We start from the raw sequence: 909,526 nt of genomic DNA on the forward strand, positions 1-909,526 counted from the left end.
GCCGAATGGGCACCGGGGCTTGCGGCGCTCGACTATGAACGGTTGCTCGACCGCGTGCGCGACCATGTCGGCGAGCGGCGCTTCGCCTATGGCGCGCAGCTCGTCGGGGGGGCGACCGATCCGCTGGTGATCGCGTGCGGTTATTCGGAGCTCGCGGAGGCGGCGCTGCAGGTGCTCGCCGACGCGACGGTGGCGGAATTCGTCTCGGCACATGGGCGTATTCCCGACAGCGAACTCGTCGTGCTCGCACTCGGCCGGCTCGGGGGCAGGGCACTGACGCACGCGTCGGACCTCGACCTCATCTATCTCTTCACCGGCGACCATCTTGCCGAATCCGACGGGCCGCGCCCGCTCGGCGCGACGACCTATTACAACCGCCTCGCGCAGCGGGTGACCGGGGCAATGTCGGTGCCGACGGCGGCGGGCAAGCTCTACGATGTCGACACGCGGCTGCGGCCGCAGGGCGCGCAAGGCCCGCTCGTCGTCACGGTCGACAGCTTCGAACGCTACCAGCGCGAGGAAGCGTGGACGTGGGAGCATATGGCGCTGCTCCGCGCGCGGCCGGTCTATGGCTCGGATGCCGCGAAGACCGGGGTCCAGGGCATAATCGATACATTGCTCGCGATCCCGCGCGATCCGGCGAAACTGGCGGCGGATGCTGCCGAAATGCGCGACAAGATTGCGGCACACAAGCCGCCGCAGGGGCCGCTGGACATCAAGGGCGGGCCGGGCGGGCTCGTCGACCTCGAATTTGCGATGCAGGTGACGCAGCTTGTCTGCTGCCAGTGTCACGATCCTAATATCTCGGCGGCGCTTGGCTGTATGAAGGCGGCGGGGCTCGTCCCGCCCGACGTGGTCGACGCGCACGGCCTGCTCGCGCGCATGCTCGTCATGCTGCGCCTCACCGCGCCCGAGGGCGAGCCGGCCACCGCCGCGGCACGCCAGTTGGTAGCGAGCCAGTGCGGCGAGCCCGGCTGGCCGCAACTGCTTGCCGCGCACGATGCGGCGCGGCAGGAGATCGCGAACTGGTGGGCGTCGATTCGTCCCGGACAGGAGAATGAAAAATGAGCGGCCCCCAAATCGGCGATGCGATTCCCGCCGTGCAACTCCTCGACGCCGATGGCGACGCGATCGATCTCGCCGCGCTGAAAGGCGCGCCTTTGGTCGTCTATTTCTATCCGAAGGCCGACACGCCGGGTTGCACGGTCGAGGCGCAGGATTTCACCCGCCTCGCGTCCGAGTTCGCGAAACTGAACGCGCAGATCCTCGCGGTGTCGCGCGATGCGCCGGCGAAACTCTGCAAGTTCCGCGACAAATATGGCCTGACCGTCCGCCTGGCCTCCGACGAGGATGGCGCGGTGTGCGAGGCGTTCGGGACGTGGGTCGAAAAGCAGAATTACGGCCGGACCTATATGGGGATCGAACGCTCGACCTTCCTCTTCGGGGCCGATGGCAAACTCGCCAAGGAATGGCGCAAGGTGCGCGTGAAGGGCCATGCCGATGCGGTGCTGGAGGCGGCAGAGGCGCTGTAAATGCCGACTTTGGGTGAAGCCGCGCGCGCGGTCCTGCTGACGCCGGACCCGCATGACAAGCGCCGCGCGGCGCGTAGCATGGCGCGCGCGTGGCGGCAGGGGAAGCTTGCACATCGCTGCGACACACCGATGCCCGACCAGCCGGCGTGGCCCGCCGAACCCGAACTGCTCCCGCCTAACCGGATGCCCAAACGCGGCAGGGGCGGATCGGAGCGCGGGCGCATCGCGCTGCTCCACGCGCTCGCGCATATCGAATTCGTCGCGATCGACCTAGCGATCGACCTGGTTGGCCGTTTCGGCGATGAATTTCCGCGCGCGTTCGTCGACGACTGGATCGGTGTCGCCGCCGACGAGGCGATGCATTTCGCGCTGCTGGACAGGCGTCTCCGCCAACTCGGCAGCTATTATGGCGCGCTTCCCGCGCACGCCGGCTTGTGGGAATCGGCCGAATCCACCGCCGACGACGTGCTGGCGCGGCTCGCTATCGTGCCGATGGTGCTCGAGGCGCGCGGGCTCGACGTCACGCCGTCAACGGTCGAACGCTTCCGTGCGGTCGGCGATGAGGCATCGGCGAAGATTTTATCGCGTATTTACAACGACGAAATCCGCCATGTGGCCGCGGGCACAGTCTGGTTCCGGCAAAAGTGCGATGAAATGGGATTCAACGTCGTCGAAACGTGGCAGTCCCTAGTAAAATCGCGGTTTCGGGGCAGTTTGAAGCCTCCGTTCAACGACTCGGCGCGCCACGACGCCGGTTTAACGCAAGAATTCTACGCCGTTATTGCTTCGTAAGGATTGGGGCAGCACACAGGCTTCCGCGGGGGATGAGCAATCATCCAAACCTAGAAACACCAGCGCCAAGGCCCATTTCCGGACTTTGACGACATGGCAAACGCGGGGTCGTTGTTTTGATTAACACTTTTCTGGCGCAGAAGTTGCACCAAGTCGCAATAATCTGCGCGGCAGCATGTTTCGGAATGGCCACACCGGCCGCCCATGCCGCCGAAACCAGCGCCGACGCTAGCATTACCGCTCCCGACGAGCCCGACGACGACAGCTTTACCGCTGGCGTTCCGTCAACCGGCGAGGACAGCGAAGCCCGCGCAATTTTCCAGGCGTGGAAGCGCCTCGACACCGGCCTGACCGCCTCGATCGGCGTTGCGGTGCCCTCGCGCCGCCCGATCGACCAGATGTCGCTCTCGTCGTCGTACGGCATGCGCGTCCACCCGGTCACCGGCAAGGTTGCGCGCCACAACGGCATCGACATCCCGGCGCCGCACGGCACCCCGATTTATGCAACCGCCGACGGCATCGTTGGTCGCGCCCAGCGTCTCGGCGGCTATGGCAATTATGTCGAGGTCGAACATGGCAACGCCATCCAGACGCGCTACGGCCACATGTCGTCGTACATCGTGACCCCGGGCCAGTCGGTGAAGAAGGGGCAGGTCCTCGGGTACGTCGGTTCGACCGGCCGTTCGACCGGTAACCACCTCCATTATGAAGTCCGCATCGAAGGCGCGCCGGTCAATCCGATGCCGTTCGTTCGCTCGGACCAGATGGCGATCGCCGCCATCACCGGCAAGAATGTCGCGATGGGCGGTCCCGAATAACAAGCTTTCCTGGGTCGGAGAGGAGGGGCGCCAGGCGGGTCAACCGTCGAGGCGCCCTTTTTATTTGAGCACAAGGTCCCTATCTAGTGATCATGGCCACGCAGCTTTCCGAAATCACCCTGTCGCCCGCCGCCGCGGCGCGCGTCCGCTGGATCGCCGATCGCAAGGGCGAGAGTGAGGCGGCATTGCGCCTCGCCGTTGACGGCGGCGGCTGTTCGGGCTTCACCTATCGCTTCGGTCTGGCCGAAGGCATCGATGCCGATGACATCGTCACCGAAACCGACGGGGTGAAACTGGTCGTCGACCCGGTCAGCATCGACCTTGTGCGCGGCTGCATCGTCGATTTCGTCGATTCGCTCGGCGGATCGTCGTTCAAGGTCGAAAACCCCAACGCCGCCTCCGGCTGCGGTTGCGGGTCCAGCTTCTCGATCTGACGCCTTTCGCGGCGCCGTGCTTGCTGCCATAGGTGCGGCATGAAAATCGCGACCTTCAATATCAACGGGATCAAGGCCCGTTTGCCGCGCCTCGTCGAATGGCTCGAGGAAACGCAGCCCGATGTCGCCTGCCTGCAGGAACTGAAATCGAGCGACGAGACGATGCCGACCAAGGAGATCGAGGCGGCGGGCTACGGCTTCCTCTATCACGGGCAAAAGGGCTTCAACGGCGTTGCGATCCTCGCCAAGGGCACGCAGCCGGTCGAAGCGCAGCGCGGGCTGGCGGGCGAGCCCGAAGACGAGCAGTCGCGCTATCTGGAGGCCGACGTCCATGGCCTGCGCGTCGCGTCGATCTACCTCCCCAACGGCAACCCGCAGCCGGGCCCGAAATTCGATTATAAATTGCGCTGGATGGCGCGGCTGCGCGAGCGCGCGAAATTCCTCCTCGCCTCCGAAATCCCCACGATCCTGACCGGCGATTATAATGTCATCCCGCACGACGACGATGTGTGGGACCCGCGCGCGATGTCGACCGACGCGCTGATGCAGCCCGAGTCGCGCGACGCCTATTTCCGGATGCTCGGCGACGGCTGGACCGACGCGATCCGCAGCCGCCATCCGGCGGGCGGCGTCTGGACCTTTTGGGACTATCAGGCGGGCGGCTGGCAGCGCGATCATGGCTTTCGAATCGACCATCTGCTGCTCAGCCCCGCGCTCGCCGACCGGCTGGTCGACGCGGGCGTCGACAAGGATCATCGTGGCCGCGAAAAGGCGAGCGACCACGCCCCGACTTGGGCGATTCTCGCCTAATTTCTTCCACTGACGTGGAAGGCGGCACCGGCCCGCTCCCCCACCCGGCCTCCCCAACGATAGTAACCTAGGGAGGCCGGGTGGGGGAGCGGGCCGGTGCCGCCCTGTTTCGGCCACGCCGAAACAGCTGTTAAGCGTCGGGGTACAGCGTCGTCATCACCCGCTTCGGGTCGAGCGCATAATGATGTGCGACCGCACCCGCGATCACGCTTTCGAGGCTGCGCGTCGGCTTGAGGTCGCGGCCTTCGTAACGCGCAGTGGTACCGAGGCCCGGCCAGTCGGCCGACACCTTGCCGCCCTCGCTTAGTCCGCCGCCGAGCAGCATCGCGGTCGATGCGGTGCCATGGTCGGTGCCGCCGGTACCGTTGACCTCGACCGTACGCCCGAACTCGGTCGCGACGATGACCAGCGTGTCGCTCCACGCGGGGCCAAGCCCCGATTGAAGTGCGCCGACGAGCTGATCGAGCCCGCGCAATTGTGCCGCAAGTCGCCCGCGCTGGCCGCTGTGCGTGTCCCAGCCGCCCGTTTCGACCATCATTACGCGCGCGCCATCAGCGGGCAGCATCAGCGACGCCGCGAGCTTGCCGAGTTCGGCGCCGTTGCGGCCGTTGTTGCCGCCGATATCGCCCGCAAGCTCCTGCGTCTTCACCGCGCTGTCCCACAGCGGATGGAGCAGCGGATCGTCGGCGTAGAGTGCGGTCAGCCGGGCGATCAGGTCGGCGTCGGCCTGCGGCAGTCGGCTCGGTGCATAGGTGCCGACCTGCACCGTCCCGCGCAGCGCGAGCGGGACCGCCGGTGCAATCGCGATTGCATCGCGCTCGGCGGCAGGGAGCAAGGTAAGCAGCCGCCCGACCCAGCCGGTGTCGCGCCCATAGGGTCGCGACCCGCCGCCCTCGAGCATATTCTGCCCGTCGAAATGCGAGCGGTCGCGATAGCCTGTGGCGACCGCGTGCGCGAAATGCGCCTGCTTGCCGGTGTAGAGGCCGGCGGTCGCCGTAAGCGCGGGGTGCAACGTGAACATGCCGTCGAGCTTCGCGCCGCCCGCCGTCTCGTCGGCCATCGCGCGGCGCGCGGCGGCAAAGGCGGGATCGCCCGTCGGCGCAACGATCGCGAGGCCGTCGGCTGCGCCGCGCTGGATGATGAAGACGAGGCGCTTCGGCGTGCCAGCGGCGGCATAAGCGAAGCCGGGGAGGGCGCCCGCGGCGGCGACGGTGATTCCCGACAGGATGATCGAGCGGCGTGAGAGGATCATCGTCTATCTCCGCAAAAAGGCCGGGCTGGCGAACAGCATCGCGATGCCCTGTCCCGGGCTGTCTGCGCGGGCGATCGCCTGCGCGGTGTCGGGCGTGAGTGCGTCGGCAAGGACGAGCGGCGCGAGCTGGCGCGCATCGGCACGGTCGCCGATCCGCCCGGCGATGCGGCTCGCGAGTTCGACGCGCTGCATCAGCGCCGCCGACCCCGCCCAGGTCGCGACCATGTCGTCATAGCCCTTGGGCGATCCGGGGCGCCACACCGGCTGGCCAAGCTGGGTGAACATCGCGGCGACATTCTGCCGTTCGCCGAGCCCGGGCGTTTGCAGCGCGCGCAGCATCGACACCGTCCAGTCCCAAGGCGATTTGAACATCGCGGGCGTCGCCGCCCAAGGCTCGGGAGACGCGATAAGCACGCGGTAGAGCGAGGGCAGGTCGCCGCCGGTCTTGAGGAAATCGGTCGAGAGCCGATCGACCAGCGCCGCCGGGGGTTCGTCGCTCGTGAAATGACGCGCCAGCTTGGCGGCGACATGTTTCGCGGTCGCGGGATGGACGGCGAGATCACGCAGCACGGCTTCGGCCTGCCGGGCACCGGCATCGTCGTATCGCTTGCCGAGTATCGTCTGCGCGCCGGGTTCGTGAAGCGGGCCGATAAATACCGTCTCGCCGGGCTGGGCGTCGGCGGGCATCAGTCGCTGTCCCACGCCGCGTCCGAGGCCGGCGACGGTCAAGCCGGTGAGCGCCTTCGCGAAAGCCGTCACATCGGCCTGCGTATAGCCCGCGCGCACGCCGAGCGTGTGCAGTTCCAATATCTCGCGCGCCAGATTCTCGTTGAGCCCCGGCGCTTGCCGCCTGCCGCGATTGCGCACGCGCGTCGCGAACGGGCTGTCGGGGCCAAAGCTTTGCGCCTGGTCGAGAAAGAGCAGCATCGCGGGATGACGCACCGCGGCGATCAACAGATCGGAAAATTTGCCCATGATGTGCGGGCGGATTGCTTCATTCTCGAAATTGCCCGCGAAGCCGACGACGGTCTGCTTGTCCGCCGACACCGCGAAATGGTTCGCCCAGAAATGCACGATCCGCTCGGGAAAAGGCGTCGGCGTCGCGACCGCGGCGGCAAGCCGCGCGGCGGCGGCGTCGGCATAATGGCGGCGGAAACCCGCGCGCGCCATGCGGCGCATCGTCTCGGGCATCGGGTCGTCGTCGCGCATCGCCGCATCGTTCGCCTCGCGGCGCATCGCCTGTCGCTCGTCGCGATATTCGGCATAGGCAGTCGCGATTGCCGCGCGCCCGGCGAGGCCCGCGAGCGCCGCGGGAGCAGGATCATAATCGCCGATCTGGCGCGTCAGCCACGCTTTCGGGTCATCGATCGCCGGATCGTCGAAGCGGCGGCCGAGGCCGAAGCGATTGGCGGCAAGATATCGGACTGCCATGACAAAGCCTTTCCGTGCCCCCAACGCACGATGGCCGTCATTTGTCGCAAATCTGTCCCGGCGTCAGAGCGATTTGTCGTAGATCTGGTACACGCGGTTGACCTTGGCCTCGATCGCGTCGGCGACGGCGTTCATCCCCTGATTGTCGTCGAGCACCCAGCCGATATCGCCGCGCTTGGTGCCATAGTCGGCGACCGCATCGCGGCGGATATATTCGATCATCATGAAAGCGAGAGTGCTCGCCATGCGGCTGTTCTGGAGCTTTTTCGCGACCCCCATCAGCGGCACCCGCAGGATATGGCTCTGGGGCTTGCGCAGCCACCACAGCAGCCGCGCCCAGTTAAAGGGCAGCAAAGAGCCGTCCATGTCGATCAGCAACTGGTTGATGTTCGGCAGCACGATCATGAACGCGACCGGCTCGCCGTCGACTTCGGCGACGCGGATCAGATCTTCGAAGACGATGTCCTTCAGCTTCTTGCCGACATAGGCTATCTCGCTGTCGGTCAGCGGGACGAACCCCCAATTGTCGGACCAGGCATCGTTGAGCAGCCCCATGATCAGCTTTGCCTCGGCGGCGAAGCGGCGCTTGTCGACCTTGCGGATGCGGATGCGCGAATTCTTCTCGCCCGCGGCGACGATGCGATTGACCAGCGGCGGGAAACCCTCGTCGATCGCGACGTCATAGTTCAGCAGCTGTTTGACCGGCTGGTAGCCCGCACCCTCGACCCATGCGCGATAGAGCGGGCTGTTGTGTCCCATCATCACCGTCGGGCGGTTGTCGAACCCTTCGATCAACAGTCCGGGCTCGTCCCAGATCGAAATCGACAGCGGCCCCAATGAGCGGTGCATGCCCTGCGTGCGCAGCCAATCCTCGGCGGCGACGAGTAGCGCCTGTGCGCTTGCTTCGTCCTCGGCTTCGAGCAGGCCCCAATTGCCGGTGCCGGGCCCCATGCCCTGTTCGGCGGGCTGCGCGAGCGCGAGCGCGTCGATATGCGCTGAAATGCGGCCGATCGTGCGGCCGTCGCGGCGCGCGAGAAAGAACTGCGCCTTGCCATGCTCGAACCACGGATTCTTGCCGAGCGTCAGCAGGCCGTAGACCTCGCCCTTCAGCGGCGGCACCCACGCGGGGTCGCCGCGATTGAGCCGAAAGGCGAGCTCGACGAACTCGCGCAAATCATTCTTGTTCTTGACCGGGTGAATTGTGATCGGGCCGTCCGAATGTCCGCTCATACTGGTTTCCTGAAATCGCTGACCTATATGTTTGGCGACGCATTAGGGCATAGAAATGGCGCTGGCGACCCGCATTCGGCCATTTTGCTGCCACGAAATAATGGTGAAGACCCCGCTATGACGACGATCAATCCCCCCGCCGATCGGGTCGCGACTCCCTTCGTGACGTCGGCAACGAAGACGCCCAAGTCGGCGATTGCCGACGATATGGCGATGATCCGCGCGGCGTCGGAGCTGACGCGCGATCTCGTGCAGCCGTCGGCGCGCATCTATTGGACCGATATGCTCGCCTCGGCATTCGTTGGTTATGCCGGCATCGCGGCGGCGATCCTCGCGCCCTCGGCCGCCTGGATGCTCGTCGCCGCGGTGATTTCGGTCATCGCGCTCTACCGCGCGGGCAGCTTCATTCACGAGCTCACGCATATCCGCAAAAATGCGCTGCCGGGTTTCCGCCTCGGCTGGAACATCCTCGTCGGCGTGCCGATGCTGATCCCGTCGTTCATGTATGAGGGGATTCACAGCCTGCACCACAACCGCACCAAATATGGCACGGTCGAGGACCCCGAATATCTGCCGCTCGCGCTGATGAAGCCGTGGACGGTGCCGTTTTTCGTCGTCGCCGCGGCGTTCGCGCCGGTCGCGCTGCTCTTCCGCTACGCGGTGCTGACCCCGCTGTCGTTTCTGATCCCGCCGCTGCGCAAGATCGTCGTCGAACGCTATTCGGGGATGATCATCAACCCGCTGTTCCGCCGCAAACCGCCCGAGGGCGAGTTCCGCCGCCAGTGGGCGTGGCAGGAAGGCGGCGCCTGGGCGTGGTCGAGCCTGCTGATCGCCGCGGGCGTCTTCGGCTGGGTGCCGCTGCGCGCGCTCGTCATCTTCGGCGCGATCGCCGCTGCGACCTTGGTGCTCAACCAGATCCGTACGCTCGTCGCGCATCTGTGGGAAAATGACGGCGCGGTGCTGACCGTGACCGGCCAGTTCCTCGACAGCGTCAACGTCCCGCCCCCGGGGCTGCTGCCCGAACTGTGGGCGCCGGTGGGGCTGCGCTATCACGCGCTGCATCATCTGCTTCCGGGCGTGCCCTATCATTCGCTCGGCGAAGCGCACCGCCGCCTGAAGGACGCGCTGCCCGCGGATTCACAATATCACGGTGCGAATTACGACAGCCTGCCGAAGCTAGTGATGAATCTGGTTGCGGGATCGGCAAAGGGCGCCGCCGCCAAAGATTGATCGAATTGATACGCGGGCAGCCTGCGGGCGCCCGCGGAAATTGGATCAATCGTTGGAGTCTTGCCAGACGGCCCACATCTGAAAAGCTCTGAGCATATGGAAGGCTAGGTAGCCCAGCCATATTATCCCAGGCGTAATCAACGCGCCGAGGATTATCAGGCGATATGGGTTCGTCAGACCTATGCCGATGTCGAGCGGAGCAAAAATCGCGCAGCCAGCAAAAGTTGGCCAGACCATGGTGAACTTATCGGGGCCGAACGGTTCGCCCTCGTACATTTCGTCCAAAATCTTGGCTCGATAGTTTGCAAACCACTCCATTTCGTTCGCGACCCTATTCCTCGGTCCGGATCAAAATCATCTCGCCGATCAGCGCGAACAGGATAAACGGGCCCCAAGCGGCGAGGAAGGGCGAATAGGCACCGAGGTCGCCCATCGCGAGCGCGAAATTGTCGGCGACGAAATAGGCGAAACCGAGCCCCATGCCGAGGATCGCGCGGATGAAGAGCTTGCCCGAACGCGCAAGCCCGAACGCCGCGACGGCGCCGAGCAGCGGCATCAGGATTGCCGACAGCGGCCCCGAAATCTTGTGCCACAGTACGCCCTTCAGCGCATCGACCGGACGTCCCGCAGCCTCGAGGTCGGCGATCGCCGATTGCAGTTTCAGGAAGGGCAGTTCGTCGCCATCGACCTGCGCCAGCGTGAACTGGTCGGGGCGGACGTTCTTTGCCGCGATGATCGTGCCGAGCGGTTCGAGCGTGCCTGAGCGGCGCATGAAGCGCTTCGCGCCCGTCAGTTCCCAGCCGCCCGGCACCGCGCGCGCGCTGTCCGCAGTCAGCATCGACGACAGCACGCCGCCGGTGCGTTCATAGATCGTCACATAGCCGAGGGTGATGACCGGCCCGCTGGTATCGACCGTCGTCGCGTTGATCAGGTCGTCGCCGTCGCGGACCCAGATATTCGTGCGGATGCCGCTGTCCTTGGGGACTTGCTTATATTCGACCTTTTGCCACGCGCTGAGCGCCGCGGTCGATCGCGTGACGATGCGTTCGTTGAAAGCAAAGCTGATGCCCGCGACGAGCAAGGCGGCGAGGAACAAAGGCGCAAGCACCTGATGCGCCGACATGCCCGCCGCCTTCATCGCGATGACCTCGCTGTTCTGGTTCAGCGTCACCATCGTCAATATCGTGCCGAGCAGCACCGAAAATGGCAGGAAGGTCTCGACGATCTGCGGCAGCCGCATCCCGACATAGCGCCACACATCGGAGTCGCTGTTGCCCGCGACCGCAAGGATCTTGCCGCTCTCGCCGAGCAGGTCGAGCGTCTGCAGGATCAGCACCAGCGCGAACAGGATCGAGAAGGAGCGAACGAGGAAGAGGCGGCCGACGTAGAGCGCCATCGTGCGCGACGGGAAAAAGTGGAGTTGATGCATTTAGGTCGGGCTCTCCACCAGCCGCGGCTTGCGCTGGAACATCGTCAGCATCGCGCGAATCTTCTGCCCCGCCTTGGCCGCGACGCGTTCGAGCGCACCGATCGGCTGACCGCCCGGGACATGCGCAACGACATAATACATCCAGATCGCGAGCGCCGCGAACAAGAGATAGGGCACCCACAGCGCGATCAGCGGATCGACCGTGCCGCGCGCACCCAGATCCTCGGCATATTGGTTGATCTTGTGCTGCGTCACCAGCAGCACGATCGACAGAAAGACGCCGAGCGACGAGGTCGATCTTTTGGGCGGGATCGCGAGCGCGATCGCGATCAGCGGGATCAGGAACATCGACATCACTTCGACGATGCGGAAATGGAAATTTGCCCGCGATTCGAGCCGCGTCTGCACCGACTGGCTCTTGTCCTTGCCGGCGACGAACAGTTCGGGGATCGTCATTTCGCGGTCGGCGCCGCCGCGCAGGCGGAACGCCTCGATCTTGGGCAGCGGGATCGGCAGGTCATGATTGTCGAAGGTCAGGACGCGGGGAACCGCAAATTTCGGCGATTCATGGATCAGCACGCCCTGCGACAGCCGCAGGATGATCGTATTCGGATCGTCGGTCGCAAGGAACTGGCCGCGCGCCGCAGTCGCCGACACGCGCTGGCCGTCCTTCTGTTCGCCGCGCACGAAAATGCCTCGCAGGCTGCGCCCGTCGTTATAGCTTTCCTCGATCCGGAGCGTCATGCGGTCGCCCATTTTGGTGAATTCGCCGACCTTGATCGACGCACCGAGCGCACCCGAGCGGAGCTCGAACTGCAAGCCTTCATAGGCGTAGCGCGCGACAGGCTGGATGAAGCCGACGATCGCCAGATTGAGCGCCGCGAGCGCGATCGCATAAGCAAAGGGCACCCGCATCAGCCGCCCGAAACTCATCCCCACGCCCTTCAGCACATCGAGCTCGCTTGAGGTCGCAAGCCGTCGGAAAGCAAGGAGAATCCCGAGCATCAGCCCGATCGGGATGCCGAGCGAAAGATATTCGGGGATCAGGTTCGCAAGCATGCGCCACACGACGCTGACCGGGCCGCCTTCCGTGGCGACGAAATCGAAAAGGCGGAGCATTTTTTCGAGCACGAGCAGCATCGCCGACAGGACGAGCGTGCCGAGCATCGGGAAGAAAATGAGCCGCGCGATGTAGCGGTCGATGGCAGGAAGCTTATTCAATCTTTGGTCGCCCCATCACCATGATTTGGCCGCAGTTGTTTCCGATATGCCGATTCAAGGGCGACAGGGACCCATGTCGGCGCGCGTTTTTGCGCTCGCGGAGATGGCTATAGCCTCTGGAGGTTTTGAGGTCATGTCGAAATTTGTATCCGCTCTGCTTGCTGTTTCGGTGCTGGTTTTTGCCGCATCGGCGCAGGCAGAAGGCCGGGTCATCTCGAACGATCTGTCGAAGTGCAGAAGCGGTCCGTCGACGCTGGTCCAGATCAGCGGTGTCAAGGCGTCGACCGGCAAGATCCGCGTGCAAAGCTATCGCGGGACGGCGGACGAGTGGTTGGCCAAGGGACGTTGGCTTGCCCGCGTCGAAGTGCCGGCGCGCGCCGGAACGATGACCGTTTGCGTGCCGCTGCCCGAAGCCGGCGTGTACGGCATTGCCGTGCGCCACGACGTCAACGGCAATGGCAAGACCGACCTGCGCGCCGATGGCGGCGGGATGTCGAACAATCCCAGCATCAACGTCTTCAACCTCGGCAAGCCGAGCTACCGCAAGACGGCCTTTTCGGTTGGAGAGTCGCCCAAGACGATCTCCATCTCGATGAAATATATGTGATCGGATATGGCTAGCGTCGCGCTCCTTTCGAATCCACGCTCGACGGGCAACCGCTCGTTGTTGCCGCGGGTTCGCGAATATTGCGCGGCGCACCCCGATATCTTCCACTATGAGGTCGAGGACGTCGACCAGATCGAAAAAGCCATCCGCACGATGGCGATGGTCGGCCCGCGCGTCGTCGTGATCAACGGCGGCGACGGTACGGTGCAGGCTGCGCTGACCGAAATTTATTCGGGCGATCATTTTGGCGGCTCGCCGCCGCCGGTCGCGGTGCTTCCGAACGGCAAGACCAATTTGATCGCGCTCGACCTCGGTGCCGAGGGCGATCCGATCAAGGCGCTCGAACGCGTGCTCGAACTCGTCGAAACGGGCCGGCTGGAGGATCATGTTATCCAGCGCCAGCTGATCTCGCTCGACAGCGGCGGCGAAGAGCGGCCGGTGCTCGGCATGTTCCTCGGCGGGGCCTATCTTGCCGACGTGATGCTCTATTGCCGCAACCGCATCTATCCGCTCGGCCTGCCGAACGGGATCTCGCATTTCCTCGCGGCGATCCTCGGTATGTTTGCGATCATCTTCGGGATCGGCGGCGGACGCCTGCCGCCCAAGCCCGAAAATATGACCGTGTCGCTGATCCGGCAGGGCGAGTATAAGGGCAAATTCTCGCTGTTGATCGTCACGACGCTGGAGAAATTGCTGCTCAGCATCCGTACCAGCGAAGCGCATGGCACCAACGGGAATATGAAGATGCTGGCGACCGACAGCAATGTCGGGGCGATGTTCCGCATGCTCGGTGGGGCATGGCGCGGGACGCTGGGGCAGAAGCAACTCGACGGCGTGCATTTCCAGCAGGGCGACGAAATCCGCATCGAGGGCGAGCGGTCGAACGTCATCCTCGACGGCGAAATCTTCCAGGCCAAGCATGGCATGCCGATCATCCTGACCTCGACGCAGCCAGTTCCCTTCCTGCGCCTCGCTGCCTGAGCGCTTACGCGTGTCCGACCTGATCGATCTGGTCCGCGCCGAACTGGCGACCCCCGTCGACCCGCGCGCCGCCGCGATGGCGCGCGCGATCGCGGCCGAATATCCCGGCAGTGCGCGCGCGGTGCTGTTTTACGGCAGCTGCCTGCGCGAGAGCGAACTCGACGGGTTGATGCTCGATTTCTATCTGATCGTGTCGGACTATAGCGACGCTTATCCCAAACGCTGGATGGCGGTCGCCAACCGGCTGATCCCGCCCAATGTCTTCCCGTTCCAGCACGACGGGCTGATCGCCAAATATGCGGTGCTCAGCGAGGCCGATTTCGACCGGCTGAACGGTGCGGAGACGCGCAATGTTTCGGTGTGGGCGCGCTTTGCGCAGCCGTCGCGGCTTGTCTGGGCGGTCGACGATACTGCGCGCGATCGCGCCGTCGCCGCAGTGGCGCGCGCGGCACCGACGCTGCTTGCCGCAGCGGGCAGCGTCGACGGCGAAGCGCCCCTCGACTGGTGGCGCCGCGCCTTTTCGCTCACTTATTCGGTAGAACTGCGCGCCGAGCGCACGAGCCGCGCGCAGTCGGTCGTCGACGCCGACGCCAGGCGTTACGAACGGTTCAGTCCCCCTGCGATCGCCGCGATCCCGTCCGATGCACGTGGCGGCGGCTGGGCGCGGCGGCGGCTGGAGGGCAAGGCGCTCAGCATCGCGCGGCTTGCCAAGGCCAGCCTGACCTATGCCGGCGGGATCGATTATCTAGCGTGGAAGATCAACCGCCACGCGGGGACGAAGATCGAGATCAAGCCTTGGCAGCGCCGCTGGCCGCTCGTCGCCGCGCTGACGCTGGTTCCGCGTTTGATGAAGAGCGGGGCTATTCGGTAACGCCCGACCTTAACTCGCGAGCCGCTGCCCTTCGGTCGGCCGCGGGTGGCCGCTCCGCCGGATCGCCTGATCGAGCGCGGCGAGGGTGAAGGGTTTGCGCAGCACGTCATGGTCGCCGAAACTGGCGATCTCGCTCGCATCGCCGGCATAGCCCGTCACGAACAGCACGGGCAGGTCGGGCCAGCGCTGTTTCAGCTGCGCGATCATTTCCGGGCCGGTGAGCTTGGGCATCAGCACGTCGGTCAGAATCAGGTCGAACCCGTTTCGTCCCTCTGCCAGCTGTCCTTCGACCAATGTTTCGGCTTCGAGCGGGTTGCCGCACGCGACCGCGGTATGGCCGAGCTCGCCGACCGCCTCGACCGTCGCGGCAAGGACGCGCTGGTCGTCCTCGACCACCAATATGTTCAGCGCATGATCGGGCAATGCCGGGTGCGCAGCGACGTCGCCTTGCGTCGTGTCGGTCGCGGCGTCGAGCCCCGATGTGGTCACGGGCAGCAGCATCGCGACGCTCGTGCCCTCGCCCTCGGTCGATGAAATCTGGACCTCGCCCCCCGATTGGCGGCAGAAGGCGAAGACTTGGCTCATGCCAAGGCCGGTGCCCTGGCCAGCGGGCTTGGTCGTGTAAAAGGGATCGAAGACGCGTTCGAGCACCTCGGGCGACATGCCGCAGCCGGTGTCGATCACGCGCACCGCCAGCGCCTTGCCTTCGCCGTCGTCGAGCGTCTGGATCGTCAGCGATCCATTGCCGTTCATCGCGTCGCGCGCATTGACCGCAAGGTTGAGCAGCGCATTTTCGAATTGCTGCCGGTCGACCCAGCAGGCGTGGCCTGCGGCTTGCAGGTCGAGCGTCAGCGCGATCCGGTCGCCGATCGTGCGTTCGATCAGCTCGCCAAAGCTCGCAATACAATCGTCGATCGTCACCATCTCGGGCCGCGCGGGCTCGGACCGGGCAAAGGTCAGCAGGCGGCGCGTCAGGTCGGCGGCGCGATTGGCACCGTCGAGCGCGTTGGCGAGGTGGCGCGACGCCTTTTCGGGCGCGCGCTGCGCCAGCTCGAGTCCGCCGACGACGACCGCCAGCATATTGTTGAAATCATGCGCGATGCCCCCGGTCAGCTGGCCGACCGCCTCCATCTTTTGCGCCTGGCGCAGCTGGGCTTCGGCGGCTTCGCGCTCGATCATCTCGCCGCGTAGCGCATCGTTCGCGTGCGCGAGTTCGGCGGTTCGCTCCTTGACCGCCGCCTCGAGCTGCATCGCGCGGTCGCTTTCAAAAAGCTGCTCGTTCCGCGCGAGCCGCCGTTCGCCTTCGGCGCGGATCAACGAGAAGGTCGTGCCGATCGCGATGACCGCCGCGCCCGCGCCAAGCAGCGAGAAGAGCAGGATCGCCTGGTTGAGATTGGCGCGATCGGCGATCGCGATCCGGTTCCGCTCGCGCAGCAAGGTACGTTCGTTGGCGATGATCGCCGTCAGCAGCTTGTCGATCTGGCTCAGCCCCTGACCTTGCCCCGCGGCATAATATTTGGAGATGGCGGCGACGGTCTGGTTATAGTTTGCGCTGAGCGCGGCGTCGCCGAGCTGCGCGCCGCGAATGTCCATCTCGCGCGTCAGCTGTTCGACCAGTGCCATCTGCTTCGGGTTGTCGCGGACGTTGCGGCGCAATTGCGTCATGAACTGCCGCGCACGCGCCCATTGATATTCATAGACGCGCCCGTCCGATTTCTGCAGCCCGACCGCGAAGCGGCCGAGCGCGGCCTCGGCGCGCGCGATCGCCGCGTCGACCGAGCGGGTCTGCGAAATCACCTCCATGCTCTGCGTCTGCCAGCCGAGCGAGCGATCATAATTGTCGTTGGCGCGCGCAAGCAGCACGAGCAGCGCCCCGACCACACCGGTCAGGATCGCTCCGAGGACGATCGTCGACCAGAAGCGAATACGCTCCCGCCGGCCGTCGTTTTCGCTGTCGCTATCCCGCTCGAACACGCGCTTCTCTTACCGGACAAGCGGGCCGCCGCAAAGCGCCGAAGGCTCCGCGGCTTCAACTCGCCCCGAAAAGGAATCCGCTGGTCGGCGGATGATCTCGGTTCAGCCGATAATCCCGACGCGCTGGCCCGCGCGCTCGAACCGGCCGAGGATCTCGCCGACCTGTTCGATCGTGTGTTCGGCGCACAGCGAACAACGCAGCAAGGTCATGCCCGCGGGTGTCGCGGGCGGGCGGGCGAGGTTGACGTAAAGCCCTTCTTCCAGAAGCGCTTCCCACATCATCGCACCGCGTTCGAGGTCGGGCATGATCACCGCGATGATCGCCGACTGCGGCTCCTCGGTGCCGAGCTGGAAGCCGAGGTCGCGCAGGCCCTTGTGCAACACCTTCGAATTTTCCCACAGGTGCGCGCGCTTGTTCGACCCGTGCATCAGCTTGCGGATGCTCGTCGCGGCGGTCGCGACGACGCTCGGCGGCAGCGAGGCGGTGAACACATAGGGACGGCAGACAAGCCGCATGATCTCGAACTTCGGATGGTTCGAGACGCAGAAGCCGCCGACGGTGCCGACGCTCTTGCTGAACGTGCCGATGATGAAGTCGACATCGTCGATCACGCCCTGCGCCTCGGCGACGCCGCGGCCATGCTCGCCGATGAAGCCCATCGAATGCGCTTCGTCGACCAGCACCATCGCGCCGGCTTCCTTCGAGACGCGGATCATTTCCTTCAGCGGCGCGATGTCGCCGAGCATCGAATAGACGCCCTCAAGGACGACGAGCTTGCCCGCTTCTGGCGGCAGGCGCTTCAGGCGCTTTTCGAGCGCCTCGACGTCATTATGGCGGAAGGCGACGATTTCGGCGTTGCCCATCGCGCAGCCGTCATAGATCGAGGCGTGGCTGTCGATGTCGAGGATGACATAGTCGCCCTTGCCGGCGATCGTCGAAATGATGCCAAGGTTCGCCTGGTAACCGGTCGAAAACACCATGGCATGATCCATGGCGTAGAATTCCTTGAGCGCGTCCTCGCACTCCTTGTGCCCCTGATAGGTGCCGTTGAGGACGCGGCTGCCGGTCGTGCCGCTGCCGAACTTGTCGAGCGCATCCTTGCCCGCGGCGATGACATCCTCGTCGAAGGTCATGCCCATATAATTATAGGTGCCGAGCAGGATCGTCTCGCGCCCGTTGCAGATCGCGACGGTGGGGGAGACGACGCGCTCCATCACCAGGCTGAACGGATCGGTGACGCCCGTTGCAAGCAGCTGCTCGCGCTGCTGGATCAGCGGGTCGAATTTCGAGAAGAGATCGGTCATCGCGCTGTCAGCCCTGGAGTTTCTCGACCGCGGCGACCAGCTGGCCGACCGTTTCGATTTCGGCCTGCATGTTCATGCTGATGATGATATCGAACGTGTCCTCGACCTCGGCGACGAAATCCATCACCGTCAGGCTGTCCCATTCGAGGTCGCCGGCAAAGGTCGTGGCATCGGTCAGCTCGACGCCCTTCTTGTTGAATGGGCCGATCAGGCCGAAAATCTGGTCGCGCAGGGCGGTGCTCATGGGATGCGTCCTATAAAGGAATAAAGTTGCGTGCGGCATGCCGCGAAGGCTCCCGATTGGCAAGCGAATGCGGCGGGAACAGGGCAGCATCTTGCCGCTGGCGGGACTTCGTGGCATCCCTGTGACGGGTCGCCAGCAGGGGCAGCTTGGCATGGATAGCGCAGATTCAAAGGCATCGCCCGAACGGCCGGCGATTTCTTTTCCGCCGAACGCGGTGCATCTGGTGCGCACCAACCAGCAGATCACGATGCAATTGTCGCAAATGGCCGATCAAAAGGCGTCGATCCTGATGGGCGCGACCTTTGTCGTTTTCACGCTCGCGATCGGGCAGGCGCGCGCCGGGGCAGGGGCGCTCGCGATACCGCTCGCGATCCTCGCGACCTTTTCCTTCCTCTCGGCGCTGCTCGCGGTGTCGGCGGTGCTGCCGCGCGTCGGAAAGGCGCCGCCCGTCGTCTACAAGGACGGCAAGGATCACAGCAATATCCTGTTCTTCGGTCGCTTCGAACAGATGGACGAGGATGAGTTCATCGATGCCGTGAAAACGCGCCTGCGCACCGAGGAAGATCTTTACGAGACGATGCTGCGCGATACTTACCAGAATGGCGTCGTGCTCGCGCGGCGCAAATATCGCTATCTGGCTTATGCGTACCGGCTGTTCGTCGTCGGACTGACGCTGACCTTCATCGCATTCGGGGTCGAGATGGCGATGTTGGGGGGCAACTAGGGTACGCCTTGCTGTTGCCTTTCTGCCACCCTCCCCAACAAATGAACCGCTAAAAACCGCCCAGTATTGAACCTCGGGACCCCCGCGCCTATCCGGGCCGGCTATGTTGCAGCAGGCTGCCCCATTGACCGCGGAACCGCCGCAGGGTTTTCGCACCGAATTCCGGGCGACGCTGGCGCTTGCGGTGCCGCTCGCTGCCGCAAACCTGCTCCAGATGCTCGTGCATGCGATCGACGTAATCTTTGTGGCGCGGCTCGGCGACGCCGCGCTCGCCGCATCGTCGCTCGGGGTTGCGATCTTCGGGCTGTTGCTCTGGACGGGCACGGGGTTGATCGGGGCTTCCGCGCCGTTGATCGCCGCCGAGCTCGGGCGCCGCAAGCATGCGGTGCGCGAGGTGCGGCGCACCGTACGCATGGCGCTGTGGCTTTCGGCGCTGATTTCGCTGGTCTTCATGGGTATTTGCGCGGCCGGCGGCCCGATCATGATCGCTACCGGGCAGCCCGCCGAAACCTCGGCGCGCGCCGCGAGCTTCCTGCTGATCCTGATGTGGGGCCTGTTTCCGATGATCGCGGCGGCGGTGCTGCGCATCTTCGTCTCGGCGCTCGGCCGGCCGACGATTGCGACCGCAATCACTTTCGGCGCTCTCTTCGTCAACGCGCTCGGCAACTGGATGCTGGTCTTCGGAAATCTCGGCATGCCCGCGCTCGGCCTGCACGGTTCGGCAATTTCCAGCGTGACGACGAGCGCGCTGATGCTGCTTGCCTATGTCGTCGTCATCCAGACCGACCGGCGGCTGCGGCGTTATCATCTGTTCGGCAATTTGTGGCGGCCCGAATGGGCGCGCTTTTTCGACATGCTGCGCATCGGTACGCCGATCAGCCTGACGATCCTCGCCGAGGCGGGGCTGTTCACCGGCGCCGCCTTCCTGATGGGACGGATCGGCGAGGCGGAACTTGCCGGGCACACGATCGCGCTCCAGGTCGCCGCGCTGACCTTCCAGATCCCGTTCGGGGTCGCGCAGACGGCGACGATCCGCGTCGGCCTTGCCTATGGCGCGCGCGACCGCCGCGCGATCGGCCATGCCGGCTTTGCCTCGCTTGCTCTCGGCATCGGCTTCATGGCGTTCATGGCGCTGCTGATTTGGCTGTTTCCGTCGCTCGTACTGTCGATCTATGTCGACGTCGACGCGGCGCGCAACGCGGCGATGGTCGGTTTTGCCCTGCAATTCCTCGTCGTCGCCGCCGCCTTCCAGCTCTTCGACGGCGCACAGGCGGTTGCTGCGGGCGTGCTGCGCGGATTGCAGGATACGCGTACGCCGATGATCATCGCAATCTGCGGCTACTGGCTAGCCGGCTATGGTACCGCAATCTACCTCGGTTTCTGGACCCCGCTCGCCGGTGTGGGCGTGTGGATCGGTCTTGCGGTGGGGCTCGTCGTCGTGGCTGCGCTGTTGATTCTGCGATGGCGGATGCGCGCTCGTCTTGGCCTCCTTCCGGCCTGACGCAAAAACTTCGCACGAATCTTGTAGCGCGGCGCTTGACGCCTATCTGACTCCCACCCATATGGCCGACTGTTAGCACTCGCACCCTGTGAGTGCTAAACGACATCATTTCCATCTCTGGAGGGATTTCCATGCAATTTCGCCCGCTGCACGACCGCGTGCTCGTCCGCCGTATCGAAGCCGAAGAAAAGACGGCTGGCGGCATCATCATCCCCGACACCGCCAAAGAGAAGCCGCAGGAAGGCGAAGTCGTCTCGGTCGGCACCGGCACCCGCGCCGATGATGGCAAGGTGACCCCGCTCGACGTCAAGGCCGGCGACCGCATCCTGTTCGGCAAATGGTCGGGCACCGAAGTCAAGGTCGACGGCGAAGAGCTGCTGATCATGAAGGAATCGGACATCCTCGGCGTCATCGCCTGAGGCCCGTCGTTCCGCCCCGGCGGAAACGCGATTTCAGTGTAAAGTTACGCAGTTTTCTGCGATTTTTTTGAAGGAAGCAATCATGGCTGCCAAGGACGTTAAATTTTCGCGCGACGCGCGCGAGCGTATCCTCAAGGGCGTCGACATCCTCGCCGACGCCGTCAAGGTCACCCTCGGCCCCAAGGGCCGCAACGTCGTGATCGACAAGAGCTTCGGTGCGCCCCGCATCACCAAGGACGGCGTCAGCGTCGCCAAGGAAATCGAACTGAAGGACAAGTTCGAAAACATGGGCGCGCAGATGCTGCGCGAAGTCGCCTCGAAGGCGAACGACAAGGCCGGTGACGGCACCACCACCGCGACCGTCCTCGCCCAGGCGATCGTTCGCGAAGGCATGAAGTCGGTTGCCGCCGGCATGAACCCGATGGACCTGAAGCGCGGCATCGACCTTGCGGTCACCAAGGTCGTCGAAGACCTCAAGGGCCGTTCGACCCCGGTCGCCGGCACCTCGGAAATCGCACAGGTCGGCATCATCTCGGCCAACGGCGACACCGAAGTCGGCGAGAAGATCGCCGAAGCGATGGAAAAGGTCGGCAAGGAAGGCGTGATCACCGTCGAGGAAGCCAAGGGTCTCGAGTTCGAACTCGATGTCGTCGAAGGCATGCAGTTCGACCGCGGCTATCTGTCGCCTTACTTCATCACCAACCCGGAAAAGATGATCGTCGAACTCGCCGATCCGTACATCCTGATCTTCGAAAAGAAGCTGTCGAACCTCCAGTCGATGCTTCCGATCCTCGAAGCGGTTGTGCAGTCGGGCCGTCCGCTGCTGATCATCGCCGAGGACATCGAAGGCGAAGCGCTCGCGACCCTCGTCGTGAACCGCCTGCGTGGCGGCCTGAAGGTCGCGGCCGTCAAGGCGCCGGGCTTCGGCGATCGCCGCAAGGCGATGCTGCAGGACATCGCGATCCTGACCGCCGGCGAAATGATCAGCGAAGACCTGGGTATCAAGCTCGAGTCGGTCACGCTGAACATGCTGGGCCAGGCCAAGCGCGTCACGATCGACAAGGACAACACGACCATCGTCGATGGTTCGGGCGACCATGAAGCGATCAAGGGCCGCGTCGAACAGATCCGCGCGCAGATCGAAACGACCACGTCGGACTATGACCGTGAAAAGCTGCAGGAACGTCTGGCGAAGCTCGCCGGCGGTGTTGCCGTGATCAAGGTCGGCGGTGCGACCGAAGTCGAGGTGAAGGAACGCAAGGACCGCGTTGACGACGCGCTGCACGCGACCCGCGCTGCCGTCGAAGAAGGCATCGTCCCCGGTGGCGGTACCGCTCTGCTGTACGCGACCAAGGCTCTCGAAGGCCTGAAGGGCGCCAACGACGACCAGACCCGCGGCATCGACATCGTCCGCAAGGCGATCGAAGCGCCGCTGCGCCAGATCGCGGCCAACGCTGGCCACGATGGTGCGGTTGTCGCCGGCAACCTGCTGCGTGAAAACAACCAGGAGCAGGGCTTCAACGCTGCGACCGACGTTTACGAAAACCTGAAGGCCGCCGGCGTCATCGACCCGACCAAGGTCGTGCGCACCGCGCTTCAGGACGCTGCCTCGGTGTCGGGCCTGCTGATCACCACCGAAGCCGCTGTCAGCGAGCTGCCGGAAGACAAGCCGGCGATGCCGATGGGCGGCGGCGGCATGGGCGGCATGGGCGGCATGGACTTCTAAGTCCAAACCGTTCGGCGCTCAGCCAATGAGAAACGGGGCCGGGGGAGCAATCCTCCGGCCCTTTTCTTTGGTGGCGAAACAGGGGCGGCGGGACATTGCCAGTTCAGGCAATGCGGCATAGCTAGGGCGGTGATGATGCTCCTCCTCGCTCTCGCAATGCTCGCCGACCCTGTGGTCCAGCCGCCGCCGATCGAGCGCTGCGGCTACAGGATCGTCCAGACCTTCCCGCACGATGCCACCAGCTTCACGCAGGGGTTGTTCTGGGAGGACGGGCATCTGTACGAGGCCACCGGCCAATATGGGCAGTCCCGCGTGGCGCGACTCGACCTTCAAACCGGCAAGGCGCTGGCCGAGACGAAGCTGCCGGCGGACCAGTTCGGCGAAGGCATTACGCGCTGGGGAAACCAGATTATCGGCGTGACCTGGCAGGGCGGCATCGGCAACCGCTGGTCGATCAAGGATTTGAAGCCCGTCGGCACCTTCAAATATGAAGGCGAGGGCTGGGGCCTGACGATGGTCGGGGACAGTCTCGTGCTCAGCGACGGGACGCCCGACCTGCGCTTTTTCGACCCCGCGACGATGAAGGAGCAGAAGCGCGTCACGGTGCGCTTCGGCGACCGGCCGATCCCGATGATCAACGAGCTCGAGACGATCGACGGGCAGATCTGGGCCAATGTGTGGATGACCGATTTCATCCTCCGTATCGATCCCGTCACCGGCAATGTCGTCTCGCTCGTCGACCTGTCGACGCTCAAGGCCGATGCCGGCGTGAGCGGGACTGACAGCGTGCTCAACGGCATTGCGTGGGACGCAAAGAAGAAGCGCTTGTTCGTTACGGGCAAGAACTGGCCGAAACTCTACGAAATCGCATTGGCGGACTGCCGCTAGGCGCTCGTTAGTGCCGCCTCCATCCGCGCCGCTGCGGCGTCATAGACATGGTCTTTCAACCCCGCGGTGATCGCCTTGGGCGCGCGGTCGGGATGGCCGCCGGCAAAGGGCGGCGCGGGGTCATATTCGATCGCGAGCTGGATCGCCTGCGCCATCGCATCTCCCCGCAGCCGCGCGATCAAGCTCAGCGCGAAGTCGAGCCCCGACGTAACACCGCCGCTCGTGACGAGATTACCGTCCTCGACAACACGCGCCTTTGCGTGTTCGGCGCCGACGAGCGGCAGCAGATGCGTGTAGGCCCAGTGCGTAGTGGCGCGCTTGCCCGCGAGCAGTCCGGCGCGGCCAAGCAGGAAGGCGCCGGTGCAGACGCTCGTCACCCATTGCGCGCCGGCAGCCTGCCGCGCGATGAAATCGATCGTCGCGGCGTCGCCCAGTGCGTCGGCGACGCCGTGGCCGCCGGGGATGCAAAGGATGTCGGCCTGCGGCGCGCTCGCGAAATCATGCGTCGGAACGATCGCAAAGCCGCTGTCGGTCAGGATCGGTTCGCGGTTGGCGGCTGCCCCGACGAGCGTCGCGCCGGGCATGCGCGATAACGCCTGTGCAGGCGCGGTGAAGTCGAGCTGGGTGATGCCGGGAAAGAGCAGGAAGACGATGTTGGTGGCGGGCGTATCGGTCATGCGGATGTCCCCTCGTTGGCAGTGGATCACCCAGGCGCGCGGCTCATGACGGCCTGCCGGCCAGCCCCGCTTCCCGATGGGATCCCATCTTCAGCGCCAGTCGCGGAGCGCGCCCAGTCTAGTCTCCCGGTGCGATGAGGGGAAGGCGCTATTTGCCGGTCTTCGCCGGTTCCTCCGCCGCCTTGCCCGTTTCGGGCGGCGAAATACTGTCGCGGCTTTCGAGCATCTCGGCGGCATCGTCGAGCGCCTTCGCCTCGCTTACCGTCACCCCGCCGGGGCCAGGTTCGTTATCGGTGCGACTGCACCCCGTCGTCAGGACCAGCATTGCGAGCGCGGCGCTCGCCGTCCGAAGGTCGATCATTCACGCGCTCCCACGAAAAAGGGCTCCATCCGAGGTGGATGGAGCCCCATTATCAGCCCGAAGGCGTACCGACGACTTACTTCTTGTCGTTGGCTTCGGCCTTCTTCGTTTCTTCGGCGATCTTTTCGCCAGCCTTGTCGGCGGCTTCGCCAGCGGCGTTCACCGTGCCTTCGACGGCGTTGCCGGCCTTGTCGGCCGCAGCAGCGGTCGCGTCGGCGGCTTCGTCGGCCGCAGCAGCGGTCGCATCGGCAGCGCCAGCAGCGGCATCGGCGGCGGCGTCGCCAGCGGCGGCGGCGTCATCGGCAGCCGAGGTCGCGGTTTCCGAAGCGGCATCCTGGGTCTTTTCCGAGCAGGCGGCGAGGCTGAAGGCCGCGGCGGCCATCGAGGCGATGATGATTTTGCGCATGATATTCCTTTCGAAAACAATGACCGGGCGGCCGGTCATTAGGACTGAGAGTTAACGGTGGATCAGGAGCTTGGCAACCGCGCCCGATTGATACCTGTTCCGAACGAAAAAGGGGCCACCGGCGAACCGGCGACCCCCTCTTGTCTTTGACATTTCTTCGGCTCGAAAAGCCGAAAAATGCTTACTTCTTGGCTTCTTCCATCGCGCCCTTGGCGGCGTCCGAAGCTTCCTTGGCAGCGTCAGCAGCTTCGGTAGCCTTGTCGGTCGCCTTGGCAGCGTCGCCAGCAGCGGCGGCATCGCCAGCAGCGTCGGCAGCGGCACCGGCTTCGCCAGCAGCAGCGGCGGTCGCGTCGGCGGCGCCTTCAGCCGCTTCCATCGCGCCGTCAGCAGCGCCTTCGACGGTCGCAGCAGCGTCTTCGGTTGCAGCAGCCGTGTCATCGGCAGCCTTTTCGGCGCAAGCAGCGAGGCCCATCGAGGCGGCGAGGACGAGCGACAGAGTGATCGATTTCTTCATTTGGGAATACCCCTCTCGGTTTGAACTGACCGATCGGCACAGGAACTGATCTATCCCGAAATATGCCAATCGCGCGCAGAATTACCGCCTCGCGGAATCGCGTGCAACGCCCTTTTTGTGCGAGCCCCGGTGTTTCGTCCGAATTCGGTCTCGGTCTGGGGACGCGTGGCGGAAATTGTGGTGCGGCGCTTGGTTGACCAGATATAAAGAAAGCTTTATATGTGTGTCCGTGAGCGAGCTAATCGACATTTTCCGTGCCTTGGCGGACCCGACGCGACTGCGAGTCGTGGCGCTTTTGCGCGAAATGGAGCTGGCAATCGGCGAATTGGCGGTCGTGCTCGACCAGAGCCAGCCGCGCGTCTCGCGCCATGTCCGGATCCTGGTCGAGGCCGGGATCGTCGAACGGCGACGCGAGGGGAGCTGGGTTTTCCTGCGGATTGCCGAAAACGGACCGGTCGCCGGGATTATCGGGCAGGCTGAAAAATGGCCATTTTCGGCGCGCGAGGCGCTGGTCATCGCGCATGATGCGCGGCGCCTGACCGCGGTGCGCGACGAACGCGCCGCAGCGGCCGAACGCTATTTCGCCGAACATGCCGACGAGTGGGACGCGATCCGGTCGCGGCATATCGCCGAGAGCGAGGTCGAAGCGGCGATGCTGGCGATGATGCACAACCGCCGGCTCGGCCACCTGCTCGATATCGGCACCGGCACCGGGCGGATGGCGGAAATTTTCGCGCCGACCGCGCGCCGCATCACCGCGCTCGATCGCAGCCCCGAAATGCTGCGGATCGCGCGCGCCAAGCTCGCGGGGCAACCGATTCCGGTCGACCTGCTGCAGGGCGATTTCCTGAACCTGCCGGTCGCCGATGCGAGCGTCGACAGTATTGTCATTCACCAGGCGCTCCACTTCGCGCACGAACCCGACCGGGTGATCGCCGAAGCGAGCCGCGTGCTGCGCGGCGGCGGCCATTTGCTCGTCGTCGACTTTGCGCCGCACGAGGATGAGGAGCTGCGCAATTTTGCTGCGCACGCACGCCTTGGCTTTTCGGACGCGCAGATCCGCGGCTGGTTCGCCTCGGCGGGCCTGCTGCTGGAAAATACACAGACGCTCGAAGGCGGGGAGCTGGCCGTGAAGCTATGGCTCGGCCGCCGTCGCAGCGATGAAGATCAACCCACCGTCCCCGGTGACGGACAAAGTAAAAGGCTTGCGGCATGACGTCGAATTTGAACTCGTTGGCGGAGGCGCGCCGTGCCGCAGCATCGCCGCTGTTCGCCAATCTCGAAGGCGATATCGGCGTCAGCTTCGAATTTTTCCCGCCGAAGACCGAGAAGATGGAAGCGCAGCTGTGGGACACGTTCCGCACGCTCGAGCCGCTGGGTCCGAGCTTCGTTTCGGTTACCTATGGCGCGGGCGGATCGACGCGCGAGCGCACCCATGCGACCGTCGCGCGTATCGCCGCCGAAAGCCGCGTTCCGCCAGCCGCGCACCTGACCTGCGTCGAGGCCTCGCGCGCCGAGATCAATGAAGTGGCAGAGGCTTATTGGGAAGCCGGGGTGCGCCATATCGTCGCGCTGCGTGGCGACGTTCCGGGCGGCGAGCCCTATCGTGCGCATCCCGATGGTTATGCCAATGCGATCGAACTGGTCGCCGGGCTGAAGGCGATCGCGCCGTTCGACATTTCGGTCGCCGCCTATCCCGAAACGCATCCCGATGCGACATGCGCCGAAGCCGACCTCGACAACCTCAAGCGCAAGCTCGACGCCGGCGCGACGCGCGCGATCACGCAATTCTTTTTCTCGCCCGATAGCTTCCTGCGCTTTCGCGATACTGCCGCGGCGGCGGGCATCGACGCGCCGATCATTCCCGGCATCCTGCCCGTGTCGAACGTGTCGCAGACGCGCCGCATGGCCGACATGTGCGGCACCGCGATCCCGGCGTGGATGGTGTCGCTGTTCGACGGACTCGACGATCACCCCGCCGCGCGCCAGCTCGTCGCGGCGACGATAGCCGCCGAAATGTGTCGCCGCTTGTATGCGGGCGGCGTGCGAGATTTCCATTTCTACACGCTCAACCGTGCCGAACTCAGCTATGCCATCTGCCACCTTCTGGGCTTGCGTCCGCGGGTGGCGCCCGCGACGGAGAAAGCAGCATGACCGCCCGTGAAGCTTTGATGGCCGCCGCGAAGGACCGCATCCTGATCACGGATGGCGCGTTCGGGACCGAAATCCAGAACTGGAAATTGTCCGAGGCCGACTATGCCGGCACGCTGGGGCTCGCGCATGACCAGAAGGGGAATAACGACATCCTCGCGCTGACCGCTCCGCACGTGCCGGAGAGCATCCATCGCGCCTATTTCGAGGCGGGGGCGGACATTGCAGAGACGAACACCTTCAGCGCCAACCGGATCAGCCAGGCCGATTATGGCGCCGAACATTTGGTGCGCGAAATCAATGTCGAGAGTGCGCGGCTGGCGCGGCGGATCGCCGACGAGTTTCAGGCGAAGGATGGTCGTCCGCGTTTCGTGGCGGGCGCGATCGGCCCGACCAACAAGACGCTGTCGCTGTCGCCCGACGTCAACGATCCCGGGTTTCGCGAGATCGACTTCGAGTATCTGAAAGATGTGTATCGCGAACAGATCGATGCGCTGGTCGAGGGCGGGGTGGATTTTATCCTGATCGAGACGATCTTCGACACGCTCAATGCCAAGGCCGGGATCATGGCGGTCATCGAGGCCGGAGAGGCACTGGGCCGTGACCTCCCGATCATGTTGTCGATGACACTAACCGACCTGTCGGGCCGTAACCTGTCGGGACATACGGTCGAGGCCTTCTGGCACGCCGTTCGCCACGCGCGGCCGTTGACGATCGGGCTCAACTGCTCCTTCGGCGCAACGCAGCTCCGCCCGCACGTCAAGACGCTCAGCGAGATCGCCGACACGCTAATCATGGTCTATCCCAATGCGGGCCTGCCCAACGAGCTCGGCGAATATGACGAGCTGCCCGACACTACCGCCGGGCTGGTTGGCGAATGGGCCGATCATGGACAGGTCAATATCCTCGGCGGCTGCTGCGGTTCGACGCCGGCGCATATCGCGGCGATCGCGAAGGCGGTAGAAGGGCTGCCGGCGCGCGTGCTGCCTGAGGTGCCGGTGCGGACAAGGCTCGCGGGACTCGAACCCTTCACTATGGCGGCCTAGTCTCCCGAAAAACAAAGCCCGTTCGCCCTGAGCTTGTCGAAGGGCTGTTCTTCCATCGGGCCATCGCAAAAGAAAAGGGCGGGGCTTCGACAGGCTCGGCCCGAACGGAAAAGAAAAACATGACAACCGCCGCCTCCTCCAGCTTCGTCAACATCGGCGAACGCACCAACGTCACGGGTTCCGCGGCGTTTAAGAAGCTGATCCTCGCCGACGATTACACCGCGGCGGTCGAGGTCGCGCGCCAGCAGGTCGAGAATGGCGCGCAGGTCATCGACGTCAATATGGACGAGGGCCTGCTCGACGCCGAATATGCGATGACGACCTTCCTGAAGCTCATCGCCGCCGAGCCCGATATCGCGCGCATCCCGGTTATGATCGATAGCTCGAAATGGGATGTGATCGAGGCGGGGCTGAAATGCGTGCCCGGCAAGCCGATCGTCAATTCGATCAGTATGAAGGAAGGCGAAGAGCCCTTCCTCGACCATGCGCGCAAGTGCATGGCGTACGGCGCTGCGGTCGTCGTGATGGCGTTCGACGAGGTCGGGCAGGCCGACACGAAGGAGCGCAAGATCGAGATCTGCGAGCGCGCGTATAAATTGCTGATGACGATCGGCTTTCCGCCCGAGGACATCATCTTCGACCCCAATGTGTTCGCGGTCGCCACTGGCCTCGAAGAGCATGACAATTATGCCGTCGATTTTATCGAGGCGGTGAAGGAAATCCGCATCCGCTGTCCGCACGTCCATTTCTCGGGCGGCCTGTCGAACCTGTCGTTCGGGTTCCGTGGTAACGAGGTTGTGCGCCGTGCGATGCACAGCGTCTTCCTCTATTATGCGATCCCCGCCGGGCTCGACATGGCGATCGTCAACGCGGGCCAGCTCGATGTCTATGATACGATCGATCCCGAACTGCGGCAGGCAGTCGAGGATGTCGTGCTCAACCGCAAGGTCGAAGGCGAAGCCGAAAGCCCGACCGAACGGCTGATCGCGCTCGCCGAACGTTACAAAGGCACCAATGCGGCGCAGGAAAAGGCGGCCGAGGAATGGCGCGGATGGACGGTCGAAAAGCGTCTCGAACATGCGCTGGTCAAGGGCATCGACGCCTATGTCGTCGACGATACTGAGGAAATGCGTCTGTTGCTACCGCGCCCGATCGAAGTGATCGAAGGGCCGCTGATGGACGGGATGAATGTCGTCGGCGACCTGTTCGGGTCGGGCAAGATGTTCCTGCCGCAGGTCGTCAAATCGGCGCGCGTGATGAAAAAGGCGGTGGCGCATTTGCTGCCCTTCATTGAGGCGGCGAAGGAACCCGGCGCGAAGGGTAAGGGCAAGGTCGTGATGGCGACCGTGAAGGGCGACGTCCACGATATCGGCAAGAATATCGTCGGCGTCGTGCTGCAATGTAACGGCTTCGAGATCGTCGACCTCGGCGTGATGGTGCCGTGGTCGAAGATCCTCGAGGCAGCGAACGAGAATGACGCCGACATGATCGGCCTCTCGGGCCTCATTACCCCCTCGCTCGACGAGATGGTAACGGTCGCCGAGGAAATGCAGCGCGCGGGCATGACGATGCCGCTGCTGATCGGCGGCGCCACGACGTCGAAGGTTCACACCGCGCTCCGCATCGATCCCGCCTATCAAGGACCCGTGCTCCACGTCCTCGACGCCAGCCGCGCGGTCGGCGTTGCGACGTCGCTGGTCAGCGACACCGGGCGCGATGCCTATGTGCAGGGTTACAAAGACGATTACGCCCATGTCCGCGACGTACGCGCGGGCAAGGGGCAGAGCGTGCTCCACAGCCTCGAAGAGGCGCGCGCCAATTTTTACGACGCCTATTTGAGCGACAAGCCCGCGCCGCCGATGCAGCCGGGGCTGCATCGCTTCGACGACTGGTCGCTCGAAGATTTGCGCGAATGCATCGACTGGACGCCCTTCTTCCGGGCGTGGGAGCTGCACGGCACCTATCCGTCAATCCTGGAAGACGAGGTGGTCGGCGAGACGGCGGTGGCACTCAAGGCCGATGCCGACGCGATGCTCGACAGACTGATCGCCGAAAAATGGCTGACCGCGCGCGGCGTCTGCGCCTTCTGGCCCTGCGCGCGCGACGGCGACAGCGTCACCATCCACCTAGCCGACGAGGAGCGCCATGTGACGCTCCCCTTCCTGCGCCAGCAGATCAAGAAGAGCCGCGACCGTGCCAATATGTGTCTCGCCGACTTCATCGATCCGGCGGGCGACTGGATGGGCGGCTTTGCGGTCGGCATCCACGGCATCGAGCCTTTTTCGGAGCGCTTCCGCGCCGACAAGGACGATTATTCGGACATCCTGCTGAAGGCACTGGCGGATCGTTTCGCCGAAGCCTTCGCCGAGCGGCTGCACCAGCATGTTCGCACCACCTTGTGGGGCTATGCGCCGGGCGAACAGCTGACCAACGAGGCACTGATCAAGGAAGAATATCGCGGTATCCGTCCGGCCCCCGGCTATCCCGCCTGTCCCGATCACAGCCTGAAGCCGATCCTGTTCGACCTGCTTCGGGCAGAGGAAAATGCTGGGCTGGTGCTGACCGAAAGCTTTGCGATGCTGCCCACGGCTGCCGTGAGCGGCTTCTATTTCGGACACCCCGAAAGCCAGTATTTCGGTGTCGCGCGGATCGGCAGCGACCAGCTCGAAGATTATGCGGCGCGGCGCGGGGTCGATATCGAAACCGCAACGCGCTGGCTGCGCCCGAACCTCGATTAACGCGCCTCGGCACGCCTGTCCGATAAGGGGACAGGCGTGCGGTTAACCAGCTTCGCGAACGACGGGTGCGCCAAAAGCCGCTATGGGCGGAGCATGTTCAAGGCAATTCTCCATCGGCCCCTGTTGCCGCTGCTCGCCCTTCCGCTGCTTCTCGCGCCGGCGCCGCTGCCCGCGCAGACCGGCACCGCGCCCTACAGCGTCGACGGCCGTGGCTTTAACCGGCTTCAGGAAGCGGTCGATGCGATCGGCGACGGCGAGGGCACGATCCGCATCGGACCCGGCTATCATCGCGACTGCGCGGTGCAGACCGCCGGCCGCATCGCCTTTGTCGCCGCTGAACCCGGCCGCGCGGTCTTCGACGGCGTGACCTGCGAGGGGAAGGCGACGCTGGTGCTGCGCGGCAACGGGGCGCGTGTCGACGGGATCGTGTTCCAGAATCTGCGCGTGCCCGACGGCAATGGCGCGGGCATCCGCCTCGAGCGCAGCAATCTCGATATCGTGAACAGCATGTTCCGCAATAGCGAGGAAGGCATACTGACCGGTGACGATGCGGCGGCGACGCTGACGATCACCCGCTCGACCTTCTCGCGGCTCGGCCGCTGCGACCGCGGGCTCAGCTGCGCGCACAGCGTTTACACCGGCGCGTATGGCCGCGTCATCGTGACGAACACGCGCTTCGAAAAAGGCAGCGGCGGCCATTATCTCAAGACGCGTTCGCCGCAGGTTGAGATCAGCGACAACAGTTTCGACGATACGCAGGGGAAGGGGACCAATTATTTGATCGACCTGCCCGCGGGATCGACCGGCCGCGTCACGGACAACCTGCTCATCCAGGGCCGTGACAAGGAAAATTATGCGGTACTGATCGCGGTCGCAGCCGAGGCGCGCGACAATCCGTCACGCGGGCTGGTGATCACCGGCAATCGCGCCAGCGTGCCGCAGGGTCTGGACCGCAAGACGATCTTCGTCGCCGACTGGAGCGGCGAGCCGCTCGCGATCGGACCGAACGAGATCGGCCCGGGACTGACGCGCTTCGAGAAAATTTCGGATTAGGCTTCGCCGCGCGTTTCGATAAGCGACGCGGCGAGCGCTTCGGCGGGCGATTTTCCGCCCCACAGCACGAACTGGAACACCGGGTAAAAGCGCTCGCATTCGTCGATCGCGCTTTCGATCAGCGTTTCTGTCATCTCGAGCGGCAGCGCCGCGTCGGCGCCGAGCAGCATGCCGTGGCGGAACAATATCGTGCCGCTGTTCGACCAGAGCTCGAAATGGCCGAGCCACAATTGTTCGTTGATCAGCGCGAGAGCCTCGTGCGCGACGGCACGCTTGTCTTCGACAACGCGGATGTCGGGGAAGGCGAGGAGCTGGATCACGCCATCGTCGGCGCGCCACACCGCGCGCAGCTCGTATGTCGTCCAGCTGCCCTGCGCGGTCGCGACGATCTCATCCTCGCCGACCATCTCGTGCGGCCAGTCGTGCGCGGCAAAATAGGACGCGAGCATCTCCATCGGGGCTGCGTCCTGGCCGTCATCGTCGTCGTAAATATCGTCACTCATGCGCGCGCCTTAGCCCGGATGGTACGATGACGCGAGTCCGCGTCCCGTGCCATCCGGGGAATTATTGTGCATAAACTGCCAAAAGCGCGTCCGCGTGTCTCAGCTCTTGGGCTTGTGCGCCGCGGGTTTGGCAGCGGGTTTTGCGGCCGGCTTCGCAGCGGCTTTCGGTGCGGCAGCGGCCTTAGGCGCGGCCGCGGGCTTCGCGACACCCTCAAGCTTGTCGAGACGCGCCTTCAGCGCTTCGGCTTCGGCGCGTGCGGTGGCGGCCATTTTCTTTACCGCCTCGAATTCCTCACGGCTGACGAAATCCATGCGGCCAACCCATTCCTTGGCGCGGTCGCGCATCGCGGACTCGGCTTCGCGGCCCGCGCCCGCGACGGTTCCGGCAATGCCGTTCACCATCTTGGCCAGATCGTCGAAAAAGCGGTTTTCGCTCTGCATGTCTAAATTCCTCCGTCGGGGCTATCCCCTTGCCACTATCCTATTTGGGTGCTGGCAGCGGCGGGAACAAGGGTTTCGGCATCGGGATTGCGCTGATCAATCTGGAAATTGAGGATCGCGGCAAAGCTGAGCCAGATCATATAGGGCACGAGCAGCCACGCCGCGGCCTTGCGGATCGGCGCAAAAGCGAAGGCGGTAGCGACCGTCACCATCAGGATGAAGATGATCACATAGAGCGCGGTCGTCACTTGATGCTGCCCGAAAAACAGCGGCGACCAGGCGAAATTGGCGAAAAGCTGGACGAAAAAAAGCAGCAGCGCAAAACCGCGCCCCTTCGCGCCGCGCGCGTGCAGGATCATCGCGAGCGACAGGCCAAGGCAGATATAGAGGAGCGGCCAGACGGTGCCGAACACCCAGCCCGGCGGGGTGATTGGCGGCAGGTCGAGCGCGGCGAACCAGCGATTGCCATAACCGCTGTTCGACAACAGGCCCGACAGGCTGCCCGCGAGCACGATGGCTGGCACGGTGACGAGCGCCCAGCGCAGATAGGACATGCGAAGCTGCCCCGGCGTTGCGATTTCGGTCATGTCCGCATTATCCCCCACACGCGAATCCGTTGCATCGGTGTCGCGATTGTGCGGCGCAGCGTCAAGCGGCTCGCTTCACCGCAGCAATCAGAAATTCAACATTTCCTTCGGGGCCAGTAATCGGGCTTTCGACGAGATCGACGACGTCCCAGCCTTCGCCGGTCAGCCAGTCACGCACTTCGGCGCAAACGCGGGCGTGCACCGTGGCATCGCGGACGACGCCTTTTTTGCCGACTTCGTGACGTTCGGCCTCGAACTGCGGCTTGATCAGCGCGACCATCCGCGCGCCGGATTTCGCGAAGCCCATCGGCACCGGCAGCACCTTCGACAGCGCGATGAAGCTGGCGTCGCAGACGATCAGGTCGACGGATTCGGGGATGTGCGTCGGCGTCAGGATACGCGCACTCGTCTGTTCATGGACGACAACGCGCTCGTCTTGCCGCAGCTTCCACGCGAGCTGGTTGGTGCCCGAATCCACGGCATAAACGCGCGCCGCGCCGCGGCTGAGCAACACGTCGGTGAACCCGCCCGTTGACGATCCGACGTCGATCGCGACCGCGCCGCTCACGTCCCAGCCCAGATGCGTGAGCGCATGGTCGAGCTTAATCCCGCCGCGCGACACCCACGGATGGTCGCGGCCCTTGACGCTGACCTCGGCATCATCGGCAACCTGCTGCCCCGCCTTGTCGATCTTGCGGTCGCCGACAAAGGCAAGCCCCGCCAGGATCAGCGCCTGCGCGCGCGTCCGGCTTTCGGCGAGGCCGCGGTCCACGAGCAACTGGTCGGCGCGCTGTTTGGCCATCAGGGCTTCGCCTTGTCGGTGAGCAGGCCGGGGGTCAGGATCTGCGGCAGGATTTCGGGCTTGGCGGCGCCCGGCGCATACCAGAGATAAAGCGGCACGCTGTTGCGGCCATGTTCCGCCAGCGTGCGCGTGATGACCGGATCACCGTTCGTCCAGTCGCCGACGAGCGTGACAACGCCTGCCTTGTCGAATGCACGCTGCACCGCCTCGCGATTGATCGCCCCTGCCTCGTTCGCCTTGCACGACAGGCACCAGTCGGCGGTGAAATAGACGAAGACGGGTTTGCCGGTGGCGCGCGCCCTGGTCAGCGCTTCGGCAGAGAAGGTCGATCCGGCGCCATCGGCGGCGCGTTCGGCCTTGGCGACTTCGGCCACCGTGCCCGCGAGGCTGCCGAGCAGGAGCAGGCCCGAGGCAATCAGCAGCCACGATCGCCGGTCGCCGCGCTGGATCGCGCCGAAATGGGTGAGCAGGACAAGCGCCATGGCGACGGCGGTGACCGGCCATATGAGCTGTTCGCCGCTGCCGAGCTGGCGCCACAGCAACCAAGCCAGTGCGAGCGTGGTCAGTCCCATCGGCAGCGCCATCCATTTGCGGAAGCGGTCCATCCACGGTCCGGGCTTGGGTAGCCGGTTCCGCAGCGCGGGCACAAAGCCGATCGCAAGGAAGGGCAGGGCAAGCCCCAGCCCCAGACCGCCGAAGATCGGCAGCGCGGCCCAGGCGGGCAGCACCAGCGTTGCGCCGAGCGCCGCGCCGAGCAGCGGGCCGCTGCACGGCGTCGCGACGAAGGCCGCGAGCGCGCCAGTCCAGAAGCCGCCGGATGCTCCGCCCTTGTCGACCAGCGCCTGCCCACCACCGAAGGACGGCAGCTCATAGGCGCCGAGCAGGTTGAGTGTGATTGCCAGCGCAAGGATCAGCAGCGCCAATACGCTCACCGGATGCTGCAACTGGAACGCCCAGCCGACCTGTTCGCCCGCCGCGCGGAGCGCAAGCAGCGCGCCGCCGAGGAGCAGCGCGGTCACGATGGCGCCCGCCGTATAGGCCAGCGCCTCGACCTTCGCCGAGCGCACATCGCCACCCGAGCGCGCGAGGCTTAGCGCCTTGAGGCTCAGTATCGGGAAGACGCAGGGCATCAGGTTGAGGATTAGCCCGCCAAGGATGGCGCCGCCGAGCGCGGTCCAGAACAGGCCCATGTCGATGCCGGCGGCCTTCCCGGCGATCACCTCGCCCGCGGCCGGCACGGTGCCGGGTTCGAGCGTCAACGACAGCCCTCGCCCGCCGCCGAGCTTCAGTAGCGCCGAAACCGGCCCCGCCTTTTCCCCCTTCGCGCGCGTCTCGACTATGATGTGGTCCCTGTTGCGGCTGACGTTTTGGGGGGCGGCATAGTCGACCACATCCTGCGTTTCGACGAACAGGTGCGGCGCGTCGATCGCGGTCGTGGCGGGGAGGGGAATGGCGAAGCGCACCATGGCGCCGCGCCTTTCCCAAGTGCCGTGGCGATCGAGCGGTTGCGGAAGCAGCGCGCGCCAAGCGTCGAAGCGGGTGCGTTCCGCGGGCACGATTTTTCCATCGCCGGCCTTCAGCGCGACCGAAATCACGGCTTTCTCCGGCACGCACACCTTGTCGGTGCAGGCGAGCCAGTTCGCGACCCCGGACAAAGTCAGGTCGGTGCCCGGCGCGACGTTCTTGTCGACCTGCACCTCGGCGAGCAGCGCATAGGGATGCTCATAGACATGGTTCATCATGCCGAAGAGGATCAGCGCGTCGGGCACCGGATAGCGGAAGGGGGAGATCGTCACGCCTTCGGGGGCGTTCCATTCGACCGACAGGCCGAAGCCCGCGTCGCCGCCATTCGCCCAATAGCCGTGCCACGTTTTTTCGGGCGCCATCGTCAGTGCGAGCGTCGTGCTGCTGCCGGGGGTCGGCGCCGCCGACTCGGCAACCAGTTTGGGCTGGATATGCGTCGATTGCGCGTGCGCGGGGCCGGCCATGACGCCGACCAGCGTCAGCAATGCCAGTAGCGTGCGCACCATAAGTGTCACAAAAGCCTCACTCTGCAAATTCATGGCTATGCCCGCGCCCGTTCATCGTTCGAAGGCTTGCCATATAGGCGGCTTTCGACGAGAGGACAGCCCGCGCTGACACCCTCAGGTTGGAGAAGCCGTCCGTGAAGCTGAAATATCTGTCCACTGCCCTTGCCGCCGTGCTTTGTGTTGCCGCTGCCGGAACCGGTCTCGCGCAGAATAGCGCGCCCCCGTTACAAAAAGTTACCGCCGCGACCCCGGCACCAAAGCTTGTCGTGATGATTGCGGTCGATCAGTTTTCAGCCGACCTTTTCGCCGAATATCGTGGGCATTTCACCGGCGGACTCGCGCGGCTTGCGTCGGGCGTCGTCTTTCCTTCGGGTTATCAGTCGCACGGCGCGACCGAAACCTGCCCCGGCCATTCGACGATCCTGACCGGGAACCACCCGGCACACACCGGGATCGTCGCCAATAATTATTTCGACCTGTCGGTCGCGCGCGCCGACAAGCGCGTTTATTGCGCCGAGGATGAGACGGTCGCAGGGACGACGTCGAAGGGCGGCGAATATGCGCCGTCGGTAAACCATCTGCTCGTCCCGACGCTCGGCGATTTGATGAAGGCGCGCGATCCGAAGGCGCAGGTCGTCTCGGTGTCGGGCAAGGATCGTTCGGCGATCATGATGGGCGGCCGTCAGGCCGACGAACTGATGTGGCTCGCGCCCACCGGGCTCACCAGCTATCGCGGTACGACGCTGTCGCCCGCCGCACAGCAGGCAAGCGCCGCGATTGCGGCCGCGATCAACCAGCCGCGCCCCGCAATGACGCTGCCCGCCGATTGCACGGCGCACGACATCGCGATCCCGGTCGGCGACAAGGGCGCGACCGTGGGCACCGGCCGGATGGCGCGCGATGCCGGCGACTTCCGCAAGTTCATGGCGTCGCCCGAGGCCGACGGCGCGGTCCTCGCGACCGCCGCCGCGCTGCGCCAGGTGCGCAAGATGGGCGAGGGTAGCAACACCGACCTGCTGATCGTCGGCCTGTCGGCGACCGACTATGTCGGCCACAGCACCGGCACCGAAGGCAGCGAAATGTGCCTCCAGATGGCGGGTCTCGACCGCGAGCTGGGTGAATTCTTCGCAAAGCTCGATGCCACCGGAATCGATTATGTCGTCGCGCTGACTGCCGACCATGGCGGGCACGACCTGCCCGAACGCAACCGCCAGAACGCTTGGCCCTATGCGCAGCGCATCGACAAGGCGCTCAACCCCGGCGCGATCGGCAAGGAAGTCGCCGAAAAGCTCGGCCTGCCGCAACCCATTCTTTATGGCGACGGCGACGATTATTATTTCGCGAAGACGCTGACCGCAGCGCAGCGCAAGGCCGTGCTCGCCGAAATCCTGCCGCGCCTCCGCGCGCATCCGCAGGTCGAGGCAGTGGTGACGCGCGACCAGCTCGACGCGCACCCGATCTCGAAGCGTGCGCCCGACACGTGGAGCCTGCTCGACAAGCTGCGCGCATCCTATAATCCGCAGCGGTCGGGCGATTTCATCATCGCGCTGAAGCCGCGGGTCACGCCGATCCCCGAATCGGGCATCGGTTATGTCGCGACGCACGGGTCGGTGTGGGATTATGACCGCCGCGTGCCGATCCTCTTCTGGCGCAAGGGGCTCGCGGGTTTCGAACAGCCCAACGCGGTGATGACGGTCGATATCATGCCGACGCTGGCGTCGGTCGTCGGTGTCCCCGTCGATGCGAACAAGATTGATGGCCGCTGCCTCGACCTGTTGTCGGGGCCCGAGAGCAGCTGTCGCTAAGGACAGAAAAGAAGGACCTATGACCAAAGCATTGCGGAATTTCTCCGGCCGGTTCCTGCTGGTGGGCTGCGGCAATATGGCGGGCGCAATGCTCGATCGCTGGCTGGCGGCGGGTCTCGACCCGGCGCTGGTCGCGATCGTCGATCCCTATGCGACGGCGCGAAAGGGCATCGCCCAATATGCGTCGCTGGATGAATGGCAGGCCGCGGGCGGCAGCGCCGACTGGATCATGCTCGGCATGAAGCCGCAGCAGCTTGGCGACGTCGCCGACGTGCTGGCGCCGCTCGCGACCGGCAAGGTTCATCTGCTCTCGATCCTCGCGGGCGTCTCGCTCGCCGATCTCGCGGCGCGTTTCCCCGATGCGGGTGCGCAGGTCCGTATCTTGCCGAACCTTGCCGCGCGCATCGGCGCCGGGGTTTCGGCGGTTGCGACGCTGGGCGATGCCGACGATGCGGCGATCGACGCACTGCTCGACACGCTAGGCAAAACGGTGCGGCTCGCCGACGATTCGACGATGGATCTTGTCACCGCCTTCACGGGCAGCGGCCCCGCTTTCGTCTTCCGCCTGATCGAGGCCTATGCTGCGGCGGGCGAACGGCTGGGCCTGTCGGCCGAGGACTCGCTGGCACTCGCCACCGCGACCTTTGGCGGTGCGACGGCCTTGCTCGCCGACAGCGGCGAAAAGCCCGGCGTGCTGATCGCGCAGGTTGCGAGCAAGGGCGGTACGACGCAGGCCGGGCTCGATGTGCTCGACAGCGACGGCCAGCTTGCGGCGCTGCTCACCAATGTGCTGCGCGCGGCGCGCGATCGCGGGCGTGAGCTTGCGGATATTGCGCGCGGCGAGGGCTGACCCGTCATAACCCGCTCGTGTCGAGCGAAGTCGAGACACCTCTCGGTGTGGCGCCCAGCCGATGGGCATCTCGACTTCGCTCGATGCGAACGGAATTAAGTATGGCTAGTCCACCTCTTTCCCCAGCATCGCGATCCGGCGGCGTTCGCGCGGCGGGACGAGCGCTTCGCTGACCTGCCAGAACCCCGTCACCGCCTGCTGCCCCGCATGGGTGTAGGCGCGGCTCATCGTGTCGCGGAGCGTCGTGAAGATCGCGCTCTCGGCCGCGCGGCCGGCGTCGGTCAGGCGAAGCTCCTTCGCGCGCCGGTCGCGATTGCCGGGGCGCGTCGTCAGATAGTCGCGCGCCTCCAACTCCTTTACGACCCGCCCGAGCGACTGTTTGGTAATGCCGAGCAGGGCGAGCAGGTCCGAAATCGTCAGCGCCGGTTGCCGCGCGATGAAATAGAGCGCGCGGTAATGCGCGCGCCCAAGCTCCTTTTCGGCGAGCCGCGCATCGATCGCGCGCCACAGCGAAGCATGGGCGAAAAAGAGGAATTCGATGCCGCGGCGCACTTCATCTTCGCGCAAGAAAAGAGCAGAGGCAGCGGGTACTTGTGAAAGAAAATTCTCATCCTGCATAGTCGCTACCGTTGCGCGTCGCGCCGGTCTTTGGCAAGAGGCCCGCTCCACAAACCCGCTGGAGCGGCGGTTTCGATGGAATCGAAAGCATCGCTCCAGCTTCTTTGTTTTACCGCGTTTTCCGAGTCATCAGGCGGTTCCGCCTGACTTGAAAACGCTCTGACACAGGTGTTTTCGCATGTCCGCTCCCGCCTTCACCCATCTGCCGCACTCCAATCCGGTCGCGGACGATGTACGGGCGGCGGCGATCGCCGATCCGGCGTTCGGGCGCGTCTTCACCGATCATATGGTATCGATCCGCTACACCGAAGGGCAAGGCTGGCATGACGCGCAAGTGATGCCGCGCGGGCCGCTGTCGCTCGATCCCGCGACCGCGGTGCTCCATTATGCGCAGGAAATCTTCGAAGGGCTGAAGGCCTATCGCCTCGACGACGGATCGATGGCGCTGTTCCGGCCCGAGGCCAACGCCGCCCGCTTTAATGCGAGCGCGCGCCGCATGGCGATGGCCGAATTGCCCGAGGAACTCTTCATCGCCGCGGTGAAGGAAGCCGTTGCCGCCGATGCACACTGGTTCCCGCCGGTCGAGGGGGGCGCGCTCTACCTCCGCCCCTTCATGTTCGCGAGCGAAGTGTTCCTCGGCGTCAAGCCCGCTGCCGAATATCAGTTCCTCGTCATCACCTCGCCGGTCGGCAATTATTTCAAGTCGGGTGCCCCCGCGATCTCGCTCTGGGTGTCGGAGGATTATACCCGCGCCGCGCCCGGTGGCACCGGCGCCGCCAAATGCGGCGGCAACTATGCCTCCAGCCTCGTTGCGCAGCGCGAGGCGATCGCCAAGGGCCACGACCAGGTTGTCTTCCTCGACGCCGCCGAGCATCGCTGGATCGAGGAACTGGGCGGCATGAACATGTTCTTCGTCTTCGACGACGGCAGCATCGTCACCCCGCCGCTGACCGGCACGATCCTGCCCGGCATCACGCGCGACGCGATCATCACGCTGGCGCGCGACGCCGGCCTGACGGTGCGTGAGGAACCCTATGCAATCGACCAGTGGCAGGCCGATGCGGAGAGCGGCAAGCTCACCGAAAGCTTCGCCTGCGGCACGGCCGCGGTGGTAACGCCGGTCGGCAAGGTCACGCGTGGCAATTCGAGCTTCACCATCGGCGCCGGCGGTCCGGGGCAGGTGACGACGAAGCTCAAGGACAAGCTCGTCGATATCCAGCGCGGTCGCGCCGCCGATCCGCACGGTTGGGTCACCCGCCTCTAAGGCTGCCTTGCAATAACCGGCGGCGCGCTATAGAGCGCGCCTCGCACCGGCCCGTTGGGGCGTCGCCAAGTGGTAAGGCAGCGGCTTTTGATGCCGCCATTCGCAGGTTCGAATCCTGCCGCCCCAGCCAGCCGGTGTTTTCAGAGGCGCTCGTAAGCTCTCAGAGCTTCTCGGCTAAATCAATAAAAACAATGAGTTATCTTGAGACGGAATCGCGATTCCGCTCAGGCGGTCCCCTTGCAGCTCGACCCGTTTTTGGTCAGATTGTTGGTAGCAATTCCGCTCTTACCAACAAATTGCGCGCGCACAGGATTCGAACCTGTTCGCGTGACGGGAAAGGCTGTGCCCATGCTCACCAACGTCGCCATCAAGGCGTTCAAGCCCGCGTCGAAACCCTACAAAAAATCGGATGGCGGCGGGCTGTTTCTGCTCATCTCTCCCAATGGATCGAAAGCCTGGCGCTTCGCCTACCGCTTCGACGGAAAACAGAAGCTGCTGTCGGGCGGACCATTCCCGGCAACGACATTACTTGCGGCTCGCGGATGGCGCGACATGATGAAGCATCAGCTTGCGCTGGGGCTTGACCCATCCGCTGAGCGAAAGGCCGCGAAGGGCAGGGCGGTCGCGGGAGTCACCGCGGAAATCGCGAACAGCTTCGAGCATATCGCTCGCGAATGGCTCGAGACGCGCATGCTGGCTTGGTCACCGCGTTATGCGGCGCTTGTCATCGGGCGGCTCGAGGCGGACGTGTTCCCGGCTGTCGGGAAGCTCGAGATCAACACGATCACCCCGCGTCAGATGCTCGACGCAATCCGCGCGATCCAGGCGCGCGGTGCGATCGAAATGGCTCATCGGGTCAAGAACCATTGCAGTGAGATTTTTCGCTACGCGATTCCAGACGGTCGCTGCGAGAGTGATCCTTGTCGCGATCTTTCGCCGGCGCTGACGAAGGCGCGGCCGGTCAAACATCATCCGAAAGTCGCCGCCAAAGATTTGCCCGCGTTTTTTACCAAGCTCAACGCCGATGGGGCGGAGCGCATGAGCCATCTCGCGCTGCGCTGGACTATCCTGACGATGGTCCGAACGCAAGAAACGCGCTTTGCCGAATGGCACGAATTCGAGGATCTCGACGGTCCAAACCCCATGTGGCGGATATCGCCCGAGCGGATGAAGATGCGGTCGGAGCATCTCGTGCCGTTGCCTCGCCAGGCGCTCGATCTCCTTCAGGAGATCAACGATATCAATCTTTACCGCAAAGCTGGCAATGTGAAGCTAGGCCGCTTCCTCTTCCCTGTGGCCTACACCAAATCCCGGGTCATCAGTAATAATCGGATGCTAGACATCATGTACCGGATGGGGCTTCGCGGGAAGGCGACCGTCCATGGATTTCGTGGCCTTGCGAGCACTGTGTTGAACGAAAGCGGCCTCTTCGAACCCGACTGGATCGAATGCCAGTTGGCGCACCAGCCTCGCGGCGTGCGGGCGGCCTATAACTCTGCGCGGTATCTCGCTCATCGGCGACCAATGATGCAATGGTGGGCGGACTATCTTGACGCGGCCGAGGCTAAAGGGGCGGATGCGAACTGATGGCCGACTTGAGACGGTCGGCTATATATAGGAGATCACAGCAAAGCGGACATCGCCTTGCCTTTTCGAATATCAGAGCATCAGCGGGGCAATTCAATGGAATCGCCGTCCGCTTCCTGCCGTACTCACCTGTTGCCGCGTCGGCATCTCCAGATAATGCGGCGAAATCGGCTCGAAGCCTCACCCGGTCGTCAGCCAATATGTTCCCTGATTTGGTCCCCTGCAAAGTCCATGAAAGCCTGTATGCGCGGAGTGCGCCTCAGATCCGGATGAATGAGAAGCCACACTTCCGATTGCAGTTCAGCAACGGGCACGCCGCACGCGCGCAATCCCAGATGACGGGCGAGGTAGGTCGGCACGAGCGCCTTGCCGACGCCCGCTGACGCGGCCTGCGCAGCAGCCCACATGCTATTGACGCTCAGCGCGACCTCGGCTTCCGAAACGCGACCCGACAGCCAGCGAGATGACGGAATAGAGGAAAGACTGTCGTCGAGAACAATCCACCGTAAATCATCCGGTGCACCCTTGGCAGCGTAAACGCCGAAGTCGAACGATCCGGCTCGCCGGCCGACGAGCGTCTCGGGCGGCGAACGCGTCGGGCGAATGGCCACTTCCGCCTCGTAGCGCGCCATGTCGGCGAAATCGTTCGATACGATCAGATCAACTCGGATTTCGGCGTACCGGTTATTGAAAGCCGGCAGCATCCCGGTGATCAGAGGCACAAGCGAATCCGCTGTTGTAATAGTGATGCGCCCTTCGAGCTGGCGTCCGCCGCCCGCCATCTGGCGCCGCGCGTCAGCGAGGCTAGCGTCTATGGCAGTGGCGGCAAGCGCCAGCTCCTCCCCCAACGTCGTCGGGCTGTAGCGCCCGCCCATACGCTGGAACAGCGGCGCTCCGGCCTCGGCCTCGAGATCCTTTAGCCGGCGATAGAGCGTTGCCAGATGAATGTTGAGCGCGGTCGCTGCTACAGTGGGTCTTCCGGTTCTCGCGAGCGCTCCGATCAGAAGAAGATCATCGGTCGACAGCATTTTTTCGCGTCCATGCGAATGAGTTTCGCAAATTATGCAGAAGAATTCGCTGCAGCGCAAATCAATATATCGATCCTACCGAGGAGATCGACATGAAAAGACTGCTTCATCTCAAGGCATCGCCGCGCGCCGATGGGTCGCATTCCCTCGCGGCGGCGCACAAGTTTCTGGAAACATTGCACAGCAGGAGCGGCGCAATCGATGTTGCGGAGGTCGACGTGTGGAAGACCGACCTTCCGCATCTCGACGGAGCCTTGCTCGCAGCAAAATATGCCATGCTTTCGGGAGGGGCCTTGAAGGCCGACGAAGCGCTCGCTTGGAGCGCGATCCAGACTATGGTCCAGGAGCTCGATGCCGCCGACGTCGTCTTGATCTCGACACCTATGTGGAACCTCTCGATCCCCTACCGGCTCAAGCATTATATCGATCTGGTGACCCAGCCGGGACTAAGTTTTCGCTTCCATCCCGAAACAGGCTATGTGCCATTGCTGCGTCCCCGCCCGGTGGTAGCGATCCTTGCCAGCGCGGGCGATTTCTCCGAAGGCCCTTCGTGGGGACGACCGGATCTTGCCACCCCCTATCTGCAAGAGGCACTGAAATTTATCGGACTTCGCGATGTCGAGATTGTCCCGATCTGTCTCACCGCGGGGAAGCCGGAAGCCGCCACCGCCGCCGCGGCGCGCGCGCAAGAAGCGCTCGAGCAACTGGCCAACCGGCTCGCCGAGAATGCTGCATGAACCAGGCAACCGGCTGGGCGCTGCTCATCTTTTCCGGTGTCCTCGATGTGATGTGGGCATTCGCGACCAAGAAATCGCAAGGCATGACCCATTGGGGCTGGGGCACCTTCTCCCTTCTGTTGCTCGCCGGCTTCGTCATTGCCTTAAGCAAAGCCCTTTCCGTGCTTCCCTTGGGGATGGCCTACGCAGTCTGGACCGGCATCGGCGCGGTCGGCTCGGTCATCGTCGGGGCGATCCTGTTTGGCGAGCCGCTGACCGCTACGCGCATCTCCTACATCGCCATCATCGTCATCGCCATTGCCGGGCTCAACATCGGATCGGCTGAGAATCCAGCCGGTTAGACAGTGGCCGGACGCTGCGGACGGCACTGCCGGACACTATTTGCAACAAAGCTCTTAAACGATCTGACGGGGAGTCTCGCCGGCGCCAAAGACTATCGCGTGTCCGCCGAATGTGTCCATATACTCGCGGATGCGCGACACCTTCCCGTCGGCGGTTTCGAATATGAAGACATAGACGAGATCAAAATCCTGCCCGCCTGCGAGTGTTGCGCGCTGCCTTTGTTCGATCACGACGCGATTTCCTTCCGCGGTGGAAGAGATCACATCGATCTCCATGCCGTTGCTAAACAGCCGGCGGAAGTCTTCGAGGATGAATTTGATAATGGCATCGGGACCGACCATGTGGTGCGTGACGCCGAGAGCGACTGCGGTCGCGTTTGCCGGAGGGGCCAGCCATTCGACATCCTGCGTAACCGCCGCGCGGATCTTCGCAGGATCGCGGGAAAAGAGCGCAGCCCAATATGCTTTGACGATCTCCCTCGCAGTGAGGGAAAGGCTCTGTTCATTCTGGTCGGGCATTCGGTATATCTCCGTTCAAGCTTTCCGGAAACCGTGCACGTTGATCGGTGATCACCAATGCAGATCGGTCTCGCGGCGGGGGAGCCAGGTTCCGCGGAACGGAGCCGGAGCCCGACGGCGTGTCTGTCGCAAGAGACCTCGTTCTGCTCGCGATTATCGGACTCCATCATTTGCGAATTTGAAGGAGTCCGATTTCCGCTAGTGTCCGATACCCGAAATCGCCAAGGTTGTGCGATGCTGGACGACGACGCCTGCTATTCGCGCCTCGCCCGACGCGACCCTGCTGCCGATGGCGAGTTCTTCGTCGCGGTAAAGACGACCGGCATTTACTGCCGCCCGATCTGTCCGGCGAGGTTGCCCCTCCGACAAAATGTCAGCTTCTTCCGCACGGCGGCCGCAGCGCATGCCAACGGGTACCGGCCCTGTCTGCGCTGCCGACCGGAATCCGCTCCGGATAGCCCGGCGTGGCTCGGCACTCTGGCTTCGGTGCGGCGAGCACTGAACCTTATCGACAACGGCTTTCTCGTCGATCGTGACGTCGATGCTCTGGCGGATACGTTGGGCATGACGGCGCGTCACCTGCGGCGATTGTTCATGAAACATCTCGGCGTCGGCCCGATGGCAGTTGAGCAAGTGAGACGCTTGCACCTCGCCAAGAAGCTAATGCATGAAACCGCGCTGCCGATCACCGAAATCGCCTTCGCTGCCGGCTATGGCAGTCTCAGGCGTTTCAATGAGGTATTCCTGAAGGCGTTCAAACGGCCGCCCTCGTCATTGCGCAGAAAAAGGGAAGTGAACAGCAGCGCGGCGCCGCTGGCGGTGTCCATAGCGCTGAGGCCAGACAGCATATCATTCCCCACACCTGATCAGTTGGCGCTTGAGGTCGGCACCTCGGCAAGCGCCCTGATCCGGTCAGTGAAGGGCAGCGCCGTCACCGTGGAGCTGGTTAACATTGCGCCCAAAGACATTGCCGCAGCGATCAGCGAGATAAAGCAGCGACTTCATGGCCATCGGCCGGGCGTTGCCATACGGCAGCCACCGCTTGCTGCTCCGGCGGGCGGGAATGCAGGCAATCAAGCTGATGGCACGGCAGGCTGAGACGACAGGCCGCGAGGCTCTTTCGAGCCGTGTCCGCCTGCGACCGAGACGCCGATCTCGCCAATGAGCCAGTCGAACAACTGTAAAACGCCTTCCCGCTGATCACCGTCGCGGCGCATGATCCAGTAACTCCGACGTGCAATCCGGATGTGACAGAAAGGCATAGTTAGTTCCCCGCTATCGAGTTCCCTGCCGAAAAGTTGCGGCGAGAGCAGCGCAATGCCCTGCCCCGCCAGAGCCGCCACGGCCGCGAGATCGAGCGTCGGAAAGCTATTATTCCGGAGGCCTTCGAAAACCTCGACCTCGCCTAGGCCCGCCGCGCCGAACCAGTGCGGCCAGTCGTCCGTCGCCAACAAGGGACAGCCGGGCAGCTCCGCGAGGGAATCGAGGTCGAGCCGTGCCGCCAAGGAAGGTGACAGCATCGGCGTCAGTTCAAGATCGAACAGGTGCCTCGATTCGAAACCCTTCCAGTCCCCGCGGCCGCTCCGGATTGCGATGTCGAAATACTCCCGCGGCCGGACCTCCGCCGACACGTCGCTGACAATCGCCAGCTCCGGGTGCAGTGTTTGCATTTCCACGAGGCGCGGGGCCAGCCATCGCGCGCCGAACGTCGGCGTGACGCTAAGCCGCACCTGTTTGCTCGACCGACACGCCAGTACCGCCTCGCTCAGCTGCTCCAGGATTTTTCCCATGTCATCGCCCAGCCGGCTGCCCGCTGCCGTGAGCTTCAAGGTCGGCCCGCGCCGTTCGAACAGGGGTTCGCCAAGGTCGAGCTGGAGATCGCGCATGCGCTGGCTCATTGCAGCCGCCGTGATCCCGGCTTCTGCCGCCGCTTTCGAAAAATTCTGATGCCGGGCGGCGATCTCGAACAGGCGAAGCGACTCTAAAGGGGGCAGCCGAAACATGATGCGCGCATTTAAAGCATGGCTTTAAATGAAAATGAAGAATGTTTGTTTTGCTGCAGCGGCATGGGGTGCGAAAGAACCCCCGATGACTGGTGAGGCTTATGGAAGAAGATTGTTTTTGATCGGTGCCGCGACCGCAGCCGCTCTGGCGTCCGGACGGGCGGCACCGACCAATGGACGCCGGAAGATCTCGATGATCGAAGCGCCAAGTAATCTGGGACTCAGGCCGGTCGTGCGCGGTCGACAGCCGGGCGCCTGGCGAGCACCGCAAGCGCTGCGCGAAGCCGGCCTTGAGGCGCGGCTTCGTCCGGTCGCGACCCACGCGCTGGCGAGGCCCATCTACAATTTCGAGGGCGACGGAGAATCCCGCATCCGCAACGGCCGCGCCATCCGGACCTTCAGCGAAGCCCTTGCCCCGCTAGTCGCGGCAGATCTCGCCGCCGGGAATTTTCCCCTCGTGATCGGCGGCGACTGCAGCATTCTTCTCGGCTGCCTTCACGGCGCGGGCGAGGTGGGGCTCATCCATGTCGATGGCCACAGCGACTTTTATCACCCCGGCAACTATGACACGCAGGCGCGGCTCGGGAGCGTCGCAGGAATGGATCTTGCGCTTGCCACGGGTCGCGGTGAGCCCTTGCTCGCGGACTGGGGTGGGCGCCCCCTGGTAGCCGATGATCGCGCCGTGCAGATCGGCGAGCGCGACGAGCTCACCGCCGACTTTGATTATCGCGACATCGAAGATACGGCGATCCATCGGATCCCGGTTCGCCGGGTCTTGGCGAACGGCATCGCTGCAACGGTGCAATGTGCCCTTTCGGTCGGCGCGGCCCAATCGCTGCCCTTCTGGCTCCACATCGATCTGGATGTCCTCGACGAGAAAGTCATGCCGGCGGTCGATTCTCCGGGATCTCCGGGACTGACCTACGATCAACTGGCGGACCTGGTGGCGGGTTTGCTAGCATCCGGCCGGATCCGGGGCGCCAGCGTCACAATCTACGATCCCGAGCTGGATCGGACTGGCCGATATGCCCGCGAAATCATCGGGTGCCTGGGGCGTGCGTTCGACGCCTTGGATACCCCGGCATGAACAAAGTCCATTTTATTCCGGTAGTCGCCTTGGTTTTGGCCGGCGCCGCCTGTTCGGCAATGCGCGACCCGCCGGAAATGCCGGTGCGCTGGACCCCCGATAGCATCAGTTCCCCCGGTTACGAAGCCACCCCGACCTTCTCGCCGGACGGCAGATCGATGCTCTTTCTTTCGGCCAGCAAGAGCTTCACCGACTGGCGGATCATGGAGGCCCGCTGCATGGACGGACAATGGTCTGCGCCTTACTCGCCCGAATTTGCTGCCAGTCCGCCAGTGATCGAGGCCGATCCGGGGATCGCGCCCGATGGCGAGGGCCTATATTTCCTGTCGGCAAGGCACGATCCGAAAGGCGAGGACTTCGACATTTACTTCGCTCGGCGCGTGGGCGACGAATGGGGCGATCCAGTGCGTTTGCCGGCACCCGTCAACTCACCCGAAGCCGAACTCCTGCCCCGCGTCGATGGCGAGGGCACGCTCTATTTCGGCTCCAGCCGGGCCGGCGGTTACGGCGACGGCGACATTTACATCGCTCGGCGCGATGGCCGCGGCCGGTGGCAGGTCGCGAACGCAGGACCTCCCATCAGCACGGCAGCGAACGAATATGAGGCCGAGATTTCGCGCGATGGCCGGACGATGGTCGTCGTCGCGGATCGCGGCAGCCGTTCGCATCTGTATCTGTTTCGAAGGCCGAAAGAGGCGTGGATCGAAGCGGGTCGCATTCCCTCGCGCGACGATGTCTTTCAAGTCGGGCCGCTCCTCTCGCCCCGCTCGGAAAAGCTCCTGTTCGCCCAAGCGGAGCCCGACAGGTCGGGCGAAATATTCCTGATCGACCTTGTGCCGGACTCACACGAAGCATGGCCACCCCAATGTTGAGCAGGCGCGCCGCGCTGGCGGGACTTGCGGCAGCCCCCCTGTCCACTCAGCCTAGAAGGTTACAAATGGCCGGACAGCCGATTTCGCCCACCGAGGCATCCTATGCGCAAGCCTGGCTGGCCGAAATGCCGACGCGGTGGCTGTTCGTCAGCGGGCAAGTGCCAACCGACAGCGATGGAGATGCACCTTCCTCTTTCGCCGACCAAGCCCGTGTCGTGTGGCGCAACCTCGAGACGCAGCTGCACGCTGCGAATATGAACCTCTCCGATATCGCCAAACTGACCGTCTATCTGTCGAGCCGGGACTATCGGCAACAGAATACGCAGATCAGGCGCGAAATCCTCGGAGCGCACTGCCCCGCCATAACCGTCATCATCGCGGACATCTTCGACAGCGACTGGCTCCTCGAGGTCGACGCTATCGCTTGCCGCTAGGGAGGGCTCCATGCCGCTTCGTCGCGCTACATTTCCGGTCCATCGTCCTATGATAGTCGCCATCTGCGCGCTAATTCTGGCAACCTCCAGCGGGCAGCCCAAAGCACAGGAAGCTGCGCCGGACACCGCCGCGTTGAAAATCGCGACGCAGGCCTTGCTCGACGCCGTGGCCACCGGACGCACGGACATCTGGGACACATATCTCGACGATCGCATCATTCACGTGGATGAAAATGGCGTCAGAAGGACCAAGGCTGAGCTCATCGCCGAACTCGCCCCTCTCCCCACGGGACTGTCCGGCAGCCTTGAAATCGCCAGTTTCGAGGCGCGGATTACGAACGACATAGCGGTCACATTCCACGAAGACCAGGAGCAGCTCGACTATCACGGGCAGCCGCTCCGCTCCCGCTTCCGCAGTGTCGACACGTGGAGAAGGACGGATCAGGGCTGGCGGCTCATCGCAGCGCATGTCGCCGCCGTTCAGCGCGACCCGCCCTCCGTCCAGCTCCCACCGCGCGTTCTTTGTGAACTCAATGGCATCTATCGGCTGACGCCCGAAATCGTCGCAACGCTGTCGTGCGACAGCGGTAAGCTGCGGGTGGAACGGCCGGGACGGCCCGACATCTATTTTGCGGCCGAGACGCGCGACATATTTTTCGAGGTGGGAAAACCGCGGGTCCGCCGAATTTTCCAACGCAACATTCAAGGGCGGGTGACGGGCTTTGTCGATCGCCGCGAAGGCGAAGATATTCGATGGCGCCGAGTGGGCACAAAATAGGCGAAGCGGGTACCACGCCCTACACCCGCGCCGAACACTGGCTTCAAACGGTGGACTGCCTTGCGAGCGGCCGCATGAAGGTCCGATCGTAGCGCAAAACGCAGCCGCTTTCGTCGCGGATGCGATCCGCCTCGACGAACGAGGGATCATTCCCGAAGTGGCTGCGATATGCCTCATAGGCAGCAAGACTCGGAAAGCTGAAGAGCGCCAGAGCCCGATCGCTCGCTCCCTCGGCAGGCAGATAATATCCGTGGTGGACGCCGCCGTGCTGCTCGACGAGCTGGATCCAGCGCTGCCCGAATCGTTCGAAGGCTTCGATCTTGGCCGGATCTATGACGTAATCGACGACACAGGTTATCATGCGATCAGCTCCTTTCTGCCGACGCGAAGCTCATAGTGCGGATTGCATGCAAGAATTGGGCCTCCGTCACGCGAAGGGCAACAAGTAACATCCCGCTCTGAACGATAGCGCGTCCGGGAGTCGAATTCACCACGATGCTAGCGCGCCCGACGCGCTTTTGCGCGGTTGCCGCAGCTTGCCATGTCGCACCATCGACGCGACCCGTTCTTCGTGCGGTCGATGAAAAGCCAGCGGCAGTCGTCGGGCGGGCATTGTTTGAGGCGCGCCAGCTCATCGCCGCGGAACAGGTCGAGTGCCGCCCACGCAAGCGGGCCGAGAATCCGGTCTTCAGGCGCAAAGGCGATCGTCGCAGGTATTCCATCGAGCGAAGCCGCAGCCAAACTGCGCGCCGCGAGACGGGCCACCGTTTCCGTCGCCGAAACGTCGGGCGCCGCACCGGCGGCGACCGCACTGCCGGCGGCGATGATCGCCGTGCGCAGCGCGCGAACCTCCTCAAAGGCATACAAGGCAGGCGCGTCGGCGCTGTCGATCAGGCCGAGCGCCTGCGCCCATGCGGCTAGGCCCTCCGCGTCCGCCAGACAATCGATCTCGCGCGGCGTCCCCCGCCAGCTGATGGTGTTGGCAAGGTCGAGCGCCAGGTTGCCGGCGACACGGTGAGGCAAATCTATGGGTTTCGACACAGCACGATAATCACTCAACCCGAACCTGTCTCGCGCGGCGGCGCCAAGGCGATTGCCGCCGCCGTCAGCAGCAACAGCGCCCCGGAGATCTCCGGCCAGCCGATTGCCTCACCGAACAGACCTGCCCCGATAGCAAGCGCGACGATCGGCGACACAAACGCGTAGAGACCGGCACGCACTGTTCCCCATTCGCGAATGAGGACCAGATAAATCGTATAGGCAATGATTGTTCCCAGCAACGAAAGAACCAGCAGGCTCGCAATCACCCGCGGCATGGCTAGTCCGGCGAGCGTTGCGCCCGTCACCGGTTCGAGCGCCAGCGAAAGCGCGAGCAGCACGGCGCCGCCAGTCGCAGCCTGGGCGAATGTCATCGCCAGCGGCCGGACCGGTCCGATGAGCGGACGCGCAAGGATACTCCCGATGCAGTAGCAGGCGGTCGCGGCGACTACCGCCGCCATACCGAGGCCATCGGCGCCGCCATCGCGGAGCCGCGTCCAGAAGAGGCCGACCAGACCTGCGCAGCCGATCGCGAGCGCGAGCGCGTGCCGCCATCCTGCTCGCTGCTCGCCCGTGAGGGCCGCGAGCGCGAACAGCATCACCGGAATCAGCGCGAGATTTATCAGGCCGGCGAGGCCCGACGCAACATGCTGCATTCCCCAAAAGAGGAGGCCGTGCGTGCAGACGTTGACGAGCAGCGCGGTGAGGAGGGTGCGAGGCGCCCGTCCCTCGACGAACGCGCTTCGGTCGCCGCACACGAGAAAGGCCAGCACCGCTGCGGCGATCAGATAGCGAGCGGCGGCCAGAAAAAGCGGAGGCGCGGCAGCCAGCCCGATCTTTATCGCTGCCCAGGTCAATCCCCAAATCAGCGACATCAGCGCGAACGCCGCGAGATTGCGAACGGACATCACGATCCTAGCGCAGGCCCTGATTATCGATCAGAATATGATTGATCTCGATCCGGTCGGGAAGCTCGATCAGAAACTCGTGGTCGCGATCGAGATGATGGACTTTGGTCGGCGACCCCTTGGTAAAGGCCGCCATGGCGGCCAGGTCGGCCCAGTAGGAGATCGTCGTGAACATCGTATCCGCGTCGCGATCTTCGCGAAACAGCTGGACGCCGAGCGCCGTCCGCTCAAGCGGCGGAATCCCCTCTTTGCGCAGATAGGCTTCATAGCTGTCGGCGTCGCCAGAAAGGGTACGCCCGCGCCAGATGCGCGCGATGGAAGGGGTAGTCGGCATAATGGGTCTCCTAAAAAGGCGATCGGGGCGCGTCGGAGGCGGGACTTCGTCAACCCCGCGATCAGGCATCGAGCCTGTTCAGAAACTCGCGCACGAGCGGCAGGGCCTGTTCGAAATGCGTCTCCAGCAGCCAGTGCCCCGCCCCGTCGATCAGATGGAGATCGGCATTCGGCAAGTCGCGGCGATAGGCTTCGCCCGCCTCGGCCGGCATATAGCCGTCCTCGGGGCCCCACAGGATCAGGGCACGCGGCTGGTGGTCGCGCAGATAGGCCTGATAGCGCGGAAACCACGAAAGGTTCGCCTCAAGTCCCTTCATCAGTTCGACCACCACGCGGCGGCGAACCGGCGTATTCATGAGCGGCCAGTGCAGTTTCCAGAGATCCGGGGGCACGCGCGTGGCAACCGCGTCGGCGACCTCGCCGACAAATTCCTCCCGGAAGCCTTTCTCACTTACCGCCGCCTCGAGTTGTTGCAGGCGCGCGCGCGACTTGTCGGCCCAATAGGCCTTGATGGCCGCGTATTTGGGGCCGAGCGCATCTTCGTAGATGTCGCCATTCTGGATCACGAGCCCGGTGATGCGGTCGGGACATGCAATTGCATGCCGCAATCCGATCTGCGAACCATAATCGTGGAGCCACAGGGCGTAACGCTCCAGTTCGAAATGGTCGGCGACCCCTCGCAAAATCTCCGCATAGCCGTTGAAGTCATAGGCGAACTGCTTCCGGTCGGGCGTTCCGCTGTAGCCGAAACCCGGAAAGTCGAACGCGATCGTGTGCCACCGGTCGGCTAGCGCCGGCATCAGCTGGCGAAACTGGAATGACGAACCGGGATAGCCGTGCGGCAAGAGAAGCACCGAACCGTCAGGCGGCCCGGCTTCGCGGTAGAAAATCGGGATACTCTGAACTTCGATCGTGCCGTGACGCATCGTCGGCCTCCTTTTTCAATAACCATCTAAACGCATTTAGACGGTTATCGTTGCAGGCCCGATATCGATCGCACGCTCGACAGGAATATCGACCGAGACGCACTGGACGGTGGGCCGAACGTGAGAGCTGCTGGAAGGGTCGCAGTCGCGAAGCGTCGGCCGAAAACGTCGCCGCTCGCGTGGTCAGTGAAGTGGAACGCCCGATGTACAGCCGACGGCGCGGTGAGGGATTCACCTAGCACTCAGCGGCGGCCGCTGTTTCTCGGTAGCGAAAGAGCTGAAACCGGCGCAGTCACCGAGGCGGCGCAAAGGGTCGGAGATGCTGCGCAGGACGTTGGCGACGCAGCGCAAGACGCGGTTGGGCCCCCGGCCGCTGCGCCGGGGGGCTCTCAAAACTCGCAGCTCGCAGGGTCGTCCACCGAGGGAGCGCGGCCTGCCCGTCGGCATATAATTTTACTCACTGGGCGCGGTGCAGCGCGCGCGGTTCACGCCTGCAATCCGCGACTGTCAGCCCGTACCGGGCGAATATGAGGGTTCGCTCACCTGGGCCGCGCCCGAGTAATGCGTGCCGTGGTACGCTGGGCGGGGTTGCTTGCGTTTGGCGCTTTGCTTTCCGGCTCTGCATTTGCCCAGACAGCGGGCCCCAGCCCCCTTGCCGCGGCGTGCCGCGTGCGCGTCTCTGTCCTTGAAAATTATTCTCCGTTCCGTCCTGCCGTTGTAGCCGGCAACAAGCTGTTGGCGGCTGCGGCGAGTGGGGACGTTCGCGGTCCTCTCGTCACATTCGATCGCGCGCTCGCGGCAGTCCTCGATACCGTTCCCAACGAGGAGGCCGCGGTTTTTGCGCTGACCGATGCGGAGCGGATCGTAGAGATGATCGAGAAATGCGCCGATGCGAGCGGAACGCCCCGCGACAAGGTGGCGCGCGCAGCAATGTCGCTCGAAGCGGCCTATCGGCGCAATCTTGCGACGATGCAGCGAAGTGACTTCGCCGAACGCCTGCTCCGGGCGCCGCGCGCGAAGGCGGTTCTACTCAGTTCGTCTGGCGGCGAGGCTGTGATGGCCGACGCCCAAGCGATCAAGGCTGCGAACAGCGCGGCGCGGCGCGAGGCGCTGCTGGCCCAGTTTCGGAGAGCCGAAGAACGCCGAGCGCGGATCGAGGCGGAATGGCGTGAGAAAGAAGCACGCCTGGCGGCAGAAAATGCCGAGAAGCGCCGCCTAATCGAAGCGCCGATCCGGGCAGCGGAGGCGATCTGGCGCGCGGGTCCCAGCGCGCCAGCTGCGGGTGCGCAGCTCTGCGCGGACGATCGTATTCATAGCTATGCGGGGCGCCGCAAGGACGCCGACTGGATGATGCTCATCGAAGCGGAGATCGGGCGATGCGCCCGAATCTCCGATCGCACCGACAGGTCCTATTTCATGGGACTGGCGCTTGGTACCGCAGTCACCGACGAGCAGCTCGCGCACGCGGCCGGACGGGCGCTCATGTGCCTGTCGACGAGCTATGAAAAGCAGTTGCTCGACAATATGGGTCAGCTCACCGATCAGCTGTTCACGTCGAGTATCGGCAGGACCGGCATGCGCGCGCAGCCCGTCTGGAGCGAACGCGCGGGCGCGCGGGGCCGGATCGTCCAGGTCCGCTGCGATCTGACATTGACGCTCTTCGGCATCGACTTTCACCAGGTTCAGCAGGCGCTCGCAGGAGGTCTCGAAGCCGACGCCTCCTCTTTCGTCGAGTATGAATTGGCTAACGGTGTGCTCGGCGCGGTGCGGACGCACTTCGTCCTTTCGGGGACATCGCGCACCGAAAACTGGAGCAACGACACGACCCATTACTGCGATGCGTCGCTGAGCCGATGCGGTTGCGGCGATGCAGCGGAGCGGCGGCTGGAAGCAGTTAGGTGTCCGCCCTTGGACCTATGCGATCCGGAACGACGCGCTGACACGCGCGCTCGTCGGGCCTCAGAGCCGGGGCGCGGGCCGCTGGTTCACGATGCAGCGCGGCGCCGTAGTCCTCGACATTTACAATACGCGATATTCGGAGCCTGTCCTCGGCGAGAACGGCAATTGCGGCGGCGGCGCGGTCGATCGTTTCGCCATGCTCACCCCAGTGCGTGTGAAGCGCGTACAGGTTGGGACACCGATTGCGTGGTAGTATCGGGGCCGCCGGACTTGGCCGGTTGGAGACTGTCAGCTTTCGGGGACCAAACAAAGAGAGCGGACGTTCCGAAGCAATGCAGAGCGCCCGCTCTCTAGGATATCGCGATTTTCTGGTTAGACTTCGATGCCTTCCGCCAGCGTCAACGCATCTTCAACATCGACGCCGAGGTATCGCACAGTGTTTTCAATCTTGGTGTGACCGAGCAGAATCTGCACGGCACGCAAATTTCCGGTCGCCTTGTAGATGATCGACGGCTTAGTTCTGCGTAGCAGATGCGTCCCGTAATCTTCACTTCGGAGACCAACAGCCGTGACCCATTCGTCGACGAGACGCGCATATTGACGCGTGCTCATATGAGCAGAGTGGTCGACCCGGCCGGGGAACGCAAAATCCTCGATCGATCCGCCTCGCCGCTCAATCCATGCCAAGAGGCTCCCACGAGCCTCCGACATGATTTCGAATTGAACTGGCCGGCCGGTCTCGCTCCGGCTGCTATTGTAACGCTCGGAGGTCTTGAGCGTGACCTCGCGCTGCTCGCCGGGGCTCAGCGGGATTGTCGTTGCACCGCCAAGAAAGCCGCGCCGAGTGCGCAGCGCGGTCAAACAGACGCGCGATCCCTGTCGCCGCCTGCCGGCGGCAGCGAGTGCTCATCAGCCGCCGCGCTCTACTTCGGGGCGTCGCGGGGGCGCCCTGCCCCAGCGGAAGGGGTATCGCGAGACTGCCGACCTGTCGGCGGGCCGGCGATCAGGGGAAGGCCTTCCCCTTCCTCCATCATGATCCGCTTGTCAGTTCGCCGGAATCCGCAGCCTCTACCCGATTGTCCCGCGTGCGATTAGACAGGAACCATGTCCGCTGCGCTCGTCATCAAGGAGATTCGGCGCTTTCTCGAAAGCGAGAAGGCCGAGGTGCTTTGCATCAAAGGCCGCTGGGGGGTCGGGAAAACCTATGCCTGGCTCAAGATACTCGGCGAGACGCAAGCCGGCGGCAAACTCCACGCCAAGAAATATTCCTATGTATCGCTGTTCGGGCTGAACTCGCTCGATGAAGTCCGGCATGCGATCTTCGAGGGCCGGGTATCGCCGGAGAAAGCGGTCAGCGGCCCGGACACCGAAAGCCTCGGCGATCTGTTCGAAGCGGGCAAGTCCCTCGTCCTCAAATCCCGAGGCTGGCTCGGCGCCGCGCTCGGCCCTGTCGGCTTCGGCGAGATCGGCAACATGCTCGCGCGGTCCGCCTTCTTTCTCGTCCGCGATCAACTCATCTGCATCGACGATCTCGAACGGGCTGGCGCCGGGCTGTCTTCGCGCGACCTGCTGGGACTGGTCTCGTTCCTCAAAGAACAGCGCACCTGCCAGGTCGTGCTGCTTCTCAACGACGGGGCAATGGAGGATGAGAACCTAAAACAGTTCCAGCGCCTCCTCGAAAAGGTCACCGACACCATTGTCACATTCGCACCGTCGCCCGCCGAGGCCGCCGCAATTGCGCTCCCGGGCGATGACGCGATCAGCGAAGAACTCCGCCGGGGCGTGATCACGCTCGGCATCACCAATATTCGGGTAATCAAGAAGATCGAGCGGATCGCGCTGCAACTGGTCGACCTACTTCCCGGCGCGCCCGAACGGGTGATCTCGCAGGGCGTCACCGCTTGTCTGCTCGGCGGCTGGGCCGTCTATGAGCCGGGCGAGGCACCGTCGCTTGAGTTTCTGCTGGGATATAATTCGCTCTATGCCGCCATGATGGAGCGCGAGAATGGCCCCGACGAGGCGTTCATACGCTGGCGCGACCAGCTCTCGGCCCTGCCCTTCAACGCAAGCGATGATTTCGACACCGCCATTTTCGATGCCGCCGCAGCGGGCTATTTCGATGCCGATCGGCTGCGGATGGAAGCCGCGAAGCTACAGGAGGAGTTGCAGCGCAACGGCCGCATCAGCCCGCTGTCGAAGGCATGGGAACGCTACAGGGAGTCGCTCATCGAAGACGACGACGCCATCATCGACGCCATCGAAAAGGCCGCGCACGAAAGTCTCGCGATCACCGACTCGATCAACATCAATGGCGCGATCGCCTTCCTCCGCGAGCAGGGACGCGGCGCGCAGGCCGACGCGATCGCCAAGGCCTATGCCGATGCGCAGCCCGACAATCCCGACTTCTTCAGCATCCGAAATCATCATTTCCCGGCCGACCAGCCCGCCGACCCGGCGCTCGTGGCGGCGCTCGCCGAGCGGCTCGCGACGTTCCGGGAAGAACGCGATCCGAAGGCTGTCCTTGTCGACATCGGCCACGGCCGCGCCTGGCAGGATGATGATCTCGCTCTGCTCGCCGGGATCGACGCCGATGCCTATCAGCTAATGTTCGAAGGAACCGAAGGCGCCGACCTCTCCCTCCTCATCCGGACGGCACTTCAGATCGCGCGCGGTCATGAACATGACCGTCCCGAGATCCGGGCCGCGGTGGAGCAGGCACTCGGTCGTATCGCCGCCAAGTCTCCGCTCCGGGCCCGGCGCCTGCGCCAATGGGGCTTCGCGCCGCCAGCGGAAAATTGAGGTAACCCCGACATTTGTTCAGGCTTGGTTCCAATCGAGCATCATAAGTCTTGAGCGGCCTCGAAGCGATTCCGCTTGACAAATGTAATCTTATACATTACAGCAATACAAATGACGCCGCCCCCCGCCTTTTCTCCCTCTGCACCAGAGGATGCCGTCTTGGCGGAGGCGGAGGATATTGCGCCTTCTCGGTTTGCCGACGGTGTCGGTCGTGAGCCGATGGCCGAGTTGGCCACTGACGTCGCGCGACAGACCGAACCGACGCTCGCCACTACAGCGCAAGGATCGGAAGGCGCCCAAACCGCACGAAGCATCCTCCGCGAGATGCTGGGACGGAGCGAGCCGTTGACCGCGTCCCAGATGGCTGCGGCTGAAGCAGCCAATCTCGCGCCGCGCCTCGTCATGCCGGTGTTCAAGGATCCGCTGGAATCGGCGCGCGCCAGCGCATCGGCCTATGCGAGAGCCACCGACCAGATCCGCCGCATCTGTGAAGCTCAAAATCGGATGCTCCGGACGTCCGAGGCGCTTCACAATATGTGCGACGGGCAGCGATCGCTATCATCTGAACTGCTCCAAAAGACACGGGAGATTGCCGAAACCTGCTCGGCTGCGACCAGCGTCAAGGGGCTGCCCCTTTGGCCGACGTCGCTGCAAGCGCCGCCAGAAACGGTTTCGTGGCTGGCGAAGTACAATGCGTCGCGCCCGCGCGTGCCCCTGCCCCGTCATGCCGAGACCCATGGTTGCGCCGGATATCGCTACCTCCGCAAATCACCCTGCTCCCATAGCGAGGTTGCCGGCTCGGGCGGTTCGGACGACGACCACGCCTCCCCCGCAGGCGACACCGGCAAACCCCCGGAGCTACGCAGTTCGGTCTTTGCCGAGCGTGAACAATCCTGGAGTGATTTCCGCGAGACTGCTCTGAACGCGGTCGAGCCGATGGTGATCGGCGTGCAAGCGAAGATGGGTGCGCCGCGCGCTTGGTCCATCTATTATCTAAGCAAGTTCCTCAGCCGCCAGGTTGCCGTCAATCAGACGACCCGCTCGGCGCTGCGCAAGCCGGCGCCGCCGCTCAAGTCGTTCGGCACGATCCAGCGGATGGGTCTCGATCTTCGCCTGACCGAGCGCCTTTTCGACAATGTTCTCGCACGCATCAGCAAGATGGACGATCGCTCGGCCGAAAAGGTCGAAGCGTTCGTTCGCGGAATTTTCGAGCGGGTCGCGCTCGTCATCGGACAGCATCGCCTCGTTCGCGCCGTCGCCCGGCCGGACGGACGAAACATATTCGAGCGAATCCGCATCTTCGACATTCATACCGGCGTCTCGCCACCTCTAGCCCTGAATCGCCAAGCGCTTTGCCGCGCATCGATCAATCAGGTTTCTGGAGTGTATGAATATGGATATTCCCGACCCGCGCCTTGCGCGCATCTTTACCACCGCCGCGTGCCCCGAACTGCCTTTGCCGGTCGTCCGGAGCGCGCACCGCCTGCTTCGCCTGCTGGCCGCCGCTGCCAGTTGGTCCGATATCGGCGTCTTCACCAAGGTCGCCCTTTTGAAGGACGGCCGGTTCGCCGCGCCGGTTCACGGCCGGTGGGCGATCAGTTTCGAATGGGACGACGAGCTTGACCGCATCGCCGATCCCCGCCTCGAGCGTTTCTAGAACAGGAGTTTTCATGTCGAGCGAAGCCGAAGTCGAGTCCGTCGGCACTGTCTTGCGCAAGCACATTCTCGAAATGGGCGGCATCAAGCAGGATGAACTTGCTTCGGCGCTCGGCGTCTCGCGCCTGAGCGTGAATGAACTCCTCAACGACAAGCGCGCCGTCACCGCGCCGATGGCGCTACGCCTGGGGCATGTACTCGGGACGACGCCCGACTTCTGGCTGAACCTTCAGCGCGACGTCGATCTTGCTGCCGCGCGCAAACGCTTCGGTACAGAGATCGCAGCGCTCACTATCCTCCGGCAGCCGCAAACACGAGATCAGGTCATCACGCCCCTTGAAGAACTGTTTGCGGGCGTGGATGAAGCCTAGCGCGAGGGGCCCCTCTCGCTAAGCATTCCAATTTGGTGCAAAAACGGAATGCTGCACTCTTCACTCTACGGCCTACCGCGCTAAGGTCCGCCCATGGCTGTGAGCGACGACGTATTGGATTTGACGAGATTGCTGAACGAGGCCGGCTTTGGCGCGATCGCGGGCGAGCTTCTGACTGAAATCGATCGCGGACGGCTTGAGGAACGCCCCGATCCACTGGGCGATGACGAAGCCAACAGCGTCCTCGTGAGCGTTCCTTACGAAGAAGCGGAGCAGTTTAAAGCCGCCATCGAAATGATGAGAGCAAGGCTCATCGCTCCGGCGCGCGCGTTCGCCGAAGCCGAACGGTTCGCCAGCAAGTTGGCAGGCAAGCCGACCGAAATTCATTTCGTCGATCCGCGCGGTGGCAAAACTGTCTTTGCTGAAGGCCGGGGGCCGATCGGCGATACGACCCTCGCTGACGAACTCGATGCGTTCCTGGTCGAATTGCTGAGCGGCCCAATTGCAGAGTTGGACCGCTGATGCCACTGAGCGCGCTCGCATCATCGCAGCTTCTGGACATATTGCGCAACTTTCGGGCCGCCTATGCCCCGGTGTTCATTCCCGCGAATGACGGCAAGGCGCTCGAAGCCTTTGTCATGATGAAGCTCGCTCATCATGTTCACCAAGCCCCAATGCCTTGGACGATCAGCTTGCGTCAGGGTGACGGCACCCCCCTCCCGCCCGGCGCGCCGTTCGGCTTCCCCAACGGAAAATCAGGCATAAGGGCGGCCAGCCTCGCTGCACCCTGTTTCATAATGCTGCAGCATCAACAGCATTCGGATCGACGGCTTGAGATGCACTCCAGCTTGCAATGGCGCGGGCGCAGCACGGCAAAACATGAGATCGACGTGTCCGTGATCCCCGCGGTCATCGCGGAATCACTTCGTGGCAATGGTGGCGGCTTCCCGCGCGGGCTGCCGGTCGCGGCTATCGAGTGCAAAGACAAGCACGGCGTGGGCCCTCTCGACGAGACCCGGCAGAAGCTTGCGCGCATGTTCGATCTTGTCCTTGTGACCCAGCCCGGTCCGGGATGGTCGTGCCGCATCTACGCCAGCCGCACGCAGGTCCAGTGGGGAACGAGAAGTTCGACTTACCGTGCATTTTTTCGCAAAGGGACCTTCGCCATCGTCCGGGCCGGGACATTCCAGTCCGGGGCGGGAGTGCTTGCTGATCATTATTCCGTGAAACACTGTCCGGAAATCTACAGTCTTCCCCTGTCCATGGGTAAGCTCGAAACAAGTTTCCGTACGACCCTCGCACGCATCGCCGAATTCTAGGGTGCAGCATTTGCCGGCCCGAATTTTGGAAGTTCCTTATGCCCTATGATGCACTCACGCTGGATACGAGCGCCGTCCACCGGGCCGGTCTCCGGCTCGAATCCGGGTTGCTGGGTCAACTCTCGCAATTCGCCGACTTGCCGAGCGACCTCGTCCTGTCCGAGATCGTCACGCGCGAACTCGTGAGGCATCTTACGCAAAATGGGAAAAAGACGCGGGATGCGGCGATTAGCGCGTTGACCGACGTCGATCAGCAGCAGTTGTCAGATAAGCCATTGCTTGACGAGCTTAAGGCATTGCTTCGCGACTCCCGCGAGGTGGCGCCGAAACGCGTTGCCGCTTTCTGCGAAGCCGCGGACGCTGCAATCGTTCCAGCTTCATTGTGCCCGATCGACCACCTTCTCAAACTCCATTTTTCGTCGGGACCGCCGTTCGCCGCAGCGAGCGACAAGAAGAGCGAGTTTCTCGTCATCACATTTCGAAGATAGCGAGGCTTTGCTTTAGGGGTCGATTTGACCAGCACGACACAGGGAGGGCTGAATGTTCAAGCGCGGGGCGGCGGCAATTGCGGGGGTCATGCTCCTCGCCGGAGTGGTTTATCTAGGATTGTTGTCGAAAAATGATCCCGAATATGTCTTGTGGTTCGGCCTGGCCGCTGCTTTGGCGGCGCCGCTCGGCCTGACGTTGCTCGGCTTCTCGATTAGAAGCTCGGATTCAAACCTGGTCAAGCGCCTAGCAAAGGTTACCGAGATCGAGCGGATGATCACCGAGGCGGAAGATCACGAAGAAAAAATCAGGCTTCTTCAAGAGGAAAGGTCAAAGCTGGTCGATATCATCAAGCTGGAATCGCGACGTCAGGCCATCGCCGATCGGCAAGCAACACTGGAAAATGACGCGGTCCGGATTCTCGTCGAGCTCGACAATTTGGACAAGGAAGGGGCCGAACTCGAAATCGCCATCGGCAGCAGTACCGTCAGCAGTGAAGTCGCCCAACTGCGGGAAAGGATACAGGCGCGCGAGCAGGGAGATCTCATCTTGCGGTTCGGCGACCGTACTTACCGGATCGATGCCCGCATCATGCGAAGCTTGCCTTTCGGTGCCGGGAACATCCTCCAGGCCTATCTCAATCTGGCGAGGCGGCTGTTGAACTAGCGCGAGATCGCGGCTCTTCGCGACGACGACGCATTGAGCGGCGACGGTCGCGACAACCGCGAACCACGTCGTCAACACAGTCAGGATTTCGAATGACGCGCCCCCACTTGAACCCCGCGTCGACGCACGCCAGAGAAACGCCATGAATCGCATAGCCACCGCGCTCGCCCTGACGCTTACCCTCGCCGCCTGCACTGAGCCGCACACCGGCCCGCGACCAGTCACGCCCGCCGCGTCGCCGCTCAAGGTCGCGAGCTGGAACCTGGAATTCCTTGCCGAAAAGGACGGCGTGGGCTGTCAGCCGCGGACCGAGGCCGACTATCGCGCGATGCGCCGCATCGCCGACGATCTCGACGCCGATGTGATCGCCTTCCAGGAGGCCGAAAACCCGGCAGCCGCCGCGCGCGTGTTCGATCCTTCGCGCTACAACATCGTGATGGAGACGAGAGAAGGAAGCCCCAGCGGCACCTGCGGCGGCGAGAACAAGACACAGACGGTGTTCCGGCAAGCGGTCGGCTTCGCAATCAAGAAGAATATTCCGTTCGATCGTCACGCGGGCGTCACCTCGTTGATGCTCGGCAACGCCCAGCTTCGCTCAGGGATCGACATTACACTGCGGCCGTCGGGACGCGCGCCGCTGCGCCTCCTCGGCATTCACCTCAAGTCGGGCTGCTTTTCGGGGAGCGAGGCAAAGGCCTGCCCTACGCTTCAGCAACAGGTGCCGGCGCTGGAAGCATGGATCGACGCCGCAGCGGCCGATCCCGACCGCTTTATCGTCCTTGGCGACTGGAACCGCCGTCTCGGCCTTGCCGGTGATAGCGTCTGGGCCGAGATCGACGATGGCGAGCCGGCGAACGCCGACCTCCGCCTTGCCGACGAAGGCATCTCCCCCAAATGCGATCCGCGTTACGACAGCTTCATAGACCATATCGTGTTCGATAAAAGAGCGGGCGCCGATATGCTCGCGTTTTCCGAGACGCTCTACCCACCTGACACGAAACATTATTCAGACCATTGCCCTGTGTCGGTGACATTGGGCGGCTGATGGCACCGGTCGAACCGGAGCGGGCGAATGTGCAGAGAATTGACCCGAGCACCTGCATGTGATGACCGTCGCATCGAGGAGAGGTGAATGACTGGCAAGGCGACACCGGACCCCGAACCGCTGGTCCATGCTGCTCTTCAACAAAGGATCGCCAAAGTCCTTGGTCCTATGCTGGGCGATGCGGTCGTTATGGGCAATCTCCTGCTCACGAGCCAAACGCGCCGAAAACTCCAGGCGCTGGACGATCTGCTACCCTCGCACGGTCTGCAGCATGCCCGTCTCGATGCCATGATAGGCCCGCACCCCCTGTCGCAATTTGTCATCGGCCGCGTCGAAGAATCGCTGCGGCCCCAAGCCTATGAACAAGGCACGAAGAAGCTCACGACCTATGAAGGCTATGCGGATCCCGTCGCCGCAGCCCGCCGACTTGCAGAGGAATTCTCAGGCCTTCCGCATCATTATATTTATTCGCTGCCACTGACCGGAATTTTCCGCGACGTCATGGAAGACAATCATGCATTGCCATTCAGCAAGGACGTCAAGATTTGCGGCGGGGGCGACACATTGACCGGCTGGCTTCCGTTGACGACCGGCGATGAGGCGTTGGACAACCATATTCTCGGCGGCCAATTGCTCGGCCGCCGTCCGGCAAGCTGGGATGGCGCCCATTTGCTCATCAATGCACGGGGATACAACGCCGAGAATGTCGAGAATGAGGGCGATCAGCGCGTCGTCGAGACGATCAAATCCTTCTTCGGACTATATATGGCGCACAACCTCGTCGAGCGGCGCTATTCACCATCGCCGCGGCCCGGGAATCTGAAAGTCTGCGTCCATCGCTGGGAAGACGGCGCCTACCGATTATATCGGCAGTTCACGCTCGACGAAGCCACGAGCGCGTTGATCCACGAACTGCATTTCGATGAGCTCGACGGCAATTTCGAAAATGCCCGGATGAAGCGCGCGCTTGTGACCGAGATGGGGGAGCAGGTCGCGAAGGCGTTTGCGAACACGCCCGACGCTGAGCGGGTCAGGCTCGCCGGCCGATGGCTCTTCGACAGCTACGCCGGCGGGAACCAGTTGATGTCCTTCCTGCAGGCGATGGTCGTCCTCGAAATCCTGCTCGGTGACAAAGCCGCGTCCGACAAAATCGGGCTGGGTGAATTGCTGCGTAACCGCTGTGCCTATCTGCTCGGCAAATCCGTTGAACAGCGCGATGCGATCATGGCAGAATTCAGCCGAATTTATGAAGTTCGAAGTGCCATCGTGCATCGCGGCAAGAGCATCATCAGAGCCACCGAGCGCCCCCTTTTCTTCAAGCTGCGTGCATATGCCCAGCAAGTCATCCGCGCTGAATTGCAGCTTCTTCCCAAATCGCCGGACTATGCCGCTGGCCAGCCGGTGGACACGGACGCGAGCGAAGCACAAGGCGTGATCGCTGCCATCGAGGCCGATCTGAGGGGCATGGATATCGCCCGCGCGGCGAGCGCCGCCCCCTAAGCAATGAATGGATGCCAAGACATGACGTTTGTGAAAACCTATCCCGTCGGCACCCCCGGACAGCCTTGGGACGAACCGGAAGTCAATCAATGGCGGAGCAGGCAATCACGCCTACGCCGCTATGACGTTGACATTGTCCCGCGCATCGACGCGCTGGACGCTCGTTTCGAAAAGCTCATCTATGGCGAGATCGAATATGGCGGCGAGCGCTACACGCTGTTCGCACTCCGCGACCGCCATTTCGATCCATCCCTGCCGACCGCGTTGGTTACCGGCGGAGTTCACGGGTATGAAACCAGCGGCGTGCTCGGTGCCCTTGCCTTTCTCGAGACCGAAGCGGCGGACTATGCAGGCAAGATCAATCTGATCGTTGCGCCATGCGTGAGCCCATGGGCTTATGAACGGATCAATCGCTGGAACTATGATGCCATCGACCCCAACCGTAACTTCCGCAGCGATGGCCCGGCACGCGAAGCGACGGCGCTGATCGAACTGATCGCGTCCGTGCGAGGGCCATTCCTCGTCCACATCGACCTGCATGAGACGACCGACAGCGACGCCGATGAGTTCGGCCCCGCACGCGCGGCGCGCGACGGCAAGCGTCCTGAACCCGAGATCATTCCCGACGGATTCTACGTCGTCGACGACAGCGCCAATCCCCAACGGGAGTTCCAGAGCGCTATTATTGCTGCGGTCGAGCGCGTGACGCACATCGCGCCGGCGGATGGCAAAGGCGAGATCATCGGATCGAAGGTCGTGGCGAAGGGCGTCATCGAATATCCGCTCAAGGAACTCGGCCTGTGCCCATCGATTACCGATGCCCGCTACACAACCACCACCGAAGTTTATCCTGACAGCCCGCGCACAACACCCGAAGAATGCGTTCGCGCCCAGGTCGTCGCCGTGCGGGCCGCACTCGATTACGCGCTGGACAATGTCTGACGAGACGGCCGCTGACCGAGATTCAAACTAGGCCTGTGGCCGGCGCTTGGCCTTCCGCTTCGCCGCAGCCTGGCGCTCCATCTTCAGTTGTGCGCGACAGGCCCGATCGAGTTCGCGCTGAGCCTTGTCGAGTTTCTTCGGCAGTTCATCCCGCAGATTGATCAATATCTGCCATTCGACCATCCGATCGAACCGGTCGGTCCCCGAAGACAACAGGGAGGTGATAAAAGTCAGGTCGGATGCGGTGTTGCGCGCCGGGTCCACAAAGCCCGCGTTGCTCGCCCCTGCAATTGCGATCGGCGCGTTCTCGCCTTCCAGTATACCGAGCCGAAACGTCAGTCCGCGTGTGCCGGCATGAACATTGTAGCTCGCCATGCGGTAATAGGATTGCATGGCCGCGCGCCCAAGCGCCGCTTCAAGATCGACGAGCCGGGGCTTCTTCATATCAAGGTGGAAAGCGGCCCACCCATATTCGGATCCGAACCGGTCGCCGAATCTGGCAAGCACTGCCTCATAGTCCCTGTCGATCGCTTCGATTTCCTCGGCGCTCGGTGGGCCATAGCCGAGTTGCTCATGATAGAGCGCAAACCGATCCATCGCGCGTTTTGATTCGACCGCTTCGTGCGCGCGATAACGGACGGCCAAGTCCTCCCCATGCTCGACCAGAAGTGCGGCGACGATCGTGATTTCATGGAGCGTACGCCAACGCGCCATCGCGCCATCTGCGAAACCGCGTTCCATCAAGGTGATGATTTCCAGGGTGACCTGACATGCGCGCGCATGCAGTCTCACCATCGTATCGTGCAGGACGGGCGCCTTCTTCGCATGCGAACGACGGCGTGACTTGACGACTTCGTTTCCGATTTCGGTCGAAATCGTGTACATCATTCGGAGCGTATCGAATGCGTGCCCCCAGCGCGCACGCAAGTTCTCACAGAATTGGTCCATCTGCGCCTCTTCATGCGCGCGCTGCGCAGGCCAGTCGGCTTTCAACGATTTCAGGAGGCTTGCCGCGGTCGTCCGGACGAGATCAGGAATTATTTCAGGAAGATCTTCCTCGACGAATTCCTTCGCCTGAGCGAGGAGAAGATCAAGCTCCTGGGCAGTCAGTTCGATCGTGAAATCACGCCCGTCGTCGCTTCCGTCATCCCATGAAAACGCTTCGCCAGGCTTCTCCATGAGATGGGCGGCGAAGTCCTTTAAGGCAGCCTTGGGCGCGTCGGGCGCCTTCCTCGCAATGAGGTCTTCCAGTCCAAGCCGGATAAGTGTTTTCGGCGCCTGGCGAAGCTGTTCGAGTACCAGAGTGTTGAGGCTCGCAAGCGGCTTCTTGCCTCGGCTCTTGAGGCTGAGAGTATCCTTCGCGCGTGCCATCTGTTGTTCCTGCCAAGACCTCGCAATGCCGACGTAAGCGCCCGGATCCATTCCTTAGGCCGAAAGCATCGCGGAACTTTAGAGGCCGAACCAATCCTGGCTCGACGCCCAAAGTAAATCATGTCAAGGCATCCACCTCAATAGAGGTGCTTATCTGCGGGAGATGATCCAGGTCGATCTGCTCTTCGTTTGACTGAACTAAACAAATAGAGACGGGAAGGAACATCTGTAGGTGGCGAGCAGGAGAACGGCGCTATCAACCATCGTTGAGCGCGATCACCTCGTCCAACTGTTGCCCGCGATCGTTGCGCTGGCAGATTCCGAGAAGGAAGCACTGGGCTTTTGGCCCGAGAATTCGCTTCGTGAGGCGATTGATCGCGGACGTCTGATCGCGCTGGCTGCGGACGGCGAGCTCTCGGGCTACATCCATTACAGCGGTGTTTTCCCGCATGCCAAGATTCAACAGGTGGCGACATCCCCCGCTTGGCGACGGCAAGGTATCGCTTCGACATTGATCCGCACGCTTGTTGCAAAGCTCGAAAGCCGCGGATTTCTGAGCCTGAAGGCTGAAATAGCTGAAACGCTTGCAGGCTCACTCGCCTTTTATCGGCGTAGTGGTTTCGTTGAGGTCATGAAGCGAAAAGGCGGATCCGCAAGGAATAGGGCGATCCTCGTCCACGTGCGGGAACTGGAATCCGACAATCTGTTCGCTTTTGCTGATCGACAACAGGCTGCAAATCTCGATCTCGGCATCAGGCGCCGCAGCGCCAGCGAAGACCCGCTCTATGCTTTCGACCTTAATGTCTATTTCGACCTCGTCCGAGACCGACGTCAGTCGGATAACGCGCGCGCACTCTTCGGCGCAGCACTGGCACATCGAATTCGTCTTACCGTTTCAGATGAATTCGCCCGCGAGTTAAAGCGGACGTCGTCGGATCAAGCGAACGATCCCGTGCTGCAAATGGCACTTCGCTTACCACGCCTGCCGTCGGTTGATCGTGCGCGATGCGAGGAACTAGCCGCGCAGATTCATCAAATGGTGTTTGTCGGCCCGGGCCTACCTTCCGCTGGCAGCACGCAGTCGCTGAGCGACGCCGCACATATTGCCCACGCCGCTTTGTCACGCGCCTCCGCGTTCATAACACGAGATGGAACGCTACTTTCTGCGAGCGGAGTATTGCTCGAACAGATCGGAATTGACGTCATATCTGTCGATGAGATCACTTCGCTTCTCCTCGACGAGGCGCCTGCCGCAGCGCCGCCCGAGAAGTCGGGAACCGGGTTCTCGTTTGGCGAAGCAAATGAAGCCGAGATTGAAGACTATCGGACCTTGGTGTCACTGCCTGCGGGGATAGCGAGTGAGTTTTGCGTTTCGCCCGTTCCGGGCACGACGCGATTAGCTCGAGCCATCAGGACGGAGGACGGCCCACTAGCCATCGGCATTCTCTTGGTGTCGCAAGGCATGCAGCCTATTGCACGTATGCTCGTCCACGCCCGCGAGGATCAACCCGACGCCGGACTATTCGCAGATTTCTTGATCGATCGGTTGACCCGCGATGCAGCGGGCGTGCACCCAACGGCTGTCGAGTTGCTCCATATCGCAGGTCAGTCGAGCGTCAATCGAATCGCCCAATCGCGAGGATTTGTCCGTTCCCGCTCAGGCTCGGCATATCAGAAGATTGCGCTTGGGCGGCCACTTACGGAAGCGAACTGGGCCGAATGTGCGGCTGAAACTCGGCGGAGGACGGGTTTCACTCTTCCCGTTGCGATGCCCACGACCGCGCTCGAAGAAGCTGAGGTTCCCGTGACTTCACCGGGAGGTGAGGTGCTGACCTATCCGGCATCGCAGCTTGGTGACCTCCTGTCGCCCGCCATCGTGATATGGCCCGGCGGAAACGGTGTAATCGTACCGATCGCAAAAGCCTATGCCGACGAGCTCCTCGGCACAGCGCCACAGCACGCCTTCGCCTTTATGGAAGCCAAGGACGCGGCCTTCCTCGCCCGGCGCGCCTATGTGAGCGCCCCGCGCAACGCTCCGCTGATGCCGATGGACGGCCCGATTCTGTTTTACGAATCCAGCCGTACGGGCGGGCGCGGAGCAGTGGTTGCAGTAGGCCGTGTGGTTGATCGCACCTTGCAGCCGAAAGCAGAACTTTCGGCCGACAGTCAGCGCCGGCTCGTGGTCGACGACGTGGATGCCTTCTCGGCCACGGACGATATTTTGATTACAAGCTTTGACAACTTATTCGCGCTTCCCGTGCCAGTGCCGTTGGGCTACTTGAAGGCGATCGGCGCCGCCGGTAACGCCAATCTCATTTCCGCCGTCTCGCTTCCCAGTGAGAAGATTACGCAAATTCTCACGCAAGGATGGCTTCGTGACCTCGGTTGACGACGAGTTATTGATTTCTATTCGCCCAAGTTTCGCTAACGCCATCTTTAACGGCTCCAAAACAGTCGAGATCCGTCGCAGAATCCCGCCAATCAAGCTTGGTGCCCGGCTCTGGATTTATGTCACAAAACCCGTCGGTGAGGTTCGGGGCGTTGCCCGTGTTAGCGAAATCGTTGAGGGGACTCCTGACGATGTCTGGCGCGCCTGTGGTCCGCGTACCGGTTTGGTCAAACCCGATTTCGACAATTATCTCCGCGGATCGACGAAGGCTTATGGACTTATTCTTCGAGAGGTAGAGGTCGGTCGCCCGATTTCGATGTCTGCGTTGAAGGAGCTCCGCGCAGGCTTTCATCCGCCGCAGGTCATCACGCGGCTCACCCCGACGGAGGCGAGTGGGCTTGAACAGCATTTCTTCCCATCTGAACGTGTATGATAGTTGTCTATCGAGCCTTCGATGACTGGTCGAACCGAAGTTGAAAATCAAGAGCCCCGTGTTTGACGTCGGCTTTTCCAGTACTTCTCACCAATCCTGAAACGCACACGCGCCGTAATGGGCGCGCATCCAGCGTGGTGACACGCCTCGAAGAGGAGACCCGGATCGGCAAGGGCGGGACCCTGGCGGCGCAGCTGTCGCGGCTCGACCTGATCGTGCTCGACGAGCTTGGTTATCTGCCGTTCGCCCGCTCGGGAGGGCAGTTGCTGTTCCACCTCATCAGCAAGCTTTATGAGCGCACCAGCGTCATCATCACCACCAACCTCGCCTTCGGCGAGTGGCCTACCGTGTTCGGTGATCCCAAGATGACCACCGCGCTGCTCGACCGCGTCACCCACCACTGCGATATCATCGAGACGGGCAACGACAGCTGGCGCTTCAAAAACCGCAGCTGACAGCCACCTTCGGCGCCTTCAAAAATCTATCTTGCGCTGCGCGCGCCTCCGGTCGGGCTACGCCCGCCCTCCGCCGCACGCAGCGCAAGGCGATCCTCAACTAACCAGCATCATACCCGAAAAGGGGGTCCCTCTTCGACGCCGATCGGGGTCCATTTTGAACGCCGTTTGACAGCTAATCTGAAACAAGAATTGTTGAGAGCGCGAACGACAGCTTCCGGGTTACCGCCTTGGCGACCGGCTACGTCTGGGATGAGGCGCAAAGCTGTCTGGTGAGCGCGGCCTCAAATGAGCGCGCACTGGCGGCGAGAAGCTGCCGCCAGAGGGCGCACCTTTGCACGGTTGGCCGCGCGGCGCTCTTGGCTCGCTGATCTTGTCGGGGCGGCGGCTAAGCACATTTGCACACGCACGCCGCCCCGCCTGCGGCTTCGCCAAGGGCGCGTTGGTTCTCCGATGTTGACGCCGCGCTGACCGCACGGCGGCGTTGCCGATGGGCCGGCCACGGACTGCGTGTCGTTCGGCGCGCGGCTATGGGCCCGCTCGGCCGGTGTGCAAGCCGCTGCTTCGCATCGGCTCCTTCACTATGTTGCAGCCCTTCGGGTGCGCGCCGCCCTTCGGCGCGGTCCCGTCGCCTTTTCTCGCCGCCCGCCCCGCCGTCCGGGGCCGGGTGTGGTTGAAGAGAAGGAAGAACGTCATGAAGCTTGATTTCATCGATATGGGCAATCTGTCCATCGCCGCCGCCAACATGCGTGGGAAGGGGAACGACCCCGACGTCACGGACCTTATGCCGAGCATCCGCGCGCGCGGGGTGCTGGTTCCGCTGCTCGTCCGGCCCAATCCTGTCCCGAGCGGCGTCGAGGGGTGTGCCGAAGGCCATTTCGAGATCGTCGCGGGGCGTCGCCGCTTCACGGCCGTCAATGCGGTGGCGCGTGAGGGCGGGGCGGTGAAGCCGATCCCGTGCGCCATTCTCGACGAAGGCGATGATGCCGATGCCTTGGAAGCGTCTATGCTCGAAAATCTCGCGCGGGTTCAGCCCGACGAGGTCAGTCAGTGGGAAGCATTCGTCGCACTCGTGAAGGCGGGGCGCACGGTCGAGGAGGTCGCGGACAGCTTCGGGTTCGAGCCGCGCGCCGTGAAGCGCATTCTTGCGCTCGGCAATCTCCTGCCGCGAATCCGCACCCTCTATCGCGGCGGCGAGATCGATGCGGGCACGGTTCGTCATCTGACCCTCGCGTCAAAGAGCCAGCAGAAGGCATGGCTCGCGCTGTTCGACGATGAAGGCGCATACTGCCCGACCGGCCATCAGCTGAAAGCATGGCTGTTCGGCGGCACGGCCATCGCGGTGAAACACGCGCTGTTCGATGTCGCGGAAACGAAGGCGGCGGTCGTGTCCGACCTGTTTGGCGAAGACAGTTTCTTTGCCGATGCCGACGCTTTCTGGTCGGCCCAGATGGCCGCCATCGAGGCGCGCAAGGCCGATTATCTCGAAGCGGGATGGTCCGATGTCGTCGTCATGGCGCGCGGCGACTGGTTCCGGTCGTGGGATCATGCCCATGCGGGCAAGCGCAAGGGTGGCCGTATCTATGTCGAGGTTCGTGAGAGCGGTGAGGTCAGCTTCCACGAAGGTTTCGTCACTACCAAGGAAGCGAAGCGGCTTTCGGGCGGCGGCGCGGACGGCGAGGGCGATGCGGTTCTCGCGAAGCCGGTGCGCCCCGAGGTGTCGGGACCGCTCAATGCCTATATCGACCTGCATCGCCATGCGGCGGTACGCGCCGATCTGGCGGGTCACGGGGGCGTGGCGCTTCGCGCGATGCTCGCGCATGTGATCGCGGGCGCGGACCTCTGGCGCGTCGATGTCGAGGGCCAGCGCGCGCCGAAGGAGGATATCGCGGAGAGCGTCGAGGGCTGTTCAGCCGAGGCGACGTTCGACCTCAAGCGCCGTGCGGTATTAGAAGTGCTGGCATTCGACGCGGAAGCGCCGACGGTCACGGGAAGGCCGCTCCATCGTCCCCCTTTTGCGCCGCTGTTCGCGCGGTTGCTCGAATTGCCCGATCCGGTGGTGTTGGAGATCGTGGCGATCGTCATGGGCGAGACATTGCAGGCCGGAAGCGAGGCGGTGGAGATGATCGGTCTCCATCTCGGCACCGACATGCGCCAGCACTGGTCGGCGGACGCGGCCTTCTTCGACCAGCTTCGCGACCGCGAAGTCCTGCTCGCCATCACCGGCGAGGTCGCGGGGCCGGAGGTCGCGGGAGCGAACGCCGGTGAGAAGGGCAAGGCGCTGAAAGCGATCATCGCAGATTGTCTTGAGGGTGCGAACGGTCGGGCCAAGGCCGAGCCGTGGGTGCCGCAATGGATGGCGTTCCCGCCTTCGGCCTATACGGATCGCGGCGGGGTCGGCAGCGTCGGATCGGCGCGGCGGGTCGCGCAAGAGCTTGCGGTTCCCGCTACGGCTGAACCCGAGCGCGAGCAGGAGCAGCCGTTGGCAGCGTGAAGATGTAGCGGGCGGCTTCGGTCGCCCGCCTTTTTGCGGGCGCAAAATGACGCGCCGGCCTTGCGGGCCGGCGCGGTGTTCATGATTTTGGCGCGCCGCCGCCGCCGCCGCCGCCGCCGCCGCCGCCGCCGCCGCCGCAAGCGGCGACGGTCCGCGTTTCGGCCAAAGAAAGAGGCGACGCGAAGTTGCCTTCGCGCCGCCGATACGAGGATGCTGCATCCTTCGCCCCGCCGCCCCTGACTTGCCGGGGTCGCTAATCGCCAAGCCCCAGGCGGAAGTTGCGGAGCCCGATAATGTCGATTCTGGCAATTGGATTGTACGAAAACGCCAAATCCTATGTGTTGGGCATGATTTTCTTGTTGTCCAGAATGAGCCGATATGAGCGCGTAATGCCGGCTCGAGCTGGGCCGTTCTGATCGAAGCGACGGAGCGCAGTGAGATCGCCTTTACCACTCAAGTTTCGAGGTTTGATCGTCCAGATCGATAGCTCGAGATCGCTCCACATCTTTTGCAGGATCATCCCGGCGACGGGCGATGTGACCTGAACCGGCACGGCGCCCCGCGAAAGTGCGGCGGCGCAATTATTTCCCCGCGTGCTGCCCACGCTCCTCGCGGTCGCTTCGCTCCAAATAATCGCACCGCCGCACTCCTCCGCTTCGCTGCGGCCCTTGCAGGTTCGCGCGGCGCCTCATGCGCCGGTCGCTGGTCCGCCCATGCCGCAGGGATGGTCCCGCGGTACAATCAAGGAGACGACCAATGGCAGCTATCGGCTTTGTGAACGGCACCATCGACACAGGTTTCGTGGGCCAGCTCAAGACTCTCTCGATCCGCGCGGCGATCGAGATCAGGACCAACCGCAGCAAGAACGGTGACGTCCAGCCCGACTATCGGGTCTGGTCCGAAGGCGTAGAGATTGGTGCCGGCTGGATCCGCGTGGGGCAGGTTTCGGGCGAACCCTATGTGTCGCTGAGCCTTGCCGCTCCCGAGTTCGGGCCGCGCCGGCTCTATGCCAACCTCGGACGCGCCGCCGGTCAGGACGGCGAGGATGGCTACGCCCTCATCTGGAACCCCGCCGACTGAGGCGGGCATCCACCCCGCGCCGCGGATGCGGCGCGGGGCTTTGCCGTGCCTGGCTTTCAGGCGGCGTCGCGGTCCTGGTCGCGATCAAGGTCGGCGACAGTGAAAGTCACCGGGTTGCGAAGCCAGAGCTCGACCTCGCCGGCGCGCCAGCCGCAACAACGCTCGGCGAGCTTGTGTTGCGGCGGGAAGGTTCCGGCGGCGATCTTGCGGTAGAGGGTCGCGCGGCTGAGGCCGGTGAGGTTCAGGACTTCATCGAGGCGCATCATGCGCAACGGGGACTGATATGCCATGCGGTGTTTCTCCATATGTCGGGGGATCATAGGTCGACCTGAGATCATAGAAGGGGATCGACGAGCCCTTCGTCAACACATTGGAAAACCGCCATTTCCGACGGAGTGCTCCGGCGTAGGTCCATGTGCGTCCGTCGGCGTCCGAGGGCGGCTCTGTGCTGCTGCGGCGTAGGTTGGATTTATTTTTCTCACCGCGTCTCGCACGACCCTATCGCCGCCGGATGAGGCCGTCGGCGATGGCCGCGCTTTCTGATTGGCGCGCCGCGAGCGACCCCGGCACGGTCCGATTCGCATGGGATAGGGCGCCGCTGGCGCGCATGCGGTCGCCGCTTTGCGGCGGTGTGGTTCGTCCCGGCGCGGCGGGGACGGAGCTGGGCGTCACTCGCCTTAGCCCCGCCCGGTCGGGCCGCAACCCGCTTTGCGGGTCCTCCTCTTCGTTCCGGTCCTTCGGATGCAGCCCGCCCGATGATGCGGGTCTGCCGGCTCCTTCCTGCCGCCCACCTCCGCCCCCTTCCGGGCCGGGGTGCGGTGGCGGGAAGGAGAAATGACATGCGTAAGGAGCGGATCGAGAGGGCGAGCCTCTATTCGGAGGTCACCAACCGGATCATCGCGGAGCTCGAAGAAGGGCGGCTGCCATGGGTGCAGCCTTGGGACAGCGCGGCGTGCGGATGCACGATGCCGCAGAATGCGGGGACGGCCCGCAAATACAGCGGGATCAATGTGCTGATCCTGTGGGCTGAGGTGATCGCCAAGGGCTATAGGTCGCAGCGTTGGCTCACCTATCGGCAGGCCGAGGCGGCGGGCGGCACTGTCCGGCGCGGCGAGAAGGGTACGGTGATTTGCTATGCCGACCGGTTCACGCCGAAGGCGGAAGCAGAGGCCGCAAGGTGCGAGGATCGCGAGGCGCGGCAGGTGGCGTTCTTGAAGCGCTTTGTCGTGTTCAATATCGACCAGTGCGAAGGACTGCCCGAGGAGTATATCGCACCGATGGTCAGCCCCGATCCGGTACTGGCGATTGCCGAGGCCGACGGGCTGATCGCGGCGAGCGGCGCGCGCTTAAATATCGGCGGCGGCGAAGCCTTCTACAGCCCGAGCCACGACTTTGTGTCTGTGCCGCCGCAGGCCGCTTTTCACGAACCGATCAATTGGTATCGTACCGCGCTGCACGAGCTTGGCCATTGGACCGGCCATGGCAGCCGTCTCGACCGTGACCAGAAGGGCGGATTTGGATCGGAAGCCTATGCGAAGGAAGAGCTTGTCGCCGAGATGGCGTCGGCGTTCACCTGCGCAGCGCTCGGCATTGCGCCGACCGTCCGGCATGCCGACTACATCGCGTCTTGGCTGTCGGTGCTGCGGGATGACGAGAAGGCGATCTTCCGCGCCGCCAGTCAGGCGAGCAAGGCGAGCGACTATCTCATGGCCTTTGCGGGAGGCGAGCAATGAGGCGCCGCGATCTCGCGACCGTCACCATTGAAGACGCCGAGCGTCGGATGGTGATCGCGCTCGGCAAGATGACCGCGCGGCAGGGCGATATCTTTCTGTCGATCCGTTTCGATGACACGCCCTATGACGAGCTAGCCTCGCGCCACGGTATCACCGTTGATGAGGTCACCCACGACTTCGCCCGCGCGCTTGGCATGTGGTCGCGCTGCCTACACGCGCGCTTTCCCCGTCTGGTCTGGCCTTGGCTTTGATCGGCGGTGGGCCGGATGGCGCTTGCCATCCGGCCCACCGCCTTCCTAAGGTTGCCGCAATGCGAACCAGTCTCGAACATCTTCCGCAATCCAAGCAGCGCGAGCTTGCCGATGTGGTGCGCATCCTGTTCGAGGAGTTCGAGACCGCGCATGCGCGCGGGAATTCGGACTGGAACCGCAAGGGCCGCATCTTCAAAATCGTCCTCTACGGCAGCTACGCGCGCGGCGACTGGGTCGACGATCCGGTCGGCGGTTATCAGTCGGACTATGATATCCTCGTCGTCGTCAACAATGAGCGGCTGACCGAGTTCGAGCATTGGTCGGCCGCCGAAGATCGCTTGATGCGCGAGGTGACGATCAATCGCACACTGACCGCGCCGGTGAGCTTCATCGTCCATTCGCTCAAGGATGTGAACGCGCAGCTCGAGCGTGGGCGTCCCTTCTTCATCGATATCGTCGAGCAGGGCATCGCGCTCTACGAGGCCGAGGGTTATGAGTTTGCGCAGCCGCGTAATCTGCCGCCGGACGAAGCGCGGGTCGAAGCCATTACTCACTTCGACAAATGGTTCAAAAGCGCTGGCGCTTTCCGGCTGATGGCGAACACGGCAATGGAAAGTGGCAATTACAACGAAGCCGCGTTTGTGCTGCATCAGGCCACCGAGCGCCTGTACCATTGCACACTTCTGGTGACGTCGCTCTACAGCCCGAAGTCGCACCGCCTCAATTTCCTGCGCTCGCAGTGCGAGCAGATCGCACCAGCGCTGGTCGAAGCGTGGCCGCGGGACGACAAGTTCAGCCGTCGCTGTTTCGAGCTATTACGGCTCGCCTATGTGAACGCGCGCTACTCGCCGCACTACAAGATCAGTGCGGAGGAACTGACCTGGATCGGCGAGCGCGTCACCGTCCTCGAAGGCTTGGTCCAGAAAATTTGCCGCGATCATATCGCGGCGCTCGGCAGCGCGGACCGCGCTGCCGAATAGGGAGAGAAGAAGTTGGAAGATCATGAAACGCTGGTCACGCTGACCGCCGATATTGTCGCCGCGCATGTCAGTAACAACAGCGTCGCTATATCGGACATCCCGCTGGTAATCCGGTCCGTGCATGAGGCGCTCGCGGGTCTTTCGGCAAACGCCCAACCGGAACCCGAACCGCAGCGGCCTGCCGTGTCGGTGCGCGCGTCGGTGAAGCCCGACCACATCGTCTGCCTCGAAGACGGCAAAAAGCTCACCATGATGCGCCGCTACCTGATGACCAATTTCGGCATGACGCCCGACGAGTATCGCGCGAAATGGAACCTGCCGAAAGATTATCCTATGACGGCGCCGAACTATACCGAGAAGCGCCGGGAACTGGCGAAGCAGATCGGTCTCGGTACCAAGGGCCGCGGTGGCGGCCGCAAGCCAGCAGCGCGCGGACGCGCGAAGGCTAAATAGTTTTGGGGGAAGGCCCACTGACATCGCTGATCGTGACTGCTCATGACGCTTAAGATGATGGCGGCAGCCACACTTCTCCTGCTCGCGTCAGGCTGTTCGGATAAACCCACGCCCGCCGAAGTTCCTGAAACTGAATCAGGTGCGGTCGACTTCAAGTCGGTTGATCCGCCGGCAGCGCAGAACGCCAGTGATGCCACTCCGGAGGATGAAGCGAAGCTCGATTGACCGTCGGATGCTATTGGCAATTCTCGGGATCGAAGGCGCGCCGCCCGCGGCGGCGCCATAACGTCAATTGCTGCTCGCGGCTTTCGCCGCGCAGTGTTGCGGCCGCTTCGACGAGCAGCCCGAGAATGACCGCCCGATCGTCGCCGGTCAGCTCGACCAGATCGGCCTTGGCGACGAGCCCGCCGAGCTCGATCAGCTGGCGCGTGCGTTCGCGGCGCTTCACCTGCCAGGCCCGCGTGTTATGCCGCACCCGCTTCGCCTGAAGCCGATTGCGGGCTTGCACCGATCGCCGATGCGCCGCCCGCGTTCCGGCCAACGCCTTTGCGAGCGCGGGCGCCGTCCCCGCAAAAGAAGGCAGCGCCGCTCTTGCGCCACGCCTCCTTTCGCGCGGCATCTGATCCGACAGCATCGAGCAGCGCGCCCGCGAGCTGTTCGATTGACAGGCCATCGGCACCGGTTGTGATCACCAGCTCGCCCAACTGACCTTGCTTCTTCGTCTTGAGCGCTTTCGCCTTTTCGGTGAGCGCCTGGAGTTCGGCGGCGAAATCGCGGGGTTTGCGCATCGTCTGTCCTTCCATTTGTGAGTGTAGGACGAACCAGCTATGGTGTGTCGGCGTGCCGTTCAAGTAGCTGAAATCTTGTGAGAAGCTGTGATCCCGAGCGCGATGAAATCGTGTGAGGGCGCGCTTATACGTCGTGCCGACGTGCTCGTTTTGCTGTAAATGGATTGCCCTCATGGCGATCTACCATTTCTCGGCAAAAGTGATTTCGCGGGCTGTCGGCAGCAGCGCGGTCGCCGCCGCGGCCTATCGTTCGGCCGACCGGCTGCACGACGAGCGGCTTGGACGTAGCCATGACTTCTCGAACAAGGCGGGCGTCGTGCATAGCGAAGTGCTGCTGCCTGAGGGGGCGGACGAACGCTGGCAGGATCGCGAACAGCTCTGGAACGAGGTCGAGGCGGCCGAGCTGCGCAAGGATGCACAGCTCGCGCGCGAGATCGAGTTTGCGATCCCGCGCGAGATGACCGAGGGGCAGGGGATCGAACTTGCCCGCGATTTTGTCCAACGCGAGTTCGTTAATCGCGGCATGATCGCCGATCTCAATGTGCACTGGGATATCGGCGCCGATGGGCTCGCCAGGCCGCACGCGCATGTCATGCTGACGATGCGCGAGGTCCGCATCGGCGAGAATGGCAGCGCCGAGTTCGGTGCCAAGGTACGCGACTGGAACCGCACCGAGATGCTGACGCATTGGCGCGAGGCCTGGGCCGACCATGTGAACGAACGGCTGGCCACGCTCGACATCGACGCGCGCGTCGATCATCGCACCTTGGAAGCGCAGGGTATCGACCTCGAACCGCAGCACAAGGTCGGCCCGGCGGCGTCGCGTATGGCGGCCGAGGGGCTCGAGCCTGACAGGCTTGCCGAGCATATCGAGATCGCGCGTTCGAACGGCGACAGGATCATCGCCGATCCGGGCATTGCGCTCGACGCGATCACACACCGTCAGGCGACTTTCACGCACCGGGACCTAGCGATGTTCGTGCATCGCCACAGCGAGGGAAAAGAGCAGTTCGACGCGGTGATGGCGGCGGTCAAATCTTCGCCCGAGCTTGTCGCGCTCGGGCAGGACGGACGCGGCGACGATCGGTTCACATCGCGCGCAATGATCGAGACCGAGCAGCGGCTCGAGCGTGCGACCGCGACGCTCGACGCGCGCCGCAATCATGCCGTCGCAGAGCGCCATCGCGAACGGGCGCTGGCGCTTGCGGCCGAGCATGGCCTAGACCTGTCCGCCGAGCAGCGCGGCGCGCTCGAACATGTCACCGGCGCGCGCGGGATCAGCAATGTCATTGGCTATGCCGGAACGGGGAAGAGCGCGATGCTCGGCGTGGCCCGAGAAGCGTGGGAAGCGGCGGGCTATCAGGTGCAGGGCGCAGCGCTGTCGGGCATTGCGGCCGAAGGATTGGAGCATGGCTCGGGGATCGGCTCGCGCACGCTCGCCAGTCTCGAACATCAATGGGCGAACGATCGCGAGCGGCTGACCAGCAAACATGTCCTTGTCATCGATGAGGCCGGCATGGTCGGCACACGCCAGCTCGAACGCGTCGTGTCGGAGGCCGAGCGGCAGGGTGCGAAGGTTGTGCTGGTCGGCGATCCGCAGCAACTGCAAGCGATCGAGGCGGGCGCCGCATTCCGCGCCACGGCCGCGCGCCACGGCGCCATCGAAATCATGGACATCCGCCGCCAGCAGGAAGACTGGCAGCGCGAGGCGACGCGCGAGCTTGCCACCGGGCGGACCGGCGAGGCGATCGCGCGCTATGCGGAGGCGGGCTTTGTCCATGCCGCCGATACCCGCGAGGCAGCACGGAGTGACCTCGTTGATGCCTGGGATCGTGACCGGCAGGCGCATCCGGATGCGAGCCGCATCATTCTCACCCACACCAATGACGAAGTGCGAGAGCTCAACGAGGCGGTTCGCGAGCGGCTGAAGGCGGGCGGAGCGCTTGGCAATGACGTCGCGCTCGCGGTCGAGCGCGGCACGCGCAGCTTTGCGACCGGCGACCGCATCATGTTCCTGAAGAACGAGCGCGATCTCGGGGTGAAGAACGGCTCGCTCGGTACGGTGCAGAGCGCCAGTCCTATGCGCATGGCAGTAATGCTCGATGACGGTCGCAGCGTTGCGTTCGACGTAAAGGACTATGCTCATATCGATCATGGCTATGCGGCGACGATCCACAAGGCGCAGGGGATGACGGTCGACCGGGTGCAGGTGCTCGCGACGCAGGGGGTAGACAGCCACTCGACCTACGTCGCGCTGTCCAGGCATCGCGAGCAGGTCGATCTATATTATGGTCGCGACGATTTTGCGAACCAGAACAGGCTCGTCCGCACGGCGTCGCGCGAACGCGGGAAGGATATGGCGAGCGATTACCGGGGGCAGGAACCGGCGAAGGCCGCCGAGCCGAAACGCTCGATCTTCGCAGGGCTCAAGCTCAAGCGCAGCGTATCCGCCGAAGCGTTGGGCAAAGTCCCCGAACAGACGCGCGAGGCGGCACCGCGAAAGCTTCGCGTCAGCGCCCGTGCACTCGATACGGGATCGGACCGCAGTGCTCTCGACAGGGCGGTCGAGCGCTATGCGCGCGCACAGCGCGATATCGACGCCATGCACGCGAAGGGGCTCTCACCCATTGGTCATCAGCGAACTGCCCTCGAGAGCGCCGCGCGCGACCTGGATGCACAGCAGGCAAGCGGTTCGAAGGACCTGTCGGCGGCGTTCCAGCGTGACCCGGCGCTTGTCGACGACGCCGCGAACGGGCGTGCTCAGCGTGCCATCTCGGCAATGCGCGCCGAGCGGGCGTACAGGCTCGACGCGCCGGCGCGCGCCGACCGCTTCGTGGCGGAATGGCAGTCGCGAAGTGAAGAGCTGCGGCATCACAGGGCGAACCATGATTATGCCGGCATCAAGCGCGTTGGCGCCCAGCTCAATGACATGGCGAAAGCGCTGCACCGAGATCCGCAGCTCGAGTCGCTTCTTCGGAACCGCACCCACGAGCTTGGTCTGAAACGGCTTGAGAGCAAAAGCGTGTCTCACGCGCTCCAGGAGCATCTCCGCCCCTCGCGTTCGCTCGGCATTGGGCTGTAAGCCCCATTCATGACCGAAAACGCTGCTGAAAACGAAACCAAAGAGACGCCCGGCGATCCGCTCGCAGCCGACGAGGTAGTCCTTGACCAGGCCTTTGCACGGCTGTCCGGGCGCATCTCCATGCTCTCCAGAGCTGTAGACCGCTTTGCCGATCGTCAGGACGAACTTGTCGGCCGCGACTACAGCGACGATCTCGCGAAGATCGAGAAGAGCTTCGAGGAAACGAGCGAGGCGCTCGACAATCTCGCCGCCCAGCCGGTCCTGCAACTGACTCCCGATCGGCTCGCAGAGCAACTCCGGCTGGCGGGCGCGCGCATGCGATCCGACGACCACGACAAATGGCAGAGCGCCCAGAATCAGCTCGGCGAGATTACACGCTCGCTTGAAAAGAGGCTCGGCGCGGCGCGCCTGCGCGACGAACAGAATCGATGGGTTGCTATCGGTTCCGGGATTGCTGCGGTTTTGGCATTCGTCGCGGGGTGCACGATGCCGCCCGTCATCGATCGGACGGTTCCCGAAAGCTGGCAGTGGCCCGAGCGACGCGCCGCAAATCTTCTCTCGCGCGATATGTGGGGTGGAGGCGTTCGGCTGATGCAGGCGGCAGACCTCGAGCGCTGGAACGCGCTGGCGCAGGCGTCTCAAATCTATGGCAGGAACCAGAAAGCCATCGAAACCTGCCGGAAGCAGGCGGACCGGAAGAAGAAGCCCGTCAATTGCTCGATCGAGATCGAATCGACCGAGGCGCCGTCCTGAACCTCGGCGACGTGCGGCATCGGTCGGTCCAATCCTGCGCGCATGCGCACGGCCGCGGCCGGTCAGCACCGCGTCGCTCCGGGCAGCTGCTCATGATCGCTTGGCTCGCCAGATCGGGCGTCATCCGAGCTGGCTCTGTCCTGCTCTTGCGGGAGGTCGAACCGGATTTTGTCACCCGTTCAGGACGTGCCCGGGAGCGTAATGGTTCTTCGACCGAATGATCGAGCATCTGCCGAATAGGCGCCCGGCCCTCCGAGCATCAGCGCGGCGAGAGCCGATAGATGGCAAAGTAGCATCGAGATGTTTTCCGCCATTGGCGGCCCAAACAGCGCCAGGAGAATGGCAGCGAGGGCCGCCGTCCGGGTCCGGATGCCGAGAAGCAGGGCAAGGGCCAATAGCCCGGCGAGCCAGGAGTGGACAGAGGTCGAGGGGAGCGGGTCGAGCGCCAGCGAAGCGGCGTTGGAGAGGCGCATCAGCAAAAGGCCTGCGCCGAGTGTCCCTGCAGGATACTCGGGAAAGAATGATCGCATGGCCGACCGATAGAGCGCGGCGGTGCCCGAGATACATCCCGATATTGGGTATGGCAGGCTTAGCCTTTTGGGGATGAAGAGCGTTCGCGAAGAGCGTAGAACGGCATTGCTGGATCGCTGCTGTGGGGGGATGCAGGTGGGCCGATTGAAGACATCCGCACCGAAGACGCAACGGCTTCGTGCCGCGCTGGCGCTTCTTGCTATTTCGGCGGTTGCAGGCGTTGCGCTCGCGGAAAGGCCGGCTTTCGCTCTCGATCCTGACCGCGGCATCGACCAGTATCGGCATACGCGCTGGACCCGTGACGATGGCGCGCCCGCCCCGATCCACGCCATCGCGCAAACGCCCGACGGATATCTGTGGCTGGCAAGCGGCGAGGGCCTGTTCCGGTTCGACGGGACCGCCTTCGAGCGAATGGATGCAGCCGTCGACGACCCGACCGGAGGGCCACGCACGCTCCTGGTTGCAAAGAACGGCGACCTCTGGACGAGCTACTCGGCGTCGGGGCGGTTCGCTGTCTACCGCCGCGGCAAGCTCTCCTTCGTCCCGACCCCGCGCTTCGACGGGGAGGTGGTGCATATGATCCAGACGCCGGATGGCGATATCTGGGCGGCGATCGGGCAGGTCGGCAGGCCGCTCCTGCGATATCGGAAAGGCTCGTGGACCGAAATCCAGCCGACGGCGGGCCTCGGGCGGGACAGCAACACCGGCCTTGCCGTGACGCGCGACGGGGCGCTCTGGGCGGCCTACCGGGACAAGATCTTCCGCAAACGATATGGAAGCGAGCGCTTCGAGCTTATGATTTCCGAGCCCGGCATGCGGTCTCACCTCGCCACCGATCGGGACGGGCGGCTGTGGGCGCGCGACACGCTCGGCGTCAGGCCCGTGACAGGCCCCGGCGGCCACTGGTCGGGCAAGCCCGCCGCGTTCAACTATCCGACCAACAAGGTCCGGCGCGGCTTCACCATCAAGTTCGACAGGGATGGAAACCTCTGGGTCGCCCGGCGCGGCGACGGGATCGAACGGCTGCGGATGCCTTCCGCGCTCGGCCCGGACCATGCGCCAGCCCCGTCGACAGAATTTCTCGCAGCCGATGGCCTGACGTCGGATGCGACGATCGCGGTCTTCGAGGATCGCGAGGGAAATATCTGGGTCGCGACGTCGCTCGGGCTCGACCGGTTTCGTAACGCCAATGTCGCGGTCGAGAAGGTGCTGACCAAGCCAGCCGCTTATGGTGACATCCTGCACGTCGCCGGCGATGGAAGCGTCATCATTGCGCAGGCGGACAGCATCTATCGTGCCCGCCCGCGCGCTACGCCCGAGCTCGTGGAGGGCGGCACCGGCGAGCCCGAGGCGATTTGCGATGGACCGGAAGGATCGATTTGGGTCGTGCTGACCGACCGGATACTTGTCATGTCGGGCGCATCGCGGCGCTCGCTCGCCCGGCCGCTGGGCACCGAGACGGGGATTTACGGATGCGGTCTCGATCGCTGGGGCCGGATGTGGATGACCGGCGCGGGAAGCGGCCTCTTCAGGCAGACCGCGAATGGCTGGTTCAACATGCCGGCCAAGACCGAAAAGCAGGAATTCTATCCGACCCAGATGGTGCGCGATCCCGCGCAGGGGGATGTCTGGATGATCTGGGGCACCGACCGTTTCGCTCGTCTCGATGCCGAAGGCCAGACTCTCGTGACCGCCAGTCGCCCATCGCTCGGTACGATTTATACGATGGCGCCGACCCGCGCCGGCATATGGATCGCCGGAGCGGATCGCTTCGGCCGCCTGAAGGATGGCAGAATCACGTCCTTCGGCTTCGGTCGCGTGCCGGGGTTGCGCGGCGTCAACGGGATCGTTCAGACGGCCAAGGGGGAGACATGGGCGCTCGGCTATAGGGGGTTCGTGCGCATGCAGTCGGACGAGGTCGAGCGAGCCTTGAGCGATCCGAGCTACACGGCACCCTACCGCCTGTTCGACTTCGTCGACGGCCTTCCGGACCGCTACGCCCGGCAAAGCATGCAGTCGATCGTTCAGGGTGGCGACGGGCGAATCTGGGGAGCGACGCTCGCCGGGACGGTGTGGATCGACCCCGCGCACATCACGTCGAACAAACTGCCGCCCCCCGTCGCAATCGGCACTCTGATCGCGGACGGCGTGAAATATTTCGATCCCAAGGAGGTTCGACTTCCAGCCGGCAGCTCGTCGCTGACCTTCGGTTTTGCCGCGCTCAGCCTCGGCGTGCCTGAACGCGTCCAGGTCCGTTACCGGCTGGAAGGTCAGGATGCGGAGTGGGTGGATCCGGGGCGCCGCCGACAGGCGAGCTATACCAATCTTGGACCCGGTACCTATCGCTTCCGCGTCATCGCCGCGAACGAGGATGGCGTCTGGAACCGGAAGGGCGCGGTACTCGAGGTCACCATTCCGCCGACGTTCCTGCAGTCAATCTGGTTCAAGATGCTCGTCGGGCTTTTGCTGCTCGCGCTCGGCGCCGTCGCCTATCTGTTCCGGATCCGGCAACTCGAGGCGCGCCTGCAGGGCCGTTTCGACGTCCGGATCGCGGAGCGCGAGCGCATCGCCCGCGAACTGCACGATACGCTTCTGCAGGGCTTCCAGGCGCTCATGCTCCAGTTCAAGGCCGGGGTTAACCGCCTGCCGGCAAGCGAACGGCAACCGCTGGACGAAGCGCTGACCAAGGCGCAGGGTGTCTTGATCGACGGCCGCGACCGCGTGCGCGACCTCAGAGCCCCGCGCAGTGACACCGGTTTGGAGACGGCGCTTCTCGAACTCGCCCGCGATATCACCACAGGCTCCGGCATCGACGTGCGGATGACCAGCGAGGGGACGCCGCATGGTCTTCACCCGATCGCCTTCGAGGAGATCGAGCGGATCTGTGAAGAAGCGATCCGGAATGTGGTCCATCATTCAGGAGCAAGATCGCTCCGGATCGACCTGCTGTGGGGTACCCGCGACCTCAAGCTCGCCTTGCGCGACGATGGCAAGGGTATCCCCGAGGAGGTTGCCTTGCAGGGCTCGCGCGCCGGTCATTACGGACTTGTCGGGATACGCGAAAGGGCCGAGCGCATCGGCGCCGATCTGACGATAAGCAGCGTGCCGGACCGCGGAACCGAGGTGTCGCTGTCGATTCCGGCCCCTGCGGCGTATGGCGGCCGTCCTGCCGGTATCCTGCAGCGGCTTCGGTCTCTGCTCCCTTTGCGAAAGCCCCTGTCTTGAAAACAGACCATCCGATCCGGCTCCTCATCGTCGATGATCATGTCATGCTGCGCGAGGGCATTGCGGCCATCGTCGCGCCCGAGGCGGACATGCAGGTTGTCGGCGAAGCCGAGGATGGCGCCGAGGCCGTCGAGCTCCACCGCAAGCTGCGGCCCGATGTGACGCTGATGGACCTTCAGATGCCGCGCATGTCGGGGATCGACGCCATCGCGGCGATACGTTCGGAATCGCCCAATGCCCGGCTCGTCGTCCTCACCACCTATTCGGGGGACGTGCAGGCGGTCCGGGCTCTCAAGGCCGGGGCCTGTGGCTATCTGCTCAAAAGCTCGCTTATCGACGAGCTGCTGACGGCCATTCGCTCGGTCCATGCGGGGCGCCGCTATGTTCCGGCCGAGGTTGCTCAGGAAATCGCCATTCACGCCGCCGAGGAGCCGCTGAGCCCGCGCGAAATCGCGATTCTCGAGCAGGTCGCGACCGGCAAGGCGAACAAGCTCGTCGCCTGGGAGCTCTCGGTTTCGGAGGAAACGGTGAAGGCGCACCTGCGAACCATCTTCATCAAACTCGGCGTCGCCGATCGCACGCAGGCGGTCACGACCGCATTGCGCCGGGGTATCATCACGCTTTGATCTGCGGCTCTAACCAGCTGGCGCTGCCTAGCGTTGATCTGGTCGCCCGCTTCTGACGCGCGCGTTGAGCTCGGCCCATGAGGCCTCGGTCCCCGCTTCCTGCGCCCGGTTCACATATTGCGATGCGACCAGCCACCCCTTGATCGGCCGAAGAGCGAGAAGGCAGGGGAGGGTCATCAGCGGAAGCGAGACGAGGAGGTGGATCCACCAGGGCGGGCGCAGCATGACTTCGAACCCGACGACGAGGAACAGCAGCGGGAAGGCAACGAAGCAAAGCGCGAAAAAAGCGGGCCCGTCGTCGGGAGCCGCGAAATCATAATCGAGGCCGCAGCTCGGACATATATGCTCGATCTTGAGCCAGCCCTGAAACATGCTTGCCTTGCCGCAGCGGGGGCATAGCCCGCGAAGCCCGACGCGATATATCCAGCGCCAGTCGCGCGGCTCCTCGCATCCGCTATCGTCAGGCGAGGAACGCAAGCGACGTTTCCCAGAGGCGCTCGGCATTGCCGGGGTCGAGGGCATAACCCGCGACGCCGCCACTGAAGTCCGTCGGCCTCGCCACGATACGCGGTGCCTCGTTGCAATCCTCGAAATAGAGCCCGCTGACGCCTTCGAGCAGGGGGGAGGCTGCAAGGAGGACCGACGTTGCTGCGCCCTGCTCGACGGTCTTTCTGCGTTCTACCGGTGTGCGCAGCCCGCCCGTATGCTGCTGGAGACCGGTTGCGATCGCACCCGGGTTGAGCGCGTTCGACACGATGCCATCGTCCTTCCAGCGGCTCGTTATCGCGACCGCGAGGAGCGCGCAGGCCGACTTGGACTGCCCATAGGCACTGATCGGCGTGTAGGGGATGAAGTCGAAGGCAAGATCGTCGAAGAGCACCGGGCTGAACCAGTGTCCGCTCGAACTGAGCGACACCACCCGCGCACCCTTCGCCGCGGCGAGAGCCGGCCGGAGCCAATGGGTCAGCGCGAAATGGCCGAGATAGTTGGTCCCGAACTGGAGCTCATGTCCCTGCGGCGTTTTCTGCAGGTCGGGCGTCGCCATGATCCCGGCGTTGTTGACGAGAATGTCGAGAGGCCCGTGCCAGTCGTCGGCGAAGCTTTTGACCGAGCCGAGGTCGGCGAGATCGAGCCGCCGGACGTCGATCGCCGCATTGCCGGTCGCGGCGCGAAGTGCATCGGCAACGGGCTGGGCAGCTTCCGGCCGGCGAACGGCGAGGGTGACCGCCGCGCCCGCCGATGCCAGCGCGCGCGAGGTCTCGACACCGATACCGGCAGCTCCGCCGGTTACGATCGCGCGCTTCCCGTGAAGGTCGACACCCCGGACGACCTCGGCGGCCGTGCTGTGAAAGTTGAACGGGGTCGAAAAGGTCATGATTGCTCCTTGCCGGGAGCGGCCTCACACGAGGCCCCTCCCGGATGCTGGACATCAGCGCTTGAGGAACGCGGCGATGTCCGGGTTGATGATGTCGGGATGGCTGGCGAACATGCCATGCGGCAGGTCCTTGTAGACCTTGAGCGTCCCTGCCTTCAGCAGCTTGACCGCGAGCGGCGCCGAATCCGCGAAGGGAACGACCTGGTCGTCTTCGCTGTGCATCACCAGCGTCGGAACATCGATCAACTTCAGGTCCTCGGTGAGGTCGGTTTCGGAAAACACCTTGATGCAGTCATAATGCGCCTTGGTTCCGCCCATCATACCCTGGCGCCACCAGTTGCGGATCAGACCTTCGTATATCTTGGCGCCGGGCCGGTTGAATCCATAGAAAGGTCCGCTCGCCACATCGAGGTAGAATTGCGGCCGGTTCGCGGCGAGCGCGCTGCGGTAGCCGTCGAACACCTCGATCGGTGTGCCGCCGGGATTATTCGGCGTCTTGAGCATCAGCGGCGGGATGGCGCTGATGAGCACCGCCTTGGCGACGCGCCCTTTGCCATGGCGCGCCACATAGCGCGTGACTTCGCCGCCGCCGGTCGAATGGCCGATATGGATCGCATTTCTGAGATCGAGCGCGGCGACCAGCTCCGCGACGTCGGCGGCGTAGGTGTCCATATCATTGCCATGGTCGGTCTGCGTGGATCGGCCGTGGCCGCGGCGATCGTGGGCAATCACCCGGTAACCCTTCGCGAGGAAGTAGAGCATCTGGTTGTCCCAGTCGTCCGAGCTCAGCGGCCAGCCATGGTGGAAGACGATCGGCTGACCCTCGCCCCAATCCTTGTAGAAGATTTCGGTGCCGTCCTTGGTGGTGATCTTGCCCATGGGTTTGCGTCCTTTCTGGGTCGAGGGATGGGATGCGGCCGCCGGCGCGGCGGTGGCGGCAATCGGGAGCGTCGCGGCGACGGATGCGCCGACCGCGCCGAGCAGGATGTCGCGCCGCGAGCCAGTAAATGCGGTCGGCGCGGAAGCTTGTTGGGTCGTCATGTCGTTTGTCCTCCTTCGGTTTTGAACTTCCTGAGATTGGGGGGGAGCATCTCCCAGAGCCGCACCAGCTCGCCGACCGAGCGCGCCCGCAGCTTGCGCTTGAGATTGCCGCGATGGATCTTGACGGTGATCTCGCTGATCCCGAGATCATAGGCGATCTGCTTGTTGAGCTTGCCGAAGGCGACGGCGCCCATGACCTGCCATTCACGCGGCGTCAGCTTCGCGACCCGCTCCATCGTCTGGCGCGCCGAGCGCTCGGCTTCACGCCGTGCCCGGTCCCGGTCGAGACCGAGATCGACCGCCTCGAGCAGGGCATTCTCGCCGACGGGTTTGAGGAGAAAGTCGACCGCCCCATTCTTCATCGCGCGGATGCCGGTGACAAAATCTCCGCCGCGCGAAAGATAGACGATCGAGCGCTTGAGGCCGCGCTCGCGCAGAAATTGCTGGAAGTCCAACCCGCCGGGAAGCCAGGCGTCGACGAGATAGCAGGTCGCGCAGTCGGGGAGCGCGGCCTCGAGCATCCGTGACAAGGAAGAAAAGGCGATAGCGGAATGACCCGCCCCGCTGAGGCGGCACAGCAAGCTGTCGCGCGTCGCCGCATCGCCGTCGACGATGATGACGAGCGAGTCCGCTTCCGCTGCCAGCGCGCCTGCTGGCGGCGACGACGGTCCGCTCGTCGCTACGAGGCTTGCCGCGTCGGGGCGGGCAACTCCCAGTCCAGGATAGCCGCGGAGTGGGGGACGGAGAGGCGTCCTGGACTGGGGGCCGGGGGAGAGCAGGGGAGTCATCGGAAAATCGGTCCTTCTCGACGCGTCTGTCTGAGGCCATAGTCTGCTTTCCGGGCCCTCTCGCCCATCCCGATGCAAGCTAGACAGGCTATCCCAAAGCGGGTGTCGGGCATGTTGCCCTCTGCGGGCAAAAGCAGGCCGCGGCGCGGGCTAAGCTGCGATCAACACTCCAATCTATCGGTTATCGTTGCGGCCGGCGGAGAGGTCTTGAGACGGCGGCCGCACCGTCACGGGTCGGACGGAGTGCCGGGACCCGATCCCGTGCTCCGTCCCGGCACCACGATCGTCTTGCGGCCGAAGAGCAAGGCATCGACCGACCACGAACCCGGCCCGAGCAAAGCGAGCGCGAATGCGTCGAGCATCCGGACCGTCAACGGTAGGATGCCGCCGGCGGTTGCGTCGGTCAGCGCCGCGAGGCAGCAGATGGTCGCAAGCAGACGCGCCCGGAACCCGCATAGAAGTCCCGCGGCGAGCAGGCCGACGCCGATCAGTTCCCAGGCCGGTGCGGAGGTTCGATGTGTGTTCGCGAGGAGCGGGATGGCGACCGTTAAGCGCAGCAACAAGAGTCCAAGAGCCGCCGCGCCTCCGGGAAAGGAAGAAACGATCGATCGCATGCGACCGGCTTAGGCAATCGCATGTCGTAATATAATGTCGAATGGGGTATGCGGCGAATAGACTTTCGGGTGTCGCCGCCGGCGTGCCGTTGGTCTGACCTGCGGCCGTTTCTGCGGCGCAAAGTGGGAAGACGTGGATGGGACGTGTCGCAGGACAGGTCCCACCGGGTAAGTTCGGGTCGCATTCGGTGGGGCCGCGAGGCCATTGGCGGGTTGTCGCGTCGCTGCTTGCGGCGGCGCTGTCGCTTGGTTCACCGGGGGCGCTTGCTCTCGATCCCGAACGGAGCATTCATCAGTATATTCACACGAAATGGGGTCGCGCCGAAGGGGCGCCCTCGCCGGTCACCGACATTCTTCAGACCCGGGACGGCTATCTCTGGATGTCGAGCGGCGCCGGTCTCTACCGGTTCGACGGAATCCGCTTCGAGCGGATGGACGGCGGCGTCGACATCGCGATCGAAGGGCCGCCGGTGCAGCTCTTCCTCACGCGCAGCGGCGATCTTTGGGTCAGCTATCTCCTGTCGGAGCGCTTTCGGATCTATCGGCGTGGCAAGCTTGTCGTCGTGCCTTCGCCCCCGACCAACGGGCAGGTCGTCGACTTCGCCGAGACACCGGACGGGGCGATCTGGGCCGCAATCGGCCAGATCGGACAGCCGATGCTACGCTATGCCAAGGGACGCTGGAGCCGTGTCGATCCGACAGGAGGCGCGCGAAAAAGCAGCTACGATACGCTCGTCACCGGCGATGGCGCCCTTTGGACGTCGTATAATGACGCGCTTTACCGGCTGCCGGCCGGTGCCGCGCGGTTCGACCCCTTTTTCACCAGCCCGGGTGCGCGGATGCGGATCGTCACCGATCGAGAAGGGCGGCTCTGGATTACCGACAAGGGTGGAAGCCGGGCGATAACCGGGCCGGGCGGGCGGCTTGGCGACGCGTCGCCGTCAATCGCCTATCCGAGCGACGCCTTTCGTCGCCGCGGAAAGACCCTTTTCGATCGCGACGGTAATCTCTGGGTTGCGCGTCGCCGCGACGGGGTCGAGCGGTTGCGCGAACCTCCCGGCGGGGTACCGGCGGAGGCGCCGCCATGGGAATTTCGGGCCGCCGACGGGCTCACCTCCGACACCACCCATGACATTTTTGAAGATCGCGAGGGCAATATCTGGGTGGGAACGGCGCTTGGCCTCGACCGCTTTCGCAATGCCAATGTCATCGTCGAGCCGGCCCTCGACAAACCGGCCGCATATGGCGACATCCTCTACGCCGACCGCAACGGCGTCATCTATATCGGGCAGCGCGATGCTGTTTATCGCGTCGCCCCGCGCGGGGCTCCGGTCGCGATCGTCGCCGGCATCAGCGAACCGGAAGCGATCTGCGAAGGGCCGGATGGGGCAATATGGATTGTCGCCGCAGACGGGATCACGAGCTGGAAAGAAGGGGTCGTCCGCCAGATCGCGCCGCCGAGCGAGCGCGAAGACGGCATTTTCGACTGCGGGCTCGACCGGTGGGGCCGTCTCTGGATGAGCGCGGCGGGCAGCGGCCTTTACCGCTGGGATGCCGGCAAATGGCAAAATCTTCCTGCCGATCGCGCCGCAGGCTTTTCGCCGATGCAGATGGTGCGGGGCAGCGAAGGCGATCTGTGGGTGCTGTGGGGGAAGAACAAGGTGGCGCGGCTCGGGGGCGCTCTGCCCGAGCTGCACGACGTGGCGAAAAATCCCGCGCTTGGCGCCGTTCGCACTATCAGTCCCGCACCCACCGGGCTGTGGCTCGGCTACGACCGGGGCCTCGGACGGCTCGACGAGCGCGGTCTTGCGACCGCCGACATTCGTCAAATCCCCGCGCTCGAAAGGGCCGCGGGCGTTTTGCAGATGGGCGCCGCAGAAACATGGGTCTTCGGCGAGATGGGCGTGAGCCGCCTCGATACGGCTGCGGTCGAACGTGCGCTTCGCAATCCGGCAGTCATTCTCCGCGCGCGCAGCTATGGCTTTCTCGACGGGTTGCCGGACGTGCGCGCGCGCGCGCGCAATCGCGGCCTCGTCGCTGCCAGCGACGGACGCCTCTGGGCCTCGACCGACGCCGGCTCGGTCTGGATCGACCCCGCGCGCCTCCATTCGAACGCCCGGCCCCCGGGTGTCGCCATCGGGTCGGTGACGACCCGAAAGACCCGCTTCCTCGATCCCGTCAATCTGACGCTTCCAGCCGGCACCTCGCAATTGTCGATCGGTTTTGCGGCGCTGGCACTCGGCATGCCCGAGCGGGTTCAGATTCGCTACAAGCTGGAAGGCCAGGACGACCAATGGGTCAATCCGGGTATGCGGCGGCAGGCTTTTTACACGAATCTCGGCCCGGGCGACTATCGCTTCCGCGTCATTGCCGCGAACGAAGACGGTGTCTGGAATCGCGAGGGCGCTACGCTCGCCTTCAGCATCGCCCCGACCTTCGTCCAGACGACAGCCTTCAAATTGCTCCTTCTCGTTGCCGGCCTGGCCGGCGCCATCGCCCTTTATCGGTTCCGGATGCGCCTCGTCACTCGCGGCCTCCAGGCCCGGTTCGACATCCGGATCCAAGAGCGCGAGCGCATTGCCCGCGAGATCCACGATACATTATTGCAGGGCTTTCAGGGCCTGGTCCTCCGCTTCCAGGCGGTCGCGAACAGCCTGCCGCAAGGCGCTGCCGCCCGCACCGCGCTCGACGATGCCCTCGAGCGTGCCGACGCGGTGCTCGTCGAAGGACGATCCCGCATCCGTGACCTCAGGCTCGAACCGTCCGAGACCGATCTGGCCCGCGCGCTCGTTGCGCGCGCATCTGAAATCGTCGGTCCCCGGGGACCGCGGGTCGAACTGACGCACGAAGGGGCCGCGCGCTCGCTCCACCCCCTGATCCGCGAAGAAGTCGAACGCATCGCCGAGGAGGCGATTCGCAACGCTGTCCAGCACGCGCAGGCCTCGCGGATCGAGATCCTGCTTCATTGGGGCGCGCAGGAGCTTTTGCTGGCGGTGCGCGACAATGGTATCGGCATGCGTCCGTCGATCCTCGACGATGCCCGGCGCGGCGGCCATTTCGGACTGACGGGCATGCGCGAGCGCGCCGAGCGCGTCGGGGGGCGGCTGACGGTCACGAGCCGCGAAGGGGCGGGAACCGAAATCGCGCTGACATTGTCGGCGCGCGCCGCCTACAGGAATTACGACCTGTCGCTCTTCGACCGGCTGCGGAGAGCCTGGAAGGGAGGGTCAGCGCCATGACGGGTAAAGCCATTCGTATTCTTACCGTCGACGACCATGTCATGCTTCGCGAAGGCATCGCCGCCATCGTCGCGCAGGAGCCCGACATGGAGATCGTCGGCGAGGCATCCAATGGAGCCGAGGCGGTCGAAGCGCATCGGAACCTTCGGCCCGACGTCACGCTGATGGATTTGCAGATGCCGGTGATGCCGGGGCTCGAGGCCATCGCTGCGATAAGGGCGGAGAGCGAAAATGCCCGCATTGTCGTGCTGACCACCTATGAGGGCGACGTACAGGCCGTCCGCGCCCTCAAGGCCGGGGCTTGCGGCTTCCTTCTCAAAAGCTCGGTTCGCAAGGAATTGCTCGAGACTATTCGCGCCGTGCACGCGGGACGCCGCTATCTGCCTGTCGATATCGCCCAGGAGATTGCGATCCATGCAGCCGAAGAGCCGCTCAGCCCGCGCGAGATAGCGATTCTCGAACTGGTTGCCGCGGGCAAGGCGAACAAGATGGTCGCATGGGAGCTTTCTGTTTCGCAGGAAACGGTGAAAGCCCATCTGCGCAGCATCTTCTCGAAACTCGACGTTACCGACCGGACGCAAGCGGTCACGACCGCGCTCCGGCGGGGCATCATCTCGCTCTAGGAAGGCAGCTACCCGGCCGCGCGAACTCATACCAAGGCATGACTACCGATCCCGGGTGATGTGAGGGAAATTCGCCTGGCACGAACGGCTGCCCCCGCAGCTCAGACCAGGAAGGATCAATCATGCCCTTTGTGAACGTCAAGCTCGTCGACGGTGTCTTTACCCCCGAGCAGAAGCATGAAATGGCCAAGGCCCTCACCGACGTCATGGTCCGGTTCGAAGGATCGGAGGCGTTTCGCGAAGTTGTCTGGGTTCTCATCGAGGAACTGCACACCGACGGGTGGCACATCGGCGGACGCCCGTTCGCGGGGCCCGCATCGCTCATGCAATCGCTCGAGAAGTCGAAGGCGATCGTCGAGATGATCGACGGTCAGCCGAAGACCCGCGCCGAATTCGCCGCGCAGCTGCCCCCCGCGAGCTGACGCGCGCCCGGCGCTACCAGGAGGCGGCGGGCCCAGCCGGTCCGCCGCTTCCACCCAGAGGGGGTTCTCATCATGCCTTCATCCTGCGAAGCCGCCCGCGTTGCAGCCGCTGCGGAAATTCTGCCGCCGCTTGCCGTGCCATCGCACTGCGAGGCCGATCATCGGATCGCGAACAGCCTCCAGATGCTTGGCGCGCTTCTCGGTCTGCAGGCGCGAGACAGTGGCAATGAGGATATTGCAGAAGCACTTGGATCGGCTTCCCGGCGGATAGTTGCTATCTCGGCCGTTCATCGTCAGCTCTACACATCGCGCTCCGCGCGTCACATCGAACTGGCCTCCTATCTCGACGAACTTGCGCTGGGCCTGGAGGAAGGGTCATCGCCCGTCCGGCCGGATCGCGCGCTTCAGGTTACGGCGGCGGAGGTTCATGTCGGCGCCGAACAGGCGACGGCCGTCGGAGTCCTGGTGACCGAGCTCGTGCTCAATGCCTGGAAACACGGATATGAGCCGGGTGAGTGCGGCAAGGTTCTGATCGATCTTGCTCGCCGCTCCGATGGCAAATTTTGTCTCGAGGTGAGGGACTTCGGCTGCGGTCGATCAGCAAAGGAGAGCGCAGAGTCACCTGGCCTCGGAACGCGGGTGATCGACGCAATGGCGCGCAAGCTCGGCGGCCGATATTTCTATCAGGATGCCAAGCCCGGCACCGTTTTCATCCTCGAGGCGGATCTCGACATGTGGCTTCGTCAATGAGACTTTTGCGCCGGCCGCGATGACAAAGCTGACCTCCACCGAAACCTTGATCCCGGCACCCGCCGGCAAGCTGTTCGTGCGGGAATGGCGCCTCGAGGCCGTGCACGGCGACCAGTGCATCATCATGTTCCACGACAGCCTGGGCTCGGTCGATCAGTGGCGCGATTTTCCGGCGCGGATTGCAGAGGCCACGGGACTGCGGGTGATCGCTTACGACCGGCTGGGCTTCGGGCGGTCTGATGCAAACCCCCGGCTCCTTGCGCCGGATTTCGTGCGGGACGAGGCGGTATCGGCGCTTCGCTTTATTCGCGACGCGCTTTCGATCGACCGGATGATCCTGTTCGGTCACAGCGTCGGCGGAGGTATGGCGGTCGCGGCGGGAGCCGCGTTCGCCGACGAGACGGCTGGGGTGATCACGCTCGCCGCGCAGGCCTTTGTCGAAGACCGAACCATATCGGGCATCGAGAGGGCCCGGATTGCCTTTCAGGCGGAGGGCCAGATCGAACGTCTCGCAAGATATCATGGCGACAAGGCGCGATGGGTTCTCGATGCGTGGATCGAAACATGGCTGTCGCCCGACAGGGCCGACTGGACGCTCGACGATGATCTGCGCCGCCTGCGGAGCCCGATATTGGCGCTCCACGGCGATCATGACGAATATGGCCCGCGTGCCCATCCCGACCGGATTGCCGCGCTGGCAGGCGCGCGCGCCGAGGCGGTGCTGCTGAAGGATTGTCATCACATGCCGCACCGGGAGATGCCCGACGAAGTCTTGCGGCTCACGGCTGAATTCGTGGAATCGCTCTGACGGCAAATATGCCCGAACCGCCGGTATCCCGATTTGCGCCAAGGATATGACAAGGCCGGACGATCGTTCGATCGCCCGGCCTTGCAGCGCGTTTATCTCGATCAGAGCGCGACGTCGATCACAAGCTTGCCCTGCGCCGAACGGTCGGCAATCGCGGCATGCGCATCGGCGGCTTCGTCGAGCGTGAAGCGACGCGGGTCGAGCCGGGGTACCAGCTTTCCCGCTTCAACCAGCTGCGTCGCTTCGGCCATGATCTCGCCATGATGGGCGCGGCCTTCGCCGCTGAGGAGTGGCAGGAGCGTGAAGACGCCCGAATAGGTCGCAGCCCGGAAAGACAGCGGCGCGAGCGCGTGGGTGCCCCAGCCAAGGCAGCTCACGACATGCCCGAAGCGCTTGACCGCGACGAAGGCGGTGTCGAGAACCGGCCCGCCGACCGTGTCATAGACGAGATCGAACCCGGTGCCGCCAGTCAGCCGCTCGACATAGTCCGCGACCGGTTCCTCGCGGTCGATCGGGACCGCGCCGAGCGAGGTCAAATAGTCGGCGCGGCTTGCGTGGTCGACCGCGAAGACCTTTGCCCCGCGGGCGAGGGCGATCTGGACCGCGACATGGCCGACGCCGCCGGCACCGCCAAGTACGAGAACCGTCTGGCCGGCGCTGACCCTGGCCCGGTCGACCAGCCCTTCCCAGGCGGTAATCGTGACGAGCGGCAGGGCGGCCGCCTCGCGCATCGAGATGTTGGCCGGCTTGCGGGCAAGCAGCGCGGCGTCCACCGCCGCATATTCGGCGAGCGAGCCCTGGACGTTACCGACGCCGCCGGTCATGCCCCACACCTCGTCACCGGGCCGAAAGCCCGTGACGTCGGGGCCGACTTCCTCAACCACCCCGGCAAGGTCCATGCCGAGAATGCCGGGGAAGCTGTGCCGCGCATGTGCCGCCTGACCGGCGCGGATTTTCGTGTCGAGCGGGTTCACGCCGCTCGCATGCACCCGCACCAATACCTGGCCGCTTCCGAGCACGGGACGCTCGGTCAGCACCGACCGGAAGGGCGCATTTGCCTCATCGAGAATCAAAGCCCGCATGGGAGTCTTGGTCATGATGATTTCCTTTTTCATTCGGTGATTTTGACGAAGCCCTGCTGGACGAGCTGGATCGTCCGGGCCATCGCATCGAGGTTGATCCAGATGCCCGGCAGAAGATCGGCATTGACCCAGCCGTTCGCCTTGGCCGTCGCGCCGCACAATTCCATCTGGACGCCCGCCGCCTGGAGGTCGGCGACAAGCTGCTTGTAGGGATTGCCCGTCGCGATGTTGCGCGACGCATTATAGGCATCGTCGTGCAGCGCCACATGCCCGGCATTGGTATGGAAGACCGTGATCACCTCCGAGGCAGCGCCCCAGTCGGCGATGTCCGCCGTGATAAGTCCCAGGTGAAACAGCGCGGCCGGCAGGTCGCCTTCGAAGGCAAGGCCTCCGATACTGTGGACCGATTTCACCTCGGCGAGCTTGACGGGAATATCGATGGTAAGGAGCCTTGCGTCCGACATGATGATTTCCTTTCGCTGTCCGGGCCGGTGCGGACCGGAGGGGAGAATTTGTCTTGCCCGACGAGAATATGCTCTTCCCCGCCCGGGAAAATTCATACGTTGGTTTCGGATTCGGAAGGTCCTGACGACGCGATCGCCCCCGGCAGGGAGGGCTGCCGGGGGCGCACGGGGGCGGGGCCTTGGGAGGACGCCTGGGGCTGGGCGGGCCGCCGCCGCCGTGTCAGGGTGTCAACAGGAGCTTGCCTGTCGAACGTCGCGACTCGATGTCGCGGTGGGCATCCGACGCGGCAGCGAGTGGATAGCTCTGCCCGACATGGAGGCGGAGCTGGCCCGATCGCATCCAGTCGAACAGCTGTCGCGACCGCGCGAGCAGCGCGTCGCGCGTGCGGACATGGTGCATGACCACCGGGTAGGTGATCTTGATGCTCTTCGGGATCGAGAAGGGATCTATCGGCGGCAGCGGCTCCATGAGCGGCCCGAACAGCGCGAGCGTGCCATGATAGTCGACGAGGTCGAGCGAGGTGCCAAAGCTCTCGGCGCCGGTGCCGTCATAAACGACGTCGACGCCGCGGCCGCCGGTAATCCCTCGCACCTTGTCGCCGATCTCGTCGCCGCGCCCCACGAGCACATGATCGGCGCCGGCCTCGCGCGCGAGCGACACCTTTGCCTCGCTCGATACGCGCGCGATCACCTCGCCGCCGAGTAGCTTGATCATCTGCGTGAGTAGCAGGCCGACGCCTCCCGAAGCCGCATGAACGAGTGCGACGTCACCTGGTTTCACGGGGTGGCTTTCGAACACCAGATTGCTCGCGGTGAGGCCCTGCATCATGATGCCCGCGCCATCTTCGAACGCGAGATCGTCAGGGAGGGGGACCAGCTGGTCGGCCGGGGCAATGAGCTGTTCGGCATAGCTCCCCCAGGCGAAGTACCAGGCGACACGGTCGCCGGGTCGAATGTCGACGACCCTCGGCCCGACCGCCAGCACGGTGCCGGCGCCTTCGACCCCGGGCACGACCGGAGCCGACTTGCCCGGCGTCAGGCCCCGGCGTGTTCCGGTATCCATGAAATTGACGCCGGCGGCGCTGACCGAGACCAGTGCTTCACCGGCGCCCGGCGAGGGCAGCTCGGCTTCTTCGATCCCAAGTGCTTCGGGGCCGCCGAAGGCGCGAACGACAATCGCTTTCATATCTTGTCTCCTTGCTCTCAGGCCGCGCCGACGGCGCTGCCGCGCTGCGCGATCGTGTCGATCAACCGGTGAAGTGCGACGGCATCGTCGAAGCTTGGGGCAAGCGACGTCCCCCCGAGCATGTCCGAGGCAAGCCGTTCATAGGCGAGGGCGACGCTCTGCGCCGGGCCGGCCTCGAAACGCGTCGCGCCATAGCGCTCGGGAATTTCGAGGGCGTGGAGGGTCTCTTCGCCGCGCGCACCGCGCAGTTCGAAGTCGCCGATCCCGACATATCCGACGGGCGCGGTCAGGATAAGATCGCCGGCGGTGCCGTTGATCTCGACGAGGAAATTGGTGCCGCGCGACAGGCCGCCACGGAAATGCGCCGAAAGCGCTGCGCCATTGCCGAGCCGGCCCGCGACCATCACCTGGTCGGCGACGGTCATCGGGACTTCGGCGCCGGTCTCCTCGATGCGGATGGTGGGGCGTGCGGTGCCGAGCACCGCCGACAGCGTATCGAACTCGCTGCCAAGAGCATGCAGAAGGCCGTCGAGCGAGTGCGCGAACGGCACGTTCAGCATGGCCGCGCCGCTTGCCGGATCGAGCGTATAGGCGAAGCCCTCGCTCAGCGTCTCGCCCCAGACGATGCCCGAGCCGATCATCGTCGCCGAGAGCGGCTTGCCGACATAGCCTTCGGCAATGAGGTCTCGCAGATAGGCGAAGGCCGGGATGGCGCGGGTCTGGAGACCGATGGCGGTGCGGACGCCATGCTGCGCTGTGAGATCGCGCATCGCAGACGCCTCGGCGAGGCTCGTCCCGAGCGGCCATTCCGAAAAGACCGCCTTTCCGGCAGCCGCCGCCTTCGCGACGAGATCGCGGTGCTCGAGCACCTTCACAGCGACGACGACAAGATCGACGTCGCCCTGGGCCACCAGCTCGTCGGCGGAGCCGAACGCATGGTCGACGCCATATTTGGCGGCAGCCGCCGCGGCGACCTCGGCGCTGTGATGGCTGACGGCGGCGATGCGATATTGGGGAAGCTGAAGCAGGGCGGGGACATGGGCCGTGCTTGCCCAGCCCTTGTCGGGGTGAACGCCGATGATGCCGACGTTGATACGATCCTTGGTCATGATGAATTCCTATGCCTGGCTGATGTCGAGGATGGTGCGGCGCAGCTCGAGCTCGGCGATGCGCCAGCCGTCCGGACCACGCTCCCAGATTTCGTGATAATGGCCGTAGCCGTTCATCCGCGCGGTCTCGTCGGGAGCTGCGTCGGGGAAGACGATGACGTCTTCCATCGACCAGACCGCGGCCACGCGGCCGTCGGGGAGTTCGTCAATCTCGGCGTTATGGATCTGGTGGATCGAGCGGCCCTTTGCGAGAAACTGGCTCGACAGGGCGACGAATGCCTCGCGCTCGTCGAAGGCGAACAGGAGATCGCCGTCGGGGCCGAACATGCGTATCTTCGGCGCTTCGGCGAGAAGCCCCGCGAAGGCCTCCCACTGCTTGGTGTCGATGAAGCGGCAGTAGCGGGCTTTCGCCGCTGCTATTTCGTCGGCCGGGCTTTTTGTCGTCATCATTTTGTTCCTGCGTCTGGAGGGGAGAAAAGCCGGAGCAGGCGCCGCCCGCGTTGTACGGGTCGGCGCTGCCCTTCGGGTTCGGGTCAGCTCTCGATGAAGGCGAGGAGGTCGGCGTTGACCTGCTCCTTCATCGTGATCGGCATGCCGTGCGGGCCGCCTTTGTAAATCTTGAGCTGGCCCTGCGGGAGGAGGCCCACCGAGAGCCGCGCCGAGGCATCGATCGGGACGATCTGGTCGTCCGAACCGTGGAGAACCAGCGTCGGGATCGTCATCCGCTTCAGGTCTTCGCTATAGTCGACCTCGGAAAATTCATGGACGCAGTCATATTGGCCCTTGAGGCCGCCCATCATGCCCTGCAGCCAGAAATGGTCGCGGGTGCCTTCCGAAATCGCCGCTCCGGCGCGGTTGTAGCCGAAGAAGGGCGTCGTCAGATCCTTGTAGAACTGGCTGCGGTTGTCGAGCAGCGCGGCCCTGATGTCGTCGAAGGCCGCGAGCGGCGTCCCGTTGGGATTGGTCTCGCTTTGCAGCATGACCGGCGGCACGGCGCTGATCAGAACCGCCTTGGCAACGCGGCTGGTGCCGTGACGGCCAATATAGTGGGCGACTTCGCCGCCGCCCGTCGAGTGGCCGACGAGAATGATGTCGCGAAGGTCGAGCGTCTCGATCAGCGCTGCGAGGTCGTCGGCATAATGGCCCATGTCGTTGCCGTCCCAGACCTGGTCGGAGCGGCCATGGCTGCGGCGATCATGCGCGATGACGCGATAACCGCGTTCGCCGAGAAACTGCATCTGGCTGTCCCAGGCATCGGCCGAGAGCGGCCAGCCATGGCAGAAAAGGACGGGCTGGCCGGCGCCGAGATCCTTGTAGTAGATCGACACGCCGTCGGGGGTCTTGATGAAGCTCATGATCCTACTCCTTGCTCATGCGCGAGAGATTTCGCGGGATTGGCGGGAGCATTTTCGGGTCGCGAGGACACGCTTCCCATCATTCTTAGGTTTTAATTATGGCGCGGCCGGCTCAGTCGAAGATGTTCGCCGCGGGCGGGTCGCTCGCCGGAAAACTGTCTTCGAGCGCATGATCGATGCGTTCCTCGGTCACGGCACGCGGATCGGGTGTCGGCGCGGCTTCGGCGTCGGGGCGCTGGCTTGCGGTATCGGATTTCGACATGATCGGTCTCCACGGCGGACACGGCTGTGCCGCTTGCGGAGCGAAGATAGGATCGCCGCGCGCCATGATGATTCACATCTTGGTATGACTGGACGGCCCTGACGCCCTGCGCAGGATCAGCGGTTGAAGCGGCTCGCCGATGCCTCGCGCGCGCCCAGTTCCTCTGCCATCCGGACGAGGTCGGCGAGCGAGTCGGCCTGCATCTTGCGGGTCATGTTTCCGCGGTGGATCTTCACCGTGATCTCGCTGAGCCCGAGACGCGCGGCGATCTGCTTGTTCATCAGGCCGGCGGTCACCAGTCCCATGATTTCACGTTCGCGGTTGGTGAGGGCGTTATAACGCTGGCGGGTGCCGTCGAGCGCCGCGCTCGCGGCGCGCCGCACTTCGTCCTTGCGGATTGCATCCGATACGGCTGCGAGAAGCACATCGTCCGAAAGCGGCTTGGCGAGGAAATCGAGCGCGCCCGCGCGCATGCCGCGCACGGTCATCGGGATGTCGCCATAGCCGCTCATCAGGATGACCGGCACGGCGATCTCGTTGCCGGCGAGCTCTTCCTGGAAGTCGAGGCCGTTGGCATCGCCGAGGTTGATGTCGAGAAGCAGGCACGCCGCACGATCGACACTCTCGCACATGACGAATTCCGAGGTGGAGGCGTAGGTCTGGACCGAGAACCCCTCCGAGCGGAGCAGGCTCTCGATGCTGCCGCGGATGTCGGGATCGTCGTCGAGCACGCACACGAGCGGCGGCAGCGGCGGCGCGTTTTCGCACGCCGTGTCGGCGCCGCCGCGGTTTTGCCTGATCAGCATAACACATCCTCCAGCTTGTCGATGAGAAGGTCGCCGTCGATCGGCTTCACGAAGAAGCCGGCCACGCCCTGGTCCTCGGCGTCCCGGCGGACGACGTCGGTCGGAAAGGCCGTCATGAGGATCACCGGCAGCGACGGCCGGTCGCGCGCGATCTTCCGGTGGAGTTCGAGGCCGTTCAGCCCGGGCATGTTGAAGTCGGTGAGAAGGCAGTCGATGATGTCGCGGTGGGACGAGGCAAGGAAGCTTTCCGCGCTGCGAAAGCAGAACGGGCGATAGCCCGCCGAACGCAGCAGGCTTTCGATGCTGGTGCGGACATCTTCATCGTCGTCGACGACGCCCACCAAATTACTCGGCACGTCACTTCTCCTGACAGGAGCCTCCGCAACAGCAGCTGCGTGGCCCCGCCGCCATCATACCTAAGGATGATGTGAGTCCGGTATAGCATGGCGGCGGCGGCTCCCACCCGCCTAAACCGCGACCGGGATGGTGAAGCTGATCGTCGCCCCGCCGCCGGGATTGTTGGCGGCGGAAATGCGCCCGCCATGCGCCTCGACGATCGATCGCGAAATCGACAACCCCATGCCCATTCCGTCGGGTTTCGTCGTGTAAAAGGCGTCGAACAGGGCATGCGGTTCGATCCCGACGATACCGCTGCCGCGATCTGCGACAGCGATGTGCGCCATGCCGTCCGTATCGATCGTAGCCGTAATCGATATGTCGCCCCCCGGTTCGGCCTCCGCGCTCGCATGGATTGCGTTCATGACGAGGTTCACCAGGATCTGCTGGATCTGGATACGGTCGGCCGCTATGCTGATGTCCGAGGGCTCGATTTCGGTGCGGATCGTGATGCGCGCCGCGCACGCCTCGCGATCGACAAGCGCCAGCGCTTCATCGACGAGCTCGGAGAGCGAGATCGCTTCAATCTGGGCGCTGCCCTTGCGCGCGAGGCTGCGCACCCTCGCGATGATCGCACCCGCGCGCTCGCTGTTCGCATCGATCCGTTCGATGCAGTTGCCGACTTCGTAAAGGTCGGGCGTATCGCGCTTGAGCCAGCGGCGTGCCGATTTCGCATAGGTCATGATGGCCGAGAGCGGCTGATTGACTTCATGGGCAATGGAGGCCGCAAGCTGGCCGAGGATCGATACGCGCGACGCATGGGCAAGCTCGACCATGTTGCGCTCGAGCCGCGCGCGGTCCTCGTTTCGCTCGGTCATGTCGATGGCCATGATGAGGACGCGAGACCAGGGCTCGCCTTCGGGAACCAGTCTCACCCGCAGAACCACGTCGAGCGGCTTGCCTTCGAGATTGTTGATCCGCGTCTCGACCTCGACCAGATCCTCGCCGCTGGCCAGCCGCGCGAAAAGCGTCGCAAGCGCGAGGCCGTTCGTCTCGGGATAGCGCGCGATGACATTCTTCCCGATCAGTTCGCTGCGATCGGCAACACCGAACAGTGTCGCGGCCGCCTGGTTGGCCTCATGGATGTGCGGCGTTGCCGCCACCTTCCGCAGCAGGTCGGGATTGGCGAGGAGATAGGCCTCCAGATCTTCGCCATCCGGAGCGATCGTCTCGAGGAGCTGGCGCACCCCGGTCCAGTCGGTCTCCCACGCCGCGAACCCCGCGGCATCGAAAATGGCCTGATACCGGTTTTCGGAGGCCCGCCGCGCCGCATCGGCCCGGCGCTGCTCGGACAAGTCGATGCTTGCCTCGATCAACCCGTCCGGCGCGCCGGCGAGATTGCGTCGGCGCACCATGCGGGTCGACACCGCGAAGGGCACGCCGTCCTTCCCCGTGCCCGCCATCTCTTCGGTGAGCGCGCCGCTCTGCTCAAGCCGTTGTTTCGCGGCGTCGCGCGGGGCCTCGAGTGTGATGAGGTCGTCATAGGCCCGGCCGATCGCCTCCTCGGCGGACCAGCCATAAATTTGGGCGGCGCCTTCGTTCCAGCCCGCGACCCGATCATGGCGGTCGAGGACGATGACGCTGTCGTGCGTGAGTGCGAGGATATTGGCCTGTTCGCTGCACAGCTTCCTCGTGTTGAGAATGCCATAGGACAGGATGGTGGTGACGCCGATTGCGGCGAGGCTGACGCCGAGCCGGACATGCGCGGCGCCGACCGGCTCGCCCCAATGACCGGCAAGGAAGGCAATCATTGCCGCGATCGCGGCGACTATGCCGCCCAGAGCGACCATTCCCGGTCTGCCTGCGCGCGTCAGCAGGATGATGCAGACCGTGTACAGGACGGCGATAGCCCCGCCGAGCGGGCTGAACATGTCGACCGCGAAGATGCCGATGCCGAGCGCGAGTGCGAGCAGCGCGAACGCGGTTGACCCTGTAAGCTTCGTCCCCATCGGACCCCTCCGGACGGGCAGCATGCATGCCGCTTGTCTCCGCCATCGCACCGGACCCGAGCCCCGAGCAAGCGCAATCGGCAGGTCTAAACCTTCATATTAGTTACTCGCCCTCTCAACTGACCGATGATCGGCTCCTCGCAACAGTATCGGAGTCACATCATGAGCAATATTCTTATTCGCCGACCGGGTCTGGCCTCGAGCGCCCTCCTCGCATTCGCTCTTGCCGCCGGCGCACCGGCGCATGCCGACGAGGTAGCCAAAACGCCCTATGACATCATCAATACGGCAACCGCCGCTTCGCCGGTCACACCCACTGCTCTGCGCGGCAATGTGACCGTGCTCGACGGCGCCGGCGGTTCGATCGTCGCACTCGCGGGTCCGCAGGGGCTGCTGCTCGTCGACGACGGCATCGCGGTGTCGCGCGCGAAGATCGAAGAGGTGCTGACCGGCCTGCGTCCCGGTGGCCTGAACTTCGTTATCAACACGCATTGGCACTGGGATCATACCGACGGCAACGGCTGGGCCCATGAAGATGGTGCGAAGATCATCGCGCAGCGCAACACCGCCGCGCACCTCGACAAAACGATCCGCGTCGTGGAATGGGGGCACACCTTCGATCCGGTGCCGGCGGGTTACCGTCCGGCGATGCTCGTCGACGAAGAGAAGGTCATGACCTTCAATGGCGAGACCGTCGAGATCCGCCATTATATGCCCTCGCACACCGATGGCGACCTCTCGGTCTATTTCCGCAAGGCGAATGTCCTGGCGACCGGCGATACCTGGTGGAACGGCGTCTATCCGTTCATCGACTATGTCGCGGGCGGCAGCATCGACGGCATGATCCGTGCGGCCAACTGGAACATCGAGAAGTCGGGGGCGGAAACGATCGTCGTGCCTGGCCACGGCCCGGTCGGATCGCGCGCCGATCTCGTTGCTTTCCGGGACATGCTGGTCACGATCCGCGACCGCGTCGCGGCGCTGAAGGCGCAGGGCAAGTCGCTCGACGAGACGATCGCTGCCAAGCCGTCGGCCGAATTCGACGCGAAATGGGGCGGCGGGGTGATCAACCCGGCGCTGTTCACCCAGCTCGTCTACCGCGGCGTCTGAACCCTCTCTCCCCCCTGGGCGGCGACCGGACCTCGGTCGTCGCCTTCTTTTTTCAGGCGACGAGCGGTGCGGCGATCGCATTGATCGCCGATATGGCCGCCTGGGGCTCGAGCCGAAGCTGAAGTCCGCGCTGGCCCCCGTTCACATAGATATAAGGCTCGGCAAGCGCGCTTTCCTCGATCGCAGTCGGCACCTGCTTGCGCTGTCCGAAAGGGCTGATGCCGCCGACATGATAGCCGGTCAGGCGCTCGGCATCGGCCGGCGCCATCATCGCGGCCGATTTGCCGCCGAGCGCGGCCGCGAGCTTTTTCATCGACACCTCGCGATCGGACGGGACGATGACGCAGACCGGCTTGCCGTCGACTTTCGCCATCAACGTCTTCAGTACCCGCCGGGGCTCCTCTCCAAGCGCTTCGGCAGCCTGAACGCCGATGCGGTCGGCGCCCGGATCATAGTCATACGTGCGGGTCTCGAAGGCGATTCCTGCCTTATCGAGCGCCCTTGTCGCGGGCGTGGTCCGTGCCATGCCTTCTCTCCATCAATGGCCCACCGCGTGATTGCGGTTTCCGGGGGCTGGCGCATCGGCGGCCGAACCGGGCGGCGCGGTTAGTCCAAGTCGCGGTGCGGGCAAATTCGTACCTAGGTATGAATAGCGCCGTGGTCGCTCGCGGTGAACAATGATCGCGCATTGGCCGCGCGCGGCGCGGCGGGAAGGAGCCCGACCAATGGCGCAATCCTTTGATTTTCTCGGCGCGCGGGGCAATCGCCTCTCCGGACTTGTCGATCGTCCTGCGGTGACGCCGCGCGGATGGGCGATTTTCGCCCACTGCTTCACCTGCGGCAAGGACAGCCTTGCTGCGGTGCGGATTGCGCGCGCACTCGCGCGGCAGGGTATCGGTGTGCTGCGGTTTGACTTTGCCGGACTTGGCTCGAGCGAAGGCGCGTTCGGCGAAACCCGCTTCGCGGATAATGCCGACGACCTGATCGCGGCCGACGTGGCTATGGAAGCGGCGGGCATGCTGCCCACACTCCTTATCGGCCACAGCTTTGGAGGGGCGGCAGCACTTGCCGCCGCCGGCGCGATGCCGGGGATCAGGGCAGTCGCAACGATTGCAGCACCCGCAGAGGTCCGCCATGTGCTGCACCTCGTCGACCCGGCGAGCCTGGAACGGATCGACGCCGAGGGACGCGCCGACGTCCTCCTCGCCGGCCGGCACTTCTCGCTCGATCGCAGCTTCGTTGCGGACGCTCGTCAGCAGGATTTGCTGCCCCGCGTCGCGGCGCTGCACCGGCCGCTCCTGATTCTCCATGCCCCTCGCGACGAACTCGTCGGCATCGACAACGCCTCGGCGCTGTTCGGTGCCGCGAAGCATCCCAAGAGCTTTGTCTCGCTCGGCGAAGCGGATCATCTTCTCACCGGTCCCGGTGATGCGGAATTCGCTGCGGCGATGATTGCCGCGTGGGCGCCTCGATATTTGCCAATCCTGGAGGCCGACCTGGAAGCGCCCGACGGCGGCGGCGTTGTCGCCGAAGAAACTCTTGGCGGCAAATTCCAGCTGGCGATGCGGAGTGGTTCGCACAGCTTCTTCGCCGACGAACCGATTTCCGAAGGTGGACTAGATTCCGGGTTGGCGCCCTATGAACTGGTATCGGCAGGGCTGGCAGCCTGCACGACGATGACGATGCGTCTTTATGCCGATCGCAAGGGCTTTGGGCTTGGCAAAGCGAGGACGATCGTAACGCATGACAAGCGCAGCGGCCAAACCCCGGAAGACGTGTTCACGCGAACGATCGAGCTCGAAGGTAGTTTGTCGGAGGAGGAGCGCGAAAAGATCCTGGCGATCGCGGAGCGGTGCCCCATAGATCTAACGCTGGTCCGCGGATCGGAAGTCGTCACGCGCATGGCTGCCGGGCGATACTGACGACGCACCGAACTCCAATCAGGGATGTCGGCAGACTCTCCCGGGTGATTCTTACTCAGCGTAGTGCCAAATCCGCCGGCCGTCCCAGCGCTCCGAAGTGAAACGTTTATGGTTGAAAGGAGGGCGCAGCTTTGTCGGCATTCGCTCTGCCGTGAAGGATGAACGCCTTGTCGATTTTGAACACAAGATCGCAAAATGCCTCGCTGAAGCTCAAACAAATACGGGCCGAAAAACGGGTATTTTCACTGAAGATCGACACAATGTCATTGTTTCACAACGACTTAATTTTCTCGAAAAACACCTGCCGCCCCAGCCAGCCGGTGCTTAAGTTCTTAATTTTGCTGGCTTGATGAGAATCGCCAGTCAAAATTGTGCACCTAAGTGTGCCAATCGGCTGACGGCCACGGTCGGACCGGTGAGGCGGTGGGCAGGGTCAGGGCTCAATGGTGCCGAGTATTGCGACAACAGCAAGGATGCTGGCCGCCGCGCTCGCTTCAAACGCAAGGCTGCGGCGAACTGCCGCCCGCGAAGGCCCGTCATATGAGGTGGAAAGTGCCGGGGAAAAACGCCAGCGGTTGAGGGCTGCCAGCACGAGCATGCCTGCAAAAAGCAGTAGCTTGGCGATGAGCAGATACCCATAAGTGGAGCGGAGCATGCTGCCGGCCCGTTCGAGGCCCACGATCATTTCGAAGTTGATCATGCCGGTTGCTGCGATCGCGATGACGCAACCGGTGCCGACCGGCGCGAAGCGTTCGAGACTTCGCGCCGCCATGTGAGACCTCGGCTGCCCAACACCATCGGCTGCCGGGCGGAGAAGAATGAGGAATGCGGCGATGGCACCGAGCCATATCCCCGCCGCGATCATGTGGAGGGCATCGGCGGTGCGATGGATGGTTCCGGGGAGCCCCTCGCTGGCGGCGGCATGACCAGACCAGACGAGGCTGGCAAGGGCGGTTGCCGATGCGAGCGCCAACATGAGGCCTGCGCCTGGCGGGCGCCTGCGGAGCTGCCCGGCAGCTATGATTGCCACACCCAGCGCCAGAATTCTTACGATCCATGCTTTGCCGACATCGGTTTCGGTCGCCATCGAGACGAACATCGCCGGCGCGACATCGCTGATAGCGACGCCCTGCATACTCGCGGTGAGGGCTAGCATCCCAGCAAGCGACGTAAGTAAGCCGAAGCCACACAGCCAAGGCTGCGCGACCGCGAGCTCGGCGGAAATGCCGGTGGCGTCATCATCGAGGCCGCGAACCGCATAAAGCGGAAAGGCGGCCAGCCCCACGATCAACATCAGGTCCGCGAACAGGAGGAACCTGATGCCGATCATGAGGATATCGGCCATTGTCCTATTTCACAGTGAAGCTGAATTCGCTGCCCATGCGGTGCGTATCGGCGCCAGCGGCCGACCATTTGACCTTGTAGGTGCCGGGGACGAGGGCGCGTTTCGGGGTGAGCGTCATTGACTTGCCGTCCTTACCCATCGCAGAGCCGATGGCGATCTTCATCGGCGGGTGATCGGCCATGCCGGGCATGCCGGTCATCACCAGTTCGGCCTTGACGGTCGAGGCGATCAGCTTTTCGCTGAATTTGAGCTGGATCGAGGTCACCTTGGTGACCTTGGCATTCGCTGCGGGGGTCGATGCCACGAGTTTGGCATGCGCGAGCGCGGCCGTCGGCGAAAGTGCCAACGCCGCGGCGGCCGCCAGCCCGGCGAGCGGGGAGAGGGAAAGCTTGATCATAAAAGGCTCCAATCGGATGGTCTTGCTGCTAATACGCATGGTGATACCGCAGCCCTCAAAGAAACAGATCGGGGCGGTTTCGGGAGAGGATGAGGGGTGCCGCGTTCGCGTGCGTATCGCTTTCTGGAAGGACCGGTGAAAAGGGTATGGACGAAGAGCTTCGGAAACTGAATGTGGGCGCGTTGCCGTCGGCGCTCGACGCGCTCGACGACCGCGTGCTCCTCGCGCTCTCCGTCCGCAAGGCCGAAGCTGCTGCGACGCGCCGCCTGATGGCGGTTGCGGCGCTGTTTTCGCTTGGTGGCGGAATGGTCGCAGGTAGCGTGTTCGTGCCGAGCGCGGTTGCGGCGAGCCCGCTGACGCCGCTGATCCCCGCGAGCCCGCTGGCGCCCTCGGCGATATTGGACGCGCGCTGATGACCGCCGCACGCCGGGTAGCAATCATCGGGTTCATCGCGTTCGTGGCGGCGCTCGCCGGCGTTTTTGTCGGCCGATTGCTCGTCGATGCACCGAAGCCGAGCGAGACCGAGCTGCATGCGCTGCTGCACCGCGAGCTGACGCTCACCGCCGAACAGGAGAAGCGGCTGCAGGCGATAGAGGCACGATATTCCGGGCGACGCGAAGCGCTCGAACTCGAAATGCGGGCGTCGAACATCCGTCTGGCGCAGGCAATCGAGGCCGAGCATGGCTATGGTCCGCGCGTGACCAAGGCGATCGACGAGACGCATGAGGTGATGGGCGAATTGCAGAAGGAGACGCTGCGCCATCTGTTCGCAATGCGCAGCGTTCTCGATCGCGATCAGGCTGCAATGTTCGACAAGGTTGTGGTCAAGGCGCTGACCGCCGATGCGAGGTGACGGGCGATCTGTCGCAATGCAGCGACCGCGATCTCGCGGCGCTCGCCCTTTCCGGTCGGCAGGATGCGTATCGCGAGTTTCTGGCGCGCTATAAGGCTGCCGTCTTTCGCCTGATCCGCAGCAATGTCGGCGACGAGAATGAGGCGATGGACCTGACGCAGGAAAGCTTTGTCGCCGGCTTCGCGGCGCTTGGCCGTTATGATGGCGAGCGACCATTCCGCGTCTGGATCTCGCGTATTGCGCTCAACAAATGCCGCGACTGGGCGCGCCGCCGCGCGGTCCGATCCTTCTTCACGCGCGCGCTTCCTCTTGAAGCCGCGTACGACGTCGCCGGTGAGGGACCAACTGTCGAAGCGGAGGCTGCCGACCGCGCCCAGTTGGCCCGGGTACGGAAGGCGATCGCCGATCTGCCGTCCAATCTTCGCGAAGTCATCGTATTGCGCGGCGTAGAGGAACTCAGCCAGTCCGAGGCGGCGGAGATGCTGGGCGTCAGCGAGAAGGCGATCGAGACGCGCCTCTATCGTGCGCGCGGCAGGCTGCGTGAGTTGCTCGGCGAATGAGGGACGCATGGGGTGCGTGCGTATGGCTATACAGGTTTGACAGGAAGAAACGGGATTATGCAGATCGATCGGCGGCGATTCATTGGCGCGGCAGCAGGCGGCGGGGCGGCGGCGGCGCTTGCCGCATGGATGCCGGCATGGGCGCAGCCGGTTTCGGCGGGCCTGAAAGCCCAATTGCCGACCGTGTCCGGCGAGGACATCACGCTGCGGATCGCGCGCCAGACGATGCGCGTCGACGGCAAGGTTGCCCGCGCGATCGGGATCAACGGGACGATTCCCGGCCCGCTGATCCGCCTGAGGGAAGGGCAAAAGGCGCGGCTGACGGTGGTCAACGAGCTGGACGAAGACAGCTCGATCCACTGGCACGGACTGATCCTGCCGTTTCACATGGACGGGGTTCCCGGGGTCAGCTTCCCCGGCATCAAGCCGCGCTCGACCTTCGTTTACGAGTTCCCGATCGTCCAGGCCGGCACCTATTGGTACCACAGCCATTCGGGACTGCAGGAACAGATCGGCCATTATGGCCCGATCGTCATCGACCCGAAGGATGCCGACCCCGTCGGTTATGACCGCGAGCATGTGATCGTGCTGTCGGATCATAGCCGCCTGTCGCCCGAGGCGATCTTCCGCAAACTCAAGGTCAATCCCGGCCACTTCAACATGCAGCGCCAGACGCTTGGCGGATTACTGACCGGCGAGGATCAGTCGCTGAAGGAGCGGGTCGAGTGGGGCGCGATGCGCATGGACCCCACCGACGTTGCCGACGTCAACGGCTCGACCTATACCTTCCTCGTCAACGGCCACGGGCCACGCGACAACTGGACGGCGCTATTCGCGCCCGGCGAGCGGGTGCGGCTGCGCATCGTCAATGCCTCGGCGATGTCGATCTTCAATGTCCGCATTCCGGGCCTGCGGATGTCGATCGTCCAAGCCGACGGCCTCAATGTCGTGCCGTTGCCGGTCGACGAGTTCCAGATCGGCGTCGCGGAAACCTATGACGTGATCGTCAACCCGGTCGAGGATCGCGCTTACAGCTTCATCGCCGAAGTCAACGACCGGTCGGGCATGGCGCGCGCGACGCTGGCGCCGCGCGCCGGGATGGCGGCCGAGGTTCCGCCGCTGCGCAAGCGTCCGCTCGCGACGATGAAGGACATGGGCATGGGCGCGATGGGCGGCAGCGGCGATGCGTCGTGCACTGAGGAGCACGCCGCGATGGGGCATTGCACCCCCGCCGCCGATGCGGGCGCCGACCATGCGGCGATGGGGCATGGCGCGGGCGGGATGAACCACAGCATGCGCGACTTCGACGTCGCGCCGCAGGTCAAGCGCGACCCGAGCGTCCAGTCGATCTCGCCGATGCCCGTCGACCGCATGGGCGAGCCGGGGCAGGGGCTGGAGGACGTCGGGCACAAGGTGATGACCTACCGCGACCTCGTCGCGCTCGAGCGCAACCCCGACGTGCGTGCGCCGAGCCGCTCGCTCGACATCCATCTGACGGGGAATATGGAACGCTTCATGTGGTCGTTCGACGGCGTGAAGATGTCCGACCATCACGAGCCGATCCCCTTCATCGAGGGCGAACGCGTGCGCGTGAACCTGATCAACGATTCGATGATGGTCCACCCGATCCACCTCCACGGCCATTTCTTCGAGCTGGTGACGGGGAAGGGCGACCGCGCACCGCGCAAGCATACCGTGATCGTCCAGCCCGGCGGCATCGCGACCTTCGACTTTACCGCCGACGCGCTCGGCGACTGGGCGTTTCATTGCCACCTGCTCTATCACATGCACGCCGGGATGATGCGCGTTGTCAGCGTCCGTCCGAAGGAGGACGCAGCATGATGCGCGCATCGCTGCTGCTGGCGGGCATCGCCGTCATGGCTGTCGCAACTCCGGCTGCTGCCCAGTCGGGCCATGGCTCGCACGGCAGCGCGCCCTCGGCGCCGGCTGCGGACAAACCGATGTCGATGGACCATGGCGACGGCGCACAGATGGATATGGCGCCGTCGGCAACCTGCACGGCGGAGCATGCGGCGATGGGGCATTGCGTGCCGGAGGCGGAGGACCCGGCCGCACCCGAGGCGCCTGCCGGTCCGGCCTGTCCGCCCGAACATGCGGCGATGGGCCATTGCACGCCTGCAGCGCCGGCACCGACTGCGGCTTCCGGTGCGGTCGGGACCGACCTTCCGCCCGGTGACGCGCCGGCGCCCCCCGTTCCGGACGACTGGTATGCCGACCGCCTCTATCCGAAAGGCGAGATGGAACATTCGCGCCATGTGATGATGGAAGAGAGCGGCGGCCTGACGACGGCCTTCCTCAGCTTCAATCTCGCCGAATATCAGGCCCGCAAGGGGCGTGACGGCTATCGCTGGGACGCCGAGGGCTGGTACGGCGGCGACATTAATCGCCTCACGATCAAGAGCGAAGGCGAAGGCGCCTTCGGCGAAGCCATCGAAAACGCCGAAACGCAATTGCTCTACAGCCGCGCGGTCGGTCCCTATTTCAATCTGCAGGCCGGCGTACGCCAGGATGCGGGGCATGGCCCCGACCGCACCTATGCTACCGTAGGCTTTGAAGGCCTCGCTCCCTATTGGTTCGAGGTCGAGGGGGCGCTGTTCCTGTCCAACAAGGGCGACGTTTCGGGCCGGATCGAGGGTTATTATGACCAGCGCATCACCCAGAAGCTGATCCTGCAGCCGATGGCCGAGCTTAATTTCGCGGTGCAGGACGTGCCTGAAAGCGGCATCGGGTCGGGGCTATCGGACATGGAGCTCGGGCTTCGCTTCCGCTACGAGATCGTCAGGGAGTTCGCCCCCTATGTCGGGGTCGAATGGGCTCGAAAATTGGGCGATACGGCACGCTTTGCGCGCGCCGCCGGCGAGGGCGCGAGCGGCGTCAGCTTTGTCATGGGTGTCAGAGCCTGGTTCTGATCGATTTGCGAAAAGCCAAGGTCTAGCGGCCGCGTTTCGAAGTTCGAGACGCGGCCGTTTTGTTGATGTGCGAGTCGCGCGAGGGTCGACCGGCCCGGGTGTCCGTGCCGATGTCGAGCGCGGCATGCTCGTAATAAAATTTCAAAATTCACAGGTGCGGGAAAAAAATGAACACCAGATGAGGGGTGAGGCTTTCCGATGCGTATTTGTTACGGGACTGTGTCTAGTTCATACGTAACTAAGATATTGAAAAAACGAGAAATTTATTGTTGACCTGTATATACAATTGATGCTCTCTCGCATGATGCAAAGCCAAAAAGGGGGTTTCGCCATGACGATCAGGACAACATTGCTGGCCGGCGCCGCTGCCGTCGCCTGCCTCTCCACACCAGTTTTCGCCCAGACCGATGTCGTGCCGGATACGGGCGCCGAGAGCGCCGGATCGGGCAGCGACATCGTCGTGACAGGATCGCGCATTCGGCGTCAGGACCTCGCGGGCGTGGGCCCCGCGACCGTCGTCTCGGCCGAGCAGATCGAAAACACCGGCGTCGTGAACATTGAAACCGTGCTCCAGCGCCTGCCGGCCAACGCGGGCTTCGCAGGCAACCAGTCGTCGGCCTACTGGACGAACAACGGCTATGGCACGGCGCAGGTCAACCTGCGCGGCCTTGGCATCAAGCGCACCCTCGTGTTGCTTAACGGCCGCCGTCTTGTCGCGGGCGGCACGGGCGCCAACTCGTCGCCCGACCTCAATATGATCCCGGTCGCAGCGCTTGCGCGGACCGACGTGCTGAAGGACGGCGCATCGGCAATTTACGGCGCGGACGCGATGGCCGGCGTGGTCAATCTCGTCACCCGGACCGACTATGAAGGGCTGGGCCTCAGCGTCCGTCAGGGCCTTACCGAAAAGGGCGACGGGTCCGATTTCACCGCAGACCTGCTATGGGGCATCCGCAACGACCGCGGCGGCTTCATGGCCGCGGTCACCTACCAGAAGACCAAGGCCGTCAACATGGCGAGCCGTGCACCCTGTTCGCTTGCCGAAACGACGCCGGGGCAATTGTCCTGCGTCAACAGCGCCTCGACGATCGGCGGCCGCGCAGTGCTGCCCAACGGCCAGCAGATCAACTTCAACCAGGTCCCCGGCGGCAACGGGAATTTCTTCGAGCCGTACAGCGCCGCGAAGCATAATTTCAATTCGAACCCGTTCCTCAACGCGGTCAGCCCGGTCGAACGCGTGAGCACGGCCTTCTTCGCCGACTATGATCTGACCGACAGCATCGAGGCGTTTGGCGAATTTCTCTATACCTTCCGCAAATCGAACCAGATCGCGACGCCGGGGACGCTGCGCAATCTTTCGATCGCGGCGAGCAATCCGACGAACCCGACGGGCCAAAATATCGTCCTTGTTCAACGCCGCCTCGCCGAACCCGGGCCGCGCCAGTTCTTCCAGGAAACCGACACCTGGCAGGGGACCTTCGGGCTGCGCGGCAAGCTGTCGAACAATTGGGCGTGGGAAGTCGCGGGGAGTTTCGGGCGCAACACCGCGGTCGATGGCTCGACCAATATCGCCAATCTCGAGCGCGTCGCGAACACGCTCGACACGACCAAATGCAGCCTCGCAGCCGGGGCGTCCGTCCCGTGCGGCGACTATCTGGGCTTCGGCGACCTGACGCCGCAGGTGCTCGACTATATCCTGTTCACCTCGCGCGACCGCGGAGGAAACGAACTGGCGACCTTTACCGCCGATCTCAACGGCGATCTGTTCAAGCTGCCTGCGGGACCCGTGTCGTTCGCGGCGGGCGTCGTCTATCGCAAGGAAAAGGGCTGGCGCGATCCCGATCCGCTGACCGTGCTCGGTGTCGCCAACACCAACCAGCAAAGCCCGATTTCGGGGAAAAGCGTTGCGAAGGAAGCCTATCTCGAGCTTTCGGTGCCGATTTTGGCCGACACGCCTTTCTTCCAGGCGCTCACCGCGGGCGGCGCGGTGCGCTATTCCGACTATGATCTGTTCGGCAACGACTGGAACTACAAGGCGACGCTCGACTGGGTCATCAACGACAGCATTCGTCTGCGCGGCACCTATGGCACCGGTTTTCGCATCCCCAACGTCCCCGAGCTCTTCGGCGGCGTGTCCGAAGGCAATCTGACGACGACCGATCCCTGCTCGCGCTATTCGACGAGCGGCAATGCGACGCTGATCGCAAACTGCCAAGCCTCGGGCGTGCCTGCGAACTATGTCCAGCTCGGCACGACGATCCTGACCACGGTCGGCGGCAACCAGAATCTGAAACCCGAAAGCTCGACGACCTGGACCGTTGGTACGGTGATCTCGCCGAAAGGGCTGGTCCCCGGCCTGTCGCTGACCGCCGACTGGTTCGACATCAAGATCAAGGACGCGATCCGCGCGATCCCGGGTTCGACCAAGCTCTCGGTCTGCTATGCGAGCCAGAATCTGTCGCACCCCTTCTGCGACGATTTCACGCGCAGCACGCTGACCGGCGAAGTCACCTACCTGTCGGCGCAGCCGATCAACACCGGACGCGAGGAAATGAACGGGCTCGACCTCGGGTTGGTCTATGCCGGCGGGATCGGAGCGGTGAACATCTCGCTCGACATGAATGCCACTTACCTCAACAAATATGTCGTCAATCCCTTCCCGGGCGGCGCGCCGATCTTCTTCGACGGCTTCATCGGCGGCGGCAACGGCGGCTATCCGAGGTGGCGCGGCTATGGTGTTCTGACGGCGGAAAAGGACGGTATCAGCGCGACCTGGTCGACGCAGTGGGTCGGCAAGGCGACCGACTTCAACGCCTCGCCGGGCGAGATCGGCTACCGGACGCCGAACGTCTTCTATCATAACGTCCAGCTCGCCTGGGAAATCGACGAGAAGACGCGCTTCCAGCTCGGGGTCGACAATCTCTTCGATCGCAAGGCGCCCTATATCCAGAGCTTCACCGATGCGAATACCGACACGATGACCTATGACCTGCTCGGTCGCCGCTTCTATGTCGGTTTCCGCACCGCGTTCTGAGGATATCGACGATGGCAATCCGCTGGCCGCTTCTCGTTCGGCGAACGCATAAATGGCTGGCCCTTGTGGTCGGCGTCCAGGCGCTGCTCTGGACGCTGACCGGCATGTATATGGTCGCCGTCCATATCGACATCATCCACGGGGACAATCTGGTCCGTCCGCCGATCGAGAAGCCCTTCGACCTGTCGCGTCTGGCCGAGCCGTCGCAAGTGATCGCAGCGGCGCCGGGTGTGTCGGAGGTGCGCCTGCAGCGATACTTCGGCGCAACGGTGTGGCGTGCGGAGACGCCCGAGGGACCACGCCTGTTCGATGCGGTGACGGCGCGGCCGCTGCCCAAGCCCAACGAGGCGCAGATCCGGGCGCTCGCAAAGCGGATTTATACAGGTGACGGAAAGATCGTCTCGGTCAAACTGTTGACCGAAGCCCGGCAGGAAATGCAGTCGCGCAAGCCGCCTTATTGGCAGGTCGAGTTCGACGGATGGAACCGGCCGACGCTCTATCTGTCGCCCGCAACGGGCGAGCTCATCTCGCGGCGCCATGCGCTCTGGCGCGTCTTCGATTTCGCCTGGATGCTACACATCATGGATTATGACGAGCGCACCGACGTCAACAATCCGCTGCTCCGCATCGCGACATGGAGCACCTTCGCCATGGCTGTGATGGGGGCATGGCTGCTGATCTGGTCCTTCCCGCGCCGCAAGAGGAAGAAGGCATGAAAAAGTTTCGCCTGACGCCGCTGTTCTTCCGCCGCGTCCATAAATGGGTCGGCCTGATCCTTGGCCTGCAATTCCTTCTCTGGGCACTCAGCGGCTCGGTGATGGCGCTGCTCGACAAAGACAAGGTCGGCGGCCATGGCGGCGGCATGAGCCATGCGCATCCGTTGCCTGCCGGCGACTATGCCGCGCTTGCAAAGCTGCCGGATGGCGAGCCTGTCCATGGACTGGTGCTCCGCGATCTCGGTGCGCGGCCCGTCTATGAAGTTCACAGCCCGAAGGGCGTCCAGCTGGTCGACGCAACGAGCGGTGAGCATATCCGCGTCGATCAGGATATGGCGCGCGAGATTGCGTCGATGATGAACGAGGCGCCGATCCGCTCGGTCAATGTCCTGTCGAAACCGAATCTGGAGGCGCGCGATTTCAAGGGGCCGATGTGGCGGGTCGACTTCGCCGATGAAGAGAATAGCAGCGCCTATGTCTCGCTCGATACCGCACGCTTCCTCGTCATGCGCGGTGACACCTGGCGAACGTGGGATTTCTTCTGGATGCTCCACAACATGGATTATGTGAACCGGAAAAGCTTCAACCACCCGTTGATCATCTTCGTTGCGTTCGGTGCACTGTGGCTGTCGGGAACGGGCTTCTATCTGTTGTTCAAAAGCTTCAGCCGCGCCGACTTTCGTTGGCTCCGCCGTCGCCGCAAGCCGGTGGTGGTGACACGAAGCGCCATCTGACCGTTCAGTCGTCGATCGAGAAGGCCGCTGACAGTTCGAACCGCGTTCCGGGGTGGGTGAGCCATGCGTGCGACACCAGTCGCCCGCGGCTCCAGGTTTGCCGCGTCATCCGCAGCACCGGCTCTCCCGCTTCGAGGCCGAGCATCGCGCGGACTCGCTCGTCGGGCATCATCGCGCAGACCCGATGCTCGACGCGTTCGAGCGGCGCGATGCGCGTGAGATATTCGTTGGGCGTCGTCGCGGTAAAATCCATGTCGCCATAGTGGGGGGCGATCGATGCTAGGACGACACGTTCCTCGAGCTGGATCGGAAATTCGGCCTCATGGTGAACGATGATCGAATGGAACATCTTTGTCCCAACAGGGACCGCAAGCAAGGGCGCGCTCTCCGCGTTCGCACGTTCAGCGATGTTCTGGATGACGCGAGCGCGGTAGACGTGGCCCCGCTCGCGAATCTCATCGGCGATGTTGCGGATCTCGATCATCTGCCCGATGGGTTTGGGTTCGGCGATAAAGGATCCGATTCCCGCCCGGCGAACGATGACGCCTGCGGCCTGAAGCTCGCGCAGGGCCCGGTTTGCCGTCATGCGCGACACGTTGAATTGGTCGACGAGTTCCGCCTCGGAGGGAACACGGTCGCCGGCTCTCAATCGGCCGTCACGGACGGCGTCCGAGATAGATTGTTTGATAATCGCATAGCGGGGCGACGGATGTTCAGCTTTGCGAGCGCCAACTTCTGCAATTCTGGCGGATTCCGGAGCCGTTTGTCCGGCCGAGCCATGTGACACAAATGAAGAGGAACTCATCAGTCGTATATACAGGTCGGAACCGGAGAAATCCAACCCACTTCAAGGGCTTTCCCGCTGTGATCTCTCGCATAGCCAAGCAGGTCGATTTTCAATCTCTGCTTCTTCGCATTGGGTACCAAAAGCTGTCGGTCCGCAATCGGCCAGCTTCGCGCGGCGTAGATCGCTTGCTAGTTGTGTTTCTTGGTGCCTGGCAGTTCAGCGAAGCCGCAGAAGCAGCCATTTTTCGTAGAAAGCGGCGATTTCGAGATTGTTCTTTTCCAGCATTTGCATGTGGCCGTTGCCGTGAATGCCGTGTTCGGGGAGATAGGCATATTCGTTGGCGACGCCGGCCTGCGAGAGGAAGGCCGAGGTGCAATAATCCTGTCCGGAGTGGTAGGAGGCTTCGCCCGTCGCGATAAGGATCGCGATGCCGGAAAGCGCCGTCAATTTGTGGCGTGGCTTGCGTTGTAACCAGCAGGGCGTGCCGCGCCCCTCCGGCCGGTCGGTGCGCACGAGGTCGAGCTCTGACGGATCGGTAATCGCGGGCGCGAAATTCAGGCAGCTGTTGGTGATGCCGCAACGCGTCGCGGCGCCCTTGGCATTGCGGCTGGCATTGCCCGTAGGCTCGACGGCGATGATCGCCTTCACCCTGCCCGGGTTTGCCTCGGCGATCATCCAGCTGAGCGGTCCGGCCTGCGAATGGGTGACGATGATCGCCGGCCCGGTCTTGGCAAGCAGTTCGGTAACGGCCTTCAGCGTCAGCGCATATTGCATGTCGACGTCGGGCATGTTCGCCACTTCGGACGCAAAAAATTGCTCGAAGATCGGATCGCCGGGCAGGCCGGTTCCGGGCCACTGCGTATGCAGCCGGGCTTCGGGCCAGGGCAGGGGATCCATTTTCGCGCTTGCGGTGAAGCGCTCGGCGATCTGCTTGCGGCTGGGGTCGCGGTCCTGCGCGCCATAGGCCGAAGGAAAATATCCCGATCGGCCCTTGCCGGGCTGGTCGACGATATAGACCGGCCAGCCGCGCCCGAGGAACCAGCTGGCCCAGCCGGGGCGCCCGTCAGGCGTTCCCAAGAACCCGGCGCCGGTCAGGCGGCTGCCGTGGATGAAAATAATCGGATAGTGGCGTCGGCCGACCTTCGCCGGAATCTGGAAGAAGGTCTGCATCTGGCCGGCCACCGCGTCGCCGCGAACCTCGCCGCCAGTATAGACGACCCCTTGCCGGGCGATTTCGATCGGTTCGGCGCGGACCGGCGCGGCCGAGGCGAAGGCGGCGGCGAGGGTCGCGGCGAGGACGGCGCGGATCACCGCGACAACAGTCGGCCGTCCCGCTGGGTGATGATCGCCGGCCCGGTCGTTCCCGTGAACATCTCCGGCCGACCCTCGACCGACGCGTTGCGGAGCAGGAAACCCTTCTTCGCCTCGACCTTCACATTGCGAAGGACCAGTCCTTCGATCGGGCTTTCGGGAAGGCCGGTCGCGACGCCTGCCCAGTCGGCGCCCGTCGCCTCCAGCCCGTCGACGGTCACCTTGCTGATCCGCGGCGTCGAATCCGCGACGAAGGGCCGAGCGGGGTCGTCTTCGCCCGGCCAGATCTGGTTGCCGAGGACGAACCCCGTCGGCGCCGCCTGACGTTCGGCCTCGCGGCGGTCCATCGGGCGATAGGCATAATAGCTGGTGAAGACGAGCGGGACGTCGACGTCGGTCATCCGGTTGTTGCGGAAAGTGATGTCGGAAATCTCGCCGCCGCGGCCGCGCGCGGTCTTGATCCGGAACCCGTACATCGACCCGACAAAGACATTGTTTTCGACGAGGACGCGAGTGACCCCGCCGCTCGTCTGGCTGCCGATGCAGATACCGCGGCTCGCGTGGATGGTGTTGCCGCGGATGACAATGTCGGAACTGATCGCATCGGGATAGCGCGGGTCGGGGTCGCTCGACTTGATCGCGACCGCATCGTCGCCGACGCTGATAAAATTGTCGGCGATCAGGACATGGCGGCTCCGCGTCGGGTCGATCGCGTCGGTGTTGGGGCCATGCGCCGGCGAGGTGATCCGCGCGCCCGCGATCGTGACATATTCGGAATCGCTGAGCACGAGATGGAAGGAAGGCGAGTTGGCGAAGGTCACGCCGCGCAGCGCGACATTGCGGCTGTTCGACACCAGCACCAGACGCGGGCGCCGGTCGGGAAACTGCTGGCGCGCCTGTCCGTCGGTCGCGAAGCGCGGGTCGGACCGCCACAACGCGCGCATCCGCTCCCACCATACCGCGCCCTGGCCATCGATCAGGCCTTCGCCGGTCACCTCGACATTCTCGGCATCGGCGATGTTGATGAGGCCGATGCGTTCGCCGTCGGCCTCGGGGCCGCCGAACAGCTCGGGATCGGTCCCGCCCAGCACCTCGGCGCCCTTGGCGATGTTGAAGCGGATATTGCTCTTGAGATAGATCGGCCCGATCATCCATTCGCCTGCCGGCACTTCCACGGTGCCGCCACCGGCGGCGGCGCAGCGGTCGATCGCGGCCTGAAAGGCTTTGGTGTCATAATGGGTGAGCTGCGCCCAGATCAGCGACCCCTCGGCGCCATCATCGACGACCGAGCAGGTCCGGTCGGGAATGCTGATGGTCGCTTGGGCGTGCGCCGCCGACGGCAATGACAGCGGCGAAAATATCATAGCGGCAAGCAATTTATGCGGCGCCATCGGAAGGCCTCTCCTTTTATGGGTATCGCCAGCCCCTATCGCGCGGGTGCGTGCGCTTCCAATGCCGTTGGTGTGTCCCGTTATGCCGAGATTGCATTGACCTCGGCCCAGAAGCCCTCGGCGGCGGGGCTCTGGCGTGCGTTGGGGCGAAAGAGGACGATATCCATGCCGATTTCCCATTCGGCTCCGCCCGCGGGAATCAGGCGTCCCGCCGCAATATCCTGCGCGGCGACGCTGTGCGGCAGCCAAGCGACGCCGCGCCCGTCGCACGCCATGCCGAGCAGGCTCGCAGCGAGGTGCGCCGAGAAGACGGCCTTCAGCCCCGGCGCGCGCTCCTCGAAGCGATGCGCTGCAACGATCCGGCCGAGCCCGGACTCGCCCGTATAGGCAAGCAGCGGTACTTCCCCCGGCGCGTCGAGCGACCAGCGCGGGCGCCCGTCGGCGTCGGGGGCGACCAGCGGCATCAGCGCGTCATGGCCGACCACCGCCGAGCGGAACTGGCGCGGTTCGAACCGGCTGGGCGCCAGCGCATGGCGATGACACAGCAGGAATTGGGCCTGCCCCTGGAACATCAGCTCCTCGCACGCCTGCATGCTGTCGGAAAGGAGGCGTACCGGACCGAAGCTGCCATGCGATTCGACGGAGCGGATCCAGTGCGGGAAGAAGGTGAAGGACAGGACGTGCGTTGCGGCGAAGCGCAGGGTCGCGGTTTCACGCCCGCCCGCCTCGCGCGCCTCGCGCCGCAGTTGGAGCAGGCGCCGGACCAGGTCGGGCGCGCCGCGCAGGAACTGCTCGCCCGCCGTGGTCAGTGTCGTGCGCTGCGGTGTGCGGATGAACAGCGGCGCACCGACCCAATCCTCAAGCGCCTTTATGCGCCGACTGAAGGCGGGCTGGGTGATGTTGCGCGCTTCGGCAGCGCGCGAAAAGCTACCGGTTTCGGCGAGTTCGAGGAAATCTTCGAGCCAGGTGAGTTCCATGGCCACTATGCATAACGCGCATAGCGAGAAAGGACAATGGCATTGGCGGCGCCGTCGCCGCGAGCCTAGTGGGAGAGCATAACAGACGGAGAGGCCAGTGCGGATAACCGAAATCAGAGAGAAGACGGTCTCGATCGCCTCGCCGATCGCCAATGCCTATATCGACTTCTCGAAAATGACCTGCTCGGTCGTCGCGGTCGTCACCGACGTGATCCGCGACGGGCGTCCCGTCATCGGTTACGGCTTCAATTCCAACGGCCGGTACGGACAGGGCGCGCTGATGCGCGAACGCTTCCTGCCGCGCCTCGCCGAGATCGCGCCCGAGCGGCTGGTCGACGAAGACAACGACAATCTCGACCCTTTCGCCATCTGGACGGCGCTGATGGCGAATGAAAAGCCCGGCGGTCATGGCGAACGGTCGGTCGCCGTCGGCACCATCGACATGGCGGTGTGGGACGCGGTCGCGAAGATCGCCGAAAAGCCGCTCTATCGCCTGCTTTGCGAACGCTATGGCGATGGCGAGCCCGACGACCGCGTGTGGGTCTATGCCGCCGGCGGTTATTATTACCCGGGCAAGGACCACAAGCAGCTTCAGGACGAGTTCCGTTCCTATCGCGACCGCGGCTACCGTGTCTGCAAGATGAAGGTCGGCGCGGTCCCGCTCGAAGAGGATATCGCCCGCATAGAGGCGGCGCTCGAGGTCGTCGGCGAAGGTCGGAATCTTGCCGTCGACGTCAACGGGCGCTTCGACCTCGACACTGCGATCCGCTTCGGCGAGGCGATCGCGCCCTATGACCTCTTCTGGTACGAAGAGGTCGGTGACCCGCTCGACTTCGCGCTGCAGGCCGAGCTCGGCCGCCACTACGACCGCCCGATGGCGACCGGCGAAAATCTCTTCTCGCATCAGGATGCGCGCAACCTGCTGCGCCATGGCGGGATGCGTCCGGACCGCGACTGGCTCCAGTTCGACTGCGCATTGTCCTATGGTCTTGTCGAATATCTGCGGACGCTGGACGTGCTGCGGACCGAGGGTTGGTCGACGCGCCGCGTCGTGCCGCACGGCGGGCATCAGATGTCGCTGAACATCGCCGCGGGCCTGCACCTTGGTGGCAATGAATCCTACCCCGATGTCTTCCAGCCCTTCGGTGGCTTTGCCGATGGCATAAGGGTCGAAGACGGCTATGTCGGCTTACCCAACGTTCCGGGGGTCGGTTTCGAGGCGAAGTCCGAACTGTACAAGTTGATGCGCACGCTGACCGAGGACATCGTGCCCGACAAGATTTTGATGTGACATGACCAGCGGCCACCTGACCAAGAGATTCGGGGGTTTGCAGACGGGAGAGCGAATGGGGATTGCGCGCCGATTGTCGGGCCAACTGTACGTCCAGGTCCTCGCAGGGATGCTGATCGGCGTCGCGATCGGTTTCCTGTGGCCGGACGCCGGCGCCCATTTGAAGCCCGTCGCCGACGGCTTCATCAAGCTGATCAAGATGCTGCTCGCGCCGATCATCTTCGGCACCGTCGTCGTCGGCATCGCGCAGATGGGCAGTCTGAAGGAGGTCGGCCGGCTCGGCTTCAAGGCGCTCGTCTATTTCGAGATATTATCGACCATCGCGCTCGCGATCGGGCTGCTTGTGGCCAATCTGATGCAGCCGGGCGCGGGCATGAATATCGACGCCGCGGCGCTCGATACCAGCACGATCGAGGCCTATCGCACCACCGCCGCGGCCGACGGCGGCATCACCGGCTTCCTGCTTGGCATCATTCCCGATTCCTTCCTCGGCGCGTTCGTCATGGGCTCGATGCTGCAGGTGATCCTGCTCTCGCTGCTCGTCGGCCTGGCGCTCAGCGGCATGGGCGAGGCGGCGCGCCCGATCGTCGACCTGATCGAGCTGCTCAACAAGGCGCTGTTCCGGATCGTCGGCATGGTCATGCGGCTGGCACCGCTCGGCGCCGGGGCCGGCATGGCATTCACCATCGGCAAATATGGTCTCGATACCCTTTGGTCGCTGGGCCATCTGCTCGTGGCGCTCTATGTCACGACCTTCTTCTTCATCGTGGTGGTGCTTGGCACGGTGATGCGGATCGTCGGGCTCTCGTTCCTTGGCTTCCTGCGCTACATCCGCGACGAGATCCTTGTCGTGCTCGGCACCTGTTCGACCGAGGCGGTGCTGCCGCAGATGATGCGCAAGCTCGAAACCATGGGCGTCGCGCGGCCGGTCGTCGGCATGGTGCTGCCCGCGGGCTACACCTTCAACACCGACGGGACCTGCATCTATCTGACGATGGCGACCATATTCATCGCACAGGCGACGAATACGCCGCTCAGCGTGATGGACCAGATCGTCATCCTCGCGGTGCTCATGCTGACGTCGAAGGGGTCGGCCGGGGTCGCGGGGGCGGGGTTCGTCACGCTCGCGGCGACGCTTTCGGCCATTCCCGCCATTCCCGTCGCGGGGCTCGTCCTGCTGCTTGGCATCGATCGTTTCCTGAACGAGGCGCGTGCGGTAACCAATCTTATCGGCAACGGCGTCGCCACGCTCGCGGTCGCACGCTGGGATGGCGCGCTCGACCGGCAGCGCGCCGAGGCCGTGCTGAGTGGCAAGGAGGTGTCGTCGTGACGCGTCGCTTCCTTTCCCCCTTCATCGCGGCGCTCCTGCCGTTCGCAGCGCAGGCGCAGCTCGCCGTATCGGTCCAGGATGGCAAGCAGCTGCTCGATGACGGCGCTCAGGTCGTCCCTGCCCGACCGGGCGAGGACGATGCGGTGCTGGTCGACTTCACGGGCGCTGCGCCACGCGTGGTCGGACGCTCGCGGGTTCCCGCCAGCGTGATCGGCCCGCCGCGCAGCGTTGCGCTAACCCCGGACGGCCGCTTCGCCGTCGTCACCTCGGCGCGCAAGGTCGCCAGCGACGACCCCGCCCGGATCGTTGCCGACGATCGTGTGACGCTGCTCGATCTCGCCGGAACCGCTCCGCATGTCGTCCAGACGGTGACGGCCGGAAGCGGCGCGTCGGGCATTGCGATCGATCCGGCGGGCCGCATCGCACTGGTCGCCAACCGCGCCGAAGGCTCGGTCACGATGTTCGCGATCGAACGGGGGCGGCTCCGCCCCGTCACAACCCTGGCGGTGGGCGATCGGTCGTCCTCTCCCGCCCAGCCGCTGTTCTTCGATGGCGGCAAGCGCGCGCTCGTCTCACGCGATGGCGACCACCGTATCGCTATGCTTGCTATCGAGGGGGAGGCGCTTCATCTGCTGTCCGAGACGATCGCGCCTGGCCTTCGTCCCTATGCCATCGATACCGCGGGGCCTCGGCGTTATGCCGTGTCGGCCAATATTGGTGGGGGCGGTCGCGATATCGACACGATCAGCTTGATCGACCTATCCACGGAGCGGCCGCTGGTGGTCGACACGGTGGCGGCCGGGCTCACGCCCGAGGGGATAAAGATGTCGCCCTACGGCGCATTCGTCGCGGCGACCGTCAACAACGGCTCAAACCTCGCCCACGCAGCCCCGACTTGGCATGAACGCGGCATCCTCCGCATTTGGCGCATCGCGTCAGGACGGCTGGTACCGGTGACCGAGATAGCGTCGGGCGCGTGGGGGCAGGGCATAGTCTGGTCGCGGGACGGAAAATGGCTGCTCGTCCAGAGCATGGCGGCAAAGAGGCTTGAGCGCTTTGCTTTCGACGGGCGCACGCTGACCCCCGCAGGCGCGATTGACTTGCCGGTCGGTCCGGCGGCGATCGCAACGGTCGAACCATGACGCGGCGCGAGTTCATTGCCGTCGCGGCGGCATCTGCAGGCACGCTGTATGCATGGCCGGCTTTTGCAGCCAAGGATGCAGATTTGTCGCTGCGCTTGCTGCTTGACAGTTTCACCGACGACATGGCGCCGGCCGACAAGTTGCGCCTTCTCGATGCGATTCCTGCCGTGGGTCTCTCCTCGTCGGCGCAGGCCGATCGCGACGTCGTTCTCGCCGGCCTGCGCGTCGATGCCTCGCTGGCGCGACGGTTGCCTTTCCGGCGCGAAGCGGCGAGCCCGTACCCCGTGTCGCCATTTTCGGGAAGCTGGCGCAAGGCCATGACATCGGGTGCGGACGCGGGGCTTGCCGAGCGTATTTCCGCCGAGACCGACGCGATCCGAATCGCCGCCGCCGCCGGCATTGTCCTACCGCGCGCGATCCTCGAACGCACGATCGCGTCGGTGTTGGCCGCGGGGATCAAGGCAGCGCCAGATGTTGCCCAGGCTCTGTGGCGCCAATGCGCCCAGCTCTCGGCGTGTCGGGCCTCGTCCGCCGATGCGCCCGGGCTTTGGCGCCTTCCGGATGGCGAAGGGCTTTATGCGGCGATGCTCGAACGGCAGTATGGCGGGCGCGTAACTCCAGCAGACGTGCATGATCGCCTGCGAGAAGAAGTCCGAAACCTCGGGACGCGGATGGATGTACTGCTGCGCAAGCAGGGTCTGAACGGAGGCTCCATCGGCGAGCGCGTTCGCACTTTTGCGCGTCAGTCGCGCTGGCTCTACAGTGATGACGAGGCCGGACGCGACCGCGCCGTTGCCGATATGAACGAGCGGCTGGATGCGGTGCTTCCGCGCCTGGCTTCGCTGTTTCATTCCGTTCCGGCGGATGTAGCGGCATTGCGTGTTCGACGGATGACGGCGGCCGAGGATGCGGCGGGTCGCTCAGGCTATCGTGCTATTCCAGGGCAGGGCAGCGATGGCGCATATGTCGTCGACCTCCGCGACATTGGCCGGCGACCGATGTGGAGCCTGCCGGCGGTCGTGCATCACGAACTTGTCCCGGGGCACATGATGCAGCTTCTTGGCGGCACCACCGCGCGCGCGCATCCGCTCCGCTCGGCCTATGCGCCTGCGATTGCCGAGGGTTGGGCGATATATGGCGAGCAACTCGCAGTCGAGCAGGGGGCCTTTGAAGGCGATGACCCGGCGCTGCTAGGCCATCTTTACTGGCAGATGTTCCGGCTTTGCCGGGGCCTCGTTGACACCGGTATCCATAGCGCGCGTTGGTCGGGCGAAGAAGCAAGGCGCATGCTCGATTTGCTGCAGGGTGAGCCCGCGTATTTCGCGCCCTTTGACCAGGACATTGACCAAGCGATCGTTAATCCGGGCGCACGCGCTGCCGAAGCGCTGAGCTGGCTCGAACTTACCGACCTGCGGCGCAGCTTCACGCTGACGGGCGACATCCGTGACTTCCACGCGGCCGCCCTCGACTTTGGACCGATGACTCTGCCGCTGCTCGCGGCGCGAACGACCGACCAACAAAAATTATGAAAGGGAGAGCAATGACACTGAACCGAATTCAAGCGACGCGGGGGGCCTCCCTGATGATCCTGGCAGCGGCAATCGCTGCGCCAACGGCCGCCTTTGCGCAGGATGGGTCGGATACTCCGGCCGCCGCCGATACCGCATCCGATCAGGAGATAGTCGTCACCGGCTTCCGCGGCAGCCTTGCCAAGGCGCTCGCGGAAAAGCGGTCGGAAGCCGCCGCGGTCGACTCGATCCTGGCCGAGGACATCGGGAAGTTCCCCGATCTCAACCTGTCGGAATCGATCCAGCGTATTCCGGGCGTAGCCATCACCCGCGACGGAGGTGAAGGGCGCCAGATTTCGGTGCGCGGCCTCGGGCCGCAGTTTACGCGCGTCCGCATCAACGGCATGGAAGCCATGAGCAGCGCGGGCGGTGCCGACGCCAGCGGCGGTACCAACCGTGGCCGCGGCTTCGACTTCAACGTCTTCGCGTCGGACCTTTTCAACGAGATCAGCGTCCGCAAGAGCGCCGAGGCGTCGACCGAGGAAGGCTCGCTCGGCGCGACGGTCGACCTGCGCACTGCGCGTCCTTTCGACTATAACGGCTTCACTCTCGTTGCTTCTGCGCAGGGGACGTACAACACGCTTTCGGACAAGGCGTCGCCGCGCGGCGCGTTCCTCATCTCCGACACCTTCGCCGACGGCACGATCGGCGTGCTGCTTTCGGCTGCCTATGGCCGGCGCAAGACAGTGGAGGAGGGTTATTCGACCGTGCGCTGGGCGCAGGGTTCGTCCTTCGCCCCCGGCTTCGAAAGCGTCCTCGGTCAGAATTGCGCCACGACTCCCGCCGCTTGCACCGACGCCAACAATGCACTGCACCCGCGCTTCCCGCGCTACGACGTCTACACCAACGACGTCGAGCGTCTCGGCGCCACCGCGTCGATCCAGTTCCGGCCGACCGACCGCACGCTGATCAGCATCGACGGCCTCTATGCCGACTTCAACGTCAAACGCGGCGAATTTTATCTGGAGGCGCCCTCGCTCAGCGCTGCGGGCGCCTGCACCGCCGCGACGCGTCCGACGACGTGCGGGATCGCGGACACCGACATCCTCGCGATGAACATCCAGAACGGCGTGATGGTGTCGGGCACGTTCAACGATATCGACCTTCGCGTCGAAAACCGCCGCGACCGGTCGAAGACCAAGTTTCGCCAGCTCTCGCTCGATCTGGAGCAGCAGATCGGCGAGAGCCTGACCTTCACCGGGCTGCTCGGATACTCGAAATCGGATTTCAACAATCCGATCCAGAACACCGTCATCTTCGACAGCTACAACACCGACGGCTACAGTTATGACTATAGCGATCCCCGCAAACCGGTGTTCGATTTCGGCAGCGCGAACATCGAGGATCCCAGCGCCTGGACGCTTGCGCAGCTGCGCCTCCGCGCGGCGCGCGCGGCGAACGAGTTCAAGACGCTGCAGGCCAATCTGAAGTGGCAGGTGACCGACGATTTCGACATCGCCGCGGGCTTCACCTACAAGAAATATGATTTCGACACCGAAGAGTTGCGCCGCTCGAACGGTACCACCTCGAACCGCGAGGCCGTGATCCCGGCCGAGGTCGCCGCCATCCCGCTGTCGCAATATACGCGCGTCATCTCCTTCGCGGGGACGAGCTGGCTCACCCCCGATTACGACATGGCGGCCGAGGTTCTCGGGCTCGAGGATCCAAATATCTACAACGGCGCCTTCCGCCTCGGGCCGGAGCCGGCGCTGGGATCGAAGAGCAGCGTCGGCGAGCGCGACAAGAGCGGCTATGTCCAGGCGAATTTCAGCACCGACATCGGCGGTGTGACTCTGCGCGGCAACGCCGGCGTTCGCTATGTCCGCACCGAGCAGAGCGCGACGGGCTTCGTCTTCACCAGCGGCGCCGCGCAAGAGGTGGTCGTCAAGCGCAGCTATGAGGATTGGCTGCCCGCCGCGAACATCGTCATCGAACCGGCGCAGGACCTGCTCATCCGTCTCGCTGCGGCGAAGGTGATGGCGCGCCCCGACCTAGGCAGCTTGCCGCCGGGCGCGTCGATCTCGGTGTCGGGGTCGGGCCGCACCGTCAGTGTCGGCAACCCCAACCTCGACCCCTATCGCGCCGATACCTATGATGCGGCGATCGAATGGTATTTCCAGCCGGGGGCGCTGCTGTCGCTGGCGGTGTTCCAGAAGAATATCGGCAGCTTCGTCCAGACGGTGTCGACCCCGGGCAGCGTCTTTTCGGACAACCCTTTCGGCCTGCCCGACAGTGTCGCGGTGGCGGCGTGCGGGTCAACGCCGAACTGCGCGCCGAATCTCAACAACTGGACCTTCAGCGCGCCCGCCAATTCGCCCGGCGGTCGCCTGCGCGGTTTCGAGGTCAATTATCAGCAGCCGCTGAAATTCCTGCCCGGCCCGCTCGGCAACACCGGCATCCTGCTGAACTATACGCAGGTCAGCTCGCGGATCAAATATCTGGCCTCCGACGGCTCGGTCGCGGCGATCGACGATCTCACCGGCCTGTCAAAGCGTTCGGCGAACGCGACCTTCTATTATGAGGACCGGGTCGTCAGCGCGCGTATTTCGGGCGCCTACCGCAGCAAATATCTGACCCGCGTGCCCGGCGGCGAGCGCGGAACCGACGTCGACGGGACGAACAGCACCTTCAACCTCGATGCGTCGATCCAATTTACGCTGAACGACAATTTCAAGCTGTCGCTGGAGGCCGTGAACCTGACTGACGAATATCAGGACCAGTATAATGATTCGCGGAACCTGCTGTCGGTCTATCGCCACACGGGCCGCGAATTCATCATCGGCCTGCGGTACACCTACTAAAAGGGGCGACGTGCGCGGTTCCCCTCCCGGGCCGCGCACGTCCTGTGCGATAGACAAGAAGAGAGGATTTTCCATGGCCCGACGGCTGGTCCGAACCCTTTGCCACGGCGCGCTGTGCGCGATGCTCGCGCTCGGCGGCGTGGCTGCCGCCAGCCCGGCGCAGGCGCGCGCCGAGGCGGCGCAGCCGAGCCGCCAGCAGATTGAGGCGACCATGAAGCGCGCGACGCGCTTCATGGTCGAAAAGGTGTCGACCAACGGCGGCTATGTCTGGTCGTACCTGCCCGACATGTCGCGCCGCTGGGGCGAGATGGAGGCCTTTCCGACGATGGTGTGGGTCCAGCCGCCGGGCACCGCGACGATGGGCAATCTTTTCCTCGACGCCTATCATGCGACGCACGACGAATATTATTATCAGGCTGCCGAAAAGGCGGCCGGCGCCCTGATCGCCGGGCAGAAGCCGTCGGGCGGGTGGCATTATTTCATCGATTTCGGCGGCGAGGATTCGACCCGCCGCTGGTACGACACGATCGGGAAAAACGCCTGGCGGCTCGAGGAATTCCAGCATCATTGGGGCAATGCGACCTTCGACGATGCCGGCACGTCGGAGGCGATGCAGTTCCTCCTCCGCCTCTATGTCGAAAAGCATGACGCGCGCTTCAAGCCGGCGCTCGACAAGGCGATCGACTTCGTCCTGAAAAGCCAATATCCGATCGGCGGCTGGCCGCAGCGCTATCCGCCCGTCGACAATGGCGGGCTGCACGGCCGCCCGGACTATACGCGCTACATTACCTTCAACGACGATGTCGCGGGCGAGAATATCAAATTCCTGATCATGGTGCATCAGGCGCTCGGCGACGATCGCGTGCTCGATGCAATCACCCGCGCGATGTCGGTCTATCTCGTCACCCAGCAGGGGCAGCCGCAGCCCGGTTGGGGGCTGCAACACGACCCGTCGCTGCGCCCCGCGGGCGCGCGCACTTACGAGCCGGTTGCGCTCGCGACGCACGCGACCGCCGCGAATGTCGCGCAGCTCCTTAATTTCTATCGCCTTACCGGCGACAGCAAATATCTGGCGCGCGTGCCGGAGGCGCTCGACTGGCTCGATTCGGTGAAGCTGCCGCCCGAACTGGTCAAGGACGGCAGGGCCTGGCCGACCTTCATCGAGATCGGGACGAACCGTCCGCTGTTCATCCATCGCAGCGGCTCGAACGTCGCCAACGGTCGCTATTTTACTAACGACGATCCGGCGGACACGGTCGGGCATTACAGCTCGATGCGCGCGCTCGACGTCGCGGGGCTGCGCCGCGAATATGAGCGGCTGTCGAAGCTGTCGCCCGAAGAGGCGAGCAAGGGGTCGCCGTTGAAGGCGCACGGGATTCAGCCGCTCGCCCCCTATTTCCTGGTCGATCTCGGCAAGATCTCCGACCTCAACACCAGCCGCGATGCCGCGACGCCGTCGCAGCTTGTCGCGAAGCTCAACAAGGCCGGCTGGTGGCCGACCGAGCTCAAGGCGACGAGCCACCCTTATGCCGGCGACGGGCCGGTGCAGCCGCCCCCCGGCGATTTCCGGTCCACCCGCGTCGGCGATGCGACCGACACCTCGCCCTATTTCACCGACAAGCCGGTGATCGGCATTTCGACCGGCACCTATATCGAGCATATGGCGACGCTGATTTCGGCGCTCGTGGCCAAGGACGGCCAGCTCAAATAGCCCCAGCGATTTGCCAGCTAGGTCGCGAATTTCCGGCTCACGACATCAAATACTTGGATGATCCGGTTTTTGGCTGGGGCTCCCACCGCCCCAGCCAGCCGGTGTTTTCCTGAAAGTCGATGCGTTGCGGACGACCTGCGGTCCTCCGGCGCTATTTCGCGACGAAGGTCAGCGTCGAAACATGGATGGTCTTCGCGACCGTCTTGCCGCCCAGCGCGCGGTCGCCCTCGACATTGTGCGAGACGGATAGCAGGTAGCGGCCGGGCGTGGTTATCGGGACTGCGATGCCGCCTTGGGGGGTGGCGGTGAAGCTTTTTTGCCAACGGTCCGCATTGACGACGGTGACCTTGGCACCCGGGAGCGGCTTGCCGAGCCAGTTTACGACGAAGCTGTCGGCGTTGGCGCCGACCGGGACGATCTCGAGGTCGAGCAGGGATTTCGGCTCTTCGCGGCCCGCGCGCGCATAATAGACGACGCCTTCCCATTTCCCGCCTTCGCCCTCCCACGGTGCGAAGACATTGTCGTCGGTGAGGCGGACGTCGCCCGAACCCGCGACGGCGGCCTCGATATGGTTCGCGCGGCGCACGAGCTGCGCGGGCTTCGCGGGATCGGCCTGAAACAGCTTCGGTGCCTTGAGGTTCGGGAACTCGGGATCGCCGGCTTCGGGCACGACATCGGCCGGTTCGCCCAGATAGATGCGCGCGGGCCCGGCGGCGTCACGCTCGATCCAGACTTCATGCGCCATCGCGGGCGATGCAAGGAAGCCGAAGGCCATCACGGCCGCAAAAGTCTTTTTCATAGGAAGCTCCAAAGGGCGTGGTTGGCGGCAGGGCAAAGCCCAATGTGCCGCTGTGTGGCCGTCAGAGCATCTTATTGCAAACGATTATTACTAGCTTGCTATTGCGACCGGTTCGCTATAGCCGCCGCCCCTAATTGAGATTGAGTCGCAAAAAGGGGAACGCCATGACCGTCCGAATGATCGCGCTCTGCGGAGCTGCCACGCTTGTTGTCGCCGCCAATTCGGCCTGGGCGAGCGAAGGCGCGGACGCTGCCGCCGCCGAGGCCGCTGCCGCCGAAGGTGATGCGGGCACCGGCGAGGACACGATCGTCGTCACCGGCTATACTGGCACGAAGACCGATACGGCGCTGATGGAATTGCCGCAGCCGATCAAGGTCATCACCGCCGACCAATATCAGGCGCAGGGCGCGATCAGCATCAGCGACACGGTGAAATATGCCGCGGGTGTCCTCGCCAACCCTTATGGCCGCGACACGCGCGTCGACGGCTTCAACGTCCGCGGGCTCGACGCGCTGCAGTTCCGCGACGGGATGCGCGACATCTTCTCCTATTACGCCTCGATCACATCGGACCCGTATAACTTCTCGCGCGTCGAGATCGTGCGCGGCCCGGCCTCGGTGCTGTTCGGTCAGGGATCGATCGGCGGCCTCGTCAACCTCGTCAGCAAGACGCCCGACTTCACCACGCGCGGTGAAATCAATCTCGTCTATGGCAGCTTCGATCGCAAGGAGGTGCTCGGCGACGTCAACCTCGCGCTCGCCGACAATCTCGCCGTCCGTTTCGTCGGCCGCGCGCGCGACGCCGATACCTATGTCGACCATGTCCCCGACGACCGCGTGATGTTCGCGCCGTCGATCCGTTGGCAGCCGACCCCCGACACCGACGTCATACTCACCGGCCTCTATCAGGAGGACGACACCGGCTCGACCTCGCAATTCCTGCCGATCATCGGCACCTTCCGGCCCAACACCGTCGCCGGCCAGCAGCTCGATCGTTATACTTTCGTCGGCAAGGCCGGCTGGGACCGCTATAACGGCCGCTCGCTGCAGGGCGGCGGGTCGATCACGCATCGCTTCTCGGACAATGTGAAGCTCAGCCTCAAGGCGCGCTACATCGACAGCGACCTTGAATATAATACGCACTACGCCGACAGCTATACGAACCCGCAGGATCCCTTCTCGGTCTATGGCACCAACGGGCGCACGATCGCGCTGATCGCCGACGCCAGCGACGCGCGGATGAACGTCTTTTCGACCGACAATAATCTGCAGTTCGATTTCGCCACGGGTGCCAATATCGAGCACAAGCTGCTCGTCGGGATCGACTATAGCTGGAACAAGGTGCAGAAACGCTATGCCGGGGGCTTCGAGCTCGTCGACCTCTACGACATCGATTATGATGCGCTGCTGACCTATGATCCGAGCGGCGACTTCACGACGGAAAGCCAGAAGCAGCTCGGCGTCTATGTCCAGGACCAGATCCGCTTCTTCGACCGCGTCTCGGTCGTGCTCGGCGCGCGCCGCGACCGCGTTACCGGCTCGTCGGGGCAGAAGGACAATGCGACGACCTTCCGCGCCGGCATCATCGGCGAGATTGGCGCAGGCTTTTCGCCCTTCTTCAGCTATACCGAAAGCTTCCTGCCCGTCGCTGGCCGCATCGACAATGGCGACGGCACCTTCGGCGATCCCTATCGGCCGCAGACGGGTACGCAGTATGAAGCCGGCGTGAAGTGGCAGCCGACGCCGAACACGCTCGTCACCGCCACCGCCTTCAAGATCAAGGAACGCAACCGCGTCCTCTATCTCGCCGCGGGCGGCACCACCCAGTCGGGCGAGCTCAACACCAAGGGTTTCGAGATCGAGGCCAGCCACACGCTGCCCGGCAATTTCGAGCTGCTCGCCAATTACGGCTATTCGAAGCTCAAGTCGGAAACCAACACCAGCCTCGACTATATGCCGCGGCACACCGCGTCGCTCTGGTCGACCAAGACCTTCGGCCTACCCGAGGACGCCCAGCTGCGCCTCGGCGGCGGCGTCGTCTATAGCGGCAAGAGCGTTTCGACGAGCGATGTGTGGTCGATTGTCACGCCGTCGCGCACGACGGTCGATGCGCTGGCCGAGATCAGCTGGAACAATTGGCGCTTCGCTCTCAACGCGACGAACCTGCTGAACAATAAATTCTACGCCTCCTGCCTCGCGCGCGGCGGCTGTTTCGTCGGCGCGCCGCGCAATGTGATGGGGACGCTCGGCTATCGATTCTGATGGCAGGCTATTGCGAGTCAGTCGCAATGTTGCGATAGGGGCGTCATGAGCAGGGCGGTCGAAATTTTACGCGGCGCGGCATGGCGCGATGTCGCTGCGCGCGCGCTGGCCGCCGTGCCACTGAACTACGCGGTGACGAGCGCGCTGACCATGCTGATCGCGCGGATTTTGCCCGGCGGTGCGCAGCAGGCGTCGGTCGGCGCGACGCTTATGTCCTTTCTCATATTCGCGGGCCTTGCGATGACCGCATTCGCGGTGCGCTCGGTCGCGTGGCTGTGGGTGGGGCTGATCGCGACCGGCGTGGCCGCAGGGTTCGCCGACTGGTGCTTCATCACCTGGGGAGGCCGCCTGTGAAGAACGGCTTTCGTCAGTCGATGGCGTGGCTTCACACCTGGACGGGTCTGCTGCTCGGCTGGCTGCTGTTCGCGATCTTCGTCACCGGCACCTCTTCCTATTTCCAGGAAGAGATTACCGCGTGGATGACACCCGAGGTGCGCAGCGTTCCGGCGGATGGTCCTACCAGTTTTGCGGCGGCCGCAAACTGGCTCGAGCGCGAAGCGCCGGGTGCCAGCGAATGGTCGGTCTATTCGGCGGGCAAGCGCGCCGCAGGCCTGCAACTTTGCTGGGTCAATGGTCCCGATGCGCCGGCAGACGCGCCGACCGATGCGCGCCTCGACGGCGCGGGGCGGAAGGCCGAAGCCCGCGAAACGGGAGGCGGGGATTTCCTCTACCGCTTCCACTACAACCTTCATTACATCAACTGGTACTGGGGGCGCTGGATCGTCGGGATTGCCGCGATGGCGATGCTCGTCGCGATTTTCTCGGGCATCGTCACGCACAAGAAGATCATCGCCGACTTCTTCCTGCTTCGGTTCGGCAAGGGGCAGCGGAGCTGGCTTGATGCGCATAATGTATCGAGCGTGCTGTTCCTGCCTTTCATCCTGATGATCACCTATACGGGGCTGGTGAGCCTCGCGACGCATTATATGCCGTGGGGTATTGCCGCCAATTATGCCGACGAACAGAAATTCTTCGACGCGACCTTCCCTTGGCCGGCGCCGGCCGAAAAGACGGGGCCAGCGCCGCTGACCGCCGTGGCGCCGCTGGTCGAGCGCGCCGAGCGGACATGGGGAGCGGGCGCCGGAAGCATCCGTATTCTCAACCCGGGCGACCGGACGGCGCAGGTCATCGTATCGACCGCGCCCGACGCCAACATGTCGGTCCGGCCGCGGTCGCTGACGTTCGACGGGGTGACCGGGAAGCTGCTTTCGGCGCACAATCCGTCGGGCGCCGCGACTGCGACTGAAGGCACGATGATCGGGCTGCATGCAGGCCGCTTCGCCAGCAGCGTGCTGCGCACCCTCTATTTCCTCTCGGGCCTTGCCGGCTGCATCATGGTGGCCACGGGCCTGATCCTGTGGACGGTGAAGCGCCGCGCCAAGCTCGCCGACCCTGAGCGGCCGCACTTCGGGTTTCGCCTCGTCGAGAAGCTCAACATCGGCGCGATCGCCGGGTTGCCCTTTGCGATGGCGGTCTATTTCCTCGCCAACCGCCTTTTGCCCGTCGAGGGGGCGGGGCGAAGCGACCGCGAGATCGCGGCCTTTTTCATCGCGTGGGGCGCCGTGTTCGTCTGGGCAGCGGCGCGCCCTTCACGGCGCGCCTGGGCCGAGGCTCTCGCCGCGGTGGCCATGTCCTTTGCGCTCGTCCCGGTGATCAACGCGCTTACGACCGACCGCGCGCTGGTTGCCAGCCTGATCGCCGGCGACTGGGTCTTTGCAGGCTTCGACACGGCAATGCTGCTGATCGCGACCGGCTTTGGCTGGGCCGCTTCGAAAGTGCTGCGTCGATCGGCAAGCCCAAGGACGACGAGGGGCAAGCGGCCGGCCAGAACGGCGTCAGCGGAGGCCGCGTGATCCACTTCCTTCTTCTGATCCTCGCGACTGCGGGCTTCGGCCTGCTGTGCCTATCGCGCGAGCGGCACCAGCGCGACCTTATCGGCCGCAAGCTCCCGACGCGAACCGGGCATTATGCGCGGTGGGGCGGGGTCGCGATCCTCGCCATTGCCTTCCTGGTTGCGGGCATTCGCCTGGGATGGGGCGTCGGCACGCTCGAGTGGCTGGGTGTGGCGAGCGTGGGTGCCATCCTCACGACGGCGGTCCTTTCACGCCGGTCGGGGCGGATTTCGTCGCCGCGCTGACACCGTGTAAAGGGGCCAGCGTCCGCCAGCTTGAGCCGGATATCACGCCGGTGTGGCAACCCTCACGTCCCGGCCCAACGAGGCGAGGTAACGATCCGCGAGCTCGCGCGGTTCGCCGCTGCCGAAAACATAGCGGTCTGCGCGGATCAAGGCCGCCTTGGCCCCATGCGCGTCGAGCCATTGACCGACCATAGGTTCGAAAGCGCCAAGATCGCGAAGCGCGGCGTGCTTGATCGCGTCGATCCGGGGCTGCGGCTCTCTCGATATCAGCCAGGGTCCGGCGCCGAGCAGATCGTCGAGCCTTTGCGCGCCCGATACAGGCTGCGGGAAATAGCTTCCCGCGCCGGGGGTGCCGTCTGCGATGACCCCTGTCATGATGTCGGGAAAGGTCGCCGCGCCGGACGGACCTGCGCTCGCGGCGCGCGCCGCCAGCATTTGTGCGTCGCGTGCCGCGGCGGCGGCCGGGTCGGTGATGCACACCATGCGCCCCATCATCATCGCAAGGCCGATAATCGCGCGGACATTGGGTTCGCGTTCGGGCTGATAGGTTTCAAGAATATGCGGACCGGCGTCGCCGTGCAGGACGGCCGCGAGCTTCCACGCGAGGTTGTGCGCGTCGCGGATGCCCGAGCACAGGCCCTGTCCGGCAAAGGGCGGCATCTGGTGCGCCGCATCTCGCCGCGATACTTTTCCTGCGCGCCTATGGCCGCGACCCCGATATGTGTGCGCCCTTGGAGTTGCTCCCCGACGCCATGAATCCGGCGTCGCTACCCCCGCTTAACTGCCATGAACAGGCCGGCGTCGGCGGCGTGGGAGCTATAAAGCCTGCCACGGTCGGAATCTTGCCAGCAGGACGGGCAAAAAAAGGAGGGCCTCGCGGGCCCTCCTTTGTTGTTTTTATACGCCCCGGGTCACTTTGTCTTGAAGCGGACACCGACGCGAAATGAACGGCCCAACAGGTCCGAATAAGTGCTGTTCGCGGCGAGGCCGGTTTCGGGCAGCAGGATCGGATTGGAGTCGAACACATTGGTGACGTTGACGAAAAATTCGGCGTCGCCCTTGCTCATCGCGTCGAACTTGAACGTCGCGTTGAGGTCGACGTAGGTCGCGCCGTCGATGCTGTTGTCCTCATAGGTCGGGAACTGGTTGGTCGAGATCGGGCAGGTGGTCCCGCACTCGACGCCCGTAGCATCGTACCTGCCGTCGCTCACACCGCGCGCCGTCGCTGTCAGCGAGAAATCGTCGGTGTCGTAGGCCGCGGTGAAGCGGTAGATCCACTTCGGCGTGATCGATTGCGTGCCGGTGCCGACGCCCAGCGTCCCGACCGAGTTGAGCGGCACGAAGCCGGGCACGCCCGTTGTGACGATATTGTCGATATAGCGCGTGGCGAGGCCGCGCAGCGTGAAGCTGCCCCCCGCGAGCGGCATCCGATACGACGCTTCCAGGTCGAGACCGCGCATCACGAGGCTGGAGAAATTGACCGGCTGGCGGGCGATCAGGACGCGCGAGGGATTGGCCGGGTCGGGCGTGATCGCCGCGCAGAAGTCCGCCAGCCCCTCGAAACAGCGGTTGACGATGTCATCCGCGCTGAGGCTGTCGATTGCGTCTTTCACCTTGACGTCAAAATAGTCGACCGACGCCGTGAACCCCGGAAGGAAGCGGGGCGAGAACACTGCGCCGACGTTCCACGAATCCGCCTTTTCCGGGCTCAGGTTGAGATTGCCCGTGATCGTGCCCAGGTAGGAAAGGCTGGCGCCATAGGTGCCGGTCCCTGGCCCCACTCCCGGGAAGAACGGGTTGGTGACGGTCGAGGTGTTGGCAGTACCCGCCTGATACAGCTCGTTGAGGTTGGGCGCGCGAATGTCGCGCGAACGCGTGGCGCGCAGGCGAATATCGTCGATCGGCTGCCAGGTCGCACCCAGCTTCCATGTCGTGACATAGCCCGAGGTCGAATAGTCGGTGGCGCGCACCGCCCCGTTGAACTCGAGCCCAAAGCCCAGCGGCACGACCGTTTCGAGATAGGCCTCCTTGACGTTGTAGCTGCCCTTGCTGGGGCGGTAGTTGCCGACCGACCAATTGCTGGTCGATGCGCCGGTGGCCGGGTTGAAGATGGGTTGGAACTCGTCGGGCACGAACCCGTCGATCTCCTCTTTGCGATACTCGGCGCCGATCGCGATGCTGACGTCGCCCGCCCAGGTCGCGAAAGGCGTGAGCGACAGATTGGCGCCAACGACGGTCTGTTCGAGCGTCTGATCGCGGTATGGATCGCCGAGGATATAATCGATCGCGGCCGGATCTGCGACGCCGATGCCCAGCAGGTTGAGCGGGCGGCAGGCGGGATCGTCATCCGCCGCGCTGGCGTTGACGTTGATCAGGCACTGGATCGAACCGACCGGCAGATTGTTCGGATTGCCGGCCGGCGCGAACACGGCGGCGAGCGCATTGTTTCTCTTCACCGTTTGCTGGATATCGGTCAGCTGCTCGTGCAACTCGGCGCGGCCGTACTGGGCATAGACGTCCCAGCTCGCCGACTTTCCGAAAGCCTCGAAACTACCCTCTGCACCGATCAAATAGCGCTGCACCTTGCGCTCGTTGTTCGAGCCGCGACCGGGCAAGTCGACGGCCGTCGTCGCCAGTGTAGCGCTGGTCAGGCCCGTCAGCGCCGCTGGCCCGAACGTGTTGTATAGGAAAGCGTTGCAGGTTGTCGGAGCCGCCGCCGCGGTCGCCGCCGCGCCGCAACCGGTCGCGTTCAGCGTGAGGCCGGTCATCAGGTTCGGACCCGCGTTGAACAACGTTTTCTGCCGATTGTACGAGGCTTCGGCGAAAAGCGTGACCCCGTCGCTGACCTCGAAGCTCAGCCGGCCGAAGAGGCCATAGCGGTCTTCTTCGGGGCTGAGGCCGATGCGGCGGCCGGAATCATTGACCTGCCAGTCGCCGCCTTGCGTCAACGACGGGGTGGACGAGCAGGCGGGCGAAGGAAAGGTCAGGGCGCCGTACTGGTACTGGTTGATCGACCCGCCCTGCCCGAAATAGGTTCCGCACAGGCGATTTGCCGTGCCTCCGGCCGAACCCGTGATGAGGCCGCCCGGCGTCGAGTTCGCCGCGCCGACCTGGGTTCGGAGCAGGTACCGCGGCACGGTGCTGTTGGCCGTCCAGGCCGGATTCTGGATGCGGACGAAGCCGGTGTGGTTCCAGTCGCGATCGACCTCGAAGATGCCGTCGGAGTGGGCGATCTCGCCCGCCACGATCAGGCGGCCGCGACCATCGGCGAACTTGAAGCCGGCGGCAATGTCTGCCGAGTAGTTGAAGCCGTCGCCCTCGTCGGTCACGCCGACATCGCCGGACAGCTTCAGCCCGCTGAAGTCCTTTTTCAGGATGAAGTTGGTCACCCCCGCCACCGCGTCGGAACCATAGGCGGCCGAAGCGCCGCCCGTGACCACTTCGACGCGTTCCACCAGCGACTGCGGGATCGTGTTGATGTCGACCACGCCGTTGGCAGTCGAACCCACCGACCGCCGACCGTCGATCAGCACCAGCGTGCGGACGGTGCCGAGGCTGCGCAGATTGAGCGCGTTGATGCCGGCGATGCCGTTGCTGAGTTCGAGGCGCGAGTTCGACGGACGGATGGACCCCGCGAGGGCCGGCATCTGGTTGACGAAGTCCGCGAGGTTGTTGGTCGGCGAGGTGTTCTGGATATCTTCCTGCGTCAGCACCATCACCGGCGTTGGCGCCTCGAAGCCGTCGCGCGTGACGCGCGAGCCGGTGACGACGATCTGTTCGCTCGGCGCCGCTTCGGCGCTGTCCTGGGCGATCGTCGTTTCCTGCGCCAGTGCAGGCGCTCCGTGCACCAGCGCCAATGCGGTCATCGCCGCGCCGAGCGGGCCTTTGCGGCCCAGCGGCCGACGGATTCGTCCCATATCACGCATGTTAACAGTCCCCTTTTCCCAATGGCCGAACCGCACGCCGCCGACGCGTGCCCCGGCGTCGATACGCCGGGTTGGCTTGCCGTCCTTGTCCTACCTGCCGCTTGGCGGATGCTTTGCTCCGCCTTTTTATCTTTGCTATTCGTCGTGCCGATCCGGCCAGCCCGCCTGGAAGGCGCGCGGATGGCCGGCTTCGTGACAGCGAGGTTACAGGGTGGTTGCGGGGGGTCAACCGCTTCGCCGCTAACCCCGCGATATGGACGTATAACCCGAAGATATGGTGTCGCCGAAATGCGGCGCCGAGGCAGATAGCTTGCAGTTATAGGGCGCAGCCCGCTTGCTATGGCCTTGCGGCGCCATGCTGCGTTAGGGTCCTAACTGTCTGTATTCTTATCGGGGAGGGCCTGTTGATCCAGCGCCGTGCGTTTCTGCTCGCTTCGGTTGCGCTTGCCGGGATGCCCGGCAGCCTTTTGGCGAACCCCCGCGTCAAGGGCGCGGCGCGCAGCGTCAAGCTTAACGGAGCGCGCGCGCCGGTCGAGGTCGTCGAGGACGAACTCGGCGTGCCGCACGTCCGCGCCGCCTCGCTCCACGACGCTTTCTTCGGGCAGGGCTATCTCGTCGCGCGCGACCGGCTGTTCCAGATCGACATGGAGCATCGCCGCGACATGGGGCGGATGGCCGAGGCCTTCGGTCCGCGTTTCGTCGCCGCCGACAGGGCGGCGCGGCTCTTCCTCTATCGCGGCGATATCGATGCCGAACTCGCGGCGCTGCCGCCCGGTGTGCTCGAATGCGCACAGGGCTATGTCGCCGGTGTCAACGCGCGGATCGAGGAGCTGGCCGCCGATCCGGCGCAGCTGCCGCTCGAATATGGCATCCTCGGGATCAGCCCGCTGCGCTGGGACATCGCCGACCTTGTGCGCAATCGCGGGATCAGCATGGGCGACGCCGACGACGAGGTGCGGCGCGCGCAGCTCCAGGCGCGCGGCCTGCTTGACGTCGACCAGCTGATGATACCGCTCCGCCCCGCCTGGTCCTTCACTGTGCCCAAGGGCCTCGACGTCGCGGCGGTGAGCGACGCGGATCTTGGCGTCCTTGATCCGGCGAACCGGCCGATGGATTTCGATCCGGTGCAGGAGGCTTCGCTCGACGCCGAGGGCCGATGGGGCGACCGCTTCGCGCTCGGCAGCAACGCGTGGACAATCGCACCGTCGCGCAGCGCGACGGGCCGGCCGATCCTCGCCAACGATCCGCACCTCGGCATCGGCCGCGCCAGTCCGCGGCATATGTGCCACCTGTCGGCACCGGGGCTCGACGTCATCGGCGCGGGCGCGCCGGGACTCCCCGGGATCATGCAGGGCCACACCGACCGCTTCGCCTTCGGTCGTACCAATTTCCATATCGACCAGACCGACCTCTTCATCCTGCGCACGAAAGAAGGCGATCCGGGCCGCTATTGGCACAAGGGCCAATGGAAGGCGTTCGAGACGTTCGAGGACGAGATCGCCGTCAAGGGCGAACCGCCCGAGCGCGTGACGTTGCGCTATGCCGCGGGCCGCCCGATCGTGTCGCAGGATGCGGCGAGAAACCGAGCGGTCGCCTTTGCCACGGTCAGCATGCTGCCGGGCGCGAACCAGCGGTTCGCGATCATCGCGATCAATCTGTCAAAGGACTGGGCGTCGTTGCGGCAGGCGTTCAAGCTGCACGTGTCGCCGACCAATCACCATTATGCCGACATCGACGGCAACACCGGCTGGCAGACGATCGGCTTCACCCCGCGCCGGCCGAAGCATGACGGGCTGCTCCCCGCGCCGGGCGATGGCGATTTCGACTGGACGGGCATCCTGCCGGTCGAGGATATGCCCCACGTCTATAACCCGCGCGAAGGCTGGTTCGCCTCGGCGAACCAGATGAACCTGCCGGCGGACTATCCGTATCGCGAGCGGATCATCAGTTTCAGCTGGAGCGATCCCTTCCGCTACAACCGCATCGCCGAGGTGCTGCGCGCCCAGCCAAAGCACCGGATCGAGGACAGCATCGCGCTCCAGCACGATGTCCAGTCGCTCCCCGCGCGCGCCCTGCTGAAACTGCTTCCCGCCAATGTGTCGGCGGAAGCCGCGCCAGCCGCGGCCCTGCTCCGGCGTTGGGATTGCGGGATCGAGGCCGATAGCGCCGCCGCGCTGCTTTATGAAATGGTGATGCCGGCGCTGTCGACGGACTTCTACGACCGGATCATGCCTGCCGCGGCGCGCGATCTGATCCCGTCGGTCAATCTGTCGGAAATGCTCCGCATCCTTGCGTCGCCCGACAAGCGTCTGGGCGACGATCCTGCCGTGGCGCGCGATGCGATCATCGACCGCGCGCTGGCGGCGGGCTGGAAAAAGGCGGTCGAAGTCGGCGGCGCTGACCCGGCGCGCTGGAAGTGGGGCGACCTGCACCGCGTCACGATCGCGCATTCGCTGGCATCGAGCCCTGCGATCGCGGCTGCCTTTCCCAAGATCGACGGCGGCCGGTCGGGCGGCGACGGGACGACGCCGATGGCGCGCGGTTTCAACCCCAAGCGCGGGTTCAACGTGACGCATGGCGCGAGCTATTTGTTCGTCGCCGACGTCGGTGCGTGGGATAACAGCCGCTTCCTGTTGCTGCCCGGACAGTCGGCCGACCCACGTTCGCCACGCTATCGCGACTTTTATCCCTATTGGCTTGCGGGCGCGATGCAGCCGCTCTGGTTCAGCGAGGCGGCGGTCGACCGCCACGCCGCCGAACGGCTGACGCTGACGCCTGCGGCCGACTGATCGCTGCCCCCCCCCTTCAACCGTTCGTGCTGAGCTTGTCGAAGCACCGTCCTTCTTCTTGCGGCACCAAAAAGACAGAGCGGCCCTTCGACAAGCTCAGGGCGAACGGGTGTGAAGTTAAAGCGCCTCGGCGATCGCAACCAGCGCGCGGTCGACGGCGGCGGTGGCTTGCGCGTCGGTGCCATCGGGCATGTCGTTGGCGAGCGCCGAGAAGATCAGCGTCCTGCCGCTGCGCGTCGTCAGATAACCCGACACCGCGCGCGATGCGTTGAGCGATCCGGTCTTGGCGAACAGCTTGCCTTCGAGGATCGTACCCTTGAAGCGATTTTGGAGCGTGCCGTCGCGCCCGGCGATCGGCAGCGTTTCGCGCCACGCCATGCCCCACGGCTGGCGCGCGATCCAGCTGAGCAGGCCGACGGCGGCCCGCGGGGTGATGCGGTTATACGACGACATGCCCGACCCGTCGGCAAAGAAATAACCGGTCTCGGGGAGGCCGGCCTGCGTCATCACGCGATGCATCACCGCCTGCCCGTCGGCGATCGAGCCGCTGCCCGTCTGTCGCGACACGCGGCGCAGCATCAATTCGGTGTGCAGATTCTGGCTCTCCTTGTTGATCCGCACCATATTTTCGGCGAGCGACGGCGCGGGCAACTCGGCGAGCATCGCGGGTTCGACCGGCAGCGTGGCGGGAGCGCCTTTGCGGTTCGCCGGATCGTCTGCGGCAGCGAGCAATCTGTGCCGCGCCCCCAAATCGCCGTCAACCTGCACGCCGCGCGCGCGCAGCAACTCGCCAAAACGCCAGGCGGCATAGAGCGCGGGATCATCGATGCCATAACGCAGCGTCATCGGTCCCGCCTCGACGCCGATCGTGCCGGTCAGGCGAAGCGTCATGCGGTTGGGCATGCGATCGGCGACGATGTCCTCGGCCTTGCCAGGCACCGTCATGACCTCATTGTCGATCTCATAATAGCTGGGCGCCCGCACGCTCGGCGCGGCGCCGAGCGCTCCGGGCGTCAGCTTCACCACCAGCTCATTGTCGTCGAGCGTCAGCGCCGACACGCCGGTGCCGTAACGCGACTGGATATTGTTCCAGCTCATCCCCGGGCTCCATCGCTCGTCGGGGAACCAGCTGTCGTCGCCGAAGATGTGGCGGACATGGCGCGTCTTGGCCGCAACCGCGTCGGCGAGCGTCTGCAGGCAATCGGTCTTGCAATCGTCGGCGCTCGACAGCAGCGCGTCGCCGCGGCCGTGCAGCACCACGTTGACCACACCATCGGCGCCTGTTTCGAGCCGCACGCCCGTGCCCTTCGCATTCCGCTGGAGCAAAGGCAGTTCGGCATAGGCGATCGCGGTCGTGAACATTTTGGTGTTCGACGCGGGGATGAAGCGCTGGTCGGGGGCGATCGATACCAGCACTTCGCCGTCGAGCGTCGTGACGAGCAGGCCGAAGCGCGAACCCGTGGGCCCTTCGGCGAGTTTCTGCTCGACCATCGTCAGCAGCGGCTTGGGCGCTGGGCTCGTCTGGGCATTGGCCGCAGTCAGCGAAAGAGCAAGCGCGGAGGCCAAGGCGAAGCGTCCAATCGATGTCGTCATATTATGTCCGTTCGTCCCAGGCTGAAATGACCCGCTCGCCCACGGCGGGGCGCAGCGTCGCGATGCCGCTGTCGGTATGGCGGGTCGGATGGACCCGGTTGGTGAGCAAGGTCCAGGCAAGACCGCGCTCGAAATCGATCCAGAGCCCGGTGCCGGTGAAGCCCGTGTGCCCGATCGTGTCAGCCGAACAGGCGTCGCCGCCATGCCATCCGGCAAAGGCGCGTTCCCATCCGCACGTGCGGTGACGTTCGTTCGCGGTGCGGATTTCGGTCATCATCGCCGGCGACAGGATTTCGCCCGCCATCAGCGCGCGCGCGAAGCCGAGCACGCCGTCGACGGTGCCGAACAGCCCCGCATGCCCCGGCGCGCCGCCGAGCGCATAGGCGTTTTCGTCATGCACCTCGCCCTTCATCACGCGTCCGCGCCAGCTACAGTTTTCGGTGGCGACCGCTGGGCCGGGTGGTGGGCCATAGGTGAGCTCCGCGCCGAGCGGCCAGTCGGACAGCGGCGCGCCGGTGAGGCGCTCGATCGCGATGCCGAGCAGGATGAAATTGATGTCCGAATAGACGGGCGGGCCGTGGCGCCATTCGCGTTGCAGGACGAAAGCGCGCAGCCGCGCCGGATCGTCGCCATAGGTATAGATCGGTTCGACCGCGGGCAGGAAGCTGCGGTGCATCAGGCAGTCGCGAAAGGTCAGTTTGCGTTCGGCGGCGCCCGCGACGTCATATTGGCGCAGGTCGGGGATCGCGTCGGTCAGCGGCCGGTCGAGGTCGAGGCGTCCTTCTTCCGCGAGTTTCAGAATCATCACCGTCGTCGCGATCACCTTGCTGAGCGAGGCGAGGTCGAACCAGTGCTCGCGGGTCAGCGCCTCGCGTTCGGGGACGAGCGCGGCGTTTCCGGCGAAGCGCACGTCGCGGCGACCGTCGGCCGACACAACGCCCAGCGCCGCCCCGGGAATACGCCCGGCGTCGAGCGCTGCTGTCACCGGCTCAAAGGCTCGGTCGATCATGGCCGATCGTCCACCCGCGCCTTGGCCCGTCCGACCAGCGGCAGGAACAATATCGCCGCGAGGCTGATCGCGCCCGAGGCCAGAAAGAAAAGGTCGAAGCCATTATATCCCGCTTCGTCCAGTCGTTCGACCACCGTGCCCCCCGCCCCCGACAACAAGCGCGGCAAGAGAAAGGCAAAGCCCGACAGGAACGCATATTGGGCGCCGGGATAGCGTGGATTCACCAGCATCGAGAGATAGACGACGAAGATGGCGCCCGCCATGCCATTGCCGAACTGGTCGGCGGCGGTGGCGATATAGAGCAGGTTCTGATCAAGCGGCTGGTGCGCGAGCCAGACGAAGCCGAAATTGCCGATCGCCGCAAAGAACGCCCCGATCGTCAGGGTGATGCCGAACCGCCAGCGGGTCGTCATCCATCCGCCCAGCCCGACGCCGACGATGCTGGAGGCCAATGCCACAACGCCGTCCGCCCAGCCAATCTCGGTCTTGGTATAGCCGAGCGCGAGGATCATCGGTTTCGACAGGTTGAGCGCCAGCACGTCGCCCATGCGATAGACGGAAACAAACGCCATCAGCGCGATCGCGAGGCCGCCATAGCGCCAGAAGAAGTCCACATAGGGACCAATCGCCGCTGACGCGCGCAGCGACGATGTCGGCGGGGCGTCGCGGATCCGGGGCAATAGGGCGGCCATCGCCAGAAACGGCAGCATCGCAATGCCGAGCACCCAAGGCGTGACATTGGTCTTGGCACTGATACCCAGACCCGCGGCGGCGCCGAGCAAGAGCCCGCCGACCACCGCAACCAGAACTGCGAGCGCGAACAGGATCGCCGTGCTCGTTACCAACCCGCTTGCCAACGCCGCTGAGCGGCCGCCGCCGCCGCGCCGTTCGGGCGGCAGCGCCGCGAGGATCGGCAGAGGCACGAACGCCGCCACCGCGATCAACAAATAGGCGGCCGTCCAGCCGGGCGCGATCCCCAATGCACGCAGCGCCGGCGCCAGACTGCCGTCGGCATCGGCGAACAAAAGCGCGCCGCTGCCCGCCGCTACCATTGCGGTGCGATATCCCCACAGGTTCGCGGCGGCGAGCGGCCCCTGCAGCTCACGCGTCGGGGCCAGCTCGATCCGCCAGGCGTCAGCGGCGACCTCCAACGTGGTAGTCCAGAACGCGAGCAAGACCGCGAACAAGGCGGTCAGCGCCAGACTGTCATCGGCGGATGTGAACGTCATCGCCAGCATCGCAGTCAGAATGCCGAGCTGCGACAGCATGATCCAGCCGCGTCTCTTACCCCAGAAGCGCGTGAAGCCGGGCACCGCATAGCGGTCGAGCAACGGCGCCCACAGAAATTTGAACGTGGGCAACAACTGCACCCAGGCGAAGAAGCCGATGATCGCCAGCGCAACTCCATGATCGGTCAGCCGCACCGCCAATATTGTCGAGAACATGTAAAAGGGCAGCCCGGCCGAAAAGCCGAGCAGCAGATAGAGCGCGCGCCAACGCCGCTGCGCCGATATGGCGGCACTGTCGTGCGAAACCATGATCGCCGGGGTATCGGCGTCGAATGCCGCGGCGGTCATCCGTTCGCCTCCGGCTCGACGGCCTTTTCCCATCGCGCGACGACGCTCGTAACGGTCAGGTTCGCGCTCGCGCTCGCGACGGTACGCGTCATGTCGAGCAGCCGGTCGAAGGGCAGGACGAAGCCGACGACGAGTGCGGTCTGCTCGGCCGACACCCCGACCGCCGAGAGTACGGCGGCAAGCATGAACAGCGATGCTGAAGGGATCGGCGCGGTGCCGAAGGCGGCGAGCGCACCCGTGAGCAGGACGACCGCGAGCATCGACAGATCGGGTTCGACGCCGACCGCCTGCAACGCGAAGATGCTGAGCAGCCCGACATACATGGCGGTGCCGTCCTTGCCGATGCTCGCACCGATCGGCAGCACCGTCTTGGCAACGCCCGGCGCGATCCGCAGATCCTCGAGCGCGATGCGCAGTGCGACGGGCAGGGTGGCGGCTGAGGAGGCAGTCGAAAAGGCGACCGCCAGCGCATCGACGATGGTGCGGTAGAAGCGGAGCACCGGCCGCCGTGCGACAAAGGCGATCAGCGGCACATGGACGAGCAATATCTGCAGCACCACGCCCGCCGCGACCCCGACCGCGAGCCAGCCGATGTTGGCGAACACCGCGACGCCATTGTCGGCGACCGCCTTTGCGATCAGCGCGAGCACGCCGAAGGGGGTGATCTCCATGACGATCCGCACCAGCTGGAACAGCACCTGTCCCGCCGATTGCAACAGGTCGGCCATCGGGCGCCCCGCTTCGCCCGCGAGGATGACGCCGAAGCCGAAGAGGATCGAGAAGAAGATGATCGCGAGCATGTCGCCCTCGACCAGCGCCTGCACGATATTGACGGGAACGATGCCGATCAGCTGGTCGTGCAGCGACTTGGCCTCGCCGAGCGCGTGCGGAACGGCATTGCCCAGTGCGGCGCCCTGTCCGGGTTCGAGCAGCAAGCCCACGATCATGCCGATCGACACCGCGCAAAAGGTGGTCGCTGCGAACAGACCGACCGTCCGCGCGCCGACCGACCCCAGCTTGCGCGGGTCGGCGAGCGCGGTGACGCCCGACGCGATGCTGATGAAGACGATCGGGACGACGAGCATCCGGATCACGCGGACGAACAATTCGCCGATGAAGGCGATCGCGCCGGTCGCCGCGGGCCATAGCAGCCCGAGCAGCACGCCGACCACCATCGCGCCCAATACGCGTTGCCACAGCGGCACTGCGAACCAGCCGCGAAGAAACCCCGTCATCCGTCCCCCTGCTTCGGTCGTGTCAAATCCCGCCCCAGAAACCGGGCTGCGGCGGCGACATGATACCGTTCGCCGCGCTGACCCCGCCTGTGCGATCCTCTGCAAGCCAGAGCGGTCCGTCAAGGTCGGCGAAGCTGCTCGTCGCCGCAATCGCCCACGCGGGCGCGATCGACAGCGACGAACAGATCATGCAGCCGGTCATCACGCCAAGCCCGCGCGCCCGCGCCGCCTCCGCCAGTTCGAGCGCAGCGGTCAGCCCGCCGGTCTTGTCGAGTTTGATGTTCGCGACGCCATAACCGTCGGGCAGCGTTTCGAGATCGGCCGCGACATGCACCGCCTCGTCGGCGGCGATCGGGATCGCCGAGCGGAAACCGATGAGATCGTGGTCGGCATCGGCGGGAAGCGGCTGTTCGAGCAGGTCGATACGCTGATCGCTCATCAGCCCCTGCAGGTCGCGCACCTCGGCGATCGTCCAGCTTTCGTTGGGATCGACGATCATTTTCGGCTTCGGCGCCGCGGCGCGGACGGCTTTGAGCGCGGCGGCCGGATCGTTGCGGTCGACCTTGACCTTCAGCAGCGGCGCGTCGGCGAGCGCCGCGGCCGCCACGGCCATAAGATCGGGCGTGTCGAGGCTGACGGTCATCGCAGTGACGATCGGGCGCAGCGGCTTTTCAAGGCCGAACGCCGCCGCCAAATCGCTTTCCGCCAGCCGCAGCTCCAGATCCCACAATGCGCAGTCGATCGCATTGCGCGCCGCACCCGCGGGCATCAGCTCCAGCAGCTCGTGCCGCGTCGCCCCCTGCTCGATCGCCCCGCGCATCGCCTCGATCGCGAGGATCGTGCTTTCGGCATTCTCGCCATAGCGCGGATAGGGCACGCATTCGCCGCGCCCGGTTACCCCATCCTGTGCGATCGCGACGGTCACCACCTGCGCTGCGGTCCGCACCCCGCGCGAGATGCGAAACGGCGTGTGCAGCGGCAATATCTCGCCGGCGACGGTCAGTCTGCGATGCATAAGGCGGTTCAGGCGGTTTCGGATAGGCTGGGTGCGGCGACGTCGGTTCCGAGCAGCCGGTCGAGGATCGTCTCGACCCCGAAGCGATAGGGGTCGCTCGTCGGCAGTCCGAACTCGGCCTCGATGCTGGCGCAGAGCGCACGCGCCTCGTCCTCGGGCATCGCCGAGGTGTTGAGCGCGATGCCGACGACGCGTACGTCGGCGCTCGTCAGCCGCGCCACGCGCAGATTGGCCTCGATCGTTTCGGCGATGCCGGGCAGCGGATAATGCGGCAGGCCGCGCATATGCGGACGCACCGGGTCGTGACAGAGGACGAGCGCCTCGGGCTGCGCGCCGTGGAGCAGTCCGGTCGACACCCCGGCAAAGGAGGGATGATAGAGCGAGCCCTGCCCCTCGATCAGGTCCCAGCCGTCGTCGCTGCGCGCGGGCGAAATCTGTTCGATCGCGCCCGAGATGAAATCGGCGACCACCGCATCGAGCGGGACGCCGTCGCCCGCGACCAATATGCCCGTTTGCCCGGTCGCGCGGAAATCGGCGGCGACACCACGCTTTTCGAGCGCGCTCGCGAGGCAGAGTGTCGTGTACATCTTGCCGACCGAACAGTCGGTGCCGACTGTCAGCAGCCTTTTGCCCGCGCGCTTCTTGCCGTTGCCGATCGGAATGTCGGGGCGCGGGTCGCGCACATCGTGCAGCTTGCGGCCCAGCCGCGCCGCGGCTGCAACCAGGCGCGGTTCGGCGTTCAGCCGGTGGTGCAGTCCCGATGCGATGTCGAGCCCGGCTTCCAGCGCGGCGAGCGCATCGACGATCAGATCTTCGCCTAGCTTGCCGCCGGCATTGGCGATACCCAGCACCAATGTCCGTGCGCCGGCGGCCTGCGCCGCGGCGAAATCCAGCCGGGGCAGGTTCAACGTCAGCGGGCAATCGTCGTGGCGAAATTCGCCGATGCTGATGTCGGGCCGGAACACCGCGAGCCCGCGCGAGGTCTTGATGTCGGCGGGGTCGCTCGAATGGCCGAGGTACAGAAGATAGGGTGTTTCGATCATATATCCGGGAAACCTGCGTGATGATGAAGCGCCGATGTTATCCCCGCCGCGCCCGCGGCCCCAATATCTAGCGCCCTATATCCTATAGCTTGACGCTATAGCCCTTCGATCACCGTTGCGAGCACCTGAAGGAACGCTGACGCGGTTCGTGAGGGCGGGCGGTTCTGCAGATAGACGGCGTTGATGTCGAAAGTGATCGCGGGTTGTAGCGGCCGGCTCGACAGGCCGGGGGCCAGCGCGGCATGCGCGGTGAAATTGTCGACGATCGCCATCCCGACGCCGGTGCCGACCAGCGCCGCCGCGACATAATAGGTGCGTGCCGACACCACCTCGTCCAGCTCGACCTCGAGCCGGCTGAGTTCGCTCGACAGCATCCGCCCGATCGGCCCGCCCTGTACCGGGCTGATGAATTTGTGCCCGCACAATTGGTCGAGGTGCAGCCGCGGCGGTGCGCCGGGCATGTCCTCTTCGCGATAGATGACGACGAGCTCGCCCTCGCCGATCACCTGATGCGCGACGGGCGCCGACAGCGGCACCTCGAAACTGATCGCGATGTCGGTTTCATGCTCGTATAATTTGCGCACCATTTCGTCGTGGTGCAGCGTCTGGAGGTCGAACATGATGTCGGCATGGTCGCCCATGAAGCGCGCGACCGCTTCGGGGATCGCGCCGAGGCCGAGCGAGGGCAGCGCCGAAATCCGGAGCAGGCCGCCGCGCCCGTGGCGCAAATTCTGACACGCCTGACGCAACGAGCGCACCCGGTCCTGAATGTCGGAGACTTCGGCGAACAAAGTGCGCGCATCCTCGGTCGGGATCAGCCGGCCTTTCGACCGTTCGAACAGGGTCAGCCCGATCGAGCGTTCGGCGTGGCGCAGCACCTTGGTCACCGACGGCTGCGACACGTTGAGCGACCGCGCGGCGGCGCTGACCGTGCCGTGCAGGAAGACCGCGTGAAAGATTTCGATCTGGCGCAGGTTCATCCGGTTACGGTCCCAATGCTGCGGTGACGGGGCATCGATACCCCTGATTTGCCCGAATTCTGCGGCGACTTCCCTCTCTATGCCATCGGGTTATAGGGGGTGCAACAACGCTCTCTGGACGTCCGGCGCTTATTGGGGACATCTCGGCGGCGGTCGTCTCACGAAAGGTCCTGTCGATGCCGTCTGTCTCGCTCTCCGTCCGCCGGACGATCGGTCTGCTGTCGACGGCGGCGGCACTGCTCTGCGTTTCGGGGGCGGCGGCCAAGGCCGACGAGGCGGTCGATGTGATCATCCGCGGCGGCACCATTTATGACGGCGGCGACGGCAAGCCCTTTGTTGGCGATGTCGCGATCCGCGGCGACCGGATCGTCTATGTCGGCAAATCGGGCCGCCATAAGGCGGGCAAGGTCATCGACGCGAAAGGCATGATCGTCGCGCCGGGCTTCATCGACCCGCACACCCACGCCGACAGCTTCATCCGCTCGCCAGACAAGGCCGTGCGCGTCAACGCCGCTTGGCTCAATCAGGGCGCGACCACCGTGATGATCGGGGTCGACGGGTCGGGCACGCCCGATGTCGCGGAGGATAGCGGCAAGCTCGCGGCGTCGGGGATCGGGACGAATATCGTGCCCTTCGTCGGTTTCAGTCCGGTCCGCCAACGCGTGCTCGGTCAGGACGCGCGCGCCCCGACCCCCGCCGAGCTCGACGCGATGAAGGCGCTGGTGGCCAAGGGCATGTGCGAGGGCGCGGTGGGTCTGTCGACCGGCCTCTTCTATGCCCCGCAAAGCTTTTCCTCCACGGGCGAGGTCGTCGCGGTGGCGCGCGAGGCGGCGATCCGCGGCGGCGTCTACGACACGCATCAGCGCGACGAATCGAGCTACAGCATCGGGCTGCTCGGGTCGGTGCGCGAAGCGATCGAGATCGGGCGCGAGGCCGGAATGCCCGTCCATTTCGCGCATCTGAAAGCGCTCGGCGTCGACGTCCATGGACAGGCCGGCGCGGTGATCGCGGCGATCGATGCAGCGCGAAAGGGGGGCGTCGACGTGACCGCCGACCAATATCCCTGGCTGGCGTCGGGATCGAGCCTCGACGCGTCGTTGCTGCCACGCTGGGCGGTCGACGGCGGCGGACCGGCGTTATTGAAGCGGCTGGGCGATCCCGCAACGCTGGAACGGATCCGGGAAGAGATGCAGGAGAATCTGCGTCGGCGCGGCGGCGCGAGCGCGCTGCTCCTGATCGCCGAGGGTTTTCCCTGGACCGGAAAAACGCTCGAGCAGGTCGCTGCCGAATGGAAAGTCGATAGCCGCGACGCCGCGCTGCGCATCATCCGCCAGAGCATCGAAGCGGACGATCAGGGGGAGAAGGGCGGCGGCACCGCGGTCGCGTCGTTCAACATGGCACAGGCCGACGTCGACCTGCTGATGAAACAGCCGTGGATGGTGACGTCGTCCGACGGATCGGATGGCCACCCGCGCATGTTCGCGACCTTCCCCGAAAAATATGTGCGCTATGTTCGCGAGCGGAAGGTCATCGACCTTGCCACCTTCATCCGCCAGTCGACGGGACGCACCGCCGACATCTACAAGCTCGACCGGCGCGGCTATCTGCGTCCGGGCTACTTCGCCGATGTGCTCGTCTTCGACCCCGACCGCTATGCGCCGCGCGCCGATTATGTGCGCCCGCGCGAGCTCAGCGTCGGGGTGAAGAAGCTGTTCGTCAACGGCGTGCTGGCGCTCGACGAGGGGCGGACGACCGGCGCCACTGCGGGCCGCGCCTTGTTGCGGCCGCACCCGGCCGGGTGCCCGTAACCGGACCCACGCTTCGGCCCGATCGCTGCACCTCTGCGGTACCCGCCATTGACAGGGCGGCACCGCTCGGCTTTATCGAAAATCGAATTATTAAAGCGCCTGCGCTTTATGAATCGAGTCTGTTTGGCGGGGGGCGCCGGGCATTCGGATAAGCTTGAAGGACAGTCCAGCGATGACGCTTAACCTTCCGGGTCTTGACCGGCGGCAATCGACGAAAAATGGTCCCGAGGCGCGCGATGCGCGGCTGACGCTCAGCCTTTCGGGCACCAATCTGGAGCGCGCGGGCGACTATAACCAGCGCATCGTGCTCCAGGCCATTCGCTTGACCGAGGAGACGACGCGGAGCGACCTCGCACGCGTGACCGGACTGACCCCGCCGACGATCGTCAACATCACCAAGCGGCTGATCGATATGGGCCTCGTGAAGCCGGCCGGGCGGTTGCAGGGCAAGCGCGGCCAGCCCGCGATGCGGATCGTCATCGATCCCGACGGCGCCTTCTCGATCGGGCTCAACATCGACCGCGACCATATCTCGTTGGTGACGCTCGATCTCGCTGGCAAGATCCGCAGCCGCCACACACGCGAAATCGCCTTCGCCTTGCCGGGAACGGTCGTCGATCATGTTCGCGAGATATTGCCCGGGCTGCTCGAAGAGGGTGGCGTCGCCCGGGACCGCATCCTTGGCGTGGGCGTCGCTCTGCCCGACGACCTCGGGCGAATTTCACTGCCGCACCGCCCCGCCGAATATGACGCGTGGGATGGCATCGATCTCGGGGCGCTGCTCGGCGAGGTGCTCCCTTGGCCGCTTCATGCCGACAATGATGCCGCCTCGGCGGCGCTCGGGGAGGTCCATCTGGGCAATGGCATCGCGCTGCCCAGCTTCTTTTATCTGCTGATCAGCGCGGGCCTCGGCGGCGGCCTGGTGATCGACCGCAGCTATGTCCGCGGTGCGGATTCGCGGTCGGGGGAGATTTGGGCGATGCCCGATCCGGCGCGCGGCGAGGGCGCGAATGTGCAGGATACGGTTTCGCTGTCGGCGCTTTACGCCCGCCTCGAAGCGGCGGGGCATGTCGTCGATGGGCCCGAGGCGCTGATCGATGGCTCGGCGGCACAGGAGGCCGTGATTGTCCAATGGCTCGACGATGCCGCGGATGTGCTGGTTCAGCCCCTCATCGCGGTCAATTGCCTGATCAATCCGGCCGCGATCCTCATCGGCGGCCGCCTTCCGGGCAAATTGGTCGATGCGCTGGTCGAGCGGCTCAACGCGCGGATGGCGGGGCGCAAGCTTCCCGTGGTGGCGCCGGTGCTACGCGCCGAGGCGTCTGACGATGCATCGGCGATCGGCGCCGCGATCATCCCGTTCCTCGACCATGTCCTGCCGTCGGAATCGATCCTGATGCAGGCGGGGCGCTGACGCTCTACTCGATCCGCTGCGCCATCTCGTCGAGGTCGACGCCGCGCGTTTCGGGGAAGATCGCCGCAACAACGATAAATTGCAGCACCATCGCGGCGGCAAAGATCACGAACGGCGCGCCGGGCGACCATGCCACCAGGATCGGGAAGATACCCGCGATCAGTGCGTTCATCAGCCAATGCGTGCTGGCGCCGAGCGCGCTGCCGCGCGCGCGGACCGGCGTCGGGAATATCTCCGAGATATAGACCCAGATCACCGCGCCCTGGCTGGTCGCGAAGAAGGCGATGAAGCCGACAAGCGCGGGCAGCATCAGCCCGTTATCGAGCGCGCCGTAGAGAACGCCCGCAGCAGCGGCGAGGCACAAGGTCATACCCGCCGCGCCCGCGAGCAGCAGCGTCTTGCGCCCGATCCGGTCGATCAGCGCCATGCCGACCAGCGTGAAGACCAGATTGGCGATGCCGATCAACACCGCCTGGCGGTCGGGCGACAGCGAGCCGGCGCGCGCGAAGATGTCGTTCAGATAATAGAGCACCGCGTTGATGCCCGCGAGCTGGTTGAACATCGCGACGAGGATGGCGAGCGTCATCGGGCGGCGGTGGCGGCGCCATGAGAGCTTCTCGCCGGGCGGGTCGCGTTCGAGCGCCTGTTCGACGCGGCGGAGTTCGGCTTCGGCGGCGTCGGGGGGCGTGCCGATCCGTGCCAGTGCGGCAGCAGCTTCGCTCCGGCGCCCCTTCGCGACGAGCCAGCGCGGGCTGTTGGGGATCGCGAACAGCAGGACGAAGAAGAGCAGGGCAGGGGCGGCGGTGATGCCGAGCTTCCACCGCCACGCCGTTTCGCCATCGATCAGCCCGGCAATCGTCGCATTGCTGAGATAGGCGACAAGGATACCGGTCACGATCATCAGCTGGAACAGGCCGACCAGCAATCCGCGGTGCCGTGGCGGCGCGATCTCGGCGATATAGACCGGCGCGAGCACCGACGAGCCGCCGATCGCGAGCCCGCACAGGAAGCGGAACAGGAGGAACAGCGGCCAGCTCGGTGCCAGCGCGCAGCCGAGCCCCGCGATGAAGTAGAAGGCGGCGAGCATCCGCAGGCTGTCGCGGCTGCCGAAGGCATCGCCCGGCTTGCCCGCAAATAGCGCGCCGACGAGGGTACCCCAGAGCGCCGCCGACACGGTGACGCCGAGCGTTTCGGGGGTGAGTGCGAACAGGTCGGTCAGATCACCCGTCACCCCGGCGATCACGGCGGTGTCGAATCCGAAGAGGAGCCCTGCAAGCGCTGCGGTGCCGATTGCGGCGGCGAGGGTGCCGCTGCCTCCGATGCGCTGCGGCGTGCTCGGATCAGAATATGCGTCGCGGTCGGGCTGCCCTGTCATCCACTCTCTCCAACGGCGAGCGTCAGCGCCCGTCCTGATTGCCGACCAACATGCCACAAAGGCGATTTCGATCAAATAAATTAATTTTCATTATTATCTTGACGGGGAACGCTCCGCCGAGGCAGTTTTCGAGCGACCAGAATCGGAATGGCGGCTGGGAAACAGGGAGAGGTTTGTGCCCGCGACATTGCTTGCGACCCATCGCGTGGAAAAGCCCTGGGGGCGCCACCAGCTATGGGGGCCGTTCGGCGATCCGCCGGTGGGCGGCGAGCCGATAGGCGAAATCTGGTTTCAGGCGCCCGGCGACAGCACGCCCGACCTTCTGATCAAATATCTCTTCACCAGCGAAAAACTGTCGGTGCAGGTCCATCCCGACGATGAACAGGCGCATGCGCGCGGGCTACCACGCGGCAAGGATGAATGCTGGCTGATCCTCGATGCCGCGCCCGATTCAACGATTGCGATGGGAACGAAGGCGCCCGTTGACAGGGCGGTGCTGCGCGACGCCGCGCTCGACGGCAGTATCGAGCAATTGCTCGACTGGAAGCCGGTCAAGGCAGGCGATTTCTTCTACGTCCCCTCGGGCACGGTACATGCAATCGGCGCCGGGCTCACGGTGATCGAGGTGCAGCAGAACAGCGAGACGACCTATCGCCTCTATGATTATGGCCGCCCCCGCGAACTGCATCTGGAGGACGGCATCGCGGTGTCCGATCCGCAGCCTTATGCCGCCTATCCGTCGCCGGGCCGCGTTGCCGACGATCGCACCATCCTCGTCGACGGGCCGAAGTTTGTGCTTGAGCGGCTGAATGGTGGTGCACGCACGATTGCGCTGCCGGTCGGCGTCACCGCATGGCTGATTCCGGTTTCGGGCAAGGGCAGCGTCGATGGCGTCGCTTTCGCGGCGGGCGAATGTCTCGCGCTGACGGGCTCGGTGCAGCTTGATGCCGACACCGGGGCAGACCTGTTGCTCGCCTATCCGGGCGGGGAGCGATTGGCATGACAGCCCGGCGCTCGGGTACCGCCTGGACCTTCGCTTATGTCACCATGCTCTTCTTCGTCTGGGGCGCGGTGACAGCGGTCAACGACATTTTGATCCCTGCGGTGAAGGCGATCTTCGCGCTCAGCGACACCGAAAGCTTCCTCACCCAATTCGCCTTTTTCATGGCCTATGGCGTCGTCTCGCTGCCCGCGGCAGCACTCATGGGACGGCTGGGCGCCGCCAATTCGATCATTGTCGCACTGGGCACGATGATCGTCGGCTGCCTGATCATGCCGTTCGCGACGATCGTGCGCGAATATGCGATCGTGCTCGTCGGCCTGTTCGTGATCGCGTCGGGGATCACGCTGCTGCAGGTCGCGGCGAACCCGCTGTCGGCGTCGCTCGGCCGCCCCGAACGCTCGCATTTCCGACTCGTGCTCAGTCAGGCGTTCAACTCGCTGGGCACGGTGATCGCGCCCTATCTTGCCGCGCGCACGTTGCTCCAAGGCGGGCTGTTCGAAGCGGGCCCGGTGACCGAAGCAAAGATCGCCTATTCGCTGGGGCGGATCGACGTCGCCTATATCTTCATTGCGGCGGTGATCGCGGTGCTGGCGATGTTCCTTTACCGCGTCCGCCACGAGATCACGGCGGCCGCGCCGTCGGCCGAAAAGAGCGCCGGTATTGCGAGCGCCTTCGCCTCACCTTGGGCGCTCGCGGGGGCGCTCTCGATTTTCCTCTATGTCGGCGCTGAAGTCGCGATCGGCAGCGCGATGGTGAATTTCCTCGAGCAGCCCGATGTGTTCGCGATCAGCGCGGTGCAGGCGGGCAGTCTCGTCAGCCTCTATTGGCTCGGCGCGATGATCGGCCGCTTTATCGGCTCGGGTCTCCTCTACAAGCTGCCCGCGGGGCCGCTCCTCGCGGTGGCCGCCGTCGCCGCGGCGCTGCTCTGCCTCACCATCAGCCAGATCAGCGGGCCGGCAGCGGGTGTGCTCGCCATCTCGGTCGGGCTGTTCAACTCGATCATGTTCCCGGTGATTTTCTCGCTGACGATCGAGCGGTCGACCGCGCCCGCGTCGGCGACGTCGGGGCTGCTCTGCATGGCGATCGTCGGCGGCGCGCTTGTCCCGCTCGTCTTCGCGCAGGTCGCCGACGCGAGCGGCAGCCGCTTCCTCGCCTTTCTGGTGCCGATGGCCTGTTACCTCGTCATCGCGCTGTTCGGCTGGCGCGCGTCGCGCGTGCCCGCGCGAGCCACAGCCTTCGCAAATTCGCTGCACTGACCACGCACACAACAAAATATTCAGGGAAGAGGGTCGCAATGAATATCGAAATGCATTTGAAGCGCGGGCGAAAGATTGGCGTGATGCTCGCGTCGGCGGCGGCGATCATGCCGCTCATGCTAACTTTCTCGCCGGTGTCGGCACAGCAGAAATCGGGCCAGTCGCCCGTCGAGCTCGCCGATCCGCTCGTTGGTACCGCGCCGCTCGACGATCCGAAGCTGATCGGCAACGCGCCGCCGCCGGGCGAGCCCGTCTATTCGGGACAGACCACACCCGCCGCGATGCTGCCGCACGGATCGGTCGCCGCCGCGCCGGTCAACAATAATATCGAACTCCAATATCCGAACGGCGTCCCCGTTCCCTATTATTATACCAACCCGACGATGATCGGCTTCACCGGTGGTGGTGGCCCGACCTATGGCGGCAACGCCGAGCCGTTCATCATGCCGGTGGTCGGCGACTGGTCGCCGCCGCCCGCATACAGCCAGTCCTGGTATGACAAGTCGCGCGAGAAGGCGCGGCCCGGCTATTATTCGGTCTATCTCGATACCTTCAAGACGCAGGCCGAACTGACGGCGACGCGTTGGGCAAGCGTGATGCGCTTCACCTTTCCCCAGAGCGAGCGGTCGAACGTCATCATCAACTTCCCGCGTCACGGCGGCACGGTCGAGGTCGTCGGCGACAGCATCGTCCGCGGCAAGTCGGGCAAGGGCCATGGCGGCGAAGGTGTCGATGGCGCCTATTTCGTCGCGCATTTCTCGAAGCCCTTCACCGCGCTCGGCACCTTCCGCAAGTCGCCGGGCGACAATCAGGGCTGGGGCATCGGCACCAGCGACGTCCAGCCCGGAACGCGCGCCCTCTCGGGCAGCTATGCGGGCAGCTATGTGACCTTCCGGACCACGGCGAACGAGCAAGTGCTGGTGAAGATCGCGCACGGCACCAGCTATGAACAGGCCGAGCAGCGGCTGGCCGCCGAAGTGCCGGGCTGGGATTTCGACGGCGTCCATGCGGCTGCGCGTGACCAGTGGGCGACGCTCCTTGGCCGCGTCCGCGTGTCGGGCGGGACCGACAAGCAGCGCAAGCTCTTTTACTCGACGCTCTATCAATCCTTCGCCAGCCCGCGGCTGATCGCGGCGAAGGGCGAGAAATTCGCGGACACCAACGGCAAGGTCCAGACCGCGACGCACGACCGTTATGGCCCGGTGCCCTTCTGGGATACGGGGCGCAACCAGATTGTGCTGCTCGAACTGATGGAGCCCGAGGCGGTCCAGAATATCATGGCGTCCGAACTCGCGATGGCGCGCGAGAAGGGCTATATGAACACCTCGTTCCACGGCGACAATGCGGTGTTCCTCTACCTCGGCGCGTGGGAGCGCGGCATCGAGTTCGATTATGAAGCCGCCTATGAATATATGCGCAAGAACGCGACCGACCCGAAAGGGCCGCGCGGCTATCTTGCCGAATATATGAAGCAGGGCTGGATTTCGGACATCGTGCCCGATCACAATCCCAGCCCGCCTTATGCCGGCGGCAAGGCTGGCGCGGCCAAGACGCTCGAATATGCGTGGGACGATTATGCGCTCGCACTGTTCGCCAAGAAGCTCGGCAAGGATGCCGACTACCGGATGTTCCTGAAGCGTGCGGGCAATTATGCCAACGTCTTCGACAAATCGATCGGCTTCATCCGCGGCCGCACCGCCGACGGTAAGTGGATCGCACCCTTCGACCCCGCCGAGCCCTATTATAATTTCATGATGAAGGAAGCGTCGGGCTGGTCGACGCTCTGGCTCGCGCCGCACGATGTGCAGGGGCTCATCGGCCTGCTCGGTGGGCGCAACGCATTCAACGCCAAGCTCGACGAGTTTTTCACCAAGCCGTACAACCCGACCGGCATCTGCCGCGACTGCACCGGCGTGATCGGCCAATATGTCCACGGTAACCAGCCCGACCAGCAGGCGCCCTATTATTACAACTGGAGCGGCCAGCCGTGGAAGACGCAGGCGCTGGTGCGCCAGATCCTCGACCGCACCTATGGCAGCGATGCGTCGGGTTACGGCTATCCGGGCATGGACGATCAGGGCGCGACCTCGTCATGGTACGCGCTCTCGGCGCTCGGCTTTTACCCCGTCGATCCGTCGAGCCAGGATTATATCATCGGCAGCCCCGTGTTCGACGACGCCAGCCTCGACATGGGCAATGGCAAGACGCTGCGCATCGTTGCGAAGAATAATTCGCCGACCAACGTCTATATCCAGTCGGCGACGCTGAACGGAAAGCCGTGGAACAAGCCATGGTTCCGCCACGACGACGTGAAGGACGGCGCGACCTTCGTTTTCACCATGGACGCCAAGCCGAACAAAGCGTGGGGCGCCGCGCCCGACGCCGCACCGCCGTCGATGTCGCGAAAACGCTGACCAGCCCCCTCGCCTCCGCGCCCCCCGCGGAGGCGCGAGCCCAGGACCCGCCATCCCCCCAAGGGTCCTGGGCTCTCCCCATTCAACAGGAGAGTTATCATGCGCAGCCTCTTGATCACCGCTTCTCTTCTCGCCCTTGCACCCGTCGCGGCACAGGCGCAGACCACCGCCGCACCGCCGACTGGTGACGCCGTTTACACCAGCGACCTGATGACCCGCTGGGGCAAAGATGTGACCCCCGAAAACGCGTGGCGCCTTTATCCGCGCCCGCAGATGGTGCGCGAGCGCTGGGTCAACCTCAACGGCCTGTGGGACTATGCGATCGCGCCCAAGGCGGCCGAGCGGCCCGCGGCGATGGACGGAAAGATCCTCGTGCCATTCCCCGTCGAATCCAAATTGTCGCGCGTTGCGCGCAAGGTCACGCCCGACGACCGCGTCTGGTATCGCCGTAGCTTCACCGTTCCCGCCGACTGGCGCGGCCAGAATGTCATGCTCAACTTCGGCGCGGTCGATTATGAGGCGACGGTGCGCGTCAACGGATCGGTCGTCGGCTCGCACAAGGGCGGCTTCGACGCCTTCGGTTTCGACATCAGCCCCTATCTGAAGCCGGGCGCGAACGAACTGGTCGTCGAAGTCACCGATCCGACTAGCGCGGGCACCCAGCCGCGCGGCAAGCAGATCCTCGATCCCGCGGGCATCTGGTACACCGCGGTCAGCGGTATCTGGCAGACGGTGTGGATCGAGCCGGTGCCGAAACTCCACATTGCAGAGGTGCGCGCGACGCCCGATATCGACCGCGGCACCGTCGACGTCGCGGTCGCGCTGTCGGGCTGGGCGAACGACAATGACGCGGTGCGGCTGACCGCGAGCGCGGGCGGCAAGACGATCGAATCGACGATCATCCGCGCGAACCGGCAGGCGACGCTCGCGATCCCGAACGCGCATCTCTGGTCGCCGAGCGATCCCTATCTCTACGACCTCAAGGCCGAGCTGGTGACGATCGCCGATCCCTATGCGGGCGAGGCCGAGCGCGACCGCAAGGCCTATGACTCGCGCTTCACCGACCATGAAAGCCGCGTCTATGCGAAGGCGAAGGTGCAGGGCGCGCCGCGCGACAGCGTCGCCGCCTATTTCGCGATGCGCAAAGTGTCGGTCGGACCCGGCCGCGTCGCCGGACAGCCCGCGATCCTGCTCAACAACAAGCCGCTGTTCCAGCACGGCACGCTCGATCAGGGCTGGTGGCCCGACGGGCTTTATACGCCGCCGTCGGAAGAGGCGATGAAGAGCGACATCGTCTTCCTGAAAAAGGCCGGGTTCAACATGCTCCGCAAGCATATCAAGGTCGAACCCGCGCGCTATTATCACGACGCCGACCGGCTCGGCATGCTGATCTGGCAGGACATGCCCTCGGGCGGCGGCGAGGACCAATATCTCGCCGGCACCAGCCAGTATCAGGCGATTTTCCCGTCGGAGACGCTGGCCGAGCAGCAGAAGCAATTGTCCGAAATGATCGGTGAGCTGCGCGCCTTCCCCTCGATCGTGACCTGGGTCGTGAACAATGAGGGGTGGGGCCAATATGATTCGGCAACCCTCACGCGTTTCGTAAAGGGGATCGACCCGACGCGGCTGGTCGATGCCAATTCGGGCTGGCTCGACGTCGCGCCGAAGGATTCCGACATGCTCGACATCCACACCTATGAGGATGTGCCGAAGACGCCGTCGCTGCAGACCGATCGCGCGATCGTGCTTGGCGAATATGGCGGGGTCGGTTTCCCCGTGCCGGGGCATATCTGGAAACCGGGCAAGGGCAATTGGAGCTATCAGGTCGCGCAGGACGAGAAGGAATATCTCGTCCGCTTCCGCCGCAAGATGGAGGGCGTGATCCGGCAGGCGAAGGAGAATGGGCTCAGCGCCTCGGTCTACACCCAGACGACCGACGTCGAGGACGAGATCAACGGTCTTTTGACCTACGACCGCGCGGTGCCGAAGGCGTCGGCGGACGCGCTGGCGGCGATCGCCGCGCCGCTGTGGAGCACCCCGACTCCGGACTGACCGGAGGCGGGCGAAAGCGTGGCGGCACCCGCCGTCCCCGGAGTCGGGGATGGCGGGCGCGGTGAGCCGTGTCCGTGAGTCGATACCAACGGAAAACTGCGAAAAATTCGGCATTTGTGACGGGTTTGTAACGGTTCGTCGCGTCCCGCCATCGGCTCGCAAAATTTATTTTGACAAATTGTTTTTTATATTCTGATAGGGGGCTCAACGGGTCGAAGTGATCCGCTGCTCGGCGACTCTGAAAGCGCCGAATAACGAGTGGGGGCGAACAGCCCCTCGAACAGGGAGGTCGATGTGATGAAGGCAGGACAAATCCATTCAGCGAAGGCGACGCGGCGCGAACGGTTGCTGCGCGAACTGATGCTGGGCGCGGGCGCGCTCGCCGCATTGGGCAGCGCCGGACAGGCTTATGCGCAGGCCGCGCCCGCAGCGCAGCCGCAGGCGCCTGCTGACGACACGGCCGAAGCGCCGGGCGACGCGATCGTCGTCACCGGCTATCGCAAGTCGATCGAGCAGAGCCTCGAGCAGAAGCGCGAAGCCAATTCGCTGATCGAAGTCATCACCGCCGAGGATATCGGCAAATTCCCCGACAAGAACGTCGCCGACGCGCTGCAGCGTGTCCCCGGCGTGATCATCACGCGTGACGGCGGCGAGGGCAGCCGCGTCAGCATCCGCGGCCTTCAGTCGGACCTCACCCTGACCCTGCTCAACGGCAATTTCATCGCCGGCGCCGACAGCGGCGATCCGTCGCGCTCGTTCAACTATGTCCTGCTGCCGTCGAACTTCATCGCCAGCACCGAAGTCTATAAGTCGGCCGAAGCGCGGCTCGAAGAGGGCGGTGTCGGCGGCACCGTGATCCTCAACACCCGTCGGCCGTTCGACCTGCCGGCCTGGTCGGGCTTCGTTTCGGCCGAGGGCACCTATTCGGACACGACCAAGAAATTCGACCCGCAGATCGCCGGGCAGATTTCGTGGAAAGACCCCGAAGAACGCCTCGGCTTCCTGATCGGCGCGACCTATCAGGAGCGCGCGAACCGCGAACTGCGCGGCTCGACCGAAACCTGGCGCTGGTGGAGCGACCGCGACGCGAACGGTGACATCATTACGCCGGCGACCGACGTCAACGGTAATCCGTTCGAAAATGACGATGCGATTTCCTATTGGCCCGGCACCGGCGTGACCGGGCAGGATGGCAAGCATTATTCGGGCTATTGGGCGCCGCAGTCGGTCAACGCCGAAGTCTTCTCGCAGCAGCGCAAGCGCCTCGGCATCCAGGCGACCGCGCAGATGCGCCCGATCGAAAATCTGACCGTCACGGCCAATTATTTCCGCTTCGACTACAAGAGCAACTGGCAGAGCAATGTGCTGAAGATCCCCGAATGGGGCTATGGCAATTTCTTCACCGCGCCGACCTTTGACGAGAGCGGCACGATCTTCCAGTCGGCGACCTTCCAGGTGCCCGCCGCGGGAACCGGCTGTCTTGCGCGGCCGACGCCTTGCACGATGGAAACGCCGCAGATCGCGGGTTCGTACAGCCGCGAAAAGCAGGTTTCGAACACGTTCGAGACCGAAGTCGCCTGGAACCAGGATAATTTCGACGCGGTGCTGAAGTTCGGCAAGACGAAGGCGACCGGCGGTCCGTCGATGCGCTTCGGCGTCGCCGCGAAACCGCGCCTGACCGTCACCGGACAGGAGCAGAACGGCAACTTCCTCAGCATGTGGGATTTCACCGGCGGCAATCTCAACATGGAATTCTCGCCCGAGCTGCAGGAGAATATCAAGAACGGCATCGCGCAGATCGACGTCGGCTCGACGGGGTCGGGCTTTACCAACAGCGCGATCTCGCAGCGTTATGCGCAGCTCGATCTCGTCCGCCGCTTCGACGGATTGCTGAGCGCGTTCCGTGTCGGCGGCAAGTGGCGCGAAATGAGCATTCACCGCGAAACCGGCCGCAACGAATGGTATGCCGATCCGGCGACCAAGCGCCGCTATCAGGACACGCCGGAAGGCGCGATCGCACGGCCCGAATATTTCTATGACACGCCGATCGGCAACATCGGCGGCGGGTTCAACGCGAACCTGTTCCCGGGCATCAATTTCAGCAATTATCTCGACTATATCAATAAGACCTACGGCCCGTCGGTCCGCGTTCCTGAACCGAACAACACCTATGACCTCAAGGAAAAGGTGTTCGCCGGTTATGTGCAGGCTGATTTCGAAACCGGCCCGCTGCGTGGTAACATCGGCGTCCGCGTCGCGCACACCAAGCAGTCGGGGCTGACCTCGGACCGCTTGCAGTTCCTCAACGATTATTGCGTCGACGGTCCGGGCGGCCCGCTCGATCCCAATGTGCCGCTCGGCCCCGACGGCAATTGCCAGGTGCGGCCGCTCTCCGAGCGCGAGGTGATCGTCAACACGCAGGTCGATCAGTCGAAGAGCTACACCGACTGGCTGCCCAGCCTGAACGTCGTCTATGAAGTCACCCCCGACATCGTCGTGCGCGGCGCGGTCGCCAAGGTGATCTCGCGCCCATCGTTCAACGACCTCGGCTCGCAGCGTTCGCTGACCTATCGTTCGGAAGCCTATGCCTTCGACCGCGGCCAGTTCGGCGAGTTCGAAGGCTGGTCGGGCAGCGGCGGCAACGCCGACCTCCAGCCCTTCTCGGCGTGGCAGTACGACCTTGGCGTCGAATGGTACTTCAAGCGCGGCTCGGTGCTCGGCGTCGGCCTGTTCCGCAAGGATGTGTCGGACTTCGTGGTCCCGCTCGTGCTCGACGTGACGCGCGAAGTGAATGGCGAGCAGGTGCTCATCCAGCCCTATTCGACCGTCGCCAACGGTTCTAATGCCAAGTCGCAGGGCGTCGAACTCTATGCCCAGCATACCTTCGACTTCGGTCTCGGTGCGCAGGTGAACTTCACCTATAACGACACGTCGGTTGCCGAGATCACCCTCGACGGTGAAGCAGTCGGCAAGTCGGCGCTCGTCGGCAGCGCCAAGACGCAGGTCAACGCGTCGGTCTTCTACGAAACCGACAAATTCCTTGTCCGCGCCTCGTACAACCGTCGCGGCGAAGTCGTCGGCGGGCTCTCGTCGGGCCTCAATGTCTACACCGACCCCTATGAACAGGTCGACATCAACGCCTCGTACGAGCTGATGGACGGGCTGATGCTCACCGCCTCGGTCATCAACCTGACCAAGTCGGAAGAACGCCAGCACCTTGGCAACGACACCAAGGACCGCTTCGTTCGCAGCAACTATTTCGGCCGCCGCGCTTACGTTGGCGTTTCGTACAAGTTCTGATGGGGCCCATACCCCAGCTCTCCCACTTGGGTGGCTCCGCAAGGAGCCACCCACCTCTTTCCAGAAGAGCTGGTATGATTATTATGACAGATAAAGCGGGGAGCGGCGCAGAGTGCGAGTCGGGTTGAAATCGCTGATCTTGGGGATGGCGCTGCTTAACGGCGGTACGGCTGCGGCAGAGAATCCGATCGTCCCCGGCTGGTACGCCGATCCCGAAATCCGCATCTTCGGCGACCGTTACTGGATCTATCCGACCTATTCGGATCATGGCGACACGCCCGATCTCTCGCGCCATTTCAACGAACAGCAGAAAAAGCTGCGCGAACAGAAGACGGTCCGCCCGTCCTATCATTTCCAGACCTTCTTCAACGTCTTTTCCTCGCCCGATCTCGTCCACTGGACGAAGCACAGCCACGCGCTCGACGTCGAGAATGTCGCCTGGGCCGCCTATGCCGTCTGGGCGCCGTCGGCGATCGAGAAGGACGGCAAATATTATCTCTTCTTCGGCGCGAACGACATCCAGTCGGACGACCAGCGCGGCGGCATCGGCGTCGCGGTCAGCGACCGGCCCGAGGGGCCGTTCAAGGATGCGATCGGCAAACCGCTGATCGATGCCTTTCACAATGGCGCGCAGCCGATCGACCAGTTCGTTTTCCGCGACGATGATGGGCAGCATTATCTCTATTATGGCGGCTGGAAGCATTGCAACGTGGTGCGCCTCGGCAACGATTTGACCTCGATCGAGCCCTTCGCCGACGGCACGACCTACAAGGAAATCACGCCCCCCGGCTATGTCGAGGGATCGTTCATGGTGAAGCGGAAGGGCGTCTATTATCTGATGTGGTCGGAGGGCGGGTGGACCGGCCCCGACTATTCGGTTGCCTATGCGATGGGGCCGTCGCCGACCGGCCCGTTCAAGCCGATGGGCAAGATTCTCGAGCAGGATTTCAAGATCGCGCGCGGCGCGGGGCATCATTCGGTGGTCAATGTGCCCGGCACCGACGACTGGTATATTGCCTATCACCGCCGCCCGCTGGACGAGACGAGCGGCGAGCGGCGCCAGCTCGCGATCGACCGCATGATCTTCAACGCCGACGGCACGATCGCGCCGGTGAAAATGACGAACGAGGGCGTCGCAGCACGCCCGCTGCCGACACGGGCGGCAAACAGGGGAGAGACGAAGTGAAGACGATCCGCAAGACGATGCTGGGCGCCGCCGCAAGCGCGCTCGTGCTGGGCAGCGTGGGGACGCCCGTCGCGCTCGCGCAATCGAGCGCGCAGCAGGTCGAGCTCGTCGATTACGTCAACCCGCTGATGGGCACCGATTCCAGCTATCGCCTGTCCTACGGCAACACCTATCCCGCGGTCGCGGTGCCCTTCGGCATGAACAGCTGGACCCCGGTGACGGGCGAGCCCGGCAGCGGCTGGGGCTATACCTATGATGGCGAGAAGATCAGCGGCATCAAGCAGACGCACCAGCCGAGCCCGTGGATGAACGATTATGCCGCCTTTGCGCTGATGGCCGAAACCGGCCCGGTGAAGGTCAAGCAGCAGGAACGCGGCAGCTGGTTCAGCCACAAGGCCGAGGTCGCGCGGCCCTATTCGTACAAAGTCTATCTCGCCGACTATGACGTGACCGCCGAGGTCGCGCCGACCGAACGCGCCGCGCAGTTCCGCTTCACCTTCCCCGAAAGCGACGACGCGCACATCCTGCTCGACGGTCTCGCGGGCGGCTCGATGGTCAAGGTCGACGTCAAGAACCGCCGCATCACCGGCTATGTCCGCAACAATCACGGCGGCGTGCCGGACAATTTCCACAATTATTTCGTCGCCGAATTCGACCGCGACTTCACGCTCGCGCGCACTTGGGCGGGCGAGAACGCGCCGACGAACGAGCTGGCGCGCGAAGGCGACCATGTCGGCGCGGTACTGAGCTTCAAGACGAAGAAGGGCGACAAGGTCCATGTCCGCGTCGCCTCCTCGTTCATCAGCCCCGAACAGGCGCTGTTGAACCTGCGCAGCGAAATCGGCAGCGACAGCTTCGACACGACGCAGGCGAAGGCGAAGGCGGCGTGGGAGAAGGAACTGTCGCGTATCCGCGTCACCGATCCCGACCCCGAAAAGGTCCGGACCTTCTATTCGTCGCTGTACCGGATGCTGCAATTCCCGCGCGTTTTTTACGAAAAGGACGCGAACGGAAAGATCGTCCACTACAGCCCGTACGACGGCAAGGTGCACGACGGTTACATGTTCACCGACAACGGCTTCTGGGACACGTGGCGCGCGGTCTTCCCCTTCTTTGCGCTGATGTATCCCGAGCTCGACAGCCAGATCATGCAGGGACTGGTCAACACCTATAAGGAGGGCGGCTGGCTGCCCGAATGGGCGAGCCCCGGCTATCGCAACGTGATGATCGGGTCGAACTCGGCGAACCTGATCGCCGACGCCTATTATAACGGCGTGCGCGGCTTCGATGTCGAGACGCTGTACGAAGCGATGATCAAGAATGCGACGACGAGCGAGGGCCGCCCGAAGGACAAGGCGGGCAAGGTCATCGCCGCGGTCGGGCGTGAGGGCGCCGAATATTATAACCGCCTCGGTTATGTCCCCTATGACGTCGGGATCAACGAGAATGCTGCGCGCACGCTCGAATATGCGACCGCCGACTTCTCGATCGCGCAGCTCGCAACGCTGCTCGGCAAGAAAGCCGATGCGAAGAAATATACCGAGCGCGCGCTGAACTATCGCAAGCTCTATAACAAGGAGAGCGGCTGGATCCGCGGCCGCAACCAGGACGGATCGTGGTCGACGCCGTTCAACCCCTATAAGTGGGGCGACGCCTTCACCGAGGGCAATGCGCTTCACTATAGCTGGGCGGTGATGCAGGACGTCCAGGGTCTGATGACCCTGATGGGCGGGCGCGAGAAGTTCGTCGAACGCCTTGACGCAATCTTCACCACGCCGCCGATCTTCGACGAAAGCTATTATGGGCAGGTGATCCACGAGATCCGCGAGATGCAGATCGTCGACATGGGGCAGTACGCCCATGGCAACCAGCCGATCCAGCACATGCCCTATCTCTATAATTGGGCCGGTGCGCCGTGGAAGACGCAGCATCATGTCCGCGACATCATGGCGAAGCTCTATTCGTCGGCGCCTGACGGCTATCCGGGCGACGAGGATAACGGCCAGACCTCGGCCTGGTATGTCTTCTCCGCCTTGGGCTTCTACCCGGTCGCCTCGGCGACGGGCGAATATGCGATCGGCAGCCCGCTGTTCCAGAAGGCGGTGCTGACGATGCCCAACGGCAAGACGCTGACGATCAACGCCGCGAACAACAGCAATGCGAACGTCTATCTCCAGTCGGTCGCGCTCGGCGGCAAGCCGCAGAGCAAGACCTATTTCACCCACAGCGCTTTGTCGCAGGGCGGAACGGTCGACTTCGTGATGGGCGCCCAGCCGAACAAGCAATGGGGGACCGCCCCCGCCGATGCGCCCTTCTCGATCAGCGGGCGTGGAAAGTAGGATGAACATGACCCCCAATCGCCGCGAGATCATGGCCGGCGCCGGCGCACTCGCGCTGGCGGCCGCGATGCCCGCCGCCGCACGCGCCGCTGCGGGCGGCTTCGCCAGCAAGCGTCCCGCGCCCGCCGAGCGCGCCTTCACCAGCCCCGCGATCGAGGCCGAAATCGCCCGCGTGAAAGCCAAGATCGCCGACCCCGAACTCGCGTGGCTGTTCGAGAATTGCTACCCGAACACGCTCGACACGACGGTGCAGACGGGGACGCTCGATGGCCGTCCCGACACTTTCGTCATCACCGGCGATATCGAGGCGATGTGGCTGCGCGACAGCTCGGCGCAGGTGCAGCCCTATATCCACCTCGTTGCCAAGGATGCGAAGCTCAAGCGGCTGTTCCAGGGGCTGATCCAGCGGCAGGCGCGCTGCATCCTGATCGATCCCTATGCCAATGCGTTCGACAAGGATCCGACCGCACCGTCGAAGCTCGAATGGTCGCAGACCGACAAGACCGAGATGACGCCCGGCGTCGCCGAGCGGAAATGGGAAATCGACTCGCTCTGCTACGCGATGCGGCTGTCCCACGAATATTGGACGCGCACGAAGGACAAGGCACCCTTCGACGACACATGGTCGCGCGCGATGAAGCTCGCGGTCGCAACCTTCCGCGAGCAGCAGCGCAAGAACGGCCCCGGCCCGTACAGTTTCCAGCGCCCCGCGCTCCAGCCGACCGACAGCCTGATGCTGAGCGGTTATGGCGCGCCGACGAAGAAGGTGGGGCTGATCCACTCGATGTTCCGCCCGTCGGACGATGCGTGCCTCTATCCCTTCCTCATCCCGTCGAACCTGTTCGCCGTGTCGGTGTTGCGCAAGATCGCCACCGTCCTCCGCGAAGCACGTGGCGACAATGCGGCGGCAACCGATGCCGAGGCGCTCGCCGCCGAGGTCGACGCCGCGTTGAAGGCGCATGCGCTGATCGACGATGGCAAGGGCGGTCAGGTCTGGGCCTATGAGATCGACGGCTTCGGCAACTATGTCTTCATGGACGACGCCAATGTGCCGAGCCTGTCGGGGTTGCCGCTGATCGACGTCGTCGACAAGAAGGATCCGATCTTCCTGCGCACCGCGGCGCTCGCCTGGTCGGAGCGTAACCCCTATTTCTTCCGGGGCACGGCGGCCGAGGGGATTGGCGGGCCGCACATCGGTCTCGACATGATCTGGCCGATGTCGATCATCACCCGCGCGATGAACGCCGACGACGATGCGACGATCCTGCAATGCCTGCGCTGGCTGAAGACGACGCACGGCGGCACCGGCTTCATGCACGAAAGCTTCCACAAGGATGATCCCAAGAATTTCACGCGCAGCTGGTTCGCATGGGCGAACGCGCTGTTCGGCCAGCTGATCGTCGAGGTCGCTGACAAGCGCCCCGCGCTGCTCGCGCGGCCGCTGTGAGCGGGGAGGGGACGATGATCACCACCAGCCGCCGCCAGCTTCTCGCAACCACGGGCCTTCTCGCGCTCGGCGGCGCGATCCCCGCCGGCTGTTCGCGTTCGGTTGCGGGCGGCGCCGCGCTCGCGCCCGGCAAGCCCAATCTCTTTATCGGCACCGGCGGCCACGGCCACACCTTCCCCGGCGCGTCGCTGCCGTTCGGGATGGCGCAGCTCAGCCCCGATACGAACACGCATGGCTGGGATGCCTGCTCGGGCTATCACCAGAAAGATGGCTCGATCATGGGGTTCAGCCACACGCACCTGTCGGGCACCGGCATCGGCGATATGCTCGATGTGCTGGTGGTGCCGACGCGGCGCGAGCTGAAGCTCGAACCCGGCACGATCGAAAAGCCCGGCGAGGGTTTTCGCCAGCGCTATTCGGACGAACATGCCGAGCCCGGCTATTACCGCGTGAAGCTCGAAACCGGCGTGCTCGCCGAGCTCACCGTCACCGAACGCTGCGGCCTGCACCGCTATCATTTCGGACAGGGCGCGGGCCATATCCTGATCGATTTCGCGCACGCGATCGAGGACGATTGGGACAAGGGCATCGTCGTCGAAAAGGCGTCGCTCGACCTTGGCGAAGACGGCACGCTGACCGGCAGCCGGCAGGTCAATCGCTGGGCGAAGGGCCGCCACATCCATTTTGCGATGCAAATGTCGCGCCGCCCCGACCGGGTGCAATTTTTCGGCGACGACGGCAAAGCCGCGCCCGACGGCGCCAAGTCGATCAAGGGCAACAGGCTCAAGGTCGCCTTCTTCTTCGACGAAGCGGGCGGCGATCCGATCCTGATCAAGACCGGCCTTTCGGCGGTCGCGGTGCAGGGTGCGCGCGACGCGCTCGCCGGCGAAGCGAAGGGCTGGGATTTCGACGGCGCGGTCAAGGCCGCGCGCGGCACCTGGGCCAAGGCGCTCGGCGGTGTCCGGGTGTCGGGCGGGACCGAGGCGCAGCGCGTCATCATGGCGAGCGCGCTCTATCATGCGCAGCTCGCGCCGACGCTGTTCACCGACCGCGACGGCCGCTATGTCGGGCTCGACCGCGAGGTGCACCGTGCCGAGAAGGGCGAGGAGGCGTTCAGCACCTATTCGCTGTGGGACACCTATCGCGCGCTCCATCCGCTGCTGACCTTGATCGATCCCGAGCGCGCCGCGCTGCTCGTCCGCGACATCTGCCGACAGACCGCGCAGAGCCCCGCCGGCCCGCTCGTCTGGCCGCTGCAGGGGGTCGAAACCGCGTGCATGATCGGCTGGCACGGCGTCTCGGTGCTCGCCGAGGCGCACGCCAAGGGGATCAAGGCCGATTATGCCGCCGCCTGGCCGAACATCCGCCGCCGCGCCTTCGACCGCGATTACAAGGATATCGACAGCACACTCGGCCGCGGCTTCTATTACGACCTCGGCTATATCCCGTGCGACGAGGTGTGGGAGTCGGTCAGCCGGACGCAGGAATATGCCTATGACGACTGGGCGATGGCGCATCTCGCCGATGCCGTCGGCGCCAAGGACGACGCCGCGGCGCTGCGCAAGCGCGCGCAAAATTATCGCGGCGTCATCGATCCCGAAACCCGCTTCGCGCGCCCACGCTTCAAGGACGGCAGCTGGTGGAAGGATTATGATCCCGTCCAGATCGGCCATAACGTCAAGAAATGGCGCGACTATACCGAGGCGAACGGCTGGCAGGCGACCTTCCTCAACCAGCATGACGTCTATGGCCTGATCGAGCATTTCGGCGGCGACGCGGAATTCGAGAAAAAGCTCGACGCGCTGTTCAACGCGCCCTCGACCCTGCCAGACAATGCGCCGCCCGACATTTCGGGGCTCGTCGGCCAATATGCGCATGGGAACGAGCCGAACCACCATGTCGCTTACATGTACGCCTATTGCGGCGCCCCCGCGAAGGCGCAGGCGATGGTCCGGCGGCTGCTCGTCGAAATGTACAGGAACGACCCCGATGGCGTGATCGGCAACGACGATTGCGGGCAGATGAGCGCCTGGTTCATCCTCTCGGCGCTCGGCTTCTATCCGGTCGATCCGGTGAGCGCGATCTACGTCTTCGGATCGCCGCTGTTCGACGTCGCCGAGGTCACGGTCGGCGCAGGCAAGACGCTGACCGTCCGTGCCGAGGGCAATGGCCCCGACCGGCCTTATGTCCAGTCGGTGCGCTGGAACGGCAAGCCGTGGAGCAAGAACTGGATCGCGCATTCCGACCTCATCGGCGGTGGCGAGCTCGTCTTCGAAATGGGCGCCAAACCGTCGCAGTTCGGGACGGCGAAGGCCGACCGACCCCCTTCCTTTGGCGCCAATTCCCGATAGAGCGGTTCGTAAATGTCAGATAAGATAGAAAAGATTGGAATTCTCCCCGTGAATTGGCGCGTATCGACGCAGCATGGCCGACGCCTTTCCTATTCGCGGGGGATGTACTGATGGGAGATGGCTCCGATAGCCCGCACCTGTTCGCCGGAGTCGAGCTCGGCGGCACCAAATGCGTCTGCATTCTCGCCGCCGGCCCCGACGACATTCGCGACCGGCAAGTGATCCCGACGACCGCGCCGTGGGAAACGCTGCCCGCGATCAAGGCGGTGCTCGACGGCTGGTGGGGAACGCACGGCTTTGCCGGTCTTGGCATCGCGTCCTTCGGTCCGATCAAGCTCAATCCCCGCGCCGCCGATTATGGACAGGTCGGCGCGACGAACAAACCCGATTGGGAGGGCGCCGACCTGCTCGGCCCGCTCAAGGCGGCCTTTCCCGTACCGATCGGGTTCGACACCGACGTCAACGGCGCGGCGCTTGCCGAAATCCGCTGGGGCAGCGGGCGCGGCCTCGACGATTTCGCTTATGTCACGGTCGGCACCGGCGTCGGCGTCGGGCTGATCGTCCACGGCAAGCCGACGCGCGGCTTCAGCCACAGCGAAATTGGCCACATTCTCGTCCCACGCCTCGCGAACGACGATATGGTCAGCGTCTGCCGCTTCCACGACGATTGTGTCGAAGGGCTGGCCTCGGGCACCGCTCTCAATGCGCGGCTGGGCGGGCGGGCGCTGGCGGACGTCGCCTCCGACGATCCGGTCTGGGAGCCGATCGTGCACACGCTGGCGTCGATGGTCCATTCGCTCGCCTGCACAACGGGCCCGATCCGTGTAGCGATGGGCGGCGGCGTGCTCGCCGGGCAGCCGCAATTGCTGCCGCGGATCAACGCAGAGGTCGAAGCGAGCCTCTCGGGCTATATGCAGATACCGGGCGACGGGGCCTATGTCACCGCGCCCGAACTCGGGACGATGGCGGGACCGCTCGGCGCGATCGCGCTGGCGATCGACGCAGTGGGGGCGCCGGCATGAGCAAGGCCGCGCTGTCGACCTTTTCGCAATTGGACAGCGCCCGGCCGTCGCGGCACAAGGGCGCGATGAAACGCTTCGCCACCGCTGCCGCGCTGCTCGCCCTCCTGCCGATCCAGTCCTTCGCCGAACAGCCCGCGCCCGATCCGCTGAGCTTCGTCGACCCGATGATCGGTACCGGTCCCGAAGGTCACACCTTCCCTGGCGCGACCGCGCCCTTCGGCATGGTCCAGCTGTCGCCCGACACCGACGCGACGTGCCAGATCCGCGACTGCTACGATCATGCCGCGGGCTACTCCTACCACGACCCATCGATCCAGGGGTTCAGTCACACGCACTTCTCGGGCGCGGGCCATTCGGACCTCGGCGACATCCTCGTCATGCCGCAGGTCGGCGAGGTCAAGCTCGATCCCGGCGATCCGAAGCAGCCCGGTTCGGGCTATCGTCAGCGGTTCAGCCATGACACCGAAAAGGCGAGCCCCGGCTATTATGCGGTGACGCTCGCGGATTCGGGCATCCGCGCCGAACTCACCGCGGGAACGCGCGTCGGCGTGCATCGCTACAGCTTCCCGGCGGGCAAGGACGCGCATCTGCTGCTCGACCTCCGTTCGTCGCTCTATGATTATCCGGGCAAGATCCTGTGGTCGGGCCTGCACCTCCGTCCCGACGGCACGCTCACCGGTTTCCGCGAGACGCGCGGCTGGGCACCGGGGCGCAAGCTATATTTCGCGATGCGCTTCTCGGCGCCGCTCAAGGGTCATGCCTTCCTCGATCGCGACGAGAAGGTCGCGTACAAGGGCTTCCAGGCCCCCGGCCGCGGCAGCGATGCGCTCGCCGAAAAGCTCGGCAAGGCGCTTGAGGCGAAGCTTGATTTCGGCGCGCTCACCGGCCCGCTCGAAGTTCGCGTCGCGCTGTCGGGCGTTGACGAGGCCGGTGCGATCGCCAATCTCGACGCTGAGAGCGCCGGTTTCGATGCCGTCCGCGCGCGCACCGAAGGCGAATGGCGCAAGGCGCTCGGCGCGCTTCAGATTGAGGCGCCCGCCCCGATGCGCACCAATCTCTACACCGCGCTTTACCACAGCCTGCTCGCGCCGAGCGTGTGGAGCGATGTCGACGGGCGCTATCGCGGCCCCGACGATCAGGTCCATGCCGCAAAGGAGTTTACCTTCCGCTCGACCTTTTCGCTCTGGGATACGTTCCGCGCGCAGCACCCGCTGCTGACGCTTGTCGCGCCCGATCAGACGAACACCGACATCGTCAAATCGCTCGTCGCGAGCCGCAAGGCGAGCCCGCACGGCATCCTTCCCGTGTGGCAGTTCCACGGCCGTGAGACCTGGACGATGATCGGCTATCACGCGGTCCCCGTCATCGCCGACGCCTATATGAAGGGCGTGGGCGATTTCGACGCGGCCGAAGCGTTGGATGCGATGGTCGCGAGCGCCGAATATGCCCCCTATGGCGGGCTCGGCGATTATATGAAGCTCGGCTATGTCGCGATCGATCGCGAGCCCGAAGCGGCGTCGAAGACGGTCGAATATGCCTATGACGACTGGACGATCGCGCGGATGGCCGAGAAGATGGGGCGCAAGGACATCGCCGACCGCTTCTACAAACGCGCGGGATACTGGCGGAACAGCTTCGACGCGAAGACCGGCTGGCTCCGCGCGCGCAAGGCCGACGGTAGCTTCCGCACCCCCTTCGATCCGACCGCGATCAACTATGGCTCGGACTATACCGAGGGCAACGCCTGGCAGTACAGCTGGTTCGTCCCGCAGGATCAGGCCGCGCTCTTCCGCATCCTCGGCGGCGACGCCAAGACCGTCGCGAAGCTCGACGCGATGTTCGACTATGACAACTCGAAGCTCGATTACAGCCACGCCGAGGATATCGCCGGGCTGATCGGCCAATATATCCATGGCAACGAGCCGAGCCACCATGTCGCCTATCTCTATGCCTATGCGGGTGCGCCGTGGCGGACGCAGGAGCGGCTGAAGCAGATCGTCGACAGCCAGTATAAGCCGACCCCCGATGGCCTGTCGGGCAACGACGATCTCGGGCAGATGTCGGCGTGGCTCGTCTTCACCGGGCTCGGTTTCTATCCGGTCGCGCCGGGGTCGAACCAATATGTGATCGGCCGGCCTTTCGTCGACCGCGCGGTGCTGAACCTGCCCGGCGGCAAGCGCTTCACGGTCGAGACGACGGGACTTTCCGACGCGAACCGCTATGTCGGCAAGGTCGAGCTCAATGGCAAGCCGCTGACGCGCAGCTGGATTTCGGACGCCGAGATCCGCGGCGGCGGCACGCTCCGCTTCACGATGCAAGCCAAGCCCGATACCGCATGGGGCAAGGCCGCAGGTGCGCGGCCCTATTCGCAATCGACCGAGCGTAGCGCGCGCTGATCGGGGTTTTTCTTTCCAGACCTTGATTCCCGATACCTTTCCCGGGCACGTTGAACTCTCAACGACCGGGTAGGGGACGAGCCATGGCCGCCGAAACAGCTCATGCCGCCGAAGCGGCGGCGCACGGGTTCGACCTGTTGCCGATCGTGATCCTGCTCGCGGCGGCGGTGGTCGCGGTGCCTCTGTTCAAGCGCCTCGGCTTGGGGTCGGTACTCGGTTATCTCGCCGCCGGTCTTGCGATCGGTCCATTCGGGCTCGCGCTCTTTTCGGACGCGCAGACAATCCTCCACGTCGCCGAGCTTGGCGTCGTCATGTTCCTCTTCATCATCGGGCTGGAAATGCAGCCGTCGCGGCTGTGGGCGATGCGCGGCGAGATTTTCGGGCTTGGCGCCGCGCAGGTCGGGGGTGCGATCGCGCTGCTCATCTGCGTCGGTCTCGCGCTTGGCTATCCCGTGGCGGCCAGCTTCGTCGCTGGCACCGGTTTCGTGCTGACCTCGACCGCGATCGTCATGCAGATGCTCGACGAACGGCGCGAGATGGGGCAGCCTAAGGGACGACGGATCATCGCGATCCTGCTGCTCGAGGATCTGGCGATCGTGCCATTGCTCGCGCTCACCGCCTTCCTCGCCCCGGGCGGCGAGGCGGTGTCGATGACCGATCGGCTGATCGCCATAGCTACCGGTCTCGGTGCGATCGTCGGCTTGATCCTTGCGGGCCGCTATCTGCTCGACCCCATGTTCCGACTGCTCGGACGGGCAAAGGCGCGCGAGGTGATGACCGCCGCCGCACTGCTCGTCGTTCTCGGCGCCGCGTTCGCGATGCAGACCGCCGGCCTCTCGATGGCGATGGGTGCCTTTCTTGCCGGCGTGCTGCTCTCCGAATCCTCGTTCCGCCATCAACTCGAGGCAGACGTCGAACCCTTCCGCGGAATATTGCTCGGGCTGTTCTTCCTCGGTGTCGGCATGGCGCTTGACCTCAATATCGTCGCCGCGAACGCTGGGCTGATCGCTATCTCGGTCACCGCATATATGGTGTTGAAGATGGTCGTCATCTATGCGGTCGCGCGTCTGTTCAGGAGCAGCAATTCCGAGGCGGTCGAGCGCGCCGTGCTGATGGCGCAAGGCGGCGAATTTGCTTTCGTCCTCTACGCTGCGGCGGCGAGCGTCGGGATCATTGATGCGGAAAGTAATGCGATCCTGACCGCGATCATCATCGTCTCGATGGTGCTGACCCCGGTCATGATCATCCTGCACGACCGCTTTATGCCGCGCGCCGAGGACAAGACCGACGATCTCGATGTCGCGGACGATCTCAGTGCCAGTATATTGATGATCGGTTTCGGGCGTTTCGGCCAGATCGTCAGCCAGCCACTCTTCGCCAATGGCTGCTCGATCTCGTTGATCGACACCGACACCATCGCGATCCGCGAGTCGATGGCCTTTGGATTCAAGATTTACTACGGCGACGGCACGCGGCTCGACATTCTGCACGCGGCGGGAGCGCACAGCGCCCGGATGATCATCGTAGCGACCGATGACCGCGAAACCACGCTCAAGATTGTGGAACTGGTGAAGGCGGAGTTCCCGCATACACCGCTGCTGGCGCGGGCGTTCGACCGCGAACATGCGATCGAACTGGTCCACGCCGACGTCGACTATCAGATACGTGAAACCTTCGAATCGGCACTGGTGATGGCCGAAGAGGCGCTGCGACGGCTCGACGTCGATGCGGATGCGATCGGCGATATTCTGGACGAAACGCGGCGGCGCGATCAGGAGCGGTTCGACATCGAAATCTGTGATGGCGTCTATGCAAGCCGCCATTTGATCCAGGGCAATGTTCCCGTCGAGGACCGCGATCAATATATTGTGAAACCCACCGAGACTCGGTGACCTTTATCCCCCGCCCGCCGCGCTCGGCAGCCGCGACGGGGGATGAGGTTTGCTGTGCACAAAAAGAACATTAAGGGAACAAAACTGTTTCGTCAACAGGTTTCTCAAGGTTTTTCATCGATCTCCCCGTGCGGTTGACGTGAACGTCAATCGGGACCAATGCATAGCAAGCGAAGGAAAGGGATGATGATGGCGGAGCAACCGAAGTTCGACCTGACGGGACGCGTCGCACTGGTGACGGGGGCGTCCTCGGGCCTCGGTGCGGGCTTTGCCAAGGCGTTGGCCGCATCGGGCGCCAAGGTCGTGCTCGCCGCGCGCCGAAGCGATAAGCTCGCCGAGCAGGTTGCCGCAATCGAAGCTGCGGGTGGGCAGGCGATCGCCGTCAGCATGGACGTCACCGACGAGGCATCGACGATCGCCGCCTATGATGCCGCCGAGGCCGCCTTCGGGACCGTCGACACGATCGTCGCCAACGCCGGGGTCGCGACCGAGAAGATGGCGATGGGCCTGTCGGTCGACGACGTCGATTTCCTGCTCGCCGCCAATGTCCGCGGCGTCTTCCTGACCGCGACCGAGGGCGCGAAGCGGCTCGACAAGGCGGGCAGCCGCGAAAAGCAGCATGGCCGCATTGTCCTGATCGGCTCGATCACTGCCGAGAAGGTCTTTCCCGCCACCTCGGTTTATGGGGCGACCAAGGCGGCGGTGCGCCACCTCGGCAAGGCGCTGGCGCGCGAATGGGCGCGGCGCGGGATCAGCGTCAATGTGATCCAGCCTGGCTATTTCGAATCCGAAATGACCGCCGAACTCTTCGAAAGCGATACCGGCGCCGCGATGGTGAAGAGCTTCCCGCGCCAGCGTATGCGCCCCGCCACCGATCTCCACGCCCCGCTGCTGATGCTCTGCTCCGACGCCGCGCTCGGCATCACGGGCAGCGTGATCACCGTCGACGACGGGCAGACGCTGTGAGCGAGCTGCTGGTCGAGGCGCGCGGCGCGGTCGAGATCGCGACGCTCAACCGGCCCGAAAGGCTCAACGCGTTAAACGAGGGGCTGGTCGACGAACTCAATGCCTATTTCGGCGGACTAGCGGATCGCCCCGAGGTCCGCGTCGTCCTCCTGCGCGGCGCGGGGCGCGGTTTCTGCGCCGGGCTCGACATCCAGGAGGACCGGTCGAGCGACGAGACCCCGGTCCTGCGTACGCTCCGCACGCAAACCAGCATCGGCAATATCTACCGCAAGATGCGCGCCTGTCCGCAGCCGATCATCGCGCTAGGCCATGGCGCCGCATGCGGCGGCGGCTTGTCGCTGCTGCTCGCATCCGACGTGCGTTATGCCTCGCCTTCGTTCAAGGCGAACGCCGCCTATATCCGCATCGGCCTCGGCGGCTGCGACATGGCGTCGAGCTATTTCCTGCCGCGTCTCGTCGGCGCCAGCCTCGCGTCCGAGATGATCCTGACCGGCCGCTTCATCGACGCCGAGCGCGCGCGGCGCGCGGGCCTCGTCAGCGAGATCGTCGATGAGGATGCGTTGCTGACCCGCGGTCTCGCGCTTGCCGACGAAATGCTCGCGACCTCGCCCTATGGCCTACGCCTCTCGAAACAGGCGCTAAACCTCAACATCGACGCGCAAAGTCTCGACGCCGCGATGGCGATCGAGGACCGCCAGCAGGTGATTCTCTCGGCGACCGAAGACCATCGCGAAGCGCTCGCCGCCTTCCTCGAAAAGCGCGCTCCCGACTATCGCGAACGATAAGGTTAAAGGGCGCTCATCACCCCCATTGACTCGGCAATATATTGACATAGTAAGTGTCACATCCCGAGGGGGTGGGAGTGATGGCAGTGCGCAGGAGGACCACTAAATGCCGGGTCGCTTAGGCGGGTCCCGGCGTGCTGCCATCATCATAATCGGTGCTCTGCTCGCGATAGCACCGGCGCAGGCGCAACCGAAAAAAATAGCGCCAAAACAACCGAATATCGTGATCCTGCTCGCCGACGACTGGGGCTTTTCCGACGTCGGTTCCTTCGGCTCCGAAATCGCGACGCCGAACATCGACGCGCTCGCGCACGCGGGGATGCGCTTCTCGAACTTCCATGTCGCGGGGTCCTGCTCGCCGACGCGCGCGATGCTCCAGACGGGGGTGATGAATCACCGCAACGGCCTCGGCAATATGCCCGAGACGATCCCCGACCAGCATCGCGGCAAGCCCGGTTACGACACGGTGATGAACCTGCGCGTCGTCACGATCGCGCAGCTTCTGAAGGCCGCGGGCTATCGCACCTATCTCACCGGCAAATGGCATCTTGGCAGCGACCCCAAGCGTCTGCCGCACGCGCGCGGTTACGACCGCGCCTACAGCCTCGCCGATGCCGGCGCCGACAATTTCGAACAGCGCCCGATCGAGGGCATGTACGACACCGCCGCATGGACCGAGAATGGCAAGCCCGCGACCTTGCCGAAGGATTATTATAGCTCGCATTTCGTCGTGCAGCGGATGATCGATTATATCGAGGCCGACCGCAAAAGCGGCAAACCCTTCCTCGCCTCGATCAACTTCCTCGCGAACCATATCCCGGTGCAGGCGCCCGACAGCGACATCGCGCGCTATTCGGCGATGTACAAGGAGGGGTGGACCGCGCTCCGCGCCGCGCGGGCCAAGCGCGCGGCGGCACTCGGTATCGTGCCTGTGGGCGTGCCGATCGTGACAATGGCGACGACGCCCGACTGGAAAAAGCTCGACGCCGACGAACGCGCCGCCGCGATCCGCGTGATGCAGGCCTATGGCGGCATGGCGACCGCGATGGACCGCGAGGTCGGCCGCCTCGTCGCGCATCTTAAGGCCACGGGCGACTACGAGAATACGATCTTCGTCTTCCTCTCGGACAATGGCGCCGAGCCGACCAATCCGTTCGGCAGCCTGCGCAACCGGCTGTTCCTCGATATGCAATATGACCTCGCGACTGCCAACATCGGCCGGCGTGGCAGCTTCGCCGCGATCGGGCCGGGCTGGGCGAGCGCGGCGGTATCGCCCCTGTCGGGGTACAAGTTCAGCGCGACCGAAGGCGGGCTGCGCGTCCCGCTCATCATCGCCTGGCCGGGGAATGCGAATATCCGCGCCGGCGGCATCAGCAACGGCCTCGCACATGTCACCGACATCTTGCCGACGCTGACCGAACTCGCAGGCGTGCCCGGTCATGGCGGATCATGGCAGGGCAAAGCCGTCGAGCCCGTGACCGGCCTCAGCCTCGTGCCCGTACTGAAGGGCGGGGCGGGCAGCGTCCATGGCGACGCGCCGCTTGGTTACGAACTGTCGGGCAATGCGGCGCTGTTCCGCGGCGACTACAAGCTGGTGCGCAATCTCGCGCCGACCGGCGATGGCAAATGGCGGCTCTACGACCTCAAGGCCGACCCCGGTGAGACGCGCGACCTTGCCGCAGCAGAGCCCGATCGCTTCGCCGCGATGATCGCCGACTATCGCGCTTATGCGAAGGCAAACGGCGTGCTCGACATGCCTGCAGGCTACACCGCCGATGAACAGATCAACGCCTATGCCTTCGAACATCAGGGCAAGCCGCGCCTGATCCGCCTCGGCCTGTGGGTTGGCGGCATCGTCGCGCTACTGTCAATCCTCGCTTGGAACTGGCGCCGCCGGCGCCGCGCGCGCCGTGTCGATCAGGCGAAAACCGATATGGTCGGTGCCTAGGTTGCGTTCCTGGAACTGGCGCGCGGCGGGGCGATATCGCGCGCAATAATTGGCGGCGCACAGGAAACTGCCGCCTTTGATCACATTGCTCTCGCCGCCGGCCTTGCTTGTCGTCCATTCCCACACATTGCCGATCAGGTCGTGGACGCCGTGCCGGTCGGCCGGAAAGCAGGCGACCGGCGCGCGGCCAACGAAACCATCCGTGCCGAGATCGCGCGCCGGAAAGGCGCCCTGGTAGTAATTGGCGAGCGGCTTGCCCGCCTTGTCGACCGGCACATTGCGGTCGGCGCCGCCGGTCGCTGCGGCGAGTTCCCACTGTTCTTCGCTCGGCAGCGCCTTGCCCTTCCATTTGGCATAGGCGAGCGCGTCGTCATAACCGACCTGCACAACGGGGTCACGACCGCGTCCGTCGATATTCGTCTCGGGGCCCGCAGGGTGCCGCCACTCGGCGCCGACGACCCAGCGCCACCAGTTCGGATTGCCGTCGGTCGGGGCGGTGAAGACGGCGGAGCCCGGAATCAGCATCTCGGGCGGCGCGCCGGGCAGCTTCGGCGGGTCCTGCTCGGCGAGCGTCTTATACCCCGTCGCCTTCACAAATTCGGCGAATTCGGCGTTGGTGACCTCGTGCGTCGACATCCAGAAGCCCGCGACGGTGGCGTCGCGCTCCGGACCTTCCTCGGGCAAGTGGGCATCGGCACCCATCGCGAAGGTCGCACCGGGGATCCACACATAATCTTGCGCAGGGATCGCGGCGCATTCGGGCGCCTTCGCTTCGGCGGTGGGCGCATCCTTCGCCTCGCCGCACGCCGTGAGGGCGCCGAACATGGCCAGCGACAGCAGGGCCGTGGTCTCGCGCATCAATCCTGTTCGACGCTCGTCGCCAGCACCGCTTCGACCATCTGCCCCATCACCGCGCCCGCCTCCTCGGCGGGCAGGCTCTGGTCGTGGCGCAGCGTGCGCCAGGTGTGGAATGACAGCGTGGCGCACAATGCCTCGACGCCGATCCGGTCGGCCCGGACATGGCCCGGAAGCAAGCAAAGGATCAACTCGCGCTCGAACATCACGACGCGGCTATATTGCGCCATCAGGAAGGGCGACTGGTACCGCTTGATGTTGGCGGCAAGGCGGAAGGGCAGGGTGGTCTCGAACAGGCGGATGCGGCGCCGGAGTAGTTCGCGAATGTTGTCGCGCCACGGCTGTTCGGGATAAGGTGCCATGACGATCGGCGCGACGCGCTCGGTAATCGTCGCCGTGATCTCGGCATATAGCGCGTCCATATCGTCGAAATGGCGGAATACGGTGCGGAGGCCGATGCCCGCTTCCTCGGCCACGCGCGCGGCGCTCGGCGACAGGTCGCCGGCAATGATCAGCTCCATCATCGCCTCGACAATACGCTTGTGGCTCGACCGCCCGCGTTCGCGGCGGCCGTCGACCCGATCGGGTTCGACCTGTGGCGCGCTTATCTTCTTCACCGCTGTCGTCATCGCCTCTCTGCTGGCCCGACTTGGCGCCGGGGTCAAACAATCTTGCGTATCGGCCAATATAGTGACACACATAGTGTCAATAGTTTCGGAGCAAGCCGACAGCATGGGATGGGGGCCGAAGATGAAGAAAAGATGGGTGGCTCTATGCGTGCTGGCTGCTGCGGGGGCGGGGGGATATTGGGCGTTCGAGGCGAATAAATATAAGCTTCCAGGCATCATCCAGGACTGGAAGGACCCCGTGCAGCCGAACCGTCCGGTCGCATGGCAGCAGGGACCGGCGCAGGCGCCTGCCATCCCGCCGGGGAGCAAGCGTCCGCCGAACATCATCCTGATCGTCGCCGATGATCTCGGGTACAACGACATCAGCCTGAATGGCGGCGGTGTCGCGGGCGGGATCGTCAAGACACCGAACATCGACGCAATCGCGCGCGAGGGCGTCAATTTCACCACCGCCTATGCCGCCAACGCGACCTGCTCGCCGTCGCGCGCGGCGATGATGACGGGGCGCTACCCGACGCGCTTCGGCTTCGAATATACCGCGGTGCCGGTGCAATTCGCCGAAAGCGTTTCGCACGGCGAGGGGGTGGGGCCGCACAAGGCTATCTTTCACAAGGAGCTGATTACCCCCGACGTCCCCGACTATCCCGACATGGGCGTCCCCGCCAAGGAAGTGACGATTGCCGAGACGGTGAAAGCCGCGGGTTATCACACGCTCCACATCGGCAAATGGCATCTGGGCGAGGCTCCGGCGCTCCAGCCGCACGCGCAGGGCTTCGACGAAAGCCTCGCCGTGCTCGGCGGCGCGGCGATGTTCCTGCCCGAGGATGATCCCGATGCAGTGAATGCGAAGCTGCCGTGGGACCGCATCGACCATTTCATCTGGGCCAATTTGCGCCATGCGGTGACCTTCAACGGCAGCAAGCGCTTCCATCCCAAGGGCCATATGACCGACTATTTTGCCGATCAGGCGATCGCGGCGATCGAGGCGAACCGGAACCGGCCCTTCTTCATGTATCTCGCTTTCAATGCGCCGCATACGCCGTTCCAGGCGACGAAGGCGGATTATGCCAAGCTGCCGCAGATCAAGGATCACAAGACGCGCGTCTACGGCGCGATGATCGCGCAGCTCGACCGGCGCATCGGCGATGTGATGACGAAGCTCAAAGAGCTCGGGATCGACGACAACACGCTCGTCATCTTTACCAGCGACAATGGCGGTGCCTGGTACACGGGTATCAATGATCTGAATGCGCCCTATCGCGGATGGAAGGCGACGTTCTTCGAAGGCGGGATCCGTACTCCTTTCTTCATGCGCTGGCCGGGACATCTCGCGCCAGGATCGACGCGCGCCGACGTAACCGGGCATATCGATCTCTTCTCGACCATCGCCGCCGCCGCGGGGGCCAAGGTGCCGGCCGACCGGATCGTCGACAGCGAGGATATATTGGCGGGCCCCGCAAAGCGGACGGCACTTTACTGGCGGTCGGGCGATTATCGCGTCGTGCGCGCGGGTGACTGGAAGCTGCAGGTAACGAAACGGCCCGAGAAGGTGCGCCTGTACAATCTCGCGGTCGATCCGACCGAACGGCACGACCTGTCAGCAAGCGAGCCGCAGCGCGTCGCGCAATTGCGTGCGATGATCGACGCGCAGAACAAGGGCATGGCAAAGCCGATCTGGCCCGGGCTGGTCGAAGCACCCGTACGGATCGACGTGCCCCAGAATGCGCCGTGGAAGGACGGGCAGGATTATATCTACTGGACGAACTGACGCGCGCTAGCGTTCGACCTTCGTCGCCAGGATCACCGACGTCGTCGTGCGCTCGACGCCGTCGAGCAGCCCGATCTCATCGATCAATTCGTTGAGCTGCGCACCATCCTCGGCCTCGAGCATCGCGATGATGTCATATTCGCCGCTGATCGCGTGGATCGCCTGGACCAGCGAGAAGGCTGCGAGCGCCTGCTCGACCTCGCGGTGAAAGCGCGGCAGCGTCTTGATCATCATATGCGCGCGCACGCGGCTCGCGGCAAAGGCGTTGCCGAGCCGCACCGTATAGCCCGCGACGATCTTTTCCTCTTCGAGCCGCGCGAGCCGCGAATAGATCGCGCCGCGCGAAATGCCGAGCTCCTTCGCGAGCTGCGCGATCGTTTGCCGCGCATCGTCGCGCAGCAGGGTGAGCAGGCGTTCGTCGATCTCGTCGAGATTGACGCCCGATTGCGGCATCAGTCGGCCAGCTTTTCGTCGGCGAAGATCGCCACCTGTGGAGTCCCCCCGGCGCTCATCCGCCCACGATACATGCCAAGGTCGTTGATGGCAAAAGCCGGGCGCCCGTCGGGGCCTATCGCGATCAGTCCGCCGTCGCCGCCGATCGCGCCGACCGCCATGATCGTGGCTTGGGCCGCTTCCTTCATGCTCTCGCCCTTCCACGCGACGCGGTCGCACACCTGCCGCGCCGCGCTCTCGCGGATGAAATATTCGCCCGATCCGGTCGCCGACACCGCGCATTGCCCGTTCTTGGCATAGGTGCCCGCGCCGATGATCGGGCTATCGCCGATGCGGCCCCAACGCTTGCCGGTCATCCCGCCGGTCGAGGTCGCGGCCGCCAGATTGCCCTCGGCATCGAGCGCGACCGCGCCGACGGTGCCGAACAAATGCGTCGGATCGATCGCCGATACCTGTTTCTCGCGCCAGCGCAGCAGCCCCTGCCAACGCTCCTCGGTGCGGAACCAGCTTGGGTCGACCTGCTCGAGCCCGCGCTCGACCGAGAAACGATCGGCGCCGTCGCGCGCCAGCATCACGTGCGGGCTCTTGTCCATGACCGCGCGCGCGAGGTCGATCGGGTGGCGTGTGCGCGTCACGCCCGCGACCGCGCCGGCCTTTTGCGTCTTGCCGTCCATGATCGCGGCATCGAGTTCATTCTTGCCCTCGGCGGTGAACACCGCGCCGCGCCCGGCGTTGAACAAGGGATTATCTTCGAGCACGCGCACCGCCGCAGCGACCGCGTCGAGGGCTGCGCCGCCCTTGTCGAGCACCGCACTACCGATGCGCAGCGCCTCGTCGAGCCCGGCGCGATACGCCTTCTCCTTTTCGGGCGACAGCGTCTTGCGCTCGATCACCCCTGCGCCGCCGTGGATCGCAAGCGACCAGCGCGGCACCTCGACAATCTCGCCCGCGCGCACCGCATAATTGCGGACAAAGACCGGGGCATCGACCTGTCCCGAGGGCAGATGGAGCACCGACCCGGGGCCAACCCCGGTGACCTTGACGCGCGGGGCATCGAGCGGCCCGCGCTGTGACAGATTGCGCAGCCCTGCGCCGTCGACCACCCACGCATAGCCGTCGGCCTCGGTCGCATAGATGCGCGCGCGGCCATCGGGTTCGACCGCGAGCGCTGCGCTCTCGTCGACGCCGAGGCCGAGCATCGCGGGTTGGTCTGCCGGGCGGCCGACCTGCGCCTTCGCGACGAAGGCGAACAGGCGGCCCAGCCGTTCGCGTTCCTTGAAATGCGTGTCCGTGACGATACCCTTCAGCAGTGCGAAATGCAGGAAATCGCCCTCGATCGTGTTGGCGGGGCCGAACGGATCGGCGAGCGCCTCGGGGCTTTTGATGCTGCCGTCGTCCATCGCGCCGTAAAGCTTCTCGCCCTGGATCGCGAGGCCGGCGCTCGTGCCCGCGAGCGGCTTTCCTGCCGCCACATGCGCGTTGAGGATGTCGCCGACCGGAGTGCCGCGCCAGTAACGGACATAGCGCGCCTGGTCGCCGCCCGCGATGAAGATGCCGTCGGCCTTCTTCAGCCGGTCGAGGATCTTCTTGTTCGCCGACTGCGACCGGCCGTGGAAGACGAAGATTTCGGTCGACTGGATGCCGCCGATGTCGTGGAAAAATTCCTGCCCGATTTCCTTGCCATAAGATGCGCTGATCACGACGATATGACCGTTCCCGGCTTTGCCGAAGAACCATTTCATCGCGTCGATGTTGCGGTCGCCGCCGCCCATCAGCAGCAGCCCGCCCGAAACCGGGCCCGGCGTCGGCGTGTTCAATTTGCCGAAGACATAATGCTCGTACGGCTTCTCTTTGGCCTCTTTCGCGAGCGCAGGCGCGAGCGACAGCCACAGTCCCGCGAGCAAAAGCCAGAATCCCCGCATGATCGAACGCATCTGTCTTCCCTCTGACGACCCTCAACATCGCCACGTTACATAATGACGGCGTCAAAAGACAATATGATTTCCAATTTCACCATAGTGATTGAAATTATCGACGTTTTCTGGTCGAGTGGATGAAATATCCGGTTGGTGGGCGAACGCGTTTGATTCGGGCCGGAGCAAGCAGGGGGTTGATTAATGAGCAATTTCGGGAAACGGGCGTTTCGGATCGCCCTTGGGATAGGGGTCTGCGCGCCGGCACTGGCCGCGCCCGCCTTTGCGCAGGACGCTACCGAGGGCAGCGAAGAAATCATCGTCACCGGTTCGCGCATCCCGACGATCCAGGATCAGGGCCCGTCGCCCGTCACGACGATCGATTCCGACACGATCCGCGCCAACGGCTATACCAGCGTTCCCGAACTGCTCGCCGCGATGACGCAGAACAGCGGCGAGACGCAAAGCCCGCAGTCGGGCAGCAGCGCCGACTTCACCCCCGGCGCGCAGCAGGTCGATCTTCGCGGCCTCGGTCCCAATCACACGCTCGTGCTGGTCAACGGCCGCCGCATCGCCGACTTCCCGCTCCCCTATATCGGCCGCAGCAACTTCACCGACATTTCGAACATCCCCGTCAGCCTGATCGACAAGGTCGAAATATTGAGCGGCGCCGCCTCGGCCATCTATGGCTCGGATGCGATCGCCGGGGTCGTCAACTTCAAGATGAAGGAACGGCTCGACGGCATCACGCTCGACTATCGCCACGGGCGCACCCAGCATGGGGGCGGGCTGTCGCACCGCGTGACCGCGACCGGCGGCTGGTCGACCGACCGGTTCAGCATCGTCGGCGGCATCGAATATCTCGATCAGCGTCCGCTCTGGGGCTTCCAGCGCAAGATTCAGGACAGCACCGACGACAGCCCCGTTGCATCGAGCCGCATCGCGCGGCGCACCTTCTATCGCGCGGATTATAACGACGATTATATCACCCCTGACGCCGGGACGTGCGAGCGTCTGTCGAACCTCAATTTCGGGACGGTCGCGCTCTACAACCGGCCTCGCTACGGCGATTTCTGCGGCAGCAAGGAATCGATCGGTTACGGCACGATCATTTCGGGTCGCAAGGGCTTCAACAGCTTCGCCAGCGCCACCTATGAACTGTCGGACAATGCCAAATTGTTCGTCGACGCACAGCTCGGGATCAGCAAGGTCCGGCTGATGTACGACGTGACGAGCTGGGCCTTCGAACAATCGTCGAGCAGCTCGGACAACTATTTCTACAACAGCTTTACGGGGCAGATCGAGGACTGGGGACGCCAGTTCACGCCGGAAGAAACCGGCGGGTTCGAGATGCAGCGCAGCAAGCAGACGACGTACAGCATTACGCCCGGTATCCGCGGCAATTTCGGCAATGCCTGGAATTACGAGGCGTCGTTCAACTACAGCCGTTACCAGTCGATCGTGCGCTGGCCGCAAATCATCAACCAGAAGGCCAAGGACTTCTTCTTGGGCGCGCAGGACGGGATCGGCGAGGATGATTATCCGTCGTTCAACGCCGATCCGGCGAACCTCTACCGCCAGCTCACGCCCGCCGAATATGACAGCATCTCGGCGGACACCGTCTATCGTCCGTACAGCTGGACCAGCAATGCGCAGGCGACGCTGACCAACGGCGAATTGTTCCAACTGCCCGCCGGGCCGGTCGGGATCGCGCTCGTCGCCGAATATGGCAAACAGGGCTATAATCTCCGTCCCGATCCGCTCGCGCTTACCGACTATTACTATAGCTGGAAGGACAGCGACGGCTCGGGCAAGCGCAGCCATGCCGCGATCGGCGGCGAAGTGCGCGTTCCTGTGCTCGATTTCGTCACATTGACCGGTGCCGGCCGTTACGACCGCTTCGGCTATGCCGGGCGCCACGCCGACAAATTCACCTATAATGGCGGTATCGAGGTGCGCCCGACGGACAGCCTGCTGTTCCGCGCCGCCTATGGCACCGCCTTCCGCGCGCCCGACCTCCACTATCTGTTCACCGGCCCCGGCAATGTCGAAAGCAGCGTGATCGATTATTATACCTGCCGGCAGGATACCCCCGGCGCGGGGATCAGTGACTGCGAGGATTATGACGTCGATATCGTCGCGCAGCGCAGCGGCAACCGCGACCTCAAGGCCGAAACCGGCAAGACGCTGACCGCTGGCGCCGTCTTCTCGCCGTCGCGCAACTTCCATGTTTCGGTCGACTATTTCCGCGTATCGCTCGACAATCAGGTCAACGACCTGCGCGCCAGCGAACTGACGCGCGACGAGGCTGATTGCCGCCCTGACGGTGCCGGGAACACCACGCTTGACCCGAATTCGCCGACCTGTCTCGCGGCACTGGCACGCGTCAACCGCTTCGCGACCGGCGCATTGGCGGGCGAGATCGAGTCGATCTCGATCAATCCGATCAACGTCGCGCGCGAAAAGACGAGCGGTATCGACATCGCCTTCCGCGGCACATTGCCCACGAGCTTTGGCGACTTCACCCTGTCGCTCGCGCACAGCCATGTGTTCAAGCACACGCTGGTCCAATACACGGGCGATCCCGTCGAGAATAAGCTGGCGGCCGATAGCGGTTATTATCTGCCGCGCGACAAGTCGAACGGCAGCATAAGCTGGGCCTCGGACGGGCTGCAATTCACCTTCTCGGGCACGCGCCTCGGCAAGCTGCCGAACTATGACGAGGACGCCTTCATCAAGGCGAGCTATTTGTTCAACGCGACGCTGCAATATGATTTCACCGATCATATGCGCGGGTCGCTGACGGTGCGGAACGTCTTCGACAAGATGCCGGTGAAGGATCCCACCTGGTCGGGCTATCCCTATTATAACACCAGCTGGTTCGACAGCATCGGCCGCAGCGTGTTCCTGCAGCTCACCTACAAGCTTGGCGGTTCACCGCTCTAGGAAGGACGCAGGGGCGGGCCGAGCCGGCTCGCCCGCCCGCAGGCGAGGTCCGGGGTAATTGGCCGGGCGATTGTTTTGTGGCAGGCCGGGCATCCCGCTTTTTGCACCGGAGACATCATGCGCGCCCTGCTGCTTACGATCGCCCTGCTGGGCCCCGCTATTCCAGCCGCCGCGCAGGATGCGGTCGTCGATACCCATGTCCATCTGCACAAGGGCGAGGCGTCGGTCGCCGAATATCGCGCGCAGCTGAAAGCAGCCGGTCAGCCGGTTTCCGCGTTCGGCGCGATGTGGTTCGGCGGCCCCAATCAGGCGCTCGTCGGCGACCCCGCCGATATTGGCAGGCGTAACGACGCGCTGATCGCGCTCGCGGCAAAGAATCCCGACATGATCGCAATCGCGACCGTCCACCCCTATGACGGCGACGCTGCGCTCGCCGAGGTCGACCGCATCGCCGCGCGCGGGGTCAAGCTGCTCAAGATCCATCCGCACACCCAGAAATTCGACGCCGCCGACCCGCGCGTGCTGACGCTCGTCAAGCGCGCGGGCGACCGGGGGATGATCGTCGTGATGGACAATGCCGGCATCGTCCCCGACGACAATGAGACACTCTTCAACCTCGCGCTCGCGGCGCCGAAAACGAAGTTCATCTTCGGCCATATGGGCGGGCTGGGCTTCCGCTTCTGGAACATCCTCGCGCTCGCGCGCACCGCCGAAAATCTCTTCGCCGACAATATCTATTTCGACATTTCCGCGAGCGTGATCCTTGCCGCGGACTCGCCGATCGAGGCCGAATATGTCTGGACGATCCGCAACGTCGGCGTCGACCATGTGCTGCTGGCGTCGGACTTCCCGCAAATCTCGTTGCCGAAGACGCTCGAGGCCTTCGCGAAGCTCGACCTCACCGACGAGGAGCGCGCCAAGATCCGCTCGGGCAACGCGCGAAAGCTGCTCGGGCTCTAGACGATCGCGAGCGCGAACAGCAGCGACACGGCAAAGCTCGTCAGCGAGGCGAGCAGCACCGGGACCCCCGCGCGCCAGCCCATTTCGAGCAGCAGGTCCAGCCGCGTACGCATCGCGGTCGCGGTGACCGCTAGCAGCAGCAGCGCCTTCGACGCGGTCAGCGCCCCGCCGCGCGCTGCATCGGGGATCGGCGCAAGGCTGTTCAGCGTCACCAGCGCAAAGAAGGCGACGATGAACCAAGGGAGGGCAAGGCGGCGCCAGATGCGTTTCTCACCGCCGTCCTCGGGCTTGAGCAGCAGCCCGACGAGCGCGACCACGGGCGCGAGCAGCGCGACGCGCGCCAGCTTGACGATCGTCGCGCTCGCCCCCGCCGCGTCCGAAAAGGCGTAACCGCCGCCGATCGCCTGTGCGACGTCGTGGATCGACGCCCCGATCAGGAACCCGGCCTGCGCGTCGCTCAGGCCGAAGCGCGCCGCCAGCAAAGGATAGATCGTCATCGCGAGCGCGCTCGCGAGCGAGACGCCGACGAGGGTCAATGCGAATTGCGCCTGCGACAGCCGCTGCTTCCCGATGACGCCATAGAGCGCCAGCGCCGCGCTCGCGCCACAGATCGCCGTCGCGCCGCCCGCGAGCAGCCCGGCATAGGGCGACTGACCCGAAATCCGCGCGCCCAGAAATCCCGCGCCCATTGTTAGCGTCATGATGATGATCAGCGCCGCGAACGGCACCGGCCCCAGCACCGCGATTTGCAGAAAAGTAACCTGCAACCCCAGCACCACGATGCCGATGCGCAGAAAGGTGCGCGAGGCGAAGTCGAGCCCGCGGTGCGTCGCCTCGTTCGTCGAGATGAAATTGAGCGCCAGCCCGACGAGCAGGCCGAGCAGGATGATCGGAAACCCATAATGGTCGGACAGCCATGCCGCCGCCGCCGAAGCCACCGCGCAGGCGGCGAGGCCCGGGAACAGGCTGCCCTTCGGCGCCGTACCCGCCATTGTCTGCGCCAGATGCAATTCGCCGAACAAGTCGCCGCCGCTCGGCAAATTATTCCAATGCGCGTGGCGCATCGATGTCAGATCGTTTCTGTCCAGCGCTGTCATAATGTCGCGCCATATCGTGAAGCCGGGCAGGCGCGCAAGGCTTCTCTTGCGGTGCGCGGCGCGACGCGCCAAAGCAGACAACGATAGTCAGCAGGCCAACGGGGAGATGCGCTGCCGTGACAGGGATTTGCCAGCCGGGGACGGAGCGCAAGCGCGCATGACCCGGGCAACGATCAAGGATGTCTCGCGCGTCGCGGGCGTGTCGATCAAGACCGTGTCGCGCGTGCTCAACAAGGAACGCTATGTCAGCGACGACATGCGGCAAAAGGTCGAGGAGGCGGTCGCCCGCCTCAACTATCACCCCAGTCAGGCGGCGCGCACGCTCGCGGGGAAACGCTCGTTCCAGATCGGGCTGATCCACGACAACCCCAGCCCCTATTATATCTTCAACATGCAGGCGGGGGTCGGGCAACGTTGCCGAGAGGCCGACTTTCGCATGATCGTCCAGCCCTGCGACATCAACTCGCCCGGCCTTGTCGACGACATCGGCGCGCTGATCGATCAGGCGCAGCTCGACGGCATCATCATGACCCCGCCGGTGACCGACGTCGGCACCGCGCTTGCCGAACTGTTCCGCCGCAAGATCCCCGTCGTGCGCGTCCAGCCGGGCACCGACCTGACCGCGACCTCGGCGGTTTACATCGACAATGTGCAGGCGGCCGACGACATGACGGCGTACCTGATCTCGCTCGGCCATCGCCGCATCGGCTTCGTCACAGGGCACGGCAATTATTTCGCGAGCGGCCAGCGGCTGACCGGATACCGGCAGGCGCTCCAGCGCGCAGGGATAGGCTTCGACGCGGCGCTGGTCTTTCCGGGTCAGTTCGATTTCCAGTCGGGGACCGCCGCGGCCGAAGCGCTGCTGGCGCTCGACCAGCCGCCGACCGCAATCTTCGCGAGCAGCGACGACATGGCCGCGGGCGTGCTGGCAGCGGCGCATCGGCTCGGCGTATCGGTGCCTGACCAATTGTCGGTCGCCGGCTTTGACGACACCGACCTCGCGCAGGTCGTCTGGCCGTCGCTGACCACGATCCACCAGCCGATCCGCGACCTCGGCTACGCCGCCGCCGACCTGCTGCTCGAATTCGGCGAGACGATCGAGCGGCGGCAATTGCCGCACAAGCTCGTCGTGCGCGGTTCGACGGCGGCGCCGAAAGGTTGAAAACGACCGGTTGTTGCCGATAGAGATGTGAACCCCGGCGAAAGCCGGGGCCCAGAATTCCAACGCTGACCTCGGCGCTTCCGCGCTGGGCCCCGGCTTTCGCCGGGGTTCACAAAGGGCAGCTGCCCACCCCATTCCTGCCACTATGAAAAAACGTCTGTCCTTTCCGATATGACAACGTTATCTCATCTGCACGACAGATAGATTCGGGAGAGACGATCTTGGCGCAAATCGCCGATAAACGCCGCTGGCTCGTGGTGGGGCTCGTCTTCATCGCGATCGTCCTCAACTATGTCGACCGCCAGATCCTTGCGCTGCTCAAGCCGACGCTCCAGCTCGAGTTCGACTGGACCGACCGCGATTACAGCCACATGGCCTCGGCCTTCCAGTTCGCCGCCGCGCTCGCCTTCCTCGGCACCGGCTGGTTCATCGACAAGGTCGGGCTGCGCTGGGGTTTCGCGATCGGCGTCGGCGTGTGGAGCCTCGCGGGCATGGCACATGCCTTTGCAACCACCGTATCGGGCTTCGTCGCCTCGCGCGCGGTGCTCGGCGCGGCGGAATCGATCGGCACCCCGGCCGCGGTGAAGACCGCCGCGACCTACTTCAACGCGAAGGAGCGAAGTTTCGTCCTCGGCCTCGGCGGTATCGCGCCGAACGTCGGCGCGATCCTGACGCCTTTGCTCATCCCGCTGATGGCGCTGATGTGGGGCTGGCAGGCGACCTTCCTGATCGCCGGCGGGCTCGGGCTCGTCTGGGTCGTCGTGTGGTTGATGGTCCGGATTCCCGAGCAGCCGAACGCCGCGCGCGACGCCGCGGCGCCGCCGATTCCGTGGAGCAGCCTGCTCCGCGATCGCCGCCAATGGGCGGTTATCCTCGGGAAAGCGCTCACCGATCAGGTGTGGTGGTTCCTGCTTTTCTTCATGCCCGACCTTTTCCACCGCGTCTTCGGGCTGACGCAGGGCACGCTCGGTCTGCCCGTCGCCTTCGTCTATTTCATGGCGGCGCTTGGCGGCATCACCGGCGGCTATCTGCCCTCCTATCTGATGGGCCGCCGCGGCTGGACCGTGAACGCTGCGCGCAAGACGACGATGCTCATCTATGCGCTGCTCATCCTGCCCGTGCCCTTGCTCGTCGGGGTCGACAGCGCATGGGTCGCCGCGATGATCCTCGGCCTCGCGCTCTTCGCGCATCAGGGCTTCTCGACCAATCTCTTCGGCCTCACCACCGACGTCTTCCCCGCGCGCATCGTCGGCTCGGCGATCGGGATCGGCGCCTTTGCCGGCAATTTGTCGGGCATGGCGATGATCGAGTTCGCGGGCTGGTCGCTCGACACGGGCAGGGGCTATCTGCCGATGATGCTTGTCTGTGCTTTCACCTATCTCGTCGCGCTCGCGGCGATCCACCTCATCCTCCCGCGCATCGTCGCCGTCGACGAGGAGGACGACGGCGAAGTGCAGGTGCTGGCGCATTGATGGAAAAAATGGATCATATCTGGTGCTCCCCGGCGAAAGCCGGGGCCTATCTCCTGCCGCCTACTGGACCCCGGCTTTCGCCGGGGAACACGAAGGGCGACATCTAACGAACCGCATACGAAACCCGCTTCCCTCCCATCCGATTATGGAGTATATGACAGCGATGTCAGATTTTCTTCCCGCTCCCGCCAATGTGACCTTCGCCGGTCATGAGATTTCACCCATCGCCTGGGGCATGTGGCGCTTCGCCGGTGTCGATGTTTCGACCGCGCGCGCGCGCATCGATGCCGCCTTCGAAACGGGCGTCAACCTGTTCGACACCGCCGACATCTATGGCTGCGACACACCCGGCGGCTTCGGTTCGGCCGAGGCACTCCTTGGCGACGTCTTCGCCGAAGCCCCCGGCCTTCGCGACAGGATGATCCTCGCGACCAAGGGTGGGATCATCCTCGGTGTGCCGTACGACAGCAGCCACGCCTATCTCACGTCGGCGATCGACATCTCGCTGAAACGCCTGCGCACCGACCATGTCGAACTGTGGCAGATCCACCGCCCCGACCTGCTCACCCATCCGCAGGAAATCGCGCGCGCGCTCGAGGATGCGCACCGCGCGGGCAAGGTCGGCGCGATCGGCGTGTCGAATTTCACGCCTGCCCAGACCGCGGCGCTCGCCAAATTCCTTCCCGTTCCCGTGGTCAGCCACCAGAGCGAATTTTCGCCGCTCCACCTCGCCCCGCTCTTCGACGGCATCTTCGACCAGTCGATGGCCGAGGGGATGAGCTTCCTCGCCTGGTCGCCGCTCGGCGGCGGCCGGCTTGGCGATCCGGCCGACGAGCGCACGCGCGCAGTCGCCGGACTGCTCGACGCGAAGGCCGCCGAATATGGCGTCTCGCGCGCCGCCGCGACCTACAGCTGGGTGATGGCGCATCCCGCGCGCCCGATCCCGATCGTCGGCACGCAGAATGTCGATCGTATCAAGGAAATTCCGCAGGCCTTCGCCCCGCGCTGGACGCGCGCCGAATGGTACGCGGTGCTGCAAACTTCGATGGGAGAGAAACTGCCATGACCGACCGCTCGTGCGAAGTCAGCTGGTTTTCGGCGCTCTGCGACGACGACTATGAATTTCTCGGCGTCCCCGACCCGATGCTGAAATCGAGCTGGGAGCATTGCCGCGACATCGTGATGCAGGCCGACTCCTTGGGGTTCGACAATATCCTGCTGCCCTCGGGCTATGCGCTCGGCATCGATACCACCGCCTTCGCCGCGGCGATCGCGACGATGGTGAAGCGCATCCGCCTGCTGATGGCGGTGCGCATCGGCGAAAGCTGGCCGCCGCAACTCGCGCGCCAGATCGCGACGATCGACCAGATCCTCGGCGGCCGCCTGACCGTCAACATCATCTCCTCGGACATGCCGGGCGAGACGATGGACTCCGAACCGCGCTACCGCCGCACCGTTGAGGCGATGCATATTCTGAAGACCCTGCTCAACGGCGAGGCGCTCGACCATGACGGCGAGTTCTGGAAGCTGCAGGTCGCCCCCGCGCGTGTCGGCACCGTGTCGGGCAAGGCGCCGCCGCTCTATTTCGGCGGCCTCTCGCCCGCCGCGCGCGACGCCGCGGCAAAGGGCTGCGACGTCTTCCTGATGTGGCCCGACCGCGAAGAGGTGGTGAAGGAGATCATCGCCGATATGACCAAGCGCGCCGCAGCCTATGGCCGCACGCTCAAATTCGGCTACCGCGCGCACATGATCGTGCGCGATACCGAAAGCGAGGCGCGCACCGCTGCCGACCGCCTGCTCTCGAAACTCGACGCCGCAAAGGGCGCCGAAATCAAGGCCAAGTCGCTCGACTCGCAAAGCTTCGGCGTCAACGCACAGGTCGCGCTGCGCGAAGCCGCGTCGGACGATGGCTATGTCGAGGATAATCTCTGGACCGGCGTCGGCCGCGCCCGCTCGGGCTGCGGCGCCGCGATCGTCGGCGATCCCGATCAGGTGCTCGCGAAGCTCAATCGTTATCAGGATATGGGCATCGAGGCGTTCATCCTCTCGGGCTATCCGCACGCCGCCGAAGCCGACCTCTTCGCGCGCCATGTGCTGCCGAAGATGAAGCACGGGCGGCTGGAGGTCTAACCATTCGTCACCCCGGACTTGATCCGGGGTCCACGAAGGCCAACGCCACCCTTGACGTCATGGATCCCGGATCAAGTCCGGGATGACGATGGTGTGTGGGTGGATGCCCCGCCTCCTCGATGAGACGTAGGAGAGAGGGAGACGGGGCGAGCGCGCTAAAGCAGAGCGCGCCTTGCCCGTCGATTAACCGAAGGTGTTATCCCGCCCAAACTGCGGCATAAAGTTCCGCCATCTCTTCTGCATTCGGCACGCGCGGGTTGTTCGCGGGCGACCCCGACGCCGCCGCCTGCGCGCACATCGTCGGGACCAGCGCGTCCCAGCGCGCCGCGTCGATCCCCCACGCCGCGGGCCCCGGCACCTCGAGCTCGCGGTTGAGCGCCGCCAGTTCGCCCAGCAGCCGCGCCACCGCTGACTGATCACCCTCGGCTTCGTCCGCCACCCCCATCGCCCTTGCGCAGTCGCCATAGCGATGCAGCGCCGCGGGTGCCGACCAGGCGGTCACTGCGGGTAGCAGCATTGCGTTCGACAGCCCGTGCGGGACATGGAAATGCGCTCCGATCGGCCGGCTCATCCCGTGGACCAGCGCGACCGAGCTGTTCGAAAAGGCGATCCCCGCCTGCGTCGCGCCCAGCATCATCGCCTCGCGTGCCGCCGCGTCCATCGGGTCGCTGCACACGCGCCGCAGGTTCGGCGCCAGCGCGCGCATCGCGAGCAAGGCCATGCCGTCGCTGAACGGATTGGCGCGCTTCGACACATAGGCCTCGATCGCATGGACCAGCGAGTCGATACCCGTATCGGCGGTTAGTCTCTTGGGTTTGGTGAAGGTCAGCTCATAATCCACGAGCGCGGCGATGGGCAGGTAAGCCAGCCCCGGGCACAGCATCTTCTCGTCGGTCGCTTCGTCGGTGATGATCGTGAAGCGCGTCGCCTCCGACCCCGTGCCCGCCGTGGTCGGGATCGCGATCACCGGGAGCCCCGGCGCGTCCTGCACATGCGGCGCCTTGTAATCGGCCATCGCCCCGCCGCGCATTCCTAGCAGCGCGATCGCCTTCGCGCTGTCGAGCGGACTGCCCCCGCCAAAGCCGACGACGCAGTCGTGATCGCCCTCCAACAGATAGGCGACCCCGGCATCGACCGACGCCACCGTCGGGTCGGGCACCGTCTCGGCGAACACCCGCGTCGCGATCCCCGCCGCGGCCAGCCCGTCGACCAGCTCGGCCACACGCCCGCTGCTCACCAGATAGCCGTCCGTCACGACCAGCGGCCGCGACAGCCCCAGCGACGCCAGCACTTCGGGCAATTGCTTCGACGCGCCGCCGCCGATCCGGAAAATGCGGGGCAGGGCGATGCTGGCGATACTCAACTGACCATCTCCTCACGGATCGTTTTGCGCGCCATCCAGAACAGCGCCGAGGCGAGCGCGCCGAACAGGATGAAGATCATCAGCGACCAGCGCACGCCCTCCGCCGACCCTAGCCCCATCGGGCCCGAGAGGAAATCGCTGACCGCGCCGACCCCGAGCGGGCCGAGGCCCAGCCCGAGCAGGTTGATGATGAACAGCAGCACCGCCACCGCCGTCGCGCGCGTCTGCGGCCGCACCAGCCCTTGCACCGCGGCGAAGCCCGGCCCGTACCAGAGCGTGTTGAGCACCGGCGGAAAGGCGAACATGACCAGCGCGAACACTGCAGAGTCCGCGAGCAATCCGGCGATGTAAAAGGGGATGCCGAGAAAGGTCGAAACCGCCGGGATCGCCACATAGGCGCGGAGATCACGCGCGCCATATTTATCGGCGAGCTGCCCGCCCATCCACGTACCGAGCGCGCCCGTGAGCCCGAGCACGATGCCGAGCGCGACGCCGAGAAACCCCGTGAGCCCCAGCCCGAAATCGCCCGCGATCACCGTCAGCTCCGCGGCATGGTTGCGGAAGAAGAAGGGCGCGAGGAACGCCGCGGCGCCATAGCCGATGAACGCCTTGATCGCGGCGGCAAAGGCGATGAGCCAGAAGGTGCGCTTGCCGCGGATCTCCGCCATCGCGGTCTTGAAATCGGGCCGCGAGGCCTTCAGCGCCGCCAGATCGGCATTCATCTGTTGCCGCCGCGGCTCCTTCAGCGTCGCCCATGCGATCAGCGCCATCAGCACGCCCGGCGCCCCCGCGACCAGAAACGCCGTCCGCCACCCCCACGCATCGGCGATCAGCCCGCCCAACGCGAGGCCGAGCAGCCCGCCCAAGGGAATGCCAAGCGAATAGAAAGCGAGGGCGGAGGCGCGCTTTTCCTTTGGCGTATAGTCGGTGATCAGCGAATGCGCGGGCGGCGTACACCCCGCCTCGCCAATCCCGACGCCGATCCGGCACAGCACGAGCTGCACGAAGTTCTGCGCAAAGCCGCACGCGACGGTGAACACGCTCCACAGCCCCGCGGCCGCTGCGATGATCCGCGGCCGGTCGCCCGTCTCGGCAAAGCGCGCGATCGGGATGCCAAGCACGGTATAGAAAAGCGCAAAGGCGAGCCCCGTCATCACCCCGAGCTGCCAGTCGGCCAGATGCAGTTCATTCTTGATCGGCTCGGCAAGGATCGAGACGATCTGCCGGTCGAGAAAGTTGAGGATATAGATGATCAGCAGCACCGTCAGCGCATAGCGGCGGTACGCCGGGGACACGGGCGAAACGAGGGGCTGGGCGGGGGCTTCGGTCGTCATCTCATCCTCTCTCGATTTTCTTTTTCTTCGTTATCGCGCTTCATATGATCCCCGGCGAAAGCCGGGGCCCACGAAGGCAAGCGCAGTCTTGAAATTATGGGCCCCGGCTTTCGCCGGGGATCACAACGCAACACCCGTAGAAGCCCGATTGACTCCCTCTCCCGACACGATATGACAGCGTTGTCTGAAAGGAAAGCCTTTGCCCGAATTGCTCGTCCTCCAGTCGGTCTGGGGCCTCGACAAATGCCCCGGTTTCGACATCGAAAACCGCCTCGACGACGCGCTCAATGAAGTCGTCGCCGCGGGCTTCGACGGTGTCGGCGTCAACCTCGCGCGCACCGCGCGCACCGACGGCGTCGCGCGCGCGATGAACCCGCGCGGCCTCGCATGGGAGGGGCAGGTGCTCGTCCACGACGCCGCTCAGCTCACCCACTGGATCGGCGAGGCAGAGCGCCTCGGCGCGCACCATCTCAACGTCCAGATCGGCGGCCCGACCGCCGACTTCCGCGCCGCGCTGCGCCTGATCGACAGCCTCGTCGCCGCGGCGAAGGACGCGCCGCTCCCCGTCTGGTTCGAAACGCACCGCGGCCGCCTCACCAACGATCTGCTCTTCACGCTGCAATTGCTCGAGGAGCGCCCCGGCCTGCCGCTCACCGCCGACCTCTCGCATTATCCGGTCGCGGGCGAGATGGAGCTGCCGCTTCGCCCCGACCAGCTCGCGGCGATCGAGACGATCCTGCAGGGCAGCCATAATTTCCACGGCCGCGTGTCGACGACGCATCAGGTACAGGTCGCGCTGGGTGCGCCGCAGCATCAGGCCTGGCTCGACCAGCATGTCGCCTGGTGGCGCCGCGGCTTCGAACTCTGGCTCGAACAGGCGCGGGGCGACGACGCGTTGACCTTCATGTGCGAACTCGGGCCGCCGCCCTATGCGATCACCGCGCCCGACGGCCGCGAACTCACGAACCGCTGGGACGAAGCGCAGCGCATGCGCGACATCGTGCGCGGCCTGTGGAGCGAGGTCGCCGGCAGCGCCTGAACGCATCACGGCGCGACCGCATCCCGCCAGCGGACAAACGCCGCATCGGCCGCATCGCGCGACACTTGCGGCAAGAACTCCGCATCATATCGCGCCAGCGCCTTGAGGTCGCTCTCCCCGAATAACCCCGCACCCATGCCCGCCGCCAGCGCCGCGCCATAGGCGCTCGCCTCGCGCACGGCATGGCGTCGCACCGGCCGCTGCAAGGCATCGGCCTGCAACTGCATCAGCGTATCGCTCGCCGACAGCCCACCCGCGACGGGCAGCGCCTCGGGCACCGGCAGCGCCGCCGCGATCACCTCGGCAATCTCGCGAAAGCGGAACGCGATCCCCTGCAGCGCCGCGTGCGCGACCTGTCCGGGCCCGTCGGCAAAGCTCACCCCCGCGATCAACCCGCGCGCCTCGAATTTCCCGTGCGGTGCCCCCATGCCGGCGAGCGACGGCCGCACCACGACCTTCCCCGCATCGGCGACCGAAGCCGCCGCCGCCTCCATCGCCGCGGGCGACGAGAACAGCCCCAATCCGCCGCACAGCCATTCGATCATCGACCCCGTCGTGATCACCATGCCCTCGACGCAGAAGCGTGGCTTCCCGCTGGCAAAGGCCAGCGCCTCGGCGGGCATGCTGCTGTGGATCGTCTCGCGCGCATCGCCGGTTCCCGCCATCAGCACGCCCGACGTGCCATAGGTCGCCTTCCAGTCGCCGCGCTCCAGCGCGCCATGCGCGACCATCGCGGCCTCCTGATCGGCGATCAGCGCGGTGATCGGTACCCGCGCGCCGAGCACCGCCGGGTCGCTCTCTGCAATCGCGCCCCAGCTTTCGACCTGCGCCGGAAATATCGTCGCGGGCAGGCGCTGGTGGGCGAGCAGCGCCGCGTCCCAGCCGCTACCGTTCCCATAATCATAATAGCCCGTCAGCCACGCCGCCGAGGCATCGGTGACATGCGCGCCGCTGAGTTTGTAGGTTAGCCAGCTATCGAGCGTTCCCCATTGCAGCCCCGCCGGATCGCGCCCTGAAAGCGCAATCGCCGCGGGCAGCTTCGCCGACGGCACTTGCGGCCAGCCGGTGAACCCCGCCGCGCGCAGCTTCTTATATTCCTCGATCCCGCGCAGGTCGCTCCACACCAGCATCGGCGCGACGGGCTCGCCGGTGGCGCGGTCCCACAGGACGATGCTCGCGCGCTGCGTCGTCACCCCGATCGCCGCGACATCGGTGATGCTGCGCCCCGCCGCTGCCAGCGCGCCATCGATCACCGCGCGGCAGATCGTCCAGACCTCGGCTGCGTCCTGCTCGACCAGTCCGGGGGCAGGGAAGCGGCTCGCAATCGGCCTTTTGTCGACGCCCAGCACCACGCCCGCCGGATCGACCAGCATCGCGCGGGCGCCCGTCGTGCCCGCGTCGAGCGCGAGCAAAAGCTCAGGCATCGGGTATCAGATTGCCCGGGTTCATTATGCCCTCCGGATCGAGAGCCTGCTTCACCCGCCGCAGCAACGCAACGCCGCTCTCACCGAGATCATGGTGCAGATACGGCTTCCGCAGCCGCCCCGCGCCATGATGGTGCGCGACGCCGCCGCCATGTTTCGCGGTCGCTTCCATGATCGCGCGCCATCCGGCGAAATAGGCGGGTTCCATTTTCGCGCTGTCCTCGAAGGTCGCGGCGAAACTGAAATAGAGGTTGATGCCCGAACGATAGACATGGCTGCTGTGCGCCGATGCGTTGATCACGCCGGGAATCTGGTTGAGCGCCGCGATGCTGTCGTCATAGATCGCGCCGATCTCGCTCCACCGCCCCGAAATCTCGACCGTGTCGGCGACATAGCCGCGCTCGAACATGTCGCGCCAGCTCGGCACATGGTTGCGCTTTTCGATCCATTGCTTCGCCGCCATCGGGTCGCCGGCTTCAAGACCGGCGCTCGCACAAATCTCGTGCATCGCCGCCAGCTCGGCATCGACGCGCGCCTTGGGCCCTTCATGCACCATCAACAGCATCGCCTTGCCATCGCGTTCATAATCGCGGAACAGCCGCCGCACTTCGCGCCCGTCATATTGGCGCATCACCGGCGGGCGCCAGTCGGCGCGCACGATCTGTCGCTGCGCCTCGAATCCCGCGCGCATGTCGTTTGCGTAGAAGATGCTGTAATCGCGGTGCGGTGCCTTGGCGCGGAGCGAAAAGGTCACCCCGGTGATGACACCCATCACGCCTTCGGCGCCCATCAGCAGATGGCGAAGATCAGGCCCCGCCGCCGCGCGCACCGCCTTGCCCAGCGTCACCAGCTCGCCGTTCGGCAGCACCGCCTCGATCGAATGGATGATGTCCTCGATATTGCCATAAGCGGTCGAGAATTGCCCCGACGCGCGCGTCGCGACCCAGCCGCCGACGCTGCTGATCGCGATCGACTGCGGCCAGTGGCCGATCGTCAGCCCATGTGCTGCGACGGCCTCCTCGGCCTCCATGCCGTTCAGCCCCGCGTCGAAGCTCGCGAGCAGGTCGTCGCTGTCGATGTAACGCACGCGGTTCATGCTGCTCATGTCCAGCAGGATCGCATCGGGCGTCGGCTCGATCCCGCCGCACACCCCGCTGCCGAGGCCGTAGGGGATCAGCGGCACCCGCTTCTCGGCGGCGAGGCGCACGACCTTCTGCACATCCTCGACCGACTGCGGCCGCACGACGCATCCCGGCGCGGGCACCGTCTCGCCGCGCCAGTCACGCAGATGCTTGACCGCCCACTGGTCGTAACGGCGGGCGTTCAGCGCATCGGCGTCGCTCGCGACGCGGTCGGCGCCGATGGCGCTCGCCAAGGCTTCGGTTATCGAACTCATCTCACTCTCCCAAAAGCCTGCGGCTCTCATCGTTGATCGAGCGGCAATGCGCTATCTGCGCCGCCGTCTTGACGTCATCCCAGCCGAGCAGCGCGCCCATCGCCTCGGCAGCGGGGGCGAGCGCGGCAAGGCCCGCGCCCTCGTCGAACCAGGCGCGCGCGCTCCGCCGCACCCAATAATCCTCAAGGCTGGCGGCGCCCTCATGCGTCACGGCGCGCGCGGCCTCGGCGGCGACGTCGCCGCCCGCGATCAATATCTCGTTCGCTTCGTCGCCATAGAGGCGCGCCAGCCGTTCGGCGGCGCGCGGATCGAGGCGGTTCAGCCCCTCGCCGACGCCGCGCGATCCGCCGGGCAGCGGCGCATCGGCGGTCGAACAGGGCAGGGTGGGGACGCGCAGCCGCTCGACGACCAGATCGACCACCCGCTCGGCCATCGCGCGATAGGCGCTCAGTTTTCCGCCCGCGATCGACACCAGCCCGCCGGGCGAGGTCCAGATCTCGTCCTTGCGCGATACCTCGTTTGCCTTCTTGCCCGGCTGCGCGATCAGCGGCCGGACGCCCGACCACAGCGAGACGATCTCGGCGTCGCGGATCGGATCGATGGTCAGCGCCGCTTCGGTCGCGCGGAGCAGATAATCGATGTCGTCGCGTGTCGGTGCGGGCCAGTAATCGGCGCCATCGTGAAACACGTCGGTCGTACCGATATAGGTGAAGGCCCCGCGCGGCACCGCGAAGATGCTGCGTTTGTCGGGCGCGCGGATGATGATCGTCGAATGGATCGGCAACCGATCGCGCGGCAGCACCAGATGGATGCCGCGGCTCATCGACATGCGCGTGTCGCTTTCGCCCGCCTCCAGCCCGCGGACCTTGTCGACCCACGCGCCAGCGGCGTTGACCACCAGCTTTGCCTTGATGTGCGCGCCCAGCCCGTCGCCCAGCGTCGACGTCGCGACCAGCCCGTCGCCCGTCAGTTCGGACGCCGCCGCATGATTGACCACCACCGCACCCGCACCTTGCGCGCTGCGGATATTGGCGAGCACCAGCCGTGCATCGTCGGTCAGAAATTCGGGGTACAGCACCGCGCCATTCAGCTTGTCGGTGCGCATCAGCGGCTCGCGCCGTTGCAACTCGGCGAGCCCGATCACCTCATGCTTCTCGGCCTCGGGCACGCTGCCGAGCTTTTCGAAGGTCCAGAGGCCCGTCCGCAGCTTCGCGGTCATCGCCATGTTCGTCGTCGGGATCAGGAAAGGCGACAGCGTCGTCAGATGCGGCGCGATCTGCCGCAATATCTGCCGCTCCGACGCGGCTTCCTTGACCAGCGCAATGTCGCCCTGCGCCAGATAGCGCAGACCGCCATGGATCATCTTCGACGACCGGCTGCTCGTCCCGCTCGCATAGTCGCGCGCCTCGACGAGCGCGACCGACAGCCCGCGCATCGCCGCGTCGCGCGCGATACCCGCGCCGGTGATCCCGCCGCCGATCACCGCCAGGTCGAACGTCCGCGATTCCAGCTCGGCAAAGACCTGCCGCCGCGCGCGGGCGTCGAGTTGGGTGCTGCTCATGGCTTCACGCTAAGCGCATCACCCCGGCATTGGTATTGTATAATGGGAATGATATGGTGCGCGCCATGAACCTCCGCCGCCTCCGCCATTTCGATACCCTCTATCGCCTTGCCAGCTATGCGCGCGCGGCCGACGAACTTGGGCTGACGCAATCGGCGCTCACCCGCTCGATCCAGAAGCTCGAGGAGGAACTCGGCGCGACGCTCTTCGACCGCACCACCCATTATGTCCGCCCGACGAGCGACGCCGACCGGCTGATCCGTTCGGCGCGCGATGTCATCGCGGCGTCGGCGAACCTCGAACAGGAAGCGCGCGGGCTCGGCCAACCAACGGGCGGCACCGTCGCGGTCGGCAGCGGTCCCTATCCGCTGCAACCCCTGCTCACCGACGCGATCATACGCTTTGCCGAAATGCACCCGGGCGTGCGCGTCACCGTCACCGGCGGCCCGTCCGAACAATTGCTCGAAACGCTCGTCGACCGCCGCCTCGACCTCGTCGTCTGCAACCGGGCGAAATTCGCATCGTCGGGCCATGCCGACGAGGTTCTGTGCATCCCGCTGCCGCCCGAGCCGCTGATGCTCGTCTGCGCGCCCGACCATCCACTGGCGAAAGGCGAGGGCGACAGTGCCGACTTCGCCTGGGCGCTCCCGCGTCCCGCGCCGGGCAGCAATTTCCCCCGCGCGCTTCGTGCCCGCTTCGCCGCAGGCCAATTTCCCGATTACGAGCTCGACTCCACCGCCGCCTGCCTCGACATGGCGCGCAGTGGCCGCGCAATCACCGTCGTGCCGCAGCGGCTCGCCGAGCGCAGCGGCCTCGCGATGATCGCGCTCCCGCCAACCGAAGTTACCCGCGATGCGATCCATCTCCTCCGCAACCGCAGCCGCAGCGCGCTCGTCGCCGCCTTCGTTGCGGTGCTGAAGGAGGCCGCGGCTTAGAACCGCGCTCAACTTCCGTTCGTGCTGAGCTTGTCGAAGCACCGTTCTTCCTTTCGGGCGTTGGCAAGAAAAGAACGGCCCTTCGACAGGCTCAGGGTGAACGGGATACGTGTCAGGCGGAAGGAATGCCTTCGAACAGCGCTGCGTCGGCCGACCCGGCGCGATAAAACACCGGCGGTTGCCCGAACGGCGCCGCGACCATCACGTCACTACCGCCCGCGTAAGTCTGTCCCGACCACACATGCACCCACTCGGCGCCGGCGGGCAGGTAGGTCGTCCACTCGCGCTTGCCTGCCGCGATCACCGGCGCGACCAGCAGATCGGGACCGAGCAAATAGCTCGTCTGGATCGCGTAGGTCTCCGCATCATCCTCGAAATGCAGGAACAGCGGCCGCTGCACCGGCAACCCCGTCTCCGAAGCTTCCTTCGACAGCCGCCGGATATAGGGCGCGAGATGCGCATAAATCCGCGTCATCTTCGCAAAATGCGCGAGCAGTTCGGGATCGTCGTCATATTGCACATTCTGCCGCGGCCGATTGCCCTCGTGTGTGCGGATCATCGACGTAAATGCCGACATCTCGGCCCAGCGCATCGCCAGCTCGGCATCGCGCGTCGTGTCGAACAGGCTCGTGTAACCGCCGCAGTCGCTGTGATGATGCGCGTTGCCCAGCATTCCCGCCGACAGCGCGGCGCAGATCACCGTGCCGATCCCGTCGTGGCGCGAAAAATCGACCGACTGGTCACCCGCCCACAGCATCGGGCAATGGCCCTGCACCCCGGTCGCGCCCGACCGCATGAACACCATCATCTCGCCGGTCTGGCCGCGTCCCGCGATACCCTTGGCGTTTACTTCACCCCACAGCGCTGGCCAGCGGTTGTGCGCGGTCATCCCGCTCTCGCCATTCGCCAGCCGCACATCGACCGGCAGATATTCGCCGAAGTCCGCCATCCAGCCCGACAGCCCGAAATCGATCATCTTTTCGCCGATGATTGTGTCGGCGAACCACGCGGCCGCCGCCGGATTGGTGAAATCGACATGCCCGCAATCGAACTCGCCGAAGTCGATGACATAGGGCTCGTCCTTGTCGGGATGCATCACCATGAAGCCCTGCGCCGCCGCTTCGGCATAGAGCGGGCCGTCGACGGCGAGATAGGGGTTCACATAGCCGAGGAAAAGAACGCCGCGCTCCTTGAGCTCGGCGATCCGGGCCGGCAGGTCGGGATAGCGCTCCGCATTCCACTGCCAGTCCCAGAACAGCCGGTTGCCGAAGCTGGTGATCCGCAGGCCCACCCAATCCTCGCACCACAGCCCCGACACCGCGACCCCGGCCTCCTCATAGGCCTTCAATCGCGCAAAGCTGTTGTCGCCATCCTTCAGACCGATCACGGCACCTTTCAGCAGCCATTCGGGCAGCGGCGGCTGGCGCCCGAAACGATCCGACAACGCCGTGACCAGCTCGGTGAAATGCGGCCGCGCCCACAGCTCGATCTTCGCGGGAATTTCCCACACCTCGACCTCATGATAATCCGCGTTACGAAAATCGAACGCGGCATAGGCAAAGCTGTCGACATGCAGCGCATAGCGCCGCGAACTGACAAAGGTCGGCTGCGGATAATTGGTGTGCGCATAGCTGCCGCCGCCGCCCTTGCGGTGCGCCTCGACCTGCCGGAACAGCTCCGAGGAAGGGTCGCGCCCGACGCCGGGCTCGCTCGACCACAAAGGGAAATGCCGCCCGCGAAGGTCGAAGTAAGAGAATTGCTCGCCGCCGCCCCACACATGCTCGCCCGCATCGGCGGGTACGCGGAGCCACAGTCGGTTGAGCGTCGCGTCGAGCGCTGTCAGCGCGATCACCGCATTGTCGCCATCGCCTGAAACCACCGCTTCGAGCAGCCATGGCGATCCCGCCGTCTCGGCAAAACGCGCGACATTTCCCGCCACTTCGACATGCCCCAGCGCGATCCGCTCGATCACCTCCTGGCTCACGTCGAAATGCCCCAGCTTCGAATGAACATGCGGCACCCCGCGGCCGACGAAGAAACAGGGCACGCCGTCGCTGTGCGTCAGGATCACTTGCCCGCCGAGGCGGAGCGCAAAGCCGGTGTCGAGCGCATCGAGCGCCATAGGGGAGGATCCTTTCGCGGCCACAGGGTGGCCCGCCTATATAATTACCCCGCCGCGTCGTGGACGGACGCGGCGGGGCAGGGGGTTTTTAGAAGTTCATCCGCGCGGTGACGCCGAAATAACGCTCGGCATCGCGCGGCGTGATCTGGCGCATGAACGACGTACCGTTCGGGATGCGCTGGATCACGAACTGCTTGTCGGTCAGGTTCTTGACGATGAACGACAGGCTGTATTTGTCGTCGTCGGTGCTCACCTTGATCCCCGCATCCCAGATCGCATAGGCCTTCTGGAACGCGTTGGGGTTCTGGTTGATGTCGAACTGGGTGCGGCTCTGATAGACGAGCGAGCTGTTCAGATCGACGTTGAACCCGTCGATATTCAGCGGCAGGCGCCAGTCCATCGTCACCGTGCCCTTATATTTGGGCGCGAAGGGCAGCGGCTTGCCGTTGATCGCATCGGCGCAGGTCACCGCGGCGCCCGACGGACAGATGAACTTGTTGATATGCGCGTCGGTATAGTTGAAGCCGCCCGACAGCGAGAAATCGTCGGTGATCGCCGCGTTGAAATCCATCTCGATGCCGCGCGTCGACACCGTGCCCGCGTTGGTCAGGCGCGTGACGACCTGCCCCGCGACGAGGTCGAGGAAGTTCGCCTGATAATTGTCGTATTTGGCATAGAAGCCCGCGACGTTTAGCGTCAGGCGGCGGTCGAACAGCCGCGTCTTCAGGCCCACTTCATAGGCGTTCGACTTTTCAGGATCGATACGGCCGGTATCGCGCGCCAGCATGTTGAAGAACACGTTGAGCGCCGGACCCTTATAGCCGCGCGTATAGGTGGTGTAGGCGACGATATCGTCGGTCAGGTCATATTGCAGCCCGGCATTGCCCGACCAGCCATTGTCCTTGATCGACCCCGCCGACGCGAACGCCGGGTTCACGCCGGTGAAGGCGGTCGCCTGCGTCGAGGTGCGCGCAAAGTCATAGCTGACCTTGTCCTCGGTATAGCGCAGACCCAAAATGCCGCGGAACGCGTCGGTAAAGTTGAGCGTGCCCTGGCCGAAGGCCGAATAGCTCGTCAGCTTGGTCGTGAAATCGGCATTGCCTTCATTCGTCGTATAGGTCGACGACCCGGTCGCGCACGGCGTCAGCCCGCCGACGGTCGGCAGCGTCGATGCGGTGCAGGCGGTGACCGTACGGTTGAAGAAATCGACCTCCTTCGTGTGATAATAATAAAGGCCCGCAACATATTCGAAGAATTGCGGATTGGCCGACGCGATACGCAGTTCCTGCGTAAACTGGTCGAATTTCAGGTCGCCGCGATCGTGCGACCGCACGTCGCCCGCCGCGGTACCCGTGTTGACGTAACGCGGCGCGTCCGACCGGAAATCGCCGTCGCGCTGCTGGAAATTATACCAGTGGCGGTATGCGGTGATCGACGTCAGCGTGACGCCGCCAAGGTCGAGGTCGATCTGCCCCGACACGCCGCTGTTCTTGTCCTTGGTATAGGGATCGAGGTCGTTGTCGATGTCCTTGTTCTTGCCGTCGAGCGTCAACGGCGCGAGGCTCGGGATGAACACCGCATTGTTGAACGCCGAGGAGAAGACGGTGCCGATGCTGTCGGCAAATCCATTGTCGCTGTTCTTCGAATAATCGGCGATCAGCGTGATCTTCAGATTGTCGGTGGGCTCGGCGATCAGCTTGCCGCGCACGCCCCAATGTTCGTATCCGTTGACCTTGTGGTTGTTGAACACGTTGCGCGCGTTGCCGTCATATTGCGACCAGAAGCCGGTGAGCGACGCGCGGATGCCGTCGCCGAGCGGGCCGCCAACACTCCCGCGAATGCGATATTCATTACCCTCATACCAGGCGGCGTCGATGTAACCGCCGAGCTCGTTGCCGGGCTCGCGCGACACGATGTTGATCACGCCGGCGCTTGCATTCTTGCCGAACAGGCTGCCCTGCGGGCCGCGCAGCACTTCGATGCGCTCGACGTCGAGAAAGTCCGACGTCTGCTGGCCGGTGCGCGCATAGACGACGCCGTCGATGACGGTCGACACCGACGGTTCGACACCCGACGAGAAGCTGATCGTGCCGACGCCGCGGATCGACAGCGCCGAGTCCTTGTTGGTGTTGCCCTTGCGGAAGGTCAGCGTGGGGACGCGCTGGAACAATTGCTCGGCCGAATTGACGTTTGACCGCTCGAGCTGTTCGCCCGACACGACCGAAATCGCGACGGGCACGTCCTGCAAATTCTGTTCGCGCTTTTGCGCGGTGACGATGATGTCGGTGCTGGCGAAGGGGGCGTCGGCTTCGGCGGGGGCCGGGGCGTCTTGCGCTGCCGCGGGGGCAGCGATCAGCGCCATGCCCAGTGCCGTCGTGATTGTCAGATACGCTTTGGCTTTCGACGAAACCATGTTCAGATCCTCCCTTGATGCGCTGCTAAATCAGAATCTCAATCAATTTAATTGACAATTTCGAGCCGACCCATGCGCGCAATTATTTTTGTGGTCCAATAGAGAAATGTCGTGATGCCATGTCCGAATGCTATGGCTTGCAGGACAGTGCGAGGAGCAGGCTAGGCGCTCGGGCTCGCGTGTCGGCCTTGTCATCAGCAACCCTTCCCTTGTCGTGGCGGATCGTTCGTCCGCTTCGACATCAGGCCACGAACTTTGTCGCTCGCAGCCACGAATCGGCTGAAAGGCGCCATTGCCAACCAGCCGACCTAGGGATGCGCGTCAAAATCATTGCAGTCTAATCGAGAAATGTCGGTATATTATGTCCAAATGCTATGGCTTGGACGAGACAACCTTCTGCACATGCGCCAGGCACGCCTCGGTCTCACGCGCCACATCGGCGTTGAGCCACGCCACAATCTCGGGCGTCGGCCCGATATCGGGCTCGAGCAGCGCGAAATCGAGATAGACCGGCGGCGCGATCGGCCGGATCGCGACGTTAAGCCGGTGGAACAATGGCGCGCTGAACGGCTCGGCGATCGACACGCCCAGCCCCGCTTCGACGAACGCATATAATATCTGCGAATGCTGCGTCTCCAACCGGCGCGACACGGGGATGCCCGCACCTTCGATCGCCGCATCGATGCCGTTCCACAGCGCGTCGGCCTCGTGCATCGGGCCGATGAACTCCTCGCCCGCCAGATCCTCGACCGCCAGATGCGGCCGCGACGCGAGCGGGTGGTTCGCCGGCAGGATGCAGACATATTCGGCGCGCGCGAGCATCGTCGACCTTATGCCCTCGCGGCCCTGCGCATCGACCCCGATGCCAAGATCGGCCTGCCCCAGAAACACGCGCTCCTCGATCGCGCGCTGGCCGAGCGATTCCACCGTGATCTTGATGTCGGGATAGAGGATGCGGAAGCGCGCGATGACCGCGGGCAATATCGCCATCGCGATCGCGGCAAGGGCGGCGATCCGCACCGTGCCCACCGGATGCGCGCGGATACGCCGCGCCGCCTGGTCGAGCAGGTCGAGACCCGCATAGCTTCGCCGCACCGCCTCATACAGCGCCTGCGCCTGTGCGGTCGGATGAACGCGCGCGCCGCGCCGGTCGAACAGGCGAAAGCCGACCGCGCGCTCCATGTCGGCGATCAGCCGGCTCACCGACGGCTGGCTGATATTCAGCATCGTCGCGGCGGCCGTAATGCCCCCGCTCATCATCACGGCGCGAAACGCCTCGACCTGTCTCATTCGCATAGGCCATAGTATAGACGTATGACTGCTGGATGCAATTCGATTGGATGCAATGGATGATCTTGCGCTACGTGACACCTTCGACAACATCGGGAGAGTGAAGATGGATTATGCGGCGCAGCGCGAACAGTTCGCGACCGAAGGCTATGCGGTCTTCGAACGCATCCTCGAAGGCCCGCTGCTCGACCTGCTGCGCGAGGAATGCGGCCGCGTGATCGAACGCGAAGACGCCCGCCTCGACAGCCTCGGCGTCGAAGTCGACGGCATCAGCCACAAGGGCAAGCGCTATTTCGCCGGCGAATGCCAGCGCAAGCAACCCGATCTTCGGAGCATGTTGTTCAGCGAAACGATGGCCGACATCTGCCGCGCGACGCTCGGCGACGACGCCTATTTCTTCTACGACCAATATGTCGTGAAGGGCGCCAGCGAAGGCATGCCGTTCAGCTGGCACCAGGATTCGGGCTATGTGGTTGGCAACGGTGGCCCCGTCGATCACAAGCCGTACCTCACCTGCTGGTGCACGCTCGATGATACGACGGTCGCCAACGGCACTGTTCGCATCATGCCCTTCTCGCAGGCGCCCGAGACGCGCGACGGCATCGTCCCGCACATCCGCCAGCCGGGCAGTAACGATCTGGTCGGTTACACCGGCGACAATGAGGGGGTGACGCTGGAGGTTCCGGCGGGCAGCGTCGTCGCTTTCTCCAGCCTTGCGCTCCATGCGACCGGATCGAACTCGACCCCGAACATGCGCCGCGTCTATCTCGCGCAATATTCGCCCGAGCCGATCCTCAACCCCGGTACCAACCACCTCCGCCGCAACGCGATCGCGTTCCTGCGCGGCGGCAGCCAGGTGACCTTCAACTAGAGGAGCAAGCCATGACCGCGCGCCCCCACATCGTCGCACTCGGCGGAAACGCCACCGCCGGCGGATCGGCCGAACGCCTGCTCCGTCACGCGCTCATGCGCTGCGAGGCGCAGGGCGCGGAGACATGTCTCTTCGCGGGCGAGGCGATCGACCTGCCGATGTACGCCCCGCACCGTAATGAGCGTTGTTCAAAGGCGCAGGCGCTGATAGCCGCGCTGCGCAATGCCGACGGCATCATCGTCGCGTCGCCCGCCTATCATGGGACGGTGTCGGGCGTGGTCAAGAACGCGCTCGATTATGCCCAGGATCTCGTGTCCGATGCGCAGCCCTATTTTGATGGCCGGGCGGTGGGGCTGATCGCGGTCGCGGGCGGATGGCAGGCGGCAGGCAGCACGCTCGCGACGTTGCGCTCGATCACGCATGCGCTGCGCGGCTGGCCGACGCCGATGGCCGTCACGGCCAATTCGAGCCAGCCTTTGTTTGACCCCGACGGCATGCTGACTGATCAGGGCATCACGTCGCAGCTCGACATCATGACCGCACAGGTTATGACTTTCGCGCGCATGAAGCGCGCCTATGCCGACGGGAGCCGGGCCTCTTTGCCGGCCTGACGCGAGCCTTGCCGGAAGGCACGCTTCGATGCCTCCCGGTCCTCGCAACCGCGTCTAGAATTTCACGCTGAGCCCGGCCGTGATCCGGCGATCGGTGAGCCCCTGGAAACAGAGCAGCGCCTTGTTGTTCACGCAATATTGGTTCTGGTCGCCGCGCAGCAGGTTGATACCCTCGACCCCGACATTGATATTCTCGGTGATGTCATAGTTGATGCTGGCGTTGAGCTGCCCGCGCGCGCCATTGATCAACGGCAGCCCGAAAAAGAACGGGTCGTTCGACACATAGCTCGACCGCCACGTATAGCGCAGGCGCGCATTCAGCCCGTATTTGTCGTAGAACAATGTGGTGTTGTAGGCGTACTTCGACAGGTTCGTTAGCGAGATCAGGTCCTGCGAACCCGGATAGCCGAGCTGCGTGAACACCGTACGCGGGCCATCGGCCGTGCGATACTCGCGCGCCGAACCGCCGGCCTTTTGATAGGTGAAGTTGCCGATGAAGCCGAAGCCCGAGGCAAAGCCGAGCACGTCTTCCCAGGCCGACAGATCGTGCTGGAAGGCGACTTCGATACCCGTCTGCGTCGTGGTTCCCGGCACGTTGAACGTCGAGCTGCGCGGTACGCAGATGCCGACCCCTTGAATCGGGTTGTTGATGTTCCGGTTGGCGATCGGGTTGTAAATACCGCCGCCGGGGCAGGCGGGATCGATCGAGATGTTGAGATTGCCATTCGCATCGAGGTTCGGCGCCGGATCTTCCTGCCGCTGCGCGAACAGGTTCGTGCGGCTCTTGTGGAAAAAGCCGATGCTGATCAGGCTCGACGGCGCGAAATAATATTCGCCCGACAGGTCGAACGACCATACCGCTTCGGGAACGAGATCGGGGTTACCGACCGCGACGGGCGTATTGGCGCCGGTACCGAACGAGAAGGAGGTCGACAGCGTGTCGAAATTCGGGCGGCGGATGTCGCGCGCGATACCGGCGCGGACGAGGAGCTTGTCGGCGGGTTCGAGGACGAGGCTGAAGCGCGGCAGCAGGAAGTTGTACGAGCTCTTGGCGACCGTCTGGCCGGTCACCGCGCCATTCGCGATATTGTTGCCCGTCGACGACAGCTTGGTGTGGAGCCAGCGGAATCCCGCGTTGCCGCGCACCGGCATGCCGGCAATTTCGCCTTCCATATTCGCCTGGAAATAGGCGGCGTTCGTCGTTTCCTTGATCTTGAAGAAACCGGCGAAGGATTCGGTCGGCGTCGCGAGCGAGGCAACCGCCGGCCCCTGCGTCCGCGCGGCGTTGCTCGCGGCAATCGCTTCGTTGAGCGACGCGAGCACGCTCGCCGGATCGCGGAAGGCCAGCCCGCCGTCGATCAGCAGGAAGTCGGGGAAGTAGAGCCGCCGCCCGTCGGCGGCGTTGAAGTTGCGCGGCCCCGGAATCAATATGTCGGAAAACAGATCGCCCGATGGCCGGTTCCACGCGGTTGTCGTATTGGTCAGGCTGACGTTGTTCGAAAATTCGCTGTTCTCGGCCGATGTGCGGTTCCAGCGCCAGCCGAAATCAACCGAGGTGACGAAGGGGTTGAGGTCGGTCGTGTCGTAGGAGAAATCGAGGCGCGCGGCGCGTTCCTGATTGTCGGTCGAGTTCGCGCCCTGTGTGACCTGCTGGAGCTGGTAATTGGCGGGGTCGAGCAACTGCGCGGTCGTTGGCGCGAAGGGGCTGGCCTGATCGATGCCGAATTGCAGCGTGCCGCCGCGCAGGTCGAATTCGATCGGCACGCCATTGTCGATGCTGCGACCGATCACCGGCTGCGGGCCGTTCGGGTTGATGAAGTCGAGCGTGGTCGAGAAGTTCGGAAAGTCGGATTTCGAGGTCGATAGCGATACTTCGGCGCGGACATTCAGCTTGTCGGTCGCCTGCCAGTCGGTGCCGAAATCGAAGACGCGGCTCTTCGTCACGCGCGCGCCGGTGTCGCTCGATGTGCGCAGGTTCGGATCGATCACGCTTCCGGTCGTGCCGCCAATCCCGATCGTGCCGGCGACTGCGGCCTCGACCGAGCCAAGGTCGATCGGCCCGTTCGGCCCGTTGAGCGTGCCGAAATCGACCGTTTCGAAGTCGGTGTTGTTCATCGCGTCGACGACCGAAGGCGTCGCCGTGCCCGAAATCTGCACGCGATGGCTCTGCTGGCCGCGGCGCTGGTTGTTCAGCGTGGCGTCGAAATAGAATTTGAGGTCGTCGTTTGGCTTCCACTCGAGCGCCGCGGTGCCGTTGTACGTCTCATATTCATAATTCTCGAGCCCCTGCTGGAGGAACTGGATACGCAGAAACGGAAAAGCCTCGGCGCTCGGGCCCGAGCCGGGAAGCACGAGCGCGTCGCGGTCGACGCGCGGCTTGAACGAGGCGACATCCTGCCGCGCATAGCTGCCGCTCACCACGATGCCGATTTCGCCGATGCCGGTGTCCCACCGGTTGCCAAGCGTTGCCGACAGGCGCGGCAGCGTCGATTTCGACAGGTCGCTATTCTCCATCTGCGCGCGCGCGGCGATCAGCGGGTCCTTGAGGTCGAGCGGGCGGATCGTGCGGAGATTGATCGTGCCGCCGACCGATCCTTCGATCGTCTGCGCCGTCGGAACCTTGGTGACCTCGACCGACGCGATCAGCGCAGCTGGCAAATCCTCGAAGCTGATGCCCGAGCGGCCGGCGCCCGATCCGACGGTCGAAACGCCGTTGATTTCGGTGCGGTTGGCGTCGGTGCCGCGGATCTGCACGGCATTGCCGACGCCCGCCTGCCGGGTGATCTGAACCCCGGTGACATTTTCCAGCACTTCGGCGAGGTTCTGGTCGGGCAGCTTGCCGATATCTTCGGCCTGGATGACCTCGACGATATTGTCGGTGGTGCGCTTTTCGCCCAGCGCGGTGGCAAGGGAACTGCGGATGCCGGTGACGACGATCGCATCATCGTTCATTTCTTCGGAAGCGGTTGGATCCTGCCCCGCTGCGTCCTGCGCAAAGGTCGGGACAGCGAGCATCGCCATCGCCGTCGTGCCGAGCAGCGCCGCCGCAAAATTGATGTTGCCGCGCGAACCGCGCACGAGGCTGCCCCGAATCATCCCACTCTCCCTCATTGGCTTTGTTTGGAGACAGGCTCGTCGTGTCAGACCAATATGTCAACCCATCTTGTATACCGAAACACGGTTGATATTGTCATACCGCTTGTATAGTCCAGTGGGCAAGAATCATAAAAAGGGTGAGGCGCAGTGCAGATAAGGGCGGTTCTAACGGCAGCGATGCTGGTCTCAACGGCGCATCCGGCGCTGGCGCGCGACATGCTGGTGTCGGATCAGGCGCAGTATAAGGTGGCGGTGAAAAAGGCGCAGCCGGGCGACACGATCATCCTCGCTGATGGCGAATGGCGCGACTTCCCGATCGTCTTTACCGGCACCGGTACCGCCGCCAAGCCGATCACGCTGACCGCCCAGACCAAGGGCAAGGTGCTCGTCACCGGCCAGTCGAACCTGCGCATCGGCGGCCAGCATCTCGTAGTTTCGGGCCTCGTCTTCAAAAATGGTGCGAGCCCGACGGACGAAGTGATCAGCTTTCGCCGCGATTCCAAAACGCTCGCGACAGACACCCGCGTGACCGAGGTCGTTATCGACGGTTTCAGCAAGGCTGACCGCCGTGCCGAGGATATCTGGGTCGCGCTTTATGGCACCGGCAACCGCGTCGACCATTCGCATTTCGAGGACAAGACGAATGCGGGCGTGACGCTCGCGGCGATCCGCCGCGCGGGGGATCCGCTCGATAACCGCCACCGCATCGATCATAATTATTTCGGCCCGCGCCCGCCGCTCGGCTCGAACGGCGGCGAGACGATCCGCATCGGTACCAGCGAAGAATCGCTGTCAGCGTCGAATACGGTCATCGAGCGCAACATATTCGACCGTACCAGCGGCGAGGTCGAGATCGTCTCGATCAAGTCAGGCGGCAATATCATCCGCGATAATCTGATAATCGAAGCGCAGGGCGCCATCGTGCTCCGGCACGGCAACGGCAACCTCGTCGAACGCAACATCTTCCTCGGCAAGGGCGTGCCCGACACCGGCGGTGTACGCGTGATCAACCGCGACCAGATCGTGCGGAGCAACTATTTCGAGGGGCTTGCGGGCACCTCGTTCAAGAGTGCGCTCAGCGTGATGAACGGCGTGCCTAATTCGGTGATCAACCGCTACCATCAGGTCGCGAACGCGCGGATCGAGAATAATAGCATCATCGACAGCGCACGCATAACCTTGGCGGCGGGCGCCGACGCCGAACGCTCGGCAGCGCCGACGGACAGCAAATTCGAGCGCAATCTGATCGTCGGCGCGAAGGGGCAGGACCCGTTCCGCGCCGAGGGCGAAATCACCGGCATCGCGCTCGCGGGCAATGTCGAGGCGAAGGTCGCGAAGCCGCTTCTGGGCGCGGGCGTTGAGCAGCGCGAGATCAAGCTGGAGCGCGCCGCCAACGGCCTGCTCTACCCGGTCGATCCGGCGCTCGCCGCGGTCGGTGCGCCGCGCGATTTGAAGCCGGTGACGCGGACTGAGGTCGGCGCAAGCTGGTATCGCAGCGACGCCCCCGAAACGGCATTTGGTGCGGGCGGCACCCGGCCGCTTGCGGCCGGCGCATCGCTCGCACGAGCAGTCGCCGACACGAAGGCGGGCGATATTCTCGCTCTCGCCACCGGGACTTATGATATCGCGGCGCCGTTGGCGGTTCAGCACCGCTTGACCATCGCCGGCGCAAAGGATGCGAAACCCGTGCTTCGCGTCGCATCGCAGCTGGCGCGCATCGAAGGCGGCGGCGGATTACAGCTCGAAAATGTCGCGATCGATGCAAGCGCTGCACCGAGCGATGGCGCGCTGATCGCAGTCGGGAGCGGCGTCGCGCCTAACTACAGCATCGCGCTCGACGGCGTGTCGGTGCGCGGGCCCGGCAAGGGCCGCCTCGACGGCATCGCCATGGCGCCAGGCACCTTCGCCGACGATGTGACGATCACGAACAGTGATTTCGCCGAGATGGGCGTCGTCGTCCTCGCGACCGGCGAGCAGGAACCCAAGGGCTGGTATCCGATGGAGCGGCTGACGATCACAGATAGTCGCTTCGCGCGCGTCGCGATGGTCGCCGATCTGCTCCGCAAGGGCACCGATGAAAGCACCTTCGGTCCGTGGTTCGCGATGGCCGGATCGAGTGTCGCCGACAGCGGACGCGATGGCGCATCGCTGCGCGTCTCGGGCGCCCAGCACGCCGACATTGCGCAGAATAATTTTGCGAAGTCGGATGGCATCCTCGTCATCCATTCGGTCGGCGCGCCCGAAACGCGGATCGCATCGAACGCCTTCGCAGCGACCCCCGCGCCGCGGATCGAGGAACTCGCGTGGAAGGGACCGGCGCGCGGTCAGGTCACCGGCAATGTCGTGGAGGCGCGTCCGTGATCCGCACCTTGGCACTCCTGCTCGCTGCCGCCACGCTGCCCGCCGCCCCGGCTGTCGCGCAAACCCCGCCCGCAGTGTCGCCGCAGGTCTATGCGCCGCTTTTCGCCGGCGAGGTCGAGCGCGCACGGCGCGACGTCGATGCATCGATCAAGACGGGCATCAATGTGCCCGTGCCGAAAGACCCGGGCGGCGGCTTCACCCACGAACAGCATAAGCGCAATTACCGCACCATTTTCGAGGGCGGCCAGCTCTTCCGTCTGACCGGCGATGTCCTCTATCGCGACCATGTCCGCGACCTGCTGCTCGCCTATGCCGACCTCTATCCGAAGCTCGGGCCGCATCCCGCCGCGTCGAACCAGGTTCCCGGCCGCCTCTTCTGGCAAAGCCTCAACGACAGCGTCTTCCTCGTGAATGCGGTGCAGGGCTATGCCGAGATTCGGGGCGCGCTGTCCGTCGCCGACCGCAAGCGCATCGACGATCAGGTCATCCGGCCGATGGCGCGCTTCCTTTCGGACGGCTCGCCCGAGGTGATCAACCGCATCCACAATCATGCCACTTGGGCGGCGGCGGGCGTCGGCCTGTCGGGCTATCTGCTCGGCGACCGCCACCTTGTCGACAAGGCGCTGCTCGGGCTCGACAAGAGCGGCAAGGCGGGTTTCCTGCGCCAGCTCGACCTGCTCTTTTCGCCCGACGGCTATTATGCCGAAGGGCCCTATTATCAGCGCTATGCGTTGCAGCCCTTCGTCGTTTTCGCGGCGGCGATCGCGGCAAATGATCCGGACCGCAAGATTTTCGAGTACCGCGACGGCATCGTATTGAAGGCGATCCGCACTGCGATCGACGTGACGCACGACGGCTATTTCCTGCCAATCAACGACGCGATGCCCGACAAGAGCCTGCGCACCGAAGAACTCTATCACGCTGTTGCCATCGCCTATGGCGCGACGAAGGATCCGACCTTCCTGTCGATCGCCGACTGGCAGGGCCGCACGGTGCTGACCCCGGCGGGGCAGGCAATGGCGGCCGATCTCGCGGCGGGCAAGGCGAAGCCCTGGCCGTTCGGCTCGCGGCTGTTATCCGACGGTCCCGACGGCAAGGACGGCGCGCTCGTCCTGCTGCGGACGAAACCCGATCCGACCGGTCCCTTGCTTGTCGCCAAGAACACGGTGCAGGGCATGGGTCACGGCCATTTCGACCGGCTCGGCTGGCTCTATTATGATGAGACCGGCGCCGTGGTGACCGACTATGGCGCCGCGCGTTTCCTCAATGTCGAGGCGAAGCGCGGTGGGCGCTACCTCCCCGAAAACGACAGCTGGGCGAGCGCGACGATCGCGCACAACACGCTTGTCGTCGATGAGCAAAGCCACTTCGCGGGTGACTGGAAAGCCGGCGAGAAGTCGGGGACGCGCCAGCTCGCCGCGTCGCTCGAAGGTCCGACGCGCTACGCGATCGGCGAAATCGATACCGCGTACCAGGGCGTCCAGATCCGCCGTGCGCTCTTGCTCGTCGAAGTCGACGGTCTCTCCAATCCCCTCACGCTCGATATCCTCCACGGGACTGGCAGCGGCAGGCATCGCTATGACCTGCCGCTGCATTTTTCCGGGCATATCATCGACAGCGACATTGCGTTCGACCGCAAGCTTGCCGAGCGGCCGGTGCTCGGCAAGGCGAACGGCTACCAGCATCTGTGGGTCGACGGTGAAGGGGCGAAGACAGGCAAGGCCCGGCTGACGTGGATGCAGGGCAGTCGCTTCTACAGCTATCACATGCTGCCGCCCGCGGGTGCGCGCTTCATTGTCGCCGAAAGCGGCGCCAACGATCCTGAGTTCAACCTGCGCCGCGAACCTGCGCTGATCCAGCGCGTCGACGGCGCGGCGGACGCGTCCTTTGTCAGCCTGCTCGAACCGCACGGCGCATACGATGCGTCGGCCGAAACTGTCGTCGCGAGCAGCGCGCGCGTGTTGGAGCTCGAACATCGCAAGGAAAAGGGCGTCGATCTCGTCCTGATCACCCTCGTCGACGGGCGCCGCATCGCCATCGCGGTCGCCGACGATGCCACCGCCGGGGCGAAGCACAGCGTCACCGTCGACGGTCGCACCCTCGCATGGACCGGCGCCGTCGGCCGCCTCGACCTCGCCAAGACCGGAGCGAAGAAATGAGCAATATCAAGGGCCGCTTCCGCTGGTGCGTCATCGCGCTGATCGCGCTCGCGACGGTGATCAATTACATCGACCGCAACGCGCTGGCGGTGATGTGGCCCGAGGTGTCGAAGGAAATCGGCGCCACCAAGGAAGATTATGCGCTGCTCGTGACGATCTTCATGATCTTCTACGCCTTCGGCCAGTCGATTTTCGGGCGCATCTTCGACGCGATCGGTACGCGGATGGGTTTCACCATCTCGATCGTCGTCTGGTCGCTGTCGATCGCGGCGCACGCATTGGTGCGTTCGATGCCCTTGCTCCTCGTTCTGCGCGCTACGCTGGGGATCAGCGAGGCGGGCAACTGGCCCGGCGCCGCCAAGGCGAACGCGCTCTGGTTTCCCTCGCGCGAACGCGCATTGGCGCAGGGCATTTTCAACGCCGGAGCATCGCTCGGCGGGATCGTCTCGGCGCCGCTGATCGCGCTTTTGTTCGTCCAGTTCGGCTGGCACGGCACCTTCCTGCTCATCGGCGTGCTCGGCTTCATCTGGCTCGTGCCCTGGCTCTGGTTCTACAAGGCCGATCCCGAAAAGCATCCGGGGCTGAGCGAGGAAGAGCGAGACTATATCCTGACCGGCCGCACCGAGGCGGGCCAGGGCGACAGCCGCCGTGTGCCGCTCGGCGAACTGCTGCGCTATCGCCAGAGCTGGGGCGTCATCCTGTCGCGCTTCTTTCTCGATCCCGTGTGGTGGCTCTTCGTCTCGTGGCTGCCGATCTATCTCGCCGAAACCTTCGGCTTCGACGTCAAGCAGATCGGCCTCTTTGCATGGGTGCCCTTCGTCGGCGCGATGCTCGGCAGCCTGTTCGGCGGCTGGCTTTCGGGACGCATCATCACCGCGGGCGGCGGCGTGCACAAAGCGCGCACGCTGACCATCGCCATCGGCTGCGCGATCATGCTCCCGGCGCTGCTGTTCACGATCGGCGCCAGCGAGCCGCTCTCCGCGGTGCTGCTGATCGCGTGCATCCTCTTCGGGTTCCAGATGGCGATCGGCAATATCCAGACGCTGCCGAGCGACTATTTCGGCGGTGGCGCCGTGGGCAGCCTCGCGGGGATCAGCGGCACCGCCGCGGTCGCGGGCACGCTGATCACCACCTGGCTCGTCCCCGTGCTCACCAAGACCAGCTACGCGCCGATCTTCGCGCTCTCCGCGGCGATCGTGCCGATCTCCTTCCTCTGTTTCTGGCTGATCGGCGGACGCGTCGAACCGGTCGTCACCCAACCCACCAACACCCAAGAATAAGGAATAGCATCACATGAACCTCCAGGGGAAAACCGCGCTCGTCACCGGCGGCGGCCGCGACATCGGCCGATCGGTCTCGATCGCGCTTGCGCGCGCCGGCGTCCGCGTCGCGATCAATTACAACAGCGGCCGCGAAGCCGCCGAGGACACGCTGAAGACGATCAAGGACGCGGGCGGCGACGCCTTCCTGATCCAGGCCGACGTTACCGACAGCGGCGCGGTCAAGGCGATGCTCGAAGAGGTCGGCATCGCGTTCAGCGGCCGGCTCGACATCCTCGTCAACCTTGCCGGCGGCATGGTCGCGCGCAAGACGCTGAGCGAGATGGACGAGGAGTTCTTCGACCATGTCATGACGCTCAACCTCAAATCGGCTTTCCTCGTTCTCCAGGCATCGCAGCCCTTCCTCGGCGAAGGTTCGGCTGTCGTGAACGTGTCGTCGCTCGCCGGCCGTGACGGTGGCGGTCCGGGCGCATCGGTCTATGCGACCGCAAAGGGCGCGCTGATGACCTATACGCGTTCAATGGCCAAGGAACTCGGACCGCAGGGTATCCGCGTCAACGCCGTCTGCCCCGGACTGATCGGCACGAGCTTCCACGACATCTTCTCGAAGCCCGAGGGCCGCGCCGCGGTCGCCGGCAACACGCCGCTGCGCCGCGAAGGCCATCCCGACGAAGTCGCCGACACGATCGTTTATCTCGCGTCACCGGCGGCGAGCTTCCTCGCCGGCGTCTGTCTCGACATCAACGGTGGGCTGGGCTTCTCCTGATGCGCCGGCTCCTTGCGACGGCCGTCGTTGCCCTGCTCGCGAGCGGGGCGCAGGCCCAGACCCGCGAGCGGACCGATGCGCCGCCGCTCGAGCCGTACAAGATCATCCTTGTCGGCGATTCGACGATGGCGCCGCACAGCGGTTGGGGCGGGGCGTTTTGCTCGCGCCATGTCAAATCGTCGGTCGCCTGTCTCAACGCCGGTCGCGGCGGGCGCAGCACGCGCAGCTATCGGCAGGAAGGCGGCTGGGACATCGCGCTCGCCGAGGCGAAGGTGCCGGGTTATCGCGGCACCTGGGTGCTGATCCAGTTCGCGCACAACGACCAGTCATCGAAGTCCGAACGCTGGACCGACGAGACGACCGAATTCCCCGCCAATCTCCGCCGCTTCGTCGAAGAGGTGAGGGCGGCGGGAGCAACGCCGGTGCTCGTAACCCCGCTGACGCGCCGCGAGTTCAAGGACGGCAAGCTCAGGAACACGCTCGCGAGCTGGTCGGATCAGGTGCGCGGCGTCGCCAAGGCGATGGACGTGCCGCTCGTGGACCTCAACGCGCTCAGCGCCGCGCAAGCGCAGGAGATGGGCGCCGAGATGGCGACCAAGCTCGCGCAGGAACCGCCAACCGCCGAGGAGCTTGCTGCGGCGAAGGCGGGTACGACGCTGACCGCGCGCCCGGCACCGCCCGAACCCGCGCCGATCACGGGCGACGGCGCGCGCGGGCAGGTGACGCGCAAGTTCGACTACACGCACCTCGGCGACGTCGGTGCCGAGGTCACCGCCAAGCTGGTGACGCAGGCGCTCGCCCGCGCGGTGCCGGGGCTGCGGAGCCAGCTCGTTCGCTGACGAAGGTGTGTATGGCAATTTGGACTAACCAATTTGCCATACACAATTGTTGACAAATTGGCCGGCATGTTCGACAGCGTCAGCCAGAACAGAATCGATTTTCAGGGAGAGACAACGTGAATTCTCGCAATCCGATCCGCGCGCGCAGCCTGCGCGCCGCGTTGCTGGCTGGTGCCGGTTCGACGCTGCTGATCGTCGCAGCGCCCGCGATGGCGCAGGACGCGCCCGCGCCGCAGGCCGAGTCCGAAGAGGATGCGATCGTCGTCACCGGTATCCGCGAGACGATCCAGAATTCGATCAACACCAAGCGCGAAGAAACCGCGATCGTCGATGCGCTGTCGTCGGACGACATCGGCGATATCCCGGCGATCTCGGTCGGGCAGGCGATCCAGACGATCACCGGCGCGACGACGCACCGCGAAAAGGGCGACGCGTCCGAAATCGCGCTTCGCGGTCTCGGCCCCTTCCTGTCGAATGCGACGTTCAACGGCCGCGACGCGACGAACGGCAGCGGCGACCGCTCGGTGAATTTCAACCAATTCCCGTCCGAACTCGTCAACAATATCAAGATTTACAAGACCCAGCAGGCGAGCCTTGTCGAAGGCGGCGTCGCGGGAACGATCGAGATCGGCACGCTGCGTCCGCTCGATTTCGGCAAGCGCCGCCTGCAGGCCGATATCAAGGCGCAATATAATCCCTATGGCGATCGCATCGTCGGGTCGGGCGGGATCGGCTGGCGCGGGACGCTGAGCTATGTCGACCAGTTTGCGAACGATACGATCGGCATCGCGATCGGCGTCCAGCGCAACGACACGAACAACCCCGAAGAAACGTTCGCCGCGTCGACGACCTGGACCGCGTGCCAGGCGTCGCCTGTCGTCGCGAACAACAATTGCAACGAATATACGCGCGACGAATATGGGCAGGACCTGCCCTTCTATCTCGTCCCCAACGCCTATACCTTCCGCCAGATCAGCGAGACCGACAAGCGCGACGCGATCTTCGGATCGATCCAGTGGCGCCCGTCGGACCAGTTCAACATCAACCTCGACGTCCAGTACTCGGACCGCACCTATGTCGAGAACCGCCGCGACCTCAATCTGTCCGAGGGCCGTTACGGCCTGACCAACGTCGTCTATGACGAGAATGGTATCGTCCAGAGCCTCAACGGCCTGAGCTCGCTCGAATCGAACGGGTCCGAACTGTCGCGGTCGGAGGAATATCTGGGCGGCGGCCTCTCGGTCGAATGGCAGCCGTCGGACCGGCTGACCGTCACGCTCGACGGCAGCTATTCGCGCACCGTCCGCACCGAGATCGAACGCAACTTCCGCCTGCGCACCGACCCGACCGACGTCAACGGTGTGCGCACCGTGTTCAACAATATGCGCATCCCTTACACCTATTCGATCACGCCGGGCAGCTTTGTCCCGACGATCACGATCGATCCGCGCTTCGACCTCAACAATCATAATCTCTTCTGGGACGACGCGCGCTTCCGCCGCGACGAGAGCAAGCGGCACAACGAAATCTACGCGGGCCGCTTCGACGTCGCCTATGAAATGGACGGCTTCCTCAGCAAGATTTCGGCGGGTGGCCGCTGGTCGCACCTGACGTACCGCGACTATGATGTGCGCAACGGCGACTTCAACCTGAACCCGGCGATCGCCGAGGACCGCCGCATCAACAATCTCTGCCGCACCGCCTTCCCGCAGCAGGATTATCTGTCGGCCGCGAAGGGTAACAGCATCAACAGCTGGGCGACTTTCGACGTCGACTGCCTGTTCCGCGAATATATGGGCGCTGAAGATCCCGGCAACCTGCCCGACACGCGCTCGGTTGCGAACCGCGATGTCACCGAACGCACTTTCGCCGGTTATGTGATGGCCGAATATGACGCCGATCTGGGTAATATGCCGGTGCGCGGCAATTTCGGCGTGCGCGTCGTCAATACGCGCGTGACTTCGGACGGGCTGCGCAGCGACCTCAGCGTCGTCACCAACCCCGACGGTTCGATCCGCCTCGTCACCTCGGGCGATTTCGACACGGTGACGATCAAGAGCCAGAACACACGCATCCTGCCCAGCCTCAACGCGATCTTCGAGGTCGCGCCGAACACGTTGCTGCGCGCCGCCGCCTATCGCGCGATGTCGCGTCCGAACCCCAGCTCGCTCGGCGCCGGCCGCACGATCCTGCTTGAGGACGGCACCAGCTTCACGTCGATCGAGGATGCGATCCGCAACATCACCGCGAACGGTAGCCCGCGCCTGAAGCCGCTGATGTCGTGGAACGGCGATCTGTCGCTCGAATGGTATCCGAACAAGGACAGCCTGCTGTCGGCGACCGTCTATTACAAGCAGTTCACCGGCGGCTTCCAGCCCGTGGTGTTCAACGAGGATTTCACCATCGACGGCCAGTCGGTGTCGATCCCGGTGACGCAGACGCGCAACAGCCCCGACAAGTCGCGCATCTATGGCCTCGAACTGACCGCGGCGACGCGCTTCAGCTTCCTGCCCAAGCCGCTCGACGGGCTCGGCGCGAAGGTCAGCTACAATTACGCCGATTCGAACTTCAAGACGCAGGATATCCGGCTCGGCGAGGTCTATGACCCCGAAACCGATACGGTGAGCGCCGGCATCATCCCGCCCGCGAACCTGTCGGGCTATTCGAAACATGTGCTGTCGGCGCAGGCCTATTACGAGATCGGCCCGGTGTCGCTGCAGGCGATCTACAATTACCGCGCGAAATATTTCCAGGATTTCGTCGGCGGCAACAGCCAGCTGCGCTACGTCGCACCTAGCGAAACCGTCGATTTCCGCGCCTCGCTCGACCTGATGAAGGGCGTGTCGCTGCGCTTCGAGGCGCTCAACATCTTCAACGAGCCGAAGGCGACCTACATGCCGGTCTATGGCAGCAGCCGTCAGTATCATTATTACGGCGCGAAATATTTCATCGGCATCCGGGCGCGAATTTAGAACTAAGTTCGGTCATGGGCTTCAAACTTGTCCTACCGGATTGTATGGACTTCCTGACGCTTGTGCGGGGAGAAGATTGACCATGGCCGAACGCCGCCTTTTCGAAGATGTCGCTGATACGATCCGGCGCCTGATTCTCGACGGAACCTTCCCGCCGGGGACGCGGCTGCCCGGCGAACGCGAGCTGTCCGAACGTTTCGAGGTCAGCCGCGTGACGATCCGCGAAGCCGAGATCGCATTGCAGGCGACGGGGTGGATTCACATCCGGACCGGCGCGGGCGCCTATGTCGAGGCGATCCTGCCCGGCGACAATGCGATCCTGCCCAAGGTCAGCGCGTTCGAGCTCACCGAAGCGCGCTCGCTGTTCGAAGCTGAGGCCGCGGCGCTTGCCGCACCGACGATCTCGGCCGAAACGCTGGCGAAGCTCGACGAACTGCTCGACGCGATGGCCGACGACAGCAAGAGTGAGGAAGAGATCAGTGCGATCGATCGTGAGTTCCATATGACGATCGCTGCGGCATCTAGCAACAAGGCGATCATCCATGTGATCGAGAGCCTGTGGCGGATGCGGATGGAATTGCCCGAAGTGCGGAGCAGCCATTCGCTGGTCTGCCGCAAGGACGGCAGCGCGCGTCAGGCCGAACATGCAGACGTCGTCGCGGCGCTGCGCAATCGCGACGCGACGGGTGCGCGGCTCGCGATGCGCCGCCACTTCAACCGCCTGATCGAATCGATGCTCGACGAGACCGAGGAGCGCGCAATCGTCGAACTGCGCCGTCAGTCGGCCGAGAGCCGCGAACGCTATTTGCTGAGCGCCAAGCTGGCGTGACGTCCGGCCTTTCGTCTTCGCCGGCCGCGCCGGATCCGGTTGCGGCGTTACTCGAAGCACGCCGTTCGGGGCGTGCGCTGCCGGCCTTTCCTTCTCCAGTGCCCGCGACGTTGGCGGATGCCTATGTCATACAACAGCGTTTGATCGTCGAGCTTGAGGCGCCCGTCCTCGGCTGGAAGGTCGGGCGCATCCCGCCGGCGTTGATCGATGTTCTGGGCGCCGAGCGCCTCGCCGGGCCGGTGTTGCGCGTGGCCGAACTCCACGGCGACACGCCCGGCAAAGCGGCGGTTTTCGTCGGCGGGGCGGGGGCTATCGAGGCGGAAGTGATGCTGCGCCTCCGCGCGGTGCCCGACAGGCGCGTCATGGGCATCGACGATGGCGCCGCATATGTCGAAGAGATCCGCGCCGGATTCGAAGTCGCGAGTTCGCCCGCGCCCGACGTTCACGATCATGCTCCCTATGGCACCATCGCCGATATCGGTATCAACAACGGACTGCTGCTTGGGCCACCGCTCGACAAAGACGAATTCACGACGCTGATCGTCGAAACGCAGATCGACGGCACGCCGGTCGGGACCGGTCGCGCAATCGACGTCCTCGACGGCCCTTGGGGAGCGCTGAATTTTCTCGTCGAACTTCATCGGCGCGGCGTCATCGAACTCAAGGCGGGGCAGTGGATTTCGGCCGGAGCCATCACTGGAGTTCATCCGATCGGCATCGGGCAAATCGCGACCGCGCGTTTCGGCGCGGTGGGCCATATCGCCTGCATCGCGGTCGAGGAAACCGGATTCAAATCATGATTGCACCCCACGGAACGATCGCCTGTTTCGGCGAGATCGTCATGCGCGTCTCGGTTCCGAACGGCGAACTGCCGCTGCAATCGGCGCGTTTCGACGCGCATGTCGGAGGTGCCGAAGCGAATGTCGCCGTCGCGCTTGCCGCACTCGGCCATGACACGGCAATGATCAGTGCGGTCCCCGAAGGGCCGCTCGGCGACGGTGTGCTCGGCGAAATGCGCCGCCATGGCGTCGACGTAACGCCCATACGCCGTCCTGCGGGCCGCATCGGGCTCTATTATCACCTGCCCGGCGGCCCGATGCGCCCGGCCGAGGTCATTTATGACCGCGCCGGATCGGCTTTTGCGGAGGCGAGGCCCGATGACTGGAATTGGGACCATTTGTTGGACGGCATCGGCTGGCTGCACGTGTCGGGTGTCACCCCCGCGCTGGGGCCGGACAGCGCGGCCGCCGTGCTCGATGCCGTGACGCGCGCGCGGGCGGCCGGGATCGGCGTCTCGTTCGACGGCAATTGGCGTGGACGCCTTTGGGATCGATGGCAGTCCGACCCGGCGGCGATATTGAAACCGATCGTCGCTCAGGCGACGCTATTGTTCGGCAATCACCGCGACGCAGGTCTGCTTTTGGGCCGCGAATTTTCGGGGGATGGCGAAGATCGGCGGCGCGAGGCGGCGCTTGCATTGCTCGACCATTTCCAATCGCTCGAATATGTCGCCTCCACCGCGCGCGAGATCATGCGGCCCGACGCACACCGCGTGACGGCACGGATCGACACCCGCGACAAGAGCGGGGCAAGCGATGCCATGCTCATCACTCCGGTGATCGACCGGATCGGAACCGGCGACGCGTTTGCTGCCGGCGTCCTCGACGGATTGTGGGCCGGTAAGGGCCTAGCGGACGCGGCGAGGTATGGCTTGGGGCTATCCGCACTGAAACACGGCATCCACGGCGATTTTGCGCCCTTCTCTCGTGCGGCTATCGGCCGCACGGTGTCGGTCGCGCAGGATGTTTCGCGCTAGGGGACGAGCCTCGTGCGGGTCATCGGCCTATTCGGCCGAAAGCGCGGCACCGGCGCGATGCGGGAGCTTCCATCCCGGACGTACGAAATGGCAGGTATAGCCGTTCGGAATGCGCTCCAGATAATCCTGATGCTCGGGTTCGGCTTCCCAGAAGGCGCCCGCCGGGGTGACTTCGGTAACCACCTTACCCGGCCAGAGGCCTGAAGCGTCGACATCGGCGATCGTGTCCTCGGCCACCGCCTTCTGCTCGTCGCTGGTGTAGAAGATCGCCGAACGATAGCTGGCACCGACGTCGTTGCCCTGGCGATTCTTCGTGGTCGGATCGTGGATCTGAAAGAAGAATTCCAACAGCGAGCGATAGCTGGTCAGGGCCGGATCGAAGATAATCTCGATTGCTTCGGCATGATTGCCGTGGTTGCGGTAAGTGGCATTTTCCACCTCGCCGCCCGAATAGCCGACGCGGGTCGAAATCACCCCGGGCTGCCGGCGCACCAGGTCCTGCACGCCCCAGAAGCAGCCGCCGGCAAGAATTGCGCGCTCGGTGCTCATGCGACGTCCTCCACCTGATCGAGATAGGCGCCATATCCCTCGGCTTCCATATCGTCGCGATGGACAAAGCGCAGCGAAGCCGAATTGATGCAATAGCGCAGCCCGCCGCGGTCGCGGGGGCCGTCGGGGAACACGTGCCCCAGATGGCTGTCGCCATGGGTCGATCGCACTTCGGTGCGGATCATGCCATGGGTCGTGTCGTTGAGTTCGGCGACATTCGCGGGCTCGATCGGCTTGGTGAAGCTCGGCCAGCCGCAACCCGATTCATATTTGTCAGACGACGCAAACAGCGGCTCGCCCGAGACGATATCGACATAAATGCCGGGATCCTTGTTGTTCAGATATTCGCCCGTGCCGGGCCGTTCGGTGCCGCTCTGCTGTGTCACGCGATATTGCTCGGGCGACAAGGCCGCGACGGCTTCGGGTGTTTTGCGATATTCGGTCATTTGAATCTCCATTTCACTGGGGAATATGGTGCTTCCATTTGGATAAACCATGCCCCGGCAGATGGTCAGGTCCGCATTATGGCGCGATGTCGTTGGTGGGGACAAGCAGGGGCTTGCCCTTTTCGACGATATAGGTCGCGAGTTCGGCGCCGTTGGCGGCCGTGCGATTGCGCGCCATATGCGCGACCCTGGCCGGGACGAACAGGACCTCGCCCGTCTTCACCGTTACGGGCGCCTGGCCCTCGAGCTGATATTCGAGCGTGCCCTCGACGACATAGATGACCTCTTCGCCGGGATGGCGATGCCAGGGTGCCACCGCTCCGGGTGCGATGTCGATGCGCGCCTGCACCGTCTCATGGCCGGCGATCGACAGATCGTGCCGCTGCAGGTCGGTGCGCGCGACACCAGGCGGAACGGGAGCCGGCGCCGTTTGCGCTGGCGCTGGCGCGGCGGGGCTTTCCCCGGCCCAGGCGGGAGCAGCCGGCGCGCCGAGCGCGAGCGCCGTTGTCATCAAGGCCTGGAGAAATTGTTTTGCCATCTCTGTTGTCCTTCGCATTTCGCGGATCGTCCGTACGCCATGCGCCGACGAGCCGGTTCGAGCTTGTTGCTGCAGGTTTCGTCGTGAAGGCCGCGATGGTTACAAAAGGGGGCGCGAGTCAGGTGCAGTCGAACGCCGTACAAGCGGCGCGCAGCCGCGGGGTCGCCCAGTCGATGAAGGCGCGGACCTTGAGCGGAAGCAGGCCCTGGCGCGGGTATACGATATGCACCGGGCGGGGATCGCCGTCGCAGTCGGGAAGGACGCGCACCAGCGCGCCCGACTGAATCTGCCCCGAAAGTTGATAGTCGAACAGGCGGGCTATTCCGGCGCCGCCGAGCGCTGCGGCGAGATTGCCCGCCGCGCTGTTCACGGTGATGCGGGGGCGGGGGGCGCAGGTCATGTCGTCGCCATCGACGTGGTAGTTCCAGAACATCGCCGGGGGGCCAAAGAATATGCCGTCGTGACCGGGAAGGTCGCGCGGGCCCGTCGGCGTGCCGCGTAGGCCGAGATATTCGGGGCTGGCGCAAGTGATCAGCCGGAACGTCCCCGCCTTGACCGCAAAAAGGGCGCTGTCGGCGAGGTGGCCAAGACGGATCGCGACGTCGATCTGTTCGTCGACCATATGGGAAATGCGGTCGGATATCATCAGGTTCAGCGTGACGTCGGGATATTCTTCCATGAAGGACAGGGCGATCGGCAGGACGTGGCGCGTACCGAATTCGACCGGCATCGTGATCGACAATTCGCCGCGCGGCGTTTGATATTCGCCCGACGCGCGTCGTTCGGCTTCGTCGAGATCGGCGATGATCCGCCGCGCCGCGTCGACATAATCGCGGCCCGCGTCGGTCAATTGAATGTTGCGGCTGGTACGGACGAGGAGGTTGGTGCCGAGGAAGCGTTCCAGTTCGGCAACCTTGCGGCTGACGCTGGGGAGCGGAGCGTTCAACTTGCGGCTGCCCGCCGACAGGCTGCCGGCGTCGACGACCGCAAGAATGACACGCATCGCGTCGAGACGATCCATGGAACGCGCTCCAGTTCCCACCTGCCGGCCGGTTGCCGTTTCGCATTAGGGTAACCGCCGGGCTATTTCAAATGTCCGGATAGGTCCCGGCGGCCTCGAATCCGCGAATCCGATAGGTGACGTCGAAGCAATGTAGGGGGCGACTTGCGCCCGATCGCGAACGATGCAGCGCCCTGGACCGGTATCCGAAAGCTGTCGCTTCGGTGCGAAAGGAGCAGCAACTATCAGGCCATTCGCGCATAAGGAGCGGCAAATCGGGACGGGCATGACGGCGGGCGGCCAAGTTGTGAAAATTTGCCGTTGAAATTTTGCAAGCCGCTGGACAGCGATGGGGTCGCTCTTTACCTAGTCGCGCAACAGGCTTCTGGGAATCCATCGAAAATTGTCGGAGACAATCGCGCAGGGTCATCGTCGTGGACGCTCGCTAGAGAAGATATTTCTCGACGAGCGGCCACGGTTGCTCGCGTTCCTGCGGCGGATTGGCGCCGGCGAAGACGCCGAGGACATTTTCCACGATGCGTGGATCCGGATCCGGTCGCTCGACCGACCGGTGCCCGACGAGGCGCTGTCCTATCTCTATCGTGTCCTGCACAATCTGACGATCGATCGCCGTCGCGCATCGCATCGCGGCCTGCATCGCGATACGCAGTGGGCCGAGGTACGGGGCGAGGCGTTCGATCGCTGCACGCAGCCCGATGGCGAGCGACGTCTGCTGGCGATTGACGAGGTGCGGGCAATTCACGAAGCGATTGATGCACTGGGAGAGCCCGCGGCAAGTATTTTTCGGCGGCACCGTCTGGAGGGACAGACGCAGCGCGCGATCGCCGACGAACTCGCGATGGGTTTGAGCACGGTCGAAAAACATTTGCGCCGCGCCTATGCCGCCTTGCTCTCGTTTCGAAGGGCGCGCGACGATGTCTGATATGATGCCGCGCAAAACCCCCGCGACCTTGCGCGACGAGGCGCTCGACTGGGTGATCCGGCTGCGCGAGGCCAAGGCCGCCGACTGGCAGGCGTTCGAGCAATGGATGGCAGCCGATACCCGCGCCGCGGACATTTATTGGGAATTGGCGGCCGCCGATGTCGATGTGGCAGAAGCGCTGACGCGGCCGCGCCCGGAGACGCCGGTTCGATCGCTGCAGGCGCGCACACCGAACCGGAAATGGATTGTCGGTGGTATGCTCGCGTTGGCGGCATCGATCCTGTTGCTGCTGTTCGTGCAACGGGCAGACGGACGCTATGCGGTCGAAACGCCGCCCGGGGCGACACATAGCATCGCGATGGACGATGGCAGTGCGGTCTTGCTGGGCGGCGGCTCGAAACTGATACTCGACCACGGTAATCCGCGGAGCGTGCGGTTGGATGGCGGCGACGCGCGCTTCACCGTCGCGCACGATGCCGCAAAGCCCTTCCGCGTCCATGTCGGAGAGGCGGTCCTTGTCGATTTGGGTACGGTCTTTTCGGTGACTTGGCAGAATGGCGCGCTTCATGTCGAGGTGGCCGAAGGAGCCGTGCGTTATAGCCGGAACGGCCTGACGCGTGATTTGGGGGCGGGCGACACACTGCGGATCGGTGTCGATGGACGGATGGTTTCGGGGCGCGTCGATCCCGCCGATGTCGCCGCCTGGGCCGAGGGGCGGCTCGTCTATTCGGGTACGGAAATGGCGGCAGTTGCTGCCGATTTGTCGCGTGCGACGGGGATCGATGTCGCTGTCGATCCCGCGGTTGCCGCACATCTTTTCAGCGGAGGCTTTGCGCTGGGCAATCGCGATGCCGAAACGGTCCGGCGCGCCGCAAACCTGATGGGATTGCGGGCGCGTCCAAACGGCGATGGCTGGATATTGGAGGCACCCGCTTCGGGGTCTAGATGAGGGTCGCCGCCGGTATGATATTGCTGGCGGCCCCCGTTGCCGCGCAGGCGGCCGGGGATGCGGTGCAGGTCGATGTGCCGGCGGGCACGCTCGGGACGGCGGTCGCGACGCTTTCGCGGCAGGCGCGCATCGACATCGGCGTCGACGATCCGGCGTTGCATCGCGTCGCGACGTCGCCGGTGCGTGGGCGGATGAGCGCCGAGGAGGCGCTGGAACGGATATTGCGCGGTACGGCCGCGACCTGGCTACGTGGCCGCGGGGGGCTATTCCATATCGTCGGGCGACCGCGACCCGTTGCCGTGCAAGCGTCTATGGGCACCGCCGGCCGTCGCAAGCGCTATGTCGTGCCGCCGCCACCCGTTACCGACATCGTCGTCACGGCATCGAAACGCGGCGCGGCGCTAGCCGATTATCCGGCAACGGTCGCCATATTCTCGGGCGACGAATTCGGGGCAGCCGGCATATCGCCGGGAAGCGAAGCCATCACGCTGCGCCTCGCCGGCGTCGGATCGACCCATATGGGGCGGGGGCGCAACAAGCTGTTCGTGCGCGGCATCATCGATTCGAGCTTTCATGGGCCGAGCCAGGTCGCGACGGCACAATATCTCGACCATGTCCGGATCAACCACAACGGTCCCGACCCTGACCTGCGCCTGTACGATATCGCAGCGGTCGAGGTGCTGGAGGGGCCGCAGGGCACGCTTTATGGCGCCGGGTCGCTCGGCGGCGTGATCCGGGTGGTAACGAACCGGCCGCAACTCGACCGTACCGAGGGGCGGGTCAGCGCCGGTGTCACGCACGTTGCTCATGGCGATCCGGGGGGCGATGCGGCGGCGATGCTTAATTTGCCGCTGGCGCGGGGAGTCGCCGGCCTGCGGCTTGTCGGCTATGCATCGCGCGAGGGCGGCTATATCGACAATCCTGTCTTGGGCCTGTCCGACGTGAATGGTGTTTCGGTTCGCGGCGGGCGCGCAGCACTGCGCCTCATGGTCGGCGGCTGGACGGCTGATCTGGGTGGTGTGCTGCAATCGATCCGCGCCGACGACAGCCAATGGACCGACCGCGACGGAGCGCCGCTGACCCGATCGAGCCTGGTGCGCGAAGCCTATGCTACCGATTATCGGCAAGCGAATGCCGCAGTCGAGCGCGATCTGGGTGCGGCGCGGCTTGTCGCGAGTCTCGCTGCGGTCGAGCGGTCCGCGACACAACATTATGACGATGGCACTCCCTCCGCCGTGGTGCAGAAAGCGCGGTCGGATCTGCTCGTGGGCGAGGCGCGAATATCGCAGCGGCAGTCGGATGGTGCGGGCTGGGTGGCCGGACTGGGCTTCCTCGACAGCGAGAGCCTGGTCCGGCGGAGCAATGGTCCGGTCGGGGACGATGCCCTGCTGCGTCAGCGTGTGGCCAATAGCGCGCGCGAGATCACCCTGTTCGGCGAGGCGGGCATGGCTGTCGCGCCGCGGCTTGTCGTGACGGCGGGGCTGCGGCTCAGTCACACGCGCCTGCACGGCGAGGCGTGGGCGAAGGAGAGCCTCGCGACGCTGCCGGGAACCGGCAAGCCGATCGCGGTGGGGCTGGTACGAAGCGATGTCCGGGCGCTCCCCAGTCTGGCGCTGTCGCTGCGCGCTTCGGAGCGGCTGTTTGTTTTTGCGCGCTATCAGGAGGGCTTTCGTCCCGGCGGCGTCGGCGTCGCGGGCTTCAAGCCCGAAATCCACCGCGGCGACCGGTTGCGGTCGTGGGAGGTCGGCCAACGCCTGACGCGCGGCGATGCATTCGCGCTCGATATCGCGGCCTCTTATGCGCGGTGGGACGGCATAGCCGCCGAGGTCGTGTCACAAACGGGCGATCTGACGACCGCCAATATCGGCGATGGCGAAATCGTCTCGATCGAAGCGCGCGCCGATTGGCGCCCGGTACCCGGATGGCGCGCGGGTGGCGGGCTGTTTCTCAACCGCAGTCGGCTGACGCGATCGAATATCGGCACAATCGCGCTGAAGGGCGCCCGGTTGCCGAATGTGCCCCGGCTCGGGCTACAGGCGCGTATCGGGCGCGAGTGGGCGCTGGGCACCGGGCTGCGCGCAAGTCTCGCGGTCGATGCCCGTTATTTCGGGGGATCGCGGATCGGCGCGGGGCCGCTGCTCGACACCGCGCAGGGCGACTACGTCGACGACCGGGTCCTGCTGCGTGTGGGCGATGCCATGCGCGGCCTCAGCCTTGAGGCGACGAACCTTGCCGACGGCGCCACCAATCGGTTCGCGCTGGGCACGCCGTATCGCATCTACCATCCGCAAGCGACGCCGCAGCGGCCGCGAACGATCCGGATCGGCTTCGACGCGGCCTTTTGATCTGATTCCGCAGATTATTTTCGCCCGCCGTAAGGTGTCTCGTGGGCGACATCGTTCTGTCATCATTGGGTCAGATCGTTTCATTTGAAACAGCATTTGCACGTCGGACCCTGAACCAGATGACAGGGAGTTTGACGTTGCAGCAGTTTTCGGGCCTCGGGATCGCATCGCTCCATCCGTATCATGCACGTACGCGCCGCGCGCGACTGGGACTGGGGACCAGTCTGGCTAGCGCCGCCGCCGCGCTGCTGCTGACCTCGATCCCGGTGGCCGCACAGACGGCGCCCGATATGTCGACGCTGCGCCCCCCGCTACATCAGCTTGCTGCGCGCGGCGACGCGGCAACGTCCGCGGCCGAACCGCAGGATCTGACTATCCGCCTCGACGAGGGAACCGCGGTCGTCACCGGCAACGAATATGAGCATGGCGTCACGCTCACCAATTTCGCCGGCGGATCGGTGACGATCGACGCGGCGGGTGCATCGGTGGAAACCAAAGGCACTGGCGCGATCGGCGCGGTGGCGATCGCCGTCGACGGCAACGCCACGCTCCAGATCGGCGATGTGCGTACGGCGGGCGATAATGCGCATGGCATCGTTGCGGGGTCGGCGAATGGTTCGGTTAACGTCCAGGCGGGGCATGTCGCAACCGAGGGCGGGAACGCGTTCGGAATTCATGCGACAGGCTATGCGGGTCCGATCAACGTGTCGGCCGCCTCAGTGCAGACCTCGGGCTATTATTCGACCGGAATCCATGCGGTGTCGAATGGCAATGTGTCGATCGACGTCGGCGATGTGCTGACGACGGGTGACAATTCGGTCGGCGTCAACGGGCAAGCGGGTCAGCGGCCGTCCTATGACGAGGATACCGGCCTGCCGATCCTGTCAGACCCCGCCGACCTGACGATCCGCGCCGACAATGTCGAAACGCGCGGCCTTTCGTCGGATGGCGTGATCGCGACGAATTTCACCAAGGGCAACACCTCGGTCGACGTCGGCACCATCAAGACGACGGGCGACAACAGCTGGGGCGCCTATGCCGGCGGCTTCGGCAATGTCGCGCTGCACGCTGGGACGGTCGAAACCACCGGCGCCGGTTCGGTCGGACTCGGCGCGGTCAGCTATTATGGCAATGTCGAGGTGTCCGCGGACAGCGTGGTCACGCGCGGCGATTTCTCGAACGGCGTCAATGTCCTCAATTACGATCCGACCAAGGCGACCTCGATCGACATCGGCAGCGTCGAGACGCACGGCAATTCGTCAACGGGCATCTATATGGGCGGTGCCTATTGGGACAATGAAGGGCAGGACATCACTGTCGTCGCCGACCAGGTGACAACGCACGGCGAGGGTTCGACCGGCGTCGCGGTGCGCAGCAGCGGCAATATCACCATGGATCTCGGCGACGTCGTCGTCGAAGGGAACCGTTCGCGCGGTGTCGTGGTTTTCGGCGGCCTGGGCGACATGAACCTGACGATCGACAGCATCGTTACCAAGGGTGAGTCGCAATATGGACGCGATACGGCCGGGCTGCGGATCAATCATAATCATGGTTCGGTAAACGCCACCATCGGGTCGATCGAAACGAACAGCAACAATGCGCCGGCGATCCTGACGAACGGCTACAACACCAACCAGAATTTCACGATCACCGGCAGCCTTCAGACCGACGGCTATCATGCTTCGGCCTTCCAGGCGGACATCGACACCGGATCGCTGACGCTCGACGCCGCATCGATCACGACGAAGGGCGACGCGAGCAACGGCGTGAAAGTCAACATGCGCTCGGGCGAGGTCGATATCCGCACCGGTACGATCGAGACGTCGGGCGCGGATTCGGCCGGTATATTGGTCGAGAGCGCCAGCTATGACGGGCAGGCGCATCATGTCGCGATCAACGCCGGCTCGATCGTCACGCAGGGCGGTAATTCGGCCGGGATCAGCGTACTCGCGCTCGGCGCGAGCGCCGACATCAACGCGGGCAGCATCACGACCTCGGGCGAATATTCGGCCGGGGTACGGGCGATCGCGGTGTCGGGTGTCGATTCCTATGGCAATCTGTTCGGCGGCGACCTCAATATCGAAGTGGGCTCGATCGCGACGACCGGCGACAATGCGCCGGGCATCGATGCGATCGCTTATGGCTCGATTGCGATCAAGGCGGAGAATGTCACGACCGAAGGGTCGCGTTCGACTGGCGTCAAGGCGCAGGCCTATGGCGATATCGTTATCGACGCGGGCACCGTCGAAACTCACGGCTATCGCGCCGACGGGATCCTTGCGAACAGCAATGTCGGCGGCAGCACCGGCGACATCAAGATCACCGCGAACAGCGTCACGACGACGGGCGCGGCGGCGAGCGGTATTCGTGCGGAGGCCTATGCCGGCTCGGTCGATATCAAGGCGGGCAGCGTCAAGACCAGCGGCTATGGTGCCGATGGCGTCTTTGCGTGGAGCTATATGGGCGATGCCAAGGTCGATATCGGCACGGTTTCGACCAGTGGCGAAGGCGGCCGCGGCATCACCGCCTATTCGGGCGGCACCACGACGGTCATCGCCGGCGATGTGACAACGACCGGGGCAGGCGCATCGTCGGAATTCGACGCCGGCGGGATCAAGGCGGTCGGCGCGTCGGTTGTCGTCAAGGCGGGGAACGTCAGCACTAAAGGCGACTATTCCAGCGGCATCTATGCCAACAGCAATATGGTCAACGACAATGGGCAGGTGCCGCGCGATATCAGCGTGACCGCAGCCAGCGTTTCGACCGAAGGCCTGTTCTCGCACGGCGTCGTCGCGATCAATACGGCAAGGCGTGCGAACATCGACATCGACGTCGGCAGCATCAAGACAAAGGGCGACTATGCGCTCGGTATCTATGCCTCCGCTCCCGCCGGCAATATTTCGGTCAAGGCCGACAGCGTCGAGACCGAAGGCAAGCAGGCGGCGGGTGTCGTCGCGGTCAGCAATTATGGCGATATCGGCATCGATATCGGCACGATCGTAACGAAGGGCGAAGGCGCGGCGGCTATCTACGCCTATGCCGGCGGTGCGCCGAAGGCCGGTGACAGCACGACGAGCATCAAGGCGGGCTCGATCACGACGAGCGGCGAATATTCGTCGGGCGTCGTGGCGATCGGGGCCAGCGAGGGTGTCCATCTCGACATCGATGTCGGCGACGTATCGACCGCGGGCACGGCGTCGCGCGGCGTATTCGGCTACGCGCTCGGCGATATCTCGGTCAAGGCGGGCACTATCGCGACCAAGGGGGATGGCGCCTCGGGCGTCGAGGCTGTCTCCTTCTATGGCGACATCAAGGTCAGCGCGGGGTCGATATCGACCGAAGGCAATGTGGCGACCGGAATCTATGCGAGCACGCTGACGGGCGACGTGATCGTCGATGCGGGCGACATATCGACCCTCGGCGACATTGCATCGGGCGTGCGGGCGTTCAGCCGGACCGGCGATGTCATGGTCACCGGCAACGGCGATATCAGCACCAAGGGCAATAATTCCTACGGCATTCTTGCCTTTGGCGACGGCTCGATCACCATCGACAACAAGGGCGACGTACGCACCGACGGTGATTCCGCGCACGGGCTCTATGCGCTCGGTCGCGGCGGCGGCGTCACGACGATCACCAATAGCGGTGCGGTCTCGGTCGATGGCGATTATTCGACCGCGATCCGTGCGCTCGGCAGCTATGCGGGCGGTGGCATCAAGATCGTTTCGACCGGCGACGTCTCGGCGACGGGCGCGAATGTCGGCGGCATCGTTGGCGTGATCCCGCGCTCGCGCGGCGCGGGTTCGACTGCGCCTTCGGTCGATATCGAGGCCGGAAAGGTGACGGTCAGCGGCAGTCCCGCGGTCGGCATATTGGCGCTCAACTATTGGGGTGACGTGCGTATCCGTGCCGACGAGGTCAAGGCCGTGGGATCGGGCTTGGGCATCTCGTCGATGGCGCTGGGCAATATCGACGTCGAGGTACGCAACGTCGAATCGGACGGCCGCGGGATCTTCCTGTCGTCGGGCGGCGGAAACACGCTGACGGTGACCGGCAATGTTATCGCGAAAAACCATGTCGCGATCGAGATGGGCGCGGGTTCGGGCCAGTCGGTGCTGAACATTGCGAAGGGCGCGACGGTGATCGGCGGCGGCAGACGCAATCCGGCGGACGATCCTTATACCGGACCCGGCAACGCCATCATCATCGGGTCGGACTCGGGCGTCGTCATCAACAATGCGGGCACGATCCGCAACGTCGGCGATCGCTACACCATCTTCGTGACCGACCAATATGCGTCAGACTGGACCCCGATCCCGGGCGCCGGGAGCGCGATCAACAACAGCGGTATCCTTGAGGGCAATCTGCGCCTGACCGCAGGCAAGGACGCCGTGAACAATTCGGGCGAGTTCGATGCGACGAAGGATTCGGTGTTCGGCGATGGCGAAGACATCTTCGTCAACAGCGGAATCGTCCGCATCGGTTCGGCGGCGGTCACCACAAGTCTCGCCCGCGCGCCCGAAAAGGGCTCGTCGGTGACCTTCGCCGGGCTCGAACGGTTCGAAAACAGCGGCACGATCGACATGCGCAACGGCATCGCGGGCGACCAGTTCGTGCTGCCTGGCGCCTTCGTCGGCTCGGGTGCCTCGACGCTCGCAGTCGATATCGGCGGCGCGAGCAGCGACCAGCTGGTGGTCGAGGGCGCCGCGACGGGATCGACCAATGTCGTCGTCGCGACGCTGCCGGGCAAGGCGACGCTGTTCGCCGGGCCGATGTCGATCATCAAGGTCGGTGCCGGATCGGCCGCGGACGCCTTCAAGCTCGACAAGGCCGACATGGGCTTCATCCAGTACAACATGCGCTACGATGCGGTGACCGGGACCTACAGCCTCGGCACGCAGGTCGGCAGCTCGGCCTATCGCCTCGCCAAGCTCAACGAGGCGGCGCAGGCGATCTGGGACAAGTCGGCGCAGGCGTGGAGCACGCATATGGCCGAACTTCGCGACGCCGACGGCGCCGGCAAGCGGCTGTGGGGCCAGATGTTCGGGGGCGTGGTCGACCGCGACAGTGCGATCGACGGCGCCCCGCTCGACTATCGTCAGGACTTCTTCGGTGCGCAGCTCGGCTATGATCTCGGCGGCAGCGAGGGTGAAGACAGCGCGGCGATCTTTGGCGTTACCGGCGGCTATCTAAGCTCGAAACAGCGGTTCGAGGGGGCCGACGAACGCGCCGATTTCGGTGCGCTCAACCTCGCGGGTTACGGCAGCTATCGCGGCAAGCGCGTCTTCGCGAACCTGCTCGCGCAATATAGCCGCTACTGGATCGACGCGCGCGGAGGGATCGGCACCGAACGCTGGTCGGATTCGGCCGGAGGCGACGCTTATGGCGTGCAGGGCGAGGTCGGCGTGCGGCTGGGGTCGGAGAAATTCTTCGTCGAACCCGTCGCCACGCTCGCCTGGCAGAACAGCTCGATCGACGCGATCGAGGCGTTCAGCCACAGGATCGATTTCGACGACAATAGCGCGGTGACCGGCAAGGTCGGCGCGCGGATCGGTGCCGCGATCGGCAAGGCAGAAGGGACGCAGGCGGTGCTTTATGCGCGCGGCAATTATGTCCATGCCTTCGACGGCAAGGCGGGGCTGCTCTTCTCGAGCGGCAACGTCAGCCAATCGATCGTGACCCCGCAGGCCGGCGATTATGGCGAGGCCGCGATCGGGCTCAACATCCTCTCGAACGGCCCGGTGAGCGGCTTCATCGAGGGGGATGCCACCGTCGGCAGCGGGACGAAGGGCGGCGGTGGCCGCGTCGGCGTCCGGTTCAAATTCTGATCCATTTCAAACCTTTGCAAGGCCCGGTTTCGCACCGGGCCTTGCCTGTATGAGCGAGCATGATGAGCAATACCCAAACCCCCGCAGACCAGCCGGCCGAGGCCGCCACCACCGGACAGGCCTATGCGCCCGGCGAAGCGCCCGCAACCGAGCCGGGCAAGACCAATATAGCGGTCTCGCGCGGCCTTGCCGGCTGGCTCGCGGCGCGGCGAACCAGCTTGGCCTTTACCAGCTATCAGACCGGACAGCTTTTCCTCGTCGGCCTGCATCCGGGCGGCACGGTGTCGTTCAACCAGCAGAATTTCAGCCGCGCGATGGGCGTGTGCTGGCGACCGGGGAGGCTCTATCTCGGCTCTCTCAGCCAGCTCTGGCGGCTCGAGAATATCCTGCGCCCCGGCGAGGTCGGCAACGGCACGTTCGACGCGGTGCTGGTGCCACGCAACGGACAGACGACGGGCGACATCGATATCCACGAGGTCGGAGTCGACGGCGACGGCCGCGTCATCTTCGTGAACACCAAATATAGTTGCCTCGCGACGCTCGACCTGACGCACAGCTTCAAGCCGATCTGGAAACCGCATTTCATCTCGAAGCTGGCGCCCGAGGATCGGTGCCACCTCAACGGTCTCGCGATGCAGGATGGCCAGCCACGCTATGTCACCGCAGTCAGCCGTTCGGATGTGATCGCCGGATGGCGCGAGCGGCGCCACGAGGGCGGAGTGCTGATCGACGTGCAGACCGACCGCATCGTCACCGACCAGCTCTCGATGCCGCACTCGCCGCGTGTCGTCGGCGACCGCATCTATGTGCTCGACAGCGGGCGCGGGCGGATCGTGCGGATCGACCCGGCGACGGGCGAGAAGACCGACATTGCCTTCTGCCCCGGTTTCCTGCGTGGCATGTCGATCGTCGACGGCCATGCGATCGTCACCGTATCGAAGCCGCGCAACGGCAGCTTTGCCGGGCTGCTGCTCGACGGCGAGCTCAAGGCGCGCGACGCCGAACCCTGGTGCGGCGTGCTGATCGTCAATCTGGCGAGCGGCGACATCGTCGAATGGATCCGCCTGGAGGGGCATATCACCGAAATGTTCGACGTTGCGGCGATGCCCGGTGTCGTTTGTCCGATGTCGGTCGGGCCGAATACGGCGGAGATGCAGAATACGATCAGCTTCGAGCCGACCGCGCTGTTGGAATTGGAACGGGCAGCCTAGCGCATTTCCGCCCGCAATCGGGCTCGATCGCTACCTGGCGATTTGTACGACGGTTGCGTCTGCCAGCCGGTCGACCAACCAGCTCAATCCAGCGTCGGTCAGCGCAGCCTTCGGGACAAAGGCGTTGAGGCGGAACGTGCCGAACGAGATGGGCGGCTCTGTGATCGCCAGGCCGAATTGATCGGCATGAAGCGCGGCGAACGTTCGCGGGATAGCGCAAATCAGATCGGTAGCCGGCAGGACTGCACATGCGAACATGAAGTTCGGCACCGTGAGCGCGACGTCGCGGTGCCGGCCCTGCGTCGCCAGTATATCGTCGACGAACCCATGCGGATCGCCCGTCATGGAGACGACCAGATGGCGATGGGCGCAATAGGATTCGATCGTCGGGCGCTCGCAAAAATTGTGGCCGGCCCGCGTGGCGAGGACAAAATCCTCTTCATATAGCGCCCGCTTTTCGAACCGGATCGGGCCTTCCTCGGACGGGATCACCGCGATGTCGATCTCGCGGCGTTCGAGTTCGTCGAATGCCGTGCGCCACGCGCGGTCGGGCGCGGTCTCGTCGGCGACGGGCAGGAGCTGCCTTATGCCGATCCTGATCCCTGGCGATCGGCTTTCCAGTTCGGTCAGAAGCGGTTGCAGGAATACCGCCGAAACCCCATCGGGCGCGCCAATCGCGAAACGCCGGACCGAGGTCGCCGGGTCAAAGGGCGCCGCCTGAGAAAACACTGACCGGACCTGCTGCAATATGTCGGCGATGGCGGGCGCCAAGGTGGAGGCGCGATCGGTCGGCACCACGCCCTTGGGTGTCTTGAGGAAGACGGGATCGTTGAGCAAGCGGCGGAGCCGGCCCAGCCCATGGCTAACCGCAGAGGGCGACAGGTTCAGGCGTGCAGCTGAACGGCCGACATGCCTCTCTTCGAAAACGGCCTCGAACAGCAGCAACAGATTGAGGTCGGCGCGCGAGAGATCAATTTCATTCAGCATATTCGTGAAATCATATCACTTCATGCATCATAGGAAAATTGCCATTTCGCCTGGGTCGCGGCGTCGCCGCATCCAGACGAGGAAAAGACATGATGGTGAGACGGATTTTAATAGCTTGCGCCGCCGGCGCGGCAGCCGCTTTCGCAGGAGGAGACGCCGCTGCGGACACGAACCGCGATTCCGACGTCGCAGCGTTGGTCGCGAGGGCCACGACCGCGCATGAACGCCTGATGCGCGGCGACATCATCGGGTATCGGCAGGCGATCGACGTGACGCCCGACTTCGTGCTGATGGACCCGTTCGGCGGTCGGCCGACCGGCGCGCCGAAATCGGAGGCGCATTGGAACCGGATCGGTCGCTTCTTTCGCGAAGGCACGGCGGCCAGTTTCGACCTCGTCGGTGCCTATCGGTCGACCGACCTGATCGTGCTCGTCGCAAATGAACGCGCGCATGTCGCGGTAGGATCGCTCGACGCGCAGGAGTGGTTCCTGCGAGTGACGCTTGTCTTTCGCCGCGACGATGGCGCGTGGCGGCTGGCGCATCGCCATGCCGATCCGCTGGTGCGCGGTATCGGCGTCGAAGAGGCAGCGCGCCTTACGCTGGGGCAGGGCGAACTTCGCATTGGCCCGTGATCGGACGCAGACCGCAATTTCCACGCCGCCGGGTCGGATTTCAACGGTCGTTCGATCGGCGGCTTTTCAATTCTTATATGCTTGGCTGCGCCAAATCGATGGCCTCGAGAATATTGTCGATGACAAAGGAAGGAGCCTCGTGCGGGAGGCCGTGCCCCGCGGTTTTCGAGATATTCTGCTTCGAGCGTGAGGACAGCGACAGCAATCGGCGCTGCATGTCCTGTGTGGCGGCCTCAAGTTTCACAGCAAGTGGCTCGGACATTCCCGGCACCATTCGATAATGCACGCTGTGGGTCGCGATCACCACCGGCTTGGCGCCAAGCGAGCGGAGCATGCGCGCTTGCGCGGCGCTGGCCCTGAAGTCGAGCCTCTCTTCGTTCTTCGAGGGGTCGACAGCCATCGACGTCAGAAAGCTGCGCGCCTCGGTGACCGCCTTTTCTTCATCAGCCGCCGGGGCCGGCAGAATGGAAAGCCAGGTATCGATCTGGTCGGGATGCGTCGAGGATACCAACACCAGTCCGGCGGTTTCTTCCGGGTACAGATTTGCGAACACCTGGGCATGCAATCCGCCGATAGAGTGGCCGGCGATAAGATAGGGTCCCGCTATCCCGGCCTTGTGCAGGGCGCTGTGTAGATCGGTGGCCGCATCGGCGCTGGTGCGTATGCGTTCGGGCGCGGCGTCGCTCGCGCCGAGGCCGGCGCGGTCGTAGAGGCAGACCCGGGTGCGTTCGGCGATCTTGGCAGCGATTCCTCGCCATCCCGGATCCTCGACGGGCGCTGTGCCCATCCCGGCATCGACGACGACGGTCGGCATACCCTCGCCGCGGCATGTCAATTGGATCGAGCGTCCGCCAATGTCGAAGCGACCTTCGACCGGATTGCCGTCGGATCCCCCCGCGTTGGCGATCGGCGCAATGATGAAGGCGATTGGCAGGGCAAGCAGAACGCGCATCAATATCTCCAGATTAGAACAGTCGACCCCAATTTTTGCCGGAAAGGCGGCCGATAGATCAAAGACGCTTTCTCGATAGCATTTGGATGCGATGCGCGACGGAGAAATTGGCTGGTGGCCACATAAGACTTTCGGACAATTTCTCGACTTCCCGAGCGAGCGTAGTTTCGAGCGGCGAGCAAGGCCGGGCACCGGCTTGCTCCGGTCGGCCGCATGGAACTGCATGCGGTGCCGACTGACGATCGAAACCCGAACAGGAGATATCCAGATGCCCGCTCCAAAACCCGTCGTTCGCATTCTGCTGGCGATGACATCGATGATCATGCTGCCGCTCGCGGTAGCCCCGGCGCATGCGAAGTCGACAGCATCGATCCAGCGCGTTGAAGACAATCTGGCTGCGGCTGGCTTTATCGTGAAGCCGGCGAACACGCCCGAACGCGCCGCGATGCTGATGCGACTGCCGGCGAACAAGTTCGTCCAGCGTATCGATGGCGACACGGTGACCTACGTCTATGCCGATCCGAAGGCCTGCGGCTGCCTTTATGTCGGCACGCAGGAGGCATATGGTCAGTATCAGAAGGCGATGCAGGCGAAGAATCTGCTCGATCAGCAAGCGGATAATGCCCTGGCGTTTCGCGACGATGCCTGGAGTTGGGGCGCCTGGGGGCCGTGGGGTCCGCATTGGGGCTTTGGCTATTATGGCTGGTGAAGCGAGCCGATCGGCGGAGCGCGATCCGAACCGGCGATTTCGACGGGCCATATCCGCGGCTTGACGAGCCTCTTGTCCATCTGCTTGCCTGTGCGTGCGGGGAAACCCGATACCATGGTATCGATGGCGCTTGACTCTGTTACAGAGCATTCTGCCAATTCGCTCCTGATAGCGGCAATCGGTCTGTGGACGGCGGTGGGATTTGGGAAGAGCATCTAGCCTGCAGGACGGCGCGCAGCCGGAGGTACAGCTTTACTCGCTGGAAACGAGTGCGATGGCGCTGATGGAAGCGATGCCGGGCCTCGTCGCGATGCTGGCGCCCGATGGCAGCGTGCAGCGGGTAAACGGGCAGATCCAGGAATATTGCGGGGAGACGCTCGAAGAGCTTCGAAACTGGGGTACGAACGGGATCGTCCACCCCGACGACATGGGCCATGTGGGCGAGATATTCAGCCGGTCGATGGCGGCGGGCACGTCCTACGAGATCGAACAACGGTTGCGCCGGTTCGATGGCGTGTATCGCTGGTTCCAAAATCGCGGCCTCCCGATGCGCGCCGAAGACGGGCGCGTGATCGCCTGGTATGTGCTGTTGATCGACATCGACGACCGGAAAAATACCGAACAGGCGCTGGCGGCCAGCGAGCATGAACTGCAGGTCACGATCGATTCCATTCCGGGCCTGGCATGGACTGCGCGCACCGACGGCACCGGCGACTTTTTCAATCGCCATTACCTCGACTATACAGGGCTGTCGCACGACGAACTCTGCGATTGGCAATGGACCCAGAGGATCCACCCCGACGATCTGCATGCCATCACCGGTGGTTGGGAGGGCTTTCGGGAGGCCGGGACGCCGGGCGTGGTCGAAGCGCGGATCGAGCGCCACGACGGTGTCTATCGTTGGTTTTCCTTCCACGCGAGCCCGCTCCGCGATCCTGCCGGGCACATCGTGAAATGGTATGGCGTCAACGTCGATATCGAGGACCGCAAACGCGCCACGCTGATGCTCGCGGGCGAACACGAACTGCTCGAACTGATCGCGTCGGGCAAACCGCTAGACACGATATTGGGCAAGCTTTGTGAGGTCGTCGAGCAGATTTTGCCGTCCTGTCACTGCGAGGTACGGACGATCGGCGGCGACGGTCGGACTTTCGAATATGGCGTGGCGCCGAACCTTCCTGAAGCGTTGGTCGGGGCAGTCACGGGGGTCGCTGTGGACCGGGCGATGTCACCTTGCGGCATGGCCGTGCTCGATGTGCGCCAAGTCGTCGTGGAGGATGTCGCCAGCGATTGGCGCTGGAAAGGCTCGCCTTTACAGGATCGCCTGCAACAGAGCGATTTGCGCGCGGTGTGGAGCACGCCGATCCTCGCGGGCGAGGCCCGGGTGCTCGGCACGGTCTGCATCTACCGGCCGTTCGCATCGACGCCGCAAGCCGACGATCAGGACATCATCGGGCGCGCCGTTCATATCGCGAGCATCGCGATCGAGCGCGCGCGCGACGACGAGGCTTTGCGGGCCGGCGCGGCGCGGCTGCGCGAAGCGCACCAGCATTTGAGTCAGGCGCAGCGGCTCAGTCGGACGGGCAGTTTCACGACCGACGTCAGGGCGGATACGCATATCTGGTCGGAAGAATTATACGAGATACTGGAATTCGATCGCGACGAGGCGCCGAGTTTTGCGGCCTTCCGGAAATGCATCCATGCGGAGGATGTCGGCCGGTTCGATGCCGGTTTCGAACGGTCGATAACGGGCCGCGCGGAGTTCGATCATGTGTTTCGCGTGGTGACGCCGAGGGGCAACACCAAATATCTCCACGCCGTCGCGCAATTCATCTCCGAAAGCGAGAAGCGGCCGATCGTCGTCGGATCGATCCAGGATATTACCGAAAGCAAGCGGATCGAAAATGAGCTGCGGCGAAGCGCAAATTATCTATCGGCCGGCGAACGCGTCAGCCTGTCGGGGTCGTTCGCCTGGGACATCGCGACCGACAAGATCGTCTATTCCGAACAATTCGCGCGGCTGAACGAATTCGACGACCGGGATGGGCTGACCGCCGACGATTTTCGCAGCCGCTTTCATCCCGACGATGTGCCGATCTTCGAGCGCGAGGTCGCGAAGCTGCTCCACGGTGCAGATCATATCGAATATGATCTGCGGCACCTGATGCCTGACGGGCGCATCAAATATTTTCACGTCTTCGCGCAGATGGTCGAACAGTCCGACGGCCGCAGGGAATGCGTTGGCGCGGTGCAGGATGTCACGCGAAACCGCACGGCGGAGCAGGCGCTCGACAAGGTCCGGTCCGAGCTCGCCCATGTGACGCGGGTCATGACGCTGGGTGAATTGGCGGCGTCGATCGCGCACGAGGTGAGCCAGCCGCTGTCGGGGATCATCACCAATACCAGCGCCTGCCTCCGTCTGCTTGGCGTCGAGCCGCCCAATGTGGAGGGGGCGAAACGAACGGCGCAGCGGACGTTGCGCGACGGAAACCGGGCATCCGAGGTGCTCGCGCGGCTGAGGGCGCTCTTCAGCAAGCGGGATTTTGTCGTCGAGCCTTTGGACCTCAACGAGGCCGCGCTGGAAGTCCTCGCCATCTCGGCCCACGACCTCCAGCGGAGGGGTATATTGGTGCTGACGGAGCTCGATGACGAGCTCCCGCCGGTTGCCGGAGATCGCGTCCAGTTGCAGCAGGTCATCCTCAACCTGATACTGAACGCGGCGGACGCGATGGAGGGTGTCGAGGGGAGGGCGCGGCGGCTGTCGATCGCGACCAGCCGGGCGGCGGGCATGGCTTGCCTGCGCATCAGCGACACGGGTCCGGGGCTGGGCGAGGAAGAGGCACGCCGGGTCTTCGACGCCTTTTTCACCACCAAGACGAACGGGATGGGGATCGGGCTTTCGGTCAGCCGCGCGATTGTCGAACGGCATGGCGGGAAGTTGCTCGCCTCGGCTAACGAGGATTTCGGCACGACATTCTCTTTCTCGGTTCCGCTTGCCGCATTGTCGGCGCTCGACACACGGCGAAACGGCTAAACCATGCAGCCGGGCAGAGACGAAGCGCGATTTGATCCTGTTCGCACGATTGCCGCAAGTCGCGCGAGACGGTTTGGCGTCCTCTGCGCATTCGTGGCGGTCATTCCCATAGAGCCTGCGTTGGCTCAGGCGACCGCAGATCCCCAGCCCTCCGAGATTGTCGTGACCGCCCAGAAGCGGGAGGAGGCCATCAACCGGGTGGGCATGTCGATCGATGCGATGCTGGGCGACGATCTTCGCCCCCGCGGCATCGACTCGGTGGCTGAGCTCGACAAGATCGCGCCCGGCCTGACTTTTACCCAGACGCCGTTCGGCCCGCCGGTCCTGACGCTGCGCGGGGTGGGTTTCTATGATTCAGCGCTGGCCGCCACCCCGGCCGTCAGCCTCTATGTCGACGAGGCGCCGCTCGCCTTGCCCGTTTTCGCGCAGGTCGCGGTCTTCGATGTCGAGCGGGTCGAGATATTGAAGGGCCCGCAAGGCACGTTGTTCGGCGAAAATTCGACCGGCGGCGCGATCAACTATGTCATCGCGCGCCCGACCGCCGATTTCTCCGCCGGTGGAATGGCAAGCTTCGGCCGCTTTTCGACCGTCGAGGCCGAAGCCTATGTCAGCGGACCGCTCACATCGACGCTGGGCGCGCGCCTTGCCGTACGAACGATCCAGAGCGGCGACTGGCAGCGGAGCCATACGCGCAGCGACACGCTGGGCGAGACGCATCAGGGGGCGGCGCGGCTGCTTCTCGACTGGCAGCCATCCCCGGCCGTACGCCTGTCGCTGAACCTGAACGGCTGGCGCGATACGTCCGACAGCCAGGCGTTCCAGCTCGCAGGGGTCGCGTGCACCGTGCCGCAGAAATGCGCGCCCGACCTGCTGGTTTATCCGCTCGCCCCGGAAAATGCGCGCGCAGCCGATTGGGATGCGGGTTCGCCGATGAAGGTCGACGACAGTTTCGGGCAGGCGGTGCTGCGGGCCGACGTCGAGATCGGTTCGGGCCTGCGGCTGACCTCGATCAGCGGATACCAGCGCCTCAGCCAGGACAAGTTCATCGATGCCGACGCGACCGCCTTGCTGCTCAACAGCTTTCGTCAGGAGGGGCACGCGACGACGTTCAACCAGGAACTGCGGCTGGCGGGGGACAGTGGCACGGTCGACTGGATATTGGGGGGCTATTATTCGTCGATCGACGTTCGCGAACATTTTTCGGGCCGGACCGATTTCGTCTCGGCCAACGAGCCGCTGCCGGGCCTCTTTCCCCCCTTTCCGACGTCGGAGGGGCGCTATACGTTCAGGACGCGCAGCTACGCCGGTTTCGGCCATCTCGAATATGCGCTGACCGAACGGCTGAAGCTCAGCGCCGGGCTTCGATATACGCGGTCGGTCCAGCGTTTCGCAGCCTGCACCGGAACGGGCGAGGATCCGACGCTTGGGCGCCTCTTCGCCTATCTGGGGGCGATGGCGCGGGGCGAATTGCCTGCTGTTCCGCCGCCGCCCGAGTGCATCCAGTTCGACAAGGACACGCTGGAGCAGAAGGAAAGCCGCGATCGCCTCGCCGAGGACAATATCTCCTATCGCCTCGGGCTCGACTATCGCACGCGCGGCGACACGCTGCTCTACGCCAATCTCAGCAAGGGCTATAAATCGGGCAGTTTTTCGAATGTCCCGGCGTCCAATTCGATCCAGTTCGAACCCGCCCGGCAGGAGTCGGTGCTGGCCGTCGAAGCGGGAATCAAGGCACCGCTTGCGTCGGGGGCGACGCGGATCGAGGGTGCGGTCTTCTGGTACGACTATCGCAACAAGCAGCTCCGCGGGCGGATCCTCGATCCCTTTTTCGGCGCGCTGGAAACATTGGTGAACATACCGCAGTCGCGGGTCCGTGGCGCCGAGCTCGGCATCAGCACAAGGCCGTTGGCGGGCCTGACGCTGAGCGCGTCGGCAACGTGGGTCGACAGCCGGGTGGACGAATTCACCGGCATCACACCGACCGGTCAGACGAGCAATTTTCGCGATTCATCCTTCCCCTATGCTCCGCGATGGCAGGCGGTCGCCGACGCCCAATATGAGTGGGCGCCGACAGGGCGGCACCATGCATTCATCGGGGCGAACATCAACTGGCATGGGGAAACCTGGGCCGCGCTGGGCGAAGACGATGCCTATCGGTTGCGGCCCTATCTGACGCTCGACCTGCGCGCCGGGTTCGGGCCAGCGAACGGTCGTTGGCAAATCGCGGCTTACGCGCAGAACGTCACGAATCGATATTATTGGAACAATATATTCCAGTATATCGACACGCGGTTCCGGATCGCCGCGCGTCCGGCAACCTATGGCGTCCGATTTTCGGTCCGCTATTAGGTTCGGCTAGCAGCCGGTGGGCTGTTGCGCGCCGTCGCCATGGCAACGCGGATCGTCTTCCTTGTCCAGATATTCGATGCCGAGTGGCCCGGTGCCGGTGACCTGGGTAATATATTCACCCGACTGCGCCCAATGGAAATGGGGCGTATTGTGCGGCAGGATGACGACGCTTCCCGGGCCATAGGTCTGGAGCTTGGTAGGGTCGAAGGTCGTCCCGAAGCCGATGTAGAAGACCCCCGAAATCACCGTGTAAATCCGGTCTTCCGGGTGGATATGCGGCATCAGCTTGACCCCGCCGGGCACCTTGACGCGCACGGCATAGGGCGCGTGTTGGGCGGGATCGCCGACGACCTTTGCCAGCTCGGCGCCCGGTGGAAACGCGGCGAAGGGTTCGAAGCGAATATCCTCGGATCGTACCGATCCGATCTCCGTCGGGGACAGGCTCTGCGCCGATGCGGATGGTGCCGAACACATGATGCAGGCCATGGCGATCTTGATGGGGGAGGAGCGGCGCATCGATGCTCAGGCGGCGCCCGCGACAGGGGCCGCCATCGCCGTCAGCAGCTTGACCAGCGCTTCGGCGCCCGCCGTCGACGAGGCAGGATTCTGTCCGGTGATGAGCCGGCCGTCGGTGATGGCAAAGCTTTCCCAGTCGGCCGCCTTTTCGTACAGGCCACCGAGGCGGACGAGTTCATCCTCGACGAGGAAGGGGACGACCTCGGTCAGGCCAACGGCCTCTTCTTCGCTGTTTGCAAAGCCGGTCACGCGCTTGCCCTTTACCAGCGGCTGTCCCTCGAACATCACCTGCCGCAGCACGCCCGGCGCATGGCAGACGGCGGCGACGGGCTTCCCGGCGTTGTAGAACGCCTCGATCAGCGCGATGGAATCGGGGTTGTCCGCAAGGTCCCACATCGGGCCATGGCCGCCGGGATAGAAGATCGCGTCATAATCCTCGGCGCGGGCATCCTCCAGCTTGCCGGTGTTCGCAAAGACCTTTTGCGCATCGGCATCCTGTTTGAAGCGCGTCATTGCGGGGGTCTGGTTTTCGGGCAGGTCGCTCTTGGGATCGACCGGCGGTTGTCCGCCCTTGGGCGAGACGAGGGTGAGGTCCACGCCCGCATCGCGGAACACATAATAGGGGGCGGCACCCTCCTCGAGCCAGAAGCCCGTCTTGCGCCCCGTGTCGCCGAGCGTGTCGTGCGAGGTGAAAACCATCAAGATGCGCATCGTGCTGCTCCTTCGCTGCTGGATGGCTGATGAGGTAACATCGATGGGGCGCGGCGGCAGTCAGACATTGGTATCGCCAAGACCATGGTATCGGGTGCGCGGTATCGATCACCATTCCGATGGGCGAAGGGTCAAGCGCAGCCAGAATTGCCGGCCGGGTTCGAACCCGCAGAGCACTTCGCCCGATCCGGCGGGGCCCTTGATTGGCGCGCCGGTGATCGTGCCGGGAAAGACGCCGCCGCCGCCCGGATAGTTGAAATTCAAGCAGCCGCCCGTCGTGTAGCGGTTGGTCAGATTATTGCCGATCAGCGCGACCTCCCAGCGATCGTCGGGCCCCGCCAGTCGGACATGTGCGCCGAGCTTGGCGAACGCGTCCTGATATCCCCGCTCGCGGTTGCCGATATCGACGACATAGCGCGACGAATATTGGAAATTGGCGCCCAGGCTGAGGGTGAGTTTCCCGGTCAGCGGGCGCTCATAGCCCACACTCAGCGTGCCCTGCCAGGCCGGCGCACGGGGCAGGGGCGTGCCCGAAAGGTCCTGCCCATTATAGCGCACGGGGCCTCCCGACGCCGGGTCGATGCTGAAATAGCCCGCGGCGATCTCTTGGGCATCGGTTACCGGGGTCGGGAGAAGATTGCAGCCTTCGGCGACCGTCTGCCCCGCCTTGCAATCGGCGCCGACGAAACGCGTGAAGCGGCCGTGGTTCCAGTTGAGCGCGCCCGTGACGCTGAGCCCGGGCATCGCGCGCGGGCGATAGCGGAGCGTGAGGTCGGCGCCATAGACTGTCGCGGCGCCCGCGTTGACCGTCGCCAACGCAGGAACCCCTGCGGCGCTGATCCGGATGACCCCGGCCTGCAGCCCCTTGTAGCGATAATGATAACCGGTGAGGTCGAAATAGAATTGGCGGTCGCCGGCATAGCCTTTGATGCCGACCTCGCCGCCGCGCCCGCGCTCGTCACCGAACGAATTGTCGGTTCCCGGAATTGGCGGCTGGTTGATGTTGTAGGATCCCGATTTGTTGCCCTGTTTGTATGCGCCAAAGATTGTCAGCTCGTCGGTCGGATACCAGGCGATCGTCATCTCGGGTGACCAGTTGTGTAGCTTGAGCCGCGGAGCTTCGAACCGGATCGTCGCGCCCGGCACACCGCCATAGGCGCCGAAGGCGTCGAGCGCGGTCTGCATGTTGCGCCGCCGTTCGTCAGTCCACCGCAGGCCGCCGGCAATCTCGAACCGCGACGTGGGGCGGGCGCGTATCTGGCCGAAAAGCGCGAGCGCCCTGATATCGATATCGTGCGATCCCGCGAGTACGACGGGCGGGAAGCCATAGAGGCTATTGCCGAAAAAGCCGATGTCGTTCCGGAGGTTGCCGTCCTGAAAAAAGGCGCCGGCGGTGACATCGAACAGGCCGCCGCGATCGGAGGTCAGGCGCAGCTCCTGCGTGACCTCCTCGCGCCGCAGCGCCTTGGTGATCGCGATCGGCGATCCGGCGCCCCCCGACCAGGGACCGTTCTGCAGTGCGTCGGCGGTGAGGTGATAATAGCCCGTCACCGACGTCAGCAGCCAATCCGGTGCGACCGTCCAGTTGAGTTCGGCGGTGGCGAAGCGCTGGTCGAGGTCGGTGAAATTCTCCCCCTCGTTCGGCAGGCCGCCATAGGCCCGATCGTCGAGCGCGATGATATTGACGTTGCGGTCGGCCCGGCAATCCTCGTTGGCGCTATATTGCGAGGGCAGGTTCAGGCCGATCGTCGGCAGATAGTTGAATATGCCTTCGGGGCAGTCGACGAGCTGCGCGCCGAGTCCACCCAGACGCCGGTCGTGGGTGGCGTTGAGCTTGATCCGCGCGCTGAAATTGCTCGCGGGTTCGAACAATGTCGTGAGCCGAAGGATGAGGCCGCGATTGCGGCCGAAACGCGCGTCGGGCTGCCGCGCCCCACTGCCGGGGACGGCGAGTGCCGTGTTGCGGAAATAACCGTCGCCCGCCGTGTAACGCGTCGCGAGGCGCAGCTTGAGACCCTCGGCGACGTGCCCCGAGACGATCGCATCGGCCTGCCATTCGCGGGCTCGGGTCTCATAGGCAAGAGCGCCGATGATTTCGGTCTTTTCGCCCGGATCGGCGGTCCGGATCGCGATCACACCGCCGGGGCTGTTCTTGCCGAAGAAGAGCGGCTGCGGTCCCTTGAGTATCTCGATCCGGTCCATATCGAAGAGGCCCGCCGAATAGGCCGCGCCCTGTCCGAGCGGGAGGCCGTCGATATTGAGCGCGACCGACTGGTCCATCCCCGGATCGAGGGGGCTTGCCCCGATTCCGCGGAGCGAGACTTCGGTTCCGACCTCGAGCGGCGCCGCGCCGAGGATGAGGCCCGGCGTCAACGATGCGACGCCATAGAGATCGGTGACCTGCCGGTTCGCGAGCTCTTCGGCACGAAGGACGCGCGGCGCGGCCGGAACGCGGATGGCCTGTTCCTCGCGCTTGCGCGCGGTGACGATGATGTCGGCAGGATCTTCGATCTGCGCCATCGCCTCGGGAGTAGGGACGAGCAAGGCAATGATGAGCGCGGCGCTTGACCGGAGATGGAGCGGTACCATCGCCCTATGCGCCGTCCTTCGACGCTACGGGTAGCGAAAAGACGAGGGTGGTGCCGGGCCCCTCGTTGGACATTGCCCAGAGCTTCCCCTTGTGACGGTCGATGATCGAACGGCTCACTGACAGGCCGATGCCCATGCCATGCGGCTTCGTCGTATGAAAAGGTTCAAAAATTCGTTCACGATCTTCCTTGGCGATGCCGGTTCCTGTGTCGCGGACCATCAGCTGTACCCGTCCGGTTTGGTGCTGCACCGAAAGGATGGATATCTGGCGGGGGCGGTCATCGACGGCGGAAAGCGCATCGGCTGCGTTCAGGACGAGATTCAGGATCACCTGTTGCAGTTGGATGCGGTCACCGGTCACGTGGGGCAGTTCGTTGTCCAGATCGACGGTCATCGCGATGCGCCGGCGCTGCAGGTCATGTGCACAGATTGCGATGACCTCTCGCGCTGCGTCGTTGAGGTCGAGCAATTCGAGAGCAAAATCCTGTTTTCGATAGAGGCTACGGAGGCGTTTGATGACTTCTGCGGCCCGGTTTCCATCCCGGACGCTTCGTTCTGCCGTTCGAATTGCGCCTTCGATATTGGGCGGGTCGGTCGCGAGCATCCGCAGGCATGTGTTGGCGTTGGTGATAATGCCCGACAGCGGCTGGTTCACTTCGTGCGCTATCGAGGCTGCAAGTTCTCCGAGGCTGAGCACCCGGGTAACGTGGGCCAACTCGGATCGTAATTTTTCCGAAGCTTGTTCTGCCAGGCGCCGTTTCGTGATGTCTTGCGAGACGCCGACACACTCCACTCGTCCGTCTTCATGGTGAAAGACCAGGGTTGAATTGCTCATCCATTTGATACGCCCGTCGGGCATGAGGATGCGTTCCTCATTTTCCGGATTGTCCAGCCCCTGCCGCATACGATCGACCCGTCCCTGAACCATCGCGGCATCGTCCGGGTGCACCATAGGCATCAGATTGTTGGGGCCGAGCGGAAGGCTCGGGTCGATTTCCCAGATGCGGTACATCTGTTCGGACCAGATCAGCTTGTCATGGACAAGGTCCTACGAGAAGGAACCTGTCTCGCTTATCCGTTCTGCCGTAACCAACAAAAACTGGCGTCGTTTCAATTCATTCTCTGCACGATAACGTTCGATCGCAATGCTGGAGATATGAACGGCGCGCTGAATGATGTCCTGATGTTCGGGACGAAATTCGCCCGTTTCAGAGCGATAAACACATAGCGAGCCGAGTATCCCACCGTCCTTGGACGAGATCGGGACGCCGCAAGCCGACCTCAGCCCCTCATCCAATAGGCGCTTCTGAACATCCGTGTTTTGCCAACGGGGATCTGTAGCGATGTTTTTGGCGATTATAGTGGTCTTGTGTGCAGCGGCGCGTCCGGCGGGAGACATATCGTCAGCGAGAGGTGTGCCGGGCACGCTTTCGATGAGCTTGCATGATAATGTCGGCGCGACCGCGATTTCATAGACGGTCCCCGTCGCGTCGAGCGTGCGGATTTCGCATGGGCAATCAGGAGCCGCCTGTTCGATGACCTCGCACAACGCGACAAGGATGTCGCGGATTGGCCTGCTCGATGCGACGAGTTCGAGCAGCCGCCGCTCGCCGGCCAGCATGATCGCGGTGCGCTTCTGATCCTCTATATCGATGTTGACGCCATACCATTGGGCGATCTTTCCGTCGGCGCCCGGCGATGCGCTCGAACGGAAGGAAAACCAGCGATAGACACCGTCGTGGCGGCGAAGGCGCGCCTCGATTTCGCCGCCGCTTCCGGCTGCGTTGAAGGCCTCCCAGCAAGCCATCACGCGATCTACGTCGTCGGGATGGACCACGCTCGTCCATTGCCACCCCTCGAGTTGCCCGGCCGAAAGGCCGACATAGTCGAGATAGCGGCGGTTGAAGAAATTCCCGGTCCCGTCGGCACGGGCCGACCAGGCCATTGCGGGGATGGAGTCGACGACGCGTTGAAGGTCCCGTTCGTTCTCCGTTGGCGGTGCCGACAGCGATGCGGCCGCGCTTCGCGAAGCACGGGCACTGCGTCCCTCGGCGCCATTCTTGCTCATATGCGCTCCCGCAGCCAACAAGCAGCACAGGGTCTACCCATGCCGTGCCGAGGGCGGAAGCACTATCGAGACGAAAGTATCAGTCGGGCTCGTTCGTATGGCGCGCGGTCGCCAGCGCCTTTGCCCACCAGAGCAGTTCGTCGAGCATCGTCACGGCATTGTCGGCGATATAGGGAAGGTCGGCGAGATCGCGGTCCTTCAGCAAGGCGTCGAAGAAATCGCCCCCCTGGATGTGGACACCGTTGCGCGTCGGCGCAACCTGAAGCTCGATCAGGTTCGTGCGGAGTTGCTCGACCGCGCGTGCGCCGCCGACCGAGCCATAACCGAGGCAGGCCGCCGGCTTGCGCGCCCATTCGGGGTAGGCATAGTCGAGCGCGTTCTTGAGCACCCCCGAAATGCCGTGATTATATTCCGCAGTGACGAAGATATAGCCGTCGAACTCTGCGACCTTCTTTTGCCAGCGCTGCGCAACCTCGTTCTTCGCCGGCACATAGGCGTTGGATGCGGGCTCGTCGAAGAAGGGCAGGGGATAATCGCGCAGGTCGACAATCTCGACATCCATATCGCCGCGCGCGGCGGCGATATCGTGGATCCATGCGGCGGGTCTGCCGCCAAAACGCGTGGTGCGGGTGGTGCTGATAATGATGGCAATTCTGGGGTTTGGCATGGACGCTGATCCTGTGGCGACACATAGCGTGCCGGGAGCAGGCGGATATCGGCCCCGAGCAAGGGACAGCCCATTGGACGAAGGTATTGCGGATACTTTCGTCTCGTCGCACCCGACTATCGGCCCGCGTAATACCATCGTGCAATTGAGCGGTCGGGGCGGGCCGTCGATGTCGCGCGCCTCCCGACGTTAAACCGGATTGCCCATGCACAGCCCAGCCCGCCCCGCGAACGACAATCGACCTGCCGGTATCGTGCGCGGAACGAAGGAATATCGGCATCTCGCTTTCGCACTGCTGATGGCGGGCTTTTCGACCTTCGCGCTCCTTTATGCCGTGCAGCCGCTGCTGCCGGTTTTTTCGCGGAGCTTTGGTATCAGCGCGGCCAACGCCAGCCTCGCGGTATCCTTCTCGACGGGCGCGATGGCGCTCGCGTTCATCCCGGCGGGCATCCTGTCCGACCGGGTCGGCCGACGTCCGGTGATGATCGCGTCGCTATTCGTTTCGGCCTTGCTGACCATCGCGTCGGCGGTTGTGACCGATTGGGGCGCCCAACTCGTCTTGCGTGCCTTGATCGGGCTTGCGCTGGCGGGGGTCCCGAGCGTCGCGATGGCCTATATTGCGGAAGAGGTCGACCATGGATCCCTGGGGGCTGCGATGGGCCTCTATATCGCGGGCTCGGCGATCGGCGGGATGACCGGACGGATCGGTGTCACGTGGGTGAGCCATTTCACCGGCTGGCAGGTCGCGATTGCGGCCATCGGCGTGGCGGGGCTCGTGGCGGGCCTGATTTTCCTGTCCAGCGCTCCGCGTTCGCGTGGCTTCCATGCAGCGCATCACGACGTAGGATCGCTCGCGACGGCGACCCGGCGCCTGTTCGCCGATCGCGCATTGCCGTGGCTCTATCTCGAGGGCTGCCTGCTGCTGGGGACCTTCGTCACCATCTATAATTATCTCGGCTTCCATCTCGAGCAGCCGCCCTATGGCCTTGGACAGGCGGCGATCGGATCGATCTTTTTCCTCTACATCATCGGATCGTTCAGTTCGGCGTGGTTCGGGACACTGGCGGCGCGTTTCGGACGCGACCGGCTACTCTGGATGCCCGTCGCCGCGATGGCGGCGGGGATCGCGCTCAGCGAGGCGCGGTCGCTATGGCTCGTCATCGTCGGCGTCGCGGTGACCACCGGTGGCTTGTTTGCCGCGCATTCGACCGCTTCGGGGTGGGTGGGGGCACGGGCGACGCGCGACCGTGCGTTGGCCGCCGCTTTTTACCTGCTCTTCTATTATCTGGGGTCGAGCCTGTTCGGCGCCGCGGGTGGGCTGGCCTGGGACGCCTATGGCTGGACGGGGGTGGTCCTCTATTGCTTCATACTTGCCGCCGCCGCCGTGGGCGTCGCCTTTCGGCTCCGCCACATCGCCGCGGTCGAGGCGTCTTCCCGAAACTGAGGTCAGCTCTCCGCGCTGTCCACGAAACGGCCGAGCTCGCGTTCGACGTCGGAGCGGGTCTGGAGCCCCATGCCGATCAGCCGCGCCATGCGTTCGCGCGTTTCCGGGCGCGCCGTCGAGACGAAGAATTGGTCGAGCGCTGGCGGGAAAACGCCGTCATCGGGCAGCGAGAGCTGATCGACGAAGCGCTTTGTCTCGGCGAGTGCGTATTTTTCGAAGCCGGCGAGACGGCGCGCGAAGCGGTCGACGAACCAGTCGAGTTCGGCGTCGGGTATGGCGCGGTTGACATAGCCGTAGCGCTCGGCGAGCTCGGCGGGGAAATCGTCGGCGCCAAGCACGACCTCGAGCGCCCGGCCGCGACCGACCAAATGCGCGAGCCGTGCCATCGGGTTTGCGCCGGGAACTGCGCCGACGCCCACCTCGAACTGGCCGAGGATCGCCTTTTCAAGGCTCGCGAATCGCATGTCGCAGGCGAGCGCGAACTCGCTGCCTGCCCCGCGCGCGCGGCCGCGGATCATCGCGATCGAAGCAACCGGGGCGCGACTTAGACGCGCCAGAACGTCGAGCCAGGGATGCATGCCGGTGGGGCCCTTGGGCATCGCGGCGGTCCGGGCCTTGTCCACGAGCACGTCGTAGTGGGCGAGGAAATAGTCGGGGTCTTCGCTGGCGAAGACGACGACCTTGACGTCGGGGTCCGTCTCCATCTGCGCAATCAACCGGTCAAGCTCGCCGATCGTGTCGGGGTCGATCAGGTTGATCGGCGGGTTCGAAAAGGTCGCGTGCCAATAGCCGGGCGCGGGATATTCGAGGCGGATCTGCTGGGTCATGTTCTGGCTCATTGCGCGGCGAGCACATTCCAGACGGCCGATGCTGCCGTTGCCTCGACGATCGGGACGGCGTCCGCAGCGGGAAAATGGACCACGGCGAAATTGCCGCGTCGCGTGAACGACCAACGGACGGCGCCGCCAATCTCCCGCACGAGCGAGCGGACGAGCCTCTGTCCGCGGCCGGGCGCGCTGTCCCTTTCGGACCGGCCGCTGTCGCTGACGAGACAGAGGATATAGCTGCCTTCGTCGGTGATCCGAACATCGATCAGTCCCGGCTTGCCCTTGAGGCCGTGCCGCGCCGCGTTGCGGAGCAGCTCGGCCACGATCAGTCCGATCCGCCAGCCGCGATCAGCGGGCACCCGGATATCGTCGGCCTTCAGGATCAGGTGGATGTTGCGATCGGACAGGGTCGCACGGGTATATGCGCCGCAGATCGCTGCGATATGGTCGGCAAGATTGACCGCAGCGTCGATAGCCGGTGCCGACAACGCGCGATGCGCTTCGGCGTGATCGCGGAGGCGGTCCGCGACGCCCCGCAATGTATCGCGCACGCTGCCGCCGGCGCGAGCGGCGGCAATCGAAAGCATCGCGATTGCCTCGGCATATTCGTTGATGACGCGGTGGTTGATCTCTTCGACCAGATTGAGCGACGCGGGGAGCGCGCCTGTACCATTCATCGCAAAACCATGTTCCAGCATGACCGGTCTCCTGCATTGCTCGTTGCAGGGATTAGGTCAGGAAAGTCTCATTCGCGCCATTGAACCTTGGTGTAGCGCATACCTTTGTATCAGTTGGTCCGGCTATCCCGTGGCGGCGGCATCTCGAGGTCGAGCCGCTCGCTCATCTTGACGAGGTCGGCGAAGGATCCCGCCGACATTTTCTCCATGACGCGGCCGCGGTGTGCCTTGACCGTGATTTCGCTGATGCCGAGTTCCCAGCCGACCTGCTTGTTGAGCAGCCCCGAGACAACCAGCGCCATCACCTGCCGCTCGCGCGGACTGAGCGACGCGTAGCAACGCTGGACGCCATCGAGATCGGCTTTCTCTTCGACGGCGGTGCGGCTCGTCTCGACGGCACGCTCGACGGCGGACAACAGCACATCCTCGTTCAGCGGCTTGGTCAGGAACTCGGCCGCGCCCGCCTTCATCGCGCGCACCGTCATCGGAATGTCGCCATAGCCTGTGATAAAGATGATCGGCATTTCGGGGCGATCGCCCGCGATGCGCTCCTGAATGTCGAGGCCGTTGAGGTCGGGGAGGCTGACGTCGAGGATCAGGCACGCCGGGCCCGGCGGGGGCGTCCACGCGAGAAATTCGGTCGCCGAACCAAAGCCGCGCACTTTCATGCCCGCGGCGTCGAGCAGTGCTTCAAGCCCTTCGCGTGTCGAGAGGTCGTCGTCGACGACGATCACCATGGGGCGGGTGTCCAGCATGGCGTGCGGTCCATTCCTGAGGGTGGTGCTGTAATTTAACATGGCGGCCTCCACTATGCATCGGGGTTTTTCCGGGCGAGCGCGGTACGCACGGCATCGACGATCGCGCTCTCGCTGAATGGCTTGACGAGGCAGGCCACCGCACCGCTTCGCAGCAGCACCGGCCATATGCCGTCGTGCGAATGGGCGGTGATGAAGACGATCGGAAGATTTCGTTCCTGCCGGATCAGTTCCTGCTGCAGTTCGGGGCCGGTCATTTCGGGCATCGCAACGTCGAGCACGAGGCAGCCGACCTCATGCGCATCGTCGAAGCCCAGAAAGTCGGCCGCCGACGAGAAGGCCCGGGTTCGGAATCCAAAGGATTCCAGCAGGTCGGGAAGCGATTCCCGAACCGATTCATCATCATCCACGACCGCGATTATCTTGTCATTCAACATGTCTTTTCCTTGTGGTCCCTCCAGTGCCTCCACTCTCAATTTATCGTGACGACATTCCTCTCCCTCTCCAGTCCCCGCTCATGGATCGGCATGGCGAAAGCGAACGTCGCGCCATGCCCGTCGTTGCGGGCGGCGGTCAGGCGCCCGCCGTGGTTCTCGACGATCGAACGGCTGATCGCGAGCCCGACCCCCATCCCGTGCGGCTTTGTCGTGTAAAAGGCGTCGAACAGCTTGTCGGCGCCCTGATCGTCGAGCCCGATGCCGGAATCGCGAACCGCCAGCCGGACACCGTTGTGCTCGGTCTCGGTCGTTGACAGGAACAGGCTTCGCGAGCGGTCGTTCACCTCTCTCATCGCGTCGAGCGCGTTGAGGATCAGGTTGAGCACGACCTGCTGGATTTGCACGCGGTCGCCCATCACCAACGGCGTGCCCGGCATGAAATCATGCCGGAGTATCGCGCCGCCGCTTCGAATTTCGGTGTTGCAGAGGGCGAGAACCTCGCGAACCGCATCGTGCAGGTCGACGGGCTCGAAACGATAAGGATCGGCGGCGAACATCGCGCGCAGGCGCTTGATGACCTCCGACGCACGATTGCCGTCGCGGATCGTGCGCTCGGCGGTAGCGCGTGCCTTGTCGATATCGGGCGGGTCCGCTGCGAGCAGGCGAAGGCAGGCGCTGCTGTTGGTGATGATGCCCGACAAGGGTTGGCTTACCTCATGCGCGATCGAGGCGGTGAGCGCGCCAAGCGTCGATACGCGGGCCAGGCGCGTGAGCTCCGAGCGTGCATGATCGAGTGCCTCCTCGGTCAGCTTGCGCGCGGTGATGTCCTGTATCGCGCCCATGAAAATCGGCCGGTCGGTGACATGGTCGATGCGGCGTCCGACGACATGGGCATATTTCATCTTGCCGCTTGCCGGGACGAGACGGAAGGCGAGCTCGAAATCGTCACCGCCTGCGGCCTCGGTAAGCAGCCTCTCGACTTCGGGCAGATCGTCGGGATGAACTGCCGCGAGTATTCTCTCGAGCGTGATATCGGAGGCGGGATCGAATTCGAAAATGCGGTAATTCTCTTCCGACCAGATATGCTCGTTTCGCTCGACGTCCCAGGTGAAGCTGGCGGTCAGCGTCAGCCGCTGCGTTTCGACGAGGAAACGGTTGGTGCGTTGCAGGTCCTCGCTGGTTTGCTTCAATGCTGCATCCGCCTGCGTTCGTTCGATCGCCAGCGACGCGATGTTGACGAAACGGTCGACCAGCCTTTGCTCGAGCGACGTCGGACCGGCCGCCTTCTGCTTATAGAGTGCGAAGACGCCGATCACCTGGCCGGCACTCGACGATATCGGCGTCGACCAGCAGGATCGAAAGCCGATCGATTCCATGAGCGGCGGCCAGGACGAGCCAGCCCAACGCTGATCGGTCAACGGATTCGACGTAATGATCGGCGTGTTGCTAATCGCTGCGAGCGAGCAGGGGCCATAGCCGGGGTCGATGGCCTTTCCGTCGAAAAGCCGATTGTAGCTGTCGGGCAGGCTCGGCCCAGCACCGGGCCAGAAGCAAAGTGCGTCGCTGTCGACTCCCAACACGCTGCAGATCGAGCCGGGTGAAATCTCCTCCACCACCTTGCAAAGCGTGTCGAGAACCTCTCCCAGAGCACGACCCTGTGCGACCATGCGGAGGAGTTCGACCTCTCCGGTCAACAGATGCTCAGCCTTCTTCAGATCATCGATGTCGTTGCGGATGGAAACATATCGTACGACGTTCCCTGCGGCGTCTGTCGATGGGACGATGATCGATTGGAACCACCGGTACAGTCCATCCTTCCCCAGCAGGCGGCCCTGGTTAACATAAGGCGGACCGCCAGCGAGCATCTCTCCGAGCATTTGGAGGCCGGGACCGATATCGTCAGGATGGACGACCTGCGTCGTACGCCATTTGGTCAAATCTTCGAAGCTCTGACCATAATAGGCGAAGCCGTGGTCGTTCACATATTCGACCTCGCAGCGCGGGTCGAGGAACACCATATGAACCGGAATATTCTTGATGAAACGGCGAAGCCGCTGTTCCGAGGCGCTGCCGTGTATCGTGTCGGACCGTGCCTCGTCGGCAAATGATGCGATGCCGCACCAGCGGTTCTCGCCATCGTCCATCGGCGCAAAGCGAAGTAGGAACCAGCGATATTCGCCGTCGGTGCGTTGCAGCCGCACCTCAATTTCGCCTTGGCCGGCGGCTTCATGCGCCGATCGAAAAGCCGATTGAAACATCGCAATGTCGGCAGGATGAATCACCGATTCCAGCCCTTCCTGCCGAAGTCTCTCCAATGTTCGGCCCGTGTATTCGAGCCAGCGATTATTCACATAGTCGATGCCGTCATCGGCGTTCATGGTCCAAACCAAGCCCGGCAACGCGTCCATCACGCGGCTGAAGTCGGTTTTCATCGCTGCACTTCCTGCCCGCTACGCCGCAAGGATGATGCAAAGCCCACCTAACGTCCATTGATACTTTGGTGTCGGTGAAACCTAATTCCGCAGCGGCGATAGATATTTGGCCGTGCCGGCGGCTCCACCCCGATACCAACGTGTCACCATACCATCGTCCAATGGCGAAGCGCTGAGGCCCACCCCCATTCTCTGCCCGAACGCCGGAATAATCGCGGCGGCGGAGGAACGGTCATGACCCGCGTGGAAGCAGCCGGAGGTTTTCTAGCGTGCGACCTAGCCAGCGTTTCGTTCGCTGCGCGGTTGAGCGGTACTCGACCCGTTCGTCCGGCTGGCCTAGCATGATCCCCGACACTCCAATCTTGCGGGCGGACCATGGATCGCATCGACGCGATGAAAATCTTTGTGACGGCGGTCGACGAGGGCAGCCTCGCGGGCGCTGCGCGGCGCCTGCGCCGTTCGCCGACCGCGGTCAGCCGCGCGATCGCGTCGCTCGAGACGCATATCGGTGCCGAACTGCTCCACCGCACGACGCGCAGCATCCGCCTGAGCGAAGCGGGGCAGCGTTATGCCGCCTCGTGCCGGCGCATTCTTGCCGAACTGGAGGAGGCCGATCTGCTCGCGGGTGGCGAACGGTCGGCGCCGCGCGGGATGCTGACGCTGTCGGCGCCGCCGATCAGCGGCGAGGAGGTGCTGCGTCCGATCCTCGACGAATTTCTCGAAGCCTATCCGCTGGTGTCGGCGCGCCTGCTACTGGTCGACCGGTCGGTACATCTGGTGGACGAGGGCGTCGATGTCGCCCTGCGCGTCGGCCAGCTTCCCGACTCCTCGCTGGTCGCGACGCGCGTCGGCGACGGGGTGCGGCGCGTGGTCGTCGCATCGCCGCGCTATCTTTGCGAGCATCCGCCGATCGAGGAGCCTGCGGATATTGCGGGGCATCAGATCGTCTCGCTGACCCATTTCGGTATCGAATCCTGGGGGTTCGGAACCGGGCCGGCGGCGCGCACCGTGCATTTCACCCCGCGGCTGGTCGTCAATACGGTCCGCGCGGCGGTGGGCTCGGCGGTCGCCGGGCGCGGGCTGACGCGCGTCTATTCCTATCATGTCGCGCGCGAGGTGAAGGACGGGCTGCTGAATATCCTGTTGCCCGAAGCCGAACCGGTGCCGCAACCGGTGCACCTGCTGGCGCCCGGCGGCCGGATGGGCGTGCCCAAGGTTCGCGCCTTCGTCGATTTCGCGACCCCGCGGCTGCGTGCGGCTTTCGCGCGGCTCGCGATCGACGCGCGCGCGCTTTAGCCGAAACATTATCCCGATATCCGGCAGAATGTCTGCCGAACTCGGCGGATTATATCCCGATACCGCCTGACCTACCTTGCTCCCGTCGGCGCATGGCGCGCCACACGGGCGAGCCTTTCTCGACCCGTCGTCACTCAAGCAAAGGTCCAATATCATGAGCAATGCACAGAAAGTCGCCGTCATTACCGGCGCATCACAGGGTATCGGCGCCGCACTCGTCGACGCCTATCTTGACCGCGGCTATCGCGTCGTCGCGACCTCGCGTTCGATCCAGCCGTCGAGCAATCCCGACGTGCTGACGATCGCCGGCGATATCGGCGACCCCGAAACCGGCGCGCGCGTGATCGCCGCGGCGCTCGAACATTTCGGCCGCGTCGACACGCTGGTCAACAATGCCGGCATCTTCGTCGCGAGCCCCTTCACCGGCTACAGCGCCGATCAATATGCCAGCGTCGTATCGACCAACCTCAACGGCTTTTTCTACATCACGCAGGCTGCGGTCGCAGCGATGGAAGCGGCGGGGCGCGGCCATGTCGTCAGCATCACGACCAGCCTTGTCGATCATGCCAATTCGAATGTCCCGTCGGTGCTTGCCTCGCTGTCGAAGGGCGGCATCAACGCGGCAACCAAAAGCCTCGCGATCGAATATGCGAAGCGCAGCGTCCGCGTGAACGCCGTGTCGCCGGGCATCATCAAGACCCCGATGCACGCCCCCGAAACGCATGAGTTCCTCTCGGCGCTGCATCCGGTCGGCCATATGGGCGAGACGTCGGACATCGTCGATGCCGTCCTCTTCCTCGAAAATGCGCCCTTCGTGACGGGCGAGATCCTGCACGTCGATGGCGGCCAGTCGGCCGGCCATTAATCCGATCAGCCAAGGAGAAAGACCATGCCTATCATCACCGTCCAATTGACCCGTGAAGGCACCGAACCCGGTGTCGATCATGTGACCGCGGAACAGAAGGCCGCGATCTACAAGGGGATGAGCCAGGTCCTGCTCGACGTGCTCGGAAAGCCGCTCGACTGGACATGGGTTATCTTCCAGGAAGTCGAGATGGAAGATTGGGGCTGGGGCGGTATGCCCGTCGCCGAGTATCGCAAGAAGCTCGCGGCAGCCTCCGGCTGAACCTTTCGACCTTGGAGACGATGATGAACACCCGCCATCTTACCCGTTTGCTCGGTATCGAATTGCCGATCATCCAGGCACCGATGGCGGGTGTCTCTTCGCCTGCCATGGCGGCGGCGGTCAGCAATGCGGGCGCGCTCGGTTCGATCGGGGTCGGCGCGACCGATGCCGAGGGAGCGCGCGCGATGATCGCCGCGGTCCGCGAAGGCACCGCGAAGCCCTTCAACGTCAATCTCTTCTGCCATGCGCCCGCCATTACCGATGCGGCGATCGAAGCCGCGTGGATCGCCCGTCTTGCGCCGCTCTTCGCCGAGTTCGGCGTGGATGCGCCCGACGTGCTGGGCGAAATCTATCGCAGCTTCGTCGCCGACGAAGCGATGCTGCAAATGCTTCTGGGCGAGCGGCCTGCCGTCGTCAGCTTTCATTTCGGCCTGCCTTCCGAACCCGCGATCCGGGCGCTGCGCTACGCCGGCATCCTGTTGCTCGCATCCGCGACCAACCTTGACGAAGCGCGGCTCGCAGCGTCCGCTGGCGTCGATGCCGTCGTGGCGCAGGGATGGGAGGCGGGCGGTCATCGCGGCGTCTTCGATCCCGACGCGCCCGACGACCGCCTCGGCACGATGGCGCTCACGCGGTTGCTCGTCGATGCGATCGACCTGCCGATCATCGCGGCGGGCGGTATCATGGACGGTGCGGGCATTGCCGCCGCACTGGAGCTGGGCGCCGCGGCGGCGCAGCTCGGGACCGCCTTTATCGCCTGCGACGAAAGCCTGGCCGATGCCGGCTATCGGGCCGCGCTGGCGAGCGGCGCCGCGCTGCATACGCAAATGGTGCGCGCGGTATCGGGGCGCCCGGCGCGTATATTGGCGAACCGGTTCGCCGCGCTCGATGGCGAGATTTCGGCCGGACAGATCCCGGCCTACCCGATCGCCTATGACCTTGGCAAAGCGCTGCACGCGGCGGCCAAGTCGCGCGGCGAATATGGCTTTGGTGCGCAGTGGGCGGGGCAGGGCGCGCCATTGGCGCGCGCCATGCCCGCCGCGGACCTCATCGCGACGCTGGCCGCCGAGATGGCAGGGGCCCGAAATCCGTGACAGGAGCTGACAATATGGACGATTTCGGCGAAGCCTTTGCCGCGCTCGGCGATCTGCGCGGGCGCCCGCTTTTCGTGATGAAGGTCGGTGTCGACCATATCCATGCGATCGGCGGACCAGCCGGAATCGACCGGCGCGTCGGCGAAATGGTCGCAGGGCGTTTCGCGGGCGAGCGCCTGTCGGGCGATGTCCTGACCGGCGGCGCCGACTGGCAGATCGTGCGCGCCGACGGCGCGGTCCTGCTCGACGCGCGCGTCGTGCTGCGCACCGACGACGGCGCCAAGATCGCGATGGAATATACGGGCATCCGTACCGGGCCGGCCGACGTCATCGCGCGGTTGGGGCGGGGCGAGCCGGTCGATCCCGCCGACTATTATTTCCGCATCGCGCCGCGCTTTTCGACGTCCGATCCGAGATACGAGTGGCTGAACCGCATTATGGCGGTCGGCATCGGTCACCGGCTGCCCGAGGGGCCGGTCTACAGCGTGTTCGAGATTGCCTGAGGGCGGCGGGAGCTATCCCCGCCAAACCAGCCCTTCGGGCGCGCCGCGGCCGAGCCGGTCGGGGAGCGTCTCGCCGGTGGCGACGAACTCGAGCGAGCCGCTGTTGATGCAATAGCGCAGCCCCGTGGGTGGCGGTCCGTCGGGGAAGACATGCCCCTGATGCGATCCGCAGCGCGCGCAGACGATCTCGGCACGGACCATGCCGTAGCGCCTGTCCTCGATCGTCTGCAGATGATCGGCGCTGAACGGCGTCGTGAAGCTCGGCCAGCCGGTGCCGCTTTCGAACTTGGCGCCGGCGCGGAACAGCGGCAGGCCGCAAAGGCGGCAGCAATAGACGCCTTCGCGCTTTTCATAGAGGAAGAGGCCGCAAAAGGGGGCTTCCTCCGCATGGTCGAGGAGGAGGCTGCGCTCCTCATCGGTGAGCGCGGCGGCGAGGTCGTGCCGTTGCTGTCGCGTCGGCGGCGCCAGGTCGAAGCCTTCAGCCACGCGTGACGTCCAGCACCGCCTGCGCAAAGGCTTGCGGCGCTTCCTGCGGCAGGTTGTGGCCGATGCCGCCGCTGATGTCGCGATGCTCGTAGCGACCCGTGAACTTGGCGCGATAGGCGGCGGGCGGCGGGTGCGGTGCGCCATTGGCGTCGCCTTCCATCGTGATCGTCGGGACACCGATCGTCGGCGCGGCCGCGATCTGGCGGTCGAGGTCGGCGTAGCGCGCTTCGCCGTCGGCCAGCGCCAAACGCCAGCGATAATTGTGGATCACGATGTCGACATGGTCGGGATTGTCGAAGGACGCTGCGCTGCGGGCGTAGGTGGCTTCGTCGAAATTCCATTGGGGCGAGGCGAGCTTCCAGATCAGCCGGTTGAAGTCCTTGCGGTTCTTGTCGTAGCCGAGGCGGCCGCGCTCGGTCGCAAAATAATATTGATACCACCATTGCAGTTCGGCCTCGGGCGGCAGCGGCGCCTTGCCCGCTTCCTGTCCGGCGACGAGATAGCCGCTGACCGCAACAAGGCCGGTCGTGCGTTCGGGCCAGATCGCAGCGACGATGTCGGCAGTGCGCGCGCCCCAGTCGAAACCCGCCAGCACGGCGCGCTTGATCTTCAGTGCGTCCATGAAGTCGATCAGGTCCTGCGCCAGCGCGGCAGGCTGTCCGTTGCGGAGGCTGTCGGCCGACAGGAAGCGCGTCGGGCCATAACCGCGCAGATAGGGGATGAGGACGCGATAGCCCTTCGCGGCCAGCAGCGGCGCGACATCGGCGAAGCTGTAGATATCATAGGGCCAGCCGTGCAGCAGGATCGCGACCGGGCCCTTGGCGGGGCCCATGTCGATGTAGGAAATATTGAGGAGACCCGCGTCGACTGACTTGAGCGGTGGGAAAGCTCCGCCGGTCGGGGGTGCAGTCTGGGCGCTTGCCGGCTGCGGTGCTGCACCGGCGCTCGCAAGGCTCAGTCCGAGCTGCGCGGCGACGGCGACGCCGGTGATGCCGAGAAATTGCCGGCGGTCCGACAGGCCCTGTTCGAAAGCGGAAAGCTGCACGTCGTCATACCCCTTTGTCTGGGCCAATCGGGCCGGAAGTGGGACGCGGACGGACTGGGCGGGGGGAGGGAGTGGAGTCCGTCCGCGTCCTCTGCCCGGCGTGGCCAGCGGGCGCCACACCGGGAATTCGCTCTAGTCGGTCATCCGGTTACATCGGCGCCCGACACGGCCAATATTGCGGGGCTTCGACGGCAAATCGATTATACGTTTGTGTTGTCGACACCATCGTATCGATAGTCGTTGCACGCCTTTTGCCAGAAGCGGGCCGCCGACACCAAAGTTCAATAACGGCGTCAGAGACGCCTTCCTATCTCGCCTTGCAGGCTCGGTACGCGCCACCCGTGCACCGACGCCGCCCCCTCCGGCAAAGGATAGAGACATGGCCAACCCCGAAATCGTCGATTCCAGCTTCACCGCGATCATCAACGCACCGATCGACAAGATCGACCTGCCCGCCTGGGCCTTTTCGCTCCCCGAACATGAATATCAGGGCTGTTCGCCGGCGCATGTCGCGGCGGGCGCCACCACCGCGCCCGACGGCCGGCGGATGTCGATCAACGTCGAGATCATCGGCGGAACCTTGATGGTCCAGCATTATGTCGAAACGCTCGCAGAAAAGGATCATCTGGTGCTGGAATCGGTGTCGGACATCTTCCCGCCCGCGGGCCGCACGACGATCCACGTCAAATGGGAACTCAGCGTCAAGGATCTGGGCGATGGCCGCTGCGAATTCGTCAATCATGTGCAGACGCACGCGACCGACGAATTCCTGACCTACCTCGATCGGCAGGGCATCCCGTTCGAAGCCTTTGCGGCGCAGCGCAAGCCGATGTCGCTCGCGCACAACGCGGGCGAGACGCCGCTCTTCGCCGAAAGCATCGAACGCTTCGCGCTGCGCGGTTGAGGGAGAGCGGCCATGGCATTGCCGACCTACAAGCGGGCGTCGACCGCGCTGCTGTTCATCGATCCCTATAATGATTTCCTTTCCGAAGGCGGAAAGGCATGGCCGCGCGTCGGGCCGATCGCCGAGGAGATCGGCCTGCTCGACAATTTGCGCGCGATCGTCGCGGCCATCCGCAAGGCGGACATCCGGGTCTTCATCGCGCCGCACCGCCGCTGGGAGCCCGGCGACTATGAGGATTGGGATCATCCGAACCCGACGCAGATCGGGATCATGAGCCGCCACAGCTTCGCTCGCGGCGAATGGGGCGGCGAATGGCATCCCGACTTCGCGCCGCAACCCGGCGATATCGTCGCCAAGGAACATTGGGCGCAGAGCGGTTTTGCCAACACCGACCTCGATCACCAGCTCCGCCAGCACGCGATCACGCATGTCATCCTGGTGGGGCTGCTCGCCAACACCTGTGTCGAATCGACGGGGCGCTATGCGATGGAACTGGGTTATCATGTCACGCTGATCCGCGACGCGACCGCCGCCTATTCGAAAGAGATGATGCATGCGGCGCACGAGCTCAACGGGCCGACCTATGCGCATGCGATATTGAACACGGCCGAGTTGCTCGACGCGATAACGACGCTGGAGGTGGCCGGGTGAGTATGGCCACCCTGCTCGCGGCGGCGGCGCTCGCGTCGTCGCCCGTCACCTACCAGCGCGTCGACGTCGACGGGGTCGGTATATTCTACCGCGAGGCCGGCCCGAAGGATGCGCCGGTCGTCGTGCTCCTGCACGGCTATCCCTCGTCGTCGCGAATGTATGAGCCTTTGCTGCATCGGCTGTCGGGGCGCTATCGGCTGATTGCGCCTGACTATCCGGGTTTCGGGCACAGCGATGCGCCGCCGCCGGGGCAATATATCTATACGTTCGACCGTCTGGCCGCGACGACCGATGCCTTTCTGAAACAGCTGAAGATCGACCGCTACACGCTCTTCCTGCAGGATTATGGTGGCCCCGTCGGCTTTCGCATCGCGATGAAGAACCCCGACAAGGTGCAGGCGATCATCGTCCAGAATGCCAATGCCTATAGCGAGGGGCTTGGCGCCAAATGGACTGCGATTGCCGATTATTGGGCCGACCGCGCCCTGCATGGCGATCAGGTCGACAAATTCGTCTCGCTCGAAGGGGCCCGGCAGCGCCACATCGGGCTCAGCCCCAACCCCGAGCGATACGATCCCGACAGCTGGACCGACGAATATGCGTTTCTGTCGCGCCCGGGGCAGCGTCAGATCCAGGCCGATCTGCTTTACGATTATCGCACCAATGTCGCCGCCTATCCCGCCTGGCAGGCGTGGCTGCGCGAACATCGCCCGCCGCTGCTCGTGATGTGGGGACGTTATGATCCCTCGTTCATCGTCCCGGGCGCCGAAGCCTATGCGCGCGATGTTCCGGGTGCCGAAATCCACCTGCTCGATGCGGGGCATTTTGCGCTCGACGAAAAGGCCGACGAAGTGGCCAGCCTGACCCTCGATTTCCTCGATCGCCGCTCAGGGAAATCCAACCCCGCTCCCTGAGGCTGGCGATGGGAGGGGCCGGCCCGTCCGGCCCCTCCTTATCGTCAGCGCAGCGACTTGAAGGTCGCACGCAGTTCCGACGTGAACGCCGCAGGCTGTTCCCAAGCCGCGAAATGTCCGCCCTTGGGCAAGCGGTTGTAGTGGACCAGCTTCGGATAGGCTTTCTCCGCCCAGCTCTGTGGCGCGGTGTAAATCTCGTCGGGGAAGGCGCTAACCCCCATCGGTATCTTGACGCCCTTCGGTGCGAAGAAGGGCAGCTTGCTCTCCCAATAGAGACGCGCCGACGACACCGCGGTGCCGGTCAGCCAATAGAGGGTGACATTGTCGAGGATGTCGTCGCGCGACAGCCCCTCGGTGGCGCCGTCGAAGATGCGCGCGATCAGGTCCTGGCTGCGCGCATCATGATCGAGCATCCAGGCGGCAAGCCCGATCGGTGAATCTTCGAGTGCGTAGAGCGTCTGCGGCCGCCCCGCCATCTCCTGCGCATAGCCGAGGCCGTGCTTGTAGAAGAAGTCGAGCTGGTCATAGGCATATTTCTCGTCGGCGTTCAGCCCTGCCGGGGCCGCACCGCCCGCCGCCAACGCCTTGGCGATATTGTCGGGCACCGTCGCGGGCATGTTGGTGTGCACACCGACCAGTTCGGGCGGTGCGATCAGCGCCATCTGTTCGGTCACCGCATTGCCCCAGTCGCCGCCCTGCGCGACATAGCGATTGTAGCCGAGCCGTTTCATCAGCACGATCCATGCCTTGGCGATGCGGATCGGATCCCAGCCGAGTTCGGTGGGCTTGCCCGAAAAGCCGTGCCCCGGAAGCGAGGGAATGACGACATCGAAGGCGTCGGCCGCGGTGCCCCCGAAGGCGGTGGGGTTGGTCAGCGGTTCGATGACCTTCGTCTGTTCGATGATCGATCCCGGCCAGCCATGGGTGATGATGACGGGCAGGGCGTTCGCATGTTTCGAACGGACGTGGATGAAATGGATGTCGACGCCGTCGATATTGGTGATGAATTGGGGATGCGCATTCAGCTTCGCCTCGCCTTTGCGCCAGTCGTGCTCCTTCTCCCAATAGGTTGCCAGTTTGCGCATTGTCGCGAGCTTCACACCTTGCGATGCATCGGGGACGAGTTCCTGGCTCGGCCATTTGGATGCGGCGATGCGGCGTTTGAGGTCGGCGAGCGCGGCATCGGTCGCGCGGAATTTGAACGGGCGGATACCGGCACCACCCGATCCCGATGCGCCCGACAGCGTCTCGTCCACCGCGTCGCTTGCCTGCGCCCAGACGGGCATGATCAGGCTCGATCCGACCGCCGCCGAGGCAAGGAAATTTCGCCTCCCGAGCAAATTATGGAAAATCGACATGCTATTTCTCCTTCGTTGAAAAATCAGAGGCGCAGCACCGCCTTGAGCCCCGCGACGCCGACCGCGCGCGCATCGCGGCGGCCGCCGGGATGGTGGATCCACTGGACATTGGGGCGGAGGTCGAGCCAGCCGACCGGTTTGAAGCCGTAGAAAAGCTCGAATGCATATTCGGCGCCGCGTGGCGGCTGTCCGGCGAGCAGTTCGGCCCGCTCGAGCCGGTTGTTGACATGCGTTCGGGCGACCCCGAAACCAACCATGTCGCCCGCAACGCCCGGCAGCGGGTCGCGCACGAACAGCCCCGCGACGATCTGGTTGTCGATGCGCGATGTGCGGCGATCGGCGGCGAGGGCGTTGAAAAAGACGCTGACTCCCGAGATGCTGGCGCCGCGCGCCGAACGCCCGCTGACTTGCTGCTCGACCGCCAGCCAGACACCATGCGCCGATCCGCGTTGCAGCGGCGCGCGGCCGGTCAATATTGCGGGTTCGCGGTCGACGTCGAGGAACAGGTCGGGCGCATCGGCGGTGCTCACCCACCCCCCGATCTTGTAGCTGCCTACCGGGCCGCCATCGCCGCCGCGCGTCAGCCCGAGCTCGATCGGGATCAGTGCACCGGTTGCGCCCTTGAAACGCCCGATGGTGAAGCTCTTGTCGAGGTTGCGGGGGTTTTCCTCATAGACCCCGATTTGCGCGTAGACACCGCGATGCGCCGCCCGAAGCCGCAGTCCCCATTGGCTGACCGGCCAGTTGTACCAATAGTCGGTGACGATATTGCCCGGCTGCGAGCCGCAGAAGCTGAGGTTCTGGAAGGTGCAGGAAAAGGCGGAGAAGTCTTCGCTCGGCGCCGTTCGGCCCGCCTTCACTGCGATGGCGCCATTCGCGAAGCGTTGCTCGTACCAGAATTGCGTCAGGCGCCAGGTTCGGCCGCGGCCATAGATCTCCTGCACTTCCTGAAGCGTGCCGAGCCCCGCCTTCGTATCGAGCTGCGGACCGTGGCGGTAGGTCATCGTCGCCTGAAAGCTGCCGTCCGTACCCGCGATCCGCTGCATGTCGAATTGCAGGCCGATGCCGAACTCGCCGGTCTCGGTCACATCCTGTCGTTGGCCGCCGCTAAAATTCCAGGCGGTTTCCGCGACATAATGGCCGGTGAGCTCGATCCCGGCATCAGCGAGGCGAGGGCGAAGGCCCAGCACGTCGCCTGCCATCGTGGGTGCGGGCGTCGCTTCGTCGGCACTTTCCTGCGCCTGCGCGGCTGCAGTGACCGACGATGCCATCAACAGCGGCGCAACGATCTGTCTGCCGGAAAATGTCACGAACGCGCCCTTTGTCCACCGATCGGTTCTCCGATCGGCTTCGATGTGGCGCGGGCGCCGTGGGCGGCCATTGTCCGATGGTATTTATAGACTTTGGTATCGGATCGGCGTGCCGCGCCGGTCTTTGATACCAAGGTGCAATAGGGGGCGTCCGGCGACGGCCCATTTGCCGACCTGAACCCATCAGTTTCGGGAAGGACGGATTATGATGATTGCAAGGAAAGTCTCTGCGGCTCTGGCGCTGGCTTCGCTGATGGTCGCGGGCACCGCCGAGGCGAAACCCAAAGCCGCCGCGGGGGTACAGGCAGCCGAGAGCGAGCAGTTTCGGATCACGAAGGTGACGCCGGCTTATTGGCGGGTCACGATCGACAAGCCGCCGTTCAATATCTACGGCCCGGATTCGATGGCGCCGCTGAACCGCGTCATCACCGCGATCGAAAATGATCCCGCGCTGAAAGTCGTCGTATTCGACAGCGCGATCCCGGGCTTCTTCCTGACGCATTATGATTTCTCGGTGCCGCTCGACCAGACGACGAGCATGCCCCCCGGACCGACCGGGCTGCCCCAGCTCCCCGACATGCTCGTCCGGCTCAGCAAGGCGCCCGTCGTGTCGATCGTGTCGATCCGTGGCCGCGCGACCGGCGTCGGCAGCGAATTGTCGCTTGCGAGCGACATGCGGTTCGCGAGCCGCGAAAGGGCGATCCTTTCGCAGTTCGAGATCGGCGCGGGCTTCGTGCCGGGCGGCGGCCCGATGGCGCGGCTTCCGCGTCTGGTCGGCCGCGGCCGCGCGCTCGAAATCCTGCTCAGCGGCAACGACATCGGTGGCGAACTCGCCGAACGCTACGGCTATGTGAACCGCGCGCTTCCCGACGCCGAGCTCGATGGCTTTGTCGACGCGCTGGCGCGCCGCATCGCCTCGTTCGACAAGCAGTCGATCGACCAGATCAAGGCGCTGGTGAACCAGGCGAGCCTGCCGCCCGACGATGCGATCGGCGCCGAATGGGCCGCTTTCCTCGAATCGGTCCAGCGACCGGCGGCGCAGGAACTGATCGGCCGGTTGATGCAGGGGGGGCTTCAGAAGAATGCCGATGTCGAAACAAATCTCGCCAAATATACCGGCGAGGCGAATGTTCAGCGGAATGCGGAGAAATGACCGTGCATCCGATGCTTGCCGAAGCACTCGACGCACACGGCGGTCTCGATCGCTGGCGGCATTTCGGCTTCCTGTCGGCGACGATCGTTACCGGCGGCGAATTCTGGGCGATGAAGGATGTCGTCCAGGATTCCGACCCGCGCCGTAGTACCGTTGATCTCCGCCGCGAATGGGCCACGCTTAATCGTTATGGCAATCCCGACTGGACCTCCGTCTTCACCCCCGATCGCATTGCGATCGAGGGGGCGGACGGCACCGTCATCGCCGAGCGCTTCGATCCGCGCGCGGCGTTCGCGGGGCATGGCATGACGACGCCATGGGACCCGCTGCACCGCGCCTACTTCAACGGCTATGCGCTGTGGACCTATTTCAACGCGCCCTTCCTGCTCGCCGAACCCGATTTTGTCATCGACGAAATTGCTGCGGTGGAGGTCGACGGCGAAACATGGCGCGGGCTAGGCGCCGTCTTTCCGGATCGCATTGCGACGCACAGCAAAGTGCAGGATTTCTATTTCGGCCCCGACGGCCTGCTCCGGCGCCACGACTATCATGTCGATGTCGCTGGCGGCTTTGCCGCCGTGCATCTCGTCTCAGACTATGTCGAAGTCGAAGGCATTCATCTGCCAACCCGTCGACGCGCCTATCAGAGAGGCGACGATATGGAGCCCAAATGGAACCCGCTGATGGTCTCCATCGATCTTACGGGATTTCAATTCGGTTAGGTTGCACCGCGACGGTTCAGTTCCCGATCAGCTTTTCTAAAGCGCGAATCTCACACCCGATGAGTCCGCTAGGCGTGTTTCGCCGCCCTAATATAGACCCTCGGCAACCGGCCAGTAGCAGCCGACTGCCACGTAATCCGCAATTCTTCCCGAGCAGAAAAATCCAAAGATTTAAATGGCCTAGGTGAAGAGGCGACGTTTATCCGTCCGCCTACTCCCGAAAAAAGGTGGGCCGCCAAAGCGGGATATTTCTCTAAATACCTAATTTTACGCCATAAACTGGCTATGATGGTGCGGTCGAGAAGACTCGAACTTCCACGGCCTTTCGGCCACAACGACCTCAACGTTGCGCGTCTACCAGTTCCGCCACGACCGCACATCATGATGGTCCGGACGGGTCCGGTACCAGGTAGGAGCGGGCGCCTAGCAAAGCTTTTCGGGTGATGCAAGCGAGCTTCGCGGGTTTTATTTTTTTGCGGATGCGAAGACGGCGCTGTCCCACATCGGTCCGATATCGGCGCGTGTCACCAAATCGACTCCAAAGCGTCATCCAACTGTCATCGCTCTACCGTCAGACCGTCATCGAATCACCCTAGTGGCGGCGGCACCGGGGGTGAGGCAGCTATTCCTCTTTCGCTCGCCGGTGAGTTTTTTCAGCAGCGCCCTCGGGCGTGCACACCGGGAACGGAGAATTTCATGGCGGCTTTCGCACGCGTTCGTTTGATCATGCTCACCAGCGTGGCTTGCTCCACTCTTGCCGCCTGCGGCGCCGAAGATATCGCCTCGCCCGGCACCGGCGGTCCGGTCATCATCAATCCCACTCCGACGCCGACCCCCACACCGACCCCGACCCCCACGCCGACCCCGCCGTCGGTGACCCCCGCAGCGGGCTGCCCGACGATCGGCGGCGGTGCGCTGGTCGACAGCGGCACGATCACCAACGCCGCGGTCGGCAGCTTCCGCGTCTGCACGCTTCCGGCGCGTTTCACCGCCAACTCGACGCTGCCGAAGATCGCCGGCCTCGTCTATCGCATCAACGGCCGCGTCGATGTCGGCACCGACCAGGGGCCGACCGAGGAAACGACCGATCCGACCGACGTCGTCCTGACGATCGAACCCGGCGTCATTCTCTACGGCGAATCGGGTCCGTCTTGGATCAACGTCAACCGCGGCAACCGTATCTCGGCGGTCGGCACCCCGACCCGGCCGATCATCTTCACCAGCCGCGACAACGTGCAGGGCCTCAACACCGAAAATTCGTCGGGCCAGTGGGGTGGCGTCGTGCTGAGCGGCCGTGCGCGGATCACCGACTGTGCCGCGACCGCGGCGGCGCCGGGCACCAACGCGTGCGAACGCCAGACCGAAGGCGCGGTTGATCCGGCGCTCTACGGCGGCGAGCTCAACAACGACAACAGCGGGCAGATCAGCTACGCCCAGATCCGTTTCTCGGGCTATATCCTCTCGGGCAACAGCGAGCTCCAGTCGCTGACGCTGCAGGGCGTCGGGTCGGCGACGCAGATCGACCACATCCAGTCGTACAACAGCTCGGACGACGCGATCGAAATCTTCGGCGGCAACACCCATGTGAAGCATTTCATCTCGGTCGGCGCCGAAGACGACAATCTCGACACCGACGTCGGTACGAAGGCCAATTTCCAGTACGGCATCCTCGTCCAGCGTCCGAACGTCGGCGACTCGATGATCGAAGCCGATACCGACAATGACCGCGACGCCAACACGCCGCGCCAGAACACCCGCGTGTCGAACTTCGTGTTTGTCCAGAATTCGGCGAACAGCTCGTCGAACCAGGCGACCTTCCTGATGCGCGGCGGCACGGACTATGCGCTGTACAACTCGGTCGTCGTCAGCCCGAACAACGCGTGTCTCCGCCTCAGCCGCGCCCAGACCGCGTCGGGAACGCAGGATGCGGCAACCGACGAGTTCGGCGCGCCGATCTTCCGCTCGGTGCTGATGCAGTGCGCCGCGACCAAATATGTCGCCGGCACCAACGTGACGGCCGCCGAAATCCAGGCGATCTTCGGCACGGGTACGAACGGAAACAACGACGCCTACACCCCGACGCTGACGAACGTCTATGTCAACGGGGCGACCGAAACCGCGGCGACGCCGTTCAACGTGACGGCGCTCAACGGTCAGGCGTTCAACGGCTTCACGCTGACGCGCGCCGGCTTCTACGACCAGACGGCCTATATCGGTGCGGTTCGTGACGCGAGCGACACCTGGTACCAGGGTTGGACCTGCAACAGCGGCACGGCCAACTTCGGCACCGGCAACTCGGGCCTCTGCACCGCCATCCCGACCACCTGATTTCTGCATTCGACGGGAGGGGGCGGTGCATGCCGCTCCCTCCCGCATATTTTCCCGGATCCTAAGGGGGACCGTCATGACTAAGCCGCTCCGGCTCGCCAGTCTGTTGTTGATTTCCACGGCGCTTGTCGCGCCCGCCGCTGCGATGGCGCAGTCCGACCCCGCCGCCGAGACGCCGGCGCCGCCGGTTGCCGATCCGGCGGCCGACCCCGCCACCGCCCCGGCGGAGGACGAGACCGATATTTCGATCCCCGGCGCCGACCTGTCGGCGCCCGAGGGTGAAATCGTCGTCACCGGGCGCCGCAACGCGAATATCGAACGCACCGCGCCGCAGGTCGTCTCGGTTCTTGGCGCCGCCGACATCGCGCGCACGGGCGAAGGCAATATCGCGGGCGCGCTCGGCCGTGTCACCGGCCTCAGCGTCGTCGGCAACGGTTTCGTCTATGTCCGCGGTCTCGGCGACCGCTACTCGCTGGCGCTGCTCAACGGTTCGCCGCTGCCGAGCCCCGAACCGCTGAAGCGCGTCGTCCCGCTCGACATCTTCCCGAGCGGCATCATCGCCTCGTCGCTCGTCCAGAAAAGCTATTCGGCGAACTTCCCCGGCGAATTCGGCGGCGGCGTGATCAACCTGACGACCAAGGCGGTTCCCCGCGATCCCTTCCTGCAGTTCGGTGCGAGCATCGGCGGCAATTCCGAAACCACGGGCCAGCTCGGCTACACCTATTACGGATCGAGCACCGACTGGACCGGCTTCGGCGACGGCGAACGCAAGCTGCCGTCGGCCTACAAGGCCTGGCGCGCGTCGGGCCTGCGCATCAACGACCCCGGCGTGAACCAGCAGGCGATCGCCGGCCAGTTCGTCACCGGGCGTAACGGGCTCGTCCAGCGCAACGACGATATGCCGGTGAACTGGGGCGCCAACATCACGGGCGGAAAGGCCTGGACGCTTGGCGGTACCGAGATCGGCCTGATCGCGACCGCGGGCTACACCAGCCGCTGGCGCACGCGCGACGTGACGCAGCAGACCGCGAACGCGCTCGACCTGTCGTCGCTGAACACCGACGTCAACCGCGTGATCACCGACAACCGCGTCGTCGTGAACGGCCTGATCGGCCTCAGCGCCGAGTTCGGCGAAAACAAGGTTCGTTGGACCAACCTCTATATCCGCGACACCATCAAGCAGGCGCGCCTCGGCGCCGAGGACCGTCCGCTGACCGCGGACTCGAACCCTGGCGTCAGCTTCATGTACCAAGACACCGCCTGGTACGCGCGCCAGCTGTTCAACACGCAGTTCGTGGGCGAATTCCAGCCCTTCGACGATCTGAATATCGACGTTCGCGCCGGCTATGCGAATTCGAAGCGCGAGGCGCCGTTCGAATTGAGCTTCCTCTATAGCCGTTCGAACAGCCCGACCGATCCGTACGGCCAATATTTCACCAACACGCTCAGCACCGGTCAACGTCCGGGCAGCGCGTCGATCGCCTTCTCGGACCTCAACGAGGACCTTTATTCGGCGGGCATCGACTTCACCTATGAAATCACGCCGACGGTGAAGGCGGTCTATGGCTATGCCTATAGCGACACCGACCGCGTCACCGAACGCCGCGACTTCCTGTTCCAGGGCAATAACAATATCCCGCTGGCGGTCTCGATCCTGCGGCCCGACCAGCTGCTGTCGCAGGGCGTGATCTGCTTCCCGCCGCTCAATCCGCCGACCAATCCCAATTGTCCGGCCAACCCGAGCCCGACCGGCATCTCGCTCGTCGACAGCACGGGTTCGAACCCGACGTTCGAGGCGATCCTGCGCAACCATGCGGCCTATATCCAGCTACAGGCCGACCTGATCGACGGCTTGAACCTCAACGCCGGCGTCCGCTACGAGACCGCAGTCCAGCGCGTCAGCGCGGTTCAGGTCTATGACGTCAGCCCGACGCTGCCGCCGTCGACCGGGCTCACGCGCGATTATTTCCTGCCTGCCGCGACGCTGACCTATGAGCTCCAGCCGCAGATGCAGGTCCGTCTCAGCGCGTCGAAGACGATCGCGCGGCCGCAGTTCCGCGAACTGGTGTTCCAGACCTATTATGATCCGGACACCAACCGCACCTTCCAGGGCAATCCGCAGCTGGTCGACAGCCAGCTCTATAACGCCGAGGGCCGCTTCGAATGGTATTTCGCGCCCGAACAGCGCGTCTCGGTCGGCGGCTTCTGGAAAAAGATCAAGAATCCGATCGAAACCTACGCCAGTTCGGACGGCAACGCCGTGACGACGCGTTTCGCCAACGCACCCGAAGCGACGCTTTACGGCGCCGAAGTCGAGGTCCAGAAACATTTCGACCTCAGCGGCTGGGGTGACGGTTTCTTTGCCACGCGCCGCGCCGTCGTCATCGGCAACTACACCTATTCGAAGTCGAAACTGAAAGTCGGTGCGGACGATCCGGTGCAGGCGTTCCCCTTCACCGGCGCGACGCTCGCGAGCCAGTTCTTCCGCGACGGCGCACCGCTGACCGGCCAGTCGGACCATCTGGTGAACGTCGAACTTGGGCTCGAGGATACGGAAAAGCTGTCGCAGCAGACGATCCTGATCGCTTACGCCTCGGATCGCGTCACCCGGCGCGGGCCGTCGGGGCAGCCCGATATCTTCGAACGCCCGGGCATTCAGGTCGACTTCGTCGCACGTCAGGGCGTGCCACTGTTCGGCAAGGAGCTCGAGCTCAAGTTCGAAGCTCGCAACATTTTCGTTACGAAGTACAAGGAAATGCAGCAGAATGGCGACAACATCATCTATTATAACCTCTACAAAACCGGCACGACCTTCTCGCTCGGCGGAACGCTGAAGTTCTAAAGCCTGCCTCTTCGCCGTCCCGGATTCGACCGGGACGGCGACTTCCGCGCCAAGTCCAGCCCGGACTCGCTCGGCCGTCAAAAAACTGTAATCTTCCCGTCAACTGATTGTCACCAATCGCCCCTAGGCGATTCGCGACGGCAACTTCAGCCTTGGGGGGACAGGGACAATTTCATGGTGACGCTGATGTCCGGATCGGCCGTTCGGTTGTCACGCGGATTGCCCGCCTGGCTGCGGAATGGCCGGCGCTCGCCGCGCGAGATCTGGCCGATGCTGCTCGCGGGCCTGCTTGGCGCGTTGTTGGTGTGGCAATGCGTCCGCTTGCTGTGGGCATTGATCACTCCTCTGTCGCCGCTCGGCGCGTGGCAGCCGCAGGCCGCGGTTATCGCCTCACCCGCCGAACGCCGCGCGCTCTTCACCAGCCTCGATCCTTTCTTTCGCGGCAACGCGCAGGGACCGGCTGCGGCGACCGTCACCTCGGCGGGGCTCACGCTTTTCGGTATCAACCTCAACGAGGCGACGGGCGGCGGCTCGGCGATTATTGCGGGTGAGGATGGCATTCAGACCAGCTATGCCGTCGGCGACGAGATTGCGCCCGGTTTGAAGCTCGCCGGCGTCGCCTTCGACCATGTGCTGCTTGATCGCGGCGGCGCACGCGAAAGCCTGTTCCTCGACCAGAGCGGCGAGGCGCCGGTTGCGAACGCCGCGACCCCGCTGCCCGCGCCGACGCCCGAAATCGGCTCGGTTCCCGCCGCGTCGGCGAGCGGCGAAATGACCCCCGCGGCGATCAAGGCCGGCGTCGCCTTTGCCCCGCGCACCGAAGAGGGCCGTGTCACCGGCATCGTCGTCCAGCCGCAAGGCGACGGCGCGGCGTTTCGCGCCGCGGGCCTGCGTCCGGGCGACGTCATCCGGTCGGTCGGCGGCCGCCCGATCGGCTCGGCCGCCGACGCCGCGGCACTCGCCAATCAACTTACGCCGGGTGCGCGTATCTCGCTCGAGGTCGAGCGCGGTGCCAGCGTCGTTCCCGTCGCCATTTTCCTCTCGAAACAATAGAGACCCATGCGCCTCAAACTTTCCCTGATGCTCGCCGCCGCACTGGTTTCCGCCACGCCGACCGTGGTGTACGCGCAATATACGCTCAACGTTCGCGATGCCGACATCCGCGCCTTCATTCAGGACGCGGCGCGGATCACCGGGCGCACCTTCGTCATCGACGGGCGCGTTAACGGCAAGGTCTCGGTCGTCACCGACCGGCCGCTGTCGCGCAGCGAATATTTCGAGATTTTCCTCGCGACCTTGCGTTCGAACGGGCTCGTCGCGGTTCCGGGTCCCAACGGCAGCTACCGCGTCCAGCCGATCGACGGCGCCGCGGCGCAGCCCGGCCGCATCGGCAGCGGCGGCGCGGCGCAGAACCAGTTCGTCACCGAGATCATCCGCTTGCGGTACATCGATGCGGTGTCGGCGGTCGAAACGTTGCGCCCGCTCGTCAGCGCGCAGGGGTCGCTCACGGCGAACCGCAACGCCAACAGCCTGGTTGTCGCCGATTTCGCCGACAATATCCGCCGTATCCGGGCGCTCGCCTCGAGCATCGATCGCGACAGCTCGACCAGCCAGATCGTCACGCTCAAAAATGCCGGCGCGCGCGAGATTGCCGCGGCGTTGCAGGCGCTGGTGCCGGCCGCGGGCGAGGGCGCACAGAAGCCCGTCGCGATCGTGCCGATCGACAGCAGCAATGCGATTGCGCTGAGGGGTGATCAGGCGATGGTCGCGCGCTTCGTGTCGATGGCGAACGACCTCGACGCAAAGGCGGCGGGCGGCACCGAACTGCGCGTCTATTGGCTGGAACACGCCAATGCCGAAACCCTGCTGCCGACGCTGCAGCAGCTGATCGGCGGCGGCAGTGATCCGGTGCAAAAGGCGGGCCTGCCGCCCGCTTCCTCCTCTTCGTCCTCGAACGGCAGCGGAAGCTCGGCGCCGGTGGCGGCCGCCACGAACGCGCCAACGTCTACGGGCGGCGGCGGCACCGGCAGCATCTCGACCCGCGGCCCCGCGATCATCACGCGCTACGAAGGCGCCAACGCGATCATCGTCGCGGCGAATAGCGAAGTGCAGCGTATGCTCGGCGAATTGATCCGCCAGCTCGACAGCCGCCGCCAACAGGTCCTCGTCGAGGCGATCGTCGTCGAGATCGGCGACGATGCGGCGAAGCGGCTCGGCGTCCAGTTCCTGCTCGGCGGCAAGAATATCCCGTTCGTCGCGACGAGCTACAGCAATGCGCAGCCTAACATCCTGACGCTCGGCGGCGCCTATGCCGCGAACCGGCTGTCGCAGGAGACCACGACGGTCAATGGCAACACCACGGTCACACAGACGAACAGCTCGCTCGGCAACAGCCTGCAGGAAGCCGCGGCGGCGTCGCTGCTCACGGCGACCGGCGGCTTTGCGGGTTTCGCAGGCGATATCGGCAAGAACACGATCTTTGGCGCGATCATCAACGCGGTGAAGTCGGACACCACGTCGAACCTGCTCGCGACGCCGCACATCGTGACGCTCGACAATCAGGCGGCGAAATTCCTCGTCGGCCAAGATGTGCCGATCACCACGGGCGAACAGCTGGGCGACAATTTCGAAAACGCCTTCCGCACCGTCCAGCGCGAAGAGGTCGGGATCAAGCTGGAGGTGACCCCGCAGGTCAATGGCGCGGGCGAAGTGAAGATGTTCCTGCGCCAGGAAGTGTCGAGCGTCGCTGGCCCCGTCTCGTCGCGCAACAGCGACCTCATCCTCAACAAGCGCGCGTTCGAGACGGTGCTGACCGTAGACGATGGCGAAATCCTCGCGATCGGCGGTTTGCTCAACGACGACGAGCGCAAGACGATCGAGCGCATCCCGCTTCTCAGCGACATTCCACTGCTCGGCGAATTGTTCAAGTCGCGCAGCCGCACGCGCTCGAAAACGAACCTCATGGTCTTCATCCGCCCGACGATCCTGCGCAATCGCGAGGATAATGCCGCGCTCACCGCGCGCCGCTACGGCTATATCCGCGACTTCCAGCTTCAGCGGAACCCCAACGAGGAACCTGCGATCGATACGTTGGTGCGCGACTATCTGGGCGCGGTGCCGCCGGCGCCGACCGCGCCAACGCCCGCCGATATTACCGTCGGCCCGGTCAATCTGCCCGAACTGCGTGGACCCGATGGCAGCGTGACAACCACCGACGTTCCGCCCTCGATTTCGCAGGCCCCCGCTCCCCCTGCCGGAGACTATCCGTGACCGACATCGAACCGGCGGCGCCTCCCCCGGCGCCGGTTGATATCCCGTATGGCTTCGCCCGCGCGCATGGCGTCGTGATCGCGCAGGCCGAAGGCGGAGCGTGGCTCGCGACGTTGCGCGAGGACGCCGATCCTGCGGTGCTGATCGAAGTGAAGCGCTATCTGGCACAGCCGCTGCGCGTCGCGACCGCGGGCGTCGCCGATTTCGACCGGCTGCTGTCGGACCATTATGCGGTCGACAGCTCGGCCGCCGCTATGGCCGGCTCGCTCGATGGCAGCGACCTCGATCTCGGCATCCCGAGCGCGGAGGATCTGCTCGACAGCGCCGATGACGCGCCTGCGATCCGCCTCATCAACGCGATCATCGCCGAAGCAGTACGGCAGGGCGTCAGCGATATTCATATCGAACCCTATGAGAGCGGGCTTGTCGTGCGGATGCGCGCCGATGGCGTTCTGCGCGAGCATCTGCGCATGCCGCCGCATGTCGCGCCCGTTGTCGTCAGCCGCATCAAGGTGATGGCGCGGCTCGACATCGCCGAACGCCGCGTGCCGCAGGACGGCCGTATCGGGCTGACGCTGGCGGGCAAGGCTGTCGACGTGCGCGTGTCGACGCTGCCGAGCCGCGCGGGCGAACGCGTCGTGATGCGTATCCTCGACAAGGATGCGGCGGGGATCGACTTCGACGTCCTCGGCCTGTCGGGTGCCGCCGACCAGATTTTGCGCGAGGCGCTCGCTGAACCCAATGGCATCATCCTCGTCACCGGCCCAACGGGCTCGGGCAAGACGACGACGCTATACGCGGCGCTCAAACAATTGAACGACGGGCAACGCAATATCCTGACCGTCGAGGATCCGGTCGAATATGCCGTCGACGGCGTCGGCCAGACGCAGGTGAACAGCAAGGTCGGGCTCGATTTCGCCGCGGGCCTCCGCGCTATCCTGCGCCAGGATCCCGACGTCGTGATGGTAGGCGAAATCCGCGACCGCGAGACCGCCGACATCGCGGTGCAGGCGTCGCTGACGGGACACCTCGTGCTCTCGACCGTCCACACCAATGATGCGGTCGGCGCGATCACGCGCCTCAAGGACCTCAAGGTCGAGCCCTTCTTGCTCGCCTCGACGCTGCGCGCGGTCCTGGCGCAGCGGCTGGTCCGCAAGCTGTGCGACCATTGCCGCGAGCCGGTGCAGGCCGACAACAGCGTCGCTGCGATCCTCGGGCTCGACATCGGCACCGTCATCTGGCGCCCGAAGGGCTGCGAACAGTGCGGCGGCATCGGCTACAAGGGCCGAATCGGGGTGTTCGAGGCGATCAAGGTCGATGAAACGGTACGTCGCTACATCTATAACGGCGGCGACGAGGCGATGATCGCGCGTCATGCGTTCCTGAAATCGCCGACGTTGGCTTCGGCGGCGCGGACGATGGTCGCGAAGGGGCTGACGACCGCCGAAGAGGCGATCCGTATCGCGCGGCGCGAGGAAATCGATGCCTGATTATCGCTATGTGGCGATCGATCCCCAGGGCCGCGAGCGCAAAGGGCGGCTGACCGCCGCCAACGACGACGCGGCGCGCGCGGATCTGGTTCGCCGCAAATTTCATATCGTCGCGGTCGAAGCTGCGGGGGCCAAACCAGCCGGCCGTTCGCTGCTTGCGTTCCGCCGGAATAGATTGAGCAGCAAGGATCTGGCGCTGTTCACGCGCCAGCTCGCGACGCTCGCTGAAGTCGCGCCGCTCGAAGAGGCGCTACGCACGCTGACGCGGCAGAGCGAGGCCGAAAGCGCGCGCGCCGTCATCGGCGATGTCCACGCCGGCCTGCTCGAAGGCCGCCGCCTAGCCGATGCTATGGGACGCCAGCCGGGCAGCTTCCCGCCGCTCTACCGCGCGATGGTCGCCGCGGGCGAAACCACGGGCAGCCTGACCACCATTCTTGCCCGTCTTGCCGACCTGCTCGAACGCCAGGCCGAGGTGCGCGGCAAGCTGATCGCCGCGCTCGCTTACCCCATCGTCCTCGCGATCGTCGCGATCGGCGTCGTCGCGGCGCTGATGATCTTCGTTGTCCCGCGTGTCGTCGAACAATTCACCGACGTCGGCCAGCAACTGCCGTTTCTGACCCGCGCGGTGATTGCGATTTCCAGCTTTGCCGCGAACTGGTGGTGGTTGATCGCGTTGCTGATCGCCGGGGCGAGCTTCGGCTGGGTCACCGCGATGCGGCGCCCGGCGTTCAAGGCGCGCGTCGATGGCCGGCTGCTCCGCCTGCCGCTTTTCGGGCGCTTGCTCCGCGACCTTTATGCCGCGCGCTTTGCGCGGACGCTGTCGACGATGGTGTCGAGCCGCCTGCCGCTCGTCGAAGGGTTGAAGCTGACCGTGCCGACGATCCGCAACGCCGCGCTCGCGGGAGCGACCGCCAATATCGTCGATCAGGTGCGCGCTGGCGGCAGCTTGTCCGCCGCGCTCCGCGATGCCGGGGTCTTCCCTCCGCTGCTCGTCTATATGACTGCGAGCGGCGAAAGTGCCGGGCGGCTCGAGCAGATGCTGGAGCGCGCCGCCGACTATCTCGAACGCGAATTCGACCGCTTTACGGCGGCGTCGATGGCGCTTCTCGAACCTGTCATAATTGTCGTTATGGGGTCTTGCGTGGCCCTTATCATCCTCGCCATTCTGCTTCCGATCCTTCAGTTGCAGAACCTTGCAGGTCTATAATAAATGTCTCTGATGCAGCTTTTCATCCGCCTGATGCTCGACCCCGCCCGTCCGCCGCGCAAGAAGGACGAGCGCGGCTTCACACTGACCGAACTGATGGTCGTGATCTTCATCATCGGGCTGCTCGCCACCGTGGTGATGATCAACGTCCTGCCGAGCCAGGACCGCGCGATGGTGACCAAGGCCAAGGCCGATATTGCGACGCTCGAAAATGCGCTCGAGCAGTACCGGCTCGACAATCTGACCTATCCGGCCTCGACCGATGGGCTGAACGCGCTGACCATCGCACCGCCCGCGCTCGCGCAGCCCGAACGCTATCGCCGCGGCGGTTATATCAAGAAGCTGCCCGCCGATCCGTGGGGCCGCCCTTATAATTATCAGGCGCCGGGGCCGAACGGAAAGGCGTTCGACGTCTGGTCGCTCGGTGCCGACGGCGCCCCCGGCGGGACCGACGATAATGCGGATATTCGCGCCGATAGCTGAGACGCGCGCGCGTCCCCACGCCAACGGCTTTACGCTCGTCGAACTGATGGTCGTGCTCGCGATCATGGCGCTCGCCGCGACCGCCGTCGTGCTCACCATTCCGGGTGAAGAACGCACGGTACGCAGCGAGGCTGACCGGCTCGCCGCGCGTCTCGCCGCCGCGCGGGATGTCGCGGTGATCGAGGGGCGCAGCGTCGCGGTCAATTTCGCGCCGTCGGGCTATGGTTTCGAACGGCGGATTTCGGGCGAATGGCAGCCGCTGCCCGGCCGCGCCTTCGAACAGCGCAACTGGCCCGGCGATGTGCGCTTTGCAGCTGGCAACGGGCAGGGCGCGTCGCGCGTGCTGTTCGATCGCGTGGGAATCAGTCCGACGCCGCAGGCGATAGTGCTCACAGGGGGTGATGCGCGCGAAATCGTGCGCGTTTCGGCAACCGGGGAGGTCAGCCGTGGGCAATGATGTCGTCCGTCGTTCGCCGTCCGGCGAAGGGGGGTTCACGCTGCTCGAAATGCTCGTGGCTTTGAGCGTCATCAGCATTGCCGCGCTCGCGCTTGTCCGCCTCGACGCCTATGCGGTGCGCACCGCGGGCGATCTCGACGAAAGCACAATGGCGGGCGTCGTCGCCCAAAACCGAGCGGTCGAATTGTGGACCGATCCGGCGCCGCCCACGATCGGCAATAGCGCCATCGGCGTCGCGAACGCCGGGCGCAACTGGCGCGTCGAACAGCGGGTCTCGAAAACCGCCGACGATAGTTTGCTGCGCATCGACCTGCGCGTGCGTCCCGAGAGTGGGCGCGGGCAGGCGGTGCTGACGATCATCCGGCCGTCGCGATGAGGGACGAACGCGGCTTCACTCTCGTCGAAATGCTCGTCGCGCTGTCGATCTTCGCGGCCATCGCGGCGATGGGCGTCGGCCTGCTGCGCAGTAGCGTCGATACGCAGGATGCGGTGCAGGAACGGCTGAAGGCGATGGGCGGGATCAATCGCCTGCGCGCCGTCATGGCGAACGATCTGGCGCAGGCTGTTCAGCGTTCGACGCGCGGGCCGGCGGGGGAAGCCGTTCCCGCCTTCGTAGGATCGTCAACGGGCTTTGCCTTTGTCCACGGAGGAGCGGGTTCGCAGGATGGTGGCTCTCGTCCCGCCATCGAGCGTGTCGCCTATGCAAAGGTCGGCAACGAGTGGCGGCGCGCGACGCAGCCGATGCTCGATGGCACGGCGCTCGGCGAGGGCGACCGGTTGATCGCCGACGTCGCCAGCGTCGCGGTGCGGTACCGCGATGAGCGGGGCAATTGGGGCGAGGTCTGGAATTCGGAGCCGGGCGACCGCCTGCCGCGTGCGGTAGAGGTGCGGTTGGCTCGCACCGGGCGCGAGGCGTTGACGATGCTGTTCCTGACCGCGCCCACGCTGCCGCCGCCGCCGGTCCAAGGGGTGCCGACACCATGAGACGCCGCAGGAAAGACGAGCGCGGCGCGGCGCTGCTGACCGTATTGCTGCTCGTCGCTGTGATGGCGGTGATCGCCGCGACCGCGCTCGACCGGTTGACGCTCGCGACGCGCATCGCGGGCAGCGCGGCGACGGTCGATCAGGGCCGCGCATACGCCTTTGCTGCCGAGCAGATCGCGCTTCGCCGTGTCGCCGACCTCGTCGGACGCGACCCCGCCAAGCTGACGCTGGCCGGAAACTGGCTCGGGCGCGATTTCACGCTGCCGTTGCCCGGCGGTCAGGGTCGCGCGAAGCTGACCGACGCGAACAATTGCTTCAATCTCAACAGCCTTGTCGCCGAGACGGTGCCGGGGCGATTCAGCCAGCGGTCGGGTTCGATGCGCCAGTTCGGCGAATTGATGAGCTTGCTCGGGATCGATGCGGGGCAGGCGCAGGCGATCGCGGGCGCGGCGGCGGACTGGATCGACAGCGACAGCAACGAGGGCCCGCTCGGCGCCGAGGATAACGCCTATCGCGGGATGCAGGGCGCCTATCTGCCCGCGAACCGCAAGATGGCTGATGTTAGCGAACTCCGCGCGGTGCGCGGCGTGACGCCGAAAATTTACGCGCGCCTTAAGCCCTGGATTTGCGTCCTGCCGGTGACCGACCCGGTGAAGCTTAACGTCAATACGCTCGCGCCCGAACAGGCGCCGCTGGTCGCGATGTTGGTGCCCGGCGAGATCGGCGTGGCGAAAGCGCGGGCGGTGCTGGCGGCGCGCCCCGCTGGCGGCTATGGCAGCAGCGTACGATTCTGGGAGGCGGGGCCGTTCGAAGGACGGAAACCGCCGACCGATGTTGCCGAACAGGCGGGCGTGAACAGCCGCTGGTTGGCGCTGACGACGAATGTGACGATGGGGGACGGTTTCTTGACCGCAGTTTCGCTGATCGATGCCAATGGCGGGGCGCCGTCCGCGGGCATAACGCCGCCGGTAATCGTGCGCCGCGATTGGGGCGAGAGCGACTGATATGACGCGCACGCTGGTTCTCTGGCTGCCCCCGGTGGCTGCGCTTGGCGAAGGCGATGCGCCCCGGCCCGCGTGGCTGCGGATCGACGATGGCATTGTCGTCGATTCAGGACAGGATGACGGCTGGGTCGATGCGTGGGAAAAACCGCGCGACGATAGCCCCGACGACCGGCTGATCGCCTTGGCGCCGGCCGCCGACGTCCCGCTGCGCTGGCTCCATTATCCGGGCGCTGCACCCGCGCAGGCTGCTGCTGCGGCGCGGATCGACGCGCTGAAGAACAGTCTGGGCGATGCCGCGGCGCTGCATGTCGTCGCCGGGCAGCCCGCGGGCGAGGGGCAGGCGGTCCCGGTCGCGGTGACGACCCACGCCGCGATGACTGCGTGGACCGACTGGCTGAAGGCGCGCGATCTGAGCGCGGCCGCGATCATCCCGTCGGCGGCAGCGGTGCCGCCGCCCGAACCCGATACGCTGTGGATGGCCGACGTTGGCGGCGAACAGATCATCCGCACCGCCGAGCGCGCTTATATGTCCGATCCCGAACTCGATCCGCTGATCGCGGGCGGCCACGCCGCGCTGCCGCTCGATGCCGACCGGATGCGCGAGTCGCTGTTGCTGACACTCGCCGCGCCGCCGCTCGACCTGCTCAGCGGCGGGTGGAAGCCCAAGCGCAGTTGGTCGGTCGACCCCGCGATGCTCCGGCTGGCGAAGCGCCTTGCCATCGCACTTGTCGTCGTGAGCCTGCTCATCCCGATCATCTATGCGGTGCGCCTCTCATCCGACACCGGCCGCGCCGACGATGCGGTCGTCGCGATGGCGAAGAAGGCCGGGGTGACCGCGACCGATGCGACGGCGGCCGAGGCCGAACTCGACCGCCGCCTGGCCGCCGCCGGCGGCGGGCCGCTCGCTTTCTCGGTTCCGGCATCGGCGCTGTACGACGCGATGGGCGATGCGCCCGGCGTCTCGCTCAAGACGCTGTCGCACCGCACCGACGGGACGCTGACGACGACGCTCGCGGCGCCGCGTGTCGAGGATATCAATCAGGTGCTGCTGGCGCTGCAGGCGCGCGGTTACCGCGTCACCGCGCAGCCGATGGCGGGCAGCGACGGTCAGCAAATGGCCAATATCACGATCCGGGCGGTACCATGACCGAGAGACTGCAAAATTGGTGGATCGCGCTGTCGACGCGCGAGCGCTGGCTCGTCGGCGTCGCGGGCGTGCTGGCGCTGGGCGTGATCCTGTGGGGTCTCGGGCGACCGGCGGTCGCGGCCTTCATTGATCTGGAGAGCCAGCACCGCGCCGCGATCGAGCGCGAGGGCCGCGTGTCCTCGAAGGTGCAATTGCTCGCGCAGCGCCCCTCCAAATCGGTCGCCGCGGCGGTCGATGCCGTCGCGCTCGACCAATATCTTGCACAATCGGCGGGCGAAATCGGACTGACGCTCGACCGCAACGAAGCGCGCGGCGCGGGGCAGGCGACGATCGCGATCGCCACCGCGCGCGCGACCGTACTGACCGACTGGCTCGCCTCGCTCGAGGGGCAGGGCTTTGTCATCGACCAGCTCACGATCACCCCCGCCGCCGACGGTACCGTCGGCCTCACCGCCGAGTTGCGGAAGGGCGGTCAATGAGCGCGCGGCGACGCTGGGCGATTGCGGCGCTGCTGCTTGCGCTGATCCTGATCATTGCAACCTTCCCGATGCGGCTCGCGCTCGCTTGGTCGGGTGCGACCGATGCGGGCATCACCGCGCGCGCCGTTCGCGGGTCGGTCTGGTCGGGCGAACTCGTCGAGGCGCGGCTCGGCGCCTTGCCGCTCGGCACGGTGCGCGCCAGCCTGTCGCCGCTCGCACTGCTCGGCGGGGGTGTCGACCTCGCTTTTTCGCGCGCCGACGACCGGCTCGGCGCGCTCGCCGGACGGCTGCATGGCAGCAACCCGCGCGGTATTTCGGATGTCAGCGGCACGACCTCGATGTCGGGCGGGCTCGGCATGATCCCCGTCGATACGATCCGCTTCGAAGGCGCGACCGTGCGGTTCGACGGCGCGGGCAAATGCGCCAGCGCCGCGGGTCGCATCCAGCTCGCGGTTACCGCCCCGATTGCCGGGCTCGACCTGTCGCGCGGGCTTTCGGGGCCGCTGACATGTGCGAACGGACGCGCACAGGCTGCGCTCGGCAGCCAGTCGGGCATGGAGCGATTGACGCTCTCCTTCGACGGCGGCGGCGCCTATCGCGCGCAGTTCGCGATCAACGTCGACCGCGACCCGGCGATGGCTGGCGCGCTTGCCGCGCTGGGCTTCAAGGCCGGGCCCGGCGGATTCGTGCTGGCGACTTCGGGTCGCTTCTGACGTGACCATCCTCGATGCCTTGCCCTTCGGCATGGGCGTCGCCTTCGCTGCGCTGATCGGGCTGGTATTTGGCAGCTTCATCGCGACGCTGGTACTGCGCTGGCCCGCCGGGCGCTCGGTGCTTGGGCGATCGCAATGCGATGGTTGCGGCCGGCCGCTTGGCGCTCTGGATCTCTTTCCTTTGTTGTCGCCCCTCGCGTCGCGCGGTCGTTGCCGGACGTGCAATGCTGCGATCGATCCTTTTCACTGGCGCGTCGAACTGGGCTCAGCACTGATCGGCATTGTCGCCCTCGCATTTTCACCGGGAACTGCGGGTTGGATCTGGGCCCTGTTCGGCTGGATGCTGCTTCCGCTTGCGCTGCTCGATGCGCGCCATTTCTGGCTTCCCGACCGCCTCAACCTGCTGCTCGGCATCGTCGGCCTGCTGATAGCCGGTCCGATGCTGGATACGTCGCTGATCGACCGCTGGGTCGGTGCGGTCGTCTGCGGCCTGACGCTCGCCACCATTGCCGAATTCTATCGGCGCGTGCGGCTGAAAGACGCAATGGGCGGCGGCGATCCCAAGCTCGTTGCGGCGATCGGCGCGTGGCTTGGCTGGCAGGCGCTGCCGCTGATGCTGCTCCTGGCCAGCCTCGGCGGGATCATCTGGGCACTCTTCGTCCAACGAAAAGGGGACCAGCCGCTCGGCGAGCGACGGGTCCCCTTCGGTGTCTTTGCCTGCACCGCCGCTTTCGCCGCGGTGCCGCTGTGGCCGCTTATTGCCCGATGACGACGGTCACGGCGCGACGGTTCTTGGCATAGGCTTCCTCGGTCGAACCGAGTTCGGCCGGACGTTCCTTGCCATAGCTGATGACGTTGATGCGCGACGGGTCGATGCCGAGCGACGCGAGATAGTTTTTCGCGGCGTTCGCGCGGCGTTCGCCGAGCGCGATGTTATAATCACGGGTGCCGCGTTCGTCGGCATGACCTTCTAGCGTGACGCGGACCGCGGGATTGCGCTGCAGCCACTGCGACTGGGTCTGCAGCGTCGCCTGATCCTGCGCGTCGACATTATACTGGTCATAATCGAAGAAGACGCGGTCGCCCATGGCGCCGACGCTGGCGAGGAAATCTTCCTGCGATCCGGGGACAACGCCGGTGCCGGTGTTGTTGCCGGTGTCGCTGGTGCCTTCGGGGGCGGGGGGGAGCGTGTCAGGGGCCTTTTTTGCGCAGGCGCCAACAGCAAGCATGGTGATCGCCGCAATCATTGCGGTGCTTTTGCGTATCGTCATGTCTCTGTCCTCTTGTTGTTGAAAATCATTCGTGCGGCCGATTTGGCCCGTTCAGGACGCGATAGTTGAACCCGATCGCGCCCCTTTGGTTCCGGTTTCCTCAGGGGAGTACCGGGCCCCAGCTGGGGTCCGACCCGTCTTGCGGGGTCGGCAGGCGGCGCATGTTCACGCCGGTCAGGTCGACCTGCCACAGGCCCGATTTGCCTTCGCGGCCGGGCGTGGTGCGGAAAAACTGGATGACGCGGCCGTTCGGCGACCAGGTCGGCGCCTCGTCCTGCCAGCTATTGGTCAGCATCCGCACGCCGCCGCCCGACGGGGTCATCACGCCGATCCGGAATTCGCCGCCGCCCATGCGGGTAAAGGCGATCAGGTCGCCGCGCGGCGACCATTCGGGGGTCGCGGCGCGGCCGCCGCCAAAGCTGATCCGCTGCTGGTTCGACCCGTCGATGTTCATCGTATAGATTTGCTGACCGCCCGAGCGGTCGCTTTCGAACACGATCTTCTTGCCATCGGGCGAGAAGCTGCCCCCGACGTCGATGCCCGGCGTGCTCGTCAGCCTTACCGGTGTGCCGCCATTGGCCGAGATGCGATAGATGTCGGTGTTGCCGTTCACGGCCATCGAATAGAGAATCTGCGTCCCGTCGGGCGACCAGCGCGGCGCGAAAGTCGCGTTCGCGCTTTCGGTCACCAATTTCTGCGACCCCGCCGCAACGTCGTAAATGAACACGCGGACGCGGTTGTTCAGATAGGAAACGTAGACGATCTTCTTGTAATCGGGTGAGAAGCGCGGGCTGATTGCCAGCGCCTGACCATTGGTGATGAAGCGGTGGTTGCCGCCGTCGCTGTCCATGATCGCGAGGCGCTTGATGCGGTTCCCCTTGGGGCCGCTCTCGGCGATATAGGCGACACGGCTATCGAAGAAGGGCGCTTCGCCCGAGAGGCGCGAATAGATGGCATCGGCGCATTTGTGCGCGGCGCGGCGCCAGTCGCCGGGCTGGATCTCGAAACCCTTGCGGACGAGCTCGCTGCCGAGTGCGGTGTCATAGAGATAGCAGCCGACGACGAGGCCGCCGGTGCCGTTCGCGTCGACGAAGCCGTGGACGACGTTCTCGGCGTTGCGGCCCTGCCATTCGGCAAAGCGCGGCGCCTGCACCTCGGCGCGGCTGATCGCGGGAATCCCGGCGGGCCCCATCGGATCATAGAGGCCGCTGCGTTCAAGGTCGGCGGCGATGACTTCGGCGATCTGGCGGCCAAGGCTGTCGGTGCGGAGTCCCGCGACATTCTGTGCCGACGCGGTTGCCAGTGCTGGGATCGCGATGATGGTGCGGTCCTGCGACAGCGTGCCGGTCACGGTTTCTTCCGGTCCCGCGCGCGGAGGCGAAGATGCATCTGGCGTTTGCTGCGCAAGAACGGGGGTGCTGCAAAGAAGGAAGGAAAGAGAAAAGGCGAAGAGCCGGCTAGCAGACATGATATTGTTCCTCATTTCTTTTCCAGATGAAGAGTATACTCTTTCCAGTAATCATAGTTCTCGGGATCGAGATCGAACGGACTGGCGAGCTGGATCGCCTTTTTCGCGCACTCCTGATGGATGGCTACTTGTGGTTTGTTGCTATCGTTTACGCCCGACGTCGTAACGCTGCTGAACGATGATAATGCGCCCGATTGAGAAAGTCGGAATTTTACGGTCGTCACAAGCTGGTCAACGTCCAGCCCCGATACTCTACACCGATTCCACGGAGGCCCGACCTTTGCCTTGATGCTAACGTCGATCGACCGCTTCACCTGTGCCGCCGTCGTTGCGGCGGGCGCGCCCTTGTTCGGCGGCGCCTTGGTTTGCTCGCGGCCGAGCCCGTCGGTGATCCCATCGAGCCGGCCCGTCGGGCGCGTCTGTGCTTTTTTTGTCGGCGCCGATTTCGGCGCGGCCTTGGGCGGCGCCTTCGTCACAGCGGGCGGCTGCTTCTTGGGCGGGGTCGGAACCGGGCGCGCCACCTGTTTGGGCGTCGGCGCAGGGGTCGGGCGGACGACAGGTTCGGGGATCGGCGGCGCAGGTGTCGGTTCGGGTGCGGCGATATCGACCGCATCTTCCTCGCCTAGCCGCGCCGAGGGCGGCGCCTTGGTAATGATCGGCGCGCTCGATTCCGCTGCGGTCTCGGCGACGAGGTCGACTTCCATCGGCGGATTGTCGAACCGCCGGTCGCCTGCGGTCCACTGGACCGAGAGCAGGCCGATAATGACGACATGCGCCGCCACCGCGATGGCAAAGCCGCGTCCCTCATTCCCCCCATCTGCCCGTGTTTCGGCCATCGTCTTAACCTAGGGTCGGGTTTCTGAACCGTCGGTGACCGCAGCCGGCGCGCTGTCGGTTGCGCCTTCCGATCCGGTTGTTACCAACGAAATGCGCGTCAGGCCGGCGCGGTTGAGTTCGCCCATCACGCGCATCACGCGGCCATAGTCGAGCCCCTTGTCGGCGCGCAGCATGATCTGGCGCGGCTTGTCCTGCCCTTCGTTCGCGCGCGCGATCGCATCGAGCCGCGCAGGAAGTTCGGCCTCGGGCACCACTTCTTCGCCGATATAGAGCGTGTCGTCGGCGCCCACCGACAGCTGCACCGGTTCCTGTTCTTCGGTCTCGACCGGCTTCGCCCGGCTTTCGGGCAGGTCGATGGGGACGGCAGAGGCGAGCAGCGGCGCGGTGATCATGAAGATGATCAAGAGCACGAGCATCACGTCGACGAGCGGCGTGACGTTGATCTCCGCCATCGGTGCGCGGCGGGCGCCGCGGCCGCGCCGGCCGCCGATACCGCCCGAGGGACCGGACATCGCCATCAGGCTTCGACCTCGAGTTCGCGGCTGAAGGTCGCGTGCAGCCCGTCGGCGAACCGGCCGAGGCGCGATTCAAGGCGGTTCAGCCGCTGCGAAAAGGCGTTGTAGGCAATGACCGCGGGGATGGCGGCAAACAGACCGATCGCGGTCGCGAACAGCGCCTCGGCGATGCCAGGCGCGACGACGGCCAGGCTGCTGTTATTTTCTGCCGCGATTGCGGTGAAGCTGCGCATGATGCCCCAGACGGTACCGAACAGGCCGACGAAGGGCGCGACCGAGCCGATGGTCGCGAGCGTCCCGATCTTTTCCGCCAGCCGGTCGACTTCGCCCGCGACCGCACTGTTCATCGCGATGCCGAGCCGCTCGCGCGTGCCGTCGCGGTCGACATTTTTGCCCTTGGTCGAACGGCGCCATTCGGTGATCCCCGCGCCCAGCACCTTCGCGCTCGGCAGGTCTTCGCCGCTGTTCTTGTCGTAAAATTTGTCGATATCCTCGGCGCGCCAGAAATCGCGCTCGAACCGTTCCGACGCACTCATAAGCTTGCTGACCCCGCGCCCGTGCGTGAAGATCACCATCCAGACATAGATCGACGCAAGCAAGAGCCCGATCATCACGCCTTTCACGATCCAGTCGGCCTGCAGGAACAGCGCGATGGGGGACAGGGTCGCCGCGTCGGCGGCCAGCGAGATATTGTCTAGCAAGGGAAAGTCTCTCCATTCATGATGGCGGTAAATCGGTCGGCCCACCCCGCAGGCTGGCGGCGCGGCCGGCCTTCGGGCGACAGGAAGGCGGCGGTGACTTGCCCGTCGGTCAATGTCTCGCCGCTTAACGTGTCAGTCCCGCGAAGGATGCGCTGCGAAATTATCACACTCGCACCGCGCACCGCCTCGACGGTGCTGACGACAAGCAGATCGTCGTCGAGCTTCGCCGGACGGCGGTATTTGATCGCAAGGTCGGTGACCGCCCAGCTGCCTTCGCCGCCCTCCATCGCCGAACGCTGGTCAATGCCCGCGATGCGCAGCATGTCCGACCGCGCGCGTTCCATATAGCGCAGGTAATTGGCGTGATAGACGATGCCGGACAGGTCGGTGTCTTCGAAATAGACGCGCGCCCGGAAATGATGTTCGGCCCCGACGAAGGCGCCGGGGATGAAGGGGGGCGGGACGTTTACCATTATCCCGACCGATAGCGGGCCTTCGACTCGTCGCAAACCCCTAACCAACGGTTCGTCGCAGATCGGGGCCGGTTTGTGGAATGAAAGCCGCGGAAAACCGCCTATTTTGCCTGATCGAAAAGTCCGTCTTGCGAACCCGCGGGCGGATTGAGTCCCAGATGCTTCCACGCGCTGGCGTTGAGCATGCGTCCGCGCGCGGTGCGGGCGATGAGGCCGGCCTGGAGCAGATAGGGCTCGATCACATCCTCGATCGTGTCGCGCGGTTCGCTGAGCCCCGCCGCTAGCGTCTCGACGCCCACGGGGCCGCCCCGATAGATATCGGCGATCATGGTAAGGTAACGGCGGTCCATCGCGTCGAGCCCGAGCGCATCGACTTCGAGCCGGTTGAGCGCGGCATCGGCGGCCTTGGCGTCGACAACCGTGTGGCCCGCGACGGTCGCGAAATCGCGGACACGGCGGAGCAGGCGGCCCGCGATGCGGGGTGTGCCGCGCGAGCGCTTGGCGATTTCGAGTGCCCCGTCCGACGCGATCGGCAAGGCCAGCAACCGCGCGGCGCGCGAGATCACCTGTTCCAGCTCGGCATGCGTGTAGAAATTGAGCCGCACCGGAATGCCGAAACGGTCTCGCAGCGGCGTGGTGAGCAGGCCCTGCCGTGTCGTTGCGCCGACCAGCGTGAACTTGGGCAAATCGATCCGCACCGAGCGCGCCGATGGCCCTTCGCCGATCATGATGTCGAGCGCGCGGTCCTCCATCGCGGGATAGAGGATTTCCTCGACCGCGGGCGATAGCCGGTGAATCTCGTCGATGAAGAGGACGTCGCCATCCTCGAGGTTGGTGAGCAGCGCGGCAAGGTCGCCCGCCTTCGCGATCACCGGGCCGCTGGTCGACCGAAAGCCGACGCCGAGCTCCTTGGCAACGATCTGCGCCAGCGTCGTTTTGCCGAGCCCGGGCGGCCCATAGAAGAGCACATGGTCGAGCGCGTCCGACCGCGTCTTTGCCGCTTCGATGAAGATGCGCAGATTCTCGCGTGCCGCGGCTTGCCCGACGAATTCGGCGAGCGATTTGGGCCGCAGCGCGGCGTCGGCATCCTCAGGGGTGCGCAGGGGGGTAGTGAGGGCGGGCTCAGTCATAAACGCTCTATTGCCTCGCCGAGGATACAAACCCAAGGTAACTGACGATCCTCATAGACTGAAAATTGCGGCTCGAAGTCATGGCCGGGTTCGAAATTGCCGATCGGCACGGCATAGCTGTCGAGCTCCGGGTGATTGAGGAACCAGAGCGTGGAGCCGCAGTTTTCGCAGAAATAGAAGTCCGCGAGAGCGCCGCTTCCGCCGGGATGCTGGTACAATTTCCCTTCGCCTTCGGTGCGAACCTGATCGGCGGGGAAGCGTGCCTGTGCGGCAAAGGCGCTGCCGCTCCGCGCCTTGCAATTGCGACAGTGGCAGACCGACACGCGGATCGGTTCGCCCGAGCAGGCGATGCGGAGCTGGCCGCAGCGGCAGGAGGCGTTGCGGACGCGGTCGGTCACTTGGCCGCCTTCTTGAGCGCTGCGCGCACCAGCGCGTCGAGGCTCGCGCCCGCACCCAGTTCCTCGCTCGCTGCCGCGACCGCCGCGCTCGCCTCGCCGGGCTTGAAGCCGAGGCCGGTGAGGGCGGCGACAGCGTCGCTGAGTGGGCCGGCGGTTGCGGCAAGGGACGGACCGGTGCCTGCAATTCCGCCGAGTGCCCCCGCCTTGTCTTTGAGTTCATGCGCAATCCGCTGCGCCAGTTTCGGCCCGACGCCGTTCGCGCGCGCGATCATCGCGCTGTCGCCGCTGGCGAGGGCGCGTTGCAGGTCGCCGATCTCGAGCGCCGAGAGGATTGCGAGCGCGACCTTCGCGCCGACGCCCTGGACGCTGGTGAGCAGGCGGAACCAGTCGCGCTCTTCGGCCTTGGCAAAGCCGAGCAAGCGCAGAAAATCCTCGCCGACGAGCATTTCGGTGTGGATGGTGACATCGCCGCCGACCGGACCCAAAGCGTCGAGCGTGCGCGCCGATGCCTCGACGAGGTAACCGACGCCGCCGACATCGATCACCGCATGGCCTGCGCCGCTGCTGTCCAGCCGTCCGGTAAGTTTGGCGATCATCTGGTTTCTAACATCCGTTCGGGCTGAGCTTGTCGAAGCCCTGTCCTTCCCCTTTTGTTCTCCTTAAGAGAAGAACGGCCCTTCGACAAGCTCAGGGCGAACGGCGTGAGGATTTAAACCTTGGGCCGGTGGTTCGCGTGGCAGATCGCGACCGCCAGCGCATCGGCCGCGTCGGCGCCCGCGACCTTCGCGCCCGGCAGCAGGACACGCAGCATCGCCTGCACCTGTTCTTTCGCTGCGGCGCCGGTGCCGACGATCGCTTTCTTGACCAGCCGCGGCGCATATTCGCCGACCGGCAATCCGGCGCGCGCGCAGCCGAGCAGCACGACCCCGCGCGCATGCGCGAGCTTCAGCGTCGATTGCGGATTGTCGTTGACGAACACTTCCTCGACCGCCGCGCACGCGGGTGCATGATCGGCGATCACCGCCGCGAGCACGGTGTCGAGATGCGCGAGCCGGTCGGGCAGGGACGCTTTCGCGTCGGTCTTCACCTGCCCGTTGGCGATGTGGCTGATCCGGCTGCCCTCTACGCGAATGACGCCCCAGCCGGTGCAGCTGAGCGAGGGATCGAGACCGAGGATGATCATCGGAAACCGTTCGTGTCGAGCGAAGTCGAGACACGCCGAAGGAGCGCGCGCCCGATGGGCATCTCGACTTCGCTCGATGCGAACGGATTTTGGCGTTTAGCCAAGCTTTTCCATAACCGCGTCGGGGATTTCGTAATTGCCCCATACGGTCTGGACGTCGTCGTCGTCGTCGAGCGTGTCGATCAGCTTGAACAAAGTCTGCGCGAGCGCTTCGTCGGCGACTTCGCTCTTGAGCGTCGGGCGCCAGGCGAGCTTTACGCCTTCGGCTTCGCCGAGCTTGGCTTCGAGCGCCTTCGCGACTTCGTGCAGGCTGTCGACGCTGGTCCAGATGTCGTGGCCGTCCTCGGACGATTCGACGTCATCGGCGCCTGCGTCGAGCGCGGCTTCGAACACCGTGTCGGCATCGCCGGCGCTCGCGCCATAGCTGATCATACCGAGCCGGTCGAAGCCGTGGCTGACGCTGCCCGAGGTGCCGAGGTTGCCGCCATTCTTGCTGAACGCGGTGCGGACGTTGGTCGCGGTGCGGTTGCGGTTGTCGGTCAGTGCCTCGACGATCAACGAAACGCCGCCTGGACCATAGCCCTCGTAGCGGATTTCCTCGTAATTATCGCCGTCATTGCCCGCGGCCTTGTCGATCGCGCGCTGGATATTGTCCTTCGGCATCGACTGCGCCTTGGCCGCGTTGACCGCGGCGCGCAGGCGCGCGTTCGCGTCGGGATCGGGCAGGCCCATCTTCGCCGCAACGGTGATTTCGCGGCTGAGCTTCGAAAAGAGGCTGCTGCGCTTTTTGTCCTGCGCACCCTTGCGGTGCATGATGTTCTTGAATTTACTATGGCCGGCCACGGCCTACCTCCATCGAAACGGGAATTGTGCCGTCGCCCCTAGCGCGGAGCGCGGTTCCAGACAACTACGTGCGGAGCGCGGTTTCAGACAACCACGGCGGTTCCGCTCGCCGAAACCATCAGCATCGAACCATTCTGCCCGAGAACTTCATAGTCGAGGTCGACGCCGATCACCGCATTGCCGCCGAGGCGCGCGGCCTCGGCTTCCATTTCGGCGATCGCTTCCTTGCGCGCGCGGGCAAGGACATCCTCATATTTGCCCGAGCGGCCGCCGACGATGTCGGTGATGCTGGCGAACAGGTCGCGGAACAGGTTGGCGCCGACGATCACTTCGCCGGTGACGATGCCCAGATATTCGCGGACCGGGCGGCCCTCGACATTGTTGGTGGTGGTGCTGAACATCGTCACTCTCCCTTGTGGTGTTTAGTCGATTCCGAGCGCCGACTTGTAGACGTCGAGAATCGCTTCCATTTCCTTGCGATCGTGGACCGGCAGTTTGCGCAGGCGCACGATCTGACGCATGATCTTCGGATCGTAGCCGTTGCTTTTGGCTTCGTTATAGGTGTCGCGGATGTCGTCGGCGATGCCCTTTTTCTCTTCTTCCAGACGCTCGATGCGCTCGATGAAAAGGCGCAGTTGTTCGTCGGATACGGTGGCTTCGCTCATTTTGGGCTCCGGTAGTTGGGAATGGTCCAGCGCAAGAATCGCGCTTGGCGCGTCCCTAATGGCCCCGAGGATTTTTGGCCATGCTTTCTTCCATCCGCGCGAGCTGTTCGGGCGTCGCGGCGGTGTGGTGGCGCGCTTTCCACTCGGCGGTCGGCATGCCGTGGACGATCGCGCGGCCGGTTTCCCTGTCCATATCGCCCGCCTCGGCGATCCAGTCACCAAGGCAGTTGCGGCAAAAACCGGCAAGGCTCATCAGGTCGATGTTCGCGGCGTCGCTCCGGTGCTGGAGCAGGCGGGCCAGCCGGCGAAACGCCGCGGCGGCGACGGCATCGTCGAGACTGTCGAGCGCATCATTGCCGGTCGTCTGATCGTCGCTGCAGGACATGGTTCCTCCGTTCGGTGATTGAATAGCTATACGGTTGTTGCCTAGACAGCATCAAGACGGCATTGCCCTAACGTCCCCCAGTCATCGGAGCATTTGTGGTTCAGAGCTTTACCCCCCGCCAGCGCAAGGTCCGTATCCTGGCGACCCTTGGCCCCGCTAGCGCCAATGCGGAGATGATCGCAGAACTGCATCGCGCCGGTGCCGACGCCTTTCGCGTCAATATGAGCCATGGCGACCATGCCGGCCATGCAAAAGTGATCGCGGCGATCCGCGCGCTCGAAAGGGACACGGGCCGCCCGACGACGATCCTTGTCGACCTGCAAGGCCCGAAACTGCGCGTTGGCACGTTCAAGGACGGCCCGGTCGAGCTGATCAAGGGGCAGCCGTTCGTGCTCGATACCGACAAGGCGCCGGGCGATGCGACGCGCGTCCATTTGCCGCACCCAGAATTGTTTGCCGCCGCCGAACCCGATACGCGCCTGCTCGTCGATGACGGCAAGCTGGTGCTCCGCGTCAAGACCGTGTCGCCGAGCCGGCTCGAAACGGTGGTCGAGGTTGGCGGCAAGATTTCGGATCGCAAGGGCGTCAACGTTCCCGATGTCGTCGTGCCGCTCGCGGCGCTCACCGAAAAGGACCGCAAGGACCTGACCTTCGCGCTCGAACAGCATGTCGACTGGATCGCGCTGTCGTTCGTCCAGCGCCCTGAGGATGTCGCCGAGGCACGCCGCCTGATCGGTGGGAAGGCGGCGTTGCTCGTCAAGTTTGAAAAGCCGTCGGGCGTCCAGCGGATCGAGGAAATCCTCGAGCTCGCAGACGCGGCGATGGTCGCGCGCGGCGACCTGGGCGTCGAACTGCCGCCCGAGGCGGTGCCGCCGCTCCAGAAGAAGATCGTCGCGACCGCGCGCCGCATGGGCAAGCCGGTCGTCGTGGCGACGCAGATGCTCGAATCGATGATCGTCTCGCCGTCGCCGACGCGCGCGGAAGTTAGCGATGTTGCCACGGCGGTGTACGACGGGGCGGATGCGATCATGCTGTCGGCCGAGACTGCGGCGGGCGCATGGCCGGTGGAAGCTGTCACCATGATGGATTCGATCGCGCGTTCGGTCGAAAGCGACCCCGACTATTATCGCCGTCTGCATTTTACCGAGACTGCGCCTGACGCGACGACCGCCGATGCGCTGGCCGAGGCGGCGGGCAGCATCATCACGACGATCGCCGCCGACGCGATCATCTGCTTTACCGCGTCGGGTTCGACCGCACGCCGCGTCGCGCGCGAGCGGCCGGGGGCGCCGCTGCTGGTGCTGACCCCGAAGCGCGAGGCGGCGCGGCGCATGGGGCTGCTCTGGGGCGCGCATGCCGTGCCGACCAAGGACATCGGCAGCTTCGAGGAGATGATCGCCAAGGGCAAGCGCATGGCGCTGCGCCACGGCATCTGCAAGGCGGGCGCGAAGCTCGTCATGATGGCGGGCGTTCCCTTTGGCACCCCGGGGTCGACCAACGTGCTGCACGTCGCGACGCTGACCGGCGACGAGCTGCGCGGATATAGCTGATCCGATTCAAATCGGCACAAAAGTTACCGGCTGATTCATAAAATTTTCGGCTTGATTCAGATCGGGACGTTTAAAAATGGTAAACGGGCTTTGCACCATTGACGCTGCGCGGCATAGTTGGTGCAAGTAGCGCGTCGGACCCGCGTTGGGGGGCTCCGCATCGCCAGTCCGGAGGTCTTTTCCGCGTGTCCGCACCGTTCCGTTTTCCGCGCTTTTTCGTCACGAGCCCGGCGCCTTGCCCGTATCTGGCGGGGAAGACCGAGCGCAAGGTGTTCACCGAACTCAGCGGCAACAGCGCGAACGAGCTGAACGACGCGCTGGGTCGCATCGGGTTCCGCCGCAGCCAGTCGGTCGCCTATCGCCCAAGCTGTGCCGATTGTTCGGCGTGCGTGTCGGTCCGGGTCTGCGCCGACGAATTCACGCCAAGCAGCTCGCAGAAACGGAACCTCCGCCGCAACGGCGATCTGGTCGCGACCGCGTGCAAGCCGTGGGCGACCGAAGAGCAATATGCGTTGCTCCGCTCCTATCTCGGTTCGCGCCATCCCAATGGCGGCATGGCCGATATGGACGAGCAGGATTTCGCCGACATGGTCGAGCAGACCCCGGTCGATAGCTATATGGTCGAATATCGCGAGCCGACGACCGATGGCCGCAAGGGGCGCTTGGTCGGGTGCTGCCTGACCGACCGTCAGGGCGATGGCCTGTCGATGATCTACAGCTTCTTCGACGCGGCGCATCCGATGCGCGAGGGGCTCGGCACCTATATCATCGCCGATCATGTCCAGCGCGCCGCGCGGGCCGGGCTGCCCTACGTCTATCTCGGCTACTGGATCGAAGGATCGGCGCGCATGGCGTACAAGGCGCGTTTCCGCCCGCTCGAAAAGCTGGGCCCCGACGGCTGGTCGCGTTTCGAGCCCTCGCAGCCCGAGCGCATCGCGGCGATGTTCGAGCTCGCCTGATCCATCGTACCCGCCGTTGTTGAGAATGGCTCGCAACGGCCAAATTCTCGCCGCTTCCGGTTGACCTTTCCTCGCTTTCAAGGGCATAGCTTTGCGTCCAGGACAGATAGTCCGGGTCGCATCCGTTATGAGTTCGCCGGGGGGCTGGCGAGAGGGGGAAAGGATGCCCGTGCGCGCGTTCGTCAGCATCACGGCCAGCGACAAAGTTAACGGCCTTTGCCGTCCGGTGGCGCGCGCATGAGCGAGCCGGTCAAGGTCGCGATCATCGGATCGGGGCCCGCTGGGCTCAGCGCGGCATCGCGCGCCGCGCAGCTCGGGCTTAGCCACATCTTACTCGAAAAGACCGACCACCTGTCGGACACGATCTTCAAATATCAAAAGGGCAAGCGCGTGCTCGCGACGCCCGAGCGGCTCGACCTGCGCTCCGACTGCCGTTTCGCCGAGGGGGCCCGCGAATATATCCTTGGTAATTGGGATGAGGACGCCGCGAACAACAAGGTGAATGTGGCGTATCATGCGGAGGTCGCCGAAGTGACCGGCGCGAAGGGCGCGTTCGCGATCAAGACGACCAAGGGCGACGTCTACACGGCCGAGAATATCGTGCTCGCGATCGGGACGCAGGGCAACCCGAACCGGATGCGCTGTGAGGGCGCTGACCTGCCGCACATCATCTATCAGGTCGACGATCCCGAGGATTTCAAGGACAAGCATATCACCGTCGTCGGGTCGGGCGACGCGGGGATCGAAAATGCGCTCGGCGTCGCCGAGGAGGCGCTCGAAAACACGGTCACGATCCTCAACCGTTCGAAGGATTTCGCGCGCGCCAAGGCGAAGAATGTCTCCGACATGACCGAGGCGGGCGAGAATGGCTTCATGTCGATCCGCACCGAGACGCAGCCGAAAAAGGTCGAGCCGGGTTGGCTGACGCTCGAAACCCCGACGGGGGAGGAGCGGATCGAATGCGACGTCATCGTCGCGCGCCTCGGATCGGTCGCGCCGCGTGGCTTCGTCGAATCGATGGGTATCGAGTTCACCGGCCCCGACCGCGAAGCCTTTCCGAAACTGTCGCCGACCTTCGAGACGACGGTGCCCGGCATCTATGTCATCGGCGCGCTCGCGGGTTATCCGCTGATCAAGCATTGCATGAACCAGGGCTATGACGTCGTCGAGTTCCTGAACGGCAACAAGGCGCTGACTCCCGCCGACGAAAAGGATCTGGCGGCGATCTTTGCGGGCCTGCCGCAGAAGAAATCGGTCAGCGAGTGGCTGGAATATCTGCGCACGCGGATCCGCATCTTCGCCGATGTGTCGCCGCTCCAGATGCGCGAATTCATGCTCGATTCGAAAGTCGCCTATTATTCCAAGGGCGATGTCGTGTTCGAGAAGGGCGAACCGGGTTCGTCGCTGTTCGCGATTGCCGACGGCCATGCGGTCGTCGAGGTCGGGCCCAATCTCGAGGTGCCGATCGAGCAGGGATCGATCTTCGGCGAGGTGGGGTTGATCTCGGGCCGCAAGCGCGGCGCGACGATCCGCGCCGGCGAGGACAGCATCTTCGTCGAAGTGTCGCGCACGGCGGCGCTCAAGCTGATGGCGGCGGTGCCGGGCGCGAAGCGCGTGATCAACCGCATCTCGCTCGAACGGCAGCTGCTGCAGATTTTCAAGGGGGGGCTGACGGTCGAGGATCTGCAGCCGATCGCCGAGGACCCCGCGATCGAGCGCGTGCCCGCGGGCAAGGTCGTGATGGCGGAGGGCGACGAAGGCGATGACGTCTATGTCATCCGTTCAGGGTCGATGGTCGTCGAGAAGGACATCGGCGGCAAGCCGATCTTCCTCCGCTATTTGCCCGCGGGCAGCTATTTCGGCGAAATGGCGGTGCTCAGCGGGGAAAAGCGCAACGCGACGGTCAAGGCGGCGGTCGCGAGCGAAGTGATCCGGCTGAAGGGCGACGAATTCAAGGCGATGCTCGCGAAACGGCCGCAGGTGCGCGAGGCGACCGAGGCCGCGGTAGCCGAGCGTGCGGCGATGAACAGCTTCATCGAATCGCGGAAAGCGACCTATTCGAGCGCGGTCGATCTTTATTCGGATACCGCAAGCTTCATCATGAAGGAGGGACTGGGCGAGGCGACCGACGCCCTACTGATCGACGAGAATCTCTGCGTCGGCTGCGACAATTGCGAAAAGGCGTGCGCCGACAGCCACGAGGGCCTGTCGCGGCTCGACCGCGAAGCGGGCAAGAGCTTCGCGCATCTGCATGTGCCGACGAGTTGCCGCCACTGCGAGCATCCGCATTGCATGGCCGACTGCCCGCCGAACGTGATCCACCGCGGCCCCGACGGCGAGGTGTTCATGGAGCCCGGCTGCATCGGCTGCGGCAATTGCATGCGCAACTGCCCTTATGGCGTGATCCGCATGGAGGCTGCGCCGCCCGAGAAGCCGAGCCTGCTGCGCTGGCTGCTCACGGGCTTTGGTCCCGGGCCGGGCGAACCCTCGCCCAAATGGACAAAGAAGCAATTGGGCGAAGAGAAGCCCAAGAAGATCGCGGTTAAATGCGACATGTGCAAAGGTATTTCGGGCGGCCCGGCGTGCGTGCGCGCCTGTCCAACGGGCGCTGCGATCCGCGTTTCGCCCGAAGAATTCCTGTCGATCGCGCGGCTCGACGAGGACACCGACTGATGGCGAGCCTGTTTCAGCGGCGCCGGTCGAAGGCTACGCAGGTCGAGCGTGTCCGCGAGCGACGGCATGAGGGGTTCCTGCGCTATGCGGGGTTTCGCTGGGCGAAGATTTCGGGCGGGCTCTGCCTGCTCATCATCGTGAGTTACGCGCTGGTCGACGTGACGCCGCGGCACAATGGCGGCAGCTGGTACGGCTATACGCTGGGGACGATCGGCGCGGGGCTGATCCTGTGGCTGACCGCGCTCGGCTATCGCAAACGCAAGATGACGAGCGATCACTGGTCGCTGAAGGCGTGGACCTCGGCGCATGTCTATCTGGGGCTCAGCCTGATCGTCGTCGGCACTTGGCACACGGGGTTCCAGCTTGGCTGGAATGTCCACACGCTGGCATGGGCGTTGATGATGCTCGTGATCCTGTCGGGCCTCTATGGCGTGATAGTCTATGCGACGCTGCCGCAGGCGCTGTCTAACAATCGCGAGCAGATGACGCAGATGCAGATGCTCGAGGCGATCCGGGCCTTCGACCGGCAATTGCACAGCGCCGCGCAGCCGCTGACCCCGGAGGATACGGCGCCGGTGCTCGCGGCGCTCGACGAAGATCCGTTCGCGGGCGGAGTCGTTGCGCGCCTGTCAGGGCGCTATTCGAATTGCGCAACGTCGGCGGCGCTGCGTGCGCTCACTCTGTCGCGGAGCAGCGATGCCGGTGCGCGCGAGAAGGTCGTCGGACTGCTCAAGCAGAAGGAAGCGGCGCTCGCGCGGCTGCGCCAGCATCTCCGGATTCGCGGGATGCTCGAAATCTGGCTTTACGTGCATGTGCCGCTGACTTTTGCGCTGATCGCGGCGCTGTCGGCGCACATCATCAGCGTCTTCTTCTACTGGTGAGGCGCGGACGATGAGCTTCATCCTGCGTCGCATCTCGACGACCAAAACGGGCAAGCAGATCATCCGCGATGCGGCGCTGCCGGGCGACACGATCACGCTGGGCCGCGAGGGCAGCAACACCATCCACGTCGCCGATTTGGCGGTGAACCCGCATCATGCGACGATCAGCAGCGCCGACGGGCGTACCGTGCGTGTCGCAGCGAGCGAGGGGCTGGGTTTCGATCTTAACGGGCGGACCGAAACCGTTGCCGATATCGACAGCGGCGCGGGCGGCGAACTGCGTTTCGGCGGGCACCGCCTGACGATCGCGCGCGAGGACGAGAATATCATCCTCCTCGTCGAGCGCATCGACGAATTGTCGCAATCGTCGAAGGATGTCGACGAGGCCAAGGCCTTTTCGCTGCAGGGCGTGATGCTCGGCAAGCGCATGGGGGCATGGGTGTTCGCGGCGGTAATGCTGCTTGCTTTCCTGATCGGGCCGATCTGGGCGTGGTACAGCTACAAGAATGTCAACGAGCGCCCCGACGGTTATCATGCCGACAGCGCCTGGCTTTCGGGGCCGCTGTCGAGCGCGCACGCGAGCCTGAAGAATGATTGCCAGTCGTGCCACGTCGAGCCTTTCGTGGCGGTGACCGACAAGGCGTGCGTCAATTGCCACACCGGCGAGCATAAGGCGATGAGCATGGCGCACGCCAATGCGCCGACCGCGATGCTGCTCGCTGCGCGCCATCCGCCCGGGGTCGGCGAACGCATCCTCGACGGCTTTGCCAAGACCTTCAACAAGCCGCAGGGGCGCTGTGTCGAGTGCCATACCGAGCATGAAGGGTCGGGGCCGATGCCGGCGACGCCGCAGAAATTCTGCGCCGATTGTCATGACGGCATGTCGGTGCGGCTGAAGACCGCGGGCCATCCGACGACGCTCGCCGATGCCGCCGATTTCGGAACGAGCCATCCCGAATTCCGCCCGCTCGTGCGGCCGGGACCGGGCGGCAAGCTGGTGCGCACGACACTGGCCAAGGGTTTGGTCGACTATAATGGCCTCAAATTCCCGCACGACATGCATTTGCAGGCGACGGGCGGGGTCGCACGCATGGCTGCGAGTTTCCGCGGCCGCTATGATTTCGGGAAGAAGCTCGAATGCCAGAATTGCCACCGCCTCGAGGCCGACGGGGTGCGCGTGAAGCCGGTCGAGATGGAGCGTGACTGCGCCATGTGCCACAGCCTCGCGTTCGAGACGGTCGGCGGTGTGACGCGGACCTTGCGCCATGGCGAGCCCGATCAGGTCGTTGCCGACCTCACCGCTTATTATCGTTCGGCGCCGCCCGCGCGGCCCTTGCAACTCGGCGGGATGCAGCGGCGGCGCCCGGGCGCTTATGCCGAGGGGCAGGTCTACAACATCTATTTCAACGAGGTGGCGACGCGCCCGAGCCGCGCGCAGGATGCCGTCCGCGCGGTCTTCTCAAAGGGCGGCGCCTGCTACGACTGCCACACGATCTTTGCGCCGCAAGCGGGCAGCGGCTGGCGGGTGGCAGCGGTCGACCAGACGCCGCGCTATCTGCAAAAGGGCTGGTTCGATCATGATGCGCACCGCGAGACCGAGTGCGCCGACTGCCACACCGCCGCGCCGGCGTCGAAGGCGTCGACGGACCTGCTCGTGCCGGGGCTTCGCCAGTGTCGCGACTGCCATGTCGGCGAGGGCGGCGCGCGCGTCGTGAAGGTCGAAACCGCGACCGAATCGCCCTGCGCGATGTGCCACGAATATCATTCGGACGGCGGAAAACCGTGGATGCCGCCGCGCCAGCGCAAGAAAAACACCGCCGCAATCACAAATAAACGTCTTGGTGGTAGCCAGGGTGTGAGCATGATCACAGGAACCGGGGGGCGGGGCCTTTACGAAGTGACATGGCGCACACCTTCCTTGCGCGCGGCAGGGCAGGGCGGATAGGTTTTGGGTCGCCGGACCAGATCGGCGAAAGCAGGGGACGGATATGCTGATCGCGCAGATCACAGATATCCATATCGGGTTCGATCCGGACAATCCGGCCGAATATAACCGCAAGCGCCTCGACGAGGTGCTCGACGTGCTGATCGAGGGGCCGAACCGGCCCGACCTGTTGCTCGCCACCGGCGACCTCACCGATCGCGGTGACGACGACAGCTATCGCCGCCTCGCCACCGCCTTTTCGCGTTGCCCGTTTCCGGTTTGGCCGAGCGTCGGCAATCACGACCTGCGCGACAGTTTCCATGCGCGCTTTCCGGGGTTCGACGACGGCAATGGCTTCGTCCAATATACGGTCGAGCTGCCCGACCTGCGGCTGGTGACCGTCGATACGCTGGAGGAGGGGCGTCATGGCGGCGCTTTTTGTGAGCAACGCGCGGCGTGGCTCGATGCCGAACTGGCGAAGGACCGGGCCAAGCCGACCTATATCGTCATGCACCACCCGCCGGTCGAAAGCGGGATCGAGTGGATGAATACCGATCCCGACGAGCCGTGGGTCGGGGCGTTCACCGATGTTGTCCAGCGACACCCGCAAGTGCGCGGATTGATCTGCGGACACCTCCACCGCAGCGTTACCGTCGCATGGGAAGGCCGCACGGTCGCGATCTGCTCGTCGACCGCGCCGCAGGTCTCGCTCGACCTCCGGCCCATCGACGAGAACAAGCCCGACGACCGCCCGATGATCGTCGCCGAAGATCCCGCCTATGCGCTCCACCGCTGGAACGGGCGCGAGCTCGTCAGCTTTTACGACCATGCCGGCGCACACACGATGCTGGCCAAATATGACGAACGGTTGCAGCCGCTTGTGCGCGAGTTGAAGGCCGAGCGGCCGCGCTAATCCAGATCGAGTTCGGCGGCGCTTGCCAGGACCGGTCCGAAATGGTGACGCCAAAGCCTCGCGCCGAGCGCGCCGGACGGGTCGAGCGATGACCCGACGCTCAACCATTCGAGGAGCGTCGGCTGCAAGCCCGCATCGAACAGCATGAATCCCGCAGCGAGGCAGCAGGTCTCGGACTGAATACCGCATACGAGCACACGGTCGATGTCGAGCGATTTCAGATGCTCGATCATCGCCACGGGCGGCAGATAGCCATGCTTGATGAAGATGCGGTCGGCGGCGATCAGGCTTTCGTCATTGGCGCCCGGCTTCCATCCCAATTGGCGATCGAACGGCGTGACCGTCTCGTCGTGCCGTTCGACCGTCGCGACGCTGGGAATCTGCCGGGCGAGCGCCTTTATCGCGTCGACGATATGCGCGGGTACGTCGAAACTCGGCTGGACATCGACGACCAGCAGCGCCTGTCGCGGCATGGCCTTAGTAACCGAGCGTCAGGTCGACCCGCGGTTCGACGGCTTCGCCATTTTTCCAACGACCCAGATTTTCGAGGAAACGCTGCGCCGAGCGGATGAACATCTTGTCCTGCGCGCGGCCCGACAGGTGCATCGTGATATGCGCGTTGTCGAGGCTCCAGAGCGGATCGTCCGAGGGTAGCGGTTCGGGGGTCGTGACGTCGAGGAAGGCCGACGCGATCTGCTGTTCGTTCAGCGCCGTGACGAGCGCGTCCTGATCGACGACGCTGCCGCGTGCGATGTTGATGAGCGTCGCGCTCGGCTTCATCGCAGCGAACTCGGCGGCGCCGATCATGCCGTCGGTTTCGGGGGTCGCGGGGACCGCGAGGATGACCCAGTCGAAATCGGCCAGCCGGGCGCGCCACTGGTCGGGGGTCAGCGTATTCGGACCGGGCGAGCGGCGGACGACGGTGACGTCGACCGCAAACGCCTTCAGCCGTTCCTCGATCAGCTTGCCGATCGCGCCATAGCCGAGCAGCAGCGCCTTCGACCCGAAGAGTTCGACCTTGCCGGGGGAGTCCATCAGCCATTCGCGGCGCTCCTGCGCGCGGACGACGTCGCGGTAGCCCTTCGCGACCGTCAGCATCCCCATCACGACATATTCGGCGATGGTGATCGCGTTGATGCCGGCGCCGTTGGTGACGATTGTTCCGCGCTGGTGGAGCAGGTCGAGCGGCATGCCGTCGACGCCGGCATAGATCGAGTTCAGCCATTTGAGGTTCGTCGCGGCGGCGATGATCGCCGCCATGTCGCGCTTGTCGTACATGTCGAACCAGCCGATCTCGGCGTGCGGCGCGAGTTCGAGCGCCTCCTCCTTCGACGCGAAGAAACGCGGCTCGATCCAGTCGGGCAGGCCGTTTTCGAGGAGCGGGCGGATGAGGCCCGAAAGGACGGTGACGGTCTTGGTCATGATATTCCTACTGCTGAAATGCGTGCCAGCCGGCCCAGGCGAGCGGGATCAGGCCGATCAGGTCGACGAGGGCGATGGTGGAGAGCTGCGCGGGGCGACCGTATGACTGATAGAGAAAGAGGAAGCTGAGCATCGAGATTGCGGCGAGCAAGGTCGCGATCTTGCGCCCGCCGGGATCGAAGGCCGCCCACACGCACGCGACGAGCACCGCGAAGAACAGCGCGGCGCGGTGGTGCATCAACAGGAAGAGCGGGCTGTCGGGCGTGACGCCATAGAGCCGCGTGATCAGCGCCGGCCGGAACAAGGCCAGCGCCGGGATCAGGTGGACAAGACCGACAAGCAGCCAGCAGATCAGTTGCGACATGCAACGAGGCTAGCATCCTGCAAGGCCGCGACAAGCCCCTAGTTGGCCTCGAGCCGCCAGTCCCAGCCGAGCGGGTCGCCGTCCATCACCTCGACGCCCGCAGCGATGAGTTCGTCGCGGAGTGCGTCGGACGCAGCGAAATCCTTGGCGGCGCGGGCTTCCTTGCGGCGGGTGAGGGTGGCTTCGATTTCTGCCTCCGAAATCATGGCTGACTTGGGCCGGACGCGCAGGTCGGCGCGTTTGATCGTCAGCAGATCGAGGCCGAGCACCGCATCCATTGCAGTGAGTGCGCCGCGCTTCTGGCCAGCATCGATCTTTTTCATTGCCGCTGCTTCTTCGAGCAGCGTCAGTGCGACGGCGGTGTTGAGATCTTCCGAAACAGCGGCATCGAACTTCGCCAGCAGATCGGTCAGGCGGCGATCGGCAGGCTCCGACGCTTCGGCTTCGCGCACCGAGGCGGCAGCCATCACCAGCCGCTTCAATCGCGTCAGTGCTGCGCCCAGACCGTCCCAGCTGAACTCCAGCTCGCTGCGATAATGCGCCTGCAGGCACATCAGCCGATAGGCGAGCGGGTGGTAACCCTTGTCGATCAACAGCTGCACGCGAAGGAATTCGCCGCTCGACTTCGACATCTTGCCCGAGCGTTCGACGAGGAAATTATTGTGCATCCAGATGCGCGCACCGCTGGCGTCGCTGCAGCTATGCGCCTGGTTCTGCGCGATCTCGTTCGGGTGGTGGATCTCGCGATGGTCGATGCCGCCGGTGTGGATGTCGAAGGGGAAACCGAGCAGGGCTTCGGACATAACCGAGCATTCAAGGTGCCAGCCGGGCGCGCCGCGGCCCCATGGCGAATCCCATTCCATCTGCCGCGTCTCGCCCGCCGGCGTCTTGCGCCAGATTGCGAAGTCGGCGGGGTGGCGCTTGCCGTCGACGGGGTCGATGCGACTTTCGCCCTCGTCGGTACCGTGCCGAGCGAGGCGGCCGTAGTCGGCAACCGTAGTCGTGTCGAAATAGAGGCCGCTTTCGAGTTCGTAGCAATGCCTGTCGGCGATTGTCTTCGCGAACTCGATCATCTGCGGGACGTAATCGGTGGCGATCGACCAGTGCGCGGGCTGGCGGATGTTGAGCGCCTTTACATCGGCCCAATAGGCCTCGGTATAGTGGCGCGCGATATCCCAGATCGATTGGGCGCGTTCGGCCGCGGCCTTTTCCAGCTTGTCCTCACCCGCATCGGCGTCGTCGGTCAGATGGCCGACGTCGGTGATGTTGATGACATGCGTGAGCTTATAGCCCTTGTACGACAGCGTGCGGCCCAGCGTGTCGGCGAAGACATAGGCACGCATGTTGCCGATGTGCGGATAATTATAGACCGTCGGCCCGCAGCTATAGACGCGCGCCTCGCCGGGGTGGACGGGCTCGAACGTTTCGAGACTGCGCGTCAGGCTGTTGAACAGCTTGAGCGGGGTGGCTGAGGCGTCGGTCATGCCGCCGCCCATGCCCCGCGCCAAGCCTGTCCGTCAACCGAAACGCGGCTTACTGCGCCGGTGGCGTCCACAGATCGTCGTTGCCCGCACCTGTCACCGGATCGTCAAGCAGTGGCTCGCCGGTCAGCGGATCGAGATCGCGCATCGTGATCAGCGCCTGCGGGAATGTATTGCCTTCGCCGACGCCGTCATCGTCTTCGACCTCTTCGTCGATGACGTCCTGGACGGGGAAGTTGTTCTCGAAATCGATGGCGACCGTGGTGCAGGCCGTCGGCGCGGCGATGAAGCATCCGTTGACGGTCGAGCGCCGATCATAGGTGCCGACAACCGGCGCCGAACCACGCACCGTAAGAAGCTGGAGCGCTTCGAGGCCGGTGACCTGGCCGTTGGGGCCGAGTTGCACACCGTTGACGACGATGCGCGACTGGCCCTGCGTCTGCACGTCGAGGCCGCCGGCGCCGAAGGTCAGCCCCCGCCGCTGTGCGAGGTCCGTTCCCGCGCCGCTGTTCTGGACATAGAAGCCGCCCACCACATTGGCGCGGATTCCGCGGGCGAAGAGCGCGCCTTCGTCCAGTACGACACCGTCATTTTCTCCGAGCCGCGCATTGATGGCGTCCATGCTTCCTGCAGCGCCCACCGCGGTGATCGCGGCCTGCGTCGCGACAATGACGTCATCGGACTCAAGGTTGAGCTGACCCCCGGGCGCATTGTTTGCGCCGGTGAGGCGGACGGTGCCCTGACCAAGGATGACCTCGAGCGCGTCATTCGCGATCAGGTTCAATGCATTGGTGTCGGAGAGGCCCGTGAGCTGGACATTGCCGATCACGCGCATCTTGCCCGGCGTACGGATCGTCAGCGCGCCGTTGGCGCCGAGGTTCGATCCCGCCGCGCCGCCGGTCATGGTGAAGCTGTCGACGATGACGTCGGGCGGCGCGGCCGATCCGACCGAACCGCCGCTCGCAGCCTGTACCTCGGGCGCAAAGATTTCGATCTGGGTGCCGTAGAGGCGCGTCAGTTCGTCGGCATCGATATGATAGCCGTTGGGCCCGTTGGGGCCGGCAGTGCCGCCGACGAAGGTCTGGTTGTCGGGATTGTTGTTGGCGACCGATAGCTGCTGGGTCACGCCCGCGGTGCCGACACGGCCGGTGGCGGCGATGTTGATTCCCGCCGAAGCGAGCGAGATCGCCTGGCCGGTGACAACGCCGTTGATGCCGAGCGACGCAAGAGCCGAGGCATTGAGGTTGCCCGCGACGGTGACCGTGTCGAGATTCAGGAAACCGCCGGTATTGGCGATGTTCGCATTGGCGGCAGTGAGGTTGCCGATGGTCATCGCCTCGCCCTGGGTAGCGAGATCCGCGGTGCCGGCGACATTGCCCTCGGCGACCGAAAAATCGCCGCCACCGCGGACATAGGCGTCGCCGACATCGGTGGTCAGCGTGGCAAAATGCATATCGCCGCCGCTTTCGATGCGGATGGCGTTGGCGCTGGCATTGATCAAATTCGACGCGAGGAGGCTTCCGATCTGGATATTGCCGTCGCTGCTGTCGAGACTGGTGGTGCCGAGCACATAGGCCGCATCGACGGCGATGCCGGCAGCGGCGGCGAGCGTGACATCCTGTCCCTCGATCGAGGCGATGTCGATCGTATTCGCCGCGGTCAGCGTCGCGTTGCCGAGCGCGCGGACGCCGCCGCCCGTGATATCGGCCGAAGAGTTGACGATGACGTCGCCGTCGGCGCTCAGCGTCGGGGTCGCGGCGCCGCCTACGCCCGGGAGCGCCGCAAGCGTGACATCCTGCGCGTTGATCGTCGCGTTGCGCCCCGCCGCGACCGGGCCCGAAAGATTGGCAATTCCCGCGGCCTCGACCGTCACGTCGCTGAACGCGTCGAGCCCGGCAAGCGTCGTTGCGCCGCCCTGTGTGCGGATGCTGCTGTCGCCGCCGGTCGTGCCGAGGCCCAGCGTGGTCGCGCCGTTGACCGCGATGCTGTTCGCGGCGTTGAGCAAGATATCGTCGCCTGCCGACAGGGTGGCCGCGTCGATCGCCCCGGCAGTCGATGCCATCACGATGTCGGCGCCGTCGATGCCTTGCGCCCCTTCGCCCGTGCCTATCGTGAAGGTCGGGCTGCCCGACGCCGTCGAAAAATCGAGGATATGCGTGTCGGCCCCGGCGCCGGTCGTGCGGACATTGAGCGCATCGATGTTGCCCGCCGCGCGGACGGTGATGTCGTCGCCGCCCGTGACGTCGGTCAGGCTTGCGATCGTTCCCGCGATGACCAGGACGTCCTCGCCCGCCGTCCCGCCATCGATCGACGCCGCGCCGTCGGCATTGACGCCGAACATGCGCGCGGCCGAACTGTCGGCGAGCGTCGCATTGCCGGCAGCGACGACGAACAGATTGCCCTCTGCCCCGATCCCGTTGCGGTCGACATAACCGCCATTCGCCTGGGCTGACGCATTGATATTCGCGTTCGAATTCAGGAAGATATTGCCGCCGGATACGTAGGTGCCGGTCAGGTCGTCCGCGGCGAAGATCGAAATGTTGCCGTCGACGTCGGCGTTGTTCACCGACACCGCGCCGCCCGTGCCGAAGGCAAAGAAGGACGCCGCGCCCGTGACATTGCCGCTAAGCGCGATGCTGTTGGCGAAGAGGTTGATATCCTCGCCCGCGCTCAGCGAGCCGCCGCTGATGCCCTCGGCTCCGGGCGCCGTTCCTTCGGCCGAGAGGCCGATCGACAGTCCCGCGGCGATATTGTTGAAGGTGATCGACTGCCCCGAAACCTGCACGAGGCCGCCTGCGGTCGAATTGCCGAGATCGACCGCGCCCGGCGACGTGACGATGATATTGCCGCCGGTGATGAGCGAGTTAAGCCCGGTGCGGAAGCTGCCGACATTCGCAATGAAGTCGCCCACCGCTTCGGCATGTTCGACGCTCGCAGCGCCGGCGCTGCTGAGGATGATATTATTACCCGCGAGGCGGTCGACGCCGATCGTTCCGGTGGGACCAGACGCGCTCAGCGAGAGCAGGTTGCCGGCACCCAGCAGGCTACCCGGCGCGGCGCTGATGCTGGTCGCTGCCGATGCGATCAGGCTGTCGCTGGCGCGCAGCGTTGCGGCGGTCCCTTCGCGAAGGTCGTGCCGGATGTCGATCTGGTCGCCCGCCGTCATCGTGAGGGCGCCGTCGACATCGAACATACTGTCCGACTGGGCATAGACGCCGACCGAGCCGTCGGTCGTCAGTGTGACATCGCCCTGGCTGGATATCGTCCCGCCGGTCGGCGCGATGAAGATGCCTGCGAGCGCCTCGTCGGTGTCGTTGTTCGTCGGTGCGGCAACGCCCAACGCCTCTGCCTCGAGCACTGCGAACGCGATGTCGCCACCCGCGCGGATTTCGATGCGACCGGCGATGTCGCCGTTCGCGGTAATGCTTGTCGAACCGAGGTCGATCTGGCCGGGGCCGGACGCGCCAGCTGACGCTTCGATTACGACACGGCCGCCCGTCGTCCCGCTGAGGCCGCCATTCGCTCCATTGACGCCGGTACCGGTGCCTGTGCCGCCGACGCCCGCCTCACCCGATATGCCGCTGACGGTGATGTCGACGGCCTCGCCGTTCGAGGCGATCGTCCCGCCGTTAGCGAGAAGAACGACGGTGCCGCCGGTTGCCCCACCGCCATTGCCGCCGTCGCCCCCGCTCGAATTGCCGAAGAATCCGCCATCGGATCCTGCGCCGCCGATGCCGCCGCGGCCAGTGCTGCTCAGGACGACGCTGTCCCCGGTCAGGAAGCCGAGGGTGACGGAGCCGCCCTCGCTGGCGATGATTTCGACCGTGCCGCCCTGTCCATTGCCGCCAGTGCCGCCGGAAGGCGCGACCGCCGGGGTCGCCGCAAAGGCAAGGCCGCCCGCGCCGCCATTGCCGCCCGTGCCGCCGGAAATGAAATTGCTTTCGAGGGCTGTCAGGCTTGCACCTGTGCCATCGGCCAAAATTCGCGACGTTCCGCCCGCGCCATTGCCGCCATTGCCCCCGGCGCCATCGTTCCCATTGGCGCCGGCGCCGCCGGTCCCGGTCGAATTCAGCGTGACGGCCAACTCACCTGCCTCGAAACCCGCGACGATTGCCTGCGCGATACCCCCGAAGCCGTCACCGCCGTTGCCGCCGACATTGTGGGTGCCGCCTGTGCCCCCGGTGCCGAGCGCGATGCTGTTTGCGATGCCGATGCCGCTGATCGGCGTTGCGAGCGCGAGCGTGGCGATGCCCCCGCGTCCGGCGCCCCCCGTACCCCCGGCGCCGACGCCGGTCGCGGCGCCGCTGCTGCTCGAGAAGAAGCTGGCGCCGCCGGTACCGCCGATGCCCGACGCGTTGGCGATCATGCTGCTGGCGGTGGTCGTGCCGCCACGGACGTTCACCGTCGCGTCGCCGCCGATGCCGTCACCGCCGGCGCCTGGCGTGCCCGGCACGCCGCCGAAGCTTGAGAAATTGAAGAACTCGCCGCCTTCGCCGCCGTTACCGACGGCGCTCGCCTGGATCAGGCTGGCGTCGACGATCGCGGCCCCTTCGATATTGATCGTCGCGCTGCCGCCGCGACCCAGGCCGCCGATGCCGCCCGGGATGATGTTCGCCGGATCCTCGTCGGTGCCGGTCGAGCCAATGCCGCCCAACCCGTCGGCGGTCGCGACGATGTCGGCGGTGTTGATCGAGCCGCCGAGCAGATTGATTGTCGCCGTGCCGCCGAGGCCGAAGCCCGACTGGCCCTGCACGACGCCGCCGAAGCCATCGGCGCTGACCACCAGGTCGTTGACGTCCGCTGCGCCGCCCGTCTGGGTAAAGGTCGCGGTGCCGCCGACGCCAAGACTGTTATCGCTCGCGCCATTGCCGCCATAGCCGTTCGCCGAGACGCTGACCGACGATCCGTTGAGCGTTCCGCCCTGGATATCGAAATCGACGTTGCCGCCGCGCCCGGTACCCGAGGTTTCGCGAGGCGCCGTCGGCGTGGTTTCGAAATCGACCTGCGTGCGACCCTCGGCCGATGCCGCGAAGTCGCCGAGGCTGATTGCGCTGCTGTTGAGCGGATCGGCGACGACCCGGACCAATATCGAACCGCCGGTGCCCTCCGCAATCGCCGCGCCCGGCGCGGTTGCCCCGCCCGAAACGCCGCCAGCCGTCAGCGTGCCGCCGAGGCCGAGGTTGATCGAGCCGGCATTGGCGATCAGCTGGATCGCGCCGCCGGTCGCATTCGTTCCCGCCGCGCTGGCGCCCGTCCGGGCGCTGGCGTTGAGGATGTTGGGAGAATCGAGCGTCGAGACGATTTGCCCGGCATTTTGCGCGACCAGGTCGATCGTCCCACCCCGCGCGGTGCCGCCGGTGCCGGTGACGTTCACCGTGTTGCTGCTGGCGTTCACATTATAGACTTCGGCACGGATGGTCCCGCCATCCGCGAGGAAATCGACGTTGCCGCCGAACCCGTCCCCGGCGCTTTGCCCGATCGCGTTCGACGTGCTGCCGCCCATCGCCTGAACGGTCAGCAGGTTGCCCGTGGTGATCGTGCCGCCGGCGGTCGCATTGATCGCGACATTGCCGCCGGTGCCGGTCCCGTAATTCTCGCCCGCAATTCCCATGCCGACGGCGAAGAGGTTGACCGCGCCGCTGCTGTCGATCGTCGAGCCGTTCGCTGCGGCCAGGGTCACATTGTTCGCTTGCGCATCGCCCGACCGGCCGCTGGTGCCGCTCGGGGTGACGGCGCTGCCGGCCTGCGCCGACGCGTTCAGGGTGATCGCGGTAAATTGGGCGGTGACGCCGCCGTCGACCGTCAGCCTCGCCGTACCGCCCGTGGCATTGCCGCCCACTGCATTCTCGTTGCCGGTGGCAATGCTGCCGGCGTTGCCGCCCCGGCCCAGCGCGCTCGCGCCGAGTGCACCCAGCGACACCGTCGACGCCGCGTCGGCATTGACCAGCACCTCTGCCGTGCCGCCCGTGCCGTCGCCGCCATTTTGCGTGATCCCGAAGCCCGCGATATTTCCGCCGCCGTCGCCGCCCGCCTGCACGAAACTTTGCCCCGTCGACAGGAACGATCCCGGCCCCGATACCTGGATGCGTGCCGTGCCGCCGGTGCCGTCGCCCGACTGCGTCAGGCCGATCCCGCCGATCCCGCGCGCGTCGATCGAGAGCAGTGCGGCCGGCCCGACGGCACCGCCGTTCGATACCGTCAGGCTGGCCGTGCCGCCGACGCCGTCGCCATTGGCGGCGGGCGGCCCGCTGACGAAAACATTGTCGCCACGTCCGATCGCGTTGATGAAGATGTTGCCGGCGGTTAGCGAACTGCCGGTGCCGCTGACCGTAATGCTCGCGCTGCCGCCGCGGCCATTGCCGGTAAGACCACTCGATCCTTCGTCGGCGGTGCCGTTCGCTTCGACCGTGACGCCCGATGTGGTCACGCTGCCGCCGGTGATCGTCAGGCTGGCGATGCCGCCCTGGCTGTCGCCGGTCACTGCGTCGGGGATTCCCGACGCCCGGATCGTTAAGGCGCCGGGCGCCGACAATGTGCCGCCCGAAACATTGATCGCGGCGCTGCCCGGCGCACCGCCTCGTCCGCTCGACTGGACGGTGAACGTCCCCGTCGCGCCGCCCTGCTGACCCGCGCCAATGTTGATTGTCGCGCTGGCATCGCCGGTAAAGCTGCCGTTGCCCTCGACCGAGAAACGTCCTGCCGATGACAGCGGCGGCGGCGCACCCGGCACCGTCTGGGTTGGCGTGGCGGCGAACGTCCCGCTTGCTCGCGCGATGGTATTGCTGCGGAATAGCGTGTCGCCTGCCGAGATATTGGCCGCAGTGGCGTTGACAGGGGACGCGGCGAGGTCGCCCCCGACGATGTTGTAACCCGCCGACAGGCGCACCGCGCCGTCGGGGTCGACCTGTGCCGACAGCGCGTCGTCATAACCGATCGCGCCCGACACCAGCATCGTCACCGCGTCATTCTTGGGAATGGCGACCATATAGATGCGGCTCTGGTCGATGTCGCCCTGCTGGTGCGCGGGGCCGGTCGTTGTGCCGGTGTGCGTGATGACATTGCCGCCCTCGACGCCGCGCGTGACATTGATGTCGAACAGGCCGTTGTTGATGCGGATATCGACCGCTTCGGCGGCGACATAGGCGGCCGAGCCATCGACACGGACGGCCCCGGCCTGAACCACGCGCGGGGCGACGAGTGCGACATAGGCGCTGCCCGCATTCAGCGCGTTGTTGGCGTTGATCGCGCCATTGACGGTGATCGCCGATGTGCTGCCCGCCGTGCCGTCGAAGCGGATCGTTCCGCCCGGACCGAACAGGCCGCCAGTGGTGATGATATCGTTCGAAGTCAGAACGAGGCTGCCGACGTTGATCACGCCGGTCGCGCCGATCAGGATACCGCCGGCGTTGTAGAACCAGATATTGCCGCCGCGTGCGCCGGAAGCCAGGGTATCGACGCTGTTGACCGTGCCGTTGAGTGCGATCTGGCGGCTGAGCGCCCCGCCGCCGCCGTTCACGAACCGGTTGAGGACGGTATAATCGCCCGAGCCGCTGAAATTCCATGTCGAATCACTGGGCAGCAGATTGATGTCGCCGCCGGTGGGGGCGGTATCGGTCGGTACCCAGTTGATGATGCTCTGTGCCTGGGTGACGGTGACAGATGTCGTATGCGTCGCTCCGTTGGAGCTGACCGATGTGCCCGGGCCGACGCTGACATAGACGGGGTTCGCAGCGACCTGTGCCAGCGCAGGGCCGCCATAGGCCAGCGCCGCCATGCCCGCGGCGATTGCGCAGCTCGTGAGTAGCTGGCGTTTGCCCCGGTGGGCGGGCGACGGGGTGACGATGGCACGCATGGCGTTTGTCCTCGATGCAATAGTCATGTCAGCGTGCCCTCACGCCGAATTGGGTGGTCAGCGACACCAGCAGGCGCGGATCGGGCTTTTCGGCCAAGAACCCCCCGCGATTGAGAGGGACCGCCAGCGTCATGTCGAGCCGTGCCAGATCGCCGTAAGCGACACGCACGCCGCCCCCGGCCGAATAGAGTTTCTGGGGATCGAGCCCATCGAAGGCGGTGTCCTTGTTCCACACCCACGCGGCGTCGAAGAAGACAAAGGGCTGGAAGGCAAAGCTTTCGGTGTTGGCTGGGACAAACGAGCCGTAGCGCGCTTCCAGCGCCAGCGCGACGCCGCTGTCACCGATGATCGTGCCGGGGTCGAACCCGCGTCCGACGGTGAAATTGCCGCCCGAAAATTCTTCATAGGCGAGCAAGGGATCGTTCGCCCATTGCGCGCGCGGCGCCGCCGAGAGCGTGAACAGCTTTGCCGGGCGCCATTCGGCGAGGGCGTTGGCGCGAACGAGGAAGGCGTCGGGTTGTCCTTCGACGCGGGTCAGCGGTACCGCGCCGGGCAGGAAGCACGCCGCGCCGCCGGGGCCGCAATCGTCGCTGGCGCCAAGGAAGGAGGCGCCCTTGCGTGCTTCGAGCGAGGTGGCGAGCGACCAGCGCGGTTCGCTGGGGCTGAAACCGTCGCGCCCGGCGATCGAGGCGGGGTCGACCCAGCTTGCGTCGGCACGGAGGTTGAAGACGCGGAGGCGATCTTCGTTGATCGGGATGCCGGTCAGGCTGATGTCCTGATCGATGATATCGAGCCCGCCGCCGACCGTGATGCGCCGCGCCTGCGTCAGCACGAGCGGATAGGCGCCAAACAGGCTGACAATCTGGGTGTTCGACTTGACCGGAAAGCCGGTGATGTCGGGGCGCGTCCACGCATAGGTGTAATTGGCACCGAAGCGCAGCCCCTCGCCGCCGACGCGGAACTCGTGGCCGACCTGGACGACTTTCTGCTCGTCGAAATCGGGGGTCGAATAGAAGCTGACCGTCGTGAGGTCGCCCATGCCCGTGAGACCTGCGTAGCGCGCGCGCGCGATGCCGCCCCAGCGGCCGACGTCGCGCGACCCGAAATTCTGCGCGTTGAAGTCGAAAGTGAAGGGCATGCGCGTCACGGTGACCTCGCCGACGACCTCGCCGGCCACGGTGCCGGGGCGCAATGTCAGGCGCGCATCCATGCCCGGGATATCGCGCGCGAGCAGCAGATAGCGCTCGGCGTCCACGATGTTGAACACCGGCTGGTCGTCGAGCCGCGAGAGATAGCGCTGAAGCAGCTTTTCATTGGCGCCGGCATCGCCGCGCACCTCGATCCGCGACATGCGTGCGGTCAGAATGTCGAGCCGGACGACGCCGTCGCCGATCGTCTGCGGCGGGACGCGGACCGCCGCGAGATAGCCCTGCGAACGCAGCATCGTCGCGGCGCGGTCGCGAATGTCGCATACCGCCGAAATCGGCAACTCCTGCCCGACGCGATCGGACCAGCTTGGCGCGAGCGTCGCGGCGTCGATGCCCTCGACGCTCGAAAATTCGACGCGGCTCAGTGTGAAGCGGACGTTGGCGAATTCGGGGTTGGCGAGCGGGCAGGGCGCGCGCTCGATACCGTCGTCGACCGCGACAACCTGTTCGTTGGGACGGACGGCGGGAGCGGTCGTCGGGCGCTGGATTTCCTCGCGCGTCGGGATTTGCGGGGTCGCCTGCGCCCACGCCGCGGCAGGCAGGGCTGCGGCGATCAATCCGGCCGAACCGGCCAACATGCTGCGGATCGCGGCCCCCCTCGGCCGTGCGATCGCAATTGCAAAATCCCCCGAAACGCTCATCACCACCCCTTGCGCGCAGGCGCCGCCGCGACGATCGCGGTGCGCCAATTTCACTGGCTCCACCGGAAACCGGCAGGGCGAATTGCGACCCAAGGAAAGGCTCCGCCGATTGGATGGCGGAATTTCCTCAGGAGATTATCAGACGGATAGGGCAGCGACAATGGCTGCCCCCATCCATTCACCTCATCCCGCCTCGGCTTCCGACATCGTATCGACGAGGCGGTTGAGCTGCGGCGAGCAGCCCTTGGCCATCAGCATGTCGACCGATCCCTCGACCGTGTCGGGCGCATTCTCCACCGCCGAGAAACGCACCGTCACCGGTTTGGTGAGGCCGCCGCCCGACAGGCGATAGTCGGTGCCATATTGCACCGGCAGAACATCGGTCGGCCATTTACGGAAATTCGCGCCGTCGACGATCGCGACGGTCGTCTTCTTGCCCGCGCTCTCGATCTCGAGTGCGGTGTCGCCCTCCATGTTTGGGCGCCACAGCATCAGTACGGCCGGATCTAGCACGCAGAAGGTACCGCCCTCGCGATAGTCGAGCAGCCACAGGTTCGGCGCTCGGACATTCGCCGGCGTTTCGTCGCCCGTACCCCGCGAAAACCCGCCGCGCGATCGCATCGTCGGGCCCTTGGCGAGCATCCGCGTCACATTGCCGCCGAGCGATTGGCTGGCCTGCACCGTGCCGGTGGCGCCAAAGGTGCCGGGCCCCGACAGCGTGCGCGTCTTGCCCGCCTGCATCAACACCACCTTGTCGCCCGCGACGAGGGTGAGCTTGTCGGCGGATTTCAGCTTGGCGCCGGTGGGATATTTACTCGCCGACGGACCCGTTGAACGCACAACCATCGATTGCGCGGCAGCGGTGCCGGCAAAGGCGACGGCCGCGATCGCGGCTACGGCGGAGAGGCCGAGGCGGCGCATCCGGAAATCAGGAAAGGACATAGCTTTCTCCCTCTTTTGTCTCGTTCAGGCGTTCTATCAGAAACATGATGGATGGATCCTGACCGAAATCCGCCTGTATTGCTGTGGCACAGGTCACATAGGCCTTTTTGTCACCGGCGCTGTGCGCCGCGACCAGCGCGGCGATGCGCGCGCGCCGATCGGGGGCGAGGTCGGGGCGCGGGGTGAAGACATCGACGGGCTGTGCCCGGCCGCGCAGCGTGACGCGGCCCATCGGCACCAGATCGTCGCGACCCGATCGCGCCGCCGCCTCGGCTGAAATCAGTACGCCGGTCTTGAGCCCCTTGTTCGCGGCCTCGAGCCGCGACGCGGTGTTCATGCTGTCGCCGAGCGCGGTGTACTGGATACGCCCTTCGCCGCCGAAATTGCCGACAATCGCATCGCCGACGTGCAAGCCAACGCGCGTCATGCCGATCGGCGGGACGTCTTCGGCGGCGAGGTCGACACGATATTTCTCGCCTGCCTGATACATGGCGAGCGCGGCGGCGGCGGCCTGTTCGCCATCGTCGGGGCGGCTGAGCGGCGCGCCCCAGAAGGCGACGACGGCGTCGCCGACGAATTTATCGATCGTCCCGCCATGTTCGAGCACGATGTCCGACAGGCGGTCGAGATATTCGTTGAGCAGCCGGGCGACGGTTTCCGGCGTCACGGCATGGCTCAGCTTCGTAAAGCCTTCGAGGTCGGTGAAGACGCAGAAGATATTGCGCCGCTCGCCGTGGAGCGAGAGCTGGTCGGGGTCGCGCATGATCTGCGCCGCGACGTCGGCGGGCAGATATTTGCCGAGCGCCGACTGGGCAAAGGCGCGCTGGCGCGATCCGACGGTGCGCGCCGCGGTGCCGACCGCGGCGTAACCGAACAGCCAGCCGATCGCCCAGCCAAAGGTCGGGAGCGTCGTCGTGTCGACGCCGCGACTTTGCAGCCAGAAGGGGAAGGCGACGAAAAAGGCCATCTGGCCGAGGAAGGCCAGCGCGACCCAGCGCGCGCGCAAGTCGATCAGGCTGGTGAGCCCGCCCGCGAAGACGACGAGGATCGCGAGGACCCAAAGGGCGGGCGCCGCAATCGGCCGCGTCCATGCGCCGTCGAGCTGCTGCGCGAGCATATGCGCATGGACTTCGAGCCCGATCATCGTTTCATGCTGCCCGGTGATCGCGTCGGGAAAACGGCTGAGTGGCGTGTTAAACTGGTCGTTGTCGATGATGTCGCCGCCGATCAGCACGTAACGGCCCTTGACCAACTCCGAAAAGCCGGCGCGCATTTCGGCATCCATCGGCATCGCGAAAGTGTCGATCGGGATATTGGCGAAGACCGGCTCTTCCTGTCCCGCGGCGGCGCGGGCGGGAACGAGGAAGCGGATATTGCCCTGGAAATTCGCATGCGCTGCGTCGACCGGCGCCAGCGCGTTCGACATCAAAGGCGGCAAATTCTCCGGCCGGTCGGGCCAGTTGCGGATCACGCTGTCGTCGTCGGTGCGGAACAATACGCTCGTCGGCTTCGTCTTCGCGGTCGTCACGTCGGCGATATAGGCTTCGAGATATTTCTGCTGTTCGTAAAAGATCGTGTTCGGATTGCTCGCCTGTTCGGCATAGGCGAGCCAGGTCGGGGTCTTCATCGCGCGCAATTGCGCCTTCAGCACATCGTCGTCGGGGCGCGGCGAGTCGAACGCGATATCGATGCCGATCGCTTTCGCACCCATCTGGTCGAGATTGCCGAGCGCGTTCGCCAGCAAGGTGCGGTCGAGCGGCGAGCGGATGCCGGTGTTGAACAGCGTTTCGTCATTATAGGTGACGAGGGTGATGCGTTTGTCCTGCTCGACATGCGGCGCCATCAGCGTCGCGCGTGCGTCGTAGAGGGCGCGTTCGGCGGCATCGATCAGCGGCATCTGCCAGCTGAAGCGCGCGATCAGGATCGCGATCAGCAGGAAGGCGATCGTCGCCGCCATCCGCGACGGCCCAAGCTGCATGACAAGCCGGCGCACCCGCTTGCGCAGCGGAACCGCGGCCTGTTGGCCGTCCTGCGCGGGCGTGTCCGCCGCGGGCGTAAGGACTTCGGGTGCGTTCATCGGATCAGCGGGCAGCGCGGCCGGCGGCCTCTCCATTCCGGGCGGTTGCCGTGTCGGTGTGGAGCAACGCCTGACCGCCATCGCCGATGATCGCAAAGCCGGCCCAATAATAGGGGTGCGATGTTTGCTTGTCGTCCATCAGGTGCAGCTGGGTCCCCCACAGGGCGTCGGCGACGCTCGTGCCCTGATTGGCCGCAAATAGCCCGCCGATCAGTCTCTTGGTCGCGTCGAAATCGTCGGGTGCGGGCCAATGGCTTGCGATTACCGACCGGCCGCCGGCGCCGATGAAGCTGCGCACCAGCCCGTCGAGCGCGTTGCCGCCGCCTGAAAGCCCGGCCTCGCGCGTCGCCGCGACGCTCGCCGCGCCGGCGGTGTCGCAGGCCGAGAGGATGACGAGGTCGGCGTCGATCTTGAGGTCGAAGATTTCCTGGAAGGTCAGCAGGCCGTCGGAATCCGCGCCGCCGAACGAGGTGATCAGTGCCGGGCGCGCGGGGCACGCGGGTCGTGGCGCGGTGACAAGGCCGTGCGTCGCGAAATGGATGATGCGATAGTCGCCAAGGTCGGCGCGGCTTTTCACCGCCGTGTCGGTGAAGGCGCCGCCGGTGAGCAATGTACCTGCATCGCGGCCCATCGCGTTGCGCGCCGTGACGAGTTCGTCGGCCGAGATCGGGCGCGCCCATTGCGCGACATCCCACAGGCAATCGCCATCGACGGCGCCCGCTGCGCCGCCGCGGGTCCCGAGCGAGGGCAGGCGTGCACCGACCGGCAGATTCTCGCCGAGCCCGAAATATTGGTTGGCCGCTTTCGATGGCGCCGCCTGCCGCGCGTTACGGAAGCCGAGGGTCGAAACCGCCGTGCTCGGGCGCGATGTCCGGCCCAGCCACGCGATCTGGCGCATGTCGAACGGATCGGCGTCGGGATCGAGCAGGCGCTGCTCATAGGCGGCGAGCCCGGTGTCGGCGGTGACGAGGAGATTGATCGGCAGCCGCAGCATCGCGCCGTCGGGTTCGAAGATCAGATGCTGGATGGTGGGCAGCCGCGCTGCAACGGGTGCGAACAGCTGGCCATAGAGTTTGTAAGAGGTTGCGGCGTCGAACGGATAGGTGACGCGGCGACCATTTTCGACGATCGAGATGGTCGAACGGATCGTGTCGACCGCGGTGTCGAGCGCCGATGCGCTAATGTCCGATTTCCAGAGCTGCGCGCCGCCCGGCTCGATCAGCATCGCGTAAACGCCGTCGCCGACGACGAGCATCTTCAGATAGGCTTCGTCGGGACGCAGCACCTGCTGCAATTCGGCGAGATCGAGCTTGCCCGACGCGACGACGCGATATTGCGGGAAAGCCGACAGCGCGACGACGGTTTCGGCTTGCTGGAACGACAGATTGTCGAGCTGCGCCTTGATGTCGGCGCGCAAGGCGTTGACTTCGGGCGATTCGGGGAGCTGGGCGAGGCGCGCATCCTCGATGCGAGCGCGTTCGAGATCGCGCCCCAGCGTCGTCGCCTGACGGAACAGCCGGGCGCCGTCGCTGCTGCCGCCCGAAAGTTCGCGCGCGAGCACGGCTTGCGTATCGGCGACGCCCGGGCGGATCTGGAGCTGGCTGGCGACGAAGAAATCCTCGATCGCCTTGGGGTCGGTGGCCGACCGTGCGGCGAGCAGCCGATAATAGGGCGCCATCATGTTCGCCATGCCCGCGGTCGAGCGCTGCGTATTGGCGAGCGCGGTCACGACTTCGCGATAGATGCCCATCGCCTTGTCGTCCTGCCCCTCGCGGGTGAGGAAGGCGGCGTAGCGTGCGCGCGCCGAGGCAAGCGCGTTCGTTTCGGGATATTCGACGGCGAGCAGGTTCACCGATTCGAGGAAACGCGCGTCGGCTGCTGCCTTGTCGCCACTCGCTTCTTCGGCCAGCGCGAGTTCGCCGAGCATCTGCGAACGCAGGCGGATGATCGAGGTGACGCGGCCTTCGCGTACGGCAATGGCGTCGGTCAGCCCCTTGAGCTGCGCGGTTTTCGCCGCCTCGGCATTGCCGCGCAGCCGTTCGACCGTGCCCAGCAGGTGGATCGCCTGCGCATCGATGATCTGCGCGCGCTCCAGCGGCGACAGGCGCTCGCGATCGTTGCTCTGGCGGATCACGCGGGCGTTGTCGCCGCTGTTGACCCCGGCGACGATTTGCGGCGTCAGCGTCACCGCGCCGCCCGACACCGTGACGCCCGTCGTGAGCGGCGGGAGGGGCGTTTGCAGCCGTGCTGCGGCACCGTCGTAATCGCGCTGGTTGAGCGCGTTGATCGCCCGGAAATTGCGGCGAAGGCGCAGCTGCACCGGGTCGCCCGTCGGGATCGCCTCGACCTCGGCGAACAGGCGTTCGGCTTCGGCGAATTCGCCGAGATTCGAGCGTTGCAGCGCGCGGTTCAGCGTGACTTCGGTCGGGTCGATGTCGGCCGCCGATTGTTCCTCGGCGGCGCGGCGCGACAGCGCCTCAAAAAATTCGGCCGCCTCGGCATAATCGCCGCTGTGGTTGCGCCGGTATCCCTCGGCCAGCGCCTTGTCGACGTCGATCGTCCCCGCGATCGTCCGGGCGAAGCCGTCGTTGCCGCCGACCGATGTCGTGGCGACCTTGATCACGCCCGGCATAACCCTGTGCTGGCGCACCGATTCGAGCGCGAGGTTGAGCGCGTCGGAATAAGCCGCAAAGCCTTCGACGCTATAGGTGACATGGCCCTTGGTTTCGATGCGCGTCTGCCACGCGATATTGCTGCCTTTGAGCGTGCAGGCGCCCTCGGCGGCGCAGACGACCGTACCGGCGCGGGCCTGTTCGATCCGCGCGAGCGCCTCGGCCGAGGTGGCGCGCAGCTCGCGAACCGTACCAACTGGCTGGCTCGCATCGCGGCAGACGATCGTCCAGGCGCGATCGAACATGCCCTTGACGACGCCGTCGCGGACGGTGGCCTGCACTTCGCAGAGCGAGCCGCCCTGTTCGCCGATCGAGAAACTGTCGCGCAGCGTCGGGTCGGTGCCCTGCGCCAGTGCGGTTTCGGGCGCGGCAAAAGCCAGCAGCGCCAGAATCGGCACAAGTTGCGGACGTCGAGCGGTCATCACAAATCCCCCAAACACAGACGTAGCGACGCCATGCCGACGCGCGCCGGCAAGGCGGAAACTATTAAGCTGCGGTGCGACCCATTCCCTTGGGCCGAAACCCTAAACCCTTCGTAAGCGAAAGGGAAGTGATCTGCCGCACAGGCGGCTTGCGCCGCGCGGACGCCCGACCTATCTGCAAGGGGACATTCCCTTCTTACGAGGAAAAAATGAGCGGATTCGACGATCGTGAACGCGCCTTCGAGGCAGAATTTGCACGCGACCAGGAGGTGCAGTTCCGCATTACCGCGCGGCGTAACCGGCTCGTCGGCGAATGGGCGGCCGAACGCATGGGGCTGACCCCCGAGGAAACCGACGCCTATGCGAAGGCGGTCGTACAGGCCGATTTCGAGGAAGCGGGCGACGAGGACGTCATCCGCAAGCTGGCGGGCGACCTGACCGCGGCGCAGGTCGAGATCAGCGACGCTGAAATCCGCGCCGCGCTGAACGAGAAAGCGGTCGAGGCGCGGCGCCAGTTCATGGACAAGCAGGGCTGAACCCATGGGCATGCGCGAGGATGATTTGCGGGCGATGATCGTCGCGGCGTTTCCCGATGCCGAGGTCGCGATTACCGATCTTGCCGGCGACAACGACCATTATGCCGCGCATGTCGTCAGCGAATCCTTTCGCGGCATGACCCGCGTCGCGCAGCACAAGGCGGTCTATGCGGCGCTCGGCGGACGCATGGGCGGCGAACTTCATGCCTTGCAATTGACGACCGCCATCCCCTCATAAGGGGCTGACACGAAATTTGCGGCGCCTGGCGCCACCGGAGACTGACTATGACCGACCCCACGACCCACGACCGCATCGCCAAGCTGGTCGCCGACAATCAGGTGCTGCTGTTCATGAAGGGCACGCCGCTCTTCCCGCAGTGCGGCTTTTCCTCGCGCGCGATCGCGATGCTCGACCGCCTCGGCATCGAATATGAAACGGTTGACGTGCTGCAGGACATGGAAGTCCGGCAGGGCATCAAGGAATTTTCGGACTGGCCGACGATCCCACAGCTTTATGTAAAGGGCGAATTCATCGGCGGCAGCGACATCATGATGGAAATGTGGGAAGCGGGCGAGCTTCACACGCTGATGACCGGGATTCCCGCGCGCGCCGAATAAGCCCGCGTATCTGGCAGATAGCAAAAGCCCGCCGGCGCTCAGGCTCCGGCGGGCTTTTTGTTTTTCTGCTTTGGGGTGGAGAGCTGCCATCCCCATTTTCGTCATCCCGGACTTGATCCGGGATCCACGACGACGGCGCAGAAATGGATCCCGGATCAAGTCCGGGATGACAATGAAAATAAGGGCAGCTTCCGGTCGAAAGCGGCGGTTATTACGCCGCCTCGGCATCCTCATACGCCTGCGCTTCGGCGGCGATCAGGATGTCGGCGAGCATCCAATAGGCCTCGCCCCACGCCGCGAGCACCTCGTCGGTCGCGACCTCTTCGCCGAGCACATCGCGGATTGCGGGCAGCAGGGCATTGGCGACATAGGGATAATGCTCGGCCTTTACCCCGGTATCGATATGGCGGGCGACCATGCGCGATACCGCGGTGCCGAGGTTCTGCAGCTTGTCGATATTCTTCGCATAAGCGAGGATTGCGGCGGCGAGGCGCTTCGGCTGTTCGCCGCTCGTCTGCGCGGCGCGGTCGAACATCGCCTCGATGTCCTTATTCTCGAACAACCGAGCGTACATTGCCGTGGTGATCGCAAGGCCGTGCTTTTCGAGCGCGGGGGCGGTGGCCTTGACGATCATCATCGCGTGGGCGGAAGCAGTGCGCATTCTTCTATCCTGTCCTTGAGGGTGTGGTTCAGGCCGCGACGCGAAGTTCGTCGGCATGTTCGGGGTAGGGCGCGACATGCGCCGCAGGTTCGATCCCGGCGAGTTCGCTGGCGAAGCCATGATTGACGTCGCGGTGGTGCGCCTCGTCGGCGCGAACCACGAGGACGACGTCGCGCAGCGTCGCGTCGTCGGCGAGCTTCCAATAATGTCTGGCGATCGCGGGCGCCGGCAAATTGGGGCTGCGGCCTTCGTCGATTTCATTGAGGTAGAGCGTGTAGCTGATCACCGCTTCCTCCTCGAAATAGCCGACGACGCGGTGGGCGGTCTTGGCGCTGATCAGGTAGAGCGCGAAGAAGGCGAGGTAGAAGACCCACTGGACGCCGAGGATGACGAGGCGTTCGAACAAGGTCGGCTTTGCAACCTCGATGAAGGTCATCAGGTGCATCCGCTCATTCTCGGCCTCTTCCATCAGCGTGCGGATCCAGCCCTTGTCGTCTTCCATGCGGCGCAGGCTTTTTAGGTGCACCAGCGTCGCGCCGACCATGCCGGGGACCGCCGCGACCGTTTCGAGCACGATTGCCCGGTGGCCGTAACGCTTGGCGAAGAAGGTGTCGGCGGCGAGGCGCAGCATCTTGGTGAAACCGAACGCGATGCGGTCGGACAGATCGACCGGGCGGTGATGGACGCTGAGATCGACGAGGGGAATGTTGGACATGGTCTTCTCCTTTCCAAAAATCAGGCAGCTGCCCGGCGGGGATCATCGAGGCGGAAAAACAGTGCGAGCTGGAGGCTTTCGGCGATGCGCGCGGCTTTGGCTTGCAAGGCGGATGCCGCCGCGGGTGCCAGCAGCTCGTTGGTGGTGTCGGCCCAAATCTGCAGCCAGCGGTCGAACATCGCGGGCGTGATCGCCTCTCTGTGCTTCAGATGTTCGGCGACCGGGCTGCCCTTGTAGCGCCCGCTCGTCAGCATCACCGACGACCAGAAGGCGACGAGCTTTTCGAGATGATCGGCCCAGTCGTCGACCGCGGCGTTGAACAGCGGGCCGATATCGGCATCGGCGCGCACGTGGTCGTAAAAGGCCGGGATCAGGCGCTCGAGCGCGGCTTCATCGATCTCACCATCCTGTTTCACGACTCGCTCCAATCATGTATTTGATCTGCATGTATGATCGAAATTTGAAACATGCAACAAAAATACATATTATAGGGCGACCGACATGTTTGAAGGACCAAGATGCGCCTGATGCGCTACACCGACTATGCGATGCGCGTGCTTCTCTATGTGGGCGCGCAGGACGAGGCGCGGCTGAGCCCGATCTCCGAAATCTCGCGCGCCTATGGCATTTCGCAGAACCATCTGATGAAGGTCGTCAACGATCTCGTGAACGCGGGTTATCTCGAAAGCGTGCGCGGACGCTTCGGCGGGATCCGCCTTGCGCGGCCCGCGTCAGAGATCAACGTCGGCGCCGTGGTGCGCCATACCGAGGAAGGGTTCGATCTTGTCGATTGCGCTAGCTGTGTGATCGCGCCCGCGTGCGGACTGACCGGCGCGCTCGCCGAGGCGCTCGCGGCCTTCATGAAAGTGCTGGACGGTTATACGCTCGCCGACCTGCTCGCCAAACGTGCGAATTTCGCCGCGCTGTTCGGGATCGACGAGCCCGCGCGCACCTGACGGATCAGCGGCGCGCCCAACCCTTGTCGCGCGCCTGCTCCTCGCCGGCGGCGTCGAGCGGATCGCCCGTCATCATCGCGGCCGCGGCGGCGGCGAGTTCGCCTGATGAGGCCTGACGATAATCGGTGCCCGCCTGTCCCTGCATCGTCCGCTCCAGATGCCAGTGCCCTTGGTCGCGGCACCCGATGCCGTCGAGCGACGCGCTTTCGAAACTGCGACAATAACGCCCGGTCTTGTCCTGGAAGCTGAGCCCGATCCGCACCGCGGCATCGGACGGCTGGTTCGAGGCAAGCTGTGTGTCGAGCGCCTCGGCGAGCGGGCCCGCGGCGACGACCGCGCCATTCGCTTCGGCGATACTCGACGCGGGCACCCAAGGCCGCAGCCCCAGCGCAAGTCCGAGCACGAGCGAAGCCGCGATCGCACCCCAGTGGACCGCCGCGAAGTGCGCCCGCTTCGCCTCGCGGCGCGCGGCGAGGCTCGTGTCGACCTCAGCAGCAGGGGCCAGCAGCGCGCGGAGCCGTTCGGGCACCGGTTCGTCGGCGACGGGCGCATAATGCGCCGTCAGTTGCGCCTTCAGCGTGCGGTGGCGCGCGATCTCGGCGGCGAGCGCGGGATCGCTTTCCGCCTCACGCTCGATGCGGCGTGCCGTCAGGTCGTCGAGTTCGCCGTCTACGAAGGCAGCGACGGTGGCGCGATCGAAACTCATGCGGCTTCTCCCAGCAAATGCATCAGCGTCTCGCGTCCGCGCGCGAGGCGCGAGGTGACGGTGCCGATCGGCACTTCCAATATGTCGGCCGCCTCGCGATACGCATAGCCTTCGACGAGGACGAGCATCACCACCTCGCGCTGTTCGTCGGGCAGGCGCGCCATCGCGCCGTCGACGTCGCCGCGCAGCGTCCCGGCCTCGACCTCGGCCGCGCCGTCGCCCGCGATCTGCGTGACCGCGTCGTCGATCGGCGTGTGGACGCCGCGCCGGCCCGCGGCGCGGCGCTCGTCGATCCAGAGGTTGCGGGTGATGCGGTACATCCAGCTATCCAGTCTTGTTCCCTGTTGCCACTGTTCCTGCGATTTTAATGCGCGCTCGATCGCCGCCTGACACAGATCGTCGGCGTCGCTGGCATCGCGCGCCAGCCCGCGCGCAAAACGGCGCAGACGCGGCAGCAATTCGACCAGTTTCTCTTCGAAGCGCATTCTCGCCTTTCGATTGTTCGAGGAAGAAACGAGTGGCTTCTATCGTTTCTTCCGCATCGTGCTAAATTTTTGGGGGAACCGGTCGCCGCGCCGATCCTTGTGAGACTTGCGATGCGATATTGGACGACATCATTGGCGATGCTCTGCCTCCTGTTTGGCGGGACCGACGCGCGCGTCGCGGCGCAGGTCGCGCTGCCGCAGGTTCAGCTTCCCGGTGCCGGCGGGCCGCTGCCGTCGTTGCCGGAGGTCGATATCGGCCGCGTCGTCGAGATGGGCGACAGTCTGACGCAGCTGCGGCTCGACCGCATCACCGCGTTGGTCCGTGGCAATCGCGACAGCATCGAACTCGACGACCGCGGTGAGCCGGCGGTGCGCGGCGTGCTTGTGGCGATCGGCGTCGATACCGCGGCGGTCGCCCGCGCGGGCAAGGCGGGCTTTGCGTTGATCGACCGCGAACGCATCGAGGGACTCGATCTCGATGTCGCGCGCTTTCGCCTCCCCGAAGGGCGCAGCCTCGCGCGGGCGCGGAAACAGCTCGCGAAGATTCTTCCCGAAGCCGAGGTCGATGCCGACAATCTCTATTTTGCGAGCGGCCCCGGCGGCGCGCTGCCCGGCGCCATGCTTGCGGTGGCGTCCGGCGACGGCAAAGCGAGCCTCGGGCTGATCGACGGCGGAGTCGCGGCGCATCCGTCGGTTGCGGGGCGTGTCGAACAGCGGGGTTTTGCGAAAGGCGCGCCGTCAGCGAGCCGGCATGGCACTGCGGTCGCGTCGCTCCTGATTGGCAGCGGCGCGGTGCAGGGTGCGGCGCCCGGTCGGCGCCTGCTCGCGGCCGACGTCTATGGAAGCGACCCGGCGGGCGGCAACGCCAGCGCGATCGCGCGCGCGCTTGGCTGGCTGGCGCAAGGCGGTGTTTCGGTCACGACGATCAGCCTCGTCGGCCCCGACAACCGGCTGCTTTCCGCCGCCATCAACCGGGCACAGCAACGCGGCATGTTGATCGTTGCGGCGGTGGGCAATGACGGCCCCGCCGCGCCGCCCGCCTATCCCGCTTCATATAAAGGCGTATTCGCGGTCACCGGGATCGACGCGAAAGGGCGTGCGCTGCCCGAGGCCGGCCGCGCGCTCCATGTGGACTTTGCGGCGCCGGGCGATGCGGTACTGGCGGCAACGGGTGCGGCGAGTACCGACCGGCTCCGCGGGACGTCCTTCGCGGCGCCGCTCGTGGCCGGCCGGCTCGCGCTCCGCTATCCCGCACCGTCGATCGACAATATCGGTCCCGCCGTATCCGCGCTCGTTTTCGAGGCGCGCGACCTCGGGAAAAAGGGCCGCGACAAAATCTATGGCCACGGCCTGATTTGCGGCAGTTGCGGCGGCCGATAGGCCGGGCCTTTCAAAATTTTCGGAAGAAAATCGAACGCGCCATCGTTCTCTCCCCAGGCCCACCCCCTCCGGGCCGCAAATTCAGGAGTAGGACAATGGCAAATCGCATCTTCATTTCGGCCATCGCTTTCGCCGCGTCGGCCATGGCGTTTTCGGCCCCGGCGTCGGCACAGTTGCTCGGCGGCGGTGGCGGGCTTGGTGGCAATTTGGGCGGAAATCTTGGCGGCACGCTGGGCGGGACGCTTGGCAATCCGACCGGGCCCATCGGCGGCACGCTCGGCGGTGCGGGCGATCTGACCGGCTCGGGCCGCGGCGACGCGCATGTCGACCGTCGTTCGGGGCGCGTGCAGGGCAAGGGCAATGCTGACGCGAGCGGCAAGGGTTCGGCCAATGGCACGGGCAAGCTGCTCGGCAACAATATCGGCGGCAACGCCGATGGTGCGGGCAGTGCCTCGGGCGGCGGCAGCCTCGATGCGCAGGCGGTGGGTACCGATTTCGTCGGCAGCACCGCGCGCGGCGCCGTCGGCACGGCACGGGACACGGCTTCGACCGCCACCGGCGCGGCGCGCGGGGCGGTTGGGACCGTCCGCGACCGGACGGGCACGGCGCTGTCAGACGTCTCAGGCAGCGCCAGCGGCGCCGGATCGGTCGCGGGCGGCTTCCAGGGCAGCCTTGGCCAGCTTGCCGCCGCCGGAAGCGGCGCGGCGTCGGGCGCCGGTATGTTCGCGGTCGAACCCGGCATGGCGGTGACCGACGCGCGCGGCAAGGTCATCGGCTATGTCCAGGACGTGCGGCAGACCGGTAGCGGCGTTGTGCAGGCGGTGACGGTCGAGGTCGGCGACCGCGTCGCGACGCTGCCTGCGGCCAGCTTTGCCGGGTCGGGTGACGTCCTCGTCACCGGCATGACCAAGGGGCAGCTCAAGAAAGAGGCGGAGCAGCAGGAAGCCGAATAAACGAAATGGGGTGGCCGCCGTGCGCGGCGGCCATATCTCGGCGGGCCGCGTTCGCGGCCCGTCCTTTTTTCGTTCGGCTGAAAAAGCTTCCGGGGGGCGGGGCCTTTCGGCCGCTCCGCCCCCCGTCTGCATTGGGGGCAAGTGGGGTTTTCCCGGGTGGGGGCAGGGGACATCAGGGACCAGACTGATGCCCCCCACCGCTCCATTGAGCGGAACACTCGGGAACATTGGATATTATACAATTGCCGTGCCAATTTTCGGCATTTGCAGAATCCCGCGCGAGACGCTGGTTAGCAAATCCTTACCGATATCGCGCTGTGTCAAAAATCCCGACACTTTGCTGTTCAGCTTTGTTCAGGAAGCGTTCAGCCCATTGACTACATTTGTAGTCGCATCGGTGACGACGACGCCAATGGGAGGGGTCCGCATGGCAGAAAGAGCAAGCGAGTCGGAGATGCAGGTGCTGTCGGCGCTGTGGGAGGAAGCCCCGCAGACCGCCGCCGACCTGACCTCGCGCATCGGCAAGATCAACGGCTGGACGCAGGCGACGGTGAAGACCCTGCTCGCGCGGCTGGTCCAGAAGGGCGCGGTGACGGCGGAGGCCGACGGCCGCCGCTATCTCTACAGCCCCGCGATCGAACGCGCCGACGCCGTCGGTGAGGAATCGCAGCGTTTCGTCGACCGCCTGTTCGGCGGCCGCGTCAGCCCGCTGATCGCGCATCTCGCCGACCGCGAGGCGCTGACCGACACCGACATCGCCGAGATCGAGGCGCTCTTGAAGAAGCTCAAGTCGTGAGCGCCGCTATGCTGCTCCAGGCGTGGGCCGATACGCTCGTCACGACGGGCATCCTCGTTCTCCTGATCCTGATCGTGCGCAAGCCGTTCGCGCGGCATTTCGGCCCGCGGCTGACCTATGCGCTGTGGGCGGTGCCCGCGCTGCGGCTGGTGTTGCCGCCCTTGCCCTTTGCCGACCCGGTGATCGTGATGCCCGAACCGGCGGTTTCGACGGTCGTCGACATTCCGGTCGGCTTGCCGGTCGCAGCACCCGCGCCGGTCGCCGAACCACTCTGGTCGCTTGCCGACATGATCCCGTTCGCCTTTGCGCTGTGGGCGACAGGTATGATCGCCGTGCTCGTGACCGCGATGGTGTCGCATCAGCGCTTTCGCCGCGACGTGCTGGGCGAGGCGGTCGCGCTCGAGCCGATCGGCAAGATCCGGCTCGTGATGTCCGACGCGGTCGACGGCCCCGTCGCCTTCGGGCTGTGGCAGCGCTATGTCGCCGTGCCGCATGACTTTTTCGCGCGCTATGTCGCCGAGGAACGCGCGCTGGCGATCGATCACGAACTGTCGCACCACCGCCATGGCGACTTGTGGGCGAACAGTGCGGCGCTCGTGCTGCTCGCCGCCCAATGGTTCAATCCCTTCGCCTGGCGCGCGATCCGCGCTTTCCGGTTCGATCAGGAGGCGGCGTGCGACGCGCGCGTGCTGACGATGGCCGAGTGCGACGAACGGCACGAACGCACCGCGCGCTATGCCACAGCGATCGTCAAGGCGGCGGTCGGCCCGCGCCTGTCGCTCGCCGCGCCGATGGCGGTCCATGATAATCTGCAGGAGAGGCTGACGATGTTGACGCAAGAGGATATTTCGAAAAAGCGCGGCCTTGTCGGCCGGTTGTTGATCGGCGGCGCGACGCTGGCCGTGCTGGGCGCGACCGCGACGCTCGTCCCTGCAGGGATCGTCGTGGCGAAGGCGCAGACGACCGACCTCGGCGAACCGCCCGCGCCGCCGGCACCGCCCGAACCGCCGCTGCCGCCCGAGGCTCCCGATGCGCCGGGCGTGATGGTCTTTACCGAGCATAGCGACGATACGACAACCGACGATGGCAAGAAGAAGCGCGAAGTGCATCGCATCGTCATCCGCCGCGATGGGGAAGGCGAAAGCAAGGCACCGGCGGACGGCAAGGACAAGATGCGCCGCATCGAAATCCGCTCGCCTGGCAGCCTGTCGCGCGATGACGTCCTCGCGACGCTGAAGGAACAGGGCATTACGGGCAAGCAGGCCGAGGCGATCGCCGACAAGCTTGAGGCGAAGCGCAAGGAGCGCATCCGCACCGTGATGGCGCCGATGCCCCCGATGCCGCCCATGCCGGTGATCCCGTATGGAGCTTGGGCCGTCGGCGGTAAGGCGATGGTTCTTCGCAACTGCGGCGACGGCAAGGCGGCGCCGATCGTCAACCGCGACGAAAGCGACGGCAACAAGCGCAGCCGCGTCTATATGTTTGCCTGCAGCGACACCGCCGAAGGCAAGGCGGCACGGCTGTCGGCATTGAAGAAGGCCCGCGAAGCCTTCGCCGAGGGCGAACGGGCGCGCGGCCTGTCCGAAGACATGCGCGCCAAGGTCGCCGCCGACCTCGAAAAGGCGATCGCCGAGATCGAGAAATCGGGCAACTGAGCCCGACCAGCTTCACCGCCGGTCTTTGCTCCCCGGTGGGGCCGGCGGCAGGGGCGGGGAAAGGGGGCGACCCATGTCGCTCCCTTTTTCGCGTCCGCTCTTTTTGACCAGCATCCCTTTTCCTTCGCGGCGCGCGATGCCACATGGGCGACATGAGCGAAGAAAAGCCCTGGCCCGACAGCATCCGCGCCGGCGAGTGCGAACAGCATGAGCCGCTGGTGCGCCGCGTGCTCGCGCCGAACCCGTCGCCCTATACCTTTACCGGCACCCAGACGTGGATCGTCGGGGCGGGCAGCGACGTCGCGGTGATCGATCCGGGCCCGACCGGATCGGGGCTCAGCATTGGCGATCCCGCTGATATTAACGGCACCGGCCATGTCGACGCGATCCTCCGCGCGGTGGATCGCCAGCGCGTCGCCGCGATCCTCTGCACCCACACCCACCGCGACCATAGCCCTGCTGCCGCACCGCTGAAGGAAGCGACCGGTGCTCCGATCATCGGCTGCGCGCCGCTCGCCCTGTCCGACGACGGCCCGCGCGCGGATTCAGCGTTCGATACCGACTATGCCCCCGACCGCGTGCTGACCGACGGCGAACGCGTCTCGGGCGATGGCTGGACGCTTGAAGCTGTCGCGACCCCCGGCCACACCTCGAACCATCTCTGCTTCGCCCTCGTCGAGAGCGGCGCGCTGTTTACCGGTGATCATGTCATGGCCTGGTCGACCAGCGTCGTCAGCCCGCCCGATGGCGACATGGCCGCCTATATGGCGAGCCTGTCGAAGCTCTACGACCGCAACGACCGCGTCTATTATCCGGCGCACGGCCCTGCGGTGACGAAGCCGCGGCAACTCGTCCGCGGCATGCTCGGCCACAGGAAACAGCGCGAGCGGCAGATCTTGCGGGAACTCGAAAAGGGCACAAGCGTCATCCCCGAAATGGTGAAGCATATGTACAAGGGGCTCGACCCGAGGCTCAACGGTGCCGCCGGCCGGTCGGTTCTGGCCCATCTGATCGACCTGAAGGCGCGGGGCATGGTCCGCGTGCGCGCGGGTGAGATCGGGCAGGAAGAATGGCAACTGGCATGATCGTTTCGCTGTTTCTGGCGGCCGCTGCCGGAGCGGCCGCGCCCGTCTCCGGCCCGCTCGTCGCGCTGACGGGAGAGGAAGGAAAAGGCAGCTGCCTGCCCGATCGCAGCCTGTGCCTCGAAGTCCCGCCGACCGAAGAGGCTAGCGGGGCGGGAGCCGTCTTGCGCGTTTCGTCGCCGGACGCCCCGTCCGTTTCGCTGACCCTGCCGGAATTTGCCGAAGTGCAGTCGGTCGAGCTCTGGCCCCGACTGATCCGTGCAAAGGACGATCCCGACCGCTATCTGGTCGGTATCCTCACCGGCCAGACCAGCATGTATTCGGGCGGCGGAGGGTCGGCATCGCAGCTCCACCTGATCGAACTCGACGGCGCACCTGCGGCCCCGCGGCTCGGCGGCGAAGCACTTGTGGTGCCGTGGACCGGATCGGTGCTGATCCGCGCCTGCTTTTCGGAAAAGGACATGAAGGACCGGCTCGAGGCGTGCCACGACGACTATGAATTCGGCGCCGCGTTCGCCGTAGCGCCCGGCAGCGCGGCCGTCTTTCCGACGCTCAGCTATCGCGCCGTCGCGACCGCCTTTCCGCGCACGTCGCGCCGGTCGGAAGACAATAGTGCCGTGACGCTGAAGAGCGCCGATCTCGTTCGTGCGCGGGACCCTGCCTGCACCTATGATCGCGTTCTGCGCTATGACCCGGCGGAGTCGCGCTATGAGCCGGATCGACCCCTTCCCGATTGTTCGGATTATACCACGCCATGATTGAACGCACTTCACCACGCCTGTTGCCGCGCCTCATCCTGCTTGCCGCCGCAGCGCTGCTCGCGCTCGCCGCCTGGTGGGCGGTTTCGGCGTGGCAGGACTGGCAGCGCGGCTATGATCCCGAAACCGTCGTCGCGGCGAGCCTGCAGGGATTGCAGGAGCAGAATGTGCTCGTGCCCTTCACCGCGCGTTATGTCGCGGTGGTGACGTCGACGCAGAGCCGGCTGGGGCTGAGCGCAAAGAAGACGATGATCATGCCGGGAACCGTTCGTTACGAACTCGACCTCGGCAAATTGAAGCAGTCCGACCTTGATTGGGACGCGGCGGCCAATGCACTGACGGTCACGCTGCCGCCGCTGCGGCTCGCGGGCCCCGAGATCGATATCGACGCGATCAGCGAATATCGTGACGGCGAAATCCTGCTGACGCTGACCGACGCCGAACGCACGCTCGACGCTGCAAACCGGAAGGCGGCACAGGAAGAGCTGATGAAGCAAGCCAAGGGGACGACGCCGATGCGTCTCGCGCAGGGCGCTGCGCGCACCGCGGTCGAGCAGAGCTTTGCGATGCCGCTGAAGGCTGCGGGGATCGATGCGAAGGTCACCGCGCGCTTCGCCGACGCCCCGACTGGGTAAATCCCGGCTTTCCGTCGTTTCAAGGCTGCGTTATTCTCCCGCCGGGGTCGGGCAGGGGGAAGTGGTATGGCTAGCACCGCAGGGGGCGCCGCGCGCGCCGAACTTTTCTGGCATCGCATGGCGATCGGCCTCGCGATCTTCATCGTCGTCGGTTTCCTGCAATTTGCGCTGAGGGGCTTTGTCGACCCGGTCGCTGCGCCCTTCTGGGTGCATGTCCATGGCGTTGCGATGCTGGCCTGGCTTGCCCTGCTGATCGTCCAGCCGACGCTCGTTTCGCGCGATAATCTGGCGCTCCACCGCAAGCTCGGCTGGGCCGGGGCGGCGCTCGCGATCTTCATCACCTGCCTTGGTATCTTTACCGGCGTCGCATCGCTGGTCTTGAACCGTTTTCCGCCCTTCTTCTCTCCACCTTATTTCCTCGCTCTCACAACCATCGAGTCGCTGGTTTTCGGCCTGATGGTGTGGGCGGCCGTGCGGCGCCGTCATACGACCGCATGGCACCGGCGGCTGATGATCGGCGCGACGATCGTCATTCTCGAACCCGCGCTCGGCCGCATCCTGCCGATGCCGCTGATGATCGGCTGGTCCGACATTCCGATCGGGCTGATCCAGCTCGGTGTCGTCGGGATCATCGCGCTCTACGACCGGCGAACGCTGGGGAGCGTCCATCCGGCGACAAAGGCGATCGCGGCGATTGTCATTGGCGTGCGTGTCACCATCTATCTTCTGTCGATGATGCCTCCCGTCATCGCGCTCGCGGAGCGGCTCGCCGGCGCATAGCCGAATTGCCCTCTCGCGGGCGGCGGTGTAGGGGGTGCGCCAAGGCTAAAGCCATATAAGGAAAAGCGATGACTGCTCCCGTTCGCGAGAATCTCTCGGGTCTCGACCTGCGCGCCGAAATCGAGCGCCTGCGCAAGGAGCGCAACGCCGTCATCCTCGCGCATTATTACCAGAAGCCCGAGATTCAGGATCTCGCCGATTTCGTCGGCGACTCGCTCGAGCTGTCGCGCAAGGCGGCCGATACCGACGCCGATGTCATCGCCTTTTGCGGCGTCAAATTCATGGCCGAGACCGCAAAGATCCTGTCGCCCGAAAAGACCGTCATCCTGCCCGACATGGATGCGGGATGCAGCCTCGAGGACAGCTGTCCGCCCGAACAGTTCGCGCGCTTTCGTGCGCAGCATCCTGACCATATCGCGCTGACCTACATCAATTGCTCGGCGGCGGTGAAGGCGCTCAGCGACATCATCGTCACCTCGTCGAGCGCCGAGACGATCATCAGCCAGATTCCCGAGGACCAGCCGATCATCTTCGGTCCCGATCGTCACCTCGGCGGCTATCTCAACCGCAAGTTCGGGCGCGAGATGCTGCTCTGGCCGGGCGTGTGCATCGTGCACGAAGCGTTCAGCGAAACCGAGCTGATCAAATTGAAGGCGCAGCATCCGGGCGCACCGGTCGCGGCGCACCCCGAATGTCCGCCGCATATCGTCGACCATGCCGACTATGTCGGGTCGACGAGCGGCATCCTGCAATTCGCGAAAAGCTTTCCCGGCGACACGCTGATCGTCGCGACCGAGCCGCACATCATCCACCAGATGGAACTGGCGCTGCCCGAGAAGAATTTCATCGGCGCCCCCGGTGCCGACGGCAACTGCAACTGCAACATCTGCCCCTATATGGCGCTGAACACGATGGAGAAGCTCTACATCGCGCTGCGCGATCTGAAGCCGCAGATCGAGATGGACGAAGGGCTCCGCCTCGCCGCGCGCAAGAGCCTCGACCGGATGCTCGAAATGGCGTCGGGCACCGTCGGCAAGGGTGATCTCGGCAAGCGATAGCCCCGGTTTCCGGCCGCGATGTTGCTTTCGCGGAAAATGATATAAGTTCCGGCTCCTAAGACGCGAGTCTCGCCCCCCGTGCGAGCGTCTGACGGCGAATTCTTGCGTCTGGCAGGAGGATAGTCGCATGGCAGAAGATTGGCTGGCGGATGTCAGGAAATATGTCGCGGACGCCGACGAAGCGGTGGTGTCGAAGATCGTCGCATATCTCGGTATTGCCCTCAGAAACCGCGATTCCTCGCTCGTTTCCTTTTCCGACCCGAAGGAAACTGATCGCGTTCGCGAGAATTTCCTCAAAAAGAAACTGGGGCTGACCGACGACGACACGACGCTCGACGCGGCGATCGCCAGCGTCGGCGAACGGATGAAGGAAGACCGGACCAAGAACCGCGTCACCGTCTATTATCTTCTCGCGCAGCATTTCGGCCTGCTCTCGCTCTTTGGCGGAACGGCGGGCGCCGCTGGTGCTGCTGCGGGTCTGGCGGCCGCTGGCGGTCTGAACGGCGATGCCGGCAAGGACGATGACACGGCCTCGGCAGTTCCGCTGGCGGCGGCGGGCCTGGCCGGCGCGTCGGCCATCCCTGCGGCTGCGGCTCCGCCGCCGGCGGCCTCGCCGGCTCCAGCGCCCACCCCGGCTCCGTCGGCAGCCAGTCCCCAAACCGTCTATTCGGGCGGTGACGGCGAAAGCGAAAAGAGCGGCGGCATGGGCTGGCTCGGCTGGCTTTTGCTTTTGCTGGTGCTCGCGGCGCTGCTGTTCTTCGGGCTGCGCTATTGTTCGAAGCAGGAGGCGGCGGTCGCGCCGGCTACCGATGAGGCTGCCATCAGCGAGACGGTGGCGCCGACCGAGGGCACGGCGGTGCCGGCCCCCGCGGCTGCGATTCCCGAGGGCGCGGGCGTCGTCGCGGCGGACCGTCAGGGCAAACCGATGCTGACGGTCTATTTCGAGACCGGCAAATCGGACGTGTCGAACGATTTGACGACCGCGGCGTCTTCGGTGAAGGCCTATCTCGACAGCAATCCGGCCGCGACGCTGGCCGTGTCGGGTTATAACGACCCGACGGGCAATGCCGCCGCCAATGCCGAATTGTCGAAGAACCGCGCGCAGAGCGTCAAGGCCGCGCTCGAGAAGCTCGGCATCGCGGCCGACAAGGTCGTACTTGAAAAGCCGGCCGAGACGACGACCACCGGCACCGACAATTCGGCTGCGCGCCGGGTCGAGGTGACCGTGAAGGGATGATCGTCCGTCACGCACGTTAAAATGAAAGCGGGGCCTGCGGGTCCCGCTTTCATTTTATGCCGAGTCGCGAATCGAGAGCCGGAAAAATCGACTCGGGATTCGGTGCCGCGCTATCGAGTCGGTGCGGATTTCGAATCCGAAAATGCTGCAAGGCTATTACAAAAATGCTGCAACGAATCCGCTTGTTGCTAATGCCGGACTTATCCACAAGCGCAGGCCTTCCGGAGGGGCTTTTCGCTGATTTTTTGTTGGCGGGTCCGAAGCTTCATGTCAGCTTCAAATCATCGGAAGACAGAGACGACAGACCACCGGGACATCAAGGGTAGTTGCAAGACTAGCCAGAAGAGAACGGACGGATTGACGAGGAAATCTACCGATAGCCTGGTCACGGAACGTAGCGATTCCCACGAGTTGATACGAACCCGATCGGGTACAGGAAATGCAGTCCATCGCTTGGACAGCGACTGCTTCGGCGGACGCAGGAAGAGATGATGAAGGGCTTTCCAGGTGCGGCCGGCCCCCGAAAGGGGGCCGACCAAACCGTCGCCGGATTGTTCCGGCGTGCGCCGCAACGCATCGTTTTGCGGGCTGCTGATCGCAAGAGAAGCGGACCGGGATGAAGTGGGGCGGAGTGCGTGGGGCAAAGCCGGATAGTGGGGGTTGGCAGCGATGCCGGCCCCCATTTCGTGTGCGCAGATCACACACCCCACGTCGCCGCCGCGCTCGGCGAAATCAGCGCCCTCCCACATATATTTTCACGCGAGTGACTTTCGTCACATCAGCGTCAAACGCGGCTGCTTAATCCCCCCTTGCGACCCGGAGACGTTCCCGATCAGGAACCGATCCCACTTTCCCGGCCGAGCCCACGCGGGCCGGCCGGGAACCTTTCGCTCCCGACCCGCATTGTTTCTGTATCGACCAGACGATGTCCGGCCGCGACCGGACGTTCACAGGCTCGCCGGGGTCTCGCATGTACCCGGCCGGTTCAGGGAAGGGAAAATCATGGGTCTGATCATTACATTGATCGTCGGCGGCATCATTGGCTGGCTGGCGAGCATCGTCATGCGTACCGACGCGCAACAGGGCATTATCCTGAATGTCGTCGTCGGTATTGTCGGCGCATTCCTCGGCAATTTTCTCGGCAGCTTTTTCGGCATGGGCGCGAGCCTCGACACCTTCAGCCCGATCGGCCTCCTCTGGGCTTTCATCGGCGCGGTGGTGCTGCTCGGGATCATCAACCTGGTCCGGCGCGGCCGCGTGCGCTGAACGGCGTGGCGGTGGGCGGCATCGCACCGCCGCCATTCTGCTAGGCGATATCAAATATTTGGGTTACCAATATGATGCCTGCAGGGTCAGGCGCCAACATCGATCGTAGGGGGTCATCTTATGACTTGGATTATCGCTATCATCATGGGCGGCATCATCGGCTGGCTGGCCAGCATCGTGATGCGCACCGACGCGCAGCAAGGCATCTTCCTCAACATCATCGTCGGCTGTATCGGGTCGATCCTCGGCCGCTTTTTGTTCGGCAGCTTCCTCGGCGGCGGACATCTGCGCGGAGATGCTTTCGATCCGATGACCTTGCTCACCGCCTTCATCGGCGCGGTGATCCTGCTCGGAATCGTCAACCTCGTTCGGCGCGGCCGCGTTCGCTGACCGCCGAACGCCAACGGCGGTCCTGAAGGGACCGGCCGGAAGAAAAGGGTGGCCGCCGCCGGGCGCGCCGCCCTTTTTCATGCCTGTAACCTCTGGAAATTGCGCGAACATAGGCCTAAGAGCCGCGATCCGGGGCGCAGGGGGGATGGCGAAGTTTCGCCTCTTGCCAGTGGTGATTTAATTAGGTAATACACCTCGTGCAGGATTGATCCTGTCGTGCGGGGTCGAGGGGGCGGGCGCTTGCGCCTGTCGCAGCATGATGCCGCGCAAGGCAGGGAGGATTTTCGGCGTGAACTACGAGCGGAAAGTGGATGTGATGGACTGCCTGGCGGGCACGCAAAGCTTTTATGAGGATGCCGACGACAGCCGGCGCAAGCGGACGTTTCTGATCGTCGCGCTGGTGCTGATCGCGCTCGCGCTCGCCGCTACCTATTACGCCTTTACGCACAGCAAGGGCGCGACGGGTGCCGAAGGGCAGGGCGCCGCCGCGATCCCGAACGTCACCGTGGTCATCCCCGGCCGCGTGTCGGTCGAAGCCGCGATTTCGGCCAATGGCACGATCGCGGCGCGCCGCGAAATGCCGGTCGGCGTTGCGGGCGAGGGCGGTCAGGTCGTTCGCGTGCTCGTCGAGCCCGGCCAGTGGGTCGGTGCGGGGCAGACGCTGGCGGTCATCGATCGCTCGGTCCAGGCGCAGCAGGCGGCGAGCCTCGCGGCGTCGATCCGCGTTGCGCAGGCGGACGCCAATCTGGCGCAGGCCGAACTCGAACGCGCGCAGGCGCTGGTCGGCCGTGGCTTCATCTCCAAGGCCGACATGGATCGCAAACGCGCGACGCGCGATGCCGCCAATGCCCGCGTACGCGTTGCACAGGCACAATATGGCGAAGCCACGGCACGCAACAGCCGCCTCAACATCGTCGCACCCGCTGCAGGCCTTGTGCTCACGCGGCAGGTCGAGCCCGGCCAGATCGTCGGCGCGGGCAGCGGAATCCTGTTCCGTATGGCGCGCGGCGGCGAGATGGAAATGCTCGCGCAGATGGCCGAAGCTGATCTGGCGCGTGTCCAGGTCGGCACGCGCGCGACGGTGACGCCGGTCGGCACCACCGCCCAGATCGCCGGGCAGGTTTGGCAAAAGTCGCCGGTCATCAACATGGACACGCGCCAGGGCACGGTCCGCATCGCGGTTCCGTACAGCGACGCGCTGCGTCCGGGCGGCTTCGCCGACGCGCGGCTGATCGCGGGCACGGCCGAAGCGCCGTTGCTGCCCGAAAGCGCCGTGCAGAGCGGCCCCGAGGGCAATTTCGTGCTGGTCGTCGACGCCAAGAACGAGATCAAGCGCCAGCCGGTGAAGGTCGGTACGGTCACCGACAGCGGCGTGTCGATCGCGTCGGGCCTGACGGGCAACGAGCGCGTCGTCGCGTTGGCGGGCGCCTTCCTCAACCCCGGCGACAAGGTGAAGCCGGTGGTTCAGAAATCGTCGCAATAACCGGCTGGACGGCACGGTAGAAATTTAGCGCACAAGGGCGTTTGATCATGAGCTTCCGCAACATTTCCGCCTGGTGCATCCGCAATCCGGTACCGCCGATCGTGATGTTCATCCTGCTGCTTCTGGCGGGTGTCGTCAGCTTCAACCGGATGGACGTCAACGACAATCCCGACGTCGAATTCCCGATGGTTCAGGTCGTCGTCGTCCAGCCCGGCGCGGCGCCGTCGGAGCTGGAGACGCAGGTCACGCAGCGCGTCGAGGCTGCGGTGCGTGCGGTCAGCGGCGTCGACGAGCTCTCCTCCTATGTCGGCGAGGGCAACAGTCGCACGATGGTGCAGTTCGCGATCGGAACGCCGATCGACCGCGCCTATAACGACGTCAACCAGGCGGTGCAGCAGATCCGCAGCGACCTGCCCGACGGCATCCTCGAACCGCAGGTCGTGCGCGTCGACGCGGCGGGCGGACCGATCACCTATTTCGCCGTCGAAACGTCGGACATGACGCTCGAGCAGCTGTCGTGGTTCGTCGACAATACGGTCGCAAAGGAATTGCTCTCGATCCAGGGTATGGCGAAAGTCAGTCGCTCGGGCGGGGTCAACCGTGAAATCCGGGTGATCCTCGATCCCGCGCGCATGCAAAGCTATGGCCTCACCGCAAGCCAGGTGAACCAGCAGCTGCGTCAGGTGAACGTCAACGCCGCAGGCGGCCGCACCGAAATCGCCGGGTCCGAACAGGCGGTGCGTGTGCTCGGTAACGCCGAAAATGCGTTCCAGCTGGGTGAGACGCGCATCTCGATCGGCAATGGCCGGACGATCCGCCTCGCCGATGTTGCCAAGGTTACCGACGGCTATGCCGAACAGCGCAACCTCGCCAAGATCGACGGCAAGCAGGTGCTCTCCTTCTCGATCGAAAAGGCGAAGGGCGCGTCGGACGTCACGATCCACGACGAGACGATGAAGAAGCTCGCCGAGATCAAGAAGGCGAACCCGCAAGTCGAATTCAAGATCCTGTTCACGCGCACCGAATATACGAAGGAACAGTATCGCAGCTCGATGCTCGCGATGATCGAGGGCGCGATCCTGGCCGTCGTCGTCGTGTTCCTGTTCCTGCGCGACTGGCGCGCGACGCTGATCAGCGCGCTCGCGATCCCGCTCTCGGCAATCCCGACCTTCTGGTTCATGGACCTGATGGGCTTTTCGCTGAACGGCCTGTCGCTGCTCGCCTTGAGCCTCGTCGCGGGCGTGCTCGTCGACGATGCGATCGTCGAGATCGAGAATATCGTCCGGCATATGCGCATGGGCAAGACGGCCTATCAGGCGTCGATCGACGCCGCCGACGAAATCGGCCTCGCGGTCGTTGCAACGACGATGTCGATCGTCGCGGTCTTCCTGCCCGTCGCCCTGATGCCCGGCGTTTCGGGACAATTCTTTATCCAGTTCGGCCTGACCGTCGTGTTCGCGGTGCTCGTCAGCCTTGCGGTTGCGCGCATGATCACACCGATGATCGCCGCCTACTTCCTGTCGGCACAGGGCGAGCAGGACCATGCTTCGGGGCCGTGGGTCGACCGCTATGAGCGGCTCCTTGCCTGGACGCTCGACAACAAGAAGCATCATGCGATCCGCGCACGCTATGAGGCGCAGCCGACGAAGCTCGCCTATCTGGGATTGCCGTTGATCCTCGCGGGTGTGTCGGTAGTCTACGCGATCTATGGCTATTTCCAGCCGGTGCCGGTTGGGCAGGACAAGCCTAATACGGCGATGTATTTCCTGCTGAAGACGCCGTTCGAAGCGATCTTCACCTATCTTGGCGCCAGCTTGATCCTCATTTTGTTCGGCGCACTGGTGGCGTGGATCAATCGCGCAACGCTGAACGCGATTCTCAAAGCATATTTGTGGACCGGCCTTGTCACAGCCGCCCTGTATGCGGCCCTTTGGCTAATCGGCACGTTGGCTCCTTTCTCCAAGGCGCTGACTGGCTGGGCGACGATCATGGCTGCGCTGGTGACACTTGGCGTGCTCGCCCGCGCCTGCGGACTGCTGTTCAAAATGCATGAATGGCCTTTCGCTCTCTGGGCCAAGTTCATGGTACAGCGCGGGTGGGCGCGCCTGTCCGACCATCGCGTATGGATCGTCGGCATCGGTGTCGCCTCTCTTGCGGCGAGCGTCGGATTGCTGCTGATCCTGCCGCAGCAGTTCCAGCCGACGATCAACAGCGACTATAGCCAGATCCGTTACGAACTGCCGCCGGGGTCGACGCTTGCGCAGAGCGAGCATATCTCGAACCAGATCAACGCGATCCTGGCGAAGGACAAGAATGTCGAGAATGCCTTTTACGAGGTCAATGTCGGCGACGGCGGCGTCTATATCACGCTGAAGAAGAGCCGCGAGATTTCCAGCGTCGAATGGGAACGCAGCCTGCAACCCAAGATGGCGGCCATCCCCGACGCGCGCGTCAATTTCCAGAGCCAGTCGGGCGGCTTTTCGGGACGCGATATCACCTTCGTCATCGGCGGCGACGATCCGGTCGCGCTCGAAAAGCATGCGCGCCTGATCGTGTCGCAGATGGAGAAGCTCAAGGAGCTCCGCGGCTCGCGGATCGAGGGCGATATTCCGCGTCCCGAGATCATCGTGACGCCGCGCCTCGACCTCGCCGCCGAACTCGGCGTGACGACCTCGGCGCTCAGCCAGACGATCCGCATCGCGACGCTGGGCGACATCGACCAGAATGCGGCCAAATTCTCGCTCTCGGATCGCCAGATCCCGATCCGCGTGCTGCTGTCCGAAGATTCGCGCCGCAGCCTCGCGACGATCGAGAATCTCCCGGTGCCGACCGCGAGCGGGACGACGGTGCCGCTGAAGTCGGTGGCGGTCATCGGCTTCGGTGCCGGGCCGACCGAACTGCGCCGATACAACCAGACGCGGCGTATCGTGATCGGTGCCGACCTCGCGCCGGGGCTGGTCACGGGCGACGCGCAGAAGAAGATCGACGCGCTGCCGGCGGTCAAGGATATGCCGCAGGGCATTCGCAAGGTCATCCAGGGCGACGCCAAGTGGCAGGCCGAACTGATCACCAACTTCATGATCGCTGTCGTGTCGGGGCTGCTGCTCGTCTTCGCGACGCTGGTGTTGCTCTATCGCCGCTTCCTGTCGCCGCTGGTCAACATGTCGTCGCTGCTGCTCGCGCCTTTGGGCGGGCTGCTCGGCCTGTGGATCACTGGCATGGAAGTCTCGATGCCTGTCTATATCGGCTTGCTGATGCTGCTCGGTATCGTCGCCAAAAACTCGATCCTGCTCGTCGATTTCGCGATCGAGGAGATGGATCATGGCGTCGAGAAAAATGCCGCGCTGCTCGACGCCGGGCGCAAGCGCGCGCAGCCGATCGTCATGACGACGGTCGCGATGGTCGCGGGCATGGTACCGACCGCGCTGTCGCTGTCGGGCGACGGCGCGTGGCGCCAGCCGATGGGTGTGGTCGTGATCGGCGGCCTGATCCTCTCGACGATGCTCACGCTGCTGATCGTCCCCGCGGGCTTCAGCCTTGCGGACAGCATCGAAAAGCGCCTCGGCCGCTTCTTCTCGAGCAACCTGCTCACCTACCGCAAGGGCGACGATAGCAAGCCGCACGGAAAGCCGGCGCCCGAGCCGGCGGAATAATGGGGACGCGCCGGCGCAGTAAGCCACTGCGCCGGTTGCAACCTTTGCGGCATTTCGCCATTTGGTTCGTATGACCGATCATACGCTTTCCCGGCCGATTGGCGTCGCCATTCCCGCGAGAGGATCGAACATCCGCGTCGTCGCGACGGGTTTGCTGATCGTCATGGCGTTCGTCTTTCTCGGCGCGAAATATTATCAGGACGTCCACCCCGCGATCGGCTTCGTCCGCGCCTTTGCCGAGGCGGCAATGGTCGGCGGCCTTGCCGACTGGTTCGCGGTCACCGCGCTGTTCCGGCACCCGATGGGGCTGCCGATCCCGCACACCGCGATCATCCCGCGCAACAAGAACCGCATCGGCGATACGCTCGCGCGTTTCCTGCTCACCAATTTCCTGCTGCCGCGCCTGATCGCGCGGAAGATGCAGACGGTCGACGTCGCGGGCGCGGTCGGCAAGTTCCTGTCCGAACCGGGTGAGGGGGGTGGCCGATTGCGGCTCGGCGCGTCGCGGATCATCGCCGACGGCCTCGGCGCGCTCGACCAGCAAAGGCTCGGCGGTATCGTCAAATCGGCGATCGCCGATCGCCTGCGCGAACTCGATGTCGCGCCCTTGCTCGGGCAGGCGTTGCAGGCCGCGCTTGCCGAGGGGCGGCATCAACCGCTTCTCGATGCGATGGTCAAATGGGGATCGAAGACGCTCGAACTCAACGAGCATCTGATCCACCAGATGGTGCATGACAATTCGAACGCGATCGTGCGCTTCACCGGGCTCGACGAGAGTATCTCGAACCGGATCGTTGCAGGATTGTCGAAACTGCTCAGCGAAATGGCGGTCGATGAGACGCACCCCTTGCGCATTCGCGTCGAGGAAGGGCTCGCGAAGATGGCGCTCGACCTGCAGCACGATCCCGAGGTGAAGGCGAAGGTCGCAAAGGTCCGCGACGAACTGCTCGAAAACAAGGCGGTCAAGCGCTGGCTCGACGGCCTGTGGGAACAGGGACGCAGCGCGCTGCTCAAGGCCGCGCGCAATCCCGACACCATGCTCGCGGGTCGCATTGGTGAGCTCGTCACGCAGTTCGGTGCGATGCTGGGCGAGGATGCCGGCATCAAGCGCACGCTCAACCGCTACGCCCGCCGCGCGGTCGTCGGCGTTGTAGACAGTTATGGCGAGACGGCGCTGAGGCTGGTGTCGGACACGATCCGCGGCTGGGATGCCAAGACGATCACCGACCGGCTGGAAAATGCCGTCGGCGACGACCTGCAATATATCCGCATCAACGGAACGCTGGTCGGCGGATTGGTCGGCGTGCTCATTCACACCGTCGATGTGCTGATTTAACCGTTCGCAGCCAGTCCCTCGCGAAATGTCGGATAGCGCGGCGTCCAACCGAGCAGCCGCTTCGCCTTGCCGTTCGCGACACGGCGGTTCTCGCCATAGAAGGCGCGCGCGGCGGGCGACAGGCCGGCCTCGCCGAGCGATTGCAGCGGCGGCAGCGGAGCACCGAGCTTGGCGCAGCCCCACGCGACAAGCTCGTTCTGGTGGCATGGTTCGTCGTCGGCAAGGTTATAGACGCCCGCCGGTCCCCGGAATGATGCCATGACGCCGCCCGCGATATCGTCGATATGGATGCGGCTGAAGACCTGTCCGGGCAGGTCGATGCGGTGCGCGCGGCCTTCGGTAATGCGCTCGAGGATCGAGCGGCCGGGGCCATAGATGCCGGGCAGGCGAAAGACCCGGACATCGCTGCGCATCATTTGCCACGCGGCGTCGGCGTCGTTGCGGTTGGGGCGGCGGCCCTTGATGGGAGCGCTTTCGTCGACCCATGCGCCGCCCGTGTCGCCATATACGCCGGTCGAGGACAGATAACCGATCCAAGTTGCGGGGGCGAGCGCGACGGCCTCTCCATAACGCGCAAGCACGGGATCCTCGCCATCGACGGGCGGAACCGAGGAGAGGATATGCGTCGCCGACCGCAGCGCGGTCAGCACGGCGCCGTCGTCGCCAAAAGCAAGGCTGCCAGCGCGCCCGTCGCGCGTCGTTCCCGCCACCTCCCACCCGCGCGCGCGCAGACGGTCGGCGAGATGGCTCGCCGCATAGCCCATTCCGAAAATCAGCATCTGTCCCATCGCGCGCCTTATTGCGCGTGCGCGCGGCGATGCCTAGATCGAACAGATGACCGATGCCTCCTCAACCCCCGCCATCCCCGTCACCATCTATCGCAGCGACTATCGCGCGCCCGATTGGTCGATCCCCGACATCGCGCTCGATTTCGCGCTCGGGATCGATGCGACGAAGGTCGGCGCGGCGCTGTCGGTCGTGCGCGATGCCGCTGCGCCGGTGCCGTTGCTGCTCCGCGGCGACGGGTTGACCCCGGCGGCGGTGCGTGTCGACGGCGAGGTGTGGAACGACTGGCGGATGGACGGCGGCGACCTGATCGTCGATCTTGGCGAACGCACCGCAGCGACGGTCGAGGTCGATACGGTGATCGACCCGGCTTCGAATACGCAGCTGTCGGGACTCTACGCGTCGGGCGGGCTGCTCTGCACGCAGTGCGAGGCCGAGGGCTTTCGCCGCATCACCTTTCACCCCGACCGCCCCGACGTGCTCAGCCGCTACAAGGTGCGGATGCAGGGCGACAAGGCCGCCTTCCCGATCCTGCTGTCGAACGGCAATTGCATGGAGCAGGGCGAAGCAGGGAGCGACCATTGGGCGCTGTGGGAGGATCCGTGGCCGAAGCCCTCCTATCTGTTCGCGCTCGTCGCGGGCGACCTGGTGGTCAACAAGGACAGCTTCACGACGATGTCGGGGCGCGAGGTTGAACTCGGCATCTGGGTGCGCGGCGGCGATCAGGATCGCACTGGCCACGCGATGCAGGCGCTCAAGGACAGCATGAAGTGGGACGAGGAGGTCTATGGCCGCGAATATGACCTCGACCTGTTCAACATCGTCGCGGTCAGCGATTTCAATATGGGGGCGATGGAGAATAAGGGTCTCAACATCTTCAACACCCGCTACATACTCGCCGATCCCGACACCGCGACCGACGTCGATTATGACGGGGTCGAGGGTGTCGTCGCGCATGAATATTTCCACAATTGGTCGGGCAACCGCGTCACCTGCCGCGACTGGTTCCAGCTGAGCCTGAAGGAAGGCTTCACCGTCTTTCGCGACCAGAATTTCTCGGCCGACATGGGATCGCCGCCGGTCAAGCGGATCGAGGATGTCCGCCTGCTCCGCGCCGCGCAATTCCCGGAGGATGCAGGGCCGCTCGCGCATCCGATCCGCCCCGACAGCTTTCAGGAAATCTCGAATTTCTACACCGCGACCATCTATAACAAGGGTGCCGAGATCATCCGCATGATGGCGACGATGGTCGGCCCCGAGCGCTTCCGCAAAGGCACCGATCTCTATTTCGACCGCCACGACGGCGAGGCGGCGACGTGCGAGGATTTCGTGCGCGCGATCGAGGATGGCGCGGGCATCGACCTCGCGCAATTCCGTCGCTGGTACGAGCAGGCGGGAACGCCGCGGCTCAAGCTGTCGCTGGCCGAAGAGGGCGGCCAATGGCGGCTCGACATCGTGCAGATGGTGCCGCCGACGCCCGGCCAGCCCGAGAAGCAGCCGATGATGATGCCGCTGCGCCTCGCGGCCTTTGCGATGGACGGTAGCGGCGATGCACTCGCCGACACTTTGGTCACCGTGACCGGCGCAACGCAACGCATCGCGCTCGGCACATTTGCGGCGCGCCCGGCACTGTCGGTCAACCGCGGCTTCTCGGCGCCGATCATCGTCGATTTCGAGCGTGGCCCCGGCGAACTCGCCTGGCTCGCCGCGCATGATGACGATCCATTCGCGCGTTACGAGGCGTTGCAGCAACTGATGCTCGATACTCTCGTTGCGGCCGTGGCGGGCAAGACGGGCGGCAATCAGGCGGTCGTCGACGCGATCGGGCAGACGCTGGAAGGCGCGGCAAGCGATCCCGCCTTCGTCGCCGAGGCGGTGCTGCTGCCGAGCGAAGCCTTTATCGGCGACCAGATGGTGACGGTCGATCCCGACGCGATCCGCCGTGAACGGCTCGCGCTGCAAGCCGCGATTGGCACGGCGCTCGAAACGAAATGGCGCGCGATCCTTTCGGGCAAAGCGCCGCCCGCAACCGACCTGTCGAGCAAGGCCAAGGGCGGCCGTCGCCTCCGCGGTGTCGCGCTCGCCTATCTCGCGGCGACCGGCGCGGATGATGCGCCTGCGCTGGCGTTCACCATCTTCTCGGATGCCGACGGTATGACCGAACGGCAAGCCGCGCTTGCAACGCTCGCGCACGGCGATAGCGACGAGCGCACCCACGCGCTCGATATCTTTTACCAGCGCTATCGCGACAATCCGCTCGTGCTCGATAAATGGTTCCAGGTGCAGGCATGGTCGCTCCGTCCCGACACGGTCGATGCGGTGAAGGCCCTTGCGCAGCACCCCGACTTCACGCTCGCGAACCCGAACCGTGTGCGCTCGCTCTATGGGGCGCTGACGGGCAATCAGGCGGCGTTCCATCAGGCCGATGGCGCTGGCTATCGGCTGATCGCCGACCTCGTCGTCGCGCTTGACCCGAAGAACCCGCAGACGGCAGCGAAGATGATTCCCCCGCTCGGCCGCTGGAAGCGTTTCGATGAGGGGCGTCAGGCGTTGATGAAGGCCGAACTCGAACGCATCCTCGCGCAGCCGGGTCTGTCGCGCGATGTGACGGAGCAGGCATCGAAGAGCTTGCTGGGTTGAGGTCGGCATTGGGGTGGAAAGTTGTCGTTGCAGGAGCGAGCTGATTTCCCCTCCCGCTTGCGGGAGGGGCAGTGAGGCTTGCCAGCTTGCTGGCTAGCCGCAGCGGGGTGGGCTGATCGCGACGTCGCAGGCCCACCCCCGCCCCCTCCCGCAAGCGGGAGGGGAGAAGAAACGTCCGCAATCGGTCGAAACCCGCCCGCAAAATCCCGGTCAACTCGTCGAGAACAGCTTGGTCCCGACGACGCCGATGACGATCAGCGTCATGAAGCCGATCTGGACCGGGTTCACTTTCTCGTCGAACAGCAATATCCCGCCGATGATCACGCCGACCGCGCCGAGACCCGTCCAGATCGCATAGGCGGTGCCGGCCGAAATACCGCGCATCGCGAAGGCGAGCAGCGCCATATTGAGGAAGCTCAGCGAAACGGGCACGGCCGAGGCCTGCCAGGTTCCGAGCGTCGCGGCCCATTTCAGGCTGAGCGCCCAAATGATTTCGGTAACGACGGCGATCGCGAGGATGACCCACGCCATGGCGATTCCTTTCGAGTCAACGGGCTCGAAAGGAAAGGGCACAGCCGGAAACCCGGAAGAGGCTGCGCGCGAACAGGTGGTGATGCGGCGCCCTCTAATGGCGGCGGCGCGAAATGGCAATGCGCGGGGGATTTAGCCGCCGAGCCAGCCCGTGACCTCGACCGCAACCTTGTTCGCGGCGCGGGTCAGCGCTTCGCCGACGGGCTTGGCCTCGACCTTGCCGCCGATTGCCTCGCGCGCTTCGAAGCGGCGCTGCGTTACCGTCTTGCCGCCCGCCGATACCAGCATCGCCTGATAGACGACGACGACCTCGTTGGTGGCGGCATCGACGCCGAATTCCATCAGCTGCCCGGCAAGCTGCTCGCCCGGTGCGGTCAGATATTGCCCCTCGTCGAGTACGACGCGCGTCGTCCGCGCCGACACGGTTTCGGACACCAGCCGCTGGAACAGGCGCGACGGCGCCTCGACCCACTGCGCATCCTTCACATAGGTCACGCTCGCCCCATCCTGCTGCACCGGGATACGTGTCGTGCGCAGCTTTTGCGGCGCGGTCGGGATCAGGATCGTCAGCGTCGCGGCTTCGGCTGCGGTGCGCGCACCGCCAGCGGGCGGCGCGGCATCCGCGTCGAGCGTCAGCAGGAAAGGCGGCGTCTTGCCGCCAAGGCCGACGCATGCCGACAGCGAAACGGCGGCAACGGCGAGCAACAGCGGAGCGCGGAGGCTGCGGATCATGGATTTCGTCCTCATTCTTTATAATCGGGCAGCTTGCTGCCACCGAGGACCGCGCCCGCGCCCTGTTGGTCGAGCTTGTCGGTCAGGCTGGACAGCGAGGCGGAGGTACGGCGGAGGTCGCGGATCAGTGCATTGGCTTCGGGGATCGTCGTTTCGCTGAAGGTCTTGAGCCCCGGCCGCGCGTCGCTGATCGCGGCCTCGAGCGTCGCCATCGACGCGTTGGCCGACTTCAGCGTATCGCGCAGGTTCGCCATCGCGGGGTCGACGTTGCGGTCGATCGTGCCCTGTGCCGACGCCGCGAGATTGCCGACCTGTTCGGCGGCGTTGCCTGCCTGCTGGATCGCGATGCGCGTGTCGGCAAGCGCGCGTTCGAGTGCCGGTCCGTTGCGTGCGAGCGTCGCGGTGGTCGCCTCCACATTGCTCAATATATTGGCGAAGCTTTCCTGATTCTTGTCGTCGGCGAGTTCGGCAAGGCGTTCGCTCAGCGTCGACAGGCGCTGGAGCAATTGCGGCGCGGTGTTGAGCAGTTCGCCGAGACCGCCGACGCGCGTCGGGATCACGGGTTTTCCCGCAGGCCCCTTGTCGCTGATCGGCGGTGCGCCTTTGACCGCGCCGTCGAGCGAGATTTGTGACACGCCGGTAAAGCCGACGCCCTCGAGCGCGGCGGTCGTGCCCTGCAGCACGGGGACGCCTTCATTGACCTCGATGCGGACGCGGACGAATTGCGGATCCTCGGGCCACAGCGCGATTTCGCGCACCTGACCCGCGGGCACGCCCGAGAATTGCACCTGTGCGCCCTTGTTCAGCCCGTCGACCGATTGCTTGAAGAAGATGTCATATTCGCGCTTGTCGCCGCCGCTGTCGTTCGCGAGCCAGACGACGAAAAACGCCAGGGCCGCGGTAAAGAAGAGGACAAAAGCGCCGACGAGGACGTTGTTTGAGCGAGTTTCCATCAGTTGTTCCTATCGCCGCTTCGCGGTTTGGTTCCCGCCCGCCGCAGCGCGGCCACGCGGCCCGTTGAAATAATCCTGTATCCACGGATGCTCGGTGGCAAGCAGTTCCGGGATGGTGCCGACCGCGATCACCTTCTTTTCGGCCAGCACCGCGACGCGGTCACAGGTGGCATAAAGCGAGTCGAGATCGTGGGTGATGAGGAAGACGGTGAGGCCCATCGTATCGGCCAGCTCGCGGATGAGCTCGTCGAACTTCGCCGCGCCGATCGGGTCGAGCCCGGCGGTCGGCTCGTCGAGAAAGAGCAGGGCGGGATCGAGCGCGAGCGCGCGCGCGAGGCCGGCGCGCTTCACCATCCCGCCCGACAGTTCGGCCGGATATTTGGGGCCGGCATCGGGCGGCAGGCCGACCATCGCGACCTTGTACGCCGCTATCTCGTCGAGCAATTTCTGGTCGAGCCGCGGATAATATTCGCGCAGCGGGACCTGGATATTCTCGGCGACACTCAGCGTCGAAAATAGCGCGCCGCCCTGGAACATCACGCCCCAGCGCCGGCGCAGGTCGCGCGATTCCTCTTCGTTGGCGATCGTGTCGAGCGTCTTGCCATAGACTTCGATCTCGCCCGCGGTCGGCGTCTGCAGCCCGATGATCGACCGCATCAGCACCGACTTGCCGGTCCCCGATCCGCCGACGACGCCCAGGATCTCGCCCGAACGGACGTCGAGGTCCAGATTCTCGTGAACCACGGCATCGCCGAACTGGTTCTTCAGCCCACGGATGCAAATCGCCGTTTCGAACTTTTCGGGGCGCACCGCGTCGGCAGCCGCAAGCTCTTCCTTGATCTCCTGTTCGACCTCTTCGCTCATCAATTCCATCCCAGCGAAGAGAAGAAGACGGCGAACATCGCGTCGAGCACGATGACGAGGAAGATCGCGGCAACCACTGCCGATGTTGTGCGCTGGCCGACTTCCTCGGCATTCTGGCGCACCTGCATGCCTTCGTAACAGCCGGTGACGCCGATCAGTATGCCGAACACCGGCGCCTTGATCAGCATGATATAGAAATCGGTCATCGGAATGATTTCGCGGAGCCGCTGAATATAAGTGAGTGGCGGGATATCGAGCCCGACCCACACAAATGCGCCGCCGCCAGCAATCGCGCAGAGGCTCGCGTAAAAGCCCAAGAGCGGCATGGTGATCGTCGACGCGGCGACGCGCGGCAGCACGATGGCTTCCATCGGCGAGACACCGATCGTGCGCATCGCATCGACCTCTTCGGTGAGCTTCATCGTGCCGATCTGCGCGGCGAAGGCCGACCCTGATCGGCCCGCGACCATGATCGCGGTCATCAGCAGGCCGAGCTCGCGGATCGAGGCGCGGCCGACGAGATTGATCGTGAACACCTCAAGCCCGAACTGCTCGAGCTGCACCGCGCCCTGTTGCGCGATGACAATGCCGATCAGGAAACTCATCAGCCCTATAATCGGCAGCGCATCGACGCCGACGGTCTGGAAGCGGGTGACGACGGCGTTCCACCGCAGCCGCCGTCGCGCACGAATCTGGGTGCCGAGCGCGACGATCATTGCGCCGAAAAAGCCGACGATGCCTACAAGTTCGTGCCAGATTGCAACGCTGGCGGTGCCGACCTGTTCGAGCATGCGCGCCCATGCCGGACGGCGGTCGCGGTGGACGCGATATTCGCTTTTGTCCGCGGCGAGCGCTTCGAGCAGGCGTTGCGCTTCGGGGCTCGCGCCGACGACCTTCGATCCATGTTCGTTGACGGTACGCGTCACGATCCACGCGCCGACGGTATCGATGCGTTCGAGCGCGGAAAGGTCGAGCGTCGCGACCGGGCCCAGCGCGTCGAGCCGAGCGGGGACGTCGCCGAGGCGCGCCAGTGTCAGTCGGCCTGTGAAGCGAACTTCGGCACCATCGGCACCGTCGCTATGTTCGAAATCCGCCCTGGCCACCATCGTGCGGAGGACACTGGCTTATTTGCCCCGGCACGGCAAGCAAATCCATGGTCTAGCTTGTCAGGCCTTGGCCCCCATGCGGGGTCACACTATGGGTGAGGGATGGAAGACCCGCTCGCCACGCCGATCCCCGACTATGCACACCGCGTCGCGATGTACGACATGGACCGGACGATAACGCGTTCAGGGACTTACAGCGGGTTCCTGATTCATGTTGCGCAGCGGCGTCAGCAATGGCGGCTGTTGCTGTTGCCGCTCGTCGGGCTCGCGGGCGCGGCCTATTCGCTGCGCCTGATCGACCGCTCGCGATTGAAGGCGATCAACCTCAGGCTGCTCGTTGGCAAGCGGTTTCGCCGCACCGAAATCGCGCCGCTGGCCGAGAGCTATGCCGACAAGGTCGTCGCGCGCGGGCTGCACCCCGCAGCGCTGGACCAGATCGCTGCCGATCGCGAGGCGGGATACCGGCTATTGCTCGCGACCGCATCGTTCCATCTTTATGTCGATGCAATCGCGCGGCGGCTGGGGATCGACGACGTGCTCGCGACGCGGCTCGATGAATCCGATGGCGCCGACCATATCCACGCGCGGCTCGCGGGCGACAATTGCTATGGCGAAGCGAAGTTCGCGCGCATTTCGGACTGGCTCGCCGCAAACGAAATCACGCGCGAGGTAACGCATGTCCGTGCCTATTCGGACCATGTATCCGACCACCCGATGCTGCATTTCGCCGACGAGGCGGTCGCAACGACGCCGTCGCGCAAGCTGAAACTGCTTGCGCCGCAAATGGGCTGGCAGGTTGTCGACTGGCGCGCGCGGCGCGGTCGTTAGACCGCGTCGAGCGCCTGCGCGAAGTCGGCGATCAGATCGTCGGGGTCTTCGATGCCGATCGACACGCGCACCAGATTGTCGGTGATGCCAAGCGCCTTCTTGCGCTCTTCGGGAACCGACAGGTGCGTCATCGCGGCGGGATGGCTCGCGAGTGTTTCGGTGCCGCCGAGGCTGACCGCCAGCTTCGCGATCTTGAGCGCATCGAGGAAACGGAAACTCTCTTCCTCGCCGCCCTTGATGAAGAGCGAGAAGGTCGATCCGGCGCCCGTGCAATGGCGATCATAGATATCCTTCTGCCGCGCGTCCTTAATGAAACCGAGGTAGCCGAGCCCCTCGACCTTCGGATGATCGCGAAGGAAGGTGCAGACCTTCAGCGCATTTTCGCCCGCGCGGCTCATGCGCAGTTCCAGCGTTTCGAGGCTGCGCAGCAGCATCCACGCGGTATTGGGGTCGCAGATCGTGCCGATCGTATTGCGCATCGGGCGGATGATGTTGAGCAGCTTCTGGTCGCCCGAGACGCCGCCCGCGACGAGGTCCGAATGGCCGCCGGCATATTTGGTGAGGCTGTAGACGACGAGTTCGGCGCCCTGGCGGATGGGTTTTTGCCACAGCGGGCCGAGGAAGGTGTTGTCGATCGCGATCGGCGGCTGCTGCTCGCCGGGGAAGGCGGCGTCGCGCGCGGCGCGGACGGCCTCGACATCGACCAGCGCGTTGGTCGGGTTCGCGGGGCTTTCGAGATAGACGAGCGCGACCTTGCCGCCCTTTTCGTCGGCCAGCGTCTGCGCGCGGGCGAGGATCGCGTCGATTTCCTCGCGCGTTGCACCGGCGGGGAAGTCGACGAAGCTGACGCCGAAGCGCGACAGGATGCGCGCGATCAGCGTCTCGGTCGCGGCGTAGAGCGGGCCCGAATGGACGATCACGTCGTTCTGGCCGACAAGCGCGAGGAGCAAAGTCGCGATGGCAGACATGCCGCTGGAGAAGACGAGGCTGTCGTCGGCGCCGTCCCAGACCGCGAGGCGGTCTTCGAGGATTTCCTGGTTCGGGCCGTTGAAACGCGAATAGACGAGGCCATCGGCCGGGCCTTCGCGCTTGCCGGTGATATGTTCGAAGAAGCGCTTGCCCGCCGCCGCGCTTTCGAAGGCGAAAGTCGAGGTCAGGAAGATCGGCGGCTTCAGCGAGCCTTCGGAGAGCATCGGGTCATAGCCGAGTCCCATCATCAGCGTGGCGGGGCTGAGGTCGCGATCGCCGATTTTCTTCGTGTTCGTCTTGGGTTTGCCGCGCATGGCCATGGGGGATGCTCCTTGAGTGTTGCTGCCCTTATAGCGCCCGAAGTTTCGTTTGAAACTATATTGCGCGGCTCAACCCAGCGTTGCGATGGCCCAGATCACCCCGATCAGCAGGGGGACGCCGATGATGTCGAGCGCGAGACCCGCCTTCAATATGCGTGGCAAGGCGATGTGGCCTGTCGCCCATGCGAGCGCATTGGGGCCGGTGCCCGACGGGAGCATGAAGCCCCAGCTTGCCGCCATTGCGACGGGAAGCGCGAGCAGGACGGGGTCAACCCCGGTCGCGGCGATCAGCGCGGCGAGAACGGGCATGATCCCGCTCGCGGTCGCGACGTTGCTGGCAAATTCGGTGATCAGGATGGTGAGCGCGACGATGGTCGCGGCGAGCAGGATCGTCGGCACGCTGCCGAGCGGCGCCAGCACCGCGCCAAGCCATGCGGCCAGCCCGCTCGCGGTGATCGCGGCGGCAAGCGCGAGCCCGCCGCCGAACATCATGATAACGCCCCATGGCGCGCGATCCGCCTCCTTCCAGAGCAGCAGCGGGCGACCGGTGCCGTCGGGCAGGATGAAGAGGAGCAGGCTGCCGGCGACCGCGATCGTGCCGTCGGTCAGCGCACCCTTGGGCAGCATCGGTTCGAGCCAGGGCTGCGCGATCCACGCGACGAGGACGAGCAGGAAGATCGGGACGACGCGGCGTTCGGCGGTCGACCAGATGGCCTGATTGCCGAGCGCTGCGGCAGCCGCCGTTCCGTCGAAAGGATGGTTGGCAAGCCGCTGGACGCGCGCGAGAATCCACATCGCGATCGGAACGGACAGCAGCACGATCGGCACGCCGTAGATCGCCCAGTCGAGGAAGGAGATGCGGAGGTCGAGCGCCTTTTCGATGAGCCCCGCCGCAATGGCATTGGTGGGGCTGCCGACGAGCGTGCCGAGCCCGCCGAGCGACGCGGCAAAGGCGATGCCCATCATCACGGCCCCCGCGAACCCATCGGTCTCGCCCTCCTGCACCCCGCCCGCGCGGACGACCGCGAGCGCGATCGGGATCATGATCAGCGCGGTCGACGTGTTCGAGATGAACATGCTGAGCAGCGCGGTTGCCGCCATGAAGGCGAAGAGCAGGCCCGATGCGGTCGGCGATGCGCGCTTGAGCAATGCGAGCGCCAGCCGTCGGTGCAGCCCGACGCGCTCGATCGCGAGCGCGAGGAAGGCGCCGCCAAGGATCAGGAAGAGGATCGGCGAATAATATTCCTTCGCGATCGCATTGGCGTCCATGACGCCAAAGGCCGGCACGGTCAGGAAAGGCAGGAGCGCGGTGACAGTCAGCGGCAGCGCCTCGGTCATCCACCATATCGCCATCAGCACGGTCAGCGCCGCGACGTGCCACGCCGTGGGCTCCATGCCCGCGGGCGCGGGAGCCAGGAGCATGATAGCAAAGACGACGAGCCCGCCGATCAATCCCAACCAGCGCGTGCGCGTCATCTTGCCTCTTATCCTCCCGCCAGTCCGATCACCGATAGCTGGCGGCCATAGGTGTTTTCCCCTTTATGGCACGCGCGGCGATAACTGAAATAATCCTCGGCCTCGGCATAGGTGTCCTGTCCGCCGATGGCAATTCGCGTGACGCCTGCCGCGGCAAGCCGCGCGGCGACATAGGCGGCGATGTCGAACATTGCATGGCCGGGCTTGCCGGCGGCGAAGAAGCGTTCGTTCGCTGGATCGTCCGCGACGAAACGAGCGACGAAAGCTTCGTCGACTTCATAGGAGGCGCGCGCGATGCACGGGCCGATTGCGACGGCGATATTGGCGCGGTTGGCGCCGAGGCTTTCCATCGCGGCGAGCGTTGCGTCGGTGACCCCGGCAATCGCGCCCTTCCACCCCGCATGCGCTGCGCCGACGACCCCGGCCTCGCGGTCGGCGAACAGCACCGGGACGCAGTCGGCGGTCAATATGCCGAGCAATATGCCGGGGGTGCGCGTCGCGAGCGCGTCGGCCTCGGGCCGCGCGGCGAGGTCGGTTTCGCCATCGACGATGATGCAGCGGTTGCCGTGAACCTGATAGAGCCCGGTCAGCGTCGCCCCCGGCAGCGCCGCGTCGGCGACGCGCTGGCGGTTCTCGGCGATCAGCGCCGGATCGTCGCCCGAGCCGAGGCCACAATTGAGCGAAGCGAGTTCGCCCGTCGACGTCCCGCCGCGGCGGCCGAAAAATCCGTGCGCGACGCCGTCCAGCGGGGCGGCGGTGACAAAGGGGGCAGTCACAGGTCGAGCCTGAAAAAGCGGTCCTCGTCGATATGATTGCCGACGCGGAATTCGTTGCGGCCGACGTCATAGAAACCGTAGCGACGATAGAATGCCTGCGCGCGGTCATTCTCGGTGAAGACGGTGAGGTAGAGGATCGACGCGCGCTCGCGCGCCCAGGCGATGCCCCATTCCATCAGCGCGACCGCGACGCCGGTGCCCTTGGCGGCTTCGGCGACATAGAGCTGATGTAGCTCGACGGCGTCGCCCGTCGGCTGCTCCTCGGGCAGGTCGAAATCGACCGGGCCCATCTTGATATAGCCGAGGATCTCGCCCGCCGCACCGCGGACGAGCGCGATGTCATGGTCGTCGCTCGCGATCTGTGCGCGCACCCGGTCGGGCGGGTTCCAGCCGGCGAGAAAGGTCGAGAGATCGGCGGGGTTATAGATATGGCCGAAGGTGTGGGTGAACGACCCGTTGGCAAAGGCGGCGATCGCTTCGGCGTCTCCAGTCTTTGCCACTTCGATGGCGGTCATGCGGCGTCTCCTGTAAATCCTGCGGGCGCTGGCCAACCCGGTGCCGTGAAGGCCATCACCTTGAACAAATCGCCCATCGCGCGCGGCTCGACCAGCCGGTCACGCTGGCCCTTCAATTCCTCGGCGCGCGCGGGTGCAGCGGTGGCGAGCGACCGGCAACGCGCGTCGATGCCGAGCCGCCGCAGCCAGTCGCCCTGCGTCGCGAGCGGGCTCACGGACATCCCCGCATTTTGCGCCGCCACAGCGAGCGCGGTGAAGTCGACATGCGCGGTCAGGTCGACCTCGCCCGGATCGGTGAAGGGATCGACAAAGCGGTGCGCCTTCACCGCCTGCAACGTGTCACCCGCGGCGGGCCCGGCATAGCCATAGTCGATCGCGAGCATCGCGCCGCCTTGCCGCGCAAGCCGGAAGGCAAGGCGCTGCATGATCGCGGCCGAGACGGGCGTCGTTTCGACGATCGCACCCCCGGGCTCGCTGCGCAGCGAGGCAGGTATGGCGTCGTCGGCCGGAATGTCGCCCGCGACCGGCGTCAGGACGCCATCGCGCCGCTCAACCATCCGCTCGCGCCAGCCATCGGCGACGCGGACATATTGGTGGATCGGCAGCGCGTCGAAAAACTCGTTTGCGACGATGATCACCGGCGCATCATCGGGCAGGGCGTCGACCTCATCATGATGCTCGGCTGCTGGCAGACGCGCGATCTGTGCTGCGCGTAGCGTCGGGCTCGTCTCGACCAGATCGATGCCGGCCGGCGTACAGCCGAAACGCGCCATCACCCGCAGCGCGTCGGCCGCGAGAGTCCCGCGGCCGGGGCCGAGCTCGACATAGCGAAACGCCGGGCTGCCCGCCCGCGACCAGAGGTCGGCGATCCAGACGCCGACCATCTCGCCGAACATCTGGCTGATTTCGGGCGCGGTGGTAAAATCGCCCGCGGCGCCGAGCGGATCGCGCGTCGCATAATAATGGCCGTTCGCCGCCGCCATATAGTCGGCGATCGTTGTCGGCCGTGCGCCCGCGATTTCGCTTATCAATTCCTCCGGGGTCGGCGGGCCGTCACGCAACGCTGTCGAGTCCGGCCACCGGCTCGATCCGCTTGCGGCGGCCTTTCGCGGTGGCGACGAGCCAGATACCGCCAATCAGCATCGGAAGGGTCAGCGTCTGGCCCATGGTGAGGCCCCACGACAGCGTGCCGAGCTGCACATCGGGCTCGCGCACAAACTCGACCGCAAAGCGGCTGAGGCCATAGATGATCGCCGCCATGCCGAACAGGAAGCCGGGCTTGTAGCGCGCATCGGTGCGCCAGAAGAGGAAGGCGAGGATCGCCATCATCACGATTCCTTCGAGACCGGCTTCATAAAGCTGGCTCGGGTGGCGCGGGTCCATCGTGCCGCTGCCCGGAAAGATGATCGCCCATGGCACGGTTGTCGCGCGGCCCCACAGCTCGCCATTCACGAAATTGGCGAGGCGGCCGAAGAAAAGGCCGAACGGAACGACGCACGCGACATAGTCGCAGAAGCGCAGGAAACTGAGTTTTTCCTTGCGCGTCACATACCAGATCGCGATCAGCACGCCGATCACCCCACCGTGCAGTGACATGCCGCCATCCCATAATTTGAAGATCTCGAGCGGCTTTTCGATATAGTTTCCGAGGTTGTAGAAGAGCACATAGCCGAGCCGGCCGCCGAGGATGATCCCGAGCATCGCATAAAAGATCATGTCGTCGGCATGGCGCCGCGCCATCGGCGCGCCGGGCTGCGCGATCAGCTTCAAGAGATACCAGTAACCGACGAAAATCCCGGCGAGATAGGCAAGCGCGTACCAGCGGATCGGCAGGCCGAAGACGCTGAACGCGATCTCGCTATTCTCTCCCATCAGATCGTGGAAGTTCACATATTGCGTTGCTTCGGCTAAGGTTGCAAAAAGAAACATATAGTCGCGCTGTCCTTCCCCAGGAGAGGCCTCCCCATAAGGGGTTCGGCGAGCGAGACCAAGAGGAGAGATGAAAGATGCCATCTGCGCTCGATTTGCGCCTGGAAGCCGCCTATAATCTGATCACCGGTCCGGGCGGACCGATCCAGCTCGGGTCCGTCGAACGCTTCGGCCACCAGCTTCCCTTCATCACCACAGCACCAACGAACCTGTCGGATTATGTTGCCTTTTTTGCTGCGCAGCATGGCGACGCGACCTTCCTTGTCGAAGGCGACGAGCGGCTCTCGTTCAAGCAGGTCTACATGGCAGCGCGGCAGGTCGCGGCGGGACTGGTCGAGGGGCATGGCGTGCAGCGCGGCGACCGCGTCGGGCTTGCGATGCGCAACGCCAATGCGTGGTGCGTCGCCTATATCGGCATCCTGATGGCGGGCGGCTGCGCCACTTTGCTCAACGGTTGGTGGCAGGGCGGCGAACTTGCCGCAGGCATTCTCGACAGCGAGGCGAAGCTCGTCATCGCCGACGTCCAGCGCGCGGCGCGCCTCGAGGGGATCGAGCATGGCGCGACGGTCGTCACGCTCGACCTGACCCAGCCGATCGATCTTGCGATCGCACCGATCACCGGCGCGGGCGGTAGCGCGGCGACGGTGCTGCCGACGCTGACGGGGCAGGATCTCGCGACGATCCTCTTCACCTCGGGCTCGACGGGGCAGTCGAAGGGCGCCTATTCGCGCCACGAGGCGGTGGTGCAGGCGATCTTCAACTATGTCACCCAGACCGCGAGCATCGTCCACCTGCTGACCGAGGACGGGCAGATGTCGGACATCCAGCCCGCGACCCTGATCTGTACGCCCTTGTTCCACGTCACCGCCGAAATTCCGGTGTTCCTGCAGAGCTTCGCGCTGGGCCGCAAACTTGTGCTGATGCCCAAGTGGAACGCCGACGAGGCGATGCGGCTGATCCAGGACGAGAAGTGCAATTATTTCGTCGGCGTCCCGCTGATGAGCTATGAAATCCTCACAAGCCCGAACCGCAAGAATTACGACCTGTCGACGTGCAAGAGCTACGCCGGCGGCGGCGCCCCGCGCCCGCCCGAGCATGTGCGGCGGCTTGCGACGGAGATGGGCGAGGCGAAACCCTTGCTTGGATATGGCCTTACCGAAACCAATGCTGTCGGCTGCGGCATCATCAACGAAAATTATGTCGCGAAGCCGATGTCGACCGGCCCCGCGTCGAAACCGCTCGTCGACCTTGCGATCCTCGACGACAATGGCGAGCCGGTACCGCAGGGCGGGGTGGGCGAGGTCTGCATTCGCTCGGTATGCAATTTCGAGGGCTATTGGAACAATGAAGCCGCGACCAAGGCGGCCTTCTTTGCCAATGGCTATTTCCGGTCGGGTGACCTCGGCTATCTCGACGAGGACGGCTATCTGTTCATCGTCGACCGCAAGAAGGACATCATCATCCGCGGCGGCGAAAATATCAGCTGCCAGGAAGTCGAGGCGGCGATCTACGAACATGCCGAGGTCAATGAATGCGCGGTCTTCGGTCTGCCTGACGAGCGCCTCGGCGAATGCGTCGGTGCGGTCGTGTGGACGAAGCCGGGCAGCAGCGTGACCGCCGACGATCTGGTCGCGTTCCTCAGTGCGCGGCTCGCGCCGTACAAGGTGCCGTGCCAGATATGGATGTCGAACGACGCGCTGCCCAAGCTCGGCAGCGAAAAGATCGACAAGGTCAGCTTGCGCACCCGCTATCGTGAGGAATATGCCGCGAAGGCCGTCGCGTAACCAATTGAGCCAAAGGAGCGAACCGGGACCATGGCCGAGGCTGAAACTCCCGTCGCTCCCCCCCAGCCGGCGCCGGTGCGCGTCTATCGCCATCGGCTGCCGACGCGCATCTGGCATTGGACCAATGCCGTAACCCTGCTCATCCTGCTGATGAGCGGGCTGATGATCTTCAACGCGCATCCGCGGCTCTATTGGGGCGACTATGGCGCGAATTTCGACCGCGCCTGGCTGGTGATCGGTTCGACGCCCGACAGCGGCTATTTGCGTATCGGCGATTATCGCGTCGATACGACGGGCGTGCTCGGCCGCTGGACCGATGCCGAGGGCACGGAAAAGACTTGGGCCTTTCCGGGCTGGGCGACGATCCCGACCAGCTACAGCCTTGCCGACGGGCGGCGCTGGCATTTGCTCTTCGCGTGGATCCTGTCGATCGGCTTGACGCTCTACATGCTCTGGACGCTGGTCGGTGGGCACTTGCGCAAGGATCTGCACGTCCGCCGCGCCGAATGGTCGCCGCGCCATATCTGGCACGATGTGAAAGAGCATGCGCGGCTGCGCCTTCCGCGTGGGCAAGCGGCGGCACGATACGGCATCCTGCAAAAGCTCAGCTACATCGGCGTGATTTTCGTGGCGCTGCCGTTGATGATCGCGACGGGCCTGACGATGTCACCCGGCATGAACGCGGCGTGGCCGTGGCTGCTCGATGTCTTTGGCGGCCGGCAATCGGCGCGATCGATCCATTTCATCACCGCTTGGGCGCTTGCCCTCTTCTTCCTCGTCCATATCGCGATGGTGCTGCTGGCGGGGCCGGTCAACGAGGTGCGCTCGATGGTCACCGGCTGGTTCCGCCTGCCGCCTGAGCGCGAGGAGGACGCATGAGCGAGATCATGCTGCCAAGGCGCCAGCTCATCGCCCGAGCTGGCGGGCTCGTCGCCGCAGCAGGCGCGCTGCCGCTACTCGCCGGATGCGATGCGATCAACGACGCGCCCGCGGTGCGCAAGATCTTGTCGATGGGCGAGGAGATGAACCGCGCGAGCCAGCGCGCGCTGATCGACCGCAATGCGCTCGCGCGCGAATTCACCCGCGCCGACCTGTCACCCTATTTCCGCCCCAACGGCACGCGCCTGCCCGCAGGTGCCGCCTATGCCGCGCATGTGGCGAGCGGCTTTGCCAACTGGCGTATCAAGGTGAGCGGCCTTGTCGCGAAGCCGTTGTCGCTGTCGATGGCCGACATTCGCGCGATGCCGCAACGCACGCAGATCACGCGCCATGATTGTGTCGAGGGCTGGAGCGCGATCGGGCAATGGACCGGCGTTCCGCTGGCGCGCATCCTTGCCGCGGCGGGAGTATGCGACAGCGCGCGTTACATCGTGTTCCGCTGCGCCGACCGGCTCGGCGATGCGCTCTATTATGAAAGCTGCGACATGGTCGACGCGCTGCATCCGCAGACGATCATGGCGTGGGCGCTCAATGGCGCGCTATTGCCGATCGCCAACGGTGCGCCGCTGCGGCTGCGTATCGAGCGGCAACTCGGCTACAAGCATGCCAAATATGTGAACGCGATCGAGGCGGTCGCGAGCCTCGATGACATCGGCGCGGGCAAGGGCGGTTATTGGGAGGATCGCATCGATTATGAATGGTATGCCGGAATTTGACCGGAACCTTTTTGCGGTGCAGATGTTCGGTCGATAAAATATGTCTATCCTGCGTCCGTTTCTCTCCCGGGTCATTCGTCAGGGGCGGCTGATCGTCGTCGCGCCCGATGGCACGCGCGAGGAATTTGGCGAGCCGGCGCCCGGTTACCCGAACATCACGATCCGCTTCACCAATCGCCGGGGCATGCGCCGCATCATCCTCGACCCGCGCATCGGTGCCGCCGAGGCGTTCATGGATGGCGAGATGGAACTGACCCAGGGCGACATCATGGACCTCGTCGGCCTGATCCGGATGAACACGCCGTGGGACCGTGGCGCGACGCTCAAGGACAAGACGTGGCTCGGCAAACGCGTGGAGTGGGTCAAGACGCGGATCGGCTCGGTCAATCGCCAGCGCCAGTCGCGCGCGAACGTCAAGCATCACTACGACATCGGCAACGACCTCTACCGCCTCTTCCTCGACGACGACATGCAATATAGCTGCGCCTATTGGTCGCGGCCCGACATGACGCTGGAGGAAGCGCAGGTCGCGAAAAAGGCGCATATCGCCGCGAAGTTGGCGTTGAAGCCGGGGCAGCGCGTGCTCGATATCGGCTGCGGCTGGGGCGGGATGGCGATCACCCTCGCGAAGCTCGAACAGGTCGAGGTTCTGGGCATCACTCTGTCCGAAGAGCAGCTCGCGCTCGCCCGCCAGCGCGCCGAGGCGGCCGGGGTCGCCGATCGCGTGACATTCGAGCTCATCGACTATCGCGACCTCGCCGTGCGCGCGCCCGGGCGTTTCGACCGCATCGTTTCCGTAGGCATGTTCGAACATGTCGGCGCGCCCAATTTCGACATCTTTTTCCGCGCCGCCGCCAATCTGATGACCGCCGACGGCGTGATGCTCCTCCACACGATCGGGCGCTTCGGCCGGCCGGGGTCGACCGACGCTTTCACGCGCAAATATATCTTTCCCGGTGGCTATATTCCCGCGCTCAGCGAGACGGTGGCGGCGAGCGAGAAGAGCCGGCTGATCGTCACCGATGTCGAGACGCTGCGGCTGCATTACGCGCTGACCTTGCGCGAATGGTATGCGCGCACGCTGGCGCATGAGGCGGAGATCGTCGCGATGATGGGGACGCGCTTCTTCCGCATGTGGTGCTTCTACCTCGCTGGCGCGACTGCGGCATTCGAAAGCGGCGGCATGGGCAATTACCAGATCCAGTTCGCGCGCAGCCGCCACGCGCTGCCGCTGACGCGCGATTATATCGCTGGAGCCGAACGGGATTATATCGACAGGGACGCAAGCTGAGCGCGTGAGGTGCCCGGGAAGGGTGCGGGGAGGGCGTCGATGACCGAAGAGGAGGAACTCACCCGGATCGACCGGTACGAGTTGCGTAATGGTTGGACGATGCGCCGCGCCGGGCTGAAGGGTTTGCGGATTCAAGCCGAAATCGTGGACGGCGCCGCGCCCGCGTTGATCCTGACTGGCTCACGCCGTGGACGCTTGGAAATTCCGCTGGCCGACATCGACTATATCCGCGCGAGCGTCGATCAGGGGAAGTTTCGCTGGGCCGATTCCTATCGCTGCCTGATCTGGCGCGCTGGCGAACCCAAGCTGGTGTTGGCGCCGACCTCGTTCGGCAAGATCATTTACGGCGAACTCATCCTCGAACTCGCCCGTGCGATGAAGCGGGTGGGCCGTTTCGACCGCGTCGAGCGCGGGCTGCAACGATGGGAAACGATCTTCTATTCGATCTTCATGGTCTTGGCGGCGGCGTTCATCGCCTATGCCGCTTGGGACACGCTGCAAATGACGCGCGGGCCGATGGAGGGAATGGATTTCATCTTTCTCGGCGTCACCGGCGGCTTCAGCCTGTTCCTGGTCGTCGCCAGCGTCAGGATATGGGGCGATATCGGCCCGCCGCGGCCCGTGCGCAGCCTGAAGGATTTGCGCGAGGTACTGCCCTGACGGCCTTCAGGTCGGATAGCGCTCGTTCATGACCTCCCAGCTCAGCACGACCAGCTGTTCAAGAATGTCGAGGTCGATGTCGGCGAGTTTGTTGATGTAGAGGCAGGACTTGCCGTTCTTGTATTTGCCAAGCTGTTCGAGCAGCGCATCGGCCTCGGGCTGACGGTCGCAATAATGGCCCATCAGATAGAGCGTCATCGCGGCCTTGCGCGGGGAGAAGCCTGCGCGGCACATCGTCCCCGACCGGCCGCTGTCATAAAGATAGTCATAGCTGCCATAGCCGATGATCGATGGGCCCCACATCTTGGGTTCTAGACCAGTCACGCGGCGGTGCATTGCATCGATCACCGCGGCCTCCTCGCGGCGGCGTTCCTCGGGTACCGCGGCGATGAAATCGGCGACACTGATCTCGGTCGGCTTGGTCTTGATATCGTCCTTGCTCATGACGTCCTCCCGGTTCGAGAGATTAGCGCGCCGTGGCGGCAAATCCAGTCAGGTATGACGCGCCGCGATGTCGCGAGCGAGCGCACCGATGCGACGGCGGAAGCTGTCGGGCGCAATCACCTCGATCTCCGCACCGAGCGCGATCATCTCGCGCGCACCATGGTCGCTATCCTCGACCATCAACTTCATTTCGCGCCAATCATGTTCGTCGGGCGGTCCGGCCGCCGCAACGGCATCGGCGCCCCGCGGCGATTGTTGCGCCAGCCGCTTGCGGCCTTCGGCCGACGCGCGGACGGTTGCGCGCGTTGCGAAAAGCTCGGCCTCGAAACGCGCCTGTTCGTCCTGCCACCATATCGGCAGGTGGAAATCCGGCGGCCATTCGAATGTAGCCGCGCTTGCTTTGGGATCACGAATGTTCGAGACGCGAAAGACGCGTATTTTCCCCGCGCCGCGCGCCGCGAGATACCAAGTGCCGCCCTTGAGCACGAGGCCGAGCGGTTCGACCGTCCAGTCGCGCAGCCCCTGCCAGCTTTCATACTGCATCGTGAGCACGCGCTGGTCGAACACCGCACGCGCAATCGTCGGCAGCGCGGGCAGGCTTTCGCGGCTCCGGTACCAATTGACAGGATCGAGGTGAAAGCGCGCCGCCATCCGGTCGGCGATCGCGCCGCCGCCGCCCGGAATTGCGGCGAGCAGCTTGCCGCGAGCCGCGCTCGTCGCGGCACCAAACCCCAGCTCGGCGGCGGGGCCGGGCAGGCCGATCATCGTCGCGACCTCGGCCTCGTCCGCCGACAGTCCCGTCAGCCGCGTGCGATAGCCGTCGAGTAGCTGGAACCCGCCGCCCGGGCCGCGGTCGCCGTACACCGGCACCCCCGCGGCCGATAGCGCGTCGATGTCGCGATAGATGGTGCGTTCGGACACCTCGAACTCGGCCGCAAGATCGGCCGCCGTCAGCCGCTGGCGCAACTGCAACAGGATGAGGATCGAGAGGAGGCGGCTCGCGCGCATTTTTTCGCTGTAGCAGAAAATAGCTGACAGAGAATGTCAGGATAGCGGGTCTAGCAAGGTCCGGTCACCAAGGGAGCAACCCATGACCGATCTCGACCGCCGCACCATCATCGCCCTTAGTGCAGGAGCCCTTATGTCCAATATCCTTCCCGCCGCCGCATCCGCCGCGATCAATCCCGCGCCCGTCGGCAAGCCCGGCGATTTCGATTTCCTCACTGGCGAGTGGCGTATCCACAACAAATTCCGCGAGGGTGAAAAGTGGATCGAGTTCCCCGGCGAGGCGACCGTTATCGGCATCCTCGGCGGCATTGTCAGCGTCGAGGAATTGCGTATCCCGGCGCGCGGCTTTTCGGGCATGGGGCTCCGCCTGCTCGACGTCGAAAAGAAGATCTGGTCCGATCATTGGGTGAACGCCAAGTCTGGAGTCGTTACGGTGCCCGGCCAGCTCGGCGTGTTAGAGGGCGGCGCGGGCACCTTCCTGTCCGAGGGCGAGGGTGAAAAGGGCCCCGAACTCTATCGCGGCGTTTGGGACCGGATCACGCCGAAAAGCTGCCGCTGGTTCCAGGGCACCTCGCGCGACGGCGGCAAGACGTGGGACGACAGCTGGTTCATGGACTGGACGCGCGTGGGCTGAGGCGCAACCTCACGCACCTTGCTCCGTCCCGGCATTTTAAAAGGTCGCTGTCCTACAAAATCGGGCGATGATAGTGCCGTCTCATGCCCATCTTCTTTTCTTCTTCGTTACGCAATCCGCGTCGATGGAAGCTGATTGGACCTTATTTGCTTAAAGCGACAAAGGAGACAGTTTTGCATCGTACATCCGTATCCTTTGTCGCTTTAACCGGGTGGTTCGATCCACCGGGCCAGCAGCGGTATGTCGAATCGCGAGTGAAGTTCGGCAGTTTTCGGTCAAATTTCCATCGGGCCGAAGAGCGGCTCGTTGCTGCCTATGCGGTTGCACCTTTGGCGGCGGGCTGCTAGCCGCGCCCGCGTCTTTCCCTCGCCAAAGGTGTATCCATGTCCGAGTCCTTCAAGCGCGTTGTCCTCGCCTATTCGGGCGGCCTCGATACCAGCGTCATCCTGAAGTGGCTGCAGGTCACCTATGGCTGCGAGGTCGTGACCTTCACCGCCGATCTCGGGCAGGGCGAGGAGCTTGAGCCCGCGCGCGCCAAGGCCGAACTGATGGGGATCAAGGCCGAGCATATCTACATCGACGACCTGCGCGAAGAATTCGTCCGCGACTTCGTTTTCCCGATGATGCGCGCCAACGCGCGCTACGAGGGCGATTATCTGCTCGGCACCTCGATCGCGCGCCCGCTGATCTCGAAGCGGCTCGTCGAGATCGCCAAGGAAGTCGGCGCCGACGCGGTCGCGCACGGCGCGACGGGCAAGGGTAACGACCAGGTCCGCTTCGAGCTGTCGGCCTATGCGCTCAACCCCGACATCAAGGTGATCGCGCCGTGGCGCGAATGGGATCTGACCAGCCGCACCGCGCTGATCGACTTTGCCGAGAAGAACCAGATTCCGGTCCCCAAGGACAAGCGCGGCGAGAGTCCTTTTTCGACCGACGCCAACCTGCTCCACACCTCGTCCGAGGGCAAGGTGCTCGAAAACCCGTGGGACGAGACCCCCGACTATGTCTATTCGCGCACGGTCAATCCCGAGGATGCGCCCGACACCCCGGAATATATCGAGATCGATTTCGAGAAGGGCGACGGCGTGGCGCTGAACGGGCAGGCAATGTCGCCCGCGACGCTGCTTGCGGCGCTCAACGACCTCGGCCGCAAGCACGGCATCGGCCGCCTCGACCTTGTCGAGAACCGCTTCGTCGGCATGAAGTCGCGCGGCATGTACGAGACGCCGGGCGGCGAAATCTATGCGCGTGCCCACCGCGGCATCGAAAGCATCACGCTCGACCGCGGCGCCGCTCACCTCAAGGACGAGCTGATGCCGAAATATGCCGAGCTCATCTACAATGGCTTCTGGTTCGCACCCGAGCGCGAGATGTTGCAGGCGGCGATCGACCACAGCCAGGAAAAGGTGTCGGGCACCGTGCGGCTCAAGCTCTACAAGGGCAATGCCAGCGTCGTCGGCCGCAAGTCGCCGAACAGCCTCTACAGCGAACGCCATGTGACCTTCGAGGACGATGCCGGTGCCTATGACCAGAAGGATGCGGCGGGCTTCATCAAGCTGAATGCGCTGCGCCTCAAGCTGCTGGCCAAGCGCGACCGCTGAAGTCGAGGTGTTCCCTCGACGTTAAATCAGTGAGAATATGGAAGAAATCGGGCGAGGGCGTCCATAAGTCGTTTGGTACGCGATGCCAAATGATGACGCCCTCAACGATGCGACCGACGAATGGCAACGCTGCCGGGTCGTGTTGCCACGCTTTGGCTTGCTGCTGAACCGCGATGGCGTGCGAAACTGGTTGATCTGGCCCGGCCGGTATTTCGTCCGCCGATCGCGCTCTTTCAACCAGCCGATCTACCGGAGACGTTCGTCCTAAGAAACAGATGGCTTCGGCCGTCCGAACGCGCCAGAACCGACCCTCCGGCATTTCGTCGCGAAAGGGGTAGGGCGATGCGCCTGTTCGATTTTTCGTCATGGCAAAGTATCGGGACGACACTTCTGGGCCTGTGTCTCGTCACGCTGATCGGTGTCGGTATCCGCCTGATCGTGATGACGACGATCCAGCAGCGCCGCGAACGGATGAACCGTCAGATCAACGAACGGCTGCGCACGCTGATCGCCGCCTACAAGACGCTTGGCGGTTCGTTCACCGGCGACCTGATGGTCGATCCGCGCCATTTGCGCGATATACGTCGCCCGGCGGCGGCAGAGAGCGATGTCGAACCGGCGATCGACCTGTCGGGCGACGCGGGCGGGAGCGATGGTGGCGGATCGGACCGGCCGCGGCGAATCCGCGATGCGGTCGAGGCCGCGCTGTCCGATATCATCCTGCTGGGAACCGAGGAGCAGGTCCGCCTTGCCAGCCGCGCGGCGCAGGAACTGGTCGAGGGGCGTCCGGTGCACACGCACGCGCTCGTCACCGAGCTGCGCAATTTCATCCGCGAGGCGCTCGACCTCGACCCGGTCCCGGCCGACGTGACGATCCCGCTACAGGGCCCGACGCGCCCGTCGAGCAGCGGTGGAAAAGGCGGCGGGTCAGGACGCGGCGAGAGCGGCGGCGGCGGTGGCGGCGGCCGCGGCGGTGGAGGAGGTATGGGCGGAGGCATGGGAATGGCTGGCGGCCTCGGCGTTGCGGGCGGCGCGCATCTGGCGCGCGGCAGCGCGGGTGAGGACGGCCAGGATCCGCCTGACGGAAGCCAAACGAAATGAAGGGTTAGCATGGCGTCATGACCTGCGCTAAGGCGCGATCCATGACTGCGACCCGCTTCTTCTCCGACAATGCCGCGACCGTCCATCCTGTGGTGATGGAGGCGCTGGCTGCCGCCAATCATGTCGATACGGCCTATGACGGCGACGCGCTCAGCCAATCGCTCGACGCGACCTTTTCCGACCTGTTCGAAACCGACTGCGAGGTCGTCTGGATTCCTACCGGCACCGCGGCGAACAGCATCATCCTCGCCCATTTCGTGCGACCGTGGCAGGGCATCCTCTGTTATGAGGAGGCGCATATCGAGGTCGACGAATGCGGCGCGCCAACCTTCTATTCGGGCGGCGCCAAGCTGATGCCGCTGCCGGGGCGCGGCGCCAAGATCGATACCGACGCGCTGAAAGCGCGCATCGCCAGCATCCGCCGCGATGTGCATCAGGTCCAGCCGGCGGCGGTCAGCATCACCAACGCGACCGAATATGGCCTTGCGTGGCGCGCGGATGAGGTCGGCGCGATCAGCGAGATCGCCAAGGGCGCGGGCATGAAGCTCCACATGGACGGCGCGCGCTTCGCCAATGCCGTCGCCTTCCTCGGCTGCGCCCCAGCAGATGTCACCTGGCGCGCCGGAGTCGATGCGCTGTCGTTCGGTTTCACCAAGAACGGCGCGATGATGGCCGAGGCGATCGTCTTTTTCGGCGGCAGCGGCGGTGCCGGCGTACGTGAGCTCAAGAAGCGGGGCGGGCATCTGCTCAGCAAAGGCCGATTCGTGGCGGCGCAGATTCGCGCGATGCTGAAGGACGATCTCTGGCTCGCCAACGCGCGTGCGGCTAATGCGGGCGCGGCGAAACTCGCGGCCGCTTGCGGCAACCGGTTGATGTATCCTGTCGAAGCCAACGAGCTGTTCGTGCGCCTGACCGCCGAGGAAGCCGCAAAGCTGCGCGGCGCCGGGTTCGATTTCTACGACTGGGGCGAAGGCGCGGCGCGGCTTGTCGTCAGCTGGGATCAGGATGCCGAGGCGGTCGCACCGCTGGCGGCTGCGATCGGCGCATTGTGAGTAGCGAGCAGCCGACGCTGCTCAGCCCGCGCGTTCTGCTGCCCTTCCTGCTCGTGACCTTGATCTGGGGATCGACCTGGATCGTCATTACGGGGCAGCTTGGCGTCGTTCCGCCGAGCTGGTCAGTGACTTATCGCTTTGCGGTCGCGGCGATCGCGATGTTCGCCTTTGCCATCATGCGGCGCGAGCGGTTGTGGCTCGAACCGAAGGCGATGCTGTTTGCGGTGGCGCTCGGCGTCGCGCAGTTCACGTTCAACTTCAATTTCGTCTATCGCGCCGAGCAGCACATCACCTCGGGCCTTGTCGCGGTGCTGTTTGCGTTGCTGATCGTGCCGAATACGCTGCTCGGGCGCGCCTTCCTCAAAACCCCGCTAGAGGCGCGTTTCCTTGCGGGAGCAGGGATCGCGATCGTCGGCGTGGGCCTCATGATCCTGCATGAATATCGGGCGGCGGCGGTCGACGCGGGCGAGGTTCTGCTCGGCACGGCGCTGACCCTCGCCGGGGTGATGAGCGCATCGACGGCAAACGTCATGCAGGGCACGGGCATTGCGCGCGCGCAGTCGATGGTGGTGATGATTGCGTGGGCGATGCTCTTTGGCGCGCTCGCCGACGGCAGCTATGCGTGGATCACGACCGGCCCGCCGGTGATCGAGACGACCGCGACCTATATCGGCGGCGTGCTTTACCTCGGCATCATCGCGAGCGCGGTGACCTTTCCGCTCTATTTCAACGTCATCCGTGCGGTCGGGCCGGGGCAGGCGGCCTGGTCGAGCGTGCTGATCCCGATCATAGCGATGGGCTTTTCGACCGCGTTCGAGGACTATCACTGGGCGACTTTGTCGATCGCCGGTGGTGCCGTAGCGCTGATCGGGCTGGTGATCGCGGTCGCGAAGCGGCCCGAGCGGCCGTCGGTCAGCGGCAATATGGTGTCGGTCCCGGTGGAGCCCGAAAGCTAGTTGCCACCGCTGTATTGTTTAGATAGTACAGTGGGATGAAACATCTCCTCAGCGCCGTCGCCCTTCTATCCACCTTCTCTGCAGCGCCGGCTCTTGCGCAGACCGCCTGCACGCCCGGTACCTATGCCGCACCCGATGGCGACTTCGTCGTTCTGGTGAAATCGCCGGCGGTCGCGGCGCCGGGGCTCCGTTATCTTTTCCGCGACGGCCGCCGCGGTGCGACGAGCGACGCGGGCGTCCCGCTGACCTGCGGAACCGGCGACGTGACGGTTAAGGGCAAGGCATGGGCGCCGATCGCCTTTCGCGAGACGCCCGCGACCTTCGACAGCGTCGGCACAAAAATGGCCGGCGTGCTCATCGAACCGCCCGGCACGGCCGATGCCAAACGGCCCCTCGTCGTGATGGTACACGGCTCCGAACGCAACTCGCCGATCGGCGGCGTCTATGGCTATGCGATGGCGGCGCAGGGGATTTCGGTGTTCGTGTACGACAAGCGCGGCACTGGCGGCTCAGAGGGCGAATATACGCAGAACTTCGAGTTGCTCGCCGAGGATGCGGCGCAGGCGCTGGGTCAGGCGCGCAGCATGACGGCAGGCCGTCACGGTCGCGCGGGCTTTTTCGGCGGCAGCCAGGGCGGCTGGGTCGCGCCGCTCGCCGCGACGCGAACGACGGCGGATTTCGTCGCGATCGGGTTCGGGCTCGTCGCGTCGCCGATCGAGGAAGACCGTGAGCAGATGGTTTCGGAGGTGCGCGCGGCGGGGCTGGGCGAGGATGCCGAAGCGCTGGTCACCCGCCTGTCGCAGGCGACGGCGGGCTTGCTGCTGTCCGATTTTCGCACCGGCTATGAGGCGCTCGACGCGGTGCGCGCCGACATGAAGGACAAGCCTTGGGCGGCGAAGATCGAGGGCGAATATAGCGGCGCGATCGCGCGCATGCCGAACGAGGACCTCAAGCGGGTCGGCCGTGCGCGTGTCGACAATCTCGAACTGATCTGGGACTATGATGCGGTCGCGGCGCTGAAGAAACTCGATGCGCCGCTCCTCTGGGTGCTCGCAGGCGAGGATCGCGAGGCGCCGATCGAGACGACGCGCGGCGCATTGCTCGGGCTGGCGAAGGCCGGCAAGCCGGTCGACGTCTATCTCTTCCCCGACACCGACCACGGCATGTTCGAGTTCACGACAGCCGTCGACGGATCGCGCAGCGTCACGCGTATCACCGACGGCTATCTGAAATTGCTCGGCGACTGGATCAAGGGCAATGCGCGCGGCACCTATGGCCGCGCGGAGCATCTCACCCCGCGCTGATCCGCTCGATATCGGCACCGACGGCCTGCAATTTCTCCTCGAGCCGCTCGTAACCGCGGTCGAGATGATAGACGCGGTTGACCTCGGTCGTGCCCTGCGCGGCGAGACCGGCAATGATCAGGCTCATCGAGGCGCGGAGGTCGGTCGCCATCACGGGCGCGCCGACGAGATGATCGACCCCGCGCACCACCGCGCTGCGGCCGCGCACGTCGATGTCGCAGCCCATGCGTGCGAGTTCGGGTACATGCATATAGCGGTTCTCGAAGATCGTTTCGGTGAACAGTGACGCGCCCTTGCCGAGCGTTGCCATTGCCATGAACTGCGCCTGCATGTCGGTCGCGAAGCCCGGGTAGGGCGCGGTCGACAGGGTGACGGGCTCGGCGCGGCCCGACATGGCGACGCGAATGCCGCCTTTGGTTTCCTCGACCGTCGCACCGGCCTGACGCAGCGCGTCGAGCGTCGCTTCCATCTCGTCGGCCTTCGCGCCGACGAGTTCGACATCGCCCTCGGTGATGACGGCAGCGCACGCATAGCTGCCCGCCTCGATACGGTCGGCCATCACGCGATAGGTCGCGCCATGCAGACGGTCGACGCCCTCGATCGTCAGCGTTTCGGTGCCGATGCCTTCGATATGTGCGCCCATCGCGACGAGGCAGTTGCAGAGATCGACGATTTCGGGCTCGCGCGCCGCATTGCCGAGCACGCAGGTGCCCTTGGCGAGGACGGCGGCCATCAACGCATTTTCGGTCGCACCGACCGAGACGACGGGGAAGGTGAACTTACCGCCGGGCAGGCGACCGCCGCCGGGCGCGCTCGCCTTTACATAGCCCGAGGCAAGCTCGATCTCGGCGCCGAAGGCTTCGAGGGCTTTGAGATGCAGGTCGATCGGCCGGTTGCCGATCGCGCAGCCGCCGGGCAGCGACACCGTCGCCTCGCCCGCGCGGGCGAGCAGCGGGCCGAGCACGAGGATCGACGCGCGCATCTTACGCACGATGTCATAGGGCGCGACGGTCGAGGTCAGCGTCGTCGTGCGCGCGGTCATCACGCGGCCGAAATCCTCGGGCCGCGATCCCTCGATCGTCGTCGAACAGCCGAGCTGGTTGAGCAGATGCCCGAAGCCGTCGACGTCGGCGAGCCGCGGCAGGTTGCGCAGCGTCAGCGGCTCGTCGGTGAGCAGCGCGCAAGGCAGCAGGGTGAGCGCCGCGTTTTTGGCGCCGGAGATGGGGATACGGCCCTTGAGTCGCTGGCCGCCGCGAATGACGATCTGATCCATCGGCTGTCTTTAGCGCATGCGCATCGGCGCGCAAGCGGACTAGCTATGTGGGACGATAGCCCGCGTCGCCGTCGAACTGCGCCTGCGCCTCGCGCTGGCCCTTGCTCATGAAAATATAGCCGACGACCGAAAGGAGGAACAGCGCCGCACCGAGCAGCGGGATGCCGCCGCGGACCGCAATCGTGAAGGCGATCCACACGAGGTTGAAGATGCCGAGGATCAGGAAAATCTTCTGATTGTTGCCGGCAAAACCATAGACATCATTCCCGCCTGCAGAGCGAATGCCGTGGACACCTTTCAGGTCGAACGCATTATACAGGTAGAAGCGGCCGCGGGCGCCCGGGACCAGTTCGGCCGCGACATTGTCCTTCACGACGGCGTTACGGATCGTCCGTGAACCGCCGTCGGCCTGCTGGAAAGTGATGCTGCGGAAAATCGAGGCGCCGCCTTTGGAGCGCTTGAGGTCGGCTGCTTCGATGCTGCCGTCGATGATCGAAGTAGGCATATTCGGATCCCCTGCTGTGGCGCGACCCGGGGAACGGCAAGAATAATCGATCGGGCGCGATAAGGGAAGCCGCGTGATGGTTAAGTCGTGACCGGCGATCGGCGGCTTTCTTCATGGCTTTCGCCGTGAAAATATGAAACAATTCGCGTCGATATTGGATCGGACAAGGACTGCGTAACGGAAAGCGACTTTTCACAGGGGAGAAGGTCATGCGGAATAATGTCGTCACGATCGTCACCACGGCCACGTTGATCGCGAGCCAACTTGCTGTTCCGGCCCTGCCGCAAGCGACCACCTTGCCCTATCCGCCGCCGGGCGGTCCGCAGATTCAGCCTCCGCGCCCCGGCTATGGCGATGGTTATGCCGGCACAATCCGCTGCGAGTCGCGGAACAACCAGATGCAGCGCTGCAACGTGCGCACCGGCAATCGCGTCGACCTGCTGCGTGTGATCGGCGGCCGTTGCTCGAAGGGGCGCGACTGGGGCTTCACCGCCAACCAGATCTGGGTTTCGGGCGGTTGCCGCGCCGAATTCGCTTATGGCTATGCCAATGACGGCGGCTATCCTACACCGCTGCCGCAGCCGGTCGACGATTATGCGGGGACGCTGAACTGCGAATCGTGGAGCTATAAATATCAGCAGTGCAATGTCCGTACGAACGATCGCGTGGAGCTCACGCGCAAGATCGCGGGCAAATGCAACGCTGGACGCCAATGGGGTTATACCAGCGACTATATCTGGGTCGACAAGGGCTGCCGTGCCGAATTCTCCTATGGCTATCGCAACTCGCGGCCGCCCGAAAAGGACAAGGATAAGGGGCCGAGCACCGGACTGATCATCGGCGGCATCGTCGTCGCGGGCGGGCTGCTGGCGCTGCTGGCAAGTCAGAAGAAAAAGAAAGCGGCGACGGAGCAGACGACGGCGCCCGAGGATACGTCGACGCCGACCTACCCCGCGGGTCCGCCCGCGACGTTGAGCGCGAACCTCAACAGCCTGCCGAGCGCATCGCGGCCGTCGGTGCTCAACTGCATGAACGACGCGGCGCGGCAGATCGGTATCACCGGTGGCACGCGGCTGTCCTACGACAAGCTCATTTCGCTCGAGCAAGGCAATGGCGGTTGGCGCATCCGTGCGGCGATGACCGCGACCTATCCCGACGGCGCCAAGCAGATCGAAATGTATTGCCGCGCGACGCCGAGCGACATCATCCAGCTCGACTTCACCTAGACAGGAGGCGGGCGTCCGCTATCCGGGTGGCGGTTTCGGATGAAGGCAGTGCGCGCGTGATGATGAAGGAAGGTGGGCCCGTCGCTGCAATCTGGTCGCGGGCCTATCCACTTCTGACGGTGACGGCGCTGTTTTGGGCCGGCAATTCGATCGTCGGGCGCGCGGCGCGCGATCTGGTGCCGCCCGCCGCTCTGTCTTTCTGGCGCTGGACCTTGGCGCTTGCGCTACTGCTGCCGCTGGCTTGGCCGCATCTGAAGCGCGACTGGCCGGTGCTTAGCGCGAACTGGGCGATCGTCGCGTTGCTCGGCGCGCTGGCGATCGGCTCGTTCAACATCCTGCTCTATACGGGGCTGCAAAGCACGACAGCGCTCAATTCGATGCTGATCCAGTCGGCTCTGCCCGCGCTGGTCCTCGTCGTCGGCGCATTGGTAATGGGCGACCGCACGAGTGTGCGCCAGATTGCCGGCGTGCTGATCTCGCTGATCGGCGTGCTCGCGATCATCGCGCGCGGCGATCCCGCGATGCTGTGGGGGTTGCAACTCAACATCGGCGACGCGATCATCGGCGGCGCGGTGCTACTCTGGGCGCTCTATTCGGTGTTGCTTCGCCGCCGGCCCGACGTCCACCCGCTGAGCTTCCTCGCAGCTTCGATGGTCGTGGGGATCGCGGTGATCGCGCCCTTCTATGTTCGCGAACTCTGGTCGGGGCGCCTGATCGTTCCGGCGACGGGCAGCGCACTCGCCATCGCCTATGTTTCGATATTCCCGTCTTTCCTGGCCTATCTCTTCTTCAATCGCGGGGTCGAGTTGATCGGCTCGGCGGCGACGGGGCAGTACATGAATGTGATGCCGCTGATGGGCGCGGGGCTCGCGATGCTGTTCCTCGGCGAGCGGTTGCACCTTTTCCACATCGCCGGGCTGGCGCTGATCGTCGTAGGCATATTGGTCGCGGGGCGTCCGGAATCCGCGGCGCAGGCTTAGGCGAGCGCCTCTTCGACCTGCGCCAGCCGATCCTTGCCGAAGAACATCTCGCTCCCGACGAAAAAGGTCGGGATGCCGAACGCGCCGCGCGCGACGGCGGCTTCGGTGTTGGCGATCAGTTTCGCCTTGATGTCGGGCTCCTGCGTGCGCGCGAGCAGCGCGGCGCCGTCGAAGCCGTTTGCCGACAGGAAGGTCGCGATGACCTCGGGATCGTCCATTTTCAGACCCTCTTCCCACATCGCGCGGTTCACGGCGTCGACATAATCGTCGAGCGTGCCTTCGTCGTCGGCGACGATCGCGCCGCGCATGATCGTCAGCGTATTGACCGGGAAGTGTGGATTGACGCGGAATTTGCTGAGGCTGTGGCGTTCGATGAAGCGTCGCATTTCGAGGTTTTCATACGCGAGCTTTGCCGGCGCGTCGGCATATTGGACCATCGGCGCCTTGTTTCCCGTCGCCTTGAAGATACCGCCCAACAGGCAGGGCGTGATGACCAGATCGGCCCCGGTGCGTTCGAGCAGTTCGGGAAGTGCCTTCATGCAGAGATAGGCGTTGGGGCTGCCGAAATCGAAGATGAGTTCGAGGGTCTTTACCGGGCTTTGGGTCACCATTTTTCTCCCCAGGGACGGAGGTCGAGTTCGTGGGTCCAGGCGCTTTTGGGCTGTTTGTGCAACATCACATAATTGGCGGCGATGGCGTCGGGGTTGAGCACGAGATCCTTGGCCTTTGCATCGTCGAAACCATCGCCGAGACGCTGGCGGATGAAGTCGGTGTCGATCGCGCCGTCGATGATCGTGTGCGCGACGTGGATGCCCTGCGGCCCCAGTTCGCGCGCCATCGACTGGGCGAGCATGCGGAGAGCGCCCTTCGCTCCGGAGAAGGCCGAAAAGCCCGAACCGCCGCGTAGCGACGCGGTCGCGCCGGTGAAGATGATCGTGCCGCGGCCGCGTGGGCTCATGCGCTTTGCTGCCTCGCGACCCATCAGGAAACCGCCGAGGCAGGCCATTTCCCAGACCTTGGTGTAGACGCGGACGGTCGTCTCGCTGATCGGGAAATTGACGTTGGCGCCGATGTTGAACACCGCGACCTCGACCGGGCCGACCTCTGCCTCGACCTGATCGAACAGCGCGATCATTGCGTCTTCTTCGCGCGCGTCGCCGGGGAAGGCGCGCGCCTGATGTCCCTCGTCACGGATCGATTGCGCGAGCGCTTCGAGCTGGTCGGCGTTTCGCTCGCGGCGGTTGACGCAGGCGGTGAGGCCTTCGGCGGCAAAGGCGCGGGCAATGGCGCCGCCGGTGGCGTCTCCCGCTCCGATAATGACGGCGGCTGGATTGGGCATCAGCGACTCTCCTCTTGCGCTGCATAGTAACTATGATAATCATAGTGACAAGAGGAAAGGTGACCATTGCCCAAACGCACTGATCTATCTGATACATTCTGCCCCGTCGGACGTTCGGCCGAGCTGCTCGGCGACCGCGCGGTGTTGCTGATCCTGCGCGAATTGCTCTTCGGCCGGCGCCGCTTCGAACTGATCGCCGCGAATACGGGACTGGGGCCGCAGCTCGTCTCCGCCCGCCTCAAGATGCTGATTGCAGAAGGCGTCGCCGAGCGCCGCGCATATAGTGATCGCCCGCTTCGCCACGACTATTGGCTGACCGACAAGGGCAAGGCGCTGTTCGATGTGCTGTACGCGATGCGCAACTGGTCCGAGCGTTGGGCCTATGCCCCCGGCGAAACGGGCGGCGGGCCCGCGATCCGCTATGTACACCGGGCATGCGGCGCGGATGTCGGGACCGCGAAAATCTGTCCAGGGTGCGGCGCGGAACTCGGCTATGGCGATTTGAAGGGCGAAGCGTCGCCGGCGCTCAAGGCCGAACAGGTCGCGCGCGCGGGCTAGATCAGGCTTTTTCCAGCGTGCACTGCAGCGGGTGCTGGTTCTGCCGCGCGGCGTCCATCACCTGGTTCACCTTGGTCTCGGCGACCTCGTAACTGAACACGCCGCACACGCCGACGCCCTGCTGGTGGACGTGCAGCATCACCTGCGTCGCCTGTTCGATGTCCATGTTGAAGAAGCGCTGGAGCACCATCACGACGAATTCCATCGGCGTGTAATCGTCGTTGAGCAGCAGCACTTTGTACATCGACGGCTTTTTCGCCTTCGCACGCGTGCGCGTCGCAATGCCGACGCCGGGGGTGCCGGGCGAGCCGTCGTCCTTGTCCGCCATCGCGCGGACAGGCTGGGTGGTCGAAACGGGAAACATCATGGGGAGGAATATCGCAAGCCGCGGCCGAAGCGCAAGAGGCGCGGTCGCGGATTTTAACCTCTTGTTCGCCAGCCGGCCACGTGGGCGAGAAGCGGTGGCCGCGAAAACAAGAACCGCCCGCTTCCGGAGAAGCGAGCGGCCTTGGGGGTGTCGGCGCAGGCGGGAGGGGAGGGGGAGGGTGCCCGCGCCAACGGTGGAAGGTGAAAGCGCCTTAGGCGGCCTTCATCTTCGAAGTGATGACCGAAACGCGATTCGAGATCGGCGCGAAGCTGTCGTTCGTCAGCTTGACGACGAGTTCGCTGGTCTTCGAGGTCTGCGCAACAGCAGCGTCGAACGCCTTCTTGCTGTTTTCGGCATAGAGCTTGAAGAAGTCGGCCGGGGTCTTGACGGCGGTGTAGCCCTTCAGCGCGGCGGTCGTGTCTTCGAAGCTCTTGCGAGCATAAGTCACGCCTTCTTGGCCGAGCGTTTCGATGCCCTTGGCAGCGATCTTGCCGGCTTCGACGAGCGCTTCGACGTTCGCCTTGTTGAATTCGACGGCTTCTTCAGCGAACTTGCTGGTCTTGCTCATCGCTTCCTTGGCCTTCTCGTTGAAGTCGGCGGTCAGGGCTTCGGCGCGGGTCTTCGCTTCGTCGGCGAACTTCTTGACGGTGTCGTTCATGGTCTTGAATCCTTTGGTGGCGGCAGCGACCGGCTTCGGCGCGACCTTGGTCTTGGGGGCAATGGTCTTTGCAGCCGTCTTGGGAGCGGCCTTCTTTGCTGCCGGCTTTGCGGCTTTCTTTTGGACCGGCTTGGCCTTTGCCTTGACGATCTTGGTCTTTACGGGCGCCGCGGTCTTTTCGGCTGCCGGAGCAGCAACAACCGGGGCCGCAGGAGTCGTCACCGGCTTGGGTGCGGTTTCCAGCGTCGCGGCTTCGAAAGCCTTTTCGGCACTATCCATCTTGGTAGCCATCGGGACAACTCCTTTATGTTGCACTGCACAATATGGGAGCGGGTCGGCGATTTCAAGAGAAATTTTGTGCAGTGCACAAAAATAATCGAGGCGCCAGCCCGAAGGCTGTATATTCGCGAGATATTACCGCTGTTTGACGTAGCGGCCAGGCGCGTTCTCAATCGCCTTTTTCGCGCCCTTCCCGGGAGTTCGGGCGCCTTTGACTGCGCTTTTTGCGCTATCCCGTTCGGAAATCCAGACGATCCAGTGCGGCCACCAGCTGCCCTTGGTCTCGCTCGCGCCTGCAACAAATTCGTCGAGCGTCGCGGCGTTGCTGTCGCCGGTCCAATATTGATATTTGCCGGCGGCGGGCGGATTCACCACCCCCGCGATATGGCCCGATCCGGCGAGCAAGAAGGTCTTGGGGCCCGACAGATGGTCCATCAGCCGCCACACACTGGCAAGCGGAGCGATATGATCCTCGCGCCCCGCCTGGATGAAGGCAGGTGTCTCGATCTTCTTGAGGTCGATCGGCGTGCCCAACACCGACAGGCTGTTCGGGATGACCATGCGATTGTCGCGGTACAGGTCGACCAGATATTGCCGGTGCCACTTCGCCGGCAGGTTGGTCGTGTCGCCATTCCAGTAGAGGAGGTCAAAGGGCGGATAGTCGTTGCCGAGCAGGTAATTGCTGACGACATAATTCCAGATCAGGTCGCGCCCGCGCAGGCTGTTGAAGGTGGCCGCCATATAGCGCCCGTCGAGGAAGCCCGGTGCCGACAGTTGCTGGAGCAGCGCCAGATAGCTGTCGTCGACGAACATTTTGAGGTCGCCGGCATGTTCGAAATCGACCTGCGCGGTGAAGAAGGTCACCGACTTCACCTTGTCGGCCTCGCCGCGCGCCGAGAGCATTGCGAGCGTCGCGGCGAGCGTCGTGCCCGCAACGCAATAGCCGATCGTGTGAACCGAAGGGACCTCGAGCGTCTCGCGCACCGTGTCGATCGCGTCGACCTGCGCCGCGATATAATCGTCCCACACGATCTCGCTCATCGACGCGTCGGCCGACTTCCACGATACCATGAAGACGCTGAGCCCCTGTTCGACCGCCCAGGCGACGAAGCTTTTCGCGGGATTGAGGTCGAGGATGTAGAAGCGGTTGATCCATGGCGGGAAGATCACGAGCGGGACGGTGAAGACCTCCTTCGTCGTCGGCGCATAATGGATGAGCTGGTAGAGGTCGGTTTCGTGGATCACCTTGCCCGGTGTGGTCGCGATATTGACCCCGACCTCGAACGCGTCGGGATCGACATGGGAAAGCTGCCCGCGCGACAGGTCGGTGAGCATATGCTTCAGACCCTTGAGCAGGCTTTCGCCGCGCGTCTCGACTGCTCGCCGGATCACCTCCGGATTGGTGAGCGCGAGGTTGGTCGGCGCCATCGCGTCGACCATCGCTTTCGCGGCAAATTCCATCTTTGCGCGCGCCGCGGGATCGGGACCGTCAATCTGGCGCGTCGTCGCGAGCATCTGTTCGGCGAGCAGGCCATAGGTCTGGCGGATCATCGCAAACACCGGATTGGCATCCCAGTCGGGGTCGGCGAAGCGGCGGTCCTTTGCCGCTGTCTCGGGAACCGGCGGCGCCATCGGGTTCAGGGTGGCGAGCGAGGTCCAGAAGGCGACGCCCTGATCCCACATCTTCGACGATTGCTCGGTCCACAGCTTGGTCGCCGGATTGTCGACCCATTTGGCGGGGTCGAACAGCGCGGCGGCACTGACATTGCCTTCGTTCGCCTGACCCAGCGCATATTCGAGCATCATCTGTTGTGCGCGGCCGATCACGCTCGCCCAATGCTGCATGTCTTCGGGGGATGGCAGGAAGGGATTCGGCGTCTCGATCGTGTCGTCTTTGCCCGTATCGCTCATGCTCGTTCCTGCTGGTCAGTGCCGATATTATGCCTATAACAAGCCGCGATGCGGCTGGCGAGGCTGCCGCTCGCGTCAACCCACATGTAACGCAAAGGAGTTGTTCTAGTTTCCCATGTCCGAAGATGAATTCTACCGCATCAAGCGCCTGCCGCCCTATGTCATCGCTGAAGTGAATGCGATGCGTGCGGCCGCCCGCGCCGCGGGAGAGGACATCATCGACCTGGGGATGGGCAACCCCGACCTGCCGCCGCCCGCGCATGTCATCGAAAAGCTCTGCGAAGTGGCGATGAAGCCCGATGCGCATGGTTATTCGCAGTCGAAGGGCATTCCGGGCCTCCGCCGCGCGCAGGCGAATTATTACGGCCGCCGCTTTAACGTCGAACTCGACCCCGAAACCGAGGTTGTCGTGACGATGGGATCGAAGGAAGGTCTCGCGAGCCTTGCGACCGCGATCACCGGGCCCGGCGACGTCGTGCTCGCCCCGAACCCGAGCTATCCGATCCACACTTTCGGCTTCATCATCGCGGGTGCGACGATCCGCAGCGTGCCGACGACGCCCGATGAGAATTACTGGCGCGCGCTCGACCGCGCCATGGCGTTCACCGTGCCGCGCCCGTCGATTCTGGTCGTCAACTACCCGTCGAACCCGACCGCCGAAGCCGTCGACCTCGCTTTCTACGAGCGCCTCGTCGCCTGGGCGAAGGAGAACAAGGTCTGGGTCCTGTCGGACCTCGCCTATTCGGAGCTCTATTACGACGGCAATCCGACCCCCTCGATCCTGCAGGTGCCGGGCGCGAAGGATGTCGCGATCGAATTTACCTCGATGTCGAAAACCTATTCGATGGCTGGCTGGCGCATGGGCTTTGCGGTCGGCAACAAGCGGCTGATCGCGGCGATGACGCGCGTCAAATCCTATCTCGACTATGGCGCCTTCACGCCCATTCAGGCCGCCGCCTGCGCGGCGCTGAACGGACCGCAGGATATCGTCCAGAAGAACCGCGACCTGTACCAGAAGCGCCGCGACGTGATGGTCGAAAGCTTTGGCCGCGCGGGCTGGGATATTCCGAGCCCGAAGGCGTCGATGTTCGCCTGGGCGCCGCTGCCGCCCGCGCTCAAGGAGATGGGCAGCCTCGAATTTTCGAAGCAGTTGCTTACCCATGCCAAGGTCGCGGTTGCTCCGGGCGTCGGTTATGGCGAGGACGGCGAAGGCTATGTCCGCATCGCGATGGTCGAGAATGAGCAGCGCATCCGGCAAGCGGCGCGCAACGTCCGCAAGTTCCTAGCGATGCATGGTGTGAACACGCCTTCGGTTGCGGCCGGCGGCTAATGGCGCCCGACGCCGGCGCGATCGCGCAGACAATCCAGCTGTCGGTCACGCCGGTGTTCCTGCTGGTCGCGACCGGCAGCCTGCTCAACGTGATCGCCGGGCGCCTCGCGCGCGTTGTCGATCGCTCGCGCAATTTGATGGAGCGCTGGCCCGACACGGAGGGCCTCGAACATGAGCGCATCGTCGCCGAACTGCGCATCGCCGACCGAAGGATGGGGATCATCAACAATTCGATTCTCTCCGCCGTGGCATGCGGTATCGTCGTCTGCGTGCTCGTCGCGCTGCTGTTCACGCAGGCCTTTACCGGCATCAACCTCGGCGTCGCGGCTTCATGGGCCTTTGCGGTGGCGATGGTATTGCTCCTCGTCTCGCTGATCCTGTTCCTCGTCGAGGTGCGGCTGGCGGTGCGCGCGATCCATGTTCCGATGGAGTTGCTAGAGCTCGAAGAGGGCTGGAAGCGCGGCCGCGGCCAACGCTGATAGACACAAGGCGACCGCTGGTCGAAGCGCGCTCGCCATCTTCCCCGACCACCGCCACACCCGCGCGAAACAGGGGAGAGACATCATGCGCAAATATCGACTTTTGACGCCATTGTTCGGGGCGGCGATGCTGCTTGCCGTACCGGCGACTGCCGCGGCGCCCGACAAGGCGGTCGCCGCCGCTATCGCCGACAAGCAGCGTCTCGCCGACAACCGCAAGCTCGACGAAGGCCGCCATCCGGCCGACGTGCTCGCCTTTGCGCAGGTCAAGCGCGGGTCGACGGTGGCAGACCTCCTCGCGGGCAACGGCTATTATAGCGAGATGCTCGCCGATCTCGTCGGCCCCAAGGGCATTGTGATCCCGATGAACCCGCCGCGCTTTCATAAGGCCGAGACGTGGGCGACGATCACCAAGGCCTATCCGAACATGGCGCCGATGGTGCGGCCGGTGAACACGATCGTGCTGGCCCCGAAGAGCGTCGACATGATCTTCACCCACCTTGTCTACCATGACCTCTATTGGCAGAGCGAAAAATTCGAATTCCCGCGCGTCGATGTCGATGGGATGCTCGCCAACTGGTTCAGCGCGGTGCGTCCCGGCGGGTCGGTGATCGTCGTCGACCATGTCGGCCCCGCGGGCGATACGCGCGAGCTGGTCGAGAAACTGCACCGGATCGATCCAGCGAAGGTGCGCGCCGACATGGAGCGCGCGGGGTTCGTCTTCGACGGCGACAGCGATGCCCTGCGCATCAAGGATGACGATCACAGCAAGAATGTGTTCGACCCCGCGATCCGCGGCAAGACCGACCGCTTCATGATGCGGTTCAAGAAGCCGGCGTAAGGATCAGGGAGCGCTGGCCCGAAAGGTCGGGGCCACGCGCTTCCGGCTCGCCTGCTCATAGGCATAGCCCGCCGCGAGTATGTCGGCGTCGCTCCATTTGGCGCCGATGAAGGACAAGCCGATCGGCAACCCTTCGACCGCGCCCATCGGCACGGTCAGGTGCGGATAACCGGCGACCGCGGGAAGCTGGCTGGTGCCGGGGCTTTTGTAGCTGTCGCCCTTCGCCAGATCGCTGACCCAAGCCGGACCGTTGGTGACCCCGACGAGCAGATCGACATCGTGGGCCTTCAGCAACCGGTCGAGGCCCTCGGGACCCGCGATCCGCGCCGCCTTTTCACGCGCCGCGAGATACGCTGGGCCGTCGAGGCCGCTCTTGCTCTCCGCGAGTTCAAACGTGTCTTGGCCGAACCATTTGAGCTCGTCAGGGTTCGCCTTGTTGAACGCGATGATGTCGGCGAGCGACTTGGGACCATCTGCGTTCGGCAGGCTCGCCAAATAGGTCGCCAAGTCGGCCTTGAGCTCGGTGAGCAGGATTTCGAATTCGGCGGCGCCGAGGCCTTCGGTTCCTTTGCGGCTGTCGGTAATGTCAACCAATGTCGCGCCGAGGGCTTCCATCTGTTTTAGCGCGGCGTCGAACAGCGCGGCGACATCGGGGCGGTCACCGACGCGGTCGCGCATCACGCCGATGCGCTTGCCCTTGAGCGCGTCGGGCGACAGCGCGGCGATATAGTCGACTTTTCTCGCGTCGGCTTCGGCTGTTGCGGGATCGGCGGGGTCGCTGCCCGCGATCACGCTCATCACCACCGCGGCGTCGCGCACCGTCAGCGTCATCGGGCCCGCCGTGTCCTGGCTGTGGCTGATCGGGATGATATGCGTGCGGCTGACCAGCCCGACACTGGGTTTGAAGCCGACGATGCCGTTGATTCCGGCGGGGCAGGTGATCGACCCGTCGGTCTCGGTGCCGATCGCGAGCGGCGCAAGACTCGCTGCCACCGCGGCGCCGCTGCCCGACGACGATCCGCACGTATTGCGGTCGAGTGCATGCGGATTTTTGGTGAGCCCGCCAATCGCGCTCCATCCGCTCGTCGAATTGTCCGCGCGGATGTTCGCCCATTCGCTGAGGTTCGTCTTGCCGAGGATGATCGCGCCTGCGTCGCGCAGCCGCGCTATGATCGGCGCGTCGCGGTTGGTCATATTGTCCTTGAGCGCGAGCGAGCCCGCGGTCGTCGGCAGGCCGGCGACCTCGACATTGTCCTTGATCAGGATCGGGATTCCGTGGAGCGGCCCGCGCGCCTTGCCCGCCATGCGTTCGTCGTACAGCCGCTTGCCCTCGTAGCCGAGTTCGATCTGCGACCGCGTCGCGATGACGGCGTCGAGTTTCGGCCCATAATCGTCGAGCCGGCCGATGCGGTCGAGATAGACGAGCGGCGTCAGCCCTTCGTAGATTTGCCCGCCCTCCATTTCGGCGCGGAGCGTCGCGGCGTCCTTGCCTTCGACGTCGGGAAGCGGCGGCGGCATCGCCATGGCCGGAGCGATCGAGAGCAGGGCGGAAGCGGCGAGCAGCGAAATTTTTTGCATGGGCTGCACGCTGCCAGCCGTAGCGGCAATTGCAAGTAGCCATTTTCGGTTTGGCCCAATGGCGTTGACAGGCGGGGCGGCTGTCTGCTCCCATGCCGGCACGGGAGAAAAAGATGAGCCAGAATGACGCGATGGCGGCCGCCGCGACGGCGCCTGCGGGAAGTGCGGCGACACCGGTCCGGCGGATGCTGTGGGTGCTGCTCGCGGTTTACATCCTGAATTTCCTCGATCGCCAGATCGTCAACATCCTCGCCGAGCCGATCGCGCGCGACCTGTCGCTTTCGGACGCCGATATCGGGCTGCTGACCGGACTGGCGTTTGCGCTCTTCTATACCTTTCTCGGCATCCCGATCGCACGTTACGCGGACAAACCCTCGACCAACCGCATCGGGCTGATCTCGGTCTCGCTCGCGGTCTGGTCGGGCATGACCGTGCTGTGCGGCATGGCGCAGAATTTTACGCAATTGCTGCTCGCGCGGATCGGCGTCGGGGTGGGCGAGGCGGGGTGCACGCCCGCGGCACACTCGCTGATCACCGACCGCGTCGAGCCTGCGAAGCGTGCGTCGGCGATTGCCTTTTACGGTCTCGGTATCCCGATCGGCAGCCTGCTCGGGCTGATCGTCGGCGGCCTGATCGCCGACCAATGGGGCTGGCGCGTCGCCTTCATGGTCGTCGGCGTCCCCGGCATCCTGCTCGCCCTCATCCTGCCGATGATGATCAAGGAGGTGCGCCACAAGGCGCCGGCCGACTCGCCCGCGCCCGCCGCGGAGTTCAGCGTTGGCGGCGCGCTCAAGGAGGTCTTTGGCACCCGCGCCTTCCTCTATATCGCGATCGCCTCGTCGTTCACCGCCTTCCTCGGTTACGGCAAGGGCGTCTGGGCGCTGATCCTGTTCCAGCGTTCGCATGGCCTCAGTCCGGGCGAGACGGGGCTGCTGCTCGGCGTCGCGCTCGGCATCGCGGGCATTTTCGGGACGTGGCTCGGCGGTTATCTCGCCGACCGCTTCGGCAAGGTCGACCGGCGGCATATGCTGACGACACCCGCGGTCGGCATGGCGATCGCCGCGCCGATCCTGTTCGTGGGCTATTGGGTCGACGAATGGCACATCGCGATCGCGCTGCTGTTCATCCCGACCGTCCTCAACGCAGCCTACTACGGCCCCACCTTTGCGTGCGTCCACGGCCTGGTCCGCCCGCAGGCGCGCGCGATGGCGAGCGCGGTGATGCTGTTCCTGCAGAATCTGATCGGGCTCGGGCTCGGCCCGCTGCTCTTCGGCATCGCGTCGGAGATGCTCAAACCCTCGGTCGGGGTCGAGAGTGTGCGCTATGTCCTTTACGGAGCGGCTTGGCTCGGCCTGATCCCGGCCTTCTTTTTCTGGCGCGCGAGCCTGCGGCTCAACGCCGAGCTCAAATCGGGTTAATAGGGCGGATCGACCTTCGCGCGCTGCGCCTTGGCGGCATCGATCCACCAGTTGAGGTCGTCGGCAAAGCGCGGGAAGAGCCTTTCAAGCTGCTTGCCCTCGTCGCCTGCCGGCTGGCCGTCGCTGTCGAAGGCCTTGCCGATCCGCGCAACGGGCAGGATCGACGAAATCACCGCCATCCCCATTTCGCCCAAAATGTCGCGCCATCCCATCATCGCGCGCACCCCGGCGAAGGATCCGGCCGAGTAGCAGGCGATCGCCGCGGGCCGCCAGAACCATTCCTCGAGATAATGGTCGGTCAGGTTCTTGAGCCCCGGCTGCGGCCCCCAATTATATTCGCCGGTGACGAACAGGAAGCCGTCGGCGGCGCGGATCTTGCCCGCGAGTTCCTCCATCGCGGGCGGCGCCTCGCCCTTCGGATATTCCTTGTACATGCGGTCGAGCATCGGGAGGTCGACGGTTTTCGCGTCGACCAGTTCGGCGCTGTCCCCGCGCGCCCTGATCGCGTCGACAAGCCAGTTGGCGAGCTTGATCCCGTGCCGGTCGCGGCGGTAACTGCCATAAAAGACGAGGATGTGGCGGGACATGATGGTTCCTAGGGTCGAATGGTGATCGGGATGCCGTCGGGCACGATATCCCATAGCTGCTTTATCTCGGCATTCGAGAGCGCGATACAGCCGTCGGTCCAGTCGCGCGCTATCGGTGGGCCCGGCCAGGCGTTGGGCTGGCCGTGGATGAAGATGTCGCCGCCGGGCGATCGGCCCTTCGCCTTGGCAAAAGCCCGGTCGGCGGCGTTCGGATAGGATATGCGCAGCGAGAGATGATAGGCGCTCTTCGGGTTGCGCCCGCTGATCCGGTATGTGCCTTCGGGCGTGCGCTCGTCGCCCTCGAACTGCTTGTGCCCCGTCGGCGCGTCGCCGAAGCGGATATTCGTGTAGCGCACGATCTCGCGACTTCCCGCATAGGCGATCAGCACGCGCTCGCTCTTGTCGACGAGCAGACGGTCGGCCTTGGCGCCCGCGGGCACGGAAGGCTGCGAACTCGCCGAGCTGCACGCGGCGAGGAGCAGGCAGGCTGGGAGGGCGATCAGGCGCATCGCTTAATCCTAAGGTTTTGGAGGCATCGGGCAAGAGGTTGCCAGTGCGGCACTGCGGGTTAAGGTGGGCATGGGGGGATCGACATCATGACCATTTACCGTACGCCGGACGCGCGCTTCGAGGCGCTGCCCGATTGGCCCTATGCGCCGAAATATATCGAGATCGCGGGCGGTCTTCGCGTCCATTATGTCGATGAGGGCGCAGCGGATGCGCAGCCGGTGCTGATGCTGCATGGCGAGCCGACCTGGTCCTATCTCTATCGCCATATGATCGGCCCCGCGACGGCGTCGGGTTTCCGTGTCGTCGCGCCCGACCTGATCGGCTTCGGTCGCTCGGACAAGCCGCTGGGCCGCCACGCCTATAGCTATGCCGCGCAGGTCGCGTGGATGCGGCAGTGGATCGAGGCGCTCGATCTCAAAAACATGATCCTTGCCTGTCAGGACTGGGGGTCGCTGATCGGCCTGCGCCTCGTCGCCGAAATGCCCGAACGCTTCGCCGGGGTCGCGCTGTCGAACGGGGGCCTTCCCGAAGGCCAGCCGGCCCCGCGGGCCTTTGCGATCTGGCGCGCCTTCTCGCGCTACAGCCCGGTCTTCCCGATCGGCAAGATCGTCAAGGCGGGGGCGAATCGCGAACTGAGCGCCGCCGAGATCGCGGCCTATGACGCACCGTTTCCCACGCGTACGTCGAAGGTTGCGGCGCGCGTCTATCCGTCGTTCGTGCCGCTGGACGACAATGTCGCGGTGCCCGACCAGAAGCGCGCTTGGGCGGCGCTGGAGACGTTCGACAAGCCGTTTCTCTGCTGCTTTTCAGACGGCGATCCGATTACGCGGGGCGGTGATGCGCTGTTCACGGGACGTGTCCCGGGGGCGCAGCGCGTCACGCACCGCACGCTGAAGGGCGGCCATTTCATTCAGGAGGACGACCCGGCGGGTTTCGTCGCGGCGATCCGCGACGTCGCCGCCGCGGGCGTCAGTCGCTGAACGGATCGCGGATCAGGATCGTGTCTTCGCGCTCGGGGCTGGTCGACACGAGTGCGATCGGGGTTTCGATCAGTTCCTGCACGCGCTGGACATATTTGATCGCCTGCGCGGGCAGGTCGGCATAGCTGCGCGCGCCCGCCGTGGTTTCGTGCCAGCCGTCCATTTCCTCATAAATCGGCTCGACCTCGGCCTGATCGGCGGCGTGCGCCGGGAAATAGTCGAGGATCTTGCCGCGAAGGCGATAGCCGGTGCAGATTCGGATCGTGTCGAAGCCGTCGAGCACGTCGAGCTTGGTGAGCGCGATGCCGGTGACGCCCGACACGGCGCAGCTCTGGCGTACGAGTACCGCGTCGAACCAGCCGCAGCGGCGCTTGCGCCCGGTGACGGTGCCGAATTCATGTCCGCGCTCGCCGAGCCGCTGGCCGATCTCGTCCTCGAGCTCGGTCGGGAAGGGGCCGCTGCCGACGCGCGTCGTATAGGCCTTGGCGATGCCGAGCACGAAACCGACCGCGCTGGGGCCGAGGCCCGAACCCGACGCCGCGGTGCCGCTGACCGTGTTCGAGCTGGTGACGAAAGGATAGGTGCCGTGATCGACGTCGAGCAGAACGCCCTGTGCGCCCTCGAACAGGATGCGCGCGCCGGCCTTGCGGACCTTTTTCAGGCGTTTCCACACGGGCTGCGCATATTCGAGTACATAGTCGGCGATTTCGGCGAGGTCGGCCTTCAGGCGTTCGCGGTCGATCGGCGGTTCGCCGAAACCGGCGCGCAGCGCATCGTGATGCGCGGTCAGGCGGTCGATCTGCGGATCGAGCTTGTCGAGGTGCGCGAGGTCGCAGACGCGGATCGCGCGGCGGCCGACCTTGTCCTCATAGGCGGGGCCGATGCCGCGGCCCGTCGTGCCGATCTTGCCCGCGCCCGCGGCGGTCTCGCGCAGCGCGTCGAGGTCGCGGTGGAAGGGAAGGATCAGCGCGCAATTGTCGGCGATCGCAAAATTCTCGGGATTGATGGCGACGCCCTGACCACGGAGCTTGGTGATCTCGTCGCGCAGCGCCCAGGGGTCGAGCACGACGCCGTTGCCGATGATCGACAGCGTGCCGGTGACGATACCCGACGGAAGCAGCGACAGCTTGTAGACCTGCTCGCCGACGACAAGCGTATGGCCGGCATTGTGACCGCCCTGGAAACGGACCACGGCGTCGGCGCGGCTGGCGAGCCAGTCGACGATCTTGCCCTTGCCCTCGTCGCCCCATTGCGACCCGATGACGGTAACATTTGCCATGATGCTGTCCTGCTGAACCGGGCCAAAAACGACCAGCGCGGGCCCGGCGCGGCCTTAGCGGATTTGGCCGGAGAGGCAACCCAAAGCGGGATGATTTTGCGACAATTGCGGGCGAGATCGGGCGTGCCGGGATATCGGAGACGCGCGATGACGAAGAGAAACTGGATTGGATATGCTGCGGTGGCGGCCTTTGCCGTGGCGAGCGTGACGGTGCCGACACCCTTTGCCGATGCGCGCGAGAAGCTGCGCGACCGGCTGCGCGAGCGGATTGCCGAACGAATGGGTGCCGACGAGGGGCCGAAAGCGCCAGGCGGCGAAACGATTTCTTATGGCAGCAATGCACTGCAAAACCTCGATGTCTGGCGCGCGAAGGATGTCAAGGCGCCGGCGCCGCTGGTCGTCTTCGTCCATGGCGGCGGCTGGAAGCGGGGCAGCAAGGACAATGCGACCGGCCAGTACAAGCCGGTGCATTATCCGGACGAAGGCTATGCCTTTGCTTCGATCAACTATCGTCTGGTCCCCGACGCGACGGTCGAGCAGCAGGCGGCCGACGTCGCAGGCGCGGTGAAGGCGCTCGTTGATCGCGCGGGCGCACTAGGCGTCGACCGGCGGCGGATCGTGATCATGGGGCACAGCGCGGGCGCGCATCTGGTCGCCTTGGTGGGAACCGACGAGCGCTATCTGAAGGGCGCCGGATTGTCGTTCGCCGATATTGCCGGCGTCGTCCCGATCGATGGCGCGGCCTATGATGTGCCCGCGCAGACGAAGGACGGGCCGCCGATCATGCAAAAGACCTATGCCCAAGCTTTCGGTACCGATCTGGCGCGGCAAAAGGCGCTTTCGCCGACTTCGCAGGCGGCCGCACCCAACGCGCCGCAATTCCTGCTCCTCTATGTCCAGCGCCCCGACGGGGTGCGGCAGGCGAAGGCGCTCGGCGCTGCGCTGGAGGCCGGCGGCAGCCGCGTCGAGCATGGCAGCTTTCCGGGCGAGGGATTGCAGGGGCATGCCGAAATCAACCGGCGGCTGGGCGATCCATCCTATGCGCCGACGGCGGCGGTCGACGCCTGGCTGAAACGACTGTTCGCGCGCTGATTGCTGCGATAGGGACGGGGGATGACAAACCCCGACGCCCCCTATCACGCCCATATCTATTATGACCTGGCCGAGCGCCCCGTCGCGGCGGCGCTGCACGAGGATTTCGGTCGGGATCCGGCGATCCTGTTTGTCGGTGCGATGACCGACCGTCCGGTGGGGCCGCATCCGATCGCGCAATATGAGGTGCATTTCCTAGCCCGCTCGCAGGATGCCGTGGTTGCACTGATCGCGGCGACGGGGCTGCGCGCGCTGGTCCATCCGCTGACCGATGACGACCTTGCCGATCATACCACGCTGGCGCACTGGATCGGCGAACCCATCGAGCTCGACGTCACCGTGCTCGACCCGCCGGGGGTCAATCAGGGTATCGCCCGGTTCGGCGGGGCGGACTTCTAAGCCTCGACCGGTCCGTCGGGTCCGAGGATGAAGCCGCAGCCTAGCGCGCGCGCATTGTCGACCTCGGAGAGTGCCGCGACCGTCTGCCAATCATCGGCGCGGAGGCTCGCAGCGAGCGCGGGATCGTGGCCGATCGGCAGGAAGATGCGGCGGTCGGCGTCATCCTCGGCGCCAAGCCCCGCGTCGATCAGCGGATCGGGGTAGAGCGAGAAGCCCACCGCCGATTCTTCCTGTTCGCCGACGGGGATCGAATAGCCGCCGCCGCGGCCGACGGCGTCGCCTTGGCCGGGAACGAAAATCTGGAAACCGAACCAGCTTTGATAGGCGAAGCCGTGGCGCTCGGTCGGGTCGAGCGTCAGCGTCACGCGGTCGCGGATCGGCGCCGCAATCGCTTCAAGCGCGTCGATGCGCGCGGTGAGGACGCCGGTCGTGTCGAACGCGCGGAGATCGGCAATCGCCTGATCAAAGGGGCCGGTGGCGCGGAGCAAGGGCAGATAGGCTTCGGCGCCGAGCCGCGTGAGCGCGCCGGCGTCCTTGGCATCGAGTTCGTCGCGGAGCTGCTGGATATCGGCATCGACCGGGAGCGGGCCGTTCGCAAGCAGGTCGACGACGTCGGGCAGCGTGAAGTCGATGGTAACAGGACCGATCCCAGCGGCTTCGAGTGCGTCGATTGCGACGGTGACGATCTCGCGCGCGGCGGCGACGCTGTCGCTGCCGATCAGTTCGGCGCCGACCTGCAGCATCTCGCGCGCCGGGCGGAGCTGGCTCGCGCGCAGCTTCACGACCTGTCCGGCGTAACAGAGGCGCAGCGGGCGCGGCGCCTTGGCGAGCAGCGAGGTCGCGATGCGGCCGACCTGCCGCGTGATGTCGGGGCGCAGCGCGAGGGTGCGCTGCGATACCGGGTCGGTGAAGCGGAGCAGGTCGCGTGTCGAGCGTTCGTCCTCGCCGCCGAGTGTCTCGCGGAATTCGGCGAGCGGCGGCGAGACGCGGCCATAACCATGCGCGTGCATCGCGTCGACGAGCGCGCGGGTGACGCGCGACGCGGCCTCCGCCTGTCGGGGGAGGCGGTCGCGCAAACCTTCGGGCAGCAGGGCAGGGGCCTTGGTCATGCGTGAGGCCTTAGGATGGTCGAGGAGAGTCAACAATCCTGAATTCCGTTCGCATCGAGCGAAGTCGAGATGCCGTGAATGCATGCACCGACGATGGGTGTCTCGACTTCGCTCGACACGAACGGGGATTGGGAGGCGGATTTAGAACTTCAGACCCTTCACGGTCTTCACGCCGGGCAGCTGGCAAAGCTGCCACAGAAGCGGTTCGGGCATCGGCGAGTCGAGGCTCAGCAGCAGCACCGCTTCGCCGCCCGCGGCGCGGCGGCCGAGGTGGAAGGTACCGATGTTGAGGCCCGCTTCGCCGAGCGCGGTCCCGATGCGACCGATGAAGCCCGGCGCGTCCTCGTTGACGATGTAGAGCATATGGCCGTCGAGATCGGCCTCGACCTTGATCCCGAACATCTCGACGAGGCGCGGGTCGCCGTTGCTGAACAGCGTGCCCGCGACCGAGCGGTCGCCCTGTTCGGTCGCCACCGTCACGCGAACGAGCGTGTGGTAATCGCCGTCGCGATCATGGCGCACTTCGCGCACGTCGAGCCCGCGCTCGCGCGCGAGGTGCGGGGCGTTGACCATGTTCACGCTGTCCGAATAGCGGCGCATCAGGCCGGTCAGCACCGCGGCGGTAATCGGCTTCAGGTTGAGTTCCGCTGCGGCACCTTCGACCTCGACCGAGATGGTGGTGAGGTTGTCGTGCGCGAGCTGGCCGACGAGGCTGCCGAGCTTTTCGGCGAGGCTCATATAGGGGCGCAGCTTCGGCGCTTCCTCGGCCGACAGGCTGGGGACGTTGAGCGCGTTGGTGATGCCGCCGGTGAGCAGATAGTCCGACAGCTGCTCGGCCACCTGGATTGCGACATTGACCTGTGCTTCGTCGGTCGACGCGCCGAGGTGCGGCGTGCAGATGAAGTTCGGCGCGCCGAACAGCGGATGGTCGGCCGCCGGGGGCTCGGTCTGGAACACGTCGAGCGCCGCGCCCGCGACATGGCCGCTTTCGAGTGCGTCCTTCAGCGCCGCCTCGTCGATCAGCCCGCCGCGCGCGCAGTTGATGATGCGCACGCCCTTCTTGGCCTTGGCGATATTCTCGGCCGACAGGATATTGCGCGTCTGGTCGGTGAGCGGCGTGTGCAGCGTGATGAAATCGGCCTTGGCGAGCAAGGTGTCGAGATCGGCCTTTTCGACGCCGAGTTCGATCGCGCGCTCGGGGGTCAGGAAGGGGTCGAAGGCAACGACCTTCATGCGCAGGCCCAGCGCACGCTCGGCGACGATGCTGCCGATGTTGCCGCAGCCGATCAGGCCGAGCGTCTTCGACGTGAGCTCGACGCCCATGAAGTCGTTCTTCGGCCATTTGCCCGCCTGCGTCCCGGCGTTCGCTTCGGGGATCTGGCGGGCGAGGGCGAACATCATCGCGATCGCATGTTCGGCGGTGGTGATGCTGTTGCCGAAGGGCGTGTTCATCACGATGACGCCCTTCTTCGACGCCTCGGGAATGTCGACATTGTCGACGCCGATCCCGGCGCGGCCGACGACCTTGAGGTTCGTCGCGGCGGCGAGCACGTCGGCGGTGACCTTGGTGGCCGAGCGGATCGCGAGGCCGTCATAGGCGCCGATCATCGCGATCAGCTCGTCCTTGGTCTTGCCGGTGATGACATCGACGTCGATGCCGCGTTCTTTGAAGATCGCGGCGGCTTTGGGGTCCATCTTGTCGCTGATGAGGACTTTGGGTGCGGTCATTTTATGTCTCCATATCCCGGCGATGGCCGGGATCTGTGGCGGAATGGGGAAATGGCCCCGGCTTGCGCCGGGGTTCACAAAGGTCAGGCCGAAAGGCTGGCGTAGGCCCAGTCGAGCCAGGGGCCGAGCGCTTCGATATCGGCGGTGTCGACGGTTGCACCGCACCAGATACGCAGGCCCGGAGGCGCGTCGCGATAGCCCGCGATGTCATAGGCCGCGCCTTCGGCTTCGAGCAGCCCGGCGAACTTCTTGATGAAGCCCTCGTCCGCACCTGCAACCGACAGGCAAACCGAAGTCTTCGACCGGCTGGCGGGATCGGCGGCGAGGTGGCTGAGCCAGTCGCGGTCCGCAACGACCTTGTCGAGCGCGGCAGCGTTCGCATCGCTGCGTGCCTTCAGGCCTTCAAGGCCGCCAAGCGACTTCGCCCATTCGAGCGCGAAGATCGCATCCTCGACCGCGAGCATCGAGGGGGTGTTGATCGTCTCGCCCTTGAACACGCCCTCGGCGAGCGCGCCCTTGCTGACGAGGCGGAAGACCTTCGGTAGCGGCCAGGCGGGGGTGTAGCTTTCGAGCCGTTCGACCGCGCGCGGGCCGAGGATCAGCACGCCATGGCCGCCTTCGCCGCCGAGCACTTTCTGCCAGCTGAAGGTCGCGACGTCGATCTTGTCCCACGGCAGGTCGTAGGCGAACACGGCCGAAGTCGCGTCGGCGAAGCTCAGGCCTTCGCGGTCGTCGGCGATCCAGTCGCCGTTCGGGACGCGAACGCCGCTGGTGGTGCCGTTCCAGGTGAAGAGGACATCGTTCGACCAGTCGACCTGGCTGAGGTCGGGAAGCTGGCCGTAATCGGCGCGGATAACCGTCGGGTCGAGCTTGAGCTGCTTCGCGGCATCGGTGACCCAGCCTTCACCGAAGCTCTCCCACGCCAGCGTGGTGACGGGGCGCTGCCCAAGCATCGTCCACATCGCCATTTCGAAGGCGCCGGTGTCCGAGCCAGGAACGATGCCGATGCGGTGCGTGTCGGGAAGCTGCAACATCTCGCGCATCAGGTCGATGCAAAGGGCGAGGCGCGTCTTGCCGATCTTCGCACGATGCGAGCGGCCGAGCGATTCGGTAGCTAGTTTTTCGGGAGACCAGACCGGCGGCTTGGCGCAGGGACCGGAGGAAAAATAGGGGCGCGTCGGGCGCACCTGTGGCGTCGTCACTTCACTCATTATAGTCTCTCCTTGCAGAGAGCTCGCGCGGCGTTGGGACCGCGTGGCCCGGCGCCGCGTTTAGGGTTGCCCACGCAACTGTCAAACAAATTGCATGGACCGCGCGAAATTTTCGACGAGTGGAGGAAAAGGTATACGGCTTGTTAACCATTTTATCGGTATTTTGACGCCATGCCGATCCCGTCGTTCTTAAAACCCCGGATCCTGATCGCCGCCAGTGCGGCGCTGGCGCTATCCGCCTGTTTCGGCGCTCCCGACGTGATGAAAAATGGCGGCGGCAAACAATCGACGACGACCAAGCCGAGCCGCCCGCAGGTCGTCGGTACCCCTTCTTTCACCAGCGCCGAAGCGCAGCAGTGCGCATTCGACCTCAAACAGGCGGGCGTGCGCTTCACGCCGCTGCCGAACCAGGATCATGGCGGCGGCTGCACCTCGATCGATTCGGTGAAGCTGCTCGACATCGGAACCCCGGTATCGGGGCTCGGCGCGATGACCTGTCCGCTCGCGAAGAATTTTGCGGCATGGGTGCAATATGCGGTGAAGCCCGCGGCGCGGAAATATCTGGGGCAGGAGGTCGTAAAGATCGAGACCTTCGGCACCTACAGCTGTCGCAATATCTATGGCGGCCGTTCGGGCCGGATGTCGCAGCACGCTTTTTCCAACGCGATCGATGTATCGGGCTTCCTGCTCGCCGACGGACGCCGCGTCATGCTTGATGGTGGCTGGACGGGCGACAAATCGTCGCAGGACTTCCTCCGCGCGCTGCACAAATCGGGCTGCCGCCGCTTCGGCACCGTGCTCGGCCCCGATTACAATGCGGCGCATTATAATCATTTCCACTTCGACATGAGCGGCAACGGCTACTGCCGCTGAGCACCCTCCGTCTTGGCAAAGTCACGCCAAGAGAGTAGCCGCTGCCTAATGGCAGAAGATAAACAACCCCATCGCTCGCGTTTCCACAAAGCCAAGGACGACGCGCATTTCGCCAAACAGGCGGTATCGACCCCGCAGACGCAAAGCCCGGCCTACCGGCTGGCGTTTCAGGACACCGAATTCCTGCTGCGCGAGGATTTACGCCCCGTGCGTTTCCAGCTCGAGCTGCTCAAACCCGAGCTGATGCTCGACGAAGCGAAGATCGAGTCGATGCTCGTCATCTATGGCTCGGCGCGCATTCCGTCGCCCGAGGGGGCGCAGGCGGTGCTCGACGCCGCGCGTACGCCCGAGGAGCAGCGGATCGCCGAGCGGCTCGCGGCCAAAGCCAAATATTATGAGGAAGCGCGCAAGCTGGCACGGATCGCGAGCCAGGTGCCGCCCGACAAAAATGGCTGCCGCAATTTCGTCGTCTGTTCGGGCGGCGGCCCGTCGATCATGGAAGCCGCGAATCGCGGCGCCGATGACGAGGGCAAGGAATCGGTCGGGCTCAACATCGTGCTGCCGCACGAACAGGCGCCGAACCGTTACGTCACCCCCGATCTCAGCTTCCAGTTCCACTATTTCGCGCTGCGCAAGATGCACTTCCTGCTCCGCGCGCGCGCGGTCTGCGTGTTTCCGGGCGGGTTCGGGACGTTCGACGAGACATTCGAGCTGCTGACGCTGATCCAGACCGGCAAGATCAAGCCGATCCCGATCGTGCTGTTCAGCGAGGAGTTCTGGACCCGCGTCGTCAATTTCGATGCGCTGGTCGAGGAGGGCGTGATCAGCCAGCGCGACCTGTCGCTGTTCCACTTCGTCGAAACCGCCGAAGAGGCGTGGCAGATCATCCAGGATTTCTACGGCAACGTGCAGAACCCGAACTGAACGCCGGTGCGCCCTGTTGCAGTTGCGACGGGGCGTGTCGAAACTATTTCGACTGTTCTTCCAGATACAGGATCAGTGCCTTGCGGTCGGCAGCGTCGATCACGCCGGCGAATGCCATGCGCGTACCCGGCACGGCCTTCATCGGCGCTTCAAGATAGGTGTTGAGCGCGGCCTCGTCCCAGACGCCGCCTTTCGCCTTCATCGCGCCCGAATAGGAAAAATCGGGGTGCGACGCGACCGCGCGGCCGACGACGCCGTGCAGATTGGGGCCGATGCCGTTCGCACCGCCCTTGTCGATCGTGTGACATGCGACGCAGCGCCGGAAGACTTGCTCGCCCATCGCAGCGGTGGGGGTGACGGCGACAGTATCGGCGGCGGGTTCGCCCGTTGCCGGAGCTTCAGCCGACGTTTCGCTTTTGCCGCAACCGGCGAGCGCCAGCGCGCCCGCCAGCAGGACGGGCGCGAGGCGCATTATTTCTTGGCTTCGGCCGGGGCAGGGGCAGCAGCGGCGGGTGCGCCGGCTGCCGGAGCGGCCGCGGCGTCCGCAGCAGGTGCCGCGGCGGCACCCTCGGCCGGGGCCGCGCCTTCGGCGGCGGCTGCCGGTGCGGCTTCAGCCGCAGGCAGCGGCAGGTTCGAACCCTGCGCGTTCAGATAGACGATCAGGTTCGCGCGATCTTCGGGGCTCGACAGGCCCGCGAACGACATTTTGGTCCCCGGCGCGAACTTGCGCGGGCTGGTCAGCCACGCGTTCATCTTTTCGAAGTCCCAGCTTCCGCCCATGCCCGACAGCGCGGCCGAGAAGGCGAAGCCATGCTTACCATGGCCGATTTCCTCGCCCATCGTGCCGAACAGATTCGGGCCGATGCCGTTGGCGCCGCCCGAGTTGATCGTGTGGCAGGCCGCGCATTTCGCGAACACCGCCTCGCCCTTCGCCGGGTCGGCGGCGGCAAGCAGGTTGGGAAGGGGCACGGCCGATTCGCCGCCACCGGCGCCAGCTTCGGCGTCTTCGATCGGATAGCCGGGCTTTTCGGGGTTGTGGCTGGCAAACAACATCTGCGACCCGATGGTCAGGCCCAGCGCGCAAATGCCGGCAAACAATGCCCAGCCGGCAATAGTATTGTTGCGATTGTCCATGCTCTAGCAGCCCCGTTTACGGGCGCCCGCTCGCCGGGCGCATATTTGATTTGGACGCTCCCTTACTGGCGCGGCGACGGCGGCGCAAGGGGATGAAATCGCGCGACGACCGCGATGAGCGCGCCGGTTGCACGGCCGCGGCAGGGTCGCTATGCGCCGCGGTTCCAGCTTGGAAGGCAATCATGGGCAGTTATTCGGCTTCGGCACAACATCTGGTCGACGAAATGCGCGAAGCGGCGCTCGCCGAACCCGCGCGCGGGCTGGCGTTTCAGGGCGCGCCGGGCGCGAACAGCGACCTCGCCGCACGCGAATATGATCCGAGCTCACTGCCGATGCCTTGCTATGCGTTTCAGGATGCGATCGACGCGGTACGCGATGGCCGCGTCGACCGTGCGATCATCCCCATTGAAAACAGCCTGCATGGCCGCGTCGCCGACATCCATTTCCTGCTTCCCGAATCCGGCCTGTCCATCGTCGGCGAACATTTCCTGCCGATCCGTTACGGCCTGATGAGCCGCGACCTTGGTCCGGTCACGCGCGCGATGAGCCACGAGCAGGCGCTGGGGCAATGCCGTCACTGGCTGCGCAAAAACAATATTGCGCCCGTCGCGCATAGCGACACCGCGGGCGCCGCCGCCTGGGTCGCGGACAGCGACGAGGTGGGCCTTGCCGCGCTCGCGCCGCCGCACGCCGCCGAACTTTACGGGCTGACGCTCCACGGTACGGGGATGGAAGACGCCGATCATAATATGACGCGCTTCGTCGTGCTGGCCCGCGAACCGCTGCCCGATTTCTCGGCCATTGAAGGGCCGGTGATGACGACCTTCATGTTCGAGGTGAAGAATATTCCCGCCGCGCTCTACAAGGCGCTCGGCGGCTTTGCGACCAACGGCGTCAATATGACCAAGCTCGAAAGCTATCAGACCGGCGGCAGCTTTGCCGCGACGCAATTTTACGCCGACATCGTCGGTGCGCCGGGTGAGGAAAGAATCGATCGCGCGCTGGAAGAACTGGACTTCCAAACCAAGTCGCTGCGCTTGCTCGGCACCTACGCGCAGGCGCGGGTAAGGCCTTAACCCTGTCAGCCGCCGCGACGGCGAAGCATCCGTGCGGTGGCCGACGTCTGGACGATGAACAGCGTGACGAGGATACTGGCGACGACGAGCGCGAACAGGTCGAAGGCCGAGAAATTGGTGCCGCGGATATCGCCGCCGCCGATAATCGGCATCGAAATCGTCATCGCCATCAGCATCAACCGTAGTTCGGTCGGCCCGCCCGCCATGTAGGACAGGCGGAATTCGCCGAGGATCTTGGCGGCGATGAAAGTGTGGATCGACAGCAGGAAATAACCGATCACTGCCATCAGCGCGACGTCGAGCCGCATATAGGGGCTCATGCCGATCGCGCTGATCATCAGCAATGTCGCGAGCGCATCGACGCTATGGTCGACGAAATAGCCATAGTTAGGACGCTCGATGCCGCGCCAGCGCGCGAGGCTGCCGTCGAGCGAATCGCCGAACCAGTTGACGATATAGCCGAGGAGCGAAAGGCCGAGCCATTCGCTGTCGAACCAGCTGAGCAGGTAGCCCGCGGCGACAAGCACGGCGCCGGCAAAGCCGAGCGTCGTGAGCTGGTCGGGGGTGACCCATCCCGGAAGGCGCGCGCATAACCAGTTGAGAAGACGACGTTCGCTGCGCGCCAGGATGTTTTGCTGGATGCGGACCGGCGCCTTGGCGACTGGTTCGAACTTGCTCATGAGAATCCTTTGTTGCCGACTGTCACAAAAGTGCCGGCCGGATGTCATCGCGGCGTCATAGAGGCAAAGTCACGGTTGCGAAAGGGCAGCGCGGTCGGTGCGGCGCACGAAAGCGGCGGTCAGTCCTGCTTGAGTCTCTTTCGCGCCCGTATGTGCCCGGCCTTGTCGCCAGATTGGGACGGTCGGCATTTGGCACTGCGCGGCGGCATTGATATGCTCGCGCGATTGCCAACCGGGGGCGGGGGATCATGGCCGAATTTTCGATCAATCATATTGCGCGGCATGGTTTTGGCGGCTTGTTTCAAACGCATGGCCGCGACAGCCGCACGCAATTCTGGACATTCGGCGCGCTGGTTTTCGGCCCGCTGATCGTCATCCAGTTCGCGACGCAGATCGTGCTGACCTTTCCGTCGCTGGGCGATATGGCGGCAGCATCCGGCAGTGCGGGGAACAGGGAGATTTTCGAAGCCCAGATGCGCGGCATGATCACCTCCGCCTATGTGAACATCGGCCTGTACCTGCTCGGCGCACTGCTGCTGTTGACCGCGGCGGTGCGGCGCCTGCACGACCGGGGACGCGCGGGATGGTGGGCACTGATCCTGCCGCTTGGCCTGTTTGCGACGGGATTGGGGCAGGCCGAACGTATGGCTGCGGCCGCCAAGCGTATGCCCGCGATGCTCGCGGAGATGGAGCGGCACCCCGCCCCCGATCCCGGCGCGATGTTCGAATGGGCGGTTAAGGCCAACGTCCCGCCGGGCGGGTCCGACTGGCTGGCGGTTGCCGGCGGCTTGCTGCTGCTGGGGCTCCTGATCGATCTGGCGCGCGCGGGCACCGCCGGTCCCAATCGCTTTGGCGCCGCGTAGCGCTAGCCGCGTTTAGTCCTGCCAAGGACCGATTTCGCCGACATCGCCGACCGCGCGATAGCGCACCGCGTCGTCGACCCATGCAACCTCCCACATCGGTGCGGGGCGCGCCCATTCGCCGATGACGAACAAAGGCAGCTTGTTCGCGGCGACAAAGGCGAGATCGTCCGGGGTTGGGCCGGGTAGGGTGGTTTCGTACCGCTGGTGAATGCGGATGACCGCAAGCGTCGTCGCGGGCGGCGCAGGAAGCGATTGGCGGACGGGAAAGCCGATGCTGGCGGCCACGACCGGATAGCCTTTGTCGTCGCGGGCGATCAGAAGCACTTTGTCGGCGTTCGCATAGGGGCCACCGACTGCGCGGCCCACGACCTTGCGGCCGGCGATCGCGGCGAATTCACGCAGATCGGTGTCGGCGACCGGCGACGAAGCGCTGGTCGCAACAGCCGGAGGCGCGGGGGCGGGATCGGCGGCGAGTGCCGCGACGAACAGCAGGGCGGCGATCAATGCGCTTCGCCCCAGCTCTTGCCCACACCGACCTCGACCTCGAGCGGCACCGACAGGGTGAGCGCGGGTTCGGCGGCGCCCGACATCACCGCGCGGATCACCACGCCCGCAGCCTCGGCCTTGTCCTCGGGCGCCTCGAACACGAGTTCGTCGTGGACCTGGAGCAGCATACGGACATCGGAGAGCCCGGCGTCCGCAAGCGCTTTCGGCATCCGCGCCATCGCGCGCTTGATCAGATCGGCGCTGGTGCCCTGGATCGGCGCGTTGATCGCAGCGCGCTCACTGCCCGCGCGTTCGTTCTGGTTCGCCGCCTTGATGCGCGGGAACCAGGTTTTGCGGCCGAACAGCGTCTCGGTGTAACCCTTGGCACGCGCGCTTTCGAGCGTATCGGTAATATAGTCCGAAATCCCGGGAAAGCGTTCGAAATAGCGCGCGATCAACGCCTGCGCCTCGTCGGGCGTCACCTCGAGCCGGCCCGCGAGGCCCCAGCGCGAAATTCCGTAGAGGATCGAGAAATTGACCGTCTTCGCCTTGCCGCGCGTGTCGCGGTTGACCTCGCCGAACAATTCGATCGCGGTCGCGCTGTGGATGTCGTCGCCGCGCGCAAAGGCTTCCTTCAGTTCCGGAACATCGGCCATATGCGCCGCGAGCCGGAGTTCGATCTGGCTATAGTCGGCCGCGACGATGACATGGCCCGGCGCGGCGATGAAGGCGTCGCGGATCTGGCGGCCGGTTTCGGTGCGGATCGGGATATTCTGCAGGTTCGGATCGGTCGACGACAGGCGCCCGGTTTGTGCGCCGACGAGGCTGTAGCTCGTGTGGACGCGGCCGGTCGTCGCATTGATCTGTTGCTGCAGCGCGTCGGTATAGGTCGACTTCAGCTTCGAAAGCTGGCGCCACTCCAATATCTTGCGCGCGATCGGCACACCGTCACGTTCCAATCGTTCAAGCTCGCTCTGGTCGGTCGACCAGTCGCCCGACTTGCCCTTGCGGCCACCCTTGAGGCCCAGCTTGTCGAACAGGATTTCGCCGAGCTGCTTGGGGCTGCCGATCGCGAAAGGTTGGCCGGCAAGTTCGTGCACTTCACCCTCGATGCGCAGCATCTCGGTCGCGAATTCGCCCGACAGGCGCGCGAGATATTCGCGGTCGACCATGATCCCGGCGCGCTCCATCCCTTCGACGATCGAGGCGAGCGGGCGGTCGACCATCTCGTAGACGCGCGTCCCGCCCTCGACCGGGAGGCGCAGCTTGAGCAGCTTCCACAGGCGCAGCGCGACGTCGGCATCCTCGGCGGCATATTGCGTTGCGCGATCGAGCGGCACCTCGGCAAAGCTGATCTGCGATTTGCCCGTGCCGCACATTTCCTTGAAGGTCAGGCAGGTGTGATCGAGATGGAGCTTCGCCAGCTCGTCGAGCCCGTGCTGATGCTTGCCCGCATCGAGCGCAAAGCTCATCACCAGCGTATCGTCATAGGGCGCGACGGTAACGCCATGCTGCGCGAGCACGCCGATGTCGTACTTCAGATTATGTCCGACCTTGAGCACCGCATCGTCGGCGAACAGTGCGTGCAGGCGCCCGATCGCGACATCCATCGCGATCTGCTCGGGCTTTTCGGCAAACATGTCGGTGCCGCCATGGCCGAGCGGGATATAGCAGGCGCGGCCCGGCGCGGTCGCCATACTGACCCCGACGAGACGGCCGGTGACGCTGTCGAGGGTCGCGGTTTCGGTGTCGATCCCGACGACATGCGCGGCATGCGCTTCAGCGATCCAGCGATCGAGCGCTTCGACCGTCGTCACGCATTCATACGCCGCCCGGTCGATGGGCGGCATCGCGGGCAGCGTCGGGGTCGACGGCCCGGCGGGCGCTGCAACCGGCGCAGCGTTCGCGCGCGGGAAGGTCGGCGGGCCACCGGGGGTCGCGCCAAGGTCGAGCTTCGCCGACAGCGAGCGGAAGCCATGTTCGTCGAGGAAGGTCTTGAGCGGAAGCGGCGGGATCGCACCGAGTTTGAGCGTATCGAGCGCGTCGGGCAACGCAACGTCGCGCTTGAGGTCGACGAGGATGCGCGACAGTTCGGCCATCGCGCGATGCTCGATCAGATTGTCGCGCAGCTTCGACGCCTTCATGCCCTCCGCGCCATCGAGCGCGGCGGTGAGGTTGCCATATTCCTGGATCAGCTTGGTCGCCGTCTTCGGCCCGACGCCGCGCACGCCCGGAACATTGTCGACGCTGTCGCCCATCAGCGCGAGGACGTCGCCGACGAGATCGGGCGTAACGCCGAACTTCTCGTTCACCGCTTCCAGCCCGAGGCGGACATTCTTCATCGTGTCGAGCATGTCGACCTGCGGGCCTTCGGCAGGCTCGCGGATGAGCTGCATCAGATCCTTGTCGGACGACACGATCGTGACGTCCCAGCCTTCGCGCACCGCGGCTTCGGCGTAGGAGGCGATCAGGTCGTCCGCCTCGAAACCTTCCATCTCGATGCACGGCAGCGAGAAGGCGCGCGTCGCGTCGCGGATCAGCGGGAATTGCGGGCGCAGATCCTCCGGCGGCTCGGGCCGGTTCGCCTTATACTGGTCGTAAATCTCGTTGCGGAACGACTGGCTGCTATGATCGAGGATCACCGCGAGGTGCGTCGGCCCGTCGGCGTCGTGCAGGTCCTTGGCGAGCTTCCACAGCATCGTCGTGTAGCCATAGACCGCGCCCACGGGCACCCCCTTGGGGTTCGTCAGCGGCGGCAGGCGGTGATAGGCGCGGAAGATGTAGCTGGAGCCATCGACCAGATAGAGATGATTCTTCTCGGACATGGCGCGGATGTAGCAGCGACTAGGCGGGCGGCCTAGGGCGCTGTTCCCGCTTTCTTCCTCTTTGCACCGCACCACCGCTCGACGCCCTGCCAGCCGAGCCAGGCGAAAAGCGGCAGCCCGACCGCGCCGAGCAGGAGCAGTCCGGACGAAGCCTGTTCGACTGCCGCCGCCCCGATCGCGGCGAACAGCATCGCGATCCCCAGATTGGCGAGCGCCATGATGATCGCAAAGCGTCCGAACGCCATCGCCGCAATGCCGCCCGCCATCGCGGTCAGTTCGCAAAGGAACGGCACCGGGCGCGAGAGGATCAGCGCGACCGGGCCGATGCGTTCGGCGAGTATATGCGCCCGGGCGAGATCGTCGGCGCTGAGGAAACGCTCGGCGAGTGGCCGCGCGGCCCAGCGGCCGAGCGCATAACCCGCAAGGCTGCCGCCCATCAGGCCGAGCCAGATGACGAGCGTGCCGATTGCGAAGCCGAAAGCCGCACCCGCGAGCGTGTTGGTCACGCCATTGGGTACCGGCAGGAAGACATCGAGCGTCAGCGCGCCGACGATCAGCGCCGCCGCCGCGAAAGGTCGCTCGTCTGCCGCAGCCAGAACGCGGTCGCTTACCGCAACAAATTCTTCCTGGAAGATCAACGGCACGCCGACGATCGATGCCAGCAGAAAAGCTATCGCGAACCAGCGAAGAAACGGGGCAGGGCACTTGGCCATGCGCCAGCTTAGCGCGTCAGTCGCGGTAGTCGATGGCCAGTTTGCTCGCCGCCGCGACCGCTGCGGCGCGCGCATCGTCGGTGGTCCCGCCCGCGACTTTGGCCAGCGCGACGCCCATGCGGCGATACGGGCGCGTGACTGGCTTGCCGAAGATGCGCGCATCGACCGCGGTGTCGGCGTTTGGCGGGGTCAGCGCATCGGCGAGGCCGGTGATCGCAAAATCGGCCGCGTCACGGTCGGCGAGCAGCACCGCGCTTGCGCTCGCGTCGGGCACCGCAATCGCGGGGATCGGCAGGCCGAGAATCGCGCGCGCGTGGAGGTCGAATTCGGACAGCGACTGCGAGATCAATGTCACCATGCCGGTGTCGTGCGGGCGCGGCGAGAGTTCGGAGAAGATGACCTCGTCGCCCTTCACGAAATATTCGACGCCGAAGATGCCGTGGCCGCCGAGCGCATCGACGACCTTGGTCGCCATTTCCTGCGCCGCAGCGAGCGCGGCGTCGGACATTGCCGCGGGCTGCCAGCTTTCGCGATAATCGCCGCGTTCCTGGCGATGGCCGATCGGCGGACAGAAGCTGACCCCGTCCTTGTGACGGACGGTGAGCAGGGTGATTTCATAATCGAAGTCGATAAAGGCTTCGGCGATGACGCGGAGGCGGTCGCCGCGCATCCCGGCGGCGGCATAGTCCCATGCGGCATCGATCCCGCTGGCGTCCTTGACCGTGCTCTGGCCCTTGCCCGACGAGGACATCACGGGTTTGACGACGAGCGGAAAGCCGATACGTTCCGCCGCTGCGACCAATTCCTCGCGGCTCGTCGCATATTCGAAGGTCGAGGTTTTCAGGCCCAGCTCGCTCGCGGCAAGGTCGCGGATCGCGTCGCGGTTCATCGTCAGCTGCGCGGCGCGCGCCGAGGGGACGACATGGAAACCCTCGGCTTCGACCTCGGCGAGGATTTCGGTACGGATCGCCTCGACCTCGGGGACGATATGATCGGGGCGATGCTTTTCGATCGTGGCGCGGAGCGCATCGCCGTCGAGCATCGAGAAGACTTCGGACCCGTCGGCGACCTGCATCGCGGGCGCGCCTTCGTAGCTGTCGCACGCGATTACGCGGCAGCCGAGCCGCTTCGCCGAAATCACGAATTCGCGGCCGAGTTCGCCCGAACCGAGGAGGAGGATGGTGGCGGTGGGGGTCATGACAGTCTTTCCATCGAGGTTGGACGCAAGATTCGGGACGCACGGTCGTGCGGCCTCCGCCATATGAATTTCAGCAGCAAAGTGCGACAGCGAATGACAGCCAAAGGATCAATCTTGTGACCCATTATTCGAAAACCATCTGGTCGCCGGTCGGCGAATTGACCCTCGTCGCCGACGCGCGCGGCTTGGCCGCCATCCTGTGGGAGAATGACAAACCCGATCGAGTGCGCCTCGGTGCGCTTATCGAAAACCCGGATCATCCGGTCCTCCTCGACACCGAGCAGCAGTTGGGTGAATATTTCGCCGGGACACGCCGCAGTTTCGATGTGCCTTTGTCCTTTGCCGGGACCGATTTCCAGAAGCGGGTATGGGCCGCCTTGCTCGCCATCCCGTTCGGCGAGACGCGCAGCTATGGCGAGATCGCCGAACAGCTCGGTGCGCCCGGCGCATCGCGCGCGGTCGGCGCCGCCAATGGCCGCAATCCGATCTCGATCATCGCGCCATGCCACCGCGTCGTCGGGTCGAATGGCAAGCTGACCGGCTTTGCGGGCGGGCTCGAGGCGAAGGCGTTCCTGCTCGACCTCGAGCGGGCGGCTTAAAGATCGAGCGTGCGGATTTTGGGGATCATCGTCCACCACAGCAGCGCGCCGATCAGCGACAATGTGGCCGCCGTTGCAAAGGCGTAGCCGTAGCCGCCGAGATAATCGACGATGAGCCCGGTAATAATCGGTCCGACGATACCCGAAATATTGCCGAGCGCGTTCTGAACCCCGATCCAGCTGCCCGCCGCACGTGGCCCCGCGAAAATCTGGCCGACGGCAAAGATATTCGTCGCGATCAGCCCGGCGCCGAAGCCGGCGACCGCCAGCCACAGCGCCAGCATCGCATAACCGTCGGCGACCGCGATACCGGCGGTTGCCGTCCCGATGGCGAGCTGTCCCGCGATCATCATCCAGCGGCGCACCTGGCCCTCGTCGGCGCCGCCCGCGACCATCCGGTCGGACAGCCAGCCGCCCGCGAGCGCGACGATCCCCTGCATCGTGAAACTCAATGTCGTCAGCGCCGTCATTTCGGCGATCGAATAGCCCGCGGTGTTGACGAGATAGAGCGGGAGCCAGGCGAGCAGGAAATAAAAGCCATAGTTCGACAGGAAATGAACGATCCCCATCCGCCATAGCGTCGGCACGCGGATCAGGCGGCGGATCGACACGCGTTCGCTCGCGGGTGCGGCGAGGCCCTTGGAACGCAGCGGCGCCGAGGCGATCTGCCAGGGGATGAGCCACAGCAATGTCACCGCACCGAAAATCCAGAAGACCGGCCGCCACCCCCATTCGCCGAGGATCGCGCCGCCGGTGAGTACGCCGACAGCGGGGCCAAAAGCGATCGCTGCCGAGACTGACGCGTTGGCGATGCCACGGCGCTCGACGGGCACTTCGGCGGCGAAAATCTTGCTGCTGCCGGGAAAGGCGATGCTCTCGCCGAGCCCAAGGAACAGGCGCAGCAGGATCAGCGAGGCGAGCCCGCCGATAAAACCCGTCAGCGCGGTGCTGATCGCCCAGATCGCGACGCCGAGCGCAAAGACGCGGTAAACGCAAAATCGGTCGCAGAGCCAGCCGACGAGCAGGCAGGCGGGGGCATAGACCCAGAAGAAAGCCGAGACCGCGACGCCGAAGCCCGTCGCCGACAGGTTCAGCTCCTCCTTCATCAGCGGCGCGGCGACGCCGATCGCGCCGCGGTCGACATAGTTGAGGAGGACGGACAGCGCGATCAGGATGACGATCCACGTCACCCTTTTTCCGCCAGCCCGACCTTCGATTGATTGTGTCGCCATGTTCCAGCGCTCCCCTGCCCGGTGACAGGGCTATCAGATGGCGGGCCGCGCGCTAGCGAAAATTGGTGGCACGTTTGTTCAACGTGTTTGCCGGCCGGTCCGCTATTCTTTTCTGCAACGTCATGGGAGAAAGCCGATGTCCGCCGCCGCACAAATTGACCGCTCCCTTTCGGTCGCCGCCCTCTTCGACCGCTATCATGTCGGCTGGGAAACGAGGAATCCCGATCTGATCGCTTCGCTCCATTCGGAGGACACGATCTTCGCGCTCCACGACGGTACCGAGCCGGTGACGGGGCGCGAGCGGCTGCGCGAGCATTGCCGGCAATTGTTCGCAACCTTCGATTTCACGATGGAAATGGGGCGGCGGCTCTATGGCGACGACCATTGGGTGTTCGAGTGGACGATGCTGCTGACGCTCACCGAACCGGCTGGTGCGCCCTTCGCCGCGCGCGTCGGGATGCTCGACGTGGTCACGCTTAACCCAGCCGGGGAGGTGGTGCGCAAAGATGTCTATCCGAACGGGCGCGAGATGCACGGCGCCTTCGTGCGCGCGGGGATCGACCGTTAGCGGCGCTTGCGCCCGGCGTTTGACCGGCAGATAATCCCAGCGATGCCCGACCTGCTCTCCCCTTTTCGGAATTCGCTGCTGCCGGTCGATGCCCCGCTTGCGCCGCATGCCAATCCGGTGACGGGGTTATTGATGGGGCGCGGCGGGCCGGTGCGGCTGACGCTCAATGGCGTGGCGGTCGAGGGCGACATGTTGCTGATCCGCCCCGGTGTCGTGCATGGCATCGGCTTGCCAGCGCGCGGCGCGGATATCCTCTATCTCGACGGGCTGGATTTTCCATTCGACGTTCCGTTGGCGCGGGCGCTGGATGGCAAGCTGGCCGAACTGGCAAGCATGGTGCGGGATGGTATGAGCGGTGCTGCGGGCGAACTGCGCGTACGGCTGACCGCTCCTATCGCCGGACCGTCGCCTTGCGTCGCGGATGCCGTGCGCGCGATCTATGCCGATCCGATGCAGCGGATGCCGCAAGGCGAGCTTGCGTTGCGGCTCGGCATGGAACGCACGCAGGCGCTGCGCCAATTCAAAGCTGCGACCGGACAAAGCTTTCGCGAATTCAAGCGCTGGTCGGCGATGCAGTTTGCCGCCGAGCAGATGAAGCAGGGCGCACTCGTGCGCACCGCGGCGATGGACGCGGGCTTTGCCGACACCGCGCATCTGTCGCGCGTCTTTCGCGAAACCTTTGGCCTGACGCCCAGCGCGGCGATCGGCGCACTCCCGTCGTAAAGGTCAGGCGGGCCAGCGGTCGGTGTCGTGGTCGGGATGCTGGTGATTGCTCGCCTTGATCGCGCCGACATAGGCGGCCATCGTTTCCTCGGTCGTGCCTTCGGCCTTGATCGGCAGATCCTCGAACAAGGGCAGTTGGCCTTCGAGCCCGAACTGGACACGCGGCGGGAAGGCCGACGGATCGTCGAACGAGCCGGTCGTCAGGTTGATATGCCTGCTCTCGGCATAGTCATAAGTGAGCGGCGTCCCGCAGTCGCGGCAGAAACCGCGCGCGGCCTTGTCCGAGCTGTTGAAGGTGGCGGGCTCTCCCCGCGTCCAGCTGATCGCGTCGCGCGGGACGCCGATCAAGGCGATGAAGAAATTGCCCGCTGCCTTCTGGCACATGCGGCAATGGCAGATATGCGACGTGTCGAGCACCGCGGTGACATGATAGCGCACCGCGCCGCACTGGCAGCCGCCCGACGCTTCGGTTTCGATCCGCTCCATGGTCTGCTCCTCAACCGATCGGGCAGATGGTGCCAACCCGATGTCGGTTCAGCAACATGCTTATTCGATCCGGGCGCCCACGGCGATAGTCGCTTTGGCCTTCAGCCATGGCTCGATGCGCCGGATCGCTTCTTCGACCTGATCGGTGGAGACGGCGAAGCTGATGCGGATGAAGCCCTTGCCGTCGACCGGATCGAAATCCAGCCCGGGCGCGATGGCCACGCCCGTATCGCGCAGCAATTCCTCGCAGAAGGAGAGGCTGTCATCCGTGAGATGACCGACATCGGCATAGATATAGAAGGCACCATCGGGCGGCGCGATCCGCCGCAGGCCCATTGCCGGGAGCGCTTTGAGCAGCAGTTCGCGATTGCGCGCATAGGTCTGGATATGGCCTTCGAGTTCGTCGCGGCAATCGAACGCGATCAGCCCGGCGTGTTGGGCGAGCGAGGGGGGCGTCAGGAACAGATTGCCCATTCGGGCGCGGGCGGCGTCGATCAGTGCCTCCGGAACGACAAGCCATCCAAGGCGCCAGCCCGCCATGCTGAAATATTTGGAGAAGCTGTTGACGATCAGCGCGTCGGGCGCATGCTGCAACATGGTGTCGGCGGGAAGCGTGTAGCTGAGCCCGTGATAGATTTCGTCGGATACAAGCGCGATGCCGCGGCGCTTGCAGACCTCGGCCAGCGCCCGAAGCTCGTCCGGCGGGATGATGGTGCCGGTCGGGTTGGCGGGGCTCGCGACGATCAGCCCATCGGGCGCGGGCTCGAGACGCTCGATCGCATCGGCCGTGATCTGGAACCGTTCGGCTTCGCCGCACGCGAGCTCGACCGGCACGAGGTGAAGCGCCTTGAGCGTATTTCGATAGGCGACATAGCCGGGGCGCGCGAGCGCAACGCGGGCGCCGGGCGAAAACAGGCACGAGAGGGCAAGGACGAAGGCGGGCGAGGCGCCGCAGGTGAGGATGATCTGTTCCGGATTGACGGCGACGCCATAGGTTTCGCCATAATGGGCCGCGATACGCGCCTTGAGGTCCGGACTTTCCCAATAGCCCATGCCGTCGGCGTCGAGGATGCGGTGCGCCGCCTCGATCGCCGCCGCCGGGGCACCGGTCGAGGGCTGGCCGAACTCCATATGGATCACCGACCGTCCCTCGGCGCGCATGCGATGCGCGAGACGGCTGATGGCGATGGCGTGAAAGGGATCGATGTCGATCGGCACGGCGAACTGGCTCCACTAGATTATAAAGATTTGTCGCTGCGCCTCCCTACCCGAAAAGCGTCGTTGGCCAAATTGCCGTGCGTGCGGGTCAGATCGTCGAGCAGGTGTGGCGCAGGACGGCGCCGCTGCGGGACCCGGTGGGCTGTCCCTTGGTCAGTGCGACGACGCCGTTGACGATCACGTCTCCGATGCCCTCGGGTGCTGCGGTGGGCGCTTCATAGGTCGCGCGATCCTTGGTCGCCGCGAGGTCGAACACGACGATGTCGGCGCGCATGCCTTCGCGTAGCAGCCCGCGGTCGGCGAGGCCCAGTCGCTGTGCGGGCCAGCCGGTCATCTTGCGGATCGCGTCGGGCAGGGTCAGCACCGGGCGCGCCTGGACATATTCGGCGATGATGCGCGGGAAGGTGCCATAGGAGCGCGGATGCGGCCGCCCCGCCGTCTCGGGATCTACCGTGCTGTCCGCCGCCGAGGCGTCGGTCCCGACGCTGACCCACGGCTGTTTCATCGCGAGGTCGATGTCATTGTCGTCCATCATGAAATAGAGCGCCGAGGCGCGCGCGGGCAGCGCAGCGAGCCAGATGTCCCATGCGGCGTCGGCGGGATCCTTGCCCAGCGCCTTGCCGATGTCGGCGAAATTCTGGCCGTTGAAGCGCTTGTACTGTTCGGCCTGTCCGTTCGCGAGCACGACATTCTTCCAGCCGCCCGACGCATGGACGAGGTTCGACCAGTCGGGCTGCGGGCCCGCGGCTAGTTCCTTTTTGAGCTGCGCGCGGACAGCGGGGTCCCGCACCGCTTCATGCGCCGCCTCGCGGCCCTTCGCAAAGACATGCGTCGGCACGGTGACGTCGAGCCCGGTGCCGCCGGCGCGATAGGGATAGATGTTCGCGCCGATATCGACACCGCGCGTCCGCGCCGCCTCGATCCGCGCGATCGCCTGCGGCATCAGCTTGCCCCACAGCGGCGCATAGGCGGCCTTGATGTGGAAAATCTCGACCTTCGCGCCGCTGCGTTCGCCGATCGCGACCGCCTCGTCGATCGCGGCGAGCAATTTGTCGCTCTCGTCGCGCATATGCGTCGCGTAGAAGCCGCCGCACTTGCCCGGGATCGCGGCGAGCCGGGCAAGGTCGTCGGTCGCCTGAAAGCTTGCCGGCGAATAGATGAGCGCCGACGAAATGCCGAACGCGCCCGCCTTCATCGCGGTGCGCACTTCCTCTTCCATCGCGCGCATCTGCGTTTCGTCCGGCGCGCCGGCGCCATCGCCCATCACCTTCACACGCGCCTGGATCGCGCCATAATAGGTGCCGAAATTGACCGCGATGCCCTGTGTCTCGAGCGTATTGAAATAGCCCGCCAGTTCGCCCGCGGGCACCGCGGTGCCGCCTTCGCCGGCGATCAGCGTCGTGACCCCCATGCGCAGTTTGTTCGCGGCCGATCCGTCGCGCGGCAGCACGCGTCCCGACTGGTCGAGCATGTCGATGAAGCCTGGCGAGACATAGCGCCCGCTTGCGTCGATTTCCTGCTTGCCCTTGGCCTCGACCACGCCGACGCGCGCGATGCGGCCGTCCTTGATCGCGACATCGGCATTGACCCACGGATTGCCAGCGCCGTCGAGCACACGGCCGCCGCGAATGACGATGTCATAGGCGGCGGGCGGCGGCGCGGCCGCGCCGACCAGCAGCAACGAGGCAAAGGCAAGCGCGAACGGCCGGGTCATGCGGAAATCTCCCTGATTGTCAGTCCTCGACGTACAGATATTGCGTCTGCTGGCCGTCGTTGATGTTCAGCGTACGCTTGCCATCCTTCGTGCCGACGAGCGCATCGACGCCGATATTGCCGGGGCCGACCGAGATGATCGAGGTGCTGCCGTCGGCATTCTTGCGCGTGGCGATCGGTCCCTCGACGAAGCCCGCCTTGATCCATTTCTGGCCGTTCTTTTCGCTGACCGTGATCTGTCCGACCGACGGATCGCGATAATGGCCGGCAAGATTGGCGAGCACCGCGGGGTCGCCCGGATAGGTCAGCCGCTCGCGCTTGGCCGTCGCCTGCGCCTTGATCCGCGTCGCCGCCGCGGTGATGTCGCGCGCCGCCTCGGGCTGGCCGTCGTAGAGAATTTCGAGCAGGCGGCGGAGTGTCGGCGCGAGCATCGATGCGCCCGGATCGCTGTTGGTCAGGATCACCATGCCGACGCCCGATTCCGGAAGCGCAAACCAGGTGCTGTGATAGCCGAGCAGCGTGCCGCCATGGGTGACGACCTGCACGCCCGAGGCGTCGCGCTGGAACAGGCCCATGCCGTACCAGCTGTCGGGCCCGACCTGTACGCCCTTCTCGCGCCGCGCGAGCAAGTTGGTCTCGCTCACCACGCGCTTGCCGTCGAGCATGCCCTTGCCGAGTTCGAGCTGGACATAGCGCACCATGTCGGCGGTGGTCGAGAAGGCCGCGCCCGCGGGGCGATAGGGGTAGGGCGACCAGTTGAAGTCATTCGACATCAAGGTCACCTTACCATCGATGTCGAGGCCGTGCGGCGCCGCCCAATTGCCCGCCATGCCCTCGGCATAATCGAAGGTGCTGTCCTTCATGCCGAGCGGCTTGAAGACCTTTTCCTCCATCGCGCGGTCATAGGCGGCGCCGAATTCCATCTTGGGATAGAGAATATGTCCGCCGACATAGCCCGCCGCCGAGGCGAGCTGGTTGTTATACTGGAACAGGTCGCCGAACTTGCTGGTCGGCATGGTCGCGGCAAGCTGTTTGAAGGTGTCTGCGGCGGGCTGCCCCTTGTCGGCGAGGATGAAGCCGAAATCCTTGCGCGGCAGGCCGGTGCAGGCGCAGATCAGATGCTTGACGAGCACCGACTTGGTGACCTCGTCATTGCCGAGGCGAAACTCGGGATAGAGGTCGACGACCTTTTCGTCCCAGCGCAGCTTGCCTTCGTCGGCGAGCGTCGAGAGGAGGAGGGTGGTCATTCCCTTGGTGTTCGACGCGATCATGAATTTGGTGTGCTCGTCGACCTTTTCGGGCGAGCCGAGTGCGCGGACACCGAAGCCGCCCTGCCACAATATCTTGCCGTCATCGATCAGCGCAAAGCCGACGCCGGGGACTTCGAGTTCCTGCCGGCTCGCCTCGACGAAGTCGGTGAGCAGCTTGATGCGTTCGGGGGTCAGCTCGTGCGCGGTCTTTCCGGCGAAGCTTTCCTTCTGGAAACCGGCGGGGCGAAGACCTTGCGACACCACCGACATTGCCGCCGACCGCTTCGCGGCGGTGCCCGCCGATCCGTCGACGATCAGCACGGTCCACGCACCGCCTTTGCGCAGCGCGCTTGCCGAACGCGCGGCGCGCTCGGTCGGCAGGGTTTCATAGGCGAAGCTCACCCGCTCGTCCCAGCCGTCGGCCGGGGGCGCGGCGGTGCTGGTGCGCTGCGTCGGCACCGCGCCCGGACGGACGACCGCCCACGCCTTGGCGGCGGCATCGGCGGCATCGGCGGCGGTGCCGATCTCGGCGACGACGATGCGGAGGTCACCCTCGGGCGAGGTGAAGACGAGCGCGGGGCCCTGCTTCGATGCGGTCCAGTCCTTGGGCTGGACATATTGCACGCCGCTGGCGAGCTTGCCGGGCGTATCCGCCGCGACGGCCTGCGCGAGCGCAGCGACGGGCGCGCAGGAGAGTGCGAGGGCGATCAACAGCTTCATGATGGCTTCTCCTCAGGGCTGGACGAAATGATAGAGAACATGCGGTTGTGACGTGAAAGACAGGCGCCAACGCCCTTCGGCGCCGTGGAACAGCAATTGCTCATAGGGGCCGCCGGCGCGGGCGCCGGTGGCCTGTTCGAAGCGCATCGGGCCGACGCGTTCCCAATAGGTGGTCTTCCCGTCGTTGGTGACGGTGACCGCGTTCGGGCCCGCGGCGGCGATCTTCAGGTCGCGCTCGGGATTGGCGGCGCGCGTATAGTCGCGGCGGTTCACGCGATAGGCGCCGAGCGGCAGCGTCTCTCCCGCTGGCGCGGCGACGCGCGGGGCGGGGGCGACCGGGAACAGCCGGCCGATCAGCGCCTCGGTCAGTTCGGTCCGGCCGCCATAGCTGCCCTCGCCGCCGGTCTCGGAGACGAAGAAGCCGAGCCCGGCTTCGGGTGCGAGGATCATGTTCGAATGGAAATCGCCGGTGTTGCCGCCATGGCCGACCATGCGCGGACCCTTCTCGCGGACGACGAAAAAGCCGTGCGCCATGCCGGGCAGGCCGGGGGCGTTGGCGACCGAATTGGTCATCAGCAGTTTGACCGACGATGGTTTCAGGATGCGCGCCTTGCCGAGCGCGCCGCCGTTCATCATCGCCATCATGAAGCGTGCCATGTCGGGGCCGCTGCTCGTCCCCGATCCCGCGGGCATCACCGGGCTGAACAGCTCGAACGGGTCGGCGACCAGCCGCCCGTCCTTGAACTGATAGCCCGACGCCATGCGCGGTGCGAGCGCCGCGGGCAGCGGTTCGCGAAAGGTGGTCGAATTCATGCCGAGCGGCGCGAAGATGTGCTTTTCGACATAATCGGGGAAAGCTTCGCCCGACACCCGCTCGACGATATAGCCCGCGAGCACCGAGCCATAGTTGGAATAGGAGGTTTCGGTCCCTGGCGCCCAATGGCGGACCGGAATGTGGGTCTTCATCCACTCCACATAGGGGGTGATCTTGTCGGGCGTCGGCGCGGTCAGGCCGCCTACATCGCTCATCCCCGGCGTGTGCGATAGCAGGTCGCGAACGCGGATCGGCTTGCCCTCAAACTCGGGAATCTTGAAATCGAGATATTTGTTCACATCGGCGTCGAGGTCGACGCGGCCCGCCTCGACCTGTTGCAGCAGCGCGCTCCAGGTAAACATCTTCGACACCGATCCCGGGCGGAACAAGGTCTGCTGCCCATCGACCGCGATGCCCTTGTCGATGTCGGCAAAGCCGTAGCCGCGCGAGAACAGGACCTTGTCATGGTAGACCACGGTGACCACCGCGCCTGCGACCTCGCGCGTCGCGATCTGCTGCGCCATTACGCCGTCGACGAAGTCGGCGAGCCCGCTGATCCGGTCCTGCGGGATGCTGTAGCTGGTTTCGGCGGCCGACTGCGCGAGGGTGGCAGAGGGCAGGGCGATCGAGCCGAGCAGCGCGGCGGCGAATGCGGTGCGGCGCAGGGCCGGGAGTCGGGTCATGCAGGGTCTCCGAAGATCAGGGGGTTCATGCGAGGCAGCTGTCGACGAGCGCGTCGAACGCGGGGCCGCCGCGGACCGGATCGGCGACTGGCAAGCCGAGCCGCGCGCTCTCGCGCGCCATCAGCTCGGTCGCCGCCGCTTCATCGAGCGCCGAGGTGTTAAACGCAAAGCCGCCGCAGCGGATCGCGGGATTGGTCCGCCGACCGAGCAACAGGGTGAGCTCGACGATCTCTTCGACGCTGGTCAGCGTATAGCCTGCGGTGCCGAGCATCTCGGTGCGGCCGGGCTCGTGGCAGACGACGAAGACATCGGGCTGGCTACCGTGGAGCAGGCCGAGCGACACTGCGGCATAGGCGGGGTGCGTGAGCGCGCCCTGACCCTCGATCACGTCCCAATGGCCCGCAGGTGCATCAGGCGAGAGCAGTTCGGCCGCCCCCGCCTCGAAGTCGGAGACGACCGCGTCCATTGCGATGCCGCCGCCCGCGATCATGATGCCGGTCTGGCCGCTCGCGCGAAAATCGCTATCGATGCCGCGCTGCCCGAACGCGCGGGCCAGCGCCAGCGCGGTATATTTCTTGCCGAGCGCGCAGTCGGTTCCAACGGTCAGCAACCGCTTGCCGCTGCGCTTTCGCCCGGTGCCGACCGGAATCTGTGGCGGCGGCACGCGCACGTCGATCAGCTGGCGGCCGAGCCGGTGCGCCGCTTCGGCGAGTTCGGGGATATCGGCGAGGCGCATATGCATGCCCGCGATCAGGTCGAGCCCCGCCTCCAGCGCCTCGACCAGCGATGCGCGCCAGTTCGCGGGGATCACGCCGCCGAGGTTGGCGACGCCGATCACCAGCGCGCGCGCACCGCGCGCATGCGCTTCGGCGGCGGTGAGTGCTTCCAGCCCGGTGGTAACCGTCGCGCCGGGCAGCCGCAGTTCGCCGATGCATTTGTCGGGCGCCCAATCCTTCAGCCCGAAGGCGGTCTTTGCGAAACCCGCGATCGTCGTGTCGCCGAGGAACAGCACATAGGGCTGCGGCAGTATGAGCGCGCCCGCGAGGCGATCGGTCAGTGCGTTCATCAGCCGCCCCAGGTTGCGGTCAGCAGCCGCTGGAAATTGCCGCCGAGCACGGCGAGGATGTTCGCGTCGGAATATTTGCGGCGCAGCAGCTCTTCGGTCAGATCGAACATCTTGAGCGGGTGGTCGAACCCGTCGATGTCGATCTTTTCGCGGAAGGCGTAGCTGTCCTTATAGGCGCCGCGCAGCATCTTGTTCATCTCGGGCGACGTGTCGTCATAGCCATAGAGGTCGGAATCGGTGCCGACGCCGACATGGTCGATCCCGACGAGCTTCACGACATGGTCGATATGGTCGGCATAATTCACGATCGTCGTCGGATCGGTCTTGCTCACGAAATTGCGCACCCCGGTTATGCCCATAACGCCGCCCTTGGCGGCGCAGGCCTTGATCGCCTCGTCGGTCTTGACGCGCGGATGATCGATCAGCGCGCGGCAATTGCTGTGCGTGATCGCGATCGGCTTGGCCGAAATTTCGATCGCGTCGAGGGTGGTACGGTCGCCGCAATGCGAGACGTCGACGAGCATGCCGACCTCGTTCATCGCCTTGATGATCTCGACGCCGAAATCGCTGACGCCGCCATCGACACGGTCGGTCGACCCCGATCCGATGCGGTTCTGCGAATTATAGGTGAGCTGCGCGCAGCGCTGGCCGATCTCGTAGAAGGTCTTGACGTCGGCAGGACGATTGAAATGGTCGGCATTCTGCAGCCCCATGATCACCGCGACCTTGCCGTCCTTCTTGGCGCGCAGGATGTCGGCGAACTTGTCGACCCCGGTGAAGACATGGCTGTTGCGCGCGACGAAATTGCCCCAGATCGCAAAGAAGCTGAGCGCCTGTTCCTTTGCCGTCGGGCCGCCGATGCCGACCGCATGGTGGATGGCATTGATGCCGCTGGCGCGAAAGTCCGCGGTCTCCTTTTCGCTCAACGCCTTGGTGTAATAGCTGGGGTCGAAGTCGATCTTGATCGGCGCGAGCATGTCGACCACGACCGCACGCTGGACCAGCTCGATCGCGCGCTTCGAATATGCGCGGTTCGTGAACGGGCTGATCCGGACCTGCGCCCGCGCGACATAGGGGGCGGCGAGGGGAACCGCGATCGCCGCGCCCGCGGCACAAATGGCCTGTCGTCGAGAAAATAACATCATCGTCCCCCATTCATCGGCATGAAGTTTCTAATCAGGACGATATTGTCCCAATTAGATATCGTCAATCATTTCCTTCGAAGCCGAAGAACATGCCCGGAATTCATCGCACGACCGGCAACTCGACATAGGAAAGGCGGCCCGGCGCATGATGGATGACATTCGTTGCGACGACGCCCTTGCTCTCGCGCTCGTTCGGCCCGCCGGTGTTGAGGTTGCGCACGAATTTGGGGAAGTTGGACGAGGTGACCTCGATGCGGATGCGGTGGCCGGCGCCGAAACGGATGCTCGTCGCGATCGGCGACGGCTTGATCGGATAGACCTCGCCCGGGCGCATCATCGCCGGCTTGTCGAAGCCATCGCGATAGCGCGCGCGAAAGATCGTATCGCCGATGATCCACGCGGTGCCGTCGGGTGCGACGTCGACCAGCTTCACCGCGAAATCGGTATCGGGCGCGCTCGACGAGACGTGGAGCAGCGCGTCGACGAAGCCGCTCACCTCGATCGCCTCGGTCAGCGGCTCGGTCGAATAGACGAGCACATCGTCGCGGATCTCGACCCCGCGCTGGTCGAACGCGCCGGGGATCACGATCCCGCCGTTGCAGCAGTCGCCGCCGCCCACCGTCGGGACGGGGTTCATCGGATCGTAGCGGAAGCGGTCGGGCGTGTCGGTGCCGGGCGCTGCGGCGACCAGGCGGCCGCCGCCGTTGAGGCTGTTCGCGTCGCCGCCGCTGTCGAGATACAGCCGCAGCGGCTTGGTGCCCTTGGGCGGCCAGCTTTCATTGCTCCGCCACTGGTTCGCGCCCATCGCGAAATAGCGGACGTGCGGCGTCGAATCGGGGAAGGCCTTTTTGTCGCCCTTCAGCCAGCGGTCGAACCAGCCGAACACGGCGCCATCGACGTCGAAGCTCGTGTCGCCCATCGAACGTTCGCCGACGACACTATCCTTGCCGAGGCGCGAATAGCCGCAGTGGGTAACGGGTGCGATCACCGCATATTGGTTTGCGGCGGCTTCGGCGTCGGTCTTGCTCGCGCGGGCATGGTTGAACAGCTCGAGATTGGGGCCGATCGAGACGTCGTACCAGCTGTTGAACCACAGCGCGGGCACGCCCCAGCCCATGTCGTCGTGATACAGCCCGCCCTCGCGCCAGGCCGGGTCGGCGGGCGAGCGCGCGATCAGCGTGTCGAAGGTCTGCGGCGGCTCGCCGAGGCTCGACAGCAAGCTATCGACTGGCAGGTGCTTGATATGCTTGTTCCAGTCGACCTTGGGCTTGGTCGCGGCGAGATCGTTGTTGAGCGTCGCGCGGGCGCGGGTGGCTTCGTCGATGTCGGCGGGAAGCTGGGCGCGGACCGGATTGTCGACACCATAGAGCCAGACGAAAAACAGGCTGCGTGGCACGCCGCCGGTGTACCAATTGCCCTGTTCCTGAAAGCGGCCGACCTTGCCGATCCCGGCGCCCGCGGCCATCGGCACCATCGCCGCATGCGCGGGATGGTTCAGCCCGGCGAGCGCGAGCTGCCATTCGGCCGAGGACGAACAGCCGAGCGTGCCAACCTTGCCGTTCGACCAGCCTTGGCCTGCGATCCAACTTAGTGTGTCGTACCCGTCGGTCTGTGGCTTGCCGAGGATCTCATATTTGCCTTCGGAGAAATAGCGGCCGCGCTCGTTCTGGACGATGAAGACATAGCCGCGGCGCACCGCCTCGATCGCATAGCGCTGGGTCGATCCGCGCAACTTGTGCTCATTATAAGGTGTCTTCCACAGGATCACCGGCAGGCGGCCCTTGGCGTTCTTTGGCGTGTAGATGTTGGTCGACAGGCGAACCCCGTCACGCATCGGCACCATCACCGCGATGCGGGAATCGGCGAGCGTCGCGATTTCGCTGTCCAAGGCTTCCGGCGTATATTTCGACAGGTCCTGTGCCGCGGACGGCTGCGCCGCGACGGCGGCAAGAACCAAAGCAAGCGGCGAGCAAAAGCGCAACATCGGCAACTCCGTCATCCCATGTTTTGGGCCCGATTCGACCCCGGAGGCTTAGAGACCTCAACCCAAACCCCTTGTCAATTATGGGCTTAATTTCTCATAAAAGAAATATATTGTCCTGAATAGGACATTATGGCAGCTTCCTCGGACGGGACACGGAAAAGCCGCCATCGAGCGGCCCAGCAAAAAGGGGCGGAAAAGATGCGTAAGGATAGTGAGAAGCTCGGTTACCGGATCGCGCGCGGCAGCAGCATTGCGGCGTTGGCTGCGGGCTTATTGCTCGCCGTGCCCGCTGCGGCACAGACTGTCGCCGATACGGAGGCCACGGCTGACGAGGAGATTCTCGTCACGGGATCGCGCATCGCGCGCGCCGGTTTCGATCAGCCAACCCCCACCACGGTGATCGGCGAGGATGAATTGCGCCTCGGCGCGCGCCCGAACATCCAGCAGGTGCTGAACGACCTTCCGCAAATCCGCCCCACGACGACACCGACGGTGTCGAACGGCAACACCTCGACCGGCACCGCGCCGGTCGACATGCGCGGCCTCGGTTCGAACCGTACGCTCGTGCTGCTCGACGGCCGCCGCTTCGTTGGTGAGGGCAATCTGAATTTCATCCCGACGAACCTGGTCGAGCGCGTCGAGGTTGTGACGGGCGGCGCCTCGGCCGCCTGGGGTTCGGGCGCGGTCGCGGGCGTCGTCAACATCCTGCTCGACAAGGATTATGACGGTCTGTCGGTTGGCGGCAATTTCGGCACTTCGTCGCGCGGCGACGGATTCCGCTATGGCTTCGACGCGAAATTCGGGACGGGGTTCGCCGACGGGCGCGGCCATTTCATCATCGGCGGCGAATATGTCAAAGATGAGGGCGTGATCCAGCGGAGCACGCGGCCGCAGCTCAACAGCCCCGATTTCATTCCCTCGGGCACCGGGTCGGAACTGGTCCGCGACGTGAATTTCGGCAACGTCACCTTGGGCGGTCTCATCACCAGCGGCGTGCTTGCCGGGCAGACCTTCAACGCTGACGGCACGCTGCGGCCTTTCGATCGCGGCACGGCCGTCGGTGCGGGCGCTTTCCCGCTGCGGATGGTCGGCGGTGCGGACGGCATCAATCTCTATGATACCATTCCCGTTTCGTCGCCCTTCGAGCGGCTGAGCACCTATGCCCGGCTGAGCTTCGAAGTGGGTGACGCGACCTTCTGGGTCGACGGCAGCTATGCGCGCTCGCTGTCGAATGCGCCCTTCTTTGGCGACTACACCGTCGGCGGGGCGCTGGGCCTGCCATATCTCACGATCCAGGCAAACAACCCCTATCTGTCGACGGCTGTTCGCGACCGGCTTGCTGCCGCAGGCGAGACAAGCTTTACCTTCGGCCGCTATTTCAACGACATCCTGCAACTGCAGTTCCGCGGCGAGCGGGTGAGCAAGGAAGGCGCGATCGGCGTCGACGGCACGTTCGGCAACGGCTTCCGCTACAAGGCCTGGTACAGCCACGGCGAGGTCGAGAGCGACCAGACGATGGGCAACTCGCGCCTCGTGCGGCAGTTCAACAATGCAATCAATGCGGTATCGAGCGGGGGGCAAATCGTCTGCGCGATCAATGTCGACGCCAACCCGGCCAACGACGATCCCGCGTGCCGGCCGCTCAATCCCTTCGGCCCCCTGAATGCGTCGCCCGAAGCGCGCGCCTATGTCACGGGAGCGCAGCGGGCGTTCAGCACCTCGAAGCTCGATTCGGTGGGCGCCGAAATTCAGGGCGATCTTTTCTCGCTGTGGGCGGGCCCGGTAACCTTGGCGGTCGGCGCCGAGGCGCGTTGGGAAGAACAGGTGTCGTCGCGCGACGACTTCACGGTCGCGAACGCCAGCAACTTCGGCATCCTCGTCTTTTCGGCGCCGACTTCGGGCGGGTTCAACGTCAAGGAAGCCTTCGGCGAAGTGCTGTTCCCGCTGCTCAAGCTCGAAAATGCGGTGGAGATCGATCTGAGCGGTGCCGCGCGCTATTCCGACTACAGCACCAGCGGCGGCATCTGGACGTGGAAAGCCGGCGGTACTGCGCGTTTGTTCAACGACCTGCTCCTGCGGGTGACACGCTCGCGCGACATTCGTTCGCCGGGCATCGGCGAGTTGTTCGCGCTTCGTTCGATCAACATCGGACCGCTCAACGATCAGGACCGGGCCGGGCGTGCGGCGGCGAACCCCGCCTATAACCCGCAACCCTCGACCGTGACGACGTTCACCGGCGGCAACCCCAATCTGGTGCCCGAAGTGAGTTACACGACGTCGATCGGCGCGACATTCTCGCCGTCCTTCCTGCGCGGCTTCAGTGCTTCGGTTGACTATTACAAGATCAAGATCGACGGTGCGGTTACGGCGCTTAACGGATCGAACCTCACTTTGCTCTGTTCGCGCGGGGTCACTTCGGCCTGCGATGCTGTTACGCGCGATGCGACGGGGACCGTCACCCAAGTCGCCGCCACCCAACAGAATATTGCGAGCTTCGAGACGAGCGGGCTCGACATGGAGGCCTCCTATGTCACCCGGCTTGCCACTGGCGGCAGCATCCGGCTTCGCGCGCTCGCGACCTATGTCGACAAGCTGGTGTTCGATACCGGCGTTACCCGGGTCGAGACGGCGGGCGACGTCGGAGATTCGGTGCAGCGCGCGACGCCGAAATGGCGCGGAACGCTCAGCGCGACTTATGAGGATAGCAATGTCGGGTTCGACATTCGCGCGCGCTATATCGATGGCGGCAATTACGATCGGACGCGCACGACGCTGATCAATAACAAGATTGCTTCGCGAACCTATGTCGACCTTGGCGCGCGGTTCAAGATCGAGGATCGCTTCACGCTGTTCGGCAACGTCAACAATGTGTTCGACCGCGATCCGCCGCTGATCACCGTGAACAGCACGCTGTACGACGTCGTCGGCCGCTACTTCACCGTCGGCGCGCGGGTCGATTTCTAGGATCCGGAACGTCGCGGCTATGAGAGGTTCGATCCGCTACGGTCTTGCGCTGCTGTTCGGCGTTGTTGCCGGCGGCGCGGCGATGGTGCAACCGGCGGCTAGTCCGCCGGTTGCAGCCGCCCAAAGCCTTTCGGGCTATGAAGCGCAGGATGTGATGATTCCGATGCGCGACGGCGTTCGTCTGCACGCGCAGATATGGCGTCCGAAAGGCCATGTCGGCGAACTCCCCATCCTTATGACGCGGTCGCCCTATGGTTTCACCAAGGCCCGCATCGACACCGGCCTCAGCAAGTCGGGGGGCTATGGCGAGCTCGCCGAGGACAAGTTCATCTTTGTCTTTCAGGACATCCGCGGCCGCTTCGGTTCCGAAGGCGAGTTCGTGAACCTGCGGCCGCTCAAGAAGACCGCCGACGGCATCGACGAGGCGACCGACACATATGACAGCATCGACTGGCTGGTAAAAAACCTGCCCGGCAACAATGGCAAGGTCGGGGTGTTCGGCGTGTCCTACGGCGGCTGGACCGCCGCGGTGGCGACGGTGAATCCGCATCCTGCATTGAAGGCGGTGACCTCGCAGGCGTCGCCCGAAGACATGTTCATCGGCGACGACTTCTTGCACAATGGCGCCTTCCGGCTCGACTATGCCTGGTCTTGGGTGTCGGCGCTCGAGACCGACGGCCGGACGATGAACGCGTTCGATTTCGGCACCGACGATGCCTATGACTGGTATCTGAAACAGTCCGACCTCGCGAATATGGACCAGCGGCTGCTCGGCCGTTCGATGCCAAGCTGGCAAAACTTCGTTTCGCACCCAAATTACGACAGCTTCTGGCGCGACAGCCGCACGTCGCACATGATGCCGGCCAGGGTCGCGGTTCCCAATCTGATCGTTGCCGGCTGGTGGGACCAGGAAGATTTCTATGGCCCCATGACGATCTATGCCAATCAGGAGAAGGGCGACGATCGCGGCCTGAACTATCTGGTCGTCGGGCCGTGGAACCACGGGGGCTGGCGCGGCGAGGGCAGAAAATATGGCCCGTTCGAACTGGGCGGCAAGACGGGGCAATGGTTCCGCAGCACCGTCGAGCTTCCATGGTTCCGCTATTGGCTAAAGGGCGTCGGCAAGCTCGATCAGCCCGAGGCGCTGGTCTTCCAGTCGGGCAGCAACAAGTGGCAGCGCCTTTCGCGCTGGCCCGCCGTCGAAGGCAAGCGGCGCAACCTCTATCTGCATCCCGACGGCAAGCTTTCCTTCGACGCGCCGAAGTCGCGCAAGGGCGCCAGCAGTTTCGTTTCGGATCCGGCGAACCCGGTCCCCTATCGCGACCGGGCGATATTGAAGCCGTTCATGCGACCGGGATCGGAGTGGTCGACGTGGTTAGCGGACGACCAAGCCCCCTTTGCGAAGCGCAAGGACGTCTTGTTCTGGCAGACCGAGCCGCTGGCCGAGGATATGACCGTCGCCGGCGATATCGCGGCGCGCCTGTTTGCCAGCACAACGGGCACCGATGCCGATTGGGTGGTCAAGCTGGTCGATATCTACCCGTCCGACGCGGCGACGCCTGAGGGTTTACGCGGGCGTCAGCGGATGATCGCGAACGACGTGTTCCGCGGCCGCTTTCGTACCAGCTATGAAAAGCCAGCAGCGATCAAGCCGGGCAAGGCGCTGGAATACAAGATCGACCTCCATTCCGCGTCGCATGTGTTTCGCAAAGGGCACCGCATCGGGGTGCAAGTACAGAGCAGCTGGTTCCCGCTGATCGACCGCAACCCGCAGACCTTCGTGCCCAATATCCTGAAAGCCAAACCCGGCGACTATCGCGCGCAGACGCATTCGGTCTTCTATTCGCGCGATCTGCCTTCATCGATCTCGATGGCCGTGGTGCCCGGCGAAGCGGACAGGCTGCCGGTCGGCGGCCAATAAGAATTTGAAAATCAGCGGAGGTAACTCCGCAATCGGCGAATTGCGATTGGCCCGCTCGCATGCGGACCCGGCGCGCTGGCTTGCCTGCCTCGTTTTGTCGCGATGCTGCTGATTAACCACTCGTTTCAGTGTGCGCGTCATCATCTTCTGCTATCGATGCAGCCAACACGGCGTGTCGGTGCGCCATGAAGGATTATCGGGCATGCGCAACGCGGCGAGCTGGCAACGAGCGATGGCGGCGAATTGGGTGCTCATCGTCACCGGCGCCGGCGCCCTTCTGATATTATTCTTTCTGTCGCTCGCGACCGATCGCGGCTTCGAACAGAATGCCCGTTTGCGCCAGCAAGTCTCCGATTCCTATGATGCGAGAGCCGCCTTGCAGGGCGTATTGACGCGGCACCAGGACATCGAGCTTGGCCAGCGGGGCTATGTCATCACCGGCGATCCGGAATTTTTGACCCCTTATCGCGCCGCCGAGGCGCGCATCGATGCCAATTTCGACCTGTTTGAAAAATTGGCGGGGAATGACGGGCAGGGACGGTTGATCGATGAGCTTCGCCGGACGTCCGTACAGAAGCGGCGTTTCGTCGCCCGGACGATCGATCTTGTCGAAAGCGGACGGCGAGACGAAGCGGTGCGGCTGATCGCGAGCGGCGAGGGCAAGCGGTCGATGGACCAAATCCGCGTGCTGATCAGCAAGATATCGGAGGCCGAACGGCAAAAGCTGGAAGAGCGAACCGCAGCGGCCAATGCCGCCCGAGAGCGATTGCGCGACCGCACTTTCACGCTGCAGATCGGCTTGATTCTGCTGCTTGCGTTGTCGGCGATCCTGATCGGACGCAGTCAATGGGCACGTAAAAAGGCGCATCGCCGCGCGCGCGACCTTGCCGCGCGACAGGAGGCGATTTTCGACAGCGCGAAGGACGGGATGATCGTCCTGAACCCGAGCGGCAGCATCGAGAGCCTGAATCCGTCGGCCGCGAAGATGTTCGGCGTGCCATCGGAATCGCTGCTGCGGCGCGACATCGGGTCGCTGTTCGAAATCGCACCCGACCGCGGGCAGATCGAAACTTTCCTGCGCCGTTTGAAGGCGAACCGGAAGGAGAGTTACGGGCAAATCCAGGAATTCGTCGGCCGCCGCCAGAATGGCGCGACCTTTCCGCTCGAGGTGTCGGTCAGTCCGGTGCACCTCGCCGACGGTACGCTGTTCGTCGCGGTGATCCGCGATATCAGCGACCGGCGCGAGGTCGAGCAGATGAAGGGCGAGTTCGTCGCGACCGTCAGCCACGAACTGCGTACGCCGCTGACGTCGATCGCGGGATCGCTTGGGCTGATCAGCGGCGGTGCGGCGGGCGAAATCCCGCCGAAGGCCGCGCGATTGGTCGAGATTGCGCACAGCAACGCGGCGCGCCTCGTGCGACTGATCAACGACATCCTCGATATCGAAAAGATCGAAGCGGGGCGGATGCAGTTCGATCTCCGCCCGCTCGCGCTGGGGCCGCTTCTCGAAGCGGCCGGGCATCAGACCGCGGGCTTCGCCGGCGAATATGGCGTGCCGGTCCATATCGAGCCGGTTGCGGCCGGGGCAGCCGTCCTTGCCGACGAAGACCGCTTGATGCAGGTTGTGACGAACCTTCTGTCTAACGCGATCAAATTCTCTCGGCGCGGTGAGGCGGTGACGGTCCGGGTTACGCCGCTCGACCGGCGATACCGGATCAGCGTCATCGACCGGGGCGAGGGCATCCCTGAATCGTTCCGCAGCCGCATCTTCGGCAAATTCGCGCAGGCCGACGCATCGGATTCGCGGCAAAAGGGCGGCACCGGTCTGGGGCTCAGCATCGTGCGCGAAATCGTTGTCCGGCTCGGTGGTTCGGTCGATTTCGAGAGCGTCGAAGGCGCGGGCAGTATCTTTCACGTCGACCTGCCGGCGGCCGAATTGCCGGCCGCGGTTCCTGCACCGGGCGAGACCGAGGCGCCGCTGCCCGATGACCCCACGTTGCCGGTCGTGCTCCATGTCGATGACGATCCCGACATGCTCGCGGTCGTCGCCAGCGCCTTCGACGGCAGGGCGGCGATCCATTCGACGCCGAGCGTCGCCGAGGCGCGCGCTGCGATCCGGCGGACGCGCTATGACGCCGCGATCCTCGACGTCGGGATGCTCGACGGATGCGGAACCGACCTTGTCGCGCCGCTGCGCAAACGCGCGCCGGCCTTGCCTGTCGTCCTGTTCACCGCGCAGGAGGTCGACGGCGCGCCGAAAGACGGTATCGACCTTGTCCTCGTCAAATCGCGCGCCAGCCTCGACACGCTGGTGCGCGAAGTGACCGACCGGATCGGCGCGAAACGGGCGAATGGCGGAGGCGGCAAATGAGCAACCGGATTCTCTACATCGACGACGAGGATGATATTCGCGAGGTCGCCGAAATGGCGCTCGAACTGGATCCGTCCTTCGCCGTTCGCACCTGCGGGTCGGGCCGCGAAGGGCTGGCGGCGGCGCGCGAATGGCAACCCGATCTGATCTTGCTCGACGTGATGATGCCCGAACTCGATGGACCGGGTGTGCTCGAATTGCTCCGGCAAGATTCCGCGACCGCGGCGATCCCGGTCGTCTTCATCACCGCGCGGACGCAGACGCACGAGGTTGCGCGGCTACGCGAACTCGGCGCGCGCGGCGTACTCGCCAAACCCTTCGACGCGATGGCGTTGGCGGGGCAGGTGCGGGAGTTGCTCGATGGCTGAAATCGACGCGCGCCTGGCCGCGATTGCCGAACGCTTCGCCGCGCAGGCGGGGGAGACAGCGGCGGAGATTGCGACCGCGCTCGATCGCGAAGACTGGTCCGAACTGGCGCGGCTGAGCCACAGTCTGGCCGGGCGTGCGGGGATGTTCGGCTATGGCGCGATCGGTGATGCGGCGCGGTCGGTGGAGGAAGCAGTCGATGCCGGCCTGGCGGACGATGTGAAGGTTCGCTTGACGCAGGATTTACTCACCCAAATGGCCGCGCTAAATCGCGCCTGATGGGTGGTTATGATTAACGGCGGAGGGTGGACCATGGCCCGCCGCCGGTGATATTATATAAGTTCAACAATATCGTGGTGGATCGAAATGACGAAAGTGCTCGTGGCGGACGATGATCCGCTCACCATGGCAGGGATTACGGCGCTTCTCGACAAGACGAATTTCGATGTGGTGGCGACGGTCAATACCGGCGCGGCGGTGCTCGACACGCTACCCGGCGCGCGGCCCGACCTCCTGATCCTCGATAATGGCATGCCCGAACGCAGCGGGCTCGACGTGCTGCGGACGCTGCGCAGTCGCGGCGACGCCCGACCGGTCGTGCTGCTCACCGGCGGTCTCAACGATGAACTGGCGCGCGAGGCGATCCAGCTGTCGGTCAACGGCATCGTGATCAAGGCGACTGCGCCGCGCGACCTGCTCACCTGCCTTGAAAGCGTCGTGCAGGGACGGCGCTGGCTCGATCAGGATGTGATGCAGCGCGTGATGGAGCAGGCGATGTCGCCGGGTGCGCCGCGCGACCCGTTCGAGGTGCTGAGTGGCCGCGAGCGTGCCGTCGCCTCGCTCGCGAAGCGCGGGCTGCGCAACAAGGAAATCGCCGACGAGCTCGGGCTGACCGAAGGCACGGTGAAGGTCCATCTTCACAAGGTTTTTGATAAACTTAACATCCGTGGCCGCACCGAACTTATCCTGCTCGCGCAGGACCGCGGCGCCTGAAACTATACCGGAAGATATAAGCTGTTTTCACCGTTGGAGAGCGGCTTTGTCGCCTCCCGGTGAATATCGCCCGCGCGAGAGTTAGCGCATCTGTCGATCAAGTTGGCGGCATCGGGCCGTCATCGACGACAGGCGATACATGGGCTTTCTGCGCACCCTTATCTTGCTGGCCTTGGCGGTGATCAGTGTGATCGCCAGCCAGCATGCGCACGCGCAGGTCACCGCCTATGCGGTCGGGCAGGGCGCGGTGAATAGCGTCGAGGTCGGCGTTGAAGTCCGCGCGTCGGTGCTCGGGCGCTGCGGTTTTGCGACCGGCGGCGCCCCCACCGGCGCCATCGACCAGGCCGATTTCGACAAGACGGGTTTTACGAAGGATTTCGCGATCCAGCTCAACTGCACCGGTGCTTCGCGGATTGCGGTGTCGTCGGCGAACGGTGGCATGGCCAACGCGGCGACCGGCGGCACCGGCTACCAGACCAAGGCCCCTTATAATGTCGCGCTCTATATGGCGGCCGACAATGGCACCAACGCATCGGCCAGTTGCGCCGCCGCGACGCTCGCCGCGGGTGGCAGCTGCACCTTTGCGGGTACGGCAGGCGCCGCCACCGGGCTTCGCCTCGCCGGCGCCTCGACCAAGGCCAACGGATCCTATCTCCGCGTCAGCGCCCCCGCATATGCCGGAACCGATACGCTCGCCGCGGGTCGCTACACCGATACCCTCTCGATCACCGTCAGTGTCAGTCCTTAACGTCATGTTGAACAATTCGAATCCGCGCTTATTAACTATCGGATCCTATTTCGGGGTCCGATATGATGGCACCTGCGATATTGATTTCGAACCGGATCGCCCGCGCGGCGATCGTCCTGGCCGGCATGGGATGCGCGTCGCCGGCGATGGCGGACGAGGTGAACCAGATCGCCATTTATGGCGAAGTGGCGCCGCGTTGCTGGGTTGCTCAACCGATGAAGATCACCGCGCCGAATGCAGCGGTGCAGGCGACTCCCGCCCGCGCGATCTGCAATCAGGCGCGGCCGGTTCTGGCATCGGAAGTGCGGATGATCGATTCGGAGGGCATGTTGATGAAGCGCGTACCCGCCGCCGCCGATCGCGCAACGCCACTCTCCACTCGCACTGCGCTAGAGATCGTCGTAACCCCTCAGCTATGAGGGTTTGGACGGCCGGTTTATCAGCGCTGGGATTGGCATGCGGACTCGGGGTCGCGCAGCCCGCAGCCGCCCAATCGCAAATATCCTCGGTTTGCGGCGTGACCGGCGCCGCCACCGCGCCCGCCAGCATCACCTATGATCCCTTTTCGCCCGGCGGTCTGTCCGAAGCGACGGTGCCGCTGATCTTGCGGCGCAACCGCGGCCTGATCCTGGGCCGCACGCGCGAGGTCAGCCTGGTGATCGTCTCGCCGTCGGGATCGCCCGCGCTCGACGTCACCTATAACGGCTATCGTGTCATCTATCCCGAAGGTTCGACCGCGGGCCGCCCGCGTTCGCTCAATTCGAAGGACAATGGCGCGGGCGCGGCGGGCGAGATCCGCTATGATTTTGGCAGTTTGCTCCAGGCGGACACGTCGACGCCGCTCAACCTGCGCGTCACCGTGCCGCCGGGCACCGACCTGTCGGCGGGCGAACCGATCATCCTCGACCTCCTCTATATCTGCTCGGGCGAGAATGGCATGGCGAGCGTGTCGGTCCCAACGCGCGATACCGGATCGATCCGCATCAACGTCAACACGGTGAGCGCGCTTCAGGCCTATTATGCAGGTTCGCCACTCGATTTCGGCGAGATCGGCGAGGCGACGACTGCGGCGGTGCTTGCGGCGCCCGATCGCTATACAACCTCGGCATCGAACTCGCTTCGTGTGCGCAGTTCGGGACCGTTCGAGGTCAGGATGCGCTCGCAGAACGACTTCAAGCTGACCTATCCTGGCGGCAACCTGTCCAACACGGCGCAGACGATCCGTTACAGCGCGCGCTTCCTGGGACAGGAGATCACGTCGAACAGCGGCTTCGGTACGCGGACCTGCGCGCGCGCGGGCATGGACGGAAGCGCCGGGGTGCTGCCGCTGCGCACGACGCTGAAGGAAGGCGGCTCGGCGAAGACGCCGGCGACCAATTATAGCGACATCATCAGCATCACCTTTACGCCGATCGTCACCGCGAGTTCGGCGACCAGCTGCGCGGGCCTCTGACCGCCCCTATATCGTCGGGTATAGGAAATGATTCCCGAAGTTAGCTTCGTTTTTGCCAGACGCTAAATATTGCCGGCAATCGATCCGGCCTATCTCCAACTCGTCAGGGCGATGAGCCCTCCCGGATTTTCGATTGGAGATATGAAATGAAAAAGCTTGTTCTCTCGGCCCTCATCATCGGTTCGACCTTCGCTGCTGCTCCCGCTTTTGCCCAGTCGGCCGCTGGTTCGGTCGATGTGACCGGCACCGTCGCCGCCCGCTGCTCGGCCGTCACCGCGATCACCGGCAGCATCACGCTCGGCGAACTTGCCAAGGCGGACGGCACCGTCGACGCCAGCTTCGCCGGCAACACCGGTGGCCTCAGCCGCAACTTCACCGTGAAGTGCAACGGTTCGAACCCGAAGATTTCGGTTGAAGCAAAGCCGCTGGTGAACGCCGCCGCGACCAACTCACCGAATGGCTACACCAACACCGTCCACTACACCGCGACGCTGGTTGCGACGGGTGCGAAGGGTGGCACCACGCCGGTTGCCGACCAGTCGCTGAGCACCGGTGCGACCACCGCGCAGGTCGGCGACCGCCTGGCCGCGACCGCGAACAACATCACGCTGACCGTGGGCAGCGGCCTGACCTCTGATTCGACGGCGATCCTCGACGCCGGCACCTATGCCGGCAAGGTCGAAATCACGATCGCACCGACCGCCTGACACCTGGGGGGGTGTTCCCGGCAGGCCTAGTCCACAGGCCTGCCGGGATTAACCTTTGAAGGATATGGTCATGCGCAATCCCAAAGCCCTTGCGGCCGAACTCCGCCTTCGCGCGCTTGATGCCGAACCGCAGGAGCAGGCCGAACTGCTTTTTCTGGCAGCCGAATATGAAAATCTGGCCGATACGCCGGCATTCGGCGGCAGGCCCGACTGGTTGGGAGTTCCCCTTCCCAACTGAAGGCGACCGGCGAGCGACCGCCGGTCGCCTTTATGGATAACGTCATGATTACTAAATTTCTTTCTTGGCGGAATACGGCCTTCGGTCCATCGTCCCGACTGCGGGTGGGGCAACGGGTGAGGAGTAGATCATTGCAGTTGCTCAGGAGTTTTGGCGGCGCGGTCGTCGCCGTGGCGATCGCTGCCGCCGTGTCGGTGGCCGCTTATGCGATGGTCGTCCAGCCGGTGGTCATCGACCTCACGACCTCGGGCCGCGCGATGAGCCAGGTGATCACGGTCGAAAACACGTTCGACAAGCCGCTGCCGGTGGAAATGCGCATCGAAGGGCTCGACCTCACGGCCGATGGCGTGAATGCGACCGGCAAGGATCCGGGCGACCTCTCGGTCTTTCCGCCGCAGGCGCTGATCCAGCCCGGCCAGCGTCAGAGCTTTCGTGTCCAATATGTCGGCGAACCCGCGCTCGCGCGCAGCAAGCATTATTTCGTCACTGCGGCACAGCTGCCGGTGCAGACGAACGATACGCAATCGAACGTCCAACTGCTCTATAATTTCCAGGTTCTCGTCAGCGTGTCGCCCGACGGCACGAAACCGGCGCTGTCGATCGCCTCGGCCGAGATCGGCAAGGATGCCGAGGGTAATCCGGCACCCGTGATTGCGGTCGCCAATGCCTCGGCGGCGCACGGCTATGTGTCGCGCGGCCGCGTCCGCGTCATCCAGTTCGCCCCCGACGGCAAGGAAGTCTTCCGTAAGGAAATCTCGGGCCCCGAGCTGCAGCAGACGCTCGGCTACGGCTTGATCGGCGGGGGTCAGACGCGCCGGATGACCTTGCCCATTCGCCTTCCGCAGCCCGGCGGGCGGATCGAGGCGCAGTTCACGCCCGACAATTGAAGGTTCCGGCGGTTCGCATGAACCCTCTTTTCATCGCAGGATTTTTGCTCGCCGTCTCGGCGATGCCGGTCGCTGGCCATGCGCAGGCTCCGGTGGATGCCGGCACGCGCGTGGTCATCGATCCGGGCGCCGACGGCGCGGCGATCAACCCGACGGGGCGCGCGGTCGTGCTGACCGCGCCGTTGTTCGACGGACAGGCCTATCTTGGCGACACGACGCTGACGCTCGAACCCGGCGGACAGGGGAGCTTTTCGGCCGAGCGCCTGCTCGTGCTGCTCGCGCCGCGGCTGGCGCCGCCGCTCATCGAGCGCCTGCGCGCGCGTTTGGCCGAACGCGGGACGATCGGGCGCGCCGACCTCGAAGGCGTCGGCGTCGGCATTCGTTATGATCCGCTCACACTGCAACTGGTCATGGATATCGCCCCCGCGAGCCGCGCCACCCGTTCGGTCACGCTCGGCGAAGAAGCCGCGCGCGGCGCGGTCAATTATATCGCACCCGCCGATTTCAGCGCCTATCTCAACATCCGCGGATCGATGGACTGGGTGCAGCAGGGCAGCGACAAAGGACTCGCGGCGCCGATCACCTTTCTCGACGGCGCGGTGCGCACGGGCGGGGTGGTGCTCGAAAGCGAAGCGAACTGGCAGGCGGGCGCGCGCGGCGCCGATTTTCAGCGTCGCGGCACGCGCTTCATCTACGACGACCGGGACAATCTCGTCCGCTGGGCCGGCGGCGATTTGCAGACGCTCGCGCGCGGGTTCCAGGCGGCGCCCGAGATCAGCGGCCTGTCGATCTCGCGCTTCTATTCGCTGCTCGACCCGCAGCGGATCATCCGTCCGCGTGGCAACCGCAGCTTCCGCATCGAGCGGCGCTCGGTTGTCGAGGTGCGCGTCAACGGCCAGCTGGTACGACGGCTCGAACTCGACCCCGGCACCTTCGACCTCAAGGATTTCCCTTTCACGCAGGGTTCGAACGATGTCCGGCTGACGATCACCGACGATGCCGGACGCACCGAATCGTTCAACTTCGACATCTTCCTCGATCAGGCGCAGCTTGCCGAAGGGCTCAGCGAGTTCGGCCTTTACGCCGGCGTGCTTGCGCCGCTCGGTCGGCGCGGCCCGGTATACAGCAATGATATGGCGTTCAGCGGCTTCTATCGCCGCGGGATCAGCGACCAGCTGACCGTCGGCGCCAATGCACAGGCCGACCCCAATGGCTGGATGGGCGGGGTCGAGACCGTGGTCGCGACGCCGATCGGCTCGTTCGGCGGCTTCGCCTCGGCTTCGCACGTCGACGGGGTGGGGAAGGGCTGGGCGTCGATCCTGACCTTTCAGCGCACGATCACGCGGCGCAGCGGCGGCGCCGACGCGCTGTCGCTGTCGTTCGAGACGCGCAGCCGCAACTTCGCGCCGATCGGCGTTGGCCTGCCGTCGAACCCGTACCGCTATGTCGCGGGCGCCAGCTATAATGGCGCGATCAACGACGCGCTCTATGCCGGGCTCGACGCGCGCTATTCGCGTGGCCGCGCCGACGAGCCCAATGTCGCGAGCCTGCGCGCGACCGGCGGCTGGCGCATCTCGCCGCAGCTGAACCTGACCGGCGACGTCAGTTACGAACGCGCCGGCCGGCAGGACCGCGTCGGTGTCTTCGTCTCGCTCGTCTTCCGCCTCGACCGCGCGTCGAGCCTGCGCTCGGACTATGACAGCCGGAACAACCGCAAGCGGTTGACGTACCAGACCTATCGTGGCTCGGGCACGGGCGCATATAATTTCAGCGCCGATGTCGAACATAGCGACCTTGGCGTCGCGACGACCGCGAACGGCATCTATTACAGCAACCGCACCGAACTCGGTTTCAGCCATTTCGGTACCTTCGACCGCGATCTCGGCGGATCGACGGGGCAGCGCAGCTCTTTGCGCTTCGGCACCTCGCTCGCGGTCGCCGATGGCAGTTTCACGATCGGACGGCCGATCCAGGACAGTTTCGCGATCGTCCGCGCGCACCCCTCGCTGAAGGGGACCGACCTCTTCGTCGACGCCAACGGCCGCTTCTCGACCGCGAACAGCGGCGCGATGGGGACCGCGCTGCAACCGAGCCTCAGCAGCTACAGCGAGCGCAATCTGCTGGTCACCGCGCCCGACGCGCCGATCGGCACCGACCTAGGTGAGGGATCGTTCCGCCTGCTGCCCGCATATCGCAGCGGATATAAGCTAACGGTAGGATCGGATTATATGGTGAGCGTCGTCGGACGCCTGCTCGGCACCAATGGCGAGCCGATCACGCTAATCGCGGGAACCGCGGTGGAGGAAGCGCATCCCGAACGCGAGCCGGTGCCGCTGTTCACCAATGCCGCAGGCCGGTTCGGCGCGACCGGGCTGGCGCCTGGCCGTTGGCGTATCACTTTAAGCGATGCCGACCGGACCCGGTTCGATCTCGTCATCCCCGACAGTGCCAATCGGACGATAGCGGCGGGCGATCTTGTCCCCGCGATGCCGTAGCGGCGCTGCTTTCTTGCGGCCGCTTGTAAATGCTGCCTGACTGCTACCGGCGAAATACTGCGATTGGCGCTTCCGAATGGCGGTTAAGGCTGAAAGAGGCGGGCGAGAGCTTCGCGCGACCGTGAAATTCGCCTAATTTACTATTCCCACTCGATCGTCCCCGGCGGCTTCGATGTATAGTCGTACACCACGCGGTTGATGCCCTGCACCTCGTTGATGATGCGTGTCGCGCAGCGGCTGAGGAAGCTGGCGTCGAAGGGGTAGATGTCCGCGGTCATGCCGTCGGTCGAGGTCACCGCGCGGAGTGCGCAGACATGGTCGTAGGTGCGGCCGTCGCCCATCACGCCGACGGTCTTGACGGGGAGCAGCACCGCGAACGCCTGCCAAATCGCGTCGTAGAGACCGGCGTTGCGGATCTCTTCGAGATAGACGGCGTCGGCCTTGCGCAGGATGTCGCAGCGGTCCTTGCTGACTTCGCCCGGGATGCGGATCGCGAGGCCGGGTCCGGGGAAGGGGTGGCGGCCGACGAAAATGTCGGGGAGGCCGAGTTCCTTGCCGAGCAGGCGGACTTCGTCCTTGAACAACTCGCGCAGCGGCTCGACGAGCTTCATGTTCATGCGTTCGGGTAGGCCGCCGACATTGTGGTGGCTCTTGATCGTGACGCTCGGTCCGCCGGTAAACGACACAGATTCGATGACGTCGGGATAGAGCGTGCCTTGCGCGAGGAAATCGGCGCCGCCGATCTTCTTCGCTTCTTCCTCGAACACATTGATGAATTCGGCGCCGATGAACTTGCGCTTCTTCTCGGGGTCGGTGACGCCCGCGAGGCCTGCCATGAAGCGTTCCTCGGCGTCGACGACGACGAGCGGGATATTATAATGGTCGCGGAACAGGCGTTCGACCTGCTCGCGCTCGTTCATGCGAAGCAGGCCATGATCGACGAAGACGCAGGTGAGTTGCTCACCGATCGCTTCGTGGATCAGCACTGCGGCGACCGCGCTGTCGACGCCGCCTGACAGGCCGCACAGCACGCGCTGGTCGCCGACCTGTTCGCGGATCTCGGCGATCTTCGTGGCGCGGAATTCGGCCATCGTCCATTCGCCGCTGCAGCCGCAGACGTGGCGGACGAAATTGGCGATCAGCTTCGCGCCGTCGGGGGTGTGCACGACCTCGGGGTGGAACTGCGTGCCGTAATAGCGACGCTCGTCGTCGGCGATCAGCGCGAAGGGCGCGCCGTCGCTGACCGCGACGATGCGGAAGCCGGGGGCGAATTGCGTGACGCGGTCGCCATGGCTCATCCACACCTGATGGCGCTCGCCGACTTCCCACAGCCCGTCGAACAGCACGCAGGGTTCGGTGACGGTCAGGAAAGCGCGGCCGAATTCGCCGTCGCGTTCGCCGTCGGCGCCGCCGGGCTCGACCTGTCCGCCGAGCTGCTGGCTCATCACCTGCTGGCCGTAACAAATGCCGAGGATGGGAAGGCCGCTGTCGAAGACGGATTGCGGCGCGCGGGGGCTGCCGTTGGCAGGGACCGAAGCGGGCGAACCCGACAGGATCACGCCCTTCGGCTTCATCCGTTCGAGCGCGGCTTCGGCCGCGTTGAACGGGACGATCTCGCTATAGACGCCAGCCTCGCGGACGCGGCGGGCGATGAGTTGGGTCACCTGGCTGCCGAAATCGACGATCAGGATGGATTCAGGGGCGGAGGAGGAGTCGGGAGTCGGCATGGGTGGCCGATAAGGGCGAAGGCCCATGCTGTCCAGCGGTCGATATGGCCCGCCCGTCGAACAAGCGTGGTCCCGACACATTGTTGCGACAATTGCGACATAACTGAACGCCAGACAAAGCGCGGCGTCAGGAGGCGTTAAGCGCTGCAGTGCCAAGAAAAAAACAAGATAGAAAAGAAACAAAGGTTCTCCCCAATGAATAGCATCCGCCTTTCCATTTCCGCACGCGCCGCCCTGCTCGCCGCAGGCGCCTCTTTCGCGCTGCCCGCAATGGCGGAAACGCCGATCGGTCCGCCGGCGACCGCCGCCGTCGCCGAACAGCCGGCAGAAGCTGCGCCCGCCGCGCCCGAAACGGTCGAGGATGCCTATGACGATTACGGCGAGGACGAGATCATCGTCACTGCGCCGCGGCTCGCGGGCCAGCTCGACACCGATATCAAGGCCGAGGCCGAGCTCGATGAGGCGGCGATCGCGAGCTACGGCGTGTCGAATGTTTCCGAACTGCTCGATGCGCTCGCCCCGCAGACGCGCTCGGGGCGCGGGCGCGGCGGCGGGCGGCCGATCATCCTGGTGAACGGCCGCCGCATCGGCGGCTTTGGCGAGGTGCGCAACCTGCCTCCCGAAGCGATCGCCAAGGTCGAGGTCTTCCCCGAGGAAGTTGCGCTACAATATGGCTATTCGGCCGACGAGCGTGTCGTCAACATGGTGCTCAAGCCCAATTTCCGCCAGATCGCGATCGAGGGCGAGGGCGGCATCCCGACGCAGGGCGGCCGCTTCCAGAGCGAGATCCAGCCAAGCTTCCTCGCGATCGGCGACAATGGCCGGCTCAACGTCAACGGGGGCTGGGAACATAAATCGATGCTGCTCGAGAGCGAGCGGGGTCTCGATTATGGCGGCGACGCGAACCAGGCGGCCGAGGCTCCTGCGCGCAGCCTGCTCGGCGCGTCGGACGAATATTCGATCGATGCGACGATCCAGCGCAGCCTGAACAAGGTCACCGACGCGTCGGTCAATGTGCGCTGGGACCAGACCGATACGCTGTCGCTGCTCGGTCCGGGGCTTGCGGGCGTGGGCGATCCGCTCGAACGCGACAGCCGCGCGCGTAACCTTACCACCACCGCAAGCATCAACGGGATGCTCGGCGACTGGCGCTGGTCGGTGACGGGCAATTATGCCGACGCCGATCAGCTTACCTTCACCGATCGGGTGATTACGCCGACCGGGGGCGGTGCCCGCTTTGAAACCACCGACCGCTTCGACAGCAGCCAGCAAACGTTCGGCGCCAACGCCAATCTGTCGGGAACGGTGACCGAGGGCTGGGCGGGGCCGATCCGCCTGTCGATGACGGGCAGCTATTCGGGGCTGCGCTTCGACAGCCGTTCGGATCGTCTGGGCGATATCGTCACGACCGATCTCGCGCGCGACCTGCCGAGCGTGTTCGGTTCGCTGACCGTGCCGCTGCTCGATCCCGAATATGAGGTCGGCAATATCGGCCGCGTCTCGCTGACGCTAAGCGGGCAGGTGGCGAATCCCAGTGACTTTGAATCGCTCAAAAGCTGGGGCGCGAACCTCAACTGGGGCGTGACCGACAATCTGTCGCTGATCGCGAGCTTCAACAATGACGAGGCGGCGCCCGGCATCCAGCAACTCGGCGCCGCGCCGCTGACGACCGACGGCGTGACCTATTACGACCTCCGGACCGGTCAGACGGTGCAAATATCGACGACGACGGGGGGTAACCCTTTCCTGCTCGCCGAACAGCGCCGCGACCTCAAGCTTGGTCTGAACTGGTCGCCGCCGATGATCGAGGGACTCAATCTTTCGATCAACTATAACAGCAACAAAAGCTATGACACCGCGAACAGCTTCCCCCTCCTGACCCCCGAGATTGAGGCCGCCTTCCCCGATCGCGTCACGCGCGATGCCAATGGCGTCCTGCTCGCGATCGACCAGCGGCCGGTCAATTTCGACCGGTCCGAAAATTCGCAAATCCGCTGGGGCCTCAACTTCGGCAAGAGCTTCGGCCAGCAGGAGCAACGCGGCCGCGGGCTCGGTGGTCCCGGCGGCGGCCGTCCCGAAGGCGCGGGTGCGCGCGAAGGCGGCGGACGCGGCGACGGTGCGGGCCGTCAACGCGGCGGCGGGGGCGGCGGTCCGCGCATGGGTGGCCGCGGCGGCGGCGGCCCCGGCGGCATGTTCGGCGGGCCACAGGGCGGCCGCTGGCAGGTGTCGCTCTACCACACGGTCAAGCTGACCGATAAAGTGTTGATCCGCCCCGGCGTCGCCGAACTCGACCTGCTGAACGGTTCGGCAACGGGCAGCGGCGGCGGTAGCAACCGTCACCTCTTCGAACTCGACGGCGGCCTGTTCAACAAGGGTATGGGTGTGCGGCTCAGCGCCAAATATGACAGCGGCAGCACGGTGACCGGCGGCACGGCGGGCGACCTGAAGTTCGGCGATCTCGCGACGTTCAACCTGCGTTTCTTCGTCGACCTGAACCAGAAGGCGAAGCTGACCGAAAAGCTGCCGTTCCTCAAGGGATCGCGCCTGCGCCTGTCGGTCGACAATGTCTTTGACGCACAGCGCAAGATCACCGACGCGAACGGTATCGTGCCGCTCAATTACCAGCCCGGCTATATCGACCCCTTGGGCCGCTATATCGAACTGGAGTGGCGCAAGACCTTCTAGGCGGCGACGCGCGCGCCCGCGACCGCGTCGCGTGGCGGTTCGGCCGGAACAAAGGTCAGCGCCTTGGCGAATTGCGCGGTGCAGCTTGCCCAGCTGTACCGCGCGCCGAGCGCTTCGGCGTCGGCACGGTCGCACGCGAGCGCCATGTCGATCGCGCGGCCGAGATTCTCGTCGAGCGCCCCCGCGCCATCGCGTACGATGTCGGCCGGGCCCGGTACCGGATAGGCGGCTACCGGCGTTCCGCAGCTCATCGCCTCGATGATGACGAGGCCGAAGGTGTCGGTGCGGCTGGGAAAGACAAAAACGTCGGCGCCCGAATAGGCTGAAGCCAGCGCCTCGCCGCCCAGCTTGCCGAGGAACAAGGCGTCGGGATATTGCGCCTTCAGTTCGGCGAGCGCGGGGCCCTCGCCGACGACGACTTTGGTGCCCGGCCGGTCGGTCGCGAGGAAGGCGCCGATATTCTTTTCGACCGCGACGCGGCCGACATAAAGCTGGATCGGCCGCGCGAGGCCCGCATAGGCCGGATGCGGCGCACGATCGGCGCGGAACAGCGCGTGATCGACGCCGCGTTCCCACATCATCGTTTGTGTCAGGCCCTGCTCGGCGAGCTCGCGCGCCAGGCTGCGCGTCGCGACCATGATGTGCCGCGCCGGGCGGTGGAACCAGCGGATGAAGCGCCACACGAACGCCGTCGAGACCGGCAGCCGGGCCGCGACATATTCGGGAAAGCGCGTGTGATAGGCGGTGGTGAAAGGGAATTTGTTGCGGATGCACCAGCGCCGCGCCGCCATGCCGAGCGGGCCTTCGGTCGAGATATGGATCGCCTGCGGACCAAAGGCGCGGATGTGCCGCCCCACCTTACGCCAGCCGGCAAAGGCAAGGCGGATTTCGGGATAGGAGGGGCAAGGGAGCGAACGGAACAGATCGGGCGAGATGACACCGACCTCATGCCCCGCCGCGCGCAATTCGGCGATCGTCGCCTGCAGCGTGCGGACGACGCCGTTGACCTGCGGCTCCCACGCGTCGGTGACGATCAATATCCTCATGCGGCCGGACCCTTATGCTGCGCGCGCCGGAGCGGGCAGTTTCAGCGGCGTCGGTGCGGAGCGGCTCGCGACTTCCTCGGCCCAGTGGAGGATTTCCATCGTGCCGTCGTGATGCTCGACCAGTGCGGTGCAGCCTTCGACCCAGTCGCCATCGTTATAATATTCGGTGCCCTCGATCTCGCGCATCTCGGCGCTGTGGATGTGACCGCAAACCACGCCGTCGACGCCGCGCGAGCGGGCGGCGTGGGCGACGACTTCTTCGTACCGGCCGATGAACTGGACCGCGTTCTTGACCTTGTGCTTGGCGACCATCGACAGCGACCAGTAAGGCAGGCCGAACGCGCTGCGGACGCGATTGACGACCACATTGCACTTCATCAGCGCGGTGTAAGCGGCGTCGCCGACGAAGGCGAGCCAGCGGTGCGCGAGCATGACCGCGTCGAACTCGTCGCCATGGACGACCAGCAATTTGCGGCCGTCGGCGGTTTCGTGGATCGCCTCGCGGCGGATCTCGACCCCGCCGAAATCGAAGCCGTCGAACGGCTTGCACATTTCGTCATGGTTGCCCGGGACATAGACGACGCGCGTGCCGCGCTTCGCGCGCTTGAGCACGCGCCAGACGACGTCATTATGCTCGGGCGGCCAGAAATGGCGTTTCTTCAATCGCCAGCCGTCGATGATATCGCCGACGAGGTACAGCGTCTCGCAATCGACATGGTCGAAGAAATCGATCAGCATCGCGGCGTTGCAGCCGCGTGTGCCGAGATGGATGTCGCTCACCCACACCGTACGATAGCTCCGCCGCTCGCCGATCAGCCGTTCGGGCACATGCGGGTCGGTGGTGAACGGGTCGGGAAAGCGGGCGGGGATGGGCAGGGTCGAAATCGATGCCATGTCACACTCCGAAGGCAGCCTTTGCTGCCCCCGGCGTAGACAGGAGATTTGTTACAGCGTGCGACTCAAAGTCGCGACAGTTTGAAGAAAGTTCAGCGGCAGCTTTGTGACGTTGCCTATTTGACACATATCCGTGTTAACCATGATCCAATCAGGTTCGTCGGATCACCAAGTTCCTGATTTCGCTCATATCCTCCATGGCAAAGCGGACGCCCTCGCGGCCTAGGCCACTGTCCTTCACCCCGCCATAGGGCATATTGTCGACGCGATAGGACGACACATCGTTCACGACGATCCCGCCGACGTCGAGATGATCCCACGCGTCGAGCACCTTGTGGATGTCGCGCGTGAAGATGCCCGCCTGCAGCCCGAATTTGCTGTCGTTGACCTCGGCGAGCGCGGCGTCCCAATCGGTGAATTTCGAGAGGATGACGACCGGGCCAAAAGCTTCCTCGCGCACGACGTCGGTATCGGTGCCGACATCCTCCAGCAGCGTGGCTTCGAGCATATTGTCTTCGCAGCCGCCGCCCGCCAGCAACGTTGCACCGGCGGCGACCGCATCGTCGATCCAGCCCTTCAGCCGCTGCGCCTCCTTGACCGAGATCATCGGGCCGATGAAGGTATCGCGCAGTTTCGGATCGCCCGATTTCAGCGTCTTCACCTTCGCGGTGAGCATGTCGCGGAAGCTGTCGTAGATATCTTCATGGATGATCACGCGCTGCACGTGGATGCAGCTTTGCCCCGACTGGTAATAGCCGCCGAAGACGATCCGCGCGAGGGCATGGTCGAGGTCGGCGTCCTTGTCGACGATCACCGCCGCATTGCCGCCGAGTTCGAGCACGACCTTCTTCTTGCCCGCCTTTGCCTTGAGATCCCAGCCGACCCCGGGCGAGCCGGTGAAGGACAAAAGCTTGAGCCGCTCGTCGGTGGTGAACAGATCGGCGCCCGCGCGCGTCGCGGGCAAGATGCTGAACGCGCCCGCTGGCAATATGTCGCATTCGGCGAGCACCTCGCCCATGATGATCGCGCCGAGCGGCGTCAGCGACGCGGGCTTCATCACGAACGGACAGCCCATCGCGATCGCCGGGGCGATCTTGTGCGCCGCGAGGTTGAGCGGGAAGTTGAACGGCGAGATGAAGCTGCACGGCCCGATCGGCACGCGCTTCCACATCCCCATGTAGCCCTTGGCGCGCGCCGAAACGTCGAGCGGCTGGACTTCGCCATAATTGCGCGTCGCTTCCTCGGACGCGATGCGGAAGGTGTCGATCAGGCGCGTGACTTCACCCTCGCTGTCGGCGATCGGCTTGCCCGCCTCGACGCACAAAGCATAAGCGAGTTCGGCGAACCGTTCCTGAAAGCGCGTTACGCAATGGCTGAGCACGTCGCGCTTCTCGAAGCTCGCGAGCTTCGCCATCGGCTCGGCGGCGCGGACGGCGCCGGCGATCGCCTCGTTGATCACGTCGGGGGTCGCGAGCGCGGTGCGAAACGCGACCTCGCCGGTGAACTTGTCGATCACCTCGAGGTCGGTGTTCGGCTGCACCGCCTTGTTGTTGAGATACAGCGGATAGACGTCTTTGAGTTTCATGCGGCCGGTCTCCGTATCCCGGCGAAAGCCGGGACCCAGTGCGGGATATAGGACCCCGGCTTTCGCCGGGGTAGGGATACCAAAGATTACAGCTCCTTCGACAATTTCTTGATGTCGATATTGAGGATCTGGTCATTCTCCGAATAATCGACTGGGCAGTCGATCAGGTGGACGCCCGGCGTATCGCGCGTATGCGCCAGCAGCTCTTTCAAATGAGCCGCGCTTTCGACGCGATGCCCGTGCGCGCCATAGCTTTCGGCATATTTCACGAAATCGGGGTTGCCATAGGTCAGCCCCCAATCCTTGAACCCCATATTCGCCTGTTTCCAGCGGATCATGCCATAGCTGTTGTCGTTGAGGATCAGCACGGTGATGTTGAGGCCGAGGCGGACGGCGGTCTCCATCTCCTGGCTGTTCATCATGAAGCCGCCGTCGCCGCAGATCGCCATGACCTTGCGCCCCGGATAGACCATCGCCGACATCATCGCGCTCGGGAGCCCCGCGCCCATCGTCGCCAGCGCATTGTCGAGCAGCACCGTGTTCGGTTTGTACGCCGTGTAGCCGCGTGCGAACCAAATCTTGTAGACGCCATTGTCGAGGCAGATGATCCCGTCGTCGGGCATCGCGTCGCGGATCGACTGGACGAGGTGCGGCGGGAAGATCGGGAAACGCTCGTCCTTCGCGAGCGGCGCGGTATGCTCGACCTCGGCCTTGCGATAGGCGAGCAGGTGATCGAATTTCCACCCGCCGTTCGGGACGATATCCTCCTTCATCTGCCACACGGCGTTGGCGATATCGCCGATCACCTCGATGTCGGGGAAATAGACCGGATCGACCTCTGCGGTCTTGCTCGACACATGGATCACCGTCGGGCCGCCGCGCTGCATGAAGAAGGGCGGTTTCTCGATGACATCATGCCCGAGGTTGACGATGCAGTCCGACGCCTCGACCGCGCGGTGGACGAAATCGCCCGATGACAGCGCGGCGCAGCCAAGGAATTTCGGGTGGCGCTCGTCGATCACGCCTTTGCCGAGCTGCGTCGTCAGGAAGGGAATGCCGGTCTTTTCGATGAACTGCAGCAGCATGCGGCCAGTCATCGTGCGGTTCGCGCCGGCGCCGATCACGAGCACGGGCGAAGTTGCTTCCTCGAGAGCCTTCACCGCCTCTCGGATCGATTTGACGTCGGCGGTCGGCCGGCGCGAGTGGCTGCGCTTCAGCGGCAGGCTGTCGGTATGCTCGTCGGCGATATCCTCGGGCAGCTCGATATGCACTGCGCCGGGCTTTTCCTCCTCGGCAAGACGAAATGCTTCGCGCACGCGGCTCGGGATATTGTCCGACGACGCCATCTGGTGGGTATATTTGGTGATCGGTCCCATCATCGCGACGACGTCGAGGATCTGGAAGCGACCCTGTTTCGATTTCTTGATCGGCTTTTGCCCGGTGATCATCATCATCGGCATGCCGCCCAATTGCGCATAGGCGGCAGCGGTGACGAAGTTGGTCGCGCCGGGCCCCAATGTCGCAAGGCACACGCCGGTCTTGCCGGTATGGCGGCCGTAAGTTGCGGCCATGAAGCCCGCGCCCTGCTCGTGGCGCGTCAGGATCAGCTTGATCTTGGTCGAGCGCGACAGGCTGTCGAGAAAGTCGAGATTCTCTTCGCCCGGAACGCCGAAAATATATTCGACGCCTTCTTCTTCCAGGCACTCGATGAACAGGTCGGATGCTTTTTTCATGCTACAGTCGCCCCCTCAGCCACGCACCCCAACGGTGCGGCCCCAAGTTATGCCGGCGACCCCTCAGCACAATGTCCGTTGCAGCGGCGCTCGTCACAGGCCGCGAGTCCCTGCTGCATCGGGAAGGGTTTGTAACGAGGGCGAAAGGGGTTGTCACCCTGCCGGCCCTTGCTTCACCCGGAAAGCCTGCTTTGATTTCATTCGACGAGATTTGTCACAATGCAAAGCGGGGCGGTTGCTCCAAAGGAGGATCGGCCAGGTGATTTAGGAGGCGGCGATCTTTCAGGAGCGTCCTAGCGTAACACGAACTTCTGCAGCTCTCGCATATCCTTCAAGACCGGGATATATTCTTGCATGAGACAGCCCCATCGAATCCAGTTCAGCCATCGCGACGCGGAAATCGCGCGTCGGTATCGTATACTTTGTGAGGGAGACTTCCCCTTGCTCAAACTGCGCCACATACTCATCCAGAGAGCTTACGGGATTTTTCAGGTATGTGAATTTACCAAACTGGTTCTTTATTCGGGGGTTCCAGACGGCTGGCACTTTTACAATCGGACAACCCGAAGACTCGCTCCACGCCGCATTTTTGCTGTCTAGAACCCATACAGCGACATATTTTTCGAGACTAATTCCCCGGCGAACGTGTCCGCTGAAAGCAAAGAACGCCGCGACGAACGGGCTTTCCGTCCAATCAAGTAATCTGGTCGGGAGACCGTGATGTTGCCCAAGGCCGAGCATCGCCATTTGATCATTCCGCAGTGAATCCGGCATCTCCTCCAATTCGCATTCGGCCGCAAACTCTTGGAGTAATTGATCGGCTACGACGTCTTTTTGGGCCCTTGCGCCGTCGAACCATCGATCAAAGGTCGTGCTGAGCCTCCATTCGTCAGACCCTTGCCCACGGAACAGATATTCTCCCTTCCGGAACAATCCGTCCGCGAAAAAATCTGTCACTATCTTGCCTCGAAACTCCGCCCAAGATCCGCAGCCAACTTGGGAGATATTTTTGGAGATTTCCCTTTCTCCTTGAAAGATCCCCATATCTTTTCCCCCTCTCCACTATTGAATGATTTGCGGATGTTAATGTTCGATAGGCAATTCACGAATAGCGACGGGCCCTAATCGACGTCGAACAGCCCCGCGAGTTGCTCGACCATCGTTCCGCCCAATTGCTCGGCGTCCATGATCGTGACGGCGCGGCTGTAATAGCGTGTCACGTCATGCCCGATGCCGATCGCGCACAGCTCGACCGGCGAGCGATTCTCGATCCATTCGATGACCTGTCGCAAATGCTGGTCGAGGTAGGCGCCATGGTTCACCGACAGCGTGCTGTCATCGACCGGCGCGCCGTCGGAGATGACCATCAGGATGCGGCGTTCCTCGGGCCGGTTGATGATGCGCTGGTGCGCCCACATCAGCGCCTCGCCGTCGATATTTTCCTTCAGCAGCCCTTCGCGCATCATCAGCCCGAGCGACTTGCGCGCGCGGCGATAGGGTTCGTCGGCGGGCTTGTAGATGATGTGGCGGAGGTCGTTGAGGCGGCCGGGATGCGCCGGGCGTCCCGCGGCGAGCCAATCCTCGCGGCTCTGCCCGCCTTTCCACGTCCGCGTCGTAAAGCCGAGGATCTCGGTCTTCACCCCGCAGCGCTCGAGCGTGCGCGCAAGAATGTCGGCGCTGATCGCGGCGATGCTGATCGGCCGCCCGCGCATCGAGCCGCTATTGTCGATGAGCAGCGTGACGACGGTGTCGCGGAAGTCGGTATCGCGCTCGACCTTGTAGCTGAGCGACTGGCCGGGCGAGACGATGACGCGCGCGAGCCGCGCCGCGTCGAGCTGGCCTTCTTCCTGGTCGAAATCCCAGGCGCGGTTCTGCTGCGCCATCAGGCGCCGCTGGAGCCGGTTCGCGAGCTTGGTCACCGCGCCCTGCAGATGCTGCATCTGCGTATCGAGATAGGCGCGCAGCCGGGTCAGCTCGTCGGCATCGCAAAGCTCGGTCGCGGCGATGATCTCGTCATGCTTTTCGGTGAAGCGCAGATAGTTGAAATCGGGAATGTCGCTCGGCAGGCGGTTGGGGCGTACGGGCAGCATGCCCTCGTCGCCTTCGCCGCCCATTTCGGGCTCGCCGTCGGCTTCCATTTCCTGCGCGTCAGGATCGCTGTCGCCGTCGTCGGCCTGATCGCCCGCCATCTCGGCGCGCGCATCGACCTGTGATTCACCCGCGCCGCCGTCTTCGCTTTCCTGTTCTTCCGGTGAGTCTTCGGCTTCGGTCTCGTCCTGATCGCCGCCGTCTTCGGCGCCTTCCTCCAGCGGCTCGTCGCTCTGGATGAGGTCGAGGTGACGGAGCGCGAGCTTCGCGGTTTCGGCAAAGGCGGCCTGATCGTCGAGCAGCATCGACATTGCGGTGAGGTCACCGCCGGCTTCGTTGGTGATCCATTCGCGCACCAGCGACAGGCCGGTTTCGGTCCCCTGCGGCGCGCGGTCGCCGGTCAGCGCCTCGCGCAGCATCAGCTCGAGCGCGCTCGAAATCGGCACATCCTCGCGGCCTTGCGCGCGGCTGATCGGGTCGCTGCGCATTCGCATCGCGAGACTGGCCGAAAGGTTGCTGCGCATGCCATCCATATGGCGCGCGCCCAGCGCCTCGATCCGCGCGCGCTCCATCGCGTCGAACGCCGCGGCGGCGAGCGGTTCGGCGGGGCGCGCCGCGGCGTGCAATTTCTCGCTGTGGTGCTTCATGCGCAAAGCATAGCTGTCCGCAAAGCCGCGTGCCTCGGCGACCTGATCGGCGGGCAGAGTTCGAGACGGCGTCGGTACCTTGATTGCCTTGCCGATCTGCGCGGGCGCGTCGGCGGTGAAACCGACCTCGACCTCAGCATCGCGCGTCACCGCGCGCGCGACGCTCGACAGCGCGGCCTTGAAATCGTCGAGGGGAGAGTGGGTGGACATTTCGAGTCGGCTCTAACCAGCTTTGGCGTGGGAAGGAAGAGGATGAGGAGGCGCATACAATAATCGTCACCCCGGACTTGATCCGGGGTCCATGGCTTCGTCGGCCGAATGGACCCCGGATCAAGTCCGGGGTGACGAAAGGAGGAGTAAGCGAGGCCCTAGCTAAGCTCGCTTGACCTCGCGCGGCCGGAAGAGCATCCGCGCCCTATGTCCTCCCCCACAATCTCCCCCATGAAAAAGCCCTGGATCGTCATCCTCTGCGCGGCGTTCATCGTCACGCTTGCAATGGGCGTCCGCCAGTCGTTCGGACTGTTCCTGCCACAGATGAGCGTCGATATCGGTATCAGCCGTTCCGACTTCGGCCTCGCGATGGCGCTCCAGAACCTGCTCTTCGGTCTCGTCCAGCCTTTCGTCGGCGCGCTTGCCGACAAGCATGGCGCGGGACGCGTCGTGCTCGGCGGGGCGCTGCTTTATGCGCTCGGGCTGATCGGCGCGGCGTTCGCGACCGACGCGATCGGGCTGCATATCAGTTTCGGCCTGTTGATCGGCATGGCGCAGTCGGCGACGACCTTCGTTGTCGTGCTCGGCGCCGTCGGCCGCGTCGTCAGTCCCGAAAAGCGCAGCAGCGCCTTCGGCATCGTCACCGCCGGCGGTTCGCTTGGGCAATTTCTCGTCGTGCCGCTGGCGTCGATGCTGCTCGGCAACATCGGTTATCACGAAACCTTGTGGATCATGGCAGGCCTCGTCGCGCTCTGCGGCCTGCTCGCGATCGGCGTTTCGGGCCGCACCGATACGCCGGGGACGCTGCAGGTCGAGGAACAGACCGCGCGGGAAGCGCTGCGCGAGGCCGCCGTCCACCGCGGTTACTGGCTGCTCAACGCCGGCTTCTTCGTCTGCGGCTTCCACATCGCCTTTATCGCGACGCATCTGCCAGCCTATCTCGACGACAAGGGGCTCGGCATCGAAATCGGCGCGCAAGTGCTCGCACTCGTCGGGCTGTTCAACATCCTCGGCTCATACGTCTTTGGCCGCGCGGGCGATTTCTTGCGTCAGAAATATGTGCTGTCGGCGCTCTACACCGCGCGCTCGGCGGTGATCGCGCTCTTCCTCTTCACGCCGCTCAGCCACGCGAGCGCACTGGCCTTCGCCGCCGCGATGGGCTTCCTTTGGCTCGGCACCGTGCCGCTCACCAGCGGCATCGTCGGGCGTGTCTTCGGCATCCGTTATTTGTCGATGCTCTACGGCATCGTTTTCCTTAGCCACCAGCTCGGCAGCTTCTTCGGCGCGTACACCGCAGGACTGATCTTCGACGCCACGGGCAGCTATAATATCGCCTGGGGCTTTTCGATCGCGCTCGGCCTGTTCGCCGGGCTCGTCCACCTGCCGATCGCCGACGCGCCGGTCAAACGGCTGCAATCCGCATGAGGATCGCGCGGCAGGACTGGGTGGCGCTCGCGCTGTTCGCTCTTGTCGCAGCGGGAGGTCTGTGGCTGTGGACCGGCGAGGGGCCGGTCGTATGGCTCACCAATTTCGCGATCATGTGCGGCTTTTAGGGCCTCACTGTGGTTCCTCAACCTCGGGGGTGCGGTGACAGATTGCATCGTCGCCGTCCTTGGGCACCGCGGGGTCGGGAAGAAGCCGGAACACATGCGCCCACTGCGTCGCGACGCGCTCGGGCCGCGTGCGCTTGTTCGCGACGACGTCGATGAAGTCTCGGCACGCGACCGCGCTGCGCAGGAAATTGCTGTGCCCGGTCGATCCGCGCGAGACGTCGGTCGTATCGACGACGGTGAGGCCCGGACGCGACGCGGGATAGCAACGTTCGGGTAGTCCCTTCGCCTTCAGATCGGCGGCCTCGAACGGATCGAAGCAATAGGGCGAACCCAATCGCGGATAGCCGTGGAGCGCGCGCGATGCAGCGAGCGCCTTGTCGGCGCGCGAGGTATAGACGGTGATCCGGCGGTTGTTGGCAACACGCCGCGCCGACAAGACCTCGTCCTCGATGTCGCGCTCGAACGTCTCGCGGTCGATGTCGGGCGAGGCGAGAATGATGTTCGAGATATTGCTGCTGTCGGCGTTGCTCGACGTACGGTCGACATAGGAGATTGCGGGGATCACTAGCCGCGCGCCGAGCGAGTGCGACACGATCACAATCTCCTTGACCCATGTCTGTTCGGCGAGTGTCTTCAGGAAATCGCGGAAGTTGCGCACGTCGTGATACATGTTCGTCTCGTCGACGACATAGCTCAGCACCTTGCCCTGCGACGGCCAGCTATATTCGATGATCGGTCCGTCGAAGTCCGTCATGCGCGCGATCTGCGCGGCGTCCTTCGAGGTGGTCGAGAAATTTTCTCGATAGCCGTGAATATAGAGCAGCACGCGGCCCTGCTTGCGGTCGGTTTCGGCTTGCAGCGCGCGCCACCAGTCGGAGGAGGTCTGAAAGGCGAGCGGCGCGAGTTGCTTCTTTTTCTTGCCGACGATCACCTCGCGCGGCGCGTTGAAACGGCCGTAGCGGACATGGTCGCCGCGATGGCGGAGCAGTTCGATTTCGGGCGTGCGGCAATCGGGCAGGCGGCTCGTCGCGAAGAAATAGGGCAGCGCCTCGCCATCGACCACCGCGCCCGGCTGCGCGGTGCAGCGCGGGTCGGCGACATAATCGGCGTGGCGGATCTTGCCATAATCGACCGCCGCGATGCTGCATCCGGTGAGCGGGACGATGGCCAGTGCAGCCAACAGGGCGTGCTTCATCTTTGAAAAACCTGAAACATCGTGCGACGCTGGCAGAGGAGAAGAGGCTTTGGAAGCCGAAAAGCGACCGTCCGAAGAGTGTTGATCGAATAATACACTTCGCCTATTCCTGTTGCTCGCTGTTTGCGCGGTGTGTCCACAGGGAGGGATTTATGACGGCTTTCGCTGCCTTGCTGCTGACGGTGGTCGCGCCCGCGGCCTACACGCCGCCGTTCGATCCGGGCCGGCTCAAGGACAATGTCGCGGGGACGCCCGGCGAGTTGCTCGTGCTCGGGACGCCGCACCTGTCGGGACTGCCCGATGGTTTCAAGCCCGAAAGCCTCGATCCATTGCTTGCGCGCCTTGCCACCTGGAAGCCCGCGATCATCACGATCGAAGGGCTTTCGGGAACCGATTGTGAGCTGCTGATCCGCTACAAGCCGCTTTATCCCGGCGCTGCCGACTATTGCTGGGACCCCAGCGCCGCGCAAAAGATCGTCGGGCTCGACATGGTCGCCGCGACGGTCGAAGCCGACAAGTTGCTCGGCGCCTGGCCGGGGAGCCCGGCGCCCGCCGATCGCCGCCGCCTTGCCGCGCTGTTCCTTGCGGGCGGCGAGCCCGCGTCGGCGCTCGTGCAATGGCTGCGGTTGCCCATCGGCGAACGGCGCGCCGGTGACAGCCTCGACCCGACGCTCGTCGCGGAGCTGGAAAAGCTGCGCACGCGCCGCAACGAAAATTTCCTGATCGGCGCGGCGCTGGCTGCGCGGCTCGGGCTCGAACGCGTCTATGCGACCGACGACCATAGCGCCGACGGCGTCACGGCTTCGCTCGACAAGGATCCGGGCTATGGCGCCACGCTCCAGCGGATATGGGACAATCCGGTCGTGAAGGAGCGCATCGCCGCCGAAAAGGCGATCGCGGCAAAGCTCGAGGACGAGGGCGTGCTCGCAATGTACCGCGCGTATAATGATCCCGCCATGATGCGACAGGCGTTCGACAGCGATTTCGGCGCCGCGCTCGCCGACACCAGTTCGCAGCAATATGGCCGCCGCTACACCGGCTGGTGGGAAACGCGAAACCTGCGCATGGTGGCTAATATCCGCGCCGCGATGGCGGTCCGTCCCGGCGCCCGCACGCTCGCGATCGTCGGCGCATCGCACAAGGGCTATTTCGAGGCTTACCTCAACATGATGCACGACATCCGGCTAGTGGATGCCGCGACCATCTTGAAGTGACGGCTTATTTGCCGATCACGCTTTCGGGCAGGTCTTCGCCGAACACGCGCTGATAATATTCGGCGACGATCATCCGCTCGGCCTCGTCGCATTTGTTGAGGAAGGAGAGGCGGAAGGCGAAGCCGATATTGTTGAAGATCGCGGTGTTCTGCGCCCAGCTGATCACCGTACGCGGCGACATCACGGTCGAGATATCGCCGTTGATGAAGCCCTGCCGCGTCAAATCGGCGACCTTGACCATATTGGCGACGGTCGTGTCGTCGGTGTTCGGCACCTTGGCGAGGATGATCGCGCTTTCGGTCGCGGCGGGCAGGTAGTTCAGCGTGACGACGATGTTCCAGCGGTCCATCTGGCCCTGGTTGATCTGCTGCGTGCCATGATAGAGCCCGCTCGTGTCGCCGAGCCCGACGGTGTTCGCCGTCGAGAAGAGGCGGAAATGCGGGTTCGGGCGGATCACGCGGTTCTGGTCGAGCAGGGTCAGCTTGCCCTCGGTCTCCAGCACGCGCTGGATCACGAACATCACGTCGGGGCGGCCCGCGTCATATTCGTCGAAGACGAGCGCGGTCGGGGTCTGCAGCGCCCAGGGGAGCAGGCCTTCGCGGAACTCGGTGACCTGCTGGCCGTCGCGCAGCACGATCGCGTCGCGGCCGACAAGGTCGATACGGCTGATATGCGCGTCGAGGTTGACGCGGATACACGGCCATTTGAGGCGTGCCGCAACCTGCTCGATATGCGTCGATTTGCCGGTGCCGTGATAGCCCTGCACCATCACGCGGCGGTTGTATTTGAAGCCGGCGAGGATCGCGAGCGTCGTGTCGCCGTCGAAGACATAGGCGGGGTCGAGGTCGGGAACGCGCTCGTCGGCCTCGCTGAAAGCCGGCACCTTCATGTCGATATCGACGCCGAAAACCTCGCGTGCATCGACCTCGACATCGGGCGCCGAAAGGAGCGTCGAGCCGTGGTGGTCGGGAAGGCTGTTCGGGATATCGGTCATGTCTCTTGTCCAGCGATATGGTCAGGGAGAGTCGCCGTCAGGCGGCGCTTCGCCGTCGCGGTATCGTCATGGGTTGCGGCTTGCAACGCCTTTTCAGAACAAACCAAGCGCCTTCATCACCGCCGACTGATCATAATAGGGACGTTCGCAGACGATCTTGTCGCCGCCCGCCGCAAATTCGAAGCTTGCGGCCATGCGGATGCGGAACGTTTTACCCGTCGGCTCGATCGTCCTGAGGCCGAGTTTCAGCGGCCCGAGATGCGTGCCGGTCAGCCAGAATTCGACAAGCACCGTGTTCGTGCCTTCGTCGGCGGCGATCGCGATGACCTCGTTCGCCTGATCGGGAAAGGGTTCGCGCGATGTCGCGAAATAGGATCGCACCGCCGCTTCGCCGTCGAAGATCGTGCCGGGGCCCATCAATTCGTAACGCGGATGGTCGAAGGTCGCGAGGACGCCGTCCCAGTCGTGCGTGATCTCGAGCGCCATATGGCGGCGCACCACTTCGATCCGTGCTTCGTTCAGGTCGGTCATCGTGCCTCTCCCTATGCGAACGCTTTGGTCTTTCTCAGCAGCTGATACGCCTCGACTACCTCACCCAGCCGTGCTTCGAAACTACGATCGCCGCCATTCCGGTCGGGATGATATTTGCGCACCAGTTCGCTATAGCGCCGGCGCAGCGCCGCACGGTCGGCGTCGGCGGGCAGCGCGAGCAATTGCATCGCGGCATGCTCCTCGCGCGACAGCCCGGGATTTTTCGCGTCGCGCCGCGCTTCGTCCATCCGCTGCCGGAAGCGCGCGCCCAGCGCGTCGATCGGGTCGCGGAAATCGGCCCAGCGCGGCGGCAGGTCGGCGCTACCCGCCGGGCGGAAGGTGCGGCTTTCGGTTTCCCAGCCAGCGGTCGGCGACTGCGCCTCCATGATCTGGTCGGCGGTCATGCCTTCGAAGAAATTATAGCCCGCGTTGAATTCGCGCACATGGTCGAGGCACAGCCAGCGATATTGCGGCGGGCCGTCGGGCGAGCGCGTCCACGCCAACGGCGCGCGAAATTCGCCGGGCTCGCGGCATCCGGACACCGCGCAGGCTTCGGTGCGGGGGACGCGGCCATGAAAACGGGAAGGGCGGGATGGAGACGGCACAATAGGCTTTCGGAATCGGGGAGGCTGACCTTTGGGAGGCCTTATAATTTGGCGACGAAGCGCTTATGGTCAACCCCATGAGCAGCAAAGGTCCCGCACAGCTAGAGATGGAAAGCCTGCTCAGCGCAGCCTTTCCCGACGCAAAATTCGTCCTGAACAACGACAGCGCCAGCCATCACGGCCATATGGGCGACGACGGCAGCGGCGAGTCGCATTTCAGCCTCACGATCGAATGGGCGGGCTTTGCCGAGATGAACCGCGTCGCGCGCCAGCGCGCGGTGAACAAGGCGCTTGGCGACATGCCGGGCCAGCGCGTCCACGCGCTCGCGATCAAGGCGACCGCACCGGGAGAATGACGATGCCGGACAAGGTGAACCTCGCCACCGCCTTTGCGAAAATTCCCGACGTGTGGAACCCGCGCGTCGCGGGCGACATCAACGATTTTCAGGTCAAGCTGGTCAAACTCGACGGCAAGTTCGACTGGCATCATCATGATATCGAGGACGAACTCTTCCTCGTCGTCGCGGGTCGGATGAAGATGGCGTTTCGCGACCGCGACGTGATTGTCGAACCCGGCGAATTCATCATCGTGCCGCACGGTACCGAACATTGTCCCGAGGCGCTGGACGGTGAATGCCATGTGTTGCTGCTCGAACCCAATTCGACACGGAACACCGGCAATGTCGAAACCGAAAAAACACGCAAAGCATTGGAAAGGCTCGATTGATGTTCGACATCATCACCCCCTCGACCCACGATCTCGGCGCCTTCGAAGTGCGCCGCACCCTGCCGAACAAGGCGCGCACGATGGTCGGCCCCTTCATCTTCGTCGACCAGTTCGGCCCCGCGCATTTCGACATCGGCCGCGGCATGGACGTGCGCCCGCACCCGCATATCAACCTCGCGACGGTGACCTATTTGTTCGAGGGCGCGATCGACCATCGCGACAGCCTCGGCACCTTCGCGACGATCCGCCCCGGCGCGTGCAACCTGATGACCGCGGGCAGCGGCATCGTCCATTCGGAGCGCACCCCGGCCGCCGAACGCGCGACCGGATCGGGCATTTCGGGGATGCAGACCTGGCTCGCCTTGCCCGACGGCAAGGAGGAGATCGACGCGGCGTTCGAACATGTCGCGAAGGACGATCTGCCGTTGATCGAGGATAATGGCGTGTCGGCGCGCGTCATCATGGGCAGCCTGTGGGGCGCGACCGCGCCGATCACCCAGCATGCCGCAACGATCTATGCCGATATCCTGATGAACGCTGGGGCGACGATGCCGATCGATGCCGAGGCCGACGAGCGCGCGGTGCTCGTCGCGCTCGGCGATGCGAGCCTCGATGGCGAGCGGCTCGAACGCTACAGCCTCTACATATTGAAACCCGGGCAGGCGATGACGCTCCGCGCCGAAAGCGATGCGCGCGTGATGCTACTCGGCGGCGAGGCGTTCAAGACGCCGCGCCATGTCTGGTGGAATTTCGTGAGCTCGAGCCGCGATCGCATCAACCAGGCGAAGCATGACTGGAAGGAACGCAAATTCCCGCTCGTCCCCGGCGACAGCGAGGAATTCATCCCGATCCCCGAGGTGCCGAAAACGGTCAGCTATCCGTGAGCCTGCTGCTCGCGCTGGCGCTCGCGGCGGCCCCAGAACCGGTCTTCCACTGCAGCTTTGGCGCGAAGCAACTCACGGTGACGCAAGAGGGCGACGCGCTCGTCTATCGTTACGGTACGAAAGACAAGGCCGAACTCCGCATCGTCGCCGATGCCGCGAGCCGGCGCGTCTTTTATAACCGGCGGCTCTATCCGCGCGCCGAGGACCAGACGCTGCGCTTCGTCAGCGGCGACTATAGCTATATCGTCTATGCCCATTGGTCTGCGCCGAGCATGGGCATGACCGAGGAGGGCAGCACGCCCGAACGCTATTATGGCGGGCTCCATGTGTGGCGCGGCGAGACCGAGCTGTCGTCGCGCCGTTGCATCAGCGGCGGCGACATGCGCGAATGGCCGATCTTCAAGACGTTGCCGCAGGACGACGAGAATCTGACGCCCGAAGAATAGCGACCCGCCATTTGTTGCAGCTTGCCAGCCGCAGCGATCGCCGCCAGATTGGTTTCGAAAAGAAACCAAAGGAGCGGAATGGATGATCGGCGATTTCGAACAACAGCGCGTGAAGCTTGCGACCGGGGTCGAACTCGACGTCGTCGACATGGGCCCGCGCGACGCGCCGGTCCTCATCTTCCTCCACGGCTTTCCCGAATCGCACCGTACCTGGCGCTATCAGCTGCCGCATTTCTCTGACCGTTTTCGCTGCATCGCGCCCGACCAGCGCGGCTATCGTGGCTCGTCGAAGCCGCAGGATGCCGAATCCTACACCCCCGACAAGCTGATCGCAGACATCTTCGCGCTCGCCGATGCGCTGGGTGTCGGTGAGTTCACCGTCGTCGGCCACGATTGGGGCGGCGCCATCGCTTGGGGCGTCGCGCTCGGCGGCCAGCCGGGCGGGCTGCACCCAGCGTGGGCGGGCCGCGTGACCCGCGCCGTTATCGCCAACGCGCCGCATCCCGGCATCTTCCAGCATTTGCTCGCAACGAACGCAGATCAGCGCGCGGCGAGCCAATATATCCGTACCTTCCGCGACCCGGCGAGCGATGCGATCATCAAGGAGCATGGCATCGCCGGCATCCTCGCCCACGCCTTCGAAGGACGCGTACCGAGTGGTGGCGTCCAGCCGCCTGACGAGATCGCTCGTCTGCTCAAGGATTGGGAGGACCGCGACACCTGCCGCGCGATGATCAACTGGTATCGCGGTTCGCCCGCCCTGGTCCCAGCGATGGATGAGCCCTATGCCGACTCGCCTGCGCCGCCCTTCCCGAAACTGACCATCCCGACGCTTGTCATCTGGGCGCTCGACGATGTCGCACTGCCACCGTGCAATCTCGATGGCATGGAGCAACTGGTGCCAGATGTGACGATCGTCCACGTCCCCGACTGCGGCCATTTCGTCCCATGGGACGCGCCCGATGCGGTCAATCGGGCGATGGACGAATTCCTCGCCGGAAAATAACCAAGGTCATCGTTTCGCATAAGAAAAAGTGGCGGGCGGCGATTATGCCGCCCGCCGTCGGGGGGGTCTGTTCATGCATGTCTGGGGCATGCGTATTCAGTCTCGCCCACGCCCTATTTGTCTCGGCTGCGACTAGGGCCGAGGACTTTGGGTGGGGCGATTTAACCATATTATTGCGCAATATAGCAGGCTTTCACATTTTCCCATTCTTGCCATACTCACGCAATGGAAGTGGGAGGACTCTGCGTCGCCTCGATCGTTGACCGGATCGATGGCCCGTCGGACTGGACGATCGAACGCGATGTCCATGTGCTGATCCTGTACGAGGCGGGAAGCTATCATTGGCTCGAAACATGGCTGGGCGATCAGCGGACATCGCTCGGCGATCCACTGCCCGGCGAAATGTGGTTGATCCCCGCCGGCCATATTTATCGCGGTATGGCAAAGGGCGGCGCGGTACGAACGATCGAGGTCGAGATTCCCGAATCTAGGCTGACCATCGCTCCCGACACGCGTGCGCTCGCGGCGCATCATGACCTGGCGCTGGCAGCGCTTGTGCGGAGCTTGCTCGCCGGCGACGCGGCCGCCGCCGACCCATTGGTCACGATCCTCGCCAAGACGCTCGAGGATATGATCGCCCGCCCGGAATCGCCCGCGATCACCCAGCGCATCAACGACCTGATGGTCTATATCCAAACCCAGCTCGAGGTGCCGCTGACCGTCGAGGATATGGCGGCCGAGGCGGGTATGTCGGTGAACAGCCTGATCGTCCATTTCGCGCGCGCCACCGGGCGCACTCCGGCGCAATATGTGCTCCGCCAGCGGCTGCGTCACGCCTGCTGGTTCCTGATGAACCGCCCGCTGTCGATCGCCGAGATCGCCTTTGCGACCGGCTTTTCCAGCCACGCGCATCTCTGCGCGATTTTTCGCCGCAAGATCGGCATGTCGCCGGGCGAGTGGCGCCGCCGCCATCGATCGGATATTCTGCCAGCCGAAGGGGAGGAATAGGGGATGTCGCACACGACCATCATGCTGCTCGCGGGGCTTGCCCTGCTGATCTTGCTGCGCCTGACGATCAAGGATGCGGCGCGCGCGACGCGGCTGTTCCTCATCCTTTGGCTGCTCGTCGCGATCGGCAATCTGCTCGTCGGCGTGCTGCACGCCGGATACGGCTGGGCCGAGGAAGCGGGGATTGGGCTGGTCGTATTTGGCGTACCTGCGGCGATCGCGCTGCTCGCCCGCCGCTTCTGGCGTTAGTTTTCGGGATTTAGCAGGCAACCGGTGGCGCCCGCATAGCGTGCGCTCCGCGAGGCGAGCAGCGGCACGCTGCCGGTCACGGTCTTGGTCGCGGGATCTTCGCTCAGCGAGATCATCTCCATGCCCGGCACGAAATCGCTCTGACAGCTGTCGAGGCTGCGCCCCTCGACGTAGCGGCACGAACAGCCGACGCGCGCGGCATAGGCCGAACCCAGTTCGGCCTGCGCCTTGAACGACGGGAATTTCCAGATCGCAAAGATCGCCAGCAGCACGGCGAGAATGATCGCCCACGGCAGGCAGCCGCCCCAGCGGCTCGGCTTTTTCTGCGGTGCTGCGGGGTCCGCGGGCGGTGGCCCGGAGGCTGGTACTGGGGCCGGTATAGGGGCCGGCGTCTCGCCCGTTGTCGGCCCGGTCGGATTGATGTTATTCACTTTATCCATGATCACGAAAAAACGGCTGCTGGCAAGTGCCGCCCTCGCGATGCTCGGCATCTGGTCGCTGAGTCAGGCGGCGGGGCAGGGGGTTCGCGCCCCTGCGGCGCCCGCGCCGAAACTCGGCGCGTCGCTCGACGGCGTCGCCGCGGTCGAGACGCTGCAGCCGCTGCCCGCGCTCCCCGCCGCGATCCGTGCGCGCGCCGACGCGCTGTTCACCGACGTTGACGACGTCGGCCAGACGCGCGCGCTCGTTGTGCTGCGGGATGGCGAGCCGATATACGAACGCTACGCCGCGGGCTTCGGCCCCGAAACCAAGCTGATCAGCTGGTCGATGGCGAAAAGCATCACCGCGGTGCTCACCGGCTTTCTCGTCGCCGACGGCCAATTGTCGCTCGACGGGCCCGCACCCGTGGAGGCGTGGCAACGCAGCGGCGATCCGCGCGGCGCGATCACGCTGCGCAATCTGCTCCATATGTCCTCGGGGCTCGAACATATCGAAAATGGCGACCCGATATGGCAGGGCGATACCGTCGCGATGCTGTTCGGGAACGGCGCGGGCGACATGGCGGGCTTTGCCGAAGCCAAACCTGCTGCGGCGCAGCCCGATGAGGTTTTCAACTACAGTTCGGCGACCAGTGTCATCCTGTCCGACATCATCGCCGACACGCTGACCCCGTCGCAAAACCCCGATGCCCGCCGCGACGCGATGCGCGACTTCATCGGCGGACGGCTGATCGAGCCGCTCGGCATGACCAGCCTGACCCCCGAGTTCGATGCGAAGGGTACGATGATCGGCGGGTCGATCATGCACGCGACCGCGCGCGACTATGCGAAGTTCGGCGAATTTCTCCGCAACCATGGCGTCGTGAACGGCCAGCGGCTCCTCCCTGAAACCTGGATGAAATTCATGCTGGCCCCGTCGGCGAACGACGCGGGTCACGGCGGGCACATCTGGCTGAACCGCCGACGGCCCGCAGGTGTCACCCCTGCGCTATGGCCCGACCGCGGCCCGAACGATCTGTTCGCCTGCATCGGCCATCAGGGGCAATATATTATCGTCTCGCCGTCGCAGCGGCTGACGATTGTGCGGCTCGGCGTCACCAACGACGACCAGTTTCCCGCGCTCCGCCGGCACCTCGCCGATCTCACGGCGGCTTTATAGCAGGAAATCCCCGACCAGCGTCGTGACGCAGGTTCCGGTCAGCTCGACCATGTCGCCATCGATCCGGCAGCCGACATGTCCGCCGCGCTCGCTTGCCTGATAGGCGGCGAAACGGTCGCGCCCCAGCCGCACGGTCCAATAGGGCGTCAGCACGCTGTGTGCCGATCCGGTCACCGGATCCTCGTCGATCCCGGCGCCGGGGGCAAAGGCGCGGCTGACGACATCGGCGTCCGAGGGATCGCCGGCGCCCGGCGCGGTAGCGATATACAGGATGTCGCCGCCTTCTTTCAGCGCGCGCAGATCGGGCGTCAGCGCGCGGACGCTCGCGGCGTCGCGATAGGCGATCAGCGCATAGCCGCCCTCATGCCACATTGTCTCGACCGGATCGCCGCCGAGCGCGCGGACAATGTCGGGCATCGCCTTCGGCGCGGGGGTGTAAGCGGGCAGCTTCATGCGATAGCCGCCGTCATCGCCATTGCGCGCCACCGTCAGCCGTCCGGCCTTGCGCGTGCGGAAATGCATGTCGTTCCGCCACTGCGCCGCCGACAGCAGCACATGCCCGCTCGCCAGCGTCGCATGGCCACATAGCGCGACTTCGGTCGTCGGCGTGAACCAGCGCAGTTCATAATCGGCCTCGTCGCTCTCGTCGGGGACCAGAAAGGCGGTTTCGGCGAGATTATTCTCCGCCGCGATCGCCAGCAGCGTCGCATCGTCGAGCCATTCCTCGAGCGGCATCACCGCCGCGGGATTGCCGGTGAACGGCCGGTCGGCAAAGGCATCGACCTGCGTAATCGGAATGCGGCGTGCGGCGCTCATGGATACAGCAATCCTTTCGTCCAACCGGTGCCGGCGCGCCGGAATATCGTGCGCTCGTGCAGGCGGTGCGCCCGGTCCTGCCAGAACTCGATCGCCGAAGGATTAACGCGCCAGCCCGACCAGCGCGGCGGACGCGGCACGTCCTGTTCCGCGAAGCGTGCCTGCATTTCGTCGAAGCGCTGCTCGAAGGTTTCGCGGCTGTCGAGCGGCTGCGACTGGTCGCTCGCCCATGCGCCCAGCTGGCTGTCGCGGCTGCGCGTCGCGAAATAGGCATCGGCGGTGGCGTCGTCGACCGGGATCACCGCGCCCTCGATACGAATCTGCCGCCGCAGCGATTTCCAGTGAAAGAGCAAAGCGACATGCGGGTTCGCCGCGAGCTCGCCGCCCTTGCGGCTGTCGAGATTCGTATAGAAGACAAAGCCGTCGGGCCCATGTCCCTTGAGTAGGACCATACGCAGCGACGGATGGCCGTCGGGCGTCGTCGTTGCGAGCGCCATCGCATTGGCGTCGTTGGGCTCGCTGGCGCGCGCTTCGGTGAACCAGCTGTCGAACAGGGCAAAGGGATCGTCGCTCATCCGCGCGGTCATAATGCGGCGTGCGTGCATGGTCGAGCGCGATCGTGAGGGAACTTGACCTGCAGCGGCACATTACCACATCGACGCGCAATCGGGCTTCACGCCCAGTCACTTATCGGGCTACAGGAGCAAAATGGCCGATCCCTATTCCACCCTGGGCGTTGCGAAGAGTGCAAGCGAAGCGGAAATCAAGTCCGCGTACCGCAAGCTCGCCAAGGAATTGCACCCCGACAAGAACAAGGACAACCCGAAGGCGTCGGAGAAATTTTCCGATGTCACCAAGGCGTACGACCTCTTGTCGGACAAGAAAAAGCGCGCGCAATATGACCGCGGCGAGATCGACGGCGAAGGCAATCCCGCAATGCCCTTTGGCTATGGCGGAGGCGGCGGCGGGTTCCGCGGCGACCCGCGCGGGCAGGGCGGTTTCGGGGGCTTCGGCAACGAGAGCGCCGATTTCGGCGATATCTTCGAAGGCCTGTTCGGCGGCCGCGGCGGGGGCGGTGGTGGGCCTTTCGGCGGGTTTGGCGGACGTAGTGCGCCGCCGCAAAAGGGCGCCAATGTCGCCTATCGCCTGTCGGTCAGCTTCATCGACGCCGCAACGCAGGCGCCGCAGCGCATCGCGCTCGCCGATGGCGCGACGATCGACCTCAAACTGCCCGCCGGGGTCGAAACCGGCACGCAGATGCGGCTTGCGGGCAAGGGGCAGGCGGGTCCGGGCGGCACCGGCGACGGCATCGTGACGATCACGGTCAAGGACCATCCCTTTTACGTCCGCGAGGGCGCCAATATCCGTCTCGACCTGCCGGTGAAGCTGAACGAGGCGGTCAAGGGCGCGAAGATCAAGGTGCCGACCGTCGACGGGCCGGTGATGTTGTCGATTCCCGCCGGATCCTCCTCGGGCAAGGTCATGCGTCTCAAGGGCAAGGGCTTCAGCCAGAAGAGCGGCGGCCGCGGCGACCAGCTCGTTCGCCTGATGGTCGACCTGCCCGCCGACGACGAGGCGCTGGTCAAATTGCTCAGCGAATGGAACGATCCGCGCGATGTGCGGGCGGAGCTCGGCGTATGATGCGTGGCTGACGCCAGCGAAAAGAAAATCGTCGCCGCGCTTGAGCGCGAAGTGGCCGAAGAGGTGGGCCAGGAATTTCTGGCTGAAGGCCACTCGCCGCATTCGCCGGAGGCGCGCGCCGAACGCGCCAAGCGGGTCAAGCTGCGCGCGCGCGCCGAGGGCGTGATCGCGCGTGGGCGCGAGCAACTCGCGCCCGGCACGCGCGCGTACAAGATTTTGCGCCGCGTCGTCGTCGGCACCTACACCGACGGCTTCATCCATGCCGGCAATCTCGCCTATCTCGCGCTGATCGCGCTCTTTCCCTTCTTCATCCTGCTCGCCGCCGCCTTGTCGATCTTCGGCGGCAGCGTGGGCGGCGAAGCGGCGATCGAGGCCGTCTTCTCCACGATGCCGCCAACAGTCGCCAAGGCGCTGTCCGGCCCGATCCGCGAAGTCATGACCGCGCGCACCGGCATTTTCCTCTGGCTTGGCGCGCTCGTCGCGCTGTGGACCGTCGGAAGCCTGATCGAAACCGTGCGCGATATCCTTCGCCGCGCCTATGGCACGCATTTTTCCAAGGGTTTCTTCCACTACCGGCTGCTGTCGATAGGCATCATCACCGGTGCGGTCGTGCTGATGCTGCTGTCGTTCAGTATGCAGGTTCTGATCGTCGGCGTGGAGCAGTTCGTCACGCGTGTACTGCCCGAGCGATATCAATCCTTCGGTATCGTCCTGATCTCGCGCGGCGTGTCGGGCTTCGGCTTGTTCCTCGCGATTTACATGCTTTTTTATAGCCTTACGCCGTCGAAATATCGGCGCAAACAATTCCCCAAATGGCCCGGCGCGCTGTTCACGACGGTCTGGTGGATCGGCGTCACCCTCGCGCTGCCGCCCTTGCTCGCCAGCCTGCTCAGCTACGACGCAACCTACGGCAGCCTTGCGGGTGTGATGGTCGCGCTCTTCTTTTTCTATCTCGTCGGATTGGGTATGGTGATGGGCGCCGAACTCAATGCCGCTTTGGTAGAGGTTGAGGATTTGGGCCACGACGCTATTGGGCGCGTCGACGATGTGATTATTGAAAAGACCGGAGACAAAAAATGACGGGTCTGATGACTGGCAAGCGCGGGCTGATTATGGGCCTCGCGAACGACAAGTCGCTCGCCTGGGGTATCGCGAAAGCGCTCCACGCGCACGGCGCCGAGCTGGCGATCTCCTATCAGGGCGACGTGATGCTGAAGCGCGTCAAGCCGCTCGCCGACGAGCTTGGCTGCGATTTCCTGATCGATTGCGACGTGTCCGACATGGACAATCTTGACGCGGCGTTCGCGACGCTCTCGTCGCGCTGGCCGACGATCGACTTCGTCGTCCATGCGATCGGCTATACGAACAAGGAAGCGCTGCGCGGCCATTATGCCGACGTCACGCTCGACGACTTTCTGATGACGATGAACATCAGCGTCTACAGCTTCACTGCGGTGGCCAAGCGCGCCGCGGCGATGATGACGCCCTTCGACCCCGAAACGGGCAAGGGTGGCGGCTCGCTGCTCACCCTCAGCTATTATGGCGCCGAAAAGGTGATCCCGCATTACAATATCATGGGCGTGGCGAAATCGGCGCTCGAAACCAGCGTCAAATATCTCGCCAACGATTATGGCCCGCAGGGCGTGCGCGTAAACGCGATTTCGGCCGGTCCGATCAAGACGCTGGCCGCGTCAGGCATTGGTGACTTCCGCCTGATCCTCAAATGGAACGAGCATAACGCGCCGCTGCGCCGCAACGTCACGATCGACGATGTCGGCGGCTCGGCGCTTTACCTGCTCAGCGACCTGTCGAGCGGCGTCACCGGCGAAACGCACCATGTCGATGCGGGTTACCACACCGTCGGCATGAAGCAGGAAGACGCCCCGGACATCTCGCTTGTCTGACGAAATCGGCATCCGCGCCGCGACGGCTGCGGATGCCGAGGCTGTCGACACGATCATCCGCGCCGCCTTCGCGGGCACCGAATTCGGCCATCAGGGCGAAGCCGAATTGGTGCGGATGATCGACGCGGACGGCGATACGCTGGTGTCGCTCGTCGCCGAACAGGGCGGCGCGATCGTCGGGCATGTCCTGTTCAGCCGCATGGAGGTAGAAGCCGATGGCGCCGTGCTTTCGGGTGCCGGCCTCGCCCCGGTGTCAGTCGTGCCCGGCAGCCAAGGGCAGGGCATCGGCGACGCGCTGATCCGCGCCGGGCTCGATGCGCTTCGTGTCCAAGGCGTCGCGATCAGTTTCGTCCTCGGTCACGAAAGTTATTACCCGCGCTTCGGTTATTCGCCCGAACTCGCCGCGCGTTTCGCCTCACCCTTCGCCGGGCCGCATTTCATGGCGATGATGCTGGACTCGGACGCGGCTTGGCCGCTAGGCGGACGGGCGGACTACGCACCCGCATTCGGCCGGATGGGATAGGGCAATGAGTTTCAACAGCTTCGGACGCGTTCTTCGCTTCACGACGTGGGGGGAAAGCCATGGTCCCGCGCTCGGCGCTGTCGTCGATGGCTGCCCGCCGCGCCTCTCGCTGTCCGAAGCCGATATCCAGCCCTTTCTCGACAAGCGCCGCCCCGGCCAGTCGCGCCACACGACGCAGCGGCAGGAACCCGACCAGGTGCGCATCCTCTCGGGGACGTTCGAGGGCAAGACCACAGGCACGCCGATCAGCCTGATGATCGAGAATGTCGACCAGCGCTCGAAAGATTATGGCGAGATCGCGCAGGCGTACCGCCCCGGCCACGCCGATTATGCCTATGACGCAAAATATGGCATCCGCGACTATCGCGGCGGCGGCCGCTCGAGCGCGCGCGAGACCGCGGCGCGCGTCGCCGCGGGCGGCGTCGCGCGGCTGGTGATTCCCGAGGTGCAGATCCACGCGTGGGTCGCCGAAATCGGCGGCGATGCGATCGATCCCGCAAATTTCGACCTCGAGGAAATCGACCGCAATCCCTTCTTCTGTCCCGACCCCGCCGCCGCGCAGCGCTGGGAAGGACTGATGGACGCCGCGCGCAAGTCGGGCAGCTCTTTGGGCGCCGTCATCGAATGCGCCGCGAGCGGCGTTCCCGCCGGCTGGGGCGCGCCGATCTATGCCAAGCTCGACAGCGATCTCGCCGCCGCGATGATGGGGATCAACGCCGTCAAGGGCGTCGAAATCGGCGCCGGTTTCCACGCGGCGCGTCTGCGCGGTGAGGAAAATGCCGACCCGATGCGCCCCGCGACCGACGGCAGCAATCGCCCCGATTTCCTGTCGAACAACGCCGGCGGCATCGCGGGCGGCATCTCGACCGGCCAGCCCGTCGTCGTCCGCGTCGCCTTCAAGCCGACCAGCTCGATCCTGACCCCCGTGCCGACGGTGAACAAGGCCGGCGAGGCGACCGATATCGTCACCAAGGGCCGTCACGACCCGTGCGTCGGCATCCGCGGCGCGCCGGTGGTCGAGGCGATGATGGCGCTGGTTCTGGCTGACCACAAACTGCTGCACCGCGCGCAGAACGGCTGACATGGTCGACGCGATACGGACGTTTATCGAAACCCATCAGGCCGTCCTGTCGCTGATCATTCTCGCCGCGATGTTCGTCGGCTTCCTGCTGGAGCGGTTGCCCGCGACGGTTATCGCGATCCTCGGCGCCTGTACTTACCTCGCCCTCGGCATCCTAGATGCCGAGGGCATGTATTCGGTCTTTTCCAACTCGGCGCCGATCGTCATCGGCGCAATGTTCGTGCTGTCGGGCGCGCTGATCCGCACGGGGGTGATCCAGCGCGTTGCCGATGCGATCATGAAGCGCGCGGAAAAGCATCCGCGCCTTGCTATCGTCGAGGTACTCGTCGGCGCGCTCTTCGCCTCGGCCTTCCTCAACAACACGCCCGTCGTCGTCGTGCTGCTGCCGATCATGATGAAGCTCGCCGAAGTTACGGGAGTCAGTGCGAAAAAGCTGCTGATGCCGCTGTCGATCGCGGCGGTGCTCGGCGGCACGCTGACCTTGATCGGCACCTCAACCAATCTCGTCGTCGACGGCATCGTGCGGCAAGCTGGAATGGAACGCTTCGGCATTTTCGAGATCACACCCATCGGCCTCGTCACGGCTGCGTCGGGGATGGTCGGGCTCGCGTTGATGTGGTGGCTGCTGCCGTCGGACAAACCGGTCAAAGGCCCGGCAGGCACGCATGACGCGCATCAATATCTGACCGAGCTGGTACTCGGCGACGACGACGATCTGGTCGGAATGACCACCGAGGCGTTCCGCGACCTGCCGCGTTCGGGCCGCATCGTCGGCGTGCGGCGCGGTTCCGCGGTGGTTCACGGCGGCGATCTCGAGCATTGGACGCTTGCCGCAGGCGACCGCGTGATCCTGCGCGTCGATGGCGCGACGCTGATGACGTGGCGCGAGCAGGGGCGCTTCGGTCTCGGCATCGGCAGCGGCGAGCCGGCCGAGGGTGATATGGTCGTCGAAACGATGATCGCATCGAACCACCCCGCGATCGGCCAGCGGCTGATCGATATTCCGTTTCTGCAAAAGATCCGCGCGCGCATCATCGGGCTCGACCGCCCGGCGCACGAACCCGGCCCCGATCTTGCCAGCGTCCGCATCCGCCCTGCCGACCGCCTGCTCGTCGCGGGCGGCCCGCGCGAGGTCGAAGCGCTGCGCGACAATCCGCACCTGATCGGCGCGGATCTCGCCAAGGTGCGCGCCTTTCGCCGGGGCAAGGCGTGGATCGCAATCCTCTGCATGGTCGCGGTCGTGACGCTCGCGGCGTTCGATATCATGTCGATCGGCGTCGCCGCGATCATCGCGATCGGGGTGATCCTCGTCACGCGCTGCATCGACAGCGAGGAAGCATGGGGAACGATCGACGGCGACGTGCTGATCCTGATCTTCGCGATGCTCGCGGTCGGCCTCGCGCTCGAACAGAGCGGCGCGGTCGCGATGATGGTCGGCTGGGTCGAACCGTCGCTCGTGGGTCAGCCGGCGTGGGTGCTGATCTTCGGCATCTATTTCTTCGCGCTCATCCTTTCCGAATTGCTCAGCAATAATGCGGTCGCGGCGTTGATGACGCCGGTGACACTGGCCATCGCGGCCGAGCTTGGCGTCGATCCGCGCCCGCTGGTGATTGCGCTGATGATCGGTGCTTCCGCCTGTTTCGCAACGCCGATCGGATATCAGACGAATACGATCGTCTATGCCGCGGGCGACTATCGCTTCGTCGATTTTGTGAAGATCGGTGTGCCGCTCAATATCATCACGGGCGTTTCGACCTGTTTTGCGATCGTCTTCTTCATGACGTGACGCCGCGATAGGCCCGCCAGCGATTGCCCGCGGCGCATCACCCTGTTACCTCCGCCCGCATAACGATCCGCCCAGGGCGGGACAGGGAGCAATTTATGGGCCACCGCCTGACTTTATATATTCTGATCGGGATGATCCTCGGGGTCATCACCGGCTATCTGGTGCGGGTCTATGTCCCCGCCGACAGTGAGGCCTTCACTTATTGGCTGCGCAGCTTCAGCACGTTGTCGACGATCTTCCTCAACCTGATCAAGCTGGTCGTCGCGCCGCTGATTCTCGGCACGCTCGTCGCGGGCATCGCGCATATGGGCGACAGTTCGGCGCTGGGCCGCATCGGCACGCGGGCGATCACCTGGTTCATCCTCGCCAGCCTGATTTCGATCAGCCTCGGCCTGATCATGGTCAATTTCTTCGAACCCGGGGCGGGGCTCAACCTCACCGTCGGCGCGCATTCGATCGCCGAGGTGGGCGAGGTCAAGAAACTCGACCTGTTCGAGTTCATCGAGCATGTCTTCCCGAAGAATATCTTCCAGGCGATGGCGGACAACAACGTCCTCCAGATCCTCGTCTTCGCGCTGTTCGCGGGCGTCGGCCTGACGGCGATTGGCGACAAGGGCAAGCCGCTGGTTCGCGGCGCCGAGGCGCTCGCCGAACTGATGCTCCAGATCACCGGCTATGTGATGCGCCTCGCGCCGATCGCGGTGTTCGGCGCGCTCGCGGGCGTCGTCGCCAAATATGGCCTCGGCATCCTCGGCACTTATGCGGAGCTCGTCACCGAATTCTATCTGTCGCTCGTCGTGCTCTGGGTCATCCTGCTCGGCGCGGGCGCGATCTTCCTCGGCCGCCGGATCTTCTCGCTGATCCGCTATATCCGCCAGCCGCTGCTCATCGCTTTCTCGACCGCCTCGTCCGAGGCCGCGATGCCCAAGCTGTTCGAACAGCTCGACCGTTTCGGCGTGCCGCGCCGCATTTCGGGTTTCGTGCTGCCGCTGGGTTACAGCTTCAACCTCGACGGATCGATGATGTATGCGAGCTTCGCGACGCTCTTCATCGCGCAGGCCTACGGGATCGAGCTGTCGATTACGCAGCAGATCCTGATCCTGCTGACCCTGATGGTGTCGTCGAAGGGCATCGCCGCGGTGCCGCGCGCCAGCCTCGTCGTCATCACCGCGACGCTCGCGATGTTCGACCTGCCCGTCGAGGGCGTCGCGCTGATTTTCGCGATCGATCAGTTCCTCGACATGGGCCGCACCGCGACCAACGTCGTCGGCAATGCGGTGGCGACGAGCGTGATCACCAAATGGGAAGGCATGCTCGAAGCGCCCGAACCGGCCGACCTCGAGCGGCCGCATGCGCCATCGAACACGCCGCACCATGGAACCCGCGGGCTCGATATTCGTGATAGTGACGACGCAGGGGAGAATAAGCCAGCGGCCGACAACGCATAAAGCATGCGCTTCGGGCCGCCCACATCGGGGCGAGCAAGGAGCTCAACATGGCCGAAACGGCGGCAATCGATCGGGCGGCGCGCGATGAAGCGCGCGCCCGGCGGCTGCGCTGGCGGATGCTCGTCGGCTTTCTCGCGGGCCTCATCATCGGGCTTGGCGTCCATTACGGCGCGCCGGACGCGGCGTGGGTGGAGACGATCACCACCTATGTGACCGGGCCGCTCGGACAGATCTTCCTGCGCCTGCTGTTCATGCTCGTCATCCCGCTGCTCGTCTCCGCGCTGATCGTCGGGGTCGCCGAAATGGGCGAGATGCGCGCACTGAAATCGGTCGGCTTGCGCACGCTCATCTATACCGTTGTCGTCTCGGCGATTTCGGTCGTCATCAGCCTTGCCGTCGTCAACCTGCTCCAGCCCGGGGCCGGGGTCGATCCGGGCCTCGCGCGGTCGCTGATCGCCGAAAGCGCCGAGGGCGCGAAGGCAATCGCCGACCGCGCGGGCGAGGCGAAGACCGGCATGGACGCGGTCGTCGCAATCGTACCCGACAATCTGTTCGCCGCGATGGGGCAGAATGACGTGCTCGCGGTCATGTTTTTCGCGCTCTTCTTCGGCATCGGACTGATGCTCGTGCGTACCCCGCGGACCGAGGCGCTCCAAACCGCGATCGAGGGCGTGTTCGAGGTCGTGATGAAGCTCATCGGCCTCGTCATCCAGCTCGCGCCGATCGCGGTCTTCTGTTTCATGTTCAACCTTGCCGCGCAGTTCGGCTGGGACCTGATCATCCGCCTATCTGCCTATGTCGGTGTCGTGCTGCTCGCGCTCGCGCTCCAGATGTTCATTATCTTCCCGATCCTGCTCAAGACACTGGCGGGGAAGTCGCCGGTTGCCTTCTTTCACCAGACGCAGGAGGCTTTCGTGATGGCCTTTGCGACCGCTTCGTCGAACGCGACGCTGCCCACATCGCTGCGCGTCGCGCACGACCAGCTCCGCCTGCCCGACCGCGTCGCGCGCTTCGTGCTCACCATCGGCGCGACCGCGAACCAGAATGGCACCGCGATGTTCGAGGGCGTGACGGTGATCTTCCTCGCGCAATTTTTCGGCATCGACCTGACGCTGCAGCAGCAGATCGTCGTCATGCTCGTGTGCATATTGGGCGGTATCGGCACCGCTGGTGTGCCCGCGGGATCGCTCCCCGTGATCGCGCTGATCCTCGCGTCGGTCGGGGTGCCGCCCGAAGGCATCGGGCTGATCCTCGGCGTTGACCGCTTTCTCGACATGTGCCGCACGACATTGAACGTCGTCGGCGATCTGGTCGCCGCGACGGTGGTATCGGCGGGCGTCAAGGACAAGCCGCCGGCGCAGGCCGCGCCGCCGGCCTAGATATCAGTCGGGCCGCGCGTCGTTTCCACGGTCGCTTCGCGCACGCCCTGCCGGAGCAGGACGCGGTTCCGGCGCGCTCCGGACCTGCGGCGCGGGCGGGCGATAAGCGGGGGCTGGGCGTTCGGCGCGCGGCGCGCGATCGGGCATCGCCGAAGGGGCAGGGCGCTGACGCGGCGGACGGGCGCCTCCACGATCGCCACGCGGGGTCGAGAAGACATCGCCCGGCTCGGTTGCCGGCAGGTTGCGGACGGGGCGCGGGCGGCCCGCGGTGCCGTCCTGCTGCGTCGGCCGGGGGCGACCGGGGCCCCAGTTCGGGCGTCCGGGGCGATCGGGATTGCCTGTCACCGGCGGCGTACCGCTGGCACCATCGCCCGGCCGGTCCGGCCGACCCGGACGCGTGCCGCGCGGGCCGTCATTGTCGCGATCGCCACGGTGCCAGCCACCGGGGCGGCCCGGCCGGCCGTCGCCCGGCCGACCGTCGTGGTCGCCATTCCAGCCGGGCCGGCCGGGTTTCCCGTCGCGCCCGCCATGATGCTTCCACCACGCGCGCCGCCCGCCCCAATAATTCAGATATTGGCCGCGCAGCGGGTAGCGGTTGCGGTAATTATCGAACATCCACATCCCGTAACCGGGGTAATAATAATCGTCGTACCAGCCGCCGCCGAAACCGATATTGACGAAACCGCTGCCATAATCGGCGCCATCGTAGCAGTCGTAGCCATAGCCGTCGTCATAGGCATAGCCGTCGCTGTCGTAATAGGCATCGCCATAGCGCGACGAACAATCGCCCCCCGACGCATAGCTCGATCCATAGACGTCGCCATAATAGCAACCGCCGAGCATCGTCGTCGCGAAGGCGCCGAATGCGATGGAGAGGGGGCGCTTCAAACTTTTCGCCATGGGCTTTGTCCTTTGAGGTCCAACGGTTGCGACCCGTCACCTTGGCCGCTGGATTGCCCGAGTCGAGTTGAATTTGCGGTGAATGCTGTCCCGCGCGCGGAAAGGCGTTACTTGCATCGATGTCAGTAGTTGGTTAGCTTGGCGTCGGAACATGATGGACGAGGATCGACCGATGAACGCGCCGACGAATATCCAGCCAATGAACAGCCAATGGTCCGAAAAGCGTTTCGGTCCGGACACGCGACACTGGCTGCCGCGCAATTCGAATAGCGCGATCGATCATATCCCCGGCGAGGACGGCATGCCGATCCTCGGCAACACGCTTGAACAGCTCGGCGACTATCCCGCCTTCACGCGCCGCATGGTCGCCAAATATGGCCGCGTCTATCGCAACAACAGCTTCGGCGGGCGCAGCGTCGCGCTCCACGGGCCCGAGGCGAACGAACTCGTCATGTTCGACCGCGAAAAGATCTTCTCATCCGAACAGGGCTGGGGACCGGTGCTCAACCTGCTCTTCCCGCGCGGGCTGATGCTGATGGATTTCGAAAAGCACCGCGCCGACCGCAAGATATTGTCGGTCGCGTTCAAGCCCGAACCGATGCGCCATTATGCCGAATCGCTGAATGAGGGGATCAAGGGCCGCATCGGCAAGTGGAGCGGCAAGACCTTCAAATTCTATCCGGCGATCAAGGAGCTGACGCTCGACCTCGCCGCAACGAGCTTCCTTGGCATCCCGTGGGGTCCCGAGGCGGACAAGGTCAACAAGGCGTTCGTCGATATGGTGCAGGCGTCGATCGGCGTCGTGCGCGTGCCCTTGCCCTTCACCGCGATGGGCCGCGGCGCCAAGGGCCGTGCCTATCTGGTCGACTATTTCGGCAAGATGGTACCCGAACGGCGTGAGGGTACGGGCGAGGACATGTTCAGTCAGATCTGCCGGACGAAAGACGACGACGGCAAATATATGTCGGTCGAGGCGATCGTCGACCATATGAACTTCCTGATGATGGCGGCGCACGACACGATCACCAGCTCGATCACGACGCTCGTTTGGGAACTGGCGCGCAATCCCGAATGGCAGGACAAATTGCGCGAGGAAATGCTTGCCGTCGCGCCGGCGGGCGAGGGGGTCGGGCACAACAGCCTCGGCCAGCTCGAAATGACCGAATGGGCGTTCAAGGAAGCGCTGCGGCTGGTGCCGCCGGTGCCGAGCTTCCCGCGCCGCGCATTGAAGGATTTCGAATATGGCGGCTACCGGATCCCCGCAGGGACGTCGGTCGGCGTCAGCCCCGCCTATACGCATATGATGGCCGAACATTGGCCCGAGCCCGATAAGTTCGACCCGATGCGCTTTTCGCCCGAGGTCGCGCGCGAGCGGCACAAATATGCATGGGTGCCCTTCGGAGGCGGCGCGCATATGTGCCTCGGCCTGCACTTCGCTTACATGCAGGCGAAGATATTTTTCCACCACGTCATCACGACGCACCGCATCGTCGTCGCTGACGACTATGCGCCGGAGTGGCAGGTGCTGCCGATCCCGCGGCCGAAGGACGGGCTGACGGTCAGCTTCGTGCCGCTGTAATCTGAATTTATGCGCGCCGCTTGTCCGGGCGGCGCGGCGACCTATCTCCTGTCTTCAAGGGGATAGGGGGCAAAGATGATTTTCGCGCTGTTTCTCGCTGGTCTGATCGCCGTCATGCTGTTCGCACCCGACACCGATATCGCGCGCTGGCTCCATCGCGCGACGGTCGAGGAGCCGCTTGACCGGCTCGCGCGGCTCGAACGCAAACATATCCTCTTCCTCATCGTGGGGCTGTTCGCCATCCATGCTTATGCTGCGGTACTGCCGGCAGAGCTTGCGATCGCGCTGGCCTGGGACATGACCGCCTATGTCGACGCGATGATCGCGACATGGGCGCTGTCGACCTTCGCGCGCCTCAATTCGATGAAAGCATGGGCCGCGGTCCGGATGGCGGCACTGCTCGCGCCGTTCAGGCGCCTCCGCATGCGCGCGCGGCGAAGCCGCCCGGCCCGGCCCGAGGCGCGTCAGCCCGCCGCCAACGACGACGACCCATGGCCGGTCCCGATGGCGGCCTGAGGGCAAAAAATACCCTGTTGATAGCGTTCCCATGCGGCTATGCTGCGCCAAAATGACTGGGTCGCATTAAAGTCTAGCGGCCTCGGCGTGGGAGGGCGAATTGGCATCACATATGGTCGATGAACTGATGCGCGCGATCGGCGACGTCATCGGGGCGCACGGTCCGGCGGTGAACGCGGCGCAAAGCTATGCGCCGAGCGATTACAGCATTCATTTCTTCCTGCAGATCGCCGTCATCCTGCTCGTCTGCCGCGTCGTCGGTTGGCTGGCACACCGCTTCATGGGGCAGCCGCAGGTGGTCGGCGAGATGATCGCGGGCGTCGTGCTCGGCCCCTCGCTCTTCGGCCTCTTCTTTCCCGAATTCCAGGCGGCGCTCTTCCCGAAAGAAACGCGCAATATCCTTTATGTCGGCGCGCAGTTCGGTGTCGGGCTCTACATGTTTCTTGTCGGCACGACGCTGCGTCTCGACCATTTCCAGTCGAAGGCGAAAAGTGCGGTCGGGGTGTCGGCGGCGGGGATCGTCGCGCCCTTCCTTCTCGCTGCGGCGATCACGCCCTTCCTCCTCGACATCCCCGGCCTGTTTACCGAGGGGCTGGGGCAGGGCAGCGCAACCCTGTTCATGGGCGCGTGCATCGCGCTCACCGCCTTCCCGATGCTGGCGCGCATCATCAACGAACGCGGCCTTGCCAACACGTCGCTCGGTACGCTGACCCTGACCGCAGGGGCGTTCGACGATGCCGTGTCATGGTGCGTACTCGCGATCGTGCTCGCGACCTTTGGAGCCGGACCCGGCGTGGCGCTGCTCGCGATCGTCGGCGGCGTCGGCTTCGCGCTCTTCATGGTCTTCGTCGGGCGCAAACTGCTGATCCCGCTCGGCCGCGCGGTCGAGGCAAAGGGCGAACTGACCCACGGCCTGCTTGCCGTGGTGCTGATGCTCTATGCGATGGCGGCCTTTTTCATGGATGCGGTCGGCATCCACGCCGTGTTCGGCGGTTTCCTGCTCGGCGCGTGCATGCCGCGAGGCCTCTTGACCGAGGAGATCAGGAAAAAGATCGAGCCGATGACGGTCGTCTTCCTGCTGCCGATGTTCTTCACCTACTCGGGCCTCAATACGCAGCTGACGACCGTGAACAGCCTGTCGCTGCTCGCGATCGCGCTTGGCATCTTGCTCGTCTCGATCGCGGCGAAATTCGGCGCCTGCTGGCTCGCGGCGCGCCTCGCGGGCGAGGACAACCGCACGGCGATGGGCATTGGCGCGTTGATGAACGCGCGCGGGCTGATGGAACTCATCATCATCAACATCGGCCTGCAAAAGGGCATTATCGGGCCGACCCTGTTCGCGATCATGGTGCTGATGGCGATCGTCACGACTGTGATGGCGGGACCGCTGTTCGAGATCGTCTATGGCCGCAAGGCACGCGAGCGGGGCGAACTCGGCGCGCTGGGCACCGAGGGACCGGACGAAGCCCACACCAGCGAGCGATTGGCGGCGGGACCCGCCTGAAACGGGCGTAGCGCTTTCAAAGGGCGGTAAATTATGCTGTGCCGGGCGAGTGAAGACTCTCCGCCCCTATCTGATCTGGTTCGCCGTCGCGGTGCTGCTGACCCTCGGCGCGGTCCTCGGCATGCAGTGGGTGCGCGCGCATCCCGAGCATATCCCCGGCGCGCGCTTCGAACTCGCGCATCCCTGGGGTTGGGCGACGAACCGCAAGCTGGTTGCGCTGGCGAGCGACGACAGTGCCTGCTTCGCCGCCTTCGACCGCGCGGAAGCCGGCTATCTTCGCCGTCCGGCGATCGGCAGCGGTGCGTGCATCGCGAGCCAGCGGATGATCCTGACCGGCGACCGCCTGGTGCCGACGCTGCGCCCGGCGAATGTCGCGCCCAGCTGCGCGGTCACTGCCGCGATGGCCCTCTGGAACCGCGACGTTGTCCAGCCGCTCGCGCACAAATATTTCGGGCAAAAGGTCGTCGAACTTGAAAATCTCGGCAGCTATAATTGCCGCAAGATCGCGGGCGAGAAGGCGCAGAGCCAGCATTCGACCGCCAACGCGATCGACATCTCGGCCTTCGTCCTCGCCGACGGCACGCGCATCTCGCTGATCAACGACTGGACGCCGGGCGACAAGCGTAGCGAGTTTCTGCACGAAGTCCGCGACGAAAGCTGCGGCCTGTTCAGCACCATCCTGTCGCCCGACTATAACCGCGCACACGCCGACCATTTTCATGTCGACATGGCGGCGCGGACCGCGGGCTGGACCGTCTGCCGCTAACGACCGCCGAAGCGGGGGAAGAGCATTCCGACACGTCTCCGATAGCCGACATACGCCTCACCAAAGATGTCGATCAGGTCGCGCTCCTCGTACCGGATCGCGATCAGCATATAGATCGACAGGCCGACCGCGAGCAGCAGATGACCGACGGTCATCACCGGCGTTGCCCAAAAGGCGATGAAGAATCCCGAATAGAGCGGATGGCGGACGAACCTGTAGAAGAAGGGCTGGCGCAGCACCGGCGGTGCCGCCGCCCGCTCGCGCAGCGCGAACCACGCCTGCTGCAGCCCGAACAGCTCGAAATGATTGATCAGGAAGGTGCTGGTCAGCACGATCGCCCAGCCGCTGGCGAACAGAATCCAAAGGATCGCGGCACCCACCCCGTGGGTGATCGTCCACACCGGCGCGGTCAGCTGGTGCCAGAATGCCATCAATATGATCAGCGCGGCACTGGCGAACAGCACATAGGTGCTGCGCTCGATCGGCGCCGGAACGATGCGCGTCCAGCCTGCCTTGAACCCCGGCCGCGCCATCACGCTGTGCTGGATGCCGAACAGTGCGATTAGCGCGGCGTCGATCAGCGCGGCTTTGCCGGGCGAGGCCACGCGTGCAAAGTCGACCGTCACCGGGACGAGCGAGAAATTGCCGACAAAGGCGATCAGGTACAAAAAGGTCGCGAAAAAGATCGCATAAGCCACTGCGGCATAAAGCAAATAGAGCGCACGCATCACGACAGCCCCTGCTATTTCGGGGCGTTATAGCAGATTTTGCGCGGAAATGCGCGCCTAGACGGTGAAGCTCTCGCCGCAGCCGCACGCGCCCTTGGCGTTCGGATTTTCGAACACGAAGCCCGCGGCGAAATCATCCTCTACCCAGTCCATCGTGCTGCCGATCAGATACAGCACCGACGCGCCGTCGATGTAAAAGACACCGCCGGGGGTCTCGATCTTTTCGTCGAACTTCTGCTCTTCGGTGACATAGTCGACCGAGTAAGCGAGCCCCGAGCAACCGCGGCGCGGCGTCGACAGGCGCACGCCGATCGCGCCGTCGGGTGCCGAAGCCATCAGCTTCGCAATGCGCGCTTCGGCGCCGGCGGTGAGCGTCACTGCGGCTGGGCGCGCGCGGGCTTTCGTTTCGGTCATCACAGCATTCCCAGTTCGAGCCGCGCTTCGTCGCTCATATTCTGCGGCGACCACGGCGGATCCCAGACGAGGTTGACCTCGGCATCGCCGACGCCCGGAACCGCGCCGACGCGCAGTTCGACCTCGGCAGGCATCGACTCCGCGACCGGGCAATGCGGCGTCGTCAGCGTCATCGTCACCACGACATGGCCCTCGTCGATCTCGACATTGTAGATCAGGCCGAGGTCATAGATGTTGACCGGGATTTCGGGGTCGAAGATATCCTTCAGCGCATTGATCACGGCTTCGTACAGGTCGCCGCCGACCGCGCCGGGTGCGACCTCGGCGGGCTTGGCCGCGAGGAAACCTTCCAGATAATCGCGCTTGCGCTCCAGCTTTTCGGGCGCCGTCTCGACATCCTCGACGCGTGCCTTCGGCGGTGCCTCGACGCTCGTGACTTCTTCCACCTTGATCATGCGATCCTCGCTCATCCGAAAATCCTCTCGACGCGGGCGAGGCCATCGATCAGCGCCGCCACATCGTCGTCATTGCTGTAAACGCCAAAACTCGCGCGCGCGGTCGCGGCGACACCCAGATGCTCCATCAGCGGCTGTGCGCAATGATGCCCGGCGCGGATCGCGACCCCGCTTTCGTCCAAGATAGTGCCGATGTCGTGCGGATGAACCCCCGCCATCGAAAAACTCACGATTCCGGCGCTGTTTTCAGGGCCGTAGAGGGTGATGCTGTTCTTGCGGGCAAGCTGGTCGCGCAAGCTGGTTACCAATGCGACCTCGTGCACGTGGATTGCGTCGATGCCGATGCCCTCGACATAATCGACCGCCGCCGCGAGCCCGATCGCCTCGATAATCGCGGGCGTGCCCGCCTCGAAGCGCGTCGGGGCAGGGGCGTAGGTGGTCTTCGCAAAGGTCACGCGGTCGATCATCGATCCGCCACCCTGCCAGGGCGGCAAGCTGTCGAGCTTGTCGCTCCACAACACGCCGATCCCGGTCGGACCGTAAAGCTTGTGGCCCGAGAAGGCGTAATAGTCGCAGCCCAATGCCGCGACATCGACGGGAAGGCGCGGGACGGCCTGACAGCCGTCGATCAGCAACTCGGCGCCGACGCGGTGTGCGATCTCCGCCGCGCGCGCGACGTCGAGCGGGCTGCCGAGCACGTTCGAGACGTGGGCGAAGGCGACCATCGTGTGTTCGGCGGTCAGCAGCTTCTCCGCCGCATCGAGGTCGATGCAGCCGTCGGCGGTCAGCGGGCAGACGTCGACCTGCCAGCCCGCGAGCTGCCAGGGCACGATATTGCTGTGATGCTCGAGCGTCGAAAGCAGCACGCGGCCTTTCTTCGGATGCGAGTAGGCGACCAGGTTGATTGCCTCGGTCGCGCCGCGCACGAAGGTCACGTCATTCTCGCGCGCGCCGATAAACGCCGCGATCCGCCGCCGCGCCGCCTCGTAAGCGAGCGTCATGTCGGCCGACCGCGCATAGACGCCGCGGTGCACCGTTGCATAGTCGCGGCCCATCGCGTTCACCGTCGCGTCGATCACCGCCTGTGGCTTCTGCGCGGTCGCGGCGGTGTCGAGATAGTGCCAGCCGGGCGTCAAGCCGGGGAAGTCGGCGCGGACATCGGTGAAGGTGCGGAGGGCGGTCGCGGTGCTCACACCAATTCCCCCAGCTTCGCCAGCGCGAGCGCCTGCAGCTGTTCCTCGTCCTCGGCGCCATCGAACACGCCGGCAACGAACGCCTGCAGCATCAATTTCTTCGCCTCGGCGGGCGGCAGCCCGCGCGATTGAAGGTAGTAGAGCGCCATGGCGTCGAGTTCGCCGATCGCGCAGCCATGCGCACATTTCACATCGTCGGCGAAGATTTCGAGTTCGGGCTTGGCGTTGGCGGTCGCGCTGCGGTCGAGCAGCATCGCCTTTACATCCTGTTCGCTGTCGGTCTGCTGCGCGTCGCGCGCAACCGCGACCTTGCCGAGATAGGTGCCGGTCGCGGTGCCACCGAGCACCGACCGCACGACCTGCCGCGACGTCGCGCCGGGTTCGGCGTGGGTGACGGTGGTGACGATCTCGAGATTCTGTTCGCGACCGCCGATCTGCGCCGCGCCTAGGTTGAAGTCGGCGCCTTCGTGGAGCGTCACCGCCAGTTCGATGCGGCCATAGGCGCCGCCGATGTTGAGGATGTGCAGCGACGCCGTCGCGCCCTTGCCGATGCTCATCTCTATCTGCTGGATCGCCCCTGCGTCCTGCACGATCGCGCGGCGGAAGTCGCCGCCTGCGGGCACGACGATGCTCTCGGGCGCGGGCAGCGGCCACGCCGCGGTCACCGCGTCGATATCGCTATAGCGCCACGCTTCATCGCGCCGCGAGGGAAGGGCGGTCACGCTCAAGCCGCGATCTCCGCATAGCCTTCGCGTTCGAGTTCGAGCGCGAGTTCGGGGCCGCCCGACTTGACGATGCGGCCGGCCGCGAGGACGTGAACGAAATCGGGCTGCACATAGTCGAGCAGGCGCTGGTAATGGGTGATCAGCAGCACCGCCTTGTCCGGGCGCCGCATGATCGTATTGATCCCGTCGCCGACGACGCGCAGCGCGTCGATGTCCAGCCCTGAGTCCGTTTCGTCGAGGATTGCGAGCTTGGGATCGAGGATGCCCATCTGCACCATCTCGTTGCGCTTCTTCTCGCCGCCCGAAAAGCCGACGTTCACCGGGCGCTTGAGCATGTCCATGTCGAGCTTGAGCAACCCCGCCTTCTCGCGCGCGAGCTTCAAAAAGTCGCCGCCCGACAGCGGCTCTTCGCCGCGCGCCTTGCGCTGGGCGTTCAGGCTTTCGCGTAGGAACTGGACGTTCGACACGCCGGGAATTTCGACCGGATATTGGAAGCCGAGGAACAGGCCCGCGGCGGCGCGCTCGTGCGGGTCCATGTCGAGCAGATCCTGTCCGTCGAACGTCGCCGAACCCTCGGTGACCTCATAACCGGGCCGCCCGCCGAGGACATAGGACAAAGTCGATTTACCCGCGCCATTCGGCCCCATGATCGCATGGATTTCGCCCGCATTGATGCTGAGCGACAGCCCCTTCAGGATCGGCTTGTCGGCGACGGTGGCGTGGAGGTTTTCAATTTTGAGCATCATCGGTCCGTTCAATTCCCGGCGCGCTGCAGGCGGTCGGTACGTATCTTCTGCAATAATTTGATGAAGTTCGGCTTCTCCGCCGCATCGAGCTGCGACTTCAGGCCGCTGGCCTGATCAGCCGGATATTCCTTGTCGATTGCGCTGAAGAGCTGGGACTTCAGGTTCTTGCAGCCCTCCGTCGCCGCGGCAAAAATCGCATCGTCGGCCGCATCAGTCTTGGTCATGCGGACGGCGTAAGTCGTCATGCATCGGTCGTTGGCCTGCGCCAGCATCATCGCATTGGCCTGTGTGGGCTGCGCATGAACCGCCCCGGAGAGTAGTGTCGCGCCCAGAAAAAGGCCCATTGCCAAAATCCGGTTCATCCCACGCTCCCCTCAAGGCTGATCCCCAGCAATTTCTGCGCCTCGACCGCAAATTCCATCGGCAGCTGCTGCAGCACTTCCTTGGCAAAGCCGTTGACGATCAGCGCCACCGCCTCTTCCTGCCCCAGCCCGCGCTGCATCGCGTAGAAGAGCTGGTCGTCGCTGATCTTGCTCGTCGTCGCTTCATGTTCGACGGTCGCGCTCGGGTTGCGGACTTCGATATAGGGGACGGTGTGGGCGCCGCAGGTGCTGCCGAGAAGCAGGCTGTCGCACTGGGTGAAGTTGCGCACGCCCTCGGCATTCGGCGCCACGCGGACGATACCGCGATAGGTGTTGTTCGACTTGCCCGCGCTGATCCCCTTCGAAACGATGGTCGAGCGCGTGCGCTTGCCATTGTGGATCATCTTGGTGCCGGTGTCGGCCTGCTGATAATTGTTGGTCACCGCGACCGAATAAAATTCGCCGACGCTGTCGTCGCCGTTGAGCACGCAGCTCGGATATTTCCAGGTGATCGCAGAGCCGGTTTCGACCTGCGTCCACGACACCTTGCTGCGCTTGCCTTGGCAGAGCGCGCGCTTGGTCACGAAATTATAGATGCCGCCCAGCCCCTCGGCATTGCCGGGATACCAGTTCTGCACCGTCGAATATTTGATCTCGGCATCGTCGAGCGCGACCAGTTCGACCACCGCAGCGTGGAGCTGGTTCTCGTCGCGCATCGGTGCGGTGCAGCCTTCGAGGTAGCTGACATAGGCGCCCTTGTCGGCGATAATCAGCGTGCGCTCGAACTGCCCCGTATTCTCGGCATTGATGCGGAAATAGGTGCTGAGTTCCATCGGGCAGCGCACGCCCTCGGGCACATAGACGAAGGTGCCGTCGGAAAAGACCGCGCAGTTGAGCGTCGCGAAATAATTGTCGTGCATCGGCACGACCTTGCCGAGCCACTTCTTCACCAGCTCGGGATATTCGCGGATCGCTTCCGAAATCGACAGGAAGATTACGCCCGCGCGCTTCAATTCCTCGCGGAAGGTCGTCGCGACGCTGACGCTGTCGAACACCGCATCGACCGCGACCTTGCGTGCGCCCTCGACGCCGGCGAGCACCTTCTGCTCCTCGATCGGGATGCCGAGCTTTTTATAGACTTCGAGGATTTCGGGATCGACCTCGTCGAGCGACGACAGCTTCGGCTTCGCCTTGGGTGCCGCGTAATAGTATGCGTCCTGATAGTCGATCGGTGGCACGTTGAGCTTCGCCCAGTCGGGCGTCTCCATCGTCTGCCAGTGGCGGAACGCCTTCAGCCGCCAGTCGAGCATCCATTCGGGCTCGTTCTTCTTCGCGCTGATGAAGCGGACCGTATCCTCGGTCAGCCCCTTGGGCGCAAAGTCGGTCTCGATGGCCGAGGACCAGCCATGCTCATAATCGGCGACTTTCGCCGCGGCGTCGTGCGCAGCCTGGTCCTTGACGGGAAGTGCGGTGTTGTCGGTCATTACAAAATTCCGTTCGCCTCGAGCGAAGTCGAGAGGCCCATCGTTCGTGCGCTATTGCCGGGTGTCTCGACTTCGCTCGACACGAACGGGTTATTCTTCGGAGCGACGCTCAACGTCGCGAGGCTGATCTCGGCGAGCGCCCCGCGCACCGCGCCGTTTACGACGCCCCAGTGCGGCTGCACCTTGCAACGGCCCTCGAGCGAGCAATCATGGCGTCCTTCGGCGACGCAGGAGGTGAGCGCGATCGGCCCTTCGACCGCCTCTATGATATCGGCGACGCTGATCGCTGCCGCGGGACGCGCGAGCCGCACGCCGCCGCCGGTGCCGCGCGAGGCGACGAGCAGGCCAGCGCGTGCGAGCTGGCTCACCAGCTTCTGCGCGGTCGGCCCCGGGATACCCGTCTGCTCGGCGAGCATGCCGGCGTGAATCGGCACCGACCCGCACTGGCGGGCGGCGGCGCTCATCAGCACCACGGCATAGTCGGCAAGGTTGGACAGGCGCATTGTTCTTTTCCGTCGCAGTTGCGAACGATTCTTAACTGGAGTAAATTACTCCACTTACATAGGCGCGCCGTCCCGCGAGCGCAAGCAATCGCGGATATGCAGGACGATAGAAAAGTTGCGCAAAAAAAAGGCACCCATCGGGCCGAAGCCAAATGAGTGCCAAGATGAAGGTCTCAAGTCCTCGTCCGAGGATGAGCTCTTCTGGGTCGCAGGGACGGATTATGCCGACGCGATGATTCGCGATTGGACGAAAACGCCAAAACGACGGGACAGATAATTTTCGAAGGTTAACGGTCGCTCAGGTCTCGGAGACGAGCGGGCTCACCTTGCCGGCGAGCTGCTTGCGGCCCTTCGTCGTCGCTTCGGTATAGGTCGTCGGCTTGCCGAGCTGGCCGGGGGTCGCGCCGGCAAAGCGCTTGATCTCGCGGATCAGGTGCGACTGGTCATAGAATGCGTCGCCAAGCTGCGCGGCGTCGAGCCCTTCGCCGCGCGCCAGCGCCGATGCGGCGCGGACGGCGCGATATTTGCGCGCGAGCATGCGTGGCGACAGCCCGTAATAATGCTTCGTCATCCGTTCGACCGAACGGATCGACATGCCCGTCGCCTCGACCAGTTCGGGAACCTGCGGCGAGGGCGACGCGGTCAGCCAGCCGTCGACGGTGCGGATGAACCACATCGGCGGCTGCTCGTTGCGTGTCAGAACCTCGCGTGCGAAATTATTGCCGATGACCAGCTTTTCCTCGACCGTCGCGGCCTTTTCCAGCGCGGCCGCGACCTCGTCGATCCACGGTCCGAACAGGTCGGCCGCGTCCATCGCTCGATCGGTCAGCTTGTCGGCATCGTCGCCCATCAGCGCCGCCCAGCCCGCGGGCAGCATGCCGAATCCGAACAATTGCGTCGGGCAATTGCTGATCGCGCGGACGCGCGCGCTCGTCGGGCCGATGATGTTGGCGCGGCAGACGGTCGCGCGATGGCCGTCCTCGAAGACATATTCGCCATCGACGTTGGTAACGAAGCGGAACTGGGCGCGGTCGGCGCGCTCATATTCGTCGAAGCGCGGCAGGTTCAGTCGCGCGAAATAGAAACTCGACACCATTTCCGCCAGATCGGGATCGGGCGGGAAATAGTGTAGTTCGAACGGCGCGCTGCCGTCCACGCCCCCAGGCGAGGAAGAAACATCCGACATGAGACCCAGACCTTTGGCACCCGTAACCCGGCTGCCTTATTTTTTCTGGATCAAATCATTTGCGTTTCATCCCCGCGCGTCAAGCCGCAATCGTCAATTTGCTTAACCCTTCTGCGCCGCGATCCACACGTCGACCCGCCGTTCGAGCACGTCGAGCGGCACCGGACCCGATTCGAGCACGACATCGTGGAAGGTGCGGAAATCGAACTTGTCGCCGAGCGCCGCCTGCGCGCGGCCGCGCAATTCCATGATCTTGAGCTTGCCGATCAGATAGGCGGTCGCCTGTCCCGGATAGACGATATAGCGTTCGATCGCCTTTTCGATGTCGCCGTCGGGGTTGGGGGTATTGTCCTTCAGATATTTGATCGCCTGCTCGCGGCTCCAGCGTTTGTCGTGGATGCCCGTGTCGACGACGAGGCGGCATGCGCGCCACAGCTCCATGCCGAGCCGCCCGAAATCGCTGTAGGGATCGGTGTAAAAGCCCATGTCCTTGCCGAGTTCCTCGGTGTAGAGCCCCCAACCCTCGGTGTAGGCGGTGAACCCCCCGAAGCGGCGGAAGGGCGGCAGGCCGGTGAGTTCGGTCTGCACCGCGCGCTGGAGGTGGTGCCCCGGGACGCCCTCATGATAGGCGAGCGCTTCGAGCTCGGTCTTCGACATGTCCCTGAGGTCGAAGAGGTTCACATAATAGATGCCGGGGCGCGACCCGTCGGGCGACGGCGAGGAATAGAAGGCCTTGCCCGCCGACTTCTCGCGGAACGCCTCGACCGCCTTCACCTGCAGATGCGCCTTGGGCAGCGTGTTGAAGAAGGCGGGCAACCGCGCCTCCATCGCCTTCACCTTCGCATCGACGTCGGCAAGATAGGCCTCGCGCGTCGTGTAAAAATATTGCGGGCTCGTGCGCAGGTGCGCGAAGAATTGCTGGAGTGTGCCCTTGAAGCCGACCTTTTTCATGATCGCCTGCATTTCGCCATGGATGCGCGCGACTTCGGACAGGCCGAGGTCGTGGATTTGGGCTGCGGTCATGTCGGTCGTGGTGTAGTTCGACAGCAGTGCCTCATAATAGGCCTTGCCATCGGGCAGGCGCCACACGCCGTCTTGCGTCGGCGCGCTCGCCTGTTGGTGCTTCATTTCGGTGAGCAGGCGGCCATAGGCGGGCCCGGCGCTCTCGTTCCACGCCGTTTGGGCCGCACCGATCAGCCGCGCCTTTTCTGCCGCGTCGATGTTCAATTTGCCGACTTTGGCGGTGATATCCTCGACCACCGCATTGCCCGGCTTCTGCAGATTGCCAATGTCGGAGATGAGGTAGGCATAGACCCACTTCGGCGGCTGGATGCCCTTCGCCGCGCGCTCGGCCGATTGCGCCGACAGCGCGTCGAGGACCGGGCCGAGCCCGCGGATGCGCTCGATATAGGCTTCGGCCTCGCCGACATCGGCGACACGGTGGATGTTGATCAGGAACGCGGGCATCTGGCTCTGCGCGCCGTTCATCTGGTCGAAGATATAGCCATGGTCGCGGAAGGGGAACAGCCGGTCGGCGCGCGCGGCCTGCGTGTTGAACAGCTCGAACGACAGCGCCTCGTCGGCGGTCAGTTTCGACGGGTCATAGCTTCCGCGCATCGCGGCGGCGGTCGCCTGTTGCAGCTTGTGGTTCGCGACGGCAGTTTCGTCGGAGACGTCGTTCCATTTGCCATAGTCGCCGTCGCGAATCCCGCGGCGCGCCTTGGCTTCGGGCGAGAGCGACAGCTGCGCCGCGTCATAATTGTCGAAGAATTGCGAAAGGTTGGCGCCGGCGGGCGCGGCATCGGGCGCGGGCGTCGCAGCCGCGGTGGCAGGCGCTTCCTGTACGGCGGCCGGGGCGCAGCCCGCGACGGCGAACAGCGCGAGGCCGGTGGACAGGCGAGCGATAATCTTGAGATGCGACACGAATTTCTCCCGGTTTTTCCGATGCGCACGGGGCTTGCCATAGCGTCATCGCGCGCGCAATGGCGGGGCCATGTCGCTCTTCGCCTCGCTCACCGATAGCGCCTATGCGCTCGTTCGCCCGATCGTCCACGCCACCGATGGCGAGGCCGCGCATAACCTGACGCTCAGCGCGCTCCAGCCGCTGCCGCGCGCGCGCCATGCACTGACAAGCCCGGCGCTCGCGACCGAGCTTGCGGGGCTCAAATTTCCGAACCCCGTCGGCCTCGCGCCCGGTTTCGACAAGGATGCGCGCGTCGCGCATGTGATGCCGCATTTTGGCTTCGGCTTTGTCGAGGTCGGCACGCTCACCCCATTGCCGCAGGAGGGCAACCCGCGCCCGCGCCTGTTCCGGCTTGTCGAGGATCGGGCGGTGATCAACCGTATGGGTTTCAACAATGGTGGGCAGGAAAAGGCGGCCGAACGGATTATATGCCTGCGCCGCCATGGCCTGCCAGTGCCGCTTGGTATCAACATCGGCGCGAACAAGGACAGCGCCGACCGCATCGCCGACTATGCAAAGGGCACCGCCGCGATGGCGCCGCTCGCCGATTATCTGACGGTGAATATCAGCTCGCCGAACACGCCGGGTCTGCGCGCCTTGCAGGACAAGGGTTCGCTCGAAGCGCTGCTCGACGGCGTCGCTGCGGCGCAGCCTGTGGGCGCGGCGAAGCCGGTTTTCCTGAAGGTCGCGCCCGATCTCGAGCCGGCAGACATCGACGACATCGTCGCCGTCGCGTTCGACAAGGGACTCGCTGCCGTCATCGTCTCGAACACCACGATCGTGCGGCCCGTGCTCGCATCGCGCCACGCTGCCGAAGCGGGCGGCCTCTCGGGCGCACCGCTTGCTGAACTGGCGTTGCAACGCGTCCGCGATTTCCACAGCGCCAGCGGCGGCAAGCTGCCGCTCGTCGCCGCGGGCGGCATTGCTTCGGCCGAGCAGGCGTGGGAGCGCATCCGCGCCGGAGCCAGCCTGATCCAGATCTATTCGGCGATGGTCTATGAAGGCCCCGGCCTCGCCGGCCGGATTGCGCAGGGTCTTGAAAAGCTGGCCGCGCGTGATGGCTTCGCACGTGTTGCAGACGCAGTGGGGACCGCGCACTGACGGGGTTGCCTTGGCCCGAGGCGCGCGCCAATGTCGCGCCCATGTTGAAAAGACTCCTCCCGCTCGCCGCCCTCCTTTCCGCCACCGTCTCCGCGCCCGCGCTTGCACAGGGCGTCACCTCGTCCGCCGATCCGCGCGCGACCGAGGCGGGGCGCGAGATTTTGCATGAGGGCGGCACCGCCGCCGACGCCGCGATCGCGATGGTCGCGGTGCTGACGCTCGTCGAACCGCAGTCGAGCGGGATCGGCGGCGGCGGCTTCATGGTCCATCACAATGCCAAGGACGGCAGCATCTCGACGATCGACGGGCGCGAAATGGCGCCTGCGGCGGCCAAGCCCGACCGTTTCCTCGGCCCCGACGGCAAGGCGCGCGGCTATATGGACGTCATCCCCGGCGGGTTGTCGGTCGGCGTCCCGGGCAATGTGCGCCTGATGGAAATGGCGCACAAGAAATGGGGCAAGCTCGAATGGAAGGCGCTGTTCCAGCCCGCGATCAAGCTCGCCGAAGAAGGCTTCCTCGTCACCCCGGCGCTCAACAACTGGCTCGTCCAGTTCCAGCCGATGTGGAAAGAGTTCCCGGCGCCGCAGGCGATCTACTATGTCGACGGCAAGCCCGCGCCGGTGGGCACGCGGATCAAGAACCCCGCTTATGCGAAGCTGCTCCGCGACATCGCGGCGCGCGGTCCCGACGCATTCTATAGTGGCGCCAATGCCAAGGCGATCAGCGACGCCGTTGCCAAGGCACCGCGCCACCCGAGCCAACTCACGGTCAAGGATATCGCCTCCTATAAGGCGAAGGAGCGCCCCGCGGTCTGCACCACCTACCGCATCTACAAGGTCTGCGGCATGGGCCCGCCCTCGTCGGGTGCGACCACCGTCTTCGGCATCCTCGGCATGATCGAGGGCTGGGACATGAAGACGATGGGCAAGGATAATCCGATGAGCTGGCATCTGCTCTCGGAAGCGATGCAGCTCGCCTATGCCGATCGCGCCGCCTATCTCGGCGACGGCGATTTCGTCGATGTTCCGGTGAAGGGCCTGCTCGACAAGACTTACCTCGCCGAGCGCCGCCAGCTGATCTCGCCCTTTGGCGCCGCGGGCCATTACGACCCCGGCACCCCGCCGGGCGCCAAGCCGCGCGCCGCCGCGCCGCCGGTACAGGAGCAGGGAACGACGCATTTCGTCACCGCCGACAAGGACGGCAACCTCGTGTCGATGACCTCGACCGTCGAAAGCATCTTCGGCAGCCAGCTGATGGCGAACGGCTATTTCCTCAACAACGAGCTCACTGACTTCGACCTCGCGCCGACCGAGGGCGGTGTGCCGACGGCGAACCGCGTAGAGGCCGGCAAGCGCCCGCTTTCCTCGATGTCGCCGACGGTCGTCTATGGTCCCGACGGCAAGGTCGTTCTCGCGGTCGGCTCGGCGGGCGGCAAGCGCATCATCATGCATGTGACCAAGGTGCTCGTCGGCGTGCTCGACTGGGGGCTCGATGCCAAGACCGCGATGGAGCTTCCGAACCTCTTTTTCGGCCAGCAAGGCGTGCTCATCGAGAATAATGAGGCGGGCAAGGCGATCGCCGCGAAGATGAAACCCTTCGGCTACAGCTTTACCGCGACGAGCCTCGGCTCGAAGCTCAACGCGGTCGAGCGCACCGCCGAGGGCTGGCGCGGCGCCGCCGACCCGCGCGGCCCGGGCAGCTCGTCGATCGACGGCGCACCGGCGCAGAATTAATCAACGATAACGATAAGATAAAGCAGCGAACACTCCCTGGAGAGAGGCAGAATGAAGCTCGTAAACCCCCATCTCGACCATTTTCCGAGTCTGGTCGCGATGTTCTTCGACCGTGCGGGGCGCGGCGGCGAAGATCCCTTCCTGTGGCGCAAGGCCGATCGCGCCTGGCACCCGCTGAGCTGGCGGCAAGTCGCCAACCAGGTGTCGGCGCTCGCGCACAGCCTGCGCGAATTGGGGCTGAAGGACGGCGACCGCGTGGTGCTGGTCAGCGAAAACCGGCCCGAATGGTGCATCGCCGACCTTGGCATCATGGCCGCGGGCTGCATCACCGTGCCAACCTATACGACCAACACCGAACGCGATCATCAGCACATCCTCGACAATAGCGGCGCGAAGGCGGTGATCGTCTCGACCGCCAAGCTCGCGCGCACGTTGATGCCCGCGGTGATGCGTTCCGAGGCGCATATCGTCATCAGCATGGAAAGCCTGCGCATCGGCCAGCAGGGCGAGGTTGCGGTCCACGACTGGGAGCCGCTCGTCGCGGGTGGCGAGGCGTATCTGGAAGAAACCAAGGCGCGCGCCGCGACGATGACGCGCGAGGATACCGCTTGCCTTATCTACACCAGCGGCACCGGCGGCGCGCCGCGCGGGGTGATGCAGCATCACGGCGCGATCCTGCACAATGCCGCGGGCGCGGCCGAGGTGCTCGTCAACGACTTCGGCATCGGCGACGAGGAGGTGTTCCTGTCGTTCCTGCCGCTCAGCCACGCCTATGAACATTCGGGCGGCCAGTTCCTGCCGATCATGGTCGGCGCGCAAATCTATTACAGCGAGGGGCTCGAAAAGCTCGTCTCGAACATCGAGGAAACGCGCCCCACGATCATGGTCGTCGTGCCGCGGCTGTTCGAGGTGATCCGCGCGCGGATGATCAAGTCGGTCGAAAAACAGGGCAAGCTCGCGAACTGGATGCTTGGCCAGGCGCTCCGCGTCGGCGAAAAGGATTATGAGCGCCGCATGGGCGTGCTCGATCGCCCGGTCGACCTGCTGCTCGACAAATTATTCCGCCCCAAGATCGGCAAACGCTTCGGCGGCCGGATGAAAGCGCTGGTGTCGGGCGGCGCGCCGCTCAATCCCGAAATCGGCGTCTTCTTCCACTCGATCGGGCTGACCTTGCTGCAGGGCTATGGTCAGACCGAAGCCGGTCCGGTGATCAGCTGCAACCGCCCGAGCGCCGGAATCAAGATGGACACCGTCGGTCCGCCGCTGATGAACACCGAAGTGCGTATCGCCGACGACGGCGAAATCCTCGTGCGCGGCGAGCTGGTGATGAAGGGCTATTGGCGGAACAAGGCCGAGACCGAGCGCGTGCTCGTTGATGGTTGGCTCCACACCGGCGACATCGGGCACATCGACGACAAGGGCCGCATCGTCATCACCGACCGCAAGAAGGACCTGATCGTCAACGACAAGGGCGACAATGTCTCGCCGCAGCGCGTCGAGGGCATGCTGACGCTCCAGCCCGAGATCCTGCAGGCGATGGTCTATGGCGACAAGCGCCCGCACCTCGTCGGCATCCTCGTCCCCGATCCCGAATGGATGGCCGAATGGGCCGAAGCCGAGGGGTTGCCCAAGGATTTGAAGCTGCTGCGCGAGCATGAGAAATTCCGCGCTGCGGTCCGCGCGGCGGTCGACCGCGTCAACGGCCAGCTCTCGGTGATCGAAAAGGTCCGCAAGTTCGACTTCGCCGACGAAGCCTTCACGATCGAGAATGAGCAGATGACGCCGTCGATGAAGATCCGCCGCCATATCCTAAGGCAGGTCTACGAAGACAAGATCGCCGCCCTCTACAAGGCGTGATCGTCAGAGCAGGCGGGGGTGCGACCCGAAGAGCTCGGCGCAAACCGGACCCCGCCTGCGACTGAACCCGAGGCTCAGCCTTTGTCCCCCGCCGGTTTGCGATAGGGGACGAATTCGCCAAAAACGCACGTCGGGCCGCGGATTCCGCTAGACCGGTCGACCAGGTGGAAGAAGTCGCCTTCGCAGGTCGACGACCCGAACTGGCGTACCACCATGATGTCGCTGTCCCGCGCAAGACCCGGGCAACTACTCTTCAAGTCATTCCTGTATACCAGATTGCCGCCGGAACGATAGAGCAAGATATTGTCCGACACGCGAATAGTATCATTACTTCGATAACTGGGAAGGCAGCGGACGGGCGGACCAGGAACCTTGCCCGCAAGCTGCTTGTCGAGCCGTTCGGCCTGCTTGGGGGTAAGCGCGGCGGCACCGGGTTCGCTCGAACCGGCGGGCGCGCAGCTTGCGACCAGCGGCGCGGCCGCGGTCAACAGCGCGGCAGCCATCAGGTTCAGCTTCGCCATGAATATGCTCCTTGAAGTCGGCCATTATGGCCATGGCTGATGAATGGGTGCTGAAGCGGCATCAGGCCGCATCCTTCAGCGCGCGGATACGCCCGAGTTCGGCGGCGTTCGGGGCGCGCAAAAAGGGGTTGGTCGCGCGTTCTTCGCCGATGCTGGTCGGCACCGTGGCTTCGCCCGCGGCGCGCGCCGACTCGACCGCGGCCAGCCGCTCGGCCAGCGCGACATTGTCGGGCTCGACGGTCACCGCGAAACGCGCATTCGACAGCGTATATTCATGTGCGCAGTAAACGCGCGTCGCATCGTCGAGCGTGCCGAGCTTTTGCATATTGGCGAACATCTGCTCGGCGGTGCCTTCGAACAACCGGCCGCAACCCATCGCGAACATCGTGTCGCCGACGAAGATCGCGGCGTCGCTCGCGAAATGATAGGCGATATGGCCGGCGGTATGCGCGGGGACGTCCCAGACGTCGGCGACATGGTTGCCAAGCTTGACCTTGTCGCCGCCCTTCACCTGCACATCGAGCGTCGGGATGCGCGCGAACTCCGCAGCGGGGCCGGTGATCGTGCAGTCGGTGGCTTCCTTGATCGCCGCGTTGCCGCCGGTGTGATCGGGATGCCAGTGCGTGTTCCAGATATCGGTGATCGTCCAGCCGCGTTCGGCGGCGGCGGCGAGAACGGGCTCGGCGACGGCGGGGTCGACGACCATCGTCGCGCCGCTTTCGGGATCATGGACCAGCCAGACATAATTGTCGCTGAGAACGGGAATACGGACGATGTCCAGCGCAGCCATATTATCTCCTTTCCAGCGTCTCGCCCCATCAAGACGGAGCGGCGGCGCCGGGGCCTTGGTCCGCCTGTTCAGGTCAGAAGGGCGCCGTACCCTTGCTCGTTGAACTCGATCAGGCAGAATCCGTTGCCGAACGGGTCGGCGAACATCGCCTGTCTGCCATAGGGCAGGTCCAATGTCTCGCCCTCCTGCACCGCGCCCGCGGCAAGGGCCCGCCGGCTGGCGTCGTCGAGGTCGGTAACGGAAAAATCGGGATGCACCGGTGTCCAGTGCCGGTTGTAGCGTCGAAAGTCGCCGCCGTCGGGACCGATCCTGGAGCCGGCCGCTTTTGTGATCAGATAGATGGAAACCTCGCAGCCGGTCAGCTCGACGATATCGTCGTCGAACCGCCGGGCTGCGGTCAATCCGAGTGCGCTCGTGTAGAAATGCTCGCCAGCAGCGAGGTCGGGCACGTCGATGTTGATCAACAGGCCCGGCATCGCGCGGCCCCTACCAGGCGCCGGTGTTGGGCATCGAGGCCCAGGGCTCGGCGGGGTCGAGATAGCCTTCCTGCAGCAGCTCGACCGAAATGCCGTCGGGCGATCGCACGAACGCCATATGGCCGTCGCGCGGCGGGCGGTTGATCGTCACCCCGGCGTCCATCAGCCGCTGGCACGTCGCATAGATGTCGTCGACGCGGTAGGCGAGATGCCCGAAATTGCGCCCGCCCGAATATTCCTCGGCCGGGCTGCCATCGGCGGGCGGCCAGTTATAGGTGAGCTCGACCTCGGCGACATTGCCTTGCCCGGGCGCGGCGAGAAAGATCAGCGTATAGCGGCCCTTCTCGTCGTCGAAACGGCGCGTTTCCTCGAGCCCGATCAGCTTGAAGAAATCGACGGTGGCGTCGGGATCCGACACGCGGATCATCGTGTGAAGATATTTTGTCATGGCGCCTATATTAGGCGCGAAGGGCCCGCGCTTCAAACGCTTCGAACAGGAATAGGAATTCTTGCGGAACCGGTGCCGGTGCGCCTTGCGCCTCGGCGACATGGACATAGACCAGCTGCCCGTCGGCGCGCAGGTCGTCGGCGCCCGCGCGGTGCAGCTCGAACAAATAGGTCATCGAACTCGTGCCGACGCGCGACGCGCGCACGCAGATGTCGATTTCCTCGTCGAGCAAGATCGGCGCACGATAGTTCACCTCGGCGCGCGCGACGTGGAATTCGGGGCTGCTGTGCGCCGGCCAGCGATCGTAAACCCCGACGCCGCGCCAATATTCGGTGATCCCGATGTCGAAATATTCGAGGTAGCGGCTGTTGAACACCACCGCCTGCGCGTCGATCTCGGCATAGCGGACACGCTTTTTGACGCTGAATTTGAAATCGCTGCGAGCCATGATGTTCCTCTAGTTCGTCGCGAGCCGCGCGACTGTGCCTAATTTGTCGCGATACGCGCGACGGTGTCGATCAGCAGCGCGATGTCGGTATCACGCGACAGCCGGTGGTCGCCGCCTTTGACCAGCGTCACCTGCACATCGGCGCTGGCGAGCGCCGCCGACAGGCGCAGGCTGATATCGGGCGGGACATCGCCATCCTGTTCGCCGTGGAGCAGGCGCACCGGGCAGCTGAGGGGGATTTCACTATCGAGCAGCCGGTTCGCTTCGCCTGACTGGAAAAAGCCGCGCGTCGTCACATAGGGCTGGTCGCTGTACGGCGTCTCTTCGACCAGCGCGCCCTCGGCGAGGATGATCGCCTTCTCGGCATCGCTGAAACCCCAGTCGGTGAAATCGGGCGCTGCGGCGATGCCGACGAGCCCCGCCACGCGGCCCGGCCCGTCGCGCTGTACCAGCGCCAAGGCGGTGAGCAGCATCAGCCATCCGCCCATCGAAGATCCGACGATCACGACCGGCCCCGCGGCCTTCGCATCGATCAGGTCGAGCACATCGCCGCGCCAGTCGAGCAAATTCTGGTCGGCGAACAGCCCGTCCGAGAGCCCGCATCCCGCATAGTCGAGTAGGAGGCAGGCGTGGCCCTCGGCCGCCGCCCAATCGAACAGCGCGGTCGCCTTGCCGCCCGCCATGTCGGACATATAGCCCGGCAGGAAGACGATCGTCGGACCGGTTCCCGGCGTATGGCGATAGGCGAGCCGTGGGCGGCCCGAACGGTCGAGATAGTCTGGGACAGTGTCCACCGGGATCAGATGACCCAGTCGATCGTGCTCATCTGCATGACGGCCTGCCCCTTGGCGCGCCGCTTTTCGACCATGATATGATTGAGCCGCTGGATCGTGTCGCTGCCCGTGGTGATGCACCAGCCGGGAACGACGGCGTGGACGAGCGCACAGACCCCGCCATAGATCATCGTCACGCCGAATTTCGACGCGACGCCGAAATGCTCGATGTAATTCTCATCGACGCTCTTCGGATGGTCGACGAACAGGCGCTTGAGCGACTTGATCATGGGGGACGGCTCCTTTCCGGCTGCCGTCGCCCTAGCGGGGCGGGAGCGGGGGAGCAAGGTCGCCGGTCAGCTGCGCAGGAAAATCTCTTCGATCGGCATGCCGAAGAGATCGGCGATGCGAAAGGCGAGGGGCAGCGAAGGATCGTATTTTCCGGTCTCGATTGCGTTGACCGACTGGCGCGACACCTCGAGGCGCTCTGCCAGATCCTGCTGGCTCCAGTCGCGTTCGGCGCGCAGGACTTTCAGGCGGTTCTTCATGCCCGGTCCGCGCGCCGTTCGGCCGACGTCATGACCATCTGGCCCAGTCCCAGCCCGATCGCCCAGACCGGTACCACCCACCATGCCGGCACATGCGGGACGACGCCGAACATTTCCAGAAAGCCCCAAAGCGTTCCGGTAAGGAGGACGAGCGCGAGACCGATCAGGGCGGCGCTGGTCTGGCGATATCGCAGATATTCATCCTCTTCCTCGACAACATAACGGGCGAGCGTCCAAACGAAGAAGATCATCGGCACCGATGGCAGGACGGCGATTCCCCATAGCAGCGCGCCTTGCGGGTGGAGATAGTTGCGAACGGTCATGGCTATGCCCAGGCACAGGACATATCCGAGGGACCAGATCAGCATGCGTCGATTATATCGCCGTGTTGCGGGCGACAGAGCGCCCGCAGCCGCCTGCCGATTGTTCGCCGCCTTCGTCAGGGGAAAGAGAAACAGCGTCGCCGCCGCGACGAAGGGTAGCGAACGCCAGCCGCCCAAAAAGCCGCGATGCTCGAAATAGGCGATCACGCATAGCGCCAGTGCGAAGGCGGCCGCCCACAACCCCGGCTGGCGACCCGCGAAGCCGGTTCCGGTCTCTGCAGTCTTCTCGGGCATGTCAAACTTCCTTATCTGATAGACAAGGAAACTTTACAAGTATTTGGGTATTTAGTCAAGTGACATTGACATAATGACAAGCTCGGCAAGCAAAGCTGCCGCGCTATTCCATCAACCGGCTCGGCCAGCCGATACGCACCAGCGTCTCGTCGGGATCGGACATGGCAAATTCGTACATGCCCCAATGCTTGTGCGTCGGTGCCTTCTCCGGCTCCAGAATATGGTCGCGAACGCGCTCGGCGATTTCCGCAACGCGGGCGGTATAGAGGTAAAGACCAAACGGGTTCTGCCCTGGCACCAGCCATCCCTCGGGCGTCTCGGTCGTCAGATGAAGCTGCCAGCCATTGCCATCGTCGAGCAGGCGATAGCTGCCATAATCGCCGACGACCGACAGGCCGAGCTTTTGATAGAAGGCCGTGCTCGCGTCGATATCGGTGCAGGGCAGGATTGCGGCGATGCTGTGGGGCGGTGGGGCGTCAGTCATGCCGGCAATCTATGTCCGCTGCGCCGGTGACGCCAGCGCCAGTTGACGAGATGCCCGGCGGCCAGCGTGAGCGCGCCGAGCGAGGTCAACAGGCGGTCGGCGGCCTCGGGATCGGCGGCCTCGATCCACCCCTCATGCGCCGACAGGCCCAGTGCAAGCAGGCCTAGCCCCGAGACTGCGAGTATCGTCGGCACCAAACGCCTATGCCGTCGCCAGCCATCGCGCATCGCTATCGCTGCGGCCGGAAGTGCGAGCAATAATATCGCAGCATGAACCCCCTCGGGCAGCGCGATCCAGCGGCTGAGCGCCGGGGCTAGAAGAAGGAGCAGGGGCAGCGCAAGGCAATGGAGCAGGCAAGTGAACGACAGGACGATACCCGTCAGGTCGGCAAGGCGCACGCGCGCGGCGGGGAGGCACATATGGGTCTTTCGCGGGAGGGGTTCGGACGCCAGATAATGATACATTATCTCATTGCAAGTCCTGTTGTGAATCCGCCCCTTGCCGCCCATATCGCATGCTGGCAAAGGGGCGCCGCACTTTTGCGCAAGAAAGGCCAGTTTTTCGATGTCTCAGATGATCCGTGTCACCCTTCCCGATGGCTCTGCCCGTGAAGTCGTGCGCGGCACTACCGCGGCGCAGATTGCGGCCGACATCGGACCCGGCCTCGCCAAAGCCGCGCTCGCCGCAAAGATCGACGGCGAACTGCGCGATATCACGCGGCCGCTCGAGGAAGACACCAACCTCGCGCTGGTGACGAGCCGCGACGAAGCCGACGCGCTCGAACTGTTCCGCCACGACTATGCCCACGTCCTTGCCGAGGCGGTGCAGAATCTGTTTCCGGGCACGCAGATCACCTTCGGTCCGTCGACGGGCGATGGCTTCTACTACGACTTCGCCCCGACCGCCGAGCATGGCCCGTTCCGCGACGACGAGCTGCCGCTGATCGAGGAGGAGATGCGCAAGATCATCGCCGCCGATCTTCCTTTGACGCGCGAAGTGTGGGAGCGTGACAAGCTGATCGCCAAATGGGCCGCCGAGGGTGAGACCTTCAAGGCCGAATGGGCCGCCGAACTGCCGCAGGGCGAGGAACTCACGGTGTATCGCAGCGGTGAGGGCTGGATGGACATGTGCCGCGGCCCGCACCTCGCCTCGACGGGCAAGCTCGATCCCGCCGCGTTCAAGCTGACGCGCGTGTCGGGTGCCTATTGGCGCGGCGACCAGAAGAATGCGCAGCTCTCGCGCATCTACGGCACCGGCTGGCTCAACAAGAAGCAGCTCGCCGAGCATCTCGTCCGGCTGGAGGAGGCCGCGAAGCGCGACCACCGCAAGATCGGCCGCGAGATGGACCTGTTCCACCTGCAGGAAGAGGCGCATGGCAGCGTCTTCTGGCACCCCAAGGGCTATCGCATCTACCGCGAGCTCGAGGCCTATATGCGCCGCGCGATCGACGGTTCGGGTTATCAGGAGGTCAAGACGCCGCAGGTGATGGACGCCAAGCAGTGGGAACAGTCGGGCCACTGGGGCAAATATCGCGAGAATATGTTCGTCATCCCCGACGAAATCCCGAACATTGAGGATGAAGGTCCGATCGTCTCCGACGGTGCCGAGTGGATGGCGCTGAAGCCGATGAACTGCCCGGCGCACGTCCTGATCTTCCGTCAGGGGATGAAGTCGTATCGGGACCTGCCGCTGCGCATGGCCGAAATGGGCTGCTGCCACCGCAACGAGCCGCATGGCGCGCTGCACGGCATCATGCGCGTGCGCCAGTTCACGCAGGACGACGGCCATATCTTCTGCCGCGAGGACCAGATCGTCGAGGAAGTGCGCGCCTTCTGCCAGTTGCTCGACCGCGTGTACCGCGAGCTCGGCTTCGAAAAATATGCGGTGAAGCTCGCGCTGCGCCCCGAAAAGCGTTTCGGGACCGAGGAGATGTGGGACAAGGCCGAGGCGGAACTGCGCGAAGCCGTCCAGCGCGCGGGCATGGCGAGTGACGATTATGGCTGGGAAGAACTGCCGGGCGAGGGCGCCTTCTATGCGCCCAAGCTCGAATTCCACCTGACCGACGCGATCGGCCGCACCTGGCAGTGCGGGACGATCCAGTCCGACCGCGTGATGCCCGAACGGCTCGATGCGTCGTACATCGGTGAGGATGGCGAGCGCCACCGTCCGGTGATGCTCCACCGCGCGATCCTCGGCACCTACGAGCGCTTCATCGGCATCCTGATCGAGCATTTCGCCGGCCGCTTCCCGACCTGGCTCGCGCCGGTGCAGGCAGTGGTCGCGACGATCGTCAGCGACGCCGACGCTTACGCCAAGGACGCGGTGGCCCAGCTCACCGCGGCGGGCATCCGCGCCGACATCGACGTGCGGAACGAGAAGATCAATTACAAGGTCCGCGAACACAGCCTCGCGAAGGTTCCTTACCTGCTCGTCGTCGGCAATCGCGAGGCCGAGGAAGGCACTGTCGCGATCCGCACGCTAGGGCAGGACGGCCAGCGCATCATGCCGCTCGCTGAAGCGATCGCGATGCTGAAGGGTGAGGCGACCCCGCCCGACCTGCGCAGTTGATCGCATCGAAGAAGCGTCGCCCGCGCCGTTGGGGCCGCTGGCTGTTGCTGCTGGCGCTCGTCGGCGCGGCGCTCTTCGCCCGCGGCTATTGGAACGCGACGCGCGACCCGGTGATCCGCACCGCGACGGTCGCGGTCGGTGATTGGCCAGCCGCGCAGCCGCCGCTCAAGATCCTGCTCCTCTCGGACACGCACGTCGCAGGCCCCGACATGCCGCCCGCGCGGCTGGAGCGGATCGTTGGCGAGCTCAACCGGCTGAAGCCCGACCTCGTGCTGATCGCGGGTGACCTCGTCAGCGAAAAGCGCAGCGCGACGCATATCTACACCGCCGCTGAAGTCGTCGCGCCGCTCGGCGGCCTCCGCGCGCCCCTAGGTGTCATCGTCGCGCCGGGCAATCACGACCATTGGTTCCGGCCCGACGCGCTGCGCAGCGAATTGGAGAAGCGCGGAATTCGCGTCCTCCAGAATGAAGCCGTCAAGCTCGGTCCGCTGGTCGTCGGCGGCGTCGATGATGATTATTCGGGCCATGACGATGTTCCCGCGACGCTCGCCGCGATGGACCGCCTCGGCCCCGGCGTGCCGCTGCTCCTGACGCACAGCCCCGATATCGTCCCCGACTTGCCGCGCCCCGTCGCCGCAGTGTTCGCGGGCCACACGCATTGTGGCCAGATTCGCTTCCCCATCGTCGGCGCGCTGACCTATGTCTCGCGCTACGGTGATCGCTTCGCGTGCGGCGATATCGACGACAAGGGCCAGCGCGTTTTCGTCGGCGCCGGCGTCGGGACCAGCCTGTTGCCGCTGCGGTTCAACACCCCGCCCGATGCTTGGCTCGTCACGCTCGGCTCCGAATGACCGACCTCCACCACCTCGTCGGCCTTGCGCCGTGGACCTTCGCGGGCGCGGCGGCGATGACCTTTGGCGCCGCGTTCGTGCGCGGTCTCACCGGATTCGGCATGGCGATCATCCTCGTGCCCTTGCTCGGGCTGATCATGCCGCCGGGCGAGGCGGTCGTGCTCGGCATATTGCTGCAATTGCTGATCGGCCCCGTCGGTTTCCGGCGCATCGCGACCGACGCCGACCGGCGTACCGCGTTGCCCATTGGTCTGCTTGCAATGCTCGCGACGCCGCTCGGAATGATGGCGCTGAAGGCGGTCACGCCTGACGTTGCGCGGCTGCTGATCGCGATCATCGCCATCGCCGCCTTCCTCTTGATCCTGATGCCGCAGCATCCCGACGGCCATAAGCCCGGGCGCATGGCAATCGGCCTGACCGGGATCGCGTCGGGCATCCTTACCGGCTTCGCCGCGATGCCGGGGCCGCCCGTCGTGCCCTTTTACCTGCGGCAACGGATCGCGCCCGGCGTTGCGCGCGCGTCGATGATGCTCGTCTTCTTCGCGACCGCAATTGCCGGCACGCTCGCGTCGCTCTGGCTGGGGCTTGCAACCGCCAAGCTCTTCATCCTGTCGCTTTTGCTCTTCGTGCCGATGGCGCTCGGCGACCATGTGGGTACGCGATTGTTCGGCCGGGTGCCTGTGCCGGTGTGGCGCGCGATCGTCGCGGTCGTACTTGGCGTCGCCGGCCTGTCGGCGCTGCTCCGATTGTTGAACTAATTCTCACTCCTGTTCGCATCGAGCGAAGTCGAGATGCCGTGAGGGCACAGGCTCACGATGGGTGTCTCGACTTCGCTCGACACGAACGGAGAGGCGTCTAGAGGCTGCGCAGCGCCTGCGCAGGCTTCGCCGACAGCAGGGGCCAACTCCCGGCAATCCCGATCAGGAACGACAGACCCGCGCCGCCGAGCAGGGTCAGCCCGACGATCAGCGGATCGGGCGCGAAGTCGAAGTCGAACAACTGCGTCACGACATACCAGGCGCCCGCAAGCCCCAGCCCGAGCGCGAGCACCGCGAGGATGCCCGCGAGTACGGCATATTCCATGCCTTGTGCACCTAGGATCTGTCCGCGCGTCGCTCCGAGCAGCTTCAGGATCACGCTGTCGTAGACGCGCCGCTCGCGGCTCGCCGCAATCGCGCCGATGAGCACTGCGATGCCCGCGAGGATCGCGATGCTCGCCGCTGCGGCGATCGCCTGGCTCATCTGCGTGAGCAAGGTCGTCACCTGCGACACGACATCGCGCACGGCGATCAGCGACGCCGACGGGAAAGCGCGCGGAAGGCTGCGCGACAGCGCGGTTTCGGCCTCAGGCCCGACCGCGACCGTCGCGACCATATTATGGGGCGCCGCGTCGAACGTGCCGGGTGAAAAGACGAGCACATAGTTCAGCCCGAAATTGTCCCAGTTGACGGTGCGGAAGGAGGCGACCTTCGCCTGCACCTCGACCCCCAGGACATTGACCGACAGCGTGTCGCCGAGCTTGAGCCCGAGCGACGCTGCGACCTCCTGCTCGACGCTGACCAGCGGCGGTCCCTTGTAATCGGCCGTCCACCACTGGCCGCCGACGAGCTCGCTGCCGTTCGGCAGCACGGGGCTGTACGTCAGTCCGCGGTCGCCGCGCAGCACCCACGCGCCTTCGGGCAGTTCGGCGAGTTCGTCGACGCGCTGCCCCGCAAATTCGGTGACGCTACCGCGCAATGCGGGGATCATATTGATCTCGGCCTTTGCGTCGGCGTCCTTCACCATCGTCTGGAAGCGCGCGGTGTCGGTGCGCGGCACGTCGAGCACGAAGAAGCTCGGCGCGCGCTGCGGCACGGTCGAGCGGATTTCGGCGGTGATGCTCGTCTGGATCGCCGCGAGCGTCACGAACAGCGTGAGACCCAACCCGAGAGCGACGACGAGCGCGCCAGTCGCGGCGCCGGGACGGTGGAGGTTCGCGAGCGCGAGGCGGAACAACGGGCGCTTGGGGCGCGGCAGGCGGCTCGCGGTGCGCCGCACCAGCCACCCAAGCCCGACGAGGATGAGCAGCAGCCCGATCGCGGCGCCGATGAAACCGAGCGCGAACAAAGGCTCGCGCGCGGTGCCGACCGCGAGCGCGATGATCGCTGCGAGCGCCGCCGCGACCGCGATCACGGTCTGCCGGTCGATCCGCGCCGCGCCGCTCACCGTCGCGCGGTAGAGCCCGGCGGCAGGAACATGCCGCGTCGCCGCGAGCGGGGGGAGGGCGAAGGCGACGGCGATCAGCAGGCCATAGGCGGCGCTGACGGCCAGCGGCAGCGGATAGATGGACACGCCCGGTTTGACCGGCAGCACATCGCCCGCAATCGCGCCGATGATAGCGGGCGCGAGCGCGCCGACGATCAACCCCGCGACGATCGACACCGCCGCGACCGCCAGGATCTGCAGGCCATAAATGCGCGCCACCGTGGCGCTGTCGGCGCCGAGCACCTTCAGCGTCGCGAGCCCGGGGCGCTTGCCGGCGAGATAGCTCGCGACGCCATTGCCGACGCCGATCCCGGCGATCACCAGCGCGGCCAATCCGACGAGCGACAGGAACTGCCCCATCCGCTCGATAAAGCGCCGCGTGCCGGGCGCGCCGTTGCTGCTGTCGGTGATATCCCAGCCCGCATCGGGGAATTCGGCGGTCAGCGCCTTGCCGACCGCTTCGGGGTTTGCACTGCCCGGCAGGCGGACGCGATATTTGCTCTCGTACAGGCTGCCCGGCTGGATCAGCTGCGTCGCGGGCAGGTCAGAAAGCCCGATGATCGCGACGGGGCCGAGCGTGAAGCCCTCGCCCAGCCGGTCGGGTTCCTCGGCGATCACGCCGTCGATCAGGAAGCTTTTTTCGCCGAACTTGACGCGCTCGCCGACCTTCAGATCGAGCCGCGAGACAAGATCCTTGCCGATCCAGATGCCGCCCGGCGGCGGCGGACCTTTGCGCGCGCCGCTTTCCAGCCGCATCGTGCCATAAAGCGGGTAGGCGCTGTCGACCGCCTTCAGCTCTGACAGCAAAGCCTCGCCATCGGGATCGTTTGCCATCGCGCGCAGCCGCACGGTGGCCGAGGGCGTGCCGACGCGGCGGAAACCTGCCATTTCCTCGGGCGCGGCTTGGCGCTGCGGCAGGCTGAATTCGATATCGCCGCCCAGGATCGTCTGCCCGCGCACTTCGAGTTCGGAGGTGATGCCGCGCGTCAGGCTGCCGATCGCTGCGAGCGTCGCAACGCCGAGGAACAGGCAGACCGCGAGAAGGCGAAGCCCCCGGATACGCGTCGCAAGGTCGCGGCGCGCGATGCGCCAGAGCGTGGCGAGCGGGAGCACCTAGGCGGCCCGCTCTTCGATTTTCCCATCGTGCATCACGACGACGCGGTCGCAATGCTCGGCGAGTTCGGGGTCGTGGGTGATGATCAAAAGCGTGGCGCCTAATGCGGCGCGGCGTGCGAAGATCAGCTCGATAATCGACTGGCCGGTCGCGGTGTCGAGATTGCCTGTCGGTTCGTCGGCGAAGATGATCGCGGGTGAACTCGCCATCGCGCGCGCGATCGCGACGCGCTGCTGCTCGCCGCCCGAAAGCTGCGCCGGATAATGGGTGAGGCGATGCCCGAGGCCTACCGCCTCAAGTTCGGCGGCGGCACGGCCGAACGGATCGGCAATGCCCGCGAGTTCGAGAGGCACCGCGACATTTTCGAGCGCGGTCATCGTCGGCAGCAGATGAAAGGCCTGGAGCACGATGCCGATGCGGCCGCGCCTTGCACGCGCCAGATCATCCTCGTCCATCGTCGCAAAATCGAGCCCTGCGACATTGATGCTGCCGCCATTGGCGCGCTCGAGCCCGGCGAGCACCGCCATCAGCGAGCTTTTGCCCGATCCCGACGGGCCGAGCAGCGCGACCGAGGTGCCGGCTTCGACCTCAAGGTCGACACCGCGTAAAATTTCAACCGGGGCCTTGTCGCTTCCAAGCGTGAGCGTCACATTATGGGCGGCGATCGCCACGTTCGGCGATTGTCGTTGGGCGTCGGGCAAGGAGAGGACCCTTTGAAATGAGAACGGCCGGATGGCGCTCTTTTTTGATATATGGTTGCGCAATCGCGCTTTGCCAACCGCTCGCCGCATGCGGATCGGCGGAGACCCCATCGGCTTCGACCAATGACAAGGTTGCTGCGAAAGCGGCGCCTGATATTCCCGCCGACGCGCCGCTCGTGATTGCCTTCGGTGACAGCCTCTACGCCGGCTATCAGCTCGGGCCGAAGGAAGGACTCGCGCCGCAATTGCAGGCCGCGCTTGCCGACGACGGCGTCGTCGCGCGGGTGCAGAATGCGGGCGTGTCGGGAGACACCACCGCGGCAGGCCGCCAGCGCCTGACCTATGTGCTCGACAATGCGAAGGTGAAGCCCGCGCTCGTCGTGCTCGGGCTCGGCGGCAACGACATGCTGCGCGGCATCGGTCCCGACCAGACGCGCGCCAATCTCGATGCCATGCTCGCCGAACTCAAGAAGCGCGAAATCCCGGTGCTGCTCACCGGCATGATGGCCGCGCCGAACCTCGGCAGCGATTATGCGGGCAAGTTCAACCCGATCTATCCCGAACTCGCGTCGAAATATGAGGCGAGCTTCTATCCCTTCATCCTCGACAATGTCGTCACCGACAAGGCGTTGATGCTCGGCGACAATCTGCATCCCAATGCCAAGGGGGTGAAGGTGGTGGCCGAAGGACTCGCGCCGCTGGTCGAACAGGCGCTGCCTAACGCGGGCTAGCTCCCCCGCGGCCCGAACAGGATGATCGCGGCGCCGCCGAGGCACACGGCGGCGCCGATCAGGTCCCAGAGGTGGGGCTTTGCGCCCTCGACCGCCCACAGCCAGATCAGCGCCGAGACGATATAAACCCCGCCATAGGCGGCATAGGTGCGCCCCGCATGCTCGGCATCGACCAAGGTGAGCAACCACGCAAACAGCGCCAGCGACGCCATTCCTGGCACGATCCACCACACCGACTTGTCGAGCCGCAGCCACGCCCAGAAGGCGAAGCAGCCAGCGATTTCGGCGAGCGCTGCCCCGATATATGCGAATGCGGTCATCGGCCCACCGTGGCCGGACGGCGGACAAAAGAAAAGGGGCGACCCGTAGGCCGCCCCTCTCTTTTTCGTTTCGCTGTCTGAAGGATCAGAAAGCGAAGCCAACGCCGGCGACGAAGGTGTCGAAGTCGCCGAAGTTGTTGATGAACTGGTGACGATATTCACCCTTGGCGTAGATGTTCTGGCCCAGCTTGTGCTGGTAGCCGGCACCGACATACGGATCGTCGACGTCGCCGAAGGTGTAACCGCCGGTCACATAGGCCTTGCCAGCCGAGCCGACCTTGGCGCCGAGGCGGCCGCCGGCCGAGAACTGGACGTTCGCGCCGTCGACGAGGACCTTGTCGCCCGCGATTTCGGCACCGACGAAGGTCGAGCTGCCGAGGTCGAAGTCATAACCCGCTGCGACGCCGAGCGTGCCTTCGTCCTGGCCATTGCCGGTGATCAGGCCGCCGCGAACTTCCACGCGGCCTTCGCCGGCGGGGGCTGCGAGTGCGGGGGTTGCAACGATGGCCGTCAGGAGAGCGGCTGCAACTGCGAATTTCTTCATGTTATTTTCCTTCTGCTTTTACTCGGGCCAGCCCTTTTGGGTCGCGGCCCACCCCGTAAATGGGGCTTGCGCCTGTCGCTGCAATGAACGGATCGTTCAGAATGTGACAATTTTCTTACCTGTGTTATTTTTACCACACAGTATAGAATAGCTATGCGTCCGCGACCGCCAAAATTGGCGGATAACTGCGGCCATATTGTCAGGTGGTCGCCGCCCCGCAGGACGGAATTGCGCCGGTTTAACCCAGCGCGGCCTGCTTTTCCTCGGCGATGCGGTCGAGTTCGGCGCGCGTCGGCTTGGTTGCAGCGCTCTTCAGCTGCCCGCACGCCGCCATGATGTCGCGCCCGCGCGGGGTGCGCACCGGCGCCGAAATCCCGGCCTTGAAAATCAAGTTGCTGAACGCCTTGACGCGCTCGGGCGTCGAACATTCATAGATCGCGCCGGGCCAGGGGTTGAAGGGGATCAGGTTCACCTTCGCGTGCAGCCCATATTCGCGGATCAGCCGGACGAGCTCGCGCGCATCGTCGTCGCTGTCATTCTTGTCCTTCAGCATCACATATTCGAAGGTGATGCGCCGCGAATTGCCTGCGCCCGGATAGTCGGCGCACGCCTTCAGCAGTTCGTCGATGCCATATTTGCGGTTCAGCGGCACGATCTCGTCGCGGATTTCCTTCGACACCGCGTGCAGCGAGACCGCAAGGTTGACGCCGATCTCTTCACCCGCGCGCGCCATCATCGGCACCACGCCGCTCGTCGACAGCGTGATCCGGCGGCGCGAAAGCGCGAGCCCGTCACCGTCCATCACGATCTTGAGCGCGCCCTTGACCTCGTCGAAATTATACAGCGGCTCGCCCATGCCCATCATCACGATGTTGGTCAGGATGCGGCCGTCGGCGGTGTAGTTGCCGCCTTCTTCGTCGTCATCATCCTCGGGATCGGGGCCGAAACCCGCCATCGTGCCCTTGGGCCACTCGCCGAGTTCGTCGCGCGCCAGCATCACCTGTCCGACGATCTCGCCCGCGCCGAGGTTGCGGACGAGGCGCATCGTGCCGGTGTGGCAGAAACGGCAATTGAGTGTGCAGCCGACCTGGCTCGACACGCAGAGCGTTCCCCGATCGGCATCGGGGATGAAGACCATTTCATATTCCTGGCCGTCGGCGGCGGCGAGCAGCCATTTGCGCGTGCCGTCGCTCGACACCTGCGCCTCGCGCACCGTCGGACGGCCGATGATGAAACGGTCGGTCAGCCACGGGCGCATCGCCTTCGCGATGTCGGTCATCGCCTCGAAATCGGTGACGCCGCGGTGATACATCCAGTGCCAGATCTGCTTGGCGCGCAGCTTCGCGGCCTTGGCGTCGAGGCCCGCCTCGACCAGCACGCCGCCGATCGCATCGCGCGACAGGCCGATCAGGTCGATGCGGTTGCCGCCGCGCAAGGGAACGGTGCCCGTCGTGACGGGGTCGATATGGCCGGGAATCTGCATGATGCGCGGCCATATAGTGGCAAAGGGCCGCTTGCGCCAGTCCCGGCGTCAAACGGCCCTTTTCCTTCCGGTTACAGCGACTTCAGCCGCTCCAGCACCTGCGGCACCGTCCCGTTCGCCTCGGCGTTGCGCAGCGGCAGGACATTCTGCACCAGGATTTCCTCGGGCGTCGGTTCCACCGCGAACAGCGAAATCACCTCATCGGCGAACGCATCGAGCGGCATATAGCCCTCGCGCGTCGACTGGCCGGGGGTCAGGTCGGTCCGCACTGCGGGCGGCGCCAGCTCGATCACCTCGACCTTGCCCTCCAGCTGGATGCGCAGCGCGACCGAGTAACTGTGGATCGCCGCCTTGGTCGCCGAATAGGTCGGCGCCTTGGGGAAGGGGACAAAGGCGAGCCCCGACGTCACATTGACGATCGCTGCGTTGTCCTGTGCCGCGAGATGATCGACGAGCGCGTCGATCAGGCGGATGGGGCCGAGGATATTGGTCACGACCGTCGCCTCGGCCTGCGCCAGGTCGCGCTTCGTGCTGACATCCTCGGCGTTCATGATGCCGGCGTTGTTGACCAGGACATTGAGGTCGGGGAATTTCGCGACGACCTCCTTCGCAAAGGTCGTGATCGCCTCGGCGTCGGTCACGTCGAGCGACATCGCCGCCATATTCGGCCGACCCGCGATCGCGGCGTCGAGCTTCGCGGCATTGCGCCCGGTGACGATGACCTTGTTGCCCGCGTCGTGCCAGCGTTGCGCGAGTGCGAGGCCGATGCCCGAACCCCCGCCGGTGACGAGGATGGTATTGCCTGTGGTTTTCATGGGTCTTCTCCTTTGGGGGTGGTGAGAAGGCCTAGATATCCCTATACTCTCCAAAAGAAAGAAGGCACCCGAAAGTGCCATAGTTACCAAAAAGAGAGATTTGGATTTTCCGCCATGCCCACGCCCGAAAAAATATCCTATGATCCGAATGCGCCGGTCGATCCGCGCGTCGAAACGCTCGTCAACGAACTGATCGGCCGAGTCGCCGACAAATGGACCCTACTCGTTCTCGAGGAGCTGGAGGACCACGGAACCTGCCGCTTCACCGAATTGTCGCGCCGCGTTCCCGGCATCAGCCAGAAGATGCTGACGCAGACGCTGCGCCAGATGGAGCGCGATGGGCTGCTCGTGCGGACGGTGCATCCGGTGGTGCCGCCGAAGGTCGAATATTGCCTGACCGACCTCGGCCATAGTCTGGGCGAGGCCTTTTGCGGTGTGTGGGTTTGGGCGGAGGCCAATCTGGAACGCGTGGCGCGGGCAAGGATGGCGTTCGACGCGCGGGATTGAGGCAGGGGCAAATCTGCATCGCCAGCTAATGATTGCGGGCATGTCCCGCAAACCTTCCGCCTGTGAGCCGATATCAATTTTGGGGAGGTCTGGCGCCCCGCATCCAGTCGGGCGCCTCAGGTGGAGGAACGAAAATGCTACAACTGCCGCGTTCGTCGATTATGATCTTTTCGTTGTAAGTGACCAACCGTCGATAGTTTAGGGACCGGCGATTTATGACATAGCCTCCCTTGAACGTGTCCGGCCAATTGTCCGGGAACGCTATCTCATCGCCAATGAAATTGGCGTCGACCTCCCGCGTTCCTGTCGGAACGGGGTATCTGACCTTTCCCTCGCTCTCGGCGAGAGTAAATGGTCCCGTAGCAAATGAAGCAGCCGGATCCGCCTGCTCCGAACGACAGTTCAGAACCACCTCGTCCGACGCTGCGATCAGAAGCAAGCCGAATATTATCATGGCTCTGGATAGCAAGCGGCCGGGCTACGTCAAATAGCCGCGTTCCATTGCGGAGCCGACATTCAGTTGCGGCAGAACTGCAGGCCTCCGAGCGCTAATAAGTCCAACAGCAAGCCGGGACCATGACCGTGCCCGAATCATGGCCCCGGCTTTGACGGGCCCTGCAACTTGGGTCCGCCGATCAGTTGCGGATCGAGCTGACCTGGATCAGCTGGCCCTGCGACGCGCTGGCGACCACCACATCGGCCTGCGCCGAGGCGACGCGCTTCGTGTCGCGGCGGCATTGCCGCACATCGTTCTTGCCCGCGATGTCGAAATCGGCGGCGGTGCCGCACACTTCGACGACGGCGCGCCAGATGCGCCGGTCGAGCGCCTTGGTCCCGGCAGGAGTCCGCAGGTCGAGGTCCTTATGTGCCACCGCGACACTCGGGTTCGCGGGGGCGGTCTGCGCCGAAACAGGCTGGCCGATCGAAGCGGCAGCGAGAGCGGCGAGGATCAGAAGCTTTTGCATCTTGTATCTCCTTCGGCCGGCTGAAGAGGAGGGGAGGAAGCCGGTTAAACAGAGATAGAGGATCGGCCTGAGCGGCGGGAGCAACGATGTTGCGCGACTATTCTGCAAAATTGCAGAATGAGCGAGAGCCCATTATGTCGCACAAGACAGCATGTATGATTGGAATGACCTGAAGGCCTTTCTGGCCGTTGCCGAGACCGGCAGCACGCTGTCGGCGGCGCAATCGATGCGCGTCAGCCAGACCACCGTCGCGCGGCGCATCGCCGCGCTCGAGGAAGCGACCGGCCTCAACCTCTTCGAACGGCGGCAGGCCGGCTACGCGCTGACCCCCGTGGGCGAGGCGATGCTGGCGAGCGCCATTGCGGTTCGCGATGCCGCCGACCGCTTCAGCGATGCCGCGGGCGCGCGGTCGCGCGATGCGGGCGGCACGGTCAGCGTGACGGTGATGGAAATTTTCGCGGTAACGATCCTGCCGCCGATCCTGCGCGACCTGCGCGCCGCGCATCCTGCCATCCATATCCATCTCGATACGTCGGACGAGCCGCGCGATCTCGCCGCCGGCGCCGCGGACATCGCGATCCGCAGCAGCAAGCAGCCGACGGGCGCGGGCCTCGTCGGGCGGCGCATCGCCGACAATCCCTGGACGCTCTATAGCAGCCGCGATTACGCTGACCGCCACGGCATCCCGCACACGCGCGAGGAACTCGCGACCCACCCCTTCATCGGCGGCGGCGGTGCGGTCTGGGAACCCTATCAGGCATGGCTGCGCCAATATCGGCTCGAGGAGTCGGTCGTGATGCAATATGACACCGGGTCGGGTCTGCTCGCCGGCGTGCGCGCGGGCATGGGCCTCACCATCCTGCCCGCGTTCATCGCCGAGCGCGAACCAGACCTCATTCGCTGCATCCCGCCCAAGGTGGAGGATACGACGGGCCTGTGGCTGCTGACCCACGAAAGGTTGCGCCACGTCCCGCGCGTGCGGATCGTCCTCGATTTCCTCGCCGCCGAACTGACGAAGCTAGGGCGCAGCTAGGGCGCGAGCGCCGCCTCGATTGCGGCCTCAACATGGAGCGCCAGCGTGTCGAACAGCGGCACCGCGCTATCCTCCTCGCCGACCAGCAGCATGATTTCGGTGCAGCCAAGAACGATCGCCTCGGCACCGTCGGCGATCAGCGACGCGATGATCCGCCGATATTCCGCGCGCGACGCGTCAAGGACCACGCCCTGCACCAGCTCGTCATAGATGATGCTGTGGACGATCGCGCGATCGGCGTCGCCGGGGATGATCGCCTCGACACCCGCCGCCGCCATGCGCGCGGTGTAGAAGGGCTTTTCCATCGTGAAGGCCGTGCCAAGCAGCCCCACGCGCGAAAATCCCGCCGTCTTAATGGCCGCGATGGCGGGGTCGGCGATGTGGAGAAGCGGCACCGGCGTCGCCGCCTCGACCGCCTCGGCGCACAGGTGCATCGTATTCGCGCAGATCAGCAGCAGTTCGGCGCCGCCCGCGGTCAGCGATCGGGCGGCGTCCGCCATCTGCGCGTCGAGCAGGTCCCAGTCGCCGCTCGCCTGCAATTGCGCGATGGGGGCGAAATCGACCGACAACAGCAGGATGCGCGCCGAATGCAGCCCGCCCAGCCGCGCCCGCACGCCTTCGTTGAGCAGCCGGTAATATTGGGCCGAGCTTTCCCAGCTCAAACCCCCGATCAGGCCGATTGTCTTCATCGCGTCCGTCCGTTCCGAAATCGCTGTCCTACAATATCGCGCCGATCTAGCCTGCCCGGCGATGACGCGCGACACAGCTTTCCTGCTAACCGCTACAGACGCTCTTCCGCGCCCTGCAACGCGCGTGATGAAAAGCGATTTGCGAGTGAAGTTGCGCAGTTTTCCGCCGTTTCGAAAAAGCGCAGTTCCCCCATTCTTCGTCACCCCGGACTTGATCCGGGGTCCCGCTTCCGTCGATGCGTCGCATGGATCCCGGATCCAGTCCGGGATGACGAAAGGGAAGCCAAAAACGCGAATCGCGAGTGAAGTTGCGGAGAAATCCGCCACTTCTTTAACGCGCTTCAGCGCAGCTTGGCACACCCCAGCGCGGCTGCATCGATCGCGGTTGCGGCGCCGCGCAGGCGATAGGTGTCGGCGATGGCGCGGCCGTTCGCGGTACCGCTCTCGATGCTCATGCTCGGCGCCGATCGCATTGCGGCGACGATCGCGGCATCCATCCTTGGGTCGCTGGCCCAGCCGTGCGCGCCATTGCCGGTCAGGATGAAGCGGCGGCTGCCGATTGTCAGCCGCAGTTCGCGCCCGGGCGCACGCTCCTTCGACAGGCGCACGTAAAATTGTCCGCGGATGCGCGACTTCGGCCAATATCCGACGCTGGCATAGGCCTTGATCTGGGGTTTGCCGATTGTCGCCGACGGTGCGGCAAGCGCATAGCAGCGCGGGCTGGCGGGATCGCGAAACGCGCCCCATCCGTCGAAAATGCCGAGCGCGGTCGGGCCGGCGGCGAGCGCCGCGGCCGGGGCGGTCACCAAAATCAGGAAAAGGGAGGCCCAGCGCCGCATCGCGCCTCGTTCGCGCGATTGGGGATGCTTTGCAAGCATGGCTTGCACGCGCCGCCCCGTACGTTAAGGAAGGTGGACATTTTCAGGGGCCAGAATCGGGGCACGAATCGCCTCCGATGGTCTGTCCCTCAGGGACTTTTCCCGCGAAGCACAGGGATGGCGGATACAGAATGAAAGCGACGATCGAACGCGCAGTGTTGTTGAAGAGCCTCGGCCACGTCCAGTCGGTGGTCGAACGGCGCAATACGATCCCGATCCTCTCGAACGTATTGATCGAAGCCGACGCGTCGGGCCAGCTCAAGCTGATGGCGACCGACCTCGACTTGCAGGTCGTCGAAACCATCGCAGCCAAGGTCGAAACGCCGGGCACCACCACCGTGTCGGCGCACACGCTGTTTGAAATCGCCCGCAAGCTGCCCGAGGGCGCCGAGGTCAGCCTCGCCGCGGCCGAGGGCAAGATGCAGGTCAAGGCCGGCCGCTCGAACTTCAACCTGCCGACGCTGCCGCGCGACGATTTCCCGGTGATCGCCGAGGGCGACCTGCCGACCAATTTCGAGCTGCCCGTCGCCGAGTTGATCCAGATCATCGACAAGACGCGCTTTGCGATCTCGACCGAGGAAACGCGCTATTATCTGAACGGCATCTTCCTGCATGTCGCCGAGGATGCGACGGGTCCAGTGCTGAAGGCCGCGGCGACCGACGGCCACCGTCTCGCGCGCTACACGGTCACGCGCCCCGACGGCGCCTCGTCGATGCCCGACGTCATTGTGCCGCGCAAATGCGTCACCGAAATCCGCAAGCTCCTCGACGAAGCCGAGGGCAATGTCGAAATTAGCTTGTCGGCCAGCAAGGTCCGCTTCCAGCTTGGCAACGCGATCCTGACCTCGAAGCTGATCGACGGTACCTTCCCAGACTATAGCCGCGTCATCCCGACCGCGAACGACAAGCTGCTCAAGGTCGATCCGAAGAGCCTCTATCAGGGCGTCGACCGCGTCTCGACGATCGCCAGCGAAAAGACCCGCGCGGTCAAGGTCGGCCTCGACAAGGATCGCATCACGCTCAGCGTGACGAGCCCCGAAAACGGCACCGCCGCCGAAGAAGTCGCCGCCGCCTACGACAGCGACACGATGGAAATCGGCTTCAACGCCCGCTACCTCAGCGACATCCTCGGCCAGGTCGACGGCGACACGGTGGAACTCCACCTCGCCGACGCCAACGCGCCGACGCTGATCCGCGAAAGCGAAAAGAGCCCGGCGCTCTATGTGCTGATGCCTATGCGGGTCTAGGACGGCCGCTACAGCGCCAAACGAAAAAGGCCCCGCGATTGCGGGGCCTTTTCTTATCCGGCCTTCGCGACCCGCCAGATCACGCCGCCGGTGTCGTCGGCAACCAGCGCGCTGCCGTCCTTCGCGACCTTGACGTCGGCCGGACGGCCGCGGGTGGTCTTGCCGTCCTTGCCGAGGAACTGGTCGAGCAAGGTGACCGGCAGCGCGTCGACCGGCTTGCCGTTGGCGCCGAACTTGACGAACACGACGTCATAACCCGTGACGGGCTCGCGGTTCCACGATCCGTGGCGGGCAATCAGCGCGCCATTCGCCCAGCGATCGCCAAGATCGAGCCCCTGCGTGAAGGTGAAGCCGAGCGGCGCGGTATGCGCGCCGAGGCCATATTCGGGGCGCTTGACGTACTGGCGGCGATCCTCGGCCTCGGGCTCGACGCGCGGGTCGACATAGCCGCCCCAATAATACCAGGGCCAGCCATAGAAATCGCCTTCGGTGACGTCGGTCAGATAGTCGGGGACAAGGTCGCTGCCGAGCATGTCGCGCTCATTGACCACGGTCCACAGCCGATCGCTACCGGGATAGAAGTTGAGGCCGACGGGATTGCGGATGCCCGCCGCGAAGGTGCGGATATATTTATTCTCGGGGCGCACCTCGATCACACTGGCGCGGCGAAACTCGCGGTTCATCCCGGCTTCGCCGATGTTGGAATCGGCACCGACCCCGATGTAGAGCCAGCCGTTGGGGGCGACCGCAAGGCTCTTGGTCCAGTGGCGGTTGGTGCCCTTTGCCGGCAGGTCGACAAGCTTGGTCGGCTTGCCGCTCATCTTCGTCTCGCCCGCCACATAGGGAAAGGCGACCAGCGCGTCGGTGTTCGCAACATAGAGCGTGCTCCCGACCAGCGCCATGCCATAGGGCGAGTTGAGGCCGGTGATGTATGCAGTCTTTACTTCGGCCTTGCCGTCGCCGTCGGCGTCGCGGAGCAGGGTGATCCGGTTTGCCGAGGGCTTGCGGCCCGCGCCGCCCTTGCCCATCAGGCTTTTCATCACCGCGCCCTGCACGCCGCCGTCCTTGCGCGGCGGGCTCTGCGATTCCGCAACGAGCACGTCGCCGTTCGGGAGCACCAGCATCGTGCGCGGATGGTCGAGCCCTTCGGCAAAGCGCGCCACCGCCAGCCCCTGCGCCGCGCGTGGGGCCTGGCCCGCAGGCCAGCTCGTTGCCTCGGGCACATTCACCGTCGGGAAGGTCTCGGTCTTCTGCGACGCCATCACCGGCACCCGCCCGCTGAGTTCGGCGGTCGAGAAGCGCGCCACGTCGGGGCGCGACATGATGTAGAATGTGATGCCACCGGCGATCAGCAGCAGCAACAGGGCGAGGGCGGCATATTTCAGGATCTTGCGCATGACGCCTGTCTACACGGGCGAAGCGCGGCGTCAAAGGGAGTTGCATCGGCGCGTGAAGGGTTAACCGGCAGCGGCAGATAATTAACCTTACCCGATCGTTCATCACGGTTGGGAACGGCGCGGTGAGAGGGCCGGATGTAGAAGGATTGCTCTACGGAACGGACCAGAAATAAGATGCACCTGCCAGCACCCTTTCTCACCGACCGCGATGCGGTCGAGGATGCTCACGCTCTGATCTGCATGCATGGCGAAGAGGCCGGTTTCGCCGCCGCGGCGCGGGCCGAGCAATATCGCGTGCTCGGCAACCACGTCCATTTCGCACGCTGGCGTCAGATCGAACGCCTAATCACCTATTTGTCGGTCGAGGACATTCTCGACACGGTGCATTGATCGCCTAGATTCGCAGGCCCGCGGTTTCGGGCAATCCCGCCATGATATTGAGGTTCTGGACGCAAGCGCCGCTCGCGCCCTTGCCGAGATTGTCGAGCCGCGCGACGAGACGGATTTGGCGTCCGCTCGGGTCGGCAAAGAGCATGAGCTCCATCCGGTCGGTGGCCTCGTCCTTCTGGCTGAGCAGCAATTCGCTTTCCTCGCCGCGGCGGACCGACACCAGCGGCGAGCCGTCGAAATGCGTGGCAAGCGCATCGAATGCCGCATCGGCGGTCGGTGCGTCGAAGCTCAGCGGCACCTCGACCAGCATCCCGCGATAGACCGGAACGACCGCCGGTGCGAACAGCGGCGGATGCGTCAGGCCCGCGCCCTGCTGCATTTCGGGCACATGCTTGTGATTGAGCGACAGGCCATAGCTGCGAAAACCGATATCGGTCTCGGCCTCGAAGCGTGCGATCAACTCTTTGCCGCCGCCCGAATAGCCCGACACGGCATTGATGCTGAGCCGCGCGTCGGCCGGTACGATGCCCGCGGCGACCAGCGGCGCGACGAGCGCGAGAAAGCCGGTCGGATAGCAGCCCGGATTGCTGACGCGTGTCGAGGCGGCGATCGCTTCGCGCTGGCCCGCATTCAGTTCGGGGAAGCCATAGGCCCAGTCCGGCGCGACACGGTGCGCGGTCGAGGCGTCGATGACCTTCGTGCGCTCGTTGTTGATCATCGCGACCGCCTCGATCGCCGCAGCGTCGGGCAGGCAGAGGATGACGAAATCTGCGCCGTTCAGAGCCTCGGCCCGACGTTTGGTGTCCTTGCGTTCGGCATCGGGGAGGGTGAGCAGTGAATACTCGTCCCGCCCGGCGAGCCGCTCGGCGATTTCGAGGCCCGTCGTTCCCGCCGCGCCGTCGATGAAAACCGTCTGTGTCATGATATTTACCGCAATCGTTTATAGCCGGTGACCGGCACATCATTCCCTTTCGCCGCCGAACGCGCGATCACGTCGGCCAGCGGTTCGCTGTTCACCGCCATCCATCGTCGGCTGGCGTGGATGATGGTCTGGCCGTCGGCCATGATGCCGACATGCCCGGGAAAGAAGACAAGGTCGCCGCGCGCTAGTTCCGTCGGATCGACATCCTTGTCGGCACCCAGCGAAGCAAGCTGCAGGTCGCTATCGCGCGGCAACTGGACGCCGGCTGCGCCCCACACCAGCTGGACGAGGCCCGAACAGTCGATGCCCTTCGCGGTGCGGCCGCCCCAGACATAGGGTGTGCCGATCATCTGTTCGGCGAGTTCGGCCGGGTCGCTGACCTGCGTCCCGACCTCGACCAGCGACGCGAGCGGCAAATAGCCGTGCGAGGTCGCGAGCCATTTGCCCTCGGGCTCGCCCATCACCAGCGCACCGCGCGGCAGGACGGCGGGGCCGCCGCTTGCGGCGTCGGGCGCGCTGTGCAGCATCGCCTCGATCATCGCGACGCGGTGCGTCGGCGCGATCGGCGCAGCGAGCGCTTCGGCGGCGAGATAGCCGACATAATGGTCGGCTAGGCAGTACCCCCACGCCCAACCACCGGTGAGATCGAGCAGCGCAAAGCCTTCGCCGAACAGCAATTCGCTCGTCTGGTCGGCGTCGACCGAGGGTGAGGCGCGTAGCGATGCCGCAGGCAGCACGCCGCTCTGCATCATCGGCGCGGCATAATGCGGTGCGAAATGCGTTCCCGCGACGGCGATATCGGCCAGATCGGGGCGGATCGCAACGACGCGCGGGTCGAAGCTCTGCGACGTGCCGGTCAGACCAAAGCGATCGCGGCCCGCGCCAGCGGCGCCGGGACGTCCCATGCGCACGCGGTTTGCCGCAATATTATCGCCACTTTCTGCTGTCACTTGCCGTCCTGTAAAAAGCTGGGTTCCGCGCGCGGCGGACAATCGCGCGCCATTAGACCAGCAGACCCTGCTTTATCAAGAATGTTCAGTTTTTCCCACGCCGGTCGTAGCGCGCCTGCAACATCGCCCACGCGGCGCGAAGCCCGAGCGCGGCGCCGCCCTTCGGGCGTCCCGGTTTTGCCGAGGGGCGCCATGCGAAGGTATCGAGATGCGCCCACAGGGTGCCTTCGGGAACGAAGCGCTTCAGGAACAGCGCGGCCGTGATCGATCCGGCAAAAGCGGAACTGCCCGCATTGCCAAGGTCCGCGATGTCGGTTTCGAGCAGGTCGGCATAGCCGTCCCACAGCGGCATCCGCCACAGCGGATCGTCGCGCTCGATCCCAGCCGCCAGCATCGCGTCAGCGAGCGCGTCGTCATTTGCGAATAGCGGCGGAAGGTCGGGGCCGAGCGCGACGCGCGCGGCGCCGGTCAATGTCGCGAAATCGACGATCAGTTCGGGTTTGCCTTCGCCCGCCTTCGCCAGCGCATCGCCCAGCACCAACCGTCCCTCGGCATCGGTATTCCCGATCTCGACCGTCAGCCCCTTGCGGCTCTTAAGGACGTCGCCGGGACGAAAGGCGTCCGACGAGATGGCATTTTCGGCCGCGGCGACGAGGCAGTGCAGCCGTACCGGCAGCCCGCTCGCCATGATCAGCTCAGCGAGCGCCAGTACGTGCGCCGCGCCGCCCATATCCTTCTTCATCAGCCGCATGCCCGCTGCGGGCTTGATGTCGAGCCCGCCGCTGTCGAAGCTGATTCCCTTGCCGACCAGCGCGATGTGCGGATGGCTATCCTTGCCCCATTCGATTTCGATCAACCGCGGCGCGTGATGCTTCGCCGCCGCACGCCCGACCGCATGGATCATCGGATAACCCTGTTCGAGCGCCTCGCCCTTGGTCACGGTCAGCTTGCCGCCATGCGCCTTGGCGATACGCTCGGCCGCCTTCTCCATTGCCGCGGGGCCCATGTCGGCGGCGGGCGTGTTGACGAGGTCGCGGACGAGCGCGGTCGCGCGCATCTCGGCGACCATCGGCGCGATCGCGCCGACGTCCGTCGTCAGCAAAACGCGCGGACCCTTGACGGGCGGGTTCGTTTTATAGGTGTCGAAACGATATTGCGCGCTCATCCATCCGAACAGCGCCTTGCCGGGCTGCTGGCCTTCCACCCGGTAGCGGCCTTCGGGCAGGATCTGCGCAAGCTTGGCGAGGCACCAAGCCGACAGGCTCTCGACCTTCGCGACGGTCGTGACGACCGCCCATTTTTCGGGATCGTCGCCGGGCAGGATCGCGTGGACGAAGGCATCGGGTTTGAAACCGACCGCGGCAAGATGCGCGCGTTCGCGGGCGCTCCGCCCCTTCAGCCACTCGTCATAGCCCTTTTTGTCGACGAGGTGGATCGGGCGCGCGTCCTGCCCCTTGTCGGGCTGGATCAAGTCGGAATAGTCGGTCATGCACGCGGTGCTAGGCCGCTCGGGATATTTTGTCGATTCCCGGCGTTATGTCGACATGACGACTGAAACGCTCTGGCGAAATGCCACTTCCGTTCTTGCCGGTGCGCTGCTGCTGGCGGGCTGTTCCGACGACAAGCCGACGAAGGCGGACAAGGTCGCCGCCGCGTCGGTATCCGGCGCCCCTTCCGGGGCGGCCGCCGACGAAGCCGCGAAGGGTGCGCCCGCGTCGAACGTCACCGAGAAGACGGACCTGATCGAATTCGACTACGCTTATCCTAAAGAAGCCGCCCAAATCGCCGAGCTCGCAAAGGCGCTCGACAGCGACCGGGCGACGAAACGCGAGGCGCTCGTCGCGGCGGCGGAGCGCGACAAGGCGGCGGCCGAGAAGGGCGAATTTCCGTATCGCGCGCACAGTCATCGCCAAATTTGGCAACGCGTGACCAACACGCCGCGCTTCCTCAGCCTCTCGGCCGAGATCGAAACCTATGCTGGCGGCGCGCATGGGATGCAGACGTTCGATACGCTGATCTGGGACCGCAACCGACGCAAGCAGATGAAGCCGCTCGACCTGTTCACGAGCAGCGAAGCTTTCGATGCTGCGATCCGTGAACCCTTCTGTGCGGCGATCAAGCGCGCAAAGGCCGCCAAAGGCATTGTGGCGGACGAGGCGCCCGACAGCGTCTTTGCCAAATGCCCGCCCGCGTCGGCCCAGACGGTGTGGCTCGGTTCGGCGGATGGCCGATATCTCGACCGCATGACCATCGCCATCGCCCCCTATGAGATCGGTCCCTATGCGGAGGGTTCGTACAAGATTAACGTCCCGGTCACTGGCGCGCTCGTCCGGGTCGTAAAAGACGAATACGCGCGCGATTTTCTTCCGATCAATTAGGGGAAGAACACGCAGCGAACCGCTCCGGGAGCTGACCCGGCTGGCAGCCCTCCTCGAACTGGATTGTCGTCGCGGAATCCGGCATCTTCACTCTGGGCAAGGCAGGGGGAGAGAATGGATGCGTCGGTTTTATCGGGTCGGTTGGGCGGCGGTATTGGTCGCGGCGCTTGGCGGTTGCAGCTTTCAGGCGGCGCTCGACAAGATGGTGTCGCCCGAGCGGCAGAAGGAGCTGGTCGCGATCGGCGAGCGTTTCTGTACCGATCCCGCCAGCATGACGAGCCAGCTGCATCCCGAAATCGCGTCGTCGGCGGCGGACGCCGTGCCGATGTTGCCGCGAGAGTGCCCGGACGGGAAAGCGACCTGGCAACTCGCCTCCTATAACTGGAAGACCAACGTCACACCGGGACTCAAGGAACGGCAGGAAGAGGTGGTCGTGGTCGGCACGGGCAAAGGGAAATGGACGACCGTGTCGCTCCGCTTCTATGCGCAGAACGACGCGCCCATGCAGATCACCGAGTGGAATGTACTTGGCAGTGCGACCAAGCCGCCCGCGCTCGAATTCATCGAACAATATGAGACGGGCGCCAAGGCGCTGCGGATCGGTGGTCCGATTGCGCTGCTCGCGGTCGGTGGGCTGATCTTCTGGTTGGTCCGGCGGCGGCGCGCCAAGCGCGCCGCCTGACGGTTACTCTGCAGCCTCAAGCTCCGCCGGTGCAGCCGCAGCCGCCGCGCGCGCATTGCTGAACGTCAGCACGCCGTCGGCAATCGCGCCCGTCCGCATGTCGATCCGGTCCTGCACATAATTCTGGCTGAGCCGCCACGGTAGCGCGACCGTGCTCTTGGGCATGATGTGCAGCGACCGCTGGATATAGCCCGACGAGAAATCGAAGACATTTTCCTCTTCAAGGCTCGACGGGTCGGCGAGCGCGGGCGTCGCGACGGTCGTCCCGGTATCGCGCATATGGTTGAGCACGCGGCAGACATATTCGGACACGATGTCGGCGCGCAGCGTCCAACTGGCGTTGAGATAACCGAACACCGCCGAGAAGTTCGGCACGTTCGAGAACATGCACGCCTTGTAATAGAAATGGTCGTGCCAATCGACCGGGGCGCCGTTGACGCGAACCGGGATCTTGCCCGCGACCGCGAGCTTGAGGCCCGTTGCAGTGACGATGATGTCGGCGTCGAGATGCTTGCCCGATTTGAGCTGGATGCCCGTCGCATCGAACTTCTCGATATGATCGGTCACGACGGAGGCCTTGTCGGCCTTCATCGCTTCGAAGAAATCGGCATCGGGGACGAGGCACAGGCGCTGGTCCCACGGATTATAGGGCGGGGTAAAGGCCTTGGCGTCATAACGGTCGCCGAGGCTCGCCTGCAGCTTCTTCGTCAGGAATTCCTTGACCTTCTCGGGCTTTTCGCGCGCGCGGCGAAAGGCGATGTCCTGCAGCCGGACATTCTTGAACCGCGTGATCTTGTACGCGAGCCCCTCGGGCAAGAATTTGCGGAGGAAGTTCGCGAAGCCGTCCTTGGCCGGCCGAATGAAATACCAGGTCGGCGTGCGCTGGAGCATCGTGACGTGCGCGGCCTCCTTCATCGAGGGCACGATCGTCACTGCGGTCGCGCCCGATCCGATCACGACGACCTTCTTGCCCTTGTAGTCGAGATCCTTCGGCCAGAATTGCGGGTGGATGATCTGGCCCTGGAAATCTTCGCGGCCCGCAAATTGCGCGTCGAAGGGCTCATCATAGTCATAATAGCCCGATCCGAGGTAGAGCCAGCGCGCGGTCGTCGTCGACCGTCCGCCCTTGCTGTCCTCCATCGTCACCGTCCAGCGCGCCGCGGCGCTGTCCCAGTCGGCGCCGACGACCTTGCTGTCGAAACGGATGCGTTCGCGGATATGGCGTTCGTCAACGATGCGGTTCAGATATTCGAGGATCGACGGGCCGTCGGCGATCGATTTTTCATGCTTCCACGGTTCGAAAACGAAGCCGAGCGTGTGCATGTCGCTGTCCGAACGGATGCCCGGGTACCGGAAGAGGTCCCATGTGCCGCCGAGCTGTTCGCGGCGCTCGACGAGCGCGAAGCTGCGGTCGGGGCAGTTCATCTGCAAATGTACGGCCATGCCGATGCCCGAAATGCCCGCACCGACGATCAGCACATCCTGATCGACCGGTGCAGCCTTCGTGTCTGCGGGGCGTTCCATCGTCGCCGTGCCTGCCATACGCTCGTCTCCCATTTGTCTTTGGGCGCAGCTTACGCACCGCGTTGCATTTTGCAATCGAATTGACAGCGATGAAAGTATGGGTGTGAGGGGCCGCCTCCCTTGTCGCTGTCACATTATTGTCATAGGGGCGAAACCCAATTGTCACCATTCAGCCATGATGCCGCATCAACTATAGGAAAGGATTGATCTTCATGCGCCAGATCGCGGTTCTTCCCTATCGATTCGGCGGCCCGGCGCAGGATGGCCCGACCGAAATCCTGCTGATCACCTCGCGCGAGACGAAACGCTGGGTGGTGCCGAAGGGCAATCCGCTGACCGGCATCACGCGGCACGCCGCCGCTGCGATCGAGGCGGAGGAAGAGGCAGGGGTGATCGGTGCGGTCTGCCCGACGCCGATCGGCAGCTATGAATATCGCAAGCGCCGCGCGAATGGCGCGGCGATCAAATATGATGTCGAAGTTTTCCCGCTGGCCGTCACGAACGAGCTCAGCGACTGGAAGGAAATGGACGAACGCGACCGCAAATGGTTCTCGTTCCGCGATGCCGCATCGGCCGTGGAAGAGCCCGATTTGCAGGCGCTGATCCGCTCGTTCGGTGACGGCGGTTTTCGCGCCGTCGCGCAGCCGCGGAGCGTCGTCCACAATGTAGCAGACAAGACAGGGGTTAGCTGGATGTTCGCATGGTTTCAGCGTTTGCTGCCGCGACAGGGAAATTTCTTCGAACTGTTCGAAAGCCACGCCGCGACGCTCGTCGCCGGCGCCAACGCGCTCTCACGCATGCTGCAGGGCGGTGAGGGCATGGCCGACCATGTTCAGGAAATCATCGAGCGCGAACATGATGCCGACGCGATCACCCGCGAAGTCTTGCAGACCGTTCGCCGCACCTTCCTGACCCCGTTCGACCGTAGCGCAATCACCGACCTCATCGCTTCGATGGACGATGCGATCGACGAGATGCAGAAGACTGCGGGCGCGGTCGACCTTTACGACGTCACCGAGTTCGAGCCCGAGATGCGCGACATCGGCGGCATCATCGTTGATGCTGCGCGGCTGACCGCCGAGGCGTTGCCGCTGCTCCGCAACATCGGCGCCAACGGCCCGCGTCTCCACGAACTCACCGAGCGACTGGTGCGCATGGAGGGCCATGCCGACGAAATCCACGCCGCCGGGCTGAAGCGCCTGTTCCGCGAGCATGGCGAGGCGAACCCGACGCGCTTCCTGATCGCACGCGAACTCTTCCGCCATCTCGAACGCGTCACCGACAGTTTCGAGGATGTTGCGAACGAAATCGACGGCCTCGTCATCGACCACGCATAAGCGGGGCGCGAACCATGCACGAACTCGCTTTTCCGCTTCTCGTCGGCCTCGTCATCCTCGCGCTGGCGTTCGACTTCCTGAACGGCCTGCACGACGCGGCGAACAGCATCGCGACCGTCGTCGCGACGCGGCTGCTGCGGCCGGTACAGGCGGTGCTGTTCGCCGCCTTCTTCAACTTTGCCGCTTATTTCCTGTCGATCATCTTCCCCGAACTGCACAAGGTTGCCGAGACGATCGGCAAGGGGATTATCGACAAGGATCTGGTAACCCCGGCGGTCGTGTTCGGCGCGCTCGTCGGCGCAATGTTCTGGAACGTCGTCACTTGGCTGAAGGGCATCCCGTCCTCGTCGAGCCACGCGCTCGTTGGCGGAATCGTCGGTGCCGGCGTTGCGCATGCAGGGTTTGAGGGGATCGAATGGACCGGGCTCAACAAGACCGTCATCGCGATCTTCCTGTCGCCGATGCTGGGCATGCTGCTCGCGATGATCGTCATGCTGGTCAGCAGCTGGGCGCTGCGCCGCGCGACTGCGAGCTTCGCCGAAAAAACCTTCCGCCACCTCCATCTCTTTTCGTCTGCCGCCTATTCGCTCAGCCACGGGCTTAACGACGCGCAAAAGACGATGGGGATCATCACCGTCCTCCTCTATTCGACCGGCTATCTCGGCGGCGAATTCCATGTCCCGCACTGGGTGGCGTTCAGCTGCTACATCGCGATTGCGCTCGGTACGCTATCGGGCGGGTGGAAGATCATCGAGACGATGGGGGGGCGCATCACCAAGCTGTCGCACCATCAGGGCTTTGCGGCGTCGACCGGCGGGTCGATCATGGTTTTCACCGCCAGCCTGCTCGGCATCCCGGTGTCGACGACGCACACGATCACCGGCAGCATCATCGGCGCCGGCGTCGCGCGCCGCGCGAGCGCGGTGCGCTGGGGCGTCGCGGGCAATGTCGTCGCGGCATGGTTCATCACCATCCCGGCGAGCGCGATCGTCGCGGCTGCCTTTTATGGGATTACGCGCCTCTTCTGATTAGCGCGCCGGACGATAATCGACGCTCGCACCGCCGACCATCCGCACGGGCAGATAGAGGCCATTGCCATAGGCTTTGATCTCGCCGGTTTCGAAGCCGTCGACGCGGGTACGGATGACGAAGGCGCCTTCGCGTCGCTGGTTCACCGCCCGCTTGATCTTGCCCTGCAGCTCGTCGAGGTCGCGCGTAAAATTCTGGGTCAGCGCCTCGGCGATCAACGGCGCGAAACCCTCGCTGCGGCCGAGAAGGATCAGAAGGTCGCCGCCGACGCCGTCGGTGTCGCCGTTGATGACGAGGTCGTCGAAATGCACCTCGGCCGAACCGGGCTTGTTCGCCGGGATCGCGGTCATCCAGATGCGGCCGCGCGTCGGTTCGCCCGACCGTAGTTCCAGCTTTGCTTCGACGTCGACGCCGACTGCGATCCGTCCGCCTTCGGCACCATAGATTGTCGACTTACCGAACTTCACCATCATCGGGCCCAACTTTGGCAGTACGAACGGCCGTAGCGACCGTTTGGCGAGCGCGCGGTCGACGACAGGCTGGAGCTGCGCATAGTCGGCGATCACCGGTACGCGCACGTCCAGATGCGGTTTCGGGGTTTCGCGGACGAGGCGCGGCAGCGGGGTCGGCGCGGGATCGGTCGGGCGGCCCGAGACGAAGGTTTCGGTGATCGCCTCCAGCCCGAGATTGAGATTGATCCGCCGTCCGTCGACCCGATATCCGCCATAAAGGATGCGCTGCGGCGTCACGCGCATCCACACCGGCGGATTTTCCCGGTTGAGTTCGAGCGATGTGAAGCTCTGCCGCCACACATCGGCCGCCTGTTTGCGGATGTCGATCTTAGCGATCTCGCGGTTCACCTCGCGCTCCACGCCCGCGACAACGGGCTTCAGCTTCGCGTCGGCCTGATCGGTGAAGGTGATCCGCCGTCCGAGGAAATCGATACCCGGCGCCTTGGTCCAGCCATAGCTGATGCGCGCCTTGCCCTGCGTGCGCCAGTCGGGGGTGAGTTCGATGCGGACGCGCGCATGTGCCATCGCCGCGCCGGTCGCGGTCTCGCCCTTCAGCACCCCGCCGACGTCGCGGGCGGCGATCGTCGCGCGAAGCGGCACATCGACAACGATCTCGCTCCCTTCGCCGCGCAGCCGTAGCGGCCCACGCGTTACCTGGCCGACGATCGTGCAGGCGATTGGCGGCGTCACCTTGACCTTCTTGCCGAAGACCTTGACCCGCTGCGGCTGGACGCACGCGCGTTCGCGCTGGTTGATCGTCCACAGCGTTTTCGGGACCGCGCGTTCGAGTGCCTGCTTGAGCGAGGCGGTATTGGCGTTGATCGGCACCGCGATGAGCGATTTCTGCGTCGGTGAAGGCGCCTTGTCGGTCGCGCGCGGCGGGGCTTCGACCGCAGTCTGGCGGTCACAAGCGGCGAGCGATCCGATCAACAGCAGTGCGGCGAATGCCCTGGCATGCATAGGTACGGCCCCTGTTCGATGTCCCTAGGTAACATCGAACGGGTAATACCGTTCCAATATTGTGCCTTAGCCCGCGACTGCGCCGAACAGGTCATGCTCGTCGGCGTCCTCGATCTCGACGTCGACAATGTCGCCGGCTTTCAGCGTAGCCGCAACGTCGCGCAGATAGACATGACCGTCGATCTCCGGCGCGTCCGCTTGGCTGCGGCCGGTCGCGCCGATGCTGCCGTCCTCGTCGGCCTCGCCGACCTCGTCGATGATCACCGGAAGTGTGCGGCCGATCTTGGCTTCGAGCTTGGCGGCGCTGATGGCGGCGGTCTTGTCCATGATGCGCTGGTAACGCTCTTCCTTGACCTCTTCGGGCACCGGATTGTCGAGCGCATTCGCCTGTGCCCCCGCGACGGGTTCGAAGCGGAAGGCGCCGACGCGGTCGAGCTGCGCTTCGTCGAGCCAGTCGAGGAGATACTGGAAATCCTCTTCGGTCTCGCCGGGGAAGCCGACGACGAAGCTCGAGCGGATCGAGATGTCGGGGGCGATCGCGCGCCAGCTCTTCAGCCGTTCGAGCACCTTCGCTTCGTTGGCCGGGCGCTTCATGCGTTTGAGGACGCTGGGCGCCGCGTGCTGGAAGGGGATGTCCAGATAAGGCGTCAGCAGTCCCTCGGCCATCAGCGGGATCACCGCGTCGACGTGCGGGTAGGGGTAGACATAGTGGAGGCGCGTCCACGGCGCGCGGCCTTCGCTGGTGCGGAGCTGGCCGAGTTCGCGTGCGAGGTCGGTCATGTGCGCGCGCACCTCGCGGCCGTGCCACGGGCGCGGGTCGTGCCTGATGTCGACGCCGTAAGCCGAGGTGTCCTGGCTGATGACCAAAAGTTCCTTCGTGCCGGCGGCGACGAGCTTTTCGGCCTCGCGCAGCACCGCGTCGATGCGGCGGCTGACGAGCTTACCGCGCAGATCGGGGATGATGCAGAAGGAGCAGCTATGGTTGCAGCCTTCGGAAATCTTGAGGTAGCTATAGTGGCGCGGCGTGAGCTTCAGCCCGCCCTCGGGAACGAGGTCGATGAACGGCCCCTGCGTCGGCGGCGCGGCGTCGTGGACGGCGTCGACGACCTGTTCGTACTGATGCGCGCCGGTGACCGCGAGCACGTTCGGGAAGCGCGCGCGAATGACCTCGGCCTCATTGCCCATGCAGCCGGTGACGATGACGCGGCCATTTTCGGCCATCGCTTCGCCGATCGCCTCAAGGCTTTCTTCCTTCGCCGAGTCGAGGAAGCCGCAGGTGTTGACGAGCACGACGTCGGCGCCCGCATAATCGGGCGACAGGCCATAGCCGTCGGCGCGGAGTTTGGTCAGAATCCGTTCGCTGTCGACCAGCGCCTTGGGGCAGCCGAGCGAAACCATGCCGACCTTCGGCTGGGTGGGGAGGGTTTTGACTGTCATGATTGGCGGGGCGCATAGGCGATTTTTTGCACTTTGTCACCCTTGCCGTATCCCTGCGAAGGCAGGGATCCATCTCCCGACGTTTCAACACGGCACTGACCGGAGATGGGCCCCTGCCTTCGCAGGGGCACGCGCTACTCTTTCCCCGCAAGCGTATTCGCGACGATCCGCCACACGCGCGGGTTGATGCCGAGCCCCAGATGCGTGCTGTCGACCTTTATGTTTCGCGCCTGCGGATTGTAGATGTCGACGGCGATGTCGGGACCCACGATGCCGTCGCGATCGGAATAGATGACGGTGAGCGGCTGAGTCAGGCCCTTGAGGTTGCGCGCATGGATCTCGCGCTCGATCGCATCGAAATCGCGCCCCGCGAAGCGCTGCGCGAGCGCGGTATATTTGGGGCCGCCTATTATAGGTGTGCCCATCGTGATGATCTCGCGGACGAGGTGCGGATAGGCGCGCGCGGTTTCGCGGGCGATGACGCCGCCGAGGCTCCAGCCGATCAGGGTGAGCGGGGCGCCGTCGGCCTTGACCCATTCGGCCGCCTGCGCCGCGAAACGTTCGACGTCGGCGGCGACGCGGCCGTTGTTGCGCCCCATACCCCAGTCGCGGACATGATAGCCGAGGTGGCGCAAATAGGCCTCGAGCGGGCGCATTGACAGTTCGCTAGCGCCATAGCCGGGGAGCAGGGCGATCGCGCGCCCATCGCCACGCGGCGCGCCGATCAGATGATAGCCCGACAGGCCGTAGCGCAGCATGTCGAGCGGCAGCGCGAGCTCGCCGAGCGTCGCGAGCCGGCTCGGCGGTTTCAGTCCCTCGGGAAGCGGTGTGTCGCGGGGCATCGCCTTCTCCCTGTCGTCCGCCTATAGCTCGCCGCATCGGCACGGCATTGCAAGGGTGGTGAAGATGATTGGCGTATTTGCGGCGATTTCGGCGGCGGTAGCGGTAGCGGCGGGCGCGTTCGGCGCGCATGGCGCGTCGGGGCCGCAGGAGGCCGAGTGGCTGCGGACGGGCGGGCTGTACCAGCTGATCCACGCAGTCGCGGCGCTCGCGATCATGGGCGTGGCGCGCGGTCCGGCGGTCACGCTGCTCGCCGGCGCGGCCATTTTTTCCGTCACCCTCTACGCGATGGCATTCGGCGCGCCGCGCTGGTTCGGAGCGATCACGCCGATCGGCGGGACGCTGCTGATCGTCGGCTGGCTCTGGGCCGGCTGGATCTACTGGCGCGGTTAACCGCCGGGCACGCTCGCTTCGCATTCCTCGCAGCGAACAACCTCGACGATCTGGTCGCCATGTTCGAGGCGCTGTGCCTCGGGCTCCCAGAAACCATAAGGCTTGCCGGCGCGATAGATGCGCAGCCCGCGTCCGCCGCTCGCGAGCTGGTCGATGCTGCGCCCGACTTCTTCGCCGCCGACGACGCGCTCGCGCAGCTGGACGCGGCCGCCGACGCTGGCGAGGTCGGCCATATAATCCGCGACATGCGCGCCCTGCGCCGAGCCGGCGAGCAGCAGGCCGGTAAAGCTGACGGGATTGATGACGTTGTTCGCGCCCGCCTGCCGCGCGAGCAATTCATTGTCCTGCGCGCGGATCACGACGCTGATCGGGACGTGCGGCGCGAGGTGGCGCACGGTGAGCACCATGAGGATCGATGTGTCGTCGCGCCCGGCCGAGACAAGGACCGAATGCGCCTTGTCGATCCGGACGTCGATCAATGTGTCGTCGTTCGACGCGTCGCCCTGAAGGACATTGCAACCCATCGCTTCCGCCGCCTGGACGCGCGGGCCCGATTGGTCGATCACGACGATGCACGCAGGGTCGGTGCCGCGCGCGATGAGTTCGCGGACCGCCTCCGCGCCGCTGGTGCCGTAACCGAGCACGACATAATGGTCGGTGAGCTTTGCCTGGATACGGGCCATGCGCCATTTTTCCCATGTGCGTTTGAGGACGAAATTATAGGCGGTGCCGACGAAAATGAAGAGCACCATGATGCGGATCGGCGTGACGATCACCGCCTCGATGAGCCGCGAGCGGTCGGACACCGGCGCGATGTCGCCAAAGCCCGTCGTGGTGACCGAGATCATCGTGAAATAGACGACGTCGAGGAAGCTGATCTGGCCGTCGTGGCTGTCCTTCAGCCCCGCGCGGTCGATCCAGTGGACGAGCACGACGATCGCGATGAGGAAGAAGGCGACGCTGAGCCGCGTGATGACGTCGGCCCAGATCGGCCAATTGCTTGCGCGTTTCAGCGGGCGGAAGATGTGCGGCATCTTCAGTCTGTCTGACGGGCCTTTGCTCATCGGGGCGGCAGTTGCTTCATCGGATCGACGGGTATGCGATTTTTGCGCAACTGGAAATGGAGTTGCGACGTCTGGACCTGACCGGTGGCACCGGCGCGGCCGATGACGTCGCCGATGCGGACGCTCTGCCCGCGCTTCACGTCGATGCGCCCGGCATGGCCATAGGCGCTGACCCAGCCGCCGCCATGGTTGATCAGGATCAGCCCGCCATAGGTGCCGACCTGGTCGCCGGCATAGGCGACGACCCCTCCCGCGGCCGCGCGGATCGGGGTGCCGGCGGCGGCGGCGATATTGATTCCGTCGCTGACCCGGTCCGACGCGAGCGGGCCGAAACGCGCAAGGATCGGCCCGTTGAGTGGCCATTCGAAGCGGCCGGCGAACGTCGCGGGCTCGGCGATTGCGGTAGTGACGGGTTGGCGCGGTGTGGCGCTGCCCGCCGTCGGACGATCGGCTTCGGCAAGCGCGGGCTGGCTGCCGGTCAATATGTCGTCGATGTCGAGGCGGAAGGCGGCGGCACGGGCGCCGACATCGACCGGACCGCGCGGAACGGGACGTGCGTCGTTGGGCAGGCGGAGGCGCTGACCGACGCGCAGGATATAGGGCTCGGTCAGCGCATTGATCGTGATGATCTCGCCCCATTCGGCGCCATAGGCGGCCGATGCCGATCCCGGTCTCACCCGCGCCGACGCGGTGATAGAGGCCGGCGGGGACGCGCAGTTCCTGGCCGAAACGCAATGTATGGGGCGGCAGGAGGTCGTTTTCGATCGCGAGCGCCCCGGACCCCACGCCGGTCTTCTCGCCGACGGCGCGCAGCGTGTCGCCGGGGCGGACGGCATAGACGCCTGAAGCGATGCGCACTGCGTTGGTGTCGACGGGTCTGAGCGTCCATGTCGGGCGTTCGAAGTCCGGCGCATGCTGCACGGGCAGTGCCGGTAGCGCGGGCCGCGGCGGCGGTGCCTGTGTCGCCGGAATGCAGCCGGCGAGCGATGCGGCGCACAGTAAGGCCGCGATATGATATCGGAAATCCCCCATGGCCCCCTTTGCCAAAGCAAAGCGGCGGTGGCTAGACTTCTGTCTCGTTACGGTACGTTATTTGGATTTTTAGCCGCCGTAGGCGCCGCGCAGTGCCGCCAGTGACGCATCATGTGTCAGGTCGAGCTGGAGCGGGGTGACCGAGATATAATTATCGTCGATCGCCTCGAGGTCGCTGTCGTGGCCGAGGCTGTGCTCGATGCCGTGGAGCCCGAACCAGTAATAACGATAACCGCGCGGGTCGGTGCCCTCGACGATCGAGCCGCGGCCATAATCGTGGAAACCCTGGCGGGTGACGCGGATGCCCTGCACCTCTTCGGCGGCGATCGCGGGGAAGTTGATGTTGATCAACGTGCGCGGCGCCATTTCCATGTCGAGCAGCGGGCGCAGCACCTTGGCGCCCCACGCCGCGGCAGCTTCGAACGGCACGCTGTCGCCCATGCCTTCCTTGGCATAAACCTGGCTGAGCGCGATCGACGGGATGCCCGCGAGCGCGCCCTCGATCGCCGCCGAGACGGTGCCCGAATAGGTCACATCGTCGCCGAGGTTGGCGCCGCGGTTGACGCCCGACAGGATCAGGTCGGGCTTTTCGGGCATCAGCTTGCCGATCGCCATCATCACCGAATCGGTCGGGGTGCCGCTGCACGACCAGCGGCGTTCTTCGTGCTGGCGGATACGCACCGGGCGCGAGAGGGTGAGCGAGTGGCCGGCGCCCGACTGTTCCTCGGCGGGGGCGCAGACCCAGATATCGTCGGTCAGTTCGCGCGCGATCGCCTCGAGTACCGCCATGCCGGGGGCGTGATAGCCGTCGTCGTTGGTGAGGAGGATGCGCACGTTTCTGTCTCTCTTTCTTCGTCATGCCGGGCTTGACCCGGCATCCATTCGGCGGTGGCGTCGTGGACCCCGGATCAAGTCGAACGAGCCACTTGTCTCGTTCGAGGGTGACGGGTTTAAGTGGCTGGCGTCAGCTTGGTGATCCCGCCCATATACGGCACCAACGCCGCCGGAATGGTGACGCTGCCGTCGGCCTGCTGGTAATTTTCGAGGATCGCGACGAGCGTGCGGCCCACGGCAAGCCCCGAGCCGTTCAGCGTATGCACGAACTCGTTGCTCTTGGCGCCTTCGCGGCGGAAGCGCGCGTTCATGCGCCGCGCCTGGAAATCGCCGCAGGTCGAACAGCTCGAAATCTCGCGGTACGCGTTCTGCCCGGGCAGCCAGACTTCGAGGTCATAGGTCTTGCGCGCCGAGAAACCCATGTCGCCGCTGCACAGCAGCATCTTGCGATACGGCAGTTCGAGCGCCTCGAGGATCGTTTCGGCGGCGCGCGTCTTGCGTTCGAGTTCGGCATCGCTGTCCTCGGGGCGGACGATCGAGACGAGCTCGACCTTCCAGAACTGGTGCTGGCGGATATAGCCGCGTGTGTCGCGCCCCGCCGACCCGGCTTCGGAGCGGAAGCAGGGGGTGAGCGCGGTCATGCGGACCGGCAGCTCGGCCTCGGGCAGGATTTCCTCGCGCACCGCGTTGGTCAGGCTCATCTCCGACGTCGAGATCAGCCAGCGGCCGTCGGTGGTCTGGAACAGATCCTCGCGGAATTTCGGAAGCTGCGTCGTGCCGTACGCGGCTTCGTCGCGGACCATCAGCGGGGTCGCGCATTCGGTGTAGCCCGCGTCATTGGTCTGCTTGTCGAGCATGAACTGGCCGAGCGCGCGTTCGAGCCGTGCCATCTGGCCCTTCAGGAAGGCGAAGCGCGCGCCGGCCATCTTCGCCGCGGTCTCGAAATCGAGACCGAGCGCGGGGGCGAAATCGGCATGTTCCTGCGGCGCGAAGTCGAAGCTGCGCGGGGTGCCCCAGCGTGCGATCTCGACATTGCCTTCCTCGTCCTCGCCCATGGGGACGTCATCGAGCGGGATGTTCGGGATCGCGGCGAGCATGTCCTGCAGCGCGGCAAGCTGTTCGCGCTCGGCATCTTCCTTGGCGGGAAGGGCGGTCTTGAGGTCGGCGACCTCGGCCTTCAGCGCCTCGGCCTTGTCCTTGTCGCCCTGCGCCATCGCCTGGCCGATCAGCTTCGACGCCTCGTTGCGGCGCGCGAGCGAGCCCTGGATCTCCGTTTGCAACGCGCGCAGCGACACGTCGGCCGCCACGATCTGTGCGGACAGGGGTTCGAGACCGCGGCGCGCGAGGCCGGCGTCGAACGCTTCGGGATTTTCCCGGATCAGGCGGATATCGTGCATGCGCCGCGCTATGGCGTTGCCGCCCGCGCGGCGCAAGTCCGTCTTAGCGTTCGACCAACGCCGCCAACTGGCCGATCGCCGTGCCCCAGCCTTCGTAGAAACCCATCTCGTCATGCTTTGCGCTGTCTTCGGGCGTCTTGTGGAGCACGCGTGCCGAATAGAGGGTGCCGCCATCCCGTGCTTCGAAGGTCAGGATCGCGGTCAGTGCGAGCCATGGCTCGACGGGCTGCCAGCCTTCGGTGAGCACGGTCGTGAAGACGAGCTTCTTTTCCGGGATCGCTTCCAGAAAGCAGCCGTCGACATGCGGCTGGAAATCGCCCGCGCCGTTTTCGCGCATCCGCGTGACGAAGCCGCCGCCCGGGCGGAGGTCGAGCGTGACGACCTGGCATTCGATCGGCGCGGGGATCCACCATTTCGCCAGATTCTCGGGCACGCTCCACGCGTTCCACACGGCTGACGGCGGGGCAGCGATCAGGCGCGAGATGGTGAGGGTCGTGTCGTCGGTCATGATTTTTGCTCCGGGGGTGTTTGCGATTCGACGAAGTCGGCGAGGCGATCGGTGCGCCCCTGCCAGATCGCGCGTTGCTGCGAGAGCCAGCCCTCAGCGGCCGCAAGCCGTTCGGTGTCGACACGGCAGGTGCGGACGCGGCCGTGCTTTTCGGTGCGGATCAGGCCCGACCCTTCGAGCACCGACAGATGTTTGAGGAAGGCGGGGAGGCCCATCTCGAACGGTTCGGACAGTTGCTTAACCGGCGCGGCGCCTTTCAGCAGGCGGCTGACAACCGCGCGGCGAGTCGGATCGGCGAGCGCATGGAAGAGCGAATCGAGTGCGACTTGTTGGTTCACCATATAGCGAACTATGATGAATAGTTTTCCATATAGCAAACTGATTTATCGTCGGGAATAAAAAAGGGCCGCCCCGAAGGGCAGCCCTTAGTTTCTGAGGTTCGGGATAGCCCCCCAAACCGCCAGTGGATCTCTTAAGCCGCGTCGGCGTCGTTGCGGTTCGCGGCACGGCGGCGCACGACGAGCGCAGCGGCTGCAGCGCCGAACAATAGCATCATCGGCGGTGCGGGAACAGGGGTCGGATCGCCCGACGAGCCACCGTGGCTGCTGCTGCCGCCCGAGCTCGACGAGGAGGAGCTCGATGACGAGCTGCTGCTCGACGAGGATGACGAGCTGGTGCTGCCGGTCGAGCCGAAGCTGCTGCTGCTGCCGGTCGCGCCCGACGAGGTCGCGCCGCTCGACGTGCTGCTGGAGGACGACGAAGACGAGGATGAGGACGATGACGAACTGCTGCTCGAGCTGCCGCCGCGCGACGAGCTGCCCCAGCCCGAACTGCCCTTCGACGAGCTGCCCCAACCCGAGCTGCCGCCCTTCGACGAGCCGCCCGACGAGGACGAGCTCGACGACGAGGAGGAAGACGACGAGGACGAGCTCGACGACGAACTGCTGCTCGACGACGACGTGCTGACGTTGCCCGACGAGGTCGAGACATTGCCAGACGAGGTCGATGTGCTGACGCTGCCGGTCGAGGTCGAGACGCCGCCCGTCGAAGTCGACGTCGAAACGCCGCCGGTCGACGTGCTGACGCCGCCCGTGGAGGTCGACACGCCGCCGGTCGAGGTGCTCACACCGCCGGTCGAGGTCGAAACGCCGCCCGTCGAGGTCGAGACGCCCGACGAGGTGCTGCTCGAGGTCGACACGCCGCCGGTGGTCGTCGAGGTGACGACGATGCTGCCGCTGCTGCCACCACCGCTGCTGCCACCGAAGAAGCCGCCAAAGAACCCGCCGCCGAAGCCACCGCCAAAACCGCCGCCGATCACGGTCACGCCGCCGCCGCTGCCGCCGCCTTCAAAGCCGCCGCGCGGGAAAGGCGCATAGGGGATCGGGGGTAGCGGGATCGTCTGCGTCACGACCTGCTGCTGCGGGGTCGCGGTGCGGATGACGCGCTTTGTCGTGACGACGCGGCGCACGCGCTTCACCGGCTTGCGCGCGGCATGGCGCTTGCGAACGACCTTCTTGCCGACGCAGGGCTTGCACGATTGGACCGTCTGGGCGCGCGCCTTCGGAACGTCGGCGATCTGCATCGCGCCGCTACCGATGATTGCGCCCCCGCAGGTACAGGCGCAAAGCTTGGCAAGGGCCATTCGGACAGACATAGGCTTCTCTTTCTTTCCCGTTGCAGGTGCGAAGCGCCACCGGCCGGCACCCCCCAATCACCTTCGCTATACCCCAAAAGGCCAAAGCTTTGTGAACGCGGCAATTGTGTTAACCGCGTTTGCCTGTCCGAGAGCGGGAATTGCGACGCGGAATCAACCAAAATCGCTATATCTGTCCCAAAACAGAACGGAATATGCAGCAATTCTATGCGATTGGTTAACCTTCGGCCCTAAATCAGATGGGTCCGCCGGTCGCGCCGCGTGGCGACCAACTATGTAGAATCACTGCTTTTGCCGTCCCGGTTCATCGCCGCTTCACGGGTTGTCGCTATCCGCAGCTTAGGCGCTTGTATCGTCGCGAGCGGCTGGTTATAGGCGCGCCACTCCCTGCACCGCATGGCGGCTAGCAGGGTGACAGGAAAGGACGCGAGAGCCCCTCATGCCGACCAAGATTGCCGACGTTGGCGCTGACGCGCTTCGCGAAGCCAAATCCAATCTCGATTCGGACTATGTCCCCAGCGACGACGAAGAGTTTATGAATGAGCGGCAGCAGGATTATTTCCGCGGCCTGCTCCTCGCTTGGAAAAAGTCGATCCTGTCCGAATCCGAATCGACGCTCGCGCATCTTCAGGACGGCCCGCTTCGCGAACCCGACCTTGCCGACCGCGCATCGAGCGAGACAGACTGGGCGATCGAGCTTCGGACCCGCGACCGCCAGCGCAAGCTGATTGCCAAGATCGATTCGGCGATCCGCCGCATCGACGAGGGCGAATATGGCTATTGCGCGGTGACCGGCGAACCGATCTCGCTCGCCCGCCTGCAGGCGCGCCCGATCGCGACGATGACGCTGGAGGCGCAGGAGCGTCACGAGCGCAACGAACGGATTTCACGCGAAGATTAGTCGTAAAGGACCCCGGTCCCATTTACGTTTCCGCAACGGCTGGCTTCTAGATTCGCGACCCTGACATAACGCGGGGAATGGTCGCAATGGAATCGCGTGAGCCGGTAACGGTCGATGAAGAAGTGGCGGCGCTGTCGCGCGGCGCCGATCGGGACAGCTTGTTCATGCAGGCGAGCCTGACCCTGCCCGGCCGTCCTGATTCGGTGACCGTACGCGTGCGCAACCTGTCGCCCGGCGGCATGCTGGCAGAGGCGATGGTGCAGGTCGCCCAAGGCGGCGCGGTCGAAGTCGAGCTGCGCAACGTCGGCCGGGTTTCGGGCCGGATCGTCTGGGCGGGCGAGGGCAAATTCGGCATCGCGTTCGACCGGCCGGTCGACCCGCAGGCGGTGCGTCGTCAGGTGGTTTCGCAGTCCGATTTGCCGCCGCATCTTCGGCGTACGGGGCTTGAGAAGGGCCCCCTCTACCGCCGGCGCTGATGCGTCCTTCATAGGGCAGCATCAGCGGGGCGATAGCGCTGGCGATCAGACGATCGCGAGCATCTCTTCCTTCAGTTTAAGTTTCTGCTTCTTGAGCTGCGCGACCACTCCGGTATCGGGGGCGGGGCGGCGCTCTTCATTCGCAAGTTTCGCATCGAGGTCCGCGTGGCGGGACTTCAAGGTGGAAAGGTGCGACGTGCTCATTGGCATTCTCCTTTTCGACTCGATGGGCAGGGCGAATTAAATCACGAAACCGTCCCGATGTCGTGACGATTCGGTGGGGCGGTCCCCGTTGCGGACCAGTGGTGAACGTGGCAGGGAGGAAGGGTGAGCCCCGAGGAAATTACCCAGCGCCTGGAACTGCTTCGCATCGAGCATCGCGACCTCGATGCCGCGATCATTGCGCTCGGCTCCGCCGCGGTTCCCGATCAGCTGCAACTCGCGCGGCTCAAGAAGCGCAAGCTCAGGCTGCGCGACGAAATTTCCTGGTGCGAAGACCAATTGGTTCCCGACATCATCGCCTGAACCAACCGCTTGAATTAAAACGGGACGACGCGGCTTCGAACTTTCATGGTTACCGCCATTGCGGACCCTGCGGGAGGCGTGGCATCCCGTGGACATGGTCGGTGGGCGAACGAACATGATGGCAATCGATGTGCCGGTGCAGCGCGCACAGGTTGAAAATCTCTATGTCGAGGCGATGCTTCTCGCCGACGAAGCGCACGCCGCCTTTGCGGTTCAGCGCGATCTCGGCCGTGCTCGCGGCGATGCGGCCTCGCAGATCAGCCTCGCGTGCGAATCGCTGAAGACCACCACACGGCTGATGCATGTCATCGCGTGGCTCCTTCACCGCCGCGCGATGTTCGCGGGCGATCCCGGTGCGGGCCCACACGACAGCGCGGCGCGGATCGGCGAGCCGGTTCCGGCGGACTGGGATATTTGTACGGGCTTCGACGTATCGACCTGCCGGATCATTGCGGCAAGCGAACGGTTGTTCGAGCGTATCGCGATGCTCGAGGCGGGCTGGGAAGCGCCGGCGATTGCGCCGGTGCAGCAATTGCTGGCGCGGCTCGAAGCGCGGCTCTGACGTCTTTTGTCGGGCTGGTCGCCTGGCCCTAACGCCGCTTCGTGCCGTAATCGATCCGGATCCGAACCCAAGCGCCCACCAGCGGCTGTCCGCCGAGCCGCGGGGGCCGTACCTGGAACGCCCATGCCGCGGCGAGCACTGCGCGATTGATCTGCGATCCGGTCGGATATTCGTCGAGCCCGACGCAATCCTCGACGCGATAATCGGGCGCCGTGCGGCAGGCGATCAACCCCCAGCCGGGCCCGCTGGCGGTCGACAAATAGCCGCGCAGCTCGTCGTCCCGCGGCTCGCGATACCAGGCCGCGGCATAGAGCGGCTCGCCATTGGGAGCGGTGCCCACCCGTTCGGTATCGCGGGAGGAGGAGGACGAGCCGCCGACATTGGGCGGCCCATAAACCCGCCCGGTCGGTGGCCGCGTGGTGGGCGGAGGAGTCACCTGCGATGGCGGCCGTTCGCTTGGCGTCGGGATCGTCGGCGAAGCCTTCGGTATGACGGGTGGTGGAGGGGGCAGCGGTTCGGCCTGTTGGGGCGGCTGCGGTTCCTCGGGAGCGGGCTGTTCTTTGGGCTGCGGCCGCTCCGCGCTGCTCGGTTCGGGCGATTCCGCGGCAATCTCGCTGGCCTCGAGGCTCACAACGCTGACATGTTCCTCGCGGCGGTCGGGCGGCGTTTCGAGGCCATAGGTGAGCAGCAGGAGCAGCAGGATCGCGGGGATCAAGACCGCCAGGCTTATCGCAAGCGCGCGGCGTCCCGCCCCGATGCTGAGCTGTTCGACGTAGGGAGTGGCTGGAACGGGGTTCAGCTGAAGCAATCTTTGGTGTCGGCGTCCGCTGGTCAGGGGCTCGCGGCTAGGTTGGCGGGGAATAATGGGACGCCCGGGCTTTGACAAGGGCGTGCAGCGCCCGCACCGGCCGCGTCAGGCTATCCAATCCATTCGATCCACGCGCCATGGGCGTGGGCGTGGGCCAGTTTGCGCGGCGCCTCGCCCCCGGGCCAGTATCGCACGACCAGCTCATGATGATGAACCGTGCGATTCGCCTCGAGCGCGACCCACGCCAACGGTTTCGCAGCAGTCGCCCGCGCTCCCGCATTTTCCATCGCGGTCGTGATCCGGGCCTGTTGGTCGGCTGGGACATATTGCCAGACGATCGAATGCATCAGCACGCGTGTCGTGCCCTCGGCCTGCGGCTGCGCGAGTTCGGCTTCGACGAAATCGGCGGCGTTCGCGTGGATCAGGTGCGGCGGATCCTCGGTCGCGGCGGCGATCGCGGCCTCCATGCGCGCGAAGCGGACATGATGCTCGGGCCAGATATAGGCTTTCAGCCGCAGCGCCTGCGCGGGATCGGTCAGGTCGACCGGCGCGACGTCGCACCCTTTTAGACCGACGAACTCGATCGCATGTTGCGGCGGGTGGTTGCCGCGCCATTCGGGCTTGAACGCCATCGCGCCGGGCTGCGGTCCGACATGCACGCCGCCGAGGTCGTAGTGATAACGATCGATCATCAGGTTGATCCCGCCGCTCGATCCGATTTCGAGGCAGTCGAAGCGCGGCGGCAGGCCCTTGTCGGCGAGCCAGAGCATCGCCGCGATGAAGTTCGACGAGCGCCCCGCCTCATTGGTCTGCGGCGGGCCGTCGAGCCAGGGAAGCAACGCCGCCTCGTGGCGCGCAACGACCCCGGCGATGATCGCATTGTCGTTGATGTCTTCGGAATCGGCATAGATGGGCGCGAGTTCGTGGGCGGCCTGCGACAGGTGCAGCGCGTGGATGCCGCCGGCGGCGCGCAGCGGCAGCGCATCGGCGAGCGGCGCCCCCTGCCATCCGGCGATGCGGCGCGCGAATTCGCTTGTGGGCTTGCTGAGTAGCGCGCCGAGCGCCGCAACGATGCGCGCGGTGACCCGCGCATCGTTGGCGCGGCAATAGGCGACCTGATTGGCAAAGGCGGTGCGGACGGCCTTGGGGCCGGTTTCGGCCATGTCGATCTGCTTGTAGCGCTCGCTCATTGCCCTTTTTCCTCTCGCCGCTTATGGGCGCGCAAGCTTATGCCCGAACCGATCATCTTTGCCATCCCGAAAGGGCGCATCCTCGACGAGGCGCTGCCCCTGCTTGCGCGCGTCGGGATAGAGCCGTCGGAAGAGTTTTTCGACAAGAAAAGCAGAGCGTTAGTTTTTGGGACAAATCAGCCGCATGTGTCGCTGATCCGCGTTCGCGCCTTCGACGTCGCGACCTTCGTCGCGCATGGCGCGGCGCAGCTCGGTATCGTGGGATCGGACGTGGTCGACGAGTTCGATTATTCGGAGCTTTACGCCCCCGTCGACCTTGGCATCGGCCACTGCCGCCTGTCGCTGGCGGGGCCAGAAGGCAGCGCGCCGCCGGGGCTCGGTGAAAGCCATATTCGCGTTGCGACCAAATATCCGTCGACGACGCGCCGCTGGTTCGAAGCGCAGGGCATCCAGGCCGAATGCATCAAATTGAACGGGGCGATGGAAATCGCGCCGAAGCTGGGCCTCGCTTCGCACATCGTCGACTTGGTTTCGACCGGGCGCACGCTCGTCGAAAATGCGCTCGCCGAGCAGACGATCATCAGCGAAGTATCGGCGCGGCTGATCGTCAACCGCGCGGCGTTCAAGCTGCGCTCGGCCGAAGTGCCGGCGCTGGTCGAGAAATTCCGTCAGGCTGTGGGGCAGGGCGATGCGGCGGCTTGATGCCTCCGAGCCCGGCTTTGCGGCCGAGTTCGATGCGCTGGTCAACGATCGGCGCGAAAGCACATCCGATGTCTCCGCCGACGTCGCCGCGATCATCGCGCGCGTGAAGGCCGAGGGCGACGCCGCGCTCGCCGACTATACCGCGAAGTTCGATCGCTTCGATCTCGATGCAAGCGGTTGGCGCATTTCGAAAGAGGAATGCGCTGCGGCGTATGAAGCATTGGCACCCGATCTTCGCGATGCGCTGAACCTCGCCGCCGACCGCATCCGCGCCTATCACGCTGCGCAGCTTCCCGAGAACCGCGACTATCGCGACGCCACTGGCGCCCGGCTCGGCGCGCGGTGGAGCGCTGTCGATGCAGCGGGGGTGTATGTGCCGGGCGGGCGGGCTGCCTATCCCTCGTCGGTGCTGATGAACATCCTGCCCGCGAAGGTCGCGGGGGTCGAACGCATCGTGATGATGACGCCGACGCCGGGCGGCGAGACCAATCCAGTCGTGATGGCCGCCGCGCATATCGGCGGGGTCGACGAAATCTGGCGCGTGGGCGGGGCGCAGGCGGTCGCAGCGCTTGCTTATGGTACGGACAAGATTGCGCCGGTTGACGTCGTCACCGGCCCCGGCAATGCATGGGTCGCCGAGGCGAAGCGGCAGGTCTATGGCGTCGTCGGCATCGACATGGTCGCGGGGCCGAGCGAGATCGTCGTCGTCGCCGATGCGAAGAACGAACCGCATATCATCGCCGCCGACCTGCTCAGCCAAGCCGAGCATGATCCGACGAGCCAGTCGATCCTGTTCACCGACGACGGCGATTTCGCCGATGCGGTTGCGGCGGCGGTCGCTTATATCATTCCGACCCTCGCGACCGCGCCGACGATGCAGGAAAGCTGGGCCGACAATGGCGCGGTGATCGTCGTGCCGACCTTGGCCGACGCGATCCCGCTCTGCGATCGGCTCGCGCCCGAACATCTCGAACTCGCGGTCGACGCCGCCGAAGCCGACGCGCTCTTTGCCAAGGTGCGCCATGCCGGCTCGGTCTTCCTCGGCCGCCAGACTCCCGAAGCGATCGGCGACTATGTCGCGGGTCCGAACCATGTGCTGCCGACCGGCCGCCGCGCGCGCTTTTCGAGCGGGCTGTCGGTGACCGATTTCATGAAGCGCACCAGCTTCCTCGCGCTCGATCAGGCGAGCCTTGCCGCGATCGGTCCGGCCGCGGTCGCGCTCGCCGGCGCCGAAGGGCTACCCGCCCATGCGCTTTCGGTCAGCCAGCGCCTCAGCTAAGAAAAGAACCATGAACAAACGCTCCCAGTCCCGCTCCGCCGCCCGTCTCGCCGCCGTCCAAGCGCTCTATCAGCACGAGATGGAGGGCACGCCTGTGCCCAAGCTGATCCACGAATTCCATATGCACCGCATCGGCGCGACGATCGAGGACGAGGAATATGCCGACGCCGACACCGCCTTCTTCGACGATATCGTGAAGGGCACGCTGGCGCGTCAGCAAGAGATCGATGCGGCGATCGTCGCGCGGCTGGCGAGCGGCTGGTCGATGGAGCGGCTCGACCGCACGATGAAGGCGATCCTGCGCGCCGGCTCCTACGAGCTGATGGCGCGCGGGGACGTGCCGGTCGGTGCGGTGGTCAGCGAATATGTCGATGTCGCGAAGGCGTTTTTCGATACGCGCGAGGCGGGGTTTGCGAACGGCCTGCTCGATGCGATCGGCAAGGATGTGCGCGGAACCAGCGCATAAGATATCCGTTCGCATCGAGCGAAGTCGAGATGCCCCTCGGCTTGGCGCCATCTCGATGGGTGTCTCGACTTCGCTCGACACGAACGAAGGCCACCCCTCATCGGACGGGAGGGTAACATGAGCGAAGCCGATTTCATCGCCCGTCTGCGATCGATCGCGACCGACCCCGCCGCGCGCGGGCTCGCCGACGATGCGGCGGTGCTGGGCGACCTCGTCCTCACCCACGACATGATCGTCGAGGGCATCCACTTCCTTCCCGACGACGCGCCGCAGGACATCGCGTGGAAACTCGTCGCGGTGAACCTCTCCGATCTTGCTGCCAAGGGCGCGGCGCCGATCGGGGTGCTGGTCGGCTACAGCCTTGGCGACGAGGAATGGGACGCGGCCTTCGTCGACGGGCTCGACGTCGTGCTTCGCCGCTTCGGGGTTATCCTGCTCGGCGGCGACACCGTGCGCGTCCCGGCCGGCGCTCCGCGCAGCTTCGGACTGACCGCAATCGGCCGCGCGCGCGCCGGCGGCGCACCGTCGCGCGGCGGTGCGCGGCCGGGCGACCAGATCTGGGTGACGGGGACGATCGGCAACGCCGGGCTCGGTCTCGCGATGCGGCTGGGGCAGGAGGCGGCGAACGAGACCTGCCTCGCCGCCTATAAAAAGCCGCAGCCGCAGCTGACCTTCGGGCAGGCGGTCGTGCCGCATGTCCATGCGATGATGGACGTGTCCGACGGCCTGCTGATCGATGCCCAGCGCATGGCGACAGCAAGCGGGTGCGAGTTCGGCATCATGCTCGAGACGATCCCGCTGTCGGCGGCGCTGCTCGCGGTGCGCCCCGATGTGCTCGACACGCGGCTCGCGGCGGCGACCGCGGGCGATGATTATCAGTTGCTGTTTACCGCCGACCCGAGCGCTGCGGGGGCGATCCGCGAGATTGCCGCGGGGCTGAACATCATGGTGACAATGCTCGGCCACGCCGGGGTGGGAGAGGGAATCACGCTCACTCACCGGGCGCAGCGCATCGCGCTGCCCGACCGTCTCGGTTTCATGCACTAGCGCTGGAATCCACGAAAAAGCTGGGAATAACCGGGCTTGCCCTTGGCTTTCTTTCTTCCCATAACTCGGCGTCCAAATTTAGGGCGGTCGCATCAGGGGAGAGAGCGAACCGGCATCAATAAGTCGGACGTGCTCGACTGCTATCTTCTGCGTCGCCCTTCGCATGGGGAAGGAATAGTCACGCATGAATCCGGTTTTGATCGCGATAGCGTGCGGCCTGGTGGCCGTACTCTATGGATTCATTACCTCGCGGCAGGTGCTCAGCGCCTCCGCCGGTAATGAGAAGATGCAGGAAATCGCCGCCGCCATTCAGGAAGGCGCCAAGGCCTATCTCGGCCGTCAATATCGTACCATTGCCATCGTCGGCGTCGTCGTCGCCATCCTCGTCGGGTTTTTCCTAGGCGCGATCTCGGCGACGGGCTTTGTCATCGGCGCCCTCCTGTCGGGCGTCGCGGGCTTCGTCGGCATGAACATCTCGGTCAAGGCCAACGTCCGCACAGCGGCCGCGGCGCAGACCGGATTGCAGTCGGGCCTGACCATGGCGTTCCGCGCGGGCGCGATCACCGGTTTGCTCGTGGCGGGCCTCGCGCTCCTCGCGATCTCGGTCTTCTTCTGGTATCTGATCGGCCCCGGTGGTTACACCGTCGGCGGTGACGACCGCACCGTCGTCGACGCGCTCGTCGCGCTTGCTTTCGGCGCCTCGTTGATCTCGATCTTCGCGCGTCTCGGCGGCGGCATCTTTACCAAAGCCGCCGACGTCGGCGCCGACCTCGTCGGCAAGGTCGAGGCCGGAATTCCGGAAGACGATCCGCGCAACCCGGCCGTTATCGCCGATAACGTCGGCGACAATGTCGGCGACTGCGCCGGCATGGCGGCCGACCTGTTCGAAACCTATGTCGTCACCGTTGGCGCCACGATGGTGCTGATCGCGCTGCTGCTCAAGGGCGCGGGCGACATGCTGCTCCCGCTGATGACACTGCCGCTGTTGATGGGCGGCGTGTGTATCGTGACCTCGATCATCGGCACTTACTTTGTCCGCCTCGGCTCGTCGACCAACGTCATGGGCGCGATGTACAAGGGCTTCCTCGTCACCGCGGTCCTCTCGATCCCGGCGATCTGGTTCTCGACCAGCTATGTGCTGAAGGGCGACATGGCGACCGACATCACGGGGACGACCTTCAACGGCAGCGACCTTTTCTACTGCTCGCTGCTCGGCCTCGTCATCACCGGGCTGATCATCTGGATCACCGAATATTACACCGGCACCAATTATCGGCCGGTGCGCTCGATCGCCAAGGCATCGGAAACGGGCCACGGCACCAACGTGATCCAGGGCCTCGCCATCAGCCTTGAATCGACCGCGCTGCCGACGCTGGTGATCTGCGTCGGTATCGTCGTCGCGTTCCAGACGGCGGGTATCGTTGGCATCGCCTTCGCGGCCACTGCAATGCTAGCACTCGCCGGCATGGTCGTTGCGCTCGACGCCTATGGTCCGGTCACCGACAACGCCGGCGGCATCGCCGAAATGGCGGGCCTCGACGATTCGGTTCGTGAAAAGACCGACCTGCTCGACGCCGTGGGCAATACGACCAAGGCGGTGACCAAAGGCTATGCGATCGGTTCGGCGGGTCTCGCGGCGCTGGTGCTGTTCGGCACCTACACCGCCGACATCACCGAATATTCGGCGAAGCTCGGCCTGACCGAGCCGCTGACCTTCTCGCTGTCGTCGCCCTATGTCATCGTCGGGCTGCTGCTCGGCGCGCTCCTGCCGTACCTCTTCGGTGCGATGGGCATGACCGCGGTCGGCCGCGCGGCGGGTGAGGTGGTCAAGGATGTCCGCGACCAGTTCAAGGCAAACCCGGGCATCATGACTTATGAATCGAAGCCCAATTATGCGCGTACGGTCGACCTCGTCACCAAGGCGGCGATCAAGGAAATGATCATCCCGTCGCTGCTGCCGGTGCTGGCGCCGATCGTGGTCTATTTCGTAATCCGTGCGGTCGCGGGTCCGGCCGCGGCATTGGAAGCGCTCGGCGCACTCCTGCTCGGGGTGATCGTCGGAGGGCTGTTCGTCGCCATCTCGATGACCTCGGGCGGCGGCGCATGGGATAATGCCAAGAAGTACATCGAAGACGGTAACCATGGCGGCAAGGGCAGCGAGGCCCATAAGGCTGCCGTCACCGGCGACACCGTCGGCGATCCGTACAAGGATACCGCGGGTCCGGCGGTGAACCCGATGATCAAGATCACCAACATCGTGGCGATTCTTCTCCTCGCGGCGCTGGCGCACGGCGCGGTTTAAACCGCGCCGCCTGCGGGTAAAAGAATAGCCCCGCCGGAGCGATCCGGCGGGGCTTTTTCATTCTACCTTCGTCACCCCGGACTTGATCCGGGGTCCATGACTTCAGCCCCGCGATGGCTGCCGGATCAAGTCCGGCATGACGAAATATCTTATTTGGTCGCCTTCATCTGCTGCGCATAGCCCGCCTGCACCATCGCGCTCATCCGATCGAACAGCGCGTCGGGATCGCCGCGACGCAGCGCTGCGATCGCCGCCTCGGCGCCTTCCGCAACGACCAACTCGCGTGTCCCGGCATCGACGGCCGCCAGCATCTGCGCTGCTGCATCGTCGGGCGACAGGCCATTCTCGATCGCGGCATCGCTTTCGCCGCGCGTGCTGCCATCGGCATTCAGCGCGTTGCGGCTCACGTTCGTCCGCACCGATCCCGGTGCGACGACAAGGACCTTCAAACCCAGATGCTCATTCTCGGCGCGCACGGCGTCGTGATAACCGATGATGCCATGCTTCGCCGCCGAATAGGCGCTGCGCAGCGGCACACCCGCGATGCCCGCGACGCTCGATATCGCGATGATCTGCCCGCCGCCCGCGCCGACCATGCGCGGCAGCAATTGCTGGGTGAGCGCGATCGGCGCGAGCAGGTCGACGCCGATGATCTGCTGATAGACCGCAAAGTCGGTCTCGACGGCCAGGCTGCGCTGCGAGATTCCGGCGTTGTTGACGAGGCCGTCGATGCGCCCTTGCCAGCCCCATGCCTGCCCGGCGATGGCGGGCAGGGCGGCATAATCGGTCGCCTCGAACGGCAGGACCAGCGTCTCCGTAGCGGAGCCGGCGGCGACCTCTTCCAGTGCCGCGACATTGCGCCCCGACAGGATCAGCTTCGCGCCGCGCGCGCCCAGCGCCCGCGCGAGCGCAGCGCCGATGCCAGAGGAGGCCCCCGTGATCCACCAAACTTGATCCTGCATACCGGCTCCCTATCTATGATTTCGTTTCAACCTGAAACGGGTGTGAGGAGCCGTCAAGGTGCCGACCAACGCATTTCCGTGCGGGGCTGGCAATTTTGTTGCGAATCTGTTATAATAAATATCAACACGCCGACACTGTGCCTCTTCCCGCCGCCGGGCTGGGGCATCCTTGGCGTTTCCGATGGAGCCACATCCCTTGTCACTCTGATTGGCTAGCGCCGCCCTACCAGCCCAATCCCCCTCCAGCAGAGGGCCGGATATACCGCTGTTCACGCGCTTTCCTGTCGACCGGCAAGGCCACTGAAAGGAACTTGAATGTCCGCAAGCACCCCCGTCTTCGAAGTCGGTGACTATGTTGTTTATCCCAAACATGGCGTGGGGCGCGTCATTGAGCTGCAAAAGTCCGAAATCGCCGGCATGCAGCTGGAACTCTATGTTCTCCGCTTCGAAAAGGAAAAGATGACGCTTCGCGTTCCGACCAACAAGGCCGAAGGCGTCGGCATGCGCAAGCTGTCGTCGGACAAGACGCTGAAGGAAGCGCTGCAGGTCCTGACCACGAAGCCGAAGGTGAAGCGCACCATGTGGTCGCGCCGTGCGCAGGAATATGAAGCGAAGATCAACTCGGGCGACCTCGTGTCGATTGCCGAAGTGACGCGCGACCTGTTCCGCGCCGACGACCAGCCCGAACAGAGCTATTCGGAACGCCAGATCTTCGAAGCGGCATCGAGCCGCCTCGCGCGCGAACTTGGCGCGATGGAAGAAAGCGACGAAAAGACGGCGCAGGCGAAGATCCTCCAGATCCTCAACGAACATGCGCCGCTTTATTACGCCGAAAAAGTTTAATCGCGTCCACAGCGATGAAGGGAAGGGCGGTCTGGTAGGGCCGCCCTTTTTCGTTCAGGGGTAGGTTGCGCTCACGAAATACAGTCCGTCGGGCGGCGCATTGAGGCCGAGAGCGTTGCGGTCGGCCGCATCAAGCGCCGCCTTGAGGTCGCGCGCCGACCATTTGCCATAACCGACGAGCGCGAGGCAGCCGACCATCGAGCGCACCTGATGGTGGAGGAAGCTGCGCGCCGCCGCTTCTACAATGATCTCTTCCCCGTGGCGGCTGACGGTCAGCTTGTCCAGCGTCTTCACAGGGCTTTGCGATTGGCAGTGCGCCGAGCGGAAGGTCGTGAAGTCATGAAGTCCGATCAACTGCTGCGCCGCCGCGTGCATCGCATCGGAATCGAGCGGACGGGCTACTTGCCAGGACAGGCCCTTGTCCCACGTCAGCGGCGCGCGGCGGTTGACGATGCGATATTCGTAACTGCGGCCGATGCAGGCGAAGCGCGCGTGCCAGTCGTCGGGGACGATCTCGCATCCGACGATCGCGACCGGCGCGGGGCGCAGCTGCGCGTTGAGCGCCTCGGTCAGCTTGAACGGCGTCAGCGGCTTTTCGATATCGACATGCGCGCGCATCGCGATCGCATGGACGCCGGCGTCGGTGCGCCCGGCGCTGAACACCTGCACCGTCTCCGCGGTGAAGCGGTGGATCGCTTCCTCGATCGCCTGCTGCACGCTCGGCCCATGCGCCTGCCGCTGCCAGCCCATGAAGGGGCGGCCGTCGAATTCGACGGTGAGTGCGAAACGCGTCATGCGAGGCGCGTACCCGCCACGATCGCGCGTCCGCGGAGCAATTCGCCGGCGTCCATAGCGGGCTTTCCGGCGCGCTGGACGCGCATCGCGCGGATCGCGCCGGGGTTGCAGGCAATGGTCAGGCTGTCGTCGAGCGTCGCGCCGGGGGCCGCGCCCGCGACGGTGTCAGCGGGATGGACAACCTCGGCCGCCAAAATCTTGTAGCGTTCGCCATCGAGTTCGAAAAAGGCGCCGGGCATCGGGTTGAACGCGCGGATTTGCCGCTCGACCTGCGCGGCGCTCGTCAGGAAATCGAGCCGCGCCTCGCTCTTGTCGATCTTCGCAGCATAGGTGACGCCGTCCTCGGGCTGCGGTTCGGGCGGGAAGGCGTGGAGGTCGCTCAGCACCTTCACCATCATCAACGCGCCCATCTCGGCAAGCTCGTGCGTCAACACGCCCGCGCTCTTGCGACCCATCGGCGTGGTTTCGATCAGCCGCATCGCACCCGTGTCGAGCCCGATGTCCATCTGCATGATCGTCACGCCGGTCTCGGTATCGCCCGACAGGATCGCGCGCTGCACCGGCGCGGCGCCGCGCCAGCGCGGCAGGATCGAGCCATGGACGTTGAGACAGCCCTCACGCGGCGCATCGAGGATCGCCTGCGGCAGGATCAGGCCATAGGCCGCGACCACCGCGATATCGAGGTCGAGCGCCGCGAATTCGGCCTGCGCCTCTTCGGTCTTGAGGCTCTTTGGCGTGCGCACGGGCAGGCCATGGTCCTCGGCCCAGACGTGCACCGGGCTCTTCTGCAATTTCTTGCCGCGCTGCGCGGGGCGCGGCGGCTGGCTATAGACCGCCACGATGTCGTGCCCCGCCGCGTGAAGTGCGGCGAGCGTCGGTACCGCAAAGGGCGGCGTTCCCATAAAGGCGATGCGCATTGTCATTTCTCGCGCGCCGCTTAAGACGATCCGTCATGGCATCGCAAGAGATTGAAGCGCTCGTCCAGCAACTCGCCCGCCTGCCGGGCCTCGGTCCGCGCTCGGCGCGGCGCGCTGTGCTGCACCTGATGAAGAAGCGCGAAAGCAGCTTCGCACCGCTCCTCGCGGCGCTCCAGACGGTGTCCGAGCGGCTCGTCACCTGCGGGATTTGCGGCAATGTCGATACGCAGGATCCGTGCGCAATCTGCGCCGACCCGCGCCGCGATGCGCGGTCGCTATGCGTCGTCGAAGAGGTCTCCGACCTCTGGGCGCTCGACAAGTCGCGGCTCTTCCCGGGCAAATATCATGTCCTCGGCGGGCGGCTCTCGGCGCTGGAGGGCGTGCGACCGCAGGATCTTAGTATCGACGCCCTCGTCGCCCGCGTCGCCGCGGGCGGCATCGATGAGGTGGTGCTGGCGATGAATGCGACGCTGGAGGGCCAGACGACGGCGCATTATCTGGCCGAGCGGCTGGAGGGCTATCCGGTGCGGCTCACGCAACTTGCGCATGGTTTGCCGGTCGGCGGCGAACTGGATTATCTGGACGAGGGGACTTTGGCGCAGGCGCTGAGGGCTAGAAGACCGGTGGGTTAAATGGGGATCGCGAGACAAATTTGGCGGGTGGCCTGCCGCTGGACCGACAAATTCCTTCGTGGTTCAGCAGGAAGGGTCGAAGCCGTTCTGTTGCCTGGCATGTTACCTTTTCTGCCGTTGTTCTTTCTGGACAAGCTATGGGAATGGGTATGGGCTGTAGCCGCGGCCTGGTTCGTCGTTTGGAATCTTTTTGTCGGCTGGAGATACGCACGTTATCTCAAAGAGATATCGATCGAGAACGACCGGCAGTACGACCGCGTGGGAAAATATGGTCTTCCACCCGAATACCCGGACAGTGAAAGCGCAACCCGGGCGAGGCAGCGGCGCAAGAGCTAAAGCCACCTCTTGACCCGACGCCCCCGCGATCATACCTGCACGCCATGGCCATCCTACCCATCATAGAGACCCCCGATCCGCGGCTGCGCGTCATTTCGAAGCCCGTCGAGACGTTCGACGCCGACCTGAAGACGCTGGTCGCCGACATGTTCGAGACGATGTACGACGCGCCCGGCATCGGGCTCGCCGCGATCCAGGTCGGGGTCGCGAAGCGCATCCTCGTCATCGACCTGCAGGAACCCGATCCCGAGGACCCCGAAGGCAAGAAGGTGATCCGCGAGCCGCGCGTCTTCATCAACCCCGTTTTTTCGGACGAGAGCGAGGAGCATAGCGTCTATCAGGAGGGCTGCCTGTCGGTCCCCGAGCAATATGCCGAGGTGACGCGCCCCGCCGAGGTCACCGTCGACTGGCAGGACGAGGACGGCAAGCATCATCAGGAACGCATGACCGGGCTGATGGCGACGTGCATCCAGCACGAGCACGACCATCTGGAGGGCATTCTGTTCATCGACCATCTGTCGCGGCTGAAGCGCGAGATGGTGCTGAAGAAGCTCGCGAAGCTCCGCAAGGCGGCCTGACCGGCAGATAGCAGACAAAAAGAAACCCCGGCTTTCACCGGGGTTTCTTTTTGTCTGCTATGTCGCGACCGGGTTACCCGGCTTTGGCGACGCCGACCATTGCGGGGCGCAGGAGGCGGTCCTTCAGCATATAACCCGCCTGCATTTCCTGCACGATCGTGCCCGGCGTCTTGTCGCTCGGGATTTCGAGCATCGCCTGATGCTGGTTCGGATCGAGCGGCAGGCCGATCGCCGCGATGCGCGTGATTCCATTGCGTTCGAAGACGCTGAGCAATTCGCGCTCGGTCGCTTCGAGGCCGGTGATCAGCGGCTTGATCGTGTCGTCGGCGCGCTGCTCTTCGCTGAGCGCGGCGAGCGCGCGGCCGAGATTGTCGGCGACCGACAAAATATCGCGCGCGAACTTGGTCGCGGCATAGGCATGCGCGTCGGCGATTTCCTTGTCCTTGCGGCGCGTGACATTCTGCACCTCGGCGCGCGCGTAGAGCAGATCCTGCTGGAGCGCGGCGACCTGTTCGGCGAGCTGTGCCAGCTCTTCATTCGCACCTTCGGTGGGCGCTGCGGCGTCCGCGGTGTCAATTTCGGGGTTCGCGCCGTCGTCGACCGGCGTATCGTTTTCAATGTTCGTCATAAACCTATCGTATCAGTCTGGAGAGCGATTGTGCGGTGAAATCCACCATGGGAACGATCCGGGCATAGTTCAAGCGCGTGGGGCCGATGACCCCGACCACGCCGACCACGCGCCCGTCCGCGCCGCGATAGGGTGCCGCTATCACGGACGAGCCCGAAAGCGAGAATAATTTATTCTCCGACCCGATGAAAATACGGGTGGCGCTGCCCTCGCGCGCGCTGTCGAGGAGCTGTGCGATGTCCTGCTTGGTTTCGAGTTCGTCGAGCAACTGGCGGACGCGGTCGAGGTCGCCGACCGCGCTCTCGTCGAGCAGGTTCGCTTGCCCGCGCACGATCAACACCGGACGGTCCGCGCCGTCGGACGACCAGATCGCGAGGCCGCGGCTGACAAGGTCCTGCGCCGCACGGTCGATTGCGATCCGCTCGGCTTCGATCTCGCGGCGCACGCGCGCCATCGCTTCGGTCAGCGTCAGCCCGCTGAGCATCGACGAGATATAATTGCCCGCCTCGACGAGCGCCGACGGGTTAAGCCCCGGCGGGATGTCGATGACGCGATTCTCGACCGCCCCGTCGCCCGCGACGAGCACGACGAGCGACTGGTTCGCCGAAAGCGGGACGAAGGCGAGCTGTTTGAGCACGCGCTCATGCTTGGGAACGAGCACAAGCCCGGCGCATGCCGAGAGCCCCGACAGCGCCGACGTCGCCTGCGCGAGCGCGCTTTCGATCGGGCCGCCCTCCGACAGGCTCGCCTCGATCTGCGCGCGGTCCTCGGCGCTGGGTTCCGCAACCTGCATCATCCCGTCGACGAAGAGGCGCAGCCCCTGCTCGGTCGGCAGGCGACCGGCGCTCGTGTGCGGGCTGGCGAGCAGGCCGAACTCTTCCAGATCCTGCATCACGTTGCGGATCGACGCGGGCGACAGGTTCAGCGTCGCGAGCTTCGACAGCGTGCGCGATCCGACGGGCTGTCCGGTCTCGAGATAGGCGTCGACGACCAGCCGGAACACGTCGCGCGCGCGCGTGGTGAGTTCGGTGATCGGCGGGGTAGTCATGCGAGAGATTTAGGGTGGAGGACGGGCGAGCGCAACGTCGATCCCGTCGCGGGAATCGAACGGGCGCGATGTCCGTCCAAGTCGGGCGATGCGGCCCGTCCGGCAAATTTTAACGTTAATTTCAAAATCTTGATTAATTTCCGCCCGCGCTTCCCGCGGAAAACCGCCCGGAATATGGTTTCATCGGATAATATATTGACCCCGGTACCAGTGCCCAATAGCCTGCCTGTACAGTCTGGAAAATCGCTGCATCCTTTCGACACAAACCGGATGGGTATCAGATATGTGGGACCGGGGTTTTCGTATCGTCGCCATGTTCGCGATCCTCGGCAGCTGTGGAGGCGGAGCGGTCGTGAGCCAATCGGAAACCGGAAACTCCACGCCGCGCAAGGCCGTCATCAAAGCCCCCTCGCCGCAGGCACAGGCGAATGCACCGTTGTTCTGGAGCGATGCCCGTCAGCTTCGCGTGCTCTGCCTCGTCAACACGCCGCGCGGGGTCGATGCCGGCGAATTGCATGAAGGGCTTTGCGAGCAAGCGCGTTCGGCCATCGCACAGGCCGCGCCGGTGCCGGTCTCGGTCATTCGCCTTGGCGATCCCCAGATACTGAAGCCCGATACGATCACTTTACTCGTCCATGTCTCGATTAGCGGAAGCGGTGCCGATCGCCTCGCGGCGCTGACCGTCCGTCCGTTCCGCAATGCGTCCAACAATGGCGATCAGCTGTTCGGTGCCGCGCCGCGCGCCGTTCGGGTGGGGGTGAACGATCGTTCGGCGCTGGCCGCGCTCGCGCCCGAACTGCGTGCCGCGCTGGCCGACACCCTGCCATGGAAGGCGCGAAACTGACCGGGGTGGATAGGACGTCATCGATCGAAATCAATCGCCCGGCGGACCGGGCATCGTAAGCAGCAGGAGAGGGTAGATGGCTATTATTCGTACCGACGAATTCCACGAAGATCATGCGGACCGTGGGCCCGAGGTGATGATCGACACAGTGAATTCCGGTATCGATCCCTCTACCGAGTCGGCGTCGGTCGACGGCATGACGGGCACGGCGCCGAACGGGAAGACCTATTGGACTCCTGCCCAGATCGCCCAATATCTCAATCGCTCAGGCGCGAGTTGGACGGGCGGGCCCGATCCCGCGCCACAGCAGGACGCCAATCTTCAGGAAATCACCTTCGGTTTCCATCTCGATCAGCTTAGCCTCGAAAACAATGGCTATGTTTATGAGTTCGAAGGAGAATATTACGGCCTTGCCGAATATTTCAACTTCGCTGCCTTTTCGAATGCCCAAATGGCGGCGACGCGGCAGGCGATGCAATATTGGGACGATGTCGCCGCGGTGTCCTTCCGCGAAACGACGTCGGATGACGCCGACATCAATTTCGGCAATCTCGCGAACGCGCCGAATACGCAGGCTTATGCGCGCCTGCCGCTGGGCACCTTGTCCAGCGATGCCCATGTCAACGAGCAGGTTCAGAAGATTGCGGGCGATGTCTGGGTGTCGGCCAGTCAGGCGAGCAATTTCCAGCTGACGCCGGGCGGTTATGGCCTGAACACCCTTGTCCATGAAATCGGACATGCGATCGGCCTTTCGCACCCCGGCAATTATAATTTCGGCCCGGGATTTCAGGTCAACTACGCCAATGGCGCCGAATATTATCAGGACGCGCGCAACTATACGATCATGTCCTATTGGAATCCGCGCGACATCGGTGCGCGCGATTTCAACTTCAATGTGATGGGGATCGCATACGGTTCGACCCCGATGGTGCACGACATTCTGGCCATCCAGCGCCTCTATGGCGCCGACATGACGACGCGGACCGGCGACACGGTCTATGGCTTCAACAGCACCGCAGGTCGCGACGCGTTCGATTTCACCATCAACACCGCGCCCACCGTCGCGATCTGGGATGCCGGCGGCAACGATACGCTCGATGCCTCGGGCTATAATACCGACCAGATCATCGACCTCAATCCGGGCTCGCTGAGCAGCATCGGCGGCGTCACGCTCGCGGAGGCGCAGTCCCGACTTACCTTCGATCAGGTCAACGCCAATCGCGCGGCCATGGGATATGCGCCGATCGCGCTTGCGACCTATAATGCGAATATGGCGGCGCTGGCTGCGAACCCGCTTCTTGGCAGGCTCACCGACAATGTCGGCATCGCCTATGGCGCGTGGATCGAAAATGCTGTCGGCGGCGCCGGCGACGACGTCTTGGTGGGCAATGCGGTCGCCAACAGGCTGAATGGCGGTGCGGGGACCGATACCGCAAGCTATCGCGGCGCTGCTGCGGGCATCACACTCGTGGTCGGGGCGAATTTGGTCATTGGCACCGGCGATGCCGCCGGCGACAAATATATCAGCATCGAACGGTTCGAAGGCAGCAACCACGCCGATACGCTGGGCGGCGGCAACGGCAATGACTGGCTGTCGGGGTTGGGCGGCGATGACAGGATCACCGGTGGCAACGGAAATGACACGCTACTTGGCGGGGCAGGCGTCGACACGATCGATGGCGGCAACGGCAACGACCTGCTCGACGGCGGTGACGGAAATGACCTGCTCAATGGCGGCAACGGCGACGACACGCTCGCCGGTGGCGCCGGGAACGACCAACTTTCCGGGGGCAATGGCAATGACGTGCTGACGGGCGGTGCCGGGAATGACACCATCGACGGTGGCAACGGCAACGACGTGGCGACCTATGCCGGAGCGCGATCCTCTTATCAGGTCACATTCAATGCCGGCGTCCTGACCATCATCGACCTCGATGCCGCGGCGGATGGCGACGACGGCACCGATATGTTGACGGGCGTCGAGACGATCCGCTTTGCCAATGGCGAAACATATAGCGTCGGGAAAAAGGGCATCACCCCGTCGGCATCCGCGGCGACGTCGAGCGTCACCGACCTGCAACTGCTTCGCATGGCGCAGGATATGGCGGTTTTCGGCGCAAGCACGGGCGAAGGGCTGTCGATCAGGAACCGGGATTATGGCTATCGCTACGATTTCGTCGCCTGAACATCTGGCATAGCGGCTGGAACGCCCGGACCAGCAATGTTCCGGGCGTTTTGGCTGCCAAAAGGGCGCGTGCAATCGGCCAGGCTTGTGGTTAGCTTTCCAGCCTTCTTTGGGGGAGAAAGCCGTGACGATGCCGCCACTCGATCGCGACGACCCGCTGGGCGATTTCGATCACCGCGATATCGTCCTGCTCGGCCGCAGCCACCGCGTCTATACGATGGGCCGTGGCCCAGCGGTCATCGTCATGACCGAAATGCCCGGTATCAGCCCGCATGTCGCGCGCTTCGCGCGCTGGGTCCGCGATGCGGGCTTCACCGTCTATATGCCGCATATCTTCGGGAAAGACGGCGCGGTCCCGCGCATGCCCGGCGCGCTGTTCACGATGATCGGCGGCTGCATCAGCCGCCAGTTCCGCGCCTTTCAGGCGAATGAAAGCTCGCCCGCGGTTCAGTGGCTGCGCGCGCTGGCCGCGCTCGCGCATCAGGAATGTGGCGGGAAGGGCGTCGGCGCGATCGGCATGTGCTTCACCGGCAATTTCGCGCTGTCGATGATGCTCGAACCCGCAGTGCTCGCGCCCGTACTCGCTCAGCCGTCGCTGCCGATCAATGATCCGGCCGGCATGCATATCGCGCCCGATGAACTGGCGGCGGTGAAGGCGCGGATGGAGGCCGAGGATCTGACCGTGCTCGCTTACCGCTTCGAGGGCGACAAATTCTGCAAGGCGGCGCGCTTCGCCGCCTATGAAGATGCGCTCGGCGCCCGCTTCATCGGCAAGGTGCTGCCCGACAGTGCGGCCAATCCCGACAGCCCGATGAAGAACCCGCACAGCGTCGTCACGATCCACCTGATCGACGAGGCCGGGCAGCCGACGGTGCAGGCGCGCGATGAAATCCTCGATTTCTTCAAGATGCGGTTGAGCGAATGAGGCCGGCGGCCTAAGGGCCACCGCAATCACCAATCGAAAGGATATCCTATGCGCCCCTCAGGCCGCGCGCCCGATCAGATGCGTCCCATCGCGATCGAGACCGAATTCACCATCCACGCCGAGGGCAGCGTCCTCGTGAGCTTTGGCAACACCAAGGTACTCGTGACGGCGAGCGTCGACGAAAAGGTGCCGTCGTGGATGCGCGGCAAGGGTGCGGGCTGGGTCACCGCCGAATATGGCATGCTGCCCCGCGCGACGCACACGCGCGGTAGCCGCGAAGCGGCAAAGGGCAAGCAGTCGGGCCGCACGCAGGAAATCCAGCGGCTTATCGGCCGCAGCTTGCGCGCCGTCGTCGATATGAAGAAGCTTGGCGAGCGCCAGATCATCATCGACTGCGACGTGATCCAGGCCGATGGCGGCACGCGCACGGCGTCGATCTCGGGTGCATGGGTCGCCCTGCGCCTCGCGGTCGACAAGCTGCTCGCGGCGAAGACGATCGCCGAGGATCCGATCGAGGACAAGGTCGGCGCAATCTCGTGCGGCATCTATCAGGGCACGCCGGTGCTCGACCTCGATTATGACGAGGATTCGGTCGCCGAGGCCGACGGCAATTTCGTGCTGACCGGTAAGGGCCAGATCGTCGAGGTTCAGGCGAGCGCCGAGGGCGCGACCTATGACGAGGAAGGCCTGCTGCGCCTGCTCCGCCTCGCGCGCATCGGCTGCGGCGAAATCTTCGCGGCGCAGGACAAGGCGACGGGGCGCTGAGATGACCCGCAAGCTCGTACCCGGCAGGCTGGTGATCGCCAGCCATAACGCAGGCAAGGTGCGTGAAATCCGTGCGCTGCTCGAACCCTATGGGATCGAGCCCGTGTCGGCGGGCGACCTCGGGCTTCCGGAGCCCGAGGAGACGGGAACGACCTTTCGCGAGAATGCGCTGCTGAAGGCGCATGCCAGCGCGTCGGCGGCGGGTCTGCCCGCGCTCGCCGACGACAGCGGGCTCGAGGTTACGGCGCTCGGCGGACGTCCGGGCGTCTACACCGCCGACTGGGCCGAGCGGCAGGCGTTCGAGGGCGAGCCGGGGCGCGACTGGTATATGGCGATGGGGAAGGTCGAAGGCCTGCTCGCCGAACAGGGCCCCGACGTCGACCGCAGCGCCTGTTTCGTCTGCACCCTCGCGCTCGCCTGGCCGGACGGCCATGCCGAGGTGTTCGAAGGACGCGCGCAAGGTAGCCTGACCTGGCCGCCGCGCGGGCTGCTGGGCTTCGGTTATGATCCGGTATTTGTTCCGACCGGTAACACGCTGACTTATGCGGAAATCGATCCGGCGAAAAAGCATGCGATCAGCCATCGGGCGGACGCTTTTGCGAAGCTGGTGGCGGGCGCGTTCTGAAGCTGGCGCGCCGTCAGGCGCGAAACCTAATCTTGTCGTCGATCTCGATGAAGCGCGACCGATCACCCTTTTTCCGGATGTCCCGCAACGCTTGTTTGCGACATTCGGGATTGTGGTTGATCCGGCGGGCGACGAGCCTGCCCATTTCCTCGTCGGCGAAGATCAGGTCGTGGGCGCCGTCGATGCTCACGCCAAATTTCTCTCGGGTGCGTTTGACGAGCTGAACGAAATCCCGGTTGCCGATATCCATGATGTTCCCCAGCGTCGCTTTTGCGAAGCGAGCCTAGCCATGCAGACATTCGCTGAAAAGTGACTATATCGCCGCGCATGGCCGAACCGCTCGCCCTTTATGTCCACTGGCCGTTTTGCGTGTCGAAATGCCCCTATTGCGACTTCAACAGCCATGTCCGTGAGAGTGTCGATCAGGCGGTTTGGCGCGAGGCGTTGCTTACCGATTTGCGGCATGAGGCGGCTTTGCTGCCGGGGCGCACCGTGGGGTCGATCTTCTTCGGCGGCGGCACGCCCAGCCTGATGCCGCCCGCAACCGTCGCGGCGGTGATCGCGGCGGCCGAGAGCGCATGGGGCCTCGCCGACGACGTCGAGATCACGCTCGAGGCCAACCCCAATTCGGTCGAGGTCGCCAATTTCGCCGATCTCGCCGCCGCGGGCGTCAATCGCGTATCGATAGGCGTTCAGAGCTTCGATTCCGAAGTACTTGATTTTCTAGGCCGCGCGCACAGCGAGGATGAGGCGCGCCGCGCCATCGCCACTGCGCAAGAGCATTTCGCGCGCGTCAGCTTCGACCTGATTTATGCGCGGCCGGGCCAGTCGATGGCCGCGTGGGAAGCCGAGCTGGCGGGGGCGCTCGCCTTCGGCACCGACCATCTCTCGCTCTACCAGCTCACGATCGAACCCGGCACACGCTTCGCGACGCTGGCGGCGAAGGGCGACCTCACCATCCCCGATGGCGATACCGCAGCCGACCTGTTCGACGCGACACAGGCGATGACGCGCGCCGCAGGTCTGCCACGCTACGAAGTGTCGAACCATGCGCGCATCGGGCAGGAGAGCCGTCACAATCTCGCTTACTGGCGCTATGCCGATTATGCGGGGGTCGGCCCCGGCGCGCATGGTCGGCGACTGGGACAGGCGACCGAGCGGCACAAGAAGCCCGAGAATTTTATCGCGGCGGTCGAGCGCAACGGCCATGGCTTGAAGGTCGAAAGCGACTTGCCGGCGCACGAGCGCGCGACCGAGGCGATGCTGATGGGGCTGCGGCTGACCGAAGGCATCGACCTCGCGCGGATCGAGGCGCGTAGCGGGCTGCCTCGTGCGGCCTTCGTCGATGCCGATGCGGTGGTGCGGCTGACCGGGCAGGGGCTGATGACGCAACATGGCGACCGGCTCGCCGTCACCGACGACGGCATCCTCCTCCTCGACTCGATCCTTTCCGAGGTGGTCCGGACGGGTTAGGCCCTCCTCTCATCCGTTTGTCCTGAGCTTGTCGAAGGACCGTTTTTCCTGCACCGTTGGAAAGAAGAACGGTGCTTCGACAAGATCAGCACGAACGGGATTTGGAGTGAGCCTCGATCTGATCCGCGACTGGGATGCCCATCTGGCGCACGAGAAGCGCCGGTCGGAGCATACGCGCCGCGCCTATATCGCGACCGCCGAGCGCTTCTGCGGCTTCCTCTCACACCATCGCGGCGGCGCGGTCGATGCGCGCATGCTGAAAGCGCTCACCCCGAACGATCTCCGCGCCTATCTCGCCGAGCGGCGCGCCGAAGGGCTTGGCAATGCGTCGGCCGCACGCGAGCTGTCGGCGCTGCGCGGCTTCCTGCGCTTCGCCGGCGGAACGAACGCCAGCGTGCCGCAGATGCGCGGGCCGCGCGTCAAAAAGGGGCTGCCGCGCCCCGTCGCGCCCGCCGAAGCGTTACAGCTTGCGCAGGATGTCGAGGACAATGCCCGCGAAGGCTGGGTCGGCGCGCGCGACTTTGCGCTGCTGCTGTTGCTCTATGGCGCCGGGTTACGCATCGGGGAGGCGCTGGGATTGACCGGCGCTGCGTTGCCGCTCGGCGACACGCTGCGCGTGACCGGCAAGCGCAACAAGACGCGCATCGTGCCGATCCTTCCCGCTGTCGCAAGCGCGGTGTCGCGCTATGTCGAGGCTTGCCCCTATCCGATCGCCAAGGACACGCCGCTGTTCCTCGGCGCGCGCGGCGGGCCGCTCCAGCCGGGTGTCGTCCGCGCAAGCGTGCGTTCGGCGCGGCGCGCACTGGGCTTGCCCGAACGCACGACGCTGCACGCACTGCGCCACAGTTTCGCGACGCACCTGCTCGCGGGCGGCGCCGACCTGCGCAGCCTTCAGGAATTGCTTGGTCACGCGAGCCTCGCCTCGACGCAGGTCTATACTGCGGTCGATGCCGCGCATCTGCTCGACATTTACCGCAGCGCACACCCGCGCGCCTAGTTCGTCTGCCGAGGCTTCCAGGTGATAACGCGGTAGATATAGACGACCACGAGCGAGCCGATCGCGACCAGCGCAACGGGGCCGACGAAGGCGTCGAGGTTCGCGAACTTCCCGCCGAACCAATTGCCGGCGCCTGCGAGCGCCGCGATCCAGATCGTCGATCCGGCAGCGGTCCAGAGCAGGAACTTCGCCTGATTCATCTTCACCATCCCCGCCGGGAGCGACACCATCGTGCGCGCGACGGGCATGAAACGCGCGATGAACACGATCGCGGGGCCGTATTTCAGGAAAAAGGCGTGCAGCCGCTCGACCTCGGCCCAGTCGAGCGTCAGCCAGCGGCCGTGGCGGTCGATAAAGGGCTTGAGCCGCTCGTACCCGATCCAGCGCCCGATCCCGTACCAGATCCAGTTACCTGCGGTCGTGCCCGCGACGGCGACCGCGACAAGCGTCCAGAAATCGAAATGGCCCTTGGCGACCGCGATACCGCCGAGCCCCATGATCACCTCCGACGGGATCGGCGGGAACACATTTTCGAGGAACATGAGGACGAAAATCCCCACATAGCCCCAGGCCTGGATCAGATTGAGAATGAAATCGGTCATGGGCAAGAAACGCGCGGGCGCGTCAGCCGATCCGGCGGTTGATCGCGTCCCAGATCATCCCCGCCGTATCGCTGTTGTTGAACCGGTCGATCGCGACGATCCCGGTCGGCGAAGTGACATTGATTTCGGTCAGCCATTCGCCGCCGATCACGTCGATGCCGACGAATACGAGGCCCCGCTCGCGCAGTTGCGGGCCCAGCACGTCACAAATCTCCTGCTCGCGCGGGGTGAGTTCGGCCGCCTCGGCATAGCCGCCGACCGCGAGGTTCGAACGAAATTCGCCTTCGCCGGGCTTGCGGTTGATCGCGCCCGCGACCTCACCGTCGACAAGCACGATGCGCTTGTCGCCCTTGCTGACGCTCGGCAGGAATTGCTGGACCATGAAGGGTTCGGGCCAAACCTGTCCGAACAGCTCGACGAGCGCGCCGAGATTGCCGCCATCGGCATCGATCTTGAACACCGCCTTGCCGCCATTGCCGTGGAGCGGCTTGATGACGACCGCGCCGTGACGCGCCTGGAAATCCTTCACCGCGTCGAGATCGCGCGTGACCATCGTCGGCGGCATGAATTCGGGGAAGTCGAGTACGAAGACTTTCTCGGGCGCATTGCGGACCGAGACGGGGTCGTTGACAACGAGCGTCTGGCCCGCGAGACGCTCGAGCAGCCATGTGCCGGTGAGATAGCCGAGGTCGAAGGGCGGATCCTGCCGCATCAACACGACATCGATATCGCGGCCGAGGTCGAGCGTCACCGCTTCGCCGAATTTATAATGATCGCCGGCCTCGCGCTGCGCTTCGACGATGCGATGCGCCTTTGTTGTCAGCCGCCCGGCCTCCCACGTCAGCCCGCGCACGTCATAGTGATAAAGCTCGTACCCGCGTTCCAGCGCCTTCAGGATCAGGTGGAAACTGCTGTCGCCCCCGATGTTGATACCGTCCATCGGGTCCATTTGTACCGCGGCGCGCAGGGTCATTCGATCTTCCTCAGGGTTGCCAGACGTGGACCAGATGGCGTGGCAGGCGCCTTGGCGCAAGGAGCATCACGTCGATCCGTATGTCGTCACGCGGTCCAGCGAAGCGTGGGCCGAGCATTTCGGCCGCCGCAGCGACGCGGCGCAGGCGATAATGATCGATGGCAAGGTCGAGATCGGCGGCGCGGTCGCGCCATTTGACCTCGATGAAGGCGACCGTGCGGCCGCGCCGCGCGACAAGGTCGACCTCGCCGACCGGAACGCGGAGGCGCTCGCCCAATATGCGCCAGCCGTGGAGGCGCAGCCACCAGGCCGCGCGGCGCTCTGCCCGGCGCCCGCGTGCTTCGGCCGTGGCGCGGTTCAAGCCTGCTCTTTCAGTGCCAGCGCGCGCGCATAGACGTCATGGCGGTCGAGTCCGAAGCGTTTGGCGACCGCTTTCGCCGCCTGCGCGACGGGCTTGTCGGCCATCGCCTCGCGCAGCGCCGCGTCGAGCGTATCGTCGTCGGCTTCCTCGGTGACTGTTTCGCCGGGCGGTCCGACGATAACGACAATCTCGCCCTTCGGCGGTGCGTCGGCGTAGCGCGCGGAAAGCTCGGTCAGCGTGCCGGTAACGCATTCCTCGAACATCTTGCTGATCTCGCGCGCGACGGCAGCCTCGCGATTGCCGAGCCCTTCGGCCATTGCGGCGAGCGACGCCGACAACCGCGGCCCGCTTTCATAGAAAACCAGCGTAGCGCGCAGCGCGGCAAATTCGGCGAGGGTGTCGGCGCGTGCCTTGGCCTTGTTGGGCAGGAAACCGGCGAAAAGGAAACGGTCGCTTGGCAAGCCCGACAGCGTGATCGCGGCAATCGCGGCGCAGGGGCCGGGCAGGGTCGTGACGTGGCGTCCCGCCGCGCGTGCATCGCGCACCAGCTTGTATCCGGGGTCCGAAATCAGCGGCGTGCCGGCGTCCGACACCAAAACGACAACTTCTTGGCCCATACGCGCAACCAGCGCGGCGCGCGCGCGTTCGTCGCTATGATCATGATAGGGGGTCATCGGCACACGCAAACCCAGATGCGACAGCAATTTCGCGGTCACGCGCGTATCCTCTGCGGCGATCACGCCGGCGGAGGCGAGCGTTTTGGCGGCACGCGGAGTGATGTCGCCGAGGTTGCCGATGGGCGTCGCGACGATATAGAGACCGGGCAAGGGAGAATCTGAGATGTTCGAATCTGGCATGACGCTGAAAATGGCAGAAACTGTCGCCCAGCGCCAAAATAATGCACCGCTGCGCCGCCAAATGTTGCGCGGGCTCGGTGTGGCGGCGATGGCGGGTCTGCTCGCGGCGTGTCAGGTCGTTCCAAAATCCAACGGCCCGGCGACTCCGCCGCCGCCCACCAACCCCGACGACAATGTCGGCCCCGGCTTGCCGACCGACACCGATCGCCACCGCGTCGCGCTGCTCGTGCCCCAGACGGGCCCGAACGCCGACGTCGGCACCGCAATCGCCAATGCGACGACGCTGGCTTTGCTCGATTCGCGCACCGAGCGCGTGCGCATCACCACCTATGACACCGCGCTCGGTGCGGCAGCCGCGGCGCGGCAGGCGGTTGCCGACGGCAACAAGCTGATCCTCGGGCCCTTGCTCAGCGAAGATGTCACCGCCGTCGCGCCCATCGCGCGCGACGCGAAGGTGCCGGTGCTGAGCTTCTCGAACGACAGCGGCGTCGCGGGCAACGGCGTCTTCATCATGGGCTTCGTTCCCGGCCAGTCGGTCGAGCGCGTCGTCGCTTTCTCGCGCGCCAAGGGCCATCAGCGCTTTGGCGCGCTCGTTCCCAAGAATGTCTATGGCGACCGCTCGGCCGCCGCCTTCCGCGCCGCGGTCTCGCAGGCCGGCGGCACGCTCGTCGCCGTCGAAAGCTATGACCGCAGCGCGACCGCGCTGACCGGCGCGGCACGCCGTCTCGCCAATGCCGGCGCGATGGATGCGGTGCTGATCGCCGACAGCGGCGGCAACGCCATCCGTGCGGTGCCGGTGATCAAGACAACGGGCAACAAGCAGATCCTCGGTACCGAACTGTGGAACACCGACGCGGCGCTCGGCAGCAACGCCGTAATGCGCGGATCGTGGTTCGCCAGCGTCTCCGACGGCCTCTACGGTCAGCTCGCGACCAAATATCGCACGCGTTTCGGCAAGGCGCCGTACCGCCTCGCCAGCCTGGGCTATGACTCGGTGCTGCTGACGGTGCGCATCGCGCGCGACTGGAAGCCGGGAACGAACTTCCCCGCGAACCGCCTGCTTGCCGCCGACGGTTTCGGGGGCATCGACGGCATCTTCCGCTTCAGCAATCGCGGCATCGCCGAGCGTGCGCTCGAGGTCAGCGAGATCGGCGCGGGCGGCTTCCGCGTCGTCGATCCCGCGCCGACCAAATGGTAGGGGCGAAATGACAGTGGCAGACCGGCCACAGTCGGCCCGAAAAGCGTTATAAGGTGAGCGCGGCGCCCTTTACGGCGGCGCTTTGATCACTATATGACCACCACGCGTGTTTTTGCGTCGACGCTGCACGCCCTTTTTAAACGACCCAGGAGATACAGCTATACCACCGCCCATGACCCGTCGCCCAATGGCACCGATGCCGCCGAAAAACGGCCCGCGTTACAATGAGTTTATTGCCTCCCCCAAAGTCCGCGTGATCGACGAGGAAGGCGAAAATCTGGGCGTGATGCTGACGGCCGAAGCGATCGAGCAGGCGGCCGAGGTGGGTCTCGACCTGGTGGAAGTATCCCCGAACGCCGATCCGCCGGTGTGCAAATTCCTCGACGTCGGCAAGTTCAAGTACGAGGCGCAGAAAAAGGCGAACCTCGCGCGCAAGAGCCAGAAGACGCAGGAAATCAAAGAGATCAAGATGCGTCCGAATATCGACGATCATGATTTCGACGTGAAGATGAAGAAGGTCTTCGACTTCCTCGGCGAAGGCGACAAGGTCAAGATGACCATGCGCTTCCGCGGCCGCGAAATGAGTCACACGCAGCTCGGCCTCAACGTGCTCCAGCGCGTCGCCGAACTGACGTCGGAAATCGCGAAGGTCGAGGCGCATCCGCGCACCGAAGGTCGTCAGATGCTGATGGTGATCGCGCCGAAATAAGCGCGCCGGCTCAGCCGATACGAAATGTGAGGGCGGTCGTTCCAGCGGGACGGCCGCCCTTTTCATATCGGCGCTCGATCATACGGACATCGCCGTCTGCGGAAACCGCGACGAGCGTCGAGGCGCGCGTGCCATAGGTGTCGCCGCGCAGGAACAGTGCGGGGTCGTCCTCGGCCATGAGTGTGTCGAGCAGGGCTTCGGGGTCCGCGCCGGTGCCGACAACCGTCTCGAGCGCCTTGCGCAGCCTCTCGGCGCGCGCGCAGGGCTGGTCGACGGGCTCGTTGGCGAGCGCATGGACACCGGGTTCGAGCGATGCGATCAGCGGTTCCGGCCGGTTGGTGAGCAGCCGTGCGCCACCGCCGCCGACGGCGAACAGGTTGAACGCGTTGAAGCGGTCGAGGTCGCTCGTAGCCGGATCGGCGAAACGTCCGTCGCCGCGAAGCATGTCGACGACGAGCGCGCCGCGCGATTCCTTCTTGGGGTCGGGCGCCGCGCCGCGGACGTTGGTCACGACCACGACACGGCCGCTGGGGCGATGAACCCCAAGCCACGTTCCGCCGGCCTGGAGGTCGCGGCCCGCGACAATCCCGCTGCCATCGCTCCATTCGGCAAGCGACGCGGCAGGGCGGCCGTGAAACTCGTCGCGATTGCCAATGAGGATGAGGGGCCAGTCGGGGTGGACGCGGTGGGCGAGGGCAACGACACACATGCTAGGCATATCGGCACTGCGCGGTCACTTGCCAAGCCTCTTGACAAATTGCTTGGTTGAATGTTCAATCAACTGATCTTGACGAGGGAGGACGCCGATGGCCGACGAATTCGAGAAGATGGGCGAAAGCCTGAAGGCGAAGACCGGCAAGGGGCTGGACGAATGGGTCGCTGCGGCGCGAGCGACCGGCATTTCCGGGCATATGGCGCTGGTGAACCACCTCAAATCCGAACACGGCCTTGGGCATGGCTATGCCAATATGGTCGTCCATGCCGCCAACAAATCGTCTTCGCTATCGCAGGACGATGATACGCTGGTGGAGGCGGCGTTCGACGGCGCCAAGGCGCATTGGCGCCCGCTTTACGACCGGCTGATCGCGTTGGTGCAGGGGTTCGGCGACGACGTCGAACTGGCGCCGAAAAAAGGCTATGTCAGCCTGCGCCGCAAAAAGCAGTTCGCGCTGCTCCAGCCGTCGACCAAGGATCGTTTCGACATCGGCCTGGCGCTGAAGGGTGAGGAACCCGCGGGCAAGCTCGAACTGGCGGGTAGCTGGAATGCAATGGTCTCGCACCGCGTGCGCATCGCCACCGATAGCGACGCGGGCGACGATGTGGCGGGCTGGCTCCGCGCCGCCTACGACCGCGCTGGATAGCCGCTATGAACGCCGCCGACACGCGCCAGCGCATCCTGATGACCGCGATGGAACTCTTCTGGGAGAAGGGCTATCTCTCGACATCGGTCTCCGACATCCTCTCGCGCAGCCAGGTCCACAGCGGCAGCCTCTATCATTTCTTCCCCGGCAAGCAGGATGTGCTCGTCGGCGTGCTCGAACTCTATCGCGACGGGATCGACGAGATGCTGCTCGCCCCGAACTGGGAGGGGGTCGACGATCCGATCGAGCGCATCTTTGCGTTGCTCGCGGGGTATCGCACGCATCTGATCGTCACCGACTGCACCTATGGCTGTCCGATCGGCAGTCTCGCGCTCGAAATTCATGAGCCCGACCCGGTGGTCCGCGACCTGATGGCGGCGAATTTCACCAACTGGTCTGCGGCGATCACAGGCTGCTTCGAGGCTGCGGCGGATCGCCTGCCGAAGGATGCCGATCGCAAGGCTCTCGGCGAATTCGTGCTGACGGTGATGGAGGGCGCGGTGATGCAGGCGCGCACCTATCGCGACATCGGCTATTTCGACCGTAATATCGCTGTATTGCGTGACTACATCACCTCATTGATGAGCGCCGCGAAATCTGGTAGCTACGCCTGATCTTTCTGGAGGGGGAGACGAACATGACTGACGTCGCAAAAACGCCGTTGCACCTGTGGGTTGTCGGCGGGGTATCGTTGATCTGGAACGCCTTTGGCGCGCTCGACTATACGATGACCAAGATGGGCAACGCCGAATATCTCGCGGCCTTCACGCCCGAACAACAGGCCTGGTTTACCAGCTTCCCGATGTGGGCGAACATCGGCTGGGCGCTCGGCGTCTGGGGGTCGGTGCTCGGGTCGGCGCTGCTCCTGGCGCGCAACCGACATGCGGTGAGCGCGTTCCTGATCTCGCTGATCGGGCTCGCGATCAGCTGCATCTATCAGTTCGGGATGCATTATGCCGATCTGATGCGCCTGTTCGGTTCCTTTCCGATGATCTTCACCGCGGTCATCTGGGTCATCCTGATCGCGCTCTATCTTTACGCGCGGGCGCAGGCGGCAAAGGGCGTGCTGCGATAAATATGTCTGCTTAGGAGTGGGGAGCAGCCACCCCTAAGTCCGTTCGTGTCGAGCGAAGTCGAGACACCCATCGGTGCAAAGTCTAGCCCAAGGGGCATCTCGACTTCGCTCGATGCGAACGGATCAGGCAGGCGGAAGGTCCCCTACCGGTCGCTACCGGACGCTCCTACCGCCCGCGAATGAACGCCCGCACATCGGCCGACAATTTATGCCGGTCCTCGTCGCGAATATACATCATGTGGCCCGCGCCATAATAGGTGTAGCTGATGCGATCCTGCGGGATCCCCGTACGCGACAGCGCATATTCGGCCGCGAAAAAAGGCGTCGCGAAATCATAATAGCCCTGCGCGACGAGCACTTTGAGCCCCGAATTCTCGCGTAGCGCCTGCCCGATATAGGGCGCCACGTTCATATAGGCGTTGGTGTCGCGCCCACCGATGCGCCAGTCCCATTGTCCGCCGATACCGCCGATCGACTGATATTCACGGTCGGTCTTGAACCCCAGTCCGTCGCGGCTCCAGCTGTTGATCGCCGCAGTATAGCTCGCGTCGATACCATAGAAGCTGGGGTCATTGTCGGGGCCTTCGCCCGCGCTGTCATAATCCTTGCCGGTGTAGCGGCTGTCGAGACGTCCGACGGTGAGCCCGCGGTCACGGAGCAGCTCCTTGTAGAAACGGTTCGGCGTGACGCGAAGGTCGGCGTTTTCGAGGTAGGTTTCGGACAGGCCGGTGAAACGCGAAAGCTCGCGGCGGATCGCGGCGCGTTCCTCGCCCTGCAGCTTCTGGCCCTTGAGCAGCGCGGTCGCATAGGGGCCGATCGCCCACTGCCGCGCTTCCTCGACGAAGCCTTCGACCGACGGTGCGGTCGCCTTGCCATGATAGAGCGCGGTCGCTGCCATTGAGGGCAGGTTGGTGATCGGTGATAGCTCATTGCCCGGCGTGTCGGCGCCCGCCGCGAAATCGAGCACGGTCGAGATCAGGATGATGCCGTTGAGCGCGACGTCGTTGTACGTCTCGTTCATCAACTGGTTGGCGACGGCGGCCGAACGCGTCGTGCCATAGCTTTCACCCCCCAGATATTTGGGGCTGTTCCAGCGGCCATTGTCATTGAGCCAGCGCCGGATGACCTCGGCGACGAGCTTCGCATCCTGCGTGACGCCGTAATAATCCTTGGGATCGGCCTTGCCGATCAGGTGCGAGAAACCGGTGCCCGGCGGGTCGATGAAGACGATGTCGGTAACATCGAGCAGCGCGTCGGGATTGTCGACGATCGGGTAGGGCGGGGCGCCGTCGTCGACGCCGGTGCCGGGGATCGCGACGCGCTTCGGCCCGAACGCCCCCATCATCAACCAGACGGTGCCCGATCCGGGGCCGCCGTTGAACAGGAAGGTAATCGGCCGGCTCGGGTCGCGCGGTTCCTTGACGTAAGAGGTGGTGACAACCGCGACTTCGGGCACGCCATCCTTGTTCTTGATGATCGTCTCGCCGATCGTCGCGGCATAGTTGATGCGCTGGCCGCCGAAGGTGCCGCTGAGCTTGGTCGTGCGGACTTGGGGTTCGATATCGGCGGGCTTTTCGGCCTTCGCCTTGTCGTCGGCCTTGTCCTGCGCATGAAGCGCGGCGGGCGCGGTAAAGGCGAGCGCCAAGGCGATAAGCGACAGACCCGATTTCATAAGTAGTTTCTCCCCGATTGCGGGGCGAACGCTAGGCGGCACGCGGAAGGGGAGCAAGGTTACTTGTCGGTTACAGGCGGGGTTTCGTCGAAGTCGGCGAGGCTAGGCTGCGCGGGGGCGCGACAGGATCCTGTCCATGATCCAGGCGGTGTGCGCCCCGCTGTCGCCGGTCGACGGATGATCGCCGTACCCGGCAAGATGGTCCCGCATCGCCTCGACATGGAAATGCTGGACCGCCGCCGGATGAGCGATGGCCAGTTCGACGGTTTCTTCGCCGCGTGACAGCCGCAGCGGCTCTTCGTCGAATATCGAGAAACTGATCCGCCCGTCGCTGCCGGTGATTTCGACCCGGTCTTCCCGGTCCGCCGCGCCGAAATTCCAGCTGCCCGATCCGGTCACGCCATCCTTGTGCACCCAGCATCCCGCGACGGCGTCGGCGGCGCTGTACCGCCCCTGCTGGTTGATCGCGAAGCCGGCAACGTCGGTCATATCCCCGAACAGCCAGCAGAAAAGGTCAAGGCCATGGCTCGCGAGGTCATCGAAATAACCGCCAGGGGCGACCGCAGCGTCGACCCGCCAGTTGGCGCCCGAAAGGTCGTCGGCGCTCGCTGGCTTGGTCAATGCCCAGTGGACATGGCGTACGGCGCCGACCGCGCCCTCGTCGAGCCACGCCTTGATTTGCCGAAAGCGGGGGAGCGTGCGGCGATAATAGGCGACGAACAGCGGCAGGCCGCGTTCGGCAAAGGCATCGCGGATTCGGACGCAGGCTTCATGGTCGGGCGCCATCGGCTTTTCGATGCAGCAGGGCTTGCCCGCGCGCGCGACCTCGATCGCATAGGCTTCGTGGCTGTCTGGCGGCGTCGCGATATAGATCGCGTCGATGCCGGGCGCGTGGATCAGTGCCTCGGCGCTGTCGAAGACATGCGGGACGCCATGGCGCGCGGCATAATCCTCTGCCTTTGCCAAGGTGCGGTTGAACACGCCATGCAGCGCGAAACCCTCCACCTGCTGATAAGCGGGAGCGCTCTTGCGCTCGGTCACGTTGCCGCAACCGATCATGCCCCAGCGGATCGTGGTCATTGGGCGGTCACCGTCCCCATTTCGTCTTGCTCTGTTTCCCGAACCGCCCCTTGCGCGTGCCCGGCTTGCCTTCGTTCGAACGCCCGACGCGCGGTGCGACCTGTTCCTCGGGCGGCAGGCCGAGCTCGTCGGCCTCTAGCTTGCGGATCTCGTCGCGCAGGCGGCCGGCTTCCTCGAACTCGAGGTCGGCGGCGGCATCGCGCATCTTCTTTTCGAGCTCCTGGATATAGGCGCGGAGGTTATGCCCGACCATGTGCGCCGGCTTGTCCTCGCCGATGTCGATCGTCACCTGATCCTTCGACGCGACATGCGCGATGATGTCGCCGATGTTGCGCTTGATCGTCTGCGGCGTGATGCCGTGCTCGGCGTTATAGGCTTCCTGCTTTTCGCGGCGGCGGTCGGTTTCGCGCATCGCGCGTTCCATGCTGCCGGTAATGCGGTCGGCATAGAGGATGACGCGGCCGTCGACATTGCGCGCGGCGCGGCCGATCGTCTGGACGAGCGACGTTTCGCTGCGCAAAAAGCCTTCCTTGTCGGCGTCGAGGATCGCGACGAGCCCGCATTCGGGAATGTCGAGACCTTCGCGCAGTAGGTTGATCCCGATCAGCACGTCGAACACCCCGAGCCGGAGGTCGCGGATGATCTCGATACGCTCGAGCGTCTCGACGTCGCTGTGCATGTAGCGGACCTTGAGCCCCGCTTCATGGAGGAACTCGGTGAGATCCTCGGCCATGCGCTTGGTCAGCGTCGTGACGAGCGTGCGGTATCCCGCCGCAGCGGTCTTCTTCGCCTCGACGATCAGGTCGTCGACCTGCTCCTCGACCGGCTTGATCTCGACCGGCGGGTCGATCAGGCCGGTGGGGCGGATTACCTGTTCGGCGAACACGCCCTGCGTGCGGTCCATCTCCCAAGTGCCGGGCGTCGCCGAGACGCTCACCGTTTGCGGGCGCATCATGTCCCATTCGGAAAAGCGCAACGGCCGGTTGTCGATGCAGCTCGGCAGGCGGAAGCCATATTCGGCGAGCGTGATCTTGCGGCGATGGTCGCCCTTCGACATCGCGCCGATCTGCGGGATCGTCTGGTGACTTTCGTCGACAAAGAGCAGGGCGTTGTCGGGCAGATATTCGAACAAGGTCGGCGGCGGCTCGCCGGGCAGGCGGCCGGTCAGGAAGCGGCTGTAATTCTCGATCCCCGCGCAGCTGCCCGTCGCGGCGATCATCTCAAGATCGAAATTTGTGCGCTGCTCCAACCTTTGCGCTTCGAGCAGCCGGCCCTCAGCCTCGAGTTCCTTCAGCCGCTCGGCCAGCTCGTGCCGGATCGCCTCGCTCGCCTGCTTCAGCGTCGGTCCCGGCGTGACATAGTGGCTGTTCGCATAGATGCGGACATGGTTGAGGTTCGCGATCTTCTTGCCGGTCAGCGGGTCGAACTCGGTAATCTCCTCGATCTCGTCGCCGAAGAAACTGACGCGCCACGCCATATCCTCATAGTGCGAGGGGAAGATTTCGAGGCTGTCGCCGCGCACGCGGAAATTGCCGCGGGCGAACGCCTGATCGTTACGCTTGTACTGGAGCGCGACAAGCTTGCGGATGATCTCGCGATTGTCGACGCTCTGACCTTTCTTGAGGTCGAAGATCATCGCCGAATAAGTCTCGACCGAGCCGATGCCATAGAGGCACGATACCGAGGCGACGATGATGACGTCGTCGCGTTCGAGCAGCGCGCGCGTCGCCGAATGGCGCATGCGGTCGATCGCCTCGTTTACGCTCGACTCCTTCTCGATATAGGTATCGCTGCGCGGCACATAGGCTTCGGGCTGGTAATAGTCGTAATAGCTGACGAAATATTCGACCGCATTGTTCGGGAAGAAGCTTTTGAACTCGCCGTAGAGTTGGGCCGCGAGGATCTTGTTCGGCGCGAGGATCAACGCGGGGCGCTGCAACTCGTCGATGACTTTCGCCATCGTGAACGTCTTGCCCGATCCGGTAACCCCGAGCAGCACCTGGTCGCGCTCGCCATCGAGCGCGGTGGAGACGAGCTCCTTGATCGCCGTCGGCTGGTCGCCCGCGGGCTCATAATCGCTAACTAACTCGAATCGCTTGCCGCCTTCGACCTTGTCGGGGCGCGCCGGGCGATGCGGGACATAGCCCTCCGCCGTGTCGATTTCATCGAGCGATGTACGAATCTGAATTGCCATTGCTGCCAATATGGTATCGATGGGGCGGGTCCACAATCGCAATGAATCAAAACAACACCCCCAAACGGACAGTCACAGGAGACAGGGTATGAAGAAATTTCTGACGGTCGCCGCCATCGGCGCCCTCATCGCAGTGTCGGGTTGCGGCAAAAGCGAAAATGCGGCCGCCAGCGGCCCCGTGAAGCGCGAAGCCGGCAACTGGAAGACCGACGTCAAGCTGGTGAAATTCGAAGTCCCCGGCATGCCGCCCGAGGCAAAGGACCAGATGACGAAGATGATGGAAGGCGCCAGCGGCATGGACCAGTGCTTCACGAAGGAGCAGGTCGAAAAGGAAGACATCGCGGCCGAACTCGCCAAGGGGCCGGGCAACGGCGGCGAATGCAAATGGTCGAAAAAGAATGTCGATGGCGGCAAGATCGACGTCGCCGGCACCTGCACCGCCAACGGCCAGACGGTCGACATGGCGATGACCGGCACGATGGAAGCCAAGAAGAACGACGTGACCATCACGACCAAGGGCAAGGTCCCGACGGGCGGCGACATGGAGATGGTCATGCAGATGACCAGCGTCCATACCGGTCCGTGCAAGACGCCGGCCACGACCTAAGTCATACATCTTTGACGAAAAATGATGGGGCGTCGGTGGAAACCGGCGCCCTTTTCATATATGCAGGGCAAAGGGAGGGGTCGCACCATGCCTGTTAATTTGACGATGAAAACCGGCAATTCGCCATGCGCGCACGTCTTTCGCGACTGGGGCGGCACCAGGCTCTGCGCCTTCCATATCGGCGCTGCGTGAACTTTGATGGGTGGTTCTCTCCGCTCCGGCTCGTGGCCTGGAGAGGCGCGTCGACTTGCCGGGCGACAGAACAGGTGGGGCTGTTTGGCCGCCCGGCGAAGTCTTGAAATGAGACCTGAGGGGGATCGAAGAGTGCCAGGGACCAGCTCGCACTTTTCGCCTTTTGGTCTCACACCGCGTCATCGTAGGAATGCCGCGATACGCCAAAGAATGCCACAGTTTCGATTGCGTGGCAGTTACAAGGGGTCACATTCGACGATGTTGCTGTTTGATAACCAATCCTTAACCGGCTTTCGCCTTTTTCCTCGCAGATTAGCGCGCGGCATTTCTTTCGATGGGGCGTAAGGTTTGCTTGTTACCGTTACGTCAAAGTAACAAAGGGTGGCTGCGCTGGCGGATTGGCGTATCACCCGCACCGCCCGCCAGGGGCATTTGAGGGTAGCATGGACCAGGCGAAAACGAACGAGACGCAAGATCCCGGCGAGGTCGACCGGATCATCGCCGAGGAGCTCGAGCGCCTGCTCGATTCCCCGATGTTTACCCGTTCGCCAGTGCTGTCGCGGCTGCTGCAATTCCTGGTCGAGCACCGACTTCGCGGCGGGCGCAGCTCGCCCAAGGCTTATGCGATCGCGACCGAGGCGCTGGGTCGCAGCGAAGATTTCGATCCCGCCGTCGATAGCTATCCGCGCGTCATGGTGGGGCGGCTGCGCAGCCTTCTCGACCGCTATTATGCCGATACGCCGTGGGTGCATCGCCTGCGCGTGCCGCAGGGCAGCTATGAAGTCGTCGTCCAGTACCGCTCGGCGCCGCCCGCCGCGCGCGCGGGCGACGAGCCGGCGGACGATGGTGACGTCAAGACCGCAGCTGCATCTGCGGCGGCCGTCCGCCCGGCGGCGCCAACCGTTGCGCCGCGGCCGCGCGATCGCGGCGCCCGCTTTGGCCGCTGGTTGGTCGCTCTCGTCCTTCTCGCGCTGGCGCTTTTCACGCTCTGGGCGCTGCGTGGCGGGTCGGACCGATTGTTTGTCGGCGATCCGGTGCCGGTGCCTCTGCTCGAAGTCAGCGCGCCGGTTGCGGGGAGTTTGCCCGAATCGCGCGCGCTCGCCCGGGCGCTCGACGGAAAGCTGCGCGACGGCCTCCGCCGCTTCGACCTGATCGACCTGCTCAGTTCGAAAGCGCCCGGCAGCACGGTCGCCGGGACGAGCGACTATCGCCTCGACACGTCGCTTGTCCGCACGGTCGAGGGCAACACCGATGTGACGCTCGTCCTAAACCGCGTCGCCGACCAGCGCGCGATCTGGTCGCAACAACTGCGCCTGACACAGGACGAAACGCCCGAATTTACCGCCATCGAACCGCTGATCGCGCAGCTTGCCGGGGATTATGGCGTGATCGTGCGCGATCAGGTCCAGCGCCAACCCGACAATTTTTCGCCGGGTTACCCGTGCCTGGCGCAATTCAACCGGATGCGGCAGATGCGCAATGTGACGAACGCGAAACAGGTCGACACCTGCCTTCGCGCAACGATCAAGGCCACGCCGCGCGATCCCGTCGCGCTCACCGCCTTGTCGCTCGTGCGCTTTGGCGACTGGCAGCCGCAACGGATGACCCCGACCGGCCGCGAAGCCTTTGCCGAGGCGCGGGCCTTGGCGCAGCGTTCCTATGAAAACAGCCCGAATTCGTCCGCCGGCCTGTTCGCGATGGCGCGCGCCAATTTCTATTCGGGCAATTGTGCGGGCGGCAATGCGATGGGCGACGGCGCGATCGCGCTCAATCCCTATGATGCCGATATGTCGGGCTTCCTCGGCTTGTTCAAGCTGACGTGCGGCCACGGACCCGAGGGCGAGGCCTTGCTCCGCCGGTCGCTGCAACTCGATTCTTCCTACCCCGGCGTTCCGGCGGTCACATTGGCTTTCACCCTCTCGCAGCGCGGCGAACAGGAAGAGGCACGCGCGATCCTCGACAACATGCCGTCGCCGAGCAACATGGAGCCGCAATATATGATGGTGCGGGCGATCGTGCAGGCGCGGCAGGGGCAGGTGGCGGAGGCGCGCGCGCAGTGGCAACGCCTGCTCGCCTATACGCGCCAGCCTGCCGATGCGACGCCCGAACAGGTCGTCAGCCGCTTCATCATCACCCCTGTTGTCATCCAGCGCGCCTCGGCGGCGCTTCGCGAGTCAGGCGTCGTCCCACCAAAAACGGCGCCTTGACGCTGCGCCGGGGGCTGCGCAGAGTGACTTCATGCTCTCGCTTCTAGCCCTGCTGACCTCGGTCGCATCGCCTGCTCCGGCCGCGGTAGCGGTGCATTTCGACCGGGACGGGAAGGTCGAGACGCGCGTCACTCAGGGCCTCTCCGACCGGTCAAGCGGCCGGAAGATCACGCCCGATGACCCGGTGCGCGTCGCGTCGGTTTCCAAGCTGATCGTCGCATTGGGGGTCTTGCGGCTGATGGAGGCGGGCAAGCTCGACCTCGATCGCGACGTTTCGGATTATCTCGGCTGGCGGCTCCGCCACCCCGCTTATCCGGATCGGCCGATCAGCCTGGCGCAGCTGCTCGGGCACCGTTCGGGGCTCAACGACGACAGCGATTATGCGCTGCCGCTCGACGCCGATCTCGAAACCGCGCTCCGCGACCCCGCCGCCTGGGACAAGGCGCGCGCGCCGGGCGGCGATTTCGCCTATGCCAATTTCAATTACCCGGTCGTTGCGGCCGTGGTCGAGGGCGTAACCGGCGAGCGGTTCGACAAGGCGATGACGCGGCTCGTTTTTCGTCCGCTCGGTCTCGACGCCTGTTTCAACTGGCCGACCTGCAGCAACACCGCCGTTGCGCGCGCGGTCGTGCTTTACGATGCCGACGGTAATGTCGTGCGCGACGAGCTCAAGGGTGTACGGCCGCCCTGTCCCGTGGTGCCGGCTGCGGATGGCAGCTGCGACGTCGGAACCTATCGTCTTGCGCGCCATGGTGCGGGGTTCAGCCCGCAGGGCGGGCTTCGCATCTCGGCGAACGGCCTCGCGCGCATCGGCGTTATGTTGCTGCGCCGCGGTGACAGCTTTCTCAAACCGGAAAGCCTGGCGCGGCTCGAAGCGATGGCGGCGGTCCACCCGACGAGCGGCGAGGGGACGGGCGGTTTCTTCTGCGAATATGGCATAGCTATGCACAGCACGGGCGGCCCCGCGCTCCACGATCCCGCCTGTCGCGACGACCTGTTCGGCGACGGCCGCCTGCGGCTTGGTCATTCGGGCGATGCCTATGGATTGCGATCGGGGCTATGGTTCGACCTTGAAGGCGGCGAGGGCATTGCCTATTTTGTGACGCAGGTGCCGGAGGGGCAGAAAGGGACACGGTCGGCCTACAGTGCTGCAGAGGAAGTCTTGGTCGACGCGGCGCTTCGCCGCACGGCCGATGCCAGCCCTCTTGCCAGCCCCGCCCACGGGCACTAGGGCAATTTTCAACATTCACGACATAGTCAGAAAAAAAGGAACTGTGCATGAGCGATTCGGCCGAAAAGGTTAAAAAGATCGTCGTCGAACATCTGGGCGTCGAAGCCGACAAGGTCACCGAAGAAGCGAGCTTCATCGACGATCTGGGCGCCGACAGCCTCGACATCGTCGAGCTGGTGATGGCGTTCGAAGAAGAATTCGGCGTCGAAATCCCCGACGATGCGGCGGAAAAAATCGCCACCGTCAAGGATGCGATCGACTATATCGAAGCGAACAAGGGCTAAACGGCCCGGTCCGGCATAGCCGGACGCGGCGGCGACGCCGCCCACGCGTTTCCGGCTTCCCGGTCCCGAGCGTTCGCGCTGAGTGGCCGGGAAGCTTTTTTTATGGATATGCGTCTTCTCGAATGACGCGGCACCCTGCGGGGGCAGGGGCCGATGAAAGGAACGACTATGCGCCGGGTTGTGGTGACGGGTTTGGGTTTGGTGACGCCGCTGGGCGCCGATGTGGAAACCACATGGGCCAATCTGATCGCGGGCAAATCGGGCGCGGGCACGATCACCCATTTCGACGCGTCGGACCAGAAGTGCACGATTGCGTGCGAGGTCAAGGGCCCCGACCATGAATATGGTTTCGATCCCGGCAAGCGCGTGGATCACAAGGTGCAGCGTCAGGTCGACCCGTTCATCATCTATGGCATCGATGCCGCGGGGCAGGCGATCGAGGACGCCGGTCTTGAGGATATGTCCGACGAGATGAAGCTGCGCGCCGGCTGCTCGATCGGGTCGGGCATCGGCGGCCTGCCGGGCATCGAAAGCGAAAGCCTGCTGCTCGCCGAAAAGGGCCCGGGTCGCGTTTCGCCCCACTTCGTCCACGGCCGCCTGATCAACCTGATCTCGGGTCAGGTCAGCATCAAATATGGCCTGCAAGGCCCGAACCATGCGGTCGTCACCGCCTGCTCGACCGGCGCGCATTCGATCGGCGATGCGGCGCGGATGATCCGCGACGACGACGCCGACATCATGCTCGCGGGCGGCGCCGAGGCGACGATCTGCCCGATCGGTATCGCCGGCTTCGCGCAGGCGCGTGCGCTCAACATGAGCTACAACGACCGTCCCGAACAGGCGAGCCGCCCTTATGACAAGGATCGCGACGGTTTCGTGATGGGCGAAGGCGCGGGCGTGGTCGTGCTCGAGGAATATGAGCATGCCAAGGCACGCGGCGCCAAGATCTACGCCGAAGTCGTCGGTTACGGACTGTCGGGCGACGCCTATCATGTCACCGCGCCGCATCCCGAAGGTTCGGGCGCCTATCGTTCGATGGAAATGGCGCTGAAAAAGGCGGGAATGACCGTCGCCGACATCGACTATATCAACGCCCACGGCACCTCGACGATGGCCGACACGATCGAGCTTGGCGCGGTGAAGCGCCTGTTCGGCAATGAAATCGCCAATGTGTCGATGAGCTCGACCAAGTCCGCCATCGGCCACCTGCTCGGCGGCGCCGGCGCGGTCGAGACGATCTTCTGCATCCTTGCGATCCGTGACCAGATTGTCCCCCCGACGCTCAATCTCGACAATCCCGACGAGGGCACCGACGGCGTCGATCTCGTCCCGCACAAGGCGAGGAAGCGCGAAGTGAAGGCTGCGCTCAACAACAGCTTCGGTTTCGGCGGCACCAACGCCAGCGTCATCGTCAAGGCGATCGACTGATCTTTGGACCCTCCCTGCCGCGAAGCGGTGGGGAGGTGAACCGCTCGCGAAGCGAGTGGTGGAGGGGCGACGTCACAGCCCTCCGTCAGTCCTTCGGGCTGCCACCTCCCCATCGCGGTGCGGCAGGGAGGATCGAAACCCCTTTCCTACATTGCTTGGCCATGCTCTATCACCTTGTCGCAGGCCCGGCCTAAAGCGACAAAGGAGACATTCCGGACGCGCGCGTCCGTAACTTTTGTCTCCTTAAGCACCGAATGGGAGAAGAGAGTGCATCCGTTTCGCTGGCTCACGATCGCGATCTTGGCCCTGCTGCTCGCCGCCTGCTCGGGCGGCGCACCCAAGGATGCCGAGATTGTCATTCCGCAGGGCGCGAGCATCGCGAAAGCAGGTGAAATCCTCGAACAGGCGGGACTCGTTTCGGCGTCGAGCTTTCGCAACGAAGCGCGCTTCTTCGGCTCGGACGATCCGATCAAGCCCGGCGAATATAAGGTCGAAAAGGGGATGGACGCGGGCGACATCCTCGAACTCTTCCAGTCGGGCAAGACGATCCAGCGCATGGTTATGATTCCGGAGGGCATGCCCTCGATCATGGTGTGGGAACGGCTGATGGCCGAAAAGCGGCTGAAGGGCGAAATCCCCGTGCCCGCCGAAGGCAGCATCCTGCCCGACAGCTATGCCTTTACCACCGGCGAAAGCCGCGCTGCCGTCGTGAAGCGGATGCAGGCGGCGATGGACAAGGCCTTTAACGAGCTCTGGGCGAAGCGCACGCCGCGCACTGCGGTCAAGGATCGCAATCAGGCGATGGCCCTTGCTTCGATCGTCGAGAAAGAAACCGGCGTGCCGTCCGAACGCCGCACCGTTGCGGGCGTCTATACAAACCGCCTCGGCGTCGGCATGCGGCTTCAGGCCGACCCGACGATCATCTACCCGATCACCAAGGGCAAGCCGCTCGGTCGCCGCATCCTGCGCTCCGAAATTCTCGCGGTGAACGGCTACAACACCTATTCGATGATCGGCCTGCCGCAGGGCCCGATCGCCAATCCGGGCAAGGCGTCGATCGCCGCAGTGCTCGATCCCGAAGCGAATGACTATCTCTTCTTCGTCGCAAAGGGCGACGGCGGCCACGTCTTCGCGCGCACGCTCGCCGAGCATAATGCCAATGTCCAGAAATGGTATCAGCTGCGCCGCGACCGCGGGGAGATGGAGTAGGCGTCAGCGGTAAACGGGGGAGGGGATCATGACCACGGCAAAGCTCTTCATCCATGGCGTTCCGGACAGCCCGGCGATCTGGCGCCCGCTGCTTGCCGCACTCGACCTCGGCGACACACCCGTCGCGGTGCCTGCACTTCCCGGCTTCACCGCGCCGCTCCCGGCGGGTTTTCCCGCGTCTAAGGAGGCTTATGCCGACTGGGCGGTGGAGCAGGCCGAGGCATTGTTCGTAATGTACGGCCCGATCGACATTGTCGGTCACGACTGGGGCGCGCTGATCGCGCAGCGTGTCGCGATGCTGCGCCCCGACCTCATCCGCAGCTGGGCAATCTCGAATGCGGTGATCGATCCCGACTATCGTGGCCACCGGCTCGCGCGCATCTGGAACACGCCGCTGCTCGGCGAGCTGTTCATGGCGCTGAGCAAACCCGCCAAGCTTGCCGAGGGGCTCGCCGCGCAGGGCATGCCTGCCGACATCGCGCGCGAGGAAGCTGCGCAATGGGCGCTGAAGGACAAGCGCCGTGCAATTCTCAAACTCTATCGCTCGGCCAAGGGTCTGAGTTTCGAGCATGATTGGGCGCGCGACATCGGCAGGCTACCGCCGCGCGGGACATTGATCTGGGGCGCGGAAGACCCATATGTCGAGCTGTCGGTGGCGCAGCGCTTTGCCGCGAATACAGGCACCCCGCTAACCGTAATCGACGGGGCAGGGCATTGGGCGATTGCCGAGCGGCCCGTGGAGGTCGCGGCGTCTTTGCATCGTTTTTGGGCGGGGCGCTGATCGGCTCAATCAATCAATATAACCGGCCAACTCGATTTGACCCGCGCGCTCCGGTCTGCTCTTGGTGCGCCGCACAAAATCCACAACGAAAGGATTCTCTCCCATGATCAATCAGCCCGTTCCCGCCGTGACGCTCAAGACCCGCGTGCGCGACGAAGCCGTCGAAGGCCCGAACCCGTTCCGTTGGCAGGACGTCGACACCGGCGAGCTGTTCGGCGAAGGCCGTCACATCCTGTTCGGTCTGCCCGGTGCCTACACCCCGACCTGCTCGAACGAGCAGTGCCCGGGCTTCGAACGCCTCCACGCCGACTTCGCCGCTGCCGGCGTTGCCGACATCCATTGCATCAGTGTCAATGACGCCTTCGTCATGTTCAACTGGGCCAAGCACCTCGGCGTCGAAAAGGTGAAGATGGTTCCGGACGGTTCGGCTGCTTTCACGCGTCGCATGGGCATGCTGATCAACAAGGATCACCTCGGCTTCGGCATGCGCAGCTGGCGCTACACCGCGATCGTCGATGACGGCGTCGTCGTTCAGATGTTCGTCGAACCCGGTATCAACGACGTCGGCACCGACAGCGATCCCTATGTCGAATCGACCCCTGAAAAGGCGCTCGAGTGGGTGAAGGCGAACCCGTATCAGGGCAAGCTGTCGCAGGCGGCTTAAACCGATAGGCGGCCCGGCATCCCCCCCTCCCGTCCGGGCCGCTGGCGCCGTACCCATCATCGTGACCGCGACGATGGGTGCGGCGGACCAGCTTCACTTCAATAATCTCCGCGCCGCGCATTTTCCGCCCGATCGCAATCACCTGCCGGCGCATATCACGCTGTTTCACCAGCTGCCGCCTTCGTGTCTGGGCGAGCTCGACGGGCTCCTGCGCCGTATCTCGGCCGATACGCCGCCACCGGCTGCCAGCTTGCGCGAAATCTATTCTCTCGGCGGCGGGGTCGCCTTTCGCATCGAAAGCCCCGACCTCCTCGCGATTCGCGAGCAGATCGCCGATCATTTCACCGGCATGCTCACCGCACAGGACCAGGGCACGCCGCGGCTCCACATCACCGTCCAGAACAAGGTCGCCCCCGCCGAAGCGCGCGCGCTGATCGCCGAACTCGCCGAGAACTTCCACCCGCGCCCGCTGTCGATCGTCGGTTTGGCCGCCCATCACTATCGCGGTGGCCCGTGGGAACCAGCATTCGCGCGAAATTTTCGCGGCGCGCGTACATGATATTGACCGACGGCAATGCCCTGCCTATAGGCGCTGCTCGCCCGTCGCGGCGGCCTTTCGGGGCGGAGTAGCTCAGCTGGTTAGAGCAGCGGAATCATAATCCGCGTGTCGGGGGTTCGAGTCCCTCCTCCGCTACCAAGGGACTCACATCCGCCTGTGGCCGACAACGTCCGTGGACGTCTTTCCGAGAAATTTTATTTAGGTCTATCAATCGTTTGCTAGCGACTTCGGGCGTCCGCTGACATCCGTGTCAGTATGCCTGCGTCGATTTGATTTGGGGGTCTTTTTTTGGTCAAAAATGCGGAAAGACCCCCAAGCATCGATTTGAAAAGACCCCCATGGCTCTCAAAGACCTCGAAATCAAATATGCGGCGCGGCGCCCCAAAGAATATAAGCTGTTCGATGGCGAGGGACTGTATCTCCTTATTAAGCCGTCAGGATCAAAGCTTTGGCGCTATAAATACCGCTTCGAGGGCAAGGAGCGTGTGCTTTGTCTCGGCGCCTATCCACGACTCGCCGCCGCCGCCGCGCGCCAGAAGCGGCGCGAGGCGCAGCATTTGCTCGACGGCGGTATCGACCCTGCGGCCGTCAAGAAAATGAATCGCGCAAATAAGTTGGAGGCCGGGACGCCGCAAAACGTCGATCTGTTCGAGCCGATCGCGCGTGCCTGGCATGCGAACAGGGTAGAGGACCTCGACCCCGCGCACGCTCTGCGGGTGCTTAGCCGCCTCGAGCGCGATGTTTTTCCAAGGTTGGGAGCAAGAGACATCGCCACGATCACCCCGCCGGAAGTGCTGGCCGTCATTCGAGCGGTCGAGGCGCGTGGCGCGCTCGATGTTAGTCGACGGGTCAAGCAAGCCATCGGCCAGATATTCCGGTTCGCGATTGCGTGCGGTTGGGCATCTTCGGACCCAACGGTTAGCCTCAGCGATGCGCTGAAGCCCAAACCCCGCGTGAAGCATATGGCCCGCGTTTCAGTTGCGGAAGTTCCCGCACTTGTCCGGGCAATCATGTCCTACGACGGCGAAGCGTCTACCGGCAGGCGAGAGACGACGCGCGACGCAATGCTTTTCACTTTGCTGACGTGGGCGCGAACGAGCGAAACTCGCTTTGCAACCTGGGGCGAGTTCGAAAATCTCGATGGGCCTGATCCGGTCTGGCGTTTGTCAGCGGAACGGATGAAGATGGAACGCGAACACCTCGTTCCCCTTTCGGAAGACGTGGTAGAAATTCTGCGCCGCCGGCGCCGTGCTACCAAGGGCGATTTTGTTTTCCCCGGCGACAAGGCCGGCAAGCCGATCTCGTCGAACACGATGATCTACGCATGCTATCGCATGGGCTATCGAGGCCGGCAGACTGTTCATGGATTTCGCGGGCTCGGCTCGACCTGGGCGAATGAAGCTGAATGTTACAAAGCCGACTGGATCGAAATGGCGCTGGCGCACGAGGACGAGAACGAAGTTCGGGGAGCCTACAATAGCGCGCTGTATCTCACCGCCCGGCGCCGGATGCTCGATGATTGGTCAGCTTTTATACGGTCCGCGGACCCAAGGGGGGCGAGAGACAAGGCTGTGGAAATGAAAGCATCCGAGCAGGCGAACTTGCCGTTGCGAGCGCGGGACGCCCTGCGCCCCGCGCTCGCAACGGCAGACAACGTGCCATTCTGGCAACAGCGAAAGCTGGCCGGGAGGCGCTGACGTCTGTGCGTGCTGGCCATCTTCGTTCTGTCGGCCGTCGTCCGTGCTGCCAACGGGATGGCAGCTCCCTTGAAATCACACAGGCGCCGCTCTGCATCCATATGTGCGGTCGATAGCGATGAAAGTTGTTGGGAGAGGCCCGCCCGGTAATCGGGGGGGGGGGGTGATCCGAGCGGGCCTACAAGTTATCATCGCGTGAGGGTCGCGAAAGTTCCCGCGCGGTGGAAACTCGTTTACGGGTCGAGTCCATATTCCGCCAGCGCTTTGAGGCGGCCCTTTTCGTCGCCGGATCGATCAGGACATCGCACATTCGCTCTCCAGCGCAAATGATGAGCAAGCCGGAGCTAAAAGGGCTTAAGCATGCTAAATCAGGCCGAAATATCGATGCCACATTGGTAGTATCGCCGGACGCGTAGAAACTTCATCCCGTCTCGCCCGGTTTTTCCGATGCTGCGAGGCAAAAGGGATCAACCTGGATGATATGGCTCGCGATTGCGCCGTCTTCATCAGCGTTCGAACAAGAAGGGGTCAGCGCAACACCCGGTCAAAAACCGACTTCAACCTTCGACGAGTCAATTCTCGAACACGGCGGCAGGTCGGTGCTCTACCAGCGCGGCGAGTACGGCGGGATCTTTGATGTGCATCGTACTGGATCGGAGATCGATAAGTCCGTCTTGCCGGAGCGCTTTAAGGGTGCGGTTCACATGTACGCTCGTAAGGCCGAGAAGATCGGCCAGCGCCTCCTGTGTAATGGGAAAGTGGAAACTGTCTTTTGGACCAAGCGCGACCGCCCCAAGTCGTTCGCGGACTTCGAGAAGCAAATCGACGATGCGCTCATAGGCACTCATCCGGCCGAGCCGTGCGATCTGGCGAAACAGATAATATTCCTCCAGCGCACTGCTCCGGGCGTAGGCTTCCGCGAGGCCATGCTTGGCATGGCGAGAATCAGGCGCCGGACAGAGCGTGACATCTGTCAGGGCAACCGCGCCCGTCGCGGCGAGCGGATGCGACTGACGACATTTCCCGATCAGATCGCCAGGAAGAAGCAAGCTCAAAATCTGTCGTCTTCCGTCCGCGAAGATACGCGTCCGCCCCGCCCAACCGGCCAAAATGATCCGGGGCGAAGTCACGCGCGCGCCCTCTTCGATAATATTCCGATGCGCAGCAACGCGGTGGCGCACGAGCTGCGCCTCGGCAAGCGCCTCCCATTCGTGTGTGTCCAACGGGGCCAGTGCGCCGAGCCGCGATACGACGCGCGTTTCAAACGGAGAGGGCGAGGGCGTGTTCATGCTGCAGCAACGTTTTGGCATTGTGATGGTTCACGCCCAGGCGCGAGGCCAGATGTCGGCTTCAGGCTTTTCGGGGAAGGGTACCTCCATGGTGCAGAATATCCCGCCCGGCCTGAGTTCGAACAGCGTCGCCGCGTTGATCTGATAAGGCAGCGCCTGTTCGATATATTCCTGACCAAAGCCGGTACTGGCCGGCGCCGCTCCGATAATCGGCACGCCGATTTCCTCCCAAATAAAGCGAAGCCTGGAGCGTGCGAAGGTCCAGCGCACCGAAAGTCTTGCGCGCGCGTCGGTAGAGGAGAGCGCCCCGAACTTGATTGAATTGGTGGCGAGTTCGTGAATGGCGAGCGCAATTAATCGCGCTATTTCATGCGGAACCGAGACTTCCGGCCCCTTGATCTCGATCCGCTCGTCGAACTCGAAAATACGAAGCTCATCGCTCACCATATCCTCAAGATCGCACCCATTCTTGCGGCTGCTGTCGCCGCAACGCACTTCAATGCGCGCAAGCGCGTCGAGCCGTCCACGGAAATGATTGGCATTCTCGTCCTCGTCATTTGTGCCAAACGTCCGCGCGCTGATCGACCGGACGATCGCGAGCATGTTGCGGACCCGATGCTGCAGTTCTGCGCGAAGATGTGCTTCTCGCGCGATCGCACGGATACGTTCCTCCTCCATGACTTTGAGTTCGAGGCGGAGCACTTCAACCTCGGCGGCGAGCGCGGCCTCACTCGCGGACGAGCCATTGTCCTCCGGTTGCTCGCGTGGTGGTTCTTCCGGACGCTTACTCATTCATCGGTCCCGCTTCGCATCAACTGCCCTGTTCATACGCTCGGAAGGCGCAGGAGTGCCACGGATCTATAAAATGATTGGTCAGGTAAGCGGATGGGCAGCGCGTTTCCCGTACCTTCAACATGAGGAAATGAAACTTGCGGCCGGGCCGCCTTTGCGGTTGCTGACGCTGTTCGGCCAGAGGGCCAGCAAGTGTTGCCGCATAATTGGCCATCAGGTGAGAGAAGATGTCGGCAAGACGATTACACCCCGGACAATTCCCAATATCAGCATGGCGCGCGCGATATTGGCGCTTTTCAAAGCCCACGTCGTGTCGTGAAGCAATGACGCGCCGTCTCAGATCTTTGATGTTGCGAACTATCGCAGCATGCCGCGTTCGAAAGCTGGCGCCAGCGCCCGTATCTGGCCAAGGGTGAGTAGCCCTTAGCGTTTCGGGTCGCGATCGTCGAATCATGGCAGAAACTCTTGACGAACCATCTACCAATACGGTCAAAAATGGCGCAATATTTGTTACGATGAGCATTGGCTTGTTGTCTTGGGCGTCTTGGACGACGCCTCGCGAGGCGAACCAATTTGGGCTGTCTGCGGCTGAACCGGGGTTGCCATCATTTCTTGGTGGTACCTCGGCCCCAGCTGACGATTTTGGACAGGAATGCCATGCGCGCGCGCCGCATATCGATATGGCGTTCGCACGACAGCGCATTGCCGATCGAGGTGTCGATACCGGTCAAGCGGAAGCAGGGAGATGACAGATGGGTGAGCGAAGTTTGCGAGGGCGCCGGGTCCTCGTGGTTGAGGATGAATATCTTCTCGCCGACGATATCTCGCGGGCGCTCGCGGACGCGGGCGCCCAAGTGCTCGGGCCGGTGGCGAGCGCGCAAGATGCCGAGGCGATCATTGGGAGCGAAGAGCGCATCGATGCTGCGGTACTCGACGTCAATTTGCGGGACGGAGCCGTGTTTCCCGCGGCCGATGCGCTCGCTGCGCGCGAAATACCGTTCGCCTTCGCGACGGGTTATGAGGAATGGTCGCTTCCCGAACGGTTCCAGGGCCGCCCGCTAGTAGAAAAGCCTTTCAAGGCATCGCAAATCCTGGATTTGCTTGCACCGATGACGCCGCGGACAGATGCTTGAGTTGATCCTTAGGTACGCACACAGGCGTTTATGGTCACTCGATCCCTACAGATAGCGAACAAGGTCTCGACTAGCTTCTTCGGCCACGGGCGCTTGCAACGCCGGCCCCTGTGAGATCGGGGCACTAGATCCCGGTTCTAGCTTAGCAGAAAGACAAGCGGGATGCCGCGCTCACTGGCACGGCGAGCCCGATCGAACCGCGGTCTGCCTTCGTCACGGCTAAAATCGGTGATCGCAAGGCTTGGTTCTCTTCGAAAGTAGGGGCCGCGCACATTCTAACCTTCCAAAACGGGCGTCGGGTCCCCGCTCCGGCGGAGCCCTCATCGGATGGGGTGCGCCTGATCCTCCGATCACCGTGACATGCTGGCAAATCATGGACAACATAGGCTGTCGCCAATATCGTTATCGCCGCCGAATGACCGGTGTCGTCGGCCCGGTGGAACTTCTCATCCCTTTTCCGCGAGCGCCAATAGCGCTGCGAGAAGTGAACGCGTGTCGGCGGGCTTCTGAAGCCGTGGCGCGTCGGCATAGTCGGCCGGGATAATATTTGCATCATAGCCGGTGAGGAAAACAAAAGGGATGCCGCGCGCCTTGAGCGCTGCGGCAGACTCGAAACTTGCACCATCACCGAGATTGACGTCTACTAGTGCGATGTCGGGGCGCGTCGTGGCCAGCATCTCGATCGCATCCTCTGCATTGCCGACAGGACCGAGCACCGTGGCGCCCGCCGCCTCAAGCGCCATTTGCGCATCGTCGGCGAGATAAAAGTCATCTTCAATGATAAGTACCAAACGCCCGGTGAGGCCGCTCATACCCAGTTCTCCTTGGATTTCCGGTAAGCGATCGGCAAATCGGTTTGCAAGACACTCTCTCCTTCGTTGAGCGGAAAGGCGATGCGGCAGCGAACTCCATCCGGATCATGTGTCAACTCCCCTTCTCCCCGTAGCTCATAGGGCACGCGGCGGGTAACAAGTTCAGTCCCGAAGCCTTTGCGGCGGTCCGGTTTTGGTTCGATCCGCACCCCGCTTTCAGCCCACACCAACTCAAGCCACTCGCTGCCGTCTCTGGACAGACGCGACCAATGCACATCGACGCGTCCGCTCGGCGCCCGTACCGCGCCATATTTGGAGGCGTTGGTAGCAAGCTCGTGGATCGCGAGCGTCAAAACCTCCGCGGCCTTGGGCGCGAGCAGAATTTCAGGGCCAACGATGGAGACGCGCGACTCGTCGGCCGCTTGGGCGAGCAGTTCGTCGCGGACCAGTCCTCCGAGTTCAACCCCAACGCCAGCGCCGCGCGTGAGGAGTGCCTGTGTACGTGCCATCGCGGCAATGCGTCCGCTCAACCGGTCGCGGAATTCCGCGGTCGTTCCGTCAGTGGCTCCGCGATTGACGACCGATGCCACCATTGCCAGCACATTCCTTACACGGTGCTGAAGCTCGGCGAGCAGGACTGCCTGGCGTTCCTCGTTACGTTGGCGCTCCGTGATGTCCTTGCCGATCTTCATGAAACCGCGGATGGTGCCGTCGCGATTGCGTAAAGAGACTGTCTGGCCGTCGATAAATACGCGGGCGCCACCCTTGGCGAGGTGCCACCTGATATTAGGGGCGACGCCGTCGCTCCGCGCTCGTTCAAGTTCCTGCTCGGGAATGCCGTGGGCACGGTCTTCTGGCGTAAAGATGCGCGAGACGGGCTTGCCGACCATGTCGCCTTCGCTCCAACCAAAAACGGCGGAAGCACCGGGAAGCCAGTCAGTAATCAAATCTTCGGGATCACTCAGAATGATCGCATAATCACGGGCATTCTCTACGATGAGTTGAAATCGTTCGTGGCCCCGCTCAAGCTCTCCGAGGAGCTCGCGCAGTTCGTACTGCCGCTCGCGCGCGCGCACCGCCGCCCGTACCGAGCTCGTTAAAGTGATCGCCTGAACGGGACGTTCGATTAGGGTGACGTTGCCCAGAGACGTGACGAGATCGTTTCTCCACCTCGCGACGCGCCGCTGAGGCAGCTGGCTCGTCAATATGATGAAGGGGATATCTGACCACGCCGGCTGACTACGCACACGGTCGGCAAGCCGCGTAAGATCTTTTCCAAAAAACCCTTCCTCCGTTGCGATCACCGCGAGGCAGTCTTCACGAAGCGCGCCTACGAGCGCCAGAAAGTCCGCGCAAACTTCCGCCGCGATACCCGCGCGCGCTACTATCTCCGCTGCCGCCGCGCCATCGCGCCCCACGGGTGCGAGGATCAATATTGTTCCGGTTACCATGTCAGGTCGCGTCGATCACCCCGGGAACGATGGGAGGCTCTTGGTCGCCGATGTAGACCGGGGTTCCGGTCAACACGCCGGCGAAATTCGTCAGTGGCGGACCAAGCGCAATGCCCCTCGGACTAAGCCGGAATTCTCGGATCGTATTCTCATGGGCACCGCTACGCTTTTTCACTACCGAGATAGCGCGGCGCACCGAGCCCGAAACTTCGAAATATCGAAGCATGATTACGGCGTCGCTCAAATAACTTAAGTCGAGAGGGGAGTCCACCGGTCCCACGAGCCCGTGCTGCGCCATGACGAGAATTGTCAGCACGCCACGCTGCCCAAGATAGCTCAGGAGCTCGTGCATCTGGAGGATCAGGAAACGCTCGTCGGGCATCGCGTTGAGATAGCCATTGAGGCTGTCGATGACGACGACCCGCGCACCATCTCGCTCGACACTTTCGCGGACATTTGCTGCAAATTCGCCAGGTGACAACTCCGCAGGATCAATCTGCTGAAAGCGTAAGGCCCCGCGTTCGATTGCCTTGTCCAACGGCAGACCGATCGAGCGCGCCCGCGCCTCAAGCGTTCCACGCCCCTCGTCGAAGCCGAAGAAGACTGCATGATCGCCTCGCTCGACCGCAGCCAATGCGAAGGTGAGGGCAAGCGATGATTTGCCAACGCCGGCTGCACCGATCAGCAGCGCGTTCGTGCCTCGTTCCAGCCCGCCACCGAGCAGCTCGTCGAACTCGGTAATACCGCTCGAGGTGAAAGCACCGCTGAATTCGCTGTGATGTTCGGCCGCGATGAGACGCGGGAATATCTCAAGGCCGCCGGTGCGAATAATAAAGTCATGATAGCCGCCGCGAAATGAAATGCCGCGCATTTTCACAACGCGGATGCGCCGGCGTTCCGCTCCGTAATCGAGCGCCAATTGCTCGAGATGCACGACGCCGTGTGATATCGAGTGAAGCTGCAGATCGGTATCGGACGAAGAGAGGTCATCGAGCAGAATCACTGTGCAGTCGCGTGCCGCGAAAAAATGCTTGAGCGCGAGAACTTGGCGACGATAGCGAAGCGGGCTTTGCGCCAGCAGGCGGAGCTCTGACAGGCTGTCGAACACAATGCGTGCTGGATCGAGCGCGGCGATTTTTTCGAAGATCAGATTGGTTGTTTCGCTGAGCTCAATTTCTGCGGGATGCAAAATAGTGAGTTCGCGGTCGGGGTCCAGCGACGTCTCGGGGGGAACGAGTTCGAAGATATCGACACCGTCGAGCGACCAGCCATGCCGTTTCGCAACTAGCGCGAGCTCGCGCTGAGTTTCGGAAAGCGTGACATAGAGGACCCGCTCCCCACGACGCACGCCTTCAAGTAGAAATTGCAGCGAGATGGTCGTCTTGCCGGTACCGGGCCGGCCTTCGTAGAGGTACATCCGGCTGGGATCGAGCCCGCCACCCAGAATGTCGTCCAGTCCTTCGCTACCGGTGGATACCCGGGTCTCGCCTGCCTCGCCATTATTCCCATCAACCGCGTCGACCACGATCAGCTCCTGCATTCCATTTTTCGCGAGGCGCCAAAGGACAGGGCGCAACGTTCCAAAGCGGAATGCGCGAGACGCATTTCGGTTTCATAACGACGCACGCCGCGCGGCCCCACAGACAAGGTTGCGAGCGGCCGAGCTTGCCGGGGGGCCGCGGGCTCGGCGCCCGCCAACACAATGAGAAATCCGACCAAGACGCGGCTTAATTGCGTTCTTCAGGCGCGAGCCGCGCGGCGGCGGTAAAAGCGCTGCCGGACTCGGATTTCGCGAATAAGCCCAGCGGGAAAATCCGTTAGGGCCTTGAGCCCCGTCACCGTAGAAAAATTATGGATCGAGCCGCGCGTCTCGGCCACGAGATGCCGCAAGACTTCCTCGCGGCTCGCTTCTCCCGTTTCCTTCACGTGCCCGAGCCTGTGCAGCGCGTAGAGACCGAGCAGCGCCGAAAGCAGGAAATAGAAATCCCAATTGCTGAGCCGCAGCGACAAATAGGTGAAGACGCCATCGGGGCTTGTCCAACGCCCGACAAGCTCGAGTTGCCGAACCGCGAAGAAGTCGGCGAGGGCGCCTCCGAGGATCGGTGCGCTCCCCGCCGCCACGGCGGTCACGACGGCCCCCGCCGCGAGATAGGACGCCGCTTCTCCGCGCGGTGAAAGCTTGAGCGCTATGTTGGCCGTCGCCAGCGTCACGCCGGCAACCGCCCCGCCCATCAGCAGGTGAAGAAGCACCAGCCAAGCGAGGCGGAACCCTTCTTGTGTGATCTGCGACGTGCCGGCCATCGCGGCGATGCACAGGATATAGATGGGTGCGGCCACGAGCAGCACGGACTTGTTGGCGAAGCGGTCCGCGAGCGTGCCCCAGCTCCGCAAGGCAAAAGCGTTGGCCAACTGGCTTGCGATCGAAAGTCCCATCACGACCGACATGTCGTACCCGAGTTGACGGACCAGATAGACCGTGAAGAAGGGGGTCGCGAAATTGATTGCGAACTGCCAGGTTCCTAGAAAGAGGATGAGGCGCCAGAAATTTCGGTCGCTGAACGGACGCTTGAGCTGCTCGAAAAGGCGAAGCGCCTTAGCGGGCCGCGGAGCGAGCGCGGGCTCCGGCAGGCGGGCCACGATCCAGGCGCTAATCAGGCCTGCAGCGCACCCCACGACATAGAGCATTGCGAAGCTGAGATCTCGCGCCGGGCTTCCCTCATTTGTGACTTCGAGGGCGGTTGCCGCAGCGATGCCGGCAATGAGCGTGGTGAGTGTGGCGTAAAATGTCCGCCGAGCAAAAATTCGCCCCATTCTGTCATCGGGGGCGAGGTCGCGGATCCAGCTGTTCCAGGCGCAGCTGCCGACAGCGCCCATCGCGCAGAGGACGAACGTCGCCGTCACCATGATCGTGAGGCCATAGCTTCCCGCGAATGGCGCGATAGCCATCAAGCCGAGCATCGTGCGGCCGAATATGCTCGACAGCACGGCTATGCGTTTGCGCTCGCGGATGCGCTCGACGAGGGCGATCGCTGGCACTTGTGCGAGCTGGGTCAGAAACGGGATGGCTGCGAGCAAACCGATCGTCGTGTTGTTCGCGCCTAGATGAAGCGCGAAGGCGGTAAGGACGACGCCGGTCGTCAGCGCCGCCGTCGTGTTCGAGAAGAGCGCCTCGACGACCAGCCGGCGGAAACCGGTCTCGAGCTCGGCCTCCCCGATCTCGGCCTGCGGGGCCAGCATGGCTTATCCTTCCTCGTCGTACGGGTCAGACCGCTTCGCCTACCGCTGTCTGGACGCGCGGGATTACCCGGAGTTCCGCCGTGGCGCCGCCGGTCCAGGCGACCGCGCCAATGCAGACGAAATTCCTGATCTGGGTCAATAAAAAGGCAGTTGGTGCCGCGCGAGGGAACGTCGGCGAGGCGCCCGCGTCGGTCGATCGACGATGGTGTCATAATCGACGCGCTTCCTCCTGTTCGGGCTCGGACGGTATCGAGCGGGCAGCGCTGAGACTGAAAGGATATGAAATGGTGGATTTAAACGAGGTCCGCGAAAAGATGGAGATCATCGGCGCGGACGGCGTGCACATCGGGACCGTTGATCGGGTCGAGGGTGACCGGATAAAGATGACGCGCGCCGACAGCGGTTCGCACGACCATCATCACTTCATCTCGAGCGGCCTGGTCGCGGCCATCGACGAAGGCCGGGTCAGGCTTTCCGCCAATGCCGATGCCGCCATTCTGCTCGAGGAGGAAGAGGATGGCGGGCCGATAGCGGATGCACGCAACCGCCAGGAGAGTGAACATGGATAGGGCGAGGCGAACGCGCGGCGTGCCGACCGAGAGAACACGCGCTCCCAATATCTCTACCGAAAACCAGCCGGAAGGCGCAGCACGCCGACCGAGCGACACATTGGACCGCGAACCCAAGCGCGACCCCGAAAGCGGCGGTAGCATTCCGGCAGACTATAACCCGCAGGCGGGAACGCGCATCGGTGAGGAAGACGACACGGCGGCAGGCCGGGAAGGCGGCGGCCAGCGGCGGAGCGAATAAAAGGCGGGAAGGCCCGTTTCGGCAACATAGGTTGCGGCAGGCCTAAATGTTTGCCCCGCGGGGCGCGGCGAGCGCAACATCCGGTCTTGGTGGCGGTTGGCCTGTCACGAACTATCGTGAACAGGCGTCTCGCCAGACCGCAAAGGCCGTATTGCCTCCCTCCATCTGGCTCGCTGCCACCGACTTCCCGCGCGCTCTCGCCGAGGCCGGGCTATTCGCTACATCGCTGCCGCATCTTCTGATCCGCGCGCCGCGCGGCGACGGCCATCCGGTCCTCGTGATCCCGGGCTTTCTTGCCGGTGACAAATCGACGGCGCCGCTTCGAGGAGCGCTCCGGGCGCTCGGTTACGATGTCCGCGGCTGGGGACTTGGCCGCAACGCCGGTCCGAAGACTGCTGGCGCTGACGGCAGCAAGCTGACCAAGCTCATTGGCGACATTCATGAAGACACGGGCCGCAAGGTCAGTTTAGTGGGATGGAGTCTCGGCGGGGTCCTCGCCCGTATCGCCGCCGCAGATGAAGCGGCGAGCGTCCGGCAGGTCATCACGCTGGGCTCGCCTTTTAACGGGAGTCCGCGTGCGACAAATGCCTGGCGGCTCTACGAATGGGTGAGCGGAACCCATGTCCGCGCTGACGATCAGGACGTTTTGCTGCGGGTCGCCCGGCGGCAGCTACCCGTACCCTCCAGCGCAATCTTCAGCCGCGCCGACGGAATTTGTGCGTGGGAGATTTGCCGTGGAGCGGTTTCGCCGCAGAGCGAGAATATCGAGGTACGCGGGAGCCACTGCGGCCTTGGCGTCAATCCGGCCGTGTTTCACATTATTGCCGATCGGCTCGCGCAACCGGAAGGCGAATGGATGCCGTTCGAACCGCCAGGTCTGGCTGGCTGGATGTTTCCGGGTGCGTTCGCTGCATGACCCGCGGCTTCGGCGGCCCATGCGCAACGGGATATTTCGGAATTGCCTAACCTGTATCAGTGGGATTTCCATCGATCGACGCATAGTCTCGCTTCACCGAAGTCTTCAGGCCGCGACCCCCGGAGACTTAGGGGCATTCTCTTGCATAGCCATATCGAGAGACGGGAAAGGCTTCGCTCCTCTGCGCGAAGCCTTTCTTGTATCGGCTTATACATCCTCGACGCATATCGAAAGACGCCTCCGGCGGGGCCGGGCTCAAAAGGATGGCGGGTCGCTTGCGGGAAAAGACTCGTCGCCAGCCTGGTCGATCGGTTCCCAAGGTCTGCGGACGTCGTCGCGCATTGCATCGGGACCCGCCGAGCGCGTCTGGTCGAAGTTTTCGGAATGCGTTTCGCCATCGGCGAATGCGGCCGCATGACCCTCGACCTTTTCGGCTTCGGTGCCTTGACGACGGGTAAAATAGAAGAGCGCGCCGAGCGTGGCGACACCCAATAGCTTGCTTGCAATTCGTCCCATCTCAATCTCCTTCATACGGAGCAACGGTGTGGTGTCGGCAAAGTTGCGGCGAACGAAATGCAAAGCTCTTATCACAGGTTAATCGGTTGCGGGGATGACGCGGGACCGCTCGAACATCGCGCTCGAAAACATTTACCGTCACCAAGGGCGCCCCCCTGCGTCCCGGAACTTTCACCGGGATTCGGCGTTGAAACGGCATCCAGCGAGGATGAACGGATGGCGGTTTTCGCCAGCCCGGCAGCGCATGCCGGGCGAGGAAGGCGCGCGTCCAAAAAATGAGGAGAATGACATGTTCAGATGGGCAATCATATTCGCGGTGATCGCGCTCGTCGCGGCGCTTCTGGGGTTCGGCGGGATCGCGGGTCTGTCGGCCGAGTTTGCGAAAATCCTGCTCATTATTGCTGCGGTCCTGTTCGTGGTTGCACTGGTCTTCGGCCGCGGGCGCCGCACGCTCCCGTAGTCAATTCGGGGAGGGCAGGCGGTCAAATGACACTGCCCTCCCTAGCCTGGACAACATCTCCGGCAGTAGAGACCGCTCGAGGGCGTCAGTTCTGTCAAAGCATCGTCATAAGCTGAGCAAGTGACATCTTATGCGAAGCTGCAGCCAATCAGGGCCGCGTGTTTTAGTTTGCGGTCTTTTGCACCGGCGCTACCACCCAATATTCGCTTGATCCCACCGCTTCGCGTTCGAGGCGGCAGAGGATTTCGCCCTCGCACATCAAAATCGCCCACCGACCGCCGGCTTCGCCGCGCGCAATTTCGAGGGCGACGGCAGCGTTTTCCGCTTCGAACCGCACCCTTTTCTCCAGACCGCGGCAGTCGTCCTCATAGCAAAGCGTATAGGTGGCGTTTTCGCGTACTCGCGGCGCGGTGCCGATCTGTTCGCGGGAAATCCCAACTTCGGCGGGAGAAAGGCCAATGGGCATGGGTTGGAGATTGATCGATCGCGATGCCATCATGTTGCTCCTTTATAGCTCTTGATGCGGGAATGCGGACAAGATCCGCGCTGCGCGTTTAACGGCTGGTGCGAAGCGGCGTTGCCGGTCGGACCCCCGTTTTTACCTGCATCTGCGCGATTTTTGCGCGAGGTTATGAAAATCATCACCCATCGTCTCCGAGTGCGATCCGTAGCGCCCCGAGGCTCGCCCAGGGCAGGCATTCGGCGACCCGGCGCCTATCGTCACATGTCTCCAGAACCAAGCCCTGCGGATCGATCGCAACCAGCAAGCCGTCCTTCCAGCAGGTATCGTCTTCCGTCTTGCTGAGATAGTGCACCGCTATGCCTGCCGAGTGGAGAGCCAGCAGGCGGCCGAGATATTGGAGCATCTGTCCCTCCGTCTGGCTGTGGCGGGTTGCCTTGCGCGGAGCCGCTTCCGCCTATTTCAGGCAAGCGACGAGAGCGGCAATGACCGCGAGCGTTTCTTCAGGATCGCGCACCTGAATTGTGTCGAGACCGATTTGTTTTGCAGGATAGTCATTCCCGCCTGGGAAGATGGCGTCGCCGACAAATATCATCGCCTCGAGCGGAAAGCCGCTCGCCTCGGCGAGCTTCTTCAGCCCATAGCCCTTGTCGACGCCCTCACGGGTGATATCGATCGACGTCGCGCCGCCCATGTTGATCGACAAGCCTGGCAGGCGACTTCGCAGATCGGCCTGGATGATCTTGCGCTTGGCAAAGTCGGGATCCCAGACCTCCTTGGCGCGGATGGGGGCTTGCTGGCCGAGCGCCGAAAAGGTGATCTGGCTGCCGCGGTCCTCGATGCGTTCGCCCCACACTTCCTCGGGAACGAAGCCGGTCGCATCGAGCGCCGCGTCGAAAGCCTCGAGGATGTGGTGTTTTTCTTCCTCGTCGAAGAGTTCGGCGTAGAGAGCCTGCCAGTCTCCGTCGCGGTGCGTGTAGAGTTTGGTTCCCGTGGTCGGCATCAGCCAGAGCCTGAACAGGTCGGCTCGTTCCGGAAGCCGGCTCGCAACCTGCTTGTCGAACTGAGGCCAGTCGCCTCCCGAGATGACCGCGACGTCGGCGACGTCGAGAAGATCGGCGAGCGCATCGCCCATGGCATCGCCGAGCGGTTGCTTGCTCTCTGCGAGCGTTCCATCGAGATCGAAGGCGACGAGTTGCTTCATCGGTGCGGGTCTCCGAGTGTGGTTGGCGATCGGTATTGCGGTACGGGATGCGAAGGTCAGCCGTGCGGCTGGCGGGCTGGCCATGATTGTGACACGCACTGTCGCCGATTGCCGCTTTTCATGTTCGGGCACTGGCCGCGGCGCGGACATCCTGCGACCGCGCGAGAGGCATGACCAATATATCGTCGCCGTCGACGATGACGGCGACATCCTCCATGCCGAGGAGCGACACCCGCCGTTCTCCCGCACGAACGAGGCAGCCGCGGCTTTCATAAAGAAAGACGTCGCCGCTTGCGGCGTTGGCCGCCATGTCCTGCTTGCCCGACAGGGCATGGACGGCTTGCCAGCTTCCAAGGTCCGACCAGCCCATCGCGACCGGTACAACTGCGACGCGCTCGTCCTTCTCCATGACCGCATAGTCGATCGAATCCGCCGGTGCGTTGGCGAAACGCGCGGGGTCGGCATGGACCGCATTTCCGTCAACCCTGGCGGCCGCAATTGCTTCTTCGGCCGCAGCGTAGATGGCGGGGCAATGGCGGCGCATGGCATCGCGCATGCGTCCCGCCCGGAACAGGAATATGCCGGCGTTCCAGCTATAGCCCCCGGCCGCGAGCATCGCCTCGGCATCCTCGCGCGGCGGCTTTTCGACAAAGCGGGCAACTGCAAAGCCTGTCGAGGCTGCCAGCGGCGCTCCGCTCGCGATATAGCCAAACCCCGTGTCGGGACGGTCGGGCTCGATGCCGAAAGTGACGAGCCAATCTTCGCGAGCCAGTGCGGCGCCCTTCTCGATTGCGGCGTGAAACGCCGGTACGTCGGCGATCGCATGGTCACTGGGCATGATAAGCAGCAATTCATCGTCGCCGGCTTGGGCAACGGGGAGCGCGATTGCTGCAGCCGTGTTGCGCGGCATCGGTTCGACCAGCATCGACAAGTCGGTGTCCTTTGCCTGCTCGCGAACATAGTCGACATGGGCTTCGCCGCAGACGACGATCGGCCGGGAGAAACGATCTCCCTGAACGCGGGCAAGCGTCTGCGCGAACAGGCTCTTGTTCCCGACAAGGTCGAGGAACTGCTTTGCGTGGGCGCCGCGTGAAGCGGGCCAGAGGCGTGTCCCGGCACCGCCGCAAAGAATGACAGGTTGGATTATGCTCATGATCGGGCTCACATTTCGAGATAAACGATATGGCGACCGGCAAGCACGGCGCCGGTTGGCGTGGCGCCAGGCAAAGCCGATTAGCCTGCCAAGGCCCCTACCTCCGGCGGAACGCCGCGACGGGCAGCTGCAGGTTCGGCGATCTGTTCACGCCAGAAGCCGCTTGCCATGGCCCGGTAGGCCAGATGGAAGGCCAGCGTCGACTCTGCGCCACTGTTGCGGTTTACGCCGCGCGGGTTCAGGCCATCGAGACAGCGGCCGCCGGCCGCATCGCCGAGCGCCAGCCCGCGATCATTTTGTCCGAGGAACCAGGCGAACGCATTCTCCGCATGCTGGCGCCACACTCGGCTACCGGTTGCCTCGAACGCGGACGCGCAGGCGTCGATCGTTGCCCAGGCCTCAAGCGGCTGCTGATCGAACGGGAAGCTTTCGCCATGATGGAAAAAGCCGTCCGAACCAGCGGGTCTGAAGTGACCTTCCGGGGCGGTCTGCCGCGCGCAGAGCCAATCGAGCGCGCTCAGGCCCGCCTGCTCGAGCGGAAGCGAGGGAAGGCGGCGGCCGGCGCGAATGAGCGCCTCGGCCAGCCGCGCATTGTCGTACGCAAGTCCGGCCTCGAGCCAGTCCCAGCCAGCCCGGCGCGAGGTTTTCCAGAGCGCACCGAGAAACGCGCCGCCACGCTCCACAATCGCGCGGGCCCTTATGTTTTCAGAATTGGCCTCAAGTCGTTCGTCGGCACCGAGCAATGCGAAGGCAATCGCGCGCGGGCTCTTGAGCGCGTCCGCCACGACGGCCGTCCGGTCGAACCATTCGGCGGCCCATTCGCGCATCGCGGGGGAGTGGGCGCGGCTGCTCGCATGGCCGAGCGCCCAGAGCGTTCGCCCGTTGCTGTCTTCCGAGCCCTCCTCCTCCAGCCAGCGCCGGTCGTAGCCCATGAAATTGCGGAAGCTGCGGCGCTCTTCGTTCCAGCCGTGCTGGATAAAACTCGCAAAGGTGAGCGCTCGGCGCCCGGCGTCGCGCTGGTCACGCGCCGGCAGGGCATGAACGAGCATCAGCGCGCGGGCATTGTCGTCGATGCAATAGCCATGGTCGCGGTCGGGAACCAGGTGACAGCTGTGCTGGAATATTCCGACGTCATCGCACAGATCCCAGACGCCCGAGAGCGCGGGGGCCCGGCGGGGACTGGCGGGCTCGCTCGCCGCCACAACAACATCGTCGATGAGCGCAGCGAAGGCCTTGGCGATCACGCCCCAAGCCGTGCTGCGGCCGCGTGCATAGGCACGGCCCTGCAGGGCGCGCCGTTCTTCGGGAACCGCGAGGAGCAGCAGCACGGCTTCGGCGATTGCCTCGCTGTCACAGCCGGGAAGAAGGATGCCGACGTCGTCCGCCAGCAACTCGCGCGCATGGACGAAGGGGGTCGAGACGACGGCACGACCGAGCGCGACGGCGTAAGCGAGAGTGCCCGAGGTGATCTGCTGGAGATTGGGATAAGGTGCGAGATAAATGTCGCACACCTCGATCTGGTCGAGGAGGTCGCCCGTATCGAGAAACCGGTTTTCCCATGCGATGTTCGCGGACACGCCGAGACTTTCGGCGAGTTCCTCCAGGCTCTGGCGATAGGCTTCGCCCTCGGCGGCAACCAGATTGGGGTGGGTGGCGCCGACGATACGATAAAGAATGTCGGGATATTGCGCCGCGATGGCGGGCAGGGCGCGGATGGCAGCCTCGAGACCCTTGCCCGGACCGATGAGGCCAAAGGTCGACAAGATGGGCCGGTCGGCGAGACCAAGCGCCTCACGAAGCGGGCTGATGTCGACGAAAGGCCGATCGGGCGTGCCATGCTCGATGAGGGCAACTTGCTCAGGATCGGCGCCATAGACGCCGACAAGCGTGTCGCGGCCAAGGGCGCTCATCACGATCAGTTTCAAGGCGCGCGCGACGAGCCGGTCCATGACGAGGCGCTGGGCGTCGCTTGGCTCAGCGAGTATGGTGTGAAGGGTGACAATCAACGGGGCGGCGATGCGGTCGACGAGTTCGAGAACCATGGAACCACTGTCACCGCCAAAGATGCCGAACTCATGCTGCAGCCAGACGGCGGACGCCCCGCTTGCATTGATCCTGTCGGCCGCGTCGCGATAGGTTTCCGCGTCACGCTCATCGATCGCGAACACGGCTTCATCTCCGACCGCCTGCGCGGGATGAGCGCGCAGGGCGTAAACATCAACCGAAAGGTCGGTGCGTGCGGCGCGCAGATGATCGTAGGTGTCGGCGGTAAATGTCGCGATGCCGCACTGGCGGGGACGAAAACAGCCAATCAGCGCGATACGCTTGCCCTTTTCCTTAGCTGGGCGGATGCGGGCTTCGCCTTCGACAGGGCGCAGATCCTCGTCAGACGCGACGGAAAAGAAGCGGGCTTCATTCTCATATTTCATCGTAGGTCCTCATTTATGGGTCGCGTCCCGTAGGCGCGCGTCCGCACACAGCGCGCATGCAAGTGCGCGCGGCCGTCTCGCCGCCGGGCTTCGAATTTCTGATAGCTTGCCTTCGCAACGCCGATCTCGCGCCGAGGTTGCGCTGCAACATGGCTTCTATGCAGGAAATAGACAGAGCATTAACTTGGATTGGGAAAATCGCCTTTTCTGGCGGTCGAAATCGACAATTATCCAGCGGGTTCCAGCCACTTGGTGATGGCACCGCGGCCGTGGCCAAGGGTTGGCAGATTTCGTTACAACATGGGTTAATAGGCCGGAACCGGGCTGCCCGCCTCTTTGTTTCGCGTCCATGCTGTACCCGACCAACGACAAGAATCATCCGCTCGCCCGGCGCTTTGCCGACTTCATCCGGGCCGCCGACTTTCCGTGCGTCGGCGCGAAATCGGCCCTCGGTAGGGGACAGATGCGCGTGGTCGTCGCCCGCGACATTCGCTCGGCGTGGGACGATCTTCGCATCTATCCCAATCTACTCGATCTCGCCTGGGCCTATTCGCGCGAGCCGAGTCTCTTTCACTCGCTCGCGGTGCTCTTCGAAGAAGACAGCGGGCTCGACGAAGAGGGGTTCGAGGCATGTCTCTGGGACCGCCTCGCGTCGCTGTCGCACAAAGATGACTGGCACGGCCAGCCGCCTGATCCGCGCGTCAGCGCCGATCCCGCCAATCCCCATTTCTCGCTGAGCTTCGGCGGCGAAGCCTTTTTCGTCGTCGGGCTCCATCCGCAGGCGAGCCGGCCGGCGCGGCGCTTTGAGCGGCCCGCGCTGATCTTCAATCTCCACGACCAGTTCGAGCAGCTGCGCGCGAGCGGCGTCTACGACAAGATGCGCTCCACCATTCTCGCGCGCGACGTGGCGCTCGCGGGCGAGGTCAACCCGATGCTCGCCGTCCATGGAACGATATCCGAAGCGCGCCAATATTCCGGGCGCCGCGTGGGTGACGACTGGGTCTGCCCTTTCTCGGGACGCTCCGCTGCACGCGAGGCCGACGCTCTGGTTGGCCGTGGCGGCGATCTTTCTGGTCCCGACAGCTAGGACTGGCGGCCGACGCCGGCACTGCCCCGCGCCGAACCCGCTTCACTCGGCTGGCGCAGGCGCCGAAGGGGACCGCGCGGCGAGATCGAAATGGTCGCCCGCGCTCAGCGCGTGCAAGACGACATGATGCATGGATAGCACCCGGTCGGGTTCGGCCTCGGCGATATTCGAGTGGGTGACCTGCCCGGCATCTACGACAGTCACCGCGCCCGATCCGATGACGCTGAAGCGCGTCCCTTCGACGACGATCGCGCTGTCCTCGTCGATGCCGATCCCGAGCAGCTGGGGATTGTGCGCGACTGCGCCAAGCAGTCGGCCGATCCGCCCCCGTTCGGCGAAATGCTGGTCGATAATGACATCCGGAATGAGACCGAGGCCCGGCGCCATGTGTAGATCGCCGATACGGTGCGATTCCGCACCGCTCCCGCGCACGAGCATCGTCTCGCTCTGTGCCGAGGCGCCTGCCGAGGTTCCTGCGACGACGCCGCCGCGCGCGTGGAGCTCGCGCACGAGAGCCTCGAGCGGCGTGTCGCCCATCTGGCTGACGATCCGGAGCTGGTCGCCGCCGGTGAAGAAGATGCCGGCCGCGCCCCCGATGAGGTCGCGGTGCCCGGAATCGAGCGTGTCGTGACGCTCGTCGAGATAGAGCTCGGCCACATCGGCAACCCCGATAGCGGCGAAAGCGCTACGATAGGCCTCGAAATAGCCCTCGGGCTCATGGCTTGCCACGGTGGCGACGACGAGGCGGCCGCCGCGCAGACGCTCCGCGACGCTACGGAGGATGACGCGGTCGCCTTCTTTGTCCTCATGACCGCCGATCGCGATCAGCGTTCCCGCCCGTTCCGTCATTCGCCTGTCCATTCATCGGAATGTGTGATGGCGACGAGCTCGCGATCGGCCGACGCGAAAGCGACCGCGAAATGATCGCTGTTGTGATCGAGGCCGATCCGTCCGCGCGCATCGATCGCGATCACGCCCGCCTCAGCGCCGAGCCGCTGCAACGGGGCGCGGATTGCCCGTACCGCTTCTGGTGCGGGCATGTCTTCCATCGCGCGCATCACGCGCGCGCCGACTAGCATGCGCGCGATCGCCTCGCCGTCACCCGAGAGCGAGACCGCCCCGATCGCATCGTCGGCGTAAAAGCCGCCGCCGGGCAGCGGCGCGTCGCCGACGCGCCCGGACAGCGTCCCGGCAAGTCCGCCCGTCGAGGTGGCGGCTGCAAGATGGCCGGCACGGTCGAACGCGACGCAGCCGACCGTGTCATGGCCCGCCGCCTCGGCGGGGACCGGTCGAAGCGGCTTGCTTGCGACAGGGAGGCCGCGGCTTCGCGCGAAGGCCTCGGCGCCCTTTCCGACCAGCAGCACCGGCACCTGATCGAGCATCTCGGCGGCGGCTTCGACCGGATTGTGCAGGCGGTGCACGGCTGCCACGGCGCCGATCGCGAGCGTTTCACCGTCCATGATGCCTGCATCCATTTCGATCTCGCCCGCCGCGTTCGCGACCGACCCGCGGCCGGCGTTGAAGGTCGGATCATCCTCGAGCATACACACGGCGACGCGTGCGGCCTCGACCGCGCCGCCGCCGCGCTCGAGGATGGCAGCGCCGGCGGCGGCGGCGGCGGCGCAGCCATTTCGGTTCGCAACGATCCGATCCGGCGCGATCGTCCGGGCGCCGCCGTGAACGATGATGGCCCAATGCCGGTCAGCCATGGGCCGCCGCTAGGCAGGGTGCTTGGGGCCGGATTGGCCCGGGGCCGGCCGCGAACGACTGGACGCGCGCCCAGATGCCGTCGACATCAGTGGGCGTGAGCACGACGACATCACCGGGCGCGGCGCGGGCGAGGCAGCAGTCGGTAGCGGCTTCCTCGTTGATGAGGAGATGGATTGCGGTCTCGTCGTGGCCGGCGCTTCGCGCGCCCTCCGCCATCAACGCGTTCATCGTCCCCGCGGCGCGGCCGCGTCCGTCGGGCGCTTCGCGGAACATGATCTCGTCGAAAAGGCCCGAGGCCATTACACCGATTCCGCGCAGATCCTCGTCGCGGCGATCGCCCGGAATGCCGATCATGGCGAAGATCCGGTTGTGCGGCGTGCGGTAGCGGGCAACGAGCTCACCGAGCGCGGTCAGCGCCGCCGGGTTGTGGGCATAGTCGACGATGATGGTGATGCCGTGCGCCTCGACGATGTTGAGGCGCCCCGGCGAGTCTTCGAACGAGGGCCGGAAGCTGCGCAGACCGGCTGCGATCGCCGTTATCGGCAGGCCATGCGCCGCGGTCATCGCTGCGGCAGCGAGCGCGTTTGCGATATTGAAGGTGGCCGCGCCGCCGAGCGCCGAGGGCAGATCGGCCACCGGGAGGATTGGATCGGATTTTTCGCCGCGATGGAGAGTGAGGATGCTGTCCTCTAGCGTAACTGCCATCCCACCCGACGCGAGATGGCGCGCGATGAGCGCGTTTCCGGCAACATCCCGGGCCGAGAACCAGACGATCCGGCCGCGCGCGTGGCGCGCGATACCCACGGTGAGCGGATCATCGGCACAGAGAACGCTCGCACCGCGCCGCCTGACGCTTTCGACGACCACCGATTTCACCCGGGCGAGATCCTCGATGCTATGGATATCCCTGATGCCGAGATGATCTTCCGAGATGTTGAGCACCGCGCCGACATCGCAGCTGTCGAACCCGAGACCTTCGCGAATCAGGCCGCCGCGTGCCGTCTCGAGCACCGCGGCGTCCACCGTGGGATTGCGCAGCACCATCCGGGCGCTTTTCGGCCCGCTCGCATCGGCGGCCGACTGGCGCAGTCCGTCGATATAGACGCCGGTCGTCGAGGTGAAGCCGACGCGGTAGTCCGCTCCGGCGAGTATCCGCGCGACCATCCGGACCGTTGTCGTCTTGCCGTTCGTGCCCGTCACCGCGAAGATGGGAATCCGGCTGTTGGACCCGCGCGGAAAAAGCGAGGCAACGATCGGCTCCGCGACGTCGCGCGGCTGCCCCTCGGAGGGTGCGATATGCATGCGAAGGCCGGGCGCCGCGTTGATTTCGACGATCCCGCCACCCGTCGCCGCAACGCTCTGCCCGATATCGGAAGCCATCATGTCGATTCCCGCGACATCGAGACCGATGATTGCCGCCGCCTGCACCGCAATCGCGGCGTTGTCAGGATGAATGTGGTCGGTCCGGTCGACCGCGGTACCGCCGGTCGAAAGATTGGCGGTTCCGCGGAGGAGAATGTTCGTACCGGCCGGCGGTATGAAGTCGAGGCTCATGCCGCTGTGAGCGAGCGATGCTTCGAGGGCGGCGTCGATCCGGATGCGCGTTAGCACCGCTTCATGGCCGGCGCCGCGCCGCGGGTCTTCATTCACCCGGTCGATCAGTTCTTTTATGGTCCGCTCGCCGTCGCCGGTCACTTGCGCTGGCACGCGCTCGGCGACCGCGACAACCTTGCCGGCGACGACGAGGATGCGGTGATCGCGCCCCTTGAGCTGGCGTTCGACAATCACCCGGCGGCTGACCTCCGCGGCGCGCGCAAAGGCTTCATCGAGGCGCGGCTCGCTGTGGATGCCCGTGGTAACGCCGCGGCCCTGGTTGCCGTCGAGCGGCTTGACGACAACGGGCCAGCCGAGCCGTTTTGCGGCGACGGTCGCTTCGGAAAGGCTGCGCACGAGCTGACCTGCCGGTACCGGTAGGCCGGCGTCGGCGAGCAGCGATTTTGCGGCATGTTTGTGAGCGGCGAGCTCGGCGCCGATCAACGAGGTGGCACCGGTGACGCTCGCGCGAATGCGGCGCTGCCGGCTTCCGGTGCCGAGCTGGATCAGGCTTGCGGTGTCGAGCCGGATCGAAGGGATTCCGCGCCGGCGGGCCTCGCGAACGATCGCCGCAGTGCTCGGGCCGAGGCCGTTCGTCGTGACGATTTTGGCGAGCGAGGCGATGAGTGCGGACATGTCCTCGAAGTCGGCAACCGCCGGACCGAGCCTGTCGAGTCCCTCGACCGTTCGCAAGCCTTCGGGCAGCAAAGCCGCGACGATCTCGATCGCCGCCCGGCCCGCGGCGAGGCCGCTTTCCGCATCGGCGTAACAGAAGAGGATGTCATAAACGCCGGGCTGGCGTTTCACCGAGCGCGTTTTGCCGCGCGTCACCTTGGCGTCGGCGCGCGCCTGCAATTCGATCGCGACATGTTCGATCACATGCCCGAGCCATGTTCCACTTTGCATACGGCGGAGAAAGCCGCCGGGCGATCCGAAGCTGCAGCCATGCTCGGCCAACCCGGGAAGCCGCGACACCAGCGCTGCGCCAAATCCGGGGAGACGGTCGGTCGGAAAACTCTCCAGCGCACCGAGGTCGAGGCGGATGCGGACCATCGGCCGAGCGCTGTAGAGATGCGGGCCGCGGTAGACGCTGCGCTCGATGACCCGCATCGGGGCAGGGCTCGCGCTCACAGGGCGAGGCGATCAATGACGACGCCGACAGCGGCGATGCGTTCGACTTCGGCATAGGCGGGCTCGTCGAGCTCGTCGCCGAAAATGTCGGGGTCGAGCTCGCGATAGGCTAGTGCAAAGCCGGGATGCTGCACACGTTCGAGAAGCGCTTTCTGGAGCATATCGATGCCGCGCACGATCGAGGCGCCGCTGTGCATGGCGAACCGGCCGCCCGGTGCGAGCTTGGTCGAGGCCGCCAGCGTCCAGTCGAGCGACAGTCGGCCGCCGTAGAGATCGCCGCCGTCACGATAGGCGCGGCGCTGTCCGTCGATCATGAACGGTGGGTGGGTGACGATGAGGTCGAAACTCTCGTCGAGATCGTCCGGCCGTGTGGCGAGAATGACCCGGTGGGGAACGCCGGCATGCTCGGCGTTGATCGACGCAAGAAAGAGAGCTTTGGGGTTGATGTCCGCAATAGTGAGAAGAGGGCCCGGAAAGCATCTTGCTGCGATGATACCGCCCACGCCTGCGCCCGCACCATAGTCGAGAATGGAGCGCGCGGTGCCGGGCAGCGACGCCAGAATAAACTGTGCGAAGCGGCAGCTGTCGGGACCGAGAAAAACCGCGTCATGCGCGTCGGTTGGATAGGCCGAATGCCAGAAAAGACCGCCCTCGACCCGCGAAACGCGCAGCCGCGGGCGGAGCGACCCATCTCCATTGTCCGCGAGCACCTCGGCGTCGAGCAACGCGCGTTCGAGCAGGGGATCGAGCAGCCCGCGCGGTGCCGGAAGGCTCCAGCCGAGAATATCTGTAAGCGTTTGCGCTACGCGCCGGTCGGGGCGGGCCACGACACGCCGGTGAGTCGCCGGCGTCGGGGCAATGAAATCATAGCCGATGCCATCGAGCAGGCCGAGGAGATCGAGCAGTCTTGTCCTGCGAGAATTCGGCTCCGCCAGCATCTCTCCGAGCGGCTTGATTTCGATGACGGGGCTGTCCTGGGTGTCGGTGAGGGGCATGTCGTGTCGCCTTGATGTGTCGCTCGAAAACGCGACGCGAAGGTCTCGGTTGCTCCGTGTTAACTTGGATCATTATGAATGTGCGGCCCTCTCGCCCGTCCATCGTTTGTGGCGATCATTGATCATGTGTTTCGTCCGGATGCGGTGGCTTGGCATCCTGCCGGGAGCCGATGCCTTAACATGCATCATCAAGATTTTCGGTGCAGCGGCGGCAACGCGCAGCGGCGCTGATCGTTGAGGAGAAGCGCGGGCATTGCCGCGCGTCAACCGGACAAGGTGCTCCCTCCATGTTCACCGAACGCTTTCTTCGAAACCGGCGCGGGGTCGATCTGACCCAGCAGGAGCGCGCACGGATCGAGGCGGCAGTGACCGAGGTAAAGACCTACGCGCCGCGGCGGACGATCGCGCGCGCGGGCGAGCAACTCGGCGAAAGCACGCTGCTCGTCGAGGGCATCGTCTCGCGCTATCTCGATGATCGTCACGGCCTGAGGCAGCTGGTCGCGATCCACCTGCCGGGTGATTTCCTCGATCTCCATGGCTTTCCGCTGAAGCTCCTCGATCATGACGTCGCCTCGCTGACCGCTGCGACCGTTGCCGTGGTGCCGCATGTCGAACTTGAAAATATCGTGGCCGAAATGCCGGATCTTGCGCGCAAGCTCTGGTTCGCGACGCTTCTTGATGCCGCCATTCACCGGGCCTGGCTCTTCCGCCTCGGCCGCCTCGACGCCGCGGGACGGGTCGCGCACTTCCTCTGCGAGACCAATGCCCGGCTATATTCGGCGGGGCTGAGCGACGGCCGGCGCTTCGCACTCGCGCTCACCCAGGCCGATATGGCGGAAATCTGCGGGCTGACGACGGTCCATGTGAACCGGGTCATGCGGCAGCTTCGCGAAGACGGTCTTTGCGTTGTCCGTGCCTCGCTAGTCGAGATACTCGACCTCGATCGGCTCACCAAGCGGGGCCAATTCGATCCCGCCTATCTCTATACAGAGGACGACCAACTGCTTCTCCCAGCGAAAAAAAAAGGGCCAGGTTCATGACAAATTCTCCGCCCCATATCGCCGAACCCGAAAGCGAGGCGGGGGTCGCTACCGCCGAGCAGGGCATCGTCATGCTCGACGGCCCGAACGGCGTCGCGGTCAGCCTGACCCCTGAGGCGGCGGAGCGGACCGGGCAAAGCCTGATCGCTGCTGCTGCTGCCGCCGAGCAGCAGCGCGCCGCGAAGCGAGGGGACGGCGCGTGAGCTTGCCCGCCGACGTCGCCGGCGTCGTCGCTCCAGCCGCGACGATGATTGCCGCGATGATGACGGCCGCCAATCTTGGCGCGCGCGTCACAGGCTGGGGATTTGTCGTTTTTGCTTTGGGCTCGGTAAGCTGGTCCATCGTCGCGATCGCCTCGGACCAGACCAATCTCCTTGCGACGAATGTCTTCCTGACGCTCGTCAACTTCGTCGGCATCTGGCGGTGGCTCGGGCGCCAGAAAGCCTATGAGGACGGCGCCGAGGCAGCTGCCGCCAAGAGCCGCAAGCCCGGCGTCCCGACCCTCTTCGCAGCCACGGGGCTAGCGGGCATGCCGGTGAGCGATGTCCGCGGCGAGGTTGTCGGCAGGAGCGTCGAGGCGATGATCGAATGCGCGACGGGGCAAATCGCTTATGTTGTCGTGGCAAGCGGCGGGCTCGCCGGGGTCGACGAGATGCTGAGGCCGGTCCCCATGTCGGCACTGGACTGCCACGCCGACGGCCTGATCCTGCTCGAAACGTGCGCCGAGTTCGAGCGGCGCGGCACGCTTGCCGCCGAAGACTGGCCTGACGGCTCGCCCGCTGGAACGGCGCCGGAAGCAAAGCGGCCGAAATCCGGCGGTACTGGATGGGAGCCGCACCGTGCGCCTGCTTAAGGACAATGGCCTAACGATCATTCTGTTGCTCCTGTTCGCTGCGAGCATAATTGGCCAGTGGCTCACCGGATGGCATGTGGCGCTCGAAGATGCGTCGCGCCATGGCGAGCCCGGACTGTCGCTCGCGGCCTATACCGCAAGCCCCGAATTCCTCGCGGCGGTGTTCGAAAATTGGGAAAGCGAATTTTTGCAGATGTCGGCCTATGTCGTCCTGACGGCGATGCTGATTCAGCGCGGCTCTGCGGAATCGCGAGATCCGGACGATCCGCCGCGCGACGAGAATCTCGCGGTCCAGGCTACACGCCCCGGAGCGCCTTCGATCCTCCGTGGCGGGCCCGTCGCCCGCGCGCTCTACGCGCGATCGCTCGGGATCGTCCTCTTTCTGCTCTTCCTGCTTTCCTTTGTGCTTCACTGGACGCAAAGCGCCGCCGCCGCTGCCAATGACGCCCGCGAGCATGGGGAAGCGGTGAAGTCGACGATCGCCTTTCTCGTTGACCCCCAGCTCTGGTTTGAATCCTTTCAGAACTGGCAGAGCGAGTTTCTCTCGACCGCCGTCCTCGTCCTCCTCTCGATCTTTTTGCGTCAGCGCGAGTCTCCGGAATCGAAGGCCGTCGCCGCGCCGCATGCGCAAACGGGCGAATGATGACAGCCCCAGTCGACATATTGGTGGTCGGTGCCGGTCCGGCGGGGCTGACCGCTGCCATGTATCTTGCGCGGTTCCGGCGAGGGGTATGCGTCGTACATGACGGTCGGTCGCGAGCGCTGTGGGTGCCGCGGACGCTCAATGTCCCGGGATTTCCGGAGGGCATCACGGGCCCCAGGCTCATCGAGCGCATGGCCGATCATGCGACCCGCTATGGCGCCGCGATCCGCGAGGGCCGCGTCACAGCGATCGCTCGTGCCGGGGCGCTCTTTCGGGCGACGCTCGACGACGGGGACGGCATCGAAGCGCGCGGCGTGATCCTCGCGACCGGCGTTGAGACGCGGCTCGCGGTACTCGACAAAGGCGATCATGACCAGGCGGTGCGGATTGGCGTGCTTCGCTACTGCCCGATCTGTGACGGCTATGAGCATAGCGGCGAGCGGATCGCGATATTGGGATCGGATATTCACGGCGCCGCAGAGGCTATGTTCCTCCGACAGTTTTCCCGGCATATCACGTTGATCCCCAAATGGGATGTTGCGCTTAGCGAGGCGCAGCGGAGCGAACTTGCCGCAAGTGACGTCGCCATCGTCGAGGGCCGGGTCGAGCGTCTCGCGGCCGATGCGGAAGGCATCGCCGTACAGATTGCGGGCGAAGCCGCGCCGCGCGCTTTCGACATCCTCTATCCGGCGCTCGGGTCGGTTCCCCGGAGCGAACTGGCTCTGACGCTCGGCGCGGCCGGTGACGACGATGATTGCCTGCCGTTCACCGCCTTTTCGGACGGGCTGCTGCCCGGATTATATGCCGCGGGCGATGTCGTGGCCGGCCTTGACCAGATCAGCGTGGCTGGAGGGCAGGGCGCCATGGCGGCGACGCGACTTCACAACTGGCTGCGCGAAATCGAAGGCCACAAGATGGCCGACCAGAACTGACGGAGGTTTCTATGGAAAATGCAGCGCATGGAACGGTTGGCCGTAGCGCGGTTTTGCGGTCCGAAAAGCTCGACACGATGACTGTCGACAAACCCTGGGGCGTGACGCGATTGCCGCCGCCGTTCGCAGCGGCTGCCGATCGCCGCGTCGGTGAAATATGGTTCAGGCCGCCGGAAGGCTCGCCGCTGCTCGTCAAATATATCTTCACGAGCGAGCGCCTGTCGATCCAGGTCCATCCCGGTGACGAACAGGCGAAGGCGCGCGGCCTCGCGTCGGGCAAGGAGGAATGCTGGTACATCCTCGATGCCGAGCCGGGTGCGGTGCTCGGGATCGGAACGCGTGCGCGGCTCGGCGAGGCCGAACTCGCCGATGCCGCGCGCTCGGGAGCGATCGAGGATCTGATGGAGTGGCACCCCGTCGAGGCGGGCATGTTCTTTTACATTCCAGCGGGCACGGTGCACGCGATCGGCGCAGGGGTTTCGCTTGTCGAGATCCAGCAGAACGCCGATATCACCTACCGTCTGTACGATTACGGCCGGCCCCGCGAACTCCATCTCGCCGACGGCACCGCCGTAGCTTCGGCGGCGCCGATGCCTGCCGATCTCGAGCGACGCGTCGAGCCGGACGTGAGTGCGCTGCTGCTCGACAGCGATCATCTCGGCGTTGCCTATTTCGCGGCCGGCGACCTCTCGCTCCTCGGCGAGGTGCCGGGAGACGCGATGATCGTGCCGCTGCGCGGCGATGTCACCGTCGGAGGCGTATCGGCCCGCGCGGGCGAGTGCATTTGGACGGAGGCGGCCGGCTCGCTCGAAGCGAGCTCCGACGCGCGGTTCCTCGTCGGGTGGCACAAGGTCTGATTCCCAAGGCACGGAAAGGTTCAGCTCGTAAGCGCAATACCAAGGCGGAAGGCGCGCCGTGCGGCGGGAGCGAGCCGCATAATGCCCGGCTTGTGCCAGATTTCGCCCGAGAAGCCGATCGGGTCGGCCATTCCCGCCCAGGGCTCGATGCAAAGATAGCGCGCACCCGGTTTCTGCCACAGGCCAAGCCAGGGCGTATCCGGAAATTCGAGCCGAATATTGGGCTCGCCGGCGACGCCCCATAAGAGGCCCCGGCTGTTCAGCCTGTCCCAGATGAGTGCGTCACGTTCGAACATCGCGGCGTCAGGGACAAGTTTGCGTCCGGCGACCGGGCTCGCCTCCGTCGTTGCGGCGATGAGGCCGGTTCCCGTTGCGGTCCGCCGAATGTCGGCAGCTTCGTCCTCATCGAAGAGAATATGATGGCGATCGGCCGGAGAACCGAATGGGAGGGGCCAGGCAAATGCTGGATGGAAACCGAAGCTGAACGGCATAGCGCGATCACCTTCATTGGCGACGGTGATCGTGATGTCCAGGCGTGCGTCGGAAAGGCGAAATGACGCGGTCAGCCGGAAGTCGAACGGATAAATGGCGCGGGTCTCATCGTCGGCAGCGAGTTCGAGCACCAGGCTCCCGGATGTTCGCTCGACGAGCGCGAACTTCCTTCGGCGCGCGAAGCCATGTTGGGCCATCTCGTAGGTGCGGTGATCAAGCTCGTAGGAATCCCCCGCGAGCCGGCCGACAATCGGAAAAAGCAGAGGAGCGCGGCCCGTCCACCAGCGCGGGTCGGCGTCGGTCATCAACTCGCGGCCCTCGCGGTCGGTCAGCGAACTCAGCTCCGCGCCCAGCGGGTTGATCGCTGCGGTCAAGGCGCCGCTCTTCAGCTCGATCCAATCATCCGTCACGACGTTCCTTTTCTGCATCCGGCTCGCATCGGGCATGGATCGGCGGCGATATCCGTGTGGTTGCGACAATAGATGCCGATGGCTCGATGCTGCATGAGATGGTTATTTTTGCAAGCCGGAACAAAACGCTATCCCCTTACGTTCGCAATAGACCGACGGGACGTCGCGCTTGCGCCGCTCCGCCGAGACCCCTGCAAAGCGCGTCGGCAGTCGCGATTTTGCTCTTGCGCCGGCGGCCTCAAGGTCGCCGGCGCCTTTTGCATTTAGAGTTACGAATGGCGGTGAACGGGGCGGTTCCGCAGGTTGCTGCCAACAGCGGTAGCCCTCACTCCCAGCTGACAAGCAATCTTCCGTTCGCCGGGACATGAAAGCTGACCTTGTCAGCCGAGGTCTCATGGGCGCGCAGCATGTCGCCATCGATCGTGCTGATCTTCGCGGGGGTGAGTTTTCGCCGTTTTCTGCGGATGAGACTCAATCCCGCGACGCATGTTTCACCGCCATCGAGCGTCACGACCAATGTGCGCGGTTCGGTGCGTTCGATCGCCCGGACGAAATGGTCGCAGTAGAGAAGAAAGGGCGCGTCTTCGACATGGTGAAATGCGCGGCTTGCGAAGATGAACGCTGCGCCGGCGCCGTAGATTTCCTGACCGACCTGCCCCGCAGGCTGGCCGTCGGGGTAGAGGTCCTCGAGCGGGAAGGAAAGCTTGCGATCGACATGGCCGTTGTTTTCGCGCTGCTCCTTGGCGATCGCCTCGGGGGGGAGCTCGTCGGGATAATAATGGATCGCCCGGTGGAGGGTGTAACGGCAATATTCCGCAAGCAGCATCCGCGCCGCAGGTTCGAGGTCGGGGCCGCTGTCGTCGAGATAGCGCTCGAAAGCGATGAAGCTGTCGAAGCATTCGTAGATCGCCATATAGGGTGCGTCCTGCAGGCAGGTCACGCCCATGAAATTGCTGTAGTGGGCCGCATGGCCGAGGCGGCTCTCCCAGATTTCGCAATTGTGAAAGAAGCTCGCGAGATAGACGTAGCTTTGTTCGAGATACACGTCGCGGTTGGTGACCCGCCACAGACGCATGCAGGCGGCGGCCCCCCAGGCGGTGAGGTTGGCTTGGTAGTTCAGGGCGAAGCCGAGACCTATCGCTGCGTCGATCGCGGCACGTGCCTCGTCGAGGAAGCGCTTGTCAACGGTGAGCTCGAACGCTTGAAGCATGACCCAGGCATAGACCCCGCCGACATCGGTCTGGCCGCGCCCGTCGGCTCCCGCCGTTTCGGTGATCACCGTGAAGTCCGTAACCTTATACTGGACGGGCCATTTATATCCAAAATGATGCGCCGCGCGGATGCCATAGTCGAGCGAATCCAGGAACAGGCGCTTCGCTTTCGCATTCCCATTGAGTGCAAGCTTCCCGAGGTTCAGAAGCGGGTGGTAGAGGTACCAGCTGTCAACGGCATCCGCGTCCTTGTCGTTGCCGACATTGGGCAGGTAGCGCCGGATTGTCCCCAGCTTCGCGTCGTAGAAGCGGCCCATCCCGGCCATGAACTCGGTTTCGAGCGGGTGCGTCTCACCGGACCAAAGGCCCCAGTCATGAAGAGCGGAGACGATCGACATCTGCACCATCGCATCGGGATATTCGGCTGCCGTATAGGGATGGACGTAACGATGCCCATAGTGGCGGATCGTTGCCTCGGGTGCTTCGTCGAGATCTCGCAGCGTGCGTACCGCCCGCCGGAGCCAGTCGCGATATTCGGCGGGCGGCAGGTCGAGCGATTTGTAAGCGGTGCCAAGCATTTGCAGGAAGTGCCGCGCGCTGTCCCGCTCGTCGGACGGAAAATCCGGACGCAGGACAAGGATCGCGTCCGAGACGACGAAGTCCTGGCCTGCCGGCAGCAGCTTCGGCTCGGGCGCGCCGCGCTGCGGCGGCGTCGGCAGCAGGAAGCCGAGTTCGGGCCAGATCCCGCCCACCGCGTCTTCGGGCTTGGTTTCCGTCGCCAGACAATAGTCGTTCAGTGACGTCAGATTCTGGAAATAGAGAATGTTGCCGAAGCGAGGGCGCTCAAGCTGGAAATAGAGAAGACCGGAGTTAAGGCCGCGCTGCGATGCCTCGATCGTTCCTTTGGCGGCGAGGGGTTCGTCGCGGGCTCCGAGGGCGAAGAGGTCGCGTGGAACAAAAGGGAGCGAGGTGTCGGCGGTCGGCGTAAAGCGAACGATCACGCGAAGCGAAGCATGCTCCTCGCTGCGGATGCGTAGCCTGATGTCCTGCACGCCGAGACCATTGCTGACCCGTACCCGCGCGATATCGCCGGGCTGTGGTTCGAGCCGCTCGAATTTCGCATCTGAAGCGGGAAGAGAAACTCTTATCGCGAGCCCGCCTGCCCCGTCGGAGCGTCTCGCGACAGCCCACAGCGCATCGGGCCCGGCGCGGAGCTCAACGCCTAGATCGCCGGCCGAGAAAGTCGCCAGCCTTTTGCTTTCGTTGCCGAGCGCCTTGCGCAGCGCGAGCAGCCCCGGGCTCGCCGGGAGGGCGGGATCCTGATCGGCTTTCGTCGCCATTGCTACCGTTCTCCTTCGATTGTCGTTTACGTCGATGACGCTCGCCGCGGAGCGATGTTCCCGCTCGCGCGCCGCACGCGAGAAACCGCGGACGCTATTGTTTACGCAGGTTAACGGAATATCCGGCGCGCGGGGCGAATGGCTCAGTCCGGTGCGCAACTATCGATTCGAGGGCTCGTTGCTTCTATGCGCCCGCGCTTCGGAAAGCGTGCGGCAGACTTTCAGCAAAGGAGCGGGCCGGCCCTGCTACGCTCGCAGCGCCAAAGCCGTTGCGCGGAGGCGAGAATGGATCCAGCGGCCAGCGCCGATCTTAAAGCGGTAAGCCGTGCAGTTTGTGGGTATTACCCAACCTGCGTTAGCGAAAACCGCCTTGGAGGGTGACATCATCGCAAGGTCGGGGGGCAAAGGATTGCCGATGCCAACCCATGGAGACAGCCGTAGCGCCATGTCCGGTCTGATTGCCGAGATCGGCTCGCCGGTCCGGCTGCGCCGCCATCATTATATCCTCCGCCGCGGAGAGCGACCCGGCGCCGTGCTTCTGCTGCAGGACGGATGGGCTGCTCGTTTCAAGCTGCTGCCCGACGGGCGGCGACACATCTCGCAATTCTACATGCCGGGAGACGTCTGCGACCTCAGCTGGCTTGTCTCGAAAGAGGCAGGTCAAGCGGTAACGGCGCTCACGCCGATACGGGCGATTTCGGTCGATCGGCAAACGATCGAATCCCGGCTGGGATCCGACGCAGGCTTTTCGCATTGTGTGGCGGCGGACTCGCTGATCCGCCTCGAGGCGCAGGCCGAATGGATGGTCACGCTCGGATGCCGTTCCGCGATCGAGCGTCTCGGCCAGCTGATCTGCGAACTCTATCTACGCCTTGAGAGAGCGGACCGGGCCGGCAACTTCAAATGCGACTTTCCACTTTCGCAGCAGCATCTTGCCGATTTTACCGGAATGAGCTCGGTGCATGTTTGCCGCACCCTGCGGCGAATGAAGCGGGACAGGCTGCTGGATCTCAGGCGCCGTAGCTTGGCAATATTCGATTTCGCCCGTCTCGCCCGTTCCTGTGCCTTCAGTGGTGCCTATCTAGATGAGGATCGTCGCGAGCGTAGCAAGCAGCTTTTGGCTGCCTGAAACGCCACGGGGGAACGCGCATGGTGGGCGGATCCCCCGCAGTGAACTGAAGCGCAAAAGGCGATGGGGACATTCGGAAAATCTGCGCTCGGCTGCCGCACGACCGGCCAGTTCGCTGCGGTACCACAGTTTGGAAGGCGCCCGGCGAGACTTTACAGGGCTTGCAGGCTCATGTTCCCGGACATTGAGGCAAGGGCCGCAGCTTACACTGTGAAATTCTTAGCCTGTGTCAATTCCCTTGCGTTGCGCCATCCGGCGCGGGAACGATCGGACTGCCGCAGCGTCGGCGTCATATAACTCAAGCCACGGAGCAGACTTATGAAACGCCTCGCTATTCTCAGCCTTCCAGCCTTCGCCCTCCTGGCTGCCTGCAACAGCGCTTCCGACAATGGCACAAGCCAGAGCGAAAGCGTGGCGGTCCCGACCGACGATGGCGCGACGGCTATGCCCGATCCCGCCTCGGACACCGACAACAGCAATGCCGGTGCGGCAGGGTCGAGCATGTCGGACGACAGCTCCACCATGTCGGCGCCCTCCGGACCCGACACGTCGCAGGGCGGAACCGGATCGACGAGCGGGCAGGGATCGCAGGGCGGCCCGGGCACATCCGGTGCATCGGCCCCCGATAACGGGGCGACCGGAAGCGGAACCCAGAGCGATACCACGAGCCGGAAGGGTGTGACGCCTCCTCCGGGCCAGTGACGTGATATCCCGTATCGACGGTTCCCTGGGGCGCCGCCTTTCGAGTTCTCGCCTGCACCCAGCTTTCCCCTGACGCAGGCGATGGTCGCTGCGGCCGGCAAGTGCGATATTCTGGCCGGTCCGCAGCGATCCACTCATTGCGCGATGCGGAAGCCGCGGCCATTCCAGTCCCGGCGAGGGATCTTGTAAATGTCGAAATCGGCTGCGGCGACAGTTCCGCTATCTCGATCCCGGGCTAAATCGCGGAAAATTCTCAGGCGGGGGAAGCGATCACTGTCATGAGCCGGTTCACGCGAAGTGATGCTGTCCAACGGCGGCTTTCCGAACTGGGCACCAATGGTTCATGCCGCGGCGTGGCTTGAGCCGGTGCCGCGCTATCCCTGTTGCGGTCGGATGTCGAAGCCCGCAAGTGACGGTTCGGCCGACCATTTTGCAGCCAGCGCCTCGGCGCGCGTTTCGCTATATCCGTTCACTATGGCAGAAAACTCGTGATGCCCGCCATCGAGGCGTTGGTCGATTGTAATGGCCGCGAGCTGCTCGGACGCGAGCATGGCGGCGAAGCCCGTCATCGTCACCTCCTCTTCTTTGCGAAACCTTGCCATGATGTGCGCGACACGGCGTCTCGGCGCATATCTCTCGGTTATTGTAACCGCTGCGAGGACGAGGAGAGTCGCGGCTGCGCCGAAAACGGCAAGCTGGTAGAAGCCGATCCCGAACAGCATACCGAGGGTCGCGGTCATCCAAAGCGACGCTGCGGTGGTGAGCCCGCGGACATTGAAACCCTCGCGGAAGATGACGCCGCCGCAGAGAAAGCCGATGCCTGTCAGGATGCCATGCGCCATGCGAACCGGGTCGATCCGCACGACTTCGCGCGGCGCATCGTTGAGCCACGCCATCTGGTGCACGGCCGATAACATCAGAAGGCAGCAGGAAAGGCTGACGAGGACATGTGTTCGGAGGCCTGCGGGGCTGGCGCGATACTCGCGCTCGGCGCCTATGACGACCCCGGCGGCGATCGCGCCGGCGATGGGCCAAAGAAGGTGGGGATCGAGTAGGTTCATCGGGTCAGGGTTCCCAAGAGGCCGCGGCAAGCGATAATGTCGGTAGACACGCCTCAGCCATCCAGCGGAGCAAGAGTGCGGACGAAGCGGTAGCTGGCCTGCTCGAACTTCCTGGCGCGGAAAAAGCCGTGCGCATTGTCGATCATGACATCGCTCATGGCTTCGACGATGCGGCAGCCCGCCTCTTCGAGTGCCTTTTCGGCGGCGGTCAGCATTGCCGTCCCGATGCCGCGCCGCCGGTGCTTCCCGTCGACGAGCAACAAAGTGACCCGGCCTACACGGCCGTGCTGCAAAGTTGGCACCGCCGTCCAGGCACAGCAGCCGACGGGCTTGGCAAGTTCGGCAATCATGATCCCGCCGCGTGCTTTCATCAGGGCCGCGAGATTTTCCTCGATCGCTGCGTCGCGGTGCGGGCGTCGAAGCTGGCCGAGCAGATCGCGCAAGGCGCCAGCGTCTCCCGCCCGGGCAGGCCTGATGTTTAGGGCAGGAGCTGGTTCGGGCTCGACAAGCCGGAGCCTCGGCGTCGCGCGCGCCGGGGGCGGAGGATCTTGTGGCCGCGAACGCGCCGGGGTCTTTGAGCGCGGAGGCGCGGCCGAATGTTTGCGCGGTGCGCGTCCGTGCTCATCATCCCGGTCGTCGCCGCGAGTGCGGGTGTTCTTCGAATTCCTGCGAGAAGGGGCCGGACCGGGGGACGCCTCGGCAGACAATTTCCAGCTGCTCACGGCGCCGCCGCGGAGAAAATTCTCGACCTCGGCGGCGCTCGCCTCGAGTCCGTTGTCGCCGATGCCGAGCAGCGGCTTGCCGGCGGCATCGGTGAGGCCGAATTTGCCGAAGTCGCCAATCCCTGGCGTGCGCTTGCGCGAGCGCACCAGTTTCAGGCCGCGGTGCTCGGCCATCGCGCGCAAATCGTCAGCGCTCGTCCGATTTGTCCTCGTCATCGCATTCGGCGCCTGCGCGTTGCCTCTCCGAGATATCGCATTTGCATTCGCTCACCTCCCGTCGCTCAGGCGCGCTTGCGCGCGGGCGCCTTCGCCGCCCTGCTCGCTGCGGGTTTCCTGGCTGCCGTTTTCGCCGCCGGCGCTTTCTTCGCGCCGGCCCTGGATTTGCCGCCGCCGTCACCGATCGACTTTTTGAGCGCGGCCATGAGGTCGACCACATTCGAACCGTTCGGTGCCTTGTCGCCCTTCTCGTCATCGAGATTGAGCGTCTTGCCCTTTTTCTTGCGCTCGATGAGGTCTCGCAGCGCCTCGACATACCGATCATGGAAGTCGCTCGCGTCGAAACGTCCCGTCTTCTTGTCGATCAGCGTGGTGGCAAGGTCTAGCAGTTCCTCGTCGGGGTCGCCCTCGCCAATGTCGCGAAAATAGCTCGCCGCCTTATTGACCTCGTCGGCGTAGCGCAGCGTCTCCATCACGAGCCCACGTCCGCACGCCTTGACGCTCACGACATATTCGCGCCCGCGCATGGCAAGCTGGCCGAGACCGACCTTCTGACTGCGGCGCAGCGCCTCGCGCAGCACGATAAACGCCTCTTCGGCGAGTTCGTCGGCGGGCACGACATAATAGGGCTTCTCGAAATATATCTCGTCGATGTCCTGCGCCTCGACGAACTGGGTGAGCTCGAGCGTCTTCTTGCTTTCGAGCTTGACGCCTTCGATCTCTTCCTCGTCGAGCAGGACATATTGGTCCTTGGCATATTCGAAGCCCTTGACGATCTCGTCGACGTCCACAGGTCCGATGCCGGGCACGACCTTCTCATATTTGATGCGTTTGCCTGAAGGCTCGTGGATCTGGTTGAAGGCTATCGTCGCGCCGCTCTTCGTCGCCGAATAGACTTCGACGGGGATAGAGACGAGCGCGAGGCGGATCTGGCCTTTCCAATAGGGGCGCGCGGCCATTTGAGACTCCTTTTGAACCGATAAGAGTTCAATTCGCGCGTGGCGCGGACGTTCCAGCCCATTGCTTCTACAGACCGGGCGAATGTCGATTATTTGGGTCGTGCGGCGAGAGTGGTCCGACCTTCTGTCAGGCTCGACCCGGTCGCCTATGCGGTTCTTATGCTTGCAATCGGCACCTTTGGCAGCCGCAGACCAGTCGTGGAGACAAAGAAGCGAGAACCGCTGCTGCGGAGGGGGCGGTGCGGCAGCGGTTCCCGAGGGAGGAGACATCTTGCGCAATGGTTGCTAGCACTCCTTGCTAACGAAAGAACAAGGCACGATCGCTTTCATTGTTCCAGAAGCTGTCACAGGTTAAGGATTGCACCGGCGATCGTCTGGACGGTGTCAGTCCTCGTCTTCGAGCCGATCGAGTTCCGCGTCGGTTGCGTCTGCGAGCGCGGCCGAAATAAAGTCGCCAAGGTCTCCGACATCTTCCTCGATTTCCTGCCGGCTGATGCCGTCATTTTCGGCGTCGATGAGGAAGCGCGCGAGCGTTGCCTCGGTCTCGGGATGGGGGCCCTCATCGGGAGCATAAACCGTCGGCTGGATATTCTCCGCGACCCACTGATTGGCGAAATCGATTCCGAGCTGGCTCATGCCGCGGCTCCCTGCGTATCCTGCAACGATCTTGATCGGGCAAATTCGCCACCCGCCTCCGCCGGCTCGATCTCGTAGACAATCGGCTTGAAGGTCCCGCCGCAGCTGTCATAGGCGGAGCAGGCCGTGAGACCGATCACGAGATCAGCAAGCGCGCGCAGCCGAACGTAATCGCCAGGCCTTGTCGCGGGTGGAAGAACCTTCAGCCGGCCTTCGCCATCGACCGGGACATTCATGAAGATATTGAATGCGACGGGAATCGCATCGGATTCGATGCCAAAGGGCGCCAGCGCTTCGGCGAGGTTGCCGAAACAACCGCGATGGACGGGCTTGTCCGCATAGAAGTGCCGGAAGGTTGCCTCGCTGCACGGGGTTAGTAGGAAGTCGTGCGTCCCGGCGCTGTCCTCGATAATCTCAAGCATCGGGGTCGAGCGGTTCGACCAGAGCCTATGTCCCGTCGTCAGGCGGATGCTTTCTTCATAGTCGAACGTCCGGCCATTCGAGATGGCCTCGCGAACATCCGCCTGCATGAAGGCGAGCATGTCGGATACCTGCCCGCCCTCCGGGTCGGTGACCTTCAGTATTTGACCCTTCTCGAGGATAAAGGCGGTGCCGCTGCGCGGCGATATGGTCACACTCATGTGATACTCCGAACGATCATGGTTATGTCTGGACTTTCGTGGCCGTCGGGCTTCCGCGTCAGCCGCGTCCCGCGCTCTGCTCCACATGCAAGCGCTGGCAATTGGCGACGATGTCGGCCACGGGCGCAGGCTTGGCGAAAAAAAGGCTGTCGGGCACCTGCCGATCGGCCCGCGGCGCGTTGGCCGAGGCGTAAATGACGCCGCAATCGGGCCTCGATTGCCGGAAGATTTCGGCAAGCTCCCAGCCGCTGATGTCACCGCCTAGGCGGATGTCGGTCACAAGAATGTCGATGTGACGATCATCGTTCAGAAGCTCGACGGCCTCTTCTGCGGAACTTGCCTGGATGACGGTCAGACCGGCGGATTCAAGCGCGTCGGCCATAGTAAACAGAAGCAGGAATTCATCTTCGACGACCATGACGACACAGGCGCGCGATTTCGGGGTGTCGGTCATGATCGGGTCGCTGCGCCATCGGGATAGGAAATCGACATGGGAAGGTCCTTGCGGCCGGAAAGCCGGAGTAGCACAAGGAACGGACGACGCGGCAGAGAGTTTCCCACGAGCGACGAATTTCGTTTCTGTTGTAGCTGTTAAGAGGATTTCAGAATGCCCGAACGGGTCGACCTGCCGGGCCATGCCGAACATGAGATTGCGCAGCAACGGCTGGCGGCGATCGTCGAATCTTCCGACGATGCCATCATCAGCAAGGACCTGAACGGCGTGGTGGTGAGCTGGAACCACGCCGCCGAGCGCTTGTTCGGCTATAGCGCGGAAGAGATGATCGGCCAGTCGATCCTTACGCTCATCCCCGACGCGCGCCACGATGAGGAGGCGCTCATTCTCGGCCGCATACGGCGCGGCGACCGCGTCGAGCATTTCGAAACCATACGACGCCGCAAGGATGGATCGCTCTTCGACATCTCACTGACCGTATCGCCGATCCGGCGCGCGGACGGGACCGTGATCGGCGCCTCGAAGATTGCGCGCGACATCACCGACCGTCGGCGCATCGAGGCACAGCTCGCCCGCCAGGCGCGCTCGCTTGCCCAGCTTAACCGCGTTGCCGCCGTCGTTTCGAAAGACCTCGACCTCGAGCGTATCGTCCAGTCGGTAACGGATATCGCGACCGAACTGAGCGGCGCGCGTTTCGGCGCCTTCTTCTATAACAAGCTCGACGCCGACGGGGAAAGCTATCTCCTCTTCAGCCTGTCGGGCGCGCCGCGCGAGGCCTTCGAGCGTTTCGGCATGCCGCGTAACACCGACTTGTTCGACCCGACGTTCCGCGGCGAAGGCGTGGTCCGCTCGCCCGATATCCGCGAGGATCCGCGCTATGGGCGCAATTCGCCTCACTACGGCATGCCCGAGGGCCATCTCCCGGTGGTTAGCTATCTTGCGGTACCGGTCGTTTCATCATCGGGAGACGTGCATGGCGGCCTCTTTTTCGGCCATGACGAGCCGGCGATGTTCGGCGATGACATCGAGACACTTGTTCTCTATATCGCGGCGCAAGCGGCCGTCGCAATGGACAATGCGCGCCTGCACGAGGCGGCCCGGAACGAGATCGCCCAAAGACGCCGCGCGGAGGAAGCGCTCGAGCTTTCGCTTGCTGAACTGCGTCACCGCGTCAAAAACAGCCTCGCCATGGTCCAGGCGATCGCCTCGCAAACCTTTCTGAACGCGCCGGTCGACGAGCGCCACGCATTCGAGGCACGCGTCCGCGCGCTTTCAGAAGCGCATGATCTGCTGACCGAAAAAAATTGGGGCATCGTGTCGGTCGCCGAGATGATCGAGCGCGCGCTTCACCTTTTCGTCAAACTTCACCCCGGGCGGATATCCCTCGAAGGCCCGGACATGGATTTCCCGGCGAGCAAGGCGCTGCTGGTTGCCATGGTCCTGCACGAGCTTGCGACCAATGCCGTGAAATATGGCGCGCTTTCGAACGACACCGGCCGCGTCACCGTCGATTGGGAAGAACGCGGGGATGCGGACGCGAGCCGCCTCATATTATTCTGGACCGAGACGGGCGGCCCGGCGGTGACCGAGCCTTCGCGCCGGGGGTTCGGGTCGCGAATGGTCGAGCGCGCGCTGCGCGGGCAGCGCGGCGACGCCGAAATTATCTTCGATCCGGTCGGCGTGCGCTGCACGATCCAGTTACCCGCCTGAGGCGATCTTCTGCGATTGCGGGCCGGGCAGGGCGGCGAGTGCGGCGTTGAGGCCCTTGATCGTATAGGGCTTCATCAGCACCGGACAGCGCGCATAGACGGGTGCCGGCGGCTCGATGAAACCGCCCGTCGCGACGAGAAAGGGGATATTCGCCGCCGCAAGCGCGTCCGCAACGGGGTCGCTCGTCTCACCATCGGCAAGCACGATATCGATGATCGCCGCGTCGATCTTGCGATCGGACAGGATGGCGAGCGCGCTCGCGACGCAGTCGGCCGACCCCACGGGCTCGTGCCCCAAGAGTTCCAGATATTCCTCGAGCATCAGGGCAAGGACGGGGTCATCTTCGACGATCAGGACGCGGCTGCTCATGATCTTGGCTCCCCAACCGCCGTTTGCGGGAAAGCCGAAGCTGACCGGCGCCACGCCGCGGCCACGAGGGGTTGCGGCAACTGCCCGCCATGAGCCTTAACATAGGTCAGCGAATCGCGACTTTGCGGGGGCTTGGCCTGCTCCCTTCTCTGAAGCGCCATCGCAACCGGCTCCGGAATGCCTGCGCAACCGGCTGCGGTCCTCAACGTTTGCGAGAGATGACATCGCCGAAAGCCAAGAGCAGCCTAAGATCCGCGCCGCGGGTTACGCCCGATGGGCGATATCTTGTCGTTCGCGGCCGGCTCTGGCGAATGTCCGATCCCGCGCTCGCGGACACCGACCGCCAATCCTATGTCGACCGCTTGATGGACGCGCGGCGCGCCGTCGCGGCTGCACTCAGGTCAGGTGACCCGATAGCCGAGGCGGCAGCCCGCGCGGACGTCGATGCCGCGAAGCACGCGCTCGGTGAGCGGGGTCCGGTCTGGTGGGACGACGGCGCACCCGATCTCGGACGCAAGCTGGTATCGAATACGATTTATGCGGACTGGTTTACCGGCGACGAAGCAGACGAAGCTCCGCCCTCTGCGTAACCGGGCTTCAATGCGAACTTCGCTCCTCGCCATGCGTATCACTGACATCGACTTTCAAGGAGATACGAGATGACCGAAGACACGACACCGCGCGGCCCGCTCGGAGATGCGCGGCCCGATGGCGCCGAGCGCGCGCCGACCCCTGGCGGCCAGCCCCAGGAGAAGGTTGAGGACCGCGAAAATGTCGGAACCGTGAAGCCCGAGGATTATCCGCTCGGCGACCGCGCTTCGGCGGACACGGCGGGCCTCAACCGCGGCCATCGCCGCAGCACCGGCAGCGGACCGGTCAGCGGAAGCGGTGCGGGCGCGGGCGGGAAGGGCAATCCCGAAGATTATGACAGCGATCCCCAGGGCGGCGGCGGCAAGGCCGGCGTGCGCACCGACAACGGTCCGAAGGACGGCGCCGACGCGCCGGTAGGTGGCAGCCGATAAGTCTCTCGAGCTCGCGCCGGCGCGGATCAGCCTTCGGTTCGGCCCGGAGGCAGTCCGCGCGTCGCGGGCCTAAGCGCATTATAACGTGGGAGCCCGTCGAGCGGGAGAGCCCATAAGGGTGCTTCCGCGACGTAAAGCCGGAACTCCGGCGTCACCGCGCCAGGATCGTCGAGCGTTCCGACGGTGATATCGATCTCCGTCGGTTGGTGCGCGACGTGGATGGTAAGGGGAGAACCGCAGTCGCGGCAATAAGTGCGGGTGCCAAAGGCCGTGGAGGCGAAGCGGCCGACCCGGTCCTCGCCCTCGACAATCTCATAGTCGCTTGCCGCAACCGTCGTGAACACCATCGCCCCGGACCCCGACACATGTTGGCAGACCCTGCAGTGGCACCAGCCGGTGTCATAAGGTTCAGCGTTCAGCCGATAACGCACCGCCTTGCAGGCGCAGCCACCGTTCAGTATCACTTTTCTTGGCCTTTCCTGTCACGCGCTGACCTCGCGGCGGCGAGTTCGACCCATGCGGGTGCATGGTCGCTTGTCTTGTCCCATCCACGCGGCCTTGTATCGACGCCGGCGGCGCTCAGCTTCTTGGTCGCGGGCGGGTTGAGGAGCAGATGGTCGATACGGATGCCCGCGTTACGCTCGAACGACTGCCGCCAATATGCCCAGAAACTGTAGATTCGCTGATCGGGATGGAGATGGCGGATAGCGTCGGTCCAGCCCAGGTCGAGCAGGCGCTGATAGGCTGCCTTTGCTTCGGGCGCGAAGAGCGCGTCATCCTTCCAGTTTTCAGGCTTGTAGACGTCGAGATCGGTCGGAATGACATTATAGTCGCCGCACGCGACGACGGGCGCATCGAGGTCGAAGAGCGAAGCGAGATGGACATGAAGCCGCTCCATCCAGCGCAGCTTGTAATCGAACTTCGGACCTGGCCAGGGATTGCCGTTCGGAAGATAGAGCCCCGCCACGAGGATGCCGCCGACGGCGGCCTCGATATAACGGCTCTGCTCGTCGGCGGGATCGCCGGGAAGTCCGCGCCGCGTCTCGTGAATCTCCCCGATCCGGCTCAGCATGGCCACTCCGTTCCAGCGGCTCTGGCCATGCCAGATCACGTCATAGCCCGCGTCGCGGATCTCCTTTTCCGGAAATTTTTCCTGCGGCGCCTTCAGTTCCTGGAGGCAGACGATGTCGGGCTCTGCCAGCGCGAGCCATTTAAGCAATATGGGCAGGCGCCCGCCGATACCGTTCACGTTGTAGGTCGCGATTTTCACAGGTCGGGCAGTGCCTGGTCGGCGCGCCCCCAGCCTTGCAGGGACTTGAGATCCGCGCGCTTGAGCAGGAGTGCCGCGTCGGTGATGCGAAAATGCGACGGCTTGTCGATCGTCTCCATTTCCTTCCACGTGATCGGAGCGGCGACGGGCGCGCTCTCGCGGGCGCGCGCCGAGTAAGGCATGACCGCGGTCGCGCCGCGCTGATTGCGCAGATAGTCGACGAAGATGCGGCCCTTGCGCTGCGCCTTGGGCAATGCCGATGTAAATTTCTCTGGATCCATTTGGGCCACCGCCTGTGCGAGCCGATAAGCGAAATCCTTGACCTCGGGCCATTCGGCGCGCGGGGTGAGCGGCGCTATCACATGCACGCCCTTGCCGCCGGTGAGCATCGGAAACGTCTCAAGCCCCATCGATTTCAGGATATCGCGGAACTGGAAAGCGGCCATGCGCACCGCCTCGAAGTCGAGACCGACGTCCGGGTCGAGGTCGAAGACCAGCCGATCGGCCTTCTCGACATCCTCGATGCGCGCGCCCCAGCCGTGAAATTCGATCGTGCCCATCTGGACGCAGGTAAGCAGCCCGTCGGGTGTGTCCATGTACAGATAGGGCTCGGTCTCGCCGTCCTTCTCAACGATCGCGACATGCTTGACTGCCTCACCGAAACTTCCCGCGTCATGCTTCTGGAAGAAGCATTTCTTGGCGCGCCCCTGCGGACAGCGCACGAGGCTGATCGGCCGCGAGCCCGCCCAGGGCAGCATGATCGCGGCCACCGCAGCATAATAATCGGCGAGCTCCCCCTTCGTCAGATTGGCCTCGGGAAAGATCACACGGTCGCGGTTGCTGATCGGCACCGCGGCCGGGTGCGCCGCCTGGCCGGCGTCGGCCTCGGTTTCGATCACGACGGCCTCCGGTTTCTTGTCTTCGCGAAGGCCGAGATAGCTTGGATGCCTCAGCGTCCCCTCGCGCGTCATCTCGGTGTAGGCAATCTCGGCAACAAGCTTTGGCTTGATCCAGTGTGCGCCCCGAACCTGCGATCTCGGCGCCTTGACTGTCGGCTGCTTCTGTTCGAGCGGCTTCATCAACGCCTGAAGGCGGAAGAGTTCCTCGGTATCGAAGCCGGTACCGACCTTGCCGGCATAGCGAAGTTCGCCATTCTCGTGAACGCCGAGCATGAGCGAGCGGAACGACCGGGACGTGTCGGAGGGCGTCCAACCGACGATAACGAACTCTTGCCGTTTGATGCATTTGGTCTTCAGCCAGCTGCCGCTCCGCGAGCCGATATAGCGGGCCTCGGCACGTTTTGAGATCACGCCCTCGAGCCCGGCTGCGCAGAAGCTCGCAAGCAGCTTCTCGCCACTGCCCTCGATATGATCCGAGAAGCGAATGCGTTTGCTTGCCTTGGGCAGCAGCGCCGCTAGCCGAGCCTTGCGTTCGGTCAGCGGCAGCGCTGTCAGGTCCTCGCCGTCGAGCTCGAGGAGGTCGAACGCGAAAAAGTCGATCAGATCGGGAGAGCTTTTGAGAGCGTTTTGCAGTGACTGGAAATTGGAGCGGCCATCGGAATCGAGGACCACCGCCTCTCCGTCGACGAGGGCGCTGCGGACCTTGAGGCGGGCCGCCTCAGCGAGCAGCGGCTCGAACCGTTCCGACCAATCCAGTCCCGACCGGGTAAAGGCGCGCGCTTCGGCCCCGCCCACGGCGACGAGAAGCCGATAGCCGTCATATTTCATCTCGTGCAGCCAGCCGCTGCCAGTCGGCACGCTATCGACCAACGTTGCGAGCTGGACCGGTCGAAACGGGGGAGGAGACTGGTTCGGGCGCTTGCGTGTGGGCATGACGTTCAGACGTTCCGCCAGATAGTTCGTTCCGGGGCCGAGGAGCGCCAACTTCGCGGCGCTCCCTGCCTCATTCGAGCCTCGGACTGACGACACCCGACGTGTAGCGCAGGTTGTTTTGCACATGCCGCACCCCCACTACGTCCTCGGCGCAATCCTCTGCGCGCCGTTTCGACCGGCGATCCTCCACGGTGCCCGCCAGCGTCACCTCGCCGTTGAGGACGCTGACCTCGATTTCCGACGCATCGACCCATATGTCCTCGGTCAGCCTGTCGTTGACATCTTCCCGGATGCGCTCGTCGGCGCGGGTATAATTTTTCGGGCCGCGGCCGCGATGATCCTTCTCGCGCCTCCGCCGCGCGTCGCGATCGCCGAGCCAGGACATGAATTCGTCGCCGGCGCGATCGAAAAAGCTGCGGCCGCCCTCACGATCGTCGGCGCCGCGCTGCGGTTGGTTTCCGTAAGGCGAATAACCCGGTGTCGGAGGGAAACCGAGTTCGCTTGGCCAGCCGAATCCCCTGCCGCCGCCTTCGCCGCGCCGGATCTCGCGCTGGTCGGCCCGGCCGTACGGGTTGTACCGCCCACTGCGCCCATCATATGACGCGGCGCGCGGGTGCTGTTCGAACCCCCGATGGCGACTATGGTCCCGCGGCGGGTATCCATCCTCGTCACTGCCGCGCCGCGCCTGGCCGAACCGGTCTGCGCCGCGCTCTTCATCGTCATACGCTGCATAGGACCGTGCGATGTCGCCGCCCCGGCCTCCACCCCGGCGCGGCGAAATCCCGTCATCATCGGCTCTGCCGTCGTCGTCGCTGCGGCGCGGGCCGCGTTCGTCGAACCTGTCCATATGTCCGCTCCTTCGTCGATGAGAGATCGCGCGTTGCAGCGACCTCATGGCTGACAGGGTGACGAACCGGCAATATCAAAGGTTCCGGCAACGCTCGCCCCGCCGATCGAAAACTGCTTCTGTTCGAGCCGCGATTTCAAACCATCGGGATGGAGATGGCCGGGCATGCCGGCGACATCTGCAGCGTGGGCCGGCGCTGCATCGCGGCGGGATTTTCATCCGGCCGCGCGTTTTCGGCGCGTTTCCCAACCCTTTTTGGCGGCGGCGGAGCGATCGGCGGCGCTTCGGCTCGAACCGCCTTTCTTGCCGCCCTTGCGCGAGGATTCGTGCGTGTCCTTCTTGCCGCGGCCCGAGCCCGATTTGTTGCCGCCGCCCGATTCCTTGTTCACCGTCGCCCAGGCACGGCTCTCGGCTTCCTTCTTGCCAACGCCGCGCTTCTCATAGCCTTGCTCGATATGCTCGGCCTTGCGTTTCTGCTTGTCGGTGTAGCTGGACTTGTCGCCGCGGGGCATCGCTGTTCTCCTTAGCTCTCCCGTTTCGAACCGGGGACGGCGCAGGAAGTTCCACATCGAGCGCGTCGCATGGGGGGATAACCGTCCGGATTTAACCTGCGTTAGCAGCTTCGCCGAAACTCGTCCGTCGGGCTGCTCGCTAGGGAACTTCGAAGGCGTCCGGACGTCGCTCGGGTGCGGGTGGGGCAAGAAGGAGCCCCGAATGATCAACGAACGCGACGCCCACACCGAACAGCCAAGCCTCGACGGGCGCGGCGCAATCATCACTGGCGGCACGACGGGTATCGGACGCGCGATCGCCATTCTCCTCGCAAGTTATGGCGTGCGGGTCTTCGTCTGCGGCCGGACGCCGGAGCACCTCGACGATGCGCTCAAGCGTATCGACGAGGTCGGCGAGGGCGATGGCATCAATGTCGACCTGTCGGTAGCCGAGGATGTCGACCGCTTCTTCGAGGCGGCCGAGGCCTATCTCGGCACGATCGACATCGCGGTCATCAACGCCGCCATTCCTGCCGCGGCGCTGGCCGACAGCGGCGAGAGCGAGACGCGCTATCAGCTCGATACCGATCTTACCGCATATCTTATCTGCGCTCAGGAGGCCGCCCGGCGGATGTCCGCGGGGAGCGATATCATCTTCATCGGTTCGATGTCGGCGGTCTCGAAGGGCCCCGGCAGCTCTATCTATGTCGCCGCGAAGTCCGGTATCCAGGGATTTGTTCCTTCGTTCAGAAAGGAACTGGCCGAAGAGGATATCAAGGTCGGGTTGATCGAGCCCGGTTTCACCGGCGCCGATTTCCAATATCCGGAGTTTCCGCCCGAGAAGCAGCGTGAGCTCATCAACGCCGACAAGATGCTGCGCGCCGAAGATATCGCGGCGGCCACATATTTCATGCTGACGCAGCCGCGCCGCACCGCGGTGTCGCTCATGCGCGTCGAGACGCGCCTCGAGCACCCCTGAAAAAATATCCCGGCCCAGGATCTCACTTCATCATAAGGATCATATCATGACTGCATCGACTTTTTCCTCGCACGACATTCTCAAGAACCCCGCCGCGCTGATCGGCGCGACTGCGATCGGCTTCGCGGTCGGCCTTGCCGCCAATCTCGGTCGCAAGGCCGTCGTCCAGGGCGTCACCGCGGCGCACGGCGAATGGGACGAAGGGCTCAAGGCCGAGCATCGCGCCACGCTCAAGATTTTCGATGCGATCGAAGCGACCGGCGAGAAGAACGGCATGCGCCGCAACATGTACCTGATCCAGCTGAAGCATGCCCTTTCGAAACACGCCTTCGAGGAGGAGAATGTCGTGTATCCCGCGATGCGCGATCATGGGCAGGTCGAAGACGCCGACCAGCTGATCCACGATCATGGCTATGTAAAACAATATCTCTTCGACCTCTCCGAGATGGACGTGTCGAATCCGGCGTGGATCGGCAAAGTCCGGGATTTCCGGCGCGACCTCGAGAAGCATATCCGCGCGGAAGAGGAAGAGCTTTTTCCGAAACTGCGCGATGCGCTCGGCGAAGCGGGAAATGCGCATGTGACGAGCGTCATGAACAAGGCCGGTTTCGCGGCGGCCTGAGACGCTGCTGCGAATGGCAGTCAGCAGCCGACGCCCGGTGTCGACCGCGCATCCCGGGGCGGCAGTCGCTGCCGCCCCGGAATGCGCGGGCTGACAATCGCTAGCGCTAGCCGGACGCAGGCTCCTGGACTTTGACGCCGGCGCGCCGCGTGCGCGAGCGAAGAATTTGATTGGCCATTGCCTCGAAAACCGCTGCCGATCGGAGGCTGCGGTTCCTCACCTGTTCAAGGTCGGTCGACGCCGCCTCTGCTCTGCAGATCTCCGCCTGCGCCTGATAAAAGTCGAGGGTGTCCGACATGCGATCTCCTTTTGTTGCAGCAGAAACAGGGTGCGTGGTGTGAGAGCCAGCCGTGGAAAATGTCGGCGCTTTTTGCTTGAGACGGCGAAGCTGCGCGGCCGGACGAAGGTCAAGCCGCGCCGGGAACGCGCTGCGTGGACGGTCGGTAGCGGCGGTCCGGCCCCAAGCTGAGGGAGGTCGCTGTCACGAGCACTGCCGTCAGATGCCGCGCGTCAGCCCCCCGCCTTCGCATCGAGATCGACCTGCAGCTCGCGCGGCCAGTGGCGCAGCGCCCGGCACGCCTCGATAAAGGACTTGGCATCGCCAGCCTTTTCAAGGGGAATGCACGCGTCGTCGAGGTCGCTACCGATGCCGGCCGCGTCAAAGATCGGCGCGGCTTCGGCGCTGAAGCCGATAAACTTGCAATGGGCAAAAGCGTCGGAGGCGAAATCCTTGGCAGCGGCGTCGGCGGCAAGCTCGGCGGCGCCTTCTTCCGAAACCAGGATCGCAACCGCGTCGAAGAGCACCGAAGGTCCGCCATCGATCTTGTGGCGCGCCGCCACCTTCGTCCCGTCGGCGAGCGCGACCCCGCCAATCTTCGCCGCCACGACGTCGTACATCGCACCCTCGGCATCGAGCGCCTTCACCAGCGCCTTGAACAGGGTCGGGTTGGCGCCATCGCTCAGCAGGATGCCGACCTTGCGGCCCTTGAAACTTGCCGGACCGTTCTTGAGGATACTGAGCGGATCTGATGCCGGCAGGTCGGTGATCGGCGCGCGCGCCGCCGGGGCGGCGTCGGGCAGGGGGATGCCGAGCCCGTCGGCAACGGTGGCGGCAAGCCCCTCGTCGACATTGCGCAGATGCGAGACGGTGCGCGCGCGAATATCCGGGCGCTCGACTTTCGAGAGTTCGAACACCAGTGCGTCGCCGATATGCTTTTGCTCGATCGGTGTCTGGCTTGTGAAGAACTGGCGCGCCTGGCTGTAATGGTCGGCGAAGCTTTCGGAGCGAACGCGCTGCTTCGGCCCGTTGGGTTCGTCGGCAAAGCTGGTAAATCCGCGCACCGGGTCCTCGCGGGGGCCGCCTTCGGTGGGGCCCCAGCTGTTCGGCTCGTAGTTCACGCGGCCGACGGGGTTGCGCATCGCCATGTGGCCGTCTTGCTGGAAATGCGCCATCGGGCATTTCGGCGCATTGATCGGGATGTGGGTGAAGTTCGGACCGCCGAGGCGCTTGATCTGCGTGTCGAGGTAGGAGAAGTTTCGGCCCTGCAGCAGCGGATCGTTCGAAAAATCGATGCCCGGCGGGACATTCTGCGTACAGAAGGCGACCTGCTCGGTTTCGGCGAAGAAATTGTCGACAACCCGGTCGAGGACGAGACGTCCGATCACACGGACCGGCACAAGTTCCTCGGGAATGATCTTGGTCGCATCGAGAATGTCGAAATCGAAGCTGTCGGCGAAGTCATCGTCGAAAAGCTGCACGCCCAGCTCCCACTCGGGGAAGTCGCCGGCATTGATCGCGTCCCAGAGGTCGCGTCGGTGAAAGTCGGGGTCGGCGCCGTTGATCTTGACCGCTTCGTTCCAGACAACCGACTGCAGGCCCTGCTTGGGCTTCCAGTGAAATTTCACGAACACCGCCTTGCCCTCGGCGTTGACGAGGCGGAAGCTGTGGACGCCGAAGCCTTCCATCGTCCGGTAGGAGCGCGGAATGGCGCGGTCCGACATGATCCACATGATCATGTGGAAGCTCTCGGGCATCAGGCTGACGAAGTCCCAGAAATTATCGTGCGCCGACTGCGCTTGCGGAAAACCGCGGTCGGGCTCGGGCTTTACCGAATGGACGAGATCGGGAAATTTCATCGCGTCCTGGATGAAGAATACGGGAATATTGTTGCCGACGAGGTCCCAATTGCCCTCCTGCGTATAGAGCTTGACGGCGAAGCCGCGGACGTCGCGTGCGAGATCGAAGCTGCCTTTCGAGCCCGCGACGGTCGAGAAGCGGACGAAGGCGGGCGTCCGCTCGCCGACCCGCTGGAAGATATCCGCACGGCTATATTCCGAGAGACTGTCAGTGAGCTCGAAAAAGCCGTGGGCGCCGAAGCCGCGGGCATGAACCACACGCTCGGGAATACGCTCATGATCGAAGTGGAACATCTTCTCGCGAAAATGAAAATCCTCGAGCAGGGTCGGCCCCCGCGCACCCTGTTTCAGACTATTCTGGTCGTCGGCGACCGGAGCGCCCTGCTGCGTCGTCAATGCCGGCGCGCCGGATTCGGTCGTCTGCCGGGTCTCGCCGCCTTCGCCCTGGGCTTCGCCGAATGTTCGGCTGATCGGCGCGTCGCCGGGAATCGCGGGTGCCTTGACGGGGCTCTCGCCCGCCACATCGACCGCGTCGATGTCGGCGGGGGTCGTCGAGGCGGAGGCCTTGCCAGCGCCGGTGCTTGCGGGCGGGTTATCGCTCCGCGCCGTGGGGCTCGAATTTTTCGGTGTTTTCGTCGATGCGGCGCTTGGCATGTTCTTTCTCCGGCACGGGGGAGCCGCGGCGCGCGCAAGAGGACGCGCCGCGGCAGGGAGTAGCAACTCAACCGGTTGGAGCGCTCGAAGTTGCCGAATTTCGCGCACGACTAACCTGTGTTATGACGATTGCTGATCTCCCTTCGCGCGGCCACGCCTGGCGCCGCCAAGGGTCTCCCGAAAAGCTGCTCACCAGCCTGAGGTTCCTTTCCGCTCCTCGTGCGGCGGCCGGTGGAAAGCGTTGTTTTCCTCGCCGGCGACGCTGAACGGTTGACGCGAGCCGCTGCTGCCGATCTCGTGCATGCGGCTGAAAAAGCTCCGTCAGGACGTGACGCGGATGCACGTCCGGGGCGACGCCAGGACAGGAAGCCATGACAAGGTGCAACATTCGAAGTCGCGGAGCATTGTTCGGATAGCAGCACAAAGGAGCTCTCCGAATGGCCGATTCCGAAATCCTCGCCTCACGCCGCATCCTCATCATGGCTGCGGACGGTTTCGAGCAATCCGAACTCGAAGAACCGCTCGAGCGGTTGCAGGACGCCGGCGCCGCTGTCGATCTCGCATCACTCCAGATGGGGGACATCACCGGCTGGGACGAGGATGACTGGGGAGACGAGATCGAAGTCGACCTCAAGATCGCCGACGCGGCCGCGGACGACTATGACGCGCTCGTGCTTCCCGGCGGGCAAATCAATCCCGACCTGCTGCGCATCGATGCAGACGCGATTGCCCTTATCCGGTCCTTCGCCGACGCAGGCAAGCCGATCGCGGCCGTCTGTCATGCACCGTGGCTACTGATCGAGGCCGGGCTCGCCAAGGGCCGGCGAATGACCGGCTATAAATCGATCCGCACCGACCTGTCGAACGCCGGCGCCGAGGTGGTCGACGAGGCCGTCGTGATCGACGGCAACATCATCACCAGTCGCTGCCCCGATGACCTGCCGGCGTTTTGCGATGCTATCGTCGCGGCGCTGCGCGACACGGGTTGAGCGCTCGAGAGGGTCGGCCCCTCGATATCGGGCCGCTCGCATGACAGCGGCCGGACATGATGAAAGCTGGGGTGCGTTTAGCCACCCCCGTCACATACGGCTGCGCGCGCCGATACGATAGGGTCCCCGTCGCGCGTCCAATGCGCGGCCTTTCCAGCTAAGCTCGACTATTCCTTCGGCGAGCATCTTGTCGACCGCACCATGCACCTCTGCCATCCCTGGACGCCAGTCGCTTTCCGGGGGCAATCGCACGGGCGGCTTCGCTCGGACAGATGGTGGCACCGAGCGGCCGCGCTGCCAGCAGTTCCAGTATCGCGGCGCGCGCATCGATCATTTGTTCCGCGGCCGGCCGCGCTTTCCCCGGCCTGTTGTCATGGGATCGGGCTTTGGAGGTCGCTGCCAGCCGCGCGGCGGCGTCAGACGCTGCTGGCTGGTGCCGAGGCCCATCGCGCCGGGCCGCTGCCGTTCGAGACCGTTCAGATCGGCCGTTTCTGCCTCGCTGGCGGACGCGCCGCCCCGGATCAGGCTGATCTTGTCCCGGCAGCGCCGCGCCTCCTCGAAGTCGAGCGCGATTACCGCCGCGTCCATTTTACGCTGCAAGTCCCGGAGCGTCTCATTCATGACTGCAGGGTCCATCAAGGAGGTTCGCCGGCCGGGAGAGGCAAGCTGCCAGCACCGCCCGCCTCAGGCCCCCGGCACCGGCGGGGCGGGGCTGATCAGGGACAAATCTTCTCTCCCAACCTCGTAATAGCTCGCGACCCTGTCGGCATAGGCCTGGTCGAAGACCGGTGGATTGGCCGCCCAGCTGGGACCGCCTTCGAGTACACGGCGGTCGATCGTCACGGTGAAGCTATCCGACGTCGCCTCGAACGCGAGAAGTTCGAAGGGGAGAGGATAATAGGCTTTGCCCATGCCGAGAAATCCGCCGATCGAAAGAATGGCGTAGACCGTCTGGCCGCTCCGTTTGTTGATCATGAACGCATGGACTGATCCAAGCTTGTCGCCATCGCGCGTCCTCACCGCCATGACATCGACCTTGTTCGACTGGATCAGCAGCTGGGTGGGTTCGTCCGGTTCGGGCACAAGGCGCTTCCTCTATCGGTTTCAGAAATAGTGTCCCTGTTTCAACATCCGAAAGCGGCGCTTGTTCCGCTCGCCCGGCCGGCAACAGGGGGAGTTTGAACGTCGCCGCAGTGTCCCTGCGGGAGCTGGACCGCCGCGATTGCGATCAGGCGACGGGATAGATGCCGTGAAGAACGGTATCGAAATGGCTCTCGATCGTCGTCGTGCACCCGCAAGCGGTCTCGCGCAGCGCTGCTTCATCCTTGATGATGAACATGCCCCGGCGCGTCGCAATCATATTCTCGGCGCGCAGCCGGCCGATCACACGCGTCACGAAGGTCCGGCCGACCCCCAGCATTTCGGCCAGTTGCTCGTGCGTGAGCTCGATCTCCGGCTTGCGGGTGCGGCCCGCAGCCGCGAGCAGCCATTTTGCTGTCCGCTGCGAAATCGTGTGCGTGGCGTTACAGGCGGCGGTTTGGAATACCTGGGCAAGAAGACAGTCGGAATAACGCGAAAACCAGTGCCGCAGGGTGATGGAGTCGAGCTTGGCATGCTCGAGCGCAGACGTCTTGATCCGAAGGAAGCGGCCGCTGAAGCGGACCTGCGCGGTTGCGAAGGCCGGAACCTGGCCGTTGGACACAATACCGCCGATTGCGCCTTCGCTTCCGACGAGCGCGACCTCGACGGCAACGTCGTCCTCGACCGAAATACAGAAGGCCGCCATCGCGGGCCCGCATGGGAACCAGGTGTGCACGACTTCGTCGCCCGCGTGCTGAAGCGTCTCATGCGCTTCGAGGTCGAAGACCATCATGTGCGGCGCGAGGCGCCGGCGATCGGCGTCGCTCAATGTTGCCAGCAGTCCATTGCTGACTAGATCGTCTTCGCCTGGCCTCGACATAATCTCTCCCGCTGCGGATGACCGTGAACTTCTATCTGTCCACAAGTGGACGGACACCTCCGAGACCATATGTTACCGGTGAACATAACTCCCCAGCGATATCAGCCTCGGTACATCCCGCAATCCGGTCGGGGCCGCAATCGTTCCGCTGCTATCCGAAACAGCAGGTGTTTATTTGCGCTCCCCCTTTGTCATGAAGTCTCCCAGCGCTTCGAAAAGCTTCGGCGTGCAAGCGTCTTTCCCTCGGCGGGTATCCCTCGCCCAAGCCGCCTCTGGTCGTCCGATCAGGGGGCGTCCCCGCGCATGACGAGCCTCGGCACGGACAAGGTCGATCTCACCAACTGTGATCGCGAACCGATCCAGATTCCCGGTAGTATCCAGCCGCACGGCGCGATGTTTGTTGTCGATCCCGAGAGGTTCCAGATCCTGTTCGCCTCGGCGAATGCGGCAGCGCTGACGGGCTATGAGGGGGCTATTGTCCGCGGGGCCGCATTGCACACCATAATCGGCGAGCAGGCGGTGCACGAAATCCGCAACGCATGCGCGAAGTCGGGTGGCGGAGAGATTGCAGGCATCGAGCTCGGCTTGACCGTCGGGCGATCGATGCAACCGATGGACGTCGTGGCTCACCGCCACCAGGACCGCGTCCTCATCGAAATCGAGCCGTCTGTCGATGGCGGCCAGAGCGCCAAAAAGGCGCTCGATCTCACACATGGGCTGGTTCGGCGGATCGGGGTCGAGACGGATCTCGCCAATCTTGCCAAGGCCGGAGCCCGTCTGGTCCGGACCATGCTCGGATACGACCGGGTCATGATCTACCAGTTTCTTCATAATGGCGCCGGGCGGGTCATAGCAGAAGCAAAGCGCGCGGATTTGCAAAGCTTCATGGGCCAGCATTTCCCCGCGTCCGACATTCCGTACCAGGCGCGGCGGCTTTACGAACTCAACGCCATCCGCATGATCAGCGATACCGGCTATGCGCCGATCCCGCTCGAACCTCCAATCGCGCCGGACGAGCAACCGGTCGACATGTCCTTCGCCCAGCTTCGCTCGGTGTCGCCGATCCACTGCGAATATCTGCAGAATATGGGCGTCAGTGCTTCGATGTCGATTTCGATCCTCGTCGATGGCGAGCTGTGGGGTCTGATTTCCTGTCACCATGACACGCCGCGCATCATTCCAGTTTCTCTCCGCCTCGGAGCAGAGCTCTTCGGCCACTATTTTTCGCTGCAGGTCGCGGTTGCCGAGCGCCGCGCGCATATCGTCGCGTCGGGGCTGGCACGCGAGCGTCTCGACAAGATTCTCGCCGGCCTGTCGGTCGATGAAACTCTGTTGCAGGGCCTGCGCGACCATCTCGACGATTTCACCGCGCTGTTCGATTGCGACGGTGTCGGCATCTGGGCGCAGGAGCGATGGGCATCGAGCGGTCGGGCGCCCGCGGCGGATGAGGCCTTGACGCTGGTTCGCTATCTCGCCGGAGAGGGACAGCGGCATCCCCGATCGGAATCCTCGAAGCTCGGTCTGTGGCACACGCAAAGCCTGGCGCAGATCGAGGAGCTCGACGGTTTTGGTGGTGCTGTAGCCGGCGCGCTCGCCATCCCGCTCACCTCGACGCCGCGCGATTATCTTCTCATCTTCAGGAGCGAAGAGGCGCACCGCATCGAGTGGGCCGGCGAGCCGACCAAGAAAATCCTCTCGACCCCCAACGGCGATCGGCTGACGCCGCGCGGCAGCTTCGAGACCTGGCGCGAGGAGGTCCGCGGACAATGCAAGCCCTGGACCGAGACCGATCTTTCGGCCGCCGACACGGTGCGGACCTATCTGCGCGATGTGTTCCTCAAACAAAATGAAATAACGGCGGAAGAGCGCGGGCGCCTCGAGCATCGGCGCCGCGTCCTCAACGACGAGCTCAATCACCGCGTCAAGAACATCATCACGCTGATCAAGTCGATCGCGGTACAGACAGGTGCCCATGCCGAAAGCGTCGCGGGCTATTCCGCGTCGCTCGAAGGGCGGCTTCGCGCCCTCGCATTTGCCCATGATCAGTCGCTGAGCGCCACGGTCGGAGGAGATCTGGCGACCCTGATAGAAGCGGAAGCGGGGCTCCATCGTTACGGCCCCGATCCCGAACGGGTGCTCGCCGCGGGCGACAAGGTCCGGCTGAACGATCGTGCCTTCGGGGTCATGGCACTGGTCATCCACGAGCTGATGACCAACGCCGCGAAATATGGCGCTCTGTCGGTGCCGGGCGGCAGGCTGCAGATCGAATGGACGTGCAGCGAAGCTGGCGGATGCACGGTAAGCTGGACGGAGACCGGCGGGCCGACGGTCGCGCCGCCGAAACGCGAGGGCTTTGGATCGAAACTCATCCAGACGACTATTGTCTACGATCTTGGGGGGCGCGCGGACATCGCCTATCCTTCGACCGGGATGACCGCGAGGCTGGTTATTCCCGCCAGGCATGTGTCGCTCGTCAGCGAGGATGCGCCCGAGCTCGACACGCCATCGGCGGTGCTGAGCGAACGGTCGCTCTTAGGCATGTCGATCCTGCTCGTCGAAGACCAGTCGCTGATTGCGCTCGATACAGAGGATCTGCTTCGCCGGATGGGCGCGCGCGACGTGCGCCTGTCGCCCGATGCGGCGCACGCTGTCCTGACCCTTGAGGACTTCAGGCCTGACGCCGCCATACTCGATTATAATCTCGGCGAAACAACGTCGGAAAACGTCGCCGAACGATTGCTGACGATGGGCGTGCCGTTCGTGTTCGCGACGGGCTATGGCGACAGCGTGATGATCCCCGAGCATCTCAGGGCGATCCCGGTCGTCCGAAAGCCCGCCAGCATGACGAGCCTTGCGGTGCAGATTGCCGATGCGCGCCGGATTGTGGCGGACAGTTGATGGAAAAATATCCAGCGCGCGCACAATTGCGCTTGGCCACGGCCGACTGTCATCGACGTGTCGACACGGTCTTCTCCGCGGCTGACCTCGGCGAGCTTTCCTCATATGCTGACTTTCTGCGCGCGCAGGCTGCTGCACTTCTGCCTGTGGAGGAGGCGCTCGAAGACGCCGGCGCTGCCAGCCTTTTTGCCGACTGGCCGTCGCGCAGACGCGGCGCTCTGCTCGTGGCCGACCTTGCCGGCCTTGGCTTCGCACCGCCCGCTCCCGTCGGTCGTCCGTGGCTCGCCACGCCGGCACAGGCGATCGGCGCGCTCTATGTGCTCGAGGGATCGCGCCTCGGGGGCGCCTTGCTGAAGCGTTCGGTACCCCCGCACCTGCCGTCAGAGTTTTTGGGGGGCATGTGCTCTGCATCCTGGCAAGCCTTGCTGGTCTTGATGGACGCGATGCTGGATTCGTCCGAAAAGCTCGCTGCCGCGATCGAGACCGCGCGGCGCGTTTTCGGCTTGTTCGAACTGGCCGGCCGGCTTCACGTCGATCCGGGGACCGCCGCCGCATGAGCGAAGACGGCGACTCTCGCCGATGCGGAACTTGCGTCTGTTACACGTGTTGATAGCGCAGCACGGGACCCGCGGAGATCTGTGGTTTGCCGCACCCATGTGCGAGGAAGGGGAGCCGGGCGGCTCCCCTTTACCCTCAGCTTAGCGATCACGGCGGCCGGCTTGTCTGCGTCGGTGGTCTCGGCGCAGGTGGCTTCTCAGGCCTGGTCCGCATTTCGACCGGAGAAGCCAGGCTATTCGGCCTCCGCCGCGATGGCAGTTTAGCACGGCTTTGAAGACCTGACCTTCGAACAGTGAAGGACTGCCCGGCCGCGGGCGGCCACGCTCAGAGACGCCGCAGGACGCGGCGCTTGTGCTCGATCGCGGCCAGGATCAGCTCGGCGCGCGAAAGTCTGCCAAAGAGACGAACGAATTCGGGGTCGGAAATGCTGGTGGTAGGATTGAGCGTCAACCAGTCGGCAGCTGCCGTATAGTAGGTCGGCCGGCCTGTCAGCGTCTCCGCTACGGCGTCAAGGTCGGCGCCGGGAGTGTCGAGAGCGGCGCCGCGCCGGCAGAGTTCTTCCTCGACCTCGGCGAGGTCCGCGCGGCTCAGCAGCGGCCAGCGATCGTGAAAGTCCGGCCATTCCGGTACAGCGACGGTCCAGGGAATATTCTCCATGACCCAGTCGGCGATCCGGGCAGCACGCTCATTCATTCGCTGCATCGGCGGCGCCGCCGGGATGGGAGCTGCCATCCGGCTCTGCTGCACGCGATCGAGATTTGCCATATTCTGTGTCCCCACGCCGGTCGTTCGTTGATTGCGGCTTCAGCTGCCGACCAACGCGCCCGCGCGGCGATGGTTGCGCTGGCGCTGCGAGGAAAACGAGACGTTCGGAGACAGCTTCCTCGACAGCGTCTTCGGCGTGTCACGCGGCCGGTTCCATGCGGCACTCGCGCAGCAGGGCGGTATCCCTCGGGAGGGCCCGGCGCGCACTTGCCGGAGAATGGCTCACGGATCGGCACGCGACCCCCGGGCGTAGGTGAGGGACGCGGCAACGACGCGCTCCGGCAGCGGCAATTCAGGTCGGTGCGGGCCGGGCGATGCGGGGCCCCGACCTGGTGTCGCGCGCGGCACCGCGCTCGGATCGCAGGACGTGGATCCGGGATATCTTCACGGGCGTCTCGTTCAGCCTTTCCATGACGGCTGACCAGAAATCGACCTCATGGTCCGCGCCGCGCTCACTGGACCAGCCGATCTGACGCTCGACGACGGTGGCGGCGGCGTCGGCATATCGCTGACGGAGGCTGCTGGCACAGCGGAGGACGCCGGATTCGGTTTGCGGGTACATTTTCATTCTCCCGAGGAACACGGCCCGATCAATCGTGCGGCCAATGGCAGGTGACGCGTTTGCCAAAATTGCGTGGTGCCATGGCTGCAGGGCGGGGCGGTGCCTGTTTAGGGCTTCCTAGCCTACACCCTCGTCTCTCCTTGGAATACTGATGCAGGTTGGCTTATCGTGCAGAAAGCAGCCCGACGGGGCGATTTCTTGGCGAATACGGGTGGCGGCTCGAAAATTCCTTCATCGCGCGCGCGGATTGAAGATCGCCGCAGTTTGTTGCCTGCGCCCGTCGCCGTGCCGGCGGCCCGGATGAGGCCGATGAGAGCGGGCATCCTATCTGTTTGCGGATATCCGTTCGGTTTCTCCCGCTCTCCCATCGTTTTAACGGGCCTCCCGCCCGCAGCTTCCAGGAGACAAAAGAGCATGGATCGACCGCTGGAATTGCTCATGCCGCGCACGACGGCGAGAAATTCGAATGTTTAAGCGCGCAGTTCGTCGGCACCTCTCCCCGAAACTGCCGCTATCGGCGAACTCCGGGTTCGCCTCGAGCACCGCCGCGCCGAGCAGCGCCCTGAGCTAAAAGACGATAGCGTCGTCGAGCAGGGAACTTTTCAGGGCCTCCCATGTCCCCTTCTTCTGCACGCTTTCGCCGCGCCGGCCGCGCGTCGTCAGGGCTCCCTGCCTGCGCGCTCGCAAGCCGCGCCGCAGGGAGGCCTGTTCACGCTGGTGCCCAGTGAATGTCGACGGGGAGCTCCGTGCCGGCCAACACCCGCCCGACCGGAAGAGAAGAGGCCGGGCCCTGCCTGATCGCAGTCTCGATCACCGCGCGCTTCTCGTCGCCGGTCACGGCAATGACCAATGCGCGTGCCGACGTGATCGCGGCCAGGCTGAGTGTGACGCGCGCCACCGGTGCCTCGGAGGGCAACGGATCGGGCATCACGCCTAACGCGCGCCGTTCCTTGGGTCCGTTGACGGCTTCGTCGAAATCGGGGCCCGGAAATATCGAAGCAGCATGCCCGTCACGGCCGACGCCCAGAAGGCAGAGGTCGAGCGGCCAGTGCAGGTCCTGCATCAGGGCATCGGCCGAGCGTCCCGCCGACTTATAGTCGGCAATGGCGTTCGGCACGACCGGGATAACTCGCGCGCCCTTCGGCAGGAAATACTTCGCAAGGGCGGTTACGTTGCTGAGCGCGTCGCCGAGCGGGACGATGCGCTCGTCTCCGGGAACGATGGTCACGCGCCGCCAGTCCAGTTTCGCCGATGAAAGCTTTTCGTAGATCGGGATCGGGGTTTTTCCCCCGGCAAGTGCGATGACGGCGGCGCCGCGCGCATCGATGGCGCTTTCTATGATGAAGCCGATATCACCGGCAACGGCTGCCGCCATTTCCGCCGCAGTATCATATTCCCACCATTCGACTTCGTCGCTCACATATATTTCCTTTGATTGGCAATGAGCGGCTTGCGAGGGCATGCGCGGGGCTGTTCCACGAGCCTTCCTAATCGCTTCGCCGCCCAACTTTACGCGTCCGAAGGGCCCACTTCGCGGCAAGGTAGCGAAGTCTACGAACGGATGAGATGGTCGAATGCCGAAAGCCCGGCCTTCGATCCTTCGCCCATCGCGATGACGATCTGCTTATAGGGCACGGTCGTCACGTCGCCCGCGGCGAAGATGCCTGGCTGGCTGGTCGCGCCGCGCGCATCGACCTCGATCTCGCCGCGGTCGCTCAGCGCGACTGCGCTGCCCAGCCATTCGGTGTTCGGGATCAGACCGATCTGGACGAAGATGCCTTCCAGTTCGACAAGATGCTCCTCGTCCTTATTACGGTCGCGATAGCGCAGGCCCACGACCTTCTCGCCATTGCCGAGGACTTCGGTGGTGAGCGCCGAGGTGATGATCGTGACATTGGACAGGCTGCGCAGCTTGGTCTGGAGCACCGCGTCGGCACGAAGCTGACTGTCGAACTCGATCAAAGTCACATGCGCGACGAGGCCGGCCAAGTCGATCGCCGCCTCGACGCCCGAATTGCCGCCGCCGATCACCGCGACGCGTTTGCCCTTGAACAGAGGGCCGTCGCAGTGCGGACAATAGGCGACGCCCTTGTTGCGATATTCGGCTTCGCCGGGGACGCCCATCTGGCGCCAGCGCGCGCCGGTCGACAGGATCACTGTCTTGCCCTTCACGCTTGCGCCGCTCTTCAGCTTCACTTCGTGTAGGCCGTTGGCGCCACCGGGGATCAATTCGGCGGCTTCCTGCACATTCATGACGTCAACGTCATAATCCTTCACATGCGCTTCCAGCTGCGCGGCGAGCTTCGGTCCTTCGGTGTGCTGGACCGAGATGAAATTCTCGATCCCCAGCGTGTCGAGCACCTGCCCGCCGAAGCGTTCGGCGACGACGCCGGTGCGGATGCCTTTGCGTGCGGCATAGATCGCCGCAGCGGCGCCGCCGGGCCCACCGCCGACGACGAGCACGTCGAACGGCTCCTTTGCGGCGATCTTTTCGGCGGCGCGCGCGACAGAGCCGCTGTCGAGCTTGGCGACAATCTGTGCGAGGTCCATGCGGCCTTGCCCGAAGGGTTCGCCGTTCAAGAATACCGCCGGAACCGCCATGACCTTGCGGCGCTCGACCTCGTCCTGAAACAGCGCGCCGTCGATCGCGGTGTGGCGGATGTTCGGATTGAGCGCGGCCATGATGTTGAGCGCCTGCACGACGTCGGGGCAATTCTGGCATGACAGCGAGAAGAAGGTTTCGAAGACGAAATCGCCTTCGAGGGCGCGCACCGCGTCGAGCAGTTCGGCCTCTTCCTTCGGCGGATGCCCACCAACATGGAGCAGCGCGAGGATAAGCGAGGTGAATTCATGCCCCATCGGGAGGCCCGCGAACACGGCTTCGGCGCGGCCTTCATCGGCGCGGATCGCGAAGGATGGGCGGCGGGCGTCGTCGCCGTCGAACCGCGCGGTGACGAGGTCCGACTGCGCCGCGACTTCTTCGACAAGGCTGCGCATCTCGGTCGACTTGGGCGAGGCGTCGAGGCTCGCGACCAGCTCGATCGGGCGGCGGAGATTGCCGAGATAGGTCTTGAGCTGGGCGGTCGTATTGGCGTCGAGCATCGGCATGGGGAGAGCCTTTCGGACAGGAGCAGGGGTTCGCCGCTGGGAGCGGCGTCAGAATCTTGTGTTTTTTGAAGAAGCTAAGACCGGGCGAGCGCTGCCCGCCCGGTCCTCGCAAATCGGCTTAGATCTTGCCGACGAGTTCGATCGAGGGAGCGAGCGTTTCGGCGCCCTCTTCCCACTTCGCCGGGCAGACCTGGCCGGGGTTGGCGCGGACATAGACCGCGGCTTTGATCTTGCGGACCAGTTCTTCGGCGTTGCGGCCGACGCCTTCGCTGGTGATTTCCATCACCTGGATCACGCCGTCGGGATCGACGACGAAGGTCGCGCGGTCGGCGAGGCCCGAATCTTCACGCAGCACGCCGAAATTGTTGGCGAGGACGTGGTTCTGGTCGCCCAGCATGTGATAGTTGATCTTGCCGATCGCCGGCGAGCTGTCATGCCATGCCTTGTGGCTGAAATGCGTGTCGGTCGACACCGAATAGACTTCGACGCCCAGGCCCTGAAGCGTGGCATATTGGTCGGCAAGGTCTTCGAGCTCCGTCGGGCAGACGAAAGTGAAGTCGGCCGGATAGAAGAAGAAAACCGCCCACTTGCCCTTGGTATCGGCGTCCGTCACGGGGACGAACTTGCCTTGGTAGTACGAGGTGGCGTTGAACGGCTTGATCGAGCTTCCGATGATACCCATGGGAGAGTGTTTCCTTTGTTTGCTGCACTGCAAAATGATTTGCAGGGCGCCAGCTATGCGGACTGGCGCGTGCACTCAACTCCAATTTTCCGGGCACACTTATCGGTTAAATCGATCAAGGAGACTGGGGACTGAAAGTCTGTTCGGGGAGACCGAGATTAGGAGCAGATGCTCTTTGCGCCTGCGAGCAGGTCAATAACCTCTGCGTCGAATCGGTCGGGTGCAAGGGGGGTGATCTTTCGGAACCGGCGCGCGCAGTAGGCGGCGCGCGGCCCGAGGTCAGGGACGTCGCGAAAGTTTAGCGCAGCGCCTGATTGCCCGCCGACGAGGTCAGGCATGTCGGCGATGACTGTTCGCACAGTGAAGATAGCGCCCGGGCGAACCTCGGGCGGATAGCGCTCGTGCCGGCTGATACAAAGCGCCAGGTCATCCACTTGCCAATCGTCTGTCACAATCAACCTCGGGGCCGTTATGCAGTCCGATGCTGCTTCTATCATGTTCGGTGCGCGTCCGCATCTGCCAACTTACAGCGAGGATGATCCGCATTACGCATCATGAACTCTTGTGATCGCGCAATGGCCTAGCCCCACCCGAAGTCGAAAGATCGCGCCCCGGGCTCAGGAGATTTCCGGAAAACGGCTAATCTATGTGATTGCCCGCGGCAGCCGCCTTGATAGGTTCGCTTCAAGCCACATTCATGGCTAACCTCGCCGGTACGCCGGTCGCGGAAAAGCTGGCATTCCCGAAATCTGCCGACTTGTTCGCGTTTTTTTTTGCCGAACATGAACGCGCTTTGGTGAGGCCGCTCAGCGCTGCAGCACTGACACTTGCCAAATGAGAACATTAGCGGAACAATGCGCCTTTGAAATCCGAATCGGGGGTAACAGGTGGAAGTGCGGGCGAGAAGTTTTCGCGGGTTCAGCATTGTCGGGCGCGGAGTGACGCAGGAGACGGTCGATCGTGCCTGCATGCAGGTGGAAGCCCTACTTGAGGAGCAAGGCGTGGCGGCGGCCGAGCTACAGGCGCTGACCGAGCGATATAACGACCTTGGGACCGCCGGTGTCGATCTCGCGCGTCTCTCGGACGCTGAATGGCGCGGCTATGGCGTCGATCCAAAACATGTGGCGGTGAACAAACGGCTTCATCGATTGCTTCAGTCCGTGCGAAAGCTGGGGTCGATTACTCCCTGCAGCTATCTGGGCTTCACCGCGCGGCCGGTATCCGCTCCATAACGGTCATCAAACAAATGAGCCCACGCTGCGCGCGCTTCGGTCCGTTCGCTTCGGCGTAGATCGAAGCGGTTGCCGGCTGCGAGCTTCGACTGAAGAAACTGGAAACCAGAGATGATCCTTGTGTCGATTTTGATGGCAACCGTCGTGCCCGCGGGCCAATCGTTTGAATGCACACCCACTGCGGTGTGGGACGGCGACGGACCGGTCTGGTGCGCGGAGGGGCCGCGTGTCCGATTATCGGGAATTGCGGCTCGCGAGACGGATGGAAGTTGCCGCCCCGGACATCCATGCCCCGCTGCCGACGCGTTTGCAGCGCGCGACCACCTCGTATCGCTGCTGGGGGAGCGCGCCGGTATCCGCTCGACCGGGCACATTGCGGTGAAAGGTTCGACGATGCGGTGCCGATCGGTTGGCGCGGCTGGCGGCAATCGCACCGCCGCATTCTGTGTCTCGCCGAAGTCCGGCGACATCTCCTGCGCAATGGTCCGGGACGGATATGCTGCGCGCTGGGACCGTTACTGGGGCAGGCACCGCTGCGAGTGACGGGATTGCCGGAGCATAAGAGGGAGACCGCTTCCGGCGGTAACCAACGCTTGTCCGGTTTCCCGCCGTTTTGTCGCCGCGATGAATGCGCAGTTTTATGGCTCGCCCGCGACATGGTCGGCAACCCATGCGCCCCGCGTTCCGCGCGGTTTCGGCGCGCCTCGCGTGGAATCGATCTCCGTCTGATGCTCAAGTTCGGAATTGAGCTCGGCGCCGAGGAGCAGGGCATAGCTGGCGAGGTAAATCCAGGTCAGGATGGCCGCGACCGCTCCGAGAGATCCATATGTCGCGTCGAAATGTGCAATGGACCGGGCATAGGCGCCAAAGCCTGACGCCAGCGCCAGCCAGGCCAGCGCGGCGAGCAGCGAACCGGGAGTGAGCCAAACCCATTTCGCCTTGCGGCGGCAGGGGCCATATCGGTACAGAAATGCTGCCGCTGCGGCACCGACCAGGCCGAGCACAGCGTGCGCGGCGATCTGAAGGAATTTTGTCGCAAGCGCATGGCCGTGACCGAGCGCTGCGTCCAACGCGCCAAGACCGGCGAGCAAAAGCGCGGTCGCTCCGGCGCTCGCCATCGCCGCCAGCGTCAACAATATGGCGAGCGCATTGAGACGGAAGATGCCGCGGCGCTCTTCCTCTTCATACGCGATATTCAGCGCGGTCATCAGCGCGCCAATGCCGTTGCGGGCGCCGAAGAGTGCGATGGCGAGCGCGGCGATCAGACCCCAGCCCTTGCCTTCGTCGGGCGCTGCGGAAAGCCTCAGCAACTGGTCTCCAATTGTGATCGCGACGCTGTCGGGCAGGAAATTCGCGAGCCTCCGGATGTGTTCGATGACCATCGAAGGATCGACGAAGAGGCCATAGGCCAGAAGCGTCGCGGCGAGGAGGGGCGCGACAGCAAGAAAAGCGTAGAAGGCGACACCCGCCGATATGAGGCCGAGATTGTCTGCCGAGGCTTCTTTAAAGCACCGGACGAGGACGGCCCGCCAGGCCGGCGCCGGCATTCGCCAGGGGCTCGCGGCGAGGCGTCCGGACTTCGCCGCCGCAGGCTTGCCGCTCCCGCTCGGTGAAAGCCGGCCTTTCATGTCAGTAGCGATCGAGGAGCGTCTCCACCGTCTTCCCGGTCGTGCCCTCTTTGCCCGCTTTACCCGCAATATCCTTCTCAAGCGCCGCGCGGATTTCGGCGATCTGCTGGTCGGTAAGATGCTCGATACCGACAAATTCGACGCGCGCCTTGTCGAGCGCACGGAGAATTTCATCGAGCTTCGCCTGCATGGCGGCTCCGTCGCGGTTCTGGCTATTCTGAATCAGGAAAACCGCGAGGAATGTAAGGACGGTCGTCGCCGTGTTGATGATCAGCTGCCAGGTATCGGAATATTGCATCCACGGGCCGGAAGCAGCCCAAATGACAACGAACAGCGTGGCGATAATGAAAGCGAGCGGCTGACCCATTATGCGAGCCGACTGGCTCGCGATCTTCGTGAAGAAACTGTCCATCATGCTTTCTGCGATAAGGTGCGGCGACGCCCGAAAGTTCGAGGAAGGGCACGTCGGCACCCGGGGTATCCGAGAGACGAATATCGCGCTGCACTCGTTCCGCCTTAATCGCCGCGATTCACCTAGGTTATGACGATTTCGCCGGGCAAAAATAGCCGTGTGGGCGCGACGAACGGGAACTCGCCTGTCGAGACAGCCGTTTCAACGGCGCCTCACGGGATCGATGAGCCTCCCTTCGCGCGCATCAGATCGGGGATCAGCACGTCCAGCTTCGCGATCGTGCTTGCGGCATCGCGGTGGTGAACGAAGATGCCGCCCGCACCCTCCCAGAGATGCGTGTGCTTCAGCTGGTCGTCGACGAGAATGTCGCCTTTTTGGGCATGATTGCGCTTGTCGACCGCCATTACGGTGAGGATCTGCGTACCCGGGAAATGCTCGGCCGCCCAACGGATTTTCTGGGCGGCCGCCCAGTTTCCGCGCGGCAGCCCGGTCAGGATAACGGGCACGAGGTGACGCACCGCTGCGAACAATTCCATCGCATCGGGCATCAGCGGCAGCGTTCCGTAAAAGTCGGGATGACGCGCTATCTCGCGCCAGAAACCGGAGATGCCATGTTTGCGCTCGTAGGCGCGCGGCGGCATTCCCAAAAGCTGTGCAGCGCCGCGCTCGAAATCGGCGAGCACGCCGTCGCAATCGAGATAAAGCTGCATCAGCGGCTCCATCGCTCGGGCTTGAGCGCGATCCCGATGGGGGGATAAACGCGCTCCCATCCGCGCGCGGCAATCGCATCGTTGCTCTCCTTCGCCTGCCTGCCGGGCCCCAGCGACCAGGTGATGTGATAGTGGCTGCCATCACCGCGGTCTGTCGTCCCATCGATGCGCACGACGAGCGCATGGACGCCCTCGCCATCGTCGACTTCGCCCACGACCTCGCCGAGCCGCGCGGTCGGAAGCGCGGTGCCTTCGTCGGTTCCGAAGCGCAGCGTCACATGATCCGCGACGAGCTTCGAATAGTGCGGCCTGAACTGCCTTAACAGGGCGTCGCGCTCCGAGGCCGGAAGGCGCCAGCCGGTGATGGTGCGGGACATTCCAATCTCCTCGTGCGGATCGGCACCTTTGCTTTCAACCCGGCCCTCGAGAAAAAGCTCCCCGGGGAGGGGCGAGCGCTCGCGTGTGCGGCGCGGACCGGCAAAGAACATGACCCACGTTAAGAAGACGATGTTTTCGTCGCATCAGCCGCCCTTTGGACGGAACAGGCCGCAGGGTCGCACGTCTCATTTATCATCCACCTCAGGAGATTGATCATGGCAGACGAACAGAAGGATCGTGAGCAGCAGGGCGGCGCCGGGCAGGACCGCGGCGGGCAGGCCCAGCAGGGCGGAACGAACGACAGTCAAATCCAGCAAGACCGCGGCCAGCAGAAGCAGGACCTGAATCCGGATCAGCAGAACCAGGGTCAGCAGGGGAGCGGCCAGCAGCCGGGGACCGGCGGCAGCGGTCAGGAACAGCAGGACGAACAAGGCAGCGGCCAGCAGGGCAGCGACAACAGCAATCGCCAGCAGGAACAGCAGGAAGCAGAACGGCGCGCCGAAGGCGAAAATCGCGGCCGCGACGAGAACGCTGGCGGCAATAACTGATACCCCACGGCGTCTCCTTCGCCGCTGGCCGGGTCCCTGGCGGGACCCGGCCATTTTTTTGACGGCGGACTTTCCCTCTCGGCGATCGGACCCATATCCACCACCGATGCGTGGCGCCAGATCCTTGCCTATTCGTCGAACTGCCGGGGCCGGACGGTAGCTCGTCGAATAAAGGTCGACCTCGCCGTAGGACGACGGGAACTCAAGGTTCATGTCTGAGGCATGCTCGTCCTGCATCTCGAGTGCCCTCGGAACAAGATCGGCGAGGGAGAGGGTTTGATGCGAGATTTTAGCGGAAGCCGGCTTTTCACAGCCTCGATCCTTCGCTTTCGGATTCTTCTGTTCGCCCTGGCCCTCGCACATGGGTCGCCTGCTGCGTCCGCGGCGGCCAACTCCGATCAGGTCGACCAGATCGTCAGGCGCCAGATGGAGTTGAACCGGATTCCGGGAGCGGCGGTGGCGATCGTCGAGCAGGGACGCGTCATCAAGATCGCAGCTTATGGTACCGCCAACATTGAATGGGACACGCCGGTCGGCCTCGATACGCGCTTCCAGCTCGCGTCAGCCACGAAAATGTTCACGGGGCTGCTCCTGATGCGGCTCGTCGAACAGAAAAAGCTTCGTCTCGACGATCCCTTGACGCGGTGGTTTCCGAACGCTCCCGCAAGCTGGTCGAGCATTCGGGTGAGGCAGCTTGCCGATCATACCTCGGGGCTCGCTGAACAGTTCGGCGCGACACGCGACGCGAAGCTCGACAAGATTGTCGCAACCGCCATGGCCGATCCGCTGGCCTATGCGCCCGGAACCGAGGCGCGCTACGGGTTCACGGATTTTGCCGTGCTGCGTGCCGTGATCGAGAAGGCAGGCGGTGATAGCCTGCCGCGGCTGATGACCTCCGAATTGTTCGATCCGCTCGGTTTGCGCGAAACGGGCTTCGCGAACATGAGCGATGACGGCACGGTCCGGATCGGCGATATCGTGCCGCGCCGCGTTCAGATCTATGGCCTGCAAGGCGACCGGCTTACGATCAGCGACTTCTTCTTCGCGCCGCAAGGCTATGGTGCGGGAGGACTTTATTCATCGATCGGCGACTTGGCCAAGCTGTTCGCGGCTATCGACGAGGGGCGACTGCTGCGGCCGGACAGCTTGAGCGAGGTCGAAATGCCGGCGACATTGGCGAACGGGCAGCGCGCGCCGTTCGGACTGGGCTGGATTGCGCGGCGATATCGGGGCACCGAAATTGCCGGACATAGCGGGGGCCCCGCGCTCGCCGACATCTGGCGCGCCGAGGACCGCAAGCTCACGGTCATCGCGCTGACGAACCAGCAGGTGCAACATCCCCTGCTGGCGGAGGCCATCATGGATATGATCCTGCCGCCCGTGCCGCCGGAGCCGATCGTCGCGGACAATCGACCCGAGATCGCGGCGAATATTCGCGCTGCTGTCGTCAGGGCCGCTGCCGGCGACGACAGCGCGGCCGCAAACGCCTTCGCACCGTCAGGGAAGAAGGCGGCTGACAGTCTGGTCTCGCCCTTTGCTCGCGCGATGCTTCGAGGCATGGGCCAGCTACAAACAGTTGAACTGATCGAAGTCAGACCGGATGGCGAGCGCAGATACCGGCTCGGCTTTGCGCATAAGGCCGTGGTGTGGCTCGCATCCGCCGAGGCCGATGGCCGACTGTCCCGCTTCCGTCCTGAGTGACATGGCCCTCCGGTCGTCGCTGATCATGGCCCCGCCATCCACTCGCAACGGCGGCGGGTTGGCGACGCGATGATAAGCGGCGTTAAAAGCGCGGTGAACACGGCCGCCGAATGAATATCGGTTGCCCGAATGACCATGCGGAGACCAACCGCACGGTGGGCGTCGGTGTGATCGGCTCTTCGAATGGCTTTCGGGACGTTCTGGCCGTGCCTGCGATGATGCGGTCTGGCCGGGCAGCGGCGGCCTGAAAATCAGAGGACGGCGCGAGAGGGACCAGTCTGCCCGCGCCGCCCTCATAATGCCGTGCGCAGTTGTGGGGACGCGCGGCACTTTGGAAAATTCCTATCGCTTTCGATCTCGCCGCATCTTCGTGACACGCAGGCCAGCAATGCCCGCGCGTGCGAGCGAGCGCCGCCAACTATCGAGTTCTTCCTGGCTGAGCTGGTACCTCCGGCAGGCGTCCTCGAGATCAAGGAGCCCTCCGTCGATCGCAGCAAGGACGTCGGCCTTGCGCCGGGCGACCCAGTGGGTCGTGGATGTTGCTGGCAGGTCCGCGATCGTAATCGGGCCCGTCGCGCCAGCAACCGATGTCGGTCTTGTTACCAATTCGAGCACCGCGAACTCTCCATTCGCGCGGCTGGCGCCGCTTGATGTGCCCCCCGCGCAAAATATGCGCGGGCGAGGTTAACGGAATCTTGCCAAATGCCGGCGTTTGCGACCAGCGGTTGACCGCGGCGGGTCAGATTGTCACCGGGTCAGCGGCCCGCATCTCCGATCAATGAAAAGGGCGCCCAGGCGCTCGGATGCGACCAGCTTTTGAGATAGGGATCGTCGCGGGTGTCACCGCGGATCTCCCGCTCGACGCGTTGTAGCGCTTCCGCGCGCGACAGGCCCGGATGGGCGCGCAATATCTCGAACAGGCGAACGGTGAGAACGGCTGCCACATCGTCGCGGACCGGCCAGTGCGAGGCGAGCAGGCTCTCCGATCCTGCAAAGAAGAAGGCTCTTGCGAGGCCGGAAAGGCCGGGCGCTCCGGCCCGGCCATCGCCCGCCGCGGTGTTGCAAGCCGACAGGATGACCCACCCCGCACCGGCGTGAAGCGCCGCCACCTCGCTCGCGGTTAGATAGCCATCGTCGGCGGGGCTGGCAGCGGTTGGAGGCGTGAACACGAGTCCCGGTTCGCCGATGTCGCCGACCTCGCCCGCGACAAGGCCGTGCGTGGCGAGAAAGAGCACCGATGCCGATGCGAGGTCGGCCGCCTTCACATTGGTCTCGGTCGCGGCACCGGCCAGGAACAGCTTCGTCTTGCCGGGACCAACGAGCGCCTCCATTGCTTTCAGTTCCTTCTCGGTCCCGGGAAGCCGCGCCAGGCGGCGGAGCGCTGCGGGATCGGCAAGTCCGGCCTCGCCGCTTGATGCCCGCCAGATGCTGCTGGCGTTCGGCGGGCCGCCGCGCGCTGTGCGAACGCGTCCTTCGACGCCGCGCGTGGCAGCATTTCCCTCGAGCAAGGGATCGCCGAAACCGATCATGCTGGTTCCCGGGCCCGTAGCGCCGCGGCGTGCAACCGTCCGGAGGAGCTGAAGCGACTGGAGCGAGGGAAGCTGGACGATCGCCGCCGTGTCCGCGAACCAGGGCGTTGCGCGCAGGATCGCAGGGTCGCCGTCGGAGCCCGCCGGTCTCTCGGTAACGAGAATGCCGAGCGGCAGCGAGGAAATCGAACCGGTCGCCGACGTGAAGAGATGCCGCTTGCCGGAAAGCGCCTGGGCGACGGGAGCAATCAACGCTTCGTAGAGGCGAAAGGCCGTCCCGCGATCGAACGGAAAGTCGCCTTCGCCTTCGGCGGACCAGCGCTCCTCTTCTTCCGGCGTAACCTCGATATTCGCGCCGACGTCCCAGAGCAGGCGGCGAACATGGCCGGCAAGCTCCGTCTCGGTCATCGCGGAGCGATGCCACTCGATGCTCTCGCGCGTCAGAACAAGGCTGTGCGTACCGCGCGGCGTCGGCACGATCATCAAAAAAGCCTCGTCGTCGGCCAGCAAGGCCCGGGCCGAGGGCTCGTCCAGCAGTGCCGGCTTGACCAGTTCGAAATAGCCGGGCGTCGCCGCCGTCAGCCGCGCGTCGATCGCCTCGAGCTCGGCATTTGCGCTGCCGATCTCCTGCCAGAGCGCGCGGTCCGCCTCGCTGCCGGTCTTCATGCTCTCGCTTCTCGCAAAGAGCGCGCCGATTTCGGCGGCCTTGGCATCGCGATCCGCAGCCAGTCCGGCGGCGCCCGACGCCGCCGCCGCGCGTGTCGCCGCCGAGCGCGCCAGCGCGCGCGACGTGCGGCCGGCCATGATGTCCTGGAGAATGAGGAGAGCATCGGATCTCGCCGACGGGTCCGTCCCGGCGGCCTCCCAAAGCGCATCGGCGTAAAGGCGCGACCATTCGGCGAATGTCTCTTCGCCTGTGTGGGTGGACGGGTCTCGCTCGGCAAGCTCGACCATCTGCTCGTCGAGCACGCCGACGCCGAAGCCGCGCCGGTAGGCGAGGGAGGACGCCGCGGCGATACGCGCCGAGGGAAGCGCGGCGGCGGCATCGCCGCCATGGATCGCCAGCCTGGCATGCGCGGCGGCCGCCATGCCAAGCGCCTTGCCCTCGACCGTGCGGCCGCGGGGCACGTTGTGCTCGGCCGCGTCGGTCAGGCTTGTGCCGCTCGGCCAAGCTGCCAGCACGTCGGCCAGGATCTTCACGGCATCGGGTCCGCGGCCGTCTTCGGCGAGGGAATGCGCGAGCGCGCGTACGGCATAAAGCGTGTCGCTCGAACGATCGCCCTGAAGCTTGCGGCGGATCGCGAGCGCGCGCGTGCGCAGCGCCGCATCCTCTCGCCATCGCTTCTCGGAATAATATTCGAATGCGAGGAGCTGGAGGGCATCGGCATGCGCAATGCTCTCCTCGCCATGATATTCGGCTATGATCCCGGCACGTTCGGTGAGCAGGGCGATGCGCGCCGACTTGTCGCTATAGGGCGTCGCGCTCTGTCGCCGCTTGATGTCCGCGATACGCTTGTCGAACTCGGCTTTGCGGTCATCGTCCTGCGCTTGCGGCGATTGCGCTCTGACAAGCGGCGCGTAGGTCAAGCCGGTCAAGCAGCTTATCGCCGCAATCATTCCGAAAATCTTGCGCATCGCCATCCGCCCCCGCTGATCCTAAGTCAGCTAGCCGCTCGTCGCCGGAACGGCAATGCGGCGGCGGCGATTTGGCGTTTCCGTCCAATCGCTTTCCGGACCCTCGCCCTAACAGCGCCCCGCGACCCAGGAGAGCTCGACCTTGCGAGAGGCGAATTCTTCATCTGGCGCCCGCCCGGATTGTTCCGGGCGGGCGCTTTTTTTGGGGGCGGGTGGCAGCGATGCAGCGGAAGCATGCGCCGACTGGGCTTCGCGAACGCCGGGCAGGATACGCGCTGTGGTTTCAGCCCGTCCAATCATCTCGTTCGTGCTGGGCAAGGCGTCCCGGCGCTTAATTCACAACTGCAGCGCCGCAGGCGGTTTTTCAAAAAGGGAGAGATGGCCGGCTCCTCCGTGGGAACTGCGAGACCGGGGGAGCGTTCGGGCTGAACGGCTATCTCGGGACGCACGCTATGAACAGATTTCGGCGGCTGGAAACTTTCGCGCGCACCGGATGGTTCGCTCGCGGCGTCGTCTACTGCTTGCTCGCCTATATCGCGATCGGCGGCTCCGGCGCTTCCGACCCCAGTCCCCAAGCCGTATTCCGATCTGTGCGCGACATGCCAGGCGGACCGATCCTGCTGTCCCTGCTTGCAATGGGGTTGGCGTTATATGGGGCGTATCGTCTCTACGGTGCCGCGCTCGACAGTGAACAGAAGGGAGACCGTGCGAAGGGCATCGCGATCCGCATCGGCTGTGCCGCGAGCGGCATAGCGCATTTTCTGCTCGCCTGGGCCGCGCTTCGGCTTGCGACCGGCGGAACCAGCGGAGGTGAGGGTGAGCGTGAGAAGGCGGCGGCCGGCATGCTGCTCGATATACCCTTGGGCGGCGCGCTGCTCGGTCTCATCGGTGCCGCTTTCCTGGCAGCTGCCGCGCATCAGATCATCAAAGCCTGGACCACCGAGTTCGCGGCCGATCTCGATCCGCAGGCGCCCGCCTGGGCCGTCCCTGTGGGCCGCGCGGGCTTGGCGGCAAGGGCGGTCGTTTTCGCCGTGATCGGTACATCGCTCGTTCGCGCGGGCTGGTTCGGGGCAGCGGGCGAGGTCAAGGGACTGGGGGACGCGCTGTCATCGCTCACCGACAATCCCACCCTCTATCTTCTTGTCGCCGCGGGCCTGTTTCTCTTCGGCGTGCACAGTTTTGTCGAGGCGCGGTGGCGCCGCATTCACGACGAGGATATGGTTGCGCGTCTCGCCTCGGCGCGGCGCCGATAGTCCGGCTAGTCCGCGAGGTCGGATGTTCTGTTCTCAGCACATGGCACGCGGGATGGCACGCTCTGGTCGTCACCGCGCTTTGACCTTCAACTCCAATTATTTTTGCTGGCCTGCGAAGCCGCAGGATGGTGAAAAGTCGCGCGAGCGCGCTCGCTGTCTTCATGACCCCGATCGCCGATTGGCGGGTTCAAATCCGATGATGCGGATCTCGTCGCAACCGATTGGCCCGCGCGGCGTTAGGGGCTTGGACAACAAGGGAGAGCCAAGATGAAGAAGATGATTATCCTGTTCGCGGCAGCGTCGGCGTTGAGCCTTGCAGCATGCCAGAGCCCTGCGGCCGACAAGGTCGAGGACCAGGCCGAAGCGAAGGCGGAAGCGATCGACGACCAGGCCGATGCGATGCCCGACGGCCCGGCGAAGGAAGCCATGGAGCAGAAGGCGGACGTCGTCGAAGAGCAGGGCGAGGAAAAGGCCAACGCGATGGACGACAATGGCGAAATCGCGCCGTCGGAAAGCGGCGTCGGCGATACCCAGAAGAAATAAGTCTGCCTCCCCTAAAGGGCAGGGTGGAGGGCGCCGGGTTCCGGCGCCCTTTGTCGTATGGGAGGTGCGGGGCGCGTGCTGCCCTGTGTATACCGTCCTTCTCACGGGCTTTGCCGCGCAGCAGCTATGAGTAATGCGGGAGCGATATAAATCGAATAACCTTCCTCGATTTGCGGGGTCCACCCGCAACTATGCCATGCCTCGATCATTTCTCCAGTGCGGGGATAAGAGAAAGGGACTGCAATGAAACCCACCGATACCGACGCCACCCACATTCTTGCGGCCGACCACCGGACGGTCGAAGGCCTGTTCGAAGAATTCGAAAAGGCGACGAGCAAGGACCGGAAGGCGAAGCTCGCCGAGACGATCTGCACCGAACTCAAGATCCATGCACAGATCGAGGAAGAGGTCTTCTATCCGGCGCTGAAGGGCAAGATCGACGACGACCTCTTGAAGGAAGCCTATGTCGAACATGACGGCGCGAAGGTGCTGATCAACGACATCGTCGCCTCGGGGCCCGAAGACGAGTTTTTCGAGGCAAAAGTCACGGTGTTGTCCGAAGAGATCAAGCATCATGTGAAGGAAGAAGAAAAGCAGCACGACAATATGTTCCAGCAGGCACGCGCCGCCGATGTCGACCTCGACGCGCTCGGCCAGGCGATGCTCGCGCGGAAGGAAGAATTGAAGAAGCAGGCCGAGACGGCCGGGCTTCCGCCCGCCGAGCTCGTGACGATGTGAGCCATGCCATCGCTGATCGACGAGCGTCTCGATCGGCTCGCCGCAGCGCTTGAAGGCAGCAAGCTGCGGTTCGCCACCGCCGAAAGCTGTACCGCGGGGCAACTCGCGGCGGCTCTCGGCGGCCATGCCGCGCTCGGATCGCATCTTGAGCGCGGCTATGTCGTCTATTCGGTGGACGCCAAATGCGAGACGCTCGGGATCGAGCGAGCCCAAGCCGAGCGATGCGGCGGCGTGACCATGGAAGTGACCGCCGAACTTGCATCTGCGGCACTAAGGGAAAGCCGCGCCGACATCGCGATCGCGATCACCGGCTTTTGCGGGCCGCAGGAAGATGACGAGGAGGTTGGTCTCGTTCACATCGCCTGGCGCGGCGAGGGCCGCGGCGGCGAGACGACCTTTCATTTCGGCGATATCGGCAGGCGGCAGGTCCTGGATAGGGCGGTGGCCGAGGCCATCGATCTGATGGAGAAGATCGCCGCCTAGTCCGGCTTCTTGCTTATGCTGTACGGTTAGCCTGCGCGCCGATCTCGCCGGTCGCCCCACGGGCGCGAGGCTCATGGTGACGACGGGCCGGAAGGTGGAGAACAGGGGAGGGGGCTGGTAAATTGACGCGCGCTTCCCCATCTTGGAACAAAGCCAAAACGCCAAGGGCTCGGACCGTGCGGCGCGCGGAATTGCGCGGCTAAGTCTTTGTGCGGATCTGTCATCCCCTTGAAAGAATGAGTCCTCTGATTTGTCCAAAATCGTGAATGGTGCCAGCCTCCAGCCGCGTTCGGGCGGGGCGCCCAAAAACATTGTAGTGCTTCTCCATGGTTTCGGTTCGAGTGGCACCGATATGATCTCGCTCGCACCTCAATGGCAGGAGGCGCTTCCAGATACGCTCTTTCTGGCGCCGCATGCGCCGCAGCGCTGCGGCATGATGGCAAGGGGCTATCAATGGTGGGGCTTGTCGGGATTTGCGCCGTCTGCGCTCGCAGCGGGAGCTGCTCTCGCGGCCCCGGCGATCGACACGTTTATCGACCGCAAGCTCGCGCAATATGGCCTGACCGACGAAAACCTTGCGCTGGTCGGGTTCAGTCAGGGCACGATGATGGCGCTCCACGTCGCGCTGCGCCGGCCGGGGCGGGTAGCTGCCGTCGTCGGCTATTCGGGCTTGCTGACCTCGGCGGCCGAACTCGCGCATCGGGATTTTTCGAAACCCCCGGTCTTACTCGTGCACGGAACCGCGGATCCGGTGGTTCCGGTGGCGGCACTTCATATGTCCGAGGCCGAGCTGAAGCGCCTTGGCGTCGAGGTCACGACGCACATCTCGCACGGCGTCGCGCACACGGTCGATCCCGTCGGCTTGAAGCTTGGGCGCGATTTCGTGGCAGAGGCCTTCGCTCGCTCGTAGCGATCCTGATCTGACACGAAAGGCTGCCGAGACGATCGAGGGACCGGGCTGGCCGGGCTCTGGTCCGGTCGCGGCCGCCCCCACGCGTGCGAAAGCCGAAACTAGATACTGAAAATCGGCCGCTCCGCCGATAGCGTGATCGGAGTAATAGTCTCGAATTGAGAGCGATTCTTTGTCCGGTTTGGCCGGAAAGGGGTGTAAGTTCATCCGCGTGTTGCTAGACTGTTCCCCTGATGCGAACCGGTCTCGATCACCTTCCTCCCCACAAGCAGCGCGAGCTCGAACGCGTGGTGCAGATCATCTTCGAAGAGTTCGACGACGCCATCTCGCGCGCCACGATGGGCTGGAAGAAGAAGGGCCGTATCTCGAAGATCATCCTCTACGGCAGCTATGCGCGCGGCGGCTGGGTTGACGAGCCGCACACGGCGAAGGGCTATCAATCGGATTACGACCTGCTCGTTCTCGTCAACGACAAGAGGCTCACCGACCGCGTCGAATATTGGTCGAAACTTGACGACCGGCTGAATCGCGAGTTCGGGATCACCAAGACGCTTCGCACGCCCGTCAATTTTATCGTCCATGCTCTCGGCGAGATGAACGAAGGCTTGGCACAAGGACGCTACTTTTTCCTCGACGTGGCGCGCGACGGGATCGCGCTTTATGAAGCGCACGACAGCGAGTTCGCCGAGCCCAAACCGATGACGCCGCACGCGGCGCTCGATGCGGCGCGCGAGTATTTTGATGAGTGGTGGTCCGCCTCAAAACGAAAGCTCAAGCTAAGCAACGATGCCATCGATCAGGGTTTCACGAATGAGGCTGCATTCCTGCTGCACCAAACCGTCGAGAGTCTTTACCACTGCGTTTTGCTTGTCCGAACCTTCTACACACCGCACATTCACAACCTCGCGTTTCTCCGCACGCAGGCCGAGGGAATGGACGCACGCCTGATCGACGCTTGGCCGCGTGAGGCCAAAGTCGATCGCTCGCGGTTCGAGAAGCTCAAAGCAGCTTACATCAAGGCACGCTATTCGAAGCATTATCGGATCAGCGAAGAGGAGCTCTCTTGGCTCGGGGAGCGCGTCGAAAATCTGGCGGCAATCGTCGAGATGATTTGCCGCGAAAGGATCGCAGAACTCGAGGAGACGGCGCGGGACGCGGGCTAGGGTTTCGAGCGGCCGGTTTGCGCCTGACAATGGTCATTCAATTGGGAGCTGGCGTGAGCCCGAAAGCGGACGCTAGTAATCGCCCCGTGAGCTGACAGATTCGAGAGGGGTCTCAGTCAAGTAGAGGGCGTGCAGAAGTTAGTTGAAGCAGACCTCCACTGCACGCAATTCGTAGCGATCAGCTAAAAGCCACGCAGGCGAAGAGGGCCGCCTGATCCACCGAGCGACGGCCCGTGAATGAGTCCGATCCGGTGCGAACCCGTATTAAGCCTTGTAAGTAGCGATCAATTGCCCACACATTCCGTTAGCTTGGCGGCGCACTCGAACACGCGGCCGGTCCGGAGCAGGGGGATGAGTTGACGAGATTCAGGTTTCTGCACGCAGCCGACATCCACCTCGACAGCCCGCTGCACGGCCTGTCGAGATATGAGGGCTTGCCCGTCGACGATATCCGCTCGGCGACGCGCGCAGCCTTCGACAACCTTGTGCAATTCGCGATCGACGAGGCGGTCGACTTCGTCGTGATCGCGGGCGACCTCTTCGATGGCGACTGGCGTGACATGGGCACTGGCCTCTACTTCGCGAAGGCGATGGGGCGGCTCGACCAGGCGGGCATCCCGGCATTCGTGCTGGCCGGCAACCACGACGCTGCTTCGGTGGTATCGCGCACTGTTCCTTGGCCGCCCAACGTCCATCTCTTTGGTTCGAGGCGGCCCGAGACACACCGCCTTGCCCACCTCTCCGTCGCGGTCCATGGCCAGAGCTTCTCGACGCCGGCGGTCACCGAGAACCTTGTCCTCGCTTATCCGCCGGCCGAGCCGCACGTCTTCAACATCGGCATGCTCCACACGGCTCTGGCCGGCCGGCAGGGGCACGCGGACTATGCCCCTTGCAGCGTTGAGGACCTGCGGTCGCGCGGCTACGACTACTGGGCGCTCGGTCACGTTCACGAGTTCGAGGTCGTCAGCGTCGAGCCGTACGTCGTCTTCCCCGGTAACGTGCAAGGCCGGACCATCAGGGAGACCGGTGCTAAGGGCGCGGTCCTGGTCGATGTAGCCGACGGCGAGGTAGCGTTGGTGGAGCGGGTCGAGCTCGATGTGATCCGCTGGGCGCGTCTCGACGTGAACTGCGCCGGCGCGCACATGGACGACGTGGAGGACCTGCTGCGGTCCGCGCTCGTAGGCGTCCACGGCGCCAACGCATCTGGTCGGCCGCTGATTGCCCGCGTGACGCTCGTCGGCGAGACGGCGGACGCCGGCGCGTTCCGCGACCGTGCCGCGACGCTCCGCGACGACGTCCGCGCGATTGCGTCGTCGATATCACCCGACTTGTTCGTCGAGAAGGTCAGGGTCGAGGTGAGCGAGCCGGCGCGAACGACAGTAGCGGTCGGCGAGGATCTCGGCGCCATGATCTACGGGGCGGCGGCCGATCCCGGCCTCGTGTCTGAGATCGGCCGCGACCTCGAACGCTTCTTGCTTGCGGCGAGCTCTTCACTGGGCGAGCCCGATGATGGCGAATTGCGGCTGGCGGCCACGCGGGGTGACTGGGCGGCAGTCCTCGGCGCCGCGTCGACCGCGCTCCGGTCGCGCCTCATGAGGGAGAGCTAAGCATGCGCTTCTCCCGCCTCTCGCTCGAACGCTATGGGCGCTTCGAGGACTGCGAGCTGAGCTTCCGTGCCGGTAGTCCCGACCTCCACGTGATCTACGGCGAGAACGAGGCCGGCAAGACGACGTCGCTGGCTGCGGTTTCGGACCTGCTCTTCGGCTTTCCCCAGCGATCGCCATACAACTTCCTATTCGACTATTCGCTGCTACGTGTCGGCGCTGTGCTCGAGGACGGCGGCACGACGCTCGCATGCCGCCGGAAGAAGGGGACGGGCGGCACGCTGGTTGGTGCCGACGACGCCGCGATCGACGAGGGGCCGCTCGCCGCGATGCTTCGCGGCCAGACCCGCGACACGTTCAGCCTCTCGTTCAGTCTAGATCAGGCGGCGCTCCGGTCGGGCGGACAAGCCATGGTCGAGGCGAAGAACGATGTCGGTCGCACGCTGTTCGCTGCGGGGTCTGGCCTGACCGGTGTATCCGACGAGCTGCGCCGCCTGGAGTTAGAGGCCGACGCTATCTGGGGCCCGACGAACCGCGGCAGCCGCACGTTCACGCACGCCCAGCGCCAGCTTACGGAGGCCGCGAGGATAGTGCGCGACGACGCGTTGAAGCCAAAGGCTTGGTCGGACGCCAGGCTCGCCACGGAGCGGACGCGCGAGGCGCTGGAAGCGGCGCGCCGCGACCGTGATGCGGTCCAAACCGAGGCCAGGTCCGCTGAACGCGTGAGGCGTGTCGCACCGCTCGTCCGGCGCCGCGAAGAGCAGTCGGCGGCGCTTGCCGACTATGAGGGGGTCGTGGATCTCGGGCGTCAGGGCGAGACCACCGCCGAGGAGCTGATCCGTGAGGCAAATGAGGCAGTGCGCGCGATTGCGGCTGCCGAGAGCCTGTGCGCGGACATCGCAGACCGGCGTGCTGCCGTATCGACCGACGCGGATGTGCTCGGGGAGGCGGAAGAGATCGATCGCCTCGTCGCGGAAGCGGGCGCCGAAATAAAGGCGAAGCGCGACCTGGTCGGCCTCGAGGCGGAGCACGCTGACGCGACGACGGCGGTCCGCCGGCTCCGCGCCGAGGCTGGCCCGAACGCCGATGCGGCGCTGCCGCGTGAACTCGCGGCGCGGCTGCGGGAGCTCTCCCGTATCGACGGCGAGCAGCGCTTGGCCGCGCGCCAGGTCCATGAGGAGCGGCAGCGCATCGATGAGCGGCGGGGTCGTGCGGAAGCGGCGCTTGCCGCTAATATAATCGGCGACGCCGACGACACGTTATCGTCAGCCGTCGATGAGGCGCGCGCGCTGGGCGCCGACGCCGACTCCCGCTGCGACGCCGCCCGTCGCAGGTTAGATGTCGCCAAGCGCGCCGCCGCCGACGCGCTTGCCCGGCTCGCGCCGTGGACCGGCGACGCGGATGCGCTCGCCCGCCTGCCCAAGGTGGGTGCCCCGGAGATCCAGGAGGTGCGCGACGCCTTAGCGGCATTGGTCGCGGACATCCGTCGCGAGAAAGAGGCCGCCCAGCGCGCGTCGGACCAGTCTTCGGCCTCAGCGCTTGAAATCTCTCAGCTAGCGACCGGGACTGCGGTATCGGCCGAGGACATCCTAGAGGTACGGGCCGAGCGCGACCGTCTTTGGGGGCCGCTCCGTGATCACCTCGTGGATGGCGCGGTCCTCGCGTCTCCAGCAGACGCGGTCGCGGATTTCGAGACGGGCATCGCGGCGGCGGATAGGCGGGCGGATTCACGCTACGCGGCCGCCGACACTTCGGGCAGGCTGTCGCTGCTGGAGCGGACGCGGGCGTCGCACGATCTCGCAGGTGAGCAGGCTGCGGCCCGCGCCCGGTCGGCGCGCGACCGTCACGATCAAGTCCTTGCTACCTGGCGAGGGCGGCTGGGCGATGCTGGCTTGCCTGAACTAGAGCCTAACAGGTTCAGTTCCTGGCAGGCGGACCGCGACGCGTGCGAAGCGGCGCACACCGAGCTGCGCGGTTTGGTTTTGGAGGCCGAGCGGTCTGAATCCAAGCGCGACGCGGCGCGATCGGCGCTCGCCGCCGCCCTCGGGACCACGGATGCACCCGGTGCACTCGAGCCCGTGCTCGCCAAGGCGGAGGCGCGCCGGGCGGCGTTCGAGGACATCGCGCGTAAGCGTCTACTGGCGCAGGCGGAGCTGGATCAGGTAGGAATCGAGACCATCGCGCTCGACCGAAGGGCTCGCGCGGCGGAAGACGCAGCAACGACGAACGCCGCAGCTTGGTCTGCGGCGTTGGCCGAGGCGAGCCTGGACATCGATGTGACCGCCTGCGGAGCCGTGCTCGATCTCCTCGACGAGCTTCGCGAGGCGTCTTCCTCAGAAGCGCTCCTTCGTCGTCGAGTCGATGGCATCGCGCGCGACACCCGGGATCACGCGGCGGCGGTGGGGGAGCTCGCTGACACGCTCGGCATCGCCGAAGGCGAGGTGCCCGAGCGTCTCCGCTTAATGCGGGACAGGCTCGCGGCGGCGCGGATCGCGGCGACGCTTCACGGCTCGCTGGATGAGGAGGGCCGTCGCCGCCAAGGCGAGCTGCAGGAGGCGCAGGCAAAGCTGAGGGCGACCGATGTGGCCCTTGCCCCATTCTTGTCGGAAACCGGCGCGGCGGACCGGACTGCGCTCGGTGCGTTGATAGAGCGCTCAAGTGCGAGGCGCGCGTTGGTCGAAGGGATGGCAGCGATCGAAGGCGCGATCACCGAGGCCGGCGACGGTCTCGGACTCGACGCACTAGTCGCCGCTGTTCAGGCGACCAATCCGGATCAGATCGCGTCGCAGCTGGCAACGCTGGGATCCCGTCTCGATGACTTAAACGCGGCCGTGGACGCGGCGGCGACTGCACACGGCGACGCCCGTGCCACCTTCGCGGCGCTCGACACGGGTGGCACCGCCGCCGTCGCCGCGGCCTCCGATGCCGAGCAGGCCCGTTCGGAGCTGGAGGTCCTCGCCGAGGACTACATTCTGAAGCGGACGCAGGCAGTTACGTTGAAGTGGGCTATCGAGAGGTATCGCGAGCGGCATCAGGACCCGTTGCTGCTGCGCGCGGGCGAACTCTTCTCGACCCTGACCACTGAACGCTACGCGACGCTCAAGGTGGACACCGACGGCCCCACCCCCCGGCTCCGGGGCATGCGCGACGACATGCGGACGATGGTCGACGTCGACGCGATGAGCGAGGGCACCACAGACCAGCTGTTCCTCGCACTGCGCCTCGCTGCGCTTGAGCAGTCGGTCGCGGCCGGGATCGCCCTACCGTTCCTCGCCGACGACTTATTTGTGAACTTCGATGACCGCCGGGCCGAGGCCGGCTTCCGGGTCTTGGTCGAGGTGGCCCGGAGCACTCAGGTGCTGTTCTTCACCCATCACCCGCACCTCGTCCAGATTGCAAAGTCGGTGGTCGGCGCCGAGCTCCATTCCGAATGTACGCTGTCGTGATCGGATGGGTGATTTTTTTTCCGGATTTTCCGCGTCGGTCTTCGCTCATGTCTCTGAGGTCCAGAATTGGAGGAGATACTGATGAGTGACGCGGACGATGAGCCTCCGCTGGCGGGCGACCATCATAGCTGGCGCCGGATCGTCGAGCATCGCCAGCTGTCCGGCTTCCCGGAAGGGGTTATCGTCGGGGCGATCCGCGCGAACTACCGCCGAGCGGGCGTCGACCAGCACTTCGTGCGGGAGATGATCCGCTTCATCTCCCGTCGCATGCTGGAGGTCATCCGCGGCGAGATCTCGTCGACTGCGTTCGCCAACCAGGGCCGTGACATCGTCGAGGATGTGCACGCCGCCATGGTGGATGCGCTGCTGTCGCCGACCGCCGCCGACGGCGAAGGTCTGAGGAAGTGGTTCAAGTCCACACTCCGCAAGCGTTCGATCGATCACGCGCGCAAGGCTATAATTGCAATGAAGCGAAGCCCGGACATGGTCGACGACCCCGGCGGCATGGTGGATCCCAAGACCGAATTGTTCTCCCATGCGGAGCAGGAGGTCTACGTGCAGCGCATTTTGGACAGCATCCGGGATAAGGACAATCGCGCCGCCTTCGTGCTCCACATGCAGGGGGTCCCCTGCAGCAGCAAGAACGGCCCTTCGATTGCGAGCATCCTCGGGATCAGCTCGGACACCGCCGCCTCCAGGGTCGCGGCCGTCCAGACGCAACTAGCTAAGAAGATCGGAAAATCGTGATGGAAGACAATCGGCAGGAAAGGGACGAAGTGCTGATCGCATTCCATGAGGAGTGCGACATTCCAACCCGCGCCGACGTGGAGCGCTGGGCGGTTCTTCACCCAAAGTTCGCGCATGATATCCGCGAGCACGCGGCCGTCCGTCTGGCCATGCTGGCCGACACGCTCGAGGCGCCCGCCAAGCTGGACGACGACATGATCGCCCGGGCTGGCAGCCGCGTCCAGGCGGCGATGTTCGCAGCGGAGGCCGACGACCGGGCCTTTGAGGCCGCGGCCACTCCGGTGCCGACGCTCAACGAGATGCTCAGGCGGTCTGGACTGTCCCAGCCGCAGCTGGCGCGAAGGTTACCTATAGAGCGCGTCGTGGTGGCGGACCTGTTCGCCGGACGGATGTCTGACGTGCGGCCCCGGTTCTCCACCGCGATATCGCGCGAACTGGGCGTGTCCCTTGAGGCGTTTAACGTGGCGCATGCGCGCGCTGCGATGGCTCCGTCGCTTGGAGGCCGTGCGAAGGCCGTTGGCCAGCCCGTCGCGAAGCAGCGGACCTTTGAGGAGATCGTGAGGTCGTCCGGGATGACCCAAGAGGAAATCGACTACTGGCTGGCTGATTTCTGATGGACGCCTGGAGCGACATCCGGCTCGCGGCACGGGACTGCCGTGCCGCCGCCTTGGCGAGGACCAACGCCGCTCCGACCGCGCGAAACCTCATCGACGCGATGGTCGAGCTCCACGACCTGCAGATCGTCGCTTTCGATCCGGGCACGCGCGCGGGCGACGAGGTGCTCGGCTTCTTCGAGCGCGGCCCCGGCATCGTCCATGTCGCGCGTGGCCAGGCCGATGAGGACGAGGTGGTCGTTATCGCACACGAGTTCGGTCACTTCCGGCTCCACACCGATCCCGAGAGCGACGTGACCGACGTGTCGATGCGGCTCTCCGGCGAGCCGGTGGAGAGCGGCGGGGCGCGTGTCGACGGATATTCCTCGCGCGAGCGCAAGGAGGTGCAAGCGGACGTCTTCGCAGGCGAGTTCCTGTGCCCGTCCGACTGGCTGAGGGACAGGCTCTTGGCCGGTGCTAAGCCTTCTGAGATCGCGACCGAGCTCGGGCTGCCGCGCAACCTCGTGCTGCAGCAGGCGATCAGGGCACTCCTGCTGCCGCCTCTCGTCCGTCACGAGGTCGAGGAGCGCGAGAAGGTCACTTATGGCCTGGACGATGACCAGCAGGCCGCCGTCGACTGGGACGATGGGCCACTGCTGGTCCACGCCGGTCCGGGCACCGGCAAGACGCGCACCTTGGTCGAACGTGTCTCTCGGATACTCAAGGGAGACACGGCGTCGTCGATCCTCGCACTCACCTTCTCCAACAAGGCCGCCGAGGAGATGCGTGAGCGCCTCTCGGCGGTCGACGCCGATGCGGCCATCGAGATGTGGGTCGGGACGTTCCACGCCTTCGGCCTGGAGCTGGTCACACGCTTCGCTGGGCGCATCGGCCGGACTGACAAGGTCAAGATACTAGACCCGACGGCGAGCCTGGCGCTGCTGGAAGCAAACCTTGAGCAACTTCCTCTCCGGCATTACCAGAACCTGTTCGAACCGGCCCTCGAGCTCGCCTTCGTGGTGAGCGCGATCTCGCGCGCGAAGGACGAGCTGATCGGTCCGACCGACTACTTGGCCGCGGCGGAGGCGGACCTGCGGGCGGCGGTCGACGACGCGGGCCGCGAGGCCGCCGAGAAGGCAGTCGAGGTCGGCAATGTCTACATAATCTACGAGAGGCTACTCGCCGAGGCAGACGCCGTCGATTTCGGCGACTTAATCCGCCATGCGGTCGCGCTGCTGGCGGACGATGAGGTCCGGGCCGACGTCGTTGGGTCCTACCGGCACCTGCTTGTCGACGAGTACCAGGACGTGAACTATGCGAGCTCGATGCTGCTACGCGCGTTCGCTACCGAATGCCGCGATATCTGGGTCGTCGCCGACCACCGCCAGTCGATCTACCGGTTCCGAGGAGCCGAGCCATCCAACGTCGAGAGGTTTCCCACCGAGTTCGGCGGGAAACGCCACACACTCGGGATCAACTACCGGTCCGGCACGCCCGTCGTCAGGGCCTTCGCAGCCTTCACAGGCGGGATGGCCGGTGGCCGGCAATCGCAGTGGGAAGCCAACCGCGGCGCTGTCGGCGAGGTCACGCTGGAGGTCTGCGGGACATTGGAGGACGAGGCCTGCGCGATCCGCGACCGGATCGAGGGGTTGAGGGCCGCCGGCGTTCCCTATCGCGACCAAGCCATACTCGCGCGCAGCCACCTTACGTTGGGCCGCCTGACGGCTCTGCTCGAGCGGCTGAACGTGCCCCTTTTGTATCTGGGCGACCTGTTCGAGCGCGGCGAGATCCGGGACCTTCTGTCGTTGGTCGCCCTCGACGCCGAGTTCGGGGGAATGGGACTAGTCCGGGTAGGCCAGTTGCCGGCGTATGGCGCGACGGAGCAGGACACCCTGAAGGTGATCGGATGGGCCGGCGAGCAGAAGCTCCCGGTGATTACCGCGCTGTCGCGGGTCGCCGAGATCGAAGGCCTTTCGGTCGACGGAGGCTCCGGCCTCGCCCGGCTCGGCGCCGAGCTCGCGTTCGTCGGCGTTGCGACGACCCCCTGGGCGATGCTGACGGGATGGCTTTTCGAGACTGGCGGCTACCTTGACCCGCTTGTCCGTAGCTCAGATCCCGCCGACCGGCAGAAGCTGATTGCGATCTACCAGCTGCTCAAGGTGTGCGGCGAGCATGACGCTGCGGGAGACAGGAGCCGCCGCCGCCTGCTGGCGCGCATACGGCGCATCGAGCTGCTCAACCAAGATAGCGCCTACCGCGCTATATCCGCGGAGGCGACGGACATTGACGCCGTCCGGGTGCTCACGATCCACGGCAGCAAGGGCCTTGAGTTCCCGGCGGTGCACCTGCCCGCTCTAGCCACGAAATACATGCCTGCGAGCCGCAAGGGATCGAGGAAGCCATCGCTTGGCAAATATCCTCAGCTCAACATGGGCAAGGAGGATCACGACGCCGAGGAGGAATGCCTGTTCTTCGTCGGACTCTCGCGTGCGCGCGACCATCTGTCGCTGACCCGCGCCCAGAGATACACCACCCAAAACGCTTCGGCGTCCAAGTTCCTGAACTCGGTCTCAGCGATACCGACGCGGACCCGTTCGGCGCCATCGAGTGTGCCGCAGCCCCCGGTGAGGCCGCCCGTCGCGGTCGAGAAGCGGACGAGCTACTCGGCCACCGAACTCGACACCTACATGCGGTGTCCGGCGAAATACCGCTACGAGCACATGATGGGTCTGCGCGCGGGCACCGACGGGGCCGCTTTCTTGGACTTTCACCGGTGCGTCCGAAGGACCTTGGCGTGGATTGAGCAGCGGCGTGGAGAGGGTGTCGCGACAAGCGCGGCGCAGGCCTTGGCGCAGCTGGATGCGATATGGGCGGCGCGCGGGCCGGTGGGTCACGGCTTCGAGAACTACTATCGCCAGGCCGCGAACCGCATGGTCTCCAACGGCGCCGCATACGTCGCGGCCGAGCAGGGGGCGTATCTCGATGGGCCGCTCGAACTGCCGGTCGCCGGCCGCACCCTGACGATCGAGCCCGACCGTCTGGTCGACGCGGGCGCCGTGGTCCGCGTGCATCGGATCAGGACTGGGCGGCAGACTAAGAGCGAGGGCGACAAGCCGATCTACGGCGCGCTGCTGCTGGCGGCGCAGCGCAGGTTCCCGGGTCGGACGATCTCGGTCGAGGCCTACTACCCGGGCGACGGCGTGACGCGCGACTTCCCCGCTGGCAAAGAGGACAAGGCGATCAAGGAGTTCGGGGATGCGATCGCCGGGATCGAGGCAGGGAGTTTTCCCGCCAAGCCGAGCGATCCACGCTACTGCCCGAATTGCCCGTGCTATTTCATTTGCGGCGTGTGAACCGCACTGCGTCGCCCTAATTGCGGGCTAGGCGGGCATCGGCGTGGAGGCAAGGCGTTAGGGTGCGGACGTTGTCGATCACGGTCATATGCCGACAATTGCCGATGCGCCGGCGGCAGGACGTCCCCGCCGCCGGAACAGCTTTAAGCCGCCTCGGGGATGTCAATTGGATCGAGGTCGACGTGGCCATGGGCGTAGGGTTCGTGGGCGCCTGTGAAAGCCTCAGTGTCGTCCAGTGCCATCAGCGAACCCGACACCAGCTCCATAGCGCCGCCGCCGTGCAGGCGCCGCAGCAACTCGCCCACCGCAAGGATCGAGGCGGTCAGCCCGACGAAGGGTACGCCGATCGTGCGTGACGCGATCTGGGCGAGGCCGCAGCCATCGACGCCCTCCTTCTTCATCGCTTCGTAAGCAGGCATCCCCGACACGTCGGGAGCTGTGGCCGACGCCGCGGCGCCCCAGATCACGCTCGCGCGCTTGGGCCCAGGAAAACTGTGGAGGGAGAAGTTCCGGAATCCCTGCGTTCCGGCGCCCAGACCGGCCTCGACCACCAAGTCAAACCCGGCTTCCTCCAGCGCAGCGCGGGCGACGCCGTTGTCCACGCCGCATAGCGCCGCGCCGGGCTCGAGGTGGTGGCGACGGGTCCAAGCACCAAAACGCCGTTCCTCGTGCCGCACGTCGAAGCCCCGGCGCTCCAGCCAGTCGCCGACCCACCGCGTCTTCATAACAGTCGGCTGCTCTGGCACCGCGAGCAGCGAGGTGCTGTCATTTGACATGGCCATTCTGTCGAAGTCCTGGAGCATCAGCACGACTTCCGCACCCTCGGGATAGGGCAGCGACGCCAGCGCCCAGGCGAACGCCTGGCCAAGGTTTCCAAGGCCGATGAACCAGAGATGCGTGGGAAGGTGCCGCAGGGCCGGCTCGGTCGGATCCAGCTCCATCCACCGTCTGCCCGGGGCCCAGATCGAGAGGCCCGACGCGCGCCGCCCCGCCATGTCGTGGTCACCGGCATGCCAGGCGAAGACCTCGCCAACGCAGGCGGCCGCGGCCATAGCGGGCGCCAGCGGTATGGCCTCGCCCGTCATAGCCGCAGGCCACGTCGACGGGATCACGCCGCCGCGCCAGCCGGCCCACTGCAGCCGCCACGCGGGCGTCGGGCCTGGTGGCGCACCCACATCGCCGATGATCGCGCGCGGCCAGTCGGTGCGGACCCTCTTGACACAGGTACCGCCTAGCGTCTCGATCGCCTCGCGCAGGGTTGCCTCGGTCGCCAGCTTCGTGACCACCGCTTGATCTTCGACGCCCTCGACCTCGATGCCGCCGAGCATCGTGCGTCGCGCCGCATTGACGAGGGTGAGCAGTCCGACTTGGCCGTTCACCGTCGTGACAGTCGCCGGGTCCACGCTGATCGCGAGACCGAAGCGGGAGAGCATGTCGACCGCACCCTCGGCGGTCGCGGCGCGGCCGCTATCCATGAAGTATTTCGCCGTGCGGTGCAGGCGGTCGGGATCGGTGGTCATAGAAACGTGCTCCAGAAGTCATTGTGAAGGAAGCGGTGCGCACGGACGCCGGAATGGTCGGCCCATTCGTGATTTCCGCGATATTCGTAGATGCCGAGCCGCTCGGTCGGGGGACGGCGGATGGCGTAGTTCGGCACGATGATCGCAATGTGGCCCTCGCGCGCGACCATCGGGTTGGTTCGGTCCGCCTCGCTTTGAAAGGCGCCGCCCGGGTGGGTGTGCACGTCGCCGACGACGGTGAGGCCGCGCACGCGGCACATCGACCAGAGCGCGGCAAATGCGGGCGCGTGCAGGATGCAGACGCCCGAGCTGTATGCCTCGGGGTCCAAGTCGTCGTAAAAGATGACGTCCTGGACTTCGCGAAGGTCGCCCTCGCGCGTCCCAAGGAGGAAGGCGCCCGCCTCGTGACAGCGCTCGCCGCGGCGGTCGAGTCCGGCCAGCAGCGCGGACCAGCGTGCAGGGTCGACGCGGATGCCGCGGCTACGCCGTAGCAGCGCCCGTGTAATCGTCCTGATTGAGAAGGTCATGGACTTGCTCCAGATAGCAGATGATGCCGCGCGCAGGCTGCCACAGGCGGTTGGGATGCTGGTTCACCCAGACATCGTGGCCGTTCATCGAGATGCGGTCGCACGGGAGGTAAAGACAGGTGCCGCCCTGCCACTCGGGCCGGAAGACCGAAGGCAGGATGGTCTTGCCCCGTGGCCACAGGTGCGCGGCAAGCGGAGCGTTGGTGGCGAGGTCCCAGGGCTGCGCGGTGACGGCCTGATGCGGATAGCCGCTGCATTCGAATCGCAGGCCGAATTCGACGGGCGAGTTCGGACGGGGGGCTGCCGACACGGCGATGACCGCGTGTGGCCACGCCTGCGACACGACGCTCCATCGGCCTTCGAACTGGCCGCACCGGAACTCCGGTGCGGCCAAGTCGCGCTCGAGCAGCAGCTGGCTGGGGCTGACGGGCGCGTTCACCTCAGCCCTCGACGCGGACGTCGGGGACGAGGTCGAAGCACAACTCGCAGTGGCCATGGTTGACAAGCTTGTGCAGCGGCGTGTCGGTCGGCGGGCGGTCGGTGCTGCCGCAGACCTGCAGGACGTGCTCAGCGGCGTCGCGCTCGGCCAGCTTGAAGCGGTCGACCGCCCACGCCTTCACGCGGCGGATGCGGGTGCCCGGCGCGAAGCTGTGGCGCTTGGTCTGCTCGAGGTAGTGAATCGTGACGTCGATCTTGCGACACTTGGCGAGGTGCAGCTTCGCACCGTGCTTGATGTGGTGCGGGCGCTTGTCGCCGAGCCACTCGATCGGGTCGTCATCTTCGTCGAGGAAAAGGATGAACTCCCCGTCGATCTCGATGCCAGCCTCCTTGATGGAGGCACGGACGAACTCGATTGAGGCGTTGCCGGGCAGATCGACCTCCACGAGGCGGTCGTTACCCTGGACGGCGATGAAGACGGTGTGGGACATGGGACTTGGCTCCTGATCAGGCGGCGAACCGGCCGCCCTCAAGAACCCCAGCGAAATTGGCTCCGTAGATTCGGGAAAAAATTTTCAGTCTGGGTAAAATAGCCTACGCGCCGGCGTGAACCGGTCGAGGTCACTTTGGCGATCATGAACGCCAAGGTGACGCTCATGCCAGCTGCATAGATATCTGCTTCTGAATATTAGCCAGCAGAAAGTTGCATGTCTGCTGTCGGCTAGGTCCGGCGGTGTGCGGCTTGGCGCAACTTTCGATACCTGCAGTTGGTCGACCGAAGGAGCTAGCCACCTCGACGAAATCGAGATCGCCCATGACCACCCCGATCTTCGGGCGCATCGACCAGCATCGCAAGAATTTCTGCCCAATACCCTATTGGCGTGGGCGTGCGGATTCGCGCTGGGTTCCTATGGGATCCGAACTCGGATCGCGACGACGCGCTAGATGCTACCCGTCTGGACGGGCTCAGCGCGCGGACTATGGAGAAGTTGTCGGCAGAGACCGGCAAGCGCTCCGGCGTCGAGACGGGCGGACAACGCGTCTAGCTTCAGCAAGGGATCTGTTAGATAAGGATGGAACTTCTCGAAGAGCAGACTGGGGGAGTGGCCGAACAGGTCCACCTCCTCGCCCCCGGCAAGCGCGGCGAGCGTGTGATCGAGCGGCGGTGAGTCCTCGCTGCCGAAGACCTCGAGAAATCCGTCATGAATCTGGACGGTGAAGTCGCGTCCGCGCAAGGCGAGGGCGAGCGTCATCGTCTTGAGCGTTCCGGCGCGGGTCGCCAGAATTGCAGCATTTTCGCCGAGCCAGGCGATGTTCTCCGCTCCGAAATCGAGACGCGCATAATTGGCGCGTGCCTCGGCGAGCAGATCCTTGGCGCCCTCGTCCAGATAGACCGGAACATGGTCGCCCTCGAGCAGCGACACCATGCGCTCGATTACCCGGTCATGGATATGTCCCGGGTCGCCGCCGAAGATCGGCGGGACCCCCGCCGCTGCAGGCTTGACCAGGATCACCCGGTCGCAGTCATGCACCTCGAGCACCTGCCACCGGCGGCCCGAGAATATCAGAAGCATGCCCGGCGCGACGAGATTGTCCATCGGCAAGGTCCCGAGCTCGCGTCCGGCGGCGACGAGGCGATATTCCTCCGGCGTCTGAAACACGGCGTAGAAGCTATAATGGTCGACGAGCCTTTCGCCTTCCGGCCCAAGAAGTAGCAAGCCTTCAGCGGCCTGTTCGACAAGCCGCGCATCCGGTGCTCCCATGGCGCGCAGCACGTCGGCGAAGAGGGGCGGCTCGACCTGACGGAACGGACCTTCGCGGCAAAGAAGCGCGTAAAGATGGTCGGCGCGCGCGCCGCCGCGTTCGGCGATCAGCGAAAGGATCTGATGCACCAGCGTCGAGAGATGCAGCGTATCCCGCCGCGGCGGTTCGCACCAGCCTTCGAGGAGCAGCTCGATCGCCGCGATCGACCGCAGCAGGCCGAGCCGCAGTCGGTCGGAGAAATTGCTCTTCGCGCCGACCTTGGCCTCGATGGCATATTGGCGAAGGACTGCGGGCTTTCCCTCGCGTCGTCCCGACCGCCCGAGCCTCTGCCGGCACGATGCCACGCTGAAGGGCGCGCCGATCTGCGCGACGCAGGCCACATCGCCAATGTCGATGCCAAGTTCGAGCGTCGATGTGCAGACCGCCGTCGTCGGCAGCTGGGCATCCTTGAGGCGGCGCTCGACAAAATCGCGATGTTCGCGCGCGAGGCTTGCATGATGGGGGTAGAATTCCTGCGGCAGATGCGCCGTCTCGCAGAGCAGACGGAGTCGATCGGCGTAGATTTCGACCGCTTGCCGCGAGCCCGCGAAGACCAGATTGTCGCTCCCGCGCAAATGGGCGAACAGATGATCGGCGATCGCATCGGTGACGGGCAGGGCGTCCTTCTCATCCGGACTCGCGACGTAGCCACGCAGCTGGAGGCGCAGCTCCGACCCGCCGCCTTTCGCTTCGATCAGCTCGACCGCATCGGCGCGGTCCGGCCGGAGATAATGGCGGGCGAGCGCCATGTCGCCGAGCGTCGCCGACAGGCCGATCCGGCGTATCGGGCGCTTCACCACAAATTCGAGGCGGGTCAGAAGCGAGCGCATCTGGACGCCGCGCTCGCTGTCGAGGACGCTGTGCAGCTCATCGATCACGACGGCGCGCGTCGCAGCGAACAGCCGCGCGATCTCGAGTCCCCGCCGGATGAACAGGGCTTCGAGCGATTCAGGGGTGATGAGCAGCACGCCTTTCGGCTGCTTGAGCGCGCGCGTCTTGACGCTGCTGGACACATCGCCGTGCCAAGGTGTGACGAGGATTCCAGCCTCGTCACAGATGTCGGCGAGCCGGCGCGCCTGGTCGGTAATCAGCGCCTTCAGCGGCGCGATATAGAGGATCTCGAAACCTACCGCTTCGCCCGGTTCGTCGAGCAGCTGCGAGAGGAGCGGCAGGAAGGCCGCCTCGGTCTTGCCACCCGCGGTGGTCGCCGCAATAATCGTATCGGTATCCGACCCCAGAATGACGTGCGCGGCGCGCGACTGGATGTCGCGCAGCTCGCGCCAGCCCTGGCCCCGGATCCACTTCTGGATCGGCCGCGCCAGCCGGTCGAACGCTGCGGTCACAGCCGGAAGCTTGCGAGGTCCTCGCTGACTGGCTGCGCCCCGATCGCCTCGTCGACATCGCTCATATCGTCGCCCGCATCCGCGCCGATGTCGAGCGCCTCGACCAGATCCGTCCAGGCGACACCAGGATTTTGCGCGAGCACCGCAAGCAGGTTGACGAAGGCGGTAACGGTGTTGCGCGGGGTCCGGAAATAGGCTTCGCCGATCCGGTCGGAGCAATGCGTCATGAAGGCCTCGAGCGCTTCGTCGGGCAGGGCGTCGGGGCCGGGCTGCATGATCGCGCGGATGTTCGAGAGCAATACAAATAGATCCTCAGGCGTCAGATTGGCGAGACGAACGACCGGGCCCGAAAGATCGACCAGCCCCTCGCGCGCGAAGCTGTTTTCGGCCAACCGCGACTGCAGCGCCTCATAGCTGTAAAGACCGCGGCGTGTGTTCATCAGAAATTCGGGCGTGCCGCCCATCAGGAAGCCGAGATGCGCCGCGCTGCCCTGCAACACATCGTTGAGGATGCGCAGAATCTGCTCATAATTGGCGTTACGGGCCTGCGCGCTGCTGAGCTTGAAGAGATTGACCATCTCGTCGAGCCCAACGAGCAACCCCTTGTAGCCCGCGCTCGTGACGAAGGCCGACATCAGCTTGAGATGATCATATACACTTGCATCGTCGACGATGGTGCGCACGCCAAGCGCCTTCCTCGCATCGGTCCGGGTCGCGAACTCGCCGCGCAGCCAGCGTAGCGCGGCCGATTTCAGCTCCTCGTCGTTGCCGTCATGCCCCTCCCAATATCGGCGCACCACTTGGGCGAAATCGAAGCCGCCGGTCAGCTCCTCGAGATGCGCGAGGCGCTCGCGGATCATATCGCCGGCCGAACGGTCCTCGGCCTCGCCGTCCTGCTGCGCCTTGGCGACGAAGCGCTCGACGACGCTCGCGAGCGCGCCGCCATCGGGCTTGGTGCGCGTCGCGAGGTTGCGCGCCATTTCGGCATATAGGCCGCGCGCCTGTCCGCCGGTCGCGTGGATGCGCCGATCGGGGGCAAGGTCGGCGAACATCACGACGAGGCCCTTCTCGAGCGCCACCAACCGAATCAGGTTGAGGAAGAACGTCTTGCCCGAGCCATATTCGCCGATGATGAAGCGGATCGCCGATCCGCCACCGGCGATTCGGTCGATGTCGCGCACCAGCTCCTCGATCTCGCGTGCCCGCCCGACCTGAATGTGGCGCAGACCCAATTTGGGCACGACGCCGGCGCGTAGCGCCTGAACGATCGCATCGCGCTCGCGCGGCTTCAGGTCGGACATCAATTCATCTCCTTCACAGCATCGGCCTTGAGCGCCGCGGCGATTTCCTGCGCGACATCATAGCCCTCATATTCGTCGAAGAGCGCCGCGTCGAACCGGTCGAACGACCATTCGTTGATCGTCTCGAGTGCACCCGAAGGCATGAGACCATGCACCGCAGCGAGCCGTGCGAAATCCTCTTCGCTCCAGTGCGCGCGCACAATGATTTGCTCGGCGAAGCTCCGATGCTTCGCATCGAGCCCGCTCCACTGCGCTGCGGCCGCGGGACCGGGTGCATCAGCTGCATTACCGGTCTCCGCTTCGGCCTCCGCAGAAAAGATATCGCCGAGCACTGCCGACACGCGTTGGGTGTCGGTCCGGATCGCGGCGATCCGCGCGGCATCGAGGCGGGCACTCTTCGCGGCCAGCTCGCCGGGGATGGGCTCGCCGGGCGCCCCGGCCTCGGCCGCCTTTACGCGCACCGGACCGTCGTCGCTTCCGGCATGGAGATCTGAATAGACGAGCCCGGGATCAAGGCCGAGAGCGCGATAGATTTTCTCGATCGTTGCGACTTCCTCGGACTGGATGACGCTGTCGGCATGCGCGATCGCCACCAGCGCCGCGCGCAGCGCCACATGATGCTCGGTGTCGACCTGCTTGAGCTTGCCGCGGAGCAGCGCCATGTCGGGCGGCACCGCGAAATACCAGTCGAGATTGGCGGCGAGCGCGCGGCGCTCGCGATCACTGATGCCTGGCGCCTTCGCGACCTTTGTCTTGAGGCTCCGCCGCTCCGCTTCAACGAGCTTCTTGTCGGCCTGCGCGATGAAGGTTGCGAGCGCGATTTCAAAGAGCAGGTTCAGATATGCGCCGGAGACATATTCAAGCCCCTCGACCATATCGCCAAGATCGAACAGGACGACCGGTTCGTCGATCCGCGGCGCGCGCAGCGAATGGCGGGGGTCGGGCGCCATGCCACAGCCCAGCCGGGCGAGCGCATCGGCGGCGCCCGTGAGCTGGCGCTTGCTGGCGGTTTCGCTGTGCGCACCTTCGAGACGCGCCAGCAGATCAGTGACCGGCACGAGCCCGCCTGCCGCAATAAGGTCCGCGATCCAGTCCTTGAGCGCGTCCATCTCGCTCGACGGGAATAGTGGGCGGAGTTCCGCCGGGAGCAGCGCATGGCCTTCGAGGCTGTTCCGGCCGTCGGGATTGCGGCCGAGATAGCGGCTGAGTTTGTCGAGCGCGTCCATCGCCTCGTCGGCGATCTCCTGCGCAATTTCGATCGGCTTGCGCAGGCCAGAGATGTCGGGGATCGGCTTTTCATTCGCCGTCAGCTGCACCGTTCCGCCAAATTCTCCCGATGCGGCCTGATAGCGATAATCGAGCCTGGTGCGCGGTTTCGTTACCTTCAGCCCGTCTGGGAAACGCGCGTCGAATTTCTGCCCGAACAGCGCACGGAATTCGGACTCGCAGCGCTGCGCCGGCGTCCGGAGGCGCTTTTCATAATGGCATAGGAACCAGACATAGAGCCAGTCTGCGCTGAGCGCCTCCTCGCTGGCGATCGCGCCGCCGATGGCGATCTTTAGCGTCAGTGGCAGGTCCCAGCTGCGATTGTCGAGAATAGACTGCCGGAGCGTTGCATCGTCGGTCGAGAGCCGGCCCGCTGCCGAAATGCGCGCGAGATCGAGAAACTCGCCGAGATAGCGCTGTACCGAGTGATTGCTCGCGAAGAGCGCTTTCAGCCGCTCAACCTCGGCAACGATGAGCTGCTTTTCTTCGGCCTCCGGCTCGTCGACGAAAAAGCGCCGCTCGAGCCCGTAGAAATAGAGGAACATGTAACCGGGGTTGACCGATCCGTCGGAGCGGCCGCCCGTCAGCCAGTCGAGATAGGTCGCCCGGCAGACCGACGAGATCGTCGAATATCCCGGCCAGTAGGACAAGCCATGCCCCTCGGGGTCAGTGCCGGCGGGGGCCACCGAATTGGCGGGATCGATATAGGCGCGGCACTTTTCGGCAAAACCGCGCGTCGTCAGCTGCGGCGGCGTGCCGACATAGACCATGCCGCCGATGTCGCGTCCAGCGATGACGATCGTTCGGCCCGCGGGAAGCCATCCCTGATGAGAGCGTGATGGCCGGACGGGGGGCGACGCGGATGTGGCTGCGGGCGTTGAGTGTAACGGGCCGTCCCTTTGGACGTCCAGAAAGCGAGACGCCTGCTGCGGAGCCGGGGTGTCGGTCGGCGTCGCGATTGCGGGCAGCGGAACGGGATCGGGCTCGGTCGGCTTGGCGTCGCGGCGCCTCTCCTGCCACCAAACGAGGACTATCGGCATCAGAAGAATGAAGAGCGCCCGCCTGCCCTCCGAAAGGCCGTCGAGCGCGATCGCCGCCACGATCGAGCAGACGACATAAAATAGGAGATAGAAAAGGATCCATCGGATCAATTTCATGATGCCTACCCCCCGATTAATTGCCCCGCGTTCCTCTTAAAGACATTTGACGGGGGAAAGAAGGCCTTGGGTCTGCGGTGGTCCGAATTTCTTTTCCGAAATGACTGGATGGTCTTGAATCGCGATGCGTTGCAGGGCATCCCCGCGTGATGGGGGCGGCATCGGCAATAAGAAAGGCGCTTGGGCGTTCGACCTCTTTCGAGGCGACGATCGACAATCCTTTCCTGCATTTCGACACCGATGGCGTGGCGAGCGAATTGCGACTGGAAGAGCGCGGCGCTGAAAATGGTGCGCAGGATCTCCCGGCGAGCGATGCGACTGGACGCGACGCGGTCGAGCTCGAGATTTCGAACTGGGTATCGCGCGCTTGGCAGGAAGCCTCCGCCGAGGCCGATCGCTGGTTCCTCGCTTGCGATCAGCGCATCTCGAACCTGTCGCTCTTGACGCAGCTGCCTACCATTGAATCGTCGGCGATCCAGACCGAGAGTCAGATCAAGGCTGAAGTTGCGCAGGCCACCATGCGTCTCACCACCGCGCGCGATGCAGTCGCGCAAAGCTATAGCCAATTGCTGTCCTTTCAGCGTGACCATGGTCTTAACCGCCCGGCCAATCTCACGCCTTCGCTGATCCTGACCTATGGGACCATCCTGCTGACATGGATCGTCGAGACGGCCGCCAATTCGATGCTGCTGCGTCAGAATGACGATTTCGGGCTGCTCGGAGGAATCGGGGCCGCAGCGGTCGTCGGCGGGATCAATATCGGCGTCGCGGTTTTTGCCGGACGCAATATCCTTCCGCGGCTTAATCTGCGGTCGCGGGCGCGTCCGGTTTTTGCCTTGCTAAGCGGGCTCTGGGGCCTGTTCCTGATCCTCTGGAACCTTTTCGCCGCCCATTATCGCGACGCAAAGGTTGCAGGGGTTGAGGGCCCCGAGTTCGCCGCTGCAGCCATGATGACCCAGCTACCTGCGAGCATCTATTCCTGGGGCCTGCTGATTCTTGGTATCATCTTCGCGATCATCGCCGCGATCGCCGCCTACCGCATGCGCGATCCCTTTCCCGGGTATGCCGATGTGTGGGAAGAGCATGAGCGGCGATGCGCCGATTATGCCGGCGAGATCGAGGTGGCCTCCGACGAACTGCGTGCGCTTCACGACGATGCGAGCGAAGGATTTACCGACATCCGCACCGGACTCGCCCGGCAGCTCGCTGACCAGGCGCGCGCCCTCACTGGACGCAATGCCTTCGCGCAGCGGCTGACGCGCTTCCATGCCGAACTCGAGCAGGCGGGCCGGCAGCTTCTCGCCGTCTATCGCGATCGCAATCGTGCCGCGCGGTCGACGCCGCCTCCCGGCCATTTCGATAGCGGTTTTTCGCTTGCGGCGCCGGCCATTCCGCCCGCCCCGGAAGCCGCGCTCAAGGCTGCGGACGTCGAGCGCGGCGACCAGATCCTCTCAAATGCTCAACGGAGCATTTCGGATACCTATCTCGCTGGCGTTCACAGTTTCGAAACGCTCGAGGCGCTGAAGGCGCGCCTTCACGCATGAGCGCCCGGCGGCCTCGGCGATCGCGTGCCGACGAGCGTCTGGCGAAAGAGCGGCGCAGGGGGCTCTTGCAGTTCGGCATCGCCGGCGCGGTGATCCTCGCGGTCGGCGCTTTCTATTTTTCCGCGGTCAGCGGACAGCGTTCGCTCGATCCCGTGACGCTTTGTCCGGAAAACCCATTGTCGGTTACCGTCCTGCTCGTCGACGTTACCGATCCGATGAACCGACCGCAGCAACAGGATTTCCTGAACCAGCTCGCGCGTCTCAAAAACTCGATACCGCGCTATGGGCAGCTCAGCGTCATGCGGGTGGACTCGACCAGCACCAATCTTCTGGCGCCCGTGATTACACGCTGCAGTCCGGGCACGGCACAGGACACCGACGAGATGAAGGGCAATCCCGCGAAGATCCAGCGCCAGTGGGAAAGCGGCTTTTCAGAACCGCTCGACCGAGCCTTCGCAGGTCTCGTGCGCGCGAACGGCGCTGCGGAATCGCCGATCATGGAATCGGTCCAGTCGGTCGCGCTCACTGAATTCCAGAAGGCAGGCCGCGAGGGCATTGCGAAGCGGCTCGTCATCGCATCGGACCTCTTGCAGAATACCGATGCGATCAGCTTCTACAAAGCAGTGCCGGCCTCCGATGCTTTTCTTCGCTCGGACGCTTTTCGCCGCGTGCGAACCGATCTTCGCGGCGTCGATGTCGAGCTGTGGCAGCTCCAGCGTCTCGATGCCTCTACGACACAGCCGCGCGCTCTGTCCGCCCTGTGGGAAGCGGCGATTGGCGAGCAGGGCGGCGCGATCCAGCGTCTCTATAATGTGAGCGGTTAAATGTTTGGGCAATATCAGGATATGGTTGATCGCCTTCGCGATCGCGAATGGGCCGATCGATGGGCCTTTCTCCTGTTCGCGATAGGCGGGTCGATCGCGATCTGGATCGCCAAGTCGCTAGGGCTCGACGCGATATGGGTCGCGGGCGGCGCGATGATGGTGATGCTCGCTTATGCCGCGGTCGTCAGCCTCGGCCCGAAGCTTAAACTGCGCGCCGACCAGCTCGGCGATAATTGCTATTATCTGGGGCTCGTCTTCACGCTGGCGAGCCTCTCCTATGCGATCTTCACTTTCGATCCCGCGCGGACGGCGACGACCATCGTGCAGGGCTTCGGGGTTGCACTCGTCTCGACCGTGCTGGGGCTCGTCCTGCGCGTCTTCTTCAGCCAGGGCCAGCCCGACCTCGCGGCCGCCGAGGACAATGCCCGCATCGCGCTAACCGAGACCGCCGCGGCGGTACGCGCCGAGCTCGACGGAGTGCTGCTCGCTTTCCAGACTTTCGCGATCCAGACGCAGCAGCATCTCGCCGAGCTCCGCGATCAAGTTCGCGCCGATGTCGAGGTCGTTTCCGCCGGCGCGCGCGAGGCGGTGGCCGCTTCCGCCGATGGCGCCCGGGCCATGTTGAACGAACAATCGGCCGAAACCGTCGACGAGCTTCGCAAGGCGACGACCTCGGTCGGACGATTGGTGAAGGCGATCGACGGCCATGCTGACATGCTCGGCGCGGTCGCAGGCAAGACGTCCGCACAGTTCGACAATCTCGAAATGATCGAGCGGGCGGGCACCGCAGCCGCCGAGGCGCTGCGCCAAGTGTCCGCGTCGGCCGAAGCCTTGCGTACGCATCAGCAAGACCTGGCGGAGGGCGACGAGCGGCTGGCGGGAATCGGCACGAATGTGGCGGCAACGATAACCGCTTTGGGTCAGGCCGCCGAGCGCTTCGACGAACTCGTCGAGGCGCGGCTCGGGGCGCTCGGCGAAGCGCCGCTCAAAAATGCCGAAGCGCTCGATGCCGTGCTCGCGAAGACGTTGGCGACCTGGCAGACGGTCATTTCGGACCATGCCGAAGCTAATGCCCGCCTTCTCAAGGATCTCGAGGAGGCGCGCACGCGCGAGCTCGCCGCGCTGCATCGTCATAATGAGGCGCTCGACGTGGAAATCGAGCGATCGCGCAGCAAGGTTGGACAGGTGCAGGCCGCGCTCGTCGAAATGACGAACGAACTGACCGCGCAGATCTCGGCTTCCGATCGCTAAGGGGGCCTCGTGCGGCAGGACGACAAGCAATATCGCCGCGGCCTCATCCTCGGCCTCACCGTGGCCGAAGTGATGATCCTCCTGATCTTCGTCGTCCTGATGGCGCTCGCCGCCGCGCTGCAGACGCGCGAGCAGCAGATCGATGCGCTCGACAAGGGCGGGGCATCGCGGCTCGTTGAGCAATTGCAGCGCGCTTATCCCGAGGCAAAGACCCATGACGAATATTTCAAGGAGCTGGTCCGCGCCATCGAGGTGCGACGGCAGGTCGAGGCTGAAGGACCCGGCGCGGCGCGCCAGTCGATCCTCGACGATGCCGCGATTGGCCGCGACGTGCGACAGGCGGCCGAGCGCGACGGGGTCGATAATCCGCGCGAATATGCCCGCAATCTCGCCGCCAACGCCAATCGTTCGCGGCGCGGCGAATGGCCGCCTTTCGTGAGCCTGAGCGAAGCGGGAGGCTATTATTTCGACAGTGGCAAGGCGACCCTCCGTCCCGAATTCGAGCGCAATCTCAGCGCCAAGGTCGTACCGATGCTCGCCCGCAACCTCATCGATTATGACGTCGATGTGATCGAGGTAATCGGGCACACCGATGAAGTGCCCATGGTCGGCCAGAGCAATCTCGACGCCGTCTTGGTTGCAGCGTCTGCGGGGCGCTTCGCGATCGCGGACCTTCGGTCGACTGACAATGCGGGCCTCGCGATGGCGCGGGCGGTGGCGGTGGTCCGCGTACTGCGCGCCGATCCACGCCTCGCGCGCGCCGCGATCCTGCCGCTCTCCGGCGCCCAGATGATCGTGCCCGTTGACCGCATGGCAGACGGGTCGGCGCGCGCGAGCGACCAGCGCCGCCGCCGCATCGAAATCCGTCTCCGCCGTTCGACCGCGGAAGTCGCCTCGCCGGGGGGAGCTCGCTAGTGGACGAGCTTGGGCAAGCGCTGGCGCGCCTTCGTGCTGCTGTTCGCGATCGTCAAGCGCGACGGTCGCGCCCGGCTCCCGATTCCCGGCCGTGGTGGCAGGCGCTCTTCGGCGGCAGGCCATGACACGACGCCACAGCGGCCGGCGGAGGCGGGAGAAACGGAAGGAAGGGAGAATCATTCCCACCCTCGTCCTGACCACAGCGGGTATCTTATTCATTGGCGCTGCGACTTTCACCTTTACGCGGACTGCGCCCATTGAGGAGCAATCGCTGTCGCCGTTGCAGTCGCCCCCTCTCTCGCTGCCGCCGTCGCCGCAAGATACGGGGGACTTTGTATGCACGCCGCTCTCGGTGACCGATGGCGATACGCTTCGCTGCGGCGACGAACGGATTCGGCTGGTCGGGATCGATGCTCCCGAAATGCCGGGCCATTGCCGCAAGGGGCGAGAGTGCGTCGCGGGCGATCCATTGGCGAGCAAGGCGATGCTCGAAGCGCTAATCGGTACGGGAGATACCGCATGCGTACGCACCGGAACCGACCGCTATGGCAGGACGCTGGCATCGTGTTCGACCCAAGGCATCAACCTGTCCTGTGAACTTGTCGCGCGCGGCGGGGCAGTCATCCGCTATGGCGGTTTTCCTTGCTAAGACATGCTGGTTCAAGCGCCCGCTTTGTCGCCTTTTGCCGATCTAGCTAATCATCACAACGCTTGGTCTAATGTCACGTCAGTATGCTGTGACTTACCAAATGCGATCAGCCAGTTGCCTCGCACGATCAGGTTGGCGAAGTTTGCCCGGTTGGCTCGCGTCTCACTTCGGCCGATCTAATAAACTTACGGAGTATGTCTGCTTCCCGAGAAGTGAGGCCAAAAGCGGCCTGACCGCTAGCGGCCAAATGCCGTTGAAAACGTCCGAAGGGGCTTTTTGCGCGCAACGTCGAAACCAGATCGGGGTAGTCTGCGCACTGATCATTCGCGTTCGGCTGCGCCGCGGACGCAGTGCGAGCGGGGAGGCGCCGCTATGTGCGGCGCCTCCGGCGGGTCAATCGATCTTCGGACTGACGACGCCCGACGCGTAGCGCAGATTATTCTGCACATGCTTGACGCCCGAGACCGCGTCCGCGCAATCTTCGGCGCGGCGCTTGGAGCGGCGGTCTTCGACAGTTCCCGTCAGCGTGACTTCGCCGCCTTCGACCGACACCTCTATCTCCGAGGCGTCGACCCAGACATCTTCGGTGAGGCGGTCGTTTACATCTTCGCGGATGCGCTCGTCAGACCGTGAATAGTTTTTCGGACCGCGGCCGCGATGATCCTGTTCGCGCCGCCGCCGCGCGTCGCGATCGCCGAACCACGACATGACCTCGTCGCCGGCACGCTCGAAAAAGCCGCGGTCATCCCCGCCATCGTCGCGGCGGCCATATCGATCATCACCATAGGGCGAGTAGCCCCGAGAAGCGGGATAGCCGAGCTCGCTCGGCCACATCGAGTCAGAACGCTCGCCCTGTCCGCTGCGGGCTTCGCCGACTCCGTCATAATATCGCGAGCGTTTGGGTTGCCGATCGTAGCGCGGCCATGCGCGCTCGCCATAGCCGCGCTGTTCGCCGGCGTGGCGATCGTCCCAGTCGTCGCGTCGATAGGGCTGCTCCCGGCTCGTCTCGCGCCGGCGTCCGGACCGGCGATCTTCGTCTTCGATTGCGGTAAAGCTTCGCGCGGCGTCCTCGGCGCGGCCGCTCGTCCATCCTCGGCGATCACGCCCATCGTCGGGAACGCTATTGTCCTGATAATCCCAAAGGGGCGTGCGGTCGTCGAACCTGTCCATCGTCCATCTCCAATTTGTTGTGGCGGGCAGGCTGCCGGATTGGTCGACAACCCCCGGCATGAAGGTGACGTGTCGCCGGCCCGGAAGTTCCGGAGTGGTGCGGCGAGATGCGACAGATCGTTCAGTGTACCGCGAGGTGCTGCGATCATGCGCGAAACGGCGCCCTTCAAAACGGCGACTTCACGGGTGACTTTTCTCGTGGCGCTTACGCACTGAGATTGAGCTGCGCGAGAGCGGTTTCCAGACTCTGCAGGTTGAACGGCTTGGTGAGCAGCGGCGCGCCGTCATAGACGACATCGTCGCTCGCGCCCGAGCCGGTCGTCACGATGAAGGGTAGATCTGCCGCCTTCAACGCAAGGGCAACAGGACCGCTGGTCTCTCCGCTCGCAAGATGGACGTCGAGGATGGCAGCGTCGAATCCGCCGTCGCGGATGCAGGCTAGCGCGCCGCCCACACTCTCGACGCATCCGACCGTCTGTAGATCGAGTGCTTCGAGATAGCCCTCGAGCATCATCGCGACCAGCGGATCATCTTCGACAATGAGAATGCGGAATGTCATGAACTGCATCTACCGGGAGCGGACGTCTGCGCTGTGGGTCCGATCACAGCGTGTCCTTGGACGGTCCGAGTCAATGCAACAAGCGACAGGTGACATCGTTCCCGCGTGATGCCACCGCGCCAATTAGGCTCCATAGCGAAGCTGTGGTAATTCTCGGCGACGTCGGACCCACAGCGAGTCGGCGAGGGAGTCGCACATGCCCGCTTATTTCATGATGATATCCGACGCAGAGGCGCGCGCGGCGAAGCGGGTCGATTTTATCGCCGAAAGCCCCGACCAGGCATTTCAGGTAGCGCGCAATGTGACCGACGGCACTTATTGCGAACTCTGGGACCACGACAAGTTGCTGGCACGGATGACCAAGAGCGGTGCGGAGTTGTGGCAACTCCTGCCGACGACGCCTCCAAATCCCGAACAGTCCCCCGCCCGGCCAACATTAGTGAACACCGGCGCAGTTTGAGGCGGGGCCGCAACATCGAGCGAATGAGGGACTGCGGGTCGGCGCATCGTGGGTTTCTGCACGATTCCAAAGGTAAGCGGCGTTTGTTTCCAAATCGCATCGCCCCTAACGGGTCTCGATCGGGGCGCGGAACGCGCCGTTTCTCGTGCCGGTCGATCGCATGGACGCGCGGCGCGATCCGGCTCATGACGGCGGCCACATATCCCGAACCGAAGCCGATTTCGAGGATCCGGTCTTCGGGCAGTATTTCAGCCGCCTCGAGCAGGAGGCCGACGATGTACGGCTGCGATATCGTCTGTCCGGCCTCAATCGGCAGCGGAGTGTCCTTAAAAGCGAATTCCGCGAGCGCATCGGGAATGAAGCGCTCGCGGGGGACTTCGCGCATCGCGTCCAGCACTTTTGAATCGCGCAGGCCACGTGCGACGAGCTGATAGTCGACCATCACGTCCCGGCGATCCTTCAAGTCCGCTATGACGGCCTCCGGCTAGCCCTTCGCGCGGCGGCGGCGGGTTTCCCAGCCCTTTTTGGCAGCGGCCGAGCGATCGGCATGGCTCTGGCTCGATCCGCCCTTGCGGCCGCCCTTACGCGAGGACTCGTGCGTATCTTTCACGCCGCGGCCGGAGCCCGACTTGTTGCCGCCGCCCGACTCCTTGTTTACCGTCGCCCAAGCGCGGCTTTCGGCTTCCTTCTTGCCGACGCCGCGCTTCTCATAACCTTCCTCGATATGTTCGGCCTTGCGTTTTTGCTTGTCGGTGTAACTCGACTTGTCGCCTCGGGGCATGATCCGTCTCCTCGGTCCCCCCTCGATATTCTGCGGTTAGAAGGGGTAGGTGGCCCCGTAATAGTCATAGACGCCGCGGCCATAGTCGCGGTCGAACGCGGGTTCCTCGTCGGCGCGGTAGCGCGGCGCCTTTTCAAGAAGGCTCTTGTCGAGATTGACGACATAGCCGCCCTGGCCGGTCTCATAGGTAAGAACGTCCCACGGAAGCGGGTAATGGTCGCTGCCGAGGCCGAAGAGGCCGCCGAACTGGAGAACGGCATATTCGACGCGGCCCGACCGCTTGTCGACCATGAAATTAAAGATCGAGCCGAGCTTCTCGCCTCCCTGATTATAGACGGCGGTACCCTCGACCTTGTTCGAGGCGATCAGACGACTGGTTTCGTCGGTGGCGATATCGGTGGTCATGGAGCATCTCCTTTGGTGGGGGATATCCTTGGCAACGCGCGGAGGGCGGCATCTATCCGACCGATTTACCACGGTTCGTCGCAAATGCCCGACTGGCAGGCTCAGATCGGTGTCGGGTTCGCCTTCATGTCGGCGGGGATCAGTTCCTTCAGCCGGTCGATAGTGCTGGCGGCATCCTTGTGGTGAAGGAAGATACCGCCCGCGGCTTCCCAGAGATGGGCGTGTTTGAGTTGGTCGTCGACAAGAATGTCGCCTTGCTGTGCGTGGTTGCGCTTGTCGACCGCCATCACGGTCAGGATCTGCGTCCCGGGGAAATGCTCGGCGGCCCACCGGATCTTCTGCGCCGCGGCCCAGTTGCCGCGCGGCAGCCCAGTCAGAATGACCGGACCGAGGTGGCGCACGGCGGCGAACAATTCCATCGCGTCGGGCATGAGCGGGAGCGTACCGTAAAAGTCGGGGTGGCGCGCTATTTCGCGCCAAAAGGCGGCGATGCCGTGGCGCTTCTCGTAGGCACGAGGCGGCATCCCCAACAGCTCGGTAGCGCCGCGCTCGAAGTCGGCCAAAACGCCGTCGCAGTCGAGATAGAGTTGCATTCAGGATTTCCAGCGCGCCGGCTCGAGCATGATCGCGATCGGCGGATCGACCGGCCGCCAGCCGCATTGGGCAATAACGTCGTTGCTCTCCTTTGCCTTGCGCCCCTTCGCGAGCGACCAGGTCAGATGATAGTGGCTGCCGTCTCCGCGTTCGCTCCTGCCTCCGATCGCGACGACAAGCGCTTGAACGCCCAAGCCGTCATCGGCCTCGCCGATCACGGCACCAGCATGTTCGGTCGGAAGCGCGGTCTGCACATCGGTCCCGTAGCGCAGCGTCACATGGTCCGCGACGACCTTCGGGTATCGCGCCGAAAAGCGCATCATGAGCGCCTCGCGCTGGGCATCGGGTAGTCGCCACCCGGTGATGCTGCGGGACATGGCTATTTCTGCTCTCGGGCCAGTCGCGCGCGGTCGCGGCGAATGCTGACAAGGATCCGAATGATCGCACCCCATAGGAGACCGACTGCGATGAGCAGCGGGGAGAGGGCTTCGAGTAGGGGCGATGGCGTCATTGTAATTCCTCGGATGCGACTTCCAAGAAACCCGGAACGACGGCTAAAGATGCACGCCAGATCGGCCGGTAGGGTCTCGTTCGCGTGGGCAGGGCCAGATGCTCGTGGCGGTTGGACAGGAAGGGTGCGCACCATGATCGAATTCAGCGACCAGCCGTCGGTCGCTCGACGTCTGAAGGGTTCACTTGTCGCGCGGTTCCTTGAGCTGGCTTCCGGCGATGATCTGTTTGCCCGCGCGCTTCGCCCGTACCGCCTCGAGGAGAGTGCGAGCGGCGTTGCGGACCTCCTCCTGTACGGCCTTGTCCCTGTCGAGCGCTTCATGGCTCGTCGCATAGAGTTCGAAATAGCCGATGTAGCGGTCAAGCTCTGCGCGCGGTCCCGCAGGCGCGAGCGCGAGGGTTGCCAGCCAGTCGGAGAGGCTGCGGCGAACATTTTTTGCACCCTCGGTGTCACCATGAACGACGACAGCGAACTGACGGCCCTCAAGGGGCCGAGGATAGTCCCAGCCGGCCAGCTCGATCGCCTTCGCTTTGGCCGCATCCTTGCCTTGTGTGCTTGTGGGATCGGGATTGCCGCCGTCCATGCACACCATCCGGTCCATCATGAGCTTCAGAGGCGACGTCGCCATATACCAGTTGACCGGCGTGATCAGGAAAATGCCGTGCGCGCGTATCCACATCGGGTAAATGTCGTTCATCCAGTCCTGCGTCTGGCCCAATGAATGATTGGGATAGCAGCTGCACGGAAAGTGGCAGAGGGGCGCCGCCGTCGAGAAGCACGCCTTGCAGGGGTGGATGTTGCGGCCATATTCCGAAGCCAGCCGGCTGAGATCAAGTGTCTCGATCCGCGTGTCCGGCTGCTGGAGCTCGTCGCCGGCGATCTCGGCGAGGCGCCAGCTTTTCGACATCTCGCCTGGGCATGTATGTTCCGACCGCGGCGAGGCATTGATGACGAGCATGCGGCAGACGCCGTCGGCGCGCTCATAGTCGGCGCGCGCGCTCGCGACCGCGTCATATGCGGCGAGCCAGTCAACCGAGAGATCATAATCCGGATCGGCGAAGCTTGTACCTGCTTTGACGGTCTGCGGGCTCTTGCGTTCGTCGCGATAGGCATTCCATGCAACCGCGGCCAGTTTTCCGATCTCGGCGCGCAGGCTGTCAAAACCCGGATCGCGAAACTGTTCGATGTAGCGCTGCTTGAACGCGGGTTCGTCGAGCTTGGGGTCGGGCATGCCCTTGCGCGGCGACGGTTGGCTCTTCTGACGTTCCATATAGTCGGAACGATGTGCGGAGTTCGCGGTTGCATGTGCGCCAAGTGACGTCCGTTATGTCTATCTGCGCCACCCGAAGCTGCCAGTGAGCAATTGGCCATGGCCAGCGGTTGAACCCCGGCACCCTCCAAGTGTCTGTCGCGGCCGGAAAGGGGTGGGAACCGGACGGCAAACCACTCCCGCTTCGTCATCCCGGACTTGATCCGGGATCCACGACGACGGCGCAGCTATGGATCCCGGATCAAGTCCGGGATGACGAGAAGGAGGTCCACAATCGGTCGCGAGCTGTCATTCTCGCTCCGCCGACATGAACGTCCGCTTCTCTAGGTGCGCCGGCTAAAAGCAGTCCGACACCGGCCAGAGATTCTATCCATTTATTTCCAGCAGTTCTCGCTCTGTCGGCTCATTCTGCTCCTAGCGCAGCCTTGAGCGGTTCAAGCCAGGCCAGATAATCGCTAGACGATTCTTTCATCCGATTTATGGGAGCGCGAACCTGTTGCGCGCTGGGTGTAAAAACGGCCCGGCGGTTTCTGTGCGGTGCCAGGCAGGATGTCGCGAAAGGGAGGTCGAGGCTATCGAGCAGCGCTCCGATCTCCCGATCCGGATCGTCTACGAGCCGATCATAGTCGATATCGAACATTCTCTCGGGCACGGAAGCTTGAGCGCTTTCCATCATTCCGCGATAGGCGCGGTAATATCGGCCGAGGTCTTCAAGACCGTTCGGAAAATCGGTGTTGCGGTTAAAATAGGTTGTGTAGGCCGAGAAGCAGCAGGCCATCGCGTCGCGCCGGACATCGATAATCCGCGCACCCGGCAATATCCGGAGAATGAGTGCAATGAAGCGCCAGTTGGATGGCATCTTGTCCGTGAAAAAGGGGCGGCCGGTTCGACGATATCGGCCTGCTCGCGCTAGATAAACGGTAGCAAGATCCATCGCTTCTGCCCGTGTCAATGTCTGCAGACGGGAGAAAAAGTCGTCCGGCGCATCGAAAGCGCCTATCGATGCCGCGACCTCCTCAAGCGCGGACAGTTCACCAAGGCCTTCGACGTCAGGATGGCTTGCCAAAATCTGTTCGACGAGCGTTGATCCCGACCGCGGCATGCCAACGATAAAGATCGGTCCGCACTCTTGCGAAAGAGAGCTTTTCCTCGCTTCGAAAAGCGTCGGCCGCATGTTTCTGTGCGCCTCGACAAAGGCCGCAAGCCGTGCGGCATCATGCGGAACAAGCTTTTCACGCAACGTGTTAGCTTGGGAGAAATTTTCAAATGATCGGCGGAAGTCTCGTTGCTCGCCCAGCGCGCGGCCGAGTGCGAAAAAAATCTGTACGCACTGATAAGGGTCCGCAACCATACCAATCGCGCGTTTCATGACCGCAATGTCAGCGGCCGAAAAGGCGTCGCCGCGCAAATTGGCGATCCCGAGCCAGGCCCCGCCGAGTTCGGGCGCGCGCTCAACGGCGTTGCGATAGGCGGAGGCTGCCTCGGACGTGAAGCCTGCAGCCGCAAGATCATTCGCGAAATTGCACCAGAGTATAGCGATATGCGGCGCCATGGCGACAAGCCTGCGGTGGACATCGATCGCTTCGCTGGCACGCCGCTCAGCGGAGAGGACGCCCGCCCGTAACGAAAGCGGCCAGATGTTCGACGGCCGGCGGCGCGCCTCACGATCGAGATGAAGCAGGGCTTCGTCGGCGCGGGCCGCGTTACACAGGTGGAATACTAAGGCGGCATGCGCGCGAGCGGAATCCGGGTCCGCCGCAATCGCGTCGCGCAGTCGTTGCTCTTCGTCGAGGTGCTCCAAATTCACCGTCCTCGTTCGCGCTTTGGAGGTAACATCATGGCGCGCATTATCTTGGCGGCCGCTCTTGGCGCAAGGGATCCGTGGCGGTCTGACGAGCCGAGAGGGCGAATATCATGATGTTACCCGACCTCAGCCGCTCGCATCGATACGGTAACATACCCCCATTCACTGTCATTTCGTAACCTTCTGATAATAATTTCATTTATATTATGTGCCGGCCTCATTTCAGGGGATCGGCGGCACCGGCTGCCCGCCCCGCGCGGGTCGTGAACAGGGGGATGAGTCATCAAAGGTCGCGATTTGTCCGCCGTCCTCGATCGTCCGTACGTTGCGCGGCCCTGCCGGACGCCCGATCAATTTGAATATCCGCTTACCAACCTTCCCAGCTCGCCTGCCCGGCGGGCATTTTTGCGTTCAAGGATAACCCATGGTCGATAACCGCATGATCCGTCGAATCGAACGGAGCGCACGCGTTCGTTCGCGGCGACTTCTCTGCGGCGCTTCGCTTGCCGCAGTGCTCGCATGCGTGCCCATGAGCGCGCACGCAGAGGATCGCTACTGGGATGCCAATGGCACCGCGGTAGGCTCGGGCGGCACCGGCACCTGGAATCTTGCCAATCTCAACTGGAGCCCCAACGGCGATGGCGTCAGCGGGCCTTTCGTCGAACCTTGGGTCAATGGCGATCTCGACACTGCGATCTTCGGCGGTACCGCGGGGACTGTGACCGTCGGCGTGCCCGTGACGGTAGGCAACATAACCTTCAGTTCGGCAGCCTATGTGCTGAACGGCAGCGCGATCACGCTGGGCGGCCCCAATTCGACGATTACGACCAATAGCGGCAACGCGACCATCAACAACGAGTTGCGGGGAACAGCGGGGCTGGTCAAGACTGGTGCGGGTGGGCTGATCCTCAACGGCGCCAACAGCTTCACGGGCGACATTCAACTCAACCAGGGCGCTATTTATGCCGGCAGCGATGCTGCCTTGGGAAACACGGCGAACAACATCTTCACCGCGGCGGGAGCCTCGGTCCGGCTCGCGATTTTTGGCGGACCGACAAACCGCACCGTAACGATCGGTGACGGTGGCACACTGAACCTGGAACGCCCCGGCGCTGGGTCTGCCTTGATCAAGGGGAATGGCCGGGTCGTGACGACCACGACCGGTGTCACGCTGAGCAACGACGCGAATAGTTACACCGGCCAGACGATCTTCAGCGGATGCAACGGCGTTTGCTCGACATCCTTTACCTCAATCGGGAACCTCGGGGAGACGAGTTCACTTGGCGCGCCGACGACCGTGATTAACGGTACGATCGTCTTCAACCAGTCGAGCCAATATTCCGATAATCTGATCTACATTGGAGACGGCGACAGCTCGAACCGGAATTGGGATCTCAACGGCGAGGCGGCCAATGTTCGCAACCAGGGGTCGGGGACACTCTCGATCACGGGGAATGTCGATGTTTCGACCGGAGGCAGCTTTCTTGCCGACACCGCGGACATTGAATTGCTCGGCACGCTGAGCGGCGGCAATTTCGGATTCAACGGCGCGGCCGGTAATGCGGTCCTCGTGGAAGGAGCGAACACGTTCACGGGGAACGCGTCGATTGCGGGACTCGTCAGGATCACGACACTCGCGAATATCGGCGCCGCCAGTTCGCTTGGCGCGGGGACGAATATCGTAATGGGCAACGGCGTCCTGAGCTATCTCGGCGCCGGCTCCACCAGCAATCGCGTCTGGTCCTTGAACGGCATCAACAGCATCCTGAATAATGGTACGGGTGGGCTTTCGCTGAGCGGCGGGATCGCGTTCAATCCGGCTGGCCCCGCCGACAGCCTGACCTTGGGCGGCAGCTTCGGCGGCACGAACCTTGTCTCGGGGATAATATCGGGCACGGGCGGCTTGGTCAGCAATGGCTCGGGGACGTGGACGTTGAACGGTGCAAACACGTTCACCGGGACGACGACCGTGAATAGCGGAACGCTCCGAGCTGGCGGAGCGTCTGCCTTCGGTGCAACTGCGGGGCTGATCGTAAACGGCGGAACGCTGGACCTCGGAGGCTTTGACCTGCCCGCCTCCTCGCTTTCGGGAACAGGTGGCATCGTCGCCCTTGGCGGGAACACGCTGACCGTTCGCGCGGCGACCAGCCAGTCCTATGGCGGTAGCATTACGGGTACCGGCGGTCTTACCAAACTGGGAGCCGGAACGCTAACCCTGACAGGCTCGAACATTTATGCTGGTCCCACGCAAGTCGGCGGCGGCAGGCTCGCGCTGGATTTTTCCGCTGCGACGAGCCCCTCAGATAATATCATCTCGGGATCATCGCCGTTGATTTTGTCCGGCGGTTCGCTGGACGTACTCGGTGCGACGGGCGAAACGAATAACCAGACATTCAGTGGACTGACCGTCGTTGCGGGCGGAAACACGGTTCGCGCGATCAGCGGCGCGGGCGGAATCCTCAATCTCAACCTCGGCGCAATCACCCGCGCGGGCGGGCTTGTCAATTTCGTGCTGCCCACGGGCGGGGCGATCACGACGAGCAACGCCGACGGCGTTCTCGGCGGCTGGGCGACGATCAACGGATCGGACTATGCGAAGGTTATCGGCGGCGGCATCGTCGCCTTCGACGCCAGCGACTATACCACCAAGGACGACGCGGGCACATGGGCGAACGGCGATATCATCAGCGATACCGCAGGCACCGCAAATTCGCCCTTTTTCGGCACGGTCACAGGCACTGTGCAGCTCGGCGGATTGCGTTACACGGCCGCCGCCAATTCCGGCATCGGCATCGGCGCCGGAAACACGCTCGGAATCGACGGCACGATCATCGTTGCGCCCAGCACATTGGGCACCAACCAGACCATCAGCGGCGGATTCCTGACCGGCAGCAGCGGCGGCGGAACGCTCGGCGTCCAGCAAAACGGCACGGGCGTGCTCATCATAAACTCGACGATCGTGAACAATAGCGGCGCGACGAGCTTCGCCAAGAGCGGTGGCGGTACGGCGCGGCTGAACGCCGCGAACAGCTACACCGGCGGCACGACGCTGAGCGGCGGGCGCCTCGAAGTCGCGTCGCTCGCCAATGGCGGCGTCGCGAGCAGCATCGGTGCGTCGAGCGCCGATGCGGCGAACCTCATCCTCGAGAGCGGTACGTTGGCCTATACCGGCGGCGTCGACGTGGTCTCCAATCGCGGCATGACGCTCGTCAACGGCGGTGCCGAGCGCGCGATTCAGGTCGATACGGGACGAAGTGTCGAGTTTTCGGGGCTCGTCACCAGCCCCGATGATGCGGGCCTGACCAAGACGGGCTGGGGCACGCTCGTTCTGTCGAATGCCGCCAATGATTATGTGGGCGTCACGACGATCACCCAATCGTCGGCGGCGGGATCGAGCACGCTCTCGGTCAATACCCTGTCGAACGGCGGTGTGGCGAGCGGCATCGGCGCTGCGAGCAGCGATTCGGCCAACCTCGTCATGAGCAACGGCGCGAAGTTGCAATATACCGGCGGCACGGTGACGATCGACCGCGGCTTTACGCTGGCGGCTGGGCAGGGCGGTATCGATGTCGCCAATGCAGGAACGACGTTGACGGTCGGCGGCATTGCCACCGGTGCCGGGTCCTTCTTCAAGGATGGCGCAGGTACGCTTGTCCTCAGCGGCACGAACACCTACGCGGGCGATACGGTAGTCAATGCTGGCGTCTTGCGCGCGGGCTCGGCGCGCGCCTTTGGCGCCGGAGGCCGCTACATCACGGTAAACAGCGGCGCGACGCTGGATCTCGGCGGGTTCAACATCAGTGCCGCGGCGGTTATCGGCGACGGGTTGATCGATCTTGGCGGGCGGACGCTGACGACGGGCGGCGGCGGCGGTGTCTTCACAGGCCGCATAACCGGTACGGGCGGCTATACGCGTATCGGCGGCCTTACCCAGACGTTCAGCGGCTGCAACAACGACTACACCGGCGTCACGACGATCGGCGGGGCGGTTTCGATCGACTGTATCGCAAACGGCGGACAGGCGAGCGGCATCGGCGCCTCGTCGGCTGCCGGGTCGAACCTGGTCTTCACGAACGGCTCGCTCGTTTATACGGGCGCCAGTGTTGCGACCGATCGCGGCTTCACCCTTACTGGCGACGGCGCTATCAACGTCGTCGATGCCGGTACGACGCTTGAATTCTCGGGTGCGATCACCGGCGGCCGCCATCTCGCGAAGACTGGCGCAGGAACGTTGCTCCTGTCGGGAACAAACAGCTCGACCGGCAATCTGCGCGTAATCAACGGTACGGTTCGTGTCGGGTCGACCAGCGCTTTGGGTGCCGGCGGCGTATCGCTCGACAACACGGCGGGCGTCCTGCTCGACCTTGACGGCTATGACAACTCTGTCCTCAACCTGACCGGCGGTGGTGTGCTGGGCGGGAACATCGCGCTTGATGGCGCGACGCTGACGATCACCAACGGCGGCAGCGCCGCGGCCACTTTCGGCGGTGCGATCTCGGGCAGCGGCGGGCTCATTAAGACCGGCGGGGCTTTCCAGCAACTGACGGGCTGTTCGAGCAGTTACAGCGGAACGACCGTCATCAATCAGGGCATCCTTTCGGTCGCCTGCCTTGACGACGGCGGCGCGAGCAGTTCGATCGGATCGTCCTCGTCGGCGGCGAGCAACCTTGTCATCAGCGGCGGTACACTACAATATGTCGGCACGGGCGGAAGCACGAACCGCCAGTTCACGCTCGGCGCCTCGGCGGCAAGCAAGCTCGATGCTTCGGGCGCCGGGGCGATCGAATTCACCCACGCCGGTCCGCTGACCTTCGCCAATGCGAACACGGCGCAGACGCTGACGCTCGGCGGCACGAGCACGGCGAATAATATCCTGGGCGCACAGCTTACTAACAACGGCATCGGCGTTACGAACCTGACCAAGACCGATGCGGGCATCTGGATTCTGACTAACGCGGGCAGCACCTATACCGGCGTCACGACGATCAGCGGCGGCGTTCTCGGCGTCGACAAGCTTACCGACGGCGGTCTGGCAAGCAGCATCGGCGCGTCGTCGAAACTGGCATCCAACCTTATCATCGGCAATGGTTCGACGCTGCGCTATACCGGTAGCGGCGATACAACGAACCGCCTGTTTACCCTGTCGCAGGGCGTCACCTTCATCGAATCGTCGGGCACGGGGGCTATCGTCTTCACCGATACCGGACCGGTGACGCTGCAGGGCAGCAACCAGGCACGCACTATCGCACTGGGCGGCACCAACACGGGTAATAACACGCTGGCCGGCTCGATCGGCAACGCCGGCACTGGCGTTACGACGCTCGCGAAAAACGACAGCGGCACCTGGGTCCTCACCGGCAATCACAGCTATACCGGATCGACCAACGTCAACGCTGGAACGCTGTTCATCGGCGGCGGCGGTGCCACAGGTTCGATCGCGAGTGCGCTCGTCAACAATTTCGGCACGCTCGGCTTCAATCGCAGCGACCTGCTCGCCTATGGCGGGCAGATTGTCGGCACCGGATCGCTGCGGCAGACGGGGGCGGGGACGACGGTCCTCACCGGCACCAACAGCTACACCGGCGGCACGACGATCGACGCGGGCACGCTCCAGCTCGGCAATGGCGGGACGACGGGCAGCATCGTCGGCGACATCGTCGACAACGGGCTGCTGGTCTTCAATCGTTCGGACCTCGTCAATTTCAACGGCCTCATCTCCGGCAGCGGCGCGGTGCGCCAGTTCGGCAGCGGCACGACGGTGCTATCGGGCATCAACAGCTACGCCGGCGGCACCTCTATCCTCGGCGGTACCTTGCAGGTGTCGGCCGACGCCAATCTCGGCGCGGCGACGGGCGGCCTTGCCTTCTCTGGCGGCACCCTTCGAACGACCGCATCCTTTGCCAGTGCGCGGAACACCAACCTCACCGGCGGCGGCACGTTACTGACCGATGCCGGAACGAACTTTGCGCTCGGCGGCCTGATCTCGGGCGCGGGCAGTCTCGGCAAAACGGGCACGGGCATCCTGACGCTCAGCGGCAACAACAGCTATGCCGGCGCGACCAACGTCAACGCCGGGACGCTTCGCATCAACGGCGATCAGTCGGCGGCGACGGGCCTCGTGACCGTTGCGTCAGGCGCGACGCTTGGGGGCAGCGGGACGATCGGCGGCAGCGTCAATGTGCTGAACGGCGGCATCCTTGCGCCGGGCAACAGCCCTGGCACGCTCAACATCAATGGCGATCTGTCTCTCACGGCCGGTTCGGTGCTGAACTTCGAATTCGGTCAGGCCGATGTCGCGGGTGGTCCGCTCAACGATCTGATCAATGTGGGCGGCAACCTGACGCTCGACGGCACGATCAACGTCAATGTGTCAACCGGCGGCAATTTCGGCGGCGGCCTCTATCGCGTGTTCAACTATGCCGGCTCGCTCACCGACAACGGGCTCGCGCTGGGCTCGATGCCGCCGGGAAGCAATGTCACTGTTCAGACCTCGGTCGCGGGGCAGGTGAACCTGATCAATAGCGACGGCCTGTCGCTCAGCTTCTGGGACGGCGCCGGCGGACCCAAGTTCAACAATGTGGTCAACGGCGGTAACGGCAGCTGGCACCTCGGCGGTGCCGACAACAACTGGACGGGCGCCGATGGCGCGGTCAACGCGGCCTATGCCGACGGGACCTTCGCGATTTTCGCGGGAGCGCCGGGCACGGTAACGGTCGACAACAGCGGCGGCGCGGTCACCGCGGCGGGCATGCAATTTGCGACGGGTGGTTATCTGGTGGGTGGCGGACCGATCACGCTGGTCGATCCCGATGCGATCATCCGCGTTGGCGATGGCACGGCAGCGGGCGCGGGTTATGTCGCGACGATCAATGCCAATCTCACCGGCGCGAGCCGACTGGTCAAGACCGACGCGGGCACGCTGGCCCTGAACGGCACCAACAGCTACACCGGCGGCACCGCGATCAACGGCGGTCTTCTCCAGATCACGAGCGATGTCAATCTGGGCGATGCGGCAGGCGACATCAGCTTCGATGGCGGCACGTTGCAAGTGATCGCCCCGATCGTCACGAACCGCGATATCGACTTCACCGGCAGCGGCACGATCGACGTCGCGACCGCCTTCAATGCGGGTACGACGCTGACGCTCGCAGGCGACACCAGCGGTGCGGGCGCGCTGACCAAGACCGGGATCGGCATGCTGATCATCACCGGCGATGCGGCGCACACGGGGCTCACGACAATCGCGCAGGGCGGAATGCGGATCGGCGATGGCGCCACCAGCGGCTCGATCGCCGGCGATATCGCGCTCGATGCCGGCACCGCGGTCAGCTTTGACAGGTCCGACAGCCATAGCTATGGCGGCGCCTTCTCCGGCTCGGGCTCGGTTTCTGTCGACGGCGGGATATTGACGCTCACCGGCAACAGCAATTTCGGCGGAAATATCACCGCCCAGCCCGACAGCGAGCTTCGCATCAATGCGGGAAATACGGTCGCGACCACCGGAACCGTGACCGCCCAGGGCAGTGTGTTAGCCGTTTCGGGCATCGGTTCGACACTCATCACGACACGAGTTAACGGCGTGGTGACGAGCGCGAATGGCGCCACGATCAATGTAACGAACGGCGGGGTCATCCGGACCACCAGCGGTATCGGCATGCAGCTTCGTACCCTGACCGGCACCGGATCGGCGGACCTCAATATTTCCGGCGCCGGATCGCTCGTCGATCTTGGCGGCGGCCATTTGCAGGCGGCAACCGGCACGGCGTCGCGCTCGACGATCACGATCAGCAACGGCGGCAGCTTGCGTTCGGGGCAGCTTGCCGTGATCGGCTCGCTCTCGGGTAACACGACCCCCTCGATCGTTACCATCACCGGTGCCGGATCGAACTGGACCGGCAGCGGCATTTTCATCATGCGCAACGGCCAGTTCTCGGTACTCGACGGCGGCGCTGCGAGCTTTGCTACGGCGAGCATCGGAACGGTCGCGCAGGGCGCGAACGCGCTCGTCTCGGGCACGGGATCGAGCTTCGCGACCACGGGCCTCCTTTCGGTCGGCACGACCACCGGCAACGGAATCCTGACGATCGCCGACGGCGCGCAAGTAACCGGCGGCACGGGCATTTCGATTGCCGAAGATGCGGGGACGAGCGGCACGATCAATATCGGCGGGGTTGAGGGCGGCGCTGCGGCGGCTGCGGGCTTCCTGAATGGCGGCATCACCTTCGGGCCCGGCGCCGGCGAGCTGAACTTCAATCACACCGGCACTGACCATGGTTTCGCTAACGCCATCTCGGGGGCTGGCACGATCAAGCATGCGGCAGGCACGACGCGCCTGACCGGCGACAGCTCAGCCTATACCGGCACGACCTCGGTCGCGGGCGGCACGTTGTTGGTCGACGGTATCCTCGGCGACGCGGTGAGCCTCGTCAACGTCGCGACGGGCGGTACGCTGGGCGGCACCGGCACGATCGGCGGCAATTTCGCGCTTCTCGATGGCAACCTCAATCCCGGCGATATCGGTGGGATTCCGGGCCAGCTGACAATCGCGGGCAATCTCAGCCTGGCACCGGCGGCGACGCTCAACGTCGACTTCGGTCAGGCGAATGTCGTGGGCGGCGCGCTCAACGATCTGATCGAGGTCGGCGGCGACCTGACGCTCGACGGTACGCTCAATGTGTCAGTGACCTCGGGGGGCAGTTTCGATCCGGGCGTCTACCGTGTCATCAACTATGGCGGCACGCTGACCAACAACGGACTCACGGCCGATCCGGCTTATTTTGTTCAGACTTCGGTTGCGAACCAGGTCAATCTGGTGAACACGACCGGCCTCACGATGCGCTTCTGGGATGGCGTCAACGGGGGCAAGAATGACGGCGTGATCACCGGCGGAGACGGCTTGTGGCAGGCCAGCGGCGGAAACGACAACTGGACCGAATTTGACGGTTCGGCCAATGCGCCCTTCACCGATGATGCCTTTGCTGTCTTCTCCGGCGTCGGCGGCACGGTTACCGTCGATACCACTCTCGGGACCGTCACAGCGTCGGGGATGCAATTCGCTAGCGACGACTATATCATCACCGGGGAAGACATCGCCCTGGTCGCACCGGAATCGATCATTCGTGTCGGCGACGGGACTATGAACGGGGCGGCCTATACGGCGACAATCGCATCGAACCTGACGGGCGTGGGCGACTTCGTAAAGACGGACCTTGGCACCCTCATACTCACCGGTGCAAACAGCATCGCGGGCGACGTCTATGCTCGCGACGGGGACCTGCGGCTTGCCGATGGCGGCACGCTGACCAGCGCGAACGGATTTATTGGACCCGATGCGGGCAACGAAGGGAGCGTCACAGTCACCGGCAGCGACGGCGGCGGCAATGCCTCGACCTGGACGGTCGGCGATCTGATCGTTGGTTACAGCGGCACCGGCACGCTGAACATCGCCGATGGCGGCAAAGTATTCAGCACCGGTGGTTCCATCGGTCTCGACGATGGCAGCGTCGGCGAGGTTCTGGTGACGGGCCCGGGCTCGTCGTGGGAAAGCAGCGGACGTATCAATGTCGGCCAGTCCGGCACCGGCACCGGCAGCTTGCGGATCGAGGGCGGCGCCATGGTGAGGAGCAACGACGGGGTTGTTGGTGCTTCCGGACAGGGCGACGTCGTCGTTTCGGGTCGAGGCAGTTCCTGGATCAATGACGTGCAGCTGAGTGTCGGCAGCTTCGGCGCCGGCACGATGCGGATCGAAAACGGCGCGAGCGTCACGAGCAACCAAGGCTATATCGGCGCGAACAACACCGGCAGTGTCACAGTTACCGGCGCGGGTTCGAACTGGCTGATCACCGACTTTTCGATGACCGTCGGCAACGACGGCGCCGGCTCGCTCACGATCGAAAACGGCGGGCTCGTCCGGGCCGAGGGCGGCTTCGCGCTCGGCGTCGCTGCGGGTTCCAGCGGAACCGTCACCATTACGGGAACGGCGGGCAATCGCGGCGTTGTCGAAACCAGCCAGATCGGTGGCGGTCTCGGCACCGTCAACTTCTCGCTCGACGGCGGCGCGCTGCGCGCGACGGACGATAATGACAACTTCTTCACCGGCTTTGGCGTACGCGATATTGCGCTCGGCGCGAACGGCGGCTTCATCGACACCGACGGCCATGACATCGGCATTTCGCCGCGCTTCGCCGGCGCAGGCGGTCTGACCAAGGATGGCCTCGGCACGCTGACGCTGACCGGCGCCAGCAGCTATGCCGGTGCAACCCTCGTCAACGCAGGCACGCTGCTCGTCAGCGGCGACCAGTCGGCCGCCACCGGCCTGACGACGGTCTTCTCGGGCGCCACGCTTGGCGGCAACGGGATCATCGGCGGCGATGTCGATGTGCAGAATGGTGCTACGCTTGCGCCCGGCGAAAGCGTCGGCACGCTGACGATCAACGGCAATCTGTCGCTCGCCAGCGGTTCGATCCTGAACTACGAGTTCGGTCAGGCCGATGTCCCGGGCGGCGCGCTCAACGATCTGGTCGATGTCGGCGGCGACCTGACGCTCGACGGTACGATCAATGTCACGGTTCCGGCGGGGGGCAGCTTTGGCCCCGGCGTCTACCGCGTGTTCAACTATGGCGGCGCGCTGGTCGACAATGGGCTGACGCTGGGCACGCTTCCCGGCGGCACGGCCGGCGTCGAGGTCCAGACGTCGGTCGCCGGACAGGTGAACCTCGTCAATTCGATGGGGTTGGCGTTCAGCTTCTGGGATGGCGCCGCTGGACCCAAGCATAATGGCGCGCTCAATGGCGGCGATGGCGTGTGGCGCGTCGCGGGCGGCGCGAACAACTGGACCGATGCGAACGGCACGATTAATGCCGATTATGCGCAGGACAGCTTCGCGGTCTTCGCGGCGGCACCGGGCACAGTCACGATCGACAACAGCGGCGGTGCGGTTCTCGCCTCGGGCATGCAATTCGCCAGCGACGGCTATATTGTCACCGGCGACGCGCTGACGCTGACGGGGGCGCAGGCGCTCGTCCGGGTCGGCGACGGCAGCTCCGCGAGTGCGGGCTATACCGCGACCATCGGCGCCGACCTGACGGGTACGGCGATGCTGGTCAAAACCGATGCGGGCACGCTCGTCCTGTCGGGCACCAACAGCTATGCCGGCGGCACCGCGATCAACGGCGGCACCCTCCGCATTTCGTCCGACGCCAACCTTGGCGATGCGGCGGGCGGACTGTCGTTCGGCGGCGGCACGCTGCACACGACCGCCGCAATCGTTTCGAACCGCACGGTCGACCTCGCCGGCGATGCGACCTTCCTGACCGATGCAGGCCTGACGCTCGCGGGTGTCGTTTCGGGCGCGGGCAGCCTGACCAAAGATGGCGCGGGCACGCTCGTCCTGACGGCGGACAATGTCTACGCCGGCGATACGGTGATCCGCGCCGGACGCCTCGAGATCGGCGGCGGCGGGACCAGCGGTGCGATCGCCGGCGATGTCGTCAACGACGGCGTCCTGGCGTTCAGCCGGTCGGACGATGTGGTCTTTGCCGGACTGATTTCGGGCGGCGGTTCGCTCGAGCAAATGGGTCCGGGAAGGACGATCCTCACCGGCGACCATCTCTTCACGGGCGGCACGACCATCTCGGCGGGTACGCTGCAACTCGGCGATGGAGGCGCCTCGGGCTCGATCGCCGGCGACGTCGTCAACAATGGCCTGCTCGTCTTCAGCCGCGCCGACACCCATACTTTCGGGGGCGTGATTTCGGGCAGCGGTGCGGTCGACCAAAATGGTTCGGGCACCACGATCCTGACCGGCAGCAACAGCTATAGCGGGACGACCAGCGTCAGTGCCGGCACCTTGCTCGTCAATGGAGACCAGTCGGCTGCGACGGGCGCGACCAACGTCGGCGCAGGCGCGACGCTGGGCGGGACGGGCATCATCGGCGGCAATGTGTTGGTCAACAGCGGCGCCACGCTCGCCCCGGGCGCGGGTGCTCCGGGTACGCTGACGATCAACGGCAATCTCTCGCTCGCTGCCGGCGCGGAGCTCGGCTTCGAGTTCGGCCGCGCGAACGATGTTGGCGGTCCGCTCAACGACGTCGTCAACGTCGGCGGCGACCTTGTTCTCGACGGCACGCTCGACGTGGCGGTGCCCGCGGGTGGCGCATTCGACATCGGCCTCTATCGCATCATCAACTATGATGGGTCGCTGACCGATAACGGCCTCACCCTCGGGACGATGCCCACGGGCGCCAATGCGCAGGTGCAGACGTCGATCGCCGGCGAAGTGAACCTGATCAACACCGGGTCTGCGACGCTCAACTTCTGGGACGGCGCGGCCGGGCCGAAGTTCGACAATGTGGTGAACGGCGGCGACGGCGTCTGGCAGAACAGCACGGGCAACGACAATTGGGCCGACATCACGGGTGCGGTCAACGCGGGCTACGATGACGGCGCTTTTGCCATCTTCTCAGGCACCGCCGGAACGGTGACGATCGACAACAGCCTTGGCGCGATATCGGCGTCGGGCATGCAGTTCGCCTCGGACGGTTACCGTATCATCGGCAATGCGCTGACGCTGGATGGCGCGCAGGCGGTGATCCGTGTCGGTGACGGCACCGCGGCGGGCGCGGCCTACGTCGCGACGATCGATGCCGAACTGGGGGGCGCAGCGGGGCTGGTCAAGACCGATGCGGGGACGCTCGTCCTCACGGGCAGCAACAGCTACACCGGCGGCACGTCAATCAATGGCGGCAAGCTGCAGATCGGCACCGACGCCAATCTCGGTGCGGCGGTCGGGGCGATCCGTTTCGATGGTGGTACGCTGCATACGACGGCGAGCTTCTCATCGGCGCGCGACGTCGCGCTGATTGGCGCCGGCGGATTTAGCACCGATGCGGGCACGACGTTGACGCTCGCCGGCGCGCTGTCGGGCACCGGCAGCCTCTCCAAGAGCGGTGCGGGCACGTTGGTGCTCGGTGGCAGCGGCACCTTCGGCGGCGCCACGGTCGCCAACGGCACGATGTTCGTGAACGGCAATTACGCGGGAGCCGCCGGGTCTACAAGCGTCCTGGCAGGGGCGACGCTGGGCGGTACGGGTACGATCGGCGGCAACGTCACGATCGGCAATGACGCCACGCTCGCGCCCGGCGCGGGCTCGGCGGGAACGCTGACGATCGGTGGCAATCTGTCGCTGTCGGCGACGTCGCAGCTCGACTTCGAGTTCGGCGCCGCCGGCGTCGTTGGCGGCGCGCTCAACGATCTCGTCAACGTCGGCGGCAATCTGGTGCTCGACGGCGTGCTCAACGTCGGGGTGCCGGCGGGCGGCGCGTTCGACGTCGGTGTCTACCGCATTTTCAACTATGGCGGTGCGCTCACCAACAACGGCGTCACGCTCGGCACGCTGCCGGCGGGCGCCAACGCGAATGTGCAGACGTCGATTGCGGGGCAGGTCAATCTGGTCAATTCGGCGGGGCTGACGCTCAATTTCTGGGACGGCGCTGGCGGCCCGAAGAATAATGGCGTGATCAACGGCGGCACCGGCGTGTGGCAGGCTAGTCCGGGCAACGACAATTGGACCGGCGAGAATGGCGCGGTGAACGCAGGCTATACCGACGGCGCCTTCGCGATCTTCGGCGGCACCGGCGGCACGGTCACGGTCGACAACAGCCTCGGCGCGGTGTCGGCTTCAGGGATGCAGTTCGCAGCGAACGATTATGTGATCACCGGCGGGGGCATTGCCCTGACCGATGCGACCGCGACGATCCGCGTCGGCGACGGCAGCACTGCGGGTGCCGGCTTCACCGCGACGATCAATTCGGCGCTCAGCGGCGCGGCGCAGCTCGTTAAGTCGGACGCGGGCACGCTCGTGCTCGGCGGCACGAACAGCTACACCGGCGGCACGCAGATCGTCGGCGGTACGCTGCGCATCTCGAGCGACGCCAATCTCGGCACGGCGAGCGGCGACGTGACGCTCGACGGCGGCGCACTCGAGACGAGCGCCAACGTCACCAGCGTGCGCGACATTGTGGTGGCCAGCGGCGGCGCGATCGCGACCGCCGCCGATACGGTCTTTACGTACAATGGCCTGTTCTCGGGCACCGGCGCGCTGACCAAAAATGGCGCGGGCACCTTGCTTGTCACCGGCGACAACAGCGGCTTCGGCGGTAGTGCGACGGTCGCGGGCGGCACGCTTGCCGTTCAGGGCAGCCTCGGCGGCGCAGTGACCGTCGGCGCGGCGGGCCGTCTCGAAGGCGCGGGCCGCGTCGGGAGCCTCGCCAATGCGGGCGTCGTCGCACCGGGTAGCGGCATCGGTTCGCTGACCGTCGCGGGCGATTATGCCGGCAATGGCGGCGTGCTCGAAATCGAGGCCGCACTCGGCGGCGATGCCTCGTCCGCCGACCGTCTGATCGTGAATGGCGCCACGTCGGGCAACACACGCGTCACCGTAATCAACCGCGGCGGTTTGGGCGACCAGACGATCGAGGGGATCAAGATCGTCGACGTCGCCGGCGCATCGAACGGCAACTTCACGCTTGAGGGCGACTATCTGTTCGATGGCGAACAGGCGGTGGTTGTCGGCGCCTATGGCTATCGTCTGTACAAGAATGGCGTTTCGACGCCGCAGGACGGCGACTGGTATCTGCGCTCCGCGCTTCTCGCCGGCGAGAATCCGCAAGGCCCGCTCTATCAGCCGGGTGTCCCCGTTTACGAGGCCTATGTCGGCGCTCTCCATTCGCTGAACCGTCTTCCGACGCTGCAGCAGCGTGTGGGCAACCGGTCGTGGGCGGCGTCGCCGATCGACGGTGCGGGCCTGTGGGGACGGTTCGAATCCGAACGCCAGCGTCCTGAAGCACTGGCTTCGACCAGCGGCGCCGACCGCAAGGTCGACCAGTGGCAGGCGCAGCTCGGGCTCGACGCGGTGCTGACGACGCGCAGCGACGGCGCCGCGCTCGTCGGCGGGCTGACCGCGCATTATGGCAAGGCGGACAGCGCGGTGACGTCGGTCTTCGGCAATGGCACGATCGACACGCAGGGCTATGGCGTCGGTGCGACGATGACCTGGTACGGGCCGAAGGGCTTTTACGTCGACGGTCAGGTCAAGCTCAGCTGGTTCGACAGCGATCTGGCCTCGAACATCCTCGGGTCGCTCGCACTGGGTAACAAGGGTGATGGCCAGGCATTCAGCCTCGAACTCGGCAAGCAGACGTCGATCGGGCGGAATCTTTCGGTCACGCCGCAGATTCAGATGAGCTATGCCAAGGTCGATTTCGACCGCTTCGCCGATCCGTCCGATGCGTCGGTATCGGCGGCGAACGGCGAGAGCCTGAAGACACGCTGGGGCGTGGCGATCGATCATCAGACGAGCTGGAAGGGCCGATCGGGCGATACCCGCCGCACGCGCCTCTACACGGTGATGAACCTCAGCTACGAATGGCTCGACGGCGCTGTCGCCGACGTGTCGGGAACGCCGATCGTCAATCGCGACCACCGCCTGTCGGGCGAACTGGGGCTCGGCGGCAGCTACAGCTGGGGCGACGACCGGTTCACCCTCTATACCGAGGTGTCGGGCGACACGGCGATCGCCGACTTCGGCGCGGGCTATAATCTGAAGGGCACGGCGGGGTTCCGCGTGCGTTTCTGATCGCTGTCGATCCGGCGGCGGAAAGCGCGCGAGCCCTTGAGAGATTGTGAGGGGCGTCAGGTCAATTTGCGTCTGACGTCCGCTTCTTGCAAGTTGTCGTCAGAAGCTGACTGACCGCAAGCGGCCATGTTGAGCCTCCGAGGAAATGTCTGTCGCTATCCGCGAAGCCCTCTGGACAACCGAGTCGAAGTTCAGCAATGAGATGATATTATGTATCACGATTCGGCCGTCCCGGGTAGTGGGTGGCGCGAAGTGGCTGATGGGGGAATGAATGTTTCGAATGGTTATCGCCGCTGGTGCCGCGGTCGCGGCGCCGGCGGCCGCTTTCGCGCAAGCAGAGGTCGACAGCGAAATCGTGGTGCTCGGCACGCGCGAGCAAGGCTATCGCGCCACCGTCGCGCCGCAGACCAACAAATCCGACACCCCGATCAAGGAGACGCCCTATTCGGTGCAGGTGGTGACGCGCGAACTCATCCGCGACCGCGGCATCACCACCATCGGCGAGGCGCTGCGCTATGTCCCGGGGTTCAGTCCGCAGGTCGGCTTCGGCGCGAGCAACGACCGCTTCTATGTCCGCGGCTTCATCACCCCCTATAATCTGAAGAACGGCCTGCGCCGTTCAGCCTATGCGCCCGACGAGCAACTCCAGAATGTCGAACAAGTCGAGGTGCTGAAGGGCCCCGCATCGGCGCTCTATGGTCGTTTCGAGCCGGGCGGCGTCGTCAACTTCGTCACCAAGAAACCGCTCAACGAGCCTCTTGCCGAGGTGAGCGCGCTCTACGGCTCGTTCGACCAACTGCGGCTGACGGGCGATTTCTCGGTTCCGCTGTCCGATACGCTGGGCCTCCGCGTCAACATCTCGCACGACGATCGCGATGGCTTTCGCGATTTCACTTTCTCGCGCGGCACCTTCATCGCGCCCGTCGTCCAATGGAAGCCGTCGGACGCGACCAGCGTGACCCTCGAAGGCGAATATGCGCGCAAGCGCGGCTATTTCGACCGCGGCTTCGCCAACGACCCGCTGTTCCTCGAAGCGCCGCGCGAACGGCAGTTCGGCGAGGCGGACGCGCGCTACACCAACAAGGGCGGCGTCGCGAGTCTATTCGTCGATCATCGCTTCTCGGATGCGCTCTCGGGGCGCGTGGCCTTCGGCTATTCGGACTTCAGCAAGGACAGCTATTATTACGCCTTCGGCTTTCCGCCGGTCAGCCGCGCCGATCCTGCCGACCCGAAGATCAACCGCCGCACCAGCCTCGCTTATGACCGCCAGACCGATCTGACCGCGCAGGCCGAACTCTACGGGCGCTTCACGACCGGCACCATCGAACACAAGGCGCTGGTCGGCCTGGAATATGGCTATGATCACTGGCGGTTCGATGTCCGCAATCCCCCCTTCGGCGTCAACATCCCGATCGACTTCGATAATCCGGTCTATGGGCAGCGCGTCGAGCCGACGGTGCTGGTCTCCGACGGCGCATGGAATAGCGATTCCACGGCTATCTATGCGCAGGACGAGTTGAAGCTCGGCAACTGGCGCCTACTCGTCGGTGGCCGCTACGACTGGAACGAACTTCGCAATCGCGATTATCTGGCCGAAACGGGAGAGGGAGGGACGAAGCGCGGGGCCTTCTCGCCGCGCGCGGGTCTTACCTGGACGCCGGTGCCAGCGCTCTCGCTCTACGGGAGCTGGGCGCGATCGTTTCGGGCGCAGGTCGACGTCGGGCGCCTTCGCGACGGTTCGCTGCCCAAGCCGCTCATCGGCGAAAGCTGGGAGGTCGGCGCCAAGGCCGAGCTTTTCGGCGGGAAGCTCACGCCGACGCTCGCGCTCTTCGACATCACCCGTCGTAACGTTGCGGTATCCGACCCCGTCGACTTCGATCTCGTGATCCAGATCGGCAAGTCGCGCTCGCGCGGGATTGAGGTCGAAGTTCCAGCCGTGCTGACTCCGCAGTGGCGGCTCATCGCCAATTATACCTATCTCGATGCGAAGATTCTCGAGGACAGCTTTGCTACGCCGGGCGCGCGGCTCGTCAATGCGCCGCGGCATTCGGCGAGCCTGTGGACGACATATGACTTCACGGGTCCCTTGAAGGGAGCGAGCGCCGGCTTCGGTATCCAGCATATCGGGAGCCGCGCGGGCAACACCGACAATAGTATCCTGCTGCCCGCCTACACGCGCGTCGATGCGAACCTCGCCTATGAGTTCGATGCCGGGTTCGGTCCGCTTCGTGCACATCTCAATGTGCTCAACCTCTTCGACAAATTCTATTATGACAGCGGCGGCGCCTTCATTCCGCTCTATCCCGGCGCGCCGCGCACCGTCACGGCGAGCCTCTCCTACCGCTTCGGGGGAGGTCGGTGAGACTGCTGCTCGCGCTCGGGTTGCTCGCGGCGCTCGCCGCCTGTGCGCCGATTCCGATGCGCGAGCCGCCCGCGCGCAACGCCATCGCGGTCGGCCCGCAGCCCGCGGCGAATCTATCCGAGGGCTGCGTGGCCGACTATCGGCCGGGCGCAGACTATTTTCCCGACAAGGCGGCCTTCCAGCACTCGGCGCAACTCAAGGTCGAATATCACAAGAACTGGAAGCGCGTGACCTTCACGCCGTCGGTCGATACGCGCGAGACGCTACGCCTGGTTCTCGTCCAGTGCGGCACGCCGCCGCCGAAGCTCGGCGCGCGCGACTCACTCGTCGAGGTTCCGGTGCGCGACTTCGCAACCGCCAATGTGTCACTGCTTGGAGCCGCGCATCTGCTCGGTATCGACGACCGGCTGAAGGGCGTGCCGACGCGGGACGTCTCGATCCCGGCGATCGCGGCGCGGATCGAGCGCGGTGAGACGATCCCAATCTACGCAGCGCAGCACGGGAATGGCGAGCAAGCGGCGGCGCTTGGTGCCGACCTCTTCTTCACCTTCTATTCGGCCTATCCCGACGCCAATATCCACCCGCTGTTGAAGCGTCTGGGCGTCGTCTCGGCGCCGCAGTCGGACCATACCGAGCCGACCCCGCTCGGGCGCGCCGAATGGATCAAATATATCGCGCTCTTCTTCAATCTGGAAGCGCGCGCCAACGGGCTCTTCGAGGAGCGCGCGGCGCGCTATGAGGCGTTGCGCGTGCTCGCTGCCGGTGTCGAGGCACGCCCGCTCGTCCAGCTCGGCTATCCCGAGAGCCGCGACGAATGGAGCCAAGCGGGAGGCCGCAACCAGCTCTACCGCCTGGTCGAGGATGCCGGCGGCCGCCATGCGTGGCAGGACAACCCTATTGCGGGGAGCCTCACCTACGCGCCGATGGAAAAGCTGTTCGATCGCGCCGCAAGTGCGGACGTGTGGCTCGGCAATTTCATGCCGGGGGCGGCCGACATAGCGGCGCTGCGCCGCGATCATCCGCGGCTCGAATGGCTTCGCGCCGTGCGTAACAGCCAAGTCTACTGGTTTGACGCCGGCAAGGTCGGGCCGTTCGCGAACAGCTGGTCGGACCAGGGCATGACCGAACCGCAGGATGCGCTCGCCGAGTTGATCGCGATATTGCATCCCGAATTGCTCGCGGCGCCGGCGCGTCCGCGCTTCATCCGCAAAATCCCCGGAGGCCCGGCATGATCAAGCCGCTTCCTTTTACTATCGTGATCGGCGGACTCATCGCCGCGCTTTTCCTTGCCGAACTGGCGCTCGGCGTCGTCGATATCCCAGTCGATGCAATTACCGCGAGCCTGACCGGCGGCCCTATTGCGCAGGAAGGCTGGGGCCATATCGTCCGTGAATATCGGCTGCCGCGTGCGCTGGCCGCGCTCGTCGGGGGCGCCAGCCTCGGCGCTTGCGGGCTGATGCTCCAGACGCTGTTCCGCAATCCGCTCGCCGATCCCTTCGTCCTTGGTATTGCGCATGGGGCCCGTTTCGGCGTGGCGCTGCTCGTCGTAGCCACCGGCCTGGCCGGTCCTGCCTTTGCCGAAAGTTACGGCCTCGTTGGCGATGTCGGCCTCGCGGTCGCGGCGTCGGCCGGCACGATCCTCGTCATGGGCTTGCTCACCTTGCTGGCGCGCCGCGTCGATAATGTCACGCTGCTGCTCTCGGGGTTGATGCTCGGCTATATTGCCGCGGGTCTGATCAGTCTCTCGCTCCATCTTATCGATGAAACACAGGCATCGGCCTTCAAGGGCTGGGACGATGCGAGCTTCGCCGGCGTGACCTGGGCGCAGCATATTCTTCTGCTTCCGGCCTGCGGTCTCGGGCTTCTTCTTCTGATGGCGCTCGCCAAGCCGCTGAACATCCTGATGCTCGGTGACACTTATGCGCAGAGCCTCGGCGTGCCGTTGAAGGCGCTGCGCTACGCTTGCTTCGGCGTCGTGGCGTTGCTTGTCGGCACCGTTACCGCCTTTTGCGGAGCGATCAATTTTCTGGGGCTGATCGCCGGCCATGCTGCGCGCGGGGTGCTACAGACCGAGGATCACCGGATACTGCTTCCGGCGGCGGCGCTCGCTGGCGCCGCGCTCGCGCTCGCCACCGATCTCATCACCCATCTCCCATGGGCGCGCCACCTCTTACACCTTAACGCGGTGAACGGGCTGATCGGCGGCCCGATTGTTCTCTGGGTGCTCTTGCGGCGCCATGCCCGCTTCGGAGCCGCGGCATGAGTGCGGTGTTCTCCACTGACGGTCTTGCAATCGGCTATCCAGGCCGCCTCGTTGCCGAGCACCTCTCTCTCGACCTCCATCCGGGCGATGTCGTCGCGCTGGTCGGGCCGAACGGGACGGGCAAAACGACCCTGCTGCGCACACTCGCTGGTCTTCTCGCGCCGCTGGCCGGTTCGATCCGGCTCGGGGGCGACCCGCTCGCTGGACTTTCAGCGCGCGAGAAGGCGCAGCGGCTCGGGGTCGTTCTGACGGAGAGGCCGCAGACGGGCTATCTGACGGGGTTCGAACTCGCGGCAGCGGGCCGCTATCCGCATACGGGCTGGCAGGGGAAGCTCGCGGAGGAGGATGTCGCGATTGTCGACGAGGCGCTTGGGCTCGTCGGTGCAGCTGCGTTTCGCGACCGCATGGTCGCGAGCCTTTCCGACGGCGAGCGGCAGCGCATCATGGTTGCGCGCGCGCTCGCCCAGCAGCCGCGCCTGCTCCTCCTCGACGAGGTGACGTCCTTTCTGGATGTGCCGCGCCGCGTCGCTTTTTTCGCCCTGCTCGGCGAACTTGCGGGGCAAAGGGGGTATGCAATCGTCATCTCGACCCACGAGCTCGAACTAGCCCTGCGTTGCGCGAACCGGCTGTGGCTCTACGACGGCACGAAGCTTCTCGACGGCGCCCCCGAGGACCTTATTCTGTCTGGTGACTTCGCGCGCATATTCGCGGCCGACGGGGTGAGTTTCGACGAGGACGCAGGTCATTTCGAGCTGCAACGCCCGGCAAGCCGGCGCGTCGCGCTGGAGGGCGAGGGTGTTCGGGCCGCATGGACGCGCCGCGCTCTCGAGCGCGCCGGATATGCGGTCGACACGGCTTCGCCCGTCCGCGTCTCGGTCGATGCTGCCGGATGGTCGATCGGCGCGGAGCGTGCAGGCAGTGTTGCCGAGATGCTACGGCTGTTGGACCGTTGACGATGCGGGTCGGCCTGCTTTTCTCTTTCTTGCTGGTCTCGGCCTCCGCCGCCGGTGCGGAGGGCGCGATCGTTCCGGTTGGCGCGGCCGAGGATATCCCGCCCCTCGCGGAGCCAAAGAAGATGCCCGTTGGTGTCGCACCGGCCGCGTCGGGAAGGGCTTCGGAAAATGTCGTCACCGAAGCCGAGGATGCGTTTGGCTTCAGTGTCGGGCGTGAATCGATCGGGCTCTATTCGTCGAGCAATGTACGGGGCTTTTCGCCTCTTGCTGCGGGCAACGTTCGCATCGAAGGTCTCTATTTCGATCCCTATTTGACGCTGATGTCGCGGTTGCGCCGGTCGACGACGATCCGCGTCGGCCTTTCAGCGCAGGGATTCCCCTTTCCCTCGCCGACCGGCATCGTCGATTACAGTTTCCGCAAGCCGGGGGAGTCGGCTTCACTTTCAGCCTCGGTCGGCGGCGACAGCTACGGCAATGCGTCGCTCGAACTCGATACGGCGTTGCCGCTCGCGGGCAAGCGGTTGAGCCTCGCCGCCGGAGCGCAGTTTTCGCGCAACAGCTACGTCGATGGTATCTCTTCTTGGTCGCATAATGAGGCTCTCGCACTTCGCTGGCGCCCAAGCGATGCGGTCGAGATCATCCCCTTCTGGCAGCGTAGCGAGGTGACCGACGACGAAGCGGCACCGGTTTACATCCCTGCGGGCGACTTCCTGCCGCCGCAGCCCGAGCGCCGACACTACCGCGGTCCGCGCTGGAGCGATTATGACAGTGTCGCGGGTCTTCAGGGCATCCTCGCCAATATCGCCCCGGCACCTGACTGGCTGCTCCGCGCCGGCGTTTTCCGGTCGCTCTACGACGATCGTTCGACCTTCGCGCACCTCCTCACCGATGTCACGGCCGAGGGTACGGCCAACCGCCTCATCATTGCCGATCCGCGCAGCCGGTTCGTATCGCTGTCTGGAGAGTTGCGGGTCACGAAAAGCTTTGCGGACGGGGACCGCCTGCACGTCGTGCACGCCTCCTTTCGCGCGCGCGATCGCCGCCAGCGCTATGGCGGGAGCGCCTTTCGCGAATATGGGCCGACGCGTGTCGATGCGGATTTCGCCGCGCCCGAGCCGGACTTCGATTTCGGCGTGCAGGACTTTGACCGGGTGCGGCAATGGACCGCCGGCCTGGCCTATGAAGGTCGCTGGCGCGGCGTTGGCGAACTGAGCTTCGGGCTGTCGCGGAGCGATTATCGCAAGTCAGTGGAACTCCCGCGTCTCGCGCCCGCGGCGACGCGCAGACGGCCATGGCTCTATAACGCGACCGCGGCCCTTTATCTCGGCCCCAGCCTCACGGCCTTTGCCGGCTATGCGCGAGGTCTTGAGGAAAGCGGCATCGCGCCGGTCAATGCCACCAACCGCAATCAACCGCTGCCCGCGATCCTCACGCGTCAGGTCGATGCAGGTCTCCGCTACAAGCCGGCCGACAGCGTGACGCTGATCGCCGGCATCTTCGACCTGCGCAAGCCATACCACGACCTCGACACTAGCGGCCGCTTCGACCTGCTCGGCGACGTGGTCAACCGCGGCGTTGAAATCTCGATCAGCGGCAAGATCACCTCGCGACTGAGTCTCGTCGCCGGCGGGGTTTTTCTGCGGCCGCTCGTAACGGGCGACGGTGCCGCGCTTGGCCGCGTCGGTCGCCGTCCCGTCGGCGTCGCGGACAGTTTTATCGATCTCAATGTCGACTGGCAGGTACCTTGGAGTTCAGCGCTCTCGCTCGATTTCGGTGTCGCTCGGATCGGTGCCATACCGGCGACGCGCAATGGGCTCGTTCGCCTGCCCGCACGCACGACCGTCGATCTGGGCGGGCGCTATCGGTTTAAGCTCAGCGGCAGGGCGGCGGTGCTTCGCCTGTCAGTGAGCAACCTGACTGACGAGGATGGTTTTGAACTCCGCGGCGCCGGTTCCTACGCCCTCGCCGCCGGCCGCATCGTATCGGCTTATTTGACCGCCGACTTCTAGTCAGGTTCAAGCTGCTTCATCGGTCCTGGGATGTCCGCTATTTTGGCTGCGGATCTGAAAGCTGCCCGGCTGCTAGCGGCCATTTGCCGAAAGAGAACCGCCCGCCCGATCGACATCGGACGGGCGTAAGATGAAGAGCCGGGCTAATTGAAGTGAAGAGCGCTCCAGAGTCGCATGGCGCGGCTATCGCCTTAGTCGGGCCGCTTTCCGTCCTGCAGGCGAGGGCGTGTGCGGCTCGGCCGCGTTGTCGGTCATGCATGCGTCTTCGCCCACGGACCGGGGTGGAGGTGGCGCCGCTCGATCGCTCGCGTAGATGTTCGCTGCAGGGGTTTCCAGATGGGCTTCCAGCAGGTCGAAGATCGCTGGATCTTCTTCCGCATCGAACTTGCGGGCGAAAAGGTCGGGACTCAGCGTCAGCCGCAACGCGTCTGCCGTGACGAAGGTGCGGGGCCGCAATTTGATGTCGCCGTCGGGAACCCAGTCGATCGTGCGCAAATCGTCGTTCACGACCTCGCCAAGCCCGCGGCTGTTCATCAGCAGCGTCTGGAAAAAGGCTTCATCCGGGATGAAACTTCGCCGGTAGAATATCTTGAATCGCTCAGCGCTCGGATGATGGACCGCGAAATGGCAGAAGCTGCGCGTCACGGCCTTCCACTGGGTGCCGATATAGGGCGTCGCATCCTTCAGGAAAGCGCGGGGGAGGTTTGTCCGAAACATGCGTCCCAGCGCTTCGACGAATATATGGCTGACGCGGTTCATCGTATCGGGCCGCATCGTCCGCTGGTCGAGAGCGCGGATAAACTGGCGGCGGGGATGGGCGCGCAGGAAGGACCGGATATAGGCTTGGGACTTCAGCGGAAAATCCTGCCCGCTGAGGTTGATGTAGTGCGTCCAGTCCCGGTTCATTTTCAGCAGCTGCTTCATTCCGCGCAGCTCCGCGTCGACGAGGCTGTAGCCACCCCAAAGCGCTTGCTTCGATTCGATCATCGCAACGCCTTCGTAGGGCTTCAGGAAAGCAGCGATGTCTGCAGCAAAATCGGGTCCCGATCCTTTGTCGACATGGATCACATAGCTGTTTCCGGGGGCGTAGATCGCGCGGAACATCCGTTTGAACTGTTCGGGAAAGCGGTGAAGGAGAATGAAATAGCCGATCATGAGAGCATGCCTTTCGGATCGCCGATCCGGGCTGTCAGCTCACCGGAATCGCGATCCATTTCCTGTCCCGGAAAACCCAACCAAAGTCGTTTTGATCGATAGGAGACAATGCCCGACAGGTGGCCGGCCGCGTTGCGCCGCGGCGTGATCCAGTAGCACGGGACTGATATGGGGGATCGCGACGCCAATGTAAGTGGCCGGGGCACTAACATGCGCTTTTGCTACGTGCCTGAATGGAAATCGGACCGTTCGCGATCTGTCGGTCATCGTGAGCACCCCGACCTATCAGCCCCGCCGTCCTATCGCCTCGGAACTTGTGTCACCCGGCTTCGTTGCCTCGTCACCGTCGTCACGCATGGGCAAGCGATGGCTGAGAGACATGTTGCGCTCCCGCTCGAAGGAGGCGCGCGCGATGTTCAATTCCCGGAGAATTTTGATTGTAGAAGACGAGCCGTTCGTCGTGATCGAACTCGTTGAGGCGGTCGAGCGATCGGGAGGCGCGGTCGTCGGCCCCGTTCCAACCGTTGCCGAAGCGCTGGCGCTGCTCGATCAGCACAAGATCGACGCGGCCATCCTCGACGTCCAGTTGCTCGACGGCGAAATCTCGCCCGTTGCTCTCCGGCTCATCGAGCAGGGCATACCGCTCGTATTTCAGACCGGAACGGGTCTTCCGGTCGTGCTCGTCGAACTCGATATTGAGTTGGCCGTCGTCCTGAAGCCGGTAGCTCCGATGATCATACTCGAATTGCTGTTGGCCGAGATCATGAGGCAAACCGCCCGGCAGGTGGGTTAGCGAGATACAAGCGCTATCACGGCGTCAGATTTGCACAGCCGCATCGGACGCGCCATGCTCGCGCGGATTTTGTGGTCAGCCATTATCTTTCGGCTTGGCAGTCAACTTCACGGGGGAAGCCTCCCTGGCTGCGAGCGCGGTCGTCGGTTTGGCCTTGGCGGCTTTGGGCTTGCGGATCTCGCGATTGCTGCGCTTTTGCGATTTGGCCATGATGGTTTCTCTCTTTTTGCGGTTGCTGGACGGGAAGACGGGAGGCGGCAGGTCGCGCTGGGAAACGCTTTCAGGGGCCGGCTAGTGGCTTCTGCGCGAAGGAGTGCGCGGACACGCGTCAATTTTCGTTCGCGGACGGACGATAGAAGCGGTGGCGCACGACGCTGCCTTCGATCAGGTGACCGCGAAGCCGCAGTCGCATCTCCTCGGCGCCCGCACTCGATGTGCAGACGAGGCGCGTGCCGCCGGACTGAAGCGGTTCGATCGCGCTGATGCTGACGCCCTGCGCCAGGCAGACGCGCCTGACCTCCTTTTCGGGCAGAGACAGGTTCATGGCGCGGCTCATTTGGACCGCCGCGTGCTTTCCCACGCCCGTATAGCGGCCGCCACATGCTCATAACCTTCGGCACTGGCGGTCGCCAGCGCGATCGGGCGGCCTCCCAGTTCCTCATTCTCGGCGTTTAGAAACGCGATCGCTGCGTCGCGGCCACCCATGACAAAGTAAGCGAGCTGACTGATATCGCCTTGCCGCCGTGCATCCTCAAGTGCGAAGGGCACCCGACTCTTGCGAAAAAAGCTGTTCGACCGCCCTTTGGTCGGCGCCGGCTCGGCCAGGCCTAGAGTCTCGGCGTTCTGTATGCGTGAAGTCATGACGCGGCTCCTTCGTAAGCGGGAGCGCGATGTCTCTCAGCCGCGACGGCCTACAATGTCCGGTGCCGCGATCTTATGAAGATGGGGGCGATGTCCGAAGATGTAAGATGCAATCGGTCCGTTGTCCGCTTTTCTTCGTCTGGTCCCCGAAGCGGTCTGACTGCAATCGGCCAATCGCTGCCCACTTCATTGCCCGCGACGACTTAACGTTCATGCTGCTCTTCCGAAATGATGAGATCGCACTTGGCCCACGGCGGACCGAGCTTGAATCAGGTGATAAGCCGGTCGACCTGCGCCTGCAGGCGAGGGCTTATCAGCAGGATGGCGGGTATGACGATCGCATAGGCTGTCGCCCAGGAGCGCAACCAGATCGCCACAAAGTCGCTAGAAAGGCCGAGGTTGATCGCGACGAGTGAGAAGGAGATAATTCCGGTCGTCACTATGCCCATCAGGAGGGCGAACGCGATCTTGCGTTTCATCTGAAGGCTCATTGTCCGGCTCCCCGAAAATTGGCAGGCGCGACGTCAATCACCGCCTGGGCAAAGGCTTTGGGAGCCTCCTGCGGCAAGTTGTGGCCGATACCGCCGCTGATATTGCGGTGCGCATAGGGTCCGGAAAATCTCTTTGCGTAGACCGCCGGCTCGGGATGCGGGGCGCCGTTAGCGTCACCCTCAAGCGTGATTGTCGGTATGGTAATTGCCGGGAACTTAGCAAGCCTTGCCTCCAGCGCATCATAGGCAGGTTCGCCCTTGCTCAGTCCCAAGCGCCAGCGATAATTGTCGATGACGATTGCGACATGATCCGGATTGTCGAGCGCGCGGGCCGTCCGGGCGAATGTGGCGTCGTCAAATTGCCAGGTTGGCGAAGCCGTCCGCCAGATCAACTTTGCGAATTCGGCGCGATTAGCGTCGTATCCGACGCGACCCCGTTCGGTGGCGAAATAAAATTGGTACCACCAGGAAAGTTCGGCGGCGGGAGGCAGCGGCATCCTGTTGGCCTCCTGGCTGCCGATGAGATAACCGCTCACCGAGACGAGCGCTGCGCAGCGCTCTGGCCAAAGCGCCGCAACGATGCACGCGGTGCGGGCACCCCAGTCGCAGCCGGCAACGATGGCCTTGTCGATGCCGAGCGCGTCGAGCAACGCGATCGCATCTGCGGCAAAAGCGGATTGCTGGCCATTACGAGCCTCGTCCTGCGACAGGAAAGTCGTCGTGCTGAACCCGCGCAAGTAGGGGACGATCACGCGGTAGCCGGAAGCGGCCAGCAGCGGGGTGACCCCCTCATAGCTGTGAATATCGTACGGCCATCCGTGCAGGAGGAGGACCGGAGGCCCGTGTTTTGGACCCTGCTCGACGAAGCCGATGTCGAGTTTGCCGGCACGGATTTGCTTGACCAGGCCGAATTCGGTCGAGCCCGCAAAGGGCCGGGCCGGCATGTGTGCCCGGCTGGACCCCCATGCCATTCCGGTGGCGGCGATGGCGAAGCCGAGGAAGTTTCGCCGATTATGTGCGTCCAGATATGGCATGGGAGGTCTCCTTACATTTCGGGATCAGACGAGGTTGATCTCGACATCGATATTGCCGCGGGTCGCTTTCGAATAGGGGCAGGTCTGGTGCGCCATATCGACGATAGCCTGCGCCGCCTTGCGCTCGACGCCAGGCAAGCTGACATTGAGGCGTGCTTGGAGCAGATAGGCATCGCCAGCCATTCCAAGATCGACCTCGGCATCGATCGCAAGATCGGCGGGGAGTTTTACATCGAGCTTCTTGGCGGCGAGACCCATGGCGCCTTCGAAGCAGGCGGACCAACCTGCGGCGAACAATTGCTCGGGATTGGTGCCGCTGCCCGGCCCGCCGGGGCTCGACAGCTTCACATCGAGCCTGCCGTCCGAGCTTGCCGACTTGCCATCGCGGCCTCCGGTGGTGTGGGTCTTGGCGGTGTAGAGAATTTTATCAGGCTTGTTCATGATCATATTCCTTTGATGAGGTGGTGGGGCGTTCGTTCACTTCCTCTCGCGCAGGAGACGAAAAGCGGCGCGGATTTCGGCAGCGAACAGCTCGGGCTGTTCCCAGGCGGCGAAATGACCGCCCTTCTCGACCTCGTTCCAGTAGATCAGCTTCTTGAAGCTCTTCTCGCCCCAGCTGCGCGGCGCGCGATAGATTTCGCCGGGGAAGACGGTGACTGCGACCGGCACCTTGCTAATCTCGATCGCATTGAACGGACCGCCGGGGCCTTGGGCTGCGTCCCAATAGCTGCGCGATGACGAGGTTCCTGTGTTGGTCAGCCAGTAAAGGGTGATGTTGTCGAGGATCTCGTCGCGCGTCAGCACGCTTTCGGGATTGCCGCCGCTGTGCGTCCAGGTGGCGATCTTCTCGTAGAGGAACGCGGCAAGACCGACCGGCGAGTCCGACAGACCATAGCCGAGCGTCTGCGGCCGCGTGTTCATCATCTCGGCATATCCGAAGCCTTTGCCGTAAAAGGTTTCGAGACCGGCATAGGCAATCTTCTCCTCAGCCGAGTAGCTTTCGGGAACCGGCTGTTTGGCACGGACGAGCTTGAGAACGTCCGGCGGCACGGTGCCGGGCATATTCGTGTGGATGCCCAGCAGGCCTTCAGGGGCCTGAACCGCCAACACCTGCGAAATGATCGCACCCCAGTCACCGCCCTGCGATACATAATTCTTGTACCCAAGGCGCTTCATGAGCACGTCCCAGGCGCGAGCCACTCGCGCTGGATCCCAGGCCTCGTTCGGCTTTCCCGAAAATCCGTAGCCCGGATAGGTCGGCATGATCAGGTCGAAGGCGTCTTCGGCCTTGCCGCCATGCGCGGTTGGATCGGTGAGCGGTCCGACGGTTTTGAGGAGCTCGAACGGCGAGCCGGGCCAGCCGTGCGTCATCAGCAGCGGCATTGCCCCCTTATGCTTCGAGCGGATGTGGATAAACTGGATGTCGACACCGTCGATCGTCGTGATGAACTGGGGCACGGCGTTGAGACGGGCCTCGCCCTTGCGCCAGTCATAGTCGGTGCCCCAATAGCGCACGAGCGGTTCGAGACGGTCAAGTTGCACACCCTGCGATGCGTCTGCGACCTTTTCGCGGTCAGGCCAGCGCGTCTCCGCGATGCGCCGACGAAGGTCGGTCAGCGCTTCTTCAGGGATGGCCACGTGGAACGGTCGGATGGACTCATCCTGTGGCGCCGCGGCGACCGCAGCGGTCGTGGCCGCGATCGGAGTTGCCGAACTGGCGGTGTTGGCGAAGCTCGGGCTCGCCTGAAGCGACATGCCGAGCGCAGCTGCTGAAAGGGCTGTTGCGGATAGCAAGCGGCGCAGTGACGTTGAGTTTTTGGGGGACATGATATTTCTCCTGTTTTGATATGAAGGGGGACGCTCAGGCGCCTATGGTGGCGGGCCGATAACGGTCGGCCGGATGGGTCAGCGACAGATTGGGGAGCATGGCGATCCGTGCCGCTTCGAAAGCATCCCAGGCGGACGTGTCCGGAAGGGCGGGGATCGTGACGGTTTCACCGAGATCGAGACCGGCGAGAGCGGCATCGACCATCGCATCGGCCGACATCACGATCTCCGCGGGAACGCCGGAAAGCGGCACACCCGACAGATCCCAGAACTCGGTCGCGGTGGCGCCGGGCAGGACGACCTGGACACGTACGCCCTTGTCGGCGAGTTCGGCTTGCAGCGATGCCGTCAGCGCAACCACGAATGCCTTTGTCGCGCCATAGACCCCGTTGAGCAGAAACTCGGGCGCGATAGCGACGGTCGAGGCGATGTTGATAATCGTGCCGCTGCCCACCGCAGCAAATCGCTGCGCAACGGCGTAAGTCAGCCGAGCGAGTGCGGTGGCGTTGATGTCGATCATCGCCTCCATTTGGTCGACATCGGCCTGCCACGTCGGGACGGGCGCGCCGATGCCGGCGTTGTTCACGAGCATCGTGATGCGGCGGTCATTGATGAGGCGCGCCTCGATTAGCCGCAGCTCGCCCGGATTGGACAAATCGGCCGATAGCGTTTCGACGCTGCGGCCGGTCGCTTCGCGGATTGCTTTCGAGACCTTGTCGAGATTGGCGGCGCTGCGCGCCACCAGGAGCAGATCATAGCCACGACGGGCCAGACGGTCGGCATAGATCGCACCGATACCGGCGGAGGCGCCGGTGATGAGCGCAGTGCCCTTTACTTCGTTCATCGCTCTTCCTTTCAAGAAGGTTGGGATGCCGACCGACCGACGTGATCGGGGCGACCAGAACGATTTAGAGGGTTGGGAGAATGCCGGTAGAAAGGGAAACCGAGAGCAAGCCTCTCATTTCCGCCATGTTGGTCAGGCGCAGTCGAGTCCCGTACATGCGACGCGAAGGCGTGGTGCGGCCCAGTCGATGAAGGCGCGCACCTTGAGCGGAAGCAGGCCTTGGCGCGGATAAACGATATGGACGGGACGGAGCTCGCCATCGGCATCGGGAAAGAGCCGCACCAGCGTGCCCGACCGGATATGCTCCGATACCTGATAATCGAAGAGGCGCGCGACCCCCACGCCGCCGAGCGCGGCCGCGAGATTTCCAGCGGCGCTGTTGACCGTCACTCGTGCGCGCGGCAAGCACATCACGTCCTCGTCTTCGACGCGATAACCCCAGAACATCGGCAGCGGTCCGAACAGGATTCCGTCATGTTGAGGAAGGTCGCGCGGGCCGGACGGTGTCCCGCACCGTTCCAGATAGGCCGGGCTGGCGCAGGTGATCAGTCGAAATTCTCCCGCCTTGACTGCAAAGAGCGCGCTGTCCGGTAGATGACCGAGCCGGATCGCGACATCGACATGCTCATCGACCATATGCACCAGCCGGTCGGAGGTGACGAGTTTGAGGGTGACCTCGGGATATTCCTCGATGAAGGCGAGCGCGATCGGGATGACGTGCCGCACGCCGAACTCGATCGGCATGGTGATCGACAACTCGCCGCGGGGCGTCTGATACTCTCCCGAGGCCCGTCGTTCGGTTTCTTCCAAGTCCGCAATGATACGTCGTGCTGCCTCGACATAGTCGCGGCCCGCATCGGTCAACTGAATGTTGCGGCTCGTCCTGACGAACAGATTGGTTCCAAGATACCGCTCGAGTTCAGCGACCTTGCGACTGACGCTGGGCAACGGAGACCCAAGGGCGCGGCTACCCGCTGACAGGCTGCCGGCATCGACGACCGCCAGAATGACCCGCATGGCGTCCAGCCGATCCATTTGCTCCTTCTCCCGCCCCGAGCAGAGGTGAATAGCCGACTTCGGGAGATCAACATAGCTTCATGCGCGGCGCCAAATTGATACGCGCCCGCGTATATGTCCGCCCTTGAGCTGCGCGGCTTGCTCGATGTCCGCTTTTGCCGACTTCGCGCCCAAAGCCGCCAGTCCGCAAGCGGCCAAAAGGGATGATCGACCGGCAGCCGGTGTCCGCCTGCGAACGAAACAACCTAGGCGTCAGCTGCTATCCAGATGGCTCTCGTTGGCGGAGCGTGCAGGTCAACGTCGATCGCTGGGTGACTCGAGGCCAATCTGCCGTCATGGAACGTTGTTGACACGAATTGCGCATCGGGCGACGCAGTGGCTATGCTCGACTTTAAGGAACTTCCATCGGACGGTGTCCGCTTCGAACAGCTTATCCGGGAGATGCTCATCCGGAGCGGGTTTGAGGTGCATTGGACCGGTGTGGGGCCTGACGGTGGGCGCGACCTCGTCGCGACCGAGCGGGCAACGGGGATGCTCGCATCCTTCTCCCGCAAGTGGCTGGTGAGCTGCAAGCACAAGGCGCATGGGGGCGGTTCGGTCGGCCTTCCCGACGTCATCGACATCGTCGATGCATGCGGTGCTGTGGATGCAGAGGGTTATCTTCTAGCATGTTCAACCCAGCCGTCGTCTGGCGTCGTGAAGCGGCTCGAGGAACTGCAACGGAGCGGCAAGATCCTCACTACGTTTTGGGACGGCGTAGAGATCGAGAAGCGCCTCAATATCCCAGAGCTTTTCCCGCTGGTCCACCAATTCATGCCTGAGAGCGCGAAAGCGCAGCCTTGGAAGATCTATGCAACTCAGGCGCCGTCGGTGTGGGCGGCCAACTACAAGGATTATTTCCTCTACATGAGCTGCCGGATCGGGCACTCCTTTCCTGCCCTTACCGAAGTAGAGGCAATTGCGGCCAAGCTCGAATCTATCGCGTTACCAGGTAATGGCTGGACCAAGCACCATCTCCGCCTTCGCGCTGTATTTTACGACGACAAGCATGAGCAGTTCAGTGTCTTCGTCGATTACCTATATCCCAAAACTGACATGAAGACGGTATTATCGCCTAGTGCGATTGATGCTGTCCTTAAAACCGGGCGAGGTCTCCACTCGGATGGTACGGGCGAATGGTATCAGACACATTGGGACGTTCGGTACGTAGCCACCGATCCCTACAGCGACCGGTTCCAAGTCGACAGCGCCGAATATTATGAAAACTCGATGTCGAGCTTCACGGTTGGATCTTCCAGGGAGGGCTGGATCGATGAGATTGATGACCCCAACGATCCTGACAACATATTTCTGGAGTTTTAGACTGATTGGCAACAGAAGCGGATACTGCCGGGCGGCTTCGCGCCGCAGCGATGACAGGTTTCGGGAGAGGCGGCCGTCCAAATCGCTGCTGGAGAACGACGGGCTCTGGTCGCGAGCTGTCATTCTCGCTCCACAGGTTGCGAACGTCCGCTTCTCGAGGCCTCCCGCCTAGAAGCTGTCAGTCCGCAACCGGCCAATGTTTGTGATGACGCTCCAGCAACATGGGCAAAAGGGCTTCGCTACCGCGAAGCCCTTCCATCCTCTGCGTTCGTGACCAAAGGAAAGCCCCATCGACTTTCCGGGTCGCGTGGAAAGTCGCTGCCGGTCCAACGCTAGGCCTATTCCGAAGGAAGTCGAGACATATGACTTGGCTCTCGTCGGTCGGCTACAATTATAAATGTCTGCTCATTGCAATCGGAAGCCTGTGACCCCACTTCCATAGCATCGCCCGCTTCCACCGCGTGCTGGCGACTGAGAGACCATTGCGCTCCCGCTGAAGGAGCAAAGATCATGGACCTCAACCAACTTCTCCACCACCATCAGATGGCGTTGATGGCCGTGAGCCAGGCGCGACGCGATGGGCAGGCGATGCCAAACTTTGACCTGCCGCGCTATTATGCCAAACGGATCAACGAATATCGCGAGCGGCGCGGCTTGAGCGGCGATGCCGAGGCTATCGCCGATCTCGCCGTATCAACTGCGGGTGCCTTTGAAGCGCCGGACGATCTGGTCAGTGACGTACTGATCGCCGAATTGCTCATGGCGAAGGCCTTCGAAAAGGCGACACACCAACATCGGGCTGCCGGAAGCGACGGAGCTGACGATCCGGTCGTCGATATTCGCGCCACCCTTCTGGCCGTCGGGCGCGACTTTTATCGCTCGCTGGGCGTGGAGGACGGCCCTCTCGCCGCCGCGATCGATGAAGCTGCGTCACGCTCGGCGTGGGAAGGCGAAGGCGGAGGCCTGCGTCCACCGGGCGACGAGGAGGATGGCATCATCCGGACCTATGTCGAACAATTCGCGGTGGGCGACTATCGCTATTCGAACCTTGCCGATGCCAAAGCCGCCGCGCGGCGGCAGCGGGACGCGGCGAGCGACGGGCGCGGAGCGACGCCTGCATGAAACGGCTGATTGTCTTCGATCTTGATGGAACGCTTGCCGAAAGCAAGCAGCCGATGGAACCCGCGATGGGTGAGGCGCTTGCCAATCTCCTCGGCGTGGCAGATGTTGCGGTGATATCCGGTGGCGACTGGCCGCAGTTCGAAAAACAGGTGGCGACGCGCCTTCCCGAGCGCGCGGACCTTTCCCGGCTCTGGCTCATGCCGACGACCGGCACAAAGCTTTACACTTTCCGTTCGGGCGCGTGGCAGGCGCGCTATGCCGAAATCTTCGCCGACGAAGAGAAGCAGCGCATATTCGAAGCCTTCGATGCGGCGCTTCGGGCGACCGGGTTCGTTCCCGAAGCGGTCTGGGGAGCACGGGTCGAGGACCGGGGAAGCCAGATCACATTCTCGGCATTGGGTCAGGAAGCGCCGATCGATGCCAAGGAAAAATGGGATCCCGATTTCGCGAAGCGCAAGGTGATCCAGGCCGACCTTCGCCAACGTCTGCCGGGCCTGTCGATCAATATGGGCGGCGCTACGTCGATCGATGTCACGCGCGAAGGCGTCGACAAGGCCTATGGCCTTACGAAGCTGAGCGACGAAAGCGGTATTGAACTGCGTGCAATGCTGTTCATCGGCGATGCGATATTCCCGGGCGGCAATGACTATCCAGCCAAGGCGCTGGGACTGGACACGATCGCCGTTCGCGATCCGGGAGAAACGCTTGCCATCATCGAAATCATCGTTGCCTGTTTGAAGTGAAAATGCGGTGGCGATGTTCGGTCGGTGTTACCGAGATTGCCCCTTACGACTCCCGGCGAGGCGCGTGCCAAGGGGAACAAATGCGCCGCTGAGCTGTTCTGTTTTCTGATGCTCCGAGGCCGACTGCGGGCTTCGAAACAAGCGACAAAATACTGGGTGAGGCCTTCTGTCGCATCATTTTTTGGAAGGTATGCCTGTGTACGAAACGCTTGACCGTAGATCGTTCGATGAAGGTTTGGAGGCGTGCCAAACGCTTCGGCCAAAAACTTCGGATACTGCCCGGATCGCACTGATCGGTGGTTTCCTTCCGCGGCGCTGCGGCATCGCGACCTTCACCGCCGATATCCACGCGTCGCTTGCAGTGGCCGCGCCGGAGATTGCCGTCGACGTCTATGCGATCGCGCCGGCCGCCGTTCCCACGATATTCGACCCCGTTGTTTGCGGCGTCATAACCGAGGGTGACGCCGGTAGCTTTATCGAGGCGGCGCGGCAAATCGAGGCGAGCTGTGCCGAAATTATATGGCTGCAGCACGAGTTCGGCCTCTTCGGCGGCTTGGCGGGCGATATGATCCTGGAACTGGTGGATCGTGTTTCCGCACCGCTGATCGTCACGCTTCATACGGTGCTCGCCGAACCTGACGCCGATCAGCGCCGCGTGATGGAGCGGTTGATCGCGCGCGCGACGAAGCTGGTCGTCATGTCCGAGCGCTCGCACGATCTGCTGCGAAGCGTCTATCATGCCGACGACGACCAGATCGCCATGATCGCCCATGGTGTCCCCGACCGCCCGTTCGGCCGCGCGTCGCAGTTCAAGCCGCAGTTCGGCTTTGCTGGCAAACAGGTCGCGCTGACCTTCGGTCTTTTGTCGCCGGGCAAGGGGATCGAGGCGGTCATCGAGGCATTGCCCGCGATCATCGAAGATCACCCCGACTTCCTTTACTGCATTGCTGGCGCGACGCATCCCAATCTGCTGGCGCTTGAAGGCGAGGCCTATCGCGACCGGCTCCAAGCGCTCGCTGTCTCGCTCGGGGTCGATGCGCATATCCGCTGGATCAATGCGTTCATGGACACCGACGATCTGCTCGATCTTCTCGAGGCGGCGGACATCTATGTGACGCCTTATACCGGTGCGCAGCAATCGACGTCGGGCACGCTTTCCTACGCGATGGCGCTGGGCAAGGCTGTGATCTCCACGCCTTACGTGCATGCGGTCGAGCTCCTCGCCGACGATCATGGTGTGCTGGTTCCCTTCAACGACATCGAAGCGATCGCGAACGAAATCCAGTATCTGCTCGGCGATGCCGACCGGCTGCTCACGCTGCAGCGTCGCGCCTATGACCGCAGTCGCGACATGATCTGGCCGGTGTTCGCCGAGCGAAGCTGCGCGCTGATCGCGGAGAGCGGCGTCGTGCCGAAGGACGCGCCTATTCCCGACCGGATCGGCATTGACGGGTTCCTGCGCATTTGCGACGACACCGGCATCCTCCAGCACAGCGTTCATATGGTCCCCGATCGCGCGCACGGCTATTGCGTCGATGACAATGCGCGCGCGCTGATGCTGATGCATCGGCTCGACGACGATGCGCTAGGCAAGTGCGGACAACTGACCCCGGTCTTTGCGGCGTTCGTGCAGCATGCCTGGAACCCCGACCACGGCGAGTTTCGCAACTTCATGGGATTCGCACGCAACTGGCTCGAGGATGTGGGGTCCGAAGACAGCTGCGGCCGAACCCTCTGGGCGCTCGGTGCGACGGCGCAGGGCGCGCGCGAGCCCGGTCTGCGGCAATGGGCGCATGAATTGTTCGAGCGTACCGCGGCGTCCGCGCTGGATTTCGAGTCACCGCGCGCGATTGCTTTCGCGATGCTCGGCGCCGACTTCGTGCTCGCGGCGCATCCCGAGCATGATCTGGCGGACCGGATATTGCGCAGCGGCGCTGACCGGCTGATCACGCTCTATCAGGCCGCGGCGCGACCGGACTGGCGATGGTTCGAGCCGATACTCGCCTATGACAATTGCCGCCTGCCCGAAGCGATGCTGCGCGCGGGCGTACGACTTGAGCGCGCGGATGTTACCGCGTGCGGAGTCGAGACGTTGCGGTGGATCAACGATGCGCAGATTTCGCCTCATGGTCATTATCGCCCCGTCGGGTCCGACAGCTTCGGCCATGCCCATGAGCTGCCGCGGCCATTCGATCAGCAGCCGCTCGAGATTTGGGCCGCGATCGATGCCGCTTCGGCCGCCTATGATGTGACCGGCGACGATATCTGGCTGGCACACGCGCGGCGCGCTTACGACTGGTTCTCCGGGCGTAACGACCGCGGCGTGATCGTTGGCGATCCGCTGACCGGGAGCAGCAAGGATGGCATTAACCCGCGCGGCCTGAACCTCAACGAAGGGGCGGAGTCGGTTCTTGCCTACCAGCACGCGACTTACACGATCCGGGATTTTATCCGCAAAGCCGGCTGAGGGGAATATGGTGCATCTGGTACAGGATGAATTGCGGCTCCATGCCGACCCGACGCGCGTCGTCGTGCGGCCCTTTCACCTCGCATGGCAAGCATCGGGTCCCGATCTCGAGCGCGTACAGCGGTTGGCCCGCGAAATCGTGACGCTCGACACGCGCACCGTGCGCGCCGAGCTCAGCGTGGTGCTGCGCGATTTCGCCGACCGGCACTGGCAGATCGAGAAGGTGTTCGAGGATCGCTTCGAGCAGATCGAACCCAAACTTGGTCTCGAAGGCCTCACATTGAAGCGCGAGATGCGCCTCTTGATCGGCGCCTATTTCTGTCACGAATATAGCTATGCCGCGGCGGCGCTGATGAACCCCAGCGTCGTTCGTCATCCCGACCAGACCGGGCTGGAGGAAGGATGCATCCGCATCCTCCTGTCGCTGCGCGCTGTCGGCGAGGGTCATATTTCGACGATCGCCTTTCGCGAGGGAATCATTACCTGCGACCGCGAACTGACGCTGCTGCCGCAGCCCGCCTTCGCTACGGCGGCGATGCTTGGTCCGCACCGCGACGACAAGCCCGACGATGTTGTCTCGCTCTATCGGCAGAAGGACAGCACTCTTTCGGGCACGGTGATCTTCCCGATCACCGAGGCGCAGCGCAACGGGCTCGAGGATCTGCGGCTGCTCGAGTTCGAGCGCGATAGCGGCAAAAGCGAATGGATCGGGACCTACACCGCCTATAGCGGGCGAGACATCCAGTCCGAGCTGCTACGGACGCGCGATTTCAGGGATTTCACGCTGAGCCCGATCAAGGGAAAGGCGGGACGCAACAAGGGCATGGCGTTGTTCCCGCGCAAGATCGACGGGCAATTCTGCATGATCGGTCGGCAGGATGGCAAGAATCTCTATCTGCTGCGCTCGGACACGGTCGATCAGTGGGAGGACGGCGAATTATTGCTGGAGCCGCGCTTTCCATGGGAACTCATCCAGATCGGCAATTGCGGCGCGCCGATCGAACTCGACGAGGGCTGGCTGGTGTTGACCCATGGGGTCGGCGCGATGCGCAAATATGCGATCGGTGCTGTACTGCTCGACAAGGACGATCCCTCGAAGGTGATCGGCCGGACGCCCAATCCGATCCTGTCCGCCGCCGACGAGGACCGCGAAGGCTATGTTCCCAATGTCGTCTACACCTGTGGAGCGATCCGCGTCGGCGACGATATTTTCCTGCCCTACGGGGTGGCCGACAGTTCGGTCTGCTTTGCGTTCGTCGCGATCAAGGAGATTCTGGCCGCCATGGCCTAGCGGCACGCAACATAAGGCGAAGCGGCGGATTGTAGGAGTGTCGCCTTCCGCGGCAGAAGGAATGACCGATGCCGAAATCTCCGCCGCCGTCGCCCGCGAACGACCAGGCCCTTCGCGAACACCAGCCGGGCGGAGGTCAGCCGAAGATCGAGGTGAGCCGCGGCAATGGTGGCGAGCTGCACCAGAATCTGGCATCGGGCGACAAATCGGCCGATGCGGCGTTCCTGACCGACAATTTCGGCCACCGGATTTCGGACAACCAGAATTCGCTGCGCGCCGGCGAACGCGGGCCGACGCTGCTCGAGGACTTTGTCCTTCGCGAGAAAATCTTCCACTTCGACCATGAGCGTATTCCCGAACGCATCGTCCACGCCCGCGGTTCGGGCGCGCATGGTGTGTTCGAATGCACCAAGGCGATCCCCGGGCTGACCAAGGCGTCGATCCTGCAGAAGGAGGGCGCGACTTGTCCGGTCTTCGTCCGCTTCTCGACGGTCGCGGGCGGCGCCGGATCGGTCGACACCCCGCGCGATGTGCGTGGCTTCGCGGTCAAGCTCTACACCGACAGCGGCAACTGGGACCTTGTCGGCAACAATATTCCGGTCTTCTTCATCCAGGACGCGATGAAATTCCCCGACCTCGTTCACAGCGTCAAGATGGAAGCCGACCGCGGTTATCCGCAGGCGGCGAGCGCGCATGACACCTTCTGGGACTTCATCGGGCTGATGCCCGAGGCGATGCACATGATCATGTGGGCGATGTCCGACCGCACGATCCCGCGGAGCCTGCGCATGATCGAGGGTTTCGGCGTCCACGCCTTCCGCTTCGTCAACGAAAAGGGCGAAGGCAAATTCGTCAAATTCCACTGGAAACCCGTGCTCGGCATCCAGTCGACGACATGGGACGAGGCGGTCAAGATCGCCGGCGCCGATCCCGATTTCCATCGCCGCGACCTGTTCGAGGCGATCGATGCGGGCGACTTCCCGGCATGGGATCTCGGCGTGCAGGTGTTCGACGAAGCTTTCGCCGAGAAGCAGCCTTATGACGTGCTCGACGCGACCAAGCTGATCCCGGAGGAGGATGTTCCGGTCGAGATCGTCGGCCGCATGACGCTCAACCGCAACGTCGACAATTTCTTTGCCGAGACCGAACAGGTCGCCTTTCTGCCGTCGAACATCATTCCGGGCATCGATTTCAGCAACGACCCACTCCTTCAGGGCCGGCTCTTTTCCTATCTTGACACGCAGAAGTCGCGGCTGGGCACGACCAATTTCCACCAGATCCCGATCAATGCGCCGAAATGCCCGTTCCACAATTTCCAGCGCGACGGGATGATGCAGACGCTCGTGCCAACGGGGCGCGCCAATTACGAGCCGAACAGCCTGGCCGAGGCCGGCGAGAATGGCGGTCCGCGCGCAAGCGCCGATACGGGTTTCAAGAGCTTTGCCGCCAATGACGAACGCAACGATCCCGCGCAGAAGCTGCGCATTCGCGCGGCGCTTTTCGCCGATCATTTCAGCCAGGCGCGCATGTTCTACCTGTCGCAGACCGAGAATGAGCAGGCGCATATCGCCTCGGCGCTGGTGTTCGAATTGTCGAAGGTCACGCTCGATCATATCCGCGCCCGCGTCGTCGGCCAGCTTCGCAACATCGATGAGGATCTCGCGACGCGTGTCGCCATGGGGCTCGCCATCGATCTGCCGGCGAAGGAAAAGGCTGCGCGGGCGCCGGTCGATCTCAAAACGTCCGACGCGCTGTCGATCCAGAAGAATGCCGACGATACGATGGAGGGCCGCAAGGTCGCGATCCTCTTTGCCGAAGGATCGGACAAGGCGGTGATCGACAAGCTGAAGGGCGACATCGAAAGCGCCGGCGGCACCGCCTTCCTCGTCGCGCCGAAGGTCGGCGGGATCAAGGTTAAGGGCGGCACGCTCAAGGCCGACGGCCAGCTGGCAGGCTCGCCCTCGGTGCTGTTCGACGCCGTGGCTTCGATCCTGACCGAAGAACAGGCCAAGGCGCTGTCGGGGCAGGGCGCGGCGGTCCAGTGGTTCATGGACGCTTATGGCCATTGCAAGACGATCGCGCATGACGAGGCGACGCAGTTGCTGCTCGACAAGGCAGGGGTGGAAAAGGACGGCGGGGTCGTTGCGATCGACGAGTTCGAAAGCGTCGGCACCCGGCGCCATTGGGCCCGCGAAGCCAAGGTGCGCGATCTTGCCTGATCGCCCGTCATGGTGAGCCGCGCATCGGCGACCCATCATCGCGATCTCCGGACCGGCCAGTCGATCTGGTCGGCTCGGCGTCGTCCGTCCATCGAGGAAAAACCGCTGACCGGCGATGTCGCGTGCGACATTGTGGTGGTCGGCGCTGGAATATCGGGTGCGCTGATCGCCGAGCAGTTGTCCGACGCGGGGTTCGATGTCCTCATCGTCGACCGCCGCGGCCCCACGGACGGGTCGACCGCGGCCTCGACCGCTATGTTGCAATATGAGATCGACATGCCGCTCCATCGAATGGCCGACCGGATCGGTCGCGACAAAGCCGAACGCATGTGGCGCCGCTCGCGCCAGTCGGTCGACGCGCTGCGCGAACGGACCGAAAGGCTCGGCCTCGATGTCGATGGCGCGACGCGCGGCTCGATCTATCTCGATGGCAATGTGCTCGACGCGGCGGGGCTTGCGCGCGAAGCCGAGGCGCGGCGCCGGGCCGGATTTGAAATCGAATTGCTCAAACCCGCACAAGTCGAGGATCGCTACGGCATCAAGGGCCGGCATGCGATCATCGGCTACGGCAATTATTCGGCCGATCCACGCCGCCTCGCCGCAGGCTATCTGAACGTTGCGATTTCGCGCGGTGCACGGCTCTACGCCCCGGTCGATATTTGCGACGTCGCTCCCTCCGAGGCGGTCGTCACGCTCCGTTCCAAAAACGGACCTGCCATCCGCGCCAAACATCTCGTCGTGGCGACGGGCTATGAGATGATGAAGGGCATTCCGCGCAAGGGAAACAGGATCATCTCGAGCTGGTCGATCGCCACGCGCCCGCAGCCCCGCGCCATCTGGCCGACCGCGGCGATGATATGGGAAGCGGCCGACCCCTATCTCTACATCCGGACCACCCCGCGCGGAGAAATCATCTGCGGCGGCGAGGATGAGGAAATAGCCGATGCGGCGCTCCGCGACGCCAAGCTCCTCGACAAGGCGACGACGCTGTCGCGAAAGCTTGCTGCCCTGCTGCCAGGAGTGGACGCGACGCCCGCGTATAGCTGGGCCGGCAGTTTCGGCGACAGCCCGGTCGGGACACCGACCATCGGCCGCATTCCCGGCATGCCGAACTGCTATGCGGCGATGGGATATGGCGGAAACGGGATCACCTTCTCGATGATGGCGGCGCAGATGCTGCGCGGCGTGATTTGCGGTTATGGCGATCCCGACGCCGATCTGGTCAGCTTTCACCGCAGTTTTTGACGGCGCGTCAGCGATTGCCTTTCGGCTTGGCGGTCATCTGCACGGCAGACGCCTCTTGGGCTGCGAGCGCGGTTGGCGGCTTCGCCTTGGCGGCCTTGGGTTTGCGAATCTCGCGATTGCTGCGTTTTTGCGATTTGGCCATGTCAGATATCTTTCTTCGGTTTCAGGATGCGCGTGTTCGCGAACGTGCTAGCGAGCCGTTTGCGTCCGCAATCTGTTGAGCGGAAAATAAGGGCGATGCTGATAGGGAAAGGCCTTCAGACGCCGACGGATATCTTCGATCAGGCGCCCATGTCGGTCGATCGCCGAAGGATTTGTCGCGGCGGCGTATCGTACGAGCGCAATCTGCTCGTCTTCGAGCAATTGAATGAGGCACATCGTGTGTGCTCCTGCATCAAGCGAGAGCACGGATCGTCCCTCTGTCACATGGAGCTTGTTCGATTTCAGGTGATGGGATGACTATAGCACATCCCGAGAAATGTGCGGCACGAATACCGATATTATTCGAGTTCGGCAGAGACGTTCGCACACCGCGGAATCTCGCTCCGGCCTCATGGCCATTCCTGCGTGGCCGGAGGGCGATAGAAGCGGTAACGGAGGACATTGCCATCGATCAGGTGACCGCGGAGCCGAAGGCGCATTTCCTCGGCGCCGGAGCCGGATGTGCAGACAAGGCGGGTACCGCCCGACTGAAGCGGCTCGATCGCACTGATGCTGACACCTTGCAGAAGACATAGGCGCTTAACCTCGTCCTCCGGTAGCGAAATGTTCATCGCGCGGCTCATTTGAATCCTGGGCCGCTCGGCCAGCGGCGGATCGCTGCCGCAACCCGTTCATATCCCTCGGGGCTCGCGGTCGCGACTGTAAGCGGGCGGCCGCCGAGCGCGGCGTTGTCGGTGTTCAGGAAGGCTATCGCCGGATCCCGTCCGCCCATCGTCAAGAAGGCGAGCTGACTGATGTCCCCTTGGCGCCGTGCGTCATCAAGGGGGAATGGACTGCGGCTCTTGCGGAAAAATCGGCTCGATTGCGGTCTCAATCGGACAGGCACGTCCGGGGTGGCCGACTGGGATTGATCTGGATCGGGGGGCATGGGCGCGGCTCCTGCTTGTAAGCGGGAGCACGAGGTCTCTCAGCCGCGGCCGCCTACGATGAACGTGTGCCACGATGATTGTTATATGGGAGCTCCGGCCAAGATTATAAGATGTCGCGCCGATCATCTAACGGATATCGGGAATCTGGGCCTTCAGCGTCTATTCGGTTCCTGCGGAACGTGGTTGCGCCTCGATTGCACGAGCCAGTACGGAGGTGACCTTTCAAGCGAACGCCAGGCAATACTTGGAGCGTCCGCTAATTTCGTTCCACCGCCCAAAGCTGCCAATACGCAATCGGCCAATCGGCCTGACCCATGCGTTTCCCTTTTTGGCCATTTTGGTGCAGGAGAATTATCATGGGTAGATCAGAATTCGACTATTTGCCTCCACGACCGGCGTGGAATGCCGGTCGAAAGGTAGGTGCAAAGCGGCCGCTAAAACCACGGCAGATATGGGCAATTCGCTTCCACTTGGATCGAGAGCACCGGCTTCGAGACCGGGCGCTGTTCGATCTCGCAATCGACAGCAAGTTGCGAGGCTGCGATCTTGTGAAGATCAAGATCGGCGATCTCGTCGCCGGCGGTGAGTTGAGAACGCGGGCAATGGTGATCCAGCAAAAGACCAATCGACCAGTTCAATTCGAAATCATGTCGGATGCTCGCGGAAGCCTCTTGGCATGGCTTGAGCGGCGCGGTGGATCAATCGAGGATTTTGCGTTCCCCAGCCGGGTCGACCACTCTGCTCATATGAGCACGCGTCAATATGCGCGTCTCGTCGATGAATGGGTAACGGCCGTTGGACTTCGAAGCGAAGACTACGGGACGCATTCGTTGCGCAGAACAAAAGCGTCGATCATTTACAAGGCGACCGGGAACTTGCGAGCTGTGCAGATTCTGCTCGGCCACACCAAGATTGAAAATACGGTGCGATACCTCGGCGTCGATGTTGAAGATGCGTTGACGCTGGCAGAAGGCATCGAAGTCTAACCAGCAAATCGCGTATTCTGGAGAGCGAGCGTTCTAGCTCGTGGTAGAACGTCCGCTCTCTTTGTTTGACACCTAAAAGCGGACTGTCTCCAAGCGGCCATTCGGATCGACGCCGTGGCGCCGGGTCCCCCTAAAAAATCACCTGCCATCGCCTAATTTTTAGTCGGCTCGACCCGAGGGCTATGAGGAAATGCGTCGGCGCGTTCCGATGGATTGCCTAAGCTGTGGAACGGATCCGAGTTAGGGCTTTCCTCGCTTCCGAAGATGCCGGTTTGTGAAGGGCAAATGCTTATTGCGGATGGCAGGCGTCAACCCAAGGTCTCGCAATTGAAACGTTGCCTATATCGCATGAAACCCGGTTGCGCTTGTGCGCTTCGTGAACGCGCAGCAGAAGGCTCAGGATTGTGCGGCGAAGTTGCGCGCGAGCGCGATAAAGGCCTGAAAGGCCGCCGAGGGGTTGCGGCGATTGGAATAATAGAGGCAGAGCGGCACTAGCGGCGGGGTCCAGTCGTCCAAGATACGCACGAGCCTTCCCGCCGCGATGTCGTCACGTACGTCGGTTTCCATGAAATATCCGATACCCACGCCGCTCATGACCGCGATCCGGGTCAGGGAGGCCTCGTCGAGGGTGATCGGGCCCTCGACGTCAAGCTGTAATTCTTCGCCGCCCTTCTCGAACCGCCACCGGAACAATGCGCCGTTTGGAAGCCGGACGCGCACGCAGGGATAAGTGAGCAGCTCCTGCGGCACCTGTGGGATAGCCCTATTATCGAAAAAGGCGGGGGATGCGGCAACCGCCATGCGTCGCATCTGCCCCAGAGGTATGGCGATCGCGTCGCTTGGCACCAGATCGGCGCTGCGCACGCCCAGATCGAAACCCGCCGCCACGACATCGACAAGCCGGCCTTCGGTGACGAGGTCGATGTGAACCTGCGGGTAGCGCTCCATATAGTTCAGGACCAACGGCGCCATGATCTCGCGCGCCGCCGTTGCGAAGGCATTGATGCGCAGCGTGCCGGACGGCGTCTCCTGCTGAGAGCGCGCCGTATTCATAGCTTTTTGAATGTCCTCGAGAGCCGGCTTGATCTGCTTGACGAAGATACGCCCCGCATAGGTGAGCGAGACACTGCGCGTCGTTCGATTGAATAGCCTCACGGCAAGCTCCCGCTCGAGCTTGCCCACCGCGGCGCTAATCGCTGTGGTCGACATGCCGAGATCGACTGCCGCGGCCCGAAATGAGCCGCATCGCACGATGGCGAGAACCGCCTCGAGCTCAATCAGTGAATGGCGAACCATTGTCCCGTTCTTCGTGACACCCCATGCCGAATTATCGCGATTATCAGGCGAGAAGTCCATCATTAAATCAGTCTCGTCACGAATGAGGAGATGAAGATGTCAATGGACCTACCCAAGCCCATCGCCGACTATGTCGAGGCAAATGCCCGTCTCGATATCGACGGTATGTTGAAGCCTTTCCTGCCCGACGCGAGCTTCATCGACAACGGCAAGCATTTCGAAGGGCAGTCGGCAATCCGGCAATTGTTCGAAGAAGAAGTGATCCCGGTGAAAGCCATCTTCGTGCCCGATGCGGTGCGGGAAGAAAGCGGCGATGTCATCGTCGAGGGACCCGCACATGGTGACTTCCCGGGCAGCCCGCTGCGCTTCACCTATCGTTTCACGCTCGTGGATGGCGCCATCAAGACCCTGGAGACAACGGTATGAGCATCAAGGCAGATCCCACCGAGTTCGCCGGCAAGCGCGTCCTCGTCAGCGGTGGAACCAAGGGTTTGGGCCGCGCCACGGTCGAGCGCTTCCTCGCCGGCGGAGCCCGTGTCGTCACGGCCGCCCGCGCGATCAAGGATCCGATCGAGGGCGTTGAATATGTCCAGGCGGACCTGGCGACCGCGGAGGGCGGCGAAGCGCTGGCCAAGGCGGCGCTCGAGCGGCTGGGCGGCATCGATATTCTTGCCCATGTCGTGGGTGGTTCGGCGTCGCCGGCCGGCGGTTTCGCCGCGCTGACGGACGATCACTGGCTCGCCGAGCTAAACCTGAACTTGTTGGCTACCGTTCGGCTCGATCGGCTGCTTATCCCGCAGATGCTCGGGCGGGGCACGGGCACCGTGGTGCACGTCACCTCGATCCAGTCTGTCCTGCCGCTGCCCGAGTCCACCACCGGCTATGCCGCTGCGAAGGCCGCGCTGCGGACCTACAGCAAGTCGATATCGAAGGAGCTCGGTCCCAAGGGTGTTCGGGTCAACATCGTCTCGCCTGGCTGGATCATGACCGAGGCTACCGGCGACTTTCTCGAAATGCTTCGGGCTGCCAACGGCGGCACGATCGAGGACGCGCGTCAGTCCGTGCTCGATGCCTTGGGCGGAATCTCGATCGGGCGGGGCGCAGAGCCCGAAGAAGTGGCCGACCTCATCGCCTATCTCGCCTCGGAACGTGCCGCTGCGATCCACGGCGCCGAGTTCGTCATCGATGGCGGGACCATCAGCACCGTCTGAGGGTCGCGCCCAGCGCTCGCCACCTTCGGGAGGGCGGGCGTCGGCATGCCGACGGCGGCAATCGATCGATGCCAAGGCGCAGCACCAACCTCCCAATCCGTCCTGAAAGGAACGGCCCATGTTCGCTGTCTATGCAAAAGAAGCAAATCTCGAAGATCCTCTCGCTTCCCTTGTCATCGGCGAGCGCCCTGATCCGATTGTCAAGGAAGGCTGGGTTCGCGTGAAGGTGACCCACGCCAGCCTCAATCGGCATGACATTTTCACCCTGCGCGGGCTCACGGCACAGGAAGAGCCGATCCCCTTTCCGATGATCCTGGGCAATGACGGCGCCGGCCTCCTCGACGACGGAACGCCCGTCGTACTCTATCCGGTCATGGGGACGGACAGCTGGAAGGGTGACGAGACGATCGACCCACACTGGCACGTCCTGAGCGAACTCGTACCCGGGACGATGGCGGATTATGTCGCTGTTCCAAAGCGCAACGCGGTGCCGATTCCGGAAGGACTGTCCGCGCTCCATGCATCGCTGCTCGGCACGGCCTGGCTCACGGCCTATCGCGCGCTCTTCGCCAAATCGCGACTGATTCCCGGCCAGACCTTGCTCGTGCAGGGCGCGTCGGGCGGCATGTCGACGGCGCTGATCCAGATGGGCCGCGCGGCCGGATTCGAAGTGTGGGCCACGACCCGCAATGACGAAGGGGCAGCGATCGCCGAACGTCTCGGCGCCAACCGCATATTCCGGCATGGCGACCCACTGCCACGCCGCGTCGACGCGGTTGTCGACAGCATCGGCGCCGCGACATGGGCTGACAGCCTGAAGGCCGTCAAACGCGGCGGGGTCCTGGTGATAAACGGGATCACGACGGGCCACGCCGCCGAGACCGATCTGCTGCGGATATTCGTCGAACAGATCGATATCCGCGGCACCATCATGGGCACGCTCGAGGAGATGACCGCCATGATGCAGTTCGTCATCCGGAACAACATCGAGCCCGAGGTCGGGGCGGTGGTACCGATGACCGAAGCGGGCGAGGCGATCCGCGACATGATCGAAGGCCGCACCCGGGGAAAGACGGTGTTCACGCGGTGACATGATCGACACAGCGCTGTCGGTTTTCGTCCAAAAAATCAGAGACCTGATTCCAGGCAATGATGAAGTGGAAATTGAAGAATTCCACATTGTTCGCCGTGGGATTCAGAATTCATTGCGACCGTAATGGATGGATTTAATCGACTCTAAACGATGGAGAATAAAATGGCAGATCAAACTAGTTTTGCTGTGGTAAAACATTTCTACGACAGTTTCGTCCGCGGCGATATCGAGGCCGTGATCGCCACCCTGAGTGATAATCTGGACTGGCGTGAATCGGAAAATTTCTTACTTGGTGATCGCAATCCATACTTGACGCCCGCTTCCGTGGTGGACGGCGTTTTCAACCGCATCGCCAAGGAATTTCAGGATTATCAGGCCGGGCCTACCGAGTTGATCGACGGCGGCGATGTCGTCGTGGCCGTTGGCCGATCGAAAGGCATTATGGCTTCGACCGGAAAGCCGTTCGACGCGCAATATATGCATGTCGTGCGCGTTTCTGACGGCAAGATCGTGAGCTTTCACCAACTGATCGACACATTTGAGGTTTGGCGTTCGCAGCAAGCCGATTAGGTGCAAATCTCGGACGGCAGCGTAAGTGACGACGATCTCTTTCGTTGCCGCCGATCTTTCGTCGCCTCCGCACTTTTGCTGCCGCCCATTCGCACGCTGCAGTGCCCCCCCCATGCATACCCCCCACTACCCTGTGCGTTGCCCGTGAGCGCCAAGCGACTTGGTAGAGGCAGTGGCGTTGGGGCGAACCGGCACGTGCCAGAGCCAAGTCGTTGGCAGGTCGGACCGCGAGAAGAGCGACATTACGTCGAACGTCAAATGGAGTTTTCGATGACGCTTGCAGGCAAGAAGGCGCTCGTGACCGGCGGTAGCCGGGGCATTGGCGCGGCAATCGCGAAGACGCTCGCAGCCGAAGGCGCTGATGTCGCGATCACGTATGAGAAGTCAAAGGACTTAGCCGACGCGGTGGTGTCCGGGATCAAGGCCCTTGGCCGCTTCGCCGTGGCAATCCAGGCCGACAGCTCCGACATCGCGGCAATTGCGGCATCGGTCGACAGGGCAGCAGCAGAACTCGGCGGCCTCGACATCCTCGTCAACAATGCCGGGATTATTCGGATGAACAATCTCGCCGATATCGCCATCGACGATATTCAGGCACTCCTCGATATCAACGTGCGCGGACCGATCGTCACGAGCAAGTTGGCCTTATCCCATCTGAAGGAGGGCGGCAGCATCATTACAGTCGGCAGCTTCTTTGCGGATCGCGTGCCGTATGGCGGCTTGGGCGTCTACGCAGCTACAAAGTCGGCTCTTACTGCCTTCAGTCAGGGCCTTGCACGCGAACTTGGACCTAAGGGCATAACCGCGAACATCGTCCAGCCTGGCTCGATCGACACGGACATGAACCCGGCCCACGGACCCTTTGGCGATCCGATGCGCCAGCTGACCGCTTCGGGCCGCTTTGGTGCGGGTACTGAGATCGGGCATGCCGTCGCCTATCTGGCCGGTGACAAGGCTCGATACGTTACCGGCACTACGCTTACGGTGGATGGAGGCGCTAACGCTTGAGCGGGATAAGACGCCCGGCGGCTCCGGCTCACCGCTGCGAGAGGCCTGAGCATCTCCGGCCTTCGGCCCGAAAAATCGGACCGAAGGCCTTTGGATGAGGGCGGCCCTAGAGACCGTGCGCTGCGCGTAGGCGCGTCGCGGCCTGTTCGCCAATGACTGCGCAGGGAGCCTGCGTATTGCCGGTTGTTACCCGCGGCATGATGGAGCCATCGGCGATGCGCAGGCCTTCGATCCCGTAAACGGTGAGCGAGGCATCGACGACCGACATGTCGTCCTGTCCCATCTTGGCGGTACCGCATTGGTGCCAATAGGTGACCGCGGAATCGCGAATGAACGCATCGAGTCCGGCGACGTCGCGGTCTCTCGGCATGACCTCGGTCTTGACGAAAGGCTTGAACGCCTCGCCATTGCCAAGCTCGCGACAAAGCTTGACGCATTCGCGCGCGGCTTCGAGGTCAATCGGATCCGAAAGCATGTTGGTATTGATCGCCAATGGCTTCGCCGGGTCGGCATCACGCAGGAGAAGGCGTCCCCGGCTCTTTGGTTGTGCGAGCCCCGCAAACATCGTCCAGCCATGCTCGGGAACACCGAGAGCCGCCGTACGCTCGCTCGGCACGGGAAACTCGACTTGGCAAAAGAGCAGGTCGGGTGCGTCGAGATCGGCACGACTTTTCCAATAGAGCGTCGCCTCGCTTCCGCTGTTTCGCGGCGCCATCGGCCCTGAAAGCTCCCACATGCAGCCGAACGATACATGATCCTGCATGTTGCGCCCGACACCGGGCAGATGCTGGACGACGGGGATCGAATGTCGGTCAAGTTCGGCGCGGTCGCCGATGCCCGAGAGCATCAACAGCTTGGGGGTGTTAATCGCGCCGGTCGACAAGATCACCTCGCTTCGCGCGCCGATTGAAAAGATGCGGCCGTCCTTCTCGATTTCGACGCCAGTCGCGCGGCGCCGATCGAAGAGGATGCAACGGACGTGCGCGCCGGTCACGATCGTCAGATTGGGTCGGTCCGAAACGGGATGCACATAGGCGCGGTACAGCGACTGGCGCCGGCCGCCGCGAACGATCATGTCGGTGATCGCGGCGCCGCCCGTCCCTTCCATCATCGCGCCGTTCGGGCTCGCGAATGTCGGGATGCCTTGCTCGCGCGCAGCGCCGAGCAGAGCGTGTGCGAGCGGACTCGGGTCGTGAGCCGGCTGTACCCAGACCGGACCGTCGGTGCCACGGAACCGCGCATCGGGCGCGCCCTGCCAGTTTTCGATGCGACGATAGATGTCGAGCACCGATTCATAACCCCAGGCAGCGTCGCCCGCCTCGGCTGCAAAATGATCCCAATCGCTTTTGTGACCCCGTGCCCAGACCATGACGTTGATGCTGGATCCTCCGCCTAGACCCTTGCCCATCGCCATCGACAGTTCGCGGCCGCCGAGATGCGGATTGGGTTCGGCCTGAAAGCCCCAGTCGCGTTCGCTCCCAAGGTTCGTCGGCCAGAGCGCGGGGACGATGACCGAGTCTGCTTCGTCGCCGCCGCCCGCCTCGATCAACAGAACCTCAGCGCTGCCGTTCTCGGCAAGGCGACGGGCTACGACGGAACCCGATGAGCCTGCACCGCAGACAATGAAGTCATAGCTGTGCTTGATGTCTGCATTGAGCCTCGTCTGGTTCTCGCGGGCGCGTCGGGCAAAATCGGAGTCCTGGCCGGGGGAAGCCTCGGTGATCATCATGTTTTCCTTATACGTTGGGGAGGAGTGGGGACGGACGGTCCCCGGTTCGTAGGCCGTGCCGAACAGGCACGACGGGGTACAGCGGCGTCGCAGCCTGGCCGCCACGTCCGCTGTTAATCCGGCCGGGAAATCCGGCCGAAGACTGGCAATATTGGAAGGTAGGCGAGACCTACCGGTCCCGCCTACCGGCGCCCTGCCGTCGGGGGAGAGGCAGGGCGCTAGTCCGTCATTTGGAGCTGCGCGAGGCGGCCTGCGCCGCCTGGTCGATCACGTCCGCCACGACTTTGGGCTGAGTCATGAAGACGGCATGGCTCGCGGGCACTTCGGTGACCTTCGCACCGATGCGCTTCGCCATATGCTGGCGCATGCGCTGGTCGAATGCCTTGTCGTCGGTCGCGATCACCGCCCAGCTCGGCTTGCTGCGCCATGCGGCCTGGGTCAGCTTCGTGCCGAAGGCCGACATGTTGATCGGGACCTGCGAGTCGCGCATGAACGCGGCATCGCTATCGGTCGTATCCGCCGCGAACCCGGCCTTGAACTTCTCAAGATCGATGAAGCCGAACCCGTCGCTCTGGGTGTCGAGAACGAACTCGGGCGGCGTGACGAAACCCTGATATTGCTGCGCCGTCGTCTCGCCGGCATCGGGGGAGAGCGCGGACACATAGACGAGGCCCGCGACCTTCGGGTCGACCCCGGCTTCGGTGATGACGGTCCCGCCCCAGCTATGGCCGACGAGGATGGCCGGGCCGTCCAGCCGGGCGATCGCGCGCTTCGTCGCCGCGACGTCATCGGCGAGCGAGGTCAGCGGGTTCTGGACGATCGTGACGCGATAGCCACGGCCCGTCAGCTCGTCATAGACGCCGCGCCAGCCCGACCCGTCGGCGAAGGCGCCATGGACGAGGACGACATTGCGCACCGGCTGGGTTGCGGCGATGTGACCGTTATGATCCGCCGTCTGCGCCAACGCGGCGAGGGGGAAAGAAGCGGCAACGGCGGCGGCGGCGAGGACGGTGCGGACATTGCTGAACAGGGACATGCGATCTCTCCTATATTGCGACAACAGTTATTGCGATAAGTGATGAGATAGGGTGATTCGGATGGCTTGTCCAGCAGAAATATATCGCGATATTTATTTTTGTGATTCAGGCGCTATATTGGGCAGGAAATGGAGCTCATGATGACCACCGACAATCCGCCTGTGCCGCTCGACGATCAGCTCTGCTACGCCATCTACTCCGCCGGCATTGCCGTTCAGCGTGCCTACAAACCTCTGCTCGACGAACTTGGGCTGACCTATTCTCAATATCTGGTGCTCAACATATTGTGGCGCGAAGACGGGCAGCCGATCGGACGCATCGCCGACCAACTCGCCCTCGAATCGAGCACGCTGACGCCCTTACTCAAGCGGCTCGAAGCGGCGGGCTTCGTGAGCCGAACCCGCAATCCGTCGAACGAACGCCAGGTCGTTGTTGCACTCACGCAAACCGGGCGAGCGCTTCAGGCGAGGGCAGGCTGTCTCGGTGATGCCCTGCTGGAGGCGTCCGGCCAGTCGGCTGCGGCCCTTGCAAATCTCAACAAGGACATCAAGGCCTTGCGCGATGCCGTCTATGCCAATGTCGGCGGCTGGAACCTGACGGACAAGCCTGGCGCCTGATCGATTGCGCGATGGTTCAGAATGATGCGGCACCGCCCGGGCGAAAGATTTGCAAGCGTGCGAAGTCATCGGCGGGGGACGTGGCGCGGCTGTCGACGGCGGTCGTGTGGCATCAGATAGTCGCACCTGCGACCCACCCAAGGCGTTTCGGGTCATCCACCATCGATCGAACCGAGAGCGCCGCATTCCTCGCGGCGGCGACGAGACGATTGGTTGACCAGCCCTGACGGGCGAGTGCGGAGAGCCCATGCATTATCGACGCTACCAAGTCGCTGATAGGTTCCGCCAGATCCGGTCGCGACTCGGCTATACGTTCGCGCATGCGCAAACGCCCGTCCTCGGCGATCTGCTCGGCGGCGGCTGATGCACATGCATCGCTGCAGTTGCGCGTAGCGTCCAGAACGAGGCAGCCTTTCGCCTCGGCACTCTCACTGTAAGTGACAGCGCGAGCGACCAGAAACTGCTCGATGGCTGCCGCCAGCGGGCGCCCCTCGACCAGGAATTCATCGATCGGCAGTGCGGCGTTCGCATGACGGTTTAGGATCTGTTGGAAGAAGGCCGCCTTGCTGCCAAACGCGGCGTAGAAACTGGGTGCAGCGATGCCCAGTGCGCGTGTCAGATCTGACAGCGATACCCCGTCATAACCGCGCTCATGAAAGAGCTGCTGCCCCACCCCAAGCGCAGCATCAATGTCAAACGAACGTGGCCGGCCGCCTCTTCCTAGTTTTTTATCGCGCACTAAAAAACCCTTGCACCATTTCGAATTCAAGTTATTTAGCGCGCACTAAAGTATTTGCAAGGTCTGGCGACGATTCCACGACGGGCTCGAGTCTCTGAGCCCGCGCAGCGGATTCCAGCGGCCATTCAAGGAGCTTTCATGACAAACAAATCTTCAGAATGGCGTTCGATAGCCGTGCTTGTGGCGGTGTGCCTGGCATCCGCGTCGATGCCGCTGGCCTTTACCGGCCCGACCGTAGCCTTGCCGAGCATAGGCGCGGCGCTCGGTGGATCGCCTGTGTCCATCAGCTGGGCAACAAACGCCTACCTGCTAACCTTCGGGAGCCTGCTTCTCGCCGCTGGCACGCTAGCCGACCGATACGGTCGAAAGCGGGTTTTCGCTATCGGAACAGGCGGGTTCGGCATACTTTCTTTGGTGCTCGCAGTCGTGCCCGACATGATGAGCTTCAACATGATCCGCGCGGCGGAGGGTGTCACGGCTGCTGCCGTTATGTCGGCCGGAATGGCGGTTTTGGCACAAGAGTTCGACGGTCCTGGCCGGCTACGGGCCTTTAGTTTTGTGGGAACGAGCTTCGGGATCGGCCTCGCGGTTGCGCCGATCGCGTCTGCTTACCTGTTCGAGCTATTTGGTTGGCGAAGCATCTTCGCTCTGGTCGTCGCGTTCGATGTTGCCGCTTTCGTCATCGGCATGATCGCCATGACAGAGACACGTGATCCGGATGCAACCCAAGTCGATTGGCCCGGCTGCGTCAGCTTCACACTGGCGCTTGCGGCCTTAACTTGGGCAATCCTCGACGGTCCTGGCCGCGGCTGGTCAAATCCGGTGGTGCTCACCTTGTTCGGGTTGGCTCTTGCGCTATTTATCGCCTTCGCTGTGATTGAAACCCGTGTCGCCAGGCCGATGCTAGACCTCGGCCTGTTTCGCTATCGGCAATTTGTTGGTGTCCAACTCCTCGCCACAGCTCCCGCTTACGGCTTCGTAGTGCTTGTGATCCTGCTCCCGATCCGCCTCGTCGGAATTGATGGAATGTCCGCCTCGGAAGCAGGCCAGACCATGCTCGCCATGTCGGCGCCGCTGCTCGTCCTGCCTCTCCTCGCGGGATCGCTGACCCGATGGCTGTCACCTGCGATACTCAGCGGCTTCGGCCTCTTGATCACTAGTGTGGGCCTCTTTTGGCTTGGTCAAATTCCGATCGGTGCCGGGATCGCCGCAATCGCACCGGCCCTCATTGTTATCGGCGTTGGCATGAGCCTCCCGTGGGGACTGATGGACGGGCTCGCGGTCAGCGTAGTGCCAACGGAACGAGCTGGTATGGCTGCAGGCATCTTCGGGACCGTTCGCGTCGCCGGCGAGGGCATTGCGCTGGCGCTGGTCACGGCTCTCCTCACCTCCCTAGCGCAATCGCAGGTCTCCGAGCTCGTACCGCAGAGCACGAGTTCTTCTGCCATTGCACAGCGGCTTGCGGCGGGCGATCTGAGGGGCGCCTTCGCGCTCGCTCCTCAGGTCTCGCCGCCGACATTGCTCGCAGGCTACAGCGATGCGTTCGGCACGCTCACGCTGTGCCTCGCCATTGTTACGCTAGCTACGGCGGTAGTCGTGTTCCTCTCGTTGAGGACACCGGCTGCCAGACCGGACCAAGTGACACGGCTTGAGGGGGCGCTAGGTGCTGAGTAGCCCCTACTGGAGAATCTAATTGGCCGCTTTTAGATGGCTGGAATCTGTCGCGAGTTGTCAACTTCGCCCAACCTGGGTCGAACGTCTGCTTCTCTAGTTTCGTCGGCTGGAAGCTGCCAGTCCGAAATTGATGACGTGGACGGCTCTCCAACCTCCCGCGGTATGATCCGCGGGATGAGCTGGAAGGAGAGCTACGATGGAGAAGATTGCAACAGTCGGGTTGGATATCGCGAAGTCGGTGTTTCAGGTCCACGGCGTTGATGCTGCAGGCGAAGTCGTGGTGCGCAAGCGCCTGAGCCGGGCGCGGGTTGTTCCATTCTTTGCGAAGCTGCCGCGGTGCCTGGTCGGTATCGAGGCTTGCAGTACATCGCATCATTGGGCCCGTGAGCTGATCGCGTTGGGGCATGATGTTCGGCTGATGCCGGCGCAATATGTGAAGCCGTACGTGAAGCGCGGCAAGAATGATGCTTCCGATGCCGAGGCGATCTGCGAGGCGGTGACGCGGCCAACGATGCGGTTCGTCGCAGTAAAGACCCCGGAGCAGCAGAGCGTGATGATGCTTCACCGGGTCCGCCTGATGCTCAACCGCCAGCGCACTCAGCTGTCGAACGCGACGCGGGCGCATATGTCGGAGTTTGGGATCGTGGCGCCGGTAGGTCGCATTGGGCTCGACCGCCTGCTGGCGATAGTCGCCGACAAAGATGACGAGAGCATCCCACCCGATGCCCGGCTCTGCCTGGAGATGCTCGGGGCGCAGCTCGCCATCGTGAAGGAACAGATCCTCGAGAACGACCGGCGCATCCGGGCGAGTGCGCGCGATACGGAAGTCGGGCGGCGGCTGATGGAGATCCCAGGCGTCGGCCCGCTGCTTGCGAGCGCGTTCGTCGCCAGCGTCGCTGATCCCCAGGTATTTAAGACAGGCCGTGACCTTGCTGCATGGATCGGCCTGGTCCCCCGACAGAACTCCAGCGGCGGGAAGGAGCGGCTCGGCGGCATATCGCGTGCGGGCAACCAATATCTGCGCCAGATGCTCGTTGTTGGGGCGATGGCGGTAATCCGTCACGCAGAACGACACGGGACAAAGCGGGTCTGGCTTATCGAGCTGATGAAGAGGCGCGCCACGAAGGTCGCGGCCGTCGCGCTCGCGAACAAGACCGCGCGCATGGTCTGGGCCCTGATGACGAGCGGCGAGCACTACCGCGAACCGCAGGTCGCGCACGCATAGGAGATCAGGCGCCGGGCAAGAAGGCGCCGCCGAGGTTGGGAAGGGCAGACAGGAGCTGATGCACAAAGCCGGTTGAAACCGCCGGATCAGGAAAACCCATTTTGGCCGGTGCACTCCGAGTGCGAGAAATTGGTCGGGACCCGATCCGCGCGAAAGGCATCATGGCCAGCGGCGCATGACAAGGCCGCATCACAGGCCGGACACATGGCTGCACCAACCAGCAACTGCATCATCCAGAAACCGCTTGCCAACGGAGGGCCGTCCACACACGGCCATAAGCGACGATTTCCCGAAAAAGAACGCCCGCCCGATCAAAATCGGACGGGCGTAAGATGAAGAGCCGTGTTTCCTGAAAGGAAGAGCCCTCCTGGGTCGCGCGGCGCAATTAGCCTCGCTGGTAGACCTGATATTGTACCGCGACGCCAAAAAGAGCAGCGCTGACACCTCAGGGCTTGGCTGCAACCGGAAGACGGAATGGTGCGCCCAGCCTGTTGAAGGCGTTCATCGCCGCAATCGCGATCGTCAGATCCACGAGGTCTTTCGGCTCGAATGCCTCGGCTGCTGCTGCATAGGCCTCGTCGGAAGCATGGGTCTCGCTGACGCGCGTGACCTCCTCGGCCCAAGCCAAAGCCGCGCGATATTGGTCTGGGAACAGATGCGGGACTTCATGCCACACCGGAAGCAGCGCGATCTTGTCGATCGGCATGGTCTTGAGAAGGTCCCGGGTGTGCAGGTCGATACAGTGAGCGCATCCGTTGATCTGGGAGACCCGGAGGAAGACGAGATGAACCAGTTCTTCAGGGAGGGCCGTGCTGTTGGTGACATAATGGTGCACACCGTACAGCGCCTTCGCTCCGGCGGGAGCGACTTCGGACCAATTCAACCGATTCATCTGATCTTCCTTTCTTCCTGAGCCAAAATCGGCGTCAACATGCCTGACGAGCGGGATCCCGCCGCTGTGACATCCCGAGCAAATAAAATGCCGGTTCGACCAGATGTTGGCGAATGGGATCGGAAGAAAGGTCCGAGATTGATCTAGCGCAGTGTACCGATCAGGCCGCGCTAAGAAACGAGGGGCCAAGGCATTGTCGTACCGCTACAGAATGTCGCTTATCTGGAATCAGAGTTGAAAGCCGCCTGGCCCCAATCGGCCAAGTTGCGACTACGCGATCTTTGGAGCTTTTGCTGGTACCGCTAAGTCGTTCTCACCTGCAACCGGCGAAGCCGGTGAACGCGTCCTTCGCAATCTTGTTATCCCCGGCGTTCAGGCTCTGACAATCTGCGCGATGCCAATGCGAGGCGCTGGCCTGCCGGGGAGCCGGGCAAAGGAGGATTTCATGAAAATCTGTTCGCATCACGCGGTTCTGGTCCTGGCGATTCTGGGCTTGCCGGCCTGTGCATCGACAGCGCGTGTCTCTCCGGTCAGCGCGCAGGCGAGCGGTGCGGCGCCGCTACCCGTGCTGATCCGGCAGACCATACGCACCGAAATGACGATGCAGGCGCTTTTCATGGGGCGGCTGCACCTCGATCCTCACGGATGCCTACGGGGCGACAGCGACGAAGGCCCGATCATCGTCTGGCACCACGATACCGGCATCGAGAGGACGCCCGACGGTCGTACCCGCATCACAGACAGCACGACGGGGAATGCCGTCCATGTCGGCGACGAAATCGCGCTGAGCGGCGGCTATAGGGCAGGGCCTCTGAGCAATGTCACCGAATCGGTGCCAGAGCCCTTTCGCACGCCAAAGCGCTTTTTTATCGCGGGGCGCGTGATGAGCGAGGCGCAGCGGCAGGACATACTTGCACGCCAGCGCCGCCAGCCGGCGGCGCCGTTGCCCGTCGGCGCACCGCCCGCGCCAACGGTTCGGCGCTGAGATCGCACCACTGGAAGGCGTGGCGATTACTCACCGCACCTCTCGGGCTATATGTTGCATGGATGCAGGGATAGGTGTGACTACCAAGCGATGGGCGGTCCTCGCCGCACTGATCTTCACGGCGCCCGTCGCCGCTCAGGATCTCCCCACCGATCAGCTGGAGCGGCACGCCGATGTGGTGCGCCAGGACATGCTCCTGAAATCGACAATGGGGAACGGCCCGGCGCACCGGAATGATCGCGCACGCCGCGCGACACCGCAACAGGTTGCCGCTTGTTCAAATAAAGCGCGGTTCCGCAGCGAATATGGCGTGAACCATCCCAAGGTGCGAAAGCTCTACGAACTGTGTCGCAGCATCGGTCGCTGAACGCCTTCGTGCGCTAAACGACGACTGAAGGGGAGCGGCGCGCAGGCGCCGCTCCCCGACGGTCATGTCGTTTGCAGGGGTTTGCCGACATTCTCGGCCGCACTCGCTTCGCCGCCCGGCGCCTTGGCCGCGTGGCCGCAGTCGCCCGAACTCTTGGACATGACCTTGGGCTGCTGCCCCGCCCCGAGGGAGGTGACCTGAACGCTGCGGCTGCATGTTCCATTGCCGATGCTGGTGGAAGAGAAGCGATAACTCACCGTCCCCGCGGGTAGCGAGCCGAAGCCGGCAAGGTTCATCATGCCAAGCGCGTTCGGTTCGCGCTGCAGCGTATGCACCTGCTGCATCATCATCTCGGTTTGACGGTGCATTGTCGCTACGATCCGGTCGAACATGGCGAAGGGGGCGGCTTCGAAAGGATCGGTCCACTGGACCGGAATGAGCCTCACCGCCGGTGCCACGATCACCTTCGGTGCGACTTCGCCTTGATATTCGATCCGGGCGACCGAACCGTCGGGCAGGCCGACTTTCATCACCCGGGTATCTGCGGTTGCCGCTACCGCCGTGCCTGCGGCTGCCAACGCCGCGATGCTGGCGAAGACGGCCGTACGGATTTTACGCATCAATCGTCCTCCTGTGTTGATGGTGGAAACGGAAATCTATCCGGCGAAACTGAACGCAGAATGACTCGGCGGGTCCGAGTTGAGTCGCTCCTTACCCTGCGCGCCGATCGGATAATTGCCGCAGCAGAGCGCGTGCGGACCGGTTGGCGAGCAGCAAAGCCGGGGCGGGGCTTCGCCGATCAGGCAGGGCAAATCTGACCTGCGTTTCCCGGCGGGGTCCCGGATCTCGAACGGGATGCCTTCGCTCCGGCAATAGCGCTCGGCGGCACCGGGGGTCGCAAACCGAAGCTGCACTTGCGCTAGCGGATCGCCACCCCCGGCCCAGCCGGTGAGAGGATCCGCTCTGGGACGCCAGCGCGGAGCAAAACGCAATCGCCACCGGCTCGCCTGCGCGCGGCCCGCACGGTTGGTGCCGATGGGCAGAGGCTCGATAATCGCCCGGGCGTCGGGCGGCAGCGCGCAAATGCGATGTTCGGCTGGCCATTGATTATCGTTGGCTGCCACCGCCGGCACGACTTGTACTGTGGCGCCCGGCAGGCTCGGCCCGGGACCGAAGTCCCGGGCCTGCCCGTCAAGCCGCCCGCGCATTGACCGGAATGCGGCGGACGTTCTCGTTCACCGCCTCCGACTTGGGCAGGGTGATGGTGAGCACGCCATTCTGGAACGTCGCGCTCGCCTTGTCGCGTTCGACACCGCGCGGCAGGCCGATCCGCCGTTCGAAGCGGCCGTAGCTGCGTTCGGTGTAGCCGCGGTCCTTGTCCTCGACCTCGGACTTCTTCTCGCCGCGGAGCGTCAGAACGCCTTCCTCGACGGTGATTTCGACATCCTTCTCATCAAGACCGGGAAGCTCGGCAATCACCCGAACTTCGGTGTCGGTCTCGCCGAACTCGAGGTTCGGCCACGACGGCTCGCGGCTGAAGCCACCGAACGTCGGCATACCGAACCCGCGGAAGACATCGTCGAACAGGCGATTGACGTCGCGGTGAAGCGACACAAGCGGATGATCGCCCCGTTCACGTTCGGCGCTCACCGGAACAGGGAGCCGGTTCTCCTGCCGGCTCCAGGGGATCAGATCACGAATAGCCATGATAGCATCTCCTTTCTGGCTAGAGAGTTTCAGCGTGGCTCGCCGCCGCTGCGGGCGGCGAGCCGGTGCCCCGATCAGGCCGCTTCGAGGTCTTTCTTCTTCGGCGCTTCCAGGCGATCATTGGCAGGGGAACTGCCGCCGATCTCGATCTTGCGCGGCTTCATTGCCTCGGGGACGACGCGCCGCAGATCGATTTTCAGCAAACCATTATCGAAGTCGGCGGAGGCGACTTCGACATAGTCGGCAAGCTGGAAGCGCCGTTCGAAGGCGCGGGCCGCAATGCCGCGGTGCAGATACTGCCCCTCGTCATTATCCTCGCCGCGCTTGCCGCTGATGATGAGTTGGTTCTGCTGGGCCACCACCTCGATATCCCCGGGACGGAAGCCCGCCACCGCAAGCGTGATGCGGTAACTGTCCTCGCCCTGTCGCGAAAGATCGAAAGGCGGATAGCTTTCGCCGGCGTCGCCGCGAAGATCGGTCTCGAGGAGATCGAACAAGCGATCAAAGCCAACCGTGGAGCGCCGATAGGGCGCAAAATCAAAACTGCTTCTCATTTTCCAAATCCTCCAAAATTGAGCAATTTGGGCGTGAGAAACGCCGGAGAGAGCCGGCGCTCTCATTTGACCCACCGGGCCCGGCTTCGGCACCCGGCGATAAAAAGTTAGGAAGCGGAAAATCGCTTTCAAGAGATTTTTTGCGATCGGACTCCGCTCAGACGGATTGACGCGCGGGCGACGAATGGCCGCTATATGCGATTGGTACCAAAAAGCTGCCTGACGGCAATCGGCCAGAACTCACGCCACAATATCAGCGGCTTTCCCAATGCGGAGGATCGCCGAAGCTCCGTCGCAAGCTGTCTACGAGCGCCTGTATTCTCGCCGCTGCGCCATGATCTCTTGCATATGCGAGGTACAATTCAGCGCCCTCGGCCTCTACGGTAACGTCGAGCGGCACGAGCATCCCGCTGGCAATGCTGTCGTGGACGAAGAATGTCGGGAGGAGGGCAATTCCGATCCCTGTCAGCGCCGCATCTTTCATGATCATGCCGTTATTCACGCGAAGCGCAGGTTTCGGCCTCACGACCGACCATCCGCCGGGCGTTCTGAAACGCCAGTCGCTTTCCCGGTTCGAATAAAGGATACCGGGATGGTCGGCCAGTTCGGCCAGTGAGGTCGGCTGACCGAACCTTTTCAGATACGCAGGCGACGCAACGAGCAGGCGTCGGCTGACGGCCAAGCGCTTTGCGATGAGCCGTGTGTCCCCCACGGGCCCGTGGCGCAGGACCGCATCATATCCATCGGCCGCTATGTCGACGAACCTGTCGTCGAGGTCCAGCGAGACGTCGATTTCAGGATGCTCGACCAAAAACCTGCAAAGCGCGGAGCCAAGGTGCAATATTCCAAAGCTCACCGGCGCCGATATCCGGAGCGGACCCGCGAGCGTCCCGCTTTGCGCAGCAAGCTCGGCCTCGGCTTCGTCGGCCTCCCGCAGTATGCGCTGCGCGCGAGGGAGAAAGCTTCGCCCGCTCTCGGTGAGCGACAATTTGCGCGTCGTGCGCTGGATCAATTTCGCGCCGAGCGTTTTTTCGAGATCGGCGAGACGTTCACTGACGACCGACGTCGCCAATCCGAGGCGTTTGGAGGCGGCGCTGATCGAGCCCGCTTCGGCTGTCGCAAGAAAGGCTGCTATTCCGGAGAGCTTCATCATCTTTCGGGAATCCCGGCGTCTCGTTTCGGATTTATCCGGCTAGTCCGGAGAGTGCCCGAGGCGCATGATCTTGTCCAGCTGGCGGCAGCTGTGGGGGCGGCGCCATGATCTGGAGAAAGGCATGTCTTCCCGTCTGACCATTATCGCAGCCGTTCTATTGACCCTGATCTCGCCCGCGGTGGCACAGGTCGAGCCCTTCCCGAGCAGCTTCCAGACTGCCAAGATTCCGGCGGGCGATGCCACGATCCATGTCCGCGTCGGTGGCAAAGGCCCCGCCGTCGTCCTGCTCCACGGCTACGGGGAGACTGGAGATATGTGGGCGCCGATGGCTGCCGATCTCGCGCGCGATCATCTCGTGATCGTTCCCGATCTTCGCGGCCTTGGCCTTTCCTCAAAACCCGCGAGCGGTTACGACAAGAAGACGCAGGCAAGCGATCTGTCCGCCGTCCTTGCCCATTATAAGGTAAAACAGGTCGATCTCGTCACGCACGACATCGGCAACATGGTCGGCTTCGCCTTTGCTGCCCAGAACCGCAATCTTGTTCGGCGCTTCGTTCTGATCGATGCGCCGGTTCCCGGCGTGGGGCCTTGGGAAGAGGTCCTCAAGAACCCGCTATTGTGGCACTTCCGCTTCGGCGGACCCGATATGGAGCGTCTCGTTGCCGGCCGCGAGCGTATTTACCTCGATCGCTTCTGGAACGAGTTCTCCGCAACCCCCGCAAGGTTCACCGAGGCATCGCGCGAACATTATGCTCGCCTTTACGCACTTCCGGGCGCGATGCATTCAGGGTTTGCCCAATTCGCCGCGTTCGATCAGGATGCTGCCGATAATCAAGCTTTCCTGGCTGAGGGCGGCAAGCTCAAGATGCCGGTCTATGCGGTCGGCGGTGGAAAATCCTTTGGTCCGATGATGGCAACCGTCATGCGCGCTGCCGCCGAGAATGTCGAAGAGGGCATCGTCCCCGATTCCGGGCACTGGATCATGGAGGAAAATCCCGCGGCGACGATCAAGCTCGTGCGCGCCTTCCTGGACAAGGGCAAATGACCGGCAGAAGTGCGGCCCTGCTCCTGCTTGGAGCGGCACCAGCCGCGATGGCATCAGCTGCCTTGCAACCGGAGCGACTCACGCAAGCAGAGATTGCTCAGCTTCCTTCGACGGGCGCCGGTAGCGGAACGTCGGGCGTCGAAGGCATACGCACCCACATATTGTCCGGCGATCCTTCTGAGAGCGGACCCTACACCATCATGCTCAACGTTCCCGCCAATACGTGGATCGCGGCGCACACGCACAAGGACGACCGCGTGGCGACGATCGTCTCAGGTATCTGGAATTTTGGCTATGGTCCTGTCGCCGGCGGCGACACCAAGGCGTTAGGTCCCGGCAGCTTCTATACCGAGCCTGCCGGCGTCAGCCATTTTGCGCGGACGGGGGCTGATCCGGTCGTTCTTTTCATCCACGGTAACGGACCTACCGATACCCTCTATGTCGCAGCGTCGGAATCTCCGCACTCCCGATGATCGGGGAGCTTCGCATCAGCGGCTTTCCCCAAGAGAGCCGCTCGATCTTCATGATAGGCCGGTGCAGGCACAGCCATCGCTTCGGCGCGGCGCTGCTCGACCTCATTGGCTGCGCTGAGCGCAGAAAGTCCGCAATTCAGGACTCCGCTGAGAATCAGGCGGTCCGCGACCGGCCAATCACGCCGGCGAGGCGGCCTCCGTAGAAGGGCGGAGGGGTACCGCGCGCCAAGCCCACCAGAGCGCCACCGCCGCGACGACTGCTGCGCCCGCGGCATGAATCGAGGGCGAGACACCGGCGAATGCCGTGAATGCACTATTCCAGATTGTCGAAAACCCTACCGTCTCGAAAGTGAGGGATTGCAGCACGATGATGGCGGCGACGATCAGCCAGGGCTGTCCGTCGCGGCGGTGGCGCGACCAGAGCCAGAGCCCGATAACGACGCCAGTGAGCCCGCCGAGATGGACGCTCCAGCGGAAAAGCGGGAAGTCCTGCGGTCCGTTGATGATGAGGCCTGGAAGATGCGCGTTGTAGACGCGGGCCAGTGCGGGGGGGATCAGGAGCAACGGGGTCGCAAGCAGCCAGGCGGCGTGCCGGGCGACATTGCGGCGTTCCTTGAGAGCCATCGCTGCAAACAGAAGAAATGCCGCCGAACCGATTAGGTCGACGAAACCGAGCGCGGCCCCCCAGAGTTTGTAAAAGCGATCTTGCCCTGAAGCGGTCGCGATCGCCATGCTGTGCTCGACGCCCGCCGCCCCGACCATGAACAGCGGTACCAATATGAAAATGGCGAGGCCGAGACTTCGGTGCCGTGCGCGTTCCCCGCGGTCGATCGACCAGCTTTGGGCTGCGAGCAGCAACATCCAGGCGGTAGCGGTGACCGCGTGGATATGCCAGGCGATTTTCGCGGTGCCGAGCCGGGAGAAATAGCCGGGCCAGAAAGCCAGAATGGTCATCGCGATCATCGCGAGACAGTAAACCCACGCATTGCGATACGGCATGTTCATGGCCCCCAAGATTTTGGCCAATGGTTCATGACCACCGCCTAGGTCCCCGTTTCAGGTCACCACAATAGCTTGATCGGAGCAAGCGGTAGTAAACCCATTGCCCGCTTTTCTCGGTCCGGGCCTCAAAGTGGGCCTTATTCTAACGGCCACCAAGGACGATTTGCCGAAAAAGAGCGCCCGCCCGATCGAAATCGGACGGGCGTAAGATGAAGAGCCGTGTTTCCTGAAAGGAAGAGCTCTCCTGGGTCGCATGGCGCGATTAGAGGCGCGGGTAGGCCTGGTATTGTACCGCGACGCCAAAACCGCAGCTCTTGCAGCTCAAGGCTTTGCCGCAACCGGGAGACGGAATGGTGCGCCCAGCCTGTTGAAGGCGTTCATCGCGGCAATCGCGATCGTCAGGTCCACAAGATCTTTCGGCTCGAATGCTTCGGCGGCGGCCGCATAGGCTTCGTCGGAAGCATGGGTTTCGCTGACGCGCGTGACTTCCTCCGCCCAAGCTAGAGCCGCGCGATATTGGTCGGGGAACAAATGCGGGACTTCTTCCCACACCGGAAGCAGCGCGACCTTGTCGATCGGCATGGTCTTGAGAAGGTCCCGGGTATGCAGATCGATGCAGTGAGCGCATCCGTTGATCTGGGAGACCCGGAGGAAGACGAGGTGAATGAGCTCTGCCGGGAGGGCCGTGCTTTGGGTGACATAATGGTGCACACCATAAAGCGCCTTCGCTCCGGCGGGGGCGACTTCGGACCAATTCAACCGGTTCATCTGATCTTCCTTTCATCCTGAGCCAATATCGGCGTCACCATGCCTGACGAGCGGGATCCCGCCGTTGTGACATCCCGCGCAAAAAAAAACGCCGGTGTGACGCGATGTTGGCGACAGGGATCGGAAGAAAGGCCCGAGATTGATCTAGTGCAGTGTACCGATAAGGCTGCGCCAGGAAGCGAGGGGCAACGGCATTGTCGCACCGCCACGGAATGTCCGCTTATCTGGAATCGGAACTGAAAGCCGCCTGACCCCAATCGGCCAGAGCCTGCGGTTGCGCTGGCTGACGATGCCCAGCAGACCGTCGCGGCCGAAATGGGGTGGGAAGCGGACATTGCGGCTCGGCGAGGTTGCGCTAATGTGCGGCGTTGCTTTTGGAGCCTGATCCAATGTCGCTGGTACTGTTCGTGGAGAAATGGACGATAGGTGATTATCCACCCGATCCGGTTTCGGAGGAAGAACTGCGCGAGGTAGAAAAGACGCTGCGCTCACGCCTGCCGACAGATTATAAACAAGCAGTGCTGGAGGTTGGATTTCCGCGACCAACGATCGCCCTTTTGGACGCCATTGTAGATCAAGAATTAGATATAGACGCGATTGGAGATTTTTATCTGCCGTCTGAAATTATCGCCGAGACGCTAGACTGGCGAGAAATGGGGATGCCAGAAAATCTGATTGCCTTTGCGAGTGACGGATGCGGAAACCAGTTTTGCTTTGACACCGGGAACGGCAGCAAGAGATCTGGTTTTTCGACCATGATTTCGACACCGTCAAGTTGATCGCTGACAGCTTCGATGCATGGCTAACTGCATTGTGTGACATTGCACCCTCGACAGATTGATATTCACAATCGGTCGCTTCCAGTCATGCTCAGGCATTTTGCCGCGAACGGCCGCTCTCCGAGGTTTGCGCCCGAAACCGGCCTGACTGCAATCGGCCATTTGCCAACGATACTTGTGGATCTGAATAGCAATATGGACGACTTACGACCCAGGCCTGGTATTCGTCAGCAGAATTCCGTTTGACGATATTCGCTCGCTGTTAGGCCGAAACGACGCTGGAAAGCGGCAGAAAAACTCGAAGGATGCTCATAACCAATTGCGTATCCGACTTCAGTAATGGTGAGTTGTGAAGACCGTAGCATCGCTAAGGCTTCCTGCATTTTCAGTTCGCCAACATAATCGTAGACTGACTGGCCGCAGAACTGCCGGAACATAGCGCACAGATTGCTTCGGCTCATGCCTACTTCACGAGCTAGATCGTCTAGCGAGGGAGGTTTAGCGAAATTTTCAGCAAGCACCCGCTGGGCTTTCAGCACGCCGGCGACCGCAGGGCTGGATGCACTCGGAAGAGCGGGATTGGCTTCGTCCTCAGCGAGCGCAGTCAGTGCATGGCACAGGATATCAATAGCCTTCGACCGAATAACGAGCGTTCGGCTATGCCCCTTCAGCGAGCACCCTTTCAAATCGTCCAGTAGACCTATGAGCTGCGGGGTAAAGGTGAGGCGCTGCGCGATAGTGTGGTTCAGGGCACCTTGGATGAAGGCTTGCACAACCGTAGGTAGCTCATGTTGATTGCCAGCATATAGCTGTGTCAGGACATCTTTGTGAACATGGACCTCGATGGCCGTGTGACGTCCGGCACAGACAAATTCGGCGGGTAATTGACCTGGAGGCTCTATGATGATCGAGGCGGACGGACCTCGGAGGTCCAGCCATCCTCCGTCTGCTTTCACATATTCGCCGTCGCCGTCACTGGCCACGCGCACGCGAAGCATATTTTCCGCGACAATCGGCACGGACAAGGGTTTGAGATAGGTAGCTTCGCAGATTGCAATGGAGAAGCCCTCACTTAATCCGCAATATTCTATATGTCCCGATGCTTGGTGCACCGACGCTTGAACCCGGAAATGCCGCGGATCGCCAAGGGGCGTGAGCACATCGGCATCGCGCAACAAGGTGGCGTCATCTTCACCAATCTCGAAGTCGCCGGTTTTGCTGTCGAGGATGAAAGTCGGCAGGCTTGTCGCCACTGAAGGGAACCGGCGAGGGCGCGAGATATTTGATCGACCAGCAGCCGGGCGCCGCATCCGAGTGTCTTTGACATTCATCACCGGGGCACTTTCCGAAACTGAGCGCATTTGCCTGCTCCCTGCAAGTTCTGGCCGATATCTATACAGTTTCGTACGATATCGAATGGAGCTCGTCCAGACCGAGGACTAACCTTGCTTTCAACGAATAATGGAAGGGAAGAGGGCTTCGGATCGGCTTTCGTCAGGTAGCGCGAAAAGCCGGCGGCTCGGTTTCAAAGACGTCAATCAAGTTTGTCGCTGCGCACATGTTGGCGCGCGCTGTGCGACAACTTGTCCTCATGTCTTCGCCGGCCCGTCCTCTATCTTGCCACCTGTGGAGTTGGACGATGGCGAAGTTGCTGATTTCAGTGGATATGGAAGGAGTTGCGGGAGTGGCGTCAGCGGCTTCACTAAAGCCTTCGGGATGGGAATATGGCGCCTACCGGCGCTGGATGACCAATGAGCTCAATGCCGTTGCAGAGGCGGCTTTGGAGGCGGGCTATGATGAAGTGATTGCGGCTGATGGTCACGGCAACTCGCAAAATATCGATCCCGATCTTCTGATCGATCACGTGCGGCTCATCCGGTCTTGGCCGCGTCCCTTACTGCAAATGGAAGGCATTGATGATCCCGATGTCGATGCTTGCGCATTTGTCGGATATCACGCTGCCGCCGGTACGGCCGACAGCATCTTTGCCCATAGCTTTTCCGGTGCTGCGCTCCGATCGGTCCGCCTGAACGGCGTGCCCGCTTCGGAAGGTTATTTCAACGCCGCCGTGGCGGGCGCGTATGACAAGCCGATCCTTTTCGTTTCGGGCGATCAGGCAACAATAGACGATGCTCAGCTTTATGCGGCCGGGGCGACATTCGCGGTAACGAAAGAGTCGATCGGGTTTCGCTCGCAGGCGTCTTTACCACCGGCACAGACGTGCCAACGCCTGAAAACGGCGGCTGCCGGAGCCTTCGCAAGGCGCACGGTTAAACCGTTCAAGCTCGACCCGCCATTTGTCGTGGATCTGGAAATGGTAAGCCTGACCGCCGCCGACCTGCTGAGCTATCTGCCTGGCATCGAACGGATCAGCCCCCTGACCGTAAGAGCGGAATTTCCGACCATGGATGGCGCCATGCGCTTCATATCCTTCGTCATAATGTACCAGCCCGACGGGCAAACGCCCTACTGAAGCGGCGTTGCCTGCGGCGAATATCGCCGGTCCGCCGACGAAGCCAATCCGACAAGTTGGCCCCCTAACGGACGGGGCTGGCCGCGCGATCAAGCCAGCCGGACCAACCAAGACAATTTATAACTATTCATTGGGAGTGGATTTGACGATGACCAAAATTCTGCAAACACTGCTGACTGCAACCGCACTGCTTCCAGCGGTCGCCCATGCGCAGTCGGATATGGGTTCGCAAACCAACGAGCCCGACGCCGCGAGCGCCGAAATTATCGTGACCGCACAGCGCTATGAACAGCGGTTGCAGGATGTTCCCCTGTCGATAAGCGCGATCGGCACCGAGGAACTTCGCGCGCGCGGCACGACGGATCTCAAGGATCTGCAATATTCGGTGCCGGGCCTCTCCACCTTCGAATATGGCGTCAGCCGTCAGTTTGTGCAGCTGCGTGGGATGGCGACGACGATCGGATCGTCGACCGTCGGCATATATCTCGACGAAACTCCGCTCGGGCTCGATACGCAGGGCGACCCGATGAATGTCCGCCTTTACGACATGGAACGCGCGGAAGTGCTGCGCGGACCGCAAGCGACGCTTTACGGTCAAGGCTCCATGGGCGGTACGATCCGCTACATCCCAGCCGCTCCCCGACTGGATGTCGTCAGCGGATCGTTTGAGGGAGAATCGTCGACGACGCGGTACGGTGACGGAAATTACAAGGCCGTTGGCGTACTTAACCTGCCGATTGCAACCGACAAGCTCGGTGTGCGGCTGGTCGCCGGTTATGAACGGATCGGTGGCTTCATCGATAATATCCCGACGGGCAAAGAAGACGTCAACTCCGCAGACATCTACACGATGCGCGGCACGCTTCTTGCGCGACCTTCAGAGCGGCTAAGCGTTTCGCTGATGGGCGTCTATCAGAAATCGCAGCAGGACAATCAGGATTTCGGTGTCGATTATCAGACGAACGCTCTACTGTCGCAGCCAATAAATGATCGTTATACGTTGATCCAGGCTAAGGCGAGCTACGACTTGGACGTCGCGGAACTTAGCGCATCGGGCAGCTACATTGATCGGCGCAACAGCAGCGTGTCTGACGTATCGGGTGTATACGTGCCTTTTCTTGGAGCACTTGGTTTTCCGCCGGGGTTTGTCGATCGCGTGGGTTTGGCAAATGATTCCGATTTTCGTATTTACAATGGCGAGATGCGTCTTGCCTCTCAGGGCGCTGGTCCATTTGGCTGGCAACTGGGCGCGCTATACCGCGATTCAAAGTCGCGGCAACGTAGCGAAGCTCTTACTGAGCCGAATGATGTTCCTATAGTCCTGACCTCGTCCGACGTCAGTTACAGGAACAAGTCCTACGCACTATATGGCGAGCTGAATTACGCTTTGACACCGCGGTTGAAAGCGATCGTAGGTCTGCGTTATTTCAATGAGCATAAGAAGGCTGATATCGACAGCACGACTTTCGGGTCATCGAGTATCGATATCGGTGACGATAGCTTCAATTCGTTGAACCCACGTTTCAACCTGAGCTATGAATTTTCGCGCAATTCGATGGTCTATGCCAATGTGGCGAAGGGGTTTCGTAGCGGCGGTTTCAATGCAACGTCAGCTGGCATGGGGGTCATCGATATTCCTCCGACCTATGATTCGGACGAAATCTGGACCTATGAGATCGGCACCAAGCAACAGCTTTTTGGCGGCAGGCTGAGCCTGGACGCGAGCATTTATCATAGCCAATGGTCCAAGGTGCAATCCTACACGTTTGTCCAAGGGACCGCGCTCGCGGCCGTTACCAATTCCGGGCATGTCGACGGATGGGGCGTCGATCTGTCGGCTATGGCGCGGCCGACGCGCGACCTGACGCTGTCGGCAACCTATGGTTGGAACAACCTCAAGTTCGACACGGCCACTGTCGACAAGGCAATCGGCGACCCGGTGGATGGCGCTGTGCGCGAATCCTGGTCGGCTTCATTCGACTACCGACCCGCGTTGGCTGCAGGCGTCAACGCTATCCTCCGGGTCGACTATCAGCATGCGGATGCGTCGCAGATCACTCTTCGAACTTTCGCTGTACCGCCCGTCATTCGACGCCCGGGGCGCGACCTCGTCAATCTGCGGGTTGGCGTCGGCCTTGATGGGCTCGAGCTAGCCTTGTTTGCGAATAATCTGTTCAACGAAAAGGCCCCCAATCTTATCGGACCCCTCGGCGTCATCAGCGAGAACGTCGAACAGCGCCCACGGGTAATCGGCATCAGCGCCAGCGCGCGCTTCTGATCGCCGGCAGCATACGCCGCTGACCGGCATCGCCCGCAGCCATCGACTTCGCCCTATTTGTCAGGAACCATATGACCACCACTGTTACATTGCCGAAGCCGTCTGGCCCTTGGTCTGTCGGTGTTATCGACACGGAATTTACGGACATCAACCGCCGGGAGAGCTTTGCGCCCGAGACATATCGCCGCCTCCCAGTACGCGTCTGGTATCCGGCAACCGCTGAAGATGAATGCCGTCGGCCCAATGTGACACCAGCCGAACGAGTGCATCAGGTCCTGCCATTTCTGGGCAATATGACGGCCGATGCTGACTTCCTCGGAGCGCTGGACAGCCTGACACACGCGTATGAGAACGCTGCGCCACTGCGGGGCAGGCGTCGACCAGTACTTGTCTTCTCTCACGGGGTATTCAGTTGTCCCCAGACGAGTACCTCGCTGTTGGTTCATCTTGCGAGTCACGGCTATGTGGTGTTCTCGATCGCCCATCCTTATGTCGATACGGCCACATTTCACGAAAATGGGGATATCATTCCGCTTCATGAGGAACTGCTGAAGGACGCCATCCGGACGATGGGACCGGAAAGCATATCAAATTCGCCGTATCCTGCGGATCGTCTCGAAACAGTGCGCCGAAATTGTCGAGAGTCGCCCCTCGCCGCACAATATATCGTATGGCAAGAGGACTTTATCCATGTGGTTGATAGGGTAAGTTGTGGCGATTTACCCGGTCGCGCGGCCATTTTGGCGCAAATCATCGACCCTGATCGTATGGGCACTTTCGGGCTTTCCTTCGGTGGCAGTGCAGCGGCTGCCGCACAGCGCGATACAAGGATAAAGGCGGCCATCAATCTTGATGGCGGCACCTTCGACGCCGAGATGATCGATCGGGATTCGCGTGTCCCACTGCTGATAATGCATAGCGACAGATCGGCGATGCCGACCATCTATCCGCATTCTGAGTTCTTCTATGAACGGCTTGCGTCGGCGGGGACGAAACAGGACCTGTTCCGGGTCGAGATTTTGGGCTCAACCCATCTCGCGTTTACGGATCTTTGCCTGCTCAATCCAGAACAACGAAGCGATCCAGTCGTCGCGGCAATCTTGGGTTCGATCGACGGCAAGCGGATGACCGAGATCGTGCACGAATTCTGCACCTCATTTTTCGACTTCTATCTAAAGGAGGAGGGACACGGCTTAAACCCGTCCTTCCGATCACAAAATCCAGAAGTCGTCGATATAGATTTGGGTCACATTCGGGAATGGGCGGAACAGGTGCGAACCACGGATGAAAGAAGCGAAACGGACAATTTCGCGTAAATGTTCGGACCGCTGGCCGCAATTGCCAGAGCACAGGATGAACGTCGGCTTTTTCGTTCCGCTCTTGGAGAGGGGCAGTCTCCAACCGATGACGTGGATGGCTCTCCAACCCCCCGCGGTATGATCTGCGGGATGAGCTGGAGGAGAACTACGACGGATAAGATTGCGACGATGGAGTTGAGCGACGGTCCGCCTTCCGGGGGGCCATATTTAAGAAATTTTGGAGAGCCAGAAAAATGCAAGCCAACCCGGTCCAGAAGATAATCGGCAATGTCGCCTTTGAAGATCGCTTCGCGCATCTGCGCGAAGACACCCCCGAAAGCCTCGAGTGGCAGTGGGAACGCGATCGCATCGCGCGCCACGCGGCTGAAGCGTCGCCGAACTACGCGCCGGTGCATGACCGATTGCTGCAACTGGCCGATAGCGGTGGCTATTCTGTACCTCGCAAGCGGGGCGCCTTGTGGTTCGGCTATGCTTCAGATGGCGATGATCAGGTACTGCGTGCCGGCGCCGAGCCGAACGGTCCGGGGCGAACGATCGTCTCGAAGCTGGCGATCTCGAAGGCCCATGGGGGCGGCAACGTCACGTTGGCTCTCATGGAGCCGTCGCCGCAGGGCAGGTTCGTTGCTGTGGCGTGGGGCGCTGACGGCGACATGATGGGAAAATGGTCGGTCTATGAAACGGCAACCGGGCAGCATCTCCTCGATACCCCAGCCATCATGTATTCGGGAGCGCGCCCCGGATGGCTTCCAGACGAAAGCGGCTTCTGGATCGATGGCCGTACCGCCGAGGGCGTCCATGAACTGCGCTTTGTGCCGGTCGCCGAGGGCGCCGCCGAACGCCCCGCGGTGCTGCTTCCCGAGCATCTTGTCGCTGCCAAACATTCGGGCCTGACGTTGCAGGTCTCGCCCGATGGCCGCCGCGGCGTCGCAGTGACCGAACCGCACGAACATGTCGCGCTCGTGCACCTCGATCTTAAAACGCTTGAAGCCACACCGTTCCTGCCGGATGGGTTCGAGGGCGAATGCGATGGCAACTGGATCGACGGCGAAACCTATGTCGCGCGGGTCAACAATGGCATCCCGCGCGGCCGTGTGGTTGCGATCCCGGCGGCAAGCTCGCGCGACTTGGCGAGCTGGCGCGAACTGGTGTCCGAAAGCGAAGGCTTTATCGGATGGGTCGGTGCGGTCGCCGGGCATCTCTATGTCGGCGATCTCGTCGACGTATCGCTCCGCGTCCGTGTTTTTGACCTCGACGGAACGCTGGTCCAGACGCTCCCGCTCGAAAATCCCGGCTCGTCGCAGTCGATGCTCACCGAACGCGCGGTGCGTCCGACCGATATATTCGCGCTTACGCATACGACATTCACCCGTTCGTCGGTCCTGCTCATCCATGATCCCGATAATGGCGAGCTCCGCCAGATTGGCGAAGCCAAGCATCAACTGGACAATGCCGTCGCCGATCGGCGGTTCGCGACCAGCCGCGACGGCACACGTATCCCCTATTTCGTCGTGCGTCAGAAAGATGTCGATCTCAGCACCTCGCGGCCGACGCTCGTATATGCCTATGGGGGATTCAATCTTTCGCAGCTGCCGTCCTTTCCTGCGACGCACGTTCCGTTCATCGAAGCGGGCGGCGTATTTGTTCAGGCGTCGCTGCGAGGTGGCGGCGAATATGGCAAGGCCTGGCACGACGGCGGCCGCCTGTTCAACAAGCAGAACACGTTCGACGATCTGGAGGCGGTGGCCGAAGCGCTGATCGCTGAAGGCATTTCAACCCCCGACGAGATGGTCTTCATGGGTGGCAGTAACGGCGGTCTGCTTGCTGGCGTAGCGATCGTCCAGCAGCCGCACCTGTGGCGTGCCGTTGTTGCCACGGTGCCGATTTTCGACATGATGGAGCCCTTGCCCGACACGCCCGCCGTTGCAGGAGTCCGTGCTATCTTCTTCGAGGATTATGGAGATCCGAAAGAGCCCGACCATGCCGCCAGCATCCGGCGCTGGTCGCCCTATCACAATGTTTGCGAGGGGGTGGAATATCCCGCCGTCTATCAGGTGTTCGGCGAAAAGGATCTGGGGTGCATGCCCTTTCACGGCCGAAAGTTTACGGCACGGCTCCAAGAGGCCAACGCCGGAGACCGCCCGATCCACCTCCGTGTCTGGCGTGATACCGGCCACGGCACCATCGATCCCGCCAGTGGCGCGCGATGGAACGGCGAATGGCTCGCCTTCGCGATGGACCAGATCGGCATGAAAGCCGCGGAACCGGGCGCATGACCGTCGATATCGCAGCCGAAGCCGATCTTCGCGATCATCCGCTGTTCAAGCACGCGCAAGAGTTGGCGCGCGCGTGGCTCCGGCCGGGAATGGCGAGGTGGCGCTGCTGGGCAGCTTGCCGCCGGTCCCGACGCTCGGCAGGTCATTGCCGCCGCGTCGGTTTCCGCTTCTCGGGGTTCGCCACCTAGAAGGGGCAAGTCACGAGCCGGCCAGGTTCAGCGCTGGGGCTGGCCCGCGGCGCTCAGTTGGTTGACGTGGCCAGTGCAGGAAGTTCGATTTCGATCGGTAATGGGGCGGTCGCTTTGCTCAGCCCTTACTCGCCACTTTAGAAGTTGACCCAGCGAGGTAAGGGCATCGCGCCAGCCGATGCTGTGAACTCAACATGATCTTGTTCGATGACCGCCCCATGATTGTAGCGGCGAGGGAGGCGGGCGCTCAGGTGAAAGCGAAACGGGTCATTGCGCGTCAAAGGAGCATCGAATTGTAGCGACAGGTCGAGTCCGGTGATCTCGTCGTCTCCCCAGCACGACCTGAAAGCGCGCCCCGTTTTGGAATTCGGATTGTTGAGTTCCAATTCAAGCCCCGCGAGGCGAAAGGCGCTATCGTCGCCTCTAGTCAGGTCGAGGCGCAGTCGCGCGCAATCGAGCTCATTAAACATTGCGGCCGTTTCCATAATGTCCGGCGAACTCTCGTAAGGCGCAACGCCAAAGAGAGCTACCAAGAGGATTCCGGTCGGCTGCTTGCCATGCTCGATCGGTGACAAGCCTTTTGGATCGGGATCGCGCCATGATGTGAAATACATATGTCGAGGGGAACGGACGCCGTCGAGTAGCGACCCGAAAGTGTTGATGGCTAGCCTTTCACCTTGGTGCAGTTCGTCAGCTGGTACCGGTGGCCACGAGCGAAGTGGTGACTGCGACTCGTAATTGTGCGAGAGAACGGCAATCGGTTCGAGTGGCAAAACAGTACGCGACATTACACTACCACCCTTGTCTGCATCGCCAAGTCTTCACACGCATGACTCGCCAGTTGGTATCGTGTTTCGCTACGGATGTCCGCAATTGCGTTGAATGAGGCCGTAAGCTGAACGGCAGCAACCGGCCAAACTTCGATCATGGCATCGAGCGCCTAAACCGGCGCCAGCCAAGGGGAATCAATTAATTCATTCCGGCTGCAGCCGGATCGGCTAGGACATGCTTGCAATCCGCGCTCACCGGTCGCGAATACCATCATCTCCGACCGGTCTGCTGCGATGAACTCGTTAATTGCCGCCAATATTGGTTTCAGGAGAGATAGATGCATCGGACACGACAGGCGATAAGAGCTGGACTGCTTTTCACCGCGCTGACAGTGATGCCAGAACTGGCGTGGGCGCATAAACCGGGAACCTCGCAAACTCGAAGTGTTTCGCTTGAGGTGAATATAGACGAAGACGGTAAGCTCGATCTCGTGACTGCGAATTTGCGTCCGCCCGCGCGGATGTTCTGGCTTAATATCAAACTCAGCACCGGGCGGGAGTTTTCGCCATTGAGTGGATATATCGATCCAGCTCGCGCGCGGATGTCGCTCACGTTCCGCGATGCTAACCAGTTTCAGGACATACGGTGCGCGGAATGGCGGCCATCCAAGACTGGCGTGACCTGCGGCGTGCCGTTGCCCAGCCACAGTGTGGATCGGGCGATCGCCTTCGACACCGGCCAGCAAATCTATCTGATTCATTACAGCGAAGGCCCTCAATGGGGAGGGCGCGTCTCGAACGATCACGAGCACGCCTATTTCAAGGTCATGCCCGCAATCGAGGGCGGGTTGACGCCGGTAGCTGCCGAATAGGAGTAACGTCGCGGCAGCAGCTGCACCATCAGCTGGCTGCGTTGCCGAACCATGATCCTTACGCTCATCGGCTGCCGCAAACTTCCGTCGTCGGCCCTTCCGCTTCTGATGATTGGGCATTTCAAAGTTGCCGGTCCACTATCGGCCAGAAATGCTCGTCAGGCGCCCGGAATTCCGGCAAATTCTGCCCGTGTCACGACGGGCTCTTTCCGGTCTTTCCGCTCCGAATAGCGGTCGACGAGCTGATCGGCATGACCACGCGTGAGGACGGTGAAGCGCACCAGTTCCTCGGCGACATCGACGATCCGGTCATAATAGCTCGATGGAAGCATCCGGCCCGCCTCGTCGAACTCCTGATAGGCCTTTGCGACACTCGACTGGTTGGGGATGGTGATCATCCGCATCCAGCGGCCGAGGATGCGCAGCGTGTTGACGCTGTTGAACGACTGCGACCCTGCCGACACCTGCATGACCGCGAGCGTGCGGCCTTGCGTCGGCCGGAGGCCCTTATATGCGAGCGGGAGATGATCGACCTGCGCCTTCATGATGCCGGTGATCTGGCCGTGACGCTCAGGGCTGCACCACACTTGGCCTTCCGACCAGAGCGAATGCTGGCGCAGTTCCTCGACGGCCGGATGATCGTCATCGGCGACCTGATCGGGCAGCGGGAGGTCCGAAGGATCGAAGATGCGCGTCTCGCACCCGAATAGTTGCAGCAGGCGCGCGGTCTCCTCGACAACCAGCCGCGAGTATGAGCGTTCGCGTAAGGACCCGTAGAGCAACAGGATGCGCGGGGCGGGGTCGAGCGGCCCGAGACCGAGCGCGGGCTGCGCGCGGAGATATTCGGGGCTGAGCGCTGGAAGATGGTCGGCATCGGCGAGCGTGCGTAGGCGAGAGAAATTCTGGTCTGTCATGATTTCAATTGTCCGTAGGGGCCGTCGCGGGGAACCAGCGGCGGCCGAGCCGAAACGCGACGCTGACAAGCAGGATGAGAACCGGGACCTCGACGAGCGGACCGATGGTCGCGGCGAAGGCAACCGGCGATGCGAGACCGAAGGCGGCGATCGCAACCGCGATCGCGAGTTCGAAGTTGTTACCCGCGGCGGTGAAGGCGACCGCGGTCGTGCGTGGGTAGTCGGCCGCGATGAGCTTGCCCATCCAAAAGCTGATGAGGAACTGGACCAGGAAATAAATGGTGAGCGGGATTGCGATCCGGATCACGTCGCCGGGGATCGTGACGATCTCGCTACCTTTCAGGCTGAACATGGCTACGATCGTGAACAGCAGCGCCACGAGGGTGATCGGCGCGATCTTCGGGAGAAAACGCGTCTCATACCATTCTTCCCCCTTGGCCTTCGCGAGAACGCGGCGCGTCAGGAAACCTGCGGCGAATGGAATACCGAGGTAGATAAGGACGGCCTCGGCGATCGTGCCGAAGCTGACATCGATGACGCTGCCTTCGAGGCCGAAGAGGAGCGGCAGCACGGCGAGGAAGAACCATGCGTAGACGCTGAAAAAGAGGATCTGGAAGATCGAGTTGAAGGCGACGAGCGCGGCGACATATTGATTGTCGCCCTTCGCGAGCTGGTTCCAGACGATGACCATCGCGATGCAGCGGGCGAGGCCGATCAGGATCAGGCCGGTCATGTATTCGGGCTTGTCCGAGAGGAAAAGGACCGCGAGCACGAACATGAGGACCGGCCCGATGATCCAGTTCTGGATCAGCGAGATTGCCAGCACGCGGCGATCGTCGAACACGCGCGGCAACTCGTCGTAGCGCACCCGAGCCAGCGGCGGATACATCATCAGGATAAGACCGATCGCGATCGGGATGTTGGTCGTCCCGATCGACAATGCATCGATCGCGGCGGGCAGCCCCTCGAAGATCGACCCGAGTAGCACGCCGAGCGCCATCGCGAGGAAGATCCAGAGTGTTAGGTAGCGGTCGAGGAATGACAGCCGGATGGTGTCGGCCATTGGTCAGTTGCCCACGCGGTTGCCGCCGGCGTCGACGACGGGCTCGCCATCTTCCTTGGCGAAAGCGCCCAGCTGGCGGGCCGGGAGAATGTCGAGCACGACCTCGGAGGGGCGGCAGAGCCGGACCCCGAGCGGCGAGACGACGAGTGGGCGGTTGATGAGCACCGGGTGCGCCATCATTGCGTCGATGAGCTCGACATCGGCGAGCGCCCGATCGTCGAGGCCGAGTTCGGCATAAGGGGTGCCTTTTTCGCGAAGCAGGTCACGCGCCGCGATCCCGGCGCGGGTTATCAGATGTTCGAGCAGCGGGCGCGACGGCGGTGTCTTCAGATATTCGACAACATGCGGTTCGATCCCGGCATTGCGGATGAGGCCGAGCGTGTTGCGGGACGTGCCGCAATCGGGGTTGTGGTAGATGATGATGTCGGTCACGGCTTCGCTCCGATCAGCAGCAGGCGAGTTCTGCAAGCAGGGGTTCGCAGAGTTCGGCGCGGCCCTGGCAGCAATCCTTTGCGAGGAAAAGCATGAGGTCGCGAAGCGCATCTATGTCGGCACGCTGGATGAAGTGGCGCCCCCGCTTCTCCGACTGAACGAGCCCAGCCTTAGCAAGCACGGCAAGGTGCGTGGAGAAGGTGCTCTGGGTCAGGCCTGATTGTTCGACGAGTTGTCCTGTCGAAAGTCCCTCCGGCTCATGCTGGACGAGCCGCCGGAAAGCGTCGAGTCTCGTCGGATGTGCCAGTGCAGCTAGGGCGAGCAGTGCTGAATCATTGTCCATGCATCGGAATTATACGATGCACATTGCCAAGTCAAATCGCATCGTGAATTTCCGATGAGTTGACGCCAGCGACCTCGCTCAGCGTCTGCACTGGCGACGCTTGGGTACCGTGCATGCAGCAGGTGAGTGCTGTCTTGATTGTCCGACCGCGGCGGGTCAATGTGTCCAAGTCTGATTGGGAGTGGTGCAAAGATGGACGTGCGTCAGATAGACTAAGGGGCGCTCCGGCGGTTCAGGCGATCTACGCACCCTATGTAACTTCCACCACCATATCGTTCGAGGAAGCGCCGCCCGATATTGGGGAGATGGAAAGGCGCATCGCCGCCATCCTACCCAAATACCCCTATCTGGTCGCCGAAGTGGATGGGCAGGTTGTCGGTTACGCTTACGCCAGTGAGCACAGGACTCGCGCGGCCTATCGGACATCCGTCGATGTCGCAGTCTATGTGGCACGCAGCGCGCAGCGGGGCGGGGTGGCGCGTCGCTTGTATTCCCGTCTGCTGCCTGCCGCGGCGAGCTTGGGCTATCACGCTGCATTTGCGGGCATCGCATTGCCAAACGACGCGAGCGTCGGGCTGCACGAAGCTATGGGCTTTGAACAGGTCGGCATCTACCGCGAGGTCGGAAGAAAATTTGATGCCTGGCACGATGTCGGTTGGTGGCAACGACTATTGTGAGTGATCCGGGAGTTGGCGCGCTAGAATCGGCTTTCTGTCGTATCACGCTAGTGGTTTATTGAACGGCGGCTGTTCACGACTTTTGTACAGAAGCAGACCGACTCAAATCGGCCAATCGAGTCAGTTGAGGAAGCGCATGCGGATCTCTGGCTGCTAGCTTGGGAGGGCGAGAATCTGGAGGTAAATTGTCGGCGGTCGCGAACTGTGGAGACCACTGCGGGAGGGGACCATGGTTTGGTTTAGAATCTTTCTTGGGGCGTGCCTGCTGTCGATTCTCATTTACACCGGCGTCACGATCCATGCGCACGGATGGGATCTACTATCTATATTCTTCGGCGACATGGCTACCATGGCGTGGCCCGGCCAGTTCAATTTTGACTTCTTCACTTTTCTCCTGCTCTCAGGGCTTTGGACCGCTTGGCGAAACAACTTCACCCTTGGCGGCCTTGCGCTCGGCCTGATCGCGGTCTTTGGCGGAATGCTATTTCTGTCGATCTTTCTGATCATCCTCAGCTATCGTCATCGGGGGAATATCAGCGAGATGATGTTGGGAGCGGAGCGCGCGCACGGCTAGCCGGGCGATAACGTCTGGTTGTCGTATAGGGTGGCCTCAATTGCGGAAAGAGACCCCTATCGGCCAGTTCAGAGCTACATGGTGGCGGTCAATCTTTGCGTCACGGGAATGAGGGTAAGAGCGAAGGCGGCGGCGAACCCAAAACTTGCGTCTGGAGACCAGGCATAGCTGGCCGCGCCGAGAATGCCTCCGCCGACGAGGGCCAGCCAAAGCAACAGGTATGGAATCCAGGCCGTCGGGCTGCCGCCCAATGCCGCATCGGCGAGCCTATGGCCGAGTTTGACCAAGGTGCCGGTCATGTAGGTGACGCCGATACTGACCTCTCCGTCGCGGCGGAAGATCGTGTTGGAAGCGCCCATCGCTATGCACAGCAATCCCGTGGCAGGAACATCGGAACCGGCCCATTTGCAGCTGGCCGCGCCGAGGAGAAGCGCCGCGACGCCCGATATCGACACGACTTTGCGATGGGCGAACGTGATCTTTGCCGACGCGATGATGTTGAGGATCACGCCGACAACGAAGAGACCAATGAGCGCTGCGGCCGCCAGGGCCAGTGTGGACGCTTCAGCTATACCGATCGCCATTCTGGTCGAGTTGCCGCTCATGAACGAGACGAAGAGGCCGCCCGATCCGAGAAACCCGATGGCATCGACAAATCCTGCCAGCCCGGCGAGGCAGATCGCCAGTCTTCGAAAGCTTCTGTCATACCGGATCATGGAGTCTTCGATAGCATCGCCGTGCCGGCGATGTCTCTACGCCATTGTTCGGCGCGAGAGGCCATCACGCTTTCGATCAGGGGCTGAGATCGAAAGCGGGAGCAAGAGTCCGGTTCTCTGACCGGAGCCTTTAGGCCGACCCACATTTATTCGACGTCGACGCCATCGGGCAGGCGTTACCCTTACGGATGTTTCCGAATTGGGGCGGTGCGCGAGGTAGGCGAAGGTTTCCGAACCGAGCCACCGGGTCCTGCCGGCCTTTGGCAAGGTTGCGACCTTCGGACGACGAGGAGACAGATGATGTTGAAGAAGACAGACGGGCAGTTGCAGCGCGATGTGATGGACGAGCTAGAATGGGAGCCAAGCATCGATCATGCCGACATCGGCGTCGCCGTAACCGATGGCGTCGTCACTCTTTCGGGTTATGTGAAAACCTATCCCGAGAAGATTGCCGCCGAGAAGGCGACGCGGCGCGTTGCCGGCGTCCGGGCAATCGCCGAAGAGATCAAGGTTCATTTCGCATCCGAGCCCAAAATGGCCGATCATGAAATCGCCAGGCGCCTGCTCGATATGATGGCCTGGACGGTGTCGATCCCGACCGACAGGATTCAGGTCAAGGTCGAGCATGGCTGGGTGACGCTCAGCGGCATGGTCGACTGGGACTATCAACGCAAGGAAGCCTTCAGGGCCGCCAGCCGCGTTACCGGCGTCGCGGGCGTGAGCAACCTGATCGAGGTCAAGCAGCACCCGGCGCCCGCCGACGTGAAGGAGCGCATCGTTTCGGCCTTCAAACGCCAGGCCGATCTCGACGCCGCCGCGGTGACCGTGACCACCGAAGGGGGAATTGTGAAGCTCGGCGGCAAGGTCAAGGCGTGGGCCGAGCGCGGGGTCGCCGAGAGGGCCGCATGGTCGGCGCCGGGGGTCACCCGGGTCGAGGATAATATCACGATCGCCCTTTGAGCGGAGCGATCCCGAAAATACGCTTTGCGGCCGCCCTCGAAGACGGGCGGCCGCTTTTGCGTCAGTGTCGAAGGGCCAGATAATCGGCGAGCCGGTCAAGGAACGGCTGCTGGCTTGGAAGCATCATGGCTTCTGCCTCCGCAACCGAGAACCATCGTGCCGCGTCGATTTCGGGAAACGACTGGCACAGGCCGCTGCCCGGCGGCCACTCGATCTCGAAGCGATTGCTCACGACCGCAGTAACATCGAGATCCTGCTCGAGCGCGAAGCCTTCGACGATCTTTCCCCCAGCCTGCCGGTGCTGGCCCAGCGGAACAAGCGCACCTTGCAGTGGTATGCCAAGCTCTTCCTGGGCTTCGCGCAAGGCGACAGCCTCCGCGTTTTCACCCGCCGCAATTTCTCCCTTCGGTATCTGCCAAGCGCCGCGGTCGCGCCCACGCCAATAGGGTCCGCCGGGATGGACGAGCAAGACTTCCGCGCTCCCGCCCTTCAGCCGATAAAGCAGTATCCCGGCGCTTCGCGCCATCACTGGCAGTCGCAGCTGTTTGTCGGCATCGATCCCCTCTCCCGATCATCGCTGCGAGGTTCTGCCCGTCAGTCTTCGGCGCCGCCGCGCAGCTATGGCTGAAAGGTAACGCGCCCTTCGTTCCCCGGCCATGTGCGGAATCTACGTATTTCGCGGTCTGACGCTTTCGCTCAATCTATGACCACGCATAAGGTGAAGGAGGCCAATATGGATATGCCCGATGTTGACAAGTCGCTTGCGAAACTCGGCGTGCCGCACCGGATGCGCAAGAAGATCGGCCGCGTTTCGCCATCGCCCAAGCTTCGCGCGGCGGCGGCGCTCGTCCCCATTCTTACCGCTGGCCTCCTCGCGGCGCGAAGATTTGCACGCAAGGGGTCTTGAAAGTGGCGCCATCGAACCCCGAAGATCCGATTGAGCGTGACCGCGAGCACGCGGCTTCGCTCGGACTGTGGCTCGTCTATTTCGCCTTCGTCATTCTGGGTTCTGTCTGGTTCTTTCTCTTCCGGCTCTGACCGGCGCCGCCCACGCGGGTGTGGCTAATCCTCGAGCAGATGCGGGATAGGCCGGTTGACCAAGGTCAATGACCTTTGCCGATGCGGTGTTCATGCCTTTCCAAAGATACAAGATAAGGGAGCTGTCGATGGAAGAAATCAGGCACCGAGGGCGCGCGAGCGAGCCCCGTCCCATCCATGTCGACGTGTTGATCGTTGGTGCCGGCATCTCGGGCATCGGTTCGGCCTATCATCTCCAGGAGCAGTGCCCGGGGAAGAGATACGCGATCCTTGAGGCGAAACCGACCTTCGGCGGGACATGGGACACGCACAGATATCCCGGCGTTCGATCGGACTCGGACCTCTACACCTTTGGCTATCGCTTCAAGCCCTGGGTGGGCGCGCCGATCGCCAGCGGCGCCGAAATCCTCAAATATATGGGCGAGGTGATCGAGGAGAACGAGATCGGGGTCCATATCCACTACGGTCATCGCATTACCGCCTGCCACTGGTCGAGCGCCGCCAATCGCTGGACGATAGAAGCGGTGCGCGCATCGGATGGCGTGGCCGTCACCTTCACGGCCGGCTTCCTGTGGATGTGCCAGGGCTATTATGATCATGAGAAGCCCTATATCCCCGATTGGCCGGGACTTTCGGATTATGAGGGGCAGTTCATCCATGCCCAGCTCTGGGATTCGGCGATCGATTATGCGGGCAAGCGCATACTCGTCATCGGCTCGGGCGCTACCGCGGCGACCATCGTGCCGGCCTTCGCCAAAAAGGCGGCGCATGTGACGATGCTCCAGCGTTCGCCGACCTATTTCTACTGCAGCGAGAACAGGAACGAACTGGCCGACCGGCTTCGCGAGGTCGGGATCGACGAGCCCACGGTCCACCGCGTCGTGCGGGCACAGATCATGCACGACCAGGATCTGATGACGCGGCGTTGCCAATCCGAGCCCGATGCGGTGTTCGAGGAGCTGAAAGCGCTGATCCGGGCCTATTCGGGCGATCCCGAGTTTAAGTTCGAGCCGCATTTCACGCCGAAATACCGCCCGTGGCAGCAGCGGCTCGCCTTCTGTCCCGAAGGCGACATCTTCAAGGCGGCGACCCAGGGAAAGCTGACGGTCGTCACCGATACGATCGACCATTTTACTGCGACGAGTGTCCGCACGGTCGGCGGCGAGGAGATCGAGGCCGACATCATCGTGGCCGCGACCGGATTCAATCTGTCGGTGATGGGCGGGATCCCGTTCGATATCGACGGCACGCCGGTCGATTGGGCGAAGACGATCACCTATCGCGGGATGATGATGACCGGCGTGCCCAACCTTGCCTGGGTCATGGGCTATTTTCGCGCCAGCTGGACCCTCAGGGTCGACATGATGGGAGACTTTGTCTGCAACCTCCTCAACCATATGGACGACATCGGTGCGAGGAGGGTCGAGGTCGCGCTCAGGCCCGAGGATGAGGGCATGCAGATCCTGCCGTGGATCGAGGAAGATAATTTCAATCCGGGCTATCTGATGCGCGGGCTGGGCGCGATGCCGCGCCGCGGTGACAAACCCGAATGGCGCCACAATCAGGATTATTGGGCGGAGAAGGACGCTTTCCCGCGCATCGAGCTGCGCGGAGCGGAGTTCGTCTATGACGGTGAGCGACCGGGGGTGTCCGAGCGGGCCACTACGGACGTTGCGGCCTGATGGCGTGGCCCCGCCGCAAGATCGGCGAGGGGCATAGGCCTCCCATGATAGAGGCTGCCGCCCCGCGCAGTCCGTGACGCTCGCCCATCGGCTGGCTCTCGCCACGCTCGTCGTCGGCGTCACGGTCGTCGTGCATCTCGCCGGCCTGGCAGTGTTGCTCGCCATTCTGCGCCGCTATCGGCGTGCTTCGCGGCGTTATCTCGTCATTCTTCTCAACGGCGGCGCGATCCTCGTCGCCGCCTTCGGGCTATTCGCGCTGCACTCGGCCGAAATCTGGATCTGGGCAGGCATGTACCAGCTGCTCGGCGCTTTCACAGACTTCGAGCATGCGTTCTATTTCTCGACATCGACCTATGTCACGATAGGCTATGGCGATCTCGTCCTGCCCCCGGGGCTGCGCATCCTCGGTGCGATCGAGGGCGCGAGCGGTATCATCCTGATCGGCTGGTCCACGGCCTTCTTTTTCTCGATCGTCGATCGCAAGAAACTCCTCGAACGCAGTTTCGATACCAATCATAGTGGCGGGTGACCTAGCGGTGCTGACGCGGTGTGGCTGCTAGGCACGACCAGTCGGTGCGGGTGACACTGGATTTTCAGTCAGGGCTGCGAGCCAGAGCGCGCCCAGTTCAAGATCGATCCAGTCCGCGGCAAAGGGATCGAGCCCGGAACCGGGATAGAGACAATATTCCCCGAAATAGGGCCGACCTCCGATGTCGTAGAAGTCGACGCGAAGAAAGTTCATGTCGCCGGCCAGCGTTTCGGCCGCCTCCAGCATCGCAGGCAGTGACGGCGGCGGGGGCGGTTCGTCCGCGGCCTTGACAAGCTGTCGCCAGCTACGGTCGTGAAGGACCCACCGATGCCGGCGGCCGCGCCCGAGATGGACTTGGACATGCGTTGCGGTGCCGCCGAACACATAGATCTTATAGTCGATCGGGAGCGGGAGCGCGCCGCCAAGCAGCGGCTCGGCGAGGATGCCTCGCGGAACGTCGCGATAGGCCCATTCGGCGAGCCAGCGCCCGTAGGGTCTGCGCTGCCAGCGGCGGGCTGTTCTGCGCAGTTGCTGCCATCGCGCGCAGTCGGGCACGGCCGTGATGACCCTATATTGATTGCAGCCGTGGCGCGACTTGATGATCGCGGGGACCGGGAACGGGATCAGCCAGGGCAGGTCCGTGCCTTGCCAGAGCGTCGGCACGATCCACTCCTCGCCCAGCCGCGTCCCCGCCAAGCGCTTTGCCGCGATCTTGTCCATCATCTGGGTCTGGATCGGCGACCGATCGGTCAGCTTTCTAAGCTGCACAAGTTCGGTGAAGCGGGTGGGATGGTTCCAGTCGATGGGGCGGCCATGGCGCCAGCCATAGAGAAGACCGACGCGCTGCGCGGCGGGCAGAAGCCCCCGATCGACACCGTTTTGGGTCGGCGCGGTAGCGAAAGCCGCGGTCATGGCGCTCCCGTTCCACAACGACCGGCGCCCGGATTTTCATATGCCTGCAGGGCGGCCCAAGCGGCCAGGAGCCGCACATGCTTCGATGGTTTGTCCGCGGCCGTCATGTAACAGGTAACCGTGCAGGTGCGAAAAGGCTGCCTATCCCGATCATTCCTTCGAGGATCGGGGCGGGGTCCGCCCATGTCCGTCAGACAGCCGTGCCCACCAGCCGGCCGATTCCGGCCGTGATGGCCATCGCAAGCGCCCCCCAGAATATAACGCGTGCAACCGGACGGGCGGGCGCGGCGCCACCTGCAAATGCGCCGAGCCATCCCAGCGCGGCGAGGAACAGCAGCGACCCGATGGCTTCGAGTGCAACGATCCCTGTCGTCGGCGTCAGCGCGGCGACGAGGAGCGGCAGCGACGCGCCGGCGGTAAAGGTGGCGGCAGACGCCAGCGCCGCGGTGACCGGGCGCGCGGCCGTCATGTCGGTGATATGGAGTTCGTCGCGCGCATGCGTCGTGAGCGCGTCGAACGCGGTCATCTGGCTGACCACGATGCGCGCGGTTTCCGGATCGAGGCCGCGTCGTTCATAAATGCCGGCGAGTTCGTCGCGTTCGGCCGCGGGGTCGCTCTCCAGCTCTCTCTTTTCGCGGGCAAGGTCCGCCCGCTCGGTATCGGCCTGCGAACTGACCGACACAAATTCGCCGGCCGCCATTGACATGGCGCCGGCAACGAGGCCGGCAATCCCCGAAACCAGGATCGATTGACGGGTGGCACCCGACGCCGCGACGCCGATGATAAGACTTGCGGTGGAGACAATCCCGTCGTTCGCGCCGAGCACGGCTGCCCGCAGCCAGCCCGTCCGCGATACGAGATGGGCTTCGCGGTAATCGCCGCGTGCGGACGGCCAGGGACCGGGCAGAAGGGTGCCCGTCATACGTCGCGCCCTTCGACCCACATCAGCGCCGCGCCGCGATCCTCGGGCTTGAACACCCTATAGCTGATATGCAGCAGAAGCGCGCTTTCGATCCGCGCGAGGGCCCGGATCCATAGCTGGTCGGCGACGACCGCGACGCGTCCGAACCGGTCGAGCTTCGCGAAAAGCGGCGCGGCGCGTGCGATATGAGCGGCCAGCCCGTTGATCTCGATACCGTCGATCGACTGCGTCTCGGCATAGACATGCACCTTTTCGTTCGCCGCCATCGCGGCGTCGAGCCGGTCCACGATCGCGGCCAGATCCTCGCCGGTGATCTTGCCCTCGATACGGACGGCAAGGACATCATCCTTCGTGTGGATCATTTCGAACATGTCGGCGCCTTTCCGGTGACGCTGGCTAGCATGGCCGCGACTGCGAGCAGGTCGAGCGCGAGACTTTGCGCTGCGGGGATGATCGAGGTGAACGGCCAGGCGAATCCGATAGCCAGCGAGACCATCATGCTGACTGCGCCCGAGAGATAGAGCCAGCCGCGGCCCGCATGGCCCCGCACGAGGGCAAGCGTCAGCCGCGCCGCCCCGCCAGCGGCGAGAATACCCGCCATCGCCATGGCGGTATGATAACCCCCGAGCAACGGATCGACGAACAGAATGATCGCCTGAACAAGACAGGCGAGCGCGCTTGCCTGCCAGAGCCGCCGATCCAGCCAGTCATTGCAGGTCGCCGCCATGCGGCCTTGGACGAGCGCGGCGAACAGCATCGCGGCGACCAGCATGTAGATGGCGGCGATCGTCTCGAGGAAGGTGCGCGAGAGGACGAACAGGATGAGGAGGCACACCGCCACTCCGATCTCGAGCACCGAGATTTCTTTCCAGAGGCCGCTCTGCACGGGTCGGCCGGGCGCATCGGTCGCAATCATTATCGTCTCCCTTGCGGAAAATTGCGTCGGGAGCAGGCATAACGCCGTGCCGGAAGTGCCGCATTACGGGATTCTACGGACTCGCCGGTTCCTCCGCTTCGGGTCGCGGTGACGCGGCGCGGGTCCCTTTGGCGATATCGTCGTCGTCGGCGGCCAGCAGCTCGCGGAACGCGGCGAGACGCGTCCGATACCCCTCGGCATCGCCAAATTCGAGAAATTCATAATAGCGCTGGTGCGGGTCGCTGATCTTCAGCGCATGCTTGATCGGGCACCAATATTGCTCGGTCCGGCTCCCGATCTCGCGAGCGTAGGCGATCACGCCATTGGCGTAGGCGCAATAGGCACAGTTCAACGATTCGACCCAGTTGAGATAGGCGAGGCGCCCCCGATCGAACGCGATATAGTCGCGCCGCTCCACACGGCCGATCCCATAGGCGCGAAAGCATACCGCCTGGTAGAAGCTGATCCAGATATCGAGCAGGACCAGCGGAAGCAGCATCGAGTAGATGACGGGCGCGGTGAGCACGGCACCGAAGGAGGAGCGGGCGAGAAACGCCCGCACGCTCGTCTTGAGTTTCCTCTGTTCGATCACGATGCCGCGTTCGAACTCCACAAGCCGGTCATGAACCCGCACGCCGAGCGCCCTTCGCCGATGTTCGATCTCGCGATCGAGTTCGACCTGCAGTTCGACGATGGTCCGCGCGATCTCTTTCATGCGCTGCGTCACGCGGCGGTCCTCGCCGCGCGCGGATCGTCCGCTTCGATGATGACCTTCAGTGCCTTGGTCTCGGCCGCCCGCGAGAAGACCTCATATGCGTCCATCATGTCGGCCATCGCAAAATGATGGGTGACAAGCTCTCCGGGATCCAATTGCTTCGCCTCGACCATCCGCAAGAGCTGCGGCGTCGAGACGGTATCGACCAATCGCGTCGTGATCGTGATATTGCGGGACCAGAGGTGTTCGAGGTGCAGGTCGGCCTTGGCGCCATGCACGCCGACATTTGCAATCGTTCCCCCGGCTGCGACAAGCAGCTGACAGAGTTCGAAGGTGGCGGCAACGCCGACAGCCTCGATCACCGTGTCGGCGCCGCGCGCATCCGTCATCTCCATCAGCGCCGCCGCGGCGTCGCGCGTGCCGCTGTTGATCGTGTCGGTGGCGCCGAACCGGCGCGCCATGGCGAGGCGCGCCTCGTCCAGATCGATCATGATGATCCGGGCGGGCGAGAACAGCTGCGCCGTGAGCAGCGCGGCAAGGCCGATCGGACCCGCGCCGACGATCGCGACGGTCGATCCCGGCGCGACCTTGCCGTTGAGCACGCCGCATTCGAAGCCCGTCGGCAGGATGTCGCTGAGCATGACCAGCGCATCCTCGCCGGCCTCCTCGGGGATGGCATAGAGGCTGGTGTCGGCATGCGGGATACGAACATATTCTGCCTGCGTGCCGTCGATGATGTTGCCGAGGATCCAGCCGCCCGTCGTGCAATGCGATGGCATGCCCCGACGGCAATAGTCGCAGCGGCCGCACGCGGTTATGCAGCTGATCAGAACATGGTCGCCGGGCGCGAAAACGGTCACGCCCGTCCCGATGCTGTCGACGATACCGACGCCCTCGTGCCCGAGGATGCGCCCCGGTTCGCAGCTCGGGACATCGCCTTTCAATATGTGCAGGTCGGTGCCGCAAATGGTCGTCCTAGTGATGCGCACAATCGCGTCGCCCGCGTCCTGCACCTGAGGCACCGGCCGCTCCTCGACGGCTTTCAGGCCGGGGCCGTTATAGACGAGGGCTTTCATGCGATGTCTCCTTTGTATGTGGCGGGGCGTCCGGACCTTTGCCTTGGCGGCCTCGATCGCGTGGAACCCGCCGGTTGCGAGGATTTTGTCTATGCCGCGCGGCGCCGCCGCTTCTGCTGGGAGCGCGCCGCCTCATAGTTGGCGAGCACCCGCCGCATCTCGTCGAGCGCCTTGCGCCGCCCTTCCTCGCTGCGGATGTGCGCGAGGTTGTGCTTCAGATTGGCGGCGAAATCGGCGTAGTCATTCTGCCAGTCTTCACCCGCGAGCCGGGCGATATCGACGCGTCCGGTCCGGATCCGCTTGGGCGGTGCGCCGGGGGCGAGCGCGAAACTCTCCCCGATCGCCGGAGCGACGACGGCGAGGCGGGGCGTTTCGGATTGGACGAGCGTGCGAAGCGCTTCGATAGCTTCGCTCTCGCCATGACCCAGAAAAAGTCCGCCACGGATCGGGTGACGTTCGCGTATCCATGCCGCGAGCTCGTCGCGATCGGCATGTGCCGAATAGCTGTCGATGCGCCGGACGGCGGCGCGAACATTGATCTCCTTGCCAGAAATCCGCACGCGCTCGGCTCCGTCGAGGATGACCCGCCCGAGCGATCCGCGCGCCTGGAACCCGACGAACAGGATCGTCGACTGGCGCCGATGAAGATTATGCTCGAGATGATTGCGAATGCGCCCGCCCTCGCACATGCCCGAGGCAGCGAGAATGATGGCGCCCGACACGCTGTTGAGGCGGATCGATTCGGCGACGTCCTCGACATAGCGGATCGAGGGATGCCGGAAGATGTCGGCGCCTTCGACATCTTCGAGCTCGGCAGCATGGCCTGCGAACACCTTCGTCGCCTGGCTCGCGAGCGGCGAGTCGACGAAGATAGGCACATTGGGGATGCGGTTCGCGTCGGCCAGGCGCGCGAGATCGAGCAGCAGTTCCTGCGTGCGTTCGAGCGCAAAGGTCGGGATCACGAGATTCCCGCCCCTCGCGAGCGCCGCTTTGACTTCGGTTTCGAGTAGCGCGCGGCGCTGTTCGATCGAGAGTTTGGGCCGCGTGCGGTCGCCATAGGTCGCTTCGCATATGAGGAAATCGACGCCATCCGGCGCTGCCGGATCGTCGTGAAACGCCTTGTTGTCGGGGCCGATGTCGCCGGAAAAGAGCAGATGCACCCCGCCGGCTTCCAGTTCGACCGAGGCCGAACCCAGGATATGGCCGGCGTTCCACAGCCGCGCCCGGAAACCCGGCGCGGGTTCGAACCACGTTTCAAGTCCGACCGGCTCGGCAAGCCGCCACGCGCGAAGGCCATCGGCCTCGGTATAGAGCGGCTCGAACATCGCTTCGCCGGCGCGGTCGTAGCGACGGTTCCGGCGCGCGGTGTCGCTCTCCTGAATCCGCCCCGCGTCGGCGAGCATATATTCGAGAAGGTCTGCGGTGGGCGCGGTGCACCAGACCGGGCCGCGATAGCCTTCCTTCGCGAGCTTCGGCAACAGACCGCAATGATCGATATGGGCATGGGTCAGGAGCACGGCGTCGATCTTGCCGACCTCGAACGCGAACGAGCCATGGTTCAGCGCCTCGAGGCTTCGCGATCCCTGGAACAGTCCGCAATCGATCAGGATCCTGTGCTGCCCGAGCGTGAGTTCCATACACGAGCCGGTGACGGTTCCGGCAGCGCCATGGAATTGGATCGTCAGCGGCGTTTCGGTATTGGCCATGACTAGCTGCCCTTCGTTCGCGGACGGGATCGACGACCGTGCATCGGCTCAGCGCCCCGCCGCGCCATGTTCGGTCATTGTCTCGAGCCACGTGGTGCGGTGCTCGGGATCGCCCTCGACATTGCCGACGATGCTGCGTTCGGTCGGCGCGATGCCGACAAAGCGCAGAATGTTGCGCTCGAGGCTGCGCAGGCTGTGCGCGCGGAAATAGAAGCGGTAGAAGAGCGCGGGCATCCCCATCGTCACGACGATATGGGCCGTCCGGCCCTTGAGGCGTTTTTCGGGCAAGCCGTTCGCCTTGGGCGCGAACGCGAAGCCCGGGCGCATCACCTGTTCGAAGAAGCCCTTGAGGCGAGCGGGCAGGTCTCCGAGCCAGAGCGGGTAGAAAATCACCAGATGTTCGGCCCATGCAATATCGTCCTGCGCCTCGGCGATCGCGGGCGGAAGCGGACCCTCCTCCCACTCGGCGCGACTCTCGAGCAAATCGAACGAGAGCTCCGCGACGACGATGCCGCGGACCTCATGGCCCGCCGCCAGCGCCGCCGCCGCATAGGTATCGGCAAGCGCATGGACGAACCGTCCCGGATCGGGGTCGGGATGTCCGTCGATGAGCGTGATCCGTCTGGTCTGCATGTGACATCCTGAACGAAGGGCCGCTGCCGGAATTTAGCGCGGGAGCAATGGACCGCCGCGCCGGGCCGAGCTGGACGGGACGGGCGAGGCGCGACGATCCGCGTGCCGCTTTTGATATCGCGGGCGGGTTCCTCCTATCCGTAGATTCCCGCATGGCTGCACGGCGCTTGCCGTCCTAGCGAAGCGGGATGTCCCTTAAGGAACAATACGGATCGCGAACGCGCCGGCCGTTTCGCGCCCCGCCAAAAGCCGCTATGGACGGAGATCGGGGGAAGGCGCACCGCGAGGGCGGCGGCGCCTTTGCAGCGCGGGCGGAGGCCGCGCGGTCGATGTCGATGATGCAACGTCCTTTTGCGATACGCCTGGCGCTGGCGCTTCTGCTCGTCGCTGCTGCGGCGCTGCTTCGCTATGCACTCACCCCCTGGCTTGGCGGCAGTGCATCCTTCCTGCTTTTCGCACCCGCTATCCTTGCTGGCGCTTTCTATGCCGGTCCGATGGCGGCATCGATTGCGACCGCGCCGGCCCTTGTGCTTGGTCTCTATTTCGCCGCGGTCCGCGACGGCAGCGGCTATAATCTCGTCGAGGCCATCATGTTTCTGGTCACCGCGGCCGGCATTGTCGCGCTCTCGCAAGCCTTCGAGCGGATGCGGCGGCGCGCGCATGAAAGCGACCATCGCGCCGCGCGGCGCGATGCCGAGGCGGCGCTGGTCGCCGAGGAACTCAATCTGCTCATCGACGGCGCGCAGGGGCATGCGATCTACCTGCTCGATGCCGAAGGCCGCGTGACGATCTGGAACAAGGGCGCCGAACGCCTCAAGGGCTGGCGCGAGGAAGAGGTCGTCGGCAAGGATGCCGCGATCTTCTATCCGCCCGACGCCGTCGCCGCCGGCAAACCTGAGGGCGACCTTGCCGTTGCGGCGCGCGAGGGACGTCTCGAGATGGAGGACTGGCGCGTCCGCAAGGATGGATCCGAGTTCCTCGCCGATGTCTCGATCACGGCGCTTCGCACCGCGGGCGGCGATCTTCGCGGTTTCGCCAAGGTCGTCTCGGACATCACCGGACGGCGCGCCGCCGAGGAGGCGCTGCGGTCGCAGGAAAGCCATCTGCGGTCGATCCTCTCGACGGTGCCCGATGCGATGGTTGTCATCGACGATCAGGGTTCGATCGTGTCCTTCAGCGCTGCCGCCGAGCGACTGTTCGGTTATCAGGAGGCCGAACTGCTCGGGGTCAATGTCAGCCGGCTGATGCCCTCACCCGATCGCGAGCGCCACGATGCCTATATCCGGCGCTTCCTCGAAACGGGGGAAAAGCGCATCATCGGCATCGGACGCGTGGTGTTCGCCGAGCGCAGGGACGGCTCGACCTTTCCGATGGAATTGTCGATCGGCGAGGCGTCGAGCGACAGCCACCCGCTCTTTACCGGCTTCATCCGCGACCTCACCGAACGCCAGCAGACCGAGGCCCGGCTCGAATCGCTCCAGTCCGAGCTGATCCATGTTTCGCGCGTCAGCGCGATGGGGACGATGGCCTCGACGCTCGCGCATGAGCTCAACCAGCCGATTACCGCGGTCACCAATTATGTCGAAGCGGTGCGCGACCTGCTCGCCAATCCCGATCCCGACGATATTCCGATGATCCGTGATGCGCTCGACGATACGGCGAAGGAAGCGTTGCGCGCAGGGCATATCGTTCGCCGCCTGCGCGACTTCGTGGCGCGCGGCGAGGTCGAGAAGACGATCGAGAAACTGCCCTTGCTCATCAATGAGGCGGCGGTGCTCGGACTGATGGGCGCGCGCGAGAAGAGCGTTGAGCCGCGCTTCGACCTCGATCCCTATGCCTCGCCGGTGCTCGTCGACAAGGTCCAGATCCAGCAGGTGCTGATCAACCTCATTCGCAACGCTGTCGAAGCGATGGCCGACAGTCCGGTGCGGCAGCTGACCGTCACGAGCCGTCCCGACCAGCGCGGCTTTGTCCGCGTGATCGTCGCCGATACCGGACCGGGCGTGACGCCCGAGGTCGCCGAGCAGCTCTTTACGGCGTTCGTCAGCACCAAGGCGGAAGGCATGGGACTCGGTCTCTCGATCTGCCGGACGATCGTCGAGGCCAATGGCGGACGTATCTGGATGGAGCCGCGCACCGGCGGCGGGACCGAATTTCACTTCACACTGGTGAGCGCGAAGGCGGAGGAAAATGATGTCGGATAGGAAGCTCGTGCATATCGTCGACGATGAGGAGGCGATCCGGCGGTCGGCGAGTTTCATGCTCAAGACCTCGGGCTATGCGGTCGAGACCTGGGCCAATGGCGCGCTGTTCCTGAAGGAAATCCGGCACGTGCCCGAAGGCTGTGTCCTGCTCGACGTGCGCATGCCCGAAATGGACGGCCTCGAGGTCCAGCAGGCGATGTTAGAGCGCGGGGTTACCATGCCGGTGATCGTCCTTACCGGGCACGCCGACGTCTCGATCGCGGTCCGGGCGATGAAGGCCGGCGCGGTCGATTTCCTCGAAAAGCCGTTCGAAAAGGCGGTGCTCATTGCCTCGATCGAGGCCGCTTTCGCCCGCATGGCGGCGGCCGATGGAGCGGTGGCGCGCGCCGCCGAGGCCGAGGTCGTTCTTGGCATCCTGACCCCGCGCGAGCGCGAGGTTCTCGAAGGGCTCGCGCAGGGACTGCCGAACAAGACGATCGCCTATGACCTCGGCATCTCGCCGCGTACCGTCGAAGTCCACCGCGCCAACCTCATGGCGAAGCTCGATGTCCGCAGCCTGTCCGACGCGCTGCGGCTCGCCTTCGCCGCCGGTCTCGGCGCCTGAAATCTGCGGACATTACGTAACGACCGCAGGACGCCCGAGCGCTAGACGACTGTCCATCGGAGGATGGACCGCATGACGACAGCCCGCCGCGAAGACCCACAGGCCGCGATCCGCCGCCCCGCGCCGGACCGCGCTGCGCGGTCGCGGCATTCGCCCCCTCTCATCGAACAGCTCACACATCGCGAGCTCGAAGTCGTGGGCGGGCTCGTGCGCGGTCTCACCAACAAGCAGATCGGGCAGGAGCTCGGCATCAGTCACCGCACCGTCGAAATTCATCGCTCGCGCCTGATGCGCAAGCTCGGCGCCGCGACGCTCGCCGGGCTCCTCGGTATCATCCTGCCCCAGCGCGACCGGATCGACGCACTGATCGCGCGGCAAGCCCGCGCCACGCGCTAGATATCTCCCGTCACGAGGAAGAAGAAAAACAGCAAGGTTGCTGCCGTCATCACCGCGGTTGCCGCCCAGCCCGACCAGCTCTGGCGGCGCGAAATGACGAGACGTCCCATCGCGCGCGGATTGCGGGCGATCAGCATCATCACCAGCATGAGCGGCGCGGCGAGCACGCCATTGACCACCGCTGCCCAGTAGAGCGCGCGCGCCGGGTCGATGCCGATCGCCGAGAGCGAGGCGCCGGCAAGCGTGGTCGCGGCGATCGTTCCGTAGAAGAGACGCGCCGAAAGCGGCTTGGCGTCGAGGCTACCTGCCATCCCCGCCATCTCGGTGACGGCATAGGCGGCCGATCCGGCCAGTACCGGGACGGCGAGAAGGCCGGTGCCGATGATTCCGAGCGCGAACATCGCGAAAGCGAACGGCCCGGCGAGCGGCCGCAGCGCTTCGGCGGCCTGCGCCGATGTGGCGATATCGCGTATGCCCTCGGCATGCAGCGTCGCCGCGGTCGCGAAGACGATCGCGAGCGAAATGAGCGTGCTGAACGCCATGCCCGTCAGCGTGTCGACACGAATGCGCCTGAACTCGCCATCGGCTGCCGCGGGCGTCAGGCAGAGCGGCTTGGCATGATGGCGATGCTGTTCCTCGATCTCCTGCCCCGCCTGCCAGAAGAAGAGATAGGGGCTGATCGTCGTGCCGAGGATCGCGACGAACGCCGTGGCATAGGCTGCATTGAGTTCGATGTCGGGAAGCAGCAGCGCCGTGAGGGCCGTGCCCCATGGAACATGCACCACGAACAGCACCGCGACATAGGTAAAGAGGGTGAGCGTCGTCCATTTGAGGATTGCGGCGTAGCGAGAATAGCTAAGGCCGACTTCGAGGACGATGCTGAGGATCCCGAACAACAAGGTATAGAGTCCGGCCTTGCCTCCGGCGAGCAGGGCCAGCGCCGCACCCATCGCGCCGAGATCGGCGCCGAGATTGATGATGTTCGCGACGAGCAGCAGCGACACCATCGACCAGAGCAGGCGACGCGAATAATGCCGACGGAGGTTGCGCGCGATCCCTGCGCCGGTAACCCGCCCGATCTCGGCGGCGATCTCCTGGATCGCCACCATCAGCGGGAAGCTCAGCACGAAGGTCCAGGAGAGCCGGTAACCGAATGCCGCGCCGATCTGGCTGTGCGTTCCGATTCCGCTCGGATCGTCGTCGGCGGCGCCGGCGATCAGGCCCGGACCGAGCGCGCGAAGAAATGTCCGCGGGTTTGACGAGAGGTTCGCCGGCTGGGTCGGCGGTCCTTCGTCTTGGTCAATTGCTGCGGTCATCGAGGCCCCAGTTTTTGAAATCATTTCACCTCTGGCCATTTCATGTTGCATCCGATCGGGCTCAGACGAGAAGGGTCGGCGTGACTGCGAGGCTGGCCGCCACGCTCAGGACAAGCGGCAGGGCGAGCTTCCATCCTTTGCGCAGCCCCGCGATCGCCAGGGCGGTGGCGCCCTTGAACAGCGTGTTCGCGAGCACCGGGGCAATGATGACGATCGTCGCGATCTGGCCCTCGAGCAGACCCGGAGGTAGCGATCCCACCGTGATGATCGCGGAGTCGACGTCGGCCAGGCCTGAAAGCGCGATGACCAGCGCGAGGCCGCGTTCGCCCACCATCGCCATCATCCAGCGTGCGGCGACGGTCAGCACCATGACGAGCAGCATCAGACCGATCGCCGGCGCGAGCCGGAACGGGTTCTTGAGCTCGACGGGACGGTTGGCAGCGCTTTCCTTGCGGCGGCTCCGCAAAGCCCAGAACATCGCGCCGCCGCTCACCAGCGCGGCGGGTGCCGCAAGCCAGCCGAAGGCCGGCATCGCTGCCGGCGCGAGGAACAGGGTCAGGATGATCGCGCGGATCAGCATGACCGCCGACGCCGCGCCGATGCCGGCAATGGCCATCGCCTCGCTTTCCTCGCCATCGCGCACGCGCATCGCGAGCGCTGCGGTCACCGCGGTCGAGGAAACCATCGCGCCGGTCGCGGCCATTACGAGCGTGCCCCGCGAGGCGCCAAAGCGTTTCGCGGCGATATAGCCGAGAAAGGAGAAGCCCGAGACGAACACCACGACCAGCCAGAGCTGGCGGGGATTCCAGGCGTCATAGGGGCCGAAGCGCTGGTCGGGCAGCAGCGGCAATATGGCGAGCGCGATGAGCGCGAACCGGACGATCGCGCCGACCTCGATATCGCTGAGACCGGAAACCCAGCGATGAAGCTCGGTGCGCAGCGCAAGCACCAGCGTCATGGCAACGGCGACCACCGTCGCCATCTCGCTCCGACCGCTGACTGCGAGATAGCCGCAACCGAGAGTGATGAGGGCCGCGAGACTTGATGTCCCGCTGAGCTGCTCGGGCGCCCGCGCGGTTTTCGCATAGCCGATGAGGGTGAGGACCGCTGCAGCCCCGGCGACAATCGCCGCGATCGCCGGGCTTTGAGATCCGGTAGCTCCCGCGATGCCGCCTGCAAGGCCGAACAGCGCAAAGGTCCGCACACCCGCGAAGCGGCTGCCCGCGGTCTCGTTGCGCAGGCTCCAGCCGCGCTGGATGCCGACAAGCAGCCCGAGAAGAAGCGCCAGTCCGATGCCGGCGAGCTGCTGCAGGTTGGCGTCGGGAAGGGATTCGATCATGTCGTTCGCCGGACGTATGTTCAGCCGCCGAACTCGCGCTCGCAGTCGATGCAATGCGCGGTGTGCGGAACGGCTTCGAGGCGCGCGGCATCGATCGGGATGCCGCACGCGGTGCAGAGGCCGTAATGGCCGGCATCGAGACGCGCGATCGCGAGCCGGATTGCCTTCATCTGCTCAGTTGCGGCGCTTTGCCGCGCATCGATCGTCTCGTCGTCTTCGCGCTCGATAGCCTGCTCGGCGGAATCGTCGTCGAGCGGCACGCGCTTCTCGCTTTCCAGCCGCTCAACCTCCGCTGCGAGCTGGTCGAGGCGCACGACCAGGCCCGCGCGTATTTCGGAAAGACTGTGCATCACGCCTCCTCCTCGATCGCGATGAGCGCGGCAATCTCGTCGAGGGTGAACAGCCGCCGTTTCTTGAGGTCCTCCAGCTGGTCGTCGGCGACCGCCGCAAGACCGGCCTCGACTCGCTGAATCCGGCTCTGAAGGTCATGATGCTCCTCGGCGAGCTGGCGAAAATTCGAACTGCCAAGCTTGAGTGCATGGAGCGCCGGCCCGTGGTCCGGAAACAGCGCATGAAGATCGTGGCCGGCTTCGCTCATCCTGGGTCCTTTCGTCGCGGATTTGTCTCGCCGGATTGCGCCGGGACGCGCGCCCTGTCGTTACGCAATAGCCCTTACGCCCCTGGCGGTTCGCGCCGGTCGGGCCTTTCCTCGCACCGCATACGTACAGTTGCGTAATCACGGGCGCATGCAGAGCCGCTATTCCCGGCCGCATGAGGGGTCAGCCACATCTTTTCCGCCAGCCAGGCCGCGACCGCCAAGCAACGGAGTGGCGTGCGCAGCGCGCGTCGCTTGCGGGTGCACAGCGATGAGCGATTGCGCATCCTGCGCCGTACGCTGCCGCGCCATCTGCGCCAGCCTTGCTGCCGACGAAGCCGCCGAACTCGGCCGCATGGGGCGGCGGCAGCGCGTGAAGGCGGGTCACACCCTGCTCTGGGAAGGCGACGAAGCCCCGACGGTCGCGAATGTCCTGTCGGGCGTCCTGAAGCTCGTCGTTGCCACCGCCGATGGCCGCGAGCAGATCGTCGGGCTCGTCTTCCCTTCCGATTTTATCGGCCGCCCGTTCGGCAAGCAAAGCCCCTACCGGGTCACCGCTATGACCGACGCCGAGGTCTGCATCTTCAATCGCCAGCAGTTCGACGATTTCGCGGGTCGCCATCCGCATCTCCAGCAGAAACTGCTCCATCGCACGCTCGACGAGCTCGACCGCGCGCGGCACTGGATGATGCTGCTCGGCCGCAAGTCGGCACCCGAAAAGGTCGCCTCCTTCCTTCTCGACATGGAAGAGCGGCTGCCCGCCGATGCCAGCGAGACCCCGGGCGGGTTCGAGCTCCCCTTCGGCCGCCAGCAGATCGCCGACATATTGGGGCTGACGATCGAAACGACCTGCCGGCAGCTGACGCGCATGCGCAGCGACGGCCTCGTCGACTTGCCCTCGCGGCGCGCGGTACGGATCAACGACCGCGCCCGAGTGGCAGCGATGGCCGGTTGAGAAAGTGGGAACCTGGGCGAAGCTCGCCGGAAGGGCAGCGCTTTTGCTGGGAGCGGCGCTGCTGTTGCCACTCGCGGCCTCGGCCGAGCCCTCAAGCCCGCATGGGAGCGTGCTCGATGCCGCCGAGCGGTTGAAGCCCGGAGATTATATCTGGGCGCCCGAGATCGCGCCGCGCGGGCCCTTGATGATGATCGTGAGTCTCGCGACCCAGCGCGGCACGCTGTACCGCAATGGCGTCCCGATCGCGATTACCACTGTCTCGACGGGCAAGGCCGGCCATGAAACCCCGACCGGTGTCTTCACCATCCTCCAGCGCGACGTCGACCATCGCTCGAGCCTCTACGATGATGCGCCGATGCCCTATATGCAGCGGCTGACCTGGGGCGGCGTGGCGCTGCACGGCGGCACCTTGCCGGGCTACCCCGCTTCGCACGGTTGCATTCGCCTGCCGCATGGCTTCGCCCGTCTCCTCTATGGCGTCTCCCGGCTCGGCATGACGGTCATCGTCACCGATGCCGCAGCGGTGCCGCGTGCGGCCCCGACCGATCCGCTCGCCGTGACCGAAACGCGCCCTTCCGATGGCGCGCTGCTCTGGACGCCCGAACGCGCGCCCAGCGGCCCCCTGTCGATCATCGCCAGTGCCACAGACCAGCGGATCCTGATCCTTCGTAACGGAACGATCATCGGCTCGGCGCCCGCGCGCATCGAGGGATCGATGACGGGCACTTCCGCCTTCATCCGGCGGTCGGGCGTCGAGGGGCCGGCAGCCTGGACGGAAGTCCCCCTCCCGGGCGCGATCGCCGCGAGGACACCGACGTCGTTCGCCGGGCGCGTCCACATCGCGGCCGATCTGCGCGCGCTGCTCGGCCCGCTTCTGGTCGCGGGAACGAGCGTGATCATCACGCCCGATTCGCTGCGCGCCGGAGGCCCGGTGCCGGCGGAGATTCTCGGCGGGGACGAGGAAGGCGCGCCGGATCGCTAGGCGCCGACATCGGCGCGTCTGGTCCTACGGCCACAGCCGCGGAGCGAGCGACAGGATCAACGACGCGCAGATCACAAGCGAAAGCATCGCCGATCCGAGCTTGAGCCGAAGCAGCGCCTCGCCGTGCCGGTCGGTGTGAATACCAGGGGGCATGATATAACTCCGGTGCGAGGGAATCGCGCGAGATCGAGCGGGAGGGCCGGAGCCGCGTCTGCGGTTCCGGCCCGTTTGCCTAGCTGGCGATCTTGATCTTGCGAGCGTGATCGCGCGCCTTTTCGGTCTTCGCGATCTCGACGCTGAGCAAGCCATGCTTGAACTTCGCTTCGATCTTGTCGGCATCGGCGTCGGCGGGCAGGGCGATGCGGCGCCGGAAGCTGCCGTGACGCCGCTCGCTGATCAGATGTCCATCCTCGCGGCGCTCGGAGGATTCCTCCTTTTCGCTCGCGAGCAGGAGGACCCCGTCGGCGACCTCGAGCCGGATGTCCTTCTCGGTGAGGCCCGCGAGCTCGGCGGTCAGCTTGTAGGCCGGGCCGGTATCGACGAGTTCGACCGCCGGGAGCGGGCTCACGAGCCGCGGGACGTAGCTCAGCAGGCTGCGGCCGGGGAGAGCGAACTCCTCGAACATGCGGTCGAGCTCGCCGCGCAGCCAGTTCATCGCGCCAAGCTCTGCCTCAGCGGGCTGGCTACCCGCGGTGCGGGTGGGGGTCAGATCGTTCATCAGCTTGCTCCTTCTTGAGAATCGAGAGGGATCGCGGCGGCGGGCTGTGCCGGGCAGGACCCTCGTCGCCGCGATGCGCCGGAGCGCAACCCGGACCTAGCGAGCAGGCTGCGACGGCAGAATCGGGGAAGCTCCCAAGCGGAGCTCTCCTTACGGAAAGTTGCGGATAAGCCGCATCCTTCGTCCCGGGTTAAGGCTGCCCGCACGCGCCGGCGGTTCTTGCCGATATTCGCCGGCTTCGGTCCGCTCGCAATGCGAGCCGGATTTCTTTCGAAGGAGAATGATCATGCAGAAGAAGAGTGACGGCCAGCTGCAGGATGATGTGGTCGCCGAACTCGAATGGGATCCGAGCGTCGATCACGCCGATATCGGCGTCTCCGTCAACGACGGCGTCGTGACGCTGGCGGGCTATGTGAAGAGTTTCCCGCAGAAGGTCGCGGCCGAGCGCGCCGTACGGCGCGTCGCGGGGTTCGCGCGCTTGCCGAGGAACTGAAAGTGCGCTTCGCGTCGGATCCCAAGACCGCCGACCATGAAATCGCCAAGCGGATCGTCGACATGATCGGCTGGACGGTCGCGATCCCCGAGGGGCAGGTCAAAGTGAAGGTCGAGCGCGGCTGGGTCACGTTGACCGGCACCGTCGAATGGCACTTCATCGCGAAGGAAGTCGCGCGCGCCGCGGGACAGATATCGGGGGTCACCGGCGTCTCCAACCTGATCAAGGTCGGCGATATTCCGACCCCTGCGGACGTCAAGGCGCGGATCATGGCAGCGTTCAAGCGTCAGGCGGGTCTCGACGCAAGCGGCGTATCGGTCACCACCGAGGGCAGCACGGTCACACTGCGCGGCTGGGTCAAGGCGTGGGGCGAGCGGCGCATGGCCGAGCTCGCTGCCTGGTCAGCGCCCGGCGTGACCGACGTCGAGGATTATCTCGCGGTCGACAGCTGATCCCGCTCGCCTTGGGGAAGAGGCGACCCCCCTGCGGCCGTCCGGACATCCGGGCGGCCGCCTTTCTATCCGTATCATTGCGCATATCGGGTTGGGCCGACGACCCATAGTCTCGGCGCAGAAACCAAGGAGACGGCTCATGAAGAATATCCTGTTGCTCGTACATGACGACCATAGCCAGGAAGCTCGCTTGCAGGCGGCGCTCGATATCACCCGGGCGGTCGAAGGCCATCTGACCTGCATCGACGTCACGCCCTATCCGCTCATCGCCGGTGACGGGTTCGGCTTTGCCGAAACCGTCGTCATCCTCGACGAGCGCGAAAGCGAGGCGAAGAACAAGTCGGTGATCAGCGAGCGCCTGTCGCGCGAGGATGTCAGCTGGAGCTGGATCGACGCGATGGACGAGATCGCGAATGCGGTACTCGATGCAGCCGACCTCGCCGACCTCATCATCCTCAATCGCGCGCTCGACGGCTTTCCGATGCCCGACATGCGCGACATCGCGAGCCGCATTGTCGCGCGCGCGAGTGCGCCCGTGCTGGCGGTGCCCGAGACGCTCGAACGCTTCGAGCTTGAGCGTGCGCTCGTCGCATGGGACGGCCGTCCCTCGGCGGCGGCCGCGCTCCGCGCCGCTGTACCGCTGCTCGTCTTCGCAAAAGAGGTCGAGATCTTCACCGCGCAAGGGTCCGACAATCATATCGTGCCTGAGGATGCCGCGACCTATCTCTCGCGCCACGGCATCGCGGCGAATGTACGCAAGACCGACATCGGCAAGTTTCACGCCGATTTCCTGATCTCCGACGAGGCAAAGATGTTCCGCGCCGATTATATCGTGATGGGCGCTTACGGCCGCGGCCGGCTGCGCGAGACCTTCGGCGGCACCACGAAGAATCTGCTTTCGAAGAGCAAATTCCCTCTGCTCATGAGCCATTGATCGATGGCCGCCGGCCCTGTTTTCCGGCTTCGGGCTCGCACCTCCGACAGGGCGAGCCCGGCAATTCTGCAAGACCTGGCCGGAAGGGTCCGGAAACCTGCCGGCCGGCCAAAGCTTCGATAACGGGACCATGGACATGTTGATCGCCCGATCGGGTTGGAGCGAGGCACCGCCGACCATTCTTATCGTCGAGGATGACCCGGCGGTGCGGCGCTCGCTCCTCCTGCTTCTGCAGGGACGCGGATTTGCGGCAAAGGCCTGGCCCGCCGCCGATCCCGCGCTCGCCGAGGCGGCGCGCGCCGCGCCCGACTGTCTGATCGTCGATTACCGGCTCGAGAGCAGCGACGGGATCGCGATGCTGGGCGCGCTACGCGCGCAGGGCTGGGATGGGCCGGCCATCCTGATCTCGGCCTATCCGTCCGGGGAATTGAGCGCGCGGGCGCGCGAGGCGGGCTTCGCGCTCGTTCTGGAAAAGCCCTTGCGCGAGCATATGCTTGTCGACGCCGTGACAAGGCTCACGCGCAGCGGCACGCCGCCCGCAAGCCCTTGAGGCCTTGTCCGGCCGGGCGCGGCTATTCGGGATATTCGCGCGGCGTGGCTTCGGGATGACTGTCGGGAAGCACCGGTGCCTCCGGCGACGTGCGCAGCGGCTGGCGATCGGGGTCCGGTGCCGGCGTCTCCGGATAGGCCTTGTCGGGCTGCACCGGCGGGTCGCAATCGGGACATTCGGGAGGGCGCGCCGCGCTGGCGGGGTCTCGCCCGAAACGATCCATGGCAGTCTCTCCTGACAGGCCCGTCTGGCCTTCGCCACTTTCGCGCCGCTGGTGCGGGCGCGCCATTAGGGATTCCCCCTAGCCGCGCCCTCGGGGACGAGGACGAGCGCGCCTTCGACTTCGCCGGCGCGCAACCGGTCGAGCGCGCGATTGGCGTCGGCGAGCGGTTGCGCGGTGACATGCGTCCGCACGCCGCAGCGCGCCGCGGCTTCGAGAAATGCTGCGCCATCGGCACGGGTCAGATTGGCGACCGACCGGATAGACCTTTCCTCCCAGAGATCGGCATAAGAAAAGGACGGGATGTCGCTCATATGAATGCCCGCGCAGATGACGCGTCCGCCCTTGCGGACATGGCGTAGCGCTTCGGGAACCAGTGCTCCAACCGGCGCAAAGAGGATCGCTGCGTCGAGCGGGTCCGGCGGTGCTTCGGTCGACGCGCCCGCCCAGACGCAACCAAGCCGGCGGGCGAAATCCTGGCCAGCGGTATCGCCCTCGCGCGTGAAGGCGTAGACATCGGTGCCGTCGGCGATCGCGAGCTGCGCGAGAATATGTGCGGCGGCGCCGAAACCATAGAGGCCGAGCGCCTTCGCGCCGTCCGCCATGCGATACGCGCGGTAGCCGATCAGGCCGGCGCAGAGCAAAGGCGCCGCATGAAGATCGTCGAAGGCGGCAGGGATTGCGAGGCAAAATCGCGCATCGGCGACGACATGCGAAGCGAAACCGCCGTCGCGCGTGAAGCCGGTGAACTCGGGCGCGTCACAGAGATTTTCATGGCCCGTGGCGCAATAGGGGCAGGTGCCGCAGCTCCTGCCGAGCCAAGGCACGCCGACCCGGTCGCCAAGCTCGAACCGCGTGACGCCCGCGCCGAGAGCATCGACGTGGCCAACGATCTCATGGCCCGGGACAATCGGAAGCCGGCCGCTGATGTCGCCGTCGGCGATATGGAGATCGGTCCGGCATACGCCGCACGCGGTGATCGCAATCCTGATTTCGCCGTCTGCCGGGGTCGGCATCGCGCGTTCGACGCGGTGCAGCGGTGCGCCCGGCGTGTCGAGCTGCATGGCATGAAAGCCGTGGTCCATTGGGAGTGTCTCCAGCCGGCTGCCTGCCGGGCGCCGACCCGATGGCCAGGGTCAGCGAAGATCGAGTTCGAGCAGAGCGAGCGTGGCGTCGCCATCATAGTCGCTCGCCTTGAACCCCAGCGTCCGCTCGACCTCCATCGCGCCCCGGTTGGCGCGGCTCTCGATCGACCGCAGCGTCTTGAGGCCGCGGACGCGGGCGAGATCGACGGCATGGTTGAGGAGGGTCCAGCCGACGCCGCGTGTCTTATACGCCGGCGCGACCGAAATCGCGACCTCGGCGGTCACGAACGCATCGTCGGCGGCGATCAGCAGGCTTGCGATGAGCTTCGATGTCGCGGCATCGAACGCGAGCAGATGCTCGCGGTGCCGGTGATCGACACCGATCATCGCCGCAAGCTGGGCGCTCGACAGGTGCGACTGGCCGCTTAGGAAGCGGAACTGCATATCGTCCGCCGTCAGGCCGTCGAAGAAATGATTGACGATATCCGCGTCGCTGTCGGCGACCGGCCGGAGACGAAGATCGACGCCGCTGCGGGTCTGCAGGCGGGTTTCGGTCGCCTCGCTGAGCGTGGTGTCGGGCGCATTGGTGAGCGTCATCCTCTGTCTCCTTGATTCGGGTCGGGCCGCCGGAGCGGCGAAGGGCGAAGGGTGAGGGTGCCCGCGATGCGGCTTTGCTCGCGCCGCGGGTCCGCCGGCGCGCGATTCACCGGAGTCCGGCGCGGGTGCGCGCGAAATGGGGTCAATGGACTGGGTCTCGGCATCGCTTGCTCCTTTGCGAAGTCAGGCTAGCGTCCCGCGCAGTCGGCGCATTTCGTAATTATACGGAGCGACCGCAGTATGGCGCCCGGCCTGAAGGGCGCGGTTTATTGACCGGTGTCAATGAAGCCGGTGCGCATAAGCGCTTCCCTCTCCATCATGAAGGAGAGCAAGACATGCGAAATCTTTTGATTCACGCCGACGCGAGCCCGGCCATGGCCGCGCGCACCGAGACGGCGCTCGCTATCGGACGGCGCCTCGGCGCTCATCTCAGTTTTCTGATCTGCTCGCCCTTCCAGCAGTTCATCGCCTCCGATCCCTTTGGCGGCATGTATCTGGCGCGCGAACAGCTCGCCAAGGCGCAGCTTGCCGATGCCGAGCTCGAGACCCGGCTCGCGGCGCAGCTCGCGCGCGAGGATGTGCCCTGGGACGTCGCCATCGCCGACGGCGATGCGCTCGCGGCGCTCTCGCTCGCCGCGACGCTAGCCGATCTTGCCATCGTATCGCTCGGCCCCCGCGACCGGCGCGGTCTCGCTCAGCCGACGCTGGCGGGCGACCTCGCAATGACTGTGCCCGCGCCCGTGCTCGCGTTGCCCGCCGAAAGCCAGCCGCTCGACCTTGATGCCCCGGTGATGATCCTGTGGAACGGCAGCCCGCAAGCCGCGCACGCCTTGCGCGCCGCTGGGCCGTTGATGGCGGGCGCGGGCAGCGTGACGATGGTGCAGGTCGGGCCGGATGAGGGACGGGTGCCGGCCGAGGACGCGCTCTGCTATCTGTCGCGGCACGGCATTCATGCTGAGCTTCGCCGCCTCGATTGCGGGGCGCTTACGCCCGAGGAGATACTCGAGCGAACCGCGAAGGAAATGGCACCGGGGCTCATCGTGATGGGCGCCTATGGGCGTCCGCGGCTGCGCGAGACCCTGTTCGGTGGGGTGACGCGCTATCTGCTCGAAGCCGCGCCGGCGCCGCTCCTCCTCGCCCATTGACCGCGATGCCTACCTGCCGGGCACCCGGCGCATGATCGATTGCCTGTCCTGCATCGTGCGCAACCGCGCCATTTGTGCGAGCCTGCGGCCGGACGAGCTCCTGTTGCTCGGCCGGATGGGCCGGCGCCAGCGCGTGAGCAGCGGGCATACGCTCCTGTGGGAGGGCGACGACGCGCCGGTCGTCGCCAATGTCCTTGAAGGCGTCCTGAAACTCGTCGCCGCCACCGCCGACGGGCGCGAGCAGATCGTCGGTATCGTCTTTCCCTCGGACTTCATCGGGCGGCCGTTCGGGAAGGAAAGCCCGTATAGCGTCAGCGCGATCAGCGCCGCCGAGCTTTGCATCTTCCATCGCGACCAGTTCGACGAGTTCGCCGCCGACCATCCCGATCTCCAACAAAAATTGCTGCGCCGCACGCTAGGCGAACTCGATCGCGCGCGCCGCTGGATGCTTCTGCTCGGGCGCAAGTCGGCGTCCGAGAAGGTTGCTTCCTTCCTGCTCGAAATGGCCGATCGCTTGTCGCCTCCTCCCGGTGCGGCGGATACGACGCGAGGCTTCGAGCTGCCCTTCGGCCGTCAGCAGATCGCCGACATCTTGGGTCTCACCATCGAGACCACGAGCCGCCAGTTCACCAAAATGCGCGCCGATGGCCTGATCGACCTTCCATCCCGCCGCAAGATCGTCATCAACGACCTTGCGGCTCTGAACGAAATGGCAGGCTGACCGGCCACCGGCGCCAGTTGAGAGGTCAGAAACGAAAAGCGACGCCGGCGCTGATCACCCAGGGATCCAGCTTGTGCCGCGTCTTCAGCACCTCGGTCGTCCCGGCATACCATGTCGCGGTCGGACGCAGGAAATAGCGTTTGGCATCGAAGGATAGCGCGAGTCCCTTGTCGTTCACCGGAATATCGACCCCGGCCTGGAGCGCGGCGCCGAGCTTGTCGCCCATCTTCTGGCGGGTCGCGCCGAGCGACCGGGTCGTGGCGCCGGGCTTTTCGTCGATGAAGATGAAGTAGCTCGGACCCGCCCCCACATAAGGCTGGATGCCGCCTTCCTTGCCGAAATGATATTTGAGCGTCAGCGTCGCGGGGACGATCTTGGCGTTCGACACCAACGTCGCGCCGCTCAGCGCGCCGCGGCCGTTCACGTCATGCTGGGTCACCCCGGCAATCGTCTCGAGCGAGATATGGTCGGCGACATAATATTCGATCGCGACCGTCGGCGTGACATTGTCGTCGGCCTTGGTTTGTGTCCCGGCCGGAAGCCCGATCCGGTCGAGCTTGACGTCGCTGATCTTGCCGTCGGGTGCGACATAGGTCGCGAAAATCTTGAACTGGACATCGCCAGCCTTGGCCGCGGCCTGCCCGGGAATCGCGGCGGCGGCCGCCAGCGCGATCAGCGAGAGATGCTGTTTTTTCATGGTCGTTGCTCCTTGCGTTGACCTGGGCTCCCTGCACCCGGCGTGGTCGCCGGGCATTGATGCCGCGCAATCTATTCGTTGATCCTGGTCAATGTTTTTGCCCCGCCGCACGGCCAAGAGCGGTCCCGAACCATGCGGCGCCAAAGCCGCGCGAAAACAGGGACAAGCGATATGGACACTCTGGTAGCAAAGGCGGGGGGCTGGCTCGGCCTGGCCCTGCTCGCGCTGGTGATGGCGGCGGTCGCGGTCGATGCGCCCTTCGCCGTCCATATGATCATCGTCGCGCTGGCCGCTTTGCTGATGCTCTGGGCGACCGTGTCGCGCGCCGATTATGAGGCGATCGCGCGCGGGATATTGAAGATGCCCGCCGATCAGGGCGTCTATGACGACGACCCGGTGCGTTGGGGTGTGATCGCGAACTTGTTCTGGGGCATCGCCGGGATGGCGGCGGGACTCTACATCGCATTGCAGCTCGCTTTCCCGGCGCTCAACCTCAATCTTGAATATACGACCTTCGGGCGGCTGCGGCCGCTGCACACCTCGGCGGTGATCTTCGCCTTCGGCGGCAACGCGCTGATCGCGACGAGCTTTTACGTCGTCCAGCGCACCTGCCGCGCGCGGCTCGCTTTCCCGACGCTCGCGCGCTTTGTCTTCTGGGGATACCAGCTCTTCATCGTGCTTGCCGCCACCGGCTATCTGATGGGCGTCACCGAGGCACGCGAATATGCCGAGCCCGAATGGTATGTCGACCTATGGCTGACGATCGTCTGGGTCGCCTATCTGGTCGTTTTCACCGGCACGATCGTCAAGCGCCGCGAGCCGCATATCTATGTCGCCAACTGGTTTTACCTGAGCTTCATCGTCACCATTGCGATGCTCCACATCGTCAACAATCTGTCGGTGCCGGCGAGCATCTTCGGATCCAAGAGCTATGCCGCCTTTGCCGGGGTGCAGGATGCGCTGACGCAATGGTGGTACGGGCATAATGCGGTCGGCTTCTTCCTGACCGCGGGCTTCCTCGCGATGATGTATTATTTCGTGCCGAAGCAGGCCGAGCGGCCGGTGTACAGCTATCGCCTGTCGATCATCCACTTCTGGTCGCTGATCTTCCTCTACATCTGGGCGGGGCCGCACCACCTCCATTACACCGCGCTGCCCGACTGGGCGCAGACGCTGGGCATGGTCTTTTCGGTGATCCTGTGGATGCCGAGCTGGGGCGGCATGATCAACGGTCTGATGACGCTGAACGGCGCGTGGGACAAGATCCGCACCGACCCGATCATCCGCATGATGGTGATGGCGCTCGCCTTCTACGGCATGAGCACCTTCGAAGGCCCGATGATGTCGATCAAATGGGTCAACTCGATGTCGCATTACACCGACTGGACGATCGGCCATGTGCACTCGGGCGCGCTCGGCTGGAACGGCATGATCACCTTCGCCTGCGTCTATTATCTCGTGCCGCGCCTGTGGGGCCGCGAGCGGCTCTACAGCCTGCGCATGGTCAACTGGCACTTCTGGCTCGCGACCGTCGGCATCGTTTTCTACGCCGCGTCGATGTGGGTCGCGGGCATCATGCAGGGCCTGATGTGGCGCGAATATGGAGCCGACGGCTACCTCGTCTACAGCTTCGTCGAAAGCGTCGCGGCGATGCACCCGATGTACCTGATCCGCGCCGCGGGCGGGGCGATGTATCTCGCCGGCTTCCTGATCATGGTCTTCAACGTCTGGGCGACGCTCAGCGGCAAGGTGCGCGCCGAAAAGCCGATGACCGAAACCCCGTACAACGCCGCAGCGGACCGCCCGCTCGCGCCCGTCCCTGCCGAATAAGGAGCCCGGATCATGGCCACCAGACCCGCCAAACAGGGCTTCAGCCACAAGAAGATCGAACGCAATGTGACGTTGCTCGGCGCGCTCGCGCTGCTCACCGTCACCATCGGCGGCATCGTCGAGATCGCGCCGCTTTTCTGGATCGACAACACGGTCGAGAAGGTCGAGGGCATGCGCCCCTATACCCCGCTCGAGCTCGCCGGACGCAACATCTACATGCGCGAGGGCTGCTACACCTGCCACAGCCAGATGATCCGTCCGTTCCGCGACGAGGTCGAACGCTATGGCCACTACAGCCTCGCCGCCGAGAGCATGTACGACCACCCGTTCCAATGGGGGTCGAAACGCACCGGGCCCGACCTGGCGCGCGTCGGCGGCCGCTATTCGGACGAATGGCACAAGGCGCATCTGATCGACCCGCGCAGCGTCGTGCCCGAATCGATCATGCCGCCCTATGCCTTCCTCGCCGAACGCGATCTCCAGACGGGCGACATGGCGAACGACCTGACCGCGCTCTATCGCGTCGGTGTGCCCTATACGAAGGCCGACATCGCCAAGGCGAACGATGACATCCGGGCGCAGGCCGACCCCGATGCCGGCGCGGGCGATCTGCAGAAGCGCTATCCGAAGGCGCAGGTCCGCGACTTTGACGGCGACCCCGCGCGCGTGACCGAGATGGATGCGCTGATTGCCTATCTTCAGATGCTCGGCACGCTGGTCGATGTCGACAAGGCGGCGCCACAGGAACGCGCCGGCGAAACGGAGGCGGCGCGATGAGCTACGACGCGCTTCGCCATTTCGCCGATAGCTGGGGGCTGCTCGCCTTGGCGCTGCTGTTCCTCACCCTTATCGCCTGGCCGTTCCGGCCGAGCGCGCGCGCCCGCAACGAAGAGGCCGCGAACATGATCTTCAAGGACGACGAGCATGGCTGATCTGAAACAGCGCATCGACGAGGCGACCGGCACGAGCACGGTCGGCCATGAGTGGGACGGGATCGAGGAACTCGATACGCCGATGCCGCGCTGGTGGCTCTGGACCTTTTACGCCACGATCGTCTGGGGGCTGGCTTATGTCGTCCTCTATCCGGCGTGGCCGATGGTCGACAGCGCGACCAAGGGCGTCCTCGGCTGGTCGAGCCGCGGCGACCTTGCAAAGGAAATGGCGGCCGATGCGAAGCGCCGCGCGCCGACGGTCAATGCCATCGCGGCAACCGCGATTACCGATCTGCCCGCGGAGCCCGAACTGATGCAGGCGGCGGTGCAGGGCGGCGGCGCGGCATTCCGCGTCCATTGCGTCCAGTGCCATGGTGCGGGCGGCGCGGGGGTGAAGAATCTCTACCCCAGCCTGACCGACGACGACTGGCTGTGGGGCGGGGATCTGGCCACCATCGAATATACGGTCACGCATGGCATCCGGAACCCGGACCACAAGGCGACACGCACCAGCCTGATGCCCGCCTTCGGCCGCGACGGCATTCTCGAAGCGGCGCAGATCGGCGACGTCGTCAGCTTCGTCCGCACGATCAGCCGGCAGGAAAAGGCCAGCGCATCGTCGGTGCGCGGCGCGGCGCTGTTCGCGGACAATTGCGCGGTGTGTCACGGCGCGGGCGGTGAAGGCGGGCGGCAGGTCGGAGCCCCGAAACTGACCGATGCGATCTGGCTGTATGGCGGCGATCGCGACAGCCTGACCGCGACGATCACGCAGCCGCGCAACGGCGTGATGCCGCGTTGGGGCGGCCGGCTCGATCCGGTCACGATCAAGATGCTGGCGGCCTATGTCTATTCGCTGGGCGGCGGCGAGAAGGGGCTCGCGCCCGTCGCCGAAGGGGCGGGAGCCGATGGCCAGCCCTGAAGATCTCTCCGGCCAGCCGGCGCCGCTCTATGAAGCGCGGAAGGGCGTTTACCCGAAGGCGGTGAACGGTCCCTTCCGCCGCTTCAAATGGGCGATCATGGCGGTCACGCTCGTGATCTATTACGGGACGCCGTGGATCCGCTGGGATCGCGGTCCTTACGCGCCCGATCAGGCGGTGCTCGTCGACCTTGCGAACCGGCGTTTCTACATGTTCCAGATCGAGATCTGGCCACATGAATTCTATTATGTCGCGGGCCTGCTCATCATGGCGGGGATCGGGCTGTTCCTTGTCACCAGCGCAGTCGGGCGCGCCTGGTGCGGTTATGCCTGTCCGCAGACGGTGTGGACCGACCTGTTCCAGCATGTCGACCGGCTGATCGACGGCGACCGCAACGCGCAGGTCCGGCTGGCGAACGGCCCGTGGACGGCCGAAAAGCTGGCGAAGCGGGTGATCAAATATGGCATCTATCTGGCCATCGCCTTCTGGACCGGCGGCGCGTGGATCATGTATTTCGCCGATGCGCCGACGCTGACGGCGGATTTCTGGACGGGACAGGCGGCGCTTGTCGCCTATGGCACCGTCGCCGTGCTGACCGCGACGACCTTCATCCTCGGCGGATTTATGCGCGAACAGGTGTGCGTCTATATGTGCCCCTGGCCGCGCATCCAGACCGCGATGATGGATGAAAAATCGCTGCTGGTGACATACAAGGACTGGCGCGGCGAACCGCGCGGCAGCGTCAAGAAGGCGCAGGCTCACCCCGGCGGCTTCGGCGACTGCATCGACTGCAACCAGTGCGTCGCCGTGTGCCCGACGGGAATCGACATTCGCGAAGGGCCGCAGATCGGTTGCATCACCTGCGCACTCTGTATCGACGCGTGCGACAGGGCGATGGCGCAGGTCGGTCGCCCGCGCGGGCTGATCGACTATTGCACGCTCGACGATGCGGCGACCGAAAAGGCAGGCGGCACCGGGCAGCCGATCCGCAAGACGCTGCTGCGTCCGCGCACCTTGATCTATTTCGGCGTCTGGACCGCAATCGGTGCGGCGATGCTCTTTTCGCTCGGCGAGCGGACGCGGCTCGACCTTGCCGTCCAGCACGAGCGCAGCCCGCTCTTCGTCCAGCTTTCCGACGGCCACATCCGCAACAATTACACGCTGAAGCTGCGCAATATGGAAACGCGCCCGCGCCGGGTCGCGGTGAGTGTCAGCGGGCTTCCCGGTGCGGTGCTGTGGACCGACTCCGGTTCGCGTGAAAAGGCCGGGCAGCGTATCGAACTGGCGCTGCCCGCCGACAGCGTCACGAGCGTCAAACTTTTCGTCGCGGCGCCCGCCATCGGTCCGGCGCGGCAGGATTTCACGATCGGTACGCGCGGGCTCGACGGCGATCCGCGCGGCGACAGCGACATCATCCAGTTCGACCGGCCGGAGGCGGGACAATGACCGACGCGCGCAAGCCCAAAAAGTTCACCGGCTGGCACATGGCCGCGGTTCTCGTGGTCTTTTTCGCGGTGGTGATGACGGTCAATTTCACCATGGCGCGCTTCGCCATGTCGACCTTTGGCGGCAAGGTGGTCGAGAACAGCTATGTCGCGAGCCAGCATTATAACGAATGGCTGAAACGCGCCGATGCGCAGGACCGGCTGGGGTGGAATGAGAGCATCACGCTCGATGCGGAGCGGCATGTCCTTCTGACGATCCGCAAGGACGGAGCCCTGCTCGATGGCGTTCAGGCCGCCGCGACCATCAATCACCCCCTTGGGCGCACCGCGCCCGCTGCGCTGCGTTTCGAGCCGGCGGCGGGCGGCGTGCTGCGCTCGGTCGAGCCGCTGGTGTTGGGGCGCTGGCGGCTCGACCTTATCGTCCGGCACGGCGCCGACGAAGCCCGCTATCGCGAGGATCTGCAATGACCGTCACCGCCCTTGTCGAACGCGACTTCGCGGTGCCCGATATCCGCTGCGCGGGCTGCATCGCCAAGCTGGAGCAAGGACTGGTGCGCGACAGGCGCATCGCCGCCGCGCGCGTCAATTTCACCGAAAAGCGCGTGCATCTGTCCTATACCGCCGACACCGACATGCCCGACCTGATCGGCGCCTTTTCGAGCCTGGGTTTCGAAGCCCACCCGATCGGAAGCGGCCCCGACGAAGCCGATGCCGAAGCCGAAACGAGCCGTGAGTTGCTGCGCGCGGTCGCGGTGTCGGGCTTCGCGATGATGAACATCATGCTGCTCTCGGTGTCGGTCTGGTCGGGCGCGGCGGGGGCTACGCGCGACCTGTTCCACTGGCTGTCGGCGGCAATCGCCCTGCCGACGATAGCTTACGCCGGACGCCCCTTCTTCCGTTCGGCCTGGCGCGCGCTGCGTCATCGCCGCACCAATATGGACGTGCCGATCAGCATCGGGGTCCTGCTCGTCAGCGTCATGAGCCTCTACGAGACGGCGACGCACGGCGCCCACGCCTACTTCGATGGCGCAGTAATGCTGCTCTTTTTCCTGCTCTGCGGCCGCTGGCTCGACAGCGTGATGCGCGACCGCGCGCGGGGCGGCGTCACCGCGCTGCTCCGCAACATGGGCACCGGTGCGATGGTCTTTGGCCACGAACGCTCGACGCGCTGGGTGGACGCGACGGCGCTTGAGCCGGATATGGTCATGCTCGTCGCTGCCGGTGAGCGGCTCGCGGCGGACGGCGTCATCGCGAGCGGATCGAGCAGCATCGATCTGTCGCTGCTGACCGGCGAAAGCGCGCCGCAGACGGTTCGCCCGGGCGACGTCGTTCATGCGGGCACCCTCAACCTCGATGCACCGCTGAAGGTTCGCGTCACCGCTGCGGGCAGCGATACTGCGATCGCCGATATCGCCAGGCTGATGGGCGAGGCCGCGCAGGGTAAGTCGCGCTATGTCCGGATCGCCGATCGCGCGGCCCGCCTCTATGCACCGGCCGTCCATTGCCTTGCGCTGCTTGCCTTCGCAGGCTGGATGATCGCGGGCGCCGGCTGGCATCACAGCCTGCTCATCGCTGCAGCGGTGCTTATCATCACTTGCCCGTGCGCACTCGGCCTTGCTGTGCCCGCCGCGCAAATCGTCGCCGCGGGGGCCCTGATGCGCAAGGGGGTGCTGATCAAGGATGGCTCGGCGCTGGAGCGCCTGTCCGAAGTCGACCTCGCGCTTGTCGACAAGACCGGGACGCTCACGCTTGGCCGCCCCGAGGCGCTCGAACTCGGGCTGCTCGATATCGGCGTCAAATCGTTGGTCCTCGCGCTGGCTCAGTCGAGCCGTCATCCGCTCAGCGAAGCGCTGACCCGCGGGCTGCAAGCCTATGACGTTCGTCCCGCCGAGGTCGCTTCGATCCGAGAAACCGCGGGGTTCGGGGTGGAAGCTCGCTGGGCCGACCGCACCGTGACGCTCAGTCGGCCGCTCGGCACCGGGCTGGGCGATGCGCTCGCGACCCAGTTCGCCGTCGACGGGCGTCCGGTGGCGACGATCCGCTTCGCCGACCAGCTGCGTCCCGACGCGCGCGACGCGGTCGATGCGCTGCGCGAAGCCGGGATCGCGGCCATGATCCTGTCGGGCGATCGTGCCGAAGCCGTCGCCCCTGTGGCGCGCGAGCTCGGCCTCACCGCGCAGACCGGTATGAGCCCTCAAGACAAGCTCGCCGCGATCGCACGGCAGACGGCGCTCGGGCACAAGGTGTTGATGCTGGGCGACGGCCTCAATGACGGTCCGGCGCTTGCCGCAGGTTATGCCTCGATGGCGCCGGGCTCCGCGAGCGACGGCGGCAAAAATGCCGCCGACTGCATATTTATGGGCGACCGATTGATGCCCGTGGTCGAGACGGTGCGCATGGCGCGGCGAACCCAGGCGATCGTTCGGCAGAATTTTATGCTCGCGATCGTCTACAACGTCGTCGCCGTGCCGCTTGCGTTCGCCGGACTCGTCACCCCGTTGATCGCCGCGGTCGCCATGTCGGGATCGTCGCTTCTCGTCGTCGGCAATGCCCTGCGCCTCAAAGGCGCGATCCGGTGAACGGCCTCATATTGCTCATTCCGATCGCGCTCGGACTCGGCCTGCTCGGGCTCGCCGCATTCTTCTGGTCATTGCGCCAGGGGCAGTTCGAGGATCTCGACGGCGCGGCGCTGCGGATCTTCGTCGAGGATGAAGAGGATCGAACCGCATGATCGCGCGCCGGATGGGGGCCGTCGTGGCGGCGGCGGGCCTCGCCGCCGCACCGCTCGCGACCGACGCGCGCGTCATACGCGTCAGGGCGTGCGGCGGCGCCGCGCAGCATCTTGTCCTGCCTGCCGATCCCGCCCAGCCGCGCGATGCCGGCAGTTGCGTCAAGGCGTGTCACGCCATGACCGACCGCCGGGACCGGCTGTCGGGCAAGCGAGGATGCTGTTGACGCGGCGGGTTTTGATCCCGGTCAATGTCGCCGCTGCGGGCGCCGCGTAAAACCGCCGCATGTGGTCTTATCATCCCGATCTTCTCGCCCGGCCCGTGCCGCGATACACCAGCTATCCAACGGCAATGGAATTTGCCGACGACGTCGGCGCCGACGCCTATGCACAGGCACTCGACGCAGTCGAAGCCGCGACGCCGATTTCGCTTTATGTCCATATCCCCTTTTGCGAGCAGATCTGCTGGTATTGCGGCTGCAACACCGGCGCGGCGGGACGCAAGCATCGGCTCGCCGACTATCTCGCGGCGCTCCAGTCGGAGATCACACTTGTCGCCAAGCGGCTCGGGGGCCGCGGACGCGTCCAGCGCATTGCATTCGGCGGCGGTAGCCCTAACGCGATCGCCCCGGTCGAGCTGGTGCGCCTGCTCGACCTGTTGCTTACCCTTTTCGATGCGCACCGGCCCGAGATATCGATCGAGCTCGATCCGCGCGGTTTCTCCGCGGAATGGGCGCTTGTGCTGGCTGCCGCTCGCGTGACCCGCGTGAGCCTCGGCGTGCAGACTTTTGCGCCGCATATCCAGCAGGCAATCGGACGCATCCAGCCGCTCTCCCACATCGAACGCGTCGTGGCCGGGCTTCGGCTGCGCGATATCGACGCCATCAATTTCGATCTGATGTACGGCCTGCCGGGTCAGACTCTCGCCGATCTCGATGAGACGCTCGAGGAAACGATCCGTCTCGCGCCGAGCCGGATATCGCTTTTTGGCTATGCGCATCTCCCGAACATGATTCCGCGCCAGCGCCAGATCGAGGCCAGCAATCTGCCCGACCATGAATTGCGCTTCGAGCAGGCTCGGCGCGGTTATGAGCGCCTCACCGATGCGGGCTATGTTCCCGTCGGATTCGATCATTTCGCGCTGCCTTCCGATCCGCTTGCCGACGCCGCGCGCGACGGGCGGGTGAGCCGCAATTTTCAGGGCTTTACCGAGGACGACAGCCCGGTTCTGATCGGCATCGGTGCCAGTGCGATCAGCCGGTTTCCCGATCTCATCGTCCAGAATGAAAAACGCGCGGGCGTTTATCGTGACCTCATTGCGGCCGATCAGTTGACCGCTGTTCGCGGCGTTGTGATCGACGCCGATGACCGCGAGCGCGGACGGCTCATCAAGGAGTTGCTGTGCCACGGGACCGCTTGCCTCGACGCGCGCTGGCTAAAGTCTGCGCGGGCCGCGCTTGCGCCCTTCGAGCGCCTGAATATCCTTCGCTGGGAGGGTGAAAGGCTCGTCGTCGAGGACCATGGCCTGCCCTACGCCCGACTGGTCGCCGCGCAATTCGACCGTCATCGCGGCGCGATCACTCGTGAGGACCTCGAGCCTATGTTTCCCAATTGCGCAGATAGGACAGCAAGCAGGACATGATATAAATCCTCCGCTAACTGCAGAAATCTGCAGCTCACCTGTACGTGTTATCCCTAATGGGAAGCGTGTCCGCCCTGACAGATAGAAGCCTCATATCCCGGCTATTTCAACCTTTAGGGGCAGGCTCATGCGCTACGACCAGATTTTCAGCGACGCGATCGCGCGCCTGCACGACGAGGGACGATATCGGGTGTTCGTCGATATCCTGCGGGACCGCGGCGCCTACCCCGGCGCGCGCTGCTTTGATGCCGATGGGGAAGCGAGGCCGATCACCGTCTGGTGTTCGAACGACTATCTCGGCATGGGGCACCACCCGGCGGTCCTCGATGCAATCGAAGCCGCAATCGCTGATGTCGGTGCGGGCTCGGGCTGCACACGGAATATCAGCGGCAACACCCATTATCATATCGAACTCGAGCGCGAGCTTGCCGATCTCCATGGCAAGGAGAGTGCGCTCCTCTTTACGTCGGGCTATGTGTCGAACGACGCCACGCTCGCGACGCTGGGCAAGCTCCTGCCCAGCTGCGTGATATTTTCGGACGAGCTAAATCACGCGAGCATGATTGCTGGCATTCGCAATGCGGGATGCGAGCGGAAAATCTTTCGCCACAATGATCTGGCTCATCTCGAGGCACTGCTTGCCGAAACCGACCCCGCGCGGGCAAAGCTCATCGCCTTCGCGATTGTCTATTCGATGGACGGCGACGTCGCGCCGATCGCCGCGATCTGCGATTTGGCCGATCGCTATCAGGCCCTCACCTATCTCGATGAAGTCCACGCTGTCGGTATGTACGGCTCGCGCGGAGGCGGTATATCGGAGTGCGATGAACTGGCGCACCGCGTCGGCGTGATCGAGGGCACGCTCGCCGAGGCCTTCGGCATCATGGGCGGTTATATCGCCGCGAGCCGCGCAGTCATTGACTGCATTCGCAGCTATGCACCAGGCTTCATCTTCACGACCTCGCTGTCGCCAATTCTCGCCGCCGGCGCGCTCGCCAGTGTTCGCCACCTCTGAAAGTGTCAACATCTGAACGCGAAGGACAGCAGGCCGCTGCTCAGCGGCTTATGCTCCCGAAAGCCTCCCGACCGCAAACGGCCAATAGCTAGCGATCGATAGTCTGCAGAGGTCGGTCTATTGTAACGTGGGTTTGGGAGAGTGGCCGTTGATATGATTGGTCTTCTCGGGAATGTGGCGCGCGGGATCAGGATGAGGCGGCACTTCTTCTGAAGGTTGCACGGGGATTTTTCTGGCTCGATCCTTCTTCTCGCCGGCAGCTATCATCTCTCGCATATAAAACTCCCATGCGCTTCATTGGCGGCGATCAGGCTGCAACCGATCCTTCCGCAACACTGTAGCTAAGGAAATTGGGTGCAAGGCCGCGACCTTCGCGGAAACGGTTGATGCGCTTCGCATAGTGGCGCGCGAGGTCGAAATTGGTGGTGGCGAGTCCAGTCTGGCGTGCGCGGCCGGCTTCCATCAGCGCAATCTGATGGTGGTAGAAAAGCTGGTTCATATCCATGGCTTTGTCCTTAATCGGTCCGGGAATGGATGGCCCTGCTCAGGCGAGGCATTGGGTTCGCAGAGCCTCGGCAATCCGGTCCTTTTCGGCGCGTGCTGCCTCGGACTTCTGTTGCCTGCTCGCCATGGCATGCCAGGCGGCGGCCGAACGAAGGTTGCGGTCCCGCACCTCCATCAGATCGGACGCGGCGGCATCGGCTTCGCAGCGTTCGGCCTGCTCACGATAATGTTCACTCGTCGATGTTGCGGCCATGCTGCTATCCTTTCGATCAATCGATCATGTGAGCGATGAGGCGTTTGAGTTCCCGCCGCGAGAGGGTCGGGGAGGGCAGCGCTCGTTGGCGCGGCTGCATCGGCTTTCCTGCTAGCGGAAGGGCGGAAAGGCTCGGGGAAATACTGCTATTCTGAAACATATTGGTCTTCTTGGGTTAGATGTCAGCGCCGCTTGCTCGCGGCGCCCGGACTGCCCGGACCGCGATCGCGATAAACGATGCGGCCCTTGGTCAGATCATAGGGTGTCATTTCGACGCGCACGGCGTCGCCGACAACGGATCGGATGCGGAAACGCCGCATCCGGCCGGCTGTGTAGGCAATGAGCCGATGGCCGTTTTCGAGTTCGACGCGGAATCGCCCGTCGGGCAGAATCTCGTCGATCATGCCCTCGAAGGTGAGAACCTCTTCCTTGGCCATCTAAAGCGTCAGGCCGCTTCGAGATTGACGGCCGAAACCTTGCCATCGCGACCGGTCTCGAGCTCGTAACTTACGCGCTGATCTTTATTGAGAGTCGCCATGCCGGCGCGCTCGACCGCGGAGATGTGAACGAAGCTGTCGCCCGAACCATCCGCGTTCGCGATAAAGCCATAGCCTTTATCGGAATTGAAGAATTTGACGTTGCCGATCGGCATGATTGTTTCCTTTCACGAAAACAGGGTATCCGCCGGCAAAAGCACCGACAGAGCTGGAAGCGTGAGAAGGGAAGAAATAGACCCGGTAAAGGGCATCAAAATTCCGTCGCAGGCGACGTTAGCCAGATGCGTATGGATCGAGATTATATAAAAGTCAAGAAATTCCTTGATTTCATGCGTCGCCGACGAGTTTTGTTCTAGAAGGCGCTCGCAAATTTATTCACCGGTTTGCTGAAATTTTCCGAAGGAAATATGCCGCGTTATCGAAGATTATTCCCGCCTTTTTTTGCATAGGCTTGTTCAGGTCCGGCGGGCGATAGAGGAGATGGCGCATCACTTCGTCGTCTATCACAGGGACGTGGAGCCCGAGGTCTATTTCCGCCGCGCGCGGCCGAAACCGTGCGGGCGTCAGATGAAGATCTCGGTTTCCTGAAAGGAAGAGGTCTCATGGGTCGCATGGCGCAGATAATGTTGCGGGCCGGGTGATGATTGTACCACTGCGCCAAAAAAATGCCTTGGAGCGAATTGGACGTCGACCGCAGGCTGGTTCAAATAGGACCCGTTCGGCATGTAATCGGCCGCTTTATCGCGGGTTGTTCAGCCGGCGTTCGGCTGCGCGCCGCTACGTCCGGTCCATGATTGAAGGAGACGGGTCATGAAAAAATATATCGCCGCTGCGGTCCTCGCTGCGCTCGCCGTTCCCGCCGGCCCGGCGCTGGCGGATCCGCCGCCCTGGGCGCCGGCACACGGCAAGCGCGCCAAGGATCGTGGTCTTTATGACGGATATGGGCGCTATTACGAGCCTCGCCGCATTTCGCACAACGACCGTATTTGGCGGAGCAAGGATGGCCGCTACCACTGCCGCCGCGAGAATGGCACGACCGGATTGATCATTGGCGCCGCCGTCGGTGCGCTCGTCGGGCGCGAACTCGATGGCGGGCGTGACCGCACGGTCGGCACGATCATCGGCGCGGCCGGCGGCGGGCTGCTCGGCCGGGCTATCGATCGCGGTGAACTGAAATGCCGCTGATGTGAAAGGACGGCGCGAGAGGGACCAGTCTGCTCGCGCCGTCCCCTGGACACCGCACGCAGTGGGGGTGCGGGCGGTGACGAAAAATCTATTCGACAGTCTGCTCGCGCAGGCGGCGTGCCTTCGTCACGCCCAGCCCGGCTATGCCCGCCCGGTCGATGGTGCGGCGCCACGATTCCAGCTCTTCCCCGCTGAGGCGGTATCTTGCGCAGGCGTCGGCCAGCCCGATTAGCCCGCCATCGATCGCGGCAAGCAACTCCCCCTTGCGGCGCGCGACCCAATAGCCTGCCGTCGATGAAGGCAGATCGTCGATTGTCAGCGGCCCGACCGGCCCGGCGACCGCTGTCGGCCTCGTCATAAATTCGAGCACTGCGAACGCTCCATTCGCTCGGCTGCTGCCGTATGAGTGCCCCCCGCGGCAAAAATGCGGTTTCGAGGTTAACAAAAGGTTGCGGATGGGCATGGGATGCGCCCAACCGTTCGTCGCTCATGGGAGGCGACGAGCCAAATTGTGTGTCGAATGGAGCGCTGTGATCCTCTCAACGATCGCCGCTATTGCCAGCCTGGGCGGAATGCTGCAGCCTCAATTCTATAACGGGGGGAAACAGATGCGAACTGCGAATATGATGGTGGCGTTGGCGCTGATGGCAGTACCGGCGCAGGCTCAGACGGTGCCTGACTTGCCGGCAAATCCGGTCAAGGCGATCGATGGCGAATGGTACGGTGTTGACCACAAGATCAAGCTGTCCGTGGCGAATGGCGTTGTGACTATCGTGGAGAATGACACCGCTGATCCCTACCTCAAGAAGATCGCGGCACCTTCTGGAACCGTCATCGCTCGCATCACGGGCGTGGAATCGACCGGACCCAAGTCGGCACGGTTTGTCGGCCAATGCCTCGAATTAATCGACACCTCGCGGTCGGACACCATAGCTTGTCCTACGCATGCTTTCGTGCAGTCGGCAGCCTACGGCGGCAAGCCTGGATTGACGATCAATTTCTGGACCGCCGCTTTCCTTCGCAAGGACAATATTCCCGAATATCAATGGCAATATCGCAAGTGAGCGATGAAGGAAACGAAGGCTAGTCGCTGCGCCGCAAAACGATATCGCTCACCTCAAATCCGGCCTGATTTTTTGCACGGGAGTTCTCGCCGCAAAACAGGCGAACCAGCTTATTCTAATGGAAGGTTTCCGATTTTTTTGTTCCGCCGGCGGGGATGCGAGAAGCGGGCGCGGGTGAGGGAACTAGGGCAGTAAAATGATGGGGGATCGGTGATGAGAATGGATGCGCCGCAGCCGGGCGGGACAAAGGCTCACCTTGTGAGGCATCAGACGAAGCGAGGCGCGACCCATTGCCGGCATGTCATCGCCGTGTTCCTCCTCGCGGTCATCGGCCCTTCCGTGGCAGTCGGTGCTTCCGTGCCTCCAGCCGTTGACGGCAGCCAGGCCGACAGGGATGCTGCTGCCGCTCGGATCGCAGCGCAAGCCATCGACGCGGGTCACCCCGCCGAAGCAGCGGGCATCCTCGAAACGCTGGTCGCACCGCGTCACCATATGCTTTCGATCCTCCCCGCGTGGCATCGCGATCTGGCACGCGCTTACGTCGCGCTCGGCTTGCCCGATGGTGCCGAGGGGCAGTATCGGCTCGCATTGGCAGGGGCTTCCGATGACGAAGCTAGGGCGCTCGGCGAAGAGCTTGAAGCGCTTTTTGCGAAAAAAGGGGTTGCCGTTGCCGTGCCGGATACGCTGGGGCCCAACGGCGCGAAATATTTCGATCTTCACTGGGTCGATCGCGACCACGGTTCGATCGATTTTGCCACAGCCTTTGCATTGCCACAGGATGATGCCGACGGCGTGGCGTTCACGACGGCCGTCTACCGCGCCGATTGCGTCGCTTTAAAAACGCAGCTGCTCGGGGGCGCGGCCTTCTCGCTCTCGGGCCAGAAATTAAGGTCCTTCGGCGAGGGCGAGGGCGAGGCGGCGAGGCCGGCCAATGATCTTGCCGACCATAGTCTTAGAATGATCTGCAGGCGCGATCCGGAACTCAAGGTGAAGCAGCTGGCCTCGGTCGACGGCGGCACGCTGACCGCGCGCTACCGTGCGCAGCGCGTGAAGCGGACGGTGCCGCCGGCGCACTCAACGCAGGCGCGCGGCGCGTACGACGCTGCGTGCCGCGCGCATGTCGAAATGTTCGTCGGGCAACTTGCCGCCGAGGGCCAGGTGTCCGGGCCGAGCTGGCAGGTTCGTGACTGGTGGGACGTCCGTACGGAGGAACTCGCTGGCGACCGTCTCGTCGGAGCAAAGGCGGCAGTCGCGGCACTGGCAAACGCTGATCCGGGCACCGCACGCGCGTTCCAGCAGGCCTGCGTGCAGGAAGCCCTGGCGAGGGGAGCTGTGCCCGGGCTCTAGCCGGCTGTGGTGTGGGGGCTTGCAGCCTTCGCTATTCCGCCGATCCGTGGGCGATCCTAAGCGTCATGGGATCAAAACAGAGGACGGAGCGGTGCTGCTCCGTAAGCGCACCAGCGAGCGATCACTTCCGATCAACGAAACGTGGGGACGCTTCGTTGAACCCGCAATAGCCGCCCGTGGGTTATCCGCAATTTGATCTCGACGTCCGGGAGCACCATCCGGAGACCGCATTGCTATTTCCCGGTTGCTCTGCGGTAGAGGTAGCTGTCGGGCGTCTGCGTCGGGTAGCCGGCTGCCTTCCAACCTCCGAGACCTTCGCGCAGCCAATATATCTTCTTTGCCCCGGCTTGCGAGAGGCGCAGCACGGCATTGTAGGAGAGGAAGCATTTGACGCTATGGCAGTAGACAAGGATTGGCCGATCGTCGGCGATCTTGGCCATTTCCCTGCTGACCGTCTGATATTGGTCCTCGAAGGTGCCGCTGTATCCGACGAACGGAAATTTGATCGCGCCCGGCAGCCCCACGTCATCGGTGATTGAGCCGATGATGAATATATCGTCGCCGTAAGCGGTCATCAGGCACGCGGCCTGCCGTGCCGACACACGGGTGCCGCCGGGCACCGTCCCTGGCGTAAGCGCCGATAGGGCCTTGCTCAGCCCTCCCGCATAATCGGCGACCTCGCCGGGCGCGTCTCCCGCTTCTTCCTTGAGACACGCGCGTTCCTGCGCGTCGAGGGACGGCACCGGGCGATCGAGTTCGAAAGCATGACGCGCGCCGAGTTCGCGAAACCGGTGGTACATATCCAGAAGCTGCTTGCCGAGCGCGACGCGCTGGTGCGGCGCTGCATATTCCTCGGGCTGGCGCATCCATGTGTCGGACTTGTCCCACACCTCGTCGAGCAACGTGCGGCCGTTCCCCTTGTCACGAAAGTTGATGTCGGCGCCTTCTTCCACCATCAACGTGACGAGTTCGGGAGCCCAGCTGTCGGCGGCGCGCCAAAATACAGTGCCCTGCCAGGCGAGGCTGGAGCCGTCGCAGTAGGGCAGGGGACGCGAGCCTTTGACCGGTTCCGCGTGTTTGAAGATCGCGGCGACCTTTCGTTTGCGGACGTCGGGCGCCTCCGAACTGCTCGTTCCGGCCGCCGTGTAGAGGGTGTCGAGCAATATATCGTCTTTGCTCTTGCCGCCTTCCGTGGCGAGCCCCCGTTGCGCCGCCTGACAAAGGCGCATCTTTGCGAGGCGACCGGCTGCGCTGTCCGATGCGGGCTGTGCCTCTGCCGTTGCCGCGGTCGCGGCGCCGACCAGCGCGGCGCTTGCGGCGAGTATCTTGAGTAGCCGCGTCATAGACCGCACTCACCGTCGCGGCATTCGCGCGGAAACACCGCGCATTTTTTAGCCCGGTCGCGTGCGATCATCGCCATGAGCCTGTCCTGCATATCCTTGATGTCGCGCGCGAGCTCGGGATAGAAGGCTGTGAGCTTTACTCTCGGCGCCTTGGCGTCGCTTGCCGGAGCGAGCGGCGAAATTGCAGCTTCGAAACCGCCCGTGCCGTCCCACGCGGCGAGCGCCTTCTCAAGATCGGGAAGGTCGATGTGCGTTGGAATGCCGCGCGTGACGACGGGCTTTGCCGTCCGGAATTCATAGCCGCCAAGCTTGACCGTCGCGACGCGGAAGGGTGGGCCGAGCGGGTAGTCCTTCGCTTCGAGCTGGGGCAGGACGAGCGTCGCAGTCCACACGATCGGGTCGTCATATTTCTTGAGCCCGTGGACCTGCAGGAATGCCTCGCGCGGAAACTCGGGGCGGTAGGTCGTGGGATTGGTACCGAGCGTCAGATTGTCGAAACGCGTGCCTGCCGCCGGCACGGGAATGCGCGCGAAGACCGCATAGCCGTCGTCGCCGCTGTAGCCGTCGGCGAAACCACCGGCACTGCGCGTCCGCGTGCGCCACATGCACGACGGCAGCTCCATATCTTCGTTGAACTCGCTTCCGACTCCCTTGGCGAAATCGCGAGCAACCTGCTCGTCGCCTGGCGCAAAGCTCGGCCTTTTGAACTCGCTGTTATTAACGAAGCCGGACTCGACGCTCTGTGCGCCGGCGCCGGCCGATCCCGCGATGAAGGCCCCAGCAACAACTGCTCCCTTCAATGCCGCGCGCATCCCGATCGACATATCTACCCCCCATGCCCTGAGCCATCGCAATGCAGGATGTTCATTGTTCGATCAAGAGGTTGGCAAAATGGGTCGCGCCGCATTCTTACGGCTTCTGAAGTTCGCCGAGCGGATTTTGTTTTGGAGCGTTGAAATTGTGCGGAAGAGGGGCGGGCCTAGCAATCAAATGTCCGGCCGCGACTTCAATGTAGCCGATGCGAAAGCGGCCGGTCCGCGTAGAGCTACGAACCCCGACACACGAGGGCCGCGTGACGGGGTCGCTTCTCGGGTCGCGGGGAGCCAGCCGGAAATAGCCTGCAGGCCGTCAAGAAATCAAGAACCCCGACGCACTGTGGGGGTACGGCGGGGCCGGGTTGCCCTCGAATTGCCGAGGGCCGGTAAAATTTATCGGACGGTGGTGAACGAGAGGTTACGGCAAAAAGGCCGCGCTGGTGGAGCGCGGCCTTCCCGTTCTCTCGGTATGGCTACGCGAGAGAAAATCCCATCAGCTCTCGCAAGGGTCGCGATAGAGAGCGTCCGTGTTGCAAGGGTAAGCCGATACCCAGCGAAAGCAATACGCGCATAGGGATTGAAAAACCCCGCCAGCGGATGCCAGCGGGGTCAGTGTGGTTGCCTGCGCCCATCAGGTACTAGGAGGGTCAGGGCGCCGTCTTCTAACGCTCGACGGAGCGCAGGGTTGCGGGCATGAGGGCGGGCAGCAGTGTTGGTTCAATAGAGATAACCGAGGTGAGCGACGTCAGCCAACGACCGTTCGGGAAACGAACAATTCAACAGCGAATGACCGACGCGGGGGCATGAGCAGACGTCCCAAACCAGTCGCTCCAAGTGATGTGCAAGCATAATGTCGCAAAGGGCTGCTTTCTCAGATTCTCACCCGAAACCGGCCTGACTGCAAACGGCCAGGTCCAGCGTTGGCGCTGGCTCGCGGCGCACGGGTGTCCGCTTCTCTCGTCTCCCACCAAAACGGGACCATCCTTAAACGGCCAAAGTTAGCCTCTTAGCCGCAGAAAACTTGGGACGAGGCGCCGTGAGACCAGAAATCAATGTGCCCGAGTCTCGTTACGTGCCAGCCCATTGAGCCGGCTTCGCGGCCATGTGCTTATCGCGACATGAAAAGCATATCTCAATTCTTCGCCCAGGCCGGAAAGCGCGTTGTTCGCGATCCTGCCATTGATCATCATCTGGCCTCGATTCACACGGCCGCCGAAAAGCTTGATGCTGCGCTTGGACGGCGCTGCAGCATGGCCGAATTGCTGCCACTCGTGTCCGAGGTCTTCCGATGCCAAACACGTCTGTTCGGCGCTCTTGCAGGAGAGAGCGATCCGGACGTTGTCGATTGAGAATACGTAAGCGTTCCGAAACCCTTCCCAGCCCTCGCAGCAAACATTGTCCCGGGACGGACGATTGAAATCGCAAATCTTTCCAGCGGCCAGGCACGGGCGCGCATCGCACACCGCCCTGTGCTACTCTCACAAGTAGTTTGGTCGATGGGCGTCAGCCAGACGCAATAAAAAGGGCCCGCCGAAGCGGGCCCAGTTGCCATGGGTGCCATGGCGGAGGATGTCTTAACTCTCGGTGCCGGGTTTGCCCGTTTTCGGCGGCTTGCCATCTTCGATCCTGCCTTCGTTCCGAAGGTCGCGACCTTCCTGCGCCTTGCGCTTGGATTCGGGGCTGTCGCCGTTCTCGAAGGCTTCTTCCTTCACATGGCCAGCCGCTTCCTTGATGTTGCCCTTGACGCTCATTCGAACCTCCTTTTGAAGATGGAGGAGAAACCGCTCATCTGCTTCAAAGTTGCGTTTTGAGCGCGGAATATATCTTCGCAGGCTCATGCAACCCTTGCTTTTTTTCGGGTTTCTCATCTGCATGGGGGCGTTGAGACTCTCGGTTTTCAGCCCCCTATGTGCATGGCTTTCGTGCCGCCGCGGGTGCCTTTCACCTGGTCCCACAAGTGATGCCCGCGGCGCACGAATCGTCTCTGCCAGATCTCAGAAATTCCGGTTGAAGCCGAACAGGTCGCCGTCGCTGTCCCCCTTTCCGCACAGCGTGCTGCGCAAGATTTGCGCTGCCATCATCGAGAAGGTGATCCCGTTGCCGCCGTAGCCCATCGCGGCGTAGCAGTTCGGCATACGGGGCACGCGGCCGATTGTCGGGATGCCGAGTGGGTTGTTCCCGAAACTGCCCGCCCATGCGAAGGCCGGCGTTGGCTCGATGCTGGGTAGCAACGCGCCGAGCTTCCGAGTAAGAATAGCGGTCTTTTTCGCGATCTTGGCGTCGCGTGCTTCGGCGCTCTCGAACTCTTCATCCTCTCCGCCGCAGATGACGGCGCCGCCCGGCGTGGTGCAGATATAGAGATAGGGATCGGACGCTTCCCAGATCATCGCGGCGTCGGGCCAGATGGCTTTGGGTTGCGGGCGCGTCGCAATAACCCAGGTCGACATGATGAAATTGCCCTTGCGCGGAATGCCCTTCAGCATCTCATAACCTGTCGCGAAGATCACGCTTGCGGCGCGAACCTCACCGCGTCCGGCAATCTCCAGGGTCACACCGTTCTCGCATGCGTCTATGCCCACGACCTCCGCCGGCGCGTAGACCCGCGCCCCGCGCGTCTCGGCCACCGCGAGATAGGCGGCGGCCATCCGGCGTGGGTCGGCGCTGTAATTGCCGAAGCCCATGAGACCGTGGCGACCCTTTATCCCGTAACGCCGCTCGGTCTCGGCAGGGCCGATCAGTTCGACCTCGAAGCCTGCGTCCCGGCGCGCGTCGGCCTCGTCCGCGAGGCCGGCAGGATCGAGTATTTTGCCGTCGAGGTAGAGCGAGGGGCGGGTTGCCGCCTCCACGTCGAGTCCAAGGCGATCGGTGCGGGCGCGAAGGGCGTCGACCGCCAGGCGTGAGCGGCGCCATATCCGCGTGGCGCGCGTCTTCCCGATCCGCTTTGTCATGTCGCAGAGCGGGATGTCGAGTTCATATTGGAGCAGCGCGGTAGAAGCGGCGGTCGAGCCGACCGCCGGGCCGCGACGATCGAGGACTACGACATCGAGCCCCGCTTCGCTCAGCATCTCGGCGATCAGCGCGCCCGAGATGCCGGCGCCGACGACCGCGACATCGCATTTGATCGAGCGGGAAAAGGGGCCCACGTCGAGGCGATTGCGCCCACGCTCCATCCAGATCGTGCGCCCTGTTCGAAGGTCGCGGCGCTGCGTGGCCGAACCGCCGAGCGTTACTCGCATCTCGCAGCTTAGCCCGGGTAGGGCGACTGCTTGAGCAAGCGTGCAAGATGTGCGGCGTTGCTCGCGACCATCTTCGCAGCTTGGTGATCATGGGTGGGCGATGCTCGAGATCCTTGAAGTCGACCGCGCCCATCGCCTCGCCGACCCAATAACAGCCTGCGACCGCCGGGATCGTCCAACCGGTGTCGTTCAGCGACTGGAAAAGCTGCGAACAGACATGGTGCGCGCCATCCTCATTGCCGACGATTGCGGCGACCGCGACCTTCGAATAACTTGGCATCCGGCCCGCCTCGTCGGTCTCTTCGAGAAAAGCGTCCATCCTTTCGAGCACGAGCTTTGCAACGCTCGATGGCTGCCCCATCCAGATGGGGGTGCCGAAGATGAGAATGTCGGAGGCGAGAATCTGTTCGCGGATGCGGGGCCAGTCGTCGCCGTCGCCTTCATCAGATGAGACACCCCATTTGACGTTGTGGGCGGCAATGCGAATGGGGGCGCGCACCTCGACATCTTGGTCTGCGAAATGTTCTGCAAGCACCGCGATCATTGCGTCAGTAGAGCTTTTTCGGCCCTTTGCCGAGAGCGAGCAGTTAATGGCAGTCGCGGTGAGAGAGGGCATGATATCTCCTTGCACCCCCCCGCGAAGATAATGAACGCCCGACGATCAGGTTCCGCTTCCTCGTTGAATATTGATTTCGGAAGCGACAATCTGCGTGCGTCCTGTGACGCGCCACGACGAGTTCCTCGCGGCCGTCGTGTGCGGTGCACTTCTCAGGATTGGAGCTGAAACCAGTCCTATCACCATTAGCCGTTTTGAGCTGCCCTAGGATAGAACTTGGCAGATTTAACCGAAAACTGGATCCGCCTCTATCCTAGAACGAGCGTAGCGCGGCAGGCGTATGACTTCTGTTTTATTTGACGCGTTGGAAGACGAGCGCATTTTCTGCAACCAGCAACCCGTGCCATAATACGTTCTGACCGATAAGGAAGTCGAAATAGCGCGCAGCTGGTTCGGCCCCAGTCTTGCGATCAACCTGACTGGATCGCGGTCGTCCAGCGTCCCGACGATAGGCGTCATGAGCCTGCTTATTATGCTGTTGAACTTCATGTCGGGGACACCTGAACCGATATGCCGTGATGCATGTGATCAAGATGGCCGAGCCGTTCGATCTCGCCAACTATCATGTTCTTTCGGGCAACATTGGAAGCGACGATGCCGAAGACGGTTGCATGCCCCTGTTCATCGCAGCCCAATTTTTTCAAAGGATCTTCGACGTCAGCTTGAGCGGATTGATGCTCTAAACCTGTCATTCCGCTTTCGGCCAGAAACTGAAGTAGCCGAAGTTAGTCGATCAAGGCTGCCAGTTCCTCAGGCGTTCCTTCAACGAATATGTCCCTTAGGAATGAAAGGAACGCCGATACACGAGCGCTCAGCAGGCGTCGAGATGGGTATAGCGTCCAGAGCGCGATATCCGGTCCAGCCACGTCGCCCCATTTTATAAGCCGACCGCCGGCAAGATCGTGGTGGACCAACGAGAGTGGCAGTCGCCCGATGCCGACGCCCAGCCGGACGGCGTCGCGAACCATGATCATCGACGACAGCGACAGGACGGGATTGATCGCGAGGGCGGACTGCCCGTCTGGCATGGCCATGGTCCAGATCGTGTCAGGGTCGGCCGATCCCCGGATGACCGCCGGGACGGCGGCATCGCTCGACCGGACGAGGTCCGGGTTTCCCACTACGACGAGCCGGTCGTGAAGGAACGCTCGCCCTACCAAGTTCTCGTCGGCCCGCGGATTGACCCGGATCACGAGATCATAGCCCTCCTCGATCATATCGACGGCGCGATCGTCGGTCGTGATCTCAAGCCTTACCTCGGGATATTCGAACGCGAACCGGGCCGCGATCTTTCCCATCGCGGTCTGGGATAACAGGAGCGGCGCGCTGATCCGCAATCGGCCGCGCGGCATGTCCCCGCCTGACGCGATCTCGGCGGTTACCTCATCGACTTCCCTGAGGAGGGCACCCGTCCGTGTGTGCAACGCTCGTCCTTCCTCGGTAAGTTTGAGATCGCGAGCCCCTCGTTCGAACAGCCGCAGCGAAAGGCTTGCCTCCAGCTCGGCCACCCGCCGTGACAAGGTGGCCTTCGGACGACCGGCGGCGCGGGCGGCGCGTCCGAAGCCACCGTGCTTTGCGACGAGATTAAAGTCGGCGAGGGCGAGAAGGTCCATATGTTCCACCTGTGAGACGATCAGTTCAGATATAGCATCTATTGGCGCGTATATGGATCATTAAATTCCGATTTGTCGATCCCGACAAATCAAGGAGACTTTACCATGACCATTCTAGTTACAGGCGCCACCGGCCGTGTTGGCCGCCATGTGGTCGCTCAGCTCGTCAAGCGCGGCGCAGACGTGCGCGTGCTCACCCGCGATGCCGCCAAAGCCAGCTTCCCGGCCGGCGTGGAGGTCGCCAAAGGCGACCTGCTCGACATCGACGCGCTCCGCGCTGCCTTTACCGGCATCCGCACGCTGTTCCTGCTTAACGCCGTCACGGGCGACGAGTTCACCCAGGCGCTAATTGCGCTGAACATCGCCCGCGAATCCGGCGTCCACCGCGTCGTTTATCTGTCGGTGTTTGCGGCCGACCGGGCCGTAAACGTGCCGCACTTCGCAGTGAAGTTTGGTGCTGAGCGGATGATCGAACAGATGGGCTTCAATGCCACGATCTTACGTCCGTCCTATTTCATCGACAATGAGCAGATGATCAAAGACGTTATCCTGGACCACGGCGTCTACCCCATGCCCATCGGCGACAAGGGTATCGCCATGGTCGACGCGCGTGACATCGCTGAGGTTGCCGCGATCGAACTGATCCGCCGCGACCAAGCGCAAGGCGACCTACCGGTTGAAACCATCAACCTGGTCGGCCCCGACACGCTCACTGGTTCGGACGTGGCCACGATCTGGTCCGATGTCCTCGGCCGCCCGATTAGCTATGGCGGTGACGATCCCAGTGGATTCGAGCTGACCATGGCTACGTTCATGCCGAAGTGGACGGCCTTTGAGATGCGTCTGATGGCCGAACGCTATGTCAGCGATGGGATGATCCCCGAGCAAGGCGACGTCGAGCGTCTGATCGCCATCCTCGGACGTCCGCTGCACTCCTATCGCGATTTTGCAACTGGCCTAGCTTCGTCGGTCAGCCGAGCAAGCATCTGAAAACGAAAACTACAAGCCTTGCACGCGGAGCTCGCCGGACGATGGCGGCTCCGCCTTTTTTGCGATCATCGGCCTTGGCTCCCAGTCTCGATTTCCCGCTTGCCGGTGGTCCGCTTTTGCCTGAGTTCATATCAAAGCCGACAGGCGGCCAAACCCGGCGGACGCGGAGCTTGGCTGGCGCGGCAGAACGCTGTAATCAATCGTCGGCGGGCCGTGCCGATTCAGCGCCTTGCGGCCATATTCTCGAACAACTCTAGGTAGTCGCGCTGGTGCTCAAGTCGCGCGGTAAACGCCAGAATGCGGTCTTGTACGGCTTCCGTAAAATGCCGCCCGGCCATACGTCTGAACTTTTGCTCGAAATCCTTATCGGACATGGGGTTTTCAAGTGAGCCAGGACCGCTGACGACTTCGCTCGAGATCGTCTGGCCCGAAGCAAGCGTGACCGTCACCCGGTTGGGCAGGTGTTGCGGGAACATCGCGGTAAGGGCCGGATCTTCGGAGACCTTCGTGATGGACATCAGCGCCGCGGCCGTGGAATCAGCGATCTTTGCGTCCGAATAGGTCTCGATGGTGACCTCGCCATCAATCAGCGCCCGGGCCACGTTGAACGGCAAGCTGTGGTCGGCTGTTTCGCGGGTCTTGGGGTGAAATTTCTGCGCGTCGGCGAGGACGCGGCAGTTGAATTCCGTCGTCTCGATATGAATCGCGGAAATCGCGCTGAGGTCCGGAATCCGAGACCGCAATTCGAGCGCCGCCCAAACGGCCGTGTGCAATTCGCCGTTCGTCGGGAAGCTTTTCGTCAGCGAGCGCAGAATCGCATACTCGCCATTTTGAGGATTACCGAACGCATTCGCGTCCAGTGTGAACGGTCCCGACACCTGCGAAAAGAAGCCCATGTTTCCTTCGAATATCGGCGATGGACCCGTCATTCCGTGCCGCGCGAGTTGAGCGGCAAAGATCGCGTTTCGCGCAGCATTCGCGGCCGAGCAGCCCTTCCAGTCCGACAGCTCGCCAGAGCGAACCTGCCGCATCGCGATATGGCCGTTAAGGGCGATATTAATCGCCTGCGTGGTCCGGGCAACATCGAGTTTCAGCAGGCGCGACGCCGCTGCAGCGACCGCTACGGTGACATAGTTGACCTGATCCCAGCCCCGCTGGTTGAGGTTCGCTGCATCCTGAAGACGCATCTGGATCTCATAGGCAACGACGATCGCCGCCATGAGGTCGCGTCCGGGTGCATTTTCCGCCTCCGCCAGAGCGAGGCAAGCAAAGATGTTGTCGCTAGGATGGCCGGGTTCGCGGCCCATATAACCGTCATTATAATCAAGGAACCGCACCATTGTTCCGTTCGCAAAAGCGGCGAGATCGGGGGTCGTGCGCAAGTCCGTTCCAATGACGCTGGAGGAGGCCACCGGGACGCATCTCGCCAAAGCGATGGCCGCCTCCACGGGGGCAGCATCATAAGCGCCCAGAACGCAGGCGAGGCTATCGACAAAGCGGCGGCGAATGCATGCCAAGACGGGCTCGGGCAGGGCGGCCGCGTCGAGGCTGAGCGCGTAAGTCGCCAGTTTCGTGGCAAGAGGTTCACTCATCGTCTTATCTCTCAGGACAGGCTGGCCAGGCGTTGATCATAAGGGAGGCGTCGGCAGATCATTGCGATCGCAGACGGCCCGAAAAGGCGCGGCGACCGCGCGAAGCGGTCATCGGCAACGTCCTCGACCCTCATGACAACGCATCGAGGATGGCGTCGGTGCACGCACCGGTGGTGGCTGCGCCGCCGAGGTCGCGCGTACGATATTGCGGCTGAGCGAGTACCTCCTCGATCGCACGCAGCACCGCCGCGGCGGCTTCGCGCTCGCCGAGATGATCGAGCATCAGCGATGCCGACCAGATCTGACCGACCGGATTGGCGATCCCCTGGCCTGCGATGTCGGGCGCCGAGCCGTGGACCGGCTCGAACAGCGAGGGAAAGCGCCGTTCCGGATTGATGTTTCCCGCCGGCGCGATCCCGATCGTTCCGGTGCAGGCGGGGCCGAGGTCGGAGAGGATGTCGCCGAACAGATTGGATGCGACCACGACGTCGAACCAGTCGGGGTGCTGGACGAAATGCGCGGTCAGAATGTCGATATGATATTTGTCCCAGCGTACGCCGGGATACTGCTCCGCCATCGCTTCGACCCGTTCGTCCCAATAGGGCATCGTGATTGAAATGCCGTTTGACTTGGTCGCCGAAGTCAGATGCTTCTTGTCCCGCCGCTGCGCGAGGTCGAAGGCATATTTCAGGATACGGTCCGTGCCGACCCGCGTCATGACCGTTTCCTGCATGACGACTTCGCGGTCGGTGTCCGGGAAGATCTTGCCGCCGATCGAAGAATATTCGCCTTCGGTGTTTTCACGAACGACGTAGAAGTCGATGTCACCCGGCTGGCGGCCGGCGAGCGGGCTGGGGACGCCGGGCATCAGTTTGACCGGTCGAAGGTTGACATATTGGTCGAACTCGCGGCGGAACTGAATCAGCGAACCCCAGAGCGACACATGATCGGGCACCGTTTCGGGCCAGCCGACGGCGCCGAAGAAGATCGCATCATGCGCGCCGATCTGCTGCTTCCAGTCCTCCGGCATCATCGTGCCGTGCTGAAGATAATAATCGCATGAAGCGAAGTCGAAATGATCGAAAGCAAAGGCGCAGCCGAATTTCCGTTCGACGGCCTCCAGGATTCGAAGCCCCTCGGGAACGACTTCCTTGCCGATCCCGTCGCCGGCAATCACGGCGATGCGATGAATAGCCTTGTTCGTCACGGGAACCTCTCTCAGATGGGATCGATCAGGATGGCGCGGAAATCATTGACGTTGGTCAGGGTAGGGCCGGTGACGAGCAAGGCATCGATCCCGGCGAAGAAGCCGTAGGCGTCATTGGCGGCGAGCGCTGAAGTCGCATCGACGCCGCATTTCGCGGCGGCTGTGAGCGTATCGGGGCCGATGATCGCCCCCGCATTGTCCTCGCTGCCGTCGAGCCCGTCGGTGTCTGCGGCGAGCCCGCTTATCCCGGCCGCGCCCCCAAGATCGAGCGCGAGCGCGAGCAGATATTCAGCATTGCGCCCGCCGCGTCCGCCGCCGCGCACGGTGACACTGGTTTCTCCGCCCGACAGGAGGACGCAGGGCGCCGCAGCGATACCGTCCCCGGCGCGGATGGCTTTCGCGATTGCGGCGTGATTGCGGGCAACGTCGCGTGCTTCGCCCTCGATTGCGTCGCCGAGAATGACGGGATGATAGCCGTGGTTGCGCGCCTCGTCGGCCGCCGCCTCGAGAGCGCCGCGCGCGGTCGCGATCACGAAATGCTGCGCGGCGGGCAGTGATTTCGGCGTTTCGCTTTCCGGATTCTCGAGCCATTCGCGAACCGCCGGTGCGTCGATCCGGTAGCGATCGAGGATCGCGAGCGCGTCATCACGGCTGCTCGCGTCGGCGAACGTCGGTCCCGACGCGACCTGTGCGGGATCGTCGCCCGGGATGTCCGAAATGATGTAGGTGACGACGCGTGCCGGTGCGGCAGCAAGCGCAAGGCGTCCGCCCTTCACCGCCGATATATGCTTGCGGACGACATTGATCGCGCCGATCGGCGCACCCGAGCGGAGGAGCGCGCGGGTTACCGCCTGCTCGTCCTCCAGGGTTAGCGGCCCCGCCGGGGCTGCGAGGAGCGCCGATCCGCCTCCCGAGACGAGGCAGACGACAAGATCGTCGGGTCCCAGTGTCTCTGCCGCGGCGAGCATGCGCGCCGTCGCGGCGCGACCCGCATCGTCGGGCACGGGATGCGCGGCCTCGACGACCTCGATCCGCTCGCACGGGGCGCCGTGCCCGTATCGCGTTACCACCATGCCCGAGAGGGGCGCTTTCCATGCCTGCTCGAAGGCGCGTGCCATCGAGCCGGCGGCCTTTCCCGCACCGAGCACGAGCGTCCGGCCCGCGGGCGGGTCGGGCAGGCGGCGGCCATCGAATGTGCCCGCTGGCATGGCGCGCGCCACAGCGGTATCGAACAAGTGGATCAGCAGTTCGCGCGCGTTCATTGCAGGATCAGAGCCTGCGCCGGCCATCGGCGACCACGCATCGCGGCGGCGGGTCTTTGCCCGTGAGGACCGAGACGACGCATTGTGCCGCGACCAGATTGGTCCGCTCGAGCCCCTCGCGGGTCGAGGCAGCGGCGTGCGGCGTGGCGATGACATTGGGAAGTTCGATGAGGCGCTGGCTGATCGCGCGATATTCGGGATCGGCTTCACTGACGAAAGTGTCGAGCCCCGCGCCGGCGATCCGGCCCGCCAGTAGCGCATCGAGTAGCGCCGCGTCGTCGACCAGCCCGCCGCGCGCGGCGTTGATCAGGACGGCGCCGGGCTTCATTCGCGCCAGCGCATCGGCATCGATCAGGAAACGCGTCTCGGGCGTAAGCGGCGCGTGGAGCGATACATAGTCGCTTTCGCGCAATAAGGTGTCGAGGTCCGTATATTCGACGCCGGTGCGTCCGGCAAAATCGGGGTCGGGTGTCGGCGTCGTCACCAGGATGCGCGTCTCGAACCCGCCGAGGCGCTGAACAAGGCTGCGCCCGATCCGGCCCAATCCGACGATGCCTACGGTCTTTCGAAACAGATCGGTCCCAGTCACGATCGACCAGTCCCCGCCGATCATGTTGGTCTGGGTCTCACGGAAGCGGTGCCCGACCGCGAGCATGAGCGCAATTGTGTGATCGGCGACCGAGGCGTCGTTGCCGCCGGCGGCGATGCACACCACTTTCCCGAGTTGCTTTGCCGCCGCCGTGTCGACGCGCTCGTAGCCGACGCCGCGGCGCGACACGATTTGCAGTTGTGGCAGTGCGGCCAGCAATTCGCGCGTCACGCGCGCGTGGCCGACGATCCATCCGTCCGCGCCGTCCAGCATTGCGACAAGTTGGTCGTGCGACAGATCGCCGTCGGCCTGACCGGCCGGCAAATCGGCCTGCACGACCTCGCAGCCCGCGCCTTCGAGGAGCCTGATCGCGGCCTCGTCGAAGAAGCGTTGCGAGACGATGACGCGAGCCCGGTCAGGCTTCATGATGATCCCCTCCTGTCGAGATTTATCGTCGTCTTGAACCGGTGGCCGATCAGCCTGTCTGGTGACGAACTCGAATTTTGCGAATCAATCATACCAAGGATTGAATCCAATTTGCAACATTTTGGTGGCGCTATGCGCCGGCCGGGGCTAATCAGCGCATATGCCCCAGCGCAAAGTCAAGCCATCCGCCGTTCCCGAAGAGCCGGAAACGCTGTTCACCTCGACCGTGCTCACCCAGATCCGCGAGTTGATCGTCACCGGCGAACTGCCACCGGGCACGCATCTCGCGGCCGAGCCGATCGCAAGCCGGCTCGGCGTGTCGCGAACGCCGGTGCGCAACGCCTTTTCGGTCCTGTTGGCGGAAGGATTACTCGAGCATTCGGTCAATCGCGGCTTCTCGGTGCGCGAGATTCCGCTTCGCGATATATTGGGTGCTATCGACATGCGCGCGGTGATCGAAGCGCGAGGCTGCGGGATGTCGATCGAATATGGCTGGTCACCCGAGGAGCTTGCGACGCTCGACGAACGGATCGCGGCCGGCCGCGAGATCGTCGACCGTGGCGACTGGTCGGCCGAAATCGAGCGGCACTGGTATGAGATCAACCGCGACATCCATGCCTGGATTGTGCGGGTGGGGCGGAATCCCGCCATCCGCAGCGCCATGCGGATGACACTTATCTATCCGATTTTCGGCGATGTCTGCCGGTTGTGCCCGTCGGTGTCGCGCTATGTCCCGCTGCGCAATCGTCAAATTCCGCCGACCGTGCCGGAGCATGTCGCCGAGTCGCAGGACGAGCATGAGGCGATCGCCGATGCGATTCGCGCGGACGATGCGGAGGCAGCCGAACGGTTGATGCACCAGCATGTCATCGCAGTGAAGCACCGCGTACTCCTCGCCGCTACGCGTCGCTAATTCCCTGCAGATTCCGTACGAATTCGGAACGTCCATCTGCGCGCTCTCGGTATATTGAATCCATAAATTTGACATATTGCATCCAATCGTCGATTAGAGCGGCGACGGGCCGCGACAGACGGCCGCTCGAAGTGGAGGATGCTATGCGAGGTGCAATCTTGTTTTGCGGCGCCGCCGTTCTGGCGCTTTCGAATGCGCATGCAGCGCGGGCGCAAGAGGGGGCAGGTGCAGACGCTGCGACCACGGCCGATGACGATGCGATCATCGTGACCGCGCAGCGCCGCAGCCAGAGTCTGCAGGACGTCCCGGTGACGGTCACCGTATTCGGCGCAGACGAAATCGAGCAGGCGCGGATCCAGCAGGTGAGCGACGTCGTGACGCGCACCCCGGGCCTCAGTTTCGACGCCTTTCCGGCAAGCCAGCCTCGCCTCGCGGTGCGCGGCATCGGATCGTCGGACAAGGGCGCGGCCGGCGACCCGAGCGCCGCGGTGTTTCTTGACGAAATCTATCTCGGGCGCCCTGCGGCGGTCGCCTTCGACGCATTCGACGTCGAGCGGATCGAGGTGCTCAAGGGGCCGCAGGGCACGCTGTTCGGGCGCAACGTCGTCGGCGGCGCGATCAACGTGGTGACAAAGCGGCCGGAACTGGGCGCCTTCGATGCGGCGGCCGAATTCACCTATGGCAATTACGACCGGCTCGACGGAGCGGGCTTCGTCAACCTGCCGTTCGGCAGCGGGGGCGGGGCGATCCGGGTCAGCGGCGCCTATCGCTCGCACGGCGGCTACGTTTATAATCCGGTCATCGACCGCCGCGTCGACGATCAGGACACGCTGAGCGGGCGTTTCCAATTTCTCGCCGAACCCACCGACAATCTGCGCGTGCATTTCACGCTCGACGGAACCCGCGACCGCGCAACCGGCCCCGCCAAATACATCTTCGATGTCGACCCCGATGACCCCTTGTCGGCCGCTTATACGGTCGACCGCGATCCCAAGCGCACCTACGGCTCCTTTGCCGGCTATCAGGATCGCGACACCATCGGGGTGCGCGGTGAAATTGCCTGGGATTTGAGCTTCGCGACACTGTCGTTCCTCGGTTCTTTCCGCGATCTCGATTATGGAACGCGCTACGATTTCGACGGCAGCAATCCGACGCGATCGCTGGTCGACATCAGTGGCGGCGAGGACGAGCGTTCGGAATTGTCGAGCCAGGAAGTGCGGCTCTCGTCGCTACCCGGCTCCGGGATCGATTGGGTCGTGGGTTTCTATCATTACCAGCAAAAGACGATCCGGTCCGACATCTTCAATCTCGACAGCGAGTTCGTCGCGCCGATCCCGCTCACCGACATTTACGACCAGGATGCGCGCCTCGACAGTATCGCGGTCTTCGGCGATGCGACGATCCCGCTCGGCGACAAGTTCAGCATCATCGGCGGCGTGCGCTATTCGCGCGACGACAAGAGGTACCGGGTCACCAACATGCGCGGGATGGTGCCGCTGCGCGGAGACGAGTTCTTCGACGTCACCACGCAGAAGAGCTGGGACGACGTAACCTATCGCGGCGGCCTCAATTTCAAGCCAAACGGCGACCACCTCCTCTATGCGATGGTGTCGCGCGGTTTCAAGAGCGGTGGGTTCCAGGATACGCCGGCAAGCGCGATCGATGCCGCGACCGCATTCGATCCGGAAACCGCCGTTCAGTATGAAATCGGACAGAAGAGCCGTTTCTTCGACGGCCGGCTGATCTGGAACAACACGCTTTACTGGCTCGATTACAAGAATCTCCAGACCCGCCAATCGCAGCCCGACGGATCGATCATCACCAACAATGCCGGCAAGGCGACGATCAAGGGGTTTGAGACGCAGCTGACCGCGCGGTTGATGGGCGGGCTGAATCTCTCGGCCGCCTATGCCTATACCGATGCGCGCTTCGACGAGTTCGACGACGAGGGGATCGACCGGTCGGGCAACCGCATTTCGCGCACGCCGAAACATAAGCTGACGTTGTCGCCGTCCTACACTGCGTCGCTCGGCGGGAGCACCGAACTGACGTTGGCGGTCGATTATCAATATGAAAGCCTGATCTACGACGACAACAGCAATGAGGGGCCTGAAATCCGGCCGGCGACGCATTTCGTCGACGCGCGCGTCGTTCTTGCCGGGATCGGCGATCATTGGACCTTGTCGCTGTGGGGCAAGAATCTGACCAACGAGCGGACGCGAACGCACCAGACGCTTTTCCTTGGCGCCAACTTCGGAACCTACAACCCGCCTCGTACCTACGGAGCGACCCTCGGCTGGCGCTACTGATTGCCGCCGGTCCACGACGATTTGATGATGAAGGAGCGTAAAGCGTGACAGAACAGCCGCCAGCCGCCGACGCGTTCGCCGGCCCGATCAAGGTGCTTGTGCCGTGCGGCTCGCTCGGCGCGGGGGTGCGCGAAAGCGAGATCGCCTATGGCATAGCGGCGGGCGCGCATGTGATCGCGTCGGATGCCGGATCGACCGACAGCGGCGCTGCCTATCTGGCGCTCGGCAAGTCGAAGAACAGTCGCGGCGCGGTCAAGCGTGACCTCGAGATTTTGATGCGGGCGCAGGCCGAACATGGCATTCCGATCATCATCGGAACCTCGGGGCAGGCGGGGGGGGACCTCAACCTTCAATGGACGCGCGAGATCGTCGAGGAGGTCGCGGCCGAGCTCGGAACGGCGCCGAAGATTGCGCTCATTCATTGCGAACAGGACAAGGCGACGATCAAGCAGCTCAACGCCGCAGGCCGTATCCAACCCCTGCCGCCGCTCGGCCCGCTGGAGGACGAGGCCATCGACCAGTGCGAACATATCGTCGCCGCGCTCGGCGTCGAACATTTTATCGCCGCGCTCGACGGCGGCGCCGACATCATCCTCGGCGGACGATCGACCGATACCGCGGTGCTCGCTTGCTATCCGATCTGGAAAGGAGCGCCGTGGGGGCCGGCGTGGCACGCGGGCAAAACGGGCGAATGCGGGGTGCAATGCTCGGTCAATCCAACGCTGGGCTCGGGCGTCATGCTGACGGTCAAGGCCGACGGTTTCGAGGTCGCGCCGCTCAGCGACGACAATCGCTGCTCGGTGCATAGCGTGTCGGCGCATATGCTGTACGAGAACACCGATCCCTTCCGGCTTGCCGAACCGGGCGGCGTGCTCGATGTGACGCGCGCACGCTATACCCAGAAGGATGAGCGAACCGTTTCGGTCATCGGCTCGGAATGGGAGCCAGGCCCCTATTCGATGAAACTCGAAGGCGCGAGCGCCGGCCGGTATCAGACGATGATGCTGGTCGGTATCCGCAACCCGGAAGTGCTGAGCGACATCGAGAATTTCCACGATAAGCTGCTCGCGGCGCTTTACGATCGGACACGCAAGTCATTCCCTCCCGAGGCGCTCGGCGATTTTCATATTTCGCTGCGCATGTACGGCTGGAACGGCATCGACGGCAAGCCGGTCGCGCCCGGCACTCCGCCGCCGCCCGAGATCGGCATGATCTTCGTGGCGACCGCCGATACGCAAGAACTGGCCAACGCGATTGCGCATGCGTGCAACCCTTATTTCTTCCATTATCCCAATGTAATGAACAAGGAAATTCCGAGCTATGGCTTCATGCTGAGCCCGGCCGACGTGCCTTGCGGCCAGTTTTTCGAGTTCCGGCTCAATCATATCGTTGCGCTCGACGATCCGTTCGAACTGGTCCGGATCGAATATGTCGATCTGGCGTCGGGGTCGGCTGCAGCGCAAAAGGAGGCGGTCCATGGTTAAGCTTCGCGACGTCTGCCACGAGATCCGGTCGAAGAACGCCGGCCCCTTCTGGGTCACCTTCGACATTTTCTTCGACGGGCCGGCCAACTTCACACGCTATCATGACGATCCCGCGCTGTCGGCCGACACCTTCGCGCGCCTCTACGGCGCCGACGCGAGCATGGTGAAGCGTATTCCGGTCGATGATCTGTCGATGATCAAGATTTCCTATCCGCGAACGTCGCCGCAGGGCGGCATGGTTGAGCGCGACATGCACTCGGGGCAGCAATATGTCCCGTTGCTCGACGTCGAACTGGCCGACTGACGACGTCGTCCAAGGACGGGGCAGGGGTGAGAATAGAAGGGCCGGATCGGCTCCCGCCTCCGCGACCGCCATTCTACAGCGGCCACGACGACCTTATTCCGGAGGATATTCACGATGACATTGGCCCTGCTGGGTTTTGCCACCGTCCTGCTGTTCATCTTCCTGATTATGACCAAACGGATGTCGGCGGCCGCCGCGCTGATCGCGGTTCCCATCGTTGGCGGCCTTCTGGCCGGCGCAGGGCCGGGGCTCGGGGACATGATGCTCAAGGGCATCGTCGACGTGGCGCCGATCGCGACGATGCTGGCCTTCGCGGTCCTCTATTTCGCCGTGATGATGGACTCTGGACTTTTCGATCCTCTGGTCAACCGCATCCTTGCCATCGTGGGGGACGATCCCATTCGCATCGCGATCGGAACGATGGCGCTGTCCTCGCTCGTCTCGCTGGACGGCGACGGCACGACCACGGCCTTGATCGTCATCACCTCGATGCTTCCGCTCTATCGCGCCATCGGGATGAATCCGCTGATCCTCGCGATGCTGCTGGGCAGCAGCAATGCCATCATGAACCTGCTTCCCTGGGGAGGGCCGTCGGCGCGCGCTGCCGCCGCGGTCAAGGCCGACCTCGTCCACGACGTCTTCCTGCCGTTAGTGCCGGCGATGCTGATAGCTCTCGCGGCGCTCGCTGCACTGGCGTGGTGGTTCGGAACGCGCGAGCGGGCACGGCTGGGGTGGCAGGCGGGCGCGGGCGCGAGGCCGGCGCCGCCAATCGCGACGGACCGCCCGGAGCGGCGTCCGCGCCTCTTCTGGTTCAATCTGCTGTTGACCGCGGGGTTGATGGCCGGAATGGTCACTGGAATCGCACCCTTGCCGGTGTTGATCATGGGGGCGCTCGCCGTGGCGCTCACAGTCAACTATCCGAAACTGTCCGATCAGCGCGATCGGATCGCGGCGCACGCCGACAATGTGGTCATGGTGGTGGTGCTGATCTTCGCGGCCGGGGCCTTCACGGGCATCATGGGGGGCACGGGCATGACCGATGCAATGGCGCGCGCAATGCTCGCCGGCGTCCCTGACACGCTCGGCCCCTATCTCGCACCGATCACCGCCTTGCTGGCGCTGCCACTCACCTTTGTCATGTCGAACGACGCCTATTATTTCGGTGTGGTGCCGGTGCTGGCGCAGGCCGGAGGCGCCTACGGCATTCCGGCCGAGGCGATCGCGCGTGCCTCGCTAATGGGCGGTCCCGTCCATTCCTTGAGTCCGCTTCTTGCTCCCGTCTATCTGGCATGCGGATTACTCGGGGTAGATGTAGCCGATGCGCAGCGATTCGCGCTCAAATATGCTGTTGGGATCAGTCTCGTCATGACCTTGGCCGCGATCATCACAGGCGCAATTCCGCTCGCCACGTAGCGCTGTCCGAAAAGTTGACGGACGTGCGATCTTATCTGGTGTTCGCTATTCGCGCTCGGCGCTTGGCAGATTGACTGTCAGCAACCGGCCAGGTCCGGTGGTTTAATTTTACCTGGCAGACGGGACGGGGAATGATCTTCGGCGGGGTAGAAAACTGTCATTCCATCGACCAACATGCGAATTCATCCGATTCGACGATGATGGCGTGGGGAGAGGCAATATCCGCTATTTAAAGATCGCGATTGCGGCCGTCGCTTTTGCATGCCCGATGACGGTCGCTTACGGGCAAGATGGTCACATTTGTAAAGCCCAGGCCTTTTCCATTATTGGGGGTCTGCATGCGCGTGGTATCGGTTCCGTCTCGCTGTGGCTTGACTCCACCTTCCAACCAACGTCGGCAACGCTTGAATACTCGTTGGGGGCACGCTTCACTGCAATTTGGAAGCTTCCCAAGTTGAAGGTCGATGATTCGGCCATCCTCAGTTCCATACGGATCGTCCCCCTCCGGCACGCCGCCACCAACAGCTTTTCGGTCACAGTCCGAGTTGACGACACCGTCGTTGCGACACGGAATTTTCGCAAAGCCGCGAATATTTGGACAGAATTTGATGAAAAAGGCCGGGCGTTGCGAGCGGGCGAAAATGTCGAGTTGATCAGCGACGCGAGCGCGCCTTGGATTGCCGATCTGAAAGGGCATCGAACCGTTGCTTATAGCGTCGTGGCAGACGGCCAAAGTGCCGGCGGAGACCTCATCTTGCTCCCTGACATGGCGAAACAGCGAGGCACGTTCAGGGCGGCACTCAATACAACGAAAGGGCAGGCGCGTCGTCGCGAATGCGGTCAGTTCTTCTCTGTCGGTAAGAGCCTCGGCATGCAAGCCATCGCGCCGACTGCTGAGGTCGGACAACAGCCAAATTGAGGCGATTGAAGCTTTCCCGTCGCGAATCCGCGATCGAAGTCGAAACGGGTGAGTCATGGCGGGGAGCGACGAGGCAGCTTTTGCTAACCTTACGTCCTTCGCGCGTGATTCTGACGAATGTCGGCTATATCGCAATGATGCCTGCGAGTTACCTGACCGCAAGCGACCACTTGTGCTCCGCGCACTCATCCAGCAAGCTCGGAAACGGCCGCAACAGGCGGACGCGCGCTCTCGGGGATTACATATGAGAATATTCTCGGCCGTCATCGCAGGCCTGGGCCTCGTTTGCTCCGCAGCCGGTGCCGCCGAGCAAATCTCGTACGACGCTGTCAGCGCTGCACCCAGCAGTCACGAGATACTTCTGGAAAATGACCGGGTACGCGTTTTGCGCGTTGCGATTCCCCCAGGCGTCGCGGAGCCCGTTCACGATCACAATTGGTCGAGCGTGATGTATTTTGAACAGGCGCAGCCCATCACGTATATTTCCTATACGATGGATAATGGCAGGATGACGGAGACATCCCGAACCGATGTGCCGGCCTCTGCCCTGTCAGGAGCACAGTCGGCGGGCCCCGAGGGCCTTCACTCGGTCCTTAACCGAGGCTTGGCGCCGTTTGTTGCAATCAGGGTGGAGTTGAAGGACGCTTCTCCAAGCGAATGACCGCGTCGACCGGGTTCCCGTCATGTCGGCTATCCCGTCCCCCGGATTTCGTAGCGGCCGGTCTGAAATCTTCCATCGATGGGCGTTCAGGCCGTTCAAAGATTAGCAGCAAGTCAAACAGTTTCGCTGGATTTTCTCGCCGATCAGGACGTGCCCAGCTTTTGCGCCTGAGCGGCGATTGCCATCCGGCGTTCTCTTAGTTGTATTAGATCCACAGGTGGATCTGTCAGGACGGCGGTGACGGGTCTCCGAGGAGGAGCGCTTCGATGTCCGATATCGGCCGGTCGGTCATTTCCTTGACATGTTCGCCAACAAGGCGGGCGGAAGTTTCCTTGTGCCACAAAGGGCGTAACTCGCCCATCGTACGCGCGGGGGCAATAACAACCAACGCGGTGATTTTGCCCGACAGCGCCATTGAATTGACCTTGTCCGCCAGTTCCCGAGCGAATCGATCTTCTTCCTGTTGATGAAAATCGGTTTCGTCCATCGTACCGCCCGGTAGGCCGGTCCCGGCGGGTGCGGGTGATTGGCCTGCGGGTCCTGTCTTTATCTCGCTGTCTTTCTTGTCATCACGGTCCTGGTGCGCCGTCGTTCGCAAGTCGATTTGGCGATCGTCGCCTCTGTTGCGCAGGAATAGCGCTTTTCGGCCATCGGCCACGAGGACAAGGGTGTCGGCGGGGAGGGTCATAATCTTGCTCCTTCTCTCGCGAGAACGCATGGAGCAGGCAGGAAGTTTCTCTCGGCCGGCCAGACTTACGCTTGGCCGGAACGTCCGCTTCTCTTAACTCCGGCCAAAAAGTCACCTGACCGCTCGCGGCCAGAATCAAATGCTTTCAGTAAGACGCGCCATCAACAAGACGAGACGGCAAATCTCGCCACAAAGCGGGTTCGAACATCCTGAGATTGACTCCCATGCACTGGTAACTGGGATCGGTGGGCATCCAGTGTGTCGTACAGCCACAGCCCTGGCAGTGCCAGGTGTCGAGTGCGCGATGACCCTGCTGCTAGGCTACGCCCTCTCCCTCGACTGTGACCGATTTCGGCGGGCAATAGTGCCACAGTCCGGCGATGCGCCGTCAAATCGAGCAATTGCATTCGCCGACTTCGGTTGGCTCGTCACGCAGTACCAACTGAACCCGCCCGCAATGGCAGCTGTCGTGGTGCTCGATCCTCGTCGCTCCGTCTGGTTCAAGTCGTTTCGAGTGCCGACACTTATGAATCCCGCCAGTTCAAAGCGATGGCCGACTACGGCCACCTTTAGCCGTTTACGACTGTGCCGCCATTCGGGTGGAGGACCTGGCCGGACATGTAGCTACTGTCGTCACATGCGAGGAACAGAAAGCTCGGCGCGACCTCATTCGGCTCACCCGGCCGCTTCATCGGCGTCGTTTCGCCGAAAGTTTCAACCTTGTTCGCGGGGGCGCCGCCTCGCGGATTTAACGGAGTCCAGATGGGGCCGGGCGCGACCGCGTTGACCCTTATGCCCTTTTCAACCAGATTTTCACTGAGCGAGCGTGTGAAGGCGGTAATGGCCCCCTTGGTCGCGCTATAATCCAATAGTCCGCCACTTCCCTGATACATCGTGATGCTTGTGCAATTGACGATGGCAGAGCCCTTGGTCAGATGGGGAAGTACGGCTTGCACCAGATAGAACATGCCGAAGATATTCGTTGCGAAAGTCCGCTGCAGCTGGTCGGGCGTGATATCGCGAATATCTTCCGCCGGGTGCTGCTCGCCCGCATTGTTCACGAGTATGTCGATGCGTCCGAGCTTTGCCATGACCTTCGATGCAATCTTTTCACCGGCGCTTGTCTTGCCGACGTCAGCCTTGATGAGAACCGCATTGCGCCCTTCGCCGCGAACGATTGCAGCCGTGTCCTCGGCATCGGATGTATTGCTCTTATAGACGATTGCGATATCGGCACCTTCGCGCGCAAAGAGCGCGCAGACCGCCCGGCCGATACCGCTGTCGCCCCCGGTAACGATCGCCACCTTGCCTTTCAGACGGTCCGAACCGGCAAATCGCGGTTCCCACTTCGGCGCGCGGTCCAGGTCCGCTTCCTTGTCTGTTGGCGCTTTCCGGATCGTTTTTCCGCCGCCAACTTCTTTTCGGAGCTTCGACGCGGCAACCCGTTTGCCCCGCTTCTCGGACGGGGTTTCTCCGATCTTGCCGACTTCTGGTTTGCGCGCCATCACATTCTCCATACTGGCTTGTAACGCTGTGACAAACCAGCGGGGCAGGGCGTTGGTTGCCTCTCCAAAAGCTTGGCCCCGCCTGGCGGCAATCGGTGAAGACGTCTCAAGCTCGACGGCGGGAGCAACCTCCGCTTTTCGTCACCTTGGTGCGAGAAACGGACTGACAAATATCGGCCGGGTTCAGCGGCTAGTTTCCGCAAGGCATCGAGGCAACTATACTCCGTTCTGCTAGTTTCCGACGCGAAAGGATCTGGCTATGCCCCTGAAGCTCGAAGGATCGTGCCGCTGCCGCGAGGTCCGTTTCTCCGCAGACAGCCACGCGCCCGTACCGTTCATGCGCTGCTATTGTTCGATCTGCAGAAAGACCGCGGGTGGAGGTGGCTATGCCATCAACCTCCACGCCGACAAGCGAACGCTAACGGTGAGCGGCGAAACCGCAGTCTTCCATGCCGACCTGGATGACAGGAAGGGGGGCTGCAAGCTCAGCTCGGCCGAACGCCACTTTTGTCCCAGATGCGCCAGCGCATTATGGGTGTTCAGCCCGGAATATCCGGATCTTTTCCATCCATTCGCCTCCGCGATCGATAGTGACCTGCCAAAGGCGCCGTCGAGCGTGCACATGATGCTCGCGTCGAAGGCTTCGTGGGTCGAACCCCTGATCGGACCCGACGATCTATGCTTCGAAGAATATCCCGAGGATGCGCTCGAGGACTGGCACCGGGCGCGGGACCTCTGGATCGACTAGCGCTTGGGACTGGAGCGACTGCGGCGGAACAGGCCGCTGCGCATCAACTGCATCAGTCGAGCGCCTCCTGCCAGTGCGGATATGTGACATAAGCGGTGACTGCGTGCTCCCCATGCGACGCGATGGTTACCCTCTTGCCCTTCGGCATGTGCACCATGTCGCTCGGCCCGGCAGAGACTGTGCAGGCCTCGCTCGAAGCCGACAATCACCCTTCGAGGACGATCATGACGTCGTCCACGGCGAGCGTGTCCTCGATTGTTTGATCAAGGGCGTAGCGCCCAAAGCCGATCGTGATCGGCGCGCCGCCGCGCTGGTCCACGACGTTTCCGGCGGAGGCATCCCCATTTTGATCCTTGGAACGTTCAAACATTGCATCAGCGAAAGTGAAGCTGCTCACCCCCATGGGATTGTCTCCTTATTCTTCAACCTGGCAGCTTTTGCTCATTTCGGTTCGGTTTCCGTCCTGGCCCCTTTGGCGATGGCACCGGGGTCAAGGCGCCTGTGGCCGCGGCCCATATTTCCAGATGGCCGCAACATCTTTATCTGCCGGCATCGGCAACGATCGGGATCGCGCAGCGTAGTGGATGCAACCCCGTCTCCTGAAGGCCTTTCGTCTCACGGCGCTTCAGGAGACGTGGCCGGTATATCGGCTCTGTTCTGCGCTCCAGGCGAGCGGCGACACCAAGCGGACCCACCTCTCCCGCATGCACGGCCCCGGTCACGTCTTCTGCTCCATGAGCAACTGGTCTTTCACCTGCGGACCGGGGATCGCAACCCCCGCACGGGCCGTGTGAAGCATTATATGGCGGCGCCATCGGGATGATCGGATGCGGCTATCTTGCCTCCATGGGCGGCGATGACAGAGTGGCAAACCAGTCCAATACCCATGTCGTCCGGCTTGGTGGTGAACAAGCTGTCGAGATCCGGCCCAGGTCTTCCAAGGCAATTCCGGCACCATTGTCGCGGACCGACAGGGATATCCCGCTGCCAGCGAGTCCCCTGGCGAGTTCGATGCGCCGGCTGATCTGTTCCGCCGACGCCAAAGCGTGGAGGCTGTTCACCAGAAGATGAGGGATGACCTGCTGAAACTGGACGCAGTTGCCAAGCATATCCGGCAAGCCAGGATGGAGCGTCTTCGTTGGCTTGATACGGCTCGTCTCGATGTTGTGGTTGACGAGCAGCAGAGCGTCTTCGACCACTGCATTGAAATCGAGGGCTACCGGATCGGGCAATTGCAGTGCAGCCATCGGGGCCGGCGTTTCAGCCGGCCCCTGGTTCAGGGCTTGTCAGCGTAGCGCTTGCAGCACCGCTTCGGCGAGAGGCGCGCTCGAGGCGGGGTTCTGGCCCGTGAGGAGATTGCCGTCCCGCACGACGTAGGCACCCCAATTCGGTCCCTTTTCGTAACGTGCGCCGTACTTGCGCAACGTGTCGGCGAGGAGCCAGGGGGCGTTGTCGGCGGTGCCGAGTTCGACCTCTTCCTCGTCGCTGAACGAGGTCATCGCCCGTCCGGCGAACGGCCAGCTTCCATCGGGGCTTCGCGTCGCAAGGAGGGCCGCCTGGCCGTGACAAACTGGCGCGATGAGGATGCCGGCCCGGTCGGCTTCGAGAAGGATGCGGCCCATATCGGGATCCTTGTAGAGATCCTCGACCGGACCATGTCCGCCCGGAATGACGATGGCATCATAGTGACGTCCGTCGACGTCGGCGAGAACGAGCGGGCTCGCCAGCCGGTCAGCGATCGCGTCGAAATAGGTATTGAAGTGATCGACGTTTTCCTGCCCGACCACGTCGGGGTTCATGCTGTGCTGGTCGATCGTCGGCGCAACGCCGCCGGGCGTTGCGATGTCGACGGCGCAACCTTCGGCGATGAATTTCTCGTCCATGACGACAAATTCTTCGGCCCAGACGCCGCTCTCATATTTCGAGCCGTCGGCACGCGTCCAGGTATCGGCGGCCGACAGGACTATAAGGATCTTGGTCATTGTTTTTCTCCGGCAGGTTGATCGTTGCCGATGGCCCCCTGCGGCCAAAGGCTGGCAGTGCGCATCGTCCGGACGACGCCTCGATCAGGACATGCGGAACCTCGCCGTCCGAACAGGGTTCGTCCGTGTCCATCCCGTTCGATGATCGAAGCTCTTCAGACCTTCGAGGCAGGTCTCCATCGTCTCGGTGAGTCCAAAATAGTCGGTTCGCTGGGCCACTACAAAGACTTTGCATCTTCAGTCGCCATGCCTAAAAGGCATGGCAGGATGGAGCTGCGTCACCTGCGATATTTCGTTGCCGTTGCCGAAACGGGAAGCCTCACCGAGGCGGCGGAAAAACGTCTCTACACCTCGCAGCCGTCGCTGAGCCGCCAGCTCAGAGACCTGGAAGCCGAAGTGGGCACGCCGCTTTTCGTCCGCGGCACGCGCGGTGTCGCGCTTACCCCCGCCGGAAGGGCGTTCCTCGACCACGCGCGGCTTACCCTTGCCCAGGCGCGCGAGGCGATCGCGGCCGCACGGCGGACCGTTCGTCCTGCGAAGGCGAGTTTTGCCGTAGGTTTCCTCACCGGGCATGAGGTCGAATGGTTGCGCCACCTCACGAGCGTGCTGAGCGACGAGCTGCGAACGACCGATTTCCGGGTCACCAGCGATTTCTCGCCGGCCATCGGGGCGGCGGTGCAGAGAGGCGACATCGATCTTGGCTTTTCGCGCATCGAGCCGCAGCCCGATGTGACCTACAAAATCATCGCGCATGAACCGATCGTCGTGATCTTGCCGCGCGGACATGGGCTCGCCTCCCGCTCGGAGATCGATCCGCGTGAAATCGATCCGCATGCTTTCATCGGCTACTCCGACACCCCGCATGTGCTCCGCGCGATTGTGGAGCGCTACTTCGGCGAGCGCGGTCTGACCATGGCACCCACCCACTTCCTCGACGGTTACGCGACGGGCATCTCGCTCGTCGCCTCCACGCAAGGCGTCACCCTGCTGCCGGCATATGTCGAGGCGTTGCTTCCGGCGTCGTTGGTGAGCCGGCCTCTCGCTGGGAACGGTCCCGTGATCGAAGTCGCGGCGGGTTATCGCGCCGACAACCCGTCGCCCGTGCTTGCGGCCTTTCTCCGCAACATCGACCGCCTGATATCCGCACGCGATGGCGACGCAAGAAGCCAGGCTGTTTGAGTTCGGACTGGCATGTCCGGGATGCCCGGCGCCTGGAATCGCGAGGCAATTTTTTGATGGCGAGCACGGGCGGGAATTTCTCCATTTGCCTGTCGATGAAAATCAGATGCCCTTTATCGATGCGCCGAGACCTCTTGACTCGACCCGGTCCATTCCCAAAATCTGTGTTCGCGGTGCATTGCCGCACGACGAGAAAGGATTGGCGACAAGGAAGGAGGCACGATCATGTCCGAGCCATTTTCCCGTTTTCTTCACCCCTTCGACGTGGCGCGTCATCCGAGCCTCGAGCCCGAGGTCAAGCGCGCACTCCTCGCATCCTGGGCGTCGGATCGCTCGGCGGTCCGCAACAAGCCCGCGCTCCGAAAGCCGCCGGGCGCACCGCGCCCCGTTCCCGTCGACGATGTCCTTGCGGCACTGAGGTCGCTCGATCGGGGCGGGCCCCGCGCGCCGTGACCGTCCCGACGCTGCTGCCGACGCAGAGGGGCGGCGATGGACCGACGGCCCCCCGAGCGACTTCATGGCCGGACGATCATCCGCCGCTCTCACGCCCTTTTCGGGAAGAATGATGAATTGCCGCCGGGCTTACCGGCGCCGCCGATCTTCTTTCAACGTGGCAGCGCCAGAGCGGCGTCGCTTAACCCGGTCCGGATTGCGCATGAGGCGCCGAGCGGCCCCTCCGAACGGCGCGCGGCTTATTTCCTGTGGTCGGCAGCACAGGCCGGACCGCCTGAGACTCTACATGCTGCGCGTCGGGCGCCGGCCCGGATGAAGAAAGGGGAGCAGCGCCGTCGGCGCGCCCCCCTTTGCTATTATGCGCGTTACGCGTCTTCGAGCGCCTTGTCCCTCGGTGCCTCGATCCGCCGCGGATTGTCGGGGCTGCCGCCGATCTCGATTTTGCGCGGCTTCATGGCTTCGGGAACGACCCGGTTGAGCTCGATCGCAAGCAGCCCGTCGGCGAAGCTCGCGCTGCCGACCTCGATATAGTCGGCGAGCTGGAAGCGCCGCTCGAACGCGCGGCGGCCGATGCCGCGGTGGAGATAGACGCGCGTCGCGTCCTCCTCGTCCGGCTTGCCCGAGACCGTAAGCTGGTTCTGCTGCGCGACGATCTCGATGTCCTCGGCCTTGAACCCCGGGACCGCAAGTGTGATGCGGAAGCGATCGTCGGCATCGCGCACGATGTCGAAGGCGGGGTAGCCGTCAGATGTCTCGCTGCGCTGTCCCTTCTCGAGCAGGTCGAAGAGATGATCGAAGCCCACCGTCGAGCGGCGATAGGGGGTGAAGTCAAAATCGGTTCTCATCTTCCAAATCCTCCTGAATGAAGCAATTCGGGCATGAGATGCGCCGGTACATAGAGCCGGCGCTCCCTATGTCCTTCGGACCCGGGAAACCCGGCGTCCGGGAAAAAATTAGGGAGGTATTTTCCGGTTTCAAGAGGACATGGCGTAGCGAAATATCGATGCCGTTTCGCTTGGTACGGGCATGGCCATGGTGCGGAGCCGCGCCGCGCGCGGCCCCGCGATCGGGTCAGGCGACGCGGCTGCCGCCGCTATCTTCGCCCCACGCGGCGATCTGGTCCTTGACCGCCAGCTTCAGCTTCTTGAGCCGCGCGATCAGCACCTCGTCGGGCCGGCGCTGCCGCGTTTCGCGATCGATTTCGGCTTCGAGGCGGGCATGCTCGCGCCGGAGATAATGGATATGTTTGCTGGACATCTTCGTCTCCATGCCAAGTTGAGGATGTTGCAGCCCGATCGGCTGCGGCGCCAATATAGGAGGGACGGAAGCCTGATTTCAACAGGTTGAGACGGTTTCGCTGCCGAGGGTTTCTTGCAATGGGGACGTTGGTGGGCATGTCTGCTTTTGCGGCATGTCGATCGCATGCCGACTGTCTCCAACCTGCAGGTCCTGTCGGTGCAGGGCCTGGCAGATCCGGCCCCTGCCGAAGGATCTCACAATACAGGGGCGTCACATTCAACTTGTGCAGGCTCGCGGTAGGTCATTATCTATCTGCCGGCCGCGGCGACCATTCCGGACCCGGGCGGACGTTCGTGCGTGCGAGGAGGCTCGATGAACCGTTCCTTGGTTGCGATGTCACTGACTTCGCTGTTGATGTGGGCCGTGCCAGCCCTGGGCCAGGCGCCGTCGCTCTTTGTCGATGACCGAAGCACGACCGCAATCGCTTCCGAAAGGCTGGAAGGACAGGACCGGGACGATGCGCTTCGGCTCTCGAAAATCCCGTCCGCTGCGTGGCTCGCCTATGGCTCGCCCGAGGCCGTGGAGGAGAAGGCTCGCGATATCGTCGACCGTGCCTCCGCCCGCGGGCAGCTACCGGTACTGGCGATCTACAATATTCCGTACCGCGACTGCGCCCTTTATTCGGCCGGCGGAGCTGCCGACAGCAGGGCCTATCGCGAATGGATCATCGGAGTCGCACGCGGGATTGGCGATCGCGCCGCAATCGTCATTCTCGAGCCGGACGGGCTCGGCGTCATTCCATGGCACCGCACCCTCGGCGGCGACATCGAGGGCTGCCGGCCGGAAGGGAAAGACGAGGGGGCTGCGACACGGCGATATGAGGAACTGCGCAGTGCCGTCGCTATTCTTTCGGAGCGCCCCGGGGTCCGCATCTATCTCGACGGGACCGGCAGCAGCTGGCTGGCGCCCGGTGAGACCGCCAGCCGGCTGATCAAGGCAGACGTCTCGAAGGTGGCGGGTTTCTTCCTCAATGTTTCCAATTTCGAGATCGACACCCGCGTCATTTCCTATGCGCGCTGGGTTAGCGACTGCATTGCCCTCGTCATGCGGGGCGGGCTCGATGCGCGCGAATGTCCGAGCCAGTACAACCCGGCCGTCTTCGACGACGAGAAGAGCTGGGGGGCGACCGACAAGGCCTATGATCGCCTGTTTTCGCGAACGGGGTTGGCGCGCGATCCATCGCGTCAGAAGCATGCCGTGATCGATACGAGCCGCAATGGCCGAGGATCGTGGAAGCCGCCGGCTGGCGCATATCGCGACGCGGAGGTCTGGTGCAATCCTCCGGACCGGGGTCTCGGCAGGCGCCCTTCGCTTGAAACGGGGAACCCCTATGTCGATGCCTTTCTCTGGATAAAGGTGCCTGGAGAATCCGACGGAGAATGTCTGCGCGGAACGCCCGGCCCGATCGATCCCGAGCGGGGCGTCATGGCCCCGCCTGCTGGACAATGGTTCGCGGCGCAGGCGCGTGAACTGATAGAGCTGGCGGAGCCGCCGCTACCGGCGCAGTGACTGCCGCGCCTAAACGGCGGGCGGCGCGGTCGAGGCGCGAACGAGCAATTGGTGCGCGTGATCGCGGCGCAGCGATCCGGGGTCGTCCTTCTTGCCGTCAAGCGCCGCTATCAGGCGATCGGCGGCGTCCCACGCCATTTGCCGGACCGGCTGGTCGACGGTCGTGAGCTGCGGCCAGGCGGTCCGGGAAACCTCCGAATTGTCGAAGCCCGCCACCGAGAGATCGCCGGGCACCGCAAGGCCGAGGTCGCGCGCCGCCGCAATTGCAGCCACCGCCATGTCGTCATTCTGCGCGAGAATGGCGGTCGGACGGGGAGCTCGCTCGAGGAGCTCGCGCGCCGCGCGGTAGCCGACGTCATAGGTGAAGTCCCCGGTGACGATCAGACCCCCGTCGATGGCCGCGCTCGCGTCGCCGAAAGCGCGCCGATAGCCCTCCATGCGGCCGAGACTGGCTGCATGCGACGGATCGCCGAGGATGATCCCGATGCGCCGATGGCCGAGCGACAGGAGATGCGCCGCGACAGCCTGGCCCGCGGCCGCTTCGTCCATCGTGACGACGATGCCGCGGTCGAGCTCGCTGTGCGGGGTAATCCGGCCATAGGGCAGCTTGTGCCGTTCGAGCATGTCCAGCAGCGCCGGCTGGTCGCAGGCGGGGGGGGCGAGAAGAACCCCATCGAGGCCGGCGCGCAGGAGAAGTCTTCCGAGTTCCTCGGGCCGGCTCGCGACATGATTGAACGGAAGCACGACGAGACGGTAGCGCCCGTCCTCCAGACGTCCCAGTGCGCCATTTTGCAGGTCGACGACATAGCTGGGACTCGGGCGCTCATAGGTGAGGCCGATTAGATAGGAGCGCCGCGCGATCAGGCTCTGCGCGGCGAGATTGGGATGATAGTCAAGTTCCGCCGCCGCTGCCTTGACCTTCTGACGCACCGCCTTGCTTACATGCGGGGCGTCGTTGAGGGCGCGGGAGACGGTCTTCGGCGTGACGCCGGCGACGCGCGCGATGTCGACGATCGTGGTTCGCTTGGAAATCTGCCCCTCCCGTCCTCGCGCAGGCCGCTAGACATCGCACGTTAGCGCGCAATTTCTTGGCCTCATAGCGCCTCGCTTGACTTCTGTCGATGCGAGACGGTAAACGTTGACCGGGAATCGGTAAACGTTGACATAAGAATTGGGGAGAGGGGATGATTTTGCCGCGCGGGGCTCTCATGGCGCTCGGGGTCACGTCGCTCGCGACGTGGGCTTCGGTGTCCCTCATCACGATCGCCGCTGCCCAGGCTCCGACCGCTGGCCCTTCGGCGAGCGCCGAGGCGAATCCCGATAACTGGCCGGCGCGCGCCGCGACGCTCGCGCCCGATCCGGCGATCGAACGACGCATCGACGAGCTGATCGCGGCGATGTCGCTCGAGCAGAAGGTGGGCCAGATCATCCAGGCCGATATCGGCAGCGTGACCCCCGACGACGTCTACCGCTATCATCTGGGCTCGGTGCTCAATGGCGGCAATTCCGACCCGGGTGGCCGCTACAATGCGCCGGCAAGGGACTGGCTCGCCGCGGCCGACGCCTTCTATGCCGCCTCGATGAAGCCGAATGGCAGGCTGCCGCGCATCCCGGTGATCTGGGGTAGCGATGCCGTCCATGGCCACAACAATGTGGTCGGCGCGACGCTCTTCCCGCACAATATCGGCCTCGGTGCCGCGCGCAATCCCGAGCTCATCCGCCGCATCGGCGCCGCCACCGCCATCGAGATGCGCGTTACGGGGCTCGACTGGACCTTCGCGCCGACGCTCGCCGTCGTGCGCGATGACCGCTGGGGGCGGACATACGAGGGTTTCGGCGAAACGCCCGAGATCGCGACAAGCTATGCCGCCCCGTTGATCGAGGGTCTGCAAGGCAAGACCGGCGACAAGGACTGGCTGCGCGGCGCGCACATCATCGCCACCGCCAAGCATTTCCTCGGAGATGGCGGCACGCACGGCGGCAGGGACCAGGGCGATGCGCAAATGCCCGAGGCCGAGCTGCGTGACCTCTTCAGCCCGCCCTATCTTCCCGCCCTCGATGCCGGCGTCCAGTCGGTGATGGTGAGCTTTTCGAGCTGGAACGGCGTCAAAATGCACGGCAACCGGTCGCTCCTGACAGGCGTCATGAAGCACCGCTGGGACTTCGACGGGTTTCTCGTCGGCGACTGGAACGGCCATGGACAGGTGGCAGGCTGCACGGCGACCGACTGCGCCGGATCGGCCGTCGCCGGGCTCGACATGTATATGGCGCCCGACGGCTGGAAGGAGCTGTATCGCACCACGCTCGCCCATGCGCGCGACGGCAGCCTGCCGGTCGCGCGGCTCGACGACGCGGTCCGCCGGATCCTGCGCGTCAAGCTTCGCGCCGGACTCTTCGAGGCCGGCAAGCCGTCGTCGAGGCCCTTTGGCGGGCGCTTCGAACTTCTCGGCGGCCCGGACCATCGCGCCCTGGCGCGCGAGGCGGTGCGCGAATCGCTCGTGCTCCTGAAGAATGCGGGAAGCCTGCTGCCGCTGAAACCGGGTGCCAGCATTCTCGTCGCGGGCGACGGCGCCGACAATCTCACCAAGCAGACGGGCGGCTGGACGCTGAGCTGGCAGGGGACCGGAACGAAGCGCAGCGATTTTCCCAATGCGCAGTCGATCTGGGAAGGGATCGACGCCGAGGTGAAGGCGGCGGGCGGATCAGCCACCCTGTCGGCCGAAGGCCGCTACAGCCGGAAGCCCGACGTTGCGATCGTCATATTCGGCGAGGATCCTTACGCCGAATTTCAAGGCGACCGTCCCGACGTCGGTTATGACGATGCGAAAAACCTGGCGCTGCTGCGCTCCTTCAAGGCAGCGGGCATCCCGACCGTTTCCGTGTTCCTTTCGGGGCGCGCAATGTGGGTCAATCCTTTCCTCAATGCCTCGGACGCCTTCATTGCGGCGTGGCTTCCGGGCTCCGAAGGCGGCGGCGTTGCCGACATGCTTTTCGGCAAGGCGGATTTTCGCGGGAAGCTGCCCTACAGCTGGCCGAAGTCGAGCGACCAGACCGCCGTCAACTTGGGCGATACGGATTATGACCCGCTCTTTGCTTATGGCTTCGGACTGACCTTTGCCGACATGGGGGACCTCGCTCCTCTGCCCGAGACCCGCGTCGGCGCGGCCATAGCCGACCCCGGAGTGCTCTTCGCCTCCGGAAAGCCCGGAAGCGGGCGGCGGCTACTGCTCGGAGCACCCGGTGCGCTTTCCACCAATCCAGGGTCCGAACTGATCGAGGCACGCGGCGCTGACCGCGCCGCGCAGGAGGATTCGGTGCGGCTTCGCTGGACCGGTGCGGGCCCCGCCGTCGCAGCGATCGTCCAGGATGCGCCCGCTGACCTGTCGCGTCAGTCGAACGGCGATCTTGCGCTCGAGCTCGAACTCAGGGTCGACGCGCCGCCTTCGGCCGAGGTCAGCCTGGTCATGGGGTGCGGGTCGCAGTGCGCCGGGGGCTTCCCCCTGCGGGCGATGCTCGCGGAGGCCGCGAAGACGGCCAAATGGACGCGGTTCGCGATCCCGCTTCGCTGCTTCGAAAAGGCCGGCGTCGACATGAGGCGCGTCGAGACGCCGCTCAGTATCGCCACGTCGGGAACGCTCGACTTTGTCCTGTCCTCGGCGCGGATCGTCTCGCCGTCGGGACCGGTACTGCAATGCAAATAAGACTGATAAAAGGGAGGATCAAATGAACAGGGACAAATTGATGCGCGCCGCGCTGCTGGGGCTGCTTTCGACGGCCGCGGCACTGCCCGCGCACGCGCAGGAAGCCGGGCGAGAGGATAGCGCGCGCGACGACCGTGACGAGATCATCGTCACCGCGAACCGCCGCGCGGAAAATTCGCAGGACGTCTCGGGCGTCGTACAGGCGCTCGGCGCCGAACAATTGCGTCAGGACGGGATCGCCGAGCTTCGCCAGCTGCAGGTCGCGGTACCGGGTCTCAGCATCGCAAACCAGGAAGGCAATGTCGAAATCTTCATTCGCGGCGTCGGCTCGGCGAACAACACCGAGCTTGGCGACCCCGGCGCCGCGCCGCACCTCAACGGCACCTATATTCCGCGCCCGCGCGGGCTCGGGCTGATGTTCTACGACCTCGACCGCGTCGAGGTGAACAAGGGTCCGCAAGGCACACTCTACGGCCGCAACGCGCTCGCCGGCACGCTCAATATCATCACCGCCAAACCGCGCCTCGGCGAGTTCAGCGGCTATGCGCAGGCCGAAATCGCCAATCGCTCGTCCTATGGTGCCGAGGGGGCGATCAATATTCCTCTGGGCGAAACTTTCGCGCTCCGCGCGGCGGGCTATTATATCAACCGCGACTATGGCTTCAAAAATGTCTCGACCGGCGCGCCGGCGAGCGGCCTCAAACCGGCGGGTCTCGAGGAAAATTACGCCGGGCGCCTGTCGCTGCTCTGGGAACCCGACGAACGGCTCAGCATCTCGATCGTCGGCGACTATGGCAAGGAGACCGGAACCGGCTATCCGGGTGCCAATATCTTCAGCGCCGTCGTCGCAAGCGGCCTGCGTCCCGACAAGCTCGATCTCAAACATGTCGTCTACCGCGGCCTCCAGGGCGACATGGAGAATGAGCTCTGGGGGATCCAGGGCAAGATCAACTATGATTTCGGAAGCTTCGGCGCCGAACTGACCGGCAGCTATCGCTCGGTCGATTTCTACCAGGTCAACGCGTCGAGCGACGGAATCGATTTTCCGGGACGCGACCTCTCGGCGGTCCAATATGACAATTATTCGGGCAATTTCTGGCAGACGAAGTCGAAGAGCCAGGTCTATGAGGCGCGCCTCTTTGCCAATGATGACCAGGCCCTGCGCTGGAACCTCGGCGCCTTCTATTTCAAGGAAGATCAGGCCGTCGGTTATCTCGCGCTCGCCGACCGGGGCTATTGCTGCTATTCGGCGACCGAGTTCACGATGCCGGATGTCAATGGCGAGAGCTATGCCTTCTACGCCGACGGTAGCTATGACGTCACCGATCGCCTGCGCATCCTCGCGGGCATCCGCTACACCGAAGAAAAGAAGTCGCGCTACGGGATCGGCGGCAACTGGGCGCTGACGCTCGGGGGCGAAAACTTCGATTGCTGTTTCGCAACCCGCGTCGGCACCGAAGGCTTCCGGCCCGCGCTGCTCGATCGGCCCAATTTCGATGTCAGCAATATCACCACGCCGCAGGGCATGGCGCAGTTCCTGATCGAAGGGGTCAAGACGCCGGGCCTTCGCGACACGCTGATCGGCCAGATCGGCGCGATCGCGAGCGGCACCAATCCCAATGGCACCTGCATCGACCGGCCCGATATCGACAATGGCTTCGTCAACTGCCCGGCGCTCAATCCTTCCGACCGCAATGGCGGCTTCAGCTATGCGAACCTGACCATCCCCGGTCAGCAGAGCGGCAGCTCGAAGTTCGATTTCATCGATTGGCGGCTCGGCCTCGAATATGACCTTAGCGACGACCATATGCTCTACGCCAAGGTCTCGACGGGTCACAAGTCGGGCGGCTTCAACGACAGTTTCAGCGGCTCGCCGATCCCCGAGACCTTCAGCCCCGAAAAGCTGCTGGTCTATGAAATCGGTACCCGCAACAGCTTCGACGTCTTCGGGCGCCGCGCGGTCTTCAACCTGACCGGCTTCTACTACGACTATTCAAACCAGGTCTTCCAGGACCTCACCTGCATCAATCTCGACAGCACCCAGACGCCGCCCGTCTGCAACGGCTATTCGCTCGTCAACCGCAACATCGGCGCGTCGCGGATTTACGGAGGGGAAGCGGAGCTTCGCTTGAAGCTGCCGGGCAACTTCGGGCTCGATATCAACGCGGCCTATCTCGATACCAAGGTGACACGGGGGACCGTCGCCGATGCGCGCGCGCAGGACTTCGGCGCCGGCGGTAATTCGCCGCTGATCAGCCTTGTCGGCAATCGTCTCCCGCTGGCGTCCAAGCTCAACGTCAGCGCCCGCCTCTCGCAATGGTTCGACGTGGGGCCGGGGCGGCTCGATTGGCAGGCCCTGTTGAACTATCGTTCGTCCTACTTCCTCAGCCAGTTCAACGAGGATGATATCGTCTTCCTCGACGGGACCCGGCAGAGCGCCTTTGCCGCGGGCTTTCCCGATCGTCAGAAGGGGTATGCGACGCTCAACCTCGGCATCGGCTATACGATCGACAATTTTCGCCTCGAAGCCTGGGCGAGCAATTTCCTCGATGAAGAGGTCTCGCAAAAGGCGCTCGTTGGATCGTCGCTCAATATCCGCTTCCTCAATGATGCGCGGAGCTACGGTCTTCGCCTTCGCGTGAATTTCTAGCAAAAAGGGGGCAGCCGTCCGGGCCGCGCAATGGCACGGACGGCTGTAATTGGACGTGCTCCAGCGGCCGCTTGACGCTCGCATCTCGCGACGAGAAGGCGCCTCGCTAGAGGCATTGCCCGACGCGACTGCAAACACGGTCGGCGACCGAAAGCCGGCAATCCGGAACCGGCCGGAGAAACGCGGTTGCCCTTCGCCGCGCTCTGCATCCAAATGCCATCGAGCGACCGTCTAAGAGCTGGTGCAGCTTCAGGCGCCTGGCAAATTTGGAGATAGTGATGCGATGTTTGCTCGTCGTGCCGATGTTTTTGATGACTGCGGCGATCGCCCATGCCGAAGCACGGGACGCGAATTCCGTAGATGGCCGCTTCGACATCGGCGGGCGCTTTATCCAGCTGACGTGTCTCGGGGCGGGCGCCCCCACCGTCGTCGTCGATGCGGGGATGGGGACAGCGCCTGCCGAAGATCCCGGGTGGCGGGTGATCGCAGCCAGGGTCGCCGAACACACCCGTATCTGTCTATACGACCGGGCCGGCCTTGGCGCGAGTGACGCGGCGCCCGAACGCGTCCGCACCAGCGCTGACGCCGCGGCCGATCTGCGCAAGGTTCTCGAAGAGGCGAAAGTAGCAGGGCCGTACCTCCTCGTCGGGCATTCGATCGGCGGATTGCACGCACAGGTTTTCGCAAGCCTGTATCCGGAAGACACCGCAGGGCTCGTGCTCGTATCGTCGACCCATCCCGACCAGATCGTTACCTGGCTATCGGTTCTGCCATCCCCGGTCCCGGATGAAGAAAAGCCTGTCACCGAGGCGCGCAACTTCCTGACGGCAATGGCCAAGGATCCGGCGAAGAACGAAGAGAGGCTCGACTTCAAGGCCAGCGCCGCTCAGGCGCGGGCGTTCCGCTCGCTCGGATCCAGGCCGCTGGTCATCGCGACCCATAGCGTGAATTACCGGATGGTTCCGGGCTTGTCGGAACCGCTCGCCGTCAAGCTCGAGGCGGCGACCCAGGCGATGCAGCGAGACCTGCTCGCCCGCTCTTCGCGCGCGAAGCAGAATATTTCCCGAACTGCCGGGCACGGCCTTCCGCACGAGGATCCCGCCTTCGTCGTCGACAATATTCTCGAAGCTGTCGGGATGGCCAGAAAATGATGCTGGCTTCGAGATCGTCCGCCTGGGATAATTTTCAAGCCGATGCGAACCGGCCTCGATCGGCCAGTCTGAGCCGCTTGCCCGACGCTGTGTTTCCTACGCCATGGCTTATTGAACCGCGATGAGGACCAGGCTCGCGTTGTCGCTGCCATCCAGGACCAATGCCTCGTCAAGAATATGCTGAGCGAGCAATTCGATCGGTTGCGCGGCGACTGGCCGCTCGCCCAGAGAGCGCGATACGCCGTCCGAACACAGCAAGATTATATCGCCTGGCAGAACGGGCAACGCGGCATGATCGATGCTCACCTTGCTCTCTACTCCAAGCGCGCGCGTGATGACGTTCGCCTGAGGATGCCGCATCGCGGCTTCGGAAGACAGCGCCCCCGCATCCACCATCTGTTGGACGACACTATGGTCGCGCGTCAGCAGTTGCGGGGCCCCGCTCCGGATCCGGTACGCGCGGCTGTCGCCTGCCCAGAACAGATCGAGATTGCCGCCTGCGATCAGCGCTGCCACGATTGTCGTACCGCTGCGCCTGTCTTTACAATCGAACCTGGCGAAAATCTCCGCATTTGCAGATTGCAGCGCACTCAGGACGCCATCGGCGCGAGGCACGGCCAATCTGTCGAGGCGATCGATCGCCATCTGCGCCGCTACGTCGCCCGAGGAATGTCCACCCATGCCGTCGGCGACCGCCCACAATCCACGCTCCGGTCGATCGAGAATACGGTCCTCGTTGATCGTCCTGACCTTGCCAACATGGGTTCGCGACACCGAGCGGATTGCGGTGGCGTCTTCCTGTTGTCCCGGAGAACGGCCCGCGCCAAAGATTCTCGAAAAGATCATGGCCGATCTTCTCCCCCGGCGACATCGGCCGCGCCGTACGCCTGAACGAAAGCCCGGTCGAGCACCCCCGATTTCCTGCCCTCGACTTCCTCGACCAGTTCGCGGTGCCGCCGCTCGAGCTCGTCGATCTGAGCCGCCGCCTTGTTCTGGAACAGGCCGGCTTTCACGTCAGCCAGCCTGGCTGGATCGCAGCGGTCGATGGCGGTGCGAAGGCTGCCGCGAAGTCCGGCGAAGGTCGAGACGAGGTGACGTTTGATGTCGCGAAAAGATGACTGAAGTGCTGCCGGACCTGAAAGGAAGCCGTGCGAGCCGCCGAGTATCAGATCGATCGCAAGCCTTTGCGTCGGTGCCCATTTGAACGGGTTATTGCCGGCACTTCCAATCGTCGTGAGCGTCATCTGGTAATGAGCGCGCGCCTGATCGCGTTCGCTCATAAGATCGCCCACGCCCAGCACCATCTGACGATAGACGCCGCCGATACGGCGCATGATTTCGACGGGCTCTTCCGTCGAAAGCAGCGATGCATCCAGTCCCGCACCCTCGCAGAACGCCTCGAGGAGCGAGCCATTTGTGTCAGGTTTGATCCGAGCAGCAGCACAGCCTTTGTCCGTCCAGTCACTCGGGACGTCGAGCGAGTCGCCGAGAGGTGGCGTCAGCACCATCGTCCGCGTCTCATTGCCCGAAATGTCGCCATGTGGCGCCTCTATTGCAACGATCCGGAAGTCGCCGAGCCGCGCGGCGAAAGGCAAGGCCAGGGCGATCGTCCTGTCTTGCGGAAGGCGCGCGCCGGTCGCTGCATCGAACATCCCGTTGGCGCCCAGCGAACGCAGGGTCAGGCCTTGGTCCGCGACTGCAAATTCGCAATGCGTGCGCGATAACGCGCATTGCGGATCGACGATCGACCAGTCGGCGCCCTTATCGCGGCCGACCCGCAGCAGTCCGTCACGCAGGAGCCGCGCGTCGACGGGGTGGACGTCGTCGCTGCTGTCGAAGAGTTGCAACATGTACATCAAATTGCTCCTCAAGCGACCCGGCGGATATCGCCGGCTTGATCATCCGCATCCGCGATCCGGGTCTCCAGCACCGACGCCTCCAGGTTTTCGGGCTCGTTCGCGAGGCCTGCCTCTGCTGCCGCGGCGGCGAAATTGAAGGCATCGAATGCATCGCCGAACTCGTCGCGTCGCCGGTGCGAGATGCGCAGGGCGAAGCGCGATGTCGCCGCTTCGTTCAGCGCGCTCCGGAGCCGTGCCAGCGGCCGCGTGACCGCTGCCCCGCTGAGATATCCAACGATGATCACGGTCGCCATGACGACGAGCGACAGCATCACAAGGAGGAAGCGCGTGTTGCTCGTCGCGGCCGAAAGTTCGTCGGTCCGCACGACGATATCGACTTTGCCGTAGCTGGTGCCGGCGTAATCGATCGGCCGGACGATGCGCATGCCCGAACCCTGGCTCTTGTCGGTATAGCTGGCTCCGGGCGTATTGCCTCCGGAGACCGGTCGTTCGGTCCTGGGCGGAGTGTAATATTTTCCGATCCGCCGCGGATCGCTCGCGGCGCGCACGACATTATCGGCATCGACAACCGTCAGCTGGCTTATCTCGCTGTCGTCGCTCGCGCTGTCTACGAAGGCCTGCAGCGCGCTCCAATCCTGCTCATCTACCGGCAAGCCCGCATTGTCGACCGCGACGACACCCGCGTTGCTCGCGACGAAGGTCGCGATCGTTTGACCGGACGTGACCGCCATCCGTTCGAACGCCTGTTCTTCGCGCGTCACGATGATCGATCCGCATAATGCAAGAACCGCGAGCGTCACCCCCGCAAGGAGGATCGGCAGCTTGAGGCGAAGCGACAGTCCGCGCCGCGCGGGCGTGCTTTCTTCGGTTGCGCTCAGCTCGCGCAGGATGGCGCTGCGCACCGCATCGCCGTCCGCGAAGCGCTGTTCGGGTTTCTTCGCAAGCAGCTTGTCGATGATGAAACTCAGCCCTGGCGGGCAATCGCTCGCCGCGCGTTCGATCGGCTCGACCCGTTCCTGCGCGATCTGGATTGCCAGCGTCGCCAGACCGATGCCGGGGAAGGCCGCTTTGCCCGTCACCATTTCGTAAAGCACGATTCCGAGCGAGAAGAGGTCGGATCGATGATCGACAGGCAGGCTCAACGCCTGCTCCGGACTCATATAGCGCGGCGTTCCGATCATCTGTCCGAACTGCGTGCGCCCGAGCGGGTCACCGCTGCCATCGGAGTCCGGCTCGTCAATCCGCGCCACCCCGAAATCGACGAGTTTCGCGGTGCGTCCATCACTTGAGAGCAATATGTTGGACGGTTTGACGTCACGGTGGACGACACCGGTCCGGTGCGCATAGGCGAGCGCCCCGGCGAGCTGCTGCCCGAGCTTGAGCACGCGTTCATATGGCATTCGGCCATTTATCTGGAGATGGGCGTCGAGAGGCTGCCCCTCGACGAGTTCCATGGCGATATAGGCGACGCCTTTCTCTTCCCCGACTTCGTAGATAGTCGCGATATTCGGATGGCTGAGGACGCCCGCGGCCCGGGCCTCGCGCAGGAACCGAACGTTGAGCGCGGCGTTGCGCGCATATTCGGGTTTGAGCACCTTGATGGCGACCTTGCGTCCGATGCTCGGGTCGACCGCCCGATAGACATCCGCCATCGCACCCTCGCCGAGACGGCCGTTGATCTGGTAGCGTCCTAGCGTGTTCATCGGACAGGCCCCTCTCGATGCGGTTGCGGGTTCAACGAATGGTTCACCTCGTTACTTCCTCGCTCTGACCGTCGCGGCGATCCGTTCAGCGCGGGCGAGGTCTGTCTTGATCGCGCTGTTTCCGGGATCGAGGACGGCAGCGCGGCGGAGAAGCTGAACCGCCTTGGCCGTCCCGCCCTTGTTAAGCGCGGCAAGCCCCTCGGTGCGCAGCCGCCGCGCGGCCGCTGGATCGGTACGGGCAGAGGGAGCGGGAGTCGCTGCTTGCGGCCGCGCCGGCTGCGCGCGCGATGGCGCCGCACCCGGTCCCGGCCGGGCCGGAGCGGGCTGAGCGCGCCGTACCGGCGCGGGCGCGGTACCGGGAATGCGAAGCGTCTGCCCCGCTGCGAGCTGCATCGGCTTGGCAATGCCATTATATCGCGCCAGCTGATACGTCATGAGACGGTTGCCAAGGAAGCGATCCGCAAGCGCGGCGAGCGTGTCGCCCGGTTGCACCACATAGTCGAAGGATTTCGGTCCCAGGAGCTCGACAGGATCGCGCGTCACGGAATCCCGCAAGAGCGCGAGCGTCGCATTGTTGGGATCGCGCTTCAGCGACGATTTGATGAGCTTTCGCGCGGTGTCGGTGTCACCCAGATTCAAATATTCGGCGATCGTCTCGATATTCTGCGCGCTCGTTGCGGCCACCGCGCCGCTTTGAGGGCGCGGACCACTGGCGCATCCGGCAAGGGCAATGCTTGCCGCCAGAATCGCGGGACGGACGCTACGCCAGGGGCGGAAGCTGAAATAGGGGGAGGTCATGCGGTTACTCTTTCGACAGGCTGGAACCCGGGTTCGACGCGGAGAAGCTTGCCAAGCCCCTCCCGGTCAGTGGCAAAGGCGAGGAAATCCTCGGGCGAGAGCGGCCGCGAAAAATAAAAGCCTTGAAAATGCGTACATCCGTGATGCCGCAACCAGCGATATTCGCTGGCGGTCTCGACCCCTTCGGCGAGCACCCTGATGTTGAGTCCGCGCCCAAGCGCGATGATGCTCTGGCAGATCGCCTGGCTTTCCGGCCGCCGGTCGACTTCCGTTACAAACTCCCGGTCGATCTTGATCTTGTCGAATGTCAGCTGACGCAATGTGCTGAAGCTCGAATAGCCGGTGCCGAAATCGTCGATTGCGATCCTGATGCCGAGTGCACGGATCTGGTCGAACATCCTGACGAGGCTGGCGTCGTTCGTGCTTGCCACGCCTTCGGTCAGCTCGATTTCCAGGCTGCCGGGCTCAAGCGCGTGATTGTGAAGCGTGCGCTTCAAACATTCGGTGAACTTCGGGCTGTGCAGCTGATTGGCGGATATATTGACCGCCACACGCATGGCTCCGGTCTGGCTCGCCTGCCAGTGGCTCGCCTCGCGTGCGGCAGCGTTGAGGACCCATAATCCTACATCCTCGGCAAGTCCCGCCGCCTCCACAACCGGAATGAAGATTGCCGGGGAAACTTTCCCGCGAACGGGATGCTCCCAGCGCAGAAGCGCTTCAGCGCCGATGACGCTCCCCAATGTCGTATCGATCAGCGGCTGGTATGCGAGGTCGAACTCGTTTCGCATGATCGCCGTGCGCAAGTCCTGTTCCAGCCCGTAGCGTTGCGCTTCCTGTGCGATAGACGCGGGACTGAATTCGTGGACCTCGTTCGGACTTCCGGTCGGGATTGCAAATGAGGCCAGCGTTTGCGCCAGGAGCGCAGAAGGCGCCGACCCATCCGGCAAAGAAGCGCAGCGGGTTGCGATCGTCGGCAATATCTCCCGGCCATCGGCTGTCACGGTGCTCCCCAGCGCGTAGGCGATCGCATCCAGTTCCGAGCGCGCAATCGCCGGGTCGATATCGGGTCCATACCAAATCACGAACTGCGCCCGGTCGACGTGCGCAATGAGGCGCTCCGTCGGAACCATTCTGAGGATGCGCGAAACAGTTGCCAGCAAGACGCGCTCGGCCATGGCCGGGTCGAACCCGGCGAGCCGCTCGAAGTCCGCAACGGCCAGCGCGCCCACCAGCCCGCGGCGGTCTGCCTCCATCCGGAACAGAAGAGGCTCGCGCGTCGGCAGGCCGCTCAAGGCGTGACGTTCCGTGAGCCGATGTTTCATCGCGGAAAGCGCTGCTTCGAGCCCTTCCGTGTTTTCCTGCAGGCGATCGGCGATGCTGTGTTGCTGGCCTTGTCCCGAGATCGCTTCGATTCGCTGCGAAAGGGACCAGAGTTTCTGGTCGTGCCGCCACATCGAACCGATCCATCCGAGAGCGACAGCGGATGCAATCGCAGCGAAGAGGGGAACGCCGTTGGAACCGATATGGACAACGCAGGCGAGCGCCACGAACAGCAACGCGATAGCGACGCGGCGCACAAAAGTCGCGGATGAAGCCCCCTTGATCATCATCCAACGACGGTAAATTCTGTTTTGATACTAACTTCTTAAGCTGATCCTCGCCCTTTGTGCCGTCGCGGCACAGGTGCAGCGACCGAAATGGAACGCGGCTATTCGATTATGCGGGAGAAAACCGGGATTCTTCGGCGCTCGTTCGGGGATGGCGCCTTGATGATCCGCCACCGATTAGCTGAGCGAAGTTAACATGAGTTATGACGATTTATTTTTTGGGTTTCGGAATTTCATCGCTTGTCCACCAGGTAGCTGTTCCGTCTTCAGGTCAAAAGCCGCCTCGCTCGCAGTATCGAAGCGGATTCGTTTCCAGGCAGTTGCGACGCACGTCGTCGTAATGGTGCGGTTGGCCACATAAACTTGCTCACCATTGGTTCGACCGCTTTCTACCTCGGCCGCTTCAAGGCTGCCGCACCGTAACCGGCGAAAGTTCATCTTCTGAGGTTTGATAGCAAGGCTGTCTTTCGTTCGATTTCCGGTGTGATAAAGGACGAGAGCGGGCAGTGCGGACGCCCGATCAGGCGACGACCTCGCCCAAGTTCCGCTCCACTATGCCGCCTTGCGGCAGGAGCGCGCTTGCATGACGAACATTGAACCTTCTCCGCCGTCTCTCAGCCTCATCCGGCTGTTTCTCAAATTCCTGCGCTTTGGCTTTCTGGCCTTCGGCGGACCGGTCGCGCAAATTGCGATGGTGAGGCAGTCGCTCGTCGACGAGGAACGGTGGATTTCCTCGGCTCGCTTCAACCGACTGCTTGCGATCATGCAAATCCTCCCCGGGCCGGAGGCCCACGAGCTTTGCGTCCACCTCGGCATGCTGGCGCGCGGGCGCATCGGCGGACTGCTCGCGGGCCTCGGCTTCATGCTGCCCGGCTTCTTTCTCATGCTGGCTGCCGCATGGGCCTATGACGAGTGGATTGCCGGCCAGCCAGGCATGGCCAGCGTCTTCTTCGGCGTTCAGATCGTCGTCCTCGCGATCATTCTTCGCGCCGTACATCGCATCGGCAGCCACGTTCTGGAGGACCATAGCCTCTGGGGTCTCGCAATTTCTAGCTTTCTGGCCACGCTCGCCGGCGTGCCCTTCTGGCTCCCGCTTATAGCGGCCGGGCTCGCCTACACATTTGCGGCGCAGCGCTGGGCCGCGCTCGCCATTCTCGCCGCCGCGGTCGGTCTTGCGATCCTGCTGCCGCGAGCCAGCGCCTTCGAGCCGGCCGCCCTTGTTGTCGCGTCTGGTCCGGCAACCACTGTCGCGCTCTTCCTCGCAGGTCTGAAGGGCGGGCTCCTGACTTTCGGCGGCGCCTATACCGCGATTCCTTATGTCCGTGCCGACACGGTTGGCCGGGGCTGGCTCTCCGACGCATCCTTTCTCGACGGTGTCGCGCTCGCGGGAATTCTCCCTGCGCCGCTCGTGATCTTCGCGACGTTCACGGGATATGTCGCAGGCGGCGGGAGCGGGGCGATCGCAATCACCGTCGGTATGTTCCTCCCGGCCTTCGCCTTCTCGCTGATCTTCTTCGAGCGTCTCGAAGCGGTGGTCGAACATCCCGCACTTCACCGCCTACTCGCGGGCGTTGCGGCCGCCGTCGTCGGGGTGATCACGGCGACGTTGATCCAGCTCGGCTGGTCGACGGCCGAGCGCGCATCGAGCCTCTGGCTGCCGGCTTTGCTCTTCATTGCGGCGCTCCTGCTCGTCTGGAAGCTCAAGGGCAAGTTCGTAACACCGGCGCTCGTCTTGGCGGGCGGTATTGCCGGTTGGTTCCTCGCGCTATAGCCTTGGAACGCCCGTTGATGCCTATGTCCGCCTCTTGGCCTCGTCGTACGGAAACTTGGTATCTCGCAAGGGCCGGCGGCCAAGGACTGCCGATCAGCGCATCTGCCCTGATCCTGCTATGGTCCCATGTCGGGGCCGCTGGGGCGCAGGCGGTGACCCTCGCTCTGGGGGAAGCCGAGCGCAGCTGACACGCGGTCGTTCCAGCCATAGGGATCGGCGCGGATGACGGGCTCGCCTTGCTCGTCGAACAGCACCGTCTGGTAGGTCAGGCGGACCGGTATGGGACGCGGCAGGGGGACGAAGGTCTCCTTGCCGGTGGCCCGCGCCTTGTCCCAATCGGCGATCACGCCCTCGTCCTTCGCGAGCATCGCCGCGAAACCCAGTGCATCTTCGACCCGCACGCAGCCATGGCTGCGCTGGCGCTGCACCTCGCCGAACAGCGCCTTGGCGGGCGTGTCGTGAAGATAGATCTGATGCTCGTTCTGCATGTCGAACTTGACGAGCCCCAGCGAATTTTTGGGTCCCGGCTGCTGGACGATCCAGCCATCCTTCCAGGCCATGTTGTTGCGGCGAAGATAGGCGGCGCCCTTGCCGGCAATCTCCTTGTTCTGGATCGAGCGCGGTACCGTCCAGGTGGGGTTGGCGACGAGGCGGTAGATCGGCGATCCCAATTGCGGCGTCTCGGTCCCGGGTTTGCCGACGACGACCTTGCGCGTATCGGCAAGCTTGCCGTCCCGCCAATAAGCGAGGCGCGCCGAGGCGAGATTGACGTCGATGCGCGTTTCGGGCGGGTTGCGGTCGACCCAGCGCATGCGCTCCATCGCCACCGCGATCGCCCGTGCCCGGTCGGCGTCGGACAGGTTGAGGATTTCGAGCGCTTCGCTCCCGATCACGCCATCGGGCTTGATGCCATAGTCGGCCTGCATGCGCCGCACGGCTTTCACCATCGCCGGGCTATAGCTCCCGCCGTCCGCCTCTGCGCGGCCGAGATAGTCTGACGCGACGAGCTGCCGCGCGATCGCGGGAATTCGTGGATCGCTACTGCCCGGTTCGATCGCTTTACCGGCATCGGGAATTGCGCTTTCCGTGCCGGTTTCCTGTTTGCTGAGCGCGAGATAGGCTTTCGAGAGCGCCTTGTAATTACCGTCCTGCGGCGCGAGGCCGGAGAGCCAGTCGTCGACCTCGCCCTTCGCGATCGCCTCGGCGAGACCGGCCTTCAAATCGGGCGCGGGACGCGGGACGCTGTAGATGCTGTTGAGCTTGGCGGGATCGGAAGCGCCGCGCGCGAGCGCCGATGCATAGCGAAGCGCCACCTCGTTAAGCGCATTCTGGTCTCCGCTGCCTTCCGGCACGTCGAAGCGCATCCGGTCGAGACCGTGCGCCGCGCGCCGGGCGATGGCTTCGCGCAGCTGTTTCGCTGTTGCGTCGCTCCAGCGCGCATCCTCGATCGACGCGCCTGATTGTTGTGAATTGGTTGAAGCGTCGCATCCAGCGAGCGTGGCGGAAAGGGCAAGCAACGAACAGGCAATCACACCATAGCGCACGAAAATCTCCTTATGGTTCGAAGGAGATAACCCGGAAGGCGGGCGCGCGTTCCTGCTTGTTGATATCGAACGGGGCCCGGCGCCAAATTGTCAGGCGCGCGCGGCGTAGAGAAGGCGGCCGGTGCCGAGGTGATCGAACACATCGTCGAGGCAGGCCTCCCCCACGGCAAAACAGCCCTGGCTGCGCCCCAGTTTTCCGTGCGCGCCGATCATGTCGGCATTGGCATACCAGGCGCCATGAATGACGATCGCACGCTCCATCGCATGATCGTTCGTTGGGTCGAGGCCGGTTATCCGCTGCGACCGCCCATGCTGGCCGACATAATAGTCGCCGGTCACATAGGCGCCCTCACTCGACGCATTCGAACCCGAGACATTCGAGAATTTCTCGAGATAGCCGGTGTGCCGCGGATCCGAGCCGCTGCCGTGCGCGACGAGCAAGCGCGAAACCTTCCCGCTTTCGATATCGAGGAAATGGAAACGCTCCTCCGACGAGGGCGCCGCAAAATCGACGATTGCGATGCGGTCGCGGCGCCGAATATGTTTCGAATGCGTATCAAGCGCAGCGAGCGCCCGCCGCAACAAACGCGGGTCGAGCGCGCCGTCGCGAAGGGGCGGCGGCGGGGGTGGCGCGGACGCGGGCGCGGCCACGGCAATTTCGCGGCTTGGAACTGTGTTCACAAATGGCCCCGCTGCAGAGCGGGCGAGTGCGCCGACTGCGACCGCGGCACCCGAAATCATCATGGCCCGCCTGTCCAGTCGAAAAGGCTCTTTGGTCATCGCCGCTATATAGGAGAGGCTCGCCGGGGTTGAAGAGCCTGCGCGAGCTGACTCTCGCCCGGACGGGTTGTGCCGTTCCGGGCGGCAGCCGAACCGTGTCGGGAAATATGCGCGGGCCGATGCGAGCCTCATTTGCGCTGGCCGCGACGAGGCCGGCATCGTCGGCAAGGTCGTCGAAATCGAGCTGGGGGCGCGTCGATCTTCGCATCGATCCTGGTCCGCCCATCGCGCTTCAGACCTTGGTAGTGGCACGGATCGTCGATCGGCCGATGGGGCGCCTCAGACGGTAGAAGAACCAGTTCTCGCCCTCGGGGGGGACGTCGCCGCCGGTATCGTCGCATTTTACGCGATTTCTTGGCCTGGCACGCGGATCCGATTTTCGGGCTGATTGGCGAGAACTTCGCTCCGCGGGCCGCGAGGCATCGGGTGTAAGAATCCCGCCCAGGTCGGCGTCGCCGACGCCGCGGCCCCGGAAGCGGGGCTACCATGAGGCGCTTCGCGCAGCTGATGTCTCCGGCCGCGCCGGCGTCGATCGGTGCCGCCGTACCCGTTAATCGAGGGCGATCTTAATCAGTGACAGGATGGCGCCTATTTCTTGGCTGCGTCGCAACTATCGCTTCCAGCAAGCGTCAATGAGCATCGGCTGCGCAGCTGAACAGCACCTTCACCACCGTCGGAACCGCGAATTTTCCGGTTCCAAAAGCACGCCCGATTTGTTTGCGGGCGGGGAGATGTTTATGTCCAGCCTTGCCGACCGCCTGTCCAAACTTACCGATCGTCTGTCTCCCGGTCGCCAGCCGCGGCGCACTTCGCCCGATCCTCTCACGCTTGCCGCCGTCGGCGCCGGGCTTGCCGCGACGGGGATCGGGCTCGCCCTTTGGCGGCGCAGCCGGAAGAACAAGACGGCGGGCGATTCAATCGCAACCGACGCGCCGCACTGGACGCTCGACAAGCCGTCGAAGCGCGCACTTTTCGGCAAATCCGTGCTCATCAACCGACCTCGCGAAGAACTGTTTGCGGCGTGGAAGGTCGAACGCTTCCCCGACTTCATGGAGAATGTCGTCGCGGTCGAGGCGCTCGGCGGCGGCACGGCGCGCTGGACGATCAAGGCACCGCTCGGCCGCGAGGTCCATCTCGTGAACAGCATTACCGAAAGTGTCGAAGATCAGTCCATCAGCTGGCAGAGCGAGCCCGAGAGCGAGATTGCCAACAGCGGCGAGGTGCGTTTTGCCGATGCGCCTGCGGGACGCGGCACCTACGTCACTTTAATCCTCGCCTATGATCCGCCCGCGGGCCAGATCGGACGCCTCGGCGCCAAGCTGCTCCAGCGTGAGCCCGAAGTGCAGGCGCGCCGCGACCTTCATCGCTTCAAGCAGTTGATGGAGACGGGTGAGGTCACCAGCAATGCTTCGCCCTCGGCGCGTTCGTCCGAGACCGCCACCGAGCCCCACATCTGAGGAATTCCCCATGCGAGCAGTTACCTGGCAGGGTCGCCACAAGATCAGCGTCGAGACCGTTCCCGATCCCGAGATCGTCAATCCGCGCGACATCATCCTCAAAGTCACGTCGACCGCCATCTGTGGATCCGATCTCCATCTTTACGACGGCTATATTCCCGGCATGCGCGCCGGCGATATCGTCGGCCACGAATTCATGGGCGAGGTGGTCGAGACCGGGGCGCAATCGACGCTGAAGAAGGGCCAACGCGTCGTCATCCCGTTCACGATCAGCTGTGGACAATGCTTCTTTTGCGAGAAGCAGCAATATAGCGCGTGCGACAACAGCAATCCGTCGGAGACGCGCGATGCCTCCGAGCTGCTGATGGGGCACGCTATGGGCGGCGCTTTCGGTTATGCGCATTTGACCGGCGGCTATGCCGGCGGCCAGGCCGACTATGTGCGCGTGCCCTATTCCGATGTCGGCCCGGTGATCATCCCCGACGATCTGCCCGACGACGACGTATTGTTCCTGTCGGACATCCTGCCCACCGGTTGGCACGCCGCCGTCAATGCCGACATCGAGCCAGGCGACACCGTCGCAATATGGGGATGCGGTCCGGTCGGGCTGTTCACGATCCAGTCGGCGTTGCTGCTGGGCGCGGGACGCGTGATCGCAATCGATCATTTCCCCGCTCGCCTGGCCCTCGCGCGCGGCATGGGCGCCGAGATACTCGATTATACAAGGGTCGATGTCCGCGAGGCGCTCAACGAGATGACCGGCGGAATCGGACCCGACGCCTGCATCGATTGCGTCGGCATGGAAAGCCATGGCTTCACCGCCGATAATATCCTCGATCAGGTGAAGGCCCAATTCTACTCGGTCACCGAGCGCCCGCATGCACTGCGCCAGGCCATCCTTGCGTGCCGCAAGGGCGGGCGCCTCTCTATCCCCGGGGTCTACGGCGGTTTCGCCGACAAATTCCCGCTCGGCCAGCTGATGGAAAAGGGGCTGACCGTGAAGAGCGGTCAGACTCCGGTCCAGAAATATACTGGAGAGCTCCTCAAGATGATCCAGGACGGCAAGTTCGACACGACCTCGCTCGTCTCGCACCACGCGCCGCTCGAGGATGCCGCCGAAATGTACCGCCACTGGCATGGCGAGCAAAATGACTACACCAAGATCATCCTCAAGCCCGGCCTCGAAAAGGGCGCAATTCAAGCCAAATCGGAGATGGAAAATGCCTGATCGCAAACTTGCACTGATCACGGGCGCATCGAGCGGCATCGGACGCGAGATCGCGAAGCTTGCTGCGGCGGAGGGTTATGACCTGATCGTCGCGGCCGATGAGCCCTTCGTCGATGCGGCCATCGGCCTGAGTGAGAGCGGCGTCGAGGTCCAGTCGATCGAGGCCGATCTCTCGACATCGGCCGGGGTCGAGGAACTGCTCGCCGCGGCCTCGGATCGCGCGATCGACGTGTTGGTTGCGAATGCCGGTCATGGGCTGGGGCGCGGGTTTCTGGATCAGGACGTCGCGGCATGGCGTCATGTCATCGATACGAATATCACCGGCACGCTGCTTTTGCTTCAGCCGGTGCTCAAACAGATGGTGGCGCGGGGCGAGGGGAAGGTGCTGATCACAGGTTCGATCGCCGGGCATCTGGCCGGGTCCTTCCAGGCCGTTTACAACGGCTCCAAAGCGTTCGTGGACAGCTTCGCGGCCGCGATCGGCAATGAGCTCAAGGACAGCGGGGTCACGATCACGTGCCTCAAGCCCGGCGCAACCGAAACCAATTTCTTCGCGCGCGCGGGAATGCTCGATACAAAGGTTGGTCAGGCTGAGAAGGACGATCCCGCGGATGTCGCAAGGTCCGGCTGGGAAGCGATGAAAGACGGCGAGCATTCTGTCGTCCACGGGCTTAAGAACAAGGCGCAGGTGCTCGCGGCCGGCGTTCTCAGCGAGGCGACCACTGCGGAAATGCACCGCAAGCAAGCCGAGCCCGGATCTGGCGGAGCATAGTGCACAAGCGATCCATGCGGAGCTTTCGGCGCCGAGGCTGCCAGCAAGAAGAGAAGGCGGGGCAGCTAGGGCGCGGGACCCGGGCCCGGCAGAAAAATCTCCTGTGCGACCCGCGTGAACGCTTGGCGCTCAAACGCGTTGGAAGCTCATGGCTTCTATCAATATCTTCCTCTGCGATGCCCGACGCGAGGTCATATTTCTTCGCGAACTCGCGGCCGCCGCGGCAGATGGCGCATTGCGGTTGCCTCCTGAAATGGAGCAAGCGGCGGCGGTTGCGCTGCTCGATGAGCTCGCGGCTGAACGCGCAAGGTTGATCGAGCGGATGGCGCGGCCAGTCGGCGCCGCCAGGTCCGCTGCCGGTTTGAAGGCGAATGAAGCTGCAGTGGTGGAGGATATGGGCTCGTGACCGACTGGATTACCGATCTTGTCGAGAAAATGGGCTATGCAGGCATCCTGCTGCTCATGTTTCTCGAAAATCTTTTCCCTCCCATTCCGTCGGAAGTGATCATGCCGCTCGCGGGCTTTGGCGCGGCGGATGGCAAATACAGCCTTGGGCTGGTCATCGCTGCCGGGCTCGCCGGCACGATGCTCGGCGCGCTCTTCTGGTATTCGCTCGCGCGCAAGATCGGCGACGAGCGGCTGCGGCGATTGGCCGATCGCCATGGTCGCTGGATCACGCTCAGCGGCGCCGACATCGCCGCCATCGAAAAGTGGTTCTGCCGTCATGGCATTTGGGCCGTCCCGCTGGCGCATTTGGTGCCAGGGCTTCGCACGCTCATATCGATTCCAGCGGGCCTCTTCACAATGCCCGTTCCTCTCTTCCTGCTATTGACAGCCATCGGCGCGGGCGTCTGGACGGGCGTGCTCGGGGCCGCCGGCTATCTGCTCGGCGCGCGCTTCGAGGGGGTCGAAAAATTCATGGGGCCCGTCAGCACCGCCATCATGGTAGGTCTTTCGATTTATTATATCTGGCGTGTGTGCAGCTTCAAATCCGGCAGGACCGGTTAGCTTGATCGTGGGCCTTCGCGCCAGAGCTCCATAGTCGGAGGGACGCACGCCTGTTTCTGTGCCGCATTTGCTCCGAAGTGGCCAGTTGACGTAGCCATCCGCGCCTTCGCAAAGTTTCTTCCGAAGGCGGCCGGGCCGCAACCCGCCAAGCTACGGCTGTCACTGCGCAAGCATTTGACGATGATGAGCGACATAGTCGTCGAGAAGCGCGGAGCCTCGGTCATGCAGATCGCTGCGGGCTTCCTAAGCGATAGCCGCCTCGGCGAGCGCGACAGGCTCGGGCGGGCCGAGGCACCGGTCCGGAAATTAGGTGACGTTTTCAACCTATGATAAGCTCCTCGGAACGCCGCGCGGCTGCGTGCAAGCGAGTCGGCGAGGGAGTCGCTCCATGCCTGCTTATTTTCTCATGGTGTCCGACGCGAACGCGCGTTCGCCCAAGCGCATCGATTTTATATCGGAAAGTCCGGATCAGGCATTCCAGGTCGCCCGCAATGTCGTCGATGGCGCGCATTGCGAGCTGTGGCAGGACGACAAGCTGCTGGCGAGAATGACCAAAAGCGGAAGTGAGCTCTGGGAGCTGCTCGCCACGACGCCGCAACAGATCGAGCAGTGAGACGGTCGTTCGGCTCAAAAGCCGAAGCAGGGTGTCTGAAACGCGGTCGCCATAACGCGAAACTGGACGGTGGGGCCAGGCGCAGCCTGCGTTTTCGGCTCAGAGGCCTTCAGCGCGTGGGAAGCAACTCCACGACTGCGCCTTGCTCGGACGCGATAGGAAAGTCTTCAAGCATCGATTCGAGCAGCATGAACGCGGCTAGAGCGACCCGCGCCTGGAAATCCTCGCTATCGAGAGCGCCAAGGTGATGCCCGCGCGACTCGGAGCGAGTGCAAGACCGGGCAGCCAGGAAAAGTAGCCCTTCTTCCTCTCCGGCAGCGGCCGGCGCCGCGACGACCGTAGCACTCAATATAAGATTTGCGTCCGTTCGCGCCTTGAAACCTTCTGCCATCGCCAGCGTGACCGGACGCGACACCGCGCCATACGCGTCAATCAGCGCGGGCGCCACGCCAACCAGATTTTCCATTGCTGCGCGTTCGTTGACGGTCACCGCGAGATCGATCCAGTGCCCGCGTGTATCGATGGCGCCGAGTCCGGCGGCAATTGCGCCGCCCGTCCGATATTCCACCAGCGCCAGCCGAATGCCGCGGATCGCTGCGGCCGTCATGATTGTAGCGGCCGCTAGTTGAACTGGTCCGTGCTCGCGCACCTTCTATCTCCTCATACCGCTGCAACAGTGCGAAGGGACATGCAATCACACGGCCAGAAGGAGCTCGCCATCGTCCTCGCCGTCCCAATAATGGGCGCGCTTGCCGCTGACCTTGATGAGCACGATGCCGGGGGTATCGATGCCGTCCGGCCACCAGCGTTCGAGATCCTTCGTCCAATGCTCCGCGAAGGCCTGCTTGTCGCGAATAAGCGTGGCATGACCTTCGATAGCGGCAAAGAAGGGACGGTGACCGAGCAGTCCGGATTTTCCCTGATAAGAGACGTTCACGGCTGAATTCGACGCGATGTCCGCAACCATCTGCGATGTCTCGTCGGTGAAAAACCAAGTGTCTCCATCATAGTCGACGTCACGGTTGTTGCTCATCGGGCGCGAGCCTATTTCGCCGCCGGGTGCACAAGTAGCGAGCATCGCGAAATCGATGTCTCTCATTTTTTCCGAAAGCTTCTCGAGGGTCATCGGCATGGGGGCGGTTCCTTTCGCTGATATGTCGACAACGCGCCGCGCGGCGAAAAGTCGCTTGAGCACCCTGTGGATATCAGAGGTTTGAACCGCCGTGCGATTTTCGGAGGACGGGGTAATCGTCTTTCGCGTCGAGCGCATCGCGATTTTGCCTGCTTGTGCAATCATCGTCCTTCTCGCTGTCGGTGCGAAAAGCGGTCTCACTCGATCGTCGGCTCGGTCTGTCCTTCGGGAAGCCCCCTGGTCCTTGGCCGCAGAGCGCGATAGCGGGGCAGAAAGGCAATCTGCGGCATCCAGCTTGGTGCTTCGGCTGCATAAAGGTGAAATGCCGGGGCAACCTCTTCGGGATCGTCGAGCGTACCGGCAGGAATATCGATTTCGTCGGGCTGGTGCCGGACGTGAATACTGAGCGGCGAGCCGCATTGCCGGCAGAAAGTACGCGTGCCGAAAGCTGTTGAAGCGAAGCTCCCGACATGGTCCGCTCCGGCCGTGATCCTGTACCGATCGAGATGCACGGTCGTGAAGACGATGCCGCCCGACCCCGATATATGCTGGCAGACCCGGCAGTGGCACCATCCGGTGTCATAAGGGATTTCGTCGAGTATGTAGCGCACCGCACCGCAGGCGCAGCCGCCCTCGATCGCGCGATAGGTCGAATCTGTGCGTGTTTCTTCGGACATCTAATCTCGTCTTTCATGGGTCGGCCATGGACTGAACGCCCCTGCGGTAACTTGGCTCCGGCCGGTGCTGCGAGCGGGGCAGGGCGGAATGCGTTGCAAACTCGTCGGCGTCGCGCGGAACTGCGGCAAACGGGCGGCGTTGGCTTTTGAACAAGGCTGGCGGGAGAGGCCAGACGATCGGGCCGCCGCGTCTCGCGCACGCGGGCCGAGCGGATCGCTTCTGGCGGCGAAATGCTGCCGGCCGGCACAATCGCGGGTTAAACCTGCCGTTAAGGACCGAAGAATATCGACGAGGTCAGGATCGAGCGAGATAGTGATACAAATGTCCCTCGTGGCGGCTGACAGGGCGCCAGTGCAATCGGAAGCGGTGGTGAGCGAGCAATATGCGAGCCTCGCACGGCAGGTTCCGCTGATGTACGCGCTGATGTTCCTCAACGTCCTGTTTCTCGCGATCGTCACATCCGACGGCGGCGGTCGGGCGATCAGCTTCGTCGCGCCGCTCGTTCTGACCGTGATTATAGCAGTGCGCGGGGCGGCCTGGTATATCCGGCGGGGGCGCCCTGCCACCGACGATGACATGCGGCGATATCTTCGCGGGACGATAATTCGGGCGGGTGCATTCAGCTTCCTGTTCGGAGGCTGGGGACTTTTTCTTTTTCTTGCCGCCGATCCCTTTCATACCACCGCCATCGCCCTCTTCATCTTCGTCGGGTCGATCAGTTGCTGCTACTGCCTGCAAGCGCTTCCGGTGGCTGCCCGGCTCGTGCTCCTGTTCGGCGCGATGCCCGTGACGGTCGGGCTGCTCCTGTCGCGCGACCTCTATTTTACCGGCATGGGCCTCACCTTCCTTCTCGGGGCGGGAGTGATCCTGCGGACGATCGCCACGACACACTCGGCCGTCTATGAATCGCTGCGCGCACGCTCCGAGATGGGCGCGCTCATCGCGGCGCTCCGGCGTAGCGAGCAGCATTATCGCTACTCGGTGGAACTTAACCCGCAAATTCCGTGGATCAGCGATCCCGAGGGCCGGATCGTCGAGGTGGGGCCCCGATGGTCCGAAGTCACCGGTCTGCCGCCCAAGGCGGCACTCGGTTGGGGCTGGGTGGATGCCGTTCACCCCGAGGATAAACCGGATGTCCTCGCCCATTGGAACGAGGCACTCACTTCCGAGGATAATGCCGTCGCCGACGTTCGCTACCGGGTACGACATTCCGACGGCAGTTTCCGTTGGTGCCGCGCCCGCGCGCATCCGCGCCGCGACGAAGAAGACCGGATCATCAGCTGGTACGGCACGCTCGAGGATATTCACGATCAGGTGACGGCCGAGCTGTTATTGCGCGAAAGCGAGGAGCGCTACCGCCTGGCCTCGCGTGCGACGAATGACGTAATCTGGGACCTGTCGCACGTCGCGGACCGGATCGAATGGGGAAATGGCGTCGAAGCGATCCTCGGCTACCCCGAGGCCGTCGGCGGGACATCGGTCGACTGGTGGAGGGAGCGTATTCACCCGGAAGACGTCGCCGCCGTCGAAGCGACCTACGACCGCATCCGTTCCAACAGGCAGGATAGCTGGAGCCATGAATATCGGTTCCGCGCCGCGAGCGGCGAATTTATCAATCTTTTCTCGCGCGGTTATGTCGTGCGCGGCGAGGGCGGCGAGGCCGTGCGCTCGATCGGCGCGCTGCTCGATGTCACCGATGCGCGGAAAGCCGAGAAGGAATTGCGCTGGGCCGCGAACCATGATCCACTGACCGGACTTCCCAATCGCAAGCTGTTTGGCGAAGTTCTTGAGGCCGCGCTTGCGTCGGCGTCGTCGGACGGCACATGCGTCGCGGTCATCGTCATCGACGTGGACGGGTTTAAACTCTTGAACGACAGCATGGGCCATGCGGCGGGCGATCGGCTGCTGCGCACCGTCGCAGCGCGGCTCCAGGCCAATCTCGCGGCGGACGCAACCGTGGCCCGCCTTGGCGGGGACGAGTTCGCGGTGATCGTGACCGGCCTCGGTTTCGGCGAGCCGATCATTCCGGCGGCGACCGCCATCCTCGATGGTGTGGGTAACGCGTTGACGATCGACGAAAGTGTCGTCGAGGTGAGCATCAGCGCCGGGGCAGCCATTTGGTCTGCCGACGGGCAGGATGCGGAGGCCATTCTGAAAAGCGCGGATCTCGCGCTCTATGCCGCGAAAGCCGAGGGGGCAGGGGGCATTCGGGCATTCCGTCCGGAGATGCGCGAGGCTGCCGAGGCCCGCAAGGCGATGCTGCGCGAGGCACGCGGCGCCCTCAACGATGACCGGATCATTCCCTTCTACCAAGCGAAGGTCGACCTTGCGACGGGCGAGGTCGTGGGCTTCGAGGCACTGCTCCGCTGGCACCATCACCGAAGGGGGCTGCAGCCACCCGACGGCATTCGGGCCGCCTTCGAGGATACGCTTCTCGCGAGCGCGCTGACCGACCGGATGATCGACCGTGTACTCGCCGATGTCGAGGGTCTGACGAGCAAAGGCATCGCCTTCGGACGTATCGCGATCAACGGCTCGCTCGCGGATTTTCGCCGCGACGATTTCGCAGACCGCATATTGACGAAGTTCCGGCAGAAGGGACTGCCGCCCACGCTCCTCGAACTCGAGGTGACCGAAAGCGTTTTTGTCGACCACCTTGCCGCGAACGTGGCGCGCGCGCTGCAAACGCTAGCCGCAGAAGGTGTCTCCATCGCGCTTGACGACTTCGGCACCGGCTATGCGTCGCTCACCCATTTGCAGCAGTTCCCGGTGCACGTCCTCAAGATCGACCGGTCGTTTATTTCCCGCCTCGACAGCGAAGACAGCGCCGACTTCGCGATCGTCCACGGCGTCATCGACATCGCGCATCGCATGAAGATCGCGACCGTCGCCGAAGGCGTCGAGAATGAGCGGCAGCTCGCCCATCTGCGCGAACTCGGCTGCGACATTGCGCAAGGCTATCTCGTGAGCCGTGCGATCGGGATCGAGCGCGTGCCCGACTGGTTGAAGCGATGGTCGCAGCAACCCCCGGCATGGTTTCGCGCCGCGGAGAAGGACCCGGGAGATCGTCGGGACAGCAGTGGACAATGAACGATGATGGCTGTGACGACCGGCAACAGGTGGCGCCGTATCCGCGATCATAGGGTCGGGGCTTCAGGCCGCCAGCTCGGCTTCGGCTGCGTCCGCTTCGATGCAGAAGAGCGCCCGAGCCTTGCCGCCGGCTTTTGCGCGGTAGAGCGCCGCGTCGGCTGCGTCGCCGGGCTGCGCGGCGGCGCCGCCCGGCACTGGTTGGCATGAGGCGAAGCCGAACGAAAACGCTCGAACGGACGGCGTCACCACATCGTCATAATAAGCATTCTGACGCGCTAGCATCGGCGGCCTTCCGGGGCCTTTTCCGTGTCTGTAATCAACAAGCCTTCGGCGCGGGCGAGGGCGGCCGCCTCGCCCCGGGTGCGCGCATCGAGCTTGCCCAAAATGGCCGATACATGATGATCGACCGTCTTCGCCGATACGAACAATCGCTCGCCTATTTCCTTGTTGGTCCAACCTTTATCGAGGGCCTTAAGGACATCGATCTCCCTTTTGGTAAGGCCGAAGCGATTGTCGAGGGTAGAGGCCCGCGGGCCGCGACTGCCGATACGGCCGCTGGCCAGCTTGAGTTCTGTTCGCGACCGATCCGCCGTCGCGGGCGCGCCGATGCGATCAAGAAGGGCGAGGCCACGCGCGATTTGCGATGTATTGCCTTTGGCCAACATCAGAGCTTGTTCGAAAGGCATCGCAAGAGCTTCGAACGCATTGGCCGCGGCAGTCATGTCCCCGGCGGCGCTTAGCGCATAGGGCTCCGGCATGTCCGACGGCGGTGGGCTGTTCTGGCCAAGTGCCTGGCTCCAGTACCAAAGCGCTGCCCTGTCCCAGGGGCTGCCATTGTCTTGCGCAAGCGCGGCCGCTTCGCCAAGCAAGGACAGGGCCGATCCGATCTCACCGCCGTTTGTCCAGCACCGCTCGGCAACGATGAGCGCCAAGCTTGTAAATCTCGGCCCCTCGCGGCCGTTTTCCATATGAGAATTTAATTCTTCGATCAGCGCATCGGCAGCCGGCGAGCCTCGACGAATATGAAACTGCGCCATGGCACGAGCAGCAGGGTTGCGGATAAGGTGGGAGTTATGTTGGTCAGCAAGGACCGGCGATGCCCATTCCTCGGCATCGCCATATCGTCCGAGGTCCATCAAAGTGAGCGCGTTGCCTCCGGCGATATAGTCGCGCCAGGTGTCGAGATCATGCTCGATGCAAAATGCGATCCCTTGTTGCTGCGCGACCAGCGCCTCGCTGTGCCGGCGCGCCGACATCAGCATCCAGCACTTGTTGGTGTAAGCCCGCGCGACATGCTCCTGCGCCCCAGTAGCAAGGCCAAGTGCGATGCTTCGCTCCAGGAGAGAAAATGCCCGTTCGGGGTCGCGATACTGGATCGCGGTGCCATAATTGTTGAAAATGGTGGCAAGGATATCATCGCGCGCGAGCGCGTCGGCAATCGGGATCGCTTTCTCGCTCCACCGAACGGCTTCTTCGGCATCCTCTGCCAGCATGGCAAGATGCGCGAGATTGGCATAAGCGAGGGCCAGCTCCGCGGTGCCGGAAAATTCATCGAGAAGCGCGACCGCCTGATGTCCCGCTTGTTCGGCCAAGTTCCGATGGCCGTTGAGATAATGGAGTCGCGACAGAAATCGCAGACCGTCGCCGCGGTGCATCCGATCGTCCATCGATTCGAAAATGGCAAGCGCACGGCCTTGCCACTTGATGGCAGCGGCAATTTCACCAGTCACATGAAGTTCGAAGGCATAATGCGCGCACTGCCGGGGATCGTCCGATGCGCTCTCCTCCTCGAGGATCGCGCTCCATGCACGGGCCGCTTCTCGATGCGCGCCGAGTGCTGATGCCTGCATGGCCGCCTGCGGTGCGGCATCGCGGACGCGCGGGATGTCGTGGGCGGATATTGCGTGGTGCAGCCGCCGCGCCGCACTGGCGCCTGCTTGCTCGAGGCGATTGAGCTCGGCGGCGTGAAGCTGCCTGCGTCGCAGGGGCGACAAAGCGTCCTCGACCGCACGGCGCGTGATCTCATGACGAAAGACGAGGCCGTCCTGTTCCGCAAGCAACAGTCCTGAATCGAGACAGGCCTGCAGGGCATCTTCGTCGGCCCCTGTATGTTCGATCTGCTCGAACGCCACGCGCCGCGGGATGATCGAGCAATAGTCGAGCAGAACCCGCGCGCGCTCCGCCAGTTGATCGGCCCGCCCGACTATGAGGTCGTCGATCGAACGCGACCGGGCGCCCCCGCTGGCAAGCATCTCGGTCACGTAAAGTGGATTGCCGCCGGTCGCATCGTGGATGGCGGAACCCAACAGGCCGCGGGCGGCCGCAAGGGCGCCGACGGCCGGGGCGGATAGGCGATCGAGGTCGGACCGATGGCGTGTGGCGGGCGGGATGTCATTCGCGGCGCGGGTCAGTCGCGCACGCGCGCTCTGATCCTCATTGCGCGACGACGCGACAACCAGAAGCGGCTTGTCGGCGATGCGGCGTCCGAGATAGCGAATGAAGTCGATGCTGCCGTCGTCCGCCCAGTGGAGATCCTCGACAAACAGGATGGTCGGCACGTCGGTCAGCCGCGCCAAAGCTTGATGGAATAGATCCAGGCGCGAACCAATGTCCCTGGCCTGTGCAAGCGCTTGCTGATCGAGAACGGACAGGTCGCGCAGGAGGGTGAGTGCTTCGGCGTTGCTCCAATCTTCGCATGCCGCCCAGAGCGGGCGCAGCCGCTCGCCAACCCTTGCTGCGAATGCGCGCAATACGGTCGTTTTGCCGATACCCGCTTCGCCGACGATGAAGGATATGCGCCCGCGTCCGCCAGCCGCCTCGGCTGCGAACCGATCCAATTCTTCAAATATGTGATCGCGCTCGAGCAACATCACGCAGGCCACAATAGATGAAAATCGATCCCGGCAATAGGGAGCCGCAAAATAGGGAATCTCGAATTGCAAAATGGGGAGGTCCGCCGATGCGAGCGCGCTCGATTTGGCCGATTTGGTCTTTGCTCAATCAGCAAAGGAGAATTGTCATGCCACGTTATCTCGTCGAACGAACCTTCCCCTCGGGCCTGCACATCCCGTGCAACGCCGATGGCGCGGCCGCTTGCCTCAATGTCGTCGATCAGAATTCTGCCGACGTCGTCACTTGGGTGCAAAGCTTCGTCTCGACGGACAAGCAGAAGACCTTCTGCCTCTATGACGCACCCGACCCCTCGGCAATTCACCGCGCCGCCGATCGCAGCGGCTTGCCGGTGGACAATGTCACCGAGGTGCGGGTGCTCGATCCCTATTTCTATTTTTGACAAGGAAGACCCATGAAAAACAATTCCCGCTGGCCCGATCGTTCCCTCTTCGCCTTTGGCGTAGCGGCACTGGGCGGCCTCTTTCAACTCGCTCTCTTCGTGCAATTGGTCTTCGACGCATCAAGTGTCGCGACCGCGTGACCGACGCTGCGGAGGCCCCTTGCGAGGAATCTCCGCAGCGATCGACTTAGCCGTATATCGCCATGGTGGTTGGTTGCGCCGAACATTAATAACTACTTCCGAAGATCTTCGACGGAGAGCTGGCAGAGCGTCTCGTTTGCACCCAGAGGGGAAGCGGTCGATGCCCGCGAAGCCAGGGCTCAGCCGCCAGTCCGATACCGGCCATCAGCGGCGAATTTCGTTAAAAGGCGCCCAGAAAGGCCTGTCGGACCGTTGGCGGGAATCCCACATCCGGTGGATCGGTCAAAGATCGCCTGCGAGATTAGCCTTCCAGCCCTTAAATGTCGGAAAGATCTTCGTTTCAGGTAAGTGCGGATCGGTCTCCGCCTTTCGAGCGAGACGGACTTGAGCGAAGCGGCCGTCGATCAACCGAAACAAATAATCGTCGCTGCGCTGTCGCCGCCCGGCGGCCGTGCACATTTGGTGATAGAGGGTATGTCCAGCTGGAAGCTCTCGGCGAAGCTCCTCTTCCGCCCATATAGCCTCAAACGCCGTGACGGCCGCCCAATCGCCATCCCAATCAAATTTGCGACGCATGCGACGAACCACTCCACCAACAGCCCGGCATATTTCTGCCTTTTCACGAGAATGCGCTACCCAAACTAATTCCGCCCAAACATAGAACAATTGCGCGGTATGAGCGTTTTTACGCCGCCGCCGGGCGAACATTTCCGACCGCGATATCGGGGATCGACCCCCTCTGTCTTCTTTCTGCACGGACCCCATTCGAACCAGACCGCCCGCTGCCGGCCAGTCGGAACGTACTGACGTCCGGCGCCGTGAAGAATTTCATCAAGCATCAACGGACAAGAAGGAACCGATTAATCGGCGCACGACATATGAGCAGGAATCGCCACCGCACCCCGCATTAATTCGGGTTGCGGCAAAAGAACAATCTGCCGAAAAGCATCTGGGGAGAGGGAGCGCGGGTATGACGGTGCAACATAATGTCTTGATCGTCGACGATCACCGCATCACGCAAAGCGGCCTGCGGTTTCTTTTCGCTTCGCTCGACCGTTTCGTCGTTGTCGAGGCGCTTGATCGCGGCACGATGGTCAATGCTTTCATTCAGTCGCAACCGGTCGATCTGGTTATCCTCGATCTCAACTTGCCCGACGTGCGGGGCATAAATGTTCTCGCCGAGATCGTGGGATCGCGCGACATGACGGTCATCATCCTGACCGGCGAAACGAACCTTGCCAAGATTCACTCGGCGCTGAAACTTGGCGCGCGTGCTGTCGTGAGCAAATCCGACCCGCTCGATCATATCGTAGCCGCCTGCGACGCAGCGCTCGCGGGGGACGTCTATATTTCACCGCATATCGAGGAAGCGCTCGGCAAGTTTCAGCAACCGCCGGTTGCGCTGTCCTCGCGGCAGATGGCTATTCTTCACTACCTCGCGCAGGGCGAAACGAACAAGGAGATCGCCTATCGTCTTGCGATCGCGCCCCCGACCGTGTCGTTTCATATTGCCGAACTGCGGCGCAAGCTCGACGTCCCGCATAACCGCAGGATCGTCGAGCGCGCGAATGAGTTAAACCTTCTCTGAGGCTGCCATGAGCAGGGGATGGCGCAACAGTTCACGGCAAACGGGCTTGATCGCCGCCATCGTGACAAGCTGGCCGAGGCGCCCGCGCGTGACCGTGCTGTCATCGTAGGTCACGGCGAGGACCGGTTTTGCTTCGCTGTCCGATGCGGCCAACCCCAGCTCGAAATCGCCGCGTTGGTCGAAGTCGAGAACCGTCCATTCGGTGAGGCCCGCGTGCAATTCGTCCATTGAGATCGGCGTGACGGCAGGGGAGGCTGCGGGGAGGACAATCCGGATGTCGGTGCCGTGGCTTGTCGACGAACAGATTTCGAGGGTTCCCCGAAGCATTTCGACGATGCGCTTGGCCGACCCGAAACCGGAGCCGGTTCCCGCCGTCGCTTCATTTCCTCGGACGCGCGCCCTGCCTCCGCTGTTCAAGGCGGCCATGATGTCCGCAGGCATCCCGCTCCCGGTGTCACTGATAGTGATTATGGCACGGCCCTCGCCGAGCGCCAGCGTAATGCGGGCTCCGCCAGTCTGGGTATATTGGTAGCAATTGCTCAGCAGATTGGCGAGCGCGCGCATCAGGAACGGTTTGTCCGAAACGATCATGACGTCGTCCGCGACGCTGACCTCCAGTGTTAGCTTCTTGTTCGCGAAAGGCGTCTTGAACATCATTGTCAGCGGCTCGATCAACGCCTGGCCGCGAAAGGCACCGAGTGCGACGAATTCGGCATCGCCCGCGGCGATGTTGGCGCCGGACATGGTCGTCGTCACGATTTCGTTCAAATAATCGGCGGAGCTTTCAAGCATCCCGATCAGCGCCGGGTCGCCGCCCGCCGCTCCTTGGCGCTTCAAAACAGCAACCGCACTATTGAGCGCCAGGATGACCTGCCGGCTGTCGTGGCCGGACGCGTGGAGCAGCGCGTTCTGACTGTGCACGGTTTCGAGTGCATAGGCCTTCTCCTCAGCAAGGCGCGTCGCCCGTTCGCTGATTTCGAGGCGTTCGCCAAGCGACTGCGCATAATTGGCGTCGGCCGAGAGTTTTTCCCGTTGAATCTTCTTGAGGTTCAGTCCGAGCGCCAATGTTACCATGACCGATTCAAAGAGCCCGATAGGCCCGGAGAGGTGCCAGTTGATCGGTAGCCAGGTGAAGAAGCCCATCGAGGCGATCGCGGCATAGACGATGAACAGTGCGAGGCTGGCCCAGCCGACGAAGAGCGGCCAGAGCTGGGACCCGAGCTGCTTCATCGCCGCGTAGCCGACGAAAGGCAGGAATAACGCGACCCCGACCGCGACGATCCATGCAGAGAGATGGAGAAAAAAGCGAACATCGGCTGGATAGAGTGACAGTCCGGGCTGGACCAACATGACGGCGATGGCGAACGTGATCAGCGCCTTCAGCATCATATCGCTCTTGGGGAAATTGTCCGCGGTCTTCACAAAGCTTCGGCAGAATTGCGCCATCGCGGCCGCAAATCCGCATTTGAAGAAATCTTCCACCGCGACGCCGGTCAGCGGCTTGTCGTACAGGAAGAATATGGTGATGTAGCCCTCGGAATGGACCGTGTTCAGCGCGAAAAACGCCTCTGCGACGGCCAGCCAGAGAAATTCCCTGAACCCCGTGATCGAGAAGAACAGGAAATTGAGAAGCAGCAGTGTCAGCGCGCCGACGACAACGCCCGACACCATCGAAATATTGGCTCGCCGATCCTTGAAGAAGGTCCCATATGTCTCGATGCGGAGCGGCATATAGGTCGAATTTTCGGAAACAAATTCGATGACGACCAGCTTTTCCTGGCGCGGGGCAAGCACAAGCTCTGAGCTGAACGCCTGGTAGGTCCCGAGATTTTGGCGGGCGACTTGGGGGTCGGTGGCATCGACGACCAGCGCGAGCGCGCGACCTTCGGCTTCATAAAGCCGGAAATGCTTGAGCGAGCCGCGGCCGGTGGTCAGAATCCAGCTTCCCTGCGCGTCGCTTGCATTGCGAACTTTCAGGAGAACGACGGTCCGGGTGCCCGGGGGGCCGAAGTGGATCGTCGATCCCTTTATATGCTGCAGCGGACCGCCGAGAATCGCTTCCAGTTGCGGCGTCCTTGTGACGCCGGGTCGCTTCGCGTACCGAACAAACGAGGCGAGTGCGGGTGCATCCTCTCCCGCCCTGAGATCGAGCAGTGGCAATTGGTCGGAGTTTGCCCGCGCCGGTTGAGCGGCCAGCAGGCAAAAGAATCCAAGGATCGCGTATAAGATCTTCATTATCACCCCCGCCGCCGGGCGGGGACCGAACGCTTATCTGCGTCCAACGGGCGCACGCACAAGTTCGCCCAAGACAAGTTCAACCCACCCCCCGGTGATCTGTCACCCGTAACGGCCGGGCGCTTCGGTGCAAGCGCCGCGGCAACCGTTTGTCGCAAATTCACCCTAAATAACATTGGGTAGACGCACCGCCGTCCACGCCACTAGTCATCGCACGCAAAGCCGATGGGTATTTTTACCCGAGCGGCTGGGGGCGCAAAATTTCGAGGCGGGGCGGACGAGCCGGAGAGCGCAAATGCTCTCCGGCGAACCCCTTGCCTTGCCTGCAACGTCAATGGGGGACTCCAGAATATGTCACGCATCTCGAAATCTCGCCTGCTCGCCACCAGCGCGGTCGTCGGCCTCGCAATCGGACATATGGCGCCCGCCTCGGCCCAGAATGCGTTCGGCGTTCATAACGATCAACCCGAGCGGCTGGAGATCGAGGTTGATCTAGGGGAGACGATCGAAGGCGAGCTCATCGGCATTTATGCCGATAATGGCCCGGTCACCGTTGGCAATGCCGGGCTCATTCGCGGCAACGGCGTCGACGTGGGCGGCATCGACAGCCGGCCGAGCGGCGGCATCGTGATTGCGCAGCCAAATTCGATCGTTACCAACGCGGGCGAGATCAGCGGGGCGGCGAACGGCGTCGTTACATCCTATTTTTTCAGCGAAGACGCAAATGGCGACGATCTGCCCCCGCAGCCGCTCGCTGCGAACACGCAGGTTTCGAACAGTGGTGTGATCCGCGGCGAAGCAGGCTCGGGCGTCGCCCTCGTCGGCGGCGGCAGCGTCGTCAATGGCGGCACGATCTCGGGGACCAGCGGCGCGCCCGGGAGCATGATCAACGGCACCGGCGTATCGATCTCGGAATTCCCCGGCGCGGCTGCCGGCAATATCACCGGCGTGGGATCCATCACGAACAATGACGGCGGCGTGATCGAGGGCCAAATGTTCGGCGCGGTGCTGCAGGGCGGCGGCACCGTCACCAACATGGGCACGATCCGCAGCACGGGTAATCCGAACCCCGCGACCCCGAACGTCAGCCCTTTCGGGCTCATTCTCGGTGCAACTACCGAACAGACCGGCCGCGCCGCGACGGTGGTGAACATCGGCAACATCTCGGGGTTTCTCGGGGTTCTGGCAGGCGGTTCGCTCGAAAGCGCGACGATCAACAACGATGGAACCATCAATGCGACGGCGATCGCCATCATCGGCCAGTCCACCGGCAACCTGACCGTCAACAATTTCGAGAATGGCGAAATCCTTGCAAATGCGACGGCGATCGCGTCGAACGCAGGCACGCTGACCGTCGATAACAAGGGCTTCATCTTCAGCGCCGGCCAGAATGCGATCAACATCACGACCGCCGACGCCGTGGTCAACAACAGCCAAGGCATTGTCGGAGCGCTGTCGGGCATTACGACGGCCGTGTTTCAGAATGCCGAGGGGTCTCAGGCGCGCGCGCGCAACACTGCGGTCACGAATTCGGGCACGATCGAAGGCCGGGCCGGCAGCGGCGTTTCGCTCGCGGGCGGCGGATCGGTGGTCAACAGTGGCGTGATCCGCGGGCTGAACGGCAATAATGGGTCGGGCACCGGTGTCGCCCTTTCCGAATTTTCCCAGTCTGTCGCAGCCGGAGTCACCGGTATCGGCTCGGTGACCAATGCTCCGGGTGGTCTGATCGAAGGCCAAATGTTCGGTGTGGTCGTTCAGGGCGGCGGGACCATCGATAATGAAGGGACCATTCGCAGCACCGGAACCTTCAATCCCGCCAATCCCAATGTCAGCCCGTTCGGCGTCATCCTTGGCGCGACCGCAGACCAGGCCGACCGCATCGGCACGCTCAACAACAGCGGCACCGTTCAGGGTTTCCTGGGAGTCCTCGCGGGCGGCGCGCTCAGCAGTGCCGTGATCGAAAACGAGGGTCTGATCAGCGGCCAGGCGGCCGCCATCATCGGTCAGTCGACGGGCGCCCTCACGATCAACAACCATGACGACGGCGAGATCGTCGCCAATGGGACCGCGATCCGTTCCAACGAAGGCTCGCTGGCGCTCAACAATGCGGGGTTGATAAGCGCTGGCGCCCAGGATGCGATCGTCATCACCACGGCGGACGCGGCGATCGTCAACGGCGGTCGCATCATCGGCGGCCAATATGGCATCGTCACCACGCCGACGGCCGATGGAACGGGCCGTGCCATCAACACGTCGGTCACCAACAGCGGCGAGATCATTGGTCTCAATAACGACGGCATTCGCCTAGCCGGCGGCGGGAGCGTGATCAACAGCGGCTTCATCGTGGGTGTCAATGCAGGTGCGCAGGGCACGGACGGCATCTCGATGTTTGCGCATGTCGACCAGTCGAACGAAGATTATTCGGCTCACGTTACCAACGACGAGAACGGCCGCATCGAGGGTCAGCGGTTCGCAATCATCCTGTCGGGCGGCGGCGAGGTCGTGAACGCCGGGGAAATCGAGGGCGTTAATGGCGGCGTCTATGTCCAGGGGACTGCCCTCAATACAGATCCAAGCGAGGATCGCAGTGGATTGACGGCCAAGGTCGTGAACACAGGCGACATTCGCGGCACCGGCAATCTCGGCGGCAGCGGCGGCGACGGCTATGGGGTTGGCTTCGGCAGCGATATGTCGAGCGCGACGCTCGAGAACAGCGGCACGATCGGCAGCGATTTTGGCGCCGGCGTCTCGCAGGGATCACGTGCGGACGTAACGATTGCCAATGCCGAGGGGGGCACGATCACCGGCGGCACGTCGGGCATCTATTCCTTCGCCACGGGCACACTTGCCGTGAACAACGCCGGTGTGATCCGCGGCGAGGGCAGTTACGACGGGTTCGACGCCGCGCCCGACGCCGGCATCACGATCACCACCGCGTCGTCGAGCGTGACCAACAGCGGGACGATCACAGGCGCGGGCGCCGGCATCACGACCGCCTATCAGTTCGACGAGGCGATCGGCGATATCGTCGGCATCGCGGTCGGCACGCAGGTGACGAACAGCGGCACGATCCGAGGCGAATCGAACGATGGCGTGCGCCTGATTGGCGGCGGCAGCGTGAGCAACAGCGGCATTATCCGCGGCGAGGGCAGCGCGCTGGCCGACGGCATCTCGATCTATCCCTATGACGGTCAGTCGCTGGCGAACTATGTCGGAACCGTTGCGAACAGTGCCACTGGCGACATCAGCGGCACGCGGTTCGGGATCATCATGTCGGCCGGCGGCGCGGTCGACAACGCCGGCAAGATCACCGGTGAGGGGCCGGGCGGCGTTCTTATCCAGCGCGGGGCAGGGCTTGTTCAGGAAGCGGGCTTTGACGGCACGCTCACCAATAGGGGGACGATCACGGGCTCCAACGGCTATGGCGCGGTCGTCCTTGTCACCGATACCGCAACGATCACCAACAACGGGACGATCACTGGCGCAACATCGGGCGCTGTCGTCGAAGGGCTGCAGGTCTCGCAAGATATCCCGCAGGCCGGCGCGATCACCAATAGCGGCACGATCATCGGAAGCGGGACCTTTGGCGCTGCCGTCGCGGGCTTCCTCGATACCGCCGAAATCACCAATAGTGGCTCGATCACCGGTGCGACCGACGGTGTAATCCTCGGTAATTTCGGGACCGCAACGCTCGTCAATACCGGCGCGATCACGGGCGGCGGCCGCGGCGTATGGGGCGATGACAGCGGCGCGATCATACTCGACAATGCAGGCGCGATCAGCGGTGCAAGCGGCATCGCGGTCGAGCTCGGCAGCTTCGACGACCGCGTCACGCTCCGGACGGGCAGCGCGATCTCCGGCGCAGTCGACGCCGGGGGCGGTAACGACAGCCTGAGGCTTCAGGGCGACGTTCTCGAGCTGACCGAGGCACAGCAGCTTACCGAGGCCAACGGGTTCGAGACGCTCGATGTGGCGACCGGTTATTGGTCGACCGCTGGCATGGTCGGTGCGTTCGACAGCGTGACGATTGCCGAGGGCGCGTCGCTGCGGGTCAACGAAGTCGATCTGGGAGGAGGCGACTTGTCGTCGCCCATCCTGACGCCGTCGGTTCGGACCGAAGGTTTGCTCGTCTTGAACTTCGGCACCGACGATGTGGTGTCCGATCTCGCCGACCTCACGATCGACGGGGCGGGGCAGTTGCAGCTGATCGGCGACGCCGTGTTTACCGTCGACACCGCCAACATCGCCCACACCGGGGGAACGATTGTCTCCAACGGCGGTCTCGTCCTGACCGGCCTGTTGCAAGGCGACGTGCGGACCGAAGGGACCGGCTTCTTCGAGCTGGGTGCCGGCGGTACCGAGGGCAGCTTTGCGGGCAATATCGTCAACGATGGGCGCTTCGTCTTCAATCGTTCGGACGATTATGATTTCCTCGGCGCCTTCTCGGGCAGCGGCACCCTCGACAAGATGGGCGACGGCGCGCTGACCTTCATGGGCGACTATGCCTTCCAGGGTGTGACGAACATATTTGGGGGCTCGGTACGCATCGGCGGCACGATCGATCCGGGCACGGAATTCGACCTTGGCGAAGGCGGCACGCTTGACATCACGGGCAAGGACCAGACGATCGGGGGCCTCGAAGGCGATACGGGGTCGAGCGTCGTGATCGGCGACAGCCAGCTCACCGTCAACCAGTCGGACAACACCGCGTTCGGCGGCGATATCTCCGGTACGGGCAGCCTGGTGAAAGAGGGCGCCGGTACGCTCAACCTCACCGGAAACAGCAGCTATACGGGCCCGACGTCGGTCAACGGCGGCACGCTTGCGGTCAATGGTTCGATCGCGTCGCCGGTGACCGTCAACAGCGGTGGAACCCTTGGCGGCAACGGCTCCGTGGGATCGACGACCGTCGCCAGCGGCGGGACGATCGCACCGGGCAACTCGATCGGCCAGCTCACCGTGAACGGCGATCTCGCCTTTGCTGCCGGCTCGATCTACGAAGTCGAGGTCAACGCGGCGGGCGCCGCAGATCGCCTCGACGCGACGGGCGCCGTGACGATCGCCAGCACGGCGAGCGTCGCGGTTCTGGCCGAGGACGGCAACTATAATCCGCGGACCGACTATGTCATTCTGACCGGCGCGAGCGGGATCAGCGGGACGTTCGGTTCGGTGACGACCGATCTCGCGTTCCTCGACCCGCTGCTGCGCTACAGTGCAAACTCGGTCACGCTGTCGCTCTATCGCAACGACGTCGATTTCGCCGAGATCGCAATGGGCTTCAATCAGGCTAGCGTGGCGACCGCCGTTCAGGCGCTTGGCGTCGACAACCCGCTGTACGAAGCAGTGCTGGTCCAGAATGCGGCGGCTGCACAGGCGAGCTTTGGCGACCTGTCGGGCGAAATCCTCGCTAGCACGATCAGCGGCTTGACCGACGACAGCCGTCATTTGCGCAACGCCTTGATGGGTATGAAAGCACCCGAAGAGGGTGGTGCGTTCGTGTGGGGCTCGGCCTTTGGTGGCTGGGGCGAGTTTGACGCAGCGCGCGGCAATTACGCGATGGACACCGATCACAAGGGATTGGTCGCGGGCGTTGGTTTTGGCGGCAACGGCTTCGCCGCAGCGCTTTCGGCGGGTATTGGCGGATCGGACTTCCGCTTCGGCGGGCGCAGCGACCATGCGGATGTCGAAAGCAAATATCTGGCTGCCCACGCCACTTATGGCGCGGAGGGCGGTCTGCGCGCTACGATCGGGGTCAGCTATGCCTGGCACGAAATCGATACGACCCGCGCCATCAGTGTCGCGCCACTCGCGCAAACGCTGACGTCAAAGCATGACGCCGATACGCTGCAGATCTTTGGCGAGTTGGGTTATGACATCGTCGCCGGCAATACGGCGATCACGCCCTTTGCCCGACTGGCGCATGTCGATACCGGCAGCGACGCTTTCGCCGAAACCGGCGGCAATGCGGCGCTCACCGTCGCGAAGGGCGATCAGAAGACGACGTTCGTCAGCCTTGGCGGGCGTGCGCAGTTCAACGCCGGTCAGCCGGGCTTCCAGCCCTATATGTCGGCCGCCTGGAACCTCGCCCTTAACGATCGCAGCGCGCCGGTCGTGTCGCGGTTCACCTCCGGCGGACCGGCGTTTGGCATCCTCGGCGCGGCTATCCCGAAGAACTCGGCCGAGGTCGAAGCCGGATTTGAATTTGTCACAGGCTCGTTCCGCCTTGGGGCCGCTTATACCGGCACCTTGGCATCGGACCGCAGCTCTCATGGGGCAAGGGTTACTGCACGTATCGCCTTCTGATTAGCGACCCGTCGGAAGAGCGAAACGCGCGGTATGAGGCCGAGGAGACATTCGTCACCTCGGCCTCATTTTTTGCTACATTATTTGCATCGGCCCAAGATTGCGGAACGGCGGGTCACTGGCTTCGATGTTGCGGGCGGCATGCGTCTGCAAAGGAGTAGCACCTGGTCCGCATAGATGGCGGCCGTGCCCGCGCCGGCGAAAGCGATCGGTTTGGTTATGTCGCCATAATGCACGGAATTTGAGAAGGCTGCTTCTCGATGCGCCGCTGGCCCGGCGTGCGCGGCAGGCTGGTCCGTTGACGGGCCGCTCCTTCAAGGGGCACCATTCGCTGCCGCGCGCCGTTCGCACATTGCGTCCTCTTCTCCCGTTCCCTGGCCGTGAGCGGAACAATCCCGCGCGCTTCCGGTTTTTTAACGGCAACTTACCGACAGCGGAGAGTTTGATGAGCAATGCGCCGCACGTCCCATGGATGGAGTATCACGCCGACGCATTGAAGCTTGGCCCGCTCAGCATCTTTATCCAGAAGCTGCTCAATCGCAGTCCTTTGTCTTCAAGCGACCAGCGTGCCATCGCGGCCCTGCCGCACAGGATGCAGAGCGTCGACGCGGACACGGACATATTGAGCGAAGGCGATCATGTTGGTCAGTGCCCGATCCTGCTCGACGGACTAGTGTATCGCTCCAAGGTCGCAGCCGAGGGCGGCCGGCAAATTGTCGCGTTGAAGATCCCGGGCGACATACTCGATTTTCAGTCTGCTTATCTGCGACAGGCCGATCACGACATCCGCAGCCTGACATCTGCGACCCTCGCGTTTGTGGCTCTCGGCGATCTGGAGAAACTGGTACTCTCGAGGCCGGCGATCGCCCGTGCGTTCGTCGTCGACACCTTGCTCGAGGGATCGATTGCGCGCGAATGGCTTTTGAATGTCGGTCGGCGCGATGCGGAAGCGCGGCTCGCGCACCTGCTTTGCGAGATTTTCTGTCGTATCGGCGAAATCGCGGGGCTTCCGGTGCCGGATCTCGACGTGCCGTTGAAACAGGAGCAACTCGCCGACCTTCTCGGATTGACGCCGGTGCATATCAACAGAATGCTCAAGCGTCTCGAAGAGAAGGGCGCGGTCGTGCGCGTCGGCAGACGTACGCGCGTGAGCAATCTCTCGACATTGAGGAGTATTTCGGGATTTTCCGATACATATCTGCACCGGCAGAATCTCTATGAATCATATTCGCCGGCTTAGGAAATGACATACAGGTCCGGGTTTCAAGGCGATGGATCGGTACGGCTTCCTCTTTGACACGATACCGGGCGAAGGCGCATCGCGCGCCAATTTCGGCGGCGATGCCGCGTGGATCCCGGCGTGGACCTTGCGTCATCCCCCATGGAGCCCGGCGCGCAAGCGGTGAGGCGAAGCGATGGGGCAGCATCCAAATCGGCGGGCACGCGTTAGGCGGGAAGCAAAAGGGGTATGAATGCAAACGCTCGAAGATGAACTCTCCGATATCTTTCCGGGGCAAAGTGAAATGGCCGCGGTGATGCGAGCACATGACTGGGGATCGACATCGCTTGGAGATCCCCGCGGCTGGCCCGAGGCGCTCAAGATTCCGCTCTCGATGCTCCTGACCTCGAAATTCGAAATGTGGCTCGGCTGGGGACCCGATCTCAATTTCTTTTACAACGATGCCTATATTCCGACGCTGGGAATCAAGCATCCGGACATGCTCGGGAAGCCGTTTCGCGAAGTATGGTCGGAAGTTTACGACGAGGTCGCGGGCCAGGTCGGCCGCGTACGGGCAGGCGAGGCGACATGGAATGCGGAACTGCTTCTCCTGCTCGAACGAAGCGGATTTCCCGAAGAAACATATCACAGCTTCTCCTATAGTCCGCTGTACGAAAGCGACGGGAGCGTCGGCGGGCTCCTCTGCGTGGTCACGGAGGACACGGCGCGGGTCATCGCGCGGCGGCGTATGGAGACATTGCAGACACTGGGTGCGTCGCTCGCGAACGCTGGCGACCGGCCCTCGGTCATGAAAGCCGTCTACACCGCGCTGGCAAGCAATCGCCGCGACTTTCCGTTTGTCGCACTCGATATCGAGGGCGCGGAAGACGGCGCAGGGCCGCAGCTGATCGCCGCCGCTCGCGTATCACCCGCCGAGTTTACAGAGGCGGGATCGACCGTCGACCTGCCGCAGGCCGCGGGACTGCCGCGCGGCGACTGGGATCTCGACCCGAAAAAGGCTGTCGCGATGGCCATTCCGGGTCCGGCGGGCCGCGAGAAGCTCGGGTCGTTGCTCCTTGGCCTCAATCCTTATCGCGGCGAAGACGACACCATCCTCGATCTCGCGCGCCTCATCGCGTCGCAAATCGGCGGAGCGCTCGCCAATGTCGCCGCGCTCGAGGTCGAGCGCCGCCGCGCGGATCGCATCTGGAGCGTATCACGCGATCTGATGGTCGTGGTCGATGGCGAGGGAAAATTTCATTCGGTCAGCCCGTCCTGGACGCGCATCCTTGGACACGCGCCCCAGGATGTCGTCGGGCGCGTTTTTGCCGACTTTATGCACCCTGAGGACGTTGCGCCGAGCCGCGCGGCGCTCGATCGCGCGATGAGCGGCGGAGATCTCACCAATTATGAGAATCGTCTCCACGCACTCGACGGGAGCTACCGCCGGATCGAATGGCACACGACCCTCGAGGAGGGGCTGGTCTTTGCCTATGGCCGCGACGTAACCGAGAGGCGGCAGGTCGAGGAAGCGCTCAATAACAGCCAGGAGCAGTTCCGGCATCTTGTCCAAGGCGTGACCGACTACGCGATCTACATGCTCGATCTCGATGGCAATGTCTCGAGCTGGAACGAAGGCGCACGCCGGATCAAGGGTTATGAACCCCAAGAGATCATCGGCGAACATTTCTCCCGATTCTATACCGAAGAGGATCGCGCCAACGGCGAACCCGCGCGGGCGCTCGAGACGGCACGGGACGAGGGACGGTTTCTTGCCGAGGGATGGCGGGTGCGCAAGGACGGCGAGCGCTTCAGGGCGAGCGTCGTGATCGACGCGATCCGGGACGATGAGGGCAGGCCGATCGGCTTTGCGAAGATCACCCGGGACATCACCGAGCGCGAACTGGCGCAGCAGGAACTCGAAGCCGCCCGCGAAACGCTGTTCCAGTCGCAGAAGATGGAAGCGATCGGTCAGCTCACGGGGGGCGTTGCGCACGACTTCAACAATCTGCTGATGGCGGTTCTGAGCAGCCTCGACCTGCTGCGCAAACGTCTTCCCGACGATCCCCTTGCCGAGCGTTTTCTCAACAACGCGATCGAGGGAGCAAAGCGTGGCGCCACCCTAACACAGCGTATGCTTGCCTTCGCCCGGCGGCAGCAACTTGACGTCCATTCAATCGATCTTACGCAGCTTCTCTCGGGCATGAGCGACCTTGTGCAGCGATCGATCGGGCCGGAATGGCCGATATCGACGGGCTTTCCGCTCAAGCTGCCGGCAGTGCGCGCAGACGGCAACCAGCTCGAGATGGCGCTACTCAACCTCATCGTAAACGCGCGCGATGCCAGCCCGTCGGGCGGCAAGATCAAGATATCGGCGGACGTACACGCGCTGCGTGACGGCGCCGTGGAAGGACTTCCCGCGGGCAGCTACGTCCGCCTTGTCGTGAAGGACCAGGGCTCGGGCATGGACGCGGAGACATTGCGGCGCGCGACCGAACCCTTCTTCACAACGAAGGGCGTCGGCAAGGGGACCGGCCTCGGCCTGCCGATGGTCCATGGGATGACGCGTCAGATCGGCGGGTCGTTCGAACTTCAAAGCCGGCCCGGCGAGGGCGCCAGCGCCATTCTCTGGCTTCCGGTGGACGAAGCGCAGCCTGTGGTGTCGCAGCCCGTCACCGAAGAAGACAGCGTGCCCGCCGCGGAGCGGCGTCTGAAGATCCTCGCGGTCGATGACGACGCGCTTGTTCTTATGAATACCGCGGCGCTCCTCGAAGATCTTGGACATGAAGCCATTGAAGCGGATTCAGCCGCACAGGCACTGGAAATTATTCTGGAACGCGAGGACATCGACCTCGTCATCACGGATCAGGCGATGCCCGACATGACCGGAGTAGAGTTGATTACCTCGATGCAGCCGAAACGGGCGTCCGTTCCCGTCATCATCGCAAGCGGCTATGGGGAGGGCGTGGAAGTTCCCGGACGCGACGTCATCCACTTGAGCAAGCCGTTCAGTCAGAAGCAGCTGGCGAAGGCGATCGACGCTGCGGCCGGCTCGGCGCCGCTGGCGCCCAGGTTCGGTTCGAAACCGAGCGACTAATATAGATCGATGCAAGCGCCGCAATGCATGCCTATGGCGCGCGTTCTGATTCTCGCTGCGCCGGGTGCCGGGGGGCTCCTGGTGCATGGCTGGAGAGCACAGGATGGGCTTCGCCGCGAGGCGGAGCCCTTTTCTTCAGCGGCAGCAACCTGACCCGCCGATGTTTGCCCAGTGGTTTCGCGGGACCGAGGACCAGATGGGCTGCAATCGCCTGGAGCAAATGCCGGCAAGCCACTCGTGCGTGGCGGCAAAGCGGTTCTCCCTCAAGCGAAAGCGTAGCACATGTCGCGGTTTCGGGCGATGGATGACCAGACGGCGGTAGCGCCGCCGTTCGCTGCGGGCGCGATTTGCTTTAACTTCGGCGATCAGGCGGCGGTTTAAAAACGCCCGTCGATGGGCTTCGCGGCGTTCGGCTCGCATCATTTTCCGTGCTGCCCGGCAGTGTCTTTTATCCTATCGGCACAGTCTGCGGCTGACTCAAGATCCTTTCCCGCGCCTTCGACCGTGTTGAACGGATGAGCGCCGTGGTGATGGCGAAACCTCTTTAGAAGCGTTTTCATTCTCTCTATCACTCTCGGACGGTGTCGCGCGCCGCGCCAAGTTTGGAAAGCGATCATGGTTTGCGGGCGCGGCGCCGCGAAGGACCCGCCGATCAATAGACTCGGTCCACCGCAAATTCGGGACCGCTCGGTTGCGGCCGGCGGCATCGCGTTCATAGGGTCTCCCCATCGATCAGATTTTGGGGAATAAAATGTCCGGTTTCAAATCCGCCGTTCTGCTCGGTGCGCTGTTCGGCCTCGCGCACCCCGCTGCGGCGGGCGCGCAAGACGTCGCCGTCGAAGGCAATCTTGTCCGGGCGCAGGGGCATTGGGGCGGCGAATTGGGTCTCGGCTACAGCCTCCACGCGGGGCCGATCACGCTGCGTCCGATCGGCGGGTTGCTGATCCATTCCGACAATGACGAGCGCGAGGTGAAACCCTATGCCAAGGCCGAGGCGACGGTGACGATCCCGGCGCTCGCCGAAGTCGGCGCGGGGGCGCGGATCAGCGGCGACCGCACGCGCATCTATGGCACGGCGGCATTCGACCTGCTTCCGAAGCTGAAGCTCAAGGGCAATCTTGGCGACCATTATGCCGCGATCGGGATCCTGGGGCAGTTCTGATTTTTCGATCCGGACGGGGCAAGACGGACGCGGCGACGCTTTTCTAAAAGTCGGCCGCGGCGCCGAAGGACCGGTTGACGACCCCCCGCACCGCCTCGGCGGCGAAGACGCGATTGCGGCGGTAGCCCGTGCGCTCGATCAATATGCCGGCCCCCACCAGCTGGTTGATCGCTGCCAGCGCATGCGGCCGCGAAACGTCCAGCTTGCCGGCGAGCCGTTTCAGCGTGATCACCGGATAGGCGATGAGCAGGTCGAGCGTGCGCAGCGACGCGCAGCCCGCGTGGAACTCGCGGCGTCCGCGCCACTCTTCCATCATCTGCTGGGGCGCCGTGCGCGTCGCGAAAAGCTCCTCGACCGTGCCGCTGACGGCGTCCGAAAGTTAACCGATGAGCGGGGCCCATTCGAGACGCTGGTGCGCGGCTTTGAGGCCGTCATAATAGCCGGCGCGAGTGGCTGAGATATAGGGCGCGAGATAGAGCGGCACATAGTTTTCCGCCGCCATCATCATCGGCAGCGGCAGGCGGCCGACGCGCCCTTCCCCTCGCTGAACAGATGGACCGTCTCGTGTTCGGCTTGTTGGGAGCTTCGTCGGTTGGTTCCTCATTGTGGAACATCTGTTCGGGAGGCTGCGGAGCCGCTGCGATCGGACACGGGCAGCTGATGCGCTAGCGCGGCGCTTGCCGCCACGCGCCGGTCGTTACCCCGAGCCCGCCTGCGGCGGGCCGAGAGCAAGAGGGAGCCTTTCGGGCTCGTGACGGGTCCAGTTGCCGGGGGAGAGTCTTCCGGCGGCCCGTCATGGAGAATGCCCATGGCCCGACAGGCCCCGAAACTCACCCTCAGCCCCTCGCGAGACATTCCGCTAGACCGGCTTACCTTGTCCCAGTCCAATGTCCGGCGCGTGAAGGCCGGCGTCTCGATCGAGACGCTGGCCGACGACATCGCCCGGCGCGGTCTGCTCCAGAGCCTCAACGTCAGGCCGATCCTCGACGGAGAGGGCCAGGAAACCGGCCGGTATGAGATACCGGCGGGGGGGCGGCGCTTCCGCGCGCTGGAGTTGCTGGTGAAGCGCAAGCGTCTCGCCAGTAACGCTTCCGTCCCCTGCGTCGTGCGGGCGGCGAACGACGAGATCCTCGCCGAAGACGACAGTCTCGCGGAAAATGCGATGCGCGAGGCACTGCACCCGCTCGACCAGTTTCGCGCGATGCAGGCGATGGTCGACAAGGGCGAGGATGTCGAGGCCATCGCCGCGAACTTCAATGTCACGCCGGCCGTCGTCCGCCAGCGCCTGAAGCTCGCGTCGGTCTCGCCGCGGCTTCACGAAGCCTATGCCGACGACCGGATTTCCCTCGAGCAGTTGATGGCGTTCACGATTTCGGACGATTTCGAGCGGCAAATCCAGGTTTTCGAGATGCTGCCGAGCCCGAATGCGGCGCCGTCCTTCATTCGCCAGAAGCTCACCGAAAATGTCATCCGCGCCGCCGACAAACGCGCGCTGTTCGTGACCGCCGAAGCCTATGTCGAGGCCGGGGGCGGCATCGTGCGCGACCTGTTCGAGGCCGACGGCGGCGGATGGCTGACCGATCCCGCGCTGCTCGACCGGCTCGTCGACGAGAAATTGAAGGTCGAGGGTGAGCGCCTGCTCGCCGAAGGCTGGAAATGGACGGCGGCCTCGGTCGATCTTCCCTGGGATGCGCTGCGCGATCTTCGCGAGATTGATCGGAACGAAGTGCCGAGGACCGCCGAGGAGGAAGCGCGGGTGGCGGCGCTCGAGGCCGAAAGCGAAGCGCTCGACCGCGAATGGGCCGAGGCGGACGATGTGCCCGAGGCGGTGCACGCGCAGGTCGACGCGATCAATGCCGAATATGATGCGATCGTGAAGCGGCCGCTCAGCTTCGCGCCGGACGACATCGCAATCGCGGGCGCGTTCGTGTCTATCGAGCGCGATGGATCGATCCGCATCGATCGCGGCTATGTCCGCTCCAAAGACGAGCCCGCCGCGACCGAACCGGGCGACGACGATGCGGAGCATCAAGACCGGGAAGAGCTTGATCGCGAGGACGAAGGTGCGAACGCCGGGCGCGCTGCCGCAAATGACGAGGCGGCGGCGGGAGATACGGGCGGGGAAGAAACGGCCGAAGGGCTGAAGCCGCTTCCCGACCGGCTGGTATCCGATCTCACCGCCTGGCGGACGCTCGCTCTGCAGGACGCCTTCGCGCAGCAACCGAAAACCGCCTATCTGGCATTGCTCCATGCCCTCGTGCTCGGCTGTTTCTACGGACACAGCAGGGAGAGCTGCGTGCAGATTTCCGCGAACCGCGTCTATTTCAGCGACGCGCCGCCCAACCTTCGCGACTGTGCTCCCGCGGAGGCGATCGATGCGCGCGGTGCCGAATGGAAGGAGCGGCTGCCGAAATCCGACAAGGCGCTTTGGGACCATCTCCTCGCCATGGAAGCCGCGGACCGGGCGATGCTGCTTGCGCATTGTGCCTCGCTTGCCGTCAATGCACAGGCCGAGATCGTCGGCCGCTACGACAATGGTCGGATATCTGCGCACGGGGTCGAGCGGCGGATCGCGCACAGCAACATTCTCGCGCGTGCGGTCGGCCTCGATGTTCATGCCGCGGGTTGGCGGCCGACCGTCGACGCCTATTTCGGCAGTGTGACCAAGCCGCGCATCCTCGCTGACGTCGCCGAGGCGCGGGGTGAGAATTTCGCGGGCATAATCGATCATCTCAAAAAAGCGGACATGGCCCGCGAGGCGGAGCGGTTGCTCGAGGATACCGCATGGCTCCCGGTCCCGCTGCGCACGCCAGGGATCGACGATCTCGTCGGGCCGGACGCTCTCGCTGCCGGAGTCGCTCCCGGGATCGCTTCGGAAAATGAAGGTAAGGCGGGGGGAGTGGCCTGCGAGCTGCCGGCCTTTCTCGCGGACAATCCTGACGATCCCCTCCTCGCGGACGATGCTGACGATGCTGACCTCCCGGCGGGTGCCGATGATTCCGGCGTCGCGCACGGTGCCGACGATCTCGGCGACGATGGCGACACGGACCCTCCTGTCGCGGCCGTGTGATCCAGCCCCCCCCCCCCCCCACAAATTTTCAATTCTACCGGCCCGGCAGCGATGCCGGGCCGGACCGTTTTCGGAGACCTGATATAATTTCTACGGAGGCGAACATGCCGGCGATCATTGAAACGACCGTCTATCAGCTGGACGAGCTAGCAGACGAAGCGAAGGAAAGGGCGCGGAGCTGGTACCGCCAACACGGCTTCGACCATGACTGGTACGACAATATGTTCGAGGATTTCGGGCGCATCTGCCTGCTCCTCGGCGTCGATCTTCGCACCCGGTCCGTTCGCTTGATGAGCGGGCGCGCGCGAAGCCAGCCCTGCATCTTCTTCTCGGGTTTCTCGAGCCAGGGCGACGGAGCCTGCTTCGAGGGCACTTATCGATACGCGCGCGGCATGCGCCGGGCGATCCGGGGCTATGCGCCCGAGAACATAGAACTCCACCGCATCGCCGACGCGCTCGAGGCGATCCAGTGGCGCAACTTCTACCAGCTTTCCGCCACTGCGCGGCACAGGGGACGCTATGTCCATGAATATTGCATGGAAATCTCGGTCGAGCGCGACAGTCCAGCGTATCAGGAGCCGACGGCGGATGCCGAGGAGGAGGTGGCGGGGGCGCTTCGCAACCTCGCGCGCTGGCTCTACCGGCAGCTCGAGCGGGAATATGACCATCAGACGTCGGACGAGGCGGTGGACGAGGCCATCACCGCGAACGAATACAGCTTCACCAAGGCGGGGCGGCGGTTCGGCTGAGAGCAAGAGCGGGGCGCCCGGGGGGTGGCCCCCGGATCCGAGAGAGAGCGGGCGGGGACCGATCCCTCCTGCTCTCGAAGGAACCCGACATGCCAAACCTCCAGCCCGCGCCGGCCCTCGCCGGTGTGTCCGATGCTGCCATTCCCTCGCCGGCCCAGGCCATTCACCGGGCCGCTTCGCGGCTGCTGCCCGCCCTCGAAGCAGGCGAGGCGGTCGATGCCGCGCGCCTTCGCTGGGCCATGACCGAGGCCTTTGGCGGCAGCGATGCCGAGGGTCGGTGGGACTGGAAATCCGCCTATGACGCCTGCGAGGCGGCGCAGGTCGAGATGCTGCTCCGCTATGGCAGGGCACTGATTGCCCGTCAGCGTTCGGCGCAAAATCGCCTCGCAATTTACGAGCGGATCGCCGCCCGGTTTCCCTCCCACACGCGCCGCTCGGAAACGAGCCAAGCCTTCCAGCAATTCTCGACGCCATTGCCGCTTGCCATGGTCGCGTCGGTCGCCGCCGCGATCGTCCCGGGCGATATCGTGCTCGAGCCATCGGCCGGCACGGGCATGCTGGCCGTCCATGCGCAGCTCGCCGGCGCTCGCCTTGTGCTCAACGAACTCGAACGCGAGCGGGCGCAATTGCTCGGCCTCCTCTTCCCCGATGTCGTGGTCCATCGCCACGATGCGGCATCGATCGACGATCGTCTGCCCGTCGGCATCGCTCCCAGCGTCGTGCTTCTGAACCCGCCCTTTTCCGCCGCCCCGAACGTCGACCGGCAGATGAAGGGAATGGCGATCCGGCACATCGCGTCCGCGCTTGCCCGGCTTCAGCCGGGTGGACGCCTCGTGGCGATCACGGGTGCCGGATGCTCGCCCGAGGCACCGGCATGGCGCGATGCCTACGCGCGCCTGCAGGACAGCGGGCGGATTGTCTTCTCGGCGAGCATCGCGGGCAAGGTCTTCGCGCGGCACGGCACGTCGGTGGATACGCGGCTGACCGTGATCGACAAGCTCCCGGCTTCGAACCCTGCGGTCTTCGAGGGCCTGCGCGGCTGCGCCCCCGACGCCGCGACATTGCTTCAGTGGGTGGAAGACATTGTGCCGCCGCGCCCGGTGCCGCCGACTTGTCCGGCGACCGAGGGCGAGCCGCTATTGCGCGCTACCAAGCGTGTCGTCGCAGCGGCAGGTCAGCGTGCTTCAGCACGTCGCGGCGACGAGGTCACCGAGCTCTCCTATGGCGTGATCGACTGGGTTCCGCCCGAGGGACAGCTCGAGGAGGCGATCTACGAGCCCTATGCACTGCAGTCGATCGTCGTCGAGGGTGCGCATCCGCATCCGACGGCGCTCGTCCAGTCGGCGGCCATGGCGTCGGTTGCCCCGCCAAAGCCGGGCTATCGCCCGCATCTCCCGCTTTCGGTGGTGACGGGCGGCATCCTGTCCGATGCCCAGCTTGAATCGGTCATCTACGCCGGCGAAGCCCATAGCGGCTATTTGAGCGGCGCCTGGTCGGTCGACGAGACGTGCGACGTCGTGAGCGCGGCGAGCGACACCGCCGATGGCGCGGTGCAATTTCGCCGGGGCTGGTTCCTCGGCGACGGCACCGGCGCGGGTAAGGGGCGCCAGGTTGCCGGGATCATCCTCGACAATTGGCTGAAGGGGCGAAAGCGAGCGGTCTGGATTTCGAAGTCGGACAAGCTGCTCGAAGACGCCCAGCGCGACTGGTCGGCGCTCGGGCAGGAGCGACTGCTCGTCTCGCCGCTCTCGCGCTATCGCCAAGGGACGCCGATCAAGCTCGCCGAGGGCATTCTCTTCACCACCTATGCGACGCTGCGCTCACAGAGCCGCGATGGCAAGGGGAGCCGGATCGACCAGATCATCGAATGGCTGGGCAATGATTTC

843 protein-coding genes, 3 tRNA genes and 6 pseudogenes (2 of these 852 cut by a window edge) are annotated in these 909,526 nt (G+C 64.3%); 444 read left to right on the forward strand and 408 right to left on the reverse strand.

Annotated features, from left to right (window positions below; all coding sequences use genetic code 11):
- The 6 genes from GGC65_RS16935 to xth (GGC65_RS16960) all read left to right on the forward strand — a co-directional run.
- Window positions 1-1,068, forward strand: partial view of a bifunctional [glutamine synthetase] adenylyltransferase/[glutamine synthetase]-adenylyl-L-tyrosine phosphorylase gene (locus tag GGC65_RS16935; protein WP_192648231.1) — the 3' portion only. The gene continues 1,638 nt to the left of window position 1, outside the view; the window shows 1,068 of its 2,706 coding nt (coding positions 1,639-2,706); its start codon lies off the left edge, out of view; the stop codon is at window positions 1,066-1,068.
- Window positions 1,065-1,532, forward strand: a complete 468-nt coding sequence (locus GGC65_RS16940) for a peroxiredoxin (RefSeq protein WP_192648232.1) — start codon at window positions 1,065-1,067, stop codon at window positions 1,530-1,532. Before GGC65_RS16935 ends, GGC65_RS16940 begins: the two co-directional genes overlap by 4 nt.
- Window positions 1,533-2,324 carry a ferritin-like domain-containing protein gene (locus tag GGC65_RS16945; protein ID WP_192648233.1) on the forward strand — a complete coding sequence of 264 codons (792 nt, stop codon included), beginning with the start codon at window positions 1,533-1,535 and terminating at the stop codon, window positions 2,322-2,324.
- A 185-nt stretch (window positions 2,325-2,509) separates the two neighbouring features.
- On the forward strand, window positions 2,510-3,142 hold the full coding sequence (locus GGC65_RS16950) for a M23 family metallopeptidase (RefSeq protein WP_225940868.1): 633 nt from the start codon (window positions 2,510-2,512) through the stop codon (window positions 3,140-3,142).
- A gap of 92 nt (window positions 3,143-3,234) precedes the next feature.
- The gene (gene erpA / locus GGC65_RS16955; RefSeq protein ID WP_192648235.1) at window positions 3,235-3,576 is read left to right on the forward strand and encodes an iron-sulfur cluster insertion protein ErpA; all 342 of its coding nucleotides are present in this window, start codon (window positions 3,235-3,237) and stop codon (window positions 3,574-3,576) included.
- Window positions 3,577-3,615: 39 nt separating this feature from the next.
- Window positions 3,616-4,386, forward strand: a complete 771-nt coding sequence (gene xth / locus GGC65_RS16960; protein ID WP_192648236.1) for an exodeoxyribonuclease III — start codon at window positions 3,616-3,618, stop codon at window positions 4,384-4,386.
- A 130-nt stretch (window positions 4,387-4,516) separates the two neighbouring features.
- On the opposite strand, the gene GGC65_RS16965 is transcribed toward xth (GGC65_RS16960), so the two are convergent.
- The 3 genes from GGC65_RS16965 to GGC65_RS16975 form a co-directional block, all read right to left on the reverse strand.
- The gene (locus GGC65_RS16965; RefSeq protein ID WP_192648237.1) at window positions 4,517-5,638 is read right to left on the reverse strand and encodes a DUF1501 domain-containing protein; all 1,122 of its coding nucleotides are present in this window, start codon (window positions 5,636-5,638) and stop codon (window positions 4,517-4,519) included.
- Between the two features lie 3 nt (window positions 5,639-5,641).
- Complete coding sequence (locus tag GGC65_RS16970; protein ID WP_192648238.1) at window positions 5,642-7,069, reverse strand: DUF1800 domain-containing protein; 1,428 nt, start codon at window positions 7,067-7,069, stop codon at window positions 5,642-5,644.
- Between the two features lie 63 nt (window positions 7,070-7,132).
- Window positions 7,133-8,299 carry an N-acetyltransferase gene (locus GGC65_RS16975; RefSeq protein WP_192648239.1) on the reverse strand — a complete coding sequence of 389 codons (1,167 nt, stop codon included), beginning with the start codon at window positions 8,297-8,299 and terminating at the stop codon, window positions 7,133-7,135.
- A 117-nt stretch (window positions 8,300-8,416) separates the two neighbouring features.
- Here GGC65_RS16975 and GGC65_RS16980 point away from each other — a divergent pair, with 117 nt between their 5' ends.
- Window positions 8,417-9,529 carry a fatty acid desaturase family protein gene (locus GGC65_RS16980; protein ID WP_192648240.1) on the forward strand — a complete coding sequence of 371 codons (1,113 nt, stop codon included), beginning with the start codon at window positions 8,417-8,419 and terminating at the stop codon, window positions 9,527-9,529.
- Between the two features lie 45 nt (window positions 9,530-9,574).
- Here the strand turns inward: GGC65_RS16980 and GGC65_RS16985 are convergent, their stop codons facing one another.
- From GGC65_RS16985 to lptF, 3 genes are read right to left on the reverse strand one after another with little or no spacing between them, the layout of a single operon-like run.
- Window positions 9,575-9,847: a hypothetical protein gene (locus tag GGC65_RS16985; RefSeq protein WP_192648241.1), complete on the reverse strand. Its 273-nt coding sequence runs from the start codon at window positions 9,845-9,847 to the stop codon at window positions 9,575-9,577.
- Between the two features lie 13 nt (window positions 9,848-9,860).
- Window positions 9,861-10,958 (reverse strand): LPS export ABC transporter permease LptG, encoded by a 1,098-nt coding sequence (gene lptG, locus GGC65_RS16990; RefSeq protein ID WP_192648242.1) that lies wholly within the window; start codon window positions 10,956-10,958, stop codon window positions 9,861-9,863.
- The gene (gene lptF, locus GGC65_RS16995; protein ID WP_192648243.1) at window positions 10,959-12,179 is read right to left on the reverse strand and encodes an LPS export ABC transporter permease LptF; all 1,221 of its coding nucleotides are present in this window, start codon (window positions 12,177-12,179) and stop codon (window positions 10,959-10,961) included. It abuts the gene before it with no gap.
- 133 nt (window positions 12,180-12,312) lie between these two features.
- Here lptF and GGC65_RS17000 point away from each other — a divergent pair, with 133 nt between their 5' ends.
- From GGC65_RS17000 to GGC65_RS17010, 3 genes are read left to right on the forward strand one after another with little or no spacing between them, the layout of a single operon-like run.
- Entirely contained in the window at window positions 12,313-12,786 is a 474-nt protein-coding gene (locus GGC65_RS17000; protein ID WP_192648244.1) for a DUF2141 domain-containing protein, read from the forward strand.
- A 6-nt stretch (window positions 12,787-12,792) separates the two neighbouring features.
- On the forward strand, window positions 12,793-13,767 hold the full coding sequence (locus GGC65_RS17005; RefSeq protein WP_192648245.1) for a diacylglycerol/lipid kinase family protein: 975 nt from the start codon (window positions 12,793-12,795) through the stop codon (window positions 13,765-13,767).
- A 10-nt stretch (window positions 13,768-13,777) separates the two neighbouring features.
- Window positions 13,778-14,638 (forward strand): hypothetical protein, encoded by an 861-nt coding sequence (locus GGC65_RS17010; RefSeq protein WP_192648246.1) that lies wholly within the window; start codon window positions 13,778-13,780, stop codon window positions 14,636-14,638.
- Window positions 14,639-14,647: 9 nt separating this feature from the next.
- On the opposite strand, the gene GGC65_RS23750 is transcribed toward GGC65_RS17010, so the two are convergent.
- The 3 genes from GGC65_RS23750 to GGC65_RS17025 form a co-directional block, all read right to left on the reverse strand.
- Window positions 14,648-16,612 (reverse strand): ATP-binding protein, encoded by a 1,965-nt coding sequence (locus GGC65_RS23750; RefSeq protein WP_192648247.1) that lies wholly within the window; start codon window positions 16,610-16,612, stop codon window positions 14,648-14,650.
- Between the two features lie 102 nt (window positions 16,613-16,714).
- Window positions 16,715-17,917 (reverse strand): serine palmitoyltransferase, encoded by a 1,203-nt coding sequence (gene spt / locus GGC65_RS17020; RefSeq protein ID WP_192648248.1) that lies wholly within the window; start codon window positions 17,915-17,917, stop codon window positions 16,715-16,717.
- 7 nt (window positions 17,918-17,924) lie between these two features.
- Window positions 17,925-18,161 carry an acyl carrier protein gene (locus GGC65_RS17025; protein WP_088472186.1) on the reverse strand — a complete coding sequence of 79 codons (237 nt, stop codon included), beginning with the start codon at window positions 18,159-18,161 and terminating at the stop codon, window positions 17,925-17,927.
- A 151-nt stretch (window positions 18,162-18,312) separates the two neighbouring features.
- Between GGC65_RS17025 and GGC65_RS17030 the strand changes: the two genes are divergently transcribed.
- From GGC65_RS17030 to GGC65_RS17050, 5 genes are all read left to right on the forward strand, one after another.
- On the forward strand, window positions 18,313-18,885 hold the full coding sequence (locus GGC65_RS17030) for a Pycsar system effector family protein (RefSeq protein WP_192649585.1): 573 nt from the start codon (window positions 18,313-18,315) through the stop codon (window positions 18,883-18,885).
- Between the two features lie 103 nt (window positions 18,886-18,988).
- Entirely contained in the window at window positions 18,989-20,386 is a 1,398-nt protein-coding gene (locus GGC65_RS17035) for an MATE family efflux transporter (protein WP_192648249.1), read from the forward strand.
- Window positions 20,387-20,517: 131 nt separating this feature from the next.
- Window positions 20,518-20,805, forward strand: coding sequence for a co-chaperone GroES (gene groES, locus GGC65_RS17040; RefSeq protein ID WP_037514464.1), 288 nt, complete (start codon window positions 20,518-20,520; stop codon window positions 20,803-20,805).
- Between the two features lie 82 nt (window positions 20,806-20,887).
- On the forward strand, window positions 20,888-22,531 hold the full coding sequence (gene groL, locus GGC65_RS17045) for a chaperonin GroEL (protein ID WP_192648250.1): 1,644 nt from the start codon (window positions 20,888-20,890) through the stop codon (window positions 22,529-22,531).
- Window positions 22,532-22,666: 135 nt separating this feature from the next.
- Window positions 22,667-23,419, forward strand: a complete 753-nt coding sequence (locus GGC65_RS17050) for a glutaminyl-peptide cyclotransferase (RefSeq protein ID WP_225940869.1) — start codon at window positions 22,667-22,669, stop codon at window positions 23,417-23,419.
- Here the strand turns inward: GGC65_RS17050 and GGC65_RS17055 are convergent.
- The 4 genes from GGC65_RS17055 to GGC65_RS17070 form a co-directional block, all read right to left on the reverse strand.
- Entirely contained in the window at window positions 23,416-24,096 is a 681-nt protein-coding gene (locus tag GGC65_RS17055; RefSeq protein WP_192648252.1) for a DJ-1/PfpI family protein, read from the reverse strand. The genes GGC65_RS17050 and GGC65_RS17055 overlap by 4 nt on opposite strands.
- A 148-nt stretch (window positions 24,097-24,244) precedes the next feature.
- Window positions 24,245-24,457: a hypothetical protein gene (locus tag GGC65_RS17060; RefSeq protein ID WP_192648253.1), complete on the reverse strand. Its 213-nt coding sequence runs from the start codon at window positions 24,455-24,457 to the stop codon at window positions 24,245-24,247.
- Window positions 24,458-24,533: 76 nt separating this feature from the next.
- The gene (locus GGC65_RS17065) at window positions 24,534-24,863 is read right to left on the reverse strand and encodes an entericidin EcnAB (protein ID WP_192648254.1); all 330 of its coding nucleotides are present in this window, start codon (window positions 24,861-24,863) and stop codon (window positions 24,534-24,536) included.
- Between the two features lie 181 nt (window positions 24,864-25,044).
- On the reverse strand, window positions 25,045-25,377 hold the full coding sequence (locus GGC65_RS17070; protein ID WP_192648255.1) for a hypothetical protein: 333 nt from the start codon (window positions 25,375-25,377) through the stop codon (window positions 25,045-25,047).
- Window positions 25,378-25,606: 229 nt separating this feature from the next.
- Between GGC65_RS17070 and GGC65_RS17075 the strand changes: the two genes are divergently transcribed.
- The 5 genes from GGC65_RS17075 to GGC65_RS17095 all read left to right on the forward strand — a co-directional run bounded on the left by GGC65_RS17075 (window position 25,607) and on the right by GGC65_RS17095 (window position 32,365).
- Window positions 25,607-26,593 carry an ArsR/SmtB family transcription factor gene (locus GGC65_RS17075; protein WP_192648256.1) on the forward strand — a complete coding sequence of 329 codons (987 nt, stop codon included), beginning with the start codon at window positions 25,607-25,609 and terminating at the stop codon, window positions 26,591-26,593.
- Window positions 26,590-27,531, forward strand: coding sequence for a methylenetetrahydrofolate reductase (metF, locus tag GGC65_RS17080; RefSeq protein ID WP_192648257.1), 942 nt, complete (start codon window positions 26,590-26,592; stop codon window positions 27,529-27,531). Before GGC65_RS17075 ends, metF begins: the two co-directional genes overlap by 4 nt.
- On the forward strand, window positions 27,528-28,574 hold the full coding sequence (locus tag GGC65_RS17085) for a homocysteine S-methyltransferase family protein (protein ID WP_192648258.1): 1,047 nt from the start codon (window positions 27,528-27,530) through the stop codon (window positions 28,572-28,574). Before metF ends, GGC65_RS17085 begins: the two co-directional genes overlap by 4 nt.
- 119 nt (window positions 28,575-28,693) lie before the next feature.
- Window positions 28,694-31,312 (forward strand): methionine synthase, encoded by a 2,619-nt coding sequence (gene metH, locus GGC65_RS17090; protein WP_192648259.1) that lies wholly within the window; start codon window positions 28,694-28,696, stop codon window positions 31,310-31,312.
- 93 nt (window positions 31,313-31,405) lie between these two features.
- Window positions 31,406-32,365 carry a right-handed parallel beta-helix repeat-containing protein gene (locus tag GGC65_RS17095; protein WP_192649586.1) on the forward strand — a complete coding sequence of 320 codons (960 nt, stop codon included), beginning with the start codon at window positions 31,406-31,408 and terminating at the stop codon, window positions 32,363-32,365.
- Here the strand turns inward: GGC65_RS17095 and GGC65_RS17100 are convergent.
- The 5 genes from GGC65_RS17100 to GGC65_RS17120 all read right to left on the reverse strand — a co-directional run bounded on the left by GGC65_RS17100 (window position 32,362) and on the right by GGC65_RS17120 (window position 36,761).
- On the reverse strand, window positions 32,362-32,868 hold the full coding sequence (locus GGC65_RS17100) for a YbjN domain-containing protein (protein ID WP_192648260.1): 507 nt from the start codon (window positions 32,866-32,868) through the stop codon (window positions 32,362-32,364). The genes GGC65_RS17095 and GGC65_RS17100 overlap by 4 nt on opposite strands.
- Before the next feature lie 99 nt (window positions 32,869-32,967).
- Window positions 32,968-33,309, reverse strand: a complete 342-nt coding sequence (locus GGC65_RS17105) for an accessory factor UbiK family protein (protein WP_192648261.1) — start codon at window positions 33,307-33,309, stop codon at window positions 32,968-32,970.
- Window positions 33,310-33,344: 35 nt separating this feature from the next.
- The gene (locus GGC65_RS17110; RefSeq protein WP_192648262.1) at window positions 33,345-33,896 is read right to left on the reverse strand and encodes a TspO/MBR family protein; all 552 of its coding nucleotides are present in this window, start codon (window positions 33,894-33,896) and stop codon (window positions 33,345-33,347) included.
- A gap of 61 nt (window positions 33,897-33,957) precedes the next feature.
- Window positions 33,958-34,698 carry a TlyA family RNA methyltransferase gene (locus GGC65_RS17115; protein ID WP_192648263.1) on the reverse strand — a complete coding sequence of 247 codons (741 nt, stop codon included), beginning with the start codon at window positions 34,696-34,698 and terminating at the stop codon, window positions 33,958-33,960.
- Window positions 34,698-36,761 (reverse strand): protein-disulfide reductase DsbD family protein, encoded by a 2,064-nt coding sequence (locus GGC65_RS17120; RefSeq protein ID WP_192648264.1) that lies wholly within the window; start codon window positions 36,759-36,761, stop codon window positions 34,698-34,700. Before GGC65_RS17120 ends, GGC65_RS17115 begins: the two co-directional genes overlap by 1 nt.
- An 86-nt stretch (window positions 36,762-36,847) precedes the next feature.
- Between GGC65_RS17120 and GGC65_RS17125 the strand changes: the two genes are divergently transcribed.
- Together GGC65_RS17125 and proC are read left to right on the forward strand one after the other, a co-directional pair.
- Window positions 36,848-38,533, forward strand: coding sequence for an alkaline phosphatase family protein (locus GGC65_RS17125; protein WP_225940870.1), 1,686 nt, complete (start codon window positions 36,848-36,850; stop codon window positions 38,531-38,533).
- 19 nt (window positions 38,534-38,552) lie between these two features.
- Window positions 38,553-39,383, forward strand: a complete 831-nt coding sequence (gene proC / locus GGC65_RS17130; protein ID WP_192648265.1) for a pyrroline-5-carboxylate reductase — start codon at window positions 38,553-38,555, stop codon at window positions 39,381-39,383.
- A gap of 105 nt (window positions 39,384-39,488) precedes the next feature.
- On the opposite strand, the gene GGC65_RS17135 is transcribed toward proC, so the two are convergent.
- A complete protein-coding gene (locus GGC65_RS17135) occupies window positions 39,489-40,001 on the reverse strand; it encodes a MarR family winged helix-turn-helix transcriptional regulator (RefSeq protein ID WP_192648266.1) in 513 nt (170 codons plus the stop codon).
- A 178-nt stretch (window positions 40,002-40,179) separates the two neighbouring features.
- Between GGC65_RS17135 and GGC65_RS17140 the strand changes: the two genes are divergently transcribed.
- From GGC65_RS17140 to GGC65_RS17150, 3 genes are all read left to right on the forward strand, one after another.
- Window positions 40,180-41,265 carry a branched-chain amino acid aminotransferase gene (locus tag GGC65_RS17140; protein ID WP_192648267.1) on the forward strand — a complete coding sequence of 362 codons (1,086 nt, stop codon included), beginning with the start codon at window positions 40,180-40,182 and terminating at the stop codon, window positions 41,263-41,265.
- Window positions 41,266-41,320: 55 nt separating this feature from the next.
- Window positions 41,321-41,395 (forward strand) — tRNA-Gln (locus GGC65_RS17145).
- Window positions 41,396-41,613: 218 nt separating this feature from the next.
- A complete protein-coding gene (locus GGC65_RS17150) occupies window positions 41,614-42,852 on the forward strand; it encodes a tyrosine-type recombinase/integrase (RefSeq protein WP_225940871.1) in 1,239 nt (412 codons plus the stop codon).
- 191 nt (window positions 42,853-43,043) lie between these two features.
- Here the strand turns inward: GGC65_RS17150 and GGC65_RS17155 are convergent, their stop codons facing one another.
- Window positions 43,044-43,880 (reverse strand): LysR family transcriptional regulator, encoded by an 837-nt coding sequence (locus GGC65_RS17155; RefSeq protein ID WP_192648268.1) that lies wholly within the window; start codon window positions 43,878-43,880, stop codon window positions 43,044-43,046.
- A gap of 92 nt (window positions 43,881-43,972) precedes the next feature.
- On the opposite strand from GGC65_RS17155, the gene GGC65_RS17160 reads away from it, so the two are divergent.
- Entirely contained in the window at window positions 43,973-44,617 is a 645-nt protein-coding gene (locus GGC65_RS17160; RefSeq protein ID WP_192648269.1) for an FMN-dependent NADH-azoreductase, read from the forward strand.
- A complete protein-coding gene (locus tag GGC65_RS17165) occupies window positions 44,614-44,958 on the forward strand; it encodes a DMT family transporter (RefSeq protein WP_192648270.1) in 345 nt (114 codons plus the stop codon). Before GGC65_RS17160 ends, GGC65_RS17165 begins: the two co-directional genes overlap by 4 nt.
- A 54-nt stretch (window positions 44,959-45,012) precedes the next feature.
- Here GGC65_RS17165 and GGC65_RS17170 read toward each other — a convergent pair whose 3' ends face one another.
- Window positions 45,013-45,477: a nuclear transport factor 2 family protein gene (locus GGC65_RS17170; RefSeq protein ID WP_192648271.1), complete on the reverse strand. Its 465-nt coding sequence runs from the start codon at window positions 45,475-45,477 to the stop codon at window positions 45,013-45,015.
- A 234-nt stretch (window positions 45,478-45,711) separates the two neighbouring features.
- Here GGC65_RS17170 and GGC65_RS17175 point away from each other — a divergent pair, with 234 nt between their 5' ends.
- Window positions 45,712-46,575 carry a bifunctional transcriptional activator/DNA repair enzyme AdaA gene (locus tag GGC65_RS17175; RefSeq protein WP_192648272.1) on the forward strand — a complete coding sequence of 288 codons (864 nt, stop codon included), beginning with the start codon at window positions 45,712-45,714 and terminating at the stop codon, window positions 46,573-46,575.
- On the opposite strand, the gene GGC65_RS17180 is transcribed toward GGC65_RS17175, so the two are convergent.
- Window positions 46,551-47,480: a LysR substrate-binding domain-containing protein gene (locus GGC65_RS17180; protein ID WP_192648273.1), complete on the reverse strand. Its 930-nt coding sequence runs from the start codon at window positions 47,478-47,480 to the stop codon at window positions 46,551-46,553. The genes GGC65_RS17175 and GGC65_RS17180 overlap by 25 nt on opposite strands.
- A 28-nt stretch (window positions 47,481-47,508) precedes the next feature.
- On the opposite strand from GGC65_RS17180, the gene GGC65_RS17185 reads away from it, so the two are divergent.
- The 4 genes from GGC65_RS17185 to GGC65_RS17200 all read left to right on the forward strand — a co-directional run bounded on the left by GGC65_RS17185 (window position 47,509) and on the right by GGC65_RS17200 (window position 50,651).
- A complete protein-coding gene (locus GGC65_RS17185; protein ID WP_225940872.1) occupies window positions 47,509-48,567 on the forward strand; it encodes an arginase family protein in 1,059 nt (352 codons plus the stop codon).
- Window positions 48,564-49,439, forward strand: coding sequence for a TolB family protein (locus tag GGC65_RS17190; protein ID WP_192648274.1), 876 nt, complete (start codon window positions 48,564-48,566; stop codon window positions 49,437-49,439). Before GGC65_RS17185 ends, GGC65_RS17190 begins: the two co-directional genes overlap by 4 nt.
- Before the next feature lie 65 nt (window positions 49,440-49,504).
- Window positions 49,505-49,873 (forward strand): RidA family protein, encoded by a 369-nt coding sequence (locus GGC65_RS17195; protein WP_192648275.1) that lies wholly within the window; start codon window positions 49,505-49,507, stop codon window positions 49,871-49,873.
- Between the two features lie 49 nt (window positions 49,874-49,922).
- A complete protein-coding gene (locus tag GGC65_RS17200; RefSeq protein ID WP_192648276.1) occupies window positions 49,923-50,651 on the forward strand; it encodes a nuclear transport factor 2 family protein in 729 nt (242 codons plus the stop codon).
- Between the two features lie 43 nt (window positions 50,652-50,694).
- Here the strand turns inward: GGC65_RS17200 and GGC65_RS17205 are convergent, their stop codons facing one another.
- The 5 genes from GGC65_RS17205 to GGC65_RS17225 all read right to left on the reverse strand — a co-directional run bounded on the left by GGC65_RS17205 (window position 50,695) and on the right by GGC65_RS17225 (window position 53,856).
- Window positions 50,695-51,012, reverse strand: coding sequence for an NIPSNAP family protein (locus GGC65_RS17205; RefSeq protein WP_192648277.1), 318 nt, complete (start codon window positions 51,010-51,012; stop codon window positions 50,695-50,697).
- A 137-nt stretch (window positions 51,013-51,149) separates the two neighbouring features.
- Complete coding sequence (locus GGC65_RS17210) at window positions 51,150-51,692, reverse strand: CGNR zinc finger domain-containing protein (RefSeq protein WP_318780181.1); 543 nt, start codon at window positions 51,690-51,692, stop codon at window positions 51,150-51,152.
- A 14-nt stretch (window positions 51,693-51,706) separates the two neighbouring features.
- A complete protein-coding gene (locus GGC65_RS17215; RefSeq protein WP_192648279.1) occupies window positions 51,707-52,564 on the reverse strand; it encodes a DMT family transporter in 858 nt (285 codons plus the stop codon).
- Window positions 52,565-52,604: 40 nt separating this feature from the next.
- Window positions 52,605-52,931: an antibiotic biosynthesis monooxygenase family protein gene (locus GGC65_RS17220; RefSeq protein ID WP_192648280.1), complete on the reverse strand. Its 327-nt coding sequence runs from the start codon at window positions 52,929-52,931 to the stop codon at window positions 52,605-52,607.
- Between the two features lie 61 nt (window positions 52,932-52,992).
- On the reverse strand, window positions 52,993-53,856 hold the full coding sequence (locus tag GGC65_RS17225; protein WP_192648281.1) for an alpha/beta fold hydrolase: 864 nt from the start codon (window positions 53,854-53,856) through the stop codon (window positions 52,993-52,995).
- Window positions 53,857-54,417: 561 nt separating this feature from the next.
- Between GGC65_RS17225 and GGC65_RS17230 the strand changes: the two genes are divergently transcribed.
- Window positions 54,418-56,109, forward strand: a complete 1,692-nt coding sequence (locus GGC65_RS17230) for a hypothetical protein (RefSeq protein WP_192648282.1) — start codon at window positions 54,418-54,420, stop codon at window positions 56,107-56,109.
- Between the two features lie 18 nt (window positions 56,110-56,127).
- On the opposite strand, the gene GGC65_RS17235 is transcribed toward GGC65_RS17230, so the two are convergent.
- Entirely contained in the window at window positions 56,128-56,562 is a 435-nt protein-coding gene (locus tag GGC65_RS17235) for a tyrosine-type recombinase/integrase (protein ID WP_225941217.1), read from the reverse strand.
- A 297-nt stretch (window positions 56,563-56,859) separates the two neighbouring features.
- Here GGC65_RS17235 and GGC65_RS17240 point away from each other — a divergent pair, with 297 nt between their 5' ends.
- The 10 genes from GGC65_RS17240 to GGC65_RS17285 all read left to right on the forward strand — a co-directional run bounded on the left by GGC65_RS17240 (window position 56,860) and on the right by GGC65_RS17285 (window position 66,539).
- Complete coding sequence (locus GGC65_RS17240; RefSeq protein WP_192648283.1) at window positions 56,860-58,554, forward strand: hypothetical protein; 1,695 nt, start codon at window positions 56,860-56,862, stop codon at window positions 58,552-58,554.
- Window positions 58,555-58,713: 159 nt separating this feature from the next.
- Window positions 58,714-60,177: a hypothetical protein gene (locus tag GGC65_RS17245; protein WP_225940874.1), complete on the forward strand. Its 1,464-nt coding sequence runs from the start codon at window positions 58,714-58,716 to the stop codon at window positions 60,175-60,177.
- 47 nt (window positions 60,178-60,224) lie between these two features.
- Window positions 60,225-60,581: a HigA family addiction module antitoxin gene (locus tag GGC65_RS17250; RefSeq protein ID WP_192648285.1), complete on the forward strand. Its 357-nt coding sequence runs from the start codon at window positions 60,225-60,227 to the stop codon at window positions 60,579-60,581.
- A gap of 93 nt (window positions 60,582-60,674) precedes the next feature.
- Entirely contained in the window at window positions 60,675-61,103 is a 429-nt protein-coding gene (locus tag GGC65_RS17255; RefSeq protein ID WP_192648286.1) for a hypothetical protein, read from the forward strand.
- Entirely contained in the window at window positions 61,103-61,900 is a 798-nt protein-coding gene (locus GGC65_RS17260) for a hypothetical protein (protein ID WP_192648287.1), read from the forward strand. The genes GGC65_RS17255 and GGC65_RS17260 overlap by 1 nt, the downstream gene beginning before the upstream one ends.
- Window positions 61,901-61,938: 38 nt before the next feature.
- Entirely contained in the window at window positions 61,939-62,388 is a 450-nt protein-coding gene (locus GGC65_RS17265; protein WP_192648288.1) for a PIN domain-containing protein, read from the forward strand.
- Window positions 62,389-62,440: 52 nt separating this feature from the next.
- On the forward strand, window positions 62,441-63,052 hold the full coding sequence (locus GGC65_RS17270; RefSeq protein WP_192648289.1) for a hypothetical protein: 612 nt from the start codon (window positions 62,441-62,443) through the stop codon (window positions 63,050-63,052).
- Between the two features lie 142 nt (window positions 63,053-63,194).
- The gene (locus GGC65_RS17275; RefSeq protein ID WP_192648290.1) at window positions 63,195-64,097 is read left to right on the forward strand and encodes an endonuclease/exonuclease/phosphatase family protein; all 903 of its coding nucleotides are present in this window, start codon (window positions 63,195-63,197) and stop codon (window positions 64,095-64,097) included.
- Window positions 64,098-64,184: 87 nt separating this feature from the next.
- Complete coding sequence (locus GGC65_RS17280) at window positions 64,185-65,597, forward strand: HEPN domain-containing protein (RefSeq protein WP_192648291.1); 1,413 nt, start codon at window positions 64,185-64,187, stop codon at window positions 65,595-65,597.
- Window positions 65,598-65,618: 21 nt separating this feature from the next.
- Window positions 65,619-66,539, forward strand: coding sequence for a M14 family metallocarboxypeptidase (locus GGC65_RS17285; protein WP_192648292.1), 921 nt, complete (start codon window positions 65,619-65,621; stop codon window positions 66,537-66,539).
- 27 nt (window positions 66,540-66,566) lie between these two features.
- Here GGC65_RS17285 and GGC65_RS17290 read toward each other — a convergent pair whose 3' ends face one another.
- Window positions 66,567-67,910, reverse strand: coding sequence for a DUF5677 domain-containing protein (locus tag GGC65_RS17290; protein ID WP_192648293.1), 1,344 nt, complete (start codon window positions 67,908-67,910; stop codon window positions 66,567-66,569).
- A 232-nt stretch (window positions 67,911-68,142) separates the two neighbouring features.
- On the opposite strand from GGC65_RS17290, the gene GGC65_RS17295 reads away from it, so the two are divergent.
- The 4 genes and pseudogenes from GGC65_RS17295 to GGC65_RS17310 all read left to right on the forward strand — a co-directional run bounded on the left by GGC65_RS17295 (window position 68,143) and on the right by GGC65_RS17310 (window position 73,681).
- The gene (locus tag GGC65_RS17295; protein WP_192648294.1) at window positions 68,143-70,299 is read left to right on the forward strand and encodes a GNAT family N-acetyltransferase; all 2,157 of its coding nucleotides are present in this window, start codon (window positions 68,143-68,145) and stop codon (window positions 70,297-70,299) included.
- Window positions 70,286-70,732, forward strand: coding sequence for an ASCH domain-containing protein (locus GGC65_RS17300; RefSeq protein WP_192648295.1), 447 nt, complete (start codon window positions 70,286-70,288; stop codon window positions 70,730-70,732). The genes GGC65_RS17295 and GGC65_RS17300 overlap by 14 nt, the downstream gene beginning before the upstream one ends.
- A gap of 134 nt (window positions 70,733-70,866) precedes the next feature.
- Window positions 70,867-71,187, forward strand: a pseudogene (locus GGC65_RS17305) (ATP-binding protein); the annotation flags it as partial.
- Between the two features lie 694 nt (window positions 71,188-71,881).
- On the forward strand, window positions 71,882-73,681 hold the full coding sequence (locus GGC65_RS17310; RefSeq protein ID WP_192648296.1) for a ParB/RepB/Spo0J family partition protein: 1,800 nt from the start codon (window positions 71,882-71,884) through the stop codon (window positions 73,679-73,681).
- A 334-nt stretch (window positions 73,682-74,015) separates the two neighbouring features.
- Here the strand turns inward: GGC65_RS17310 and GGC65_RS23460 are convergent, their stop codons facing one another.
- Window positions 74,016-74,234, reverse strand: a complete 219-nt coding sequence (locus GGC65_RS23460; protein WP_225940875.1) for a hypothetical protein — start codon at window positions 74,232-74,234, stop codon at window positions 74,016-74,018.
- A gap of 203 nt (window positions 74,235-74,437) precedes the next feature.
- On the opposite strand from GGC65_RS23460, the gene GGC65_RS17315 reads away from it, so the two are divergent.
- Window positions 74,438-74,761, forward strand: a complete 324-nt coding sequence (locus GGC65_RS17315) for a DUF736 domain-containing protein (RefSeq protein ID WP_192648297.1) — start codon at window positions 74,438-74,440, stop codon at window positions 74,759-74,761.
- 56 nt (window positions 74,762-74,817) lie between these two features.
- On the opposite strand, the gene GGC65_RS17320 is transcribed toward GGC65_RS17315, so the two are convergent.
- Window positions 74,818-75,051, reverse strand: a complete 234-nt coding sequence (locus tag GGC65_RS17320) for a helix-turn-helix transcriptional regulator (protein WP_192648298.1) — start codon at window positions 75,049-75,051, stop codon at window positions 74,818-74,820.
- A 549-nt stretch (window positions 75,052-75,600) separates the two neighbouring features.
- Here GGC65_RS17320 and GGC65_RS17325 point away from each other — a divergent pair.
- Genes GGC65_RS17325 through GGC65_RS17345 form a run of 5 tightly spaced genes read left to right on the forward strand, consistent with a single transcriptional unit; the run spans window position 75,601 to window position 78,403 of the window.
- A complete protein-coding gene (locus tag GGC65_RS17325) occupies window positions 75,601-76,494 on the forward strand; it encodes an ArdC family protein (RefSeq protein ID WP_192648299.1) in 894 nt (297 codons plus the stop codon).
- Complete coding sequence (locus GGC65_RS17330) at window positions 76,491-76,745, forward strand: sigma-70 region 4 domain-containing protein (protein ID WP_225940876.1); 255 nt, start codon at window positions 76,491-76,493, stop codon at window positions 76,743-76,745. The genes GGC65_RS17325 and GGC65_RS17330 overlap by 4 nt, the downstream gene beginning before the upstream one ends.
- A gap of 59 nt (window positions 76,746-76,804) precedes the next feature.
- A complete protein-coding gene (locus tag GGC65_RS17335) occupies window positions 76,805-77,725 on the forward strand; it encodes a nucleotidyltransferase and HEPN domain-containing protein (RefSeq protein ID WP_192648300.1) in 921 nt (306 codons plus the stop codon).
- A gap of 12 nt (window positions 77,726-77,737) precedes the next feature.
- Complete coding sequence (locus tag GGC65_RS17340) at window positions 77,738-78,178, forward strand: MucR family transcriptional regulator (protein ID WP_192648301.1); 441 nt, start codon at window positions 77,738-77,740, stop codon at window positions 78,176-78,178.
- Window positions 78,179-78,220: 42 nt separating this feature from the next.
- Window positions 78,221-78,403: a hypothetical protein gene (locus GGC65_RS17345; RefSeq protein ID WP_192648302.1), complete on the forward strand. Its 183-nt coding sequence runs from the start codon at window positions 78,221-78,223 to the stop codon at window positions 78,401-78,403.
- Window positions 78,404-78,413: 10 nt separating this feature from the next.
- Here the strand turns inward: GGC65_RS17345 and GGC65_RS23595 are convergent, their stop codons facing one another.
- Together GGC65_RS23595 and GGC65_RS17355 are read right to left on the reverse strand one after the other, a co-directional pair.
- Window positions 78,414-78,653 carry a conjugal transfer protein TraD gene (locus GGC65_RS23595; RefSeq protein ID WP_318780182.1) on the reverse strand — a complete coding sequence of 80 codons (240 nt, stop codon included), beginning with the start codon at window positions 78,651-78,653 and terminating at the stop codon, window positions 78,414-78,416.
- A complete protein-coding gene (locus GGC65_RS17355; RefSeq protein ID WP_413052736.1) occupies window positions 78,643-79,140 on the reverse strand; it encodes a conjugal transfer protein TraD in 498 nt (165 codons plus the stop codon). Before GGC65_RS17355 ends, GGC65_RS23595 begins: the two co-directional genes overlap by 11 nt.
- On the opposite strand from GGC65_RS17355, the gene traA reads away from it, so the two are divergent.
- Together traA and GGC65_RS17365 are read left to right on the forward strand one after the other, a co-directional pair.
- Window positions 79,139-82,048: a Ti-type conjugative transfer relaxase TraA gene (gene traA / locus GGC65_RS17360; RefSeq protein ID WP_192648303.1), complete on the forward strand. Its 2,910-nt coding sequence runs from the start codon at window positions 79,139-79,141 to the stop codon at window positions 82,046-82,048. The two genes, GGC65_RS17355 and traA, sit on opposite strands and share 2 nt — an antisense overlap.
- Window positions 82,049-82,057: 9 nt before the next feature.
- Window positions 82,058-82,801: a DUF6118 family protein gene (locus GGC65_RS17365; protein WP_192648304.1), complete on the forward strand. Its 744-nt coding sequence runs from the start codon at window positions 82,058-82,060 to the stop codon at window positions 82,799-82,801.
- Window positions 82,802-82,980: 179 nt separating this feature from the next.
- Here GGC65_RS17365 and GGC65_RS17370 read toward each other — a convergent pair whose 3' ends face one another.
- Window positions 82,981-83,331: a hypothetical protein gene (locus tag GGC65_RS17370; RefSeq protein WP_192648305.1), complete on the reverse strand. Its 351-nt coding sequence runs from the start codon at window positions 83,329-83,331 to the stop codon at window positions 82,981-82,983.
- Between the two features lie 145 nt (window positions 83,332-83,476).
- Between GGC65_RS17370 and GGC65_RS17375 the strand changes: the two genes are divergently transcribed.
- Window positions 83,477-86,557, forward strand: a complete 3,081-nt coding sequence (locus tag GGC65_RS17375) for a sensor histidine kinase (RefSeq protein WP_192648306.1) — start codon at window positions 83,477-83,479, stop codon at window positions 86,555-86,557.
- Window positions 86,554-87,183, forward strand: a complete 630-nt coding sequence (locus GGC65_RS17380; RefSeq protein WP_192648307.1) for a response regulator — start codon at window positions 86,554-86,556, stop codon at window positions 87,181-87,183. The genes GGC65_RS17375 and GGC65_RS17380 overlap by 4 nt, the downstream gene beginning before the upstream one ends.
- 27 nt (window positions 87,184-87,210) lie before the next feature.
- Here GGC65_RS17380 and GGC65_RS17385 read toward each other — a convergent pair whose 3' ends face one another.
- The 5 genes from GGC65_RS17385 to GGC65_RS17405 all read right to left on the reverse strand — a co-directional run bounded on the left by GGC65_RS17385 (window position 87,211) and on the right by GGC65_RS17405 (window position 90,950).
- Window positions 87,211-87,555 carry a DUF983 domain-containing protein gene (locus GGC65_RS17385; protein ID WP_318780183.1) on the reverse strand — a complete coding sequence of 115 codons (345 nt, stop codon included), beginning with the start codon at window positions 87,553-87,555 and terminating at the stop codon, window positions 87,211-87,213.
- Window positions 87,556-87,643: 88 nt separating this feature from the next.
- Window positions 87,644-88,558 (reverse strand): SDR family NAD(P)-dependent oxidoreductase, encoded by a 915-nt coding sequence (locus GGC65_RS17390; RefSeq protein ID WP_192648309.1) that lies wholly within the window; start codon window positions 88,556-88,558, stop codon window positions 87,644-87,646.
- 54 nt (window positions 88,559-88,612) lie between these two features.
- Window positions 88,613-89,437, reverse strand: a complete 825-nt coding sequence (locus GGC65_RS17395; protein WP_192649594.1) for an alpha/beta fold hydrolase — start codon at window positions 89,435-89,437, stop codon at window positions 88,613-88,615.
- A gap of 158 nt (window positions 89,438-89,595) precedes the next feature.
- On the reverse strand, window positions 89,596-90,387 hold the full coding sequence (locus GGC65_RS17400; protein WP_192648310.1) for a response regulator transcription factor: 792 nt from the start codon (window positions 90,385-90,387) through the stop codon (window positions 89,596-89,598).
- Between the two features lie 227 nt (window positions 90,388-90,614).
- On the reverse strand, window positions 90,615-90,950 hold the full coding sequence (locus GGC65_RS17405) for a hypothetical protein (protein ID WP_192648311.1): 336 nt from the start codon (window positions 90,948-90,950) through the stop codon (window positions 90,615-90,617).
- Window positions 90,951-91,138: 188 nt separating this feature from the next.
- Between GGC65_RS17405 and GGC65_RS17410 the strand changes: the two genes are divergently transcribed.
- The 5 genes from GGC65_RS17410 (at window position 91,139) to GGC65_RS17430 (ending at window position 96,843) form a co-directional block, all read left to right on the forward strand.
- Complete coding sequence (locus tag GGC65_RS17410) at window positions 91,139-94,240, forward strand: two-component regulator propeller domain-containing protein (RefSeq protein WP_192648312.1); 3,102 nt, start codon at window positions 91,139-91,141, stop codon at window positions 94,238-94,240.
- Window positions 94,237-94,863 (forward strand): response regulator, encoded by a 627-nt coding sequence (locus GGC65_RS17415; protein WP_192648313.1) that lies wholly within the window; start codon window positions 94,237-94,239, stop codon window positions 94,861-94,863. Before GGC65_RS17410 ends, GGC65_RS17415 begins: the two co-directional genes overlap by 4 nt.
- A gap of 122 nt (window positions 94,864-94,985) precedes the next feature.
- On the forward strand, window positions 94,986-95,285 hold the full coding sequence (locus GGC65_RS17420) for a tautomerase family protein (RefSeq protein WP_192648314.1): 300 nt from the start codon (window positions 94,986-94,988) through the stop codon (window positions 95,283-95,285).
- 72 nt (window positions 95,286-95,357) lie between these two features.
- Window positions 95,358-96,035 (forward strand): sensor histidine kinase, encoded by a 678-nt coding sequence (locus GGC65_RS17425; RefSeq protein WP_192648315.1) that lies wholly within the window; start codon window positions 95,358-95,360, stop codon window positions 96,033-96,035.
- A gap of 19 nt (window positions 96,036-96,054) precedes the next feature.
- Window positions 96,055-96,843 carry an alpha/beta fold hydrolase gene (locus GGC65_RS17430; protein ID WP_192648316.1) on the forward strand — a complete coding sequence of 263 codons (789 nt, stop codon included), beginning with the start codon at window positions 96,055-96,057 and terminating at the stop codon, window positions 96,841-96,843.
- 101 nt (window positions 96,844-96,944) lie between these two features.
- Here the strand turns inward: GGC65_RS17430 and GGC65_RS17435 are convergent, their stop codons facing one another.
- From GGC65_RS17435 to GGC65_RS17480, 10 genes are all read right to left on the reverse strand, one after another.
- The gene (locus tag GGC65_RS17435; protein WP_225940877.1) at window positions 96,945-97,940 is read right to left on the reverse strand and encodes a zinc-dependent alcohol dehydrogenase family protein; all 996 of its coding nucleotides are present in this window, start codon (window positions 97,938-97,940) and stop codon (window positions 96,945-96,947) included.
- 14 nt (window positions 97,941-97,954) lie between these two features.
- Window positions 97,955-98,389: a DsrE family protein gene (locus GGC65_RS17440; protein WP_192648317.1), complete on the reverse strand. Its 435-nt coding sequence runs from the start codon at window positions 98,387-98,389 to the stop codon at window positions 97,955-97,957.
- Between the two features lie 220 nt (window positions 98,390-98,609).
- Complete coding sequence (locus GGC65_RS17445) at window positions 98,610-99,575, reverse strand: quinone oxidoreductase family protein (RefSeq protein WP_192648318.1); 966 nt, start codon at window positions 99,573-99,575, stop codon at window positions 98,610-98,612.
- Window positions 99,576-99,592: 17 nt separating this feature from the next.
- Complete coding sequence (locus GGC65_RS17450; protein ID WP_192648319.1) at window positions 99,593-100,684, reverse strand: Gfo/Idh/MocA family protein; 1,092 nt, start codon at window positions 100,682-100,684, stop codon at window positions 99,593-99,595.
- Between the two features lie 9 nt (window positions 100,685-100,693).
- Window positions 100,694-101,131: a nuclear transport factor 2 family protein gene (locus GGC65_RS17455; RefSeq protein WP_225940878.1), complete on the reverse strand. Its 438-nt coding sequence runs from the start codon at window positions 101,129-101,131 to the stop codon at window positions 100,694-100,696.
- A gap of 86 nt (window positions 101,132-101,217) precedes the next feature.
- Window positions 101,218-102,039, reverse strand: a complete 822-nt coding sequence (locus tag GGC65_RS17460) for an alpha/beta fold hydrolase (protein WP_225940879.1) — start codon at window positions 102,037-102,039, stop codon at window positions 101,218-101,220.
- A 112-nt stretch (window positions 102,040-102,151) separates the two neighbouring features.
- The gene (locus tag GGC65_RS17465; protein WP_192648321.1) at window positions 102,152-102,301 is read right to left on the reverse strand and encodes a hypothetical protein; all 150 of its coding nucleotides are present in this window, start codon (window positions 102,299-102,301) and stop codon (window positions 102,152-102,154) included.
- A 116-nt stretch (window positions 102,302-102,417) separates the two neighbouring features.
- The gene (locus GGC65_RS17470) at window positions 102,418-103,107 is read right to left on the reverse strand and encodes a response regulator transcription factor (protein WP_192648322.1); all 690 of its coding nucleotides are present in this window, start codon (window positions 103,105-103,107) and stop codon (window positions 102,418-102,420) included.
- Window positions 103,101-103,463, reverse strand: coding sequence for a response regulator transcription factor (locus GGC65_RS17475; RefSeq protein ID WP_318780184.1), 363 nt, complete (start codon window positions 103,461-103,463; stop codon window positions 103,101-103,103). Before GGC65_RS17475 ends, GGC65_RS17470 begins: the two co-directional genes overlap by 7 nt.
- 111 nt (window positions 103,464-103,574) lie before the next feature.
- On the reverse strand, window positions 103,575-105,452 hold the full coding sequence (locus GGC65_RS17480; RefSeq protein WP_192648324.1) for an ATP-binding protein: 1,878 nt from the start codon (window positions 105,450-105,452) through the stop codon (window positions 103,575-103,577).
- Between the two features lie 162 nt (window positions 105,453-105,614).
- Between GGC65_RS17480 and GGC65_RS17485 the strand changes: the two genes are divergently transcribed.
- Window positions 105,615-106,562, forward strand: a complete 948-nt coding sequence (locus GGC65_RS17485) for an MBL fold metallo-hydrolase (protein ID WP_192648325.1) — start codon at window positions 105,615-105,617, stop codon at window positions 106,560-106,562.
- A 52-nt stretch (window positions 106,563-106,614) separates the two neighbouring features.
- Here GGC65_RS17485 and ybaK read toward each other — a convergent pair whose 3' ends face one another.
- Window positions 106,615-107,088, reverse strand: a complete 474-nt coding sequence (gene ybaK / locus GGC65_RS17490; protein WP_192648326.1) for a Cys-tRNA(Pro) deacylase — start codon at window positions 107,086-107,088, stop codon at window positions 106,615-106,617.
- 199 nt (window positions 107,089-107,287) lie between these two features.
- On the opposite strand from ybaK, the gene GGC65_RS17495 reads away from it, so the two are divergent.
- Both GGC65_RS17495 and GGC65_RS17500 read left to right on the forward strand, forming a co-directional pair.
- The gene (locus GGC65_RS17495) at window positions 107,288-108,484 is read left to right on the forward strand and encodes an alpha/beta fold hydrolase (RefSeq protein WP_192648327.1); all 1,197 of its coding nucleotides are present in this window, start codon (window positions 107,288-107,290) and stop codon (window positions 108,482-108,484) included.
- 97 nt (window positions 108,485-108,581) lie between these two features.
- Complete coding sequence (locus GGC65_RS17500; RefSeq protein WP_192648328.1) at window positions 108,582-108,812, forward strand: hypothetical protein; 231 nt, start codon at window positions 108,582-108,584, stop codon at window positions 108,810-108,812.
- Between the two features lie 105 nt (window positions 108,813-108,917).
- Here GGC65_RS17500 and copD read toward each other — a convergent pair whose 3' ends face one another.
- Window positions 108,918-109,829 (reverse strand): copper homeostasis membrane protein CopD, encoded by a 912-nt coding sequence (gene copD / locus GGC65_RS17505; RefSeq protein ID WP_192648329.1) that lies wholly within the window; start codon window positions 109,827-109,829, stop codon window positions 108,918-108,920.
- Window positions 109,830-109,833: 4 nt separating this feature from the next.
- The gene (copC, locus tag GGC65_RS17510) at window positions 109,834-110,226 is read right to left on the reverse strand and encodes a copper homeostasis periplasmic binding protein CopC (protein ID WP_192648330.1); all 393 of its coding nucleotides are present in this window, start codon (window positions 110,224-110,226) and stop codon (window positions 109,834-109,836) included.
- Window positions 110,227-110,372: 146 nt separating this feature from the next.
- Between copC and GGC65_RS17515 the strand changes: the two genes are divergently transcribed.
- From GGC65_RS17515 to GGC65_RS17550, 8 genes are all read left to right on the forward strand, one after another.
- Window positions 110,373-110,639: a hypothetical protein gene (locus tag GGC65_RS17515; protein ID WP_192648331.1), complete on the forward strand. Its 267-nt coding sequence runs from the start codon at window positions 110,373-110,375 to the stop codon at window positions 110,637-110,639.
- The gene (locus GGC65_RS17520) at window positions 110,639-111,079 is read left to right on the forward strand and encodes a periplasmic heavy metal sensor (RefSeq protein ID WP_192648332.1); all 441 of its coding nucleotides are present in this window, start codon (window positions 110,639-110,641) and stop codon (window positions 111,077-111,079) included. The genes GGC65_RS17515 and GGC65_RS17520 overlap by 1 nt, the downstream gene beginning before the upstream one ends.
- Window positions 111,076-111,639: an RNA polymerase sigma factor gene (locus GGC65_RS17525; RefSeq protein WP_192648333.1), complete on the forward strand. Its 564-nt coding sequence runs from the start codon at window positions 111,076-111,078 to the stop codon at window positions 111,637-111,639. Before GGC65_RS17520 ends, GGC65_RS17525 begins: the two co-directional genes overlap by 4 nt.
- Before the next feature lie 57 nt (window positions 111,640-111,696).
- A complete protein-coding gene (locus GGC65_RS17530) occupies window positions 111,697-113,481 on the forward strand; it encodes a copper resistance system multicopper oxidase (RefSeq protein WP_192648334.1) in 1,785 nt (594 codons plus the stop codon).
- Window positions 113,478-114,569, forward strand: coding sequence for a copper resistance protein B (locus GGC65_RS17535; protein ID WP_192648335.1), 1,092 nt, complete (start codon window positions 113,478-113,480; stop codon window positions 114,567-114,569). The genes GGC65_RS17530 and GGC65_RS17535 overlap by 4 nt, the downstream gene beginning before the upstream one ends.
- A gap of 331 nt (window positions 114,570-114,900) precedes the next feature.
- The gene (locus tag GGC65_RS17540) at window positions 114,901-117,603 is read left to right on the forward strand and encodes a TonB-dependent receptor domain-containing protein (protein ID WP_192648336.1); all 2,703 of its coding nucleotides are present in this window, start codon (window positions 114,901-114,903) and stop codon (window positions 117,601-117,603) included.
- 11 nt (window positions 117,604-117,614) lie between these two features.
- Window positions 117,615-118,319 carry a PepSY domain-containing protein gene (locus GGC65_RS17545; protein ID WP_192648337.1) on the forward strand — a complete coding sequence of 235 codons (705 nt, stop codon included), beginning with the start codon at window positions 117,615-117,617 and terminating at the stop codon, window positions 118,317-118,319.
- Entirely contained in the window at window positions 118,316-119,053 is a 738-nt protein-coding gene (locus tag GGC65_RS17550) for a PepSY domain-containing protein (RefSeq protein WP_192648338.1), read from the forward strand. Before GGC65_RS17545 ends, GGC65_RS17550 begins: the two co-directional genes overlap by 4 nt.
- Before the next feature lie 4 nt (window positions 119,054-119,057).
- On the opposite strand, the gene hutC is transcribed toward GGC65_RS17550, so the two are convergent.
- The 4 genes from hutC to GGC65_RS17570 all read right to left on the reverse strand — a co-directional run bounded on the left by hutC (window position 119,058) and on the right by GGC65_RS17570 (window position 123,519).
- Window positions 119,058-119,894 carry a histidine utilization repressor gene (hutC, locus tag GGC65_RS17555; RefSeq protein ID WP_225940880.1) on the reverse strand — a complete coding sequence of 279 codons (837 nt, stop codon included), beginning with the start codon at window positions 119,892-119,894 and terminating at the stop codon, window positions 119,058-119,060.
- Window positions 119,895-120,056: 162 nt separating this feature from the next.
- Complete coding sequence (locus GGC65_RS17560; protein ID WP_192648339.1) at window positions 120,057-121,151, reverse strand: alpha/beta hydrolase; 1,095 nt, start codon at window positions 121,149-121,151, stop codon at window positions 120,057-120,059.
- Entirely contained in the window at window positions 121,148-122,515 is a 1,368-nt protein-coding gene (locus GGC65_RS17565) for a glycoside hydrolase family 28 protein (RefSeq protein ID WP_192648340.1), read from the reverse strand. The genes GGC65_RS17560 and GGC65_RS17565 overlap by 4 nt, the downstream gene beginning before the upstream one ends.
- A 107-nt stretch (window positions 122,516-122,622) precedes the next feature.
- The gene (locus GGC65_RS17570; RefSeq protein ID WP_192648341.1) at window positions 122,623-123,519 is read right to left on the reverse strand and encodes a LysR family transcriptional regulator; all 897 of its coding nucleotides are present in this window, start codon (window positions 123,517-123,519) and stop codon (window positions 122,623-122,625) included.
- Between the two features lie 97 nt (window positions 123,520-123,616).
- Here GGC65_RS17570 and GGC65_RS17575 point away from each other — a divergent pair, with 97 nt between their 5' ends.
- From GGC65_RS17575 to GGC65_RS17600, 6 genes are all read left to right on the forward strand, one after another.
- The gene (locus GGC65_RS17575; RefSeq protein ID WP_192648342.1) at window positions 123,617-124,810 is read left to right on the forward strand and encodes a mandelate racemase/muconate lactonizing enzyme family protein; all 1,194 of its coding nucleotides are present in this window, start codon (window positions 123,617-123,619) and stop codon (window positions 124,808-124,810) included.
- Window positions 124,811-124,865: 55 nt separating this feature from the next.
- Window positions 124,866-126,140, forward strand: a complete 1,275-nt coding sequence (gene dctA / locus GGC65_RS17580) for a C4-dicarboxylate transporter DctA (protein WP_192648343.1) — start codon at window positions 124,866-124,868, stop codon at window positions 126,138-126,140.
- Window positions 126,137-127,282, forward strand: a complete 1,146-nt coding sequence (locus GGC65_RS17585; RefSeq protein ID WP_192648344.1) for a beta-propeller fold lactonase family protein — start codon at window positions 126,137-126,139, stop codon at window positions 127,280-127,282. The genes dctA and GGC65_RS17585 overlap by 4 nt, the downstream gene beginning before the upstream one ends.
- Complete coding sequence (locus tag GGC65_RS17590) at window positions 127,279-128,811, forward strand: DUF885 family protein (protein WP_192648345.1); 1,533 nt, start codon at window positions 127,279-127,281, stop codon at window positions 128,809-128,811. Before GGC65_RS17585 ends, GGC65_RS17590 begins: the two co-directional genes overlap by 4 nt.
- A gap of 53 nt (window positions 128,812-128,864) precedes the next feature.
- Window positions 128,865-131,651, forward strand: coding sequence for a TonB-dependent receptor (locus tag GGC65_RS17595; RefSeq protein WP_192648346.1), 2,787 nt, complete (start codon window positions 128,865-128,867; stop codon window positions 131,649-131,651).
- A 73-nt stretch (window positions 131,652-131,724) separates the two neighbouring features.
- Complete coding sequence (locus GGC65_RS17600; RefSeq protein ID WP_225940881.1) at window positions 131,725-133,362, forward strand: pectate lyase; 1,638 nt, start codon at window positions 131,725-131,727, stop codon at window positions 133,360-133,362.
- 151 nt (window positions 133,363-133,513) lie between these two features.
- Here GGC65_RS17600 and GGC65_RS17605 read toward each other — a convergent pair whose 3' ends face one another.
- Window positions 133,514-134,161, reverse strand: coding sequence for a DUF4198 domain-containing protein (locus GGC65_RS17605; protein WP_192648347.1), 648 nt, complete (start codon window positions 134,159-134,161; stop codon window positions 133,514-133,516).
- 164 nt (window positions 134,162-134,325) lie between these two features.
- Between GGC65_RS17605 and GGC65_RS17610 the strand changes: the two genes are divergently transcribed.
- Genes GGC65_RS17610 through GGC65_RS17625 form a run of 4 tightly spaced genes read left to right on the forward strand, consistent with a single transcriptional unit; the run spans window position 134,326 to window position 138,619 of the window.
- Window positions 134,326-136,422: a TonB-dependent siderophore receptor gene (locus GGC65_RS17610; RefSeq protein ID WP_192648348.1), complete on the forward strand. Its 2,097-nt coding sequence runs from the start codon at window positions 134,326-134,328 to the stop codon at window positions 136,420-136,422.
- Window positions 136,423-136,467: 45 nt separating this feature from the next.
- Window positions 136,468-136,776 (forward strand): hypothetical protein, encoded by a 309-nt coding sequence (locus GGC65_RS17615; protein ID WP_192648349.1) that lies wholly within the window; start codon window positions 136,468-136,470, stop codon window positions 136,774-136,776.
- Window positions 136,773-138,335 (forward strand): PepSY-associated TM helix domain-containing protein, encoded by a 1,563-nt coding sequence (locus tag GGC65_RS17620; protein ID WP_192648350.1) that lies wholly within the window; start codon window positions 136,773-136,775, stop codon window positions 138,333-138,335. Before GGC65_RS17615 ends, GGC65_RS17620 begins: the two co-directional genes overlap by 4 nt.
- On the forward strand, window positions 138,332-138,619 hold the full coding sequence (locus tag GGC65_RS17625) for a DUF3325 domain-containing protein (RefSeq protein WP_192648351.1): 288 nt from the start codon (window positions 138,332-138,334) through the stop codon (window positions 138,617-138,619). Before GGC65_RS17620 ends, GGC65_RS17625 begins: the two co-directional genes overlap by 4 nt.
- Window positions 138,620-138,661: 42 nt before the next feature.
- Here GGC65_RS17625 and GGC65_RS17630 read toward each other — a convergent pair.
- Window positions 138,662-139,282, reverse strand: a pseudogene (locus GGC65_RS17630) (FAD-dependent monooxygenase); the annotation flags it as partial.
- Window positions 139,283-139,530: 248 nt separating this feature from the next.
- Window positions 139,531-142,545, reverse strand: a complete 3,015-nt coding sequence (locus GGC65_RS17635) for a TonB-dependent receptor plug domain-containing protein (RefSeq protein ID WP_225940882.1) — start codon at window positions 142,543-142,545, stop codon at window positions 139,531-139,533.
- A gap of 404 nt (window positions 142,546-142,949) precedes the next feature.
- Here GGC65_RS17635 and GGC65_RS17640 point away from each other — a divergent pair, with 404 nt between their 5' ends.
- Window positions 142,950-145,334 (forward strand): penicillin acylase family protein, encoded by a 2,385-nt coding sequence (locus GGC65_RS17640; RefSeq protein WP_192648353.1) that lies wholly within the window; start codon window positions 142,950-142,952, stop codon window positions 145,332-145,334.
- Between the two features lie 117 nt (window positions 145,335-145,451).
- Here GGC65_RS17640 and dacB read toward each other — a convergent pair whose 3' ends face one another.
- The 7 genes from dacB to GGC65_RS17675 form a co-directional block, all read right to left on the reverse strand.
- A complete protein-coding gene (gene dacB / locus GGC65_RS17645) occupies window positions 145,452-146,927 on the reverse strand; it encodes a D-alanyl-D-alanine carboxypeptidase/D-alanyl-D-alanine-endopeptidase (protein WP_192648354.1) in 1,476 nt (491 codons plus the stop codon).
- Window position 146,928: 1 nt separating this feature from the next.
- Window positions 146,929-147,936, reverse strand: a complete 1,008-nt coding sequence (locus GGC65_RS17650; protein WP_192648355.1) for a serine hydrolase domain-containing protein — start codon at window positions 147,934-147,936, stop codon at window positions 146,929-146,931.
- Complete coding sequence (locus GGC65_RS17655; RefSeq protein WP_225940883.1) at window positions 147,933-149,513, reverse strand: permease; 1,581 nt, start codon at window positions 149,511-149,513, stop codon at window positions 147,933-147,935. Before GGC65_RS17655 ends, GGC65_RS17650 begins: the two co-directional genes overlap by 4 nt.
- Window positions 149,510-150,748, reverse strand: a complete 1,239-nt coding sequence (locus tag GGC65_RS17660) for a dicarboxylate/amino acid:cation symporter (protein ID WP_192648356.1) — start codon at window positions 150,746-150,748, stop codon at window positions 149,510-149,512. Before GGC65_RS17660 ends, GGC65_RS17655 begins: the two co-directional genes overlap by 4 nt.
- A gap of 22 nt (window positions 150,749-150,770) precedes the next feature.
- Window positions 150,771-151,763 carry an N-acetyl-D-Glu racemase DgcA gene (dgcA, locus tag GGC65_RS17665; RefSeq protein ID WP_192648357.1) on the reverse strand — a complete coding sequence of 331 codons (993 nt, stop codon included), beginning with the start codon at window positions 151,761-151,763 and terminating at the stop codon, window positions 150,771-150,773.
- An 8-nt stretch (window positions 151,764-151,771) separates the two neighbouring features.
- Window positions 151,772-152,806: an N-acetyltransferase DgcN gene (dgcN, locus tag GGC65_RS17670; protein ID WP_192648358.1), complete on the reverse strand. Its 1,035-nt coding sequence runs from the start codon at window positions 152,804-152,806 to the stop codon at window positions 151,772-151,774.
- 95 nt (window positions 152,807-152,901) lie between these two features.
- Window positions 152,902-153,786: a LysR family transcriptional regulator gene (locus GGC65_RS17675; RefSeq protein WP_192648359.1), complete on the reverse strand. Its 885-nt coding sequence runs from the start codon at window positions 153,784-153,786 to the stop codon at window positions 152,902-152,904.
- Window positions 153,787-153,962: 176 nt separating this feature from the next.
- Here GGC65_RS17675 and GGC65_RS17680 point away from each other — a divergent pair, with 176 nt between their 5' ends.
- Both GGC65_RS17680 and GGC65_RS17685 read left to right on the forward strand, forming a co-directional pair.
- Window positions 153,963-155,594 carry an N-acyl-D-amino-acid deacylase family protein gene (locus GGC65_RS17680; protein ID WP_192648360.1) on the forward strand — a complete coding sequence of 544 codons (1,632 nt, stop codon included), beginning with the start codon at window positions 153,963-153,965 and terminating at the stop codon, window positions 155,592-155,594.
- 172 nt (window positions 155,595-155,766) lie between these two features.
- Window positions 155,767-157,008: an ROK family transcriptional regulator gene (locus tag GGC65_RS17685; protein ID WP_192648361.1), complete on the forward strand. Its 1,242-nt coding sequence runs from the start codon at window positions 155,767-155,769 to the stop codon at window positions 157,006-157,008.
- 4 nt (window positions 157,009-157,012) lie between these two features.
- Here GGC65_RS17685 and GGC65_RS17690 read toward each other — a convergent pair whose 3' ends face one another.
- The gene (locus GGC65_RS17690) at window positions 157,013-158,383 is read right to left on the reverse strand and encodes a sugar porter family MFS transporter (RefSeq protein ID WP_225940884.1); all 1,371 of its coding nucleotides are present in this window, start codon (window positions 158,381-158,383) and stop codon (window positions 157,013-157,015) included.
- A gap of 175 nt (window positions 158,384-158,558) precedes the next feature.
- Between GGC65_RS17690 and GGC65_RS17695 the strand changes: the two genes are divergently transcribed.
- The 15 genes from GGC65_RS17695 (at window position 158,559) to GGC65_RS17765 (ending at window position 184,740) form a co-directional block, all read left to right on the forward strand.
- Window positions 158,559-159,386, forward strand: coding sequence for a class I mannose-6-phosphate isomerase (locus GGC65_RS17695; protein ID WP_192648362.1), 828 nt, complete (start codon window positions 158,559-158,561; stop codon window positions 159,384-159,386).
- Window positions 159,383-160,642: a sugar MFS transporter gene (locus GGC65_RS17700; RefSeq protein ID WP_192648363.1), complete on the forward strand. Its 1,260-nt coding sequence runs from the start codon at window positions 159,383-159,385 to the stop codon at window positions 160,640-160,642. The genes GGC65_RS17695 and GGC65_RS17700 overlap by 4 nt, the downstream gene beginning before the upstream one ends.
- Before the next feature lie 38 nt (window positions 160,643-160,680).
- Window positions 160,681-163,056 (forward strand): GH92 family glycosyl hydrolase, encoded by a 2,376-nt coding sequence (locus tag GGC65_RS17705; protein ID WP_225940885.1) that lies wholly within the window; start codon window positions 160,681-160,683, stop codon window positions 163,054-163,056.
- A gap of 99 nt (window positions 163,057-163,155) precedes the next feature.
- On the forward strand, window positions 163,156-165,108 hold the full coding sequence (locus tag GGC65_RS17710; protein WP_225940886.1) for a glycoside hydrolase family 2 protein: 1,953 nt from the start codon (window positions 163,156-163,158) through the stop codon (window positions 165,106-165,108).
- Window positions 165,109-165,405: 297 nt separating this feature from the next.
- A complete protein-coding gene (locus GGC65_RS17715; protein ID WP_225940887.1) occupies window positions 165,406-168,408 on the forward strand; it encodes a TonB-dependent receptor in 3,003 nt (1,000 codons plus the stop codon).
- Window positions 168,409-168,532: 124 nt separating this feature from the next.
- Window positions 168,533-169,594 (forward strand): glycoside hydrolase family 43 protein, encoded by a 1,062-nt coding sequence (locus GGC65_RS17720; RefSeq protein ID WP_225940888.1) that lies wholly within the window; start codon window positions 168,533-168,535, stop codon window positions 169,592-169,594.
- A gap of 17 nt (window positions 169,595-169,611) precedes the next feature.
- The gene (locus GGC65_RS17725; protein ID WP_192649606.1) at window positions 169,612-171,933 is read left to right on the forward strand and encodes a GH92 family glycosyl hydrolase; all 2,322 of its coding nucleotides are present in this window, start codon (window positions 169,612-169,614) and stop codon (window positions 171,931-171,933) included.
- Window positions 171,934-171,940: 7 nt separating this feature from the next.
- On the forward strand, window positions 171,941-173,380 hold the full coding sequence (locus GGC65_RS17730) for a glycoside hydrolase family 125 protein (RefSeq protein WP_192649607.1): 1,440 nt from the start codon (window positions 171,941-171,943) through the stop codon (window positions 173,378-173,380).
- A 14-nt stretch (window positions 173,381-173,394) separates the two neighbouring features.
- Window positions 173,395-175,731, forward strand: a complete 2,337-nt coding sequence (locus tag GGC65_RS17735) for a GH92 family glycosyl hydrolase (RefSeq protein WP_192648364.1) — start codon at window positions 173,395-173,397, stop codon at window positions 175,729-175,731.
- A 110-nt stretch (window positions 175,732-175,841) separates the two neighbouring features.
- Window positions 175,842-176,753: an ROK family protein gene (locus tag GGC65_RS17740; protein ID WP_192648365.1), complete on the forward strand. Its 912-nt coding sequence runs from the start codon at window positions 175,842-175,844 to the stop codon at window positions 176,751-176,753.
- Window positions 176,754-176,818: 65 nt separating this feature from the next.
- On the forward strand, window positions 176,819-179,149 hold the full coding sequence (locus GGC65_RS17745) for a GH92 family glycosyl hydrolase (RefSeq protein ID WP_192649608.1): 2,331 nt from the start codon (window positions 176,819-176,821) through the stop codon (window positions 179,147-179,149).
- Window positions 179,150-179,232: 83 nt separating this feature from the next.
- Window positions 179,233-181,041 (forward strand): monovalent cation:proton antiporter-2 (CPA2) family protein, encoded by a 1,809-nt coding sequence (locus GGC65_RS17750; protein WP_192648366.1) that lies wholly within the window; start codon window positions 179,233-179,235, stop codon window positions 181,039-181,041.
- 189 nt (window positions 181,042-181,230) lie between these two features.
- Window positions 181,231-182,007 carry an SDR family NAD(P)-dependent oxidoreductase gene (locus GGC65_RS17755; RefSeq protein WP_192649609.1) on the forward strand — a complete coding sequence of 259 codons (777 nt, stop codon included), beginning with the start codon at window positions 181,231-181,233 and terminating at the stop codon, window positions 182,005-182,007.
- On the forward strand, window positions 182,004-182,792 hold the full coding sequence (locus GGC65_RS17760) for an enoyl-CoA hydratase/isomerase family protein (protein WP_192648367.1): 789 nt from the start codon (window positions 182,004-182,006) through the stop codon (window positions 182,790-182,792). Before GGC65_RS17755 ends, GGC65_RS17760 begins: the two co-directional genes overlap by 4 nt.
- Window positions 182,793-183,015: 223 nt before the next feature.
- Window positions 183,016-184,740, forward strand: coding sequence for an arylsulfatase (locus GGC65_RS17765; RefSeq protein ID WP_318780185.1), 1,725 nt, complete (start codon window positions 183,016-183,018; stop codon window positions 184,738-184,740).
- Here the strand turns inward: GGC65_RS17765 and GGC65_RS17770 are convergent.
- Together GGC65_RS17770 and GGC65_RS17775 are read right to left on the reverse strand one after the other, a co-directional pair.
- Complete coding sequence (locus GGC65_RS17770; protein WP_192648369.1) at window positions 184,660-185,598, reverse strand: formylglycine-generating enzyme family protein; 939 nt, start codon at window positions 185,596-185,598, stop codon at window positions 184,660-184,662. The genes GGC65_RS17765 and GGC65_RS17770 overlap by 81 nt on opposite strands.
- On the reverse strand, window positions 185,598-186,224 hold the full coding sequence (locus tag GGC65_RS17775) for a TetR/AcrR family transcriptional regulator (RefSeq protein ID WP_192648370.1): 627 nt from the start codon (window positions 186,222-186,224) through the stop codon (window positions 185,598-185,600). The genes GGC65_RS17770 and GGC65_RS17775 overlap by 1 nt, the downstream gene beginning before the upstream one ends.
- 121 nt (window positions 186,225-186,345) lie before the next feature.
- On the opposite strand from GGC65_RS17775, the gene GGC65_RS17780 reads away from it, so the two are divergent.
- Window positions 186,346-187,992: a sulfatase-like hydrolase/transferase gene (locus GGC65_RS17780; RefSeq protein WP_192648371.1), complete on the forward strand. Its 1,647-nt coding sequence runs from the start codon at window positions 186,346-186,348 to the stop codon at window positions 187,990-187,992.
- Between the two features lie 6 nt (window positions 187,993-187,998).
- On the opposite strand, the gene GGC65_RS17785 is transcribed toward GGC65_RS17780, so the two are convergent.
- Window positions 187,999-188,445, reverse strand: a complete 447-nt coding sequence (locus GGC65_RS17785) for an Lrp/AsnC family transcriptional regulator (protein WP_192648372.1) — start codon at window positions 188,443-188,445, stop codon at window positions 187,999-188,001.
- On the reverse strand, window positions 188,445-190,379 hold the full coding sequence (locus tag GGC65_RS17790) for an isoaspartyl peptidase/L-asparaginase (RefSeq protein ID WP_192648373.1): 1,935 nt from the start codon (window positions 190,377-190,379) through the stop codon (window positions 188,445-188,447). Before GGC65_RS17790 ends, GGC65_RS17785 begins: the two co-directional genes overlap by 1 nt.
- Window positions 190,380-190,562: 183 nt before the next feature.
- Between GGC65_RS17790 and GGC65_RS17795 the strand changes: the two genes are divergently transcribed.
- Window positions 190,563-193,304, forward strand: coding sequence for a TonB-dependent receptor plug domain-containing protein (locus tag GGC65_RS17795; RefSeq protein ID WP_192648374.1), 2,742 nt, complete (start codon window positions 190,563-190,565; stop codon window positions 193,302-193,304).
- Between the two features lie 117 nt (window positions 193,305-193,421).
- Window positions 193,422-194,264, forward strand: coding sequence for an amidohydrolase family protein (locus GGC65_RS17800; RefSeq protein WP_192648375.1), 843 nt, complete (start codon window positions 193,422-193,424; stop codon window positions 194,262-194,264).
- Here GGC65_RS17800 and GGC65_RS17805 read toward each other — a convergent pair.
- Window positions 194,261-195,361: a YeiH family protein gene (locus GGC65_RS17805; RefSeq protein ID WP_413052737.1), complete on the reverse strand. Its 1,101-nt coding sequence runs from the start codon at window positions 195,359-195,361 to the stop codon at window positions 194,261-194,263. The two genes, GGC65_RS17800 and GGC65_RS17805, sit on opposite strands and share 4 nt — an antisense overlap.
- A 157-nt stretch (window positions 195,362-195,518) precedes the next feature.
- On the opposite strand from GGC65_RS17805, the gene GGC65_RS17810 reads away from it, so the two are divergent.
- From GGC65_RS17810 to GGC65_RS17825, 4 genes are all read left to right on the forward strand, one after another.
- Window positions 195,519-196,523: a LacI family DNA-binding transcriptional regulator gene (locus GGC65_RS17810; protein ID WP_192648376.1), complete on the forward strand. Its 1,005-nt coding sequence runs from the start codon at window positions 195,519-195,521 to the stop codon at window positions 196,521-196,523.
- A gap of 221 nt (window positions 196,524-196,744) precedes the next feature.
- Window positions 196,745-197,995, forward strand: a complete 1,251-nt coding sequence (locus GGC65_RS17815) for an MFS transporter (protein ID WP_225940889.1) — start codon at window positions 196,745-196,747, stop codon at window positions 197,993-197,995.
- A 163-nt stretch (window positions 197,996-198,158) separates the two neighbouring features.
- Window positions 198,159-199,061: an aldo/keto reductase gene (locus tag GGC65_RS17820; protein ID WP_225940890.1), complete on the forward strand. Its 903-nt coding sequence runs from the start codon at window positions 198,159-198,161 to the stop codon at window positions 199,059-199,061.
- Entirely contained in the window at window positions 199,058-200,125 is a 1,068-nt protein-coding gene (locus GGC65_RS17825; protein ID WP_192648377.1) for an LLM class flavin-dependent oxidoreductase, read from the forward strand. The genes GGC65_RS17820 and GGC65_RS17825 overlap by 4 nt, the downstream gene beginning before the upstream one ends.
- A 196-nt stretch (window positions 200,126-200,321) precedes the next feature.
- Here GGC65_RS17825 and GGC65_RS17830 read toward each other — a convergent pair whose 3' ends face one another.
- Both GGC65_RS17830 and GGC65_RS17835 read right to left on the reverse strand, forming a co-directional pair.
- Entirely contained in the window at window positions 200,322-201,488 is a 1,167-nt protein-coding gene (locus GGC65_RS17830) for an iron-containing alcohol dehydrogenase (protein ID WP_225940891.1), read from the reverse strand.
- Window positions 201,485-202,822 carry a spinster family MFS transporter gene (locus tag GGC65_RS17835; protein WP_192648378.1) on the reverse strand — a complete coding sequence of 446 codons (1,338 nt, stop codon included), beginning with the start codon at window positions 202,820-202,822 and terminating at the stop codon, window positions 201,485-201,487. The genes GGC65_RS17830 and GGC65_RS17835 overlap by 4 nt, the downstream gene beginning before the upstream one ends.
- A 199-nt stretch (window positions 202,823-203,021) precedes the next feature.
- Here GGC65_RS17835 and GGC65_RS17840 point away from each other — a divergent pair, with 199 nt between their 5' ends.
- On the forward strand, window positions 203,022-203,861 hold the full coding sequence (locus GGC65_RS17840) for a sugar phosphate isomerase/epimerase family protein (RefSeq protein WP_192648379.1): 840 nt from the start codon (window positions 203,022-203,024) through the stop codon (window positions 203,859-203,861).
- Between the two features lie 5 nt (window positions 203,862-203,866).
- Here the strand turns inward: GGC65_RS17840 and GGC65_RS17845 are convergent, their stop codons facing one another.
- From GGC65_RS17845 to GGC65_RS17855, 3 genes are read right to left on the reverse strand one after another with little or no spacing between them, the layout of a single operon-like run.
- Window positions 203,867-205,285, reverse strand: a complete 1,419-nt coding sequence (locus tag GGC65_RS17845) for an FGGY family carbohydrate kinase (protein WP_192648380.1) — start codon at window positions 205,283-205,285, stop codon at window positions 203,867-203,869.
- Window positions 205,278-206,681, reverse strand: a complete 1,404-nt coding sequence (locus tag GGC65_RS17850) for an FAD-binding oxidoreductase (protein WP_192648381.1) — start codon at window positions 206,679-206,681, stop codon at window positions 205,278-205,280. The genes GGC65_RS17845 and GGC65_RS17850 overlap by 8 nt, the downstream gene beginning before the upstream one ends.
- A gap of 1 nt (window position 206,682) precedes the next feature.
- Window positions 206,683-208,242 (reverse strand): glycerol-3-phosphate dehydrogenase/oxidase, encoded by a 1,560-nt coding sequence (locus GGC65_RS17855; protein ID WP_192648382.1) that lies wholly within the window; start codon window positions 208,240-208,242, stop codon window positions 206,683-206,685.
- A gap of 65 nt (window positions 208,243-208,307) precedes the next feature.
- On the opposite strand from GGC65_RS17855, the gene GGC65_RS17860 reads away from it, so the two are divergent.
- Entirely contained in the window at window positions 208,308-209,177 is an 870-nt protein-coding gene (locus tag GGC65_RS17860) for a LysR family transcriptional regulator (RefSeq protein WP_192648383.1), read from the forward strand.
- A 112-nt stretch (window positions 209,178-209,289) separates the two neighbouring features.
- Here the strand turns inward: GGC65_RS17860 and GGC65_RS17865 are convergent, their stop codons facing one another.
- The 3 genes from GGC65_RS17865 to GGC65_RS17875 form a co-directional block, all read right to left on the reverse strand.
- Window positions 209,290-211,299: an alpha-glucosidase gene (locus tag GGC65_RS17865; protein ID WP_192648384.1), complete on the reverse strand. Its 2,010-nt coding sequence runs from the start codon at window positions 211,297-211,299 to the stop codon at window positions 209,290-209,292.
- Window positions 211,300-211,387: 88 nt separating this feature from the next.
- Entirely contained in the window at window positions 211,388-213,712 is a 2,325-nt protein-coding gene (locus GGC65_RS17870) for a TonB-dependent receptor (protein WP_192648385.1), read from the reverse strand.
- Between the two features lie 372 nt (window positions 213,713-214,084).
- Window positions 214,085-215,008 (reverse strand): LysR substrate-binding domain-containing protein, encoded by a 924-nt coding sequence (locus GGC65_RS17875; protein ID WP_192648386.1) that lies wholly within the window; start codon window positions 215,006-215,008, stop codon window positions 214,085-214,087.
- Window positions 215,009-215,057: 49 nt separating this feature from the next.
- Between GGC65_RS17875 and GGC65_RS17880 the strand changes: the two genes are divergently transcribed.
- Both GGC65_RS17880 and GGC65_RS17885 read left to right on the forward strand, forming a co-directional pair.
- Window positions 215,058-215,873 carry a phytanoyl-CoA dioxygenase family protein gene (locus GGC65_RS17880; protein ID WP_225940892.1) on the forward strand — a complete coding sequence of 272 codons (816 nt, stop codon included), beginning with the start codon at window positions 215,058-215,060 and terminating at the stop codon, window positions 215,871-215,873.
- Between the two features lie 11 nt (window positions 215,874-215,884).
- Window positions 215,885-216,484, forward strand: coding sequence for an NADPH-dependent FMN reductase (locus GGC65_RS17885; protein ID WP_192648387.1), 600 nt, complete (start codon window positions 215,885-215,887; stop codon window positions 216,482-216,484).
- A 54-nt stretch (window positions 216,485-216,538) separates the two neighbouring features.
- Here the strand turns inward: GGC65_RS17885 and GGC65_RS17890 are convergent, their stop codons facing one another.
- Window positions 216,539-219,580, reverse strand: coding sequence for a TonB-dependent receptor (locus tag GGC65_RS17890; protein WP_192648388.1), 3,042 nt, complete (start codon window positions 219,578-219,580; stop codon window positions 216,539-216,541).
- Window positions 219,581-219,757: 177 nt separating this feature from the next.
- Between GGC65_RS17890 and GGC65_RS17895 the strand changes: the two genes are divergently transcribed.
- The 9 genes from GGC65_RS17895 to GGC65_RS17935 all read left to right on the forward strand — a co-directional run bounded on the left by GGC65_RS17895 (window position 219,758) and on the right by GGC65_RS17935 (window position 232,602).
- Entirely contained in the window at window positions 219,758-221,941 is a 2,184-nt protein-coding gene (locus GGC65_RS17895; RefSeq protein ID WP_192648389.1) for a chondroitinase-B domain-containing protein, read from the forward strand.
- Complete coding sequence (locus GGC65_RS17900) at window positions 221,938-224,100, forward strand: heparinase II/III family protein (protein WP_192648390.1); 2,163 nt, start codon at window positions 221,938-221,940, stop codon at window positions 224,098-224,100. Before GGC65_RS17895 ends, GGC65_RS17900 begins: the two co-directional genes overlap by 4 nt.
- Window positions 224,097-225,380, forward strand: coding sequence for an MFS transporter (locus tag GGC65_RS17905; RefSeq protein WP_192648391.1), 1,284 nt, complete (start codon window positions 224,097-224,099; stop codon window positions 225,378-225,380). The genes GGC65_RS17900 and GGC65_RS17905 overlap by 4 nt, the downstream gene beginning before the upstream one ends.
- 13 nt (window positions 225,381-225,393) lie before the next feature.
- Window positions 225,394-226,146 carry an SDR family NAD(P)-dependent oxidoreductase gene (locus GGC65_RS17910; RefSeq protein ID WP_192648392.1) on the forward strand — a complete coding sequence of 251 codons (753 nt, stop codon included), beginning with the start codon at window positions 225,394-225,396 and terminating at the stop codon, window positions 226,144-226,146.
- Complete coding sequence (locus GGC65_RS17915) at window positions 226,146-226,985, forward strand: rhamnogalacturonan acetylesterase (RefSeq protein ID WP_192648393.1); 840 nt, start codon at window positions 226,146-226,148, stop codon at window positions 226,983-226,985. Before GGC65_RS17910 ends, GGC65_RS17915 begins: the two co-directional genes overlap by 1 nt.
- A 116-nt stretch (window positions 226,986-227,101) precedes the next feature.
- Window positions 227,102-229,957 (forward strand): TonB-dependent receptor, encoded by a 2,856-nt coding sequence (locus GGC65_RS17920; protein ID WP_318780186.1) that lies wholly within the window; start codon window positions 227,102-227,104, stop codon window positions 229,955-229,957.
- Between the two features lie 82 nt (window positions 229,958-230,039).
- Complete coding sequence (locus tag GGC65_RS17925; protein WP_058536788.1) at window positions 230,040-230,786, forward strand: FadR/GntR family transcriptional regulator; 747 nt, start codon at window positions 230,040-230,042, stop codon at window positions 230,784-230,786.
- Window positions 230,787-230,884: 98 nt separating this feature from the next.
- The gene (locus tag GGC65_RS17930) at window positions 230,885-231,586 is read left to right on the forward strand and encodes a 2-keto-4-pentenoate hydratase (protein WP_192648394.1); all 702 of its coding nucleotides are present in this window, start codon (window positions 230,885-230,887) and stop codon (window positions 231,584-231,586) included.
- The gene (locus GGC65_RS17935; RefSeq protein WP_192648395.1) at window positions 231,583-232,602 is read left to right on the forward strand and encodes a sugar kinase; all 1,020 of its coding nucleotides are present in this window, start codon (window positions 231,583-231,585) and stop codon (window positions 232,600-232,602) included. Before GGC65_RS17930 ends, GGC65_RS17935 begins: the two co-directional genes overlap by 4 nt.
- Before the next feature lie 27 nt (window positions 232,603-232,629).
- On the opposite strand, the gene msrA is transcribed toward GGC65_RS17935, so the two are convergent.
- From msrA to GGC65_RS17955, 4 genes are all read right to left on the reverse strand, one after another.
- Entirely contained in the window at window positions 232,630-233,151 is a 522-nt protein-coding gene (gene msrA, locus GGC65_RS17940; RefSeq protein WP_192648396.1) for a peptide-methionine (S)-S-oxide reductase MsrA, read from the reverse strand.
- The gene (msrB, locus tag GGC65_RS17945) at window positions 233,148-233,597 is read right to left on the reverse strand and encodes a peptide-methionine (R)-S-oxide reductase MsrB (RefSeq protein WP_192648397.1); all 450 of its coding nucleotides are present in this window, start codon (window positions 233,595-233,597) and stop codon (window positions 233,148-233,150) included. Before msrB (GGC65_RS17945) ends, msrA begins: the two co-directional genes overlap by 4 nt.
- A 76-nt stretch (window positions 233,598-233,673) precedes the next feature.
- Window positions 233,674-234,135 (reverse strand): cupin domain-containing protein, encoded by a 462-nt coding sequence (locus GGC65_RS17950; protein ID WP_225940893.1) that lies wholly within the window; start codon window positions 234,133-234,135, stop codon window positions 233,674-233,676.
- A 118-nt stretch (window positions 234,136-234,253) separates the two neighbouring features.
- Window positions 234,254-235,156, reverse strand: coding sequence for a LysR substrate-binding domain-containing protein (locus GGC65_RS17955; protein WP_192648398.1), 903 nt, complete (start codon window positions 235,154-235,156; stop codon window positions 234,254-234,256).
- Between the two features lie 382 nt (window positions 235,157-235,538).
- Between GGC65_RS17955 and GGC65_RS17960 the strand changes: the two genes are divergently transcribed.
- From GGC65_RS17960 to GGC65_RS17980, 5 genes are all read left to right on the forward strand, one after another.
- The gene (locus GGC65_RS17960) at window positions 235,539-236,078 is read left to right on the forward strand and encodes an RNA polymerase sigma factor (protein ID WP_192648399.1); all 540 of its coding nucleotides are present in this window, start codon (window positions 235,539-235,541) and stop codon (window positions 236,076-236,078) included.
- Window positions 236,071-237,027 carry a FecR family protein gene (locus GGC65_RS17965; RefSeq protein WP_192648400.1) on the forward strand — a complete coding sequence of 319 codons (957 nt, stop codon included), beginning with the start codon at window positions 236,071-236,073 and terminating at the stop codon, window positions 237,025-237,027. Before GGC65_RS17960 ends, GGC65_RS17965 begins: the two co-directional genes overlap by 8 nt.
- Window positions 237,024-239,372 (forward strand): TonB-dependent receptor, encoded by a 2,349-nt coding sequence (locus tag GGC65_RS17970; protein ID WP_192648401.1) that lies wholly within the window; start codon window positions 237,024-237,026, stop codon window positions 239,370-239,372. The genes GGC65_RS17965 and GGC65_RS17970 overlap by 4 nt, the downstream gene beginning before the upstream one ends.
- A gap of 137 nt (window positions 239,373-239,509) precedes the next feature.
- Window positions 239,510-245,200, forward strand: coding sequence for an autotransporter outer membrane beta-barrel domain-containing protein (locus tag GGC65_RS17975; RefSeq protein ID WP_225940894.1), 5,691 nt, complete (start codon window positions 239,510-239,512; stop codon window positions 245,198-245,200).
- 62 nt (window positions 245,201-245,262) lie between these two features.
- The gene (locus GGC65_RS17980; protein WP_192648403.1) at window positions 245,263-246,411 is read left to right on the forward strand and encodes a TIGR03032 family protein; all 1,149 of its coding nucleotides are present in this window, start codon (window positions 245,263-245,265) and stop codon (window positions 246,409-246,411) included.
- Window positions 246,412-246,441: 30 nt separating this feature from the next.
- Here the strand turns inward: GGC65_RS17980 and GGC65_RS17985 are convergent, their stop codons facing one another.
- Complete coding sequence (locus GGC65_RS17985) at window positions 246,442-247,398, reverse strand: LysR family transcriptional regulator (RefSeq protein ID WP_192648404.1); 957 nt, start codon at window positions 247,396-247,398, stop codon at window positions 246,442-246,444.
- Window positions 247,399-247,487: 89 nt separating this feature from the next.
- On the opposite strand from GGC65_RS17985, the gene GGC65_RS17990 reads away from it, so the two are divergent.
- Window positions 247,488-248,030: a YybH family protein gene (locus GGC65_RS17990; protein WP_192648405.1), complete on the forward strand. Its 543-nt coding sequence runs from the start codon at window positions 247,488-247,490 to the stop codon at window positions 248,028-248,030.
- A gap of 73 nt (window positions 248,031-248,103) precedes the next feature.
- Here the strand turns inward: GGC65_RS17990 and GGC65_RS17995 are convergent, their stop codons facing one another.
- Window positions 248,104-249,306 (reverse strand): alpha/beta fold hydrolase, encoded by a 1,203-nt coding sequence (locus GGC65_RS17995; RefSeq protein WP_192648406.1) that lies wholly within the window; start codon window positions 249,304-249,306, stop codon window positions 248,104-248,106.
- On the opposite strand from GGC65_RS17995, the gene GGC65_RS18000 reads away from it, so the two are divergent.
- From GGC65_RS18000 to GGC65_RS18010, 3 genes are all read left to right on the forward strand, one after another.
- Window positions 249,290-249,691 carry a hypothetical protein gene (locus GGC65_RS18000; protein ID WP_192648407.1) on the forward strand — a complete coding sequence of 134 codons (402 nt, stop codon included), beginning with the start codon at window positions 249,290-249,292 and terminating at the stop codon, window positions 249,689-249,691. The two genes, GGC65_RS17995 and GGC65_RS18000, sit on opposite strands and share 17 nt — an antisense overlap.
- A 202-nt stretch (window positions 249,692-249,893) precedes the next feature.
- Entirely contained in the window at window positions 249,894-252,725 is a 2,832-nt protein-coding gene (locus GGC65_RS18005) for a PAS domain-containing protein (RefSeq protein ID WP_192648408.1), read from the forward strand.
- Window positions 252,726-252,887: 162 nt separating this feature from the next.
- Entirely contained in the window at window positions 252,888-255,074 is a 2,187-nt protein-coding gene (locus GGC65_RS18010; protein ID WP_192648409.1) for a TonB-dependent receptor, read from the forward strand.
- 6 nt (window positions 255,075-255,080) lie between these two features.
- On the opposite strand, the gene GGC65_RS18015 is transcribed toward GGC65_RS18010, so the two are convergent.
- From GGC65_RS18015 to GGC65_RS18040, 6 genes are all read right to left on the reverse strand, one after another.
- Entirely contained in the window at window positions 255,081-255,590 is a 510-nt protein-coding gene (locus GGC65_RS18015; protein WP_225940895.1) for a cupin domain-containing protein, read from the reverse strand.
- 6 nt (window positions 255,591-255,596) lie between these two features.
- Window positions 255,597-256,301, reverse strand: a complete 705-nt coding sequence (locus GGC65_RS18020; protein WP_192648410.1) for a type 1 glutamine amidotransferase domain-containing protein — start codon at window positions 256,299-256,301, stop codon at window positions 255,597-255,599.
- Between the two features lie 108 nt (window positions 256,302-256,409).
- The gene (locus tag GGC65_RS18025) at window positions 256,410-258,890 is read right to left on the reverse strand and encodes a TonB-dependent receptor (protein WP_192648411.1); all 2,481 of its coding nucleotides are present in this window, start codon (window positions 258,888-258,890) and stop codon (window positions 256,410-256,412) included.
- 4 nt (window positions 258,891-258,894) lie between these two features.
- Window positions 258,895-259,920: a sensor histidine kinase gene (locus GGC65_RS18030; protein ID WP_225941231.1), complete on the reverse strand. Its 1,026-nt coding sequence runs from the start codon at window positions 259,918-259,920 to the stop codon at window positions 258,895-258,897.
- 18 nt (window positions 259,921-259,938) lie between these two features.
- The gene (locus GGC65_RS18035) at window positions 259,939-260,958 is read right to left on the reverse strand and encodes a GAF domain-containing protein (protein WP_192648413.1); all 1,020 of its coding nucleotides are present in this window, start codon (window positions 260,956-260,958) and stop codon (window positions 259,939-259,941) included.
- 79 nt (window positions 260,959-261,037) lie between these two features.
- On the reverse strand, window positions 261,038-261,625 hold the full coding sequence (locus GGC65_RS18040; protein WP_192648414.1) for an NADPH-dependent FMN reductase: 588 nt from the start codon (window positions 261,623-261,625) through the stop codon (window positions 261,038-261,040).
- A 205-nt stretch (window positions 261,626-261,830) separates the two neighbouring features.
- Between GGC65_RS18040 and GGC65_RS18045 the strand changes: the two genes are divergently transcribed.
- Window positions 261,831-263,069 (forward strand): MFS transporter, encoded by a 1,239-nt coding sequence (locus tag GGC65_RS18045; protein ID WP_192648415.1) that lies wholly within the window; start codon window positions 261,831-261,833, stop codon window positions 263,067-263,069.
- Window positions 263,070-263,071: 2 nt separating this feature from the next.
- On the opposite strand, the gene GGC65_RS18050 is transcribed toward GGC65_RS18045, so the two are convergent.
- The 5 genes from GGC65_RS18050 to GGC65_RS18070 form a co-directional block, all read right to left on the reverse strand.
- Complete coding sequence (locus GGC65_RS18050) at window positions 263,072-263,896, reverse strand: enoyl-CoA hydratase/isomerase family protein (protein ID WP_225940896.1); 825 nt, start codon at window positions 263,894-263,896, stop codon at window positions 263,072-263,074.
- An 8-nt stretch (window positions 263,897-263,904) separates the two neighbouring features.
- On the reverse strand, window positions 263,905-264,594 hold the full coding sequence (locus GGC65_RS18055) for a sensor histidine kinase (RefSeq protein WP_192648417.1): 690 nt from the start codon (window positions 264,592-264,594) through the stop codon (window positions 263,905-263,907).
- Window positions 264,595-264,683: 89 nt separating this feature from the next.
- The gene (locus GGC65_RS18060; RefSeq protein WP_192648418.1) at window positions 264,684-265,328 is read right to left on the reverse strand and encodes a response regulator transcription factor; all 645 of its coding nucleotides are present in this window, start codon (window positions 265,326-265,328) and stop codon (window positions 264,684-264,686) included.
- A gap of 53 nt (window positions 265,329-265,381) precedes the next feature.
- Window positions 265,382-265,798 (reverse strand): response regulator transcription factor, encoded by a 417-nt coding sequence (locus GGC65_RS18065; RefSeq protein ID WP_318780187.1) that lies wholly within the window; start codon window positions 265,796-265,798, stop codon window positions 265,382-265,384.
- A gap of 2 nt (window positions 265,799-265,800) precedes the next feature.
- Window positions 265,801-268,197, reverse strand: coding sequence for a PAS domain-containing protein (locus tag GGC65_RS18070; RefSeq protein WP_192648419.1), 2,397 nt, complete (start codon window positions 268,195-268,197; stop codon window positions 265,801-265,803).
- Between the two features lie 375 nt (window positions 268,198-268,572).
- On the opposite strand from GGC65_RS18070, the gene GGC65_RS18075 reads away from it, so the two are divergent.
- The 5 genes from GGC65_RS18075 (at window position 268,573) to GGC65_RS18095 (ending at window position 272,216) form a co-directional block, all read left to right on the forward strand.
- Window positions 268,573-269,493, forward strand: coding sequence for a LysR family transcriptional regulator (locus GGC65_RS18075; RefSeq protein ID WP_192648420.1), 921 nt, complete (start codon window positions 268,573-268,575; stop codon window positions 269,491-269,493).
- A 154-nt stretch (window positions 269,494-269,647) separates the two neighbouring features.
- A complete protein-coding gene (locus tag GGC65_RS18080; protein ID WP_192648421.1) occupies window positions 269,648-270,358 on the forward strand; it encodes an SDR family NAD(P)-dependent oxidoreductase in 711 nt (236 codons plus the stop codon).
- A 24-nt stretch (window positions 270,359-270,382) separates the two neighbouring features.
- A complete protein-coding gene (locus GGC65_RS18085) occupies window positions 270,383-270,619 on the forward strand; it encodes a tautomerase family protein (RefSeq protein WP_192648422.1) in 237 nt (78 codons plus the stop codon).
- Window positions 270,620-270,642: 23 nt separating this feature from the next.
- Complete coding sequence (locus tag GGC65_RS18090) at window positions 270,643-271,713, forward strand: NAD(P)H-dependent flavin oxidoreductase (RefSeq protein WP_413052738.1); 1,071 nt, start codon at window positions 270,643-270,645, stop codon at window positions 271,711-271,713.
- Window positions 271,714-271,727: 14 nt separating this feature from the next.
- Window positions 271,728-272,216 carry a DUF3237 domain-containing protein gene (locus GGC65_RS18095; RefSeq protein WP_192648424.1) on the forward strand — a complete coding sequence of 163 codons (489 nt, stop codon included), beginning with the start codon at window positions 271,728-271,730 and terminating at the stop codon, window positions 272,214-272,216.
- Window positions 272,217-272,228: 12 nt separating this feature from the next.
- Here the strand turns inward: GGC65_RS18095 and msrB (GGC65_RS18100) are convergent, their stop codons facing one another.
- Together msrB (GGC65_RS18100) and GGC65_RS23465 are read right to left on the reverse strand one after the other, a co-directional pair.
- Window positions 272,229-272,702, reverse strand: coding sequence for a peptide-methionine (R)-S-oxide reductase MsrB (gene msrB, locus GGC65_RS18100; protein ID WP_318780188.1), 474 nt, complete (start codon window positions 272,700-272,702; stop codon window positions 272,229-272,231).
- Window positions 272,695-273,747: an alpha/beta fold hydrolase gene (locus GGC65_RS23465; protein WP_318780189.1), complete on the reverse strand. Its 1,053-nt coding sequence runs from the start codon at window positions 273,745-273,747 to the stop codon at window positions 272,695-272,697. The genes msrB (GGC65_RS18100) and GGC65_RS23465 overlap by 8 nt, the downstream gene beginning before the upstream one ends.
- 379 nt (window positions 273,748-274,126) lie before the next feature.
- Between GGC65_RS23465 and GGC65_RS18105 the strand changes: the two genes are divergently transcribed.
- Genes GGC65_RS18105 through GGC65_RS18115 form a run of 3 tightly spaced genes read left to right on the forward strand, consistent with a single transcriptional unit; the run spans window position 274,127 to window position 276,216 of the window.
- On the forward strand, window positions 274,127-274,651 hold the full coding sequence (locus tag GGC65_RS18105) for a hypothetical protein (protein ID WP_192648426.1): 525 nt from the start codon (window positions 274,127-274,129) through the stop codon (window positions 274,649-274,651).
- A gap of 12 nt (window positions 274,652-274,663) precedes the next feature.
- A complete protein-coding gene (locus GGC65_RS18110; protein WP_192648427.1) occupies window positions 274,664-275,302 on the forward strand; it encodes a cysteine hydrolase family protein in 639 nt (212 codons plus the stop codon).
- 2 nt (window positions 275,303-275,304) lie between these two features.
- Window positions 275,305-276,216, forward strand: a complete 912-nt coding sequence (locus tag GGC65_RS18115) for an alpha/beta fold hydrolase (protein WP_192649619.1) — start codon at window positions 275,305-275,307, stop codon at window positions 276,214-276,216.
- Between the two features lie 44 nt (window positions 276,217-276,260).
- On the opposite strand, the gene GGC65_RS18120 is transcribed toward GGC65_RS18115, so the two are convergent.
- Window positions 276,261-277,574, reverse strand: a complete 1,314-nt coding sequence (locus GGC65_RS18120; RefSeq protein WP_192648428.1) for an epoxide hydrolase family protein — start codon at window positions 277,572-277,574, stop codon at window positions 276,261-276,263.
- Between the two features lie 23 nt (window positions 277,575-277,597).
- A complete protein-coding gene (locus GGC65_RS18125) occupies window positions 277,598-278,884 on the reverse strand; it encodes a carbohydrate porin (RefSeq protein ID WP_318780190.1) in 1,287 nt (428 codons plus the stop codon).
- A gap of 208 nt (window positions 278,885-279,092) precedes the next feature.
- Between GGC65_RS18125 and GGC65_RS18130 the strand changes: the two genes are divergently transcribed.
- Window positions 279,093-280,037, forward strand: a complete 945-nt coding sequence (locus GGC65_RS18130; RefSeq protein WP_192648429.1) for an enoyl-CoA hydratase/isomerase family protein — start codon at window positions 279,093-279,095, stop codon at window positions 280,035-280,037.
- Entirely contained in the window at window positions 280,034-280,759 is a 726-nt protein-coding gene (locus GGC65_RS18135; RefSeq protein WP_225940898.1) for a hypothetical protein, read from the forward strand. Before GGC65_RS18130 ends, GGC65_RS18135 begins: the two co-directional genes overlap by 4 nt.
- A 289-nt stretch (window positions 280,760-281,048) precedes the next feature.
- Here the strand turns inward: GGC65_RS18135 and GGC65_RS18140 are convergent.
- Window positions 281,049-281,135 (reverse strand) — tRNA-Leu (locus GGC65_RS18140).
- 320 nt (window positions 281,136-281,455) lie between these two features.
- On the opposite strand from GGC65_RS18140, the gene GGC65_RS18145 reads away from it, so the two are divergent.
- The 15 genes from GGC65_RS18145 to GGC65_RS18215 all read left to right on the forward strand — a co-directional run bounded on the left by GGC65_RS18145 (window position 281,456) and on the right by GGC65_RS18215 (window position 297,932).
- Complete coding sequence (locus tag GGC65_RS18145; RefSeq protein WP_192648430.1) at window positions 281,456-283,087, forward strand: hypothetical protein; 1,632 nt, start codon at window positions 281,456-281,458, stop codon at window positions 283,085-283,087.
- A 76-nt stretch (window positions 283,088-283,163) separates the two neighbouring features.
- A complete protein-coding gene (locus GGC65_RS18150) occupies window positions 283,164-285,929 on the forward strand; it encodes a TonB-dependent receptor domain-containing protein (protein ID WP_192648431.1) in 2,766 nt (921 codons plus the stop codon).
- Window positions 285,930-286,103: 174 nt separating this feature from the next.
- Window positions 286,104-286,982, forward strand: coding sequence for a type II secretion system protein N (locus GGC65_RS18155; RefSeq protein WP_192648432.1), 879 nt, complete (start codon window positions 286,104-286,106; stop codon window positions 286,980-286,982).
- Window positions 286,983-286,988: 6 nt separating this feature from the next.
- Window positions 286,989-289,199 carry a type II secretion system secretin GspD gene (gene gspD / locus GGC65_RS18160; protein ID WP_192648433.1) on the forward strand — a complete coding sequence of 737 codons (2,211 nt, stop codon included), beginning with the start codon at window positions 286,989-286,991 and terminating at the stop codon, window positions 289,197-289,199.
- Entirely contained in the window at window positions 289,196-290,689 is a 1,494-nt protein-coding gene (locus tag GGC65_RS18165) for a GspE/PulE family protein (RefSeq protein ID WP_192648434.1), read from the forward strand. The genes gspD and GGC65_RS18165 overlap by 4 nt, the downstream gene beginning before the upstream one ends.
- Entirely contained in the window at window positions 290,682-291,896 is a 1,215-nt protein-coding gene (gene gspF / locus GGC65_RS18170; protein ID WP_192648435.1) for a type II secretion system inner membrane protein GspF, read from the forward strand. The genes GGC65_RS18165 and gspF overlap by 8 nt, the downstream gene beginning before the upstream one ends.
- A gap of 3 nt (window positions 291,897-291,899) precedes the next feature.
- A complete protein-coding gene (gspG, locus tag GGC65_RS18175) occupies window positions 291,900-292,379 on the forward strand; it encodes a type II secretion system major pseudopilin GspG (protein WP_192648436.1) in 480 nt (159 codons plus the stop codon).
- Window positions 292,354-292,836, forward strand: coding sequence for a GspH/FimT family pseudopilin (locus tag GGC65_RS18180; protein ID WP_192648437.1), 483 nt, complete (start codon window positions 292,354-292,356; stop codon window positions 292,834-292,836). Before gspG ends, GGC65_RS18180 begins: the two co-directional genes overlap by 26 nt.
- A complete protein-coding gene (gene gspI / locus GGC65_RS18185; RefSeq protein WP_318780191.1) occupies window positions 292,826-293,212 on the forward strand; it encodes a type II secretion system minor pseudopilin GspI in 387 nt (128 codons plus the stop codon). The genes GGC65_RS18180 and gspI overlap by 11 nt, the downstream gene beginning before the upstream one ends.
- Window positions 293,209-293,820 (forward strand): type II secretion system minor pseudopilin GspJ, encoded by a 612-nt coding sequence (gene gspJ, locus GGC65_RS18190; RefSeq protein WP_192648439.1) that lies wholly within the window; start codon window positions 293,209-293,211, stop codon window positions 293,818-293,820. Before gspI ends, gspJ begins: the two co-directional genes overlap by 4 nt.
- Window positions 293,817-294,824, forward strand: a complete 1,008-nt coding sequence (gene gspK / locus GGC65_RS18195) for a type II secretion system minor pseudopilin GspK (RefSeq protein ID WP_192648440.1) — start codon at window positions 293,817-293,819, stop codon at window positions 294,822-294,824. Before gspJ ends, gspK begins: the two co-directional genes overlap by 4 nt.
- A 1-nt stretch (window position 294,825) precedes the next feature.
- Window positions 294,826-295,971: a type II secretion system protein GspL gene (gene gspL, locus GGC65_RS18200; protein ID WP_192648441.1), complete on the forward strand. Its 1,146-nt coding sequence runs from the start codon at window positions 294,826-294,828 to the stop codon at window positions 295,969-295,971.
- The gene (gene gspM / locus GGC65_RS18205; protein ID WP_192648442.1) at window positions 295,968-296,450 is read left to right on the forward strand and encodes a type II secretion system protein GspM; all 483 of its coding nucleotides are present in this window, start codon (window positions 295,968-295,970) and stop codon (window positions 296,448-296,450) included. The genes gspL and gspM overlap by 4 nt, the downstream gene beginning before the upstream one ends.
- A complete protein-coding gene (gspN, locus tag GGC65_RS18210; RefSeq protein ID WP_192648443.1) occupies window positions 296,447-297,163 on the forward strand; it encodes a type II secretion system protein N in 717 nt (238 codons plus the stop codon). Before gspM ends, gspN begins: the two co-directional genes overlap by 4 nt.
- 31 nt (window positions 297,164-297,194) lie before the next feature.
- Window positions 297,195-297,932, forward strand: a complete 738-nt coding sequence (locus GGC65_RS18215) for an A24 family peptidase (protein ID WP_192649622.1) — start codon at window positions 297,195-297,197, stop codon at window positions 297,930-297,932.
- On the opposite strand, the gene pal is transcribed toward GGC65_RS18215, so the two are convergent.
- From pal to GGC65_RS18285, 14 genes are all read right to left on the reverse strand, one after another.
- Window positions 297,919-298,434: a peptidoglycan-associated lipoprotein Pal gene (pal, locus tag GGC65_RS18220; protein ID WP_192648444.1), complete on the reverse strand. Its 516-nt coding sequence runs from the start codon at window positions 298,432-298,434 to the stop codon at window positions 297,919-297,921. The two genes, GGC65_RS18215 and pal, sit on opposite strands and share 14 nt — an antisense overlap.
- A gap of 100 nt (window positions 298,435-298,534) precedes the next feature.
- Window positions 298,535-299,902, reverse strand: coding sequence for a Tol-Pal system beta propeller repeat protein TolB (tolB, locus tag GGC65_RS18225; RefSeq protein ID WP_192648445.1), 1,368 nt, complete (start codon window positions 299,900-299,902; stop codon window positions 298,535-298,537).
- Between the two features lie 11 nt (window positions 299,903-299,913).
- Window positions 299,914-300,738 (reverse strand): hypothetical protein, encoded by an 825-nt coding sequence (locus GGC65_RS18230; protein ID WP_192648446.1) that lies wholly within the window; start codon window positions 300,736-300,738, stop codon window positions 299,914-299,916.
- 9 nt (window positions 300,739-300,747) lie between these two features.
- The gene (gene tolR, locus GGC65_RS18235; RefSeq protein WP_192648447.1) at window positions 300,748-301,257 is read right to left on the reverse strand and encodes a protein TolR; all 510 of its coding nucleotides are present in this window, start codon (window positions 301,255-301,257) and stop codon (window positions 300,748-300,750) included.
- Window positions 301,257-301,955: a protein TolQ gene (tolQ, locus tag GGC65_RS18240; RefSeq protein ID WP_192648448.1), complete on the reverse strand. Its 699-nt coding sequence runs from the start codon at window positions 301,953-301,955 to the stop codon at window positions 301,257-301,259. The genes tolR and tolQ overlap by 1 nt, the downstream gene beginning before the upstream one ends.
- Window positions 301,949-302,428, reverse strand: a complete 480-nt coding sequence (locus tag GGC65_RS18245) for a YbgC/FadM family acyl-CoA thioesterase (protein ID WP_192648449.1) — start codon at window positions 302,426-302,428, stop codon at window positions 301,949-301,951. Before GGC65_RS18245 ends, tolQ begins: the two co-directional genes overlap by 7 nt.
- Before the next feature lie 101 nt (window positions 302,429-302,529).
- Entirely contained in the window at window positions 302,530-303,558 is a 1,029-nt protein-coding gene (gene ruvB, locus GGC65_RS18250) for a Holliday junction branch migration DNA helicase RuvB (protein WP_192648450.1), read from the reverse strand.
- Window positions 303,555-303,956 (reverse strand): GFA family protein, encoded by a 402-nt coding sequence (locus tag GGC65_RS18255; RefSeq protein ID WP_192648451.1) that lies wholly within the window; start codon window positions 303,954-303,956, stop codon window positions 303,555-303,557. Before GGC65_RS18255 ends, ruvB begins: the two co-directional genes overlap by 4 nt.
- Window positions 303,953-304,552: a Holliday junction branch migration protein RuvA gene (ruvA, locus tag GGC65_RS18260; RefSeq protein WP_192648452.1), complete on the reverse strand. Its 600-nt coding sequence runs from the start codon at window positions 304,550-304,552 to the stop codon at window positions 303,953-303,955. Before ruvA ends, GGC65_RS18255 begins: the two co-directional genes overlap by 4 nt.
- A 113-nt stretch (window positions 304,553-304,665) precedes the next feature.
- Window positions 304,666-305,139 carry a crossover junction endodeoxyribonuclease RuvC gene (gene ruvC / locus GGC65_RS18265; protein ID WP_192648453.1) on the reverse strand — a complete coding sequence of 158 codons (474 nt, stop codon included), beginning with the start codon at window positions 305,137-305,139 and terminating at the stop codon, window positions 304,666-304,668.
- A 96-nt stretch (window positions 305,140-305,235) separates the two neighbouring features.
- Window positions 305,236-305,982 (reverse strand): YebC/PmpR family DNA-binding transcriptional regulator, encoded by a 747-nt coding sequence (locus GGC65_RS18270; protein ID WP_192648454.1) that lies wholly within the window; start codon window positions 305,980-305,982, stop codon window positions 305,236-305,238.
- Window positions 305,983-306,065: 83 nt separating this feature from the next.
- Entirely contained in the window at window positions 306,066-306,383 is a 318-nt protein-coding gene (locus GGC65_RS18275) for a heavy metal-binding domain-containing protein (protein ID WP_062184526.1), read from the reverse strand.
- 21 nt (window positions 306,384-306,404) lie between these two features.
- Entirely contained in the window at window positions 306,405-306,647 is a 243-nt protein-coding gene (locus GGC65_RS18280) for a DUF2312 domain-containing protein (protein ID WP_192648455.1), read from the reverse strand.
- A 55-nt stretch (window positions 306,648-306,702) separates the two neighbouring features.
- Complete coding sequence (locus tag GGC65_RS18285) at window positions 306,703-307,032, reverse strand: DUF1244 domain-containing protein (RefSeq protein WP_192648456.1); 330 nt, start codon at window positions 307,030-307,032, stop codon at window positions 306,703-306,705.
- Window positions 307,033-307,127: 95 nt separating this feature from the next.
- Between GGC65_RS18285 and pyk the strand changes: the two genes are divergently transcribed.
- From pyk to GGC65_RS18315, 6 genes are all read left to right on the forward strand, one after another.
- Window positions 307,128-308,582: a pyruvate kinase gene (gene pyk, locus GGC65_RS18290; protein WP_192648457.1), complete on the forward strand. Its 1,455-nt coding sequence runs from the start codon at window positions 307,128-307,130 to the stop codon at window positions 308,580-308,582.
- Between the two features lie 185 nt (window positions 308,583-308,767).
- The gene (locus GGC65_RS18295) at window positions 308,768-309,541 is read left to right on the forward strand and encodes an arginyltransferase (RefSeq protein ID WP_192648458.1); all 774 of its coding nucleotides are present in this window, start codon (window positions 308,768-308,770) and stop codon (window positions 309,539-309,541) included.
- A 237-nt stretch (window positions 309,542-309,778) separates the two neighbouring features.
- The gene (locus GGC65_RS18300) at window positions 309,779-312,214 is read left to right on the forward strand and encodes an NAD(P)-binding domain-containing protein (RefSeq protein WP_192648459.1); all 2,436 of its coding nucleotides are present in this window, start codon (window positions 309,779-309,781) and stop codon (window positions 312,212-312,214) included.
- On the forward strand, window positions 312,214-313,095 hold the full coding sequence (locus GGC65_RS18305; RefSeq protein WP_225940899.1) for a hypothetical protein: 882 nt from the start codon (window positions 312,214-312,216) through the stop codon (window positions 313,093-313,095). Before GGC65_RS18300 ends, GGC65_RS18305 begins: the two co-directional genes overlap by 1 nt.
- 10 nt (window positions 313,096-313,105) lie before the next feature.
- Entirely contained in the window at window positions 313,106-315,040 is a 1,935-nt protein-coding gene (locus GGC65_RS18310) for a cytochrome c3 family protein (RefSeq protein WP_192648460.1), read from the forward strand.
- Window positions 315,041-315,083: 43 nt separating this feature from the next.
- Window positions 315,084-315,932 (forward strand): metallophosphoesterase, encoded by an 849-nt coding sequence (locus GGC65_RS18315; RefSeq protein ID WP_192648461.1) that lies wholly within the window; start codon window positions 315,084-315,086, stop codon window positions 315,930-315,932.
- On the opposite strand, the gene GGC65_RS18320 is transcribed toward GGC65_RS18315, so the two are convergent.
- The 9 genes from GGC65_RS18320 to GGC65_RS18360 all read right to left on the reverse strand — a co-directional run bounded on the left by GGC65_RS18320 (window position 315,929) and on the right by GGC65_RS18360 (window position 335,013).
- A complete protein-coding gene (locus tag GGC65_RS18320) occupies window positions 315,929-316,405 on the reverse strand; it encodes a cysteine hydrolase family protein (RefSeq protein ID WP_192648462.1) in 477 nt (158 codons plus the stop codon). The genes GGC65_RS18315 and GGC65_RS18320 overlap by 4 nt on opposite strands.
- Before the next feature lie 4 nt (window positions 316,406-316,409).
- Window positions 316,410-317,354 carry a D-2-hydroxyacid dehydrogenase gene (locus GGC65_RS18325; protein WP_192648463.1) on the reverse strand — a complete coding sequence of 315 codons (945 nt, stop codon included), beginning with the start codon at window positions 317,352-317,354 and terminating at the stop codon, window positions 316,410-316,412.
- A 7-nt stretch (window positions 317,355-317,361) separates the two neighbouring features.
- Entirely contained in the window at window positions 317,362-317,718 is a 357-nt protein-coding gene (locus GGC65_RS18330) for a phosphopantetheine adenylyltransferase (protein ID WP_192648464.1), read from the reverse strand.
- A 38-nt stretch (window positions 317,719-317,756) separates the two neighbouring features.
- Window positions 317,757-319,202, reverse strand: a complete 1,446-nt coding sequence (gene cysS, locus GGC65_RS18335) for a cysteine--tRNA ligase (RefSeq protein ID WP_192648465.1) — start codon at window positions 319,200-319,202, stop codon at window positions 317,757-317,759.
- 49 nt (window positions 319,203-319,251) lie between these two features.
- Entirely contained in the window at window positions 319,252-327,051 is a 7,800-nt protein-coding gene (locus GGC65_RS18340; protein WP_192648466.1) for a hypothetical protein, read from the reverse strand.
- Window positions 327,052-327,079: 28 nt separating this feature from the next.
- Entirely contained in the window at window positions 327,080-328,900 is a 1,821-nt protein-coding gene (locus GGC65_RS18345; RefSeq protein ID WP_192648467.1) for a ShlB/FhaC/HecB family hemolysin secretion/activation protein, read from the reverse strand.
- Window positions 328,901-329,083: 183 nt separating this feature from the next.
- The gene (locus GGC65_RS18350) at window positions 329,084-329,842 is read right to left on the reverse strand and encodes a hypothetical protein (protein WP_192648468.1); all 759 of its coding nucleotides are present in this window, start codon (window positions 329,840-329,842) and stop codon (window positions 329,084-329,086) included.
- Window positions 329,829-331,919, reverse strand: a complete 2,091-nt coding sequence (locus GGC65_RS18355; RefSeq protein WP_192648469.1) for an adenylate/guanylate cyclase domain-containing protein — start codon at window positions 331,917-331,919, stop codon at window positions 329,829-329,831. Before GGC65_RS18355 ends, GGC65_RS18350 begins: the two co-directional genes overlap by 14 nt.
- 4 nt (window positions 331,920-331,923) lie before the next feature.
- A complete protein-coding gene (locus tag GGC65_RS18360; RefSeq protein ID WP_192648470.1) occupies window positions 331,924-335,013 on the reverse strand; it encodes a CHAT domain-containing protein in 3,090 nt (1,029 codons plus the stop codon).
- Window positions 335,014-335,222: 209 nt separating this feature from the next.
- Between GGC65_RS18360 and GGC65_RS18365 the strand changes: the two genes are divergently transcribed.
- Genes GGC65_RS18365 through grxD form a run of 3 tightly spaced genes read left to right on the forward strand, consistent with a single transcriptional unit; the run spans window position 335,223 to window position 336,167 of the window.
- Window positions 335,223-335,549: a DUF1476 domain-containing protein gene (locus GGC65_RS18365; RefSeq protein ID WP_192648471.1), complete on the forward strand. Its 327-nt coding sequence runs from the start codon at window positions 335,223-335,225 to the stop codon at window positions 335,547-335,549.
- 4 nt (window positions 335,550-335,553) lie between these two features.
- Window positions 335,554-335,787, forward strand: a complete 234-nt coding sequence (locus GGC65_RS18370; protein ID WP_037514674.1) for a BolA/IbaG family iron-sulfur metabolism protein — start codon at window positions 335,554-335,556, stop codon at window positions 335,785-335,787.
- A gap of 47 nt (window positions 335,788-335,834) precedes the next feature.
- Entirely contained in the window at window positions 335,835-336,167 is a 333-nt protein-coding gene (gene grxD, locus GGC65_RS18375; RefSeq protein ID WP_192648472.1) for a Grx4 family monothiol glutaredoxin, read from the forward strand.
- A gap of 211 nt (window positions 336,168-336,378) precedes the next feature.
- On the opposite strand, the gene GGC65_RS18380 is transcribed toward grxD, so the two are convergent.
- Genes GGC65_RS18380 through GGC65_RS18390 form a run of 3 tightly spaced genes read right to left on the reverse strand, consistent with a single transcriptional unit; the run spans window position 336,379 to window position 337,959 of the window.
- Window positions 336,379-336,828, reverse strand: a complete 450-nt coding sequence (locus GGC65_RS18380; RefSeq protein WP_192648473.1) for a globin domain-containing protein — start codon at window positions 336,826-336,828, stop codon at window positions 336,379-336,381.
- Between the two features lie 28 nt (window positions 336,829-336,856).
- A complete protein-coding gene (locus tag GGC65_RS18385) occupies window positions 336,857-337,543 on the reverse strand; it encodes an alternative oxidase (RefSeq protein WP_192648474.1) in 687 nt (228 codons plus the stop codon).
- A 20-nt stretch (window positions 337,544-337,563) separates the two neighbouring features.
- Window positions 337,564-337,959 carry a group III truncated hemoglobin gene (locus GGC65_RS18390; RefSeq protein ID WP_192648475.1) on the reverse strand — a complete coding sequence of 132 codons (396 nt, stop codon included), beginning with the start codon at window positions 337,957-337,959 and terminating at the stop codon, window positions 337,564-337,566.
- Between the two features lie 102 nt (window positions 337,960-338,061).
- Here GGC65_RS18390 and GGC65_RS18395 point away from each other — a divergent pair, with 102 nt between their 5' ends.
- On the forward strand, window positions 338,062-338,499 hold the full coding sequence (locus tag GGC65_RS18395; RefSeq protein WP_192648476.1) for an Rrf2 family transcriptional regulator: 438 nt from the start codon (window positions 338,062-338,064) through the stop codon (window positions 338,497-338,499).
- 4 nt (window positions 338,500-338,503) lie between these two features.
- Here the strand turns inward: GGC65_RS18395 and GGC65_RS18400 are convergent, their stop codons facing one another.
- Together GGC65_RS18400 and GGC65_RS18405 are read right to left on the reverse strand one after the other, a co-directional pair.
- Complete coding sequence (locus GGC65_RS18400; protein WP_192648477.1) at window positions 338,504-339,205, reverse strand: anti-sigma factor; 702 nt, start codon at window positions 339,203-339,205, stop codon at window positions 338,504-338,506.
- Window positions 339,202-339,690, reverse strand: a complete 489-nt coding sequence (locus GGC65_RS18405; RefSeq protein ID WP_192648478.1) for an RNA polymerase sigma factor — start codon at window positions 339,688-339,690, stop codon at window positions 339,202-339,204. Before GGC65_RS18405 ends, GGC65_RS18400 begins: the two co-directional genes overlap by 4 nt.
- 138 nt (window positions 339,691-339,828) lie before the next feature.
- Between GGC65_RS18405 and GGC65_RS18410 the strand changes: the two genes are divergently transcribed.
- From GGC65_RS18410 to GGC65_RS18480, 15 genes are all read left to right on the forward strand, one after another.
- Entirely contained in the window at window positions 339,829-341,070 is a 1,242-nt protein-coding gene (locus GGC65_RS18410) for a S8 family serine peptidase (RefSeq protein WP_225940900.1), read from the forward strand.
- Window positions 341,071-341,165: 95 nt separating this feature from the next.
- On the forward strand, window positions 341,166-342,023 hold the full coding sequence (locus tag GGC65_RS18415; protein WP_192648480.1) for a hypothetical protein: 858 nt from the start codon (window positions 341,166-341,168) through the stop codon (window positions 342,021-342,023).
- Window positions 342,024-342,450: 427 nt separating this feature from the next.
- Window positions 342,451-342,819 carry a BlaI/MecI/CopY family transcriptional regulator gene (locus GGC65_RS18420; protein ID WP_192648481.1) on the forward strand — a complete coding sequence of 123 codons (369 nt, stop codon included), beginning with the start codon at window positions 342,451-342,453 and terminating at the stop codon, window positions 342,817-342,819.
- Complete coding sequence (locus GGC65_RS18425) at window positions 342,816-344,474, forward strand: M56 family metallopeptidase (protein ID WP_192648482.1); 1,659 nt, start codon at window positions 342,816-342,818, stop codon at window positions 344,472-344,474. The genes GGC65_RS18420 and GGC65_RS18425 overlap by 4 nt, the downstream gene beginning before the upstream one ends.
- Window positions 344,475-344,626: 152 nt before the next feature.
- Window positions 344,627-345,559, forward strand: coding sequence for an MBL fold metallo-hydrolase (locus GGC65_RS18430; RefSeq protein ID WP_192648483.1), 933 nt, complete (start codon window positions 344,627-344,629; stop codon window positions 345,557-345,559).
- Window positions 345,556-346,314: a hypothetical protein gene (locus GGC65_RS18435; RefSeq protein WP_192648484.1), complete on the forward strand. Its 759-nt coding sequence runs from the start codon at window positions 345,556-345,558 to the stop codon at window positions 346,312-346,314. Before GGC65_RS18430 ends, GGC65_RS18435 begins: the two co-directional genes overlap by 4 nt.
- Window positions 346,311-346,949 (forward strand): DUF4230 domain-containing protein, encoded by a 639-nt coding sequence (locus GGC65_RS18440; RefSeq protein ID WP_192648485.1) that lies wholly within the window; start codon window positions 346,311-346,313, stop codon window positions 346,947-346,949. The genes GGC65_RS18435 and GGC65_RS18440 overlap by 4 nt, the downstream gene beginning before the upstream one ends.
- Before the next feature lie 66 nt (window positions 346,950-347,015).
- Complete coding sequence (locus GGC65_RS18445) at window positions 347,016-347,729, forward strand: adenylate cyclase (protein ID WP_192648486.1); 714 nt, start codon at window positions 347,016-347,018, stop codon at window positions 347,727-347,729.
- A 68-nt stretch (window positions 347,730-347,797) separates the two neighbouring features.
- Window positions 347,798-348,787 (forward strand): quinolinate synthase NadA, encoded by a 990-nt coding sequence (gene nadA / locus GGC65_RS18450; RefSeq protein WP_192648487.1) that lies wholly within the window; start codon window positions 347,798-347,800, stop codon window positions 348,785-348,787.
- 127 nt (window positions 348,788-348,914) lie between these two features.
- Window positions 348,915-350,024 carry a DUF2853 family protein gene (locus GGC65_RS18455; RefSeq protein WP_192648488.1) on the forward strand — a complete coding sequence of 370 codons (1,110 nt, stop codon included), beginning with the start codon at window positions 348,915-348,917 and terminating at the stop codon, window positions 350,022-350,024.
- A gap of 1,002 nt (window positions 350,025-351,026) precedes the next feature.
- Window positions 351,027-351,290 carry a GlsB/YeaQ/YmgE family stress response membrane protein gene (locus GGC65_RS18460; protein ID WP_192648489.1) on the forward strand — a complete coding sequence of 88 codons (264 nt, stop codon included), beginning with the start codon at window positions 351,027-351,029 and terminating at the stop codon, window positions 351,288-351,290.
- A gap of 120 nt (window positions 351,291-351,410) precedes the next feature.
- Entirely contained in the window at window positions 351,411-351,680 is a 270-nt protein-coding gene (locus GGC65_RS18465) for a GlsB/YeaQ/YmgE family stress response membrane protein (protein WP_037555525.1), read from the forward strand.
- A gap of 289 nt (window positions 351,681-351,969) precedes the next feature.
- Window positions 351,970-353,163, forward strand: a complete 1,194-nt coding sequence (locus GGC65_RS18470; RefSeq protein WP_413052739.1) for an efflux RND transporter periplasmic adaptor subunit — start codon at window positions 351,970-351,972, stop codon at window positions 353,161-353,163.
- A 47-nt stretch (window positions 353,164-353,210) separates the two neighbouring features.
- The gene (locus tag GGC65_RS18475; RefSeq protein ID WP_192648490.1) at window positions 353,211-356,816 is read left to right on the forward strand and encodes an efflux RND transporter permease subunit; all 3,606 of its coding nucleotides are present in this window, start codon (window positions 353,211-353,213) and stop codon (window positions 356,814-356,816) included.
- Between the two features lie 70 nt (window positions 356,817-356,886).
- Window positions 356,887-358,152, forward strand: coding sequence for a DUF445 domain-containing protein (locus GGC65_RS18480; RefSeq protein WP_192648491.1), 1,266 nt, complete (start codon window positions 356,887-356,889; stop codon window positions 358,150-358,152).
- Here GGC65_RS18480 and GGC65_RS18485 read toward each other — a convergent pair.
- A complete protein-coding gene (locus tag GGC65_RS18485; protein ID WP_192648492.1) occupies window positions 358,149-358,940 on the reverse strand; it encodes an SDR family oxidoreductase in 792 nt (263 codons plus the stop codon). The genes GGC65_RS18480 and GGC65_RS18485 overlap by 4 nt on opposite strands.
- Window positions 358,941-358,986: 46 nt before the next feature.
- Here GGC65_RS18485 and pepN point away from each other — a divergent pair, with 46 nt between their 5' ends.
- Window positions 358,987-361,578: an aminopeptidase N gene (gene pepN, locus GGC65_RS18490; RefSeq protein ID WP_192648493.1), complete on the forward strand. Its 2,592-nt coding sequence runs from the start codon at window positions 358,987-358,989 to the stop codon at window positions 361,576-361,578.
- Between the two features lie 210 nt (window positions 361,579-361,788).
- On the opposite strand, the gene GGC65_RS18495 is transcribed toward pepN, so the two are convergent.
- The 5 genes from GGC65_RS18495 to GGC65_RS18515 all read right to left on the reverse strand — a co-directional run bounded on the left by GGC65_RS18495 (window position 361,789) and on the right by GGC65_RS18515 (window position 365,764).
- On the reverse strand, window positions 361,789-362,109 hold the full coding sequence (locus GGC65_RS18495) for a DMT family transporter (protein ID WP_192648494.1): 321 nt from the start codon (window positions 362,107-362,109) through the stop codon (window positions 361,789-361,791).
- A 132-nt stretch (window positions 362,110-362,241) separates the two neighbouring features.
- Entirely contained in the window at window positions 362,242-362,841 is a 600-nt protein-coding gene (locus GGC65_RS18500) for an ABC-type transport auxiliary lipoprotein family protein (RefSeq protein ID WP_192648495.1), read from the reverse strand.
- A gap of 11 nt (window positions 362,842-362,852) precedes the next feature.
- On the reverse strand, window positions 362,853-363,794 hold the full coding sequence (locus GGC65_RS18505) for an MlaD family protein (RefSeq protein ID WP_192648496.1): 942 nt from the start codon (window positions 363,792-363,794) through the stop codon (window positions 362,853-362,855).
- Window positions 363,795-363,803: 9 nt separating this feature from the next.
- Window positions 363,804-364,658: an ABC transporter ATP-binding protein gene (locus tag GGC65_RS18510; protein ID WP_225940901.1), complete on the reverse strand. Its 855-nt coding sequence runs from the start codon at window positions 364,656-364,658 to the stop codon at window positions 363,804-363,806.
- Entirely contained in the window at window positions 364,658-365,764 is a 1,107-nt protein-coding gene (locus GGC65_RS18515; protein WP_192648497.1) for an ABC transporter permease, read from the reverse strand. Before GGC65_RS18515 ends, GGC65_RS18510 begins: the two co-directional genes overlap by 1 nt.
- A 102-nt stretch (window positions 365,765-365,866) precedes the next feature.
- Between GGC65_RS18515 and GGC65_RS18520 the strand changes: the two genes are divergently transcribed.
- Complete coding sequence (locus tag GGC65_RS18520) at window positions 365,867-366,592, forward strand: HAD family hydrolase (RefSeq protein WP_192648498.1); 726 nt, start codon at window positions 365,867-365,869, stop codon at window positions 366,590-366,592.
- Here GGC65_RS18520 and GGC65_RS18525 read toward each other — a convergent pair.
- The 6 genes from GGC65_RS18525 to lgt all read right to left on the reverse strand — a co-directional run bounded on the left by GGC65_RS18525 (window position 366,589) and on the right by lgt (window position 372,577).
- Entirely contained in the window at window positions 366,589-367,881 is a 1,293-nt protein-coding gene (locus GGC65_RS18525; RefSeq protein WP_192648499.1) for a cystathionine gamma-synthase family protein, read from the reverse strand. The two genes, GGC65_RS18520 and GGC65_RS18525, sit on opposite strands and share 4 nt — an antisense overlap.
- Before the next feature lie 69 nt (window positions 367,882-367,950).
- Window positions 367,951-369,357, reverse strand: a complete 1,407-nt coding sequence (locus GGC65_RS18530; RefSeq protein ID WP_192648500.1) for an SLC13 family permease — start codon at window positions 369,355-369,357, stop codon at window positions 367,951-367,953.
- A gap of 8 nt (window positions 369,358-369,365) precedes the next feature.
- Window positions 369,366-370,133 (reverse strand): peptidoglycan editing factor PgeF, encoded by a 768-nt coding sequence (gene pgeF, locus GGC65_RS18535; RefSeq protein WP_192648501.1) that lies wholly within the window; start codon window positions 370,131-370,133, stop codon window positions 369,366-369,368.
- Window positions 370,130-370,648, reverse strand: a complete 519-nt coding sequence (locus GGC65_RS18540; RefSeq protein ID WP_192648502.1) for a GNAT family N-acetyltransferase — start codon at window positions 370,646-370,648, stop codon at window positions 370,130-370,132. Before GGC65_RS18540 ends, pgeF begins: the two co-directional genes overlap by 4 nt.
- A complete protein-coding gene (locus GGC65_RS18545; RefSeq protein ID WP_413052756.1) occupies window positions 370,645-371,676 on the reverse strand; it encodes a class I SAM-dependent methyltransferase in 1,032 nt (343 codons plus the stop codon). Before GGC65_RS18545 ends, GGC65_RS18540 begins: the two co-directional genes overlap by 4 nt.
- 25 nt (window positions 371,677-371,701) lie before the next feature.
- Window positions 371,702-372,577: a prolipoprotein diacylglyceryl transferase gene (gene lgt, locus GGC65_RS18550; RefSeq protein WP_192648503.1), complete on the reverse strand. Its 876-nt coding sequence runs from the start codon at window positions 372,575-372,577 to the stop codon at window positions 371,702-371,704.
- A gap of 77 nt (window positions 372,578-372,654) precedes the next feature.
- On the opposite strand from lgt, the gene GGC65_RS18555 reads away from it, so the two are divergent.
- From GGC65_RS18555 to GGC65_RS18575, 5 genes are read left to right on the forward strand one after another with little or no spacing between them, the layout of a single operon-like run.
- Window positions 372,655-374,361, forward strand: a complete 1,707-nt coding sequence (locus tag GGC65_RS18555; protein WP_192648504.1) for a class I adenylate-forming enzyme family protein — start codon at window positions 372,655-372,657, stop codon at window positions 374,359-374,361.
- 30 nt (window positions 374,362-374,391) lie between these two features.
- Window positions 374,392-375,240 carry a cytochrome b/b6 domain-containing protein gene (locus GGC65_RS18560; RefSeq protein ID WP_192648505.1) on the forward strand — a complete coding sequence of 283 codons (849 nt, stop codon included), beginning with the start codon at window positions 374,392-374,394 and terminating at the stop codon, window positions 375,238-375,240.
- Window positions 375,237-376,016, forward strand: a complete 780-nt coding sequence (locus GGC65_RS18565) for a molybdopterin-dependent oxidoreductase (protein ID WP_192648506.1) — start codon at window positions 375,237-375,239, stop codon at window positions 376,014-376,016. The genes GGC65_RS18560 and GGC65_RS18565 overlap by 4 nt, the downstream gene beginning before the upstream one ends.
- Window positions 376,017-376,056: 40 nt before the next feature.
- Window positions 376,057-377,307 carry an SAM-dependent methyltransferase gene (locus GGC65_RS18570; protein ID WP_192648507.1) on the forward strand — a complete coding sequence of 417 codons (1,251 nt, stop codon included), beginning with the start codon at window positions 376,057-376,059 and terminating at the stop codon, window positions 377,305-377,307.
- A gap of 39 nt (window positions 377,308-377,346) precedes the next feature.
- The gene (locus GGC65_RS18575; protein WP_192648508.1) at window positions 377,347-377,967 is read left to right on the forward strand and encodes a hypothetical protein; all 621 of its coding nucleotides are present in this window, start codon (window positions 377,347-377,349) and stop codon (window positions 377,965-377,967) included.
- 6 nt (window positions 377,968-377,973) lie between these two features.
- Here the strand turns inward: GGC65_RS18575 and GGC65_RS18580 are convergent, their stop codons facing one another.
- Together GGC65_RS18580 and GGC65_RS18585 are read right to left on the reverse strand one after the other, a co-directional pair.
- Entirely contained in the window at window positions 377,974-378,411 is a 438-nt protein-coding gene (locus tag GGC65_RS18580; protein ID WP_192648509.1) for a DUF1801 domain-containing protein, read from the reverse strand.
- Between the two features lie 48 nt (window positions 378,412-378,459).
- Window positions 378,460-379,419 (reverse strand): helix-turn-helix transcriptional regulator, encoded by a 960-nt coding sequence (locus GGC65_RS18585; protein ID WP_192648510.1) that lies wholly within the window; start codon window positions 379,417-379,419, stop codon window positions 378,460-378,462.
- An 82-nt stretch (window positions 379,420-379,501) separates the two neighbouring features.
- On the opposite strand from GGC65_RS18585, the gene GGC65_RS18590 reads away from it, so the two are divergent.
- The 6 genes from GGC65_RS18590 (at window position 379,502) to GGC65_RS18615 (ending at window position 386,067) form a co-directional block, all read left to right on the forward strand.
- Window positions 379,502-380,053: a hypothetical protein gene (locus GGC65_RS18590; RefSeq protein WP_192648511.1), complete on the forward strand. Its 552-nt coding sequence runs from the start codon at window positions 379,502-379,504 to the stop codon at window positions 380,051-380,053.
- A gap of 383 nt (window positions 380,054-380,436) precedes the next feature.
- Window positions 380,437-381,654, forward strand: a complete 1,218-nt coding sequence (locus GGC65_RS18595) for an argininosuccinate synthase (RefSeq protein WP_192648512.1) — start codon at window positions 380,437-380,439, stop codon at window positions 381,652-381,654.
- A 342-nt stretch (window positions 381,655-381,996) separates the two neighbouring features.
- A complete protein-coding gene (locus GGC65_RS18600; RefSeq protein WP_192648513.1) occupies window positions 381,997-382,755 on the forward strand; it encodes a hypothetical protein in 759 nt (252 codons plus the stop codon).
- A gap of 41 nt (window positions 382,756-382,796) precedes the next feature.
- On the forward strand, window positions 382,797-383,807 hold the full coding sequence (locus tag GGC65_RS18605; protein ID WP_192648514.1) for a threonine aldolase family protein: 1,011 nt from the start codon (window positions 382,797-382,799) through the stop codon (window positions 383,805-383,807).
- The gene (locus GGC65_RS18610) at window positions 383,804-384,763 is read left to right on the forward strand and encodes a DMT family transporter (RefSeq protein ID WP_192648515.1); all 960 of its coding nucleotides are present in this window, start codon (window positions 383,804-383,806) and stop codon (window positions 384,761-384,763) included. Before GGC65_RS18605 ends, GGC65_RS18610 begins: the two co-directional genes overlap by 4 nt.
- A gap of 35 nt (window positions 384,764-384,798) precedes the next feature.
- Complete coding sequence (locus GGC65_RS18615; protein ID WP_192648516.1) at window positions 384,799-386,067, forward strand: alpha/beta hydrolase family protein; 1,269 nt, start codon at window positions 384,799-384,801, stop codon at window positions 386,065-386,067.
- Here the strand turns inward: GGC65_RS18615 and murA are convergent.
- Both murA and GGC65_RS18625 read right to left on the reverse strand, forming a co-directional pair.
- On the reverse strand, window positions 386,054-387,340 hold the full coding sequence (gene murA / locus GGC65_RS18620) for a UDP-N-acetylglucosamine 1-carboxyvinyltransferase (protein WP_192648517.1): 1,287 nt from the start codon (window positions 387,338-387,340) through the stop codon (window positions 386,054-386,056). The genes GGC65_RS18615 and murA overlap by 14 nt on opposite strands.
- 43 nt (window positions 387,341-387,383) lie before the next feature.
- Window positions 387,384-387,845, reverse strand: a complete 462-nt coding sequence (locus tag GGC65_RS18625; RefSeq protein WP_192648518.1) for a hypothetical protein — start codon at window positions 387,843-387,845, stop codon at window positions 387,384-387,386.
- A gap of 209 nt (window positions 387,846-388,054) precedes the next feature.
- Here GGC65_RS18625 and GGC65_RS18630 point away from each other — a divergent pair, with 209 nt between their 5' ends.
- Together GGC65_RS18630 and GGC65_RS18635 are read left to right on the forward strand one after the other, a co-directional pair.
- Window positions 388,055-389,071: a DUF3011 domain-containing protein gene (locus tag GGC65_RS18630; protein ID WP_192648519.1), complete on the forward strand. Its 1,017-nt coding sequence runs from the start codon at window positions 388,055-388,057 to the stop codon at window positions 389,069-389,071.
- 59 nt (window positions 389,072-389,130) lie between these two features.
- Window positions 389,131-390,051, forward strand: a complete 921-nt coding sequence (locus tag GGC65_RS18635; RefSeq protein ID WP_225941242.1) for a DMT family transporter — start codon at window positions 389,131-389,133, stop codon at window positions 390,049-390,051.
- On the opposite strand, the gene GGC65_RS18640 is transcribed toward GGC65_RS18635, so the two are convergent.
- Together GGC65_RS18640 and GGC65_RS18645 are read right to left on the reverse strand one after the other, a co-directional pair.
- Window positions 390,048-390,659 (reverse strand): 2-hydroxychromene-2-carboxylate isomerase, encoded by a 612-nt coding sequence (locus tag GGC65_RS18640; RefSeq protein ID WP_413052740.1) that lies wholly within the window; start codon window positions 390,657-390,659, stop codon window positions 390,048-390,050. The genes GGC65_RS18635 and GGC65_RS18640 overlap by 4 nt on opposite strands.
- Complete coding sequence (locus GGC65_RS18645) at window positions 390,656-391,390, reverse strand: SDR family oxidoreductase (protein ID WP_192648522.1); 735 nt, start codon at window positions 391,388-391,390, stop codon at window positions 390,656-390,658. Before GGC65_RS18645 ends, GGC65_RS18640 begins: the two co-directional genes overlap by 4 nt.
- Before the next feature lie 66 nt (window positions 391,391-391,456).
- Here GGC65_RS18645 and GGC65_RS18650 point away from each other — a divergent pair, with 66 nt between their 5' ends.
- Complete coding sequence (locus GGC65_RS18650; RefSeq protein WP_192648523.1) at window positions 391,457-391,948, forward strand: winged helix-turn-helix transcriptional regulator; 492 nt, start codon at window positions 391,457-391,459, stop codon at window positions 391,946-391,948.
- A 1-nt stretch (window position 391,949) separates the two neighbouring features.
- Here the strand turns inward: GGC65_RS18650 and clpS are convergent, their stop codons facing one another.
- From clpS to GGC65_RS18665, 3 genes are all read right to left on the reverse strand, one after another.
- Window positions 391,950-392,312, reverse strand: coding sequence for an ATP-dependent Clp protease adapter ClpS (gene clpS, locus GGC65_RS18655; RefSeq protein ID WP_413052757.1), 363 nt, complete (start codon window positions 392,310-392,312; stop codon window positions 391,950-391,952).
- A 214-nt stretch (window positions 392,313-392,526) separates the two neighbouring features.
- On the reverse strand, window positions 392,527-393,264 hold the full coding sequence (locus GGC65_RS18660) for a phasin family protein (RefSeq protein ID WP_192648524.1): 738 nt from the start codon (window positions 393,262-393,264) through the stop codon (window positions 392,527-392,529).
- 123 nt (window positions 393,265-393,387) lie between these two features.
- Window positions 393,388-395,163 carry a PHA/PHB synthase family protein gene (locus GGC65_RS18665; RefSeq protein WP_192648525.1) on the reverse strand — a complete coding sequence of 592 codons (1,776 nt, stop codon included), beginning with the start codon at window positions 395,161-395,163 and terminating at the stop codon, window positions 393,388-393,390.
- Window positions 395,164-395,278: 115 nt separating this feature from the next.
- On the opposite strand from GGC65_RS18665, the gene GGC65_RS18670 reads away from it, so the two are divergent.
- From GGC65_RS18670 to GGC65_RS18680, 3 genes are all read left to right on the forward strand, one after another.
- Window positions 395,279-396,493: an LL-diaminopimelate aminotransferase gene (locus tag GGC65_RS18670; protein ID WP_192648526.1), complete on the forward strand. Its 1,215-nt coding sequence runs from the start codon at window positions 395,279-395,281 to the stop codon at window positions 396,491-396,493.
- Window positions 396,493-396,972 (forward strand): DUF2721 domain-containing protein, encoded by a 480-nt coding sequence (locus GGC65_RS18675; protein WP_192648527.1) that lies wholly within the window; start codon window positions 396,493-396,495, stop codon window positions 396,970-396,972. Before GGC65_RS18670 ends, GGC65_RS18675 begins: the two co-directional genes overlap by 1 nt.
- An 85-nt stretch (window positions 396,973-397,057) precedes the next feature.
- Entirely contained in the window at window positions 397,058-397,813 is a 756-nt protein-coding gene (locus GGC65_RS18680) for a class I SAM-dependent methyltransferase (protein WP_192648528.1), read from the forward strand.
- A 3-nt stretch (window positions 397,814-397,816) separates the two neighbouring features.
- Here GGC65_RS18680 and GGC65_RS18685 read toward each other — a convergent pair whose 3' ends face one another.
- A complete protein-coding gene (locus GGC65_RS18685; RefSeq protein WP_192648529.1) occupies window positions 397,817-399,391 on the reverse strand; it encodes an amidase in 1,575 nt (524 codons plus the stop codon).
- 113 nt (window positions 399,392-399,504) lie between these two features.
- Here GGC65_RS18685 and GGC65_RS18690 point away from each other — a divergent pair, with 113 nt between their 5' ends.
- Entirely contained in the window at window positions 399,505-400,809 is a 1,305-nt protein-coding gene (locus GGC65_RS18690; protein ID WP_192648530.1) for a spinster family MFS transporter, read from the forward strand.
- Here GGC65_RS18690 and GGC65_RS18695 read toward each other — a convergent pair.
- Window positions 400,806-401,396: an NADPH-dependent FMN reductase gene (locus GGC65_RS18695; RefSeq protein WP_192648531.1), complete on the reverse strand. Its 591-nt coding sequence runs from the start codon at window positions 401,394-401,396 to the stop codon at window positions 400,806-400,808. The genes GGC65_RS18690 and GGC65_RS18695 overlap by 4 nt on opposite strands.
- An 8-nt stretch (window positions 401,397-401,404) precedes the next feature.
- On the reverse strand, window positions 401,405-401,905 hold the full coding sequence (locus GGC65_RS18700) for a L,D-transpeptidase family protein (RefSeq protein ID WP_192648532.1): 501 nt from the start codon (window positions 401,903-401,905) through the stop codon (window positions 401,405-401,407).
- 87 nt (window positions 401,906-401,992) lie between these two features.
- Between GGC65_RS18700 and GGC65_RS18705 the strand changes: the two genes are divergently transcribed.
- Window positions 401,993-402,886 carry a haloalkane dehalogenase gene (locus tag GGC65_RS18705; protein WP_192648533.1) on the forward strand — a complete coding sequence of 298 codons (894 nt, stop codon included), beginning with the start codon at window positions 401,993-401,995 and terminating at the stop codon, window positions 402,884-402,886.
- On the opposite strand, the gene GGC65_RS18710 is transcribed toward GGC65_RS18705, so the two are convergent.
- Window positions 402,876-404,165 (reverse strand): adenylosuccinate synthase, encoded by a 1,290-nt coding sequence (locus GGC65_RS18710; protein WP_192648534.1) that lies wholly within the window; start codon window positions 404,163-404,165, stop codon window positions 402,876-402,878. The two genes, GGC65_RS18705 and GGC65_RS18710, sit on opposite strands and share 11 nt — an antisense overlap.
- A 147-nt stretch (window positions 404,166-404,312) precedes the next feature.
- Here GGC65_RS18710 and GGC65_RS18715 point away from each other — a divergent pair, with 147 nt between their 5' ends.
- Complete coding sequence (locus GGC65_RS18715) at window positions 404,313-405,257, forward strand: alpha/beta hydrolase (protein WP_192648535.1); 945 nt, start codon at window positions 404,313-404,315, stop codon at window positions 405,255-405,257.
- Between the two features lie 21 nt (window positions 405,258-405,278).
- Window positions 405,279-405,656, forward strand: a complete 378-nt coding sequence (locus GGC65_RS18720) for a DOPA 4,5-dioxygenase family protein (protein WP_192648536.1) — start codon at window positions 405,279-405,281, stop codon at window positions 405,654-405,656.
- Here GGC65_RS18720 and GGC65_RS18725 read toward each other — a convergent pair.
- The 3 genes from GGC65_RS18725 to GGC65_RS18735 all read right to left on the reverse strand — a co-directional run bounded on the left by GGC65_RS18725 (window position 405,653) and on the right by GGC65_RS18735 (window position 409,704).
- Window positions 405,653-406,765 (reverse strand): ATP phosphoribosyltransferase regulatory subunit, encoded by a 1,113-nt coding sequence (locus GGC65_RS18725; RefSeq protein ID WP_192648537.1) that lies wholly within the window; start codon window positions 406,763-406,765, stop codon window positions 405,653-405,655. The genes GGC65_RS18720 and GGC65_RS18725 overlap by 4 nt on opposite strands.
- Before the next feature lie 141 nt (window positions 406,766-406,906).
- A complete protein-coding gene (gene serA, locus GGC65_RS18730) occupies window positions 406,907-408,493 on the reverse strand; it encodes a phosphoglycerate dehydrogenase (protein ID WP_192648538.1) in 1,587 nt (528 codons plus the stop codon).
- A gap of 83 nt (window positions 408,494-408,576) precedes the next feature.
- Window positions 408,577-409,704, reverse strand: coding sequence for a phosphoserine transaminase (locus tag GGC65_RS18735; RefSeq protein ID WP_192648539.1), 1,128 nt, complete (start codon window positions 409,702-409,704; stop codon window positions 408,577-408,579).
- A 171-nt stretch (window positions 409,705-409,875) separates the two neighbouring features.
- Here GGC65_RS18735 and GGC65_RS18740 point away from each other — a divergent pair, with 171 nt between their 5' ends.
- Both GGC65_RS18740 and GGC65_RS18745 read left to right on the forward strand, forming a co-directional pair.
- The gene (locus tag GGC65_RS18740; protein WP_192648540.1) at window positions 409,876-410,577 is read left to right on the forward strand and encodes an extensin family protein; all 702 of its coding nucleotides are present in this window, start codon (window positions 409,876-409,878) and stop codon (window positions 410,575-410,577) included.
- A 48-nt stretch (window positions 410,578-410,625) separates the two neighbouring features.
- Window positions 410,626-411,501, forward strand: a complete 876-nt coding sequence (locus GGC65_RS18745; protein WP_192648541.1) for an LOG family protein — start codon at window positions 410,626-410,628, stop codon at window positions 411,499-411,501.
- Between the two features lie 43 nt (window positions 411,502-411,544).
- Here GGC65_RS18745 and GGC65_RS18750 read toward each other — a convergent pair whose 3' ends face one another.
- Window positions 411,545-411,973: a c-type cytochrome gene (locus tag GGC65_RS18750; protein WP_192648542.1), complete on the reverse strand. Its 429-nt coding sequence runs from the start codon at window positions 411,971-411,973 to the stop codon at window positions 411,545-411,547.
- Window positions 411,973-412,635 carry a c-type cytochrome gene (locus GGC65_RS18755; RefSeq protein WP_192648543.1) on the reverse strand — a complete coding sequence of 221 codons (663 nt, stop codon included), beginning with the start codon at window positions 412,633-412,635 and terminating at the stop codon, window positions 411,973-411,975. Before GGC65_RS18755 ends, GGC65_RS18750 begins: the two co-directional genes overlap by 1 nt.
- Before the next feature lie 182 nt (window positions 412,636-412,817).
- Here GGC65_RS18755 and GGC65_RS18760 point away from each other — a divergent pair, with 182 nt between their 5' ends.
- The gene (locus GGC65_RS18760; RefSeq protein WP_192648544.1) at window positions 412,818-413,711 is read left to right on the forward strand and encodes a prephenate dehydratase; all 894 of its coding nucleotides are present in this window, start codon (window positions 412,818-412,820) and stop codon (window positions 413,709-413,711) included.
- 5 nt (window positions 413,712-413,716) lie between these two features.
- Here GGC65_RS18760 and GGC65_RS18765 read toward each other — a convergent pair whose 3' ends face one another.
- Entirely contained in the window at window positions 413,717-414,391 is a 675-nt protein-coding gene (locus GGC65_RS18765; RefSeq protein ID WP_192648545.1) for a CDP-alcohol phosphatidyltransferase family protein, read from the reverse strand.
- 248 nt (window positions 414,392-414,639) lie between these two features.
- On the opposite strand from GGC65_RS18765, the gene GGC65_RS18770 reads away from it, so the two are divergent.
- Window positions 414,640-415,254 (forward strand): DUF805 domain-containing protein, encoded by a 615-nt coding sequence (locus GGC65_RS18770; protein WP_192648546.1) that lies wholly within the window; start codon window positions 414,640-414,642, stop codon window positions 415,252-415,254.
- Between the two features lie 12 nt (window positions 415,255-415,266).
- Here the strand turns inward: GGC65_RS18770 and GGC65_RS18775 are convergent, their stop codons facing one another.
- The 4 genes from GGC65_RS18775 to purT are packed head-to-tail and all read right to left on the reverse strand — an operon-like array spanning window position 415,267 to window position 420,476.
- Window positions 415,267-415,758 carry a hypothetical protein gene (locus GGC65_RS18775; protein ID WP_192648547.1) on the reverse strand — a complete coding sequence of 164 codons (492 nt, stop codon included), beginning with the start codon at window positions 415,756-415,758 and terminating at the stop codon, window positions 415,267-415,269.
- Window positions 415,755-418,565, reverse strand: coding sequence for a DNA polymerase I (polA, locus tag GGC65_RS18780; protein WP_192648548.1), 2,811 nt, complete (start codon window positions 418,563-418,565; stop codon window positions 415,755-415,757). The genes GGC65_RS18775 and polA overlap by 4 nt, the downstream gene beginning before the upstream one ends.
- Window positions 418,566-418,597: 32 nt before the next feature.
- Window positions 418,598-419,278: a TVP38/TMEM64 family protein gene (locus tag GGC65_RS18785; RefSeq protein WP_192648549.1), complete on the reverse strand. Its 681-nt coding sequence runs from the start codon at window positions 419,276-419,278 to the stop codon at window positions 418,598-418,600.
- 16 nt (window positions 419,279-419,294) lie between these two features.
- Window positions 419,295-420,476 (reverse strand): formate-dependent phosphoribosylglycinamide formyltransferase, encoded by a 1,182-nt coding sequence (purT, locus tag GGC65_RS18790; protein WP_192648550.1) that lies wholly within the window; start codon window positions 420,474-420,476, stop codon window positions 419,295-419,297.
- A 116-nt stretch (window positions 420,477-420,592) separates the two neighbouring features.
- On the opposite strand from purT, the gene GGC65_RS18795 reads away from it, so the two are divergent.
- Complete coding sequence (locus tag GGC65_RS18795; protein WP_192648551.1) at window positions 420,593-421,075, forward strand: methylated-DNA--[protein]-cysteine S-methyltransferase; 483 nt, start codon at window positions 420,593-420,595, stop codon at window positions 421,073-421,075.
- Here GGC65_RS18795 and GGC65_RS18800 read toward each other — a convergent pair.
- A complete protein-coding gene (locus GGC65_RS18800) occupies window positions 421,072-422,265 on the reverse strand; it encodes an MFS transporter (protein WP_318780193.1) in 1,194 nt (397 codons plus the stop codon). The genes GGC65_RS18795 and GGC65_RS18800 overlap by 4 nt on opposite strands.
- Before the next feature lie 178 nt (window positions 422,266-422,443).
- On the opposite strand from GGC65_RS18800, the gene GGC65_RS18805 reads away from it, so the two are divergent.
- Entirely contained in the window at window positions 422,444-422,875 is a 432-nt protein-coding gene (locus GGC65_RS18805) for a nuclear transport factor 2 family protein (protein WP_192648553.1), read from the forward strand.
- A gap of 42 nt (window positions 422,876-422,917) precedes the next feature.
- Complete coding sequence (locus tag GGC65_RS18810; RefSeq protein WP_192648554.1) at window positions 422,918-423,598, forward strand: helix-turn-helix transcriptional regulator; 681 nt, start codon at window positions 422,918-422,920, stop codon at window positions 423,596-423,598.
- Window positions 423,599-423,601: 3 nt separating this feature from the next.
- On the opposite strand, the gene GGC65_RS18815 is transcribed toward GGC65_RS18810, so the two are convergent.
- The 8 genes from GGC65_RS18815 to GGC65_RS18850 all read right to left on the reverse strand — a co-directional run bounded on the left by GGC65_RS18815 (window position 423,602) and on the right by GGC65_RS18850 (window position 434,677).
- Entirely contained in the window at window positions 423,602-424,084 is a 483-nt protein-coding gene (locus GGC65_RS18815; protein ID WP_192648555.1) for a GFA family protein, read from the reverse strand.
- 60 nt (window positions 424,085-424,144) lie between these two features.
- Window positions 424,145-425,302, reverse strand: coding sequence for an aminotransferase class I/II-fold pyridoxal phosphate-dependent enzyme (locus tag GGC65_RS18820; RefSeq protein ID WP_192648556.1), 1,158 nt, complete (start codon window positions 425,300-425,302; stop codon window positions 424,145-424,147).
- Between the two features lie 88 nt (window positions 425,303-425,390).
- The gene (locus GGC65_RS18825; protein ID WP_192648557.1) at window positions 425,391-427,016 is read right to left on the reverse strand and encodes an N-acyl-D-amino-acid deacylase family protein; all 1,626 of its coding nucleotides are present in this window, start codon (window positions 427,014-427,016) and stop codon (window positions 425,391-425,393) included.
- 19 nt (window positions 427,017-427,035) lie between these two features.
- Window positions 427,036-428,985 (reverse strand): serine hydrolase domain-containing protein, encoded by a 1,950-nt coding sequence (locus GGC65_RS18830; RefSeq protein ID WP_192648558.1) that lies wholly within the window; start codon window positions 428,983-428,985, stop codon window positions 427,036-427,038.
- Window positions 428,986-428,997: 12 nt separating this feature from the next.
- Window positions 428,998-430,482: a serine hydrolase domain-containing protein gene (locus GGC65_RS18835; RefSeq protein ID WP_192648559.1), complete on the reverse strand. Its 1,485-nt coding sequence runs from the start codon at window positions 430,480-430,482 to the stop codon at window positions 428,998-429,000.
- Between the two features lie 25 nt (window positions 430,483-430,507).
- Window positions 430,508-431,548 (reverse strand): DUF1611 domain-containing protein, encoded by a 1,041-nt coding sequence (locus GGC65_RS18840; RefSeq protein WP_192648560.1) that lies wholly within the window; start codon window positions 431,546-431,548, stop codon window positions 430,508-430,510.
- Window positions 431,548-432,693 carry a dipeptidase gene (locus GGC65_RS18845; protein ID WP_225940903.1) on the reverse strand — a complete coding sequence of 382 codons (1,146 nt, stop codon included), beginning with the start codon at window positions 432,691-432,693 and terminating at the stop codon, window positions 431,548-431,550. Before GGC65_RS18845 ends, GGC65_RS18840 begins: the two co-directional genes overlap by 1 nt.
- Window positions 432,694-432,793: 100 nt before the next feature.
- Window positions 432,794-434,677 carry a CocE/NonD family hydrolase gene (locus GGC65_RS18850; protein WP_225940904.1) on the reverse strand — a complete coding sequence of 628 codons (1,884 nt, stop codon included), beginning with the start codon at window positions 434,675-434,677 and terminating at the stop codon, window positions 432,794-432,796.
- 198 nt (window positions 434,678-434,875) lie between these two features.
- Here GGC65_RS18850 and GGC65_RS18855 point away from each other — a divergent pair, with 198 nt between their 5' ends.
- From GGC65_RS18855 to GGC65_RS18915, 13 genes are all read left to right on the forward strand, one after another.
- Window positions 434,876-437,641: a TonB-dependent receptor plug domain-containing protein gene (locus tag GGC65_RS18855; protein WP_192648562.1), complete on the forward strand. Its 2,766-nt coding sequence runs from the start codon at window positions 434,876-434,878 to the stop codon at window positions 437,639-437,641.
- 19 nt (window positions 437,642-437,660) lie between these two features.
- Window positions 437,661-439,562 carry a CocE/NonD family hydrolase gene (locus GGC65_RS18860; RefSeq protein WP_225940905.1) on the forward strand — a complete coding sequence of 634 codons (1,902 nt, stop codon included), beginning with the start codon at window positions 437,661-437,663 and terminating at the stop codon, window positions 439,560-439,562.
- A 202-nt stretch (window positions 439,563-439,764) separates the two neighbouring features.
- Entirely contained in the window at window positions 439,765-441,933 is a 2,169-nt protein-coding gene (locus GGC65_RS18865; RefSeq protein ID WP_192648563.1) for a CHASE3 domain-containing protein, read from the forward strand.
- Complete coding sequence (locus GGC65_RS18870) at window positions 441,930-442,301, forward strand: response regulator (protein ID WP_192648564.1); 372 nt, start codon at window positions 441,930-441,932, stop codon at window positions 442,299-442,301. Before GGC65_RS18865 ends, GGC65_RS18870 begins: the two co-directional genes overlap by 4 nt.
- Window positions 442,294-442,578 carry an Hpt domain-containing protein gene (locus GGC65_RS18875; protein WP_192648565.1) on the forward strand — a complete coding sequence of 95 codons (285 nt, stop codon included), beginning with the start codon at window positions 442,294-442,296 and terminating at the stop codon, window positions 442,576-442,578. Before GGC65_RS18870 ends, GGC65_RS18875 begins: the two co-directional genes overlap by 8 nt.
- An 87-nt stretch (window positions 442,579-442,665) precedes the next feature.
- Window positions 442,666-443,292 carry a response regulator transcription factor gene (locus tag GGC65_RS18880; RefSeq protein ID WP_192648566.1) on the forward strand — a complete coding sequence of 209 codons (627 nt, stop codon included), beginning with the start codon at window positions 442,666-442,668 and terminating at the stop codon, window positions 443,290-443,292.
- Between the two features lie 172 nt (window positions 443,293-443,464).
- On the forward strand, window positions 443,465-444,040 hold the full coding sequence (locus GGC65_RS18885; RefSeq protein WP_225940906.1) for a hypothetical protein: 576 nt from the start codon (window positions 443,465-443,467) through the stop codon (window positions 444,038-444,040).
- Window positions 444,041-444,102: 62 nt separating this feature from the next.
- A complete protein-coding gene (locus GGC65_RS18890; protein WP_225940907.1) occupies window positions 444,103-444,459 on the forward strand; it encodes a hypothetical protein in 357 nt (118 codons plus the stop codon).
- Window positions 444,460-444,557: 98 nt separating this feature from the next.
- Window positions 444,558-445,493: a hypothetical protein gene (locus GGC65_RS18895; protein ID WP_192648569.1), complete on the forward strand. Its 936-nt coding sequence runs from the start codon at window positions 444,558-444,560 to the stop codon at window positions 445,491-445,493.
- Between the two features lie 146 nt (window positions 445,494-445,639).
- Window positions 445,640-446,200 (forward strand): hypothetical protein, encoded by a 561-nt coding sequence (locus GGC65_RS18900; RefSeq protein WP_192648570.1) that lies wholly within the window; start codon window positions 445,640-445,642, stop codon window positions 446,198-446,200.
- 70 nt (window positions 446,201-446,270) lie between these two features.
- Window positions 446,271-446,438, forward strand: coding sequence for a hypothetical protein (locus GGC65_RS18905; protein ID WP_192648571.1), 168 nt, complete (start codon window positions 446,271-446,273; stop codon window positions 446,436-446,438).
- Between the two features lie 131 nt (window positions 446,439-446,569).
- Window positions 446,570-447,325 (forward strand): fimbria/pilus periplasmic chaperone, encoded by a 756-nt coding sequence (locus tag GGC65_RS18910; protein WP_225940908.1) that lies wholly within the window; start codon window positions 446,570-446,572, stop codon window positions 447,323-447,325.
- A 17-nt stretch (window positions 447,326-447,342) separates the two neighbouring features.
- Window positions 447,343-449,820 carry a fimbrial biogenesis outer membrane usher protein gene (locus GGC65_RS18915; RefSeq protein ID WP_192648573.1) on the forward strand — a complete coding sequence of 826 codons (2,478 nt, stop codon included), beginning with the start codon at window positions 447,343-447,345 and terminating at the stop codon, window positions 449,818-449,820.
- A 140-nt stretch (window positions 449,821-449,960) separates the two neighbouring features.
- Here GGC65_RS18915 and guaA read toward each other — a convergent pair whose 3' ends face one another.
- Window positions 449,961-451,547: a glutamine-hydrolyzing GMP synthase gene (gene guaA / locus GGC65_RS18920; RefSeq protein ID WP_192648574.1), complete on the reverse strand. Its 1,587-nt coding sequence runs from the start codon at window positions 451,545-451,547 to the stop codon at window positions 449,961-449,963.
- Between the two features lie 195 nt (window positions 451,548-451,742).
- Between guaA and GGC65_RS18925 the strand changes: the two genes are divergently transcribed.
- On the forward strand, window positions 451,743-454,232 hold the full coding sequence (locus GGC65_RS18925; protein WP_192648575.1) for an ABC transporter ATP-binding protein: 2,490 nt from the start codon (window positions 451,743-451,745) through the stop codon (window positions 454,230-454,232).
- Here the strand turns inward: GGC65_RS18925 and GGC65_RS18930 are convergent.
- The 6 genes from GGC65_RS18930 to cobT all read right to left on the reverse strand — a co-directional run bounded on the left by GGC65_RS18930 (window position 454,229) and on the right by cobT (window position 462,435).
- Window positions 454,229-455,278, reverse strand: coding sequence for a glycosyltransferase family 4 protein (locus tag GGC65_RS18930; protein WP_192648576.1), 1,050 nt, complete (start codon window positions 455,276-455,278; stop codon window positions 454,229-454,231). The two genes, GGC65_RS18925 and GGC65_RS18930, sit on opposite strands and share 4 nt — an antisense overlap.
- A gap of 12 nt (window positions 455,279-455,290) precedes the next feature.
- On the reverse strand, window positions 455,291-456,172 hold the full coding sequence (locus GGC65_RS18935) for a UDP-2,3-diacylglucosamine diphosphatase (protein ID WP_192648577.1): 882 nt from the start codon (window positions 456,170-456,172) through the stop codon (window positions 455,291-455,293).
- A gap of 151 nt (window positions 456,173-456,323) precedes the next feature.
- The gene (locus GGC65_RS18940; RefSeq protein ID WP_192648578.1) at window positions 456,324-457,757 is read right to left on the reverse strand and encodes an aldehyde dehydrogenase family protein; all 1,434 of its coding nucleotides are present in this window, start codon (window positions 457,755-457,757) and stop codon (window positions 456,324-456,326) included.
- 86 nt (window positions 457,758-457,843) lie between these two features.
- Window positions 457,844-459,490, reverse strand: a complete 1,647-nt coding sequence (locus GGC65_RS18945; RefSeq protein WP_192648579.1) for an acetolactate synthase large subunit — start codon at window positions 459,488-459,490, stop codon at window positions 457,844-457,846.
- 282 nt (window positions 459,491-459,772) lie between these two features.
- Window positions 459,773-460,534, reverse strand: coding sequence for an FRG domain-containing protein (locus GGC65_RS18950; protein ID WP_192648580.1), 762 nt, complete (start codon window positions 460,532-460,534; stop codon window positions 459,773-459,775).
- A 77-nt stretch (window positions 460,535-460,611) separates the two neighbouring features.
- Window positions 460,612-462,435: a cobaltochelatase subunit CobT gene (gene cobT, locus GGC65_RS18955; protein WP_192648581.1), complete on the reverse strand. Its 1,824-nt coding sequence runs from the start codon at window positions 462,433-462,435 to the stop codon at window positions 460,612-460,614.
- 231 nt (window positions 462,436-462,666) lie between these two features.
- Between cobT and GGC65_RS18960 the strand changes: the two genes are divergently transcribed.
- Entirely contained in the window at window positions 462,667-463,860 is a 1,194-nt protein-coding gene (locus GGC65_RS18960) for an MFS transporter (RefSeq protein ID WP_225940909.1), read from the forward strand.
- Window positions 463,857-463,988: a hypothetical protein gene (locus tag GGC65_RS23600; protein WP_264081030.1), complete on the forward strand. Its 132-nt coding sequence runs from the start codon at window positions 463,857-463,859 to the stop codon at window positions 463,986-463,988. Before GGC65_RS18960 ends, GGC65_RS23600 begins: the two co-directional genes overlap by 4 nt.
- A gap of 4 nt (window positions 463,989-463,992) precedes the next feature.
- Here GGC65_RS23600 and GGC65_RS18965 read toward each other — a convergent pair whose 3' ends face one another.
- A complete protein-coding gene (locus GGC65_RS18965) occupies window positions 463,993-465,183 on the reverse strand; it encodes an alpha/beta hydrolase (protein ID WP_192648583.1) in 1,191 nt (396 codons plus the stop codon).
- 152 nt (window positions 465,184-465,335) lie between these two features.
- On the opposite strand from GGC65_RS18965, the gene GGC65_RS18970 reads away from it, so the two are divergent.
- The gene (locus tag GGC65_RS18970; protein WP_192648584.1) at window positions 465,336-466,397 is read left to right on the forward strand and encodes a DUF5694 domain-containing protein; all 1,062 of its coding nucleotides are present in this window, start codon (window positions 465,336-465,338) and stop codon (window positions 466,395-466,397) included.
- A 4-nt stretch (window positions 466,398-466,401) separates the two neighbouring features.
- On the opposite strand, the gene cobS is transcribed toward GGC65_RS18970, so the two are convergent.
- From cobS to GGC65_RS18985, 3 genes are all read right to left on the reverse strand, one after another.
- A complete protein-coding gene (gene cobS, locus GGC65_RS18975) occupies window positions 466,402-467,391 on the reverse strand; it encodes a cobaltochelatase subunit CobS (protein WP_192648585.1) in 990 nt (329 codons plus the stop codon).
- Window positions 467,392-467,484: 93 nt separating this feature from the next.
- Window positions 467,485-467,922, reverse strand: coding sequence for an ester cyclase (locus GGC65_RS18980; RefSeq protein WP_192648586.1), 438 nt, complete (start codon window positions 467,920-467,922; stop codon window positions 467,485-467,487).
- An 11-nt stretch (window positions 467,923-467,933) separates the two neighbouring features.
- A complete protein-coding gene (locus tag GGC65_RS18985; RefSeq protein ID WP_192648587.1) occupies window positions 467,934-468,527 on the reverse strand; it encodes a J domain-containing protein in 594 nt (197 codons plus the stop codon).
- A 77-nt stretch (window positions 468,528-468,604) separates the two neighbouring features.
- Here GGC65_RS18985 and GGC65_RS18990 point away from each other — a divergent pair, with 77 nt between their 5' ends.
- From GGC65_RS18990 to GGC65_RS19020, 7 genes are all read left to right on the forward strand, one after another.
- Window positions 468,605-468,883 (forward strand): BolA family protein, encoded by a 279-nt coding sequence (locus GGC65_RS18990; protein WP_225940911.1) that lies wholly within the window; start codon window positions 468,605-468,607, stop codon window positions 468,881-468,883.
- Window positions 468,880-469,254 (forward strand): cupin domain-containing protein, encoded by a 375-nt coding sequence (locus tag GGC65_RS18995; RefSeq protein ID WP_192648589.1) that lies wholly within the window; start codon window positions 468,880-468,882, stop codon window positions 469,252-469,254. Before GGC65_RS18990 ends, GGC65_RS18995 begins: the two co-directional genes overlap by 4 nt.
- Window positions 469,254-470,138, forward strand: coding sequence for a pirin family protein (locus GGC65_RS19000; RefSeq protein WP_192648590.1), 885 nt, complete (start codon window positions 469,254-469,256; stop codon window positions 470,136-470,138). The genes GGC65_RS18995 and GGC65_RS19000 overlap by 1 nt, the downstream gene beginning before the upstream one ends.
- Window positions 470,135-470,584 carry a hypothetical protein gene (locus GGC65_RS19005; protein WP_192648591.1) on the forward strand — a complete coding sequence of 150 codons (450 nt, stop codon included), beginning with the start codon at window positions 470,135-470,137 and terminating at the stop codon, window positions 470,582-470,584. The genes GGC65_RS19000 and GGC65_RS19005 overlap by 4 nt, the downstream gene beginning before the upstream one ends.
- An 82-nt stretch (window positions 470,585-470,666) precedes the next feature.
- Window positions 470,667-471,590: an alpha/beta fold hydrolase gene (locus GGC65_RS19010; protein ID WP_192648592.1), complete on the forward strand. Its 924-nt coding sequence runs from the start codon at window positions 470,667-470,669 to the stop codon at window positions 471,588-471,590.
- 225 nt (window positions 471,591-471,815) lie between these two features.
- Entirely contained in the window at window positions 471,816-472,598 is a 783-nt protein-coding gene (locus tag GGC65_RS19015) for a helix-turn-helix domain-containing protein (protein WP_192648593.1), read from the forward strand.
- Between the two features lie 3 nt (window positions 472,599-472,601).
- Window positions 472,602-472,847 (forward strand): hypothetical protein, encoded by a 246-nt coding sequence (locus tag GGC65_RS19020; protein ID WP_192648594.1) that lies wholly within the window; start codon window positions 472,602-472,604, stop codon window positions 472,845-472,847.
- Here GGC65_RS19020 and GGC65_RS19025 read toward each other — a convergent pair.
- Window positions 472,844-473,287, reverse strand: a complete 444-nt coding sequence (locus tag GGC65_RS19025) for a hypothetical protein (protein ID WP_192648595.1) — start codon at window positions 473,285-473,287, stop codon at window positions 472,844-472,846. The genes GGC65_RS19020 and GGC65_RS19025 overlap by 4 nt on opposite strands.
- On the opposite strand from GGC65_RS19025, the gene GGC65_RS19030 reads away from it, so the two are divergent.
- On the forward strand, window positions 473,286-474,443 hold the full coding sequence (locus tag GGC65_RS19030) for a serine hydrolase domain-containing protein (RefSeq protein ID WP_192648596.1): 1,158 nt from the start codon (window positions 473,286-473,288) through the stop codon (window positions 474,441-474,443). The two genes, GGC65_RS19025 and GGC65_RS19030, sit on opposite strands and share 2 nt — an antisense overlap.
- Here the strand turns inward: GGC65_RS19030 and GGC65_RS19035 are convergent.
- Window positions 474,438-475,259: a PhzF family phenazine biosynthesis protein gene (locus tag GGC65_RS19035; protein ID WP_192648597.1), complete on the reverse strand. Its 822-nt coding sequence runs from the start codon at window positions 475,257-475,259 to the stop codon at window positions 474,438-474,440. The two genes, GGC65_RS19030 and GGC65_RS19035, sit on opposite strands and share 6 nt — an antisense overlap.
- Entirely contained in the window at window positions 475,256-475,834 is a 579-nt protein-coding gene (gene pdxH / locus GGC65_RS19040) for a pyridoxamine 5'-phosphate oxidase (protein WP_264081063.1), read from the reverse strand. The genes GGC65_RS19035 and pdxH overlap by 4 nt, the downstream gene beginning before the upstream one ends.
- A 133-nt stretch (window positions 475,835-475,967) precedes the next feature.
- Here pdxH and GGC65_RS19045 point away from each other — a divergent pair, with 133 nt between their 5' ends.
- The 8 genes from GGC65_RS19045 (at window position 475,968) to GGC65_RS19080 (ending at window position 485,021) form a co-directional block, all read left to right on the forward strand.
- The gene (locus tag GGC65_RS19045) at window positions 475,968-476,900 is read left to right on the forward strand and encodes a DnaJ C-terminal domain-containing protein (RefSeq protein WP_192648599.1); all 933 of its coding nucleotides are present in this window, start codon (window positions 475,968-475,970) and stop codon (window positions 476,898-476,900) included.
- Window positions 476,901-476,903: 3 nt separating this feature from the next.
- Window positions 476,904-477,980 (forward strand): YihY/virulence factor BrkB family protein, encoded by a 1,077-nt coding sequence (locus GGC65_RS19050; RefSeq protein ID WP_192648600.1) that lies wholly within the window; start codon window positions 476,904-476,906, stop codon window positions 477,978-477,980.
- Complete coding sequence (fabI, locus tag GGC65_RS19055) at window positions 477,977-478,804, forward strand: enoyl-ACP reductase FabI (RefSeq protein WP_192648601.1); 828 nt, start codon at window positions 477,977-477,979, stop codon at window positions 478,802-478,804. The genes GGC65_RS19050 and fabI overlap by 4 nt, the downstream gene beginning before the upstream one ends.
- A complete protein-coding gene (locus GGC65_RS19060) occupies window positions 478,797-479,327 on the forward strand; it encodes a GNAT family N-acetyltransferase (RefSeq protein ID WP_192648602.1) in 531 nt (176 codons plus the stop codon). The genes fabI and GGC65_RS19060 overlap by 8 nt, the downstream gene beginning before the upstream one ends.
- Before the next feature lie 4 nt (window positions 479,328-479,331).
- Window positions 479,332-480,408 carry a chorismate synthase gene (gene aroC, locus GGC65_RS19065; protein ID WP_192648603.1) on the forward strand — a complete coding sequence of 359 codons (1,077 nt, stop codon included), beginning with the start codon at window positions 479,332-479,334 and terminating at the stop codon, window positions 480,406-480,408.
- 1 nt (window position 480,409) lies between these two features.
- A complete protein-coding gene (locus GGC65_RS19070) occupies window positions 480,410-482,194 on the forward strand; it encodes an SLC13 family permease (RefSeq protein ID WP_192648604.1) in 1,785 nt (594 codons plus the stop codon).
- Window positions 482,195-482,289: 95 nt separating this feature from the next.
- On the forward strand, window positions 482,290-483,642 hold the full coding sequence (locus GGC65_RS19075) for a dicarboxylate/amino acid:cation symporter (protein WP_192648605.1): 1,353 nt from the start codon (window positions 482,290-482,292) through the stop codon (window positions 483,640-483,642).
- 47 nt (window positions 483,643-483,689) lie between these two features.
- Window positions 483,690-485,021, forward strand: a complete 1,332-nt coding sequence (locus tag GGC65_RS19080; RefSeq protein ID WP_192648606.1) for a dicarboxylate/amino acid:cation symporter — start codon at window positions 483,690-483,692, stop codon at window positions 485,019-485,021.
- 3 nt (window positions 485,022-485,024) lie between these two features.
- On the opposite strand, the gene GGC65_RS19085 is transcribed toward GGC65_RS19080, so the two are convergent.
- Complete coding sequence (locus GGC65_RS19085) at window positions 485,025-485,921, reverse strand: hypothetical protein (protein WP_192648607.1); 897 nt, start codon at window positions 485,919-485,921, stop codon at window positions 485,025-485,027.
- 172 nt (window positions 485,922-486,093) lie between these two features.
- On the opposite strand from GGC65_RS19085, the gene GGC65_RS19090 reads away from it, so the two are divergent.
- From GGC65_RS19090 to GGC65_RS19105, 4 genes are all read left to right on the forward strand, one after another.
- Window positions 486,094-487,500 carry a cytochrome P450 gene (locus GGC65_RS19090; protein WP_192648608.1) on the forward strand — a complete coding sequence of 469 codons (1,407 nt, stop codon included), beginning with the start codon at window positions 486,094-486,096 and terminating at the stop codon, window positions 487,498-487,500.
- A gap of 75 nt (window positions 487,501-487,575) precedes the next feature.
- On the forward strand, window positions 487,576-488,016 hold the full coding sequence (locus GGC65_RS19095; protein ID WP_192648609.1) for a hypothetical protein: 441 nt from the start codon (window positions 487,576-487,578) through the stop codon (window positions 488,014-488,016).
- A 112-nt stretch (window positions 488,017-488,128) separates the two neighbouring features.
- Complete coding sequence (locus GGC65_RS19100) at window positions 488,129-489,520, forward strand: cation:proton antiporter (RefSeq protein WP_192649629.1); 1,392 nt, start codon at window positions 488,129-488,131, stop codon at window positions 489,518-489,520.
- A gap of 49 nt (window positions 489,521-489,569) precedes the next feature.
- A complete protein-coding gene (locus GGC65_RS19105) occupies window positions 489,570-490,286 on the forward strand; it encodes an extensin family protein (RefSeq protein ID WP_318780194.1) in 717 nt (238 codons plus the stop codon).
- Here the strand turns inward: GGC65_RS19105 and mddA are convergent.
- The 11 genes from mddA to GGC65_RS19160 form a co-directional block, all read right to left on the reverse strand.
- Window positions 490,283-491,014 (reverse strand): methanethiol S-methyltransferase, encoded by a 732-nt coding sequence (mddA, locus tag GGC65_RS19110; RefSeq protein WP_192648611.1) that lies wholly within the window; start codon window positions 491,012-491,014, stop codon window positions 490,283-490,285. The two genes, GGC65_RS19105 and mddA, sit on opposite strands and share 4 nt — an antisense overlap.
- A 57-nt stretch (window positions 491,015-491,071) precedes the next feature.
- Window positions 491,072-491,428, reverse strand: coding sequence for a HesB/IscA family protein (locus tag GGC65_RS19115; protein WP_192648612.1), 357 nt, complete (start codon window positions 491,426-491,428; stop codon window positions 491,072-491,074).
- Window positions 491,428-491,898 carry an SUF system Fe-S cluster assembly protein gene (locus tag GGC65_RS19120; RefSeq protein WP_192648613.1) on the reverse strand — a complete coding sequence of 157 codons (471 nt, stop codon included), beginning with the start codon at window positions 491,896-491,898 and terminating at the stop codon, window positions 491,428-491,430. The genes GGC65_RS19115 and GGC65_RS19120 overlap by 1 nt, the downstream gene beginning before the upstream one ends.
- Window positions 491,895-493,076 (reverse strand): aminotransferase class V-fold PLP-dependent enzyme, encoded by a 1,182-nt coding sequence (locus tag GGC65_RS19125; RefSeq protein WP_192648614.1) that lies wholly within the window; start codon window positions 493,074-493,076, stop codon window positions 491,895-491,897. Before GGC65_RS19125 ends, GGC65_RS19120 begins: the two co-directional genes overlap by 4 nt.
- The gene (locus GGC65_RS19130) at window positions 493,073-493,804 is read right to left on the reverse strand and encodes a SufD family Fe-S cluster assembly protein (RefSeq protein ID WP_192648615.1); all 732 of its coding nucleotides are present in this window, start codon (window positions 493,802-493,804) and stop codon (window positions 493,073-493,075) included. Before GGC65_RS19130 ends, GGC65_RS19125 begins: the two co-directional genes overlap by 4 nt.
- On the reverse strand, window positions 493,801-494,544 hold the full coding sequence (sufC, locus tag GGC65_RS19135; protein ID WP_192649630.1) for a Fe-S cluster assembly ATPase SufC: 744 nt from the start codon (window positions 494,542-494,544) through the stop codon (window positions 493,801-493,803). Before sufC ends, GGC65_RS19130 begins: the two co-directional genes overlap by 4 nt.
- An 11-nt stretch (window positions 494,545-494,555) precedes the next feature.
- Window positions 494,556-494,909 carry a hypothetical protein gene (locus GGC65_RS19140; RefSeq protein ID WP_192648616.1) on the reverse strand — a complete coding sequence of 118 codons (354 nt, stop codon included), beginning with the start codon at window positions 494,907-494,909 and terminating at the stop codon, window positions 494,556-494,558.
- Entirely contained in the window at window positions 494,906-496,393 is a 1,488-nt protein-coding gene (gene sufB / locus GGC65_RS19145; RefSeq protein ID WP_192648617.1) for a Fe-S cluster assembly protein SufB, read from the reverse strand. The genes GGC65_RS19140 and sufB overlap by 4 nt, the downstream gene beginning before the upstream one ends.
- Window positions 496,393-496,896 (reverse strand): SUF system Fe-S cluster assembly regulator, encoded by a 504-nt coding sequence (locus GGC65_RS19150; protein WP_225940912.1) that lies wholly within the window; start codon window positions 496,894-496,896, stop codon window positions 496,393-496,395. Before GGC65_RS19150 ends, sufB begins: the two co-directional genes overlap by 1 nt.
- A 298-nt stretch (window positions 496,897-497,194) precedes the next feature.
- Entirely contained in the window at window positions 497,195-498,082 is an 888-nt protein-coding gene (locus GGC65_RS19155; RefSeq protein WP_192648618.1) for an AraC family transcriptional regulator, read from the reverse strand.
- Between the two features lie 102 nt (window positions 498,083-498,184).
- On the reverse strand, window positions 498,185-500,005 hold the full coding sequence (locus tag GGC65_RS19160) for a DUF885 domain-containing protein (RefSeq protein WP_192648619.1): 1,821 nt from the start codon (window positions 500,003-500,005) through the stop codon (window positions 498,185-498,187).
- 70 nt (window positions 500,006-500,075) lie between these two features.
- On the opposite strand from GGC65_RS19160, the gene GGC65_RS19165 reads away from it, so the two are divergent.
- From GGC65_RS19165 to GGC65_RS19175, 3 genes are read left to right on the forward strand one after another with little or no spacing between them, the layout of a single operon-like run.
- On the forward strand, window positions 500,076-501,146 hold the full coding sequence (locus GGC65_RS19165; RefSeq protein ID WP_192648620.1) for a quinone-dependent dihydroorotate dehydrogenase: 1,071 nt from the start codon (window positions 500,076-500,078) through the stop codon (window positions 501,144-501,146).
- A 41-nt stretch (window positions 501,147-501,187) separates the two neighbouring features.
- On the forward strand, window positions 501,188-502,879 hold the full coding sequence (gene ggt / locus GGC65_RS19170; protein ID WP_192648621.1) for a gamma-glutamyltransferase: 1,692 nt from the start codon (window positions 501,188-501,190) through the stop codon (window positions 502,877-502,879).
- A 51-nt stretch (window positions 502,880-502,930) separates the two neighbouring features.
- Window positions 502,931-504,736, forward strand: coding sequence for an AMP-dependent synthetase/ligase (locus GGC65_RS19175; RefSeq protein WP_192648622.1), 1,806 nt, complete (start codon window positions 502,931-502,933; stop codon window positions 504,734-504,736).
- A 74-nt stretch (window positions 504,737-504,810) separates the two neighbouring features.
- Here the strand turns inward: GGC65_RS19175 and GGC65_RS19180 are convergent, their stop codons facing one another.
- The 11 genes from GGC65_RS19180 to GGC65_RS19230 form a co-directional block, all read right to left on the reverse strand.
- Entirely contained in the window at window positions 504,811-505,257 is a 447-nt protein-coding gene (locus GGC65_RS19180; protein ID WP_192648623.1) for a hypothetical protein, read from the reverse strand.
- A gap of 61 nt (window positions 505,258-505,318) precedes the next feature.
- A complete protein-coding gene (gloB, locus tag GGC65_RS19185) occupies window positions 505,319-506,047 on the reverse strand; it encodes a hydroxyacylglutathione hydrolase (protein ID WP_192648624.1) in 729 nt (242 codons plus the stop codon).
- A 68-nt stretch (window positions 506,048-506,115) separates the two neighbouring features.
- Window positions 506,116-506,511 (reverse strand): VOC family protein, encoded by a 396-nt coding sequence (locus GGC65_RS19190; RefSeq protein ID WP_225940913.1) that lies wholly within the window; start codon window positions 506,509-506,511, stop codon window positions 506,116-506,118.
- A 22-nt stretch (window positions 506,512-506,533) separates the two neighbouring features.
- Window positions 506,534-506,971 carry a VOC family protein gene (locus tag GGC65_RS19195; RefSeq protein ID WP_192648626.1) on the reverse strand — a complete coding sequence of 146 codons (438 nt, stop codon included), beginning with the start codon at window positions 506,969-506,971 and terminating at the stop codon, window positions 506,534-506,536.
- Between the two features lie 10 nt (window positions 506,972-506,981).
- On the reverse strand, window positions 506,982-507,419 hold the full coding sequence (locus GGC65_RS19200) for an acyl-CoA thioesterase (protein ID WP_192648627.1): 438 nt from the start codon (window positions 507,417-507,419) through the stop codon (window positions 506,982-506,984).
- A 38-nt stretch (window positions 507,420-507,457) separates the two neighbouring features.
- Entirely contained in the window at window positions 507,458-508,222 is a 765-nt protein-coding gene (locus GGC65_RS19205; protein WP_192649631.1) for an alpha/beta fold hydrolase, read from the reverse strand.
- Complete coding sequence (locus GGC65_RS19210) at window positions 508,219-508,482, reverse strand: DUF6356 family protein (RefSeq protein WP_192648628.1); 264 nt, start codon at window positions 508,480-508,482, stop codon at window positions 508,219-508,221. The genes GGC65_RS19205 and GGC65_RS19210 overlap by 4 nt, the downstream gene beginning before the upstream one ends.
- 66 nt (window positions 508,483-508,548) lie before the next feature.
- Window positions 508,549-508,740, reverse strand: a complete 192-nt coding sequence (locus GGC65_RS19215) for a helix-turn-helix transcriptional regulator (RefSeq protein ID WP_192648629.1) — start codon at window positions 508,738-508,740, stop codon at window positions 508,549-508,551.
- On the reverse strand, window positions 508,737-509,357 hold the full coding sequence (locus GGC65_RS19220) for a hypothetical protein (RefSeq protein ID WP_192648630.1): 621 nt from the start codon (window positions 509,355-509,357) through the stop codon (window positions 508,737-508,739). Before GGC65_RS19220 ends, GGC65_RS19215 begins: the two co-directional genes overlap by 4 nt.
- Window positions 509,358-509,460: 103 nt before the next feature.
- Window positions 509,461-509,841 (reverse strand): VOC family protein, encoded by a 381-nt coding sequence (locus GGC65_RS19225; protein ID WP_192648631.1) that lies wholly within the window; start codon window positions 509,839-509,841, stop codon window positions 509,461-509,463.
- Complete coding sequence (locus GGC65_RS19230; protein WP_225940914.1) at window positions 509,838-510,305, reverse strand: MerC family mercury resistance protein; 468 nt, start codon at window positions 510,303-510,305, stop codon at window positions 509,838-509,840. The genes GGC65_RS19225 and GGC65_RS19230 overlap by 4 nt, the downstream gene beginning before the upstream one ends.
- 100 nt (window positions 510,306-510,405) lie before the next feature.
- Between GGC65_RS19230 and thrS the strand changes: the two genes are divergently transcribed.
- From thrS to GGC65_RS19245, 3 genes are read left to right on the forward strand one after another with little or no spacing between them, the layout of a single operon-like run.
- Window positions 510,406-512,409: a threonine--tRNA ligase gene (thrS, locus tag GGC65_RS19235; protein ID WP_192648632.1), complete on the forward strand. Its 2,004-nt coding sequence runs from the start codon at window positions 510,406-510,408 to the stop codon at window positions 512,407-512,409.
- Entirely contained in the window at window positions 512,406-513,260 is an 855-nt protein-coding gene (locus GGC65_RS19240; protein WP_225940915.1) for a metallophosphoesterase, read from the forward strand. Before thrS ends, GGC65_RS19240 begins: the two co-directional genes overlap by 4 nt.
- Window positions 513,257-514,018 (forward strand): sulfite exporter TauE/SafE family protein, encoded by a 762-nt coding sequence (locus GGC65_RS19245; RefSeq protein ID WP_192648633.1) that lies wholly within the window; start codon window positions 513,257-513,259, stop codon window positions 514,016-514,018. Before GGC65_RS19240 ends, GGC65_RS19245 begins: the two co-directional genes overlap by 4 nt.
- 97 nt (window positions 514,019-514,115) lie before the next feature.
- Here GGC65_RS19245 and GGC65_RS19250 read toward each other — a convergent pair whose 3' ends face one another.
- Both GGC65_RS19250 and GGC65_RS19255 read right to left on the reverse strand, forming a co-directional pair.
- Window positions 514,116-516,617: an ABC transporter permease gene (locus GGC65_RS19250; RefSeq protein ID WP_192648634.1), complete on the reverse strand. Its 2,502-nt coding sequence runs from the start codon at window positions 516,615-516,617 to the stop codon at window positions 514,116-514,118.
- Complete coding sequence (locus tag GGC65_RS19255) at window positions 516,618-517,289, reverse strand: ABC transporter ATP-binding protein (RefSeq protein WP_318780195.1); 672 nt, start codon at window positions 517,287-517,289, stop codon at window positions 516,618-516,620.
- Between the two features lie 47 nt (window positions 517,290-517,336).
- On the opposite strand from GGC65_RS19255, the gene GGC65_RS19260 reads away from it, so the two are divergent.
- Window positions 517,337-518,050: an arylesterase gene (locus GGC65_RS19260; protein ID WP_192648636.1), complete on the forward strand. Its 714-nt coding sequence runs from the start codon at window positions 517,337-517,339 to the stop codon at window positions 518,048-518,050.
- Here the strand turns inward: GGC65_RS19260 and GGC65_RS19265 are convergent.
- The 4 genes from GGC65_RS19265 to GGC65_RS19280 form a co-directional block, all read right to left on the reverse strand.
- Window positions 518,047-518,370, reverse strand: a complete 324-nt coding sequence (locus tag GGC65_RS19265; RefSeq protein WP_192648637.1) for a YnfA family protein — start codon at window positions 518,368-518,370, stop codon at window positions 518,047-518,049. The two genes, GGC65_RS19260 and GGC65_RS19265, sit on opposite strands and share 4 nt — an antisense overlap.
- A gap of 85 nt (window positions 518,371-518,455) precedes the next feature.
- Entirely contained in the window at window positions 518,456-518,914 is a 459-nt protein-coding gene (locus tag GGC65_RS19270; RefSeq protein ID WP_192648638.1) for an outer membrane protein, read from the reverse strand.
- 238 nt (window positions 518,915-519,152) lie between these two features.
- Window positions 519,153-520,397, reverse strand: coding sequence for a 23S rRNA (adenine(2503)-C(2))-methyltransferase RlmN (gene rlmN, locus GGC65_RS19275; protein ID WP_192648639.1), 1,245 nt, complete (start codon window positions 520,395-520,397; stop codon window positions 519,153-519,155).
- Between the two features lie 71 nt (window positions 520,398-520,468).
- Window positions 520,469-521,212: an SDR family oxidoreductase gene (locus GGC65_RS19280; RefSeq protein WP_192648640.1), complete on the reverse strand. Its 744-nt coding sequence runs from the start codon at window positions 521,210-521,212 to the stop codon at window positions 520,469-520,471.
- 114 nt (window positions 521,213-521,326) lie between these two features.
- Here GGC65_RS19280 and GGC65_RS19285 point away from each other — a divergent pair, with 114 nt between their 5' ends.
- Window positions 521,327-521,719 (forward strand): winged helix-turn-helix transcriptional regulator, encoded by a 393-nt coding sequence (locus GGC65_RS19285; protein WP_192648641.1) that lies wholly within the window; start codon window positions 521,327-521,329, stop codon window positions 521,717-521,719.
- Between the two features lie 635 nt (window positions 521,720-522,354).
- Here the strand turns inward: GGC65_RS19285 and GGC65_RS19290 are convergent.
- Window positions 522,355-522,684, reverse strand: a complete 330-nt coding sequence (locus GGC65_RS19290; RefSeq protein ID WP_192648642.1) for a UrcA family protein — start codon at window positions 522,682-522,684, stop codon at window positions 522,355-522,357.
- A 151-nt stretch (window positions 522,685-522,835) separates the two neighbouring features.
- Here GGC65_RS19290 and GGC65_RS19295 point away from each other — a divergent pair, with 151 nt between their 5' ends.
- Entirely contained in the window at window positions 522,836-523,717 is an 882-nt protein-coding gene (locus tag GGC65_RS19295) for a LysR family transcriptional regulator (RefSeq protein WP_192648643.1), read from the forward strand.
- Here the strand turns inward: GGC65_RS19295 and GGC65_RS19300 are convergent.
- Both GGC65_RS19300 and GGC65_RS19305 read right to left on the reverse strand, forming a co-directional pair.
- Complete coding sequence (locus GGC65_RS19300; protein WP_192648644.1) at window positions 523,714-524,406, reverse strand: aspartate/glutamate racemase family protein; 693 nt, start codon at window positions 524,404-524,406, stop codon at window positions 523,714-523,716. The two genes, GGC65_RS19295 and GGC65_RS19300, sit on opposite strands and share 4 nt — an antisense overlap.
- A 341-nt stretch (window positions 524,407-524,747) precedes the next feature.
- Entirely contained in the window at window positions 524,748-525,245 is a 498-nt protein-coding gene (locus GGC65_RS19305; RefSeq protein WP_192648645.1) for a hypothetical protein, read from the reverse strand.
- A 170-nt stretch (window positions 525,246-525,415) separates the two neighbouring features.
- On the opposite strand from GGC65_RS19305, the gene dnaN reads away from it, so the two are divergent.
- The gene (dnaN, locus tag GGC65_RS19310) at window positions 525,416-526,531 is read left to right on the forward strand and encodes a DNA polymerase III subunit beta (protein ID WP_192648646.1); all 1,116 of its coding nucleotides are present in this window, start codon (window positions 525,416-525,418) and stop codon (window positions 526,529-526,531) included.
- Window positions 526,532-526,584: 53 nt separating this feature from the next.
- On the opposite strand, the gene GGC65_RS19315 is transcribed toward dnaN, so the two are convergent.
- Window positions 526,585-527,928 carry a PQQ-dependent sugar dehydrogenase gene (locus GGC65_RS19315; protein WP_192648647.1) on the reverse strand — a complete coding sequence of 448 codons (1,344 nt, stop codon included), beginning with the start codon at window positions 527,926-527,928 and terminating at the stop codon, window positions 526,585-526,587.
- Window positions 527,929-528,102: 174 nt separating this feature from the next.
- Here GGC65_RS19315 and GGC65_RS19320 point away from each other — a divergent pair, with 174 nt between their 5' ends.
- The gene (locus tag GGC65_RS19320; RefSeq protein ID WP_192648648.1) at window positions 528,103-528,318 is read left to right on the forward strand and encodes a hypothetical protein; all 216 of its coding nucleotides are present in this window, start codon (window positions 528,103-528,105) and stop codon (window positions 528,316-528,318) included.
- 4 nt (window positions 528,319-528,322) lie between these two features.
- Here GGC65_RS19320 and argC read toward each other — a convergent pair whose 3' ends face one another.
- The 3 genes from argC to GGC65_RS19335 form a co-directional block, all read right to left on the reverse strand.
- Window positions 528,323-529,240, reverse strand: a complete 918-nt coding sequence (gene argC / locus GGC65_RS19325) for an N-acetyl-gamma-glutamyl-phosphate reductase (protein WP_192648649.1) — start codon at window positions 529,238-529,240, stop codon at window positions 528,323-528,325.
- A gap of 5 nt (window positions 529,241-529,245) precedes the next feature.
- Window positions 529,246-530,190, reverse strand: coding sequence for a C40 family peptidase (locus tag GGC65_RS19330; protein WP_318780196.1), 945 nt, complete (start codon window positions 530,188-530,190; stop codon window positions 529,246-529,248).
- An 85-nt stretch (window positions 530,191-530,275) separates the two neighbouring features.
- Entirely contained in the window at window positions 530,276-531,679 is a 1,404-nt protein-coding gene (locus GGC65_RS19335; protein ID WP_192648650.1) for a leucyl aminopeptidase family protein, read from the reverse strand.
- Between the two features lie 55 nt (window positions 531,680-531,734).
- Here GGC65_RS19335 and GGC65_RS19340 point away from each other — a divergent pair, with 55 nt between their 5' ends.
- Together GGC65_RS19340 and GGC65_RS19345 are read left to right on the forward strand one after the other, a co-directional pair.
- The gene (locus GGC65_RS19340; RefSeq protein WP_192648651.1) at window positions 531,735-532,568 is read left to right on the forward strand and encodes a DUF4163 domain-containing protein; all 834 of its coding nucleotides are present in this window, start codon (window positions 531,735-531,737) and stop codon (window positions 532,566-532,568) included.
- A gap of 118 nt (window positions 532,569-532,686) precedes the next feature.
- Complete coding sequence (locus GGC65_RS19345; protein WP_192648652.1) at window positions 532,687-533,250, forward strand: hypothetical protein; 564 nt, start codon at window positions 532,687-532,689, stop codon at window positions 533,248-533,250.
- Between the two features lie 3 nt (window positions 533,251-533,253).
- On the opposite strand, the gene GGC65_RS19350 is transcribed toward GGC65_RS19345, so the two are convergent.
- Complete coding sequence (locus GGC65_RS19350) at window positions 533,254-534,807, reverse strand: flavin-containing monooxygenase (protein ID WP_413052741.1); 1,554 nt, start codon at window positions 534,805-534,807, stop codon at window positions 533,254-533,256.
- Between the two features lie 179 nt (window positions 534,808-534,986).
- Here GGC65_RS19350 and GGC65_RS19355 point away from each other — a divergent pair, with 179 nt between their 5' ends.
- On the forward strand, window positions 534,987-536,111 hold the full coding sequence (locus tag GGC65_RS19355) for a DUF47 family protein (protein ID WP_192648653.1): 1,125 nt from the start codon (window positions 534,987-534,989) through the stop codon (window positions 536,109-536,111).
- 14 nt (window positions 536,112-536,125) lie between these two features.
- Complete coding sequence (locus GGC65_RS19360) at window positions 536,126-537,139, forward strand: inorganic phosphate transporter (protein ID WP_192648654.1); 1,014 nt, start codon at window positions 536,126-536,128, stop codon at window positions 537,137-537,139.
- Here the strand turns inward: GGC65_RS19360 and GGC65_RS19365 are convergent, their stop codons facing one another.
- From GGC65_RS19365 to GGC65_RS19375, 3 genes are all read right to left on the reverse strand, one after another.
- Complete coding sequence (locus GGC65_RS19365) at window positions 537,140-538,612, reverse strand: DUF4403 family protein (RefSeq protein WP_192648655.1); 1,473 nt, start codon at window positions 538,610-538,612, stop codon at window positions 537,140-537,142.
- 66 nt (window positions 538,613-538,678) lie between these two features.
- Window positions 538,679-540,049, reverse strand: a complete 1,371-nt coding sequence (rimO, locus tag GGC65_RS19370; RefSeq protein WP_192648656.1) for a 30S ribosomal protein S12 methylthiotransferase RimO — start codon at window positions 540,047-540,049, stop codon at window positions 538,679-538,681.
- Between the two features lie 134 nt (window positions 540,050-540,183).
- Window positions 540,184-540,891 (reverse strand): esterase/lipase family protein, encoded by a 708-nt coding sequence (locus tag GGC65_RS19375; protein ID WP_192648657.1) that lies wholly within the window; start codon window positions 540,889-540,891, stop codon window positions 540,184-540,186.
- A 64-nt stretch (window positions 540,892-540,955) separates the two neighbouring features.
- On the opposite strand from GGC65_RS19375, the gene GGC65_RS19380 reads away from it, so the two are divergent.
- The gene (locus GGC65_RS19380) at window positions 540,956-541,282 is read left to right on the forward strand and encodes a DUF423 domain-containing protein (protein WP_192648658.1); all 327 of its coding nucleotides are present in this window, start codon (window positions 540,956-540,958) and stop codon (window positions 541,280-541,282) included.
- Here the strand turns inward: GGC65_RS19380 and GGC65_RS19385 are convergent.
- The 6 genes from GGC65_RS19385 to GGC65_RS19410 all read right to left on the reverse strand — a co-directional run bounded on the left by GGC65_RS19385 (window position 541,279) and on the right by GGC65_RS19410 (window position 546,458).
- Window positions 541,279-542,316, reverse strand: coding sequence for a potassium channel family protein (locus tag GGC65_RS19385; protein WP_225940916.1), 1,038 nt, complete (start codon window positions 542,314-542,316; stop codon window positions 541,279-541,281). The genes GGC65_RS19380 and GGC65_RS19385 overlap by 4 nt on opposite strands.
- 26 nt (window positions 542,317-542,342) lie before the next feature.
- Complete coding sequence (locus GGC65_RS19390; protein WP_192648660.1) at window positions 542,343-543,023, reverse strand: murein hydrolase activator EnvC family protein; 681 nt, start codon at window positions 543,021-543,023, stop codon at window positions 542,343-542,345.
- Window positions 543,024-543,447: 424 nt separating this feature from the next.
- The gene (gene surE, locus GGC65_RS19395) at window positions 543,448-544,212 is read right to left on the reverse strand and encodes a 5'/3'-nucleotidase SurE (protein ID WP_192648661.1); all 765 of its coding nucleotides are present in this window, start codon (window positions 544,210-544,212) and stop codon (window positions 543,448-543,450) included.
- 116 nt (window positions 544,213-544,328) lie between these two features.
- Window positions 544,329-545,609, reverse strand: a complete 1,281-nt coding sequence (gene serS, locus GGC65_RS19400) for a serine--tRNA ligase (protein ID WP_192648662.1) — start codon at window positions 545,607-545,609, stop codon at window positions 544,329-544,331.
- Between the two features lie 43 nt (window positions 545,610-545,652).
- Window positions 545,653-546,117 (reverse strand): SRPBCC domain-containing protein, encoded by a 465-nt coding sequence (locus tag GGC65_RS19405; RefSeq protein ID WP_192648663.1) that lies wholly within the window; start codon window positions 546,115-546,117, stop codon window positions 545,653-545,655.
- Complete coding sequence (locus GGC65_RS19410) at window positions 546,114-546,458, reverse strand: ArsR/SmtB family transcription factor (RefSeq protein WP_192648664.1); 345 nt, start codon at window positions 546,456-546,458, stop codon at window positions 546,114-546,116. Before GGC65_RS19410 ends, GGC65_RS19405 begins: the two co-directional genes overlap by 4 nt.
- Before the next feature lie 150 nt (window positions 546,459-546,608).
- Between GGC65_RS19410 and GGC65_RS23470 the strand changes: the two genes are divergently transcribed.
- From GGC65_RS23470 to GGC65_RS19425, 3 genes are all read left to right on the forward strand, one after another.
- Window positions 546,609-547,493, forward strand: coding sequence for a hypothetical protein (locus GGC65_RS23470; RefSeq protein WP_225940918.1), 885 nt, complete (start codon window positions 546,609-546,611; stop codon window positions 547,491-547,493).
- A 717-nt stretch (window positions 547,494-548,210) separates the two neighbouring features.
- The gene (gene dksA / locus GGC65_RS19420; RefSeq protein ID WP_039572520.1) at window positions 548,211-548,672 is read left to right on the forward strand and encodes an RNA polymerase-binding protein DksA; all 462 of its coding nucleotides are present in this window, start codon (window positions 548,211-548,213) and stop codon (window positions 548,670-548,672) included.
- An 86-nt stretch (window positions 548,673-548,758) separates the two neighbouring features.
- Entirely contained in the window at window positions 548,759-549,148 is a 390-nt protein-coding gene (locus GGC65_RS19425; RefSeq protein WP_192648665.1) for a PilZ domain-containing protein, read from the forward strand.
- A 45-nt stretch (window positions 549,149-549,193) separates the two neighbouring features.
- Here the strand turns inward: GGC65_RS19425 and GGC65_RS19430 are convergent, their stop codons facing one another.
- The gene (locus GGC65_RS19430) at window positions 549,194-549,352 is read right to left on the reverse strand and encodes a DUF465 domain-containing protein (protein ID WP_192648666.1); all 159 of its coding nucleotides are present in this window, start codon (window positions 549,350-549,352) and stop codon (window positions 549,194-549,196) included.
- A 123-nt stretch (window positions 549,353-549,475) separates the two neighbouring features.
- Here GGC65_RS19430 and GGC65_RS19435 point away from each other — a divergent pair, with 123 nt between their 5' ends.
- On the forward strand, window positions 549,476-549,673 hold the full coding sequence (locus GGC65_RS19435; RefSeq protein WP_039572523.1) for a YdcH family protein: 198 nt from the start codon (window positions 549,476-549,478) through the stop codon (window positions 549,671-549,673).
- 115 nt (window positions 549,674-549,788) lie between these two features.
- Window positions 549,789-550,235 (forward strand): DUF1465 family protein, encoded by a 447-nt coding sequence (locus GGC65_RS19440; protein ID WP_225940919.1) that lies wholly within the window; start codon window positions 549,789-549,791, stop codon window positions 550,233-550,235.
- A gap of 28 nt (window positions 550,236-550,263) precedes the next feature.
- Here the strand turns inward: GGC65_RS19440 and GGC65_RS19445 are convergent, their stop codons facing one another.
- Complete coding sequence (locus GGC65_RS19445; protein WP_225941306.1) at window positions 550,264-550,950, reverse strand: hypothetical protein; 687 nt, start codon at window positions 550,948-550,950, stop codon at window positions 550,264-550,266.
- A gap of 203 nt (window positions 550,951-551,153) precedes the next feature.
- The gene (locus tag GGC65_RS19450; protein WP_192648668.1) at window positions 551,154-552,233 is read right to left on the reverse strand and encodes a DUF2332 domain-containing protein; all 1,080 of its coding nucleotides are present in this window, start codon (window positions 552,231-552,233) and stop codon (window positions 551,154-551,156) included.
- Between the two features lie 39 nt (window positions 552,234-552,272).
- On the opposite strand from GGC65_RS19450, the gene hisG reads away from it, so the two are divergent.
- The 5 genes from hisG to GGC65_RS19475 all read left to right on the forward strand — a co-directional run bounded on the left by hisG (window position 552,273) and on the right by GGC65_RS19475 (window position 558,029).
- Window positions 552,273-552,935, forward strand: a complete 663-nt coding sequence (gene hisG / locus GGC65_RS19455) for an ATP phosphoribosyltransferase (RefSeq protein ID WP_192648669.1) — start codon at window positions 552,273-552,275, stop codon at window positions 552,933-552,935.
- Window positions 552,922-554,214 carry a histidinol dehydrogenase gene (gene hisD, locus GGC65_RS19460; protein WP_192648670.1) on the forward strand — a complete coding sequence of 431 codons (1,293 nt, stop codon included), beginning with the start codon at window positions 552,922-552,924 and terminating at the stop codon, window positions 554,212-554,214. The genes hisG and hisD overlap by 14 nt, the downstream gene beginning before the upstream one ends.
- 10 nt (window positions 554,215-554,224) lie before the next feature.
- Window positions 554,225-554,680, forward strand: coding sequence for a transcription antitermination factor NusB (nusB, locus tag GGC65_RS19465; protein ID WP_192648671.1), 456 nt, complete (start codon window positions 554,225-554,227; stop codon window positions 554,678-554,680).
- A 117-nt stretch (window positions 554,681-554,797) separates the two neighbouring features.
- Window positions 554,798-555,727 (forward strand): thiamine-phosphate kinase, encoded by a 930-nt coding sequence (gene thiL / locus GGC65_RS19470; protein WP_192648672.1) that lies wholly within the window; start codon window positions 554,798-554,800, stop codon window positions 555,725-555,727.
- A gap of 184 nt (window positions 555,728-555,911) precedes the next feature.
- Window positions 555,912-558,029 carry a sodium-translocating pyrophosphatase gene (locus tag GGC65_RS19475; RefSeq protein WP_192648673.1) on the forward strand — a complete coding sequence of 706 codons (2,118 nt, stop codon included), beginning with the start codon at window positions 555,912-555,914 and terminating at the stop codon, window positions 558,027-558,029.
- 149 nt (window positions 558,030-558,178) lie between these two features.
- On the opposite strand, the gene GGC65_RS19480 is transcribed toward GGC65_RS19475, so the two are convergent.
- Window positions 558,179-558,991, reverse strand: coding sequence for an SDR family NAD(P)-dependent oxidoreductase (locus tag GGC65_RS19480; RefSeq protein ID WP_192648674.1), 813 nt, complete (start codon window positions 558,989-558,991; stop codon window positions 558,179-558,181).
- 315 nt (window positions 558,992-559,306) lie between these two features.
- On the opposite strand from GGC65_RS19480, the gene GGC65_RS19485 reads away from it, so the two are divergent.
- Entirely contained in the window at window positions 559,307-559,834 is a 528-nt protein-coding gene (locus GGC65_RS19485) for a CarD family transcriptional regulator (protein WP_062182596.1), read from the forward strand.
- A gap of 54 nt (window positions 559,835-559,888) precedes the next feature.
- Here the strand turns inward: GGC65_RS19485 and truA are convergent, their stop codons facing one another.
- Together truA and fmt are read right to left on the reverse strand one after the other, a co-directional pair.
- Window positions 559,889-560,629 carry a tRNA pseudouridine(38-40) synthase TruA gene (gene truA / locus GGC65_RS19490; protein WP_192648675.1) on the reverse strand — a complete coding sequence of 247 codons (741 nt, stop codon included), beginning with the start codon at window positions 560,627-560,629 and terminating at the stop codon, window positions 559,889-559,891.
- Entirely contained in the window at window positions 560,626-561,546 is a 921-nt protein-coding gene (fmt, locus tag GGC65_RS19495) for a methionyl-tRNA formyltransferase (protein WP_192648676.1), read from the reverse strand. The genes truA and fmt overlap by 4 nt, the downstream gene beginning before the upstream one ends.
- 35 nt (window positions 561,547-561,581) lie before the next feature.
- Here fmt and recR point away from each other — a divergent pair, with 35 nt between their 5' ends.
- The 3 genes from recR to def are packed head-to-tail and all read left to right on the forward strand — an operon-like array spanning window position 561,582 to window position 563,092.
- Window positions 561,582-562,178, forward strand: coding sequence for a recombination mediator RecR (gene recR / locus GGC65_RS19500; protein WP_192648677.1), 597 nt, complete (start codon window positions 561,582-561,584; stop codon window positions 562,176-562,178).
- Window positions 562,179-562,514 (forward strand): hypothetical protein, encoded by a 336-nt coding sequence (locus GGC65_RS19505; protein WP_192648678.1) that lies wholly within the window; start codon window positions 562,179-562,181, stop codon window positions 562,512-562,514.
- Between the two features lie 44 nt (window positions 562,515-562,558).
- The gene (gene def, locus GGC65_RS19510; RefSeq protein WP_192648679.1) at window positions 562,559-563,092 is read left to right on the forward strand and encodes a peptide deformylase; all 534 of its coding nucleotides are present in this window, start codon (window positions 562,559-562,561) and stop codon (window positions 563,090-563,092) included.
- Between the two features lie 73 nt (window positions 563,093-563,165).
- Here def and grpE read toward each other — a convergent pair whose 3' ends face one another.
- Together grpE and hrcA are read right to left on the reverse strand one after the other, a co-directional pair.
- A complete protein-coding gene (grpE, locus tag GGC65_RS19515; RefSeq protein ID WP_192648680.1) occupies window positions 563,166-563,720 on the reverse strand; it encodes a nucleotide exchange factor GrpE in 555 nt (184 codons plus the stop codon).
- 4 nt (window positions 563,721-563,724) lie between these two features.
- Complete coding sequence (gene hrcA / locus GGC65_RS19520) at window positions 563,725-564,768, reverse strand: heat-inducible transcriptional repressor HrcA (RefSeq protein ID WP_192648681.1); 1,044 nt, start codon at window positions 564,766-564,768, stop codon at window positions 563,725-563,727.
- A 352-nt stretch (window positions 564,769-565,120) separates the two neighbouring features.
- Here hrcA and GGC65_RS19525 point away from each other — a divergent pair, with 352 nt between their 5' ends.
- The 5 genes from GGC65_RS19525 to rdgB all read left to right on the forward strand — a co-directional run bounded on the left by GGC65_RS19525 (window position 565,121) and on the right by rdgB (window position 570,112).
- Window positions 565,121-565,612, forward strand: coding sequence for a hypothetical protein (locus tag GGC65_RS19525; RefSeq protein WP_192648682.1), 492 nt, complete (start codon window positions 565,121-565,123; stop codon window positions 565,610-565,612).
- A 76-nt stretch (window positions 565,613-565,688) separates the two neighbouring features.
- A complete protein-coding gene (locus tag GGC65_RS19530; RefSeq protein WP_192648683.1) occupies window positions 565,689-567,797 on the forward strand; it encodes a M10 family metallopeptidase C-terminal domain-containing protein in 2,109 nt (702 codons plus the stop codon).
- A 130-nt stretch (window positions 567,798-567,927) separates the two neighbouring features.
- Window positions 567,928-568,722, forward strand: coding sequence for a dienelactone hydrolase family protein (locus GGC65_RS19535; protein ID WP_192649637.1), 795 nt, complete (start codon window positions 567,928-567,930; stop codon window positions 568,720-568,722).
- A 48-nt stretch (window positions 568,723-568,770) separates the two neighbouring features.
- Window positions 568,771-569,487 (forward strand): ribonuclease PH, encoded by a 717-nt coding sequence (rph, locus tag GGC65_RS19540; RefSeq protein WP_192648684.1) that lies wholly within the window; start codon window positions 568,771-568,773, stop codon window positions 569,485-569,487.
- 1 nt (window position 569,488) lies between these two features.
- Window positions 569,489-570,112 (forward strand): RdgB/HAM1 family non-canonical purine NTP pyrophosphatase, encoded by a 624-nt coding sequence (rdgB, locus tag GGC65_RS19545; RefSeq protein WP_192648685.1) that lies wholly within the window; start codon window positions 569,489-569,491, stop codon window positions 570,110-570,112.
- A gap of 13 nt (window positions 570,113-570,125) precedes the next feature.
- Here the strand turns inward: rdgB and GGC65_RS19550 are convergent, their stop codons facing one another.
- Entirely contained in the window at window positions 570,126-570,362 is a 237-nt protein-coding gene (locus GGC65_RS19550; protein ID WP_192648686.1) for a hypothetical protein, read from the reverse strand.
- Between the two features lie 77 nt (window positions 570,363-570,439).
- On the opposite strand from GGC65_RS19550, the gene hemW reads away from it, so the two are divergent.
- Entirely contained in the window at window positions 570,440-571,585 is a 1,146-nt protein-coding gene (gene hemW / locus GGC65_RS19555; protein ID WP_192648687.1) for a radical SAM family heme chaperone HemW, read from the forward strand.
- A 106-nt stretch (window positions 571,586-571,691) separates the two neighbouring features.
- Window positions 571,692-572,582 (forward strand): tyrosine recombinase XerC, encoded by an 891-nt coding sequence (locus GGC65_RS19560; protein ID WP_192648688.1) that lies wholly within the window; start codon window positions 571,692-571,694, stop codon window positions 572,580-572,582.
- Here the strand turns inward: GGC65_RS19560 and GGC65_RS19565 are convergent.
- The 4 genes from GGC65_RS19565 to rsmI are packed head-to-tail and all read right to left on the reverse strand — an operon-like array spanning window position 572,579 to window position 575,375.
- Window positions 572,579-573,184, reverse strand: a complete 606-nt coding sequence (locus tag GGC65_RS19565) for a DedA family protein (protein WP_192648689.1) — start codon at window positions 573,182-573,184, stop codon at window positions 572,579-572,581. The two genes, GGC65_RS19560 and GGC65_RS19565, sit on opposite strands and share 4 nt — an antisense overlap.
- A 22-nt stretch (window positions 573,185-573,206) precedes the next feature.
- On the reverse strand, window positions 573,207-574,157 hold the full coding sequence (gshB, locus tag GGC65_RS19570; RefSeq protein ID WP_192648690.1) for a glutathione synthase: 951 nt from the start codon (window positions 574,155-574,157) through the stop codon (window positions 573,207-573,209).
- 10 nt (window positions 574,158-574,167) lie between these two features.
- Window positions 574,168-574,518: a YraN family protein gene (locus tag GGC65_RS19575; protein ID WP_192648691.1), complete on the reverse strand. Its 351-nt coding sequence runs from the start codon at window positions 574,516-574,518 to the stop codon at window positions 574,168-574,170.
- Window positions 574,515-575,375, reverse strand: coding sequence for a 16S rRNA (cytidine(1402)-2'-O)-methyltransferase (rsmI, locus tag GGC65_RS19580; protein ID WP_192648692.1), 861 nt, complete (start codon window positions 575,373-575,375; stop codon window positions 574,515-574,517). The genes GGC65_RS19575 and rsmI overlap by 4 nt, the downstream gene beginning before the upstream one ends.
- Window positions 575,376-575,436: 61 nt before the next feature.
- Here rsmI and GGC65_RS19585 point away from each other — a divergent pair, with 61 nt between their 5' ends.
- Together GGC65_RS19585 and infC are read left to right on the forward strand one after the other, a co-directional pair.
- The gene (locus tag GGC65_RS19585; protein WP_192649638.1) at window positions 575,437-576,573 is read left to right on the forward strand and encodes a penicillin-binding protein activator; all 1,137 of its coding nucleotides are present in this window, start codon (window positions 575,437-575,439) and stop codon (window positions 576,571-576,573) included.
- Window positions 576,574-576,745: 172 nt separating this feature from the next.
- Window positions 576,746-577,282: a translation initiation factor IF-3 gene (infC, locus tag GGC65_RS19590; protein WP_192648693.1), complete on the forward strand. Its 537-nt coding sequence runs from the start codon at window positions 576,746-576,748 to the stop codon at window positions 577,280-577,282.
- A 10-nt stretch (window positions 577,283-577,292) separates the two neighbouring features.
- Here infC and GGC65_RS19595 read toward each other — a convergent pair whose 3' ends face one another.
- A complete protein-coding gene (locus GGC65_RS19595) occupies window positions 577,293-577,991 on the reverse strand; it encodes an NRDE family protein (protein WP_192648694.1) in 699 nt (232 codons plus the stop codon).
- Between the two features lie 97 nt (window positions 577,992-578,088).
- On the opposite strand from GGC65_RS19595, the gene GGC65_RS19600 reads away from it, so the two are divergent.
- The 3 genes from GGC65_RS19600 to GGC65_RS19610 are packed head-to-tail and all read left to right on the forward strand — an operon-like array spanning window position 578,089 to window position 579,718.
- Window positions 578,089-578,643, forward strand: coding sequence for a DUF4287 domain-containing protein (locus GGC65_RS19600; protein ID WP_192648695.1), 555 nt, complete (start codon window positions 578,089-578,091; stop codon window positions 578,641-578,643).
- Window positions 578,644-578,648: 5 nt separating this feature from the next.
- Window positions 578,649-579,257: a TetR/AcrR family transcriptional regulator gene (locus tag GGC65_RS19605; RefSeq protein ID WP_192648696.1), complete on the forward strand. Its 609-nt coding sequence runs from the start codon at window positions 578,649-578,651 to the stop codon at window positions 579,255-579,257.
- Window positions 579,258-579,280: 23 nt separating this feature from the next.
- Window positions 579,281-579,718: a hypothetical protein gene (locus tag GGC65_RS19610; RefSeq protein WP_192648697.1), complete on the forward strand. Its 438-nt coding sequence runs from the start codon at window positions 579,281-579,283 to the stop codon at window positions 579,716-579,718.
- A gap of 166 nt (window positions 579,719-579,884) precedes the next feature.
- Here GGC65_RS19610 and GGC65_RS19615 read toward each other — a convergent pair whose 3' ends face one another.
- The 3 genes from GGC65_RS19615 to uvrB form a co-directional block, all read right to left on the reverse strand.
- The gene (locus GGC65_RS19615) at window positions 579,885-581,390 is read right to left on the reverse strand and encodes a S10 family peptidase (RefSeq protein ID WP_192648698.1); all 1,506 of its coding nucleotides are present in this window, start codon (window positions 581,388-581,390) and stop codon (window positions 579,885-579,887) included.
- 102 nt (window positions 581,391-581,492) lie between these two features.
- The gene (locus tag GGC65_RS19620; protein WP_192648699.1) at window positions 581,493-582,470 is read right to left on the reverse strand and encodes a Gfo/Idh/MocA family protein; all 978 of its coding nucleotides are present in this window, start codon (window positions 582,468-582,470) and stop codon (window positions 581,493-581,495) included.
- 7 nt (window positions 582,471-582,477) lie between these two features.
- A complete protein-coding gene (gene uvrB, locus GGC65_RS19625) occupies window positions 582,478-584,664 on the reverse strand; it encodes an excinuclease ABC subunit UvrB (RefSeq protein WP_192648700.1) in 2,187 nt (728 codons plus the stop codon).
- An 88-nt stretch (window positions 584,665-584,752) separates the two neighbouring features.
- Here uvrB and GGC65_RS19630 point away from each other — a divergent pair, with 88 nt between their 5' ends.
- From GGC65_RS19630 to GGC65_RS19680, 11 genes are all read left to right on the forward strand, one after another.
- Window positions 584,753-585,271, forward strand: a complete 519-nt coding sequence (locus GGC65_RS19630; protein WP_192648701.1) for a DUF3617 domain-containing protein — start codon at window positions 584,753-584,755, stop codon at window positions 585,269-585,271.
- Between the two features lie 635 nt (window positions 585,272-585,906).
- Window positions 585,907-587,670 (forward strand): tetratricopeptide repeat protein, encoded by a 1,764-nt coding sequence (locus tag GGC65_RS19635; protein WP_192648702.1) that lies wholly within the window; start codon window positions 585,907-585,909, stop codon window positions 587,668-587,670.
- Between the two features lie 31 nt (window positions 587,671-587,701).
- Complete coding sequence (locus GGC65_RS19640; protein WP_192648703.1) at window positions 587,702-588,901, forward strand: serine hydrolase domain-containing protein; 1,200 nt, start codon at window positions 587,702-587,704, stop codon at window positions 588,899-588,901.
- Between the two features lie 47 nt (window positions 588,902-588,948).
- On the forward strand, window positions 588,949-589,185 hold the full coding sequence (locus tag GGC65_RS19645) for an acyl carrier protein (protein ID WP_003039428.1): 237 nt from the start codon (window positions 588,949-588,951) through the stop codon (window positions 589,183-589,185).
- 168 nt (window positions 589,186-589,353) lie between these two features.
- Window positions 589,354-590,613 carry a beta-ketoacyl-ACP synthase II gene (gene fabF, locus GGC65_RS19650; protein WP_192648704.1) on the forward strand — a complete coding sequence of 420 codons (1,260 nt, stop codon included), beginning with the start codon at window positions 589,354-589,356 and terminating at the stop codon, window positions 590,611-590,613.
- Between the two features lie 267 nt (window positions 590,614-590,880).
- Entirely contained in the window at window positions 590,881-591,822 is a 942-nt protein-coding gene (gene mltG / locus GGC65_RS19655; RefSeq protein WP_192648705.1) for an endolytic transglycosylase MltG, read from the forward strand.
- A gap of 28 nt (window positions 591,823-591,850) precedes the next feature.
- Window positions 591,851-592,603 (forward strand): alpha/beta fold hydrolase, encoded by a 753-nt coding sequence (locus tag GGC65_RS19660; protein ID WP_192648706.1) that lies wholly within the window; start codon window positions 591,851-591,853, stop codon window positions 592,601-592,603.
- A gap of 103 nt (window positions 592,604-592,706) precedes the next feature.
- Complete coding sequence (locus GGC65_RS19665) at window positions 592,707-593,267, forward strand: peroxiredoxin (RefSeq protein WP_192648707.1); 561 nt, start codon at window positions 592,707-592,709, stop codon at window positions 593,265-593,267.
- A 73-nt stretch (window positions 593,268-593,340) separates the two neighbouring features.
- Window positions 593,341-593,826, forward strand: a complete 486-nt coding sequence (locus tag GGC65_RS19670) for a 2'-5' RNA ligase family protein (protein WP_192649639.1) — start codon at window positions 593,341-593,343, stop codon at window positions 593,824-593,826.
- A gap of 61 nt (window positions 593,827-593,887) precedes the next feature.
- Window positions 593,888-593,964 (forward strand) — tRNA-Met (locus GGC65_RS19675).
- Between the two features lie 200 nt (window positions 593,965-594,164).
- A complete protein-coding gene (locus tag GGC65_RS19680; protein ID WP_192648708.1) occupies window positions 594,165-595,523 on the forward strand; it encodes a tyrosine-type recombinase/integrase in 1,359 nt (452 codons plus the stop codon).
- Between the two features lie 572 nt (window positions 595,524-596,095).
- On the opposite strand, the gene GGC65_RS19685 is transcribed toward GGC65_RS19680, so the two are convergent.
- Both GGC65_RS19685 and GGC65_RS19690 read right to left on the reverse strand, forming a co-directional pair.
- A complete protein-coding gene (locus GGC65_RS19685) occupies window positions 596,096-596,812 on the reverse strand; it encodes a Crp/Fnr family transcriptional regulator (RefSeq protein WP_192648709.1) in 717 nt (238 codons plus the stop codon).
- A gap of 30 nt (window positions 596,813-596,842) precedes the next feature.
- On the reverse strand, window positions 596,843-597,514 hold the full coding sequence (locus GGC65_RS19690) for a sensor histidine kinase (protein WP_192648710.1): 672 nt from the start codon (window positions 597,512-597,514) through the stop codon (window positions 596,843-596,845).
- Between the two features lie 163 nt (window positions 597,515-597,677).
- Here GGC65_RS19690 and GGC65_RS19695 point away from each other — a divergent pair, with 163 nt between their 5' ends.
- The gene (locus GGC65_RS19695) at window positions 597,678-597,923 is read left to right on the forward strand and encodes a hypothetical protein (protein WP_225940920.1); all 246 of its coding nucleotides are present in this window, start codon (window positions 597,678-597,680) and stop codon (window positions 597,921-597,923) included.
- A 286-nt stretch (window positions 597,924-598,209) separates the two neighbouring features.
- Here GGC65_RS19695 and GGC65_RS23605 read toward each other — a convergent pair whose 3' ends face one another.
- Window positions 598,210-598,335, reverse strand: a complete 126-nt coding sequence (locus tag GGC65_RS23605) for a hypothetical protein (RefSeq protein WP_264081031.1) — start codon at window positions 598,333-598,335, stop codon at window positions 598,210-598,212.
- Between the two features lie 57 nt (window positions 598,336-598,392).
- Here GGC65_RS23605 and GGC65_RS19700 point away from each other — a divergent pair, with 57 nt between their 5' ends.
- Complete coding sequence (locus GGC65_RS19700; RefSeq protein WP_318780198.1) at window positions 598,393-598,737, forward strand: response regulator; 345 nt, start codon at window positions 598,393-598,395, stop codon at window positions 598,735-598,737.
- A 446-nt stretch (window positions 598,738-599,183) separates the two neighbouring features.
- On the opposite strand, the gene GGC65_RS19705 is transcribed toward GGC65_RS19700, so the two are convergent.
- The 4 genes from GGC65_RS19705 to GGC65_RS19720 form a co-directional block, all read right to left on the reverse strand.
- Window positions 599,184-599,549 (reverse strand): response regulator, encoded by a 366-nt coding sequence (locus GGC65_RS19705; RefSeq protein ID WP_192648713.1) that lies wholly within the window; start codon window positions 599,547-599,549, stop codon window positions 599,184-599,186.
- Entirely contained in the window at window positions 599,546-600,982 is a 1,437-nt protein-coding gene (locus GGC65_RS19710) for a sensor histidine kinase (protein ID WP_192648714.1), read from the reverse strand. The genes GGC65_RS19705 and GGC65_RS19710 overlap by 4 nt, the downstream gene beginning before the upstream one ends.
- A 19-nt stretch (window positions 600,983-601,001) precedes the next feature.
- Entirely contained in the window at window positions 601,002-602,540 is a 1,539-nt protein-coding gene (locus GGC65_RS19715; protein WP_192648715.1) for an ATPase domain-containing protein, read from the reverse strand.
- Window positions 602,541-602,740: 200 nt separating this feature from the next.
- The gene (locus GGC65_RS19720; RefSeq protein ID WP_192648716.1) at window positions 602,741-604,237 is read right to left on the reverse strand and encodes an MFS transporter; all 1,497 of its coding nucleotides are present in this window, start codon (window positions 604,235-604,237) and stop codon (window positions 602,741-602,743) included.
- A gap of 284 nt (window positions 604,238-604,521) precedes the next feature.
- Here GGC65_RS19720 and GGC65_RS19725 point away from each other — a divergent pair, with 284 nt between their 5' ends.
- The 3 genes from GGC65_RS19725 to GGC65_RS19735 are packed head-to-tail and all read left to right on the forward strand — an operon-like array spanning window position 604,522 to window position 605,963.
- Window positions 604,522-604,806: a DUF2171 domain-containing protein gene (locus GGC65_RS19725; RefSeq protein ID WP_192649640.1), complete on the forward strand. Its 285-nt coding sequence runs from the start codon at window positions 604,522-604,524 to the stop codon at window positions 604,804-604,806.
- A complete protein-coding gene (locus tag GGC65_RS19730) occupies window positions 604,799-605,047 on the forward strand; it encodes a hypothetical protein (RefSeq protein ID WP_192648717.1) in 249 nt (82 codons plus the stop codon). The genes GGC65_RS19725 and GGC65_RS19730 overlap by 8 nt, the downstream gene beginning before the upstream one ends.
- Window positions 605,048-605,093: 46 nt before the next feature.
- Window positions 605,094-605,963 carry an esterase/lipase family protein gene (locus tag GGC65_RS19735; protein WP_192648718.1) on the forward strand — a complete coding sequence of 290 codons (870 nt, stop codon included), beginning with the start codon at window positions 605,094-605,096 and terminating at the stop codon, window positions 605,961-605,963.
- Between the two features lie 255 nt (window positions 605,964-606,218).
- On the opposite strand, the gene GGC65_RS19740 is transcribed toward GGC65_RS19735, so the two are convergent.
- Window positions 606,219-606,479 (reverse strand): hypothetical protein, encoded by a 261-nt coding sequence (locus GGC65_RS19740; protein ID WP_192648719.1) that lies wholly within the window; start codon window positions 606,477-606,479, stop codon window positions 606,219-606,221.
- Between the two features lie 289 nt (window positions 606,480-606,768).
- Between GGC65_RS19740 and GGC65_RS19745 the strand changes: the two genes are divergently transcribed.
- Entirely contained in the window at window positions 606,769-606,939 is a 171-nt protein-coding gene (locus GGC65_RS19745) for a DUF1328 domain-containing protein (RefSeq protein WP_082657742.1), read from the forward strand.
- Between the two features lie 163 nt (window positions 606,940-607,102).
- Here the strand turns inward: GGC65_RS19745 and GGC65_RS19750 are convergent, their stop codons facing one another.
- From GGC65_RS19750 to GGC65_RS19770, 5 genes are all read right to left on the reverse strand, one after another.
- Entirely contained in the window at window positions 607,103-607,435 is a 333-nt protein-coding gene (locus GGC65_RS19750) for a hypothetical protein (RefSeq protein WP_192648720.1), read from the reverse strand.
- Between the two features lie 145 nt (window positions 607,436-607,580).
- Window positions 607,581-607,805, reverse strand: a complete 225-nt coding sequence (locus tag GGC65_RS19755; protein WP_192648721.1) for a hypothetical protein — start codon at window positions 607,803-607,805, stop codon at window positions 607,581-607,583.
- 51 nt (window positions 607,806-607,856) lie between these two features.
- Window positions 607,857-608,603 (reverse strand): HAD-IIB family hydrolase, encoded by a 747-nt coding sequence (locus GGC65_RS19760; RefSeq protein WP_192648722.1) that lies wholly within the window; start codon window positions 608,601-608,603, stop codon window positions 607,857-607,859.
- 118 nt (window positions 608,604-608,721) lie between these two features.
- Window positions 608,722-609,756, reverse strand: coding sequence for a mannose-1-phosphate guanylyltransferase (locus tag GGC65_RS19765; RefSeq protein ID WP_192648723.1), 1,035 nt, complete (start codon window positions 609,754-609,756; stop codon window positions 608,722-608,724).
- 80 nt (window positions 609,757-609,836) lie between these two features.
- Window positions 609,837-612,185 (reverse strand): glycosyltransferase family 4 protein, encoded by a 2,349-nt coding sequence (locus GGC65_RS19770; protein ID WP_192648724.1) that lies wholly within the window; start codon window positions 612,183-612,185, stop codon window positions 609,837-609,839.
- A 349-nt stretch (window positions 612,186-612,534) separates the two neighbouring features.
- Here GGC65_RS19770 and gntA point away from each other — a divergent pair, with 349 nt between their 5' ends.
- Complete coding sequence (gntA, locus tag GGC65_RS19775) at window positions 612,535-613,272, forward strand: guanitoxin biosynthesis heme-dependent pre-guanitoxin N-hydroxylase GntA (RefSeq protein WP_192648725.1); 738 nt, start codon at window positions 612,535-612,537, stop codon at window positions 613,270-613,272.
- A gap of 42 nt (window positions 613,273-613,314) precedes the next feature.
- Here gntA and GGC65_RS19780 read toward each other — a convergent pair whose 3' ends face one another.
- From GGC65_RS19780 to GGC65_RS19795, 4 genes are read right to left on the reverse strand one after another with little or no spacing between them, the layout of a single operon-like run.
- A complete protein-coding gene (locus GGC65_RS19780) occupies window positions 613,315-614,121 on the reverse strand; it encodes a cyanophycinase (RefSeq protein ID WP_192648726.1) in 807 nt (268 codons plus the stop codon).
- A complete protein-coding gene (locus GGC65_RS19785) occupies window positions 614,118-614,981 on the reverse strand; it encodes an isoaspartyl peptidase/L-asparaginase family protein (RefSeq protein WP_192648727.1) in 864 nt (287 codons plus the stop codon). The genes GGC65_RS19780 and GGC65_RS19785 overlap by 4 nt, the downstream gene beginning before the upstream one ends.
- Window positions 614,974-617,706, reverse strand: a complete 2,733-nt coding sequence (gene cphA / locus GGC65_RS19790; protein ID WP_318780199.1) for a cyanophycin synthetase — start codon at window positions 617,704-617,706, stop codon at window positions 614,974-614,976. The genes GGC65_RS19785 and cphA overlap by 8 nt, the downstream gene beginning before the upstream one ends.
- On the reverse strand, window positions 617,703-618,701 hold the full coding sequence (locus GGC65_RS19795; protein WP_192648728.1) for a methyltransferase: 999 nt from the start codon (window positions 618,699-618,701) through the stop codon (window positions 617,703-617,705). Before GGC65_RS19795 ends, cphA begins: the two co-directional genes overlap by 4 nt.
- A gap of 287 nt (window positions 618,702-618,988) precedes the next feature.
- On the opposite strand from GGC65_RS19795, the gene GGC65_RS19800 reads away from it, so the two are divergent.
- The 6 genes from GGC65_RS19800 to GGC65_RS19825 are packed head-to-tail and all read left to right on the forward strand — an operon-like array spanning window position 618,989 to window position 623,026.
- Window positions 618,989-619,741, forward strand: a complete 753-nt coding sequence (locus tag GGC65_RS19800) for a Crp/Fnr family transcriptional regulator (protein ID WP_192648729.1) — start codon at window positions 618,989-618,991, stop codon at window positions 619,739-619,741.
- Window positions 619,738-619,944: a hypothetical protein gene (locus GGC65_RS19805; RefSeq protein WP_192648730.1), complete on the forward strand. Its 207-nt coding sequence runs from the start codon at window positions 619,738-619,740 to the stop codon at window positions 619,942-619,944. The genes GGC65_RS19800 and GGC65_RS19805 overlap by 4 nt, the downstream gene beginning before the upstream one ends.
- A complete protein-coding gene (locus GGC65_RS19810) occupies window positions 619,941-620,594 on the forward strand; it encodes a PRC-barrel domain-containing protein (protein WP_318780200.1) in 654 nt (217 codons plus the stop codon). The genes GGC65_RS19805 and GGC65_RS19810 overlap by 4 nt, the downstream gene beginning before the upstream one ends.
- A complete protein-coding gene (locus GGC65_RS19815) occupies window positions 620,581-621,237 on the forward strand; it encodes a DUF6766 family protein (RefSeq protein ID WP_192648731.1) in 657 nt (218 codons plus the stop codon). Before GGC65_RS19810 ends, GGC65_RS19815 begins: the two co-directional genes overlap by 14 nt.
- On the forward strand, window positions 621,234-622,169 hold the full coding sequence (locus GGC65_RS19820) for an NAD(P)/FAD-dependent oxidoreductase (protein ID WP_225940921.1): 936 nt from the start codon (window positions 621,234-621,236) through the stop codon (window positions 622,167-622,169). The genes GGC65_RS19815 and GGC65_RS19820 overlap by 4 nt, the downstream gene beginning before the upstream one ends.
- An 11-nt stretch (window positions 622,170-622,180) precedes the next feature.
- The gene (locus GGC65_RS19825) at window positions 622,181-623,026 is read left to right on the forward strand and encodes a class I mannose-6-phosphate isomerase (RefSeq protein ID WP_192648732.1); all 846 of its coding nucleotides are present in this window, start codon (window positions 622,181-622,183) and stop codon (window positions 623,024-623,026) included.
- A 20-nt stretch (window positions 623,027-623,046) separates the two neighbouring features.
- Here the strand turns inward: GGC65_RS19825 and GGC65_RS19830 are convergent, their stop codons facing one another.
- Both GGC65_RS19830 and GGC65_RS19835 read right to left on the reverse strand, forming a co-directional pair.
- Complete coding sequence (locus GGC65_RS19830; RefSeq protein ID WP_192649644.1) at window positions 623,047-623,928, reverse strand: aldose 1-epimerase family protein; 882 nt, start codon at window positions 623,926-623,928, stop codon at window positions 623,047-623,049.
- A 325-nt stretch (window positions 623,929-624,253) separates the two neighbouring features.
- Window positions 624,254-626,479, reverse strand: a complete 2,226-nt coding sequence (locus tag GGC65_RS19835; RefSeq protein ID WP_192648733.1) for a hypothetical protein — start codon at window positions 626,477-626,479, stop codon at window positions 624,254-624,256.
- Window positions 626,480-626,924: 445 nt separating this feature from the next.
- On the opposite strand from GGC65_RS19835, the gene GGC65_RS19840 reads away from it, so the two are divergent.
- Complete coding sequence (locus tag GGC65_RS19840; RefSeq protein WP_192648734.1) at window positions 626,925-627,608, forward strand: Crp/Fnr family transcriptional regulator; 684 nt, start codon at window positions 626,925-626,927, stop codon at window positions 627,606-627,608.
- A 318-nt stretch (window positions 627,609-627,926) separates the two neighbouring features.
- Window positions 627,927-628,310, forward strand: a complete 384-nt coding sequence (locus GGC65_RS19845) for a hypothetical protein (RefSeq protein ID WP_192648735.1) — start codon at window positions 627,927-627,929, stop codon at window positions 628,308-628,310.
- Window positions 628,311-628,684: 374 nt separating this feature from the next.
- On the opposite strand, the gene GGC65_RS19850 is transcribed toward GGC65_RS19845, so the two are convergent.
- The 6 genes from GGC65_RS19850 to GGC65_RS19875 form a co-directional block, all read right to left on the reverse strand.
- Window positions 628,685-629,371 (reverse strand): MgtC/SapB family protein, encoded by a 687-nt coding sequence (locus GGC65_RS19850; RefSeq protein ID WP_192648736.1) that lies wholly within the window; start codon window positions 629,369-629,371, stop codon window positions 628,685-628,687.
- A 53-nt stretch (window positions 629,372-629,424) separates the two neighbouring features.
- Window positions 629,425-630,267, reverse strand: a complete 843-nt coding sequence (locus GGC65_RS19855) for a GNAT family N-acetyltransferase (RefSeq protein ID WP_225940923.1) — start codon at window positions 630,265-630,267, stop codon at window positions 629,425-629,427.
- A 107-nt stretch (window positions 630,268-630,374) separates the two neighbouring features.
- Entirely contained in the window at window positions 630,375-631,268 is an 894-nt protein-coding gene (locus tag GGC65_RS19860; protein WP_192648738.1) for a Ku protein, read from the reverse strand.
- A 384-nt stretch (window positions 631,269-631,652) separates the two neighbouring features.
- Window positions 631,653-631,904, reverse strand: coding sequence for a DUF768 domain-containing protein (locus tag GGC65_RS19865; protein WP_192648739.1), 252 nt, complete (start codon window positions 631,902-631,904; stop codon window positions 631,653-631,655).
- Window positions 631,901-632,545 (reverse strand): DUF1989 domain-containing protein, encoded by a 645-nt coding sequence (locus tag GGC65_RS19870; RefSeq protein ID WP_192648740.1) that lies wholly within the window; start codon window positions 632,543-632,545, stop codon window positions 631,901-631,903. The genes GGC65_RS19865 and GGC65_RS19870 overlap by 4 nt, the downstream gene beginning before the upstream one ends.
- A 58-nt stretch (window positions 632,546-632,603) precedes the next feature.
- Window positions 632,604-632,999 carry a response regulator gene (locus tag GGC65_RS19875; RefSeq protein WP_192648741.1) on the reverse strand — a complete coding sequence of 132 codons (396 nt, stop codon included), beginning with the start codon at window positions 632,997-632,999 and terminating at the stop codon, window positions 632,604-632,606.
- Window positions 633,000-633,152: 153 nt separating this feature from the next.
- On the opposite strand from GGC65_RS19875, the gene GGC65_RS19880 reads away from it, so the two are divergent.
- Window positions 633,153-634,709, forward strand: a complete 1,557-nt coding sequence (locus tag GGC65_RS19880; RefSeq protein WP_192648742.1) for a sensor histidine kinase — start codon at window positions 633,153-633,155, stop codon at window positions 634,707-634,709.
- Here the strand turns inward: GGC65_RS19880 and GGC65_RS19885 are convergent.
- On the reverse strand, window positions 634,698-635,078 hold the full coding sequence (locus GGC65_RS19885) for a response regulator (RefSeq protein ID WP_192648743.1): 381 nt from the start codon (window positions 635,076-635,078) through the stop codon (window positions 634,698-634,700). The two genes, GGC65_RS19880 and GGC65_RS19885, sit on opposite strands and share 12 nt — an antisense overlap.
- A 311-nt stretch (window positions 635,079-635,389) precedes the next feature.
- On the opposite strand from GGC65_RS19885, the gene GGC65_RS19890 reads away from it, so the two are divergent.
- Window positions 635,390-635,668 (forward strand): hypothetical protein, encoded by a 279-nt coding sequence (locus GGC65_RS19890; protein ID WP_225940924.1) that lies wholly within the window; start codon window positions 635,390-635,392, stop codon window positions 635,666-635,668.
- A 69-nt stretch (window positions 635,669-635,737) separates the two neighbouring features.
- The gene (locus GGC65_RS19895) at window positions 635,738-636,100 is read left to right on the forward strand and encodes a hypothetical protein (protein ID WP_192649703.1); all 363 of its coding nucleotides are present in this window, start codon (window positions 635,738-635,740) and stop codon (window positions 636,098-636,100) included.
- A 26-nt stretch (window positions 636,101-636,126) separates the two neighbouring features.
- On the opposite strand, the gene GGC65_RS19900 is transcribed toward GGC65_RS19895, so the two are convergent.
- The 6 genes from GGC65_RS19900 to GGC65_RS19920 all read right to left on the reverse strand — a co-directional run bounded on the left by GGC65_RS19900 (window position 636,127) and on the right by GGC65_RS19920 (window position 640,561).
- Window positions 636,127-636,564, reverse strand: coding sequence for a GFA family protein (locus GGC65_RS19900; RefSeq protein WP_192648745.1), 438 nt, complete (start codon window positions 636,562-636,564; stop codon window positions 636,127-636,129).
- Window positions 636,561-637,370, reverse strand: coding sequence for an exodeoxyribonuclease III (gene xth, locus GGC65_RS19905; RefSeq protein ID WP_192648746.1), 810 nt, complete (start codon window positions 637,368-637,370; stop codon window positions 636,561-636,563). The genes GGC65_RS19900 and xth (GGC65_RS19905) overlap by 4 nt, the downstream gene beginning before the upstream one ends.
- The gene (ligD, locus tag GGC65_RS19910) at window positions 637,367-639,202 is read right to left on the reverse strand and encodes a DNA ligase D (RefSeq protein ID WP_225941257.1); all 1,836 of its coding nucleotides are present in this window, start codon (window positions 639,200-639,202) and stop codon (window positions 637,367-637,369) included. The genes xth (GGC65_RS19905) and ligD overlap by 4 nt, the downstream gene beginning before the upstream one ends.
- 70 nt (window positions 639,203-639,272) lie before the next feature.
- Window positions 639,273-640,049 carry a BON domain-containing protein gene (locus GGC65_RS19915; protein WP_192648748.1) on the reverse strand — a complete coding sequence of 259 codons (777 nt, stop codon included), beginning with the start codon at window positions 640,047-640,049 and terminating at the stop codon, window positions 639,273-639,275.
- A 44-nt stretch (window positions 640,050-640,093) separates the two neighbouring features.
- Window positions 640,094-640,216, reverse strand: a complete 123-nt coding sequence (locus GGC65_RS23610; RefSeq protein WP_264081032.1) for a hypothetical protein — start codon at window positions 640,214-640,216, stop codon at window positions 640,094-640,096.
- A gap of 48 nt (window positions 640,217-640,264) precedes the next feature.
- Window positions 640,265-640,561: a plasmid stabilization protein gene (locus GGC65_RS19920; protein WP_192648749.1), complete on the reverse strand. Its 297-nt coding sequence runs from the start codon at window positions 640,559-640,561 to the stop codon at window positions 640,265-640,267.
- A gap of 202 nt (window positions 640,562-640,763) precedes the next feature.
- Here GGC65_RS19920 and GGC65_RS19925 point away from each other — a divergent pair, with 202 nt between their 5' ends.
- Together GGC65_RS19925 and GGC65_RS19930 are read left to right on the forward strand one after the other, a co-directional pair.
- Window positions 640,764-641,519, forward strand: coding sequence for an SDR family oxidoreductase (locus GGC65_RS19925; protein ID WP_192648750.1), 756 nt, complete (start codon window positions 640,764-640,766; stop codon window positions 641,517-641,519).
- 46 nt (window positions 641,520-641,565) lie between these two features.
- Window positions 641,566-642,141, forward strand: a complete 576-nt coding sequence (locus GGC65_RS19930; RefSeq protein WP_192648751.1) for a hemerythrin domain-containing protein — start codon at window positions 641,566-641,568, stop codon at window positions 642,139-642,141.
- Between the two features lie 106 nt (window positions 642,142-642,247).
- Here the strand turns inward: GGC65_RS19930 and GGC65_RS19935 are convergent, their stop codons facing one another.
- Together GGC65_RS19935 and GGC65_RS19940 are read right to left on the reverse strand one after the other, a co-directional pair.
- Complete coding sequence (locus GGC65_RS19935; protein WP_192648752.1) at window positions 642,248-642,439, reverse strand: hypothetical protein; 192 nt, start codon at window positions 642,437-642,439, stop codon at window positions 642,248-642,250.
- A gap of 212 nt (window positions 642,440-642,651) precedes the next feature.
- Window positions 642,652-644,931, reverse strand: a complete 2,280-nt coding sequence (locus GGC65_RS19940) for a catalase (protein WP_225940925.1) — start codon at window positions 644,929-644,931, stop codon at window positions 642,652-642,654.
- A 437-nt stretch (window positions 644,932-645,368) separates the two neighbouring features.
- Here GGC65_RS19940 and GGC65_RS19945 point away from each other — a divergent pair, with 437 nt between their 5' ends.
- Window positions 645,369-645,920, forward strand: coding sequence for a type 1 glutamine amidotransferase domain-containing protein (locus GGC65_RS19945; RefSeq protein WP_192648753.1), 552 nt, complete (start codon window positions 645,369-645,371; stop codon window positions 645,918-645,920).
- A 90-nt stretch (window positions 645,921-646,010) separates the two neighbouring features.
- Here GGC65_RS19945 and GGC65_RS19950 read toward each other — a convergent pair.
- From GGC65_RS19950 to GGC65_RS19965, 4 genes and pseudogenes are all read right to left on the reverse strand, one after another.
- Window positions 646,011-646,254: pseudogene (locus GGC65_RS19950) on the reverse strand (DUF3253 domain-containing protein).
- Window positions 646,251-646,541 carry a UvrB/UvrC motif-containing protein gene (locus tag GGC65_RS19955; RefSeq protein WP_192648754.1) on the reverse strand — a complete coding sequence of 97 codons (291 nt, stop codon included), beginning with the start codon at window positions 646,539-646,541 and terminating at the stop codon, window positions 646,251-646,253. The pseudogene GGC65_RS19950 and the gene GGC65_RS19955 overlap by 4 nt, the downstream one beginning before the upstream one ends.
- Window positions 646,542-646,604: 63 nt before the next feature.
- Window positions 646,605-646,946: a PRC-barrel domain-containing protein gene (locus GGC65_RS19960; RefSeq protein WP_192649646.1), complete on the reverse strand. Its 342-nt coding sequence runs from the start codon at window positions 646,944-646,946 to the stop codon at window positions 646,605-646,607.
- A 202-nt stretch (window positions 646,947-647,148) separates the two neighbouring features.
- The gene (locus GGC65_RS19965; protein ID WP_225940926.1) at window positions 647,149-647,949 is read right to left on the reverse strand and encodes a Crp/Fnr family transcriptional regulator; all 801 of its coding nucleotides are present in this window, start codon (window positions 647,947-647,949) and stop codon (window positions 647,149-647,151) included.
- A 234-nt stretch (window positions 647,950-648,183) separates the two neighbouring features.
- Between GGC65_RS19965 and GGC65_RS19970 the strand changes: the two genes are divergently transcribed.
- Both GGC65_RS19970 and GGC65_RS19975 read left to right on the forward strand, forming a co-directional pair.
- Window positions 648,184-650,778, forward strand: coding sequence for an HWE histidine kinase domain-containing protein (locus tag GGC65_RS19970; RefSeq protein ID WP_192648755.1), 2,595 nt, complete (start codon window positions 648,184-648,186; stop codon window positions 650,776-650,778).
- A 32-nt stretch (window positions 650,779-650,810) separates the two neighbouring features.
- Window positions 650,811-651,335, forward strand: a complete 525-nt coding sequence (locus GGC65_RS19975) for a biliverdin-producing heme oxygenase (RefSeq protein ID WP_192648756.1) — start codon at window positions 650,811-650,813, stop codon at window positions 651,333-651,335.
- 325 nt (window positions 651,336-651,660) lie between these two features.
- Here GGC65_RS19975 and GGC65_RS19980 read toward each other — a convergent pair whose 3' ends face one another.
- The 6 genes from GGC65_RS19980 to GGC65_RS20005 all read right to left on the reverse strand — a co-directional run bounded on the left by GGC65_RS19980 (window position 651,661) and on the right by GGC65_RS20005 (window position 656,911).
- A complete protein-coding gene (locus GGC65_RS19980; RefSeq protein WP_192648757.1) occupies window positions 651,661-652,101 on the reverse strand; it encodes a hypothetical protein in 441 nt (146 codons plus the stop codon).
- A gap of 292 nt (window positions 652,102-652,393) precedes the next feature.
- Entirely contained in the window at window positions 652,394-652,663 is a 270-nt protein-coding gene (locus GGC65_RS19985; RefSeq protein ID WP_192648758.1) for a hypothetical protein, read from the reverse strand.
- Window positions 652,664-653,372: 709 nt separating this feature from the next.
- Window positions 653,373-654,083 carry a 6-phosphogluconolactonase gene (gene pgl / locus GGC65_RS19990; protein WP_192649648.1) on the reverse strand — a complete coding sequence of 237 codons (711 nt, stop codon included), beginning with the start codon at window positions 654,081-654,083 and terminating at the stop codon, window positions 653,373-653,375.
- A 131-nt stretch (window positions 654,084-654,214) separates the two neighbouring features.
- Window positions 654,215-655,765 carry an alkyl hydroperoxide reductase subunit F gene (gene ahpF, locus GGC65_RS19995; RefSeq protein ID WP_192649649.1) on the reverse strand — a complete coding sequence of 517 codons (1,551 nt, stop codon included), beginning with the start codon at window positions 655,763-655,765 and terminating at the stop codon, window positions 654,215-654,217.
- Between the two features lie 124 nt (window positions 655,766-655,889).
- The gene (gene ahpC / locus GGC65_RS20000; protein WP_062185594.1) at window positions 655,890-656,453 is read right to left on the reverse strand and encodes an alkyl hydroperoxide reductase subunit C; all 564 of its coding nucleotides are present in this window, start codon (window positions 656,451-656,453) and stop codon (window positions 655,890-655,892) included.
- 158 nt (window positions 656,454-656,611) lie between these two features.
- Window positions 656,612-656,911 (reverse strand): hypothetical protein, encoded by a 300-nt coding sequence (locus GGC65_RS20005; protein WP_192648759.1) that lies wholly within the window; start codon window positions 656,909-656,911, stop codon window positions 656,612-656,614.
- 239 nt (window positions 656,912-657,150) lie between these two features.
- Between GGC65_RS20005 and GGC65_RS20010 the strand changes: the two genes are divergently transcribed.
- The 3 genes from GGC65_RS20010 (at window position 657,151) to GGC65_RS23475 (ending at window position 658,228) form a co-directional block, all read left to right on the forward strand.
- Window positions 657,151-657,291, forward strand: a complete 141-nt coding sequence (locus GGC65_RS20010) for a hypothetical protein (protein WP_192648760.1) — start codon at window positions 657,151-657,153, stop codon at window positions 657,289-657,291.
- Window positions 657,292-657,391: 100 nt separating this feature from the next.
- Complete coding sequence (locus GGC65_RS20015; protein WP_192648761.1) at window positions 657,392-657,685, forward strand: hypothetical protein; 294 nt, start codon at window positions 657,392-657,394, stop codon at window positions 657,683-657,685.
- Between the two features lie 111 nt (window positions 657,686-657,796).
- Window positions 657,797-658,228, forward strand: a complete 432-nt coding sequence (locus tag GGC65_RS23475) for a thermonuclease family protein (RefSeq protein WP_225940927.1) — start codon at window positions 657,797-657,799, stop codon at window positions 658,226-658,228.
- Between the two features lie 95 nt (window positions 658,229-658,323).
- On the opposite strand, the gene GGC65_RS20020 is transcribed toward GGC65_RS23475, so the two are convergent.
- The 5 genes from GGC65_RS20020 to GGC65_RS20040 all read right to left on the reverse strand — a co-directional run bounded on the left by GGC65_RS20020 (window position 658,324) and on the right by GGC65_RS20040 (window position 661,724).
- Window positions 658,324-659,313 (reverse strand): YihY/virulence factor BrkB family protein, encoded by a 990-nt coding sequence (locus tag GGC65_RS20020; RefSeq protein ID WP_192648762.1) that lies wholly within the window; start codon window positions 659,311-659,313, stop codon window positions 658,324-658,326.
- A gap of 1 nt (window position 659,314) precedes the next feature.
- Window positions 659,315-659,725, reverse strand: a complete 411-nt coding sequence (locus GGC65_RS20025) for a low affinity iron permease family protein (RefSeq protein ID WP_192649650.1) — start codon at window positions 659,723-659,725, stop codon at window positions 659,315-659,317.
- A gap of 212 nt (window positions 659,726-659,937) precedes the next feature.
- Window positions 659,938-660,435 carry a 5' nucleotidase, NT5C type gene (locus GGC65_RS20030; RefSeq protein ID WP_192648763.1) on the reverse strand — a complete coding sequence of 166 codons (498 nt, stop codon included), beginning with the start codon at window positions 660,433-660,435 and terminating at the stop codon, window positions 659,938-659,940.
- Window positions 660,435-660,812 carry a hypothetical protein gene (locus GGC65_RS20035; protein WP_192648764.1) on the reverse strand — a complete coding sequence of 126 codons (378 nt, stop codon included), beginning with the start codon at window positions 660,810-660,812 and terminating at the stop codon, window positions 660,435-660,437. The genes GGC65_RS20030 and GGC65_RS20035 overlap by 1 nt, the downstream gene beginning before the upstream one ends.
- Window positions 660,813-660,998: 186 nt before the next feature.
- Window positions 660,999-661,724 carry a hypothetical protein gene (locus tag GGC65_RS20040; protein WP_192648765.1) on the reverse strand — a complete coding sequence of 242 codons (726 nt, stop codon included), beginning with the start codon at window positions 661,722-661,724 and terminating at the stop codon, window positions 660,999-661,001.
- Here GGC65_RS20040 and GGC65_RS20045 point away from each other — a divergent pair.
- The gene (locus tag GGC65_RS20045) at window positions 661,641-663,062 is read left to right on the forward strand and encodes a serine hydrolase domain-containing protein (protein WP_225940928.1); all 1,422 of its coding nucleotides are present in this window, start codon (window positions 661,641-661,643) and stop codon (window positions 663,060-663,062) included. The genes GGC65_RS20040 and GGC65_RS20045 overlap by 84 nt on opposite strands.
- A gap of 342 nt (window positions 663,063-663,404) precedes the next feature.
- Here the strand turns inward: GGC65_RS20045 and GGC65_RS20050 are convergent, their stop codons facing one another.
- Complete coding sequence (locus tag GGC65_RS20050; RefSeq protein ID WP_192648767.1) at window positions 663,405-663,677, reverse strand: DUF1153 domain-containing protein; 273 nt, start codon at window positions 663,675-663,677, stop codon at window positions 663,405-663,407.
- 140 nt (window positions 663,678-663,817) lie between these two features.
- A complete protein-coding gene (locus tag GGC65_RS20055) occupies window positions 663,818-666,187 on the reverse strand; it encodes a CHAT domain-containing protein (protein ID WP_192648768.1) in 2,370 nt (789 codons plus the stop codon).
- 491 nt (window positions 666,188-666,678) lie between these two features.
- On the opposite strand from GGC65_RS20055, the gene GGC65_RS20060 reads away from it, so the two are divergent.
- The 11 genes from GGC65_RS20060 (at window position 666,679) to GGC65_RS20110 (ending at window position 681,059) form a co-directional block, all read left to right on the forward strand.
- The gene (locus GGC65_RS20060) at window positions 666,679-667,479 is read left to right on the forward strand and encodes a DUF1206 domain-containing protein (RefSeq protein ID WP_192648769.1); all 801 of its coding nucleotides are present in this window, start codon (window positions 666,679-666,681) and stop codon (window positions 667,477-667,479) included.
- 267 nt (window positions 667,480-667,746) lie between these two features.
- A complete protein-coding gene (locus GGC65_RS20065) occupies window positions 667,747-668,022 on the forward strand; it encodes a hypothetical protein (protein WP_192648770.1) in 276 nt (91 codons plus the stop codon).
- A gap of 243 nt (window positions 668,023-668,265) precedes the next feature.
- Window positions 668,266-668,760: a hemerythrin domain-containing protein gene (locus GGC65_RS20070; RefSeq protein ID WP_192648771.1), complete on the forward strand. Its 495-nt coding sequence runs from the start codon at window positions 668,266-668,268 to the stop codon at window positions 668,758-668,760.
- 3 nt (window positions 668,761-668,763) lie between these two features.
- A complete protein-coding gene (locus tag GGC65_RS20075; protein WP_192648772.1) occupies window positions 668,764-669,243 on the forward strand; it encodes a CinA family protein in 480 nt (159 codons plus the stop codon).
- 262 nt (window positions 669,244-669,505) lie between these two features.
- Window positions 669,506-670,153, forward strand: a complete 648-nt coding sequence (locus tag GGC65_RS20080) for an alpha/beta hydrolase (protein WP_318780238.1) — start codon at window positions 669,506-669,508, stop codon at window positions 670,151-670,153.
- Between the two features lie 233 nt (window positions 670,154-670,386).
- Complete coding sequence (locus GGC65_RS20085) at window positions 670,387-671,316, forward strand: HEPN domain-containing protein (RefSeq protein WP_192648774.1); 930 nt, start codon at window positions 670,387-670,389, stop codon at window positions 671,314-671,316.
- A 356-nt stretch (window positions 671,317-671,672) separates the two neighbouring features.
- Window positions 671,673-672,923 (forward strand): metallophosphoesterase family protein, encoded by a 1,251-nt coding sequence (locus GGC65_RS20090; RefSeq protein WP_192648775.1) that lies wholly within the window; start codon window positions 671,673-671,675, stop codon window positions 672,921-672,923.
- 2 nt (window positions 672,924-672,925) lie between these two features.
- The gene (locus GGC65_RS20095) at window positions 672,926-676,366 is read left to right on the forward strand and encodes an ATP-binding protein (protein WP_192648776.1); all 3,441 of its coding nucleotides are present in this window, start codon (window positions 672,926-672,928) and stop codon (window positions 676,364-676,366) included.
- Window positions 676,367-676,447: 81 nt separating this feature from the next.
- Entirely contained in the window at window positions 676,448-677,113 is a 666-nt protein-coding gene (locus GGC65_RS20100; protein WP_192648777.1) for an RNA polymerase sigma factor, read from the forward strand.
- Window positions 677,113-677,727 carry a helix-turn-helix domain-containing protein gene (locus GGC65_RS20105; protein WP_192648778.1) on the forward strand — a complete coding sequence of 205 codons (615 nt, stop codon included), beginning with the start codon at window positions 677,113-677,115 and terminating at the stop codon, window positions 677,725-677,727. The genes GGC65_RS20100 and GGC65_RS20105 overlap by 1 nt, the downstream gene beginning before the upstream one ends.
- A complete protein-coding gene (locus tag GGC65_RS20110) occupies window positions 677,727-681,059 on the forward strand; it encodes a UvrD-helicase domain-containing protein (protein WP_192648779.1) in 3,333 nt (1,110 codons plus the stop codon). Before GGC65_RS20105 ends, GGC65_RS20110 begins: the two co-directional genes overlap by 1 nt.
- 143 nt (window positions 681,060-681,202) lie before the next feature.
- Here GGC65_RS20110 and GGC65_RS20115 read toward each other — a convergent pair whose 3' ends face one another.
- From GGC65_RS20115 to GGC65_RS20150, 7 genes are all read right to left on the reverse strand, one after another.
- The gene (locus GGC65_RS20115; RefSeq protein ID WP_192648780.1) at window positions 681,203-682,579 is read right to left on the reverse strand and encodes a thiamine biosynthesis protein ThiF; all 1,377 of its coding nucleotides are present in this window, start codon (window positions 682,577-682,579) and stop codon (window positions 681,203-681,205) included.
- Window positions 682,576-683,106, reverse strand: coding sequence for a Mov34/MPN/PAD-1 family protein (locus tag GGC65_RS20120; RefSeq protein WP_192648781.1), 531 nt, complete (start codon window positions 683,104-683,106; stop codon window positions 682,576-682,578). Before GGC65_RS20120 ends, GGC65_RS20115 begins: the two co-directional genes overlap by 4 nt.
- Window positions 683,060-683,545, reverse strand: coding sequence for a hypothetical protein (locus GGC65_RS20125; RefSeq protein ID WP_192648782.1), 486 nt, complete (start codon window positions 683,543-683,545; stop codon window positions 683,060-683,062). The genes GGC65_RS20120 and GGC65_RS20125 overlap by 47 nt, the downstream gene beginning before the upstream one ends.
- Window position 683,546: 1 nt before the next feature.
- Window positions 683,547-684,035 (reverse strand): hypothetical protein, encoded by a 489-nt coding sequence (locus tag GGC65_RS20130; RefSeq protein WP_192648783.1) that lies wholly within the window; start codon window positions 684,033-684,035, stop codon window positions 683,547-683,549.
- 450 nt (window positions 684,036-684,485) lie between these two features.
- Entirely contained in the window at window positions 684,486-686,690 is a 2,205-nt protein-coding gene (locus GGC65_RS20140) for a DEAD/DEAH box helicase (protein ID WP_192648785.1), read from the reverse strand.
- A complete protein-coding gene (locus GGC65_RS20145) occupies window positions 686,687-687,991 on the reverse strand; it encodes an ATP-binding protein (RefSeq protein ID WP_192648786.1) in 1,305 nt (434 codons plus the stop codon). The genes GGC65_RS20140 and GGC65_RS20145 overlap by 4 nt, the downstream gene beginning before the upstream one ends.
- Window positions 687,991-690,414, reverse strand: a complete 2,424-nt coding sequence (locus GGC65_RS20150; protein ID WP_192648787.1) for a TerB N-terminal domain-containing protein — start codon at window positions 690,412-690,414, stop codon at window positions 687,991-687,993. Before GGC65_RS20150 ends, GGC65_RS20145 begins: the two co-directional genes overlap by 1 nt.
- A 149-nt stretch (window positions 690,415-690,563) precedes the next feature.
- On the opposite strand from GGC65_RS20150, the gene GGC65_RS20155 reads away from it, so the two are divergent.
- From GGC65_RS20155 to GGC65_RS20175, 5 genes are all read left to right on the forward strand, one after another.
- A complete protein-coding gene (locus GGC65_RS20155; protein ID WP_192648788.1) occupies window positions 690,564-691,958 on the forward strand; it encodes a hypothetical protein in 1,395 nt (464 codons plus the stop codon).
- Window positions 691,955-692,782, forward strand: a complete 828-nt coding sequence (locus GGC65_RS20160) for a hypothetical protein (RefSeq protein ID WP_192648789.1) — start codon at window positions 691,955-691,957, stop codon at window positions 692,780-692,782. Before GGC65_RS20155 ends, GGC65_RS20160 begins: the two co-directional genes overlap by 4 nt.
- 21 nt (window positions 692,783-692,803) lie before the next feature.
- Complete coding sequence (locus tag GGC65_RS20165) at window positions 692,804-694,033, forward strand: hypothetical protein (protein WP_192648790.1); 1,230 nt, start codon at window positions 692,804-692,806, stop codon at window positions 694,031-694,033.
- Between the two features lie 9 nt (window positions 694,034-694,042).
- A complete protein-coding gene (locus GGC65_RS20170) occupies window positions 694,043-694,948 on the forward strand; it encodes a hypothetical protein (RefSeq protein WP_192648791.1) in 906 nt (301 codons plus the stop codon).
- 352 nt (window positions 694,949-695,300) lie between these two features.
- Complete coding sequence (locus tag GGC65_RS20175; RefSeq protein ID WP_318780202.1) at window positions 695,301-695,597, forward strand: thermonuclease family protein; 297 nt, start codon at window positions 695,301-695,303, stop codon at window positions 695,595-695,597.
- 393 nt (window positions 695,598-695,990) lie between these two features.
- Here GGC65_RS20175 and GGC65_RS23615 read toward each other — a convergent pair whose 3' ends face one another.
- Both GGC65_RS23615 and GGC65_RS20185 read right to left on the reverse strand, forming a co-directional pair.
- Window positions 695,991-696,767, reverse strand: a complete 777-nt coding sequence (locus GGC65_RS23615) for a BON domain-containing protein (protein ID WP_192648792.1) — start codon at window positions 696,765-696,767, stop codon at window positions 695,991-695,993.
- 205 nt (window positions 696,768-696,972) lie between these two features.
- Complete coding sequence (locus GGC65_RS20185; protein WP_225940929.1) at window positions 696,973-697,326, reverse strand: response regulator; 354 nt, start codon at window positions 697,324-697,326, stop codon at window positions 696,973-696,975.
- Window positions 697,327-697,522: 196 nt separating this feature from the next.
- Between GGC65_RS20185 and GGC65_RS23485 the strand changes: the two genes are divergently transcribed.
- Window positions 697,523-697,786: a hypothetical protein gene (locus GGC65_RS23485; protein WP_225941307.1), complete on the forward strand. Its 264-nt coding sequence runs from the start codon at window positions 697,523-697,525 to the stop codon at window positions 697,784-697,786.
- Window positions 697,787-698,006: 220 nt separating this feature from the next.
- Here the strand turns inward: GGC65_RS23485 and GGC65_RS23620 are convergent.
- The 7 genes and pseudogenes from GGC65_RS23620 to GGC65_RS20220 all read right to left on the reverse strand — a co-directional run.
- Window positions 698,007-698,228 (reverse strand): annotated as a pseudogene (locus GGC65_RS23620) (protein-L-isoaspartate O-methyltransferase family protein); the annotation flags it as partial.
- Window positions 698,229-698,270: 42 nt separating this feature from the next.
- Window positions 698,271-698,567, reverse strand: a complete 297-nt coding sequence (locus GGC65_RS20195; RefSeq protein WP_192648794.1) for a plasmid stabilization protein — start codon at window positions 698,565-698,567, stop codon at window positions 698,271-698,273.
- Window positions 698,568-698,603: 36 nt separating this feature from the next.
- Window positions 698,604-698,972 carry a PRC-barrel domain-containing protein gene (locus tag GGC65_RS20200; protein WP_192648795.1) on the reverse strand — a complete coding sequence of 123 codons (369 nt, stop codon included), beginning with the start codon at window positions 698,970-698,972 and terminating at the stop codon, window positions 698,604-698,606.
- A 101-nt stretch (window positions 698,973-699,073) separates the two neighbouring features.
- Window positions 699,074-699,565: a 5' nucleotidase, NT5C type gene (locus tag GGC65_RS20205; protein ID WP_192648796.1), complete on the reverse strand. Its 492-nt coding sequence runs from the start codon at window positions 699,563-699,565 to the stop codon at window positions 699,074-699,076.
- Entirely contained in the window at window positions 699,566-699,943 is a 378-nt protein-coding gene (locus tag GGC65_RS20210) for a hypothetical protein (RefSeq protein ID WP_192648797.1), read from the reverse strand.
- Window positions 699,944-700,258: 315 nt separating this feature from the next.
- On the reverse strand, window positions 700,259-701,347 hold the full coding sequence (locus GGC65_RS20215; protein ID WP_225940930.1) for a flavodoxin family protein: 1,089 nt from the start codon (window positions 701,345-701,347) through the stop codon (window positions 700,259-700,261).
- 403 nt (window positions 701,348-701,750) lie between these two features.
- Complete coding sequence (locus GGC65_RS20220; RefSeq protein ID WP_192648798.1) at window positions 701,751-703,148, reverse strand: tetratricopeptide repeat-containing sulfotransferase family protein; 1,398 nt, start codon at window positions 703,146-703,148, stop codon at window positions 701,751-701,753.
- A 532-nt stretch (window positions 703,149-703,680) separates the two neighbouring features.
- Here GGC65_RS20220 and GGC65_RS20225 point away from each other — a divergent pair.
- The 6 genes from GGC65_RS20225 (at window position 703,681) to GGC65_RS20250 (ending at window position 726,372) form a co-directional block, all read left to right on the forward strand.
- Complete coding sequence (locus GGC65_RS20225; RefSeq protein ID WP_192648799.1) at window positions 703,681-718,785, forward strand: autotransporter-associated beta strand repeat-containing protein; 15,105 nt, start codon at window positions 703,681-703,683, stop codon at window positions 718,783-718,785.
- 271 nt (window positions 718,786-719,056) lie between these two features.
- Window positions 719,057-721,147 (forward strand): TonB-dependent siderophore receptor, encoded by a 2,091-nt coding sequence (locus tag GGC65_RS20230; protein ID WP_192648800.1) that lies wholly within the window; start codon window positions 719,057-719,059, stop codon window positions 721,145-721,147.
- On the forward strand, window positions 721,144-722,379 hold the full coding sequence (locus GGC65_RS20235) for an ABC transporter substrate-binding protein (protein WP_192648801.1): 1,236 nt from the start codon (window positions 721,144-721,146) through the stop codon (window positions 722,377-722,379). Before GGC65_RS20230 ends, GGC65_RS20235 begins: the two co-directional genes overlap by 4 nt.
- Window positions 722,376-723,410, forward strand: a complete 1,035-nt coding sequence (locus GGC65_RS20240) for an iron ABC transporter permease (RefSeq protein WP_192648802.1) — start codon at window positions 722,376-722,378, stop codon at window positions 723,408-723,410. Before GGC65_RS20235 ends, GGC65_RS20240 begins: the two co-directional genes overlap by 4 nt.
- Window positions 723,407-724,363 carry an ABC transporter ATP-binding protein gene (locus GGC65_RS20245; RefSeq protein WP_192648803.1) on the forward strand — a complete coding sequence of 319 codons (957 nt, stop codon included), beginning with the start codon at window positions 723,407-723,409 and terminating at the stop codon, window positions 724,361-724,363. The genes GGC65_RS20240 and GGC65_RS20245 overlap by 4 nt, the downstream gene beginning before the upstream one ends.
- Window positions 724,364-724,365: 2 nt before the next feature.
- Window positions 724,366-726,372: a TonB-dependent receptor gene (locus GGC65_RS20250; RefSeq protein WP_192648804.1), complete on the forward strand. Its 2,007-nt coding sequence runs from the start codon at window positions 724,366-724,368 to the stop codon at window positions 726,370-726,372.
- 183 nt (window positions 726,373-726,555) lie between these two features.
- Here GGC65_RS20250 and GGC65_RS20255 read toward each other — a convergent pair whose 3' ends face one another.
- On the reverse strand, window positions 726,556-727,527 hold the full coding sequence (locus tag GGC65_RS20255; RefSeq protein ID WP_192648805.1) for a beta-1,6-N-acetylglucosaminyltransferase: 972 nt from the start codon (window positions 727,525-727,527) through the stop codon (window positions 726,556-726,558).
- 268 nt (window positions 727,528-727,795) lie between these two features.
- Here GGC65_RS20255 and GGC65_RS20260 point away from each other — a divergent pair, with 268 nt between their 5' ends.
- A complete protein-coding gene (locus GGC65_RS20260) occupies window positions 727,796-728,320 on the forward strand; it encodes a response regulator (protein WP_192648806.1) in 525 nt (174 codons plus the stop codon).
- Window positions 728,321-728,395: 75 nt separating this feature from the next.
- Here GGC65_RS20260 and GGC65_RS23625 read toward each other — a convergent pair whose 3' ends face one another.
- The 9 genes from GGC65_RS23625 to GGC65_RS20300 form a co-directional block, all read right to left on the reverse strand.
- On the reverse strand, window positions 728,396-728,530 hold the full coding sequence (locus GGC65_RS23625) for a hypothetical protein (protein ID WP_264081033.1): 135 nt from the start codon (window positions 728,528-728,530) through the stop codon (window positions 728,396-728,398).
- A gap of 118 nt (window positions 728,531-728,648) precedes the next feature.
- A complete protein-coding gene (locus tag GGC65_RS20265; RefSeq protein WP_225940931.1) occupies window positions 728,649-728,864 on the reverse strand; it encodes a hypothetical protein in 216 nt (71 codons plus the stop codon).
- A gap of 8 nt (window positions 728,865-728,872) precedes the next feature.
- Window positions 728,873-729,181, reverse strand: coding sequence for an antitoxin Xre/MbcA/ParS toxin-binding domain-containing protein (locus GGC65_RS20270; RefSeq protein WP_192648808.1), 309 nt, complete (start codon window positions 729,179-729,181; stop codon window positions 728,873-728,875).
- Between the two features lie 269 nt (window positions 729,182-729,450).
- Window positions 729,451-729,660, reverse strand: a complete 210-nt coding sequence (locus GGC65_RS20275) for a DUF2798 domain-containing protein (protein WP_225940932.1) — start codon at window positions 729,658-729,660, stop codon at window positions 729,451-729,453.
- An 8-nt stretch (window positions 729,661-729,668) separates the two neighbouring features.
- Complete coding sequence (locus GGC65_RS20280; protein ID WP_192648810.1) at window positions 729,669-730,706, reverse strand: alpha/beta fold hydrolase; 1,038 nt, start codon at window positions 730,704-730,706, stop codon at window positions 729,669-729,671.
- A gap of 24 nt (window positions 730,707-730,730) precedes the next feature.
- The gene (locus tag GGC65_RS20285) at window positions 730,731-731,147 is read right to left on the reverse strand and encodes an organic hydroperoxide resistance protein (protein WP_192648811.1); all 417 of its coding nucleotides are present in this window, start codon (window positions 731,145-731,147) and stop codon (window positions 730,731-730,733) included.
- Window positions 731,148-731,183: 36 nt separating this feature from the next.
- The gene (locus GGC65_RS20290) at window positions 731,184-732,461 is read right to left on the reverse strand and encodes an epoxide hydrolase family protein (protein WP_225940933.1); all 1,278 of its coding nucleotides are present in this window, start codon (window positions 732,459-732,461) and stop codon (window positions 731,184-731,186) included.
- 106 nt (window positions 732,462-732,567) lie between these two features.
- The gene (locus GGC65_RS20295) at window positions 732,568-733,377 is read right to left on the reverse strand and encodes an SDR family NAD(P)-dependent oxidoreductase (RefSeq protein ID WP_192648813.1); all 810 of its coding nucleotides are present in this window, start codon (window positions 733,375-733,377) and stop codon (window positions 732,568-732,570) included.
- Window positions 733,378-733,509: 132 nt separating this feature from the next.
- Complete coding sequence (locus GGC65_RS20300) at window positions 733,510-734,412, reverse strand: LysR family transcriptional regulator (RefSeq protein WP_192648814.1); 903 nt, start codon at window positions 734,410-734,412, stop codon at window positions 733,510-733,512.
- A gap of 363 nt (window positions 734,413-734,775) precedes the next feature.
- On the opposite strand from GGC65_RS20300, the gene GGC65_RS20305 reads away from it, so the two are divergent.
- The 7 genes from GGC65_RS20305 to GGC65_RS20335 all read left to right on the forward strand — a co-directional run bounded on the left by GGC65_RS20305 (window position 734,776) and on the right by GGC65_RS20335 (window position 744,843).
- Window positions 734,776-735,756 (forward strand): restriction endonuclease, encoded by a 981-nt coding sequence (locus GGC65_RS20305; protein ID WP_225941262.1) that lies wholly within the window; start codon window positions 734,776-734,778, stop codon window positions 735,754-735,756.
- Between the two features lie 510 nt (window positions 735,757-736,266).
- Window positions 736,267-736,878 carry a hypothetical protein gene (locus GGC65_RS20310; RefSeq protein ID WP_192648816.1) on the forward strand — a complete coding sequence of 204 codons (612 nt, stop codon included), beginning with the start codon at window positions 736,267-736,269 and terminating at the stop codon, window positions 736,876-736,878.
- The gene (locus GGC65_RS20315) at window positions 736,875-737,621 is read left to right on the forward strand and encodes an HAD-IIB family hydrolase (protein WP_192648817.1); all 747 of its coding nucleotides are present in this window, start codon (window positions 736,875-736,877) and stop codon (window positions 737,619-737,621) included. Before GGC65_RS20310 ends, GGC65_RS20315 begins: the two co-directional genes overlap by 4 nt.
- A 361-nt stretch (window positions 737,622-737,982) precedes the next feature.
- Window positions 737,983-740,088, forward strand: a complete 2,106-nt coding sequence (locus GGC65_RS20320) for a glycosyltransferase (protein WP_318780203.1) — start codon at window positions 737,983-737,985, stop codon at window positions 740,086-740,088.
- Between the two features lie 7 nt (window positions 740,089-740,095).
- Window positions 740,096-741,379, forward strand: coding sequence for a glycoside hydrolase family 130 protein (locus GGC65_RS20325; protein ID WP_192648818.1), 1,284 nt, complete (start codon window positions 740,096-740,098; stop codon window positions 741,377-741,379).
- Between the two features lie 68 nt (window positions 741,380-741,447).
- Window positions 741,448-743,598, forward strand: coding sequence for a catalase (locus tag GGC65_RS20330; protein ID WP_225940935.1), 2,151 nt, complete (start codon window positions 741,448-741,450; stop codon window positions 743,596-743,598).
- A gap of 12 nt (window positions 743,599-743,610) precedes the next feature.
- Window positions 743,611-744,843 carry an NAD(P)/FAD-dependent oxidoreductase gene (locus GGC65_RS20335; RefSeq protein ID WP_413052742.1) on the forward strand — a complete coding sequence of 411 codons (1,233 nt, stop codon included), beginning with the start codon at window positions 743,611-743,613 and terminating at the stop codon, window positions 744,841-744,843.
- Window positions 744,844-744,850: 7 nt separating this feature from the next.
- Here the strand turns inward: GGC65_RS20335 and GGC65_RS23630 are convergent, their stop codons facing one another.
- A complete protein-coding gene (locus GGC65_RS23630) occupies window positions 744,851-744,985 on the reverse strand; it encodes a hypothetical protein (RefSeq protein ID WP_264081034.1) in 135 nt (44 codons plus the stop codon).
- A 409-nt stretch (window positions 744,986-745,394) separates the two neighbouring features.
- Window positions 745,395-745,628, reverse strand: coding sequence for a hypothetical protein (locus GGC65_RS20345; protein WP_192648820.1), 234 nt, complete (start codon window positions 745,626-745,628; stop codon window positions 745,395-745,397).
- 662 nt (window positions 745,629-746,290) lie between these two features.
- Here GGC65_RS20345 and GGC65_RS20355 point away from each other — a divergent pair.
- Complete coding sequence (locus tag GGC65_RS20355) at window positions 746,291-746,920, forward strand: tyrosine-type recombinase/integrase (RefSeq protein WP_033073847.1); 630 nt, start codon at window positions 746,291-746,293, stop codon at window positions 746,918-746,920.
- 396 nt (window positions 746,921-747,316) lie between these two features.
- Here the strand turns inward: GGC65_RS20355 and GGC65_RS20360 are convergent, their stop codons facing one another.
- Window positions 747,317-748,216, reverse strand: coding sequence for a LysR family transcriptional regulator (locus tag GGC65_RS20360; protein ID WP_192649657.1), 900 nt, complete (start codon window positions 748,214-748,216; stop codon window positions 747,317-747,319).
- 96 nt (window positions 748,217-748,312) lie between these two features.
- On the opposite strand from GGC65_RS20360, the gene GGC65_RS20365 reads away from it, so the two are divergent.
- The 5 genes from GGC65_RS20365 to GGC65_RS20385 all read left to right on the forward strand — a co-directional run bounded on the left by GGC65_RS20365 (window position 748,313) and on the right by GGC65_RS20385 (window position 752,098).
- Window positions 748,313-748,642 (forward strand): YybH family protein, encoded by a 330-nt coding sequence (locus GGC65_RS20365; RefSeq protein ID WP_192648822.1) that lies wholly within the window; start codon window positions 748,313-748,315, stop codon window positions 748,640-748,642.
- A complete protein-coding gene (locus GGC65_RS20370; RefSeq protein WP_192648823.1) occupies window positions 748,639-749,427 on the forward strand; it encodes an SDR family oxidoreductase in 789 nt (262 codons plus the stop codon). The genes GGC65_RS20365 and GGC65_RS20370 overlap by 4 nt, the downstream gene beginning before the upstream one ends.
- 118 nt (window positions 749,428-749,545) lie before the next feature.
- Window positions 749,546-750,517: a quinone oxidoreductase family protein gene (locus GGC65_RS20375; protein WP_192648824.1), complete on the forward strand. Its 972-nt coding sequence runs from the start codon at window positions 749,546-749,548 to the stop codon at window positions 750,515-750,517.
- A 165-nt stretch (window positions 750,518-750,682) separates the two neighbouring features.
- Complete coding sequence (locus tag GGC65_RS20380; RefSeq protein WP_192648825.1) at window positions 750,683-751,090, forward strand: nuclear transport factor 2 family protein; 408 nt, start codon at window positions 750,683-750,685, stop codon at window positions 751,088-751,090.
- 270 nt (window positions 751,091-751,360) lie between these two features.
- Window positions 751,361-752,098: an SDR family oxidoreductase gene (locus GGC65_RS20385; RefSeq protein ID WP_192648826.1), complete on the forward strand. Its 738-nt coding sequence runs from the start codon at window positions 751,361-751,363 to the stop codon at window positions 752,096-752,098.
- A gap of 106 nt (window positions 752,099-752,204) precedes the next feature.
- On the opposite strand, the gene GGC65_RS20390 is transcribed toward GGC65_RS20385, so the two are convergent.
- Together GGC65_RS20390 and GGC65_RS20395 are read right to left on the reverse strand one after the other, a co-directional pair.
- Window positions 752,205-753,824 carry a GMC family oxidoreductase gene (locus GGC65_RS20390; protein ID WP_192648827.1) on the reverse strand — a complete coding sequence of 540 codons (1,620 nt, stop codon included), beginning with the start codon at window positions 753,822-753,824 and terminating at the stop codon, window positions 752,205-752,207.
- Window positions 753,825-754,053: 229 nt separating this feature from the next.
- Window positions 754,054-754,863, reverse strand: a complete 810-nt coding sequence (locus GGC65_RS20395) for an alpha/beta fold hydrolase (protein WP_192648828.1) — start codon at window positions 754,861-754,863, stop codon at window positions 754,054-754,056.
- Between the two features lie 141 nt (window positions 754,864-755,004).
- On the opposite strand from GGC65_RS20395, the gene GGC65_RS20400 reads away from it, so the two are divergent.
- Complete coding sequence (locus GGC65_RS20400) at window positions 755,005-755,481, forward strand: MarR family winged helix-turn-helix transcriptional regulator (RefSeq protein WP_225940937.1); 477 nt, start codon at window positions 755,005-755,007, stop codon at window positions 755,479-755,481.
- A 112-nt stretch (window positions 755,482-755,593) separates the two neighbouring features.
- Here GGC65_RS20400 and GGC65_RS20405 read toward each other — a convergent pair whose 3' ends face one another.
- Complete coding sequence (locus GGC65_RS20405; RefSeq protein WP_192648830.1) at window positions 755,594-756,250, reverse strand: TetR/AcrR family transcriptional regulator; 657 nt, start codon at window positions 756,248-756,250, stop codon at window positions 755,594-755,596.
- A 108-nt stretch (window positions 756,251-756,358) separates the two neighbouring features.
- Here GGC65_RS20405 and GGC65_RS20410 point away from each other — a divergent pair, with 108 nt between their 5' ends.
- Window positions 756,359-757,894 (forward strand): MFS transporter, encoded by a 1,536-nt coding sequence (locus GGC65_RS20410; RefSeq protein WP_192648831.1) that lies wholly within the window; start codon window positions 756,359-756,361, stop codon window positions 757,892-757,894.
- 196 nt (window positions 757,895-758,090) lie between these two features.
- On the forward strand, window positions 758,091-759,119 hold the full coding sequence (locus tag GGC65_RS20415) for an IS110 family transposase (protein WP_192648832.1): 1,029 nt from the start codon (window positions 758,091-758,093) through the stop codon (window positions 759,117-759,119).
- Window positions 759,120-759,564: 445 nt separating this feature from the next.
- Here the strand turns inward: GGC65_RS20415 and GGC65_RS20420 are convergent, their stop codons facing one another.
- Window positions 759,565-760,011 carry a carboxymuconolactone decarboxylase family protein gene (locus GGC65_RS20420; RefSeq protein ID WP_054727978.1) on the reverse strand — a complete coding sequence of 149 codons (447 nt, stop codon included), beginning with the start codon at window positions 760,009-760,011 and terminating at the stop codon, window positions 759,565-759,567.
- Between the two features lie 445 nt (window positions 760,012-760,456).
- On the opposite strand from GGC65_RS20420, the gene GGC65_RS20425 reads away from it, so the two are divergent.
- Together GGC65_RS20425 and GGC65_RS20430 are read left to right on the forward strand one after the other, a co-directional pair.
- Window positions 760,457-760,996: a hypothetical protein gene (locus tag GGC65_RS20425; protein WP_192648833.1), complete on the forward strand. Its 540-nt coding sequence runs from the start codon at window positions 760,457-760,459 to the stop codon at window positions 760,994-760,996.
- A gap of 76 nt (window positions 760,997-761,072) precedes the next feature.
- Window positions 761,073-761,363, forward strand: coding sequence for a hypothetical protein (locus GGC65_RS20430; protein ID WP_192648834.1), 291 nt, complete (start codon window positions 761,073-761,075; stop codon window positions 761,361-761,363).
- 62 nt (window positions 761,364-761,425) lie between these two features.
- On the opposite strand, the gene GGC65_RS20435 is transcribed toward GGC65_RS20430, so the two are convergent.
- From GGC65_RS20435 to GGC65_RS20455, 5 genes are all read right to left on the reverse strand, one after another.
- Window positions 761,426-761,983, reverse strand: a complete 558-nt coding sequence (locus GGC65_RS20435) for a hypothetical protein (protein WP_192648835.1) — start codon at window positions 761,981-761,983, stop codon at window positions 761,426-761,428.
- A 36-nt stretch (window positions 761,984-762,019) separates the two neighbouring features.
- Window positions 762,020-762,571: an NADH dehydrogenase ubiquinone Fe-S protein 4 gene (locus tag GGC65_RS23780; protein ID WP_082395595.1), complete on the reverse strand. Its 552-nt coding sequence runs from the start codon at window positions 762,569-762,571 to the stop codon at window positions 762,020-762,022.
- A complete protein-coding gene (locus GGC65_RS20445) occupies window positions 762,555-763,070 on the reverse strand; it encodes an Hsp20/alpha crystallin family protein (protein WP_192648836.1) in 516 nt (171 codons plus the stop codon). Before GGC65_RS20445 ends, GGC65_RS23780 begins: the two co-directional genes overlap by 17 nt.
- Window positions 763,071-763,144: 74 nt before the next feature.
- Window positions 763,145-763,624, reverse strand: coding sequence for an Hsp20 family protein (locus GGC65_RS20450; RefSeq protein WP_192649658.1), 480 nt, complete (start codon window positions 763,622-763,624; stop codon window positions 763,145-763,147).
- A 253-nt stretch (window positions 763,625-763,877) separates the two neighbouring features.
- The gene (locus tag GGC65_RS20455) at window positions 763,878-764,777 is read right to left on the reverse strand and encodes a LysR family transcriptional regulator (RefSeq protein ID WP_192648837.1); all 900 of its coding nucleotides are present in this window, start codon (window positions 764,775-764,777) and stop codon (window positions 763,878-763,880) included.
- Between the two features lie 157 nt (window positions 764,778-764,934).
- Between GGC65_RS20455 and GGC65_RS20460 the strand changes: the two genes are divergently transcribed.
- Both GGC65_RS20460 and GGC65_RS20465 read left to right on the forward strand, forming a co-directional pair.
- Complete coding sequence (locus GGC65_RS20460; protein ID WP_225940938.1) at window positions 764,935-765,822, forward strand: alpha/beta fold hydrolase; 888 nt, start codon at window positions 764,935-764,937, stop codon at window positions 765,820-765,822.
- A complete protein-coding gene (locus GGC65_RS20465; RefSeq protein ID WP_192648839.1) occupies window positions 765,819-766,295 on the forward strand; it encodes a cupin domain-containing protein in 477 nt (158 codons plus the stop codon). Before GGC65_RS20460 ends, GGC65_RS20465 begins: the two co-directional genes overlap by 4 nt.
- A 177-nt stretch (window positions 766,296-766,472) precedes the next feature.
- On the opposite strand, the gene GGC65_RS20470 is transcribed toward GGC65_RS20465, so the two are convergent.
- Both GGC65_RS20470 and GGC65_RS20475 read right to left on the reverse strand, forming a co-directional pair.
- Window positions 766,473-767,300: a hypothetical protein gene (locus GGC65_RS20470; protein WP_192648840.1), complete on the reverse strand. Its 828-nt coding sequence runs from the start codon at window positions 767,298-767,300 to the stop codon at window positions 766,473-766,475.
- A gap of 318 nt (window positions 767,301-767,618) precedes the next feature.
- A complete protein-coding gene (locus GGC65_RS20475) occupies window positions 767,619-768,065 on the reverse strand; it encodes a carboxymuconolactone decarboxylase family protein (RefSeq protein WP_192648841.1) in 447 nt (148 codons plus the stop codon).
- Between the two features lie 389 nt (window positions 768,066-768,454).
- On the opposite strand from GGC65_RS20475, the gene GGC65_RS20480 reads away from it, so the two are divergent.
- A complete protein-coding gene (locus tag GGC65_RS20480; RefSeq protein ID WP_192648842.1) occupies window positions 768,455-768,844 on the forward strand; it encodes an SMI1/KNR4 family protein in 390 nt (129 codons plus the stop codon).
- 227 nt (window positions 768,845-769,071) lie between these two features.
- Here the strand turns inward: GGC65_RS20480 and GGC65_RS20485 are convergent, their stop codons facing one another.
- Entirely contained in the window at window positions 769,072-770,205 is a 1,134-nt protein-coding gene (locus GGC65_RS20485; RefSeq protein WP_192648843.1) for a helix-turn-helix transcriptional regulator, read from the reverse strand.
- 278 nt (window positions 770,206-770,483) lie between these two features.
- Between GGC65_RS20485 and GGC65_RS20490 the strand changes: the two genes are divergently transcribed.
- The 4 genes from GGC65_RS20490 (at window position 770,484) to GGC65_RS20505 (ending at window position 777,187) form a co-directional block, all read left to right on the forward strand.
- Window positions 770,484-771,317 (forward strand): M55 family metallopeptidase, encoded by an 834-nt coding sequence (locus GGC65_RS20490; RefSeq protein ID WP_192648844.1) that lies wholly within the window; start codon window positions 770,484-770,486, stop codon window positions 771,315-771,317.
- Between the two features lie 148 nt (window positions 771,318-771,465).
- A complete protein-coding gene (locus tag GGC65_RS20495; protein WP_192648845.1) occupies window positions 771,466-773,595 on the forward strand; it encodes a TonB-dependent receptor in 2,130 nt (709 codons plus the stop codon).
- A 71-nt stretch (window positions 773,596-773,666) separates the two neighbouring features.
- Window positions 773,667-774,911, forward strand: a complete 1,245-nt coding sequence (locus GGC65_RS20500) for an alpha/beta hydrolase family protein (RefSeq protein WP_192648846.1) — start codon at window positions 773,667-773,669, stop codon at window positions 774,909-774,911.
- 236 nt (window positions 774,912-775,147) lie between these two features.
- Window positions 775,148-777,187 (forward strand): prolyl oligopeptidase family serine peptidase, encoded by a 2,040-nt coding sequence (locus GGC65_RS20505; protein WP_192648847.1) that lies wholly within the window; start codon window positions 775,148-775,150, stop codon window positions 777,185-777,187.
- A 325-nt stretch (window positions 777,188-777,512) separates the two neighbouring features.
- Here the strand turns inward: GGC65_RS20505 and GGC65_RS20510 are convergent, their stop codons facing one another.
- The gene (locus GGC65_RS20510) at window positions 777,513-778,163 is read right to left on the reverse strand and encodes a hypothetical protein (protein ID WP_192648848.1); all 651 of its coding nucleotides are present in this window, start codon (window positions 778,161-778,163) and stop codon (window positions 777,513-777,515) included.
- Window positions 778,164-778,483: 320 nt separating this feature from the next.
- On the opposite strand from GGC65_RS20510, the gene GGC65_RS20515 reads away from it, so the two are divergent.
- The gene (locus GGC65_RS20515; RefSeq protein ID WP_192648849.1) at window positions 778,484-779,017 is read left to right on the forward strand and encodes a hypothetical protein; all 534 of its coding nucleotides are present in this window, start codon (window positions 778,484-778,486) and stop codon (window positions 779,015-779,017) included.
- Between the two features lie 158 nt (window positions 779,018-779,175).
- On the opposite strand, the gene arsH is transcribed toward GGC65_RS20515, so the two are convergent.
- From arsH to GGC65_RS20535, 4 genes are read right to left on the reverse strand one after another with little or no spacing between them, the layout of a single operon-like run.
- Window positions 779,176-779,931, reverse strand: a complete 756-nt coding sequence (gene arsH, locus GGC65_RS20520; RefSeq protein ID WP_192648850.1) for an arsenical resistance protein ArsH — start codon at window positions 779,929-779,931, stop codon at window positions 779,176-779,178.
- Window positions 779,932-779,935: 4 nt separating this feature from the next.
- Window positions 779,936-780,994 (reverse strand): ACR3 family arsenite efflux transporter, encoded by a 1,059-nt coding sequence (gene arsB / locus GGC65_RS20525; RefSeq protein WP_192648851.1) that lies wholly within the window; start codon window positions 780,992-780,994, stop codon window positions 779,936-779,938.
- Window positions 780,995-780,997: 3 nt separating this feature from the next.
- On the reverse strand, window positions 780,998-781,426 hold the full coding sequence (gene arsC, locus GGC65_RS20530; RefSeq protein ID WP_318780204.1) for an arsenate reductase (glutaredoxin): 429 nt from the start codon (window positions 781,424-781,426) through the stop codon (window positions 780,998-781,000).
- Window positions 781,427-781,439: 13 nt separating this feature from the next.
- Window positions 781,440-781,769 carry an ArsR/SmtB family transcription factor gene (locus GGC65_RS20535; RefSeq protein WP_192648853.1) on the reverse strand — a complete coding sequence of 110 codons (330 nt, stop codon included), beginning with the start codon at window positions 781,767-781,769 and terminating at the stop codon, window positions 781,440-781,442.
- A 113-nt stretch (window positions 781,770-781,882) separates the two neighbouring features.
- On the opposite strand from GGC65_RS20535, the gene GGC65_RS20540 reads away from it, so the two are divergent.
- The gene (locus tag GGC65_RS20540) at window positions 781,883-782,446 is read left to right on the forward strand and encodes an arsinothricin resistance N-acetyltransferase ArsN1 family B (RefSeq protein WP_192648854.1); all 564 of its coding nucleotides are present in this window, start codon (window positions 781,883-781,885) and stop codon (window positions 782,444-782,446) included.
- A 229-nt stretch (window positions 782,447-782,675) separates the two neighbouring features.
- The gene (locus GGC65_RS20545) at window positions 782,676-783,020 is read left to right on the forward strand and encodes a hypothetical protein (RefSeq protein WP_192648855.1); all 345 of its coding nucleotides are present in this window, start codon (window positions 782,676-782,678) and stop codon (window positions 783,018-783,020) included.
- Between the two features lie 74 nt (window positions 783,021-783,094).
- Here the strand turns inward: GGC65_RS20545 and GGC65_RS20550 are convergent, their stop codons facing one another.
- On the reverse strand, window positions 783,095-783,736 hold the full coding sequence (locus GGC65_RS20550; protein WP_192648856.1) for a YoaK family protein: 642 nt from the start codon (window positions 783,734-783,736) through the stop codon (window positions 783,095-783,097).
- 300 nt (window positions 783,737-784,036) lie between these two features.
- Here GGC65_RS20550 and GGC65_RS20555 point away from each other — a divergent pair, with 300 nt between their 5' ends.
- Window positions 784,037-784,696 (forward strand): BON domain-containing protein, encoded by a 660-nt coding sequence (locus tag GGC65_RS20555; RefSeq protein WP_192648857.1) that lies wholly within the window; start codon window positions 784,037-784,039, stop codon window positions 784,694-784,696.
- 61 nt (window positions 784,697-784,757) lie between these two features.
- Here GGC65_RS20555 and GGC65_RS20560 read toward each other — a convergent pair whose 3' ends face one another.
- A complete protein-coding gene (locus GGC65_RS20560) occupies window positions 784,758-785,222 on the reverse strand; it encodes an NUDIX domain-containing protein (RefSeq protein ID WP_225940940.1) in 465 nt (154 codons plus the stop codon).
- Between the two features lie 177 nt (window positions 785,223-785,399).
- On the opposite strand from GGC65_RS20560, the gene GGC65_RS20565 reads away from it, so the two are divergent.
- The 4 genes from GGC65_RS20565 (at window position 785,400) to GGC65_RS20575 (ending at window position 787,945) form a co-directional block, all read left to right on the forward strand.
- Entirely contained in the window at window positions 785,400-785,603 is a 204-nt protein-coding gene (locus tag GGC65_RS20565; RefSeq protein WP_192648859.1) for a hypothetical protein, read from the forward strand.
- 2 nt (window positions 785,604-785,605) lie between these two features.
- The gene (locus tag GGC65_RS23635) at window positions 785,606-785,734 is read left to right on the forward strand and encodes a hypothetical protein (protein ID WP_257720439.1); all 129 of its coding nucleotides are present in this window, start codon (window positions 785,606-785,608) and stop codon (window positions 785,732-785,734) included.
- 128 nt (window positions 785,735-785,862) lie between these two features.
- Window positions 785,863-787,416, forward strand: coding sequence for a flavin-containing monooxygenase (locus GGC65_RS20570; protein WP_192648860.1), 1,554 nt, complete (start codon window positions 785,863-785,865; stop codon window positions 787,414-787,416).
- Window positions 787,417-787,489: 73 nt separating this feature from the next.
- Window positions 787,490-787,945 carry an ion channel gene (locus tag GGC65_RS20575; protein ID WP_192648861.1) on the forward strand — a complete coding sequence of 152 codons (456 nt, stop codon included), beginning with the start codon at window positions 787,490-787,492 and terminating at the stop codon, window positions 787,943-787,945.
- Window positions 787,946-787,972: 27 nt separating this feature from the next.
- Here GGC65_RS20575 and GGC65_RS20580 read toward each other — a convergent pair whose 3' ends face one another.
- The 8 genes from GGC65_RS20580 to GGC65_RS20615 form a co-directional block, all read right to left on the reverse strand.
- Entirely contained in the window at window positions 787,973-788,857 is an 885-nt protein-coding gene (locus GGC65_RS20580) for an ATP-grasp fold amidoligase family protein (protein ID WP_192648862.1), read from the reverse strand.
- 190 nt (window positions 788,858-789,047) lie between these two features.
- Window positions 789,048-789,779 (reverse strand): VIT family protein, encoded by a 732-nt coding sequence (locus tag GGC65_RS20585; protein WP_192648863.1) that lies wholly within the window; start codon window positions 789,777-789,779, stop codon window positions 789,048-789,050.
- Window positions 789,776-790,150 carry an STAS/SEC14 domain-containing protein gene (locus GGC65_RS20590; RefSeq protein WP_192648864.1) on the reverse strand — a complete coding sequence of 125 codons (375 nt, stop codon included), beginning with the start codon at window positions 790,148-790,150 and terminating at the stop codon, window positions 789,776-789,778. The genes GGC65_RS20585 and GGC65_RS20590 overlap by 4 nt, the downstream gene beginning before the upstream one ends.
- Window positions 790,138-790,695, reverse strand: a complete 558-nt coding sequence (locus tag GGC65_RS20595) for a hypothetical protein (protein ID WP_192648865.1) — start codon at window positions 790,693-790,695, stop codon at window positions 790,138-790,140. Before GGC65_RS20595 ends, GGC65_RS20590 begins: the two co-directional genes overlap by 13 nt.
- Before the next feature lie 73 nt (window positions 790,696-790,768).
- On the reverse strand, window positions 790,769-791,422 hold the full coding sequence (locus tag GGC65_RS20600) for a hypothetical protein (RefSeq protein ID WP_318780205.1): 654 nt from the start codon (window positions 791,420-791,422) through the stop codon (window positions 790,769-790,771).
- Window positions 791,419-792,486 (reverse strand): zinc-dependent alcohol dehydrogenase family protein, encoded by a 1,068-nt coding sequence (locus GGC65_RS20605; RefSeq protein ID WP_192648866.1) that lies wholly within the window; start codon window positions 792,484-792,486, stop codon window positions 791,419-791,421. Before GGC65_RS20605 ends, GGC65_RS20600 begins: the two co-directional genes overlap by 4 nt.
- Before the next feature lie 89 nt (window positions 792,487-792,575).
- Window positions 792,576-794,192, reverse strand: coding sequence for an MBL fold metallo-hydrolase (locus GGC65_RS20610; RefSeq protein ID WP_192648867.1), 1,617 nt, complete (start codon window positions 794,190-794,192; stop codon window positions 792,576-792,578).
- Between the two features lie 48 nt (window positions 794,193-794,240).
- Window positions 794,241-794,825, reverse strand: a complete 585-nt coding sequence (locus tag GGC65_RS20615) for an NAD(P)H-dependent oxidoreductase (RefSeq protein WP_192648868.1) — start codon at window positions 794,823-794,825, stop codon at window positions 794,241-794,243.
- 335 nt (window positions 794,826-795,160) lie between these two features.
- Between GGC65_RS20615 and GGC65_RS20620 the strand changes: the two genes are divergently transcribed.
- From GGC65_RS20620 to GGC65_RS20630, 3 genes are all read left to right on the forward strand, one after another.
- A complete protein-coding gene (locus tag GGC65_RS20620; RefSeq protein WP_192648869.1) occupies window positions 795,161-797,029 on the forward strand; it encodes a PAS domain S-box protein in 1,869 nt (622 codons plus the stop codon).
- Complete coding sequence (locus tag GGC65_RS20625) at window positions 797,019-797,633, forward strand: response regulator transcription factor (protein ID WP_054733988.1); 615 nt, start codon at window positions 797,019-797,021, stop codon at window positions 797,631-797,633. The genes GGC65_RS20620 and GGC65_RS20625 overlap by 11 nt, the downstream gene beginning before the upstream one ends.
- A 72-nt stretch (window positions 797,634-797,705) precedes the next feature.
- On the forward strand, window positions 797,706-798,029 hold the full coding sequence (locus tag GGC65_RS20630; protein ID WP_225940941.1) for a response regulator transcription factor: 324 nt from the start codon (window positions 797,706-797,708) through the stop codon (window positions 798,027-798,029).
- Here the strand turns inward: GGC65_RS20630 and GGC65_RS20635 are convergent.
- From GGC65_RS20635 to GGC65_RS20650, 4 genes are all read right to left on the reverse strand, one after another.
- Complete coding sequence (locus GGC65_RS20635; protein WP_192648871.1) at window positions 798,026-799,345, reverse strand: NRAMP family divalent metal transporter; 1,320 nt, start codon at window positions 799,343-799,345, stop codon at window positions 798,026-798,028. The two genes, GGC65_RS20630 and GGC65_RS20635, sit on opposite strands and share 4 nt — an antisense overlap.
- Before the next feature lie 61 nt (window positions 799,346-799,406).
- Window positions 799,407-800,684 (reverse strand): MgtC/SapB family protein, encoded by a 1,278-nt coding sequence (locus GGC65_RS20640; protein WP_192648872.1) that lies wholly within the window; start codon window positions 800,682-800,684, stop codon window positions 799,407-799,409.
- Between the two features lie 20 nt (window positions 800,685-800,704).
- Complete coding sequence (locus GGC65_RS20645; RefSeq protein WP_192648873.1) at window positions 800,705-801,034, reverse strand: TraR/DksA family transcriptional regulator; 330 nt, start codon at window positions 801,032-801,034, stop codon at window positions 800,705-800,707.
- Window positions 801,034-801,282, reverse strand: a complete 249-nt coding sequence (locus GGC65_RS20650; RefSeq protein ID WP_062185537.1) for a YdcH family protein — start codon at window positions 801,280-801,282, stop codon at window positions 801,034-801,036. Before GGC65_RS20650 ends, GGC65_RS20645 begins: the two co-directional genes overlap by 1 nt.
- A gap of 268 nt (window positions 801,283-801,550) precedes the next feature.
- On the opposite strand from GGC65_RS20650, the gene GGC65_RS20655 reads away from it, so the two are divergent.
- Together GGC65_RS20655 and GGC65_RS20660 are read left to right on the forward strand one after the other, a co-directional pair.
- The gene (locus GGC65_RS20655; protein ID WP_054731554.1) at window positions 801,551-802,234 is read left to right on the forward strand and encodes a Crp/Fnr family transcriptional regulator; all 684 of its coding nucleotides are present in this window, start codon (window positions 801,551-801,553) and stop codon (window positions 802,232-802,234) included.
- Between the two features lie 4 nt (window positions 802,235-802,238).
- Window positions 802,239-803,216 (forward strand): L,D-transpeptidase family protein, encoded by a 978-nt coding sequence (locus GGC65_RS20660; RefSeq protein WP_318780206.1) that lies wholly within the window; start codon window positions 802,239-802,241, stop codon window positions 803,214-803,216.
- A gap of 24 nt (window positions 803,217-803,240) precedes the next feature.
- Here GGC65_RS20660 and GGC65_RS23640 read toward each other — a convergent pair whose 3' ends face one another.
- The gene (locus GGC65_RS23640; protein WP_257720438.1) at window positions 803,241-803,369 is read right to left on the reverse strand and encodes a hypothetical protein; all 129 of its coding nucleotides are present in this window, start codon (window positions 803,367-803,369) and stop codon (window positions 803,241-803,243) included.
- Window positions 803,370-803,448: 79 nt separating this feature from the next.
- Window positions 803,449-803,934 (reverse strand): Hsp20/alpha crystallin family protein, encoded by a 486-nt coding sequence (locus tag GGC65_RS20665; RefSeq protein ID WP_225940942.1) that lies wholly within the window; start codon window positions 803,932-803,934, stop codon window positions 803,449-803,451.
- A gap of 286 nt (window positions 803,935-804,220) precedes the next feature.
- Here GGC65_RS20665 and GGC65_RS20670 point away from each other — a divergent pair, with 286 nt between their 5' ends.
- From GGC65_RS20670 to GGC65_RS20685, 4 genes are all read left to right on the forward strand, one after another.
- Window positions 804,221-804,427 (forward strand): BON domain-containing protein, encoded by a 207-nt coding sequence (locus tag GGC65_RS20670; protein WP_192648874.1) that lies wholly within the window; start codon window positions 804,221-804,223, stop codon window positions 804,425-804,427.
- 2 nt (window positions 804,428-804,429) lie between these two features.
- Complete coding sequence (locus GGC65_RS20675) at window positions 804,430-804,879, forward strand: BON domain-containing protein (protein WP_192648875.1); 450 nt, start codon at window positions 804,430-804,432, stop codon at window positions 804,877-804,879.
- Window positions 804,880-805,018: 139 nt separating this feature from the next.
- The gene (locus GGC65_RS20680; RefSeq protein ID WP_192648876.1) at window positions 805,019-805,813 is read left to right on the forward strand and encodes a universal stress protein; all 795 of its coding nucleotides are present in this window, start codon (window positions 805,019-805,021) and stop codon (window positions 805,811-805,813) included.
- A 136-nt stretch (window positions 805,814-805,949) separates the two neighbouring features.
- Window positions 805,950-806,363 carry a response regulator gene (locus tag GGC65_RS20685; RefSeq protein WP_192648877.1) on the forward strand — a complete coding sequence of 138 codons (414 nt, stop codon included), beginning with the start codon at window positions 805,950-805,952 and terminating at the stop codon, window positions 806,361-806,363.
- A 22-nt stretch (window positions 806,364-806,385) separates the two neighbouring features.
- Here the strand turns inward: GGC65_RS20685 and GGC65_RS20690 are convergent, their stop codons facing one another.
- The 3 genes from GGC65_RS20690 to GGC65_RS20700 form a co-directional block, all read right to left on the reverse strand.
- The gene (locus GGC65_RS20690; protein WP_192648878.1) at window positions 806,386-806,586 is read right to left on the reverse strand and encodes a hypothetical protein; all 201 of its coding nucleotides are present in this window, start codon (window positions 806,584-806,586) and stop codon (window positions 806,386-806,388) included.
- A gap of 65 nt (window positions 806,587-806,651) precedes the next feature.
- Window positions 806,652-807,668, reverse strand: coding sequence for a zinc-dependent alcohol dehydrogenase family protein (locus tag GGC65_RS20695; protein WP_192648879.1), 1,017 nt, complete (start codon window positions 807,666-807,668; stop codon window positions 806,652-806,654).
- 51 nt (window positions 807,669-807,719) lie between these two features.
- Window positions 807,720-808,265: a GNAT family N-acetyltransferase gene (locus GGC65_RS20700; RefSeq protein ID WP_192648880.1), complete on the reverse strand. Its 546-nt coding sequence runs from the start codon at window positions 808,263-808,265 to the stop codon at window positions 807,720-807,722.
- A 335-nt stretch (window positions 808,266-808,600) separates the two neighbouring features.
- On the opposite strand from GGC65_RS20700, the gene GGC65_RS20705 reads away from it, so the two are divergent.
- Both GGC65_RS20705 and GGC65_RS20710 read left to right on the forward strand, forming a co-directional pair.
- On the forward strand, window positions 808,601-809,410 hold the full coding sequence (locus GGC65_RS20705; protein ID WP_192648881.1) for a universal stress protein: 810 nt from the start codon (window positions 808,601-808,603) through the stop codon (window positions 809,408-809,410).
- 31 nt (window positions 809,411-809,441) lie between these two features.
- Window positions 809,442-810,131, forward strand: coding sequence for a Crp/Fnr family transcriptional regulator (locus tag GGC65_RS20710; RefSeq protein WP_192648882.1), 690 nt, complete (start codon window positions 809,442-809,444; stop codon window positions 810,129-810,131).
- A gap of 25 nt (window positions 810,132-810,156) precedes the next feature.
- On the opposite strand, the gene GGC65_RS20715 is transcribed toward GGC65_RS20710, so the two are convergent.
- On the reverse strand, window positions 810,157-810,828 hold the full coding sequence (locus tag GGC65_RS20715) for an OmpW/AlkL family protein (protein WP_192648883.1): 672 nt from the start codon (window positions 810,826-810,828) through the stop codon (window positions 810,157-810,159).
- 171 nt (window positions 810,829-810,999) lie between these two features.
- Between GGC65_RS20715 and ccoN the strand changes: the two genes are divergently transcribed.
- From ccoN to hemA, 11 genes and pseudogenes are all read left to right on the forward strand, one after another.
- Window positions 811,000-812,658: a cytochrome-c oxidase, cbb3-type subunit I gene (gene ccoN, locus GGC65_RS20720; RefSeq protein WP_192648884.1), complete on the forward strand. Its 1,659-nt coding sequence runs from the start codon at window positions 811,000-811,002 to the stop codon at window positions 812,656-812,658.
- 12 nt (window positions 812,659-812,670) lie between these two features.
- Window positions 812,671-813,435: a cytochrome-c oxidase, cbb3-type subunit II gene (ccoO, locus tag GGC65_RS20725; protein WP_058538806.1), complete on the forward strand. Its 765-nt coding sequence runs from the start codon at window positions 812,671-812,673 to the stop codon at window positions 813,433-813,435.
- Entirely contained in the window at window positions 813,432-813,590 is a 159-nt protein-coding gene (locus tag GGC65_RS20730; RefSeq protein WP_192648885.1) for a cbb3-type cytochrome c oxidase subunit 3, read from the forward strand. The genes ccoO and GGC65_RS20730 overlap by 4 nt, the downstream gene beginning before the upstream one ends.
- Window positions 813,583-814,509 carry a cytochrome-c oxidase, cbb3-type subunit III gene (gene ccoP, locus GGC65_RS20735; protein WP_192648886.1) on the forward strand — a complete coding sequence of 309 codons (927 nt, stop codon included), beginning with the start codon at window positions 813,583-813,585 and terminating at the stop codon, window positions 814,507-814,509. Before GGC65_RS20730 ends, ccoP begins: the two co-directional genes overlap by 8 nt.
- Window positions 814,496-815,953 carry a cytochrome c oxidase accessory protein CcoG gene (ccoG, locus tag GGC65_RS20740; RefSeq protein WP_192648887.1) on the forward strand — a complete coding sequence of 486 codons (1,458 nt, stop codon included), beginning with the start codon at window positions 814,496-814,498 and terminating at the stop codon, window positions 815,951-815,953. The genes ccoP and ccoG overlap by 14 nt, the downstream gene beginning before the upstream one ends.
- Window positions 815,950-816,420 carry a FixH family protein gene (locus GGC65_RS20745; protein ID WP_192648888.1) on the forward strand — a complete coding sequence of 157 codons (471 nt, stop codon included), beginning with the start codon at window positions 815,950-815,952 and terminating at the stop codon, window positions 816,418-816,420. The genes ccoG and GGC65_RS20745 overlap by 4 nt, the downstream gene beginning before the upstream one ends.
- Complete coding sequence (locus tag GGC65_RS20750) at window positions 816,417-818,531, forward strand: heavy metal translocating P-type ATPase (protein WP_192648889.1); 2,115 nt, start codon at window positions 816,417-816,419, stop codon at window positions 818,529-818,531. The genes GGC65_RS20745 and GGC65_RS20750 overlap by 4 nt, the downstream gene beginning before the upstream one ends.
- Entirely contained in the window at window positions 818,528-818,683 is a 156-nt protein-coding gene (ccoS, locus tag GGC65_RS20755; protein ID WP_054731540.1) for a cbb3-type cytochrome oxidase assembly protein CcoS, read from the forward strand. The genes GGC65_RS20750 and ccoS overlap by 4 nt, the downstream gene beginning before the upstream one ends.
- Window positions 818,680-818,907 carry a hypothetical protein gene (locus GGC65_RS20760; protein ID WP_192648890.1) on the forward strand — a complete coding sequence of 76 codons (228 nt, stop codon included), beginning with the start codon at window positions 818,680-818,682 and terminating at the stop codon, window positions 818,905-818,907. The genes ccoS and GGC65_RS20760 overlap by 4 nt, the downstream gene beginning before the upstream one ends.
- Before the next feature lie 59 nt (window positions 818,908-818,966).
- Complete coding sequence (hemN, locus tag GGC65_RS20765; RefSeq protein ID WP_192648891.1) at window positions 818,967-820,322, forward strand: oxygen-independent coproporphyrinogen III oxidase; 1,356 nt, start codon at window positions 818,967-818,969, stop codon at window positions 820,320-820,322.
- A 127-nt stretch (window positions 820,323-820,449) separates the two neighbouring features.
- A pseudogene (gene hemA / locus GGC65_RS20770) lies at window positions 820,450-821,387 on the forward strand (5-aminolevulinate synthase); the annotation flags it as partial.
- A 257-nt stretch (window positions 821,388-821,644) separates the two neighbouring features.
- Here hemA and GGC65_RS20775 read toward each other — a convergent pair.
- From GGC65_RS20775 to GGC65_RS20790, 4 genes are all read right to left on the reverse strand, one after another.
- A complete protein-coding gene (locus GGC65_RS20775; RefSeq protein WP_192648892.1) occupies window positions 821,645-821,842 on the reverse strand; it encodes a hypothetical protein in 198 nt (65 codons plus the stop codon).
- Window positions 821,843-821,881: 39 nt separating this feature from the next.
- A complete protein-coding gene (locus GGC65_RS20780) occupies window positions 821,882-822,094 on the reverse strand; it encodes a hypothetical protein (protein ID WP_192648893.1) in 213 nt (70 codons plus the stop codon).
- Window positions 822,095-822,276: 182 nt separating this feature from the next.
- Window positions 822,277-822,531 (reverse strand): translation initiation factor IF-1, encoded by a 255-nt coding sequence (gene infA, locus GGC65_RS20785; protein ID WP_192648894.1) that lies wholly within the window; start codon window positions 822,529-822,531, stop codon window positions 822,277-822,279.
- A gap of 8 nt (window positions 822,532-822,539) precedes the next feature.
- Entirely contained in the window at window positions 822,540-822,746 is a 207-nt protein-coding gene (locus GGC65_RS20790) for a cold-shock protein (protein WP_079640318.1), read from the reverse strand.
- 655 nt (window positions 822,747-823,401) lie between these two features.
- Here GGC65_RS20790 and GGC65_RS20795 point away from each other — a divergent pair.
- Complete coding sequence (locus tag GGC65_RS20795) at window positions 823,402-823,776, forward strand: glycine zipper 2TM domain-containing protein (protein ID WP_058538768.1); 375 nt, start codon at window positions 823,402-823,404, stop codon at window positions 823,774-823,776.
- Between the two features lie 88 nt (window positions 823,777-823,864).
- Here the strand turns inward: GGC65_RS20795 and GGC65_RS20800 are convergent, their stop codons facing one another.
- Entirely contained in the window at window positions 823,865-824,146 is a 282-nt protein-coding gene (locus tag GGC65_RS20800) for a DUF1153 domain-containing protein (protein ID WP_413052743.1), read from the reverse strand.
- A 160-nt stretch (window positions 824,147-824,306) separates the two neighbouring features.
- Here GGC65_RS20800 and GGC65_RS20805 point away from each other — a divergent pair, with 160 nt between their 5' ends.
- Together GGC65_RS20805 and GGC65_RS20810 are read left to right on the forward strand one after the other, a co-directional pair.
- Entirely contained in the window at window positions 824,307-824,840 is a 534-nt protein-coding gene (locus GGC65_RS20805; RefSeq protein ID WP_192648895.1) for a hypothetical protein, read from the forward strand.
- 258 nt (window positions 824,841-825,098) lie between these two features.
- Entirely contained in the window at window positions 825,099-826,187 is a 1,089-nt protein-coding gene (locus tag GGC65_RS20810; RefSeq protein ID WP_192648896.1) for a hypothetical protein, read from the forward strand.
- A gap of 233 nt (window positions 826,188-826,420) precedes the next feature.
- On the opposite strand, the gene GGC65_RS20815 is transcribed toward GGC65_RS20810, so the two are convergent.
- Both GGC65_RS20815 and GGC65_RS20820 read right to left on the reverse strand, forming a co-directional pair.
- Entirely contained in the window at window positions 826,421-827,530 is a 1,110-nt protein-coding gene (locus tag GGC65_RS20815) for a rhodanese-like domain-containing protein (protein ID WP_192648897.1), read from the reverse strand.
- A complete protein-coding gene (locus GGC65_RS20820; RefSeq protein ID WP_192648898.1) occupies window positions 827,527-828,354 on the reverse strand; it encodes a hypothetical protein in 828 nt (275 codons plus the stop codon). The genes GGC65_RS20815 and GGC65_RS20820 overlap by 4 nt, the downstream gene beginning before the upstream one ends.
- Before the next feature lie 1,109 nt (window positions 828,355-829,463).
- On the opposite strand from GGC65_RS20820, the gene GGC65_RS20825 reads away from it, so the two are divergent.
- A complete protein-coding gene (locus GGC65_RS20825; RefSeq protein WP_192648899.1) occupies window positions 829,464-829,694 on the forward strand; it encodes a hypothetical protein in 231 nt (76 codons plus the stop codon).
- A gap of 225 nt (window positions 829,695-829,919) precedes the next feature.
- Here GGC65_RS20825 and GGC65_RS20830 read toward each other — a convergent pair whose 3' ends face one another.
- The 3 genes and pseudogenes from GGC65_RS20830 to GGC65_RS20840 all read right to left on the reverse strand — a co-directional run.
- Entirely contained in the window at window positions 829,920-830,096 is a 177-nt protein-coding gene (locus GGC65_RS20830; RefSeq protein WP_192648900.1) for a hypothetical protein, read from the reverse strand.
- Between the two features lie 243 nt (window positions 830,097-830,339).
- Window positions 830,340-831,581: an NAD(P)/FAD-dependent oxidoreductase gene (locus GGC65_RS20835; protein ID WP_192648901.1), complete on the reverse strand. Its 1,242-nt coding sequence runs from the start codon at window positions 831,579-831,581 to the stop codon at window positions 830,340-830,342.
- Window positions 831,582-831,822: 241 nt separating this feature from the next.
- A pseudogene (locus GGC65_RS20840) lies at window positions 831,823-832,197 on the reverse strand (flavodoxin family protein); the annotation flags it as partial.
- 524 nt (window positions 832,198-832,721) lie between these two features.
- On the opposite strand from GGC65_RS20840, the gene GGC65_RS20845 reads away from it, so the two are divergent.
- Window positions 832,722-832,880: a hypothetical protein gene (locus GGC65_RS20845; RefSeq protein ID WP_192648902.1), complete on the forward strand. Its 159-nt coding sequence runs from the start codon at window positions 832,722-832,724 to the stop codon at window positions 832,878-832,880.
- Window positions 832,881-832,922: 42 nt separating this feature from the next.
- Here the strand turns inward: GGC65_RS20845 and GGC65_RS20850 are convergent, their stop codons facing one another.
- Window positions 832,923-833,810 (reverse strand): LysR family transcriptional regulator, encoded by an 888-nt coding sequence (locus tag GGC65_RS20850; protein WP_192648903.1) that lies wholly within the window; start codon window positions 833,808-833,810, stop codon window positions 832,923-832,925.
- 105 nt (window positions 833,811-833,915) lie between these two features.
- Between GGC65_RS20850 and GGC65_RS20855 the strand changes: the two genes are divergently transcribed.
- Window positions 833,916-834,800 carry an SDR family oxidoreductase gene (locus tag GGC65_RS20855; RefSeq protein WP_192648904.1) on the forward strand — a complete coding sequence of 295 codons (885 nt, stop codon included), beginning with the start codon at window positions 833,916-833,918 and terminating at the stop codon, window positions 834,798-834,800.
- Window positions 834,801-835,021: 221 nt separating this feature from the next.
- On the opposite strand, the gene GGC65_RS20860 is transcribed toward GGC65_RS20855, so the two are convergent.
- The 4 genes from GGC65_RS20860 to GGC65_RS20875 all read right to left on the reverse strand — a co-directional run bounded on the left by GGC65_RS20860 (window position 835,022) and on the right by GGC65_RS20875 (window position 839,876).
- The gene (locus tag GGC65_RS20860; protein WP_192648905.1) at window positions 835,022-836,392 is read right to left on the reverse strand and encodes an MmgE/PrpD family protein; all 1,371 of its coding nucleotides are present in this window, start codon (window positions 836,390-836,392) and stop codon (window positions 835,022-835,024) included.
- A 130-nt stretch (window positions 836,393-836,522) separates the two neighbouring features.
- Window positions 836,523-837,599: a tartrate dehydrogenase gene (locus tag GGC65_RS20865; RefSeq protein ID WP_192648906.1), complete on the reverse strand. Its 1,077-nt coding sequence runs from the start codon at window positions 837,597-837,599 to the stop codon at window positions 836,523-836,525.
- Between the two features lie 11 nt (window positions 837,600-837,610).
- Window positions 837,611-838,861 carry a glycerate kinase gene (locus tag GGC65_RS20870; protein WP_225940943.1) on the reverse strand — a complete coding sequence of 417 codons (1,251 nt, stop codon included), beginning with the start codon at window positions 838,859-838,861 and terminating at the stop codon, window positions 837,611-837,613.
- Between the two features lie 7 nt (window positions 838,862-838,868).
- Window positions 838,869-839,876 carry a phosphoglycerate dehydrogenase gene (locus GGC65_RS20875; protein WP_192648908.1) on the reverse strand — a complete coding sequence of 336 codons (1,008 nt, stop codon included), beginning with the start codon at window positions 839,874-839,876 and terminating at the stop codon, window positions 838,869-838,871.
- A gap of 160 nt (window positions 839,877-840,036) precedes the next feature.
- Between GGC65_RS20875 and GGC65_RS20880 the strand changes: the two genes are divergently transcribed.
- The 6 genes from GGC65_RS20880 to GGC65_RS20905 all read left to right on the forward strand — a co-directional run bounded on the left by GGC65_RS20880 (window position 840,037) and on the right by GGC65_RS20905 (window position 847,218).
- Window positions 840,037-840,789 (forward strand): GntR family transcriptional regulator, encoded by a 753-nt coding sequence (locus GGC65_RS20880; protein WP_192648909.1) that lies wholly within the window; start codon window positions 840,037-840,039, stop codon window positions 840,787-840,789.
- Window positions 840,790-840,932: 143 nt separating this feature from the next.
- Window positions 840,933-843,098, forward strand: coding sequence for a TonB-dependent receptor (locus tag GGC65_RS20885; protein ID WP_192648910.1), 2,166 nt, complete (start codon window positions 840,933-840,935; stop codon window positions 843,096-843,098).
- A 44-nt stretch (window positions 843,099-843,142) separates the two neighbouring features.
- Window positions 843,143-844,582, forward strand: a complete 1,440-nt coding sequence (locus GGC65_RS20890) for an acyclic terpene utilization AtuA family protein (protein WP_318780207.1) — start codon at window positions 843,143-843,145, stop codon at window positions 844,580-844,582.
- Complete coding sequence (locus GGC65_RS20895; protein ID WP_192648911.1) at window positions 844,575-844,886, forward strand: DUF4387 domain-containing protein; 312 nt, start codon at window positions 844,575-844,577, stop codon at window positions 844,884-844,886. Before GGC65_RS20890 ends, GGC65_RS20895 begins: the two co-directional genes overlap by 8 nt.
- 114 nt (window positions 844,887-845,000) lie before the next feature.
- Window positions 845,001-846,299, forward strand: a complete 1,299-nt coding sequence (locus GGC65_RS20900; protein ID WP_192648912.1) for a CitMHS family transporter — start codon at window positions 845,001-845,003, stop codon at window positions 846,297-846,299.
- A gap of 268 nt (window positions 846,300-846,567) precedes the next feature.
- The gene (locus GGC65_RS20905) at window positions 846,568-847,218 is read left to right on the forward strand and encodes a hypothetical protein (protein ID WP_192648913.1); all 651 of its coding nucleotides are present in this window, start codon (window positions 846,568-846,570) and stop codon (window positions 847,216-847,218) included.
- 887 nt (window positions 847,219-848,105) lie between these two features.
- Here GGC65_RS20905 and GGC65_RS20910 read toward each other — a convergent pair.
- Together GGC65_RS20910 and GGC65_RS20915 are read right to left on the reverse strand one after the other, a co-directional pair.
- A complete protein-coding gene (locus tag GGC65_RS20910; RefSeq protein WP_192648914.1) occupies window positions 848,106-848,567 on the reverse strand; it encodes a host attachment family protein in 462 nt (153 codons plus the stop codon).
- 569 nt (window positions 848,568-849,136) lie between these two features.
- Window positions 849,137-850,072, reverse strand: coding sequence for an SDR family oxidoreductase (locus GGC65_RS20915; RefSeq protein ID WP_192648915.1), 936 nt, complete (start codon window positions 850,070-850,072; stop codon window positions 849,137-849,139).
- A 337-nt stretch (window positions 850,073-850,409) separates the two neighbouring features.
- Between GGC65_RS20915 and GGC65_RS20920 the strand changes: the two genes are divergently transcribed.
- Window positions 850,410-850,820 carry a GFA family protein gene (locus GGC65_RS20920; RefSeq protein ID WP_225941269.1) on the forward strand — a complete coding sequence of 137 codons (411 nt, stop codon included), beginning with the start codon at window positions 850,410-850,412 and terminating at the stop codon, window positions 850,818-850,820.
- Window positions 850,821-851,025: 205 nt separating this feature from the next.
- Here GGC65_RS20920 and GGC65_RS23495 read toward each other — a convergent pair whose 3' ends face one another.
- From GGC65_RS23495 to GGC65_RS20935, 3 genes are all read right to left on the reverse strand, one after another.
- Window positions 851,026-851,223 carry a hypothetical protein gene (locus GGC65_RS23495; RefSeq protein ID WP_225940944.1) on the reverse strand — a complete coding sequence of 66 codons (198 nt, stop codon included), beginning with the start codon at window positions 851,221-851,223 and terminating at the stop codon, window positions 851,026-851,028.
- Window positions 851,224-851,653: 430 nt separating this feature from the next.
- Complete coding sequence (locus tag GGC65_RS20930) at window positions 851,654-852,067, reverse strand: ATP-binding protein (RefSeq protein ID WP_192648917.1); 414 nt, start codon at window positions 852,065-852,067, stop codon at window positions 851,654-851,656.
- 39 nt (window positions 852,068-852,106) lie between these two features.
- Window positions 852,107-852,802 (reverse strand): type 1 glutamine amidotransferase domain-containing protein, encoded by a 696-nt coding sequence (locus GGC65_RS20935; RefSeq protein ID WP_192648918.1) that lies wholly within the window; start codon window positions 852,800-852,802, stop codon window positions 852,107-852,109.
- A 267-nt stretch (window positions 852,803-853,069) separates the two neighbouring features.
- Here GGC65_RS20935 and GGC65_RS20940 point away from each other — a divergent pair, with 267 nt between their 5' ends.
- Window positions 853,070-853,981, forward strand: a complete 912-nt coding sequence (locus GGC65_RS20940; RefSeq protein ID WP_192648919.1) for a LysR substrate-binding domain-containing protein — start codon at window positions 853,070-853,072, stop codon at window positions 853,979-853,981.
- A 225-nt stretch (window positions 853,982-854,206) separates the two neighbouring features.
- Window positions 854,207-854,434, forward strand: a complete 228-nt coding sequence (locus GGC65_RS20945) for a hypothetical protein (RefSeq protein ID WP_192648920.1) — start codon at window positions 854,207-854,209, stop codon at window positions 854,432-854,434.
- A 365-nt stretch (window positions 854,435-854,799) separates the two neighbouring features.
- On the opposite strand, the gene GGC65_RS20950 is transcribed toward GGC65_RS20945, so the two are convergent.
- Together GGC65_RS20950 and GGC65_RS20955 are read right to left on the reverse strand one after the other, a co-directional pair.
- Window positions 854,800-855,279 carry an Hsp20 family protein gene (locus GGC65_RS20950; protein ID WP_192648921.1) on the reverse strand — a complete coding sequence of 160 codons (480 nt, stop codon included), beginning with the start codon at window positions 855,277-855,279 and terminating at the stop codon, window positions 854,800-854,802.
- A 226-nt stretch (window positions 855,280-855,505) separates the two neighbouring features.
- On the reverse strand, window positions 855,506-855,691 hold the full coding sequence (locus tag GGC65_RS20955; protein ID WP_192648922.1) for a YdcH family protein: 186 nt from the start codon (window positions 855,689-855,691) through the stop codon (window positions 855,506-855,508).
- A gap of 354 nt (window positions 855,692-856,045) precedes the next feature.
- Between GGC65_RS20955 and GGC65_RS20960 the strand changes: the two genes are divergently transcribed.
- Entirely contained in the window at window positions 856,046-857,242 is a 1,197-nt protein-coding gene (locus GGC65_RS20960) for a glycoside hydrolase family 6 protein (RefSeq protein WP_192648923.1), read from the forward strand.
- Between the two features lie 9 nt (window positions 857,243-857,251).
- Here GGC65_RS20960 and GGC65_RS20965 read toward each other — a convergent pair whose 3' ends face one another.
- Window positions 857,252-858,274: a LacI family DNA-binding transcriptional regulator gene (locus GGC65_RS20965; protein ID WP_192649662.1), complete on the reverse strand. Its 1,023-nt coding sequence runs from the start codon at window positions 858,272-858,274 to the stop codon at window positions 857,252-857,254.
- A gap of 176 nt (window positions 858,275-858,450) precedes the next feature.
- On the opposite strand from GGC65_RS20965, the gene GGC65_RS20970 reads away from it, so the two are divergent.
- The 3 genes from GGC65_RS20970 (at window position 858,451) to GGC65_RS20980 (ending at window position 864,744) form a co-directional block, all read left to right on the forward strand.
- The gene (locus tag GGC65_RS20970) at window positions 858,451-860,943 is read left to right on the forward strand and encodes a glycoside hydrolase family 3 protein (protein ID WP_225940945.1); all 2,493 of its coding nucleotides are present in this window, start codon (window positions 858,451-858,453) and stop codon (window positions 860,941-860,943) included.
- A gap of 22 nt (window positions 860,944-860,965) precedes the next feature.
- On the forward strand, window positions 860,966-863,593 hold the full coding sequence (locus GGC65_RS20975) for a TonB-dependent receptor (RefSeq protein WP_192648925.1): 2,628 nt from the start codon (window positions 860,966-860,968) through the stop codon (window positions 863,591-863,593).
- A gap of 302 nt (window positions 863,594-863,895) precedes the next feature.
- Window positions 863,896-864,744 carry an alpha/beta hydrolase gene (locus GGC65_RS20980; RefSeq protein ID WP_192648926.1) on the forward strand — a complete coding sequence of 283 codons (849 nt, stop codon included), beginning with the start codon at window positions 863,896-863,898 and terminating at the stop codon, window positions 864,742-864,744.
- 108 nt (window positions 864,745-864,852) lie between these two features.
- On the opposite strand, the gene GGC65_RS20985 is transcribed toward GGC65_RS20980, so the two are convergent.
- Genes GGC65_RS20985 through GGC65_RS21005 form a run of 5 tightly spaced genes read right to left on the reverse strand, consistent with a single transcriptional unit; the run spans window position 864,853 to window position 870,714 of the window.
- The gene (locus GGC65_RS20985; RefSeq protein WP_192648927.1) at window positions 864,853-865,590 is read right to left on the reverse strand and encodes a PP2C family protein-serine/threonine phosphatase; all 738 of its coding nucleotides are present in this window, start codon (window positions 865,588-865,590) and stop codon (window positions 864,853-864,855) included.
- Window positions 865,587-866,600 carry a type VI secretion system-associated FHA domain protein gene (locus GGC65_RS20990; RefSeq protein WP_192648928.1) on the reverse strand — a complete coding sequence of 338 codons (1,014 nt, stop codon included), beginning with the start codon at window positions 866,598-866,600 and terminating at the stop codon, window positions 865,587-865,589. Before GGC65_RS20990 ends, GGC65_RS20985 begins: the two co-directional genes overlap by 4 nt.
- 11 nt (window positions 866,601-866,611) lie before the next feature.
- Window positions 866,612-868,306, reverse strand: coding sequence for a serine/threonine-protein kinase (locus GGC65_RS20995; protein ID WP_192648929.1), 1,695 nt, complete (start codon window positions 868,304-868,306; stop codon window positions 866,612-866,614).
- Window positions 868,307-868,357: 51 nt separating this feature from the next.
- Window positions 868,358-869,104: a LysM peptidoglycan-binding domain-containing protein gene (locus tag GGC65_RS21000; RefSeq protein ID WP_192648930.1), complete on the reverse strand. Its 747-nt coding sequence runs from the start codon at window positions 869,102-869,104 to the stop codon at window positions 868,358-868,360.
- Window positions 869,101-870,714, reverse strand: a complete 1,614-nt coding sequence (locus tag GGC65_RS21005) for a putative bifunctional diguanylate cyclase/phosphodiesterase (RefSeq protein ID WP_192648931.1) — start codon at window positions 870,712-870,714, stop codon at window positions 869,101-869,103. The genes GGC65_RS21000 and GGC65_RS21005 overlap by 4 nt, the downstream gene beginning before the upstream one ends.
- A gap of 580 nt (window positions 870,715-871,294) precedes the next feature.
- Between GGC65_RS21005 and chrA the strand changes: the two genes are divergently transcribed.
- Window positions 871,295-872,482 carry a chromate efflux transporter gene (gene chrA / locus GGC65_RS21010; RefSeq protein WP_192648932.1) on the forward strand — a complete coding sequence of 396 codons (1,188 nt, stop codon included), beginning with the start codon at window positions 871,295-871,297 and terminating at the stop codon, window positions 872,480-872,482.
- 116 nt (window positions 872,483-872,598) lie between these two features.
- Here the strand turns inward: chrA and GGC65_RS21015 are convergent, their stop codons facing one another.
- Both GGC65_RS21015 and GGC65_RS21020 read right to left on the reverse strand, forming a co-directional pair.
- Window positions 872,599-874,026 (reverse strand): L,D-transpeptidase family protein, encoded by a 1,428-nt coding sequence (locus GGC65_RS21015; RefSeq protein ID WP_192648933.1) that lies wholly within the window; start codon window positions 874,024-874,026, stop codon window positions 872,599-872,601.
- A gap of 90 nt (window positions 874,027-874,116) precedes the next feature.
- Complete coding sequence (locus GGC65_RS21020; protein WP_413052744.1) at window positions 874,117-874,767, reverse strand: murein L,D-transpeptidase catalytic domain family protein; 651 nt, start codon at window positions 874,765-874,767, stop codon at window positions 874,117-874,119.
- Window positions 874,768-875,543: 776 nt separating this feature from the next.
- On the opposite strand from GGC65_RS21020, the gene GGC65_RS21025 reads away from it, so the two are divergent.
- The 6 genes from GGC65_RS21025 (at window position 875,544) to GGC65_RS21050 (ending at window position 879,884) form a co-directional block, all read left to right on the forward strand.
- Complete coding sequence (locus GGC65_RS21025) at window positions 875,544-876,263, forward strand: SRPBCC family protein (RefSeq protein ID WP_192648935.1); 720 nt, start codon at window positions 875,544-875,546, stop codon at window positions 876,261-876,263.
- A gap of 10 nt (window positions 876,264-876,273) precedes the next feature.
- Window positions 876,274-877,491 (forward strand): zinc-dependent alcohol dehydrogenase, encoded by a 1,218-nt coding sequence (locus GGC65_RS21030; protein WP_192648936.1) that lies wholly within the window; start codon window positions 876,274-876,276, stop codon window positions 877,489-877,491.
- A complete protein-coding gene (locus tag GGC65_RS21035) occupies window positions 877,484-878,263 on the forward strand; it encodes an SDR family NAD(P)-dependent oxidoreductase (protein ID WP_192649663.1) in 780 nt (259 codons plus the stop codon). Before GGC65_RS21030 ends, GGC65_RS21035 begins: the two co-directional genes overlap by 8 nt.
- 148 nt (window positions 878,264-878,411) lie before the next feature.
- Complete coding sequence (locus tag GGC65_RS21040) at window positions 878,412-878,669, forward strand: hypothetical protein (protein WP_192648937.1); 258 nt, start codon at window positions 878,412-878,414, stop codon at window positions 878,667-878,669.
- The gene (locus GGC65_RS21045) at window positions 878,666-879,271 is read left to right on the forward strand and encodes a DedA family protein (protein WP_192648938.1); all 606 of its coding nucleotides are present in this window, start codon (window positions 878,666-878,668) and stop codon (window positions 879,269-879,271) included. The genes GGC65_RS21040 and GGC65_RS21045 overlap by 4 nt, the downstream gene beginning before the upstream one ends.
- A 388-nt stretch (window positions 879,272-879,659) precedes the next feature.
- Complete coding sequence (locus GGC65_RS21050; RefSeq protein WP_192648939.1) at window positions 879,660-879,884, forward strand: hypothetical protein; 225 nt, start codon at window positions 879,660-879,662, stop codon at window positions 879,882-879,884.
- A 109-nt stretch (window positions 879,885-879,993) separates the two neighbouring features.
- On the opposite strand, the gene GGC65_RS21055 is transcribed toward GGC65_RS21050, so the two are convergent.
- The 3 genes from GGC65_RS21055 to GGC65_RS21065 all read right to left on the reverse strand — a co-directional run bounded on the left by GGC65_RS21055 (window position 879,994) and on the right by GGC65_RS21065 (window position 881,693).
- Window positions 879,994-880,491: a CinA family protein gene (locus GGC65_RS21055; RefSeq protein ID WP_192648940.1), complete on the reverse strand. Its 498-nt coding sequence runs from the start codon at window positions 880,489-880,491 to the stop codon at window positions 879,994-879,996.
- An 87-nt stretch (window positions 880,492-880,578) separates the two neighbouring features.
- A complete protein-coding gene (locus GGC65_RS21060; protein WP_192649664.1) occupies window positions 880,579-881,016 on the reverse strand; it encodes a pyridoxamine 5'-phosphate oxidase family protein in 438 nt (145 codons plus the stop codon).
- Between the two features lie 197 nt (window positions 881,017-881,213).
- Window positions 881,214-881,693 (reverse strand): GFA family protein, encoded by a 480-nt coding sequence (locus GGC65_RS21065; RefSeq protein WP_192648941.1) that lies wholly within the window; start codon window positions 881,691-881,693, stop codon window positions 881,214-881,216.
- A 331-nt stretch (window positions 881,694-882,024) separates the two neighbouring features.
- Between GGC65_RS21065 and GGC65_RS21070 the strand changes: the two genes are divergently transcribed.
- Window positions 882,025-884,784: an EAL domain-containing protein gene (locus GGC65_RS21070; protein ID WP_192648942.1), complete on the forward strand. Its 2,760-nt coding sequence runs from the start codon at window positions 882,025-882,027 to the stop codon at window positions 884,782-884,784.
- A gap of 63 nt (window positions 884,785-884,847) precedes the next feature.
- Here the strand turns inward: GGC65_RS21070 and GGC65_RS21075 are convergent, their stop codons facing one another.
- Together GGC65_RS21075 and GGC65_RS23645 are read right to left on the reverse strand one after the other, a co-directional pair.
- Window positions 884,848-885,066 carry a hypothetical protein gene (locus GGC65_RS21075; RefSeq protein ID WP_192648943.1) on the reverse strand — a complete coding sequence of 73 codons (219 nt, stop codon included), beginning with the start codon at window positions 885,064-885,066 and terminating at the stop codon, window positions 884,848-884,850.
- Window positions 885,060-887,726 (reverse strand): ATP-binding protein, encoded by a 2,667-nt coding sequence (locus GGC65_RS23645; RefSeq protein WP_192648944.1) that lies wholly within the window; start codon window positions 887,724-887,726, stop codon window positions 885,060-885,062. The genes GGC65_RS21075 and GGC65_RS23645 overlap by 7 nt, the downstream gene beginning before the upstream one ends.
- A gap of 77 nt (window positions 887,727-887,803) precedes the next feature.
- Here GGC65_RS23645 and GGC65_RS21085 point away from each other — a divergent pair, with 77 nt between their 5' ends.
- Both GGC65_RS21085 and GGC65_RS23650 read left to right on the forward strand, forming a co-directional pair.
- Entirely contained in the window at window positions 887,804-888,076 is a 273-nt protein-coding gene (locus GGC65_RS21085; protein WP_192648945.1) for a DUF4242 domain-containing protein, read from the forward strand.
- Window positions 888,077-888,088: 12 nt separating this feature from the next.
- A complete protein-coding gene (locus tag GGC65_RS23650; protein ID WP_264081035.1) occupies window positions 888,089-888,217 on the forward strand; it encodes a hypothetical protein in 129 nt (42 codons plus the stop codon).
- A 282-nt stretch (window positions 888,218-888,499) separates the two neighbouring features.
- Here GGC65_RS23650 and GGC65_RS21090 read toward each other — a convergent pair whose 3' ends face one another.
- Window positions 888,500-888,925 (reverse strand): hypothetical protein, encoded by a 426-nt coding sequence (locus tag GGC65_RS21090; RefSeq protein WP_192648946.1) that lies wholly within the window; start codon window positions 888,923-888,925, stop codon window positions 888,500-888,502.
- Between the two features lie 262 nt (window positions 888,926-889,187).
- On the opposite strand from GGC65_RS21090, the gene GGC65_RS21095 reads away from it, so the two are divergent.
- Window positions 889,188-889,805 (forward strand): response regulator, encoded by a 618-nt coding sequence (locus tag GGC65_RS21095; protein WP_192648947.1) that lies wholly within the window; start codon window positions 889,188-889,190, stop codon window positions 889,803-889,805.
- Here the strand turns inward: GGC65_RS21095 and GGC65_RS21100 are convergent.
- Complete coding sequence (locus tag GGC65_RS21100) at window positions 889,791-892,040, reverse strand: sensor histidine kinase (protein WP_225941274.1); 2,250 nt, start codon at window positions 892,038-892,040, stop codon at window positions 889,791-889,793. The genes GGC65_RS21095 and GGC65_RS21100 overlap by 15 nt on opposite strands.
- Window positions 892,041-892,391: 351 nt before the next feature.
- On the opposite strand from GGC65_RS21100, the gene GGC65_RS21105 reads away from it, so the two are divergent.
- The 4 genes from GGC65_RS21105 to GGC65_RS21120 all read left to right on the forward strand — a co-directional run bounded on the left by GGC65_RS21105 (window position 892,392) and on the right by GGC65_RS21120 (window position 903,821).
- Window positions 892,392-898,343 (forward strand): autotransporter domain-containing protein, encoded by a 5,952-nt coding sequence (locus GGC65_RS21105; RefSeq protein ID WP_192648949.1) that lies wholly within the window; start codon window positions 892,392-892,394, stop codon window positions 898,341-898,343.
- Window positions 898,344-898,584: 241 nt separating this feature from the next.
- On the forward strand, window positions 898,585-899,583 hold the full coding sequence (locus tag GGC65_RS21110; protein ID WP_192648950.1) for a Crp/Fnr family transcriptional regulator: 999 nt from the start codon (window positions 898,585-898,587) through the stop codon (window positions 899,581-899,583).
- Window positions 899,584-899,815: 232 nt separating this feature from the next.
- A complete protein-coding gene (locus tag GGC65_RS21115) occupies window positions 899,816-902,659 on the forward strand; it encodes a PAS domain S-box protein (RefSeq protein ID WP_192648951.1) in 2,844 nt (947 codons plus the stop codon).
- Window positions 902,660-903,410: 751 nt separating this feature from the next.
- Window positions 903,411-903,821, forward strand: coding sequence for a hypothetical protein (locus GGC65_RS21120; protein WP_225940946.1), 411 nt, complete (start codon window positions 903,411-903,413; stop codon window positions 903,819-903,821).
- A 43-nt stretch (window positions 903,822-903,864) separates the two neighbouring features.
- On the opposite strand, the gene GGC65_RS21125 is transcribed toward GGC65_RS21120, so the two are convergent.
- Both GGC65_RS21125 and GGC65_RS23655 read right to left on the reverse strand, forming a co-directional pair.
- Window positions 903,865-904,137 (reverse strand): hypothetical protein, encoded by a 273-nt coding sequence (locus GGC65_RS21125; RefSeq protein WP_192648952.1) that lies wholly within the window; start codon window positions 904,135-904,137, stop codon window positions 903,865-903,867.
- A 63-nt stretch (window positions 904,138-904,200) separates the two neighbouring features.
- On the reverse strand, window positions 904,201-904,326 hold the full coding sequence (locus GGC65_RS23655; RefSeq protein ID WP_264081036.1) for a hypothetical protein: 126 nt from the start codon (window positions 904,324-904,326) through the stop codon (window positions 904,201-904,203).
- Window positions 904,327-904,629: 303 nt separating this feature from the next.
- Between GGC65_RS23655 and GGC65_RS21130 the strand changes: the two genes are divergently transcribed.
- From GGC65_RS21130 to GGC65_RS21140, 3 genes are all read left to right on the forward strand, one after another.
- Entirely contained in the window at window positions 904,630-906,891 is a 2,262-nt protein-coding gene (locus tag GGC65_RS21130; protein WP_192648953.1) for a ParB/RepB/Spo0J family partition protein, read from the forward strand.
- A gap of 104 nt (window positions 906,892-906,995) precedes the next feature.
- Window positions 906,996-907,640, forward strand: coding sequence for an antitoxin of toxin-antitoxin stability system (locus GGC65_RS21135; RefSeq protein WP_192648954.1), 645 nt, complete (start codon window positions 906,996-906,998; stop codon window positions 907,638-907,640).
- Between the two features lie 89 nt (window positions 907,641-907,729).
- Window positions 907,730-909,526 carry the 5' portion of a strawberry notch-like NTP hydrolase domain-containing protein gene (locus GGC65_RS21140; protein ID WP_192648955.1) on the forward strand. 2,538 nt of this gene lie beyond the right edge of the window, so only the first 1,797 of its 4,335 coding nucleotides appear in the window; it begins with the start codon at window positions 907,730-907,732; its stop codon lies beyond the right edge, outside the window.

The organism is Sphingopyxis sp. OAS728, assembly GCF_014873485.1.
Lineage (GTDB): Bacteria > Pseudomonadota > Alphaproteobacteria > Sphingomonadales > Sphingomonadaceae > Sphingopyxis.

Excerpts from the sequence above, each read along its gene's own strand:
- GGC65_RS16940 (WP_192648232.1), top strand. The coding sequence starts at position 1,065 with ATGAGCGGCCCCCAAATCGGCGATGCGATTCCCGCCGTGCAACTCCTC.
- GGC65_RS16945 (WP_192648233.1), top strand. The coding sequence starts at position 1,533 with ATGCCGACTTTGGGTGAAGCCGCGCGCGCGGTCCTGCTGACGCCGGAC.
- GGC65_RS16950 (WP_225940868.1), top strand. The coding sequence starts at position 2,510 with ATGGCCACACCGGCCGCCCATGCCGCCGAAACCAGCGCCGACGCTAGC.
- erpA (WP_192648235.1), top strand. The coding sequence starts at position 3,235 with ATGGCCACGCAGCTTTCCGAAATCACCCTGTCGCCCGCCGCCGCGGCG.
- xth (WP_192648236.1), top strand. The coding sequence starts at position 3,616 with ATGAAAATCGCGACCTTCAATATCAACGGGATCAAGGCCCGTTTGCCG.
- GGC65_RS16965 (WP_192648237.1), bottom strand. The coding sequence starts at position 5,638 with ATGATCCTCTCACGCCGCTCGATCATCCTGTCGGGAATCACCGTCGCC.
- GGC65_RS16970 (WP_192648238.1), bottom strand. The coding sequence starts at position 7,069 with ATGGCAGTCCGATATCTTGCCGCCAATCGCTTCGGCCTCGGCCGCCGC.
- GGC65_RS16975 (WP_192648239.1), bottom strand. The coding sequence starts at position 8,299 with ATGAGCGGACATTCGGACGGCCCGATCACAATTCACCCGGTCAAGAAC.
- GGC65_RS16980 (WP_192648240.1), top strand. The coding sequence starts at position 8,417 with ATGACGACGATCAATCCCCCCGCCGATCGGGTCGCGACTCCCTTCGTG.
- GGC65_RS16985 (WP_192648241.1), bottom strand. The coding sequence starts at position 9,847 with ATGGAGTGGTTTGCAAACTATCGAGCCAAGATTTTGGACGAAATGTAC.
- lptG (WP_192648242.1), bottom strand. The coding sequence starts at position 10,958 with ATGCATCAACTCCACTTTTTCCCGTCGCGCACGATGGCGCTCTACGTC.
- GGC65_RS17000 (WP_192648244.1), top strand. The coding sequence starts at position 12,313 with ATGTCGAAATTTGTATCCGCTCTGCTTGCTGTTTCGGTGCTGGTTTTT.
- GGC65_RS17005 (WP_192648245.1), top strand. The coding sequence starts at position 12,793 with ATGGCTAGCGTCGCGCTCCTTTCGAATCCACGCTCGACGGGCAACCGC.
- spt (WP_192648248.1), bottom strand. The coding sequence starts at position 17,917 with ATGACCGATCTCTTCTCGAAATTCGACCCGCTGATCCAGCAGCGCGAG.
- GGC65_RS17025 (WP_088472186.1), bottom strand. The coding sequence starts at position 18,161 with ATGAGCACCGCCCTGCGCGACCAGATTTTCGGCCTGATCGGCCCATTC.
- GGC65_RS17030 (WP_192649585.1), top strand. The coding sequence starts at position 18,313 with ATGGATAGCGCAGATTCAAAGGCATCGCCCGAACGGCCGGCGATTTCT.
- GGC65_RS17035 (WP_192648249.1), top strand. The coding sequence starts at position 18,989 with ATGTTGCAGCAGGCTGCCCCATTGACCGCGGAACCGCCGCAGGGTTTT.
- groES (WP_037514464.1), top strand. The coding sequence starts at position 20,518 with ATGCAATTTCGCCCGCTGCACGACCGCGTGCTCGTCCGCCGTATCGAA.
- groL (WP_192648250.1), top strand. The coding sequence starts at position 20,888 with ATGGCTGCCAAGGACGTTAAATTTTCGCGCGACGCGCGCGAGCGTATC.
- GGC65_RS17050 (WP_225940869.1), top strand. The coding sequence starts at position 22,667 with ATGCTCCTCCTCGCTCTCGCAATGCTCGCCGACCCTGTGGTCCAGCCG.
- GGC65_RS17055 (WP_192648252.1), bottom strand. The coding sequence starts at position 24,096 with ATGACCGATACGCCCGCCACCAACATCGTCTTCCTGCTCTTTCCCGGC.
- GGC65_RS17060 (WP_192648253.1), bottom strand. The coding sequence starts at position 24,457 with ATGATCGACCTTCGGACGGCGAGCGCCGCGCTCGCAATGCTGGTCCTG.
- GGC65_RS17065 (WP_192648254.1), bottom strand. The coding sequence starts at position 24,863 with ATGCGCAAAATCATCATCGCCTCGATGGCCGCCGCGGCCTTCAGCCTC.
- GGC65_RS17070 (WP_192648255.1), bottom strand. The coding sequence starts at position 25,377 with ATGAAGAAATCGATCACTCTGTCGCTCGTCCTCGCCGCCTCGATGGGC.
- metF (WP_192648257.1), top strand. The coding sequence starts at position 26,590 with ATGACGTCGAATTTGAACTCGTTGGCGGAGGCGCGCCGTGCCGCAGCA.
- GGC65_RS17085 (WP_192648258.1), top strand. The coding sequence starts at position 27,528 with ATGACCGCCCGTGAAGCTTTGATGGCCGCCGCGAAGGACCGCATCCTG.
- metH (WP_192648259.1), top strand. The coding sequence starts at position 28,694 with ATGACAACCGCCGCCTCCTCCAGCTTCGTCAACATCGGCGAACGCACC.
- GGC65_RS17095 (WP_192649586.1), top strand. The coding sequence starts at position 31,406 with ATGTTCAAGGCAATTCTCCATCGGCCCCTGTTGCCGCTGCTCGCCCTT.
- GGC65_RS17100 (WP_192648260.1), bottom strand. The coding sequence starts at position 32,868 with ATGAGTGACGATATTTACGACGACGATGACGGCCAGGACGCAGCCCCG.
- GGC65_RS17105 (WP_192648261.1), bottom strand. The coding sequence starts at position 33,309 with ATGCAGAGCGAAAACCGCTTTTTCGACGATCTGGCCAAGATGGTGAAC.
- GGC65_RS17110 (WP_192648262.1), bottom strand. The coding sequence starts at position 33,896 with ATGACCGAAATCGCAACGCCGGGGCAGCTTCGCATGTCCTATCTGCGC.
- GGC65_RS17115 (WP_192648263.1), bottom strand. The coding sequence starts at position 34,698 with ATGGCCAAACAGCGCGCCGACCAGTTGCTCGTGGACCGCGGCCTCGCC.
- GGC65_RS17120 (WP_192648264.1), bottom strand. The coding sequence starts at position 36,761 with ATGAATTTGCAGAGTGAGGCTTTTGTGACACTTATGGTGCGCACGCTA.
- proC (WP_192648265.1), top strand. The coding sequence starts at position 38,553 with ATGACCAAAGCATTGCGGAATTTCTCCGGCCGGTTCCTGCTGGTGGGC.
- GGC65_RS17135 (WP_192648266.1), bottom strand. The coding sequence starts at position 40,001 with ATGCAGGATGAGAATTTTCTTTCACAAGTACCCGCTGCCTCTGCTCTT.
- GGC65_RS17140 (WP_192648267.1), top strand. The coding sequence starts at position 40,180 with ATGTCCGCTCCCGCCTTCACCCATCTGCCGCACTCCAATCCGGTCGCG.
- GGC65_RS17150 (WP_225940871.1), top strand. The coding sequence starts at position 41,614 with ATGCTCACCAACGTCGCCATCAAGGCGTTCAAGCCCGCGTCGAAACCC.
- GGC65_RS17155 (WP_192648268.1), bottom strand. The coding sequence starts at position 43,880 with ATGCTGTCGACCGATGATCTTCTTCTGATCGGAGCGCTCGCGAGAACC.
- GGC65_RS17160 (WP_192648269.1), top strand. The coding sequence starts at position 43,973 with ATGAAAAGACTGCTTCATCTCAAGGCATCGCCGCGCGCCGATGGGTCG.
- GGC65_RS17165 (WP_192648270.1), top strand. The coding sequence starts at position 44,614 with ATGAACCAGGCAACCGGCTGGGCGCTGCTCATCTTTTCCGGTGTCCTC.
- GGC65_RS17170 (WP_192648271.1), bottom strand. The coding sequence starts at position 45,477 with ATGCCCGACCAGAATGAACAGAGCCTTTCCCTCACTGCGAGGGAGATC.
- GGC65_RS17175 (WP_192648272.1), top strand. The coding sequence starts at position 45,712 with ATGCTGGACGACGACGCCTGCTATTCGCGCCTCGCCCGACGCGACCCT.
- GGC65_RS17180 (WP_192648273.1), bottom strand. The coding sequence starts at position 47,480 with ATGTTTCGGCTGCCCCCTTTAGAGTCGCTTCGCCTGTTCGAGATCGCC.
- GGC65_RS17185 (WP_225940872.1), top strand. The coding sequence starts at position 47,509 with ATGAAAATGAAGAATGTTTGTTTTGCTGCAGCGGCATGGGGTGCGAAA.
- GGC65_RS17190 (WP_192648274.1), top strand. The coding sequence starts at position 48,564 with ATGAACAAAGTCCATTTTATTCCGGTAGTCGCCTTGGTTTTGGCCGGC.
- GGC65_RS17195 (WP_192648275.1), top strand. The coding sequence starts at position 49,505 with ATGGCCGGACAGCCGATTTCGCCCACCGAGGCATCCTATGCGCAAGCC.
- GGC65_RS17200 (WP_192648276.1), top strand. The coding sequence starts at position 49,923 with ATGATAGTCGCCATCTGCGCGCTAATTCTGGCAACCTCCAGCGGGCAG.
- GGC65_RS17205 (WP_192648277.1), bottom strand. The coding sequence starts at position 51,012 with ATGATAACCTGTGTCGTCGATTACGTCATAGATCCGGCCAAGATCGAA.
- GGC65_RS17215 (WP_192648279.1), bottom strand. The coding sequence starts at position 52,564 with ATGTCGCTGATTTGGGGATTGACCTGGGCAGCGATAAAGATCGGGCTG.
- GGC65_RS17220 (WP_192648280.1), bottom strand. The coding sequence starts at position 52,931 with ATGCCGACTACCCCTTCCATCGCGCGCATCTGGCGCGGGCGTACCCTT.
- GGC65_RS17225 (WP_192648281.1), bottom strand. The coding sequence starts at position 53,856 with ATGCGTCACGGCACGATCGAAGTTCAGAGTATCCCGATTTTCTACCGC.
- GGC65_RS17230 (WP_192648282.1), top strand. The coding sequence starts at position 54,418 with ATGCGTGCCGTGGTACGCTGGGCGGGGTTGCTTGCGTTTGGCGCTTTG.
- GGC65_RS17240 (WP_192648283.1), top strand. The coding sequence starts at position 56,860 with ATGTCCGCTGCGCTCGTCATCAAGGAGATTCGGCGCTTTCTCGAAAGC.
- GGC65_RS17250 (WP_192648285.1), top strand. The coding sequence starts at position 60,225 with ATGTCGAGCGAAGCCGAAGTCGAGTCCGTCGGCACTGTCTTGCGCAAG.
- GGC65_RS17255 (WP_192648286.1), top strand. The coding sequence starts at position 60,675 with ATGGCTGTGAGCGACGACGTATTGGATTTGACGAGATTGCTGAACGAG.
- GGC65_RS17260 (WP_192648287.1), top strand. The coding sequence starts at position 61,103 with ATGCCACTGAGCGCGCTCGCATCATCGCAGCTTCTGGACATATTGCGC.
- GGC65_RS17265 (WP_192648288.1), top strand. The coding sequence starts at position 61,939 with ATGCCCTATGATGCACTCACGCTGGATACGAGCGCCGTCCACCGGGCC.
- GGC65_RS17270 (WP_192648289.1), top strand. The coding sequence starts at position 62,441 with ATGTTCAAGCGCGGGGCGGCGGCAATTGCGGGGGTCATGCTCCTCGCC.
- GGC65_RS17275 (WP_192648290.1), top strand. The coding sequence starts at position 63,195 with ATGAATCGCATAGCCACCGCGCTCGCCCTGACGCTTACCCTCGCCGCC.
- GGC65_RS17280 (WP_192648291.1), top strand. The coding sequence starts at position 64,185 with ATGACTGGCAAGGCGACACCGGACCCCGAACCGCTGGTCCATGCTGCT.
- GGC65_RS17285 (WP_192648292.1), top strand. The coding sequence starts at position 65,619 with ATGACGTTTGTGAAAACCTATCCCGTCGGCACCCCCGGACAGCCTTGG.
- GGC65_RS17290 (WP_192648293.1), bottom strand. The coding sequence starts at position 67,910 with ATGGCACGCGCGAAGGATACTCTCAGCCTCAAGAGCCGAGGCAAGAAG.
- GGC65_RS17310 (WP_192648296.1), top strand. The coding sequence starts at position 71,882 with ATGAAGCTTGATTTCATCGATATGGGCAATCTGTCCATCGCCGCCGCC.
- GGC65_RS17315 (WP_192648297.1), top strand. The coding sequence starts at position 74,438 with ATGGCAGCTATCGGCTTTGTGAACGGCACCATCGACACAGGTTTCGTG.
- GGC65_RS17320 (WP_192648298.1), bottom strand. The coding sequence starts at position 75,051 with ATGGCATATCAGTCCCCGTTGCGCATGATGCGCCTCGATGAAGTCCTG.
- GGC65_RS17325 (WP_192648299.1), top strand. The coding sequence starts at position 75,601 with ATGCGTAAGGAGCGGATCGAGAGGGCGAGCCTCTATTCGGAGGTCACC.
- GGC65_RS17330 (WP_225940876.1), top strand. The coding sequence starts at position 76,491 with ATGAGGCGCCGCGATCTCGCGACCGTCACCATTGAAGACGCCGAGCGT.
- GGC65_RS17335 (WP_192648300.1), top strand. The coding sequence starts at position 76,805 with ATGCGAACCAGTCTCGAACATCTTCCGCAATCCAAGCAGCGCGAGCTT.
- GGC65_RS17345 (WP_192648302.1), top strand. The coding sequence starts at position 78,221 with ATGACGCTTAAGATGATGGCGGCAGCCACACTTCTCCTGCTCGCGTCA.
- traA (WP_192648303.1), top strand. The coding sequence starts at position 79,139 with ATGGCGATCTACCATTTCTCGGCAAAAGTGATTTCGCGGGCTGTCGGC.
- GGC65_RS17355 (WP_413052736.1), bottom strand. The coding sequence starts at position 79,140 with ATGAGGGCAATCCATTTACAGCAAAACGAGCACGTCGGCACGACGTAT.
- GGC65_RS17365 (WP_192648304.1), top strand. The coding sequence starts at position 82,058 with ATGACCGAAAACGCTGCTGAAAACGAAACCAAAGAGACGCCCGGCGAT.
- GGC65_RS17370 (WP_192648305.1), bottom strand. The coding sequence starts at position 83,331 with ATGCGATCATTCTTTCCCGAGTATCCTGCAGGGACACTCGGCGCAGGC.
- GGC65_RS17385 (WP_318780183.1), bottom strand. The coding sequence starts at position 87,555 with ATGTTTCAGGGCTGGCTCAAGATCGAGCATATATGTCCGAGCTGCGGC.
- GGC65_RS17390 (WP_192648309.1), bottom strand. The coding sequence starts at position 88,558 with ATGACCTTTTCGACCCCGTTCAACTTTCACAGCACGGCCGCCGAGGTC.
- GGC65_RS17395 (WP_192649594.1), bottom strand. The coding sequence starts at position 89,437 with ATGGGCAAGATCACCACCAAGGACGGCACCGAAATCTTCTACAAGGAT.
- GGC65_RS17400 (WP_192648310.1), bottom strand. The coding sequence starts at position 90,387 with ATGACTCCCCTGCTCTCCCCCGGCCCCCAGTCCAGGACGCCTCTCCGT.
- GGC65_RS17410 (WP_192648312.1), top strand. The coding sequence starts at position 91,139 with ATGGGACGTGTCGCAGGACAGGTCCCACCGGGTAAGTTCGGGTCGCAT.
- GGC65_RS17415 (WP_192648313.1), top strand. The coding sequence starts at position 94,237 with ATGACGGGTAAAGCCATTCGTATTCTTACCGTCGACGACCATGTCATG.
- GGC65_RS17420 (WP_192648314.1), top strand. The coding sequence starts at position 94,986 with ATGCCCTTTGTGAACGTCAAGCTCGTCGACGGTGTCTTTACCCCCGAG.
- GGC65_RS17425 (WP_192648315.1), top strand. The coding sequence starts at position 95,358 with ATGCCTTCATCCTGCGAAGCCGCCCGCGTTGCAGCCGCTGCGGAAATT.
- GGC65_RS17430 (WP_192648316.1), top strand. The coding sequence starts at position 96,055 with ATGACAAAGCTGACCTCCACCGAAACCTTGATCCCGGCACCCGCCGGC.
- GGC65_RS17435 (WP_225940877.1), bottom strand. The coding sequence starts at position 97,940 with ATGACCAAGACTCCCATGCGGGCTTTGATTCTCGATGAGGCAAATGCG.
- GGC65_RS17440 (WP_192648317.1), bottom strand. The coding sequence starts at position 98,389 with ATGTCGGACGCAAGGCTCCTTACCATCGATATTCCCGTCAAGCTCGCC.
- GGC65_RS17445 (WP_192648318.1), bottom strand. The coding sequence starts at position 99,575 with ATGAAAGCGATTGTCGTTCGCGCCTTCGGCGGCCCCGAAGCACTTGGG.
- GGC65_RS17450 (WP_192648319.1), bottom strand. The coding sequence starts at position 100,684 with ATGACCAAGGATCGTATCAACGTCGGCATCATCGGCGTTCACCCCGAC.
- GGC65_RS17455 (WP_225940878.1), bottom strand. The coding sequence starts at position 101,131 with ATGACGACAAAAAGCCCGGCCGACGAAATAGCAGCGGCGAAAGCCCGC.
- GGC65_RS17460 (WP_225940879.1), bottom strand. The coding sequence starts at position 102,039 with ATGAGCTTCATCAAGACCCCCGACGGCGTGTCGATCTACTACAAGGAT.
- GGC65_RS17465 (WP_192648321.1), bottom strand. The coding sequence starts at position 102,301 with ATGTCGAAATCCGATACCGCAAGCCAGCGCCCCGACGCCGAAGCCGCG.
- GGC65_RS17470 (WP_192648322.1), bottom strand. The coding sequence starts at position 103,107 with ATGCTGATCAGGCAAAACCGCGGCGGCGCCGACACGGCGTGCGAAAAC.
- GGC65_RS17480 (WP_192648324.1), bottom strand. The coding sequence starts at position 105,452 with ATGGGGACGAAGCTTACAGGGTCAACCGCGTTCGCGCTGCTCGCACTC.
- GGC65_RS17485 (WP_192648325.1), top strand. The coding sequence starts at position 105,615 with ATGAGCAATATTCTTATTCGCCGACCGGGTCTGGCCTCGAGCGCCCTC.
- ybaK (WP_192648326.1), bottom strand. The coding sequence starts at position 107,088 with ATGGCACGGACCACGCCCGCGACAAGGGCGCTCGATAAGGCAGGAATC.
- GGC65_RS17495 (WP_192648327.1), top strand. The coding sequence starts at position 107,288 with ATGGCGCAATCCTTTGATTTTCTCGGCGCGCGGGGCAATCGCCTCTCC.
- copD (WP_192648329.1), bottom strand. The coding sequence starts at position 109,829 with ATGGCCGATATCCTCATGATCGGCATCAGGTTCCTCCTGTTCGCGGAC.
- copC (WP_192648330.1), bottom strand. The coding sequence starts at position 110,226 with ATGATCAAGCTTTCCCTCTCCCCGCTCGCCGGGCTGGCGGCCGCCGCG.
- GGC65_RS17515 (WP_192648331.1), top strand. The coding sequence starts at position 110,373 with ATGGACGAAGAGCTTCGGAAACTGAATGTGGGCGCGTTGCCGTCGGCG.
- GGC65_RS17520 (WP_192648332.1), top strand. The coding sequence starts at position 110,639 with ATGACCGCCGCACGCCGGGTAGCAATCATCGGGTTCATCGCGTTCGTG.
- GGC65_RS17530 (WP_192648334.1), top strand. The coding sequence starts at position 111,697 with ATGCAGATCGATCGGCGGCGATTCATTGGCGCGGCAGCAGGCGGCGGG.
- GGC65_RS17535 (WP_192648335.1), top strand. The coding sequence starts at position 113,478 with ATGATGCGCGCATCGCTGCTGCTGGCGGGCATCGCCGTCATGGCTGTC.
- GGC65_RS17540 (WP_192648336.1), top strand. The coding sequence starts at position 114,901 with ATGACGATCAGGACAACATTGCTGGCCGGCGCCGCTGCCGTCGCCTGC.
- GGC65_RS17545 (WP_192648337.1), top strand. The coding sequence starts at position 117,615 with ATGGCAATCCGCTGGCCGCTTCTCGTTCGGCGAACGCATAAATGGCTG.
- GGC65_RS17550 (WP_192648338.1), top strand. The coding sequence starts at position 118,316 with ATGAAAAAGTTTCGCCTGACGCCGCTGTTCTTCCGCCGCGTCCATAAA.
- GGC65_RS17565 (WP_192648340.1), bottom strand. The coding sequence starts at position 122,515 with ATGATATTTTCGCCGCTGTCATTGCCGTCGGCGGCGCACGCCCAAGCG.
- GGC65_RS17570 (WP_192648341.1), bottom strand. The coding sequence starts at position 123,519 with ATGGAACTCACCTGGCTCGAAGATTTCCTCGAACTCGCCGAAACCGGT.
- dctA (WP_192648343.1), top strand. The coding sequence starts at position 124,866 with ATGGGGATTGCGCGCCGATTGTCGGGCCAACTGTACGTCCAGGTCCTC.
- GGC65_RS17590 (WP_192648345.1), top strand. The coding sequence starts at position 127,279 with ATGACGCGGCGCGAGTTCATTGCCGTCGCGGCGGCATCTGCAGGCACG.
- GGC65_RS17595 (WP_192648346.1), top strand. The coding sequence starts at position 128,865 with ATGATCCTGGCAGCGGCAATCGCTGCGCCAACGGCCGCCTTTGCGCAG.
- GGC65_RS17600 (WP_225940881.1), top strand. The coding sequence starts at position 131,725 with ATGGCCCGACGGCTGGTCCGAACCCTTTGCCACGGCGCGCTGTGCGCG.
- GGC65_RS17605 (WP_192648347.1), bottom strand. The coding sequence starts at position 134,161 with ATGAAAAAGACTTTTGCGGCCGTGATGGCCTTCGGCTTCCTTGCATCG.
- GGC65_RS17610 (WP_192648348.1), top strand. The coding sequence starts at position 134,326 with ATGACCGTCCGAATGATCGCGCTCTGCGGAGCTGCCACGCTTGTTGTC.
- GGC65_RS17615 (WP_192648349.1), top strand. The coding sequence starts at position 136,468 with ATGAGCAGGGCGGTCGAAATTTTACGCGGCGCGGCATGGCGCGATGTC.
- GGC65_RS17635 (WP_225940882.1), bottom strand. The coding sequence starts at position 142,545 with ATGCGTGATATGGGACGAATCCGTCGGCCGCTGGGCCGCAAAGGCCCG.
- dacB (WP_192648354.1), bottom strand. The coding sequence starts at position 146,927 with ATGACGACATCGATTGGACGCTTCGCCTTGGCCTCCGCGCTTGCTCTT.
- GGC65_RS17650 (WP_192648355.1), bottom strand. The coding sequence starts at position 147,936 with ATGATCGACCGAGCCTTTGAGCCGGTGACAGCAGCGCTCGACGCCGGG.
- GGC65_RS17655 (WP_225940883.1), bottom strand. The coding sequence starts at position 149,513 with ATGACCGCCGCGGCATTCGACGCCGATACCCCGGCGATCATGGTTTCG.
- GGC65_RS17660 (WP_192648356.1), bottom strand. The coding sequence starts at position 150,748 with ATGACGGGGTTTCTTCGCGGCTGGTTCGCAGTGCCGCTGTGGCAACGC.
- dgcA (WP_192648357.1), bottom strand. The coding sequence starts at position 151,763 with ATGCATCGCAGACTGACCGTCGCCGGCGAGATATTGCCGCTGCACACG.
- dgcN (WP_192648358.1), bottom strand. The coding sequence starts at position 152,806 with ATGATCGAAACACCCTATCTTCTGTACCTCGGCCATTCGAGCGACCCC.
- GGC65_RS17675 (WP_192648359.1), bottom strand. The coding sequence starts at position 153,786 with ATGAACCTGCGCCAGATCGAAATCTTTCACGCGGTCTTCCTGCACGGC.
- GGC65_RS17680 (WP_192648360.1), top strand. The coding sequence starts at position 153,963 with ATGCCGTCTGTCTCGCTCTCCGTCCGCCGGACGATCGGTCTGCTGTCG.
- GGC65_RS17685 (WP_192648361.1), top strand. The coding sequence starts at position 155,767 with ATGACGCTTAACCTTCCGGGTCTTGACCGGCGGCAATCGACGAAAAAT.
- GGC65_RS17690 (WP_225940884.1), bottom strand. The coding sequence starts at position 158,383 with ATGACAGGGCAGCCCGACCGCGACGCATATTCTGATCCGAGCACGCCG.
- GGC65_RS17700 (WP_192648363.1), top strand. The coding sequence starts at position 159,383 with ATGACAGCCCGGCGCTCGGGTACCGCCTGGACCTTCGCTTATGTCACC.
- GGC65_RS17705 (WP_225940885.1), top strand. The coding sequence starts at position 160,681 with ATGAATATCGAAATGCATTTGAAGCGCGGGCGAAAGATTGGCGTGATG.
- GGC65_RS17710 (WP_225940886.1), top strand. The coding sequence starts at position 163,156 with ATGCGCAGCCTCTTGATCACCGCTTCTCTTCTCGCCCTTGCACCCGTC.
- GGC65_RS17715 (WP_225940887.1), top strand. The coding sequence starts at position 165,406 with ATGAAGGCAGGACAAATCCATTCAGCGAAGGCGACGCGGCGCGAACGG.
- GGC65_RS17725 (WP_192649606.1), top strand. The coding sequence starts at position 169,612 with ATGCTGGGCGCCGCCGCAAGCGCGCTCGTGCTGGGCAGCGTGGGGACG.
- GGC65_RS17730 (WP_192649607.1), top strand. The coding sequence starts at position 171,941 with ATGACCCCCAATCGCCGCGAGATCATGGCCGGCGCCGGCGCACTCGCG.
- GGC65_RS17735 (WP_192648364.1), top strand. The coding sequence starts at position 173,395 with ATGATCACCACCAGCCGCCGCCAGCTTCTCGCAACCACGGGCCTTCTC.
- GGC65_RS17740 (WP_192648365.1), top strand. The coding sequence starts at position 175,842 with ATGGGAGATGGCTCCGATAGCCCGCACCTGTTCGCCGGAGTCGAGCTC.
- GGC65_RS17745 (WP_192649608.1), top strand. The coding sequence starts at position 176,819 with ATGAAACGCTTCGCCACCGCTGCCGCGCTGCTCGCCCTCCTGCCGATC.
- GGC65_RS17750 (WP_192648366.1), top strand. The coding sequence starts at position 179,233 with ATGGCCGCCGAAACAGCTCATGCCGCCGAAGCGGCGGCGCACGGGTTC.
- GGC65_RS17755 (WP_192649609.1), top strand. The coding sequence starts at position 181,231 with ATGGCGGAGCAACCGAAGTTCGACCTGACGGGACGCGTCGCACTGGTG.
- GGC65_RS17770 (WP_192648369.1), bottom strand. The coding sequence starts at position 185,598 with ATGCGCGAGACCACGGCCCTGCTGTCGCTGGCCATGTTCGGCGCCCTC.
- GGC65_RS17775 (WP_192648370.1), bottom strand. The coding sequence starts at position 186,224 with ATGACGACAGCGGTGAAGAAGATAAGCGCGCCACAGGTCGAACCCGAT.
- GGC65_RS17780 (WP_192648371.1), top strand. The coding sequence starts at position 186,346 with ATGAAGAAAAGATGGGTGGCTCTATGCGTGCTGGCTGCTGCGGGGGCG.
- GGC65_RS17785 (WP_192648372.1), bottom strand. The coding sequence starts at position 188,445 with ATGCCGCAATCGGGCGTCAATCTCGACGAGATCGACGAACGCCTGCTC.
- GGC65_RS17790 (WP_192648373.1), bottom strand. The coding sequence starts at position 190,379 with ATGCGTTCGATCATGCGGGGATTCTGGCTTTTGCTCGCGGGACTGTGG.
- GGC65_RS17795 (WP_192648374.1), top strand. The coding sequence starts at position 190,563 with ATGAGCAATTTCGGGAAACGGGCGTTTCGGATCGCCCTTGGGATAGGG.
- GGC65_RS17800 (WP_192648375.1), top strand. The coding sequence starts at position 193,422 with ATGCGCGCCCTGCTGCTTACGATCGCCCTGCTGGGCCCCGCTATTCCA.
- GGC65_RS17805 (WP_413052737.1), bottom strand. The coding sequence starts at position 195,361 with ATGACAGCGCTGGACAGAAACGATCTGACATCGATGCGCCACGCGCAT.
- GGC65_RS17810 (WP_192648376.1), top strand. The coding sequence starts at position 195,519 with ATGACCCGGGCAACGATCAAGGATGTCTCGCGCGTCGCGGGCGTGTCG.
- GGC65_RS17820 (WP_225940890.1), top strand. The coding sequence starts at position 198,159 with ATGTCAGATTTTCTTCCCGCTCCCGCCAATGTGACCTTCGCCGGTCAT.
- GGC65_RS17825 (WP_192648377.1), top strand. The coding sequence starts at position 199,058 with ATGACCGACCGCTCGTGCGAAGTCAGCTGGTTTTCGGCGCTCTGCGAC.
- GGC65_RS17835 (WP_192648378.1), bottom strand. The coding sequence starts at position 202,822 with ATGACGACCGAAGCCCCCGCCCAGCCCCTCGTTTCGCCCGTGTCCCCG.
- GGC65_RS17845 (WP_192648380.1), bottom strand. The coding sequence starts at position 205,285 with ATGCCTGAGCTTTTGCTCGCGCTCGACGCGGGCACGACGGGCGCCCGC.
- GGC65_RS17850 (WP_192648381.1), bottom strand. The coding sequence starts at position 206,681 with ATGAGTTCGATAACCGAAGCCTTGGCGAGCGCCATCGGCGCCGACCGC.
- GGC65_RS17855 (WP_192648382.1), bottom strand. The coding sequence starts at position 208,242 with ATGAGCAGCACCCAACTCGACGCCCGCGCGCGGCGGCAGGTCTTTGCC.
- GGC65_RS17860 (WP_192648383.1), top strand. The coding sequence starts at position 208,308 with ATGAACCTCCGCCGCCTCCGCCATTTCGATACCCTCTATCGCCTTGCC.
- GGC65_RS17865 (WP_192648384.1), bottom strand. The coding sequence starts at position 211,299 with ATGGCGCTCGATGCGCTCGACACCGGCTTTGCGCTCCGCCTCGGCGGG.
- GGC65_RS17870 (WP_192648385.1), bottom strand. The coding sequence starts at position 213,712 with ATGGTTTCGTCGAAAGCCAAAGCGTATCTGACAATCACGACGGCACTG.
- GGC65_RS17875 (WP_192648386.1), bottom strand. The coding sequence starts at position 215,008 with ATGCGAATGAGACAGGTCGAGGCGTTTCGCGCCGTGATGATGAGCGGG.
- GGC65_RS17880 (WP_225940892.1), top strand. The coding sequence starts at position 215,058 with ATGGATGATCTTGCGCTACGTGACACCTTCGACAACATCGGGAGAGTG.
- GGC65_RS17885 (WP_192648387.1), top strand. The coding sequence starts at position 215,885 with ATGACCGCGCGCCCCCACATCGTCGCACTCGGCGGAAACGCCACCGCC.
- GGC65_RS17890 (WP_192648388.1), bottom strand. The coding sequence starts at position 219,580 with ATGATTCGGGGCAGCCTCGTGCGCGGTTCGCGCGGCAACATCAATTTT.
- GGC65_RS17895 (WP_192648389.1), top strand. The coding sequence starts at position 219,758 with ATGCTGGTCTCAACGGCGCATCCGGCGCTGGCGCGCGACATGCTGGTG.
- GGC65_RS17905 (WP_192648391.1), top strand. The coding sequence starts at position 224,097 with ATGAGCAATATCAAGGGCCGCTTCCGCTGGTGCGTCATCGCGCTGATC.
- GGC65_RS17910 (WP_192648392.1), top strand. The coding sequence starts at position 225,394 with ATGAACCTCCAGGGGAAAACCGCGCTCGTCACCGGCGGCGGCCGCGAC.
- GGC65_RS17915 (WP_192648393.1), top strand. The coding sequence starts at position 226,146 with ATGCGCCGGCTCCTTGCGACGGCCGTCGTTGCCCTGCTCGCGAGCGGG.
- GGC65_RS17925 (WP_058536788.1), top strand. The coding sequence starts at position 230,040 with ATGGCCGAACGCCGCCTTTTCGAAGATGTCGCTGATACGATCCGGCGC.
- GGC65_RS17935 (WP_192648395.1), top strand. The coding sequence starts at position 231,583 with ATGATTGCACCCCACGGAACGATCGCCTGTTTCGGCGAGATCGTCATG.
- msrA (WP_192648396.1), bottom strand. The coding sequence starts at position 233,151 with ATGAGCACCGAGCGCGCAATTCTTGCCGGCGGCTGCTTCTGGGGCGTG.
- msrB (WP_192648397.1), bottom strand. The coding sequence starts at position 233,597 with ATGACCGAATATCGCAAAACACCCGAAGCCGTCGCGGCCTTGTCGCCC.
- GGC65_RS17950 (WP_225940893.1), bottom strand. The coding sequence starts at position 234,135 with ATGGCAAAACAATTTCTCCAGGCCTTGATGACAACGGCGCTCGCGCTC.
- GGC65_RS17955 (WP_192648398.1), bottom strand. The coding sequence starts at position 235,156 with ATGGATCGTCTCGACGCGATGCGTGTCATTCTTGCGGTCGTCGACGCC.
- GGC65_RS17965 (WP_192648400.1), top strand. The coding sequence starts at position 236,071 with ATGTCTGATATGATGCCGCGCAAAACCCCCGCGACCTTGCGCGACGAG.
- GGC65_RS17970 (WP_192648401.1), top strand. The coding sequence starts at position 237,024 with ATGAGGGTCGCCGCCGGTATGATATTGCTGGCGGCCCCCGTTGCCGCG.
- GGC65_RS17980 (WP_192648403.1), top strand. The coding sequence starts at position 245,263 with ATGAGCAATACCCAAACCCCCGCAGACCAGCCGGCCGAGGCCGCCACC.
- GGC65_RS17985 (WP_192648404.1), bottom strand. The coding sequence starts at position 247,398 with ATGCTGAATGAAATTGATCTCTCGCGCGCCGACCTCAATCTGTTGCTG.
- GGC65_RS17990 (WP_192648405.1), top strand. The coding sequence starts at position 247,488 with ATGATGGTGAGACGGATTTTAATAGCTTGCGCCGCCGGCGCGGCAGCC.
- GGC65_RS18000 (WP_192648407.1), top strand. The coding sequence starts at position 249,290 with ATGACATCGATGATCATGCTGCCGCTCGCGGTAGCCCCGGCGCATGCG.
- GGC65_RS17995 (WP_192648406.1), bottom strand. The coding sequence starts at position 249,306 with ATGATCATCGATGTCATCGCCAGCAGAATGCGAACGACGGGTTTTGGA.
- GGC65_RS18015 (WP_225940895.1), bottom strand. The coding sequence starts at position 255,590 with ATGCGCCGCTCCTCCCCCATCAAGATCGCCATGGCCTGCATCATGTGT.
- GGC65_RS18020 (WP_192648410.1), bottom strand. The coding sequence starts at position 256,301 with ATGCGCATCTTGATGGTTTTCACCTCGCACGACACGCTCGGCGACACG.
- GGC65_RS18025 (WP_192648411.1), bottom strand. The coding sequence starts at position 258,890 with ATGGTACCGCTCCATCTCCGGTCAAGCGCCGCGCTCATCATTGCCTTG.
- GGC65_RS18035 (WP_192648413.1), bottom strand. The coding sequence starts at position 260,958 with ATGAGCAAGAATGGCGCCGAGGGACGCAGTGCCCGTGCTTCGCGAAGC.
- GGC65_RS18040 (WP_192648414.1), bottom strand. The coding sequence starts at position 261,625 with ATGCCAAACCCCAGAATTGCCATCATTATCAGCACCACCCGCACCACG.
- GGC65_RS18045 (WP_192648415.1), top strand. The coding sequence starts at position 261,831 with ATGCACAGCCCAGCCCGCCCCGCGAACGACAATCGACCTGCCGGTATC.
- GGC65_RS18050 (WP_225940896.1), bottom strand. The coding sequence starts at position 263,896 with ATGACCCAGCAGATCCGCCTCGAATATCCCGCGCCCGGCTATTGGCAC.
- GGC65_RS18055 (WP_192648417.1), bottom strand. The coding sequence starts at position 264,594 with ATGCTGGAACATGGTTTTGCGATGAATGGTACAGGCGCGCTCCCCGCG.
- GGC65_RS18060 (WP_192648418.1), bottom strand. The coding sequence starts at position 265,328 with ATGCTGGACACCCGCCCCATGGTGATCGTCGTCGACGACGACCTCTCG.
- GGC65_RS18070 (WP_192648419.1), bottom strand. The coding sequence starts at position 268,197 with ATGAAAACCGACTTCAGCCGCGTGATGGACGCGTTGCCGGGCTTGGTT.
- GGC65_RS18075 (WP_192648420.1), top strand. The coding sequence starts at position 268,573 with ATGGATCGCATCGACGCGATGAAAATCTTTGTGACGGCGGTCGACGAG.
- GGC65_RS18080 (WP_192648421.1), top strand. The coding sequence starts at position 269,648 with ATGAGCAATGCACAGAAAGTCGCCGTCATTACCGGCGCATCACAGGGT.
- GGC65_RS18085 (WP_192648422.1), top strand. The coding sequence starts at position 270,383 with ATGCCTATCATCACCGTCCAATTGACCCGTGAAGGCACCGAACCCGGT.
- GGC65_RS18090 (WP_413052738.1), top strand. The coding sequence starts at position 270,643 with ATGAACACCCGCCATCTTACCCGTTTGCTCGGTATCGAATTGCCGATC.
- GGC65_RS18095 (WP_192648424.1), top strand. The coding sequence starts at position 271,728 with ATGGACGATTTCGGCGAAGCCTTTGCCGCGCTCGGCGATCTGCGCGGG.
- GGC65_RS18105 (WP_192648426.1), top strand. The coding sequence starts at position 274,127 with ATGGCCAACCCCGAAATCGTCGATTCCAGCTTCACCGCGATCATCAAC.
- GGC65_RS18110 (WP_192648427.1), top strand. The coding sequence starts at position 274,664 with ATGGCATTGCCGACCTACAAGCGGGCGTCGACCGCGCTGCTGTTCATC.
- GGC65_RS18115 (WP_192649619.1), top strand. The coding sequence starts at position 275,305 with ATGGCCACCCTGCTCGCGGCGGCGGCGCTCGCGTCGTCGCCCGTCACC.
- GGC65_RS18120 (WP_192648428.1), bottom strand. The coding sequence starts at position 277,574 with ATGTCGATTTTCCATAATTTGCTCGGGAGGCGAAATTTCCTTGCCTCG.
- GGC65_RS18130 (WP_192648429.1), top strand. The coding sequence starts at position 279,093 with ATGATTGCAAGGAAAGTCTCTGCGGCTCTGGCGCTGGCTTCGCTGATG.
- GGC65_RS18135 (WP_225940898.1), top strand. The coding sequence starts at position 280,034 with ATGACCGTGCATCCGATGCTTGCCGAAGCACTCGACGCACACGGCGGT.
- GGC65_RS18145 (WP_192648430.1), top strand. The coding sequence starts at position 281,456 with ATGGCGGCTTTCGCACGCGTTCGTTTGATCATGCTCACCAGCGTGGCT.
- GGC65_RS18150 (WP_192648431.1), top strand. The coding sequence starts at position 283,164 with ATGACTAAGCCGCTCCGGCTCGCCAGTCTGTTGTTGATTTCCACGGCG.
- GGC65_RS18155 (WP_192648432.1), top strand. The coding sequence starts at position 286,104 with ATGGTGACGCTGATGTCCGGATCGGCCGTTCGGTTGTCACGCGGATTG.
- gspD (WP_192648433.1), top strand. The coding sequence starts at position 286,989 with ATGCGCCTCAAACTTTCCCTGATGCTCGCCGCCGCACTGGTTTCCGCC.
- gspF (WP_192648435.1), top strand. The coding sequence starts at position 290,682 with ATGCCTGATTATCGCTATGTGGCGATCGATCCCCAGGGCCGCGAGCGC.
- gspG (WP_192648436.1), top strand. The coding sequence starts at position 291,900 with ATGTCTCTGATGCAGCTTTTCATCCGCCTGATGCTCGACCCCGCCCGT.
- GGC65_RS18180 (WP_192648437.1), top strand. The coding sequence starts at position 292,354 with ATGCGGATATTCGCGCCGATAGCTGAGACGCGCGCGCGTCCCCACGCC.
- gspJ (WP_192648439.1), top strand. The coding sequence starts at position 293,209 with ATGAGGGACGAACGCGGCTTCACTCTCGTCGAAATGCTCGTCGCGCTG.
- gspK (WP_192648440.1), top strand. The coding sequence starts at position 293,817 with ATGAGACGCCGCAGGAAAGACGAGCGCGGCGCGGCGCTGCTGACCGTA.
- gspL (WP_192648441.1), top strand. The coding sequence starts at position 294,826 with ATGACGCGCACGCTGGTTCTCTGGCTGCCCCCGGTGGCTGCGCTTGGC.
- gspM (WP_192648442.1), top strand. The coding sequence starts at position 295,968 with ATGACCGAGAGACTGCAAAATTGGTGGATCGCGCTGTCGACGCGCGAG.
- gspN (WP_192648443.1), top strand. The coding sequence starts at position 296,447 with ATGAGCGCGCGGCGACGCTGGGCGATTGCGGCGCTGCTGCTTGCGCTG.
- GGC65_RS18215 (WP_192649622.1), top strand. The coding sequence starts at position 297,195 with ATGGGCGTCGCCTTCGCTGCGCTGATCGGGCTGGTATTTGGCAGCTTC.
- pal (WP_192648444.1), bottom strand. The coding sequence starts at position 298,434 with ATGACGATACGCAAAAGCACCGCAATGATTGCGGCGATCACCATGCTT.
- tolB (WP_192648445.1), bottom strand. The coding sequence starts at position 299,902 with ATGTCTGCTAGCCGGCTCTTCGCCTTTTCTCTTTCCTTCCTTCTTTGC.
- GGC65_RS18230 (WP_192648446.1), bottom strand. The coding sequence starts at position 300,738 with ATGGCCGAAACACGGGCAGATGGGGGGAATGAGGGACGCGGCTTTGCC.
- tolR (WP_192648447.1), bottom strand. The coding sequence starts at position 301,257 with ATGGCGATGTCCGGTCCCTCGGGCGGTATCGGCGGCCGGCGCGGCCGC.
- GGC65_RS18245 (WP_192648449.1), bottom strand. The coding sequence starts at position 302,428 with ATGGTAAACGTCCCGCCCCCCTTCATCCCCGGCGCCTTCGTCGGGGCC.
- ruvB (WP_192648450.1), bottom strand. The coding sequence starts at position 303,558 with ATGACTGAGCCCGCCCTCACTACCCCCCTGCGCACCCCTGAGGATGCC.
- ruvA (WP_192648452.1), bottom strand. The coding sequence starts at position 304,552 with ATGATCGCCAAACTTACCGGACGGCTGGACAGCAGCGGCGCAGGCCAT.
- ruvC (WP_192648453.1), bottom strand. The coding sequence starts at position 305,139 with ATGATCATCCTCGGTCTCGATCCCTCGCTCAGCTGCACCGGCTGGGGC.
- GGC65_RS18275 (WP_062184526.1), bottom strand. The coding sequence starts at position 306,383 with ATGTTCAGCACCACCACCAACAATGTCGAGGGCCGCCCGGTCCGCGAA.
- GGC65_RS18280 (WP_192648455.1), bottom strand. The coding sequence starts at position 306,647 with ATGAGCGAAGCCACCGTATCCGACGAACAACTGCGCCTTTTCATCGAG.
- GGC65_RS18285 (WP_192648456.1), bottom strand. The coding sequence starts at position 307,032 with ATGTCCTGCAGCGACGATCAGACGACCGGCAATGATGCGCTCGACAGT.
- GGC65_RS18300 (WP_192648459.1), top strand. The coding sequence starts at position 309,779 with ATGAGCGAGCCGGTCAAGGTCGCGATCATCGGATCGGGGCCCGCTGGG.
- GGC65_RS18305 (WP_225940899.1), top strand. The coding sequence starts at position 312,214 with ATGGCGAGCCTGTTTCAGCGGCGCCGGTCGAAGGCTACGCAGGTCGAG.
- GGC65_RS18310 (WP_192648460.1), top strand. The coding sequence starts at position 313,106 with ATGAGCTTCATCCTGCGTCGCATCTCGACGACCAAAACGGGCAAGCAG.
- GGC65_RS18315 (WP_192648461.1), top strand. The coding sequence starts at position 315,084 with ATGCTGATCGCGCAGATCACAGATATCCATATCGGGTTCGATCCGGAC.
- GGC65_RS18320 (WP_192648462.1), bottom strand. The coding sequence starts at position 316,405 with ATGCCGCGACAGGCGCTGCTGGTCGTCGATGTCCAGCCGAGTTTCGAC.
- GGC65_RS18325 (WP_192648463.1), bottom strand. The coding sequence starts at position 317,354 with ATGACCAAGACCGTCACCGTCCTTTCGGGCCTCATCCGCCCGCTCCTC.
- GGC65_RS18330 (WP_192648464.1), bottom strand. The coding sequence starts at position 317,718 with ATGTCGCAACTGATCTGCTGGCTGCTTGTCGGTCTTGTCCACCTGATC.
- cysS (WP_192648465.1), bottom strand. The coding sequence starts at position 319,202 with ATGACCGACGCCTCAGCCACCCCGCTCAAGCTGTTCAACAGCCTGACG.
- GGC65_RS18340 (WP_192648466.1), bottom strand. The coding sequence starts at position 327,051 with ATGCGTGCCATCGTCACCCCGTCGCCCGCCCACCGGGGCAAACGCCAG.
- GGC65_RS18345 (WP_192648467.1), bottom strand. The coding sequence starts at position 328,900 with ATGAGCGTTTCGGGGGATTTTGCAATTGCGATCGCACGGCCGAGGGGG.
- GGC65_RS18350 (WP_192648468.1), bottom strand. The coding sequence starts at position 329,842 with ATGTCCTTTCCTGATTTCCGGATGCGCCGCCTCGGCCTCTCCGCCGTA.
- GGC65_RS18355 (WP_192648469.1), bottom strand. The coding sequence starts at position 331,919 with ATGAACGCACCCGAAGTCCTTACGCCCGCGGCGGACACGCCCGCGCAG.
- GGC65_RS18360 (WP_192648470.1), bottom strand. The coding sequence starts at position 335,013 with ATGACCGCTCGACGTCCGCAACTTGTGCCGATTCTGGCGCTGCTGGCT.
- GGC65_RS18365 (WP_192648471.1), top strand. The coding sequence starts at position 335,223 with ATGAGCGGATTCGACGATCGTGAACGCGCCTTCGAGGCAGAATTTGCA.
- GGC65_RS18370 (WP_037514674.1), top strand. The coding sequence starts at position 335,554 with ATGGGCATGCGCGAGGATGATTTGCGGGCGATGATCGTCGCGGCGTTT.
- grxD (WP_192648472.1), top strand. The coding sequence starts at position 335,835 with ATGACCGACCCCACGACCCACGACCGCATCGCCAAGCTGGTCGCCGAC.
- GGC65_RS18380 (WP_192648473.1), bottom strand. The coding sequence starts at position 336,828 with ATGCGCACTGCTTCCGCCCACGCGATGATGATCGTCAAGGCCACCGCC.
- GGC65_RS18385 (WP_192648474.1), bottom strand. The coding sequence starts at position 337,543 with ATGTCCAACATTCCCCTCGTCGATCTCAGCGTCCATCACCGCCCGGTC.
- GGC65_RS18395 (WP_192648476.1), top strand. The coding sequence starts at position 338,062 with ATGCGCCTGATGCGCTACACCGACTATGCGATGCGCGTGCTTCTCTAT.
- GGC65_RS18400 (WP_192648477.1), bottom strand. The coding sequence starts at position 339,205 with ATGAGTTTCGATCGCGCCACCGTCGCTGCCTTCGTAGACGGCGAACTC.
- GGC65_RS18405 (WP_192648478.1), bottom strand. The coding sequence starts at position 339,690 with ATGCGCTTCGAAGAGAAACTGGTCGAATTGCTGCCGCGTCTGCGCCGT.
- GGC65_RS18410 (WP_225940900.1), top strand. The coding sequence starts at position 339,829 with ATGCTCTGCCTCCTGTTTGGCGGGACCGACGCGCGCGTCGCGGCGCAG.
- GGC65_RS18415 (WP_192648480.1), top strand. The coding sequence starts at position 341,166 with ATGGCAAATCGCATCTTCATTTCGGCCATCGCTTTCGCCGCGTCGGCC.
- GGC65_RS18420 (WP_192648481.1), top strand. The coding sequence starts at position 342,451 with ATGGCAGAAAGAGCAAGCGAGTCGGAGATGCAGGTGCTGTCGGCGCTG.
- GGC65_RS18430 (WP_192648483.1), top strand. The coding sequence starts at position 344,627 with ATGAGCGAAGAAAAGCCCTGGCCCGACAGCATCCGCGCCGGCGAGTGC.
- GGC65_RS18435 (WP_192648484.1), top strand. The coding sequence starts at position 345,556 with ATGATCGTTTCGCTGTTTCTGGCGGCCGCTGCCGGAGCGGCCGCGCCC.
- GGC65_RS18440 (WP_192648485.1), top strand. The coding sequence starts at position 346,311 with ATGATTGAACGCACTTCACCACGCCTGTTGCCGCGCCTCATCCTGCTT.
- GGC65_RS18445 (WP_192648486.1), top strand. The coding sequence starts at position 347,016 with ATGGCTAGCACCGCAGGGGGCGCCGCGCGCGCCGAACTTTTCTGGCAT.
- nadA (WP_192648487.1), top strand. The coding sequence starts at position 347,798 with ATGACTGCTCCCGTTCGCGAGAATCTCTCGGGTCTCGACCTGCGCGCC.
- GGC65_RS18455 (WP_192648488.1), top strand. The coding sequence starts at position 348,915 with ATGGCAGAAGATTGGCTGGCGGATGTCAGGAAATATGTCGCGGACGCC.
- GGC65_RS18460 (WP_192648489.1), top strand. The coding sequence starts at position 351,027 with ATGGGTCTGATCATTACATTGATCGTCGGCGGCATCATTGGCTGGCTG.
- GGC65_RS18465 (WP_037555525.1), top strand. The coding sequence starts at position 351,411 with ATGACTTGGATTATCGCTATCATCATGGGCGGCATCATCGGCTGGCTG.
- GGC65_RS18475 (WP_192648490.1), top strand. The coding sequence starts at position 353,211 with ATGAGCTTCCGCAACATTTCCGCCTGGTGCATCCGCAATCCGGTACCG.
- GGC65_RS18480 (WP_192648491.1), top strand. The coding sequence starts at position 356,887 with ATGACCGATCATACGCTTTCCCGGCCGATTGGCGTCGCCATTCCCGCG.
- GGC65_RS18485 (WP_192648492.1), bottom strand. The coding sequence starts at position 358,940 with ATGGGACAGATGCTGATTTTCGGAATGGGCTATGCGGCGAGCCATCTC.
- pepN (WP_192648493.1), top strand. The coding sequence starts at position 358,987 with ATGACCGATGCCTCCTCAACCCCCGCCATCCCCGTCACCATCTATCGC.
- GGC65_RS18495 (WP_192648494.1), bottom strand. The coding sequence starts at position 362,109 with ATGGCGTGGGTCATCCTCGCGATCGCCGTCGTTACCGAAATCATTTGG.
- GGC65_RS18500 (WP_192648495.1), bottom strand. The coding sequence starts at position 362,841 with ATGATCCGCAGCCTCCGCGCTCCGCTGTTGCTCGCCGTTGCCGCCGTT.
- GGC65_RS18505 (WP_192648496.1), bottom strand. The coding sequence starts at position 363,794 with ATGGAAACTCGCTCAAACAACGTCCTCGTCGGCGCTTTTGTCCTCTTC.
- GGC65_RS18510 (WP_225940901.1), bottom strand. The coding sequence starts at position 364,658 with ATGAGCGAAGAGGTCGAACAGGAGATCAAGGAAGAGCTTGCGGCTGCC.
- GGC65_RS18515 (WP_192648497.1), bottom strand. The coding sequence starts at position 365,764 with ATGGTGGCCAGGGCGGATTTCGAACATAGCGACGGTGCCGATGGTGCC.
- GGC65_RS18520 (WP_192648498.1), top strand. The coding sequence starts at position 365,867 with ATGGAAGACCCGCTCGCCACGCCGATCCCCGACTATGCACACCGCGTC.
- GGC65_RS18525 (WP_192648499.1), bottom strand. The coding sequence starts at position 367,881 with ATGGCCATGCGCGGCAAACCCAAGACGAACACGAAGAAAATCGGCGAT.
- GGC65_RS18530 (WP_192648500.1), bottom strand. The coding sequence starts at position 369,357 with ATGACGCGCACGCGCTGGTTGGGATTGATCGGCGGGCTCGTCGTCTTT.
- GGC65_RS18540 (WP_192648502.1), bottom strand. The coding sequence starts at position 370,648 with ATGACCGCCATCGAAGTGGCAAAGACTGGAGACGCCGAAGCGATCGCC.
- lgt (WP_192648503.1), bottom strand. The coding sequence starts at position 372,577 with ATGTTTCTTTTTGCAACCTTAGCCGAAGCAACGCAATATGTGAACTTC.
- GGC65_RS18555 (WP_192648504.1), top strand. The coding sequence starts at position 372,655 with ATGCCATCTGCGCTCGATTTGCGCCTGGAAGCCGCCTATAATCTGATC.
- GGC65_RS18560 (WP_192648505.1), top strand. The coding sequence starts at position 374,392 with ATGGCCGAGGCTGAAACTCCCGTCGCTCCCCCCCAGCCGGCGCCGGTG.
- GGC65_RS18565 (WP_192648506.1), top strand. The coding sequence starts at position 375,237 with ATGAGCGAGATCATGCTGCCAAGGCGCCAGCTCATCGCCCGAGCTGGC.
- GGC65_RS18570 (WP_192648507.1), top strand. The coding sequence starts at position 376,057 with ATGTCTATCCTGCGTCCGTTTCTCTCCCGGGTCATTCGTCAGGGGCGG.
- GGC65_RS18575 (WP_192648508.1), top strand. The coding sequence starts at position 377,347 with ATGACCGAAGAGGAGGAACTCACCCGGATCGACCGGTACGAGTTGCGT.
- GGC65_RS18580 (WP_192648509.1), bottom strand. The coding sequence starts at position 378,411 with ATGAGCAAGGACGATATCAAGACCAAGCCGACCGAGATCAGTGTCGCC.
- GGC65_RS18585 (WP_192648510.1), bottom strand. The coding sequence starts at position 379,419 with ATGCGCGCGAGCCGCCTCCTCTCGATCCTCATCCTGTTGCAGTTGCGC.
- GGC65_RS18590 (WP_192648511.1), top strand. The coding sequence starts at position 379,502 with ATGACCGATCTCGACCGCCGCACCATCATCGCCCTTAGTGCAGGAGCC.
- GGC65_RS18595 (WP_192648512.1), top strand. The coding sequence starts at position 380,437 with ATGTCCGAGTCCTTCAAGCGCGTTGTCCTCGCCTATTCGGGCGGCCTC.
- GGC65_RS18600 (WP_192648513.1), top strand. The coding sequence starts at position 381,997 with ATGCGCCTGTTCGATTTTTCGTCATGGCAAAGTATCGGGACGACACTT.
- GGC65_RS18605 (WP_192648514.1), top strand. The coding sequence starts at position 382,797 with ATGACTGCGACCCGCTTCTTCTCCGACAATGCCGCGACCGTCCATCCT.
- GGC65_RS18615 (WP_192648516.1), top strand. The coding sequence starts at position 384,799 with ATGAAACATCTCCTCAGCGCCGTCGCCCTTCTATCCACCTTCTCTGCA.
- murA (WP_192648517.1), bottom strand. The coding sequence starts at position 387,340 with ATGGATCAGATCGTCATTCGCGGCGGCCAGCGACTCAAGGGCCGTATC.
- GGC65_RS18625 (WP_192648518.1), bottom strand. The coding sequence starts at position 387,845 with ATGCCTACTTCGATCATCGACGGCAGCATCGAAGCAGCCGACCTCAAG.
- GGC65_RS18630 (WP_192648519.1), top strand. The coding sequence starts at position 388,055 with ATGCGGAATAATGTCGTCACGATCGTCACCACGGCCACGTTGATCGCG.
- GGC65_RS18635 (WP_225941242.1), top strand. The coding sequence starts at position 389,131 with ATGATGAAGGAAGGTGGGCCCGTCGCTGCAATCTGGTCGCGGGCCTAT.
- GGC65_RS18645 (WP_192648522.1), bottom strand. The coding sequence starts at position 391,390 with ATGCCCAATCCAGCCGCCGTCATTATCGGAGCGGGAGACGCCACCGGC.
- clpS (WP_413052757.1), bottom strand. The coding sequence starts at position 392,312 with ATGTTTCCCGTTTCGACCACCCAGCCTGTCCGCGCGATGGCGGACAAG.
- GGC65_RS18660 (WP_192648524.1), bottom strand. The coding sequence starts at position 393,264 with ATGGCTACCAAGATGGATAGTGCCGAAAAGGCTTTCGAAGCCGCGACG.
- GGC65_RS18665 (WP_192648525.1), bottom strand. The coding sequence starts at position 395,163 with ATGAGCGATACGGGCAAAGACGACACGATCGAGACGCCGAATCCCTTC.
- GGC65_RS18670 (WP_192648526.1), top strand. The coding sequence starts at position 395,279 with ATGTCCGAAGATGAATTCTACCGCATCAAGCGCCTGCCGCCCTATGTC.
- GGC65_RS18675 (WP_192648527.1), top strand. The coding sequence starts at position 396,493 with ATGGCGCCCGACGCCGGCGCGATCGCGCAGACAATCCAGCTGTCGGTC.
- GGC65_RS18680 (WP_192648528.1), top strand. The coding sequence starts at position 397,058 with ATGCGCAAATATCGACTTTTGACGCCATTGTTCGGGGCGGCGATGCTG.
- GGC65_RS18685 (WP_192648529.1), bottom strand. The coding sequence starts at position 399,391 with ATGCAAAAAATTTCGCTGCTCGCCGCTTCCGCCCTGCTCTCGATCGCT.
- GGC65_RS18690 (WP_192648530.1), top strand. The coding sequence starts at position 399,505 with ATGAGCCAGAATGACGCGATGGCGGCCGCCGCGACGGCGCCTGCGGGA.
- GGC65_RS18695 (WP_192648531.1), bottom strand. The coding sequence starts at position 401,396 with ATGTCCCGCCACATCCTCGTCTTTTATGGCAGTTACCGCCGCGACCGG.
- GGC65_RS18700 (WP_192648532.1), bottom strand. The coding sequence starts at position 401,905 with ATGCGCCTGATCGCCCTCCCAGCCTGCCTGCTCCTCGCCGCGTGCAGC.
- GGC65_RS18705 (WP_192648533.1), top strand. The coding sequence starts at position 401,993 with ATGACCATTTACCGTACGCCGGACGCGCGCTTCGAGGCGCTGCCCGAT.
- GGC65_RS18710 (WP_192648534.1), bottom strand. The coding sequence starts at position 404,165 with ATGGCAAATGTTACCGTCATCGGGTCGCAATGGGGCGACGAGGGCAAG.
- GGC65_RS18715 (WP_192648535.1), top strand. The coding sequence starts at position 404,313 with ATGACGAAGAGAAACTGGATTGGATATGCTGCGGTGGCGGCCTTTGCC.
- GGC65_RS18720 (WP_192648536.1), top strand. The coding sequence starts at position 405,279 with ATGACAAACCCCGACGCCCCCTATCACGCCCATATCTATTATGACCTG.
- GGC65_RS18725 (WP_192648537.1), bottom strand. The coding sequence starts at position 406,765 with ATGACCAAGGCCCCTGCCCTGCTGCCCGAAGGTTTGCGCGACCGCCTC.
- serA (WP_192648538.1), bottom strand. The coding sequence starts at position 408,493 with ATGACCGCACCCAAAGTCCTCATCAGCGACAAGATGGACCCCAAAGCC.
- GGC65_RS18735 (WP_192648539.1), bottom strand. The coding sequence starts at position 409,704 with ATGAGTGAAGTGACGACGCCACAGGTGCGCCCGACGCGCCCCTATTTT.
- GGC65_RS18740 (WP_192648540.1), top strand. The coding sequence starts at position 409,876 with ATGCCGATCCCGTCGTTCTTAAAACCCCGGATCCTGATCGCCGCCAGT.
- GGC65_RS18745 (WP_192648541.1), top strand. The coding sequence starts at position 410,626 with ATGGCAGAAGATAAACAACCCCATCGCTCGCGTTTCCACAAAGCCAAG.
- GGC65_RS18750 (WP_192648542.1), bottom strand. The coding sequence starts at position 411,973 with ATGCGCCTCGCGCCCGTCCTGCTGGCGGGCGCGCTGGCGCTCGCCGGT.
- GGC65_RS18755 (WP_192648543.1), bottom strand. The coding sequence starts at position 412,635 with ATGGACAATCGCAACAATACTATTGCCGGCTGGGCATTGTTTGCCGGC.
- GGC65_RS18760 (WP_192648544.1), top strand. The coding sequence starts at position 412,818 with ATGGGCAGTTATTCGGCTTCGGCACAACATCTGGTCGACGAAATGCGC.
- GGC65_RS18765 (WP_192648545.1), bottom strand. The coding sequence starts at position 414,391 with ATGAGCAAGTTCGAACCAGTCGCCAAGGCGCCGGTCCGCATCCAGCAA.
- GGC65_RS18770 (WP_192648546.1), top strand. The coding sequence starts at position 414,640 with ATGGCCGAATTTTCGATCAATCATATTGCGCGGCATGGTTTTGGCGGC.
- polA (WP_192648548.1), bottom strand. The coding sequence starts at position 418,565 with ATGTCCGAGAAGAATCATCTCTATCTGGTCGATGGCTCCAGCTACATC.
- GGC65_RS18785 (WP_192648549.1), bottom strand. The coding sequence starts at position 419,278 with ATGGCCAAGTGCCCTGCCCCGTTTCTTCGCTGGTTCGCGATAGCTTTT.
- purT (WP_192648550.1), bottom strand. The coding sequence starts at position 420,476 with ATGACCCCCACCGCCACCATCCTCCTCCTCGGTTCGGGCGAACTCGGC.
- GGC65_RS18805 (WP_192648553.1), top strand. The coding sequence starts at position 422,444 with ATGTCCGCCGCCGCACAAATTGACCGCTCCCTTTCGGTCGCCGCCCTC.
- GGC65_RS18810 (WP_192648554.1), top strand. The coding sequence starts at position 422,918 with ATGCCCGACCTGCTCTCCCCTTTTCGGAATTCGCTGCTGCCGGTCGAT.
- GGC65_RS18815 (WP_192648555.1), bottom strand. The coding sequence starts at position 424,084 with ATGGAGCGGATCGAAACCGAAGCGTCGGGCGGCTGCCAGTGCGGCGCG.
- GGC65_RS18825 (WP_192648557.1), bottom strand. The coding sequence starts at position 427,016 with ATGACCCGGCCGTTCGCGCTTGCCTTTGCCTCGTTGCTGCTGGTCGGC.
- GGC65_RS18830 (WP_192648558.1), bottom strand. The coding sequence starts at position 428,985 with ATGAAGCTGTTGATCGCCCTCGCACTCTCCTGCGCGCCCGTCGCTGCG.
- GGC65_RS18835 (WP_192648559.1), bottom strand. The coding sequence starts at position 430,482 with ATGACCCGACTCCCGGCCCTGCGCCGCACCGCATTCGCCGCCGCGCTG.
- GGC65_RS18840 (WP_192648560.1), bottom strand. The coding sequence starts at position 431,548 with ATGAACGCACTGACCGATCGCCTCGCGGGCGCGCTCATACTGCCGCAG.
- GGC65_RS18845 (WP_225940903.1), bottom strand. The coding sequence starts at position 432,693 with ATGATGTTATTTTCTCGACGACAGGCCATTTGTGCCGCGGGCGCGGCG.
- GGC65_RS18850 (WP_225940904.1), bottom strand. The coding sequence starts at position 434,677 with ATGTTGCGCTTTTGCTCGCCGCTTGCTTTGGTTCTTGCCGCCGTCGCG.
- GGC65_RS18855 (WP_192648562.1), top strand. The coding sequence starts at position 434,876 with ATGCGTAAGGATAGTGAGAAGCTCGGTTACCGGATCGCGCGCGGCAGC.
- GGC65_RS18860 (WP_225940905.1), top strand. The coding sequence starts at position 437,661 with ATGAGAGGTTCGATCCGCTACGGTCTTGCGCTGCTGTTCGGCGTTGTT.
- GGC65_RS18865 (WP_192648563.1), top strand. The coding sequence starts at position 439,765 with ATGCGCAACGCGGCGAGCTGGCAACGAGCGATGGCGGCGAATTGGGTG.
- GGC65_RS18870 (WP_192648564.1), top strand. The coding sequence starts at position 441,930 with ATGAGCAACCGGATTCTCTACATCGACGACGAGGATGATATTCGCGAG.
- GGC65_RS18875 (WP_192648565.1), top strand. The coding sequence starts at position 442,294 with ATGGCTGAAATCGACGCGCGCCTGGCCGCGATTGCCGAACGCTTCGCC.
- GGC65_RS18880 (WP_192648566.1), top strand. The coding sequence starts at position 442,666 with ATGACGAAAGTGCTCGTGGCGGACGATGATCCGCTCACCATGGCAGGG.
- GGC65_RS18890 (WP_225940907.1), top strand. The coding sequence starts at position 444,103 with ATGATGGCACCTGCGATATTGATTTCGAACCGGATCGCCCGCGCGGCG.
- GGC65_RS18900 (WP_192648570.1), top strand. The coding sequence starts at position 445,640 with ATGAAAAAGCTTGTTCTCTCGGCCCTCATCATCGGTTCGACCTTCGCT.
- GGC65_RS18905 (WP_192648571.1), top strand. The coding sequence starts at position 446,271 with ATGCGCAATCCCAAAGCCCTTGCGGCCGAACTCCGCCTTCGCGCGCTT.
- GGC65_RS18915 (WP_192648573.1), top strand. The coding sequence starts at position 447,343 with ATGAACCCTCTTTTCATCGCAGGATTTTTGCTCGCCGTCTCGGCGATG.
- guaA (WP_192648574.1), bottom strand. The coding sequence starts at position 451,547 with ATGCCGACTCCCGACTCCTCCTCCGCCCCTGAATCCATCCTGATCGTC.
- GGC65_RS18925 (WP_192648575.1), top strand. The coding sequence starts at position 451,743 with ATGAATAGCATCCGCCTTTCCATTTCCGCACGCGCCGCCCTGCTCGCC.
- GGC65_RS18930 (WP_192648576.1), bottom strand. The coding sequence starts at position 455,278 with ATGAGGATATTGATCGTCACCGACGCGTGGGAGCCGCAGGTCAACGGC.
- GGC65_RS18935 (WP_192648577.1), bottom strand. The coding sequence starts at position 456,172 with ATGGCATCGATTTCGACCCTGCCCATCCCCGCCCGCTTTCCCGACCCG.
- GGC65_RS18940 (WP_192648578.1), bottom strand. The coding sequence starts at position 457,757 with ATGAAACTCAAAGACGTCTATCCGCTGTATCTCAACAACAAGGCGGTG.
- GGC65_RS18945 (WP_192648579.1), bottom strand. The coding sequence starts at position 459,490 with ATGAAAAAAGCATCCGACCTGTTCATCGAGTGCCTGGAAGAAGAAGGC.
- GGC65_RS18950 (WP_192648580.1), bottom strand. The coding sequence starts at position 460,534 with ATGGGGATCTTTCAAGGAGAAAGGGAAATCTCCAAAAATATCTCCCAA.
- cobT (WP_192648581.1), bottom strand. The coding sequence starts at position 462,435 with ATGTCCACCCACTCTCCCCTCGACGATTTCAAGGCCGCGCTGTCGAGC.
- GGC65_RS18960 (WP_225940909.1), top strand. The coding sequence starts at position 462,667 with ATGAAAAAGCCCTGGATCGTCATCCTCTGCGCGGCGTTCATCGTCACG.
- GGC65_RS23600 (WP_264081030.1), top strand. The coding sequence starts at position 463,857 with ATGAGGATCGCGCGGCAGGACTGGGTGGCGCTCGCGCTGTTCGCTCTT.
- GGC65_RS18965 (WP_192648583.1), bottom strand. The coding sequence starts at position 465,183 with ATGAAGCACGCCCTGTTGGCTGCACTGGCCATCGTCCCGCTCACCGGA.
- GGC65_RS18970 (WP_192648584.1), top strand. The coding sequence starts at position 465,336 with ATGACGGCTTTCGCTGCCTTGCTGCTGACGGTGGTCGCGCCCGCGGCC.
- cobS (WP_192648585.1), bottom strand. The coding sequence starts at position 467,391 with ATGACCGATATCCCGAACAGCCTTCCCGACCACCACGGCTCGACGCTC.
- GGC65_RS18980 (WP_192648586.1), bottom strand. The coding sequence starts at position 467,922 with ATGACCGACCTGAACGAAGCACGGATCGAAGTGGTGCGCCGCCATATG.
- GGC65_RS18990 (WP_225940911.1), top strand. The coding sequence starts at position 468,605 with ATGAGCAGCAAAGGTCCCGCACAGCTAGAGATGGAAAGCCTGCTCAGC.
- GGC65_RS18995 (WP_192648589.1), top strand. The coding sequence starts at position 468,880 with ATGACGATGCCGGACAAGGTGAACCTCGCCACCGCCTTTGCGAAAATT.
- GGC65_RS19000 (WP_192648590.1), top strand. The coding sequence starts at position 469,254 with ATGTTCGACATCATCACCCCCTCGACCCACGATCTCGGCGCCTTCGAA.
- GGC65_RS19010 (WP_192648592.1), top strand. The coding sequence starts at position 470,667 with ATGATCGGCGATTTCGAACAACAGCGCGTGAAGCTTGCGACCGGGGTC.
- GGC65_RS19015 (WP_192648593.1), top strand. The coding sequence starts at position 471,816 with ATGGAAGTGGGAGGACTCTGCGTCGCCTCGATCGTTGACCGGATCGAT.
- GGC65_RS19020 (WP_192648594.1), top strand. The coding sequence starts at position 472,602 with ATGTCGCACACGACCATCATGCTGCTCGCGGGGCTTGCCCTGCTGATC.
- GGC65_RS19030 (WP_192648596.1), top strand. The coding sequence starts at position 473,286 with ATGATCACGAAAAAACGGCTGCTGGCAAGTGCCGCCCTCGCGATGCTC.
- GGC65_RS19025 (WP_192648595.1), bottom strand. The coding sequence starts at position 473,287 with ATGGATAAAGTGAATAACATCAATCCGACCGGGCCGACAACGGGCGAG.
- GGC65_RS19035 (WP_192648597.1), bottom strand. The coding sequence starts at position 475,259 with ATGAGCGCCGCACGCCGCATTCCGATTACGCAGGTCGATGCCTTTGCC.
- pdxH (WP_264081063.1), bottom strand. The coding sequence starts at position 475,834 with ATGAGCGACGATCCCTTTGCCCTGTTCGACAGCTGGTTCACCGAAGCG.
- GGC65_RS19045 (WP_192648599.1), top strand. The coding sequence starts at position 475,968 with ATGGCCGATCCCTATTCCACCCTGGGCGTTGCGAAGAGTGCAAGCGAA.
- fabI (WP_192648601.1), top strand. The coding sequence starts at position 477,977 with ATGACGGGTCTGATGACTGGCAAGCGCGGGCTGATTATGGGCCTCGCG.
- aroC (WP_192648603.1), top strand. The coding sequence starts at position 479,332 with ATGAGTTTCAACAGCTTCGGACGCGTTCTTCGCTTCACGACGTGGGGG.
- GGC65_RS19070 (WP_192648604.1), top strand. The coding sequence starts at position 480,410 with ATGGTCGACGCGATACGGACGTTTATCGAAACCCATCAGGCCGTCCTG.
- GGC65_RS19075 (WP_192648605.1), top strand. The coding sequence starts at position 482,290 with ATGGGCCACCGCCTGACTTTATATATTCTGATCGGGATGATCCTCGGG.
- GGC65_RS19080 (WP_192648606.1), top strand. The coding sequence starts at position 483,690 with ATGGCCGAAACGGCGGCAATCGATCGGGCGGCGCGCGATGAAGCGCGC.
- GGC65_RS19085 (WP_192648607.1), bottom strand. The coding sequence starts at position 485,921 with ATGGCGAAAAGTTTGAAGCGCCCCCTCTCCATCGCATTCGGCGCCTTC.
- GGC65_RS19090 (WP_192648608.1), top strand. The coding sequence starts at position 486,094 with ATGAACGCGCCGACGAATATCCAGCCAATGAACAGCCAATGGTCCGAA.
- GGC65_RS19095 (WP_192648609.1), top strand. The coding sequence starts at position 487,576 with ATGATTTTCGCGCTGTTTCTCGCTGGTCTGATCGCCGTCATGCTGTTC.
- GGC65_RS19100 (WP_192649629.1), top strand. The coding sequence starts at position 488,129 with ATGGTCGATGAACTGATGCGCGCGATCGGCGACGTCATCGGGGCGCAC.
- mddA (WP_192648611.1), bottom strand. The coding sequence starts at position 491,014 with ATGCGTGCGCTCTATTTGCTTTATGCCGCAGTGGCTTATGCGATCTTT.
- GGC65_RS19115 (WP_192648612.1), bottom strand. The coding sequence starts at position 491,428 with ATGACCGAAACGAAAGCCCGCGCGCGCCCAGCCGCAGTGACGCTCACC.
- GGC65_RS19120 (WP_192648613.1), bottom strand. The coding sequence starts at position 491,898 with ATGAGCGAGGATCGCATGATCAAGGTGGAAGAAGTCACGAGCGTCGAG.
- sufC (WP_192649630.1), bottom strand. The coding sequence starts at position 494,544 with ATGCTCAAAATTGAAAACCTCCACGCCACCGTCGCCGACAAGCCGATC.
- GGC65_RS19140 (WP_192648616.1), bottom strand. The coding sequence starts at position 494,909 with ATGAACCGGATTTTGGCAATGGGCCTTTTTCTGGGCGCGACACTACTC.
- sufB (WP_192648617.1), bottom strand. The coding sequence starts at position 496,393 with ATGACCGACAACACCGCACTTCCCGTCAAGGACCAGGCTGCGCACGAC.
- GGC65_RS19150 (WP_225940912.1), bottom strand. The coding sequence starts at position 496,896 with ATGCGCCTGTCCAACCTTGCCGACTATGCCGTGGTGCTGATGAGCGCC.
- GGC65_RS19155 (WP_192648618.1), bottom strand. The coding sequence starts at position 498,082 with ATGTCGGATGTTTCTTCCTCGCCTGGGGGCGTGGACGGCAGCGCGCCG.
- GGC65_RS19165 (WP_192648620.1), top strand. The coding sequence starts at position 500,076 with ATGTCGCTCTTCGCCTCGCTCACCGATAGCGCCTATGCGCTCGTTCGC.
- ggt (WP_192648621.1), top strand. The coding sequence starts at position 501,188 with ATGTTGAAAAGACTCCTCCCGCTCGCCGCCCTCCTTTCCGCCACCGTC.
- GGC65_RS19175 (WP_192648622.1), top strand. The coding sequence starts at position 502,931 with ATGAAGCTCGTAAACCCCCATCTCGACCATTTTCCGAGTCTGGTCGCG.
- GGC65_RS19180 (WP_192648623.1), bottom strand. The coding sequence starts at position 505,257 with ATGGCGAAGCTGAACCTGATGGCTGCCGCGCTGTTGACCGCGGCCGCG.
- gloB (WP_192648624.1), bottom strand. The coding sequence starts at position 506,047 with ATGGCTGCGCTGGACATCGTCCGTATTCCCGTTCTCAGCGACAATTAT.
- GGC65_RS19195 (WP_192648626.1), bottom strand. The coding sequence starts at position 506,971 with ATGACAAAATATCTTCACACGATGATCCGCGTGTCGGATCCCGACGCC.
- GGC65_RS19200 (WP_192648627.1), bottom strand. The coding sequence starts at position 507,419 with ATGGCTCGCAGCGATTTCAAATTCAGCGTCAAAAAGCGTGTCCGCTAT.
- GGC65_RS19210 (WP_192648628.1), bottom strand. The coding sequence starts at position 508,482 with ATGATCAAGTCGCTCAAGCGCCTGTTCGTCGACCATCCGAAGAGCGTC.
- GGC65_RS19215 (WP_192648629.1), bottom strand. The coding sequence starts at position 508,740 with ATGAAGAACCGCCTGAAAGTCCTGCGCGCCGAACGCGACTGGAGCCAG.
- GGC65_RS19220 (WP_192648630.1), bottom strand. The coding sequence starts at position 509,357 with ATGCCCGAGAAGACTGCAGAGACCGGAACCGGCTTCGCGGGTCGCCAG.
- GGC65_RS19225 (WP_192648631.1), bottom strand. The coding sequence starts at position 509,841 with ATGACTGACGCCCCACCGCCCCACAGCATCGCCGCAATCCTGCCCTGC.
- GGC65_RS19230 (WP_225940914.1), bottom strand. The coding sequence starts at position 510,305 with ATGTATCATTATCTGGCGTCCGAACCCCTCCCGCGAAAGACCCATATG.
- thrS (WP_192648632.1), top strand. The coding sequence starts at position 510,406 with ATGTCTCAGATGATCCGTGTCACCCTTCCCGATGGCTCTGCCCGTGAA.
- GGC65_RS19245 (WP_192648633.1), top strand. The coding sequence starts at position 513,257 with ATGACCGACCTCCACCACCTCGTCGGCCTTGCGCCGTGGACCTTCGCG.
- GGC65_RS19260 (WP_192648636.1), top strand. The coding sequence starts at position 517,337 with ATGAGAACGGCCGGATGGCGCTCTTTTTTGATATATGGTTGCGCAATC.
- GGC65_RS19265 (WP_192648637.1), bottom strand. The coding sequence starts at position 518,370 with ATGACCGCATTCGCATATATCGGGGCAGCGCTCGCCGAAATCGCTGGC.
- GGC65_RS19270 (WP_192648638.1), bottom strand. The coding sequence starts at position 518,914 with ATGAAGAAATTCGCAGTTGCAGCCGCTCTCCTGACGGCCATCGTTGCA.
- rlmN (WP_192648639.1), bottom strand. The coding sequence starts at position 520,397 with ATGCAGATTCCCGGCCATATCGACCCCGTCACGACGGGCACCGTTCCC.
- GGC65_RS19280 (WP_192648640.1), bottom strand. The coding sequence starts at position 521,212 with ATGAAAACCACAGGCAATACCATCCTCGTCACCGGCGGGGGTTCGGGC.
- GGC65_RS19285 (WP_192648641.1), top strand. The coding sequence starts at position 521,327 with ATGCCCACGCCCGAAAAAATATCCTATGATCCGAATGCGCCGGTCGAT.
- GGC65_RS19290 (WP_192648642.1), bottom strand. The coding sequence starts at position 522,684 with ATGCAAAAGCTTCTGATCCTCGCCGCTCTCGCTGCCGCTTCGATCGGC.
- GGC65_RS19295 (WP_192648643.1), top strand. The coding sequence starts at position 522,836 with ATGTATGATTGGAATGACCTGAAGGCCTTTCTGGCCGTTGCCGAGACC.
- GGC65_RS19300 (WP_192648644.1), bottom strand. The coding sequence starts at position 524,406 with ATGAAGACAATCGGCCTGATCGGGGGTTTGAGCTGGGAAAGCTCGGCC.
- GGC65_RS19305 (WP_192648645.1), bottom strand. The coding sequence starts at position 525,245 with ATGCGGCGCTGGGCCTCCCTTTTCCTGATTTTGGTGACCGCCCCGGCC.
- dnaN (WP_192648646.1), top strand. The coding sequence starts at position 525,416 with ATGAAAGCGACGATCGAACGCGCAGTGTTGTTGAAGAGCCTCGGCCAC.
- GGC65_RS19315 (WP_192648647.1), bottom strand. The coding sequence starts at position 527,928 with ATGCGCAAGATCCTGAAATATGCCGCCCTCGCCCTGTTGCTGCTGCTG.
- GGC65_RS19320 (WP_192648648.1), top strand. The coding sequence starts at position 528,103 with ATGCACCTGCCAGCACCCTTTCTCACCGACCGCGATGCGGTCGAGGAT.
- argC (WP_192648649.1), bottom strand. The coding sequence starts at position 529,240 with ATGACACAGACGGTTTTCATCGACGGCGCGGCGGGAACGACGGGCCTC.
- GGC65_RS19335 (WP_192648650.1), bottom strand. The coding sequence starts at position 531,679 with ATGACCGACTATTCCGACTTGATCCAGCCCGACAAGGGGCAGGACGCG.
- GGC65_RS19340 (WP_192648651.1), top strand. The coding sequence starts at position 531,735 with ATGACGACTGAAACGCTCTGGCGAAATGCCACTTCCGTTCTTGCCGGT.
- GGC65_RS19345 (WP_192648652.1), top strand. The coding sequence starts at position 532,687 with ATGCGTCGGTTTTATCGGGTCGGTTGGGCGGCGGTATTGGTCGCGGCG.
- GGC65_RS19350 (WP_413052741.1), bottom strand. The coding sequence starts at position 534,807 with ATGGGAGACGAGCGTATGGCAGGCACGGCGACGATGGAACGCCCCGCA.
- GGC65_RS19355 (WP_192648653.1), top strand. The coding sequence starts at position 534,987 with ATGCGCCAGATCGCGGTTCTTCCCTATCGATTCGGCGGCCCGGCGCAG.
- GGC65_RS19360 (WP_192648654.1), top strand. The coding sequence starts at position 536,126 with ATGCACGAACTCGCTTTTCCGCTTCTCGTCGGCCTCGTCATCCTCGCG.
- GGC65_RS19365 (WP_192648655.1), bottom strand. The coding sequence starts at position 538,612 with ATGCATGCCAGGGCATTCGCCGCACTGCTGTTGATCGGATCGCTCGCC.
- rimO (WP_192648656.1), bottom strand. The coding sequence starts at position 540,049 with ATGACAGTCAAAACCCTCCCCACCCAGCCGAAGGTCGGCATGGTTTCG.
- GGC65_RS19375 (WP_192648657.1), bottom strand. The coding sequence starts at position 540,891 with ATGCCCCGCGACACACCGCTTCCCGAGGGACTGAAACCGCCGAGCCGG.
- GGC65_RS19380 (WP_192648658.1), top strand. The coding sequence starts at position 540,956 with ATGATTGGCGTATTTGCGGCGATTTCGGCGGCGGTAGCGGTAGCGGCG.
- GGC65_RS19385 (WP_225940916.1), bottom strand. The coding sequence starts at position 542,316 with ATGCCGCACATCTTCCGCCCGCTGAAACGCGCAAGCAATTGGCCGATC.
- serS (WP_192648662.1), bottom strand. The coding sequence starts at position 545,609 with ATGCACGATATCCGCCTGATCCGGGAAAATCCCGAAGCGTTCGACGCC.
- GGC65_RS19405 (WP_192648663.1), bottom strand. The coding sequence starts at position 546,117 with ATGACCGACGACACGACCCTCACCATCTCGCGCCTGATCGCTGCCCCG.
- GGC65_RS19410 (WP_192648664.1), bottom strand. The coding sequence starts at position 546,458 with ATGGTGAACCAACAAGTCGCACTCGATTCGCTCTTCCATGCGCTCGCC.
- dksA (WP_039572520.1), top strand. The coding sequence starts at position 548,211 with ATGCCGACCAAGATTGCCGACGTTGGCGCTGACGCGCTTCGCGAAGCC.
- GGC65_RS19425 (WP_192648665.1), top strand. The coding sequence starts at position 548,759 with ATGGAATCGCGTGAGCCGGTAACGGTCGATGAAGAAGTGGCGGCGCTG.
- GGC65_RS19430 (WP_192648666.1), bottom strand. The coding sequence starts at position 549,352 with ATGAGCACGTCGCACCTTTCCACCTTGAAGTCCCGCCACGCGGACCTC.
- GGC65_RS19440 (WP_225940919.1), top strand. The coding sequence starts at position 549,789 with ATGATGGCAATCGATGTGCCGGTGCAGCGCGCACAGGTTGAAAATCTC.
- GGC65_RS19450 (WP_192648668.1), bottom strand. The coding sequence starts at position 552,233 with ATGAGCGAGCGCTACAAGCAGATCGACATGGCCGAAACCGGCCCCAAG.
- hisG (WP_192648669.1), top strand. The coding sequence starts at position 552,273 with ATGCCCGAACCGATCATCTTTGCCATCCCGAAAGGGCGCATCCTCGAC.
- hisD (WP_192648670.1), top strand. The coding sequence starts at position 552,922 with ATGCGGCGGCTTGATGCCTCCGAGCCCGGCTTTGCGGCCGAGTTCGAT.
- nusB (WP_192648671.1), top strand. The coding sequence starts at position 554,225 with ATGAACAAACGCTCCCAGTCCCGCTCCGCCGCCCGTCTCGCCGCCGTC.
- thiL (WP_192648672.1), top strand. The coding sequence starts at position 554,798 with ATGAGCGAAGCCGATTTCATCGCCCGTCTGCGATCGATCGCGACCGAC.
- GGC65_RS19475 (WP_192648673.1), top strand. The coding sequence starts at position 555,912 with ATGAATCCGGTTTTGATCGCGATAGCGTGCGGCCTGGTGGCCGTACTC.
- GGC65_RS19480 (WP_192648674.1), bottom strand. The coding sequence starts at position 558,991 with ATGCAGGATCAAGTTTGGTGGATCACGGGGGCCTCCTCTGGCATCGGC.
- GGC65_RS19485 (WP_062182596.1), top strand. The coding sequence starts at position 559,307 with ATGTCCGCAAGCACCCCCGTCTTCGAAGTCGGTGACTATGTTGTTTAT.
- truA (WP_192648675.1), bottom strand. The coding sequence starts at position 560,629 with ATGACGCGTTTCGCACTCACCGTCGAATTCGACGGCCGCCCCTTCATG.
- fmt (WP_192648676.1), bottom strand. The coding sequence starts at position 561,546 with ATGCGCATCGCCTTTATGGGAACGCCGCCCTTTGCGGTACCGACGCTC.
- recR (WP_192648677.1), top strand. The coding sequence starts at position 561,582 with ATGGCATCGCAAGAGATTGAAGCGCTCGTCCAGCAACTCGCCCGCCTG.
- GGC65_RS19505 (WP_192648678.1), top strand. The coding sequence starts at position 562,179 with ATGGGGATCGCGAGACAAATTTGGCGGGTGGCCTGCCGCTGGACCGAC.
- def (WP_192648679.1), top strand. The coding sequence starts at position 562,559 with ATGGCCATCCTACCCATCATAGAGACCCCCGATCCGCGGCTGCGCGTC.
- grpE (WP_192648680.1), bottom strand. The coding sequence starts at position 563,720 with ATGACGAACATTGAAAACGATACGCCGGTCGACGACGGCGCGAACCCC.
- hrcA (WP_192648681.1), bottom strand. The coding sequence starts at position 564,768 with ATGACTACCCCGCCGATCACCGAACTCACCACGCGCGCGCGCGACGTG.
- GGC65_RS19530 (WP_192648683.1), top strand. The coding sequence starts at position 565,689 with ATGGCTATTATTCGTACCGACGAATTCCACGAAGATCATGCGGACCGT.
- GGC65_RS19535 (WP_192649637.1), top strand. The coding sequence starts at position 567,928 with ATGCCGCCACTCGATCGCGACGACCCGCTGGGCGATTTCGATCACCGC.
- rph (WP_192648684.1), top strand. The coding sequence starts at position 568,771 with ATGCGCCCCTCAGGCCGCGCGCCCGATCAGATGCGTCCCATCGCGATC.
- rdgB (WP_192648685.1), top strand. The coding sequence starts at position 569,489 with ATGACCCGCAAGCTCGTACCCGGCAGGCTGGTGATCGCCAGCCATAAC.
- GGC65_RS19550 (WP_192648686.1), bottom strand. The coding sequence starts at position 570,362 with ATGGATATCGGCAACCGGGATTTCGTTCAGCTCGTCAAACGCACCCGA.
- hemW (WP_192648687.1), top strand. The coding sequence starts at position 570,440 with ATGGCCGAACCGCTCGCCCTTTATGTCCACTGGCCGTTTTGCGTGTCG.
- GGC65_RS19565 (WP_192648689.1), bottom strand. The coding sequence starts at position 573,184 with ATGACCGATTTCATTCTCAATCTGATCCAGGCCTGGGGCTATGTGGGG.
- gshB (WP_192648690.1), bottom strand. The coding sequence starts at position 574,157 with ATGACCCTGCGCGCCGCGGTACAAATGGACCCGATGGACGGTATCAAC.
- rsmI (WP_192648692.1), bottom strand. The coding sequence starts at position 575,375 with ATGCCAGATTCGAACATCTCAGATTCTCCCTTGCCCGGTCTCTATATC.
- GGC65_RS19585 (WP_192649638.1), top strand. The coding sequence starts at position 575,437 with ATGTTGCGCGGGCTCGGTGTGGCGGCGATGGCGGGTCTGCTCGCGGCG.
- infC (WP_192648693.1), top strand. The coding sequence starts at position 576,746 with ATGACCCGTCGCCCAATGGCACCGATGCCGCCGAAAAACGGCCCGCGT.
- GGC65_RS19595 (WP_192648694.1), bottom strand. The coding sequence starts at position 577,991 with ATGTGTGTCGTTGCCCTCGCCCACCGCGTCCACCCCGACTGGCCCCTC.
- GGC65_RS19600 (WP_192648695.1), top strand. The coding sequence starts at position 578,089 with ATGGCCGACGAATTCGAGAAGATGGGCGAAAGCCTGAAGGCGAAGACC.
- GGC65_RS19605 (WP_192648696.1), top strand. The coding sequence starts at position 578,649 with ATGAACGCCGCCGACACGCGCCAGCGCATCCTGATGACCGCGATGGAA.
- GGC65_RS19610 (WP_192648697.1), top strand. The coding sequence starts at position 579,281 with ATGACTGACGTCGCAAAAACGCCGTTGCACCTGTGGGTTGTCGGCGGG.
- GGC65_RS19615 (WP_192648698.1), bottom strand. The coding sequence starts at position 581,390 with ATGAAATCGGGTCTGTCGCTTATCGCCTTGGCGCTCGCCTTTACCGCG.
- GGC65_RS19620 (WP_192648699.1), bottom strand. The coding sequence starts at position 582,470 with ATGACCACGATCCGCTGGGGCATGATCGGTTGCGGCAACGTGACCGAG.
- uvrB (WP_192648700.1), bottom strand. The coding sequence starts at position 584,664 with ATGGCAATTCAGATTCGTACATCGCTCGATGAAATCGACACGGCGGAG.
- GGC65_RS19630 (WP_192648701.1), top strand. The coding sequence starts at position 584,753 with ATGAAGAAATTTCTGACGGTCGCCGCCATCGGCGCCCTCATCGCAGTG.
- GGC65_RS19635 (WP_192648702.1), top strand. The coding sequence starts at position 585,907 with ATGGACCAGGCGAAAACGAACGAGACGCAAGATCCCGGCGAGGTCGAC.
- GGC65_RS19640 (WP_192648703.1), top strand. The coding sequence starts at position 587,702 with ATGCTCTCGCTTCTAGCCCTGCTGACCTCGGTCGCATCGCCTGCTCCG.
- GGC65_RS19645 (WP_003039428.1), top strand. The coding sequence starts at position 588,949 with ATGAGCGATTCGGCCGAAAAGGTTAAAAAGATCGTCGTCGAACATCTG.
- fabF (WP_192648704.1), top strand. The coding sequence starts at position 589,354 with ATGCGCCGGGTTGTGGTGACGGGTTTGGGTTTGGTGACGCCGCTGGGC.
- GGC65_RS19660 (WP_192648706.1), top strand. The coding sequence starts at position 591,851 with ATGACCACGGCAAAGCTCTTCATCCATGGCGTTCCGGACAGCCCGGCG.
- GGC65_RS19665 (WP_192648707.1), top strand. The coding sequence starts at position 592,707 with ATGATCAATCAGCCCGTTCCCGCCGTGACGCTCAAGACCCGCGTGCGC.
- GGC65_RS19670 (WP_192649639.1), top strand. The coding sequence starts at position 593,341 with ATGGGTGCGGCGGACCAGCTTCACTTCAATAATCTCCGCGCCGCGCAT.
- GGC65_RS19680 (WP_192648708.1), top strand. The coding sequence starts at position 594,165 with ATGGCTCTCAAAGACCTCGAAATCAAATATGCGGCGCGGCGCCCCAAA.
- GGC65_RS19685 (WP_192648709.1), bottom strand. The coding sequence starts at position 596,812 with ATGAACACGCCCTCGCCCTCTCCGTTTGAAACGCGCGTCGTATCGCGG.
- GGC65_RS19695 (WP_225940920.1), top strand. The coding sequence starts at position 597,678 with ATGATTGGTCAGGTAAGCGGATGGGCAGCGCGTTTCCCGTACCTTCAA.
- GGC65_RS19705 (WP_192648713.1), bottom strand. The coding sequence starts at position 599,549 with ATGAGCGGCCTCACCGGGCGTTTGGTACTTATCATTGAAGATGACTTT.
- GGC65_RS19715 (WP_192648715.1), bottom strand. The coding sequence starts at position 602,540 with ATGCAGGAGCTGATCGTGGTCGACGCGGTTGATGGGAATAATGGCGAG.
- GGC65_RS19720 (WP_192648716.1), bottom strand. The coding sequence starts at position 604,237 with ATGCTGGCCCCGCAGGCCGAGATCGGGGAGGCCGAGCTCGAGACCGGT.
- GGC65_RS19725 (WP_192649640.1), top strand. The coding sequence starts at position 604,522 with ATGGTGGATTTAAACGAGGTCCGCGAAAAGATGGAGATCATCGGCGCG.
- GGC65_RS19730 (WP_192648717.1), top strand. The coding sequence starts at position 604,799 with ATGGATAGGGCGAGGCGAACGCGCGGCGTGCCGACCGAGAGAACACGC.
- GGC65_RS19735 (WP_192648718.1), top strand. The coding sequence starts at position 605,094 with ATGTTTGCCCCGCGGGGCGCGGCGAGCGCAACATCCGGTCTTGGTGGC.
- GGC65_RS19740 (WP_192648719.1), bottom strand. The coding sequence starts at position 606,479 with ATGGGACGAATTGCAAGCAAGCTATTGGGTGTCGCCACGCTCGGCGCG.
- GGC65_RS19745 (WP_082657742.1), top strand. The coding sequence starts at position 606,769 with ATGTTCAGATGGGCAATCATATTCGCGGTGATCGCGCTCGTCGCGGCG.
- GGC65_RS19750 (WP_192648720.1), bottom strand. The coding sequence starts at position 607,435 with ATGGCATCGCGATCGATCAATCTCCAACCCATGCCCATTGGCCTTTCT.
- GGC65_RS19755 (WP_192648721.1), bottom strand. The coding sequence starts at position 607,805 with ATGCTCCAATATCTCGGCCGCCTGCTGGCTCTCCACTCGGCAGGCATA.
- GGC65_RS19760 (WP_192648722.1), bottom strand. The coding sequence starts at position 608,603 with ATGAAGCAACTCGTCGCCTTCGATCTCGATGGAACGCTCGCAGAGAGC.
- GGC65_RS19765 (WP_192648723.1), bottom strand. The coding sequence starts at position 609,756 with ATGAGCATAATCCAACCTGTCATTCTTTGCGGCGGTGCCGGGACACGC.
- GGC65_RS19770 (WP_192648724.1), bottom strand. The coding sequence starts at position 612,185 with ATGAAATATGAGAATGAAGCCCGCTTCTTTTCCGTCGCGTCTGACGAG.
- gntA (WP_192648725.1), top strand. The coding sequence starts at position 612,535 with ATGCTGTACCCGACCAACGACAAGAATCATCCGCTCGCCCGGCGCTTT.
- GGC65_RS19780 (WP_192648726.1), bottom strand. The coding sequence starts at position 614,121 with ATGACGGAACGGGCGGGAACGCTGATCGCGATCGGCGGTCATGAGGAC.
- GGC65_RS19785 (WP_192648727.1), bottom strand. The coding sequence starts at position 614,981 with ATGGCTGACCGGCATTGGGCCATCATCGTTCACGGCGGCGCCCGGACG.
- GGC65_RS19795 (WP_192648728.1), bottom strand. The coding sequence starts at position 618,701 with ATGCCCCTCACCGACACCCAGGACAGCCCCGTCATCGAAATCAAGCCG.
- GGC65_RS19800 (WP_192648729.1), top strand. The coding sequence starts at position 618,989 with ATGTTCACCGAACGCTTTCTTCGAAACCGGCGCGGGGTCGATCTGACC.
- GGC65_RS19805 (WP_192648730.1), top strand. The coding sequence starts at position 619,738 with ATGACAAATTCTCCGCCCCATATCGCCGAACCCGAAAGCGAGGCGGGG.
- GGC65_RS19820 (WP_225940921.1), top strand. The coding sequence starts at position 621,234 with ATGATGACAGCCCCAGTCGACATATTGGTGGTCGGTGCCGGTCCGGCG.
- GGC65_RS19825 (WP_192648732.1), top strand. The coding sequence starts at position 622,181 with ATGGAAAATGCAGCGCATGGAACGGTTGGCCGTAGCGCGGTTTTGCGG.
- GGC65_RS19835 (WP_192648733.1), bottom strand. The coding sequence starts at position 626,479 with ATGGCGACGAAAGCCGATCAGGATCCCGCCCTCCCGGCGAGCCCGGGG.
- GGC65_RS19840 (WP_192648734.1), top strand. The coding sequence starts at position 626,925 with ATGTCCGGTCTGATTGCCGAGATCGGCTCGCCGGTCCGGCTGCGCCGC.
- GGC65_RS19845 (WP_192648735.1), top strand. The coding sequence starts at position 627,927 with ATGAAACGCCTCGCTATTCTCAGCCTTCCAGCCTTCGCCCTCCTGGCT.
- GGC65_RS19850 (WP_192648736.1), bottom strand. The coding sequence starts at position 629,371 with ATGAACCTACTCGATCCCCACCTTCTTTGGCCCATCGCCGGCGCGATC.
- GGC65_RS19855 (WP_225940923.1), bottom strand. The coding sequence starts at position 630,267 with ATGGCCGAGCACCGCGGCCTGAAACTGGTGCGCTCGCGCAAGCGCACG.
- GGC65_RS19860 (WP_192648738.1), bottom strand. The coding sequence starts at position 631,268 with ATGGCCGCGCGCCCCTATTGGAAAGGCCAGATCCGCCTCGCGCTCGTC.
- GGC65_RS19865 (WP_192648739.1), bottom strand. The coding sequence starts at position 631,904 with ATGAGCCAGCTCGGAATCGATTTCGCCAATCAGTGGGTCGCGGAGAAT.
- GGC65_RS19870 (WP_192648740.1), bottom strand. The coding sequence starts at position 632,545 with ATGAGTGTGACCATATCGCCGCGCAGCGGCACCGCCTTTATCCTCGAG.
- GGC65_RS19875 (WP_192648741.1), bottom strand. The coding sequence starts at position 632,999 with ATGACCGACACCCCGAAATCGCGCGCCTGTGTCGTCATGGTCGTCGAA.
- GGC65_RS19880 (WP_192648742.1), top strand. The coding sequence starts at position 633,153 with ATGCCCGAACGGGTCGACCTGCCGGGCCATGCCGAACATGAGATTGCG.
- GGC65_RS19885 (WP_192648743.1), bottom strand. The coding sequence starts at position 635,078 with ATGAGCAGCCGCGTCCTGATCGTCGAAGATGACCCCGTCCTTGCCCTG.
- GGC65_RS19890 (WP_225940924.1), top strand. The coding sequence starts at position 635,390 with ATGTCCGATCCCGCGCTCGCGGACACCGACCGCCAATCCTATGTCGAC.
- GGC65_RS19895 (WP_192649703.1), top strand. The coding sequence starts at position 635,738 with ATGACCGAAGACACGACACCGCGCGGCCCGCTCGGAGATGCGCGGCCC.
- ligD (WP_225941257.1), bottom strand. The coding sequence starts at position 639,202 with ATGCCCACACGCAAGCGCCCGAACCAGTCTCCTCCCCCGTTTCGACCG.
- GGC65_RS19915 (WP_192648748.1), bottom strand. The coding sequence starts at position 640,049 with ATGGACAGGTTCGACGAACGCGGCCCGCGCCGCAGCGACGACGACGGC.
- GGC65_RS23610 (WP_264081032.1), bottom strand. The coding sequence starts at position 640,216 with ATGCCCGGCCATCTCCATCCCGATGGTTTGAAATCGCGGCTCGAACAG.
- GGC65_RS19920 (WP_192648749.1), bottom strand. The coding sequence starts at position 640,561 with ATGCCCCGCGGCGACAAGTCCAGCTACACCGACAAGCAGAAACGCAAG.
- GGC65_RS19925 (WP_192648750.1), top strand. The coding sequence starts at position 640,764 with ATGATCAACGAACGCGACGCCCACACCGAACAGCCAAGCCTCGACGGG.
- GGC65_RS19930 (WP_192648751.1), top strand. The coding sequence starts at position 641,566 with ATGACTGCATCGACTTTTTCCTCGCACGACATTCTCAAGAACCCCGCC.
- GGC65_RS19935 (WP_192648752.1), bottom strand. The coding sequence starts at position 642,439 with ATGTCGGACACCCTCGACTTTTATCAGGCGCAGGCGGAGATCTGCAGA.
- GGC65_RS19940 (WP_225940925.1), bottom strand. The coding sequence starts at position 644,931 with ATGCCAAGCGCCGCATCGACGAAAACACCGAAAAATTCGAGCCCCACG.
- GGC65_RS19945 (WP_192648753.1), top strand. The coding sequence starts at position 645,369 with ATGGCCGATTCCGAAATCCTCGCCTCACGCCGCATCCTCATCATGGCT.
- GGC65_RS19955 (WP_192648754.1), bottom strand. The coding sequence starts at position 646,541 with ATGAATGAGACGCTCCGGGACTTGCAGCGTAAAATGGACGCGGCGGTA.
- GGC65_RS19960 (WP_192649646.1), bottom strand. The coding sequence starts at position 646,946 with ATGGCGGTGAGGACGCGCGATGGCGACAAGCTTGGATCAGTCCATGCG.
- GGC65_RS19965 (WP_225940926.1), bottom strand. The coding sequence starts at position 647,949 with ATGGTCTCGGAGGTGTCCGTCCACTTGTGGACAGATAGAAGTTCACGG.
- GGC65_RS19970 (WP_192648755.1), top strand. The coding sequence starts at position 648,184 with ATGACGAGCCTCGGCACGGACAAGGTCGATCTCACCAACTGTGATCGC.
- GGC65_RS19980 (WP_192648757.1), bottom strand. The coding sequence starts at position 652,101 with ATGGCAAATCTCGATCGCGTGCAGCAGAGCCGGATGGCAGCTCCCATC.
- GGC65_RS19985 (WP_192648758.1), bottom strand. The coding sequence starts at position 652,663 with ATGTACCCGCAAACCGAATCCGGCGTCCTCCGCTGTGCCAGCAGCCTC.
- ahpF (WP_192649649.1), bottom strand. The coding sequence starts at position 655,765 with ATGCTCGACGCCAATACGACCGCCCAGCTCAAGACCTATCTCGGCAAT.
- ahpC (WP_062185594.1), bottom strand. The coding sequence starts at position 656,453 with ATGGGTATCATCGGAAGCTCGATCAAGCCGTTCAACGCCACCTCGTAC.
- GGC65_RS20010 (WP_192648760.1), top strand. The coding sequence starts at position 657,151 with ATGGCTAACCTCGCCGGTACGCCGGTCGCGGAAAAGCTGGCATTCCCG.
- GGC65_RS23475 (WP_225940927.1), top strand. The coding sequence starts at position 657,797 with ATGATCCTTGTGTCGATTTTGATGGCAACCGTCGTGCCCGCGGGCCAA.
- GGC65_RS20020 (WP_192648762.1), bottom strand. The coding sequence starts at position 659,313 with ATGAAAGGCCGGCTTTCACCGAGCGGGAGCGGCAAGCCTGCGGCGGCG.
- GGC65_RS20025 (WP_192649650.1), bottom strand. The coding sequence starts at position 659,725 with ATGGACAGTTTCTTCACGAAGATCGCGAGCCAGTCGGCTCGCATAATG.
- GGC65_RS20030 (WP_192648763.1), bottom strand. The coding sequence starts at position 660,435 with ATGCAGCTTTATCTCGATTGCGACGGCGTGCTCGCCGATTTCGAGCGC.
- GGC65_RS20035 (WP_192648764.1), bottom strand. The coding sequence starts at position 660,812 with ATGTCCCGCACCATCACCGGCTGGCGCCTTCCGGCCTCGGAGCGCGAC.
- GGC65_RS20045 (WP_225940928.1), top strand. The coding sequence starts at position 661,641 with ATGCGAGATTTTAGCGGAAGCCGGCTTTTCACAGCCTCGATCCTTCGC.
- GGC65_RS20040 (WP_192648765.1), bottom strand. The coding sequence starts at position 661,724 with ATGTGCGAGGGCCAGGGCGAACAGAAGAATCCGAAAGCGAAGGATCGA.
- GGC65_RS20060 (WP_192648769.1), top strand. The coding sequence starts at position 666,679 with ATGAACAGATTTCGGCGGCTGGAAACTTTCGCGCGCACCGGATGGTTC.
- GGC65_RS20065 (WP_192648770.1), top strand. The coding sequence starts at position 667,747 with ATGAAGAAGATGATTATCCTGTTCGCGGCAGCGTCGGCGTTGAGCCTT.
- GGC65_RS20070 (WP_192648771.1), top strand. The coding sequence starts at position 668,266 with ATGAAACCCACCGATACCGACGCCACCCACATTCTTGCGGCCGACCAC.
- GGC65_RS20075 (WP_192648772.1), top strand. The coding sequence starts at position 668,764 with ATGCCATCGCTGATCGACGAGCGTCTCGATCGGCTCGCCGCAGCGCTT.
- GGC65_RS20085 (WP_192648774.1), top strand. The coding sequence starts at position 670,387 with ATGCGAACCGGTCTCGATCACCTTCCTCCCCACAAGCAGCGCGAGCTC.
- GGC65_RS20095 (WP_192648776.1), top strand. The coding sequence starts at position 672,926 with ATGCGCTTCTCCCGCCTCTCGCTCGAACGCTATGGGCGCTTCGAGGAC.
- GGC65_RS20100 (WP_192648777.1), top strand. The coding sequence starts at position 676,448 with ATGAGTGACGCGGACGATGAGCCTCCGCTGGCGGGCGACCATCATAGC.
- GGC65_RS20105 (WP_192648778.1), top strand. The coding sequence starts at position 677,113 with ATGGAAGACAATCGGCAGGAAAGGGACGAAGTGCTGATCGCATTCCAT.
- GGC65_RS20110 (WP_192648779.1), top strand. The coding sequence starts at position 677,727 with ATGGACGCCTGGAGCGACATCCGGCTCGCGGCACGGGACTGCCGTGCC.
- GGC65_RS20115 (WP_192648780.1), bottom strand. The coding sequence starts at position 682,579 with ATGACCACCGATCCCGACCGCCTGCACCGCACGGCGAAATACTTCATG.
- GGC65_RS20120 (WP_192648781.1), bottom strand. The coding sequence starts at position 683,106 with ATGACCTTCTCAATCAGGACGATTACACGGGCGCTGCTACGGCGTAGC.
- GGC65_RS20130 (WP_192648783.1), bottom strand. The coding sequence starts at position 684,035 with ATGTCCCACACCGTCTTCATCGCCGTCCAGGGTAACGACCGCCTCGTG.
- GGC65_RS20145 (WP_192648786.1), bottom strand. The coding sequence starts at position 687,991 with ATGTCCGACCTGAAGCCGCGCGAGCGCGATGCGATCGTTCAGGCGCTA.
- GGC65_RS20150 (WP_192648787.1), bottom strand. The coding sequence starts at position 690,414 with ATGAAATTGATCCGATGGATCCTTTTCTATCTCCTATTTTATGTCGTC.
- GGC65_RS20155 (WP_192648788.1), top strand. The coding sequence starts at position 690,564 with ATGGGGGCGGCATCGGCAATAAGAAAGGCGCTTGGGCGTTCGACCTCT.
- GGC65_RS20160 (WP_192648789.1), top strand. The coding sequence starts at position 691,955 with ATGAGCGCCCGGCGGCCTCGGCGATCGCGTGCCGACGAGCGTCTGGCG.
- GGC65_RS20165 (WP_192648790.1), top strand. The coding sequence starts at position 692,804 with ATGGTTGATCGCCTTCGCGATCGCGAATGGGCCGATCGATGGGCCTTT.
- GGC65_RS23615 (WP_192648792.1), bottom strand. The coding sequence starts at position 696,767 with ATGGACAGGTTCGACGACCGCACGCCCCTTTGGGATTATCAGGACAAT.
- GGC65_RS20185 (WP_225940929.1), bottom strand. The coding sequence starts at position 697,326 with ATGACATTCCGCATTCTCATTGTCGAAGATGATCCGCTGGTCGCGATG.
- GGC65_RS23485 (WP_225941307.1), top strand. The coding sequence starts at position 697,523 with ATGCCCGCTTATTTCATGATGATATCCGACGCAGAGGCGCGCGCGGCG.
- GGC65_RS20195 (WP_192648794.1), bottom strand. The coding sequence starts at position 698,567 with ATGCCCCGAGGCGACAAGTCGAGTTACACCGACAAGCAAAAACGCAAG.
- GGC65_RS20200 (WP_192648795.1), bottom strand. The coding sequence starts at position 698,972 with ATGACCACCGATATCGCCACCGACGAAACCAGTCGTCTGATCGCCTCG.
- GGC65_RS20205 (WP_192648796.1), bottom strand. The coding sequence starts at position 699,565 with ATGCAACTCTATCTCGACTGCGACGGCGTTTTGGCCGACTTCGAGCGC.
- GGC65_RS20210 (WP_192648797.1), bottom strand. The coding sequence starts at position 699,943 with ATGTCCCGCAGCATCACCGGGTGGCGACTACCCGATGCCCAGCGCGAG.
- GGC65_RS20215 (WP_225940930.1), bottom strand. The coding sequence starts at position 701,347 with ATGGAACGTCAGAAGAGCCAACCGTCGCCGCGCAAGGGCATGCCCGAC.
- GGC65_RS20225 (WP_192648799.1), top strand. The coding sequence starts at position 703,681 with ATGAGCGCGCACGCAGAGGATCGCTACTGGGATGCCAATGGCACCGCG.
- GGC65_RS20230 (WP_192648800.1), top strand. The coding sequence starts at position 719,057 with ATGTTTCGAATGGTTATCGCCGCTGGTGCCGCGGTCGCGGCGCCGGCG.
- GGC65_RS20240 (WP_192648802.1), top strand. The coding sequence starts at position 722,376 with ATGATCAAGCCGCTTCCTTTTACTATCGTGATCGGCGGACTCATCGCC.
- GGC65_RS20245 (WP_192648803.1), top strand. The coding sequence starts at position 723,407 with ATGAGTGCGGTGTTCTCCACTGACGGTCTTGCAATCGGCTATCCAGGC.
- GGC65_RS20250 (WP_192648804.1), top strand. The coding sequence starts at position 724,366 with ATGCGGGTCGGCCTGCTTTTCTCTTTCTTGCTGGTCTCGGCCTCCGCC.
- GGC65_RS20255 (WP_192648805.1), bottom strand. The coding sequence starts at position 727,527 with ATGATCGGCTATTTCATTCTCCTTCACCGCTTTCCCGAACAGTTCAAA.
- GGC65_RS23625 (WP_264081033.1), bottom strand. The coding sequence starts at position 728,530 with ATGGCCAAATCGCAAAAGCGCAGCAATCGCGAGATCCGCAAGCCCAAA.
- GGC65_RS20265 (WP_225940931.1), bottom strand. The coding sequence starts at position 728,864 with ATGAACCTGTCTCTGCCCGAAAAGGAGGTCAGGCGCGTCTGCCTGGCG.
- GGC65_RS20270 (WP_192648808.1), bottom strand. The coding sequence starts at position 729,181 with ATGACTTCACGCATACAGAACGCCGAGACTCTAGGCCTGGCCGAGCCG.
- GGC65_RS20275 (WP_225940932.1), bottom strand. The coding sequence starts at position 729,660 with ATGAAACGCAAGATCGCGTTCGCCCTCCTGATGGGCATAGTGACGACC.
- GGC65_RS20280 (WP_192648810.1), bottom strand. The coding sequence starts at position 730,706 with ATGCCATATCTGGACGCACATAATCGGCGAAACTTCCTCGGCTTCGCC.
- GGC65_RS20285 (WP_192648811.1), bottom strand. The coding sequence starts at position 731,147 with ATGAACAAGCCTGATAAAATTCTCTACACCGCCAAGACCCACACCACC.
- GGC65_RS20290 (WP_225940933.1), bottom strand. The coding sequence starts at position 732,461 with ATGTCGCTTCAGGCGAGCCCGAGCTTCGCCAACACCGCCAGTTCGGCA.
- GGC65_RS20295 (WP_192648813.1), bottom strand. The coding sequence starts at position 733,377 with ATGAACGAAGTAAAGGGCACTGCGCTCATCACCGGCGCCTCCGCCGGT.
- GGC65_RS20300 (WP_192648814.1), bottom strand. The coding sequence starts at position 734,412 with ATGGATCGGCTGGACGCCATGCGGGTCATTCTGGCGGTCGTCGATGCC.
- GGC65_RS20305 (WP_225941262.1), top strand. The coding sequence starts at position 734,776 with ATGCTCGACTTTAAGGAACTTCCATCGGACGGTGTCCGCTTCGAACAG.
- GGC65_RS20310 (WP_192648816.1), top strand. The coding sequence starts at position 736,267 with ATGGACCTCAACCAACTTCTCCACCACCATCAGATGGCGTTGATGGCC.
- GGC65_RS20315 (WP_192648817.1), top strand. The coding sequence starts at position 736,875 with ATGAAACGGCTGATTGTCTTCGATCTTGATGGAACGCTTGCCGAAAGC.
- GGC65_RS20325 (WP_192648818.1), top strand. The coding sequence starts at position 740,096 with ATGGTGCATCTGGTACAGGATGAATTGCGGCTCCATGCCGACCCGACG.
- GGC65_RS20330 (WP_225940935.1), top strand. The coding sequence starts at position 741,448 with ATGCCGAAATCTCCGCCGCCGTCGCCCGCGAACGACCAGGCCCTTCGC.
- GGC65_RS23630 (WP_264081034.1), bottom strand. The coding sequence starts at position 744,985 with ATGGCCAAATCGCAAAAACGCAGCAATCGCGAGATTCGCAAACCCAAG.
- GGC65_RS20345 (WP_192648820.1), bottom strand. The coding sequence starts at position 745,628 with ATGAGCCGCGCGATGAACATTTCGCTACCGGAGGACGAGGTTAAGCGC.
- GGC65_RS20355 (WP_033073847.1), top strand. The coding sequence starts at position 746,291 with ATGGGTAGATCAGAATTCGACTATTTGCCTCCACGACCGGCGTGGAAT.
- GGC65_RS20360 (WP_192649657.1), bottom strand. The coding sequence starts at position 748,216 with ATGGTTCGCCATTCACTGATTGAGCTCGAGGCGGTTCTCGCCATCGTG.
- GGC65_RS20365 (WP_192648822.1), top strand. The coding sequence starts at position 748,313 with ATGTCAATGGACCTACCCAAGCCCATCGCCGACTATGTCGAGGCAAAT.
- GGC65_RS20370 (WP_192648823.1), top strand. The coding sequence starts at position 748,639 with ATGAGCATCAAGGCAGATCCCACCGAGTTCGCCGGCAAGCGCGTCCTC.
- GGC65_RS20375 (WP_192648824.1), top strand. The coding sequence starts at position 749,546 with ATGTTCGCTGTCTATGCAAAAGAAGCAAATCTCGAAGATCCTCTCGCT.
- GGC65_RS20380 (WP_192648825.1), top strand. The coding sequence starts at position 750,683 with ATGGCAGATCAAACTAGTTTTGCTGTGGTAAAACATTTCTACGACAGT.
- GGC65_RS20385 (WP_192648826.1), top strand. The coding sequence starts at position 751,361 with ATGACGCTTGCAGGCAAGAAGGCGCTCGTGACCGGCGGTAGCCGGGGC.
- GGC65_RS20390 (WP_192648827.1), bottom strand. The coding sequence starts at position 753,824 with ATGATCACCGAGGCTTCCCCCGGCCAGGACTCCGATTTTGCCCGACGC.
- GGC65_RS20395 (WP_192648828.1), bottom strand. The coding sequence starts at position 754,863 with ATGTCCCTGTTCAGCAATGTCCGCACCGTCCTCGCCGCCGCCGCCGTT.
- GGC65_RS20400 (WP_225940937.1), top strand. The coding sequence starts at position 755,005 with ATGACCACCGACAATCCGCCTGTGCCGCTCGACGATCAGCTCTGCTAC.
- GGC65_RS20410 (WP_192648831.1), top strand. The coding sequence starts at position 756,359 with ATGACAAACAAATCTTCAGAATGGCGTTCGATAGCCGTGCTTGTGGCG.
- GGC65_RS20415 (WP_192648832.1), top strand. The coding sequence starts at position 758,091 with ATGGAGAAGATTGCAACAGTCGGGTTGGATATCGCGAAGTCGGTGTTT.
- GGC65_RS20420 (WP_054727978.1), bottom strand. The coding sequence starts at position 760,011 with ATGAATCGGTTGAATTGGTCCGAAGTCGCTCCCGCCGGAGCGAAGGCG.
- GGC65_RS20425 (WP_192648833.1), top strand. The coding sequence starts at position 760,457 with ATGAAAATCTGTTCGCATCACGCGGTTCTGGTCCTGGCGATTCTGGGC.
- GGC65_RS20435 (WP_192648835.1), bottom strand. The coding sequence starts at position 761,983 with ATGCGTAAAATCCGTACGGCCGTCTTCGCCAGCATCGCGGCGTTGGCA.
- GGC65_RS23780 (WP_082395595.1), bottom strand. The coding sequence starts at position 762,571 with ATGCGCGGGCGGCTTGACGGGCAGGCCCGGGACTTCGGTCCCGGGCCG.
- GGC65_RS20445 (WP_192648836.1), bottom strand. The coding sequence starts at position 763,070 with ATGGCTATTCGTGATCTGATCCCCTGGAGCCGGCAGGAGAACCGGCTC.
- GGC65_RS20450 (WP_192649658.1), bottom strand. The coding sequence starts at position 763,624 with ATGAGAAGCAGTTTTGATTTTGCGCCCTATCGGCGCTCCACGGTTGGC.
- GGC65_RS20455 (WP_192648837.1), bottom strand. The coding sequence starts at position 764,777 with ATGATGAAGCTCTCCGGAATAGCAGCCTTTCTTGCGACAGCCGAAGCG.
- GGC65_RS20465 (WP_192648839.1), top strand. The coding sequence starts at position 765,819 with ATGACCGGCAGAAGTGCGGCCCTGCTCCTGCTTGGAGCGGCACCAGCC.
- GGC65_RS20470 (WP_192648840.1), bottom strand. The coding sequence starts at position 767,300 with ATGAACATGCCGTATCGCAATGCGTGGGTTTACTGTCTCGCGATGATC.
- GGC65_RS20475 (WP_192648841.1), bottom strand. The coding sequence starts at position 768,065 with ATGAACCGGTTGAATTGGTCCGAAGTCGCCCCCGCCGGAGCGAAGGCG.
- GGC65_RS20480 (WP_192648842.1), top strand. The coding sequence starts at position 768,455 with ATGTCGCTGGTACTGTTCGTGGAGAAATGGACGATAGGTGATTATCCA.
- GGC65_RS20485 (WP_192648843.1), bottom strand. The coding sequence starts at position 770,205 with ATGCGCTCAGTTTCGGAAAGTGCCCCGGTGATGAATGTCAAAGACACT.
- GGC65_RS20490 (WP_192648844.1), top strand. The coding sequence starts at position 770,484 with ATGGCGAAGTTGCTGATTTCAGTGGATATGGAAGGAGTTGCGGGAGTG.
- GGC65_RS20495 (WP_192648845.1), top strand. The coding sequence starts at position 771,466 with ATGACCAAAATTCTGCAAACACTGCTGACTGCAACCGCACTGCTTCCA.
- GGC65_RS20500 (WP_192648846.1), top strand. The coding sequence starts at position 773,667 with ATGACCACCACTGTTACATTGCCGAAGCCGTCTGGCCCTTGGTCTGTC.
- GGC65_RS20505 (WP_192648847.1), top strand. The coding sequence starts at position 775,148 with ATGCAAGCCAACCCGGTCCAGAAGATAATCGGCAATGTCGCCTTTGAA.
- GGC65_RS20510 (WP_192648848.1), bottom strand. The coding sequence starts at position 778,163 with ATGTCGCGTACTGTTTTGCCACTCGAACCGATTGCCGTTCTCTCGCAC.
- GGC65_RS20515 (WP_192648849.1), top strand. The coding sequence starts at position 778,484 with ATGCATCGGACACGACAGGCGATAAGAGCTGGACTGCTTTTCACCGCG.
- arsH (WP_192648850.1), bottom strand. The coding sequence starts at position 779,931 with ATGACAGACCAGAATTTCTCTCGCCTACGCACGCTCGCCGATGCCGAC.
- arsB (WP_192648851.1), bottom strand. The coding sequence starts at position 780,994 with ATGGCCGACACCATCCGGCTGTCATTCCTCGACCGCTACCTAACACTC.
- GGC65_RS20535 (WP_192648853.1), bottom strand. The coding sequence starts at position 781,769 with ATGGACAATGATTCAGCACTGCTCGCCCTAGCTGCACTGGCACATCCG.
- GGC65_RS20540 (WP_192648854.1), top strand. The coding sequence starts at position 781,883 with ATGCAGCAGGTGAGTGCTGTCTTGATTGTCCGACCGCGGCGGGTCAAT.
- GGC65_RS20545 (WP_192648855.1), top strand. The coding sequence starts at position 782,676 with ATGGTTTGGTTTAGAATCTTTCTTGGGGCGTGCCTGCTGTCGATTCTC.
- GGC65_RS20550 (WP_192648856.1), bottom strand. The coding sequence starts at position 783,736 with ATGATCCGGTATGACAGAAGCTTTCGAAGACTGGCGATCTGCCTCGCC.
- GGC65_RS20555 (WP_192648857.1), top strand. The coding sequence starts at position 784,037 with ATGTTGAAGAAGACAGACGGGCAGTTGCAGCGCGATGTGATGGACGAG.
- GGC65_RS20560 (WP_225940940.1), bottom strand. The coding sequence starts at position 785,222 with ATGGCGCGAAGCGCCGGGATACTGCTTTATCGGCTGAAGGGCGGGAGC.
- GGC65_RS20565 (WP_192648859.1), top strand. The coding sequence starts at position 785,400 with ATGACCACGCATAAGGTGAAGGAGGCCAATATGGATATGCCCGATGTT.
- GGC65_RS20570 (WP_192648860.1), top strand. The coding sequence starts at position 785,863 with ATGGAAGAAATCAGGCACCGAGGGCGCGCGAGCGAGCCCCGTCCCATC.
- GGC65_RS20580 (WP_192648862.1), bottom strand. The coding sequence starts at position 788,857 with ATGACCGCGGCTTTCGCTACCGCGCCGACCCAAAACGGTGTCGATCGG.
- GGC65_RS20585 (WP_192648863.1), bottom strand. The coding sequence starts at position 789,779 with ATGACGGGCACCCTTCTGCCCGGTCCCTGGCCGTCCGCACGCGGCGAT.
- GGC65_RS20590 (WP_192648864.1), bottom strand. The coding sequence starts at position 790,150 with ATGTTCGAAATGATCCACACGAAGGATGATGTCCTTGCCGTCCGTATC.
- GGC65_RS20595 (WP_192648865.1), bottom strand. The coding sequence starts at position 790,695 with ATGATTGCGACCGATGCGCCCGGCCGACCCGTGCAGAGCGGCCTCTGG.
- GGC65_RS20605 (WP_192648866.1), bottom strand. The coding sequence starts at position 792,486 with ATGAAAGCCCTCGTCTATAACGGCCCCGGCCTGAAAGCCGTCGAGGAG.
- GGC65_RS20610 (WP_192648867.1), bottom strand. The coding sequence starts at position 794,192 with ATGGCCAATACCGAAACGCCGCTGACGATCCAATTCCATGGCGCTGCC.
- GGC65_RS20615 (WP_192648868.1), bottom strand. The coding sequence starts at position 794,825 with ATGCAGACCAGACGGATCACGCTCATCGACGGACATCCCGACCCCGAT.
- GGC65_RS20620 (WP_192648869.1), top strand. The coding sequence starts at position 795,161 with ATGATGCAACGTCCTTTTGCGATACGCCTGGCGCTGGCGCTTCTGCTC.
- GGC65_RS20625 (WP_054733988.1), top strand. The coding sequence starts at position 797,019 with ATGTCGGATAGGAAGCTCGTGCATATCGTCGACGATGAGGAGGCGATC.
- GGC65_RS20630 (WP_225940941.1), top strand. The coding sequence starts at position 797,706 with ATGACGACAGCCCGCCGCGAAGACCCACAGGCCGCGATCCGCCGCCCC.
- GGC65_RS20635 (WP_192648871.1), bottom strand. The coding sequence starts at position 799,345 with ATGACCGCAGCAATTGACCAAGACGAAGGACCGCCGACCCAGCCGGCG.
- GGC65_RS20640 (WP_192648872.1), bottom strand. The coding sequence starts at position 800,684 with ATGATCGAATCCCTTCCCGACGCCAACCTGCAGCAGCTCGCCGGCATC.
- GGC65_RS20645 (WP_192648873.1), bottom strand. The coding sequence starts at position 801,034 with ATGCACAGTCTTTCCGAAATACGCGCGGGCCTGGTCGTGCGCCTCGAC.
- GGC65_RS20650 (WP_062185537.1), bottom strand. The coding sequence starts at position 801,282 with ATGAGCGAAGCCGGCCACGATCTTCATGCGCTGTTTCCGGACCACGGG.
- GGC65_RS20655 (WP_054731554.1), top strand. The coding sequence starts at position 801,551 with ATGAGCGATTGCGCATCCTGCGCCGTACGCTGCCGCGCCATCTGCGCC.
- GGC65_RS23640 (WP_257720438.1), bottom strand. The coding sequence starts at position 803,369 with ATGCCCCCTGGTATTCACACCGACCGGCACGGCGAGGCGCTGCTTCGG.
- GGC65_RS20665 (WP_225940942.1), bottom strand. The coding sequence starts at position 803,934 with ATGAACGATCTGACCCCCACCCGCACCGCGGGTAGCCAGCCCGCTGAG.
- GGC65_RS20670 (WP_192648874.1), top strand. The coding sequence starts at position 804,221 with ATGCAGAAGAAGAGTGACGGCCAGCTGCAGGATGATGTGGTCGCCGAA.
- GGC65_RS20680 (WP_192648876.1), top strand. The coding sequence starts at position 805,019 with ATGAAGAATATCCTGTTGCTCGTACATGACGACCATAGCCAGGAAGCT.
- GGC65_RS20685 (WP_192648877.1), top strand. The coding sequence starts at position 805,950 with ATGTTGATCGCCCGATCGGGTTGGAGCGAGGCACCGCCGACCATTCTT.
- GGC65_RS20690 (WP_192648878.1), bottom strand. The coding sequence starts at position 806,586 with ATGGATCGTTTCGGGCGAGACCCCGCCAGCGCGGCGCGCCCTCCCGAA.
- GGC65_RS20695 (WP_192648879.1), bottom strand. The coding sequence starts at position 807,668 with ATGGACCACGGCTTTCATGCCATGCAGCTCGACACGCCGGGCGCACCG.
- GGC65_RS20700 (WP_192648880.1), bottom strand. The coding sequence starts at position 808,265 with ATGACGCTCACCAATGCGCCCGACACCACGCTCAGCGAGGCGACCGAA.
- GGC65_RS20705 (WP_192648881.1), top strand. The coding sequence starts at position 808,601 with ATGCGAAATCTTTTGATTCACGCCGACGCGAGCCCGGCCATGGCCGCG.
- GGC65_RS20710 (WP_192648882.1), top strand. The coding sequence starts at position 809,442 with ATGATCGATTGCCTGTCCTGCATCGTGCGCAACCGCGCCATTTGTGCG.
- GGC65_RS20715 (WP_192648883.1), bottom strand. The coding sequence starts at position 810,828 with ATGAAAAAACAGCATCTCTCGCTGATCGCGCTGGCGGCCGCCGCCGCG.
- ccoN (WP_192648884.1), top strand. The coding sequence starts at position 811,000 with ATGGACACTCTGGTAGCAAAGGCGGGGGGCTGGCTCGGCCTGGCCCTG.
- ccoO (WP_058538806.1), top strand. The coding sequence starts at position 812,671 with ATGGCCACCAGACCCGCCAAACAGGGCTTCAGCCACAAGAAGATCGAA.
- GGC65_RS20730 (WP_192648885.1), top strand. The coding sequence starts at position 813,432 with ATGAGCTACGACGCGCTTCGCCATTTCGCCGATAGCTGGGGGCTGCTC.
- ccoP (WP_192648886.1), top strand. The coding sequence starts at position 813,583 with ATGGCTGATCTGAAACAGCGCATCGACGAGGCGACCGGCACGAGCACG.
- ccoG (WP_192648887.1), top strand. The coding sequence starts at position 814,496 with ATGGCCAGCCCTGAAGATCTCTCCGGCCAGCCGGCGCCGCTCTATGAA.
- GGC65_RS20745 (WP_192648888.1), top strand. The coding sequence starts at position 815,950 with ATGACCGACGCGCGCAAGCCCAAAAAGTTCACCGGCTGGCACATGGCC.
- GGC65_RS20750 (WP_192648889.1), top strand. The coding sequence starts at position 816,417 with ATGACCGTCACCGCCCTTGTCGAACGCGACTTCGCGGTGCCCGATATC.
- GGC65_RS20760 (WP_192648890.1), top strand. The coding sequence starts at position 818,680 with ATGATCGCGCGCCGGATGGGGGCCGTCGTGGCGGCGGCGGGCCTCGCC.
- hemN (WP_192648891.1), top strand. The coding sequence starts at position 818,967 with ATGTGGTCTTATCATCCCGATCTTCTCGCCCGGCCCGTGCCGCGATAC.
- GGC65_RS20775 (WP_192648892.1), bottom strand. The coding sequence starts at position 821,842 with ATGGATATGAACCAGCTTTTCTACCACCATCAGATTGCGCTGATGGAA.
- GGC65_RS20780 (WP_192648893.1), bottom strand. The coding sequence starts at position 822,094 with ATGGCCGCAACATCGACGAGTGAACATTATCGTGAGCAGGCCGAACGC.
- infA (WP_192648894.1), bottom strand. The coding sequence starts at position 822,531 with ATGGCCAAGGAAGAGGTTCTCACCTTCGAGGGCATGATCGACGAGATT.
- GGC65_RS20790 (WP_079640318.1), bottom strand. The coding sequence starts at position 822,746 with ATGCCGATCGGCAACGTCAAATTCTTCAATTCCGATAAAGGCTATGGC.
- GGC65_RS20795 (WP_058538768.1), top strand. The coding sequence starts at position 823,402 with ATGAAAAAATATATCGCCGCTGCGGTCCTCGCTGCGCTCGCCGTTCCC.
- GGC65_RS20815 (WP_192648897.1), bottom strand. The coding sequence starts at position 827,530 with ATGACGCGGCTACTCAAGATACTCGCCGCAAGCGCCGCGCTGGTCGGC.
- GGC65_RS20820 (WP_192648898.1), bottom strand. The coding sequence starts at position 828,354 with ATGTCGATCGGGATGCGCGCGGCATTGAAGGGAGCAGTTGTTGCTGGG.
- GGC65_RS20825 (WP_192648899.1), top strand. The coding sequence starts at position 829,464 with ATGAAAAGCATATCTCAATTCTTCGCCCAGGCCGGAAAGCGCGTTGTT.
- GGC65_RS20830 (WP_192648900.1), bottom strand. The coding sequence starts at position 830,096 with ATGAGCGTCAAGGGCAACATCAAGGAAGCGGCTGGCCATGTGAAGGAA.
- GGC65_RS20835 (WP_192648901.1), bottom strand. The coding sequence starts at position 831,581 with ATGCGAGTAACGCTCGGCGGTTCGGCCACGCAGCGCCGCGACCTTCGA.
- GGC65_RS20850 (WP_192648903.1), bottom strand. The coding sequence starts at position 833,810 with ATGGACCTTCTCGCCCTCGCCGACTTTAATCTCGTCGCAAAGCACGGT.
- GGC65_RS20855 (WP_192648904.1), top strand. The coding sequence starts at position 833,916 with ATGACCATTCTAGTTACAGGCGCCACCGGCCGTGTTGGCCGCCATGTG.
- GGC65_RS20860 (WP_192648905.1), bottom strand. The coding sequence starts at position 836,392 with ATGAGTGAACCTCTTGCCACGAAACTGGCGACTTACGCGCTCAGCCTC.
- GGC65_RS20870 (WP_225940943.1), bottom strand. The coding sequence starts at position 838,861 with ATGAACGCGCGCGAACTGCTGATCCACTTGTTCGATACCGCTGTGGCG.
- GGC65_RS20875 (WP_192648908.1), bottom strand. The coding sequence starts at position 839,876 with ATGAAGCCTGACCGGGCTCGCGTCATCGTCTCGCAACGCTTCTTCGAC.
- GGC65_RS20880 (WP_192648909.1), top strand. The coding sequence starts at position 840,037 with ATGCCCCAGCGCAAAGTCAAGCCATCCGCCGTTCCCGAAGAGCCGGAA.
- GGC65_RS20885 (WP_192648910.1), top strand. The coding sequence starts at position 840,933 with ATGCGAGGTGCAATCTTGTTTTGCGGCGCCGCCGTTCTGGCGCTTTCG.
- GGC65_RS20895 (WP_192648911.1), top strand. The coding sequence starts at position 844,575 with ATGGTTAAGCTTCGCGACGTCTGCCACGAGATCCGGTCGAAGAACGCC.
- GGC65_RS20900 (WP_192648912.1), top strand. The coding sequence starts at position 845,001 with ATGACATTGGCCCTGCTGGGTTTTGCCACCGTCCTGCTGTTCATCTTC.
- GGC65_RS20905 (WP_192648913.1), top strand. The coding sequence starts at position 846,568 with ATGACGGTCGCTTACGGGCAAGATGGTCACATTTGTAAAGCCCAGGCC.
- GGC65_RS20910 (WP_192648914.1), bottom strand. The coding sequence starts at position 848,567 with ATGACCCTCCCCGCCGACACCCTTGTCCTCGTGGCCGATGGCCGAAAA.
- GGC65_RS20915 (WP_192648915.1), bottom strand. The coding sequence starts at position 850,072 with ATGGCGCGCAAACCAGAAGTCGGCAAGATCGGAGAAACCCCGTCCGAG.
- GGC65_RS20920 (WP_225941269.1), top strand. The coding sequence starts at position 850,410 with ATGCGCTGCTATTGTTCGATCTGCAGAAAGACCGCGGGTGGAGGTGGC.
- GGC65_RS23495 (WP_225940944.1), bottom strand. The coding sequence starts at position 851,223 with ATGGGGGTGAGCAGCTTCACTTTCGCTGATGCAATGTTTGAACGTTCC.
- GGC65_RS20930 (WP_192648917.1), bottom strand. The coding sequence starts at position 852,067 with ATGGCTGCACTGCAATTGCCCGATCCGGTAGCCCTCGATTTCAATGCA.
- GGC65_RS20935 (WP_192648918.1), bottom strand. The coding sequence starts at position 852,802 with ATGACCAAGATCCTTATAGTCCTGTCGGCCGCCGATACCTGGACGCGT.
- GGC65_RS20940 (WP_192648919.1), top strand. The coding sequence starts at position 853,070 with ATGGAGCTGCGTCACCTGCGATATTTCGTTGCCGTTGCCGAAACGGGA.
- GGC65_RS20945 (WP_192648920.1), top strand. The coding sequence starts at position 854,207 with ATGTCCGAGCCATTTTCCCGTTTTCTTCACCCCTTCGACGTGGCGCGT.
- GGC65_RS20950 (WP_192648921.1), bottom strand. The coding sequence starts at position 855,279 with ATGAGAACCGATTTTGACTTCACCCCCTATCGCCGCTCGACGGTGGGC.
- GGC65_RS20955 (WP_192648922.1), bottom strand. The coding sequence starts at position 855,691 with ATGTCCAGCAAACATATCCATTATCTCCGGCGCGAGCATGCCCGCCTC.
- GGC65_RS20960 (WP_192648923.1), top strand. The coding sequence starts at position 856,046 with ATGAACCGTTCCTTGGTTGCGATGTCACTGACTTCGCTGTTGATGTGG.
- GGC65_RS20970 (WP_225940945.1), top strand. The coding sequence starts at position 858,451 with ATGGCGCTCGGGGTCACGTCGCTCGCGACGTGGGCTTCGGTGTCCCTC.
- GGC65_RS20975 (WP_192648925.1), top strand. The coding sequence starts at position 860,966 with ATGAACAGGGACAAATTGATGCGCGCCGCGCTGCTGGGGCTGCTTTCG.
- GGC65_RS20980 (WP_192648926.1), top strand. The coding sequence starts at position 863,896 with ATGTTTTTGATGACTGCGGCGATCGCCCATGCCGAAGCACGGGACGCG.
- GGC65_RS20985 (WP_192648927.1), bottom strand. The coding sequence starts at position 865,590 with ATGATCTTTTCGAGAATCTTTGGCGCGGGCCGTTCTCCGGGACAACAG.
- GGC65_RS20990 (WP_192648928.1), bottom strand. The coding sequence starts at position 866,600 with ATGTACATGTTGCAACTCTTCGACAGCAGCGACGACGTCCACCCCGTC.
- GGC65_RS20995 (WP_192648929.1), bottom strand. The coding sequence starts at position 868,306 with ATGAACACGCTAGGACGCTACCAGATCAACGGCCGTCTCGGCGAGGGT.
- GGC65_RS21000 (WP_192648930.1), bottom strand. The coding sequence starts at position 869,104 with ATGACCTCCCCCTATTTCAGCTTCCGCCCCTGGCGTAGCGTCCGTCCC.
- GGC65_RS21005 (WP_192648931.1), bottom strand. The coding sequence starts at position 870,714 with ATGATGATCAAGGGGGCTTCATCCGCGACTTTTGTGCGCCGCGTCGCT.
- chrA (WP_192648932.1), top strand. The coding sequence starts at position 871,295 with ATGACGAACATTGAACCTTCTCCGCCGTCTCTCAGCCTCATCCGGCTG.
- GGC65_RS21020 (WP_413052744.1), bottom strand. The coding sequence starts at position 874,767 with ATGATTTCGGGTGCCGCGGTCGCAGTCGGCGCACTCGCCCGCTCTGCA.
- GGC65_RS21025 (WP_192648935.1), top strand. The coding sequence starts at position 875,544 with ATGTCCAGCCTTGCCGACCGCCTGTCCAAACTTACCGATCGTCTGTCT.
- GGC65_RS21030 (WP_192648936.1), top strand. The coding sequence starts at position 876,274 with ATGCGAGCAGTTACCTGGCAGGGTCGCCACAAGATCAGCGTCGAGACC.
- GGC65_RS21035 (WP_192649663.1), top strand. The coding sequence starts at position 877,484 with ATGCCTGATCGCAAACTTGCACTGATCACGGGCGCATCGAGCGGCATC.
- GGC65_RS21040 (WP_192648937.1), top strand. The coding sequence starts at position 878,412 with ATGGCTTCTATCAATATCTTCCTCTGCGATGCCCGACGCGAGGTCATA.
- GGC65_RS21050 (WP_192648939.1), top strand. The coding sequence starts at position 879,660 with ATGCCTGCTTATTTTCTCATGGTGTCCGACGCGAACGCGCGTTCGCCC.
- GGC65_RS21055 (WP_192648940.1), bottom strand. The coding sequence starts at position 880,491 with ATGACGGCCGCAGCGATCCGCGGCATTCGGCTGGCGCTGGTGGAATAT.
- GGC65_RS21060 (WP_192649664.1), bottom strand. The coding sequence starts at position 881,016 with ATGCCGATGACCCTCGAGAAGCTTTCGGAAAAAATGAGAGACATCGAT.
- GGC65_RS21065 (WP_192648941.1), bottom strand. The coding sequence starts at position 881,693 with ATGTCCGAAGAAACACGCACAGATTCGACCTATCGCGCGATCGAGGGC.
- GGC65_RS21075 (WP_192648943.1), bottom strand. The coding sequence starts at position 885,066 with ATGCTAGCGCGTCAGAATGCTTATTATGACGATGTGGTGACGCCGTCC.
- GGC65_RS21085 (WP_192648945.1), top strand. The coding sequence starts at position 887,804 with ATGCCACGTTATCTCGTCGAACGAACCTTCCCCTCGGGCCTGCACATC.
- GGC65_RS23650 (WP_264081035.1), top strand. The coding sequence starts at position 888,089 with ATGAAAAACAATTCCCGCTGGCCCGATCGTTCCCTCTTCGCCTTTGGC.
- GGC65_RS21090 (WP_192648946.1), bottom strand. The coding sequence starts at position 888,925 with ATGTTCGCCCGGCGGCGGCGTAAAAACGCTCATACCGCGCAATTGTTC.
- GGC65_RS21095 (WP_192648947.1), top strand. The coding sequence starts at position 889,188 with ATGACGGTGCAACATAATGTCTTGATCGTCGACGATCACCGCATCACG.
- GGC65_RS21100 (WP_225941274.1), bottom strand. The coding sequence starts at position 892,040 with ATGAAGATCTTATACGCGATCCTTGGATTCTTTTGCCTGCTGGCCGCT.
- GGC65_RS21105 (WP_192648949.1), top strand. The coding sequence starts at position 892,392 with ATGTCACGCATCTCGAAATCTCGCCTGCTCGCCACCAGCGCGGTCGTC.
- GGC65_RS21115 (WP_192648951.1), top strand. The coding sequence starts at position 899,816 with ATGCAAACGCTCGAAGATGAACTCTCCGATATCTTTCCGGGGCAAAGT.
- GGC65_RS21120 (WP_225940946.1), top strand. The coding sequence starts at position 903,411 with ATGTCCGGTTTCAAATCCGCCGTTCTGCTCGGTGCGCTGTTCGGCCTC.
- GGC65_RS21125 (WP_192648952.1), bottom strand. The coding sequence starts at position 904,137 with ATGATGGAAGAGTGGCGCGGACGCCGCGAGTTCCACGCGGGCTGCGCG.
- GGC65_RS23655 (WP_264081036.1), bottom strand. The coding sequence starts at position 904,326 with ATGATGGCGGCGGAAAACTATGTGCCGCTCTATCTCGCGCCCTATATC.
- GGC65_RS21130 (WP_192648953.1), top strand. The coding sequence starts at position 904,630 with ATGGCCCGACAGGCCCCGAAACTCACCCTCAGCCCCTCGCGAGACATT.
- GGC65_RS21135 (WP_192648954.1), top strand. The coding sequence starts at position 906,996 with ATGCCGGCGATCATTGAAACGACCGTCTATCAGCTGGACGAGCTAGCA.